Below are 922746 nucleotides of genomic sequence, written 5' to 3'. Positions count from 1 at the left end.
TTTTAGTGGAAAGGACAAAAAAGTGTGAGCCTTCACCCATAACCACGCCTTCGGTTTTAGAGTTGAGTACATCTTTTGATGCTACCGCCTCTTTTTTAACATGACCGATCAACCGATGCGTATCTACGTGATGGTCTACCAATTCATCTACGCCACCTACTAAAATGGAATTCGCCTCGTCATTTTCAAGCATCATTTTGGCGTCGATTAAAGATGATTCAAAAGATACGGCCGAATGTACAAAAGTGAAATTATGACCCTTACAACCTAGGTTCAGGGCAATTTGTCCGGCTACGGTATTGTGAGAAGATTGAATAAAACGAGTTGGTGTTAGGTATTGCTCGTTGTTATTGATGATATCACTAACAAAGCGCTCAGAGTCTCCAATACAACCTAGTCCCGTACCAACAATAATGGCATCTACATTTTCCAATCCAGCTTCTGTAAGCGCATTTTTAGAACTCACGGTACTCATTTTGATGCCGCGTGCCATACGCCGTGCCGCTGCTGGCGGAATGAATTCTTTATAATTGGGGTCTATAACGTTTATTACCGTGCCGTTATAGTCCGTTATTTCGTTTAGAAACTCAGTGTTATCAAAAGTTTTTTGGGCCGACACCGAACCTACACTATTTATATACACTGGTTTCATTAGGCTTCTTTTGAAAATATTAGAGTAGAACAGTTACCTCCGAAACCAAAAGAATTGGAAAGCACATTACGCAGTTCTTTTTGTTTGACCGTTGTTTGAGGAAGTAAATCAAACTCCTTCATAGGAGTATTAAAGTTCAGGTTGGGATAAATAATATTGTTCTGTAACGCCAAAACGGAATATACCGCTTCTATACCACCGGCTACGGCCAATGTGTGACCGGTAAAGGCTTTGGTTGAGCTGAATTCCGGCACATTTTCACCGAACGTTCGCAACAATGCACGGCCTTCGGAGAGGTCATTATTTGGAGTTGCTGTACCGTGGGCATTCACATAGTCAATATCGGAAGGGTTTAACCCTGAAACCTGAAACGCTTTTTCCATGGCAAGAACAGCGCCATCTCCATTTTCCGAAGAAGCAGTTTGGTGAAAAGCGTCATTGGCATTGCCATACCCTTTTACGTATGCCAATACCTCTCGGTTGTTTCTTTCTACAATTTTATCCGATTCTAAAATAATATAAGCTGCCGCCTCGCCAAGGTTTAAACCTTTTCGCTCATCATCAAACGGCGTGTTATACGTGTCAGACTGAATCATTAAGGTTTTAAAACCATTGATGGTGAACTTACTCAAACTATCTGTACCACCCACAATAACACGGTCTAATTGACCGGATTTTATCATTCGTGCACCCAACATAATGGCGTTTGCCGCTGAAGAACAGGCTGTGCTAATTGTGGAAACAAAACTCTCTGCCAATCCTAAATGGGCAGCTAATTTTTGAGTTGAGTCTCCAGCGTGAAGCCCGTTAATATGGCCCCAGTTTTTATCGCTATCAAAATATTCAAAATAATATTTCTCCGATTGGTCCATACCGCCAACGGTAGTTCCGGAAATAAGTCCGGTTTCACAATCATTAACATCTGTAATTCCGGCTTGTGATAAGGCTTCGTCCGCAGCAAGCATGGCTAAAAGAGCCGTGCGCGATATAGCATCTTCATCTGCAATGCCAAGTTTTTTCTTCAATTCAGCATTGGTCATCTCTATTTCACCCACCATGATATCGTCTTTATGAACAGTATCTATTTTTGAGATTTTAGAAATGCCTATTTTACCAGAAATAAGCGCATCATAATTTTCTTGCACATTGTTTCCAATGGCAGAAATGGCACCCATGCCTGTAATTGCTACGCCCTTACACATATGAAATAGGAGGTATTAGAGATATAAGAATAAAAATACGAATCTTAGGCTTAAGTGTGAATTTTACATGGTGCTGGCAGTGAATACTTAAGCGTAAAAAACGATGTAGTTCTTAGTTAGAACGGTTGGCTTCAATATATGCGGCCATAGTATCTATTGATTCAAAAATCTTGCGACCTTCTTTTGGGTCTGCCAATCTAATGCCATAATCCTTATCAAGCATTACAATAAGCTCTAATGCATCTATAGAGTCAAGCCCAAGTCCTTCGCCAAAAAGCGGGTCGTTATTTGCGATTTCGTCAACGGAAACATCTTCCAAATTTAATTGCTCGATGATTTTTTCCTTCAATTCTTGTTTAAGTTCGCTCATTTTGTTCTGTATAATTTGGTTAGCCCCTCTGTATTATGGGCTAACAAACCTTTTTTACCGATAACGTATAAAAACGCATCATATTTTTCTTTGTCATAGTCAACCCATCCGCAAAGCACTTCTTTGGCCTTACCCGTTTCTAGCAAATCATTTGTATAATTTGATAATAAATGGGGGTTGAATTCAGCAAATATAAAGAAACTATTTTCAGAATACAGTTTGTGGCGAATGCTAATTTCACCCATACATATATTAGGAAGGGTGTAAACAAAAACGGCTGGGCTTGCAAAACCGCCCTTTGGATTACTAATAGCTGCCTGATGTTTACGATCTGTATCTAAACTGGAAGCTCTGTTTGATAGAATAAGCGCTGTGTTTTCTTCATCATTGCCTCGCAAAAGAACCTCCGCACCCATAAAAGCAAGCTTGCTAAGATTATCCATTTTGAAAAACTTAGAATAGTCGGTTTCAAAATGTTTGTACGCTGCTTTAATGAAGGCGGGAAATTCTTCCGAAGCATCGGAAAAAAGCAATTCTCCATCTTTAGAAATCTTCCCGTCTCTAATACGGCAATATGATTTTATATGGTAGTCAGACCTGTTCATGAATTGACTTTTTGAAAAATTGCAGCCGTATTACAGCCTCCAAAACCGGAAGCGGTTTTTAGAAATATACTACTTTCTTTGCTGGTGGTTTCTTTTATTATATTCAAAGGCTGTGAGACCCCTAATTTGTCAAAGCCAAGAGAGGCGTATAAGGTATTGGAGTATAGTGAATGCATACCGATTATAGTTTCCAAGAGACCCGAGGCCCCAAGTGTATGACCAAAATAGCCTTTTAAACTATTTAGAGGAACATCCTGTAAATTGGCACGGTTAAAAGCTATGGCCTCCATTTCATCATTGAACAGCGTAGCAGTACCGTGTGCTGAAATATAATCGATGGCATCTGCATCAATTTTTGCTTGATTCATTGCCGAAACAATACTTCTATATAAGCCTTCGCCTGTTCTGGAAGGACCGGAAATATGGTTGGCATCATTGCAAGAAGCTTCGCCTATTAAACGAACTGATTCATCAACTAAGTTATTATCATCTTTGGTTACAAGTATACTGCAGCCTACTTCCCCAATATTAATTCCTGAACGGGTTTTGCAATACGGTTTGCAGGGTGCTTCGCTTAAAGCTTGAAAGGAGTTGAATCCGGATAAAATAAATTCGCTTACCAAATCTCCGGCAACCACAAATACATGGTCGTATCGTTTTTGACGAATCAATCTTTTAGCTACCGCTAAGGCTAAAACACCGGAAACACAGGCGTTGGATAGGACAAGAGCTTCGTTTTTAAAACCGAAGAAGTCTTCAATTTTCTGGCCTAATTCGGCTAAATAAGCTCTGCTTTCATCAAAAGGGTTCTTTGTTTCTAAGACGTCTATGTTGCCTTTTGTGGTAGATAAAATCAATCCCACTCTATCCGTAAGTTCTAAACCGGATTTCTTAATTGTATCCGATAAGGAAACCAACAGTATTTGTTCTAATCTTGTATAGGCTTCTTTTGGGTCCAATTTTTGGAATGCCTCGGATAGGCTGTCTTGCGTAATGAGCGAAGAGTAAAAGGGATTGGGTAGAATGCTGGAATCATCTACCAAAGAAAGCCCTGAAACTTCATCTTTAATGCTATCGATTGCGGAAGCACTATCAAATCCGTAAGCGGAAACTATGTTATTATGTGATAGGTAAACGTTATTCATCTAAAAGCCCTACTTTTTTCTTCCATTCTGCAAAAAACTCCGGTAGTACTAATGATAGTTCACCGCCTAGTTCCACAAAGACCTGAACGGTCTCTCCCGTACAAACAACAGCTCCTGCAGGGTTATAGATTTCATATTTGAAAATCATTTTTGCGGCTTGTGAATTTACATAGGTGGTTTTTATAGTGGCCACATCTCCATAGCTTAACGGCAGTTTATGCTCGCATCCCGATTTTACAATTGGCGTAGAGAAATTATGCTCTTTTTGGTCTAGATATGAAATGCCATGGTGGCGCCCAAAAGCTTCGCGACCATCTTCAAAATACTGAATATAATTGCCGTGCCAGACAATGCCCAATGGGTCCGTTTCTGCAAATCGTACACGGACTTCACTGGTGAAACTGATTTCTTTTTGGATTTTAGACGGCATTTTTTCTTTCGTTATAGATAATGGCTATAAGTGTGGTAATCACGAAAAACAGCAATAAAAGTGATATTTCGGGGATAATCTCAACAAAGGTTGCGTTACGCAAAAATACATCATAAAAAGCACTTAGCCCCCAATTCATAGGAGATAGGTTAGAGAGCATTTGCATAAGCTTGGGCATGGCAAAAACGGGTACCCAAACACCGCCAATTGCCGCTAAAATAACCACAAATGTAGCGCCAAAAGGTGCTGATTGCTCTTGGGTTTTGGCAACGGTTCCTAATAACAACCCTAGACCCACAGCGGCCAGACCGGCAAAAAAGGCAACGATAAATAATAGGGGAAGTCTACCGGTAACATCTAGTTTAGGTAATCCTATTAAGGGGAAAAGAAAAATACCTACGGCCAGCATAAGTGTAAACTGTACTAAAGAAACACCTAGGAAGACAATTGTTTTTCCTCCTAACACGGTGGCATATGATACGGGGTTGGTTCTAAGTCTAACAAACGTACCTTGGTTTTTTTCTTTCACCATATTAATAGCCAGTGGAAGAATAATGAAAAAGATAGCAAAGAGCGTCCATGCTGGAATGTTATGTTGGGTTGAGTTTGGGATTAAGGCTTCCTTATTTCTACTTGGTATTATTTCGGTAAAAGTGATAAACTTCTCAGTTTCAAAAATAGCCTCCGAAGGGTCATCCGTCAATTGTTCTTGAAAGGCTTTGTAGATGGTTTCCGTCTCTATTTTTGAAATCATCTTATCAATATTACTTCTTACCGAACTTTTAAAAGACTGTTGGGTTGCGGGATCAAAATAAAGCTTCACTTCTTTGGGCATCATCTGTGACTTAACCTCTGGAATACTTTCCTCATTATCACTGAATTTTGATAGAATTCCATCTACATTTTCATTGATTTTAATAGCAAGGTCAGATGATAGGTTTTTTGGTATAACTATAGCCAATTGGTAATCGCCTTTTAAAACCCGTTGTTTTGCTTCTTCATCGGTAAATGCCCTATCCACCTGAAATAATTTTGAGTCGGCTAAGTTTTGTAAAATATCTTCGGAGACCTTCCCTTTATCCATATCTACCAAAAGAATAGGTAATTTGGTCTCTTTTATGGTTTTAAAAGAGTTGTCTTGAATGGTGGTTATGACTATCACCAATAATAACGGCATGAGAAACAATACGGCTAGACCACCAATATCTCTTGTAACGAGTAGAAACTCTTTGTATGTGGAGGCCCAGAGTTTATGCATGATCGCGTAGTGCTTTACCGGTTTTGGCTAAAAAAACTTCTTCTAAATGTTGGGCATTCGGTTCCTGGTCTATAAGTTCCTTTGGTTTTCCTAAACAAATTAAAGTGCCCTGGTCTATAATGCCTACACGCGTACAAAAATGTTCAGCTTCGTTCAAATGGTGAGAAGTATAAATAATGGTTGTTCCTGCGGCGTTCAATTCCTTTAAATGAGCCATGATCACATTTTTTGATTGTACATCAACGCCCACAGTAGGCTCGTCTAAGAAAAGCACTTTGGGTTTGTGTAGAATGCTAGAAATCAGGTTAATACGCCTTTTCATCCCTCCTGAGAAAGCTTTTATTTTTCTATGGGCGAATTTTGATAGCCCCATTTTTTCAAGATGTGTATTGATATCATCTTTTAATGACTGCCCTTTTAGACCATACATACTTCCAAAATACATGAGATTTTCAAATGCGGTCAACGAAGGGTAGAGGGCATATTCCTGGGGCACAATGCCAATAAGTTGTTTTAATTGATTTTTGTGGTCCTTGTAATTCAGCTCACCAATGGTAAAGTTGCCAGAAGTTGGTTTTAACAATGAACTGAGCATAGAAATCAATGTGGTTTTTCCCGCCCCATTAGGACCTAACAGCCCAAAAATTTCGCCTTGTGCTATGGTTAAGTTCAAATTACGGACGGAAAAATCGTCGGCACCTTTGTACTTTTTTGAAAGCTCATTGATCTGAATCATGATGTCAAAACTAATCGAAATTTCTAAGATAAAGTATGATTTTTCTTATTTAGGACGGTGAAGACGACGTTGGGGTTAAATTGCCTTTCTTAGTTTCTTAAAAAATGCAGCTTCACTATTGGCAATAGCTTCTAGCTCATCTGCAACTTTATTATAGGCATCCTCTTTTGGACTGCGATTTTTATAGATACGAGAGGCGTTTACGGCAAAATCTCGCCAGTCATCACCAATTTTGGTCATTTCTTTTGAAAGTTCTTTGAGCTTTTCATTATCTAGTATTTGACTTGCCTCTTGTAAAAAAGCGGCATAAATATAACGAAAACCACCACCACCGGTACCTATTTCCTCTTGCATACGTACAATCTGACCTAAATAATGGTTGGCCACTTTGGCTCCCTTTTTCTTAGGCCATTTGCGAATGAGTTTTGAGATAGTCTTTATGCCTTTATAACCGACTATAGGAACAGGAGCCGACATCTCACGGCAGGTTTGTTTTATACCTTTTATAATGGCACTCTTTAGTTCTAATTCCTTTGGAAATGAAGTGGGGTAATAAATATGCCCTTTAGGAGCAAAAGCTCCTTTGGCAAAACGAACCTTCTGCAATTGTTTTTCGGTTAAGGTGGTGACTTGCTCCATAACGGGGTCACTGATCAAATAGGTGTCATTCTCTTTACCGTAAACTACTAAATTATGTGCATTAAAATGAAAACGATACTCATCTGGAAAATACAAGAGATTGTAAACACCAACTTGAAGTCCGACCGGATTGTTTTTTTCTAAATTTTCATCAAGACGTTGCTGCGCTGACTTTGGATTGCTGAATTTCTCTCGTTTTATTTTGATTCCCACTCTTTTGGCAAACCGATTAAAAATCAGTCCGGGCATAGCTCTATAAGTGACTACCGGTGCATGGTTTACCTTTAAAAAGGGAATATAACAGAACAATAAACCGGACCCGATGCCAAAAACCATTGGTTCACTAACTTCAAAACCATTGTGGCGCATTAAGTTACTAACTACACCATTTTCGCAGTGTGCAGATTGTTTGTGGGTAAATTCTATTTGCATGGGGCAGTTTAAGGAATGTTTTTCAGCTCTTCAATACTGATATCAAAGACATCGGCATATTTTTGAAGGGTGGTTTGATTTAGTTTTTGAAATACTTTGGGCTTAAAATGTCGTTTTACGCGCCACTGCCAAAGTCCAACATAGCTAGATAGAATTGGCAAGTCCATTTTATGTAACTCCATATAATATTCAATGGGGCTGGTTTGGTTGTTTTTGACACGTTCTTTAGCCGCGGCAACGCGTTCTTCTATATCCTTTATGGCATTGCTCAAGGCGATGGTTTTGGGGTCCCAGCCAGAGCTTAGTTCTGTAGTGTACTCACCATTTTCATCAACAGCATAGGTAAGTTCTTTGGTTTGGGCAGAATCTAACAGGCCCTTGTCTTGTGGTACTTCTTCTTTTTTCACTGGTCTTAATTTTGGGGGATTAATAAAATGTCCCTCTTAAACCTCATGGATCAAAAAGTTCAAAGTACAAGCTACGATTAATTCTCCGTTTCTGAAAGTTTCAGAAGCAATGGTGCAGCTGCTAAAAGCATCGTTGTCATATCTAGAAACAAGTTCACCTTTGGTAGTTATGGTTTCGCTAACCTTTGGTAAAGCCGTAATCTGAACTTTTTTAACAGCACTTATATAGCCAATAACCTTGCTTTTGCTTCCATCTTTATCGTCATCGTCAAAAAAACTTTGACCCACAATAGCAGCGCAGGTTTGGGCAGCATTTTCTATAAGCCCTGTTTCGGATAGAAACCCGTTTTTTACAAAAATACAGGATTCTTCTACCTTAAAATGGGTTTCAACAGAAGTTTCATCAAGATAAGGGGTAACGCTGGCCATGAGCATAGGCTCACGGTGCGGTAGAAAATTCTTGATGTCTATGTTGGTCCTTGCTTCCAAAATTAGTTTGCCAGTGCAGTTTTCATTTCACTTGAAGCTAGTACAATTCCTTCGCAAGTTACGGTTGCCGATACCATGGTTATACCCATAATATCATGCAGGATTTCTACCGTAGTTTCCAGTTCTTGACCTACGAACGGAAGAGCACTTACGGTTGCTTTTTTTATGGCGCCAATATACCCTGTAGGTGCTGGCTTTTGAGCCAAGTAGTATTTGTATCCCGTATGTAGCGCCACCGTTTGTGCCATATTCTCTATTAGCCCAGGTGCCATAAAACGGTTTTCGAAAACGAACAGGTTGTCCTTAGGAACTATAAATCCCGAAACAATTTTAGTGTCCGAATATTCAAGTAATTTACCCACCATTATAAAAGGGGGTTTCTGCGGAATTAGATTTTGCAGAAACTCAGGGTCGGTTATGGTTTCCTTCAGTGCATTCATACTAGCAAACGGTTAAATAAGCATACGTATATGAAAAGCGAGCGCTTTCTGGTACGTGGAGCAAGATTCTGTCGCCTTTTTTCAATTTTCCAGAAGCCACTAGTTCCTCTAACATAAGATAGATGGATGCAGCGCCAACATTGCCTACATGTTCAAGGTTTAAAAACCATTTCTCCCATGGCATTTCTACACCTTGATCCTTCATTTCATCATATAAGCCTTGTTTAAAGAAATATGAAGAAATATGTGGTAAATAATAATCTACATCGTCCGGACCAATACCGTGCTTTTCATATACCGTTTTTAGGCAGTCTACTCCTTTTTTAAGAATGTTTTCTCCTAAAAGCTTCACATCTTGTTTAATGGCAAAAACAGATTTTTTGGACCAATCTTCTGGCGCAAATTCGCTCCATGGTTTTAGTTCACCGTTCTCCAGTTTTTCACCACCGGCATACATACAGGTATCCATTTCGAACGCATATGAAAACCCTTCCATCCACTCGATTTTTAATGGCGTATCTCCCTTCGGTTCGTTTTCTACCAATATGGCTCCTGATCCATCAGAAAGCATCCATCGTAAAAAATCTTTATCAAAGGCGATCATAGGATTTTCTTCCAAGTCCTTTAGATGCTCAATTTCTTCTTGGTAGAAATCTGCTTTGGTCCAAGTAGAAACTTTTTCCGAACCTGTACAAACAGCATTTTTTACCTGACCTACTTTAATGGCCATGTAGCCATATTTTAAAGCGTTCATGCCAGAGCAGCAAACTCCTGAAGCGGAATTGATTTCCATATTCCCATTTTTCAAAACACCGTGCACCATAGCCGCATGAGACGGTAATAATTGGTCTGGCGTGGAGGTGCCACAAGAAAGGAGTTCAATACTTTCTTTGCTAAAATTTGAATCGCAAAGGTCTTCTATTGCTGCCGCGGTAAGTTGGGCATTGTTATGGGTGACATTACCATTTTCATCAATGGCATAGTACCTTTTCTTAATTTTATTATTACGAAGAATAATGCTTTTTGCCCTTGATTTTTGTCCGTCTATAAAGCCTAATTTTTCTTCAATTTGGTCATTTTCGACAGGGGAATTGGGCAAAAACTTGGATATTTTGGTAATGTAAGCGTTTTTCATGTGTCAGTCTTACTCCTTATAGTCTACAGAGGCGTAATATTTATTTTCCCGCTGTATTTTTCTATACATAGGGATATAAGTGAGTAAAAATACAATAAAAACTAGAGGTGCGATTAACCAAATGGCAAATATCAGGTAATAGTTGAATAAACGTAGCCATTTTTTTCGGGCAAGGTCTCCTTGGTCTCCTTTTTTCTTAATAAGATTGGCCCATTTTGAAAACAGTAGATTGCCTCGTTTGTCCATCTGAACCAGTAGATTACTGATTTTTGATGCATCAAGAAGGTTTAGCTTTTCTTGTAGGGAAGAAAAGTCAGAAGCCATGAGCGCTTCTCTTATGGGATGACCAAATTTATTTGCAGATGCAATAGAATTGTCCGAAACTCCCGGTTTAGGGAAAATCCCCCACATACGGTCCTTTTTTCCCTTTAACATCCAATGAACAATGGTGATGACACTGATATGATTGATGTGGTTGTCTACCAATGCAATGTTTCCTACTAGCCTTGCGTTTAGACCAATCAGCATTTTTTTGACTTTTTCTTGTGACATGGCCCACATATTTCGCACTCCAATTACTGTTACAACGGGAGTGTTTTGTAATAAAGTTTGTGCGGCTTCCGATTTTAAAAATGAATTTAAGGGAATAGAAGGGGAGAGGTACCAAACCTGATGGCCTAAGATTACAAGGTCATATTTTTTAGATAAAACAGAAGCTTCGGGTGAGTTGATTTCTGTTGGAATTTGAAGAAAGGATTCTGGGAAAACATCAAAGAACCGTTCCTTTTTCCATGGAAATTCATAAGGTTTTTCAGGAATGATTTCGTGGTAGGTGATGGTAACGGATTCTTGCTCTAATGGCGATAGCACAGAATCTATAATTGTCCGTAATTGCCCCGTTTGGGAGTAATAAACAACAAGTACTTCTTTCATTTGCATTCGGTTATGGTGCGGCCTTTGAAAATAATAATAAGCAGGCCGTTATGGAATAGGTCAAATATCCTATTTATTTACCTTATCTCCCCAAAAATCAAAATAATTAAACCATTGTAGCGGATATTTTTCAATTATCCACTCTAGATTTTCAGTGTATTTTTCTAATAGACCTTGGGCATCACCACGCTTAACCTCCGCAGTTCTTGCATATAGGTGATAATGTTTTTTGGACTCCTTCATAACATAAACGAACAAAACTGGGACTTTTAAGCGTGAGGCCAATAGGTGTGGGCCCATTGGGAATTTAGCTGTTTCTCCAAGAAACTGTTGTTCTAAGAATTTAGTACCTTCAATATAGCGGTCGCCTGTAAAACAGACTAGTTCACCATTCGTCAAGGCGGTATGAATTTCAAAGATATGAGACATATCTTCTTTAATAAGAATAAGCTTTATGTTGCTCTTGGTGGTAACGCTCTCCATATAGGCTTTGATTTCTTCGTGCTCACGGTCCCAAGTGACGAGATTAATGGAGGAAAAAGCGTTTACATCCTGTAAAAAGTGTTGGGCTACTTCAAAATTACCAATATGAGCACTTAAAAGGATGCCTCCCTTTTTCTGGGCAAGAAGATTTTCAATTTTATCTATCCCATCAAAATCATATGTGAATCTATCTCTTAGGCCTGCGGATATGGCCGCCTTGTCAATAATGGTCTGACCAAAAACATAATAGTTCCTGTACACATTAAATAGGCTTTTTAAGGTAGAATATCCTAGTCTTTTATGGAAATAATAAAAAATGGATTTTGTACTGGCAACCGAAAAAATGCAATAGTAAAGAACCACAAAATGGAGGAGCAGATACGAAGCGCCTAGCCCCAATTTTTTGATAAAGAAAATATAGATTCTATATCCTAAAACGGAGCCTTTGGATTTTCCTTCCCATTCTGTTGCCATTTTTGGGTTTTCTGAGGGGGATATCAGTGAAGCTTACGCTCAATAAGGTCGTAAAAGTTTTGCAAGGTGGTAACATTTACAAAGTCTTCACCTACCAATTTTACGCCAAAATTACTTTCTACAGCTACCACAAGATCTACAAAGTCTAAGCTATCTAGACCTAGTGTGTCCTTAAGGTTAGCATCAGCAGCGATTTCTTCTTCTTCGACTTCAAACTCATCGATTAGAAAATCATCTATTTTTTGAATAATATCTTCTTTGGTCATCACCATTTTTCGCTAGCATTTTTTTAATATCAAAGCGGAGTTGGTACCACCAAACCCGAATGAATTGGACAAAAATACGTCAATTTTTTTATTTAACGTTTCTTTAACTATGTTTAATTTGGCAGCATCTTCATCAATATTTTCTAAATTGATGTTAGGTGCTACAAAGGAATGTTCCATCATTAACATACTATATATAATTTCACTGGCTCCTGCCATCCAACATTCATGGCCAGTCATAGATTTAGTGGAACTTACCGGAGGATTGCTTTCGCCAAAGACCTCGTAAATTGCTTTTGCTTCATTGGCGTCACCTACTGGGGTGGACGTGGCATGTGCGTTTACATAGTCTATGGCCGAGGCTTCAATATTTGCGTCTTTAAGCGCATTACGCATGGCGCGTGAAGGGCCATCAACATTTGGAGTGGAAATATGTCCCCCATTAGATGAAAAGCCATATCCTATTATTTCCCCTAAAATTGGAGCACCTCTTTTAACTGCGGACTCGTAGCTTTCTAGTATTAAAGTGGCACCACCACCACTAGGTACCAATCCGTTTCTGGCTTGGTCAAAAGGTCTTGATGCTTTTGCTGGGTCGCCCTCAACAGTGGCGAACACTCCAAGGCCATCAAAACTGCCCATGGCCAATTTGTTTATTTCCTGAGCTCCACCGGTTATAATACAATCTTGTAGTCCACTTTTAATAAGGTGATACCCCATTCCAATGGAATGAGATCCACTTGCACAGGCCGCACTAATGGTGAAATTAACACCTCTGAGCCTGAAAATTGTAGAAAGATTCATGGTAATTGTAGAGTTCATCGCCTTAAAAATAGCACCTGAACCTACCAAAGTAGTATCTTTCTTTTCTCTTAAAATATCTGTAGATTCTACTACTGATCTGGCCGTACTGTCGTTTCCATAAATAACACCAACTTCGTTTTCATCAAAGAAACTATCTTCGATTTTGGCATTTTTTAGCGCCTCTATAGTGGCCATGTAGGCATATTGGCCTTCTTCGCCAAGACTTAGGCGTTGTCTTCGGGATAAGAGTTTTTTTAGGTTGGGTTCCTCCACCATTCCGGTAAGTCCTGAGCGATATCCAAAGTCAAGTCGTTCTTGGTCAATGACAATACCGGATTTACCTTCATACAGGGACGCCTTTACCTCGTCTAGGTTTTTGCCTATACAAGAATATATACCCATACCTGTGATTACTACTCTTCTCATTGCCCCTTCTGTAGTTTTTAAGAATAAATACCACCGTTGATATTGATGACCTCACCTGTAATATAGCTTGATTTTTTTGAAGCTAAAAATGATACTACGTGTGCCACTTCTTCTGCTTTGCCAAACCTATTAGCGGGAATCATTCGTTTTAATTCCTTTTCGTCAAGGTCGTTGGTCATATCGGTTTTGATGAAACCGGGTGCAACGGCATTTACTGTAACGTTTCTTTTGGCAATTTCTTGTGCAAGTGCTTTTGTTGCCCCAATAACGGCTCCTTTAGCTGCGGAATAGTTGGTTTGGCCAGGTGTGCCCTTAAGGCCTGAAACCGAAACCATGTTTATAATACGGCCATATTTATTGACCAAGAGTTTTTGAATAAGTGTGTTGGTGACATTATAGAAACCATTAAGGCTTGTGTCTATAACTTTAGACCAATCTTCATATTTCATCCACATGAACATGCCGTCTTGAGTTATACCGGCATTATTAACGATTACTTCAATTACATCGTTTTCATGAGACTCGTGCCATTTCTCAAATGTGGATCTAACTGCCTCGGCATCAGTAACGCTAAAGGGCATGAGTTCGCCTTTTCCACCAGCTTCCTCTACAAGTTTTAGGGTTTCTTCGGCCGCAGCTTTATTGCTATTATAATTGATAAGAATTTGATAATCTAGGTCTTTCGCCAATTGTACACAGACCGCACGGCCTATTCCCCTGGAACCTCCTGTTACCAATGCGTATTTTTGTTTTTCCGCTTTCTTTTCTTCCATTTAAGAATTGTAAGTTTTTCCATACTCCTAAGTTAGGAGTGAATAGTTCTGGTTGCTAAGTTTTTAACTAAAGCTAGCAAAATTTTGTAGTTAAAAAAAGCGTATGGTTCTATTTAACGGACACAAAAGGCTCCGCATTTTGAAACCACTTATCGCCCAGCAACTCGCTTTTTTCATTAAAGAATCCCCAGCCTTTTTTAGATTTTACCCTAGCTAGCCCGTTTACAAAACCTTTTTCTTCAGCTCCTTTAAAGAAGGCAAAATTACCTGAAATACCATATTCCATTGGAATAATAACTTTTCCTGAAGTATCAATAAATCCCCAGTCTTTATCTTTTACGGGTGCAAATCCGCTTGCGGAAAATACTTCTGCGTCGCGAAATTGTGGTTCTATGATCATTTCTCCTTTTTCATTGATATAGCCCCACTTTTTACCAATTGCAACAGGAGCCAATCCATTAGAAAAAGCCCTGGCCTTGTCAAATGTAGGTTCAAGGACCCATTCTCCTTTACTGTTTACAAAACCTGCTTTTTTCTCGCGTGCGGCATAGGTGAGATTAGAATCACCATGGAAGTTGTACACTTTGGTTGCGTTGTCAATAGGGTTGAAGCTTCCGTTATGTATAATGCCGAATGTTCCCTCTTTTTTTCCGTAGACACCAGAGTTATGATAGGTATTTCCTATTTCTTCATATTCCACAGGAATAACAATTTTACCGGTGTTATCTATCATGCCCCATAATTCACCCTTATTTACTTTGGCATGACCGTTTCTAAATTTTTTTATACCGTCATAAGTAGGTTCTAAAATAAGTTTGCCGTTGGTGCCCAATAGGCCTATTTTATCTCCTGAACGGTACAGTGCTACGCCGTCTTCAAAGTCGTAGTACTTTTCGCTGCTTGGAGTTTCTAGTTTTTTTCCTGTGGTATCTATATACCTCCACTGGTCATCTTTTAAAGCCAAAGCAAAACCGGAGTTGAACATTTTTGCCCGGTCATATTCAGGTTGAATTGCCCATTCTCCTTTTGTATTGATGTATCCCCAGTGATCATTATCTAAAGCAGCTGCCAATCCGTCTGAAAAACTATCGGCTTTTTCGAACTGAGGCTCTATTGCATAAGCTCCCGTTTTATCAATGAAACCAAATTTTCCATCCTCTCTTACCAGTGCCAATTCTTGCGAGAAAAGGGTGAAAGAGTTTACGACCAATACCAATAAAAATGCTAGTGCTTTCATTTTACTTCTTTATTTTGATGGTTAATAATATAGTTCTTTACTTCATTTACATAAGGATACATAATGGTGTCTTCCTTAAACGGGGGAACTATTTTACGAACCGCGTCGTACATTTTTCTCGTCTTTGACGAAACCTTGTCTTTCAGGTCAAGATATTCTATGGCTTGCACCACGGTAATCATTTCAATGGCAACCACTTCAAAGCCGTTTTCTATCACCTTTTTGGTTATGTTAGCGGCATTAGTACCCATGCTTACAATGTCTTGGTTATCATTGTTGTTAGGTATACTATGAACATACATGGGGTTTGATAGCATTTGGTTTTCTGCCGTAGTGGAAGTTGCTGTAAACTGTACGCCTTGCATTCCGAAATTTAGACCTAAAGTGCCTAAATTTACAAAAGGTGGCAAGATATCGTTGAGCTTGGAGTTTAAAAGATAGTTAAGTTGCCGTTCAGCCAACATGGTCATTTTGGTAACCACTATTTTAAGCTTGTCCATTTCTAAAGAGATGTAATCTCCGTGGAAATTACCACCATGGTATACATGCTCTTTTTCTACATTTACGATAGGATTGTCATTGGCAGAATTGACTTCTTCGATAAGAATACGCTCCACATTGTTCAGCGTGTCTAAAACGGGTCCCAGAATTTGAGGAACGCAACGTATAGAATAATACTCTTGAACTTTTTCTTCAAAAACAGAAACACCGTTGTTATCTACATATAGGTGATGTTCCCTTTTACGAGTAAGTGTGCTGTCCTTTAAATGGCTTCGCATGGCACGTGCAATTTCGCGTTGGCCTTTGTGTTTTTTGGTATGGTTGAGCTCTTCGGATAAATGATCGTCATAAGCATGCATAATTTCATTTATAGCGGAAGAACAACAAATAGTCCATTCTAGTAATCTACGGGTATAAATAGCATTTACGATTCCTATACCGGTCATTACGGAGGTTCCGTTTATTAAACCAAGACCTTCACGTAATTCCACTTTTATAGGAGTGATATTTAATTCTTTGAAAACATCTTGGGTAGGTCTTCTTTCGTCTTTGTAGAAAACTTCGCCTTCACCAATAAGAACAAGTGCCAAATGTGCCAATTGAACCAAATCTCCACTAGCACCTACACCGCCATGTTCGTAGATAAGTGGGGTAACATCTTTATTGATGAGGTCGGTCATCGTTTCCAAAACAGAAGGATGAACACCAGAATTACCCAAGCTTAACGTATTCAATCTTGCTAGCATAGCTGCCTTAACGTATTGCGGAGGTATAGGGTTGCCCGTACCCGAGGCATGACTGCGTATCAGGTTGTATTGCAATTGAATAGTCTCAGAATCTTTTATTTTGTATTGGGCCATGGGGCCAAAGCCTGTATTGACTCCGTAAATAACTTTATTTTTTGAAAATTCCTTGAGAAAATCAAAACTGTTTTGAACGGTCTTGAAGACTTTGTCATCAATTGATAACGGTTCGTCTTTAAAGATAATACTGTAGAACTCTTCAATTCCTAACGTTCCTTTTATTTTTGGCATCTATGGTTGATTCTATGAGGTATTTGTAATATTTTAGTGACGTCGGTAAATAAGACTTGATAACCTAAAATTAGCGATTTTGGATTGCAAATTTATAATAATTAGTGAATCAATGTCTTAATTTAGCCCACAAAGCACTTCTTTATAAGAGGTACCTTACATTTATTAGTGTCACAACTTCTTGAATGTTAACATTAAAGTGAACTAAATGCAGCAAGAAAATATTGATGTTTTGGTGATTGGGGCAGGGCCGTCTGGTTCTGTAGCTTCCGCATACCTCCATAAACAAGGCTTAAAAGTAAAGGTTGTGGAGAAGAGCAAGTTTCCCAGATTTGTTATCGGCGAGAGCTTGATACCGCGCTGTATGGATCATTTTGATGCCGTAGGATTATTGGATTGCCTGAAAGCAATGAATTTTGAAGTTAAGGATGGAGCCCGTTTTATGAACGATAAGGGTGTAGTGTGTAACTTTGATTTCAGCAAGAAACATGGAGAAGGTTGGGATTGGACGTGGCAAGTGCCTCGTGCCGATTTCGATAAGGCATTGACAGATGAGCTTGAATCACGGGGAGTAGATATTGCTTTTGAACAAGAGGTTACTGCTGTTCAATTTTCCGAGGATGGTTCTTCCATAACTACAATTAGAGATATCCAGGGAAACGAATCTACCGTTGCTGCAAAATTTATTGTAGATTCTAGTGGTTTTGGTAGGGTTTTACCTCGTTTATTAGATTTAGAAAAGCCTTCTGAAATTCCGGAACATTCGTCTATTTTTACCCATGTAAAAGAAACCAAACGGCCAGAAGGTCGGGAAGGAACCATTATTACTTTTGATGTTATAGATACCGATACCTGGTTGTGGGTCATTCCGTTTTCCAATGGAGATACGAGTATAGGTTTTGTTGGAAAAACGGACTATATGGATTCTTTTGAAGGCACGAGCGCCGAGAAACTTCAACAAATGATGAAGTTGTCCAGCTATTATTTTGATAGGTTTGATGGCGTAGACTATAAGTACGAGCCCCGAATGATAAAGAACATTGCCAAATCTGTAAAACAATTGTACGGTAAAGGTTTTGCTTTAACCGGAAATAGTGCGGAGTTCTTAGATCCCGTATTTTCTTCTGGTGTTACTTTTGCCGTAGAGTCGGCACATTTGGCGGCCCAACTGATTACTAAAGAATTGAAAGGCGAAGAGGTAGATTGGCAAACACAGTACACAGATTATATGTTAGAAGGTGTTGACGTATTTTCTACGTATGTAAAGGAATGGTATACGGGTAATCTGCAGACTATATTCTTTCATAGTACAGAAAACAAGGTAATAAAAGAACAGATTTGTGCAGTCTTGGCAGGGTATGTTTGGGATAAAACCAACCCGTTCGTGAAGAACCATAACCGACTAGTAAAAACAGTAGCCCATATTGCCGATATGGAAATGGCGGCTCATGGTAAGTCCTAAGTGGAGTAAGTTATAAGGTATGATTTAGTTGTTTAGAACAGCGTTTGCTTGGGCTATACTTAAATCTATTTCTTCATCTAATTGAGCAACATTTTCTTCCTCTTCAAGTAGCCATTCTTGTTTTTTGGGAGTTAGTGCTTTGCCTTTTAGCATTTCGTCCGCATCAAAACGCTTACCAAAATTTTCCATCCATGTCCTCATGGATTGGTTGGCATTTTTAAGGTCCGCGATGGCATCTTCGTACTTTTTCTTCTTGTAGGAAGCGTTCGCTTTAGTCTGAAGCTGATTTATTAGTTTGGAAATAGTGGGCATTTTGTCCATCACCACATCATGAGATTCCATGACTTTTTCCATTTTGGTGGGTTCTGTTGCGGTATCTTGCGCATTAGTGGTTCCTAAAACCAAAACTGTGGCCAGTATTAAAAATAAATTCTTCATAGCAATAAGACGTTTAAGCTAAAATGCTTTGTAAAAATACATCTTAGTCTCAGTAGATGCTTTTATTTATCTGCTAACGCTGTGTTTTTTCGGTATATTACTTCAAATCGGTTACTCCTGTAATAAATCTTCGGCGGTTTTGATGCTTTCGTTTATTTGCTCGCGTAATTTTTCAACTTTTTCTTCCTCTTCATTGAGCCAAACCTGCTTTTCTTCTGAAAGTTCTGCGCCGTTAAGAATCTCATCTGAAGTAAAGCGACTACCAAAATTTTGCATCCAATCCATCATAGATTTATGGGCTGCCTGTAAATCTTTTCGAGCCTCTTTGTATTGTAAGCCAACCTCTGTACTATCATTTTCTTTGGCGCTAAGATCGCCTACCAATTTGCCCATTTTGCTCATTTCTGGCATTACCTCGTCATGAACGGCCATAACGGTTTTCATTTGAGTGTTATCTGCTTTGTTATTGCATGAGAAAGTTAGGGTAGCAATGGCAAATGTAATTAGTACAACTATATTTTTCATGTTATGTTTTTTGCAAATATAATACTCCTGTGACGGTTAGAATAATTCCATGAAACCTAATTATTGGCGTAGTTTAAAAACGAATATTTTATGCTATTGATATATGAGGTTTATTTTAAAGGGGTATTCTAAAGCATAAAAAGTCCATTTTACTGAAAAAAGGCGCATCTTTACTTGATAATCGAGATTAGATATGCCCAGGTTCCCTCCAAGTTTAGAGGTTGTTCCTTTTAGAAGCTTTTAGGTTGGCCATGAGGTTGTTCGCTATTCGGTTTAAAATCACGACAAATTAAGCGGCACATTGGACGATTATAAGAAAAAGTGGCTATATCTGATACTCTTATCTCTAGTTTGGGGCTCTTCTTTTATTTTGATAAAGAAGGCTTTAATTGGTCTTACTCCAATGCAATTAGGCGGCTTACGAATTGTGTTTGCATCATTGGTTCTTTTTTTATTCGGTTTTAAGACCCTTCGGTCTTTAAGTCTTAAAGACTGGAAATGGGTTACATTGGCGGGCATGTTAAGTTCTTTTTTTCCACCATTTTTATTTGCATTGGCGCAAACCCAAATAGATAGCGGGGTGACTTCAATTTTTAATTCGGTAGTGCCCTTGTTGACCACTATTGTAGGTGTACTTCTATTTGGTGCTATCATTACTAAAAGACAGATTCTAGGGGTGTTTATTGGTTTGGCCGGGACCATTGCGTTGATTGTAGCAGGAATGGACTTTAATCCCGATCAGAATTACTGGTATGCCATTTTTATATTGATTTCGGCGTTAGGGTATGCCTTGAACATTAATATTATAAAAAAGCACTTGGCGCATTTAAGGCCGTTGGCGGTAACAACCGCTAGTTTTGCAGTTGCTTTTTTCCCGGCGTTGATTCTTGTTGTGTATTCCGGTTTTTTTAACAAAGTACAGGGTAACCTAATGATGCAGATGTCTTTATGGTACCTTTTGGCATTGGCTGTTATCGGTACCGCGATAGCTAATATCTTTTTTAATAAATTGATTCATTTGTCCAGCCCTGTGTTTGCCGCTTCGGTAACCTATCTTATTCCTTTAGTGGCTATTGTTTGGGCGGTTTTGGATGGCGAATCACTAAATGGTTACCAACTTATTGGTGGTTTGGTAATTCTATTTGGAGTGTGGTTGGTGAATAAAAGAAAAAAAGTACAGTCAAATGATACAGAGGCCTGAACATTGCTTTTCTAACCATTTGACTGTACTTAATAATATCCTACTCAAAATCGGTATCTGAAACCCCTTCGTTCACTTTAATTTCGGAAACTATAAATTCAAAGCGTTGAGGTCCTACGGTCTGTGCCAATATAAATGGGAATTGTATGCCGGAAACTTCTTGGTAGTCCATGTAGGTAATGGTACTTGTCATTACCTGTCCCGCCATTTCTGCAGTAGTTACCTCTTGAAGTTTCAGTCCGCTTTCCATATCGTAGAAAATTGATTTTTCATCGGAAATTTGAAGTTTATAAGCTTTTTTTCCTTCAATGGTTTCTATACCCTCTAAAGAAACATTGGCATCTAGATAGTTCAATTCAGGGAAAGGGGCAGATTCGTCCTTAACCTTTGCTATTTCGTCAGGGCCCATGTCTTTTCTTTGTCCTTGCATGACCATATATCCTTTATCTCCATTAAACACTTGTTTGCTCATAGAACTTCCAGCTACGGTTACGTCTTGCATGAATTGGTTTTTATTCGTTTTTTTGACTTCCAAGTTCAATTTCATGCCTTGCATTTCCGCTTCGGCCAAAAGAATGTAGGATGAAACGCCTGCCAGCTTTTCTTTTCCTCCAATGGCATCAATATAGGCGTTCAAGACTGTTTTTGCCGTAACATCGGTAGGTACGCTGGCATTGTAGTCGGGCTTTTCGGTAGCATTGATATTTTTATCAAAATATTGAACGGGTATTTTTCTGCCTTTATAGGTTACATTTTCAAGATTATCGACCACTTCACTGCCTTTGCCGGCTACTACTATGCGAATGTTCTTCGGCTTTATATATTTCTGAGCAGCCCGTTGTACGTCTTCTATAGTAATGGCATTTATTTTTTCAAGATAGGTCTTGTAGAAATCTTTTGGTAAATCTTCAGTTTCAATATCCAAAGCATAATCGGCAATAGTAGAAGGGTCTTCCAATGCCATAACAAACCGACCGGTGTATTTGGCTTTTGTGTTCTCAAGCTCTTCTTTTGTTACGGGTTCCGTGCGAATACGCTCAAGCTCTTTCAGGATTTCTACAACAGAACTATCGGTAACCGCATTTCTAACGCTTGCTGTAGCTCTAAAACGGGCCGGTACATATTTATCATTGCCAAGACGGGAATAGGAGCCGTAAGTATATGCTTTGTCTTCCCGAAGGTTCAAGAATAAACGGCCTTCACCGCCACCCCCTAAAATTTCGTTTGCCATAAGTGCAGGGAGGTAATCCGGGTCTTTTTTCTGTAAATCTACCAGATTCTCTACCGTAATTTCGGATTGAACTGCGTTGGGCACATCTATAAAGTTTATTTGGGTATAAAGTGCATCAGACGGTTTCGTGAAACCAAAAGAAGGGGGTGTCGCTTTTGTCCATGGTGTAAATTGTTCTTCAACCAATGTCTGGACATCATCAAACTTAATATCGCCTACAATTACCAAATAGGCATTTGCGGGAACAAAATAATCTTCATAAAACTGAATGACATCGGTAAGGGATACCTTGTTTAGGCTCTCTTCGGTCATGAACTCGCCATACGGGTGTTTTTTAGTATATGCCAATGCCAGACCCGCTCTACTTGCGATAGCCGCTACACTTTTTTCTTCGGATTTGAGGCCGGTAATTATTTTCTGTTTCTCCTTGTCAAATTCATCCTGTGTAAAGTTGGGGTTAATAGCTGCATCTGCCATTAACTCAAGAAGCCTAGGGAAGTATTTTGATAGTGAAGAAGCATATGCACTGGTAGAACCAAAGTTGATGCGCGCACCAAGAAAATCGACCTCCTCATTAAAATCATCCTTTTTTATATTTTTTGAACCTTTGCCCAGTAAACTGCCCGTTAGTGCCGAAACACCAGCTTTGTTGCCTTCTAAAACAGGAGGGTTGTCAATACTCAATTGAATGGATACTCTTGGGAGTTTGTGGTTTTCCACGACAAGTACCTTAAGTCCGTTTCTAAGTTCAAAAGTTTGTGGGTCTTTTAGGTTGATTTCCGGAGCTGGACCTGGTTCAGGCATTTGACTACGGTCTATCTGAGCTTCTGCAACCAAGGCAAAAGCAAGAAAGAATAGGGTTGCGAATATATTTTTCATGAATAGTGTATTTTTTTTAGAAGTAAAATGCTGTTAACTAGTTGGCTTGTGGCTCTTCTGGAAGGTAATCTATAATTACTCGCTGGTCCGGCCTTAGGTATTTGTTGGCCACTTCCATTATTTCTTCACGGGTAATAGATCTAAAGATGTCAATTTCTTTATTAATTAATTCGGTGTCACCATACAGTAAGTAGTTACGAGCCAAAGAATTTGCAATACCCTCTACACTAGAATTAGAATTTACAAATTGGTTCTCAAACTTGTTCAATAGCTTTTGGTGGTCTTTCTCAGAAATTAAGCTATCTCTAACTTTGGCAATCTCTTCTTCCATTTCGGTTATTAGAACATCTAAGCTGGTTTCTCCCACGGGAAGGGCATACACCAAGTACATGCCGTAATCTTCTTGACCAATATTAAATGCCCCCACTTGCAGGGCCTGTTTTTGGTCATCTACCATTTTTTTGTAGAGTTTGGAACTGCGTCCATCGCTCAGATAGGTAGAGATCATATCCAAAACATAGGCATCTCTTTCTCTGAAACCTGGCGTTCTATATGAAATTACAGACGCGGGAATTTGAATGTTGGCATCATAAGTCTTGGTTCTGACTTCTTTCAAAATGGGGTCTTCTTTGGGGTAGTTGCGCGAAACTTCTTCTCCTTTGGGGATATCTCCAAAATAGTCTTCAACCATTTTTTTAGTATCCGTTAAATCAATATCACCTGCAACTACGAGCACAGCGTTATTGGGGGAGTAATATTTTTTATTATATGCGATAACATCTTCTAGGGTAGCAGCATCTAAATCTGCCATGTAACCAATGTTAGGGTCTTTGTAGGGGTGTTTTTTGAACAGGTTTTCGCCCACAACCGTAATGAGCTGGCCGTAGGGCCTATTGTCATAACGAAGGCGTTTTTCTTCTTTTACCACTTCCTGCTGCGTATCTATGCCTTTTTGGTCAATAACCGGATGAAGCATCCGTTCGGATTCAAGCCAAAGGCCTAATTCTAAGTTGTTGGAAGGGAATACTTCGTAATAGTAGGTGCGGTCTTGAGAGGTGTTCGCATTATTTTTACCACCGTTTGAAGAAACGATTTCAAACCATTTACCACGTTCAATATTTTTTGTTCCCTCAAAGAGCAAATGTTCAAAAAAGTGGGCAAAACCGGTACGGCCCTCGGTACGGTCCTTACCACCAACGTGGTACATAACCGAGGTTGTGACAATAGGCGCCGTAGGATCTTGATGAAGAATAACATGTAGCCCATTATTAAGATCATACTCTTCATAAGTCACTTCTTGTGCTTGAAGGCAAAGCCCAGCTAGCAGGAGAAAACCTCCAGATAGTAATTTGTTTTTCATGATATAGCGTTTAGATGCTTAGTTAGTAGCAGAGCATTTAAGATTGTTACACGAATATATCTTTTTTGTAAGAAAAGTTAACTCTATTGCTTCTAATTAACATGCTTTTATAGCATCGTTTTAAAATAATTTGTAAATTAAAGAATTGAATTTCAAAAACTTATAAAATGAAACAATTCGCACAGCCCATTAGATTTGGAATCGCTACTAGCGGTTGCTTGATCGCTTATTTTTTGATACTCTCTTTATTCAATTTACACACTAATATTTTCTTTAGTTTCTTTAATGCCGTGATAACCGGTTTCGGAATCTATGAGGCTATCAAGTATTTTAAACTGAAAAACCCGGATAGTTTTAATTATGGAATTGGCTTTACGGCGGGTTTGGTTACGGGCTTTGTTGCCACATTGGTGTTTACTATCTTCTTTGCGTTTTATAGCACGGAACTTAATGGAGTTTTTTTACAGGAACTCTCTACGGCCTGGTTCAATGATTATAAAAGTTTTGAAGGTATTGTTTTCTTTACCGTTGCCATAATGGGCTTTGCCACATCATTGGTGTTGACTTTGTCCTTCATGCAACTGTTTAAAACAAGCCGAAATCTTAAGCGGAAATTGGTAAATAACCATTAAATAATAACAGAATTAGAAAGCGAATGGAGCTGCAAAGATAATTTGCGGCTTTATTTTTGTGCTTTGGCATCAAAAAATGAGGGTAAAATATATAAAAAACACTTGTGGGTTAACGATTTAGACGTATATTTGCTCCGCTTATTGAAAAAATAGGCGAAAACAATAAACTAATATATACACAATTATGTACGCAATCGTAGAGATGGCAGGGCAGCAATTCAAAGTTGCGAAAGACCAAAAAGTGTATGTTCACCGTTTACAGACTGAAGAAGGTAAAAAGGTAACTTTTGACAATGTACTTCTTTTAGCAGACGGATCGAATGTTACTGTTGGCGCCCCGGCTATAGACGGAGCCACTGTTGAGGCTAAAGTCGTTAAACACCTAAGAGGTGACAAAGTAATCGTCTTCAAGAAAAAGAGACGTAAAGGGTACCGCGTTAAAAACGGTCACCGTCAAGCTTTGACCGAAATCGTAATCGAGAGTATCGTTGCGAAAGGTGGTAAGAAAGCTGCTGCTCCTAAGAAAGAGGAGAAGCCTGCTAAAAAAGAAGCAGCACCAAAGGCCGCTCCTAAAAAAGCAGCAAAAGCAGATGATTTGAAAAAAGTTGAAGGTATCGGACCAAAAATTGCCGAGACTTTGATTGCTGCAGGTATTTCTACATTTGCTGAATTGGCAAAAGCAGATGCTGCTAAAATTTCTGAAATCATTGCAGATGTTCGTGGTAATCACGTAACTGACACATGGCCTGCACAAGCTAAATTAGCTGCTGAAGGTAAGTGGGATGAGTTAAAGAAATGGCAAGACGAATTAGATGGTGGTAAAGCGTAATCGCTAACGCCTTAAAGTATAATCAAATATTGTGCAACCTGAAGTTTACTAACGGAAGCACTTTTAAAAACCTAATATCATGGCACACAAAAAAGGTGTAGGTAGTTCTAAAAACGGTAGGGAATCGGAATCGAAACGTCTTGGCGTTAAGATTTTTGGTGGCCAAGCCGCTATTGCCGGAAATATCATCGTTAGACAACGTGGTACAAAACACAATCCAGGTGAGAATGTGTATGCCGGTAAAGATCATACATTGCATGCCCGTGTAGACGGACTAGTAAAGTTTGAAAAGAAAGCTGGTGGAAAATCTTATGTTTCCATAGAGCCGTTCGAGGCTTAAGAAGCTTTTCTTAATCGTATATAAACCCTTTCCAATTTTATTGGAGAGGGTTTTTTTGTGCTTTATTTATACGTTAAGTTAATGTTTAGGTAATATAATTACAAGGTTAGCATAGTAACTTGCAAAATTCTTTTGCTTGTTATGAGTCACAAAATCAGAACTATACTCTTTCTTTTAGGTTTTCTAATTATTCCTTTTTTGTCCCTGTGTCAATATTCAGGTCAAGTCATTATTAATGCTACCTATGCCGACTTAAATCAAAAGCTTAAAGCGGAGAAAGAAACGGGGAACACCAAAAATATAGCACTCGCACGCGCAGAATTGGGTTATTTCTGTCAAAAAACGGGGGTCTATACAGAGGCTTTAGATCAATTTAATAAGGCTATCATCTTATTGGAAAAGAAGGGTCCCGATACCTTATATGTAAATCTTATCAATCGCCTGGGAGCCATTCATATGGAGCTAAAGAACTATGAATCTGCAATAATCCATTTTGACAAGTGTATCCAAGAAGCAAAGAAAATAGAGGCCCATACTGCAGTTGCCTTAGCTAAAAGTAACTTGGGTGCCTGTTACGAAAAAGAAGGCGACTATGATAAAGCTCTAGATTATCAAAAAGAGAGTCTTAAGCTGTATTTGAAGTTAGACGATATAGATGGAGTTTCTCTAGTAAACGAAAACATTGGGAGTATTTATGAAGATTTGGAAGATTTTGGATTAGCACGCAGTTATTTTGAAACAGCTTTGAAGTACCATACTACACCGGATAAGGCACAAGCCAATATCTTGAATAACTTGGGCGATGTTTATAGGAAAACGGGGGAGTTTGAAAGGGGGCTGCATTTTACCCAACAGTCTTTGCATATAGCCCAGCAGATCAATGATGCGGAGGAGCTGGCGAGTGCTCATAAAGATTTGTCAAAAACATACCATTTCATAGGCAATGAAGACCGAGCTTACCAAGAATTATTGACCTTTTTAGAAATTGACGAGCTAAATAAAGCACGGTATAGGGCTAATCAGGCTAGTGCGTTACAGGTAATTTATGATACCAAAGAAAAGGAGGCGAAAATAAAGGAGCTCTTGCACGAAGGCGAAATAGATGATGCTCAAAAGTATGTGTTGGTATGTGCATTAGTTGCATTGGCTGTAATTGGTTTTGTCTGGTTTTTGTTTTTGCGAAGAAAACGCAAGGAAGGTCAAAAACTGGCCAGTTATGAAAAGCGTATTCTAGAGGTAGAGTTAGAAAATAAGAAGACCGAGGAAGCGAATTTACAGAAAGAAGTACATCTAAAAAACTCAGCATTATCGCGGTACAGCTTGCACTTGGCCCAAAAGAATAAAATGCTTTCGGACCTTTCTCAAACTTTGAGAAACAGCCTGGTGCGATCCAACGTAGATTTAAAAAGGAAATTGAATACGGTGATCAAGGAAATCGATTTTAATTTATCGCAAGAGCATGAATGGGATGAGTTTATGGCTTTTTTCAATGAGATTCATCCAGAGTATATTGAACTGCTCAATACTAAGGCGTTATGTTCGTTGTCACCTGCAGAATTGCGTTTAAGTGTTTTGCTACGATTGAATTTATCCTCTAAAGAAATTGCTGCAATTTTACGGCTTACACCAGATAGTGTTCGTGTGTCCAGATATCGTTTGCGTAAAAAACTGCCTATAGGAGCAAAAGAAGAATTGAGCACTTTTTTAACGGGTTTTTAGATAGGTGTTTCGGCTAGGTAAGTTCAAGGTAAACTTAATATTAATGTTGCCTTCTTGTTTCCCTCGTTTCTTTTAATGTTGCCTATTTGTTTCCTTTTATGAAACGCTCTATGTGATTGATATACATATTTTTGGAGGTATAAAACCAATCAAAATGAATTATAGAAACGCATTCAAATTTTTAGCTTTATTGCTGTTTGTTGCCTGCTTTAGTACGGCCTTATCTGCTCAGCAGGGTAATGTAGAGGGGACAATTTCCGATGAAAACGGAATTAACGTTCCAGGGGCCAATGTCATTATAACCACGCTTAATAAAGGTGCTATCTCGGACTTTGATGGTCGCTTTTCTTTAGTAGGTATTCCGGCCGGGAATTACACTTTGAGCATTTCATATTTAGGTTACGCAGATATTTCACAAGAGGTTTCCGTAAAGGAAAAGGAAACAACATCGGTTTCCATTTTTATAACTCCAAAAACTTTAGAGTTAGACGGAGTGGAAGTAAGAGGGTACGGTCTAGGAAGTCAATCCAGAGCGCTGAACACCCAAAAGACCAATATGAATATAACCAACGTGGTTGCCACTGATCAAATCGGAAAGTTTCCGGATGCTAATATTGGTGATGCTGTAAAACGTATTCCGGGAATAACCATGCAAGTGGATCAAGGGGAAGCTAGAAATATAATTGTACGCGGACTGTCTCCTCAGTTAAATTCGGTTTCCTTAAATGGTAGTCGTGTGCCATCAGCCGAAGGCGATAACAGAAACGTGCAGATGGATTTGATTCCCGCAGATATGATTCAGAGTATAGAAGTGAGTAAAGCGGTTACTCCAGATATGGATGCGGATGCCCTTGGTGGTTCGGTAAATCTTGTGACTAGAACTTCTCCACAAGGGTTTAGACTTTCGTCTACATTGGGTTCAGGTATTAATTTCATTACGGATAAAGCTATCATTAATGGCTCTTTTCTAATAGGAGACAGAAGCACTAATGGTAAATTCGGATGGATGGCGAGCGCGTCATACAACGACAATGACTTCGGGTCAGATAACGTAGAAGCCGAGTGGTCTGATGAATTTGAATACTACACAGGTGAAGATGACGGTGAAGGAGAGCCAATTTTAGAGGAAGTGGATGTTGATCCTTACACGAGTGTTTTTGAGCAACGGGAATATTTGGTACAACGTATTAGGCGCAGTGTTTCGGCTAATTTTGACTACCGTTTTGATGCCAACAATTCCATTTTTCTTAAAACCATTTATAACTGGCGCGATGATCGTGAAAACCGATTTGCATTGCAGAGTGAAATATTGGATGGAGAAGATATTGAGTTGGGAGATTTTATGGTTAACAATGGTAGTTTGACCCGTTTTCCAGCGGAAATTACCAGAGAAACAAAAGGTGGTATTGATAGTAACCGAAATAAAAATAGACGTTTGGAAGACCAGCGAATGCAAAATTACAGTCTAGGTGGTAACCATTTATGGGGTGCCCTAAAAATGGATTGGATGACTTCTTTTGCAAAGGCTTCCGAAGAACGTTTGAATGAGAGATATATCGTTTTTGCCAACGAATATGAAGTTATCAATGATAATACCAATTCTAGGTACCCGCTCATGACTGCCGTTAATAATAATGATGCTGCTTTGTCAAACTTTGAATATGATGAGGTTACTGAAGAAAACCAATATACCAAAGAAGAGGATTTTAATGTGTTTGTGAATTTTGAAATACCTTCTGATTTTTTTGGTAATGGAGATGGTTCCATAAAGTTTGGAGGTAGGGCTAGAATTAAAACAAAGCTAAGAGATAATGATTTTTTTGAGTATGACTTGGAAGATGATTTCCCCACCTTGGCAGATGTGACCGTCCGAGACCTTTCTGATTCCGACTTCCTTGCTGGCAGCCAGTATTTGGCAGGACCTTTCGCTGATGAAGAATGGCTTGGGGGCTTGAACTTGGTAAACGGTGAATCTGTACCGGACGAGTTTTTACGGGCGAATTTCAATGTAGATGAAAATGTTTATGCCGCTTATGCGATGACCAACCAAAAAATCACGGATAAATTGAATCTTCTCTTTGGTCTCCGTTTAGAGACTACAAAGGTAACGGCCGTGGGTAACAGTATTATTGATGAAGAAGATCTAATAGGTGAATTAAAAGAGGAAAGTTCATACACCAATTTTATGCCTGGTCTTCATCTAAAATATAATCTTAACGATGAGACCATTCTACGTTTTGCATGGACAAATACTTTGGCTAGGCCAAATTATGAAGACTTGGTGCCCTCTCTAGATGTTGTTTCTGGCGATGAGGAAATCTATTTGGGAAATCCAGATTTGGAGGCGACTACATCTATGAATTTTGACCTAATGGCGGAGCATTATTTCCAAAGTGTAGGTATTCTGTCTGGCGGGCTTTTCTATAAGAATATAGATAATTTTATATACCTCTCCAGGGATGAGGCTACAGATGATTTTTATGGGGAAGATACTGAAGGGTTTGAGATTTTTCAACCTCTGAACGGTGATGGTGCGCGTATTTTTGGGGCTGAGTTCGCTTTTCAACGGCAATTGGATTTTCTGCCTGGATTTGCTCGTAATTTTAGCCTTTATCTAAATTATACTTTCATATCCTCTACTGCGGATGGTATAAAGAATGAAGACGGTGAAGACCGCGAAGATGTAGATTTGCCAAATACGACTCCCAATACATTTAATGCGTCGTTAGGCTATAATGACCAGAAATTCTCCGCCCGTTTGTCTTCTAATTTTTCCGATTCTTATATTGATGAGCTAGGGGGTAATGAATTTGAAGACCGATATTATGATACTCAACTTTTCTTAGATTTTAATGCAAGTTTTAAGATTACCAATAGCTTGAGTGTATATGCGGATTTAAATAATATAACCAATCAGCCACTTCGTTATTTTCAGAGTGTAAAAGACCGTACGCAGCAGGTTGAATTTTATGGTAGGCGATTGACATTTGGCCTCAAATATGACCTTTTTAAAAAGTAAATATTTAATAAAAACATCACTTTAAGGCGTTGCCTAAAATGTCAATAACATACTATTCATGAAAAAATTACTATCCCTTTTTATCATTCTGTTGGTTATCCAGTCATGTAAGACCAGCAAGCTGCCGGCTATAGCTCCCAATATAATTACCGAGAAAACAATAAATGACACGGACGATCCCGCTATTTGGGTCAATCCCTCAGATGCATCAAAGAGTATAGTATTTGGTACGGATAAGGAAACGAACGGTGCTATTTACGCGTTTGACCTCGACGGTAAAATCATTGAGGAAAAAACGATTAGAAACATACAACGGCCCAATAATATTGATGTGGCCTATGGTTTGGTTATAAACGACTCTACTACCGTTGATGTTTTAATGTTTGCCGAACGTGAGCGAAGTCAGATTCGCTTATTTTCAGTGCCGGATATGACACCTTTGGATAACGGCGGTTTTCCTGTTTTCATTGATGAGAAAGACCCTGAAATGAAACTCCCCATGGGTATTAGCTTGTATAAATCACCTAAGGATGAAAGTATGTATGCCATTGTAGGGCGTAAAGTAGGGCCTGCCGAAGGGTATTTACATCAATATAAGTTGGTAGTTAAACAAAATGGGAGCGTAGAGATTGAATTGGTTCGAGAATTCGGAAAATTCAGTGGAAAAAAGGAAATAGAAGCCATAGCCGTTGATAGTGAACTTGGTTTTGTTTATTATTCGGATGAACAGCATTGCATACGAAAATACTATGCGGAGCCAGAAATGGGCAATGAAGAACTCAGCTGTTTTGGCGGCGATGATTTTAAAAGTGATATTGAAGGTATTGCCATAGCAAGCTACACCAATGGAGAAGGGTATATAATTGTGTCTGACCAACAAAAGGGACAGTTCAATATTTATTCAAGAAAAACGAACGCGTTTATCAAAGCTGTTAATCTTTCGACATTGGAAACCGATGGCTGCGAGGTTGTAACAGTACCGTTGAACGCGACTTTTAAGAACGGTCTCTTCGTTGCTATGAACGATGAAAAGAATTTCTACTTCTATGATTTGGGAAAGTTAGGAATGGAATAAACCTTATTAAAATTTGACTTATAAAAAAACCTCACAGTCTACTGTGAGGTTTTGAATTTTATACGAGGCTTGTGAACAGCCTGTAAAATCAGGACTAAGCGCAGTTCTATCATGAATTAGGACTGAGCGCAAGCGAAGGCCTAATACCTGTAATACTCCGGCTTAAACGGACCTTCTACAGTTACACCTATATATTCGGCTTGTTCTTGCTTAAGTTCTGTAAGCTCAGCTCCTAAACGGGATAGGTGCAAAGCAGCTACTTTTTCATCTAAATGCTTTGGTAGCATATATACTTCGTTTTTGTAATTGTCGCTGTTTTTCCAAAGCTCTATCTGTGCCAAGGTTTGGTTTGTAAATGAATTACTCATAACAAAACTTGGGTGACCGGTAGCACAACCTAAGTTCACTAAACGACCTTCTGCTAAAACAATGATATCTTTACCGTCAATAGTATATTTGTCTACTTGTGGTTTAATTTCATCTTTAGAAGCTCCGTGAGTATTGTTCAACCAAGTCATATCAATTTCATTATCGAAATGGCCAATATTACAAACAATAACTTTGTCTTTCATCGCTTCAAAATGCTCTGGGCGAATGATGTCCTTATTACCGGTGGTAGTGATAACAACATCTGCAGTACCCACAACGGTTTCCAGTTTTTTAACTTCAAAACCGTCCATACAGGCTTGAAGCGCACAAATTGGGTCAATTTCAGTAACGGTAACGATTGATCCAGCTCCTCTAAAAGAAGCAGCGGTACCTTTACCAACATCTCCGTAACCGGCTACTACAACTTTTTTACCAGCAAGCATAGTATCGGTAGCACGGCGAATAGCATCAACAGCACTTTCGCGACATCCGTATTTATTATCGAATTTAGATTTTGTAACCGAATCGTTTACGTTAATGGCAGGCATTGGCAATGTGCCGTTTTTCATACGTTCGTACAAACGGTGAACACCAGTTGTTGTTTCTTCGGAAAGTCCTTTAATGGCATCTGCCAGTTCAGGATAGTCGTCCAATACCATATTGGTAAGGTCGCCACCATCATCTAAAATCATGTTTAATGGCTCACGCTCTTCTCCAAAGAATAAAGTTTGTTCAATACACCAGTTAAATTCTTCTTCGGTAAGACCTTTCCAAGCGTAAACCGGTATCCCTGCAGCGGCAATTGCAGCGGCAGCGTGATCTTGGGTAGAGAATATATTACAGGAGCTCCAAGTAACATCGGCACCCAAGGCTACCAAGGTTTCAATAAGAACGGCTGTTTGAATGGTCATATGAAGACATCCGGCAATGCGGGCACCTTTTAAAGGCTGCTCTTTTCCATATTCTTCACGTAATGCCATAAGACCAGGCATTTCGGCTTCTGCAAGTTCAATTTCCTTTCGTCCCCAATCCGCCAAAGAAATATCTTTTACCTTATAAGGTACATAAGAAACAGTTTTGGTATCCATATTCTTTTTTATTTTTTACTTTCGTTATATTAGCTATACAGCTATTTGTGGTTGCAAAGTTAAGAAAAACGTATAGAACCATATGCCTCTTTATAAGATAGTAAAGGTAAATAAAGACACAAAGGTGTTTATTTGGAAGGTTACCGAATCAGAACAGGAACTTTCGGAAGGAATTGACCTGACCCAACATTGCCAAAACCGAATGGATGGCATGAAATCCGAGCTTCATCGCAGGGGTTTCTTGAGCATCAGGCATTTAATGGCAGAGGCCGGTTATGTGGATGCCGATTTGTTTTATGACGAATTTGGAAAACCACATTTGAAGGATGGAAAAAAAATAAGCATTACGCATTCCAATCACTTTACGGGCATTATTGTAAGTGCCAAACATGAAGTGGGCATTGATATTGAAATGCAAAGGGAGAAAATACTGCGTATTGCCCATAAGTTTACCCCAATTGAAGAATACCGGACCATTGCCAATACGGATGCGTTAATTAGAAAACTGACTATCGTTTGGGGGAGTAAAGAAGCCCTATATAAAATATATGCCCAACAAGGCTTAAGTTTTATACACCATATAGATGTAGCGGACTTTACTTTTGATAGTGCCGCTACCACTGCCGAAATTTTATACCATGGTGATTTATCAAGTTATCAGATACGGTTTATGGAGTTTGAAGGTTTTACCTGTGTGTACGCCTTAAAAAGCTGAGCGCTATTATCTCAGATCAGAGGCTCACGGTCAATTGTATATGTGTTGAACATAATAATCAAAGAGAATGGATATATCGGTAGAACTTACTTTTTCTCCTTTGCAGGATGATTTTGAGGAGCTTATCATCAACTTTATTAAAAAACTTCGTGCCTCGGGTCTTATGATTCTGGAAAATCCTTTAAGTACTCAGGTGTATGGGGAATATGACAAGGTGATGGATGTGCTGACCAACGAGATAAAAGAAGCCTTTGATTTAATGGATAATGGTTTGTTGTACATGAAAATAGTAAAGTCTGACCGTAGCGAGTATGAACCATTTTTTTGATTGGATTTTTGCTCAGTATGAAGGCACGGCTGCGTACTTGGTTGTTTTAGAAATTATTGGGGTCATTTTTGGTTTTCTTAGCGTCTGGTTTTCTAAAAAAGAGAATATTCTTGTTTTTCCTACGGGTATAATCAGCACCGCTATCTTTGTCTATATCCTGTTGGTTTTTGGGCTTTTAGGAGATATGCTTATAAATGCCTATTATTTTTCAATGAGCATATATGGCTGGTATGTATGGACGAGAAAAATAGACGATTCCCATTTTATACCAATTACGACCACTACGTCCCAAGAAAAGAAATGGACATTCTTATTGTTTGTAGGTACTGTTCTTTTTGTCTGTTTGGTGTATTTGTTTTTTGATAAATTCAATAATTGGACGGCCTATATAGATACCCTTACTACTGCCATCTTTTTTGTGGGCATGTGGTTAATGGCTAAAAAGAAATTAGAAAATTGGATTTATTGGATCATTGGTGATATCATTAGCGTTCCTCTATATTGGTACAAAGGCCTTATATTTACTTCCCTGCAATATTTCTTGTTTACCATTATTGCAGTTTACGGTTATCTCGCATGGAAAAAAAGTTTGAACAAGAGCCCTCAGACGTTGTTAAAGTAGTGCTGTTCGGTCCTGAATCTACGGGTAAGACTACGCTTTCAGATCAGTTGGCACGGTATTACAATACAGTTTGGGTACCGGAGTACGCTAGGGAATATCTACAGGACAAATGGAACAACGAACGAAAGACGTGCGAACCCAAAGATCTCTTACCTATTGCAGCGGGACAGATGAAAATAGAGAACCAATTGGCTAAAAAAGCTTCCGAAGTTCTTATTTGTGATACGGATTTGTTAGAGACCAAGGTATATTCAGAAGCGTATTATTTGGGTTATTGTGATCCTGCTTTGGAGAAGCATGCATTAAATAATCATTATGATTTGTATTTGCTTACGTATATAGATGTACCGTGGGTAGGCGATGATTTAAGGGATAAGCCGAACGAACGTGAACGAATGTTCGATTACTTTAAAGAAACCCTCCAAAAATATGATCGTAATTTTATTATATTGAAAGGTAATAGAAAAGAACGCCTAGAAACTGCTGTAAAGCATATAGATAAACTATTGAAGAATAAATTAGATGACACTAACAGAAAATGATTTGGCTTTACTGGCCAAAAAAGGAATTTCAGAAAAAAAGGTACATGACCAAATAGAAACTTTCAAAGAAGGTATACCGTTTGTGCAATTGGAAAAGGCCGCTACCGTTGGTGAAGGTCTTTCAAAATTTACCGAAGCCGAGGAAAATACACTAATACAAAAGTTTGATGCTTCTAAAAGTGATTTGTCTTTGTTGAAGTTTGTGCCGGCCTCTGGTGCTGCATCGCGTATGTTTAAAGCATTGTTTAATTTTTTGGATGCCTATAATCCTGCAAATGAAACCTTGGATGCCTATTTTGAGAGAACAGGAGATAAAGCGTTAAAAGCTTTCTCCGAAGGTATGACCAATTTTGCTTTCTATGATTTAGTAAAAAATCGCATTGCAGGTAAAACATCTTCCAAAGATGAAGAAGTTTATCTTTTTGTAAAAGAGATGATGTCCGAGGATGCGTTAAACTATGGTTTTTACCCTAAGGGATTGTTGCCCTTTCACAATTATGGAGATTATACCGCCACTCCTTTTGAGGAACATTTAAAGGAGGCATCCGTCTATGCAAAAACAGGCGATACGGCAGAGTTGCATTTTACGATAAGCGAGCAGCACGGAGATATGTTCAATACGGAATTCAATGAGGTAAAAGAACGGGTATCAGCGGCTACCAACACCTCTTTTAAAGTAAGTTACTCCAATCAAAAACCCTCTACGGATAACATTGCGGTAGATATGCAGAATGAACCTTTTAGAAATAGTGATGGTTCCGTTCTTTTTAGACCAGGTGGTCATGGTGCTTTAATAGAAAATTTGAATGAACAGGATGCAGATATAATTTTTATTAAGAATATTGATAATGTTACGGTGCCAAAATATGCAACAGAGGTTGCAGATAGTAAAAAGGTATTGGCAGGTGTTCTTATAACAGCTCAGGAAAAAGCGTTTAATTATGCTAAGAACTTAGATACGGATGAGCTTACTGCAGATCAGCTGGATGAAATAAAAAGTTTTTTAGAAAGTGATCTTAATGTTCGTTTTTCAGATAGCTTTTCTGGATTTAGCATAGGCGAACAGATTGAGATTTTAAAAGATAAGATCAATAGACCTATACGTATTTGTGGTATGGTGGTAAATGAAGGGGAACCAGGTGGAGGACCGTTTTGGATTAATGACAGAAACGGTAATATATCTCTTCAGATTATAGAGTCGGCACAAATAGATATGGATAAAGAACAACAGGCCAGTATTCTTAAAAATGCTACTCATTTTAACCCTGTAGACTTGGTTTGTGCGGTTAAGAACTATAAAGGAGAAAAATATAATCTTATGAACTTTGTAGATGTAAAACAAGGTTTTATTACGGGTAAAACAAAAGAAGGTAGGGAGTTGAAAGCGCTGGAACTTCCGGGACTGTGGAACGGTGCTATGGCTTTTTGGAATACTATTTTTGTAGAAGTACCTTCTTCTACTTTTAATCCTGTAAAGACGGTAAACGACTTGTTAAGACCTGCGCATCAGGTATAATAGGTTGCTATATTAGTAACTCAAATAATTATTTACTCAAAAAGTGTGTATTTTTTACACACTTTTTTTTGTTTTTACACACCTGTATACATGTCTGTAATTCAGTGATTTACAAATAAATATCTGAATATCAGAGGTTTGTGTGGTTTGCCATACGATTGGCATCATTTTCTCTCTTCATTAAGTGATTATCAAAACAATAACAATAATTAAAATACACACGAAATGAAAAATTTAATGTTTGCTGCAGTATTGTCTTTAGGTACAATGACTGCTTTCGCTCAAGAAGAAGAAACAACTGTAGAAGAAGTAGCAACTGAACAAGTTGAGGCTACTCAAGATAACTATACTGAAATAGCTGCTGAGGAAGTACCTGCTGCTATCTCCGATGCTTTAGAAGCTGCTCACCCTGGAGCTACTATTTCTCAAGCTTATATGAACGACGAAGCTGAGTATAAGTTAGAGGTTGCTAAAGAAGATGGTGAAACAGCTGAATTATATGCTGATGCCGAAGGTAACTGGATTGAAAAATAAGCTTAGTATAGCTTACAGTTAAAAAAGTTAGTAGAAAATGCCCATCCTCATTTGAGGATGGGCATTTTTGAGTTTAGGCTACAATCAATCTAAATTGAAAATAGTAACTCACGGTTTCTTATTCTCTAAGCAACTCTGGAATCTTGGTTTTGTTGTATTTAGAATTCTCGCCTATATCTATAGAACGTGTCAAGACCGAGTTCGTATATATTTTACACAATAATCAATATAAATACACACAATTACACACTTTTAAAACTTGCTTTTATTTGTAAAATACTATTTGTCAACTATTTACAATTCAATTCGGTTTTTGGTATCATTATTTCTATACACTAATCAGAATATTTAAAATAAAGAAAACGATTATGAAGAAAATATTTATCACCGCAATTTTCGCAATAGGAAGTCTTTCAGCTTTTGCTCAAGAAGAAGCAACAGCAGTTGAAGCAACAGCAACAGAGGCAGAAGCCACACAAGATAATTTTTCTGAGGTAGCAGCTAGTGAATTACCAGAAGCGGTAACTGCAGCGGTTTCTAAAAACTACCCTACTGCATCAATAGATAAAGCATACGCAAATGAAGCAAATCAGTATAAATTAGAAGTATCTCTAGAAGATGGTACTGCTGGTACTTTATATGCAGACGAAAATGGTAACTGGATTGAAATGTAATAACTTGAGTTATTTGTTTTGTATCAAGTTGGTTTGGTCAGAAAGGGGTTGCATCTGCAGCCCCTTTCTATATTTATATAGGTTACGTTTCTCACTAACTTAGAACATATAGCAAGAAATGTATGCTGTTTTTAATCTATAAACTGATTTGAAATGTATTAAAGCGAATAGAATGTTTAAGATTTACGGGTGTCGCATTCTAACAAACATAATATGGGACAATAAATTTGGCGTGATGAAATAATATTACTTTTTAAAATCAATTCATCCTCATAGCTCAAATTTCTTCAAAGGGAGGTGGCTTATTAGTTAATATAGATTGAACCTCTGGAAGTAAAAAAAATATGACTCAGCTTTATTAAAAAAGAACCACGTTCCGGCGAATATATTCGACCGGATTTTTTCATTTGTAGAAATACAGTTCATCTGTATAATAAGGGAGATGAGAGAGTGTAAGGATGGGTTCCGATTTTAAAACTCAGAATTGTATTGTGTAAAGTGATATCTGTGAAATTATTACCCAAATAAAATAGAATTTCACACTAATACACACTTTTTAAAATCAGGTTTATTTGTAAGTAGTTGATTTATAGTTGATTGATTTGGGAGTTGAATATTGGTATCATATTTTCTATATACAAAGGGAAATCAATTAGTAGTAAACATAAAACCTTTATAACATGAAAAAATTATTTATCACATCAGTATTCGCATTAGGAAGTTTAACTGCATTTGCTCAAGAGGAGCAAGCAACAGAAGCTGTTGATGCGGCAACTGAAACCGTAGCTCAAGATCAGGATGCTTTTTCAGAAGTAGCTTTAGAAGAGGTTCCGGAAGCGGTAACTACAATGGTAGAAACTAACTACCCAGGCGCAACGATCAACAAAGCTCATAAAAACGAAGCTAACCAGTACAAATTGGAAGTTTCTTTAGAAGATGGTACTTCAGGAGCGCTTATTGTTGATGAAGAAGGTAACGCTATCACCCAATAAGAATTCACTTAAGAGTTCTCTCAAAACACAATTACATTACCATTAATTATATACATATATAAAAATAGAACATTATGAAAAAATTATTTATCACATCAGTATTCGCATTAGGAAGTTTAACTGCATTTGCTCAAGAGGAGCAAGCAACAGAAGCTGTTGATGCGGCAACTGAAACCGTAGCTCAAGAACAAGATGCTTTTTCAGAAGTAGCTTTAGAAGAAGTTCCGGAAGCGGTAACTACAATGGTAGAAACGAACTACCCAGGCGCAACGATCAATAAGGCCCATAAAAACGAAGCTAACCAGTACAAATTGGAAGTTTCTTTAGAAGATGGTACTTCAGGAGCACTTATCGTTGATGAAGAAGGTAACGCTATAGAGCAATAAGAATTCGCTTAGGATTTCCCCCAAATTACAAGAACATTATTAATCATTCACATATATAAAATATAATATCATGAAAAAATTATTCATAACATCAGTATTCGCATTAGGAAGTTTAACTGCATTTGCTCAAGAAGAGCAAGCAACAGAAGCTGTTGATGCAGCAACTGAAACCGTAGCTCAAGATCAGGATGCTTTTTCAGAAGTAGCCGTAGAAGAAGTTCCGGAAGCGGTAACTACAATGGTAGAAACTAACTACCCAGGCGCAACGATCAATAAGGCCCATAAAAACGAAGCTAACCAGTACAAATTGGAAGTTTCTTTAGAAGATGGTACTTCAGGAGCACTTATCGTTGATGAAGAAGGTAACGCTATTGAGCAATAAGAAGTGTTAAATTGTCGGAAGAAATTCCGAACCAATTTTGAGAAAGGAACCGTTCTATAACGGTTCCTTTTTTGCGTTTGACCTCTTTTTTAAAATTATCTTTTATGATAAATTTAGAAGAGAAAGAGCTTTCTTGTGTTATTTTTACGTACATAGATACGGAACACTAGATTGCTTTTATGCCAAACCTTTTAATCATTGAAGATGATGCCGCATTTTGTCAGATGCTCCAAAAGTTTTTGACAAGACACGGTTACCAAGTAGAGACCAGCTTTGCTGCCCCAGATGCCAAAGAAAAAATCGGAAAAACTAAATTCGATTTGATTTTGACTGACTTACGCTTGCCCGATTATGACGGTATACAATTGTTGACCGATATAAAACAGGTAAGTCCCAAAACACAAGTAATAGTCATGACGGGCTATGCCGAAGTGGGTACAGCCGTGAACGCTATGAAAAAAGGGGCGTTTGACTATATTTCAAAGCCTTTTACTCCAGATGAAATTGTAATGATCTTGGATAATGCTTTAAAGGTAGAAGTTGCTACATCTCAAGCAATACCTGCTGCAGAACAGGTCTCCAATAACAATCTACAGAAAAAAAACACAAAGTCGGTCCCATCAAAAACAGACGCAAATACTATAGTCAAAGGTGTTAGTGATGCATCCAAAAAACTAGAGGATTATATAAAATTAGTAGCGCCAACGGATATGTCCGTTTTAATTACCGGCGAAAGTGGCACGGGTAAGGAAGTGACAGCTAGGGCTATTCACAACAACAGTAAACGAAAAGACTTCAATTTTATAGCGGTAGACTGTGGTGCAATTCCCAAAGAGCTGGCAACTAGTGAATTTTTCGGTCACATTAAAGGAAGTTTTACAGGTGCCGTAGAAGATAAAATCGGAAATTTTGAAGCCGCCAATAAGGGGACTCTGTTTTTGGACGAAGTAGGTAATCTCTCTTATGAAAACCAAATACAGTTACTTCGTGCCCTCCAAGAGCGAAAAGTAAAACGTGTGGGTAGCACTAAGGAGATTGATGTTGATTTACGCATCATTACCGCTACCAATGAAGATTTGACCGAAGCCGTGGAAAAAGGAACTTTCAGGGAAGACCTTTTTCATCGATTGAACGAATTTTCTATTCAGATTCCATCTTTGGAAGATAGATTTGAAGATTTAATGCTTTTTGCAGAGAACTTTTTGAACAAGGCAAATGCAAGTTTGGATAAAAATGTAGACGGATTTTCATCTGAGGTTTGGGGAGCTTTTCAGCAGTACCATTGGCCGGGTAATTTACGGGAACTACAGAATGTGGTAAAACGTGCCGTTTTGCTCACCATGGGAGATGAGGTCCAAATGGATGCCTTGCCGAGAGAGGTGCTTCAACCACAGGAAAAAGAGACTAAGGTTGAGAACTTTTCCAAATCGGAATTTGAGAAAGACCGAATTATTAAAGCCTTAAAGAAGACTAATTTCAATAAATCCAAAGCGGCAAAATTACTTCAGGTGACAAGAAAAACACTGTATAACAAAATCAACCATTATAATCTGGACTTATAGCCAAGCGCTCTTCCAATTCCGTTACTAGTTCTTTAACATGGTGTTTCAAGACTTTTAGCGAATTGAGTAGCATATCCGGGTCAAAATTCTCCGGCGTGCCTAGCTCCATTTTTTCTAATATAGATACACAGTTTTCGACCTTAAGCTGTCTAAACATGGGTAACATGCGGTGGGCAACTTGGTTTACTTGTGGGTAATCCTTAGCTGTGACGGTTTCTTCAAGAAGCTTCATATTGGTTTCCGTATCGCTTAAAAATGTTCGCAAAACATCTTGTATAGCATCTTCATTCGTTCCCAAAAAGGAATGGATAATGTTAAGATTGTACAATTTTGGTTCTTCTTCCGCTATTTTCGTTTTTTCTTCTTTGGGTTGTTCTTTTTGTGTGGTTATGCCTAGTAATTTTAAGGTTGCGATTAGCTCACCTTTAGAAAAAGGCTTTTGCAATACTTGTGAAAACCCCACACCTATATAAGCATCCGGCCCTAAATCCCTTCTTCCGGTCATAGCTACTATGGGCTGCGTGTTGTAATGTTTGTAATCTCCGGATTGTAATTTTTTGAGAACCTCAAAACCGGTTACTTGTGGCATTTGAATATCTGTGAGAACTATGTCATATGCCAAGTGTGAATCTTTTTCAATGGAGAGAAAATTAGTAAAGGTATGCGCTGTAATACCCATACTTTCCGCAAGTTCACGTAGCATATGTAAAAGAGCCGTGTCATCGTCTATAATGAGCATACGTAGCTTTGGCGCCATATAAGGCATCTCTTTACTAGGCTTTTCTATGGCCTCCGTAACCTCTAGCGGTAGTTGTAAGGTAAAGGTGCTTCCGGAGCCTAATTTACTTTCAAGGGTGAGCCTTCCTTTAAGAAGTTCCGCAAGTTTTTTTGAAATGGTAAGACCTAAACCGTGCCCGCCAAATTTTTTGTCCGTATCATTATCCGCTTGTGTGAACTCTTTAAAAATTAGATGCTGCTTTTCTTTGGCGATACCAATTCCAGTATCCGATACCTGAATTTTAGCAGAAATAGCGTTGTCTTTCTCTTTTGGGGCAGTGGCGGTTATTCTAATCTCGCCTTCCTCCGTAAACTTAAAGGCGTTGCCCATAAGGTTGGTCAGTATTTGGCGAATTCTAAAAGGATCGCCCAATACAGTTTGTTGTAGTTGCGGTGCTATTTCTAGCACCAACTTCAATCCTTTGTTAACATGTAAGGCTTGTAAATTTTCAGCCGTTTCTTGGATAAGATGAGCAGGAATAAACGGTACGTTCTCAATTTTAAGTTTTCCGGCTTCCAGTTTGGAGAAGTCCAAGAGGTCGTTTACTAAATTACCTACATACTCCGAAGCCGATTTTACCTTCTTTACATATCCATTTTGTTTGCGGGATAGTTCTGTGCTTTCTAGCAGTTCAGAATAACCGCTAATGGTATTTAAGGGCGTACGAAGGTCATGGCTTACAGTTGATATTAACTGTTCTCGACTTTTTAAAAGCGACTCTGAGAATTTTTTCTCTTTCTCCAATCGTACCCTGTAGGTTTGTACTTTCCAGTAATCCCTTGTAATCAAGAACGAAAATATTCCAACTATAATAAAGCCTAAAAGGGCTGCTATTCCGGCAATTCGTGTGGTTCTTTTCAGGGTTTCTCGTTTAACAATACTGGTGTTATAACTACTGGAGATAATTTCTTTTTCAAAAGCGGCAATTATATTTTGTAGCTGACGAGACAGCTCAAGGTCATTGCGGTTTACCTCAATTTCTTTTTGGGCCAAGGAGCGCTGCGATCTGGTATCTGCCAGTTTTGCCCTTCTTAGCATAGCTTTTGAAACATTTAAAATGGAATCTACGTAAGCTGCATTTTGCGTATTGTCACCAGAATTTGGGGCATTTTTATTGATTAGAGTGGCATAGTCCCGTAACGAATTTTGGACTTTTGGTGATAATTGGTCAAAATCCGTAAACAGGTTTTCAGCGGAAAATTTGCCGAATGATTCTTCAATTTTTTCAAATTCCTTAAGGGCTTTATCTAGTGAATTTGCGGAATTACTTTTCACTTTTAATTTGCGTAATTCGTTGTTGTTATTGACCTTTTCACCCAATAATACCTGCAGGCTGTCCAGTAAGTTTTTTTGCTCCTCGCCCAACATTAGCTTTTTTAGGGTGTCAATTTCCACTTGTATGGAATCAATTTTTAGGGCGTAAGAATCAAAATTACTTTTAATGTTGCTTTGCAAAGCTAGTTTAGATAAGCTTTCGGCTTCGTAAAGATTGGTCATCAATGAGCTTGTACGAAGTAATTTTTCGTCATTGATATCTGCAGTTTCTGTAGAGATATAGGTTTGTATTTCCGTGTAAACAAAATAGCCAACACCTGCTGCCAATAGGGCTAAAATTAAATAGCTGGTAACAATCTTTAAGGTGAACTTGTTTTTAGATTTTTTAGAAGCGTTTACCATATTCGTGTATTGCACAAAAGTGTTTCTAAAAATACGTATATAAAGGGCGTAGGGTTTATAAATAAGCGTTAATTATTGCCTCAAATGAAACATAAAACCTCAATAAGTGTGTGTTTTGGTCAAATCGTTATGATATGTAAGAAGACAAAGTTATATTTGCCGCATCTCAAAGGGGTGCTAATTCTTACTATGGCAAAGGCGTAAAATGCTCTTTATGGTTGTAAGATAAGCTGAGATTATACCCAATGAACCTGGACGGGTAATGCTGTCAAGGGAAAAGTGAATTTTTCACTTCTTGGAATATTTATGTAGGTCCGTAATCGGACGAAATCCAATTAAAAATAAGAATAACGCCCCTTTTATTCGTAGTTAATAGATACGAATGAAGTACTTTGTTATGCTTTTGGTCTGTTCAGCAATGACCACCCAACTTTTCGCACAAGAAAAAAAAATCGATTCGGTTGAGGGTAAGAAAATTGACTTGGATGAGGTTTTTGTCTCTGCAATCCGAGTCAGTAAAGCAACTCCGGTAACCTTTTCCAACCTTAAGAAAGAAGAATACGCATCGCGTAACTTGGGTCAGGATATTCCTATTCTTATGAACTTCTTGCCAGGAGTGGTAACTACCTCAGATGCCGGTGCGGGTGTTGGGTACACGGGTATTCGGGTGCGTGGTAGTGATAATACACGGGTAAATGTTACTATAAACGGCATACCTTATAACGATTCTGAATCCCATGGTACGTTCTGGGTGAACATGCCAGATTTTGCATCGTCCACGGAGAGTTTGCAGTTGCAACGTGGTGTAGGTACGTCAACCAATGGTTCGGGCGCTTTTGGTGCTAGCCTAAATTTATTGACGGATGCCGTTTCGGACGAAGCGTATGCTCAAATTTCGTCTTCGGTAGGTAGTTTTAAAACCCTCAGAAATAACGTGAAGTTTAGTACGGGATTGCTCAATGACCATATTGAAATTTCAGGCCGGCTGTCTAGAATAACTTCGGATGGTTATGTAGACAGAGCTTCCTCGGATTTAGACTCGTATTTTCTTCAAGCGGCTTACACAGATGCTAAAACACAACTAAAAGCATTGCTTTTTGGGGGACATGAAGTTACCTATCAATCGTGGAACGGAATAGATGCACAAACTTTAAAAGAGAACCGCACATATAATTCGGCTGGAGCTTATGAGGATGAGAATGGGGTTGAGCGGTATTATGATAATGAGGTAGATGATTATAAGCAGAACCATGCGCAACTTCTGTGGAATCAAAAAATTTCGGATAATTGGAGTACCAACATAGCATTTCACTTTACAAAAGGCAGCGGGTTTTTTGAGCAGTACAAACAAGAGGATAAATTTGCTACCTATGGTTTTGAGCCGATTATAGTAGATGGAGATTCCATAAATACAACTGATTTAATTCGTCGTCGTTGGCTAGATAATGAGTTCTATGGCGCGGTTTTTTCTGCTAATTATACCAAAGACCGTTTGGATGTTATTTTAGGCGGAGGGTGGAATTCCTACCAAGGCGATCATTTTGGAGAAGTAATTTGGGCGCGTTATTCAAATGATAATCAGATTCGTGACCGCTATTATGAAGATGATTCTAATAAATCGGATTTCAACTTTTATACCAAAGTGAACTACGGATTTAATGAAAAATGGAGTCTTTTTGGAGATCTTCAATATAGAAGGGTCGGGTATACGGCTAATGGCGAGGAAACAGGTCTGGTAGATGATACGTTTCACTTTTTCAATCCTAAAGCCGGAGTGGTGTTTGATTTAAACCGAAACAACAATTTCTATTTCAGCTATGCAGTTGCCAATCGCGAGCCTAATAGAAACGATTACGAAAGCGGTAACCCAAAATCAGAGAAACTAAACGACTTTGAGTTGGGGTGGCGTTATGTCTCCAATGCTTTTCAGTTGAATGCCAACGCCTATTACATGAGGTATAAAGATCAGCTGGTTCTAACGGGTCAATTAAATGACGTTGGGGCGCCATTACGTGAAAATGTTGGAGACAGTTACCGGGCAGGTATTGAGTTGGACGCCAATATTCTCTTAGGAAACAAATGGCAAATACAACCTAATATTGCTGTTAGTACTAATAAGAATTTAGATTTCTATTTTGAACGCGACGGTGAACTTCTTGATTTAGGGAATACAAATATGGCGTATTCGCCTAATGTGGTAATTGGTAATAGTATCGCTTATTCGCCTATAGAGAATCTTCGGATAGCCGCTTTGTCAAAATACGTTGGCGAGCAATATATGGGGAATATAGATTCGGATAATTCTATTTTGGACGCATATTCACAGACAGATTTGAATATACAGTACGTGTTTGGTTTTAAATCGGGCATCAAGAGTATTACGTTATCTGCTTTGGTGAATAATATCTTTGATGAGGATATAGTTTCTAACGGCTATTTCTATACCTATGATGATGATAGTTCAGGTGCCGTTCAAACTTTTGAGGGTGCTGGGTATTATCCGCAAGCGGGAATTAATTTCCTGTTCGGGGCAACGGTTCGGTTTTAATTCTTTATTGGTATTTGATTGGGTTAAAAACTTGTTGAAATAGTTTCATTGCTGATGACAAGCTGTCGTTAAATCCGTTATTTTTACTACGGATTCAAAGTCGGGCTATATGGAAGAAACAGCACATAAAACAAAAATTCGGTGGGGCATACTGGGTTGCGGTAACGTAACCGAAGTGAAAAGCGGACCTGCCTATCAAAAAACGGAAGGTTTTGAAGTAACTGCCGTAATGCGTCGAGATGAAGCCAAGGCAGCCGACTATGCTAAAAGGCATGGTGTGGCCAAGTATTACTCAGATGCGGAGGCCCTTATAAACGACCCTGAGGTAGATGCTGTTTATATTGCTACTCCACCAGATAGTCACAAGCTGTATGCTCTAAAGGTTGCTGCAGCGGGAAAGCCTTGTTGTATTGAGAAACCCATGGCGTCTAGCTATGAAGAAAGCCTTGAAATTGAAAATGCTTTTGAAGATAAGAGTTTGCCTTTGTTTGTTGCTTATTATCGCCGTTCGTTGCCTCGTTTTTTAAAGGTGAAAGAGTGGCTGGATGCAGATAAAATAGGTGAAGTACGTCACATTCGTTGGTTCTTGGGCAAGCCTGCCAATGCTGTAGATTTGAGCGGTGAGTACAATTGGCGAACCGATGCAAAAGTGGCTCCAGCAGGATATTTTGATGATTTGGCCAGTCATGGCTTAGATCTCTTTGCCTTTTTATTGGGCGATTTTGAAAGCGCTTCCGGTACGGCCGTTAATCAACAAGGACTCTATACGGCAAAAGATGCTATTACAGGACATTGGTTTCATGAGAACGGAATAACAGGTTCTGGAACATGGAATTTTGGAACCCAACAAAGAGAGGACAGTGTTGAGATTTATGGCAGCGAAGGTAAAATCAGTTTTTCTGTTTTTGAAGATGCCGATGTTGTATTAGAGAATGAAATGGGTGAAAAACGACTTTTTATAGAACACCCAAAACATGTGCAACAGTTTCATGTTGAAAACCTGAAAGCAGATTTGTTGGAAGGACAACGGCATCCGTCTACAGGAAAAACTGCCTTACATACCAGTTGGGTAATGGATAGTATTCTAGATAATTTGTAATAGCATTAGTTTCAAGTTTACCCAAAGAACAAAATCACCATAATCAATTAAGAACATGAAAAAAGTACCTGCTTTTGGTAGCAAGCTACGCAAGAATATTGTGGCTGTTCCGGAGATAATTGACGAGTGTTCGGGTATTCGTGTTTTTGGACAATTGTTGAAGTCTTTTCTGTTCAGTACGGATGTGGCTATTATTCGCAATACGAATGCCAACGCTATCATTGCAGTTTACCCGTTTACACCACAGCCTACCATTTCCAATGCATTGATTTTAGCTGCGGACAAGCCTATTTTTTGTGGCGTGGGTGGAGGAATTACAACAGGTAACCGTTCTGTAGAATTGGCGGTTCATGCAGATTTTCAAGGTGCTTTGGGGGTAGTCTTGAACAAACCGGCACCCAATGACCTTATCAGGCAATTGAAGGATAGAATAGATATTCCCGTAACCATAACCATCGTATCCGAAAAGGACGATATTAAAGGTAGAATACAAGCGGGTATTGATGTGTTTAATGTCTCGGGAGCCGGAAAAACAACGGATATCATCAAACGCATACGTGATATTGATGATGAGGTAGCCATTATTGCCACAGGGGGAAAAACAGACGAAACCATTCTATCTGCCATTGAAGCTGGTGCTAATGCCATATCCTACACACCACCATCAACAGGAGAGCTGTTTAAAACAATAATGGACCGTTATAGAAATGAATAAAGAAGGTTAGTTGCTAATAATTACAACATTACCGCTTTGCGTGGCTCGGTATTCCAACATGTCGTAATAACGGTTGCCATCATCTGGACGGTTCAATAATTGACCCGTAAAAAGGCTGTACTCATAATCCTCACAGGAACAGGTAACATTTTGCCCTTCTAAGGTCATTGTTGAACATTCATTGGGAATATGGTTTGGGCAAGAAGCTTCAAAGGCACGGAGTTGATCAAAGCCGGATTTAATAACGTACACACCTCTGTTTCCTATTCCTGCATTGTCTATATAAACAACACTACCAAGATTGGTAAGCCCACTGTATAATGGTAGGTTCAGGTTCATATCAAACCGAAATCCTAATTCTTGAAGGTATGGATTACGGATTGCGCCGTCATTACTACATGAAAACATGAATATGATAAGAACGGTGCCTAAAAAATACTTCATAGAAGAATTGTCATTTAAAATACATGAAACAAAAGTGAACAAAAATTATGTATATTTGCGTTAAATCCTCTCTAAAATAACGGTCAATGTATCGGTTTATGTAGAGGATTTTCCTATTTTACAAGATTATTAAATGAGTACCACATGAGTAACATATCTTACTATACAAAAGAAGGTCTTCAAAAGTTGAGAGAAGAGCTTAACCAATTAAAAGATGTTGAGCGTCCAAAAGCGTCCCAGGCTATTGCTGAAGCGCGCGATAAAGGTGATTTATCTGAAAATGCCGAATATGATGCCGCCAAAGAGGCACAAGGCTTGCTAGAGCTTAAAATTTCTAAGATGGAGGAAACGCTTTCAAACGCTCGCCTTATTGACGAATCGCAGTTGGATACCTCTAAAGCTTTGGTATTGTCTACTGTAAAGTTGAAAAACCAGACCAATGGAATGGAAATGAAATATACATTGGTTGCTGAAAGTGAAGCTGATCTAAAAGCTGGTAAAATATCTGTTAATTCTCCCATTGGTAAAGGATTGCTTGGTAAAAAAGTGGGTGAGATTGCTGAGATAACCGTGCCGAACGGTACTTTAAAATTTGATATTTTAGAGATTACAAGATCATAAAACCGTATACGAATGGCCTCTATTTTCACGAAAATTATAAATGGTGAAATTCCCTGTTATAAAATAGCGGAAGACGACAACTATTTTGCTTTTTTAGATATCAACCCCAATGCAAAAGGGCATACCCTGTGCATACCTAAAAAGGAGGTGGACAAGATTATGGATTTGGATGAAGAAACCTACATGGGGCTTATGGCATTCTCACGAAAAATTGGCAAGGCTATAGAGGCATCTATAGATTGCAAAAGAGTGGGAATGACGGTTATTGGTTTAGAAGTGCCTCATGTTCATGTGCACCTTATACCGCTCACGACAATGCAAAATGCTACGTTTCAGAATAAGGTCTCGCTTACAGAGGAAGAATTTAAAGAAACGGCGGCTCAGATTAAAGCCGCACTTCAGTAGGGTTTTATTGCAACAAGAATGTAACAACCGCCGCTACTACGGCAATTGCCACAAGGCTAAGTATCCAAAATAAAGAAGTAAATGTTACCGTACTACGGTGTGGTATGACCATTTTTTGGTAATACTCAAAGCTTCGTTCTATGTCTTCTGTCCAACTTACAGGGTAGATGTTCGTTCCACATTTGTTACAAACAATTTTAGAAGAAACCTCATTGGTAATGGAGTTAAAAAGTTTTCCCTGCTTGTGTTTTTGGGAAAATGAAAGCTTTAAATCTTGATTAAAACATTCCGGACAGTTGTTCGTCAGGTCCGCTTCTTTTATAACCACTAACTTTTCATTTGCCATTTTACTCTGTATAAAAATATAAGATTGTACTTCTTTTTTAATTTGGACCTTCTAACTTAGGGTCTTTAGCGTAAGTTGCATAACCGTACCCTGTTTATTCGACGAAAGTACTTTTATTTTCCCCTTATGGTACTCTTCAACTATTCTTTTCACTAAGGATAAGCCTAATCCCCATCCTCTTTTTTTGCTGGTCACCCCAGGGTTAAAGATGGCTTGGAAATCGCTTTTAGGAATTCCATGACCCGTATCCGAAACCTGAATGTGTACCTGTTTTCCTTCGCTAATGATTTCAATATGAATGCTTCCCTTGCCTTTCATGGCATCAATACCGTTTTTTACAAGATTCTCTATAGTCCAATTATACAAAGAATGGTTCAATAGTACAGGAAGTTCTTCAGCATCAGACGCAAAAGAAAACTCAATAAGTTTAGAACTTCGCAATTTAAGATATTCGTAGGCATCTTTTGTTTCTTTAACAATATCATGGGAATCCAATTTGGGCAAAGACCCAATTTTGGAAAAACGTTCGGTAATAGTTTCAAGACGAGAGATATCTTTGGCTATTTCTTTTGTGATTTCAGGATTGATGTTTTCGGTTTTCAAAAGTTCGTTCCAGCCCAATAAAGAAGAAAGTGGCGTACCAATTTGGTGTGCTGTTTCTTTGGCCATACCGGCCCATAATTTGTTCTGCTCGGAGGCTTTGTTCGTTTTGAAGAAGAAAAAAATGACCGCTGCAAATAGAAATATAATTAGAAGAAGTGCAATGGGGTAGTACTTAAGTTTATTTAGAACTTCAGAGTTGCCGTAATATAGGGTAGCCAAATGTGTGCCTTGCTGGTCAATGGAAATAGGAATGTTTTCGTTTTGAAATTTCAGAATTTGATTTTGCACATAGACCGAATCGGAAACCTTTTCTTTATCCATATTATTGGTTTTTACCGATCCGTCTTTATTTACCAGAATCATTGGAGTAGAGGTATTGTTCTGAAACACTTTAAGGTGAAGGTTTCCTAAATCCATTTCTTCTGATGATTGTTGAAATTCAGATTGTGCGGTTGCCCAAATTTCCATTTTTAGGCGTTCTTCTTCTTTAAATTGCCTGAAAAAACTATTTGTGTTCCACAAAATCAGGCTTACAAAACCAAACGAAGCAATGAGTAAAGTAAGATTGGTGGTCCTGTTTTTGGAATTAAAATTCATTGGGATACATAGCTTTAGAAACTGGGCTTGCTTAAGTTTTATTCTAAGCAGAACTCATCAAAGATAACGTAAATATCAGGAAAATATGATAGTGTTGGTGTAGGGCGGTCTTGCCAACCCTTTATTATAGGGGTGTCACAAATAAGTAGCTGAATTCTTAAGCTAAATGTAAGTTGTGACAGGTTTTATTCTTAGTTTTAAAGGGAGTAAAGATTAGTATATACTTTAAAAGTAAGGGGTTAGCAATTTTATTGCTGCTATTCTGGTACGGATTCTTAGGGCAATTAATCGCGAGTTTATCATATGGAGCTTTCTGAAATTATATTGGCAATTATAGGTGTAGGGCTGTCTGTTCTAATTGCCTGGATTATAGATTATGAAACTAGAAGGCGGAAAAAGGGTAGGGTTGATAGCATTTTTAAAGAGGCAGATGGTTTGGTAGATGTAGATATTAAAACATGTTGGAAGCATATAACCAACCCTAAAAATATGGCATATTATACGGTTGGGTATTATTCGGAGTTTGAAGATATGCCTGATGAGATAGAACCAGGAACGGTTTTTAAGAGAAAGGGGTTTACTTCGCAATATGAGACTAATACATATGTAGTTTTTTGGGAGCCACCTAAATTATTCGCATGGGGAAATTCTAAAAATGACTGGCACGACCGTGTTGAGTTAAAAAAGACCGGAGACAGAACACGAATATTTCTAGAAAGAAAATTATCGCCAAGCATACCCCCTTGGAATGAGTTCTTATTTGTTCTTATTAGTAAACGGTTTTCTAAGAATAGTCAAAATGATGATGAACGAAGACAATGGATAACTAATGATAGATTAGAGAGAATCGTAAACGTTTGTAAAAATCCGCCAAACTAGATATATGCATTACATAAATAATCCACTATGAAACGGAAATCAATTTTCTCCCTGTTAGTGCTATTTTTTTCTATGGGTACGCATGTGTTTGCCCAAGATGCTATTTTTATTGAAGATTATCTAGAAAGAATGGAAACCTCTAAAGCGTATCTGCTGTTAGTTTCGGAGTCTATGCCAGAAGATAAATACCATTTTAAGGCTGTGCCTGAAGCAATGAGTTTTGCCGAACATTTAATGCATATTGGTTGGGCCATGGATTGGCACAGTCAGTCGTTAATGGGAGGTCGCGAAGCCAGAGATTGGGAAACGGATACCGAACTTAAAGTAGATGAAAAATCGAAGAAAGAAATGATTGAAACTATTACTACCGTGTTTGATAAAACTATTAAGTTCATTGAACAATATGATGTAACCAAACTAGGTGAAGAGCTAGATTATTTTGGGGCACAAAGAAGCAAAAGGCAGATTCTATTATTGCTGTCAGACCATATAACCCACCACCGTGCTCAAATGTTAGTGTATATGCGGTTGAACGGACTTAAGCCGCCGAGGTATGTTTTGTATCAATAAGGCTGTTAGGTAGTATAAGCAATTTAAATTATTTATGAAATAGAGGTATTGCAACTAGTTGCTATATACGATTTTTAGCTACCATTTGAAATGAAAATAACATACTTTGATGATAACCCTGAAACAAAAGATTCCAAGAGTTATACTATTTTGAATGAAAATGTAGAGCCAATTGGTTCGGTAGAAGGTAATATTAACAAATACGGCGTACTAACTTCTGTAGTAAGAATAAATCTAGAATATCAACAGAAAGGTCTAGGATTTAAATCCTTCTCAAAAGTATTTGATGAGCTTAATAAAGAAGTTGAAATAAAAAAAATCATAGGTAGTTGGAATAAGGATGAAGAATTTGCAGATTGTGAAAATGGAATGTCAACTAACCTAAAAATCTTCCTTGACTGTATTAGTAATGAAAAACCAGAGTATTGTGCTTTCAAAACTGCGACTGGAAAATGGGCAAAAAAACTCGGATTTAACAATTGTAACATTGTGAGAAAATCGACTGAATCAGCAACAATTGAATTTTACAAATGAAACCACCTAAGATTACTGTTGTAATCGGTGAAATGACCGCCAGTTCAGGAGAGGTCATAACCATTACCTTTAAAGGATTGTCATCCACAAAATTCTTTGGGAAAAATACAGCTGGATTATCTACCGGAAATGTGGTTTATCTGTTATGTGATGGAGCAAAAATTGTCCTTACAACAACAATTATGGCCGATAGAACAAAAAAATATATGGAGGTCAAATTTCCCCCGACATTATAACCAGCAATCCCAAAGAAAAAGCAATCGAATGGCTAGTTGGAGAGAAATATCGTAGCATAAGACGTTTAGAAAATATAGCTTTATGTTAATCCTATAAGTTAGTGTCTTTTGCACCCTACGTTTCGTATACAAACAAGTTAACATTAATTATGCTTAAAAAATGAACAACGAAACAATTAGACAAAATTTAATAAAGAAAAGAAATAGCTACTTATCTACTCTTGAATCCAATTCAAATCTAGATAACCTTTTAAAAACTGTTTTTCAAAATTTAAAAGAGTTCAATTTTGAAGATTACAAAAAGAAATTGGAAATTGAAGTTCTTCAAAACTTGAAGGACTGGTGGTCAAATCCTGAAAAAGGAATAAAAAAAGAAGAAGAGTTACATGCCATCCTTTTTGAATATGATTATTTCTTTCAAAAGAATGTAGAGGCTACCGCATATGGTATTGGCGAATGGAAGGACTTCCAAGTAAAGGTTGACCAATTTGATATGGGATTCGATTATGATTTCACAACAGAATTTTATGCATGCCCAGGTATTGGATTAAGATTTTTCGATAGTCTTGAAAGTTTACATCATGAAAATCTACCTAAAAAATACACAAACGATCATATCAACTTTGATGAACTGAAAGATGGAGATATCATAGAAATGGAAGAATTCAACGATATCGAATTAGTTGAAGGATATGATGAACTAATTGAACTTCATAAGTGTGAAGGAATGATTGCAATTCACGATGTTTTAGTAAAAATCGATAAGAATCGTGGATTTGAATCACTAAATTACAAAGATAATTTCATGTTTATAATTGATGAACATGATTCGGGAGAAGTATATCCATTACTTTTAAAAAAAAACTAAAACAAAACTTCCTATAAAAATCTTTAGCCCAATTCTTAAAAATACTTGAATAACCCATGAAACCCACCATCCTCATCCTATCGCTATTATTAGCCCTAACCGGCTGCAACACCCAAAAACCAACGCATAAAGAAACAGTTACTGCATATTACAAAGCCTTTGATAGTGGTAACTTCAATAAAATAAAAGAAGTTGCAAACGATAGCCTAACCATAGTTTCAGGAGATTTCGTTGTTCCTTACAACCATGCTAGTTTGTACGCAATGTTTAAATGGGATTCTATATTTAAATCATCTTATGAGATAATAGAATTGGAGGAAAAGGGTAATGAGGTTATCGCTATTATTGGGCAAAAGAACCTTCGGAATGCATTTTTAGAAAATAATCCGTTGGAGTATCAGGTGAAAATTTCTTTTAGTTCTAATAAAATCTCAAAAATTGAAGATTTAGATTACGAAGGTCCAGATTGGAATATTTGGCAGACAAAAAGAGATACACTCGTAAGCTGGGTAAAGGTAAATCATCCTGAGTTAGATGGTTTTGTTAATGATATGACAATGAACGGGGCAATGAATTATCTAAAAGCAATTGAGTTGTACGAGGTAGAAAATAAAGTGCAGTAACGCTATATAATAGCACCCTTCATACGGTTTGGAATATATCTGGTTGAATTTGTATAAAGCAAATAGAGCTGACAGCTAAATGTCATTAACAGCATACGATTCTCTCAATAAATTCCGTTAATAGTCTAAGTACTGCGTTTTATCTAAAAATTGGTTTTAACCAAAACCTTAAAAACCTTGTTGCGTAGGTAGAAACATGTATCACAACTCAGACCCCAAATCTGACTACAACCTACTACAAAATGCTTCAAAGATTATTCTGTTTATTCCTGTTTTTGCCACTATCCATTTTACTTCAAGGGCAATGTATGACCGTTCCGGAACCTTTAGAAAATTTAATTGCGGCCTCGCCTTTGGTGGTGGAAGGTAAAGTTCGCTCTCAAGAAAGTTTTTGGGATTCAGATAACAAAAACATTTATACTGTAAATGAAGTTGAAGTTTTTAAGGTATTTCAAGGTGTTTTTACAGCTAGTACTATTCATGTAGTCACCAAAGGTGGTGTAGTTGGTTTACAAATGGACAGGGTTTCCAGTGCTTTAGAACTAGAAGTGGGTGACATGGGCCTGTTTATGCTTCAAGATAACTTAGTTAATTTGCCTATCTCTTCAGATTTATATCGTCCTACAGAAGGGGTTTTGGGGTATATTCATTATGATTTGCCCATCGGTACTGCTCAAGGGATATATGAAAGTTACATGGATATATCTGGAGACTTATACGGTCAGATTACCAATAGTACCGGTTTAGCAATATTGGATGTCGGGTTATGGGATCAAGAAGATTCGGAACTTTCTGGCGTGTCTTCGGTTGAAAAATCAATTGTTGCAACCCAGGAAGAAAACAGTCATACTAATTTTGAAATTCATGCCGGCGTAGGAAACCTACTTACTATAACAGGTGCCGATTTTGGAAACGAGCAAGGGTCTGTTTTGTTTCCCGATGCCAATAGTGGTGGAAATACGTACATCGCTGCTTTGCCTAGTCAGGTAAAACAGTGGTCTAACGATCACATTGAACTGGAGGTGCCGTATCGGGCAGGTACAGGTGCAGTTCGGATTGACAAGGCCAATGGTGAATCCCTTATAAGCGAAGAAAGTCTGCTTATTGGGTATGACCACATTAATATTGAATACACAACAAATGTAACTGCCAATGCATATGAAACCCAGTTGACATCCGATAATGGTATGGGAGGCTATAGCTTTCAGTATGAAACCGAATTTTCAAAAAATAGTGGCGCCACTGAAGCTTTCAGTAAATTAATTGAAACTTGGTCATGTGCTACGGGTGTAAATTTTAAAATAGGAGAGGTTACCGCTGTAGATGAAGATGCAGCGGACGGTATAAACGTGGTACGTTTTGATAATGGGGATGAACTTAGTGGAAATACCTTAGCTTATGCGCGGTCACGTTATCAAGGTTGTTTCCAGGAAGGAACCATTAAGTGGTTCGTCTCTGAAATAGAAGTCGTGGTCAACGATGATTACAATTGGTATTATGGCGACGGATTGCCAAGCAACCAGCAATTTGATTTTGAAACTGTAATGCTACATGAAATAGGTCATGCCCATCAGTTGGGTCATGTGATCAACTCGGGTGAGGTGATGCATTTTTCGGTAGGGCCAGGACAACAAAAACGTGAGTTGAGCGAAATAGATAGTTTTGGAGGGGAGTTCGTCACCAATAAAAGTACTACAGAGTCGGTCTGTGGAAGAGATTTAATGGATTATAATTGGGTGTGCTGCGAGACCTTGGTTGTAACGGGCCAGCCGTCAGATCAGGTAGTTTGTGTAGAAGGAGAAACAGCGAAATTCAGTTTTGATGTTGGTTTTGCCCATAATTGGAAATGGCAGGAAAACATAGAAGGAGTTTGGGTCGATTTAATGAATAATGATAGCTATTCCGGCGTAGCTACTAATCAATTAACTGTTGTTGCCAGTGACAAAGAACAATCTCAATTTCGTTGTATAGCAAGTAATTTTTGTGGAGAATTCGTAATATCCGATCCAGCAGAATTATACCAACACAATATGGATGTTTCCGTAGCTATTACTGCGGCTACTTGCAGCGCAGACGGTTTAATTCAATTGAATAGAAACAATACTGTTGGTGCGCTCAATGTAGTTATTGCGGGCATAGAACCCACAAACGAGCTTTGGCTACCCAATGAAGATAGTTTAACTGTTTCGGTTCCATATGGCGATTATTCGGTTGTAGTTGAAAGAATGGATGCCGCATGTTCTCAAGAATTGGGAACATTTAAAATTCAAGAGCCTACTCCTTTAACACTTACGCCTGAGTTGCTTGTAACAACTGAGACCTGTACCGATGATAATAGAAGTATTAAAGTGTACCTGAATGATCATCCAAGATTTAGTACGGTGCTGTTGAGTATAGATGGAGGAAAAACTTTTGAATCCTTTAAAGATTCTCTTGGGTCTGTGGTTTTTGAAAATCTTACAATTGGAACTTATGATGTTCTGGGTAAGTGGGAAGATGAATCCTGCGAAACCTTGGGAATTACGGTGCAGATAGAACCTATAAAGGTGCCTGAACTTGCTGTTGAGATTGTTAATGCCAATTGTGAAGGTGCTGATGGTACTTTTCTTTTTGAGCTGGAGTCCGATTTTGATTTTAATCAGATTGAAGTAAGCGTAGATGGAGGCGTCAATTACGATTATCTATTTGATGCTGAGTCTGACGAAATCAAAATTTCTGAACTTTCTGTTGGTACCTATCAATTATGGGCACGTTGGGAAGGATTATCATGTGGTGGTTCTTTGGGTGTTTTCGACATTAAGAAACAAATGGAAAATGGTGAAGATTGCACAAGTATAGAAACGGATACTATCGAAGATAGCGATGAAGTAAACCTGAGCTTTTATCCAAATCCTGCCAAAGAACGTATTTATGTAAAAAGTAGCGATGGTACAATTCTTAGATTTCAGCTGTTCAGTGCTCGTGGGGTAATGGTACTAGATGGCATCCCAGAAAAGAAAAATGAAGATACTTTCTTTGTGGAAATTGTACACCTACAAGCTGGTGTCTATACGATGCAAATCAGTACAGAGCATAAAATGAGCACTAAAAAGGTTATTATAGAATAATTTTAGTTCTGAATATTCTTTAGATTATTAAGTTGAAAGTTTAAAGGCAGGATGCAATTTCCATACCTTTGCTTCATGGCAAAAGAAATGATTTCGATACTTCCAGAAGCGGTTTCCACTGCGCAATTACACGGTTATCTTTTAGGGGCGGTAGGGCCAAGACCTATAGCATTTGCAAGTACGGTAGATGAAAAAGGGAATCCCAATTTATCTCCTTTTAGTTTCTTTAATGTGTTCAGTGCCAATCCGCCAATTTTAATTTTCTCTCCGGCACGTAGGGTGCGCGATAATACTACCAAACATACCTTGCAAAATGTTTTGTTGACTATGGAAGTAGTCATAAACATTGTTAATTATGACATGGTACAGCAAATGTCGTTATCGAGTACGGAGTACGGAAAAGAGGTGAACGAGTTTGAGAAATCTGGCCTCACTATGTTGCCTTCTGATATTGTAAAACCATTTCGGATTGCTGAATCACCGGTACAGTTTGAGTGTAAAGTAACTAAAGTTGAAGCTTTAGGACGAGAAGGAGGTGCGGGTAATCTAATATTTGCCGAGGTTGTAAAAGTACATGTGGATCCAGATGTTTTGGATGAAAACGGAGTTATTGATCAACATAAAATAGACCAAGTTGCCCGTATGGGAGGTAACTGGTATAGCCGTGCAAATGCTGGGATGTTTGAGGTGCCTAAACCACTTTCTTCTCTGGGAATTGGGGTTGATGCTCTACCAGAGCATATTAGGTTGAGCAAAATTTTAACCGGAAACGATTTAGGTATGTTGGGTAATATAGAGGAAATTCCGGATACTAATTCCGTTCAAGAATTTGTAGAAAACAACATGGAAATACGCTCGCTTCTTAGTGGAGGGGAAAGAAAATCTTTAGAACTTAAAGCTCAAGAATTTTTGCAACAGAAAGATGTGCTTTCTGCTTGGAAAGTATTATTGGCACAGTAAACTACCACGGGGCAAACCTTGGGGCATTTAATCTCGATTACCCGTAAAACTACTGGAAAACCAGTATTTTAGTAGGGTTTAGTTATATGCGGAGTGTTCTAGTGAAAATTAACATTCACTAAAACCACCACAACGCTATGAGAGCTCTTTTACTTACAATTGTTGTTTTTTCTTTGTTCGTGTCACATGCATTTTCTCAAAATATAGATAAAACTGATAATGCTGATACGGATTCATATATTACGTTCAGTCCACTTTCGTTATTAGATATTCATTCACCACGATTACGTGCGGGCTATATCCAACATATAGGCGGGCATTGGAAAATGGGTCTCGATTTGGGCGCAGGCGGAGGAACAGGTTTGTTTTCAAACAGAGAAGCAGAGGGTGGTTCGCTTTTCGAGGTACGGCCAGAATTATATTACAGAATAGGGAAAGGAGCAAGAACACCAAAGTACATGGCCATTGAATTCTTTTATATCAATGAGACCATAACTCTTTTGAACGACGGATACGAGCGAAGAGATGGAGTAGATTTTCTTTATGATAAGATAGATTTTACACGGCAGAAATATGGCATGCACTTAAAATTTGGACTGTTCTTGAATCTGGGTCGTCATTTTGGATTTAATTTTTACGGAGGTATCGGTTTTCGGTTTAAAGATATCTCTTTTGATAATTTAGTGAACGCACGTGAGGGGTCTGTAGAGCTACCAAGACATGGGTTTAGAACGGTCTATGAAAAGGAAGAAAATGATTTTGGACCAAACCCTACCTTGGGTTTTAAGCTATTTTACAAGCTTTAATTGTAGTAAAATCATTAGCCAACACAGTTAGTAAGAAGAGCGTGAAAGGTTTACGGGAAACCCTTCGCTAGGATAAAATTTATTTATGAGTGGTAACTGATAACCTTTAATAACTTCTGCTTGTTTTTTTAGGTGAATTTTACGATTAAAACTACTTTTATTCCCAATATAAATTAGTTCACATATAATTCATAATCATGGAAGTTCAAGGAAAAGTAAAAATGGTAGGAGAAACCCAAACGTTTGGTAACAACGGGTTCAGAAAGCGCGAAATAGTAGTAACTACAGAAGAGCAGTATCCACAACATATAATGGTTGAGTTCGTACAAGATAAAACGGACTTGCTAAACAACTTTAGCGTTGGTCAAGATGTAAAAATCAGCATCAACTTAAGAGGTAGAGAGTGGACCAACCCACAGGGTGAAGTAAAGTATTTTAACTCTATTCAAGGATGGAGAATTGAAGGTGCTCAAAAAGAACAGAGTGCGGCAGGTATGCCTCCGGTGCCACCAGCAGAAGCTTTTCAGCCTGCCGACAACCTTAATGAAGAAGACCACGACGATTTGCCTTTCTAAAAATTGAATCTAAGTAAAAGTTAAGAGCCCCATAGGTTGATGCCTAATGGGGCTTTTCTTATTTTTGAATGTAATTAATGGAAAGCGGTGCAAGATCAAAATCATACAAACGGATTGACTTTTTTATCGGAAGAATTGGTTTTTCCTTCGGTGGAAAATGCCAATTATGAAGGTCTATTGGCGGTGGGTGGAGATTTGTCCGTTAAACGCTTGTTACTGGCATACAGAAGCGGAATCTTCCCATGGTTCAATGATGATGCTTTATTAATGTGGTGGAGTCCCGATCCACGAATGGTGTTATATCCCCAAAACATAAGAATTTCCAAGAGCATGCGAAAAGTGTTACGAGATGGGCGATTTCGATTAACTAAAAACACCTGTTTTAAAGCAGTTCTTCAGGCCTGTTCAAGCGTGCCAAGAGAAGGGCAAGATGGCACCTGGATCACCGCGAACATGAAAAAGGCTTATGAAAGACTCCATGAAAATGGGTACGCCTCATCGTATGAAGTTTGGGAAAATAATACGCTCGTAGGTGGGCTCTATGGTGTTGATTTGGGTACTATTTTCTGTGGAGAAAGTATGTTCAGTAAAGTGAGTAACGCTTCAAAATTCGCTTTTATAAAATTGGCCCAAGAACTGGACGAGAAGAACTATCGACTAATCGATTGTCAGATTCATACGGATCACCTAGACAGTTTGGGTGCAGAAGAGATACCGCGTAGTGAGTTCATTCAAATATTACAGGCTGAAAATAAGGGAGGCGAGTAAAAAAATAGAATTTTCCACTCCATTAGTATAATCCTCCGCTCTGTATTGCGCTCCGGTTTCTAATCGGGTTTCACGGTTTAATAACCAGCCCACATGGGTTGACAGCCGTTGGTCATATTCAGGGGTGCTACTTTTGGCTACACTCAGTAAGGCTTCCGTTGCGGCTGAAAAATAGGGCTCCCCAATATCTACCTGTTTCCCTTTTAAAGGAAGGTCTATGGAAACCTGGTATCGAAAACGATGAATGGTAGATGACGGACTGATACGTTGTTCTGCGCGAAAACGGCCACCCAAACGTATAATTTCGTAAGCATGCGAAAATTTATGCTGTTCGGTAATACGAAGTTCATTTTCTCCGTTATTATCAAAAGAATCCCGGAAACGGTACTGTATACCCACCGCCAAACTCTGTTCAAAACCAATTTTAAGGCTGGAAAAATGTGAAACATCTAGCTGTCTTACGGAATAGGCGAAATTATCTTCGTACATATAGGCCCGCTGCGCAATCTTAAAATTATGCGAGTAATTTGTGGTTACCTTATAGTTCAATGAAATGTCAGGTTCAAAATATCCCGTGAAATTATCTTGGCAGAAGCCCGGATTTCCAAGAAAACAGATACAGACAAATACTAATGCTCTAATAAAGGACATGATCGTAGTTTGCAGGTAGAGCTTTCTTGATCAATTCAAATTGGCCTTCGGCATTGAAAAGTATCTCAAACTGTTCGTAGCCTTTATCGTTTTTTCCGTTAATTATAAGCTCATATTTAATGGAAGGAAGCATCAGGTTTTGAAATGCGTTTTTCAAAGTTTCATCTACATTGTCATCATCAACGTTATACTGTTGTTGTATTTTTTTTATTCGGTATTTCTTAAAATTCTGCTCTAGATACTTCGTTATTTTAGAATAGCTGTCATTGGGTATGTCCAAAGGTTCAATCTCAATCTCTATATCCTCTAGTTTGCCATCCGTGTTAAATTCAATACTGTACCGTAAACGGTCTTTCTTGAACTTTGCTTCATAACTAACTTTGCTCCCATCAATTTCTTTATAAAAACGAATGCGGCGGGCATTGACCAACTTTTGATGCAAGAACAGGCGAGCGTTCTCTGGAAACTGCGATTTTTTTATACGGTGTTCGCGTTCATCTTTTATCTGGGCAAAAGCAGTACTTATACCAAAAACAAAAAATAAGAGCAGAACGGAAACGGACTTGATATTCATAGTATAGGAGTTACTATAATTAAACTTCATTATATCTAAAGCAAGAGACTTCATGGTCGTTTACCAAGCCTACCGCCTGCATAAAGGCATAGACAACGGTACTGCCTACAAACTTAAAACCTCTTTTTTTAAGGTCTTTGCTAAGTGCGTCGGAAATCTCGGTTGTGGCCGGGGCGTTCTTATAATTTTCAACACTGTTTTTTATTGGAGTATGATTTACGTAACCCCAAACGTAGTTGCTAAAGCTTCCGTATTCATCCTGGATTTTTAAGAAGGCGGCAGCATTTGAGACGGTGGCACGCACCTTTAGTTTATTTCTGATAATTCCTGCATCTTGCAATAAATCTTGAATTTTATCCTCTTCATAGGCAACAATCTTTTTATACTCAAAATTGTCAAATGCCTTTCGGAAATTTTCCCGCTTTCGTAAAATGGTTATCCAACTTAACCCTGCTTGAAAGGTTTCCAAGACTAAAAATTCAAAAAGTACGGCGTCATCTTTTACGGGAGAACCCCATTCTTCATCGTGGTAGGCTTCATAGAGCGCATCACCTTTGCACCAACCGCATCTGTGTTTTTCCATGTTGAGAATTTAAGTGGTAAAAATACGTCTTTATCATTAAAAGGTTATGGACGGAATCCAAACAATTGTCTATTGCCTTTTTAATATTAAGAAACGATAAACTTAAAGTTAAGAAGAACCGCAATGTTAAAAACTAACATAGGCAGGTAGTACTTAAGGGTAATTTTGTCGCTTTAATTTTTTCAAAACCACTAAATAGAAATGAAAACAAATTACTTAAGCTATTTAAGAACAATGACCATGTTCCTGATTTTTGGAGCAGTACATATGTCTTTTGGCCAAGCAACGAACGCATCTGTAAGCGGGACTATAAAGGACATTACAGGAGTACCCTTACTGGGCGCCGAGATAATCCTTAAGAATACGTCTACAGGTTTTATATCCGGAGCGATAACTAATGAAAATGGGACTTTTAAAATATTACAATTGCCCTTAGGAGGCCCTTATGAAATAACGGCAAAGTACTTGGGCTTCGCCGACGCAAAACAAGAAGGTTTTACTTTAAATTTAGGTGATGCACTTTCGGTAGATTTTGTTTTGCAAGAATCTTCTACTGCTCTAAATGAGGTGGTAGTTTCTTCTAACAGTTTGTATAAAAGAATTGAGCAAATAGGAGCTTCAACAAAAATTGGTGCCGGACAAATAAAAAAGTTAGCTACGGAAGGTAGAAACTTTACCGGATTAACCAGTTTGTCTCCGTTACAAGGAGCTGGAAGTATTAATTTGGGCGGACAACGTAGAACTTCTACTAATGTTACTATAGACGGGCTAAATGCTAGAAATACCTTAACTGCGGGTGAAATTGGCCGGGGTCCTTACACCATTTCACAAGAGGCTATCCGAGAATTTGAGGTTTCAACCAATGATTACAATGTTACGGAGGGTAGACAAGGAGGAGGTTCAATTTCAGCAGTGACCAAAGCGGGGACCAATGAGTTTAGCGGAAGTACGTTTTTCTATCATCGTGCAGATGGATTACAAAGTAAGTATACCATTCAAGGACAGGAGCGAGATGCTGACTTTTATAACTCGCAATATGGTTTAAGTATTGGTGGACCTATAGTAAAGGATAAGCTGCATTTCTTTGCTGTTTTTGAAAGACAGGATGCCGGAGAGCCAACGAGTATTGCTGAAATTCAGAACGAAGATGATGAAAATAGATTGGGTATTACATCGTCTAACTTAGAGCGTTTTTTAAATATAGGTCGTACTGTGTATGGTTTAAGCAATTCTCAGCAAGTGGGTCAGTTTGATCGCGAAACGGAAGCAAATAACTTGTTCCTTAGGCTGGATTGGCAGATCAATGATAAGCATCGTTTAACGGTTAGGAATTTATATAACAAATGGGAGAGCCCTTTTAGTGTAAGCGATAACTCTAATATTGAAGTTGCTGAATCTTATTCTGATTTTGAGTCTCAGGAAAACAGCATTATGTTGTCTCTAAGATCTATGTTCAGCTCCAAGGTTACCAATGAGTTTAAGTTTCAGTACCAACATGCAGAGCGCGCTTTTACTCCCAACTCCGAACTTCCACAATCCAATATTCCAAGAGCAATTGTTGAGGTTTCATCGGTTTTGCCAAATGGAAACACAAGAAGTAGGAGTGTGCAGTTGGGCGGGCAGCGTTTTACTCCGGAAACCAATCAGGAAAACCAAATTCAGTTTACGAACACTACGTATGTAAATGCAGGGAAGTATAATCTTACTTTTGGTACGGACAACATGATCACTAATTTGGAAACTTTGCTTTCCAACGAGCAAAATGGTCGTTTTTTCTTTGATTCGTTAGATGATTTTGAAAATCAAATAGCTTCACGCTATGCTAGGGAAGTACCACTGCAAGGTCTCCCTCTTGTTAAACAGACTGTTTTAGACCTTTCGTTGTTCGCTCAGTTGGAAACTGATATTACACCAGACCTAAACTTGGTTGCGGGTGTGCGATGGGATGCTACAAAGTTTTTAGATGAGGCGGAGTTCAACCCTGTGGTGTTTAATGAACTAGGAATTCGTACCAATGAAAAGTTGGATGACTACAATAACATTCAGCCAAGGTTTCAATTAACTTATAATTTAAAAGGAAAGAATACGGATATCTTTAAATTAGGAGGTGGTATTTTTTCTTCTCAACCTCATTATTATGCACAGGTAAATAACATACAGAATAGTGGTACTTTGTTGGGCGCTATAGATGTTACTGGTGCAAATGTTCCCGTTCCGGACTTCCAATCTTACCGTAACGACCCTAGCACAGTTCCGGGCGTACCAGCAGGCGTTACCCCTTTTTCAACCATCAATGCGGTAGGTGAGGATTTTCAGGTTCCCACTATATACAAGGCAAACTTAAGTTACACCCATTTCTTTGGTGAGAGATATAGCCTTGGTTTTAATGCGCTTTATAGCCATACGAGCAATAATTACATTTATCAAGAAGCCAACTTGGTTGCGGAGCCCTTCTTTGTTACTCCTCTGGGTAGGGAAGTCTTTGTTCCTGCCAATACTATTTCTGAAAATGGGGGAACGGATTGGACAAATTCCCGAATTTCAGACCAAGTGGGTAGAACTTTGGTGTTAACTTCTGATGGTGTTTTAGATAATTTGGCTCTTGTAATTGAAGGTACGGCCCAGATTGGAAAAGATGGATACTTAAATGCGAGCATGACCTTTAATCGGTCAAAAGATAATTCGTCCTACAACTGTTGTGTGGCCAATACATCAACCTTTATTCCTGTGGAAGGAGATCCAAGAGATTTGAACTATGGATATTCAGATAATCATTTTGATACTAAAATGGTGGTGAATGGAGCTACTCCTACATGGAAAGGGTTTACACTCGGGGCAACGGTAATCGGTCAGGGAGGAACGAGATATTCTTTGCATGTGGATGATAACGCGAGCGCTAACGGAGATTTTAATCTAAGAAACGATATAGCGTATATTTTTGACCCCAATGACCCTAGTACACCACAGTCTATTGTTGAAGGGTACAATGAAATATTGAACGATCCGGAAACCCCAGAAAACTTCAAGGAGTATTTGAGGAATAGTTACGGTGGTTTTGCAGAGCGAAACGGTGGAAAAAATCCTTTTGCAGCAACTATTGATCTAAGGCTTCAAAAAAGATTTGAAACTAAAAACAAAAAGCAGGGTCTAGAGCTGTCCGTGGACATTTTCAACTTTGCTAATTTACTGAACAAAGAATGGGGCCGAACCCATAATTTTGGTAGAAGACGTGATTTTATGCGTATTAACGGCTTTGATCAAGCGGCCCAAGCTTATGACTATTCCGTTCAAACGGGTGCCGGTACCGAACCTATTAATGGTACACCATGGAGGCTTCAGTTAGGTGCACGATATACATTCAACTAATCGAATTTTTTATTTTTTCTCAATCTAGGGGGAGTCAGAAAAGTTTTGACCCCTCTAGTTTTTACAATCTATTTTAAGACATGAAAAAGAATTTTTATTTAGTACTGGTATTGATTATAACCATTGTGAAATATGGAAGGGCACAAGAAGAGAGCTTGACCCAACACGTGGTTTTGGTTTCGGTAGATGGTTTTAGGCCTAATTTCTACCTAGAGGATAAATGGCCTACTCCAAACCTAAAAAAGATGGTTCGGGAGGGTGCTGCCGCTATGGGAGTAAGAGGGGTGTTTCCTTCAGTTACCTATCCGTCGCATACTACAATAATAACAGGTGCGTACCCTGCAGAACACGGTGTGTTTTATAATAGCCCATTTGAAGAAGGTGGACAGACAGGGCGCTGGTATTGGGAAAGTAGCCTTATCCAGACAGAAACTCTATGGCACGCCGTAAAAAGTGCTGGAAAAACAAGTGCCAGTTTTATTTGGCCGGTATCTGTAGGAGCTCCTATTGATTATAATATTCCTGAATACTGGTTGTTGAACAGTAAGGTTAGTCGAATAGAGTCTATGCGGACCAAAGAGAACCCAAAAGGGTTTTTAAAGGAAATGGAAGAAGAAGTTCTGGGAAAACTGAACGAGAAAACCTTTAATGGCGATTATTTAAACCGTGAAGATAGAACCGGTGAGATGGCGGCCTATACTTTGGAGAAATACAAACCCAATTTAATGACACTACATTTAATAGCTACCGATCATTTTCAACATGAACAAGGTAGGGACGGAGAAAAGGTCTATACTGCAATTGCAGCTGTAGATCGTGCCATTGGCAAAATAATGGAAGCTGCGGAAAGGGCCGATATTCTCGATAAAACTACATTTATTATTACAGGAGATCATGGCTTTGTTGATATTCACTCCGCTCTAAACCCTAATATCTGGCTAGTGGAAGAGGGTTTAATGGAAGACCAAAAAGACCGAGGCAACTGGAAAGCTGCTTTCCATACATCTGGGGCCTCGGCATTTTTAATGTTGAAGGATAAAAACGATAAAAAGAGTGTCGCCAAGGTGCGTGCCAAATTAAATGGATTGCCGGCGTCTATTAAAAAACTATTTAGGGTTGTAGAAAGAGAAGAGCTAGTTGGTATTGGCGCGGATCCCAATGCTGTACTTGCATTGGCCCCAATACCGGGCATTGCCATGTCATCCAGAACAAATGGAGAAGTTCTTTCGCCTAGAAGAGGAGGAACCCATGGCTTTTTTCCTGATTTTAAAGAAATAGAAACAGGTTTTATTGCTTTTGGAGCTGGAGTCTATAAGGGTAAAAAAATAGAAAAAATGGGGTTGGAAGACATTGCTCCAGTAGTTAGCGAACTGTTACAACTTAATTTTGAATCTAAGCACGGCATACTTTACCCAGGAATCTTAACCAACAAAAACTGATTTTTTCTTCAGTGCATTGGCAATAGTTTGGCGGGTGGCCCCAATAAGGTCACCCTTGTCTTTTTGGGTTAGCAAGTTGTAAAGTATATGCTCTTCTCCGTGAATGTCATGCACTGGAATGTTAAAGTGAGACTTTAAAAATTCAAGTTTTTGAAAAGTGGACCGTTCGTTTACTTGACCCAATTTTTTTTCGGCAAGACACCATCGTTTTAAAAGATAAGCAATGAACCATTCGGAAGTAACCGAGTTTTCAATGATAGTTTTTTTGAAAAAAGCCAAGTCATAGATACGTATTTTACTATCTACCAAGGTTTTTGAAAATTCAAAAAATTGACCGTTCAAGTATTTTAAGTTGCCAAAATAATCGCCAGTGTAAATAACATCATAAGTGTTCTCTTCCCCAGTTTCTGAATAGCCCCCTAACTTAACAACTCCTTGTACTACTTCGTACATATAATTATCAGCAAGTGGTGGTTTGTAAATAATCTCGTTTTTAGAGACAATGACTTCTCTGATCGATGTGGAAAAATTGGGGTTTTCAGAATTTTTTAAATAGCCATAGAGGCAAAATTCATGTTTCTTGTGTAATTGGGGACGAATGTTTTTCATAGCTCATCAACATATATCATTATCGAAATCCACAAATTTATTTTTAAAAAGTCAAGTTAACGTTACATGAATATTAAGGTTAGTGTGCTTAGGGATATTGGAGAATTGGGTTTGTCAAAGTAATACAAGGTTAATCTAATCGTAATCCACAGTTAAACTTCTTCTGAAATCTATAAGTCATCTTGCTAATCCAAAAAACACCTAAAAAATGAAAAACTTTACCTTAGAAATTGTGGGGCTAATGATTCTCACAACAATCATATCATGTGAGCATTTAGATGATTTTGTAGGTCATGGCGGAGCACAGAATAACAGCATTTCTAGTCTGGAATATGTAGATGAATTTGTAGTGCCAGATGGCACAATGTATGCAGATACCCAAGTTGGTGGACTTTCTGCAATAGATTATGCAGACGGAAAATGGTATATGATCAGTGATGACCCTAAAGCACCTATCCGTTTTTATAATGCCGATATTCAATTGGATGAAAACGGATTCAAAGACATTAGCATTAATGGGGTAACTGAATTGTTGAGCGGAAACAATCTGCCTTTTGCGGACAATGAAGTAGATCCGGAAGCGATCAGGGTTACGCCCGGCGGTGGTTTAATTTGGTCTAGTGAAGGAAATGTGAATGGTGGTGTTGATCCTTTTGTTTGTATAGCGGATATGGACGGTAGTTATAAATCTAGCATTTCTATATCTAATAAATTTAAAGTAGATACTGATGAAAACCGAGGACCAAGACATAACGGAGTTATTGAAGGTCTTAGCGTGGCACATGATAAAAACGGGTACTGGGCTTCAATGGAATTACCGCTTACCCAAGATGGTTCTGAGCCAATTGTAGAAGATACGGATTCGCCGGTACGGATTGTCCATATAGATGATTCCGGTGCTTTTGGAAGAGAATTCGCTTATGAGCTGGACCCGATTGCCAGAAAATTTGATGAAACTTCATTTACGGTAAACGGTGTTGTTGAAATACTGGAATATGATACGGATAGGTTTTTGGTGTTGGAGCGTTCTTTTTCTACCGGTTATGCCGATGGTGGTAATAACGTGAAAATCTATGATGTTGATGCTTCTAGTGCCACGGATGTAAGTGGTATGGATAGCCTTATGGATGCTGAATACAAGAAAGCGACCAAAACACTGTTGTTCGATTTTGAAAGCGTTCGCAATCAATTAACGGATGGTGTGGTAGACAATATTGAAGGAATCACTTTTGGGCCCAAACTAGCGAATGGCAACCGTTCTTTGGTTTTAGTGGCCGATAATAACTTTAGTGCTTTCGGTCCACAGTTAAATCAATTTATATTGCTTGAAGTAAAGTAAACTGAACATATCAATTCTGCGCTAAAAGTCCGTTGTACAACTCTGTACAGCGGACTTTTCTTTGTTAAAATACCGTTGGGCGAGAGGTTTGTAAGTTTTGGTAATGAACTACTACCAATGTTACCTAAGTTACCGAAACTATAAAAGTTGAGGTTTAACTTTGTAATGAATTAAAGACAAATACAATGGCGCTACCTACAACAGAGAATAACACAACGCAGTTAATAGAAAAAGCACTTTCACAGGCTGTTTCATATATAGATTACCGTGCTATGGTAAATCAATTAGCACTCGAAGGACGTTCAACAGGGCCGGTGCAAACGGAAGCATTGGCCAATTATACAATGCTTAACGACCGTCGTATGAAGCGTTTTGACAAGACCGTAAAAGTTAGTGCGGAAGCCGAAGCTACAATTGCAAAGTTGGATAAAAAAATACAACTAATTGTCTTGACCGAAAGCTGGTGTGGAGATGCCGCTCCTGCATTACCGGTAATCAATAAAGTGGCACAGTTGAATGATAATATAGATTTTAAAGTGGTTCTAAGAGATGAAAATGTGGATCTCATGAACCAGTTCCTTACCAATGGAGGAATGTCTATTCCTAAATTAATTTTTTGGGATGAAGAAAACCAAGAAGTATTGGCAGATTGGGGTCCGAGACCTGAACCTGCAGCAAAACTAGTGGCGGATCATAAGGAAAAACACGGTCAGTTACTACCTGAAATTAAAGAGGAAATTCAACAATGGTATAATAAGGACAAAGGACAAACGACCTTGAAGGAACTTTTAACGCGCCTTCCCTTGGAATAGATAGGTAATGGTTCCTTTTTGAACCGACTTTTCGCCAGAGCTAAACTTAGCTTTAAGCGCGTAAGCAATGGCATTGTCTATTAAACAGCCGTTAGAAGTACCTGAGCTTTTTGCATTGTAATCCGCATCTACAACGTTGCCCATTGCATCTACTTGAATATTTATAACCACTTTGCCTCCTTCTATACAAGTATAGATTGGGGGAGGTAACCTGTAGTTATTTCGGTTTACCAAGGAGTAGGAAACGGATGTACGGCGTTTTGCAAGATTATTGGTAAATTCTTTCTTTTGCGCCTCTTTTTCACCTAGCATTTGTTTGGCCTCTTGGCGTTTCTTTTTCAGTTCTTTTACACGCTCTGCATATTCAGAATCGGAAAGCATGTCGTCACTTGGACTGTCACTGCTTTCGGCTTCCATTTTCTCGTTTATTAGCTCTTCTAGAGTTTTTAGAGGTTCTGGATTGCCGTAGCTAGGCTTTGCAGTTTCGTTATAGGCCATATGGCTTTTAATAGGGTCTGCTTTTTCAATTTCTTCTTGTAGTTCTTCCTTCTCTTCTAGAAGCTCTTCAATATCTTCTTCGAGCATCATTTCCACCACATAGTCGTCCTGCTCTTTATCTTGGCCTAAATGTATGTTGTAGAGTGCCAACACAATTATGGACATCGAAAAAAAGGTAATTAGGAACGCTAAGTGTTTACGGTTCAAGCTCATGGTGATATAACCACAATTTTTAAAATATATTTTAATTATTCGTTGAACGGAAAAACTATCTTGATATTTTTACGATTCTGTCGTTTTACCGAGTAGATTTTCTGCAAATTCATTAGGGTCAATGGCTATATTTACGTTGTACTCCCCTATTTTGGTTCTTCTGAGTTCGGATAAATGCCCGCCACTTTGTAGTGCTTGCCCCAAATCGTGTGCCAAAGACCTAATATAAGTGCCTTTGCTGCAAACTATTTTAAATTTAACATTCGGGAGGTTCATTTCCGTAATTTCGAAGGCAGAAACATGGACGCTTCTTGTTTTTATTTCTACTTCTTTCCCTTCCCTGGCGTATTCATAAAGGCGTTTTCCATCTTTTTTTAATGCAGAAAAAACAGGTGGGCGTTGTTCAATATCGCCTATAAATTGAGGCAGGGTTTTATTGAGTAATGCCTGGGTAATATGTTCGGTAGGGTAGGTCTTATTTACTTCTGTCTCTAGATCATAAGAAGGGGTGGTGGCACCAAGGGTAATGGTACCCGTGTATTCTTTTATTTGCCCTTGAAGTTCAGGAATCCGCTTTGTAAATTTTCCACAACAAATAAGCAAAAGGCCTGTTGCCAAGGGATCTAGCGTTCCTGCATGTCCAATTTTGAATTTCTTAAGCTTAAATTTTGAGCGGATAACCCATTTTAGTTTGTTTACCGCCTGAAAAGACGTCCAACCAATTGGCTTGTCTATAAGTAGTATTTGTCCGTCAAGAAAGTCTTCTTCGGTTCGAGAATCCATGTAAATAAAATTAAATCCTGTTCAGTGAGGCCAAAAATCGGTCTAAGCCATATAACCATAGGCAATGGCAATTAGCCCAACAACAAGGCAGTAAATGGCAAAGTAAGATAATTTGCTCTTTTTTACCAATTGAATCATCCAAGTACACGCAGCAAGACCGGCCACAAAAGCAGCAATAAAACCGGCACCCATGGCAAAGTTGTTTCCACCGTCAAAGTTGAGGTCACCGCTCATTAGGTCTTTTGCGATTTTTCCAAAAATAAGGGGTACGACCATCAAGAATGAAAAACGAGCGGCTTTGGTTTTGTCCACACCTAAAAGTACAGAGGTGGAAATAGTAGCGCCACTTCTGGAAATACCGGGTAACATGGCTATGGCTTGCGAAATACCTACTATGAATGCGTTTTTAAAACTTACTTTCTTTTCGGTGTCTTTCGCTTTATCGGCAAAATATAAAAGTACTGCGGTTATAATCAGCATAAAGCCTACAAACCGAACGTTTCCTCCAAAAAAAGCTTCTAGTTGTTCTTCAAAAAAGAGACCTACAAAAACTGCGGGTAACATAGAAATGATGATTTTTACGGAAAACTGCATTTCTTCGTTCCACTTAAAAGTCAGAAGACCGCTAATGATTTCCCATATATCTTTTCTAAAAACCACAATGGTGCTCAAGGCTGTAGCGGCATGGAGCACAACGGTAAACAAAAGACTTTCTTCAGGTACGGAATTATCGCCTAAAATAGCTTTGCCCAATTCTAAATGTCCACTTGATGATACGGGTAAAAATTCGGTCAGTCCTTGAATGATACCGAGAATGATGGCGTCTAGCGTCTCCAATTTAGTTTTTCTTCTTGTGCGGGTTCAATAATATGGCATATATCTCAATGCCTAAACCTATTAATACTAGGGTAGGGGCCAGACGTATTCTTCTAAAACTATAAATGTCTTCATTGAACACATTTGGGTCGTCACTACCGCCACCGCTCATAAGTATAAAGCCTATGGCAATGCACGCAAGACCTACAAAAAAGAAGATGTAGTTCTTATTTTGAAATATAAATTCTTTCTTGGCCTGTTGCCCGGTCTGTTCTTTTGATTTTTTACCCATGCTGCAAATTTAACGAAGTTCTACTTAAAAAAGTTTATGGTCGTAAAGGTTTCTTGTTCGGAGGTTTTTTCTTTGTAAATAGGGCTCTTAATAGTATAATTCATCGGTTCTTAGATTTAAAAACCGTTGCGTGGCAAAAAATGTGCTCACCAAAGAGATAAAAATACCCAGAACAAAAATGGCCCCGTACAGTATGCCTAGTTGCTCTACATCTTTAAAAAGCTCTAGTTCGGGAAAAGTTTGGTCCAAATAATACAAAGCACCCGTTAAGGCCAAAAGGGCAATTAATGCACCTAACATGCCCAATTTAATGTTCATCCATATAAAAGGGCGTCGTATAAAAGTCTTGGTGGCACCTACCATTTGCATGGTTTTAATGATAAACCGTTTAGAGTAAATGCTAAGTCTAATAGAGCTGTTAATAAGCAAGATGGCAATGAATGTAAGCACACCACAGGCAATTAAAACCCAAAAACTAATACGCTTTACGTTTTCGTTCAGTAAATCCACCAAAGGTTTGTCATAACTTACTTCTTCTATATAGGTCTTTTTCGCAAGGTTGGTAGCCAATGAATCTATTTCTTGCGGAGTTACAAAATTGGCGCGTAATTGTACGTCAATGGAGTTTTTAAGTGGATTATAACCCAAGAAATTCTGAAAGTCTTCACCTATTTCCTCGCTATGCTGTTTGGCGGCATCTTCTTTGGAGACGAAAACGGCACTTTTGGTATGTTCTTCTTGAAGTAAATTTTTCTGAAGTTGGTCTATTTCGGACTCTTTGGCCTCATCTTTCAGGAAAATAGAAATGGTAATCTGTTCTTTAAAGTGATCCGCCATCTTGTTGGTATTGATGACTAAAAGGCCCAACGTGCCCAATAAAAATAACACCAACGCAATACTCAATACCACCGAAAAGTACGATGATATCAATTTTTGTTTCTGATACTGTTCAAAAGACTTACCCATAATCGTGTATGCGACCGTAAATTTAGGAAAGTAAATTGAATAAACTTATTTTTGCGCCACATTGAAAAGAAAGATATCAGCATGCAATACGATTTCAAGGAAATAGAAAAGAATTGGCAGAAGTTTTGGGCCGAAAACCAAACGTTTAAGGCAGAGAATAATTCCGATAAACCAAAATTTTATGTGTTGGACATGTTTCCTTACCCTTCGGGTGCAGGGTTGCACGTTGGGCACCCGCTTGGTTATATAGCAAGTGATATTTATGCACGTTACAAAAGACATAAGGGTTTTAATGTTTTGCATCCGCAGGGTTATGATTCTTTTGGCCTTCCAGCGGAGCAATATGCCATCCAGACCGGGCAGCATCCGGCGGTTACTACGGAAAAGAATATTACTACTTACCGTAGACAGTTAGATCAACTCGGTTTTTCTTTTGATTGGAGCCGTGAAGTACGCACCTCTGACCCAAAATATTACAAGTGGACGCAGTGGATATTCATTCAGCTTTTCAATTCTTGGTACAATAAAACAAGTGATAAGGCCGAATCTGTAGAGACATTGATTTCTGTTTTTGAAACGGAAGGAAATGCAAATGTGCAGGCAGTTTGCGACGAAGACGTGGTTCAGTTTTCAGCAGAGGATTGGAAATCTTTTTCGGATAAGAAAAAACAAGAAATTTTATTGCAATACCGCTTAACGTATTTGGCGGAAAGCGAAGTGAACTGGTGCCCCGCTTTGGGAACCGTTCTGGCAAACGATGAAATCGTAAACGGCGTTTCCGAACGTGGAGGTCATCCTGTTATCCGTAAAAAAATGACGCAATGGAGCATGCGCATTTCTGCCTATGCACAGCGCTTATTAGATGGTTTGGATACGGTAGATTGGCCACAGCCGTTAAAAGATTCACAGACCAATTGGATTGGTCGTTCACAAGGTGCATCGGCGATTTTCAATGTAAAGGGGCACGATGAAAAGATTGAGGTCTTTACTACGCGTCCCGATACTATTTTTGGAGTGAGCTTTATGACTTTGGCCCCGGAACATGAATTGGTGGCTAAAATCACTACTCCAGAACAAAAAGCTGAGGTTGAGGCTTATATTGAAGCGACGGCAAAACGTTCCGAACGGGACCGTATGGCAGATGTAAAGACCATTTCCGGTGCGTTTACGGGAGCGTATGCCGAGCATCCGTTTACCAAGGAGCCTATTCCGGTTTGGATCGGGGATTATGTGTTGGCGGGTTACGGAACCGGAGCGGTTATGTCCGTTCCTTGTGGTGATCAGCGCGATTATGACTTCGCGAAGCATTTCAATATTCCCATCCCCAATATTTTTGAAGGTGTGGATATTTCCGAGGGAGCTTTTTCCGATAAAGAAACTACTGTTATTTCCAATTCTGATTTCCTAAACGGATTGCCGTACAAAAAAGCCATGAAGCGTGCCATTTTTGAATTGGAAAAATTAGGTCAGGGCGAGGGGAAGATCAACTACCGTTTGCGTGATGCCGTTTTTAGCCGTCAGCGCTATTGGGGCGAGCCTTTCCCAGTATATTATGTAGAGGGCATGCCGCAAATGATCGCTGCTGAGCATTTACCGATAAAACTGCCGGAAGTAGATAAATACCTACCTACCGAAACTGGTGAACCACCTTTGGGCAATGCTACGGTTTGGGCTTGGGACGTAAATAAGTCGGCAGTGGTCAGTAATGAGTTGATTGATGGGAAAAGTGTTTTTCCTCTTGAGTTGAATACCATGCCGGGTTGGGCGGGTAGTTCACAGTACTTTAACCGGTATATGGACCCGCATAATGCGGATGAAATTTTCTCAAAAGAAGCGATTGACTACTGGCAAGATGTGGACTTGTACATTGGTGGTAGCGAACATGCTACGGGCCATTTATTGTACAGCCGTTTCTGGCAAAAATTTATGTTTGATCTAGGTTTGGTGCCCAAAGAGGAGTTTGCTAAAAAACTCATTAATCAGGGTATGATAACTGGGACTAGTGCTTTTGTTTATTCTTTAAGCATTGAGTTGAGGGATGGTGTATCTACAACTCTTTATACCGAACCGACTTTTCATTATTTCACAAAAAGCTTAATAGATAAGCTTGAAAATCAAGAGATAGATTCTGCTGTTCAGAAGGTTATAGATCAAGTTGTTGATAAGTATAAAGCTAAGTGGGGAGAAAAAACTTATTGGAACAAGAATATCAATATTCATAAAACTCATGTTGATGTTTCTATGGTTAATTCATCCGATGAATTGAATATGGATGCATTTGAAAAGTGGAGACCGGAAAATGAAGGTGTTACTTTTGTTGTGGATAATGGTAAATACATTGTAGGCCGCGAAGTCGAAAAAATGTCCAAATCCAAATACAATGTCGTCAACCCAGATGCCATTTGTGAGGAGTACGGAGCAGATTCATTGCGTTTGTATGAAATGTTCTTAGGGCCTTTGGAGCAATCCAAGCCTTGGAATACCGCCGGTATTACGGGTGTACACAGTTTCTTGAAAAAACTATGGCGTTTGTATCATTCGGGGCCAGAGGGCGCTTTTGCGGTTTCTGAAACAGAACCGTCAAAAGATAGTTACAAGACGCTACATAAGACCATAAAGAAAGTAGAAGAAGATATTGAGAATTTCAGTTTCAATACATCCGTTTCCACTTTTATGATCGCTGTAAACGAATTAAGTTCGCAAAAGTGCAACAGTAGGGAAGTGTTAGAGGCTTTGGCTATTTTAGTATCGCCTTACGCACCGCATATTGCAGAAGAGCTTTGGAGCAAATTGGGTCATGAGGGCTCTATCGCAACGGTAGACTTCCCAAAATTCGAAGAAAAATACTTGGTGGAAAGCAGTAAAGAGTATCCGGTATCCTTCAACGGAAAAATGCGATTTAAAATAGAGCTTCCTTTAGATTTAAGTAAAGACGAAATTGAAGCCGCGGTAATGGCACACGAAAAAACCGAACAACATTTACAAGGCCGAACGCCTAAAAAAGTGATTGTAGTACCCGGTAAAATTGTAAATATCGTAGGGTAGAAAATATACGGCCATCAACTAAATAGATTATGGATTACATTGAAGTTCTTGGGTTGGCGGCTGCTATTCTCACTACGGCGGGTTACGTACCGCAAGTCTATAAAACGTGGCGAGATAAGTCTACAAAAGACATTTCGTTAACCACCTATTTGGTACTTTTTATTGGCGTTGTATTATGGCTCACCTACGGTATATTAATAAGTAGTCTGCCGGTTACTCTGGCAAACGGCATAACGGCCTTTCTGCTTTTATTTATGCTAATATTAAAATTCAAGTACAAATAACCAAAGACATTTTGGCAGCATATAACTTCAAAACCTCGCAAAATTGATTTGGCGAGGTTTTTGCTTTTCAATATATCCAGTGATTGATTGTTGTTGAAGCACCTCACTTCGACTGCGCTCAGTGAGGTGCAAGAATTAGGTTGAAAAAGAGAGTTTTTAAAAAATCTGAGTTTTGCTTGTTTAGTGTAATTGATATAGTAAAGGAGGAAAAACAACCTTAGTTTCTAGTTTGTTGAACGCAGTAGAGGATGAAACAATGGAATCTACCTCACTGAGCGCAGTCGAGATAGAAGAGGAGTAACAATATCGGAATCTACCTCACTGAGCGCAGTCGAAGTGAGGTAGATTTGATTATCTTTAAATTCAAATCTTAAAAGAATAAAATTATGATGGGATATTATATATTGATCGGTGCTATAGCTTTAGTAAGCTGGTTGGTGAGTAGTAAATTAAAAAGTAAGTTTAAGCATTATTCCAAAGTACATCTTAGTAATGGCATGAGCGGTGCTGAAATTGCGGAAAAAATGTTGGCTGACCATGGCATTAGAGACGTAAAAGTGGTTTCAACCGCAGGTATGCTTACGGACCATTACAATCCACAGAACAAAACGGTAAATTTAAGTGAAGGGGTTTATAACCAAAGAAACGCTTCTGCAGCAGCTGTTGCGGCTCACGAATGTGGTCATGCGGTACAACATGCACAAGCGTACGAATGGTTGACTTTACGCTCTAAATTGGTGCCTATCGTTAGCATTACGTCCAGTATGTCTATGTGGGTCGTTTTTGGTGGGTTGATGTTGGGTGCCGCGGCAGGAGTTGGTATAGGATATTGGGTAGCGGTAGCCGGTCTGATTATGATGGGTATGGCAACATTGTTCAGCTTTATAACCCTACCGGTAGAATACGATGCTAGTAACCGTGCCTTAGCATGGTTGAAAGCTAAGAATGTAGTAACACCACAAGAATATAAAGGTTCGGAAGATGCGCTTAAATGGGCTGCACGTACGTATTTGGTAGCGGCAATTGGTTCATTGGCCACTTTGGTATACTGGGGTATGCAAGTATTGGGTGGCAGGGATTAATAATATTCCGCTACGCAGTAGCTTAGAAAATATTAAAAAGGCTGTCCAAAACGAATTGGACAGCCTTTTTAATTTGAGTTAGCTTTACTTTAAAATTCTTGGTTACTCTGCTTTTATACGCTCATCAATAAATTTAAGGGCAATTCCATCGCGGCCCATGATTTCGAATAAGTCGAGTATATCACGCATTGTTTTTTCTTCTTCCAATTGCTCGGTAACGAACCACTGTAGAAAGTTCTCAACGCCAAAGTCGTTGTTGTTCTTAGCGGCTGCTACAATTCTATTAATTGATTTTGTAACCTCTATTTCTTGGCTTAAAGCAGTTTCGAAAATTTCCTCCAAAGAAGAAAAATCGTGATTTATATTTTCTATGTTGGGAGATAGGGCGTTGCCACCACAATCGTTCACGAACTTAAAAATTTTCATCATATGCTCTCTCTCCTCGGCAGCTTGTGCATATAAAAAATCTGCACTTCCTATATAACCACGTTGATCGCACCATGAAGCCATGGCCAGGTAAGAGGCCGATGCTTTTCCTTCCATCTGTATTTGGGTATTAAGCATATCCATGCTTTCTACCTTCATACTCATCTGTTGTCTTGCTATATCTTTCATTGTTTGCTTTTCTTTACTTAACGTAAAGTTATTACAAAAGAGTGCATATAACTAGGGCCCAGACTAATTTATAACTGGTTTTAGACTCATTAAAAATAGTGGAAAATCAGGATTTAACACTCAGTGTTGGTGTCTGAGCGGCAATATCAAGAATAAATAGTGAACCGATTAAAAGTTCTTTAAGGTCCAGAACCTCAAGGGTGTTAAGAACAAAAAGATGTTCCTTATTGCAAAGCGATAAAATTTCAAGCCCATGTGGGTTGGCGTCACCTTCAAAATGGTTTTCAATGTTAATTGTCCAAACTGACTGCCTTAAGGCAAGCAATTGACAAAAAGACAAACGAACCACCTTCTGGCCCATATCAATATAGAAGCATCTTTCCTTGTCAGATTGGAAAAATGTATAGTATTGTGATGAGTATATTAGCTCCATTGGGGACAAAAATAATCCTTATTTAGATTTAATACAAATATTATATCTGAATTTGTCGATCAATTTGTTGTGCAAGGGAAATAAAGGTCTCCGTACGGGATACACCCTCTATTTGTTGAATATCTTTATTGAGCACGTGCATTAGGTGTTCATTGTCCCTACAGAGCACTTTTATGAGAATGGACCAGTTTCCTGTAGTGTAATGACATTCAAGTACTTCTGGTATTTTTTCCAGCTGTTTTACTGCGGCGGGATTGCTCATGGCCTTATCTAGATAAATACCAATATAGGCCATGGTATGGTAACCAATTATTTTTGGATTGATAACGAATTTTGACCCGGATAGTAGTCCTGAAGATTCTAATTTTCGCAATCGTTGGTGAATAGCGGCACCAGAGATGCCAATATTACGAGCAATTTCAAGAATAGGTTTTCTGGCGTCATCCATTAAGTACCTTAGGATTTTTTTGTCAATACCGTCAATTTTCACCTTATCGTTACCTAGTTTCATATTTTGAGTTATAAATTGATGGTAAAAGTAGCTATTATTGTTTGAATTGTATACTTTCTAAAATCTAGGTGTGTGGTGTTACTGGCTATTGCTAATCTCCATTGGAGACGGGGCTTAAGTTGTATCCCAAATACGGTACTTCGTATTCTTTAAAGTCGATTCCGTATGCCTTAAGTTCTTTTAGTATAGGTTCATAAACTTCCTTTTTAATGGGAATCTGAACTCCAGGCGTTGTTATTTTTTTATTTAAAATGGCTAAAGTAGCGATGGCAACGGGTAAACCAACCGTTTTGGCCATAGCTGTATATGTTCTGTTTTCTCCTATGACCACCATGTTCGCATCAATTTGGTGTTTCTCTCCATTCAGCTCGTAACCGAATTTGTGATACATAACGATCATATCTTTGTCAGAATCCGCTAGCGTCCAGCTATCTTCTAGGATGTATTGTAGTATTTGTGCGGGAGTGGCGTTTTTTAGCTCTATTTTTTTATCGTCTTCAAATAGATGAAGCTCCAATAATTTTTCCCACATGCTATCATCTTGGTCAATTTTAAGGTAGTGACGTAATTTTAGTTCTACCGAATCTGTTGGGGAATAGGGCAAAAACAGATTGGTAAACTCTCGGTAAGACATGTTTTCAGAATTCTCAATGGTGTAACTGTCATCGGTCATACCTAGTTGTACGAACATGTTCCACGCTTTTGAAAACCCGGTCCTGCGCATAGTGCCTCTGTAGAGGGTAAGTATATTTTCTAGGCCGTATGCTTCTCTATAGTTTAAGGAGTCTCGGTTCGCATAGCCTTCAAAACGACCATACCCTTCAATATCAAAAAATTCTGTTCGCCTAAAAAGCTTATGGTAGGGTACATATTTATAAGTACCTTCTTGAATGAATTTAGCGGCACCGCCTTGGCCCGCTAAAACCACATTTCTTGGGTTCCAGGTGAATTTATAGTTCCAAAGGTTATTGTCGCTTTCGGGAGCAACCAATCCACCACAAAACGATTCAAAAAGCAACATTTTTCCTCCCTTGTCCCTTATGCGGTCAATAATCTGCATGGCACTCATGTGGTCTATACCGGGGTCTAGTCCCACTTCGTTCATAAAAATAAGCCCTTTTTCTTGAGCCTGTGGGTCAAGTTTTTTTAAAGCATCGCTTACATAAGAAGCGGTCACAAGGTGCTTGCTGAGAGCAATACAGTCGGCAGCAATTTTAATATGTAAAAATGCGGGAAGCATAGAGACCACAATGTCACTTTCTGCAATGGCTTGCTGTCTGGCAACTTCATTCTGAATGTTGAGCTCAAACACGGTACAGTTTCTATGGTTGCTAATAGACTGTGAAATAGTATCGGGATTAAGGTCACCAATCGTAAGGTGTAATTCCTCTTCTTCAGATTTGTCAAGGAAGTAATCTAATAAGTATGAGGTAGATTTCCCTGCTCCTATAACAAGTATATTTCGCGGCATTTAGTTTTGTACTTTTAGTGGTTGTAACGAGATACTAAGGTAGTGATTGTTATATTTATAAAAAAATACATCATATAAGTTATGAACAAAACAATTTATCTCACTGGAATCCTATTAGGAGCCTTGGCTGTTATTTTAGGGGCTTTTGGAGCCCACGGTTTAGAAAAGCTCATTGATGCCGAAGCTATCCAAACTTTTGAGACCGGGGTAAAATACCAAATGTACCACGCATTACTTTTGCTTATTCTGGGAACAATGAAACAACTGCCCGAAGTTATGAAAAAGCTGATTTTCTATTTTCTGCTAGTTGGCATTTGTTGTTTTTCGTTCTCTATTTATTTACTGGCAACAAATAGTTTAACCTCCTTTGATTTTAAAGTGATTGGTCTGGTCACTCCGCTTGGTGGGACTCTGCTTATTATTGGGTGGAGTATATTCGGCTATCGAGTTTATAAACATTTCTACTAATAAATTCTCATTTTTTGGTATGTAAGATTATTATTTTGATAATTTTACCACCTAAAATGAACTCTGAATTAACAATTCTTAAAAAATGGGAAAATCTGTTTCTTTACAATCGTACGGTATTACGCACGAGAATCTGCATTATCAGTTATCGCCTTCCGAATTAGAAACCATTACTCTTGAGAAAGGAATGGGTAAAAAAGCATCGTCCGGTGCTCTAGCCGTTAACACCGGTGAATTTACGGGAAGATCTCCTAAAGATCGGTTTATTGTTAAAGATGCCGTTACCGAAGAAAAGGTTTGGTGGGGCGATATCAATATTCCGTTTGAGTCTTCTAAATTTGATGCGCTTTATGATAAGGTTATTGCTTATCTGAATGAAAAAGAATTGTTTGTGCGAGACTGTTATGCTTGTGCCGACCATAATTACCGAATGGATATTAGGGTGATAAATGAGTATCCGTGGTCCAATCAGTTTGCTTACAATATGTTTATCCGCCCAACGGAAGAAGAACTTAAGAATTTTGAACCTGAGTGGACGGTAATCAATGCACCGGGTTTTATGGCAGATGCCGAAGTAGACGGAACAAGGCAACATAATTTTGCAATTCTAAACTTTACCAGAAAAATTGCCCTGATTGGAGGAACGGGTTATACGGGAGAAATCAAAAAGGGAATTTTCTCGGCGTTAAACTTCATTCTTCCCGTGGAGAAAAATACCATGCCTATGCACTGTTCCGCAAATGTGGGTAAAGAAGGAGATACCGCTATCTTTTTTGGTCTTTCAGGTACAGGTAAGACTACGTTGTCCACAGATTCATCCCGAAAATTAATTGGAGACGATGAACATGGTTGGAACAATGAAAATGCCGTTTTTAATTTTGAAGGTGGATGTTATGCCAAAGTCATCAACCTATCTCAAGAGAACGAACCTGAAATCTTCGGAGCCATTAAAAAAGGTGCGATTTTAGAAAATGTTATAATGGATGAGGCTGGAAACGTAGATTTTGCCAACACCTCAATTACTCAAAATACGAGGGTGAGTTACCCAATTTATCATATTGAAAATGTAAAGCGCCCTTCCATAGGAAAGAACCCTAAGAACATTTTCTTTTTAACCGCAGACGCTTTTGGTGTACTGCCTCCAATATCCAAACTTACACCAAGCCAGGCAGCTTATCATTTTATATCCGGATACACGGCTAAAGTTGCCGGTACGGAAGCGGGTGTTGTGGAGCCAATACCGTCTTTCTCCGCATGTTTTGGAGCTCCTTTCATGCCATTGCATCCCGCTAAATATGCTGAAATGTTAAGCAAGAAAATGCAAGATGCCGGTGTAAATGTATGGTTAGTCAACACGGGGTGGACCGGTGGCCCCTACGGTGTAGGGACGCGAATGAAATTGAAGTATACCCGAGCCATGATCAATGCGGTTCTTAATGACGATTTAGGGTTGTATAATTATGATGATTACCATATTCATTCCGTTTTTGGTGTCGCTCAACCTAGGGAATGTCCTGGTGTGCCAACAAAAGTATTGAGCCCAAGAGCTACATGGAACGATGACCAGGCTTATTATACCACCGCTTTTAAATTAACGAATGCCTTTAGAGAGAATTTCAAAAAATTTGAAGCCTTTGCAAGTGAAGAAATCCGTCGTGGTGGTCCACAGCGGTATGCATTCTAGAAATTATGGCAATAGTATAATTAAAAAACCCTTTGTTCAAAATTTTGAACAAAGGGTTTTTATATGGTATGAAGTAAAGCTCTATTTACTTCTTGTTTGCGGTATTAATGTACTTCTGAAGAGCCATGGTCATAGATGGGGTTTCAGGAGTAGGTGCTTTAATATCTATGCGTAAACCGGCATCAGTAGCTGCATTTACCGTAGAGTTTCCGAAAACGGCAATTCTTGTGTCATTTTGCTCAAAATCCGGAAAGTTCTGCAATAGTGATTCAATACCTGACGGGCTGAAGAAGACCAAGATGTCATAATACACATCTCTTAAGTCAGATAAGTCGCTAATAACTGTTTTGTAGAAAATTGCTCTTTTCCACTCAATATCAAGTTCGTCCAAAATTTCAGGTACAATGGGCTTCAATGCATCTGAAGAAGGCAACAAAAATTTCTCGCCTTTATATTTTTTGAACAAGGGAACCAATTCTGGAAAATTACGTTTACCTACATAAATTTTACGCTTGCGATAAACCACATATTTCTGTAAGTAGTATGCTACAGCCTCTGACTGGCAAAAGTACTTCATTGAATCGGGTACCTTGAAGCGCATTTCTTCAGCAATTCTAAAGAAATGATCAACAGCGTTTCGGCTAGTTAGAATGATTGCCGTATAGTTTTTTAGGTCTATTTTTTGCTGGCGCACATCTTTAGCGTCCACACCTTCTACGTGAATAAAAGGCCTGAAGTCAACTTTAACTTTTTCCTTATCTATCAGTTTCGAATACGGTGAGTTTTCCATCTTCGGTTCTGGTTGGGAAACCAAAATCGTTTTTACTTTCATATAAACCTATTGTTTAAGATAACTGCCAATGATAACAAACGGGGAAATTTCGAGAGCGCAAAGGTACAAAATAAAATAGAAAAAGTAGGAAGTGATAAATTTTTGGTGATTCCTTAACACTGTGACCCACCCAATTACATTAATCAGAAGAACTAAAAGTATGGCAACATATACGACCATATGCGAGCCCTGCGCTACATAAGCCAGTATTACATTGGCTAAAAACATGATGATCCCGCTATAATTTAAGTACGATAATTTTTTAAAAATAAGCTCGCCAATGGTCTTTCCTGAACCAAAAATGAAGCCGTTACCTAGTTGTAAGATTATTTTTACGACAATAAAACCCAAAATGCACGCTAAAATGATAGGGTACATAAAGGGATAGGCATCATTTGTATTGCCTCTTAATATTTGTCTAGCCAAGAAAACAAAAAGCGAAAAATTAATCACCTGAAAAATGGTGAAAAATATGTGAAACCAGTTCATCAACTTTTCTTTTTTGCTGTACATGAAAATGTACTTGTTGTTGAACGGTAATATTATAAAGTTTAGAAAGCGACTATAAAATAACCCTTTGGCAAGTACCAAGAATACTATACTGCTAATGAGTATTATGGTAATCCAATCAGCGGTGCCCGCAGTTCTTAGTATTGGTTCCATTACTCTACTTTTGTGTTTCTTCCATTAATGCCATAATTCAAATGATTCTCCATTATACCTATTCTAACGTACTTTGGCTCTTTTAATTTTCTCGGCTTCGGAAATTTAAAGGAATAGGTAAGTGTGTCCTTTGCTTTGATTGTGGAAATACTGGGATCTTTTAAAGTTGGTTTATTAGGTAATTTGTCCTTTACAATCTTAAAATCCGTCATATAGGCCACATTAAACTTTAATTTACTTAAGTCTATGTCAAACTCATACGGATTGTAGAGTTGAAACGTTTGTTCTTGTTCAAGATTGAAATTAATTGGTGCTTCTAAAATGGTCTTTAGTTTCCTAAACGATTCAAAGTTGTCTATGTATTTACCATATATTTTACGTCTATCGTTTTTGGTAAAACTAACATCGGCATCTGAAGACCTACTAGATAGATATAATATTTTTTGATGTTGTACGGTTGCTTCGGAGTTGTCAATGGAGTACTGGTTAAGTCTATAACTTTCATTGTTAAGAGAGAAAGTATTATTTCCCGTATAAAATCCGAACATAGATGCTCCTCTGTAAGAGTTTTCAAAAACCAAGGGCATATCTCCTACTTCAGCCTGTATATCTTCTGCAAGTTCTTTGTTGCCATGGGTTTCATAATAAATAGGAGACATGGGTTCATAAACGAGTCCTATTCTTAGGTAAAGGATGATGATTATATTGACCAATCCCATTCTATAAATCCATTTTTTTGCAGTTTCGTTTTCCATTATAAATCGGAAAACAATAATAATTAGTGGAATATTTATCACAATAATCCATTGCGTCTGTATTCTTCGGTTAAAACTGGATAAGAAGAAGAAAATTAGAATTCCATACACTAAAAACAGCAAGGCCCTAGTAAATTTATCATTGGCCTTGGTTTTAAATAGGCCCCAATAAATCCATGGAAAAGTAAGTCCAAAAATCGCCACGAGGTTCACAAAAAAGCCCAAGGTATATTTTGTGAAATTGTAAGGGTCGTTGGGGCGATCAAAAAGGTGATAATTTATGGTGACAAAATCATTATCGTACAACCATATAAAATGTGGTACATAGCAGAGTAAAGCTACACAAACAGAAAGCCATGCATATTTATTCAATACCAGCTTTAAGTTAGATAGTAATATGAATATGATTACTAGGGCTGCATGGTATTTACTGTACATAAGCCCGGCCATGGTTACGCCCATGATTATACCCCAAAGTACATCCGGTTTCTCAATGAATCTTTTGTAAACATAAAGTAGTAAGGCCGTAAAGAACAATAAAGGGGTGTCCGGTAACGTAAAAAAACCGTAGGCGTTCAAAAGCGTCATGGAGTACGCCAGTACAAAAAAATGTATCGCGTATTCCTTTTTTCTAGGGAGGTCTACCGTACACCATAATATAAATAACGTAGCGGTAGAAAGTATACAGCTCATGAATCTAACCCCTAATTCCCCATCAAAAAAGAAACTGCTTATTTTAATGAGAACGGCTACCAAAGGTGGGTGGTCAAAATAGCCCCATGCCATGTCGCTTGCAAAGTGCCAATAGTACGCCTCATCAAAAATAAGTGGTGTGAAATAAGATTGAAGCAGGTTTATTAAAAAACCGATACCTAGTATGATTAGAAAAATTCGTGGTAGTTTAATCTTCATTCTTTAGTTGGTATCTCAAATTACTGCTTGTGCTATCAAATTAACAACGTTCAAAATTACAAATTCTGATAGATAGCCAACGCTTAAAAATTTCACAATTCGATTGTTGGCGTTTTTTAGAGAATTATAAAATGTTATTTTTGTCCAAATTCAAGCAAATCCGTGTCAGACAGCCTAGTTATTATCCCCACTTACAATGAGATAGAGAATATAGAAGCTATTATAAAAGCGGTCTTTGATCTTAATAAAAATTTTCATGTTTTAATTGTAGATGACAGTTCTCCTGATGGTACTGCTGAAAAAGTAGTAGAGCTGCAGCAAGCGTATGCAGATCGGCTTTTTTTAGAAGTGCGAAAAGAGAAATCTGGTTTGGGGACGGCATACATACACGGCTTTAAATGGGCCATTGAGAAAAAGTATGATTATATTTTTGAGATGGATGCCGACTTTTCTCATAACCCGGAAGATTTACAAAGGTTATATAGGGCCTGTGCCAATGGTGCTGATGTAGTTGTGGGCTCTCGCTATAAAAAAGGAGTGAACGTAGTAGATTGGCCTCTTTACCGCGTGTTACTGTCCTATGGGGCCTCTTTTTATGTAAAGATGATTACAGGAATGCGGGTCCATGATCCTACGGCCGGGTTTGTGGTATATAAGCGTCATGTCTTGGAAAATATTGATTTAGATTCTGTTCGTTTTGTTGGGTATGCATTTCAAATAGAAATGAAATTCAGGGCCTATTTAAAGAACTATAAGATTGAAGAAGTTTCAATTATTTTCCGGGATCGGGTAAGAGGTAAATCAAAAATGTCATCATCTATTATACAAGAAGCCATTTTTGGAGTTTTTATGATGAAGGTGCGAAGTATGTTCTATAAATCTAGATTTTAGTATGGGAAAAGTATTGATCAAAAACGCAAAAATCGTAAATGAAAATTCCATTTTTGAAAGCGATGTGTTGCTTCAAGATGATCTAATTGTAAAAATTGCGGCTAATATTTCTGATGATACGGCCAAGGTGATAGACATTCAGGGCAAATATCTTTTGCCAGGGGTTATAGATGATCAAGTGCACTTTAGAGAACCTGGTCTTACCCATAAAGGAGATATTGCTTCGGAAAGTAGGGCGGCCGTTGCTGGTGGAATTACTTCCTACATGGAACAGCCCAATACAAACCCGCAAACAACAACTATTGAAAAGCTTGAAGAAAAGTTTGAAATGGGTGCTCGCTCAAGTTTTGCCAATTACTCTTTCCCTTTTGGAGGGACTAACGATAATTTGGAAGAATTAAAGCGATTGGATAAAAATGCCTGTTCTGGTGTAAAGTTATTTTTAGGATCTTCTACAGGTAATATGTTGGTGGATAATGAAGAGGTCATAGAAAACATTTTTAGCAATACTGAAATGGTAATTTCCGCCCATTGTGAAGATGAGGGGACAATAAAAAGAAATCTAGCTGAGTATAAAGAAAAGTACGGAGAGGATATTCCTGTAAAATACCATCATAAAATACGTAGTGAAGAGGCTTGTTATCTTTCGTCTTCAAAGGCTATAGCACTAGCCAAAAAGACAGGGGCACGTCTTCATGTATTTCACTTGTCTACAGGAAAAGAAACGGAACTGTTCAGGAACGACATTCCGTTAGAACAGAAAAAAATTACAGCAGAGGTATGTGTACACCATTTGTGGTTCACCAATACCGATTATGATACCAAGGGAACTTTAATAAAATGGAACCCGGCTGTAAAAACTGCAGCAGATAGAGCGCAATTGTGGGAAGCATTATTAGATGATCGTTTAGATGTAATTGCAACGGATCATGCCCCACATTTATTAAGTGAGAAAGACAACGTATACACGAAAGCTCCTTCAGGTGGCCCGTTGGTGCAACATGCACTCCCGGCATTATTGGAAAAGGTTCAAGAGGGTGTGATTTCTTTGGAAAAAGTGGTGGAAAAGATGTGTCACAATCCGGCTATACTTTTTCAGGTTGAAAAACGAGGTTATATAAGAGAAGGTTATTATGCAGACTTGGTGGTGGTTGATGTAAATGCGCCTTGGCAGGTTACCAAAGAGAATATTGCTTATAAATGTAAATGGTCTCCTTTTGAAGGGGCTACTTTTACGTCTTCTGTAACACATACTTTTGTGAACGGTCATTTGGCCTATGAAAACGGAAACTTTTCTGAAGAGCGAAATGCAAAACGATTAACATTCAATAGATAATATGAGGGTTTTAGCTTTACTTACAGTTGTTTGCACACTTATCTCTTGCAATGAAACGCTTTTGAAAAAGCCGGAAAATCTTATTCCCAAGGATAAAATGGTTCAAATACTTCAAGATTTGGCCATTGTAAATGCCGCTAAAACAACAAATGTTCAGGTGCTGCGCGAAAATGATGTAGAACCCATGGACTATATTTTTAATAAATATGATATAGATAGCCTGCAGTTGGTAGAAAGTGATCGCTATTATGCTTCGCTGCCTGTGGAGTATGAGGAAATATATAAAGAAATAGAAGCAAACCTTGAGCGTGAAGGAAAAGCGTTAGAGGAACAGAAGAAAATTAATGATAGTCTTAGGGTTGCCAAAGAGAAGCTTAAACGCGAAAAAGCTAAGGCCGAGAAAGCTACTGATACTCTTCCTTAAATCTTTTGCAGCAAAACGAAATAGTTTGGTCTAGGGATATAAATTCAAAATTGACATCATTTTTAATTTTCTGATTATCATACATCTCTCGGTGTTTTAGAGAACGAATTGAATTTTTGGTAATTCTTCTTCCATTTTTTAGAAATAGGTTTTTGAGCCAATCGAACCACCTGCCAATTTCAAGTTGCCAAAATTTTAGCTGAACGGATGGCGGTTTAATTCCTAGTTCCGTGGTGATTTTGGTTAGAATTTCTTTAAAGGTCAAATTTTCGGCCACCGCAATATAGCGTTCGTTTATAACCTCTGAATCCATTAGGGAAATCATCATTTTAACCACATCATGAACCGTAATAAAACCCGTTCCGCCCGGCGGATAAAACCGATAACCCTTTTTGGCCACGGTAAATAAATCGCCGCTACCACTATGCCAAAATCCTGGGCCAATAATTACACCGGGGTTTACCATAACTACAGGTAGTCCTTCCTGAGAACCACGCCAAACTTCCATTTCCGCTGCTTGTTTGGTGAGTCCGTACACATTGGCCTCACGTGGTGTCCAAGCATTTTCTTCATCGGCCATGGTATCCTCCAAACTTTTACCAATAGCGCCTATGGTACTGGTGTAACACAATTTTTTTATGCCATTTGAAATACAAAGGTTTACAATATTGGCGGTTCCTTCGGTATTTATTTTTTGGAGTGTATCAAAATTTTTGGGGTCAAAAGAAATCAATGCGGCGGTATGGTAAACATGGGTAATTTGGTCAAAAGCAATTTCCAATGCGGGTATGTCAATAATATCGGCCTCTACCCATTCTATTTTGTTAAAGAGACTTTTGGCATCGTCTGAATAGTAGCCAAAAACCTTGGCCACGCGTTTCAGGTCGCTTCCCTTTCTATGAATTGCTCTAACGGAATGACCGTTCTCCATCAATTTAAATAAAAGATGTGAGCCCACTAACCCCGTTCCTCCTGTAACCAAGACCATGTGCCAAAGTTAGCAAATAGCGCGGAATAAATTCCTTTAATATTCAGGGGTTGGGCCATGATTTACTTTTATATTTGCAGCAAATTATCAGAATAAACGGACATGACTTCAAACTTTGTAGAAGAATTAAAATGGAGAGGCATGCTGCACGACGCAATGCCTGGAACCGAAGAGCACCTAATGAACGAAATGCAATCTGCATACGTAGGTATTGATCCTACGGCAGATTCACTACATATTGGCCACTTGGTGGGGGTAATGATGTTACGTCATTTTCAATTGGCAGGCCATAAGCCATATGCCCTTATTGGTGGTGCCACGGGTATGATCGGTGATCCTTCTGGTAAATCTGCGGAGCGTAATCTATTGGACGAGGCAACGCTACGCCATAATCAAGAAGGAATAAAAAATCAACTGTCACGGTTTTTAGATTTTGATAGTGATGCCGATAATGCTGCTCTTTTGGTCAACAATTATGATTGGATGAAGGATTTCTCTTTCTTGGATTTCATACGGGATGTTGGCAAGCATATTACTGTTAACTATATGATGGCGAAGGATTCCGTAAAAAAGCGACTTTCGGCAGAATCAAAAGAAGGGATGTCTTTTACCGAGTTTACCTACCAGATGGTTCAAGGATATGATTTTCTATATCTATACCAGAACCATAACTGTACATTGCAGATGGGAGGTAGTGATCAATGGGGGAATATCACTACGGGTACGGAGTTGATCAGAAGAATTGGCGGAGGAAAAGGGTATGCCTTAACATGCCCATTGATTACCAAGGCAGATGGTACTAAATTCGGTAAGACCGAGGGAGGTAATATCTGGTTGGATTCCGAGCGTACATCTCCTTACAAGTTTTACCAATATTGGTTGAACACATCAGATGCAGATGCTGAAAAGTATATTAAGATATTTACGTTCCTTTCTAAGGATGAGATAGATACATTGGTGAAAGAGCATCAAAAAGCGCCACATATGCGCATCTTACAAAAGCGACTTGCAGAAGAAATTACCGTTATGGTTCATTCGCAAGAAGATTTGGAGAACGCTCAAAAAGCGAGTAACATTCTTTTTGGAAAGTCAACATCCGAAGACTTAAAAGGTTTGAACGAAAAGACCTTTTTAGATGTTTTTGATGGTGTTCCACAAGCTGAAGTTTCCAAATCCGAACTTACACCAGGATTTGATATGATCGGTGCTTTGGCAGATAAAACAGGATTCTTGGCTTCTAATAGTGAAGCAAGAAGAGAGCTGAAACAAAATTCTATTTCAGTAAATAAAGAAAAGGTAAAAGCAGATTACCTAATCACGGAAAATGATTTGATCAATGGTAAGTTTGTTTTGCTGCAACGGGGTAAAAAGAACTATTTTGTTCTGGTAGTTAACTAGTCAATCGTTTTATTTTCTAGAAATCATAGACTAAATGGGGTTTAAAAAGCGTTATGTAGCCATAATACTTTTAAACCCCATTCTAGTATGCGTAAGTTTTTACTTCTTATAACCGTTATTTCAGTGTTTGCTTCTTGTGATAAATTAGATGAACTCACTAAGTTTAATATAGATTATACAACCCAGGTGACCATTCCATCCTCAACCGGAATAGACCTTCCTTTTGATATGTTTACACCGGATGTAGAAACCAATTCGGAATCGGAATTTGAGGTGAATGATACACGTAAAGATTTGATCGAGGAAATTAAGCTCACGGAATTGGAATTAAGGATTACAACACCGGACGATAGCGATTTTAGTTTTCTTGAATCTTTAAAAGTTTATATTTCTGCGGAAGGTCTTGAGGAAATTATGATAGCTTCCAAGGATGAGGTAGAAGAAACTGTGGGTGATGTTTTGGATGTAGATGTTTTGGATGTTGATCTTAAGGACTACATTAAAAAAGATAAATTCAATCTTAGATTGGAAACCGTTACGGACGAGCTGATCAGTACTGATCATGAGATAGACGTAAACACAACCTTCTTTGTAGATGCAAAGATTTTAGGTCTTTAAAGAACCATTAGATTACAACCCCTAACATCTGAATGGTCAAAACGGCCCAGTACTTCAAATGTGCCATTTTCATAGGTCTTGCCTAAATCTTGGGTAGCTATAAATGCGCAGGAATCAATATTGGCCAAATCAATGACATTCATACCTCCGGTTTTTCCGTGGTTTTGGTAAGTTAGCGGGTCTTCGGTATCACGGATTAATATTTTCATCCATGGTGGGGTTTCAAAAATGCCGTTGCCTTTGGAATACCCTTGGGATAGCAGTTCTGTCATACCATATTCGGAGTGTATGACCGGTACTCCAAATCCGGATTTTAGAATATCGTGTAGTTCTTCGCGAATTAATTCCTTTCTTCGTCCTTTCATGCCTCCAGTCTCCATAATGACCGTATTTTTCAATTGGAGCGAATGCTTTTCCGCCATATCTAGAAGAGCAAAGGAAACACCTATGAGTAGTATTTTTTGACCGGTTTTATCCAGCTGAATCAATTTATCCCTCAAACTATCAAGGTTGTTGAGGTAAAATCCGCTATCTACATGTTTGCTTTTTTTTATCATATCATCCACCATGTAAATGAGTGATGATCCTTCCCGTTCAAGATAAGAAGGTAGTAAAGCTAGAACGCAATAATCTTCAACTTTACCGTAGAATTGTTCAAAAGCTTTGCGGAAACTTTGCTCGTAAAGGGAAATGCGGTTAACAAAGTGTTTACTGGTTTCGTTTCCGGTGGTTCCACTACTTGTAAAAATAGTTTTAGGATGCTTTTCGCCAGAAATAATTTCTTTCGACTTAAAAAAAGAGATAGGCAGGAAAGGTATTTCTGAAACTTGGGTTACATTTTCGTCGGATTTCTTTAAATAAGAACAAAATTCACGGTACACGGCATTGGTTTGGAACTGATGCTTAAAAACTTTTAGAGCCTGTGCATCAAATTCAATTTGAGAATCAATTTTAAAAATTTCGGTACCGTCCATAATTACTTTACTGAAGCAAAAATAGTCATATACTTTCTGTAAAAAATAAACAAGATGGGTAAAAGTGTATAATTTTGGTATAGTTACGGAAGTTGGTATTGAACTAGGTGGCAAGTGTTAAAATTATTAACGTTTAACGTGTAAAGTGTTAATGTTTTCTAAATACCCCGAGGCCTTGGGTTAAAGATTTTGTAACCGTTTTTATACCTGTACCTTTACCGAAATAGCTATAAAATAGCATTTTGCTGTTTTTTAAAATGATATTATGAGTCAAGTTAAACAAAACGATAAAGTAAAAGTACATTACACAGGAAAGTTGGCTTCAGGTGAAGTTTTTGATAGCTCTGTTGAAAGAGGAGAGCCTATTGAATTTACTATGGGTCAAGGTGAATTGATACCTGGTTTTGAAAAAGGTCTTATTGATATGAAGGTCAATGAGAAAAAAACCGTTAACATCCCAAAAGAGGAAGCTTACGGAATGCCTAAAGAGGAATTGATACAAGAAGTACCTAAAAGTCAATTGCCACAGGATATAGAGCCAAAAGTAGGTATGGGGCTTGTTTCTCAGACTCAAAGTGGTCAAGAAATTAATCTTTTGGTCACAGATGTAAAGGAAGAAAGTATTGTTGTAGATGGTAATCACCCTTTAGCAGGTAAAGACCTTGTTTTTGACCTTGAAGTGGTAGAGATATTATAAAATTAGAGTTGCGGTAAAGTTGTTTTTGAATTATTAACGGAAATACCTTAACGTAAATAGAGTACTTGTTTTTAATTAGATTGAAATAGCTCCCGAGAGGGGGCTTTTTTTGTGCTTATTTTACGACCAATTTTCGGTTGCTCGTTTTTTTGTTTTCGGTTACTTGAAGTACATATACTCCGGGTACCAGTCTAGAAATATTTAGATTGCTTTTGGAGATTTGATCGGTTAGGACAATCTTACCAAAAACATCATAAACCTTAATTTGTTTTACTTGGTTGTCTCTGGTAATGACATTCACCACATCATTAAAAGCGGGGTTGGGATAAAGTTTAAAACCAGGAATTTCTTCTTTGCTCTGATTTTGGAAATCAAAGGAATTTTGGGCGGACATACTAATGGTGAATATTAGTAAAAGCATAAAGTAGGTAGTACGCATAAGTATTGATTTGGGGTCAACAGTTTAAAGGTAGGTAAAGGGTAGGGTAGGTGTTGTAAAATGTTGTGAAAGTGACTTAGATGTAGGTGTAGGAAATATCGCCTTCCATTCATCGCAGTTTTGTTACCATTCATCGACAGGTATTTGTCAATGGGCTATACCGTTTAATATTGTAAACAATTGAAAATAAGGCGGGTTTGGATGGTGTTCTAAGAACTATTTTATAATCAGCTTTCTGGTAGCTACTTTGTTGTTTTGGTAAACACGCAATACATAAACTCCCGCATCAATATTTGAAAGATACAGTTCCTCACCATTAATTTTGGTCTCTAAAACTTGTGTTCCCAAAACATCATAAATCAAGACTTGTTTAGGTGAAGTTTCAGAAGTGCTAATATAAACCTTACCGTTCGTAACCGGATTCGGGTAAAGTTTAAAACCTTTAATATCCCCATTGCCCTGGGATTCTTGCCCATAGCAAAAGGAAATACACAAGAAAGTAATTAAGAGGTAAAAGTGCTTCATATAATTATGTGAGCAAATAGTATACCACGAATATACGAAATCTTTGTTTTGATCGTTGGACGAAATTACAAAACGTAGGAAAATATGTATAAATGGTGCTGTGAAGGCATTAATTGAAAGATATTTTCTGGTTTACCTCATAGTGTAAAGCCTTATTCTGTCTTGTTAGGCATGGTTTGTATTTCGTTCGGAACGAATTTTTTATTGACTTTTAGACTCTTAAATATTTATGATGAGGTCTTTCTCCGTTACTTTATTATACACATCTCGGCTAAAAACATAGAGCTTAGAAGGTTTTTTTGCATTGCCCTTTCTGGTTTCGTTCAAAGGAACAATATAAATTTTCTTCAGTACTTTTTTTCGGAAATTTCGGTTGTCAATTTCAATGTTCAGGACAGACTCAAAAGCAATTTGAAGTTCATTTAACGTAAACTTATGCGATATCAAATCAAATATTATAGGCTCAACCATGATTTTTTGCTTCAAATCTTCCTGAGCGTCATCAATTATTTTTTTGTGGTCAAAACCCAATTCCGGCAAAGCTTTTACGGGAAACCACTTAAAGTCATCATCGGTTAATTGAATGTTCTTTTTAGGCTGTACAAAATAATACGCAATGGTCATGGATTGTGCCTTTAGTCCTTTGCTTTTGGTCCATAATAAATCTTTGTCGGTTTTGATTCTAGAGGTATTGCCGTAGGTGTGAAACTGAACCCTGTTGAATTCGTTAAGGTTGGTTATGCTTTTAAAGATACTGTTGGCAGATTCCTCTAAAGTTTTGTTTGTGAAAGCACGTTCTCCTGTTATAACCCAGTCATCAATTACCGGGTACTCTTTTCGGAACATATTTAGCGTACGTTTTTGCAAAAGAACATACAAACCTTCTGGGCCTAAGCCAAAAATGACACAATTGACAGATACGTTATCCAGTTTTCTAAAATCCATTTAAATACAGCTCTCTTATCTTTGGTTTAAACTCGTTTGCCGGAGCATGAAGTTCTATTTCGTCAATATACAATGAACACTTAAAAAATATAGATATAATTTTATTTTTTATGTAAATTGAAAGATTTTGGATACTGATTCTATATTGTAAAAAAAATATGCAAAACCCATTATACTTAAATATTGAGAATGTAGGCGCGCTACAGAATAGGGCGTTGATTCCTGCATTTGATCGAGATAAAATTAAAACAAGTATTGCACATATTGGGATAAGCAATTTTCATAGAGCGCATCAGGCATATTATATGCACGAGCTGATAGAAAATCATGATGAATTTAATTTTGGTATATGCGGAATAGACCTTTTGGATGCAGACCGAAAAATTTATAATGTTCTAAAAGATCAAGATGGGCTGTATTGCTTGATGGTGAAAGATGCCAATGGTTCCCATCAAATAAAAGTTATAGGCTCTATTGTAGAGTACTTTTTTGGTCCTGAAAATCCCATGGCGGTCATTGAAAGACTTGCTCATCCGGATATCGAGATAATTTCGTTGACCATTGCCGAAGACGGATATCACTTAAACGAGATAACAGGAGAGTTTGATCAGGAGAATCCGGTTGTTGCCGAAGATATGAGAAACCCCTTTTATCCAAAAACCGTTTTTGGATATTTGATGCAAGCCTTTAAGTTGAGGAAGTTCCGAGGTCTAGCAGGTTGTACCATTCTATCATGTGACAATATAAAAGGCAACGGAGATACGATGAAAGCTTCTTTTTTCAACTACGTAAATAAGATGGAGCCCGAATTGCTGCCGTGGCTAAAGGAGAACACTACGTTTCCAAATTCAATGGTGGATCGGATTACACCGCTAACCCGCCCGGAAGACATTGAAACTTTAAAAAACGACTTTTTAATTGAGGACCAATGGCCAGTGGTATGCGAGCCTTTTGCGAACTGGGTGATCGAGGATAATTTTTTTCACGGAAGGCCACAGTGGGAAAAGGTAGGTGTACAGTTTGTGGAGCATATTGAGTTTTATGATAAAATGAAACTTCAGTTGCTCAATGCGGGACATACCCTATTGGGTATCTTGGGTACGCTTCACGGATATAAAACCGTAGGTGAGGCTGCAAACGATGAAGACTTTATGTATTTCCTGAGAACTTTTATGGATGCAGAGGTCATTCCTGTTCTGGATAAGGCCGAGGTTCATTTGGTAGAAAATTATAAGTCTACTTTGATTGCTAGATTTAAGAACCCTTATATCTATGATAGCCTTTCCAGGATTTGCGATGAAAGCTCTGCAAAAGTCCCAATTTTTATTTTGCCGACGGTGCGGACACAGTTGTCAAAAGACAAGGTTATAGACAGGGCTGCTTTTGTTATTGCCGCATGGTGTACATATTATGATGGTTTGGATGATCAAGGTAAAACATATAAAATTTCAGACTCTATAAGTAATGTTCTGATTAGAAGGGCCACTCAGTCTCAGCAGAATCCGATTAGGTTTTTAGAAATTGAATCTGTTTTTGGCGATTTAAAAAGCAGTCCAATTTTTGTGGAAAAGTACGTGCGCTATCTAAATTATATTAGAACGCGCACGATTAAAGAGTGTATAAAAGATTTTAATTCTGGTCTGTTATAGCATATCTCTATGGTTGTACATACATCATTTTATCAATAGTAGCTTTCTCTATTTTTGGGTTTGCCCCTTGGTTACTGGCTACAATTGCACCCATGGCGCAAGAAAAATCAAGGGCATTTTGAGGGGAAGCACCCTTAAGGATTTTGTTGATCAGAGATGCCAAAAAAGAATCTCCTGCACCAACAGTGTCCACAACTGTTATTGGATAGCCGTTGTTGTAATAAAATAAATGATTACAATAGAGTATGGCGCCATTACCGCCCCTTGTAACACAAATAGATGTTGTATTGGTATACTTCGCTATAAATTTGATATTTTCTTCCAGAGACTCGGATTCAAAATCTAGGGCTTTTGCTATTTCTAAAATTTCATCGTCATTAAACTTTATAAAGTCGGCAGCATCCATGAGTTCGGACAAAACATGTATAGTGTAATGCGGAGCTCTAAGATTAACATCAAAAATTTTATACTTGGCCAGTTTTAAAAGCTCATGTAGTGTATTCTTAGAGGTGTGGTTTCTTGCGGCCAAACTTCCATATATAAAGACATCCGAAGTTTGAGTGATGTCTACAGCATCTGGGGTAAGTTCAATATGGTCCCAAGCTCTAGGAGACTCTATAATATATGAGGCGGAACCTTTGTCGTTCAAAGTAACTTTTACATCTCCGGTTTTTAGAGTAGAATCCACTTTTACGCTTTGGGTGTTGATACCCTGTTTGTTAAGGAATTCAATTATTTCCCTACCGGCCCCATCATTTCCTACCTTGCTGATCAGACTTACCCTGTTTTCTAATGATTGTAAACGTGCTGCAACGTTCAAAGGCGCTCCTCCAATTTTTTTATGGGTAGGGAATACGTCCCATAGAACTTCTCCAAAACAAACTATATTTTTCATTTAAATATTATTTATAGCCTTATTGTTCATTTGGGTTACACATTCTTCTACACCGTATTTTAGAATGTTTTGATATGCCGCTGAATAAGAATCAACAAATCTTTTGGATTGATTCAGCTTCCCGAAAACGGATTCTATTTCTAAAAAAGATGCGGGACTGTCTTTGGCAACCAGAGCTTTTTCTTTTAATAGGGATTCTAGGGCATCTTTAATATTTAAGGGGTTTCCCTGCTCGTCAACACCGGCACTGTAGATGGCCCAGGCTGCAATTACAAAAGCCGCATGTTCAATAGGGCCGTCATTTTCTAATTGTGCGTTTACCGTGGGTAAAATGAAAATGGGAATTTTAGCGGAACTCTCAGAACATATTCTGTCTATTTGATCTTTGATGTAAATATTTCCAAATCTTTGAAGCAGTGACTGTTTATACTTTTTCAAGTCAACACCTTCTAAATCACCTAAAGTAGGGCTCACCTCTTCATCCATGTAGGAGTGTAAAAAGGTTTGTATAGCCTTGTTCTGAACAGATTCGTCAATAGTTTCATAGCCTATTAGAGCGCCAAGGATTCCCAAAACGGAATGTCCTGCATTTAATAGGCTAAGCTTCATTTTTTCATAAGGAACTACATCTTCTACAAATTGAGCTCCTACATTTTCCCAAGCAGGTCTTCCTGAGATAAAATCATCTTCTATGACCCATTGTTTAAAAGGCTCACAAACTACGGGCCATGCATCTTCAATTCCGCTGGTATCTTTTAATAGGGTAATATCCTTTTCTGATGTGGCGGGAGTGATTCTATCTACCATAGCATTAGGGAAGGATACATTTGATTTTATCCAGGGTACGAGATCCGGTTCGGCCATATGTACAAAACTCAATAACATCCTTTCCGTCATATGTCCATTTCCCTGAATGTTATCGCAAGACTGAATGGTGCACCCGGGCAATCCTCTTTCTTTTCGGAGTTTTAATGCTTGGGTCAAATAACCAAAAATTGTTTTGGGAGCTTGTGGGTGCTCTAAGTCCTGTTGAACTAGGGGATTTGTAAAGTCAAAAGAACCCGTGGCTTCGTTGTAGTTATAGCCACCTTCCGTAATGGTCAGGGTTATGATCTTAACATCGGTACTCGCCATTTTCTCTATTACCTGTGTTGGATTCTCCGGAGCAAAAAGGTATTCTACAATAGAGCCTATGATTTTTTTGGTCAAGGTGCCGTCCAATTCCTTCACAATAAGGGTGTACAATCCGTCTTGCTCTTTAAGGGTATTGTAAATTTTTGTGTCAAAATCCAATAGGGCAATGCCACAAATGCCCCAATCCGAATTGGCTGGGTCATGTAATAATTGATTGGTATAATAGGCTTCATGAGATCGGTGGAACCCCCCTATGCCCACATGGACGATACCTGTTTTTAAGGCAGATCTATCATACTGGGGAATAAGGGCCTCATCTGAAAACTTGCTGAGGTTTTTGTTGTTTAATTTATAGCTAGTCATAATATGTAACGTTATGTTTTTAAGTTATTTGCTCTCGAATTTTTGTAAGAGAACGGCAAAGATGATTATGGCACCTTTCACCACTTGTTGCGGGTAGGAGGGTACGTTAAGTAGATTTAGGATGTTGCTTATCAAGCCTAAAATAAGAACGCCCATTAAGGTGTTTATAGCGGTTCCTTTTCCTCCATTTAAGCTTGCGCCTCCAATTACTACTGCGGCAATAGCGTCAAGTTCCCAAGCCATGCCCATATTAGGTGATCCCAAATTTGTTCTGGAGGCAACAATGATAGCGGCAGTTGCGGCCAAAGCCCCAGAAATTGCATAGACCAAAAACTTGTATTTGTTTACTTTAATGCCCGATAGTCTAGAGGCCTCCTCGTTGCTTCCTATGGCTATAATCAATCTCCCAAATACATTGTAGCGTAGCATTGCCATCGCACAGATAACAATGATAAAAAACACGATAGAAATGTTAGGTATGCCCAAGGTTGAATTATTAGCAAAGTCGGACATGTACAATCCTCCGTAAGTGGTGAAGGTGATAGGGGAACCTTTTGAATAGATAAAGCCCAAGCCTCTTGCAATAGTCATTAGGGCAAGTGTGGCAATAAAGGGTGCCATTTTTTGATAGGCTACAAGATAACCAGCTACGCTTCCCAGTGAAAACCCGATTATAATGGTCAGTAGAATGGCTAGGGGCAAGGCAAATGTATTCACTAAAATTGCGAAAGTAACGGCCAACAAGGCTACCATGGAACCAACAGAAAGGTCTATTCCACCGGTTAGGATTACTATTAACATTCCAATACTTATAATACCAATACCGGAAACCTGTTTTAGTAAATTGGACAGATTTACCGATGTAAAGAACACATCTGAAATCATTGCAGAAAACAGCACTAGTACGATGAAAATGAAGATGGTGTTGTGTTTGATCAGAAACTTAAGGAATCCTCCTGGACTACTAAGTTGTTGTTTTATTGTTAAGGCCATGATCTAATTTTTTTAATGGTTGGATGATGATGTTTTTAATGCTTTTCCAATGGAGTAGCGTAGTATGTTTTCTTCGGAAAATTGCTCTTTGGTCAACTCGCCGTAGAAGGTGCCCTTGTGCATAACCAGGATTCGGTCCGAAATACCCATTATTTCGGGCATATCGGAAGAAATGACCACAACGGCAACACCTTTCTGGGCAACTTCGTTTATGAGATTATAGATTTCAACTTTGGCACCAACGTCTACCCCGCGTGTAGGTTCGTCAATTATAATTACTTTGCTGTCTATGCTAAGCCATTTGGCCAAAGCCACTTTTTGCTGGTTGCCGCCACTTAAGTTGCCTACATCTACTTCTGAGCTAGGGGTCTTAATATTTAGCTTGTTAATTAATGCAGATACGTTTTCTTGCTCTTTTTCTGTCTTTAAGAAACCCAGTTTACTGGAAATAGATCTAAAATTGGTAATGCTAATGTTCTTTCGAATGGAAAGAGGCAAAAAGACACCTTCTTCCTTGCGATCTTCAGATACAAAGCCTATTTGATGTTTTACGGCATCAACGGGCGATTTAGTTTTAATCTCTTTTCCGTTTAGGGTCAAGGTTCCGGATTTCTTTTTATCGGCACCAAAAATCAATTTTGCTGTTTCTGTCCTTCCGCTGCCTCCTAACCCTGCTACGCCAAGAACTTCACCAGGTTTTACGGAAAATGACACATCGTGAACCAAGTTGTTCTTAGCCGTTAGGTTCTTGACTTCAAAAACAGGTTTTGACCCTATTTTTGCATTACGTTCGGGGTACAGATCCTTTAGTTCCCTACCGATCATTAATCGAATAACACTATCCGTGTCGGTCTCGGAAACGGGTAAGCAACCTGTGTCTACACCATCTCTAAGAACGGTTATGGAATCTGCTATCTTAAATATTTCCTCTAAATGGTGAGAGATGTAAATAATGGAAATGCCTTTTTCCTTTAACCTGAACAAATTGTCAAATAACTTTTGTGTGTCCGTAGGATCAAAAACGGTAGTGGGCTCATCCAGTACGAGTACTTTTGTATCTTCCGATAAGGCCTTGGCAATTTCTACTACTTGTTTTTGGACAATACTTAAATCTCTGACTCGCGCCGATGCATCAATCTTAAAGCCCAAAGAATCTATAAGCTCTTGTGCGTCTTTGGTAATTTTTTTCCAGTTCATCCAGAACTTATTTGCGCCAAGTTTGTGCAAGTAGATATTTTCGGCAACGGATAGATCGTTTACCAGTGAGAGTTCTTGGTAGACGACACTAATACCTTTTACCTGACCTTCGTGTGTGTTTTTTAGGTTAAGTTCTTCGCCGTTCAGCAAGATTTTTCCACCATCTTTTTGATGTACACCGCTAAGGATTTTTACCAGCGTAGATTTGCCCGCGCCATTCTCGCCAAGTAATGCATGAATTTCTCCGGGTTTTACTTTAAGATTTACACCTTCAAGTACAGAAACCACTCCAAAGCTTTTAGATATTCCGGTCATTTCAACTCGGTATGCGCTATTTTCAGTTTTCATGTCTAACAAGGTTTGATTAATAAGTGTTGCGGATTCCCTTTAAAATATAGCATCTGGCCTGTAGTATTTTGCCGCATTTTCCTTTGTGATCAGTAAAGGTGCAGTGTATGAGTTTTTTGGGAAATCTGTTTTTCCGTTCATGTATTCAATTGCATACTGAACGGCATTTTTTCCTATCTGTACCGGACTGTTCATGGCGGTACACCCGTAGAAATCTGTTTCCATAATGTACTTTATGGCTTCTTTTTGTCCGTCCGCACCGGCAACGATCAAAATATCATCTGTTTTACCCGCCTGGGCAATTGCCTTTATGGCTCCCAGTACACAAACATCCGATTCGGTAATGACTACGTTTACATCTGGGTGTGCTACCAAAACATCTTCCATGGCCTTTAGTCCGCCGGCATAGGACCAGTTGGTATACATTTGGGTTTTAATGTTCAAATCAATATAGCCCAACGTTCTTAATTGTTCTTCCGTAATGCCCTGTAAAAGCCCTTGTTTCCGCGTTTTGCCTACAGGGTTTCCGGCATTACCACTTAATAGGGCAATATTCATTTTTTCTTTGCCGAATTTTTTGGCTAGCCATTCTCCGGCAAGTTCCCCGTTTGCTAAGTTGTTAGATTGAATGGTAGTAACAAAATCTGCCGATGGGTCAATAGAACTGTCTATAATGAATACCGGAACACCGGCGGCTTTAGCGACTTTGGTAACCCCAACCAGGGCATCAGGATCTAGCGGGTTAAGGAGCAGGGCATCAATACCTTTTGTGATTAGATCCTCAACCGCTGCAATTTGTTTGTTAATATCATTTTGGCCATCTGCAGATAAGAAGGTCATGCCATTATTTTCGGTAGTGGACTTAATGCTCTGGAATAGCGCTTGGTAGTAGGGTGCGTTCAATGACGGGGTGCAATAGCCTATTCTTTTGCCTGAAAGATCTATTTTGCTTACAAAACTCTCCTCTGTATCTTCGGTTAGACTGTTGGAGGCTTTGCTTGTTTCTAACTGTCTGGCACAACTGCTCATAAATAGTAATGTGACCACCACGAATGGGCCAAGGATTTTCTTTAAAGCTGAATTTACGTTTTTCATAATCAATACTATTAGCTGTTATTTATGTTCGGGTTTTGTTAAAATAAAGAAAAATCTAGCGATAACACCGTTGCTCGCTTCTCGGGGTTCCACATGGCTGTAACTTCAACAGGCAATTCGTAGTTGGCTACAGTAATATTCTTGTTCAGTGCCAATCCTACGTTAATAACATTTGCTTTGTCTTGGGTGTAGAATGTTTTGTCCGTTAAGAAGGACCATGCACCACCGGCAAATAGGGATAGTTCGTAATTGTCAATTTTCCACACCTTGCTTTTCACTTCAAAATAATGGGTCCATGAATTTTTTAGAGAACCATCGGGTCGGATTTCGTAATCTCCAGAACCACCACCTATAATGGTGGCTAAATATAGAAGGGTGTTTGGGGTAACATTGTAGCCAAAGTTGATATCCACAAAATTGTATCCCTGTGTTTTGTCATAGCTCCAATAGTTTAGTTTGTCGCCTCTTTCTTCCACCCCGGTGTAATTGTTGTGGGATACGGCTTCGGCAAAAAATCTATCGGAAAGACGATAGAGGGCATATATGGAAACTTCTTTGTAGTTGGCCCTTACGTTTTGTCCGGAATCCTTATGGATTACATCGGTAGTGGTGAATCCGGCACCGCCCCAGACGCCAAGTGTAAATTTTTCATTTTTTGAATTATATTCTAAATGGGTGGCGAACATAGCTCCTGGATGTACAACAAAGCCATGCCATATATGCATGTTCTTTAAGTGGCCGCCAGTGTTAAAAGGTTTGTAGCGGTCTTTATCCTTGTTATCGTCCTGAGCTAACCCAAAATTGATTCCAAAGAAGAGAATTAATGGTAGGGCTAGCATAAAAGAAGCTCTGTTAAATTGCTCTAGTTTTTTATGATTTGAATTTTTCAAAGTAAAACCGATTCTAGTTTGTAAAATGGATAGCATTTGTTTCATAACAAGATGGTTATAGGTTGATAATTAATAAACGTCATATTAACGTTTATTAGACAAATGAAAACTTTATTTTTTTACTTACCAAATTAATTAACATAAAAAATGTGATATTTTACCCGTAATATATGTGAAATTACCTTTTATTGCTTTGTAATATTAGGGATTAGTGAATTTTTATTAATAATGTCAAAAGGACGTTTAATTTTAATTTAAAGAGCTTATTTGTTTAGTTTTGTATGTAAAATAGATTTATGAAGGCTAAGGAAATCTTGAATGTATCTGTGGATTGTGTAGTTTTTGGATACGACATTAAGGCAAAATCGCTTAATGTTCTATTGATAAAGCGGTATCTGGAGTCCGAGGCAAAATCTAATGTCCTTGTGGATGATTATGTATTGACCGGTTACCATGTGTATGAGCATGAAACTCTAGATGAAGCCTCTGCTAGGGTATTAAAAGAGCTAACCGGTCTAACCAATTTGTATAAGAAGCAATTTAAGGTATTTGGAGCTCCTGACCGGCTAATGGGGAAGTCAGACCAAATTTGGGTTAAGAGCAAGAAATTTAGCTCAAGGACTTTTACCGTAGCCTATTATTTTTTGTTGAAAACCAATGATGTTGATTTAAAGGCTAATAGGCATAAGGCAAAATGGTTTCCTCTAGGGGAATTGCCAAAACTAGGGTTTGACCATAAGAAAATTATTGAGGAAGCTCATGAAGACCTAAAGGCTAAATGCTTGTCCGAGCCTATAACTTTTGAATTGTTGCCCTTAAAATTCACCATGAATGATGTACAGGATCTCTATCAATCTATATTAGGTGTTGAAATTGATAACCGTAATTTTAGAAGAAAGTTAATCAGTAGAAAGTATATAATTGCTTTGGATGAAAAGCAAGTTGGTGTTTCAAAAAAGCCAGCTCAGTTATATATGTTCAGTAAGGACGTGTATGATAAAATTTCCAATAAGAATTATTTGATCAGTATGTAAAGAAGCTTTCCTGGAAGCCTCAAATGGGTGTTCAATACGACAAGTGCCAATTTAATTTACTATTTTGAGCCATGCATTAATGTGTGGCTTTTTTAATTCAGTCTCACAATTCCCTGTTGCTTGTGAAGAAGTTTCTGTTTTTGGTTTCCTTTTGTTTTATAATTTGTTGTTCTTCAGGGAATGAGAGGGCTGATGTTCGCTCCGTTGAGGCTTTGGACAGTATCTTGTTCTATTTTAATGTTTCTAAGGACATTTCACTTACAACGAAAGAGAGACAGGAAGCAATAAATAGGTCATATGATAAATTGATAGACACTGTAGAAGATTCACTTTATGCATATGTTCTTGATGAAAAAAGTTTGCTTCATTTTACTGCTCAGCAATATGATAGTCTAATCCTGTTTAGTGATTTGCTTCTAAGTCATAATTCCAAAATAGATAATGCGAATTTGATAGCGGACCATTACTATTTAAGGGGATATTATTTTGCTGAAATAGAGCGCGACTATTTTAAGGCTGTCGAAAATTATTCGCATTCCAAAGAGTATTTCGCAAAGGTTAACGATAGTAGTCAAATTGGTGAAAGCCTAATGAACATTGGTGTCATCCAAAAAAACAACAATGACTTCTTCGGCAGTAAAGAAACGCTAACGGATGCGTTGCGGTATTTAAAAAAACCAGATAAAAGGGCCAATTGCTATAATACCTTGGCTACTAACCACAGGAAACTTTTGAATTTTTCAGATGCCGTAAATTATTACCAAAAGGCAATAGGTATAACGGATTCCGATAAAAGCCGCTTGATTTACAAAAACAATTTAGCCGCTAGTTATGTTGATAATAGTGAGTTAGGTAAAGCTATTGAACTTTTGAGCAAAATAGAGAAAGCTTCAGGTATGAAGACTACTCCAAAAGAGCTTGCTAGAGTTCAAGATAATTTAGCCTATGCAAAATGGTTATCAGGAGAATCAATTAGTTCCAATGCTTTTGAGAAACCATTGAAAACAAGGATGGAGGCGAAGGATGAAAGAGGTCTAATTGCCAGTTATACCCACTTGGGGGAGTTTTATAGTAAGGAGAATCCAAGAAAAGCAAAATCCTATTTTGATTCTGTAATTCAACTTTCAAATGATTTAAAAATACCACGGGCAGAAAAGGATGCATTGCGGCAACTAATGAAACTGGCACCCAATGATATTGAAGTAAAAGACCGCTATGTTTTTTTGCAGGATAGTTTGTATGATCAAGAACTAAAAGTAAAGACCCAATTTGCTAAATATAGATATGATGATACGCTTAAGCAAGAATCTATTCTTCGCTTGGAAAAGAAAAATGCGGAACATCAATTAGAAGTTGCCGAACAGCGCAATCAGAAAATAATATCATACTCAGGTTTAGCATTTGTTCTGGTAATATCTGTTTGTGGCGTATTCTTTTTCATACAGAGGGCAAGGCGTTTGAAACAGCAGAACAGAACGGCAAAAATAGAAGCCACCTATGAAACCGAGGCGGAATTTTCAAGAAAACTGCATGATGATTTTGCGGGAAAACTAAACCACGCCATGGTATTGCTTCAGAACGGTTCGGATACTACAGAGGTTTTAAATGTTGTTGACGGTTTATATAGTCAGAGTAGGGATTTTTCTAGGAAAATCAATGATGTTGATACCGGCTCAAGATTCAAAGAAGTACTTTTTGGTATGTTAAGCAGTTATGGTAAAAATACCCAACTATTAGTTACCGGAAGTAAGGAGGTAGATTGGGGCATCTTATCGGATTTAACTAAGAAAACCCTGTATAAGGTACTTCAAGAGTTTATGATAAATATGCAAAAGCATAGTGGGGCTTCGGTAGTTTCTATAGATTTTGAACAGACCAAGACCAAGTTGAAAATACAGTATGTGGATAATGGCAATGGAGCAGCAAAAGGTAGCCTAAATAATAAAAATGGACTATGGAATACAGAAAAGCGTATTCTGGCCATTAACGGAAGTCTTACTTTTGATTCTGAGAAGGGCGAAGGTTTTAAAGCCCAAGTGGAAATTCCGAATTAAATAGTGCAGACTATGTTCAAAAAAATACTGATTGCAGAAGACTTTCAAGATACCAATAAAGGCATTGTAAATGCGCTTGAAAATAGACTGGAAATTGAAGAAATACAAGAAGAGTTGTATTGTGATAAGGCCTATAATAGGTTTAAGTTGGCTTGTATTAATGGTGAGCCCTATGAGCTATTAATAACCGATTTGTCTTTTAAGGAAGGTCCTGTGGAGCGAAAGCTAACGTCAGGCCATTCTCTTATTGCTGCTATACGAGAGGTAGATCCGAATATTAGGGTTATCGTGAATTCTATGATTGAAGACCCTGCGGAAATTAATTCACTTTTTACGGACCAAAAAATAAACGGTTACGTCTGTAAAGGGCGTAACGGGTTGAACGAACTGGTTATCGCTATGCAAGAAGTTTATCAAAATAGAACCTACGTTTCTCCACAAATTAATCTAAATAGTGCCAATACTCTTTTTGAGTTGGATAAGTATGATTTGATGATTTTACAGGATTTGGCGGAAGGTTTCACGAAAAAAGAGATTTCCGAAAAATTGAAAAATCAGAATATTTCTCCCAATAGCGAAAGTACTATAGATAAAAAAGTCAGTAGATTGTTTGATGCTTTTGGAGCTAAAAATACCCATCACCTTATTGCTAAGCTTATTAAGCAAGGTAGACTCTAACACTATATTTTCTATTATGTTACCCGGCCAATAGATGTCAATCCCTTACGGTTATCTGTAAGGGATTGTCTTTTTAAGGTATTAGGTTTGGCCAAACTATTTATGCAATGACAAAATATTACGTGAACAATACCCCGCAATCTAATGGAGACCATGATGTACATACAGAAGATTGTTTTTCACTAGCATTTACTTTAAGTAAAACCGATTTGGGCCATCACGCCACTTATGATTTAGCACTTACCAAAGCTCAAAAAACGTTTAAACGTGCTAACCCTTGCCCGCGTTGTATTGGAGTATGATTAAGAATGGAATTTTGAAATTAAGAAACAGGTTATGTTGTGTAATTACCACTTTCCGATAAACTCGGATACGTTTTACGGTAATATTTACAAGTGTGAATCTATAACTCCGTTGCTCGGTTCTGATGACTCGGAAATTGCACCAATAACTTGAGCTCACAAATACAATAATTCCGATGTAGTCTATATAATGATAGGGTTTGCCAAAAGGTCCTATTAGCACCCATCTTATAATAAGTTGGTTTCTAATGCTCTGAAGTACGTTTCCAAATAAGGCAGTTTTTTTTTTTTTTTTGAAGATTGAGCTGAAATATCTGCTGTAGTTCCTTTTTTGGTCATTGAACAAATTTCAATCCCTTACGGATATCTGTAAGGGATTGTCTTTTTATGATGGTAGGTTTGATCTCATGAATCTGAGCTATTTCATGCTGTAAGATTTTAATAAAAATATAGACCGGCCTGTTGAAGGAGGTGATTGGGGGATTATCAAATTTTGCGGGCTCGGTCTTTAATAAAAGGTAATTAAAAAGAGAAGTAAGTGTATGAAAAATATAGGAGTTCTTTTATTCGTCCTTCTTTTGTCATTTCCAAAACAGGGGCATGCTCAAGATAGTGGTGCTGCGGTTGCTGGAGCTGTTGGTGCGTTGGTTGCTATTGGGGCAGGTATAGCTGCGGTAGAGCAGATGAAAGAAAGGGCGGAACTTACTGCCACGGAATGGTTGTTGGCCAACAATCCGGAAATAACAAGTTTCTCTTTAAAAACACTGGATTTTGATGGAAAGAAATTGAAAGACATGTCTTCTGCCTCGCTCATTACGTTTAAAATTCAAGAATTTCTACCTGGAGATGACCCAGAGTTAAACGGAAGAAAGCAAGTGTTGTTAGGTTTTACGAGCCACGGTTGGATTAATGAGTATGGTATAGATTTTACGAAAATAAAGTGGTTTTTAATAGATAGTTTTGAATGGACCAATATGATGGTGTCATATGTAAAAACAGCATCTAAGGAAAGTGACAATAATAAGACCGAAAAAATATTGGTGAAAGGTAAAATTGTGAATAGGGGAGTTAGAATTAAAAATAAGATGGCTATACCATTTTACAAACTCTCTGGAGATATGTATGTGGTCACGGATTATTCAAACGATATGAAGTTTGTTTACAACGAACGTTCTTTAGGTATTTTCCTAAAAGACACCAAAGATTTGGTACAGATTAAACGGAGTAGCCTTATTGATATTCATCAGTTCTTTTTTGAGGATAATTATTAACCTTTAGAACTTATTTTATTTCTAGTTTTGGAATAACCGTAAAACTAAAAAAGCCTCCAACTTGCGTTGAAGGCTTTTCGCGGTCTGGACGGGACTCGAACCCGCGACCCCCTGCGTGACAGGCAGGTATTCTAACCAACTGAACTACCAGACCGTGGCGTTTAGCGAGTGCAAATATACACCGCATTTTCAATTGCACAAACATTTTTTAATAAAAGTTTCATCTTTAGATAAATTTCTGCCTTTCTACCAAATAGGTGTTCAGCATTTTTGAAAAATCCTCCCGTACATCTACCTCCACATATTTAATTCTATATTGGGCGCATTTTAATTTTAAATCTTCAAAATAGTGGCGGACACTACGTTCGTAGGATTCTTTTATGTTGCTGGAATACAAATCTATGTGTTCGCCGGTCTCTACATCTAGAAAACGTTTAGGGGTATTGTCAAAATCAAAATGGTACTCGGTAGATTTGTCCAAAAGATGGAATAATACTACCTCGTGCTTGTTGTATTTTAAATGTCGGAGAGCTTCAAAAATTTTTTCATCATTTGTAGAATTTTGAAACATATCCGTAAAAAGAAATATGAGACTCCTTCTTTTTATGTTTTCCGCAATCTGGTATAAATAGGTGTAGGTTTCCGTTTGCGGAGCGGGATTTTTGTCTAAACAGACCTCACTTAACTTGGCCAAAAGCATCTGGTGGTGTCTTTCACTACCTTTTTCGGGTGAATAGAAATTATAGGTGTCTGAATATACACTGAGTCCAACGGCGTCTCGTTGCCTTTTTAAAATGTTCATGAGTGCTGCTATGGCGAGCGCACTAAAGCCTATTTTGTTCAGATTACTAGCGGATAGGTTCTTTACCTCCGGGTAGTACATTGATGCTGAGCTATCCAAAATCATATGGCACCTTAAATTGGTTTCTTCTTCATATCTTTTGGTATAGAGCTTGTCCGTTTTTGCAAAAAGTTTCCAGTCAATATGCTTGGTGCTTTCTCCTGGGTTATAAATTTTATGTTCTGCAAATTCTGCTGAAAAGCCATGAAACGGACTCTTGTGTATGCCACTAATGAAGCCTTCCACTACTTGGTTGGCCAATAGCTCCAGGTTTTGGAAAAGTGATGTATTATTTAATTCCGATTGCAGGTTCATAGCACTAAGATAGGTATTAAACGGAAAAGGCTTGTTGCGATACGAGTTGAGGTATGGACAAAAAAAATTCCGCTAAATGCGGAATTTTTTTTATATCGTCCCATTTGCAGGGAAACGTAAAATTATAATGCCGCGTCAATCGCGTCTGTGTATACTTTTTTTGGAGAAACACCAACCTGACGGTTTACAATTTCACCGTCTTTAAATACCAATACAGTAGGGATGTTTCTAACACCATATTTAGCCGCAAATTCTTGATTCGCATCTACATCTACTTTACCTACAACAGCTTTACCGTCATATTCAGAACTTACTTCCTCAATGATAGGTCCAACCATTCTACAAGGTCCGCACCACGCTGCCCAAAAATCAACTACTACCGGTTTATCGCTTTTTAATACTACTTCATCAAAAGTAGCGTCTGTTATTTCTAATGCCATGATTTTAAATTTTAAATATATTATGCAAAGTTAGTCAAATATCTTACGGTTTCCTTACTAACGATACATTGGTTTTAGCTATTGCGCTATCAATCTAATTTATAATGTCAAAATTCTATATTTTTCATCTAAAAAGCTAGCTTAATTGAGTTTATAATGAACTTGATTGTCCGTTAGGGTGGCTAACAGTTCGCTGCTTATTTGTACTTTTTGCTTTCTACTGGATAGGCTTACTTTAATTTCTTCGTCCATTTCATAGACTATAAAATTAAGGGGGTGATTTCCAGGGTGGGATATAAGCGTGTCTTTCAGTTGATGAATGTCTTCTTCCTTAAGGTCGTCAATATTCAATTTAATTGTGAGCTTTTTGGCGTAAGACTCCATTACTTCTTGAAGGAGCATAAAACTGTTGAATTGAATTCGTGGGTCTCCCTTTTTTCCGGTATCCCTGTTCGTCCATCCGTCCTTTACAAAAACCTTGATGTAAGCGAACGAATTTATCATTAAGAAATGCCTGAACCTAAGGTATTCTTCACCGAAAATTCGGAAATCATAAGATTCTGTGTAATCCTCAACAATAAATGAGGCCCACCCTTTTCCGTTTTTAGATACCCGATGCTGAACGTCTGTAATAACACCTGCAAAGGCGAGTTCCCGGTTCACCACGGTTGAGAGGTCACTTAAATTTGCGAGGGAGGCATTGCAGAACGCTTTAATTTCTGTGTTGAAATCGTCTAACGGGTGACCCGAAATGTAAATACCTACTACTTCTTTTTCTCTACGGAGTTTTTCCATGGTGCCCCATTCTTCGCAAGGAGGTACGGTAGGTTCGGGTATTTGAACTTCACTGGCATCTCCGAAAAGACTCACTTGACTAGAATTTTCGCTTTCTTGAAATTTGGCACCGTACTTAACGGTTTTTTCCAAGAAAGTAACCCCATCTCCCTCATCGTGAAAATACTGTGCCCTATGGGTGTCCCCAAAAGAATCAAAACCACCGGCTACGGCTAAACTTTCAAATGCTTTTTTGTTTGCTGCACGTAAATCTATGCGTTTGGCAAAATCAAAAACCGACTTGTACGGACCGTCTTTTCTATTTTCTACTATGGTTTCAACCGCTCCACGACCAACTCCTTTTACGGCGCCCATGCCAAAACGTACGGCGCCGGCATCATTTACGGCAAACTTGTAGAAAGATTCATTAACGTCCGGCCCAAGTACATCTAAGCCCATACGCTTACATTCTTCCATAAAGAAGGTAACCTGTTTAATATCATTCATATTATTACTCAATACCGCCGCCATATATTCGGCAGGGTAGTGGGCTTTACAATAGGCGGTTTGGTAGGCGATCCATGCATAGCAAGTGGAGTGCGATTTGTTAAATGCGTAAGCGGCAAAGGCTTCCCAGTCTTTCCAAATTTTCTCCAGTTTATCAACGGCATGTCCTTTTGCGGAAGCTTGATCAATGAATTTTGGCTTCATTTTGTCAAGTACGTGCTTCTGCTTTTTACCCATCGCCTTACGCAAGACATCGGCTTCACCTTTGGTAAAGTCCGCCAACTTTTGCGAAAGGAGCATCACCTGCTCTTGGTATACCGTAATACCATAGGTTTCCGCTAAATATTCTTCACAGGCATCCAAATCATACACAATTTCTTCGGTACCATGTTTACGGGCAATGAAACTTGGTATGTATTCCATGGGACCTGGTCGGTACAAGGCGTTCATGGCAATAAGATCCGCAAAAACGGTAGGCTTTAACGAGCGCATGTGTTTTTGCATCCCGGGAGATTCATATTGGAACACCCCAACGGTTTCACCTCTTTGGAAAAGCTCGTATGTTTTTTCATCATCCAACGGAAAATTCTCCGGATCAAGTTCAACACCGTGTTTCGCTTTTACGATTTTAACGGTATCCTTAATTAAGGTCAGCGTTTTCAATCCCAAGAAATCCATCTTCAGCAGTCCGGCATCTTCCACTACGGAGTTGTCAAACTGCGTACAGTACATGTCGGAATCCTTGGCAAGTGCCACGGGTACGAACTTGGTAATATCATCTGGGGTAATGATCACCCCACAGGCGTGAATACCGGTATTACGAACGGAACCTTCTAAAACGTAAGCTTGGTTAAGGGTTTCGGACTCTAAACCGTCGCCTTCCGATATATTCAGAAGCTCATTAATTTTCTCTAGCTCTTCACTATTGAACTTACTTCTAAGTACTTTTTCATCGACTCCGATAATCTTTTTCAGCTTAGACATGTTCGGAATCAACTTCGCCATACGGTCTGCATCTCCCAAAGGAAGGTCTAGTGCTCTTGCCGTATCACGAATAGATGATTTTGCAGCCATAGTACCGTAGGTGATAATCTGCGCCACCTGATTGGATCCGTACTTGTCAATTACATAATCCATAACTCGGCTACGCCCTTCGTCATCAAAATCAATATCGATATCGGGCATACTTACACGATCCGGATTTAGGAAACGCTCAAAAAGTAGGTCGTACTGAATAGGGTCCAAATTGGTAATCCATAAACAGTAGGCAACTGCAGAACCTGCAGCAGATCCACGACCGGGACCTACGGAAACATCCATATCTCTGGCGGCCCTAATGAAATCTTCAACAATCAAGAAATAACCAGGGTAACCTGTTTTTTCAATTACCTGAAGCTCAAAATCTAGTCGTTCATCAATTTCGGGTGTAATTTCACCGTATCTCTTTTTGGCACCTTCATAGGTAATGTGACGCAGAAACTTGTTCTCACCACGCTTACCGCCGTCCAATTTATCTTCTTCAAATTGAAATTCTTCAGGAATATCAAAAGCAGGTAACAGTACATCGCGTGCCAAAGTAAAGGTCTCTACTTTGTCAACGATTTCTTGAATATTAATGATAGCTTCAGGAATATCCTTAAAAAGCTCTTTCATCTCATCCGAAGACTTAAAGTAGTATTCTTGGTTAGGCAAACCGTAACGATAGCCACGACCACGACCAATAGGGGTGGACTGCTTTTCACCGTCTTTTACGCATAAAAGAATATCGTGCGCATGAGCGTTTTCTTTTTCGGCGTAATAGGTATTATTTGTGGCAACGAGTTTTACATTGTGTTTTTTGGCAAACTGAATCAAAACTTGATTTACACGGTCTTCATCTTCTTGACCGTGACGCATGATCTCTATATAAAGGTCATCGCCAAAAGTTTCTTTCCACCAAATAAGGGCTTCTTCTGCCTGGTTTTCACCAACGTTCAATACTTTACTGGGTACTTCGCCATAAAGGTTTCCTGTCAACACCATGACATCTTCTTTGTACTGCTCGATGACTTTTTTATCGATACGAGGTACATAATATTTACCGTCAACAAAGGCAATGGAAGACATTTTTGCTAAATTCAAATAACCCTTTTTGCTTTTAGCGAGCATCACTATTTGATACCCATTGTCTTTTTGAGACTTGTTGGTGTGGTCTTCACAGACTTGAAATTCACAACCGATTATAGGGGTGATTTCCTGTTCTGGTTCCGGTAATTCCGCTAATGGTTCTTCACCTTCTTCCAGTGTTCCGTTCTGTGTAGCTTCGTAGCGTTTTAAGTTGGCTTCGTTTCTTGCAACAACACCTTTATTGTGGTTCAGGACTCCATTTACGAAGTGAAAAGCCCCCATCATGTTGGCATGATCTGTCATGGCTACGGCAGGCATTTTTGCTTTTGCTGCGGCTTTTACCAAATCCGGGACGCTAATGGTAGATTGTAATATGGAGAACTGCGTGTGGTTGTGTAAATGGGCGAAACTTGCGTTTTCTAAAGTTGCAAGGTTTTCTTGTATTTCCTCTTGTGAAACTCCACCCGTATCTTTTTCCCAAAGCGCATCCGCTATTTTTTTCGATGCTTTTTTTAGGTTGATGTGCTTAAGGCCGATAAGCTGAATCTCTTGCGGGTTGGCCTCAGAGAAATTCTTGAAATAATCTGGCTGTACATCTAATTGCTCAATGGTGTATTGTTGCTTACGGATAAGCTCTAAAAAACAACGTGTAGTTGCCTCAACATCCGCAGTAGCATTATGCGCTTCTCCAAAAGGCTCACCGAATAAATATTGATGCAATTCGGTCAATGTAGGAAGTTTGAACTTGCCACCACGACCACCGGGAATCTGGCACAGTTGTGCCGTATGCTCGGTACACGTATCTAAAACGGGTAATTCCTGCAATGGGTTTTCAACGCCTAAGCGGTGGAATTCCGCACCCATGATATTTAAATCGAATCCCACGTTCTGTCCAACAATGAATTTTGTTTTGGACATGGCAATGTTGAATTTCTCTAAAACTTCAGCAAGCGATACACCTTGTTGCTCGGCTAGCTCGGTAGAAATACCGTGAATTTGCTCGGCATCGTATGGAATATTGAATCCATCAGGGCGCACCAAATAATCTTGATGTTCAATACATTTACCCATTTCGTCATGCAGCTGCCATGCAATTTGTATACAACGTGGCCAGTTGTCAGTGTCGGTAATAGGGGCATTCCAGTTTTTTGGAAGACCAGTGGTTTCGGTATCAAAGATGAGGTACATATAGAATATTCTGAGTGTTCAACGCGGTCAGGTCATTGACCTGAAAAGTGCCTATAAAATTACTAAAAAGCAGCTGTTAGAAAAAACGGAATTGCTAAGAGTTATTAACGAGTACCATTTTGATGTTTTGTATGGTTAAGTAACTCAAAATTTAGTGGTGTATCAATTTGTAATTTTATGGCAGCGGCTTATGGTAGCGGGTATTTAAGAACTATTTTTGTGTTTGTAAAACATGTCTTTTTAAGTTTTTATATGCAGTTGTTCAAATAACGTTGAATCAATGTTGTCAATTCGACAATTTGAATTATATTTGCACCCGCTTTCAGATGAGCATTGCTTGTTGAAGGCGAACGAGTTAAAAAACTAGAATTAATAACAAGGGTCGGGCACCCTACAAATTAATGTGATATGCCAGTAAAAATTAGATTACAAAGACACGGGAAAAAAGGAAAACCATTCTACTGGATCGTAGCAGCAGATGTTAGAGCTAAAAGAGATGGTAAATTCTTGGAAAAATTAGGTATCTACAATCCTAATACAAACCCTGCAACTATTGAACTTGATGTTGATAGTTCTGTAAAGTGGTTACAAAACGGTGCACAACCTACAGATACTGCTAAAGCAATTCTTTCTTACAGAGGTGTTCTTTTAAAGCATCATTTATTAGGTGGTGTGCGTAAAGGAGCATTAACTGAAGAGCAAGCTGAAGAAAAATTTAATGCTTGGGTAGAAGAAAAAACAGGTAAAATTGCTTCTAAGGTTGAAGGTCTTGACCAGGAAAAAGAAGCGGCGAAAGCTGAGGCTTTAAAAGCTGAAAAAGAAGTAAACGAAAAGAGAGCACAAGCTGCTGCCGAAGCTGCATTGCCAGAAGCACCGGAAGGTGATGAGGCTGCTGCTGAAGAAGCTCCATCTGTAGAGGCTGAAGCGTCTAAAGAAGAAGAATAAATAAATTAGGGACGAAAATGCGTAAGGAAGATTGTTTCTACCTCGGTAAAATCGTTTCTAAATATAGTTTTAAGGGTGAGGTGCTGGTTAAGCTGGATGCCGATGAGCCCGAGATTTACGAAAACATGGAATCAGTTTTTGTCTTGATGAAAGGCAATGTACTGGTTCCATTTTTTATTGATAGATGTCGCCTGCATAAATCGTCACTTCTACGAATAGATTTTGAAGAAGTAAAAGATGAAATGGCAGCAGACCGGATAATGGGACATGAACTTTATCTACCTTTATCGGCACTTCCCAAGTTGGAAGGGGATAAATTCTACTTTCATGAGGTCATCGGTTTTGATGTGCTAGATGATACTCATGGTAATATTGGGAAAATTACTGGAGTAAACGATACTACCTCTCAGGCCATTTTCGAAATTGAAAAAGATGGGAAAGAAATTTTAGTTCCCATAATAGACCAAATCGTGAGGAAGGTTGACCGCGATAGCAAGGTTGTTCATGTAAGTACTCCAGATGGCTTGGTTGACCTATATTTAGGGTAAACCAGAGTTAACCTAGTCTACCTCTTTAGGATCCGTTACATTTATTTTAGTGCCTTCTCACAGAAGGAGACACATTTTTGAACTTCCGCTACGGCATTGGAGCCTTCAGGAATTTCATATTCCAGTTCTACGGTTCCCGGAAAATTATACTTTTTATCCCGAATCAATTGTAGAGCGCCAGCTAGCGGTGTGTCACCACTTCCCCAAACTAGATTGCCCTTACCGTTCGCGGGTATTTGCCTATCCTTTAAATGCATGCTTTTAATATACCCATGCTTATTCTTTATGATATCTAAAGGTGCAGTATTTCCTGCAGCTACAAAATGACCTAAATCTAGGTTTAAAGCATTGAATTTGGATTGCTCCAAAGCAGTGTCCCAGAAAGTAGGAGTTTGTTGCTCATGACCATGATAGGCAATGTAAATTCCATGTTTTTTGGCAAAATTGCCCAGTCTTAGTGTGGTGGCATCGTCTCCAGGGTGCTCAACGGTAACATGGCTAGCTCCTAACACCTTGGCAGTTTTCATGCCCCAGTCAATATCAGCGTCCGAATTTTTTTTGCCAAAGGTATTTCTAGGTTTAAAGGCATAGATGTCAACCCCCGCATCATTGTACATTTTGCGAAATTTCTTGAACTTTTTCATATCCGCATTTTTTCGCCATTCGGTAACTTGTTGGTTGTAAACTGCTTGTTCTGCCTGTATTTCTGTGAGTTCTTTTGCTTCGTCTTTGGTAATGTTTCCTCCCCGTTTCTTTTTCATCAACCCGAAAAATACACTTCTGTCCAATGTGTTTTCGGGTCTGCCGGCAAAAACTTCTGCAGGGTCGCCTATCAGTTCAATGGCATTGATGCCACAATCCAATACGTATTTAAGCGTGGCTTCGGCACTTTGATCCTCCATACTTCGGAAAGAATAGGTAATCACGCCTATTTGTACTCCATTAAATTTAGAGTTCGGTTTCTTGTAATACTTTAGAATGGATGGCACTCCAAAAAGAGATGGTGTAATTAGGCTTGAGCCAGCTGCTACGGTTAGGGTGTTTCTTAAGAATTTACGCCTTCCGGCATTTTTGTTGTCTTGCATTACAAATTAATTTAAGGGTTGAGAGGTATTTATTGATGAGTAAAATATTTCAAAGAAAATTAGGTAATTTCAAGACTAAGGACAATTTTTTATACTCAGTGTAACAAAACCCTTAAGAGGTGAAATTTTATTCGGATATTTCACCGGTATAGAAATGTGTAAATACCGATTTTAAGAATGAAACCGTTCAAATTCAAGCAGTTTAGTGTAGAACAGGACCAATGTGCCATGAAAGTGGGAACTGATGGCGTGTTATTGGGGGCGTGGGCAGCCATTGAAAACAACCCCGAATCTATTTTAGATATCGGCGCGGGAACAGGACTCATAGCATTGATGATAGCACAGCGTAGTTTGGCCGATAGTATTGATGCGTTAGAGATTGATGAAGGTGCTTATGAGCAGTGTGTCTCAAATTTTGAAGCTTCGGATTGGGGTGATCGACTTTTTTGTTACCATGCAGGACTTGATGAATTCGTGGATGAATGGGAGGATCCGTATGATTTGATTGTTTCTAATCCGCCTTTTTATTCCGAAGATGTTTCTAGCGGAGACAGCTCGCGTGATAATGCAAGGCAGAATCAATCGTTACCTTTTGATGAGCTATTGGAGGGGGTGTCAAAATTGTTGGCCCAAGATGGTTCGTTTGCTACGATTATTCCGTTTAAAGAAGAAACGGCTTTTTTACAGTTGGCAAAATCTTTTGGATTATATGCGCAGCGGATTACTAGGGTGAAGGGAAGTACAACATCAGAAGTTAAACGAAGTTTGTTGCAATTTGGTTTTGCTGAATCGGATGTTGATTTGAGCGAGTTGATTATCGAAACTGGAAGACACGAGTACACAGCGGAATATGTAGCGTTGACAAAAGATTTTTATTTGAAAATGTAACAATTATGGTTTATAGTGTTATATTTCATTGTTACATTTGATAAAAATCCATTTTATGAAACCTGATTTGTTCGAAGCTCCCGACTATTATAATCTTGATGACCTTTTTTCCGAAGAACATAAATTGGTGCGCGATGCTGCCCGCCAATGGGTAAAAAGGGATATTTCCCCTATTATTGAAGAGTATGCTCAGAACGCAGAATTTCCGAAACAAATTTTAGGAGGTTTGGCCGAAATAGGTGCGTTCGGACCTTATATTCCAGAGGAGTATGGGGGAGCGGGATTGGACCAGATCAGCTACGGACTCATTATGCAAGAAATAGAGCGTGGCGATAGTGGCGTGCGTTCAACTGCATCCGTACAATCGTCATTGGTGATGTATCCAATTTTTACTTACGGAACTGAAGAGCAACGAAAAAAGTATTTGCCAAAGTTGGCTACTGGCGAAATGATGGGGTGTTTTGGTCTCACAGAGCCCAATCACGGTTCTAATCCTAGCGGTATGGAAACCAAGTTTAAGGATATGGGAGACCATTACCTTTTAAATGGTGCTAAGCTATGGATTTCTAATTCACCTTTTGCGGATATTGCCGTAGTCTGGGCAAAAAATGAAGAAGGTCGGATTCACGGGCTTATTGTAGAACGCGGTATGGAAGGTTTTTCTACTCCGGAAACCCATAATAAATGGTCTTTACGAGCTTCGGCAACCGGCGAGTTAATTTTTGATAATGTAAAAGTGCCCAAAGAAAACATATTGCCCAACAAATCAGGACTGGGTGCGCCCTTAGGTTGTTTGGATTCTGCACGCTATGGAATATCCTGGGGAGCCATTGGTGCCGCTATGGATTGTTATGATACGGCACTCAGATATGCTAAAGAAAGGGTGCAATTTGGAAAACCGATTGCTTCCTTTCAATTGCAGCAAAAGAAATTGGCCGAGATGATTACTGAAATCACCAAGGCCCAGTTACTGGCTTTCCGTCTAGGGCAATTAAAAAATGAAGGAAAAGCCACTTCTGCCCAGATTTCTATGGCTAAAAGAAATAATGTGGATATGGCCATTAAGATTGCTCGTGAAGCTAGACAAATATTAGGCGGAATGGGAATTACAGGGGATTATAGCATTATGCGTCACATGATGAACTTGGAGAGTGTAATTACTTATGAGGGAACCCATGATATTCACTTATTGATTACCGGAATGGATATTACGGGCTTTCCGGCTTTCCAATAATCTAATTTTAGCAATTGTTACGGCATAAATTAGGATGTTTTCTGAACATTCTAATTCATAGTGTTCAATTGTGAAGTTCGAACTTTCTGGTTTTCACTAGCTGATTTTATCCATACACAACTAAAAAGCCGTTTTCACAACAGAAATCGGCTAGTTCACATCATTTTTTTTCAAATGGCGCACTCCCGCCGTAAGTTTACAGTGTTAATCAAATAGAAATAAAATTTTTCATTTTCATATAGTGTTCTCGTAAAAGAGTCTTATCGAAACCGATGAGACTCTTTTTAGTTTAACCCTGTTCCAACCACCGTTTTGGTTTTCATTTACTGGTTTGATAAGCTAAAATATACAGCATAGATAATTTTAAAGAAGTAAATGATCAAATCAAATGTATAATTTACGCTTTATTCTTAGTATTTTACCCCTACCTAATAGTAGTAACCACGGTTAATACTCAACTCAAACCAATTATTTACTAAAATTCTTCATGCATCTAACCGAAAGGATCGAACAAGAAATCGTTTCTAAAATAAAGGATAGTGAAACCTTTAAGAATGCACCTACTAGTAGAGGTTTGCTGCAATACCTTTATGAAGCCACTAAAAATGACACGCACTTAAAGGAGACTGTAATTGAGTTAGAGTTTTTTAAAAATAATTTATCTGAAGAGAGAAATAATCCAAGGGTCAGGGTTAACATCTACAACCTTAGAAAAAAGTTGACGGCCTATTATGAAACGGAAGGTGACGCCGATGCTTGGCAATTAAAGATTGATAAGGGGCAGTATAAAGTACGTTTCGTTAAAAAACGTGCACCAGTAGCACAGATGAACAAGATAAGTTGGTCACAATTGCTTCCCTACGGACTTTTGGTTATTGCACTGGTGGCATTGTTGCTTACAAATATGACACCAAAAGCGCCACAGTTGTGGCGGTCTTTGCTGGGTACGGATAAATCTACAAACCTTGTTCTTGGAGACCATTTTGGAGCTATGGGCCAAACTATGACCGGAGGAAAAGGGTGGACCAGAGATTTTGAGATAAATACCGTAGACGGATTTTATGACCTGTTAGAGGCAAAACCCGAGTTGAAAGGCGTATTACATCCTTCAAAATATAGTTACACTACCCGTATGGCCGCTATGGCCACACAAAGATTACAGCAATTCTTTCAAGAATATGATAAAGAGTTTTCTATACGGTTCTCAACGCAAACAACGTTGCCGGAAATTAAGGAAGGTAATGCCATCTATGCCGGGCCGGTGAAAAATGAGAATCAATTTATACGCTTTTTTAATGAAGCGAATCCGTATTTTAATCTAACGGCACGGACTTTGGAACTATCACGTCACCCTACTTTAAATGACACCTTAATTACGTTAGGAAATGCCGTGGTTGATCAAGAGTATGCCATCGTATCCAAGTATCCAAGTATGGGAAACGCGGACCATTTTGTATTCTTTTCACAACATGATATTGGCGTAAGCGCAACTGTTGAATATTTTACGAATAATGATAGCCTTCAAAAGTTTGAAAAGAAACATTTGAAAGGCAAAAAGTACTTTACAGCGCTATTTAAAGTAAAAGGACAGCATAGGGTCAATACCGATTTAAACCTTGAAATGGTAGTTGGCTTTTAGGGAATCACTTTTATTTACTCATGGCCTGTATAATTTTCTCCATTTCAACCTTGGAAGGTCTAGGTCTTTTTCGGAAAGAATTTGATTTGCCTGTTTCACGGTCAAACTCATCTGGTGTTCTAAAATCAGGTAGGCTATCTTTTGATGCTTTCCGTATGTTATTTAATTCCGTTCGTAATTTCTTAAGAGTTTGCTCATGTGCAGGGTCTTGCGCTAGATTTTTAAGTTCATAAGGGTCATTGACAACATCGTATAATTCTTCTTCTTGTCGCGGGGTTATGAAACAAGCCATTTGCGCTTCGTTTAGCTTACCTTTCTTCTTTAAACTTTGCATAGATTTAAATGTATCGCTCACAAAAGCATCTGCCGAAGGCGTATTGGGTAAATCCGTATAAAAATTCCGTATATATTTGAATTCTTCGGTACGTATGGCTCTGGTGTAATCTTCGTAATCATGCCAATGGTCTTCGGCATAAATGAAATCTCTAATTTCTGATTTTGTATCGGCTAACAAAGGAAAAAAGTCTTCGCCCTCAAAGCTGGATAAGGGCTCTAAACCTGCTAGCTTTAAGAAAGTAGGTGCTATATCTATTGAGCTTACCAAATTTGTATTAACCGAATTAGCTTCCACTTCTTTTGGCCATTTTACGATCCAAGGTGTCTTGATTCCTCCATCGTACAGTGTAGTCTTATCTCTGGGAAAAGGTCTGCCGTTATCGCTAATGAAAAGGATTATGGTGTTTTCCGAAACACCTTGTCTATCCAGTTCAGCTACTACTTCCCCAACGTAATTATCAAGACGGGTTATCTCGTTGTAATAATGCGTAAAATCTTTACGTACCTCTTTGGTATCTGGAAAATAGGGAGGAAGCACTACATCTTCTAGGCTATGTGGGTTGTCTATAATATCTTCTGTATAGGGTCTGTGCGGGTCAACTGCTGCCAGCCATAAAAAGAAAGGTTGGTCTTGCGGTCTATCTTTCAACAGTGGAACCCAATCTTCACAACCACTACCATCGCCACTTTCTTTAGTTTTTTCTCCGGTAGGTGAAAGTTGAAATCCTTTGGTGCCTACATCTTTTACAAGGTCAAAACGTGTTTTAATGGAATCTCCTAAATGCCATTTTCCTGCTTGAGCCGTCCAGTATCCGGATTTTTTCAATTCCTCAACAAAAGTAACCTTGCTTGCTGGTAAAGGCCAATGCAGCTGCTCTGCATCCGTATTATGAGGGTATAGCCCGGTTATAATACTTGTTCTGCTTGGGCTACATGAGCTGGCCGTTAAAAATGCATTGTCAAAACGCATACCGTCTTGGGCCAGTTGGTCTATGTTTGGAGTTTTTATATGGGGGTGCCCATAGGCACCACTATCGTCCCAAGCCATATCATCGGCAATAATAAAGACGATGTTTGGGCGTTCTTCGGTAACTTTTGCTTCTTCCTTTTTCTTCTCTGCACAAGAGCAGAACAATAGAAGGAATACTAATACTGCGGGTAAATTGTGGTTTTTGAACATGGGTTTTTATTTCGAATAGGGTCTTAGATTTACTCTCAAAAGGTAATTATCTGCAGTAATGAACAGGTACCTTCCATTATCGCTAAATTCACAATTTCCAGTGTTTTTATCGGTCCTAATGGTTCCCAAATGCTTTCCAGAGGGAGATATAACTAAAACACCATCGGGTCCAGCCAAGAAAATATTGCCTTTTTCATCAATCTTCATTCCATCCGGAGATTGTTTGCTGATGCTCGCTTTGTGTAGTTCCGTAGCATCAAAAAATATTCTTTTGTTGCTTACCTTTCCATTCCCAACAATATCGTATGCTAAGATTTTTGGTTGCTCCTTGAAAGAATCTGCAACGTATAAAGTTTTGTTGTCATTAGATACCGCAATCCCATTTGGAGCTTTTATGGAGTCGTCTAAAAGGACTAATTTTTTATTTTTTCCATAAAAATAGACGCCGTTGAAACCAATATCACTTTTACCACCTCCCAAACCAAAAGAAGGGTCCGTAAAATATAAGTTTCCGTCATTGTCATAATCCATATCATTGGGTGAGTTGAACTTTTTACCCTCATAATTGGTAATTACCGGTTCAAATTTAGGATGAAGAGAATCCGTTAAACTTATAAGTTTACTAATTCTGCGGTCGCCTACTTGGCATAATACCAATTCTCCTTGAGGATTAAGAATAAGTCCGTTTGAGCCTTTGCCATTACTTCCTTTTTCAATACCCGTATCGCCGGAAGGCGCCATGTACAGACTTAATCCTTCTATATTATCCCACTCGTAGATTTTGTTTTCGGGAACATCGGAAAAAATAAGTTTCTGCTCTTTGGGAAGCCAAACTGGGCCTTCGGACCAATTAAATCCTTCGGCAACCAATTCTATACGGGCATGTTTTGATACTAACGAGTCAAACTCTGGGGCCAAACGTTCTATCCATCCGTAGGTAGGATATTTTTTTAACGAGTCTAAAACCTTTTGAAATTTCCCTTTAAGTTGTTTCTCCTTTAAAGAGAGTTTATTGGATGATAACGAATCTTTTTCCAAAACATCTTTTTTGGTGTTATAAAACCTGCCATCTCCGTAAAGTTTGTAGTTCTCGTTCAATACAAATTCCGCTGGAGCGAATTGCTTTTTGTCCCAGCCCGGTTTTGGGTCATAGCTCATAAATACCCAATTTCTGCGTTCTACAGGTTTTCCTTTTAATACGGGTAAAAAACTTTCCCCATCAGGTTCAAAACCGGAGGGAGTTGGGGTGTTCGTAGCCTCAAGGATAGTGGGCATGAAGTCAATGGCATCAATAAATTCGTCCGATGCCGTACCGGCTTTAATATGACTTGGCCAATTTGCGATAAATGGGACCTTTATACCCGCTTCGGTCGTTAGCCCTTTTCCTCCTTGAACCGTGCGGTCTACCATTCTGGAAAAGATAGTTTGGTGCGTGCCGTTATCGGAATAAAGCATAAGAAGTGTGTCTTCACGAAGACCGTTCTTTTCAAGGTTGGTCACTATATCTCCAATAATTTTATCTAAATACTCTACCATATCCTTAAAATAGGTAGTTTCTTCATCCAATCTTTTTTCAGGGTATTTCCAATCGTCACTGTTAGGCGTAGGATTGAAAGGGCCGTGTGTCAAAGCCATAGGGTAATACACAAAAAAAGGACCACCTTTTTTACGACTTACAAAATCGTTTAGATATGCCGAGAAAATATCAGGACCGTACTTGCCACCGGTTTCCTTTAAAAACTCACCGTTTTGATAAATTGTTGGGTTGGCAAAACGTGAGCCTTTGTCTTCTGTGTGAAAGGCATGAAACATACTGTATTCATCAAAACCGGAATCTTCTACTTTCATGCCGATTCCTCTTCTGTGTTCACCTCCGGGGTAGCCTGGTGGGTCGTAACTTTGTAATTGCCATTTGCCCACCATACATGTGGCATAACCCGCATCTTGCATGATATGGCCGAAGGTCTTTTCCCTTGGGTTTAGAATTCCAAAAGCTTCCCAATTCCTGAAATTGTACTGCCCCGTCATCAGTTTTACACGGGTTGGCGTACAAAGCGGTTGTGCATAAGCCTGATTGAATTGCATACCGGTTGCCGCTAGTTTATCAATGTTGGGTGTGTTATATGAAGTTCCGCCATAGCTGCCAATGCCCTCATACCCCAAGTCATCCACCATTATTAAAATTATGTTGGGGCGCTTGTCCGCATCCTTCTGTTGAGATTTTTGGGCGTAACAAGATAAGGTCAGAAAAAAATAAAGTGCAAAATAAAACGGTTTCATCGGTAGGTTGGTTTAGTGTTTTTTATGGTCAATTATTTAAAAGGGAATAGTTCTGACGCCTCACTTTCGGTTTCCATGATTTGCCTCATTTCTTTAACTATTTCTGGGTGCTGGTCGGCTATATTTTTAGTTTCAGCTTCGTCATCGGCTAGATTGTAAAGCTCGAATATACCTTGAGGTTTTTTATTGAAATTATAAACAACACCTTTCCAATCTCCTTTGCGCACCGCTTTTCTACCTTGCTGAATTGGGAATTCCCAATACAGATGTTCATGTTTCTTTTGACCGTCTTGACCCAGAAGTGTAGGCAAAAACGAAATACCATCACTGCTCGCAGGAACATCTACTTTAGTAATTTCGCCAAGAGTGGGCATGACATCCCAAAATGCGGAAACGTGGTCAGAAGTTGTTCCGGCTTTAATTTTATTGGGCCACGTAACGATAAAAGGGGAGCGAATGCCACCTTCGTACAGGTCTCTTTTAATTCCTTTTAAACCTCCTGCACTATTAAAAAAATCAGGGTCTGCACCACCTTCTGCGTGTGGGCCGTTATCGCTTGCGAACATAACAATGGTATTATCTGCAATACCTAATTCATCTAGCTTGTCTAAAATTTGCCCCACATACACATCCATACGATAGACCATGGAAGCAAATGCGGCATGTGGCTTAAGTTGTGGGGCATATTCCATGTGAACGATATCAGGACCGTAGTCCGAGGTAAAATCGTTTTCGGCCGTATAGGGTGTTTCCTCAAATTTTTCCTTAAACTTATCAAATATGGAATCTTTGGGGGAAATAAGCTCTGCATGAGGAAGCACAAAAGGAACGTAGGCAAAAAATGGCTTCTCTTTATTCTTGTCTATAAATTCTAATGTAGCTTCTTGGATTTTGTCAGGTGCATAGGTTTCGGTATTTGTCCAGTCGTTACCTTCCAGAAGTATCTTTTCTTCATTGTGCCATAAGTGAGTGGGGTAGTATCTATGCGCCATACGTTGGCAATTATATCCATAGAACTCATCAAAACCTTGTGCTACGGGGTCCCCTTCCGTACCAACAAAACCTAATCCCCATTTCCCAAAGGCTCCTGTGGTATAGCCTGCTTTTTTCATCAATTCGGCAATAGTTACTGAATTGCCCGGTAAAGCTGTTTGCCCTTCCCCTGCCAGCTCTTTATTACCTCTAATTGGGGTATGACCGGTATGCTGTCCCGTCATGAGAGATGATCTTGCTGGTGCACAAACTGGTGCGCCACTATAATGTTGGGTTAATTTTATCCCTCTCGTAGCCAATTCATCAATACGGGGCGTTTCAATTTTTTTCTGACCGTAGGAACTTAAATCGCCATAACCAAGGTCATCCGCTAAAATATAGATGATGTTGGGCTTTTGTACCTTTTTTGGTTCCGTTTTGGTTACTGTTTTTACTTCTTCTTTGCAAGAGCCTAAAGATAAAAGCAGGACAATGGCAAATAGAAATGATACGTTAGCGGCAAAGCGTAATCTCATAATGGTGTTCTTTAATCTTAATGTTGATATGGTTAATTTTGAGGGTGTATAACGATTAAAATAAGCTGTCTTGTTTTTCCCTTATTTTACTTAAATAAAGCACTAAGCAATGTAGTTATTTTACCTCGTATAGTTTATTCCCCTGATCATATGTTGCATAGTTAGAGCAAATTGATCATAAGTTAGGTAGAATTTGTACTCTGCAATACATTTCTTGTATTCTTAGGTACACCTGTTCATTTACTACAAGTTATCTTTAAACTTTGCTCTTATGGGCTGTAATTCAATTTGGTTTAATGATGCATTGTCTACGGAAGAATATTTTTACAAATGTGTTTTTCTTTTTATGTTTTTATTTATTACAAGGGCAATCTGTGGATGCTATTTCAGGAAAAGTGGTTTCAGAAGGTACGGAACCTTTGGAAGCTGTTGCGGTAGTCTTGTTGAGTACAAAGGACTCTACCTATGTGGATTATACCATTACGGATATAAATGGAGATTTTAAAATTACCGAGGCTCAGAAAGGTAATTACATTTTGAATATTTCTTCGTTAGGGTATATCCCCTTATACAAAAACATTATGTACACCGGAGCATCCCTAGATTTTGGAAACTTAAAGCTCTTAGAGGATACGTATGAATTGGAAGGGGTTACCCTAACCGCTGTAGTGTCAGTACAGATAAAACAAGATACCATAGCGTTCAATACCAACTCTTTTAAAGTTGATCCAGATGATAACTTAGAAGAGTTGTTGAATAAGATTCCGGGTATGGAAGTAGATTCTGACGGAAAAGTAAATGCACAGGGCAACGAGGTGACAAAAATTATGATTGATGGGAAAGAATTTTTTGGAGGAGACCCCTCCATAGTATTAAAAAACCTATCGGCAGATGCTATTGCAAACGTAGAGATCATTGACAAGAAGAGCGATGAATCTGAACTAACGGGCGTGGCGGACGGAAACAAAGAAGTGGTCATTAATTTTTCGTTGAAAGAATCCAAAAAGAATAACGGCTTCGGCAAGGTGTCTGCGGGAGCTGGACTTGATAATAGATATTTTGGTAATCTCAATTACAATAAATTTACTTCTAAAACTCAATTTTCTGTTATCGGTAAGATAAATAACATCAATATTACCGGCTCAAATATTCAAGATTTTTTAAAGAATGCAGATGGTGTGGACGGCGATGGTGATAATGCAGAAGAGGAACAAAATTCGGCCCAAAAAACAAAAAGTTTAAGCGGATATCTAAATACAGGGGTGGCAGGGTTGAATATAGGTCATGAGTTTAAAGAAAAACAGTCTTTAAACGGAGATTATTTCTATAACTATTCTAAAAATGATGGTACTTCAGTGTCAAAACGAATCACTTTTTCCAATGCCAATAATTTCGATTACGTAGCAGAGAATGAATACATCAATACCAAAGACAACCATAATGTAAACCTGGATTACAAGAATAAATCTAACCCCAACAATAGTTTTATTGTAAAAGGGCAATTAATTTCTGATGATATAAAAAGCTACTCTAATCGTATGGGGCGCTATTTTAAGGAAGAAGAACTGAGTACCAAAAATGACAATCTCTCTAATGTGAACAGAAATAGAAAGCGGGCCAATCTGGGAATGAACTTTTACCAAAAACTAAGAAAAAAGGGTAGGAGCTTGGCTACCGGACTTAAGACTTCTTTTAATAGTTCAACCATGCAAAACAACCAAAACACTTTCATAACCAGGCGGGTGAATACAGCTAAGGAGTCAGTTAGGGAACTCAATACCATTCGTGATCAGAAACTGAATACTTCTATTACAAACTTTAATTTTAAGTATACGGAACCCTTGGGAAGCAATCATTACATAAAGATTGAGTCTTACATGGGATATAAAGTTGATAGGGAAAATGTTTATCAAAACAAGGTAACGTTGAACACCGAAAACAAAGAAGAACTTCTGAAATACGATTACGACCATAACGAAAATAATTATCAGACCCGTTTGGCACATAGCTTTACTACGGGAAAAATAAATACCTATGCCGCAATGGAATTGCAGGACGTTGTACGGTCGTTTGGTGTGGTGAAAGAAAGAGTTGCAGTTACAAATCAGTTGTTCGTTAATCCCATGGCAACTGTACAATATATCCCGAAAAGAGGGCAGAAATACAGGTTGAATTATAAAAAGAATATCCGAAGACCAAGACCTAATGAGAGTTCTACCGTGATAAACGATTTAAATCCGTTTTCTATCAGAAAGGGAAACCCGGACTTGGTGGCCGAGAAGATGGATGCATTTACTATATCTGCCATTGTCCATGATTTTAAATCATCTTTTAGTTTTAATACCCGAGTTCAGTTTCAGTATTCAAAAGACGCTATTATTAAAAGTGTTGATGTAGATGATGATTACGTTAGAACATTGAGCTACGAAAATAATGGTATTAAACGTAGGCTGAATGCAACACTAGGTTTTAGTCAGAGAATAAAAAGTCTGGGTGTGCGCTATTCCATTCGTAACCGAAACTTTTTTAATACTAACAATGCGATTATCAATTTTCAGCTTAATGAGGTCACTTCAAAGGATTTTCTTTTCAGTGCTACACTTGAGAACAACAATAAAAGTCTGGTTGATTTAAAAGCTGGAGCTACGTATAGTGGGAACAATACCTCATTTTCAATTGAGCGTGATTTGGATAGAAAGTATACCAAACAGCAATACTTTTCAATGCTTGATTGTGATTTGACCAAAAAGGTGAACTTCAATACACAGTTCGATTATTTTATTTATACAGATAATGCCTTTGCTTCTAATGAGAATATTCCGCTTTGGAATGCCACGGTATCCTATGCATTTTCCAAACAGAAAAGTCACGTTCTAAAGCTGTTGTTTATTGATCTATTGGATAAAAATATTGATATCTACAGACGTAGTACCACTAATTACTTTGAGGAGACCACTTCCGAAAGTCTGGGGCGTTACTTTATTGTGAGTTATATGCACAAACTTAATAGTAGACCAAGAAAAGGGTAAGTTGTTTAGAACAAAAAAGCCCCTGGTAACATATCTACCAAGGGCTTCTAAACAAACAAGTGTGAAAAACTCACTAACACAACTACATTAAATTTTTTATTTAAGGCTTTCTTTATAGCCTTGAACGGCTTTTTTAAAACCAATTTCCTCTCCATCTAGCATTCTTTGGTAATCTTCAGGTCTTTCTTCTTTTACCCATTTCAGGACATCAACAGAAATAGGATGTACCGGGTTATATGCGGAGCTTACAGGTTTCATTTCTTCGTCGAAATCCATTGTCTTTTCTCGCATTTTCTGAAGCAACTCCGTATACTTGGGGTTCTCGGCCAAGTTGTTCAATTCTTGCGGGTCATTTTTAAGGTCGTAGAGTTCCTCCTTGTCTTTGTTGGGGGCAAAGAACAATTTTTCGTTCTCGTTTAGTTTGCCCTCTTCTTTTAGTGTACGCATTCTATGAACCGCTGGGCGATAGAATTCCAAGTAGGCTTGTTGGGCATCAAAAGGTACTTCGGGCATGTCGTTACGAATGTACTTCCAGTCACCAGAAGTAATGGCGCGTGACTTTTCTTCTACTTCATCCCAAAGGTCTCTGGCTCCATAAACGTATTCACGCTTAAAATTTTTGTCGAACATTGGTTTTCCGGTCATGTATTCAGGAACTTTTACATCGGCAAAATCTAATACTGTTGCCGTAATATCCGTAGCTGAAACTACATCTTTCCTAATCTGGCCTGCTTTTAAATCTTTTGGGTAATAAACGATAAGTGGTATGTGCAACCCTGGATCTTGTAGGTATCCTTTTCCACGAATATTGCACCGGCCGTTATCCCCAATAAAGATAACAACAGTATTGTCGGCCATTCCCTTATCTTCCAATTCTTGAAAAATCATTCCTACCTCATTGTCCAAAAATTCTATTTGGTCTAGATATTTTGCCCAGTCCAAACGAATTATGGGGTCATCGGCCATGAATTTTGGGAGTTCCACATCGGCAGGGTTAACAGGGTGTTTTGAGTTTTCTCGAACCTCGTCCCACCAATCGCCTCTATGGCTGGCAACCAATTGAATTTGGGCGAAGAACGGTTGGTCTTCCTTTTCAAACGTATCATATTTGTCAAAAATCCCGAATTGGGTTTTGCCGTTCCAAGGACCTAACGGTTCATGCTTGAAATTCGCGTCTATTTTACGGCCTTTTCCCATGACGCCATGATGACCTAAAATAGTCGTGTACCCCGCTTCTCGCAACCAATAAGTAAAAGGTTTAAACTGCGGGTCTAAAGGAACATCTCTATTGCTTCTATGATGATGTGCATTTATTTTTACTTGATGCGTACCTGTCAACATTGCAGAGCGACTAGGAGAGCAAATGGGATTGGTTACAAAGCAGTTTTCAAATTTTACGCCCTCTTTCGCCATTTTGTTCAGGTTGGGGGTTTTTACACCTTTCATGCCGTAGCACTCCAGGTCTATACTTATGTCTTCGGCCATTAGCCAGATGATATTTGGCTTTTCTTGGGCGAAAGTCAAAAAGCTGAAAAGTATGAGCGTGACCGTTACTATTAAGTTCTTCATTAAAGTATTTTTCATTTTGTTTGTGTCTCGTTTCTTTCCTAAAATTCGGGAACCGCTTCTTTCTCCCATTTTTCAAGCTGTTTCTTCATTTTCTTGGCTTGGTCGGTCTCTATATCAATAAGGTCTTTAGATTCGCTTTTATCCTGTTTAATATTGAAAAGATCATGACGTCCACTGTGGTATTTTACCATTTTCCAGTCGCCGCTCATGATAGCGGTATATTGGTCTTCATAACTTCGGAAGAAAAACAGGTTGCGTTCTTTGAATTTTTTACCTTGGAGTAGGGGCATTAGGCTTTTACCTTGAATGTCTTTTGTTTTTGGCTTTTTGCCGGAAGCGATTTCTACCAGAGTTGGGAAAACATCAACAGATTGGACCGGTACATCACAAGAAATACCGGGCATGGTCACCCCAGGATATCGAATTATGAAAGGGACTCTTGCACCGCCTTCACCTAAAGTGTTTCCACCTGTTTTGCCACCGGATAATGGGGCATTACTGAAATAGCCACCTTGGTCAGAGAGCAGAATTACAACAGTGTTATCGGCAATCCCTTTTTCATCTAAGGCCTTTCTTACTTTTCCTACGGATTCGTCCATGGCACTTACCATGGCGGCATACTGGGCGTCTTTACCGGTAAGCCCTTCTTTTTTATAACGCTCCACCCAATCTTTTCGGCCCACGTGTGGCCCATGTACATTATAGTACCATAGTGACAGCATAAAAGGTTGGTCCTTTTCGTATTCGGAGATGAATTTTTCAGCTCCGTTCGTTAGCACATCGGTTAGGTAATAGCCTTCTTCAATATTGGGTAAAGGGTTTCCAGTTCTAAAAAAAGGTGCATAATAATTACCTGGATGACCATGATTACCTGTTCCATATTGAGCGTCAAAACCTTGATGTACCGGATGGTATTTTTCTTTCCCTAAATGCCATTTTCCTATGAACATATTGTAATAGCCAAATTCTTTAAGACGTTCCGCATAGGTTACCTCTTCTAATGGAAGGAAATTTATAGAAGGCATTTGAACAGGGTCCGTGGGCCATAAGTTGAACTTTCCGCCTTCTACGTTATTTTTTGCTGCTTTTTCTTTGTCATCAATGATATGGCGTACCATTTGAAAACGTACCGGCTCTTTACCGGTCAAAAGTGATGCCCTGCTGGGACTGCAGGTTGGCGTTGCGATATAGGCACGGTTAAAATTGAAACCTTCTTTCTTCAATTGGTCAATATTAGGGGTGTGGAATTTAGAATTTCTAAAACCGACATCGGCCCAGCCCCAGTCATCAACAAAGAGCAACACAATATTAGGTTGGTCTTGTGCCGAACCCTTAAAAATACTGCTAACGAGAAATATTAAAAGGAAGAATTTTTTCATGTGATACTATGTTTTCAATTCATCGAATAAAATGCGGATTCCGGAATTTTTTCTTTCGCTACGGATGGTCCGCTCCATTCAAGTTTTATATTGTTTTTACCTGTATTACTCTTTTTACAATACACTCTAATAGGATGGAAACCGGCTTTTAGGTTCATAGATCCTTCCTTAGTTGAGCCGGTGTCAAAACCATAATCGGCATCTATAACACTCGCTTCATGAATACGAATAAAGGCGTTGCTCGTAGCGGTTAAATGAAAGGTGTATCTGCCGTCTGTAGGAACTTTTATAAAACCCTCAAATAGAAAAATAGTGCCTTTTTCTTCCATCTCCTTCAGTGTAGGTGTGCTAGATTTTCCGCTGGAAAGGGGTTTCAAGTCATCTACTTTTGGCAACCAAGGTGAATGGCTCTCAAAAGACGTCCATTTTAGCCCTTTGACTACATCAGGTATAGAAATTGAAGGAACCATAGCATGGTCATATGGCCTTGCAGCGGTAGTGTCGGGCATCCGTATTTGAAGTACACGTTCTTTCATCTGCAATTGAAGAACTGCCATATCAGGGTGGCTTGCCAAGTTTTTGCTTTGATGCGTGTCATCTAAAATATTGTATAATTCAAAGTCGTCGTCTGCTCCTTTGATATTGTAACGTATACCTACGATGTCGCCTTCGCGCATCATTTGCATCTGCTTTCTTTCTCTTCCGCGATTGTTGGTCGAAAATTCTTCGTATTCGGGAGTTTTTCTACCCTGGTTATATTCAACATATATTAGGCTTTCCTTTTGCTCACCCTTACCTGTTAAGCTTGGTAAAAGTGAAACACCGTCAGTATTCACGGGAGCGGGATAACCTGCAGCCTCCGTAAATGTGGGTAGCCAATCATAGGCAATACTAGGTGAAGTAATAACCTGCCCCTCTGGAATTTTGGATGGCCAACGCGCAATTAAAGGGGTACGTTCTCCGCCTTCAAGAACATCTCTTTTTATTCCATCGAACGGCCCGAAACTATTGAAAAAATTTGCTTCGTATTCTTCATCGGGCAAATAGGACTCAATAGACGGGCCATTGTCCGAATTGAAAACGACCAGTGTATTTTTGTCAATATTAAGGTCTTTCAACAGTTGCAGTAAATCGCCCACTTCGTTATCGATCCGTCGTGTGCTACTTGCGTATCGCTTGTATACATCTGGCCAGGCGACTTCCGGAGTACTCGGATTTTTATCATGGTCGTAGGTAACATTGGCATAATCAGGGTGAATGTACGAATCAACTTCACCTGAAGCTGTGTTTATCATGTTACCTGGTTTGCCCAACCATTGTAATCCACCGTTCAGGCCACCTCCTTCAGGATAAGCTTGTGTGGCGAGCTCTAAAACGGCATGGGGTGTATCGAATGCCAAATACATGAAAAAAGGCTCCTGCTCCGCTTTGTCCTTCACCTGTTCTACAATCCATTTTTTGGCAACGGCCGACCATAAATCCCCGGTATAGCATTTATCCAGCCCTTCACTTACTTCTTTTTTATTTTCGTAAACTTCTTTTCTGCCTCGGTAAACGCCTTCAACAGGGTAGTGTTCATGCCCATCTCTGTGGCGCATATATCCGTAGTAATAGTCAAAACCTCTATTGTTTGGATGTGCCGGCCAAGAATCTCCATTTTTAGACCAGCGGCTAGACCCTTGTAAACCCCACTTGCCAATTGCGGCTGTCTTGTATCCTGCACGCTGCATAACGTTGCCCAAAGTATGATTATCTGCTAAAGCCTTATCAAACTGCCCATCACGAACGTTAGCGTGGCCTTGACTTACCCCTAACAATAACGATGAACGTGAAGGTGCACACACGGGAGCAGCGGTATAATGATGGGTGAGCATCGCACCCTCAGAAGCCATTTTGTCTAATTGCGGGGTTAGTGCCCAAGGTTCGCTACGGTCATTTTTTTCTTTCCTTTGGTTTTGAAAAAATGCGCCAACATCTCCAAAGCCCAAATCATCGGTGAGAATATAGATGATGTTGGGTTTCTTTTTGGTTGGAGCAGTTTCTTCTGGTTTTTCCTTTTTCTGTTGCCCCATGCAAGAAGAGAAGGCAGCCGCACATATGATGGCCGTCACAAGTTGGAATACGGTTTTTAAATTGGGCATGTTGTTTTGTTCGTTTGTTGATGGGTTATATTATCGGAATTTTAGCTTGGGCATTGAATCATCGGTTTCTAGAATATTTTTGGCTTTTCCTTTGTAATCATTCTTCTTGAAAACGATGTTTTTGGAAGACGCGACCCTAATGGCAGGGTTTTCGGGATGTAACATAGGAAAAGTACCTGAATTGGTAATTGTATTACCTTGAAACAACAATCCGTCAACATTGGAAATTTCCAAAATCATATTATCAAACTGATTGAATTTGTTGTCTATTATCTGAATGTTTTTAAAGGCGATATTGTCATTGTCATCATCCGTAACAAAACGAATTATTCCCCTGTTGAATCCACTATGCTGACTATCTTGAAAAGTATTGTTTCTAATAATCAAATTGGCAGCGTTGCCGGATTCAAACCAATGACTACTTTCAACAGGAACTAAGATAGCCTCCATTTCAGTGCTAAAAAAATTATTCTCTATCAAGGTTTTCTTAGGGTTGGAAATCAAAAGACCGCGTGCCCTATTGCGGCTAATATTGCAATTCTGGACCAGTAGATCAGGGTAACCTTCTAAGTTTTCGATAAGGTCGCCCACTTTTAAATTTTCCGGGAGTTGTTCTTTAAAAGTGATGATTTGATATCTGCCATTTATCTCCTCTACCTTCTTAAGGGTTAAATGGCCATAGGCGAAAAATGAATCTGCTAAACGTACTAGACCAATAGTATCATTGGCTTTACCAATTGAAAAACCCTGTTGCTGCGCGTGGCCTATGCGAACACCAATACTATTTTTACTTAGGATGTCTATTACCTCTTGGTATGTGCCATGAACGTTGGTGGCATCATCTAGCTGATTGTTGAAAGTGCTATTTTTTAATACCACTTTACCCCGGCAACCCACAAAATGAGTGGCATCTGCAGAAGTAGATACCATTCTGCCGTTTGACGGTTTTACGTGAAAACCATCCAAAATAAGGTCTGAAGAATTTTCGGCGATCAAACCCATACCACCTGCATGGTGTACGGTAACGTTGTTGGCGTTAAAACCGTCAGTACCGGTAATACGGAATGCAGGAGCCAAACGGTTCAGACTTTGGTCGCCTTTGCAAACCAGAATCATGCCAACCGGTGGCAATTTCTTTTTGTGATTGAAAATGCGCACGGTGCCAGGCTTTAATTCCTCTGCCCGTAAATTGTCTTCTTTGCCACGAACTTTTTCTACTTTAGAACGAGGGTCTACTTTGTATTTATAATTGATCTTATCCAAGTTATGCTGCACTTTTGAATTGCGAGAAGCTACAATCGGGGTATATGCTTCGGTGTCAAAAGCGATGGCCATTCTTGCTGGGTCATACAGAATGGATTGCCCCAAGGTATGCTCATAATATTCTTTGATGAAGATTAGCTGCTCATTCCGGATTTCATACGGATATTCATCGGAAAATTGAATATCGAACGAGTTGTTCTTCTCGTCCTTGGCCACAATAGTTCCTTCGCTATGGAACGGCATAGCCCAGTCTATGGTTACGTTCTGCACTGTAATGTTTTCAGAGCCTTCAATTAAAAAAGGAATCATTCTACCGTGGTAAATGAAGGTGGAACCTTGACCATCAATAGTAAGCTCTTTAAAACCAAGTAGAGGCAAGGCAGTTTTCGCCATTACATCATCATGATTAGAAATACGGGTAAAACGTTCGTAGGCCTTATCCGGATAAAAGTGATAGGTGCCTTTTTCAAATTTTATTTCTGAAATAGGTTCTTTATCTGCGCGCCTAATTCGTGCGAGAACCGCAGGAGTAGCATCATCCGAAATAGAAGTTGTGAATAATACCTGTTCGCCATCGCTATGCTGTGCGAAAACAGGAGACGAAACAAGGGTTAGTATAAGAATGCACCAAAGGGATAAAACTCTTTTCATTTGTTCTGATCGTTTAAGAGGTCAATTAACAGGAGCCAAATTAGGGGTAGGCCTCACTTTGCGTGTCCTCTATGGTAAATATTATGTCTTCACTAATACAAGAAGTTGTTTATGAGTGTGTTAATTCGGGTGGAGTGAAATTCATAAGCTTTACTTTTCGTGGTTTGCAAACCCCTTATTACGTTTGAATTTAATTTTTTCAGTTGATGAGCCTTCCGTTTTAAGCACCTTTTCTGCATTTCCTTTATAGGTGTTGTTTAAAATTTCAACGTTTTTACAATTTTTAAAATCGAACTGATGTGCATTGGGATAAAGAGACAGTTCTTCCCGGGTTTGTTCAATTGTGTTACCGGATATGATTAATCCGTCTACCCGATCGGCCCAAACAATCCGGTTGTCAAAAGTTTTAATGTTGTTATTGATAAAGCGGATGTTACGGTCATATATTTCAGTCTGATCAAAATCCTTCCCGAGGCGTGGCGTGATATTTAAAATGGCATGTTCCATACCGCTGTAAGCGCTATATTCAAAATTGTTATTCTGAATCAGGACATCTTCAACCGCGCCGGATTCAAACCAGAAATAGGTTTCTCCCCTGAAGAAAATAGAAGACATCATAGCGGAAAAATTATTGCCCTCAATTACGGTTTTCAAAGGTGTTTTTAGAACAATATTGCGTGCCCTATGGTCCTTAATCGTGCAACCGCGCATGGTAAAGGTAGGATTCCATGTTTTGTTTTCAAGAATGTCACCCTCGGCTAAAGAATGAGGTAATTTATTTTTAAAAGTGATGTCCGAGTATTTGTCATTTACCACGGCAACATTGGTTACGGTATTTTCAGGACCCCTTTTTGGGCTGGGCTGTTGTATAAGCCATACTTCATCGCCTGAGGCAGCAAATTCAAAACCCATCTGTTCAAAATGCTGAAGATATACGCGGACGCTATGGTCATTTAAAATTTTATCTACAACTACATACGTCCCATGCACATTGGTGCCATCGTCCAGCATATGCTTAAAAGTGGAATTCTCAATAAGAATATCACCCTTGCAATTGGCAAAATGGGTAGCGTCTGCAATGGTAGAAACCACTCGGTCTGAGCCCTCACGAACATAAATGCCGCAATTGTTGATGGTAATATTTTCAGTTCGCTCAAAAAGTAATCCCATTCCCAAGGCATGGTGAATCGTTACATCTTCCAAATGAACATCTTTGGAAGATGTAATTTGAAAAGCCGGCGCATAGCGGTTATGGTCATGATCTCCCTTTGAATTTAAAATTGAACCTACAGCCGGATATTGCTTTAAATGTTCATGAAAACGAAGGACTCCATTAGGTCTTTTCTCTACCCAACGCGGTCTGCTGCTCATATCCCATGCGCCATGTGCTACTCGTTTATGTTCCGCATTAAATGCCAAAGTGCTGCCTAACTCAGGAAACGAGAAACCATCTATATTGGGGAAGAAAATACGGTCTTTCTTCAATTCCCATGAAAACCCGTCGGTAAAAGGTTTAATATCTCGCCACCCCTGTTTTTTATCAATGGCTAACACTTCACCTTGAAATAAAAAAGGAATATCCCAATCCATTTTTAGGTTTTTTACGGTTAGCTTCCCACAATTTCTAATTTGGAAAGGAGCGACTTGCCCATGAAAGATAAATTCAGCACCGTTGCCTTCTATGGTTACGGAATCAAAATCCTCCAATAGAAAAATAATGTTTTTTAATCCGTTCCCGTGATTCGTGATGTAAGAATACTGTTGGGTGGCATAATCGGGTAAAAATTTATAAATCCCTTTATCAAAAACCAAAGTCAAGTTTTTATCGGTTGCATTCTCCAGGGCTTCACGAACCAAAGGGGTCATGTCTTCGGCTTCTGCCTTTAAGTGAATGGTCTCCTGTGCCGCAAGATGGTAAGTACTAAAAAAGAATATAGCGCACAGGTAAAGTGCTTTTAAAGAATAGAAATTGAACATGGGTTGTAATTAGAGATTAACACCAGTGCCTTGTAGCGAATTGTCATAGTCCCACGAAATGAGCCAAGGGTCCTTGGTTTCTAGTTGAAAAGCTTTCATTTTCGTTTTCAAGCCCTCTAAAACTTCTGTGTAATTTTCATCATTGGCTAAGTTTTGACTTTCATCCGGGTCTTTGGACAGGTCGAATAATTCAAATTCGGGGCGGAAGAGGTAATCTTTAACTTTGCGCTTTCCAAAGTATTCTTTTTCACTTCGGTAGACCTCTTGCCATGTGGAAGCTGCCCAGAGGTCTGATGCAAATGGGTATTCTTGTCGCCAGGCAATATTCCTAATCAGCTTGTAATTTTTATCTCTTACCACACGCATTGGGTAATACATGGTAATTTCATGAAACGTATGGGAGGCATACATTTCATCCCACCCTTTTGGGTTTTCTTCGGAGAGTATGTTTTTGAACGATTTACCATGAAAATCATTGGAATCATAGGTGACATTCGCCATATCCAAAATCGTTGGCGTAAGGTCTGTCCATGATATTAGGGCATTGTTTACCGTACCTCCTTTGAGGTTGGCAAAGGGGTCCTTTATAATACAGGGTAGTTTGATGCCAGGTTCATAAACCGTAGTTTTAGCGCCGGGAAAGGCCATTCCATTATCAGAAATATAGATAACGACAGTGTTTTTATCCTTGCCCGTTTCCTTGAGCATTTTCATGAGCTTACCAAACCCTTGGTCTATCCGGGAAACACTTTGGTAGTATTGTGCAATTTCTTCACGACTTTCTTTACTGTCAGGTAGAAAACTGGGTACCACTACGTCTTTGGGGTCGTAGGTAACGGTTTCAACACCTTCGTATCCTTCTTTTTTGTTGCCAAAGCTATTGGGGAGATTCCATGGTTCCGACTCAAATGGAGCGCCACGGTGCGGGTCGTCCGTACAGAAATAAAGAAAGAACGGTTTATCTGAATTGAGAACATCCTTGCATTTTTCCGCCATTTCCACTGTGTTTCTAGGGTTGGCTTCCAATACTTTTTGAAAATGATAGACGGATTCAGGAGCAACGTGGTATTTACCAATTCTTGCCGTTTCATAACCCGATTTTTCAAGTAGAACGGGTAGTGATTTTACGTTGTTATAGCTGCTAAAATGATGATAATCATGTACGTGGCCGTAGGATCCTGTAGCATGCCCATATAATCCCGTAAGAATAACGGACCTGCTCGCCGCGCAACTGGCACTGGTACAATAGGCATTGTCAAAACGTACGCCCTCTGCCGCCAATTGGTCTAGATTTGGAGTTTTAATAACTTTGTTTCCGTAGGCACCAATGGCATCCGTGCCATGGTCATCTGCAACAAAGAGAATGATGTTTGGAGCGTTATTACCTTGTTCTTTTTTTGCGGTTGGTTCTTCTTTTGTACCACAACTGCAAAATAGTAGTGTAAAAAAGACCACTAGTTTTACTGGAGATTTTAAAATCTGTTTTTTCATCGATTTGAAAGGATATGCGTTTCAATAATTCAAAGAAAGCCTAAAGGACAAAAACTTATGTTTCTGTCAGTACAAGAAATGTCTGCATCAATACATACTACTCAAAAGAAGTATGCCGATAAAACTGAAGGCTATCATTGTTGTTACTGATAACCAGTAGTTTTCCATATTTTGTGCTTGTTAGCGTTTTGATATGTCTCGTCTGTTTGTCCAGTAATAAACCTGATTGGGAAATGGGTATTGTTGTGAAATTAGCTTTTCCCATATTTTTTAGAAGGGTGCCATAACCTGCATCGTAGCGCCCTAATTCGGTATTGGAATCATAGAAGTTTTCTCCGAGCAATACATCTAAATTTTCGTCTTGATCAAAATCTAATGGAAGTATTGTATTTACGGTTGAGAATTGTGCAGCTGTAGGTAAAGGGGTAAGTTTAAATTTTTGATCTCCTAGGTTTTCTATAAAACAGCTTCTGAATTCGTAGGCTTTCAAAATTTTAGCATTCTGTAATTCTTCCGCTGTAAAAATGTCTTTAAAGTCGGCTTCCGCAAAAGCGCTATATGTGGTAAACTTTTTACGGAGATAGACCATTTGCTTCTCTAAAAGACTTTTGGAGGAAAAAACATGTTCCTTCCCGTTTATAAAATGAGTGGTAACACCTTCGGGCCATCCATTCTTGTCAAAATCGGCATAATACATCTGAACAGGTTCATTTTTCGATGCCCTCAACTTTGAGTTGAGCCCCAAATTACCGGCAATCAAATCGATATCGCCATCATTGTCAAAATCTCCCATTTCTACCGTGTTCCACCAGCCGTTCGAGAACTGTAGTTGGTTTTTCGCCGGATTCGCTTCGCTAAGATTTCCGTTTGAATTGTAATATATTTTTATGGGCATCCACTCCCCAACTAAAACAAGGTCTTTCCAACCATTCTTATTTAAATCAACCCATTTTGCAGAAGTAACCATTCCACATTCTTTGAAGTATTTTTGGAAAGGAGTATCCACGGTAAAATTTCCTTTACCATCATTTAAAAGCAAATAGGAATCTGGGGAGGAGCCATATTTGCCGGGAATAGATCGTGAGGATACAAAAACATCATTATCACCATCTTTATCAAAATCGGCAATCGCGAGATTGGAAACCGTTGTATAGATTTCTGGAAAGCCGGTGTTTCTAGAAAAGTTTCCTTTACCATTGTTGATATAAAGTCTGGTTAGACTCTTGGGGTCTGGTTTTATCTCTTGATTGCTGCCACTGCCCACAATTAAATCTAAATGACCATCTCCGTTTACATCTATAAGTTCTGAAGCGGTATCTTCTGAAGCGACATCGGTTAGTAGTGCATTTTGGTTTGATTTGATGAATTTGCCATTGGGCCGTTGTAAATATATTTCAGCAGTTTGGTTTTGGGCTCCACCCACAAAAAAATCGTCTAAACCATCACCATTAATATCTCCTACAGAAATTGGTGGCCCCCAAGTGGAGTTCATATGGGGTATTAGATGTTCTCTGTTGAATTCGTAAAAACGATTCTCTTTATGCTGGTAATCCACTCCCAACCGGTTAGTTTCTAGAGCTGTGAATAAAATTTTTGTACTGTCTACCTTAGGTTTTTGAAAGGATGAATTCTCTTGTGAAATAGTTAATTCTTGACCGGAAGTTATATCGGTTAAAATAGTTTCTTCACCATTAGGCCATTGTACTTGAACCGTATCGATTTTAGCATTTTTCGGTACTCCGAAGTTAAGATAGGGTGCAGATGAGGATAGGTAGCCACGAGCGATTAACAATTCTTGGTACTGTTTATTGCCATGTATGCTCACTGTAATTTTAGACCCGATACCATAGCTGTTACTGGACTCTCCTTTTAGTTTTATACGCAAATAACCTTTGTGTAGCGAGTCGTTTTCAAGGGTTGTGTTTTTTAGGATGGATGCTTTTGCATTAAGGTTGTTAACAACTAGATCTAGGTCGCCATCATTATCTAAGTCGGTATACGCCGCTCCGTTCGAGAACCCTTTTTTAGAACCGCCCCATGCGGTTGATGTGTTGGTAAAGCTGAGGTCATTGTTGTTTTTATAGAAAAAATTCTGCAACGGATAACTGGGCATTTTCTCAGTGAGCGCTTCACTATAATCATAATTTCCAGAGCGAAGTTGCTTCTGAACTTCATCGCCTGAAAGAAATTGCATATAGTCCATATCATTACTTCTTCTGTAAATGCCGTTGGTGATAAACAAATCTTTATGCCCGTCCAAATCGAAATCGTTGGCTAATACGGACCAGCTCCAGTCCGTTGCTTCAATGCCGGCCAACCGTGCGATTTCACTAAAATGTTTTCCGTCTTTATTTAGTTGAAAAGTGTTGTGCGCGTATTGATGTTGATAGCCAAAAGATAATTTGTAGTTGAAAATGGCATATGAGTCTTCCCCGTGGGATGCTTTTAGAATTTCGGGCTCGTAGGCCTGCATATCCAATGATAAAATATCGGGCAGAGCATCGTTGTTTATATCGGCAATATCGTTGCCCATTGAAAAACGACTCGTATGTTTTATTCGTGAGGCCAAATCTTCTTTAAAAGAACCGTCTGCATTGTTAATATAGAGGTAATCGTCCTCGTAAAAGTCGTTCCCAATATAAATATCTGGGTAACCATCTTTGTTGATATCGGCAGTACTGATACCCAGCCCGAAACCGAGAGTACTGCTGTAAATTCCAGATTCTTCGGTTACGTCCGTGAACTTGGTGTCATCGTTTCGGAATAATTTATCCCCATTAGAGCTAATAATTGAACGTTTTTCCGCACGTGGAAGTACGCCATCGTTAAAATTAGAATGGGTCATAACGTAGGCATCTAAATCGCCATCCAAATCGTAATCGAAGAATGTGGTCTGTGTAGTGGCGCCTTTGACGATTAAGCCCATTTCCTGAGCACTTTCTTTAAATTTTGGAACTCCTTGCGAATCGTTTCCTAAGTTGATGAATAGTAGGTTGTGCCCTTGGGTGCCAAGCATATCACCAATCTGGCTAACGTAAATATCTAATTTTCCGTCACCGGTAACATCTGCGAAAGTAACCCCGGTATACCAAGCATTTGAATCGCCAGCTGTTTTGGTTTGTTCCGTAACATCTATGAACTCAAAATTACTTTTATTGATGTAAAGTTTATTCTGCACTTGATTACCTGTAAAGTAAAGGTCATCCAATCCATCGCCATTTAAGTCTCCAGCGGCAACGCCTCCACCATTGTAAAAATACATGTAAGAGAATAAGTTTAAACTTTTGGTGGCCTCAACGGAATTATTAAAATTTACATTGGTAGTTTCACAGGAAACCTCTTGGAAAAGTGTGTTTTCCTTACCCTCTGTTTCGATTTGTTTATTTTCTTTACAGGACACCAAAAGCAATACGAATGAAACCAATAGCTTTAACCGAGAGATTGGTAAAATAGAATTACGTCCAGAAGAAAGTGTAGGCATATGATTGATTTACTAGAGTGCTTTTATCGTTTTACCGAATACCCTTGTTTGCGATAAGTTTCTAAAATAGTGGCCATTTCTTGAATTACATCAGGATGCTCTTCAAAAATATTATTTCTTTGCCCGGCATCTGTTCTCATATCAAAAAGCAACCCTGGTGTATCAAAATCCGTGTAGTTTCTCAATTTCTTAAAAGAATCGGGCATTTTGGTGTGCTCGCCAGAGGATTTATTTATGTAGAGCCAATTTCCTTTACGTAATCCCCAAATGCCATTGTATGTATTATGTACTGTTGCTTCACGTAATGAGTTCTTGTATTTTTTGCCTTTTAGCAATGGTAGCAAGTTGTAACTATCCGGGGCCGCTTGGTGGGGTAAAGTTGTATTGGTAATAATGGCAAGGGTTGCCATAATATCTATTTGAGATATGACTTCGTTGGAAACTGTACCTGCCTTTATCTCATTGGGCCATTTTATGATGAAGGGAATATGATGGCCTCCTTCCCAAACATCACGTTTGAGGCCTCTAAATTCGCCCATACTAAAATGTTCATATTTTTCAGCTCTTTCAAAAGCGTATTTCTCGCTACCATTATCGGCTGTGAAAATTACGATAGTGTTTTTGTCCAGTCCTTTTTCTTTTAAAGCGCTTAAAACTTGGCCCGCGACCCAATCGGTTTGAAACATATAATCACCATACGGACCTGCTTCGGATTTTCCGATAAATTCTTTGTTTGGAATAATGGGTGCATGAGGCGATGGCAACGCAAAGTAGAGAAAGAAAGGTTTGTCAACCTCTTGCTGATTGATGTATTCAACTGTCTTTTTGGTTAGTGTAGGTAGTACTTCGTACGGATTCCAACCATTTACTTTTGGGCCTGGTCTAAATTCCCATTCCCCCTCGTTAACATCAAAACCTACATTGTGAACATCCATTACCGCTTTTGGCAGCTCAATAAATTTGTCATTTTCCACCCATGCATATGGGGGGAAGTTAATAGTGCCATCCCCAAAATAATAATCGAAGCCATGGTCTAAAGGTCCACCAGTAAGCGGGTCGCTCCAATCAATATCCTCTGGTTTATAGAACTTACGTTTTTTGTTCCACTGAAAAACTTCACCTGAAGATTCGTTGTTGAATTTCCAGTTCCAGCCTAAATGCCATTTTCCAATAGCCGCAGTTTTATAGCCATTGGTTTTCAAGAGCTCAGGAAGCGTAACATCCGATTCATCAAAAAATGGAGGGCCGAAAGAGTTAACGATGCCATGCTGTCTACGCCAGTGATAGGTGCCGGTGAGGAGCGCATATCGGCTAGGGGAACAGATTCCCGATGAACTATGGGCATCGGTAAATCTCATGCCCTCAGCCGCTAATTGGTTAAGATGAGGAGTAGGGATTTTTGAATTTTCATTTTGACATTGTAAATCGCCATACCCCATGTCATCTGCATAAATAATGACAATATTGGGCTTTTGAGCATAGGTTTGGGCAATAGCTGCAAGCACAAGAAGTGTGGTAAGCAGTTTTAGTTTTTTATTCAAAATTTTCATGTTCTGCTTGTCAAAGGAAGATTGAAAATACTATTTATTTACGGTAAAGACCTAAAAAAAGCCAGAAGACAACAAGGTCTTCTGGCTTTCAAAAACTAACTCAACATTTTCAACAAAAACGGGTATGTTAATGTTTTCATGTTTTTAACACGATTAATAATCGGGATTTTGTTCTAAAGCCGTATTCTTGTCTATTGCGCTTTGTGGTAATGGCCATTTGTAATGCTTAGGTAAGAACACTCTATTGGCATCTACATGTGGGTCATAAAAACCGTTTAGAACCTCATCGGCTATTCCCCAACGTTTCAGGTCAAAATAGCGTAAGCCCTCAAAGCCAAATTCATATCTACGCTCGTTACGAACAGCTTCGCGAAGCTCTCCCTGATCGGTGGTAGTAATAGCGGGATACGAACCAGTGTCTCCTACAGCTACACCATATGCTCTAGCTCTAACTTCATTTATAGCATCTAATACCGATGTATCAATACTTCCCGATTCTATTTTAGCTTCGGCATACATAAGAAGTACATCTGCATATCGAATATGGATATAATCGGTGCCTTCAGTAAAGTTCTGTACTAGAGAAGCCCTTGTTTGCGGACTTATCCACTTTAATAATCCAAAACCTGATAACGTTTTTTGTTCGATTTCAGGATTCCATTCGCCCTCTTGAACGATTTTTGTTAATCTTGGATCACGGTTTTCCAATGGGTTTGCTTCATTGTATAATGGAGATTCGTCTATAGGTAAGCCGTCAGTTGCTTCAAAGGCGTCCACAAAGTCTTCCGTAGGTTTTAACGTTCCCCAAAAGCCTAACATAATCTCGCTACCCCTATCCTGAAACTCTCCCGGAGCGCTTGAGTATTTTGTAGAGAAAATAATTTCTGGGTTATCTACTTGTCCTCCGTCAACAAAAAGGTCTTCGTAGTTAGGGGACAATGCAAAGCTTTCTCCGTCTATTACCGCTTTGGCGGCTTCAGCTGCTTCCGTATACTTGCCTTGATATAGGTAGGTCCGTGCCAATAATGCGTTGGCAGATCCTTTTACGACATAGCCATCACCATATGGGGCTTCTGAAAGATTTGCAACTCCAAACTGTAAATCTTCTTCAATCTGAGCATAAATATCCGCTTCAGGGCTTTTAGGTAAATCTTGGTTTTCCAAGGTGGTGGGTTCAACCCTAAGAGGTACCTCTCCGTATGTAGTGACTAAATTGTAATAGAAAAAAGCACGTAAAGTTCTGACCTGACCTTTCCAGTCATTTATCTTATCCGCTTCAATATTTTCAACTTGGTCTACATTGGCTAAAAAGAAATTACAAGTTTGAATTCCTTTATAGCAAACACTATATAACTGGGCAATTGCACCATTTGTGCCACCAGATGTTGGGGTAGCCGTACCATCAATAATTTCTCTGAAACCATAGTTAAATGTCTGGTAAGAATCATCAGTTAGTGCATCCCAGTTTGGTTTAATGGTTGGAGGCCAACCACCATCGGCGCGAATAGCTAACATGTTTTGCTGTAAGTTGCTATAAACCCCGGTCAATGCCAGTTCCACATCTGCTTCAGTCTGCCAAAAAGATTCGGAAGAGAGTTGGGAAGTAGGCTGCTTATCTAAAAAGTCGTCCTCGCACGAACTTATCGAAATCCCCAGAAAGGATAGTGCGATCAATATGATTGTCTTATTCATTTTATATTTTTTTTGGTGACTAAAAAGTCATGTTTACACCTAGAGTTAATGTCTTTCTAAATGGGTAGGCATCTACACCACTAGCTTCTGGATCTACATCAATTGGGTAATCTTTTTGAAAAGTAAGGTAGTTTTCTGCAGCGAAATAGAACCTTAACTTATTGAACGGTGTTTTGTCCAATACTTCTGTAGGTAGCGAATATCCCAAGGTAACATTTCTTAGTCTTAAATATGATGTATCCCATAACCAGAAGGAGTTGTTATATACTGTAGACCTTCGTGTTTCGGCAGTTTCGTAATACACTGCTGGTAAGCTTGAATCTCTGTTTTCAGGAGTCCATGCTTCCGTTAACCAGGCAACATCCGTACCTCCATCTTGTCTGAACGGGTCACGGGCAATGTAGTTTTTTGTTCCTTCAACACCTTCCCAGAACATTCTAAAATCAAGACTCTTGTAATTCACCGAAAGATTAAGTCCGTATACAAATGCAGGGTATCTGCCATCTATATGAATACGGTCCTCACCATCAATGACACCATCATTATTTTGGTCTTTTAATTTAATAAAACCTACTTTTCCAGGTTGTGGCTGCACAGCAGAGTTAGCTATTTCATCTTCATCTTGGAAGTAACCATCGGATTCCCACATATACCAATCTTCAAAAGCATAACCTTCTTCGTTTATGTTTCTGTCTTGTATTTCTGGATCTCCAAAAGTTTTTAGACGGTTTTTAAACCAAGACACGTTTCCGTTCACGCTGTAACGTAAGTTTTCGTTAATGCTATTATCATGACCAATTACAATGTCCCAACCCTTGTTGGTCATAGCACCTTGATTAACAACAGGAGGATTCAATCCACTACTTTCATCAACTTGTAATTGTCTTAAAATATCTACCGTTTCTTTTATATAATAATCAACGGAACCGTAAAGCTTTCTGTTGAAAAGGCTGAAGTCTGCACCAAAATCCGTCACAGTAGTCGTTTCCCAAGTAATATCTGAATCCACTAGGCTTCTTAGACCTACACCTGCAAGAACGCTGGTGCCAAAAGGATAACCAAATTGGTCAAATGACAGGGTTGACTGATATGGATAAATACCTGAATTTAACTCATCATCCGCAACGTTCAAACCAATGTTTTGGTTACCTAGTTGCCCCCATGAACCTCTAAGTTTTAATTCACTTACGGCATCTATGTCTTCAAAGAAGTTCTCTTTGTCCAATCTCCAACCTGCAGAAACCGAAGGGAAAACGCCTAATCTATTCCCTTTTGCAAAACGAGAGCTGATATCACCCCTTACATTAGCTTCAATAAGGTATTTTTCTTTGTAGTTGTAGTTGGCTCTACCAAAGAAACTCTGGATAGCCCAGCTTTCTGAAAAACCTGTGGTAAACTGATTTTCCGAGTTAACACCTTCTAGATCTGTAATGTTACGGTTGGGTATACCGGTTCTTTGTGATCGTGTAAAACTACGGTCAAAACCTTCTTGACTATATCCGCCTAATACTTTAAAATCATGGTCTCCAATTAATTTTGAGTAGGTAAGGGTAGAGAACAATGTAGTTTGCTTACTCCAAACATTGTCTATGGTCAATTGAGATTGATCACGTGTAGTTCTTAGGTATTCACCAGTTCTATAGTTGTATTCATCATATTGAATACGCTGGTTTTTGTAGTAATCGTAATCAAACTTATAAGCCCCTTTTGTACTCCAAACCAAATCATCTGAAAGCTTAACGTCAAAAAATAGGTTTCCGTTAAAGTTGTACTGGTTTAAGACCTCACCATCTTGAACTTCAAGCTCAGCTATTGGGTTGTTTCTGGTAAAACCTTCATCAAAACCAGGGAATTCTGGGTCAGAACCCGAGAAAGCTTTACCTGAATAGTGACCGGTGCCATCTAATGTATATACGCCCCAAGTTGGCCTAACTCTAAATAAGTTGAACAAACCAGATTCTGTACCTGCTTGTTGAGGACCGCTAGTTTTAGAGGCTACACCAGAAACAGTACCACCTACGGTAAGCTTTTCTCCTATATCCGACTTGACACTCATAAAGAAGTTATTTTTCTTAAATCCCGAAGAACGGATTATACCCGGTTGGTCCCAGTTACCTACAGATATATTGTAGCTAGTTCCCTCAATGGCACCACTTGCAGTAACCACATGCCGTTGAACAATTGGTGTTCTAGAGGCTTCGTCAAACCAGTCTGTATTAGGATAGGCAGGGTTGCCTTGGTTATTTCTATAGGCATCGATTACTTCTTGTGGATACGGATTTGCCGAAGCACCAGGCGTATTTATCAACGCTTGGTTCATAAGTGTCATGTAGTCGGCAGAATTCGAAATCATTTGAGGAACTTTAGTAAACGTTTCGGTTGATACGCTACCGTTGTATTCAATTTTGAAAACGTTGTTTCCGCCGCTTTTAGTTGTTACTAAAATCACACCATTTGCTGCCCTGGAACCATAAATAGCCGCAGAAGAAGCATCTTTTAAAACAGAAATAGAACTGATGACGGATGGGTCTAAATCCTGTAGGTTACCTTCAACACCATCAATTAATACAAGTGGTGAGTTATTACTTCCAAAGGAGTTAAGCCCACGAATTTTAATATTCAAACCTTCGTTTCCTGGAGCACCACTATTTTGAGAAATTTGTAGACCAGCAGCTTGACCTTGAAGTGCTTGAAACGCATTTTGGACGTTTCGGTCTTCTAGGGCTTCTTCGTCTACAGCAGCTACCGAACCGGTAAGGTTTACTCTTTTTTGTTGGCCGTAACCTACGACCACCACTTCATCTAGTTTACTAGCATCTTCTGCAAGAGCAACATCAATGGTAGCTTCACCGTTTACAGCTATTTCTTGAGTTGAAAAACCGATGTAACTAAATACCAAAGTGGCATCATTTGGAGCGGAAATCGTATAGTTTCCATCAAAATCGGTCTGTGTACCTGTTGTCGTTCCTTTCACTAGCACGTTTGCACCAGGTAAAGGCATTCCAGTATCATCAGAGACGGTTCCACTAATTGAACCATCTTGGGCCTGTAATTGCACTGTAGCTAAAAGGAGCCCCAAAAAGGAGAGTCCAAGCCGCAGCAATAAGGGTCTTTTGGTCGATTGTTTTTTGTGTTTCATAAGTGCATTTGAGAGTTTTGAGTTAAGAAAAGCTAATATACTGTTAAATATGCGAATTTAGTTTTGATGTTGGTTTTGGAGTATAACAAATGGTTTCAATAGGGTGACATATGATCTACGTATAATAGTTGTGAAGTCTGTTTTTTATTAGCGTTCACACGATATTTGCGTGTTCAAACAGATTGAGTCCGGTCAAAAGTGAACTTTGATTTTTGTTATGGTGTCTCTCTCAGTAAATTGAATGTCTCTCTCGGTCCGGAATAAGGGTAAAAGAGTTCTATGGGGGCGATTTCCTGGTTGTTCAGCAACCATATCATGGAAAGAAAAATTAACGAGCGAATGAATCCACATTTTTATACGCTTCTATTACCGCTTGTTCACCTTCCTTATTTGGTTTGGAGTTGCCATGCTCCATGCCTAAAATACCGTTGTAGCCTTTCTCTTTAATAAATCTTAGCATATTCCAGTAATTGATTTCTCCTGTAGTGGGCTCATTTCTTCCGGGATTGTCGCCAATTTGGATGTAAGCAATTTCATCCCAACAGGCTTCCATATTAGGTATGAGATTACCTTCTTGGATTTGTTGATGATATATGTCGAAAAGAATTTTGCAAGAAGGCGAATCTACAGCTTTGCATATCTCGTAGGCCTGTGGTGAATCAGTCAGAAAAGCATTTGGATGATTGAAAAAATTCAAAGGCTCAAGAACCATAGTAAGGTTATGCGGTTCAAAAATAGCTGAAGCTTGCTTTAAGGTCTCAACTACATTTGTGGTTTGGTATCCTTCCCTAATTTTGGTAGCTATATTTCCCGGTACAACCGTCATCCATTTTGCATTTACTCGCTTCGCTACCTCTACGGATTCTTTACAGTGTGCTAAAAAGGCTTTCCTTTTTTCGGGATTCCCGGAAGCTACATTTCCTTCTTTTAGAAAAACAGCTACAAAAACACCCATTTCAATGCTCCTTTTGTGCATGGTTTGCGCCATTTTTTCTTGTAGAGCTACATCTCGGGTGCGCATTTTATTATCCTCAAAAGCGGTAAAGCCATGGTCTGCCATGAAATTCAATTGGTCAATTGGGTCTTTGCCTGCAAGGTTTTCAAACATGCCCAAATGCGGGGCATATTTAAGGTTGAATTTATATGGATCTTTTGCTGAAGCTAGGGTAGAGGCATAAGATAAGCTTGGACCCATTGAAACCGCTCCGGTAGATAATGCTGTTTTTTGTATGAAGTTGCGTCTTTTCATTTTCGTTCTCTTTGTTTGGTAGGTTCTTGTGGATTAAAGCTTGGTTTAAATAGACCAAGCTTTTCCTCCTGTTAGTTCATCTAAATCACCACACGGAATATATTGTCCAGGTATGGAATCATAAGCTAAAACTTCTTCTCCAACATATTCTGTGCATTTGTAGCCCCAAATGGTGAGGTCACGCAACCTTTTTACAAAAGGAACACCTTTTGCCATTTTATCGGTCAATGCTTTTCTTATTTCTGGAGCAAGGTCTGCAGCCGTTAAGTCGTGAATGTTTTCTTTTTTGGAGCTCGCAAGAGCGTTAGAGGCCAGTTGGTTTAAAGTAGCTTTGAACTGGTCTCGTTGCTTTGGTGTCATAACCTCATTGGCAAAACTGTCCAAAAAGATATGGACGTTTACTTCGGATGCCGAAAGTGTGTCTGTCTTGGGCAATATACTGTCAACAAACCCTATTAGTGTGGCGCCTTGGTCTTGGTCAAGAAATTGAGGGACCCATGTAGTTTCTTTGGTGTCCTTACAACTTTGTAAAACACTCATGAATGTCGGCGCGACTACTACGTAACCCATTGACATTCCTATTTGCATCAATGCTTTTCTTCTATCCATGATTATATATTTCCTTTTTTAAGTTCTTCTGCTGCGTGGTTTGCCGCTCGTGCTGAAAATGCCATGTAAGTCAATGACGGGTTTACACAACTTGATGAAGCCATAAAGGCACCATCGGTAACATAAACATTTGGTACTTCGTGTATTTGGTTATGACCATTTAAGACCGAAGTCTTTGGATCCCTTCCCATACGGGCGGTCCCCATTTCGTGAATACCGTGACCAATGTTATACGAGCTGTTGTGGGTGTTGATGTCTCTTGCACCTGCCTTTTTAAGCATCTCGGCAGCTTGTACTACAATATCTTCACGCATTTTTAACTCGTTGTCACGTATTTCGGCATCAAAGGTTACGGTAGGTAGACCCCATCCATCTAGATTGTCATAGTCTAAAGTCATTCGGTTATCTTGGTAGGGTAGTATTTCGCCAAAACCACCTACGCCCATGGTCCATCCGCCTGGTTTTAAGATAGCCTCTTTAAGCTCGGCGCCCATGGTAAGTTCGGCAACTGCATCTTTCCAGTTTTTACGGCTTGCACTTCCTTGATACCCGAATCCGCGTAAGTAATCCTTACTTTTAGATTTGGCATCAATGTTTTTAAATCGCGGAATGTATACACCACCGGGCCTTCTTCCTTTATAATATTTATCATCATACCCGTCAAATTTTCCGTTTGCTCCGGCACCTAAATGATGGTCCATTATGTTGCGGCCCAGTTGGTCTGAGTCGTTACCCATTCCGTTAGGAAAACGGTCCGATTTTGATTGCATGAGTATTGATGCGGAGGCAATGGCAGATGCACACAAGAAAATAACTTTTGCCTTAAATACTAGTTCTTCTTTGGTCAAGCGATCAATCACTTTTACGCCCGTTGCCTTTTTAGTATTTGGGTCGTAAATGACTTCAGTTACAATAGAATCAGGTCTCAAGGTTAAATTTCCTGTTCGTTCCGCAGCAGGTAAGGTAGACGAGTTACTGCTAAAATAGCCGCCAAAAGGACATCCTCTGGAACAACGGTTTCTAAACTGGCATTTGGTACGCCCTTCAAATTCTTTGTCGCCCGTAATGTGCGCAATACGGCCAGAAGTAACTACTCTTCCGTCTAGGTTTTCATACACTTTATCCCTAAAATGTTGCTCTACACAGTTCAATTCCATCATTGGAAGGAATTGGCCATCCGGTAGTTGTCTCAGTCCCATTTTTTCGCCGGATACGCCTATATAACTTTCCACCTTATCGTACCAAGGGGCAATATCCTTATAACGAATGGGCCAATCAACCCCATGACCATCATTTTTATTGGCTTCAAAGTCGATTTCGCTCCATCGGTAACTGTGCCTGCCCCAAGTAATGGAACGGCCACCAACGTGATAACCCCGCATCCAGTTAAAAGGTTTGGTTTCATTGTAAGGATGCTCTAAGTCGTTCACGAACCACTTGTACGAGTCTGCGCTTTTGCCTTTGTTGGTTCTACTTTGTTTAGGTCTTTTGGCCTTTTCTTCAATTGAAAGTTCCATTCCATGTTTAAAGTCCCAGTCGTCCATATGGGCAGTGGTGTAGTCTTTTATGTGTTCCACCATTCGGCCCCTTTCTAGCATCAGGGTTTTTAATCCGTTTTCACATAATTCTTTGGCTGCCCAGCCCCCGCTAACGCCGGTGCCTACTACAATGGCATCATAGGAACTTTGTTCCTCGTTAAAATAAAATTTGCTCATTTCGTATATATTGGAAATAGGTTTGGATTGTTTTTTAATTGAATTTTATCCGAAATACATAAGCAGCTTCGCAAGGTTTTTGACCATCAACGGTTATGGAAAGTCCTTTGCCGGTTTGCTTCCATTTTATAGGGTTCTTGCCGCTAACGAATTCTACGGATGCTATGTTTTTTGAGATATTAGGATTGTTCTTTGCTAACGATTTGATATTGAATTTTCCATCTTCCGGCCAACCCAAGGCAGTTGCGTAAAGGGTTTTGCCTTTGGTGGTAAAACGAAAGTCCTCCGGTCCGGATTCCTTGTTTTTCTTTTCGGAATGGTGACCTGTTTCTACCTTCGTAGGACCTTCGCCAAATATGGTCCAAGGTCGTGTGTCATAAATTGCTTCACCATTAAGACTTAACCATTGGCCCATTTCGCTCAGTATTTTTTTTGCTTCTGAAGGAATGGTACCATCGGCCTTTGGGCCTATATTCAATAATAAACATCCGTTCTTACTAACAATGTCTATCAGTTCGTCAAGAAGGTAATTTGGTGTTTTATACTCTTCATTGGTTACATATCCCCAAGAAATTTTTCCTATTGAAGTATCGGTCTGCCAAGGGTATTTGTAAATGCCATCCATACGGCCGCGCTCAATGTCCAACACGATCAGGTCTTCAGGAAAAGACTTGTTTCTCATGTTCTTGTCCTGAAAAACAACACCCTTGTTCCATTCTTCACCTTTGTTATAGTAGTAGGCCAGTATTTTTTTGTGCATGACTTCAAAACCGGGTTTGTCCAACCCAAAATCGAACCAGAGCAAATCGGGTTCGTAATTGTCAATTATATCCGTGGTTCGGTTCCACCAAAGGTTGAGGAATTTTTTTGTGGGTAAGGTGTCGTTACCTACAGGTTCGCCATATAGGTCGTAAAATTCAGGATTATTGGTGTCCCACGTTGGGTCATCTTTTTCATAGTAAATTCTGTGCAATGCAAAATGAGAAGATGCTCCAAACTTCATTCCGTTGGCCTTGACCGCATCGGACAATAGGCGCATAACGTCTTTTTTTGGACCCGTATCCTTCACGTTCCAGCGGGTGTGGTTAGAAGCGTACATGGCATAGCCGTCATGATGTTCGGCCACAGGTACCACATAGCGTGCCCCTGCCTTTTTAAATAAAGTTGCCCATTCGTTGGCATCGAACTTTTCTGCCTTGAACTGGGGTATAAAATCTTTATATCCAAATTTTGAGGGGTCGCCATAATGTTCGCGGTGATAGGGATAGGGCTTTTTACCACCCTTGGACCATCTTGGATCGTATATTCCCTTTGGATATTTTTCACTACTGTATGCAGGTACGGCGTAAGGCCCCCAATGTAGAAAAATACCGAATTTGGCATCTTTGAACCATTCCGGAATTTCATACCCCTCACGGATAGATTCCCATTCGGGTTGAAATTTTTTTGGTTTGAGCTGAGCGTGCAATGCAGTTATCTCCATAAAAAATAAGCTGACGATAGCTACTTTTTGTAATAGTTTGATTTTTGTTTTCATTCCGAATTTTGGCTTTAATTCTTTTTCTTCTTTTTGATAATGCCAATTTCAGGACGAGGTATATTTTCAGAAGCTCCTCTCATAACATAAGGGTCCCATTTTTTACGGGCCTTTTGCCATTCTTGAAGCGTTTTAGTAGGATACCATGCAGGCCAGCCTATACGGTTAAAATCATAGTTTTTTTGGTTTTTGGCTACCCATTCGTCCACTGTTGAAAATGGATTCTTATCTGGAAAAACGCCAACGGCTCTAAATTCATCACTCACACCTTCATCTTCAATGACGTTGGTGCGCCAGTTTTGAAGCTCGGCCAACAGCTCTTTTTTCACAGAGCTATATTCGGGGTTATTGGCTACATTGACTACCTCAAATGTGTCTTTTTGTAGGTCATATAACTCAATTTCGGGTTTTGTAGGAGCAAAGAAAGCGGCCTGCTCAAGAGTAAGCTCGCCTTTCAGGTGCATGATACTCATTTCAGCCAGAACTGGGTATGCATTTTCTTTGTACTGGTTGTACTGCAGATAGGGTCTTTCGGGCATCAAGTTAAGAATGAGTTTGTAGTCTTTGGAGCGTATGGAACGCATGGCATCATGGGTCTCGTCCATTTTATCTCGCGCGGCAAAAGTGTATTTTCGGTTTTTAATGTCATCCTCTAAAAGGTTTTTGCCGTGAAGTGGAACCGGAGGGGTAATGCCAGCGGCTTCAAGGATGGTTGCATCAATATCAATAGACATGACCATATCTTCACTTATTTGTTTGGGTTCAATTCTCCCTGGCCATCTCATAATCATAGGAATGTGTGTACCACCATCGTACAAAAATTGTTTTCCGCGAATATGACAACGACCATGGTCTCCAATAAAAAACACAATAGTATTTTCTGCTAGGCCTTCATCTTCCAATCGTTTTAACAGTGCACCAACCTCACGGTCTACCAGTTGCATCTGTTCAAGGCCATTGGCCCAATCACGACGTACAAATGGAGTGTCTGCATAATAGGGCGGAAGCTCTACATCCTTTATATCAATAGGCCTCTCAGGATCTCGGTTCCAAGATCGGTGTGTTCCTCCAAATGTGATTCTAGCAAAGAAAGGCTGCCCTGGTTTACGGTCTCTCCAATCATTGGTATTCATAAAAAGCTCTTCTTTACTGTCGGGTAGAAAGTTCATGTCCGTTTTCCAGCTCATCAACGTGGTGAAATAACCAGCTTCTTCAAACAGTTTTGGAATGGGTTTTATGCCGTGTGGCAAAGGCTGTTTGTTATGCTCACGATGTTGGTTGGCACGGATATAGTTTTGATGGAAACCGGTCATCATTGCCGAGCGAGATGTAGAACAGACCGGTGAAGTGGTAAACGCTTTGTTATAACGAATGCCTTCCGATGCCAATTTATCTACAAAAGGGGTGTGAATCCCTTTTGTGCCATAACAGGATAGATCCGGACTCCAATCCTCAATGGTGATCCATAAGATGTTGGGGCGAGTATCGGCTGTTTCTACGTTTGCTTTTTTTTGACTTTCTCTACAAGATGAGATCGCAAAAAAGGAAATACAACAAAGCGCGAGACTAAGATTTTTAACCATTTGAATCATAGAGGTTGCTGATTAAAACTATTGTCAAATGAAGCCTAAAATGAGCAAAAACATGTATTTACCTGTGTATCTATTGTCTCTCACTGTAAATTTCCAGCCTTTATAAATAAAAGTCCGAAATGATGTTTCTAGGTCCTTTTTCGTAATCCCACAGGTAATCACCGGTTTGATCAACACACTTTTGGCTGATATGATGTGGAAGTACAGAAACCAGAGGATATCCTATTTTGGATTTGAACATTTCTAGATGCTGGAGGTATTTTTCTTCGGTGATGTCCTTTTCCGCATTTCCCCCAATGTGATCCAAGTTGATACCGCGGCCTGGTGAGGACTTATAGGAAATCTCATAATGTGTTTTTACACGGGCGGGCCAATCATATTTATCATTGAGCCAAACATCGTTGGTTCGGGTGACATCCGTAAATTTGGTAAAGAAAATATCGGGAACGTGAAACTCCATTTCAATAGTTTCATCAATGCCTTTTGCCGCTTTGTATAGTTCTTTATGTATGTGTAGCATGTCCGATTTTGTGTTGTAAGACATATCAATTTTAAACTTTCGAACCCCCATTTTGTGAAAACGGTAAATGGTTTCTGAGGCATATTCAAAAATATCCGCCTTAGGATTGAGCCAACGCACACCTTTGTCGTATTTGGTTTTGCCTTGTGCCCTAAAAGCACCCAAGAGATTGGGGGAGCTTTGAGCAATAGTACTGGCACCATGTATTTTTGGGAAAGCGATCCAAAGACCAGGGGTGAAACCCTTTTCGTTGATAAGGTCCATGGTCTTGTGGAAATCGGGAAATTTCTTCGGGTCCGGATGCCACGAACCGTAACCGGAGTTTAAACTACCGTCAGGGAATTGGCCCCAGCCATGGTCCAATGTCATTTTTCCCTTTGGATATCCGTATTCAATAATTTTATCCAAATACTTCGCAACAAAGTCATGATTTAATAGGTTAAAGTGTCCTTTGGGAACATTGGATTGTATTTTCTGTTCTACCCAAGTACAATATTCAACATCGGCCCAGAAATGAGGATGGACTTTATACGGTTGAATATTCAAGCGATGCATCATTTTGGTATTGTAAGCTTTCCAGGCTTCATCGCCATTGCCACTTTCATCCACAAAAAGTTCTTGGCCATCCGGAACGTTAATCGTTAAGGTTTCTTTTCCATCAAAACTAAAGGTTGAATTTTCGAAACCGAAAGAGGTCATAAAACCAACGAATTTACCTGCGGCGTCGCGAATAATAGGTGAACCACTCATTCCACTTGCCGGAATCGTAAACGGATTATGGGTAAAAGAATCGCTTAGAAAATAATAGGCATCACCGCCTTTTTGAGCTGGCGTACCATCACTATTGTACGGGCAAAATAGAGGTTTGGTTACCTTTATTTTTACTTTTTCACCTTCGGAAGCTCCTTTTTTATTGGATATTTCAAAATGAGAGGGAGTAGTCCTTGCGGCCAATGGGCCAGTAATACCAGCAAGAGCAACACCCATGCCCGCTTTTTTTATAAAATCTCTTCTATTGTTCATGAGTTTATTCTTGTAATGTGATGGTTTTGGTGAAATGTACAGGTTCGTTATCATCTGTAAGGATGGTGCTCTTAACCGTGTAGGTAGTTCCTTTTTGTAGTTTTATTTTACTAGGAAATGACACTGTAACTTCTTGAAAAGGCTTTATGGGCTTTACTTTTCCTGAAGCCAACTCCTTTTCTTTTTCCTTTTCAATGAGGGTGAGTAGAATTTTGGTTTCTGTGGATGCTATTTGTCCAAAATTCTCCACTTTCACTTCAATAGTATAGCCCTCGGAGGTTTTTGTAATCATTGGTGCTCTAGCGGATAGCATAGGTTGTATGTATTCAACTTGCGGTAAACGGGTGTAGCCAAAGAGCAATTTTCCTTTTTTGTCCTTACCCAGTAGTTTTCCCGCAAAATTATCTGCTGTGAGTCCGTTACCTTTTCCATTAAAAATAAGAACAAGGTCTTTTCCTAGTTTTTCGCTTCGGATGAGTTGGCTTCCTTTTCCGAAATTTACTTTTTCCGAAGCCCCAAAGCGTAATGAATTGAAATCAATATCGGTTTGTGGGTTAAAATCACTTTCAGCTTCTATTTTTACTCGAATCTCTTTTGTTTTTGGAGTGATTTTATTCTCGTTCAATAGGGTTAGTAACTTATCCTTTATCAATGGAACAACAATCAATTTAGAGCTGTGATGGTCATTGGGCAGGTCTTCATATTTCAAAGTGTCAATAACGGCAAAGTTGGCGGCAATGGCCCGGCCTTTTTCATCTTGTAGTATTCGGATACGTTCGTATTTGTGCCAATCTTCCTTTTCTCCATATTCATGAACCGAAATTCCGGGCATATAAGCTTCACCGGGTTCTACTTTCCAATCTACACCGTCTTTAGAGCGCAAGTACCAAGCAATCCTTCCCAGCCAATCGTTTACGATCAGGTGGTATTGTACATTGTCTTTCCAGATAACAGGGTCTTCATATTTGCCTTCCACCGGCGGATATACAGATTTTTCGCCAACCATATTCCATTTGGCCAGGCCGTCTTTACTGAACCACGAATATCCGTGTCTGTTGACCATCAGAAAAGAACCGTCTTCACGTTGGGCGAAGGTGCAGTTGTGCATGAAATTATGGGCACTAGAAGTTTCTCTATCACGTTTATCAAACTCAAATATCCCTTCTTTCCACGGGCCGTTAATGTGTTGGGCCACATAATATTTGTCTATGGCATAAAGAACATATCTGCCTTTTTTTATTCTGTACCAAGTAGGGTTGTGCCCATGGCCAACTTCCCCGGCAATTCTAAACGGTCCAAATGGTGATTCAGAAACCCCGTGAACAACCCTACTGTCATGATACGCCATATGTCCTTTCTCTGCATTTTCTGGCCACCTGCAAACAAAAAGATGGTATTTGCCATCTTCTTCCTCCAGTAAGGTATTTCCTCCCCAATAGGACCATATGGGGCTCTCAACACCATTGTTGATGTCCCTTGGTAGTACACCGGGCGATCCCCAAGTATCGGAAGTCATACCTCCCAAATCGGGCATGGGAAGAAACCGGTCCATAAAACGGCCGCCTAAAACCAGTTTGTTCCATTCGGCCGGACGCTCTCTTTCTACGACCATTTCACTGGCTTTTTTCTTTTTTCGGTCGTTGGATTGTGTATGCTGTTGCCCATGCGAAATTGCAAAAGTCAATACGAGAAAAAGTGTGGCGGTATATTTTTTTGACATTGGTTGAGGTGTTAGAAATATGTATTTATATAGAGGGTGTATTACCTATTATTTAGAACAATGGCCGGTAGGTAGTGAATTAAATTCTTTTTTGGACAGGCCCTATTCCATTTTTCCAGTTTTGATTGCATTCTTTGTAGAGAATGGCCTTTAGTTTTTCTATTTTTTGGGGATGCTTTTTGGCTAAATCTTTCACCTCTTCATAATCATCCGGCAGGTAATAGAGTTGATAAATATCCTCTTTTAGATAGTATCTTAACTTCCAGCCATCTTGAGTGACCAAAGCAGGCCCCATTTTTGAAGAATAAATGGTGTAATTACGGAATTTTGCTTTTCCTCCAAATAAGGTTTTGGCATAGGAAACTCCATCTTTTTCTTTGATTTGGGGCACGCCTACAATTTCAGCAAGCGTATTTAAAAAGTCATAGTTGCTCACCATTTGGTCTGAAACTGCACCAGCTTTTATGTGGTCTTTCCAATACCAGAATAGGGGGACACGTACACCACCTTCCCAATTGTCGCGCTTTTTTCCGGACATGCCATTGTTGCCATCAAAAATATCGCCGGTAACCCGGCTGTTGAAACGAGTGGTGATATTATCAAATTCTTCGCCTTTAACATTTACGTTGTTTTTTGAGGTGCGACCTTCTTCAGGATAATAGATTTCATGGCCGTTGTCCGATGTAAAAACGATAATGGTATTGTCCAAAATTTCCATTTCTTCCAATTTCGAATAAATTCGTCCTACGTCGTCATCTAACATTTTTACCATGGAAGCATATTCCTTTTCCCATTGGGTCAGGTTGGGGTTGTTGGCCAATTCTGGATGTACTTCTGGAACCATGGTCGGTCCATGAGGTAATTGGGTAGGGAAATAGAGAAAAAAAGGTTTGTTCGTTTTTTTGGGATGGTTCTCATCCATGAACGCCAACATTTTATCCATTATAATATGTTCGGAATAGACCGCTTTACCCTCCATGTTCCAGCGAATAGCGAAATTTTGCGGAGAATCGTACTCGGTGGTTTTGGCACAGTCTACATGCGTATTTCCCGGAATCTCAATTTTTTTTCCATCCTCGAACAAAAAAGGAGGATAGAAGCCATGGCATCGTACATGGTCATAGTATCCAAAGTGATGGTCCCACCCGTGGCGCTCCAAACGTTCAGGAGTGGTAGCGAAACCCCATTCCAATTTTCCAAACTGCCCGGTAGTATAACCCGCTCTTTGAGCAACTTCACCCAAAAAAACTTCATCTTTTTTAGCAGGTACGGCTACTTGGTGAATCTTAGTTTTAATTTCATCAAAGGTAAGTCCGTTGTCCAATTTCATATAGATTCCGGCTTTTACTACAGTCATGGCATCACCACCGTGGCAGTCATGCATTCCAGTAAGCAAGCTGGCTCTTGCGGGAGCGCAGTACATAGCGCCATAAGCTCTTTCAAACTGCATACCTTGGGCGGCTAATTTGTCAATATTGGGTGTGGTCAACATTTTTTGACCATAGGTGCCCAGCATTCCTCTTCCTAGATCATCTGCATAAATTAAAACTACGTTGGGTTTTTGGGTGGGTTTCTTTTGCGCCCAACATACTGGTGCGATCAAGAGAACCAGGAATATATTTGTGAGGAGTTTAGAGATACGCATGCTAATGCCCTTGTACAGATACATTATTTAGAGAGACTGGAATTAGGAGGTAGCGGTACATCATTTTTTGTACGCCAAGTCACTAATTCCTTAAGTAGCTTCTGGGTTGTTTTTGGTTCCGATTTTACTACGTTGTTCGATTCCATGGGGTCACTTTTCAAATTGTAGAGTTCTAGTTTTCCATCGGCTAAAAACTGAATCAACTTATAATCTCCCTTTCTGATTACCGAACAAGTGCCATTTTTGTACTGGCTTGCCAAATGCCAAAATAAGGGTCGTTCTCTAAAAAACGTATTATCCTTTTGAAACAGGGGCGTGAGTGAGTTTCCATCAAGCTGACCTTTGTAATCTATCTGTGCAGCATCCATCAAAGTAGGGAAGAAATCCAAAACCGAAATGGGCATTTCCGTTCTACGCGCTTTCACTTTACCGGGCCAATGAATTAATGCAGGAACCTTTATGCCGCCTTCATAGATTTCTCCTTTGGCGCCTCTCATTTTTAAATTTTCTGAAGCAATAGGGTGATAGCCATTATCCGAGGTAATAATTAAGACGGTGTTTTCTTCTAAGTTATTTTTTTTGAGGTATGCCATGATTTTGCCAATATTCTCATCCATGGACTGGACCATAGTTGCATAGCTGGCCATCCTTTCTTTGTTTTTGCCCATGCCTTGCCCCGTTATGGGATCTCCCGGTTTGTTCATGTATTTGTCAAAAAGCGCATCGTTTCTATTTTTTATAGGACGATGAACTGCATAGAAATGTAGGTTGACCAAAAACGGATTGCTTTTATGGTCGTCTATAAATTCAATGGCATCGGCAGCTAATCGGTCCGTTAACCATTCATCATCGGCTTTTGGTTCGATAAAAGGGTTGCTGAATGGAGCTCGGTAGCCTCCACGTTCACTTTTGTAACCTCCTTCTTCTAGGGCCGGGTCACCTCTAAAAGTGCCGCCCACATTTTTAATGAAGCCCCTTCCTTCAGGATAGTATTGTTTTACGGTTGGGGTTTTATGGTTTTCTACCCAAGTAAAATCTCCAGGTTGGGGTTGGTCCAATCTCTGCTGAATAGGCCAATCCATAGCCAATTCTTTTTCAGGATATGGACCAACAATATGCCATTTGCCTACGTGAATAGACTTGTATCCCGCTTCGGCGAGAGGTTTAGCGTATATGGTATGTTCTTTGCCAACGGTCCATCTAGAAAAAATGTTTTCTTCCGCGTCTCCCTTTTCCAATACGGGAACGGTGTACACTCCGGTTCGGAAGGACTGCTTTCCAGTGAAAAGTGCAGCTCTTGATGGGGAGCAGGTAGGATACATATAAGCATTGTCGAAAATTAAACTTTCTTTTGCCAAAGCATCCAATGCTGGAGTCTCAAAATAGGTGGAACCATTAAAACCCACATCGGCATAGCCTAAATCATCTACAAGAATAAAAATGATATTGGGTTGTTTTTCCTGGGCCCAATTACACCATGGGCACATTAGAAAAAGAATAAGGAATAAACAGTGATTTTTGAACAATGAGTTATAATGCATTTAGTGGGTCTTTTTTGTATATTTTAATGGAGGCAGGCGTTTACCGGTTTTGTAATCCAGTCTTTTGCCGTAATAGATGTAATTGTCAAATATCTCTCCCTTGCCCAGTGTTCTGGGGTCGCCTTGAGCAATGAGCTCGGTTTCCATCTGGGTGCGAAGTTTTTTAATTACAGGTTCGTATTGAGGTTTTTCTGCTAAATTGTTGATGCAATGTGGGTCTTTTTGAATGTTGTAAAGTTCATGTTCCGGTTTCTTATCAAAATTCATCTCAAAATAATGATACTCTTCATCTTCGGGTTTTAAGTTTGTGAGGTAGCTTTTTGTTGGAGAACCATCGGTATTCATGAAACCATATTCAGGATTGCCAATAGGCCATCTTTCTGGTTTTATATTGTGAACGTATAAAAGAGAGTCGTTTTTTATGGCTCTTACAGGATATGCCAAATCGGTGCCATCTTCGTTAGATCGGCCCAGATCATGCCGTTCCTTTCCTAGAAGTACGTGATCACGAGCTGCGTCAATTCGACCCGACTGAGAAGCAAAAAGTTGTTTTTTAATGCTCCTACCTGTCATTTGCAGATGTGGAGCTTCACCTGCGACCTCCATAAATGTTGGCGCCAAATCCGAGAAGCTTACAAAATCGCTCACCGTACGACCGGAGATGATTTTCCCTTTCCAATAGGCAATTAAGGGTATATGAAAACCTTCTTCGTAAATCTGACCTTTTACCCTTGGGAAAGGCATACCGTGATCTGAGGTAATAACCACCAAGGTGTTTTCTAACAGCCCCTTTTTTTCCAATGTTTTTATGGCCTTGCCCACATGGGTGTCAAACCATTCTACTTCGTTGGCATAGTCCAACAAATCGCCACGTACCACTTCATTATCTGGGTAGAAGGGCGGAACATTCGCTTCTTCTAGCCTGCGTCCTGCTTTTTTCCAAGAATCCAATTCGTAAAATCGATGTGGCTCTTTGGTTCCTAACCAAAAGCAGAAGGGAGCATCCTTGGCGCCTTCTTCTAAAAATGCCTCAAAATTTGCGGCATAGTCTACATCCGTAATTCCTTTGTAAGGCGGTTCTAGTTTGATGGCGTTATGTTGCGGCCCTGCAGGATTATCTTTGGTGTCGTAAACACCAGGTCCCCAGCCTTTACCAGTATAGCCTACGCGATAACCTTTTTGCTCCAATAATTGTGGGTAGGACTTGAATTCCAAAGGAAAGCGACCGTTATGGTCGGCCGCTTCTTTTAATTGCCAGCTGTACTTGCCCGTTAAAATACAGGCACGTGCCGGTGAACATTTAGGATTTCCGTTGTACGCATTTTCAAATACCACACCTTCTTTGGCCAAACGGTCAATGGAAGGGGTGTTTACAAACGTATCACCATAGGCGCCAAAACTTTTCATTGAGGCGTCATCGGCAATGCAGAATAAAATATTGGGACGTTCGGCCTTACTATCTTTTTCTTTATCCGTTGGGTTTGAGGTAAGCGTAAGCAGACCAACAAGACTGAATTTTAAAATAAATTCTAAGGTTTGTATGGCATAAGTTATCATGAGAATAGGTATTAAGTTAAGTTGATGTTCACCGGTAGGTTGAACTATTGCAGTAAGTTAGCTATTCCATTTAAGTTTTATTTGTTGAATTCTGCAATGGTCAAACTCCATATCACTTTAGTCCCATCTGCGGCGGTAACTTCGTAGTTTAGATTATTGCTGCTAAAATCCCCTACCTCTCCAAGAGCAGGAGCTCCGTTTGAAGGAGCCAAGGTGGCCGCAGTAGATATATCGGCATAACCGACAATATCTGAAAGGCTTACCTGGGTACGGATTATTTCTGGAAAATCACCACTTGAATCGGGTACCGATATTGTGCAGGTAACCTTTTGGTTTTCTGAGTCAATATTTGTTTCGGTATCCAATTGAACCACCTGAAGGCGGTTGTAGTCTTGGCTGTCATCTATCCACCGGTATTCAAATCTAAAATTGGTGATTTCGGCATCGCTAAATGCGGGAAGCTCCTCCAAATCTGATTTTAAGCATGAGGTCATTGAGGTGCCTACAAGCAAGAACATTAGTAATTTTATATATTTTTTCATCGTATGTGGTTTTGTATTAGGCGTTGATTTACCAACCTGGATTCTGGTCTAATTTCTCATTAAGAATGCGCTCGTTTTCAGGTACGGGAAACAAGTAACGTCTTGTTGAAAAGCGTTTTTTCTGATTGCTTGGCTTTAATACTATCGGTTTGTTCTCAAACCCTTTGCCATCTTCAGATATCTCAAAATACGTATGCTCTTTACTGTTTAGCTCTGGGATGATACCACCTCCGGCTTCTTTTCCCCACCTTAAAAGTGACCAATACCTATCGTTTTCAAAAAACAATTCTACACGGCGCTCTATTTTATACCATTCCCAAACTTCGTCTATGGTCATGCCTGCCATCAGTTCAGGAAGTTGACCATGTTGAACCCTGGTTTTATTAATGTACTCAACTGCCGTTTCCGCATCATTGAGACGTAGCATTACTTCTGCATAATTTAAATACGCACGCCCCAATCTGGTAATTACTTGGTGATAATTTGTGAAGTTAACGGCCTTGTACCCCTCAATATCCGGGTAAATACCTTTTCTAATAAAGTATCCTGAGATAGTGGAGGCTCCTGTACCTTTGGTACTTTGCTCATAATGCATATTGCCGCCAATTCTAGTGGTTACCGTATTTGTAAAAAGAAGTGATGAGTCCTGTACGATGGATGCAAAGAAACGCGCATCACGATGCTCGTTGTAAATGGCATCCGAAAGAAATCCGCCATTGCTTTCAAAATCTTGATAGTACGATGTTTCATCCCATTTTTTAGCTATTCCGTCTGTATCGGTTACTAAATAATCATCTACTAAATCTACAGATGGCATTGCTGTTGTCCACCCTAAAAACGATTCGTTCAGCTTGGGCGTGCCTTCGGTTTTTGCCACTTCCATGTTAGGAACAATCCGCTGCATAGGGGTTAAAACACAAAGTGTAGCATCAATATTGGTATATAGACCAAGGATAATTTCCGAGGAATTTAAAGCATTATCATAATTGTTGAATATTTGGGCATAGTTAGGATCTAAACCATAACCTAATGCAAAAAGGTCTTCACTTGCTTTTTTGGAAATATCATAATAGTCTTGTTTTCCACTTTCTATATAGGCAGCTCCATGAAGGGCAATTTCTGCGAGCATGGCGTAGGCGGCTCCTTTTGTAAGTTCACCTGCTTCAGCATTGCTGGCCACAGGAAGGGCTGCCGCGGCCTCTTGCAAGTCTTTAATGATAAAGTCATACGTTTCTTTGATGGTCTCTGTTCTAGGAAGTTTTAAATCGTCTTCTTGCGTAAGAACCCTATCAACAATGACATATTTGCCGAACAAGCGCGCTTTTGAATAATACATAAGCGCACGTAGCATTTTGCCTTGTGCTATTAATCCTGGTTTGATATTCTCGGGAATCCCTTCAGAAGCTGTTGTCTTTTCAATGATCAGATTACAATCTCTAATTACTTCAAAAGAATTTTCTTTAATAGGATTTTTTAAACCGAGAGGAGCGTTACCATACCAGTAGTAGGAATTGTTCTTGGCCCAACCGGCATCAAAAAATGGGTCGATTAGGTCTAAAGCAACTTTATTGGCTTGAACCAGTACGGTGTTGTCCGTAAAGTCATCATTGCCGGCCCCACCGCCTTTAGGGTCAGGGTCCGCTGGGTTTACCAATAACTCTGGTAACACAGAATTATAGGTGTTATAGATAAAACCTTGGGCAAGGTTAGCATCGCTCCAAATATCTTGTTCAGTGTATTTATCTAGGGGTTCGGTATCTAAAAGGTCGTCGTTACATGAGAATGTCATGAGGCCGACCGAAATAAAAAATAGGGTTATATATACGTTCTTCATCATTAGTTTTTTAGAATTAAAATCCGAGGTTTATACCAAATGAATAGGTGCGCTGTACTGGGTATCCGTAGCTGTTTGTGCCGTTGTCGCTGCCTTGTACCTGCTCTGGATCAAAGTAGTCTTTCACCGGTGAAACAGTGAAAATGTTCGTTCCGCTAGCAAAGATTTTACAAGAGGAAATCCAGTTGTTGTCCGCCAAAAAAGTCTTTTTAAGGTCGTATCCAAGTTGAATATTTTTCAGTCTAAAATATTTGGCATTTTTAAGAAAGTAATCTGAAGGATTGCTGACGATATCATTATTTCCTCCGTTAACGTCTACCGAAGTAACCGGTCTTGGATATTCGGCATCTGTGTTTTGTGGAGTCCAATAGTCTAATTGATAAGTGTATGTTAACCTTTTTGCCTCCGCAGCTATAAATCGGTCAAAACCAATATAGCGGTTTCCGGCACCTTGAAAGAGCCCGTTCATAAACCATCCTTTGTAACTCATGTTAAAATCTATACCATAGGTAAGGTGCGGTTGAGAAGGCAGGCCAACTAATCTTTTATCTTGTTCATCTACTTTACCGTCTCCGTTAGAATCTACATACCTAATATCACCGTTTTGGGTTTCCGTGGAACTTAATAATCGCGGATTGTTCAAGATTTCCTGGTCGTTTTGATAAAGACCGTCCGTTACGAATATTTTACCGCCTTCCCAGTAGTCGGTTCTATGTGTTTCCCTAGTGTAAGGATTGTTTAGGGTTGCCTCATCTTCAGTATCCAATTGTTCCCACAACTGATCAAAATAAGAGACATTTCCTCCCAGTCCGAATCGGAATTCATTGATGCTTCCTTTGTATCGCAACGAAACTTCGTAACCAGCTCTACGCTGCTTAGACCCTGACCGGATTTGTGGTAGCGGTTTTCCCAATGGCTGAGAGTAGACATTCTGAGGGCTTACCAAAAAACCTGTGGTGAGATAGTAGAAGTATTCTAGGGTACCACTGAATTTATCGCCAAAAGTGGAAAAATCAAGTCCGTAGTTAAACGACTCCCTATTGTACCAAGTAAGTTCATCTGGGTTTACGAGATTACCTTCCGAATAACCGTTTACCAAAGAATTACCAATGGTGTACACTCCGGATTCTAAATTGTAAACAGGAATATATCCAAATCTATTTACGCCTTCTGAAACCCCGGTTTTACCGTAAGAACTTCTTAATTTTAATGAGTTGATAATGTTATCATCCTTAAGCTTTTGCATGAAGTTTTCCTCGGCAATGTTCCACGCAAAAGACATGGCTGGGAAGAAGCCCCATCTTTTTTTAGGGGCAAAATTGTCATTACCATCGTAACGCCCGCTAAGCTCAATGATGTACTTGTAATCAAAATCATATTTAAGTCGAAAAACATAACCCGCATTGGCAGCCTCGCGCTCACTACCATCATTATCTTTTCCAACTGCGGGGCCGGCAAAAAGTTGGTCTACCGCACCGGATAAATAATTTCTTCTGGACGCACCTAAATCGGCATAGTTACTCGTAGTTTGGTTATAGACAAACGTAGCATCAAGACCGTGCATGCCAAAGGTTCGTGAATAGTTGGCACTAGATTCAAAATAAAGTCTGTTGCTGTAATAGGAGTTTACACTTAATGCAGGAGGAGTTTGTGGTGTGAGCGATCCGTCCTGCATGTACAGAGGCACGTTGTATTCCCATAATTTGCCCCATCCATCACCATCTCGGTAATTGGCCATTACACCTAGTCTTAGACCGTCAACAGTAGGTACTTGCCATTTTAAATCTAATTGAGCATTAATGAATTTATCTCTTGTTTGATTGTAGCCTGCATCTTTATCAGTTAGCGCAAGTGGATTATCGCCGTTACCGCCACCAGCTAAAGTGCCGTCTAGGTTGTAGCCGCGGTAAAGTGGGTCCGTATTTTGGTTTACGGCACGCCATACACCGTACATTCCGGCAGAAGGCTCTTCGTAGTTTTCAATACTTGAGTTTAGGTTAACGCCAACTTCAAGTCCTATTTTTTCAAACTTAGTAGTAACATTACTTCTAACGTTGAAGCGGTTATAGTTGACTACATCTTCCTTTAGCAGACTTCCTTCGTCTATATAGCCCATCGAAACAAAATAGTTGGTCTTTTTATCACCTCCGGAAAGAGAAAGGTTATGGCGTTGCTCGGGCGCAAACTCTTTAAGCGTTAAGTCCGGCCAGTTATTATCAGGGTACGTGTCAAGATCGGCATGAGTTCTTATAGTCTCCAGTTGTTCGGGAGAATATGGTACAGGTATACCTTCATAGGCACTTGCGGCGTTTTGAACCTGGGCAAATTCGTAAGAATTCATCATTTCTGGCAATATGGTGGGTTGGCTCATTTGATAATTGTACGAGTAGTTGACATTTATTTTTCCGTCTTTTCCTCGTTTTGTAGTTACCAATACAATACCGTTACCAGCTCTAGATCCGTAAACCGCTGTAGCCGCTGCATCTTTTAGAAAACTGATACTTTCTATATCATTGGAGTTGATCGTGTTAAAATCCTGTTCTTCTGTAATAACCCCATCAATTACGTATAAAGGCGAGCCACCACCACGGATGGATATAGCGGGAGAACTACCAGGAGCACCGCCACTATTTTCAACTATAAGACCAGATACCTGACCCTGTAAAGCTTCGCCCACATTATTGAAAGGGGTCTGTTCTAATTTTTCAGGTGCTAAAGTGGTTATGGCGCCTACCATTTTTCGTTTGGTAGATGTACCATAACCAATAACGACTACTTCATCTAATTTTGCAGAATCCGTATCTAAGGAAATATCTATGGTTGTTCTGCCATCAATAGCTGTCTCTTGTGTGCTATAACCAATGTAGCTGAATATCAAAATATCCGAGCTAGAAGGCACATCAATTGAATAATTACCGTCAAAATCAGTAACGATACCTATAGTAGTACCTTTTACCAAAACATTGGCTCCTGGCAGTGGCATACCATCTTGGGTACTGATTACTGTACCGGTAACAGTTGTTTGTGCAAAAGTGGCACTGCAAGTTAGCAATGTCAAAACGCAAAGCGAAAACAACCAACACTGTGGAATTTTAGGCCTGTTTTTTTTCATAGTTTGAGTTGAGTTATTAAAATTTAGTTGAGAGAAAATGTAAAAAGTCAAAATGTTAATTTTTTAACATTGACATGGGACAAAGGTATTTTTCGCACTAAAAACGATGTATTCGTGCGTAAATATTATGTATTCAGAAATTAATAATGCCGATTTTGAGGATATGGTTGAGAGACGGTAAAACCCTTATTTATCGGTTACCTGGAGGAATTCTAAGTCGAATGGACTTTCGTAAGCGAGAAGTGAAGTTGTACTAGGTATAACCTCATTTTCTTTACGGAATGTGAATTGAAGGTTTTTTTGACTTAATAAAACTGGATGTTTCTTAGTCGTTTTTCTGGGAAGCATATTTCCCTGGGGTGGTATGATACATTTCTTTAAAGAGCTTGCTAAAATGTGTTCGACTTTTAAAACCCGTCATAGTGTAGACTTCGTTGACGGATAGGTCTGGTTGTTGTACCAATAGTTCCGCGGCCTTTTTTAATCGATACATTTTCAGCATTTCAAACGGAGTTTTATCCGTTAAGGCTTTTACTTTTTGATAGAAATGCGTTCGGTTGAGGTACAATTGACGTGCAAATTGGTCCATATCTAGATTTTGATTATCTAGATTTTCGGCCATGAGATGATATAGCTTTTCAAGAAACGCATTATCGTTTCTAATGTTGAGGTTGTTGTCCTTGGTAAGTGGAATCCCTATTTTAAAACGTTCCCGTAATCGTTTTTTATTTTCCAGCAGAGCTTCCGTGCGAGCTACCAACTGGCGGGCATCAAAAGGTTTTTTAATGTAGGCATCCGCACCATCTTTGATACCTTGAATCTGATTTTCAATATCATCTAACGCAGTAAGTAATATAACCGGAATGTGACTTGTTTTTATATCTGCCTTAATACGTTTGCAAAGTTCCAATCCGTTCATGACCGGCATTTGAATATCACTTATGACTAAATCTGGCCATTGGTCTTCCATGGCATCTAGGCATTCCCTTCCGTTGGTAAATGTTTTGATCTTAAAGAATTTAGAAAGCACTTTAGATACGTAGAGCCGCATATCTAGCACATCCTCCACATAAAAGATAAGATTTTCTGAGTGGTCACCGCTTGTTTTAATTTTGGAAACTTCAGTCTTTGCTATCGTAGTTTCTGCATCTGACACCTCATTTTCGGCCGTTATGATAGCATTTTCTTTGGAAGCCTGGTCGTCCGTAGATTCTTTTTTGACCACCGGTAGACGCACGGTTATAGTTGTGCCAACCCCTATTTCACTAAAAGCTTCCAGATAACCATAATGCATTTCTACCAATTTTTTGGAAAAAGCGAGCCCTATGCCCGAACCTGTAGAATGTATGCTCTCTCTTTTTCGGGATTGATAGAACCTTTCAAAAATATGAGGTAAATCATCATCATGAATGCCCCTTCCCGTATCGGTTACGGAAACAAGAAGGTCTTTGTCATCACTTACATAGGTAATTGTAATAAGATCATTGGTTCCAGTATATTTAAAGGCATTACTCAAAAGGTTATTAAACACCTTTTCTAGTTTATCACGGTCTGCAGATACCACAATATTTGAATTTTTAGAAACGACTTCTAACCTTTTGTGGCTGTTGTAGGCCAGGTAATGAAAGTCAGGGACTAGGCTTGCTATAAACTCATCAAAATAAAATCTTGAATAGTTCATTTCCATTAAATTGGCATCTACCCGCTCAAAATCGTGAATTTGGTCTATAAGCTGTGCTATTTTTTTGGATTGGCGGGCCACGATATTCAGTTTTTCCTGAGAATCTATATTGTCTTTGTAACGCTCGGACAGCAGTTTAACCGGACTGGCAATTAGGTTGAGCGGTGTTTTTAGTTCGTGGGAAATGTTTGCAAAAAACCGAAGTTTGGCCGCATTTACCTCTTTAACCTTGTCTTTTTCTATTTGCTCTAATTGAATGTTGTAGCGCAACGATTGTACTTTTATAATATTATAGAGCACAATACCCAGAATTAAAAAGAAAGCCAAGGCATAAAGAATATAGGCCAAGGGAGTTTTCCAAAATGGAGGGGAAATAACTATGTTAAGCGTTTTGGGAGCGGTCCACTCTCCAATGGAGTTTGATGCCGCTACCTCTAATGAATAGGTTCCAGGCTGTAAACCATTGTAGTTGATCATGCGTTGATCAGAGGTAGTCTGTAGCCAATTCTGGTCTACGGGTAAAAGTCTGTATTTTAGAAAGTGATTTTCTGTGGAAGCAAAATGCAGGGATAAAGCCTCTACTGTAAAAACATTCTCATCGTATCTTAATTTTAACTTTTGGCCATCATGAAGCCGTTCGGAAAGCAACACCCTTTTATTGACCGTATCTTGAGGAAAAACAGTTTTGTTGAATATTTTGAAATCTCCAAAATGTAAAGTGGGCAGTAGTTCGGAATCGGTGATTGATTCTGGTTTAAAATAGGAGAAGCCCTCAAGACCGGCCAATACCAAAGTGCCATTTTTTAAGTAAGAGGAAGCGTACCAAAAATCTTCAAAGGGGAGTCCATCCTCTTTGCCGAATTTCCTGAACTTTTTTTCTTTAGGGTAAAATTTATTCAGACCCACATTTGTAGCAATCCAAAGGTTGCCTTCATTGTCAATGTTAATGCTTTTTACAACGTTGTTGGAAAGTCCATCTTTTTCGGAAAAAGGAATAAAAATGGGCTCCTTCTCACTATTTTCTACTTTACAGATCCCGGCTCCTTCGGTTCCTATCCATAAGCATCCATCGGGAGATCTTATAACGGCGGAAACAAAATTGTTGGGCAGGCCGCCTTCTTTTTTGTCTATCCGTAAATGTTTGATTTTCGCATCTTTTAATAGAGGGTCACCTTCAATGTTTACTCTAAAGAGACCGTCTTCGGCTGTTCCTACCCAAATAAAATCGTATTCTGGGTCCGCATAAATATAGCGGGCCAGGGTAATTTTAAAATTTTCAAAATACGGATTGTCGTTAAGTGCTTCTATCCTTGTAACAGCACCTTTTTCGCTTACCGATAATTTATAAACTCCTATTCTAGTACTTAGCCAAATGTTCCCCTTTTTATCCTCCGTAATTTTATACGATTCTATTTCCGAAAATTCCGGTAGTGAACTTGTGTCGATGGGCGTTGGAGTTTCTTCACCTGTATTTAACATAAAATAGCCTTCTTGAGCTACTTTCATCCAGGTTCTCTTGTTGGTGTCTACATAAATTGAGTTGATTCTTGAGGTAAATTTTTCCTGGAGTTCAAATGGGAGGGGCTCAAATTTGCTCGCTTCGGTATTAAATAGTGCTAAGCCTCCCTGATTTTTCGTAAGGTAAACACTGTGGTCATCTAAGGCGGCAACTTGAATTAAATGTCTGTCACTTACTCCAAATTCAAAAGGGCTTTTTCCTTTAAAATCCTTAAACGGATTTTTCTTCAGGTCAAACCGGAAAATCCCTTTGTCAAAAGTACCTACCCAAAATTTATTATTGGATGTGGCTTGAAAACAACTCATGCGAAGTTGTTTGTTTTTCAGTTCGAACAGGGAATAATCCGGACCTGAGTCCTTGTACAAACTAGTAATGTCGTTAATACGGACAGCGCCCCTATTTAGGGTGCCCAGCCAGATGTTATTTTGATGGTCAAAGCCGGAGCTATTGAAATTCCGGGAGGGTAAAATATTATTTTTTACTACACTGTATTTATAAGTGTCACCAACTTTTGAATAGGATAGGACGGCGAAACCACTTCTGAGTGTGGCTAAAATAGTATGGTCATCTATCTGTAAAACAGACTGGCTGTTATCTATTTCATCCGGAACTAGTTTTGTAAACTGCTGGTCTGTTAAGTTCAAAGAAAGTAGGCCCACCGAGGTTGCATAGAGATAAGTATTATCATCTATTGCAATTGATTTTGAAAAGTCAACAGCTCCATTTTGGTAAAAAGCGGTGGGAGAATACTCTTCTTTTAAAGTGTAGTCTTCATTAAAGATTAATACGCCATATTTTTCGGTAGCGCAGAGTATTGTTTTTTTACTTTCATTTATTGCTATGTCTCTTACGACAGGCCCTTTAACTCCTTTTTTTGCCAATTGATTGGAGTAGATATTGGTGAATTTTTCCAAATTGTAATCATACAATGATATGCCTTCATCCGTCCCGATCCAGATATTGCCCTTGGTATCTTCTTTAAGAGACCTAATACGATTGCTTACAAAAAGATCATTGTTAAGTGTGTTTTTGAAAGTTTTAAATTCGTATCCGTCATAACGGTTCAAACCTTCAAAAGTTCCTACCCAAATGTATCCTCTAGAATCCTCAAGAATAGAGGTAACGCCATTATGGGCCAAACCATCAAAAATGGTATAGTTTTGCGAGAATTCAAGTTTACTTTCTTGCGCATGAAGACACAGAAAGCAAAGTATACATACTAATGTTGAGAAAAGTTTTTTGGACATAAAACCAGAAACCTAGTTAACACCTATGGAATATTGGCAATTAATTTTCAAGGTAGTAAAAATACAATAGTTGTTGGCTAACCTACCTTTTATTCTAGGTTTGTTTTTGAAAGTACGTTTAAACCAACACTAGACGTATGAATGTAAAGAGATATTATAGGTTCCGTTCAGTATTCGCCTATGAAGAACAGGTGTTTTGACATTAACGAAGCTTTTCATTGAGGACCGCAGTCATATAGTCTAAATGGTTCAACGACTTTTGAGTGAAATTATAAAGGCTAAGACAGCGATCTAAGTTTTGATTTTCGTAAGCTACCTTATAATATACATTGCCGTTAAGATAATCCGTGAAAGCCCGTATGCCATGCAAAAAGGGCATGAGAACGGCACCCCATGGTAAAATGTCAATTTCAGCTTTGGTTAAAAACGAGCCATTGACAGCCAAGCCTTCTATGAAAGCTTCAAATAGATTTTTATCAAAAATAATCTTATCATGGTCTTTTTCGTCTTCCACAGCTGTATTGACAATGGTGCGAACGGCATCACCAAAATCATAGAGAAAATAACCTTTCATAAGGGTGTCCAAATCAATAAGACAAAGTGCCTTTTTGGTCTCTTTAGAAAAGAGAATATTGTTCAATTTGGTGTCATTATGGCAAACTCTTACAGGTAAGTTTTTTAAATCTAAAGCAGTTAATTTCTCTAAAACCTCATTTGTGAATACAATCGCTTTTTCTGCAATCTTTAGTTTTTCCCGAGCTGCAGTTTTTAGAGCGGATTTATATTGATCTTGGCGTAAACTTATATCATGAAATCGAGGAATGGTATCCACGTAATCTTCTAGGTCCGCTTGCCGTAAAAGAGAATTGAATTTGGAGATGATTCTTCCGGCTTCGAAAGCAATATTGGTGTCTTCTGTAGTGTTATAGGCGGTACTTCCATTTAAATAGGTCATGACGCGCCAATGGTTGCCAGTAGAAGAAGTGTAGTGACTGCCTCCTGTTTTAGGCGGCACTAAGATTATTTTGGTGTAATCTTCATCTTCCAAATATTTAAAAGCTTGTTGAACATTGTTCATCAACCCTTTTACATTGGTAAATACAAGATGGTTTACACGTTGCAATATGTATAATGGGGTGGTGGTATCATATACCAGAAAAGTATCATTGATCAAACCGTCCGTTAACGGTTTGATCAAGTACTTTGTTTTGGGCACGGAAAAGTGCCCTAGTAATTCATTGAGTTCTTCGTTAGAATACGTACTCATTATTGTTTTGGCCAAAGCGGAGCAGGATATTTTCCTGCATCGGTCTTAGCTTGTAAGTTAGCCACAGCTTTTTCGCGGTCACTGGCGTAAGTCACACCAAACCAATCACCGCCTGATGGTACTACTTTTACTTTTATCTCACCTGCCTGTAGCATTTCTTGAACTGTCTTTGGAATATAGAGCTCACTAGTTGTGGCTAGATTATCATCAGCAAGGAACGTTCTGAACTCGCTTTCGATTTTATCGAAAATAGAAGGTTGACAAACCCAGAAGTTCATACTAACTTGCTCTTCACCTGTATATTCGTTTCCTGAATCAAGATCAAGTACTTTACCATCTTTTGGTTCAAGCTTTAAACGCTCGTCTACGGAAACTAAATCATCTCCGTCTACTTGGCAAACCCCTCTGGATACAGAACCATGTTCTGATAGGGTGTTTTTTAATGTATAGCCAACAAGGGCAAACGTATTGTCATTGTTATGCTCGCGCGCAAAATTAGCGGCGTTTGCGTAAGCGGACTGTCCGTAGAAATCATCGGCATTTAAAACGGCAAAAGGACCGTTGATCACGTTTCTCGCCGTCCAAACTGCATGTGCCGTTCCCCAAGGTTTTTTACGCTCACCGGAAAAAGAACATCCTTCTGGTAAATCCGTAATTTCTTGAGCCAAAACATCTAGTTTAATGTTGGCAGGTAATTTAGGACGCAAATGGTCTTCGGCTAAAGAAACATTTTCCTTTTTAGTAATGAGAACTATATGGTCAAAACCGTTTTTAAGGGCATCATAAATGCCAAATTCCATTAAGAATTCGCCGTTAGGGCCTAAATCGTCAAATTGTTTCAGTTTTCCGTATCGGCTACCGCTACCAGCGGCCATTAATAATAAGGTCATGTCTTTCTTTTTTTTGAGAGCCGCTAAAATAAGGTTTTAACCTGAAAACTTGTAGGTCATTTCTATTTACATAACAATTTTTTGACATGTTGTGGATTGCTAGACTTTAGTGATTTAATTAATAGCAGTTGCAAGTTTTGAAATTTGTAAACTGAAATACTGAAGCAGTAGGTCGTTTAAATATTTTATGTGAGTCGGTTTTGGGTCTCCTTAAGAATTTCAATAACCCTTTGTTTTAGGCTTAGCGGTTCAATTATTTCAGCATAATCGCCAAACATCAAATACCATCTGGGGAAACCATTGACTACATCTGCTGTCATAAAGGTCATAAGAATTTTGTCCTTTTTAATCTCTTGAGATATAAAACCATATTGTTTTCTTCCAACCGAGATATAGCGAGCTACGCTTTTATCAACGGAAATAACAATTTTAGTCTTCTCTGTATCCGGTCTTTTGAGTAAATGGTCATCTAACATGCCGTGTTCTAGCGTAAAGAGCTTCTCCGTTCTCGCTATACGTAACATTCTATCTGTTCGGAATTGCCTATAATCTTTACGGACCAGGCAGTAAGCCAATACATACCAAAAGTTGTTTTCATGAAAAAGGCCTACGGGTTCAACGAAACGGTCAGAGGGTTTCTCGGAATTAAGGGAATGATACTTTAGAAAAACCTGTTTCTTATCTGCTATACTTTCAAAAAGGATTTCTAGGGCGTTGGGTATGTTTTCGTCAAAAGGAGTTTGTGATGGGTCAATTAGTACCTGAGCCTCTAAAGTGGAAATCCAATCTTTTTCTTTCCCTCTTAACACCGACTTTACCTTGTACATAGCGGATTTGTGATGGGAACCTAAAGAAGTATCGGTGAATTTTTGCATTAATTTCTCAGCCGCTACGAAACTGCCAGCTTCTTCTTTGGTGAACATTACGGGCGGTAGACGGTATCCTTCCATTATGGAATACCCAACACCAGCTTCGCTAGAAATGGGTACACCGGATGCCTCTAACGAACGAATATCTCTGTAGATGGTACGTAGGCTAACATCAAAACGGTCGGCCAATTCTTGGGCTTTTACAATACGTTTAGATTGTAGTTGAATTAATATAGCTACAATGCGGTCAAATCTGTTTATTGTGTTCAGGCCCATAAGGTTGCGATATATATTCCAAAGATAAAACTTCAGATGATGGACTGAATCATATCGGAACTTCATTTTTTTAAGGTTATCGTGCAAATTGTACACTTTCTACAAAGTAAGGTGTGCAGTGTGACAACCGTTTGTCAGCAGGTTTGCGGAAAAATGTAGGTCAAGCTCTTAATGAAGAGTCTCTAACCACTAAGGTTGTTTTTATTTCCACCGTTTTGGTGATAACATCATTAGATGGGTTTTCTATTTCATCAATGAGATATTTTACTGAGGTACGCCCAATTTTATTACCAGGTTGGTCTACAGTGGTTAATTCCGGCTGAATAATTTTAGAGTTAGACGAGTTGCTAAAACCGACCACAGCAATTTCTTCGGGTATTTTAACCTTAAACTTATTAAGGGCTTTTATAGCTCCAATAGCAGCATTGTCCGTAATGGCGAAAATTGCGTCTGGGCGCTTTTTCATGCTTAAAAGAATGTTGGTCAGACGTCTGCCATGAATGAGGGAAATATCTTCCGTGCTCAGGATTATTTTTTCTCTGATAGGAAGCCCGTGATGTTCCAAAGCTCTCAGGTAACCGGCGTATCGCTTTTCAGAATTGTACGAGTTTTCCGTTTCTTTAATAATGGCTATACGTTTCTTTCCTATTTCTATAAGGTGCTCAACAGCATTAAAAGCGGCTTGCTCCTCATCAATTACAATCTGGGTACAAGGTATTTTTTGTGATACTTTATCAAATAGGACAATAGGTACGCGGTTCAAAGTTTTTAGCAGGTCATCTACTTTTACGGTTTTTCTGGTTAGTGACATTAAAATACCATCAACACCAAATTGGGTCATGGTATTTAGCATTTCGGTCTGTTTGGTCTCACTATTGTTAGATTCGGATATAATTATTCGGTATCCCTGTATTTCGGCTTCTTCCAATATTCCCTTGAGTACGGTAGAAGTAAAGTAGTGCGAAATATTGGGAACGACTACTCCTATGATATTTGTCTTTTGAGATCTAAAACTTCTGGCAAATAAATTTGGGGAGTAGTTCATCTGACGTGCCAAATTTTTTACGTTTTGCTTTGTTTTTGCATTAATATCCGGGTGATCGTTTAGCGCTCTGGAAACTGTTGAAACAGAGAGGTGTAATTCTTTGGCTAATTCCTTTAGGGTGGTATTGTGTCTCTTGCTCATAATCTCAAAAAGGGTGTTGATTCTCAGGCTTATGTAAATAATTTTAGGATAAATTTACGAATTGCAAACGATTGCGGTAACGTTTGCATAGCAAATTTGCAATAATTTTGTCGAAATAATATGATATTCCAATAGTTTTGGTCCTGTATTATCAAATTAATAAAACTCAATATCACTCAACTTTAAAACTACAATTATGAAAAAAGCATTTTTTGCGGTTGTCGGTCTTCTTCTTAGTACTGGTGTCTTTGCCCAGACGGAAATTTCCGGAACCATTACGGACAGCGCGGGAGAACCAATTCCTGGGGCAAATATTATTATAGTAGGTAGCACTTCGGGTACTACCTCTGATTTTGACGGTAATTATACATTCTCAACGGACCTAGAAGGCAGTCAAGTACTGAGAACTTCATATTTAGGTTTTACCACTTTGGATAAGTCGGTTGATTTAAACGGAACAGCATTAACGGTAGATTTTGTGCTTCAAGAAGGCGGTCAGCAGCTAGATGAGGTTGTTTTAACGGCGTCTAGTACATTCAGATCTCAAAAGCAGGCGCCTTTATCTATCAGCTCGGTAAAAATGAAAGAGATAACCAAACTATCAGCTAACAGTCAGGCAGATATTTTAAGAAGTGTGCCAGGTATTACCGCTGAAGGTGGTGGTGGTGAAACGGCTACCAACGTATTTGTTAGGGGTCTTCCTTCTGGTGGTCAATATGTGTTTAACCCGTTACAATACGATGGGATGCCATTAATGAGTACGTTTGGCCTTAACTCTTCTGCTCATGATGTGTACGCAAGACCGGATATTGGCTTTAAAGGAGTGGAATTTGTTCGTGGTGGTTCTGCCATCTTATACGGTGCAGGTTCTGTAGCGGGTATCATTAACTATACAAGTAAAACGGGAGACACCAATCCTGGTAATGTAATAAACCTTGAAGTTGCCAATATGGGACGTTTAAAAACCGATTTCTATACAGGTGGCCAATTGGGTGGAGAAGACTCAAATACCTACTATGCTTTTACAGGTTTTGTAAGATATGACCGTGGTCCTATAGATACAGGTTTGCCTACAAAAGGGGTGCAGTTTAGGGCTAATATCAAGAAGAAATTTGATAAAGGTACATTTACCGTACATGGTCAGTTTATAAATGATAAGGCCCAGTTCTACCTTCCTATTCCTTTATCAGGAGGAAGTAGGGAGCGTTTGGCGGGAAATGATGGAGAACCGGTAGAGCAGTTATTGACAGGGGAATTGGCAAATACTTCTTTCCTTACGCCGGATGGTACGTACAATAGCCCTATTGCAGATGGTGTTTCTACTACTGGGGGATATTTAATGGCCGATTTTGACTATAGGTTTGAAGATGATTTAAGATTTAAATCAAAGGTAAGGTATGCCAATTACAAGCATAATTTTGCGTTATATGTTGGAGGAAGCGGAGATAATGCCAATCCAATAACTCTTGATAATTATGTAGAGAGCATTGCTCCTGGAAATCAGGGGTACTCCGCGCAGTATCAAAGTGGAAACCCTAATTCTCAAATAAACGGTTCTGATTTGGTAATCGATAACCTTCATGTAGATCGTTTACGTCCAATGACGGATTACTCGGGAGAAGCTTCTTTGACTAAAAGTATTGAGACAATGAATGGTGGAAGCCACAACATAACGGTTGGTACTTTCATTGCACGTACAGAAGCTGAAGATGTAAACTACCAGTACCGCGTGCTATCCGAATTTAATAATGCGCCTAGATTGGTAAACTTAAATTATACGGATGCAGGTGGAGAGAATGTAGTGTATTCAGAAGGAGGTTTATATGACCGTATCGGTCAAACTTCAAATAACTTCTTGTCTCAAAACAGATTGGCATTTTATCTTACGGATGAGATGATTTTTGATAGATGGCGTTTTGATGTTGGCTTTAGATATGAGCACACAGATGGTGAGAACAGTAGAGGTGGAATAACAAGTGCAACAGTTTATGACAATCCTGAATTGACTACTGCGTTGAGTGATGTTCAAACTGCTGATGGTAGCTTTATCAGATCTTCGGTAGAGGCTTCCGGTTGGGCAGTTTCTTTAGCAGGCCTTTATGAGTTGAGTGATGCAACCAACTTGTATGCTAACTTTTCCAAAGGATACTTCTTTCCGCAAATTAGAGGTTTTGCACCTGTAGCTGGTATTTCTGAACTAGCGTATGATCCTGAAAACATTATTCAATTTGAAGCGGGTGCTAAATTCGGTACTTCTAAATTCTCTGGTTCTGTTGCTGCTTATTATGTGGCTCTAAAAGATAGAATTAAAATACAACAAGCTATTGTTGGTGGTCAATTGATAGATGAGACCCGTTCAGAACAAGATACTAGAACAATTGGTTTGGAGGCTACTGGTGATTATAGAGTTGCTGATAATTTTAATCTTAGAGGAACGGTAACCTACCAAGGTCATGAGATTACAAAAAACACAGATTTTGATTTGGTAAATGGTACTTCTACCGAAACCAATGTAGGTAATGAATTGGCTAGACAGCCTAACTTCTTAGGGTCATTGGGCGCATATTACGATAACAGTAGATTTGATGCAAACTTTGGTGTAAACTACACGGGAAGCAAGTATTCTTCTGATGTAAATGATATAGAATTGGATGCTATTCCAATCGGTAGATTGGGTGCAGGTTACACTTTTGGGAAGCCAGAAGAAAACCAGTCGGTTCGTTTAGGGTTCTCCATCTTCAACCTTTTTGATAGTGATGGTGTTACTGAAGGTAACCCAAGAGCAGGTGCTGCCGGTCAGAGCGAATCTGAATTCTTTGTAGGTCGTCCTATTCTTCCAAGAAGATTTTTCTTGACGGCTACCTTCAACTTCTAAAAAGCATTTGAGTTTAGTTTTTAATTCAGAGACACATTGGCGGTGGCTTGCTGCCAGTGTGTTTTTATATTACGCATGTTATGAGCAAAAGTTTAATAAAAAGGGCACAAGACGTTTTAGACGTTAATTTTCAAGAAGGAGGTTTTACCATTCCTAGTAAAGGACTTTATCCTTTTCAATGGAAATGGGATAGCGGTTTCATTGCGGTAGGTCTTACCCATTACAATGTAGATCACGCAAAAAAAGAAATAGAGACCTTGTTGAATTCACAATGGGGCAATGGTTTTATACCACATATTGTGTTTCACACAGATGACGATTCTTATTTTCCAGGCCACGATTTCCATAGGTCGGATGTGCATCCGCTTTCATCTAAAAAATATAAATCTACAGGAATGACCCAACCTCCGGTTACGGGGTTTATTCTTCAAGATATGCTCAATATTGTTGATGATAAAGAAGATATGTTGGACTTTATTAAAAGTCAGATAGATAAGGTGTATGACAATCATGTGTATTTCTACGAGAATCGTGATCCGCAGAATGAAGGTCTTATGTACATTTATCACAACTGGGAGTCGGGTACGGATAATTCTCCGGTGTGGGATGATATTTGGGATACTATGAATCCGCCAGAATATACTTTTGAGCGAAAAGATACTACACATGTAGACGCCTCTCAGCGACCTTCTAAAAGGGAGTATGACCACTACCTGTACATCATTGACATAGCAAAGCAAAACAATTATGATGATGTCAAAATTGCTGAATTATCCCCTTTTTTGGTACAAGACCCTTTGTTTAATGCCATGCTCATCAAGTCCAATCAAGCATTAATGGAGCTATATGAATTGATTGGTGGCCATGAAGATAAAATAGCCTACCTCCGTAAAAATCAAGAAAAGAGCATCGCTTCGTTTAATGAGAAGTTGTTCGATACGGAATTGGGCGCTTACGTGCATTATGATTTAAGAAATGAAAAACCAATTCGCCATATTTCATCTTCATCTTTCTCTCCGTTGTTTGCTGCTATTCCTAGCAAAGAAAGAGCCGAAGTTTTGGTCAATACCATGATGGAGCGTTTTGGAGGTGATGATAAATATTTATGTGCATCTTTTGACCCCACTGATGACCGCTTTAATCCTAGAAAATACTGGAGAGGTCCCGTCTGGATCAATATGAATTGGATGCTGTACCGCGGATTGAAAGATTACGGGTATAAAGAGATTGCAGAGCGAGTTAAGCAAGATTCAATTGACCTTGTGGAGCGTGATGGCTTTTTTGAGTATTTCGATTGCAGAAAAGATACCGGAGAAGAAACCCGAAAAGGATACGGTGGGGACAATTTCTCATGGACCGCTGCGCTCTTAATAGACCTGTTTAAAAGTTAGATTTTTTTTGTGAGGATAGGGAAACCTAAGTGTTCGTATAACCATTCTCTTGGTGGTTAACGTTAATTAGTTGCTAGTTGTTGAGCCTTCCTTGTTCTCATTAGACTCAAAATGGTGGTAAATTGTTATTTGTTGTTCCAATTTCCGCCATGGAGAGTCTATATATCAATTATTTGTAAGATATTTCTGCTGTATCTTAGTGTTAAGATTAACAAATAGCGTAAAATCATATTCTGTTCACGGAACGGAAATGAAAGTTAAGAACCAAACCAAAAGAAAATATACTCATGAATTATTTAGACTATATCATAATCGTTCTTTACTTAGTAGCTTTTTTGGGCCTTGGGTTTTTGTTCAAGGAGAATAGTTCAGGGGGAGATTATTTTCTAGGGGGAAGAAAAACTTCTTGGTTGCCTTTAAGTCTTTCGGCTATGGCGACACAACTTTCCGCAATTAGTTTTATTTCGGCCCCGGCATTTGTGGGCCTCAAAGATGGTGGAGGTATGCAGTGGTTAACTTATGAGCTGGGGGTGCCACTGGCCATGGCATTTTTGCTCGTAGCTGTATTGCCCACCTTATACAAGTCTGGTATTGTAAGTGTCTATGAGTATTTGGAGACTAGATTTGATGCATCTTCTAGGTTATTAATAAGTTTTGTTTTCCAAATCAGCCGGTCTGTGGCTACGGGTGTTATGGTGTATACCATGGCACTTATACTACAAGCTACAATACAGTTGGATTTTTGGATATCGGTTTTGATAATTGGGGTTATTACCATGGTCTATTCCTTTCAAGGGGGTATGAAAGCGGTTATTTGGGGAGACGTTATTCAAATGAGTATTTTATTCTTGGGTATTATCATCTGTCTGGTCTATGGTTTTGGTGAGCTTGGCGGTGTAGAAAACTTCCTAGCGAATGTTGATCAGAATCGTATTACCGCCATCGATTTTGATAAATGGGGGTTTAGTAATGCCGATGGAAATGACGAATTCGGTTTCTGGCCTATGGTCATCGGTGGTTTCTTTTTATACGCATCATATTACGGTACGGACCAGACGCAATCACAGCGTTTATTGTCATCGAGCAGTATGTCCAACTTGAAAAAGTTGATGATGGCAAATGGCCTTTTACGTTTTCCTTTTACACTTACCTATTGTATTATGGGCTTGGTTTTGGGTACGTTGTTAATGCAGGATTTAGGTTTTCAGGAACAAATGGAAAGCGTCTACCAAGCTAATATTTCTTCTTTAGAAGGTAAAAAAGCCGACCTTTTAGTTCCGGTTTTTATAATAAAATATCTACCTAACGGAATCATAGGCATTCTCATAGTAGCTATTATGTCTGCCGCTATGTCTACTTTAAGTTCTACTGTAAACTCGTTATCGGCGGTGACTATGGAAGATTTTGTTAAACGGTTTAAGCCCAATATGGGAGATAAGCAATACATGTCCTACTCAAGGTTATTATCTATTTTTTGGGGACTCGTATGTTTGTTCTTTGCTTTTTTCGCAGGTAATATAGAAGGTACCGTTATTGAGGTGATCAATAAGATCAGTTCCGTTTTTTATGGGCCTATTTTAGCGGCATTTATTTTAGCAATTCTAACAAAGAGAACGCATGCCCTTGGTGCTAACATAGGTATCGTTGCGGGAGTATTGTTCAATATTTACCTTTGGTTGTACGTACCGGAAATATTCTGGTTCTGGTGGAATGCCCTAGGTTGTTTGGTAACTATTTTAGTTGCTTTGGCTGTGAGTTATACAGTAAAGAGAACCATAAATGAGGGACTTGAAGTGGTTTACTATGCCGGTAGAAAAGAAGTATTCATTTTAGTGACGTATTTTATAATCATTCTTTGTGGTTGCTTGTTGCTACCCACTGTATTTAACTAAAAATTCGCAGTATGAAAATTGTAATCGCTCCCGATAAATATAAAGGTTCGCTCACAGGTTTTGAGTTCTGTTCTGCCGTAGAAGAGGGTTTGAGACATGTGTTCCAAGAAGCTGAAATTGTGCTAATGCCTTTGGCGGATGGTGGTGACGGAACAATAGATGTGGTCAAACATTATATACAGGGCGAAAAAATAACCATTACCGTTAACGACCCTCTGTTCAGACCCATCAGCGCCTCGTACCTTTATGCACCGGAGAGTCATATTGCGTATATTGAAATGGCCGAAGCATCCGGACTCAAGCTATTGGAAGATGCGGATAGAAATTGTATGAACACCACTACTTTTGGTACGGGCGAGCTCATTGCAGATGCCTTGGAAAGAGGAGCTAAAGAGGTTATTTTGGGTATAGGCGGAAGTGCTACAAATGACGGCGGTATGGGTATGGCCAATGCCCTGGGATATAAATTCAAAGCTGATTTTAGTATAGATCTAGAACCTATAGGAAGCAATTTAGATAAAGTTAAAAGTATAGATACAACTAATGTACATCCAGCATTGGCGGATGCAAAGTTTAAAATTGCCTGTGATGTCTCCAATAAGTTTTATGGCAAGAACGGGGCTGCAAAAATTTATGCAGCACAGAAAGGGGCTTCCGAGGAAGAGATAGAAATTTTGGATAAAGGATTGAAGAGTTTCGCTACGGTTATCTCTGAAACCTATAATATAAAAGTTCAAAAAATAGAAGGTTCCGGTGCCGCTGGTGGCATTGGTGGTGGGGCCGTTGTTTTTTTACGCGGAGAACTGACTAGCGGTATTGAACTGGTAAAAGGGTTGGCACAGTTTGACGAGGCCATATCAGATGCCGATTGGATTATTACGGGGGAAGGCCAGTTGGACGAACAAACTCTTTCGGGAAAAACTATAAATGGTGTGGTTACTTCTGCAAAAAAGAAAAATGTTCCGGTTGCTGCCTTGTGTGGTTCGGTTTCCATTTCCATAGATCAACAAGATAAATTTGGTTTAACATACGTGAACTCCATTGTAAGAGGGGTTTCCACATTGCCTGAGGCTATGGTTTCCAGTTTTGAGAATTTAAAAAATGCGAGTTATAACTTTGCTCGGTTGCTTAAATAAAAGCCTGTTGAGGCAGTCCAAATTAGCCTTTACTATATAAAATTAGGTTACCCTATTTACTACTGACAAACTGCTGTCACTTGTCGCTTTTACATTTGTTGTTGTAATAACAATACAAATCTAAAAACTAAGATTATGAACACAGCAAATCCATCCAAAGAGAAAGTAGAACAAATTATTCTGCCGGAAGAACTATTGACGCATTGGCAAGGTCACAGAGCTCTTACAAGAAAGACCATTGAGAATTTTCCTGAGAAAGAATTTTTTGAATATTCAATTGGTGGTATGCGTACTTATGCTGAAATAGTTCAGGAACTCTTAAGTATCGCTGGCCCGGGTACCAAAGAAATTGTTACAGGTGTGACTTCCGCACAAAATGAAAACATCGCTCATGGTAACAGTAAACAAAAAGTCTTGGAACTGTGGGACGAAGCAACTAGGGAAATCAATGAAAACTGGTCAAAAATAGATGTTGGTCGGTTTCATGATGAGATAAAAAGTTTCGGCCTGTACGAAGGCACTGTTCAATCTGCCATTCTTTATTTTATCGATAATGAAATTCATCACAGAGGTCAGGGGTATGTCTATTTGCGTTCATTAGGAATTGAACCACCAATGTTTTGGGATAGAGGGGATATTTAATTTCTACAAGATGACAGTATTGGTATTTAAAACATCGGTCTTAAAAAGTAAGCAGGTAAGAAGGCTGAAGCCACTATTAAATGGATTGGTAGAGCCCGAAGGGCGATGGAATTTTGACTTGGAGGATTGTGATAACATCCTCCGGGTCGAAACTCACCAACACCCTATTGATGTTGCTTCTGTATTGAAAAATCAAGGTTTTGTATGTGAAGAATTGTGAGGTTGTACACGCATTTTTTCATACCTGATATATATCATGTTTTTTGTGGGTGAACAGCACTAAGTTTGTATCAAACAAGATACAATTTATGTGCAGTTTAGTTCAGAAATACAATGTAGCCGGGCCACGATATACAAGTTACCCCACGGTTCCCTATTGGAACATGGATACTTTTTCAAGTAAAAAGTGGCAGTCTAGCTTAATTCAAAGTTTTGAAGAAAGTAATGCCAAAGAAGGTATTAGCCTTTATATACACCTTCCTTTTTGCGAGAGTATGTGTACGTTCTGTGGCTGTCATAAGCGCATTACCCAAAGGCATGAAGTAGAGGAACCGTACATACGTTCCGTACTAAAAGAATGGAAACTGTATTGCGATTTATTTTCAGGAAGACCTATTGTTAAGGAACTACACTTAGGTGGTGGGACACCTACTTTTTTTACTCCACAGCATCTAAAAAACCTAATTAAAGGTATTTTCAGTATTGCAAAAAGAGCTGAAAATTATGAGTTCAGCTTTGAAGGTCACCCTAATAATACTACTAAAGAACACCTTCAGGCATTGTATGATGTTGGTTTTAGACGTGTTAGTTTTGGCGTGCAAGATTATAACTCTAAAGTGCAACGGGCCATTCATCGTATTCAACCCTTTGCTAACGTAAAAAACGTTACGGAATGGGCTAGGCAAATTGGTTATACATCAATAGGTCATGATATTATCTTCGGATTGCCTTTTCAAAAAGAAGAACATGTTCGCGAAACCATTTTACGGACTAAGGAGTTGCGTCCGGATCGGTTGGCATTTTATAGTTATGCACACGTGCCGTGGTTAAAAGGAAACGGACAAAGAGGTTATAAAGACACTGATTTGCCGTCTGCGGATGAAAAACGACAACAATACGAGACCGGTAAAGCGTTATTGGGGGAAGTAGGTTATCATGAAATAGGCATGGACCATTTTGCTCTTACTTCCGACTCGCTTTATAAATCGATGGAATCAGGAGATTTGCACCGCAATTTTATGGGGTACACGGCATCCAGAACTCAAGCAATGATAGGTTTGGGCGCGTCAAGTATTAGCGATAGTTGGTATGGTTTTGCCCAAAATGTAAAAAACATTGAAGAGTATCAGCATCTTGTGGAAAATAATATTATACCGGTTTATAGAGGTCATATTCTAACGGATGAAGACCGTGTAATAAGAAGACACATCTTAAATTTAATGTGCAATTTTAAAACTACATGGGGTTTGTTCAGTCAACGTTTTGAAAAGATAGATGAGGTTGTTGATAGGCTACGTGTAATGGAGGAGGATAATTTGGTCAACATTGGTACTTCTGGCATTGAAGTCACTGCAAAAGGTCGCCCGTTTATTAGGAATATTTGTATGGCGTTCGATGTGCTGTTACATCAAAAAGAGCCCAAAAGAAGATTGTTCTCTATGACTGTTTAATACTGCCCTAATCGTTAAAAATAGATATATCATGAAAAAAATAATAGTACCCTTAGATTTTTCTCAACAGTCTGAATATGCCTTAAAAGTGGCAGTCTCACTTGCTAAGAAACATGGTGCGGAAATATTGGCGCTCCACATGTTGGAATTAAATCAGGCTATGATTACCTCTACGGAAGGTTTTCATCCAGAGCAAACTGTTTTTTTGATTAAACTGGCAGAGAAACGTTTTAACGAGTTTTTGAACAAACCCTATTTAGAAGGGTTGAAAGTAACCCCTATCATTAAACATTACAAGGTGTTTAGTGAAGTGAACGAAATAGCTTTAGAGCATAATGCCGAACTTATTGTTATGGGGTCTCACGGAACTGATGGCCTTGAAGAAATTTTTATCGGTTCCAATGCCGAGAAAGTAGTCCGAAATGCTGAAATTCCTGTAATTGTAATTAAAAATGAAATAGAAAATTTCAAAATTGAACGTTTTGTATTTGCATCTGATTTTAGGGAAGAAAGCGCACAGGCTTTTGAAAAAGCAAAAGCATTTTCAGATATGCTAGAAGCGGAATTGGATTTGGTCTATATCAATACTCCAGGTGATGATTTCTTAAGTTCGGGAGATATATACCAGCGTATAAATACTTTTATAGGAAAAGTAAATCAGGCCTTACAAGTTGAAATATATAATGACTATAGTGTGGAACGTGGGGTTCTAAATTATAGTGAAGCCAATAGTGCCGATGCCATTGGTATATCTACCCATGGCCGTAAAGGTTTGGCCCATTTCTTTATGGGTAGTATTGGCGAAGATGTTGTTAACCACTCTAAAATACCAGTGGTTACCTTTAAGATATAGATGCACTTAAACTACGCAACTATAGGGCGGTACGTTATATGCGTACCGCCCTTTCTTTTGTTATTTATCCTATTCTCATTTCGGTGGGATTCCAGTTTATTGGTTTGTTTTTATAATAACTTTCATTGGCCAGTAACGCTGCACCAGCAGCTCTAAGGCCAAAGGTGGGGTCTTGTATGATCTTTCCGTTTTGGCGTATCGCCGTAAAAAAGTTGTAGAAATGATCATGATGCCCTCCTTTATAGTCTTTTGGAGCCTGCCATTTTGTTGTTCCCGTTTCTACCGCAGATGCACGAGTTTCCAGGTTTTGTTTGTCATACCCATTTCTAATCTCTTTTTGCATGGCTTCGGGAAAGGAGATCATAGAATAGCCACCAGGTACTAGACTAAGTTTTGACCTTTTTAGGGAAACGGAATTTTGTCCTATTTCCATCTCTCCTTCAGTACCAATTAGCTTAAAACCACTTCCGCCACCGCTTCCGGCAATAAAGTTAATTCTAAACGCGGCATTGAACGCTGAATGGGTTTCGGTTTTAGGGTAGTCGTAAAGGGTAATACTAACATCGGGTACATCCCTCCCGTCTTTCCAATAACGAAGTCCACCTGTGGCCATAGCCCGGTTTGGACCATGTGAATCTATTACATGGTTTAGTGTTGAGAAAGCATGAACAAAGAGATCTCCGGCTACACCAGTGCCGTAATCCTTGTAATTTCGCCATCTAAAAAAACGTTTATCCTCATAAGGAACTTTTGGTGCGTTACCTAAAAAGGTATCAAAATCAACCGTTTTTTTACCGGCATCGGGAGGAATAGGGTATTGCCAAGCACCTTCTGCCGAGTAACGGTCGTTGTAGAAATCCAGCATAACGATGTCTCCAATAGCACCATCGCTATACAATTGTTTTGCCTTTTCATTACCTAGGGAAGACATTCCTTGGCTACCTATTTGACATATTTTTCCTGAAGCTTTTTGGGCTAAAATTATATCTTGGCCCTCTTGCCATTGTTGTACCATGGGTTTTTCGCAATATACATGCTTGCCTGCCTTAAGGGCATCAATAACTATTTGTTTGTGCCAGTGGTCTGGGGTGGCAATGATAACGGCATCTATATCTTTTCTGTTTAAGATTTCCCTATAATCGCGTGTGGTGAATAGGTCTTCGCCCCAAAGTTCTTTGGCACGTTCCAATCTTCCCGTATAAAGGTCACATGCCGCAACAAGCTGTATGCCGTCTACGGTAAGAGCGGCCTGTGTGTCAAAAATACCTTGAATACCTGTGCCTATGAGGGCAAGGTTTATTCGGTCGTTTGAAGTGAATACGTGGTTCTCGTATTCCCGCTGCATGAGGATATTTTCATTTTTAGAAGCTGATAAAATAAAGGGAGCCGAGGAAATAGCCGCGGAACTTAGAGCCGCTTTTCTAATAAAGCTTCTACGGGAACTGTTTTGTTTCATAAACTATTGAGATTTTGCAATTAGATGGTTTGGAAAGGGGAATTTAGACAATTGCGGATTGTGCTGCAAATAATAGCCATGGTCGGTCTTTTTTCAAAATAGCATTCAATTTTTCTTGTTTTTTGAAAGGATTCGGTTAAATGTTTGTTATTCAGTAGGTAAACATGATAATTGTCATATTACTTCTTAGCTCTGGTAGGTATATTTATTTCATAGGACAAGAAATATGGAATACTTGTTCAAATAATTAAAACATTAGGAGATGGAAAATGAAACAAGAAGTATGACCCAGGATGATTGTATAAAGTTTTTAAGTAACCATTGTATAGGTCACTTGGCCTATATTGCGGGTAAAAGTCCCTTTATTGTTCCGGTGACCTATTACTATGATAAAGAGAATAAATGTCTTATCAGTTACTCGGGAGAAGGACATAAAGTTGAGTCAATGCGAAGGTATTCAGAAGTGGCACTTCAGGTTGAAGAAGTGACAGCAATTCATAACTGGCGTTCGGTAATGGTCAACGGTACGTTTGAAGAACTTAAAGGAGCTACGGCCAAAAAATATCTGCACACCTTTGCGAATGGAGTTCAAGACTTTTTAAAGCGTGTGGAGGGGGCAAAGGTTGATTATATCAAAGACTTTTCAAGTAAAATGGAGTCTGAAACTGCACCTGTGGTATATTGTATTCACATATCGGATATAATAGGAAAATATAGGGTTACAGATGAAGAGGTAGATGTTATTCCCTTGCACGGTGCTGATACATTTGGATAAAAAGCATAGTACTCATTTTTTGGGCTCTGTTCTTGGCAATCCAAGCCCTTTCACCTTCAAAAAATTCATCTAAGGTGGCAAACCAGTGATTCAACCAGATTCCGAAATGTTCGGAAGTTATGGTGCCATTGGTTTTGTCGTCTACTTCTTGATGGGCGGTAACGGGGTTGCCATTGTATTTGCGCTGTAGAAAAAGTTGGGTTTCCCAGAAATCAGTTAGTAATTTCAAATGCGAAGGCCAGTCGGTAACAATTCCATTGAAAATAGGCCCTAAGGTTTCATCTTTCCGTATTTTCCCATAGAAGGTTTCAACCAGTAGTTGTACATCGTCTCGGGTTTTAATTTCCTTTTTCTCCATCGTATCAAAAATAGACTATTAGCCTTAGTTCTTAAAGCGTTCGTAAGTTTTGCCTACATCTAACTGAAACCTAGGGCGAAGTACAATTTCGTTGGGTAATGTTTTCATGGTAAAGATTTGATATAACGTTTAGTTATGGCATTCCATAGCACTTGAAGCTAACTCGGTAAGAGGAGCTGGTGATACATACGGAATACCCAGACCGAGGCCTCTCAATATAAAAAGCAAACCAATGACAGCCACAAAAAGGGGAATGGCCTTTTGCACTTTTTGGCGTAGGCCGCCTTTTAATAAACCGCTAAAATAGATTGCCGTTGTCATTAGTGGAATAGTGCCTAGCCCAAACAACATCATATAAAGGCTACCTTGTATAGCATTTCCCATGGCTATAGCACCAAAAAGTGCCATGTAGACCAATCCGCAAGGTAGAAATCCGTTGAGGAACCCTATGGTTAAAAAGGTGTCCGGTGATTTTTTTTTGAGTTCTTTACCTAGTTGATTTTTTACTTTTGATATGACTTTGTATATGGGTTTTGATAAATTGTATTGGTTAAAGGTTTTATAGGGAATCAAGACAATCAAAATCATTAGAATGCCAATGAAAATAGAGAGTTTCTGTTGCGCACCAAAAATAGAGAGCCCCTTACCTACAAACCCAAAAATTAAACCTATGATTCCGTAGGCCAACAAGCGTCCAAAGTGATAAATAAATATTTGACCGAATTTCTTATAGTTATTTGTTCTATCTACCGGAAGCATAAAGGCAATGGGCCCACACATACCCACGCAATGCAAGCTTCCCATAAGGCCTAATATGAGTGCAGATAGAATCATTTTTTCATTAAAAGGTTATACTCTCTTTGTATTGAAAATCCTTTCCTTGGTGTTTCCAAGTAACTTTTATATCCCAGCGACCATCCAACAAGCGTTTGTCAGGTATGAGCAAATGTGAATTGGACAGACTAATGGGTAAGTCAAAATCCAAGTGCTTATTGGACGGTCTGTAAAGGGATACAATACCGGATACTGTAGTGTTTGAATATGTTTCAGGAAATATCACCAACAATCCGTCAGCGGTTTTTTCCAATTGAATTTGTTCATGGGAGTCAATGGCATTTTGCTCCGCATCTATTTCTTTCTGGTAACCCAGTTCTGCCTTATAATACTCTTCGGTGACCAAATCATGATTGGCATTATGGCTGGTAGTCATCTTGACCACAAAAAACATGATAAAACTGATAAATGCGATGATAGCTATGACGATACCTGTACCCCAATTTATTTTCATGACTTTTTATTTTAATTTTATTTGTAACTACGTGGAGCTAAAAAGCGGGCCGTAGTGGTCTCTATTAATTTATCATTGCTGTACACCCCAATTTTCAGGTTATTTTTATCGCCACTCAAGGCAGATGCATTAATTTCTATGAACAAAGTGCCTTCAGCCAGAGCTTCGGGTTGCACATCAAAATTTTCATGGCGTACCAGTTTTATTTCCCCTTTGGGGGATAATAATTTGAAGTGAACATCTTCTACGGTTTTTGTGGTTTTATTCAATAGCTTGTACGTGTATACATTGCTAATTATGTTTCCTTCTTTGTGCTCGTAGAGCTGCCCTGGTAACCTTAGAATATTTGCTTCAAGGTCATTTCTTAAGAACATCATACCAATAAGCACTCCGGTTAAAATGACAAGAACTGCGGTATACCCTTTTAAACGTGGTGTAAACTTGAATTTTTCTTTTTTGGTGATTTCATCTTCACTAGCGTAACGGATCAAACCTTTTGGTAGGTTTACTTTTTCCATAATGGTATCGCACTCATCAATACAAGCGGTACAGTTAACACATTCCAACTGTGTTCCATTTCTAATATCTATACCTGTTGGGCAAACGTTTACACACTGAAAACAATCAATACAATCCCCATGGCCTAAAGCCTCACGGTCTTCATTCTTACGCCATTTTTTTCGGCCGTTTTCGGCTTCACCACGTTTATGGTCATAGGCAACTACAATCGATTTATTATCAAGTAAAACCCCTTGCATACGACCGTAAGGGCAGGCAATAATGCATACCTGTTCTCTAAACCATGCAAAAACAAAATAGAATACCGCAGTAAATATAAGTAGCGACACCATGGTGCTTATGTGCTGTGCCGGTCCGTCCGTGATATATTGAATAAGACGGTCGCTGCCGATTAAGTACGCAAGAAAAACATTGGCTATAATAAATGATATGATGAAAAAAATGAACCATTTTAGTACCCGTTTTCTAATTTTCTCGGCATTCCATTCTTGCCGGTCCAATCGCATTTGGGCGCCACGGTCACCATCTATCCAATATTCTATCCTACGAAAAACCATTTCCATAAAGATGGTCTGTGGACACATCCATCCGCAGAAAATACGTCCAAAAGCAACGGTAAATAAGGCAATGAAAACTACCCCAATGATCATAGAGATCACAAATAGGTGGAAATCTTGCGGGTAAAATGGAAAACCAAAGATGTTGAAACGTCTTTCCAACACATTGAACATTAAAAACTGATTGCCGTTTATTTTGATAAAAGGCGATAAAATCAGGAACGCCAAGAGTACATAGCTAACATGTTTACGGTATTTGTAAAATTTGCCGCTAGGTTTTTTAGGATATACCCAGGCCCGTTTTCCATCTTCTTTAATGGTGCCGATGGAATCCCTAAAGTTATCTTGATCTTGTGCCATTTTAATTCTATTTATCGGCTAGTGAAGGATTTCCTTCGCTCAATTCAGTTCATGGAAACGGATGTAGAGTCTATCTCCTGTTCAATATGGGTTTCAAGGGCCGGAGCAGATTGTTCCGGAGCATTGGGGTCAACCCAAATATCGCCTTCTGGCGCTTTCGGATTAGCGGGTGTAGTGCCTTGAAAACTTAGTACATAACTCGCTACCTGTGCAATCTCGGCAGGTTTTAAGTTTTGTTTCCAGGCAATCATACCTTTACCGTCACGACCACCTTCAGAAATCGTATGAAAAACATTTTTGATACCTCCACCTAGAATCCAGTTTTGGTCGGTAAGGTTAGGACCAATACCACCGCCACCGTCTGCCATATGACAAGCCACACAATTGCTCTCAAATATGACTTTACCGGCACTAATATCCGATGCATCGGTAAGCAGTTCTACCGTATTGGCATCAACAAGACCTTTGGCAGTTTTCTTGTATTCTTCAATCTCAATCTGAGCAGCAGCTACTTCTTGCTCATATTCTTCGTCTTGGGTATAGTCATTAAATACGTGAAAACGTAATAGGTAAACTACACCAAAAACAATGGATGCATAGAAAAGATATACCCACCACGGCGGCAAATTGTTATCCAGTTCGCGTATGCCGTCATAATTATGGTCAAGGATGATTTCGCTTTCTTCTTCAATGGGTTTGGAGCCAAGCATTTTTTGATACATTCTTTCTCCCCATTTCCATTCAAATGTTTTGTTCTTTTTTTCCAGGTAACGCTCTTTCCCTTCTTTTGATAAGGTTTGGAACATAACGGTTTCAATAGCTCTGGTAATTATTGCAATGATAATGAGCAGAAACAATATGAACACAAGAAATACCTGTACCATTGGGTACTTTATAAAGGCTGGCAACTCTCCCGAGTCAACGAAGAACTCCGTTAAACCGAATATTAAAAAGAAAATCAGCGGTATTTTAATCCACCAGGTTGATGTATTTTTCATAGGTCTAGGTTTTGTTGGTTATCTTCTTCCAAAGGCAATTCACTAACTTCTTTTATATAAGATTTTGATGCCGTAATTACCCACCAGAACAGCAATGTGAAGAACACAAAAAAGATGAGTAATGATATCATGGGGTAGGTTGCTACACCATCTATAGTTTCCATGTAACCTTTTACAAATTTGAACATGATGTTTAGTTTTTGTTATCTGATAATAGTTCACCTGTTTCCTTTACCTTAATGTCTGTTCCCAAACGTTGTAGATATGCAATTAAGGATACAATTTCTCGGTCTCTCATTTCTACGAACTCTTCGCCGTTTTCTGCTGCATACGTTTTATCAGCTTCATAGTTTTTTGCAAAGTCCGGATCGGTATACAAGTTTTTCTCAATTTGCTCGGCTTGTGCATCCATGGAGGCTTCGGCATTTGCAATATCTTCATCTGTGTACGGTACACCAAGGGTAACCATTGCTTCCATTTTTGCCTGAATATCGCTTCTGTCGTGCTCATCTCTTATTAACCAAGCATAGGCTGGCATTATGGACCCTGAAGAAGTACTCTGTGGATCGTACATATGGTTCAAATGCCAGTTATCGGAATATTTACCACCAACCCTCAATAAATCTGGACCGGTACGTTTACTACCCCAAAGGAACGGGTGGTCATAAACAAATTCACCAGCTTTGGCATATTCGCCATAACGTTCTACCTCACTTCTAAACGGACGCACCATTTGTGAGTGACAGCTAACACAACCTTCTCTAATGTACAGGTCACGACCTTCTAGTTCTAAAGGTGTATAGGGTTTTACACTGGTAATTGTTGGTATATTCGATTTTACCAAAATTGTCGGTACAATCTGTATGATGCCACCAATCAAAATAGCTACAGTAGCTAAAATTGTTAGTTGAATAGGCTTGCGCTCTAACCACGTATGGAAAGTTTCACCAGCTGTTCTATGTTTTGAAACACGAGTAAGTGCTGTAGCTTCGGCCAATTCATCTTCTATTACACTACCATATTTTACGGTGCGCACTACGTTATAAATCATAACACAAGCCCCAATAATATAAAGACTACCACCAATGGCACGCATCCAATACATAGGCATAATCTCTACTACGGTCTCTAGAAAGTTACCGTAAACCAGTGTGCCGTCCGGGTTGAATTCTTTCCACATTAATGCTTGTGTAAAACCGGCAACGTACATAGGTAATGCATATAGAATGATACCTAGGGTTCCAATCCAAAAATGAAAGTTCGCCAATGGCGTGGAGAACAATTTGTTCTTGGTCATTTTAGGAACCAACCAATAGATCATACCAAAGGTCAAGAATCCGTTCCAAGCTAAGGCGCCTACGTGTACGTGGGCAATAATCCAGTCACTAAAATGGGCTATGGCATTTACGTTTTTAAGCGAAAGCATTGGACCTTCAAAAGTTGCCATACCATAACCGGTGATAGCGACTACCATAAACTTTAAAACAGGATCGGTACGTACTTTATCCCAAGCACCACGTAAAGTTAATAGTCCGTTGATCATACCACCCCAAGAAGGAGCTAATAACATGATAGAAAATGCAACACCTAAGTTCTGTGCCCAATCAGGCAGGGCAGAATATAGTAGGTGGTGAGGTCCTGCCCATATATAGATAAATATTAATGACCAGAAGTGAACAATAGATAGTCTATAGGAGTAAACAGGTCTGTTGGCCGCTTTGGGTACAAAATAATACATAAGCCCCAAGAAAGGAGTAGTCAAGAAAAATGCTACCGCATTATGACCGTACCACCATTGCACCAATGCATCTTGAACACCTGCATACACAGAATAACTTTTTAAACCAGTTACAGGTAATTCCAAACTATTGAAAATATGAAGTACCGCTACGGTGACAAATGTTGCCAAATAAAACCAGATAGCCACATAAAGATGTCGTTGTCTTCTTTTGATCATGGTACCGATTAGGTTTACACCAAATGCGACCCAAACTAAAGCAATGGCGATATCTATAGGCCATTCAAGTTCAGCGTATTCCTTAGAACTGGTATACCCTAACGGTAAGGTAATTGCAGCGGCAACAATAATTGCCTGCCAGCCCCAAAAGTTGAATTTGCTTAGAAAATCACTATACATTCGCGCTTTTAACAAACGTTGTGTAGAGTAATAGACTCCCGCGTAAATAGCATTTCCTACAAATGCAAAAATTACCGCGTTGGTATGCAACGGACGTAATCGACCAAAACTTAACCATGATATACCATCGGTCAAATTGGGGAACATGAACATAAAGGCTAACAATAAGCCCACGGACATACCCACAATACCCCAAAACATAGTTGCATAGAGGAAATTTTTCACGATTTTGTTATCGTAATAAAACTGCTGTACTTCCATAATTATACTTGTTTATTTAGTTGGATTTTCTTTTTGTAAAAGGAGAACAGAGAAAGAAATTAGAGAATAGACTCTTGATGCCTTTGCTAATGTTCAACACGTTTTATTATTAATTTGTTTTAGTACTTTTTAAAGGCTTGTATGTTCAATTAGTTTGAAATATTTTACTAATTACTCTTTTCATCCTTGGTAGACTTCACGAGTTCATCCTCAAAAAGCATACGCACAGAGGGTGTATATGAATCATCGTACTGACCACTTCTGACCGAAATAATAAATGCTATGAAAAACAAGACTGCAACAAAAATGCTGATAGCCAATAACACATAAATAACACTCATACCTACCTGAATTATGGTGTAAAACTACGGTGCGGTTATGCTATTAAATATGACTTATATCAGGTTTTGGAGAATAGCTAAAAATTCTAGGATTTTAGAATGTAGTTATTTGATAATCAAATATGTGAGAAATGGTGTTTGTTTAAAAAAAGAACAGTTTATACTTTTTTTGTATTCTGATAAATTGAGATCAACGCAGCAATTATAATCAAGTTTTTGATAACGTACTGGCCCAGCAGAGTAGGGGCGAACGGACTGCTAGTAAAAGAAATTTCGCTTAAAAGCAATAAGGAGGTAAAGGTGCAAACCATGTGGGCAAGAGTTACGATTACGGTTTGTTTTCTGTACATATCAAAAAGAAGAAAAATCCCGATTCCTACTTCTAAAACAGCTAAGAGAATGATAGCCGTTTCTCTTGGAATAAGCCCCAAAGATAAAACACGAATGGTGTCTTTGGCCATTTCTTCTGCCGGACTAACATCACTTAAGAACTTTAAACTTCCGAACCATAGATAAACAATACCTATTGAAAATTGAAGAAAGGAAATTTTCCTAAAATGAGTAAAAAGGCGGGCTGTTTTTAAAGCTGGCATGAAGGGTTGTAGTCTGGTTGAGTTGGTTGTTGTACTTGCAAACCTAACTTTTTCTAGCGTTTAGTACGACTTTTTTAACACTTGTAAGAATAGTCCTTATCCTAAAATTTATTGTAGTTTCTTGCCAATAAAATTAGTTGAAATAGTAGCGAATGCTACTACACTTATAGAGCTTAATGGCATTAAAATAGCTGCTATTACCGGTTCAAGTTGCCCGGTGGTTGCAAAATAAAGACCAATAAGGTTGTAAGTCAATGATAAGATAAAACACAGTTTTATGACTTGCATTGCTTTTTTTGATGCGTCTATATAGCGTGTTAATTGCTGGAATTTTGACGCATCCATGATACCATCGCTAGCAGGGGAAAATACATTTATATTTTCTGATATGGCTAAGCCTACTTCTGCTTGCGCTAACGCACCGGCATCGTTAAGTCCATCACCTACCATTAGTACTTTCTTGCCCTTTTCTTGCAAGCCCTTTATAAATTCAAGTTTGTTTTGTGGCTTTTGATTAAAATATAAAGGGGTTAATGGCGGCAATAATTTTTCTAAACGTTGCTTTTCGCCTTCATTGTCTCCCGATAAGACAGCCACGTCAAAATCTTTGGTCAATTCTAAAAAGACTTCGGAGACTCCCTGGCGATACTCATTATGAAAGACGTATTTGCCTTTGTAAGATGCATTACTGCTAATATGGACCGACGTGTTCATGGCATCAGTGGTTTGTTGCCTGCCAACAAAAGATGCAGACCCCACTTTTATGTGGTGATTGTCTTTGGTTCCTTCAACACCTTTGCCAATATGTTCTTCATATTCATCTAAGGTGATAATATTTTGTTCTGCCAAGAGATTATATAATGTTCTGCTCAGTGGATGGTTGGAGCCGCGTAGGGTGTTTTTTAAGAGAGAAGCTTCAGCTTTGGTCAGAGGCATGCCTTCGTAAGTGGCTGTACTTTTTTTAGCAGTTGTAATGGTTCCTGTTTTATCAAAAATGGCGGTATTAATTTGCGCCAATTGCTCTATAGTTCGGGTGTCTTTTAGGTAAAATTTCTTTCGCCCAAATATTCGGAGCATATTGCCTAGCGTAAAAGGTGATGCCAATGCAATGGCACACGGACACGCAATTATTAAAACGGCAGTAAACACATTCATAGCTTTGCTAGGGTCATAATACAACCAAAATGCTGCCGATAAAAAAGCAATGGAAAGTACCGCAATGGTAAACCTCCGACCAATACTATCGGTCAAGGTTTGAAATTTACTGCCTTTGTCTTCTTGGAAAACGCTGTTTCCCCATAATTGGGTAAGGTAACTTTGCGAAACCGATTTTAAAGCTTCCATTTCAATTGCGCCCTGTAGTTGTTTTCCTCCTGCAAATACTTTGTCACCAGATTCTTTTTTTACAGGTTCGGATTCACCGGTTACAAAACTATAATCAATACGTGCTTGTCCGCTTATCAGAATACCATCAACCGGAATCAGTTCTTCATTTCTAATCAATAATCGGTCGCCCTTTTTGATGTCATGAACCTGTGTGGTTTCTTCTTTGCCACTTTTTGATATACGGGTTATGGCAATTGGGAAATACGATTTATAATCACGTTCAAATGAAAGAAAAGAATAGGTTTTTTGCTGGAAGAACTTTCCTAGGAGCAGGAAGAATACCAAACCTGTTAAGGAGTCAAAAAATCCACTTCCCCAACCGAAAGTAATTTCAAGGGTACTACGCCCAAAAAGAACTATGATTCCCAGAGCGATGGGCACATCAATATTTAATAGTTTGCTGCGCAGCCCTTTGTAAGCCGAAATAAAATAATCTCTACCCGCATAAAGAAGAACCGGTAAGGAAAAAACAAACATGAGCCAGTGAAAGACCGGTTCGTACCTGTTAAGCCAAAATTCTCCACCGGAAGTATCACTTGATGACAAATCAAAATAGTCCGGGAAAGATAGAAACATGACGTTACCAAATGCAAAACCGGCCACTCCAAGTTTATAGATCAAGCTACGATCTACACTTTTCTTTTTGTTATCAAAGTCATCTAATGAAATAGTGGGTTCATAGCCTATTCTTGCCAAAAGAATAACTACTTCTTTTAAAGAAATACCGGAGCTATTATAGGTTATTCTAACTGTCTTTTTAGGGAAGTCAACCTGACCGTTTTTTATGGACGGATTCAGTTTGTTTAGGTTTTCAAGTATCCAAATACAAGAGCTACAATGAATATGTGGTATGGAGAGGTTTATAATTTGTAAGTCGCCATCATTGAACTCAATAAGGCGTTCGGCAATTGGTGTTGAATCTAAAAAATCGTATCTTCCATCAACTGTTTTTGGTGTCGCACCAGCAGCTGATTGTAAATCGTAATAATAGTCTAGGTCATTGCCCATAAAAATCTCATAAACGGTTTTACAACCATTACAACAGAAATTTTTGTCGTCTAAAACTATGGTTTTAGTGCCGCAGTCATCACCGCAATGAAAACAATTGTTAGAGTTCATTTTTTACATTTGCTAATACCTTGTACAAAGGTGCAAGTTGTGTGTATTTAAAAACATGACAATTGTCAGGTTTTGTGTAGTTTATGAGCGGTACCTTTGTAGTGTCAGGTATAAATATAGAGTTATGAATAGTAGATGTGAAAATTGTATAATACGGCAATTCAACTCGTTACGGGCCATGAGCAAGGAAGAATTGAAAAAAGTATCTGATTCTAAAATCTCTAAATCACTTAAAAAAGGTGAGGCTCTTTTCCAAGAAGGAGAAAAGCTGGACGGTGTTTTTTGTGTTCGGGATGGTGTCTCTAAATTATCTAAGCTAAGCGCAAATGGTAAAGACCAGATTGTAAAATTGGCAAGTAAAGGAGAAGTTATGGGTCAACGTGCGGTTATTGCTGAAGAATCTACAAATCTAAGCGCCATAGCTGTTAGTGATATGGAGGTTTGTTTTATTCCCAAAGAGGTGATTTCAAACACACTGGAATCCAATCCTAATTTTACAGTTGAAGTTTTAAGGCATATGGCACATGACTTAAAGGAGGCAGACGATGTTATCGTAAATATGTCCCAAAAAACGGTAAAACAACGTATGGCCGAAGCCTTTTTATACCTTAAAAAGAATTACGGCGAAGATAATGAGGGTTTTTTAACGCTGACCTTATCAAGAGAGGATTACTCTAACGTAGTAGGAACGGCAACTGAGTCGTGTATACGCATCATTTCCGAATTCAAGAAAAAAGGATTGATCAAAACTTCCGGAAAGAGAATTGGTGTTGCGGACGAACGAAAACTGTTAGACCTTGTTGAAGGCTTTTAGAAGCCCTCTTTCCAAAAACTGATATATATCATAGTTTGCCCATAGGTTTGGTTCTACTTTTACCCTTGAAGATTTCAATAAAAAAGTAGATGAAGAATATATTATTGCCTACCGATTTTTCAGAAAATGCGTGGAACGCCGCCCGTTATGCACTAGAACTTTTTAAGGACGAAACCTGTACTTTTTTCGTATTAAACACATACACGCCTCACATTGCACATAGTAGGTTTATGGCAGCAAATGTGGCTTCCGGAATGATAGAAGACGCCGCAAGAAACCAATCGGAAGAAGGTCTTGCCAATTTCATTTCACGAATTCATGTAGAGCGCAAAAACCCAAAACATACATTTACCGCCATATCTTCTTTTGCCTTGCTCGTAGATGAGGTTAGGGAGGTTGTTGATGACTATGGAATAGACTTAGTTATTGCAGGAACTAAAGGAGCATCAGGACTGGAAGAGGTTTTTATGGGAAGCAATGCCGTTCGTATTATAAAAGCTGTAAAGAGATGTCCGGTGCTGGCCGTTCCTCAGAATTTTAAATTTGAGACCCCGGATGAAATTGCTTTCGCTACGGATTTTAATCGGTTTTATACAGAATCAGAGTTAAAGCCGTTGCTAGATATGGCCCTTACATTTAATGCAGTTATTAGAATAGTTCACGTACAGCATACCATTACAGCATTAACAGAATTGCAAAAGTTTAATTTGGGTATGTTGAGGAAATATCTAAAAGAAGTAGAGCATTATGTGCATACGGTTTCTGAATTAAATTCAATTTCTAAAACATTGGAGGTTTTTAGTAATGAACTAGATATTCATTTATTGGCCATGTTACATTACCAACATAGCTATATGGAAAATTTAACCCGGGAGCTTGTTGTGAAGCGTGTAGCTTTTCATACACAGATTCCTTTATTGGTGATACCGGAATTAGGTATGGCCGGATCTTCAAAAAATAAAAAGGAACACAGTGCTTTTATGGCTGAATAAACTAGTCGCAACCTTAAATAAACAGATATGACCCAAGATTTTTTATTGCGGCATAATTATATGTTATATTTCTAAAGATAAAAAAGATACTGTGTTGGTTCTTCTTAATTTTGTAAAAAAATTAAGCCATGAATCTCCCAAATACAGGACAGAAAAGATTAGTGATAATTGGTGGCGGCTTCGCTGGAATATCACTAGCTAAAAAACTCAGTGAAATAGATTTGCAAATTGTTTTACTGGATAGGCATAATTACCATACTTTTCAACCTTTACTATATCAAGTTTCTACAAGTGGTCTAGAGCCAGATTCCATAGCATATCCTATCCGGAAGGTATTGAAGCACCTCGAAAATTTATACTTTAGGATGGCTGCGGTGGAAAGAATAGATCCGGAACAACAATTTATTTTTACCAATACCGGAAACTTGCATTATGATTATTTGGTCATGGCTACCGGTACGAAAACTAATTTTTTTGGTAATCCGAATATTGCGCGGCATGCCATGCCAATGAAGACGGTACCGCAGGCATTGAATATTCGTAGCCTAATGCTTCAAAATTTTGAAAAGGCCGATGATTGTCAAGACCCTATAGAGCGCAAAGCATTGCTTAATTTCTGTATAATCGGAGCAGGACCTACGGGAGTGGAACTGGCAGGTGCTTTCGCTGAGCTGAAGAACAACGTTTTTCCTAAAGACTACAAACATCTGAATATAGATGAAATGGAAATTAATCTGTTTGAAGGAGGAGCACGTGTATTATCGCCAATGAGTGAAAACGCCTCAAAAAAAGCGGCGGAGTTTCTTGAGAATTTGGGGGTGCGCATCCATCTTAAAACATTGGCTAGCGATTATGATGGTGAGACCGTGACATTAAAAGACGGAACCAAAATAAGGAGTAAAAATTTTATTTGGACAGCCGGTGTTACCGGAGCTTCCATAGAAGGTTTTGATAACCATATTCTAGTGGAGCGTTTGAACAGGTATAAGGTAAATCGATACAACCAAGTAGAAGGTTTTGAGAACATTTTTGCCATTGGAGATATTGCTTATATGGAAACTGAGGATTTTCCCCTAGGGCATCCACAGGTGGCACAACCTGCAATTCAACAAGGGGAATTATTGGCCGATAACCTTGAAAAACTGGTAGAGGGAAAAGATATGAAACCTTTTAAATACGTTGATAAAGGAACCATGGCTACCATAGGAAGGAATAAAGCGGTGGCCGATATCAAAAAATTAAGGTTTGGAGGCTTTTTTGCATGGTTCATTTGGATGTTCGTACATCTAATGGCACTCGTTGGCTTTAGGAACAAGGTAGTAGTATTTTTCAATTGGGCCTATAACTACATCAATTATGACAAAGCCGCTAGGCTTATTATGAGACCGTTTAAGCCAAAGGCAGAGATTACTGGCAAGAATACGGATTAATTCAAATGCTTTAGTATCTTTGCGGTGTTGTGTTGTGACCCAGAACCTGGATAGGTTTGGGCCAATGAAAGGCTTTCCATGTTGGAAGGCTTTTTTTTATTGCCGCTTGCTCCAATAAGCTCAAATGTCTTAGGGCAATAGGTATTCAAGGAGTTTTGAGCAGGTGTCTCAGAACCAATCTCTCCTAGGAATAAATTATAGATTAGATTTTTTGAAGTTGACGTTCAAGTAAACTTTGTTGGCTGTGTTTTGAGGTTACCTTCTTCTGGATTGACATCCAAGCTTTTTTAGCTTTTTCCGCTTTTACCTGATAGTTGTTCTTCGTCATGGTATAGGGTTTTAGTTAGGTTTCTGTAGTTTTAGGCCACTCATTTTCATAATATTAACTACATTCCAAACTTACGGCAAATAGATTTATCTTCATCGGCGAATTACGTTATTAAAACGTTTTTTCCATTTTAAGAATTTTGTTCGGTTCAGATGATTTCATTCATTTTTAAAAAGGGTCAAATATGAGATATCGATAAAAAATCTGTAATTTTAAAGTAGATTTAGAAGAAAAATTCAATGCCACTATATCATAAGTTGGGAAATTTCCCGCAAAAGCGACATACGATTTTCAAAAAGGAGGATGGGAGTTTACATTACGAACAACTTTTTGGAACCATAGGATTTGACGGCATGTCATCTTTGCTTTATCATTTGCACAGGCCAACGCAAGTAAAAGAAGTGGGTAAAGTGTTGGATGTATCCCCTAGGGCTGCGGTGGAGTATAATATAAAATCTAGATTGCTCAAAGGTTTTCAGGTGGCTCCGGAAGATGACTATTTACAGAGTAGGAAAACGGTACTTTTTAATAGTGACGTGCATGTGGGGCTTGCTGCTCCCAAAAAATCGCTTACTGAATATTTTTATAAGAATACAGATGCAGATGAGCTTTTGTTCGTTCATAAGGGTTCAGGTACTTTAAAGACTTTTTTAGGTGAAATTCCTTTTGAGTATGGAGATTATTTGGTGATTCCCAGAGGGATGATCTATCAAATAGAATTTGATACCGAGGACAATCGTTTATTGATAACCGAAAGCTATCATCCTATTTATACCCCGAAACGCTACCGCAATTGGTTTGGTCAACATTTGGAGCATTCCCCTTTTTGTGAGCGCGATTTTAAGCTGCCTCAAAATTTACGTACGTTTGATGAAAAAGGTGAGTTTTTAATTAAAGTGAAGAAGCAAGGACAATTGCACCATATGATTTATGCTACGCATCCTTTTGATGTTGTGGGATGGGACGGTTATAATTTTCCGTACGGGTTTTCCATACATAATTTTGAACCTATTACCGGACGCGTACACCAACCGCCACCAGTACACCAGACATTTGAGACCAGCGCTTTTGTAGTGTGCTCGTTCTGCCCCAGGTTGTATGATTATCACCCGCAGTCAATTCCCGCGCCTTACAATCATTCCAATATAGATTCTGATGAGGTTCTATATTATGTGGATGGTGATTTTATGAGTCGAAAAGGTATAGATGAAGGTTATATTTCCTTACATCCGGCAGGTATTCCACATGGGCCACACCCAGGAACCTATGAAGCCAGTATTGGCAAAAGTAAGACCGAAGAGCTTGCGGTTATGATAGATACGTTCAAGCCATTAAAACTAACCCAACAGGCCATGGATATAGATGATGGTAAGTATTATAAAAGTTGGTTGGAGTAGCACCTATAACGGGTCTGTTATCTTTTTGCTAAAGTCCATGCTTAGCTTTCGCTTTTTGGATACTTTTGAAATAGAAAAAAGAGATAAGTGATATTAGATTTAATTAAAAATAGACGTTCTGTCTTTCCGGCACAGTACAATGATAAGCCCATAGCAAAGGCCGATATTGAAAAAATTTTGGAAGCGGCCAATTGGGCCCCAACGCATAAGAAAACGGAACCTTGGCGATTTCGCGTACTACAAGGCGAATCTCAAGAGAAATTAGGGCTTTTCCTTTCTTTAAAATATTTGGAAAATGACCCGAATCCAAAAGAGTTCAAAGCTAAAAAACTGATTGATAATCCAAAGCGTGCAGGGGCTATCATTGCTATTTGTATGCAAAGAGACCCATCGCAAAGCGTTCCTGAATGGGAAGAAGTAGCTGCTACGGCAATGGCCGTTCAGAACATGTGGCTCTGTTGTACGGATATGGGTATAGGTTGCTATTGGAGCTCTCCGGGACTTATAAAACACATGGCAGATTTCTTTGAAATGAGTAATGGAGAAGCTTGTTTAGGATTCTTCTATATGGGCTATACGGATGAGACAATTCCAGACGGACAGCGGACTCCCATTGCGGATAAAGTAGTTTGGATGGACTAGCCAATGTGCTAGTTCTTATTCTATTTTATAGGTGAAAGTGTTTCCGCCTTGTTTGAGAAACATGGTTTTGTTTTCAGGTTCAAACTCAAGACGAATGCCTGCTCGGTAAAATTCAAAAGCGTGTTTCTCTACAGCTTCCAATGGAAATGAAGATTGACCAGTGGCTTGTGCCATAAGGGTGCCGTCGTTTTGAGTAATCGTAACCTTAAGTTTTTTCTGCTTACTAGCATATGTGCCAAGGTATTGTTCCAGGTCTTTTGGTGTGACTGTGACCGTATTGAAATTAGGTAGACGGAAAGATTTGCCGTAGTACGCGGCCAAAACCGCAATAAGAATATCATTGTTGCCATAACGGCTACCGTTTGATGTAATTGCAACTGATATATCGTCCTTGGGAAAACACGCCAGTTGAGACGTAAAGCCATCAATGCCACCATTATGTCCAAATCCCTTTTTGTCAAAATAAGGCATCTCAAACGAGCCCATACCATAGCCTTCGGTGAATGTGGTCATTTGCTTTAAGCTGTTTTTGGAAATTAACCGACCTTCATAGAGAGCAGTCGTAAAGGTATTGAGGTCGGTTGGTGTACTCACGATAGCTCCGGCTCCTAAAGGAATGGACATGTTGGTTTCAAACGCTTTGTTCCAATGGGAATCGTAATTGTATGAAAACGCTTCATTGTTGGCTGGTACAATGCTAGCGCCAACATAGGTGTTCGTCAAATCCAACGGATTGCTAATTCTATTTTTGATTAAATCGGTATAATTTTCTTTGAAGACATCTTCCAATAGAAAAGTCAACAATAGATAGTTGGAGTTACTGTATTGCGCTTTGCTATTGGGTTCAAAAACACTACCACTTTGTTCTATCAATTCTAGAAGTTGTTCCCTTGTTTTCGGTTGTGTATTCCATAAAAGATAATCGGGTCTACTTGTTACGTTGGCAATACCGCTTCGGTGGTTGAGTAAATTGCCAATAGTAATTTTTCGGGCATTTTTGAGGGACGGGAAAAATGTGTCGATGGTTTGTTCTAATTCTATTTTGCCATCTTCAATAGCCATAAACGTAAGTACAGCGGTAAACATTTTGGTAATAGAACCTACTCTAAACTTAGTCCTAATATTTGTCTTTTGTTCATTTTCAACATCGGTGTAACCTATCGCTTTGTTATAAATAGGGTTTCCCTTATGAGAGAGGGCAACACTGCCCATAAAATAGTCATGATTATCAAGGGATGTAAAAAGGCTGTCTATTTTTGTGGTGTCGAATTCCTGAGAAAACACAGAAAGACTCATCAGAAGAAAGAGGACTGATGTGCATACTATTCTTTTCATGTCTATAGATTTTTTAATTCAGAAAGGGAAACAGTTCAAAACGATAATCCCATGCCGTGGAAATGAACAGGCCAAGAAAGATTATAGCAATCAAAAACTTCATAAAAGTACCGGTCAGAAAGCCTAAAAAGGAACCAAATGCTGCTTTTGTGGCGGTTTTTCCATCGGCTTTATTCAATAGCTCACCTACTAACGCTCCCACAAAAGGCCAAACTATGATGCCAAAAGGGCCTAAAACAGGAAAGAATAGTGCCACTAAAAGTCCTAATGTGGTGCCGATAACCCCATATTTTGTTCCCCCAAATTTTTTGGTTCCTATAGCCGGTATCACATAATCCAATCCAAAAACCAGTAGGGCCAAAGTCGCGGTTATACCTAAAAACACCCAGTCTTGGGGTATGGCTTCCGTGAGGTGTAATAAAAGCAAACCCACCCAGCTAATAGGCGGACCAGGGAGTACAGGCAAAAAGCTTCCCAAAACCCCAACGAGCATTAAAATGAAACCAAAAATCAGTAAGGCTATGTCCATTTTATCTGTTTTCTATTGGACGAAGATAAATACATTTTGTTACACTTTTTATTTGGGTTAAGTTGATATTAGGAATATGGTGCCTGATTATCAGTGAACTATTTTTTAACTAAAAAAATAGTTTAAACTAAAATTTTAGTTATATTTGTTTTAAGGTTAAACTAAACACTTAGTTAAATGAAGCAGTTGACGAAAGCGGAAGAAGAGGTAATGCAGCAATTATGGCAATTGGAAAAATGCAATGTTGCCACTATTATAGAGCAGTTACCAGAACCAAAACCGGCATATAATACCGTGTCTACTATTGTTAGAATTTTAGAAAGCAAAGGTTTTGTTGATCATGAGAAAGAGGGTAAGGGGTATCTCTATTTTCCTATTGTAAAGAAATCGGATTATAGCAATCAGAGTATTAATAAACTAGTGGATGGCTATTTTCAAGGGTCATTTAAAAGTATGGTTTCCTTCTTTATGAAAAAGAACGATATGAGCCTAACGGAATTGGAGTCTATTTTAAAGGATATTAAAAAGGATGAATAATGGTACAATACGTTTTAGAATGCATCGCTTTTCAACTGGTTTTTCTTGTTATCTATGATTTTTTCTTAAAACGAGAAACCTTCTTTCAATGGAACCGTTTTTATCTTTTAAGCACGTTTTTGCTATCGCTTTTGCTCCCTTTTGTAAAGATTGAAGCTTTTAAAACCACTGTAAATCAGCCCTACATTGAATATGGGGAAGCCCTTTGGGGTGTTGATAATGCGGTTGCTATTAGCCCTCAAGAAACTTCAGGATTTGATATTTCTTGGCAGGCAATTCTGTTCGGGTTGGGAGCGCTGGTTTCCACTGTGTTATTAGGCTATAAATTGCGTCAACTCTACGTGCTAAAGGCAAAAGGGGACAAAATTAGCTTTAAGGAGTTTACGCAAATATTGATTCCTAATAGTAATATGGCTTTCTCCTTCTTTAAATCAATCTTTATTGGGGATAAAGTTTCTAAAGCGGACTATACGAATATCATAGCCCATGAGTTGGTTCATATTAAACAAGGTCATTCTTGGGACCTCCTCTTTTTTGAGTTGATGCGTATTATAGGTTGGTTTAATCCGCTGGTCTATGTATACCAAAATAGAATTTCAGAATTGCACGAGTTCATCGCCGATGCAAAAGTGGCAAAGAACAACAAAAACGAACAATACCAATTGTTGTTGTCACAAGTTTTCCAAACACATAATATATCATTCATCAATCACTTTTTTAAATCATCATTAATCAAAAAACGAATCGTCATGTTACAAAAGTCACAATCAAAATCGGTTTTCAAATTAAAATATTTGGCATTGGTGCCCGTTGTTTTTGGAATACTTATGTATACTTCTTCAGAAGCACAATATGGTGTTAATAGCCAATTAGGAATAGAGTTTCAATCTGGGGAAGATGAAGTATTAATTGAAAACGCCAAGGCAAAAATTAAAGAGGAACTTAAAGTTAAAGGTTCACTGAAAGATGTTTATTTGAGTCATCCAAATCGGTCTTCTATTGCTGATTCAGAAGGCCCTTTATTATCTAAGGAAGATTATTTTGAAGATGCTATTCTTTTTAAAATGAGAATGGATGAAGCGTTTTCTGAAGACGTCAATTATAAAAATAGAATTCCAGTGCCTTCAACAAAGAGGTATGAGAGCTATTTAAAAAGGAAAGAAGCTTTTCAAATATTGGATGAAAATTTGAAATTCTCAATTCAATCGGATAAAGTGGAGAAAGGCTTTGATGTCGTACAAATTGAAGATAATTCAAATGTAGATAATTCTTATGAGTTGCATGTTAATAATGTTAGCGATTTGTCAGGTGAAGAAATTAGATATTTAAACAGGAGCATGGAAAAGGTATTTGCAGGTAATAGTAAATATAGAAATCTAATTCTTAGCGATAACTCACGTAGATTTTTAATAAGAGAAGTAGAACCTATTGTCGGAATTAATACTTTTCCGAAATTAGGATTAAGTGATAGTAAAAAGGGGTTAGATATAGTTGTTAAAGAAATACCATTTGCAAAGGTTGATTTGGTTCCGGTTTTTCCGGGTTGCGAAAATGAGGATAATAAACGAGAATGCTTTAAGACTAAAATGATGGAGCATGTAGGTAGTCATTTCTCTTATCCCAAAGAAGCACAGAAAAAAGGAGTGCAAGGTAAAGTTTCTGTTTTGCTAACAATTAGTGAAGAAGGTCTTGTGAAGAATATAAAAACTAGAGGGCCAAATCCATTATTAGAAGGCGAGGCCCTGCGTATTTTTGAATTATTACCACAAATGGCGCCAGGGAAGCACAAGAACGAAAATGTTGATGTTTTGTTTTCTATGCCCATTAGCTTTAAACTCCAATAAGATTTGAAAACCTTAGTTTCTGTTTTTTTACTTGTATTCTGTGTTACGGCAGAAGGTCAAATATCAAATTCTAAGATAGCCGATAGTCTATACGCCACAGGTAATTATATTAAGGCTATAAACTACTATGCGGAAGAGGGTTCTAAATCTTCTGGTCTTCAGATTGCAAGGGCCTATAACGCTATTGGTAATTTTGAAAAAGCCATAGCGCAATACCAAAATGTGCTTTCTAAAAAAACGACGTTACAAATAGCAAAATTTGAATTGGGGAAACTCTTTCTGAAGACCAACGATTTTAATAATGCAGAAAGTCTTTTTTTAGAGTTGACCAAAGTTGCAAATGACAACCCTGAGTATCATTATTATTTAGGAGAGACCTTTCGTGAACAAAAGAATGTTGAGAAAAGTATAGTATCTTATAAAAATGCCACAGCAACAGATAGTACCCATTTAAGAAGTTTGTTTCAATTGGGTAAGTATTATGTAGGGCAACGAGAAAAAGATTCCGCTTTAACATTCATTGACCGTGGGCTCCGATTTTATGAAAATGATGTGGCTCTGATAAACTTAAAAGCACTGACCTATTATAATAATGATGAGTATGTTAAGGCATCTCCTTATTTTGAAAGGCTTTTAGAATTGGGTGAGCACAAAGAGTATATCTATGAGAAACTGGCCTATTGCTATTTCAAGGATTGGGAGTTTGAAAAGGCAAAAATCAACTATAAAAAGGTTTTGGAATTGAATGATGAAAATTCGGAGGCTTATTTTAATTTAGGGCATGTATTTTGGAAAGATAAACAGATAGATAGTGCGCAATACTATATTCAAGAGTCTATTGCAGTCCAAAAACCATTTTTGCTGAATGAGTATGTATCCTTGGCGGGAATCGCAAGAAACAAAGGCGATATAAAAAAGGCTTTGAAATACTATAAACTGGCACATCAAGAAAATCCGAATGACGCTCTGGTCTATCATAATGTCTGTACAGTAGCTGATCAGTATTATAAAGACCCTAAAATTAAATTAACGTATTATGAAAAATTTGATGAGCGGTTTGGTAATAAAAACAACTACATGTCAAAGATGGTAAACAAACGGATTTCAGAATTAAAGGAGAAAATCCATTATGATGTAAAATAACCACTCCCGTTTTTAGATTACATTTTCTTATTGAAAACTGCTTTTTTGGGGTATTTTCCTTTCGTGAATAGCGATTCATTGCACAAACCTCCACAAAAAATCGTAATTTCCGCCTAGAATTTAGGGCAATGCGAAACCTCACAATCTTATGTTTTCTGTTCTTGCTGACCGCATGCAATTCGTCGGCTTCAAGGGAAAAGAAAACTCAAGAATTGGTCAATAAAGAGATATTGAGTATCGATTGGGAAGATGTGGACCAGTATCCACTTTTTACCGATTGTGACGAAACGGCTTCCAAACAAGAGCAAAAACAATGCTTTATGACTTCCCTTATGAAGCACTTTTCAAAAACATTGGAAGAATCGGATTTTGTGGTTCAGGGCGCAATAAAAGATACTATTTTTGTCGACTTTATAATGGAGGCATCTGGAGCTATTTCTCTTTTAAATATCGATAAGGGAAGTGTAACGGAAACTCAGCTTCCCAATTTTGACAAGCACATTAAAAATAGCCTAAACGGTTTGCCTAAGATTGAGCCCGCTTTAAAACGAGGTATTCCAGTAAGGGCAAAATTTAGAATTCCCATAGTACTCCAATAAAATACAACATTTGGCTACAGAAAAAATCATACTCGGTATTGACCCCGGAACTACCATAATGGGCTTCGGTCTAATAAAAGTGGTAGGCAAGAAAATGGAGTTCATACAGATGAACGAATTGATGCTCAAAAAATACGATGACCACTACACAAAATTAAAACTCATTTTTGAGCGTACCATAGAGCTTATCGATACCTATCACCCAGACGAAATTGCCATTGAAGCACCTTTTTTTGGGAAGAACGTACAGTCCATGCTAAAACTGGGGCGTGCACAAGGTGTAGCCATGGCTGCCGGACTCTCACGAGAAATCCCCATTACGGAATACTTGCCAAAGAAAATAAAGATGGCCATAACCGGTAATGGTAATGCCAGTAAAGAGCAGGTAGCAAAGATGTTGCAAAGTGTTCTTGGCCTAAAAACTTTGCCGAAAAATTTAGATAGCACAGACGGACTAGCAGCCGCGGTTTGTCATTTTTATAACGAAGGCAGGATAGAGGTCGGTAAGAGCTATACAGGTTGGGATGCTTTTGTAAAACAGAACGCTAAAAGGGTGAAGAAGTAAGGAGGGATTAGTGGTTAGTAGTTAGTACTGAGTAATGAGTACGGGGTATTGAGATTTCAACGACAAAATCTATAAACATGGAGAAGTTAGAAGTGGAGATAAAGGATAATAAATGAGAAAAATCTCAGGTAAAGCATTTTTATTATGGGCGTTTTTTAACTTCTACTAACTACTAACTACTAACTACTAACTACTAACTACTAACTACTAACTACTAACTACTAACTACTAGCTACTAACTACTAACTACTCTAAATAATGAGCGGCATCTACATTCACATTCCTTTTTGTAAACAAGCTTGTCATTATTGCGACTTTCATTTCTCGACATCCATGGGGAAGAAAGAAGCGATGGTTGCGGCTTTGCGGAAAGAATTAGTGATGCGAAAAGCGGAATTCAAGGATGAGGTGGTAGAGACCATTTACTTTGGAGGTGGCACGCCTAGTGTGCTGGAAACCATAGAAATTCAGTCGATTATTGATTCTGTATATGACCATTATAAGATTACGGATAATCCTGAAATTACCTTGGAAGCCAATCCGGATGATGTATCCAAGGAAAAAATAAAAACGCTTTCTGAGAGTCCCATCAATCGGTTGAGCATAGGTATTCAATCTTTTTTTGAGGAGGATTTAAAATTGATGAACCGCGCCCACAATGCCCAAGAGGCAGAGATCTGTATTCAGGAGGCCGCAGCGTATTTTAATAATATTTCTATCGATTTAATTTACGGTGTGCCAGATATGACCAATGAACGGTGGAGGGAAAACATTGAGAAGGCATTGTCCTTTGGGATTCCTCATATTTCTAGTTATGCGCTTACCGTAGAGCCGCACACGGCCCTCGCTAGTTTTATTAAAAAAGGTATCGTAAAAAATGTAGATGATGAGGTGGCGCAAGCACATTTTCATATTTTGTCCGAAACTTTGGAGGCTGCAGGTTTTGAAAGTTACGAGATATCCAATTTTGGAAAACCGGGCTTTTTTTCGCGGAATAATACGGCCTATTGGCTACAGAAAAAATACATTGGCATTGGGCCTTCCGCACATTCGTATGATGGCATTCGCAGAGGTTGGAACATCAACAATAACCCTAAATATCTAAAGGCGATCGAAAGTGGAGAACTTCCTATGGAAACCGAAATTCTTTCCGTTACCGATTCTTATAATGAGTATGTGATGACCGGTCTACGGACCATTTGGGGCGTGTCGCTTTCGAGAATAGAATCGGATTTCGGTAAGAAATACAGGGAATATGCTCTAATGCAGGCTGAAAATCATGTAAAAGACGAGTTGCTCCGCATTGAAGGCGAGACCCTATTGACCACCAAAAAAGGACGTTTTTTAGCCGACGGACTCGCATCCGACCTTTTTATGGTAAATTTGGCGTAGAAACAGAAGTAAAAATAGGTGTAGAAAAGTTGCACCATTAAGGTCGTTGTAGTTTCAAAATTTCCCCACTTCACGGCTGAAAAACAATTTATATTTATGATTGCCACTATAAAACATAGAACAAAGAATTACCCTATAGATCTTACAAAGCCATTGGATATATCCATTGCCATTAAAGGCGGTGCTGAAAATGTAAATGCCTGGTATGTTGATCCGCCAAAAATAGAGCCGCATGAAGAAAAAGGTTTTGTGGGGAAAGTATCGGAAGGGGCTTCCATCAATTTTAATGATATTTGGTTCAACCCCCATGCCCACGGTACCCATACCGAATGTGTTGGGCATATTACCGAAGAATTTCATTCCGTAAATAAAAACCTAAATCAGTATTTCTTTTTATCAGAAGTGGTTACCATTGCGCCTGAAATGGTAGATAACGATTTTGTGGTTTCTAAAAAACAGCTCAAGTACGCGTTAGGTAACAAAAAGCGAGAGGCGGTAGTCATTCGTACACTGCCCAATATGAAGCAGAAGAAATCTCGGCAATACTCGCATACGAATCCTCCTTATCTTACTCAGGAGGCTGCGGAATTTTTAAAGGAAAAAGGAGTAGAACATGTATTGGTGGACCTTCCTTCGGTAGATAAAGAAGAAGATAACGGTGCTTTGGTAGCGCACAAGGCTTTTTGGAATTTTAACGGAAAGCTGCGAAAAAATGCCACTATTACCGAGTTTATTTATGTGGCCAATTCAATAAAAGATGGCACATATATACTCAATTTGCAGGTGGCGTCTTTTGAAAATGATGCCAGCCCCAGTCGTCCCGTACTTTATAGTGTAATTCAGAATAAGGCTAATCAGAAATGAGTAAGGTGTTAAAGATGGAAGAATTGGTTATGTTCCTTTTTGGAGTATACCTTTTTAGTCTTTTGTCTTACGCTTGGTGGTGGTTTGTGGTTTTAATATTAGCTCCGGATATTGGCATGTTGGGCTATCTTTTGGGAAATAAAGAAGGAGCTATCACCTATAATATTTTTCATCATAAGGGCATTGCTCTTGTCATCTATGTAATTGGGGCGTATCTTTCGGAACCGATTGTGCAGTTGGCTGGGATTATCTTATTTTCGCATGCTGCCATGGATCGTATTTTTGGTTATGGCCTCAAATATGATAAAGGATTTAAATTTACCCACTTAGGGGAAATAGGAAAATAACAATGGATAATATTTTCGATACTTTTTTAGGTCTGGTTCTAGGGGCTATTCTCATGTATTGGGTGTATTCTTTTATTAGACAGAAGAAAAGTAAAGAAATCACAAAGCACCAATCTACTGTATTGGTAGAAAAAATAGAAAGTGTATGCAAACTGGTTTCCGTTGAGGGTGATTTTGCAGAAATCTACCGCTACGAAAATATTAAGGAGCGGTTTATGAGTTTGGTGAGCAGCAAGAAAAAAGCACTGCTTGTAATCAATGCCAAGGCCCATATAGGTTATGACCTAAAAAAGATAAAAATCAAAGCGGATAATGAGAATAAAAAGATTATCCTGACCCATTTTCCCGAGCCTGAAGTACTATCTATTGAACCTGATATTCAGTTTTACGATATTCAAAGTGGTATGTTCAATTTTTTTTCTTCGGAAGATTTAACTTTATTGAACAAAGAGGCGAAGCAACACATACGAGAGAAAATTCCACAAAGTGGACTGATGCAAACCGCAAGGAAGGAAGCTATTCAGGCCGTTTTATTAATAGAGAAAATAGTGGAAACCATAGGGTGGAAATTAGATTACACGGCTTTGGAAGTCACTGAAAAACAAAAAGAAATGCTAGAAGATTAATTAGGATATTTAATTCAATACATCAATTATGAGAACACTTACGATTGCAATATTATTTTTAACCCTAGCCATTACCGCTAATGGCCAAACAGAGAATGACATGAGAGAATTTGACCCCCATTTTGCCCATACCGTATACTTTTGGTTTAAGGATCCGGATAGCAAAGAGGCTAGAGCTACTTTTGAAAAATCGTTACAGAAGTTTCTAGATAATTCAAAATACGCAAAGACAAGCTTTATAGGTATGCCCCCAAAAGCAAGCCGTGATGTTGTAGATGGTTCGTTTACCTACTCGTTGATTGTTTCTTTTGAATCTGCAGAGGCGCAACAAAATTATCAGGATGAGGCTCCGCACAAGGTATTTATTGAAGAGTCTAGTGATTTATGGGAGAAAGTAATCGTTTACGATTCTAAGGGTATCCAATAAGGCGCATGGTAGCGTACAGAACGGCTACGTTAGGTGATGCCGTTTCCATAGCCGGTCTTCATGTAAAAAGTTGGCAAGAAAATTATAGAGGCGCATTTAGTGATGCGTATTTAGATGAACTTGCACTGGGTGAAAGAGAAAAAATCTGGCATGATAGATTGGAGAACCCGTTATCGCGGCAGACCGTAATCGTTGCAGAAAAAGGAGGTGATTTAGTAGGCTTTGTTTGTGCTTTTTTTGACGTGGACGATGATTTTGGTACGCTGTTAGATAATCTTCATGTATCAAAAGATGTTCAGGGCATGGGCATTGGTAAACGCCTAATGTCACTAATAGCCAAGGAAGTTCAGGATAGGGAACCCAATTCAGGACTGTATTTGTGGGTGCTTGAAAGTAACGAGGCCGCACTACGGTTTTACGAGCGTCAAGGAGGCAAACGTCTTGAAACCGTTGAAGGTAATGATATAGGTGATAAGCCAATTATGAAGGTAAGGTACCATTGGTCGTCTATGGAGAAATTGATTGACAAGAAGTGAAATCAAGAAGTGAAATAAGGAGTATATAAGATGAACATTGAACTATTTAGAGACTATTGTATCGCAAAGAAAGGAGTAACGGAAACGTTTCCTTTTGATGAGAAAACATTGGTTTTTAAGGTTATGGGCAAAATGTTCGCGCTTTGTGCTTTGGAACGTCTTCCTTCTCAGGTAAATTTAAAATGCGACCCAGATAGTGCGGTTACTTTACGGGAAGAGCATGATGGCCATATCATACCAGGTTACCATATGAGCAAAGTGCATTGGAACACACTTCTGTTAGACCAACTTCCACCAAATTTAATAACAGAACTTATTGATCATTCATATGATTTGGTCATTTCAAAATTTACTAAAAAGCTCAGAACGGAGTACGATGCACTTTCGTAAATCGTTTCTTCGGTTTAGTTAAAACCCGTGTGGGATATATGCAGGAATTACACTCTTTTTATAATGGTGAGATTGAAAAATACACCAAGGAACTTTCACAAATTAAGAAGCTGCTCTTTGCTTCCAGTATGTTGCGTTTGGCCATATTTGTTTTAGCAGGTTTTGCTATTTATTTCACCTTTGGTGATACCAAATGGGTTTTGGCCGTCTTGCTGGTCACTATTGTTCTTTTTTTGTTTTTGGTGACTAGACATTCAGGTTTACAATACAAGCGTGATAGGTTATTGGCGTTATTACAAATCAATCGTACGGAATTAAAGGTATTAAATCGTGATTTTCATGATTTACCAGAAGGTGACGAATTTAAAGACCCTTTGCACTATTTCAGTCAAGATATAGATCTTTTTGGTAGAGGTTCCTTTTTTCAGTATGCTAACCGTACAGCTTTAAAACAAGGTGCCGAGACTTTTGCCGGACTATTTAAGGCGAATAACATCGATAATATTGAGGAGAAGCAAGAGGCTATAAAAGAACTTGGTAAAATGCCACAATGGCGACAGAATTTTTCTGCCACCGCATCGCTAACCCAAACGGAGGGTAATACCGATACTATTGTAAAATGGTTAACGGGCTATCTGTCTTTTGTCCCAAAAGTAATGCGCTATTTGCCCTATGTTTTTTCGGGAGTTTCAGTGTTGTTATTCGTGCTTTATTTTCTGGATTTCGTTCCGGAATCAATGTTGGTTCTTTGGTTGGTCGTAGGTATGGGGATTACAGGAATCTATACCAAGAAGATTACTTCCCTTGGCGGAGATGCTTCAAAAGTGCAGAGTACGTTTCAGCAATACAACAAGTTACTTACTTTGATTGAGGATACTGAGTTCAAATCGGATTATCTAAAAGAACTGAGAAGTAATGTGCTACGGGATCAGGAGAAGACCTCATTGATAATTGCTCAGTTTTCAAAACAGTTAAATAGCCTAGATAAGAACAACAATATTATTTACCTTTTTCTGGGGAATGGTTTCTTTTTACGCACCCTAACACACTGCTATGAGATTGAAAAATGGATTGCCAAACATGGTGATTTCGTAAAAAAATGGTTTGATACCATCGCTTTTTTCGATGCATATAATAGCTTAGGTAATTTTGCTTTCAATCATCCCGAATATACTTTTCCATATATCAATTCGGATGCTGTGATTCTCAAATCTACTGGAGCTGGACATCCTTTGCTGAATCCTGAGAAGAGTGTTTTGAACGATTTTGAAATTGACCGCGAACAGTTCTTTATCGTTACCGGAGCCAACATGGCAGGTAAGAGTACCTTTTTACGTACGGTTTCATTACAGATAGTAATGGCGAATGTTGGACTTCCGCTATGCGCGAAACAAGTAGATTATTCGCCAATAAAGTTGATTACCAGTATGCGAACGACAGATTCGTTAACGGATGATGAGTCGTATTTCTTTTCGGAGCTCAAACGATTAAAATTCATTGTTGATGAAATTCAGAACGATCGTTATTTCATTGTTTTAGATGAAATTCTAAAAGGAACCAATAGTACTGACAAGGCGGAAGGAAGCCGTAAGTTTGTTGAGCGTTTAGTTGCTTCTAGATCTACGGGAATTATCGCTACCCACGATTTAAGCCTTTGTGAGGTGGCGGATACGTTACCACAGGTGGAGAACCATTATTTTGATGCTGAAATAATTAATAACGAGCTCCATTTTGATTATAAGTTCAAAGACGGAATTTGCCAAAATATGAATGCGTCCTTCTTGTTGAAAAAAATGGAAATCGTAGAATAATTTTTTCTTAACCAACAACCAACAACCAACAACCAACAACCAACAACCAACAATGGATTCTCTAACCCAAATCGTTTTAGGTGCCGCAGTCGGCGAAGCCGTCTTAGGAAAGAAAGTTGGTAATAAAGCTGCGCTTTATGGGGCGATAGCCGGTACCATTCCTGATTTAGATATTGTGGCGCGTTACTTTTTTGATACGGTTACCGCTACAGAGATGCATCGTGGGTTTAGTCATTCTATTTTCTTTTCTATTCTCTTTGCCCCTCTATTTGGTTGGCTTATTTCTAAAATTGAGCGGAAGAGTGAGGCCACGTTCAAAGATTGGTCGCTATTGATGTTTTGGGGTATGTTCACACACCCCATTTTGGATGCTTTTACCACTTGGGGAACACAGCTTTTCTGGCCTTTTAAAACCCGGTTAGCGTTTCAAAGTATTTTTGTCATAGACCCTTTATATACCCTGCCTTTTCTGATATTCTTGATCATGGCCATGTGCCAAAAAAGAACATCGCCAAAACGAAAAAGGTACAATCGGCTAGGGTTAACGGTGAGTACGGCGTATTTGGCTACAACCTTGATTTTAAAATGGTTTGCTTTTCAAGAATTTTCGGCTAGTTTGGAAAAACATGGCATAGCGCATGAAAATATAGATACTAGATCCACACCGTTTAATTCAGTTTTATGGACGGCCAATGTAGATACAGAGAAAGCCTATCTCATTGGCAATTATTCGTTTTACGACACCAAAGAAATTGAGTATACTTCCTATCCTAAAAATCACCAGCTTTTAGGCGATTTAAAATCCGATAAAAAAATTCAACGGCTTATTGACATAACCGAAGGTTGGTATACCATTACCCAGAAAGAGGGCAAACTCTATTTTAATGACCTTCGCTTTGGGTTGATAAGTATGGACCCGAACGAAACACGATTTACTTTTTCTTACGAATTGCAACCCACGGAAAACGGACTTTCAGTTCGTGAAATGCCAAAGTATAGCAGGGACGCTAAGAAGTTGTTAGCTGCGCTTTGGGAGCGTATTTGGGGCAACTAGGTGAATTTTGAGGATGAACGTAAAGTGAATAGAGATAACTTAGATGGTCTATAGGATAGAGGTCTAAAAAACATACCTGTATACCAATTGTGATTTAGTACTTTAATCACATTTTTTAAATCTTATTTTACGGACAAACATCTTTTTTTCATGTGGTAACGTATTTTTTTGACGGTTTCACAACAAACAATAAAATAAAGGTAGTAGAATTCTTACCTTTATTAAGTCGATAGAGAATAACAATAAAGCTTATACAGAGGTAGATTGATGGAAGATTTTGAGGGCTATAAAGGAGAAAGACCGAGTTTAAACTACGTAGAAAACCTAGTAGGGGCTCGCGACCTTGAATTTGAACGTAAATTTGTTACCCTTTTAAAATCTGAATTCTCATGGGATTTGGGTAAATACCTTTACCATATAAAGTTAGACGAGCCTAGGGCCGCAGCTGAAATCGTTCACAAATTAAAATACAAAATCAGTGTTTTGGGCATGGAAAAAACCTTCATTTTTGCCGAAGAACATAAAGAACGACTACACGCAGGTGATGCCTCTTATGATGAGGATTTTAAGCAGGTCTTGAAAAAAATAAATGTCTTTCTAGAACTTATTGTTGTAGATTAGGTTGGTTATAGTTGCTTGACTTGCAAATCGCGAAATGCATCTGCTTGTAACTTTAATAATTCTTCCGCTTTTTTCTTTTTGTAGGCGTACACCTCTTCTTCTCGCTTAATTTCATTGTAGATTTTTTCGTTCAATGACGTATCGGCAAGCAGTAGCTGTTCTCGCTGTTGTATTTTTTGCAAAGCCCAAGTGTTGACCATACTTTCCTCTTCTTCCAGTTTTACATCGTAAGTGCCTTTTGGGGAGAGAAGCTTGGCAATAATTGGCGAAGTCTCAATAGCTAAGAAGAGTAGAAAGATGAAAAAAGAGGGCCACCAAGGCAGCTCGTTCAACGCATTGATACGTGCCATGAGTCCATCAAAGCCGTCTATTACAGGTTGGGAATCTTTGACCACATCCGTATATTCCGTATTTAAATCCAAAATCTGACTTTCAATTTCGGAGATTTTCTGGGCATTGGTTTCCTTTAGTGTATTGAGCTCAGCCAGTGCAGCATCATGTTTTTGGCGTTTTTCTTCATAAACAGGTCCTTTTCCTAGTTTAAAAGTACCTGAAGTGCCTTCCGCTTCGGTAATATATGTGCTGTAAAGGGCATCTGTTTCGGCTTGTTTGGCGGTAATTTCATTTTTTAAGGAGGTAATATCCGTATTTAACTTTTCAATAGCCGGAGTGTATTGCAAGGCTAATTGGTTTTTGTTGGCCAACGTCATTTTATTCTTTTGCTCTAGTAAAACTTGGTTAATTTCCTTTTCAAAAATTTTCATTTCCAAGGGTTTTGAAATGACCACGGCAATGATAACTGCTAATATCAGACGGGGTAGCGCCTGTAACAGTTCATTGCCAAATTTGTCTCGTTTTTTAATGGTGGAAACAATAAAGCGATCTAGGTTAAAAATCAACAGTCCCCAAATGAGTCCGAAGAAAATGGCGGTATACGCATTGTCAAAAACAGTATAAAGAGCATAGCTACTGGCAATAAAAGCCATGAGTGCCGTAAAGAAAACGGTTGCGCCAATGCCGGCATATTTGTTCTGTTCACCTTGTGAACAGGTTTTTAGGATGGCGGTGTCCGCCCCTGAGCAGAGGATAAAAAATTGCTGTACCATGATGTCCGATTTTTTTGATGATACCCATCTCTGGGCTGATTGATGATGAATTAGACGTAAGTTACGATTTTTGTTACAAAAAAAGCCTTCTATTTAGAAGGCTTTAAGACATAGTTTGGTGCTGGTCAGCTTTAAATTTCAATGGGTTTAACGGATAATCGTACCTGAGGCTTTTGGCCTTTTTTACTTCGGCTATCGATATTGATGTTTTTATTTTTCTTTAGGATTTTAATAGCTTTCTCCGCAGTAATTTCTTCATCTTCTAGATAAAACACAGCATCTTTTTTAGCCATTTCTTTGGCATGTTTTAAGGGGGTTTTTGGTTCGGGCGGATTTGGTGGCATTTGTATATAACCAGCTTTAATAATGTGAGGATTTATTTCATCGGTATGTTGATTTAGATGTTCAACCACACTGACTTCATCATATATTTCTTTATTTTCTAGAATTTTCACTATACGTTGTTCGTTAACCACTACTTCAATGTTGCTGTCTGCTATTGATACGGCCTCTTCTGGAGGACCTGGGGGTGTCGGTGGTGCAGGAGGTTTGGGAAAATCAGGAAATGATTCAGCACTTGCACGTTGTTTTGTGGTCATTAATGCGTATAAATACTGCATACGGTCCACATCTTTTTTTCTGATGTGAATGTTGCCGCTTTGCACTATCATAGCATTGTACTTTTTTGCCAATGTGTTGTATTCTGTTATTTGATCAGAACAGGCACCTAGTTTTTTATGGGTTTGGGTCTCCGGGCATTCAGGAAAAGGCTCAGCTTCTTTTTTCTGTTTTTCGGACATTTTACGATAAATGAGCTCCAAGGTTTTTAAATTTTCGGGAGTGATTTTTCTTTTCTCTTGAGCTATGGCATTGTACTTTTTGGCGAGTTGATTGTATTGTGCTATTTCGGCTTCTGTGGCGTCATTTAGAATAATTTCTGCTGAGGCAACTTCTTCTTTGGGTAACGTAACTTGTTCGCTAAAACCAAGCAAAAGGACTGTGATTAGCGGTATGGCAGAGAAACTCCGCAAGACCACTGAATTTTTTGAGGTTCTTTTTTTCATGACTGTAAAACGTTTTTTGATTGATGAATAATTGATGGCGTTAGCCAAACTCGACTGATTATCTTTTCGGTTTGTTGATGAGGCAAACTGGAGAAGTATATGTTGGTAATAAGGTGTAGGTGTCCCGTGATCTAGAACGGCTTGGTCGGCTAAAAATTCGTGATTTAGTTTAATCCATTTTTTTATGATGTAGATCAAAGGATTGAACCAAAAGATGACTTGGAGTAATTCTATAAAAAGAATATCTAAGCTGTGTTTTTGCTTGGCATGTGCAGTTTCATGGATCAGTACCTCTTGAGGAATTTTCCTTGCTTCAAATTCTTTTTGGTTTAGGAAAATGTAATTGAAAAAGGTATGGGGTACCGTATCATCTTTGAGCAATACATTTATAAAGGACTGCATTCGTAATTTTGGATTGTTGCGGATGTTGACCAAAATATTTCCTAAATTTTTGAAAAAACGAAAGGAAAAAAGCAAAACCCCCAGCAGGTATAAGGAGAGAAGAATAGTTGGGGTGTCCAAACTAAGGGATTCTTCGGCGGGAGTTGACGCTATCACCTCCGTTAAGGGAGTTGCGCCGTTTTTTGGCTCTTGGACCAAGGAAGAAACTTCTACATACTCAACAAAAGTGATAGATGGAATTGTGATAGATAGTAATAAGGCCAGAATCAGATATAGGCGTTTAAAACCGTGCATACGTTCGTTTTCTAGGACCAGCTTATAAAATGCCATGAAAATGGCTAGGCAAGCGGCAGATTTAAGCAGAAACAGTACCATTGTTATCGCTTTTTGATTTCGTTGTCTATCAATTTTCTTAAATCCTCAAGCTCTTCTCTACTCAAGTCGGTTTCTTTGGTGAAAAAGGAAGCAAATTGTCCTGGGCTATCATTAAAAAAGTTCTTAATGAGTCCGTTTACATGTTTTGTGAAATAGTCTTTCTTTTTAACCAATGGATAATACTCTCGGCTACGCCCTAAACTTTTATAGGCCACAAAACCTTTGTCCGTCATTCTTTTTAAGAGGGTGGCTACGGTGGTCGTAGCAGGTTTTGGCTCAGGATATGCATCTAGTAGGTCTTTCATGAAAGCTTTTTTTTGCTTCCATAAAATATTCATAAGTTCTTCTTCTGTTTTTGAAAGCTGCATTACTGAGTTTTACATATTGTGTTCTACAAACATAGAGCTTAGAATTTAATTCTACAAATGTAGAGTTGTTAATTGTTAGTTAACGCGGGTTTTGGTCATGCGTTAGGGATAGTAGTGCAAAGCCCGGATTTGCTTTTTTGCAAACCGTACTTGTAACGGATAGCCCGACCCGTTTTTTAGCGGGAACGCCCGTGTTAAGATTTAAAGGATAAAAGGGAACTACTATAGACCATATTAGGGGTGAAAACTTTACATTTGACCCTTATTTAACCGTTATGAGTGTACTTGAAGAATTAACCAATAGAAGTGGTAGTGCTTGCGAATTATGTGGTGCCACTAGCGAACTGAATGTGTATGAAGTGCAGCCTGTTTCTACAGGAGGTATTGATGGAAGTATTTTGGCGTGTACTACGTGCATTGGTCAAGTAGAGAACCCAGAAACTACGGATGCCAATCATTGGCGTTGCTTAAACGATAGTATGTGGAGCGAATACGACGCTGTAAAGGTAGTGGCCTGGCGTATGCTTTCGCGTTTAAAATCTGAGGGTTGGCCTAAAGATTTGTTGGATATGATGTATTTGGAAGATGACGCATTGCAGTGGGCAAAGGCTACAGGTGAAGGCTTGTCTGAAGATGAAAAAATAATTCACCGTGATGTGAATGGCGTAATTCTTCAAAATGGAGATAGTGTGGTCTTGGTGAAGGACTTGAAAATTAAGGGTTCTAGCCAAGTTGCTAAACAAGGTACTGCGGTACGTAGAATTTCCTTGGACCGTGAAAATGCAGAATATATTGAAGGTAAAGTAGGACCTACACTTACCGTGATCATTACTAAATATGTGAAGAAGATATAAGAAAAGGGGAATCAGTTTTAGTTGATTCCCCTTTTTTGATTTACTTGTTCATTTCTGTAAAGTTCTGATAGAAATAAGGTATGGTCTCAATACCTTTTAGGTAGTTCCAAACCCCAAAATGTTCGTTGGGCGAGTGAATGGCATCGCTGTCTAGCCCAAAGCCCATAAGAATGGTCTTACTGTTCAATTCTTTCTCGAACAATGCTACAATAGGTATACTACCACCGCTACGTTGTGGAATAGGTTTCTTGCCAAAGGTAGTTTCATATGCTTTTGAAGCCGCTTGATAACCGATGGTATCAATTGGCGTTACATACCCTTGTCCACCATGGTGTGGTTTTACTTTTACAGTAACCCCTTTTGGCGCAATACTTTCAAAATGGGTTTTAAACAATTGGGTAATTTCCTGCCAATCCTGGTTAGGAACCAATCGCATGGATATTTTGGCATAGGCTTTACTGGCAATTACCGTTTTGGCGCCTTCGCCTATGTAACCGCCCCAGATTCCGTTTACATCTAGGGTAGGGCGTATGCTGTTGCGCTCATTGGTGCTATAGCCATTTTCGCCTGCAACGGAGTCAATATCTAACGCTTTTTGATAGGCTTCCAGGCTAAAGGGCGCTTTTGCCATTTCCGCTCGCTCTTCTAGTGAAAGGTTCTCCACCTTGTCATAGAAACCGGGAATAGTAATATGATTATTTTCGTCATGAAGCGAGGCAATCATTTTTGTGAGCGCGTTTATGGGGTTGGCCACGGCACCTCCATAGAGTCCGGAATGTAAATCCCTGTTGGGGCCGGTAACTTCCACTTCTACATAGCTGAGTCCGCGTAGTCCCGTGGTAATGGAAGGCACATCGTTTGCAATCATGCCGGTATCTGAAATCAAGATAATGTCATTGGCAAGCTTTTCATGATTATTGGCTACAAAAACGGCCAGATTGTTACTGCCCACTTCTTCTTCGCCTTCGATCATAAATTTTACGTTGCAGGGCAACTGGTTGGTTTTTACCATGAATTCCAATGCCTTTACATGCATGTACATTTGGCCTTTGTCATCGCAAGCGCCACGAGCATAAATTGCTCCTTCGGGGTGTGTTTCGGTTTTTTTGATAATGGGTTCGAACGGAGGGGAGTTCCATAAACCCATTGGATCCGGCGGTTGCACATCATAATGTCCGTAAACCAAGACGGTAGGTAAGTTGGGGTCAATTATTTTTTCGCCATAAACGATGGGGTAGCCATCGGTCTCACAGATTTCGACCGCATCGCAACCTGCATTTTCCAGTGCTGTTTTTACGGCTTCGGAAGTATCCAATACATCTTGAGAGAAAGCAGAGTCCGCGCTTACCGACGGAATACGAAGGAGTTGTATAAGTTCATCTATGAACCTTTGTTTGTTTTTTGAAATGTAATCTTGTACGTTTTGCATAGAGCAAGTTTAGGGTGTAATTTAAAATTACAAAAAAGAACGTTTTTAAATGGCGGAAAATTTAGAGAATTGAAAATTTGCATTATATTTGCATCCCAATTTGATATTGGAAATGCAGGCGTGGTGGAATTGGTAGACACGCTAGACTTAGGATCTAGTGCCGCAAGGTGTGAGAGTTCGAGTCTCTCCGCCTGTACAAAAGGAAAGCCGACTTTTAGGAGTCGGCTTTTTTATTTCTGGTCAAACAATAGTCAAACATTAGCCTCTTTAGCTTTTGTTGAAAATTATTTGTGTAGACTTACAAATCAACTCCATTGAAATTTAATTGTATCTAGATAATTCTTTGGTTTTCATTGGAAAGTTCACTTTAATTGAATGTTCATTGTCAATGAACATCGTAAAATAATGAACGTAGACCAAAAGATGGATGCATAACGCAATAAGCTTTCTGAAACATTGTCAATGGAAATATTATGGTAGACTACGATTGTTGGTTTATATCAATTCATTCAGGGGTGGTTTTTTAGACTTAAGTATTTGTAAATTAGTAAAGTGAAATCTGTTTTAAACCGAATGAATTACTTGTTTGTTTGTAATTAACTACGCTTGATATAACTTTTTATAAAAGCAGTCCATTCAGCTGTTTTTGGGTCCTATAAACCCTCCAATAATCAAACTACAAATACCTATATAAAAACAAAAAGCCCCTGAAAGGGGCTTATATGAATCCGTTCCGAGGAGGATCAACGGCTTGTGCAAGGGGGGCTTTGTTGCCAGTAGTGTTTTCTAGTCCTGTTATTCCGTTTCTAATTCCATTCGAGTATTAGTTCCTGTTTTTATTATTTTTCAAATATTCGGTTAATGCTTCTAAATAAAGTTTGTTAAATGCTGTTCCAGAAAACGGGTTTTGACTGGTTACTAAATTCCTGTCTTTTACAGCATAGTTTGCCTTTGGTAGTTTCCTTCTATATTTTAACCCCAATTTTTTCAATCTTTTGGCTATTTTTCTGTTTTTGGGTTTTCCTTTCATAATGAAACGCTCAATTACAAACTCCTCAAAAGACGAAACCGAATTAACTTTAAAACCAATGTATGGATTTTCTTCTTTTGGTATGGTTAATATGAGACTGGGCGCGTGACAAATAAGACCTGTCGGTTTATTTTCCTTTGCAAAGTACTTTAATAGAATAGGTGTGTTTATGTCATCTTTTAAATCTACCATTAAGCCTTGACCACCTGGAATTATCAAACCTATATAATCAGATTTGTTTTCAATAGCTTTTTCAAGTGTTTTTGGGCTATTAAATATACTATCTGTTTTAGTGAATATTAGAGCTTCATTTTTTACTTTCAAGTTATTTTTCCAATACTTGTCGTTTATGCTTTCTTCATCTATTGTTGCAACAATTCCATTTGGTGTTGCAAAATCTACAGTATATCCAGCTTCTGTTACAGATTTATACGCGAGATAAAACTCATTCAAGAACACACCAGTTTGTCGAAGTTTCTCTCCATTGTTCAATTGCAACGTATCTGCTGCACTCATGACAAATAGTATTTTGTTGTTTTGTGCAGAAACCGTTTTGGCTAAAAGCACTAATATTATTATTAAAGTTCTAATTTTCATTTTAGAATGTTTTAAATTGTTACGCCTTTCATTATTCTATCGGCTATTTTCGGACTAATTCTGTTTATGATTCTCAATAGTTTTACTTTGTGAATATTCACTTCATATCTATTGTTTTTATAGGCTTTTATAAACTCATCTACCAACCTTTGAGGTGAAATTTTTCTTTTGCCTCTTCCTTTGGTCATTTCAGTATCTACTAAAGGTGGTATTATTTCAAATACTTTTACTTTATCTAATTGGTATCGCAATGATTTTGAGAAAATGTGAATTGCTGCTTTTGTTCCGCAATAGACAGCTGATTTGGCTTTAGGAACAATGGCTAAACCTGAAGAAACATTAACAATGGCTGAATTAGAATTACGTTGAAGTACAGGAATCAATGAAGTAATAAGTTTTATAGGTGATGTCAGATTTGTACTTATTTCATTTTCAATTTTCTGTAGGGTATAAGTTTCGTCCAACAAAGTTTGGTTATACTGTATACCTGCGTTGTTTATCAACACATTTAAGTCTTTGTGTTCTTGGTTTATATAAGTTACAAGTCGGTTCAATTCTAATTGTGAAGAAATATCGCATTCAAATGAGGTAATTCGCTTGTCAAATTTTACGAGTTCTTCTAATCTAATCTCATTTCTGCCAATAGCTATTATTTGATTGTCCAATTGGCAAAACCGCTCTGCCAATTCTCTACCAATTCCTGAAGTAGCACCTGTAATAAGAATTTTGTTATTGTACAATTTCATACTCGTGATATTTAAAGCAAAATTCACGAGAATAAAGAGTCAAACCATTTACATATGTAAAGATTTTACTTTTTGGCTCTTATACGACTTAATTGAGTTGGGGTAATACCTAAATACGAAGCGATATGGTATTGGTTAATTAGGTTTTCTAAATCTGGATGTTCTTTTTTGAAGATTGAGTAGCGTTCCGTTGCTTCAAGCGTTACAAGTTCAATTTCTCTTTTCTCTTTTATTGCAAACTTGTATTCTGCCATGGTTCGAGCAAGGCTTTCAAATTTCGGATACTTTTTATAAAGTGAAGTTAGTTGTCTAAAATCAGCAACTAAAAGTGTGCAGTCCGTTAGGCATTGAATATTAATTAAATTTTTCTGCTTTGTTGTTATCGATGAATATGCTGCTACAAAATTTGAAGGTGTAAAGAACGTTTTATTGTATTCATTTCCCCTTTTATTGCGAAAAAATGCGCGCATTACTCCATTTGAAATAAAAGCTAACTTTGATGAAAACTCTCCTTCTTTGGCAAAATAGTCCTTCTTTTTGAGTTGAATTTCAGAAAACAATGAAATGAAAACTTCCATTTCACTTTCTGTAAAAGGGACTAATGTTTCTAAATAGATTTTCAATTCATTCATTCTTGGTTAGGCGTTCTGTTTTTTACATTTGAGTAGTGTTTTTATTTTAACCACGAAGGTTGTGAACCGTTATCGATAAATTTCTTGATTGAAGAGCCATCTTTGTTTATCATGTATAGACTTAAATACTCACTCGTATCTGATGCAAAAATGAGTTGAGAGCCATCTGGAGACCAGCAGACGTCCCAGTCTGATACTGTATTGTATGTTAGTCGTTTTTGATTTGATCCATCTATATTCATGATATAGACTTCCTGATTTCCATCCCTATTTGAAATAAATGCAATTTGTTTACCGTCAGGTGAAACTTTCGGAGATTTATCTTTAGCGCTATTGTTCGTTAACGTGATAATATTGCTGCCATCACCATTGGCTATGCAGATTTGATTGAATTCTGATTTGGAGTGAAACAGTAATCTTCCATCTTTCATAAAACAAGGTGCTCTACCACTAATTGTTTTTAGTTGTGTTTGCTCACTACCATCGGAATTCATAATCCACACTTCTTCTTGCCAATTGCCTTCTGAATCAGAGTATTCTCTTGCAAATGCTATTTTATTACCATCTGGAGACCATGTCGGGGAACTGTCCCATTTGTTTTTCTCATGAGTCAATCTTTGTCTATTTGTACCATCGCTATTCATAACATGCATAGACCATGTTTTTCCTTCATCATATTTGGCATAAAATGCAATACGTTTGCCATCAGTTGACCAATCGGGATAGCCATCAGCTCCTAGGTTATTTGTTATTTTAATTTTGGTTATTCCTTCAGAGTTAGTTAAAAAAATCTCTCTGTTATCAGAGTCTTTTGATGAATATGCTATAGGATATGATTTTTTGCTGCAGGAGTAAAGAACCATTAATATGATTGCCAGAAAATGTATTTTTAGAAACCTCCTCTTATTTAGTAGTGTTGTCATTCATTTATCTTTTTTAATTACCTACAATGGTCACGGCTATGGAAAGGAGGGCAGGCAAGGAAGCTTTTCGTTTCCGTCTGCGCACGAAGCTAAAGCTTATTGCCCGCCCGAACTTACCGTTCGGTACTGGCGGGTTTAGTTTTATTTTTCTTGTCCAAAGCAAAATCCATAAGATTTAGCGACTTTATAAATATACACAGACCTTGGTGTAAAGACTAAAGTCCGCATTACGTTTAGGACATATTGTTAGTGGCTGGCTTAGATTTTCAGTTTTGAATTATCTCATTTTTTAATCTATTTCGACTGAATAAAGTCGACTTACCTTCTCTACCAACATTTCCTTAGCTGTAATTATTGCCCCTAATCGAATATCTTCACTTGAAGCCCCAATCTGAATATTGTATTTTCCAGATTCTGTAGTCCAAGCGCTTTGAGAAGAATCAAAAGAAGCAAGGTCCTTTGCTTTTAACCGGAACGTTAAAACTTCACTTTCGCTTGGTTTCAAAAGTTTGGTTTTCTCAAATCCCTTTAGTTCTCGAAGTGGTTTCTTCAAATTTTCCATAGGAGCAGTAATATAAAGTTGTACAACTTCTTTTCCTGACACTTTACCTGTATTTTTTACGGTGACTTTTACTATTAATTCATCTTCTAATTGGGTTGAACTTAACTCTAAATCGTCATAAGAAAATGTAGTGAAAGACAACCCAAAACCAAATGAAAATGCTGTTTGTATATTATTTGAAAGGTAGTGGCGATAACCAACCATGATTTCTTCAAGATATTCTATTTCCATTCCTTTACCTCCTAACTTATGTTTTTCATTATTTTGGACTAATTTTCCTGGAAAAGATTTTGCGCTAGGAACATTATCATATGTCATAGGGAAAGTTGTTGGTAATTTTCCTGAAGGTGTGGTCTTTCCAGATAATACATCACATACTGAATTCCCTGCTTCTTGACCACCTTGCCATACTAGTAATATAGCGTCTGCATAATCTCTCCAACTTGCAGTTTCTATGACATTGCCAACATTCAAGATAATTACAACTTTCTTATTCACAGCCTTAAAGATGCTAGAAACTGATTTAATCATTTCCTTTTCAATATCCGTAAGATAGAAATCTCCATCAGTCTTTCTATCCTGAAATTCTCCAGAATTTCTACCTATTGTAATTAAGGCTATATCATTAGCTGCCGCTTTTTCAAAGATTAATTTTTCGTTTAAAATCATTTCTGGAATAGTGGGTGACAATTCAAAAGATGACTTTTTTATCGGTAGTTTTGCTTTTTCATCACTTAAATACATTGAATATCTTTCTTTCAGATCGGCATCCACAATCTTTCCAATGTTTTCCAGTCCTTCAACTAAAGAAATTGTGTATGCTTCATTTACGTCTCCACTCCCAACACCTCCTGAATAAAAATTATAAGACCCAATTCCAAATGTTGCAATTTTTAAATGTTTATTTGGTAAAGGCAATGTTTCGATTTCATTTTTTAATAAGATCGCACCTTCTGCTGCTGCTTCTCTTGCAATTACTGCATTTGATTTTAAATCTGGATGGTCTGAATAATTAAAGTTATGATATGCAGGAATTTTTATTAATGTCTTGAGAATACGAGTAACACTTCTGTCTAAGCTTTCCAATGATAGTTCACCAGTGGTTACAGCTTCAAAAATAGACTGTCGATCCTTTGGTTCACCAGGCATTATTAAATCATTTCCAGATTTTATCTTATTCACTGAATTATTTCCGGCCCACCAATCTGAAATTACTATACCTTCATAACCCCAATCATCTCTTAAAACTTGTTCTAGCAGTCCATGATTTTCAGAGACATAAGTACCATTAATCTTGTTGTAGGAACTGACCACTGACCAAGGCTCAGATTCTTGTATGGCAATTTTAAATCCCTTAAGATAAATTTCCCTCAATGCCCTTTGGCTTAGTTTTGTGTTAAGCAAGACTCTATTGGTTTCACTATTGTTAGCCACATAATGTTTTAGGGATGTTCCGACACCCTGAGATTGAATACCTTTAACCATTGCAGCTGCGATATGACCACTTAGGTAAGGGTCTTCTGAGTAATACTCAAAGTTTCTTCCAGTTAATGGGTTTCTGTGAATGTTCATGGCTGGTGCTAAAACAATATCAATACCGTATTCTTTTGCTTCTCCTCCATATGCTTTTCCCACTTTCCTAACTAATTCCTTATTCCATGTAGAAGCTAATAATGTAGCAATAGGAAAAGCTGTACAATAAAAAGTTTCTTCAGATCCTTCTCTGGTAGGATGAATTCTTAAACCTGCTGGGCCATCAGCTAATGTCATAGATGGAATCCCCATTTCAGAAATTTCAAAAGTGCTACCTGCTTGGCCCGGTACTTTAATTTTATCCTCTGCAAAAGCGAATCCTGGAATATCCATGCCCCTTCCCACTACAAGTGCTACTTTTTGTTCAAGGGTAAGTTTACCAAGCCATTCTTCAACAATTCTATTGGACATTGAATTCTGGAATATTTCATTTTTATTTTCAGACCTTTTCTTTATGTCACAACTATAGAGCAATATTATTGCTAAGAAAAAAAGTAGGATTTTATACATTTCAATGATTGTCTTTAATTTGTTGAATATTCAGTTTAGTTGCTTGCCACTAACGATAGTGTTATGATGAGCGGTCCTTTTGCAGGCTAATGATTTTGGGCCATTGGTCATAACGCGTTTGTGTGCCCAGCATGGGCATCTTTTAACTACAGAAAAGTAGTTAATTAATCTAGAGGGTGCAAGTCCCTTATGGGCAGGGGTAACGCCAGGATCCGGACCTTACAATCTTTCAGACTGTAGATGAGGTTGCTTTTGGTGATATCCGCAATCAAATCAAGAATATTCTGGGCAGATTTATGTTCAGTGGTGATGATATTGATAAGAAGGTAAGTATGCTTTCTGGTGGGGAAAAAACGAGATTGGCAATGGTAAAATTACTGTTGGAACCCGTAAACCTTTTAATATTGGATGAGCCCACCAACCATTTGGACCTGAAGTCAAAAGATGTATTAAAAGAAGCATTATCAACCTATGATGGCACCTTAATTTTGGTATCTCACGATCGTGATTTTCTACAAGGACTGTCCGAAAAAGTGTTTGAGTTTAAAGAGCAAAGGGTAATTGAGCATTTTGAAACAATTGATGCTTTCTTAGAGCGAAACAGAATTAAGAGTATTGCTGAAATTAATTTGATGAAGTAGGAGTATTGGTATTGAAATACTTTGCCTTTTACTTATAAATGCAAATCAACATTGAGAAGTTTATAGTACTAATCGGTACACCTTTTCTAATGTTCTTCTACCGGTGAGCATATAATCACCAACATACTCTAAGTGATGGGCATTCGATTTTTCAAGATTGGAAAAAGAGTCCGAGAAAAGAATATCCTCTTTAATTTCTTTGCATAACTGGCATAATCTTGCCCCTGTATTCAATACGGTGCCATGAAAGGCAATATCTCGTTTATAGTCGCCTACCTCGGCAATGGCTACAGTGCCAAAACTGACCCCTACCTTAAATTTGGGCGTTACTCCAAATTCCTTTTCAAACTCAGGAGCCGCCTTTAAAAGGTTGTCCTTAAATACTGCATACAGGGCTACACATTGCCTTGCCGCTTTGGTATTGGAATTACGCCAAGTCAGCACTGCTTCATCACCAACATATTGGTATACCTCTGCATCATAATTATCTATATGATGGGTAAGTTTTGTAAAGCATTTTTGAATGAGCCTACTGTATTTTAAATGTCCTATTTCCTCGGCAATCGTGGTAGACTGATTTAAATCTAAAAACATAAAAATACGTTCATCTTCTTTCGGTCTAAAGTAGGTTCCCTTTATAATATCGAACAGGTTGGTTGAACCAAACTTTCTAGAAACCTGAGCGTAAAGGCTAAAATGAAAACTGACGATAAAAAAATAAGTTACATAGAATGCATTAAATGAAGTCCCAAGATAGGCGTAATGCGTATTTACAGCATCGTTAGGACTCAAGGGCATTATTTGCGTAATGAAATACGCTCCTAAAAAATGAACGACATAAATTACGGCAAATTGCAACACTGTTTTTGTGAGTACAACAACTGCAAAAGGATAATCGCGAAGCATGGCCCGCATAAAAAAGACCTCGCTAACACTTATAATTACACAGTATATTAGGATAAGGGGTAAGACCGTTGTAAAGGTATATTGATAATAAGGAAGCCAATCTCCCCTTTCAAAAACCTTTATATTTAGTACAATATCAAAAGCCAAGATGGCAATGAACCACATTAGTGCTAGTGTCAATATTCTAATGATTTGTTTTTTCTTCATAAGACACAGCAAGACCTTACCAATGTGGTATTTTAGTAATATTAGATTCTAAAAATGTTACTATAGAACAGTTTTAGTCTTTTAGGCTTTCTAATGTAGGTGCCATCAATTGGTCTGTTCTATATAAGTAGGTGATCTCTTTGTTCTCAAAATTTGTGTACGCATTAATAAGGTTGGACTGTGCGTTCTGCGCCATTGCCTGTGCATCTAGCAAATCCGTAAGTCCGCTTAACCCGTTATCATAATTATCACGGTTTACCTTTAAGTTTTCCTCGGCCAGTTGCTTGTTTTCTAACGCATAAGTTATTTGCTCATGGGCATTTACCAAATCATACCAGCTTTGAGTAATAGCCACTTTTAGTTGGTCAATACCATCTTTTTTATTGTTTTGCGTAATTTCTTCCTGTATTTTCTCTTGCTTCACCTTTTGCTTTCCGCTGCCCCACCAATTGGAAATAGGAATACTCAAGGAACCAAAAGCAAAACCCGTAAATTGACTATCGATAGAACTATCAACGGCACCAAACTCTTGGGCACTTACACCAACGGCAAAAGAGGGTAATAAATCTGCCTTCGCCATTTTGGTTTGTAGGCTGCTTGCTGTTATCGATTTTTCAAGAAGCTGGTAATTGCTATTACCGCTAAGGTCTAAATCTGGGGATTCATACTTCAGTTCTGGCGGAGTTATATTTTCAAAATCCGCATCGGCTACCATATCGGGTGTATAAGCTACGCCTACATACAGCGCAAAATCTAATAATGCCAATTTACGCATGTTCTCTACCCGGCTTTTGTTCAAAAACAGTTCGCTACGGTTTACCTTCACTTGCAATAATTGATTTTTAGCAATTAAACCTGCCTCCAATAAGTCTTGCTGTTGTTTTAAAAGTTCGTTTAAATAAGTCTCATTGGTCTCTATTACTTTTTGCTGCTCTTGCAATTGTACAAGCTGCCAGAACTTATTTTCGGTTACCAATAAAACCGAATCTACAACTTGTTCTGCCCTAATTTGAGAAGTTTCTAATTGAATATCTGCCAAAGCATTAGAATTTCTAATGCTGCCACCAGCATAGATAACTTCTGTAGCCGTGGCACTGGCGCTATATAAATTATCTATTCCGTTGGGAAGGAAACCCTCAATAGGTCCTATAAGGTCATTAGGGGCATAAAGCCCTAAGGCGCTTGCTTCTACATTAGGAAAATAGTTTGCCACCATCTCACGCTTAAAAGCTTGGGACTTTTCAATGGTCAATAAGCCGTTTTTTATCGCATTACTGTGTTTAAGGGCGGCCTTTTGACTTTCTTCTAAAGTTATTTGCTGAGCAAAAGTGCTATTCAGTCCTAAAAACATGCATCCGATTACGGAAAATAACAGGACTTTATTTATAACCGTATTTTGTGATTTTATATACATCATTATTACTATTCTACTATTAAACTTCAGCTTTAACGATTTCCCCATCAACTGTCTCATCATCTTCTTTTCTAAAGAACAACCAATACAAAACTGGAAGGACAAAAAGAGTAAGCACCATAGAGAACATGAGTCCGAATGCGATTACGGTTCCCAAAGGACCCCAAAGACTAGAGCGACTAACGATCATAGGTATTACCCCAACTGCTGCTGCGGAAGATGTCAAGAAAATAGGGCGCATACGTCTTTCCGCTGCAAGAATAGCCGCTTTCTTTACACTGTAATTATGTTCATGTCTAAGCTCATCTGCATAGTCAATTAAGATGATACCGTTTCTTACTACAATTCCGCAAAGTGCCAATAGACCAAGGAAAGAGGTAAACCCGAAAGGGTATTGCATTAACAATAGACCAACAGCTGCACCAAAAATACTTAGTGGCATGGTAATGAAACTTAAAACGGCATGCATAAAGCTCTTAAAGTGCCATAATAGAATCAAGAAAATTAAAACAACACTTAGCATGAGGGAAAGACCCATAGGTTTGTTGTTTTCGATTTGAAGCTCGTACTCGCCGCCATATTCTATTCGTATATCCTCGGGAAAGTCAATTGCTTCAATGTTAGGAGTCATTTCTGCCAGTACCTCATTGGCAACGGCATCTTTGGTAATATCTACACGAACAGTTAAACAACGTGTGCCATTTCTGTTCACAATAGTTTCTTGATTCCATTCCGAAGATATATCTGCAACTTGACGTAACGGAACTGCAGCTCCTCTCTGTGGAGAAATAATTGATAACTGTTCTAGGTCCGTTATATTTTGATGGTGCTGATTTTCACTTTTAATTTTGACATCAATAGGATAATCCTTATCCCAAACTTCCGTAGCTTTTAAACCTGTAGTGTTGACCGCTACGGCATTTGCAATATCTCTATTGTTTAATCCCAACCTAGCAGCTTCGTTATATTTAACGTCAATTTGCACCGCCTCTTTCATATCACCGTAATCGGTTCTGCTCCAGATTGTCTTTGGCGTTGCACGTGCTATATTGATAATGGTATCACTATATTTTTTCAACTGATCAATATCCTCGCCATACATACGAACCTCTATTGGTGCATTAACACCGGCCATATCTAACTGTTTCATTCTTAAATAGGCCTGTGGATACATGTCGGCATACTTTTCATCATAGTCGTTCAAGACTTCTACCGTGGCGTCATCAGAGATGGTGGTCACTAAAATCTGAGCATAATTTTTTGCAGGAAGATTTGGGGCATAAAGGGTGTGAAAACGAGGTGAACTCTGGCCAACAAAACTGGTGTAATCGGCTACACGTTCGTCAGCACTTAAAATCTCTTCAAACCTGGTAACGACCTTTGCCGTTTCTTCTAAACTATTTCCCGGAGCTAAATTAATTTCTATGGAAAATTGGTTACGCTCAACCTTTGGGAACAACTGCTGACTAACCCCGCCAAAAAGCAAAACACCGATTACGATAGCTGCAATACCGGAAAAGACAGTAATCTTATAATGCGCCATAGCTTTGTTTACCGCGGAATCAAAGAACGACTGCAACCGATCCAGCATCGACTTTTTACCATCCTTGTCTTTATTCTCCGGATCATCATGAAGTCCCTTTTTAATAAATATGGAATTGATCATGGGAACAATAAGGATGGATATCAATAAGGATAAAGTCAATGCTATGATAATAACATAAGGGAAGGCACTAATAAAATCGGATGCTACACCATCCATAAAGAACAACAACGGATAGAAAGTAGCAGAAATGGCCAATGTAGCCGTAAATACGGAAGGGAACAATTCTTTAGCACTACTAACGGCAGCTTCAGGAATGGACATGCCCTCATCTAATTTCTCCACGTAATTATCAATAATTACGATAGGGTCATCTACCACAATACCCAATACCACGATTAATGCGGCCAAGGTAACCGTATTCAGTTCAATACCTAGAAAGTACATGATACACAAAGTAGCCGCAATGGTAATTGGTATGGTAGCCGCGGCCACAGATGCTACCCTAATTGGAAGAAGCAAGAGGGTCACCAAGATTACCCCTATCAAAGCAAAACCGAATTCTTTCATAAAGTGACTGATAGAATGGTCTACTACTTCTGGCTGATTCGCAATTTTGGTAATTTTAATATCATCGGGCATTTCGCTGATGATTTTGTCAAGTCTTTCATCGATCTCATCACCAAACTGAACGATGTTTCCTTTTTTAGCCATTTCTAAGGTAATTATCATACCCTTTGTACCGTTCATGGTTAAGTACGAATCCGGATTATCATATTCGCGCACCACATGGGCAACATCTCTAACTCTAATAACATTTCCGTTCGCCTCGGTTTTAATTACCTGTCGTGCAATATCCGATTCATTTTTTACGGTGGTCTCAAGATATATAGGTCTTTCTTTGGTATCGCTCTCCAATGATCCAGAACCGAATACAGCTCCTTGACTTTGTAAGCTGGAAGTAATTACCTGCGGGGTTATGCCGTAACTTGCCAATTTATCTTGATCTACGTACACCGAAATTTGCTCCGTTAGCCCTCCAGAATGTGAAATTTTCGCCAAATTATCTATTTGTCGGAACTCATCTTCTATATCTTCAACATGACGCTGAAGATCTTTATACGGTCTTGTTTCGGATTCTACGCCCAGTACCAAAGCAGCAGTGCTACCAAAATCACTGTTCACCATTACACCTTGCACTTCACGAGGTAATTCTAGCTGCTGAAAAATTAAAATCTCAGCCTTTAGCTTATTCCAGAATTGCTCGGTAGCGTTATGGTCTATCTTATCCGATACTTCTACATAGATGTACATGAGTCCATCTTTGGAATACGAATACGTTTTGGTTTTATCAACTTCGTTATAGCTGAATAAAAATTCTTCAACTTTAGAGGTCAGTTCTTCTGCAACCTTATCGGAAGATGCGCCCGGATAAGCCCCAATAATCAGTCCTTGACGTATAGTAAAGTCAGGGAATTCGTTCCGAGGCATATTTAAAAGCCCGTAAATTCCCATCAGTACAAAAGACATTACGAGTACAAAAGGAAATGTAGAGTGTTTAAATGCCCAATCTATGGCTCCGCTTTTTTTCTTCATCTTCTACTGTCTTATTTGGAGTCATTAATGATTTCCACGGTCGTACTCTGTGTAAGCTTGTGGTAACCCGAAACGATAAGTTGGTCTCCTTTTTTCAAGCCGTTTGTAATTGCTATGCCGCTGTCATATAATCTGCCGGTTTCTACGTAGCGTCTGTCCGCGCTATTTCCGTTGGCTACATATACAAAACGCTTACCATCTTCCGTAACGGCAATACTTTCTGACGGAATGATAATAGTTGGTTTCCCATCTGCATTACCGCTTTTTGAATTTTTAAAACTTACGGTACAGGTCATACCTGGTTTTATTTTCTTTTCGGCATTATTCAGTTTTACATAAGCCGTATAAACTGGTGAGCCTTGATCGGATTGAATGGAAATCTCGTCAACAATACCAGAAATATCCATATCCCCTAATGAAGGAACTACCACCGTAGCGGTGTCTCCTTTAGTTATGTTATTTATTTCACTATCAGGAATAGCAAGTACGGCTTTAACCGTCTTAATATTTACCAATTCCACTACAGGTAGTCCTGGTTGTGCCAGATCACCGGCTTCCATCATCTTATCGCTTATGTAGCCATCCATAGGGGCGTATAATTTAGCATGGCGTACATTCTGATAGCTCATTTTTGCAGCTGCTTGTGCTTGTTCATATTGCGAACGTGCCTCTAACATTCTAATTTCTGCGATACTCCCTTTTTGAAAAACATTATTTATACGTTCATAATTTTCTTTGGCCAGTCTTTCTTGAGCCAATTGCTGTTCATATTGACTGGTATATACAGTTCCATCTATTTGAGCGATCAATTGATTCTTTTTTACGAAATCTCCTATGCGCACAGGAACACTTAAAACGGTACCCGAAACCTGAAAGCTTGCATTAATTGCCACATCAGATTCAATTGTGCCATTGTACTCTATTTGGGCATTTGAAGAAGCTGGGTTGGAGCCAACATTTAAAACTTTAATCTTAATTACTTTATTGGTTTGGGTCTTTTCTTCACTACCACAACTAACAGCAGCAAGAAGAACTATGGCAATTGAAACACTTTTTAGTATCACCCGTAGGTATTTATCTTTCATATGAAATAGGGATTTAAGTATCATTTTTGGGTTTTCAATTTTAAGAGTGCAAAATTAAGCCGGTTACAAGGCTAAAAATGGTAGTAACAAAGCCATTTATGGTATTATTAGAACATAATGGAGGAAAATCATGGTTTTAATGGGGTAAAATGGTAGATTTCGATGGATTTATACCATGATTATGGAAGATATACCGAAAATGGGATTGCCGGAACTTTATAAAGAAACCGGAATAAAGGAAAATAAGAATCATCCTGGGTTTTTAATTTTTAAGGCCGAAAATGTTTCTAACCTTATCAAAAGCGGAAATCCGCTTAGAAACCTAAATTACGGCGTTGTATTTTTTATAGAAGGTGATGGAGAAATACATGTAGATTTCAACTCCTATAAAACCAGTGCCAACTCAGTGTATTTCTGTAGTCCCGGGCAAGTAGTTACAGCAAAAGGTGAATTTACGGAAGGGTTTGGTGTCCTCTTTCAAAAAGATTTTTTATTAAAGCCAGGTGCGCAACAATGGATACAGTCGTTACCTATATTTAGTGGTTTTTTGAGTAGCCCAATGGTTGAAATGGTTGAAAAAGACAAATTTTTGTTTCATGCCTTGCTACGTGAAATGGAGCTGGAATACCATAGCGATGTTATTTTAAAGTATGATGCCCTAGAGGCTCTTTTAACCCTTATGCTGGTAAAACTATCTAGACTTTATGAAAAATCTAAAGGAGATAAGATCAGTGTTGATGCCAAACATATTTTAGCGTTGGAATCTTTAATAAACAAACAATTTAAAAGTAACCGTAGTGTGGCGGATTATGCTTCCCAAATGTTCATGACCCCCCAGCATTTAAACCGATTGACCAAAAAGAATACGGGAAGAAGTGTGAGTGAGTTAATCAACGAAAGGCTTATTGTGGAGGTTAAAAGATACCTTACCTATACTGAAATGAGTAGCGAAGAAATAGCACATTATTTTAGTTTCTATGACAATTCTTATTTTACCAAAACCTTTAAAAAAGCGGTTGGTGAAACTCCCAAAGCTTTTAGAAAGCGACAAAAAGAACTCCTACGTGTTGAAGGTTGATTTGATATTTAATCCTGCCATTGTGGATTAAATAGGTTGAAAATTAAAAAAGCTACTCAACACAATATTGAGTAGCTTTTGGCACTTAGCTAAAACAAATACAAGTGCTTGTTTTAGAACGTAAAGCTGAGTCTAGCATAGTAAAAAGATCCTGCAAATCCCATTTGTACGGCATCCCAGTATCCACCGGAATCAGAATCGGCATCTTGCTGGTCTGGGTATATATTAAAAAGGTTGTTGCTACCTACGTTTAATTTCAAACTTTCGCTAAGTTCAAAACCAAAGTTTAAATCAGTCACGGTTTTGGCGCTGTATCTATCAGTTGCCAAACCATAATCTACTAATTCTATTTCGCTGAAACGAGTGAAACTTAGTGCAGCGTCAAACCAACTTTTATCATAGGTAAGATTCAAGTTTAGTTTACTGTCTGGAGCAGAGGCTAATAAGAAGGCTTTGTCTCTTGCGCCAAAAAATGTGCTTTCATCTAAACTTCCATTATTTACACTCTCAATCTTCATGTCATTAAAGTTCGCCAAGAAGGTTGCACTGAACGAACTGTCTTCCGAAAGACTGTTTTTGTAAGATAAAATTACATCTAGACCCGATGTTTTGGTATCCACACCGTTTACAAAAAATTGAGCGGAGTTAACATTATCGATCTGTGGGGCAGGGAAATCCCCGGTTAATACAATCCTATCTTTAATGTCAATATAATACCCATCTACGGTAGCTGTAAAGTTTCCTGCTTTTGCCGTGAAACCAAGAGCGGCATTAAATGCTTTTTCTTCTTTTAAAGGGCCAATACCAAAAGAAGCGGTAACCGGACTGTTATTAGGAGATAATAAAGATTCCGAAGCCACACCACCAATAAAGTTGGTGAATTTAAGGTTGTAATAAATCTGAGCTAATGATGGAGCTCTAAAACCAGAACTTACAGAACCCCTAATATTGAAATTTTCGGTTGCTTTGTATCTTGCCGCCAACTTTCCATTGGTAGTACTACCAAAATCACTGAAATACTCAAAACGTGCGGCACCACTTACCAAGAATTTTTCGGTAACGTCCAATTCTAAATCTCCGTAAAGAGAAACATTGCTTCGGCTTCGGTCTATTTCGTTATCAGGGCTGTATCCAGGAAAGCCTTGAGAGCCACCAGGTCTTTGGTTACCGGTAATTGGATCAGTAGGTATGGTTTGGGTAGCAGGGTTTGTTATTAGTGCACCGTCTACATCAAAAGTCCCGTAAGATGTGGCTTCACCAGCAAAAATCTCAAAATTCTCTGTTTTGTACTCCGCACCAAAAGCGAGGTTCATACCGGCCATGATATCTTCATAAAACTTGGAAATATCAAGATTGGTAACGTTTTGGCTAAGGCTATGTCCACCTGCATCAAAATCGGTTGGAGATGCTTCTTCAAGTGAAGCATTCAAAGAACCCTTAATAAAATAGTGAAATAGGTTTTTACCGTAAGTGTTACTAATATCTACGTTCCAACCATTGTCCATTTCTGTTCGCACACCAACGGCAACGGAATTATCAATAATATTAGAGGTGATTCTTGGGGTGAATGCATTTGGGTAAATACCTACTACATTACGTTCCGTAGGGTTGTTACGAGTAAATGCAAAGGCATCGGTATCTCTATAGTTTCTTCCTCCAAAAGCATAAATTTCAGTTTTATCCGAAACAGGAATACTCATATTTCCAAAAAAATTGAAACCGTCAATGGCCGCTTCACCAAAACCTCTTCTAAAGTCAAAACCGGGTCTAAGTATTTTATTTTTGGCAATATATTCCGTGGTAAAGTTGGCGTAACCTTCTTCACCTATCTTAACTCCGTAATTAGCGGCGAACTTTATAGAGCCACCATCAAAATTTTGGTCATTACCAATTGCATTTCCATCTCTTTCGGTATCTAAACGATTACCATCTGTATTTGGAGTACCATCAGGGAAATCACCTTTGGCATTTGTATTGTAAGCCCCATAGCTGATAGAGCCGGAAAGTTCGTCCGTTCTATCTTTCAATACAATATTGATTACACCTGCAATGGCATCAGAACCATATTGTGCGGAAGCCCCATCTCTTAAAATCTCAATTCTTTTGATTGCCGCGGCAGGAATAGCGTTAAGGTCGGTACCTGTATTACCTCTACCTCGTGTGCCAAATACGTTGATCAGCGAAGATTGGTGTCTTCTTTTACCGTTGATTAAAACCAAAGTTTGGTCAGGTCCTAAACCACGCAAAGAAGCAGGGTCTATATGGTCCGCGCCATCAGAACCGGACTGCTTGTTGGCATTAAAAGAAGGTGCCGCGTACTGCAGTAATTGGTTGACTTCTATTTTACCGGTTTTAGAGACCACGTCCTCCATAGGAATTACATCTACGGCAGTTGCGGTTTCTGTGGAGGTTCTGTTTGGATTTCTAGAACCTACGATAACCACGTTGTCCAATTGAGCGGCAGCTTCTTTTAAAGTGATGTTGAAAGAGCTTTTTCCGGCAACAGGGACTTCTAAAGTTTCAAATCCAATATAAGAAATGACAAGTACGGCAGTATCATCTGGAGCGGTAATGGTAAAGTTACCGTCAAAGTCGGTTTGCGCTCCGGTTGTAGTGCCTTTAATAACAATACTTGCACCGGAGAGCGGCATACCGGTAGCATCCTTTACAGTGCCTTCAATTTCTTTTTCTTGCAATGCGTTAGTGCTTTCCGATTTCTTGGTTAAAACAATTTGTTTTCCATTTACCTTGAAATCAAAAGATGCTTTTTCGGAAAGCTTCGTTAATACCTTACCAATGATTTCACCATTCACATGGAAAGATATTTTCTTAGAGTCGTCTATCTCTTTTGTGTTGTAGAAAAAGCTGTAATCGGTTTGCGTTTTTATCTCCTTTAAGATTTGTTTTAAAGGTGCATTATCATAGTCTAGATTTATTTCTTTTTGGGAAGAAGTATTTGCATTCACTTGGAAAACGATAAAGAATGCGGACAGAAGATTCAGCATAGTCTTTAGATTTATCTGTTTTAGGCGCATTGTAGCTTGGGCACCGTGTTCTTGGTTGTGTTTCATGATTTTTGTGTATTTGATTGTTAGCAATTAGTTGTTTGTGTAATATTGATTATTCTAGCTTTTACTCTCTATTGTAATTGTATTCTGGTCGATGGTATATTCAAAGGGTGTGCTAAGGGAAATAGTGTTCAATACGGCTTCTATAGTTTCATTTTCAAACTCGCCCTTAAACACCTCGTTGTTCAAATGTTTCGCATTGTTTAGAAACTTTACTTGGTGCACTCGTTCTAGTTTTATTAAAATGTCAGAGAATTTAAGATTGTCGATTATTAATTTGTTTTCCATCCAAGCGGTGTAGATCGATGTGTCTACTTTTGTTTTACTAAAGTTGTTCTCAGACTTTTTATAATTTGCTTGGAAAGTTGGGGATAGTTCTATCTCATTATCTGGCTTGTTGGATTCTGATAGGGTCACCTTGCCTTCAATTAAAGTAGTGGCTATATTTTCATCGGTTTCGTAGGACGAAAGATTGAATTGAGTCCCGAGAACTTTAACCTCAACCCCTTGTGTTACGACCAAAAAAGGCTTTTTCTTGTTTTGGGTTACATCAAAAAAGCCTTCCCCCTCTAGAAAAACAGTTCTAGTGTGGAGCGAATCATTTTTGAAACTTGTTGGGAATTTTAGTTTTGAGCCGGCATTCAGCCAAACCGAAGTACCATCAGAAAGTCTTATTTTAAAGGTCTGTCCATGCGGAATATAAATTTCATTGTAAACCACTTGCTGAGAGCCCGAGTTGTGCTGGTCACTAAAATTGAGTGCGTTTGTATTTTTATCGGCAATAATGTTTCCTTGTGCATCGGTTAAGATCTCGTTGCCATCGCTGCTCAGGGTTCTTGTGCTTCCGTCTGCCAAGATAATGGTTATATTTTCCTGTAAGTTTGGTGCAGCAACCGTTTTGGATATAGGCTCTTTAGGATTGGATGAGAATAAAGAGCCCTTCATTTCTAATCCTAAAAAAACCAGAATAACTATAACTGCGGTATATGGTAATGCAAGAACTAGGTGTTTTCTTCTTCGCCTTTGAGTGGAAATTTTAGCATTGAATTTTACCAGTGCAGTCTTGGAATCAAAGGATAGCTTTCCCGTTGGTTGAGATTCTTTAATTCGCTTTTTCAACAGCGCCATATTAGCATCACTAGCAGATACCCAGAGGTTTAGGTGTTCTCGCTCTTCGGAAGTAATATTTCCTTTTAGCCATTTAGAAATTAGCTCATCGTAATTCATAAATATTTACACCTTTTAACTTAATGATGCATAATTGTCAAAAAACCCCTACGAATGAATCATTTTTATTTAAATTTGAATGAATATCATAAGGAATGAACGAGCGAAAACTGGTCATGAAAATGCAGAAGGGCAATGCTGAGGCGTACCAGTATTTGTTCACTGAATATTATGATTGGTTGTGTAATTACATCTTTAAGATGTGCAATAATAGGTACCTGGCGGAAGATATTGTTCAAGATGCCTTAATGAACCTTTGGGAGAAAAGAACACAACTTCTTATATCGGGCTCGGTAAAAAATTATTTGTTTAAGTGTTGTTACAATCAGTTTCTGCAACATCTACGTGCTCAAAAAATTGCGTATGACAGTTTGGAGAAAATTAAATGGGAGGTGATTGCCGATACCGCTTATGAACAAGATAGGGTAGAGGTTAAAATTAAAAACCTGAACGTTCTCATCGCTCAATTACCACCTCGTTGCAAAGAGGTATTTGTGCAGAATAAACTGGAAAAAAAGAAGTATAAGCAGATTGCGCAGGATATGAATATTTCCATAAAAACGGTGGAGAACCAGATGTCCAAAGCGCTTCACTTTTTAAGACAACACGCCACAATTTTTCTGTTTTTGATCTTAGGTATTTTTTAACTTACGTTGAAGGATAAAATTTGTAAAAGCACTAATGCCGAATTTCCACTCTGGTATGTTGTCGCAAGTATTTACCCAATTGATAAGAGTGCCTAAATAAGGTGATGAAATATTGACCTGATCGCCTGTTTTATGGGTAAAGCCCAATCCTTCTGCATTGCGGTCTTCGGTGGGGGCAAACATGGTGCCTAAGAATAGAACAAGTCCGTCCGGATATTGATGGTTTTTACCAATGACCTGATTTACCAGATTTTCTGGGGTTCGGCTTATTTCCTTCATTTTATTGCTTCCGGAGGTGGAGAAATTATCTTTCCCCTGCATGGCAAAATCTACTTCGCAGTTTTTTACATCCTCTAAGGAAAAAGTCTCATCGAACAACCTGAACATGGGCCCTATGGCGCATGATCCATTCTGGTCTTTTGCTTCTCCTAGCAATAGGGCGCTCCTACCTTCGTAATCGCGAAGGTTTACATCGTTGCCCAATGTGGCACCAACAATTTTACCTGAAGAAGAAACGGCAAGAACAATTTCTGGTTCAGGGTTGTTCCATTTAGAACTTTTTAAAACGCCCACTTCAGCACCAAACCCAACGGCCGATAAAGGTTGGGCTTTGGTAAATACTTCGGCATCTTTGCCAATACCAACTTCAAGATATTGAGACCAAAGCCCTTTTTCCTGAAGTTCTTTTTTTAGTTTTTCGGTTTCCGGAGAACCTGCTATAACCTTACTTAGATCATTGCCAAGGGAATCATATATAGTCTGGCGTATATCATTGGCAATATGCGCGTCTCCTTTTGCTCTTTCTTCAATGACGCGTTCCAGTAAACTTTTAATGAAAGTTACGCCACATGCTTTTATAGCTTGTATATCGTTTGGAGCAATGAAGTAAGGGTGCTCAGGATTGGTATTGAAATAAAGGGAATTGTTTAAGACCTCCGTTATACCTCCAAGAATGGGTAAGCCGGTTAACACTTTTAAGCTAGCAACTGGGGTCATGCTATTTATTATCTCGCTGGTAGAGTTGTAATACTCGGACAGGTCGTAGACTTTACCATTTTTAGCCAACACCACATGAGGTCCGGCTACACCATTGTAAGCCTTCTTTTCCGGCACCATACATCTGCCTACCCATGTGCCCTTTTCTGCTAGTTGCGGAATAAGGTGGTTCAAGTCAAAGTTTTTCATTTTATCATATTGAGGGACATCCAAAATACAGAAATTAAGCCAAATTAAATGTTTGTTTTTTTATATAAATTCAGAGGTTATGTTAAGGTAATGCCTAATGTATTGCAGAAAGTTTAAAAGTGTTATATATTTAGTGGCCTTTGTATGGTTTTTTCGCAATCTGAAGGTGTTGTCATGGTAGACCAAAACCAATTTAATCAAATAGACAAACAAGACAAGTTAATGAAAGCGAACAGAAGAAGTTTCTTAAAGCGAACATCTGCCGGAGTTTTGGGAGTTGGAGCGCTATCTTTTCCAAGTTTAGCAGAAGCTGCCACCACCGAGGAGAAAGCTGATTTTTTAAAACCCGATTTGAAGCTGGGAGTAGCCTCGTATACACTACGTGAGTTCACCCGGGAAAAGGCTTTAGATATGACACTGAGGTGCGGTTTAAAGCGGATGACCTTAAAAAGTATGCATTTACCGCTAGATTCGGGTGCGCACACGATAAAAAGTGCAGTGGCGGAATGCAAGGAGAAAGGTGTGGATTTCTATGGCGCTGGAGTTATTTATATGAAGTCCAATGCGCAGGTGGATCAAGCCTTTGAATATGCTAAAATGGCTGAATTGGATATGATTGTAGGAGTACCTAGCCATAGTCTTTTGGATTATGTAGAAGAGAAAGTGAAAGCATACAATATTAAACTAGCTATTCATAATCATGGCCCCGGAGATAAAGTGTTCCCTAGTGCCGAGAGCGCCTACCTTAAAATAAAAGATAGGGATAGGCGTATGGGCCTTTGCTTAGATATTGGCCATACCCAGCGGATAAAGAGAGACCCTTCTGGAGATGTGACTGAGTTTTTTGATCGGGTTTTTGATATTCACTTAAAAGATGTAACAGCTGCGGAACACGATGGGAAAACCTGTATAATTGGTCGTGGTGTCATTGATTTCCCCGCATTTTTAAAGACCGTTTCAAAATTAAATTATAAAGGAACCTTAGCCTTGGAATATGAGGCAGAGGGAGATGATCCATTACCAGGTATGATGGAATCAATAGGGTACGTAAAAGGTATATTAGCAACATTGTAAAATATAGAGATGAGTTCAGATAGAAGAGATTTTATTAAAAAAGCATCAGTAGGTGCTGCCGGTTTGGCATTTGGAGGAAGTATAAACGCTATGTCGGCCGAAAGTTATTCGCGAATTTTGGGATCAAGCGACCGTATTAATTGCGCCGTAATTGGTGTTCGTAGTAGGGCCAAAGCACACTTTATGGCAATCCACAAGGACCCCAATGCTAAAGTACTGTTTAGTTGTGATGTAGATGATACCATTTTGGAAGAACATAACATATGGTGTAAAGAAAATATAGGTTACGTGCCAAAAGTGGAGAAGGACTTTAGAAAAGTTTTAAAAAATAAAAAGGTAGACGCCGTTTTTATTGCAACACCAGAGCATTGGCATGCACCAATGGCCATAATGGCGTTACAGGCAGGTAAGCATGTTTACGTAGAGAAGCCTTGTAGTCATAACCCGTATGAAAACCAGTTATTGGTAGAGGCTCAAAAGAAGTATGGAAAAAAGGTTCAGATGGGTAACCAACAGCGTTCTGCTCAAACTTCCAAGCTAGCTGTAAAGGAAATTGGAGAGGGTATAATTGGAGATGTATATAAAGGTGAGGCCTATTATTCTAATAACAGGGGTTCTATAGGTAAGGGAAATGTAATAGAAGTTCCCAAAACCTTGGATTGGGATTTATGGCAAGGGCCGGCACCACGAGAAGATTACCGCGATAATGTGCACCCATATAACTGGCATTGGTTTAAAACATGGGGTACGGGAGAGGTACATAACAATGGAACACATGAAATAGATATATGTAGATGGGCACTAGGTGTTGATTTACCTGAAAGTGTTACTTCCTTTGGAGGGAAATATGCGTATGATGATGATTGGCAGTTCGTAGATAACCAACAAGTTACTTATAAATATCCGGGTGATAAGTTTATAACTTGGACAGGTCATAGCCGTGGTAAAATTATACCTAAACAACCAGGTAGGGGAGCTACTATTTACGGAAGCAAAGGTATTATTACGCTAAGTCGTGGAGGTTATAAGTTATTTGATTTGAACGGGAATATCATTAAACAAGAGAAGGAGGCTGGCCAACAAAGTGCTACGGTGAACACGCAAGGTGCTGGAGATTTAGATTGGAACCACATTGGTAACTTTTTTGAAGCTATCCGTAAGGATAAATCCTTGAATTCAGATATTAAGGACGCTAGTGTAACTACTATGCTTTGTCATTTAGGTAATATGGCACAAGACGCTGGAGAAACCTTAAAGATTGACCAAAAAACGGGTAAGGTTCTTAATAATGATAAAATAATGAAAGATTGGTGGAAACGAGAATATGCAGAAGGTTGGGAGCCCAAGCTGTAGTTTTCTTTCTAAAAAATAAAAGGCCCTCATAGAGGGCCTTTTTTATGCTTGGTCAATTAAATTTTTTTAGGTTGCTACAAGATTCCGATCAAATCCAAAATGAGGGCTACCGGTACAGCCAATAAAATAAATACCAGACAGGCAATCATAATTCGAAGAAATCCATTGAGCATTTTTACTCCTATAGTTAGCTCTTGTTCCATAAGTGTTAGATTTTCTTAAATTTATGAAATTAATAAACACGAAGCCAAGATATTGCGAATTATTTGACTTAAACGCTTTGTGTTGAGTATATTAATGGGTTGAACTGTCAAAAAAAGAAGATGAATTGCAATTTCCAAGTGGATAGAATTAAAATTTTGACATAACCCGGGCTTGCTAATCATGAGATAGGCAAACGGTCAGCATTTGAGGAATCTTTTTTTAAATAGAATATAGAACTAAGAAAGTGATTAAATAAGGTCACGAATGTGATGCATTATTTCTGAGCTTGCACCTCTATTTTTAGAAATATAAGCTGCATTGATATCGCCGGTTATTTTTCTAAATTCAGGGCTGTCCAGTAATTTTTTCAAAAGTTCGCCAAATGTCCATTGATCCTTTATGGGGTAGATGCCTCTTTGCTCCACTAAATCTTCGGCCTCTTTAAAACCATCAAAATTTGGCCCGATAATAACAGGTATTCCAAATACTGCAGGTTCTAATGTATTGTGTAATCCGGTAGAAAATCCGCCTCCAACGTAAGCAATATCGGCATAACTGTAGATTTTGGTCAATAGTCCTATGTTGTCTATAATCAGCACATCATAATCACGTAGATTATTACTGTCAATCTTTGAATACAGTGTTGTTTTTTTTGTAAATGCTCCTGCAAGACCTAATATTTTATCCTTCTTAATAGTGTGTGGCGCCAATACATACTTCAGGTTTTTTGGAGCGTTGTTTATGTAGTCAATTAAGATAGCTTCATCTTCGGGCCAAGTGCTTCCGGCAACGAAACAAAGTTTATCGTTTTTAAAGACCTCAATGAAATCAAGGGAGTTATCTCGGTCCAGAATTTCGGAAACACGGTCCAAGCGGGTGTCTCCGCTTATTTCCACATTTTTTATTCCAATGGATTCCAATAGTGTTTTTGAGTTCTGATCCTGAACAAAATAATTAGAGAATTTACGGAGGGTACTTCTCATAAATCCACCGTAGGCTTTAAAATAAATCTGATTTTTCTTAAACAAAGCAGAAATCAGTACAGCGGGAACTTTATGCTCTTCAAGCACTTTCATGTAATTGGGCCAAATCTCATATTTAACAAAAATGGCAATGTCCGGATGGACGGTTTTTATAAAATGAGCTGCATTTTTTTTGGTGTCCATGGGTAGATAGGCTACCACATCCGCTACGGGCGTATTTTTTCGGACTTCATATCCGGACGGGGAGAAAAACGTAAGAACAATTTTATGGGTAGGGTATTCCTTTTTGAGCTTCTCAATTATGGGGAGTCCTTGTTCAAACTCACCTAGAGATGCAGCATGCACCCAAAGTGTTTTGTCTTCTTTGGAAATAGCGTTGTCCAGCAAGTAAAAGGAATGCTTACGGCCATTTACGAACAACTTTAATTTAGAATTGAAAAGAGCCAGAATTTTCAGGAAGAACCAAGAAATCTGAACAATCACATTATAGATGCTATGCACTGATTCATATTTTGCGCTAAATTACGCTTCTTTACATAAAATAGTACTGCATGGTTTCGTATTTTTGTTGCGATTTATATAATTCATGACAATGAAAAAAATTCAAATGGTCGACTTAGGCGGCCAGTACGAAGGAATAAAGGAACAAGTCAATTCAGCTATAGCTACTATTATGGAAACTTCGGCATTCATAAACGGACCAGAAGTACGGTCGTTTCAAGCCGAGTTGGAAGAGTATTTAGGAGTAAAACATGTAATACCCTGTGCCAACGGTACAGATGCCCTGCAAATAGCAATGATGGGCTTAGGTCTACAACCTGGTGATGAGGTTATTACGGCAGATTTTACTTTTGCAGCTACGGTCGAGGTTATTGCGCTTTTACAATTAATCCCTGTTTTGGTAGATGTTGAGCCAGATTCATTTAATATAGATATTGCTGCTGTAGAAAAAGCGATCACGCCTAAAACTAAAGCAATCGTTCCTGTTCATTTGTTTGGTCAATGCGCCAACATGGACGCTATTATGGAGCTTGCTGAAAAACATAATCTTTTCGTAATAGAGGATAATGCACAAGCTATTGGAGCAGATTATACTTTTGATGATGGAAGGAAACAAAAAGCGGGCACCATTGGTCATGTTGGTGCTACGTCTTTTTTTCCGTCTAAGAATTTAGGAGCATACGGGGATGGAGGTGCAATTTTTACTAACGATGATGAATTGGCACACACGTTAAGAGGTATTGTTAATCACGGTATGTATGAAAGATACCATCACGATGTGGTAGGTGTAAATTCTAGATTGGACTCTATTCAGGCAGCGGTACTCAGGGCAAAATTGCCAAAATTAGATGGTTATTGCGATAGCAGGAGAGCTGCCGCCCGAAGTTATAATGAAGCATTTAAAGGGCAGCCACATATTATTACTCCAAAGACGATAAAGTGTGATATAGCAACTAATGATGATAGTAATTGCCATGTGTTTCATCAATATACTTTACGGATTACCAACGGAAAAAGAGACGCTTTGGTAAAGCATTTGGCGGATAATGACATTCCGTGTGGGGTATATTACCCCATTCCGTTGCACAAGCAGAAAGCATATGTGGATGAGCGGTATAATGAAACCGACTTTCCAGTAACGAACCAACTGATTAAAGAAGTGATTTCATTGCCAATGCATACAGAATTGGATAGTGAGCAAATAGATTTTATAACAAAAACGGTTTTGGAATTTGTGAACGGTTAATTTATCATTGCTCTCGTAAAGTATAAGATTGAATTATAAATAATATTGAATTCACTTTTGATAGAGTGTTTTTTGAAAAAAATAGAATATGAAAATATTAGTGACCGGCGGACTAGGATTTATTGGCTCACATACAGTTGTAGAACTTCAAAACGAAGGTTTTGAGGTGGTAATAATTGATGACTGCTCCAATTCCTCTGAGAAAGTGCTGGAAGGTATTTCTTCAATAACGGGTAAAATGCCTCTTTTTGAAAAAATAGATTTAAAAGAAAAAGCTAAGGTTGAAGATTTTTTCAAAAGACACCATGACGTAGAGGGGGTTATACATTTTGCAGCTTCAAAAGCGGTTGGCGAAAGTGTAGAAAAGCCACTTTTATATTATGAAAACAACTTGGGTACACTGGTTTACCTTTTAAAAGAATTGTCTAAAAAGGATAATTCCAATTTTATTTTCAGTTCGTCCTGTACAGTATATGGGCAGGCAGATGAAATGCCTATTAGTGAAAAGGCTCCTGTAAAGCCTGCAGAATCCCCTTATGGAAATACCAAGCAAATAGGAGAGGAAATCATTAGGGATACATGTGCTATAAACTCTAGTTTAAATGCCATTGCGCTGCGTTATTTTAATCCCATGGGGGCACATCCTAGTGGAAATATAGGTGAGTTGCCAATTGGTGTGCCGCAGAATCTAGTGCCCTTCATTACACAAACTGGTGCGGGGTTAAGAGAGCAATTATCGGTTTTTGGGGATGATTATCCTACTGAAGACGGAACGTGTATTCGGGACTATATTTATGTGGTAGATTTAGCTAAAGCTCACGTTCAGGCATTACAGCGTTTATTGGGCGGAAAAAATGAGGATAATTATGAAGTTTTTAACCTAGGAACAGGGAAAGGAAGCTCGGTACTTGAAGTAATTCACAGTTTTGAAAAAGTTTCAGGTAAGAAACTTAATTATAAAATAGTAGATAGAAGAGCTGGGGATATTGTTTCTGCTTACGCGGATACTACAAAGGCGAATGAAGTTTTAGGGTGGAAGTCTCAATACACTTTAGATGAAGCCATGAAGTCCGCTTGGGAATGGGAGCAAAAAATTAGGGCATAACTTAATAAGGGCTTCGTCCGGTTGAAAAAATGCTGTTAATTTCTTTGTAAGTAAAACCAACTTGGGATTGGAAACGTAGATAATTTATGGTTTTGAATTTTTCAGATAGTACGGAGTTACTTGCCAATGCGGAGAAAAAAGAGCTTTATCAGAAGCTGGTCGCTCAGATTATAAAAGACTTTGGTCTTGCTAATATTTATATAGATTTGGATGTAGATGTTCTCCCTGAAGGACTCATAAGTGTTTTGAGGGAGAAAATCTACCGCCTTATAATGGAGCGCTTTGCGGAATACTTGAATTTGCTCTATATTGTAGATGTGCCGGAAAGAGCGTTCAAGGAAATTAAGGTAACGGATGTGGTAGAAGTAGCTGATCAGGTTACTTTTTTGGTTTTGAAAAGAGAGTTGCAAAAAGTCTGGTTAAAAGAAAAATATTCCTAAAAATATACCCGTACAAAAGGCATCCAGGCATTTGCATAAATACTTTTCTCGTCATCGTAAAGCACATCATAGCGAAGACCGACCGTAAAATTCCGGTCTGTATATCCCAAACCTAGAAATAGGGCGGGAGACCAGTAGTTTTCCTCCAGCGTAGAAAAATCGTTAAAAGAGAATGTTTGGTTGATGCGTAGTTGTTCCAGTTCCGCAGAAATCTGTAAGAAAGGAATAGGATTGTAAAGCGAAAGAATGCTTCCGCCATAGGCGTAGCGCTTATTATTATCATATTTGGCATAGTTGAATGTAAGGCTGACACCACTTGCAAATTGTTCGTTAAATTGATAGATGGCACTGGGAGCTACGGATGCATTGAAACCTCCATTTGTCAGTCCAAAACCTAATCCGCCACCAAATCGTACATTATTCCAGAAATCTGAAGATTTAGAAGTGTTTTGTGCGTAACAACTTATGCTGATAAGTATAAGAAATAACCCGAAAAAAAGTTTTTTTGAGATCAAAGAAAGTTTTTTAATCATTATCTTTATTTTTTCAATATTGCATACTAAGATACGCCCCGGAAATGGGAAATGTTGTATTTTTGTACCCATTTATTTGCATGACAGAGAATCTTCTATGGACAAATATTCCTTTCTAAATACCGCTCATACCTCTTTTTTTGCGGAACTATACGACAAGTATATTACTAACCCCGATAGTGTTGAGCCTAGTTGGCGAGCATTTTTTCAAGGATTTGATTTCGGAACGGAATCCGCTTTGGACGAGCTGGATTTAGAGACTTTGGTCTCAGCCAACGGAACTCAGAATAATGCTGTTGCGGAAATGCCGGAATCTCTTCAGAAAGAGTTTCAGGTCATTCGTTTGATCGATGGTTACCGTAGTAGAGGACATTTATTTACGGAAACCAACCCTGTTAGAGAGCGTAGACAATATGAGCCAACGCTTGATATCGAAAATTTTGGCCTATCACAAAGTGATATGGAAACCGTGTTCAGTGCGGGTGATGTTATTGGTATTGGTGCGAGTACTTTAAAAGAAATTATTGATCACTTACGTCGCATTTACTGTGATGCCATTGGTGTTGAGTATATGTATATTCGTAAGCCAGAGCGTATTGAGTGGATTCAAAATTGGTTGAATGTTAATGACAATCACCCAAAATTCGACAACGAACATAAAAAACGTATTCTTAGAAAACTGAATCAAGCGGTTTCTTTTGAAGGCTTTTTGCATACCAAATATGTTGGACAAAAACGATTTTCATTAGAAGGGGGCGAATCATTGATTCCTGCTTTAGATGCCGTTGTTGAACGTGCTGCAGAACTTGGTGTGGAGCAGTTTGTAATGGGTATGGCGCATAGAGGTAGACTTAACGTGCTTACCAATATATTTGGCAAAGCCGCTAAAGATATTTTCAGTGAATTTGATGGTAAAGATTACGAGCAAGAGATTTTTGATGGTGATGTAAAATACCATTTAGGTTGGACGTCTGATCGTAAAACGGACAATGGTAAAAAAATAAAAATGAACATCGCTCCAAATCCTTCTCACTTAGAGACAGTTGGTGCAGTCGTAGAGGGCATTGCCCGTGCAAAGCAAGATGCTCATTTTCCAGACGAGTTTTCAAAAGTACTTCCTATTGTTGTGCATGGTGATGCGGCAATAGCTGGTCAAGGATTAGTGTACGAGGTAGTACAAATGGCAAATCTTGATGGATACAAAACTAATGGTACTATACATATAGTAGTGAATAACCAAATTGGGTTTACTACCAATTATTTAGATGCGCGTTCATCTACGTACTGTACAGATGTAGGTAAGGTAACTTTAAGTCCGGTTCTACATGTAAATGCGGATGATGTTGAAGCTGTAGTGCATGCATCTCTATTTGCTTTGGAGTATCGTATGCGTTTTAATAGGGATGTATTTATTGATTTATTAGGATATAGAAAATATGGTCATAACGAAGGTGATGAACCTCGTTTTACACAACCAAAATTGTACAAGGCTATAGCTAAGCACCAAAATCCGCGGGATATTTATGCGGAGAAATTATTGGCGGAAGGTATCATAGAATCTGACTTTGTTAAAAAGTTGGAAGAAGAGTATAAGGCTTCCTTAGAGGAGGAGCTTGTAGATTCCCGTAAAGAGGATAAAACCGAAATCACTCCGTTTATGGCGGATGAATGGAAGGGCTTTGTCAATGTTCGTGAGTGGGAAATGATGGAGAATGTAGATACTTCTTTTGATAAAGATGAGCTTACTAAAATAGCGAAAGTTATAACCGAGCTTCCAAAGGATAAAAAATTCTTGCGAAAGGTTGATAAACTGATAAGAGATCGTAAGAAAATGTTCTTCGAATCTGATAGGTTAGACTGGGCTATGGGTGAATTATTGGCCTATGGTACTTTGTTGCAAGAGGGGTATGCCGTGCGTATGTCGGGTCAAGATGTGGAACGTGGTACGTTTTCGCATAGACATGCCGTAATGAAGGTGGAAGAGAGTGAAGAAGAGGTAATACTACTTAATCATATAAGTGATGAGCAGGCTAAATTTCAAATTTATAATTCGTTGCTTTCGGAATATGGGGTAGTTGGTTTTGATTATGGTTATGCCATGGCAAGCCCAAATACCTTAACAATTTGGGAAGCTCAGTTCGGAGATTTTAGCAACGGTGCTCAAATCATGATCGATCAATATATTTCGGCTGCAGAGGATAAATGGAAACTTCAGAACGGTTTGGTAATGTTGCTTCCACATGGTTATGAAGGTCAGGGAGCAGAACATTCTTCCGCACGCATGGAAAGATACTTGCAACTTTGCGCAAGAGACAATATGTATATTGCAGATGTTACCACACCTGCGCAAATGTATCATATCCTAAGAAGGCAGATGAAGGTGAACTTCAGAAAGCCAATGATTATTTTTACGCCTAAAAGTTTGTTAAGGCATCCTAAAGCAGTGTCTACCGTAGATGAATTGGCTTCGGGAAGTTTTCAAGAGGTTATAGATGATGAGTCTACTACTGTTAGTAAAGTAAAGTCGGTAGTGTTCTGTACCGGCAAGTTTTATTATGATTTACTAGCGGTTAAAGAAGAGCAGAATAGAGAAGATGTAGCTTTGGTTCGTGTGGAGCAATTGTTTCCGTTGCCAGCGGAAAAGATGAAGGCCGTTATTGCCAAGTATAAAAAGGCCGATGATTTGGTCTGGGCTCAAGAAGAGCCTAGAAACATGGGTGCTTGGAGTCATATGATGATGCATTTTAGTGATTCGGACAAGTTTAGGGTGGCTTCAAGAAGATTTTATGCTTCTCCTGCTGCCGGTAGTGCCGTTCGTTCAAAAATGAGGCATCAGCAAGTAATCGATTATGTATTCGATAAGACTAAGAATAATATGTCAAAACCATTACCTAAACCTAGTGAAGATTAGGGGTTGGTTGTTCAAATAGTAAAGATAACACAGCAAATAAGTATAGCATGATATTAGAAATGAAAGTCCCATCTCCGGGCGAATCTATCACCGAAGTAGAAATTGCGGAATGGTTGGTAGAAGATGGCGATTACGTTGAAAAAGACCAGGCCATTGCCGAGGTTGATTCGGATAAAGCTACTTTGGAACTTCCTGCTGAAGAAAGCGGAATTATTACCTTAAAAGCTGAAGTAGGGGATGCTGTTGCCGTTGGTGAGGTAGTTTGTTTAATAGATACGGACGGTGCTAAACCTGAAGGTGATTCTGCTGAGAAAGATTCAGCGGAAGAGAAGAAAAGTGAGCCTAAAAAAGAAGAGGCTAAGGCGCCTCAACCTGCTCCAGCAAAAGAAACTTACGCTTCTGGTGTAGCTTCTCCTGCAGCAAAGAAAATATTAAGTGAAAAGGGTATTGATGCTGCGGCCGTAAAAGGAAGTGGCAAAGATGGCCGTATCACTAAAGAAGACGCTGTAAATGCGGTTCCTTCAATGGGTACTCCTACAGGTGGAAGTAGAGGTGAAACACGCTCCAAACTTTCAATGTTGCGTAGAAAAGTGGCGGAACGTTTGGTGTCGGCTAAGAACGAGACTGCTATGCTTACAACTTTTAACGAAGTTGATATGTCGGCTATTTTCGAACTTAGAAAACAATATAAAGATGATTTTAAATCGAAGCACGGAGTTGGTTTAGGATTTATGTCCTTCTTTACCAAAGCTGTAGTTCGTGCACTGGAAATGTATCCTGCCGTCAACTCTATGATAGATGGTAAGGAAATGATTTCTTATGATTTCTGCGATATTAGTATAGCTGTTTCCGGACCAAAAGGGTTAATGGTTCCTGTTATTAGAAATGCAGAAAACCTGACGTTTAGAGGGGTTGAAGCGGAAGTGAAAAGATTGGCTATTAGGGCTCGTGAAGGTGAGATTACCGTTGACGAAATGACTGGAGGTACATTCACTATTACCAATGGCGGTGTTTTTGGCTCTATGTTGTCAACACCAATTATTAATCCACCGCAAAGTGCAATTTTAGGTATGCACAATATAGTAGAAAGACCTATCGCTAGAGATGGGGCCATAGCAATTGCACCTATTATGTATGTAGCGGTATCCTATGATCACCGTATTATTGATGGTAAAGAATCTGTTGGATTTTTGGTGGCAATAAAAGAAGCATTGGAAAATCCTGAAGAATTATTGATGGATGGTAATGTAAAGAAAGCTTTGGAAATGTAGTAAGGCTGCTCCTTTAATATATAAAGCCCTAAAGATTATAATCTTTGGGGCTTTTTTTATAATGTATAATTAGAATCTTCTGCTATAGTTATTTGCTTAAATAGACATAAGATTTATCATAATCTATTACAGCCTTTGCTTTTTTAAGAACATCGGCGCCAATAATACCATCAACTGGTAACGCGTTGTGGGCAGTCAGGGCCTGATTGACATGGATCAGGTCAAAAAGAACAATTTTTAGGTTTTTCTTTTTCCAGTTCCCTATTTCAATTTTGTTTTTTGTTGATATCAAGGTTTCCATATCCGTTGCTCCGGCACCTGCCGCTTTTACTTCAGATGCTTCGGAAGCTAAACCAAATTGGGCTATTTTATCGATTCCAATACAGGTATTGGAAGCTCCGGTATCTAAAATAAATCTTCCTTTTATACCGTTGATTTTCGCCAATATTTCAAAGTGGTCCGTTTGTGTGAGTTTTAAAGGTATTTGGGTGTATTTTTTTTTCCGAAGAAATCTTTTCAGAGAGGACATGTATTCTTTTTGTCAAAGATAAGGCTATTTTTGCAGCATGATACTAACAGATACGCATACTCATTTGTATAGTGAGGCATTTGATGAGGATAGGGAAGAAGCTATTAAAAGGGCAATTGCTCTTGGTATTGAGCGCTTTTTTATCCCTGCAATAGATTCAACGTATACCCAGTCTATGTTTGATCTTGAAAAGTCTTATCCTGATAATATTTTTTTGATGATGGGCTTGCACCCTACACATGTGAAAGAAAATTTCAAGGAAGAATTAAAACACGTTGAAGAAATGCTTGAGCAGCGAAAATTTTTTGCTTTGGGCGAAATAGGAATCGATTTATTTTGGGATAAAACTTTTCTAAAACAACAACAGGAGGCGTTTCGTGCACAAATACAATTAGCTAAGAAATTTAAATTGCCCATAGTCATCCATTGCCGCGATGCCTTTGATGAGGTTTTTGAGGTGTTGGAAAGTGAAAAAGGAGCGGATTTATTCGGTATTTTTCATTGTTTTACAGGCACTCTTGAGCAAGCTAAAAAAGCTATTTCGTACAATATGAAGCTTGGTATTGGAGGTGTTGTGACATTTAAAAATGGAAAAATAGATAAATTTTTAGACCAAATTCCATTAGAAAATGTAGTTCTAGAAACGGATTCACCTTATTTGGCACCCGTACCGTATAGGGGCAAAAGAAATGAAAGTGCCTATATAATGAATGTGCTTGAGAAGTTGGCGGACGTTTATGAAGTTTCGACGGAATCGGTAGCGGACATTACTACCAAAAATTCAAAACAAGTATTTGGGGTGTAAATGATACTGTTCTCAATATAACATTTAAAAATTCTAGGTTTGAAAAATAAAAGTAACATTCTTTTAATATATACAGGTGGTACCATAGGTATGGTAAAAGACTATGATTCTGGCGCGCTAAAGGCATTTAATTTTGATAAGCTGCTTAAAAATATTCCGGAACTGAAGCAGTTGGATTGTGAAATTAACTCTATTTCATTTGATGAGCCAATAGATTCGTCCAATATGAATCCTGAGCATTGGGTTCAGATCGCCACAATTATAGAAGAGAATTATGAGTCGCATGACGGTTTTGTTGTCCTTCATGGCAGTGATACCATGAGTTATACGGCATCCGCTTTGAGTTTTATGCTAGAGAATCTAGCTAAACCAGTAATTTTTACCGGTTCTCAATTGCCCATTGGAGATTTACGGACGGACGCTAAGGAAAATTTGATTACTTCTATTCAAATTGCTGCGTTACAGAGAAATAATAGACCGGTTGTTCAGGAGGTAGGCTTGTATTTTGAATATAAATTGTATCGCGCCAACCGCACCACAAAAATAAATGCGGAACACTTTCAGGCATTTGCTTCATTGAATTATCCGGAATTAATAGAGTCTGGAGTGTTCTTAAATGTGAATGAAGAATCTTTGTTGCCTTATGTGAAACGCAAGAAGTTCAAGGTGCATAAATATATGGATACTAATGTGGCTATATTGAAATTGTTCCCGGGTATTGGTCCTGCGGTTTTGGAAGGAGTAGTCAATATACCAGGTCTAAGAGGTGTAATTTTGGAAACTTATGGCGCTGGAAACGCTCCAAATGAGCCTTGGGTGATCGATATTCTAAAAAAGGCAAAAGAAAATAACATTCACATTATTAATGTTACACAATGTTCGGGTGGCAGTGTTTCAATGGGGCGTTATGAAACCAGTAAACAGTTGGAGGAATTGCAAGTTATTAATGGTAAAGACATTACGACCGAAGCTGCAATTGCCAAGTTAATGTACCTTTTGGGTAATAATGTTTCGTATAAATTGTTCAAAAGCATATTTGAGACTTCGTTGCGAGGGGAGGTACAAGAAAATTAGCAGTTTTAATTTCATCAACTAATATTTTTTTTGTTATTTGGGCACCCCTTAAAAAGGGTGATCTTGTCTGGTCTGATTTTGTTGAAAAAGGCGTAGTGTAAGATGAATTTAGAGAGGTGGCCGAGTGGTCGAAGGCGCACGCCTGGAAAGTGTGTATACACCAAAAGTGTATCGAGGGTTCGAATCCCTTCCTCTCTGCAGAACAAAAAGATTTTTCAGTATATATTAGTTTAGACTGGAAATATTTGTAAGTTTAGTTTCTATATGCTAAATGGAAGTCTGAGCTTGATAATATCAGGCAACGACACTGGCTGAAAGGCCGGTTTATAGGTCTTGCTTTATATTTGGCGGCCACTTCCCTGATGCAACGAAGTTTTACTTTTTTTATTGTGATTTTTTTATATCTTTAACCCTATTAAATAACTAATTTAAGTTTGAACAAATGAAAAAATTATCCTCTATCCTAGCCGTGGGCGGGTTGTTTGTAATGAGTACAAATACTGTGAATGCAATGGCTAATACAGCAATGATGCTGCAAGATGCCCCGGCCGAAGCTGAAAAAGGTTTTACCCAGGTTTTGAAAGAAATGTTTATACAAGGTGGTGCCGGCTTTATGGGTATTGTTCTTTTATGTTTGATTCTTGGTCTAGCCGTAGCTATCGAAAGAATTATTTACTTGAACATGGCAACAACTAACACTGCTAAACTTAGACAACAAGTAGAGGATGCATTGGCTTCCGGTGGTGTTGAAGCTGCAAAAGAAGTTTGTAGAAATACAAAAGGTCCTGTTGCTTCTATCTACTATCAAGGTTTAGATAGAGCTGGTGAGAGTGTTGAGTCTGCTGAGAAAGCTGTTGTGGCTTACGGTGGTGTTCAAATGGGACAGTTAGAGAAAAACGTTTCTTGGTTGTCTTTGTTTATCGCTATTGCACCAATGCTTGGTTTCATGGGTACGGTAATCGGTATGATTCAGGCCTTCCAGAAAATTAGTGCTGTTGGTAACTTGAGTGCATCTCTTATTGCAGGTGATATTCAGGTGGCGTTATTAACAACGGTATTCGGTCTTATTACTGCTATTATCCTTCAAATTTTCTATAACTATATCATTGCAAAAATTGATAGCATCGTTAATGATATGGAGGATTCATCTATCGTTTTGATAGATATGTTGGTGGATCACAAAAAATAAGTCGCACACGTAATACCTAAAATTATGCATAAAATTGTAAAGATTATATTGGTCGTTGTGGGCTTGATAGGCGCTGCCTTGTGGTTCATGCTTCCAGAGTCTGAAATGCCGGCTGCCGAGGCGGTCAATAACGGAGCTCTTAATGCAATGTTTGCTATTACATGGTTGCTGTTAGGCATCGCGGTAGTGTTCAGTCTTGTATTTGCTCTTAAAAACCTTTTTTCAAATCCTGCTAATTTAAAGAAGACGCTTTTTGTAGTTGTTGGTTTTCTTTTAGTTGTTGGTATTGGCTTTGTAATGGCTAGTGGAACCGATGTTAGTATCGAGCAAATGTCCGAAAGAGGTATATCTACCGATGAAGCTGAAATTAAGCAAATCGGAGCTGGTATAAATGTATTTTTCATATTGACTCTTATAGCTGTTGGAGCTATGCTTTGGGGCGGTGTTAGAAAAATGATTAAATAAATAAAGAACTAAATTATGTCTAGAAGAGGAGGACCAGCAGAGGTAAACGCCGGATCAATGGCAGACATAGCATTCTTGCTACTTATATTTTTCTTGGTTACCACGACCATTGAAACTGATGCAGGTTTGGATCGTATGTTGCCGCCTATTGAGCCGCCTACGGAAGAGCCACCAGTAATTAAGGAGAAGAATATCTTTACTGTTAACATTAACCGTAATGGTCAGTTGTTAGTGGAAGATGAGCTTACTGATATCAAAAGTCTAAGAGAAAAAGCAATGGCTTTCTTGGATAATGGCGGAGCTCCATCGGGTTCTCCTGAATATTGTAGCTATTGTAAAGGTAAAAGGCTAGCAGAGTCATCTGATAACCCTGCAAAAGCTATTATATCTTTAAAAAACGATCGTGAGACAAAGTACAGTACGTACATAACAGTTCAGAATGAATTGGTAGGTGCTTACAACGAACTTAGGAATCGTGAGGCACAACGTCTTTATAAAAGAGACTTTACCGATATGGAAGCAGAATATCTTAATCCTGAGACCGACGCTAGTAGAAAAGAGGATCTCAAAGAAAAGGTTAAGCGGATTCAAGAGTTGTTTCCACAGAAGTTGTCAGAAGCAGAGACGGGTTCAAGTAATTAATAAGAGCTAAAACAATATAATAATATGTCAAAGTTTGCAAAGAAAAAGGATGCCGGTTTACCAGCTGTGAACACTGCATCGTTACCTGATATTGTATTTATGCTTTTATTCTTCTTTATGACCGTAACGGTTATGAAAGATAATACTTTGAAAGTAGAGAATACTTTGCCTAACGCTAGTGAAACCAAGAAATTGGAAAAGAAGGATAGGGTTATATACATATATGTTGGTGAACCAACTTCTCAGTATAAAGCTCAGTTTGGTGATGAAGCAAGAATTCAATTGAACGATAAGTTTTCTTCTCCTTCGGATGTAGGTGACTATATTTTGCAGGAAAGAGCTAAGAAGCCACAAGAACTTCAAAATGTTTTGACTACGGCTTTAAAAGTTGATAAGAATGCTAACATGGGTTTAATATCTGATATTAAACAACAGTTAAGAGAGGTAAACGCATTGAAAGTTAATTATACGACTTACGATGGAGATGCCTTCAATAACTTGCAGTAGTATTTCAAACTTATAAATACAAGCGCCTCGGATTTTTTATCCGAGGCGTTTTTTATTTGCTTAATTTTGACCTTATGATGCGTTATTTATATGGGTTTTTTCTTTTGTGTTGTACCAGTGTAGCTGCTCAGGTCACTGTTGATTCAACCGTTATTGATTCAAGATACCTTGAGGATCAGTTTTATATTGGTATTACCTATAATTTTCTTTTGAATCAGCCGGAGGGTGTCAGCCAGCGAAACCTGTCCTATGGGTTACAGGCGGGTTTTATACGGGATATTCCCTTAAATCAGAGTAGAACCACTGCAATAGGTCTAGGTCTAGGTTATGGGGTATATTCATATTACTCAAACCTTATGGCGATGGAGGCCTCAGAAGGTGTTTCCTATAGTATTCTAGAAAGTGATAGTGATTTTGAGCGTAATAAGATAGAGACCCATATGTTAGAGGTACCTTTAGAGGTGCGTTGGAGGAATTCTAGTGTTTCTGAATACAAGTTTTGGCGTATTTATGCAGGTATGAAATTTGGTTACGTGTTTGGGGGAAGGTCTAAATTAGTTCCTACGGATACGGGAAAGGTGTCTTTTTATAATGATGATATCCGTGATTTTCAATACGGTTTAACATTGAACTTTGGATATAATACTTTTAACCTTCATGCATACTATTCTTTGGCAAGTGTTTTTAATGATGGTGTTAGTGTAGAAGGAGAGAGTTTAAACTCCAAACCCCTCAGAATTGGATTGATTTTCTATATTCTTTAAAACCAATATTTTGGAGCTACAGCCAAAAACGGACAAGCATTAGCTGGGAAAGGAAGCCTACTAGGAACCCAAGAACTACTTCAATGCGCGTATGAGCTTTCAGGTACAATCTGGAGGTTGCTACCATACCGGTAAGCAATGTAAAGATGCTTAAACCCAATGTAATGTTAACCTCAAAGTGAATGCTAAGTGCGGTCAAAAACATAACTAGACTGCCCATGCCCATGAGATGCATGCTTATCTTCAATTTAAATAACAAGGACAACAAGGCGGTTAGGGCGGCTATGACCAGTCCAACAAAGTAAAAATGTAATTCTGTAATATTGGTGTTCGGTATGACTTTGTAAACCACAAATAAGAGTAGTATTATGTGTATGTACAATGGGTATCTCCGTTCTTTTTGGGAGGACATAAATATACTTTCCACCACACCCAAATTTTTCAGGATGAAATAGAAGATTATCGGTATGATTACGGTAAGTATGAAAATGGGTAGTACATTGGCACTCTGGATGGTTATAGTGCTGTATTTTGGAGTGATTAAGAAGTAGGCGATAGTTCCTGCTACCGGAATGAACAAAGGGTGGAAAATGTAGGATATAGCCTTTAGAAAAACCTTCATTAAATCATTTTGCGTAACCGTGCGACGGGAATATCTAGTTGTTCTCTATATTTTGCAACGGTTCTTCTGGCAATAGGATATCCTTTTTCTTTTAATATAGCCGCTAGTTTATCATCCGTAAGCGGTTTTTTCTTGGACTCCTCACCAATAACGGTCTCAAGGATTTTTTTAATTTCTTTAGTGGAAACATCTTCTCCTTGATCGTTTTTCATTGATTCGGAGAAAAACTCTTTAATTAACTTGGTTCCGTATGGAGTGTCTACGTATTTGCTATTTGCAACTCGTGATACTGTAGAAACATCCATTTCAATTTCATCGGCAATATCTTTCAGTATCATGGGGCGAAGATTGCGTTCGTCTCCTGTAAGAAAGTATTCGGACTGATAGTGCATGATAGAGTTCATGGTTATGAACAACGTCTGTTGTCGCTGTCTAATAGCATCAATGAACCACTTTGCGGCATCTAGCTTCTGCTTTATAAAAAGCACGGTATCTTTTTGTGACTTTGATTTTTTCTTAGCGTCTTTATAGCCCTTCAACATATTGCTGTATTCTTTGGATACATGCAATTCTGGGGCATTTCGGCCATTTAGGGTGAGCTCTAGTTCTCCATCAACAATTCTTATGGAAAAATCAGGCACTACGTGTTCTACCATACGGTTGTTTCCTGAGTAGGAACCGCCTGGTTTGGGATTAAGTTTTTCAATTTCAGAAATAGCATCCCTAAGTTGTTCTTCGGTAATATTATATTTCTGAATTAGTTTTTTGTAATGCTTTTTGGTAAACTGCTCAAATGACTTTTCAAGAATGGTAATGGCCAGTTCAATACTGGGAGTAACCTCTTTTCTTTTTAATTGAATAATTAGGCTCTCTTCTAACGAACGTGCAGCAACACCGGGTGGGTCTAATTTCTGAACTAGTTTTAAAACCTTTTCAATAGTTTCCTCGTCGGTATAGATATTTTGAGTAAATGCTAAGTCGTCGGTAATGTCGGCAATAGGTCTTCTTATATAGCCACTTTCATCAACGCTGCCTACAAGGAACTCGGCAATACTCCATTCTTGATCGTTTAAATAGACCGTATTAAGTTGATTTAATAAGTATTGATTGAATGAAGTTCCGGCAGCATAAGGAACATTTTTTTCCTCATCATCCGCACTATAATTATTGGCTTTTGTGCGGTAGTCCGGTATTTCGTCATCACTTAAGTAATCATCTATATTAATGTCTTCCGCAGAAATGACTTCACTGTCTTGTTCATCATTTTCATAGGTGTCCCCAAATTCATCATCAATTGAATCTGATTCTTCCTTGCCACCTTCCAATGCAGGGTTCTCTTCTAGCTCTTGCTTAAGACGTTGTTCAAATGCCTGGGTAGGCAGCTGAATCAACTTCATAAGCTGTATCTGCTGAGGAGATAGCTTCTGCGATAATTTAAACTGTAAGTGTTGTTTTAGCATTTAGGACTAATATAGCTTGCCTTCTAAGATAACTAATTCTAACTAAAATTCTGCATTTTGGGGTGTTCTAGGAAATGGAATTACATCACGAATATTACCCATCCCGGTAGCAAAAAGTACCAAGCGCTCAAATCCAAGTCCGAAACCGCTATGCACCGCACTACCAAATTTTCTAAGATCTAGGTACCACCATAGCTCTTCTTCATCAATGCCAAGTGCGGTCATTTTTTCTTTAAGCACGTCTAAGCGCTCTTCACGCTGTGACCCGCCTACAATTTCACCAATACCAGGAAAGAGGATGTCCATAGCTCGTACGGTCTTTCCATCTTCGTTCAGGCGCATGTAAAATGCTTTTATTTTGGCGGGATAATCAAATAGGATAACAGGGCATTTAAAGTGTTTTTCCACTAAGAAGCGCTCATGCTCACTTTGTAAATCCGCTCCCCATTCATTGATGGGATATTTGAATTTTTTCTTTTTGTTAGGCTTGCTATTTCTTAAAATATCAATAGCCTCCGTATAGGTAACCCTTTTAAAGCTGTTCTCCGAAACGAATTTTAGCTTTTCTATTAAAGGCATTTCGCTTCGTTCTGCCTGGGGCTTTGTTTTCTCTTCGTCTAAAAGACGTTTTTCTAAAAACTGAAGGTCGTCTTGGCAGTTTTCAAGAACGTACTTTATAACGGTTTTGATAAAATCTTCGGCAAGATCCATGTTGTCATTAAGGTCAAAGAAAGCCATTTCCGGCTCAATCATCCAAAACTCCGCCAAATGCCGAGACGTATTGCTATTTTCTGCACGAAATGTTGGTCCAAAAGTATAGACTTTTCCCAGTGCCATGGCATAGGTTTCAGCTTCCAATTGGCCTGAAACGGTTAGGTTGGTTTCTTTTCCGAAGAAATCTTCTTTATAGTTGATGTCGCCATCTTCAGTCAATGGCGGTTTTTTACTATCTAAAGTACTTACTTTGAACATTTCTCCCGCACCTTCTGCATCCGAACCTGTAATGATAGGGGCGTGGAAATAGTTAAATCCGTTTTGCTGAAAATATTGATGTATTCCAAAAGATAATGCTGAGCGCACGCGCATTATGGCAGCAAAAGTATTAGTACGAATACGCAAGTGTGCTTTCTCCCTCAAAAACTCTAAAGAATGCTTTTTGGGTTGGATAGGGTAAGTTTCCGGGTCGGCGCCACCAAGAATAGCAAGCTCGCTAACTTGAATCTCTACCTTTTGACCTTTACCTTGACTTTCCACTAACGTACCGGTAATTTTTACCGCAGCACCAGTGTTTATCTGTTTAAGAATGTTTTCATCAAACGATTCAAAGTCTACAACACATTGAATGTTATTAATGGTAGACCCATCGTTTAGAGCTATAAAACGATTGCTTCTGAATGCTTTTACCCATCCATTTATAGTTACTTCTTGTAATAAGAGGTTTTCTGAAAGTAATTCTTTTACGCTATAAGAGTTCATCTAAGTCACTTGAAAATTGAAGGGCAAAGATAAGTTTTTGATAAAAGAATCAATGCTTATGATGGTTTAAATCAACCTCAATTTTTATTATCCTCGTCTTCACCCTGTGGAAGAATGTCAATTTGTGGTTTTTTAAGGATTTTTTTGCTTGCAATATTCCTTTCTAAGGACAACAATAGCGATGGTAAAAGAATTAGGTTGGCCAGCATAGCAAACATTAAGGTTGCTGAAACCAAAGCGCCCAAGGCTACCGTTCCTCCAAAGTTAGAAATGATAAATACAGAGAACCCAAAGAAAAGTACAATAGAGGTGTAGAACATACTTACTCCCGTTTCGCGGAGTGCAGCATAGACCGACTTTTTTATTTGCCATTTATTGGCAATTAATTCTTGGCGATATTTGGCTAAAAAGTGAATAGTATCATCTACCGAAATACCAAAGGCAATACTAAAGACCAGTATGGTTGAGGGTTTTATAGGAACACCTACAAAGCCCATAATACCTGCGGTTACCACCAAAGGAAGTAAGTTGGGAATGAGCGAAATGATAATCATTCTAAACGACCTGAAAAGATAGGCCATAAATAAGGCGATCAAGAAAATGGCAAAGGCCAGTGAGAGAATGAGATTTTTTACAAGATATTTTGTGCCCTTTAAAAATAGAAGTGCACTTCCTGTCATGTATACGTTGTAGCGATCCGGCGGGAAAAATTTATTGATATTCTCGTTTAGGCGCTCTTCAATTTGTTCCATGCGGTCCGTTTTCACGTCTTGCATAAACGTAGTAATACGGGCAGTTTGCCCTGTGCTATCTACGAAGTTTTTTAGCAAGTTGCCATTTCCATCAGAATTTTGGGCAACTTTCATGATGAAGTTGTTTTCTTGGGAAGTTGGAAGCTGATAATATTTTGGGATACCGTTATAAAATGCCTGTTTAGAATATTTAACCAGGTTTACGACTGAAATGGGCTTGGAAAGTTCGGGAATTTCGGTAATGACCTCACTAAGCTGATCTATACGTTTTAGATTGGCAGGTTTCAAAACGCCTTTTGGCTTCTTGGTATCTACTACTATTTCTACGGGCATGATGCCATCAAACTCTTTCTCAAAGAACCGAATGTCCTTAAAGAATTCGGCGTTTTTTGGCATGTCTTCTATGGGGCTTCCGGATATTTCAATTTGATAGATACCAATAATACTGGCAATCAATAAAATCAGGGACACAATGTAAACGGCAATTCTCCGCTCTCTAACAATGCGCTCCATCCAATTGACAAAAGCATCGATCCAACGTTTGTTAAGGTGTTTTAAGTGTCTTGTTTTTGGAAGGGATAAAAAACTGTAGATAATCGGAATGATCAATAATGATAGCACAAAAATACCAATGATATTTATAGAGGCTACAATACCAAATTCCTTTAGTAATTTACTGTCTGTAATAATAAAAGTGGCAAAACCTGACGCAGTGGTCATGTTGGTCATCAACGTGGCATTACCTATTTTAGATATTACCCGTTGTAATGAAAGCGCTTGGTTTCCGTGCTTCTTAACTTCTTGCTGATATTTATTGATCAGAAAGATACAGTTAGGGATACCGATAACGATAATTAACGGAGGAATTAATGCAGTGAGTACGGTTATTTCATACTGCAAAAGTCCTAGGATACCAAAGGCCCACATTACCCCAATTATCACAACACACATTGAGATAAATGTGGCTCTGAAACTCCTAAAGAAGAAAAAGAAAATTAAGGAGGTAACGCCAAGGGCAGCTAGTATGAATTTTCCAATCTCATCTATAATGTTTTGGGAGTTCATAGTCCTGATGTAAGGCATACCGGATACTCTGACATCTAATCCCGTTTCTGATTCAAAATTTTCAATGAGGTGGTTAAGGTCCTCTAGGACAAAATCTTTTCGGACACTGGTGTTGACAATATCACCATCTAGATTGGCGATGGTTCTGACCGTTCCACTTTCTTTATTAAAAAGAAGGTTGTCATAAAAGGGCAATTCGTTAAACAGATGGTTTTTTATGCTATCTATTTCTTTTTTGGTCTTTAGTTCCGAGCTTATCAGTGGTTCAAGAACAAATTTTTGATTGTCGTTGTCCTTTTTGAGTTCTTGAAGATTATCTAAAGAGAGTACAAAATCTATTTCTGGGAAAGCAGCCAGCTGTTTGCTGAATTTGTTCCACCTGTTGATGTTGGTTGTGGTGAATAGGGTGGAATCGTGAATAGCGAAAACAATAGCATTTCCTTCCTCACCAAATTGGTCTAAAAATTCCTGATATTCAAGATTAACAGGGTGATCATCGGGTAGAAGGTTTGCTTGGGTATTGCTGAAACGCATATTTTTCCACTGCATACCCAAGAAAACTGTGAATGCAACTATTAAAATAAGTATCAGAATACGGTTCCGAAGAATTATACTTGCTGTTTTCTCCCAAAAACCTTGTTTAAGTTTGGCTGCCATCGTTCGATTTTTCCGAGCGCAAAGGTAAAGAATGATTAGGTGTGTTCCTAAAATGTAATATTTAATTAACTTATTGGCATTAAATTAAAAAAGCAGCCCATAAGGCTGCTTTTAAATTTTATATAAAAGTTGAAGATTAGACTTTCATAATTTCTGCTTCTTTGACCACTAAAAAAGCATCTACTTTTTTGATGTATATATCGGTAAGTGCTTGCACATCTACCTCTGCATTTTTTTGTACATCCTCTGAAGCGTCGTCAAGGTCACGAATTTCTTTATTTGCATCTTGGCGAGCACTACGGATACCAACTTTAGCGTCTTCTGCTTCGGCTTTTGCCTGCTTGGTCAATTGAATCCTGCGTTCCTCCGTCAATGGCGGTACGTTAATAATAACAAAGTCGCCATTGTTCATTGGGTTGAAACCCAAGTTAGAGTTCATGATCGCCTTCTCAATTTCTTGTAGCATGTTCTTTTCCCAAGGCTGTACTGAAATTGTACGTCCATCAGGCGTGTTTATATTGGCTACTTGCGTTAGCGGAGTCTGAGAGCCATAGTATTCTACCATTACGGAAGAAAGCATAGCGGGACTCGCTTTACCTGCACGTATTTTAACAAACTCTTTTTCTAAATGCCTCATTGCAGCATCCATACTTTCCTTTGCGGAATCAAGTATAAACTGTATGTCTTCGTTCATAATTCAAATATAATATAAGCTACTAATAAAACTAAATTAAGGCTAAAGATTAACTACGGTGCCAATATTTTCGCCTTCTACTAATTTAATTAGGTTGCCCTGTGTATTCATATCAAAAACCACAATTGGTAGTTCGTTTTCTTGACTTAAAGTGAATGCGGTCGTATCCATTACTTTAAGGCCTTTTAAAAGAACGTCTGCAAAAGAAATGGTGTCAAACTTAGTTGCATTCTTATCTTTTTCAGGGTCTGAAGTGTAAATACCATCAACACGTGTGCCCTTAAGAATAACATCAGCTTCTATTTCAATAGCGCGTAATACGGCTGCTGAATCTGTAGTGAAGTAAGGGTTTCCGGTTCCGCCTCCAAAAATTACTACCCTACCTTTTTCTAAATGCCGCATGGCACGTCTTCTTATGAAAGGTTCGGCAACTTCGTTTATCTGAATTGCGGATTGCAAACGTGTTTGTACGCCTTGTAATTCCAATGCACTCTGAAGCGCAAGACCATTTATGACCGTAGCGAGCATACCCATATGGTCACCCTGAACCCGGTCCATACCCGTAGCGGCTCCTGCAAGGCCTCTAAATATGTTTCCGCCGCCAATAACAATGGCTACTTCAACACCTTTTTCAACTACTTCTTTAATTTCTTCCGCGTATTCTGCAAGCCGTTTAGAGTCTATTCCGTATTGCTTTTCGCCCATTAAGGCTTCACCGCTGAGTTTTAAGAGAATTCTTTTGTATTGCATGGCTAGTATTTCGTTGAGGCAAAAATAATCAAAAAAACTTAGGGTTCGTTTTTGAATCTTCATATAAATGAACCTTAATTATTTCCTAATAATGGCGGAGTATTCTGTTATATTTTATAATCTTGCAAACCTCTGTAAACGGGGTTATTACTTACATTAAAGTGTTAAACTATATACAATGAAGAAAATATGCTTACTTGCTTTTACGGTGCTTTTGGCCAGTTGTGGAGCAACCAAAACGGCTTTAACAGCGGAAAAGACACCGGTATTGGCTACGCTAGATTTAAAAAATGTTATTGATGATAAGGTTGCAGTTACGGTAGATGCTGGTGCTTTTACCACGGACGAGGTTTCTTTTTTTATACCTAAAACAGTGCCGGGTACGTATAGTACGGATAACTATGGGCAATATATTGAAGGTTTCAAAGCTTTTGATTACGATGGAAAAGAAATGGCATTTTCAAAAACCGATGATAATACTTGGAAGATCTCCGATGGAAAAAATTTGGACAAAGTTACCTATTACGTCAATGATACATATGACACGGAAGGAGAGGTAAAGGATAAGGTTTTTTCTCCATCGGGTACAAATATTATCGCCAATAAAACCTTTATGCTAAACCTGCATGGTTTTGTAGGATATTTTGGGGGATTGAAAGAGGTGCCTTATGAAATTACTATCTCAAGGCCGGAAACTTTAAAGGCAACGACTTCCTTGGAGCCTGCAGTAGTTGATGCTCCAGTGGCCAATGTAGATGTTTTTAGTGCTAACAGGTATTTTGAGGTGATAGATAATCCTATTTTATATGCTAAGCCTAATACGGAGACATTTGAGATTAACGGAATTACTGTAACCTTAAGTGTGTATTCGCCAACGGGTATTTATTCGGCTTTAAGCTTGAAAAACCGTATGGAAAAAATGATGGCGGCCCAAAAAACCTTTTTGGGGGATATTGATGGTACAAAGATTTATAATATTTTATTGTATTTATCTACTATGGAACCTGATGATGCATCAGGTTTTGGGGCTTTGGAACACCATACTTCTACAGTTGTGGTTTTGCCGGAAGCCATGCCAAAGGAGCGTTTGGAGCAAGCTATGGTCGATGTAGTTTCACATGAGTTTTTTCATATTGTAACCCCTTTAACAGTACACTCTATAGAAGTTCAGTATTTTGATTTTAATGACCCAAAAATGTCTAAGCATTTATGGATGTACGAGGGAACAACTGAATATTTTGCCAATCTCTTCCAAGTACAACAAGGTCTTATAGATGAGGCGGAGTTTTACCAGCGTTTGATGGATAAGGTAAATAATGCCAAGTCATATGATGATGAGATGTCTTTTACCGAGATGAGTGAGAATATCTTAGTTGAACCTTATAAAAAGAACTATGCGAACGTATATGAGAAAGGTACGTTAATTAATATGGCGCTGGATATTAGGCTGCGTGAATTAAGTAATGGTGAAAAGGGGGTGTTGTGGCTCATGAAGGAGCTTTCTGCAAAATACGGTAACGATGTGCCATTTGAAGATGATAAGTTATTTGATGAAATAGTGGAGATGACCTATCCGGAAATTCGTAATTTCTTCGATACCTACGTTATTGGAACTACGCCTATCAATTATAATGAATTTTTGCTCAAAGTGGGGCTTAAGACAGATGTAGTGGAGCAAGCATCAGGTTATTTTCTAGATGGGGATAATCCCTATATTGATGTAGACCCGAGTGACGAGGATGTTGTATTCGTACGAGAGGGCATTGAGCTTAATAGTTTTTTGAAAGGCTTGGGGGCTCAAGGCGGTGATGTTATTAAAAGTATAAATGATACGCCCATTACTCTAGAGTCGATCCGGCCTATTATTGGTCAAAGTTTTGGATGGACGGCTGAAACTGATATAAAAATGATGGTTACAAGAGGGGAGGAAGATGTTGTCCTAGAAGGTAAGGTAGGTACTCCAACTTTAAATGTTGAAACTATTACTCCGGTTGAAAATGCTAGTACGGAGGTGGTTGAGTTAAGAGAGTCTTGGTTAAAAGGTGAGTAATTATTCCTTGTTAATATAAATAGAAAAGAAAAGCGCTACTGTAGAAGTAGCGCTTTTTGTTTGGAGTGTAGTTAGTATATATTCATAAAAAAAATCGCCTAACAATTAAGTTGAGACGATTTTTAATATTTAGTTAGGAGTTTATCCTACTGTTACACGCTTAAAGTCGGTAACATGAACGTCTCCGTGAGATTCAACATATTTTGCAACACTGATTTTCTCATCTTTAATGAAATTCTGGTCTAACAGACACTGCTCTTGATCTAGAGTAGTGTTATCGGATACAAATCTTTCCATTTTACCTGGAAGAATTTTGTCCCAAATTTGCTCTGGCTTGCCTTCGGCTTTCAATTGTGCTTTCGCATCTTCTTCAGCTTTAGCTATAACTTCATCTGTTAATTGAGACATTGAAATGTACTGAGGAACGTTTTTAAGGGTTTTACCTAAACGACCTAGCTCTTCGTTGTCTTTTTCAATAACGGCAATTCTAGCTTCTGTTTCAGCAGCAACGAAAGAAGGGTCAAAATCTTTGTAAGACAAAGTTGTTGCTCCCATTGAAGCTACTTGCATAGAAACATCTTTTGCTAAAACTTCAGCAGAATCTACTTTAGCGGATAGACCAACTAATGCAGCAATCTTATTAATGTGTACATAAGTACCCACATAAGGAGCTTCTAGTTTTTCAAAAGCAGTGATCTCTAATTTCTCTCCAATAACTCCTGTTTGCTCAACTAATTTGTCAGCAACACTCATTCCTCCAAAATCAGCAGCTAAAAGCGCTTCTTTAGAATCATAGTTTAGAGCTATATCCGCAAGTTGATTCGCTAAAGCAAGAAAGTTTTCATTTTTTCCAACAAAATCAGTTTCACAACCTAAAACTATTGCAACACCAACGGTTTGGTCAGCGTTTAATTTAGAAACTGCAGCACCTTCAGATGAATCTCTGTCAGCTCTCTTTGCTGCTACTTTCTGTCCTTTCTTACGAAGAACTTCAATTGCTTTGTCAAAATCTCCCTCAGCTTCAACTAAAGCATTCTTGCAGTCCATCATTCCTGCGCCGGTAGCTTTTCTTAATTTGTTTACTTCTGCGGCTGTAATTTTTGCCATCTTGTGTTCTATTTTTCAATTTGCTCCAAGATAGCGAGAATTACTAGCGCTATCTTAAAGCAAATGTTATGTTATTATTTTATTTATATAAGGTAGAATAGAACTTATTCTACACCTCCTTTAACACTGTCTTGCCATTCTTTAAGCTCGTCCCATTTGCCATCAGCAGCCATTTTAGCCTGCTTTGGCCATGAAGTTGGGTCAAGGTGCGCCATTCTAGAGCTAGCCTCTGTAAGGATCTCTTTTATTTTTTCTGGATCACCTTCGGCCAATTTGGCGTAAGAATCAAAGCCGGCATTAACTAAAGCCTCGGCAGCTTTAGGTCCAACACCTTCTATTTTGGTGAAGTCTATATCGCTAGAATCTGCTTTCTGCTCTGCTTCAACAGCTGCTTTAGTAGCTTCAACATTTACTGTTGGTTCTGGTGTTTTAGCAACAACAGGTGGTGCTTTTGTTTCTACCGTTTTTGGAGTTGGTTCAATAGGGGCCTTTTGTTTTTCTGCTTTTTTAGGAGCATCAGCACCTTCCTTGTCCGATTGTTTTTCAGATTTACGCTCAGCAAGACCTTCCGCGATAGCCTCAGTTACTTGAGTCATAATAATGTCAATAGATTTTGAAGCATCATCGTTAGATGGAATCAAATAATCTACATCTCTTGGGTCTGAATTGGTATCGACCATTGCAAAAATAGGAATGTTCAATTTTTGAGCTTCCTTAACGGCAATGTGCTCGCGCATGGTGTCAACTATGAACAATGCACCAGGTAAACGTGTCATGTCAGAGATTGAACCTAAGTTCTTGTCTAGTTTGGCACGAAGACGGTCTACTTGTAGACGTTCTTTTTTAGATAAAGTCATGAATGTACCGTCTTTTTTCATACGGTCAATAGATGCCATTTTCTTTACTGCTTTACGAATAGTAACGAAATTGGTCAACATACCACCAGGCCATCTTTCAGTGATGAAAGGCATGTTTACATTTGCTACTTTTTCGGCAACGATGTCTTTTGCTTGTTTTTTTGTAGCAACAAAAAGAATTTTTCGTCCAGATGCAGCAATTTTTTGAAGAGCCTCATTAGCCTCGTCTAATTTTGCAACTGTTTTGTAAAGATTGATAACGTGGATACCGTTACGCTCCATGTAGATGTAGGGCGCCATGTTAGGGTTCCACTTTCGTGTAAGGTGGCCAAAATGCACACCAGCTTCCAATAATTGTTTTACTTCGACTTTCGCCATTTGAATTTAGTTTACGTTCTTATGAATTGGCAATGCCTAAGTGGTATGTCTGTAATAGACAAGCCTTAAGCATTTAGATGCTAAACTAACGGTGCCGTTGAACATGAGATGTTCTTGGGTCTCCCGAATAACTATTTCCTAAATTAAGGACAAATAGTTTTTAATTTATCCGCTTAACGCGAACTTTCAATGAACTTTGATTAAAGAAAAAATATAAAAAAGGTATCCATCGTGAGATGGATACCGTAATAATCTTGAATATTAACGTTTTGAGAACTGGAATTTCTTACGAGCTTTCTTCTGTCCGAATTTCTTACGCTCAACCATTCTTGGGTCACGAGTTAATAAACCTTCTGGTTTAAGAGTAAGTCTATTTTCTTCGTCAACTTCACACATAGCTCTAGAAAGAGCTAAGCGTATAGCTTCTGCTTGACCCGTAATACCACCACCGTATACGTTTACGCTTACGTCATAAGCTTCTTCGTTTTCAGTAAGTGCAAAAGGTTGCTTCACCTTATACTGTAGAGTAGCCGTTGGGAAATAATCGTTAAGATCTCTCTGGTTTACTGTAATGTTTCCTTTTCCTTCTGAAACATATACACGAGCAACCGCTGTCTTTCTTCTGCCGATTTTATGAATGGTCTCCATTACTTGAATTCTTTTAAGTTGATAACCTGTGGTTTTTGAGCTTCATGGTTATGTGCTGTTCCAACAAAAACTTTAAGGTTTCTGAAAAGATCGGCACCCAATCTGTTCTTAGGAAGCATTCCTTTAACCGCTTTTTCTACAATTGCTTCAGGTTTTTTAGCCAAAAGCTCTTTTACGGATGTAGTACGCTGACCACCAGGATAGCCTGTGTAACGAGAATAGGATTTATCATCCCATTTGTTTCCGGTTAAATTGATTTTCTCAGCATTGATAATAATCACATTATCACCACAATCAACATGAGGGGTGAAACTTGGCTTATGTTTTCCTCTAAGCATTTTGGCAACTTTAGAAGCCAATCGGCCTAAAGTCTCTCCTTCTGCATCAACTAATAACCACTGTTTGTCAACAGTTGTTTTATTGGCAGAAACGGTCTTATAACTTAATGTATCCACTACGGTTACTTTTTAATTAAACACTTCAATCCCGTCAAACGGGCTGCAAATGTACACTAATTCTATTGAAAAACAAGCGGTGTTTTACGATTATTTTTAGTTAAAAACACTCTTTTTCAAATTCTTGGGCAAATTTAATTAAAATCAAACACCTAAAATGGATGTTTCCGGTGAACTGGAAATTTATAGGTTTGTTTATTGAGAAAAATAAGAGGCTTAAATAGTAAGTGCTAACCTTAGTATGGCGGGTAAGTACGGAAAATGTAAAAAGAAGGTTCTATTGTTTGTAGAACTTTGTGTGAACTTTTTCTTCATTCGAACGAATGTTAATGATATATGCGCCCGAATCAAGGGAAGAAACAGGTATGCTTATGGCATTTCTTCGAATCTCCCATTGGTGTGAAAGTACAATGTTACCATAAATGTCCATTATGGAAATGGTTGCTTTAGCGGTATTTTTTAAGCCTAGTACATTAACAACGTTACTAGCTGGATTGGGAAATACCTTCACTTTTTTTACTGACGTCATGGTAGTTTTATGACCAATATTCTGTTCTGCAGCTTCCTGTGCATAGCTGTTGCAGACAAAGAATAAAATAGTAAAAAGTGTAGCTAACGTTTTCATTTGATTACTGGTAAAATCCATTCTGTGTAGAATAGGACTGTAAAAGTAAGTCTGAAAAGCCCTTTACGCCAATAAATGTTGTGAAAGGGCGTGTTTTGTATGTTAATGCGCCTCCAGCCAATCTTGTCCTAGGCCAACTTCTACATCTAACGGTACCGATAGCTTATAGGCATTCTCCATTTCGGATTTTATTAATCCGCTTAATTCATCCAATTCTGGCTTATATATATCAAACACCAATTCATCATGTACCTGTAAGAGCATTTTAGATTTGTAGTTGCCTTCAGCGAGTTTTTTGTGGATATTGATCATTGCTAGTTTTATGATATCCGCAGCGCTACCTTGAATAGGTGCGTTCACGGCGTTACGTTCTGCGGCACCGCGTACTATGGCATTACTTCCGTTAATGTCTTTAAGATATCGTCTTCTGCCCAACACAGTTGATACATAGCCATTGTCACGTGCAAAGTCTACCTGTTCGCCCATATAATTGCGAAGTTTTGGATACGTTTTATAATAGGTATCAATAAGTTCTTTGGCTTCGGAGCGTGATAAATCGGTTTGATTGCTCAGGCCAAAGGCAGAAACGCCATATATAATCCCAAAGTTTACGGTTTTGGCATTGCTTCTTTGCTCGCGAGTGACTTCTTCAATTGGTACGTTAAATACTTTTGATGCAGTGGAAGCATGAATGTCTTCGCCATTTTTAAAGGCTTCGATCATAGTGGTCTCTTCACTCAATGCCGCAATAATACGTAATTCAATTTGAGAATAATCCGCAGCTAACAAAATGTAGTTCTCATCCCTTGGAACAAAAGCTTTACGGACTTGACGGCCTCGTTCGGTTCGAATAGGAATATTTTGTAGGTTTGGATTATTACTGCTTAATCTGCCGGTTGCGGCAACAGTTTGCATATAATCTGTGTGAACGCGGCCCGTAGTAGCTTCTACTTGTGCAGGTAACGCATCTACGTAGGTGCTTTTTAGTTTTGCCAGCCCACGGTAGTTCAATACATTTTGAATAATCTCATGGTCCTTGGCCAAATAGGAAAGTACATCTTCCGAGGTAGAAAACTGACCTGTTTTGGTCTTTTTGGGCTTGTCAACTAATTTCATTTTGCTGAACAAAATTTCACCCAGTTGCTTTGGTGAACCTATATTGAATTCTTCTCCTGCGGCTTCGTAAATTTTTTCTTCAAGACTTTTGATGTCATTATTTAGGTCTTCGGAAAGTCCGTTCAGGAATTTTTCATCCAAATTGATGCCTTCTAACTCCATATCGGCTAGAACTTGTAATAATGGAATCTCTATATCTTTAAAAAGAACATCGGTCTTTGCTTCTGCCAGTTCAGGTCTGAAATGTTCTGCCAATTGAAAAGTTATATCTGCATCTTCAATAGCATATTCTGTTTGCTTTTCCAAAGGCACATCACGCATGCTCAATTGGTTCTTTCCTTTTTTGCCAATAAGCTCAGTTATGGAAACAGGCGTGTAATTAAGGTAGGTTTCGGACAGTACATCCATATTGTGGCGCATATCCGGATTGATCAGGTAGTGCGCCAACATAGTGTCAAAAAACTTCCCTTTTACCTTAATATTATACTTGTCTAAAACTTTGATGTCGTATTTAAGGTTTTGACCAATTTTCTCAATGGTTTCGGACTCAAAGAAAGGTCGTAGAATTTCTATGAGTTCCTGTGCCTCATCTTTATTTTCAGGGAAAGGAATGTAATACCCTTTTGTGGCTTCCCATGAAAATGCTATACCTACAAGTTGCGCTTCCAGCGGATTTAACGAGGTGGTTTCCGTATCAAAACAAACCGAGGTCTGCTTCATTAGATTTTGAACAAAGAGCTTCATGGCCATACCTGCAGCAACACTTTGGTAAACGTGAGGTACGTCTTTAATAGTTTTTCTGCTAGAACTATCTGTAATGGTAGCTGCGGAAGATCCATCGCCACCAAAAAGTGAAAATTGCCCGCTGCCTGCTGATGAAGAGCCCGAAGCTTGTTGTTTGGCAGTTTCAGTACTGCTTACTTGTGTTTCGTTTTCGGTTTCTCCTGAAAATATTTTGATGAACTGGTCTTTTAGTCGCCTGAATTCCAGCTCTTCAAAAATCCCTTGAACTTTCTCGCTATCTGGAACCGACATTTCATAATCCTCGGCATTGAAAGTAACATCGCAATCTATGCAGATAGTGGCAAGTTTTTTAGAGAGAAGCCCTAATTCCTTATTTGCTTCTACCTTTTCTTTCATTTTGCCTTTCAGCTTATCGGTATTCGCCAATAGGCCTTCCATTGAGTCAAATTGCTCAATGAATTTTTTAGCTGTTTTGTCGCCAACACCGGGTAGACCGGGAATATTATCACTGGCATCGCCCATCATGCCCAAGTAATCTATCACCTGTTCTGGGCGTTCCACCCCAAAACGTTTTTGTATTTCGGGTATGCCCCATATTTCTATACCGTTACCCATTCGTGCAGGGCGGTACATGAAAATGTTCTCGGAAACCAACTGCCCAAAATCCTTATCCGGAGTAACCATAAAAACTTTATACTCTTCTTTTTCGGCCTGTTTTGCCAGGGTGCCAATGATGTCATCGGCTTCCCAGCCTTCCAGAACTACGGACGGTATGTGCATGGCTTTTAAAATATCCTGAATATAAGGTACTGCAATGCGAATGGCATCCGGGGTTTCATCCCTATTCGCTTTGTACTCAGGGAACAATTCAGTACGTTCGGCACTTCCGCCTTTATCGAAACAAACGGCTAGGTGGTCTGGTTTTTCTCTTTTTATAACGTCAAAAAGGGAATTCATGAACCCCATAATGGCAGAGGTATCCATTCCTTTTGAGTTTATTCTCGGGTTTTTAATAAGGGCATAATATCCACGGAAAATTAGTGCGTAGGCGTCTAGTAAGAAGAGTCGTTTTTGTTCAGGCATTTTATAGTTTTTCAAAAGGTTTCAAAGCTAATCAAGTTTTTGAATACTTTTTAAGGTTTTAAGATTTGATGTAGCTTTCCGAAGGATTATTTACATGCCCTTCTTCAGAATAGGACCGATACGTAAATCCGGGATGAATACAATAACTGCCGGTTTCGCCAGCTTTATTAATAGCTATAAAACCGATTTGAAAATCATTTCGACCTTTATTTTTGGCCATAATTCGTTCTACGCCTTCTTTACAAGCTTCTTGAGGAGACTTTCCTTGTCGCATTAATTCTACGATAAGAAAGCTGCCTACGGTACGGACTACCTCTTCGCCCACGCCGGTAGCTGTTGCTCCGCCTATTTCGTTATCAACAAAAAGTCCAGCTCCAATAATCGGAGAATCACCAACGCGCCCCGCCATTTTGTATCCCATGCCACTTGTGGTACAAGCTCCGGAAATATCTCCATTGGCATCAATGGCAAGCATGCCAATAGTATCATGGTTTTCAATATTTATGATAGGTTTGTATTGCGAGGTTTTTTTCCATTCCAACCATTCCTGTTTTGATTTTTCGGTAAGGAGATTGGTTTTCTTAAATCCCATTTCATAAGCAAATTGTTCAGCCCCTTTTCCGGCAAGCATAACATGTGGGGTTTCCTCCATTACTTTACGAGCAACCAAAATAGGGTTAGCGATGTTTTGCATGGCCAATACAGCGCCGCAGTTTCCATCTTTATCCATAATACAAGCATCCAAAGTTACGTTTCCGTCTCGGTCCGGTCTGCCACCAACGCCTACGGTTTGGTTGTTGATATCATTTTCTTCTATCATTACACCTTCGGTTACAGCATCTAATGAAGAGCCACCGTCTTTTAAAGTTTCCCATGCTTTTGAAGATGCGTTGTGAAAATCCCATGTACAAATTACAATAGGTTTTACGGCAGCTATAGTGTCTGTAGTTGTTTTAGTAGATGTATGGGTTTGGGCAGCCAATAAAGGGGTTGAAATTAAACCTGCGGTTGCGGCAGTGGAATTTTTTAGGAACTTTCTTCTTTCCATGGTCTTTAGATTTCTATTTTAGGCGTAGTTTTAAAATGCCACTTGGGCATTAAATATAAGTAAAATGCTAGTAGAAGTCTGTGCCAATTCTTTGCAATCTGCATTAAATGCTCAAAAAGCGGGAGCTGACCGTATTGAGCTTTGTGCCGAACTCGCCGTAGGGGGAATTACTCCTTCATATGGTTTGCTGAAAAGTGTACGAGAGCAAATTTCCATTCCTGTTCATGTGCTCATACGCCCGCGTAGCGGAGATTTCACCTATTCTGCTGATGAGCTAAAAATTATGAAAGAGAATATTGCTCTCTGTTCACAATTGGGGTTTGAAGGGATTGTGTCTGGGGTATTAAAATCTAATTATACATTAAATGTTGAGCAAACCCAAGAGCTTATTGCTGCTTCCGGTGATATGAGATTTACATTTCATCGTGCATTCGATTGGGTGGAAGACCCTTTTAAAACCTTATCTCAGCTGGAAGAATTGGGGGTAGACTACATATTAACGTCTGGCCAACAAAAATCGGCGGTAGCAGGAATAGAACTTTTGAAGAGGCTTCATGCGAAAACTAAAAATTGTACCCTTATGCCAGGTGGGGGAGTGCGGCCTGAAAATGTTATGGATTTTAAAAAATGGGGTTTTGGAGCTGTTCATCTTTCGGGAGTTAAATTTTTAAGAACGTTGCCCGAAACGAATAAGGTTTCTATGAATTCTCCATTGTTCTTAAAAGACAGTGAAGTTGCTATAACTGACTCAAACACAATTATAGATATAGTAAATAGGGTTAAATAAAATGTAAATGAGGTAATCCCTGTGGAGGATTCAAATACCTTTGCAACTATGCTACGTTGGATTATATTTATTGTCATTTATTTTATAATGGGCCTTTATACTTTGCAGGCGCTAAAAACTGTAACAAGATACCCTTGGGTGTATTATCTCTTCATTACTGTAGCCGTATTGGTACTGGGTAATTTTATCTATCAATTTACGCTGGGGGAAGAAGAAGGTAGAGTGTTGAGTAGGGCTAAAAGTTATGCTTTTGGGCTATTGCTGACCGTGTTGGCGTTTCAAATGGTTACCATACTTTTTCTTTTGTCCGAAGATGTATTTCGGTTTTTATCTAGTGGTTATCAGAAATTTTTTGGGCAATCTAAGGTCTTTACTTTCCCTGAACGCAGAAAATTTTTAAGCATTTTGGGGCTTGGTTTGGCTGCAATTCCGTTTGGGGCATTACTTTATGGAATGTATAAGGGTAAATATAATTTTAAGGTGCTGAAGTATAATTTGGAGTTTGATGATTTGCCCGATGCTTTTGATGGTTATCAAATCACCCAAATATCCGATGTACATAGTGGTAGTTTTGATGATAGAAAAAAGATTGAATATGCTATTGACCTTATTAATGAGCAGGATAGTGATGTTATTCTTTTTACAGGCGATATGGTAAATAACTTGGCTACGGAAATGGAACCTTGGGCAGACCTGTTTGCTACCTTGAGTGCTAAAGATGGTAAGTTTTCTATATTGGGGAATCATGACTACGGAGACTACGTGGACTGGGAAACTGAAGAGGCCAAACATCAGAATTTAGAGGATTTAAAAAACCTCCAGCGTAATATGGGCTTCGATTTGTTATTGAATGAAAATCGATTTTTACAAAAAGGAGACGATAAGATAGCTCTAGTAGGTGTGGAAAACTGGGGACGTGGAGGCTTTAAGAAAGTTGGTGATCTTAAAAAGGCAGTAGCTAATGTAGATAAAGACGATTTTAAAATACTTATGAGTCATGATCCTTCTCATTGGGAAGATGTAGTCCTGCATGATGAATATCATTACCACCTTACTTTAAGCGGGCATACCCATGGGATGCAATTTGGAATAGAAATACCAGGTTGGATCAAGTGGAGTCCCGTAAAATGGCGTTACAAATATTGGGCAGGAATTTATAAAGAACTTGGGCAATACATAAACGTAAACCGTGGCTTCGGCTTTTTAGGGTATCCAGGTAGGGTAGGGATATGGCCCGAGATTAGTGTGATTACACTAAAAAAGAAAGCTTAACATGATTTTAACGTCGCCTAAAGCCTATAAAATTGGGGCTATAGGTGGCAATTTAACATTTTTTCTTACATTTGGCCCCTAACCCAATGAACTACGTATGTCAAAGTTTGGTGAACTTATAGATTTAAAAATTCCTGTTCTTTTGGATTTTTATGCGGATTGGAACGAGCAATCGAATTCAATGCATGCGGTTCTGCGTGATGTAGCTGCTGCTTTGGGTGATAAGGGCAAGGTTATTAAGATAGATGTAGATAAGAACAAAGAGCTTGCTCAAGCCCTTCGCGTTAAGGGTTTGCCTACACTCATGATTTACAAAAAAGGTGAAATGGTTTGGCGCCAAAGTGGTGAACAGGATGCCAATACCCTTATAGGTATTTTGAACGAGTATCTATAACCGTTTTATTCAGAATTCTAATTTACCGGTGTTTTCACCCGGATTATTATAATATAAAAAAGGTCTTTTATCAATGATAAAAGACCTTTTTTAGTTCTTGTACTGTGGACTACTAGTTAGTAGCGGGAACAAGCGTAGTATCCAATACCTTTTCACCTCCTGCGGTCGCTGCATCTATTGCGGTAGTGTCAGAAACTGGTACGGTGTCTTCTAGGTCTGGGTCTTGGCCAGGCTCTAATTCGTCTTCCTGTAAAATATTGTCTTTGTAGAAATGTCTGAATTTGTCAATATATTCATTGAATATCAGTGTTTCCTTTTCCGCCATTTCTCGGTCGTTATTGCCAATTAAGATATCAATGTTCCTTCTGTAGCCTTCCATATCGGCAATGATCTCATCTATTTTTTCATATTGCTCCTCCAGTGGTATCCCGGCATAGTACTCCAAACGGTCTTGATAGATGTATTTTAGCTTGCCAAAGAGTTCCCTTGCTTTGGTGGTTTCTCCAACTTTATAATATCCGTCTACAAAAGGCTCAACAAAAGTATAGTAGCCAAAATACTCAACGGGAAGGTTTGTTATTGAAAGGTCGATAATGTCCTTCGCCTTTTCTATTTTATCTTCTTTGAGCAATTGCTCCAGTAACCTCGCCAAGTTACTACGGTAAGATAGACCTTGAATACGCGTTTGAGGGTCGTGATAAATGTCTGAGCTTCCAGAGTTGCCCCAATCCCAATTGGTAACCACATCATACATAAGGTCAGTGTCTATGCGTCCCATTTCAAAAGAGTTTCTGCGCTCCGTTTTAATTGGCACTAGTTTGTATGCCATGCCATCTAATTGCAAATAATCCTTCATCCAAATGAATTCGGCATCGTCAAAACTTCCGCCTGAAAAGTAGATAGGGCGTGTCCAGTCATTGTTTGCTATGATATCCAACATCATCATGCTCTTTTTGGTAATTGCACTTTTTGGCAAGTCAATATCAATATGGTCAACTATCAGAGCGGAATCTTTTGCTTTCACCAATCCGCTTTCTAGAACATTCTTTTTGTTTACCGGAATACGAAGCTTGTTTGTAGGGTAGTAGACAATATTCTGGCTGCTTTCTGAATAAGCCGCCATGTCAATATTTTCTTGACGTTCTAAAATGTATTTCAGTTTTGTTTGTGGATTGTCACTATCTACCCATTTAATAAAGTCCTGAATAGACCAACGGCTTTCCGATATCTTTTTGTTGAAAAGAGGGTCAACGGTCTGATAATACAATACATCACGTGAACCCCAACGGTATTTATCATGCTCAATTTGCGAAGGAATAGCTTCGCTTTCGTAAGCCTTTCTTTTCATTTGATCAATGTACCAATCAGTCTCAAAAAGGCTGGTGCAGACAATACGAACATCGGTTCTGTAGCCTTCAATCTCTTGGGCGTACCAAAGTGGGAAGGTGTCATTGTCTCCAATGGTGAACAGTATAGCGCCAGCATCTTCTTGGCAAGAATCCAAATATGCTTTCGCGGACGAATTGGCGGTATATCGATTAGATCGGTCGTGATCGTCCCAGTTTTGTACTGCCATTACCGTAGGAACGGCTAAAAGACAAACTAGGGTCACGGCCGGAGCGAGTATTTTTGGCGTTAGGTATTTCTTGAGCTCGTCAAAAAGTCCATAAACACCCAAACCTATCCATATGCCAAACACATAAAAAGATCCCACAAGGGAATAGTCTCTTTCGCGAGGTTGGAAAATATAGGGGTTGGTGTAAAATTGAATAGCCAGGCCAGTGAATAAAAAGAATATTAAAAGGACCCAGAACTGCTTTGGGTTTTTACTGATTTGAAATAGTATGCCTACGATACCCAATATTAGCGGAAGTAAATAATAGGTGTTTCTTGCCTTGTTGTTTTTAACTTCATCCGGTAAGTTGTCTTGGCTTCCTAAACGTGGGCTGTCAACTAGGTCAATGCCACTTAACCATTCGCCGTTTCCGTTATATCTACCTTGAACGTCGTTGTTTTTGCCTGAAAAATTCCACATAAAATACCGCCAGTACATGTAGCCGAACTGAAATTGAACCATGTACTTAATATTCTGCCAAACAGATGGAGGTTCAACCTCAAGGTAGTCTCCAAACCGTCTTAAGAAGCTAATATATTGCTCGGCGTCTATTTCTCCATTTGCAAAACCATCTTTTACCTGTGCAACCGCGGCTCTAAGTTCTTCGTTGGATTGTGTCATTTTAAAATCCAAAGGCCCAAAGTACTTCATGTAGTTTTCAGCATTCTGACCACTCCACATACGTGGTAAAAGTCCAATGTGCTTAGGGTCGTCTCCTGGGATAGCGCCTTTGTAATAGTTAACTATTACATACTTCCCTAACTCTTCGTCTTTCTCATATTTAGGTGCTTCATCCTTGTCTTCACCACCTGTTCCAAATGTATTGGAGTAGTAGGTGCCATAAACGGGACTATCCACACTAGGATATTGCTCTCTGTTATAGTAGGCGAGTAAGGCACGCGCATCTTCGGGATTATTCTCGTTGATTACAACTCTTGCGTTGGCGCGAATAGGAAGCATCATCCAAGAAGAGAATCCTAAGAACAGAAACATGATGCAAAGAACAATTGTGTTTGCTGTCTTATAATTGTTTTTTCGGGTGTAGTTTAATCCAAAGTAAAAGGTGGCGATAAAAATTAGCCCCATTATAATGGATCCCGAGTTAAACGGAAGCCCTATGCTATTGATGAAAAAGACCTCACTCCATCCAAAAAGTTTTAGTACGTAAGTAAGGGAGAATTTGTACACCAACATTAATACTGCAATAACAACTACGTTTGCGAGTAAAAAGTTCTTTACTGTAGTTTTTTCGTAGGTTTTGAAATAATAGAGCAAACCTATGGAAGGTATGGCCAAAAAGCCCATGAACTGCACACCAAAAGTTAGCCCCACCACAAAAGATATGAGAACGATCCATTTGTTTCCTCTAGGGTTTTCTAGGTCATCTACCCATTTTAGGCCGAGCCAAAGTAGTAGTGCCATTAATAAGCTGGCGGTAGAGTATACTTCCGTTTCAACAGCATTAAACCAGAAGCTATCGGAAAAAGTAAAAGCAAGAGACCCTACAATACCGCTACCTAAAATAGCAATAGCCTTACTGTTTGTTATAACTTCGTCTTTACGTTTAATAAGCTTTTGGGTGAGATTGGTAATCGTCCAAAACATAAAGAGGATAGTAAACGCACTTGATACGCCTGAGACGTAATTCACCATACGAGCCACTTGGTCGGGCTCAACGGCAAACATGGCAAAAAAGGCTCCAATCATCTGTAGTAAGGGAGCTCCGGGCGGGTGACCTACCTGAAGTTTTGCGGAAGTGGCAATATATTCCCCTGCATCCCAAAAACTGTTGGTGGGTTCAACGGTGATTGCATAAGTAATGAGGGCTATAAAAAAGACGGACCATCCGAGAAGATTGTCCCATTTTTCGAAGTTCTTTGAAAACATGTATTATTAGGTTTAACCAATGCGGCGAATTTACTAATTAATATAGATATGGATGGGTATTTTTGATAAACCTTTAACAAGTGCTTTGTAAGAAGAATGTGAATTTATAAGTAACTGAAGCTTTGTGAGCGGGACTTGCGCAATAGAAACGGTTCTATTTGTTAATTTTAGGGCTCTGGTAATCTGCCAGTTGTACAGATTTTAAATTTTTGTTGTAAAAAATGTTTGTGTAAATGAAACTTTGTTTTAAATTTGCACGCTCAAACGCTGAACATATTTCGGCAACAATTACGGTAATGGCCTATGGTGTAATTGGCAACACAGCTGTTTTTGGTACAGTCGTTCTAGGTTCGAGTCCTAGTAGGCCAACAGAAAGTTAAAAACCCGATACTTAAAAGTATCGGGTTTTTTGTTTTTATTGGGGAAGATTGTCTTGTTCTGTGTCCTCAATATCCCCAAGAGAATCTTCTTTGTTTTCTGTTGTTGAATCTTCCGTTTCGGTTTCGGTAGTTGCTGCTTCATGTTCGTTTAGTTGGTCTTCTGCTTCGTTTCGTGCTAAAATTTCTTCATCGATCTCATCTAACATGGTTCCCATTTTCTTTTTGTCCCGTATCATGGCCCAGGTCATAATTAAACTGGTGGCAATAATTACGAACAACAAGATGCCGGATTCAAAGCCTGGTACCTCCGCTTTTACGGGAATGGCGTAAAATAAGAGAATAGTGATTAGTCCTCTTGGGGCAATAAAAGCCTGTGGTAGGATGTCCTTACCGATGAAAACTCGTAATATCAAAAATCGAATAACATAAATTGACGTAATGATTAGTATGCTTACCATGGCTACGTTCAAACTCATTAACGAGGCCAGTACAATGGTTACACCAAAGATGACAAAGAAAAAAGTACGTACTACAAATGCGGTTTCCAGTGTAATAATGTGGAGTTCATGATAGATTTGGTGCATTTTCTCTTTTTCAAGAAAAATTGCCGTCTTCCCGGGAAAGAACAATTTTACGTTTGCGATTACCAAGCCGAATATTAAAATAATGATCAGGGAGGATAAATGCATCTTTTTCCCAATGGCGTACAGGAGAAGCAATACGGCTATCAATAAAAATTGTTTAGCCTGGCTTTTTATTTTTTGAAAAATAAGAACCAAGGCGTAACTGGCTATTATGGCAATAACTATGGTTAGAACAATATTTCCGGCAAAAGCCACCGCTCCGGAATCGGTTTCAGGGTCTAATCCTCCTGTTAGGAAATAGAACATCATGATGCCCATAATATCCGAAAAGGTGCTTTCGTAAATATGAAATTCTTTCTTGTCCTCTCTAAGGCTACTAACGCTGGGTATGATAATAGCGCTAGATAGGATGGAAAGTGGTGTGGCATAGAGCCAGGCAGATTGCATGGTCATGCCATCTATAAATTGGTACAGTATTAATGCTGCTACCCATGCCGAAGCCACAAGGCCAAGTAAGGCAATGGCCATAGATTTTAAAATGGGAATAAGCTTTTCGCGTTTAAGTTCAAGCTCTAGGGCGGCCTCAAGAACTATCATAATCAGTCCTACGGTGCCTATAATTTCTAATGTGCCGCGGAGATTTTTCTCAAAGTCTATTTCCGTCCCCATTACGTACTTAAGGGCAAATTGCAAAGCTACGCCCAGAACAATTAGCATAAGAACGGATGGAATGTTGGTTTTTTTTGAAATGCCGTTGAACCAAAAGGAGATGATGACTATGGCGGAAGCGCCAATAATCATATTGTACGAAGAGAGAATTTCCATGGTTGATTATTTGGTTGGGTTATTTTAAAAGTACTATTAAATCGTTAATTTAATATGAATTCATATGATATAAAACTCTTTAAATGAATCGGATATTGCGGGAAACAAAAAAATCGTATATTTGCAGGACTGAAAGGATATAAAAGTATTCATGAGGGGACAATTTAGTCCTCTTTTTTATTTCTAAATGTTATGTTGAAGAGTAAGGTTGAAACCCTTTTGAACGATGCCCTGGAAGAAGATGGGTCTTTGTTTTTAATCGATTTTTCGATGTCGTTGGATAACGCCATTAAGGTGGTTCTGGATGGTGATGAAGGTGTAACCGTGCAAGATTGTATGAAGATTAGTCGTGCAATTGAGCATAATATAGACCGTGACGAGTATGATTTCTCGTTAGAAGTGGCTTCGGCAGGTGCGGCATCGCCATTGTTAATGCCAAGACAGTATAATAAAAATATAGGCAGAAAGCTCGCTGTGCGAACCGAAGCTGGTAAATTTGAAGGAAATTTAACCGAAACGACCGATGATGGTATTGTGCTTGAGTGGAAAGCACGAGAGCCAAAACCCATTGGAAAAGGGAAAGTTACAGTTCAGAAAAAAGAGCAAATCAGTTTTTCTGATATACAAGAAGCAAAAGTCATTTTAAAATTTTAAAGGTAATAGTAGCATAATGGAAAATATTGCACTGATCGAGTCTTTTTCGGAATTTAAAGACGACAAATTTATAGATAGAGTAACGTTAATGGCCATCTTGGAAGATGTATTCCGTAGTGCCCTTAAGAAGAAATTTGGTTCTGATGATAATTTTGATATCATTATCAACCCTGATAAAGGGGATTTGGAAATTTGGAGGAACCGTGTCGTTGTTGAAGATGGAGAGGTGGAGGAGCCCAATGAAGAGATTTCACTTGCTGAAGCACGTAAAATTGAGCCCGATTTTGAAGTTGGGGAGGATGTTTCTGAAGAGGTGAAGCTAATAGATTTAGGTAGAAGAGCTATTTTAGCGCTTCGTCAAAACTTAATATCTAAAATTCACGAGCACGATAACACAACCATATACAAGCACTTTAAAGATCTTGAAGGGGAAATTTATACGGCTGAGGTACACCATATTCGTCATAAGGCTATTATTTTGTTGGATGACGAAGGAAATGAGATTATTTTACCAAAAGATAGACAGATACCATCTGACTTTTTTAGAAAGGGTGATAATGTTCGTGGTGTAATTGAAAGTGTTGAACTTAAAGGTAGCAAACCGACGATTATTATGTCCAGAAGCTCCCCTAAGTTCTTGGAACAATTGTTTTTTCAAGAGATTCCAGAAGTTTATGACGGCCTTATTACTATTAAGAAAGCAGTGCGTATACCAGGTGAAAAAGCAAAAGTAGCTGTGGATTCTTATGATGATCGTATTGATCCGGTAGGAGCCTGTGTAGGTATGAAAGGTTCTAGGATCCACGGAATAGTTCGTGAATTGGGTAATGAAAATATTGATGTTATCAATTGGACGGCAAATCCACAATTAATGGTAACGAGGGCTTTAAGTCCTGCAAGAGTGTCTTCTGTGAAGTTGAATGATGAAAAGATGACAGCTCAGGTTTACCTAAGACCGGAAGAAGTTTCAAAAGCTATTGGTCGTGGTGGGCACAACATACGTTTGGCGGGTCAATTAACTGGATATGAGATTGATGTGTTTAGAGAAGGTGTTGAGGAAGATGTTGAATTGACAGAATTTACAGATGAAATTGATGCTTGGATTATTGAAGAATTCAAGAAAATAGGATTGGATACAGCTCGTAGTATATTAGAGCAAGATGTAGACGATTTGGTGAAGCGTACCGACTTGGAAGAGGAAACTATTTCCGAAGTTGTGCGTATTCTTAAAGAAGAATTGGAAGATTAGCTATGAACTCGTCACGGGTTTTAATACTTTAGCGGAAAATTCTGCTAATGTGTTAGGATGTAAAACCTATTGGAGTTCTATTATATTAGCAAGGATTAAAGAGAATTAGGAGAAAGTATTTATGGCAGACATTGCAAAAATTAGGCTTAATAAGGTCCTCAAAGAGTTTAATATTTCTTTGGATAGGGCTGTTGATTTCCTTGCCTCTAAAGGGCATGAGATCGATGCGCGACCTACTACAAAGATTTCCGATGAGGTTTATGAAGTGCTTCAAGGAGAATTTCAGACCGATAAGAGCAAAAAAGTCGCCTCTAAAGAAGTAGGTGAAGAGAAGCGAAAGGAAAAAGAGGCTTTGCGATTGCAATTAGAGCAAGAGCAAGAAGAAAGACGTTTGGCAAGGGAAAGACGTGCAGCGGCAGCAGAAGAGAAAACTTTATTGGGTAAAGTTGAACTTCAGGGTCCTAAAACTGTCGGTAAGATAGACCTTGATGCAGATAAGAAACCAAAAGATGCTCCTGCTCCTGTTTCCGAAGAAAAGAAAGTAGAAAAAGAAGTTGCTCCCGAGGTTGAAAAACCAAAAGAGGTTGAGCCATCTAATAAGGTAACGGAAGAACCTAAGGTAGAAGAGCCAAAGGTTGAAGAAAAGCCTAGAAAAAAGCTTAAGGTCATAGGTAAAATCGATGTTGACAAACCTAAAACGCCTAAAGCTCCTAAGGCAGCAGAAGTTAAGCCAGAAGAGAAAGCTCCGGAAAAAGTAGAAGAAGCAAAACCAGCTGCAGAAGCTGGTGCTGAATCTCCCGAAGAGAAAAAAGACGATGGCGTCTTAACTACAAAATACAAGAAACTTAGCGGACCTAAAATTACAGCCAAGATTGATCTTTCTCAGTTCAATAAGCCTAAAAAGAAGAAGGAAGAGCCTAAAACTGGTTCAGATGCAGGTGGGGACCGTAAGAAACGTAGAAGACGTATAGTTAGTAGTCCAGGAAGTGGTGGAAATAAAAGCAATGCGCCAAGACCTCGCGGTACCGGCCCTGCAGCCAGAAAAGGCGGCGGAGGCGGAAACCCACGTTATGGTGCGCCAAAAGTAGAGCCTACTGAGGAAGACGTACAAAAACAGATTAGAGAAACCTTGGAGAAATTACAAGGTAAATCTAAGAAGGGTAAAGGAGCTAAGTATAGAAGGGATAAAAGAGATCAGCACCGTCAACAGACTGAAAAGGATCTTGAACAGCAAGAATTAGAAAGTAAGGTATTGAAGGTTACGGAGTTTGTAACCGTTGGAGAAGTTGCTACGATGATGGGTGTGGGTACTACCGAAATTATTTCGGCCTGTATGTCACTTGGTATTATGGTAACCATGAACCAACGCCTTGATGCTGAAACACTGTCCATTGTTGCTGATGAGTTTGGTTACGAGGTTGAGTTCGTTACCGCTGATCTTGAAGAATCAATAGAGGTTGAAGCTGATAATCCGGAAGACTTGGAATCACGCGCACCTATTGTTACGGTAATGGGTCACGTGGATCACGGTAAAACATCTTTGCTGGATTATGTTAGGGAAGCTAATGTAATTGCTGGTGAAAGCGGTGGAATTACACAGCACATTGGTGCATACGGAGTTACTCTGGAGGGTGGTCAGAAAATTACATTTTTAGATACACCGGGTCACGAGGCGTTTACCGCAATGCGTGCTAGGGGTGCCCAAGTTACGGATATAGCGGTTATTGTTATTGCTGCAGATGATGCGATCATGCCTCAAACAAAAGAAGCAATAAGTCACGCGCAAGCTGCGGGTGTTCCTATTGTGTTTGCAATAAACAAGGTTGATAGGCCAACGGCAAATCCAGAGAAGATTAAAGACGGTCTGGCTCAAATGAACTTGTTGGTTGAAGATTGGGGTGGTAAGATACAGTCTCATGATATTTCGGCAAAAACAGGTCAGGGTGTAAAGGAATTACTGGAAAAAGTATTACTTGAAGCGGAATTGTTAGAGCTTAAGTCCAATCCTAATAAAATGGCCAACGGTACTGTTGTTGAGGCCTTTTTAGATAAAGGTCGAGGTTATGTTTCTACAATATTGGTTCAAGGAGGAACTCTTAAAATTGGGGATTACGTTTTGGCCGGTACAAATAGTGGTAAGGTTAAGGCAATGCAGGATGAACGCGGTAATGGCGTTAAAGAAGCAGGCCCGGCTACACCAATATCTATTTTGGGTCTGGACGGAGCGCCACAGGCTGGTGATAAATTCCACGTGTTGGAAGATGAGAGGGAAGCAAAACAGATTGCTACTAAACGTTCACAGTTGCAACGTGAGCAGTCGGTTAGAACTCAGCGTCACATTACGCTTGATGAAATTGGACGACGTATTGCGTTAGGTGACTTTAAGGAACTTAATATTATCCTGAAGGGTGATGTTGATGGTTCTGTGGAAGCATTGACGGATTCGTTCCAGAAATTATCAACGGAAGAAATACAAGTAAACATCATACACAAAGGTGTAGGTGCTATTACTGAATCTGATGTGTTGTTGGCTTCGGCGTCGGATGCTATTATTATTGGCTTTAATGTAAGGCCAATGGGTAATGCAAGAGATGTAGCGGAGAAAGAGGAAATCGATATCAGAATGTACTCTATAATTTACGATGCTATTAATGACCTTAAAGATGCAATGGAGGGAATGCTTTCTCCTGAGATCAAAGAGGAAATTACGGGTACCGCAGAGATTAGGGAGACCTTTAAAATATCCAAAGTGGGTACGATTGCTGGTTGTATGGTTACGAACGGTAAGATTTTCCGTAATGCGGGCATACGTCTTATACGAGATGGTGTGGTTGTGTATACAGGTGAGTTAACTTCTCTAAAACGTTTCAAAGATGATGTTAAGGAAGTTGCTAAAGGATATGATTGTGGTCTTCAGCTTAAGAATTACAATGATATAGTAGAAGGTGATATAGTAGAAGCCTTCAAAGAGGTAGAGGTTAAAAAGAAGTTGAAGTCCAAATAGGATATTCAAATAATATAGAGCAAAAAAAAATCGACCTTAACGGGTCGATTTTTTTGGTTTTAGTAACATCGCATCCGGATATTTTTTTCGGACTTCATTAAATTTCCTTTCGGCATCTAATTTGTTTTTGAACCGTCCGACCCTTACTCGGTATGTTGGGGAATCAAAATCTATTTTAGAGGGTAAATCTGGGAAATCTTGTTCTACATTGGCCTGTATATTTTGAGCTTTGCTGTAAGATCCAAACCCTACTTGAATGCGATAATAATCGGAACTTTCATTTGAAGTCTTGTATATTTCGATTAAATCTGTAATCTTTTCGTCTTGTTCAACGTTGATTTGACCCTGTTGGGCGTGCCCAAATGTTAAAGAAGCTAGGGTTAAGCTAAGTACAAAAAATGTCTTCATTGTAGTGAAATAATTGGGTTTTAATATTTTACACAAAAGTAGTTTATTCCTAGTCAAATTGCGGAATACCTCACTATTTAGAACAGTTATAAATTAAGAATTATCAATCCGTTAACATTTACAAAATAAAGACTATTACGTATTTTTGCCTTCGATTTTAGCACTGATAAGAATTAATACAAGTATTTCTCTAAATGAAATTATCGTGCCAAGATGTCGATAGAAATAAGATTCATATGAAAAAGGTTCCGTACCGCCATTCGATTTCTAAAGTTTTAGGTTTAACTCTATTTGTTTTACTATTATTTTCCGTTTCTATATCTGCTCAAGATGGCGGCACTGCGGATGAAGCTGCTACTGAGGCGGCAAGTTCTGGTGATTCGGCGGGAGATCCGGCAAAAGGTAAAGCGTTATTCAATCAGAATTGTGCGGCATGTCACTCTCTAAATCGTAAAATGACCGGACCTGCTTTGGCGAATGTTGAGGAAAGGTTGGCTGAAGATGAAGGTTTGGATCGTGATTGGTTATACAGGTGGATTAAGAATAGTCCGGGTATGATTTCTTCTGGGGATTCTTATGCCAATAAGGTGTATGCTGAGTATAACCAGGCGGCAATGACGCCGTTTCCAACATTGTCCAATGAGGATATTGACAATATTTTAGCCTATACTTCCGCTCCTCCAAAAACCGCTGCTCCAGCTGCTGCGGCAGGTGGTGAGGCCGGTGCAACTGCTTCTGCTTCTGGAGGGATATCGAACGAGATTGTTTTGGGTGCCTTGGCTGTTGTTTTTGGTCTGTTGGTCGTTATGTTGTTCTTGGTGAATAAAACACTAAGAAGAATAGCGGAGGCCAACGGGGTTGTTTTGGAAGTTGAGGAGTCAGAAAAGAGATTGCCACTATGGAAGGCATTTGCTAAAAATCAGTTTTTGGTTTTGGTGACGGTTATATTCTTGTTGTTAGGTAGTGCTTATTTTGCATATGGTTGGATGATGCAGGTTGGTGTTGATCAAGGGTATCAGCCAATTCAGCCAATACATTATTCGCATCGTATACATGCTGGTGATAATAAAATTGAGTGTAAGTATTGTCATTCTTCTGCACGTGTGTCCAAGACTTCTGGTATTCCTGCGCTTAATGTGTGTATGAACTGTCATAAATCAATCTATCAAGTTGCTGATGAGACCTTGGAAGAGGGTAAGCGCGAATATGGAGTTGATTATAATAAGGAGATTAAAAAGCTTTATGCCGCCGTTGGTTGGGATGAGGAAAATCAAAAATATACTGGCGAAAGTCAGCCAGTGGAATGGGTGCGTATTCATAATTTGCCTGATTTCGCATACTTCAATCACTCACAGCACGTAAGTGTCGCCGGTATTGAATGTCAGCAATGCCACGGTCCTGTAGAGGAGATGGAGATAATGTATCAATATTCTCCATTAACAATGGGGTGGTGTATTAACTGTCACAGAGAAACAGAAATTAAGGTAGAGGGTAATGCTTACTACGAAAAAATTCATACCGAGCTTTCCAAGAAATATGGTGTTGAAAAGTTGACGGCTGCGCAAATGGGCGGGCTTGAATGTGGAAAGTGTCATTATTAATCGAACTAGAAAGTAGCTAATTACATAGAAAGTATGGCATCAAACAAAAAATATTGGAAAAACGAGGCGGAATTAAATCCGAACGATTCCATTGTTGAGACGCTAAGACAGAACGAGTTTGTTGAGCAAATTCCCGTAGATGATTTTTTGGGTGATAAAGAAAGTCTATCCGCTACATCTACTAATAGAAGGGATTTCCTTAAGTATGTTGGTTTTAGTACTGCGGCGGCTTCATTGGCTGCTTGTGAAGGACCTGTGCATAAATCTATTCCTTATGTTGTTCAGCCGGAAAATATTGTTCCTGGTGTTGCTAATTATTATGCAACTACCATAGCGAACGGTTTTGACTTTGCAAGTATTCTTATTAAGACTAGGGAAGGTCGTCCTATTAAGGTTGAAAACAATAAGGAGGCCAAAGTTGCTGGTTCTGCTAACGCTAGGGTTCAGGCATCTGTCCTGTCTTTGTACGATAGTACGCGTTTGCAGGGGCCTATGGCAAACGGAGAGCCTACGGATTGGTCTGCTTTAGATGCTGCTGTAAAAGCTAAGTTGGGTAGTCTTAAAAATTCTGGTCAGCAGATTGCTTTGTTGACGCAAACATATGCTAGTCCGTCTACGGATAGATTGATTGGTGATTTAAAAGCAGAGTATAGTAATGTAAACCATGTGGTTTATGACGCTATATCTGAAGATGCTGCAGCTAGCGCTTATGAGGTAAAATATGGTGAGCGTGCCTTAGCTGATTATGATTTTGAAAAAGCAGATTTGATAGTTTCTTTTGGTGCTGATTTCTTGGGAGATTGGCAAGGAGGGAACTATGATGGTGGTTACGCAAAGGGTAGGGTGCCTAAAAATGGTAAGATGTCCCGTCACGTACAGTTTGAGGCTAACATGAGCTTAAGTGGCGCGAACGCCGACAAGCGTGTGCCTTTAACGCCAATGCAGCAGAAAATAGCTTTAGCTCAATTATATGCTAAATTGAACGGAACCAGTGTTGGTGGTGAACTTTCGGAGAATGTTCAGAAAACTATTGATGACGTAGCTGCTGAAATTAGAAAGAATAAAACAGGGGCTGTAGTTGTTACAGGTCTTGATGATATAAATGCCCAGACAGTTGTTTTGGCTATTAACGAAATGTTAGGCAGTAAAGCATATGATGCTGCTTCTCCTCGTTATGTTAGGCAGGGAAATGTTAAGGCGGTTCAGAAGTTGATTTCTGACATGAAAGCAGGTAAAGTTGGTGCGTTGTTAGTAGATGGGGTGAATCCTATGTTTACTTTGCCAAATGCGGCCGACTTTAAAGAAGGTATTGAGAAAGTGGGTCTTTCGGTTGTGTTTTCCAATAATTGGAACGAAACTACGGAAGTAGCCCAGTATACGGCAGCTGCAAATCATTTCTTGGAATCTTGGGGTGATACTCAAGTTAAGAAAGGGCAGTTCAGTTTAATGCAGCCTACTATCAAGGAGCTTTTTGATACAAGACAGTTTCAGACGGCTTTATTGAAATGGTTGGGTAGCGATAAATCATATTACGAATACGTAAAAGAAACTTGGTCTCAGTCTATCTTGGCTGGGAACGATTGGAATAAAGCGCTTCATGATGGAGTTTATTCTGCTTCAGGTGTGGCTATGTCTTCTGATGCGGATCCTGAGAATGCCGCTTCAGCTGCAATAGATAAAGAAGCTGTTGAGGCTAATGTGGTTGAGGAGGTTACTGCTCAAGCGGGAATTCCGGTTGCTACGGCAATTAGTAGTCTGGTTAACGCTACTAGTGGAGGTGGTGTTGAGCTTACTTTGTATCCTAAAACGGGTATGGGTGCTGGTCAACAGGCAAACAATCCATGGTTGCAAGAGTTTCCGGATCCTGTAACTAGAGTATCTTGGGATAACTATGTTACCGTTTCCAAAGCGGATGCGGAGCGTTTAGGTTTTGTGAACGAGCATGTGGCTAATGGTGGTTTGGATGGTAGTTATGCCAATGTTACTGTTAATGGTGTTACTGTTAATAATGTTCCTGTAATTATTCAACCTGGTCAAGCTATTGGTTCTATCGGTCTTTCTTTCGGTTACGGAAGAAAAGTAGGTATGAAATCAGAAATGCAAACTGGTGTAAATGCGTATCCTTTATATCAAGATTTTAACAGCGTACAAGCTGCTACCATAGAGAAGGCTTCTGGAATGCATGAATTTGCTTGTATTCAGTTGCATAAGACCTTAATGGGTAGAGGGGATATCATTAAAGAGACTACTTTAGAGATTTTCAATACAAAGGATCACGCAGAGTGGAATGAAGTGCCTGTGGTATCATTAGACCACCAAGAGGTGCCTGCAACATCTGTAGATTTATGGGATGGATTTGATCGTACTATTGGTCATCATTTCAATATGTCAATCGATTTAAATGCTTGTACCGGTTGTGGGGCTTGTGTTATTGCTTGTCATGCGGAGAACAATGTTCCTGTTGTCGGTAAAGAAGAGGTTAGAAAGAGTAGGGATATGCACTGGTTGCGTATTGATAGATACTACTCTTCGGAAGATACTTTTGAAGGTGATAATATTAAGAAGGATGGGTTTGATGGTCTTTCTGGTGATAATGGTTCATTAGGTGGTTTTGGTGAGTTGGAGCATCCAGCGGCTAATCCTCAAGTGGCTTTCCAGCCTGTGATGTGTCAACATTGTAATCATGCGCCGTGTGAAACGGTTTGTCCGGTTGCGGCAACATCGCATAGCCGTCAAGGTCAGAACCATATGGCATATAACCGTTGTGTAGGTACAAGATACTGTGCTAACAACTGTCCTTATAAAGTTCGTAGATTCAACTGGTTCTTGTATAACAACAACGATGAGTTTGATTACCACATGAACAACGATTTGGGTAAAATGGTATTGAACCCAGATGTAAATGTTCGTTCTAGAGGGGTAATTGAAAAATGTTCAATGTGTATTCAGATGACTCAGAAGTCTATCTTAGATGCTAAGAGAGACGGTCGTCCGGTAAAGGATGAAGAGTTTCAAACGGCTTGTTCTGCTTCATGTAGCACAGGAGCTATAATCTTTGGTGATGTTAATGATAAGGAAAGTGAAGTTTCCAAGTTAGCAGAAAGTGATCGTATGTACCATTTATTGGAGCATGTGGGAACTAAGCCAAATGTGTTCTATCACGTGAAGGTGAGAAACACGAACGAAGCATAAAACCGTATTTAAGTAAACAACTATAATAGAATTATATGGCGTCGCATTACGAAGCACCTATACGAAAGCCCTTAGTTATTGGGGATAAAGGCTACCATGATGTTAGTGTGGATATAGCCGCTCCAGTTGAGGGTAGGGCTAATAAGCATTGGTGGATTGTGTTTTCTATTGCCTTAGTGGCATTTCTTTGGGGTATCGGTTGTATTATTTATACAGTCTCTACAGGTATTGGAACATGGGGACTGAACAAGTCTGTTAACTGGGCTTGGGATATTACTAACTTTGTTTGGTGGGTAGGTATTGGTCACGCAGGTACATTGATATCAGCGGTACTGTTGTTGTTCCGTCAGAAATGGAGAATGGCAATTAACCGTTCCGCAGAGGCAATGACTATCTTCTCTGTTGTTCAGGCGGGTCTTTTTCCAATTATTCACATGGGTCGTCCTTGGTTGGCGTACTGGGTATTGCCTATTCCTAACCAATTCGGTTCGCTTTGGGTGAACTTCAACTCTCCATTGCTTTGGGATGTATTTGCCATTTCAACGTATTTATCAGTATCATTGGTTTTCTGGTGGACAGGTTTACTTCCTGATTTTGCAATGTTGCGTGATAGAGCAATACTGCCGTTCCAAAAGAAAATATACGGATTATTGAGTTTTGGTTGGAGTGGTCGTGCTAAAGATTGGCAACGTTTTGAAGAAGTGTCTTTGGTTTTAGCTGGTTTGGCTACGCCACTTGTACTTTCCGTGCATACGATTGTATCTTTTGACTTTGCTACTTCGGTAATTCCTGGGTGGCATACAACTATATTCCCTCCATACTTTGTTGCAGGGGCTATCTTCTCAGGATTTGCAATGGTGAACACGCTTTTGATTATTATGCGTAAAGTGTGTCATTTAGAAGCATATATTACTGTTCAGCATATAGAATTAATGAACATCGTAATTATGTTAACAGGTTCTATTGTAGGTTGTGCCTATATAACCGAGCTTTTCATGGCGTGGTATTCTGGGGTGGAATACGAACAGTATGCGTTCTTGAATAGAGCAACTGGTCCTTACTGGTGGGCATACTGGTCAATGATGACGTGTAATGTATTTTCTCCACAGTTTATGTGGTTCAAGAAATTGAGGACTAGTATTATGTTTTCCTTCGCTATTTCTATTGTAGTGAACATAGGAATGTGGTTTGAGCGTTTTGTGATTATCGTTACGTCGCTTCACCGTGATTACCTTCCATCCTCTTGGACAATGTTCTCTCCAACATTTGTAGATATAGGAATCTTTGTAGGTACTATTGGATTCTTCTTTGTATTGTTCCTTCTATATGCTAGAACGTTCCCTGTAATTGCTCAGGCGGAAGTTAAATCTATCTTGAAGTCATCAGGAAGTAAGTATAAGAAATTGAGAGATGCAGGTCAGCCTTTGTATACAATTACAAAATTGACCGAAACTGAAACCAAAGAAGAGGTTATTACTGACGATGTATTAATGGGTGAGGTTGTACCAAAACAAGACACTACAGAAAGTGTTTCTGAGCTCTTGAGTGCTATTGGTAAGTTTGATGCAACTAAGGAAACGGCCGATGACCTTAAGCAGATTAAAGGCGTAGGTCCGCAAATGGAAGCTACTCTTAATGAAATTGGAATATTCACTTTTGCTCAGGTGGCAAGAATGACCAATAGAGAGTATGATTTGTTAGATTCAATAACCGAATCTTTCCCAGGAAGAGCACAAAGAGACGATTGGGCCGGTCAGGCAAAATTATTAAACAACAAGAAACAATAGCTATGGCATCAAAAGCGATACATGCATATTATGATGATGATGACGTGCTAATGCTTGCCGTTAAAAGGGTAAAAGCAGCTAAGCATCATATCGAAGAAGTATATTGTCCATTTCCTGTTCATGGTTTGGACAAGGCCATGGGTCTGGCGCCAACTCGTATTGCCATTACATCCTTTATATACGGTTGTATTGGTCTTACTGTAGCTACAGTGATGATGAACTACATCATGATCGAGGATTGGCCTCAGGATATAGGTGGTAAACCAAGTTTTAGCTATTTAGAGAATATGCCGGCTTTTGTGCCTATTATGTTCGAACTTACGGTTTTCTTTGCGGCTCACTTAATGGTAATTACCTTTTATATGAGAAGTCGTTTATGGCCTTTCAAAGAAGCGGAAAACCCGGATGTTCGTACTACTGATGACCATTTCTTAATGGAAATCGATATTCACGATAATGAAAAAGAATTGAAGGATCTGTTGTTGGATACAGGGGCAGTGGAGATAAATATAGTTGAAAAAAACAGTCATTAAATATGAACAGTTTTAGCAAAATAGGAATCGTTTTTGGGTTGCTACTGTGTGTTACGGCCTGTGCCGATAAGAACAGTCCCAACTATCAATATATGCCTAACATGTATGAGCCGGTTGGCTATGAAGCATATGGAGAGGTTGATTTCCTTCCGAATCGTCAAGAAGCAATGAGTCCTCCGGAGCATACCATTTCCCGTGGGTGGATTCCTTATGGTTATGAAAATACACCAGAGGGGAAAGAATTAGCAAGGGTACAATCTAGTCCTTTGGATTCTTTGAATATCGAAGAGGATTTAGCAGCGGGAGGTCAATTGTACACCATTTATTGTGCTATTTGTCACGGTGATAAGGGAGATGGACAGGGTACACTTGTAAAAAGAGAAAAGATTTTAGGGGTTCCTAGTTATTCGGATGCTGCTAGAAATATTACAATAGGTACTGCTTACCATACTATTCATTACGGATTGAACTCTATGGGTTCTTACGCCTCGCAGATGGATACAAAAGAGATGTGGCAAGTTTCGGAGTACGTGATGAAATTGAAACAAGACTTAACGAAATAATATTAGAAAAGGGATATGTATACGTTTTCAAACAAATTAAAGATCGGTTCCTTTATTTTAATGGCTCTTGGAGTGCTTGGGATTGCTATCGGATTTATTTCGGCGCCTAGTACGGTAGAGGAGGCAAAAGCTATTGTAGCTAGTCATAGTGATGGGCATGGTGATGCACACGGAGCTGTTGAGGCTCACGGGGCGGTTGCTGCTGATGGTCATGGTGAAGCTGCCGACGCTCATGGTGAGGTTCACGATTCTTCTCATGATGAACACTTGTTACACCAATTACAGAATAAGCCATGGGCCGCATTGTATGTTGCCGCATTCTTTTTCTTTATGATTGCTTTAGGTGTTTTGGCATTTTATGCTATACAGCGAGCAGCTCAAGCAGGTTGGTCCCCATTGTTGTTTAGGGTAATGGAAGGTATTACGGCGTACTTGGTTCCTGGAGGAATTGTTGTGTTTGTAATATTGGTATTGTCCGTATTACATATGAATCATTTGTTCGTCTGGATGGATGCCGATGTGGTTGCCCATGATCACTTATTACAAGGTAAAAAAGGATATTTGAATCCTACGTTCTTCCTTATTAGAGCGGCGGTGTTTTTAGGTGGATGGATATTTTACAGAGAATACTCTAGAAAACTTTCTTTGAGACAGGATGAGTCTAACGACGATTCTAATTTTAAACTAAACTTTAGATGGTCTGCTGGTTTCTTGGTATTCTATTTGGTTTCAGAGTCTATTATGTCCTGGGATTGGATTATGAGTGTTGATCCACACTGGTACAGTACACTTTTTGGATGGTATGTTTTTGCCAGTATGTTCGTATCTGGTATTACTGTAATCGCTATGGTAACTATATACTTAAAATCTAGAGGATATTTACCAGATGTAAATGATAGCCATATACATGATTTAGCAAAGTTCATGTTCGGTATTAGTATTTTTTGGACATACCTTTGGTTCTCTCAATTTATGCTTATCTGGTACTCCAACATTCCAGAGGAGGTTACTTATTATGTTACTAGAATTGCGGATTATAGATTGCCATTTTTCGGTATGATAGCAATGAACTTCTTATTTCCTGTTTTACTTTTAATGAATAGCGATTATAAACGTTTAAACTGGTTTGTGGTTTTAGCGGGTATTGTTATACTTGGAGGACACTACATGGATATTTTTAATATGATTATGCCGTCAACTGTGGGTGACCAATGGTTTATCGGTATTCCTGAAATTGGTGCTGTTCTTTTCTTTGCAGGCTTGTTTATTTTCTGGGTGTTCCGTGCTTTGTCCACTGCGCCTTTGCAGCCTAAACGTAACCCGTTTATAGAAGAAAGCAGACATTTTCATTATTAGTATTTTTAACGTATAATAGTAGAACATACGATGACTACATTATTGACTTTAGTGGTTTTAGCCCTTGTGGCAATTGCGATTTGGCAGATGACGAAGATATTTGAATTGTCTCAGCTCAAAACCGAAAACTCTCAAATTGCCAACGACTCGGATAACAATACGAACGGGTATCTTTTGTTCGCATTTCTTATTTTCATCTACGGGATTACAATTTTTAGTTTCTGGAAATATTCTAAGTTCCTACTTCCTGAGGCGGCTTCTGCACATGGTGCGGAATATGATTCCTTAATGTTGGTGTCTTTCATCATTATTTTCTTTGTACAAACACTTACACAGGCATTACTACATTACTTTGGATATAAATACCGTGGTGTAGAAGGCAAGAGAGCGCTTTTCTTTGCTGATAGTGATCGTTTGGAGTTTATCTGGACTATTATTCCGGTAATTGTTTTGTCTGGACTTATCCTTTGGGGATTATATACGTGGACAACCATTATGGATGTTAACGATGAAGATGATCCGTTAATAGTTGAATTATATGCACAGCAGTTTAGCTGGACGGCCAGATACGGTGGTGAGGACAACGTTCTGGGTAAGGCTAATGTTAGAATGATCGATATAAATAAAGCTAACGTTCTTGGTTTGGATGAATCGGATACGTACGCTGCCGATGATATTATTGTAAAGGAGTTGCACTTGCCGGTAGGGAGAAAGGTTAACTTTAAAATGCGTTCACAAGACGTATTGCACTCGGCATATATGCCACATTTTAGAGCTCAGATGAACTGTGTTCCCGGAATGATTACCGAGTTCTCTTTTACACCAATTTATACTACGGAAGAAATGCGTCAGAATCCTGATGTGGCCGATAAAGTAAAACGTACAAATGCAATTAGATCGGAGAGAGCTGCCAATGGAGAAGAGAATTCAGATCCATGGGAGTTTGATTACATACTGCTTTGTAACAAAATTTGTGGAAAGTCTCACTACAACATGCAAATGAAGATTATTGTAGAAACTCAAGAGGAGTATGATGCTTGGGTGGCTGAACAAAAAACATTTGGACAGAATGTAATGGGTCAGGCCTCTACTGATGAATTCAAGAATATAGAAACCGCAACAGCAAGTCACTAATACCAAAAAGGTAGTATTGATAGATAGTTGAGGAGAGCTTAAAAGAAAATTTAAAATTAAAGAATAGCAAATATGTCTGTTACTGCAAATGCACAGGTTGATGATCATGGACATGACGATCACGAACATCACCACAAACAAACCTTTGTAACTAAGTATATATTTAGTCAAGATCATAAGATGATCTCTAAGCAGTATTTAATTACTGGTGTATTCGTTATGGGAGCGTTGGGTATTTTAATGTCCCTTATGTTTCGTATGCAATTGGCTTGGCCAGGAGAATCTTTTTCGGTTTTTGAGGCCTTATTGGGCAAATGGGCACCTGATGGTGTTATGGATGCAGATGTGTACTTGGCTTTGGTAACCATTCACGGAACCCTAATGGTTTTCTTTGTATTGACACAGGGGTTGAGTGGTACGTTTAGTAACCTGTTGATACCGCTTCAAATTGGTGCACGTGATATGGCATCCGGTTTTATGAACATGCTATCGTTCTGGTTGTTCTTTATTTCGTGTGTAATTATGTTAGCTTCGTTATTTTTAGAAGCAGGTCCAGCAGCGGCGGGATGGACAATATATCCTCCCCTAAGTGCACTACCAATGGCACAACCGGGTTCAGGTATGGGTATGACCTTATGGTTGGTATCTATGGCAATTTTCATTGCTTCATCACTTATGGGGTCTTTGAACTATGTGGTGACTGTAATCAACCTTCGTACAAAAGGGATGTCTATGACAAGATTACCTTTAACGATTTGGGCATTTTTCGTAACGGCTATCATTGGTATAATATCCTTCCCAGTATTATTGTCTGCGGCGTTGTTATTAATAATGGATAGAAGTTTTGGTACTTCTTTCTTTTTGTCGGATATATTTATACAAGGTGAAGTTTTACATTACCAAGGTGGATCTCCAGTGTTATATGAGCACTTATTTTGGTTCTTAGGTCACCCAGAGGTATATATTGTAATCTTACCAGCAATGGGTATCGTTTCGGAGGTAATGGCAGTGAATGCTAGAAAACCTATCTTCGGTTATCGTGCTATGATTGCTTCTATATTGGCAATTGCTTTCCTATCCACCATTGTTTGGGGGCACCATATGTTTATTTCTGGTATGAACCCGTTCTTAGGTTCCGTATTTACATTTACAACATTATTAATCGCAATACCATCTGCCGTAAAAGCGTTTAACTGGATTACGACTCTTTGGAAGGGTAATCTACAATTGAACCCGGCAATGCTATACTCAATAGGTATGGTGTCTACTTTTATTACTGGTGGTCTTACCGGTATTGTATTAGGAGATAGTACGTTGGATATTAACGTTCATGATACCTATTTTGTAATTGCTCACTTCCACTTGGTAATGGGTATCTCTGCACTTTATGGAATGTTCGCAGGTATTTATCATTGGTTCCCAACTATGTTTGAAGGCAAGATGATGAACAAGAACTTAGGGTATGTCCATTTCTGGATTACTGCAGTAGGTTCGTACGGTATATTCTTCCCTATGCACTTTGTGGGTATGGCAGGTGTTCCTAGAAGATACTATGAAAACACGGCATTCCCAATGTTTGACGAATTAACGGATATTCAAGTTTTGATGACCGTATTTGCGATCATCACGGCAAGTGCACAACTTATATTTGTATTCAACTTTGTAAGAAGTATTTTCTACGGTAAGGTTGGGCCTAAAAACCCTTGGAAAGCCACAACTTTGGAGTGGACAACTCCACAGGAACATATTCATGGAAATTGGCCTGGTCCAATTCCTGAAGTTCACCGTTGGGCTTATGATTATAGTAAAGTAGACGAGAATGACGAGTATATTATTCCTGGTCAAGATTTCGTGCCTCAAACAGTTCCTCTACAAAAAGATGAAGAAGAACTTCAGCATTAATTTACTGGACTAACTCAAATAAAAATGCCTAACTGCTATAGTTAGGCATTTTTTTTGATTCTTTTTTAACATTCTTATTTGATAAGAATAATATGGGATACCTTTGTAAACTATAAAATAGGACACTAACCCCCTAGTATTAAAGACGCTATCATATGAAAAATTTTGTTTTTCTATTTGTTTTATTGTTCACTTTTCAAGCATTTTCACAGAGAAAACCTAAGATTAAAGGGAATAAGGCAGTCATAGATGTATACCAAGAATTACCCCCTTTTCACGGAATAGAATTACGTGATGACCTTGAAATAAAATTACACGATTCATCTGAAGAGGGTGTTTCTATCACTGCAGATGATAATCTTATAGACGTTCTAAGATTTAGAGTTCAAGATAGTGTTTTGCAGATAAGCTCTTATTACAACATTACTCGTAAAAAGAAATTGGAGATAATTGTAAACTATATTTATTTGGAATCCATTACCATGTACGATGGTGAGATTGCAATGGATGGAGTTGTTAATGCAAAAGACCTACATGTAGATTTACACGAATCTGCTAAGTTGGACTTAAATGCAGATGCTGAGATTTTCAATATCAATATGGAAGGAAACAGTTCTGGGGAGTTTAATCTGAAAGGCCAAGAGATTAATCTGGTTTTAAAAGATAGGGTCGATGTAAAGGTTTTTGGTAATAGCGATTTGAGCAATGTTAAAATGTATAAAAATGCAACTGCCATATTAGAAGGGGCCACTTATGAATTGTATGCCAATCTTTTTGAAAATTCAAAGTTGAAAAGTGAGAAGTTAGAAGCGGAAGCCGTTTATCTTACCATAGAAGAATCCGCAACGGCAGACGTTCATCCTACTAAAACCATACAACTTTCTTCTAGTGGTAACGCTAGAACCCATTTATATGGCGAGGCTAAGGTTGAAGTTCTAGATTTTCTTGATACTTCGGAATTGCACAAAGAGAAATAACTGCTTAGCAGGTTATTGTGCGATGGGAGCGGTCATGCAATGCTCCGGTATGCCAAATCCATCTACTAGGACTCCAATATGTGGACGTAGTTCCGTGCATAGGCGTTCTACACGTTGGCGTATGGCTTTCGACTTTGTTCCGCCCATATAACCTTGTTCTAAATACCACTCTGCATCCTGTCTTAGCGTATATAAAGCATGGAGCGTACCTAATTTTTGGAACAATGCTTTATTTTTATCATCGGTCATGGTATGTACAAAGTCACAGTAGGTGGTGTAGGCCAGCTCGTTGCTGTAGGCTTTTCCTAATGCTAAGAGGTGAGTTTGTACTTTAAGAAAGGCCTGGTATGACGGCACTCCTTTTTTAATGTAAGCCCTGATGCGCATCGCCAATGTATAAGTCAAGCGTCTTGTACGGTAATCAAAAGCATGTTTGTGAAACTTTGGGTTATATAAATGGTCTTTATCTACTTTGTTAGTATAGACTGGATTAATGGTGACTAATTTATCATTTATCTGTATGCCCAATATTTTCAAAACTGCGGTAAAACCAGCACTGTTGAATTCTGATTTAAAATCTGATAATACGCCTTTGGCAGCTAAAAGCAGTAGCACCGTATTGTCGCCTTCAAAAGTGGTAAAGATGTCTACATCTCCCTTTAAATCGGCAATACGGTTTTCTATAAGATATCCTTTGCCGCCACAAGCTTCTCTACATTCTTGAATGGTATCGTTGGCAAACCAGGTAATTATTGATTTTAAACCTGCTACTTGTGTCTCGATTTTTCGTTTGTCCGGTTGTGAAGGATCGCAATATTGCTGCATCATTTTATCAAGCGTTACGTGATACACGTAAGCACTGGCTACTAAAGGAGTCAGTCGCAGTTGATGCGTTGGGTAGTCCATTAAAAGGTCTTCTTGAATTTTTACGCTATCATTGAACTGTCTTCGCTTTAAAGCATGTTTTATGGCTATTGTTAAAGCAAATTTAGCACCGCCTAAACCCGCTCTGGCTACGCAAATTCTACCGCCAACCAAAGTACCAAGCATGGTAAAGAAGCGCTTGTTCGGATTTTTAATTTCCGAGAAGTAAGTACCGTCTTCTTTGATATCTCCATATTTGTTCAATAGATTTTCTCGGGGAATTGCAACCTGGTTGAACCATATTTTACCGTTGTCAACACCATTAAGACCTAATTTGTATCCGTTGTCTTCCACAAGTACACCAGAAAGAAGTTCGTGATTTTCATTTCGCAGTGGAACCAGAATAGCATGTACCCCTTCATTTTTGCCGTTTACTATTAGCTGTGCGAATACAGAGGCCATTGTAGAGTGCAGTGCATTTCCAATATATTCTTTGTTGTCGCTATTACCAGGTGTATGAATAATAATTTGATCCGTATTATTGTCATAGGTTGCTGTAGTTTTAATGCCGCGAACGTTAGAGCCGTGACCGGTTTCTGTCATAGCAAAGCATCCTAGTAACTCGGCTTTTCCCGTTTTTAGTAAATATTTATCATGGTGTTTTTTGGTGCCCAGCTTTTGTATGCTTCCGCCGAAAAGTCCAAATTGAACCCCAAACTTTATAGATAGGCTGCCGTCGGCAAACATCATGTTTTCGAACATGTAAGCATAACCTTCCATATTATTTGTACCGCCATATGCTTCTGGGTATGCCACAGCACCGTACCCTTTATCCGCAAGAAACTTTACTTGGTTTAGAACCACTTGTCTAAATTCTTCTTTGTTTCGGTGAACATCCCATTTAAAAATAGGGTCGGACAGTGTTTTTCTAAAACCATCAACCACTGTGGCATGCTTTCCCTTTAAGATAACATCAATAGCATCGGCATTATAAAAGTCCGATGTTGTTTCGTGAGAAACCGCTACATCAAAAAGGTGATTATAGTGATTGGGTTGAATGCCCAACTGTATTTCAATTTGCTTTAATTGTTCGTTTAAAGGGGAGTCACCTGTGTAATGAGACACCACTTTTTGGCTGAATGCCGATAAAGGATAGGTTTCACTTTCAACTAATTTCACGGAAGAATTGGAAATGGTGCGTTTCCATTTTTTTAATTCACTATCTGCAGGTGGGTTGTAAGTGTCCAGCCATGCAAATAACTGAGCCTTGCTTTTATCGGAGAGCGTTTTATCTGTTTCTATAACGTTTTGTACAACGTTGATCTCGGATGTCGTTAGTAAATCATCAGACCAAATAACATAATAAAAAGGGATGTACTGAAGTATTTCTGAGGAGTAATTGGATTCTTGCATAGAATGAATTTACGAAAATTATCTTCAAAACGATATGGCTTTTAACCATCTTCAAAACGTCATATTAGCGTCATGAAGTATAGTGGGCTTGATTCTTTTTCTGTTATCTTTGTTTTGATATGAATGAGTACTTAGACGCCGAAGGTGAAAACTTCACACCAGAAGAATTTGATATAGAAAAAGCTTTACGTCCCATAAGTTTTGACGACTTTACGGGGCAAGAGCAGGTATTGGAAAACCTCAAAGTTTTTGTGGAAGCTGCCAATCAAAGAGGGGAGGCGCTGGATCACACGTTGTTTCACGGACCTCCAGGATTGGGTAAGACCACTTTGGCACATATTCTGGCAAGTGAATTAGGGGTTGGAATCAAAATTACTTCAGGTCCGGTTCTGGACAAACCCGGAGATTTGGCAGGTCTGCTTACAAATTTAGATGAGCGGGATGTACTTTTTATTGATGAAATTCATCGGTTGAGTCCTATTGTAGAGGAATATCTCTATTCCGCAATGGAGGATTATAAGATTGATATTATGATCGAGTCGGGTCCAAATGCCCGTTCGGTACAGATTAATTTAAATCCGTTTACGCTCATTGGCGCTACCACCCGTTCAGGGTTGCTTACAGCCCCAATGCGGGCACGTTTTGGAATTCAAAGCCGTTTACAATATTATTCCACTGAGTTGCTTTCAACCATTGTAGAGCGCAGTGCCGAAATTTTGAAAGTTCCAATTAGCCAAGATGCAGCCATTGAGATTGCCGGTAGAAGTAGGGGGACGCCAAGAATTTGTAACTCGCTTTTGAGAAGAGTTCGGGATTTTGCTCAAATTAAGGGGAATGGAAGTATAGATATTGAAATTTCAAAATTTAGTCTAAAGGCGCTAAATGTTGATGCGCACGGACTGGATGAAATGGATAATAAGATTCTAACTACCATTATAGATAAATTTAAAGGAGGGCCTGTAGGAATTACCACTTTGGCGACAGCAGTTTCGGAAAGCTCAGAAACTATTGAAGAGGTTTATGAACCTTTTTTGATACAACAGGGTTTTATTATGCGAACACCACGAGGGCGGGAAGTCACGGATTTGGCGTACAAACACCTAGGAAAGCTCAAAGGAGGCGTACAACCTGGGTTGTTTTAATATGAATTCCAAAGAGAAATATTCAGAACTTATAAAAACCGAAGCCAAACGCCTCGGTTTTTTGTCTTGTGGTATTTCCAAAGCAGATTTTTTAGAAGAAGAAGCACCCAGACTTGAAAAATGGCTGAACAATAACATGCATGGTGAAATGTCATACATGGCCAACCATTTTGATAAACGCTTGGATCCGCGTTTGTTGGTAGATGGAGCTAAATCTGTTATCTCTTTATTACTTAATTATTACCCTGAAGAAACACAGGAGGAAGACACTTACAAAATTTCTAAGTATGCCTATGGGCAAGATTATCACCACGTCATCAAATCTAAATTACGCCAGCTACAGGATTTCATATCTGAGAATATTGGTGAAGTAGGAGGAAGGGCTTTTGTAGATTCCGCACCTGTTTTGGATAAGGCATGGGCGGCGAAAAGCGGATTGGGATGGATAGGAAAGCACAGCAATTTGTTAACCCAAAAGGTTGGGTCTTTCTATTTTATAGCGGAACTCATTGTGGATCTGGAGTTGGAATATGACAATAGGGTTACGGATCATTGCGGAACCTGTACCGCTTGTATAGATGCATGCCCTACGGAGGCCATTGTTGAACCTTACGTGGTAGACGGGAGTAAATGCATTTCCTACTTTACGATTGAGCTAAAAAATGAAATCCCTACGGAGTTTGAAGGCAAGTTTGATGATTGGGCATTTGGTTGCGATGTTTGTCAAGATGTGTGTCCGTGGAACCGTTTTTCAAAACCGCACCAAGAACCTTTGTTCAATCCACACCCTGAACTTCTTTCGATGTCCAAAAAGGATTGGGAGGAAATTACGGAATATGTGTTTAAAAAAGTGTTTCAAAAATCAGCTGTAAAAAGAACTAAATTTTCAGGTTTACAGCGGAATATCAATTTTTTGAAATAATAGACCTTCTGTCGAAAACGTTAGAGTTCGGTATCTTTCATATTTTATCGCAAAGTTTTTCTTGTCGAAGATTTATTACCCTATCTTGTTAGGTAGTTTTTATACCAAAACCGACTTCTAATGAACTTGATAAAAAAACCTAGCTTAACTTTTTGGCAGATTTTTAATATGAATGTGGGCTTTTTGGGCATTCAATTCAGTTTTGGCTTACAGCAAACAGCCATAAACCCTGTTTTTCTTTTTTTGGGTGCTGCGGAAGATATGCTTCCCATTTTAAATATTGCTGGCCCAGTTACCGGATTAATTGTTCAACCCATTATTGGAGCAATTTCCGATAAGACGTGGTCACCTAGGTTTGGTAGGCGTAAACCTTTCTTTTTAATAGGCGCCATTATAGGTAGTCTTTGTTTGTTTGCTTTTCCTTTGAGTCCGGCATTATGGTTCGCAGTCGGTCTATTATGGATTTTAGATGTAGGCAATAATATGGCTATGGAACCATATCGTGCTTTCGTAGGGGATAAATTGCCGGAAAAGCAATTGAGCCTTGGTTATCAAATGCAAAGTTTATTTGTTGGTGCGGGTATAGTACTGGCTAACGCCTCCATCTTTTTGTTTCAAGATTGGTTTAGTGTAGAGGATGTGGTTGATGTAGCAGGTTCCATTCCAAAATGGTTGTATTATTCCTTTTTTATCGGTGCATTTTTATCGGTAGCTACTATTCTGTGGTCCGTACTAAAAACCCCGGAAATACCGCCTTCGGAAGAAGAGCTTAAAGAGATTGAGGCCCATAAGGTCCTTTCTTTTGTTCAGCGTTTTAATATGCCTTTTGTTGAAATATCAAAGGCGGTCAAAGAAATGCCATCTTTTATGTGGAAACTCTCTGCAGTCTATCTTTTTCAATGGTATGCACTTTTTGTGTATTGGCAGTTCATTACGCCTTTGTTTATGAATACTATGGGTTTTGATCTTTCTCAAGCTGCAGCGCAATCGGCAAAAATGAGTACTACCTATAATATTACTACTATGGTGGTGGCATTGGCATTGGTGCCATTGGCTCTTAAATTCGGGAGTAAAAAGGTCTACGCGGCAAGTTTATTGGGTACAGGTCTGGCACTTTTTTCCATACCATATATTTCAGACCCTATTACTGTATTGTTTCCCATGGTTCTGTTCGGTGTAGGTTGGGCGGCTATGATGGGTATCCCTTATACTATGGTGTCCAAGATTGTTCCTCAAGATAGACGGGGAGTGTATATGGGTATTTTAAATATGATGATCGTTATTCCTATGGGGATTGAGACACTTACTTTTGGGCCTATTTTTAAAAATCTTCTTGGGGGTAATGCCGTTAACGCTATTTTGTTTGCTGGGGTGTTTTTTGTTCTTGCTGCTGTTCTTTCTTTGCGGTTGAATGTAAAGGAGGGTAAAAAGGAGAATATAGAGTAGTTAGGTTTTACATATAGATCTCTTGTAGATTCTTGGAAATATATACGCTAAACCCGCTACAAATATCCGAAGAATACCCTTAAATTTGTTCTCTTAAAACCTAATGACCTATGGGCAATCAAAAACTGAGAAGGGAAGCGTTAATATATCATGCTAAACCTCAGCCAGGAAAAATAAAAATAGTTCCTACTAAACCATATGCTACACAACGTGATTTGGCCTTGGCCTACTCCCCAGGTGTTGCGGAACCTTGCCTTGAAATAGCAAAAGATAAAGACAACGCTTATAAATATACTTCAAAAGGTAATTTAGTTGCCGTTATTTCAAACGGAACTGCTGTCTTAGGCTTGGGAAATATTGGACCTGAAGCCTCAAAGCCTGTAATGGAGGGTAAAGGTCTACTTTTTAAGATTTTTGCGGATATAGATGGGATTGATATAGAGGTGAATACGGAAAATGTAGATGAGTTCGTACAGACCGTAAAAATGATAGCGCCCACTTTTGGAGGCATTAACCTGGAAGATATTAAGGCGCCCGAAGCTTTTGAAATTGAAAGAAGACTAAAAGAGGAGCTTGATATTCCTGTAATGCATGATGACCAGCATGGTACCGCTATAATTTCCGCAGCTGCATTGTTGAATGCACTTGAATTGTCCGAAAAGAAAATAGAAGAGGTACGCATAGTTATAAGTGGGGCTGGAGCTGCCGCTGTTTCTTGTACCAAATTATATAAGGCATTTGGAGCGAAAGCTGAAAATATTGTCATGCTGGACAGTAAAGGTGTTATTAGAAAAGATGCTGAAAACCTATCTGCTTCCAAAGCGGAATTTGCTACGGATAGAAAAATAGATACTCTTGCAGAGGCAATGGTAGATGCCGATGTTTTTATTGGACTTTCTATTGCTGGTATTGTTTCTGCGGAAATGTTACAGTCCATGGCAAAAAATCCTATTGTTTTTGCAATGGCCAATCCTGATCCAGAAGTGGCGTATGATTTGGCCATAAAAACTCGTAAGGATATTATAATGGCAACGGGCCGTTCCGATCATCCCAATCAAGTGAATAATGTTTTAGGTTTTCCTTTTATTTTTAGGGGAGCTCTTGATGTACGGGCTACCGCTATTAACGAAGAAATGAAAATGGCTGCCGTTAAGGCATTGGCAGAACTTACCAAACAACCGGTTCCGGAGCAGGTGAATATCGCGTATGGTGAAACAAGGTTGACTTTTGGCAAAGAATATATCATTCCAAAACCTTTTGATCAACGGTTAATTTCCGAAATACCACCTGCGGTAGCGAAAGCTGCTATGGATAGTGGAGTGGCGAAAAGTCCTATTGACGATTGGGACCGGTATAAAGAAGAGCTTCTACAGCGTTCGGGTAATGATAATAAGGTAGTGCGCTTGTTGCACAACCGTGCCAAAATGAGTAAAAAACGAATTGTTTTTGCTGAGGCTGATCATCTTGATGTGCTGAAAGCTGCGCAAATTGTTCATGAAGAAGGTATTGCGGAACCTATTCTTTTAGGGCGAAAGGAAATTATCCTAGAGTTAAAAAAAGAATTGGACTTTGATGCTGAAATTGAAATTGTAGATCCCACATCAAAAGAGTTTGATGAGAAGCATATTCGCTATGCAACCAAGTTTTGGGAAAGTCGAAAGCGCAGTGGAACCACACTTTATAGTGCGAAGATAAGAATGCGGGAGCGTAACTATTTTGGCGCTATGATGGTATTGGAAGGTGATGCCGATGGAATGATCTCAGGATACTCAAGAGCATATCCAACGGTAGTGAAGCCTATTCTTGAAGTTATCGGTAGAGCTTCAAATGTAAAGAAAGTCTCGACTGTAAATATCATGATAACGGATAGAGGTCCATTATTTTTGGCGGATACTTCTATTAATATCGACCCAAATGCAGAGGAGATTGCAGAAATTGCTCAAAATGCAGCTAATGTAGCATCTACTTTTGGTTATGAGCCGGTAATGGCCTTATTGTCTTATGCCAATTTTGGTTCATCTAGCCATCCTCATGCAAAAAAGGTAAGAGAAGCAGTTCATATTTTGCACGAGAGTAACCCTGGTCTTATTGTAGATGGGGAGATTCAAACAGATTTTGCGCTGAATAAAGAATTGCTTCAGAGTCAGTTTCCGTTTTCTAAATTGGCGGGTAAAAAAGTGAATACCTTGATTTTTCCGAATTTAGAGTCTGCGAACATCACTTATAAGCTTTTGAAAGAATTGAATCAAGCGGATAGTATTGGTCCCATAATGGTTGGACTTAGAAGATCCGTTCATATTCTTCAACTAGGTGCCAGTGTTGATGAAATGGTGAATATGACCGCAGTTGCCGTTATTGACGCCCAAGAAAGAGAAAAAAGAAGAAAGGCCAAGACAGAGGTCAAATAATAGTTTAGTCCGGTCGGATCGGCCGGACAATGTAACCCCAAAAAAACCACCTCGAACATGATCACTCATCTTAAAGGAAAACTTGTAGAGAAAAACCCAACTTACGTTGTAATTGAATGTTCAGGAGTTGGTTATTTTGTCAATATTTCTTTAAACACCTTTTCTAAGGTTGGTGATTCAGAGAATATTAGTTTGTTCACCCATCTTCAGGTAAAAGAAGATTCACACACTTTGTTTGGTTTTGCAGAACGGTCAGAACGTGAGATTTTTCGTCTTTTGTTATCTGTTTCGGGTATTGGTTCAAGTACGGCAAGAACCATGCTTTCTTCATTGGAACCTGCCCAGATCAGAGATGCGATTGCTAATGGAGATGTGCCCACAATTCAATCTATTAAAGGTATAGGAGCTAAAACGGCCCAACGTGTAATTCTAGACCTTAGGGATAAGATTTTAAAAGTTTACGATATAGGTGAAGTTTCCGCTCCTGCGAACAATACAAATAAAGAAGAAGCGTTATCTGCTTTAGAGGTTCTTGGCTTTGTAAGAAGATCCGCCGAAAAGGTAGTAGACAAAGTACTTATCCAAGACCCCTCGCTCAGCGTAGAGAACATTATTAAACTTGCGCTTAAAAATTTATAACAAGTTTGAAAACAGGGGCCAAACTATTACTTAAATCACCATTTAAGCTTACACTCCTATTTTTATTTTTGCTCGTTTCCTCCGGTATATCGTATGCTCAAGAAACAGAAAATGAAGATAGGGAAGAGCAAGAAGTGGATTCCGTAAAAACCGGTTTTTCTTTGGGTAAGCTCAAAATGGAAAACCCGGAAAGTATCGTTTCTAAATACGAATACGACCCAAATCTTAATATGTACATCTATTCTGAAAAGGTAGGTGATTTTGATATTGGGTACCCTGTTATTTTAACACCGGAACAATATTACGAGCTGGTTCGCCAAGAAGGAATAAAAGACTACTTTAAAGAAAAATCAGATGCTTATGCTGGTAAAAAAGAAGGTAGCGAAGAGGCCCGAAAAAATTTACTTCCTAATTTCTATGTAAACAACAGTTTTTTTCAATCTATTTTTGGAGGTAATACCATAGAAGTGATTCCTCAAGGTTCCGTGGCTATGGATTTAGGTGTTATTTGGCAAAAGAATGACAACCCTTCCTTGTCTCCAAGAAACCGTACTAATCTTTCTTTTGATTTTGATCAGCGTATTAGTTTAAGTATGTTGGGTAAAATAGGTGAACGTTTGCAAGTAACCGCTAACTATGATACTGAAGCAACTTTTGATTTTCAGAATATTGTAAAACTGGATTATACACCTACAGAGGATGATATTATCCAGTCTATAGAAGTGGGTAACGTAAATATGCCGCTCAACAGTTCTTTAATAACTGGGGCACAAAGTCTTTTTGGCGTTAAAACACAGCTTCAATTCGGTAAAACTACCGTTACAGCGGTCTTTTCTGAGCAACGTTCACAAAATAACACGGTTGTAGCGCAAGGTGGTGGTACGGTAAATGAGTTTTCGGTTTCAGCATTACAGTATGATGAGGATAAGCACTTCTTTTTAGCGCAGTACTTTAGGGATAATTATGATGAGGCATTGGTGAACTATCCTTATATAAGGAGTCAAGTTCAAATTACTAGGTTAGAGGTCTGGGTTACAAACCGTAGTCAACAAACGCTTAACGTTCGTAACATAGTAGGTATTCAGGATTTGGGTGAATACGATCCTCTTATGGCCGGAGAGAACAAAACCAGAATTGGGCAAAATGCACCAGGAACTTTTTTTAATACAAATAGTGGACAGCCTAATGAATTGCCTCGTAACAACGCCAATGATTATGATCCTGCTGAAATAGGTAAGGGAGGTGCGCTTACACAGAGTATTAGAGATGTAGCAACTATAGAACAGGGTTTTAACGTTGCTGGTTACCAGCCTAACCAAGGGTTTGATTATGCGTATTTAGAAAATGCTAGAAAATTAGAGTTAAGTAGGGATTTTCAGTTTAACTCTCAATTGGGTTATATTTCGTTAAATCAACGTTTAAGCAATGACGAAGTTCTGGCTGTTGCATTTCAATATACCTATAATGGAAAAGTATATCAGGTAGGTGAATTTGCCAATGGAGGATTAGATGCAACTACAGTTTCTGGCTCTATTGATAACCCTATTATTGATAATAACACACTGGTCTTAAAACTTCTTAAAAGTAATATTACAAATGTGTCAGATCCTATTTGGGATTTGATGATGAAGAACATTTACGCCACAGGTGCCTTTAGGTTGAGTGAAGAGGATTTTAAAATGAATATTCTGTATTCCAATCCAACACCAAGAAACTATATTACTCCGGTTGAAGATTTCCCGAACCAAACGGATGGAGGTAAACCTTTGGAAGAACGCATATTACTTGATGTATTTAATTTTGATAGGTTAAATGCCTATAACGATGTGCAACCTGGTGGAGATGGATTTTTTGATTTTGTACCCGGACTTACCGTAGATACGCAAAACGGACAGATTATATTCACTAAGGTGGAACCTTTTGGGGAATATCTTTTTGAACGTTTGGGAGGTGGAGATTATAATACGGAAACTGGGTATAACGCTAACCAAGCGAAATATGTATTTAGGGATATGTATGAGCTTACCAAATCTGCAGCCTTACAAAACCCTGAAAAAGATAAGTTCCTGTTAAAAGGTAGATACAAATCAGAAGGTAGTAACGGTATTCCTATTGGAGCGTTTAATGTACCACGAGGTTCAGTACGTGTTACCGCTGGAGGAAGGCAGTTACAGGAAGGAATTGATTATACGGTAAACTATCAGGCGGGAACGGTTCAAATTCTTGATCCAAGTTTAGAAGCTTCTAATACACCTATTAATATTTCGGTAGAAAATAATGCAGTTTTCGGCCAACAAACCCGTCGTTTTACGGGTGTAAATGTTGAACATCAGTTTAATAAGAATTTTGTTTTAGGCGCCACTTTGTTAAACCTAAATGAAAGGCCATTAACCCAAAAGTCCAACTTTGGCGTAGAGCCTGTCAATAACACCGTATTCGGAATCAATGGAAATTTCTCAACAGAAGTCCCGTTTTTGACCCGTTTGGTCAATAAGCTACCCAATATTGATACAGATGTACCTTCTAATATTTCGGTACGTGGTGAAGTGGCTTGGTTAAAACCAAACTCTCCTAAAAATGCCGATTTTCAAGGAGAAACAACTACCTATTTAGATGATTTTGAAGGAGCGCAGGCATTAATAGATATTCGCTCTTCCTTAGGTTGGGCACTTGCTAGTACGCCGTTGGAATTTTTAGATGCACCTACGCAGAAAGGATTGGAGACAGGATTTGGTAGGGCTAAAACGGCTTGGTATACAATTGATCCAGTATTTTATACCAACCAAAGACCAGCTAGTATCAGTGATAATGATATTTCAACGAACGCTACAAGAAGAATATTTATAGATGAAGTATTCCCAAAAGTAGAAGTAGCTCAGGGGCAGACACGCCAACAGACTACATTAGATGTGGCGTACTACCCGGAAATGAAAGGTCCGTATAATGCCAACGGTAATTTTGAGACCGTATCACCAAATGACAAATGGGGTGGTATTATGCGCTCTTTGAGCAGTACCAACTTTGAACAGGCCAATGTTGAGTTCGTTCAATTTTGGGTAATGGACCCATATTTAGAAGGAACCGCAACAAGCCAAGGTGAACTAGTTTTTAACTTGGGTAACATCTCCGAGGATATTTTGGCTGATGGACTCAAACAATATGAAAACGGACTTCCTATTGATGGGCAGGGCAGTGTAAAGCCTGAAAATCCTACTTGGGGCCCAGTGCCCGCTACACAGGCTTTGGTATATGCTTTTGATGTTAATGAGGGTAGCCGTACACAACAAGATCTTGGTTTTGATGGTTTAAATGATGCGGGAGAGGCTGCAATTTATGGGAACGATAATCCTGAAGATCCGGCGTTGGATAACTATGAATATTTCTTGCAACGTGATGGGGGCATACTTAATAGATACCTAAATTTCAATAACCCGCAGGGGAACTCGCCAGTTGAGGTTACCAATGATAATAGGGGGTCTACTACGTTGCCCGATGTTGAGGATATTGATCGCGACCTTACCATGAATACGGTAAATAGTTATTATGAATACCGAATTCCTATTAAGCCAAATACAACGATTAATGATAAATATGTAACCGATATTCGTGACTCATTGGTGCTTTCTGGAACTAGGATTCCAAACGAAAGTACGGTGCGTACCCGTTGGATACAGTATAAAATTCCATTGAGCGATTTTACTGAAGCTGTTGGTGGGATCAATGATTTTAGGTCTATCAGTTCTCTAAGAATGTATCTAACAGGTTTCTCTAGTGATGTGCTCTTGCGTTTTGCTACCTTGGATTTGGTGCGTGGCGATTGGAGGACATACACAAAATCTCTTGATGTAGACGACCCTAATACGGCAGATGATGCTACCACTTTAGATGTTAATGCGGTAAACGTTCAAGAAAATGAGAATAGAACCCCTATTCCGTATGTGTTGCCGCCAGGTGTGGTTAGGGAGCAATTGAACAACAATAATACCATCATTCAACAGAACGAGCAGTCCTTGTCTTTGGTTGTGGAAAACCTAGAATCTCAAGATTCACGAGGTGTTTTTAAAAGTTTGGATATAGATGTGCGTCAGTATGAGAAATTGAAAATGTTCATACATGCCGAGAAAATTCTAGAGACAGATAGTTATAGCTTAGATGAACCTTTGGTTGGTTTCCTTAGAATAGGAACTGATTTCTCGGAGAACTTTTATCAATTGGAGATTCCCTTGGAGTTCACACCGTTTGGCTCAAGTTCTGAGGAAGCCGTTTGGCCGGACAATAACCAGATGGAGATTGTGCTGGCGGACCTTAATAAGGTTAAGTCGGTTTGGATTGCTGGTAGTGATCTAAGTGAAATAAGATATTTTGAAGTAATAGATGGGGAAGTAGTTCCTGTAGATGCACTTTCTGCGCGAACCCCGGGTAGATTACGTATTGGAATCCAAGGTAATCCTTCTCTAGGAAGCATTCGCAGTATGATGGTGGGTGTGAAAAACGTAGGTCGGGTTCCGGCAAGGGGTGAGGTTTGGTTTAATGAATTGCGTTTGGCCGGTTTGGATAATGAAGGTGGTTGGGCCGCATTGGCTGCAGTGGATGCTAATTTTGCGGATTTTGCCAATGTCTCCGCTACAGGTAGTACAAGTACTTCCGGTTTTGGCGCTATTGATCAGATGCCCAATGAGCGAGCTAGGGAAGACGCTCTTTCTTATGATGTGGTTACCAATGTAAACCTAGGTCAGTTGTTGCCTAATAAATGGGGAATTCAACTTCCGTTTAACTATGGAATATCGGAGCAAATGATAACACCAGAGTTTGATCCTGTGTATGACGATTTAAAACTACAAGATAGAATTGATGCCGCAGATACTCCGGAAGAAGCAAAAGCTATTGAGCAGCAAGCGGAAGATTATACAAAAAGAACCAGTATCAACTTTATTGGTGTTCGTAAGGATAGAGGAGAAGAGGCTGATGCTAATTTCTATGATATAGAAAACTTTACTTTTAATTATTCATATAACGAGACCAACCATAGAGATTTTGAAATTGCTTCGTTAGAAGATAAGAACGTGGCTGCCGGTTTTGTATATAATCATAATTTTAAGCCCGTTGAGGTAGCCCCTTTTGCTAAAAACGATTCTCTTTTTACGGGTCAGTATTGGAGGTGGCTCAAAGAGTTGAACCTAAGTTTACTACCAACAAGTGTTTCTGTAAATTCTAATATAGATAGGCAGTTTAATCAACAGCGATTTAGAGATGTTGTAGAAGAGGGAGTGGATAAACTGGAGTTGCCTACTTTGCAGCAGAGAAATTACCAGTTCAATTGGCAGTATGCGGTAAATTACAGTCTTACCAAATCGTTACGTTTAAATATGACGGCAAGTAACAACCATATAGTTAGAAACTATTATGAAGATTATGTTACGGATACCGGAAGTGAGGATAAGCGCATAGACGAAACTTTAGGTTTATGGGACGGTTTTTGGGATTTAGGGGAGCCAAATAGACATTCGCAGCAATTAGAGCTCAATTATGACCTTCCGTTCAGTAAGATTCCTGCGCTAGACTTTATTAATGCACAATACAGTTATACCAGTAATTTTGATTGGCAACGTGGTGGTGATGCTTTAAGGGAAGTAGCTCTAGAGGATATCAATACAGTACAGAATGCCAGCACCCATAATATTACGGCTAATTTAAGCATGCAAAAGTTCTATGACTTGATAGGGCTTAAGAAGCGTAGCGGTAAACCGGCAGCCAATAGGGCGCCAGTGCGCAGGGATAAAGCAGGGAACCCAGCATCAAACGGAGAAAAAACGGAGAAGAAAAGTAGCGGACTTTTTAATACGGCAGTGGATGTCCTTACCATGGTAAAGCGTTTGAACGTAAATTATAATGAAAGCAGGGGTAAGGTTTTGCCTGGGTATACGCAGTCGGTTGGTTTTGTAGGTTCGTTAAAGCCTTCCGTTGGTTTTGTATTCGGTAGTCAGGCAGATGTACGTTTTGATGCGGCTAGAAAAGGATGGCTTACCGGTTTTGAGGAGTTCAATGAGCAGTACATTCAAAATATAAATAGACAACTTAATATTACGGCTACGGCACAACCTATTAAAGATTTGACTATAGATTTATCTGCGGATAGACAGTTTTCAGATAGTTATCAGGAGAATTTTAGTGTAATCCGTAACAATGCGGATGGCTCGTTGGAATATAATAATCTTTTGGGTAATAACTATGGGAACTTCAGTATCTCAACTGTTATGATCGGTACCGTTTTTAATAAGAGTGATGAGTTTGATTCCAAAACTTTTGAGCAATTCAAACAGAACAGGATTACCATCGCCAATAGATTAGTTGCGGATAGAGGAGAGATTCCTGGGGAATTAGATGCAGATGATTTTCCGGAAAAATATGGTAAAACTCAACAAGATGTGTTGCTTCCGGCTTTCTTTGCGGCGTATACAGGACAAGATGCAGAGCGAGTGAATTTAGATGCTTTCCGTGATATTCCTATTCCTAATTGGAATTTAAAGTTTACGGGACTTATGCGGAATAAGTGGTTCAAGAAAACATTTCAGCGTTTTTCTTTGAGTCATGGATACCGTGCAGCGTATAGTATTAACTCTTTTCAGACTAATCTTGAGAAAACGCAGTTAGAAAATGAGGGTTCTTCTGCTGTAGATCCTGAGACCGGAGATTTAATGCCTGACCTTATATTGAATAATGTGGTATTGAACGATGAGTTCAATCCGCTAGTTCGTGTAGATTTTGAGATGAAAAACTCAGTAAGCGTTTTAGCGGAAATGAGAACCAGTAGAACCTTGGCGCTTAGCTTTGATAATAACCTTATGACCGAAATGAACGGTAAGGAATATACTGTGGGCTTAGGGTATCGCTTTAAGGATGTAAAGTTTGTTACGAACATTGGTGGAAACAAAACCCGTTTAAAAGGTGATTTGAATCTAAAGGCAGATGTTACCTTAAGGGATAACATCACCATAATAAGAAACTTGGATATAGATAACAATCAGATTACTTCGGGTCAGAATTTATTATCCATTAAGTTTACTGCAGACTACGCATTAAGCAAAAACTTGAATGCCCTGTTCTTCTATGATCATTCGTTCTCTCAGTTTGCCGTATCTACGGCTTTTCCACAGACCACAATCAACACCGGGTTTACTATACGGTACAATTTTGGTAACTAATCTACACCTTTGGATTATAGGTGAACCTCATGTGGTGTAGCAATCTATAAAGAGGGGAATATTAAGTTAGGGTAATATTTTTCATTTCCTTGTCAACTTGGTCTTGTTTTTTTGAATACTCTTTCAGAAAACAATACATTTGTTTCAATAAAAATAAGACCATGAATATACCTGCAGAATTAAAGTATACGAAAGACCATGAGTGGATTAAAATAGATGGTGATATAGCTACAGTAGGCATTACCGATTTTGCCCAGAGTGAATTGGGAGATATTGTTTATGTTGAAGTAGAGACCGTAGATGAAACTTTGGATAGAGAAGAAGTTTTTGGTACGGTTGAAGCTGTAAAAACCGTATCTGATTTATTTCAACCTTTGAGTGGAGAGATTATTGAGTTCAACGAAGAATTGGAAGATACGCCTGAAAATGTAAATTCAGACCCCTACGGTAAGGGCTGGATGGTAAAGATAAAAATCAGTGATGCTTCTCAGGTAGACGATCTTTTGTCTGCGGATGACTATAAATCGCTTATTGGTGCTTAAAAACCGTAAGTATACGATTGCTTTTATAGGTTGGATGGTATTCGTTACGTTTACTAGTCTAGCCTCTTTCTCTGATACAGATGCCGCAGATATAGATATTCCAAACCTTGACAAGGTGGTGCATTTTTCTTTTTATTTTGGTGCTGCTTTTTTAGCCGTATTGTTTATTAAGGAAATATCCAATGGAACTATGGAGTTGCGTAAGGCTGTTTTTTTAGCCATGATCGGAGCAGTTATTTATGGTATAATTATTGAGGTATTACAATATAGTTTTACGGCGGATCGCCATGGCGATATTCTAGATGCTTTGGCAAATAGTGTGGGTGCAATCTTTGGCTCGTTAGCCGTTAAATCCCTTTTTTCAAGCGAAAGGTGGTTAAAATGGAAAAATTAGTTGCTTGTTAAAGGATTATTTAATTAAATTAGCAAACATTAAAATACAAAATTATGGAACCGAAAAAGAACCCGAAAGCAGATATAGGTCGTAACAGCGGACTCTATTTTGTTGTTGGACTGGCACTTACAATGGCATTGGTGTATACCGCTTTAGAGTGGAAAACGTATGATAAGACCAATGATTATGACATTTCTATGAACGTTGATGAAGATTTGGATGAAGAGGTTCCAATGACAGAGCAAATTAAGACGCCACCGCCACCACCGCCACCAGCGGCTCCGGAAATTATTGAGGTTGTTGAAGATGAAGAAGAAGTTGAAGAAACTGTAATCGAATCTACAGAGACCAGTCAGGAAGAAGAAATCATTGAAGTAGAAGATGTAATTGTAGAAGAAGAGGTAGAGGATGTAGACGTACCTTTCGCAGTTATTGAAGATGTGCCTATTTTTCCAGGTTGTGAAAGTGAGTCTGATAAAAGGGCTTGTTTTCAGAAAATGATGCAGAAGCATATTGGTAAAAACTTCCGATACCCGGAAATTGCTCAAGAAATGGGTGTTCAAGGTAGAGTTAGTGTAATGTTTACTATTCAAAAAGATGGTAGCATCGGTAACGTAAGAATGCGTGGACCGGACAAAAACTTAGAAAAAGAAGCTGCACGTATTATTAGCAAGCTTCCTAAAATGACGCCAGGTAAGCAACGGGGTAGGGCTGTAAGGGTTCCATTTAGTATTCCTATTACTTTTAAGTTGCAGTAAACTACTCAAACATTATATATAAAACCTGTCTACTTGTAGACAGGTTTTTTTATGCTGTTTTGTTTTGGGGTAATTACAGTGTTTGTTAGGTCTATTGGGTATATAATAGAAAGATGCACAATTGGTTGCAGAAATAGAGGTTGAAAGCTATCTTTGCGGTTCGAAAAAAGATGAATGAAGACAGCGGTGGATACGGCAACAGCTCCTACTTTGGCGTTGGCAATGGCCGATTTTAAAGAAATTACAAAAGCTAGACTGGCTATAAGTGTGGTTTTTTCTTCTTTGGCCGGGTATTTACTGGGAGCCTATCAAATTGATGTTGTTTCCCTTTTATTATTGGCCTTTGGTGGGTATTGTATGGTTGGTGCTTCTAATGCATATAATCAGATTATTGAAAAGGATTTGGATGCGTTAATGAAACGTACTCAAAATCGTCCTATTCCTTCCGGTAGGATGTCTGTGAATAAAGCATTGTTCATAGCAGTTTTGCTCACCGTTTTAGGTGTTGTTTCCCTATATATTTTGAACCCTAAGACAGCTATGTTCGGGGCAATCTCCATATTTCTCTATACAAGTTGTTATACACCGCTAAAAACAAAGACGCCGTTAGCTGTTTTTGTTGGTGCCTTTCCGGGGGCTATTCCTTTTATGTTGGGGTGGGTGGCTGCCGCCAATGAATTTGGAATAGAGCCGGGTACTTTGTTTATGATACAGTTTTTTTGGCAATTTCCTCATTTTTGGGCTTTAGGCTGGATGTTGGATGATGATTATAAAAGGGGAGGGTTTAAAATGTTGCCTACCGGTAAAAAAGATAAGGGTACCGCTCTGCAGATTATAATGTATACCATTTGGATGCTGGTTATATCAATAGTTCCCGCATTTGGTTTTACAGGTAGATTGGAACTTTCCGTTCCGGCAGCTGTAATTATATTTTTAATGGGTATGGTTATGTTGGTTTTTGCATTCCTATTATACGAGAGAAGAGATAATGTTACCGCTCGCAAGTTAATGTTGGCCAGTGTTAGTTATATTACGCTAATGCAAGTGGTTTATGTAATAGATAAGTTTATTTAAAGAAGATGGATTTAACAAGAGGAACGGGGAAAGAGAAGAATGCTAGGGCTAAAAAGATGATGCTCTGGTTTGGAATAGTAAGCCTTCTTATGGGGTTTGCAGGTTGGACCAGTGCATATATTGTAAGTAGTTCAAGAGAGGATTGGATCAGTGATTTGCATTTGCCAAGCTCATTCTTGATAAGTGCAGCTATAATTATTGTAAGTAGCCTTACGTATATAATGGCAAAAAATGCCATTAAAAAGGGGAATTCTAAAATGGGGACCAATTGGTTGTTGGCTACTTTAGGACTGGGAATAGCTTTTATTGCGTTTCAGTTTAATGGGTTTTCTCAAATGATAGCTACGGGCTACTATTTTACGGGGCCAACGAGCAACATAAAATTATCATACGTTTTCTTGATTGCAATGGTGCATATTGTGCATGTTGCAGCGGGTATAATTACGTTGTTAGTGGTGCTATACAATCAAATAAGGGGTAAATACTCTCCTCAGGAATATTTAGGGGTAGAACTTGGTTCAACTTTTTGGCATTTTTTAGACCTGTTATGGGTTTATTTACTGGCATTTATGTACTTCGTGGGGTAATAAAATTAAATAAAGTTGGTTTTTCATGTGTATAGTGCTTTCACGATACATAAGAAAACTATAAATTTGTGCAAAATCTAACCATACTACAAAATATATGGATTCAACGGTAACAACTGGTACGGCAGAAGAAAACGTGTGGGGAGGCGGAAATAGCCCCTTAGGTGCATCATATGGTAAAATGATGATGTGGTTTTTTATCGTTTCTGATGCTTTGACCTTTTCAGGTTTTTTGGCTGCTTATGGCTTTTCAAGATTTAAATTTATAGAGACATGGCCGATTGCGGATGAGGTCTTTACTCACGTCCCTTTCTTTCATGGGAATTTCCCTATGATTTATGTGGCATTTATGACCTTCATTCTTATTATGTCTTCTGTGACTATGGTATTGGCTGTAGACGCGGGACATAAAATGAAGAAAAATGCCGTTATCTGGTATATGTTCCTTACTATTATTGGTGGTGCCATATTTGTTGGTTCTCAGGCCTGGGAATGGGGTACTTTTATAAAAGGTGATTTTGGTGCGGTTGAAACCAAAGGAGGAAGGATTTTACAATTTGTAAATGCTGAAACTGGTGAGCGCGCCGCTCTTCGAGATTTTGCAAAGACAATACCTACGGAACGGGTTGAGCATGAAAATAAAAATGGTGTTTGGTTCTTTGATGAAGGTTATAAGCCTAGCTATTCTTTCAACGAAGTTGTAGAAGGTTTTAAAGCTAATCCAAGCATTCTTATCCGTACTGAAGCTATAGTTCAGGAAGGTGAACACGAAGGGCATAAAACATTATTAAATAGAGAAGAGTCTTTGAAGAAAATCAAAGATGGTAAATTGGTAGTGGAAGGCGCAAACCTAATCCGTAATGAATATGGTAGCCGTTTATTCGCAGATTTCTTCTTTTTTATAACAGGTTTTCACGGTTTTCACGTTTTCTCCGGTGTAGTAATCAATATAATCATATTTTTTAATGTGATTTTGGGTACTTACGAGCGTAGAGGACATTATGAGATGGTTGAAAAAGTTGGTCTGTATTGGCACTTTGTAGATTTAGTGTGGGTATTTGTATTCACTTTCTTCTACCTTGTATAACTTTTATTTTTCGCGAAAATCGATATATAACGCATTTGAGATTAATATAATATGGCACACGCACAGAAATTAGAGATTTTTAGAGGACTTCTTAAGTTCAAGACGAATACCCAAAAAATCTGGGGAGTACTTATATTTCTTTCTATTATTACTGCAATTGAAGTGGTTTTGGGTATCGTAAAGCCTAGGGCATTAACACATTCTTATTTTATAGGAATGAAGTTGTTGAACTGGATATTTATCATACTTACTTTGGTAAAAGCATATTATATAGCTTGGGATTTTATGCACTTACGTGATGAAAAGAGTTCTTTAAGAAGAGCAATCGTATGGACGCCTATTTTCCTTGTGGCCTATCTATTGTTCATTCTTCTTTTTGAAGCTGATTATGTGTACAATGTTTATAAAGATGGGTTCATACAGTGGAACTTCTAAATCGTATTATCTTAATAAATTAACAGCATACTAAGACGGTTTAACAACCGTCTTTTTTATTTTTGTAGTTGTTTAAATTTTTTTTGTTCAGCACCCCGTTCCTATGCAGGTAAAAAAGTATTTGGTCTTAGTTGTATTGTTTATTTTGCCAATTGTAGCCTATTTGTTTTTTGCTTCAGGGGTCAATAATTTTGGGAAGCTTTCAATCTTGACCAAAGGGGTCGATGATGTTGCGCATATGGACGGCAACGTTACTTTTAAGGATAAGATTACCATAGTAGGGTTTTTGGGGTCAAATCCTGAAAATAAAAATGGTAATGCCTTCAATCTTAATCAAAAAATCTACAAGCGTTTTTACAAGTTTAAAGACTTTCAGTTCGTAATGGTGATGCCAAAGGGAACAGAAGAACAAGCTGCCGAGTTAAAGAAAGAGTTGGGGCACTTGGTAGATATGAAAAAGTGGAATTTTGTTTTTGGTGATGAAAAACAAGTGAAGGATTTTTTCGCTTCGTTGAAGACGGATTTGCAGTTAGCGGATGATTTAAGCACGCCTTACGCTTTTATAATGGATAAGGACCTAAATCTAAGAGGGAGGTCGGAATCCGGAGATGATGCTACATTATATGGATTTAACGCCACATCCGTTTCTGAGTTGAACAATAAGATGGTGGATGATGTGAAAATCATACTGGCGGAATATCGCTTGGCCCTAAAAAAGAATAGTGCCGACAGGCAGAAATAATAACAGTTTTTGACTTATCAGCTGAAATGAAGAAGTATACATACGTTTGGGTGTCTTTGGTAATACTCGTTTTTGGAATTATTTTTGTTCCTAGAATTGTAGAACGTATTTCTAGTGGAACTATAGTTGAGAATGACCGCATGAATGTTGAGAAGGCTAAAAGTACCTTGTCCTACATCACTTTAAACGGCGAAAAGAAACGTGTTCCTTCTTTTGATTTTATTAATCAAGATAGTTTGGCAATATCCAATTCGGATTATAAAGGCAAAGTGTTTGTAGTAGAGTTTTTCTTTACAAGTTGCCCTTCTATTTGTCCAATAATGACAGAGAATCTAGTAGATATACAGAACCAATTTAAAAATAATGACCAATTTGGAATAGCTTCATTTTCCATAACACCGGATTATGACACTCCTGCGGTATTGAAGGCTTATGCCGAAAAGAATGATATAACCGATTTGGATTGGCATTTGCTAACAGGAGATAAAGAACAGGTTTTTGATTTGGCTAATAATGGTTTCAATATTTTTGCTTCGGAAATGCCGGATGCGCCAGGTGGTTTTGAGCATTCAGGATTGTTTGCCCTAGTGGATAAAGAAGGGTATTTGCGATCAAGAACTGACCAGTTTGGAAATCCTATTATCTATTATAGAGGAGCTATTACCGAGAAGCAGGGCGAAAATGACCACGGAGAAAAGGAGCAAATTTCAATCTTAAAAGAAGATATTAAACGTTTATTGGCAGAATAGATGGAGGATATAATAGCAAAAGAAAAGCGATTTAATAAGCTTATAACCATAGTTTCTATTGTCGTACCAGTAGTGGTAGCGATATTATTTGGTGTAAAAATACCCAATGTAGAAAGACTTGGCTTTCTGCCTCCAATTTATGCTTCTATAAACGGACTTACAGCGGTTTTGTTACTTGTTGCCGTATGGGCCATAAAAAATGGTAATAAGAAATTGCATCAAAATATTATGACAAGCTGTATTGGGTTGTCCCTGCTGTTTTTGGTAATGTATATAGCGTATCACATGACGTCTGAATCCACTACCTATGGTGGAGAAGGTACAATGCGAACGGTATATTTTTTTATTCTAATAACTCATATAGTTCTATCTATAGCAATTATTCCGTTGGTGCTTAAGACGTATGCATTTGCATATCTTGAAAAGTTTGAAAGTCATAGAAAATGGGCAAAGATTACCTTTCCTATTTGGTTATATGTAGCTATTACCGGGGTTGTGGTGTATCTTATGATTTCACCATATTATGTAAGCTAGAAAAATTAAAGTACGTTCAGTCTCTTAAGAAAGTGGAATGAAAAAAAATATATTTATAGTATTGATATTCATCGGCCTCATGTTACCGGAAACAATGGAGGCACAATGCGCAATGTGTCGCGCTGCTTTGGAGAGTAGTGGAGATATAAAGGCTGCTGAAGGAATTAATAATGGTATTGTTTACCTCATGGCGTTACCCTATATCTTGGTTGGTGGGCTCTTTTATTTTGTCTACAAGAAGATGAAAAATAGGTCTCCGGAGGAAGTTTAACATTTCTTTTTGTTTTTTACTGTAACAAATCCTTTTGTTGCTAGTCTTGTAGTTGTACGATATCCCCCATCGTATTCATCAATCAATCAAAATCAACTACATGTTCGACATCGAAAGGTGGCAGGAAATCTTTGATACTATCCGCAAGAATAAATTGCGCACATTTCTTACTGGGTTATCCGTAGCTTCCGGTATATTCATCCTCGTTATATTATTAGGTTTTGGCGAAGGCTTTCGCAACGGCATTGCTCATGAGTTTGAGCAAGATGCCGCTACCAGTGTTTGGGTGTGGCCCGGTACGACCACTAAAAAATACAAAGGCCTTAATCCTGGAAGAAATATTCAATTAACAAACGCCAACTATGAGTTCTCGGCTAAACTGCTAGAGGATGACATTCAATTTAAATCTCCAAGAATTTTTGTTCGTAATGTTTCGGTAACCTACGGTAATGAAGCACTTGTTTACCAAGTTCAGGGAGTTTCTCCACAGTTTCAGTTAATAGAGAATGAAAGAATGTCTGCTGGGAGATTCTTAAATCACCAAGACGAAGTTGCTACCGCCAAAGTAGCGGTAATAGGAAAGAAAGTAGCGGAAGATGTTTTTACGGAGGTGGAGAATCCGGTAGGAGAATTTATTAAAATATCAGGTCTTCCTTTTAAGATAATCGGGGTTTTTAATGAAACAGAAGACCGTGAGGAAGAGCGAATCTTTATACCGGTTACCACAGCTCAAAGTGCTTTTAATGGTGGTACTCGGGTGAATAACCTGGCCTATACATTACCACCTTCCGACAATTTTGAAGAGGTAGTGGCAAAATCGATCCAATTCAAAAATAGTTTACAATCCTATTTGCAGAAAACTCATACCGTAGCTCCAGATGATACCAATGCTATTTTTGTATGGAGTGCTATGGAGGAAGCTAAGCGGTATTATAGTCTTACGGATAACATTGCACTGTTCTTTTGGTTTGTTGGAATCTGTACGATTATAGCCGGGGTAGTGGGGGTAAGTAACATTATGTTGATCGTAGTGCGGGAGCGTACCAAAGAAATAGGGATACGAAAAGCACTCGGGGCAAAACCGTGGTCTATAGTGGGCATGATTTTACATGAGTCCATTTTTATTACATCTATTTCAGGTTTTGCGGGACTTATTTTTAGTATGGGACTGCTTGAGTTTGTGGGGCCTCATATAGAGGTGGATTATGTCATGAACCCATCCGTAAACTTTACCGTGGCCATTTCAACGGTCTTTGTTTTGGTTCTTGCAGGTGCAGTTGCCGGATTTTTCCCGGCATGGCGGGCAGCAAATATTCATACCATTGATGCATTACGAGACGAATAAAAATAAAGTGAACTAACCTGATTATAGAGCTATGTTCAATAGAGACCGTTGGAAAGAAATTTTAGAAGTGTTGACCAGCAATTGGTTCAGGACCGTATTGACCGCATTTGGTGTGTTCTGGGGAATCTTCATTTTAATTCTATTGCTTTCTGCAGGAAAGGGATTGGAAAACGGCATTATGCAAGATTTTGGAGATATCTCTACCAACACTATGTTTATGTGGTCTAGAAGTACCACCAAGTCTTATAAAGGACTCCCTAAAGGCAGAGGTTTTCTTTTTAAGGTAGAAGATGTACAGGCAATAAAAGATAATGTGCCCGAATTAAAATTTATTTCCCCTAGAAATAGACTAGGAGGTTTTAACGGTGCGAATAATGTAGTGCGCGGCATTAAAACGGGAGCATATGATGTATATGGCGATTATCCTGAAATTAGTAAGCAAGATCCAATGACTATGACCTCAGGGAGGTTCTTAAATTACAATGACATCAAGGAAAAACGCAAAATAGCTATTATTGGAGATGGTGTTAGGGCCGGTCTTTATGATAAGGACGAAGAAGTGCTAGGCTCGTTTATAAAAATACAGGGTGTTAATTTTATGGTCGTCGGCACATATAAAAAGAAAAGTAATGATGGCGATGGCGAGGAAGGCCAGAAGCAGATTTTTGTTCCGTTTACCACCTTTTCTCAAGCTTTCAACCGCGGTAATGATGTGGGGTGGATGGCAATTACTGCCAATGACGGTACGTCCATTACAAGTCTAAAGGATAAAATTATGGGAGTGGTAAAGGAAAACCATAAGGTACATCCGGACGACCAACGTGCCGTGGGGCATTTTGATTTGTACGAGCAATTTCAACGCGTGCAAAGCCTATTCGGGGCGTTGCGTTTTATAGCATATTTTGTTGGAATATTGGTGTTGCTCTCTGGGATAATCGGCGTAAGCAATATAATGCTTATTGTAGTGAAAGAGCGTACCAAAGAAATAGGGATACGTAGGGCTTTGGGCGAGGACCCATGGTCTATAAAACTTCAAATTTTAATGGAGTCTATTTTCTTGACCATAATCTCAGGAATGGCCGGTATTACTTTAGGGGCAATTTTTATCTATGGTGTAAATGCTCTTTTGGATATGAACGGTCCGGTAGATATGTTCGTAAATCCTAGTGTTAGTTTAGGAGTGGTAGTAGGGGCCTTGGTAATTCTTATTTTTTCAGGTCTTTTGGCAGGTTTTATTCCCGCTCAAAGTGCTATAAAAGTAAGGCCTATAGATGCACTCAGAACCGAATAATAGTAAGTTGAATTTTAGATTTTAATAGAGGTAAATAGAATAACATCAATCAATCATAAAAATGAAAAAGTCAGTAACCAGAATCGTTCTTTTGCTCATAGTTGTAGCCTTTGGCGGATCCATGTATTACCTATATCAGAAGAATGCCGAAGACCCGGTCGTTTACGAGACGGAGCAAGCATCTAAAAAGACCATTGTAAAGAAAACCGTGGCAACAGGAAGTATATTGCCGTTGGAAGAAGTGCTTATTAAGCCCAATATTTCGGGTGTTATAGAAGAGGTTTTTGTTGAGGGTGGCGATTATGTAAAGTCGGGTGATTTGCTTTGCAGAATAAAAGTGGTGCCTAATTTAAATGCGCTAAACGATGCCAGAAACAATATTGATGAAGCTAAAATAGGTTTAGATGACCAACTTCGTAATCTGGAACGTCAAAAAGGACTGTTCGCAAAAGGGGTCATTTCTAAGGTGGATTTGGAGCGTGCCGAGGTGACTTATGATCAGGCCAAGCAATCTTATGCCGCAGCCAATAAACGATATGATATTGTAAAGACCGGAACCACCAAGGGCTATGGGAATGCTGCAAACACCCAGATTAGAGCTACTGTTAGTGGTATGGTCCTGGAGGTTCCGGTGGAAGTAGGAAACCAGGTTATTGAGAGCAATAATTTTAACGAAGGAACTACTATTGCGGCAATTGCAGATGTGGATAAAATGATTTTTGAGGGAAAAGTAGATGAGAGTGAGGTTGGAAAAATAAAGGAGGACCTGCCATTGGAAATTACCGTCGGTGCTTTGGAAGGAAAGACTTTTGATGCGATCTTGGATTACATAGCTCCAAAAGGAAAAGAAGAAAATGGGGCCATTCAATTTGAAATAAAAGGCACCATGAAAAAGCAGGATTCGGTATTTATTCGCGCAGGTTTAAGTGCAAATGCATCGGTAATTTTAGGTAGGGCAGATAGCGTTTTGGCTATAAAGGAAGCTTTGGTCCAATTTGATGATGAAACGAAATCTCCTTTTGTGGAAATAGCAAACGGAGATCAAAAGTTTGAACGCAAGGATATTGAGCTAGGTATTAGCGATGGGATTTTTGTGGAAGTGAAATCGGGTCTTACGGAAGAGGATAAGATTAAGGTCTGGAATGCTATAGAAAAAGAGGAAGAAAAAGGATAATTTATTATTTAACAGAAAATTTGGAGTCCATCTTGTAACAATTCAGCAACTTACAAGTCCTATTGCCATATTGTTTTGAAAATTCCGAATACAATTAACAATACTACACCACCATGATCGAAATTAAAGACCTTCACAAATCCTATAAAATGGGTAGCAACTCATTACACGTTTTAAAAGGATTGAATTTCAGTATTGCAGAAGGAGAACTAGTAGCTATTATGGGTTCATCCGGTTCGGGAAAATCTACGCTTTTGAATATTCTGGGAATGTTAGATGAAGCAGATTCCGGTACGTATGATTTAGACGGTGTTCCCATAAAAAACCTGAACGAAACAAAAGCGGCCAAGTACCGCAATAGATTTTTAGGTTTTATATTTCAGTCTTTTAATCTTATCAATTACAAGAGTGCCATGGAGAATGTGGCCTTGCCCCTGTATTATCAAAAAGTAGCAAGAAAGGAAAGAGAAGAAAAAGCATTAAAATACTTGGAACAAGTAGGGCTAAAGGAATGGGCTACGCACTTACCCAATGAACTTTCAGGAGGGCAAAAACAAAGAGTTGCAATTGCACGAGCCCTGGCCGCCGAGCCAAAAGTTTTAATGGCCGATGAGCCAACAGGAGCTTTGGATAGCAAAACATCGTATGAGGTTATGGACCTAATTCAAAAAATTAATGACGAGGGAAATACAATTCTTGTAGTAACTCATGAAGAAGATATTGCGCATATGTGCAAACGTATAGTGCATTTAAAGGATGGCGTAATTGTAGAGGATAAAAAAGTAGAACAGGTTAGGGCCGCTCAGTATGTTAAATAGAGACAACTGGAAAGAGATCTTTGAGACTATTCAGAAGAATAAGCTACGTACCTTTTTGTCGGGGTTTACGGTTGCTTTAGGTATTCTCATTTTTGTAGTCCTCTTTGGTTTTGGGAACGGTCTTATCAATACATTTGACGATTTTTTTGGAGATGATGCAACCAATGTTCTTTTTGTGTTCCCGGGTAGGACAACTATGCCATATAAAGGCTACAAATCCAATAGGGTAATTGAGTTTGATAATAGTGATTTGGCAGATATTGAGAAGAACTTTCCATTGTTCTTAGAGTATATTACGCCAAGAATTACCCGTCAAGACACAGTCAGTTATATGAACGAGTCTAACAGTTATACAACTCAAGCCGTTGGACCGGCGCATCAGTTCAATGAAATGACCATTATGATGAAAGGTCGTTATTTGAATGAGCAGGACATTAAGAATAAGACCAAATATGCGGTCATAGGTCGTTTAGTAGAAGAAGATCTTTTTGGAGCCAAGAATGCAATAGGAAAGTATATAGATGTAGGCGGAAGCTCTTTTAAAGTGATAGGTGTATTTCAAGATGATGGTGGGGATAATGAGGAACGTATTATTTTTATACCCTACACTACACGTCAATTAATCGAAAAAAATACAGATAAAATCAATCAAATTGTGGTTGGTTTTAAACCAGAGATCGGGTACGCCGGTGCTATGGCTTTTGATAAGAGTTTGGACAAATTTATACGCTCTAAAAAATATATCAATCCTAAAGACCAGAACGGCATTTTTATAAGAAATATAGCTGATCAGTTAAAGCAAAACCAACAGTTTGCACGTGTATTACAAATTATAGTAGGGTTTGTGGCTTTTGGAACCATCATAGCCGGTATTATAGGGATCAGTAATATAATGGTGTTTGTGGTAAAAGAAAGGACTAAAGAGTTGGGTATACGAAAGGCACTTGGGGCAACGCCAAAAGCTGTTATAGGAACAATTTTATTGGAATCGGTTTTTATTACTACGGTTTCTGGTTTTGTGGGAATGCTTATTGGTATTGTTATTTTAAGTTCTTTGGGAGACAAGCTGAAAGACTTTTTTATAACCAATCCATACATAGATATCAGTATAGCAATTTCAGCAACTATTGTTCTTATAATTTTCGGAGCAATTGCAGGCTATGTTCCGGCAAGACGCGCTGCCCGTATAAAACCCATTGTAGCCTTAAGAGACGAATAATATGAATTTTATATTCGATAGAAATACATGGCAAGAGATTTTCGGTTCGATCAGTAAGAACAAGATTCGGACTGTAATTACCGTAGTAGGGGTACTATGGGGTATTTTCATTTATATAGCCCTTTCCGGTGCGGCCAAGGGTATGGACAATGGTTTTGAAAGTATGTTTGAGAGTATTGCTCGGAATAGTATGTTCGTATGGGGGCAAAGTACGAGTATGCCCAATGAAGGATACAAGACCGGTAGGCAGATGCAGTTAAAGCTAGATGATGCGGTAATGATTCAGAATCGCATTCCGGAAGTAGAGTATATAGCTCCTAGAAACGTACGTGGTTTTTTTGGCTCTCCACCGGCAAATATTGGCCGTAATAATAAAACAGGTAGTTATTCGCTATTCGGGGATTTTCCTGCGTTTACCAAAATTGCACCTAAGAAAATATATGAGGGTGGCAGGTTTATTAACGATGAAGATATCAATCAGGCAAGAAAGGTAGCTGTAATAGGCGAGCGGACACAGAAGGAGCTTTTTGATAAAAATGAAAATCCAATTGGAGGTTATTTTAAGATTGATGATGTTTATTTTCAGGTTGTAGGGGTTCATAAGTACGATCCCAGTGGTGGTTTTGGTGGAGATGGAGATATTTTTATTCCGTTTTCGACTTTTAAAAAACTTTATAATACGGGTGATAATGTGGGTTGGTTTTCAATTGCGGCCTATGATAATGTAGATGTACTTAAAGTAGAAGAGAATATTAAAAATCTTTTAAAGAACCTGCATCATGTGCATCCAGATGATGATCGTGCTTTTGGGTCTTTCAACCTAGGGGAGCAGTTTAATAAAATTGTGGGCTTTGCAGATGGTATAACCTTTCTTTCGTTGATTGTTGGTATTGCCACCATATTGGCGGGCGTCATAGGTATTGGTAACATCTTGCTTATTTCCGTGAAAGAACGGACCAAAGAACTTGGGGTGCGAAGAGCTTTAGGGGCTACGCCGGCAGAGGTACGTAATCAAATTATATTAGAATCGGTCTTCTTGACTGTTATTGCAGGTATCATGGGAATTATTCTAGGAGCATTGGCATTGGCAGGAATTAGTAGTGCTACTCAAGATATAGATTTTCCGTATACCAATCCTACTGTACCTATACCCTATGTAATTGGAGCATTGGTGATAATGGTAGTACTTGGAACTTTAATAGGGCTTATACCTGCCCAAAGAGCGGTGAGTATAAAACCAATTGATGCCCTTAGAGAAGAATAATAGAGAATTTTGTAACAAAACAGAAAACAACAAAACCAATAGACAACAAATACACCTGAAAAATGAACAAGATCGTAAAATATATCTTAATTGGTATTTTGGTGCTAGGCGCTTTATGGGCCGCAGCTTTTTTTGTAAAGTCGAATAGCAAAGATGCCGTTACCTACGAAACCGAAACGCCTTTCATATCTAATATTGAAAAGAAAACGGTAGCTACGGGTAAGGTGGTTCCTGAAGATGAGGTTGAAATTAAGCCACAGATTTCGGGTATCATCCAAAAGATTTATATGGAGGAGGGCCAAAAGGTGAAGTCGGGAGAATTAATAGCAACAATTAAAGTTGTTCCTAATGAGCAGTCGCTTAATCAGTCTAGAGGTAGGGTAAGGAATGCCGAGTTGGCGCTAAACAATACTCAGATAGAATACAACAGAAATAAATCGCTTTTTGATAAAGGTGTTATATCTAGTCAGGATTTTAACACCTTACAATTGCAGTATGACCAAGCGAAACAGGAACTTGATAATGCTAAGGCAGATTATCAGATTATCCGTCAAGGTTCGGCAGGTGGTTCTACAAGTGCCAATACCAATATTAGGGCAACTGTAGACGGCACCATTCTAGAAATACCGGTAGAAGAAGGTGATCAGGTTATTGAGAGTAATAATTTTAATGACGGTACCACAATAGCTACAATTGCCGATTTAAGTAAGATGATTTTTGAAGGTAAGGTAGATGAAGGTGAAGTTGCCAAATTGGAAGTAGGTACGCCTTTAAAAATTAGCTTGGGTGCTGTAGAAGGTGCTGAGCTAGATGCCAAATTACGATTCATTGCTCCAAAAGGAATTGAAGAAACAGGTGCGGTACAGTTTAAGATTGAGGGTGATGTAGAAGTTAAGGACGATGTGTTTATTAGAGCTGGATACAGTGCGAACGCTTCATTGGTCTTGGAGAAAAAAGATGATGTTTTGGTTATACCGGAAGCGTTGTTGCAATTCGATAAAAAGACGGATGAACCCTTTGTAGAAGTTGAAACCGGTAATCAGGAGTTTGAGAGAAAGGATATTGAAATCGGGATTTCGGACGGTGTAAACGTTGAAATCGTTTCAGGATTAACAGAGTCTGATAAAGTAAAGGTCTGGAGTAAAACGGAGCCCATTAAAAAAGGAGAAGACGAAGAGGAAGAGGCCGATAAAGAAGAGTAACAATCATCAATCATAATCAAAAAATCACAAAATGAATTTTAAACTAACAGCATTACTGCTCTTATTTTCTATTCGAGCGGTCAGCGCACAGCAGAAAAACTGGACGTTGCAGGAATGCGTGGACTACGCCGTAGAACATAACCTTTCTATAGAACAGTATGAGTTGGATCTGCAGAATGCGCTAATAGATAAATCTGACGCCGTGGGTTCTATGTTACCGGCCTTAAACGCTTCGTCTAGTGTTACAGGTAGTACGGGTCTTTCTTTTGATCCCACTACAAATCAACCTGTAACAACCACAATTTTAAGTGCGAGCGGAGGACTTACTTCTTCTTTGACACTATTTGACGGTTTGCGTAATCTTCACCGTTTAAATCGAGCAAAACTAAATGAGATATCCAATCAGTATCGTCTAGATGACTTAAAAGATGATATTAGGTTAATGGTGGCCAATGCTTATTTGCAAATACTATCCAACAAGGAAACTTTAAAGGTTTTTAAAGCACAATTTGCCGTGTCCGAGCAGGATTTAAAGAGGTCTAAGGAGCTTGTGGATGCTGGAGTCCTTCCCAATGGCGATTTGCTGGAGATTGAAGCTACCCTGGCAACTTTGGATCAGCAAATTGTAAATACGGAAAACCAGGTATTGATTTCCCGCATTAACTTAGCACAATTACTACAGATAACAGATTATGAGAACTTTGATGTGCTAGATGCAGATATTGAGGTTCCACCTTCTGAAGTACGAAATAAATCTCCAAAAGAAATTTTTGCCGAGGCTTTAAGTTTTAGAAACGATATTAAATTCTCACAGTCTAATATTGATCTAGCGCAAAAAGACCTTGATATTGCAAAAGGTGCTGTTTACCCAACTTTGAGCGCATTTTTCAATTATAATACCAGATATTCGGATCAAGGTGGATTTGACAGTTCCACGGGAACTATAGTTCCTGCGGAAAGTTTTACGAATCAATTGTGGATCAATGATGGTATTTCATACGGAGCTCAATTAAACATTCCGATTTTTAATGGCTTTAGCGTAAATAACAATATAAAGCGATCTAAAATAAATGTAGAGAAAGCCAAACTTCAACTAGAGCAGGATAAATTAAATTTGGAAACAGATATCAATCAGGCATATGTAGATGTCACCAGCTTTGCAAAAGCGTATGAGGCAGCTCAAAAAACGTTAGATGCAAGACGTTTGGCGTATGACTATTCTAAAGAGCGCTATGATGTAGGGCTTATGAATGCTTTTGATTTCAGTCAGGCGCAATCTAGAGTGGATAATGCAGAGGCTGAATTGATAAGAACCAAGTACGACTATATTTTTAGGCTAAAAGTTCTTGAGTTCTATTTTGGGCTTCCTTTGGAATTGAAATAGGAGTAAATCATAAAATGTAATTTGAAACCTGTTCGGTGTAAAACCGAGCAGGTTTTTTTATGTGTGAGTTTTAATCTTCTCATGTATCTTTGCAGCCTTATGAGCATAATCTTAAACTTAGAAACGGCAACGACCAACTGTTCGGTCAGTGTTGCTAAAGAAGGGCGTATTTTGGCACTTAAGGAGCACGATACGCCTAATTATTCGCATGCAGAGCAATTACATATTTTTATTCAAGAAGTACTGAAAGAAATAAATTTAGATATTTCTGAATTGGATGCCATTGCCGTGAGTAAAGGCCCAGGCTCCTACACAGGTTTGCGCATAGGGGTTTCTGCCGCCAAGGGATTATGCTTTGCTTTGGATATTCCTTTAATTTCAATAGCTACCCTGGGTAGTATGGCGGAACAAGTTACTTCCCATGAAATAGAGTATATCATCCCCGTTTTAGATGCGCGCCGTATGGAGGTGTATTCTGCCGTATTTAACTCGGATAAAGATGAGGTGAGAGCTACAGAGGCAGAAATTATAGATGAAAATTCTTTCGGTGAATTTTTAGAAAAAGGAAAAGTAATTTTAATAGGGAATGGAGCAGAAAAATGCAAGACCATAGTATCACATCCTAATCTGAGTTTTGATGTCTCAGTTGTGCCCTCCGCCAATGAAATGGCCCAGCTATCATATAAAAAGTTCAAAGCGGACCACTTTGAAGACGTGGCCTACTTTGAACCTTATTATTTAAAAGATTTTATTCTTCAGCAGAAGAAAAAAAAGTAATCTGTTTAATTATCGATTTTTGCTTTTAAAGCTTCTCCTTTTACATGTACATCGCGTTGTGGGAAAGGAATTTCAATTTCAGCTTCATCAAATCTTCTTTTTATTTCTTCAATGATAAAGAAGTGAGCTGCCCAAAAAACGGAGTTCTCTGCCCAGAACCGTAAACTAAGGTTAACGGAACTATCGCCTAAAGCATCAACATAAACTTCTGGCGCAGGGTCCTTAAGTACATTTTCGTTTTTTTTGCAGATATCCAACATAATATCTTTGGCAACCTTAATATTGGAACTATAACCAATACCTACTTTTATATTGTCCCTACGAGTGGGCATAGCGCTGTAATTTACAACGTTATTGTTCGATAATTGCCCATTGGGAATTATAGCAAGTTGGTTTCCGAAGGTGTTTACCTTAGTGTAGAAAATGGTGATTTCCTTCACGGAACCATCTACTCCTTGAGCTGATATCCAATCGCCAATTTTAAAAGGTTTAAAAAGAAGAATAAGGACACCGCCCGCAAAATTTGAAAGTGAACCTTGTAAGGCCAAACCAATGGCAAGACCAGCGGCACCAATGATGGCAATAAGTGATGATGATTTAACTCCCAACTGGGTAATCACCAAAACAAAAAGCAAAACCTTAAGCGCTATATTTATAAAACTCTGTAAAAAACTTTCCAGGGCAAGGTCGTAATCTTTCTTTTCAAAGAATTTGCGGACCATTTTGTTGAGAAAGCCTACTATCCATAGTCCTAAGAATAGTATAATTAATGCCATTACTAGGTCTGGTAATATCTCCCATGTCCACTCTATGGCTTTGTCTATATGTTCTTGGTAATCTGTGAATTTTTCCATGGCTTTATTTTTGTAAGGGCGCAACTTACTAAATACGGCAGGGGCAATCAAATTGAAATCATTAAACTAATGTTAATCCAAGGTGTATAGCCTAAATGGGTCAACACTTTGTTCATATGTATCCAAAATGATGGTGAACCTACAGTTTTAATTTGTTAGAAGTACCGGTATTGTTAATTGTTTAGAGCATAAAAAAAGCGCTGCAACGGGGTTGCAACGCTCCATTTATTTGGTGTTTTACGCTTAGTTTACTTCAAAAGTAATCTTTACGTTTACACGGTAATTATCCATTTCTCCGTCAGTAACTGTTGCGCTTTGCTCGTTAATATAAACGGATTTAATATTCTTCACTGATTTAGAAGCTTGGGCAACCGCTTGTTTGGTTGCATCTTCCCAACTTTTATCAGAATTTGCCAATACTTCTATAACTTTTAAAACTGCCATAATATTTTGTTTTTATGATTCGTTTCAAATTACGAAAATATTGGTCAGGTTTATTGATTCTAAACCTGTAAAAATTAGTTCATTAACCATTAGCAGCAACTACTTCGTTCACTTTGTCTCCCATCATATTTTTTAACATGGTTTCAATGCCGTTCTTTAAAGTGAAGGTTGATGAAGGGCAACCGCTACAGGCACCTTGTAAAATAACGTTTACCGTTTTGCTATTCTCTTCGTAAGATTGAAAAAGAATGTTGCCACCGTCACTGGCAACTGCTGGTTTTACGTATTCTTCAAGGATATCAACTATCTGCTGAGATGTGTCGTCTAAATCCCCTACAGGTTGGTTTGATCCAGCGCTTTCTCCTTGAGGAGCTTCTTTTGCCTTAGCTATTGCGCTTTCGGATACCGCTTCGTTGCCATCGGCAAGGTATTCCCGTATATGTTCGCGTAACTGCATGGTGACATCTTCCCACTCCGCAACGTCATATTTGCTAACAGAAACGTAATTCATATCAAAGAAAACCTCTTTTACGAACGGAAAGTTAAAGAGCTGCTTCGCCAACTCGGAATTTTTGGCTTCGTCTATATTCTTAAACTCAAAAGCAGCGGGTACAATAGGTTTGTTGGCAACAAATTTCATTACAGATGGGTTAGGGGTTACCTCTGCATAAACTGTAATAGCCACTTTTTTGGACGTTTCCTCTACTTCATTTACAATAGGTTCATCTGCATTTAGATAATCTACCAGTTGCTGGGCGACTTCATCTTTTACATCGTCCCATGCAACTATATCATAGCGCTCAAGACCAATAAAGTTTCCAGAGATGTATACCGTCTTAATAAACGGTAGGTAAAAAAGCTGTTGTGCCAAAGGTGAATTTTTGGCCTCATCTATGTTTTTGAACTCGTAGTTCTTGTTTTTTGTTAAAAAGTGATTCGTCTCAAATTTAAGAATCGCAGGGTTGTTGGTTTTAACAACCGTAATTGTATACTCCTTCATGGTGTCAAAATTTTTGTAAAAATACAACCTATTTTCGAACAGTCCGTATGGAATTGACTATATAATAATGTAACGTTTCATCCGTTATACCTTATATTTAGGCGATCAATCAATTATCCTCATTATATCAACCCGATGAAATACCGTTTACTGCTCTTACTCGCGTCACTCTCCTTTGCATTTCAATCTACGGCACAAGAGGGTATTCCCGTGTATTTTGATTATTTAGCCGATAACTATTATCTCGTTTACCCATCAATGGCCGGTATTAGTGAGGGCGGAAAGATAAGGGCCACGGCAAGAATGCAATGGTTTAGTGTAGATGATGCCCCAAATTTACAGACTATAAATACCAATTTTAGAATAGGTGAAAGTAATAGTGGGGTAGGTGCTATCATTTTTAATGATGCGAATGGCTACCACGCTCAGACTGGCGTTAAGCTGACTTATGCTCACCACCTTAAGCTTGGAGGGGATGGGCGGACATTAAATCAGTTTTCTTTTGGGTTGAGTCCTACATATTTACAGAGCAGTTTAGATGAAACCGAATTTCGTTCTGCACAACCAGATAACGCTTTAATAGGAAGTAAGATTAGCGAAGGGTACTTTAATATGGACCTTGGTTTCTCATACAATATTATGGAGTTTTATGCCCACTTTGCAATAAACAACCTATTGAGTAGTAAGCGTAATTTATATCGTTTTGGGAGACAGGACCCGGATAACGTTCCTGTAATAGATAATTTACGACGGTATTTGTTTTCAGTAGGTTATGTTTTTGGAAAGCAAGAATGGCAATTAGAGCCTTCCGTGTTATTTCAGATGAGCGAGTTTACGGAAGAAACGTCTATTGACCTTAATGCAAAAGTCTACAAAGACGTAGATTTTGGTCGCATTTGGGGCGGATTGTCATACCGAAGAAGTTTTGAAGGAGCACAGTTTGCTACTTCAGATAGTTTTGGCGAACAGCGTTTACAACTGTTTACTCCAATCGTAGGGGCTAATATTGGAAACTTTATGGTCTCGTACAACTATTCATATCAGTCAGGAGATATTCGTTTTGATAGCGGTGGCTTTCACCAAATAACCTTGGGTTACGATTTTGGACAAAAAGAACGCAGGTACGATTGTTACTGTCCTGCAGCTCAATAAAGCAGAAAAAAAGAGCCAGATAAAAAATAAAAGCATCCCGACTCATCGGAATGCTTTTGTTTTTTAAGTATTAGAGGTTTATTCCTCCCACTTATAATCTTTTTTAGCCGCTTGCTTTTTAATCGCCTCTAGCATCGCATTTTCCAATTCACCTTTTTCGCCATCTTTTTGCTTTTCGGCAATGAATTGCTCGCGTTTCGCATTCAATGTTTGAATCTCGTTTTGAATTTTACTGCGTTCGGATTTCTTTTCTTTAATATAAGATTCCATTTCATCTTTAGACTTTCCTTTTAACTCTTTGGGCAGTTCATCTTCCTCTATTTTTGCGATATCAAAAGAGGCATCATCGGATGCATCTACCAAGTCCCATTTCTTATTGTTATAAAGTCTAGAACTTTTACTCACTGCCCTTTTTACCGCAACCACCTCTTCTAATTCATAAGCGTTGGAATCTTGAGTACGCTGTTGTTCCATTTTGGCGCTACCCAAAGCACCGTATGAAATATAGGTCTTGTTCAATTTAGAATTTAGCTTAATGATGACATCATCATAAGGCGTGTCTATGTGAACCACTTTACGATTATGGTCAATAGCTATATATTCTCCTCCGGTTAAGACAGCGCCGTTTTTCCAATCCGAATTAATGCCTTGCTGATAGTTTCCACAGAAAATGGTATTCACCACAATGTCTTTCTCTTTTGCGTTAATCACTGCATCTTTATAGTTTAGTTTGCCTTGGGTAAAAGGTTCGTTACCGGCAATGAAAATCATTTTTAGATTGTCTGGGTTGTCGCCCCAATTCAATTGCTTTAATGAGGTGTGAATTACTTCGCCACAAAATTCCTCTCCACCATTAGTTGTTAATGAAAAGAGTTTCTCTGAGATATCATCCAAATCTCCACTAAAATTCAATACTTGCTGAATGTAACCTTCTCTGGAAGATAAATTGTCGTTGCCATATTGATACAGTGCAATTTGCAGTTCCGGTCTTTCTTCATTTCCGCATTTGGCATAGGTAAACTTGTTTACAATATCCCAAAGCTGAGATTTTGCTTGGTTGATGAGTCCGTCCATACTATTACTGGTATCTAGTAGCAGCGCAATTTTTACGGTGTTGTTTTTTGGTTTTTCGTCATGTATGGGCGAAAATACTTGCGCCAGTACGGGTTCCGCTGTTGCTTTTTTAGGTTTTAGCTCGCAACCGTACATACTGGTGATGGCAAATGACATGCAAGCTAATCCTAGAATCTTTCCTGTGTTTTTCATAATTTAAATTTTTAAAGCACTATTTAGAGGCTATTAATTTGTTTCTGTTTTTTCTGTTGATGAGGTAAAAGTAGAAGCAACTTAGTTCTTGAAAAACCTGTTTTGAGGGAACTGGCGTTCTGAAGTAGGGAACGTACCTTTTGGGTGTGGGAAGCCTATAAAACAATCCATTTTTTGAGGGTTTAGTGAAAAATGTGGTTTTTTAGTGCCGCATAATTCAACTAAGTTTACGTTGTACAAATAATTAAATGCAAACAATCCGTTACATATTGATCTTCTTGTTTTTAGGATGTTCCACAATGAGCTTGTGGGCACAAAAAGAGGTGCGTAGCAGTAAAATGTCCAAGCCACAAAACAACCTGCATCAGGTGTATTTAGATTCGGCCAATAGCTATAAGCAAACAGATATTGAACGCAGTATTGATTATATCACCAATTCTATTGCGGTATTAGGTAAGCAAGCGGATAAGAAGTCGCTTTCGGAATCTTTAGTGGCTTTGGGCGAAGTATATCGATATCACAATCAATATGATTTAGCGATTACCAATTATAAAGATGCGCTTGAAGCCCATAAGTCAACCCGGACCACTCTTCTTTTGGCCGAAGTGTATATACTGAACAAACAGTTCTCGGAAGCCGAGAAAGAGTTGGGTCCATTGCTGAAGATAGAAGGTCTGGAACCTTATCAAAATGTACGATTAAACGAAAGTTTAGGTGACGCCTATAGGGGCTTGGGACTTATTGGAAAAGCAGTAGCTTTTTATGAAGAAGGAATCTTGGTCGCCAGAAAAAACCAAATTACACCCAAGTTGGCCGATTTAAATTCTAAGATAGCCGACACCTATGCCCAGGATGATAAATTGGTAGAAGCAAGTGCATATTACAAGAGTTCATTAAAGCTTACGGAAGGGCTTGAGCCAAAACGCGCTGTTCAGGAAAAAGAAAAAGTAGCTGATTTTTATAACCAGAAAAGTCAGTACGGTGCCGAGATTGAATTACGTAAAAAAAGTCTTAATGAATTAAAGACGCTTCCTTTGGGTAAAACTAGTAAGCGGGAAGCACGGGGTGATTTTGATTCCATTACTTCGCAACGTATCAATTACAAAATAGCTAATGCCTATATAGCGCAAGATAAGTATGATGAGGCCATTCCTTATCTTAAAGAAAGTATAGAAGAAGCCGGCTCTGAAGATGATTTGGTAGTTCAGAAAGATGCAACCCGAAAACTCTCTGAAGTTTTTGAATATAAGGGCGATTATCCCAAGGCTTTTGAAACCTATAGAGATTATGTGTCCTTGGTAGATACGCTTTATGTACGCAAAGAACAGGAGATATCACGAGCGGCACGATTTAACCGTGAGATAGCCTCTAAGCAAAACCGTATTTCCGGTTTAGAGCAAGAACGGGAGTTGTCACAAAGCAAGTATGACCTGGCATTGACGGAACAGCAATTGATTCAAGAAAACAACAAGCGTCAAAAATGGATTATCTATTCGCTTATTTTTGGAATGATATTACTCGGTTTGGCTGCATTTTTCTTTTACCGTAGCAATCAGCAACAAAAATTGGCCAATAACCTTTTGGCTTTAAAGTCGTTGCGGTCACAGATGAATCCGCATTTTATATTTAATGCACTAAACTCTGTAAATAATTACATAGCTAAGAGCGATGAGCGTAGTGCTAACAGGTTTTTAAGTGAGTTTTCAACTCTAATGCGTTCGGTATTGGAAAATTCGGAGGAAGATTTTATTCCGCTTACAAAAGAATTAGAACAGCTAGAACTGTATGTGAAGCTAGAACACTCCCGTTTTCCGGATAAGTTTGATTATGAGCTGAACGTAGATAAGAATATTGATATTTCGTCCTTTGAGATTCCGCCCATGTTGCTTCAGCCTTATATTGAAAATGCGATTTGGCACGGACTTCGGTACAAAGAAGAAAAAGGACTTTTGAAAATTGATGTACAGCCAAAGGGAGCAACATCCATAGAAATAAGTATTGCCGATGACGGTATTGGAAGAAAGAAATCATCTCAACTAAAGACCCAAAACCAAAAGAAGCAAAAATCCAAAGGTATGGGTAACATTCAAAAACGGATTGCTATTCTAAACGATATGTATAAAAATAAGGTAGATGTAGCTATTTCTGACCTTTCTGCAGATGGTTCCGGTACAAAAGTGCTGTTCGTTTTGAGAAAAGACTAATGAGGTTCAATCCCTACCAAAAACCCTACTATGAAATTAAACGCCATACTTGTTGAAGACGAAGCCAATAGCCGCGAAATACTCCGTAATTATCTGTCAAAATATTGTGCCGACGTAAATTTAGTCGGTGAAGCTGCATCCATTCAAGAAGGATTGGAGCTTATCGGAAAACATGATTTGGACCTTGTATTTTTAGATGTAGAAATGCCCTTTGGCAATGCCTTTGATTTACTGGACCAATTACCGGACCGTACTTTTGAAACTGTTTTTGTAACGGCGTATAATCAGTATGCTATGGACGCTTTAAATAATCATGCGGCCTACTATCTTATGAAACCTATAAATATTGATGAGCTCATAAAAGCGGTAAGTTATGTTCAAGAGATTAAGGAGAAGGAAAATGAACTTGAAGACATGGTCCTGCAGCCCAAATTGAAATCCGTTCAAGGAAAGATAACCTTGCCGCAGCAAGACGGTTTTCAGGTGTTGAATGTGGCAGATATTCTCTATTGTAAGGCAGATGATAACTATACGGAAATCTATCTAGAGAATAAAAAGATACTTGTTAGCAAGACTCTAAAATATTTTGAAGAAGCATTGGCTAGCTTTCCGTTTGTCCGTATTCACAAATCGTACTTGGTGAACGTAAATGAGGTAATCAAGTACAAAAAAGGAAAAGGAGGAAGCGTAGTGGTTTCCAACGGAAAAGAACTGTTGGTGTCCGCATCAAAAAAGAAAGACCTTTTGGCCTATTTTTAAGAACATTAATAAGAAAAACTATGATAAAAACAATTAACGGAAAAACACCGCAATTTGGAGATGATTGTTTCATTGCCGAAAATGCTACTATCGTGGGCGAAGTAACTATGGGCGATCAATGTAGTATTTGGTACAATGCGGTGCTTAGGGGAGATGTACATTTTATTAAAATGGGCAATAAGGTGAACGTTCAAGACGGAGCCATAGTGCACTGTACGTACCAGAAATCGCCAACAACAATCGGTAATAATGTCTCCATTGGTCATAATGCTATTGTTCACGGTTGCACCTTAAAAGATAATGTATTGGTGGGTATGGGAAGTATAATTATGGATGATTGTGTTGTGGAGAGCAATAGTATTATTGCGGCGGGAGCCGTAGTTACAAAAGGAACCCATGTACCCTCTGGAAGTGTTTTTGCAGGAACACCTGCTAAAAAGATAAAGGACATCAGTCCTGAGCTGAGCTCAGGTGAGATAGACCGTATTGCTAACAATTATGTGATGTATTCCAGTTGGTTCAAAGAATAAGAAGAGTAGGCATCCGAGTTGGGACTTATACTTAATTTGTTATTTTTGCAGGCACCAAAAAACGAAAAAGAATGAACGCATATATATTTCCTGGACAAGGAGCACAGTTTGTAGGTATGGGCTTGGACCTTTACGAAAAGTACCCATTAGCGCAAGAGCTATTTGAAAAAGCCAATGAAATCCTTGGTTTTTCTATTACCGATATTATGTTTCAGGGTACGCCTGAAGATTTAAAACAAACTAAAGTTACGCAACCGGCCATTTTCTTGCATTCGGTTATTTTGAGTAAAGTGATGGGGGATAGCTTTAAACCGGATATGGTAGCAGGTCATTCATTAGGTGAATTTTCGGCATTGGTAGCCAATGGAACCTTGGGTTTTGAAGATGGATTAAAATTAGTTTCGCAACGTGCGTTGGCAATGCAAAAAGCGTGTGAGCTTAAACCGAGTACAATGGCTGCAGTTTTAGGATTGGAAGATGCTATCGTAGAAAAAATATGTAAAGAAACACCTGGGGTGGTTGTCGCAGCAAATTATAATTGCCCAGGGCAACTGGTTATTTCTGGCGAAGTAGAAGCTATTGAAGCAGCCTGTGTTAATATGAAAGAAGCCGGAGCAAGAAGAGCCTTGGTGCTTCCTGTAGGTGGTGCATTCCACTCACCATTAATGGAGCCTGCCCGGGAAGAGTTGGCGGCAGCAATTGAAAATACAACATTTTCAACACCTAATTGTCCAGTATATCAGAATGTTACTACTGTAGCAGTGAGTGATTCCGCGGAAATTCAGAAGAATCTCATTTCACAATTGACCGCTCCCGTAAAATGGACGCAAAGTGTGGAAAATATGGTGAAAGACGGCGCTTCCTTGTTTATTGAGGTTGGACCAGGAAAAGTGTTGCAAGGATTGGTTAGAAAAATCGCTCCGGGAGCAGAAAGTCAGTCGGCAGATATCCCAAGTTGATGTTTTATCCGTATATGATGTAGTTCGTCCGTAAAACCTTGATTTAACCCCAAATTTACGGTTGCGGACATTTTTTTTAGTAATATTGACGCCCATTTAGCCACGACCTACTTTATTTGCTGTGAATTGAATTTTTGTTCAAAGGACAGTTATGAAATTGAAAAAGAAAAAAATAGGCTTCACCCAAAGTTTGAGAGCACTGGGTAAAGCAGTACTAGTATTTTTATTGTTTTTGGGTGTTGGCTATTTTGCTAATGCTCAGACATTTTCTCTAACGGCGACGTCGGCGACAACGACACAAGAAGGAGGTGCGATACTGTCATTTAGGGTTTCTAAAGCAGGGGGGCCTGTATTTGGTACGAATACTGTGAACCTTAGTGTACTTGCCGGCGCAAATGCGGCAACTTCGGGTAGCGATTACCAAAACTTTCCAGTAACATTTCAGTTCAATGCATTAACATCTCAACATCTAGTTGATATTAACATTGCTGATGATCAATTGATAGAACTAAATGAAACAATTACTATTGAAATACCTGTAGTTAACGGTGTGTCAGGAGGAGGAAGTAGACATCCAACTGATAATAAAATAACCTTTACAATTCAGGATAATGATGAGGGCGAATTTACTTTAAGCAGAACACCTGCAACTCTAGCTGAAGATGCTGCAGGCACCGCAACCTTTACTCTTTCTCTTGATAAGGTGAATGCGACTGGGGCGGATGTTACCGTTCCTTACAATTTTAACGCTACAGGTGCAAATCTGAGCTCAGCTACTTTTGGTACGGATTATACGGCAACTCGTCCTGTGAACGGTCAATTAATTTTTGCTAATGGTGATAATACACCCCAAACTATAGTTGTAGACCCCACTCCTGATGCAACCCCAGAACCCGATGAAACGATAATTCTAACTCTTGGAGACCCTAGTAATACAGCTCAGTTCGGTCATACCGAAATGTTGGTTGCAGATCGCACGGTAACGATCATTGATAATGATTGTGTGGCAGGAGATACACCTCCTACTATTAACGGAAGGGCTAATGCAGTTTGTAACCCTCCAACGGCCTCTGTTAATTTAAATACGTACGTAGTAGATGGTGCAGGTGGCGCACCTGCAGGGAGTTCGCTCCGGTGGAGTGATACGGCCAATCCAACAACGGAAGGGGCTTTAAGGGCTGCCACAATAACAGCTTCCGGTACCTATCACGCCGTATATTGGGCGGATGACAATTCTTGTTTTACGACCAGTAACCCGGTTACCATAACGTTTAATACTCCGCCATCGGTAGGTACGGTAACAACTCCTTCAAACGCGTGTAATAATGCTAATGATGAATTTGGACCGACTCGTATTCCATTAAATTCATTAATTACAGGTAATGATGCAGGTACTTGGGCCTATACTTCAGGACCAGCAACGGTAAATCCTACGGGAGCCAATAATCAAGTGAACTTTAGAGGGCAGCCGGAAGGTGCTTATGTTTATACGTTTACAACAACAGGTGCTGAGACACCTTGTACTAATGATTCTATATCGGTAACCATAAATGTTGATGATTGCGATCCTTGTACCGCTGGAAATGCAGCTCCAGTTCTAGATACAAGTGTACAGCGAACTTTTTGTGATGATATAACTACAGGATTAAATGACTATGCGCCTAATAGCGGACCCAATGGTACGGTCTTGCGATGGGCAACGGATGATACTGACCCTACGGGTAGTTTTGTACCCAATAACAGGCTGAATGATCCCCTGCCAGGTACCTATTACGGGTTTTATTATGATGCTATCAATGATTGTGCCAGCCCTTTATTAACATTAACGTTAGCTCAGAGCGAAACTCCTGAGGTAACAAGTACTGCTGGGGACAGTAGATGCGGGCCAGGAAGAGTGGTGCTGAGGGCAACGGCTACTCAAAACGCTACCATTAATTGGTTTAACCGTGCAACGGGAGGTTCACCTATAGGAACAGGAGCTAGTTTTACTATTGATAACTTGGCAAATACCACAACCTACTATGTAGAGGCGGAAGCCAATGGTTGTACTTCCGCTCCACGGGTTGCGGTTGAGGCGGTAGTTTTTCCTCCGGTTACCGCAGGGAACCCGGAAAATGCATCTTCCTGTAATGATGCTACATTTGGCACTACTACTTTAGATTTGGATACTAGGTTTGCCGATACGGCTAGTGCAGGTAATTGGTCTTGGTCTTCGGGTCCTGCCAATGTTACTATTAACGGTGAGAATGTTGTGGATTTTCAAGGTTTGCCAAATGGTACATATGTGTTTGCATATACCACAACAGGTGCTCAAGAGCCCTGTGTGAATGAAACGGCAGAGGTGACTATTTCAGTGAGTAGTTGTGATACGGATGATGACGGAGATGGATTGTTAGGTGGTCTAGAAGCTATATTGGGTACGGATCCCAATAACCCTGATTCGGACGAAGATGGTATCAATGATGGAGATGAAGTAGGTGATGATTTTGATAACCCTCTAGACGAAGATGGTGATGGTATTATTGATGCTTTGGATTCTAATATTTTAGATACAGATTTGGATGGAGTTGTTGATCAATTAGATCCAGCAAACAATAATGCTTGTATTCCGGATAATTCTAACGGACTTTGTGATACTGATGGTGATGGTATTACGGACGGACAAGAGGAAGCAGATGGAACCAACCCTCTAGATGCTTGTGATCCTGATATTAATAATGGAAACTGTGATCCAACCCCTATAGATCTTGAGGTATTAAAAACTGTAGATAAGGCGGAGGCTATAGCTGGTGATGAGGTTATTTTTACTATCAATGTCAAAAACCTTTCTAATCGTGTGGCACGGAATGTTATTATAGGTGAAATGTTGGAAACAGGTTTTCAGTACAAAGCCCATACTGCTACGGATGGTAGTTATGATATAGTTACTGGAGAGTGGGCAATTGCTGAGATTTCTGAAGGTGGTACGGTTACTCTAACCGTTACGGTTGATGTGTTGGAAGGAGGTCCATACACGAATGTTGCCGAATTGTTACAATCGTTCCCGGTAGACGAAAACCCTGCTAATGATAGTTCAGAAGTTACTTTAAATATTGATTTGCCCGAAGGGATAGATTTGAAACTAGAGAAGTTCGCAAGAATCGTAAAAGAAGACGATACTTTGGGAATTCAAGAGCCTTTTGCTGATTTAAAAAGTGTAAACCCATTGGTTGGTCAGGAAGTTATTTTCACTATAAAAGTTACTAATAACTCCAATGAGAATGCTATTTCCAATATTCAGGTTTTAGACTCTATATCTTCTACTCAAGATACCGATTTTGTCCTGATCAGTAGTACGCCGAATAAAGGGGAATATACTCCTGAAACAGGCATTTGGTTAATACCGGAACTAATTAAAAATGAGGTTGCCACACTTGAAATTAGGGTGCAATTTCCTTCAGCGGATAACTTTCAAAACACTGCAGAGATTATTCGTTCCTCTCCTGTTGATAGCGAAGGTAAGTATGATAATAATAAAGCTACGGTAGAGGTAAATGTTTTTGAAAGGACCGAAGCAGAGTTAGGAATCATTTTCAATCAATTTTCACCGAATAATGACGGTACAAATGATGTGCTTAAAATAAATAAGGAACATGAGTCTGGTACGATAGAACTTGTTTACGATATCAAAATTTTCAATAGATACGGAAAGGTGGTTTTTGAAGGTGATCAAATGACCGATGAGGTTATTTGGGATGGAACATGGGAGGGTAAACAGGCACCCGACGGTACTTATTTCTATGTTTTGAACGTCAATTTACAAGAAGGAGAAACAGTAGAAGGTTTTGAAACCAATACCACTAAAAAAGGCTGGATTCAGCTTATAAGATAATACGGATAATGCAGTATAGAACACTAAAATCCTTTTACGGTTACATCTGTTTGCTTATAGGTGTATTGTTCATTTCGGCAAGTGGTTTTGCCCAAAAAGAACCGCAGTATACACAGTATATGTATAATATTGGTAGTTTCAACCCAGGTTACGTAGGCTCGGTTCAAAATCCTGAAATAGCTGCTACATATCGTGCGCAATGGATTGATATTGAAGGCGCGCCACGCACCATTCGTTTGGGGACGAATATTCCGTTTGCCAACGAGAAAATGGGGATGGGTTTTAATGTCATTAGCGACCAATTAGGACCGTCAACTCAGACGTATGTAGAATTAGCCTATTCCTACCAGTTGAATGTTTCGGATAATACCAAGCTTTCTTTTGGTATGGACGCTGGAGGTTCATTTTTAAATGTAGATTTTTCAAAAGGTTCATTTGAAAATCCTGGAGAGCCTATCTTAGGACGTGAGACTATTTCAAAATTCTACCCTACCATTGGAGCGGGTTTATTTTTGTATGAGGACGATATCTGGTATTTGGGGGCGTCTATTCCTAACTTTTTAACGGATGGAATTTATAATGATGACGTAGCCACGATTATAGAAGATAAAATGCAGTTCAATTTTATTGGGGGATATGTTTTTGATGTCTCTGAAACATTAAAATTTAAACCGGCATTTTTAATTAATTATATTAATGGCGCACCATTAAATACAAACCTTAGCGCTAACTTTTTGTTCAATGATCGGTTTACCATGGGAGCATCGTACCGGTTAGGGAGTGCTGTGAGCGGTTTGGTAGGTTTTCAGATAACCAATGGCAGTTTTATTGGGTATTCCTATGATTATAACACAAATCCGTTAGGAGAATTCAGTAGTGGTTCACATGAAGTAATTCTTAAGTTTTATCTGGGTAGAGGAGATGGTTCAAGCGGAAGCAGCAAGAGCTTAAAAGGGAAGCCTAAACAAATAGATACGCCAAGATTTTTCTAATATTAGACTATGAAATTCAGAATCTTCATATTACTTTTTATATGGGCTGTAGCACCGTCTTTCGGTCAAGAAATGACATCCAAAGGCGATAAGTATTTTTATAGCTATGCTTATGAGGATGCTATTGTTGAATACAACAAACAAATGCAAGAGGGTAAGTTTATTACCAACCATCAACTTTTGAATTTAGCGGATTCTTATTTTAAGACTGGCGAATATAATAAGGCTTCTAAATTATATTTGGATATTAATAAGAACGATACCATAATGTCTGCCCATCGTTTTAATAAGATGCTGCAGAGTTTAGCCAAAATCTCGGAACAAGAAAGAGTAAAGGCCTTTTTAAAATCGAAGAGCAATACGCTGGAAAGTGAATTGATAGAAAATGCAGGGTTCAATTACCAGTTACTGGACAAAAAAGAAGTGGAAGCTGCAGGTTTTTTTATTTTCACTTTAAACGGAAACAGTGAATTTTCAGATTTTTCACCCGCTTTTCATGAGGATAAGTTGTTGTTCAGTAGTGGAAGAAAGAATAAGTCAAAACGTATATATGGCCCCTCCGGAGAGTCTTATTTGGATATTTACGAGGCAGATATTCAAAAGGGCGGGAATATAAACAATGTTAAGGTCTATAAAGGAGTGCCGGATTCACCTTTTCATAAATCTACTCCATATTACAATAGTGTTAATGGGGGTACCTATTATGTGCTTTCCAATGTAGATGGTAAAAGCCTGGCTTTTGATGAAAAAGGAAAGAATGCACTGGCCATCGGTATGGCTTACGAAGGTGGCCTTTTTAGGTTTTTGTTAAAAGACTTAAGTACTTCTTTTTACTATCCGTTTTATGATGAAGAGAGTGAGCGATTATATTTTGCAGCTAATTTTGACGACAGTTATGGAGGTACGGACCTTTACTATGTGGTGACCAATAATGGGCAGGTCATGTCAGAGCCTATCAATATGGGGCCTAGAATCAACACGCCAGGTAATGAGATAGCTCCATTTGTCTATGATAATAGCCTTTTCTTTTCTTCCGATGTTTTTTACGGCCTAGGCGGTATGGATGTTTATCGTAGTAACATGCAACCGGACAATACCTTGAGTATTCCTGTAAATTTAGGAGAAGGAATCAATTCAAAATATGATGAATTCGGATTTATTATTCGTCCTGGCGAAGGTCATGAGTTAATGGGCTATTTTTCATCCAACAGGCCAGGAGGTAAGGGCAACGATGATATTTATGGTTTTAAAATAGCAAGTAAACCAGGTCCGCGTACGCTTATATTTAAAGGGGCCGTGGTAAAACCTCCTTATGAGAATCCTATATCGGATGTTGAAGTGAAGGTTTTGGATATTGATGGAAATGTACTAAGTCAAATGATGACCGGGGCAAATGGTATATATCAAGTAGAAATACCCTATACGGATGTGGTTTCCATTGAAATCGGAAAAGAAGGCTATTCTACTTTTAAACAAAGTTACAATCCCAAGGAACTGGAAGAGTTGCTTAAAGAGCCATCCTTAGTGGAATTGGTGTCTTTAGATGATATTGTGGAAGAAAAAGAAGGCAAGAAAGTACTTGATTTAAATAAATTTTTCTTTGAAACAGGAAAGAGCAATGTAACTATTGCAATGACTTCGGAACTGGATAAAGTGGTAGACGCTATTAAGAAATTTCCGGAACTTAAAATATCTATAGAAACCCATACGGATAGTAAAGGAGGGAGTAGTTCTAATAAGCGAATATCAGAAAAGCGTTCAATGGCCATAAAAGCCTATTTGTTGACAAATGGCGTTCCTGAAGCTAATATAAACAGGGTTGTAGGCTTTGGAGAAGAGAAAATTATAAACAACTGTACCAACGGGGTGTATTGTCTTGATTTTCTGCATAAGCAAAACTTAAGGACTCTTTTTATAATTGATAATTATGAGGAGTTTAGTAATTAAATAATCTCTATTTAAATACTACCATCCAAAAATAATATACCGAAAAAAGAGCTAGAAATAAGATGCCCACATAGGTCAAAGCTTGCAATGGTCTCTTGGGTTTATCTGCATCTGGAATTTCATCGCTCATTACATTTTTAAGGTTCATGTAACCTACAATAGGTGCCACTACAAAAGATACAAATGTAGCTAGGGCAACCAATTGGCCCATGTTAGACTTAAAAACACTAACAACTGTGAAATTCACCCCGGCCAAAACTAATACACCAATAGCAAAAATACTTTTATTGCCGGACAGTTTTAAATCTGAAAATAAAAGGTCAATAATATCCAGGCTCACCCGTGCTAGGGCATCATGAGCTGTCATACACGTGCTGAACATAGTGGCAAATGCTGCAACGGCGATAAGAATATACGCCCAGGGGCCTATATGTGTAGTGAATAACTGTACAATCTGGTCCGCAAATGTTACCGCGTTTCCGCTTAATGCTGTATTTGTACCGTAAAGCGTCATACAGCCAATGGTAAGAAAGAAAATCGCTAGAAGGGAGGTTGTAAAGTACCCAACCTTAAATTCCTGTAGAGATTCTCGTAAAGAAGGTTTGGGTTGTGTTTTCCATTTCTCAACGCTCCATAAACTTACCCAACTAGAAGCTTCCACGGTTGTGGGCATCCACCCCATTAGACTAATAAGAAATAAGATGCCCATACTATCAAAAATAGTAGGGGGAGTAAAGTCTGCTACTTTTACTACTGGCCCTTTAAAAATAACAACTACCGTAGTAACTAGTAAGGCCAAGAATAATATAGAAACCACAAACTTCAAGGAAACTTCCATGAAGCGGTATTTACCAATAATCAGCAGGAGACTTATAAAAGCAAAAAGAGCTAGTGAGATGTAGTTGATATAAATTTCGGGTACCTGAAAAAGGTTGATGAACAAGCCTGCAGTTACCGTATACAAGGCCGCTAGAATAGTAAAAGTGGTGATTAGGGTAATAATCGCATAAAACCAGAGATAAGCTCTGCCTCGGTTAAGATAGCCCTCAGTAAGCGTTTTACCTGTAACGTTGGTGTATCTCACGCCAAATTCAAAAAAGGGGTACTTAAAAATATTGGCAAGAAGTATGGGAATGGCCATTAGCCAACCATATTGGGCACCAGCCTTTGTAGATAATACTAAGTGAGAGGTGCCTATGGCCATACTGGCAAACAAAAGGCCTGGTCCAAGGTTTTTTAAAAGGATTTTCAGTTTTGACACGTAAGATAAATTCAGGCAACCAAAATAAGCCTTTTAAATGAGAAGGTAGGTTTATTTTATCTCAATACCTTCACCAAAAAATTTGGGTTGCGTGTTGAATAACAGGTCGATAAAAACTTTAACCCTAGCTAAATATTCACGTAACTTAACCTTTAGACCCTCTTTTCCGCTAATACCTTTTGCGTTAAAACCGATAGCTTTGAGTCCTTTTTTTTCGGCCAAATAAATGGCTCTTTGATTATGGAACTCCTGTGAAATGACGGTAACGCTTTGAAGCCCGAAAACTTCTTTGGCCCTGACCATAGAATCCAGAGTCCTGAATCCGGCAAAATCCAGAAAAATTTTATCGGCAGGTATACCGCCAAGTATAAGGTCTTTTTTGAACGTATTCGGTTCGTTGTAATAACGCGTACCATTGTCCCCACTCACCAATACAAAATCTATTTTTTTGGCTTTAAACAAGTCAAGTGTTGCTTTTATGCGATATGTATAGTAAGGATTTGGTAGGCCTCCAATCAGTTTTTTTGAGGTTCCAAGGACTAACCCCACTCTGTTTTTAGAAATCTGGTTAGCGTTAGAAAAGGTCTTGCCATTTGCAGATGAGCTAATTATGTAATCACACACTAGTATAAAGAGAATAAGGGCAACCAAAAGTATTCCAACAATTTTATAGTACCTTTTTCTCATATAATTAGTAACTGGGTTATAAATATAAGTAAAAGGAAGTATGTAACTACTTTCTGTTAGATAAGCTCGTTCAACTCTTTTTCCAATTTTTGGATTTCTGAATTTATAGAGAGGTAACCGCGTTGCGGAACTAATTCTAATTTTTTTGCCATTTGGTTGGCCTCAAATAGGATATTGCTCAATCGTATATTAAAGTTACGGGCCTTTTCATATTTCCTACCGTCTGTATTACCATAGTAAGAAGATTGAAACCTTTGTTTTAATTGATAAAGTTTTTCTACTAGTTTTTGCGAAGGATGAGCCAATTTTGGATTTTGATTATTGACTGTTGTTTGCGTAAAGTTCGAGGCCATATAATTAGATTTTTATGCAAAACAGAAACCAAATATAGTTTTGCTGGGTTAGTAATATGATTTCGAGGTGTATAGGTAAACGTGAATAATAGATAATTACACAGATTTTTTCGATGAAACGTAAGAATTCAGCTTATTTATTCGACTTTGTGTGACTATTTCATCTTTGAAGTTGCCCTTAGAAATAAGTAAGCAGCCTCTAAAATTATTTGTTTAATAAGAATGAAACAGCCTATCTTTTTTAGAAGATAGGCTGTTTTTAAATGAAATAAAACGAATTGAACTCCTACAAATTACAATACCAAACGTTCATACTTTCTAAGTTTCCTCTAATGACCGTATTGTTCATTAGGGTACCGCCTAATAAAAATCCATGTTTGCTAAAGGTGATATTCAGACCGTAGGAGGTAGCTCTCACTAGAGCGTAAATTGTTTTATACGAACTATTGACCACCCGTTTTTTTATTTCCTGAACTAAATAGTAGTTAAGGTTTTGACCATTGTAGTTGGGGTGCGTGGCAAAATCCACAATTTCTATGCTCGATTCACTTTCTTGAACTTTTAAAATTGCGGACACCAAAAGTTCACCTTTCTCAAAAAGACCATAGAATTCATGGTTGTCCTTTAATAACTGCTTTAGATATTCAGGTTCATGAATAGGGAATGGGTAGGAGAGAAATGCTTTCTTATGTAATTGGATAATGGCCGGAAGGTCACTTTCCTCCAGTTTGCGTACTTCTAGATACACAGGTAAAGCAAAGTGTGCATCTTCTGACGTGCTATTTGCAGCAAGTGCAATAGTCTTTACAGAAGTAATGGTTTTCTTCACTTTAATATTGCTTTTGGCACGATCCGTATTGAGGTAGTCCGCCAAGAAATAACCCGCTTTTTCTCCGTTATAAAGTTTGGGGATCTTAGCTTCTACCACATGACCTTTAGACTTAAAAACCTCTTTTGCCTCTTCGGGAACTCGACTTAAAATTTTATCATAGTCCATTTTATGTGCGATGGTCTTCATGTTGTCTATGAGTGAATTCCAATCGTACTGCTCCGTTTCCATAAGGTACACACGGTTATGTGCGCGCCCATGGTGTAAGGTGGCACCATCAATTTTCTCCAGGGTGTCGAACATTTTTCTATCCAATTTGTATTTAACTAATGTATTTCTCTATTCTCTAACCTGTCCTTCGCCAAAAACATAATACTTGTTCGTAACTAGCTCATTTAGTCCTAGCGGCCCACGGTGATGTAATTTATCGGTACTGATAGCCAATTCTGCACCTACACCCATTTGTCCACCATCGGTAAAGCGTGTAGAGGCATTTTGGTATACGGCGGCACAGTCTACCTGTTCCATAAACCGTTGGGCCGTATCTTTGTTTTTGGTCATAATAGTAGCAGAGTGTCCTCCGGAATGCTTGTTTATGGTGTCAATGGCATCATCGGTTTTGCTAACCGTACCAATACAGCATTTCATTGCCAAAAATTCTTCTTTCCAAACGGATGGATCTTGAATTAACGGCTCCTCTGTTAACACCTTTTTAGCTTCCTCATCTACCAAGAGGCTCACTCCATTAGATTTGAGGATATTAGCTAAGTCTACCATTTTTTGTTGGTAACCGTCTAAGTCCGAGTTGATCAGGATTTTATCCAAAGCATTACATGCCGATATTTTGGCTGTCTTTGCATTTAGAATCACCTTCATGCTCATTTCCCAATCTGCCTGTTCATCAACATATAAAAAGTTATTACCTCTACCGCTAACGAGAACAGCACATTTGGCATGTTCTTTTACAAATGCAATCAATCGCTCCCCACCTCTAGGTACAATTAAATCTAACTTCTGTCCTGGATTTTTCAAAAAAGCTTGGGTCTCTTCACGGTTCATATTCAGCAATTGAATATAATCCGTAGAAAGCTCGTTTTCCTTTAAGGCGCGGTGCCAAAAATCTACAAGTACCGTATTACTGTGCAATGCTTCTTTACCTCCTTTTAAAAGGATGGTGTTGTTTGCCTTAAAAGCAAGTACGGCCGCTTCAATGGTAACATCTGGTCGGGACTCGTAAATAATCATAATAGTACCAAAAGGAGCCGTTCTGTTAGTTACGTTTAATCCGTTGGGTAGATCTTGATGTGAAATTTCTTTGCCGACCGGGTCTTCCTGCGAACGTACTTTCTTTACGGCCGCAATCATTTCGTCAATTTTCTTATCGTCAACGATCAACCGCTCATAGAGCGCCTGATCGTCTTTGTTGAAAAGGTCTAAGTCCTTTTTGTTGGCTTCTAAAAGTTCAGCACGATTTTCATCTAAAATGCGAACCATAGTATCCAATACGTTATTCTTTATTTCTGTTCTAATTAGTTTCATTTATGCTTCTTGTTTTTCAATGGCTACTCGCGTACCCACATCTTTTCCATCAATAATATCTATAATCGTACGGTCTTTTTTACCGTTGGCAATAAAAGTGGGAATGCTCTTGGCTGCTGCTTGTTGGGCGTAATCTAATTTAGAACCCATGCCGCCACGTCCTTCACCAGCTGCTTTATTACTGTCTTTTATGTATTTTTCAAAATCATCTTCTGGGCCTACATGCGGAATCAAATCGCTGTCATCTGCGTTAGGGTGCCCTGTGTAGAGTCCGTCAATATCCGTTAGGATAATAAGTTTATCGGCGTTCATTAATTGTGCAATTAAACTTGCCAACTCGTCATTATCCGAAAACATTGACATGGTAACCGACACGGCATCATCTTCATTGGCAATAGGAATCACCCCTTCCGATAAAAGTCCTTCACAACAATTAATCATGTTCTGGCGATGCACTCCAGGACTAAAATCACGCTTGGTGGGCAGTACCTGGGCACATTTCATTCCAAAGTCATGAAATATATTATAGTACAATCGCATCATTCTAGGTTGGCCTATGGCCGAATAAACCTGGCGTCTTTGCGTATCATTCTCAATAGTAGAGTTGCCCAATACTTCTTTTCCGGCAATGACCGATCCAGATGAAACCAGAATAGTAAGTATGTCCCTTTCGTAAAGTTCGGCAATCTGTTCCACCAACCTACGCAACACCGGTCTTACGATGCGGTTGTCTTTGTTGGTCATGACATTGGTGCCTACTTTTATAACAATTAGTTCTTTATGCATAATGTTCTTCTTTTCCAAGTTCTACAGCGCGGTCAAAGGCCGCGAATGCTGCTTCTTTTATAAGTTCATTTACATTATTATCGTCCATAGAATCTAGTGCGGCTTGTGTGGTACCACCTTTACTGGCAACACGGTCCATCCAAGAATTAGGACTAAGGTTGTTTTGATTAAAAAGTTCAACCGCACCTGTAAAGGTTTCGCTAACTAAAACGCTTGAAACTTTTTTGGAGAATCCCATTTGTAGAGCGGCTTCCATCATACTTTGCATAAAATAGAAAACATATGCAGGACCACTACCCGAAATACCTGTAGAGGCGTCTATAAAGTTCTCATCGCTTACACGAATGGATTTTCCTGTTGTGTCCAAAAGACTTTCAACCGTTAAGAGTTCAATTCTTGAAACTTCTGTTGAAGAAGTGTAGGATGTGAGTCCTTTGCCAATTTTAGCAGGAAGGTTGGGCATTGCCCTAACAATCTTGCTCAAACCACTCTGTTCTTTCATGGCTTCAATAGTGATACCTGCCATAATAGAAATTAAAATCTGCTCAGAATTTACCATTGGCTTAATGGTTTCGAACAATTTGGAGGCGTGGTACGGTTTTACGGCAATAAAAATAATATCCGCTTGTGGTACACATTCCTCTAGTGTTTTATACGCATCAAAATGCGCTATTTCATCCAGTTCTTTCAGTTTCTCTTCGGAGCTGTCTAGCACCATAATGTTCTTTTTTTTGAGCAATTTGGATTTGGACATGCCTTCTGCATAGGTTAATCCCATATTTCCGGCTCCGATTACTAATACTTTCATGATTTTGTTTTAAAGAGTTTAGTATTGAATTTCTAAAGTAAAGTCTTCTGGTTTGGTTTAGATAAAGAGTTGACAATCATCATAGTTCTTTATTTTTCCGTAATAGGTTTTACGGTATTTCTGCAATGTGCTAACAGGTAGCCCAAGGAAGTAGCGCTTAATGGAAGTGACCTTGGTGGTCAATTGCCCCATTTTCGCGCTATAGTGTCTTTCTGTTTTCGTCTTTCTTCTTATATATAATAACCTCATAAAATTTGTTTAGCTTGTAACATATCATAAAAGAAGGCTATTACAAGTATATTGTGTTAAGGTTTTGTTATTGTAGTCCTTTAGGGTTAGTATCTTACATAAAAAGTAAGATTTTTCAATATACACGTAGTTGTTTTATAGGAAGGGTCTATAATTGGTGCTTATTTAAAAATAAGGAAATTCAGCAGGTTAACGAAAAATATAAAATTTTGAGCTGCTTTTGTTTTGTAGGAAACAATCTTACAATTATGATGGTACGGAAATTATAATTTTGCTATCCTCTCTAATGGCTAAAAATCTAAAATCTTGTAAAATCTAAATGGAGAGGGAAGTGAAAATAAGAGTAATATAGCTTGCTGGTCGTAGACCTGTTTTCAAAAACCAAAAAACCCTCGAAAATCATAAGATTAACAAGGGTTTAAAGTACTCGAGACGGGACTTGAACCCGTACGGACTAATGTCCATTGGATTTTAAGTCCAACGTGTCTACCAATTCCACCACTCGAGCCGCTATTGGTAAAGTCTTTAACAAAAAAACGCCACAAAGCAGCGTTTAAGTTGTTGAGCAAGATTTTGCTCTTTGAGCGAAAAACGGGATTCGAACCCGCGACCTCCACCTTGGCAAGGTGGCGCTCTACCAGCTGAGCTATTTTCGCATATTAAATTAAGGTAAAGAACGTGGCATCTTTCACAGATGCGGATGCAAATTTAATACAATTCTCTAAAATGCAAAGGAAATTTATATGAAATCTTAAAAATAAAAAATCAGCGTTTTTTTGGTCCGGAAATTTATGAAGTTGCCTTCTTGTTTTTGGTCAGTAATCGCTTAATTTCATTCAATTTCATCAACGCTTCAACAGGTGTTAAGGTGTTGATATCTAGATAGGTGATTTCTTCCTTTATTTGTTCAAGCAAAGGGTCGTCTAAATTAAAGAAGCTCAGTTGCATCTCATCTTGGGCACTTTGTAATTTATCGGTAAGCTCTTCGCTGGAGTGGGATTTCTCCAATTTTTTGAGAATTTTATTCGCTTTGTGAATGACTTGAGAGGGCATACCCGCCATTTTTGCCACGTGAATACCAAAACTATGCTCACTTCCGCCCTCGGTCAATTTCCGAAGAAAAAGTACATTGTCTTTCAATTCCTTTACTGAAACGTTATAATTCTTGATGCGCTCAAAAGTGGCTGCCATTTCGTTCAGCTCATGGTAGTGCGTTGCAAAAAGTGTTTTTGCACGTGCAGGATGCTCATGTAGATATTCGCTAATGGCCCAAGCAATGGAAATACCGTCATACGTACTTGTTCCGCGGCCAATCTCATCTAAAAGCACTAAACTACGCTCAGAAAGGTTGTTCAAGATAGAGGCGGTTTCGTTCATCTCTACCATAAAAGTAGATTCGCCCATTGAAATATTATCACTTGCACCTACACGGGTGAAAATTTTGTCTACATAACCTATTTCAGCAGCTTCTGCGGGTACAAAAGACCCCATTTGAGCCAGAAGTACGATTAATGCCGTTTGTCTTAAAATGGCTGATTTACCACTCATGTTGGGACCGGTAATCATTATGATCTGTTGTTCGTCTCGGTTAAGGATAACATCATTGGCAATGTATGCCTCGCCCAATGGCAATTGCTTTTCAATTACTGGATGTCTACCATTTTTAATGTTGATTTCGGTAGAATCGTTGATTTCTGGTTTTGAATAGTTGTTCTCCTTGGCGAGTTGCGCAAAACCGCACAGACAATCCAATTGTGCAATTTGCTGTGCGTTGTTCTGTACCGGGGCAATGTATTCTTGTGCCCAGACTACCAGTTGAGAAAATAATTGCTGTTCTAGGTTGAGAATACGTTCTTCGGCACCCAAAATTTTGGCTTCGTATTCTTTTAGTTCTTCGGTAATATAACGTTCCGCATTTACCAAGGTCTGTTTCCGGATCCACTCTTCGGGAACCTTGTCCTTATGGGTGTTTCGAACTTCAATGTAATAGCCGAAAACGTTGTTTGAGGCTATTTTAAGGGAAGTGATGCCCGTACGTTCGCTCTCACGTGCCAGCATTTTATCTAAATAGTCTTTTCCTGAAAATGCCAATCCGCGAAGTTCGTCCAACTCGTCTGAATATCCATCGGCAATGGTCTTGCCTTTTGGAATGTGAACCGGAGCTTCTTCATTGATCATTTCCTTTATTTTGCTGCGCAGCATATCGCAGGCATGCAACTGATCGGATATGAGTTGTAGGGCCTCGTCTTCACTCTGAGCGGTAAGTTGTTTTATGGGAATGATGGCTTCCAAAGAATTCTTGAGCTGAACAATTTCTTTTGGGTTCACCTTTCCGGTAGCTACTTTGGAAATAAGACGTTCCAAATCACCCATTTGTTTGATGCGTTGCTGTATTTTTAGCAAGGTATCATCATGACCGTGCAAATAGGAAACTACCTGATGTCTGCGACTAATTTTTTCGGTATTCTTTAGCGGGAGTGCTAACCACCGTTTAAGCATTCGGCCGCCCATTGGTGATAGGGTTTTATCAATAATACTCAAAAGAGTAACTGCATTCTGATTTGTAGAATGGTAGAGCTCTAAATTTTTGATGGTAAAACGGTCCATCCAAATATGTTCCTCTTCGGCAATGCGTTTTAAGCTGTTGATGTGCTGTAATTGCCTATGTTGGGTTTCCGATAGGTAATGTAAAACCACTCCGGAAGCAATAATGCCATGACCAAGGTGGTCAACACCAAAACCTTTTAAGGTACTAGTATTAAAATGGTTGGTAAGCGTTTCCTGGGCGTAGTCGTTCTGATAGACCCAATCCTCCATGTAAAAGGTGTGAAATTGCTTTCCAAAAACATCTAAGAATTCGTTTTTATGTTTTTTTGAAACTAAAACTTCATTGGGGGCAAAGTTCTGTAAAAGTTTGTCTATTTGTTCTTCGGTGCCTTCCGAGGTTAGGAATTCGCCTGTAGAAATATCAACGAATGACACACCAAGTAGCTTTCTGCCAAAGTGAACGGCACAAAGGAAATTGTTGGACTTTGCGTTTAGAATGTCATCGTTCATCGCCACACCTGGGGTAACCAGTTCGGTTACGCCACGCTTTACGATGGTTTTGGTCATTTTTGGGTCTTCCAGTTGGTCACAAATAGCAACTCGCTCACCGGCTTTCACCAATTTAGGCAAGTAGGTATTTAGCGAATGATGAGGGAAACCGGCCAGTTCGGTACGGTCGCCACCATTATTACGATGCGTGAGAATGATTCCTAAAATTTTGGAAGCCCTAACGGCATCTTCTCCAAAAGTTTCATAGAAATCGCCAACGCGAAACAATAATAACGCATCAGGATACTTGGTCTTGATGGTGTTATACTGCTTCATTAAAGGCGTAACCTTTTTTGTTTTTTGTGATTTTCCCAAAGCAATCTGAATAGTTTAATTTTACAGCGAAAGTCCGTAAAACGAAATTACTATTTTTTATAGGGATGATAAACCATTGTTGATATTTCAGGATAAGTTTATCTTCAACGTTTTACCTTGTAAAAACACTAAAAATTACTCCTAACGGGAAATTATAGCATGCGTAAACTTAAGAATGAAGAACTGGATAGATTGGATGTTGAAGCTTTTAAAGAAGCGGAAAAGTCTCCCATTGTTATTGTGTTGGATAATATTAGGAGTTTAAATAATATTGGATCGGTCTTTAGAACTTCAGATGCTTTTCTGATTGAAAAAATATATCTCTGTGGCATAACGGCACAACCTCCCCATAAAGATATTAGGAAAACGGCCTTGGGAGCTACCGAAAGTGTAGCGTGGGAATACAAAGAAAACACAGTTGATTTGGTCAGAACTTTAGCAGAAGACGGTTACACGGTATTGTCCATTGAACAAGCTGAAAATGCAATTATGCTGAACGAGTTAAAAGTGGACGCTGCTAAAAAGTATGCTTTGGTATTCGGTAACGAGGTCAAAGGCGTTTCGCAAGATGTGGTTGATGCGAGTCATAATGTAATAGAGATACCGCAATATGGAACTAAACACTCGTTGAATATCTCGGTGAGTGCAGGTGTAGTGGTTTGGGATCTCTGGTCTAAAATAAATGCATAGAAGGATTAGTTAGGCAGGCGAACGGCAAACTTCGTAATCTTGTCAAGTATCGTTTCGTAATCTTCTTCGTTCTCAACAAAATCAAGGTCGCCCAGCTCAATAATAAGATTGTTCTGTTCTGGGTATCCCTTAATGAATTCAAAATACCCTTTGTTAATCTTTTGAAGATAATCCGGGGCAATTTTCTGTTCGTAATCACGACCTCTCATTTTAATATTCTCCAACAAGCGCTCCGTAGTTTGGTAGAGGTAGACATAGATTTTCGGTTTTTTCACCTCTTTGTACATCAAATCGAACAATTTCCGGTATAGGTCAAATTCCTCTTGCTGGAGCGTAATACGAGCAAATATGAGGGATTTGTAAATATCGTAATCGCTCACCATGAACTTCTTGAACAGGTCATATTGCGAAGTGTCATCCGTAAACTGCTGGTACCTGTCTGCTAAGAAAGACATCTCCAAAGGAAAGGCGTAACGGCTTTGGTCTTCGTAAAATTTAGGTAAAAAGGCGTTATCCGCAAAACGTTCCAATACCAATTTGCCGTTAAAATCTTCAGATATTTTATTGGCCAAAGTAGTTTTACCGGCACCAATGTTACCTTCAACAGCAATAAAATTAACGTGTGAGAAAAGGTCTGAACGGTTTCTATGCAATTTAAAAGTGGTGCGTTCCAGCTTCCCCTTGTCACGGCACTCCTGAATAAGGTTTCGCGTGTCTTTATTTAAAATGGGGTGATAGAACTGAGGGGCAATATCAGATAGCGGTTTAAGCACAAACTTACGATAGGTAAGCTCCGGATGCGGAATTACTAGGTTTTCAGAAATAAAGGTTTCCCTTTCGTAGTATAGAATGTCAATATCAATCGGTCTTGGTTGGTAGCCGTCCTCAGTAGAACGTCTTCTTCCCAATTTGGTCTCAATATCCAGAAGTGTACGTAAAAGTTTTTGCGGTGCCATTGTCGTTTTTAACGATAGGCAGATATTCATGAAATCGCTAGACTCAAAACCCCAAGCACTTGTTTGATATACATGCGATATCCTTTCCACTTCGCCGGCAGCTTTGTTTATAGCGAATACGGCGTCTTGCAGGTTGTTCAAAGTATCACCAAGATTGCTTCCTAGTGATAGGTATACTGTTTTGGGGTTGCTCATAATATCTTACAAAGTAACAAAAAGTAGGTGTGAGTTCGTTATCTTTGGGCAAAAATACTAACCCATTTTTCATGAAATTTTTAAGAAATCTTTTGGCGGCTATCATTGGTTGCTTAATTGCTTTTGGTGTAGTTCTTATCATGTTCGTCATTTTTATAGGTATTGCCAGTAGTTCTGAGGAAACGGTTTCCATCAAGAAAAACTCAATTTTAGAGTTGCAACTAAAACTTCCTATTAGTGATTATGTAGGGGATAATGATATGGATCCGTTCACAGGGGCTTTTATAGAGCAGTCTCAGGGTCTTGATGAGATTTTGCACGCTATTACGGTAGCAAAGGATGATGGCGATATAAAAGGTATCAGTATCAATAATAATTTTATGATGGCCGGCCTTGCCCAAACACAGGCGGTCCGTAAAGCATTGGAAGAATTTAAAAGTTCCGGTAAGTTTATCTATACCTACGGAGATTTCTATATGCAAAAAGACTACTACCTCGCCAGTGTTGCAGATTCCATTTTTGTAAATCCGGTGGGCGGATTGGATTTTCGCGGACTGTCTTCTGAAGTGTTGTTTTTTAAAGATTTACAGGAAAAAACGGGCGTAAAAATGGAAGTTATACGCCATGGAAAGTATAAAAGTGCTGTTGAGCCTTTCATTTCTAACGAAATGAGCGAAGCAAACCGTACCCAGATTAAAGAGTTGATAGGCTCATTGTGGAATTCTATGGTAGAAGATATTTCTAATGGGAGAAACATTTCTACAGCCAACTTGAATATCATTGCTGATACTTTGGGAGGTAGAACACCGGAATATGCCAAAGAAACAGGACTTTTAGACGATGTTATTTTCTTTGATCAATATGAACAGAAATTAAGAAATGCGGTTAATTTGAACGACGATGATGATTTGAATGTTGTAGCGTTGGAAGATTATGTCATCCGTTCTAACAAAAAAATAATTAGAAACGGGAAGGACAAAGTAGCTGTTGTTTTTGCGCAAGGCGAAATTTTATATGGCGAAGGAGGCCCTGACGTTATTGGGCAAGGGATAATTAATGAAGCTATTATAAAAGCGAAAGAAGATGATGATGTAAAGGCAATTGTGCTTCGGGTGAATTCCCCAGGGGGAAGCGCTTTGACTTCTGATATTATTTGGAGAGAGATAGAATTGGCAAAGAAGGTAAAGCCGGTTGTGGTTTCCATGGGTAACGTGGCAGCTTCCGGGGGGTATTATATTGCCGTTGGTGCCGATAAAATATATGCAGAACCTACAACTGTTACGGGTTCAATAGGTGTTTTTGGTACGATACCCAATATGAGTGAATTAGCAGGTGATATCGGTATTAATGCAGAGCAGGTAGGTACCAATAAAAATTCTGTAGAGTATTCGGTTTTTGAACCGATGACCGAGGAGTTTAGAGGCTATGTTCAAGAAAGTATTGAAAGCACCTATGACACATTTTTACAAAGGGTTGCTCAAGGACGTAATATCAGTATGACCGTAGCGGATAGTTTGGCGCAAGGGCGTGTATGGAGTGGGGTAGATGCAAAACGAATAGGACTGATCGATGAGTTGGGCAACTTGGAAGATGCCATTGCCGAAGCGGCAAATATGGCTGAATTAAATGATTACGGAATCAAGAAATTCCCTAAGTATAAATCCGGTTTTGAACGTTTAATGGAAGATTTAGGAGGTGCTAGTGCCAAGGTTAAACAAGAGTTTATTGAAGAAGAAATTGGCACAGAAGCCTATTCCATATTAAAACAAGTAAAATCCGTTATGGAACAAGAAGGTGTTCAGGCCCGTATGCCTTTTGTATTGGATATAAAATAAGGATGATATAACTTTTATTGAAAAAAAAGAACCAGCTACTAGCTGGCTCTTTTGGTATTTAGATAGATTGTGTTTTCTATTTTACAAGGTTGATTTCAACCCTTCTGTTTTGAGCGCGGCCATCTTTGTACATATTGCTTGCAATAGGCTTGTCTTCTCCGTACCCAATAGCAGTTAAACGAGAACTACCAATTCCTTTTTCAATTAAAAAGTTCTTCACGGAGATAGCTCTAGACTCAGATAGTTTTTGGTTGGTAGCTTTGCTTCCTATACTATCCGTATGTCCTTCTACGGTAAATTTAGCATCTGGGTATTCCTTTAGGATAGTGATGATGTCTACCATAACACTTGTTGATTCAGCCTTGATACTTGCTTTTCCAGAGTTAAAAAGAATGGTTTTAGCATAATCGTTCAATTGTTTCTGAACTTCTTCGGTAACTTCCGGTGCTTCCGGGCATCCCTTATTGGCTACTGTACCGGCTTCGTTGGGGCATTCATCATTTTTATCCAGAACACCGTCATTGTCCGTGTCTGGCCAAGGGCATCCTTGATTTTCGGCAGCTCCTGCTTCATTGGGGCATTTGTCGTCTTCATCCATTACATCGTCGCCATCTGAATCTACTATTGGACAACCGTGGTTTAAAACTTCGCCGGCTTCTTCAGGGCACTTGTCATCTTTGTCCAATACTTCGTCTCCGTCAGTATCGGGCCATGGGCATCCGTTATTTTCGACTGGGCCAAATTCATCTGGGCAGTCATCTTCTTTGTTTACTATGCCATCACCATCTTTGTCTTTAGGCTTTCCTTGGTAGACCGGTATTTTTAATCCGGCATACACGTCGGCAGCTTTGGAATTGTCACTCAATAAAAGAGTCATTACAGACCCAGAACCTATGTATAACGGACCCGCTCTAAAACCGGCTCCCCATTGTGCTCCTGAACCTTGAGTTAGGCTTACGGGCATATAAAAACTGAACCATTTGCTCTCAAAACGAGGTGTAAGCGATACCATAGTTGGTATTCTGTTCGTGTTTACCTTTGAATCTGAACGTAAAGAAAAATCAGTATTTAAATTCAGATAAAATCTTCTGCTCAAGCTATAGTCCACATTTAAATGTACGGCCGTTGGCAAAGCAAATTTTTCTGAATCGCCCGTACTTGTTTGGGTGTATAAGTTGTCTAGAATATCCTCTAGGTTCTCTTCGTTCTCAAAATCTTCCTCGTTTACCGTTCCAGTAATATCATAGGTGTTTTGGGTTCCGTTTTTATAATTTATAGATCCTAAATCACTAATGGCAAGTGCGAATTTTAATTTGTATTTATTCTCATGTTTAAAGGAGTTAGACCCGTCTTTTGAGGCGTAATTAGCATAATCCGGTCTCCATTCGTAAACAGCACCTAAATCAATACCAAAACCCGTTGCACCATCTACGATTTCAACCTCAAAATCTTCAAAGTTGTCATCAATATTGTCACTATGTCCATAGTTGACTTCACCGGTTGAGGTGATACTTCCTGTAGTTTGTCCTCCAGGCAAGGTGCTACCATCCGCATCATAATCTATGGTGATATTTTTACCGCTGGCGTAGGCGTTGCCCATACCTTGTAGGTATTTTAACGAGATACCTCCTTTTAAAAAATGGTGGTCTTTGTTCATTAAGACCTGCGCATAGGTGACCCCAACTTCGGCCCATGCATTGGCTGTAAGGTAGACATCTTCTTCATCTATCATTAAGTCTTCGTTTTCATCAAAATCGTTGGAGATACTTTCAAAAGTATTTCCGTTTATCTTGTTTACGTTATACCCAACTCTTCCTCTGGTAAAAATTGCCAATGAACTGGTGGGGGTAAGGTTAAACATGAATGAAGGCCCTAAAACATCTGCATTACCAAAGAAATTATTACTGTCCTTTGGGTGTTTTTTGCCATCGGTATCAAAATCAAAACCTGAGGTAACAACATCGCCAAGTTTTAATCCGTAGTAATCATTACTAAAGAAAGTGCTGGCACCAACAATATTTATATCCGTTTTAAATCTAGAATCTGTAATATTTGCAGGGTTGGCAATAAGACTGTGAACACCACTGTAATTATCGGTCAAAAAACCGACGTACGATTGTGCTTTGGCACTTAGACCGCCTAGAACAAGTAATGAGGTCAGTATGGTTTTTTTCATGCTTGGTAATTTTTAGGTTATTTTTGGTTTTGTAAGTTGTGTTGCAATAACGAACAAGCATCGATGAAATTGTACCGTTTAACGATGATTTTAATAGGAATATACTTATGACCGTAAAAGATAGCCGCCTGGCGTATAAGATTTACCTGTATTTAGGAGCACTTTTTATTACCTCTCTGGTGGTTTCCAATCTTATTTTTCAGAAATTTTTCTATTGGAATCCTTTTGGTGACTTTACCATATTTGGGGTTTCGCTTTTTGAAATTTCGGTCGGAATTTTACCTTACCCAATCACCTTTTTAATTACCGATTTAATCTCCGAGATTTATGGAAGAAAAAAGGCCAACCAAATTGTTACTGCGGGAATTTTTGCAAGTTTGTTCTCTATGGCTATTATTTTGGTTGCGGAAGTGGCCCCGGCCATCCCATCTTCTCCGGTAGACGATAGTACGTTTTCGAGTGTTTTTGCACTTTCACCAGTTGCTGTTTTGGCATCTATGATTGCTTATCTTTTTGCGCAATACATAGATATTGCCATTTATCATTTCTGGAAAAAACTTACTAAAGGTAAATACCTCTGGGTGCGGAACAATTTTTCAACCTTCCTTTCTCAGTTTGTTGATACCTGTACAGTTGTAGGGTTATTATGCGTTTTTGGTGTTTTGCCATGGGACCTATTTTTCGGTTTGGTGGTAAGTGGATTCATTTTTAAGATTTTTATAGCATTTCTGGACACTCCTTTTCTGTATTTGCTCGTATATATCATGAGAAAACGGTTCAAATTAGATGTTGGCGAAGAAATAACACTAGAGGTATAATAATCAAAGCTTTTTTAAGTTGTATCGATAGTGTTAAGAGTCTTGATTTATGAGCTAAAAACTACGACCTTCTTTTAGTAGGTTGTTTGTTTTTGGAAAATGATTTTTCAAGGTTTAGACCAACATCCAGATTGTATTCCGTTTAGTTTTGTAATTCAGTAGTTGAAATAGAAATATGAAAAAGAAAATATTTAGAATTTTAGGAGTGTTTGTATTGCTTATTGTTGTGATATTGGTAGCCGCACCCTTTTTTCTTGAGTCGAAAATTGGTGATATTATCAAGAATAACGCAAACAATAATATTAATGCCACTCTCGATTTTTCAAAAGCCGATTTAAGTCTGTTTAGCAGTTTTCCCAATGCAGAGGTAAGTCTTGAAGATGTGGTTCTCTTAAATAAAGCCCCTTTTGAAGGAGATACGCTTTTTGCTTCAAAAAAAGTGGCTCTTTCTATGGGCATCGGTGAGTTGTTTAAAGGTCAAGATGAGCCTATTGGCATTAAAAGTCTAACCGTAGATGATGCTTTGGTAAATGTAACTATAGACAAGGAGGAAAACGCCAGTTTTGATATTGCTATACCTTCAGATGAGCCAAGTGCTCCTGCAGAGACAAGTACTACGGATGGTTTTAACCTAGATTTACAATCGTATGCCATTACAAATTCCAGGATTGTATACGATGACCAATCCACAGGTATGCGCTTTGAAATTTCAGAAATGCAGCATAATGGCAAGGGCGACCTTTCTTTAGAAAAATCCGAGTTGGATACTTTTACGGAAGCGTTAGTGTCTTTTGAGATGGATAGCACCAATTACCTGAACAAAAACAAGATTCAACTAGATGCTTTAGTTGGGGTTGATTTAAAAGAGAGTAAGTATACTTTTTTGAAGAACGAAGCCCTTATTAATCAATTGGCTTTGGTTTTTGATGGGTTTATAAAAGTGAATGAAAATAATCAAGAGATTGATATCACCTTTAAAACACCTTCTTCAGATTTTAAAAACTTTTTAGCCGTCATTCCAGAAGAGTATTCCAAGAGTATTGAAAATGTAAAGACCACCGGAAACTTTATCCTGGAAGGTAAGTTCAATGGTATTGTAGATGAAGAGCATATTCCAAAATTCAATATTAATATCAACTCTGAAAATGCTTCGTTTAAGTATCCTGATTTGCCAAAATCAGTTCGTAACGTATTTATAGACACAAAAATTAATAACACTACAGGTATTGCGGAAGATACGTATGTAGATATTGATAAGCTGTCTTTTATGATAGATGAAGATAAGTTCAATATGACAGCAAACATCAAGGAATTGATGGGGAACACTAAAGTAAATGCCCATATAGATGGTAATATGAACTTGGCCAATTTGGAAAAGGCATATCCGGTGCCAGCGGATTTGGATTTAAAAGGACTTCTTGTTGCAGATATTAGCACTGCTTTTGATATGGCTTCCATTGAAAAGGAACAGTATGAGAACACAACTACAAACGGTATATTAAGCCTAAGCGATTTTGAATATAAGTCCGATGAAATTCCTAATCCGGTTAAACTTCAGAAAACAAGTGTAACTTTTAATCCATCAACGGTTACGCTAAATGAGTTGAGCGGTTCTACCGGAAAAACCGATTTTAATGCGAAAGGAACCATTAAAAACCTTCTAGGTTTTATGTTCAATGATGAAAAGGTAGAGGGTGATTTTGACCTTTCTTCAAATGTATTTTCGTTGAGCGATTTTATGGTTGAAGAAACCGAATCCGTTCAAACGGAAAACAAAAGTGAAGGGGAGAAACCTGCCGAAACGGTAGCTGAAGAGAAAATTAAGATTCCTTCATTCTTGGATGCCAATATTAATGCATCTGCCAATACCGTGCTTTATGACAATCTTACGCTGAAAGACGTAAAAGGTAATCTTCGTATAAAAGATGAGAAGGCAACGCTGAGTAATATGACGTCTTCCATTTTTAATGGAAAAATGGCGTTCAACGGAGAGGTTTCAACCAAAGAGGAGACTCCTAAATTTGCCATGAATTTAGATATGAAACAGTTGGGAATCAGTGAAACCTTTAAGTCGCTTGAGCTTTTTAAGGCCGTTGCTCCAATTGCTCAGATTTTAAAGGGAACGTTAGATTCGGATATTAAACTCTCCGGTAGTCTGACTGATGATTTAGTACCAGATTTGTTGACATTAACCGGTGATATTTTTGCGGATATCATGACGCAGGAAATCGATTCGGAAAGTGCTCCGTTGCTTACTGCCCTGGATAGTAAGCTAAACTTTATAGACCTTAAACAACTTAATCTAGATGACCTGAAAACTAAGCTTACTTTTGAAAATGGCCTGGTGAATGTGAAGCCGTTTACAGTTAATTATAAGGATATAGCCATTAATGTAGGGGGTAGCCATACTTTTGATAAGAAAATGGACTATAAGGCCACTTTGGAGGTTCCGGCTAAATATTTAGGCAGTGATGTAGGGAAGTTGATCGCGCAAATTGGTGAGGATGACCTTAATGATTTGAAGATTCCCGTAGTTGCCAATATTGGGGGTAATTATGACAATCCTAGTGTGAGTACCGATTTAACCTCTGGTGTAAAAACCTTAACGAATCAGTTGGTTGAGATTCAAAAGCAAAAATTGGTTAATAAAGGAAAGGATAAGGCCAAAGATTTAATTGGTGATGTTTTAGGAGGTAATTCTTCTACAACTGATTCTACAAAGAGTTCAACCAAAGACAATGTAAAAGAAGTTCTTGGGGGATTGTTAGGAAATAGCAAAAAAGATACGACCACAGTTGAGGCAGATACGGCTGCTCCTAAAAAAGAAGAGGATGCCGTTAAGGAAAAGGCCAAAAACATTCTAGGTGGTCTATTGGGCAAGAAGAAGGAATAGCTGAAAAGAATATTGCTCTAAGAACTCGGTTTATGTTTTTTGTCATACCAAACATAGAGTAGAAATAGTGCTAGACTTACTAGTGAGCCCCAGAGTAAACCTGTTTTCATACTGTTGGTGCTTTTTCCTAGGACAGCAATAAAGATTGTAAGTGGGGCGATGCCGATAAGGGTCGCCCCAATAAATTTCCAGTAGCCCATTCTTAGAATTCCACCCACGAAACTAATGGCGTCATTTGATAAAAATGGATTAAGGCGGGTTATCATAACGGCCCAAAAGCCATAATCTTTCAGAAAATCGGCTACTTTGTTTTCTGTTTTTCTTCCAATAATCCGTTCAACTCGGTCTTGACCTAATAGTTTTCCAATGAGGTAGCCTACAGATGAGGCAGAGAAAACAGCTCCCAAGATTAATATACTACCCCAAATTGGGCCATAAGCTAAAATGGAAGCGACCATGAGCATGATCGATGGCACCACGATCATAAACATTTGGGCTATCATAGCCAATATCAATATTACGGGGCCCCAAGCTTCAAATTGAGAAACCCAGTTCTCAACTTCCCTACGGTTTCCACTGGTAAGCACTTGCCAAGCTTCATTGAAAAAGGATTCCATTTCAGGTATAGTAAAATAACCGATGACCAATGCGGCAACCGTAATAAGGGATAGGTACATTGGCCATTTACTTTTGCCGGAAGAGTTGTTTTCGTCAGTATCGCCCATAGATGTTCTAGTAAATTTTAACGACCATTTTACCTTTATTTTTTCCTTCAAAAAGGTCAATAAACGCCTGTGGTATATTTTCAAACCCTTCTACAACAGTTTCTGAATAAGTCAGTTTATCTTCATTGAGCCATTTTGTAAGTTGTTGTATGGCTGGTCCAAATTCCTTCACATGGTCACGAACCAAAAAACCTTGCATTTTAACCGTTTTCTTTACAAAGATACCTTCATAGCGAGGACCGGTTTGGGGCTCTGTTTCGTTGTATAGTGAAATCGCTCCGCAGTTAATGACGCGTCCGTCTTTGTTTATATTGTTCATAGCGGCATCTAGTATTTCGCCCCCAACATTGTCATAATACACATCTACTCCGTTTGGACAAGTGCTCGCAATGGCCTCTGCCATATCTTCCGTAGACTTATAATTAATGCCTTCATCAAAACCGAATTTCTCTTTCATTAATTCTAGTTTTTCATCACTACCGGCAATACCCACAACGCGACAACCTTTTATCTTTCCAATCTGTCCTACAGTGCTGCCAACTGCACCAGAAGCTCCGGAGACCAACAGTGTTTCTCCTTTCTTTAAATCTCCTATCTTATCAAGACTGATATATGCGGTTAACCCGGTCAGGCCTAAGATGCCTAAATATGCTGATAAAGAGGCTTTGTCCTCATCTACTTTATTCAGCCCTTTTCCATCGGATGTTTGATATTCTTTCCATTTCAGCATTCCGTGGACGAAATCGCCTTCTTTGAAATTACTGTTTTTAGAAGAGATGACCTCGGCTACGATGTTGGATTCTAAAGGTTCGTTCAGTTTAAATGGATCTATGTAAGATTCCACATCCCGCATACGGCCGCGTAAATAAGGGTCGACCGAGACATATTTCGATTTTAATAGAACTTCTCCATCTTGATCTTCTGGTTGGTCTTCTTTGGTAAATTCGAAGTCGGAAAGTTGAGGTTTACCTTCAGGCCTATTTTTAAGTAATATTGCTTGATTCATGTCGTTACCTTTAAATTTTTTTGAAGGTAACGTTGTTCATAGCACAAGAATGATGCTAACCGTTTTATTTTTGTTCCAAAAGTTGAATGTAGAACTCTGTCCGTTTACCTGATCTGAAGCGATACATAATACCCCTCGTTGCCTCGAACATTAAAAACGGTATTATCCTCAAAAATGAAATACTGCCCTTTTATGCCTTTAAGTACACCTTTGTAGTTTGGTGCCTTTGAAAGATTGAGGCTCTTCACCTTTTCTGGATATTTTAAAACTGGAAATTCAAGATTGGTTTCAGAATTGTTGGTGATGAAATACTCAGATGCTTCGGCAGGTATGTACTGTTTTAGCTTATTGCGCCATTCCTCTAAATTTTCATCCTCTACATTGTTGGTAAGCATTTTTCGCCAGTTGGTCTTATCACCAATATGGTCTTTTAAAGCTACTTCTGTTATCCCGGCTAGATAACGGTTGGGTACTTCAACAATTTCGATGGCCTCGTGTGCTCCTTGGTCTATCCACCTGGTTGGTATTTGAGATTTACGTGTTACTCCCACTTTTATATTGCTTGAGTTGGCCAAGTATACGATATGAGGCTGTAATTGTGCTTTTTTCTCATATTCTAAGTCGCGGTCTTCTTTATCTAAATGTGCCGTGCTCAATTCTGGACGCATTATCCAATCACCGGCAGATGGGGTTTCAAAGAAACAGGTCTTGCAAAAACCTTGACGGTAAATAGGGCGGTCACGACCACAATTTAAACATTGGTATTTTATAAAGTTGATTTCTAGCTCTTTGTCCAAAACTTGGTTGACGTTCAAAAAATCGTTTTCGAATACCATGTAGTATTGAATAGGGTTTCCTATTTCGGTCTGCATTTTTCTTAGAACGCCTTCGTACTGCATAAAAAAGTTAGATTTAAAATGTATTTGAAAATGATAAGTATTAAAGCTAAATTTAGCGAATTCAAAGATACCCAAAAATGCCAATTACCTTATTCAATTCCATTGCTTCTTGGTTGCTAAAAAAAAGATATCATCAGATAGAACTTTTTTTGAAATACCCGGAAGAGGTTCAAGAAGAAGTGCTACATCAGCTTATTGAAATTGCCGAAGACACGGAAATTGGCAGAAAGTATGATTTTGAGTCAATACATAATTACGAAACTTTTAGGGAACGGGTGCCTATCTCTTCTTATGAAGAAATTGAGCCTATTATTGAGCGCACGCGCCGTGGGGAGCAAAATATATTTTGGCCTACCTCAATAAAGCTTTTTGCCAAAAGTAGTGGTACTACCAATGCAAAGAGTAAGTTTATTCCCGTAAGTGAAGAAGCACTTGAGGATTGCCATTATAAATCAGGTAAAGATTTGCTTTGTCTCTATTTGAACAATAATGAAAACTCACAGCTGTTTACAGGTAAAAGCCTGCGTTTGGGAGGTAGTAAAGAGCTCTATGAAGACAATGGCTCTTATTTTGGGGATTTGTCCGCCATTCTTATTGATAATATGCCTTTATGGGCGGAATTCAGTAGTACGCCAAGTAATAAGGTGTCTTTAATGAGCGAATGGGAAAGTAAGTTAAAAGCAATTATAAAAGAAAGTACACAAGAGAATGTGACCAGCTTAGCGGGTGTGCCTTCTTGGATGTTGGTGCTTCTGAATAATGTAATACAGGATACAGGTAAAGATCATCTTTTTCAAGTGTGGGAAAACCTTGAAGTCTATTTTCATGGCGGCGTGAGTTTTAACCCGTATGAAGAACAGTATAAAAAATTACTGCCGCGCAAGAGCTTTAAATATTATGAGATTTATAATGCTTCGGAAGGCTTCTTTGCGATTCAGGACCGTAACAATGCAGATGATTTATTACTGATGTTGGACTATGGAATATTCTACGAGTTCATTCCTATGACGGAATATGGTACGGAGTCACAAACGGCCATTCCACTTTGGGAAGTGAAAAAGAATACCAATTATGCCATTATTATCACCACCAACTCAGGACTTTGGCGGTACAAAATTGGAGATACCATTAAATTCACTTCTACGAGTCCGTACCGTATAAAAGTTACCGGAAGAACAAAGCATCACATTAATGTTTTTGGAGAGGAGCTCATTATAGAAAATGCAGAAGAAGCTTTGAAGACTATTTGTTTGAAAACCGGTGCAGAAATTAAAGATTATACGGCTGGCCCTGTTTTTATGGTCGATAAGGAAAAAGGAGCCCATGAATGGATAATTGAGTTTAGGAACCCACCAAGTGATATTGATGTATTTACCGAATATTTGGACAATGCCTTGAAGTCTTTAAATTCCGATTATGAGGCAAAACGTTATAACAACATCACTTTAAATCTACCCAAAGTTCATGTGGCCAGAGAAAACCTTTTTTATGATTGGTTAAAGCAAAATGGGAAGTTGGGAGGACAGCATAAGATTCCGAGATTGTCAAATAAAAGGGGCTATATCGAAGAATTACTTCATATGAACAAATAAAAGAGAGATTTAGTCGTTTAATATTGAAATTGATTCCCAAATACTAACCTAAAGGCAAATTAAATTTAATATTATGGCAGAAAGACTTGTAATCTTGTCCGACATGTGGGGAGCTAAAAAAGGGCTCTGGATAACATCATACCTCGGATATCTTCAACAGCATTTTAATATTACTTTTTATGATTGCCAACAATTGGGAAATGTAGATGTAAAAGTAAATTCAGAAGAAAACGTTCATCAGGCGTTTGTTAATGGAGGAATAGAAACTGCGGTAGCTCATCTTCTTAAAAAAGAGAAGGAACCTGCACATTATCTATGTTTTAGTGTTGGAGGAGTTATAGCTTGGAAGGCCGCGCTTTCCGGTTTACCTATGAAGTCATTATATGCAGTATCTTCAACTAGGGTTCGTTCAGAAGTACGGAAGCCAGAGTGCTCAATTCGTCTTTTGTTTGGAGATGGCGACGTCTATAGACCTAAAGCATCTTGGTACAAAGAAACTGGGGTAGAAGCAGAGCTGATAAATGGTTTTAGCCATGATATGTATACTGACGAGAAAATAATCAAGAAAGTATGTCTTGATTTGTTGAATACGGTTACCCAAAATAGAGGGAAAGCAAATAAGCAAAAAGCTATTTAAATAACACTGAGGTTTTAAACTAACACTCAAACAAATAAAAAAGCGGAATCACATCATGTGGTTCCGCTTTCTTGTTTATTTATATCAAGGGAGACTTTATGAAACTGCTTTAAGTTTTTTAACGGTCTCATGAGATAGTTTTTCTTCGGCATAAGGTTTAGTGACCTTAAATTCCGATTCGTCATTACTTGGCATTTCGAACATCGCATCGGTAAAAATTGCCTCACATAGGGAACGAAGTCCTCTGGCGCCCAATTTGTATTCAATTGCTTTTTTAACAATATAATCTAAAGCTTGATCCGTAATGGTGAAAGTAATATCATCCATTGCGAACAGTTTTTCGTACTGCTTTATAATCGCATTTTTAGGCTCGGTAAGGATTGCTCTTAGCGTTTTCTCGTCTAACGGGTTCATGTGTGTCAATACCGGAAGCCTTCCTATAATTTCAGGGATTAAACCAAACTCCTTCAAATCCTTTGGGATTATATACTGAAGAATATTCTCTTGGTCCAGGTTGTCATCGGTTTTGGCTGCGCTATACCCAATAGCTTGCATGTTCAACCTTTTGGTAATGGCACGTTCAATTCCGTCAAAAGCACCTCCTGCAATAAATAGGATGTTCTCAGTGTTCACCTCAATGAACTTTTGGTCCGGATGCTTTCTTCCGCCCTTTGGTGGAACATTAACAACCGTTCCTTCAAGTAACTTAAGAAGTCCTTGTTGAACACCTTCGCCAGATACATCTCTTGTAATAGAAGGGTTATCGCTCTTACGTGCTATTTTATCGATCTCATCTATAAAAACAATACCGCGTTCTGCTTTTTCAAGGTTGTAATCTGCCGCTTGTAAAAGACGGGTAAGAATACTTTCTACATCTTCACCAACATAACCAGCCTCTGTTAAAACCGTAGCATCTACTATAGCTAAAGGAACATTCAGCATTTTGGCAATGGTTTTGGCAATAAGGGTTTTACCTGTACCTGTCTGCCCAACCATGACAATGTTACTCTTTTGTATTTCTATATCGTCCTCTTTGGACTTCGGCTGCAATAACCTTTTGTAATGATTATATACAGCAACAGACATTACTTTTTTGGTGCGTTCCTGCCCAATAACATAGGTGTCTAAAAATGATTTGATATCTAGCGGTTTCTTCAGGGTGAGTTCTGAAGAAAGGTCGTTAGTTTTAGTTTGTCTAGATTCTTCGGTAACAATACCATGGGCTTGCTCTATACATCTGTCACATATGTGCGCATCAAGACCTGCAATCAAAAGATTGGTCTCTGGCTTCTTTCTGCCACAAAATGAGCACTCTAAATTTTCTTTAGCCATATTAAAGTATACTTTCTTTGAAAAAATAAACGCAAATAAATGCGTTTTGGTTCATCGTTTTAATCGAAAAACCAATTAATAGTACGCATTTGGTCGAAATTACTCTTTCTCCCTTACCAAAATTTCGTCAATCATACCATATGCTTTAGCTTCTTCAGCCTTCATCCAATAGTCACGGTCACTATCTTCGTTAACCTTGTCTATAGTTTGGTCTGAATGCTTGGCAATGATTTCATACAGTTCTGATTTCAACTTCAGGATTTCGCGGGCGGTAATTTCAATATCGCTTGCTTGACCTTGCGCTCCACCCATAGGTTGGTGTATCATTACTCTAGAATGCGTTAATCCGCTACGTTTACCCTTTTCTCCTGCACAAAGAAGTACAGCACCCATTGAGGCAGCCATTCCTGTGCAAATAGTAGCAACGTCCGGAGCAATGAATTGCATGGTGTCATAGATACCCAAGCCGGCGTAAACACTTCCTCCTGGTGAGTTAATATATATTTGAATGTCTTTTTTAGCATCTGTACTGGCTAAAAACAACAATTGCGCTTGTACAATATTCGCTACTTGATCATTGATACCTGTTCCTAAGAAGATAATACGGTCCATCATTAATCTTGAAAATACGTCCATGGCAACAGCGTTCATCTGGCGTTCTTCAATAATGTTGGGTGTAAGACCAACGGGATACATGCTTGTTAAGATCGAATCATAATAGGTACTGCTAATACCTTGGTGATTTATAGCGTAATTCTTGAATTCTTTTCCGTAATCCATAATTTTCTTTCGATGTTTAAGTAACCCTGGGGTATAAGATAAAAAAAGGTGCCGAAAATATCATTTTCGGCACCGTAAAGATACTTATAATTTTTTGGAAATATTACCCGTATACTTCCTTCACGAAGTTTTCGTAAGTAACCTCTTTGGTCTTAAGGTTCACTTTCTCTTTGTATAAGGTAAGTAACTTTTGGCTCATTAACTGCTCAGATAGACGTTTTACCTCGTCTTGGTTGCCCAATACACGAGCGGCTATATTATCCAATTCTTCTTCCTGAGGGTCCAATTGGCCAAACTGTGCCATTTGTGTTTTTATGAAACCTTTAGCAAATTCCTTCAATTCGTCAAACTGAAGCTCAATGTTATTTTCTTTAATGACTTTACCTTCTATAAGTTGGTAGCGTAGCCCTTTTTCAGATTTTTCAAATTCTTCACTGGCTTCTTCCTCGGTCAATGGGTTTTCACCGGTCATCTGAATCCACTTCGTCAAGAACTCGGTAGGGAGTTCAAATTTTGTGTTTTCAATGAAATATTCGGTAATGTCATTCAGTAACTTCTGGTCTGACTGTTGCTCGAATTGTTTTTCTGAATCATCTTTGATTCTTGCCTTTAAATCTTCTTCTGACTTAACTTCATCCTTACCGAAAAGTTTGTCAAAAAGCTCCTGGTCTAAAGCGGCAGGTTCTCTTTCGTTGATTTCCTCAATAGTGAAAGTGGCTTCAATATTAAGATCGGCAGCTTTTTCCTGAGAAACGCCAAATACGCTAGAAAGCAAGTAATCTTCTTTGAAAAGACCTTTTGATTTCAACGTAACAACATCACCAACTTTTTTGCCCTTTAAAGCGTCCAAAGCTTTTTTACTCTTAACCTTGTCAAGTTCTAAAGTAGCTTTATTATCTATTTCTTCTTCTTCGTTCTTGAAAGTTCCGGTTACCTCGTTGTTCTTCTCAACAGCGTCTTTACTGATAAGTTTTCCGTATTGTTTTTGAATACGTTCCACCTGCTCATCTACCATTTTATCGTCAGCAACGATTTTATAATGGGTAATCGGTTTTTTAGTTTGCAATGGAACTTCAAAATCGGGAGCTAGACCTAATTCAAATTCAAATGCAAGTTCTTCCTCGTCCCAATCAAAATTATCTTGTTGTTTAGGAAGCGGATTACCTAAAACATCTAGTTTTTCTTCGGTAAGGTATTTGTTTAGGTTGTCTTGTAGAAGTTTGTTCACTTCGTCTACCAAAACGGCTTTCCCGTATTGCTTTTTTATCAAGCCCATTGGCACGTGGCCTTTTCTGAAACCAGGTACATTGGCCTGTTTTCTATAGTCACTAAGAATGCTGTCTACCTTATCTTGGTAGTCTTCTTTGGTGATGGCCACTTTAACGACGGCATTTAGATCGTCGATCTGCTCTTTTGTAATATTCATCTAAATCTTCTTTTTTGTTTCCATAAAATGGGATGCAAAAGTACTACAATTAATGCATCCTAGCAAGTTTTTAAATCGTTGAGATTCAAACAATCGTTACGATTTTTTGTCCTCTTTCAAAAGGGAAAACAATATAGATTGAAGAATGGATAACAAAAGGCTGAAAATTATGGCCCATAAAACGCCGTCCACACTGAACCCGTCTATAAGATTATCTGCTAGGAGAATTATTATAGCATTGATAATCAGTAAGAAAAGTCCAAGTGTTAAAATGGTTACCGGCAAGGTGAAAATGACCAAAATTGGTTTAACTATAAAATTTAAAAGACTGAGCACTATGGCTACAATAATAGCGGTCATATAACTGTCTACAGATACGTTGGGTAGTATTTTGGACAGTATGACAACGGCAAGGGCGCTTAGTAAAACGCGTAGAATAAGTTTCATAAGTGAAGATTTTGATGAAGCGAACAGTTTCGCTGCTCTTTAAAGATAAAAAATTGTTGTTGGATTAATAGTCGTAGGGCTAAATAATGCAAAACTCGGGTAAGACAGATGTCAAAAATGTATCATGGCTTCAGGAATGCTATGGACTTTTCAAAAAATTGCTTTGGATTTTCGGCATGGAGCCAATGGCCGGCATTGTCAATTGTTTCCAGTTCAGCTTGTGGAAAGTGTTTCTTGATTTCAGAAATATCATTGGGCATAATATACTCTGAACGGTCTCCGCGAAGAAATAGGGTGGGGCCGTTGAAAATATCGGAAGCGCTTATGTTTTCTCCTATTTCGTTCATTTTATTCCTCAAGACCTTTAAGTTAAAGCGAAAGCCTAATTGGCCTTTTTCTACCCAATATAAATTTTTTAATAAAAATTGTCTCGTACCAAAATCGGTAATGTGCTTGCCAAGTTCGGAGTCCGCTTCGTTCCTGGATTTAATTGTATTCAGATCCAATGTATTGAGGCCATCTATAATGGGTTGGTGATGTGGAGGGTAGAACTTAGGGCCTATGTCCGCAACAATCATTCTTTCTACAAGGTTCGGATAGTTACAAGCAAATTGCATAGTGGTCTTGCCGCCCATGGAATGTCCTATAATCATGGCGCTTTCCAATTGCTGACCTTCCATGTAGTTTTTTAAGTCTTCGGATAGTAGGTCATAATCAAAATCTTCCGACCAAAAACTTTTACCATGGTTTCGTTGGTCTATGAGGTGAACTTCAAAACCTTTTTCGGCATATTGGTTTCCTAAGGTTTTCCAGTTGTCGGACATGCCTAGAAATCCGTGTAAAATTATTAGGGGAGTGCCTTCGCCTAGTATTTGTGAGTGTAAGGTTTCTGTCATTTTAATTTATTCAGGTACATGTTAACAACATTTTCAAGTCCAAGGTAAAGTGATTCGCAAATGAGGGCGTGACCAATGGAAACCTCTAATAAATGCGGGACGTTCTCCTTAAAATATTTGATGTTGTCCAAGCTTAGGTCATGACCGGCATTAACGCCAAGACCGCATTGGTGTGCAATTTTGGCAGCTTCCGTAAAAGGTTGTACCGCTTGGCTATGGTTGCCCTTGGCAAACTCTTCTGCATAACTTTCTGTGTAAAGTTCAATACGGTCCGTTCCAGTTTCGGCTGCGCCTTCTATCATACTTGCTTCAGCATCAACAAAAATAGAGGTTCGTATGCCTGCATCTTTAAAAGTTTGGATAACCTCTTTAAGAAAGCCCTTGTTTTTTATGGTGTCCCAGCCTGCATTGGAAGTAATTGCATCTACGGCATCTGGTACTAGGGTAACCTGGGTTGGTAGTACTTCAAGAACAAGAGCTATGAATTTTTCCACAGGATTACCTTCTATATTATATTCTGTTGTGACCAGGTTTTTTAGGTTACGGGCATCTTGATAGCGTATGTGTCTTTCGTCCGGTCTAGGGTGTATGGTAATGCCTTGTCCGCCAAAAGATTCAATATCTGCCGCTGTCTTCAATAGGTCTGGCATATTGCCACCTCGGGCATTCCTTAGGGTGGCAATCTTATTTATGTTTACGCTTAACTTTGTCATTTACCGATAGAATTTACCATTCGGCACAAAAATACAAATTAGGCATGCCTTTTGATATTTTTAATTAGTATTTTGCGTTTAACACATAGAATTATGCATATTCAAGACCAAATAGTAAGTAACATTCCGTCTTTTAAAATAGGAGATTCATTAGCTGTTGTAATTGCCTTTTTTAAGGATACCACACACTCGCATGTAGCTGTTACAGAAAACGATGCGTATTTAGGTGTGCTTAGTGAGAACGACCTAGGGAATTTTGATATAAACGAAAAGATAGAGCAGTATCGATATGATTTGGATTCTTTCTTTGTTCGTAAAGAAACTAGCTGGTTGGATGTTCTTGAGGTCTTTGCTAGAAATGAAGCTAACCTAGTTCCTATTCTAGATGAAAAAGGGAGAATAGATGGTTATTACGATCTTACGGATATTGTAAGTGTTTTTATAGATACACCGTTTTTTACGGAGCCTGGTGGAATTATTGTTGTGGCCAAGGGAATTAAGGATTATTCGTTTAGTGAAATTGCCCAAATTGTTGAAAGCAATAATACAAAGCTTATAGGTGGCTTTATAACGGATTCTAAAAATGATGTGGTTCAGATAACTATAAAAATAGCATCTTCTAATCTTAACGATATTCTTCAGACGTTCCGTCGTTATAATTACAATGTATTGTTCGGTAATACAGATGACCAGTTCTTGGAAGACTTAAAGGAACGGTCAGATTATTTGGATAAATATCTCAACGTATAGAATTTCTCAAGATTATCTTTGAAAAGATTAATCAGTGAAAGGTACAATCCTTATTTTTGCGACATAAGGCCAAAAGGTTTTTGTAATCAAGATAAAGATAAGGGATGAAAGTTGCGGTTTACAGTCAAATGTATCAGGAAGACACCTTGCAATATGTAATGGAGTTGCTAGATGAGCTTGAGAAAGAACAGGCTGAAATCGCCATTGAAAAAGACTTTTACGAGTTTATATCCGCAAATCACAATACTGAAAATTATGCCACATTTACAGATATAGAAGGTCTAGATGACTCTTTTGATATGTTCGTGAGTTTTGGAGGGGATGGTACCATTTTAAGGGCTACCGCGTTTATTCAGGATACCGGTATACCAATTGTTGGTGTAAATACGGGGCGTTTAGGTTTTCTTTCTACATTTAGCAAAGAAGAAGTCCGTAAGGTGGTTCAAGAATTTAAACAAGGTGCTTATACCATAGTGGAGCGTAGTTTGGTAGAGGTTGATAAAGATGCTGATATTCCGGAATTGAACGGCTTGCATTTTGCCTTGAACGAAATTACCGTGAGTAGAAAGGATACCACTTCTATGATTACGGTTGAGACCTATCTAAACGATGAGTACTTAACTTCCTATTGGGCAGATGGCCTAATAGTTTCTACTCCCACGGGCTCTACGGGTTATTCTCTTAGCTGTGGTGGGCCGGTAATTGCCCCAACGGCAAAGTCCTTGATTTTAACGCCTATTGCTCCTCATAATTTAAACGCTAGACCTTTAGTAATTTCTGATGACACTGAGATACGGTTAAAAGTTTCGGGTAGAGAAGATAATCACCTTATTTCACTGGATTCTAGAATAGCATCTGTGGAGAACGGAAAGGAAATTCGTATTAAAAAAGCGGGCTTCACAATTAAAATGATAGAATATACCTCAGAGAGTTTTCTGAAAACCCTTAGGAATAAGCTATTATGGGGAGAAGATCGCCGCAATTGAGTCTTGAGCGGACAATAAAAAACCGCAAATCCTGTTTATCATTTGAGAACATTAATATAATAGTTGAGCGCAATTATTATATTCGCAAACTAATACTATTTATGAAGCAATTCATTGTCATGGTCCTGCTGTGTGTTTTTAGCAGTGCAGGGGCACAAACCTATGAAGCCGGTATATTTGCCGGTGGCGCTAATGCGATTGGAGATGTAGGGCGAACTACGTATGTTTTGCCATCGGACATTGCTCTTGGTGGTATTTTTAAATGGAATATTGCTAAGCGATATGCCTGGCGTGCCAGTGTAATATATGGAAAGTTTACTGCAGATGACGCAAAGTCAAATGATCCTTCCCGAGAGCAGAGGGGGTATAAAATGGATAATTCATTGCTAGAGGCTTCAGCAGGGCTAGAGTTTAACTTCGTTGAATACAATTTACACAAGTTGGGACCTGCGTTTACTCCTTATCTATATACAGGTTTAACCTATTTTAGGTACGATTACAATTATTTTGATGCCGGTCAGTTTATAGATGTGTCTCAGAGAGATGGTTCTTTTGCAATTCCAATGACTGTAGGTGCCAAACTCCGTTTAAACCAATTTTTGATTTTAGGCGCTGAGATAGGTGCTCGGTATACTTTTACGGATAACCTAGATGCGAGTAACCCTGAAAAGCTGAATGTAAACCAACAGTTGGGAGATCTTCGGTTTGGTAATGTTTTTAATGATGATTGGTATGTGTTTTCTGGGTTTACCTTAACCTATACCTTTGGTAGAAAACCTTGTATGGAGTGTTTTGAGTAACGCGCATTCCCTTTTAATCCCTATTTTCTTTTCTTGATTTCGTCTCAACTAGGCGTAATTCAAATTTATAGGCTATTTTTGCCGTGCACTCAAAAAAATGAGTTTCGGGGTTGGGGAATTAAAAACAATCCAATTAGAAGAGTGCATATTAGAGTAGAATGATCAGTTCCTTATGGTTGACCTAAACGAATTAGATAAAAATAAAATGCCAAAACACCTGGCCATCATTATGGATGGAAATGGTAGGTGGGCAAAAAAGCAGGGCAAACTTCGTGTCTTTGGTCATGAGAACGGTGTTAAAACCGTTCGGGAGACAGTTGAAAACTGCGTTAGATTAGAACTTGAATATCTTACCTTATATACTTTCTCTACAGAAAACTGGAATAGACCTAAGATAGAGATAGATACTTTAATGAAGATTTTGGTGTCCTCGCTTAAGAAAGAATTAAAGACTTTTTCAGAAAACAATATCAGATTAAATGCTATTGGTGATATTGAATCATTACCTAAAAGAGCTAATAAAGAGCTTAAGGAGGTAATGGAGAAAACAAGGGGAAATACAGGAATGACCCTTACTTTGGCCTTAAGTTATGGTGCTCGCGAGGAGCTGAAAAACGCAGTAAAACAAATAAGTGCCAAAGTTAAAAATAATATAATTTCAATTGAAAACATTGACGAAACCATTATTAATAACCATCTTTACACGCATGATTTGCCAGATGTAGATTTGCTTGTCCGCACTAGTGGAGAGCATCGTATCAGCAATTTTTTGCTGTGGCAAATAGCCTACGCGGAATTATATTTCGTCGATGTATTTTGGCCCGATTTTAGTAGTCAACATTTGGCAGAAGCCATAAAAAGTTATCAGAACAGAGAACGAAGATTTGGAAAAACCAGCGAACAACTCAATTAGCGATATGAATAGGTTCATATCCTTCGAACCTTTTATTACACTCCTATTAATTTTTGCAACTACATTTTGCTCCGCACAAGAACTTTCTTTTGAGGATGGAAAAAAGTACATTTTAGGGGGGATAGAAGTCACCGGTCTGCAAAGTTATAATGAACAGACCGTAAAAACGTATACGGGCTTACGTGTAGGGCAGCCTATTACGCTTCCGGGAGATGAAATTAGTGGAATAATCAATAAACTTTGGGGGCTAGAGCTTTTTAAGAATATTGACTTTTATATTACCAATATAGAAGGTGATAAGGTTTTTCTTGAACTGAATATTATAGAGAGGCCAACCTTGTCCGATGTAACCATAAATGGTGTAAAGCCCAGAAAGGTAGATGATATCCTTAAGGATACAGATCTTAAAAAAGGAAAAAAAATTACGGAGAGTTTAATTGCCAATACCAAAAACTATCTTGATAATAAGTACAAGAAACAAGGGTTTTTGAATACCAAGACTTCCATAATCGTCGCCAACGATACCTCTGAGACTAATGCTCAGAAGATGGTTATCAATATAAATAAAGGTGATAAGGTAAAAATCAAAAAAATGATTTTTGAGGGTAACGAACAGTTGTCCGATAAAAAGTTAAAAGGAGCTTTCAAGAAAACGAAAGAGAAGCGTTTCTGGCGTTTTTGGAAGAAATCTAAATTCATTGAAGAAGACTATGAGAATGATTTAGGGCTCTTGTCCGATAAATATGCAGAGAACGGTTACCGTGATGCACGTATTATTTCCGACTCTTTAATTAAGGTAGATGAGAACAACATCATCTTAAAATATCAAATAGAAGAAGGTAACAAATATTACTTTGGAGATATAGATTTTGTTGGTAACAGTGTCTATACGGACCGCCAATTAGCGTCTGTGTTGGGGATTAAAAAAGGAGACACGTATAACGGTGTTTTGCTAAGAGAGCGTATTGCAGATGATTCCAAACCGGAGCCTAACGATGTTACCAGTCTTTACCAAAATAACGGATACTTGTTTTCAAGCATTAACCCGGTAGAGGTTTCTGCAGAAAATGACACCATTAATTTTGAAATTCGTGTGATAGAAGGTAAGGAGACTTTTCTTAATCATATAGATGTGGTTGGTAATGATCGTACCAATGACCACGTTATCTATCGAGAACTACGTACACGTCCTGGTCAAAAATATAATAAGAGTGATATTATTAGAACCATTCGTGAACTTCAGCAGTTAGGTTATTTTGATGCGGAGCAGATCAAGCCGGACATTCTTAATCCTAACCCTAACGAAGGTACGGTAGATATTAAGTACAATTTAGTGGAGTCTGGTTCAAGTCAGATAGAGCTACAAGGTGGCTACGGTGGTGGTGGTTTCATTGGTACTCTGGGGCTTTCTTTTAATAACTTCTCCATAAAGAATATTTTAAAAGGTGAAGCGTATAAGCCGGTGCCCATGGGTGATGGACAAACTTTTGCCATGAGAGTACAGGCCAGTAGAACGTTTAGGGTATACAGTCTTAACTTTGCAGAGCCTTGGTTGGGCGGTAGAAAACCGGTTCAGTTTAGCTTAAATCTTTCCAGAACGCAACAGTTTGGCGTAGATTACAACAATTCAACAAGTAGTAGTATTGAAGTTGATAAGAGCACAGGATTTTCCATTACGGGGATATCCGCTGGTTTGGCAAAGCGTGTTCAGTGGCCAGATGATTACTTTACAATATCGCACTCTTTAAGCTATCAGCTATATGAGTTTAATAATTATGATATTGGTTTGTTCAACTTTGGGAATGGTAAATCTAACTCTTTTGCCTATACCTTGGGGATTTCCAGGAATGCAACGGCAGGTGGACGAATTTTCCCTAGAGGAGGATCTAACTTTGAGGTTACCGCCAAATTCACCCCTCCTTATTCTCTTTTCAGTAATAAGGATTATGTAAGCTTAAGGGACCGCAGTAAAGAGTTAACTGTTTTAAAAGCGGCTCAGGGTAATCAGTTAAATGCTGCGGATGCAGCAGAATTAGAGGATATCGACCAACAACGTTTTAGATGGTTAGAGTATTATAAAGTAAAGTTCAAAGGAGACTGGTATACAACCTTGGTGGGCGATTTGGTAATGCGTACCAATGCTGAATTCGGTTTCTTAGGAAATTATAATAATGATGTAGGTGATGTTCCTTTTGAGCGTTTCTTCGTAGGTGGTGACGGTTTGGGTAACTTTACCTTAGATGGTCGTGACGTGGTGCAGTTAAGAGGATATGAAAACCAGTCCTTAACACCAATTGATCCAATTACTGGGCAACAAGAAGGTGGTTTGGTCTACAATAAATTTTCTCTAGAACTGCGTTATCCTTTAACTTTAAAACCTTCAGCTTCCATTTATATGCTTGCATTTATGGAAGGAGGTAATGCCTTCAACAATTTTCAGGAATTTAATCCGTTTCAAATAAAACGATCGGCCGGAGTGGGGCTGCGCATATTCATGCCGGCATTCGGGTTGTTGGGTATTGATTTTGGTTACGGGTTTGATGAAGATCTTAGACCACAGTCTATCGGTAACGGACCTAGCGGACTTCAAACACACTTCATTATCGGCCAACAGTTTTAATTTAAAGGATCGTTCAATATTCTAAAACGCTCATTTTAAAAGTTTTAGTAATTTTGGCACGATATTTTCTATTGGATAAAACGATAAAGAAATGAAAACAAAATCAAACGTTCTTTTTGTACTGGTACTGACCTTATGTTCTGCGTATACCTTTGCTCAGCGTGGTGTTCGTATTGCCTATGTAGATATGGAATATATCTTAGAGAACGTAGAGGAATATAGGGATGCTAACAAACAACTTGCTGATAAGGTCCAGAAATGGAAAATAGATATTGAGCAAAAGGAAAGTCAGTTAGAGGCGGTTAAAAAAGATTTGATGGCGGAACGTGTGCTTTTAACGGATGAGTTAATTGCCGAGCGCGAAGAGGATATTCAAATTTTAGAAAAAGAAATGGTCGAGTATCAACAAGACCGTTTTGGTCCTCAGGGCGATTTAGTTTTGCAGAAGCGACGTCTAATTCAGCCCATACAAGATCAAGTTTTTAACGAGGTACAAAAAATAGGTGCGAACAAGAAGTACGATTTTATTTTTGATAAATCTGCGGATGTTGTTATGTTGTACTCTGAAAATCGGCACGATATTAGTGACTTGGTGCTCAGAGGTATTTCAAGGACACGTAAGATTAGCAAGCCCAAGAAGGATAGTCGTAGCAAATTTGATGATGTAGAGGAAGAAGAAGAAATGAGCGATGCGCTTAAGGAGCGTATAGAGAATGCTGAAAAAGCACAGGAAGCGAGAGAGAAGTCGGTAGAGGAGAAACGTGCAGAGCAATTAAAACTTAGGGAAGAGCGTAAAAAAGCATATGAAGCCCGAAGAAAAAAGTTGTTGGAGGAGCGAGAGGCTAAGAGAAAAGAAAAGTTAGAAGAACGTCAAAATGACGGGCAAGATGAGGGAGAAACTGAAGAGTAATACTGTTTAGTGAACAAAGTCTCGCAATCATCTGCTAAATAGACATAATTTTAATACATTGCGGCGATTTGCTTAGCAAATGTGAAACGAGAAATATACATTAACCAGAAATTAACACTCAATTATTTTAACTAGAATTATCATGAAACACTTAAAGAAAATAGCAGTAGCCTTAGTATTGTTTGTAGCCGCTACAAGTTTTGTTAACGCACAAAGCAAAGTAGCACATATTGATGTTACCCAATTATTAAGTGCAATGCCGGAGATGAAAACTGCAGAAGCTGAACTTAAAAAATTGTCTGAAACCTATAATGCCGATATAGAAAGTTCAATGACTGAGTTTCAAAACAAGGCCACTTTGTACCAAAATGAAGCGCCTTCAAAGTCAAAAGAAGAAAATGAAAAGAGAGCAATAGAGCTTCAAGGTGTTCAAAAGAATATTGGTGAAGCACAACAAGCTGCGCAAAGAGAGCTACAGAAGAAGCAAGGAGAGCTTTTTGCTCCTATTTCTGATAAAGCTAAAGCTGCAATTGAAAAAGTAGCCGCTGCTCAAGGTTTTGATTACGTAATAGACGCTCAAGCCGGTGGTGGACTTATCGTAGCAAAGGGTAAAGACCTTTTAGCTGATGTTAAAAAGGAATTAGGTATATAATTTACTTTACACGAAATATCATAAAAAATCCCGCTACAATAGCGGGATTTTTTGTTTATGACGTTTGGTGCTATAAAGTTATAGAAGTTTTCGCTTAATGTTCCCCCAACGTAGATTTCTAATAAAATTACCTTCTGCCTTAGTAACCAAAAATTGTTTTTTCTCTTTTTTGGCTTCTAGATAACCGTACATGTTGTCTGCAAAAGCTTGAGGTTTTCTTTGTTTTAGGGCCATTTTAAGAGATGCTATTACAGTTATAGGAAAACCATAACGCATGGTGTACATAGCCTTCCCCTGTAGAAGTTTTGCTTTTTGATTATAAGCGTTACCAGTAGGTCTCAGGTGTTTTACTTTCAAAGCATTGTCTGTGTAAATCTCGTGGCCGTGATATTGGGCAAGCAATTCATCTACGGTATCCCATCCCATTGCATTTCGTAAGCCATTTATGGCCTTAAAACATTTTTTGGTGTAGGCCTTAAAAGCGCCACGCACATGGTTTTTGTCCATTGGGTGGTTTAATTTCCATTGTCCGTCTTCGGTTTGTTCGTAAATAAAGCCTCCGGCAATGCCTACTTTAGGTTGTCCTCTAAATATATAAACGATTTTTTCAAAGTAATTGTCCGGCAAAATAACATCGGCATCTAGTTTTACAATAAAGTCGTAATCTTCATCTAGTAATTGGAGACCTTTGTTAAATGCATTCACCACTTTGCTGCCAGGCATGTGCTCTGTAGAAGATGTTGTGTTCAGCTTTTGAAAAATAGGGCTGAGAGTCACAAATTGATCTATGATAGCTTCTGTGTTGTCGGTGGAATTATCGTTCACTACAACTACTCTTTTAGGCTGTAGCGACTGCCTTAAGATAGAATTTAAGGTGTCGGACAAGAAGCCTTCTTCATTATGAGCGGGAACGATTACGTAATAGTGCATGGCCATGAAGCATTTAAGGGGCAAAAGCTATGAAATTGAAATGATATAATACGATTATTACCCTTGTTTTCTTACCGCATAAACAATATAGTACCGTGGAGTGAAACTACGTAATAGGGGGCGTATACCCAGTTTTTTGACAGGATTGGTCCATTTGGCACTATCTTTAATTTCCCACCCAGCTTTTTCTAAAAGCCAGTCAAATTGCCAATCCTCAAATTCATGGTAATGACGGTCCCACGGATCCGTTTTGCTACGGTAGGCAGGTGAAAACCATAATTTTAAGGGAATGCTCGCCACTAGTTTATCTGCTTTTATCTCCCTTAGAGCATTAAAAGGAGCTAGTAGGTGTTCAAAAATTTCAAATGCAGTAACCACTTGTGCATCCGAATCGGTAAGAGAAGAAAAGTCCGTATCCAAATCTTCGCCTTTAGTGTTTTCTACGGAATACCCTTGTTCTTTCATGATTTTTGAAAACGGATTCTCCACGCCAAGGTCCAGAATAGTTTCCTCGGTAGATATATGTTTCTTTAGAAACTCTAGGGTGTGCTGAAAACGTTTACTCGGATAGGTCTTCTCGTACATGTGAACGGGTTGCAAAGTTTGATGTTTTGCGCTGCTACCGGTTCGATCAGATCCTGTATACTATGGCATTAATATTCATGCCTGCGCCAACACTGGCAAATATAACAACATCTCCCTTTTGAACCTCTTGATTTTCTATTTTTCCATTACGGACCAAGTCAAAGAGAGTAGGTACCGTAGCAACTGAACTGTTACCAAGCTTTCCTATGCTCATGGGCATGATATTATCAGGCGTTTCTCGGTTGTACAAGCCATAAAAACGCTTTATGATGGCTTCATCCATCTTTTCGTTCGCTTGGTGAATGAATATTTTTTTAAGATCGTCTATCGCAACTCCACTCTCATCCAAGCAATCTTTCATGGCTTGAGGTACGTGGGTTACAGCAAACTCATAGATTTTACGACCAAACATTTTTATGTACTTGGTATCATCTTTAAGTTTATTGTAGGATTCTCCGAAGAACAAAAAATAGGCTTCTTCCTGTGTATAAGTTGCACTAGCGTGCGACAGTATTTGACCGGAACCTTCTTTTTCTTCAATGACAGCTGCACCTGCACCATCAGAATAAATCATAGAATCCCTGTCATGCGGATCTACTATACGAGACAAGGTTTCTCCTCCAATGACAAGACATCTTTTGGCTATGCCACTTTTTATAAAGGCATTTGCTTGGATGACACCCTGTATCCAGCCGGGACAGCCAAAAATGAGGTCGTAGGCAACACAAGCAGGATTTTTTATGCGTAAATGTTGTTTGACCCTAGTGGCTAAGCTTGGTAGTGTATCGCTCTGAATGTTGTTTGGTGAAACATCTCCAAAATTATGAGCAAAAATAATATAATCTAAAGTCTCTTTATCTATGCCAGAATTGGTAATGGCTTTTTCAGCGGCAAGGAAACCTATATCGGAGGTGTTTAGATTGTTTTCGGCATAACGGCGTTCTTTGATTCCCGTAATGCCTTTAAACTTCTGGATGATAACGGCATTTTCATGGGCAAATGGAGAGCCATCGGCATTTAAAAAATCATGACCTTCAAAGTTATCGTTGGGAACGACCAATGAGGGGATGTAACTTCCTGTTCCTGTAATTGCAATTGACATAGAGTAGTTTATTTTATCACCTTACAAGGTAGGGTAGAATAGATTGACTGCTATGCGTGCATAATAAATATTACGACGTTCAAGCCGTTTTATAAAAATATCCTAAATGAAAAAAAGCCTTTCCGGTATTTTAGAAAGGCTTGTCTTTATTGGGGTTAAGGCAGATTATTCCGCCTCTGCATATGCTTCAATAGGTGCGCAAGTACATATTAAATTACGGTCTCCATAGGCATCGTCCACACGTCTAACCGATGGCCAAAATTTATTTTCTTGGATATACGCAAGTGGGAATGCCGCTTTTTGTCTGCTGTACGGAAAATTCCATTCATCGGCAGTGAGCATTTCAAGTGTATGTGGCGAATTTTTAAGCACGTTATTAAAATTATCGGAAGATGCTTCGTCTATTTCTTTTCTGATAGAAAGCATGGCTTCTGAAAAGCGATCAAGTTCGGCCAAACTTTCGCTTTCAGTAGGTTCGATCATTAAAGTTCCTGCCACCGGAAAAGAAACGGTTGGAGCATGAAATCCATAATCCATTAATCGTTTAGCGATATCCGTAACTTCAATACCATTCTTTTTAAAAGGTCTACAGTCAATTATCATTTCGTGAGCTGCACGTCCTTTTTCTCCCGTGTAGAGAACATCATACGCTCCACTCAATTTGTGTTTAATATAATTGGCGTTCAGTATGGAAATTTCAGTGGAGTGTCTAAGACCTTTTTCTCCAAGCATTTTTACATAGCCGTAAGATATCAGGCAAACCAATGAACTTCCCCAAGGAGCGGCAGAAATAGCAGAAATAGCATCATTGCCTCCTGTTTCAATTACTGGATTACCAGGAAGAAAAGGTACTAATTGTTCGGCAACGCATATAGGCCCAACTCCCGGTCCGCCACCACCGTGAGGTATAGCAAAGGTTTTGTGTAAGTTTAGGTGACAAACGTCTGCGCCAATAATGGCAGGATTGGTTAGGCCAACTTGCGCATTCATGTTGGCGCCATCCATATAAACCTGGCCACCGTGGTCATGTATCAGTTTTGTAATTTGTTTTATTGAAGATTCAAAAACACCGTGCGTAGATGGGTAAGTAACCATTAAAGCAGCAAGGTTTTTTGAATGTTTCAAGACTTTTTCTTCTAAGTCGGCTACATCAATATTCCCCTTTTCATCAGTCTTGGTAACCACCACTTTCATGCCCGCCATTACTGCTGATGCGGGATTGGTACCATGAGCAGAGGCCGGTATTAGGCACACATCTCTGTGTCCCTCGTTTCTGGATTCATGGTATGCCCTAATAACCATAAGGCCGGCATATTCACCTTGAGCCCCTGAATTCGGTTGAAGTGATGTAGCTGCAAAACCTGTTATGGTAGATAAATCTTTGGCCAATTCTTTTAATATGAATTGATACCCTTTTGCTTGCTCAACGGGTACAAATGGGTGTATATTGCCCCAGCGCGGCATACTTAAAGGAAGCATTTCAGAAGCTGCATTCAGTTTCATTGTACATGAACCCAATGAAATCATAGAGTGGTTCAGGGAAAGGTCTTTGCGCTCTAATTTTTTTATGTAACGCATCAGTTCAGTTTCGGAGTGATACGTATTAAATACTTCATTTTGTAAAAAGGAAGAATGACGCTGCACACTTGAAGCGATAGCGGTGTTTGAAGAAAGGTTTTCGGTTTCGGAAACCTCTTTTTTAAGCGCATCCCCAAAAACAGAAACAATTTGGTTCAGATCTTTTAGTGAGGTAGCTTCATTTACCGCAATGGAAATGGTTTCATCATCAATATAAAGGAAATTTACTCCGTTCCTTTCTGCTACTTTACGAATGCTTTTGGCATCCGCCTTAACTGTAATCGTATCAAAATACGAAGAGTTTATTTGATACAGGCCTAATTTTTCTAGCGCATCAGCAAGGGTTACCGCTGTACGATGTACTTTATTCGCTATATATTTTAATCCTTTAGGGCCATGGTAAACGGCATACATTCCTGCCATTACGGCCAATAGGACCTGAGCGGTACAAATGTTGGAAGTGGCCTTGTCCCGTTTAATATGCTGTTCCCTGGTTTGGAGTGCCATTCTAAGGGCAGTTTTGCCATCAGTATCTTTGGTGACGCCTATGATTCTGCCAGGTATATTTCTTTTGTAAGCTTCTTTTGTAGCAAAAAATGCGGCGTGCGGACCTCCGTATCCTAATGGGATGCCAAATCTTTGAGTGGTTCCCACAACAACGTCCACGCCAATTTCGCCTGGAGGAGTGAGCAGCACCAAGCTCAGTATATCCGCCGCAACTGCAACTTTTATGTTGTTTTGTTTTGCATTGGAAACAAAGGTGCTATAGTCATTTACTTGACCGTGTTTTCCCGGATACTGCAATAAAGCACCGTAAAAATCTTGGTCAAACGTAAATTCTTCATGGTTTCCTACCACCAATTCAATTCCGAGTGGTGTTGACCGCGTTGTTAAAAGGGATAACGTTTGCGGTAAAACTTCTTCCGAAACAAAGAATTTAAGAATTCCGTTTTTCTTTTGTTCACGGCTTCGAACATCAAATAACATGGTCATTGCCTCTGCGGCAGCCGTACTCTCATCTAAAAGGGATGCGTTTGCCAATTCCATACCCGTTAAGTCGGATACCACGGTCTGGAAATTTAAAAGGGCCTCGAGTCTACCTTGGGCAATTTCGGCTTGATACGGGGTGTAAGCCGTATACCATCCCGGATTTTCAAGAATATTCCTTTTGATTACGGATGGGGTTAAGCTTTCGTGATAACCAAGTCCGATATAGGTTCGAAAAACTTCGTTTTGCTCCGAAAGTTCTTGAATATGGGCCAGGAACTTATGTTCGCTCATGGCACTATTGAGAGTCAGTGGTTTTTTTAAACGAATATCATCTGGAATGGTCTCGTAAATGAGCTGGTCCAAGGTATCCGTACCTACGGTTTTGAGCATGTGCTCTTGATCTTCTTCCCTAATACCTATATGGCGTAAAGCAAATACATCTGTCTTCATAGCTTGAAATAAAAGTGGCGTAAAATTAGGCATTTAATCCCTTAAAAAAATCACATAATTGCTCATCTAGGTGAAAGTTTTTAACTAATCGGGGAGTTTATGAACAGTTTGGTTAATTTAGTAAGGTGAAGCTCCTAAACCGTATTTTTGATTTTTATCTTGACGCAAGTATACATGTGGCGTTAGGTATTTATGCACTTGTTCTGGTAACGGAACTAACGCTTGGTTACGGGGTGGATTATCACTTGGCATGGTTCCTATTTATGGGGTCTATTGCGTGTTACAATTTTGTGAAGTACGGGGTAGAGGCAAAGAAGTATATTCTTGTAGCAAATAGATACCATAAAAACATTCAGTTCTTTAGTTTTATTGCACTTGCAATAGCGTGTTACCACGGATGGTTTTTAAAACTAGAGGTGTGGATGGGTGTTGGTATGCTGGTGGCATTAACCGGGCTTTATGCGGTGCCGTTATTACCTCATGCAAAAAATCTGAGAAGTTGGGGTGGACTTAAGATATTTATAGTTGCTTTGGTATGGGCAGGGACAACCGTGGTTCTTCCTGTGCTCTCAGAAGGCGCTTCTTTGGAAAAAGATGTATGGATAGAGGTTGTACAGCGCTTTTTATTCGTGCTAATTTTGCTGGTTCCCTTTGAAATTCGAGATTTGGCCTATGATAGTCCTAAGTTAAGAACTTTACCACAGCGCTATGGGGTTGCCAATACTAAAATATTTGGTTCTTTTGCAACCTTGCCTTTTTTCTTTTTAATCCTTTTCAAGGATAATGCCTCTATACCGGAACTGATTGCTGGTGGAATTATTTTTTTGATTTTGGGAGCAACAATGTTTATGACCAAACGGAAACAAGATAAATATTTTGCTTCCTTCTGGGTAGAAAGTATTTCTATATTTTGGTGGGTACTACTGGTAGTTTTGAAAGAGTTGTTCTAATCCTTTTTTTCAAGGAGTTGCTTCATTTCCAACTTTTCTTTTTCCGTTAAGCTCCGTAAATCCGCTTTCTGGCACAATGCGGTTAAATGCGTATTTTTCTTAGTTGCTTTGGAGCAATTCTTACACATGAAAACATGAAACCGTAATTTCATTTTTTCTATAAAACTTGCCTCCTTGTATTGAGATTTTTGGCAAATAATGGCGGCTTTTTCGCAAGAAATCATAGTTTAAAACCAATTTTGATTAAGGCAACCCATTAAAGCTGTTCTAGCTCTATGTATCATTACCCAGAGGTTAGACGGATTAATACCGAGCTCATTACAAATATCTTCGGTACTAACTCCTTGAATGGTTTTCATTGTAAAAACCTTAGCTTGTTTTTTTGGCAATTTAGAAATACAGGATTGTATGGCAAGCCCTAATTCTTCATTCTCTATATCGCTGTTTTCAAACGAACTAAAGGGGTCCGCAACTTGTTCTTCAAGCCAATCACCTTCAGCGTCAGTTTGCGAACTGTAGTTCATACGTACTTCTGCCTTTCCTTTTTTTGAATTGATTTTTCGGTAATGATCAATTACTTTTCGCTTTAAAATAGCAATTAGCCATGTACGTTCGGCAGCATCTCCCTTGTAATTTTTAGCAGATTTTAAACCGGCCATGAAAGTTTCTTGAACAAGGTCTTTTGCTACTTCAGCATCGCTAATACGGCCTATCGCGTAGTTAAAAAGGTAATCTGCGTATAAGTCTACCCAATTATCGGGCTTTAGTTGGTGTGCTGCCATGCGTGTCGTGTCGTTATCAAAAGTAATGGATTTAGATTTAATGACCTTCAATTTTTTTTCATCTCTATCAATATAACTTAATGCCGCCATAATTACTATTTTTGATTAAACTTAAAAACTATGAAATTCTACTACTTACTTCTGGTATTGTGTGTTATGAACTTGGGCTGTGCTCAAAGTAAGGGAAAACCTATCACAGAATTTTCACAGAATGATATAGGTTCCGGGATTTTATTAGATGTACGTACTCCGGATGAGTACGCTAGCGGTCATTTGGAAAAGGCCGTAAACATGAATCTTTTTGATGCGGATTTTATTAAAAATATTGACACGATAGCTAAGGGAAGAACTGTTTATGTCTACTGCAAAAAAGGTGGCCGTAGTGCCAAAGCTGCTCACGTTCTAGACTCTCTTGGTTTTAAACAAGTGATTGATCTAGAGGGCGGCTACGATGCTTTTATTTCTGATAAAAAAAATTAAAGTAGTTTTTCTCCAACCTCAAGCCAATTGTTCACCCGTTCATAACCAGTGGTGTTTACATTGTGGGGAGAGGTAAATAAAAGGGACCTGCCTTCAAAGGTTTCTAAATTGTAACTGCGATCATCAATAAGTACATCGCCACGTAATATGTGTTTATGTCCGCATAGTATGCGGTTTTGCCAAGGTATAAAGGGATAGTGTTCGTCTAACCACTCAGATTTTTCCTCTAAGGAGTTTGGAAATTGCATGGCGGCAGATGCTATGTACACTTCATGTTTCTCACTTAATTGTTTTAGGATATCTTGACCATGGGCTATGGGTTTCAGGTTGCGAAAAAAACCTCTGTTCCACGCATGATCACGTACACTTTGCTGTCTGTCTACCGGTACTTTGTTCCAAGCTTCACTACCATGAAAGAAGTCTAGAGTAAGGTTTTCATTAAACTGTTTATTATAAACTTCTATATGCGCTCCGTAGGTGTCTGCTATCACCTCGTCCATATCAACAAATATTATCATGTGGAATTTTTTTTGCGAAGGTCTAAAAACGAAGTGAGATGTTTAATGTAAATAAGAAAAATAGTAATTATTTAACCTATCATTAGTATTTGACCAAAGTGCAAAAAAAAAGAGGGCGTCCCCACACCCTCTTTTTAAACCGTTAAAAAAATTACTTTTGATATAACCTTTTCAACCTACTTATGTTTAGTAAATATATAAGAAAAAACTTACAAAACATAATCTTGGATAATATTTTTTAAATTTTATTTTAATTAAACGGGAATATTTTCAATTAAGTAGACCTGCTCTTTCCAATAAAGCTTCTACTTTGGGTTCAGCTCCTCTAAAACGTTTGTAGAGGACCATAGGGTTTTCGGTGCCACCTTGAGAAAGAACATTGTCTTTAAATTTAGTAGCTATTTCCTTATTAAAGATACCATTTTCTTTAAAATATGCAAAAGCATCAGCATCTAAAACTTCGGCCCATTTGTAGCTGTAATATCCTGAGGAATAGCCACCTTGAAATATATGGGCGAATGCCGTGCTCATACAGGTCTCTGCCGTTTCCGGGTACAGGTTTGTACCTTTAAAAGCTTCGCTCTCGTGCACTTTAACATTAGTAATGCTAGTTGGGTCGACGCCGTGCCATGACATATCCAACAATCCAAAGCTAAGTTGACGCAAGGTTTGCATCCCTTCTTGGAAAGTTGAGGATTCTTTTATTTTTTGAACTAATTCCATAGGAATAACTTCCCCGGTTTCGTAATGCGTGGCAAAAAGTTCTAGTGCTTCTTTTTCGTAACACCAGTTTTCCATCACCTGACTTGGCAGTTCTACAAAATCCCAAAAAACTGAAGTTCCCGAAAGACTGGGGTACGTTGTGTTTGCTAGCATACCGTGTAACCCATGACCAAATTCATGAAATAAAGTGGTTACTTCATTAAATGTTAGGAGAGAGGGCTTACTAGGGGTGGAGCGCGTGAAATTACAAACGTTGGAAATATGCGGACGTACGTTTTCTCCGTTTCGTTGGTATTGCGGTTTGTAGCTGGTCATCCAAGCACCACCACGTTTTCCCTTTCTGGGGTGAAAATCGGCATAGAAAACAGATATAAAGTTATTGGAAGTATCGTAAACTCTATATGTTTTTACTTCTTCGTGATATTTATCAATATCGGAAACTTCTTCAAATCGGAGGTCGAATAATTTTTCGGCTACTTTAAAAACTCCTGAAATGACATTTTCTAATTTAAAATAAGGCTTCAATTTCTCATCATCTAAGTTGAAGAGCTTTTGTTTCAACTTCTCAGAGTAATAACTGCCATCCCATTTTTCCAATCCGTCTATATGGTCTAGTTCTTTTGCAAAATCTTCAAGTTGGGAGAACTCCTTCTCTGCAGCAGGTTTGGCTTTTACCAAGAGTTCGTTTAGAAACTCATGCACTTTCTCAGGTTTTTCTGCCATACGTTCTTCTAGAACAAAGTCTGCATGCGTTTTGTAACCCAATAAATTGGCGCGTTCAAACCTTAGCTTAGCAATTTTGAGCACGTTTTCCTGATTGTCAAGCTCATCGTTGTGAAAAGCCTTACTGCCAAAAGCCAATGCCAGCTCTTTGCGGAGCTCACGGTTTTTTGCATATTTCATAAAAGGAATGTAGCTTGGGTAATCTAATGTTACCAGCCAACCGTCTTTATCTTTTGATTTTGCCATTTGCGACGCAGCCTCTTTTTCGCCTTCAGGCAGACCGTCTAAGTCATTTTCATTGGTAAGGTGCTTTTCATATTTGTTGGTTTCAGCAAGTACATTCTCACCAAATTTCAACTTCAACTTAGAAAGCTCGGCATCAATTTCACGAAGACGTTTCTTTTTGTCATCGTTTAGATTGGCCCCGTTTCTACTGAAACTCTTGTATTTTTTATCAAGTAGCGTTTGTTGCTCTATAGTTAGCTCTAGCGTTTCTTTTTGGTCATAAACGCTTTTAATACGTTTAAACAACGCTTCGTTCAGAGTAATGTCATTGCTGAATTCCGAAAGTAAGGGAGAAATTTCTTGAGCTATCTTTTGAATTTCTTCATTGGTCTCGGCAGAATTCAAATTAAAGAATACGCTGGAAATACGGTCTAATTGCTGACCTGCGAATTCCAAAGCTTCTATAGTATTTTCAAAAGAAGGTTCAGCTGAATTAGCCGTTATTTGGTCTATTTCCGCCCTTGCATCTTTCATTGCCTGTAAAAAGGCAGGCTGAAAATGAGAATTTTCAATTTTAGAGAATGGGGCTGTATCAAAAGGAGTCAATAAAGGATTCATATGACGTAAGATTTTGTGGGTTTTAAGATTTTATGGGATTGTTCTTTAACTGTATCTTAGTATTTACTAGGTCTAAAATAAGGGCAAGACCCGCTAGGAGAGCAGATAAAGCGGCTCCGGTGACAAAGGCAAAATTGCGGTCCGCCCCGGTCAATACTTTATCTCTTACAAACCTATATTGGTCCGTGTATTCCGTGAGCCCTATGCTTCCATCTCCATTAAGGTCAAAATGGACTAACTGCATTTCGTAATACTTCCAACGGATAAAAACCAAAATAAGAATCAAAACATACATAGAAAAGAAAAATAACGAACTTCTCCAAATACTTCTTAGGTATCCGTTCGTGATTTTTTTCTCAATAATTGCCAAAATAATAATAGCAGTTACACCGAGTATAAAACCAATAAGTGACGGGTAATTCATAAAAGATAATTTTTGATGACCTATACTTTTATTTCTTGGCACTAACGGATTTAGCGCCTTCTATTACCTTTTGCTTAAGGCCTTCTTTGTAGAGGATAATTTTGTCAAGAACACATTTGTCCGAACTACCTATGATTTGAGCGGCCAAAATACCGGCATTTTTAGCTCCATTAAGTGCTACGGTAGCCACAGGAACGCCACCTGGCATTTGAAGGATAGATAAAACAGAATCCCAACCATCAATGGAATTACTGCTTTTTACAGGTACTCCAATTACTGGCAATGGAGACATAGATGCCACCATACCGGGAAGGTGGGCCGCCCCACCGGCGCCGGCAATAATAACCGTATAACCGTTAGTATGTGCATTTTTACTGAAATCAAAAAGTTTTTCGGGGGTTCTGTGGGCAGATACAATATCTACGTCAACCTCAATATCAAAACCTTTTAATATATCTATGGCGTCTTGCATTACAGGCAAATCGCTGGTGCTGCCCATTACTACGGCTACTTTACTCATAATTTATTTGCTTATCACTTTAATAGTTTCCTTTACTTGTTGCGCAATTTTACGTGCTTCGGAAATAGATTCGTTTACTATGGTTACGTGGCCCATTTTTCTAAAGGGACGGGTTTCTTTTTTGCCGTAAATATGAGGCGTAACTCCTTCCATTCCTAAAATTTCGGACATATTTTCATAGGTAACCTCACCGGTATGGCCTTCTGCACCTACTAAATTAACCATGATGCCCGTTACTTTACTTTTAGTATCGCCCAAAGGCAAATCTAAAATAGCACGTATGTGTTGTTCAAATTGATTGGTGTAACTAGCCTCTATGCTATAATGCCCGCTGTTATGCGGTCTTGGAGCAACTTCGTTAACCATTATTTGGTCATCTTTGGTTTGAAAAAGTTCTACTGCCAAAAGCCCCACATGCTGTATTTTTTCCGAAACTTTTAAAGCTATTTCCTGCGCTTTGTCAGCAACCGTACCGTCTATTCTTGCAGGGCAGATTACATATTCTACTTGATTAGCCTCCGGGTGAAATTCCATTTCTACCACTGGATAGGTTTTTACCTCACCACTAGCACTTCGGCTTACGATAACGGCAAGCTCATTTTTAAAGTCGATCATTTCTTCGGCAATACACTCACCGGAAGGCAGCCCGTCTAAATCTTCAATCTTACGAACAACTTTTACGCCTTGGCCATCGTAGCCAAATTGGGCTGCTTTCCAGATAAAAGGAAATGAAAGCGCTTCGTTTGAAATACTATCTTTTATTTCACTTTTATACGCAAACCTTTGAAAATTGGCTGTAGGTATGTTATTATCCACGTAAAAAAGCTTCTGTTTTGCCTTGTTCTGAATAATTCTTAGTGCTCTGGTAGGAGGAAAAACCTTTAAACCTTCGTCTTCAAGTTTTTCCAGGGCATCAACATTTACGTTTTCAATTTCTATGGTAAGTACATCTACCTGCTTTCCCAAATTATATACGGCATCAAAATCCATCAGGTCGCCCAAAATAAATTCATTACATGCTATTTTTGAAGGCGCTTCGTCCGAAGAGTCCATAACTACGGTATGAATATCAAATTTACGGGTTTCGTAAAGTAGCATTTTTCCAAGTTGGCCACCGCCTAGGATTCCCAATTTAAATGGTGACGAAAAGTAGTCTGATGATTTTTCTGTTGACATGCAATTGATTTATAACTGCTGCAAAAATACATCGAATTCTTAAAACGCAAGGTGTGTACTTAAAAAAGCAAAATCAAAGTGTTATATTAGCCGTTCTTTAAAAAATTGATGTGATAAAGCTACACGATAAACATTTTAAACCGTTCTTAAGCGAGGCGCAAATAAAAGCTGCTGTAAAAAGCGTGGCAGATCAGGTTGCGGCAGACTACAAAGATGAAACTCCAATTTTTGTTGGGGTGCTCAACGGGGCGTTTATGTTTATTTCAGATTTTTTAAAGGAGTATCAGCATCCGTGTGAGGTATCGTTTGTAAAACTAAGCTCATACCAAGGTCTGACGTCTACAGGTATTGTGGAGACACTTTTAGATGTTTCGGAAGATATTGAGGGCCGCAGTGTTATTATTCTGGAAGATATAATAGATACGGGCCGCACGCTAAAAAAGCTGGTACATCTTTTCTCAAAAGCAAATGTCAAAGAATTTAAAGTAGCTAGTCTTTTTTATAAATCAGAAATATATAATGGTGAATACACCATTGACTATATAGGTATTGATATACCCGATAAATTTATTGTAGGTTACGGTTTGGACTATAATGAGTTAGGCCGAAACCTTAAGGAAGTTTACCAATTAAACCAAAAACATATGATCAATCTCGTACTGTTCGGGAAACCGGGTGCCGGAAAAGGAACCCAAGCGGAATTTTTAAAGGAGAAGTACAACCTGAAACACATTTCTACGGGAGACCTTTTCCGTTACAACATGAAAAATGATACCGAGCTGGGTAAACTTGCAAAATCATACATTGATCGTGGTGATTTGGTGCCCGATGAAGTAACTATTAAAATGTTGCAAGATGCAGTAGAGAAAAATCCAGAAGCAAGCGGATTCATTTTTGATGGTTTTCCAAGAACAACTGCGCAAGCCGAAGCTTTAGATACTTTTTTAGCCTCTAAAGACATGAAGATAGATGCCACCATTGCCTTAGAGGCCAATGATGAGGTTCTTATTCAACGCTTGTTAGAGCGAGGGAAAGTAAGTGGGCGTAGCGATGATCAAGATGAATCTAAAATACGGAATCGTTTTGATGAGTATAATGAGAAGACTGCACCGTTAAAAGACTATTATGAAACCCAAAATAAGTTTCACAGTGTAAACGGTATAGGTGCTATAGATGAGATAACCCACCGCCTTGGTAAGGTTATTGAAGAACTATAAATAGGTTACGATGGAAAAGCTAAGTTGGTTGAAGACACTGATTATAGCTATTGCCATTATGGTGGCAGGCTATTTTATAGGAAACATGCACCGACTCGGAAAAGAATCTGACCGTTATGTTCAGGTTAAGGGGCTTTCTGAACGCGAGGTAGCCGCAGACCTTGCTGTATGGCCCATGAATATATCGCTTACCGGAAACGATTTGGTTACACTACGCCAAGATATTGAAGGACAAAACAAGAAAGTTGTTCAGTTTTTTAAAGAATTGGGTTTTGCTGAAGATGAGCTTACTCGTGGCGTGATTAATGTAACGGATGCACGGGCAAATATTTATAACTCAAATTCTCAGTACAGCCAATACCGATATTTGGCCAATATTGAAATTACGGTTCGTACCGGTGATATAGAAAAATTACAAAAAGCACTGGCAGAATCTTCTGAACTTATTTCAGATGGTATTTTGTTAGGTTCTAAAAATAGCTGGCAGCCCATAGAATATATTTTTACAAAATTGAACGATCTAAAGCCTGAAATGGTAGAGGAATCAACCAAAAATGCACGGGAAGTTGCTGAGAAGTTTGCAAGAGATAGTAAAGCAAATGTGGGTGATATTCGTGTGGCGAGACAAGGCTTGTTTTCTATTTCTAACCGAGACCAAAATACACCTCAGATAAAATTGGTTCGAGTAGTTTCTACAATAGATTTTCAGCTTGAGGATTAAGAACCTTACTTGGTTTTGCATTCGGAACTTTTTAAACATCAATCGTTCTGTCTTGAGCTTCTCTTATTTACGTACTTTTGCAAACTAGTTTGATGATAATTTTTTGAAAGTATAAGAAATGACCGAGGGCAATTTTGTAGACTATGTTAAGATTTACGCCGAATCTGGTAAAGGCGGAAAAGGATCTGTGCACTTACACAGAGAAAAGTACATTACCAAAGGTGGTCCTGATGGAGGTGATGGTGGTCGCGGAGGCCATGTTATTTTACGAGGGAATCAAAACCTATGGACGTTAGTTACATTTAAGTTCAAAAAACATTTTAAGTCCGGTCACGGTGAGCATGGTAGTAAATCACGTAGTACCGGGGCAGATGGTGAAGATGTCTATTTGGATGTGCCTTTAGGAACTGTAGTTAAAGACCCAGAAACCTCTGAGGTACTGTTCGAAATTACCGAACACGATGAAGAGAGAATTTTAGCCGAAGGCGGAATGGGCGGTAGAGGTAATTGGCATTTCAAAACCAGTACCAACCAGACGCCAAGATATGCGCAACCTGGTATTCCCGGGCAAGAGGTAGAGGTAATTCTGGAACTTAAAGTTTTAGCAGATGTTGGTCTTGTAGGCTTTCCTAATGCCGGTAAATCTACATTGTTGTCAGTGATAACATCAGCTAAACCAAAAATTGCGGCTTACGAATTTACGACCCTGAAACCCAATCTTGGAATTGTAGAATATAGAGACTTTCAAAGTTTCGTTATGGCAGATATACCGGGGATTATTGAAGGTGCGGCCGAAGGAAAAGGGCTGGGGCATTATTTCCTGCGCCATATAGAGCGTAACGCTACCTTATTATTTTTAATACCTGCGGATAGTAAGGATATAGGGAAAGAGTATCAGATTCTTCTTGATGAACTCCGAAGATACAATCCGGAATTACTGGATAAAGAGCGCTTGGTAGCCATTTCTAAAAGTGATATGCTCGATCAAGAACTGATAGAAGAGATGAGCGTAGAATTGGATAAAGATTTGGAGAAAGTGCCATATATGTTTATTTCATCCGTAGCACAACAGGGTATTACAGAGTTAAAAGATAAACTTTGGGGTATGTTAAACAGCTAGTAAGAGCTAAATTTTTGTCCAATTAAAATTCATTATATTTAATAAAACTGGACTATGAAAAATGCCTTTACATTATTGTTGATTTTACTCTTGGTCTCATGTAACGCGATCAAGGTAAATTATGATTATGATAAAGCAACCGATTTCTCTAATTATAGTACCTATAATTATTATCCTGATATGGAAACAGGTCTTAGTGAGCTTGATACCAAACGCTTATTACATGCTGTAAATTCAGAAATGCAATTGAAAGGAATCCGCTTTTCGGAAGACCCGGATTTTTATATTAATATAGAAAGCGAATCGTTTCAGGCTCCTAGAAATAACACGGTAGGTGTAGGGATAGGAGGAACGGGTAGAAGCGTAGGTGGTGGAGTTTCCGTAGGTATTCCTGTTGGGCAGCCCAAATTGGAGCGTGAAATACGGTTTGATTTTGTTGATGTGAAAAAGGACGAGCTTTTTTGGCAGGGGCAAACTCAAAGTAGTTTTAAAGAAAACGTGACTCCGGAAACTAGGGAAGAAAAACTACATGCTCTAGTGGAAAAAGTCTTTTCTAAATATCCGCCAACCAAATAGAAATGTTTGGGATGCCTGTAATTACTTAGGGTTATGTTTAACATTATGCAATTTGTAGTGTTAAAAACTTTCTGCTGTAGGTAATTTATTATTTTATATTTTCGATTATCCTTTCATAAACTACATTTCACACAGTTGCTTTTTATAAGTAGCTCTTTATGAAGTCTTTTGAAGGTTATTGTTACCCCCATATGAACCTTAACTTCAACGTCCCTAATGCTAAAGCGTGCGCTTTATTATGTAGATAACCATAAGATAGAAGTGGTTCACACCCTATTTGGAAAGGAAAAAGTCCTTTTGAACGGAAAAACTGTTTCTAAAAAGATATCGGAAGCAGGAGTGGAGCATACATTTACTATTGGTGAAAACAGATATTGGGTTGCCCAAAGGGATGCTTCCTATGGGGATAAGTTAAATCGGTTTGAAGTCCGAAAAAATGGTTCTCCAATTTCATTGGTAAATATTCTATCCCATAAATCGACTAATCAGATGTTTCTGATAGTTATACTTTGTGGTTTAGGCTCTGGTTTTATTCTTGGGGTTATTGTGTACAAGCTTCTTTGGCCCACAGTAAGTCTGTAAAGTATGTTTTAAACATACCATTTTCAACTAATCACCAACCTCCACTCGTACACCCTCCGAATGACTAGAAAATTCGGGTGCGTACATGCTTTGGATTGTAGTAACTCCATTGCTGAAATCTCCGGCATTGTTTACCCTTAAGTCGTATTCAAATACGAAAATTTACTTTTGAGGTGGTTAAAAGACTACTGTAAGATCACTTTTTCTATTCAAAATACAGGTTAATTACCATTCAAGTTGTAGTATTTACCACTCATCATAATAGGTGAATTATTGCTTCCGTTCGCATTGTCAAAATTACCGTTGGTCATAAATTCGTTTCTAATCCTAAGAGGGTGAGCTACTTTTACATCAGAAATAAAAAACAAATCAATAACAATTTAAATTTAATATCATGAAAAAATCAGTAATCGCCTTCGGAATTCTAGTTAGTGTAATGTCTACTACTGCAAATGCAAACAATAAACCTTCGGACAAAGCAATACGATCAATAAAAGCAACAACAACCAACGTAGCACCTTTAAGTTTGGCTGTTGCTCAAAATGATTATGAAACGGTTAAAAAGTTTTTGGAACTAGGCTCTGACGTTGAGGTAAAGGATAAAACTATGGGGATGACTCCAATAATGTATGCCGCTAGATATAACAATGTAGAATTAGTTCAATTATTGATTAAAAAGGGAGCGGACTTAACGGAAAAATCCAAATTAGGTATGACAGCATTAGACTATGCAAAATTGAGTAACGCAGAGGATGCGGTAGCATTACTACAATCTATATAAGCTTTTTGTGAAACACATAGGAGTCTTTTAGAGACTCCTCTATATCCGTTCAACTAGAAATAATCAATAAATCAAACATATTATGAAACATGCTAAATATCGTATAGAAAATAAAAATGTGGAAGTGTATAATTCTTTTTTTGGAGTGGAGTCTATTCTTGTGAATTGTAAAAAAGTCTCTGAGGGGTTTTCATGGTTTGGAAAAGACCATCCTTTCAAAATAGGAGATAATAATTACAGACTAAAGCCATATCTAAGTTTTTTATACATCGGAGGTGTAGGTGTATCAATATATAAAAATGGGCTTTTACAAAAAGAAGAGAACATTGTCAGCGTTTCGGATAAGCGAAAAATGTTTCTTCGTACTGCTTTGAGTATTGCCCTTCGCCTTGCCATAGGTGGCTTTTTAGGGCTAGAGTTGGGCAGGGCTGTCTATCGTATTTTTGAGATGGCAGTTAATTAAAAAAATAAATTCCGGTGATTGTTAGAAACCATCATTTTTATCTCTGCAGTATAGTACTGTAATTCTAAACCATTCCATGTGTTATTTCTCACCGTTTCTATAAATCTTTTTGAAAGTTCTAGAAATGCTAAAGGCACTAATTTAAAATAACAGAGAATGCTAATCGTACTAAAATTTTTAATTGAATTGCTAGCTGAGATAGTTCTTAGATGATAAAACGTTCATCGTTTAAGGGGAGCGTTCAAAACACCTATATTTGAACTTCATGCTCTATATGTATGCAAAGGCAATCGTAATTTATGGTAAAATGACAAACGATAAAATAAAAACCCAACAAGCCAAAAATTATAAAAATTTTGGCTTGGCGGTCCTAATAATAGTGGGTATAATAATATTCTTTCTTGTAATTGGAGCAATTGCCCATTATGGTTTTTTACACGGTGTAGCGGATAGTGCCGGTGTTAATTCTCCTGCTTATAAGGCAGGAGTTGCTTTTGGGTATTCATTTGGAATGATGGTGATTTTTTATTTTCAAAGTGGGTTGTTTTTTGGTAATCTTCTTGCATTGGTGGCCTCTTTGGAGAAAAGAAATGTTTTTTATCTTGTCCTTCTTCACGGTCTTCTTGGTTGGTATTATGTTGTTTATTATGCCCTGACCAGAAAATCTTTATCAATTAATTATTAAATGAGAATATTTACTTTTTTAGGTAAACATCTTTTCTGGGTACTTCAAATCCTGGGGTGGGGAATTATATTTTTTTTTATTGGTTATGCTGCTTTTATCGATGGCAATTCTCTTTTTGACACGACCTTAATAAGTAGCTCTATTTTTATCGCGGGTGTAATTACTACTAGTATATATAGGTGGTTGTTAAAGAGGTATTCAACTCTGGAATTTAATCTCAAAAATATTTCAAGGGTTATTGGTCTGGCATTTGTATGTTGTATGCTTTGGGTACTGATATTATATTTATTTAAACACTTTATAGTACTTGACCATGCGGGCAGTGGCTCTGAAACTCATAAGGAACATGAAGGTATAGCAATTACATTGGGGCCAATGATTCTTGGATTGGCTTTGTTAAGTGTATGGACGTTACTGTATTACATTGTAAAGTCTCTTCGTAATCATAATCAAAATAGAATAGAAAGGTTGCAATTGCGTGAAAGTATAAAGAATGCTCAATTAAATATTTTACAAGGTCATGTAAATGGTAAATTTTTAATAAAGGTGTTACATAGTATTAGAAAACAAATGCCTTTGGATACAAAAAATGCTAGAAAAATGCTTACAGATCTGTCAGAGCTTTTAAGGTATTCTCTTTCAAATCAAAATGTGAAGAGCATATCTATTAGTCATGAAATGGATATGGTACAGAAATACTTAGAACTATATCAAATTGATGCTCCCAATACTATCAAACTAAGTAACGAAATGAACTCCGAATTTTTGGATAACACAGTTCCTCCAATGTTGTTAATAAGTATGTTTGAATTAATGTTGGATGATGCTGTTGTAAATGGAGCTAACAAAAGAGAATTAAGGCTGTATTGTGAAAATTTAGATGATAATATGGTACTAGGTTTACATACAAGTGGAGTTTTAAATACGGGTCTGAAAGAAGATACTGGATTTAAAAAAGTCAATCAACGCTTGAGGCTTTTGTATGGTAAGGGAGGTACTTTAAGTATTATTAAAGAACAAAAACTAATTAAGCTCTATATTCCTAGATATCAAAACAGAACAGAAGAAAAGTAAAATGAAAATAACTAGACTTCGAAAAGAGTTACTTTTCTATATTTTGCAAATATTGGGATGGTATGCAGTTTACTCTACTGTATTTCTTTTCAAAGAGTTTAGCTTTACCTACAGGGTATATGATTTTTTAACTTCAGGTTTATCGGCGATCATTTCTACGTCTATTTATAGAATCTATTTGAAAAACAATGTAGATTTTGAAATTTTTAGTAAAAAAAACGTGATTAGATTACTTGTTGCATTTGTATCCTGTTCGGCCTTGATATACTCGCTTGTAAGTTTATTTGAATTGGCATATGAAAAAATATGGGGTAAAACTGACGGTGAATTGGAATGGCTTAAGGAGAATGTAAATTTCATAATTAGAATATTCGATACAACTGTAATAGTACTGTTATGGACCATTGTATATTTTATATTCAAATTTATCTTGGAAGCGAATAAAAATCACCTATTACAATTAGAATTAAATACCACCTTGAGAGAGGCACAATTGAATACTTTAAAAGGGCAAATAAATCCACATTTTTTATTCAATAGTATAAATAATGTCAGGGGATTGATGCTTGAAGATGTGGGTAAATCGCAAGAAATGATTTCCAAACTATCGGAAATGTTGGAATATGCATTTGCCAAAAATACTGTAGATGCTATTCCATTATGTGAAGAGTTGGAAATGGTAGAAAACTATATTGCGCTTTCAAAAATACAAATGGAAGATCGGTTGCAATATGTTGAAGAAATAGATGAAGAAGCATTACAGATTCCTATACCTCCTATGATAATTCAGTTGTTGATAGAGAATGCCGCTAAGCACGGGATTGCCAATCTCAAAGATGGAGGAGCTATAACATTGAACGTTACAAAAGACAACGAAAACTTATTTATAACCGTAGCAAATACGGGAAAATTAAAAATAGCGAAGGACTCTACGCAGCTGGGGTTAAAAAATATCCGGCAACGATTGCGCCTCTTGCATGGTCAAAAGGCTTCTTTTTCATTAAAAGAGATAGAAGGTGAGGTTGTTGCTAGCATAAAAATTCCATTAGAATGAAACAGATTAGAGCGGTAATAGTTGAAGATTCAAGACTGGCAAGAAACGAATTGAAAGAATTGTTAAAAGACTATTCTGAAATTGAGTTGATAGGCGAAGCAGAAAATGTTGACAATGGGGTAGAGTTGATAAAAAAAACAAAACCCGAGCTTCTATTATTAGATATAAATATGCCAGAAAAGGATGGTTTTGAGCTATTGGAAATGCTCGATGAGGTTCCAATAACGGTTTTCACTACAGCCTATGACGAATTTGCAATTAAATCTTTTGAGTATAACGCACTGGATTACTTACTAAAACCTATAAGTGAAAGCCGTTTTGCATTGGCAATGGAGAAGGTGAAAAACAAGCTAGAGAAATCGAAAGAAATCGAAGAACCAAAAAATGAGCGGTTGACGGAAAACAGCCAGATATTCATTAAAGATGGAGAGAAATGCTGGTTGGTCAAAATTGGGGATATTTCTCATTTTGATATTGTAGGGAACTATACCCGAGTCTTTTTTGAAGACCAAAATCCAATGCTCTACAAATCCCTAAATCAAGTAGAGGATAAACTACCCACTCAAAACTTTTTTCGAGCGAATAGGCAACAAATCATCAACACCAACTATATAGGAGATGTGGTTCCGTGGTTCAATGGTAAACTTAAGCTTACTATGAAAAATGGGGTTGAAGTTGAAGTTTCCAGACGTCAGTCTTACCTTTTTAAAGACCGGATGAGCTTGTAATTTCAACTCCCAGTTTAGTTTCAACTACTAATCACCAACCTCTACCCGTACTCCTTCCGAATGACTAGAAAATTCGGGTGCGTACATGCTTTGGATTGTAGTAACTCCATTGCTGAAATCTCCGGCATTGTTTACCCTTAAGTCGTATTCAAATACGTAAACTCCTTTCGGTAAATAATCGAAAAAGAAATTGGTACTGGCATCTTTGGTGCTTTCATAGTACCCCAAACCATCTTGCCATTTGTAGCGGGAGATTACGTTAATAGGTTCAAACCCTGCCGCTCGCATGTCTTTCATATGAACGAATTCCATATCCCGATCAGAACGAAGTTCTATTCGTACACGCACCAAATCACCTACTTTTAAAACTGTTGCATCGGTAACCTCTGAGATTTTTTCACCTGTATCCGTGTTCTTTTTTAGGAATAACTTTTTCTTAAGCTGTAAAGGTGTTTCTGCGGATGTTATTTTGTCCAAATCTTCAAAATACTGCCAATACAGGGCGCCCCAAGCTATTCCGTTTCCTTTTTTAGTCAGGTTAACTTCAGCCATATTTTTTTCTATATCAGAAGTATCCCACGAAGTTTTAAAATAGCCTGTTCCTGCTTCCACTTTAGTATTTTCTAACCTTTCAGCATCTATAGCTTTTCCTCCAACGCTAACATCAACGGCATCGGTTATGGAAAGCCAGTCGCTGCCCTGTAGGAGCAATGCGTAAACGGCTTCGGAGGTAGCTTTGGTGGTAGACCATTGGTTGGTCTGTTTGTGCTTTAGAAGCCAAATTTTCAGGTTATCTATAGTTTCTGTATCATTTTCGATTTCTCCGAAAGCTTCTATCAAAAGCGCTTGTGTTTCAATAGGGGCTTGATGCCAATACCAAGACGGGGTGTTTTCTTTCCAATACATACCTAGTTCCTCCGACACGATGCTGTTTTCTTTTAATCCTTTTAAAATTTTATTAGCCGTGGTGGTGTGACCATTTCTGTTTAAGATGAGGGCCAACATTCCCTTCGAATAAAGCCCTTTCTTAGTCCAGTATTCTTTGGCTTGCCCAAGATAATACGCCCTAATTTTATCAACTTCCTTTGAGGTTTTAATATCGGTAAAGAAGCTGCGCATGTACAAATAGTGAATTTGTATCTGGCTTAAATGATCATGATTTATGTTGGAAGCGTATTTCTTCATTTGCTCGTATTCTTCTACAAATTCGGCATCCAAATAACCAATGGCCTTTCGGGTCATTTCTTCCGCTTTAGACTGGTTGTCGGGTGTGTCAGAGGTTACGTTTAGTTTGTTTAAATGGCCAATTCCCGCAATAATATGTTGGGTGATGAACCGGTTGTCAGAACCACCGTTAAACCACGGCCATGCCCCGGATGATTTTTGGTTGTTCTTCAATTTATCAAGTGCACGGCTCTGTGCATCTTTCATTTTGTTGAGGTCGAATAAAAGCGCAATTCGTTTTTTCCGTTCGGTCTCAGATTGCGCATCGCGTAACCATGGGGTTTCTTGAATTAAAAGGGATTGTAGTTCTTCATTCTTTTCCAAGTTGCTCAGTAACGCATCGGAACTGGCCCATTGGTCAAATACCGCTTTTATTCTTTTGTTTGAATTGGCAATATGGCTTGCTAGTGTGTTGGCATAGTATCGGGCAAAAGTTTGCTCGTTACAATCATACGGATACTCCATTAAATAAGGCAGTGCCTGAACGGCATACCAAGCTGGGTTGGAAGTGATTTCCAAAGTAAGTTTATGATGTTGTATTGTAGTTGAGGTATTATCCCTCAATTTATCTAAAACAAAGGTTTTGGTCTGATTGCTACGTACCCACATCGGTAAGGTTTCCGTAACTAACATACGGTTGGTCAAAACGGGAAGCACACTTTGTTCGCCATCACTAAAATCGCCCGCTTTTGCTATCACGGTATACTGAACGGCCTGAAGGTTTTCTGGAATTTTAAGTTGCCATGAAACCTGAGTGTTCCCTAACGAGTCTACCGCGAATTCATTTTGAGCTTTCGTACTCAATAATTGTTCGGTGACGTCTTTTCCTGAAAGTACATCAACAAGTATAAGTTTCGCTTGTCCAGATAGCTTTTTATCCGTGAGGTTCGCAATTTTAGTACTTATGCTGATTTCATCACCTTCACGCAGAAAACGCGGTACGTTTGGCATCACCATTAGTTCTTTTTGCGTAACGGTCTCTAACCTCTTAACAGAACTGTGCAGGTCTTTTGTATGGGCCAATAATTGTAGTTTCCATTTGGTAAGCGCTTCTGGCGTGGTGAAGTTGAACGAAACATTTCCTTCTTTATCCGTTCGTAATTCAGGAAAGAAAAATGCCGTTTCCTGAAGGTTTGTACGGATTTGTACTTTTTCTAAATCAGTTTTCTTTTCAACTTTGTTAGTTGAGGTATTGTGATTGGTTAACCCCATTTCATTTTCTTCTGGAGCCATTGAAGAGGTAATGACAACTTCTTCCAATGGCGCACTATCCTCCATAAGGTCTACAGGGGCACCGCTCATTGCCATTTTTCTGGTTAATAAACCTCTGCTATAGTTTCCATAACCAAAATGTAACCCAAACCAGTTAAAGGAGTCGTACTGTTGCGGTGAGTAGCTATATCTGTCTGTATCCAGATAGGTTCGGAATGAATTCGTGCCAAAGCTGGTATGGGCATTAGCGTAAATGGAGGAATAATAGGAGCTTCGAGCAAGCGGATTAAAATTCCATCCGTGTGGTCTAAAAGTATCTAAAGAGGCATCGTACATGCTTGCCAAAAGTTCGGCAGATACTTTTTCTCCTTGAGGTCCTTTTAGTTTGAACGACCAAGTCTCTTCCATACCCGGCTGTAATTTATCTCTAAAAGTAGTGGTCTCGATTTCAAGTCGGTTTTCTGGATAAGGCACAGAAATAGACAATGCACCCGATTGAAAGGAATTATAGGCAGAAAACGTATAATTGATAGCAAATCCTCCTAAATCATTTTCAGTAACCGGGACTGTAAACGATTTTGAGTTTTGGTTCAATTGAATCTTACGTATATCAATGATTTCTTCTTCCTTTTCAATAGTAACGGTTACGGTCAGGTCCTCTGAGTTTGAGTATAACGTAATTTCAGCCTTGTCACCAATCTCATAATTAGGTTTATCGATTTTAATGTCGAACAGGCGGTTGTCAGCCAATTGTTTATCGGTATCACTGAAAAGTGTGGTTATGGCTTTTTCCTTTACAACTTGGCCAAATTTATCCTTGGTCTCCAATTCGATAACATATTTGCCCGACACCCATTTTTTTAGGTTTTTTATGTCGAACGTACTAGATTTCTCAGTGTCAAAATCAGTTTGCCACACCAATTTACCTTTCGCCCAATGTATTGCTTGATCCTCTTTGTCATAGGCCTCATGTGGAAAAAGATTGCGGTACTCTTCTTTGCTCCAATTTTTATAATCAGGGGCCGGCCAGGACCTAGAACGCAGCACCTGCTTTGGAGCTTGTAGTTTATACATTTTCAAGGTTCCTTTTGCAGATATAGGTTGCCCATTAAGATTGGAGGTAGAAATGGTTACATTATCTTCATTTTTGTCCTTGTTCCATTGCTCGGGAACAGATATATTGGCGGTAAGCGCATGATAACCAACGGACACAAAAGTAGTGGTGCTATGCGTTTCTCCGTTAATGTCCGTAACATCTGCACTAATTTCATAAGTAAAAGTGGGTAGATGCTCTTTGCAGACACTATTATCGGGTATGGCTTTAAATTTTAAATCAAAACTACCTGAAGCATCTGTAGTAGTTTCTCCATGAGCTATTTCTTGGGGAGCATTGTTGTAATAGGGCATACGCCAGTAAAACCAGCGTGGAAAGTACACGGCGCGTTTTACACGGTAGCTTACCTTGGCATCGGTAATTTTACTTCCGGCATAAGAAGTAGCACTCCCTGTAACTTTTATACTGTCATTTACTTTATAAGTCGCTGTAACAGGTTCAAAAGAGGTTTCAAATTTTGGGCGTTTGTATTCTTCTACGGAGAAATAATGCGTGTTATAGGCATCCAAGGAAATACCATCGGTTTCGATATGAAAATCTCCTGTTAGGCCTGAGCTTGGAAGTATAAACTCACCATTAAAAGAACCGAATTCATTCGTCTTAAATTCGAGTTCCGTTATTTCTTGGTCATTAACATCATACAAGGTTGCCGACACCTTTTCATTAGCTACCACTTTCGATTTTTCTTCAAAAGTTTCTATCAGAATACCTTTAAAGTAAACAGGTTGCCCTGGGCGGTAAATACTTCGGTCCGTAAAGAGAAAAATTTTGTTTGTTACCTCGTTAACGCTGCTTTTTTCCGGTTTTTTGTTTACATAATAATTGCCAAAGTAAGCCTTCTCATCATTATTGTTAATTTCTACCGAAACATCGTTCCAGTTATCATTCGTTAAGGGAAGAGTTACAAATCCCATTTTATCTGTTTTCTCAGTTTTGGTAGCATAGGGCTTGTTATAATTCTTGAGATAAGTAAACTTCATTTTAGCCCCTGAAATTGGCTTGCCAGAATTTCTATTGATTACTTGATATTTTTTTTCCGATTGGGCATTGGTTTCAATCAAAGCCATATTGGTCACCTGAATTTGACTAAAAGCAAAACTGTCTTTGCTTTTCTGTTCGGGTGTAGCCAAAATAATGTATTGTCCGTTTTCCAAAGGCGGTAGCAGCACTTCAATACCATGTTGTTGATAGTCTTTTTCATTTTTAAGCGATGCGGACCAACTCTTTTTTTCTTTTAACTTTTTTATGAAGGACAATTGCTCTTTTTGCGGATATAGACTGTTTAATTTCTTAATCTGTTTGTTGTCTACTTCGTAAGCGGACAATTGTAAGGAGGTCAGGTTTTTATAATTGACCAATAATTTTGAAGGCTCGTTAACCGGAATATGTTTTTCCGTAATCATGGATAACGTTGTAGCCAAGATTTGAGATTTAAGCGATTTACACTGCTCGGCGCCCATACTATCGGGGAACTTGGCAATTACTTCATCGCACAGCGCAATAGCCTCTTTCTTTTTCCAACGCGGTTCTTCGTTTGTTTCAGGTTGATAAGCTTGCCCTTGCGTATGGTATAACTTCGCTAGTTCATAACGGTACAATGCAGAGGTTTCATGGTGCTTTAGTTGCTCCGCAGAGTTTTTTAAGGTCTCCTCGTAAAGTGTTTCCTTATTTTTAAAAATGCCATTCTGGTAGACAAAGTTTAGGCGCTCAATATCGGCCATAACCAAAGGTTTTAAGTCAGGTTCGCCAAAATGAAAGAGAATGAGTTCTTGGTATACTTTCAACGCTCTTGCCTGTAACGAAGTTTTGTCTTGGGTGCTCAAATTATGATGTGCAAACTGGTAGGCCTCGCATATAGTTTCCGGATCGTTAATTTCATATTTATCCGCTGGGCGGGTAATATTGCTTTCATCACTTTTGAAGAACTGCAGTGCCGTGTGGGCTAAAATATCGTAAAGGGTAGGGCGGAAGCTGTCAGAACCCTTTTGTTGGTTCAATAGCTCTTCAAACCCTTTTAAATCTGTATTTTGAAGTTCTTTTGGGTTTTCCAGGGATGCCGTAAAGTGAAGTGTGATTTCATGAAAAAGTGTAGTGAGGTCCCAAGTGCGAAAGTCAACATGGTCTACTTTTGTTTCCGTTGAAGTACGGTTGTAAAACTGATATCGGTTTTGTTGGAAATATTGCCAGTATAGATTGGCCAAGTAACTTTCTAGAATGTTTTTGGTTGGGGTTTCCGCTTTTTTAATTTCCGCTTTAAAACGGTTGATGATGGTTAGTTGTGAATCTTCCTCTAAAGTCATGATATACTTTGAGGTAAACAGCAATGCTTTGACGGTCTGTTCTGAATTTTTCTCTTTTTCCGCTTTCGCCGAAATAGTTTCAACCATCTCCAAGGCGGACTTGGTAAGGTCTTCGCTCTCTAGTTTCTGCACTTTTTTCCAAAGTGATGTATACGGATCTCCACTGTCTTGGGCTGATAGCATTTGCGAAAAAAGTATTACGGTTAATACGAGGGACAATCTTTTCATAGTATAAAATTACAGAACAAAACTGAGCAAAATCAATGCCAATAAAAATGATGAATGAGGGAACGGTAGGGTTGGGTTAGGTAATTAACCTTTATTAAAATAAGAGAAAACTTACAAATATACTTTTAGGTTTCATATGCGTCAAAATTTTAGTTTTTAAAAACCATTACGCCATTTTCACAAGCCTACTTTTGATATGAATTAAAACCTATATGATGGATAATAATTTTCTTGATACTTGGGCTTCTTCCCTGAAATCCGCTTTTGTACTCCTTTTTCTTTTTATCTCCCTGCTCATTATAGCTTCGTAGCGAAGCCGGTTTATAAACTTTTTAAAAGCCCCCCGTCAATCGGGATTTGTGTACCTGTTATGTAGGCCGCGTTATCCGAAGCTAAAAAAGCAACAAGATATCCGTATTCTTTGGGGTCACCTATGCGTTTCACCGGCACTTTGGACTCCATATCCGCTAAAACTTCATCTTCAGAAATACCTAATTGTTCGGCTTTTTTCGAGTTCAATTGTGCAATACGCTCCGTATCAAAATAGCCCGTAAGAATGCTGTTTGCGGTTATGTTGAACGGCCCCACGTCTGTCGCCAACGTTTTGGCCCAAGTGACCACCGCAGCCCTAATGGTATTAGAGAGGGCTAAATACGATAAAGGCTCTTTTACCGATACCGAAGCTACGTTTATTATTCTACCCCATTTGTTCTCTTTCATGTTCTTTAAAGCAAGTTCTGTGGTGTAGACGACAGTCTTAAAAAGCAGGTTGAAGGCCTCTTGGTAATCCGGAGTTTGTTTTTCTAAAGAACTTCCGGCATCTGGTCCTTGGGTGTTGTTCACCAAGATATCTATGGAATTGCTCTCAAAAAACTTGAATATCGTTTCTCGATAGCCATGAAAATCTGAAAAATCTACAACAAGGTAACCGTGTTTTTGAGTCTCGTTCGTTGGTAGTTCAGCAACTATTTTTTTTAGTTTTTCTTCGCTGTGTGACATGAGTGTTACACTGGCGCCACTCTCAGCGAGCTGTTGCGCTATAGCTTTTCCTATTCCTCCTGAGCTGCCACCTACTAATGCTCTTTTTTTTTCTAATGATATATTCATGGTAATAGATTTATGGGGATATGTAATTTCTATTTGTATTCTTCTCTCACAGGGCTAAAAACATCTATCAGTTTACATGGTGTAAGAGCCTTGCCACTATGTGAACTATGGGGTGGTATAATTACCACATCGTCCGCTTCATAGATTTTTGTTTCTCCATCAAGGGTGAATTCAAAACGGCCTTCTTGCACATGCATAATCTGTTCGTTCATATGTGAGTGTTCAGGAACTACTGCACCTTCTTCCACGGTCCAAAAAGCGATGGACATATTTTCTGAATGTATCAGTTTACCGTGATAACCAGGTATGATTTCTTTAGAGGGAATGTTTGATAGGTTCATAAGGATAATTCTTAAATATCAATTTGTTTATAGTCATTCAATTTTAACGAATATTAGTCCTTCATTAAAATAGACAGTAAGCCTTTTCTGATTTAACACTTTATTTTAATTTCCAAAATTGACTTTGCTTTTTTCTCCATTTACATACTGTACCTCTAAATCTAAAGAACTTTTTGTTGAATAAAACCTGCGAGAGCCATGGTATTGGCCTTTTTCATTGTAAGGTGTTGTGCTTTTTAGTATCCCGTCGTTGTAATATTCTTTGGTAACACCAACTTGATATCCGTTCTTTATTGTATATTCTTCTTGAATAATTCCATTAGCATGATAGGTTATCCATTCCCCATCTATTTTTGATGATAATTCTGTGTCCTCATATATTATAGAGCTATGTAATTGTCCATTTTCATGATAGGTATTACAAATTATATTCCCTCTCTCAGTATAACTTGTCTCTCCAGCTAATGTACCATCTTCAAAGTATGCTTTACTAATTATATTTTTTTTTATTATCAAAAAAATATTCTTCATCTATTTGACCATTAGCGTAGTAAGTTTTAGTTAGTTTAACTACCGAGTCGTTGGATACTTTCTCATAAGTAATGTGTTCTTTGATTCCTCCTTCTTCATAAAAAACTTTTTTCCAAATAATTTCTCCATTATTATAAAAAAATAGACTTTCTAATTTACCATCATCAGAATAGTTTTTTAATTCTGCATGTGGTTCTCCGTTTACATAATCAGCAATTTGTTCAAGTTGCCCATTGTCATAAAATTTTTGTTGAATACCATATTTTCTGCCATTTTCATATTTCGAATCATACTTGAGTATTCCACTTTTATAATATGATTTCCATTGTCCTTGCCTTTCTCCTTTTTTATAACTGCCTTTTTCTTTTATTGTAGTGCCATCTTTATGATATTTCAAGTGTGATCCATCTGGGAAATTTGCTATTGACATTTTTGAGCCGTCCTCATAAAAGGTTTTCCAAATGTCTTTTTGATTGCCTTGTATATCAAAAGCTCCCTCTATTTTTAGTTGTTTGTTTTTGTAAAACCATTGCCACATACCTATAGTTATAGTATCTTTAATAATTTCACCTTTCTTAGCTAGGTTGCCATTGTCGTAATAAACTAATAAGTCTCCATGACGCTTACCTTCTTTGTAATTTATAGTTGATTTAATTGTGCCATCTTTGTAAAACTCTTTCCATAAGCCCTCTTTTTTATTTTTAACAATTTGTCCTTCTTCTTTGATTTGCCCATTTTCATAATAATTTTTTTTAGGCATTTGTGCACATGCAAAGAATACGATGCATAAGGGAATTAAGTAAAGTTTTCCGCATAGTTTTTTTAACATATTAATTTTAGATTAAATGTATATATTTTTCAATGATTAGTATTGAAGAAATTGATTAGCCAGTAATATCAATTCGGAATTGAGTTTTGTTTTTATGTAGTATTAAAAAATTTAGTTCATTATTATATGAATCAAACTTCGCAATAGGTTACTCGCTCTCAAATACCTTTCTCGAACTACGTTAGTTGTGAATTTAATTTTTTATTAAGTACAACGAAGATAAAAAGAATAGCAGCAGCAATGAAAAAAGCCCCAAACCAAATTAATGATTTGAGGCCAAGTTTAGGATGGGTAATTATTGTTTATCGAAATTTGACTTTCTATATTTCATGAGGGGGTTATTCCCACTTTACAACTACTAATTCACACCTTCTGTTCCATTCATGGTCTTCTTCAGTACAACTTTCTACTGTTTCGCATTTTACAATGGGTTGTGATTCACCATAGCCTTTTGCAATTATTCTATTTTGGGCAATTCCGTTTTTAACCATAAATTCTTTTGCGGAGTCGGCTCGTTTTTGAGAAAGGTCACGGTTGTATTCAGAGTTACCTCTTATATCCGTATGCGTGCCGATTTCAATGACCATACCAGGGTTGTTTTTCATAATGGCAACTACCTTCGCCAACCTTTCCCTAGCTTCTCGTCTCACATACCAAAGGCTGTAGTCAAAATGAATTTCTTCGGTTTGAATAACGATTCGCTCATTTTCTCTGACAATGGCATCTTCTTTGGCAATTATGGTCTCTATTTTTTTAAGTCGTTCGCGCTCTTCTTTTTCTTGAGTTGCTTTTTGTTTAATGGCTGTTTGCTTCTCTTTTTCTATTTGTGCCAGTTCCGCTGCCTTTTCCTGCTTCTTTTTTCGTTCTATTTCTGCTAAGGCCAGTTTTTCCTCAGCTTCTTTTTTGGCGAGGATTGCTTCGGCTTTTTTTGCTTCACGTTCTCGAATAGAGTAAAGTGTAAGTGAACCATCTTTTACCACATTTCTTTCGGTGTCGGAAATAAGGATTTTTGAGTTGTCTTCATATCCTTCTTTATTCGCCATAATGCGATATTGACTGCTACATTCAATCTGGAATTTAAAGGAAGCATCGGGCGTGGTAATAATTTTTTCTATGGAATTGCCATCGGCGTCTACAAGTTCAATATGCGCATTTGCCAGGGGTAGTTTTGTAGTTTTATCGGTCAAAACACCTGCAATAAATTGCTTGCAATCTTCTATGAGAAGAGGTTTGGTTTCCGAAAAGGAATAGATATCATCACTGCCTTTACCAGCAGGGCGATTAGATGAAAAATACCCTGTTGTACTGTCGTTGTCCATTGACAAGGAGAAGTCGTCATAACCACTATTTACGGGCAGTCCTAGGTTGTCAGGTTTTTCAAAGCTTCCATTGTTTTCTTTTGAAATGAATAGGTCTAGCAGCCCAAAACCGGGATGACCGTTTGAGGCGAAATAGAGGTTGCCCTGGTTATCAATAAATGGAAATTGTTCCTTCTTATCCGTATTGATATCCTCTCCTAGGTTGATAGGATTTCCAAAGAATCCATCCTTTTGAATGGTAACAAAGTATAGGTCAAACGAACCAAAACCACCTTCGCGATCAGAAGAGAAATAAAGTTTTGTTCCGTCCGGACTTAATGCTGGGTGTTCCGTTGAGAAATCATCGCTGTTAAAGGGTAAAGGAGTGATATTCCTCCAAGAATCCTCTACATATTCTGCACGATAAATTTTTAGGTTACTGATTTTATCACCTTCCGTTTTCTTTTTACTGTTTCTGGTAAAATAAATGGTTTTTCTATCTTTTGAAATGGCAAAAGTGCCCTCGTGCATTTTGGAGTTGATTACGCTGCTAATGGATGAGCTTAAACTATCTCCTTGTTCTATTTTTTCAATGGGATGGGAATAGATATCTAAATAGTTTTCATTGTTCCAACGATAGAGTTTAGGCAGGGCACTTGAGTTTTTTCTGGAAGCGCTGTATACCAAATTGGAATCTATACGCGCGGCACCAAATTCTGATGTGGATGTATTGAGGTTGAGGTTTTTAATTTCAAATCTATTACCAATAGCCCTTACATTTTCTACATAGGTGAAGTTGTTTTCAATTTGGCTGACCTTATCGTCTTGTCCTTCCTCTGTATAAAAATCAACGAGCACTTTTTTTGCGTTTTCATATTCGCCTATCGCTTTTAAAGATTGGTTTAGCTTAAAATGATAGCTTTCGTCAACGTTTTCGCCATAATTGGAAATTAAATATCCATACCAACGGGCGGCTGCCTTCATATCAAAAGTATGGTAGTAACTATCCGCAAGGTTTTTAATCAGTTTTGAATTTTTGTTCCGTGGAAGCAACTGCTCATAAAGCGGAATAGCATCACTGTAGTACGCGCGTTCAAAATATGTGTCGGCACGTTTCAGTTCTTGTTGGGCGTAGGTTTGTACGGTTAAACCCAGAACAAACCATATGAAGAGTAGTTTTTTCATGTTTAGTAGAATCTAGGTGATTTGTCGTATCCTTTGCCGAGGCCCAGTAAATCGAGATTAAAAAGAACAAATATTTCATGGGAACCAGAACTGTAGGTGCTGAGGTTCGATAGCGTATAATCATAGGCATAACCAATACGCAAAGCAGGTGTGGCGGCAATGTTGAACATGGCACTTACGGAGTCTTCCAAGCGGTATGACAATCCCCCTTCAAAACGATTTAGGAAAAGGGCGTTCAGCGAAACATCCACAGTTAAAGGAGATCCCTCTACAATTTTAGCCAATGCCGAAGGTTTAAGTTTTAAATCTGGATTTAATTCATACACGTAACCCGAAGTAAGGAAAAAGTGAATATTTTCTGAGCCAATACGATTAATTCCGTCTTTGTTTTCAAGATGTTTTGTTGTCAACAGGTTGGGAGCTGAAATGCCAGCATAAAAATTTTGTCTGTGGTAAAAAGCACCAATACCTACATTTGGAAATGTACTGTTTATATTTTCGTTAAAAGCAGGGTCATCTTGAAACTCAGGAAGCATAAAGCCGTCAAAATTGGTCTCAAAAGTGGTGAAGCCACCTTTTAGCCCTAATGAAAGGTTACTCTTGTCATCTAATTTTAAAATGTATGCAAAATCTGCATAGATATTATTTTCCTTTAAAGCGCCATCTCCAATTTCATCCGTAATAAAAGATAGGCCCACTTCCACTTTATCACTCATGGGAACATGTGTAAAAAAGGTAAGTGTTTTAGGACTTCCTATGGCATTTTTCCATTGAGAGCGGTACAATCCGCCAAAGTTGAGCATACCCACCTCATTGGTGGTGTAGGCAGGGTTCACAACGTTCATGTTGTACATGTACTGGGTGTATTGGGGGTCTTGTTGCCCATGGGCCGCAGCACACACGAACATCAGAAAAATAAAATATAGTTTTATTTCTTTCATGGATTAGCGGTTAAGGTACAATCTGCCCTGTACCGGGTTATGACCTTCTTTGTTATAATCTATAATGTAGAAGTACACGCCGTTAGGGGCTGTGCCGCTTCCATTTTTTCCATTCCAGGCCGGGCTGCTTCGGTCTCCTTTAAATAGGGAAGTACCGTATCGGTTTAAAATTTCCAATGTGAATTCAGGAAATATAATTTCAATATTTGGAATGAAGAACGTATCATTTTTACCATCTCCGTTGGGAGAAAATCCATCGGGAATAAAGAATCCGTATTCTTCAGGTTCACAATTGGTAAGGTCAATGGTGATGGCCATTCGCTCAGGATTCATACAACCTGTATCCGGATTGAAACTTTCGGCATAATACGTGGTTCCCGAAATTAAAAGAACATCTTCTTCAAGTGGAATGCCGTTTGAAGGAGTATCGTACCACAGCACATCATATGAAGAATTACTTTCGGCATCACTTAAATTTTCTATTGTGGGTTCGTCCAATCCGCAAAGAACCAATGTGGTAAATGCTAAACTAGCCGGTTCTAATTGATAAACTGTTGGGATTACTTCGGTCCGTACAGAACTTTGGCATTTTCCATCAACTTCAGTTGCGGCATAATAGCTTTTTCCGTCAATCAAACCGGTATTCGTATCTAAGGCCGTTCCTCCTGTTTCAGTTTCATACCACACTATGGCATTGCTACTGGCTACGCTGGCATTCAAATTATTTACTACGGGGTTTTCTGAACCACAAAATGTAGGATTTCCAACAAATAGCATTGGCGTTTCAGGATCTGAAAGAATAACGGAAACCTGAACTCTATCAGAACCTTCACAATTATTGTTAGGGTCTATGTTTGAGATAAAATAATCTTCACCATCCACAAGCTCGGTATCTATGGGAAGAATATCCATATCCGTTGCCGTGTCATAAAACATGATTTCGCCATTGGCAGTTACTTCAATATCCTGTAATGTAGGAGATGAAGAGGGGAATTGGGCAAGACAAATGGTTTGCAAAGGTTCAGCTTCCGGTAAAGCGGGAACACCTTCAATGGCAAAATTTTCATTCACCTCGAAATCGAAAATTGTTCTACAAGGCGTGGTGTCATTTTGTGTACTTTTTACGGTAACCGTATAATTGCCTTGTTCTAACGTAGCCACGTCAATTTGATAATCTGCAGTACCTCCGGAGAAATTAATGGTATTGTCTATTAAGATGGTGTTGGTTTCTTGTGAAACAACTTCATAGGTAACAATATACGCTCCGTCCGTGAGGGTGGGTGCGGTTACTAAAACGTCAATACCTGTAGCGTTGCATGAATTATCTACCACTATATCTAGCTGAATAGCCTCTGGTATAGCCGTAATTATTGCAGTATTGGTAATATCACATTCCATAGGGAATCCATTATCCACTTCAAAATCAAAATCGTATTCTCCAGTTTCCGTAATTTGGGAAGTAGGGATAGTAAAATTTGCACTGCCGGAAGTGAATGTAATGGCACTAGCAGTATGTGTTGTTTCTGTGGCACTTGGCGCGGTAATGGTGTAATTAACATCATAAGTGCCGTCTGCCCGAGTGAAAGAAGGGTCAAAAATATCGCTTAAGCTTACTGAAATATCTTCGCCCTCACAGGTGTCCGTTACGTTGGCTAGAGGGTCTGTAACAATAAACTGAATTGGAGATACCTGAATATCGGCACAAACCTCTTCTCCTAATGAAATTATGGATAAGGTTGTGGTTACGTTCTTTTCAACCAAATCTGCATCAATTTCAAATGAACCAGTACGGTCTGGGTTAAGAATTAGTGAGGTAGTTTCTCCTGAATTTCCGCTCGAAGAATCCAATTGGTATGTTACGGAATAAGCGCCGGGTGGAATCAATGTATCTTCATAATCGCTTATTTCAATTAGGTATTTATCCGGGTCTATACAAAAATTAGGAGCGGTCATTGTACCCCGAAAAGTGGGTAGAATACTAATTTCAACAGTAGTTCTATGAATGTCACAGACCGCATGTGATGGATAGACGGTATAAGTAAAAGAGAAGGAGCCATAGGTATGGCGGTCTCTAATTGCCTCAATATCTATGTTGTGATCAGTAAGATCGGATAGTTGGTCTGTATCGGTACCTTCTGACCAAGTACCGTTTATATCTTCATCTTCTAATAAATCATTTAAGTCAAAATCAGTATAACTAGATAAATCATCTGTAGTACAGACCGTTAAACTAGAAGCAATACCTGAATTCGCAGGCCTTTGAACTTCAAGCAATAAGGTTACTTGTCTGCTAAGACAGCTGCCTACGGCAGGTACAGTATGGGTAAATTCATATATACCAGGTCCGGCAGATTCTGCATCGAAAAAATTTAATGCTAAATGTGGTGCCGCCTCAGGTGTAATAGCATCCCAAGTACCATTGAAATCTTGAAATTTCCCTTCTGTTTCATCTCCAATAAAACCATGTAAATTTACGGAGGGGTCATCCCCACAGGCATCTGCAGAACCATCTATATTGTCCTCGCCAGGGTACCCGCCCAATGTAATGGTTACAACGGCAGATTCCTCGGAACCACAGGTGTTTGTATAGGTAAACTCGTGTAAACCTGAGTTTTTAACTTCCCACAGGTTTACAATACCGGTATCTCGGTCAAGAGCATAAAAGTTGGCGGGGTCATTAGTGGACCATGTGCCTCCGGGTAGAGGTGTTCCGCCTAATTCTGCAAATAGGTCAAAAGTTTTGTTTGCCTCATCGGAATCTTTCTCACATATGGTTACCGAACTATCGGAACCAGCACACTGTGCGAATGTATCTATTGAAAACAAAATCAAACAAAATGGGAGTACCCATTGCAAGAAGGTTCTTTTGTAAGTTTGGTTGGTCATGTTTAGATGTTAGGGGTGGCAATGTGAAAATTGCTCAGAACAAATGTAAGATGGTGATAAGGTGTACATGAATAAATGTTGTCAAAGCCCTTATTTGAAGGGTGAATCTTACCAAATACGTAGCAAGCATTGTTGGAAAGTGTGCATTTTACCGATGTTTTTGAAGTTTCATCAGATTTTTTATTCGATGAACTGTAGCTGGTTTTGATGTTTTTTATCGAGAAATCAATGCCTATATTTGTGGCAAATACAGCGTTTATGCAGATTCATTTTATTGCAATTGGTGGTAGTGCCATGCACAATTTAGCTTTGGCCTTGGCACATAAAGGTGATGTTGTTACTGGAAGTGACGATGTTATTTTTGAACCCTCTAAATCCCGTTTGAAAGATCAAGGGCTTCTTCCTGAGAGTTTTGGTTGGTTCCCAGAAAAGATAAATGAGAATCTGGATGCTGTTATTTTGGGTATGCATGCAAAAGCCGATAACCCTGAACTATTGAAAGCCCAAGAGTTAGGCTTAAAAATATATTCGTATCCTGAATTTTTGTATGAGCAGGCCAAAGACAAGACACGTGTGGTTATTGGCGGTAGCCATGGGAAAACTACAATTACCTCTATGATTCTTCATGTGTTGAATTACCATGATAGAGAGGTTGATTTTATGGTGGGTGCACAACTGGAAGGTTTTGAACGTATGGTTCACCTGACAGATGATAATGATTTTATGATATTGGAAGGGGATGAATACTTGTCGTCTCCTATAGACCGTAGACCTAAGTTTCATTTATATAAACCTAATATAGCGCTGTTAAGTGGTATTGCATGGGACCATATTAATGTATTTCCTACTTTCGAAAATTATGTAGAGCAGTTTCAGATTTTTGTTGACAGTATAGTAAAAGGAGGCAGTATCACTTACAATGAAGAAGACCTTGAGGTTAAAAAGGTTGTAGAAGCATCTGAAAATACGATTCGTAAATTACCGTACACAACGCCTGAGTATACTATTGAAGACGGCACAACTCTTTTGGAAACTCCGGAAGGCCCTATGCCTATTGAAGTTTTTGGAAAACATAATTTGAGCAATTTGGCAGGCGCCAAATGGATTTGCCAGAATATGGGCGTAGATGAAGATGATTTCTACGAAGCTATTGCAACATTTTCAGGAGCTTCTAAACGATTGGAGAAAATTGCAGAAGGGAAATCTTCAGTTGCTTATAAAGACTTTGCGCATTCTCCAAGTAAAGTGGCTGCAACAACAAAAGCGGTAAAAGAGCAATATGAAAACCGTAAACTAATAGCTTGTTTAGAACTACATACGTATAGTAGTTTTAATCCTGAATTTTTAAAAGAATACAAGGGCGCTTTAGATGCAGCGGACGAAGCGGTAATTTTCTATTTACCAGAATCTGTGGCCATTAAAAAATTGAAAGAAGTTACACCGGAACAAATTTCGGAAGCTTTTGAACGTAACGACCTTAAGATTTATACTAACGCGGCCAGTTTTAAGGACTTTGTTTTTAGTCAGGATTATGATAATGCCGTTTTACTTCTAATGAGTTCCGGTAATTACGGTGGTTTGGATCTGATTCAATTAAAAGAGAAATTTTCTTTGTAATAGAATATTAGGGTAGAGGTAAGGATACATTCAAATGGCTCTTGGCGAGTGGTTTGCTTATTTCATCGGTCATAAAACTTGTTAATAATAGAGTTTACTATATTTATGACATGCATGAAAAATCAACCTCGTTCTCAATCAAACATTGGTCAGATGATGATAAGCCTAGAGAAAAGTTAGTCCAGAAAGGAAGATCCGTTTTATCGGATGCCGAATTGATTGCTATTCTCATTGGTTCCGGGAGTAGGGATGAAAGTGCGGTTGAGCTGGCAAAACGTATTTTAGCCTCTGCAAATAACAACCTGAATGAATTGGGTAAACTTACCATTAAACAACTGATGACTTTTAAGGGTATTGGCGAAGCAAAAGCGGTAACTATTGCAGCTGCGCTAGAGATGGGAAGAAGAAGACGTGGTGAGGAAGCTCAGAAAATTAGCAAAATAAACAGTAGTAGAGATGTTTTTGATTTGCTACAACCGCGCATAGGAGAGTTGCAACACGAAGAATTTTGGATATTATACCTGAGTAATGCCAATAAAGTACTTCATAGCGCACAGTTAAGCAAAGGCGGATTAACAGGAACACTGGTAGACGTCCGCATTGTAATGCGGCAGGCGCTGGAACAAGGTGCGGTTGGGCTGGTGCTATCGCATAATCACCCTTCAGGAACTTTAAGACCTAGTGAAGAAGACCGTAAAGTGACCCAAAAATTAAAAAGAGCGGCTGCTGCACTTGATATAAAAGTTTTGGATCATTTGATAATTACCCAAAAGGATTATTATAGCTTTGCTGATGAAGGTATTCTTTAACTTTGTGGTTTAGAACTTTTCGAACATCAAGAAAGTTTGATTGCCGGTCACCAGTTGAAAATTGAATTCTTAGCAGATTATGTTACTTATTTACACCCATAAAATTACACCGCGTTTCAGGTATACCATGAAGCAGGTCTTTACACGTATATTGGGTATTGAAGTTTCTTTTACTACTAAAGTCGAAGATTTTATTAAGCATTCAGGTGCTAAGATTACGTATACAAAACAACCTTTGCAGAACGAATTCTTTGTTCGTAGCAACGACCTTCTTTTTGAACAAGGTATAAATGATTTACAGATAACGGTTCATGATTGGAATGGTGTTCCTTGTTTTTTTAGAACGGGCGAGAGAAGCAGTCTACCTTTTGATATATTTTCTGCCAGTTTTTATTTGTTAAGTAGGTACGAGGAGTACCTACCTCATGTAAAGGATATACACGATCGTTTTCCCGTTAAGGATAGCATCGCCTATAGAAACAAATTTCTTAAGTTACCGGTTGTGGATATTTGGGCGTATAGGTTACTGGATGAGCTTAAAATCAAGTTTCCTGATCTAGAATATAAACCCAAGAAATACCGTTATGTTTCAGCTATAGATGTAACCACATCACATTGCTTTGCTCATAGAGGTGTTGTCAGGAATGTGGCCGGTTTTTTTTATGATCTGGGTACGTTAAAATTTAAAAGAGTAGGGCAACGTTTTAAGGTGTGGTTTAATCCGGATGAAGACCCGTACAATAATTTCACTTTTTTAATCGATCTACATAGAAAGTTTAAAACCAAAAGTATATTCTTTTTTCAGTTTGCAGAATACTCAACTTATGATAAAAATGTTTCCCCAAATAATAATAAGTTTCGTTATCTCATAAAATCAATTGCAGATTATTCTAAAGTTGCACTAGCAGCATCGTATAGTTCGTTCAATGATAACGAACTATTGAAAAAAGAAAAGAAAAAGCTGACCGGGGTTATCAATAGACCTATAAATTCCTCTAGATTACGTTACAACAGGGTAGATTTACCACATACCTACAGAAATTTGGTAGATGCTGAGTTCGTGGACGATTATACTATGGGTTACACGCATGAGGTTGGTTTTCGCGCCAGTACGTGCACCCCGTTTTATTTTTATGATATCAATTTAGAAGTGCAGCAGCCTATTAGAATACACTCGTTCGCCTTTCATGATTATGCTTTTGTTAATGCCATAAATGAGGATGTGGTAATGGGTCAGGTTTTGGCTATTGCTGAGGCTATAAAAGCTGTAAATGGCGAGTTCGTTTCTGTTTTTTCAAATGAATTATTAGGTGGAGACGAAAAGATAGATTGGATGAAATTGTATGAAACCGTTTTAAAGCAATGCCATGTTTAAGGACATAGTTACCGATGTATTTTTTGATTTAGACCATACCCTTTGGGATTTTGAACGGAATTCTGCACTTACTTTTGGGAAGATTTTTCAGAAGAACCGGATAGAGGTGGAGCTTCCTGACTTTTTGCAGGTGTACACGCCCGCAAATTTTGCTTTTTGGAAGTTGTATAGGGAAGGTAAGATTACCAAAGAAGCCTTAAGGTATCAACGCTTGAAAACGGTCTTTGATGATTTAAAATATATGGTTTCGGATGAGGTCATCAACACCTTATCGGACGATTATATTGCGCATCTTTCTTCGTTCAATCACTTATTCCCTAATACGATTGCAATTCTTGATTATCTCAAACCAAAATATAAACTCCATATCATTACCAACGGATTTCAAGAGGTTCAAGGTAAAAAGCTAAAAAATTCTAAAATACACGATTATTTCGATCAGGTTATAGATTCTGAAATGGCAGGTGTGAAAAAGCCTGACCCTTTTATTTTTAATTTGGCTTTGAACAAAGCAAATACCAGGGCGGAAACCTCATTAATGATAGGTGATAATCTAGAGGCCGATATACTAGGTGCCCAAGCTGTGGGCTATAATGTATTACATTTTAATACACATAAAGAGCCTAAGCATGATTTTTGTGAAATCATTGAGGATTTGCACGAAATAAAAACCTTTTTATAGAGTTATATAGGTAACACCACAATTGCGTTTACTAACGCGAATATTTGGTTTTGCCATGATAAGATTTTTTAAATACACTTTACTCTGCGTTTTGTCTTCCCTCACACTTTTGTCATGTATTGAGGAACAGGATTTTAATCAGTATGATGAGATTGGGCTTACCCCAACTTATGAGGCCAGTATTCTTTATGTAGAAACGCCAGAGTCGTTGGTCAATGCTACAACTGGGGTTAATGTTTTTTCTGAAAATTTTAATTTCGATGCTTTTAGTTCAGACGTTTTTGCTAATCGGGTTCTGGATGGTACTATAACCTACATAGTTGAAAACACAAGTAGTAAAGAACTGGAAGTTAGTATAGAATTACTTGATGCAGGTGGCAATGTATTGGATACAGAGGTTATTCTTGTAGAACCTACTCCAATGGCCATGCTACAGAGAGATATAGCTTACGGGAGTTCCGGTAGAAGTATAGAGATTATCAAGAATACTTCAAGCATACGTGTAACGGCTAACAATTTGGGTGATACTACAAGCACTTCTAGTGAGCCCGACCCAAAAATTGTTTTAAAATCCAGCGGAAAATTCAGAGTCGAAATAGAATGAGATTCTCCAACCTACTTTTTTTAGTCCTTTTTTGGACGTGTCTAGCCATGTTCGGGCAGAACAAGCAGTTGTTGTATGACTTTGTTGAAATTCCACAGTCGGCAATGATTAATCCGGGGGTGGATACCGATTTCCAGTGGTATGCGGGAATTCCGTTAGTATCCGGACCGTCTCTCCAAGCAGGTTCAAGTGGTCTTTCTGTGAACGACATTTTTGCGGTTGATGGGTTAAATATTAATGATAAAATAAGAGATCGTGCCATTTATGGTATGAACGCTCGTGATGAGTTGAGCGGGACATTTCAAATAGAATTTCTAAACTTTGGTTTCCGCGGAAAAAACCCGGATAATTTCTACACTGCAGGAATGTATATTGAAGGTGATGCTATTGGCTATTGGTTTCAAGATTACGCCATCTTGGCTTTTGAAGGAAATGCCGATAAGTTGAATCAACCATTTGATTTAGATCACTTGAAAACCAGAGGTGAGTTAATGAACGTATTCCATATCGGTTTAAATAAAAAAGTTGATAATGATCTCACTATAGGAGTTAGAGGGAAACTGTATTCCAGTATTTTCGATTTTAACTCAACAAAAAACAAAGGTACTTTTATTACTAAAGAAGGCGTAAACAATATTTACTCTAGTACTATTGAAGCAGATATGCAATTACGCACATCCGGCCTAAATGGTTTAAAAGATGCTGCAGATGATGGCACTTTGGCAAGTACCATTACCAAAAGAGCTTTTTTTGGAGGAAATCTTGGTGTAGGCGTAGATTTAGGGTTTACATACCAACTAAGTGACCAAACTGTCCTTACAGGTAGTGTTTTGGACCTTGGTTTTGTTTATCATTCAAAAGATATAAAAAATTACACTTTAAACGGGAGGGCAACTATAGAAGGAATTGAAATTATTTTACCCGACGCTGCTGCTAATCCCAATGCGGATTTTTGGCAAAATTTAGTTGATGATATAGAAGATTTTGTTCCGTTTGATGACAATGCGGATAGTTATATAGCTTTTAGGCCTACAAAGCTATATGGTTCGCTAAGATATAATTTTGGAGAACATGTAAACAACCGAGCAAATTGTGAATGTGGTGTCAATGCATCAAGTAATAGGGCAAGGGCCAAATACGTGAACAGTGCTGGTGGCCAATTGTATATTATAAATAGACCACGAGGTCCACAGATGGCCTTAACCGGTTTTTACCAAAGACGTTTTGGTAATTTTATGAGTATCAAAACAACGTATACTATTGATAAGTTTTCCTATTCCAATATAGGTTTAGGACTTTCCGTTCAGGCCGGGCCTGTAAATATCTATGCAATGGCAGATAATTTACTATCATATGGCAATTTAGCAGATAGTAATTATGCTTCTTTTCAGTTAGGATTAAATATCATATCTTGGGGCAAGAAATGATATAGTAGTGCCAATTAATGCGCAACTCCAAGGTTTGGCACGCTTTTTTCATCTTCCTATTTACAAATATTAAATACAAAGATTGTGAAGCATATATTCCTGACCTGTTTTTTTATGGTAAGCCTTATTGGTATGGCCCAAGAACAACTAAATGATTACAAGTATATTATAGTACCCAAGAAGTTTGATGGTTTCAAGAAGGTGAACCAATATCAGACCAGTACATTAGTGAAATACTTGTTTACCGAGGAAGGTTTCCAAACGGTTTATGATGATGAACTGCCTAATGAGCTTAATAACAATAGGTGTCTGGGCTTGATGGCAAAACTAGTCGATGGTTCATCAATGTTCACAACCAAAGCCGGTGTTGTTTTGGAGAATTGTAGTGGGCAGGAGGTTTTTGCAACACCCGTAGGTAAGAGCAAAGAGAAGGATTATAAGTTAGCATATGGAGAGGCGTTAAGAAATGCTTTTAAGACTTTTAATACCATAAGTTATAGCTACAATGGGAAAGCCGACAAAACAGAACCGATAACAGCAAGCTTTAAGAACGATGTGAAACAGATTGAAGAAAAGGCTCAATCTTATGAGCCAAAGAATAAACAGCCAATGGTTCAACAAGAAGCTACGCGCGAAGTTCAAAGTTATAAGGATAACCGGCCTACGCCTTCTAATTTAAAAAGTTCCGTTCAGTCGGCACCAACACCAAGTGTATCTGATGTTGTGATAGATGCAGAAAAATCTGGTATGGGCACATTGTATGCTCAAGAAATCCCTAACGGATTTCAATTGGTGGATAGCACGCCTAAAATCCGGTTAAAAATATACAAAACATCACTTCCGGATTATTTTCTAGCCGAAGGAGATAGTGCAAACGGTGTGGTCTTTCAGCAAAATGGGAAGTGGTTTTTTGAACAATACGTTGATGGTAAACTTAAAACCGAAGAACTGACCGTTAAATTTTAATGGTCGTATTTTCCTTTCCACCTATTTTTTAGGAATTCTTTAATGGCATTTTCTCTGGAGTTATTTCCGGGTTTATAAAACGGTGTGCCAGTTAATTCTTCAGGTAAAAATTCGGCATCTACGAAGTTATTTTCATAATCGTGGGCATATTTATATTCGGCTCCATAGCCTAAATCTTTCATTAATTTAGTAGGAGCGTTTCGCAAGGGCAGAGGAACGGAAAGGTCACCGGTTTCCCTAACTTTTTGCTGTGCCTTTTTAATCGCCATATAGCTAGCATTACTTTTTGGTGACGTGGCCAAGTAAACGGCACATTGGCTAAGAATTATACTTGCTTCAGGGTACCCAATGGTGGTAACCGCCTGAAAAGCATTATTGGCAATGACCAGAGCCGTAGGGTTGGCAAGACCAATATCTTCTGAGGCCGAAATAAGGAGCCTACGGGCTATGAATTTTATATCCTCGCCGCCTTCAATCATTCTGGCAAGCCAATACACGGCACCGTTGGGGTCGCCCCCTCGAATGGATTTTATAAAAGCTGATATGATGTCATAGTGCTGTTCGCCAGTTTTATCATAAAGAACTGTATTTTTTTGAACTTTGCTCAGTACAAGTTCATCTGTTATTTTTACGGTGTCTCCGGTTTCGGAATTTACAACTAGTTCAAAAATATTCAAGAGTTTGCGTCCGTCACCGCCAGATAGCCTCATAAGAGCTTCGGTCTCTTTTAGGTCTATTTTTTTTGATTTAAGGTATTTGTCCTCTTTGATTGCTCTTTTTAATAGATTTTCTAAATCATCTTTTCCAAAAGCGTTTAAAATATACACCTGACATCGTGATAATAAAGCTGGGATTACCTCAAAACTTGGGTTTTCTGTAGTGGCGCCGATTAAGGTAACCCAACCCTTCTCAACAGCCGCTAGAAGTGAATCTTGTTGTGATTTGCTAAAACGATGGATTTCATCAATAAATAGAATAGGGTTTTTGGCCGTAAAAAGACCGCCACTTTTTTTTGCCTTATCTATTACCTCACGTATATCTTTAACCCCACTATTAATAGCACTAAGGATATAAAAGGGGCGCTCACTTTCATTAGCTATTATATTTGCCAAAGTTGTTTTACCGGTACCGGGAGGCCCCCAAAGAATTAGGGAAGGTATAATTCCCCGTTTTATCTGGTTTGTTAGTGAGCCTTCTTTACCTACCAAGTGGCTTTGGCTTATATAATCTTCTAATGTTTTTGGGCGAATGCGTTCCGCTAGAGGTTCGTTCATGATGCAAAAGTATAATAAAGTTGGCAGAAGCGTGTTTCATATAGAAAGGCAAACGAGCTTTTTTCCAAGTTGAATGTATGTCATAGCAAATGACGATTTAGCAGTAGAGAATAGGTTGGCTAGCTTATTGCTTATTTTAGTGGATATGTCCGAAAACACCTATTTTAAATTTACAAACAGCGTCATTATTGTGCCTTTATTGGCAATGCTCAGTATATGGACGGTGTATTGGGTGGAATTAAGGCTTAGAATCAATCTTAATGAATACGGTATATACCCACAACGAGTTACAGGCTTAAAAGGCATCGTATTGAGTCCTTTTATTCATGGTTCGCTAGAACACCTCTATAATAATACTATTCCGTTGGCCGTATTAAGCGCTTCGCTGTTCTATTTTTATCGAAGTATAGCACTACGTGTTCTGTTAATTGGTGTTCTAATTTCCGGTTTTTTTACTTGGGCAGTAGGTAGACCTTCATATCATATTGGAGCGAGTAGTGTTATTTATCTCTTGGCGAGTTTTATTTTTTTTAAAGGGATTTTCACCAAACATTATCGGTTGGTAGCTTTATCCCTAATTGTGGTTTTTATATATGGAAGTATGCTTTGGTATATTTTTCCGGTAAAAGATGGAATTTCTTGGGAAGGACATCTAGGAGGGTTTTTGGCAGGACTTTTACTGGCATTTGTGTTAAAAGCCGAAATGCCGCCGGTGAAAAAATACGATTGGGAAAATGAGGATTATGATGAAGAAGCTGATGCATTTCTTCGCCAATTTGATGAAAACGGTAATTTTATAGAAAAGCTACCGGACAAAGATATTCCTGAAGATACAGTCCAAGTCAATTATCACTTCAAGGAAAGTAAAGAAAGGGATTCTTTGAAGTAGTATTAGTTTTTGGCGACCGTTAAGTTAGAAAACTAAGCTTTGACCACCGTTCTTTGTCTAACGGCTTCATATAGAAAGACTGCACAAGCAACTGAAACATTTAAAGATTCAATTTCACCCAACAAAGGTAATTTTGCCAAATAATCTGCTGCTTTTAGGGTAGAAGGGGAGATACCCCTATCTTCAGAACCCATGATTATTGCCGATGGCCCGGTAAAATTAACATCGTATATTGAGGTGTCCGTTTTTTCTGTAGCGCCAACAACGCTTATTCCACTTGCTTGAAGGTAATAAACAGCATCTTTAATATGGTCTACCTTTGCGATAGGGACGTTAAAAGCAGCTCCCGCGGATGTTTTAATTGTATCGGCAGTAACGGGTGCAGCACCTTTTTTCTGTATAATAATACCATCTACTCCGGTGCATTCTGCAGTTCTTATAATCGCACCAAAATTACGAACATCAGAAAGTTGGTCAAGAAGTAGAAATAAAGGAGCTTCCTTGTCAGCTATGACGCTCTCAACAAGTTCTTCAAGTTCATAAAAAGTAATGGGAGAAATATTGGCAACAACGCCTTGATGATTATTCTGTGTTAAGCGGTTCAGTTTCTCAATAGGTACGTAAGAACAGTTGATTCCATTTTTGCGAACTAATCCTTCTAGTTCACGTGATAAATCTCCTTTAAGGCCTTTCTGGACAAATACCTTGTCAATAGGTTCATTAGCATTTATAGCTTCTATGACCGCGCGTATACCGTAAATCTGAGTTGTTTTGTCCATGGGGTAAAGGTAAATAAAAAACCACCTCAATTGAGGTGGTTTTTTAGTTACTGTTCGTAATATTAAAAATAGTTAATTGAATAATTAGTTTTGTCTAACTAAGGTTTCGGTAAATTCTCTTGTAGCACCAGCTCCTCTAAAATATCCAGTAGTAATTTTTACGATATGTTTGCCATCAGGCTTAAGTTCTTGATTAGTTGTAGTTTCATCACAAACAACGGATTCAAATTTACCTCCGGCACATGTCATTATCGGAGATCCATTTAATAAGGTTGGTTCTCCTTCTAAATCTTTGTCTAATACAGTAATTACATTTGTAGCAGGGTCTACGGTAAAATAAAAATCATTGTCTTCTGGCCAAAATCCAATACCAACATGTCTGTACAAATCAGGAGAAACAGCTTCGATGGAAACTGTCCCGGAATAATTTCCCGCTAAAGAACCAGAGTTCCAGTATTGTCCTTCCTCTACGTCATAAGTACCTGCCAGTGTATTTTCATCAAGGGTTTTGAGTGTTAAATTCATAGAATTAACATCTGATACCGCTTCTGATGAACTGGTTATTTCAAGTATAATGTCCTTAAAATCAAATGGAACTAAATCTGTTGTAAGAATGCGTACAGACGTATTTGCTGTATTTTCGCCTGCAGGTATAGTTAGAGAAGTTGAAGTTAATTCAAAATCCACACCTTCCTGTGCCTCAGAATCTGCACTGGTAGCAATTGTTACTTCTACATCTCTATCCAAAACTTCATTTCTTCCACCAAAATAAGTTATTGGTATTTCGTAATCTATAAACGAGATATTTGGATTTTTAATAATGTTTAGCTCATCTGTTGTGTTTTGAAACTGAGCTAATATAGGTCCTTTGCCAAAATCTACTTCATCTTGGTCAACAATCGCATCACAAGATGTAATTAATACAACAAGTAACAATGCTGCGATAAAATTAAATTTTAAAAATATCTTTTTCATTATTTTATTTTTTATTTCCAAAATGGATTGTTCGTAAATGCATCGCTTTTAGTTTGAGCAGGAACGTTTAAAGCGTTTCTTCCAACCTCTGAATCGGGATATAATAATCTTACAGGTCTTACGCCATCAGATTCAGCTGGAATAGGTAGGCCAACAGGAAATCCTGTTCGTGTTAATTCAACCCAAGACTCAATTGAAGATGTTCCGTTTAGTGCTATCCATTTTTGAGTGATTATAGCTTCAATTTTATCAGTGGATGAATCCCAGGCCACATTTTTTATAGGTTGAGAATGATAGGCTTGGGCTCTTTCGAGGGTAGTGGCGGCTTCTACTGGTGGTGTTGCAGTAGCATCGGCATCTATGGGTGGTACATGAAGGTATTCAAAGGACTCTTCTATAGCTGCTTCATATAATGCTTTTGCGGCGGCATCACCACCTGGCAAATAGCCTCTAACGGTAGCTTCTGCTTGAAGTAATAAACCTTCGCTGTACAGCATTAATGGTTGGTCTTGTTCGGAACTTACTAATAATCCAGGTCCTACATGAGACAAGTCATTAGATGTAAATCCAGAACCAGGAAGGATTGTAGTTTGTTCTGCTCCTTTGTAACCACCATTAACTGCTTCAGAATATAGTTGATTTAATCTATCGTCGCCATTTGTGGTTAAATATTCGAGGATGTAATCTGTCGCAACGGTAAAATCATTTCTGTCAAGAGTTGTGTTGTTAGGTCCTCTACCTATATAACCAAAGAAAGGGCTTTGTTTGCCTTCGTTATCAGAGTAACCAGGATTAGCACTAACGTTACTGGTAATATAGCCAGCTCCATTTGCAGCTATTAAGTCTAATTGCTCTTGAATGTAAGCATCTTGACCTGTTCCGCTTAATCGTACCAATAAACGTAATTTAATTGTATTTGCAAATTCTGCCCAGTGTGTCATATCTCCTCCATAGATTATATCCTGAGTCCCTGGGTTTTCAGCATCAGCACTAACATTTAGGGCTAACACGGCAGCTGTGGTAAGATTATCAATTAAAGCAGTGTAAACGGCTTCCTCATCGTCATAGGCGGGAGTTGGGTTTTCCGCTCTCAGGTTTGCTTCTGAAAAAGGAATATCGCCGTATAAGTCTACTAAATATTGATATTGAAAACTTTTAAGAATTGTGGCTATTGCTTTATATGCAGAATAGTCTATATCGGATTCGTCTCCTCCGAAATTTTCAACAAAAGTTAAATCTTTGAAAACCAGTAAATAAGATTCTTCAAAAATATTACTGAAAAAAGTGTTTGCTATATTATATTGAATCAACTCTTGATTGGCGGACCAATTTGATGGTGTTGACCAATTATAAGTCATAAACTGCCCTAAGTAAGTCATTTCTTCCGCGTTTATATCTACTAGTGCTTGTTGAGCAACTGGCAAAGTTAAATCAGGAGTAGATATAGATGGGTCATTTGGGTTTTCATTTACATCCAAAAAATCATCACAACCTATAAAAACCAGCATACTAACTATGATGCTTAGATATTTTATATATTTTGTTTTATTTTTCATTTTATCTTTTATTTAAAATTTAACAGTAAGAGATGCACCAAAAGTTCTTGAAGGAGGACCTTGTTGTTGAGTACCGATACCTACCGCATTTCCTGTGTCAAGTCCGAACTCTGGATCAGTAATCTTATTTTCTTTAGGTAACCATGTAACCAAGTTTCTGCCGAATATACCTAGAGTTAACTCTGACAGCCCAATTTGCTCTAAAAATTCTTGATTAAAATCATAGGTTAAAGAAACTTCACGCAATCTTAAGCTTGTAGCGTCTGTAACATAGTTTTCTTTAATTTCATTATAAGAATCCCAAAAAGCATTCCCGCCCCCCGATGTCAATCTGGTTGTATTTGCAGTATATCCACCGTTTCCATCTGCATATGAAGAATTTGGAAAAACAAATGGTTGTCTTCCTGATTCAACACTATGTGGTGTTAAACCTGTAAACTCTAATGCATCATATAAATTATTGTAGAATACATGACCAGTTCTATAATCTGCCGATGCATATAATCTTAGGTTTTTATACTTTATCGTAGTGTTTCCACCAAGAATATAATCTGGTACAGTTTTGCCTTGTATTTGTTCTTGTGTATCCTGAATAGGATCACCATCTGCATCAACCACAATTCTTCCTTGGGGGTCTCTTTCGTATGCCGTAGTACGTAATAGAGGGAAAGATTCTCCAACTCTTGCTACAATACGGGCTCCTGCAGCAGCGGCTGCCCCTATTTCAATTTCTTGTACACCTTCAGTGAGTTCGAGTACTTCGGATTTAAACCCTGTATAGTTCAAGTTCATCTTCCATGAAAAATCATTAGTGCTAACGAGAGTACTTTTTAGATCTAATTCAAGACCTTTGTTTTCTATTTCGCCAACATTAACCACATTAGTGGTAGCACCTGAAGCAAGAGAAACGTTTACAGGTATTATTTGGTCAACCGTATTGGTTTGATATCCTGTTGCTATAAGAGATAATCGGTCTTTTAGCACTGTTATTTCTATACCGGCTTCAATTGAGGTAGTAAATTCTGGTCCTAAAAACGGGTCCGGGGCATCACTTGACTGTGAGAGGCCTACAGTATTTGCATAAGGAAAATTAGAAGGGGTCGTAAACGTTGAATTGTTTTGGTATGCACTAGGGTCATTACCTGTTTTAGTTATACTAAAGTTGGCTTTAAGGTAACTTAATCCATTTTCACTTTTTAGTCCTGGGAATGCGTCAGTAACGACAAAGGATAATCCTGCACCAGGATAAAAGAAAGAATTGTCGTTGATGTTTAATGCTGAGGACCAATCATTTCTTGCTATTAAATTAAGAAACAAATAGTTTTTATAGCCTAAAGTAAAATCTGCATAAGCTCCCATTCTTCTATATTCAGTAGTAGCTTCGGAACCTATTAATTCACCAGTTCTTGTGGACACGTTGTAAAAATCAGGGATAATCAAGTCATTACCAGAAACCGAAACAAAATCAGTGGTTTCAATTCTTGTGTTTTGTCCAACAACTAACTTTGTTGAAAAATCATTGAACTCTTTGTCAAATGTCAGGAGTATATCACTATTAAAACGATCTGTACCAAACAAGAAGCTTGTAGTGGTAGCCCCATAAGCATCTAGGTTGCTATATGCATCAGGTACTTGAAAGGCATATGTGAAAGCACCAGTCTCTTTTTTAAATTTAGTAGTGCTATTTGTATAACCTGTAACTAAGGATGCTTTAAGCCAATCAGTTATTTGGTAGTCAACGTTGGTAAGGAAATTAAATTCTTTAATATCCTGTTTGTCTCTTTGTGTATCGATTATAAAATATGGATTTTCATAGAATCTGAAAAAAGAAACTTCATTTCTTGTAAACTCACCTGTTTGCCAGTTAGTATAATCTAAACCATCTACAGCGCCATTTAGAGGTATGTGCAAAGGCGTATTTATCAAAGTCCAATAAAAAGGTCTGGATTGTCTACCCCCGGTTGAAGATGTAACGTTTTGGTGGTCTCTAAAAAAAGTAGCGTTACCGCCAATTTTCAATTTTCCGTACTCTCTACTACCTTTAATTCTCGCATTTGTTCTATTGTACTTGTCTTTTGGAATGGTACCAGTAGTATTTGTCTGATCAATCGATAAAAGAAAGTCACTGGTTTCATCACCCCCACTTAATATAACACCATGTCTATTCGTAATCCCAGTATTGAAAAAGTCCCTATTCCTATTTTTTATTGGAGTATAGGGTAATTGCAATACTCTTCCATCTTCATAAGTTTCACTACCATCTACTAATTGACCGTCATACTTCGGCCCCCATGCTACATTTTCCAGTGGAAATAAAGTGCCATCCGGGAATCCTCCAGCTCCATATTGATCTTGTAATTCAGGTAAATAGGAAACCTTCTCAAATTGTGTGGAAGTATTATATTCAACACTCATTTTACCTTTCCCTTTTTTCGTAGTAACCAACAATACACCGTTACTAGCTTCAGATCCATAAAGAACTGATGAGTTAGATCCTTTAAGGACTGTTGTACTTTCAATATCATTTGGCGAAATACGGTCATAAACTCCTCTAGCCGAGGGAAAACCATCAATAACGATTAAGGCTTGATTGTTTCCTTGTAATGATCTGCTACCCCTTAAAACGATTCGTGTACTAGGGTTAACGCCACTGTTAATGGTGTTAATTTGCATACCTGAAACTTTACCAACCATTGCCGTTGCAGCATTCACAGATTTTGTTTCTGTAAGCGCTTTAGTATCTAAACTGGCAACGGAGTAAGCAAGTTCTCTTGGTTTTCGATTGATATTTAAGGCGGTTACTACCACTTCTTCTAAAGCCTCTGTATCTTCTTCCATCTGAAGGTTAATGGTATTGGAGTTTTCTACAGTACGGGTAGCACTTTTGTATCCAATATAGGAGAATACTAGTGATTCGCCTTCACTTGCTGATATCGTGTAGTTCCCGTCAAAATCTGTCTGAGTTCCATTGGTAGTCCCATTAACAACGATATTAACCCCGGGTAGTGGTAGGCCGTCTTGATCGGAGACTGTCCCAGTAATAGGTTTGGTTTGTGCAAATGAAATCTGCATGATTAACGCCAAAAGAAGCGTTAACAATCCTTTTTGTTTTGCTCTCATTTTATATTTGTTTGAATTAGCTTGTTATAAAATTCATAATTTAAAGTTAAAAATCCTATTTTTTTTAACTTTAAATTATGCTTGCATAGCTTTTTAAGTGTTATAAAATGTAGTTTACGGTGTTTTTTCTGAAGAAAACAAACACGACATTGCTTATTCGTTATGAAAAAATATTATTTTTTAGGATTTAGCCTAAAATAACAGTGTTTTATTGTTAAAAAAATTACAATATCGCATAAATATTGTTTTTAGATGAGATATGTTAAATATTGTTAAAATATTTGCTTGTTTCAGCTGATGATTGTGTAAAAGAGTGTGGTTATGGTCCTCTAATGTGCTAGGTTGTAACTAGTGAAGTTTGTTAATCTTGCTGTAGTAAGTATGGTTTTTAGGAAACAGAAATAAGTTTAATGACTTATTTTCTCGGGTTTAACTAGAAAATGGCGAGATGGTTATTCTCTTCTGTTTAAGCTGTTCCTTCTAAGCCATTTATAAGTCATGAAAGGTTGTTAAATTCATTGTTGGAGTTTTAATTTGGCTAGTTTAATCTGTTTATACAGGTGGTATTTTTAGGTCGATAGCCTTAAGGACTGCATAAATATTCTAATATCCGATTTTCAAGTATTCAGCCGCTAACCCTATATTAGTATTCCGAAATCAAAGGTATATTGATATTCAAAATTAATTTAGTAGTGCACATAAATAGGACTAGTTGACCTGTAATTTGCAATGGTCCCTTTTTAACAGTGATGAGGTTAGTCGGCCAGTTCGCATTGTGCATGCAGTAGGGTTTGGCTATTGCCTAGTAGAAGCTGGTATAAAGGGAGTAGTTGGTTTTGGTGTAGTAGGAAGTTTTGGTGTCGTGGATAAAATAATGTATTGGCACGAAGAAATTAAAATTTATAAAACCACAAAAAAGCTCGGCCAGAATATCTGGCCGAGCTTAATTTGGAATAAACGTTTATTATAGACGATGTTAGTCCACGTCCCAGAAAATTTTGGAAGTCATGGCATCACCATCACTTAAGCTACTTCTTGCAGCATCCCAATTAGTCCTGTTAAGTAATTGTTCATTTTGTGGGTATGTTACCCTGCTAGGTATGGCATTCAAGCCAGGAACTAGAGTAGTGAAGGTTGCGTCTCCAAAAGTATCACCAGGCACGGTTAATGTATTTGGAAATCCTGTCCTTCGGTATAAATTCCAGGCTTCAAGTCCATCCATGTATAACCCAATATATTGCTGAGTTAAAACAGTTTCTTCGGAAGCTGCAGGTAATGCCCCAACATAGGCTGAAATATCTGCCGCATCAATTCCCCAGTATTCCATAGAAGCAGTAACACCATTTTCATAGTTTGCTTGATTCCATCCGTTAAATTCTGATCTGATGAATTCAATTTCAGCATATGTTAATATAGGCTGAGAGAAATCTGGTTTGAGTATGTCCGAGTGTGGGATACCTTCATTTTCAACAGCACGTAACACCGTATTTCCAAAGCCATATGGAATTCCGTATACTTCATCCGCCACACCTTCTTCAGGGTCCACATATTTGTCAAAGAAAGAATCAATTCTAGGATCTTCCATGCCTGCTCCAGTGAATGGTCCGACTCTATTGTAGAGCAAGTCTGTAAAAGAAAGTGACGGAGTGAAATCACGGCGTGCCTCAACAGTAAAGGCGTTATGCCATGGTCCACCAACTATATCGGTGGTTCCAAACATGAATAACGCATTGTCCTCATTTGAGGTAAACGCGGAGGCATCTGATTCAGCAAAAACTGAGTTTGCTAAAGTTGGATTAACATCTAGTAAGTGAGAAGCCAACCTTAAACGCAGCGAATGGGCAAATTTAATCCATTGCGCATTACTTCCTCCATAAATGTTATCTCCTGATGGCATTGTAGTTCCAGAAGGGTCTAATTTACCAGCTGCATCGGCCAATTCAACTAACATATCTTCATATATGATAGTAGCATCAGTATAACCAGGGCTGGAAACACCATCTTTTAAGCGCAAAGCCTGAAAATCTTGATTTTCCATTTGCCCATAACTCCAATAAGGGACATCACCAAAAGTATCTACTAATTTTGAAAAAGTGTACGCCATTAAAATTCTTGACACCTGAATCTGGTCGCTATTAGTTCCATATTGTAACATTAATGGAGCATTTATAGGGTCTGTGTTCAGGTCAATAACCTCTTTCAAATCAGTTAAGACTCGGTATGGCCATTCCCACATATCATCAACCATAGACGTACGCAGTGCGTATCTACTTTCATCAGAATAAAATTCAGAATTCCAGTACTGGCTAATCTGTAAAGTTCCTCTCCCCGCAACCCATTGGTCGTTTAATTCATATGCCAAATCAAATTGCGCATTACTGAATACTTGTGAAGATGGAGCTGACGTCGGGTTATCCGGGTCATTTATGTAATCGGTATCACAACCGATTGCAAACAGCAAAGTTGAAGCTGCTAATATTGCTAAATTATATTTTTTCATCGTCAATTTTTTTAGAATGATAATTTAAGGTTCATACCATATGATCTAGTAGAGGGTTGTAAACCACCTTCTAAACCTTGAATGTTTCCTGATCCCGTTGATACAGTTTCTGGGTCTATACCGTCATAATCTAATCCCCAAGTATACAGGTTTCTTCCAAATACGCTGATTCTAGCAGAATCAAATATTTTTAAGAAATCATTTTTAAAGGTATATCCTAAGGCAAGTTCACGAAGTTTAAAGAAATCTGAATCAAATACGTTTTGTGCATCTGGAGTTCCGAAACCACCATAGTGCATACCACCATAATCTTGTCCTGAAATATTTGTTGTGTTTTCAGCAGTATCTGTTACTGTATAGTTACCGTTGTCGTCATATGTGATAGTTCCAGTTACACCATCAAGAACAATACCGTCCTCACGAATGTTGTTGGCAACAGTTTCCTCTAGCATACCAGAGTACATACCCCACATGTGTGATGTTGAAAAATACTGACCGCCTTTGCTCATTTCAACTAAAAAAGTCAAATCTAAATTTTTATAGTTAAGACTGTTTCTTATGCCAGCTGTGTAGTCAGGTTGTACTGAACCTAAAGGAACTAAGTCTTGTGTTGCAGCGTACATGCCGGAATCAGCATCAATAACTTTGTTTCCAGCGTCATCATAAATAAAATCACTTCCCAAAATCGTTCCATAAGGCTGACCTACAGTTGCTAATAATTGGACTTGAAAAGGAGCACTTGTTAGGTTGATAGATTCCAATCCTTCCGCAAGAGAAACTAACTCGTTCTCGTTTTTTGCATAGTTAACATCAATTTCCCATGAGAAGTTTTCTGTTCTAATAGGTTTTAAGCCTACTTGAACTTCAACCCCTTTGTTGGTCATCTCACCTGCGTTAATCCATTGAGCGCCATACCCAGTTCCATAGGAAAGGTCAACAGGTATAATTTGATCAATAGTTGAATTGTTGTAGTAAGTTACATCTAGGTTAATTCTATTTTTAAGAAAACTTAATTCAGCTCCTAATTCCCATGTTCTTGTGGTCTCATTTTTAAGATCAGCATTTAACAACGTACTTGGTACTGTTACACGGCCTTCTCCATTAAATGGAGTGTCTAAGGTTAAAGTGCTAATAACTTTGTACGGATCGGCATCATTACCTACTTCGGCCCAGTTGGCACGAAGTTTACCGTAGTTAAACCAACTGGTGTCAGGTAGTACTTCACTAAATACCCAAGCTAAAGAGGCAGAAGGGTAGAAATATGAATTGTTACTATCTGGGAGTGTAGAAGACCAGTCGTTACGAGCTGTTAAATCTATAAATACTTGATTTGCCAAACCAAGGTTTAAGCTACCAAATACACTATTTACTTTCTTAAAGTCTGTGTATGTATCTTGATCCAAAGGTCCTTTTCCATTATTGATATTGAAAATACCAGGTAAAGTTAGGCCACCAGTTGTTTCATTCAGGCGATAGTCTAACTGATAATCCCTTTGATTCACACCTGCAAGAGCCTTTAAATTGAAATAATCAGTTATGTCTTTATTATAGTTAGCTACGAATTCGTAGTTGTACTCTTTAAAGTCATAAGCTCGTTCGGTGTACATTGACTGAGACTGAGAGCCTATCGATATGGTCTCGGTGTTTCTGAAGTTGTATGTGTCACCATAAGCACTTAATTTAACCCCAAAGGCTTCAGTTACTTGGTAGTTGAAACTTGCAGAACCATACACCCTATTACGAGTATCGGTAGGGTTGTTTTCAAATGCTGTCCAATATGGATTATCGGAATACTTAGGAGTCGCATCATTATAAGCAGTTCTGTTCCAAGTTCTCTGACTTCCGTCTTCATTCTTATAATCTTTTAAGATATCATAATCTAGCTGACGTTGACCCCATTGAAAGAATTTTTGGGTTACACTGTTGCCATCGTAGCCTATAACGGGTCTGATTCCATCGGTATGTACATAGTTCATCGTACCTACAAATGTTATTTTATCGGAAAGCTTTTGATTTAAGTTTAACCTTAAAAAATGCTTGTTGATTTCCGTACCAGGTACTGTACCGGTTGATTTCTCATTACCCACAGACATTAAGTAGCTGCCTTTATCTCCACCGCTAGAAATTGTAACATTGTTGTTAGTGGTTATACCAGTGTTAAAGAAGCTCTCAACATCATTGTCCGGAGCAACCCATGGTCTGGTCTGTAAATAATCCTGAGGAAAACTTTCTTGGTCATAACCGTTCCATGGGAGATATTGAATACTTGAATCGTATTTAGGACCCCAACTTTCATCTGTAGCGTATTGTGGTACTAGGTACTCCGTTCCATTGATTTCTTCAACTTGGAACCCATTACGACCGCCGTTTGCGTCAGAAATGATTGAGCCACCACCATATTCTCTTTGTAAATCTGGTAATATTGCTATGTCTGAGAATGTTACAGATGTGTTAACGGATATTCCAAGTTTTTTTCCTGATTTACCTGTTTTTGTGTTTATAAGAACGACACCGTTAGAGGCACGTGAGCCATAAAGCGCTGCAGCAGCACCTTTAAGTACTGTGACGCTTTCAATACTGTTGGGGTCAATATCATTTATGGTACTACCAAAATCGACTCCACCTGCACCTCTCTGAGCGTCAGTGGTGTTAAAGCCTGAGTTGTCCATTGGGATACCGTCAATAACGAATAGCGGTTGGTTTTCCCCGGTTACAGAGTTGGCGCCACGTATTAGAATTCTTTGTGAGCCCCCAAGGTTACCTGAAGGTGAGTTCACTTTAAGCCCGGCAACCTTACCGGATAATGCTGAAATAGCATTGTTGTTTTGAGCGGTGCTCAAATCTTCCGCATCTACCTTAGGTGCTGAATACGATAATGATTTGGCGTCTCTTTCTACACCTAAAGCAGTTACTACCACCTCGTCAAGAGCCTGAGCATCCTCGGACATTTGAAGGTTGATAGTTGTTGAAGCTCCAACAGGACGGGTCTCATTTTTATACCCAATGTAAGAGAATACTAATGTTTGACCTTCACTAGCTGAAATAGCATAGTTTCCGTCAAAATCTGTTTGGGTACCGTTGGTAGTACCTTGAACAACAATGTTAACTCCGGGTAGTGGTAGACCATCTTGGTCGGACACCGTACCGGTAATCGATTTGCTTTGCGCAAATGAAATTTGCACGATTAACGCCAAAAACAGCGTTAACAATCCTTTTTGTTTTGCTCTCATTTTATAATTATTTGAATTAGCTGGCGCCAAAAATCATAAAAGTGCGTTAATAATCCAATTTTTTTTAACTTAAAGTTATGCGTGCATAGGTTTTTGGGTGTTATAAAATGAAGAAATGGTCTAAATTTTTGTTAAAAAAACACATATATCAGGCTCAATGTTAAAAATGGGTTGGTTTTGTAAGGATTTAAGTGAGAATGATACGTGGTTTTTGTTAAAAATTTTAGAATCACTTAAAAATGATTACCATCAGTATTACTTTCTTTTTTTTTAGGATAAAAACTTTTTATATGTAAGGATAAACCTGTTAAAATAATAATTATTAATCGGTTTTGGTATTTGTTTGATTATTTTTGGCGAATTGAGTAATCTTCTTGAATTTTCTTAGACGTGTTTGGTTTTAAGTTTGTTTCTTTTCCTTAATATCTAAAATAGGTCATGTGTTTTAGTGATTTACTATCTACTATCTTTGGGTCATGAATTGGGTGTGATTTTGCTTCAAGCAAAAAATATTAAAAATTAATCCCAAACTATTTGAATTTCTGCGAAATAGTCTTACATTTGCCGACCCTTAAACAAGGGGTTATTTATACATATATAAGTTAGTATGCCAACAATTTCACAATTAGTACGAAAAGGAAGGTCCACGATTACTAAGAAGAGTAAATCGGCGGCTTTGGATTCGTGTCCTCAAAGAAGAGGTGTTTGTACTCGTGTTTATACGACTACACCGAAGAAACCAAATTCAGCTATGAGAAAAGTAGCAAGGGTAAGGTTGACAAACGGTAAGGAAGTGAACGCTTACATTCCCGGAGAAGGACATAACCTCCAAGAGCACTCGATAGTATTAGTAAGGGGCGGAAGGGTAAAAGATTTGCCAGGTGTTAGATATCATATCGTTAGAGGTGCTTTGGATACTGCAGGTGTTGCAGGAAGGACTCAACGTAGGTCTAAGTACGGTGCAAAACGCCCTAAGAAGTAAATGAACAAAGAGTTGAGGTAGCGGTTGAGATGTAGGTTTCAATTTAAGTTAAGACTCTAAACTATTAAGTAATGAGAAAAAGACAGGCAAAGAAAAGACCACTTTTACCAGATCCGAGATTTAACGATCAGTTGGTAACGCGTTTCGTCAATATGATGATGTGGGATGGTAAGAAGTCAATCGCTTTTAGTGTTTTCTATGATGCAATGGATATCGTAGAAGAGAAAAAAACCGATGATGAAAAAACTGCTTTAGAGCTTTGGAAGGATGCTCTTTCCAATGTTATGCCTCATGTTGAGGTTAGAAGTAGAAGAGTTGGTGGGGCTACATTCCAGATTCCAATGCAGATTAGACCGGATCGTAAGATATCTACTGCTATGAAATGGCTTATCAGTTTCGCTAGAAAGCGTAATGAGAAAGGAATGGCCCAAAAATTAGCAGCTGAAGTTCTTGCCGCTTCGAAAGAAGAGGGTGCAGCTGTTAAAAAGAGAGTAGATACGCATAAAATGGCGGAAGCTAATAAAGCTTTTTCACACTTTAGATTCTAATCAGAAATGGCAAGAGATTTAAAATTTACAAGAAACATAGGTATTGCGGCTCATATTGATGCTGGTAAAACAACAACAACAGAGCGTATACTTTTTTATACTGGTGTTAGTCATAAAATAGGTGAGGTGCATGATGGTGCGGCTACTATGGACTGGATGGAGCAGGAGCAAGAGCGTGGTATTACCATTACCTCTGCTGCAACAACTTGTACCTGGAAGTTTCCAATGGAAAATGCAAAAGCGTTGCCTGATACAAAGGATTATCACTTTAATATTATAGATACTCCGGGACACGTTGATTTTACCGTTGAGGTAAACCGTTCTTTGCGTGTGTTGGATGGTTTGGTTTTTCTTTTTAGTGCGGTTGATGGTGTTGAGCCTCAGTCTGAGACTAACTGGAGATTGGCGGACAACTATAAAGTGCCTCGTATAGGTTTTGTTAACAAGATGGACCGTCAGGGTTCTAATTTCTTGAACGTGTGTAAGCAGGTTAAGGAAATGTTGGGCTCTAATGCTGTTCCTATTGTTTTGCCTATTGGTGATGAAGCAGATTTTAGAGGTATTGTTGATCTAGCGAAAAACAGGGCGATTGTTTGGCACGAAGAAGGTTTTGGGTCAACTTTTGACGTTGTTGATATTCCTGAAGAGATGAAGGCGGAAGTTAAGGAGTATAGAGCTGCCTTGATTGAAGCTGTGGCTGAATATGATGAGGAGTTGATGGAAAAATTCTTCGAAGATGAGGATTCTATCACGGAAGAGGAAGTTCATGCTGCTTTAAGAGCTGCTGTAATGGATAGAGCTATCATTCCTATGATATGTGGTTCTTCGTTTAAGAATAAAGGTGTTCAGTTTTTATTGGATGCTGTTTGTAGATATTTGCCTTCACCTATAGATAAAGATGCTATTGTGGGTGTGAACCCAGATACAGGTGAGGAAGAATCTAGAAAACCGAATGTAAAAGAGCCTTTTTCGGCCTTGGCGTTTAAGATTGCTACGGATCCTTTTGTAGGTAGATTGGCTTTCTTTAGAACGTATTCTGGTCGTTTAGATGCAGGTTCTTACATATTGAATAACCGTTCAGGTAAAAAAGAACGTATTTCGCGTATTTATCAGATGCACTCTAATAAGCAGAATGCAATCGATTATATCGAAGCTGGGGATATCGGAGCTGCTGTTGGGTTTAAGGATATTAAAACTGGAGATACAATGTCTGCCGAGAAGCATCCTATTGTATTGGAAAGTATGGATTTTCCTGATCCTGTAATCGGTATAGCTGTTGAGCCTAAGACTAAGGTAGATGTTGATAAGTTAGGTATGGCTTTAGCTAAATTGGCTGAAGAAGATCCTACATTTCAGGTAAAAACAGATGAGGCTTCTGGTCAGACTATTATTTCTGGTATGGGTGAGCTTCACTTGGATATTATTGTAGATCGTTTAAGACGTGAATTCAAAGTTGAGGTAAACCAAGGTGAACCTCAAGTGGAATACAAAGAAGCACTTACGAAGTTGGCTGCTCACAGAGAAACTTATAAAAAGCAATCTGGTGGTCGTGGTAAGTTTGGTGATATTGTATTCGAAATGAGTCCTGCTGATGAGGATTTTGAAGGAGAAGGGTTGCAATTTGTTGATGAAATCAAAGGTGGTCGTATTCCAAAAGAATTTATTCCATCTGTAGAGAAAGGTTTTACTGCAGCAATGCAAAATGGTCCTTTGGCTGGTTTCGAAATGGATTCTATGAAGGTAGTATTGAAAGATGGTTCTTTCCACCCTGTGGATTCAGATGCACTTTCTTTCGAATTAGCTGCTAAAATGGGTTATAAAGCTGCTGGTAAAGCCGCTGGAGCTGTTATTATGGAGCCGATCATGAAGATTGAGGTGTTGACACCTGAAGAAAACATGGGTGATATAGTAGGTGATTTAAACCGTAGAAGAGGAACAATCTCTAGTATGGGAGATAGAGCTGGTGCTAAAGTGATTAAAGGTGAGGTGCCATTATCTGAAATGTTTGGTTATGTTACTTCTTTAAGAACATTATCATCAGGTAGGGCAACTTCTACTATGGAATTCGCACATTATGCAGAAACTCCGTCTAATATTGCAGAACAGGTTATTAAGGCAGCAAAAGGTGTTACAACCGCTTAATTTTTAGAAAGATGAGCCAAAAAATAAGGATAAAACTTAAATCTTACGATCATAACTTGGTAGACAAGTCTGCTGAGAAAATCGTAAAAACGGTAAAAACTACCGGGGCTGTGGTAACGGGTCCAATTCCATTACCAACGCATAAGAAGATATTTACGGTTTTGCGTTCGCCGCACGTAAATAAGAAATCAAGAGAGCAATTTCAACTTAGTTCATATAAAAGACTGTTGGATATTTATAGCTCTTCATCAAAAACTATTGATGCCCTTATGAAGTTAGAACTTCCGAGTGGTGTTGAGGTTGAGATAAAAGTATAGTTATAACCCATTTGTTAAGGGTGGGGGACATGTCCTGAGCTGCGTGCGAGGGAAAAACGGAAAAAACAATCAGGGTTGAATTGTTTTGACCCTGTTTTTTTGTCTTTAAGTGAACGAGTATTTAATTAGTATATATAAACGGAAGGCGGGTTGATTTAATCTGAATTCCATAATCTAAAATCAGTATGTCTGGGTTAATTGGAAAAAAAGTAGGCATGACCAGCATCTTTGACGAGAACGGGAAGAATATTCCTTGTACCGTTATTGAGGCGGGACCATGTGTGGTTACCCAAGTCAGAACCGAAGAAGTTGATGGGTATAAAGCTCTTCAGCTTGGTTTCGATGACAAGGCAGATAAGCGTGCTAATAAGGCCGAAGCAGGTCATTTTAAAAAGGCAGGTACATCTCCTAAGAAAAAAGTCGTTGAGTTTCAAGGTTTTGGTGAGGATTACAAATTGGGAGACACCGTTGGTGTTGATGTATTTGTAGAAGGAGAATTTGTAGATGTTATTGGTACGTCTAAAGGTAAAGGTTTTCAAGGTGTTGTAAAACGCCACGGATTTGGTGGTGTAGGTCAGGCGACTCACGGTCAGCATAACCGTTTGAGAGCTCCTGGTTCCATTGGTGCCGCATCTTATCCTGCTAGAGTTTTTAAAGGAATGAAAATGGCCGGTAGAATGGGTGGCGATAGAGTTACCGTTCAAAACCTTAGAGTGTTAAAGGTTGTTCCGGAGAAGAATCTTTTAGTTGTAAAAGGTGCTGTTCCAGGTCATAAGAACGCTTACGTAACTATCGAGAAGTAATGAAGGTAGCAGTTTTAGATATCAAAGGAAAAGAAACAGGTAGAAAGGCAGACCTTTCTGATGCTGTTTTTGCAATAGAGCCGAACGATCACGCTGTGTATTTGGATGTTAAGCAATATTTAGCTCACCAAAGACAGGGGACGCACAAAGCAAAAGAGCGTGCGGAAATTGCGGGAAGTACTCGTAAGATCAAGAAGCAAAAAGGAACTGGTACAGCGCGTGCCGGTAGTATTAAATCTCCTATTTTTAGAGGTGGTGGTAGAATTTTTGGGCCAAGACCTAAAGATTACGGTCAAAAGTTGAACAAAAACGTAAAACGTTTGGCTCGTAAATCTGCACTTAGTATCAAGTCTAAAGAACAAGCAATTTTAGTTGTAGAAGACTTTAGTTTTGATACGCCAAAGACAAAAGATTTTAAAGGTGTTTTGAAGTCATTAGGGCTTGAGAACAAAAAATCGTTGTTTGTCTTGGGTGATTCAAATAATAGCGTATATTTGTCTTCGCGAAATTTGAAAGGTTCCGAAGTTGTAACTTCCTCAGAAATAAGCACTTATAAAATTCTTAATGCATCAAGTATTGTGGTGTTGGAAGGTGCTTTAGAAGGATTGGAGTCAAATTTAACAAAATAGAAAGCCATGAGTGTGTTGATAAAACCAATAATAACGGAAAAAATGACCGCTGAAAGCGAGTTGTACAATCGTTATGGTTTCGTAGTTGATCCAAGGGCCAACAAGATTCAGATTAAAGATGCTGTAGAGGCAACTTACGGTGTTTCGGTAAAGAAAGTGCGTACCATGAATTATGGTCCGTCTCGTAAAACACGTTTCACCAAGACTGGCGTACAGCATGGTAAGACTAATGCTATTAAAAAAGCAATAGTTGATGTGGTTGAAGGTGATATCATTGATTTTTACAGTAATCTATAAAGACAAGAAATGTCAGTTAGAAAATTAAAACCCATAACCCCCGGGCAGCGTTTTAGAGTAGTAAATGGTTTTGACGCCATTACTACTGATAAGCCGGAGAAGAGTTTGCTCGCTCCGTTAAAAAAATCGGGAGGTAGAAACAGTCAAGGAAAAATGACCATACGCCAAAGAGGTGGTGGACATAAGAGAAGGTATCGTGTTATTGATTTTAAAAGAGATAAGCAGGGAGTTTCTGCTGTTGTAGAATCAATTCAATATGATCCAAACAGAACGGCTTTTATTGCTTTGTTGAAGTATGCTGATGGTGAGAAAAGATACATCATTGCGCAAAACGGATTACAAGTAGGTCAAGAAGTTACTTCTGGAAGTAATGTGGCTCCGGAAATTGGAAATGCATTGCCGATAAGTGAGATACCATTAGGTACTATTATTTCTTGTATAGAATTACGACCTGGTCAAGGAGCTGTTATGGCTAGAAGTGCAGGTACTTTTGCTCAGTTAATGGCAAAAGATGGTAAGTTCGTTACGGTGAAGATGCCTTCAGGTGAAACTAGGTTGATATTGTCTACATGTATGGCTACGATTGGAGCTATATCTAATTCTGATCATCAATTATTGGTATCTGGTAAAGCGGGTAGAAGTAGATGGTTGGGTAGAAGACCTAGAACGAGACCAGTAGCGATGAACCCTGTCGATCACCCAATGGGTGGTGGTGAAGGTAGGGCTTCCGGTGGTCATCCAAGATCAAGAAACGGAATTCCGGCTAAAGGTTATAGAACGCGTACTAGAACCAAGAAGACGAATAAGTATATTCTAGAACGTAGAAAGAAATAAAAAGTAAGAAACAATGGCACGATCGTTAAAAAAAGGACCTTACGTTCATTATAGCTTGGAGAAAAAAATCCAGCAAAGCGCTTCTTCTGGAAAGAAGAGTGTTATAAAAACGTGGTCAAGAGCATCGATGATAACACCTGATTTTGTAGGTCAGACTATAGCTGTGCATAACGGAAGACAGTTTGTTCCTGTTTTCGTTACAGAGAACATGGTAGGTCATAAATTAGGCGAATTTTCTCCAACAAGATCTTTTAGGGGTCATGCGGGAGCCAAGAACAAAGGAAAAAAGTAAGCTATGGGAGTTCGAAAAAAACAGATGGCCGAAAGAATCAAGGCTGAAAAAAAGGAGATAGCGTTCGCTAAGTTGAACAACTGTCCTACATCGCCTAGAAAAATGCGTTTGGTAGCTGACCTTGTTAGAGGTGTAAAAGTGGAAAAAGCTTTAGCTATTTTGCGTTTTAATCCAAAAGAGGCTTCTCGTAAGTTAGAGAAGTTATTGCTTTCTGCCTTGGCAAACTGGCAATCTAAGAATGAGGATGCTAGTGTAGAGGATGCGGATCTTTTTGTGAAGGAAATTCGTGTTGATGGAGGTAGTATGTTGAAAAGATTGCGTCCGGCTCCACAGGGTAGAGCGCATAGAATTAGAAAACGTTCCAACCATGTTACATTGGTTTTGGGGTCTAATAATAATATAGAAAGCTAGAATGGGACAGAAAACAAATCCGATAGGAAATCGTCTAGGAATTATCAGAGGATGGGAATCTAACTGGTACGGTGGAAACGATTATGGAGATAAACTAGCTGAGGACGATAAGATACGTAAGTATATTCATGCGCGTTTGGCGAAAGCTAGCGTTTCTAGAGTAATTATAGAGCGTACCTTAAAGTTGATTACAATTACAGTGACTACTGCAAGACCTGGTATTATTATCGGTAAAGGTGGTCAAGAGGTGGATAAGCTTAAAGAAGAGCTTAAGAAAATCACCAATAAAGAGGTTCAGATCAATATTTACGAGATCAAAAGACCTGAGCTTGATGCTAATTTGGTTGCTGCAAGTGTTGCGCGTCAGATAGAAAGCAGAATTTCTTTTAGAAGAGCTATTAAAATGGCTATTGCCGCGGCAATGAGAATGAATGCAGAAGGTATTAAGATTCAGATTTCAGGTCGTTTAAATGGTGCTGAAATGGCGCGTTCGGAGTCTTATAAAGATGGGCGTATTCCATTGTCTACTTTCCGTGCGGATATCGATTATGCTTTGCATGAGGCACAAACGACATACGGTAAGTTAGGTATTAAGGTTTGGATCATGAAAGGTGAAGTGTACGGCAAGCGTGAGTTGTCTCCATTGGTAGGTATGACTAAAGGTCAATCTTCAAAAGGTGGTGATAAGCGTGAAGGCGGAAGAAAGCAACGTCGTAGAAAGTAATTTTTTAAAGAAGTAAACAATGTTACAACCTAAAAGAACCAAGTTTCGTAAGATGCAAAAAGGCCGCATGAAAGGCAATGCGGGTAGAGGTTTCCAATTATCAAATGGAATGTTCGGCATCAAAACTTTGGATTCAAAATTTATAACGTCACGCCAGATCGAGGCAGCTCGTATCGCGGCTACTAGATATATGAAAAGGCAAGGCCAGTTATGGATCAAAATTTTTCCAGACAAGCCTATTACCAAAAAACCTCTTGAGGTTCGTATGGGTAAAGGTAAAGGTGCTCCTGAGTATTTTGTGGCGGTCGTTAAGCCCGGAAGAGTTTTATTTGAAGTTGCTGGTGTACCTATAGATGTTGCTAAGGAAGCATTAAGGTTGGCAGCGCAAAAGTTACCTGTTAAAACAAAGTTTATTGTTGCACGTGACTACGTTGATCAAGATTTAATCTAAGTTGTACCATGAAAAACAAAGAAATTAAAGAATTGTCCATAGAAGAGCTTAAGCAAAAACTTGCTGAGTTTAAAAAGGAGTCTGCGAATCTTAAAATAGCTCACTTTGTGACGCCATTAGAGAATCCACTTCAAATCAGAAAGACAAGAAGAACGGTAGCTAGATTAGCAACGGAATTAACTAATAGGGAAAACCAATAACTGGTTCGGCTTTATGGAAGAAAAAAGAAACTTAAGGAAAGAAAGGATAGGGGTTGTAACCAGTAACAAAATGGAGAAATCCATTGTTGTGGCCGAGGTAAAGCGAGTAAAGCACCCTATGTACGGTAAGTTCGTTTTAAAGACGAAAAAATATGTTGCACACGACGAAGCAAATGATTGCAACGAAGGTGATACCGTTAAGATAATGGAGACACGCCCGTTAAGTAAGACTAAAACTTGGCGTTTAGTAGAAATCTTAGAAAGAGCTAAATAATATGTTACAGCAAGAATCAAGGTTAAAGGTAGCGGATAATACTGGGGCAAAAGAAGTTTTGACCATACGTGTACTTGGTGGTACCAAGAGAAGATACGCTTCCATCGGAGATAAGATCGTTGTTACGGTTAAAGAAGCTACGCCTAACGGAGGTATCAAAAAAGGTGCGGTTTCTACGGCGGTAGTTGTAAGAACAAAGAAAGAAGTAAGAAGACCAGATGGTTCATATATTCGTTTCGATGACAATGCTTGTGTATTGTTGAATCCAACGGGCGAAATGAGAGGAACCCGTGTTTTCGGTCCGGTTGCCCGCGAATTACGCGATAAGCAATTCATGAAAATTGTTTCATTGGCCCCAGAGGTACTATAATATTAGAGCAAGCATGAAAAAGTTGAAAATTAAAACGGGAGATACAGTACGTATCATTGCTGGAGACCATAAAGGTACTGAAGGCAAGGTGATGACTGTAGACCGTGAGAAGAACAAAGCCATCGTGGAAGGTGCAAATATGGTTTCTAAACATCAGAAACCAAGTGCACAGAACCCACAAGGTGGTATCGTTAAAAAAGAAGCTCCTATCCATATTTCTAATCTTGCGCTTATTGATGCTAAATCAAGCGAGACTACAAGAGTAGGGTACGAGGTTAGAGACGGAAAGAAAGTCCGGTTTTCTAAGAAATCCAATGAAGTAATATAAGTTATGGCTTACGTTTCAAGGTTAAAGAAAGAATATGGTGAGCGTATAGTAGATGCGCTTAAAGAAGAATTTGGTTACAAGAATGTAATGCAAGTGCCAAAGCTTCAGAAGATAGTTGTTAGTAGAGGTGTTGGTGCCGCTGTTGCAGATAAGAAACTTATCGATCACGCAGTTGACGAATTGACTAATATTACTGGTCAGAGAGCTGTAGCTACATTGTCTAAGAAGGATGTTGCTGCATTTAAGTTGCGTAAAGGCATGCCTATTGGTGCTAAAGTTACTTTACGTGGTGAGCGTATGTACGAATTCTTGGATCGTTTGATTACAAGTGCATTGCCACGTGTTCGTGATTTTCAGGGGATTAAGGCTACTGGCTTTGATGGTCGTGGAAATTATAGCCTTGGTGTAACGGAGCAAATTATTTTTCCTGAAATCAATATTGATAAAATCAATAGAATTGACGGAATGGATATTACCTTTGTTACTTCGGCTGAAACGGACAAAGAAGCAAAATCATTGTTAACAGAATTAGGATTACCTTTTAAAAAGAACTAGTATGGCTAAAGAATCGATGAAAGCCCGTGAGCGCAAAAGAGCGAAAACTGTTGCTAAATATGCCGAGAAAAGAAAGGCTTTGAAAGAAGCCGGAGATTACGAAGCATTGCAAAAGTTGCCAAAAAATGCATCACCTGTTCGTATGCACAATCGTTGCAAGTTAACAGGTAGGCCAAAAGGTTACATGAGGACTTTTGGTATCTCTAGGGTTATGTTTAGAGAGATGGCCAATAAAGGTCTTATACCAGGTGTTAAAAAAGCAAGCTGGTAAATTAAATTGATTAACTGGTTTCAGGTTCGTTAAAAAGAGCGAAAACCGTTACCGAATTATATACAGATGGTTACAGATACTATAGCAGATTATCTAACGCGAGTTAGAAATGCCAGCAGAGCTGGTCACAGAGTGGTAGAGATACCTTCTTCAAAAGTGAAGAGAGAGATGACTAAAATATTGTTCGATCAGGGCTATATTTTAAGTTACAAATTCGAGGAGGATAAGGTTCAGGGTTCTATTAAGATTGCCTTGAAATATGACAAGGCTACTAAAGAGCCTGTTATTAAAAAAATTCAGAGAATCAGTAAGCCGGGTCTACGTAAGTATGCAGGTGCTGAAAATCTGCCTAGAGTCTTAAATGGTTTAGGAATAGCTATAGTTTCAACTTCTCACGGAGTAATGACGAGCAAGCAGGCAAAAAATGAAAATGTAGGTGGCGAGGTGCTTTGCTACGTATATTAATAGGATAAATAGTAAGAAATGTCAAGAATTGGTAATAATCCGGTAGCTATTCCTGAAGGAGTTACTGTTGAAGTAAAGGAGAACGAGGTTGTCGTAAAAGGCAAGTTGGGTGAGCTTACTCAAGAGTTTTCTGCCGTCGATATAAAGATAGAAGAGAATCAAGTTTGGGTAACTAGACCTTCAGATTCTAAGGAACATAAAGCAAAGCATGGTCTATACCGTTCTTTGGTGAAGAATATGATCGAAGGTGTTTCTAAAGGATGGACAAAAGAATTGGAACTTGTAGGTGTGGGTTACCGTGCCGCTAATCAAGGTCAGAAATTGGATATCGCTTTAGGATTTTCTCATAATATAGTTATAGATATAGCTCCTGAAGTTAAGGTTGAAACTGTATCTGAGAAAGGAAAGAATCCAATTATAAAATTGACATCTTTCGATAAACAATTGGTCGGTCAAATTGCCGCAAAAATACGAGCTTTCCGTAAGCCTGAGCCTTATAAAGGAAAAGGTGTTAAGTTTGTTGGCGAGCAGTTAAGAAGAAAAGCAGGTAAATCAGCTTAATAGTATATCATGGGATTATCAACAAGCGAAAGAAAACAGAGAATACGGAGAAGAATTAGAAAGGTTTCCAATGGAACAGCGGAAAGACCTAGATTATCCGTTTTTAGAAGCAATAAAGAAATTTATGCTCAGGTTATAGACGATACAAAAGGTGCTACATTGGCATTTGTATCATCTAGAGATAAAGATTTAGCAAAAGAAAAGGGTACTAAGATAGAGATTGCAAGCCTTGTAGGAAAAGCGATCGCTGCAAAGTGCAAAGAAGCAGGTATTAAAAAAGTTGCTTTTGATAGAGGTGGTAACCTTTACCACGGAAGAGTGAAATCTTTGGCTGATGGCGCAAGGGAAGCAGGACTTAATTTTTAAATAAGAGTATGTACCAGAAATATAAAAACGCAGAGACCGTTAAACCCGGTGGATTGGATCTTAAAGATAGATTGGTAGGCATACAGCGTGTTACCAAAGTTACTAAAGGTGGTAGGGCCTTCGGTTTCTCAGCTATAGTTGTTGTAGGTGATGAAAGTGGAGTTGTTGGACACGGTTTAGGAAAATCTAAGGAGGTAGCAACTGCTATTGCTAAGGCTATTGAAGACGCTAAAAAGAACTTAATTCGTATTCCTTTGAACAAGGCTACATTGCCTCACGAACAAAAAGGTAAATATGGTGGAGCTCGTGTATATATCCAGCCGGCATCCCATGGTACCGGAGTTATTGCAGGTGGTGCAGTAAGAGCGGTATTGGAAGCTGTAGGTGTACAGGATGTATTATCTAAGTCACAAGGTTCTTCTAACCCTCATAACGTGGTTAAAGCTACTTTTGATGCACTTTTGCAATTGAGAGATGCAAGAACTGTAGCTGATCAAAGAGGAGTTTCTCTTGAAAAAGTTTTTAAAGGATAAGTAGAAATATTATGGCAAAGAAAATTCTGGTAAAACAGTTAAAGAGCAGCATCAAAAGGCCACAGAACCAAAAGCGTACATTGTCTGCTTTGGGTCTAAAAAAAATTGGTCAAGTAGTAGAGCATGATGCCACGCCGAATATACTCGGTATGATAGCTAAAGTTGAACATTTGGTTTCCACTGAGGAAGCTTAAATAGCACATTATAATGAATTTAAGTAATCTAAAGCCGGCAGATGGTTCTACCAATAGAGCGGGCAAGAGAATAGGTAGAGGTCAAGGATCTGGTAAAGGTGGTACTGCTGCAAGAGGGCATAAAGGTGCTAAATCTAGATCTGGTTACTCTAAGAAAATAGGTTTTGAAGGTGGACAGATGCCTTTACAGAGACGTGTGCCTAAATTTGGTTTTACAAACATAAACCGAGTTGAATATCAAGGTATCAACGTTGAGAGGTTGCAAGAGCTAGTGGATAACAAAGGAGTTAAAGACACTATTACTTTTGAAACTTTGGTTGAAAATGGTTTGGCCAAGAGTAAAGACCTGGTAAAAATATTAGGTGGTGGAGAATTAAAGGCTTCACTTAAGGTTTCAGCGCATAAATTTACAGCAAGTGCTAAAGCGGCAATTGAAGCTGCTGGTGGAGAAGCAATAAATTTATAAGCATAACTGACCATGAAGAAATTTTTCGAGACCATATCCAATATTTGGAAGATAGACGAACTAAGGAATAGGATTTTACTAACCCTTGGTTTGTTGTTGGTATACCGTTTTGGTTGTCAAATTGTTCTTCCGGGTATTGATTCTACACAATTAGCAGAATTAGCCTCAGGTACCGATTCAGGTATTTTTGGGCTTTTGAATGCTTTTACCGGTGGTGCTTTTGCTAATGCATCAATATTTGCTTTGGGTATTATGCCCTATATATCGGCATCTATTGTTGTTCAGCTTATGAGTATTGCCATACCTTATTTACAGAAATTGGATAAAGAAGGGGAGAGTGGTAGAAAAACGAAGAATCAGATTACACGTTGGTTAACTATTGGTATTTGTGTGGTTCAGGCGCCAGCTTATTTGTACGGTTTAGAGGCTTTTGGAGTTCAGGATAGTGCCTTTGTTTTAGGTAAAGGTCTTGACTTTATGGTTCCTGCGGTTATCATTTTGGTTACTGGTTGTGTTTTTGCCATGTGGTTAGGAGAGAAAATTACTGATAAGGGTATCGGTAATGGTATTTCACTTTTAATTATGATCGGTATTATTGCAACAATGCCACAATCATTTGTTCAGGAGTTTATATCAAGAACAGTTGATAACAATGGTGGTTTGATGTTCATTTTGATTGAAGTTATTCTATGGTTCTTGGTTATCTTGGCAAGTATACTTTTAGTAATGGCTACGCGTCAAATACCTGTACAGTATGCAAGAAGAACTGCTTCTGGTGGTTACGAAAAGAATATAATGGGATCTAGGCAATATATTCCTTTGAAGCTAAATGCTTCTGGTGTTATGCCGATTATCTTTGCTCAGGCAATTATGTTCGCTCCTAGTTTAATTGGTAAGACTTTTAACAATACAGCTGCTGGTCAGTGGATGGAGGTTCAGTTTCAGGATATATTTGGTCTTGCTTACAACGTATTGTTCGGTTTGTTGATAATTATTTTCACGTATTTCTATACGGCTATTACTGTTCCGACCAATAAAATGGCAGATGATTTAAAAAGAAGTGGCGGTTTTATACCAGGAATTAGACCGGGTAAAGAAACAGGAGACTTCTTAGATAAAATTATGTCTTTGATTACATTGCCAGGTTCCGTATTTTTGGCGCTTTTAGCAGTTTTACCTGCTATAGTAGTTAAATTAATGGATATTCAAGCCGGTTGGGCATTGTTCTATGGAGGTACATCACTTTTAATTATGGTGGGTGTGGCAATAGACACGGTTCAGCAAGTAAATGCATATTTATTGAATAGGCATTACGACGGATTGATGAAAACTGGAAAAAATAGAAAAGTCGCATAAGTATGGCTAAACAAGCAGCAATAGAACAAGACGGGTCTATAATTGAAGCATTGTCAAATGCAATGTTCAGAGTTGAGTTAGAAAATGGGCATGTAGTTACGGCTCACATTTCGGGAAAGATGCGTATGCATTATATTAAGTTACTTCCTGGAGATAAGGTGAAATTGGAAATGAGTCCTTATGACTTGTCCAAAGCTAGAATTACATACAGATATTAGTAATACGATAGAAGAATAGAACGATGAAAGTAAGAGCATCAGTTAAAAAAAGAAGTGCCGACTGCAAGATTGTACGCAGAAAGGGCAGGTTGTACGTAATCAACAAAAAGAATCCTAGATTTAAACAAAGACAAGGATAGTTATGGCAAGAATTGCAGGTGTAGACATACCAAAACAGAAAAGGGGCGTAATTGCATTGACCTATATTTTTGGTGTCGGTAGAAGTAGGGCTAAAGAAATCTTAGAGATTGCCCAAGTTAGTGAAGATACTAAAGTATCTGATTGGAACGATGATGAGATTGGTCGTATCAGGGATGCTGTTTCTTCTTTTACTATAGAAGGTGAGTTACGTTCTGAAACGCAGCTTAATATTAAGCGTTTGATGGATATAGGTTGTTACCGTGGTATTCGTCACAGATCTGGTCTTCCACTTAGAGGGCAGCGTACAAAGAATAACTCTAGGACCAGAAAAGGGAAGAGAAAAACTGTAGCCAACAAGAAAAAGGCAACTAAATAATAAATAGTACAAAGTGCTGAGTAAATAGTATTAAGTAAAATAGGTAATGTTACTTTATTTTCAAGACATACTAACTACTTAATACAAATTACTAAATACTAATAAAATGGCAAAGGCAACTACAAAATCAGGTGCAAAAGCGGCAAAGAAGCGTAAGGTAATCGTTGACTCGGTTGGTGAGGCTCACGTAACTGCATCTTTTAATAATATTATAATTTCCCTTACCAATAAGAAAGGAGATGTCATTTCTTGGTCATCTGCTGGAAAAATGGGTTTTAGGGGTTCTAAAAAGAATACTCCTTATGCTGCACAGGTAGCTGCGGAAGAGTGTTCTAAAACTGCTCATGAAGCAGGTTTAAGAAAAGTAAAGGTTTACGTTAAGGGACCTGGAAATGGAAGAGAATCTGCGATTCGTGCCGTACATAATTCTGGTATAGAAGTTACCGAAATTATTGATGTTACGCCAATGCCGCATAACGGTTGTCGTCCTCCGAAAAGAAGAAGAGTTTAATTAATTAGTAATATTTCACAGAAGTGTTGTTAACGATTATCGAAGGATAAGCCTTAATTCATAATCACACTTCTAAATTTAAGAAAATGGCAAGATATACAGGACCAAAGAGTAAAATCGCCCGTAAGTTTGGCGAAGCAATTTTCGGAGATGACAAATCTTTCGAAAAAAAGAATTATCCTCCAGGACAACATGGTAACGCAAGGCGTAGAGGTAAGAAATCTGAATACGCTGTTCAGTTGATGGAAAAGCAGAAAGCTAAATATACCTATGGTATTTTAGAAAAGCAATTTAGAAATATTTTTGCCACTGCTAAGAGAAAAGAAGGTGTTACCGGTGAAGTATTACTTCAATTGTGTGAGTCTCGTTTAGATAACGTAGTATTCCGTATGGGAATATCTCCATCAAGAAGAGGAGCGAGACAGTTAGTATCTCACAGACATATTACAGTAAATGGAGAGTTGGTAAACATACCTTCTTATTCATTAAAGCCAGGAGATGTTGTAGGTGTGCGTGAAAAGTCTAAATCTTTACAGGCCATACAAGATTCACTAGCTGCTAATAGTAAAGTTTACGAGTGGATAACTTGGAATACGGCTAAGAGTGAAGGTGCGTTTGTTACCGTTCCGGAAAGACTTCAAATTCCAGAGAATATCAAAGAACAGTTAATAGTTGAGCTTTACTCTAAATAATAAAGAACACTAAGTCATATGGCATTATTTAATTTTCAGAAACCCGATAAAGTAATAATGATCGATTCTTCGGATTTCGAAGGGAAGTTCGAATTTCGTCCTTTGGAGCCCGGTTATGGATTGACTGTTGGGAACGCACTAAGAAGAGTGTTGCTTTCGTCATTAGAAGGCCATGCGATTACCTCTGTGAGAATGGATGGTGTGGAACATGAGTTTTCAGTTGTTTCTGGCATAGTAGAAGATGTTACGGAAATAATATTGAATCTTAAACAAGTACGTTTTAAGAAACAAATAGAAGATTCTGAAGCGGAAGTAGTTTCAATTTCTGTAAGCGGAAAAGAGCAGTTGACCGCTGGTGATTTTCAGAAATTCATTTCTGGTTACCAAGTGTTGAATCCGGATTTAGTTATCTGTAATATGGATTCTAAAGTGAACATCAATATGGAAATAGTTATAGACAAAGGTCGTGGCTATGTTCCTGCGGATGAGAACAAGAAATCAAATGCTGCTTTAGGTACGATTGCTATAGATTCTATATTTACGCCTATTAAAAACGTAAAATATAGTATTGAAAACTTTCGTGTAGAGCAAAAGACAGATTACGAAAAATTGGTTTTTGAAATCGTTACAGATGGCTCAATACATCCAAAAGATGCGTTGACAGAAGGTGCAAAGGTTTTGATACATCACTTTATGTTGTTTTCTGATGAGCGAATTACATTAGAGGCCGATGAGATTGCACAGACCGAAACATATGATGAAGAATCACTTCATATGCGCCAGCTGTTGAAAACTAAATTGGTAGATATGGATCTTTCCGTACGTGCCTTGAACTGTTTGAAAGCTGCAGAAGTAGATACATTGGGAGATTTGGTTTCTTTCAATAAGAATGACTTGATGAAATTCAGAAACTTCGGTAAAAAGTCCTTAACGGAATTAGAAGAATTGGTTATCAATAAGGGGCTTAGCTTCGGGATGGACCTTTCAAAATATAAATTAGATAAAGATTAATCGATATTTCTTACACGAAGGGAGATACCCTGGGATTGGAGAAGTACAATAGAATAGAAAAATGAGACACGGTAAAAAAGTCAATCATTTAGGACGTAAGACAGCGCATAGAAAAGCGATGTTGGCCAATATGGCATGTTCCTTGATCGAGCACAAAAGAATAAATACGACTGTGGCGAAGGCTAAGGCGTTAAAACAATTTGTTGAGCCTTTGATTACAAAATCAAAAGCTGAGAACAATGTATCTGCTGAAAAGGGAACGCACAACAGACGTATCGTTTTCAAAAACCTTAGAGATAAGGTAGCTGTTACTGAATTGTTCAGTACAGTTGCTGAAAAGGTTGCTGACAGACCAGGAGGTTATACAAGAATTATTAAGCTTGGTAATCGTTTGGGAGATAACGCTGATATGGCAATGATTGAGTTGGTTGATTTTAACGAACTATACAACGCTGGTAAAGCCAAAAAGAAAACTACTAGAAGAAGTAGAAGAAGTGGAGGCAAATCGGAAGAAACTGCTAAAGTTGATGCTAAAGAAACTCAGACACCACCAGTGGTCGCTGAAGATACTGAAGCAAAGGCTCAGACTGACACTGCAGCTAAAACAGACGATTCAGAAGAATAAGATGTTGATATTTAATAATTTTTTGAAAAGGATAAGCTTTACAGTTTATCCTTTTTTTATGTTTATTTGTGAAATTAAAAAAATAGCAAACGTATGAAGTACCAATCCCGAAAGAAAGCATTGTTATTATTGGCCGATGGCACCATATTTTATGGTAAGTCAGTAGGAGATAAAGATGGAACTGCATTTGGAGAAGTTTGTTTTAATACAGGTATGACAGGATATCAGGAGATATTTACCGATCCATCATACTTTGGTCAGATAATGGTGACCACAAATGCCCATATTGGTAACTATGGAACCGTAGCAGAAGAGGTAGAGTCAGATTCGGTAAAAATATCAGGTTTAGTTTGTAGAAACTTTAGTTATAATTACTCGCGGTCTAGAGCGGACAAGAGTCTTGAAAGTTTTCTTAACGAAAATGAGCTATTTGCCATATCAGATGTTGATACTCGTGCATTGGTGAGTTACATTCGTGATAATGGGGCCATGAATGCAGTGATATCTACAGATGTAGATAATATTGAAGAATTAAAAACAAAATTGGCAAAGGTACCAAGTATGGAAGGTTTGGAGCTGGCTTCAAGCGTTTCAACTTCTGAGCCTTATTTCTATGGTGATGAAAATGCACCTATGAAAATTGCCGCCTTAGATATAGGTATTAAGAAGAATATTTTACGGAACCTTGCTAAGCGAGGCGGGTATATAAAGGTTTTTCCTTATAATGCCTCCTTTGAAGAAATGGAAGCTTGGGGTGCAGATGGGTATTTTATTTCTAATGGCCCAGGAGATCCAGAACCATTGTCCGATGCTATACAGACAGCAAAGGGGATGATAAGTAGTGGGAAGCCTGTTTTTGGTATTTGTTTGGGGCACCAGATAATTGCCTTGGCAAACGGGGTATCTACCTATAAAATGCATAATGGTCATAGGGGGATTAACCACCCTATTTTAAACATACTTACGGGTAAAGGTGAGATTACCTCTCAGAACCACGGTTTTGCTATAAATAGGGAAGAGACGGAGAAAAATGAGAATTTAGAAATAACACATGTTCACCTAAATGATCAAACCGTAGCGGGTATCCGAATTAAGGATAAAGATGTTTTTTCGGTGCAATACCATCCGGAAGCCAGTGCAGGACCACATGATGCTGAGTATTTGTTTGATCAATTCTTTGATTTGATCGAGAAAAATTCAAACGTTATGGCATAAGGTTAAGTAATCGTTATAATTACGGTAATATAGTTGCGCCGTACAATGCATTACTTGCACGGTTTTGTATATTTGCAGCTGTTGAAATTTAAGAGAATTCCAAACAAAAAATAATATTTATGAGTATCATATTAAGTGTACACGCACGTCAGATTTTAGATTCAAGAGGAAACCCTACGGTAGAGGTTGATGTAATTACTGAAAATGGAGTAATGGGTCGTGCGGCAGTTCCTTCTGGAGCGTCAACAGGAGAGCATGAAGCAGTAGAGCTTCGCGATGGTGGCAATACCTTTATGGGAAAAGGAGTTCTTAAAGCGGTAGAAAATGTAAATACGGTTATTGCTGAGGAGATTTTGGGAATGTCTGTTTTTGAGCAGAACCTTCTTGATCAAGTGATGATCGACTTGGATGGTACTCCAAATAAATCAAAGTTGGGTGCTAACGCTATTTTGGGTGTGTCTTTGGCAGCAGCTAAAGCAGCAGCTAATGAATTAGGGTTGTCTTTGTTCCGTTATGTAGGTGGTGTTAGTGCAAATACTTTGCCTGTGCCAATGATGAATATCATTAATGGTGGTTCTCATTCAGATGCGCCAATCGCTTTTCAGGAATTTATGGTAATGCCGGTAAAGGCAAAAAGTTTTTCACATGCCATGCAAATGGGAACTGAAATCTTCCATAATCTTAAAAAAGTTTTACATGATAGAGGATTAAGTACAGCTGTTGGTGATGAAGGTGGTTTTGCGCCTAACTTAGCAGGGGGTACTGAAGATGCTCTAGATACTATTGCAAAAGCAGTTGAGAATGCAGGTTATAAATTGGGCGATGAAATTATGATTGCCTTGGATTGTGCTTCAGCTGAGTTTTTTGTTGATGGTAAATATGACTATACTAAATTTGAAGGAGATAAAGGAGTGGTTAGAACTTCTGAAGAACAAGCTCAGTACTTGGCAGATTTAAGTGCCAAATACCCTATCATCTCAATTGAAGATGGTATGGATGAGAATGATTGGGATGGTTGGAAATCTTTGACTGAAAAAGTAGGTGATAAAGTTCAGTTGGTTGGAGATGATCTTTTTGTTACAAATGTAGAGCGTTTGTCTAAAGGAATTGAAAATGGTATTGCAAACTCCATCTTAATAAAAGTAAACCAAATAGGTACGCTTACAGAAACTATAGCAGCTGTAAATATGGCTAAAAATGCAGGGTATACATCTGTAATGAGCCATAGATCAGGTGAAACAGAGGATAATACAATTGCAGATTTGGCAGTAGCATTGAATACAGGTCAAATAAAAACAGGTTCGGCTTCAAGATCGGATCGTATGGCCAAGTACAATCAGTTGCTTCGTATTGAGGAAGAACTTGGTGAAACGGCTTATTATCCTCAGGATAAAGCATTTAAGATTAAATAGTGTTATAGACTATTATAAAGTGATTAATAAAGGAGCCCTTCGTTCGATAAAATTCGAATTCGAAGGGCTTTTTTTTTTGAGTAATCGCAAAGTTTGCCTATCTTTTTAACAAACTTCTAACCAACGTCTCGCATGAATAATTTTCTTTTTGTTGCTGCTGAAAATGATGGTATACCTAACTGTAAAGCTGGGGGGATGGGCGATGTTGTACGCGATGTTCCTAGGCATATCTCTAAAAGAGGAGATAAAGTTCAGGTAGTGGTGCCTTCGTATTCAAGACTTCATTTTAATGGCACTTTTAGAACAAATCTTAATTTTCAGCTAAGGGGAACTAGCTATGTGGCTGAACTGTACGAGGTGGTTGGTAAAAGAGAATGTCCAAACATAATACATTATGTAATTCATCATCCGGAAATTCAGGAAGGAGGTATAGCACATATTTATCATGATGACCCAACTGAACCCTTTTTTACGGATTTTATAAAGTACATAATCTTTTGTACTGCAGTTGCAGAAGCCATAAAGATGGGCGCTTTTGGAGATTTAGATGTTGTTCATATGCATGACTGGCATGCCAGTGCGTTATTATTCCTAAAGACATATCATCCTAGATATAATGAATTGAAGAAAATGCGCTACGTGTACAGTATTCATAATTTGGCAATTCAAGGTATACGTCCGTTCTATGATAATTATGCCTCTATGCATAATTGGTTTCCAGAGCTACAGTTAGATCATGACGCTTTAAAGGACCCACGTTACCAAGATTGTATTAATCTTATGGCGGTGGGTATACGCTTGGCAGATTCGGTTCATACCGTATCTCCATCCTATAAAGAAGATGTTATGTTGCCAAGTGCAAGACCTGAATTTGTGGGAGGAGAAAGTCTGGAAAAAGATTTGCAACATGCAAATAATGAAGGTCGTCTTATAGGTATTTTAAACGCATCCAATTATAATGATATTAGAAAGGCCGATAAGGGTCGACTTTACCGAAATACGGTAAAGGCGCTATTTGGTTGGTTGCAAGATGAGTCTAAAAAATACAAAGCTGATTTTCTGGCTCATACAGGGGAGAAAATTATGTTGTACGTAACGGAAAAACCTAAGTTTATAGTTTCGAGCGTGGCCAGATTAACCGAGCAGAAGTTTTACTTTTTTAAACGTTCTCCAGAGGCTTTTGAGCAAATGCTCCAGCGATTGCGGGAGGTAGATGGTATTTTTATGCTATTGGGAACAGGGGATCCGGATTATGAAGAGTTTTTTAGGGGAATGAGTTATAAACATCAAAATTTTATTTTCACTAATGGACAATCGGAAGACTTAATAGATTCCATATACTTAGAATCAGATTTGTATTGTATGCCAAGTCTCTTTGAACCGTGCGGAATTAGTCAAATGTTAGCCATGCGTAACGGTAACCCTTGTTTTGTTCATCATACGGGAGGTCTGAAAGATACGGTTGAGCACCATGTTACAGGTTTTGCCTTTGATGGAATGACCTATGATGAAAAAATTAAGAATATGGTCAAGAATTTTAGTGAGGCCATTGACCTTTGGGAGAACGATAAACCTAAATGGAAAAAAATAAAAAGTAATGCCGAGAAGGTTCGCTTTACTTGGGAAAAATCGTTGGATGAATACTATTCAAAATTATACGTTCTCTAGTATAGTTTGGTTTTTCTACAACAACTAATGAAATCATTGTTAATTATTAATTAAACGAAAAAACAACATTGTTAAGATGTTACATTTTCCGTAAATTTACATCCACTTCAATTTTAAGTAAAATTCAAAAATGTCAGATAAAGCTACTTTAGAGTATAACGGTAACAAATATGATTTTCCGGTAATAAAGGGCACAGAAGATGAACTCGCCATAGATATAAAGAGTTTACGGTCGTCCACAAGCGGAATGATAACAATAGATCCAGGATATAAGAACACGGGTTCGTGTGAAAGCGCCATAACTTTTCTAGATGGTGAAAAAGGTATTTTGAGATATAGAGGTTATTCCATTGAGGAACTTGCCGAAAAAGCCGATTTTTTAGAGGTTGCCTATCTTTTGATTTTTGGCGAATTACCGAACAAGACCGAATTAGAAAAATTTCATGCCGATATTAAGGACGAGTCTCATGTAGACGAAGAAATGAAAAAGATTTTGGACGGGTTTCCAAAATCCGCACATCCAATGGGTGTATTGTCTTCTTTAACGAGTGCGTTAATTGCCTTTAACCCTTCTACGGTAGATGTTTCGTCCGATAAGGATATGTATCACGCTATTGTTAGAATCTTAGCTAAGTTCCCGGTTCTTGTTGCTTGGACGCTTAGAAAGAAAAAAGGATTGCCTCTAGATTATGGAGATGACACTTTAGGCTATGTAGAGAACATTCATAAAATGATGTTCAAGAGACCTAATCAGAACTATCAAAAAGACGATTTGGTAATAGCAGCTTTGGATAAGTTGTTAATTTTACATGCTGATCACGAACAAAACTGTTCTACTTCTACGGTAAGAATTGTCGGTTCTTCCCATGCGGGTCTTTTTGCTTCCCTTTCGGCAGGTATTTCAGCTTTATGGGGGCCATTGCACGGAGGAGCAAATCAAGCGGTATTAGAAATGCTTGAGGCTATTGAAAAGGATGGTGGAGATACAAAAAAATATATGGCGAAAGCCAAAGATAAATCAGACCCTTTCAGATTAATGGGCTTTGGTCATAGAGTTTACAAAAACTTTGATCCAAGAGCAAAAATAATTAAGAAAGCAGCAGACGATGTTTTAGGAAATTTAGGTATTGATGATCCTATTTTGGACATTGCCAAAGGTTTGGAAAAAGAAGCTTTGGAAGATCCATATTTTGTAGATAGAAAACTATATCCTAATGTAGATTTCTATTCGGGTATTATTTATCGTGCACTGGGCATTCCTACAGAAATGTTTACTGTTATGTTTGCATTGGGCCGTCTACCTGGTTGGATTGCGCAGTGGAGAGAAATGCGTTTGCGCGGTGAGCCAATAGGAAGACCAAGACAAGTTTATATTGGTGAAACGCTTCGTCCTTTTGTAGACGTAGATTTAAGATAAACACCAGTAAATAATTATAAAAAAAGTCCTTTCTTGAGATTCTTAAGAAAGGACTTCTTTTTTCTTAAATAGTTGTGGTCCACGATTTGGTTCTCTTATCTTTGCCGGCAAAAAGGTTATGCTTAAGCTTCACGTTAACGATGAAATTTCAAGGTTAAAGGTATTGGTTTTGGGTACTGCAAAAAGTAGCGGCCCAACACCTAAACCAGAGGAGGCCTACGACCCTAAATCATTGGAACACATTTTGGCGGGGACATACCCCCAGGAAGCGGATATGATTCGGGAAATGGATGCTTTTGCAGAGGTGTTTCGTAAATATGATGTTCAGGTTTATAGACCCGAAGTCTTAACTGATTGTAATCAGATTTTTTCCAGGGATATCGCCTTTGTCATAGAAGACAAACTTATTATAGCCAATATTTTACCCGATAGAGAAAAAGAGGTTGAAGCCATTCTTCACGTATTGGATAAAATTAAAGAACAACAAATCTTACATCCGCCCGAAGAAGTGCATGTAGAAGGTGGTGATGTTATGCCTTGGGGGGATTATATTTTTATCGGCACCTATACGGCAGAAGATTATGCTAGTTATATTACGGCAAGAACAAATCAAGCTGCCGTTGATTATATTACAGAACAATTTCCTCATAAAAAAGTAAAATCATTCCAACTGAGGAAATCAAATTCCGATGCAAAACAGAATGCGTTGCACTTAGACTGTTGCTTTCAGCCCTTGGGAAAAGGAAAAGCTATTTTGCACAAAAACGGATTCTTGGTAGAAGAAGAATATCAATGGTTGGTTGATTTTTTCGGAAAAGAAAATGTCTTTGAGATTTCACCGGATGAAATGTATCAAATGTTTAGTAATGTATTTTCTATTTCTCCGGAAGTAATAGTATCAGAAAAGAACTTTACACGCCTTAATAATTGGCTGAGGGAGCAAGGTTTTACGGTAGAAGAGATTCCCTATGGCGAGATTGCTAAACAAGAAGGTCTTCTACGGTGTAGCACCTTGCCACTAGTTCGTGAGTAGTACTTTTTAATATACTAAAATCCAATTTTTAGAAGGTCTGAAATTACTTTATAGGTCTAGTTTCCCCTTTTCTTATTTTCCAATTTATACTAGGTCATACCGTTTTAAAAGTCCTAATTTTGCCTAAATTTAAATGAGTTTCCTATGCAGATTACGAACACCATACTAATGATTCGCCCGGTCAATTTCCGAATGAACGAACAGACTGCGGTAAACAATTATTTTCAAGAAGATATAGATGTTCAGAATACGACGATCAATGAGAAAGCGCAGCAGGAGTTTGATGCTTTTGTAGAGATTTTACGTTCAAAAGGAGTGAACGTAGTTGTAGTTGAAGATACCAAGGAGCCAGATACTCCAGATTCTATATTTCCTAATAATTGGATTTCATTTCATGCAAACGGTACGGTAGGGTTGTATCCTATGTTCGCTGAGAACAGGCGCAGTGAAAGACGTGAGGATATTTTGGATATTCTTGAGGAAAATGGTTTGACCATAGAAAACGTAGTTGATTACACATCGGCGGAAGAAGAAAATGTGTTTCTAGAAGCTACAGGTAGCATGGCATTGGATAGGGTGAATAACAAAGCCTATTGTGCTCTTTCTGATAGGGCGGATGAAGGCTTGTTCATTGAGTTTTGCGAAGATTTTGAATACTCGCCGGTTATTTTTACGGCCAACCAATCGGTAGGAGGTAAGCGAATGCCAATTTATCATACCAATGTAATGATGTGTTTGGCAGAAGACTTTTCTGTTATTTGTCTTGATACCATTGATGATAAAAAAGAGCGGAAAAACGTAGTGGATCACCTGAAACAGGATGGGAAAGAAGTAATTGCCATTACAGAACAGCAAATGCATCATTTTGCGGGTAACATGCTCCAGGTTTTGGGAGGGAATGAAAAGCGTTATTTAGTAATGAGCTCATCTGCATATCATAGTCTAACTCCGTCACAAATTGAAGCTATTGAAAAGCATTGCGAAATTATTCATAGTTCTTTAGAAACTATTGAAACTTGTGGTGGAGGTAGTGCACGTTGCATGATGGCCGAGGTTTTTCTGCCACGGTCAAAATAGAAGATATTCTAATTAATTTTTCGCTTTTGGAACCAAAGGTCTTCTAAGCTAAAATTCAATGTTAATAGGTGAAAGTTTTCTTTTATCAATATATTTTGAATCTGACCTTTGGAGCCATAGCTATAAGATAGGTTCATCATAGATTTTTGACCCTGTCCTATAGGTATGCCAATGCCTGCTGTAAGGTTATATCCGTCTACTTTTTGCCCATTAATGGCAAGGTATCCATTGTCATAATTAAAACCTGTTCTGTAGCGTATACGATCGGCGTATTTATAGCTGGTAGGATTTTTTACATACTCCAGGCCAATGGCGTAAATGTCTTGGTCTGCATAACTTCCTAAACTTTCTGTTTGTCCTGTGGCGTCCCAATAGTTCTTTTTGTAGTCTGCACTCACGGTAAAGGAATCAAAGATGTTTGTACTTATACCTAAGCCTACTTCTAGAGGCATGCTGAAATTTTCGGAAGTATCACTTGCCCCATCTTCTACGGTAATTTCCGTGCCATCTAAGCTTTTGGTGATGGAACGTTTTATGTTACCCTTTAAGCTTGTAGGAAATTGAACGGTGCTACCAATAGTAAAATTATCGGTCACATCAAACTGCATACCTAGTCCAAAGCGAATACCGGAATAGTTTGTGGTTTCCTCAGAGCTAAATGTACTTTGATTTAGAACAAAAGCTTCACTTTCTTCAATGTTGCCAAAGAGTATGGAGGCATTGGCGCCAAATCTGAAATTTGGCATAACGCTGTATCCTAAATTAAACTTAAGCTCGCTTAAACCTCCAATTCCGTTTACGTTACTTTCAAAGGTTTCTTCCGTTCCTTCAATATTAGATGTAATTCCAATAAGTGAGTACCCCATTTCGCTGTAGGGTACAAGAGAGATTCCTGCGCCCAATCCTTCAGCTACCCTAAAGGCCATGGCTAAATTGGAGAAGTTAAAGGTTGTTTTTGTTTCGCTATCCGCTTTGTTGCTATATTGATTGTATTCGGCTTTTATTCCAACATCATAAAAAAATGAGCCCTTAGGAATCAAAGCAAAGTTTGCGGGGTTTAGATTGTTTATTTGGTTTGAAGTTTTAAGGCCGATTCCAGTATACCCCATACCGTTGGTACGCCCAATGCTAGATTGGTTTATAGCTCCAAGGCCATATAATGAATATGGAGAGCTGGTTAAACCTTCGGATTGTGCTTGTGCCGACACGTGGATTAAAAGTATAAACACGGAAAACAGTAAAGCATTATTCATCTTCGTCATAAATCGCATAAGTAAGTTCAAGTGTGGTACTTTGAGAGTTTATATCTGTATTGAGAACAAAACGGTCCACAGTCGAATTGTAATCGCTTGGTAATAGAATCAGGGCGTCGGATGATTCTTGGTCAGTAGAAATCAATCCCTCTAAATAACCACTTAAGGGCAACTCGTAATAGATGTCATTAAACTCTTGATTGCTACGGTTCAAAATTGCCTGTGCTACACTGCCATCTGTTGAAAACAATTGACTGGTAAGCTCGTTGTTTTGGTCGACCACGAATACAGATAGCGTATCTCTTAAGGTCAATAAGTCGTCATAACTATTAACCGAAGGCGAAATTTTAAGGGAGGCATCAAGAAGGGTGCCTTCTCCTTGAATGTCAAATACAGATTTTATATTAGGAAATTCTAATCTAGTTGCAATGCCTATGCTAGATTGTATAAAGCTTAGATTATCGGTTTCCGTGCTGTGAAGGTTCGTTTCTTGGTCAGTTAATGACTTTAAATATTCATTTGGTTCCTCAGCAGAAACCTGATTGAAAAATGGAACGGGTGAACTTGTAGTATTAATTGTGAAGTCTGTATAAGACTGGGTGCGCTCCTCTTCACCTGCAATACTGTAATAAAGCCTCATGGTGGAGAGTAATGAAAAACCTATTATAGGACCATCATCGGTATCATCCGGTTGAATGGTTATACCGTAATAGGAATTTCTATACTCGTCATAAGTGGTAATTTTTTTCTGCTGAAAATTATCAAATAGACTAAAACCAAAGGTGTCCAAGAGTTTTACTTCAAGGGAGTCTGTTGAGAGTGGTCTTGGGATATAGGTGAGCTCACCTAAATCCTCTTCATAAAAATCTATTGTACTGGTATTATAAAAATTAACTCCATCTTCCGGTTTTAAGGCTTCACTCAACTCCTTAATATGAAGGGTGCTAGATTGTAGTGTATCGTTATAATAGTAGTTGTCCGGCCTAAGGATAAAAGTTATACTATCAAATTCGGCATCTGTATCAATAAAATATGAACTTGGTATAAATTCCATAAAGCTTGCTCCTTTGACTGTTCCGTAAACCGGGTCTTTGTATTTGCCAAGGAGCATACGAACGGACTGTGACGTATCTACACTATCAAACTTCATAGTAGAAAAATCTACGGTCATGGTATCTAGTTGAACCACGCGTATATCACTATCGGTAAAAATGTCTCCTGCTTCAAAATCTGAATCGTTAACCGCATCGGTACTGCATGAAACTAGGAGTGATAGGCAAACAAGGATGGCCAATGTAATTTTCATATCCATATAATTTGAGCGTAAATGTATTGTGCAGGTAAGGGCATAAAAACCAGAATAGACCAAACCCCATAGTTATGAGACGAATACCTGAATTTTAGCTATTAAATAGAAAATGGTTTTGGTAGATTAAAAAGCCATGTTCATGTGTTAAATAAGTGGCTTCATCTATTTCGGTTTCATGGGTGGGAACCGTGTTCTAGTTTTGATGAAAATTAACTGGCGAACAAAATAGAAGAAGCGCATGAAAGGATTCAAGTACTATATAGGGACGGTAACAATTTTTAGCACAATGATTTTTTCATTGGTAAGTTGTTCTAGTGATGACGATGATGAGTATCTGGGTAACTGGGTAGATAGGTCTGTTTTTGATGGTAGCCCCCGTAGTGGCACATCAACTTTTACTATTGGTAACATAGGGTATTCTGGAGTGGGGTATGATGGGGATGACTACCTTACTTCTTTATGGGCCTATGATATGGATGGTGATTTCTGGTCTCAGAAAGCAGATTTTATAGGAAGCGCTAGAAATGCCGCCGTAGGTTTTCAGATTGATGGTACAGGTTATATTGGTTCCGGATATGATGGATTGGATGAATTGGGGGATTTTTTCTCTTATAATCCTAATTCTAATTCTTGGCAGGCCATAGCTTCTTTGCCTTCTACGGCAAGAAGAAGTGCAATTGCTTTCGGAATGAACGGTTTTGGCTACTTCGGTACGGGATATGACGGGGAAAATGATCGTAAGGATTTCTGGAAATATGACCCAAATACGGATTCTTGGTCGGAACTAGTTGGTTTTGGTGGGGATAAAAGAAGAGCGGCTACAACTTTTACTATTGGTGACCAAGTGTATTTAGGCACCGGCGTATCTAACGGAATTTACCTTAATGATTTTTGGGCCTTTGATGCCGCAACTGAAAGTTGGACTAAAAAATTAGACCTGGACGAGGAAGATGATTATAGTATAGTACGAAGCAATGCAGTAGGCTTTACGTTAAACGGCTACGGTTATATTGCTTGTGGTCTGTCTGGAGGAACCTTAGGTTCTGTTTGGCAATATGACCCTAGTACGGATGATTGGGAGTTGAAAACTAGTTTTGAAGGCACTACAAGACAAGATGGCGTAGCATTTTCTAATGGATCTAGAGCCGTGGTTGGCCTAGGTAGAACAGGTAGCCTTTATTTAGATGATTTATATGAGTTTCTTCCTTTTGATGAATACGATGATGAAGATTAAAAAATAGTTATTTGAGTTAGTTATGGGGCAGTACTTTTAAGTCTGCCCCATTTTTTAATTGGATATATCATGAAAAAAATTCACTTTTTATTGGCAGTATTGGTCGCAGTCGTTGCTTATATTGCATTTAACTTTAGCGCTGGGGAAGCAAAGCAAAAAGGACTTCATTCAGAGGTGATAGAAGTAGGTGAAGGATTTGGATATCAAATTTTACATGCCGATAAGATTCTGGTAAAACAAGAGTTTATACCTGCAATTCAAGGAGAATTACCGTTTAAAACAGAGAAAGAGGCTCAATTGATTGGTGATGAGGTTCTCAAAAAAATAAAAAAAGGCGAAGCTCCGTTTATAACCGTTTCTGAACTCAAAAATCTGAATATTACTATTCAAAATCAGTAAAAAATGAACGCCTCCAAAAGAAAATATTTGCCACAATGGTTGGTACATACCTTCTTATGGTGTGCGGTTTTTGGGTTAATAGTATACCCGTTTTTCCTGGAGTCAAGGTCCATACCGTTTAATATCGTTGTTAAATGGGTAATGGCTGTGGCAATATTCTATTTCAATTATTATTATTTGGTCCCTAACTTTTTACTTAGGGATAAAATGAAAACCTATATAGGTATTTCTATTGTGTTGTTGTTTGCCGTTAGTTATGGACTTCATAATATATTTCCTCCGGAAATGCCCAAAAACTTGGCCCCTTTTGTAGAACGCATGAAGGAGCATAGGGAAGCTAGGGGCCCGTTTAGATTTTCTTTAATGCCAGTGGTAAGTTTTGCTGTTCCCTACATTTTTGCCATTATGCTCCGTGTGTATACGGAACTGCAAAGAAACGAGAATCTTCGCAAGACGGTCGAAAAGGAAAAAGTACAATCAGAGCTTCAATTCTTAAAAACTCAGTTGAACCCACATTTTCTATTTAATTCTCTCAATACTATTTACTCGTTATCGGTAAAAAAATCACCGCATACTTCCGAAGCAATTATCAATTTATCAGAACTGATGCGATATATGATTTATGAGGCGGATAAAGATTTGGTACCGTTGGATAAGGAGATAGAGTACATAAAGAGTTATGTAGCATTACAAAGGTTAAGATTGGCCGATAGTGAAAATGTGTTCTTAAAAATTTCGGGAGACGATTCCAATAAAATTATTCCGTCGCTATTATTTATTTCGTTTATTGAAAATGCCTTTAAATACGGAACGGACTACCAAGGTAAAACTATGGTAAAAATAAACCTGCTAGTACAGGAGAAGTCCATACAATTGTACGTGATAAACAAAATAGGAAAGCAAAGAGTAAAAAGTGAAAATAGTGGTGTAGGGCTTCAAAATGTTAAGAACAGATTGAATTTTTTATACCCCAATTCGCATTTTCTAGAAATAGAAGATGATGGAGAAAACTATGAAGTTAATTTAATTTTAAACCTATAAATTATGAATTGTATACTAATTGACGATGAACCGTTGGCCATAGAAATATTGGTAGATTATTGTAAAAAAGTAGGTTTTGTTGAGGTGGTAGGTACGTTTACAAATCCCCTTGAGGCTATTCCGGCAATTAACGAGCAAAAGGTAGATGTAATCTTCTGTGATATAGAAATGCCACAAATAAACGGGCTGGATTTTATTAGCGCGTTGGACAACCGGCCACTTTTTATCTTTACTACGGCTTACTCTCAATATGCCGTAGAAGGTTTTGAGCTGAATGCGGTAGATTACCTTGTAAAGCCCATTCCTTATCAGCGTTTTATAAAAGCGGTATTAAGGGCAAAAGAGTTATTGAGTCGTAAAGATACCCCGGTATCAACGGCTGCCAATGTATTCCCTTCCCGCGGAGATGGTAATGAAAGCCAGAAATTTATTTTTGTAAAATCTGAACATGAAAGTGTAAAGATAGATTTGGACGATATTCAATATGTTCAGGGTCTTAAGGATTATTTAAAAATTCATGTGGTAGGGTCAAATAAGGCCATTTTAACCTTACTTAGTTTTAAGGACATATTGGAGAAATTACCGAGGAATCAATTTATAAGGGTGCACAAGTCCTTTGTAGTGAATGTAAATTTCATCAAAACCATACAACGTAATAGAATTGTAATAGATGATATTCGTATTCCTATTGGAGAAAGTCACAAGACTCAATTTTTCTCTATGTTGGGGCTGTAAGAATTATTTTTATTGAAGATTTCAGAAGGAAAAATAGAGGGTTTTAAAGCTCATAGCCCAGTTCCTCTTTCAGTTTTATGGACATCACCTGGGTCCTATTTCTTAATTTCTTAGCACTGGTAAGTAGATTTTCAGTTTGTAAAAGGCGGTCTACCAAACTATTCTGGTAATCTTTACTATGCAATAAGTCATAGTAGTTGGATTCTTCTCCAAAAGTCTTTATCCGAGTGTATTTAGGATTGTCTTTAGCTAACATATCCTTAAGTGCCAAGTGCTTCTCTAAAGTGGGCTGTAAACGGTCTAAAACTATTTCCTTTATTTTAGAATCAATAGATTTTAAACGTTGTATTTCTGCGGGGTAATTGGTAATCAGGCTTTTGAGCGAGTCACTTTCAATAAGTTCTAATTTGGTAGTATTAATAACGGAATTGAGTGCACCACTAAGCAGATTGATCTCGGAGTAGTTAATATGAACAATAGTATCTCTCGCACCTAGGGTAATTTCATTAGACATCAGACCTATGTAGTTCATAGTGCTTTCCAAGGTTTTGGAAGTGCTGGAATACCGGTCTATAGTAGAATTTAGAACTTTTAAATTGGTGTTCAACTCATCATACAGACTTTCGTATATTTTGAGCTCTACGATTCGATTTTTACGTATTTCGTTCAGGTCGTTAATTTTCCATGCAATTAAAATACCTATCGCAATAAGTAAAATTTCTCCAAAAGCGTAAACGAGGTAACTTTTGAGTTTACCGGAGCCCAAAAGTTTCTTTCTGATCTTTCTAAAGACGGTCATAGGTCAATGCTCTTTTTTTAGAGCTTTTATATCTACTATGAGTTGGGCTACGGAAGCACGGTTTAAACCATTGTAAATACCTCTTATATGCTTGTTTTTGTCAACTAGCAAGAAGTTTTCTGTATGTAGAAAGTCGTTTATGTCCTTGGGAATGCCCAAGTCATTTTCAACAAAATAATGGTTTCTTCCCAAATCATAGATTTCTTGTTTATCACCTGTAACCAAATGCCATTTTGCATCAATTATGCCATTCTTTTTAGCATAGGTGTTCAGAACAGAAACGGAATCTATGGAAGGCGTAACGGAATGGGATAAAATGGCTACCTCTGGATCATTTAAAAAAGCATCTTGTATTTTTTGCATGTTTCCAGTCATTTTTAAACAGATGCCGGGGCAAGTGGTAAAGAAAAAATCGGTAATATAAATCTGGTCTTTAAAGGTTTCAGATGTAATGGTGTCTCCAAGTTGATCTACCAATTTATAATTGGGAATCTTATGAAAGTCTTTTTCCTCTTGTGAACCTGGTTCTAGCCAATGCGGTGTAAAAGATGCATCCCCATAATAGGGCAGATGTTTAACCCTGCTTGACGTATCCTTGTTATGGTTGCTTTTTTTGACCGTCTGATTGCATGCGGTCAAAACAATGAACAATAGAATAAAGCTATATTTTTTTACTTCTAACAACAATTTCATCTTCTAGTTTATAGCATGAGTTAGCTCTTTTCATTCCAAAAATTCGGCCATTCTTGGCTTCGTAATTAATATACAGCTTGCCGTTTTTAAGCCAGGATTTTTGTAATCCTTCTTCCCTGCCGTTTACAAGTTGTCTTTTTTTGGCAAGTGAACCATCTGGGTAATACATCTTTTGAACACCGTGCAGGGCACCGTTCTCATAGATAGATTCTTCCGCCAACTCGCCATTTTTCCACCAGACTTTATATGTGCCGGTCAATCGGTTTTGTTTGTAGAAAGATTCTATACGGAGAAGGCCATTATTTTCCCAGCGTTTAGCTATACCCTCTCTTTTTCCATTTAAATACCCCAATCTTTCACTTGTAACTCCATTTGGGTAACATTTTATAGAGTACCCGTTAAACGGTTTGTTCTGGTAGTACCATTTCCCTTCGTTTTGATTTAGTACTAAATCATGCTTGTAAACCTCATGATTCTTTATACGCGGTTTTTTTTCCGTTTTTGGAATTGTTTCAATGTCCTCATTATGACCAAAAAAAGAGAGCGCGAACAATAGTATTATTAAGTACAGTGATTTTGTCATAACAATTAATAACCTTGATACGGACCTGCAAATGCAAGGTAAGAGCCTGTTGTAGAATAGACTTCATTGATGATGTGATAGTGATATTCTTCCTCTCCATCTGTATACTGGGTAGTAGAAACGTGACCTCCGGAAGCATCTAAATCTGTAGGATAGGTGCCTGTGGAGTTGCATTTTCTTCCGTATAGGAATACGCCATCGAGTAGTATGCCAATTAGATTTTCATCATCATCGGAAAAGGCTACAGGTTCAAGATGGTAGTGATATACACCTGGGCCAATATGTGCACCTGTCCAATCTAAGCTTCCGGCGGCTTGATCCAGTGCGCCGCCGCCTTCTTGATCATTAAAGATCGATGAGCCGCTAACTGCTATACCAATGGTATTCAACTGTGTTTCGACCGTGTTTCCCGTTAAATTGGGAGTGGCATCTACACGTATAGTGGTAGCGTTGTTGTTGCTGGACATAATACTAGGCGTTTTATCCACATCGGGCTCGTCCTTGTATAGGCTGTTGCCTTCGCCCCAATATATGGTTTCGTGATTGGGAAGTCCGGTAGTCTCTATAACAACTTCCGAACCGTCTAAGTAAATAGTGGTTGCTTCCGAATTGAAAGCCGCATAGGCCGCGTGCAGTTCAGTTACGGTTTCTTCTTCGGTTTCACTTTCTTCGTCTTCAAAGGAATCATCAGAACTGTCAGAACTGCAAGCAATAATACCAAATCCCGTAATGGCAACAACAAGGCTTAACGGGATAATCTTTTTTAGAACTTCTTTTTTCATTTTAATTCTTTTTAAATATGATTAATGGGAATGATTTAGAAATTTAATTGTGTAATGCCGTTAGACCGGCCTTAGTACAATTTCTTCTTTCCTGAAAATTTTTGAAATAATGACTACGGACATAATTACCAACAGGGTTAGGGCAATAAATGGGATCAATAGATTTTCTTCTTGTCCCTTAATTTGAAACGCTCCATTAGCTTTCTCTATGGACACAGCAAATTGGTTGTCTTTTTTGATGACAAAATTTTTAGAGGTTACCGTAGGGTCAATAATTTTGAATACAGTATTGTGTTTTGAAGCCTCACTAAAGCCTTTTAGCTTCACCTGTAAAGTACTAAGTTTATTGGGCAGACCCGTTACCCTAAATTTTAAGTCTGTTTGATGTCCCATTTTTATGGCACCTTCCCTAAGTTCTCCAATAAAACCCGAATTACCATTCAAAACTATATTGTCCTTAACGTAGGCAATGACCAATTTTTGAAAATCATCGGCAGATAAATCATCAACTTTTATATCTGGAAAATTTTGAATTAATTGATTCCTGAAACCGTTAAATGATGAGCTAATATGTAAGCTCCAATTATTTTGTTGGTCTTGAGCCAGTGTCATGGTTGCTATTTGCGAACTATGGGCACTAGCGGACAAAGTATAAAAGCTGATTAAAATACCGATGATTAATTTTTTCATGATCATTGATTTTAGTTTACTTCAAACGTGCCTTGTGCTCCCGCAAAACAGCCAATAAAGCTGTTGGTTCCGGCTGGGGCTACATGATAGTGATAGCCGCGAATGTCATCTGTATGGCCGCGACAATCATCTAAATCGGTAGGTTCGGTACCATCTTCGTCCAATAGTTCAAACAAGGGAAAACCATCTATGGCGTAGCCTATCATTGCAGAATGGCCGTCTTCTTGTGAAATTTGTGCGGTCATTCCGGTCGCAGCGTGGTAATGGTAACCCGTATTTGGGTTCACATGTCCGCCGTTGTCATCCATAGGAGCCAAGGTATAGGCGCCAAGAATATTTGCAGTTGGAGCAGGTGGGTCAAAATTTACACCGTTAAATGCTAGACCTATAACAGTGTTGTCTCCACCGCCTTCTTCCGGTGGTGGACCACCTTCTGGAGGAGTCCCGCCATTGCCTCCAGGTGCGCCATTGGATATATAAATGGGCGTATCCAATTTTACGGGCGTTACCGGAATGTAATAGGTAAGGGTTATGTCCGTTACATAGGAAGGCTGACATTCAACACAGAAATTTTTATACTCTTCGCCCACGTTTGGGTTAGCTGCATTTTGACAGTCTTCCAAAGAGTTGGTTACATAAATGTCTCCGTTTTCATCGTACATTTTCCAAGTAGCATCGGCATAGAAATCGTCCATATTTTCAATAAAAGCACCATCTACATCGTAGAGTTCTCCATTTTCGAACCATTTTCCACCTTTGTCGGCACCATCTGAAATATTGGTGGGGCACCACGGACCCATTTGGTGTTCCGAAGGGGTGGAAGTAGTGGTGATTTTGTAACACATGGCGACCGTACCGTCAGAAAGTGTTTTCTCTACCATGGTTATGGGCTCGGCAAGTCCATCTTCTAAAAATAGACTTGCGTCAACCGTGCCACTCACTACTTCAGTATTTGTTTCATTTTCCTCGGTGGTAGCGCTTTCATCAGAATTACAACTGTTTCCAGAGATAAGAATGAACAAACTGCTTATAGCCAATGTCAATACTTGTTTCATTTTTTTTCAGTTTTATTATTTTTTTCGACGCTTTGGTTTTGGTGCATTTTCCAATTCTTCCAAAGAAAGAAAGCCATCTTCGTCTTTGTCTATAGTGTCGAAGTCATTTTTAATAGGGCCCTTTAATTCATCTTTAGAAAGTTTTCCGTCTTCATTGGCATCCATTTTTTCCATTAGTTCGGTTGCAGAGGGCGGTTCTTTACGGTCTTCTTGGGCATACCCTGTTTGGATGGTTGCTAAGCCAAGAACGGCAGTTGCTATTACGGTGTAAAAAGAACTTTTTTTCATGATATTTAATTTTAAATTGTTCGTATTTCTGATGACAAAGGTGGGCAACAGTTCCATGCAGAATGAACGTAATAAGCCTGTGGCGAGAAGTTTTCAGTGAATGCGTTGTTTTAATAAGTAAGTCCCCTTGTTTAAAGGGTTTGGAATAGTCCTTTTTGGGTTTTGCCGAGAAATAATTACTTTAATTTGTACCATGAAACAAACACATCGCTTTCTTTTTCATGTTTTTCTTTGGTTGGCCGTTTGGCTTATGGCATGGCTGTTACTTAATGAAAACGCTAGATTTTTGGACAAGAACGTTCCTTCTTTCATTATGCAGATTATTGTAATAGCTGCATTGATTTATTGGACGGCACCCACCCTTTTGTTTAAAAAAAAATATCTACTTTTTGGCGTAGTCTCATTTGTGTTGATCGTCTTCTGTTCTTTTCTTATTACTGAAAATCCTATTTTGAATAATATACCGGAAGGGAATATGCCCCCCCCTCCTGGAGGAGGACGTAGAGGAGGACCACCAATAGCTCCGCCAGAAATACTGATTCAATTTTTAATTCTATCCATTGCTTATGTGCTGGCCACTTTTGTAGAAACATTTTTGTTCGCACAGAAAAAGGAAGAGGAGACTATTAGGAATAAAAATGAAAATCTTCAGATGGAGTTGAAGTTTTTAAAATCGCAGATAAATCCACACTTTTTATTCAATTCGCTAAATAATATTTATGCACTTTCCGTAATTGACTCCAATAAGACTCAGCAAAGTATTGGTACGCTTTCAGAAATGCTGAGGTATGTTCTTTATGAATGCGAACAACCTACTGTACCTATTAAAAAGGAGATTGCGTACATTAGTAATTATTTGGATTTATTTCGATTAAAAAGTAGTAAACCGTTTCCTATAAATACCAAATTTGAAGTGCTGAATTCCAATGCCAAAATAGCCCCCATGATATTGATTCCGTTTGTAGAAAATGCTTTGAAGCATGGGAATATAGATCACGTTGCAGACGGATTTCTAGATATAAAGGTGCATTCGGACAACCGCAATATAGCGTTTTATGTGACCAATAGTATTTCTGTAATGCCAACTCAGAAAGATGCGGTGGGGGGTATTGGGTTAGAGAATGTAAAGAAACGTTTGGAGATTCTGTATCCGGATAAACACGTTTTAAAAATTGAAGACACCCCAGATAGTTATACTGTAAACCTTAGCATTAGTTTAAATGGAACCGATTAAGTGTATTATTGTAGATGATGAAGAATTGGCTAGAGGTCTATTAAAAGCCTATGTAGAAAGGCTTGATTTCTTAACCTTGGTAGCAGAAGTGGCCAATCCATTGGAGGCATTGCAGCTCATAAAGGAAGAAAAGGTAGATTTGCTTTTTCTTGATATTCAAATGCCCGAAATAAAGGGGACCGATTTTGCTAAATTGGTACCTGAGAATACCCAAGTAATATTTACTACGGCCTATTCTGAATACGCGTTGGAAGGTTTTGAGCTCAGTGCTCTTGATTATCTTTTAAAGCCCATTACTTTTGAACGCTTTTTGTCTGCTGTAAACAAAGCAAAACCTAATAGGGAAGAAGTGTATATAGAGCAGCTGCCATCTGGAGGTGATAGTATTACCGTAAAATCTGGCTATGACCTACATAAATTAAAATACGACGACATACTTTATATTGAAAGCGATAGCGAATACGTTAATTTTTATGTAGGTGATAAAAAACTAATGAGCTTACAGTCTTTAAAAAAGTTACAGGAAGTTTTGCCTGCTAGTCAGTTTATGCGTGTACATCGGTCGTACATTGTAAACAGGGGGAAGGTAACGGCCCTTAAAGGGCGGGATATATACATTGGTGAAAAAGAAATACCGGTAAGCGCCCAATATTTTGAGGCGGTAAAAGAGGAGTTATTCTAACTCTTAGGAGTAGAGAAAAAAAAGGACCTAGATGTTTCTAGGTCCTTTTTTGCATTTTAAGTAGGTATGTTCTAGGCGAAAAACATTTAGGTTTTTGGGAAACCTAAATAGTTTTCGTAGTATTTTAATTCAATCCTTCGTGGGTTGATGTTTGTTCTATTGTAACGTCTGCCACCGCATGCTCTGTTTCTTGATTTTTATTGGAGTTATCATAAATAACTATTGCTGCAACAAAGCTGGCTAAATAAAGTAAACTTTTTAATTTATTGTTCATAACGGTGGGGGTTTTGATTTCTGATGCTAATTTACGGCGACTATTGTCTCTAAAAACTCGATTGTTGCCAAATGAAGTTTTTCTGATGCCAAAGTATAATAAGTTGTTGAATAGCATTTTTGGTTATCGGAGATTTCAATCACTTCATCGGGTAGGGCTGTTTCTAGCTCAATTTAAAGAACACTCAAACTGATTTTTAACTCGTGAAAGAGTACCGTAAAGGTGTTTTGGAAACAAATCACTTTTTTTTATTGGAAATTTCCCAGACAAAAGCTCCGGCCATGTATACTATAAACAGGGCAAATGGTAGTGAAGTAATAATCAATAGTTTTTGGATTGCGGTAAGGACATCTATATCTGGTTTGGCATTCCCTAAAAGAATTAAGGCCATAGTCGCCATTAAAATAAAAACGGCCCAGATAAGTCTGTGCTGCTTGTGGGGGTTCTTTTTACCATGGTCCGTAAACATACTCAATACAAATACCGCAGAGTCTATTGAGGTGACCAAAAAGCTAATGAGCAAAAATATAGTGGTGAAGTTAAGAAGAGTGGCTAAGGGGTAGTTCTTAAAAAAAACGAAGATTGAAGAGAAGACATTACCAAATTCATTGTTGTAAGTCCCCCATACTTCAATAAGTTCAAATGCTGAAGTGCCAAAAACAGAAAACCAGAAGAAAGTGCCTATTGATGGAATTATTAATACGCCCAACAATAACTGGCGCAATGTACGTCCTTTGGATATTCTAGCAATAAATATTCCGGTAAACGGAGCCCAAGCTAACCAAAATGCCCAGTAATAGAAGGTCCAATCCGTTAAGAACGTCATGCCCGGGTCATAATTCCCATAAGCCAAACTCATGGGTATAAAATCAATAAGATAGTTTAGGGTAGCTGTGCCAAAAGCAACCAAAATTCCAGAAGTATCACTCATTAGAAATACAAACACTAATAGGAGGGTGGTGATTAGTATATTGACTTTTGAAATGATTTTAATACCCTTATTAACGCCTTGCCAAGCAGAATAGAAGGCAATAGCCGAAATTAGAACTGCCAAAAGTAGTGTTGTGGTGATGCCTAAATGGCTGTCAAAAACATGGTTTAAACCTCCGTTAATCTGGGTAGTTCCTAAGCTAATTGCAGCTATAAGTCCAAAAATGGTGGTAATGATGGTCATGATGTCTATACCTTTCCTTGCAACAGAATTAGAAATAGTATCTTCTATGGTGGCACTGACCCTAACTTTCTTTTTCTTTACGAAGAGGGCATAACCTACAACCATAGCAAAGAGACCGTAAAAGGCCCATGCGGTAAATCCCCATTGGTAAAAAGTAAACTCCAGCGCTAATATTTCCGGCGCCAAGTCTGACTTATATGGTGGATGTTGTTGCATAAAAACCGGCTCTTGTACGGCACGTAGCAGTATGCCTGAACCCATTCCCGCACTGTAGAGCATGGACGTCCAAGCCCAAAGTGAATGCTCGGGTGTTGAGTTTTTCTTCCCTAATTTAATTTTTCCGAAGGGAGAGAATGCAATGGCCAATAAAAATAGAACGCAGCCTAAACCTAAATAAAGATAGAAGAACCCAAAGTAATTTCGTACCCATATGGATGCAGATTCAATAGATTCATAGGTGGCTTCCGTAGCAAAAAATACTACTAGGGTAAAAGCTAGTATAATGCCAATGGAGATAGAAAGTAATGGGTTTTTTAAATGTTTCATTGGCTGGTATTCGGTTTCGGGTGATAGTTGTGTTTCGTATATTACCTATCCATTACTTCTCATAGATGAGTGTAAAATAAGAACTTTGCCCTAAATCGGACTCCAATACCGCCATAAATTCTTCTGTTTTCGTTTTGATTAATATAGCGGAAGTGTTTGGAGCTACATCACCCAAGTTCTCGGCATGTAGGGTTATGATATTTTCACCCGGTTGTAGATTAAGTTTAAAGAACTGTTTTTTTCGCTTTAAGGCAACCTGCTCAACGGCAATTTTACCATTCAGGTAAACTGTTACAATATCATTATCTATTCTGCGGTGGTCGTACAGCCCTAATTGAACATTTTTCTCTGAAACGGAATAGCGTTCAAAGCTGTCTATTAATGTGCGTTCCGCAATCTTAACTGGGGTGTCGGGTATTATAGTTCCTGCATCTTTGGGAGGGACAACTTTTTCCATTGCTCGGTTGGGAAGTGGTTTTGAAAAAACACCTATTACCTTAATGTCTTTTTTAAAGTTGATGGGTGATGCCTTTGTATCTGTGTTTTTTAGGGCGATAGTTAAATAATCATATGGCTTATCTGGTCTAACTATAAAAGTAAAATGGCCACGGGTAGCATAGTTTGGTGGTGGGTTTACTTCTAATTTAGGTGAGGGTTGAACGGACTCAACAATATCCGAAATACCTTCATTTGATATATCACCACCATTAGAAGGGAATACAGTAATTGGATAGGAGTAACTCTCGTCTTGCAATTGCTTGCCAAAAATCCAAAATCCAACTTCATAAGCTGCCCCCGGCATTAAAGCATCGTTAAGTTCTGCGGTTAAAATGGATTCGTAACCTAGTGGAGGAGTTTTAGGAATTTCCAGGCTCTTCAGTTTGTCATTCTGTGCGTATCCCCATGATAATGTTAAGAAGGACAGGAAAAGCCAAAAAAGCTTTGTATGGCAGAACGATGGATTTTTGTTCATTTTGCTTTGGCAATATTACGTATCATACCTCCAAAGATAAAGTAATGAAAAGGCACAATACTGTACCAATACAAGCGCCCTTTTAAGCCCCTAGGTCTAAAAGTTGCAGTCTGGTGTAAAACATTGTGTTCATCAATTTTAAATTCTAGCCAAGCTTCGCCGGGCAACTTCATTTCGGCAAAAAGTAGAAGGCGCTTTGCTTTTTTATCCGCTAGAAGAACACGCCAAAAATCCAATGAATCGCCAGCATAAATTTTATCCGGATGCGTACGTCCTCGTCGGAGGCCTACACCACCCGAAAACTTATCTATTATTCCCCGTATTTTCCAGAGCCAATTCCCATAATACCAGCCCGTTTCCCCACCAATTTTCCAGATGTTTTTTAAAACCTGGTCAGGGTTGTCCACTTTTACTTTTTTCTCATCTTTTAAAACCCCATATTTTGGAACCTGAATGTATTTCTCCAAATTCTTTTTAAAGCGGCCGCTCACCATGCTGTCTTTCCAGCTGCTTACCACGAGATTTTGCTCTATCTTTTTAAATGCTAAATCAATGGCCTCTTTGTAGCTATGTGGTTTGATGTTCAGAATTTCCTGTAACCGATTGTTGCTGGCAATGACCTCTATTTTCATACTATCTACAAGGTTCAATGCCAATTTATATGAGGTAGAGGTTACCAAATAAAGCCAGTAACTAGATAGTTTGGGGGTCATTACGGGAACCGTCATAATATAGTTTTTAAACCCTCGCACTTCGGCATATTGCTCCAACATCTGTTTGTAGGTGAGGACATCGGGTCCGGCAATATCAAAAGAACCATTATAGGTTTTTTCATTGCCCAGAACACCGGTCAAAAAAGTTAGGATATCCCTAATGGCAATGGGCTGTGTTTTGGTCAATACCCATTTTGGTGTAATCATAACCGGTAATTTTTCGCAGAGGTCACGTATAATTTCAAATGATGAACTTCCTGAGCCCACTATAATACCGGCCCGTAAAACGGTTAGTTCAAAAGAGCCTTCATAAAGTATGCGCTCTACATTCTTTCTAGACCAAAGGTGTTTGGATAGGTTCTCTTCGTTTACGATTCCACTGAGATAAATAACTTGTTTAACTTGGGTTTCGCTGAGGTAGGCATTGAAATTTTTCGCAGTTTTGGCTTCCATGGCATCAAAATCTTGCGTAGATGAACTCATGGAGTGTATTAGAAAATAGGCGGCATTAATATCCTTCGGAATTTTAAAAGGTTCAACCTCCTTTAGGAAATCGACTTCCAGAACCTCAATCTGCGCTCGCATTTCTTTCTCAATAGAAAACCGAGCTTCATCACGAACGGTGCACACCACTTCATGGCCCATGTCCAATAATTGCGGTAACAATCGCATACCAATATAGCCATTGGCACCTGTTAAGAGTATTTTCATGGGCTGCTATGTATTATAGGTCTTCGATTGAGGTGGGTGAATTGTCGGCTTTGTAATTTTGAATTTTAATAAAGAATTTCTGAATGGCTTTAGTATCTGCTTTAACTTTAATAAAATAATGGTCGCGATAAATGGAATAGATTCCAATATCACCTTTGTATAACGTGAGTTTGTAAAATGGAATGACCAAAGCAAAAGTTTCCAATAACGACCTGAAGCGAACTATGATTCCTTTTGGCCGTAGTTCAATATTACATTGATCGCGGTTATTGTCTAAAATCAACAGGTTTCTAATTTCAACACTGGTTTCGGTAATGAACAACCGCGGCGAACCTATGCCACCCATATCCCACCTTTTACGTAGCGTAAAAGGCTTTCCTACCGCTTCATCTATTTTTTTGGTAACCTGTTTGTCTGTATATGATACGTTTAAAAGCATGTAGGGTCTCTTTTAAAATTAATTGCTCAATATGGTGCCATTTTCATAAAGTTAAAGAAAACCGAAGCCAATACACCTAGTCTTAGGGTAAAAGCGTAAAAAATGATTAGTTTTGCAGCCTGAAACGATAGATTATATGAGTATTCAAGCAATTTTAGAAACCAAGGTTAAAGAGGCGGTTGCAGCTATTTTTGAAATAGAACTTCCATCAGTGGAGTTTCAACCTACCCGAAAAGATTTTGAAGGTGATGTAACTATTGTGGTATTTCCTATGCTTCGTTTCGTAAAAGGAAACCCTGTTCAAATAGGTGAGCAAATAGGTGCGTATCTGGAAAAAGAAGTAGCTGAGGTTACTGGTTTTAATGTAATTAAGGGTTTTTTGAACTTGGTTATTGCAGATGCTTATTATCTTGATTTCTTCAACGGGATAAAAGCAAATGACAGCTATGGTTTTGTTTCTCAAAAAGAAAACGATGCTATAATGGTGGAATATTCTTCACCTAACACCAACAAACCTTTGCACTTAGGACATATTAGAAATAACCTCTTAGGGTATTCCGTTGCCGAGATTTTAAAGGCTTCGGGTAAGAAGGTGTACAAAACCCAGATTATAAACGACCGTGGCATTCATATTTGTAAAAGTATGTTAGCGTGGCAGCGTTTTGGAAATGGGGAGACACCAGAAAGTACAGGGCTAAAAGGCGATAAACTGGTTGGTAACTATTATGTTGCTTTTGATAAAGCTTATAAGGCCGAAATAGCTGAAATGGTAGCCGCAGGAACTGATAAAAAGGTAGCTGAAAAAGAAGCTCCTATTCTGTTGGAAGCTCAAGAAATGCTTCAAAAATGGGAAGCCGGTGATGAGGAAGTCGTTTCGCTTTGGAAAGAAATGAACGGCTGGGTCTATAAAGGCTTTGATGTTACCTATAAAAACCTGGGTGTTGATTTTGATACTTTATACTACGAAAGTAACACCTATTTATTAGGTAAAGATGTAGTGGCGGGCGGACTAGAAAAAGGAATATTCTTTAAAAAGGAAGATGGTAGTGTTTGGATAGACTTGACAGATGATGGTCTTGATGAAAAAATAGTACTCCGTTCAGATGGCACGGCAGTCTATATGACCCAAGATATAGGTACGGCTATACAAAGAGTTAAAGATTATCCAGATGTGGGTGGTATGGTCTACACGGTGGGTAATGAGCAAGATTATCACTTTAAAGTGTTGTTTTTGATCTTGAAGAAACTTGGTTTTTCTTGGTCTGAAAACCTACATCATTTGAGCTACGGTATGGTAGATTTACCAAGTGGTAAAATGAAGAGTAGGGAAGGCACCGTTGTAGATGCGGATGATTTAATGAACGATATGACCAGAACGGCCGCTCAAATATCGGAAGATTTAGGCAAGTTGGAGGGGTATTCTGATGAAGAGAAAAATGCCCTCTATAAATTAATTGGCCTTGGGGCACTTAAGTACTTTATTTTAAAAGTAGACCCCAAAAAACGTATTCTTTTTGATCCTGAAGAATCTGTAGATTTTCAAGGGAATACAGGGCCTTTTATTCAATATACCTATGCGCGTATTCAGTCTATCCTAAGAAAGGCAGATTTTGATACCACTGCGGATGTAATAGTCAATGCTTTGCATGACAAAGAAAAGGAGCTTATAAAACAATTGCAATTGTACCCGGAAGTTATTCAATTGGCAGCAGAGAATTATAGTCCAGCTCTAATTGCCAACTATACTTACGATTTGGTAAAGGAATTTAACTCATTCTATCAGCAGGTTTCTATTTTAGGAGAAACCGATGAGCAAAAACGATTATTGCGTGTGCAACTTTCTCAAAAAGTGAGTGAAGTGGTAGCATCTGCATTTAAACTTTTAGGAATAGACGTTCCGGAGCGTATGTAGAAATAGTCCTGTACAATTTAAAATCTTTTTTGGAGTTGTAAGCAGTATGTTAACAGAGCATAATTTCAAAATTTTGGCGCTAGCCTTTCTTTTGTTTCAGGTGTTGTATATGGTCTACTATACCATTGGCCTCTATGCTTTGAATCCCTTTGTAAGAACAAAGTTACTTTCTGCTAAAGATAGGCGGTTACTAGAAGATAATTTTGCAATTTATTCTGAACTGCCCATTTCATTACGAGAGAAGTGCGATAAGCGTATTATGTGGTTTAGAAGTAGAAAGAAGTTTGTTTTCTATGGACGGGTAGATGAAAAAGAAGAACTGAAATTGCTATTAAGCGCTTCTGCCATATTAATGACATTGGGTTTAAAGGACTATAAAATGCGACGTTCACTGTTGCGAATTATCGTTTATCCCTCAAAATACTATTCCCGTATCAATAGAAGACACCATTTGGGAGAGTACAACCCTCGGTTTAAAACGGTTATTGTTTCCGCCGATACCATTTGGGAAGGGTTCCGGATTTCAGATGACAACCTGAACTTGGCTTTGCATGAATTTGCCCATGCACTTAGTTTCGAAATGATTCGGAAAAGTTCTTGGGAAGCCAGAAAGTTTAGGGTGGGACTTAAAAAAATAAAAGAGATTTTCTTGAGGGAAGGGTACGCTCAAAAGTTGGCGGATTCTAATTATTTTAGAGAATATGGAATGACCAACCTGCAAGAATTCTTTTCTGTAGCGGTGGAAAATTATGCGGAAACACCCCAAAAATTCTTAGCTGATTTTCCGGAACTCTATGCGATTATTCAAAAAATGCTAAATTTTGATTTTCAAGTTATACCAGAACAACTTCCCGGAGAAATAGCAACTATAGAATCCTAATTTTAGGAACTACAGAATATTGCCAGGTCTGGAATCCAGGTGATTTGTATTCCAAATTTTTAATTGGTTGGTATGGTCAATATTCCCTCCGGATAACATAACCATAATACGTTTTTTAGTGGTACAATTTTTTAACCATTGTACAACACCTTCCATAGCCATTGCGCTAGTGGGTTCAATATGCAGCTTTAGTAGATGGGTAAGCCATTGCGTCCAATATATCAGTTTTGATTCTTCAACCTCGTACATGCCGTCTAACTTTTTTAAATACTCAAAAGTAATATCACCAACAGCCATGGTCATGGCACCATCGGCCAACGTATCTGGTGTTACCGTCAATCTTTGAATTTTGTTGGTACGTAATGATTCTGCGGCATCGTTGGCATTTAAAGGTTCAACTCCAAGCACTTTGGTTTTTGGTGATAGCGAGTTTGTGGCTATAACCGTACCGGATAAAAGTCCGCCGCCACCACAAGGTGCAAAAACAGCATCTATGTCCGTTACTTGCTCTAAGGCTTCGCAGATTGCGGTGCCTTGGCCCGCGATAACTTGATGATGATTAAAAGGCGGAATCCAATATGTGCCTTCTTCTTTGGAAGCGGCAAGTACACGTTCATCGGCAATATTCCTATTTTCACAAAGCTCCACTTTTGCACCGTACGATTGGGTAGCTTGAATTTTTATTTTGGATGAATAGCCGGGCATGTAAATAGTTGCAGGGATGTTAAACTGACTCGCTGCCCATGCTACTGCTTGCGAGTGATTACCGGAACTGTTGGCAATTACATGCTTGGGCCGTTCGTTATTTTCTATTAACCAAGCCAACGTGTTGCATGCGCCTCTTGCTTTAAAAGCACCTATTTTTTGCAAACATTCTGCCTTAAAATAAATCTCATGACCCAACCAATCATTTAAAAGGGTTGAGCTTAGGATCGGTGTTTGGGATATATGGCCGTCAATACGTTTTCGAGCTTTTTGGATGTCTTCTATAGTGGGCATGGCTAGAGCGGATTGGAAGTTAAATAAGGAATAATGTATCCGCTAAAATTAACTATAATTTAGTGAAGGCTTAGTCTAATCACTTTAAAATCTGACCCTGAAATTTACATTGGGAGTAAGGCCTAAAGAAACAGTTTCTACTTTTTCTATTTCACCATCGTCATTAAATTGATAATAGGTATTGAGAATATTTTTTCGACTTGTAAAGTTTAAAACGGAAACACCTGCGGAAGCCTTAAGTTTTTTGGTGATATTAAAATTGTAAATAGCGGAAACATCGGCACGTAAATATTCGGGTAGTCTGCTGCTATTGGGTTCTTGGTAGTTAATCCTATTGGGGAAGAAGGTGGCATTTATGGGTTCTTCCGCATCAGGTTCCGTATAGGGTTTACCGGTACGATAATTTAAGCCGATACCAAATTTAAAATTTTCTAAGGTGTAAGTGCCGGCAAATGTTGCCGCATGTCTAATGTCTAGATTATTCGGAAAATCTGGGGGAACGACTTCAGAAAAATTATAAGTATTGAAATTGTAGGTGTAGCTGGCCCATACACTGTAGTTATCTGTTTTTTTATTGATTAGGAATTCAATGCCCTTTACATCATACTTTCCTATTTCTCCGTTAAACTGATTTTGGTTCTGAAAACCTTGGGTAGAAGTGCTAATGCCATCTACTTCTTTGTAAAAAGCTTCTATCCCAACGTAAAAGTTTTGATGGTCATAATTGATGCCTATGGAACCCTGTTTACTTTTGGTAATGGGCAGTTGGTCCCCATCGGAAACAATCCACCTTCTTTTTTCTATGCCTAAGAAATTTTGCTCTAAGTCGATAATTTGATTGGTAGCCTGACTTTTAAATTCCCCAAGCGCTTGAACTTTTAAATATTTGGTGAAAGCATAATTAAAACTAACCCTAGGTTCCAATATATACTCTTTAAAAGTATCCGGGTTCTCTAGGTAATTCATCCGTAAGCCACCTCTGGCAAAGACCCGTTTGTTCGTAGAGGTAAAGGTAAGCTCCGAAAAAAGAGCGTGACTTTTAATAACATTGCGAGCGTTGCTTTCAAAGGGAGGTTGCGTTACCGATGTTTCGTTGGCAATACCCGTATCTGTAAATTGATACCCGTTAAGCCAGTCAAAATTTTGGTTTGGAGTATAGTTTGTATTGAGTTTTAGTGCCGTTTCTTCAACCTCGTTATTCTGAAAAAGAATCTGTTCCGCGTTACCGGAGATGTTACGGGCGTTTAACTTGTAGGTTGTATGATACGCATTTAAAAAAGTACTGAAGTTTTCGCTCCAATCGCTTTTTAAACTTGTCCCAAAGGAGAGGTTGTGTTGGTTTAAAGCGCTCTGTATTTCAGTGTCATTGTCCATGTCGCGCTCTGTATAATCCAACAGGTTGTTGATGTTGATAAAACTAAAACGAAGGTGCTGCTTTTCGTTGATGTCGTATAATAACTTACCCGTAAAATCATAGAAATAGAAATTACCTTCTTGTGCCACTTGGCTATCATCAAAAACACGGGTGAAAAATTTATCGTAGGTAGGAGTATTAATTAGGTCGGTTAGAGAGCGTCTAGCGGAAAATTGTACCGCCAATTTATCATTGATCGGAAGGTGACCATAGACATCGCCTCCAATAAGGTTAAAACCTGCACCTGCAAAGAAAGTATCTGAAATATCATCTTTGGTGCGCATGTCTATAATGCCGCTAACACCATCGCCATATTCGCTTCCCGTGCCGTTTTTTATCAGCGTAACTTTATCCGTTAAGTAGGGGTTGAACGCAGAAATCAATCCAAAAAAGTGCCCGGATTGGTACATTTTTATACCGTCCCACAGGACCAGGTTTTGGTCATTGCTACCCCCGCGAATATTAATATTGGACACGGTTTCGTCCGTGCTTTCAACTCCGGGCAATGCTTGAACGGTCTTTAAAACATCGGGCTCTATTAAACCAGGAAGAATGCCAAACTCTTCACTACTCATTTGGAGGCCGCCATCTAATTGTTTTACCAGTCCTTTGGTTAAAAATTCATATACAACCACCTCTTCTAATTGCTGATAAAATTGAGCCAATAGAAGTGTGCTGCAAGGCTCTTTCTTTATAAGTTCGTCAGCACTTACAAATAAGGTTTTATAACCTAAATATTTAATTTGAAGCGAAGCCTTTCTAGGAATATTGGCTAACGAAAACGTGCCGCTATCATCTAGAATTGTAGATATATTGGTGCCTAATACTTTTATACTGGCACCATAAAGGGTGTTCATTTTAAAATTATCAAGAACTGTTGCGCAAATAGAAACAAAGTTACTTTTGGAAAGCGTATAATAACGCTCGTTAAGTTTTTCTATCTCAACTTGAGCTTGATTCTCAATATCATCAAGAATATCAGCTAATATTTTTTTTTCGGGGATATGGATTTCGAGCTCATAAATTTCATTATCCGCATAAGAGAATTTAATATCGAAATCCTGTTCTAGCTGCTGTAGAAAAGTAGATAGCCCTACCTTGTCCGAGCTTTGAGCTATGGTATGGTTGGCGCTTAGGAAACACGTAAGACCTATAATGAAAAGAAGAAGTTTACGGATTCTTATCGACATAAAAGAGCACTTTGCTGCCCTCAAATTTAAACTTTATTTGCGAGGGTGCGCTTATGCTTTTTAAGGCAATTTCCCTATCCGTGTTGCTAAATGTTCCCGTAAACAGTTGTTCCAAGTCTACACCTTTTGTTTCTACGGTAACGTTATGTTGTCTTTGGAACTCATTAAGCACATATTTTAGAGGTACACTTTTAAACGTGCTTTCATTGTTCATCCATGAAGGTTGCAGTAATTTTGATTCTGGAGAAGCTATAATATTGCCGTCTATTACTATAAATGCGGCGCCTGCGGGAAGTTTTGTTTCTTTTCCCTTAAAGGAAACACTTACCGAACCTTCAAAGCAGGTAACTTCAAAAAAACCTTTTCTATTTTCTACGTTAAACTGAGTTCCCAATACGGCAATGGTTCCCGCGTCTGTGGCTACTGTAAAACGTTTGCCTTTGGCTACTTTAAAAAATGCTTCACCTTTAAGCTCCACATTCCGCTCTTCGCTCCATTTCCTTTCACTGAATGAAAGTTCAGAATCTGCATTCAATTGTACTTTTGAGTTGTCCGGAAGCGTAACTTCTTTGCTCTCGGCATATTTGGTTACAATATTTTTATCTAGTGTATTGAGATAAAAATAAGAACCGAACATAAGTATTGCTGCAGCAGAGGCAATTCGTAAAAATTTCTTGAAAGGATGCAGCTGTACCACCTTCGTATCTTGTAAAGTACGTTGGTTCTTTATAGCCATAAGAGCCTCATCCGCATCAAAATCAGGTGCTTGCAACTGACTGGAAGCGGCAACAATACGCTCATAGGAAGCATACTCGGCAGATTTTTTAAACTCTGCGAGTTCGGCCTCAGTGAGGTCATTGTTCAACCATTTTGCTAAGTGATTTTCTTGCATCAATTCTAGCTTTATGCCTTAGTAACAATCCGTTACGTAAATACCCTACTTTTTATTGTCAATACTTGTTCGGTATGGCAAAAGAATTATTTTATCAACCATCGATTGCTCAATATTTTTTAACTTCTACTAACTACTAACTACTAACTACTAACTACTAACTACTAACTACTAACTACTAACTACTAACTACTAACTACTAACTACTAACTACTAACTACTAACTACTAACTACTAACTACTAACTACTAACATTATATCCCCTCAATCTTTTCCCTAAGGGACTTTAATGCCAAATGCATTCGTTTTTCAATCGCCTTTACGCTAACACCCTCCATTTCTGCTATTTCTGCATATTTTTTTCCATCTATACGATTAAGTAAAAAAGTAGTACGTTGGTTTTCAGGTAAACTATCCAGGGCCCGGTTCAATTTTTGTTTAAACTCTTCTTCTTCCAATAGGAATTCCGGAGACTCATGGGTAACCTTTAGCGTCTTGTCCGCATACTTTAAACGAACTTTTTCGGCTTTTATCACATTAAGGTACAAATTATTGGCTACGGTGTATACATAGGACTTTGCTTTAGCGGGAGAAACCTTGGCGCAATTTTCCCAAAGCTTTACAAAGGCTTCTTGGACAGAGTCGTGGGCTTTTTCCTCATTACCGAACTTATAATATATATAGTTGAAAACCGTTTTAGAATTAGCTTTGAAAATGGTATCAAAGACTTGCTCTTCGCAAACATTGCCTGTATTTTTGGTTTCCAATTAGGGTGATTTTTTCCAAAGGTATTTGAAAAAATCCGAACTGTGCAAGTAGGGTATTTTAATTATGGGTTGTTTCAGAATTAAAGTTCCCCTAAATTCCCGATCAATATGAAGAAGTGTTTTAAATTTTCATTAGTGGCTTTCCTACTGGCCCTGATAATGGCTTTGACATCCTGTCAAGATGAGGAACCTTTTGTTGAAACGATAGATGAGGAGCAAACACTATCTTTTGATTCTACGGCACTAGAGTTGTTGAAAGAAACAGTTTCCAATGATGGCTCTTATGATAATTTAGTGGACGGAGCAAGTTGTTTTGATATTCAATTTCCGTATTCCGTTGTTTTAAACGATGCAAAATTAACCATAGCTTCCATGAGCGGACTTCAGGTTTTGGAAGAGGCTTTGGATGCAATAGATGGTGATGCCAGTTCCATGGATATTGTTTTTCCTATTACTGTAACGCTAGCAGATTATACAGAAGAAACCATCAATTCTAAAGGTGATCTAGAAAAAATAGCATCGGGCTGTATTGAAGGAGGTAATGATGCAGATATTGAATGTGTGGATCTAGTATACCCTACCACTGTATTTACGTATAATGCCAATTTTCAGCAAATGACATCCGTTACGGTAAATCACGATATGGAACTAAGAAGGTTCTTTGCCGGTCTTGCGGATACGGATTTGGTAAGCTTTGACTTCCCTGTCGTTTTTCAATATGCAGATAGTTCAGAAGTTACCGTAAATACAAATGGAGAGCTTGCCAATCTTTTAAAAAGTGCAAAGGAGGCTTGTGATGAAGATGATGATAATGATTATAATGATGATGATTTTACCCTAGAGCAATTAAATAGTGTTTTAGTCCAATGCCCATGGAGCTTTGTGCAAGTGCAACAAAAAAGTATAGATCAATCTGAGCAGTATAATAATTATACGTTCTCTTTTGAAGAAGAAGGGAAGGTTGTTGCATATGGTAGTAACGGGTATGCTATTGAGGGGGAATGGAGCACAACGGTAGTTGATTATAGGGTGGTTTTAGAATTGAAATTTGAGGATGATGCGAATTTTAACAACACTTGGAAAGTCTACGAAATTAAAGAAGGAAAAATAAAAATGTTCGTTGGCGAGGATTCCATGGTGCTGGAAAAAGACTGTGAGTACCAACCCACAATTTGTACCGCCGAAAGTATACAGACTAAATTAAGTACCTGTACTTGGAAAATAGCAGATGAAAAAGGGGAATTCTTTGAAGATTTAATTATTGAATTTTCAGAACAGCGCATGTTCGTTTATGCCGCTAACGGAGAAACGGTTGATGAAGGAGCTTGGACGGTGGAAGAAAATATTCTGGTGTTCAGAGGTCTAAGCGGAAATTTGGAAAATTATATTGGTGAATGGCAGGTTCTTGAATGCGGCCAGGAGTACTTAAAAATAAAGAGAAAAGAAGAAGTGGTTGTTTTAAGTAAAGTATGCAACTAGCTTTTGATATGTAGTAGTTTAGTGTAACCAGATACCTATTTTGTCCCACAGATGATTAAAGAGCATCCATCAAAAGATGGGTGCTTTTTTTATGAGGTCATATTTTTTTCTTTCCATCCTGTTCTTTCCCTCAGTTATTATTAAATTTGCCTTTCTTCAAAAGCAAGTAAGACGATGTTTGACAATTTAAGTGATAAGCTAGATAAAGCCCTACATACCCTACGGGGCCACGGGCAGATAACGGAAATTAATGTTGCCGAAACAACCAAGGAAGTCCGCCGGGCTTTGTTGGATGCCGATGTTAACTTTAGAATAGCCAAGGAGTTTACCAATAAGGTCAAAGAAAAAGCTTTGGGTCAAGATGTATTGACCACATTGCAGCCCGGCCAGTTAATGGTAAAGATTGTCAAAGATGAGCTTACTGAACTAATGGGAGGGGAGACTGAAGGTATTAACCTTTCGGCCACCCCATCTGTAATTTTAATGTCAGGCCTGCAAGGTTCGGGGAAAACTACTTTTTCGGGTAAACTGGCAAACTTTCTTAAGACGAAGAAAACAAAGAAACCTTTATTGGTAGCTTGTGATGTATATCGTCCGGCGGCTATTGACCAGTTGCACGTAGTTGGTGAGCAGATAGGGGTTGAGGTGTATTCCGATCGTGACGAGAAAAACCCAGTAAAGATTGCGCAAGCTGGTATTGCCAAAGCAAAATCAGAAGGATATAATGTAGTTATTATAGATACTGCGGGTCGTTTGGCGGTAGATGAAGAGATGATGAATGAAATCTCTGAGATCCATAAGGCCATTCAACCTCAAGAAACACTATTTGTAGTGGATTCTATGACGGGTCAAGATGCTGTAAATACAGCAAAGGCCTTCAATGATATTCTGAATTTTGATGGTGTGGTACTTACCAAATTGGATGGTGATACCCGTGGTGGAGCTGCTATATCAATTAAATCCGTAGTAGATAAGCCTATAAAATTCATCGGTACAGGTGAAAAAATGGAAGCTATTGACGTTTTCCACCCTTCACGTATGGCCGAACGTATTTTGGGCATGGGTGATGTTATTTCCTTGGTTGAGCGTGCCCAAGAGCAGTTCGATGAAGAGGAAGCCCGTAAGATTCAAAAGAAAATAGCCAAGAACAGATTCGGTTTTGATGATTTTCTTTCCCAGATACAACAAATCAAAAAGATGGGTAACATCAAAGATTTGATGGGGATGATTCCCGGTGCCGGAAAAGCTTTGAAAGGTCTGGATATTGATGATGATGCCTTTAAACATATTGAGGCCATTATTCATAGTATGACGCCAGATGAACGTGCTAATCCTTCTAAATTAAACGTTAGCCGTAAAAAAAGAATCGCTAAAGGAAGCGGTAGGGAAGTGCAAGAAGTGAATCAGCTTTTAAAGCAATTTGACCAGATGAGCAAAATGATGAAAATGATGCAAGGTGGTGGCGGTAAAAAGATGATGCAGATGATGGGCAATATGAAAGGAATGCAATAAGGGCTTGAATAAAGCGATACAAGACTAGTTTTAGACCATAACCGAATACAATGAAATTACTGGACGGAAAAAAAGTTTCCAACGAAATAAAGGACGAGATTGCTATTGAGGTAGCGAATATGAAAGAGCGTGGTGAGAAAGTGCCTCATTTGGCTGCCGTTCTTGTGGGTAATGATGGTGCTAGTCTAACCTACGTAGGGAGTAAGGTACGTTCGTGTAAAAAAATAGGTTTTGAATCAACTTTGATTCACTTGCCTAGCGAAACTACGGAAGAGGAATTGTTAAAGCAAGTAGCTGAGCTTAATGCCAATTCGGATATTGATGGTTATATCGTTCAGCTGCCCTTGCCAAAACATATAGACGAAGAAAAAGTTTTAATGGCCGTTGATCCTGATAAAGATGTGGACGGATTTCACCCTGCCAACTTCGGGAAAATGGCATTGGATATGGAAACGTTTATATCTGCCACACCGTTTGGTATTATGGAACTTTTAAAACGTTACAAAGTAGATACACAGGGCAAGCATGCCGTTGTTATAGGTCGTAGCCATATTGTAGGTAGACCCATAAGTATTTTAATGAGCCAGAAAGGGGAAGCCGCAAACTGTACCGTAACACTTGCCCATAGTAGAACAAAGAATATTCAGGAGCTTACTTTACAGGCAGATATAATTGTATCAGCGTTAGGTGTGCCTCATTTCTTAAAAGCTGAAATGGTAAAAGAAGGGGCGGTTATTATTGATGTAGGTATTACCAGGGTTACTGATGAAACTAAAGACAAAGGATATTACATTACAGGCGATGTTGATTTTGAACCAGTAAGTAAAAAAGCTTCGTTTATTACTCCTGTTCCTGGTGGTGTTGGCCCAATGACCATTGCTATGTTATTAAAAAATACACTTTTGGCAAGGGAGCGGCATAGAAGTAATAACTAATTAATCATTTAGCCGAAGCAAAAACTCTTTATTGATGGCTGCTCGCGTAATTTTTTGATTTTTAGATATTTCCGCTACTAGGCTAACAACATTTTAGCGTAATTCAACGTTTTGGTTTTGTAAGACCAACCATAAAATGCCAGAAGCCGTAGCTCCCATACATATACAACTGGATCCCTTTTTTGACTTGTCAATGGATTCTTTGTGTGTGGCAGGTTTTGATGGGTATTTTCGAAAAGTAAACCCGGCCTTCGTTAAACTTCTAGGCTATTCAGAAGAGGAGCTGTTCTCTACCTTAATTTCGGATTTTATTTATGAAGAGGATCGAGAGATTACCGCTTCTCACCGTGAAAGCTTAATAAAAAGCAAACCTCTTGTAAATTTTGAAAACAGATACATTTGCAAATCAGGAGAATTAATATGGTTACATTGGACCTCTATTCCCATGCCAGAGGAACAGTTGGTGTATGCAATTGCTAAAAATATAACCCATAAAAAGAGCTTGGAGTCGGAACGTGTATCACACGTAGCCCATCTTTCGCAAATAAACCAAAAACTTAAGCAGCTAAATTATACCACTTCACATGATTTAAGGTCGCCCGTGAATAATCTTTTATACTTAGTAGATATACTGGGCCTTGAAGAAAATAACAAAGAAGAAACCGCTAAGATCCTCGATTATATAAAACTGTCTGCAGAAGGCCTTAAAACCACTTTAGATTCTTATGTAGATGCTTTAAAGGAAAATGAAGTGACTAGTATTCGTATAGATGAGGTTTGTTTTGATGAAGTTTTTCAGAAAGTAAAAAGTTCAATTAGTTCCTTAATTGAAGATTCTAAAGCAAAATTCTTTTTAGACTTTTCTGCTCTGGAGAGTGTTGGGTTCAATACTTCCTATATGGAAAGTATTTTTCTTAACCTTATTACAAACTCAATCAAGTATGCAAAACCTGATGTTTTCCCGGAGATCAGAATAACCACAAATCAAGTTAATGGTGAAAATTCATTCGTGTTTACTGATAATGGACTTGGTTTTGATATGGACAAGGTGGGACATCTTGTATTTAATTTAAACCAAAGGTTTCATGGTACAAAAGACAGCAAAGGGGTAGGGCTCTATTTAGTACACAGTCATATTACCAGTCTTGGTGGTTCTATAAATGTAGATAGTGAGGTGAATAAGGGAAGTACATTTACAATCAAGTTTAAATCTTAAATTTAGTTACGCTTCTCTGTTCTAATATGCCTTGCATTAGTTAAGTTAGGAAATAGATAGGTAAAAAAATAACTGTTTATAGATTTTTAATTATTTCATTGGGTAAAAGTTTGGTTGACGAATAAAAGAGAGATAAATCTTTTCAACACAAGTGTTTATTTTTTGTGTAAAAATCATAAACAAACGTCATTTTGCTTGGGAAATTGCCCTTTAAGTGGAAATAATGGGAAATTGAGCAACAATTGTCTTGTTTCGAGCGTTTTAGCTAAACTAGATTAAGCCAAACCCATGAAACAATTAATTGAAACGCTAGATTTTGAGCTAGATCCATTCTTCAATTTGTCAATAGATAGTCTGTGTATCGCTGATTTTAAAGGATACTTCAAAAAAGTGAACCCAGCATTTACAAAGCTTCTAGGATATACGGAAGAGGAGCTGTATGCAAAGCCAATATTCGATTTTATTTATGAGGAGGATATTGAGGCAACCATTAAACATGGCGAAAATCTAGTTCAAAATATGCCCTTGCTAAATTTTGAGAATCGATATGTCTGTAAAGATGGAAAACTGGTCTGGATGCATTGGACGGCTTTTACATCAGAAGACAGAGAATTTATATATGCCATAGGTAAAGATGTAACGCATAAAAAGGATTTAGAAAACGAACGCATTTCTCATGTGACCGATTTGGCCAGAATAAATGATAGGTTAATGGAACTGAATCATATAACATCTCACGATTTAAAATCACCAGTAAATAATTTGGTGTTTCTTGTTGAGATGTTAGATAGTAGCAAGATTAAGGATGAAACTGCTTTGACTGTATTGGAACATATAAAACGTTCTGCAAATGGGCTAAAGACTTCGTTGAAGACCTATGTTGAAGCTGTTGCTGTGGCTGAGGAAAGCTTTTTGGAAAGAGAATTGGTGCCGGTATGTTTTGATGAAGTTTTTCAACGTGTAAAAAAATCCATAGATACCTTGGCATGTAATGCCAAAGTTGAATTTGTTATAGACTTTTCCGAGGCAGAGTGGGTATTGTTCGAAAGGAGTTTTATGGAAAGCATTTTAATGAACCTCATATCCAATTCCATTCAATATGCTAGGCCTGGGGTGATTCCTGTTATTTCCATTAAAACAGAAATAGAAGATGGAACTAAAAAGCTAACGTATAGCGATAACGGTTTGGGGGTCGATATGGAAAAAGAGGGGTCTCATTTTTTTGATTTGAATAAAAATCGTCATAATTCCCGTGATAGTAAAGGTCTTGGTCTTTACTTGGTGAATAAACATGTAACTAGTTTAGGGGGGAGTATAACAGTAGATAGTAAAGAGAACCAAGGTAGTACTTTCACTATTCTATTCGGAAATTTGATTTAAGAACTTCAATAATATCTCAAATCCTTAGTTTAGGAATTTCTTGTGTATCGCTTTTCCTGTAATTACGGTGTCACCGGGCTTTATAACCTCAATATCATTGCTGTCATCAATACTACAGCTGCTCAAAATTATGATTACCGTTAAGACAAACAGTACGGTCGCAAATTTTCTCATGAGTAATTGCTAATGGTTTTGGTCTATCCATAACGTCTTAAACCTTAATTGCGTATAGATTTTTCATAATCTTTACCTAGAAAAATGTAGGCTCGTTGATGAAACCACTACTTTTGCCACTTTCCTTCTGTAAATGTCCAGTAAAAACCGATTTTCTTTCATAGACCCAGCTAAAAGTCCCGTTTTCTATGGCTATGTAATTCTAGTCATTGGTACTATAGGTATCTACTGCAGTATTCCTGGGCAGACTATTGGGGTATCCGTATTTACGGACCCCGTAAAAGATGCACTAGGCTTAACCCGCAATCAGTTCAGTAATGCGTACATGATAGGTACCATATGTAGCTCATTGGTTATCGGTCGGGCAGGTATTTGGTTTGACAAGTATGGGGCACGTTACGTAGCATTTTTTGCGGCAATCACCTTAGCGGTAGCACTCATGCTTTGTTCTTGGTCCGTACAAATGAGTGAGTTTGTAAAAGCTATGTTAAGTGCGGATACATGGGGAATCCCTTTTGTAATAATGACATGCCTTTTTTTTATGCTTCGGTTTTCTGGGCAAGGTGTACTGACCATGGCATCCCGAAATGTAATTATGATTTGGTTCGATAAAAACCGGGGAAAGGTCAATGCCCTGAGCAGCGTTGCTATCTCGTTTGGTTTTTCGTCTTCACCACTTTGGGTCAATGCGTTAATAGAAGGGTACAGCTGGCAAGTTACTTGGCAAATATTAGCAGCAGCCTTACTGATTTTTTCGTTTTTCATTTTACAATTTTATAAGAACAGACCCGAGGAACACGGCTTGCTTCCTGATGGCGAAATTATAGAGGATAAAGAAAAATCTGCCAAAGCACCTGCAACAAAGCAATATACTGCCAAAGAAGCACAACGGACTAGGGCCTTTTGGATGTATGGTCTTATACTGTCTTTTAATAGCTTTTTTATTACTGGCCTCACTTTTCACGTAGTTTCTGTTTTTGCAAGTGAAGGGTTTTCTAAAGATGATGCTATCTCAATTTTTTTACCGGCATCCGTAGTTGCCGTCACGTTTTCATTGGTATTTAATTTTCTCAGTGATTATTTACACCTAAAACTCTATTTGTATTTGATGATTTTAGGGGGAATTATGGCTTCGGTTGGATTTTTGTTTTTATCCTCTTCATTTGGTATTCCATTGCTTATTGGCGGTTTTGGTATTCTAGGAGGTTTTTTTGCGGTCCTTAATGCCATAGTTTGGCCTCGTTTTTATGGGCGTACACATTTAGGGGCTATCACAGGAAAAGTCATGTCTTTTTTAATTTTGGCAAGTGCGCTTGCTCCGCCTATTTTTAGTCTTTGTTTTAGCACTTTTGGGTCCTACAGATTGCTTGGGTATCTGGGGCTTACATTTCTCTTATTCCTGTCTATTGCTTCCATTAGGGCGAACAACCCTCAATAATTTACTTGGTGGGTTCGGTTAAATTGGCTACCTTTTCGTTTCGTTTATAACGAGTCTGTATTTATTTTTTATTCTGAAAGATTAAAAGCAATAGTCATGCCTCAAGTTGCCCTAAAAACTGTGCGCTTTGATTCTTGTTCCAATGTTACTAGATTTAGACACTGTTGCTAATAGTTTTATTAAAACAAAGACTTAAATAACCATTGTTAATGAAAAACCTCGCCCTGATGCTATCTATATCGGTAGCTCTAATTTCCTGTAAAAATCAAGAAAAACAAAAAGAAGAATCCAAAGCAACAATAGAAACAGTTACCACAAACGAAACTGCTGATGAATGGATTTACCTGTTTGATGGAACTACTACAAATGGTTGGCGAGCTTATAATGGAGACGATTTGCCACCACAATGGGTAGTTAAGGATGGAGCCTTAACTTTTGATACGGAAAAACGAACCGAAGCAAATAGAAAAGGCGGTAAGGATATTATCTATGCGGCCCAAGAGTTCGATAATTTTGAGCTGTACTGGGAGTGGAAAATCCCTGAAGGTGGTAATAGTGGACTGTTATACCATATTAAAGAAGGCGATTGGAGCATACCCGAAGTTTCTCCAGAATACCAGATGTTAGATGATTTAAAGTGGGAAGAAATCAATAATGCCAAATTAGAGGAATGGCAAAAAACAGGTGCGGATTATGCCATGCACTTACCGGACATAAGTCAAAAAATAGTGAAACCTGCAGGAGAGTGGAATACGTCCCGTATCATTTTCACGCCAGAAAATGTAGAACATTGGCTCAACGGAAAAAAACTATTGTCTTTCGTGCCCTGGTCAGAAGACTGGAAAGAGCGTAAAGCTCAAGGAAAATGGAAAGATGCGCCTAAATATGGCTCTTTTAAAAAGGGATATATCGGTTTTCAAGATCATGATAGTCCACTTTGGCTCAAGAATGTAAAAATTAAAGAACTTTAGAATACTAAGCACATACCCAACAATCCAAATTACTTGAAAATGAACAAAAGAGAATTCTTAAAAAGCGCAGCGGCGGTATCTTCTTTCGCTCTACTGCCCAATGCGGCATGGGCTTTTCAAAATGGCAAAAGACTTAGAACGGCCCACATTGGTGTGGGTAATATGGGAGCTGAAGATTTGAATGCAATTGCTTCCCACAGTTCCGTAGATGTTGTTGCGTTATGCGATGTTGATTCTGTTAACTTGGCAAAAGCTCATAAACTGCACCCAGGGGCACGTGTGTTTTTTGACTATAGGGCAATGCTAAACGAAATGGGCGATGAGATTGATGCTGTAGTCGTTTCTACACCGGACCATACCCATGCGCCTGCTTCTTTAATGGCAATGGAAATGAACAAGCCTGTATATTGTCAGAAGCCGTTGACCCATTATGTAGATGAGTCCCGAAAAATGATGCAATTGGCCAAAGAGAAGAATTTGGTTACCCAAATGGGTATTCAGGTGCATTCTTTTTATGATTACCGCTTGGCTACTCTTTTAATTCAAAGCGGTATAATAGGCAAGGTTCATACTGTACATGCTTGGTCTCCAAAATCATGGGGTTATAACGGAGAAGAGCCACAAGGGGAAGACCCGGTTCCGGAACAATTGGATTGGAACCTTTGGTTGGGTACTTCCAAAGAGCGCGCTTATAAAGAAGGCTATTACCACCCCGGTAAATGGAGAAGGTTATTGGATTATGGTTGTGGTACGCTAGGGGATATGGGTGTGCACATTTTTGATACGCCCTACAATGCTTTAAACTTAGATGTACCCTTAACTATTAAGAATGAATGTCGTGAGCCTAACGGTTACGGTTTTCCTGAGAACAATACGGTAACTTATGAATTTCCCGGAACGGAATACACTACCAAAAACCTTAAATGGATTTGGTATGACGGCCCTGGAATGCCGCCAGAGCATGAAGATTTAAAACTGCCGGACAGCAAAGGTGCCGGCAATCAACAAAAAAATGGCGATGGACAAAAAAATGACATATCGTTAGATGCGGGTGTTGCCGGAGCAGGTCAATTACCTGATCAAGGAGCTATGTTTATTGGTAAAAAAGGACGTTTGTTATTACCTCATTTTATGCAATTGCCAAAGAAAATCGTAAAGGGCAAGTATGTGGATATCTCCAAAGAAATTGCCGAGGTTTCCAAAGCCAATAATTTAGGAGAGCCTATTCGTAATTATGATACGGAAGGTCCAAAGCACTATCATCAGTTTGTAGACGCTTGTTTAGGTAAAGGCCAGACTACAGCTCCTTTTTCTTATGCAGGAAGATTAACGGAAACCATTTTGCTTGGGGTAATTGCAGGTCGTTTTCCAAATCAGACCTTACATTGGGATGCTAAGAGTGCGAAATTTTCGGAAGATGAGGCCAATCAATTCTTAGGTGGTGATTACCGAGAGTTTTAATAGGAAGTAAAAATGAATAAATTAATTTCTACAGTTTTCATTGGTCTTTTTCTAAGTGTTTCCGTTTTCGGTCAAACAGGAAAGGTGTTCGATGAATTGACATTAAAGAGTGAAATCTTAAAAGGGGAGCGGAAGTACGCGGTATACTTGCCTCCGGATTATGAAACTTCGCAACGCTCCTATCCGGTTCTCTATTTGCTGCACGGGGCAGGTGATGACCAAACAGGCTGGGTACAGTTTGGAGAGGTCCTGCGCATTACGGATAATGCAATAAAAGAAGGAACGGCTACGCCAATGATAATTGTGATGCCGGATGCCAATACAGGTAAACGAGGATATTTTAATCAGGGGAAGGATTGGCGTTATGAGGATTTCTTTTTTGAGGAGTTTATGCCCCATGTAGAGGAGAAGTATAGGATTAAAACCGAAAAACGTTATAGGGCTATTTCCGGGCTTTCCATGGGTGGGGGAGGAACCTTCATGTATGCAATGCACCGTCCTGAACTTTTTTCTTCTGCTTGTCCGTTAAGTGCCTATATTGGCCCATTGACTATCTCCGATTTTAAAGAGCGATTGAAGAAAAGCGGCGTAAAGTATAGCGAAGCTGAAATAAAGGAATATTTCAAAAGACACAATGCTTTGGAACTGTTAAAGACCGTACCGGAAGAAGATGTAAAATCCGTAAGGTGGTATATAGATTGTGGTGATGATGATTTCTTGTTTGAGGGCAATAGTTTAATGCACATTGCAATGACAAAGAAGAAAATTCCACATGAATATCGCGTGCGCGATGGTGGCCATACGTGGACCTACTGGCGGGAATCCTTACCGGTCGTTCTTGGTTTTGTTTCCGATGCTTTTCATCAACATTAGAGATAAATATCCTTTTTAGAGGAATAAAATAATATTAAAAATATAGAATGATTTATAGAAGATTCGGGAGAACCGATTGGCTAGTTAGTGAAGTAGGATACGGAATGTGGGGAATGGCCGGCTGGACACAGTCAGATGATGAACAATCTGCAAAATCTCTAGACCTTGCGGTTGAAAACGGAGTCAATTTTTTTGATACCGCCTGGGGTTACGGTGAAGGTCATAGTGAAGAGTTGCTTGGTGAACTCGTTCGGAGACATCCCAAAACTAAACTGTATACGGCAAGTAAGATTCCGCCTAAAAATTTCAATTGGCCGGCAAAACCTGAGTATAAATTTGAGGATTCATATCCAACAAGCCATATCATAGAGTATACCGAGAAAACTTTGACGAATCTAGGTATGGAGCGTATTGACTTGATGCAGTTTCATACATGGGACGATGGATGGTCTCACCGGGAGGAATGGCAACGTGCTATAGAGGATTTAAAGAAAGCGGGAAAAATAGGAGCTATGGGAATTAGCGTGAACCGCTGGGAGCCCGAAAATGGTATTGAGGCCATAAAGACAGGGTTAATAGATGCCGTTCAAGTGATATATAATATTTTTGACCAAAATCCGGAAGACGTACTTTTTCCGCTGTGCGAGGAGATGGATATTGCAGTAATTGCCCGTGTTCCTTTTGATGAAGGTACATTAACCGGAAACCTGACCAAGGAAACCACTTTTCCTGAAGGCGACTGGCGTGGGACTTATTTTGTGCCTGAAAACCTAAATTCTAGTGTGGACCATGCAGATGCCTTACGACCATTAATTCCAGAAGGAATGACCATGGCTGAGATGGCACTTCGGTTTATATTAGAGAATAAAACTATAGCGACAACTATTCCCGGAATGCGAAAAGAACGTAATGTTCTGGCCAATACCGCTACCAGTGATGGTAAAGGATTGCCAAAAGAGTTAGTTGAAGAATTACAAAAACACCGTTGGGTAAGAAAGCCCACAGAGTGGTCACAATAGAATAGTACCGTGCCACTCTGAGCGTAGTCTACGAGTGGTACGGTTTTTACTTCGCAAACAATTGCCCCATATCTTTAAACGCTTTGAATTCCAATGCATTTCCTGCAGGGTCTAAAAAGAACATGGTAGCTTGCTCCCCGGTTTCTCCTTTAAAACGTACATAAGGTTCTATTACAAATTGAACATTTTTGTTTTTTAGCTCTTCTGAGAAAGATTCAAAAACGTCCCAAGGTAAAACAACACCGTAATGGGGTACAGGAACGTTTTTGCCATCTACAGGGTTACTGTGGAGGTCTTCCGAGTTGGCTTTTGCTTTGTAATGAATGACCAATTGATGTCCAAATAGATTAAAATCTACCCAGTGGTCGCTACTACGGCCTTCTTCACAGTTTAGGGTTTCCCTATAAAACGTTCGGCATTCATCTAAGTTGTGAACGGGAATGGCAATATGAAAAGGAGTTACAGTTGGCATAGGCTTCAGGATTAATTATTTAAAAAATCTATAATCTGGTCATTAATGTGCTCTTGATGCATGGAATGGCCCAGCCCTTTTGTACGTACGAAAGTACTGTTTTTCCAATGTGCGTGAACCGCTTCCGAAGCATGAAAAGGAGCTAGCTTGTCTTCTTCATCGTGAAATAAAAGTCCTTTTTTAATATTCTTTTCGGCAAATCGCGATGTTGAAAATTCTCTAACAGTAAATCCAAATCGGTTAAGAACTAAGGCTTCTAACGCCTCGCGTACTTTGGTGTTAAAACCAAGTAAGCGTTGGTAGTGGTCCATTATTTCATAAAACTCGGAAGGGGAGCCTATGGTAATCATCTTCTCTACCTCGGAATTTTGATGGTAAAATTCATTGTACATAAGAGTCATGCCCCCAACAGAATGCCCAATAAGATATTTGGGTCGGTGTTTTTCAATCATGGTTTGCAGCCCATCTGAATAAAGTGGGACATTTAGGTATTGACCAGAAGAATAACCATGAGCGGGAGCATCAAAAGCAATAATGTTATAATCCGCTTCACGAAGTTTGGCAATAAGATTTCGCCATCTGAAAGTATTGCTTTCCCAACCATGTACCAATAGAACTGTCTCCTTATTGCCGGGCCAATGATAGGTCTGTAAAGTATGGCCTTTTACTTCAATAACCTCACTTTTGGCTTGGTCTAAATATTCTTTTTGGTTAGGTAATACCTTTCCTTTTCTGACCGTGCAAAAAGTGTAGAAAGCTTTTTCTGCCGCTTTTTCTTTAGATGCTCTGGCAAGTAGATTAAAATACCGTCCGTAAACTTTTGGGAGTAATTTGTTCAAAGTTTTTTTCATAAGCCTTATGAGCTATTTTAGAGGTTTCTTTTTTATCATTCCTCCTTTTATATCTTTTACCACCCCCATAACGATAAAGGCGTTTTTATCTATTTTGTCAATTTCGGTGCTTAATCGTGCTAGTTCTAGTCGGGTCATTACTGTATAGATAATTTCTGTGGAAATTCGTGCAGTGCCATCTTTTGCAAAACCTCCTTTTCCGTTGTATACGGTGCAAGCTCTTCCCATTTTTTCTGTCAGCATTATCCGAATATCCTCGTTTTTAGGTGAAATTACAGTGACACCAATATATTCTTCAACGCCATCTACCACATAGTTTACGGTCTTGGCGGCTGCTAAATAGGTGAGAATGGCATAAAGAGCGGTTTCTACGCTTAACAGATACGCACCTGCTGAAAAAATAATAATATTTATAAGGAGAAGCACATCCCCAATGGTTAAGTGCCACTTTCTACTAAGGTAAATAGCAAGTACTTCCGTACCATCTATAACACTCCCTCCACGCATGGCCATACCAATACCAAGGCCCAAGAAAAATCCGCCGAATACAGCAATCAAAAGTTTATCACTTGTAATGATAGGGTAGGGCACAAAATGAACTACAATAGCGAGAGCTATAATGGCAAAGATGCTCCGTACCGCAAATTTTTTACTGATTGTTTTAGCCCCAAGAAGGATGAAGGGTAAATTTACCAGCAACAACAAAATACCAAGTGAGATGTTAGATTTCACCTGGATCAATAGGGATACACCGGTTGCTCCGCCATCAATAAAATGGTTAGGCAATAAAAAACCTTTCAAACCAAATCCTGCGGCGCCTACACCAATAGCTATAAAAAGTATTTCCTTAACGGCATGTACAAGTTCTACTTGCCCAGACCTTATTTCTTGGACCAATTGCCTTTTGGCAATTCCCTTTTTGTCCTTATGCTTAGCCTTGGCCCGTTGTACCAAGATATATTGTAGAAGCGTATTCATGGCACGGGGTTAAAGTTTATTCTAAATTATTGGAGGGAAGTTAATCCCAAGCGACCATCATATATTTAATTTTTGCATCATCAGGAATCTGAACAGCTTCAATGTTTACACTTGAAGCGTAACGCAAACTAGAAGGTAGTTGCTCTTTGCTGATCGTAAAATAGACATCACTATCTTTTAAAAGAATCACCACGTTATTCATTGAGGTTATGACCTTTTTAATTGTATAATTGTCTTTGATGTCTTTAAAAGTACTATTTAGGCCAACCCCTTTATCCGTAGAAAAACGAGGGTCTTCAATCCTAATATTTTCTATGGTAGGTATGCTATCCGAATTAGGTGTGAGAGTTAATAGGGGTTTTCCCCCTTTTTCAAAAATCTTAACTTTTCTACTGTTATTGGCACTGTTGGTACTGGTACTATCTTTTACAATTGAATCGTTTTCATAAATAATCTTTAAGTCGCGCACCAAACTGATGCGGTCCAATTTGCCAACACGGTCTTTTATGATCGAAAAGGAGGTATCCTTTTCTTTACTACAACTTGCTAGGCAAACGATTAGGCAAATGCTAACTAATATACTTTTCATGTACTTATGTAAATTGTTTGTTTAAATCTGAAAGTTATGTTTTACTTTATCGCATAACTTTTTTCAACACACCCAGAACACCACGAATAAAAGTGGCACTGGTCAAGACTTTAATAACCGGATTCTGCCTTGTACTGGTACTTCTTCTTCTCGAGCTTGTTTTTGGCTTTGCTTTCTCTTTTTCGGCTTCTTTTTCAGCCTTTTCTATCTTTTCGTTTAGAATTTCATAAGCGCTTTCACGGTCTATGGTTTCACCATATTTTTTGACTAGTTTGGAGCTCTTTATTACAGATTTTAGCTCGCTATCCGTCAATACGTCCATGCGGCTCATAGGGGCTCGGAGCAAAGTAGCGGCTAGTGGCGTAGGCCTCCCTTTTTCATCCAGTGCAGAAATCAAAGCTTCTCCAATACCTAAAGATGTTAGAACTTCTTTAGTATCGTAATACTCGGAAATAGGATAATTCTCTGCCGTAAGTTTTATTGCTTTTCGATCCCTGGCCGTAAATGCACGAAGCGCATGTTGTACTTTAAGTCCTAATTGCGACAGTACTTCGTTAGGAACATCTGCAGGGTTTTGGGTAACAAAATAAAGTCCAATACCTTTTGAGCGAATGAGCTTTACAATACTTTCAATTTGGTCTAATAATGCTTTGGAGGCTTCGTTGAAAATAAGGTGGGCCTCGTCTATAAATAGAATCAATTCCGGCCTGTCACTATCGCCTTGCTCAGGGAAAGTGCTGTAAATCTCCGCCAACAAACTTAGCATAAACGTGGAGAACAGTTTTGGACGGTCTTGAATATCGGTTAACCTCAAAATATTAATGAATCCCCTTCCTTCTTCATCCACCCGTGTTAAATCGTCTACATCAAATGATTTTTCACCAAAAAATAAATCGGCTCCTTGCTGCTCTAATTCTATAATCTTTCTAAGGATAGCTCCTGTGGAGCTAGATGAAATTCTACCGTAATCCTTGGCAAATTCAGCTTTGCCAGAACCCGTGGCATATTGTAACACTTTTTTAAAATCCTTTAAATCTAAAAGAGGGAGTTTATTATCGTCGCAATATTTAAAAACAACGGCAACAATTCCTTCTTGGGTTTCCGTAAGGTCTAGAATACGGGATAAAAGTACGGGGCCAAATTCAGAAACGGTAGCCCTCAGCTTAACACCGTCTTGTTCCGAGAGCGAAAGGATTTCCACAGGAAAAGATTTGGCCTCGAACGGCAGGCCTATCTTAGCGTGGCGTTCATCAATTTTTGCGTGCCCTGGGCTGGGTTGTGCAATACCACTTAAATCTCCCTTTAAATCCATCAGTAAAACCGGAATACCTTTATCGGATAGATTTTCGGCTAGAACTTGGAGCGTCTTTGTTTTGCCCGTTCCGGTAGCTCCGGCAATGAGTCCATGACGGTTCAATGTTTTTAAAGGAACCTTTACGTGTGCGTTGGTAATGGCTTCTTCATTAAGCATTGCCGCTCCCATTACAATATAATCGCCTTTGGTAGCGTAACCGCTTTCAATGTGTTTAAAGAATTCGTCTGTAGTAGCCATTGGTCGTATTTTGAGTAAAAATAAGAGAATTTTTAATGTTTAGCGGTGACTTTTAGAGAAGTTTGGGTTTGGTTAAACGCAAGTTTGGTGTAAACGGTTAAAAGCACAGGTTTAAGGGATTATAGGCCAATACTTTAATTTAAGAATCAGAATTTGGGTTTTGGGAGTTACGTGACGTATCTTTGCACGATGGTTAAAGATGAAGTTTTACAGGAAGTGGATAAGGGAAACATGTTGCCCCTAATGGAGGAATTCTATACCATACAGGGCGAAGGTTTCCATAAAGGCACGGCAGCGTACTTTATTCGTGTTGGTGGTTGTGATGTAGGATGCCACTGGTGCGATGTAAAAGAAAGTTGGAACGCTGAGACGCATCCGCCAACGGCAATAGAAAAGATTACGGAGAATGCAGCCAAATATTCCGATACTATTGTTATTACGGGAGGTGAGCCTTTAACGTGGAATATGAAGCCCCTAACCGATGCATTGAAGGCAAAAAATCTAAATATACATATTGAAACTTCTGGAGCTTATCCTTTAACCGGTACATGGGATTGGATTTGTCTTTCGCCAAAAAAGAACAAATTACCTGTTGGTGAGGTGTATGATAAGGCACACGAGCTAAAGGTAATTGTGTATAATAAGCACGATTTGATTTTTGCTGAGCAAGAAGCTGCAAAAACGAACAAAGATTGTATTCTCTACTTGCAACCGGAATGGAGCGTGCGTGATAAGGTCGTACCTATGATAGTGGACTATGTAATGGAGAATCCTAAATGGAAAGTCTCGCTCCAGACCCATAAGTATTTAAATATTCCCTAGAAAAATAGCTTAACGGCCACCAACGGATTGAAGATCTAAAAGACATTCAGCATCCAAGCTCGGTGGCTGATAAAGGCCTTTTGAAGTTTGTGATTCTAGCATTCTAAGTACGTCCTTTCCACTTAAACGACAAGCAGCGGTAATACCAGCCTCGTATGAGCCGGTTTTTGCAGATTTATTGGCAAAACCGCCAAATTGCAATTCCGCTTGCATTAGGCAGCCATCAACAGAGCAGTGACTGTTACCGTTTGTATTTCCGTCTTTATCCAGTACCGGTTTGCCATCTTCGTCGCGTTCAATGTCTTCATGGTCGTTTATGGGTTTGGTTCCTAGATTTACAAGTCCAAAAAGATGTCCGAACTCATGGTTTAAAGTACTGTTTTCAACTTCGGCATCGGTAATGAAAAAATTTTGGTCAGCTAGTTTTCGAGCTGTTACTTCATGAATGATCATGGAGGTATTTCGGTAAACGGCACCTAGTGTAACCAGCCCTTCTTCCTCCTCATCGCCTTCTGCAGGTGCATCTGCAAAGTAGATGTAAAGTCCCAGTGTAGAACCATCATTGTAAACGGTACGGTTGTCAGATTCTAGTTCGGCAATTTCTTCGAGCGTCAGGCTTTCTTCATCGGGAGATGCTAGTTTTGTATATTTTAGTTCAATCTCTTCTTTAAAGGTCCTTTCCTTTAAGTAGGATGTAAAACCCTCTATTGCTTCGTCCGTAGGTTTAAAACCGTCCACGTATGCAATTTCGATTAAAAGCTTTGAAAAAGTATCGTTCGATAAAAGGTCTTTGGCAGAAGCCCCGGCACTTTTAAGGCTGGCTTCTTTGGCTTGTGCGGTTTCTCTTTCTTGACTTACGATTGAATCATCTGAAGAACATCCGAATAAAAAAACAAGACATAAAGCGAGTGGAAGTAATCGTAACTTTTTCATTTCAGAATTTTAGGGACTAAAAGAGAGAACAAAAATGGCGAAAAATACTGTTATTTGAGCCATAATTTAGCCAAATAGTCGTAATGTTCGCCGTTTCTTACAAGTTTACAGCCAAAACCGTTCGCTTCTGCGGCCATTTCTAAAGTATTGAAATCTAAGTATAACCAATAAAAGGAATCGCTTTTTTGGTCTTTGTATTGCATTTGGAATTCAATCTCTCCATAATATGAACCCGTATTAGGAACCCAAACACCACCATCTTCATCTTCCTCGAACATATAAATAATGTCACTGGAATCTAATAAAACTTGTGCGCCAGGATTCATGAGTGTTTTAATGTGTTCAAAGAATTTGGTGGTGTTGGCCAGTTGGCCCACAATGCCAATACCGTTCATTAGCAGTAGTAAAGTATCGAATTTTTGATTTTGAAAATTGTAGATATCCGTACAGACTACATTTTGAATACCCCTTAATTTACAGGTATCCGTAGCTCCTTTTGAGTAGTCTAACGCGGTAACCTCATGCCCTTTTTTCTGTAGATATAAACTATGGCTTCCGGCTCCGCAACCCACGTCTAAAACAGTTCCCTTGCAAAGCTTTAACGCCTCTTGCTCCAGTTTTGGCATTTCTTTGAAGTTTCTGAAGAGGTAGGGAACGGGAATACTATCTTCTTCGTCTAAAGAAGAATAGGTTATGATATCGTCACTATAGTTTCCTTTTTGATAATCTAATATGGCATTGCCGAAAACGTCTATCATCTGTTAAAAGGGTTTGTTTTGGCAAAATTGGACTTTTTAAGTATTTCTTGTTTAGTTTTGGGCAGATTTTTAGAAGAATGGAGCAAATTTTAAAAGAACTTCCAAAAAAAGCGAAGGAAAAACACAACGAGAACCGTAAGTTTTTTACAAAGCTGAAGAAGCGGCCACCCAAAAATTTGGATTATGTAATGCAAGAATTACATGATGAAGAATTTGAGCGAACGGATTGTTTGGAGTGTGCCAACTGCTGCAAAACAACAGGGCCGTTGTTTACGAATGCTGATGTGGAGCGCATTGCTAAATTCTTTAGGCTTAAACCACAAAAGTTTATTGAGCAGTATTTACGGATAGACGAGGAAAACGATTATGTTCTTCAACAAGTACCCTGTACGTTTTTGGGAGCGGATAACTATTGCTCTATCTATGACGTACGGCCAAAGGCATGCCGTGAGTTTCCGCATACGGACCGTAAAAAGTTTCAACAGATTTCTAACTTGACCTTAAAGAACGTCGCTATCTGCCCTGCTGCATTTAATATTGTGGAGAAAATGAAGAAGGCTATAGGGAATTAAATTTTTTGATGTATCAAAATAATTGCAAATGAAGGAACCAAGAATAGAAACACTTGCAGCGAAAAAATTAGTTGGCCATTCTTTAAAAATGTCGTTGGCCGATAATCGTACGGTTGAATTATGGAGTGGTTTTATGCCCTTGAAAAGGCATATTACAAATGCAATCGGTTCGGATCTGTACTCTGTTCAGGTGTATGAAACTATGCCAGATGCAAGTTTTGGGCCACATACGGAGTTTCAAAAATGGGCGGCTATAGAGGTGGATGCATATCAAACGTATACAGGAGATTTCAAAACGCTAGATTTACCAGAGGGGCTGTATGCGGTATTTATTCATAAAGGGCTTTCTAGTGAATTTAAAAGTACCATGAATTTTATTTATGGAGAATGGTTGCCCAATTCTGATTACCAGTTGGACCAGAGACCTAGTTTTGAGGTTTTAGGTGCGAAATACAAAAACGACCATCCCGACTCCGAAGAAGAGGTGTGGATTCCGGTAAAATTAAAGTAGTTGCTGAAAATCGATTTAATATTTTAGAATAGTTTAATTTTTCTATATTTAAAATATGGAATCCGTAATAAATTATTTTGAAACTATACCATCTGCTCACCGTTCGCTGATTTTGGTATGTGGTATTACTTTTTTTTGGTTGTTGGAAGGAATCGTGCCATTGGTGGCCTTTAACTATAAAAAGTGGAGACATGCATTGCCTAATCTATTCTTTACTTTCACTACCATTATTGTAAATTTTGCCTTGGCTTTTCTATTGTTGAAAACGGCGGATTTTACAGTGATAGAACAGTTTGGAATTATTAATTGGTTGCCGGAAATGCCCTTGTGGCTTTATGTTCTCATAGGGTTATTACTCTTGGATTTGATAGGGGCGTACACTGCACATTTAGTAGAGCACAAAGTAAAATTGTTGTGGAGGGTGCATTTGGTACACCATACCGATCATAATGTAGATACTACTACCGCCAACCGCCATCACCCTTTGGAAAGCATGATTCGTTTTGTGTTTACTTTGGTGGGGGTTTTGTTAGTTGGTACTCCAATAGGTATAGTTATGCTATACCAATCACTTTCGTTGATTGCAACACAGTTTAACCATGCCAACATAAAAATGCCGCGAAAATTAGATGAGGTACTCAGTTGGGTAATTGTTTCGCCGGACATGCATAAAGTACACCATCATTATAAACTACCTTATACGGATAGTAATTACGGAAATATCTTTTCCATTTGGGACCGTCTTTTTGGAACTTTTATGAAGTTTGATAGGGAGAGTATCGTTTACGGGGTAGATACTTTTCCTGATGAGGTTGAAAATGCAAGCATAAAAGGTTTGCTAAAACAACCCTTTCACAAATATAGAAAAGCGACCGCACCGGAAACTCTGGAGCTGGATTAGTATTCTTTTTTGATCTATGGATATAGCAGGTACTTCTCTCTAACCTCTTTAAACTGGGTTAGGTCTGCTTGCCAGCCTTCTTTAATGGTTTCCTCGGTATCTCCGTTTTCTATTTGTTTCTGAAGTTTTTGTGTGCCTGCATGTTTTGTAAATCCGCTTGTGATGAATACTTTGGATTTGTCCTCGGAGTTGGTATAGGCGTCTATAAGCCATTGTACGGATACTTCGCTCATTCTAGGAATTTCAGATAAATCCTTGCCGAAGCAGATTTTTCCGTTCTCTTTTGGGGATTTTGAACCAAAATTAGGCATTGGGGTATACCTGAAACTATATTGGGTGCTGTCTAAGAAAGAAGCACCATAACATTGAAATTGTATTTCAGTACCTCGTCCGGCATTCACATTGGTGCCTTCAAAAAGACCTAGACTAGGGTAGAGGTTTATAGATATATCGTTTGGCAAATTAGGCGAAGGGCGAACAGGTAAACTATACTCGGATTCATGTGTCCAGTTTTCTAGCGGAATCACTGTTAAGTCGGCTTTTTTGTTGCCGTCAATCCATTTTTCTTCGTTTATCATTTGGGCATATTCGCCAATGGTCATTCCATAGACCAAGGGTATTTGGGTCATTCCCAGAAAACTGGTGTGTGCCTTTTCCATGGTTGGACCATCAATATAGTGAGCATTGGGGTTAGGGCGGTCCAATACAATTAAAGGTATGTTTTGTTCGGCGCAAGCTTCCATCACCAATTGTAATGTGGCTATGTAGGTATAGAACCTAACGCCCACATCTTGAATATCAAAAAGAACAACATCAATGTCTTTTAACTGTTCAGCAGTGGGTTTTCTGTTTTTTCCATATAAAGAAATAAGCGGAAGTCCTGTTTTACTATCAACTCCGTCTTTCACCTTTTCGCCGGCATCCACAACACCTCTAAATCCGTGTTCGGGAGCGAATACCTTTTTAATATCAACCTGCAAAGACAATAAGGAGTCTACCAAGTGAACGTAAGAACTAGGTAAATTTATATCCTCCGCCGAAGGCTTAAAAATAATGGTCGTCTGATTTCCAACAACGCCCACTTTTTTGTCTTTCAATAAAGGTATGTAGGCGTTAGTTCTGTTGGCGGCAACAACAATAGGCTTTTCAACAATGGTATCATTGACCGCTAAAGTAGGATTTGCAGTAGATTTATCCTTTTTAGCGGGGTTTCCGCATGCTACAAGGAGCAAAAACCAAATGAAAAATGTACTTTTGAGACAGTTTAAAAACGCCATAGATTGAATTTTGAATATTTTTTGGCCAAGCGGCTCATCAAAGGCGAGGCGCATAAAATTAGTATTTCCGCTCCAATAATAAAAATAGCAATTGCAGCTATTGCGTTGGGAGTCGTGATGATGCTCGTTGCGATATCTACAGGTGTGGGGCTTAAGCATAAGATTCGCGAGAAAGTAGCGGCATTTAATGGCCACATTCAAGTATCTAGTTATGACAATAACGCTTCTGATGTATCGGTCATGCCGGTTTCCCTAAATCAGGAGTTTTACCCGGAATTTAAAGGGGTAGATGGTATTGACCATGTGCAGGCCGTAGCCAGTAAGGCGGGGATTATTAGAACTGAAACTACCTTTGAAGGTATTATTGCCAAAGGGGTTGGCAGTGACTATAAGTGGGCTGCTTTTGAAGAGTATTTGGTAGAAGGGGAACTTCCTAATTATTTAGGTGATTTAAATGAAGAGGTGCTCATGTCCGAGTTAATGGCCAACAGGTTACACCTTAAAACCGGAGATACGTTTTATGCTTTTTTTCTAAAGGATGGTGATGTTTCAAAACTGCCCAACCAACGAAAATTTAAAATAACCGGACTTTACGATAGTGGTTTTGAAGAATTTGACGGACTTTACCTGTTTACGGATATACGGCACATTCAACGCATGAACAAGTGGGAAAGTGACCAAGTCGGTAATTTTGAAATTTTCCTGAACAATTTTGATGACATAGACGAAAAAAGTAAGGAAATATATGGCAAAACGGTATCCACGTTAGATACGCAGACCATTGTAAATAAATACTACAAGATTTTTGAATGGATCAGTCTCTTTGATTTTAATATCATTCTCATCATTGGCATAGTCATTATTGTAAGTGGTTTTAATATGATTACGGCCTTACTTGTACTTATTTTAGAGCGTACACAGATGATAGGCATCCTTAAGGCATTGGGTTCCGCCAATTGGAGTATTCGTAAAGTCTTCTTGTATAACGCCAGTTATCTTATAGGTATTGGTCTTCTTTGGGGTAATGCCATTGGGCTTGGAGCTATCTTTATTCAGGACAAATTTCAGGTATTGAAGTTCCCAAATCCTAAAGAATATTACATAGAATATGTGCCGGTACATATAGATTTTATTACCGTATTAGCTTTGAATATAGGTGTGCTTATTCTCTGTGTTCTTATGCTGTTGGTTCCCTCCTACATCATCACTAAAATTACTCCTGTAAAGGCAATTAAGTTTGAATAGATAGACAGGAGAACACCTTCTTTTTATATGTGAAAGGTTCTTCGTATTTTTCCTTGAGAAAGAACTGTCCATTTATGAAATATGCCGAAAATATTCTTGAAACTATAGGTAACACGCCATTGGTTAAGGTGAATAAACTCACGTCTAATTTATCATGTGTTGTTTTGGCCAAGTATGAAACTTTTAACCCGGGTAATTCGGTAAAGGACCGCATGGCCTTGCAAATGATAGAGGATGCGGAAGCTTCTGGAATATTAAAACCAGGAGGAACTATTGTAGAAGGTACTTCCGGTAATACAGGAATGGGGCTGGCCCTGGCAGCTACGGTAAAAGACTATCGGCTGGTTTGTGTAATCAGTGATAAACAGTCCAAAGAAAAAATAGATATTCTAAAAGCTATGGGGAGCGAGGTTCATGTTTGCCCTACAGATGTTGCCCCTAGTGATCCCAGAAGCTATTACTCAACGGCAAAAAGATTGGCCAAGGAAATTCCTAATGCGTGGTATGTAAACCAATATGACAATCCTAGCAATGCAAAGGCGCACTATTTAAGTACGGGGCCGGAAATTTGGGAGCAGACCGGAGGGCAAATCACTCATTTTGTTGTTGGTGTTGGTACCGGAGGAACTATTTCTGGAGTGGGTAAGTTTTTAAAGGAAAAGAACCCGAATATTAAAATTTGGGGTGTAGATACCTATGGTTCCGTGTTTAAAAAATACCATGAAACGGGTGTTTTTGATGAAAAGGAAATCTATCCTTATATCACAGAAGGTATTGGTGAAGATATTCTGCCAAAGAACGTCAACTTTGATATTATTGATGGCTTTACCAAAGTAACCGATAAGGATGCAGCTGTTTACACACAGCGTTTGGCAAAAGAAGAAGCTATGTTTTTAGGGAATTCTGCAGGAGCGGCCATAAAAGGGGTGCTGCAATTAAAAGAACACTTTAAGAAAGATGACGTAGTTGTGGTGTTGTTTCATGACCACGGTAGTAGGTATGTGGCTAAAATGTATAATGACGATTGGATGCGGGAAAAAGGGTTTTTAGATTAGTTTTGTAAGACCGTATAGGAAAAACGACTTCTTTTAAAGAGCTACAAAATATAGTGAGATGATAGAACTTAATTTTGAGAATCAAAAAGTAAATATTGATAAGGGTGAGTTGGTAAGTTATACCGTAGATGGCTACGAGTATATCCATCAAAAAGGTAGTCCGGGTTGGCGCAGTTCGGATACGGAAATGTTCCCGATTATTGGGCCTACGGCCGATGCTAAGTTTCAGGTGCAAACGCCAAGGGATATTGCCATACAGGATCAGCACGGTTTTTTGCGTGAAATGGAGTATGATGTAGTTTCTAAAACCGATACTGAAGTTGTATTGGAAAAAAAATATACGGCCCGAACTCGGATAAAAAATTCAAAATTTCCGAATAAATCAAACAAGGAATGGTTATTCTGGACGTATGATTTTGGATTTAAAAAAACTTTTAGCCTATCGGATAACGGACTAGGGGTAAAGTTTACAGTTTCAGGAGAACGAGATATGCCATTCATGTTGGGCTATCACCCGGCATTTAAATTATATTCTGATGGCCCTGTAGTGGTTGCGGGCGAAAAAGAAATCACACTTCAAGAAATTATAGATGTTGGGAGCAGGGCTTTGCAAGTTCCTGAATGTTCTGAAATCTATCTTAAGGACCAGAAAGAACTTCGTATCCGTACAGAGGGCTTTGGTAATTTTATGTTGTGGACGGAAGTGCCTAATATGGTCTGTATAGAGCCTATTACTTTTTATCCGTATGCGGTAGAGCAGACAAAACTTCATGAAGGTTTTGAATACTTGAAAGATACTGATAGGGAATTTAAGGTTTTCATTAGTGCCATGTAAGCTGCAGAGATATGAAAGAAGGACTTTTACAAAACTATGGCTATCTCTTTGAGGATGCGCTCTTAGAAGAAATGCAAGCTGTTGGATTATTGAAAAAATTCCAGCAGGGCACCATAATTATGGATATTGGCGAGACCATATCGCATATGCCGTTATTACTGAGTGGTGCCATTAAGATTCTACGCGAAGATGAGAACGGAGACGAACTGTTGCTATATTTTTTAGAAAGGGGAGATACTTGTGCGATGACCTTCTCATGTTGCGTAGGTACCCATAAAAGTGAAATACGGGCCGTTGCCGAAAGTGATACCGAACTTATTATGATTCCTGTGGAGAAGATGGAGGTTTGGATGGCAAAATACGCTACATGGCGGCAGTTTATTTTAGATAGTTACCATACCCGGATGACGGAGCTGTTGGAAACGGTAGATACCTTGGCATTTCTGCGGATGGATGAAAGACTACTAAAACACCTTCAGGATAAGGCTATGGTAAACCATGATGAATTTGTACAGACTACGCATCTGGATATTGCGTACGATCTGAATACTTCTAGAGTCGTGATTTCAAGGTTATTGAAAAAACTGGAAAAGGAAGGAAAAATAGAGATGCAGCGCAACCGAATCAAAGTGGTAGATCTATAAATATTTCTCAACAACCTACCGAAGAGCAAAAACCTCTTAATTTAAAATTTAGTTAAATATTTGGAATGAACACTCCAAAAAGAATACATTTGCCCTGTGAATAAGAAAGAGAGCATCTTACGGTCCGCTTTGGAACTTTTGGTAGAAAATGGGGTACATAATACGCCCATGTCCGCCATTGCAAAAAATGCCGGAACGGGTATGGGAACGATTTATAATTATTTCCCCACTAAAGATGAATTGATCAATGAACTATATGTAACCATTAAAGAACAGGAAAATACCGCTTTCCCTGATTTTGATGCAACGCAGCCTATTAAATCCCAATTTGAAGGGTATTTTAAGGATATAATTATCTTTTTTATTGAGAATGCCCAGTATTTTAAGTTTATGGAGCAAATTAGGGCTTCTCCTATTATTACCGAGGAAAGTAAGAATAAGGGTTTGGCAACGGTACTTCCGGTCTACGACTTGCTTAATAAAGGAAAAGAATTACTCATCATAAAGGATATAGAAACGGACGAGCTAATTCAATTCATGGGCGGGGCAGTGGTGTCCTATTTAAGATGGTATCACTCACAGGTGAGCGTACCGTCAAATTCTATTCAAAATCAGGTGAATATGGTTTGGGACGGAATAAAAGGCTAAAAAAATTTAATCATAAATTGGAGTGAATGTTCATTCCAATTCAAATATCAATATAATTTTACAAAAATGAAAAGAAACGTTTTAATTACAGGAACATCAACAGGAGTAGGGTTTCAAAGTGCATTGCTTTTTGCGGAAAATGGATTCAAGGTGTATGCAACTATGAGAAACCTCAAAAAGGCGGATGCCCTCAAAGAACAAATGACCCAAAATGATTTGGACATAGAGATTCTAGAACTTGATGTAACTAAAACCGCATCCATTAAATCTGCTGTGGAAACTATTATAGACAAGGACGGCAGAATAGACGTTTTGGTAAACAATGCTGGTGCCGGTTTTGCAAAAACTACTGAACAGTCATCAGAAGATGAAATTAGATGGGTGACCGAGGTTAATTATTTAGGTACCGTATTCTGTACACAGGCCGTGTTACCGTATATGCGCAAGCAGCGAGCAGGTCAGATTATAAATATTACTTCGGTTGGCGGTTTGGTAGGGCAGCCTTTTAACGAGCTGTATTGTGGTGCTAAATTTGCCATTGAAGGTTTCGCCGAAGGCTTGGCAAGTTATGTTACCGATGCTTTTAATATCAATATTAGCAATGTAGAACCAGGTGGCATATCAACTGAGTTTATGAGTTCTGCAGTGGAGAAAACCACAACGGACGGCCAATTGGCTTCGGGAGAATATTTGCCAATTTTTCAAGCTTATTTAGAAGGCAATCAGAAAAGAGCTGAAGAGTCTGAAGTACAGGTTTATCAAACAGGCCGTGAAGTAGCGGAAGTTATTCTCAAAGTTGCTCAAAATGATAACCCACCTATGAGAATCCGTACCTCTCAATGGGCGGAAGAATTATGTGAATTAAAAACTTCTGCTGACCCGGATGGAACTAAATTGGTTGCTCAGGTAAAAAGTAGTTTTCTATAGTTTTGATAAGAATATGTCCTTTTTAACATGGTAAACTGACGATTATCGTATAAATACTCTCTTATATTGTTTATTTTTACTGTTCTCGTTGTGCGAACATTTTATGTGTAGAATAGTCAAAATAGGAATTCAATTGGTAATAGCCGTGCTATTCGTTAATTGCGCCAATACAGAGAAAAAGAAAGATAGTACAGCAGACATAACTAGGGTCGTAACTACGTATACAGCCTTGCCTAAGACGGTGAAATCTCCCAAGGATAACCCGTCTACACCTGAAAAGGAGGCATTGGGCAAGTTGCTTTTTTACGACCCTATTCTTTCGGGAAATAAAGATGTGGCCTGTGCCACCTGTCATCACCCGGATAATGGGTATGCAGAGTTTTTGGATATTAGCATGGGACCTAATGCCAATGGTTTGGGCAGTAAGCGTAAATTTAATGCGCCCAATGACATTCCCTTTGTAAAAAGAAATGCCCCAACTATTATCAATTCGGCATACAACGGTATGGATGCTTTTGGTAATTATGAGCCTTCTGAGGCCACCATGTTTTGGGACGACCGTGTAAAAAGTCTTGAAAAACAGGCGTTGGAGCCTATAAAGGCTTTTGAGGAAATGCGCGGGCATGGTATTGCCGAAGACAGTATCCTCCAGACCGTTGTAGATCGTGTGAAAGATATTCCCGAATATCAAAAGTTATTTGCTGAGGCTTTTGATGAACCCAATGCAGTAACAGTAGAAAACTTAGCCAAGGCTATTGCTGCTTTTGAAAGATCTTTGGTGACCAACAATTCCCGGTTTGATCAATATATGAGGGGCGATCAGGATGCCATATTAATTTCGGAGAAAGAAGGTTTTGAACTTTTTAAATCCGTTGGGTGTGTAAATTGTCATAACGGTCCCATGTTTTCAGATTATAAAATGCATGTTCTGGGAACGCCCGAGAACGATAAATTGGAACAGCCGGATGCAGGTGTTAAGGATACCTTCGCTTTTCGAACACCCACACTTCGGAATTTACGTTTTACACCTCCTTATATGCACAACGGCAGTTTAACTACCCTTAAAAAGGTATTGGAGTTTTATGAGGATATTGCCAATGGAAAAGAACGAAATGAGCACGTTCCCGTTCAGCGGTACGATCCCTTTGTACGTGAACTGGATCTATCCGTAAAGGAAATGTCTCAGATTATTTCATTTTTAAATACACTTAACGATACTGATTTTGATAAGAGCTTACCGGAAAGTGTGCCCAGTGGTCTGTCTGTAGGTGGTAATATCCAATAACATTTTATTTTGGTTTCTTTACATTGGTGTAACACAGGTAACACAGCCATTTTAGATTTAATGGTACATTTGTCCCATGCGAAGAATTCTTCCTTTTTTGGATTGGATTACAGACTATAATAAGAGTTGGTTTTCCAAAGACCTTATAGCCGGACTAACCGTTGGCATTATTCTTATACCCCAAGGAATGGCCTACGCCATGATCGCCGGTCTGCCCCCCGTTTTTGGCCTTTACGCTTCCTTGGTTCCAATGATTGTGTACACATTTTTTGGTACCTCTAGGCAGTTGGCCGTTGGTCCCGTGGCAATGGATTCCCTTTTGGTAGCGGCAGGTTTGGGTACGTTAGCTATTACTTCTACGGACAATTATATTACTATGGCACTGCTTTTGGCATTTTCCGTAGGTGCCGTACAACTCATTTTAGGGGTTCTTAGGATGGGTTTTTTGGTAAATTTCTTATCGAAACCGGTCATAAGTGGTTTTACTTCCGCGGCAGCGTTAATTATTATGTTCAGTCAGCTGAAGCATCTTTTGGGAGTGGACATAGCCCGTAGCAATCGGTTTGATATACTGCTGATGAACGCCTTTGAAAAGTTGGGACAGACCAACCTATATGATTTTGCTATCGGCTTTATAGGCATTCTGATTATCGTAGGGTTAAAGAAATGGAATAAACGCATACCGGGCGTGCTCTTTGTGGTTATAATAGGTATTCTATTGGTCTATTTTTTACAATTATCCACTGTAGGGGTGCATATAGTAGGTGAGATTCCTACGGGTTTGCCTTCTTTTAAGCTTCCTGCATTACAATTGGATAGTATCATAGAATTGGCACCCATTGCGGTAACCATGGCATTGATAGGTTATTTAGAGGCTATTTCCATTGGGAAATCCATGGAAGAACAGACCGGGGAGGAGACCATAGATGCCAATAAGGAACTCATTGCATTGGGAAGCTCTAATATGTTAGGGTCTTTATTTCAGTCGTACGTAGTAACAGGTAGTTTTTCCCGGTCCGCAATCAATAGTCAGGCGGGTGCAAAAACTCCTATAGCTTTAATATTTAGCGCTTTGGTAGTTGCGGTTACTTTGTTGTTCTTGACTCCTTTGTTCTATTATTTGCCCAATGCAGTTTTGGCAAGTATTATTATGGTTTCGGTATATGGGTTAATTGATGTTGCGTATCCCAAAAGTCTATGGCAGTACCGTAAAGACGAACTTTTTGTGTTGATCGTTACATTTTTAGTAACTCTTTTTGCGGGAATTTCTGAGGGTATTTTAGTTGGGGTTTTATTGTCCTTGTTGTTGATGGTATATAAAAGTTCAAAGCCTCATTTTGCGGTTTTAGGTAGAATAGACGGTTCTGATTATTACAAAAATATAGATAGATTCGGGCAAAACGTTTTGGTTCGGGACGATTTGCTTATTGTTCGCTTTGATTCGCAATTGTATTTTGGGAATAAGAACTTTTTCAAAAAAGAACTTTTTAAAAATGTAGATGCCAAAGGCGATAAACTAAAAGGGGTGATACTGAATGCGGAGGCCATAAGTTATGTCGACTCCAGCGCAGCGCAAATGCTCATTAGGGTTATAGATGAGCTACATGAAAGAGGATTGCAATTTTATATTTCCGGCGCCACAGGCCCTACTAGGGATACCATTTTTAGCAGTGGAATTATAGAGGCCTTGCGCAAGCAATATTTGTTTGTACAGACCAAAGAAGCGGTAGATTATTTTGATAACATGACGCCTTTGTCCGTATTGAGCGAGAAAGTGGCATACCAAAGTCGCCTGAACCGTAACTAATGTTACGCTATGATTTATGGAATTGCTTTAATTTTGAGTGAAGATAGTACCCAGCTTCCTTTTATAGGAAGATTTATGAAAAGCATATAATTTCCCCTATCGGGAATAAAAAAAGTGATTATGAAGATAGAACAGATATATACCGGATGCCTGGCACAGGGCGCATATTATATTGAAAGTAAAGGTGAGGTAGCTATAATTGATCCGCTTCGTGAAGTACATCCCTACCTTGAAAGAGCGGAAAAAGCAGGGGCGAAGATCAAGTATATTTTTGAAACGCATTTTCATGCGGATTTTGTGAGTGGTCACGTAACACTTGCTAAGGAAACAGGAGCTGAGATTGTGTACGGACCAAATGCAAATCCTTCTTTTGATGCTTTGATTGCTACGGACGGGCAAGAGTTTAAGCTGGGTGATATCACCATTACGGCATTGCATACCCCGGGGCACACTATGGAAAGTACTACCTACTTGTTGAAAGACGAAAACGGAAAAGACCACGCTATTTTCTCTGGTGACACTTTGTTTTTGGGAGACGTAGGCAGACCGGATTTGGCTCAAAAAGCGGCAAGTATGACCCAAGAAGATTTGGCAGGTATTTTGTTCGATAGTCTGCGGAATAAAATCATGCCATTGGCCGATGATATAATTGTGTATCCGGCACACGGAGCAGGTTCGGCATGTGGTAAGAACATGATGAAGGAAACCGTAGATACCTTGGGCAACCAAAAGAAAATGAACTACGCGCTGCGTGCGGATATGACCAAAGAAGAGTTCATAAAAGAAGTTACGGACGGTCTGCTTCCGCCACCAAAATACTTCCCTTTAAATGTTAAGATGAACAAAGAAGGATATGAAGATATAGCCGATGTTTTAGATCGTGGAACAACAGAATTAGATCCAGAAGCTTTTGAAGCTATGGCCAATGAAACAGGGGCTGTGGTTTTAGATGTCAGGCATCAAAAGGATTTTATAGAAGGACATATCCCAAGGTCTATATTTATTGGCCTTAATGGCGATTTTGCTCCGTGGGTAGGTGCATTAATAGCGGATACCAAACAACCTCTTTTGTTGGTAACACCAGAAGGCATGGAAGAAGAAGCGGTAACGCGCTTATCCCGTGTGGGCTTTGATGCCACGATTGGAATATTAAAAGGCGGATTTGATGCTTGGAAAAAGTCGGGAAAAGATTTTGATACCATTACCTCAATAACTGCGGAAGAAGCAAAATCCAAAATAGAGAATAAAGAAGCTGAGGTTTTTGATGTGCGTAAGGAAAGCGAATTCCTTTCCGAACACGTAATAGATGCGGTGAATACGCCGCTAGATGGACTTAATGAGTATCTAAAGGAGTTTCCAAAAGATAAAACTTTCTTGGTGCACTGCGCAGGTGGATACCGTTCCGTGATAGCAGAGTCTATTTTAAAAAGCCGGGGCTTTCATAATTTAATTGATATAGGAGGTGGTTTTGGAGCCCTTAAGAAAGCAGAAGTTCCTGCAACGGACTATGTTTGTCCAACCACTTTATAAATTTTATCAGAGATTTAAAAGACCATTGTTTTGAAAAAGGCAATGGTTTTTTTGTACCCCTACGCAGAGGTTTTGAAGAAAGAAGTTTAGCAGTTGCCGTCCATTTGTTTGGGCTCCAGGTCTAAAAAGGGCATGAATTTCGCTTTCATGGCGCTCCAGTTATCGGCGTCTATACAATAGCAGACATTTCTTCCTTCTACCTCCCCTTTAATAAGTCCCATATTCCTTAACTCCTTCAAATGTTGCGAAACCGTAGGTTGGGCGAGTCCTATTTCATCTACCAAATCACCGCAGATACAGGAGTCGGTATTAAATAGGTATTGCAAAATGGCAATCCGGGCAGGGTTTGCAAACACTTTGGCAATAGATGCCAGTTCGTTTTGACTTTCGGAGAAAATTTCACTTTTAATTAGGCCCAACTCAATTCTTTTTTGCGAAAATACAATAAAAATGGGAGGAAGAGCTAGTTGGACCGGTAAGTACGAATAGAAAAATGTGATTTTGAATCATTTAGTTGACGGGTGAAAAGGAAAATAATCCCGGTGGTGTGGTTTTGTATGTGTATTCTATCCATGTGTCTACAGTGCTAATTGAACCTTAACGGAGATTTATTTTTCAGATTTTATAAATTAAGATAGATATTATTGTAATATTGCAATAACAGAATGTATAAGCAAAACATCTTTGGGTCTTCATTGAACTCAAAGAATAAATTTGAGGCATTTTTTCGACTTAAAGTATTGTATAATTGCGATATTACAATGTTTTTTGGAGGCTTTTCCGGAATGGATGAAAAAGAAGGGGATGATAGCCTAGTAGACGTTTACCAAGGATTTCACAAATGAATAAATTTTTCAGATATGATCAAGAGGAAAATTAAAATTTTACTTGTTGACAACGACGAGAAGTTTCTTGAAACATTTGGAGGCCACCTAACAACGGAGGGCTTTAACGTTACCATTGCCCATAATGGGGAGGAAGCCATAGCAAAGACAAAAAAAACCATTCCAGATCTTATCTTGTTGGATATTGTAATGACGGGTATGGATGGTGTAGAAACCTGTGAACAGCTACGTAAGGATTACGAATTAAAAAACACCCTAATTGTTTTCTTAAGTACAAGAAACGAATTATTTACACAGTTGGCAGCCTTTGAAGCTGGGGCGGACGATTTTATCAGTAAGCCTATTAAGCAAAAACTCATTGTGGCTAAAATCAAAGCTCTTTTGAGAAGACGTATGGATGAAATTCCGGAAGAGGTGGTTTTTAAAGTAAACGGACTAACCATAAACAGGGATGAATATGCGGTTTCTACCAAAGGGAGTAAAATGGTCTTGCCAAGAAAAGAGTTTGAGCTTTTAGCTTTGCTTGCTTCAAGTCCGAATAAAGTATTCAAAAGAAATGAAATTCTTCATCAGATTTGGGGCGGGAACGATGTGAGTAGTAGAACCGTTGATGTACACATTACCAAGCTGCGGAAGAAAATAGGGGAGGCACATTTAAAGACTATGAGTGGGGTTGGCTATAAATTTGAAACCGTTGCCTAGCTCCTGAGTTTAAGGTTTTAGTCTCTATTCTAGTCTTGTTTTAATGTTGGCCAGATGGTTTCAAACCATTCGCAAACAATAAGCATGTCTTCGGTTGGTTTTTTTCCACTTTCTTTCATTGCGCTAGAAAAGAAATCCCAATGGGCTTTTTTCCATTTCTTTAGTGGTTCTTCTGTTGTTCCCATATCCAGAGTGGCATAAGCTTCGGAAATTTGGTTAAAGGAAATGGTATCTACTTTTGTTACTTCAATTATGGCTTGTGCTTTTCCGTCAAAATTGGTGATGATGTGCTGGGTGCCTACGGAAGGCAAATCTGCATTGGCTTCTTCATACCAAGCGTAGAGACCTGAACCTGCTTGCTTTTTTCCTTTTAGGACCAATTTGGCCAAACGGTTTGCGTCTGCTTCATTATTATGAAAAAACCAGGATTCCGGTTGTTCCTCGTCCTTGAACTCTGGATGGGATGTTATAAAACCCTCCCACATTTCCTGAACCGATGGGTCTACCGTTAATTCCGCCTGAGCTTTGGTTTCGGTTCTACAGCCAGTGAGAACGAGAAATGTAATTAGGATGAGGTGTTTCATTGTGTTTTCGGATTTGGTTTGGTAATGTTATTTACTCTTTTACTGAATGAAAAGTACTAGAAATTTTTGACAACCTCTAATAGGAGGTACTTCTTTAGAGTTAGTAAAAAAGGTGTAAACCGTTTTCGTTATTCATTATCTTCAATCAATTCTTTAATCTCTATTTTGTCCTCTTTAGAATTTAGCTTTTTGTCAATTTTTATGTAATTAATTTCCTCTTTGAATTCAGGTTCTAATTCAATTTCTAAAAGACCAGTTTTGTCAAAATCCCTAGCGAGAAGTTCCCAAGTAATTTTTAGTGTCTTTTGGTCAAATTCCGGTATGAAATATATTGTAAATGTTCTACCTGATTTTTGAATAAGAGGTTCTTTGTTTACAGGTTCATACGAAAATTCTTTTGTGTCATCATATCCCCAAAGTGTTCTATTATCATACATCATTTGTTTTGTCTGTTCATTTAACAACAATGAAACATTAAAGTCATCGCTTATTTTCCTTGCTTTATTAAGTTTTAATTTTACATACCAGTCCTCAAGAACTACATTTCCGATATTTTTTAATGAAATTTTTAACGAACACCAACTGCGATTTATCTCGTTTGATTCGAACATCATCGGGATTTTTGGAATCATTATTTTCATGTGTTTAGGAACTTCCAAATTAGGATGAATGGTTTTGTATTTAGTTATTGATTTTAAGAACTTAGGTTTTATGGATATTTTGTTCGTTCCGTTTTGGAAAACAACTTCAAAATCATATTTATCTCTAAAATTGTTTATTCCTAAATACCAATTTAGAGTTTCTCTATTTTCTTCAATCAAATCGACTATATCTTCCCAACATAATAGTATAATCTCAAAGCTTCCATTTTCTCTGTTCTTGATGTCTTTTTCTCTAACGTATTGTTCGATTCCAATATCTTTACTTTGAGTTGTTGCTATAATGAACACTTCTAATTTTGGTGAGAAAGTTTTGGCTTTTTTAATTTCCTCGTCAATTTCTAAATTGGTTAATTTTGAATTCAAATAATCGTCATTTTTTCCTTTACATTGAATTCCACAATAGCCATTTTCACTTTTAGGAATTCCATAAATGTCAACTCCATTTTGAGGTTGCCCCAAACGCCCGTTCTTTTTGATTTTATGAGGGATTTCCCATAATTCTCCCCAGAGTTTTTTGCATAAACTCTCGAAATATTGCCAATTTTCAGGTTTCCTTAATGTCTTTTGCAAATTTTCGGATTTAATTTTAGATGATTTATTTACATAAAGCCAAATAATAATATTTGGTTATATCATATTCCTTTAGAAAAATACTAGAAATTTCTGATAACTTCGCTACGTCAAGAAATTTATCTAAGAACGAGCAAAAGCCAACTAAGCTATTGGTGTAGTTAAACTATGTTTTAAGTTCCGTTTTCTTTACTGCGTTGGGACTACTTCAATGTTTTAGAGCTATAGCAACCTGTATTTTATACGGTTTACATTTATGATTTTGAATGGAATAAATAATTACATTTACTTAATTTTTAACGTAAAATCCTACATGAAGAAACTAGCTCTCTTTGTTATTGTTTGTGCCTTTTATTCTTGTGGTAGTGCCAAATACAATTACTTTTTTGATACCGGAAAAGAGTTGGATTTCAGTACAGGAAAATGGATTATGAATAGAACCGTATCCAACTCAAAAAAGTTTGATAACAAATTGTATTACAACTCGGTTGAGGATTTCAAAAAAATACTGGGCGATTCATTAATTGAGATACATACGTTAAGAGCGTCAAAATTAATAGCTCCTGAAATTAAGTTCAACTTATCGGACGTAGAGCTAGTGGAATTAAAGAGTGCTACAGACTGTGATTACATTATTAACGTAGGGGGTAATGTAATTAGTGACGGGGCTGGCTCAATTGGCTTTGAAGGAGAGACCTCCAGTAACAGGGCTTCGGTATCCGTAGCAATTTATGATTTGAATTCGGGAGAACTTATTTCTTCTTCTCAAGTGTACGGAAAAACACTCCCCAACCAAGAGTCCGTTTTCCCAGATGATAAAAGCATACCTTCAATAAATCCAAGTTCACATATGATTATGCTGAAAGGCGCAAGGAAACTCATTCATAAATATCAAAAAAATAGGCTGAATTAGATACCCTAAAATAGGGGAATAAGTTTAATTACTAAACGGATGATTGATAACAGCATCAAACGCAATGTAATGTACAGCTGTACTATTTTGATTTCTTCTTAAAATCTACTACCCTGACAATTATCATAGTTTGGACGGTTGGGTTGCAATAGATTTGTGACGTTATAAATAATTGACCTATGATTTCACAGAACCTTCCTCTTGTTAACTATGCCAACGGCATTATTATGATCGGTGTATTTGCAGCGGTATGCGTTGCTCTAGTGGTGACCATTGTACTTTTTATGAATAGCGGTAAAAAAGAATAATCCTATCTGGCTGATTTTGTGCATTTAAGTTAACGTTTTTTGCGAATAAGTCATGGTTTAAGCATTTTTCTTGCAACATTTGCAAATGTTAAGGGAATCATAATACTTTGGGGTTATTTTCTCAAGTTATTAATTATCTTAGTAGGAATTGGATTACAAGCTAATAAACTTTTTAGTTTTATAAATTGAATGACCTTTTAAACCACCAAATCTTGTTTAACCAGAAACCAAACTTATGGATGCTATATGGATATATACCACTGTTGTAATCGTCATATTTAGCGTATGGTTGCTGTTCGTTATTTTAATGTACAGAAAGCTGAATAAATAAAGAATTACTGTTCTTTGGCCTCGCTCTCCAATAGCAACACCTTCCCGGGATTTTTGCTAATATAGGACTTGATGATACTTTCGGTCTCCAAAGTGTTGTTTTGGGGAATGAGAAAAGTTTCCAGTTCATGGTTTGAGCTTATGGTATCTTCATCATTTACAAAACCATAACCCATGTAAGAGCTGTTTTTAACCAAAATAAAGGCTTCTTCCTCTGTATTTCGTCCTTTTTCCTTGATTACAAAATCTTCTTTTTGCGCTCGGATATGATCAAGTGCCAATTGAACCTTTTCATTGTACGAATCCGCGTCTTCCTCCTCCCTACAGATACCGTCACAGGTTTCTATGCGGTAATGGGAACAGGTTTTTACATTTTCCTGTAAATGGCAATATTTTGGGCACAGTCTAAAATTCTTGCAAATTTCTTCAATAAAAAGCCGGCAATCGGTTGGATTATATAAGGTGAGCACCGCATTCGGTGCCATTTTCAATTTGTTAAAAGCCAGATGCTTAATGCCGTTTCTGTCTTCATAGCTGAATATGCCATACGGCTGTATTTTTCTTTTTTGAGCTCGGTTAAATTCCGGGTAATGGTGTTTTATGGCTTGTGATTCCATTAAAAGTGCTACCAGTTCGCTTCCGGAGAGTTCAAAATCTATATCGGCTGTTGCTGCACATAACTGTATTTCCTTGTTTTTTTTATCATAAAAATGGCCCAATACCCGTTTTTTGATGTTAATGGCCTTGCCTACGTAGATGATTTTGCCTTTTCCATCTTTAAAATAATAAATACCAGGGGCTGCAGGTAATTTTTCAAAAGCTTCTTTTGGCAATGCGGCCGGTAACGTAGACTCCTGTGAACGGGCATTTAAAAAGGACTTGAATACTGCGTCCGCACCTTCGGCACGCAGCAGTTTTTTGAACAAAAGGGTAGTGGCATGTGCATCGCCACGGGCGCGGTGCCTATCCGTTAAGGGTATGTCTAAAGATGAGCATAACTTGCCCAAACTATAGGAATGGTAGCCGGGTAACAGTTTACGTGATAACCGAACGGTACATAGTTTTTTGCGAATAAAATCACGCCCTAAAAGCTTCAGTTCATTCTTGATTACGTTATAGTCAAAATTGACGCTGTGGGCAACAAAAATAGTGCCCTCCGTAATTTTTAAGATATCATCTACAATTTCATCTAGGGTAGGCGCATCACGGACCAAATCATTATCAATACCGGTTAATCGTGTAATGAAATAAGGTATTTCGGCTTGCGGATTCACCAAAGAGGTAAACTCGTCCACAATCTCGTAACCGTCATATATGAATATAGAAATTTCGGTAATCTTATTACCTTTAATACCGTTTCCGGTGGTTTCTATGTCTACTATACTGTACAAATATGGAAGAGGAATTGGAATGTAAAATTACGTAAACTTCCGCCTGTAATAAAAAGTTTAACGTTATGGGAGGCATAGAGGGTATTTCCAAAGTATATCGACTTAAAAAATAGAATCCCATTTGGGTTAACCTATCGTTGCATAAAGAACAAGTTGAATCGGTTTTACCTTTATTTTTACCAAAACTACGCACATGCCAATCATAGGACATATTATTAAAGGATTTATTGAGGTTAGGGATAAACTATCGGGAGAAAAAAATCCGATAGAAGAACAGGAGACCGTATTAAAAGAATTGCTGGAAAAGGCGAAGGATACCGCTTTTGGGAAGCATTATAAATTTGATACTATTTTAGAGTCCAATAGCCCTTCCGATGCTTTTGCAAAGTCCGTTCCTTATTTTGATTATAATCGTATTGATAAAGAGTGGTGGCAAAAACTGCATGATGGTGAGGAAGATGTTACATGGCCGGGCACACCAGATTATTTTGCGTTAAGCTCTGGTACTACGGGAAAGACGAGCAAAAGAATTCCCGTAACGGATGATATGGTCGCAGCCATTAGAAAAACGGGCGTAGAGCAGGTTTTTGCCTTAAGCAATTTTGATTTGCCTCCGGATTTCTTTGAGCTTGGTATTTTAATGTTGGGCAGTTCTACGGATTTGAATAAAGTAGAAGGTCACGAAGAAGGTGAAATAAGTGGTATTAGCGCTAGTAACATTCCTACGTGGTTCCGTGGATATTATAAGCCTGGAGAAGAAATTTCAGAGATTGATGATTGGGACGAACGTGTGCAAAAAATAGCAGAGGAAGCTCCCAATTGGGATATTGGAGCGTTAAGCGGAATCCCTTCTTGGATGGAATTGATGTTGCAAAAAGTAATTGATCATCACGGATTAAAAAATATTCATGAGATTTGGCCCAACCTACAAGTATATACTTCGGGTGGTGTCGCTTTTGGACCCTATGAGAAGAGTTTCAATGCCCTTTTAGGAAAACCGATTACGGTAATAGATACCTATTTGGCATCGGAAGGTTTTATAGCATTCCAAGCTAGACCAGAAACCCATGCCATGCAATTGTCTACGGATTCCGGTATCTATTTTGAATTTGTACCCTTTGAGCCGGAATACATACAACAAGATGGTTCTTTAAGTGATGATGCGCCGGCCTTAAAATTGTCCGAAGTAAAAGAAGGTCAAGATTATGTACTCATTATAAGTACCGTTTCAGGTGCTTGGCGTTACCTTATTGGTGATACCATAGAATTTACGGATGTAAAGCGTGCGGAAATTAAAATAACCGGTAGAACCAAGTTCTTTTTAAACACGGTTGGTTCTCAACTTTCCGTGAATAAACTGGATGATGGTGTGCAAGAATTAGAAGAAAAATTCGGAATACGCATTCCTGAATATACACTGTGTGCACATCGCATTGATGGTGAATTCTACCATTGTTGGTACTTGGGTACGGAAGACAAAACAGATGATGAAGCGCTGGCCAACGCTTTGGACGAATCACTAAAAAAGGCGAATAAGAATTATAAAGTAGCACGTTCAAAAGCCCTTAAAGGGGTAAAAGTTGTGTCAGTACAACCATCGGTTTTTCATGATTGGAACGGAAGGAACAAAAAGAAAGGCGGACAAGTAAAAATGGAGCGTGTAATGGGCGAGGAAAAGTTTGAAGAGTGGGAAGCTTTTGTAAAAGAGTTGTAGGTAAGGCTAATTGATCTAGCCGCTTACTCGCTTTTTTCGGCGGTTTCAAGTTCTTCTACAATAGTCATAATTTCCTCCGGAGAGAGGTAATATCTACGTATACGTTCTTTATACTTTTCATCTATTTCTGCATGGTCTAGTATAAAACGCTTGGTCTGTAAGATATAATCGTGCATGCCATGTGCTACGGCATAGGTATCGGCAGCCCGTTCCGCTTCTTTAATATATGAGCCAGAAAATGTGTATTTGATTCCAAACCAAATTAGGTTTAAGTTGCTACGATCGCGGTAGTCCATGACATGACCTAGTTCATGACCTAACCAACCTACCATAATATCTTTGGGCACATCTTTGGTTAAAAATTCCTTTCCCGAAATTTTTATTTTTTCACTTATCAAAATAACATAAGCGCGTTTCCTTTTATTCTTAAAAAGGCTGTTGAACTTGGGTTGTGCCCGCATGGTAGACTGGCTAATATTCTTAATAATTTTAAAAGTAATTGGTGTGTCTTTTAGTTCCGGATAGAACGCTAATGCCGCTTCCACTTCATTACGAATAGATTCAGGAGCGGTATGTTGGGCATTTAATTGAACAAAGGCCATAAAGGTTATAATGAGTTTAAAGTAAGTAAAATTAACGGGCATTCCTTTTAGTTTAGGGGTTTACACGTATGCATTTATTATAGTGCCAGTAATATATAAAACAGTTGTGAACCTTAAAATTGATTATGCTAACCGGTTAATTATATATCTAAAAACATACTCATTTTAAGGTTTAAAGAGGCAATTTTAAGTTTCTTAGGTATTTATCAATAAAATTATAAGCAAATACAAATGCATGCATCCAGAACAGTAAAAATCATATTACGGATTATTTCCGTTTGTTTGGTCCTTATGGCCGTCATAGTTCTGGGTTGCCAGTTAATGGCAAAAAAGTCAATCGCAAATTATTTAGATACCAAATTACCGCCGCATATTCAATTAGATTACAAGGATATTGATGTAAACGTACTTATGGGTACGGCAAAGTTGCATACCATAAAATTAGATATAGGAAAACGAGATTCTGTACGGCATACGGCAGTACAAATTGAAGCTTTAGAGGTTGTGGGCCTGGGCTACTGGCACTTTCTTGTGAACAATAAGGTACAGGTAGAAAATTTAAATATAGAAACCCCCAAATTCACACATTATCTGAAGGAACAACAAACTGATACCGCACAAGAAGATAATGACCACATTGCGCTCTTGAAAACTATCCAAATTGGAAAAATAAAAGTGAGCAACGGTGCTATTACGTTGCTAAAGAGGGATAGTGATAGCACGGCCATGAAGTTGGATTCTGTACATATTGAAATTGAAGATGTTAAGACGGATGTTGAACTTATAAATTCGAAGATTCCCGTTACGTACGCTTCTTTAAATTTTACTGGAGAATCGCTCTACGTAGATTTAGGTGCGTACGAAGTTTTGAGCATAGCAAAGGTTGATGTGAACGAGGGGAATTTGTCAGTAAGCGACTTAAAATTAAAGTCGAAATATAACAAAACAGAATTGTCTTGGCACTTGCACAAAGAGCATGATTATATTAATCTGGAAATTCCCAAAGTACATTTTAAAGCTATTGATTTTGGATATAAAAATGAGAAGCTTTGGGTGCGCACGGGTCCAGCAAAATTAACCGGACCAAATCTTGAAATGTACAGAGATAAATTGTTGCCCGATGATTGGGTAAGAAAAAAACTGTACAGCAAGGCACTACGAGAACTACCTATTCAAATAGAGGTTCCTGAGATCGCTATTGAAGATGGCCATATTGTTTATAGTGAACGTGTAAATAGAAAAACTGAACCCGGTAAGATTGTTTTTGCAAAGGTAGATGCCAAAATATTGAATGTTCAGAACCTATCCGATAAAAAGGAAGATACACAAGTAAAGGCCAAAGCGTTGCTTATGAATCAAGCACCCATAACTCTCAATTGGTCTTTTGATGTACAGAAGGAATCCGATGCATTTACAGCTTCGGGTACGGTTAAAAATTTCAATTCTAAGGGCTTAAATTCCTTTTTGGATTCCAATCTGCGTGTTCGCGCGGAAGGGGAGGTACAAGAGCTTTATTTTACCATAAGTGGCGATGCAAAATCCTCTGTTGGGGATATGAAGATGAAATATGAGGATTTTGAGTTTTCGGTATTAAAGAAAGACCGTTCGGGCATTAATAAATTGTTGACTACAATTGGTAAAATTTTCGTGAACGACGGGTCTAATACAGATGAAAGTGGATATCGTTATGGCGGGATTACCGCGGAAAGGGATCCTACAAAATCGTTTTTCAATTATCTCTGGCTGAATGTCAGTAGTGGGCTAACCTCCACTATTCTGGGGAATGGGGAAAATGAAAGGAGAAAAAAATAATTTTATAGAGCTAATCGATTTAGTTGATAAGCAGTAGTTTACCTTCTTACAATACGAACTAAAAAAACAAAAATATGGGAGTTATATCAAAAGATAAAAAGAAGATAACGTTATACTACAATTCAGAAACTAGTGAAGGTAAACAAACCTACGCATATGTTGAATCTGCCGATGAGGATATTCTGGCCGTAGATATCTCAAAAACGAAGGTTACAGGAACACAATGGGCAGAAATAGCCCATAATATGAACGAACCTGTGGGAAGTTTGGTCAACCAAGAGCATCCTGATTTTAGGGAGAAGTATGGCAACAAAAAAGTAGATTTGAACGAGCATGATTGGTTGCGTATTTTAGAAAAATCACCATCTACGTTAGCTCACCCCGTGGTTATTAAAGGAGATCGTTTTATCCCAATTAAAAATCCATCTGATTTTGTGAAATTTATGGACAGTGATAGTGAGGGAATCGATAAACCGTACAAATAATTTTTGGGTCAAGAACCGAATGTTTTGCATTACAGCGAGTCGGTATTCTTGGCTAATTTTAAGTATAAATAGAAGAAGTTTAATCTAAAAAATAAAGAAAATGAATCAAGAACAATTAGAAGGTAAGTGGAACCAAGTAAAGGGTCAATTTAAGCAGAAATATGGAAATTTAACCGATGACGACGTAACCTATTCCGAAGGGAGATTTGACGAAATGTTGGGTAAGGTGCAAGAGAAAGTTGGTAAAGGAAAAGAAGAGTTGAAAGAGGAAATTTCAAATTGGTAATTCTAGTACTTATCTAGACACAAGGGCTCGAGCTATAATGTTCGGGCCTTTTTTTATGTATTCGACGGCAAATAAGTTTTAAACTGATATATCTTTTACAAAGTTGGTAATACCTGTGCTAGCAGAAAAGGTGATTTGAATTCTTTGTCAAATTGATCTATGGTATATCGTTCTGTGTGCTAGGTAAAGGTTCGTAATTATCATGGGAGATTGGTATGAAACAAAAAAGGATGGCCAAAACGGCCATCCTTTTGCAATTCAAATATATAAGGCAACTCTAAATTTTCTTACGTCCCATAATCAAACTGATTATAAATAGAACGATGAAAATAAAGAATAATACTTTTGCGATACTAGCTGCTCCAGCTGCAATGCCTCCAAATCCGAAGACTGCTGCAATGATTGCTAATACTATAAATATAACTGTCCAACGTAACATAGTTTTTGGTTTTTAGGATTAATAAAATTGTAATTAACAAGATGTATTGTTTGTATCTTGTTTAGCAAATATCTCATAATTAAGGGGTTTGCCTTAACTGCATACCATTTAAAAATGCCTTGAAAGGAAAAGTGGTCCGGTAGAATAGCGGTTAGTGTCAACGAGGAAATAAGTAGATTTTTGTCGTGGCATGACTAAACTCTCTTTGAATATGGAGTTAAAAATGCAACATAGGAAAGTGGAATAACCTCCAAAGAAAAACCCTAACGCACCGTTCCGAAGAAAAGCGAGTTAGGGTTGAATGATGTCTTGCTAAATCAAGGGGTTTTCCCTTGTATTTTACAGTGTACACTTCAGGTTACACCTCTCCAGCTAAAATTTTGTTGAAATCATATTGTTCCGGATCAGGGAAATACGCTTTGGCAGCTTCATAATCCGCTTCTTCAATGTAATGCATATTCTGAAAACAAAGCTGGGCGAATTCTGAATTTATATTAACTAGACGAGGGGCTATTTTACCATCTTCGCCCTGTAATTCTTCCAAATATAATGGGGTTACTTCACCGCGAGAATTGGCTGTAACAATGCAACCGCTAATACCTTGATCATATAATTTTTTAACGCCTAGACCTAAAAGAGTACAGAGTGTCAGGTCAAAGCCAATGGGCCTGCAACATCTAAGTTCATAGCCCAATTCAACGGGTCTACTCTTAACTTGGATGCCCAATTCCTTTAATTTGGCCTGAACGAGCATATTAAAAATGTGAGATTTACTCACATTGCCCAGTTCTGGGTGACCGTGCGCGTCATAAGTGAAATTAATGCCACATTGGTTTAGTTCACTATCTGGCATAATATGAAAAACACCTTCACTAACTAAAGCCACACCATAATTTATTTTTTTTATTTTTCTCTTTACGATGGATGAAATAATTAACCGTACAACCTTATCAAAAGTAATGGCTGTATTGTTGAACATTTCTGGAATGACCATCATTGGGAAATGACAACTGGTAGCAATACCGAATGCTAAATGACCCGCTGAACGGCCCATAGTGGACATAACGAACCAGTTTTGACTGGTACGTGCGTCTTCATAGGTAGTGTTGCCAATACGAACGCCCTCGTCCTTTGCAGAGTGAAACCCAAAAGTAGGATTTCGGTCGGGGAGGGGTAAATCATTATCTATAGTTTTTGGAACATGAATATTTGAAATAGAGATATTCTCTTTAGATAAATACCCTGTAATTCTATTGGCTGTAGAGGCGGTGTCATCACCGCCAATACTAACCAATAGTTTTACATTATTATCAGAAAAAAGCTTCGTGTTTATTTTTTCGTCACTAGGTTTAAATCTGCTCATTATAAGCGTTGATCCACCGCGACTAAAAATACGATCAGCATGTGGGAAGTTGAATTCCTTAATTTGTGGTTCTTCGGAAAATATACCTTTAAAACCTTCATGAAGGCCAAGGACACGGTACCCATCTTTAAGAAAAATCTTGGCAACTGTGCTGATAACAGCATTTATGCCTGGTGCGGGACCTCCGCCACAAATAATCAATATTGATTTTTTCGAAGCCATTTTATTTAGTTTTGGAAATTAGCGAGCTACTCTTCCGGAGGCGTCACCACCCATTAGTTTTTCTACTTCACTAACCGTTGCCAAGTTGGCATCACCTTTAATAGTGTGCTTTAAACAAGATGCAGCTACAGCAAAATCCAATGCGTTTTGGTCATCTTCTGGGTATTTCAATAATCCGTAGATTAATCCGCCCATGAAAGAATCACCACCACCAACACGATCCACGATATCCGTAATTTGGTATTGACGTGTTTCGTACATTTTGGAACCGTCCCATAGTACACCTGCCCAAGTGTTGTGCGAAGCAGAAATAGAACCTCTTAAGGTTGTAATTACTTTTTTAGCTTTAGGGAATTTCTTCATCATCTGCTTACATACAGAAAGGAAAGCTTCTGCTTTAACATCAGCACCATCTTTATGAACATCCAAACCTTCTGGGTGAATACCAAAATGCTTTTCTGCGTCTTCTTCGTTACCCAGAATAATATCACAGTATGAAGTTAATTCTGTCATGATAGCTTCTCTGTCTCCACCGTAATTCCAAAGTTTTGCTCTGTAATTCAAATCGGTAGAAATGGTGATTCCTTTATCGCTTGCAGCTTTAACAGCTTCTAAACAAACGTCTGCAGCTCCTTGTGAGATAGCAGGTGTAATACCCGTCCAGTGAAACCATTCAACACCTTCAAAAACAGCATCCCAGTCGATCATACCAGATTCTATTTCCGAGATAGCAGAATGGGCACGATCATAAACAACCTTAGATCCACGAGAAACAGCACCTGTTTCTAGAAAATAGATTCCTAGACGGTCACCGCCATAAACTATCTTATCTGTTCCCACGCCTCTTTTGCGCATTTCCATTAGGGCACATTCGCCAATATCATTCTTTGGTAAACGAGTTACAAAATCTACTGGAACGCCATAATTTGCCAAAGATACAGCTACGTTGGACTCACCTCCACCGTAAACAACATCAAAGCTATTCGCTTGTGAAAATCTTAAAAATCCTGCTGGTGCTAAACGCAGCATTATCTCTCCAAAGGTTACTACTTTTTTCATTTGAAATGGTGTTATTTTAAATTGAACTTAGATTTGATTAATCGATTAACCTAGTTTTAAAAAATAAATCAAAACGGGTGAGTTTTGATTGCAGATTTTAAATATCTATCTTTGCTTAATCGATTAAACAAATATATAATAAATTGGCGAATAAAAGAAGGACCACCTTAAAAGATATAGCAAATATCTTGAAAATATCTACTGCGGCGGTTTCTAAAGCTTTGCAGGACGACTCCAGAATCAGTTCAAAAACAAAGGAGGCCGTTAAGAAAGTAGCCAAAGAATTAAATTATCAACCCAATCATCTCGCAAGTGCGTTACGCAAGGGAAAGAGCAATTTAGTAGGGGTCATAGTACCTAGGACCAATAGCAATTTCTTTTCTTCTGTAGTCCAAAGTATGGAAGAGGTTTTAAACAAGGATGGGTATAATATTATAATCACACAATCCAATGAGTCGTATAAAAAGGAGTGTGATAGTATAGATAGTTTGTTGTTTACGCAAGTGGATGGTATTATCGCTTCTATGGCCAATGAAACAGTGAACTTGGATTATTACGAAAAGATTAAATCCAGAGGAATCCCGCTAATTTTATTCGATAGGGGGGAGAACGACCTAAACGTAGATTATATTGGAATTGACGATTATGCCAGTAGTCATATGATTGTGGAGCATCTGGTTGAACAAGGGTGTAAAAGAATAGCCCATATTGGTGGTTACCAACGTACCAGAATATTCAATAATAGAATAAGAGGGTACAAGGATGCCATTAAAAAACATGGTTTACCATTGGACGGGGAACTTTTATCCGAAGGAAGCCTTACACAAGAGGATGGTCGTCTACAGATGGAAAGGCTGCTTAAATTAGAGGATAGACCTGATGCTGTTTATATTGCAGGGGATTATGCAGCTCTTGGCGCATTGCAGGTGTTGAAGGAAAATAATATAGATGTTCCTAATGAAATCGCTTTGGTGGGTTTTGGTAATGAGCCTTTTACCGCAATGGTCTCTCCACCAATTTCTAGCGTGGAACAACACAGCACCGAAATTGGAAAACTTGCTGCGCAAACGTTTTTAGAACACGTAAAAGCATCTGATATAAAACAGACTTTGAACAAGAAAATTCTAGATGCAGAGTTGATTGTTCGGGATTCTTCAAATAAAAAGGGCCTTTCTTAATTAAAAGAAAGGCCCTTTTTGAACATAAATAGATGATTAGATACCTAAAGCTTGACCTCCACCAATCTGGATAGTTTCAGCCGTAATGAATTTTGCATCTCCGCTAGCTAAGAAAGAAACAACACCTGCTACATCTTCTGGTTGCCCTAATCTACCTAACATAATACTGTTTGCCCATGAAGCAAAGACTTCTGGTTTAGTGGCTTTTATCTGTGCGTGAAAAGGAGTGTCTATTGTACCTGGGGACACGGCATTTACTCTAATACCGTATTCTGCCAAATCCTTAGCCAGTGCCTTGGTAATAGTGTGAACACCAGCTTTGGAAGTTCCGTAAATTCCAGCTCCCGGTCCGCCAGCCGTCCAAGCAGCGTTGGATGTATAGTTGATTATAGATGCATCTTCTCCTTTTTTAAGGAAAGGAATTGCTGCTCTTGAGGCAAAAAATGTAGAGTCAAGGTTTAATGCCATTACAGATCTGTAAAATTCTGTAGTCATTTCTTCAAATCTAGATCTTCCACCAAGTCCACCTGCATTGTTTACAAGCGTATCAATTTTACCGTATTTCTCACCTATGGCTTTGATGTTTTTGGTAACGGCCTCTTCGTCCGTAACATCAAATCCAAAATATTCCGCTTTGATGCCTTCTGCAGAAAGTTCTTTTACTCTTTCGGCACCTGCGTTATCGTCTATACCGTTTAAAACAACTGTATATCCGTCTTGTCCTAATCTCTTTGCAACCGCGAATCCAATTCCACCTGTTGCTCCTGTTATTACTGCTACTTTTCCTTCCATCTTTTTTGTTAGTTACTGTTTATTATTATTTTGTTTTATTTTTAAGTGGTGCAATATTTGGAATTAGAAACCAAACACTGGCTATGGTGATTAATGCTAATGCGGCACCAATAACAAACGCAGGGGTATAGTTACCTCCGGATGTTAGCCAAGGCACCATTATGGTTAGGCCGAATGCCCCTAGCTTAGCTGCCATGCCTGCAAATCCTGATAATGTCCCCACTGTTTTTCCTCCGAATAAATCACTAGGTAAGGTCTGAACGTTTCCAATGGCCGTTTGAAAACCGAATAATATAACTGCCATATAAATTACCGCGGTTGTCGGTCCTCCGGGGTCTGCCATGAGTAATAAAAAGGGCAACATGATTAAACAACCAAGTGTGATTACGAGTTTACGTGCTTTGTTTACGTCCCAACCTGCTTTAATACGGTTTTGAGCCAATAAACCTCCAAACCAAGCTCCTAGCATGGCACCCACATAAGGTACCCAGGCATAAAAACCGATTGACTTTACATCCATTCCATACACCTCGTTTAGGTAAATAGGAATCCAAAAGATAAATAACCACCATATAGGGTCTAGTGCGGCCGAAGCCAAGATAACTCCCCAACTTTCTTTATGCTTAAGCATCTTTCCGGTTTCTGGGTTGTAGCCATCATCAAATACGCCATCGGCATCTTCATCCTGGTTTTTTTGCCCGGTTAAGATATACTCTCGTTCCTCGTCTGTTATCCAGGGGTGTTTTTTTGGAGGTGACTTTACTAAAATCCACCATGGTATGAGCCATAACAATCCTGTTACACCTACTAATATGAAAATCCAGTTCCAGCTGAAATAAACGGATAATAGTCCAATTGTGGGAAAGGCAACAATACCTCCAATTGCTGCACCAGAATTAAATAATCCTTGGGCAAAAGCTCTTTCCTTTGTTGGAAACCATTCCGCATTAGCTTTAGCCGCTCCCGGCCAGTTACCTGCTTCTGAAATTCCTAATAAAGAACGAAAAATACTTAAGGAGACTATTCCTCTCGCAAAAGCATGTAAAGCCGTGGCAATAGACCAAAAACCAATGGACAACGTAAAACCTATTCTCGTACCAAGCTTATCGAATATTTTCCCAAAAATGGCTTGACCAAATGCATAGGAAAATATGAATATTGTAGAAATAATTGCATAAATTCCTTTACGTTCATCGGCAGTTTTATCTGGATATAAATCCTCTGCGATGTCCGGCCATAGAACAGGCAGTGCTTGTCTATCAATGTAATTGATAACGGTGGCCAAAGCAATTAAAGCTATTACCCACCATCTTAAACCTTTGAGTTTCATCTTTCTTCGTTTAAATGGTTCGTTGTATCAAGGCATAAGAATGGCTAGCCCTATTCTTTTCAATAGGAGAGAGGCTATTCTAAGAGCCTGTATTTGAGTAATTTAATTACTCTTTATAAATAGGATAAGGTATGCCTGGCTTTAGCCTGGCCTTCATTGGATAAGTTATTTTTTAGTATTAGTTATTCCCTTCAGTGTATATTGACAGGACAAATCGTGCACTTTTATCCTTTCTTTGCTTTAATAATTCTGTTCTCACCATAGATGTAATCATACAACTTGGCAAAATGTATTTTCATCTTCTCCTTCGCTAATTGTGGGTCTTGGTTTAATATGGCCAAATAAATATCTTCATGTTTTTTCACTTCGGATAGGGCTACATCTCCATCACAAACTGGGTCTTCATCATAAGCAACAATAATCTCCGGTGTTATCAGCAGCATAAGTGTGTTCATGGTACTGTTCTTACTGGCAGCTGCAATTGCTAAATGAAAAAGCAAATCTTCCTCTAAACAATCCTTACCGGCTATCATTTTAACTTTGTATGCATCAAAAGCGGACTTGATACGTTCTAAATCTTCATCGGTTCTTCTAATGGCCGCTAATCGTACTGTTTTTAATTCCAATAGAATACGGGTTTCTACAAGAGATTTAAAATCCTGTTCTTCCAGACTAAGAATATCGTCTATCATACCCTTCATGGCAATTTGGCCAATGTTGGCAATGAAAGTCCCACTCTGAGGTTTAGAATTCAATATCCCGTAAAACTCGAGTTTTTGAATGGCTTCACGCACACTACTTCTACTGACTTCAAATTTCTCGGATAATACTCTCTCAGCAGGCAGCTTATCTCCTGGTTCAAGATTTTTATAATCTATAAGATCACGGATCTTAGAAATGATGTCATTTTGAACTTCTCTATTGTCGTGTTTTGTTAATATTTCTAGTTTCATAGGGACCGTATGTCAAAAATTGGTTAACCAGATTGGTTTGTTAAAATTAAATAAAATAAACGTACTAAAAAAGTATTTTTAACATTAAAAAGCTCCGCTTTTACGGGCGTCCAGTGATTTTTTAAATTTTACCGACCCGTGGTGAGCGAGTCGGCAAAATTACTCTCAATCTAACTCAAAACAACAATCTTTATATCATTAATTCTTTAATCAAAGAGGACTATTTATTAGTATCCAGGATTCTGTGTTAAGTTGGGGTTTCTTTCTAGCTCATCTTCTGGCAAAGGCAATAAATAATCATCCTCTGTAAAGAATGGTTTTTCACTTTTACTTTACTACTAAGGCACATAACTCAGTAGTGTCCCTTATTTTTTGTATTTTTGTAATGAGCGTGTATAGTAAAATCTACATGTTCTTAGTATTACTTCCCTTCAGAATGAAGTAATTTTAGTTGAAAGGATGGGCGTGCACCCATCCTTTTTTTATTTGAGTGTTTTTATATTTTCATAGGGTATTCCTTTACGTATTTAAATCAGATATTCTTTGATTAATTGGTTTTCCATACTGGTTAACCAAATTGGTTTACCAAATATATGCGATTACTTTGTTAAATAAAAATTAATAATGAGAAATTTATAGGAGTCTATAATAGAACTGCCATTTTAAAGGGTCGTGAGATGCTAAATTATTTGATAGTAGTGGAGAGCCCTGGGTTTAAAGGGGTAAGAGGTTATTTATGGAAGCTACACTGGCCTGTTAAAGATACAGAAGCTGGTTAAATATTAAGAAAACTAGTATAAATAGGACCTTACACTTTTAAGTTCAATCCTGACTACGCTACCAAATTTGCGCTTTCATTTGAGATAGTAGGGGTGTAGATGTATTTCGTTTTAGAAGTAATCAATGAGAGCAACAACTCCGTTATAGGAAATTATACATGAGAAGAACAATGCCGCAAACAAACCAATATTTAAAGGAAGTTTTGCTTTGTGGGTTTTCATGAGCTTGGCATTATTAATCAATAGGATAATACCGAGTATCACTAAAGGAAGAACAAAAACATTGAAAACCTGAGATACAATTTGCATTTCTATTGGGTTAGCTCCAAAAACAGGAACTATTAAAGCAAATAAACACGCTATGGCTGTTATAACCTTAAACTGCTTTGAACTCGTGTCCAATTCCCCGGATTGATAATCTGCAAGTAGGATAGGGGCAATGAGTAAACATGGAAAAATAGAGGACAATCCAGCACTTAAAGTTCCAAAAAAGAAAAGCGTAAGAGCAAATTTGCCGGCAACCGGTTCTAGAGTGTTTACCATGTCCAACACTTTTGTAACAGGTTGTCCGTCATGGAATAAAGCACCACAGGCTACGGCCATTACCGATGCACTAATAACAAAAACAAGAGATGCGGCAATAATGGCATCCTTCTTTTGTTGTTTTAGGTTTTTTATGGTCCAACCTTTCCCCTTTACAAAAAGGGGACGGGATAAAAACGTTGCGGAGGCCATGGTCGTTCCAACAAAGGCCGCTACCATCATACTACCGCCTTCAACTTTTGGTATGGTGGGTATAAGACCTTTTGCTATTTCTATAGGTAGCGGAAAAACCATAAAAAGAGAAACAAAGAAGGAAAGACCCATTATGGTTACGAAAATCACAAGTATTTTTTCAAAGAATACATATTTTCCTATCAACAAAAAGCGGTACATAATAGCAATTACAGCAATGGCGATGGTAAGTACCAATTCATATTGATGTTCTGCCAGTGAGGGGAAGTAGATCAAAAATATTTCAAAAATGATATTAGCGGAAATACCTAGAATGCCCATGAGGGAATTCCACTGGCCAAAAGAAACTCCCAGAATGATTAGAATAGCTATGGGTTTGCCCCATTTAATATGTTTTTTAAATGCGTATAGTGCAGTCTCACCAGTTACCAAACCATAATTTCCATAGGCATACATAAGCATGCCGGAGAAAACACAACTTAAGATCAAGACCCATAGTAATTGCATACCGTAAGTGCTACCTGCTACAATCATAGAAGTTACACTACCGGTACCAATGGTATAACCAATGGCAAAAATACCCGGACCAAAAGCAAGGACAATAGCTAGAATTTTTTTTATGAACGATGATTTGGGTGCTGGGTTTTCCATTGTTTATTTTTTATGTTGTAACTAACTTGGGCTAAGAAACTTCCCTTGGGGGATATTTTCTTTGTTATCAGTTTGTTAGTAGAGTATCTTAAGTTTTTGCTGTTCTTCAACCTTAATTTTTCCGGAATTTGTTATGGTGTTGTTCTTGTGATGGTTGTTTTGTTCTCCCCACAATAGGGCAACAAGCTCTACCTGATTATTTTTAAAGGAGTTGTTTTGGATATTCACATTGATAATTCCTCTTGTTTTAATCAAAATATCGTTGTTTTTGCTTTGACCGCTATTGGTAATAGAACTATTTGTGATATTTAGAGAACCTCCTATAGTTGATTCGTCATAACCACCTCGGTAAAAATTAATGACATTGTTATTTACATTTTCGAATGTACAATCTTCAAAGGATACCATTTCTGCATTATAATCGCCTTTGTCCTCGGCCGCCAGTTCTATACCGTTCTGGCAGTTTTTAATCGTTGTTTTTTTGAAGTTGATGGTGTCGGCAAATGAGCCTGGGAAAGCTTTTAGTACATAATGGAAATCATTGATTTCACAATTTTCAATATACATATTATATGCTGAAGCCATATTTTCTTTTAGAGGGGCAAAGGCGTATTTGTTTTTTTTACCTTGTAATATGAGGTTTTGTAATTTGATTATTCCTTTAGGGTGCATTTTAAATGCTACGGAATCTTTTTTACTTGTAAATATAAGAGTGGTTTTGCTGGAACGATTTGCCGGGCGAAGTGTAATTTCCTTATCTATTTTAAGTGAATTTGGGAGAGCATATAAGGTGTCTTTTAACTCAATGATATCTCCTGAAACGGCTTCACTAATTTTTTTGGTAAGTTCGCCAGCCGTAGCTGTGGCAGTATGAATTTTTGGCTCTACCAGCTTTTTTTCAGTAGAAAACCAGGTGGGACCGTATTTCTTTCTGTCAATGGAGAAATTAGATGCAGTAGAGGATTCATTGATTGCTCCAACGCTATTTAATTGAGTTCTTGATGCCCCGAAAATATCTTGATCAATCCTAGAAAAATCATAACCCATATGGATATCCTCCAAAATTGTGTTTTCCGATTTTACAGGTACATAAAGCCAATCGTTTATTTTTTGCATTTCTAGGGCGCCATTATTTAGATTGCCGTTTTGGCTATAAGCTACACCGTCATTATCTATGATATTATTTTTAAATTGAATTCCATCAGTAGAACTAAGATTTATAAAAGGGGTCTCATCTACCTGTGTGTTGTAAATAATATTATTTGCTAGGATAGTGCGTATAGGTGGTGCTGATCGTATTTCACTAGCCGGAAGTACATCTGCACTTTCAAGGTTTTGACCAACTCCTATTTGCCAAGGAGATTTACAATCTACCCAAGTGTTATAGGCCACAACAACATCACTAACCTGAAGGTACCGATTTAAAGGGGTCATGGGAATTCCGTTCATGATCGCAAGTGGACTTCGGAATTGCGTTCCTTTAATTTTAAAGAAGTAGTTATTGGTAATCCAGTGTCCTGTATTTACCACGCGGATTCCTCCATAAAAATCGGAATCATCGTCTCCAATAAAAATGTTGCTATCAACCGTCGCATAGCTTCCATGTCTAAGGACTAGTGAGCCTTCACATTTGTAAAATATATTGTTTTTGAAGGTGTTGAAGTTGGTTTTATCGGATATAATTTCAACTTCGCCATTACATGCTTCAAAGTAATTGTCCGATACATTGGCAAAACTAGGAGAGACCCGTGTTTTGCTGTCTCCAATCCGTATGGTTTCCGCCCTTGGTCCCCCTTTTCTAGGACGTGGGCCAAAGTAATTATTTACAATTTGATGGTGGTTGTTGATATGCTCATTACCCGTGAAAAAGACCCGTAAGGTTTCACCATCATTAGATTTTCCTGAAACGTATGAGTGGTCCAATTGATTATATTTACCGTAAAACTCTATCCAGCGATCATTGACCAATCTATTTGGTTTGGTAAAATCTTCAATAACAGAGTTTGTAACTCTAGAGTTGTAAGCAATGCTATCTTCATTGATCATAAAACGAATAATGGAACTTTTAGGCGAATATCCATTTCTAAAGTATAGCCCGTCAACTATAAGATGCTCACCTCCAAGGTAAAGGTAAGATTTGCCTTCTATGAAAACTTTTCCTGCATTTTCTGCACGTAAGGTAATAGGTTGCTCTTTAGTACCTTTTCCAAAAAATGAGATTTGAAAGTCTTTCCAAATCCCGTTTGCCATTACAATTTCATCTCCGGGTACACTTTCTTTAATCGCTTTGTTTAATTCTGGAATATCGTTTACATGTAGTGTTTTTCCATTTGAATTGTCACCACAGGATAGCAGAAGTAAAATGAGACCTATAAGCAATAGCTTAGTTTTCATTATGTGGTTTTTCAATGGGTAATTAATCCGCCAGCTTACGAGTTCTGAACTTTATATTTTAAATTACTTTTACTATATCTTATCCTTTGGGAATCTTAATTTTTCTGTCTTCTCCGTATATATAATCGTATAGTTTGCTAAAATGTAATTTCATCTTTTCTTTAGCTAAATTTGGGTTCTGATCCCGAATTGCCATATATATATCTTCATGCTTTTTAACTTCGGATAGGGCCACATCGCCATCACAAACACGGTCTATATCATAGGCAACAATAATCTCGGGAGTGATGAGCAGCATGAGCGTGTTTATAGTACTATTTTTACTGGCAGCAGCTATGGCTAAATGAAATAGTAAGTCTTCCTCTAGACAATCTTCTCCAGAAATCACTTTCTTTTTATAGGCATCAAAAGCAAGTTTAATACGTTTTAAATCTTCATCGGTTCTTCTTAGGGCGGCTAGTTTTACCGTTTTTAGTTCCAGTAAAATTCGGGTTTCTACTAATGAAATAAAATCTTGTTCTTCCAAACTGGTGATGTCATCGATCATACCGTTCATGGCAACTTGGCCAATGTCCGCTATGAAAGTTCCGCTCTGTGGTTTGGAATTTAGTATTCCATAAAATTCAAGTTTTTGAATGGCTTCACGCACGCTGGTTCTACTGACTCCAAATTTCTCGGATAGGACTCTCTCCGCCGGTAACTTGTCTCCTGGCTCAAGATTTTTGTAATTAATGAGCTCACGGATTTTTAAAATAATACCATTTTGTATTTCTCTATTTTCGTGTTTGGTCAGTATTTCTAATTTCATATCGCGTGTACAGTTCAAAAATGGTTAATCAGGTTGGTTTACTAAAACTGTAAAAAACCTATCAAAAATCTGTTTTGATGGTGGAGCAGGGGTAGTTGAAATTTTACCGACCCGTGGTGAGCGGGCCGGAAAAATTACTCTCAATCTAACTCAAAACAACTCAATTCTTGATATTATAATTTAAATTCATTCCCACTTTTAACAATCAGTGAGATACTTCTAGGGTGTAATATTTTACCCTGGCGTAACTGCCTTCGTCACGACTTTGGAGATAATTTCCTGCTTTAAAATAATTTTCAAAAACACCCCATTTATCCATATGAATGTCTTGGTATACAACAGAATCCGTTTCGTTTAAAACAATCTCTAATTTGCCCTCGGATGCTATTATTTCTAAAGTGAATTTATTTGTTCCTATTTCTTCCGAAAAAGTATATCCATCATTATCCTCCCATGCATTCGTGTGTAATATTTCTTCATCAGAAGCATTGATATCTTTCAGCACCTTGGTCAATATCCTGATTTTACCATTCTGCCAATAGACTTTTAATATTGGAGGAGCATTGTTATCATCTTCTCCTATACGCTCTTTCTGTTCATTGGTTAACCGTCCATGAATCTGCATGATGATTGTTCGGTGATATTTGCCTTCGGCATCTCTAGTGATTTCGGGTACTTCTAAAGTACCCTTCATACGGCCGCCTTGGCTGAAAGTCCAATTTGTATTGTTACTTCCGGGAACCATTTGTTCTCTTAATTCAGTTCGTGAATAAGAGGAATTTGCGGTTGAGGAGTTTGGCAAGGCATAAAAAACTAATGAGCCATCTGTTGAATCATTATACATGTACGGGAGTAAACGCGCGTCAGTAGCATAACTGGAAATTTCTGGTGGCTCTACTTCATCTGGGGCGCCAATGGGTAGGGTTACCTTCCAGTTACTCAAATCAATGTTGGGTAAGAAATATTCTTCTTCAACTTCTTCTTCTTCTTCTTCCTCGGCTAACTCTTCTGTAGTTTCAATTTCTTCCTCAACTTCTTCTTTCTCTATGGTCTCTTGTTCAATGGTATCAGAGGTTTTATCACAGCTGATTATATTGAACAGCATAATTAAAATCAATACCTTTTTAGTTATCAATTTTATAAGCCATATTGTAGTACTCTGCATATTCATACTTACTTTTATTAGTGCTCTACTTCAAGTTCGTAGAAACTGACTTTGGCAAAAGAACCTTCATCTCTGCTTTGAAAATAGTTGCCCGCTTTAAAGTAATTTTCAAATATGCCCCAACGTTTCATATTAAAATCATCATAAACGGCGTATTCATTTTTATTTAATGAAACCACCATTTTTCCATCGGTAACTTTTATTTCTATCTGAAATTTTCTAAAATCTACTTTTTCTTCAAAGTTGTGTCCTTCATCATCTGTCCAAGCTTCTTCATGTAATATTCCTACAGAATTTATACCGGCAAATTTTAGTTTTTTGGTCTTCACCCTAATTTTGCCGTTCTGCCAGTAAATTTTTAATACCGGTGGAGCGTTGTTGTCTTTTTGACCAATTAAATCGCGTTGATCATCTGTTAATCGTCCGTGAATTTGTAGAATGATTACTTTGTGATATTTACCGTTCTTATCTTTTGAAACTTCGTCAACGGACAGTTTAGCCCTTAAAGTTCCACCTTGTTTAAAGGTCCAATTAACGTTATCGTCACCAGGAACCATTTGCTCCCTAAGTTCCGATCTAGAATATTTTGTGTTCGCAGTAGTAGCTGAGGTAGGGTAGGCATAGAATGTTAGCGCTCCTTTGGTGGAATCATTGTACATATAAAGCTTTAAAGTCTCATTTGTAGCATAATCCAAAATTTCCGGTGGCTGAACACTAATTGCTCCTCCTTTTCCTGTGCCCTCTGGAATAGTAACTTTCCAGTTACTTAGATTGATTTTAGGAAGTTTTACCTTCTTTTTCTTTCTTGATTTTTTAGTTTTTATAGCCGATTCTGTATGGCTACTTCCCTTGTTTTGGGAAGTAGCGTTTACAGATATAAAAATTATTAAAATGGATAGTACTATTTCTTTTCGGAAATAACTCATCTATGCTCAATTATGGTGCTTCATATACTTTAACATTGTCAAACCAACCATCTACAGAAGTAACGGCATAAAGCCATATGGCTACCTCGCCACTTTCATTTGAAGTGAATGGTACTTGAACTGAAGTCCCTACCGTATCGGAGAATTTGCCTTCGGCTATAGTACCAACATGACTAGCTAAGTTGCTGCTTTCGGCCGCTATAGCATCTGCACCATCCGTAAAATGGCCGTCCAAGACAACGGCAACCATTCTTCTACCTCCAATGGGATCATCTGACTGGTCGTCTTTTATAGCGTACTCAAACTCTAAGATATAATCCGTATCAGGGGTTAATGTAAGTGCTTGGTAACCGTATCTGCTGCTAGCACTGTTAAGCGGGCCTCCAGAAGTACTGCTAGACCATTTTGCTCCACGTGTTTTACTTCCGTTATCGGAACCGTCATAGTTGGTCCAAGATCCGTCCGAACTACCGTTAAATGCATCTGTGTTCCCGTCCGTATGTGTAGCAATTTTCCACTGAGCAGTACTTAGATCAAAACCTCCGTTTAATATTTCAGAAGTGGGGTCTTTAGAAAGGTAAATGTTATCTACATGAATTGTAGCATTGGAATTGGCCGTACCACCTGTTCCAAGTTCAAATTTTATTTGGTCAATTCTAACAACTGGAGCAGAAAAATCAGTAGCCAAGTCATAATCTAGGCTAGCCCATTCACCGTCTGTCAATTCTACGCCGTCAAGTACGTATTCATCTCCGCTATCGTCGTTTATCAAAGTTATTTTTAATTTATCTATCCCGGTAGCAAAATCGGAGTATACATCAAAATGTATATCTGTAGCTCCTATACCGTCTGGATCATCATTTGCAGGGGCAGCAAAAGCTTCTGCCACAATGATTTCTTCTGGCTTGTCTTCCGTTCCAAAGGAAAGAACAGCATCGTTTTCTCCTAATCTAGAATATTGAATTACCTCATTTTCAGAGGCAGTAGTAGTCACAATATTGGTCTCAATCGCATCCAAAGATTCTCCATACGGAAGAAAGCCACCGTCAAAATCAATACCGTCACTAAAGATGGCAAACACATCTGCACGATTACCTGTAGGGGAAGCAGGTGCTGATCCAACAACGTTTGGTGAGTGTGTAACTGTAATCTCATCTGATTTGATAATATCATCCTGACCAGCAGCTTTGGTGGTTACGGTTATGGTGTATTCAACTTCTTCATCTGAGTTAGGGTAATCATAAGAAGCAGAACCACCTTGCTCGGATATAGTAATAACATCTGAAGTACTATCTGGGTCACCAAAATCTACAATATAAGAATCAACACCAACGGAAACAGGTGTTACTGTAATATAGGTGCCATCTTCATTGCCATCTCCGTCAGGACCGGGAGTAGCAGAAAAACTAGACAATACGCTCATAGTTTCACCGCCAGATGAAGCTTCCGGGGCTATTGTGGTGTAATCGTCATCTTCACATGACCATATAAGGCCCGTTATGAACAAGACACTTATTCCTTTGTTTATTAAATTCATTTTTTTTCTTTTTTATGTGGTTTGTTTCTCTTTGTTGAATTAGTATGCCGGGTAAAGCTTACAAATGGCAACAAAGGCAAATACATCTGTTGTGATATTAATTACTATAGAAATACAATTCTTATAAAAGGAATGTATTCCTATAGTAGTATTTCATTAGAATTGATTATTCAATCTGCTCTATGCTGATTTTAGAAAACCTAGATTCAGTGCCAGCATATTCAATATTAAATCTCATGTTTTCCGTTGCATCTCCTGTTTCAACCCGGAATGATATGGGCTCATAGGAGCTAGCAGTTGAGGATAATGGAATTTCCTGATTTAGGAATGCAGGCTCATCAGGATTGTCTGCATCTTCAATTAGCAATGTTCCTGCAGATGTACCACTAGACTTACTTACGTACCAAAAAGTGATCTCATATGTTCTGCCTGGAAGCACTAATATGGTTTGATCAAGAAATTGTGAAGAGCTACTAATCTTAGCACCACCGTTTCCTTCTGGAGGTGTTGGTGAAGAACTTCCTGAATATGTACTTGTACCACGTCCTCCTCCCCAAGGAGTTCTTGGATCACAATTAAAATCTGCACATTCAAAAGCTGATACTAGTTTATCTTCTACAACTACATCTATGGTAATTGACGAAGATTCATTGTTTCCATCACTGGCTGTAAAAGTAACAGGGTATACTCCTTCCCCATCAAAGGTATGGGTAGGATCTTGTTCTGTGGAAGTAGCTCCTCCTCCAAAATCCCAAGCATAGGTTGATGCTTCACTAGAAAGGTCGGTGAAATTTATGACCTTAAAATTTTCTTGGTCTGCTGTATAATCAAAATTAGCTTCTGGAAATACGGTGTCTACCTTGGAATTAGCATCTGGTAAATCATCTCTAAAAAGACTGTCATCACAACTAATGAATGAACCCGTTGTAACTATACCTAAGAGCAATAATTTTATTTTTTTGAAAATATTTTCTTTATACATTGTTTAAGTATTTGAGTATTAATATCCTGGATTTTGGGTCAAAAGGCCACCACTAATATTTATTTCTCTTGCCGGAATAGGTAATAACAATTTTCTGGCATCAAATGCGTAACCTAGCTCGGTGGCATGTGCACTTAAAACGGCATCGGCAACACCAAACCTTAACAAATCAAACCATCTTTGGTTTTCGAAGGCCAATTCTACCCTTCTTTCGAGTAGAAGTTCGTCTTTGGTAATATTGCTTACAGTAGCTGTTAAGCCCGCTCTATCCCTTACTTTTTGAAAAGAGTTTAAGGCGGCAGCGTTGTTGGTGGATTCACCACCGGCCATAATAGCTTCAACATGCATCAATAGTACATCTGCGTAACGCAGGGCGATATAGTCGTTACCCGCATCTCGAGAACTTCCGCCATAGGTTGGAGGTGTAGCGGTAACGTCAGATCCTTCAGGCAAGAACTTTGTAACTTCTGTTGCATCGGGAAATGTAAAATAAGAAACTTCGGTTCTGTTACCTCCAGCTTCTTCAAATGCTTCTATAAGATTATCGTTTACAATATTCTGACCATCTTCTTGACCTTGACGTCTACCTCCTGAAGTAAATTCAGAAGAAAAACTTTGACTTTCAAGGCTATTACCAGTTACATATTGTACAGCAAAAATAATTTCATCATTTAATTCGGAATAGAAAACATCAGAATAGTTGCTTTGTAAACTAAAGTTTCCACTATTAATGACTGCTTCACACATCTGTTGAGCACCTGTGTAGTTTGGATTTGGCTGTGTTAAGTATACCTTGGCCAGAATACCCTGTGCCGCAGCTCTAGATGCTCTTGATTTGGAAGAGTTGTCCAATACACTTGCTGCTTCTTGTAAGTCTGCCACAATTTGAGTGTAAACCTCTGATACCGGGGTTCTCGTAAAAAGAGCTTCATTTTCCGTAGGACCTACAACTCTAGTAATTAAGGGTACATCACTATACATTCTAACCAGTTTAAAGTAGGCATATGCTCTTAAAAATTTAGCTTCTGCTGTATATTTTGCTTGGTTACTCGCATCTGCTATGTCAATAAAGTTCAGGATGTTATTAGCTCTAAAAATAACTTCGTACATAGAGGCGTAATAATCTTCGGACTCCACATTGTTTGCATTAACGGTATACCTGTGAAAGTCGGCTTTTGAACCTTCTAGCGTAGCATTTCTGGTATTATCGGTTCTATGCTCGGTTAAAAGGTGTTCAAATTGCACGCCTCTGTTAACATCACCAATATTACTGGTCGTATTTTCATTTACTCCCTGAAGGGCATCGTAAATACCTATCACCCCAGCTAATACATCTGAATCAGTTTGGAAAAAAGCATCTACTGCAACTGCCGTGTCTGGCAGAGGGTTTAAGTATTCATCCGTATCACAAGAAACAAAAACGGACACTGTTATGACAAAAATTAAATATTTTATATGTTTCATTTTTTGTTTTTTTAGATTAAAAGTCAAGGTTTAGACCAAAAGTAACCGTCTTAAATATTGGTGTTCCTGCTCTTTGCGAGCCATATGCTCTTGGGTTACTACCATCAACATGTTCTGGGTTGAAGCCATGGTAATCATCTGCAGTTAAGTAAATTAGATTTTGAGCGGTGGCGTAAAGTCTTAGACCTTCTAAACCTAATCTTGTAGTTACATCTGCAGGGAAATTATAACCAACGTTTACGTTTCTTAATGAAAAGTAATCTGAGCTTGCAATGACCTCACTGGTCAATACTTTTTCTTGAATAAAAGATTCATGGGGTACTAAACCGTTTGCAACTGCTTCTGCTTCACCACCACTTCTGGTTCTGTTACCAAACCAGTTATAGAAATATTGGTCACCAATATTATTTACCTGGCCACCCACGCTTCCTTGAACCATAAGAGAGAAGTCAAAATCTCCTATTTTAAATTCATTTGTAAAGCTATAGTTCAAATCTGGATATGGATCTCCAAGTATAGTTTTATCCTCTTCTGTAATTAGCCCATCGCCATTTAGATCTTTCACAATAGTATCATCTGATTGACCATTAATTCTGTTCCAAGGGCTATCTACATACGTTGTTCTAAAGGAAGTTTCATCAAAAGCTTCTTCATCAACAACATAACCCCAGAAGGAAGATATAGGTTCTCCTATTCTGTTGATCCATTGAGAGTTTCTACCATAGTCATCTTCAATTAATGCATTGTTGGAATCTCCAAAAGCGAGTAGTTCATTTTTGTTAGTAGAGGCGATAAAAGTTGAATTCCAAGAGAATTTCTCCCCAACAATATTTTTGGTTCTTACCTCTAGTTCCCATCCACTATTTTGAACTTTACCTAAGTTTACTATACCATTGTTAAAACCGGTAAGGTAAGATACAGGGTTGTTTAATAAGAGTTCATCACTAGTTCTTCTGTAGTAATCCAAAGAACCTGAAATTCTATTGGTGAAAAACCCGTAATCCAATCCAACAGAGAATTCTTCTGATGCTTCCCATTGTAATAAAGCATTGGCAATGTTCCGTGGTGAAACACCTGCATTTACATTACCGTTATCAACCGCGTTGGAGTTTTGTAATAACGCTAAATATGGCCATGAATTTACAACATCATCACCCACATTAAAATTCTCTGCACCGGTAAGACCAAAACTAGCTCTGAATTTTAAATTGTTTATAGCATTGCTGTTCGCTAGGAAATTTTCTTTCGAAACGTTCCAACCTATAGATGCTGCTGGGAAATTACCCCATTTGGAGTCGATTCCAAAAACCGAGCTCCCGTCACGTCTAAAAGAGGCATTGAATAAATATTTTCCTTGGTAAGCATAGTTTACTCTAGCAAAATAACCCAACTTTTTTAACTCTGTATTGGTTTCAGTAGGTATATCGACTAGGGTAGCACCTTGGAAGTTTTTCAACAGGTCATTGGAAAATCCGCTACCTGTAGTAATACTTTCTTCCGATACCCTTCTTTGTGCGGTCATACCTAAAAGTAGATTTAGATCATGTTTGTCATTAAAAGTTTTAGAGTAGTTTAAGGTGTTATCGGAAATCAACCTACTTCTAAACCTATTTGCTAAATAGTAAGCGGCATTACTGTTACCACTTGCATGATACATGGTACCATCATATCTTGTTCTCTTTCGTTGCTCAAGAGTTACACCTAATGAAGTTCTGGCGGTTAGACCGTCTGCAATTTCATAACTTAAATACGTTGATCCAAAAAGTTTGGTGTTGTACTCATAATGTTCTCTTTCAACATATTGTGCGTACGGGTTTGAATCTCCTGAAGTACGAGGTCTGCTTGTACTTCCATCACCATTAATATCTAAGTTTAATAAGTGATTTTCATAGAAGTAATCTCCAACTCCAACGTCTGGATAAGCGCTACGGTCAATAAACTGAAGAGATTCTTCTGTATGATATATTGGCAACCAAGGCGACTGGCGTATAGGGTTGTGTATGGATGTTGGTAAACGTCTTTGTTTTGTAAAGGACGGTGTAGCACTAAGTCCAAATTTTAGTTTTTCTCCTATTTTAGAGTTAACCTTTAAACTGGCCGTATATAACTTATAGTCATCTGTTATAACCACACCTTCATCACTTAAGTACCTTAAAGAGGCACTAAATTGCGTATCCTCTGAGCCACCTCTTGCGGATAGGGAATGACTTGTTACCGTTCCTCCATCAAAGAAAACATCCTGCCAGTCTCTATCAACACCTGTAGTGCTAACTAAGAGTTGTGCATATTGTGTTTCATTGGAAAGCGTACCGGTTGCAGCCAATTCTTTTGCTGCCCAATCGGAAACACTTTTTGAGTAGTCATCACTTTTGTGAGCGTTTTTGTAACCGGTGTAGGTCTGATAACTAAATTTTGTTTTCCCGGCCTTACCGCTCTTAGTTGTAATTAAAATAACCCCGTTAGAACCTTCACTACCATAAATAGCGGCAGATGCGGCATCTTTCAATATTTCAAAAGATTCAACATCGTTCATATCAAGGTTTCCAAGGAATTCTGAACTTACAATTATCCCGTCAACCACTAGCGCAGGTCCTGAGTCTGCTGTTACCGATCCAATACCTCTAATAGTAATAGTAGGTGCGCCACCGGCTTCTGCATTGGTGGCTTGAATGTTAACACCGGACACTTGCCCTACAAGAGCATCATCTACCCTTGAAACTGCAATTTGATCTAGAGTTTCGTTGGTAACTTTAGATATTGAACCGGTAAGCGTTGATTTTTTCTGAGTACCATAACCTACAACAACAACTTCCTCTAGTTGGCTGGCGTCTTCTGTCATGGTAATCGATACTTCTTCCTGACCGGTTATAGCAATGGTCTGGGTTACATAGCCGATGTAAGAAAATTGAAGAAGATCGCCTTCTGAAACCTCTATTTGGAATACTCCGTCAAAATCTGTAGATGTACCTGTTGTGGTGTTTTTAATAATGACGTTTACTCCTGGTATTGGAACATTGTCCTCATCGGAAACTGTACCTGACAGCGAGTAGTTGTCTTGTGCGAATAGCGATAAATTGAAGCACAATAATGCTATAAGCGTTAGTTTAGCTTTTAAATTCATTTGTGTTAATGTTAAGTTAGTAATGTTCATCGGTTTAAGGCCCGACACCTCAATGAGAAGGTTTGCGAATCTCATTTGATCATCAACTTACTAAAGCACGTAGCTCATTAACGTCTCTGAATTTTGTGTTTTTGTAATGAGCTTGTATAGTAAGTTGTACGTGTTCTTAGTATTACTTCCCTTCAGAATGAAGTAATTTGAATTATAAGTATGGGTGTGCGCCCGTCCTTTTTTTTTTCTGTGTACTTTATACTTTCATTAGGTATTTCTTTAATTAATACTCGCTAGTTGTTCTATCTTTTAATTGGTTTCCCATACTGGTTAACCAATTTGGTTTACCAAATATAACTTAATACTTTGTTAAAAAAAAATAATATTAGAAAAATTACAATGGTATTTTGAGTATCTAGTATTTTGTAAGATGTTAATTTATCTAATTGGCAATAAAACAGGGCTGTTGCCAATGAGGGTTATTAAATGCTTTTTAGGTGAGAATTTATTAATTAAACAGATAAATGCAATTTTATATAGCTCACTTTTTAGTCCTTGTAAATGAGAACTTACCGGCCTTTTGATTTTGGGCAGAGCCCATAAAGTAAACGACTTCTGAGCTCTTTTGATGTGAAATGTTCTCCAAAAATACCCATAGAAAAATAGCATTCTATGTACAGACTGTTTAGAGTGTGATTCCAATAGAAAAAGTAGTAAATGTGAATGTAATGACTATCGTTAAAGGTAGTTGGTTTATCATACCTTGGAGGTGTGATTTTGCATACCAAATGGGCTTTTTCGACTAAAGAATCCATGTCAAAAGGCTGTTTTATAATGTTAAATTTTACCTATGCAATCGCAATTTTAATTTCTGGATTAAATTTTTCGTGTAACAAGTCTTCAATTGGGGATTTTTTGGCAGCTACTTTTGGGTAAAAAGTAGTGGTACTTAGAAGATTTTAATAGGAATACAGAAGGTGATTTTAAGATGATATAATCACAAAAAAACCGTTTTTAAATGCTGAATTATGGATATTTATTTTCTATTTCCCGCTTATTATATAAATATATGTAAAGTATTGACATTCAGAATTAAAAAACGAAAAAATATATGGATTTAACCCCTATAATTCCTAGCTTTTTCTTCTTTAATTATCCGAAATAAATTATCTTGCTTAGGTAATTAGTATCATAAAAAATCATATAAAAAAATGAAACGATTTAGTGAAAAATACATCATCACAAAAGAAATGGATTGGGAAGAACTTGGAGGAGGAGTTTCAAGGAAATTCTTGGGTTACGATAACCAAATTATGATGGTGAAAGTGAAATTTGATAAAGGAGCATTAGGGGCGCCACATCAACATTTTCATACACAAGCTACCTACTGTGTTTCTGGTAAATTTGAATTTGAAATTAATGGCGAAAAGAAAATTGTAGAAGCGGGAGACGGAGTGTACATTGAACCTAATTTGTTACACAGTGCAGTTTGTTTAGAAGAAGGAATGTTGATCGATACATTTAGCCCTGTAAGAGAAGATTTTTTAAGTGGCGATGGGGTCTCTTATTTTGGAGACAAAAAGTAGTATCAAAAAATACCTCTTCAGTTTAAATAACGAATTCTCTTTTTTACAAAAAACTATTTGAAGGGAGAACTAGAAATTCTATAATTTGGTTTTCATTCTCTTATTGGAATAAGGTCTAAAAATCAAATTATAGAATCAATTCAAATTAATAAATAGGATTTTAAAAGTAGTATAGGTTAACCCTAATTAGTTCATCTTTGGTGCTGAATAGTATAGAAGACACCCTCAAACCTTAGTTAAATCTTATGGTTTCTCATACATATCTTTCCCTAAGAACTTATATTCTTGTTACTTCTTGATAGTAACAAATTGAAAAGGACCGGTCCAACGGTATACAATTTCCTTTATCTTTAAAATATGCTCTTTATCAGCGCCCTTATCTTTGTTAGATACTAATAACATTAGTTGCTCACCATTGGATTTTGTTTCTATCAGTATTGATGTGTACTCTTTGGTATCTAACATAATTTCTATTTTCGAAATTGCACTATTTGAATTAACGGAGAATTCCGATACTGGACTATAATTTCCATGAGATTCTATCACGGAAACGAAGGTTGTGTTTTGTGTGTTTTTTCTGCGGATGACAAGACCGGCATCTCTCCTTAAATTAAATTCAGGGTCATTGGCGCCAATCCGTACAAAACGGAGCTCATCATTTTTTGAGCTTGTAGTGGTAAGTGTATAATAATGCCCTTTTTCTAGCCAGCTAAGTTTGGAGTTATTTTCTTTAGGTTGACCAATTCCTTCCGTCCAAAGGTGTTGGTAGCCATTATCGGAACCTAAGGGTTCTAAGGTTTTAGGTGTCGTAAAGTCAAAATTGGTCTGCATTATTTGACCGTTAAAGTAAAAGGGGAGATCGTATTTATTCTCTGTTTTTGATTCTACTTTTAAGATATCCAGTAAAAAGGGTTTTTCAAATCCATCGGCTTTTATGATGGCCATGGTTCTTTGCATTTCCGTTCCGGGATAGGCATTGGTCTCTTTGGCGCTTACTACTTGTACTTCAGGATTGGATGCATCAAAAAAGTATAGCTCCGAGTGGTGTTTGCTGCCCACTTCATATTTCCCGCCAAAATGCGAGGTTTCATTTTGAACCAAAGTATTATGCGCAATAGTCTGTTTGGCCCAAGTGGTGTTTTCTTTAAGGTAGTTGCCACCTCCTTTTTGTTCAATATTTACAAAACGGGCGAGTCCGTAATCCTGTAATATTTCTGACCCATTTTCGTAAAGTGAAAAAGAAAGTTTATCATAGTGGCCATGACTTAGGCCTTGTGCGGCATATTTGTAGACCAAGGTCATGTCCTCATCGCCATATCGTAATATGCCAACGCCGCCTTCATCACCATTGGCACCATCGGTTAGGTTGATTGATTTTTTCTGGAACGTTTTTGCTTTTCCATCTCTTATGCCCAACGCTACAGCTAGCCCGGAATCATCTAACAACACTTGATCTTGTTCTTCTGCAATACTTAATAATTGAGGGTTGTGACCTCCATAGTGATAAGCAATATCAACAGCGGTTACTACTTCCCTAGACTTGTAGGACATGCCTTTTTGGGCATCGTTAAGGGGGAAAAATTCGCCATCGGCATCAGAAAGGTTAATAAGCACATCAACCGATTTCAGCAAAACACTATCCTTGTATTCAAAAATCTTTACATCTGGCTTTACATTATGCAGCGCTTCGGCAAATATTAAGAAGGGATACATGGCATATCTTTGGTAATAGGGGCCTTCCGTATAGTATCCTTCGGGAGAAAATGGTTCGTTTACATTGGCAAGAAACCCTACTTCCTGTCCTTCTACTTTAATGAAACCACCATCATTGTCTTTTGCGCCAATAGGTAACCCATCGTCTTCTATCCCGAAGAGCGCTCGGTGTATCAATTCATCATCGCCCATAACAAGTCCGATCATACCTACAGCTGCATTGCCCCATGTACTATGGTTGTGAACACGATTATAGAACTGAGGATTTTCTATTGATATGTAATCTGCAAAAGGTCTAAATAGGTTTTTTTCAAGTTGTTTGCGTTCTTTTTTTGTTAAATAATTATATACGCAATCATAAGCCTGGCTAACATACACCAGCCAATTGGAATCATTTAAGCATTGCCAAAACAGCTTACCTCTGGCATACGACCTTGTTTGTGGGTGTACTGGTAAATCTTTGTACATGCCTTCATATTGGAACAACATGTCCTTAATGTATACGGCATACTTTTCATCATCTAGAATCTGGTAGAGTACACCTGCTTTCTGAAGAATTAAAAAGTTACGTTTGTGGCGTTCGTGTGTATAACCACCGGAATAATCTTTGGGCACAGGAGTTTTGATACCGAGCTCTATTTCTGCATCTACCTCAGATTTTACCTGTTCTAGCGTAGCATCAAAAAGAGGAACAGTGCCTAATTCCGCCCTTATTTTTTGTACCCCTTCTTTGGTTAAAATTAAATTAGGGTGTTCTTGTGGGTATGCATTAAAGATAACCAACAAAAGGCAGATTAATACTGGTATTATGGCTGTATGTTTGGCTATTCTCATGTCTTGTTATATTGGGCGTAATCTTATTTTTGGTTAACTCTCAGCGGATATAGATAGTTAAGCATTGAAGTAATCTTAATACTTGTAGGAGCTTCAATTCAGTTAAATTTAAAATTATGGTCGCTGATTACCGCTAATTTTTTAAAGACCTACGTTTGAATTTCTCAATGGGTCACCAGCGACCATTTAAATGCTAATGGTCCTATTATTGTAAATATTACTTTTATTTATTGCATTTGATTAAATTGGTTAACCAATTTGGTTTACCAAAAATAGAGATATTTTTCTATTGTGCAAATTATAGAGCATTATAATCCTGATTTCTACAGAGTGGAGAAAGCTTCAACCATACTTTCGTGCTAAATACTTTAAAATGGTATCTACTATTTCTTGGTCGGTATTTGTAATATCTACGGTAAGGGCCCTTTTAGGAATTTCTAGCGACTCAAAGTCAGACTGCAGCGAAGATAAGGTTTGGTGCGGTTCATGTTCTTTTTCCAAACGTTCGTTTACTTTTTCATAGGTACCGCGCATAAATACCCAGTCAATATTTAAATCAAGATTTTCAGCAAGTTGTAAACGCTGTTCTTTCTTTAAAATTGAACAGGATACCACACAACCTTTTTTGGTAAACTCCTCTTGAATTAAATTTGTAATAGCTGATAACCATGTACTGGAATCGTCAGTCCTATTTTTTTTATCCGAGGCAAGTTGCTCGTTGAAGAGAGCATCGGCATCAAAAAATGGAATATCTAGTTTCCTAGCAACTTTATCGCCCACAATACTCTTGCCTGTACCGCAAACACCCACTAAAACTATTACAAAATTCTCTTTTTTATACATCTGTTAAATAATTGGTTTACCAAATTGGTTTACCAAATATAGTTATATTTGATCATTATCAAAATGTTAAGTGTTAAATCCATTTTCAAAACCAACCCATTATGGCTAAAAACAAAACTTATTTGAATCGAAGAAATTTTATTAAGAAATCCAGTTCCGTAGCCTTGGCTGTTCCTTTGATGCCCCTGGCAAATCCTTTTAATTTAAAGTACAAACCTTTAAATAAAGGGCTTCAGGTTCATTTATTCTCTAAGCATTTACAATTTTTAGATTATGATGAAATGGCCAAAGTGGCTTCTGAAATTGGTTTTGACGGCTTGGATTTAACCGTAAGACCAAAAGGGCACGTGCTACCGGAAAATGTGGCTCGTGACTTACCTAAAGCCGTAGTTGCGATGAAAAAGCATGGACTAAAGTCTACTATGATAACCACAAATGTACTTGATGGGAAGAACGTAACCGACAGGCAACTACTTGAAACGGCCAGTGGTTTAGGAGTCTCACACTATAGAACTGGGTGGTTGAGTTACCCGGAGGACCGTAACATAGAAGCGAGTCAGAAAATCTATAGGAAACTTTTTAGTGACCTCGAATCAGTAAATGAAAACCTGGATTTAGTTGGTTGCTATCAAAATCATGCAGGCAACCATGTTGGTGCTCCTATTTGGGATATGCCACCCATATTACCATCTTCGGAAAGCAAATATATGGGTTGCCAATATGATATACGCCATGCCGTAGCCGAAGGTGGTTTGAGTTGGGAATTGGATTTACGGCTTATTGCCCCTTATATAAGGTCCATTATAATAAAAGATTTTAAATGGGGAATGAAAGAAGGCAAGTGGCAACCTATCAATACGCCTTTAGGTGAGGGGATGGTAAATTTTACCCGCTACTTTTCATTACTTAAGAAGTATAAAATAAACGTACCGGTATCGCTACATTTAGAATATGATCTTGGAGGTGCCGAGCATGGTGCTTCAGAGATTACCATAAATAGGGAAGAAGTTTACGCTAAAATGAAAAAGGACTTGGTCTTTTTAAGGGATACCTGGAGCAAAGCGGAATAAACCAATTACAAAATCAAATATGACAACAGAAGAAAAAACCACTACGGAAAAATTAAGAATGGTAAGCACGGCAACTATTGCCACTTGTCTATTTAAAAAAGGCCTCCGGAATCAATTTATTCAAGGCGTCCAACCTCTTAAGAAAGGTAAACCCACTATGGTAGGTAAGGCATATACGTTACGTTATATTCCAGCTAGGGAAGATTTAAATCCCATTGAGGTGTTTAGGGATCCCAAGCATTTGCAGCGTGTGGCGGTAGAAGAATGTCCTGCGGGCTATGTTATGGTCATAGATAGTAGAAAAGATGCTCGTGCTGCCTCTGCGGGTTCTATTTTGGCAACTCGTTTAATGGTGCGTGGGGTAGAAGGTATAGTTACGGACGGTGGATTTCGTGATTCTGCCGAAATTGCAGACCTCAGTTTTGCGTCCTATCACAATAGGCCTACGGCACCTACCAATTTAACTTTGCACCAAGCCATTGCTATTAATGAACCTATTGGTTGCGGAGATGTGGCCGTATTTCCAGACGATTATATTGTAGGGGATGATGATGGAATTATGGTCATACCGGCAAACATAGCGGATCAAGTTGCGGATGAATGCCTAAAAATGACACGTTTTGAAGATTATGTGATGCAAGAGGTTCAAAACGGAACATCTATAGTGGGCTTGTATCCATTAACGAGCGAAGAGCAAAAAGTACGCTATGAAAAGTGGAGTGACACTCAAAACTAGGTGAAGTGATTCTGTAAATTAGAGGAGCGTTTTAACAGGTGGTAAAGGTATAAATCAACACAAATCTGAAAGTGGTTTTTTCATACCGTTACTTATTATTTCATCGATGAGGGATTGGTTTTTAGGGGCTTTATTTAACAATTTTTTGATGATAAGACCTACTTAAAATGCCAGATGACAACATTTTATCTTGCGTTCACAACAATTTTACGATTTACAAATATTAGGATGCGGAATTTGCGTTATGTATAACTACATAGGCCAAGGTTGGATTACATTTTGGCTATGTCATGAAGTTTTACATAACTATGCGAAACCTACCAAGATTGTTCTTTGTTATCTTGCTTCTGGCAAGTTTATCTAGTTTTTCTACGAATATTGAATTTGTAGAGAAAACACCCGTTAACAATGGCGAAGCTTTTTTTCCGAATGAAGTTTCAGTCGATGCACCTCCAACGTTTTCTAATTGTCCGCCTTCTGATGTTGTCGTAACCTATACAACTGATGAATGTAGCGCTGTAGTTACGTGGACACCTCCCACTGCTTCTGCCGATGCGGTAAGCGTAACGAGCAATTATAGTCCTGGAGATTCTTTTCTGCCAGGAACTACTGCTGTAATATATAGGGCGGAAGATGCCGGAGGTAATATAGCTACTTGCTCCTTTAATGTAACTGTAGATGATAACCAAGGTCCCGTTTTTGATACTTTTCCTACTGATGTAACCTTAACTGCAGATCCTAATACCTGTACTGCCCCACATACATGGACAGAACCTACAGCTTCGGATAACTGTCCTCCTGGAGAAGGGGAAGCTCCTGTACTTCAAGATTTTGAGGCGGCTATTAATCAGTGTTATACGTTTGTTCGTTCATCCATTACTAATGGCGGCCAAATAAATGGTTCCCGTAATCTAGTTTCCACTGGAATATCTAGTAATACCTTTTTTGCAAGTTCAATGACAACGCCAGTTTTTTACTTCAATGGCTTTGGAGAAATTACTTTTTCTCATAGTATATCTGCAGTCACAAACTCTCCTTCTATTCATTTAGATGTATTGGATGAGGATGGAAATACGGTTACTACTGATTATTTTAGTAAGACTTACACGACAACAGGGGTTCAACAAGAAATTATTCCTTTTAACTTAATCGGAAATTATCAAATTAGGATAAGATATTCATCTTCCGCATTGTTCAATACAGGTATGGAAGCTTATCTAGATAATTTGTTGATTCCTGGAACCGTTGTTACGAATATTAATGATACGAGTTGTGAATTAGCGGATTATGTGATTTTTAGAACAGATGGAACCGGACTTGACAGCGGTGATCAGTTTGATATTGGTACTACTACTATTAGATATACTGTAAGAGATGCTTCTGGTAATTTTTCAGAAAGGTCTTTTAATATTACTGTAGAGAATGATGTAGACCCACCATCAGGTTCAACGGAATACATTTATTGCGAAGGGGATACACCTCCTGAAATGTCCGTAACCGTAGATGTTGCAGGCGGAGAAACAGCTAATTGGTATGACGGGAACGGAGATTTGGTAGCGAGTGGTGTTACGACCTACACAGCACCAGCTTCTGCTGATTTTTTTAGAAATTACACGGTGTATTCCCAAAATTCTAATGGGTGTACCAGTGAAGATTTTTTGTCAATTGACCTTTACCAAATACCACGACCTGCTCCACCAACGGCTGACAGCCCAATAGAATATTGCGTTGGGGAAACACCAACACCGTTAGTGGCAACGGCCCTTTCCGGCCATACCTTACAATGGTACACGGTAGCAACCGGAGGAAGCGCTAGTGGTTCGGCGCCTACGCCAAGTACGGCAGCTGCAGGAACAACCTCGTATTACGTGAGCCAAATAGATGATTCTACCACATGTGAAAGTGAACGAACACAAATAGATGTAATAGTTTATGCCATACCAACGGCACCCACGGTGAATTCACCAGTTGATTATTGTATCGGTGATGCTTCCGCACAATTAGATTCGCATGCAACAGGAACAAATTTAAGATGGTATGATGCGGCAACGGGTGGAAATGAAATTCCAGGAACGACTACTCCTGATACGTCAACAGCAGGACAACAATCCTTTTGGGTAACACAATCCACAGTAAATGGAAGTGCTACTTGTGAAGGGCCAAGAAGAAGGTTGAATATCAATGTGTATGATGCTCCTACGATAACCACTCAACCAACGAACGAAGCGATTTGTGAAGGCGGTACTGTTACTTTTAATGTAGCGGCGTCAGGGTCAGGTGTTATTCAATGGCAACTGTTTGATGGCTCTAATTGGAATGACCTAACAAATACGGCACCACATAGTGGAGTAACAACAAATACGCTTACCGTAACCAATGTAACCTTGGCTATGAGCGGCAACAGGTATCGTGCAATCGGGACGAGTCCTGCTGCGAGCTGTCCGGACGCAACTTCAAACGAAGCGGTCTTAACGGTTAACACGGCGCCACCTGTTCCTACGAGTGGAGGCGATCAAACGGAATGTGAAGAAGACCCGATACAAACCTTAACCGCTACGGCAACAGCACCATCTGGAGCAAGTATCATTTGGTATGATGCTGCCACAGGCGGGAATGTCGTTGCAAGCCCCACATTAAACGCAGTAGGAACAATAACCTATTATGCAGAAAGTAATGATACCGTAAACGGATGTCCAAGTGTAGGCAGAACTGCAGTAACCTTAACGATTCAACCTGCACCCGTAGCACCAACAAGTGGAGGCGATCAAACGGAATGCGAAGAAAACCCTATTCAAACTTTAACGGCTACGGCAACGGCACCTTCCGGATCAACTGTAGTGTGGTATGATGCTGCCTCTGGAGGTAACGTAGTCGCCAGTCCAGATTGGAGTTCGGTGGGTACTGAAATTTATTATGCTGAAAGTCAAGATGATATTACAGGTTGTCCTAGTTTAACACGAACAGCGGTTTCACTAACTATTCAACCTGCACCGGCCCCACCAACCAGTGGAGGCGACCAAACGGAATGTGAGCAAAATCCCATTCAGACTTTAACGGCAACAGCAACGGTACCATCAGGTTTTACATTGACTTGGTATGATGCGCCTACGGCGGGTAATGTTGTGGCTAGTCCGCAATGGAGTTCAGTTGGTTCGGTTACCTATTATGCTGAAAGTCAAAATAACAGTACGTCTTGTACTTCGCTATCAAGAACTGCAGTAACACTAACTATCGATCCTATTCCTGTTGCTCCAACAAGTGGAGGCGATCAAACGGAATGTGAAGCTAGTCCTACGCAAACTATGACCGCCACGGCTACTCCACCGGCAGGTGCAACGGTGGTTTGGTATACTACTGCTACAGGTGGTAGTGTAGTAGGAAGCCCAACATTGAATATGGTTGGAAACGTAACCTACTATGCAGAAAGCAGAACAATAAGTAGTGGTTGTGTAAGCGAAACAAGAACAGCGGTAACACTTACGATGCATCCCAATCCAACAATTGCGGTTACGCCTAGTTCGCAAACCTGTTCCGCAGACCTATCTACGTATTCAGTTTCTGTTGATGTGGATAGAGGTACGGTAACTTCAACCGAAGGAACGGTAACCGATAACGGTGGGAATAACTGGACGATTTCTGCAATACCTTCCGGAAATGATATAACGGTGACTGTTACGGATGCAAATTCGTGTACGGATGTTATCAGCATCAATGCGCCAAATTGTGCTTGCCCAACGGTAAATGCTCCAACCAGTGGAGGCGACCAAACGGAATGTGAACAAAATCCGATTCAGACTTTAACGGCAACAGCAACTGCCCCTGCAGGTGCAAGTGTGGTGTGGTACGATGCTGCTTCTAGTGGTAACGTAGTTGCCAGTCCTATATGGAATATGGTGGGTTCAACTACCTATTATGCCGAAAGTGTTGATGATGTAAATGGATGTACAAGTACAACAAGAACAGCTGTTAACCTAACGATTCAAGCGGCTCCTGCGGCACCATCAAGTGGAGGTGACCAAACGGAGTGTGAAGCAAATCCTATTCAAACCTTAACGGCTACTGCAACAAGTGCACCAGGAACTTCCGTGGTATGGTATGATGCGGCAACGGGTGGAAATGTCGTGGCAAGTCCAACAAGAAATACAGTAGGAACCAGTACATTCTATGCAGAAAGTCAAGATGATGGTACAAGCTGTGTCAGTCATACAAGAACAGCAGTAGTATTAACCATAGAACCAAACCCTGCTGCTCCAACTAGCGGAGGTGATCAAACAGAATGTGAGACCAATCCTATTCAAACGTTAACCGCAACAGCCACGGCACCTTCTGGGTCCAGTGTAGTTTGGTATACTGCCGCTACCGGCGGAACCGTAGTTGCGAGTCCCACTTTAAATACGGTAGGAACAGTTACGTACTTTGCGGAGAGTGAAAATAATTCAACATCATGTGTGAGTACGAGCAGAACAGCTGTGGTACTAACTATCCAAGATACACCTACCATTACGGAAAGTGCGGGTGGTGCCAGTTGTTCCGCTGACCTTTCAACTTATTCCGTATCGGTAGATGTGAGCAACGGAACCGTGACATCCACGGAAGGAACAGTTACGGATAACGGAGGTAACAACTGGACGATTTCCAACATCCCCGCAGGAAACGATATTACGGTAACCACAACGGCGGCCAATTCTTGTTCGGAATCTATAACGGTTACAGCGCCAGATTGTAATTGTCCGGTAGTAGATGCGCCAACAAGCGGAGGTGACCAAACGGAATGTGAACAAAATCCAATTCAAACTTTAACAGCTACCGCAACGCCGCCTGCAAATGCAACTGTGGTTTGGTACGATGCTCCAACCGGCGGAACCGTAGTTGCCAGTCCTACTTTAAATACGGTTGGCACGGTAACCTATTATGCGGAAAGCGTACAAAACGTAACCAATTGTGTGAGTGCTACGCGAACTGCTGTGATATTGACAATAAATGAAACGCCAAATGCCCCAATAAGTGGCGGTGACCAAACGGAATGTGAGGCTACACCTATTCAAACTTTAACCGCTACGGCAACCGCTCCAGCAGGTTCAAGTGTGGTGTGGTATGATGCCGCGACCGGCGGAAATATTATTGCTAGTCCAACTTTAAATTCAGTTGGGACGGTAACCTATTATGCGGAAAGTAGTGATAATAGTACTTCTTGCCCTAGTTTCACTAGAACACCGGTGAGCTTAACCATTCAAGATACACCCGATATCACGGTTGCAACAGCGGCAAGCTGTGCACCGGACTTATTGACCTATTCGGTTTCCGTTGATGTCAGTGAAGGTACGGTAACTTCAACCGAAGGCACGGTAGTAGATAATGGAGGAAACAATTGGACCATCTCGGGTATTACTTCCGGTAACGATATTACATTGACGGTTACGGCCCCAAATGCATGTATACGAACTTTAGATATTACAGCTCCGGACTGTAGTTGTCCGGTGGTTGCAGCTCCAACCAGTGGAGGTGATCAAACGGAATGTGAGCAAAATCCTATCCAAACATTGACCGCTATGGCAACATCACCTGCAGATGCAACTGTAGTATGGTATGATGCACCAACAGGTGGAAATGTAATTGCGGACCCATCTTTGAGTACCACAGGATCGGCAACCTATTATGCGGAGAGTCGAGATAACGTAACCAACTGTGTGAGTAGCACTAGAACGGCGGTGGTCTTAACCATTGATGCGGCACCAAGTGCGCCAACCAGTGGAGGTGATCAAACGGAATGTGAGCAAAACCCAATTCAAACTTTAACGGCTACGGCAACAGCACCAGCAGGTTCAACTGTAGTTTGGTATGATGCACCTACAGGTGGAAATGTCGTTGCTAGCCCAACCCGCAATACTGTCGGGACAATAACATATTATGCGCAGAGCGAAAACAGCACAACTTCATGTACGAGTTTAACAAGAACAGCCGTTTCGCTTACCATTCAACCCGCGCCAGCTCCACCAACCAGTGGAGGTGATCAAACCGAATGTGAGACCAGCCCTATTCAAACTTTGACCGCTACGGCAACTGCGCCTGCGGGTGCAAGTGTGGTATGGTACGATGCCGCAACGGGCGGAAACGTAGTTGCCAGTCCAACATTGAACATGGTAGGTTCTGTAACCTACTTTGCGGAGAGTGAAAATAATTCAACTTCTTGTGCCAGTTTTACCAGAACACCGGTGAGCTTAACCATTCAAGATACACCGGATATTACAGTAGCTACTGCCGCAACTTGTGCACCGGACTTATTGACCTATTCGGTTTCCGTTGATGTGAGCGAAGGAACGGTAACTTCTACGGAAGGCACGGTAGTGGATAATGGTGGAAATAACTGGACAATTTCAGGAGTTACTGCCGGTAATAATATTACGCTAACGGTTACGGCACCAAATACCTGTACGCAAACATTAGCGGTTACGGCACCAGATTGTAGTTGTCCGGTTGTGGATGCACCAACTAGTGGAGGTGACCAAACGGAATGTGAACAAAATCCGATTCAAACATTGACTGCTACGGCTACGCCTCCTGCCGATGCCACTGTTGTTTGGTACGATGCACCAACAGGCGGAAGTGTTGTTGCCGACCCCTCTTTATCTATTGTGGGAACAGTTATTTTCTATGCGGAAAGTGTAGAGAATGTGACCAACTGTATCAGTAGCACCAGAACAGCTGTTTCTTTGAGCATTGAAGCAACTCCGGCCGACCCGATTAGTGGTGGTGATCAGGTTGAATGTGATGCCAGCCCAACACAGACATTGACCGCTACGGCAACTGCGCCTGCAGGATCAACTATAGTTTGGTACAATGCCCCAACTGGTGGTACTGTTGTAGCCAACCCAATTCTTGATGCAGTGGGTAATGTAACCTATTATGCGGAAAGCAGTGACGATACTTCGGCGTGTACAAGTTTCAATAGAACAGCGGTTTCCTTAACGATTCATCCATTGCCAAATGTAGTGGCAAATGCGACTACCACGACTATAAACGCAGGGGAACCAGTTACTTTGACAGGCTCCGGAGCGACTTCCTATATGTGGGATAATGGTGTAACCGATGGTGATACAGTCTATCCGCTAGTAACGACCACATATACCGTAATCGGTACCGATGGAAATACTTGTGAAAATACCGATAGCGTTACGATTACCGTGAATGCAACTTCCGATATTCGAATTGAAAAAATCGTTGATGATGCTGCGCCTAATGTGGGCGATACGGTAATATTTACCTTAACGGCTTATAATGATGGTCCTAGTGATGATAGTGGTGGAACGGTTATAAATGATGTACTTCCTGCGGGATACACGTATACAGTTGATACTGGTGGCGCTGGAAATGGAACCTATGATGCGGTTTCGGGAGACTGGACATTACCCACATTGACCAACGGAAATTCAGTTACTATTGCTATTTCTGCAACGGTGAATGCCCCAACAGCTACACCTAACGAATATTATAATATTGCGCAGGTGACTTCGGCTACGAATTTCGATTCTGATTCTACTCCGAATAATGATGATGGTGACCAAAGTGAAGATGACGAAGCTTCTGCTGAGGTTGTTCCACAAGTGGCGGATCTAGAGGTAACGAATACCATTTCTCAGCCTAGCGGAAATCCTGGTGATACGGTGATATTGACGGTAACCGTTCAAAACAATGGTCCGGACGATGCTACGAACGTATCCCTAGAAAATATAGTTCCGGTTGGTTTTACCGTTTCTACGATAAACGATGCGGGTACGCAAAGTGGAAATACCATCACCTGGTCAGGGTTGACTATTCCAAATGGAACAACAACGACATTGACTTACGAAGCGACGGTAAATAATCCAACGAACGTAGTAGATGAATATTTAAATACGGTTCAGGTGACAACTGTTGATCAATATGATCCAGATTCTGCCCCTAATAATGACGATGGTGATCAGAGTGAAGATGATGAGGATGCTGTTTCCATGCGTTTACAATCTTCGGATTTGGAAATTGTGAATACAGTTAACCCGGACTCCGGTAACCCTGGTGATACGTTAACTTTTTCAATTGAGATTATCAATAACAGCACCGATGATGCTACGGGCATTGCACTCGAAAACTACGTGCCTTCCGGATTTACGGTAACGACCATTAACGATGGAGGAACCCAAACTGGAAATACCATCAGCTGGAACGGACTTACGGTACCTGGTGGTACGAGCCAAACGTTGACTTTTGAAGTGACTATCAATGTGCCTACGAATACCGATGGCGAATATTTCAACTCGGTACAAATTACGGCAGTTGATCAGTTGGATCCGGATTCAAGTCCTAATAATGATGATGGCGATCAAAGTGAAGATGATGAAGACAATGCAGAAATTGTTTTGATTCCTGCAGATCTGAGCCTATCTAAAAACTTGAGCGCAGCATCAAATCCAACACCAAATGCAGGCGATACGGTCACTTTTGAAGTGACGGTAACAAATAACGGTCCTGGTATTGCAACTAATGTTTCGGTAGAGGATATACTGCCAATTGGCTATACGTTGGGTACGGTAAACAATGGCGGTGTGGTTTCAGGTAATACCATTACTTGGTCAATCGCTACAGTAGCTGTCGGAAGTCAAACCTTGAGTTATGAGGTAACCCTGAACGCCCCTACAAATGCTATTGGCGAATATGACAATATCGCTCAAATTACCGCAATGGACCAGTTTGATCCAGATTCAACGCCGAATAATGACGATGGCGATCAGAGTGAAGACGATGAGGTATTGCACATCATAAATGCGCCAAGTGTAGATTTAGAAATCAGTAAAATGGTAGATAAGTCACAGACCTTTCACGGCGATACGGTAGTGTTTAGGGTAATTGTGGGCAACAATGATGCTTACGAGGCTACGAACATCGGTATTGAAGATGTCTTGCCTTCCGGTTATGAGTTGGTAAGCCATACGGCGGATTATGGTGCGTATAACGAAACCACATCCACTTGGGAAATTCCTTCGTTGCCTGTTGATACCGAGGCTAACTTAGAAATGACTGTAACAGTAACCGATGTTGATGATTATACCAATGTTGCCGAACTGATTTACGTAGATCAAATCGATTTAAATATGGATAACGATAGGGCAGAGGCTACGCCAGAAGTAACCCAATCTAGCTGTCTTACGGTGTACAATGAATTTTCACCAAACGGTGATGGTGCCAACGATATTTTCTACATCGAATGTATAGAGCAGTACCCGGACAACGTGTTAACGGTTTATAACCGATGGGGCACCATGGTCTTTACCACGATCGGTTATGACAATACATGGGACGGGAGGTCATTGGACAGGGCTAAATTAGATTCTTCGGATCAGCTTCCTGTAGGAACGTATTATTACACCTTGGAGCTTGGTGACGGTACAACATCACCAAAATCAGGATGGTTATATATCAGTAGATAAAAAGACAAAATGAAAGTAAATCATTTATTTAAAATATGCATTTGCCTGTGGTTCTTTACGGATTGCGTTTGGGGTCAGCAAGATCCTCAGTATACGCAATACCAATACAATCCGCTTAGTGTAAATGCTGGTTATGCAGGTTCAAGGGGCCACTTGACGTTATTGACCTTGTACAGATCACAATGGGCAGGCATAGAAGGTGCGCCCAAAACGATTACCTTCGGAATGGATACCCCTGTTGGGAAGTTTGATGGACTGGGCCTTTCTTTGATTCAAGATGAATTGGGACCCGCTACAGAAACTTATGTTGATGGTAACTACGCGCACCAATTGGTAATCAACCGAAAGGGAGACCGACTCGGATTAGGACTCAAAGCAGGGGTGCGGGTTTTTAATTTGGACTTTTCGCGTGGTATAAGAAGAGATCAAGATGATGTACAGTTCAATGAAAATATAAAAGGAAAGTTGTTTCCGTCCATCGGTGTCGGTGCGTTCTATTATAGTGAAAAAGCCTATTTTGGTTTTTCGGTACCGAATCTTTTTCCATCGGAGCATTATGATAACGAAATTGAGCAGACCACTGATGAAGAGATTCATTTTAATTTCATTGGGGGCTATGTGATGGATTTGAACGATCAAATAAAATTTAAGCCTTCTTTCTTTGTGAAACAGGTAATAGGAGCTCCGGTTTCGGTAGATGTATCTGCGAATTTTATGTTCTATGAGAAATTCACTTTAGGAATCAACTATAGGTGGGACGACTCTTTGGCAGGTGTTTTCGGATTGCAGATTTCACCGCAATTCAATATCGGTTACGCCTATGATTATTCCACAAGTGGTTTGGGTAATTACAACACCGGTACACATGAGATATTCTTGCGTTACCAATGGATTTCTCGATTAAACCGATTAAAGTCACCTCGTTTCTTCTAACACTATAATAAGATGATAACTGCCCGATTTTGTGGCTTCTTGTTTTTCAAAAACAATAAAATCGGCACAAAGTATATTATTTTAGATGATGTAATTAGATGATAAGCCTTAACCGGTTACACGCTCCGTTTATCGATTTTCTGCCTGTGTGCACTTATTTAGCGAGAACTTTGTAGAAAATTATGTAGTATGAAAGCATTGTATACAAAGTTGATACGTGGCGTTGCAAATGAAGATATTTTAGCGGGTGTAGTATGTATGGTTATCTCATTAACCGTTTTTTTTATTACTCGGGTATTGAATCATGAGGTGCCGTTGTAAATCTATTTTCTTGATACGGTTACCAGTTTCACTCCACACCAACGGAAACTAAGAAACACAATAATAGAAACAACGCTTTTACAGACTTGAAAAACAATCTCAAAAATTAAGCGAAAAATTACGGTGTTGCCATTGATGCTTAGCTGAACAAAATAGGTTTTTTACTTCTTAAGTATTTTAAAGATCCTGTTATTTATGATTTCTGATAAGTTCCAATTGTACAATTCAGAATCAGTGGTGCTGTAAAAAGCAATAACTACGGCATCACTGTCTTTGTCATATGCTGCAAAACTCTGGTATCCCGGAATCCAACCCCCATGTTCATACTCATAAATGGAAGCATATATCTCCTGCTCTTCAGGCTTGAAGAATGAACCATCGTTCAACGCCCTTAAGAAAATACCCAAATCTTCTCCTGTGGTCAGCATACCGTGTTCGCTTCCGTCTTCTTTTAAATCAAGAGGGTGTCCAACGTGATATCCGCTCATTACATTATCCAAATTCACTTCCTTTAGGGAATTGTAGGTGTGGGTAAGATTTAGTGGCACTAAAACTTCTTCTTTAAGAAATTGAAAATTAGCATAACCTAGCTCATTGTCCATAATTTTATTGAGCAAAAGATAATTGGTGTTGCAATATTCATAGTCCTCGCCAGGTTCAAAATTGGCAGGCTTGTCCAAAATCAAGGCTAGACTTTCGTCAAAAGTTTCTGTTGGGGCGGACCAAAAATTAGGCGCGTCCGTAAAATTGGGTATACCGCTTCTGTGTTGTACCATTAAGCGCAGCGTAATCTTGTCGGCATTTTCTATTCTTCCCCTCAGGTCCGGTAAATAATCCGCAATGGTTTTATCCAGGGAAAGACGCCCATTGTGTACCAATTTAGTAAGTACTACAACATTATAAAGTTTGCTAATGCTTGCAATCTTAAAGAGCGCTTTAGGTTTTGCTGGTATTTTAGTATCTCGGTTATGCCAACCAGAAGCGTAGTAGCCAGGTGGTTGACCGGCTTTATCAACGTAAACGACCACTCCGTCAAATCCATGGTCAACAGCTTCGTCTAATTGTTCTTGAACTGAATCGGGTAAAGGAAGTATCCATGCCTTGACCAAAAGCCACGGAACAAAGAATAAGGAAACTATGGTGCCTACGAGTAGTACGATCTGCAGGATGCGTTTTGATTTTTTCTTGGTCATAATAGGTTGGTCGGTTCAACATGTACATATGAACCTTTTGGTTGTTGCTAGTTGTGTTTTATGGGGGAGTTATTGGTCTCTGTTTGATCGGCCTAACTAATTGATCTATTTCATGAAACAAAAAACCTTTTAAAGATACGAAGTACATTTATTTTATGCAGACCCTAAGTGCAACTAAATATTGGCGCTTTTGCCTTTTTATATGTCCATAGGAGGATTTGTATTTAGTCTAAAAACAATCGTAGGACATTTCATCTTTATAGATTCAGCAAAGACTACGCAATTTATCTGCTTTAGTAAGTCCTACAAAAAAAGTAACAATCTTCTAACATTAGGTCAAAACGTTAGAGGGTAGTTAATGTATTGCTAAAGGTCTCTTAACAATGCCGGTCTTCAAATAAAATAGTTTTGCGCCAGAAAAGAACCTATAAACCTAGATTCTGAAATTTCGAGCAATCTAAATAATTCAACACTTTAATTTATGTATTCAAAAATCCGATTTTCAAAAATCGTCTGTGCTTCGGTATGGTTCGTAACATGGGCGGGGTTCAGTGCCGGTCCTTCCGATTCATTTGCTACTAATGGCAAGGAAAGTACGGTGTTTACAACCAACCGTAGTTTAAAGCCCGTACAACAAACTATTTCCGGTGTAGTTACAGACGAAACTGGCACACCGTTACCGGGTGCGACCGTACTTGAAAAAGGTACTACCAACGGAACAACCACAGATTTTGATGGTAACTATACCATCAACGCTTCGGAAAATGCCGTGCTTGTTGTTTCTTATTTAGGATATTCAACAAAAGAAGTATCCGTAAACGGTCAATCCAATTTAAACGTACAACTTGATCCAGATGCTACACAATTAGAAGATGTGGTGGTAGTAGGTTACGGTACGCAAAAGCGATCGGATATTACAGGTGCCATCGCTTCCGTAAAAAGTGAAGATTTTAACCAAGGTGTAGTTGCCAACCCAGGCGAACTTTTACAAGGTAAAATGGCAGGTGTAAACATCGCCGCCACAAGTGGAGAGCCCGGTGCTTCTCAAAATGTTATTATTAGGGGTATTGGTAGTTTACGATCAGGTACGCAGCCACTTTATGTTGTGGATGGGTTCTTACTGGATAATTCCTCTACAGGTGTTGCCACCAACCCATTGAACTTTTTGAACCCCAACGATATTGAAAGTATCGATGTTTTAAAGGATGCCAGTGCCACTGCGGTTTATGGTTCTAGAGCTTCGAACGGGGTTGTGGTAATTACGACCAAAAGGGGAAAATCCGGGAAAACCGAAATGAACTTTTCTGTGTCTTCGGCTATGGCTTCTATGGCAAATACAATAGATGTTTTTGGTGCCGATGATTTTAGAAGAGAGGTGGTTGCCGCTGGTGGAACGCTTGAAGATTTTGGAGCGAATACCGATTGGCAGGACGAATTGACCCAAACCGGACTTTCGCAAAACGTGAACTTTTCAATGAGCGGAGCCACAAGTGAGAAGTTTTCGTACTTCGCATCTGCAGGGTACCAAGATCAAGAAGGTATTTTGAAAAACAGTGATTTAAAAAGATACTCGGGTAAACTGAACATGAACCAAAAAGCATTTGGTGGTCGGTTAAACGTAGATTATAATATTACGGCTTCCCATACCGAAAACTTGAGGCCGGATATCAATTCTACCATTAGCGATATGTTGAGTTTAAACCCAACCATTGCTCCGTACACCAACGGTGAACCCACCTTGTTGAACACTAACGCTTTGAATCCGGTGGCGCGTTATGACCTTTATAGCGATACATCCGTCAACAACCGTATTTTAGCAGGTATTTCTCCATCTGTAACTCTAGTAGATGGCTTTGTGTACAAACTGAACCTTGGCGTTGATTACTCCGCTACGAACAGAGATAGACAATATAGACCATTTCCATCGGTTGTGAACGAGTCGAATGTTTCGGACGGTTCACTGGAAAGTGAAATCAGTACCAATACCAATCAACTCGTTGAAAATACACTTACCTACACTTGGGAAAAAGGTGTGCACAACCTCATTGTTTTAGCGGGGCATTCGTACCAGAAGTTCGAAGATGAAACTAGAATATTTTCATACAGAGGTTTTGCGAACAACAACATCGAACCGAAATACCAAGATCAGACGAGTACGGATGAATATCCTACCTCAGTAAGTTCTGCGGCTGAAAAAAATGAATTGCAATCGTATTTCGGAAGGTTAAACTATACCTATGACGATAGGTATTTGGCTACGGCTACTTTCCGTGCGGATGGTTCTTCAAAATTTGGAGTGAACAATAAATACGGATACTTCCCATCGTTTGCTTTGGGTTGGAACATCAGTAATGAAGCTTTTATGGCAGACTCGATGTTCGATAATTTAAAATTACGTGCCAGCTGGGGTAAAACGGGTAACCAAGAAATTCCTTCAAAAATTACTAAAGCTAGTTTTGCAGAAGATAGATTGGTGACTGGTGGCGAGAGTTTAAGCACCTATCCAATCGATACCGATGCCACTTCTATAGATGGGTATCCATACGGAATTGTATTTACACGTTTGGCAAATCCGGATTTACAATGGGAAGTTTCTACTCAAATAGATTTGGGTATCGATTTTGCACTTTTCAATTACCGATTGACCGGCACCTTGGATTACTTCAATAAAAAGTCTACTAATATTCTGTTGGAAGTTGTTCCTGCAGACCCAGTGGAACCTACATCTACGTATTGGAGTAATATTGAGGATATGGAAATCCACAACTCAGGTATAGAGTTTGGCTTGGATTACAACAGTGATGCTACACGAGATTTCTCGTATAACATTGGGGGTAACATAACCTATATTCAAAATGAGGTGAAAGATTCACCATACTCGGTTTTGACAACAGGTGCCGCTCAAGGTTCCGGTCAAACGGATGCTACCATTAACGGCTACATCAACAATGAATCTATTGGAGCTTTCTACATGTTAACATTTGATGGTATTGGAGAAGATGGTCTAAATAAGTTTAAGGATATCAATGGAGACGGAGAAGTTTTAGATGATGACCGTAGCGTTGTAGGTAGTGCTATTCCTGATTTGATCTATGCTTTTTACATGAACTTTAAGTACAAAGAGCTAGACCTTGGTTTGAATTTCAACGGGGTTTCCGGTAACGAGATTTATAACCATACCACTATGACCCTTTTTAGCAAGGCACAATTGTCTAGATCCAACAACAGTACGGATTTTGCTACGGAGTTTCCAAGTGAGTCTCCTAATAACTCTAATACGGTCTCTACACGTTACTTGGAGGATGGTTCCTTCTTACGATTGAACAATGCCACTTTGGGCTACAATCTTAATCCGGATAAAATCGGATTTGGAAATGCCGTACAGAATATACGCTTTTCGGTAACCGGTCAAAACCTTTTTGTAATTACTGATTATTCAGGGTTTGATCCAGAAGTAAACACAGGTACAACGGATGGGGGAATTCAAACTTTCGGAATCGACCGTTTTACATATCCAAGAGCAAGAACGTTCATGGTAGGTCTTAACGTAACGTTCTAAAAGGAAAACAAACGATAGCTTTTATATCACTTAGAAAAACAAAATAAAATGAAAAATAGAATAGTTTATAGAATATGGCCGGTAGCTATAATGGTGCTCGCATTTCTTAGCTGTACGGATTTAGAAGAAGAGATTCTTGATGAGTCGTTGACCGGAACCGGTGAGGCCGAAGTGGTTAGTGGATCCATCGCTCCAGTATACGGTATGCTTAGAAACGTATGGCTGCACACCGTTAATTTTGGACTGCAAGAAGTAGCTTCGGATGAAGGTATTCTCCCATATCGTGGTGGAACGGATTGGTTTGACGGCGGTAAATTTATTGCGGTCCACCAACACCTTATGACGCCCGGTAACGGTTTGGTATCCGATGCTTGGACGAATATTACTTTGACCATTTCCAGAGCGGTTTTAGCAGAAGAAAGGTTACGTCCGGAAGCGGAGGCCGGTGATGCCGAAGCACAAGCGGCCTTGTACGAAATGATCGCCATGAAAGCGTATTTAAATATGCTTACTTTGGATAACTGGGGTCTCGTTTTTAAGAAAACCAGTTCAGATGAAATCTCTGAAATTTTAAGAGGGCAAGATGCTATCGATTATGTAGAAGGTGAACTTTTATCCGTTGTTGATGTTATCAGTACGGAAAAAGGCCCAGGCCGTTTGAATAAAGATGCGGTTAGTGCTTTATTGGCACGTTTGTATTTGAATGCTGCCGTTTATCGTGACCCTTACGGAACACCAAATTTCACCACTGAGGATATGGATAAGGTTATTGAGTATACGAGCGATATCATTTCCGGACCGTATGCGTTATCCGCTGAATATTTTGAATTGTTCAATGACGATAACAACACCAATCCTGAGCTTATTTTTGCGCTGGATCAAAGAGGGGTTTTACAAACGGAGCATAGCCGTTGGGCCTACTGGTCAATGTCCGGTGACCAGATTCCAAGACCTGAATTCCCAAGTACGCGTGGAACGGATGCGGTAGCGGCTACTTCTGATTTTTATCAGACTTGGGTAGATGCTTACGGCTCTGTTGATCCTGCGGATGCGGATGCGCGTTTTTCTCAAACGAATACCATCATTCCAGAGGAGCTTCAAGATTTAACGGGAGTGAATCCTACTAACGATTCGGAACACTATTACTGTGTGGAAGCACAAGATTTTGAAGTAGACCGTGGTATTATCCGTGGTATTATTTGGGGACCTAGAAAAGATGAAGGCGGTAATGTTTTAACTTGTGATGACGGTACGGTAAGAATTTACCCGGTTATCAACAAAAGAAGTAGTGGTGCGGACATTCGTTATGTAGATCATAATCTAGAAGTTGATTTTTCTGATGAAGGTAGTTTGCACAACACAGGTTACCGTTTCTCAAAATACCAGTTCAGTCACACCGCACCAAACTGTTGTACGAACAGTAGCGTAGACTTGGTTTTGATCCGTTTGGGTGAGATTTATTTGATGCGTGCCGAAGCGAAATTGAGAAATGGCGATAATGCAGGTGCATTGGCGGATATCAATACTTTAAGAACGTCAAGAACTGCGCGCCCAGAGCAAATTCCACAGCCGTTGGATGCCATTGATTTGGATATCTTGTTCCGTGAAACCGGATTTGAATTGTATTGGGAAGGTTTCAGAAGAAACTACCAAATACGTTTCGGTAAATATGAAGACAGCTGGACGGGTAAGACCGATACCGATGTAAACAAAAGGTTGTTCCCTATTCCTCAAAAAGCAATGGATGGAGCTTCAAGTGAGCAGGGCTTTTTGGTGCAGAATCCTGGCTATTAATTCCTTTTAAAGGAATAAAGAAGATGCGGCAAGAAATAAACTTTCTTGCCGCTTTTTTTCACACTAAATTCAAGGTCTAAAAAATAATTTAAAGAGAACACATCTTAATCCAATCTATATGAAAACTATGTACCTTCTAATCTCATTGGTATTGACGGCATTTTTCGTCAATACAACATTGCCGGAACAAAAAGAGAACCTTAAGATGACGGATATTCAGGTCATCGGTAGCCACAACAGCTATAAGGTGGCCATTGAAAAACCGTTGTTTGAATATTTGTTGCAAAAGAACCCTGCTTTAAGTGGATTGGAGTATGAGCATATATCTCTTTCGGAACAGTTGGAGTTAGGTCTGCGCAGTTTGGAACTGGATGTTTTTCATGATCCGGAAGGTGGGTATTATTCCAACCCAAAAGGATTGGAAATTGTGAAAGCTGCGGGTGCCGAACCCATGCCTTTTGATGAGGAGCAAAAGCTACAAACACCGGGTTTAAAAGTTTTTCATGTACAGGAGATTGACTTTAGAAGCCATCAATTGGTGTTTAAGGAGGCTTTAAAGGAGCTAAAATCATGGTCCGATGCCAACGAAGGGCATAACCCAATTATCATCACTATCAATACAAAAGACAGTGAAATACCGGATACGAGAAAACCATTGCCGTTTGATGCGGAAGCTCTAAAAAATCTGAATGCGGAAATCTTAGCGGTTTTTTCCCAGGAACGTTTGGTAACCCCTGATTTGGTACGAGGTGATTTTGATACGTTAGAGGAAGCGGTTTTGGAACAAGGTTGGCCGCAATTGAACAAAGTACAGAATCGGTTTTTATTTGTTTTGGATGAAGGTGGAAAAAAAATGGAAACCTATTTGTCCAGTTACTCCAATTTAAAGGGCGCTGCTTTGTTCGTCAATCAAGAAGAAGGAAACCCAACTGCCGCTTTCCGGATTCTAAACGACCCAATTGAGAGTTTTGAACAAATTAAAAAATTGGTGAGTTTGGGGTATATGGTGCGCACGCGGGCAGATGCCAACACTCAGGAAGCTAGGGATAATGATTACAATCGGTTTGAAAAAGCAAAAGCATCGGGGGCACAGATAATCACTACGGATTATTACTTGCCCAGCACGCTTTTTAAGTCCGATTTTAAAGTTAGTTTTGAAAACAACAGTTACGAAAGAATCCGAGAGTAAAAAGAATGTTTAGAAAAGTAATGCCCTACCTGTTGGTTTTCGCTTTGTGCGGATGCAAAACAGAGCCGTCTCAAAAGGAAAACCCACAGAAAGAAATTAAGGTCGCTTTTATGGCGGATATCCATTTTGCCGATGTCTATCCCAACCTAGACGACAGCGATTTTAAAGGCATTTACGATAGTGTGCAAAACCGAAGTTCGTTACTAAGAACTATGAATGCACAACTGCATTCTACGCGACTTTTCAATGAGAACTATTTTGCCTTTTTTGCCGCTTTGGACGATGCGGTGGCCAAAGGAATAAAAACCATTGCTTTGCCCGGGGATTTTAGTGATGATGGTCAGCCATTGCATATTAAAGGGCTAAGAAAAATATTGGACCGTTACGCTGGTGAACATGATATAGAATTCTTTCTCATTAACGGAAATCACGACCCCACCACTCCTTTTGGTGATGAAGGCGGGAAGTCCGATTTTTTAGGGGCGAACGGAAAAGCCCAGCCACTCATGAGCGAGGTGGGAAAATATAGGGCGAACGAGGAATATCAAAACCCCACCCAAGTGGTTACCGATTTAAAAGAATGGGGCTATGCAGATATGGTGCAAGAGCTGCGTAATCATGGTTTTTTTCCAAAAGAGAACTATCTTTTTTGGTCCACTCCGTTTTCTGAATATTCGGTTGAAGAGTATACTTTTGAAAAAGCAAAAACAGCTTCCGATTTAGCGCGTAGAAATTACCGTTTAGAGACGTCTGAGGTCCTTTTGCCAGATGTGAGTTATGTGGTGGAGCCAGTAGACGGACTTTGGTTATTGGCTTTGGACGCCAATGTATACCTGCCCAAAGAAGATGGAGGTTTTAGCGGTGCCGGTATTGGTTACAACGAAGTATTGACGCACAAAAAACATCTTATCCGTTGGACGGAAAACGTGGTCAAAGAAGCAAACCGACTGGGAAAAACCCTTATTGCCTATAGTCATTATCCCATGGTGGATTTTAACGACGGTGCTTCCAAAGACATTGCGGCCTTGTTTGGTGAAAAGGCCTTTCAAGCACACCGCATTCCGTCGGATTTAGTAGGGGAGACCTTTGCCGATATTGGCCTAAAAGTCCATGTAGGCGGTCATATGCATTTGAACGATACAGGGGTGTTCACCACTAAAAAAGGAAATACGTTGGTAAATATTCAGAGTCCGTCTTTGGCGGCCTACGTGCCCGCGTATAAAATTATAACCATCAAGAACCCGACTCAAATGGAGGTGGAAACCGTGGTTCTGGATGAGGTAAAAGGGTACGATACTTTCTTTGGTGCGTATGAAAGGGAACATGATTTTCTAGCTTCTCATTTTGACGATGAGGTATGGGAAAAGGATATCCTTTCCACGGCATCGTATTTAGACTATACCAAAACGCACTTGCAAGAATTGGTACGCTTACGATTCTTACCTAGCGATTGGCCGGAAGAACTCGTTCAGCAGTTGCTCAACCATAATGGTTGGGAGCTTTTGACCGCTTCAAATTCCGAAGAAAAAATTAAGGCTGAGCTTCAAAAAGAAGAATTGACCATAGAAGATTTCTCATCTTGGCAAGGAATGGACCTTATTGTTGACTTTTACAAGTTTAAAAACGGAGATGAACTCGCCAAACGAGATATGGATTCCCAACGTTTAAAAGGGTACCGGTTTGTATTGAAAAAGTGGTCTGAGCACACTGAAAACACAGCCCTAAAACAATTCGCCGTCATCTTCAAAAAACAGATGGAAGGAGAGCCTGCCGTTAATTTTAGTATCGATTTAAAAACAGGGGGACTGTTGCGGAACTGACTTTTATTTGAGCATCTTAAAAGCGGGTATGAATTTGGCCTTTTTCGATTGTGATACGCGTATGGCATTTACCACGATAATAACAAGGTTATAAAGGTATAACAGTCCTAGAGGCATGTAAAAGAATAGCATTGTTATAGGTGATATGCGCTGGAGTATCCCGCTAAAAATTGCAGAAACGGTCAAGAATATATACAGGAAAAATAGGAGCGTCCAGGTGATTTCAAAATTGAGGATGGATTTTCCCAATTCATTTGCATGTTTTATTTTATCTTTTTTGAGCACCCAAAATATAAGGGGAAGAATGATTCCTAAGATTGGAAAAAATAGAAATCCAACGGCCGAAACCGTCATCAAAATCAAATAGCCTTTGTCTTCCTGTATTTTCCAATCTATGATATCATCAGGAGTGGTGTTCAGAGCGATTGCTAATCTTTTTAGGGAATCGCCTCTTGGTTCGGTTTCATTGTTTTCAATTCTTTGTACAGTTCTTAAACTTAGTCCTGATTTTTCGGCTAATTCCTCTTGGGTCATACCCTGTTGACTTCGCATTTCTTTTACCCTTGTTGCTAAACTTTCGTCCTTCATTTTTTTATGATTTTGTTTGGTGTAAAAGTATTTTGAATCCAAGTAAAACCTTGCGTCTTGCTAACGTCATTTAGCCGTCATTTCTGCCGTAACAGTTTAAAATCAGGTGTTAGGGCAGTTAAAGTATGTAATTTTGGGCACACCTAAGTACATGCCCATTATTTATCGGATGGATAATGAGTTCGTTTATATCAAACTTCGTGCAATAGGTTAGGTTTGATGTTGGTAAGTTAAAGTGACTTAACTCTGTTGAAGAATGGCGGTCCTATTTTCTTTTTTCTTATAGTTCCTGCCGTACCATAAAAGTACGCCCGTTACAGGTAGGGTCGCCGTTAAAAGGCTTACTAGAAAGGCAATGATTTTTCCGGGAAGACCACCTATGGCACCAATATGAATGTCATAGTTCATCCTCAAAATCTTATCAGCTATTTTGCCATTTTTGTATTTGCCGTAAATGCTGGGTGTTTCTATTTCTTCTAGCGTGTTTTGGTCAAAAAACCGATAATCGGCATCGTAGAACAAGCTTTCACTATTGGAGACTTCAACGTAGATACTTTCGTTTTCAGAACTAGGGTAGTGCAGTTCGTAGGCAGTTGCTTCTGGAGATTCTTCCATCAACTTTACAATCAACCTATCCATGGGTTTTGCTGTGCTGTCCGTTAACGGTTCACTGGTATTTTCAGGAATAATAAAAGCAGCTTCCTTATCTCCACCTATGGATTTATATACGCCGTACATCAACCAATTGTAGGACATCATAGAACCGGTGAAGGCCAAAATCAAGGCCAGGGAACAGATATAAAACCCTACTACAGTGTGCAAATCAAAGTTTTTGCGTTTCCAGCGCGTGGACTTTTTCCAATCGAATTTTAGACGCTGTTTTAAGTTTTTGCGCTTTTTCGGAAGCCAAATAATAAATCCGGAAATGATAATAAAAATGAAAATCAGAATAGAGGCACCTACCACTTGCTCGCCAATTTCTTTGGGCAACCACAGTCGCATATGTCCCTTTAAAATAAAGGCAAAAAATCCGGTCAGATGATCATCTACCTGTATCACTTCTCCCGAATATGGATTAAGGAATACACTCTGGTAAAACTCCGGTTCCGCGTCGTAAAAAATAACCTCCACGGCATCATCTGCCTTTTTAAAGAGCGTACCGTGAACATGATGATCTGGGAGAACATTTTGGGCAATTTCCTTGGCTTGGGTGGGCGTTAGGATAGCTTGGTTCTGCGGTTCCACTTTTTTATACTGATCATACGTACTTTCAATTTCTTCTCTAAAGGACCAACAGCAACCGGTTATGGCCACAATAAAGACCACAATACCTGTGGTTAGACCTAAGATTTTATGTAATTGAAATGCGAATTTTTTAAAAGTCATACCTGTAATTTTAAAGACAACCCACTGGGGTTGCCTTTATGAATCGTACTTTAAAATTTAAAACTGAGCGTACCTAATATCGTTCTTCTTTGTTGTGGCGTTACCGTACTCCAACCGGAATAATAAGAGGTGTCCGCTAAGTTATTACCTTTAATGCTAAACCTGTAACGATCGGTTTCATAATATACCGATGCATTGACAATGGTATACGAAGGGATGTAAAAACTACCCGTAACCGATTTGTAATCTGTCATGGTATCATATTCCGAAGCACCATTAAATCCGGCTCCTACACCAAAGTTCTTAAGAAACTTATAGTCCGTCCAAAAATTATAGGTGATTTCCGGACCGGATTCGCCATATCTATTGCCTTCTAAACCTGGGGCGGAAGGTGAATCTGTAATTTCGGAATCGTTGTAACTAAAACCGGTGTGGATGTTTAGACCTTCAATGGGGTTGGCATTTACTTCAAGTTCAATACCCTGACTGTTGATTTCTAGGTCTTGTGTTTGCGTTGCCCAGTAATATTTATTGTCTACGTTTATGTTGTAATAGCTGGCCGTGGCCTCTAATTTATTGTGGAATAAACTGGATTTCACCCCAACTTCAAACTGGTTCGCTTCTTCCACGTCATACGATTGTAAGGTAACATCGCCCGTGGCAAAGTCGGTAATGTATTGTGGATTTACATAAGAAAAGCCGTTTTGGTAATTGGCAAAAATGGACAGTTCATTAAGAATAGGTTGAAAAACAATCCCGAATTTAGGAGAGAAAGTAGACTCCGTATATTCGGTGTCATCGTCCGTATCGGTCTGCTGGTCGCCTTCGTAATCAAATCGGTCATAACGTACACTGGCCATAACGGATAAGGAAGGTATAATATGGATCACATCGGAGATGTACGCACCAAATATATTCTGTCGCACATCACTATCCACATTTCCGGAACCGGACAAAGCAGTACGTAAATTTTCGGCACTGATTTCCGGTTCACCATAGATAAGGTCGCCCTGCAGGTTTATGGAATGCAGATAGCCCCAATTAGAGCTGTTATCAATAATTTTAGAATCCAAATAATCAAAACCTACCAGCAATTTGTTCTCTAGATCGCCTAGGTGAAAGGTGCCGTTAAAGTTCTGTTGTAGGTTTAAGGTCTTTGTTCTGGAGTCCGTGTCCTGTACGTTCAAACTAAAATTCTCCGTCCCTACAGGAGCGGCCGGGTCCGTGTAATCGGCAAAATTCCATAAATAGGTATAATACCCCAGTGATTTTGCCAGACCGCCGGCAATTAGGGTTTGGGAAGACCAGTTATCCGTTATTTTCCAAGCGATTTCTCCCCTGTAATTCTGTGTAATATTGTCTATGGTCACATCATTATTGGTGAAGGATAAATTGGTGTCGTAGTTGAGATCATCAATAGAATTAAAGGCTAGAGGACCATATCGGTTTAAGAACAAGAAAGTTTCATTGGTCTGTTCGTTGCCCGAGGCTTCATAGGAAAAGTTCAGCGAGAGCTTGTTGTTCACCTTATAGGAAAGCGAAGGCGCTATAAAAACCGACTTTTTAAACCCGGCATCCTGAAAACTATTGTCTTTTTGGAAACCGCCGTTTAAACGAAAGGATAGCTTTTCACCATCGGAAATATTAACGTCTACATTCAGTTTTGCAAAATCATTGGAACCTCCGGATACCGTTATTTCTCCACCGGTACTATTGTACGGTTTTTTGGTAACGATGTTTATGAGACCGCCATATGAGGTAACTGTACTACCGAATAAAGTTCCGGACGGCCCTTTGATCACTTCAACACGTTCTACGTTAGACGGGTTGATAAAACCATTGGTAATACCGGCCACACCGTTTACCAATTGCGGCTGCACTGCAAAACCACGGCTAGAATAATACCCTGCACCATCGCCACTACGGCCCGTGGAGGACCACAATTGCGAGATACCGGCGGCATTTGCCAAAGCATCTGAAAAGGTGTTTACGGATTGGGAAATCAGTATTTGATTGGTAATGGTGTTGTATACCTGCGGATTCTCAATATTCTTTAACGGCATTTTAGAGACATAGGCCGTTTCTTTTCGCGAGAACTTGTTGCGGCGTTGCGCTTCTACAATAACTTCGCTTAAGATTTCATTTCCTTCGTACAGCACAATGGTAGGGAGGTCTACACTTTGATGGTCCGTAATGGAGAATTTAACTTCTTGGGTCTTAAAACCCATATATGAAAGGGAAAGGACGTAATCACCATTGGAAAGGCTATTGATTTCAAAAGCACCTTGATCATCGGTTTGGGTACCTTTTAAGGTGTTTTTGATAAGCACATTTACGCCCATTAATGGAGCATTGTTGTTGTCGGTTACGGTTCCACGGAGTGTGGGGCTTTGTGAAAAACTATAGTGAGACAGCAACAGTAGGGTTAAGCAGGATATAAAATATTTCATGAAGTTTATTTAGACTTAATATAGATAGCTGGATTTTCGACAAATGTATCTACCAACATTCAATTTGCCAAATTATTTATATTAAATCTAAATAGTAAAATATAACTGCTTGGTTTTGTGTTGCTAAATCGATTTCATTTCAAGATATATACCTCCAAAAACTGAAGTTGAAGCCCCTTTTACCGCAAAAATCAGGTGTGGTAAACGACCTCGGGGCAAGCTCACGAGGTATTAAAAGGAATACATTTTGATTTCGAGGCAAGCCTTGGAGCATGTAATCTCGGTTATCGAGTAAAAGATTAAACGCACCCCTTGGGATGCGTTTAGTAGAGTGTAATCATCAAAATTTAATGGGAAGGAAAGTTTAGACCTTCTCTTTGATCACTTCCGTGTTCACTACGTTGCCCTCCACATCATAATGGATGAATTCTATGACAGCCTCAGTTTTTTCCCGGTATACTTTCACGGCTAAAAAGCCGCCATCTACACGTAGAAATTTGTGCTCGGGGCGTTTGTCTTTTGGGTCCCAACCTTGCGCATGGTAGGAGCTTACGGGACCTTGGCTAAATTCCCGTAGTCCGGTTTTTGGGTCTACGGAAGCATACTGCCAATGCCTATCGCCATTGATTACAAATACATTTTGCTTTGCCAGGTAAGCGCGCAACCATTTTCCTTCTGTGGCGAAGGATTCATTGGAGTGATTATCAAATTTACCTTTGGAGCGGTCCGGCCCCACCACGGGAGTAGGGGAGACCAGAATTTTAAAAGTCGCATCCGAAGCTTCTAGAGTTTGTTTGAACCACGCAATTTGCTCCTTGCCCCAAATGGTTTTTTCCTTTCCATCGGGAGATTTGTTATCGCTTCTGAATTCCCGTACTTCAACATTCCAGATCTGTAGGTCTTTGCCCCATCTAAAAGTGCGGTAGGGCTGGTCAATAATCGGTACTTGCTCGCGCCAGATGGCCAGTCCGTCTTCATAACTTAAATCCCCAAAAGAGGTGGAATACGGGTTGGCATCATCTTTCAATAGATCATGATCGTCCTTTTGAAGGTAAGCGGGCGTGTTCCTGTAAAAATCGGCTAAAGAGGGCCATGAGTTCATGGCATGCCACTTATGCCGTGCTAGTTCCACCGTGGTTGCCATAGGCCCGGGTTTGTCATAATACACATAATCTCCGGTTTGGCAATGAAACAACGGATTCAGCTTCAGCATACTATCGTAAATTTTAAAACCACGCTTGGGATCATCATGCGACCAATAATACTGACAAGTAGAAGCTGTAAATAATAGCGGTACGGCCTCATTTGCCAAAGGAGCCGTTGTGAACTTTCCCTGAATAGTAGCCACGGGAGCTTCTTTATGCTTTCGTCCTGTAATTTGTACCGTGTATTGGGTATGGGGATGCAGCCCATTAAAACTTCGCTTAAAAGTAAAATCCTTATAGGCGGATACATTTTCCCAATCCGTAGTGATCGTGGTGTCATTTGAAATTAAAATGACTTGCACCTGACCCGCAGAACCTGCTACAGCCCCTTCCATTTTGGATATGGGCATGCTATCGTCAAAATCTTTGGGCGGATGGAATACCTTATCTTGTTGCTCATGATATACCGCTACCGGCTCTGGCGATTTACAAAGCCGAGTAAGAAGAACCGCCGAAGAATCGGTGACTTCCCCAATTTTGAAACCGGTAGTAAAATAAACCTCGGAATTCTGTTGTGCGTAACCACCGGTAATGCCAAATAGGAGCAGGGTCAATAATAGTCTCATGGGTAAGGGGTGCAATTTTAAATTATGGTTTCTCTGATCGGTAATTTTTCTAATCCAGAACTACTCCGTTTCCGGAGGCGTACCCGCACCTACCGTAGCATTTTTAAACCATACTTCTGCATAGCAACCGTTGGCGTATTGCTTTTCTATATCACCGCCGTAGGTTTCAGAACCCGTATACCAAACAATATTGTCCTCTGGGTTTTTACCGTTCGTCTGGTTGTACGCCCCTTGTTTAAAATAATTGATTTCTCCCGCGTAGGCATTCTCGCGCTCCGTACCATCACGGCCTATGGAAGCGTATAGCGTTCGTATTTGCTGTGGAATATCGGAGGGAGTTACATATTCGGATTCCAATAGGTTCTTGGTGAATTTTACCGTCTCATGGCCTTCACTTTCAAAAGTAAGGTACATGATGCCTTTGTAGACGTTTATTTCATAACTGAACTCCTCGCCCAGGGCAATGCCGTCTTGTGGCTCTTCAGGGTATTCGGTGGGGCTTGGCCCAACAACGGACATATCATGGCCCCAGACCGCAGAAGAATAATCCCATCGTTTGGAGTTGTCGCCTGCTGTATTAATTTCATAGTTCCAGAAAACGGAACCTTTGGTGTGGCCGGGAAATTTTTTATAAAAGATTTTTATCGGTTCGTTTTCGTGGCCTTCATCACTGTGAATTTGGCCTACGACTACCGAGTACGATGCCGCAACCCGTGCATCACCGGAAGTGGAGACATGCTGCACTTTTAGCGTGCCTGTTAGTTTGCCGCCCGTTTCCGGAATCCAATGTTCCTTTTGGCCCAGTTCCGTTCGGGTATTGCTAGAGGTTCTTGAGGTTATTCCGGAATTTGGTGTTTTATAGACCACCCAATTGGCGGTGCCATCATTTTCTACATAGAAGAAATCTTTCTTTTCATAGTCTACCAGCTCATCGGATGTGGTGCCATCGCCTAAAAGGATTTTCCATTCATCCATAAAAGGGATGACATCACTTGGGTAGGTGGTGGCTTCTGCCGTTTCTTCTTCTGATGTTGTGGTCTGTTCCGTCTTTTTGGCTTTGTCCAAGCAACTGGTGAGTGCTAGGGTCAAGGCTACCGTTACAATAGGTTTTAAGACGTGTTTTAGTGTTTTTTTGTGCATTTTTTAGTGTTTTTGTTGAGTTTGGACCCTAAAAGCACATTTTATATGTTTTTAAAGGTCACAGCTGTAAATAGACACTAAAAATTTGAATTAGCAAAAAATAGGGTTTTATCTTTTGGTTTTTGGAGGGTGTTTTATGAAGTTGGAAATGTTTCAAGGGAATGCAGTTTGAGCAATGTCTAACCATTTTGAGGAAGTCTACAAAAAGTGGTAAGGCAACAAGAATTAGATTCTACATTCTATTCCTTAATACAACCGGTTTTGTTGAAATAAATAAATTTAAAACTATCTATTTTGTCAGAAAATGTAAATTTAAGCAGTGAATCGGTAAGTTAAACGTTTATTTAGACAGAAGATCTGGTGACAATGAAGTACTACGATCATGCTTAAAAGAAGTAGATATGTAAAATACTTCCTTGTCTGCGTGGTTTTATCACCCAAAGCTTTTATTTATTTAGGCGCCTCCCCGTACATTTCCGTTAATTCCCTGTTGGCATACGTAAAACTCATATACCCGTTAGCTTCCCTATCAATGGGGTCAAAGCCCAATTCAAAATTTAGGCTCGTATCTAGATTGGCGGGATGAATAGCGCCTAGATAGAAAAAGTTCCTCCAATTCTTAAAGGCTTCCCGTTCTGGTAGCGTTTGGTTTTTGGCCTCATGGGCCAGTTTCTCATCCACTTTTAGATAGAGCGAGTCCAAGTTGTCCAAGATGTACTTTATCTCATGGAGCTGAGCTGGGTTCGGTGCTCTGTTATTTCCCTGCAGTACTACCGAAGATTTTTCAGGAGCATTGGGCATTAAATAACCGGCATACCATGAATAGGATTTGGTGTGGTTCTCACCTTTAATTCGTTCACTTTTTATGAGACCTAAAACAGGGTCGTTTACGGTTTTCTTTTTGCCGAAAAGTAAATCTAAGAGGTTCATGGGTGGATTGTGAAGGTTTAATCTATCTGGTGGTTACAAGTTTGTTTGTGGAGCGAGTTGGTTCGAGTGCAATACTATTTATATCTATTTAAAATATTAGTTATGCTGTTTACTTGGTTTTCCGTTAAGACAGGCTCAAAATATTTTATGTAATCGTTCATTTCATTTAAGAGTTTAACTTTTACATATTTGAACTCACCTTTTGGTTTGTTATTGATCATAACAATAAGATTTCGTATTGGAATTTGTTGTTCTCCCCAATGATGTCCATTTAAAGTTATGTGTTCCGAAATATGGATGTAAAGCGCAAAATTTGCCCTTTCTATTTGTTCAATTGGTGACCTTAAACTGATGGACTCTACTGATGAGGTACTCCAGTTTTTTGTTTCAATTATAAAAATACCTGCTTTACATATCAAAAGATGGTCAATTTGTATGGAATAGATTCTTTGATTCTGTTTTTTGTAAAATATAGGAGGAGAAAAATTTAAGCTAAAGTCATTAATTAAAACATAATCATCAGATAGTTTTTTTATTTCCTTAACGACTAAATTTTCCCCAATTGCCCCCGAAATTAGATTTCTTGAACTTTCTATTACACTCAGGGTATACTCTAATTTTTTAATATTAGGATTCGCTCTTTTTTCAATTAGGAAAGTTTTTTCCATTTCATATTCTCTTATAAAAGCTTCGTCATTTTCAATACTTCTAGATATATTTTTAAGAGCTGAATTTGCCAGTTCGGTTGTTTTTTTTTGATAACGATTGGATTCTTTTTTTAGAAAGAAGAGATTGATACTTGACAGTATTTTGTTTAAAAAGTTAGCTCCGTTCTTATTTTGGATTACATCAATTTTCCGCTGTATTTCGTTGATTTTATTGTGTATTGACTCTTCCTTAAAATTGATTATTTCAATTTTTTTCTGGGTTATAAGCTCTAAGTTATTGCAAGTCTTAACATATTCTGCTTCTAACTGCTTTGAAGTGTCATCAAGAATTGATTGTATTTCTGACTTATAATTAGCCAAAAAACCCTTAATTTCTTTTACAGAACTAAACCTTGAAACTCCTTTATCCTCTAATGCGGATTTTAAGGATTTCAATGATTCTATGGTTCCATAAATTCTTGCCATTTGTGTTTGTTCAAATTATAGCTTAAGGTCTGGTCTATAAAAAGGAGTTGGTATATCTTGTGTTTTCAAGTTGGTTATTCCATTAGGTTTGGCACGAGCGGGACGCTCGCGCTCGCGGGGTCTTTTATTCATCCGTACTTCATCAATCTACGATGCCTTTCATTTATTGAGGAAAGTTTTTCGATTATATCGGAAGTTTTCTTCTCGAGAATGTTAATATTATTAAGTTGAATAGCTGTGCCTGCCATACATACCATTAGCATTCCCTTGGTTCCTCCAATTTCTGAATAATCTATATCGGTTGCGATAACAGCATTGCCGCCTAGGTCTAAGGCTTGTAGTCTTAATTGACTAAAACACATGTTTTCGCCCGCCTTTAACTTTTGGTTATACCTACCAGATTGAGCGCCAAAAAAATCAGTGAAAGATGAGGTAAATTCAGAAACAACTCCAGTACCAGTTGTAGATTGACCGGTGACCATACCTAAAACTTTATAATCCCAATTAAGTGGAGAATGAGTAGAAATTACAGGAACTGCCGCAATATTGTCTTTAAGATACTTGGTCAATTTATTTCTTTCCGCTGTCATTGTTTTCACATGCAGGTCGTAAAGTTCATTTCCACACTTTGTACAATATCCATCAGCTTCTGTGTCATTATATTCGTTTATAATACTTATTTATATATCATTTAATAATTTAGTATTTGAAAACAGACCATTATTTAATTCCGCTTTACAGTTTGGGCAGTTGGTGATTTTTGACATCGGTTTGTTGATTAGTTTTATTTGTTATCTGCGGGCTTGTTCTCATTTTCAACTATTTCTTTTAAATACTCTACCGATAACATTGTGTTTCCTTTGTGCAACATTCGATGACAATTCGAGCAAACTGTAACAACATCATCTATAGTCGATTTCCTTATTCCGTTTTCGATGGGTACTAAATGATGAATCTCAATAAAATCTTTACCGTGCTGACCATATATTTTCCCGAAATTAAATCCGCAAACATAGCAGTCAGTTCCGTATTTCTCTTTTGCAAGTTTTACTAATTTTCGACTTCTGTAACTGTTTTCTGTTTTGATTTCTCGCTTAAAGCCTTCAAAAAACTCATCTTGATTATTGGCAGAAAAGTTTTGTTTTCGTTTGATTTTTTCAGGAACTAAATCGATATGTAGTAAAAGCTCGAATCGTTTTTTGTTCTTTTGGTCAGAATTGAATTTTTTTCGTAAATCGATATAATCAATTTTGTAAGACCATTTAAAGAACTTCTCAATGACATCATTCTTGAAATTGTCGTCGTCAATTTCTAAAATGTTAACAAAGTTATGTGAATAGAAAAAAGGTTTTGAGGACGAACCATAATTAATGTCAAAATTTTCTGTCGCTACTAATTTAGAAAATGCCCATTCGGTTAGATTTTCGTTCGCCACATAGTTTTTAGCTGACTTCATTCTTTTTATCAGTCCGTCTTTTCCGGCAAAAATCTTTTTGCTTGATTGTTCGATAGCATTAAAAATCTTACTTTTATTCATTTTGGTTTAGCTTGCTGGCGACCTTCTGGCTATGAGTAGTAGCATCTCACAGGGCGCTATTGCTTATAGGTTTTGTGCTTGTTACTCAATTTAAAGCTTTAAATAGATACCTTAAAATTGATAAATTACTGATTCGGTATTCGTTTGTAGTCAGTTAGTCAGGTTTTTGTGTGTTTGAATACATAATGTTAATTAGATATTTTTTTAGGTTGAGTGTAGCCAGTTATTGTTTTTCAGTATCGTATAATTCAATTACTTCTTTCTTTAAAGTCGAAACCTCTACATTCGATTCTATATTTGGTATTTTTGATACAGCATTCATAACATCATTAGCATAAACCGACTTTGCCATAATTTCTTCACGAGCATAGTTTAATATTGCAATCCAGTTTAATTCTTTATCATTAATATCTTTAGTAATTTCCATTGCACGCAAGTAATTTTCTCTTCCTAATTCATATTGGCCTTTTCTAAATTGAGCTAAACCTTTTGTGGCGATTAAACAAGCTTGAGTAGTTTTTTCATAATTGGTTTCCTTTAATTTATCTAGTTCTTCTAGAGCAATATCTGGTTTATTATCTAACGCATATGCGTAAGCCAAATTATTTATTATTTGTGGGTCATTTGGGTGACTAATTAATCCAGTTTTAAGAATGGAAATAGATTTATTATTGTCTTTAAGAATAGTGGTTGCAATGTTAGAACCAAACATAACCGGTCGCTTGGAAAAAGGCATGTCTTTAAGCCATTTTGTTGCATTAGAAACAGCTAAATTGTATTCTCCTTCTTGGTAATTTTCTAATGCTAATGCTTCATGATTCATTTTTATATTTAAAGAACTTGAGTCAACTTTAATCCTATAATCCTTTGATGATGCCCATTCTATTTGAGCTAGTGAATTATCATTTGGTGAAATCAAAGCTTGATTAAATAATAGTTTACTTTTTTTATGACTACCAGAAAGAAGTTCTTCTGTTCCTATAGCACTTGCTAATTCGCTATAACTAAAAGGGGCATTGTTTTTTGAATTTATTAACTGAATTCCATTTTTAATTAAATTTGAACTTCTGCCACGCAATGTAGATAGGGATATTTCAGCGGATAGAAGCCAAGGGTCTTTTTTAGTTAAAGTTGATTTTCTTAATTTTAATAGCACATAATCTAAATACTCATTATCATTATAATTAACATGAGCGAAAAGTCTAGATGCACTTCTTAAAACAAACCTATTGTCACTTGCCAAATGAAGTGCTGTTTGCATAGATTCTATAGATTTTTCCTCTTGTCCTAGTATTGAATAATATCTGGAAAGTTCAACATAAAAAATAGCGTTAAAAGGGTATTTTGTGATTAACTTTTTTGTCTCTCTGATTTTTAATTTTGTAGCTTCTATATTAATGATTGAATTAATGTCATTCAGATTAATTGACTCAAGATTTAAACTAGGGTCAAAAATTGCTTTTTTGCTTAAAATTCTATTGGCTAATTCAATTTGAGAAAAAGTAGCATTTAGCTTGTTCTTTAGAATAAATTTAGCTGCTTCAATTACTTCATTTTCTTCTGTGTAGTTATTTACGATTGATGCACTAAGCAAATCTGACGCATGAACTGTGGTTTTGTTTAAACGCCAATCGATTAAATAATCCTCAATACCAACCTCTAAAGGTTTTTCTGACCAATTATTCTGAAACGAGGTTAATTCACCGAGTACAGAGGTTTTTCCAAAACTTCTCCAGTTAGGAATAACTCTTCTATCTTTATTTATAAATAAATTTGCCAAGAGTTATACGTTTTTAAGTTTAATTTCTGATTTACGTCTTAATAAATCTAAAGTAGCAATAAATCGCTCAAGATTATATTGATTTGTTTTACTGCGAACGTTTTTAGAGTGTCCTCGTTTATCTGGAAAAGGTTGACATAAATATTGGACTAAAATTTTTAATTCTCCTTTTAAATCCTCTCGATTAATATTTTTTTCAAATTCTTCTAAAGAACTAGTGAAGGCATTTTCGAGATATGGAACTAAATCCTCAAAACTACCTCTCCATTGTTCCCAACTAAATTCATCAGGCAGATGTTTTCTCAACAATGCAGTCATGCTTATACCTGAGAAATAAAAGGTCATTAAACTTCCAAGTAAATAACAATCTGTTGCAAAAACCCTTTTATTCCAATCTCTTTCATAATATCTATACATCATTTCAGGCGGTGCATATGTCCAATCACCAGTAAAAATTTGTTTGTTATATGGTCCATCTATGTCTTTACACATTGAGCGACCTAAATCTCCTATCTTACTTTCTGAATTGAAGACTAAAACGTTTGAAGGCTTTAAATCTTGATGTGAGACTTCTATCTGGTGTAATTGTCTTAATCCTACTGCTACATCATGTAATGATTTTAATTTCCAAGCATTATCTAGCTCAGAAGAAAAATTAAGTTGTTTTCTAATATCTCCTTCTGCTAAATCGAAGATTAAATATGGCACAACAGGGATGGCATTTCCTTCAACAAATACTTGTCCAGATTCTCTAACGACAGATACTTTTGTTACGTACTTGTCTTTACAATGTTGAGATAAATCTCTTTCATATATAAATGCTGTAGTCATTTCATTCATTACATCAACCACATTAATTTCATCACCCATATTTTGGGGACTCGCAATTGATAAAAAACCAGCAAAGTCGAATGCTTTTAAAAAACATTCTTCTTCATTTTTTTTTACTATATAGCCTACAGAAAAATTAGAACCAGATTGATTTGGTTCTCTTTCTATTTTACGAATTACCTTCCAGTTATTATCTAAGACTTTATTAAGTAATCCATGTGCAGCATTATTTTCCATATGTTTCTTTTAGTTGGCTACAACGTTTTATGTATGAAGCGTTGACTTCCCGAATGGGAGCAAGATTTATACATTTTGTTGACGCTAGTTATTTTTCTAGTAGGTATTGTATAATGAACACAATAACTATTGTTGCCACATAATATATTGATATCCAAGCATTTAATTTAGGTGTCTCACGTAAAATCGTAATCATTCTCAGGAATGGGTCAGAAGGTTTAGTTAAATGTTTTTCTAATAAGTCAATCTTCTCAATTAGTTTGTCAGAATTAGAACTTTCGGCTTCCTTCCTAATTTCATTTACTATTGATCTAACGGATTTAGGTAATTCCCTTATAACTGTTTGGGAATCTTCATCGTCTACTTTAGATAATTGTTTAATCAGCCCATCAATTTCGTCTGAATATGTGTTTTTCTGCTCAGAGGAAAGGTGTTTGGATCGAGCAAATCTTAAAGAAAGGTCTTCGAGTAAGTTGTTTATGTCTGAGTCCAATCCTAAGCTTATTCCATTTTGGCGTTCTATTGCTCCGAACAAAGTGACAAGCTTTGAAATAGTGATGTTCTCTTTATTTACAAGCATACTTTCTACCAAATCTAAAAAATCAGATTTTGCCTTATTAATTTTTTCTTTCTTTACTTTTTTACCACTAAACCAAAGTCCAAGTGGTCCAAGAATAAAGAAGATTGCTCCTATTATTAGAGAAACGATAATTGAGGATTGATTATCGATGAAAAATTGTTTTATGCCTTCCCCCATACTTTTGTTTTTTAATTATCGCCAACTACTGGATACAAGGCATATGTCGCATAACCATAATATTTAGGGTTAAATAAATTACTTTTTTAGTATTCATAGGTATTTTTGGTCGTATTTACCCATTCCTGCTTTCGTGAAAATTGAGATGGTCAAACCATGCACAACAAATATCTCCGTTTTGAATTGTACAGCCTTACGTAAAAGCGTAATCTCAAAAAAAACAGGATTAAAATCTAAACGAAAACGAGTGTTGTAACTCATAGTATCATTTTTATTTTTCACTCAAACCCCAACATCCTTTTCCTACAGTTTCTAAATATCGCAAAATCCCAATCTAAAAAGCAAGTGTCAGTTTTACAATTGCTGGTATTCTGACAGTTATTCGACAAAACGTACGAATTTATCGACATAGACCGTGTTTTCTTGCCACTTTAATAAATTTTTACACAAAAGCGTAAAGCTTCGGTTTTATGGGAGGGTTTTGGAAAGCTTCAGTGGGGTTTCGGTGGTCATCCGCTGTATCGTAAATCCTTCGTACTACTATATTTTTAAGGGTTCTCAATGGTTTGTAGTGGGAGGGGTGAACAATGTATCTCGTTTTTATCGGCCTAATAAAATCAAATTGGCATTCTACTTTTCATAGTATATCAGCTACAAATAATAGCAATAGCGTCTAAAATAAAAGTTAAACTATTAAAATATGATAGTAATACTATTAAATTTGTGAGTGTATTGCATATCTCAACCGTACGACCTCAACACGTATGTGTGCAATACGGTACATCTCAACTTTAAATTTAGGTAGTATGGATCAGTTATTACAGTCGGTTAAAATCGGCATAAACGAAAAAATCTATATCAAAAACCCAGAGTCCACCACTTTGGGCAAACGCATTGTGGAAGAAAGCATCTTGCTGATTAATGAAATAGGTTTTGATAGCTTCAATTTTAAAAAACTGGGGCTACGATTAAAAAGTAACGAAAGTTCCATTTACCGCTATTTTGAAAACAAGCACAAATTGTTATTGTATCTGGCGTCTTGGTACTGGGGCTGGGTAGAATATAGGTTGGTGTTCGCAACGCACAACGTACAGGATACCCGTGAGAAGCTTAAAAAAGCCTTGGCGGTGGTGATACGCCCCACACAGGTAGATTCTGATTTTTCGCACATTAACGAGGAGCTTTTGAGCAAAATTGTCATTAACGAGTATTCCAAATCCTACCTCACCAAAGAAGTGGATATGGAGAACAAAGAAGGGTATTTTGTAATCTATAAAAGATTGGTAAGCCGTTTGAGCGCCATGGTAACGGGCGTAGACCCTGCCTATGCGTACCCCAACAGTTTGGCAAGTACGGTACTGGAAGGCTCGTTGCACCAGCATTTTCTAAAGGACCACTTTGCCTCTTTGACCGATTGCCACGAAAACGGCGACCCAACCCACTACTTTACACAACTGGTATTTAATTCTTTAAACATAAAACCGCATGGCTAAAAAAATTATTACCTCATGGCAACGTTTAATGGGGTTGCTGAAACTGGACAAAAGAGATGTGCTCCAGGTCTTTTATTATGCCATATTTGCCGGACTGGTAAACCTATCGCTTCCGTTGGGTATCCAATCCATCATTAACCTTATACAGGGCGCCGAAATCAGTACCTCATGGATCATACTGGTGGTTTTGGTAACGGGCGGCGTTGCTTTTGCGGGCATTCTGCAGATCATGCAAATACGTATTGTAGAGAATATGCAGCAAAAGATATTTACGCGGGCCTCGTTTGAGTTTACCTACCGTTTTCCAAAAATAAAAATGAGCGAGCTGCGCGATTTTTATCCACCGGAACTGGCCAACCGTTTTTTTGATACCATTACCGTACAAAAGGGACTTTCCAAACTCCTGCTGGACGTGCCGGCGGCCATGCTGCAGATTATTTTTGGGCTGTTGTTGCTGTCCTTCTATCACCCGTTTTTTATTATTTACGGGATACTTCTCATATTGTTGGTCTATCTGGTTTTCCGTTTTACGGTACAAAAGGGAATGGATACCAGTCTTGATGAATCCAAATTGAAATACAAAGTGGCACACTGGATCCAGGAAGTGGCGCGGTCGCAAGTCAGTTTTAAACTTTCCGGTAGAACCAGTCTGGCGGTAGACAAGAACGATAATCTGGTGACGGAGTACCTGAAATCCAGGGAAAATCACTTTAGGGTATTGCTCATGCAGTTTGTGCAAATGGTAGGTTTTAAGGTATTGGTTACCGCAGGTCTACTCTTAATAGGCGGACTGTTGGTGCTGAACCAAGAAATGAACATTGGGCAGTTTGTAGCGGCGGAAATTATTATTCTATTGGTAATTACTTCCGTAGAAAAACTGATACGCGGTTTTGAGACCTTCTATGATCTGCTGACCTCACTGGAGAAAATTGGGCAGGTGGTAGATAAGGAGCTGGAAGAACAGGACGGGGAACAACCCTTGAACGATGACGATGAGTTAACCGTGGAGCTGGATAAGGTTTCTTTTGGGACCCCGAGCAAAAAGAATATTCTTAATGATATTTCGCTCAAAATAGAACCGGGTAGCCGCCAGCTGGTGATAGGGGAGAACGGTTCCGGAAAATCTACCTTATTACGGTTGATCACCGGAATTATAGAACCCACCGAAGGGAGTATCTACGCCAATGATTTTTCATTAAAGGGCATTAAACCCAACCACTATAGGTCCTATCTGGGGCAGTGTATTGCAGAGGATAGTCCGTTTGAGGGTACTATTCTGGAGAATATCACTTTTGGGAATAAGGATATACCCCATGTAGACCTGCATTGGGTATTGGAGAATATTGGCTTGCTCCAGTTTATAAAAGAACAGCCCAAGGGGCTCAATACCATTATTTACCCGGAAGGGCAGCACATACCGTATACCATTTCCCGTAAGATTGTTTTGGCGCGTAGCATTGTGCAAATGCCAAAATTACTTTTGTTGGACGATCCGTTGGACCAGTTTGATGAGACCGAGAGTGAGCGCATCATGAAATTCCTGTCAGACAAGGCCAATCCGTGGGCATTGGTAGTCGTAAGCCAAGACCTAAGGTGGGTGAAGGGATGCCACCGCATAATTACGTTGAACCAGGGGCAACTTGTTTCCATAACCTAAGAAATGCTATGCTGAATATATCTAAAAATCCACTGAACCAAAGAATAGAACTGCACGGGTTTAAATCTACCGAACGTGTTTTTCATCAGCGGCACTACAAGCATTTTAACCGCTTTTTATTAGGGTCGGCACTTTTTGCTTTTGTGCTGCTCTTTTTACCGTGGACGCAAAGTGTGCGTGGCACCGGTAGTCTCACCACCTTAAGCCCGGAGCACAGGCCGCAGAGCATACAATCGCCCATTCCAGGCCGTATTGAAAAGTGGTATGTTCAGGAAGGGGATTATGTGGAAAAGGGAGATACCATCTTACATATTTCTGAAGTGAAAAACGAGTATTTTGATCCCAAGCTGATGGAGCGAACGGACCAGCAGATACAGGCAAAAAATAGATCCGTTGAATCCTACCAGAGTAAGATCAAGTCATTGAACAACCAGATTGCGGCCTTGGGCAACGAACGTAATTTGAAGCTGGAACAGGTACGGAACAAATTGTTACAGGCCAAGTTAAAAGTAAAGAGCGATAGCATAGATCTGGAAGCGGCACGTACCAACCTGAGCATTGCGGAGCGGCAATATGGGCGTACCGAGCAACTACAGAGCGAAGGCCTAAAAGCAATGACCGATGTGGAGGAAAAACGATTAAAATTGCAAGAGAGCCAAGCAAAGCTGATTTCCCAAGAAAATAAGCTGCTGGCCGCTAAAAACGATGTGCTCAATGCCGAAATGGAAATCAATAGGGTGCGGGTATCGTACACGGATAAGATTTCAAAAGCGGAGAGCGATATGTTTACCGCAAAGTCCAACCAGTTTGATTCCGAGGCACAGGTGAGCAAACTGCAAAACCAGTATGCCAATTATGAGGTGCGTACCGGTATGTACTATATAAAAGCGCCCCAGAACGGATATATCAACAAAGCGGTGCAAGGCGGTATTGGCGAGAGTTTTAAAGAAGGCGATCGTTTGGTGGGCATTATGCCTTCCGAATTTGATATGGCCGTGGAGACTTTTGTAGCGCCTTTGGATTTGCCTTTGGTGCATGTGGGGGAGAAAGTCCGCATTCAGTTTGACGGTTGGCCCGCCATTGTATTCAGCGGTTGGCCCAATGCCTCCTACGGTACTTTTGGCGGTGAAATTGTAGCTGTGGAAACGTTTATAGATGTCAACGGAAAATACCGGGTGTTGGTAGCACCGGATTCGGACCCTGAAGCGGAGCCGTGGCCGGAGAATATTCGTGTGGGGTCAGGCGCCACTACCATTTCACTTTTGGACGATGTGCCTATTTGGTATGAACTATGGCGACAGATCAACGGTTTTCCGCCTAACTATTATCAGCCCACAACAACGGACTCAAAAAAGACAAAATGATGAGGAAATTACTGTTTTGCTTCTTCGTTCTTTGTTATGGCGGTTTGCAGTCCCAACAAACCGAAGAGGTACTTTTAAGTTTTAATGAATATCTGGGGTACGTAAAAAAGTTCCACCCGATCGCTAAACAGGCCCAATTGAATATTGATATCGGTCAGGCCACGCTTATGGGCGCACATGGTGGTTTTGACCCAAAAGTAGAAGTAGATTATGACCGCAAGGAATTTAAGGGCACGGAATATTATGACCGCCTGAATGCCACTTTTAAGATTCCTACTTGGTACGGTGTGGAGCTAAAAGGGAATTTTGAACAGAACGAGGGCACCTATTTGAACCCGGAAAGTACAGTGCCGGAAGACGGACTCTATAGTGCCGGAGTATCCGTGTCCGTAGGGCAGGGGCTTTGGATAAATGAGCGTATGGCCACCTTAAAACAGGCGAAAATTTTTAAACAGCGTTCTGCCGTAGAGCGGGATTTGCAGGTAAACGCTATTCTTTTTGAGGCGTCATTGGCCTATTTTGATTGGGTGCACGCGTACCAAGATGCGCAGGTGTACCAAGATTTTTTATCGAATGCCTCCGTCCGTTTTGAAGCGGTAAAAAAGAGTGCGCAAGCAGGTGAAGTGGCCGCGATAGATACCGTGGAGGCCAAAATTGCCATGCAAGATCGAGAGCTGAACCTAGAGCAGGCAAAGGTGCGTTTTATGAAAAGTGCACTGGAGCTTTCCAATTTTCTATGGATGGGCGATAACCTGCCCGTAGAACTACAAGCCCATGTAATTCCAGAAACCGATTTAAGCGGTGATATTGACAAAACCCTGGAAATTATGGGGAAGCCCTTGGACAGTTTTACCATGGAAAATCACCCGAAACTGAAATCGCTAGAATATAAAGTGGATGAGCTCACCGTCGCAAAGCGCCTAAAAGCGAATAAACTGTTGCCCAAAATAGAATTGCAGTATAATTTTCTAACCGAGCAACCGGAATATATTTCCAGTTATACCACCGAAGCCTATAAAGGTGGGGTTGCCTTTAGCTTGCCTCTTTTTCTCAGGAAAGAACGAGGCGACCTAAAACTGGCAAAACTAAAACTAGAGAATGCCGAGTTTGAGCTGGACGATGCCGAAATACGCATCAAAAACAAAATTGTAGGTCTGTACCGCGAGCTGGAATCGTTCCAGAAACAAAATATTTTAATAGATGATGTGGTGTTCAATTACAGCACCATGGTTTCGGCGGAAGAGCGGAAGTTCGGTTTTGGGGAGAGTTCTTTGTTCTTGGTCAATTCACGGGAAAGCAAACTCATAGACGCCGAGTTGAAAAGAAATGCCGTGCAGAACAAATTTTATTCCGCCAAAGCGAAGCTTTTTAATTCTATTGGTATCAACCCTAAAAATCTGTAATTGCGGGTTGCTGATTTCTGGCTATTCAAATATTCGGTTCTTGAACTGGGCTTTTAATTCTTTTAAATTCTAGTTCAGCATTCTCTTAATCGAAATAACAGAAATATTTTATAGGATAAATCTGTCATTTATACATAAATACATACCACTTATACAATTTAAACTGGCTATACCTCAGTTGGTTAGTAGATTTATTATATAAGATAAAGTAAGCACATTTTAAGGCGTACTTACCTAATGCATCCTGCCAAAATTGAGTTGTAATTTGGCAGGTAAAAGTATTTGGTTCAAGAACTTCCCCCGTCAGAAAGACATTTTTTTCGCATTGCAATTGTATACCTATCTAGCCTTGTTCTGAACATCATGTTCAAGATGGGCACCACTTCCCCCAGAGATTAGATGTTTTGCGAGGCTCGTAGTTACGGGCATATCATAGCAAGTTCATTAAAAAAACCGATATAGTTATGGCAGAAGTATTAGCACCTGAACGAGAAAAAGAGCTTGTTTTTCACCGAATGAATGATGAAAAACAACCCATAGACGAGAAAGAAATCACCCTACAATCATGGATCGAGCGTGACGAAGATTTATCTAACGAATCCGTTTGCGGAATTGACCAGCGCCAAAAAGTATTGGCAACCTTGCAAATGCCCTATATGGCCATTTGCAAACTGTACATGAAAGCGGCAAACGGTCTCAATTATGTGGGTTCTGGTTGGTTGGTGGCCGGTGACCGTTTGTACACGGCTGGCCATTGCGTGTACGGAAAAAGCACTGGCGGATGGAAAACTTCTATTATTGTGATACCCGGTAAATGCGGGTTTTCGGAACCCTACGGCAGGTACGAGGCTACAGAATTGATGGCCACTAGAGGATGGATAGATGATTCCTCCACACGATATGATATGGGTGCCATTAAGTTGAATAGACCGGTATGCCATAACCATTTCATTACTCCAGCTATGGAAGACCCCAATATTGGTGAAATCTGTGGGTATCCTGCGGATCGCGATAATGGTATTTTTCAATATAAAATGTCCGATACATTGGTGAAACAGAACGGCCGGTTTTTATACCAAGCGGATACGTTTGGAGGGCAAAGTGGGAGTCCGCTTTTGAGGAACAGGTGTATTGGTGTTGGCATTCACAACTATGGAGGTTGCCCTAACAAGTCCTCGGATCTGTATCAGGAATTTATTGACGGGGTTGCCAATTGGTAAACCCGTAGGCATAGCTCATTTCTAATCTCAAAAACAAAAAGTATGAAAACATTGCGTAAAGGCAGTTTTGATTCCTCCGTTTCATTCTTGAAAAAACTATTGGGGCGGTCAGGGTATCCACTGGAAATTTCTTCGGATTTTGATGCACTTACACATGATAAAGTGGTACAGTTTCAACGTGCCAATTTTCTAGGTGTAGATGGAATTGTAGGCAAAAACACTTGGCAGAAATTAATGCTTACCGGCTATGATTTTGGCTGGGGCACCACAGATTATATCCTTGAAGATGATGAGTGGATGCACGACTACACGGAGAAAGACACCATCTATTTACACCATACGGCAGGATTGCACAGACCTGATTATACCATTGGTTGGTGGGAAAACGATAATAAACCGGGGACTTTAAATAGGGTAGGCACCTCTTTTGTTATCGGTAGAAAGTCCTTGGAAGGCGATGATCTATTTGATGGGGTCACGTACCGAGCGTTCAATGAGATGTATTGGGCGCATCATTTAGGTACTAAATTAAAAAACAATAAACTGCTCAACCAAAAATCTATAGGTATTGAAATCTGCTCATTGGGGCATTTGAAAAAAAGCAGTGACGGTCAGTTTTATTTTCAGAGTAACTCCAAGAAAATAGCCGTGCCGGAGTCTGAGGTTTGTCAGTTGAATACGCCGTGGAGAGGGCATCAGTATTTTCAAAAATACACCGATAAACAGATCAAAGAATGTGAGCGATTGATCCTCACACTGGCTACAATTTTTGACATTCCCATAAAAAACCTCAAATACGATAGTTCTTGGTTTGCTATAAGTGAAGAAGCCCAAAACGGCGCACCGGGCATATGGACGCACTGCAATGTAAGAACGGATAAAACGGATTGCTTTCCGCAACCCGAGTTCATAGAAATGTTGAACGGACTCCATACCGCATACCAAAATTTTGAACTGGATTACGCAGAGCTCGAATCTGTGACTATGGGAGCTCCCAACGAATTGAACAAAGCCGTATTGGAAAATTATGCGGAGGATTTAGAGTTGATTGACAATTAATAACCACTTGTAACGCAGCAAATCATGGATGATAAACTAAGGGAATTGGCCGAAGAGTCGTATTCAAATTATGCGAGTGTCCTAAACGACATCGATCGCATAAAAACGGATATCACCCATGTACGCCAGGGGAAAGTAGAACTATCTGAAATTCAAACCGATACCGAGCGATTGTCCAATCGTATTTCCCGAGAAGGAACAGCGGAACTTCAGGCACTGGAACGCATTAACGGGGAAGCCAATTTTCAGGATATTCGTATTATTCAGCGTATCGTAGAACTGTCTCGGGCCGTGGGTAGGATCACCACCAATTCCAGGTTGGGCAACACAGGTCACGGTACTGGATTTTTAATCGCCCCGAACCTCATTCTTACCAACAACCATGTATTGGGAACTGCGGAAACGGCAAGCAATTCTACCATTCAGTTCAACTACGAGTTAGATCAATTTGGAAATCCTAATAAATCGGAAAGTTTCAATCTATTGCCAGAGGAATTCTTTATGACATCGCATTACAAAAAAGATGCCGGTGACCCGTATAGCGGTCTGGATTTTACTATTGTTGCCGTGGAGAAAGTTTCGAATGAGGGCACACCCATCAGTAATTTTCCTGTCGCCCGATTGGATAAAAAATTGGGTAAGATCATTGATGGTGAGAACTGTGCAATCGTGCAGCATCCGAAAGGGGATTACAAGAAAATAGTCATGAAAGACATCCGCATGCTGGTGCTTAAGGGTGATTTTCTCATTTACGAATCGGATACACTTCCCGGTTCGTCCGGTAGTATGGTCCTTGGTTTAGGAACCGGCGAAGTAGTGGCCCTGCACCACAGCGCCGTACCCCGAAAAAATAGGCACGGACAATGGCTAAGAAAAGACGGATCCGTAGTACAACCCGGAGACCCGGATAATATGATAGACTGGATGGGGAACGAAGGCATTCGCATTAGCAGTATTCTGACTATGATTGCGAAAATTCCCGTCAGCAAAACAATGGAAAAATACAAGTCGTCTTTGGTGGGTATTGTAGATGTAAATACAAATTCAACTCCTGTTCATACCGAAAATAGAACCGCACCATCAAAACCGTATGTTATGAATCGTTCAGAGAGCACGTCTACGCAAACCCAATATTTTGAGATTCAACTTTCCGAGGTAAAAGAGATGCAAAATGATTGGAAGGAGAACGCCAGCAGTTTAGTGCCGGGGCTTGTTTTGAGCGAACCGTTATACCCCATGTCCACGGAAAAGGCGCACCGCAACTTTTTTTACATCCATGTAGAATCAGAAAAAAGTCCGTGGGAAGTGGCCGCCGATCTAGAGGGACTTCCACAGATTGAAACCTGTACTCCTGATCTAGAAATGTCAACGGATATTAAACCGGGGCATTACGGGCGATGGTCTAGAAATGAGAGCTTGGAATCTTTGGATGACGGGACTGCGGATTGGGATAAAAGTGAAGGCGACTTTAAAATAAAATGGGCCAATGCCCATCTCGTAAAAGACCTGATCCAAAATGGAAAAAGTCAAGAATACAGAGAGTGGAACCGGGCAGCCGTAAAATTGTCTAAGGTAAACTTGGACGGAATAGCGGCAAACGGTAAAAACGTAAAACTCGTTCAATTGGACACGGGCTACACGGACCATTCCAAGGTTATGGACGGTTATAATTTACTGCAGGACGAAGATTTTATTGATGGCGAAGATGCTCGTGATGAAATGAGCGTAGGGGTATTGCGGCAACCGGGCCACGGCACGCGAACCGCAAGTATTGTAGTTGGAAAACGTTCTAACGGTGCCATTAAAAATGATGGAAACCAAGGGGTGGTGGTCAGTGAAGATGACAAGGCTTTGGTAAAGGTAATTCCGTACCGGATTTCTAAATCGGTAATTTTGATCGGTAGAGGGCGGAATTTGTTCAATGCGGTTTCTCAAGCCATAAACTCCGAAGCTGATATCATATTTATGTGCATGGGCAGTTACCCGAGACCTATGATTTATAGTATTGCGAAAACGGCCTATGAACGGGGAATCATTTGGGTCTGTGCAGCGGGCAATATGGTAGAATCCGTAATTGCTCCTGCGGTGTATCCGGGTACGATTGCAGTGGCCGCAACAAATCCTAATAATGAGCCTTGGCGGTATACTTCGTATGGTCCGGCAGTAGATATTGCTGCACCCGGCGAAGATGTGTATGTTCCTTTTAAGAACAAACGCCAAGAAGATATTATGGTCTTTGGATCCGGTACCAGTTATGCGACGCCACATGTTGCCTCTGCTGCTGCTTTATGGAAAGCCCAGCATTCCGATTTTCTTAAAAAGCATGTGAAAGAACCCTGGCAAATTGTTGAATTGTTTAGAAAACATGTAAAGGCTACCGCAGAAAAAGACCCTAACCATAACGGCGGTAAGTGGGATGAAGAACGATTTGGTGCCGGTATTTTAGACGTAGAAAAATTGCTGAAAGAAAAAATGCCCGTCAAGCCAAACGAAATTGAAGAGATGTTTAAAAGTCTGGAACATGCCTATCGTGGTAAAGAAAAGTCCGCTCAGTGGGATTTGGGCGTTCGGGAAACGGTACACTTTTTATGGAATACGGCAAGGAAAAAATTAACTCCTGGTTTTGAAAGTACAACGGCTCAGGAAGCGCTGACCGAAAGAGCACGGATAAGTGTAGCGGCCATGACAGGAAGACCGGTAAATAAAGTTTTTGAGAGCTATGATCAGTTTGATGAAGATCAAACCGAAAGATTACTGAAAGTATACTTCGAAAGTTTCAACTAAAAATTCAATGTCATGAACAATTACTTTGACCTACATATTCATCCACTGGCTAAAAACCATCTAGCTCTTAAACCTAAAGAACCATCCACAAAGAATAGGCTTGAAGACCTGGTAGGTCCGGTCTCAATGTCCAAAGATTTTAAAGATTATACCAACGAAACGGTACTAAGAAAGTTAGAGAGCCAAAGTTGTATTGATTATCTAAACGAAGGCATGGTTCGTTTTGGGGTAGCATCCGTAAGCGCTTTGCAATTTGGTATGGCTTCAAGTAAAGGCTTCTTTACCGATATTTTAAAAAGTGGCCTGAAAAAGCCTATTGACGATCAATATTTTGAGATGGTCAAAGAAGGCAAGGTATCTTATCTTAATCTGCTGCTTAAAGAAATACAGCAGTATATAGACCTTAAGGAAAAATGTGATATTAAATATCTAAACCGGGATAATACCCACGAGCTCAACGAATCTGTACTGAACTTGGTTTTTGCTATCGGAGGAGGACATAACCTTTGTATGAAAAAAATAGGAAATGCTTTAGAGTATGATAAGTTTGAAAATTTTACGAAGGGTGATTTTTATGATCCGAGTACAATCCCATCTAAGAACCCTGCCGATGTTCTGGAGTCGTTGGTTGACAAAATGAGAGAGAACAAATTAGAAGTTCTTTATCTAACGCTCGCTCAACAGACCCATATTCCCGAACAACATTTGGCTACACATGCTTTTGGAACAAAATCTATGAAGCATCCTTCATTTTATCCATTTGGCAATGGGTTGACCGAGCTTGGTAAAGAAGTGATCAAACGGGCCTCTACGTTGCAAATTGAAGCGGAAGACGCTGATAACAAAACGCTCACTAAAAAGAAAGGTAAGAGTGAAGTAGTCATGCAATCTGCTCCGGTGTTCATTGATGTTACCTATTTGAGTTTAAAATCTCGTGAAGATTTATATGAGTTCCGAAGAAAAGAAGGTTTTGAAAAAATACCGTTAATAGCGTCTCACGTTGGGGTAACCGGTTATTCTATCAATGGATGGAAACATAACCTTGAGGTTGAAAAATGCAAAAACCATGTTGATCAAGGTATAAAAACCATCAAAACGTATACCCGGCCAAAAGAAGCGGGTTATTGGGGAGCAAATGATAAAAAGGGATTTAATTTCAATCCGAATACGATTAATTTAATGGATGAGGATATTATTGAAATAGCCAATAGCGGAGGACTTATAGGTGTGAGTCTAGATGTAGATGTTTTGGGCTATGATTCCAATTTTATGAACGAAAAGGATAATTGTGAGTTTCTGACCACTCCGGATTTCATCCATTTTTTTCCCTATAAAAGTATACGACTTCTGGAGTATGCTACCGCCGAAGAAATACGGGCCCAAGAGTCTTGGCTAGAACCGAACCGACGAGAGCTACATCCATTGAGTCTTTGTTTTAATATCGTTCATATTTTGGCGGTTATCGGTCTAAAGACCTCACATAAAGATTCAGCCGAAGAATACATTTGCATTGGTAGTGATTTTGATGGGTTTATTGAGCCCTTAAGAGTTTGTAGCGATAGTAGAAATTTGAAAAATTTAGAAGCTTGTTTGATGAAATGGCTGCCCGTGGCTGCCAAGGAATATCAGAAAGTAAACGGGGGTACCAATGACCTGTTTGAATTTACCAAGAAGAAAAAAGATTTGGAGAAGGTGGTGAGGAAGATACTGTATATAAACGGGTCAAAATTTTTGGGAGATAACTTTTCCAGGATAATATCTAGCAATGAAGCACCTAATGTGGAGCTAGTTGATTAATGTGATGACAAAAGAAAATTTCTCTTAAGAATAATAAAAACAAGATGAACAAGAATAACGTGACTACAATAGCTAATATGCAGTTTGTGATTGCTATAGCTTTGCTCATTGCCTACGGCTTCTTTATTTATTTTTTAATAGGAAGGGTAGATAGTGGCGACCCCAGTTGGAGTCGGTTGATCTATTTGTTTTCGGGGGTAGAGGCCATTGTTTTTGCCGCGGTGGGGTTTCTATTCGGAAAAGAAGTGAACCGACAACGAGCGGAAAAAGCGGAAACCGAAAAGAAGGAAGTAGAGGAACAAAAGGAAAAAATCAAAGACGAGAAAGTAGCGGAGCACAATAAGGGACTCGTTCTTGGTGCAATGATCATGCAAGCGGAAGGCGGTCAAAATAAGTCAACGGAAAATCGGGGTCTGGAAATGGAAATGTCTTCAGGCGAATTGCAGGGTATTGCTGCAAAAGCAAAGCAATTGTATCCGGAGTTGGATACGTAACTTTTATTTTTTTCGCTCTCGGGTAAGATTATAGGTAAGTCCAACATAGAGGCCCCATTCGGATTTTTTATAAGTGGGGACTGCGGTGGATTCTGCTGGAACGTACAAATTTCCATTTTCCCTTTCAATACTATTAGAGAGTACATCTAGTCGCGCTAACGAAGCTCCGGCGTTTATGCCTATGAGCTGCTCTCTGCCGATTAATACTCCAGCCCCGAATAGATATCGGGTAATGCCATCCAAAGGAGATACCGCAGCGCCGGCGTTCAGTCCACCTCGTAGGTCTGCTTTAAATTGATAACTGAAATGAGCTAATGCTCCAATGGCAACATCAAAATTACTTCCGTTTTCTTCCAATATTTGGTTTCGGCCATCATCCTGACTTTCCAAATAGTACGACTTTTCGTTGAGGTTGTTATAAAAGAATCCCGTTGAAAAATCGAACTTAAAACCACCTTTCTTTGTGAAAAAGTCGATTTTTTTAGTAAAAATAGTATCGTTCGTAAACGTATTGATCAGCGTTATTTTTGCTTCCATAACGTCTTTAGATGCCTTTAGTAATTCTGGAAATTGCTCGTAGTTCTTCATCTCCGTAGAACCCACAAGAAAATCAAAATACCTTAAACTGGTTTCCAAATCTATAGTTTCGCTCAGCACTTCCAAATAGGAAGAGTATAGAATTAATTCATTGGCCACACTAGAATCTATACTCAGGTCAGAGTTCTCGATCAGCGTTTTATAATAGTGTTTTGCACTTTGAATGTAATGGTAGGATTGGGCCACATTGTTTCTCAAGACATCATAATCTACATTTTTGGGTTTTAGGATATCTGCAGTTCTATTAAAAACTTGGCTGAGTTCCCGTAAATGAAGTTGAGCTTTCTTTTGAATGCCTTTCACCATATCCAGTGTTCTAAATTCCGCATTGTCATTGGAGACTTCATAAAGGGCATTGGCACGTTCAGTAAGTGAATCGAGTTTTTTAACATGTTCTAACGCCTGCTTGTAAACAAGGTTATATTTGGGGCCAGAACTTTCTTGGGATATAAAACCTAAAATACCGGAATCAGGAATTTTAAGTAAAAGCGATTTTAGTAAATCCGGTGTGCTGGAGGTTAAACTGTAATCCGTAGTTTCAACCACAATCTCAACAAAGGCAGTGTTGATACCTAAGATTTTTAAATCATAAAACTCATTCGCATTAAGGTCGTCCGTACTTACATGTTCTAATTCTTTTTTTGCCAAATCGGCTTTGAACGTAATGGTTTCCTGTGCCTCAATTGAAGAATAAAAGAGGCACATAAACCATACTATTAGTATTATTTTTTTCATGAGGGGTTCTTTTAGGATATAGTTTTGTCTGTTATACCACAACAGCCGTGTTGATGGTATGAAAAGGCATGACCAAATGAATGGGTGTACCATTAATATCCACTATACATTTGTTCCAGGCCATTTCATAGAGCTTTTTTAAATCCCTGATATCTTCTTCGGTCATCATACTTTCTGCACCGTAATTCATGATAGAAAAAGGTTTGTGTTCGCCAAATATTTCCGATGGCCATGCCTGTTCACTGATTTTTGCGAAAAAATGGCGAAGCCCAAAAATATGACCCAATTCGTGCATCATGGTCTCTAATTGTTCTTGTTTACTCTGTTCGAACATTTTTGGATATATCACCAATTGATGTCTTCCACTATCCGGAAAAAAGGCACTTGCCAAAACGCATCCGTGGGCATTACAATTATCGGACGGCGACACGTGTATCTGAAAATCGGAATTGTCCGCATTCTCACTAAAACGAACGGGTACCGCATCGCCCCAACCCAATAACGCCTCACCCAACAATTCCCGAACATAGGTTTTTATACCTTCAGGGTTCTGATAATAATATAAGGCAGTTTCGTCAAAAGTCCAACGTAAAACCTGATGTTGTGCCCAAAGAGGAATGAACCCTTCACTGGCGTCCACCAAAATTTCAAGCGGAGATCGGTCACCCGGGGTGGAATGTCCCGAGCGGTCCGTGGCACAAATAAAGTTATCTCCGTACATGTGTACGCCAGATTGCCCGTTTTCCATTAATTCTTCTTTGCTTTTTTGAGCGAATAGCTCTTGTGAATTTGTTTTCTTTCCCATGATATGTGTATTTAGTTATTATAATTTTTGACCTCCAGAGGCCAATAATTTGCTAATTAGGGGGATTAAAACGCCTAGTCCGCCCAGTGTGCCCACCAGGGTTTCAAAATCTTTTAGTAGTTCCGGCTTTCCTAAACCAATGAATATAATGACGGTTATAATGACCAGATAAATTAGAATACGGGTGTTGGCCCAAGTACCCTTGCCACGGTTTTTGTTTTCTAGACGTAAGGCTTCATTTAGTGATACCGAGGTCATTATAAAATTCTTAAAGCTGTAATTGAAAATTTTAGGACGGTCGTTCCATACTATTAGTCCTTTTTTCATGAGTGAAAAGAGCGAGTTTCTATTCTTTATGTTCATAAAGCCATCTTTAGCTAGATCGTAAAGCAGATAGCGCTCACGTGTGGGTAAGGTGTTCCAAATATCATTATAGTAGCCATGGGCCAGATTTTGGGTATGCATAACCATGCGCTGCCGGTCTAGGCGATGCGGTTGGTTTACGGTATGAGGCGTGTCATAAAGGGACTTGACCAAAATAACAGGTGCTAGAGTGGGGAGAAATTTGCTATATCCCAATTCATCTGTAAGTACGGAAATATCATCTGCGGATGGACTCTGATTCCGTGTAAGTCCGAAATTTAATTTCTTAACTACTTTTTCCGTGTTTTTAGTGATACCTATCAAGACTTGGGGAAACGCACTTAAAATGTTTCGCCAAGAATTAAAGTCGTCTTGAAGTTTTCCCAAGGAATGTTCGGCTTCTCCTTGAGCGGATTCATACATGGAAAAAATCTGACTGGGGTAAACCTCCGAGACCAGAATAATACGTTTACGTTGAGAGATTAAAAAGAGGATAACTCTGAGTTTGGTATGATTGGCATCAAATGATTTAATGTTATGTTCCAAATGCTCTATTACGAAGGCTTCATAATCCTCATGACGAAAATCATTTTGTCCATTTTTATAGCTGCTGGAAAGAATACCAAGGTGGTCCCCAATGTCAGATTCCATTGGCATATTCTCTAGTTGCAACATAGAAAGTGTGGCTATGCTCTGGTAACCGGCATCCGTTAGAATTTCTTTGGCAAAGGTCTGTTTTCCGCAAAAGGGCGGTCCGATAAGAAGCAACCCTGAGTTGGATTTTTCATCGTGGAGAATTTGCCCAAATTTTTCAATATATCCTTCTTTTTGATTTGTGTCGAAATCGTTGGGTTCTAAATGACGAAAGCGGAAAGCAAAGAAACGATCTGAAAAAAACAGAATCAATGAAAACAGAACAGCCAATATGATGACAACTCCAATACTAACTAGAATAATGAATTTAATAGGTAGCGGATGTTTCTGGTTTTCTGGAGCATTTTCAGTAATTCCAACCTTTTTATCGCTATCCAAATAATTAATTTGAAATGTATTTTCATTTTTATTACTGGTCCAGGATAGATCTTGCGCATAGTCATAGACCATACCTTGAAATTCGTTGATGCGCACGTCAAACGTTGGCCGTATTTGCCAGAGGAAATCCTCTAGGAATGTATTCTTCTTATTGGCTCCAAGCGTTTTGCCGTCGGTAATTTCCTCCAGGGCAAATGTTTCGTGATATTGACCAAGTTTTAAGTGGTCCTTGTGAAGTTGATTAAATTGTTCTTTTTGATTTTTAAAGGCAGGTAAACTGGTTTCAAGCAATTTTTCTTTATCCACAAACTGTCTGGCCATATCAATTTTATTCGCCTTGGACCATATGTCATCGTTTAAAATCTTGGCGTTTTTAAAAATCACATACGCTGGAAATATGGTAGATAAAAGCAGCCAACAGAATAGAAATAGGGCATACCAATACCTGTAACCCATGCGTATACCACCTTTCCAGTTCCCAATGTTCTGTATAAAGGCATGGACTTGGCCTTGGAGAGGGGTAACGAATTTTATGTTTTTGGATGATTTGTTGATGTAGATAAAAACTAATAACACGGTTTGCGCTAGAAGGGAAGGAAGCACATAGTTCACTTCATTATCGTTTACCTTACAAGTGAGGATATTGAGGAAAATTATGGCCAGTACTATAATAAGGTCCCGTACCTTAAACTTAAAATCGCCATTGCTTCTGTAGGGATGCAAAGTGTAGAATATGATGAGGTAAGCATATATGGCGAGAAGAAGACAGAGGATGTAAGCCGTGACGGCCCCTATGTGAAAACTGATTAAAAAAGCAATTGAAACTAACCCCATTAGTACTATCGAAAGAAGAATGTAGGAGGTTTTTAAGGACTTTTTTGGAGTTAAAAACTCGAACAAGAAGCGATCATATTTATAGAGTCCTAGCTTAGGGTTTCTTATAATGAGCGATAGGATGGTAATAATCAATATTAAAATCAAGGCCATTACAATACCAATGCAGGAAAGGGCTAAAACTTCGGAAACTTTAGTGCGCAGCAGTGCAATATCATAAAGGACAATTACACTTAAATTTGTGTTGGATATGGGGCTTATACTGTATAGTTGTCCTTCATCTCTATAATTTACCATGCCCTTGGCCTTAATCCTTGCTTGCATGGCTGCCTTTATTTTACTGTTATATCGACTTACATTTAGAAAATTTTCTAAAGTAGCCCTGCCTTTTTTTGAATGAAACCAAACCTCTCCATCTTCGTCTACTACGGCAAACTGAAAGCCAAAGGGTAAAATGGCCTCATGCAAGGACTTCAATTGAGCGGCACCCACCCTATAACCCGGGATGGAGTCCTGCTTGTTTTTAAGTAAATAGATGGCTTCTTCACTTTGGTCTTCAATGGACACCACAGGCCGCATGATATATTTAATTTTGTTGGCGGATGTATTTTGAAACCAGATATTTTTAGAATCAACATAATCCGTATAGTAAGGTCGGCTTCCGAGGTTTGTGGTGTTCTTAATGTTGTTTTTGTCAATGAGCCTAATGTGATACTTTACTTCCCCAGTAGTGGTATCAATTTTAGAAATGAACTTGTGGTTTTCTCGGTAGATTCCATTCACCTCTGAAATTGGAACAGATATACTATCGCTATTTTGTAGGCTAGCTAGAGTATCTCTAATTTGTTCTTCGTTTGATAAGGACATCTCATAAAGAGAAGTTACATTACTTGTGTTTTCAGCCTCAAAACGAGTTTTTATTTCTTTACTGAAATAGTCAAGTCTGTCTGGAAACTTGTAGTAGTAATCGTAATAATGGTTCATAAGGGAGAAGAACACAAGTATTAAAATTGGGGCACCAATAATTACGGATATGCCGGATAGTATAACGTCATTACTGGATAGCCGCTCATCTTCGGCAATAAAGAGCATTTTGAAATAGGGCATTCCAAAAAGGCCAAGTAATAAGAAGGTGGTTAACAGTGCAATTATCCACGGGTCTAATTTTCTGACGGCCTCATTGTACCGTTCCGTTTCAATTAATCCATATATTTCAATATCATAGTGTACATTGGAGTCCAAAGGGGTTTCATAGACGTATTTCCGCCCAAAAAGCTGATAAACTTCATCGTTTTTAGGAATGCCTATAGACATGCCAATGTTAAAGGGATTGAGCGTATTAAGACTGTCAGGAAGTATAATTCGCCCCTTTAGGGAACTCAGTTCAATGGTGGAGTCCCCTTGTTTATTTTGGTTAGGCTCTGGAGCTTTTTTAAAAATGACTATATATTCATCAAACTCCTGGTCAAATGGTGTGCTCTCCCTTATTTTGTGCTTAAGGGCATTCCACACTTTAGGCCTTATTTTGTTCTTGGTAATAGAATCTCCTTGATCTATTAAATCTTGGTCTTCTTTCTTTTCTGATACACTTTTTTTTGTGGCTCTAGTTAATGGAGTTATCTTATTGGCAGTTTTCAATAGGTCATTCCACTTTAGGTCCGTTAACTCCTTGTTCTTTGATTTAAGTTCAGTAATTACCTCTTTGCTTTTGGAAATAGTGTTGTATTCCGTAGCATAATACTTCTGAAAATCGTTATTAAGTTGTTTTGATATAATATCAAAATTGGCATCTAAACTGTGAAGTTTAGACTCACGATAATGGTGTTCGTTATTCTTAATATGAGAGTAGTAGATGGCAAAGAAAACACCAATAATTATAAAGGCTACGGTAAGCAGGGTAAAGAGCCGTTTATTTGCTGTAAAGGGCCTACGTAAAGAATTTCCTAAAGAAGAAGTAGTGGGCATAGGTTCTGCAATAAGAATTAGAAAATGAGGTGTTCACAATGGAGGCCATCATGTATTTTAAGCTATGTACCAATTGAAAAATAATTTCAAGGACAGTGTATAGCCAGTTTCTATTTTTAGGGAACCTTTATTTGTTGTAAAAATGCGCTTACCGTTCGGTAAGTAAAATCCTAAATTAACGATTTTGCTTCCTGACTGTTGTAGTGTTGTATAACTTGTACGGAATTTTGTGCGAATGGCAGTTTTCTTCAATACCGAGCATCATAGCCAATCCATCTAAACAATAAAATGCAATGGCTGCCCGCTTTTATCCAAAGACTCAATAAAATCGTTAGGCACATTATGATACGTTTCCAATCCTAATGTGGTAATAAATTCGTTGGAAAATACGTTCGCCATTTTCTCGGATAGCAGCCAACTTCTACATTTCATCCATTGGTCTGTGTTGTTGCCGTACATGTGGTGGGCTAGATTGGGAAACGCATAGTCCATGCTTTTGCCCCAATGCACGGTAAACGGAATATTTTCAGCTTGCATTGCCTCTATCATAAACCGACCATATTCTTCCAGACTGGGAATTTTATCGGATTTATTCCATTGGATGCCGTCAATCTCAATAACGCAGGTTTTATGGAATTTGGTAAAACCCAAAGTGGCTTCGGTTTGGTTCACGTAGCGCATGGCAAAAATTCCGGGAATAGGATGGTCTTTGGTCATTTTTACCAGCGCGTTCAATGCCCTTTCGGAATCTTCAATGGCAACGCCCATAGAACAGGCAAAAGCAGGGCCTTTGTAACCGGCATCCCAAAAGGTTTCGTAGAGCGTAGCCCTAATTTTTTCTTCGTCCTTGGTAATTTCCGGTAGAATGCTTTTTTGTAGACTTTTTATAAACCACGGAATACTTTTCGGGAATTTCTCACTGAATTTGATCAGCAAATAAATAAGGTCTTTATAAAGCGATTTTTCAATTTTAGTAAACGGGTCCGGGTAGGCCAGAGTGTACTTTTTCTTGTACATGGCCTCTATTACATATTGGTCTTCGTCCACATAAGGGTTAATAAAAACTTTATAGTGGTACGGTCTGCTAGGTTTTCCATTTTCATCTACTTCGTTATCAATTTTAAACTCGGAATTCTTAAAATCTAAAGTTTGGGATAAGGACAGGGCCAGGTCTTTATCGATTCTTCTCACATATCTATCCAACAAAAAAAGGTCTTCCGCTTCTAGGGCAACGCCATGAATAAATCCAAAACTCCCTAAACCCACCAACGCGGCATTAAAAAGGTCGTCGTTCCTAATGACCCTAGCGTTAATACTTTGAGCAAAAGCATCGTTTAAACTGGGTTGGGTATGCCGTTCCAGATACACATTATCTTCAGCATTTGGTCCCGTAAGGATGTTCAAGCCTACAATATAATCCTGTACCGCACCAATATCAAAAGCGGACCCATGTACACCGGTGGAAATACAACCGGCAATAGTCTGCCCGTTACTGGCACCTGTGGTTTTTAAGGATTTACCGTATTCGTTCAATTTTTGCGAAATGCGTTTTATGGTACTTCCGCATTCAAAAAAGAAAATATTTTCATGCGCGTATTCAGAATCAGGGTGCATATCGCTTTCCTCTATTTCAAGGTCTAGATACATCAAATTATTTTGATGCATATTATCTTTTTGATGCGCAATTTTGGACATAGACCAACGCGAGCCGTACGCACGGAAACCCTCATTTTCCGTTTCACATTTTTTAATCAATCGCTGCATTTCTTCCGCTGCGTCGTTATAGCGCAGCACCCTGCTGGGCATAGTGGCTTTATGTTCGTGACGGGTAATATATTGACGCTTCAGGTCAAAAGCCCCGTTCTCGTGCAACGTATCCCATTTTCCAACTAATAATTCACTTGTCTTGGCCATAATATTAAAGATCAGGTAGCATACATACATATTTTATCTTCACTTTTCTACGGCTTCCAAAAGTTACTAAGTACAAAAGGTTGCCACCAAAAGTGTCCGTGAATTCAACCGAAAACAGTTTTCCGGATTCACATTTGTCTTTGGGAACTTTGATCATCATACCATCCGTAAGCACGGAGGTTTTTACTACAGCCGTATATTCTCCGTACATTTTATCGCGGTACCAATCTTGGCCTTCCATGGTTTCAGGAGGCATGGGCACGCCGTGTGTGCTTACCAAACGGGTGGTGTAACAAGATTGTAATAAGAGTGCGGCAATTAGTGCAATTGCGCTGGAGATATAGGCTCTACGTAGTTGAACATTCATTTTTTGGAGTAGTTATATTGCGACTAAAGTTCGCAATGCGTTACATGATGATATTCGGTAGAGGGAATAGAGGTGGCAATATAAAAAGAAGAAGGGAACGCGCTAAGCGGTTTTGTATAGGTAGGCCGTTATTTTGTGTGGATGGTGGGTTTTTGTTTTTTGGGAATGGGAAAAGTTTTAGGCTGAAGACTTTTTTATTTTATTAATTATGGGTTTGTTTAAAAGGTTACAATTATTAGTCTGTGTATTTTTTCATATAGTAATCTAATTCACTAAAGGCTAAATTAAATGTTTCTTTTCTTTCTTGAAGTGAATATGGAATAATACTAATTTTATTAAAATATTTATTTAACAATTCACTAAATATTTTGGATGAGTTCTTACCTATTGAATCATCTATTGTTTTTAACTTAGATTCAATTATACAGTTGCATTGGTGTAAATTATTTTTTAAATCGTTTAAATTTAATTCTGAAGAGCTAGCAGGGTAATTATATGAGATTTCGGTAAAGTCACTATCAGAATTTAGTTCTATGTGGTCTCTCCTGACTGCTTTTGGATATCTATTATAATTATTATCAAATAACTTATTGTACATTGGCCTGCTGATATAAAGTTTAGCACCACCATTATACTCTCGAATGTTTGCATTGTATTGAAAACTGGTCATTGCCAAATCTTCTTCATTTCTCAGGTAAATAAAAGCATCTTTAATATCGAAATTCTCAAAAGACTTAAAACCCGTTTTTGGAAAAAAATACAGTATCGTTCTTTTAGAGTTCTTTTCACTAAAGAATTTTTCTTTAAGAATAAACCCCTCTTTTGAAAAAGCAAGTTTAATATCTCCTATTGCAGGATGATAAAATGTTTGATTTTTGAATTTCTCAATATTTAAAGGAAACTCAATTTTAGTGTTAAGAAGCTTTGCGATTATATCTTTATAAATTTCTAACTTTAGTTTCTTTTGAAAAGGGATTACACCGCTATCTAAATCATTTCTACTTAAATTTAATGGAAGGTTTCCATCAAAGTCGAAAACAGAAATGAAAGGTATGGTAATATCATTCCAGCTAAAACTTTTAACTTTAGGGATTAAAATACCATTAGAAATAAATTTACCACTACGTGTAGAACCATACATTTTTTTACAAAACGATTTGTCATAAGTCCATATGATTTTATTAAATCCGTCAACTTTTAATTCCCTCCATGATGAAGCAATTAATTCATCTGTAAATCCTGGAGTTTTTTCTATATCTCCAAATTCTGTGAATGTCCCTGTTTTATCAAAGTATTCAACTTTAGGGTTGTTTTGTAAGTACCATTTATCAAAGCTGTAAGAACTATTTTTTAACTCTTCTAAAACTTCTTTTTCAATTTGTATAATGATAGTTGTACCTACAGATTCTTTTTTTATTTTGGTTATTTCTATTTGTTCACTGTTTAAATCAGTTGTAAAGGATAATCCATTGCTTGAATTGGAATCTTTTGTTTCTAAACACAATTTATTTCCAAGTAAAAAAGAAGCTAAAACACCTATTCCGAATCTTCCACTTCTTTGAATTTTAGACTGTCCTTCTTTATTTGAGAAATTCTTTTTCCATATAGAACTCTTTCTCAATGAAGAACCGACCTCTAGAAAATAGTTTTTGATAACACCAAGATTCATTCCAAAACCATTGTCCTCAATTTTAAAGAAGTATTTATCAGCTTCCGAGTATAAACTAATTTTCACTAAACCAGTATATTCGGAATTTTCAAGAAACTCACGCTCTCTGCAAGAATCAACAGCATTTTGAAGAAGTTCTCTAACTCCATATGTTGGGTCATTCCCATATAAAGGACCTATTAATAATTTTGGCAATTCATTAGAAACATTAAAAACTATTTTTTCAGGTATATAATTTACCTTCTTTGAATATTCATTTACGTTATCGATATTTGATTTTATTCGTCTATAACAGATTTTAGGCTGTTTTTCTTTTAGTTCTTTACCATAAATTTCACCTAATATTGCCCAGCTTTTATCCAATTCTTTTTGTATATCCTCAAATAACTCCTTCAACTTAATAAATATATAGCTATTTCTTGGTTCACATTGTAAGATTAGAGTTTCAGGATCCTTATTATAAGGTTGGACATATTTTACATCTAAATGTTTGAAGTGTTCGATTTGAGAAATTGGGGAATTAAAAGATTTCAGTTTAACGGTTACTTCGGGAGTTCTTGCAGAGTCAATTTGAAAATAATCTGCAATCCTCAATAGTATCATCAAATATATAATCTCAATGTTATAAGGCTTTGCCCAAGTATCCTGAAATTTTAATTCTAAATATTCAAAAAGACTCCTAATGTTAACCCCATGACTTCTGGCTACTAAACCGCATAAATTTCTAAGGTCATAATCTAATTCTGAAGCAAATGCAATATGACCTTGTTTGGTAGGAAAACCTCTTAATGCTATTTCATGAGCAATTCGTGGGTGATTTCTCCTAATAAATTCACCTATTAATTTTTTGTCTTCTCCCGTTAATTTATCCTTGTTTTCAATTTCAGGAATTTTAAAGTCCCAAGATGGATTTCCAATAATATTTTTCTTTTCGATATCTCCAAACCTCCTTGCATCATCCAAATAATCATTCCATAATTCTTTCCAAGTTTTATTATCAATTTCTGTGACTCTTAAATCATCATATTCTCCTGAAACTAAAGAATAAAATCCTTCAGGAGTTATGTGCATGCCAATATCATGTAAAATTGTAGCTAGAACATATATAGAGACTGAACTAGAGTCATCTTGTAGAAATAATTCTTGAGTTTCCTTGGGAACGATATTAACTGTTGAAGTTAATACAGATTCTATATGCTTTATTCCATGGTCAGTATATTCTTCAAAAAAGTATAAATTGTTTTCCCTAAGAATTGTATCATATTGTGAAATAGTATAGTTGACTATTCCATTTAATCTTTGATTTTTTTCAATTATCTTTTTGAAAGAAACAGGTATGTTCATATCCAATTTGTTATAAGCAGTATATTAATAGGGTTATTTTCGTGTTTCACTCAAACCCCAACACTATTTTCCTACACACCTTAAATATCGTAAAATAGCAATACTAAAAACAAGTGTTCTTTTTACAATTGCGGTCATCTACTGTTTTACTCGTTAAAGTGTAAGAAATTACGGGTATAACGTGGGTTTTTATGAACTCTTTTCTTTGTTATCCGTGTTTTCAGTGCGGATACGCTTTTATAAACTAATCTTTTACGGTCTTTAGTTCTTCATTTTTATAGGTAATTTGGTACGCTTTGCCTTTCTCGGTAAGTTTTATTTCAAAATCGGAAGAAAAAGCCTTGTCATTCGTGGGGAACCAGTCTTTTACGCTTTTGTTAATGCATATAAAAAGTCCGTGTTCATCGCCAATGGCACAGAACCTACTAAACCCTCCATCGTAGATTTCAATTCCGGTACTCGTATGTAGTTCAATGAATTCTTTTTCAATATCATGGGTAGGCAATCCTATTTCCGAAATCTCAAGAAACTGATCGGCGTTAAATTTTTGGTCGGAAGCATTGTTCAAGTTTTTCCGGGCAATAAGCTCCACTATATTGTGGTCTGGATCATAAAAGTAAATGGCTTTGGCATTCCAAAATTCAAAATCCTGTATTTCTTTGCTGCCATTTGTCAATATCTTCACTTTTGCTTTCAGCCAGTCTAACGCTTCAGTTTCCTGGTTTGCGGGAATATTAATGGCAAAATGGTACGGTGTTGTTTTAGGTGCATAGGCTATGTGGAGAATGGATTTCCCCAGTTGCAAAACCACATTTTTATCACTTTGGCGTAGAACCCTCAATCCTAAAATTTGGGTATAGAAGTGGGTTTGCGCTTTAATCTTTGAGCTATATATTTTTAATTCTTTGATCTGCATAATTTATTCATGGTCAGCTATGGGTTTTCCAAGCTTGTTTAAGCATATTTCTTAAAAGATCTATATAGTCCCAACCTATTTTTCTTGCGGCCAGTAAGGTTAAACTATCTTGGTTTTGCCTGTTGGGTCGTGAAGGTCCGGTCATATTGGGTTTCATATTCAAATCGAACAAAAAGTAATTCCCTTTTATATCCGCGCGGCAATCTATACGAATAGGGGCCTTTATCTTCAGGAGTTCGCCCGCTTTTTCGCATTGGGCGTATGCCTTTTCAACTTCTTTAGAATTCAGTTCATCCTCATCCAGAACCGAGCTATTTTGCATGACCGCCACCGTACCGTTGTAGGGGGCAATACCGTCTTTATGGTTGAACCTTTTAACGGCCGGTAGGCACCAGGGTTTTTTGTAACGTATCTCTTGGTCATTGATGGTATACGTACCCGCAGGCATTACGGTTACCGTAATTTCCTGACCGTTTAAAAACTCCTCTACATACACTACTGTGCCGTATGCTTCGCCTGAGAATATCGCGTTGAGTTGAATGTTCAGTTCTGTAGGGTTCTTTACTAAAGATACACCTTGGCTTCCCCTACCTCTTAAGGGTTTAACGACCAGAGGGAAATCCATTTCAAGCGAATAATCGGTAAAATTTTCACTTGAAATTAGTTGGGTCCTTGGAATGGCAATGTTGTTATTTCTTAAAAATTCGTTCGTAAAATATTTGTCGTCATACATATCTACCTCCTCTGGTAGTTGCCCAACAAACCGGACATCACGGTCAAAGAAATGTGTGATCTCATGTTCTTTGTACAAAACGGTATTCAGCCAAAATGTATTGGCTCCTTTTTCCAAGGCTTTTTCAATGCCTTCTTTGGTATCCGGAAATACCCAATCCAAATAGGTTTCTATATTGGGTTCATCTACAGGTGTTACTATTTGTATGCCGTGTTTATGTAGCGCACAAGCAATATCCGCCCCACTGTCTGAATATCCACCAGGTTTCATTGGTTTCTGCACCCCATCTTTTATTGGGGGTAGTTTGGCCTGATATAGAATAGCTATTTTTTGCACGATATTTTGGGTTGAAGTGTTGGGAATACGTAAAGGTAAAAAATGGAAGGGAGTCAATTATTCTAGCTTGATAATAATTTTGAAAATGGATGTAGCCCGATGTGATAGATACATTTTTTCACATCCGTTTGAAAATGAGCAGGTTTGCCCTAATTTTTAATGGAAGTGGTTGATTGTCTGATAAATCCGTAAAAATAGACGTAGAGGTTTCCGTATTCGTCAAAAAGGCTTCAGGCAAACGTCCATATGGGGCTGAGCTCCGTATTTTACTACCAAGACGAACCAATTATATACCAAAATTGCCGAATGATCTATTTTAAAAAACGGCTTGTTCTTTTAATTTCCCTGGTGTTCCTGTGCCATTCGTATGGTCAGGAGAAGCAACAATACAATGGCCCGCTAGAAGTTGGTGCCTACAAGGGGAAAGCTGCCTACACCTATGTAGTAACGGAACAGGACACCCTCTACGATGGTACTTTTCAATTACAAAGTAGCAACCTCAATGCCTTATTGGAAGAAGCGGATACTTCTTTTTTAATGGAAGGCAGTTTTGATAAAGGCACCCCAACGGGACCTTGGCTTTTTCAGTTTGGCGAGTTTCAAACGGAGAGCGAAAGTAAGCTTGTAGGTTACGAATACCGCGTGTTGGTCAGTGGCCAACAAGAGGAGGGAAGGGGAACTATTTTAAACGGAAAGCCCCATGGAAAATGGTCGTATGAAGTAAACCGTATTAAATCCTCCGAAGTAGAAACCACACTTTTTAGCAGTATCATCAATTTTGAAAATGGCGTGCCCCAACAAAGTTTTCAGATGGAAAACGATAGTACGGTGCTCGTGGGCCGCTTTCTAAGAAACGGGCTAGCGCATGACGAATGGACCTCCTACGCATCTAATGACCTAGAAGATACCGAAAACTGGATTTTTGACGAGGGGCTGCTACAGAAAATCAATTGGACCACGGATGGGATATCCAAAGAAATTAATGTTTTTACTTCGCACGACTCTTACAAAACGATTGCACTAAATCAAGGATATATAGACCTTTTAAAAGCAACCATAACTTCTGAAAATTCTATTGATTTTAAAAGTGATGTTGCCCAGCTGTTGGCCGAGAACGACGGTTACTATTCAAGATTGAACGGCATTTTAAACAAAATGGGATCAACGGACTTGACTCCTAATTTTCAGGTGAAAGTCCCTTTTTATGCATTGGATGCCCAGCAGAAAGCAGATATTGACCAAATTGCCCAAGATTTTAAAGCGGCAAAATCCATCAGCGATACCCTTTTAAATAACAGTCACTTGAATATTGTACGCCGCTCCGATGCCGATGCGCAGTATAGATATGAAGTGGTCAAAAAAATAGATGCCGATTTTCTACAACCGCTTCACACTTTTGTAAAGTATAAGGAGGAAGATATTCTGGAATATATGGAGCTTCCCAAATTGATGCAACAATTGTGGCCGTCCGGAAAGCCCAATACGAATATTGAAGTTGTAACGGATACGGCTCAAAACACAAGAACTTTTGTATTGGCCAATACGGGTGAATTCAATTTTAATGGCAACTCCACTAAAACGGTCGCCGCAATAGCCGAATACGCCAAGCTAAGTTTACATGAGCTTATGGAATCCTTATCCGACCGATTGACGAACGAGGCACGACTACAGGCCCTAAACGGACTGGAAAAAGACTTGATTGCGGAGAACGATAGTTTGGTAACCCAAATAGATTCTTTGCTGCCTGCACTGCCGTTGCTATACAATGCTCCGCTAAACAACTTAAAAAAGCTCGCGGACAAGTCCTTAGGGGAATATGCTTCCTTGAACAAGCCCGAAGAGAAATTGGCTTTTGGTAACAAGCTGAAAGTATGCTTGGGAGAATTACAGGAATTAACGGGTGTTCTTGGCAACCTTCCCGCTACATCCGAAGAAATAAAAGTACTGTACGAAGATGCCATTTGGAACCCCTTTATGGCAACGGTAATGCAAGAAGGGGTGAAAAAGAGAGTTACTTCCGCCTACAGCGAAATACTCCTTCCTGATTTTCTGATACAAGCAACTCAAGTGGATTGTGAGAATGCAAAAAAGCTTACCGAGCAGATTACACATACCAACGATCGTATGGTGAAACTTAGGGAAGAGGATACCAAAAAACTAGAACGCAAATTGCGTAGGGAGAAGAACCCCAATGAGATTATGAAACTGCTTCATGAGCAATCAACCGCCAAAGAGAAATAGACATGGAAAGCAGAAGAAATAATTTTATTTGGCTCGTAATGTCGCTCTTGGTGGTAACCGGAAGCGTCATGGCGCAAGAAGAGGAAAAAGTATATTTACCGGAATCATCACAATACAAAGACCCGACCACTAAAGTTTGGGTGAATACCTACGGTAAAATAAGAATAGGAAAACGTTTGTTTTGGGATGCACAGACCCATTTTCGTTTTCAAGAAACGGAAGAAACCCCGTTTATTGGTCAGATCGGTCAAATTTATAACCGCCACGCCATTGGGTACATTTATTCTAAAAAGGTGAACTTTAGTTTGGGTGGGGTAGTGCGTATCAATTTTAATACAGATGAGGATTCCGAAGATAGAAACGTGGTTCCCGAATGGCGTATTTGGCATCAGTATCAATTTGCACAGCCGCTATATACCGCAATGATTTACCATCGTATCCGAATAGAACATAGGTGGACGCAGAGTTTTGTAGAGAACAGTGATTACATCTACAGAAATAGATGGCGTTATATGTTCCGGGCAAAAGTGCCTTTAAACAGCCACAAACTAAAGCCCAAGACTTTTTACGTTTCCCCGGAAGCGGAACTGATTATGCAAAGCGGAAAAGAGGTTGTGGGCAGTGCCATGGAAGATTTACGATTGACGACCACTTTTGGTTATATCGCTACTCCAAGACTGACTTTTGCTGCCGGATTAATGTACTCCCAAGGACAGGATTTGGTCAATGCGGGATATTTTAAACAAACCTGGACGATGCGCTTTCATATGTACTATTCCCCGGATTTCAGAAGGGTGAAAAAGAAATTACCATCGATCCATCTAGACGATTAAGCCGTATAAAACATAAAACCAAGAAACCATGAAAAAGAATATTGCAATTTATGTGATTTTGGCCGCTAGTATCGGTTGTTCTTTGTTCTATTTTATAAAATCGAATTCGTTGAAGCAGCAGTTGGAGGAAGCCCAGGTACAACAAGGGCAGATTTCCGAAGAACTGGACGAATATGAGAAATTGGCTATTATAGATTCTATGTTGTTGGAAGGTAAATATGATTCGGCAATTGAATCGTATACGGCCTCTTTAAAGGTGAGGGAAGAAAATAAAATGGGAATTCCGTTACGTATTGCCTTGGCGCAGAAATTGGCACAAGTGAAGTCCGGAGCCCGACCAAAAGAAGATTCGTTAAAAGCGGAATTGGACAGTTTGCCAAAACCAACCAGAGCTACGGCAAGTGAAGTACGTAAATATGATTCTTTAAACTTTTCACTGGAGAAAACCAAAGTACAATTGGCCCGTTTGAAGAAACAGATGAAGGATAAATCTTCTGGCCAATACCTAAAATTTAAAAGTGCGAAAGGCAACTTAATGCACTATGTTGGCAAGGTAAAAAATGGAAAAGCCAACGGTTACGGAATTGCACTTTTGGATAGCGGCAGTCGTTACGAAGGGCAATGGGCGGACAACCAGCGCGATGGCGAAGGAACGTTCTACTGGCCTGATGGCGAATATTACATTGGTACCTACAAAAACGATAAACGCAGCGGATTTGGTACGTATTACTGGCCAAACGGCGAAAAGTACGCTGGCCAATGGAAAGAGGATAAACGTAGCGGAACCGGTAAATTCTTTGATTCTGATGGCGATTTGGTAGCCGGTGGCGAATGGAGCGATGACAAACTTGTGGAAATTAACGATAGGTAAAGTACGTTCTTATCTATAGCGAATATAAAGCCCCGTAAACAAAATGTTTACGGGGCTTTTTTGTTGATGATTTTTATAGTATTGATTTTAGTAGGTGTTTCTGATATGTGTTTTATATGCTTTGACATATAAAATGGGGCTAATGTTACTAATTATATGTTTTGGCATATAATGAAGTTTTGAAATTTGATTGAATTTGTATTTTAGACTAAACAAATCATCATATAATTATCCTTCTTTTCGTAACACCTCCAAAGGCGAACTACGCAACACGGTTTGAATATTACTTAGACCGATGATCAAGACGAGCAGCGTAATTCCCGGTAAGAACACCACAAACGGAATATATGACGGCACAAAGGGTTCCTTGAAAACAAATAGGGCCAAACATAGACTACTTATTAATGCTAGTATAATTCCGACCAAACTTCCTAACAAGCCTAAAAACACATATTCCAAAGCGGATATCTTTAAAATCTGATTGTTTTTGGCGCCCAACGTACGGAGCAACACGCTTTCCTTAATACGTTGGTATTTACTGGTTCTAACCGAGCCAATAAGTACGATAATACCCGTAAAAATGCTAAAAAACGCCATAAAATTGATGACCCAGGATACTTGGTCCAATATGTCTTCCAGCAAGGAGGAAACCTGTCTCAGGTCTATGATGGTCAAGTTCGGGAATTTCGCAACCAAGTCGCGTTGCAAAAGTGCCGAACCTTTTTCGTCCGGAATAGTACTTGTAAACACGTTGAACTGTGGTGCTTGTTCCAAAACCCCTTTAGGAAACAATATGGAAAAATTAAGCTGCATCTGTGCCCAGTCTACTTCACGGATGCTCCCCACCGTGGTTTCCATTAAAACACCTTGCACATTAAATACAACTGGGTCGCCAATGCCCAGTTTTGCATCTCTGGCCAGATTATCCGAAATGGATATAGAGATAGGTTCGCCTGTTTTTATTTCTGGCGTCCATTCGCCTTCCAGCAAATTTTCAGAAGAGGTAAGCGAATCACGGTAGGTGGTCCTAAATTCGTGGTTCAGAATCCAACGGCGTATTTGTTTTGTAGTGTCTTTTCGCAGTTCATTTACGGATGTGCCGTTAATGTTGTGCATTCGCATGGTCACCAAAGGAATATTCTTAAGTACGGGAAAACCTTTGCCGTTTATAGTTTGTGCAACCGAATCGCGCTGTTCCGGTTGAATATCCAAAATTATCATATTGGCCGCTTCTGAAGTATCTCCAACTTCGGCTTTTGCCAACAGAATATCTTTTGTAAAATATAAGGTGCTTATCAAGAACGTTCCCAAACCAATAGCGACCACCAAAACAACCGTTTGGTTATTGGGCCTGAAAAGGTTGAGTAAACTTTGCCGTGCGGTAAAGCTCCAATGCTTGGGAAAAAAGCGTTTTACCAACTTTGTAAAAAGCGAAGCTACAAGCCCCAGAACTGTAAACGTAACAAGAGTACCACCAACAAATGCCAAGGCATACATGGCATCTCTGATCAGCCAAAAGGAAAATAAAAATAAGAATACCAGAATGGCCCCAAATACCAATAATCGTATGGATTGTGGTTCTTGAGACGAATTTTCATCAACCCTTAAAACATCCAAAGGCGATACGTACCAGGTTCTTAATAGGGGAAGAAGTGCAAATAAAACGGACATAAACAGCCCGAGCAACACCCCAATAATCAATGGTTGTACGGAAATGGTAATTTCAAGGTCAAAGGGTAAAAACTCTTTGAGCAAATACGGAAATAACTCCTGTATGCCAATCCCGATCAACGACCCGATGAGACCACCAATTGCTCCTATTCCGGCAATCTGAATCAGGAAAATCAGAAAACTCTGAAGTCGGGAAGCACCCATACATTTTAAAATAGCGATAGCTTTTAATTTCTCTTTGATGTAGATATGTACCGAACTGGCAATACCGATACATCCTAAGAGTAAAGCGATAAAGGCAGCTAAGTTCAGAAACTTGCCCACATTGTCATAGCGCCTCCCCAAACGGTTCGTGGTGCTGGTATGGGTATCCAAATCAGCATTTTCCAATTCCAGTTCGGGCTCTAGTTTGTCCTGCAGTTGTTTTAGATTGACGGTATCCTGTACCTTGTAGTAATATTGATATTCTTTTCGACTGCCGAATTGTAGCAGTTTTGTAGCCTCAATATAGCGATAGGGAATGATAACAGGAGGCGCCACGGAAGTTGAAATGGCGGTACTGCCCGGAATCGCTTTTACCTCACCCGCAATAGGAATGGTCAGTTCGCCTATTTTTATTGAATCCCCTGGATGAATATCAAATTGAAGCATCAGCGTAGCATCTACCAGTGCTCCGCCCGACTCTTGGTAAGTGCCGGCAACGGAAGTCGGTTGCGTATCTATTTCCCCATAAAACGGAAAATCACCTTCCAGACCTTGGACCTTTACGAGTTTGGTGCCGCCGTTCTTAGGGAAAACGGCCATGGAGACAAAGTTAACTTCATACGCATCTGGCTGTAACGAATCTATAATAGCCTGTGCCCGTTCCGTAGGTATTTGCTTTGAGTCGATTTTAAAATCAGCACCCATTAACGCTTTGGACTGGCGCTGTATGTTGTCCTTTAAATTGGTGCTGAACAGCTGAATGGAAACGACCGCTGCAATGCCCAAAATAATGGAAGCCATAAATAGTAACAATCGCACTTTACTGGCTTTGGCATCGCGCAAAGCCATTTTAAAGAGCCAAGGTGTCCGTAAACTTTCGTTGGATGTAGAATTCTTCAAAATGCCGTAGTAGGTTGATTGGTTACTATTTTCCCACCTTTAAGCTGCAATATTTGCTGCGTACGGTTGGCCAATTCCAAATCATGGGTTATGATGACCAAGGTGGTGCCGTTTTCTTTGTTCAGGTCCAGCAATAACTGAATCACCTTTTCACCGGTTTCGGTATCTAGATTTCCCGTAGGTTCATCTGCAAATAAGATGGAAGGCGCATTTGCAAAAGCTCTTGCCAATGCCACACGCTGCTGTTCCCCGCCGGATAACTGCGAGGGATAATGATGTAAACGGTCTTTCAGTCCTACTTTTTCCAATAAATCCGTGCTTTTTTGAGTTGCATCCTTGGCACCCTGCAATTCCAAAGGAACACTCACGTTTTCCAGAGCGGTAAGTGTGGGCAGCAACTGAAAATTTTGGAATATAAAACCGACTTCCTTATTACGTAGTTGGGCGCGTTCGTCTTCGTTAAGCGTGTTCAAATCTTGTCCGCATAATTCTACGGAACCCGCATTAGGAGCGTCCAAACCGGCGCATAACCCCAGTAAAGTGGTCTTACCACTTCCCGATGGACCAACAATTGAAAAGGTCTGGCCTTTCTCAACGTGGAAGGAGATGTCTTGAAGAACTGTTAATTGCTTGTTACCGCTGGTGTATGTCTTTTCCAAACCGGTAATCTTTAATATATTTGACATTATCTAAATTTAAATAACTGTTCATGTTCAAGGCGCATAATAAAGATTTTCACTTTAATTTACCAACGTCGATTGAGCTGAAACTCATAAAGTTTAGTTATTTTTTTCTGGCGTTATTGTTCCTTTCTTGTGGCGAAGCGAAAAAAGAAAAAACGGATGAGGTTCAGCAAACTTCTGAACAGACGGAAAGTATCGCAACGACAGATACTGAAACGAAGAGTATTCTGTTTTTTGGGGACAGTATTACGGCGGGCTATGGTCTTGATGATACCAATGAGGCTTACCCGGCAGTTGTACAGGAAAAAATTGACTCCTTAGGATTGGATTATACGGTTATCAATTCCGGGGTAAGTGGTGAAACCACCGCTGGAGGCAGAAGCCGAATTGATTGGGTAGTCAAACAAGACCTCGATATTTTTGTATTGGAACTGGGGGCCAATGACGGCTTACGTGGTGTGGATTTATCGGAAACACGCTCCAACCTACAAGCAATAATTGATGTGGTGCGAGGTAAAAGTCCGAATATCAAAATCGTGCTTGCCGGTATGCAATTACCCCCTAATATGGGCCAGGAATATACCACGGAATTCAAACAACTTTTTGAGGAAATCGCCGAAAAGAATAACATTGCCTTTATTCCTTTTATTCTGAAAGATGTGGGTGGGATTGCTTCCTTAAATCAACCTGATGGCATTCACCCTACCGTAGAAGGCCATAAAATTGTTGCCAGTACCGTTTGGGAGACCTTGAGACCGTTGTTGTAGGGTTAAGGTTTACGCTGTATTTTTTTCGGCTAGGAAACGCTTGTTTCGCTAGGTTTTAACGAGCAAATTGTGTGTAAACACTTCTGATAATCACAACGTAAAAGGAGTTATTTTATCCTCATCATCGAGATACCTTTGAGGAATACACTTGCCTACAAGTGGCTCGTATAGTTCATACTTCATATTACTGCCCGAAAATTTAGAGGTCCAGTAAATCAATTTCTTTAAATTAAGATTTTTGAACTCTTCCGGTATGCGCTCTTGAAATTCACAACCGGTTATACTCAAAACTTCCAATTGGGTGAGCGTTGCTAATTCTATGGGTAGCGTACTTTGTTTAAAACCTTCTATTCCCAAAACACGAAGCGATTTCATAGTGCCTAACCATTGTGGTATTTCTCTTTTGCTATTCTTTTCGCTTATTAAAAGTGTATCCAGATTTAAAGTGGCAATTGCTTCTGGGTAGGTTTTCATTTCTTTGGATATATGTTCTAACCAAAGATATTTTAAGGTTTTCCATTGGGTGATGGTCTCAACTGCATCATATCCAAAGTCATCACAGAAATTAACTTTAAAGGCTTCTATTTTTGGAACCTCTAAGGCAGCTACGGTTTGAACATCACAGCTGTAAAGTTCTAGTATTTTTAGCTTCTGTAAATTCACCTTTGGAAGATTTTGAATACCCTTACATTCTCTTAGTTCCAGATGTTCAAGATTGGGAGTTTGCTCCAAAACTGACTGCAATGAGGCGCTATCTCCTTTGTAATTATTGAGTTGTAAGGATTTTAATTTTGAGTTTTTATAAACAGAAAGTCCCGCGCAGAATTCTGGTTTGTCTTCTGGGAATTCAATAAAAAGACGCTCTAAATTCGGACAAGTTTTGAACAGCTCCGTAACATTTGAAGCGGGACCGGTATATTCGTATTTCTTAATGTCCTCTGGATTTTTAAGAAACCCGAATCCCGATTCACCTGCGATATAGGAGTTGTTTTTACCTAAGTCCATCCGTTCGGCATCCACAACATTATAAAACTCTTTTAAATTGAATATGGGCGTATTTTCAACATACACTTGAGTTGCCGAACGCTTCGTTTTTCCAGGAACAATTTCTTTTAACCCTTTTATGGTCAGCTGCTCTGTATGTATTGGCAATGCATCCGTATTTAATTCCAAATGATTCTCAAACTGAACGGTGAACTGTTTTAGTTTTTTAATTTTAGAAAGAGCGGCGGGTATAATAGCCGAACTAGGTGCTTCGTCTACAGGTGTGGCATACGAAGTGTTTTTATACAGGGTGACGCTTTCTATTGTTTCCGATTCATTTATTTTATCAAAAATCCAATCTAAGTTGAGTACTAGTTTATAGGTTATTTTGGCTATGTTTTTAAATGCTGCCAAGGTGTTTGTATGCTTTGTTTCCGGAGCTTCGCAATCAATTGAAATGTTTGTCAATTCTGGAAAAAACTCCGCATTGTCCAATACATAATTTAGCAGTTTGGGTGTGTCTAAATTCAGTTCTTTTCGGCTTGATTTTTTAGTCATTGGGGCAATGTCTACATTACGATTGCCAATTTTTGTCACCAAATTCGGTTTCGATTCAAAACCAAAAAAGAAATCTGCAGAAATGGTTGTTATTTTAGGGGCTATAAGTTCAAACAGCTTTAACTCTGGCATTGCTTCAAACCCTGTTGGCAAGGTTGCTAAACTGTCTGAAACTACTTTAAATTTTTCTAGTTTTGGTAAGTTTTTCATTTCCTTTGGCAATGCTGTAAGCTCATCTAAACCGAACAAATCTATCTTGTTCAAAGTGGATGGAAATACAACTTCAGACAAATCTTTTACTCCTACATTTTGCAGCTTTAGCACTTTTAAACTTGTGAGGTGTGAGAGCCAATTGAAATCTTTTAAATAGGTATTGTTATCATCGCCTCCAAAAGAGTAATCGCCTTTAAAGTTGAATTCTTCTAGTGCTTTTAGTTTACCTATTGAAGAAGGTATTTGCTTTAAGTAAGGCATGTTCAGCTTCATTTGCTTCAAATTGACAAGGTTGCCCGACTCTTCTGGTAGTTGCTCAAAATCTGCCTTTATTTCCAGTTCTTCTAAAGTCGTTAATTGTGGTAAATACTCTAGAATAGAATTATAGCCGTTTCCCTCATCTTTTAGAGAGATTTCTAATTTTTGAATCCCGTTGAATCTGCCTAATATATTCGGGTGTTCTACCAAACGGTCTAAAAAGTTTTTGGTGAAATTGAATAGCCCTAATTCGGGTTCTTTGAATAATAACGAGTGTAGTTTAAATAGGTCTAGTTCATCAGAAAGTAATCCGTATTCCAACATCGCAACCAATCTGGAGTCTACGGATTTCACACCTCCTTTTTGACTTATCTTTTTCCGGCTTTTAAATGCCTCCTGTAAATTCTCCGGTGCTTGCTTTTTTATAATGTTGGTACACTCCGTTCTAATTTCTTTGTTAGCCGTGGTTTTTGCTATAACAAAAATTTCATAGTAAAAATCTTCAGGGTAGCTGGCACTCTTTTTAATTGCTTCAAAAGATGCATCTATCTCAAAAAAATCGAATTGAGGAGTTTCGTTTGTATTCGGCATAACACACGTAATAGTTTAGATGTACAAAGTTTTCTAAATGCATCCGAATTTTTGTCACTGCATTCCGTGATATTAAGAACCAAAAAAATCCTGTAGTCGAAAAAATCCCCAAATTCCGTTAGAAGGAAAAGTTGAAATCCGGCTACCTTGCCATAATTAATTTGCGACTATAAAATAACATTGTGCCGCGATAGTTTATATGTAGGCAATAGTTGTCAAGTCGTTATTTCAGAATAAAAAAGCATAAAGAATAGCATCATATGATTCCAGCAGAAGAAGCTCATAAATATATAGGTCAACATCAAAAACCAGCAGTAGACCGTTTTGAATTTCGTTCCTTTTCTCAACCCTACAGAAGGCTTGGGCAAATTTTAGGGCGAATAAAGAGGGAGAAGTATGAGTATTATAATATTAACGACTTCATTAATGAGTTTGATGATCCTTTAACAATCAACCCTTGGGCAACGGAAGAAGGCATGCGTTTGGGTATGCAATTATTTGGTTTGGTACAAGCACCGTACTTAGCTGCCATGTGGGATTTTATTAATACCATGCCTTACCAAAGAAGCTATGGTCGTAAAGCTTTTAGGTCTCAACCCAGTGAAGATATTTTACAGAATAAACTAACGATATTCAGTAATTTTTTAAGCGCTAGCCGTTCTGGTTTTTGCGGACTCACCTTACAAGAACATTTTCAATACAGCACGTATTACCCACATTCTAACAGTGTTTTTTTAGCTATTGTTTTGCAGAATAGCGGAGATATGTTCAATGAATTATTGAACGATATTATTCAAGGCGAAGATGAAATTGGAGGTGTAAGTCAAGATATTATCAAAGCCTTATTACTGTCGGAAGATGAAAAGCATTGGGAAATGGTGGGTAAATTATTGTTGGCGGCACAGCGCCAAGAAGGTTTGCGACAGTCCATTTTGGAATCTATGGATGAAGCGGGACTCCAGTCTTTAAAATACATGATCAATGTGGTGTTGGAGAACGACCTTACCCGTTTCAGTAGTGTGGTACGGGCGGTAAACACTTGGTTCGGATTAAATTGGGACGCCCCAAAGAAATCGGTCATCAATCGTATTTTAGAATTGGCGCATTCACTGATTTTAAACTTGAAGGAAGTAGATACGCTGCTGCAGAGCAAAGATAATATTGAGGTACTGGTGGCATTATGGGCTATCGGTATTTTAGATGCGGATAAAGCCAATGCCAAAGCCTTGGATATCGTGTATTCTTCAGCAGATAGAAATAAGAAGATTCTAGCGCTCTACTTTATGAGTAAAACCGAGCGTACCAATGATTCTTTGGTCCCTTATTTCATACAAGAATTAGGGAAAGATTATGCGCTAGACCATTGGATGGCGGTAAACTTACCGGAAATGCAGTTGGATAATGATACGTTCGTAAAACTGTTCGAGGTTGCAAAAACAGTTGGGAATAAGGGAAAAACATATGAAAGCAAGATTTTTTCTTGGTGGAGTTTTACCCCTAGCTCACAATATTTCTATCAGTTTTTATTGCATGAAGCTACGGAACAACAGCTGGAGCTAATGGCAAATGATTTAGATGAATTGCCATCGGAATTTAGGGAAACCTACATTCGTAAAGTTTTTCCAATACATTACAGTTATGCGTTTCACCAATATAAGACCGATGAGAAAAAAGTAAAGTTGGACTACGATAAATACTCGTGGCGTAGGGCATTGGCAAGAAAGGCGGTGTACAATAGAAACGAGTGTGTTATGGCAACGGGACTCAACATTTTCCGAAAGATGTATTTATATGATACAGATTTGGAGATTGCAGAAGATTTGCTGAAACGCAAAGGTAAAAGTATGCGTACCGCAGTAATTCAACTACTGGTCAGTTTGCCTAATGATGATGTAAAAACAAGTGCCACTAATCTGGTAACGGCAAAAAGTATAGACCAACGATTGGCAGGTTTGGAGATACTCACCATTTTAGATGCCGAGAACAGATATCCAGATTTTGTTGAAGCGCAAGTAGCCGCCTTTAACGAGCGACCTAAAATCTCCAAAAACGAACAGGTACTGTTAAATAAGTTCGTTAAAAATAAGGATGAATACAATTTCAGTAATGGTTTTGGAGCTATCGATTATGATAATCTAAGTGACGTGTACCAACCGCAACCGCGCTTTGAAGTTAAATCTAGTTTCTTGGATAAATTGGGTATTAAAGGCTCCATATCCTCGAATTTTAAGTTTAAGGATATTATCGATGTCAATAAAATCATAGCCACCGTTAACAGTCTAATTGCTTTGGTGAACGAAAACGGAAAATATGAATACCAGATGGAAGGCTACCAAGGTGAAACCGATACTACTTTTATTAACCGTGGGCTTCATGATATTAAAAGACTAGACGAGCATGCCACGGCAGAAGACCGTTTACATAATTTGCCATTGTCAAATATTTGGGTGGCTTGGTACGAGAAAAGCCAGCTGAACGATTTTGAAATGAGTGCCGTCTTGCGTTATCTAAACCATAAAAGTTATCCCTTTGGGCAGTATGAAGAACTGGTACCTTTTATGAAACAGTTTTTTCCCGATTTAACAGGGCTGCACCTTAACGACAATGAAAACTATTACACCAAAATAAGAACCTATAGTACCATTATTGGGCGTCTTTTTAAAGCGTACGCAGATAGAAGTGCCGTTGTTTCGTATAAGTTGGATGTCTTTGAGGATATGGTCGCTACCTTTCCGGAAAGGTTACGAAATTTACAGTTTCAATTAAGTGGTTACCACCATTCCATTACGGCGAATTGGGCGCATATTATAACTACGTTTGCAGGTAATTTAAGTGCAAATGAAATTGAATTACTTTCTAAAGAAGACCTAAAAAGATATTGGGACCTTCATATGTATTTGGTAGCGCAAGACCTTGGTCATCCAGATGAGATAACCGAAATAAAGGAAATAACCAGGGAGAAACGAAATTCGGGCAACCTGAAGTTTCCAGATATTGAGGTGACCTTAAAATTATATAAAGAAGGATTGATCAATGACGATGACCTTCTTTTTCAAGCATTATATTCCAACGAGCTCATGTCTATCATTGATGGTGGTTCTAACTATAGATTCCGCAGGAGTACTATTGCAGAAAATCCCGTTCCCAAACATGTGTTTTTACCCTTAAAAACAAACTTGTTGGAAACCGAGCTGGAGCGGGGCGATTTGGTAACTCCGGCAACGGAATTTGTTTTTCCTATACATACCGTAGAAGGGGTAGACTATGTTTTTAAGGTATTGCAACGTTTGGGAAAAGAAACCTTTGAGCGTGGCTACAGTTATTATGGCAATAGCAAAAGGTCGCTTTTTAGCTCTATTTTAAAGAAAACAACCTTTAAGGAAACCGAGAGTTATGCCGATTTTGTAGCATTGGCTGACGAACATAAAATACCCAAAAAACGACTGATAGAAGTGGCGTGCTACGCCACACAATGGGCAGGTGTTATTGGTGAATATTTAGGATTGGAAAAACTGGAAGATGCCGTTTGGTGGTTTCAAGCCCACGCCTCTGATTATATGAGCAGCGAGAAAGAAACCATTATTTCTAGGTATTCCAACATTCCAAAGTCCGACTTTTCATTGGGTGCCATAGATATCGATTGGTTCAATAAAGTGTACGGCAGTTTGGGTAAAGCCAACTGGAAAATACTGCACGATGCCGCCAAATATATTACCGATGGTAATGCACACAGATTGGTAAAATTATATTCCAGCGTAATGTTGGGCGAGGTGAAAATTACCGAGACCTTAAAGAAAATCAAGGATAAGCGAGATAAGGATTATGTGCGTGCCTTAGGGTTGATTCCGTTGAGCAAAACCGTACCTGAAAAAGATTTGTTGAAGCGGTACAACCTATTGCAAGATTTCCTAAAAGAAAGCAAGCAGTTTGGGGCACAGCGCCAAGAAAGCGAAAAGGCTGCGGTAGAAATTGCCCTAGATAATTTATCTAGAAATGCCGGTTACCAAGATCGTGTACGTTTCAGTTGGGCAATGGAGGCGAAAGCAACCCAGACCATTATGGAAAATGCGGTGTTAACTATTGAAGATACAGAGATTGCCTTGGTCATCAACGACCTGGGTAAAGCCGAAATTAAAGTTACCAAAGGCGATAAATCCTTAAAATCGATTCCTGCTAAACTGAGGAAAGACAAGCAGGTAGTCGCGCTTAAGGAAAGCAAAACCTATTTATCTAGGCAATATAGCAGAACCCGTTTGTCCTTAGAAAATGCCATGGTAAACGAAGATAAGTTTACCGCTTTGGAGATTCATAACATGATGCTGCATCCTATCGTAAAAGTGATGTTGAGCAAGTTGGTGCTGTTCGCTCCCGAAAAGGAAATTTCCGGTTTTTATACCGATGGTAGCCTTAGTGATGTATCTGGCAAAACCCATAAACTGCAAGAAGAAGACGAGTTGGTCATTGCCCATGCATCACATTTATACACAGCGGTGGAGTGGGATGTGTACCAAAAACACCTCTTTGCAGAGCGTTTGGTGCAGCCTTTCAAGCAAGTATTCAGAGAGTTATATTTACTCACCGAAGATGAGCGCGAGCACAGCAATAGGTCTGAGCGCTACCAAGGGCACCAAATTCAGCCCAAGCAAACGGTAGCACTGTTAAGAGGTCGCGGCTGGACGGTGAGTAGGGAAGAAGGCTTGCAGAAAGTATATCACAAACGTGGTTTCATCGCCACCATGTACGCCATGGCAGACTGGTATTCCCCGTCAGATGTAGAGGCGCCAACGCTAGAGGAAGTGTGTTTCCATTCCATTGAAACCCACGAGCGCATTCCGTTGACCGATATTCCGCCCGTGGTTTTTAGCGAGATCATGAGAGATATGGACCTTGTGGTAAGTGTTGCCCACGTTGGCGGCGTAGACCCAGAGGCGAGCCACAGTACTATGCAAATGCGCGCAGCCCTAGCCGAAGAATCGGCAAAACTGTTCAAGCTCAGCAACATAACGGTCAAAGAGCGCCACATATTTATACAGGGAACGTTGGGCGAGTACAGCATACATTTGGGTAGCGGTCAGGTGAGTAAAAACGGCTTGTCGTTGTCCATCATTCCCGTGCACAGTCAGCACAGAGGGCGCATGTTTTTACCCTTCGTTGACGACGACCCAAAATCTGCGGAAATCATTTCAAAAATGAAGTTGCTATCAGAAGACAATAAAATACAAGATCCAACAATTTTGGCACAGATAAACAGCTAAAAGTAAATGATAAGGGCGTTACCCCACTTAGGTGGGGTCGGGCTTTTGTTGCAAGTCCGCGTGCTATCGCACTGTGGGCTTTCCACGACAATCCCTAACGCAAAAACAAAACAAAAACCAATGGAAATCACCTTACAGCTAAAAAGACTGGGCAAAAAAAAGGTAAAACAAGTGCCTTTTACCTTAGAAGAAACTCCGCAAAATCTAGAAGAACTTTTAATCGGTTGCGTAAAAAATCAGGTAGCGGCTTTCAACAAAAAAAGAACGGAAGTCAATGTGGTCGGTTTTTTAAGTCCCGCAGAAATTCAAGACCAAGCACAAAGCGGAAAAGTAGATTTTGGCGATTTGGCAAATAAAGACCTAGCCGATGAACAAAAAGCAATTGACAATGTATTGCTCGCCTTTAAAGATGGACTCTTCGTTGTATTCATAGATGATGATGAGGTAACCGATTTAAAAGCACCCATAGAACTCAACTCAGAAAGTGTTATCGCCTTTATCCGCATGACATTTTTAGTAGGTACGTACTGGTAGAACTCGGAAATACCGGCAAGGCATAACTTACATACAGCACATGAACAAACAACTAAAACACATACAATTTTGACATATTTAGACCCAAGCATCAATGATGAGGTACAGAATTTAATGATAGACGTTTTTGAAGCTATCAAAACATCACAAGAAACAACGCTTAACGTAACCGAACTATTGGCTACGCAAAGCATCCTAGAGAATATTTTTGAAACAGTAAAGACCACCGGTTTTTACAATGAAGATGAAAATTTTAAACTGGTAAAAGCCATGAATATGGATACCGATGGTTCAACTACCGAAGAAGCACTTTTCAACAGTTGGGGCAGTATGGTGAAGACCATAAACACGGCTGCATCGCAAGAAGAATTCAATGCTAAATTTGCTTTGTTCGTGCCCATTATTTTAAAAAGAATGACGGCTATAAATTAAGGAGCGGAATAGTCATTCAATTAAATAGCACCATTTTTTTTACTTGTATCGGAAGAGATTTAATAGCTGCCTTCTTACTTTTTTACGCATATTATGGAATTCAATAAAAATTACCTTTCCACCTATTATAAACATATACAAACGGATGATAATTTCCCTGAAGCTTTTCTCTATGAGCTTTTTCTAGTGGGCAAAATGACCAGGGACAAGGAAACCATTAATGAAATTGCTGAATACATAGAAAAATATGGTACGGTAGAGATTAATGCTGCTTTTAAGACTAGAAGTAAGTTACCGGAAAAGGGAGATGACAGTGAAAAAATACTAAACTCATTTATCAATTTCACTTTAAAAGACCCGCTATTTCCATTAGGTAAATTATATGGCAAGCTAGGCTTTTTACAGGTTTTTGTGAATGAAACCCTTGCAGAGAAGTTAGAAGAACAACCTGCAGTAATTCAAAGATTTGAGGGAATAGAAAAACTCATAATTGAAATCGATTTGCAAGACAACATTTTAGAGCAATTTTGCAATATTAAAACAATCAAAAGCCTAGAAATAGAAGGTAGTTACCAAAAATTGCCCGAAACTATTGGGGGTTTGGAAAACTTGGAGGAACTAGAATTGGATCTGGAACATTTACAGCAGCTTCCCATTAGCTTCTTCAATTTAAAATCCCTAAAAGAATTTTCGTTGACGCTAAGTATAAAGGAAGGTGAGCAGCCTTTTGCATTACCTAATAGGTTTCATAAGCTTACGAAATTGGTTGAATTAAATTTTTATGACGCGGCTCTTGAAGATATTTCAGAACTTTTGTTTCCTGAAAACATAAAGGAAATAGGGTTTTATCGCCTAAAAAACATCAAAAAAATACCGAAATCCATTGTTTCGCTCAATAGATTGGAAAAATTATCGATTTTCGATTGTGCAGATGTAGCAGAATTACCATCCGCAGAATTAATGTTGCATAATCTATGGATGTTGCGGTTGCAAAAACTTCCGCAGATTCATTGTATTGAAGATAAGTATCTGTTTTTACCAAATATTAGGTCTGTGCGGTTAGATGAAAATGTTCAGATTAGTAATGGAAATACTGTTTTTGAAAATACAGAATTATCAATTTCAAACATTTCTTTACTGGAATATGTATTGAACCATCCTGAAAATTTTCCAAAGTTAAAAAAGTTGAAGGTTACTGAGTTATATGATTTTTCAAGCATAACCGTGGGCTTGGAACAATTAAAATCATTGGAAAGTATTGAAGTGTTTCAGTTGAAAAACAGCGAAATTCTATGGCGACACCTGGGTAAATGTTCTCAATTATCACATATAAAAATTGTAAATGCAGATGTAGAAACACTACCAGAAGATTTAAGGAATATAGAGAGCTTAGCAGTTTTGGAAATAAGTGATTGTTCTAATTTGGTACTGTATACGAACAGCCTGCCTGCTAGAATTAATGACTTTAAAATTGTGGGAATTAAGGAACTTGTTTCGGGTAACCGGCTTATTAGAACAGAGCGGACGTATTTAGATAGCGTACCGATACAAGATTTAAAGAACTTTTTTTGTCATTTTGTTGTTTCAAAATTACTATGGTCTATAACTGGTGGTGAACAGTTTTCTGAAGAAGACTTAACACAGTATTTGCCAGAACCTGAAAAGCTTAAAGAGCTAAAATCATATGGCACAACAGCTCACTTTCAAGATGTTTTAAAGTACTGTACCAAATTGGAGCGCTTGTGTTTAGCGAACAATAATCAGAGTAATTTGCCAATAAACAGCTTTCCTGCCAAACAATTAAAGGAGTTAAAATTAAAGTTATATAACGCAGGAAACTTGGAAGTTATTTTGGGTAATACACCTAATTTAAAAACCATATTTCTAGAACATTATAGGGTTGCCAATTCTTTTCCTGAGGTGAGATTGAACCAATTAGAAAATTTACATGTTTCTAGAAGTTCTTTGGCAACTTTTGAACCGTTAGAAGCCCCTGCGCTTAAAAACTTTAGTCTTTCATTGTGCTATGATTTTAATATGGAAGGGTATGAAAAGTTAGCCAAGTTTACTAGGTTAAAAAAAATACACTTTAATGGTATACATGATGATGTAGACAATGTTCCCGAGAATATAACATCCCTTGACCTTACGGAATTAAACTTTGGTTATCATATGAAGGCAGTTCCAGAATACCTAAAAAAGCTACAAAATCTAGAGACGTTGTATGTAGATAATATAGATTTTGATCACCTGCCAACTTGGATTGCGGATTTACCTAAGCTTACGCGTTTAAGTATTGACGGGTGTTCATTTAAGTATAGTGTTCCTGAATATTTTCAGAAATTAAAATTGAAAGAGCTCAAGTATTACATTTCAAAATTTAAAGGTAGCAATATGTCTCCTGAGAAGTATAAATATTTAATTACACCTGGTTATACTATCTTGAAAAAGGAGTTTAGTAATCATGTGAATACATACTTCTAATGGAATAAGTATATAATATCACTGAAAACGGGTAGTAATTTTAGCGCTATACGATCCATCTTTGCTGTTTTAAATTAAAACAGAATTATGGATTTTAAGACAATGCTGCAGCTACCTGTACTAGAAATTTCTCAGGTGCTCAAAACCCTTCAAGGAATAGCGGACGAAGAACGAAATAAGGAAAAACCCCAAATGCCCAACGTGTCAATCGGTACCAGTAGAGGTAATGTCTCTGGGTACTTCATTAATTATGACACGGAAAAAAGCATCGTTTTACTCGGTAATTGGTACGACCACAAACCAGATTTACAATACGTGGAGTTGCATTCCATTGTTTCGATCTCGCTAGGGAATATTGAAAATTACCTATATCAATTTTCAGATGGTAACATTCCTTTTACGCCGAATGCAGATGATGTGCCGACTCTACTTCAACTTAAAAAGGAGATTAGAGATTTAGAGCAATCAGCAGAAAAGATGTTGGGGAAAGCAATTACGATCAACTATGCGTATGAGGAAAAGCCAGACGATGTAGAGAAGTTCTATGCCAAGAAATCAATCTCAATTTTAGAGGGCACATTAGAATCCATAGCCACCGATACACTTGCCAAAGAAGCGTTCGTAAATGCGATTGCCAAAATCTCTTTTAAACTGGAGGAAGCGAATAACGTGAGCCTGGAAAATGAACTGCTTTCTATTTCCATAGATGTTTCAAAAGGGCTAAAGAGTGTCGCATCAAAAACTAAATTGCAAGATCGTATAGAAAAATGCTTGTAGCCTGTAAAGGTCAAAATTGCAGTAAACAAAAAAAAGGAAAGCCAATTAGGCTTTCCTTTTTTACTAACAACATAGTCTTTACAGACCAATATTCTTAAAGATTGTTCTCCAAGAATTCTCTAATGACCAAATCAGAGAAATATCCACTGTGGTGACCTCCCCAGCAAGCTGTAAGTGAGAAAACACCATCTGCTATCTTCAGTTCTTTTTTGTCTTCTGCACCCTCATTGGCTATGCAATACACTTCAATCTTGTTAATACTTTCCGCAATGGCTTCTTTACCTAAATCGTCGGTACAAACTTCTTTGAAAGCATCTGTAACACGCTGTAAACAAACGCTTGGTACAAATTTTATATAATCCATTTCAAAGGTATCCCAGTTAATGTTAATCGGTAATTCTTTACCTACTATTTCATTAATTTCGGTTTGGTAATCCCCTACATATTGTTCTTCAATTGCCTTAGCAGCTCTTTTTTCTTGTAATCCCATGATGAATATTTTAGATGTAATTTTGAATACTTCAAAGGTATTTTAAGGCGTTAGTTTCTAAGCACCCCTATTAAGTGAAAAGTAAAACTCACGGAATTCCGTGAGGTGTAAGGCAGGCAATCGTTCTAACTTCACTTTATAAAATTTCAGGTATGAAAACATTGATTATTATAGGCGTTTTAATTTTGCTGTTTTTCATTTTCGTAAACAATTTTTCTCGTTTTATGGGGGGAATCTCGACCAACAAAGCAGCTGACAATTTGGAGCAATACTTAGAAAAAGAACACAACGGCGAGCTAGGTTTTAGGGAATTGAATCGGTTTTTTAATGCCGCTACTATGAATCCGAATATGTTTACCGTAGTTATTTTCCATAAAGAAATACCTGAAATTGAATTCTACTGCCATGTAAACCCGAAAGAGCTGTTGGAGAATGATACCTTATCGTACTATGGAACGGAAAACTTAAAAATTGCGGACCTCTACGAAAGAGAACGCAAACGCTATGAAACGCGACAAAAAGTAAAAGCCGATTTTATAAATGAAATTAAAGAAATCAATTTTGAGAACGATAGGTTTGAAATTTTTATTACCGGGAAAATAAAAACAGCTGCTTTACATGATTTGATAGATAGGTTTGTCGCAAGGTTGAACAGCTCTTATGAGGAGTTGGATATTCCCTACACTATGTCTTTGTTTATCAAGACCGAAGCCCATCCCGAAGGATATATTGATATTCCGCTAGAGAATATTGAAAATCAATGGCAGCCGCAAATGTTTATGCTTTCGTCAAAAATGAGCGATTTTGATGCTATAGAAAATAAGATAAAAGAGCGTGTGCAGTCCGATTTGGACAAGTTGTATCCCAATTATGAAATAGACGAATCGTATAGAAAAATTATCTTGGATAAAACGGCATTGTCTAAAATTGCTTGGGTACAATACCTTAACGATACAACGATAGATAATGACAAAAACGAGAAATGGCAAAACCCTTTAACCGGACTCTATGTTACCTATTACGATATAGATACGGGGCATTTATATTTTGGGGAAATGATATCTCAGGAAAACGATAAAATTAGCTATGATGAGACTTTAGAACTCATCAAATTACGGGTTGAAGCCGAAGGGATTCAAATGTAAAAGTGGCTGAGTTTAGTCGAACAAGCCAGATTCAATGGCGTATTTTACGGCTCCAGTCGTTGTTTTTGAGCCTGTTTTAAGAAGAATGTTTTTTCTGTGCGTTTCTACGGTATTGACCGATATAAAAAGCTTCTCCGATATTTCTTTAGAGGTCAGTTCGTCTGCCAATAACGAGAGCACTTCTTTTTCTCGTGGGGAAAGCTCAATATTCTTATACTTTTTACGCTCAAAAATACTTTCCATATATCGCTGTTTAATGACTTCAGAAAAGTATTGCTCGCCGTCTAAAACCGTGCGTACCGCTTTTTGCAATTCTTCTTTACTGGTGAATTTAGGAACGAATCCGTCGGCACCTTTTTGAATGACCTTGTGTACCGTTCTATGATTATCTAACATGCTCAACATGATAATTTTTACGGTACTGTGTTTCTTTTTTATCTCGGTCAACAATTCAATACCGTCCATTTTTGGCATATTGATATCACTGATAATCAATCCTATTTCAAACTGGTTCAACAACCGCACCACCTGTTTTCCTTCCGTAGCGAGGTGTACTTCACCTATCTCGGGCATGTCGCCTAAAATAGTGTTGATGCCCTCAAGAAACATTAAATGGTCGTCTGCAATAATGATGTTGATTTTCTTCACGATGTCTGTTTTAAAGGAATATCTATGGTTATGGATGTTCCGCTGCTTGCACTGCTATCGATATCTAAAGAACCTTTCATTTTTTGTAAGCGTTCTTTTATATTTCGCAGTCCTATACCTTGTTTTTTATGTTCATGGAAGCCTTTTCCATTATCGTTTACCACAATATTCAAGTGGTCTTCGTGCTTGGTAAGCTGCACTTCTGCATTGGTAGCTTCGGCATGTTTAAGAATGTTGTTGACCAATTCTTGTACCACACGGTAGACATCGGCAAGAAGGGCATCGGGCAATTGATTGATATCTTCCTCCGGATAAAAAAACGTTTGAAAATCTATGGTGGCGCTTTTGGAAATCTGGTCTATAAAATCGCTCAAGAAATTCGTAAAACCCAGTGCGGCAAAAGCTGGCGGATGCAATTGATGCGAGAGTCCGCGCACATCGGTACAGGCATTATTTATTGCCGTTAATATTCTTTTGGTCTGCGGTTTTTCTTGTTGGTCTTCTATGTAATGCTCAAAAGCAATTTTAATTCCTGCCAAATCACTGCCTATGCCATCGTGGATCTCTCGTGCCAGGCGTGCACGTTCTTCATCTTGCCCTTGCTGATATTTTTCTACCGCAGATAACTTGTAATCTTTGATCATCTGGTTTATTTTCTGGTCGGCATTTTCTTCGCGCTGCATGCTCAATTCTTGCTGAACCTTCAATCGCTTAAAATATTGGTGACGCAGGATAAGCAGCGAAATCAGGACCAAAATGAAACCTGCAATAAAGGCATTTCTAATAATACGTTGTCTTTTTACCGTAAGTTCAGCTTTTTGCAGTTCGGCTTCGCCCAGTTTTTGTTCTTTTTCAAGTAAATCTATTCGCGTTTCTTTCAATTGTGTTTCATACCGCTCTTGTAGCTCGGCAACATATTTTTCTTTATCCAATGAGTTTTGCTGCGAAAGGGTACTCACCCCTTTTTCGTAAAATGCTAGTGCCTTTTTGTAATCACCCTCATCTTGGTATAGTTGAGAAAGGTTCTTGTAGATGTCCGATTTGTATTGTCTGATGGATTGTTCTTCGCCCATTTCCAAAGCTTGTTCAAAATAGGAAATGGCTTGTTTGGTATGCCCTAATTTACTTTCGCATAAACCCAGGTCGTTCAGAATAATGACCATATCCGATTTAAAATCGACTTCCTTTAAAAGGGACAAGGTTTTCTTTAAAGAAATAACCGCTTCTTTATACTTGTTCTCTTTGACCAACATTTGAGAAAGATTCATGTTGATATACGCAATTACCGCTTTGTTCCCTTCTTTTTCACGATAGTCTAGAACGGTTTTAAAATGCTCGCGAGCTGCATCATATTTTCCTTGCTCTTTTAAAATACTCGCATAATTGAAGAGGGTCACCAATACACCGTCATCATCGCCCAATTCTCGGTAGAGGTCAGCGGCACGGTCTAAATTTTCGGTCGCCTTTTTATACTCCTTTTGTAAAACGTAAAGGGTAGCTATATTTTGGTAGGCATTCGCTTCTTGCTGGGTGTCGTCCATTTTCTCGGCATACCGTAAACACTCCAAAAAGCTTTCCATTGCTTTGGGGTAATTGCCAAGATTTTTATAACCCAACGCCAAAATATTATAGCTTGCCGCCAAGCCGTTTTCCATCTCTAGCTCTTTTAGCAGTGCTATGGTTTTTTGGGTTTCACTTACGGCAGTTTTATAATCGCCCGAAATATTGCCCAGATTCGCCAGTGCATAATGCGCCCTGATAGTATGTATTTTCAGCCCTAATTTTTCACTTTCTTCAAGCCATTTTTGTGCAGCTTCCTTGGCTAATATGGGCTGCGAATACACGTTTTTTTGATAAACGTGTGAAAGCGAGTCCATTAGCTTGTTTTCATCTTTGTTTTGTGACCAACTATTCGTGTAAGCCCCTAAAAACAGGAAGACGATGAGAATTTTATGTAGTGTAATTAGCTTCATTTAAGAATGGGCAAAATTACCACCTTTAAGCGAAATGGGCAGCCTTAATACGCTTTTTCATTTCCTTTAATTCCTCTTGTTCCTCTGGGTGCATTTCAAAATTTAATCGTGCTAGGTTTTCCATGAGGTTGTGCTGTAGAAAAAGGTCTTCTTCGCTTTGCGATTTTGCTAATTCTTGCTGCTCCCTCAGTTGATTTTCGATAGGATTGTCCCTACTTAAAAGCATGGAAATATATTTGTTATACCCACCCATATCTTCCAATGCTTTGGCGTTGTTTTTTAAAGTGTGCAACAGGTAATTGAAATCTTTCGGGAATTCAAAAAACGCACGTTCCGGATAGCTTTTTAGTACATTTAGAAGGGCATCGTAGGCTTCTTGATGTCGTTGTTCATCATTTAAAATGTTGGCGTAGGTATAGTCCGTTTTGAACTCGCGTGCTTCAGGAACTTCTTTTTGTATGGTTTCGATAATAGTGAGGCAGAGTGAATTGTTAAAGCCCTCCTTGGCACAAGTCAACGCTAGTTTTAGATAGAGCGCCTTGTTGATGGCTTTTGATGCGGCTATCATTAACGATTCTGCAGCTGCAGTGTGATTGTCCAACATCCAATAGATTAAACCATTATTTCTGAAATCTTCAAAGGTTTCCGGTTGTTGATTTATGTTTGCTTCCGTTACATCTTGTAAATCCTCTGGTTTCTCAAGTAGAAAATCGTAAAAACAAATCCATTGAAAAATAGGATATAGTTCTTCTGCCAGTTTTCCCTGTTCGTGATTGTAAATGGCGTACTTGTAACATTCCTCGTATTCGCCCTGTTCAAAAATGGTTTCAACGGCAAGGTTGGTCGTGTTGAAATAGTCGTCGTCCCCATCAACGTAGTAATTGATTTCTGCTTGTTGATCTATGAAATACTGGGTGTAATTTCGTTTTCTTTTATTGATGATCATACGGTAGTGGAGCATCCACGGAGCATAGGAGCGGGAGTGTAACGGAAAATCTTGAAGCGCTTCGTTCAGTACTGCCAATGCTTCATCATCTCGGTGGAATTTAAACAAAGCCCTTGCCTTGAAAAACATGGATTTTAATGTGGGCGTATGTCTTATATGAAATTGCTTTACAGTATCTAGAACGCCCTGGTAACTTTCAATTCTGTTGTTCAGTTCAATTAAATACAGCAAATAATTATCCATGGTGAGTCCGTTTCTAAACGCCTCATGGTAGATTGCCCCAGCTTCTTGATATTTATTTAGGCTTTTAAGGTACATTGCTTTCAGGTTTAACAACAACGGATTTTTCTCGTTGAGCGCCAAACCTTGTTTTAAGCAAATTTCTACCGCATTGCTGTTATTGGAGTGAAAATATGCGGCATTCCCCAACAACAAATAATGATGCTGCGCCAGTTGCCAGCCGGAATTGACAAGTGCCTCCATAAAGACTTTGTATTCGGAAAAGTTGGTGAAATCGGTTTCCGGAAAATCTGGTTTCTGGGGAGCTTTTAATATTTGGGGAACCAGATCATAAATCATAAAAGCCTTGGCATAGTCTGCCAATACATAACGGCTCTGGTCCGTAAGGTCTAGCGTTTTCCATTCGCTCTTCCAAAGCTCGATCACTTCAACCGACCTGTTCTCCCATATGGCAACTTGAATATAGGTGAGTAATTTAGTCTTCTTGTCTAAACGCGTGTCTAGTTGTAGTCCCTTTAAGACTTGTAGATTATGGGTTGCAGAGGCTAAATCCAGCAATTGATAACAATCTGCTTCCTCGGTTGAGGTCACTAAATCGTCTAGTTGAGCCGATTGAATTTTCCATAGTAAAAATCGTGCTTCGGTAGTGGCTGGGTAACATTCCAGAATGTATTTCAGCACGGCAATGGCTTCGGTATATCGCTTTTCTACCTGTAATTTTAAGGCATAATGTATGTGAAGTGTTTCGTTATACGGATACTTTTGTAGCGCTTTTTCATAAACCGCTTCCGGACATGTTTGGTAATAGCTGCAGATGTATTCATAATCGGAAGCCAATACTTGACCAACCTGCTCAAGCGCTTCTACATATGAATGCATCACCTCTATATTCACCTTTTCAAAAGCACCCATATACAACATGAAAAAGCGGTAATACCTTGCATTATCCGATGGGTACGAATATCCCAGAACATCTAAATTATCTTGTATAGCCGTAATAACCGGGTTTAACTCGGCAAACTTTTTTTCGCTTAAAAGGCTATGCGCTTGTTCTATATATTGTACGACCTCTTTTCTTGTTAAGCTCATATGTTCCATTCTTTAAACCTGTCGGCATGGTGAATATTCAATCGTTGGTAGCATTCCCAAAGGGTTTCGGTACCGGGGTATTTACTAATGTCAGGTTCTGAAGCCCCGCGTATAAACTCATCGCCAATACACACATTTCGGTGAAATTCGCCCCAACTAGAAAATGCTTTTTTCATTCGAGCGTCCACGTCTTCCAAACGCATTGCTATTTCTTCGGGCTTTATAAAACCGAGAGCGCCACCTATGCGCATTAGAGAAACGTAATAGGCAAACTCATAACCGTACAGCTTTTGATCTTTAAGGCTAAAACGGTATCTCCAAACCAGTTTATAGGCATTTTTGCTCGTAGGGTTCTTTATGGCATTGAACTTGGCTTCAAAAGTATTGGTAGTATCGTTACGCAACTCCATTGCCAGTTTTTCAAAAGGGTTAGATGCCGTTTCACCTGTTTCGTAACGATGCAAACTGTTACGAAGATGTACGCCAGAAAGTATACCGTGTAGCTTGGCAATACGCTCTACATTTTTTAATTGTAGATGATCTTCAATATCAAATCCGTACCAACTATTTAGGTCCGCCTTTTTATAATTGTTCATCAAAACCAAGGCAGAAAGGTTGAGTTGATCTTGAATTTTTGATGTTATTTCTGCTGTCATTCTCTAAGCTTTTAAGTCGTTAACTACCTGCAATAAAGCAGTTGTTAAGTTTTCTGGATAGGCTCCGGAATTTGCCATTGCCTTTAGTCCCATCTCGTAAGAGCTTGCCATTTTACTGCCTTTTGCCAGTTGTACGAACAAGCTTCTGCATAAATTACCATAGGGTTCCAACGGGGTTTCAGGTGCTAGATCTTTATCTAGCAAGGTCATGTAAAGGGCTTGTATAAATTTAGCTTCAATGATAGGTTCTTCTGCCAACCAGGTTTTAAATGCTGTTGTGTTGGTATCCAAAACCTCAAGCAGTTTGCTGTCGCAGGTTCCTTCGGTTTTATAATTTTCTAAATTGTGTAGTACCGCATTGGCATATTTGGGGTCGAACGCTACTTGTGAAAAATCAATTTCAGATGTCTGTAGCTGTTCAATAAGTACAGCTTTCTCAGATTTTGGTTCTACTTCCTTATGGTAGTCCTGGAATTTATTAACTGCTTCTTGTAATGTTTTGCGATGCGCAAAGTGTGCTTTACTGTAGATGTACATGTTTTCTGCCGTTTCTTTTGCAAGGTTGTGCTCCATTAATTCTTTTAGGAAGTCCTCGAGGTAGTTTTCAATATCCGTTTGGATGGACTGAAAGAACTCGTTGGATTCAGCTTTCTGCTTACTCTTTTTATGGAAATCAAAAAGATGCATTAAAGCCTTGTTCACGAAAGATGTTACATTTTCATCCAATTCATTAAGGTAGGCGGCACTGCGTCTACCTTGTGTATTCAGCATATGTGGCACCCAAACCGACTCGCTGCCCAAACTATAATAGTAGTCGCTTAAGAAATTATACCAGCTTTGCAGCAGACCCAAGAACAAAGGGCGATTTTCATTTACATACTGCAATTGCGCATAATCATTACACAAGTTCAATACACTGTCGTCTATGCTTTTTAATGCCCAAATTTTATTAACACGGGTAAAATTATTGGTTTCTGCGAATAGTGCCGCTAAAGTTTTAACGAGTAGGGGAAGGCTATTTTTTCTGATTTCTTCCGTTGCTTCTTTGGCGGAATATGCCATTTTTTCTAGATAACCGAATAGACCCTCTTGGTTTTCTAAACTGAAAAGTGATGATAAAGTTTCACGAGCATCATAAAATGCTAGAATCAAAAACTGATTTAGAGGGTCAGATATGTTCGATGATGCAAAGCCTGAAATCCAGTTAGTCAGGTTGTCGGTAATTTGAAATACTTCTGTAATGAGATGTTCACCCGTAAGCTGAACGTTTTCATTACCCAAACGAACCACCGGAAGTTTTCCGTCTGAATTTGCCTTTAGAAATCTAGAAAATAAACTGTTGTATAGTTCAATTTGGTCTGCTATACCTGTTTTAGGATTACACTTTTCAAACCAAAACGGAATAAAGTCGACTGGAAGTACGGCGGAATTTTCTTCCGTTAGAATATGCTTTCCGAACTCTTGAAAAGCTTCTGTGTAAAAATTGCTACCTCTATCGGCTTTTAACCAATCTAAAAACCTTTTATAACATTGGTCCAGTTGTTCTTGTGGTATGTTTTTATCTCGGTTATTGAAAAGAAGTACGTCGCCAGCATCCCATTGTTTACTGCCTAAAGCAGTGATTAACGGAAAAATACCTTCAGAAGTCTGTAGGTTTAATAAGGCTAAACCTTCATCCTCTACAAATAAGAACCGTTCGTTTAAGGCATTATGCGCTGCATGTGCCAGTTCTGTATTTTCCTGATAAAAGGCAGCTAGTTCTTCACTCAACCAAGCTTGCATTACATTGTAAGCGCCCGGCAGATATACTTTTCCAACTGGCAGCATTTGGTGCATAGTGTTTACCAATACATGCCAATCTCCTTCGTAAAAATGCTGAACAAATTCGTTGTTAATTCTGAAGGGATATTTTGAAAATGTTTTATCTGCATTGCGAACGGAATAGGTTCCAGCAAGAATCTCATGAGTTATGCAATTCTGTATGATAAAATCTGAATTCACACAATCGCGAATATCAAGAGTACGATGCATCAAAAAACGCGCAACGGGCAGTGAAGCGGAAGATTCGCTGTGCACCAATGTTTTTAAAACGCTGAAAATTTGTGTTAGCTCATCCTCTGAAATAGCTTCACTTTGAAGAAAACCAAGATTAAAATACAGAAATGCAATCAGTTTTTCTGTGCTTTTTTTATCAGGATAAAACCCGTTTTCTAATAGTGGAAGCCAAGAAATTACGAATGCTGCTCCCTCTTTTTCATCGGCATAAATTTCTGGATGATAAAAGATTTGTTGTGCCAAATCCTCAGTAAAAACAGTTTCAATGTTTTGATTGTCCAAACTATTTTTTAGTTGCTCAAATACTTCGGTGTTTTGGCAGTCTTGTAATTCTAAAACCTGTAGTAAAGCTTTTGTATTAGGTGCTTCCAGCTCCTTGAGGTCTAACTTCGGAATTACTTTATTCTTGAAAATTTCTAACATGTAATTAGATGTTCTGGTAGGTTGTAAATTGATTTTAGTGGTAGTTTATGGTTGGATTATTCACTTCTGAACCATTCATAGTCTTGAATATCGCCTTCGTCATCCATTAAACTCGCTAAAAATATATCGAGACTATCAGCCTGTATGTAACCAATTTCTTGGTCCGCACCAAAACGGATGATTTGTCCCGCAGTACCTTTTTTGTCCGGAGCAAAATCGAACGCCAAAAAATTACCGTTCTGCAAATCAAAAAACGGAATCCAATATGGCGTAGTGTACATTAGTAATGTTTTGCCTTCGTTGGTACTGTAGGTATCCAACAACTCCTTTTGCGTCCAATCGTTATATATCCTTTGCCAATCTTTCCATTCTTGAAAAATTTTCTCGGCACCCATAATCGCTGAGTTTTGCACACCGTTATGTAGGGTTAAAAATTCTTTTATGATAGTCGGGAAAGGATATCCGGCAGCAGCCTCAAACTCCGCATAAATAGCATCATTGTTTTTAGGCGGAATAATAGTGAGTCCTTTCGTATGGACCAATTGCACAAATTGTTGCACTACTTTCTCAAAACGGCTTTCAGCTTCTAATTGAATAAACGGAGCTATAAAGTCCGCTTTTTCCTTCGCTAATTTTTCCGCAATATATTCATTGGGTATTTTCTCCGAAATAAATACGCCGGTCTTATCAAAAACTATATTGTTTTTAAAGTTGGAAATTGGCTGACAACTAAAAGAGTTGGCACCAAAAAAATACACTTTTGAGGTGGTGATTTCGTTTCTGCTCGTTCGCTCATCAACAACGGAGAACCATTCGTTGAACAAAGATGTGTTTTCTATTTCAGCTGTAAAGATTTCCTTGCCTTCTAAATAAGCGATGCCGAAGTACTTGGAATTGGATATGTCTTCTGGAGTTATAAAGAGAAGTTTTAAAACCTCTTTACCTGTAGCCTCTTTAAATGCATCTAATAGCGCATCGCAAAATGTAAAACTATTGTCAATATCGTCTGGGTCTTCTAACGGAGGTAAGGTGTTGACCGGCATCACATCAAAATGAAAATCTTCCCATTTCATTTGTTCCACATGCTCTGAAAACGCAATTCTGTTTCTCATCTTCACTTATTTATTGATGCCGCTAAGGTACCTGAGAATAATGGAGAGGCTATCCCCGAAAAGGGTGATTTTAATTTTTTAAACAGAAATTTAAGTGATGTCGGAATTGAAAATTTAAACAGGTAATTGCTTAATGAACTTACGCATAGGTCCGTAACTACCGTGCACCGATGAAAAATTGGGAGCTAAGTTTTCAATTAAATCAGCAGGTGAAAAACTTGGTAGTTGATCTAGACAGGTAATCATCAAATTCTTCTCGATGAGTAGATCTTGATGATGAATAGCATCACATTGCAGGGCATAATTTAGTAGTTCTGGATCCAAGCCTTTGGTTCTGAATTCACCTTGAAACTCATTGGTTTCATTCGCCTCGTTATCGTTATTTTTAAGCGTAACCGATTGGGTTTCGGACATGGGTCCGTTGCCGTGCCTGGTTTGATAACAACGTGTTACATAGAAAATACGCACAGTAGCAGTGGGACCCAAATGGTCTTTAATAAGTTGAATGGCATTTTTAGAAGTCGTGTAACTCCAAGTGGTATGCGGGTGAAAACCATGTTGCGTATCTAAAAGAATACCTTGGCTGCCCTCAAAAATAAAATGTTCAAAGTGTGCCGCTATTTCTGGTAGCCTTACCAATTGATAAAAGGGTTCAATAGCCGAACAGGTTTCTAAAAAGTAATCTTCGTCATAGGTGCTAAGTTCGTTGAAGTAGTATTCTTGAACGCTTTTGGGTTGGTGCAACAGCTTGGTTTCGTAGTACGTTCGTATACTTTTTAGTCGCTGTTTTGCGACCCAATTGAACTGTAAATCGTTGGCAAAGAAATAAACCTCCTCTTTATTTCTGGCGATTGTTGTGCCAAAACCCAGACCACAAGAACCGTGGTTTTGCTGTTTTTCCAAAGCCCTGTTATAGGCAATGTCATACATGGTAGTAATCATTGCCAACGGGTGAACATACAGTTGCGGCTTGTACTTTTTTAGAAAGTTACCCTCTTGTAAAATGGCAGGCGGAAATACCGTAGTATGCTCCGTGTAAAAGGTGGGAACGCCAACGAGGGTACCCGAACCAAAATTGCTAAAGGTATGTGTAAGTGCATCCGTGGTTACGGTGTGCCCAATTTGGTGTCCGCCAGAAAACCGGACCACAATACTTTGTTCAGGTTGTTGCGATGCTAGAAAATCGGTCGTTAACCCTTTACCGGCATCGCCAAAACCTAAATCTATAACTATACTACATTGCTGCATTTATAACATATCTTCAACTTCGGTATCGGAAATGCCCGAAGTAGTGTTGCCCGTAGTTGGTGTATGGTGTTGAATCACTAATTCCGCAATCCGTTTGGCTACTTTTTTGTAATCGGGCATCACAATAAAATGCTCACCAAGTAATTCTTTCCAGTTACCTTTTCTATTTGGGGATTTAGACCATTCGCTGTGCTCTAGGTGCATATGAAAAACATTGTATTTTTCTTGAGCTTCATTGATAATAGCCTCGGTTGTAATGGTTTCGGCTTCCTCTGCGGCAGTGTATTTTTTTATAATCGCTGCGGGAATCGTAGGGAAAACCGGTTCATCGCCAATGGTGAACAAAAAGCCTTTTTGCTTTCTTTTCTCCCAGCAATCTATAGAAGTATGACGTGCCGCAAATATATGCGCCAAGTTGTAGCCTTCTTGATTATTACCGCCACCGCCGCCTTCTAGATATACACGGGTTAACCAACGGTCAAGTAATTCGGCAGAAGATTCAAACTGCCCTACTTGTAACGGTGCATGGTCATAAACGAAATCTCCCAAACCTAGAAAAAGTACTTGTGGATGCTCTATACCGGCTTCCATTAACGAGCCGATTAAATCTGGCAAAGCTTCTTTTACAATAAGTTCTGGCACAAAGCCCATACTGCCCGTTACATCTAAACCTACAATGATGGAAACAGTTTCTGGATGCTCTTTTGAATCTCTAGACTCCCTAACAATTACGTTGGCGGGGTCCATTTCGGGGTCTAATTGTGAAGCGGTAAATATCTCGTCCCTAGATTTGTTGCTGTAGCCTTTAGATGTTCTAAGTTTTGAATATGCCTCGTGACTAAATCTTCCTCCTCCCATAATTACAGTTCATTTATTTGTCCACCGAACAAATACGCGTAGCGCTTCTTTGCCAGTTCTAATTTAATTTCCAGATTTCTGATTTTAACTGACATCTCTAAGTCTTTGGCAACATAGTCCTTCGCATCAAAATCTGAAGCTAAGACCAAACTGTTCGCATCTGTCGGGCTCATATCTAACATATTTTCCTGCTCACGTTTCAGTCGTTTTAAAGACAACGCCAAGTCTTCCGTTTCACGCTTGTACATTAGTTGCGCATCTTCGGCAATGGCACTTGCACGGTCGTCTCTTATTTTTTCGTTGTTGCGCTTTAGCGATTCTAAGAAAGCGGCATTCGTTATTTTGTCTTCCATGAAAATTTCTTTGGGACAAAGCTATGTTGAACCTTGATTTTCTATATCCCTGAAAAGGGTGATTTTAGTATTTAGCGTAGTAATGAGTTCATCTCAATATCACTGAAAACGGTGAGTGATATTTTAAACCCTACGCGCATCTTTGTAGTTCATATTTACATCCTGTCAAATCAATTAAACAGTACTTATGAAATTGGAAATGAGCGATGTTTTTCAGCAAAGATTACCGCTGAAATACTTAAAGTTTCTTCAGGAAAACCCAAAAGGTGCACCACTGAAAAATAATAGTAGATGGGATAAGCGCACTTGGAATCTAATGGGAACTGAGGCATTGCTAAAACGATGGGAAATGAAAGGAGTAGGTGAAGCAGCCAACTACGAATGTTTAAAACTGTACACACAAGTTCAAGAAGAAGTAGGGATGGAGCTCACGGCACCTTCAGCACATTTTCGCTCTGTAAAATTAGAGCGCGTAGCCAAAGGTTTTGTAATAGGTGAGGAGAATGGCGATTACCTATATTTAGACCCCGAATGCAAATTTACGGTTTGGGCATATTACCACGATGGGGGCGAAGTAGCATTAATATCCAAGTCTTTTTCGGAACTTTTAAGAACTCAAAAACCGTTATAATATAATAATTACAAACACTTATGGTTCACATAGAATTTTCTTCGGATAGCTTTCAAATTAACTCCGTTGCGGTAGAATTCCCTATACCCCTTGCAACTTTAAAAACGTGTATTTCCCCTGACTGTAAAGAGCATAAAGGAAAAAATAAGACACTTTTTGTTTGGGAAAATTTGGGGATTATCGGGTATTCATCCGATGGGGATTCGGTAGATTCCTTGGGATTTGAATTGGAAATTTCAACCTATGATTTCAGTCCTAAAGTAGTTTTTAGCGGAACATTCAATTACAATGGTGAAGATATTCTTCAATATTACAAAACCCATGAGGATGAACGGATTACAACATTCAAAGGGGACGATTCCGGAGCTTTGGTGCAAAACGGATTAAGTGCTTGGTTTAGCATATCGAAAGACGTTGTATGCGCCATTGAAGTGAGCATTCACAAACCATACGTGCGAGGCGCGGGAATACCGGAAGACAAATACACCATTAAGCCGCTCGATGAAGAAGAAATTGAGTTTACGGATTTTGGCTTTAAACTTTCCATCATTGAAGAATTGATGTATATGAAAGGACTGTTGAAACCGAAATTTGATTTGTATGAGTTTGCAGATTGGTATAAGGGTCGTGAAATAGATATTGACGAAGAAGGTTATGAGCCCATAGCTGAAGTAACCCAGTATTTTAAAGATTTGCCTATTCCCAAACGTTTGGCTCCGGAGATTACTGAAATCTATCAAGATGGCGGAAACGATATTTATATGAACCTATCACCTTTTTCTGGGGGAGCGGTAGAATATTGGGATATTGAACGGAGCGATGATGTGAAGCATTTTCCCAATTTAAAGAAAGCCACCTTGTGTTACGCACAAGAACATATATGTGATGAATTCGTTATTCTTGGTATTGATGCCGAGTGGATATGATTCTTTGGCGTATTTTATTTGATATGTAGTTCGGTCAACGATTCTGTTACCTAGAAATAAAAAACCTCGTAAACATTGGTGTTACGAGGTTTCTGAGTGGAGCCGGAGGGAGTCGAACCCTCGTCCAAACAAGCAATTACAGAGCTTTCTACATGTTTAGTTTCCGATTGATTTTCGATGCATATCTGACCGGAAACGGCCTAATATACACTTAGCTTCTTAAAGTTTTGGTGCCGCTACCAAAGCAATAACGACCTTATGTTGACTTTTCTGGTGCCTCTAAATGAACCGCCGCCAACAAGGGCTGTTCAGAGACATCTCGCTTTCCGACCTTGTCGGAACGAGGCAAATCTTACTATAATTCAGATTATGCGGCAAGAGCGTAATTGTTTTCGCCAATTAAAAGTGTGAAGTATGATATTAATGAGCTGTACCCCAGCGCTCAACATGCTTACAATGCCATTGGTCTCGCTGTCAAAACCAGTCGGCCCCATAAATATCCGCAACAGCCAAAACTATTGCGGTCGGCAAAGATACCCCAAAAAGTATTCCAAAAAAAGTTTTGATAGGCTGCAATCAAAAGTTACATTTGAAACCATAGTCCATTCACAAGTTATAAAAGCCTGTACACATGAAGTTCGGAATCATTCAAGAGCGTAAAACTCCACCAGACCGTCGCGTTGTTCTATCGCCTGAAGCCTGCCAAAAAGTCTTATCTCGCCATTCTGATGCCCAAATAGTGGTGGAACCGTCACCAATCCGAGTTTTTTCGGATGAAGAATACCGGGAAAAAGGAATAGAGGTTGCTGCCAAAATGGAAGAGTGTGATGTTTTGTTAGGAGTAAAAGAAGTGCCGATTAAAAATCTAATTCCGAATAAAAAATACTTTTTCTTTTCCCATACCATAAAGGAGCAACCGTATAACCGAGACTTGTTACGTGCCATATTGGAGAAGAATATAGAGCTTTATGACCATGAGGTCATTACCAATCAAAACGAACAACGCTTGGTAGCTTTTGGTCGTTATGCTGGTATTGTAGGGGCATATAACGGGTTACGTGCTTATGGGCTTAAATTTAATTTGTACGAATTACCAAAGGCTGAAAACCTAGCCAATCAGCAAGAACTGATTGCTGAGCTGAATAAAATAAGGTTACCTAACATTAAAATAATTCTTACCGGTAGGGGAAGAGTGGGTAATGGCGCAAGAGAGATGTTGGATGCCATGAATATTAAAAAAGTGAATGTCACCGAATATTTGGAAGATTCTTTTGATGAGCCTGTATACTGCCAAATTGATGCTTCGGATTACAACAAACGAAAAGACGGAGTAAGAGGTAATAAAGCTGATTTTTTTGCGAACCCGGAAGAATACAAGAGTAATTTTTATCGCTTTACCCAAGTATCGGACTTTTTTATTGCAGGGCATTTTTATGGACAAGGAGCGCCGTATCTCTTCACACGAGAAGATGCCAAAAAAGAAGATTTTAAAATAAAAGTGGTTGCCGATGTTAGTTGTGATATAGATGGGCCAGTTGCGACCACCATAAAACCATCAACAATCGCTGATCCCATTTATGGGTATGATCCTAAAACAGAAAAGGAAACGGATTTTAAAAATGATTCCGCTATTGCCGTTATGGCCGTTGATAATTTGCCCTGTGAAATTCCACAAGATGCGAGTGAAGGATTTGGACAGGCATTTATTAAAAATGTAATTCCAGCATTCTTTAATGATGATAAAGATGGTGTATTGGAGCGAGCACGAATGACGAAAGATGGTAAACTAACGGAGCGTTACAGCTACTTGTCCAATTATATAGCGGGTTAACGATGAATTAAAAAAAGGTTTAGTTTTCGTTAAGTTACTGTTAATATTTTATATATTGCTAAGCTTTAGAAAACGAGAACTTATGACATTCAATTGGATTACTGGTCGCGAAATCGATGAGAAATTACATCGTATTTGTATAGAGCTTGAGTATGAGTTCCGTCCAATAATTACCAAGTTCCTTATAGCGAACTTTGATGTAAAATCATGTTCGGATTTTTCTTGTTTCCATTTTGATGTAGACCTAAAGACTAAAAGGGTTACCCTTTCAGATGATACACCTTTGCAATACCTGCAGCAGATTAAGCCTTCCTTTGAGCGTGAAATGAAGTTAGCCTTGGACAATTTTAATTAGTATTACCACTTTCTCTATATCCTATCGCTGCTTTAGAGTGGTCCAATAATCGAATACATAAGTTGTCATTAAGATATGACTGCCTTTTTTACTTTATAGTCGGTTAAGAGTCCAAGGGAACCCTTTAAACATATCCTTTTATGGTACAAAATAGGTTACATCTTTCTAATAGAGACAAGTAAGTTTAAACTTTCTGGTTACTGATGGTCATGGTGCCATGACCACGTAAGAAGGGTTTCAGGGCCCAAAATGAAACCCAGATAAAACTGCCAAAACCAAAAATCCATAACCAGGCATCCACCAAGAATAGAGAGTTAAAAAGGCTGTGGGCCAGAACTAATGGTTTGCTGACAATGTCCCATGAGTTAAAACGTAAAAATCGTCCAAGAAAAACACCATATCCGCTAAGCAAACTTACAAAGAGCAGGATGGCATTGGCCAAAACCGGATGGTTTCGCTTTCTTAGAAAACTAAAAACATCCATCATGGATAAAACACCCAATACAAGTCCGTTAAGGGCAAAAACAAAAAATAGCAATAGGTCTAACCAGAAAGTAGGTTGGTTGTCATCTAAATGCACAAAATCTGTTATAATATAGGGGCTATTAGGTAAAAAGAGTACCCAGAAAAATAGAATAAGAATACGGAAGCCTTTGGATTTATTTACGCGAACATTAAATAAAAATTGCTTTGATAAAAAAAGAGGGATTAGCGCTAAAAAAAGATTCCATAATAAAAATGTAAAATCAATTGATTGGGTAACATACACCCGCAACGCTAAAAGAGCACAGCCTAATGCGGTTAATAATAATAATCGCTTATGAAATAGGTTATTTGTTAAAGTGCTGATAATCATGAAAAAATAATAGAGATTTGGTCTATAAAGTACAACGGAAGCTACCTATATTTGTTGTTATCGGTTTTAATTTTAACCTATGAATCCTGCAGAAAACTACATCTTGAACAAATCTGAGCCTTTTAGAAGTATTTTATTGCATTTGCAATCCGTTATCGAGCGAACGGTACCCGATGCTGATTTAAAGTTCAAATATAGAATTCCGTTTTATTATATCAATGAAACGCCCTTTTGTTATTTAAACCAAAGTAAAGATTATATAGACCTGGGTTTTTGGAAGGCCGCTTATCTAACAAAACATCAAGAACATCTAGTCAACAAAGGTCGTAAAGTAATGAAGTCTTTGCGATATACTTCACTTGAAGAAATCGATAACAATATATTAACGGATGTACTAAAGGAGGCTTATTCAGTTAAGGATGAGAAATTTTATAAGTGACAAGCTAAACTTCGGTCTTAAATTTTTTTCAATATTAGAAGTGAATTATTCTGAACGTCCGTTACATGCCTAAATACGGTCTTTAGGTTTTTATACTCTTCCGCAGCTATATGGGTTGAGTTGAGGGATAGATTGAATAATATGCTAATATGTTTTTCGTTTGCTTGTGTTTGAAACTTCATTTCAACAAGTCCGTTATCTAATTTTACAGTTTTGGACTCCGGAAGTTCGTGTACGGCATACCCATCTGGAACGCTAATGACCATGAGGTATTTGTAAATTCGTGTGTAACCAAAATCTACAGGATACGTTCTTTTTTCCAATAAGAATGGATTTTCAGAAAAAAAACGGACTAAAAACGGATTAAAGTAAACCATATCCCCATTTAAAATATTGGGTATTTCAAACTCCAATCGCTCGGAGGTGGATGTATCGCTCTGTAGTTCCTCTTGACGTTCATACGATGTAATCATAAAATCACCGCTAACGGCTTTCTCAATATACTTGAGATAATCTTCTTCATGCCGGTAGCTATCTATCTCTTTACGGGTGATTAAAGCATTGTAACCGGTATTGCTAATTGCGAACTTGCCTATTGCTTTCTTGCTCTCAACATCAAAGTTGAGTTGAATACGTACTTGATGTTTATTGTTGTTTTTCGGGGTTATTTCGTACCAGTAACTGTCCTTTTTAAAATCCATTACCCTACCATAATAATTTAGAGCTCTGTAGGGTAGCATGCCAAATGCCATATATTTATTGGTAGCATCCAACAAATAGGTCTCTCCGTCAATATCTAGTTTGGCTATACAATAGTTAAAATCGCTCATGACGGGATGGCTCATTTTTGGAAGGCCGCTTTTTCGGGTAGATATCAACATTAAATTGGCTTTTAGGTCTGCAGCATTCAATAGGTTAATAAGAGATAGGTTTATTTCAGAAACATTTCCGCGGCCTATATCAAAGGCATCTTTAACGCGGGCTTTGCCATATATGCCGTATTCCTCGTTCCAAGTATAATGTTTTTGAACAAATGCATAAATATTCTTTGCCCGCTTTAGTTCATTGGGTTCGTTAAGCAGTGTTTCGGGTACATGTTTTTCAAAAAAACCTTTTTTGGTAAGCTGTCTTCCTATGTCTTTATCTGATTTAAATTCTTTGTCAACGTCTTTCCAGGTTTTGGTATATTGATTGGTAAATCCTGAAAAATCAGTGAATTCCGAAAGCTCAAAATCTATTCGGGAAATATAGTTAGATGGTGCCAGCATAAATTCTTCTGCAATTTCAAATGCAGGTATATCGTTCATTGCATATTTTAAAACCTCGCAGCTGGCACTTCTATAGCCTTCTATGTGAAAACAATTGTTTTTAACATCGGCTTCATTAACATCTAATTTTAATTCGCCGATCATGGCCCTATTGTAGACATAATTTCCTGGGATTTTAGCGTTGAACTCGCTGTATATTTTAGGAATATCCGATTGAAAGGTCCACCCCTTGAAATTGTAGATATAGGGAGAAATAAGTTTGTACTTATACTCTAGTACACTTCCTTTTTTTACGTTGGGAAAAGCAAAGGTACGCTCGGTTCTAAACTCATGTACATCCTTTGTATATATGTCTTTTGACAGAACTTGAAACCGATTGTTACCATTGTGGGTAATAGCCTTTAACTCTTCTAGCTTTTCATTATTTTTTTCGGTTTTCCTCAGTGGAATTGAAATATCTGCCTGATCAAAACCTCTTTCATTTAAAATTTTGATTTTAATGTGATATTCTTTTACAATTCTAATTCTATCATCAATGACCTTGAAATAATTATCGCCGCGTTCATATAGAACCACGGCACTTGCAGTTGTATCTTTTGAATACGTAGTCATTTCCAATTCTTCTGTAGATACTTCCCCAAAAGTATCGGGTTGCTGAGATTGAATTAGATTGATGGACAATATAAAAAGAAAGGATAAAGTGTATCGAATACGCATGCGAATGGTTTTGCTCTATTCTTAACTTTCTTAAATGTCAATTATTGCCAATATATACCTCTTGTCGAAAAAAACAACCGACAGTAATCTTCGTAATAACAAGCAATGGTAAAAGAAATTTAAAAAAAATCTACTGAAGTCCGTTTACAGTTTTTCTAATTGCGGTTAAATTGGTCAATAAGCGCTCTAAATGGTCTAGGTGCAGCATATTGGCGCCATCACTTTTGGCATTTGCCGGGTCAAAATGGGTTTCCATAAAAATACCGTCCACACCTGCGGCAATTCCCGCACGTGCCATGGTATTGATCAGTTCCGGGCGACCACCGGTAACACCTGAAGCTTGGTTAGGTTGTTGCAGGGAATGCGTCACATCAAGCACTACAGGGGCGTATTCTTTCATAGTGGGAATACCTCTAAAATCAACCACCATATCTTGATAACCGAACATGGTGCCACGATCGGTAATCCAGACTTGTTCGTTTCCAGAATCGATTACTTTGGTCACGGCGTGTTTCATGCTTTCCGGACTCATAAATTGTCCCTTTTTCAGATTGACCACTTTACCGGTTTTTGCTGCGGCTACAACCAAATCGGTCTGGCGAACTAAAAAAGCTGGGATTTGTAATACATCAACATACTCTGCCGCCATTTCGGCATCGGAAATTTCGTGAATATCGGTTATGGTCGGAACATGAAAAGTTTCCGAAACTTTACGCAGAATTTTTAAGGCTTTCTCATCGCCGATTCCAGTGAATGAATCTACTCGACTACGGTTGGCCTTTTTAAAACTTCCTTTAAAAACATACGGAATCTTTAGAGCATCGGTAACCGAAACAATCTTTTCGGCAATGCGCAGCGCCATTTCTTCTCCTTCAATGGCACACGGGCCTGAAAGTAGAAAAAAGTTATTGCTGTCAGTATGTTTTATTTGCGGTATTAAGGATAAGTCCATTCGTCGAATATTTTTGAGCAAAGATACTATTTTATGAGGCTAACTGTTGTCTTTACATAAGATTGTATAAAAACCAAATTTAAATGTATCTTAAACAATGCCTACCCTTGTTTTTACTACTGTTACTTGTTTGTCAAGCTAATGCCCAGTTCGGCAAAAATTGCGAGTTAAGACAAATGAAGGTCAATCTCCTAAACCCTGGTTTTGAGTATGAAATGGCACTTGGAACGAACACTACTTTTGATGTCAAAGCGGGAATGCAAGTCGGTTTAGACCCGTTACGGTCCGATCTTTATAAAGAGTTGGGGTTTTTTCCTGCTGTGGCCGGTCAATACCGGTATTACCACAACTTTGAAAAACGACAACAAAATAGAAGACAGATTTATGGTAACTCCGCCAATTATGTAGCCCCTGCTGTGGCGGTTTTTTTTCCAGGTACAAGAACAATTGATGGTGAAGAAGTAAAAGGAGCTTTTGGTTATGCGGGATTGGTAACAGGTTTGCAGCGTAGTTATGATTCGGGATTCAATTTTTCTGTTGATGTTGGTGCAGCTTACTACGCAGGGCAGTTTGAAGGCGGTATTTATCCCGTTGCTAATCTGAGTATCGGGTGGATTATTAGTAAAAAAAGATGGTGTATAGGGCGTTAACATGTAATTTATATAGGTTAAAGATTAGTTATTTTTTCTTACAACTAGTTTAGGAAAAATGAATTTTAGGCTTGATATTTGATGAGTGTTTAGGTTTAATACATACCGCAACCATCTTATGAAAAACACCTACGCCTTGTTCGTTTTTTTTGCCTTTACCATTTTAGCAAATGGACAGAACCAAAGAAATGTTGAAGACCATCAAGTACAATTGGGGTTGCCCATGCCGGCCATTTTGTATGAAAAAGGATTAGGAAAAAACACAACTGCCACTATAGAGTTTGTTGCGGGTTTTGGTTTAAGAGGATGTAGTGGGTGCGAAACGGAGTTTGGTTTTTTTCCAACATTTAGGGGACAGTTTCGCTATTATTACAATATGGAAAGAAGACAGGAGAAAGGGAAAAATATCTCTGGTAATTCAGGAAACTATATAGCCATTCTAATGGCGTATCAAGATCAAAATCCAATTTTTGGAGACTTGTATTTAGCGGAAAGTGTTTTAGGTATGGGCCCTGTATATGGGTTACAGCGAATCTATAGAGGTGGTTTTTTCTACCGTTTAGAAGGTGGCTTAGGGTATTTTAATACCGAATATGATAATGGTCTAGGTGTATTCTTGGGTGCAAGAGTAGGTTGGGTACTGGGTAAACGCCGTTAACTTATGTGCGGATATTTTTACTTGCGGTTTTGGTAAGAAAAAGGACCTAGCTTAAAGTAGTTGTATGTAATTGCAGCGAACCCTCTAAAAATCAACAACATAAAAATAACATAAGTTTGTGTTACTGCTAGAAAAATAGGAGTATCTTTGCACGCTTAAAATAGCGGCGGATTGCTATTAAATAATTACATATGTCAACAACAACAAAGAACATCGCGATCATCGCGCACGTAGACCACGGTAAAACCACCTTGGTAGATAAAATTATGTATCACTGTCAATTGTTTCGTGAGAACCAGAACACAGGAGACCTAATTTTGGATAATAATGATTTGGAACGTGAACGTGGTATTACCATTACCTCTAAAAACGTATCCGTTGTTTATAAAGATACCAAGATTAACATCATCGATACTCCTGGTCACGCCGATTTTGGTGGTGAAGTAGAGCGTGTATTGAACATGGCCGATGGGGTTTTGTTGTTAGTAGATGCTTTTGAGGGACCAATGCCGCAAACGCGTTTTGTACTTCAAAAAGCAATTGACCTTGGTTTAAAGCCTTGTGTGGTTATCAATAAAGTTGATAAAGAAAACTGTACTCCAGAAGAAGTACATGAGAAGGTTTTTGACTTAATGTTCGAGTTGGGTGCTGAAGAATGGCAGCTAGATTTCCCTACCGTATATGGTTCTGCAAAGAACAATTGGATGAGCGAAGATTGGCAAAACGAAACAGAAAACATAGAGCCATTGTTAGATATGGTTATTGAGCATATTCCAACTTTTGAACCAAAAGAAGGAAATACGCAAATGTTGATTACATCTTTGGATTTCTCTTCTTTTACCGGTCGTATTGCTATCGGTAGATTACAGAGAGGTACTTTGAAAGAAGGACAACAAATTTCCTTGGTAAAGAGAGATGGATCTATAGTAAAATCTAAAATAAAAGAGCTTTTTACTTTTGAAGGTCTGGGAAGGCTTAAAGTACAAGAAGTGGCAACAGGAGATATCTGTGCTATTACAGGTATTGAAGGTTTTGAAATTGGTGATACCGTTGCCGATATTGAAAACCCAGAAGGTTTAAAGACTATTGCTATAGATGAGCCAACAATGAGTATGTTGTTCACTATTAACGATAGTCCGTTCTTTGGAAAGGATGGTAAATTCGTTACTTCTAGACATATTAATGAAAGACTTCAAAAAGAACTGGAAAAGAACTTGGCGTTACGTGTAAGCGAAACGGATAGTGCGGATAAGTTTTTAGTTTTTGGTCGTGGGGTTTTGCACCTTTCGGTTTTAATTGAAACTATGCGTCGTGAAGGTTACGAACTTCAAATTGGTCAGCCACAGGTTATCATTAAAGAAATAGATGGTGTTAAATGTGAGCCAGTAGAATCTTTGACTATTGATTTGCCGGAAACAGTTTCTGGAAAAGCGGTAGAAATGGTTTCTATGCGTAAAGGTGAAATGACCAGTATGGAGGCTAAAGGTGAGCGTATGGTTTGTGAGTTCTTGATTCCTTCAAGAGGTATCATAGGTCTTCGTAACCAATTGTTGACCGCTACGGCGGGTGAGGCTATTATGGCACACCGTTTCTTGGAATACCAACCAATGAAAGGGGATATTCCACAAAGACAAAACGGTTCTTTGGTTTCTATGGAAACAGGAAAAGCAATTCCTTATTCAATAGATAAGCTACAGGATAGAGGTAAATTCTTTGTTGATCCAGGTGAAGATATTTATGAAGGTCAGGTTATTGGTGAAAACTCTCGTGGCGATGACATGACAGTTAATATTACAAAAACCAAGAAACTTTCTAACGTTCGTTCTTCAGGTGCGGATGATAAAGCTAAGATTGTTCCAGCAATTAAATTCTCATTAGAGGAAGCGTTGGAATACATTCAGAAAGATGAGTACGTTGAGGTTACTCCAAATCATCTACGGCTTAGGAAAATCTACTTAACGGAAGTAGACAGAAAGAGAAATAAAATTGCATAAATAGAGAAGCCTGAACAATGTTCAGGCTTTTTTTTTGATATATAATGAAAGGTTAAAGTCCGTGGTTCGACTACCTTGTTTTTAAAAATTAAAATAAAATCTATGAAAGTATATTTAGCGGGTTTATTATTGTCTTCTGTTATTTTGATGTCATCTTGTAACGAACAGCCTAAGGCTAAGAAAGAAGCGACGGATACTGCGGCACAGGAAGTATCCGATGGTTATGTGATTCCGGAATCTTGGGTCAATAACCGTGTGGAGAAGGCTAAAAGTAAACTTGAAGCAACTGATGCAGGTAAAATTGTTTGGGCGGCTATGGAAGCCCATGGAGGTCTTAAGAATTGGTACGGTAACGGCGCATTATCTTTTCGTTTTAATTACCAACCTTTAGATGGTAGTACGGTGCGCGATAGTTATGAAGTGGTGGATGCATGGCGTAACAAAGCAGTGCATACAAGCACTACGGATAGTACTGCAACATTTGGCTGGGATGGAGAGACTGCTTGGGTGAAAGCTAAGGATTCTACCGCTTTTGCATATGATACTAAGTTTTGGGCGCTTACTCCGCTTTATTTAATGGGGCATCCGTTTATACTGGATGGTGAAGGTGTAAATCTAGAATTGTTGCCGGAAACAACGTATAAGAATAAAGCGAATGATGTGGTAAAAGTAACTTTTGCCGCTGGTACCGGAGATGCACCGGATGATTACTATATTCTTCAGTTCGATAAAGAATCACATTTGTTGACCGCTACAAGATATATAGTTTCTTATCCTGAGTATTTTAAGGATGGAGGTCACAATCCTGAAAAGTTTATGGAGGTTGGTGAATTGGTAAATGTGAGCGGTGTGCTTTTGCCCAATGAACTAAAAACACATTGGACAACCGAAGAAGGGAAGCAGGGTGAGTACATTACACAAATTGATATCTCTGATATTCATTTTGTGAAGGATATTGATGATGATTTCTTCTCCCCTCCAGAAAATGCAACTATAAAATAATAATAAAAAAGAGCCTTGATCAAGGCTCTTTTTTATTATATATTTTGTTGTTTTTTTAGTGGTAGGATATGTTGTGAAAAGCCGCTGCGGCTGCTCCTACAATTCCAGCATGGTTTTTTAAACCTGCTGGTATAACCGGTGTTTCAATAGTAATGCAATCTTTGAATTCATCAAAATCTTTTGATGCACCTCCTCCCAACAGAATGGTGTCCGGAGAAACGATCAATTCTACTAATTTTAAGAATTTATTAAAGCGCTTGCCCCATTTTTTATAGGATAGCCCTTCGCGGTCCTTAGCAGATCCGGCTGCCCAAAGTTCAATTTTTTTGTATTTTTTATACGGAATCTGCCCCAATTCAAAATTTGGAATCAATTTTCCATCAAGAAAAGCACCACTACCAAGTCCGGTCCCAATAGTAATCATGATAACAAGGCCTTCCATATCTTTTCCGGTACCGTAGTTCATAGACGCATAGCCGGCAATATCGGCATCGTTCACCACGGTAAAATCAAGTCCGGTTTTTTTCTTGAAAAGCTCTTCTACATTAACGTTCAGCCAACTTTTATGAAGATTTCCCGGAGACTTGCAAATCCCTCTTTTTATGACCGTAGGGAATCCACAGCCTACTTTTCCTTTGTAATCAAAATGTTTTACAATCTTCGCAACAACATTTGCCATGTCTTCTGGTTTGCGAGATGCGGGAGTAGGTATACGATGACGTTCTGTAACCAGTTCTCCGGTTTCGATATTAACGATGGCACCTTTTATGCCAGAACCTCCTATATCTATACCTAAAACTTCCATTATTTGGTTTTAAAATTTATAGCGACAAAGTAACAAAAACTTTTCAGAGTAATCGAACGATATGGGCATGTACACATTTTATTCGGTAACTGTGAAAAGACCGGTATTGCCCTTATCTAATAGCGGCATCAATTCTTGTACAATTTCAGGGTTCTCCTCTGCAATATTTTTATTCTCCTTGGCATTTCCTTTGTGGTGGTCGTAAAGTTCCACTTCCGGTTCGTTATTTCTGAAATACTTAGTCAGTCTATACGTTTTTGTACGCATGGAAATTCCATTTTTGTAATAACTGTAGGCAACTTCTTCAGTATCTGGAATATTGTATTTTATATGTTTTTCAAAGCTTTCACCGTCAGTAGACTTTGTTTGCTCAATTCCGCACATATCTAATAGGGTAGGGTAGATATCTACGCTTTCCACAATGGCCCTTACCTTCTTTGCTTTATGCTGGGAATATGGGGAGTTAATAATCAATGTGCTTTTCAATGCATTTTCAAAAAGTGTATGTTTTCCCCAAACACGTTGGTCGCCTAAATGCCAACCGTGATCTCCCCAAATAACGATTATGGTGTTTTTATCGAGTTCCAATTCTTTTAATTGTTGGTAAAGCCTCCCTATCTGTGCATCTATGTAACTGATGGAGGCGAGATAGGCGTGTTTCAGTTTACGAGCATACGCATCGGATACCTGTTTGTCCAGACCTGCTTTTTCTTCACCAAGGGCATACTGATTGAACTCACTGCTTGCATGAAGACTTTTTTGGTTGATATTTTCAGGAATATTAGGGTTAGTGGAAACTGGCAAGTTTTCTTCATTGTAAAGGTCCCAGTATTTTTTGGGAGCGTTAAAAGGAAGGTGTGGTTTAAAAAAACCGACGCCCATAAAAAAAGGTTCTTCATTTTTCTTAAGTTCTTTTAATTTGGAGATGGCAAGATTGGTCGTTAAGCCATCAGGATAGCCCTGGTCATCGGTTTCGCCAGCTTCATAGGGCTTCACTTGTTTTTTAAGGCTCTGTCTGTTCTCACCGCTTTCATAGGCAAAGAAAGCGTTCCAACCAGTTTTCCATTTTCCGGAATCGAATGCTAGGTCACTCCAGCTATGGGGAAGTTCTTTTTTAGTGGTTGGTTCTTCTTCATAGCCGTAGACGTATCCATCCGCCGAATGGCTTATTTTTCCTATGCCTACCGTATGATATCCTACTTGTTTAAAACGATGGATAAATGTTTCTGGAACTGATGATTCAGGTTTTGTAGAAAGTTCTTCAACAATGGCATTGTTTGAAAGATGAACAGGTTTTGACGGACGCATTCCAGTAAGAATGGCATGTCTTGAAGCACCACAAGTAGGAACTTGAACGTAGTGATTCGTAAAAAGAGCTCCGCTTTTAGCAAGAGCGTCCATATTAGGAGATTTTACATAGTGTTTACCATAAGCGCCAAGTTCGGTACGGAGGTCATCAACACAGATAAAAAGTACATTGGGTTTTTCGGTTTGAGCGGATAGGGAGGTTATGCCTATCATGAAAAATAGGCCGGTGAAATATTTGAACATTTTAAGGTGGTTTGGTAATTGAAACTAAATATACAGCTTTTATGAAAGCAATCCGTTCTGATGGAGAATGTCAAAAATTAACTGGTCCACTTCGCTGAGCTTATCTTTTTGGTCATAGGTTAGCCAAGCAATTTCATATAATTCCGAATCGGGCAAAAACTCACCTGAATGCATAGCGGTGTAACAGGTCATCCGCGATAAAATTCCCGGTTTCTTACCTAAAGCCTGTGCCTCAAAGATACCAACGAATTCCATGGAAAGACTATCAATATCAATGTTGAGCATGTCTTTAGTGGTCGTTAAAAGTGTTTGAGCATCCGTTTCCCCTTCTATTCGTATCCCTTTTGGAATAAAATAGAAATCCGTATCGGCGTTCAGTTTTTTTAAACAAAGAATCCGTTTGTCTATAAGGTGTATCCATGCCAAATGGTCTATTATATCTTCGGACGGTTCTACATAATAATCAATGGAATTAAGGGAATGATCAGGGTCTATGATATCTAAGATTTTATCCATCAATCTTCCCGCGGCGGTCAAGGTCCCCAACTTTTTGTTTCTGCCCAAGGCGCTTGAAATGGTTTCATCCCTATTGCCGAATTTGTACCTGTTTTTGTTGGTCCAGAGGACGTTCATTAGATGTTGCATCATAACGTTTCCCAACTGGTCTACGGAAATGGCAATTTTTAGCAAATACTCTCCAATTCCTTTTATTCCACGAGTAAATAGGCTGTGGAAAATACCATATACAAAACCCAGTGGTCCGGTAATGGCCAGCAAAATAATGGCAATGACAAATAATAGTGCCCCAATGAATGGGTTTACCGGCTTATCCGGTCTGTAGGTTTGTTTTTTTAAGATCATGATATCGGCTTGAGGATGCCAAAGCGGCAAATCTTTAATTACAATTTAAAGATACCGGTTTCAGATTATTGACCTTAATTTTAAGAGCGTATATCAGTAATTTAATTTCAACTTAAGCGGCAAATGGTCAGAATAGCCTTTAGGTACAAAGTTTGGATTTGAAGATTTGTATTTGAATGATCTAGGGCGTCCGCTAGAGGTTGCTAGTATATTATCGTCAATAATGTCAAAAGTGCCTATGTCTGCGGTAATGCCATTACCGGATAAGAATCCGCGGGTAACCACCAACTGATCTAGCATTTGGTAGCGGTTGGTGAAAACGGTTCCATCATATAAGCCACTTAAAAAGTAAGTGCCCGTATTTCCAGAAGCCGATTTATTCATTATTGAGGTACTTAAATTATATAGAAAAGTCTCTCTGGCCCGGTATTTATAAGTGTGAACGAATTTATCAAAGTCATTGGTCTCTCCTTTAACCTTGTCAAGGTCCCTGGATGCCTTTAAATGTTGAATGATACTACGGTCAAAAGGCTCATCGTTAAAATCACCCACAACCAAAACTTTGCCTTCCCATTTAGCTTGAATAGCCGCCAAATCATCATTGGCCTGAAGGGTTTCGTAAGTGGTAGAGTCCACTTTGGTATGTGCTTCCACAAGGAAGGCTATATGCTCTGCAACCGCAATACGCAAAGGTTCGGAATGGTATTGCCCTCTACTACGGGATGGCCAGTGAGATGCTATGACCACAAACTCTTCACCTGTGGCATTTATTTTAAAAACGACTTCAAAAATATCTCGGGTCCGGTATCTTAAATGCACGAGGTGGGAAGTTCTTGATACTACGGTAAGTTTATCTGGATTATATGCCATGGCTACATCAATACCTCGTAAATCGCTTGTGCCGGAAGCATCAAAAACCACACTTAGGTTGTTCATGCCTGCTTCATCCAGTAAATCTTGTAAAAGCGTATCTTTTTCAATTTCGCAGACCGTTAGTAGGTCTATTTGTTCATTGGGCCAAATGAGGTTTAGACCTTCGGCAAGATTTCTCTTTTTTATGTTGAAGACTTCATCGGTCCAACCTTCTTCGGGCGTAAAGCTGAAGTCATTGGAGATAGGGTCGTCATCCGTGTCAAAAAAGTTTTGAAGATTCCACCAGGCAAAATTGATATGGGGCATAACATCTTGTTTTTAAGAATTTATGTTTCCACGGCAAAACGTGCTCATTAAAAAAATAGCATAGCCGACTGTCTAAAGTTATGAAAATTAGAGACTTTGTATGTTACCCTTATGTAGGGATAAGGTTGTTTTATGTGTAATTGGTATGTTTATCTACACCACTCGCTGTACAACTTCAAAGATTTTGTTTCCATCGCATTTTAGGGTTTTTGATGGATATTTTAAAATCAAGGCATAATCATGGGTGGCCATTAAAATAGAACGGCCGGATTTGTGTATTTCCTGTAGCACTTTCATAACCTCTACGCTGGTCTGTGGGTCTAGGTTTCCGGTAGGTTCATCGGCTAATATGAGCTCAGGGTCGTTAAGAAGTGCCCTGGCGATAGCCACCCGCTGTTGCTCCCCGCCAGAAAGCTGATGTGGAAATTTAAAGCCTTTGGTTTTCATGCCCACTTTATTGAGGACATCCTCTATTTTTTGGTTCATTTTGTGGTTGTCTTTCCAACCTGTAGCTTTAAGAACAAAATGAAGGTTTTTATTGATCGTGCGGTCCGGTAACAACTTAAAATCCTGAAAAACAATACCGATTTTTCTGCGCAAAAACGGAATGTCTTTTTCCCTTAATTTGGTGAGGTCAAAATCTACAATACTTCCAGTACCTTGTTTAAGGGGTAGGTCTCCGTAGAGGGTTTTCATGAAGCTACTTTTACCGCTTCCTGTTTTTCCTATCAAATAAACGAATTCGCCTTTTCTTACATCAAGTGTTACCTCGTTTAAAACAAGACTATCTTTTTGAAAAATAGCCGCATCCTTTAGCTCTAAAATCGTTTCTGACATCATTAAGGGTACCTGGTTTCGGGTTCAATTTGTTAATCAATCGTTAAAGGTTGGGCGTAGTTCCGCATTGTAATCGCCAAATCTCGAACTTTGAATCGTAATATTGATATAAAAGTAATAAGTTAAAAACTAACGTACGACAGGCATTGAGAAAATATTTTTGCTTTTTTCATGATTGCCGAGAGTGAAAAATATAAAGATGAAAACACTTTTCACCGTATACTTATATGCAATATTCAACGTTATTAAATTAATTAACGGTAATATATATTTCTAGTTAGAACACTATGCTAAAAAAAATAACCGCGCTTATCCCTATTTTTCTGGGGATGGTTTCTGTGGGAGTCGCTCAAGAAACCAAGATTTATACCCACGATCAAAAACAATATCAAGATGCCTTGGCACTCTATAACAATGAGCAGTACCAAGCCGCACAGTCCATTTTTGCCAAAGTAAAAGAAAACAGTGACAATTTAGAGACTAAATCTAATAGTGCCTATTATGAGGCTAATGCTGCTGTACGCTTAAATCAGTTGGGAGCTGATAGGTTAATGGAGGATTTTGTGGCCAACTATCCCACTTCCACCAAAAGAAATTCAGCTTATGTAGATGTGGCCGAGTATTATTTTGAGACCGGTAAATATCCGTATGCCTTAAAATGGTACAATAAAGTGGAACAAAGTGCACTTTCTCGGAAAGAGATGGATAAGTTCAATTTTAATTATGGGTATTCTTTGTATTCATCAGGTAAGCAAAAGCAAGCTGAAAGTTACCTTCAAAAGGTAGAAAATTCTCCTGTTTACGGTTCTCAGGCTAAATACTATATGGGCTATATCGCATATCAGCAAGATGATTATGATACGGCCAACCAGCGTTTTGACCAGATAAAAGATCCAGAAATTCTTCAGGAAAAAATGGACTACTACCAAGCGGACATGAATTTTAAGCTTGGTAAGTTTGACGAGGCAATCGCTTTGGCAAAAAAACAAATGGCAAAGGGTGATCGTAAAGAGAAATCCGAACTCAGTAAAATTATTGGGGAGAGTTATTTCAACTTAAAAGAATATTCAAATGCTATTCCTTATTTAGAAGATTATAAAGGGAAAAAAGGCAAGTGGAGCAATACGGATTATTACCTTTTAGGATATTCATACTACAAGCAAGGTGACTATGCCAATGCTGTTCAGCAGTTCAATAAAATTATAGGTGGAACGAACAATGTTTCTCAAAATGCCTATTACCATTTAGCGGAATGTTATTTGAAGTTGGATAAAAAGCAGGAAGCCTTGAATGCTTTCAGGAATGCTACGCAAATGGACTTCTCACAAGAAATTCAAAAAGATGCCTACTTAAATTATGCCCGATTGAGCTATGAGGTAGGGAATGCCTACGAACCGGTTCCACAGGTCATAACGGATTATTTGGCGAAGTATCCCGATAGTCCGAACAAAGAAGAGATGCAAGAATTGTTGGTAGATTCATACATCACCTCTAAAAACTTTGCAGGAGCCATGGAGTTGCTTGAGAAGAACAAGAACTACGCTAGTAAGGAGACGTATCAAAAAGTGGCCTATTACCGTGGGATAGAATTGTTCATGAACGGGGAATACACTGCTGCGGCAGAAAATTTAGGAAAGTCTTTAGGTAGTGCGGAAGATGCTACTTTTAAAGCGAAAGCAAATTATTGGAAAGCGGAAGCGGAATATGCGCTCAACAATTTTAGTGACGCATTGGTGGATTATATTCAATTTCAACAAAATCCAGCGGCAAAATCAACGGAAGAATACAAGGAGTTAGATTATAATTTAGCCTATACCTATTTTAAGCTGAAAGACTATAGTAATGCTATTTCTTACTTCAGCAACTTTACAGGTGCGGGGTCTAGCGATACCCAAAAATTATACGATGGTTATCTTCGGTTAGGCGATAGTTATTTTGTGACCAGTAAATATTGGCCTGCTATTGAAACGTACAATAAGGCACTTTCATTATCAGGACCTGAGAAAGATTATGCAGCGTATCAAAAGGCAATTAGCTACGGTTTTGTTGACAGACGTGACACGAAGATTGAGGAGTTAAGAACTTTCGTTTCGGCATATCCAAAATCTAGCTTAAAAGATGATGCCCTTTTTGAAATGGCAAATACTTTAATTTCTACCGGGCAAGAACAAAAAGGTCTTCAGACCTATCAACGTATGATCAATGAATACAAAGCTAGTTCATTGGTGCCGCAGGCAATGATGCGTCAAGGTTTGGTGCATTATAATGCCAGTAGAAACGAGCAAGCGTTGACCGAGTTTAAATCTGTTGTTCATAATTTTCCGAACACACAGGAGGCCATTCAAGCTGTGTCTACCGCAAAATTGATTTATGTTGATTTAGGTCGCGTGGACGAGTATGCGGAGTGGGTGCAGAAACTCGATTTTGTGGAGGTTACCGATAGTGAGCTGGACAACGCCACTTTTGAGTCTGCGGATAAACAAAACTTGGAAGGCAATAAAGAGGCTGCCATCAGAGGATATGAGAATTACATAAAACAATTCCCAAGCGGATTAAGTGCCGTGAAAGCGAATTTTAATTTGGCACAACTTTATTTTGCTAAAGGAGAAAAAGAAAAAGCATTACCGAATTACAAATTCGTTGCCGATAAAATGGGAAGCGAATATGCGGAACAGGCTTTGACCCGTGTTTGTGAAATTTACATCGGTAAAAAAGATTATGCATCGGCGTTGCCCTATTTACAGCGTTTGGAAAATCAAGCGGATATTCAGCAAAATAGAACTTTTGCACAGTCTAATTTAATGAAAGGGTATTACGAGCAAAAAGATTATGGTAAGACCTTGGCCTATGCCGAAAAAGTATTGGCTACACCAATAATCGATAATCGTATTAAAAGTGATGCACAGATAATGATTGCACGTTCGGCAATTGCAACGGGCGATGAAGCTAAAGCAGAAAGCGCTTATGCAGATGTGTTGAAAATAGCATCTGGTGCAACTGCTGCGGAAGCATTGTATTATGACGCCTATTTTAAAAGCAAGTCTCAAGATTATGAGAATTCGAACATTGCCGTTCAGAAATTGGCGAAAGACTATTCAGGTTATAAGGAATGGGGCGGAAAAGGATTGATTATCATGGCAAAGAATTTCTATGCTTTGGGAGATGCCTACCAGGCCACCTATATTTTGGATAGTGTGATCAGTAATTTTAGTCAGTATGAGGATATTGTTTCCGATGCAAAAAGCGAGCTGTCTATTATCAAGGCAAAAGAAGCACAGAGCAACTCATCCGTGAGGACCGATTAAAATTAGAAAACAGTTTAACAATATTGAAAATTGAATTTAAACGAAGTTTTCTAGAATCGACTTCGTTTTAAAGGTGTAAATTCAAAAAAGAACACAGAATGCACAAACATATAAAGCTCACACTTATTTTTCTTACTGGTGTTTTTCAGTTTGCTATAGCGCAAGAAGATGAAGAAAAAGATGATATTGGTACAGAAACGGTTACCGTTACCAAGGCGTATACACCAACGATTAACGATGCTTTTAAAATTAAAACAATGCCGAATCTTAATGATTCTATTGTTTTGCAGAAGAAAAAGATAAACTATAGTATTTTTTCGGTTCCTGTGGCTTCTACATTTACCCCTGCAAAGGGTAAGGCATCGGCCGTGAAAAAAACGCCTCCTCCTGTGCTATATAATTCGTACGCTTCGGCTGGTATAGGTAATCCGGCGAATTTAATGGGTAAGTTTTATACCAGTAGAACTATTGATCGTGAATCTGGTTATACAATTGGACTTGAACATAATTCATCTCGTGGAGATATTGATGGTGTTGCGCTAGATAATATCTACTCAAACTCTAGGTTAGATGCGGGGTACACCAAACGAGATAGTGATTTTGATTGGGGTGTAAACGTAGGTGCACAGCACCAATTGTACAATTGGTATGGTATTCCTGATGCTACTTTTACCGAGGAAGAGGTAGATGGTATTGATGAACGCCAAAATTATTACATGGCCGAAGCATCAGGTTATATAAATGTTGAGGATTCGTATTTTGAGAATGCTAAATTGGAGTACAGACGTTTTTGGGATGCCGTTAAATCTGGTGAAAACCGAGCGGTTTTCAATACGGGATTTTCTTTTCCGGTAGCTGATGAAAATTTTAATATCAAAGCTAAAGTTGATTACGTGAGCGGTAGTTTTGAGAATTCTAGTTTAAATAATCCAACAAATGTACCGGGTATAGACTATAGTAATCTTCAGGTGGGAATCAATCCAAGTTTGGCCTTGGCAAAAGATGGTCTCTCGCTAAATTTGGGCGTCAATTTGGTATATGGTCTTGATAGCGAAAACAGCGATAGCAATTTTTATATTTATCCGGCGGTTACCGCTTCTTACAGACTGTTAGAGGATATGGCAATAGTGTATGGTGGTGTAGAGGGCGATTTAATGCAGAACTCATACTACGGTTTTGTAGAGGATAACCCGTATGTGTCACCAACGTTGACCATTGTCCCTACAGATAAAAAGTACGATGCTTATTTAGGTCTTAAAGGGCAGATTTTAACAAATTTGAGTTATAATGCGAAGGTGAGTTACACTACGGAAGATAGAAAGGCACTTTACAAGCTAAACCCTCAGAATGAAGGGAGAACCGATGAAAAAGGATACTATTACAGCAATTCTTTTGAAGTTTTTTATGATGACGTAAAAACGATTTCAGCCTTTGGTGAGTTGAATGTAGATGTAAATAGAAACTTTAGCTTAGGTGTTAATGTTGAGTATTTCAATTACAATACAGAAACCGATAATCCGGCGTGGAACCTTCCTAATTTAACGAGTTCCCTGTTCATGGATTATCAAATAGGTGAAAAATGGTATGCAGGTGCTAACTTGTTTTATGTTGGTGAGCGTGATGATGTGGCCACGATTGCTTCTGCAAGTGGAAATCCGGCAGACTTTTTTGCGACTCCCGTAACTTTAGACGGGTATTTTGATGCCAATGCCCATGTAGGATACCGTTGGAACGATCAGCTTTCTTTCTTCTTGAAAGTGGCCAATATTGCAAATAATAATTACCAACGTTGGTCTAACTATCCCGTTCAGGGCTTGCAAGTTATGGGTGGTTTGACTTATAAATTTGACCTTTAATTTTTCTTGATAAAACAACAAAGCGTATTCATCCGATTTTTACAGGCTCTTGTCTATTGTTAATCGGGTCTTGGCGGTAGAATACCTATTTTTGTTGCTATTGCTTTAAAGAAAATTTAGCCATGGTTCGTAATATCTTCAATAGCTTGGTCAAGCAGAATACTGCTTTTAGATTTATTCCAAGAGAAAATGTAATTCGTGCGGCTTTTATGGCTTCAATGATTTTACTAGCAGCTTGTGGATCTGATGATTCCAATACTCCTGAAACGGTTGATATGGATACCGATGGAGATGGAATTCTAGATCAGCAAGAAGTGTTGGAAGGTACAAGCAAAAGCAACCCTTGCGACCCCAAACAGACCACTGGTTATAATGGGTATGATTCTGACAATACCATTTGGTTGGGAGCGGATTGCGATACGGACGGAGTAACCAACAGCGAAGAATTGGCCAATGGAACAGATCCCTACGTAAACGAAACTAAGGATACGGACGGAGATGGTGTTCCAGATTTTCAGGAAGAAGCTGATGGTACGGATAAGGAGGGTTCCTGTGATCCAGTTCAAGATGAGAATTATACCGGCTACAATGCACAGAATTCAATTTGGAAAAGTACGGATTGTGATGGGGATGGTGTTAATAATGGGGATGAAATAGCGGCAGGTAGTAATCCATATGTGGATGATACCGTCTATGTGGTTGCCGAGTTTCTTCCAAATTTAGCAGATCTTAAAATATTTAGAGGTAGTCCTGCGGATTTGATTCCGAATACAACGTCTCATGAATATAGCCTAAGCACACCTTTGTATAGTGATTATGCGCATAAGTTCAGAACGATTTCGCTTCCTGAAGGAGGGCAAATGACATACAATGGAGAAGGACTTTTGCAATTTCCCGATGGTACGGTTATCAGTAAAACTTTCTTTTATTACAATGATGAGAGAGATGAGTCCCTTGGAAGAAGGCTAATTGAAACCCGTATCTTAATTAAGACCAATGGTACGTGGAGTATGGGTAATTATCTTTGGAACGAAGCCCAAACAGAGGCTACATTTAGCAATGAAGCCCCTACTGTACAAGTGAACTGGATAGACAGTTCTGGAAACGGACAGTCTTTGGGGTATAAAGTGCCGTTTACCGTAAACTGTACGCAGTGCCATAACGTGAACAATACAACTATTCCCATTGGGCCAAAAGCCAGAAACCTGAATTTTGTTTACAATGGTAAAAATCAACTGCAAAATTTCATAGATAAAGGTTTGCTTTCCGGAGCTCCTGCCGTTTCGGAAATTGAGCGTCTGCCGGATTGGTTGGATGATTCGTTTACGCTAACCGAACGTGCCAAGGCGTATATGGATGTGAACTGCGCACATTGCCACCAACCTGGGGGGTACCATAATTCTAATCAGGGCGTTCGTCCGGATTTTAGATATGAAACCTTATATGCAGATAGTAATGTGGAGGATTTTAAGGCCGATATTAGGTTGAGGGTCGAGACGGATCCAGCTTACGGTCCATCAATGCCACTTGTAGGTATTACAGAATTACATACTGAAGGTGTCGCTCTTATTCAAGCCTATATTGATACTTTGAATTAAATAAACTTTGATCGCAATTATTGAGGATGGGAATGCCGTTGAACTATGGCGAATTCTGATATAGTTTTAAATTTTCTATTTTAGAGCGGATTTAAACGCTCGGGAATGATAAAATTTTCACTCGGTAGGATTCTTTTTATTGTGTTGGGAATTTGCTGTTTGCTTCCGTTGAAGGCGCAAAATCTGGTGAAAAACCCAAGTTTTGAATCCTATCTGAACTGTCCGGAACGCTTAGGCAATTTTAACGATGATTTAGAAGGTTGGTCAATACCTACGGAAGGTTCAACCGATTATTTTAATGGCTGTAGTATCCAAATGGGTACACCGGAAAACTTTAATGGCTCACAACCGGCAGACTTCGGTCAGGGTTATGCTGGTCTTTATCTCTACGCACCAGATGATTATAGGGAATATTTTCAGACCAAATTGCTTCGGCCTTTGCAAAAAGGAGTAAAGTATAGCGTTTCATTTTATATAAGTTTAGCGGAACGTTCAGACTTTGCCATCAAAGAATTTGGAGTATTGTTTGCCAAGGATAAATTAAGCTTTCCTATTAAAAAGGAACTTTCTAAAAAGCACCTCTATCAACAGAAATCCAATTCCTATAATTATTTGGAAATAGGCTATTCAAATTTCTATTCGGATACAAAAGATTGGATACCTGTGCATACCCAATTTGTAGCGAAGGGTACCGAACAATATTTAATTATCGGGAACTTTAAAAGTAATGCCAGAACCCGTCTTTTTAAAACAAAAAGGAATGCCAAGCAGGGAGCCTATTATTATGTGGATATGGTTGAGGTGTCAGAGGCAGAAAGTGCCATTCCCAAACACAAAATCGTTGCTTTGAATACGGAATCAAAAACGTTTCAGTTAAATAAAATTCATGTGTTTCAAGATGTTCTTTTTTCTTTTGATGAAGCCAAATTGTTGGAGACTTCAAAGAATGAACTTGCGGAGATCTATACGTACCTGTCGCAAAATAGAGCATTGCATATTTCTATTTCTGGATATACGGATTCGGTGGGAAGTAAAAAATACAATCGGATGTTGTCTAAAAAAAGGGCAAAAGCAGTGGCTGAATACTTAATTGGGTTAGGTATAGATAAAGCACGTGTAGTTTGGAAGGGTCACGGAGGAGAAAACCCTATAGCGGATAATACTACGGCCGAAGGAAGAAAACGAAATAGAAGGGTTGAATTTATGATAAGCAATTCAACCCTTTAGTTTTTAATAACCTGAATACGCGGTAGGGTAGAGCAATAGAATATCTGACTTACTAACATTGTTTTGGTAATTGGGGTCAACTTTTAGTTTCAGCCATTTTGGAGCAGTTCTAAAGGCATCCCAGTGAGCATCTCTAGATTCCATGTTTTCAAAAGTAGTCATGTACATTAAATTGGGCATTCGGTCTCCAGAGATTACTTCCGCATAAAAAACGGCATTAAAGCCAAGGGATTCAAAAAGTTCAACCTCTCCTCCTATATTGAACATATCCACTTTGTTCTGATAAATGGCTTCAGTGGCGGATTCGTAGCTGCGTAACTCGTAAACTCTGTCTTTTCTTGGGCCGGTAACTTTTGAAGCTTCCATTACGGGCATTTCTGAAAATGCCTTCATTAAGGTAGAGCTGATACGCTCATACGGTGCATTGTCATGTTTGGCATTGATGTAGTTCGCTCCTGCAGAAACATAACTTTTATCTTGAGCAAGCATATGGTCCAGCTTCAAAAATTGGTCAAGAGAATTAAAAGGGATCAGGACATATATTTTAAGCGCATCGGCGTCCTCTTTAGGAATCGGTTTAAATACCCCAACATTTTCTATTCCGGTTCTTTTTAGAGCTGGTAGATATGCATCCTTTAAATAAGTGTCAACCACTTTCTCTTGATTGGCATCCTTTAAAAAATAAGTTTTCAATTGATAAAATTCACGCTTGTTATCTTGCCCGTTTACGGAAATCGCAAAAGCAAAAATTAGAATGAAAGTGGTAACGGAACTGTAAATAGAGTTTTTCATGTTGGTATATTGTTTGGAAAATCCAAACTTAGCAAAGAACGCCTTTAAAACCTAAACTAATTTTTAAGGCACAATCTTGGATAGCTAAAATTTCTTTGTAAGAATATTGTATCGATTTTTTTTAGAATCACCGTAACTTGCAGGAAACAATTAATGCTATGGATTTAAATCTTGCGGTACTTATAGATGGTGATAATATTCCCTCTGCCTATGTTAAGGAAATGATGGAGGAAATTGCAAAATACGGGAATCCCACCATTAAGCGTATTTATGGAGATTGGACAAACCCCCGTCTTGGTAAATGGAAAAATGTTCTTCTGGAAAATGCTATAACCCCCATTCAACAATACGGGTATACCCAGGGCAAAAACGCAACGGATTCTGCAATGATTATAGACGCTATGGATATTCTTTATTCAGGCAAGGTCAATGGTTTTTGTCTTGTAAGTAGCGATAGTGATTTCACTAGGCTGGCCACACGTCTTCGTGAAGCAGGTATGCAAGTTTTTGGTATAGGGGAGAAAAAGACACCCAACCCTTTTATAGTAGCATGTGACAAGTTTATTTATATTGAAATCCTTAAGAAAGAAGAGGAGGAGGAAGAAGATAGTCCTGTTAGCAATAAGAACGCAAAAGTTGCCAAAAATAATGTTGATCGAATTACGGCCAAAGACATTAAGTTTATCGCTTCTACCATAGATGATGTTGCAGATGATGATGGTTGGGCGTTTTTGGGAGATGTAGGTAGTCTTTTGCAGAAAAAACAACCAAATTTTGATTCCAGAAACTACGGTTTTCAAAAATTGACACCACTTATAAATTCCATAAAATCAATAGAGGTAGATCGTCGCGAAGATTCAAAAGGACGCAAAAAACTGGTTTACGTAAAAATGGCCGACAAGCCAAAATCACGCTCAACAAAATAATAAGCGTCTTCCATTCGTTTTATATAAACGGCTTAATTTTTTTGATGAAAAATAGGTCCAAAATTAATACGAATTAATCTGTTGACGCATGAAAATTTTCAAGAAGAATTCCATCGCCTTATCTACCGCTTTATTCCTTAGTATGACTGTGAGTTATACTGCTGCCGCTAATGTTTTGAATCTTGATGATTTAAATTGTTTGACAGTATCGGCTGAGAGTGAATTATTGGGAAGTTGGGAATATTCGGCAGAAAATGCACCAGACCAGTATAAGTTAGGGGCACTTTCCATTTTTAAGGAAAATGGGGAAGATAATGTGTTTGTTCAACTTGATGAAAAAGAAATCTTAGGAAAAAATGTGCGGTTGCAGGGAAATACCATCAGTTTTGAGGTTACTCTAGAAGGTGTTCAGTTTGTAGTGAAACTATCCGCAAAAGGCGAAACATTAACGGGTACGTATACCTATGCGGACGGAACTTTTAACATAAAAGGAGCACGTGTGAAAATTATGTAATCCTTAGATATATAGTTTTTTTTCTAAAAAAGCTTGTAGTAAGACAGTGGTACATTATTTATGTACTTTTGAGAATCTTCAATTTCTCTTGCTATGAAAAAAATACTTCCCTTATTACTGCTGTTTATAACTGGGTGTGAACACCTGAAAGAAAAGGTGGACATGGTCATAGTGAACGCCAATGTGTACACCGTTGATGAAGTATTTTCCAAAGCGGAAGCTTTTGCCGTCCATAAAGGTAAATTCATTGCCGTAGGCACTACGGAGGAAATTAGGGATAAATACACTTCTGACCAATTAGTGGATGCAGATGGTCGTACAATTACTCCCGGACTAATAGATGCGCATTGTCATTTTTACGGGTTGGGTCTCGGTCAGCAAGTAGTTGATCTTGTGGGTACCAAAAGTTTTGAGGAGGTTTTGGAGCGTGTTCAGGCTTTTCAAAAGGAAAATCCTAAAGATTTTATAATGGGTCGGGGTTGGGACCAGAACGATTGGGAGGTTAAAGACTACCCCACACGTAAAGAGCTCGATGAACTTTTTCCGGATACCCCTGTAGCCTTAGTCCGTATAGATGGGCATGCATTGCTAGTAAATAAAGCAGCTTTGGATTTGGCGGGCATTGATTGGCAAACCAAAGTAGAGGGTGGAGAAATCGTAAAGGGAGCTATGGGAATTACGGGAGTATTGGTAGATAATCCAATGGGTTTGGTTTACGCTATTATCCCGGCTCCAGATTTGGAAGCCCGTATAAAAGCATTAAAGGACGCAGAAAGAATATGTTTGAATAATGGTCTAACTACTGTTGATGATGCCGGAATAGACCGTAGTACAATAGAACTTATAGATAGCCTGCAGCAAGCCGGTGAACTTTCTATTAAAGTGTATGCTATGGTGAGCAATACTCCTGAAGATGTAGATTATTTTATTTATCAAGGACCTATAAAGACAGAGAGGTTGAACGTACGTTCTGTAAAAGTGTACGGAGATGGTGCTCTTGGGTCTCGCGGTGCCGTATTGAAAAAACCGTATACGGATAAATGGGGTCATTATGGAGCTATGGTTACGCCAATTGAAGAAATAGAAGATTTGGCAAGACGTTTAGCTATTTCAGAATATCAAATGAATACACATGCAATAGGAGACTCTGCAAATGCCGTAGTGCTGCGAACCTATCAGGAAGTATTAAAGGATAAGCCAGGCCGTCGTTGGAGGGTGGAGCATGCTCAGATTATCGATACCTTGGATTTTGATTATTTTGGTAATGGAGTGATACCTTCCGTACAACCTACTCACGCTACAAGCGATATGTATTGGGCCGAAGACCGTCTTGGTGAACACCGTATGAAAGGTGCGTATGCTTATAAAAAGCTTTTGGATAAAGCCGGTACACTTGCTTTAGGTACTGATTTTCCGGTGGAGCAGGTGAGTCCGTTTTTGACATTTTACGCGGCCATTACTAGAAAAGATGTTGAAGGGTATCCTGAAGGTGGTTTTCAAAAGCAAGATGCACTATCCAGGGAAGAAGCATTACGCGGTATGACCATTTGGGCTGCCTATTCTAACTTTGAGGAAGAGGAAAAGGGAAGTATAGAACGAGGGAAGTTTGCGGATTTTGTTATTTATGATAAGGATATGATGACGGTTCCTGTTGAAGAGATTCCCAGTATTATGGCGGAACAAACCTTTATAAATGGAAAAACAAGATAGCCCAAGAAATTACTGCATAAAAAAACCGAAGCTGTAAAGCTTCGGTTTTTTTTATACTATAGGTTTCAGGATATGTTACATTTTTGAAGCTGTAATAGGTACGGCAACTCTTGTTTTGTCCCATCCCATTACCATTTCAAAACCAGCTCCTGCTTCTTTGAAAGCAATAGAAAATTCTTCTAGAGAAGTAGAATCTTCTGCGCTTGGTACAGTAACACGGGCAACATCTGCGGTTTCATCATAAGAATAAGCGCCCCATTGGTTCAGGTTTTTATTAAGAACAACGGTCCACTCGCCACTACTTGGTATAGTGAAAATAGAGTAAGTTCCGGCTTTAATTTGTTTTCCTCCAAAATCCACATCAGAGTAAAAAGTAATCTCGGCTGCTTCGTTAGCACCAGTACGCCATACTTTTCCAGCAGGGGCAAGTTCAGAAAGCGAACGTCCTTTCAACTGTGGACGGCTATAAATAATACGGGCAGTTTTTGAGGATACCTTGTAATCGTTTGGATAAGCGGCCATATCCATAGGACTTTTATCCAATCCACTAAATTTTTGAGCTAATGCGTCGGTTGAGATGGTCATGGCAAATGCCATCAAAACAATAAAAAGTACTTTTTTCATAATCGTGTTTGTTTTGGGCTAAAACTAGTTAGTATTGAAATTTAAATCTACTAAAAAGTCGTTAATTTTTACGCTACTTACAGAACGTTTGATTTTTTATCCAAAAAATATAAAATAGTGATGTATTGATGTTGAATTGTGAATTAATATTATAAAATGAAATCAATATAGGTGTATATGTTTTATAATTGAAAGTTTAGTCGCATTTTTGACTTCAAATTAGAAATAAACAAAGAGTTATGTGTGGAATTGTATGTGCATTTGATTTAAAGGAAAGTTCAGATGTTTTAAGACCCCAGTTATTGGAGATGTCTAAGAAAATACGTCACCGTGGTCCGGATTGGAGTGGGATTTATGCAGATGAAAAAGCCATTTTAGCGCATGAGCGTTTGGCTATTGTTGATCCAGCTTCCGGTACACAGCCGTTATATAGTGAAGATAAGAAATTGGTTTTGGCCGCTAACGGCGAAATCTATAACCATAGAGAATTGCGTAAGCAATTTGAAGGAAAATATAATTTTCAGACGGAATCTGATTGTGAAGTTATTTTAGCCCTTTACAAAGAAAAAGGAGCAGATTTCTTAGATGAGATGAACGGTATTTTTGGTTTCGCTATTTATGATACCGAGAACGATTCTTATTTTGTGGCACGTGATCATATGGGTATCATTCCATTATATATTGGGTGGGATCAAAACGGAACATTCTATGTGGCTTCAGAATTGAAAGCTTTGGAAGGAACCTGTACTAAAATTCAACTGTTTCCTCCAGGACACTATTTAAGCAGTGAAGACGGGGAGTTCAAAAAATGGTATTCCAGAGATTGGATGGAGTATGATGCCGTTAAGGAAAACGAAACGAGCATTCAAGAAATTAAAGAAGCCTTAGAAGCAGCTGTACACCGTCAGTTAATGTCAGATGTGCCTTATGGGGTATTGCTTTCGGGAGGTTTGGATTCTTCGGTTACATCCGCGATAGCAAAGAAATATGCTCAAAAACGTATAGAATCAGGTGATACTACAGATGCATGGTGGCCTCAGTTGCACTCTTTCTCAGTGGGTCTTGAAGGTTCTCCGGATTTGGCTGCCGCTCAGAAAGTAGCCGATCACATCGGTACGGTTCACCATGAAATCAAATTTACGATTCAAGAAGGTCTAGATGCCATTAAAGACGTGGTTTATAACTTGGAGACCTATGATATAACTACCATTAGAGCCTCCACTCCTATGTATCTTATGGCGCGGGTGATTAAATCTATGGGGATAAAAATGGTCCTTTCAGGAGAAGGAGCGGATGAGCTTTTTGGCGGCTACCTTTACTTTCACAAAGCTCCAAATGCTCAAGAGTTTCATGAAGAGACTGTACGTAAGTTAAGTAAACTACATATGTACGATTGCTTACGAGCAAACAAATCATTGGCATCTTGGGGAATTGAAGGTCGTGTACCGTTCTTGGATAAAGAATTTATGGATGTAGCTATGCGCATCAACCCACAGGATAAAATGATCAATGGGGAGCGCATGGAGAAATGGGTAGTTCGTAAAGCTTTTGAAGATATGTTACCGGAAAGTGTGGCATGGAGACAGAAAGAACAGTTTTCTGACGGTGTAGGGTATAGCTGGATCGATACTTTAAAAGAAGTTGTAAACACAGAGGTCTCTGATGAACAATTGGCAAATGCCAAGTTTAGGTTCCCATTACAAACACCAACATCAAAAGAAGAATTTTACTATCGTTCTATATTTGAATCTCATTTCCCATCGGATGCAGCGGCGTTATGTGTGCCTCAAGAAGCTTCGGTTGCTTGTAGTACGCAAATAGCGTTGGAATGGGATGAAGCCTTCAAAAACATGAACGATCCATCTGGTAGAGCTGTGGCAAACGTTCACGATGATGCCTACTAGAGCGGGTATGGATCTTTACTTGTAATTAGCTTAGAATAGACCTGTTGTTTGCAAAGCATTCGGCAGGTCTTTTTGTATGTGCCCTAAAGCGGAAAAGACAACAGGTATTATTTTATAATTTGAGGAATGACGTAAATTTGGAGTGCTTATGCTGATAAAATATTCAAATTTTAGGATTTGAATTTGAGTAACTTAAGGTTTAAATATCAGTAATTGAAGAAGGTATTCTGTATATGTAATTTTCCACAATTTTTGTTGATAACTTAGAGGTATCACAATTCTCAAAACCCCATATTTTATGGGGTTTTGCCTATATTTGTGAGATTGCCAAAAATTAAGTCTAACAACTAGTTAATTTTATGAGCGAAGAAGCAAATAAAGAAGAAAACAAAAAACAATATTCGGCGGACAGTATCCAGGCCCTTGAGGGGATGGAACATGTGCGTATGCGTCCATCAATGTATATTGGTGATGTGGGCGTTAGAGGTCTGCACCACTTGGTGTATGAGGTAGTAGATAACTCCATAGATGAAGCTATGGGCGGTCACTGTGACTCTATTAGTGTAGTCATAAACGAAGATAACTCCATTACCACTCGTGATAATGGTAGGGGTATTCCGGTAGATCTTCATAAAAAGGAAGGTATTTCTGCCCTAGAGGTGGTTATGACCAAAATTGGAGCTGGTGGTAAGTTCGATAAAGATTCTTATAAAGTTTCTGGTGGACTTCACGGTGTTGGTGTTTCTGTTGTGAATGCACTTTCTGACAACTTGAAGGCAACCGTTTATAGAGACGGGAAAATTTGGGAGCAAGAGTATGAGCGTGGAAAAGCAATGTATCCTGTTAAGAGTATCGGTGAAACTGAGGAAAGAGGTACAATGGTTACTTTTCATCCGGATGACCAAATTTTTCAGCAAAGCATAGAATATAGTTACGAAACTTTGGCGAATAGAATGCGTGAGCTTTCGTTCTTAAACAAAGGGGTAACTATTAGTATTACGGATAGAAGACAGAAAGATGATAAAGGAGAGTTTCTTTCCGAAACATTTTTCTCAAATGAAGGCCTTAAAGAGTTTGTTAAGTTTTTAGATGGTAACCGTGAGCCTTTAATCCAGAGCGTAATTTCTATGGAAGGTGAGAAAAACGATATTCCTGTTGAGGTTGCCATGATTTATAACACGAGCTATACGGAAAATCTGCACTCCTACGTAAATAATATTAATACCCATGAAGGGGGGACACACCTTTCGGGTTTTAGACGTGGTCTTACAACTACACTTAAAAAATATGCCGATGCTTCGGGAATGCTCGAGAAATTAAAGTTCGAGGTTCAGGGAGATGATTTTAGAGAAGGCCTTACCGCAATTGTTTCGGTTAAAGTTGCCGAGCCACAATTTGAGGGTCAGACTAAGACTAAACTAGGTAACCGTGAGGTTTCTTCGGCGGTTTCACAAGCGGTGTCAGAGATGTTGTCCGATTATTTAGAGGAACATCCAGATGATGCTAAGATAATAGTTCAAAAAGTAATACTTGCGGCACAAGCACGTCATGCGGCTACAAAGGCACGTGAAATGGTACAGCGTAAGACGGTCATGAGTATTGGTGGTCTTCCTGGTAAATTGTCGGATTGTTCCGAACAAGATCCAGCGCAATGTGAGGTATTCCTTGTTGAGGGTGATTCTGCGGGCGGTACGGCAAAAATGGGACGTGACCGTAAGTTTCAGGCTATTTTGCCTTTAAGAGGTAAGATTCTAAACGTTGAAAAAGCCATGCAGCACAAGGTATTTGAAAACGAGGAGATTAAAAATATCTACACCGCACTAGGGGTTACTATTGGAACAGAGGAAGATAGTAAAGCCTTGAATCTTGAGAAGCTCCGCTACCATAAAGTGGTCATCATGTGTGATGCCGATGTTGATGGTAGTCACATTGAAACTCTTATTTTGACCTTTTTCTTTAGATATATGCGCGAGCTTATAGAAAGTGGTCATGTTTATATAGCCACCCCACCTTTGTACTTGGTTAAAAAAGGGCAGAAAAAGAGATACGCTTGGAGTGATAAAGAACGAGATGAAATAGCGGATAGCTATAGTGGGGGTGTGAGTATTCAACGATACAAAGGTCTTGGTGAGATGAACGCTGAGCAATTGTGGGATACGACTATGAACCCTGAGTTTAGAACACTACGTCAAATACAAATAGACAATGCTACCGAAACTGATCGGGTGTTCTCTATGTTAATGGGCGATGAAGTTCCTCCAAGAAGAGAGTTTATAGAGAAGAATGCCGTTTATGCTAACATTGATGCATAAGAAATAGGGTTTTCACAACAAATATTCGTCCGCCACTTGGCGGACGATCTATTTTAGGGGCAGTACAATAACCCTAAACCCCTATTATGAAAGTACAATTAGTATCCATGGTATTATTTATGTCCAGCATTGTTTGTTTTGGACAAGAAAGTTTAAAAGAGCGCGAACAACAAGCTGCTTTTGATCCAGCATATTCGTCTTACTCCAGGAAAAAACCAGCTTATGTTACCCTTAAGGATGGCACTAAATTAGAAGCGGACATCAAAGATGTAGATCGTAAAAAGGGCCAGATTAATGAAATAAAGTTCATTAAGCCCGATGGTAAAAAAGTTCGTGTTAAGGCCGAGGAAATTGTTGATCTGTATATGGCTCCTTCTGGACTTGAAAAATTAAACAATCAAACCAACTTCATGAACGATGCTACTAAATGGGGTAAAACCGATGCCTCTAAGTACATGAACAAAGGGTATACCATGTATACAAATCAGATGGTTTCTTTAAAAAACAAAAAGAAAGAAGCTGAGTATTTAATGCAGGTCGTTAATCCTAAATATAGTCAGTTTATAGAAGTGTATTCAGATCCATGGGCTAAGCAAACAGCTAGCTTTGGGGTTGGAGGAATGAAATTAGCAGGAGGTATTGCTAAGTCATACTACATTAAGAAAGGTGATGAAAAGGTGTTATGGTTGACTAAAAAGGATTTTGATGAGCATTTTGAATCTTTGTTTATGGATAACGATAAGTTTAAGGCCAAGTATGAAGGCGAAAAATTTAAGTGGAGTCTATTGGGAGTTTATATATTAGATTATACGGAATTTCTTTTAGAAGATACGGCATCGAACTCTAAGTAGTAATAACAGTAATAATGGTATGAGGGCCGCAGTCATTTATGATTGCGGTCCTTTCTTTTGTTAAGTTGTCAAAAATTTAAATATTTATTAATCTACAATTCATATCATCCTTGTTTCTTTTGTTCTTTATTTACACCCTAATTTTAAAATTAACCTGTATTGGATTTTTCGGTCATAGTAATGTACTTGGGCTTTATATTGGCCGCGTATTCGGTTATTGGTAATGATACCATACAAACATTGGGTACTTTTTTAAGTTCAAATGAAAGAAAGAAATGGTGGGTTTTGTGGTTATTTGCAGGTGGGATACTGGCTGCGACGCTAATTTTTGGATATATCACTCATAACGGAGATGTTTCTTATGGTAGATTGGTAAAATATCCTATGCCAGAACCATTTGCTTGGTACTACTTGCTGCCTCCTATTATTCTAATGTTGTTGACCCGTACGGGAATTCCTGTCAGTACGTCTTTTTTGATTCTCACGTTTTTTAATGAAAAGAATCTTTCGGATATGGTCGTTAAATCGCTTTCTGGATATGCAGTGGCATTTACAGCGGCTATTCTGCTTTATTTGGGCATTTCAAAATTGGTGGAGAAAAAGTTTATTGAAAACCCTATTACAAGCCAGCAGGAACGTCTTTGGACAATCTTGCAGTGGTGTTCTACCGGTTTTCTTTGGTCCCAATGGCTGATTCAGGATTTTGCTAATATCTATGTCTATTTACCGCGGCAACTAGATATCTATTCCCTGATATTTTCATTAGTGGTCATTTTGGGGTTGCTTGCTTATATTATAGCTTCAAAGGGTGGTGCTATTCAAAGTATAATCAAATCTAAAACCAATACTGTAGATATTCGTTCTGCTACAATTATTGATTTTGTTTATGGAGTAGTCCTGTTTTACTTTAAAGAACTTAATAATGTGCCTATGAGCACAACCTGGGTTTTTATAGGGGTTTTGGCCGGACGTGAAATAGCATTGAATTATATGCTAAGAAAGAACGAACCCAGGGCTAAGATGTTCAAATCTTTGGGTATGGACCTTGTAAAAGTTGTGGTGGGGCTGGTAGTGAGTATTGCATTGGTATTTGCCGTAAAATTTTTAGCAACCTCTGTGTAGCTGCCATTTACTTTGTATTGAATAAAAGAAGTTTTATCTTAAGTATGGATAAAACGATTAATTTTTAAATTGAAAAGGCGCATTGCCTAGCACCTTAACCTACGTATAATATTTTCAAACTATAAAACTATGGGGCGGATACTTTTTCCTACTGATTTTTCTGAAGTTTCTCTTAACGCTTTTCTTTACGCTGTTGATTATGCAAAAATGACGGACAAGAAAATTATTGTTTTTCATGCCTATAATTTAGGTAGTGTATCATCAGAAGAAGAACAAGAAATTTATGAGGAGCTTGATATCCAAAATTTCAGAAATAAAAAGGAGATATTTCCTCCTTTTGAAGGGATACTTAATGACAGGCAAATAGATAGTCTGTCCGTAAAATATATTGTACGGGAAGGAGATTTTATAGACACTTTTACGGAGTATATCAACAAACGCGAAGATAAGATAGATGTGGTGGTCATGGGTACCCAAATTACTAAAACGGGACTCTTTCAGTTGTTTACGGAAACAAATACTTTAAAAATATTAGATGAGATCAGTAAGCCGGTCATTGTGGTTCCCGGTAACTCTAGTTTTGATGGAGATTTGGATAATATTTTGTTCTTGGTAGATTATCAAGAAGATGAGAAGGAGCCATTGGAGGACTTAATAAACGAGTCCAAAGCTTTTAATGCAAAATTACACGTGGTACATTTTGATTTGGCGCATGGAGACTCAATAGTGCCTTTAATGGAGCGCTTCAAAAATTCCCTCAATGATTTTGATATTAGTAATGTGGCCTTTAAGACTATTGATTCCATTGACCTTAAAAAATCATTGTTGGATTACTGCGTAGAAAATAAAATTGATATGGTTTGCCTAATTAACCACAAGCGTAATTTTTATCAGCGTCTTTTTACATACAGTCTAACAGAAGATTTAATAAGACATATTAATATACCGGTAATGGCTATTTATCGTGATTAGGCCATTTGCTTAAAAAAGATTACAAGGGAAACTTAATACAATTTAAAAGCCCATATTCAATTAAGAATATGGGCTTTAGCGTATTTGAAACCTAGTAAAATTGTTACTCCCTAAGGGCCATAATGTTTCCCTGCGAGTCCGCTAATGAGCTTCCTTCTGCAGACGCTTTCATGGAGACAATTTTGTCTTCCATGTCGGTTCCGGGGTATGATATTGTATATGTGTCGTTATCGTAACTCCATTTAAAGTCGGTTTTAAATGTAATACTGCCATTGCTTTTTTGGTGGTACCTTCCTAAGTAGGCATCGTTAAATATCCATTCTTTACGTATGGTAGTCCCTCCTTTGGAAGTTTTACTTGCTGCTGTAACTTCTACGTCTGACCAAATACCGATAACCGGATCATTGTTTTCAGGAATTTCTGTACAGTTGCTCACAAGTACAATGGCTATTATGGCTAATAATGAAAAGACTTTTTTCATTGTCGTAGGTTTTAATTATTTTGGGGGTTTTACTGTTAGTAGAACGGCAGATTACAAAGTACTATTGCTATAATTCGATGTATGGCAACAAATCGGTTTTATCTTCGTTAAAGCGCATTCTTTTTTAACAGGAGTGTATTTCACCGAGTAGTTTATCGATGACATTTCTGCCATTTAACCCAATTTTGGCGGTAGTTTTACTTTTAGATTGTTTAAATTTGGGAACCCTTTTCAAATACGTTGAAAACAAGGGTGTCTGAAGGGAAAAACTTTAATAACAAATAAATAATAACAAATGAAAGTTACCGTAGTAGGGGCAGGAGCAGTAGGGGCAAGCTGTGCCGAGTATATTGCCATAAAGAATTTTGCATCGGAAGTAGTTTTATTGGATATCAAGGAAGGCTATGCCGAAGGTAAGGCTATGGATTTGATGCAAACTGCATCTTTAAACGGTTTCGATACCAAAATTACAGGTGTAACTAATGACTACTCTAAAACGGCCAATAGTGATATTGCTGTAATTACTTCGGGTATTCCAAGAAAACCGGGAATGACGCGTGAGGAATTAATAGGTATCAATGCCGGAATTGTAAAAACAGTATCTGCAAACCTAGTAGAACATTCTCCAAACGTTACTTTAATTATAGTAAGTAACCCAATGGATACCATGACGTATTTGGTACATAAAACAACCAGTTTGCCTAAGCATAAGATTATAGGTATGGGTGGAGCATTGGATAGTGCTCGTTTTAAATACCGTTTGGCAGAGGCTCTAGAAGCTCCAATTTCAGATGTAGACGGTATGGTTATAGGTGGTCATAGTGATACGGGAATGGTTCCTTTAACTTCTCATGCTACCAGAAATAGTATTCGTGTTTCAGAATTTCTATCTGATGACCGTTTAGAGCAAGTTGCTGCAGATACTAAGGTAGGTGGTGCTACATTGACCAAATTATTGGGTACAAGTGCGTGGTATGCTCCAGGTGCGGCCGTATCTGGTTTGGTTCAGGCTATTGCTTGTGATCAAAAGAAAATATTCCCATGTTCAACTTTGTTGGAAGGTGAGTATGATCTTGACGATATTTGTATTGGAGTGCCTGTTGTTTTAGGTAAAGATGGAATTGAAAAAATAGTTGATATTCCATTAAGCGATGCAGAAAAAGAAAAAATGCAAGAAAGTGCTGCCGGAGTAAAAAAGACCAACGGTCTACTTGAATTATAGTCTTTACGATAAGAATAGATATGAGCATCTGTTTCTGAAATAATTCAGGGGCAGATGTTTCTGTTTTACAATAACTCCAAATATATTGCCAATTCCTATGGGAAAATCATATATTTGCACGCTGTTATAAAAAGCACGCAATTAATTTACATAACCAATGCAGAATAAAGGACTTATTAAGCTTTTTGCCCTACTCTTTGGGCTAGTAAGTATCTATCAATTATCCTATACTTTTATAGGAGGTAAGGTAGAAAACGAAGCAAAAGCGTATGCGGAAAGCCGCATTTCGGACGCTGAAGAAAATTATGTTTCTAAACGTGATGAGCTAGAGACTAGGTATTTAGATTCAATTGGAGACAATTCAATCCTTGGTTTCACCAACTACAACGAAGCCAAAAAGAAAGAGCTGAACAAAGGGCTTGACCTTAAAGGGGGTATCAACGTTACCCTTCAGATTTCCGTAAAGGATATCTTAAAAGGTTTGGCAAATAATACCAAAAATCCTATTTTCAATAAGGCTTTGGCAGATGCCGATGCAGCCTCTAAGGACAGTGATGATACGTATATTGAGCTTTTCTTCAATGCTTTTGACAAAATTAAAGGAGATACGAAATTAGCTTCTCCAGATATTTTTGCGAATAAAGGCCTGAGTGGTGAGGTTAATTTTCAGATGTCAGATGATGAGGTTAAGCCTATCATCCGTACAAAGATTGACGAATCCATTGTTTCTGCTTTTGAAGTACTTCGTGAGCGTATAGATGGTTTTGGTGTAACACAACCAAACATCCAAAGAGAAGGGAATTCCGGTCGTATTTTGGTAGAATTGCCTGGTGCTAGAGATATTGCTCGTGCGCAAGGGTTGTTGTCAAGTACGGCACAGTTAGAGTTCTGGGAAACATACCAGCCTAACAATCCTGAATTACAAGGTTTCTTTTTTCAGGCGAATGAAAAACTGAAAACACTTATTGATGTAGATGATATTGAAGAGCCTGTTAAGCAAGAATCGGAATTAGATTCCCTTCTTTCGGACGTTTCTCAAGATTCATTGGACATCTCTGGACAGCGTAACCCATTATTCGATAAGTTTCAAATAGGCGCGCCTAGTTATGCTGTAGGTGTTGCTGCTATTCAAGATACGGCCGAGATTGGTTCGTACCTTAGAATGAAAGAAATTAGAAGATTACTTCCTGCAAGCATGCAGTTTGTAAAGTTCTTATGGGAAAGACCATCTGAGGGTTCTGAAATTGCAGAATTGTACGCACTTAAATCTAACCGGGATAATACACCAAGAATTAGTGGTGATGTGGTTAGTGATGCTCGTGATGAGTTTGTTAACGGTAAGCCGGCAGTTACCATGAGCATGAACACCAAAGGAGCTAAGGAATGGGAAAAACTAACGGGAGATGCATATACCAATAGAACAGGTATTGCTATTGTTTTGGATAATAAAGTATATACTGCTCCAGGTGTTTCTTCTGGGCCTATTTCAGGAGGTCGTTCAGAGATTACGGGTACATTTACCGTTAACGAAACAAAAGATATTTCTAATGTATTGCGTGCTGGTAAGTTACCGGCATCGGCAGAAATTATACAATCAGAAGTTGTAGGGCCATCTTTAGGTCAAGAAGCTATTGATAGTGGTTTTATGTCCTTCATGATTGCAATGGCAATCGTATTGGTATGGATGGTTTTCTATTATGGTAAAGCAGGTGCTTTCGCGGATATCGCTTTACTATTGAACATTTTATTGATATTCGGAGTTCTTACCAGCTTAAGTGCGGTATTGACCTTGCCAGGTATTGCAGGTATCGTTCTTACCATTGGTATGTCCGTGGATGCGAACGTACTTATTTTTGAGCGTATTAAAGAAGAATTAGCTAAAGGAAAAGGGAAATCATTAGCTGTTGCAGATGGTTTCGGAAACGCGCTTTCTTCTATTCTTGATGCGAACATAACCACAGGCCTTACTGCAATCATTTTATTTATATTCGGTTCGGGTCCAATTAAAGGTTTCGCAACTACTTTACTTATCGGTATTGTAACTTCATTGTTCACGGCTATCTTTATTACACGTCTATTGGTAGATTGGTATATTGATGGCAAAGGGCGTTCATTGGATTTTTCTACCGCTATTACAAAAGGATTATTCAAGAATATTAATATCGACTTTCTTTCAAAACGAAAGATTGCTTATATATTCTCTGCTATCTTAGTGGGTATTGGTGTTTTCTCTTTGGCTACAAAAGGGTTACAACAAGGAGTTGATTTTATAGGAGGACGTTCGTATCAAGTTCGTTTTGAACAGTCTGTTAACCCATCTGAAATAGCCTCTGAGTTAAATGAAGTGTTTGGTAGTGGAACCAACGTGAAGACGTTTGGTGAATCTAATCAGATTAAGATTACTACACCTTACAAAGTGGATGTGGAAGGTATTGAAGTGGATAATGAAATCCAAAATAAGCTTTATACTTCTTTACAGAAATATTTGCCAGACGGTATTAGTGAACAGAGCTTTGTAAGTGGTTCGGGAGATAAGTCAATTGGTATTTTACAATCTGTAAAAGTAGGACCAACAATAGCAGATGATATTAAGAACAATGCCTTCTTGGCAATCTTAGGGTCGTTGGCAGTGGTGTTCTTGTATATCTTGTTGCGTTTCCAGAAATGGCAATTCTCATTAGGAGCAGTAACAGCTGTTTTCCATGATGTGATGATAGTGTTGGGTATATTCTCATTGTTTGGAACCATAATGCCTTTCAATATGGAAATTGACCAAGCTTTTATCGCGGCTATATTAACGGTAATTGGGTATTCGTTGAATGATACCGTGGTTGTGTTTGACCGTATTCGTGAGATTATCGGTGAGAAAGGATGGCGCGGTGGCGACAATATTAATTTGGCATTGAACAGTACATTGAGCCGTACATTAAATACGTCTTTGACTACTTTGGTAGTATTATTGGCGATATTTATTTTCGGTGGAGAATCATTAAGAGGATTTATGTTCGCTATGATAATTGGTGTTATTGTAGGTACATATTCATCATTGTTCATTGCAACCCCTGTAATGTTCGATACATTGAACAAGTCTTCAAAAGCAGGCGGACTAGAAAATAGTACAGTTGAGCCGGAAACCAAGGAAGTAAAATAAATTTCTCTATATTTGAAGAGTTAAGAACTAACTAACTCAATTAATATAAAAGGCCGATTGCATATGCAATCGGCTTTTGTATTTGACGAATGTCTTGTTTTTTATGATAATAGATAGGCGCTACGTAGTTAACACTTTCCCAGTTGAACCTGTATCAGACTTCTCTAATTGATAAATGCATTCCGCTTCAAGACCGGGTTCTTTCCTGTGTGATACAAAGATGACCGTAGTGTCGCTTTGGGTGGCAAACTTGTTTACCAGAGCAACAAACAAAGAAGCACTGTCATCGTCTAGTCCCGCAGTGGGCTCGTCAAGAATAAGCAGTGGAGGGTGTTTTATCATGGCCCTAGCGCACATAATCAATCTTTTTTGACCCATGGACAAATCATGGAATAGCTCATCTTTCATATCCCATAATCCAATTAACTTAAGCCATTCTTTGGAAAGTCTAAGTTGCGCTTCGGTAGGTTGAATGTAAAGTCCAATAGAGTCGTTAAGCCCCGAAATAATCATATGGCTTACGGAATGATAGCCTGTAAATTTATCGGTCATTGAAGGGGTGAAATAGCCTATTCGTTTTTTTATTTCCCAAACACTTTCACCAGTTCCTTTTTTGCGTCCAAAAATATAGAGTTCTTGTCCGTAGCCTTTTGGGTTTTCTCCGGTTATCATAGAGAGTATGGTTGTTTTTCCACTACCATTTCTACCTCTTAATTCCCAAAACTCACCTTTTTTAATCGTCCAATTAATGTCATGTAAAATCAGCTTTTCACTGTAAGAGACCCCCACGTTCTTTAACGCGATTAAAGTTTCTTCGTCAATTTTATAAGAGTTGATAGGTTTAGGTATATCTCCTTGAAAATGGTCTTTTAACGTATTATCGGAAAGTGAACTGACACTCTCGTGAAAAAATAAATCCTTACCCTCCAGTTTTGCGAAAGTATTGGCAAAAGGCAAGAGATCCGTTTTACGACTCAATAATTGCACTATGGGAGTATGTTCAGAAACTTTCTGAAGTGTTATTTTAAGGTCCTCTTGTGAAGTTGTATCCAAGTTGTCAAAAGGATTGTCTAGTACTATAAAATCAGGATTTGAACTCAAAATATGTTTTAACAGCGCTTTTTTCTGTTCACCGCTAGACATAGATTTTAAACTTTGATCGGAATTCGAAGTAATTATTTTAGCCTCATGGCGGTCTTCTATATCAATAAAGCGCTCAACGGCCAATTTGGACATTAGGGCACCCTTTAGGTTTTTCAGCTCATAAAAACCCTCGGGAAGTGGTCCTTGTAGAAGCGCTGTAATCAGTTCTCCTTTTTGTGAAGTATTAGCCGTAAAAACGGCCCAATGTTTTGGTGTCATAAAAGAACTCTAAAAATATGTACAATATTGTTATGGTATATAGTGGTTTTGTCTAAATACATTCCGTTGGTTAGGGCTGCCTTTTGAGATGGAATATTATCTACCTGAATTATAGAAACTATTTAATAGATCAAAAGTTTTTTTGCACATTGATTTTACATTTAATAAAACGTCACTAACATAGCGTTGTAGGTAATATTTTAGTGGTATGAATTATCTAATTTTATCAGTATCTTCGAAATATTACTTTAGAAAGATGTGCGAAATGATAAACATTTCTAAATAAAATCCTACAAAATATGCTTTCTGTTCTAATTATATAGTGTTACCTTTTTTAAGATATCGCTAAACTTATAAAAATAGCGGTTAGAAATCCACATATTTGTATATCCCCTCAATATATGGTGTTTGTAAAATACCATCAACCTTAACCCTTTTCGTCATTGGAAACAATCCTCCTATTGGTGTATATGGCGTTTCATGAACTCTTATTTTAAACCCATAATTTGAAGGTGTATTTACTTGAATTATATTACTTAATATTCCGTTAGTATCTTCTATTTGAATTGTAATAATATTAGGAGTTCCAGCTCTTGACTTTCTATATTCCATAATACCTGAATCGGTGAAATCATTTTCTATATCAAGTAACTGAGGAAATCCAAATTGCATTTCATAGTGGCCAGTTTCATTGTTGGATAAAAACCCTGCTATTGGTTTAATAATTCCGGTATCGTTGTAGTTGAATCTAACTCCATCTATATACAAGTAATTTAAGTTATTATTCGATGAAATTACATTGGAAATAACTAATTCTACAGAGCTAATTTCATGTTTTTCATAATCTTCCCACAATTCTCCAGGCCCACCAGATAAATACTCTGTTGAGGTTATGTTTGTATTATAGCTAACATCAACAGAAGTTAATGTTAGTGTCTGAACTAAGGCTTCGACAGTAACGATGATATCGTCCGTATCGCTGAGTGCCGGAGTTCCATCGTCCGTCACCGTCAGCCTGAACGTATAGCTTCCTTCCGCCAAGCCCGTTACCGATGTACTCGTGCTCCCCGGGGCGGCAATCGTCGCCGTTGTTGGACCGCTGACCTGTGACCAGGCGTAGGAGGCGATCGCTCCAGGGGCGGTATCGCTGCTTCCAGATCCGTCCAACGTTACCGAACTCGCGGGAAGGGCGATGGCCTGGTCCGGACCGGCATCCGCTACGGGAGCTACGTTGGGCAAGCCCCCCACCGTTATATCAATATCGTCAGTATCGCTAAGGGACGGGGTTCCATCGTCCATCACCGTCAGTCTGAACGTATAGCTTCCTTCCGCCAAGCCCGTTACCGAGGTACTCACATTCCCCGGGGCGGCAATCGTCGCCGTTGTAGGACCGCTGACCTGCGCCCAGGCGTAGGAGGCGATTGTACCGGGGGCGGTATCATTACTTCCTGAACCGTTCAATGTTACCGAACTCGTAGGCAAGATGATGGACTGGTCGGGACCGGCATCCGCTACAGGGGCTACGTTGGGCAAGGCCCCCACCGTTATAACAATATCGTCCGTATCGCTAAGGGACGGGGTTCCATCGTCGGTCACCGTCAGCCTGAACGTATAGCTTCCTTCCGTCAAGCCCGTTACCGAGGTACTCGCGCTCCCCGGGGCGGCAATCGTCGCCGTTGTGGGACCGCTGACCTGCGCCCAGGCGTAGGAGGCGATTGTACCGGGGGCGGTATCATTACTTCCTGAACCGTTCAATGTTACCGAACTCGCGGGAAGGGTAATGGCCTGGTCCGGACCGGCATCCGCTACGGGAGCTACGTTGGGCAAGGCCCCCACCGTTATAACAATATCGTCCGTATCGCTGAGTGCCGGGGTCCCATCGTCGGTCACCGTCAGCCTGAACGTATAGTTTCCTTCCGTCAAGCCCGTTACCGAGGTACTCGCGCTCCCCGGGGCGGAAATCGTCGCCGTTGTTGGACCGCTGACCTGTGTCCAAGCGTACGAGGCGATTGTTCCGGGGGCGGTATCGCTGCTTCCAGATCCGTCCAACGTTACCGAACTCGCGGGAAGGGTAATGGCCTGGTCCGGACCGGCATCCGCTACGGGAGCTACGTTGGGCAAGGCCCCCACCGTTATAACGATATCGTCCGTATCGCTGAGTGCCGGGGTCCCATCGTCGGTCACCGTCAGCCTGAACGTATAGTTTCCTTCCGTCAAGCCCGTTACCGAGGTACTCGCGCTCCCCGGGGCAGCAATCGTCGCCGTTGTGGGACCGCTGACCTGTGTCCAAGCGTACGAGGCGATCGTTCCGGGGGCGGTATCGCTGCTTCCAGAACCGTCCAACGTTACCGAACTCGCGGGAAGGGTAATGGCCTGGTCCGGACCGGCATCCGCTACGGGAGCTACGTTGGGCAAGGCCCCCACCGTTATAACGATATCGTCCGTATCGCTGAGTGCCGGGGTCCCATCGTCGGTCACCGTCAGCCTGAACGTATAGTTTCCTTCCGTCAAGCCCGTTACCGAGGTACTCGCGCTCCCCGGGGCAGCAATCGTCGCCGTTGTGGGACCGCTGACCTGTGTCCAAGCGTACGAGGCGATCGTTCCGGGGGCGGTATCGCTGCTTCCAGAACCGTCCAACGTTACCGAACTCGCGGGAAGGGTAATGGCCTGGTCCGGACCGGCATCCGCTACGGGAGCTACGTTGGGCAAGGCCCCCACCGTTATAACGATATCGTCCGTATCGCTGAGTGCCGGGGTCCCATCGTCGGTCACCGTCAGCCTGAACGTATAGTTTCCTTCCGTCAAGCCCGTTACCGAGGTACTCGCGCTCCCCGGGGCAGCAATCGTCGCCGTTGTGGGACCGCTGACCTGTGTCCAAGCGTACGAGGCGATCGTTCCGGGGGCGGTATCACTGCTTCCGGAACCGTCCAGGGTAACCGAACTCGTGGGAAGGGTAATGGCCTGGTCGGGACCGGCATCCGCTAAAGGGGCTGCGTTCGCTTGTGGGGCTATTGTTACAGTCACTACTGCAGAATCGTCATTGCCCGGGTTACCGTCGTTAATGGTATAGCCGAACGTGGCATCCCCGGTATAATCACCGGAACTGGTGAATACGATTTCCTGACCATCGATTGTAAACGAACCTGCATTTTCAGGTTGTACCCCAAGAACACCAGATATAACCAGATCGGAATTTGGATTATCAACATCTGAATCGTTATCGATGACATTGATGCGTACGGTTTCTCCCAATTCTACTGCGGTTGTATCATCATTGGCGATAGGTGCTTGGTTTTCAGTAACGGTAACGTTGACCGTCCAAACTCTTTCATCAGTATTTTCAGCGGTGACCGTATACGCTACGGGTTGGCTAAAATCCTGTATATCCCCTATCGCGGGAGTCACCGTAGCATTGGGGGAAATATTCAATACCGAAGGGGCCGTATTCAAGTTGGTACCATCGGGAACCGTAACGATGACCGTATTGGTTGTTCCATCGATATCCACATCGGTCTGGCCCGGGAACTCAAAGGCCGTTATTGCGTTCTGATCGCTTCCCGTCGGGGCGGAAACGGTCACGTTCACGGTCCACTCCTGTTGCGTTCCGTTCTCCGCGGTGACCGTATAGGTAACGGCACTCGAAAAATCTCTAACAATATTTATCGCAGGGTCCACCGTGGCGTCCGGTGAAACGACCATTACGCTCGGCGCTACGTTCAGGTCCGTACCATCTGGCACGTTCACCGTTACGGTACGGTTGTCCGTATCTATGTCCGAAGCGTTCTGTCCGGGCAGCTCGAAAGCGAGGATGTCGTTACCGCCCACCACCGGAATGGTCAGTACACTGGCGGTCACCGTCCATACCTGCTCTGTACCGTTGCCCGAGGTGACGGTATATTGAACAGGGGAACCGAAGTCCCGTGCCTGTAGAAGCCCCGGTTCTACGGTGGCCCCTTCCGATACCGTCAGCATAATAGGTGCTACGCTCAGTAGCGTACCCTCGGGAACGGTCACCGAAACGATATGGGCGGAAGGGTCTATCGTTGCGGTCTCTATCTGTCCGTTCAGGGCGAAGGCCTCAATATCGTTGGCCGACAACAACGATACACCGGTGATCTCCACTATGACGCTTCCCGTCACGTCCGGGTCGGAGACCGAAGTGGCCGTTATCGTCACCGTTCCCGCGGAAAGACCGGTCAGAAGGCCGTTATCGTCTATGGATGCTATCGTATCGTCACCGGAGGACCAGGTCACGCTCGGGTCCGTGGCGTTCTGGGGAAGGACCGCGGCCACCAGTTGGCGCTGCGCTCCCGTGGCCCCGGGATTCTCCTGGGAAACGGTGATGCCCGTTACCGGTACCCTGTCCGGCGGGATCACCTCTACGGTGACCGTGTCGCTAGCATCGGGGTTGGAGACCGAGGTAACGGTAACCTGGGCCGTACCCAGCCCGACCGCGATACAAACGTTGTTTTCGTCGATGAATACGACATCGGGATCACTGGAGACCACCGTTACCTCTTGGTCGGTAGCGTTGGACGGTTCGAAAACGAAGGCCGGGGGTATCTCGTCCCCCAGTTTCATCTTTATCGTATCCTGGCTCGAAAGGGTTATGGAGATCACCTCGATGAACTCGGAAACGTTGAAGTCCAGTCCCGTTTCTATTTCCTGGCCGTTACTGTCCCTAAGGGTGAAGACCAATCGCTGTGGCCCCAGTTCGGAAGGTGTAAAGACAAGGGGATAGGTACCTGCCGAGATAGGACCATATTCCCCGTTCGGGGCATAGCCGTTCTCCTCGGACGGCTCAAGGCTCCCGGAGCCCGAAGCGAACCCGTAGATGGCCTCATAGTCCACGTCCTGCGAGGCCTCGTCCGTTTCCAACAGAAGGGAAAGCGCTACAGGCTTTTCAAGTTCGAGCTGTGAGAGTTCGCTCGAGGCCTCCCAGACCACCGGGACATCGGAAAGCTCGTACATGACCTCGATATCCTCCGAGATGCCGAAGTTGTCGGCCCCTGTTATCCTTACCCTGTGCTCCCCCGTTGCGGAACCCTTGTACAGAAGTGGGGCGCTAAGTCCCGTGGGCATGGACCATCCCTTTCCGGATTCCAAGGGGTTGCCCTCCATATCCTCGAAATGGCCCTCGCCATCCAGTATCTCGTAGGTGATATTGTACTCGTAGTCCTCCAGTACCTCTTCCGGTACGATCGTAAATGTACTGGGAAGCCCTTGGTTCACGAAGCCTTCCGCAGTGTGCTGCTCGGTAAGCTCGAACTCCACCTCGGTGATAAGGCCCACCTCCTTGGTGCACGCCAACGCTATTAAAAAAAGACTGAAACAGCAGACTGAAACCTTAAGGTACTTCTTCATTTTTCCGAGGGACTATCGATTCTTTTTTTTAAACACCGTAAACGGTAGAACTCTCTTTTTAACAAGAAAGTCCTACAAGATATGGAATCGGTTTAAATTATAGATACCCTTACATCCATTTTGGACCCAACTATCGATGAAACGTATAATTTATGGATAAGATGGATGTAAGGGAATATGGGATTTATTGATACTGTGTATTTTGAGCTCATACCGTTTATCATTACTACCAATAGAATAACTGTGATATTCAGAGAATTCATTTTAAAAAGAAAACATTCCTGCATTCAGTTTTTAAGGTTCCATGGAAAAAGGGGAATGTTCATGTTTTATATCAAATCATCTTATGTGAGATGTATTGGCAGTAAATATAGCCCAATGTTTTTGTGTCATAATTGCACTCTAAAAATATATACGGGATTGTTATGATAGGTTGTAATTTTCTCTAAATGCATGCCATTATTCATAGCTACTCTTTGAGAAGGGATGTTGTCTATGTGGATTATGGAAATTAAGGAAGGAGCTAAACGATTGTTTCGTGCGTGCATTCTACATTTTTTAGCAGCTTCGGAGGCATAACCTTGTTTCCAATATTTTGGTAGGATGGAATAGCCTATTTCTAGTTCTTCTATGTTATCTACATTTTGCTTAAGAAGTCCGCATAAGCCAATTAAGTCTCCAGTTGATTTTAAAATTAGGGCATTCATACCACCCAAGCCGTTTTCATACCGTTCAAATATGTGATCAAACTGTTGCCGACAAGCAATTTTTGGGTCGCTCGGTAATCCTTTCCAGAATTCTGAAGACCGTTTATCTTCATGAAAGGGCAGCCATGTATCAAAATCAGAGGGGAGTACTTTTCGGAATACCAATCGTTCGGTGTTTTCTCCCTCCAAAAGCAAATCCATTTAAAATTACATTTTTTTGTAAGCTATACTGTCTCCTGTTTGGATACCTAATTTTTGAACCAGACCAGCATTCAATTCTAGAACATATTGAACGGCACCTTGTGAAGGTAGGCTAGACTCGTTCATGGGTTGTGCATTTTCGTGATAATTGGCAATGGTCATATCTTCCTTAATGAAAATAAGGTCTAAGGGGAACTCCGTATTCTTCATATAAAATGAATGCCCTGCAACTTCAGGAAAAACAAATAACATACCTCGGTCCACCTTCATGCTCTTCCTGTACATCAGACCAGTTTGGGTTTCATATTCGCTATCTGCAATTTCTATATCAAAAGAACCAATAACGCTATCGGTTTCTTTTTTAAAGATGGACAGTTCTCCTTCTTTTTTAAAGACCACAGGTTCTGCTTTAATTACTTTTTTTGATTCTTCTTTACATCCATTGAACAGAAACATGGCAATGGTCAAATACAAATAATTTTTTAAGTATTTCATTTTAGTATCGCTTACGTTTAAAAAGTCGATGATAAATGAAGTGTTTTGCTCATTGTCAAAACACCGACTTTAGTTTTCAGTCGTAAAAGAAAATCAATATTAATTATGATTTTGCAACTTTTGGCCTAAACATGAAATAAAGACCAATTAGAATGAACGGAATACTTAACCACTGTCCGGTTGAAAGCAGTCCAAGACTTTCTTCGAAACCACCTTGACTTTTCTTTACAAATTCTACGAAGAAACGTATGGTCCAAAGCAATACAAGGAACAGACCAAAAAGGTAGCCTGAGTTGTTTCGTTTATCCGTATTCCAGTAGAGGTAGTAAAGGAGAACAAATACAAAGATGTAAGCGACCCCTTCATACAATTGTGCTGGATGGCGAAAAGGAATCTGAGCCAACTGATCGGCAAACTGAGGATTGTTTTCTAAAGCATCATACGCCACACTTAAAGTCTTTTCTTGAGTAATGGCTAATGCTTGTGACGGATGCATATCGTCTGAATCACGAATGAATTTTGTGGCGAAAATAAAAGATTCGTCAGTGATTTTTCCGTTAATTTCAGAATTGAAAAAGTTGCCCAATCGCACACAAAATGCTCCAATTGCAAACGGAATTACCATACGGTCCAGTAGCCAAAGGGTTTTCATATCTGGATACTTCTTTTGGTATAGATACGTGCCTATCAGTACCCCAATAATGGCGCCATGACTGGCAAGACCGGTAAAGCCGGTAAATTCGTAGCCGTTAATAAAACCAAAGAGTTGCCCTGACGCACTCTCTCGAATAGGCAGCAATATCTCTAGCAGGTGATTTTTGTAATATGGCCAGTCATAAAAGAAAACATGCCCCAACCGTGCACCTAACATTGTAGCCAGAACTGTATGGATAAAAAGCGAATCTAATTGCTCTACAGTTTTATTTTCATTGGTGAAAATACGTTTCATGATATACCAACCTAGAGCAAAAGACGTAATCCAAAGTAAGTTGTAATATTTGATCTGTAACGGACCGAGAGAAAAAAGGGTTTCATTCGGATTCCAGATAATACCTAAAAAGTACATGTTAAGGAGTTTTAAGGGCACTAAGATAATAAAATAGATAGCCGTTAGGCTTTCCTATATCTTAAATCGTAGTTATAAATTTTAACGATCAGTAGAGAGCATGCCAATCAATATAAATTGAACTTGTTTTAATGGTTTAAGGTACTGGGTCGTAACCTTTCCCTCCCCATGGATTACAGCTAAATATACGTTTAATAGCTAACCAACCTCCTTTAAATAGGCCATGTTTTTTTAAAGCTTCTAAGGTGTATTGTGAGCAAGTAGGGGAGTAGCGGCACGTTGCAGGTGTATAAGGAGAGATGGCGAGTTGATAAAACCTAACTAAAAATACGAAAGGAGCTATCATGATTTTTTTTAATGTAAGTGCCAATATAATGAGATTTAGAGACGTAAAAATACAACTATTTGATGAATAGATTTATCTGAAAACTTATGATCACCAAATAAAAAATCCGCATTTTATAATGCGGATTTTAAACTTTGTGTAAAGATTTTACTATTTATTATGCGTGATGGACCGGCTCTAATTCTAGGGCTTCCTTTTCAGAAAACAACCTTGACTTTATCACAAACCGAACTCCTAATGGAATTTCCAAAGAAAAACTGGCACCTCTTCCTTTGGTCACATCAATCGTTAACTGGGTGTGTTTCCAATATTCAAACTGGTCTTGAGACATGTAAAAATCACAATCGGCAATATTGCCAAGCCAAATATCGGTTTCGTTCAGAATAAGTTCACCTTTGCTGAAACACATGGGCGAAGAGCCATCACAGCAACCACCACTTTGGTGAAACATAAGTTCACCATGCGTTTTCTTAAGGCTTTCAATAACCTTTTTTGCTTCCTCCGTAACTAGAACTCTTTGTGTTTTCATATTAAAAGAAACCCATGGCCTTTTTATCGTATGAAATCAGCATATTTTTAGTTTGTCTGTAGTGTGCTAACATCATCTTATGGTTTTCTCTGCCAATACCTGATTTTTTGTATCCTCCAAAAGGAGCGTGAGCAGGATACAAGTGGTAACAGTTTACCCAGACCCTACCCGCTTGGACCGCTCTGGAAATTTGGTAGGCCTGGTGTGTATCCCTGGTCCAAACCCCGGCACCTAGTCCGTAAAGGGTGTCATTGGCGATTTCTATGGCTTCGGCTTCGTCTTTAAAAGTGGTAACGCAAACTACGGGACCAAATATTTCTTCTTGAAATACCCTCATCTTGTTGTTTCCTTTAAGAATCGTAGGCTGTATATAATAACCACCTTCAAGACTTTCGTTGTAGGCCGCCTCTCCACCAGTCAGTACTTCGCACCCTTCCTCTTTGCCGATATTAATGTAATTGAGAATTTTTTCATATTGGTCGTTTGAAGCCTGTGCACCCATCATTGTTGTTGGATCTAACGGGTGACCTAATTTTATGGCCTTGGTACGTTCTATAACTCTTTCCATAAAGCGGTCATAGATGCTTTCCTGAACTAACATTCTTGATGGGCAAGTGCAAACTTCTCCTTGGTTAAGTGCGAACATTACGGCTCCTTCCAGGCATTTGTCAAAGAAATCATCATCGGCATCAATAATGCTTTCAAAGAAGATATTCGGTGATTTTCCACCTAGCTCTAATGTGACGGGAGTAATGTTTTTAGATGCATATTGCATGATTAACTGTCCTGTTGTTGTTTCACCCGTAAAAGCTACTTTATTTATTCTTGGGCTTGAGGCTAAAGGTTTGCCTGCTTCCGCGCCAAAACCGTTTACAACGTTTAATACGCCTGCCGGTAAAATACCTTCAATTAGTTCCATAAGAACCAGAATGCCTACCGGGGTTTGCTCTGCGGGTTTTAATACGACACAGTTTCCTGCTGCCAATGCGGGTGCCAATTTCCAAGTGGCCATAAGAATTGGGAAATTCCAAGGAATGATTTGTGCTACTACCCCAAGTGGTTCGGTAACGTTTAACGCAACGGTGTTTGAATCTAATTCGCTGACGGAGCCTTCTTCCGCTCTGATGACACCGGCAAAATATCTAAAATGGTCTATGGCCAGAGGTATATCTGCAGCAGTGGTTTCTCTAATGGCTTTACCGTTGTCCCAAGTTTCGGCTCTTGCCAAGGTCTCCAGATTACGTTCCATAACGTCGGCAATTTTTAATAGCATATTGCTTCTAGTGGTTGCTGACGATCTGTTCCATTCGGAAGCGGCGATCCATGCGGCATCAATGGCAAGTTCTATATCCTCTGATGTGGAACGGGCTATTTTAGTGAATACGTTTCCGTCTACAGGAGAAAGGTTGTCAAAATACTCACCTTTCATAGGGGCTGTCCATTTTCCGCCAATATAATTTTCATATTGACTTTTGAACTTTGGTTTTTGTAATACGTCTTGTTCAACTGTTTGTGTGCTCATAGTTAAGTATATTAAGTTAATAGATACGTTTCTTAGTATGTGTCTCTTTTTCAGATGAGTACAATTGGTTTTCTAAATGTAGTGGAGTTGAACTGAAATTATCTGACCTATTCTACTATAGGTATGAACAATTCTATCATTCTTTGTTAAATTGATATTTTACTGATGCTTATTTTGTATATTTCTTAGGGATTAATAGGTTGAATTGATACTGGTGCAGTTATGGTTGAATTATCGGATAAATTTCTATCAAATAGGAAGTTGGAAACGTTGGTCGAAAACCAAACCTCGTATACTTTGAATAATGCTGCATTGCATGTTTTTGAAACACATCAACAGGCGGAACGGGTGCTATTAAAATTTGACCAACCTGTTTTGGCAAGTATGATAGAAGGAAAGAAAATAATGCATCTAAGAAACTATGAGTCTTTTAGTTTTCTGCCCGGAGAATCTTTGGTGCTTCCTTCTAATGAAACTATGTGTATTGATTTTCCGGAAGCTATGCGCAAAAATCCTACCCGTTGTTTGGCGCTCGCTATTTCTGAGGATAAAATAGACAAGGTGCTACAGCTTATGAATGAGACCATGCCAAAACATAATGGTAAGGAATGGGACTTAATGGATTATAATTTTCATTTTGTCAATGACGCGGGTATCTATCAAATTTTAAAGCGCCTGCTATTTCTGTTTACGGAAAATCATCCGTCTAAAGATTTTTTTGTGGATAATATGCTGCGTGAATTAATTATAAGAATCCTGCAGACGAATGAGCGGAAAATTTATTCAAACTCGACTTTAAAACTCCATGAAAATAGTAGGTTGGCCGGGGTGGTCCGATATATTAGAGAGCACCTTCATCAAAATTTAAGTGTAGAAGAGCTGAGCAAAAAGGCTTATTTAAGTCCCTCTCATTTTTACAGGGTTTTTAAAACCGAACTTGGTATTTCGCCTATAGAGTTTATCAATAATGAGCGAATTAAATTAGCGGCAGGGCTATTGCAGGATCCGAACCGAAGTATTAAAAACGTTTATATGGAGTGTGGTTTTGAGAGCCGGTCCTACTTTAATAGAGTGTTTAAGGCACATCAACATATTTCGCCCGGTGATTACCAGGCGAAAACAACGAATACCATTATTTAAAATGTTTTTTAGATGCTAAAGGTGGTGCCTTCTTTGCCATCTTTCAACTGAATGCCAAGTTCTGCTAACTGGTCACGTATTTTATCTGATGTGGCAAAATCCTTATTCTCACGAGCTTCTTTTCGCAATTGAATCAATAGTTCTACAACACCTGAAAGTTTACCTGCATCTTCAGTAGAACCTCCTTTTTGTTCTAACCCTAAAATATCAAAGATAAACCCGTTCAAAGTCTGTATAAGTAGTTCTTTATCCGTAGCGGTAATACTCTCTTTTCCTTCTTTAATTAGATTGATATGTTTGACGGCTTCAAAAAGATTGGCAATTAAAATAGGAGTATTAAAATCGTCGTTCATGGCGTCATAGCACTGTTGTTTCCATGCTTCAACATTAAAATTGCTGGTAGAACCGGTATCTAATCCTTTTAAAACCAAAAGAGAGTCCATTAAACGACCAAATCCTTTTTCGGACGCCAACAACGCATCATTGCTTAAATCTAGAATACTGGTATAGTGTGCCTGCATCATGAAAAAGCGAACTACGGACGGAGAAAAGGCCTTACTAAGAATATCGTTCTCACCGGTAAAAATCTCCCCAGGAAGTATATTGTTCCCAGTAGATTTAGCCATTTTTTTACCGTTCATGGTCAACATATTGGCATGCATCCAATAGTTCACAGGTGAATGGCCGTAGCATGCTTCGGCCTGGGCTATTTCACATTCGTGATGTGGGAATTTCAGGTCCATTCCACCACCGTGAATATCAAAAGTTTCACCTAAATATTTGGTGCTCATGGCAGTACACTCAAGGTGCCATCCAGGAAAACCATCTCCCCAAGGAGAGGGCCAACGCATAATATGCTGTGGCTCGGCTTTTTTCCAAAGCGCAAAATCTTGTGGACTTTTTTTGTCGTCTTGAGCGGCAAGTTCGCGGGTGTTAGCAATCATATCTTCTAACTTTCTTCCACTCAATTGGCCGTATTCATTATGGTCATTGAACTTGGAAACATCAAAATATACAGAACCGTTTACCTCATAGGCAAAGCCTTTGTCAAGAATGTTTTTTATAATCTCTATTTGCTCAATAATATGCCCAGTAGCAGTAGGTTCTATACTTGGGGGTAAAAAATTAAACTGTTCTAAGATGTTATGAAAGTCTATGGTGTAGCGCTGTACCACTTCCATAGGTTCCAATTTTTCCAGTCTAGCTTTTTTAGCAATCTTGTCTTCACCGTCTTCCGCATCATCAACCAAATGTCCGGCATCCGTAATGTTGCGGACATAGCGTACTTTGTATCCCAAATGTTTGAGATACCTAAAGATCATATCAAAAGACATAAAAGTACGGCAATTGCCCAAATGCACATTGCTGTACACCGTAGGACCGCAAACATACATGCCTATGTGACCTTCGTTTAAAGGTTTAAATGTTTCTTTTTTACCGGAAAGGGAATTGTAAATCTTTAACTTCTGGTTCTGGTACAATTGCATGTTATACTATTGGCTATTGGAAGTTGGTCTCTAATTTTATATAATCTAAAAACTCACGACGTACGGCTTCTTCTTTAAATTTGCCACCGTATTCTGCTGTTACTGTACTGCTTTCTATATCGCGTATACCTCTTGAATTTACGCAAAGGTGCTTGGCGTCTATAACACAGGCAACATCATCGGTACCTAATACCTTTTGAAGTTCCCTAACAATCTGGATGTTCAAGCGTTCTTGTACCTGAGGTCTTTTTGCATAATAATCTACTACACGGTTCATTTTAGAAAGGCCAACAACCGTTCCGTTAGAGATGTAGGCAATGTGTGCACGGCCAACGATTGGTAAAAGGTGGTGTTCGCAGGTAGAGTAGAGCGTAATGTTCTTTTCTACAAGCATTTCTCCGTATTTATATTTATTGCTGAACGTAGAGGATTTAGGTTTTCTATCTGGGTGTAGACCTCCAAAAATCTCTTTTACGAACATTTTGGCAACTCTATTAGGGGTGCCTTTAAGACTGTCATCATCTAGGTCTAGACCTAAAGTGAGCAATATGTCTCTTACGTTATCTTTAATTCTTTCAATCTTATCATCATCGTTTAATACGAATGCGTCTTCACGTAAGGGGGTATCTTCCGATGCAGAAACGTGGTCGTCTCCTAATTCATCAAATTGCTTTTCCAAAGTACTATCAATTTTCATCTGCTTATATCTATTGACATTTATAATGTCCAATTCGTCTTAAAAAGTTTCAATACATTACACGTTGTGCTGAGTAAAACGAACTGCAAAGATATACATAATATGGCACTTTATGTTCTATATGTCTTGATACACAACATAAATTGCTGTTAAGAAAAGGAAGAAAGTACTTTTATAATATATAAGGTATCATCTTTAAAATGAGTCGTTTTGCCAGCTTATGGTTTATGTTGTTTTTTCTGGGGATAAATGCTGTTATGGCACAGGTTTCTGCAGATTGTGGCAGCGCTATTCCTATTTGTAACAATACTCCGGTGAACGGAGGTACTACAGGCTTTGGTGTGGATGACTTTAGTGGGGCGGCAACTACTGGCTGTTTGGAACGAACATTGAGCGGGGCAATTGAGTCCAATTCCGCTTGGTACCGATTTAGAACAGGAGCTTCCGGGCAATTAGGTTTTAATATAGGAATAGATACTTTGGAAGATTGGGATTTTGCTCTGTACCAATCAAATGACTGTAGTAACTTAGGGGAGCCGATACGATGTAATTTTTTTGATAATCAGGATGAGAATGCATTTGTTGGGGTGGGGGAAGATCCATCGGGCAATACTGAAAATGTTCAATATGAGGCTTGGTTGGATGTAACTCCTGGTGAAGATTATTATTTACTTATAAATAATTTCAGTAATAACAATTCTGGATTTTCTATTCAGTTTTCTGGACATATATTCGTGACCAATCCTTTTGATGCCCTGGATTGTTCTATTATAAATAATCTTCTAGGGCCACCAATAGCAGCTTGCGAGAATGAAACTATTATTTTGGATGGAACAACTTCTGGTGCTTTGTCTTACCGGTGGTTTCTGGACTCGGGAAGTGGATTTACGGAAATAATGGGAGAAAACAGTCCCACATATGAAGTTACTACATCTGCTAATTACAGAGTGGAAGTAGTCAGGCCATCGGAAACTATTATTAGTGATGTTCAGGTTTCTTTTTCTGCTATGCCAGTTGCAAATCCTGTTTCTGATGATGCTTCATGCAGTGGTTTGGAGGTTTATGATCTTTCTCAAAAAGACATGGAAGTTTTAGGAAGTCAAAATTCAAATGAATTTTTGGTCAGCTATCACACCACAATGGCCGATGCAGTTGGTGGGGCTAATGCTCTTCCAAAAGAATATCAAACTCAGTCTGGCTCTCAAACTATTTTTGTTCGCCTTACCTCAATTCGTAATTCTAGATGTTTTGATGCTTCTCAGCAATTTCAGCTAATCAATATAGAAACTCCTATTTTGGATTTTCCTCAAGATGTCTTTTTATGTGAGACGGATGCTGGTGTCACAATTGGTATGGAAAGTACAAACCCTAACTATTCTTATTTGTGGAGTTCGGGTGAAATTACTTCAAATATATTGGTGTCTGAAGAAGGAGAGTATGAGCTAACGGTTACAAATTCTCAATCAGGCTTAAGTTGTAGCGATTCTAAAAGGGTAACCGTATTAACCTCCAGACCACCGCAAATTATTGATATTGAAATTGAAGACTTGCAAAATAATAATACGGTTACAGTGGTAACCGAAGTTTCGGATGGTTATGAGTATCGGTTAGATGATGGTGCTTATCAAACAGGTAATAAGTTCTATCAGGTAGAGCCGGGTATGTATACCGTTACTGTAAATAATCCACAAGGTTGCGGAGATGTTACCGAACAAATTGTGGTGATAGGTTTTCCAAAGTTTTTTACACCAAACGGAGATGGTTCCAATGAATATTGGACCATTACGGGAGCGGAATTTTTAGATTCTCCCGTACTCACAATTTACAATCGTTTTGGGAAATTATTAGCTCAATTGGACCCTTCCAATGAGCAATGGGATGGGGTATTTAATGGAAAGCTTTTACCCGAATCAGATTACTGGTTTAAGTTAACGTATACTTCTGTAAATGGAGAAACCGTATCGGCCAAGTATGTCAATAATCATTTTTCTTTAAAACGATAGGCTTTAGAATCTGCTTCAAGGCAGGTATTTTATCGATAAACTACTCAATTTTACGCTTAAACATACTAAAATCACTGTCTGTGAGTTATTTAATAGTATTGATTTAGCCCCATTCTTATGCGTTTTTTACTATCTGTTATCTGCGTTGTTTTCTTTTTCGGCACAGAAATTCAAGCACAAAATTCAGCTGATTGCCGGACGGCCATTCCCGTATGTGCCGATGCACCTATTATGGGTTATGCTGACGGCAGCGGAGTTATTGATGATTTTGATCCTGAAATTATTACGGAAACGGGTTGTCTTGAGAAAGGAAGTGTAAGCAATGCCAACATAGAGAATAATACATCTTGGTTCGTGTTTAGGGCAGGAACGGAAGGTCAAGTTGGTTTTGACTTGGAAGCGTTACCGGTGAGTGGTTCTGGTACACCTACGGCCGAATGGGATTTTGCCGTTTATGGTCCGGATGTGGATTGTACGGCTATAGGCACCGGATCGGTGCAGCCTATACGTTGTAATTACGAAGTGAATAATACCAGATTTACTGGGCTAGGGGTGAACCCGGAAAATGGCCAAGCTGGCGTACCCTCTACAACTCAGAATTTAAATACTTATGATGAGTATTTAGATGTACTGCCAGGGGAGGTGTACTATATTTTGATCAATAATTTTAACACCAATTTTGATGACGAGGAAGAGCCTTTTATGCTAACGTTTACCGGAAGTTCTGTAAGGGCTGATCAAAATACAGCTCTTGATTGTACGTTACGAGATGAGTTTTTAGGTTTGGATATAACCGCTTGTGAAGGTGATCCGGATATTACTTTGAGTGCATTGAATTCCCCTGCAGGGCCCGATATTTCTAATATTGCTTGGTCTGTTGATTATGATGACGATGGTACAATAGATGCGCCATTAGGTTCAGGTCCTTCTGCTACGCAAATTACGGTTCCTAGTCCTGAATCGGGAAGGTACCATGTTGATATTACTACGGATGCTGGAGGTCATATTTTAGATGATATTCTTATCACCTATTATGGAATGCCTGTTCTTGATCGTGTGGAGACCTTGAATTCAAATTTGTCCTTAGATCCGGATATGAACAATATAGAAATATTCGTTGACGGTGATGGAGATTATGAATACGCAATAAATGAAGGGGAGTTTCAAGATGATGCGGTTTTTAATGATGTTCCTCCGGGTATAAATACTTTGGTCATTAACGATAAGAATGGTTGCGGAACCACAGAACCTATAGAGTTTCTAGTAGTTGGTTATCCCAAGTTTTTTACTCCAAACAATGATGGCGCTAATGATACTTGGAATATTAAAGGAATAGAAGAACTAACGGATCCAATCGTGTTTGTTTTTGACCGCTACGGAAAGCTTTTAGCGCAATTGGGAGTTAACTCAGTTTGGGACGGAACACTTAATGGTAATCCCTTGCCTTCATCTACGTATTGGTTTAAGATTGAGTATGGAGAGCAGGAAAATAATATTGAAGTGGCTAAAACCACAAAGGCACACTTTGCCTTAAAAAGATAAAAGCCTGGCGTGGGCCAGACTTTTAGATTGTATATAATTCTATTTTTCTAGAAATTTAAAGTGTATCCAATGGTTACATTGGTGTTTACATTGTTGAGCAATGCTGGAGTGTTTATTCCCGTATCAAAGAAATATTGAAGCACGTCTTGCTCTGTTCTGTTCACCGCTAAATCTAATCTACTTCTTCCAAAATTGTACCCAACACCACCTGAAATACCATTAAGGTCTCCAACAATGTTTCCACTTTCGTATGGGCTTTGCTCGTATCGGTAACCAGCTCTTAGACTAACTCTTTGAATACGGTATTCGCCACCAACCCTAATAGATGAAACAGTACCTAAACTTTCGGAAATAAAAGTATTTTCATCAGCAAAACCTGAGTCGCTTGTTGGTCTTAACTCCGCATTAGACATATCTTGGTATCCGTAATCAACACTTAAAAGTCCTGATTTGCCAAAAACGGCTGAAACACTTCCTGTTATTTTTCCAGGTGTTTTAATCTGGTAATCAAAGATGTTAACGTAATTCAAATCAAAAAAGTTAAAACTATCTTCTTTCAGTGGGTAGTTAGAATCTATTCCTTGTGAGAAATTATCTGTTAGTCTATACCAGGTAGGAGATTGGTAACTGGCGCCTAGACGAATCACATCATTAAGCTTGGCAATTGCGCCAAGACTCAGTGAAAACCCTGTACCTTCTGTAACCAGAAGATTGTCAAAAGCCACGGTTCTTAGTTCCTGTGAATCGGTATCGGTAAGAGATTCATCATATCTATTCAATCTGTCGTATTGAATAGTGTGGAAGTTCAACGATGCCCCAAAATAGAAATTGTCTCCATATTGTGTAGCGGCATTCACCGTAAATTTACTGTTGTAACCTGATATGTTTTGACGAAAATCTTGGTCAACTCCTTGATAGTTGACGTTAGAGAAATAACTAGTATTGTCATCTTCGTCTACCGTAGGTTCAATAATTCCCGTTTGAAATCCTAAAAAAGCCTGTTGGCCAGCAAAACCAAGACCATTTGTTGCGCCAATGTCTAAATAAGCATCTCCAATTCTTTCATTGTCTCTCAGTTTTAGTGGTTGCAACTCAATTCCATCTGCAAAATCGAGAAAGTAATTGTCGATACCTTCATTGCTTCTTCCTGACGTTACAATGCGATCATCAAAATTTTGAACTACATCATAATTTACGGCTAACGACAATTTTTTCCATTTGCTATCTGGATCGGTAGATTTAAAAATAAAAACACCACCAACTTGATTGATGTCAAAATTATTATCTGTAGAGTTGCGTAGTGTACCATTATAATCTGAATCTGTGTTCCTGTGATAATTTGTTCCGGAAATAGAAAACAATCCGTTATTAAAGACTGCGCTTCCTGCAGGGTTAATGTTCAAAGCGGACAAATCGCCACCAAGGGACCCAAAAGCACCGCCCATGGCTTGAAAACGCGCGGAACCTTGAAGGTTTTCCGTACTGTAACGTAGAACATCATTAATATTTTGGGCACTTGCCATAACACACGCAAATAGCCCTATGAATGTTAAATATCTTTTCATTCCTAGCAATTTTAAAGTAAGTTACTTTTTTGGATTTTGGACTTAATTTCTTCGGCTTGATGATGACCTGGAGCTTGATCCAGATGATCTAGAACCGGATGAAGTCCTACTTGAACTACCAGAGCTTCTATAAGAACTAGAACTACTTGAAGACCTGCCTGAGCTTCTGTAGGTACTTCCGCTAGAAGTGCTTCTGCTTGTACCGGATGATCTGTAAGTACTTGATCTAGGTGTTGAGCTTCTGTAGGTACCGCTGCTACTTGTTCTTGTTCCCGAACTTCTGTAGGTAGAACTTCTTGGGGTAGACGAGCTGCTTCTAGATGTGCTGGTTCGTGAAGAGCTGTTGTATTTTGGTGTAGCCCTTGTGCTTCTGCTTGTTCTGTATGCGCTGTTTCTGTCAACACCCACAGTTCTTCTAGATGCAGATGTTCCTGAACGGTTACTGCTATAGCTTCTAGAGCTGCCCGAGGCAGAACTTCTGTTGGTAGTAGATCTTGATCTTGAATTGTTTGCAGAGTATCTTGGTGTAGACCTGCTGCTTCTGCTTACGTTAGAGCTCCGTGAAACATATCTTGAATTCCCGCCGGCAATAGCATTGGTATTTGTGTAATACCCTCTTCTGCTTCGGTTGTAGGCATATCTTTGGTTTCTATAAGAGTAATTATTGTATCCGTTGTAATAACCGTATGGAGGGCACCAAGTTCCGTATCCGCCCCAGCCATAGCCACGGAATCCACCGTAAAAACCACCATAGCCATATCCGTAACCGCCCCATCCCCATGGGCTATAACGGTATCTCCAAGGGTTATAGTAGCCTCCGTATCCGTAACCGCCCCAACCATATCCACTATATAACCAAGGCGAACTCCAGCCAAAACCACCGTAACCGCCCCAGCCGTTATCATAAATATTTATACTTACACCGGTTGAATTATCGCCCCATCCTGCGTAACCGGCATAGTCATTGTCGTTGTTGTAATAATCTGTAAGTTGCCCATCAGAAATACTATCCTGTGCAGTTCCACTTGAGTATGAATCTATATCGGTAAAAATTTCTCCATCCAGCATTTGGTCATATTGACCCGCTTGTTGGCCAAAATAATCGGAATAAGGTTCGTCATTGGCCTGAGTTTGCTGTTGTCTTTCTTGTCGCTCTACACTGACTTGGTTGTTGCTGGAATAAATTCCATCATTGTCATAGTACGATGCGGACTGGTATGAGCCACAAGATACTGCAACAATGCCCGTTAGGGTGCAAAGTGCGATAAAGCGTATTTTACTGCGGGATAGTAAATATATCATGGGTGCAATTTTTTATTGTTGAACATAGTAAAAATAAGTAGTTTTACCCAATTATTTTGCTAACATAAGCACAAGTTTTGTGCCAAACTAAATATAATGGGTAAGAATTTGACAAAGCGCAGCGAGGATTATTCCAAATGGTATAACGAACTCGTAGTGAAGGCCAATTTAGCTGAAAACTCGGCGGTAAGAGGTTGTATGGTAATCAAGCCATACGGTTTTGCTATTTGGGAGAAAATGCAAGCGGCTCTAGATAAGATGTTCAAAGAGACAGGCCATGAAAATGCTTATTTTCCATTATTTGTGCCTAAAAGTTTATTTGAAGCCGAAGAGAAGAATGCAGAAGGCTTTGCAAAAGAATGTGCGGTAGTTACGCACTACAGACTACAGAATGATCCTGATAGTCCAGGTAAATTAAGGGTGGACCCAAATGCTAAGTTGGAAGAGGAGTTGGTAGTACGTCCAACAAGTGAAGCTATTATCTGGAATACCTACAAAGGGTGGATACAGTCGTATAGGGATTTGCCTTTGTTGATCAATCAATGGGCCAATGTGGTCCGTTGGGAAATGCGTACGCGTTTGTTCCTTAGAACTGCGGAATTTTTATGGCAAGAAGGGCATACCGCACACGCTACTGAAGCAGAAGCAATAGAAGAGACGGAAAGAATGAACGGTGTTTATGCCGAGTTTGCCGAAGAGCACATGGCCATGCCGGTTATACAAGGGGTGAAAACGGAAAGTGAACGCTTTGCCGGTGCGGTTGAAACCTATTGCATAGAAGCTTTAATGCAGGACGGAAAAGCTTTACAGGCAGGTACATCTCACTTTTTAGGGCAGAACTTTGCCAAAGCTTTTGATGTAAAATTTGCAACAAAAGAAGGGAAGCAAGAACATGTTTGGGCTACTTCTTGGGGAGTTTCTACTCGCCTTATGGGAGCATTGATAATGACCCACAGTGATGACAATGGATTGGTTTTGCCTCCGAAGTTAGCACCAATCCAAGTTGTAATCGTGCCTATTTATAAAGGCATTGAACAATTGGATGCTATTTCTGAAAAAGTTGAGCCGTTGGTGAAGGAGTTAAGGGCTAAAGGAATATCTGTGAAGTTTGATAATAGGGATACGCACAAGCCTGGTTTCAAGTTTAATGAATATGAATTGAAAGGTGTTCCAGTTCGTTTGGCAATTGGGCAACGTGATTTAGAAAACGGTACATATGAAGTGGCACGTAGGGATACTTTGGAAAAAGAAACTGTGCCAATGGATGATGTAGTTGCTAAAATTGAATTTCTTTTAGAGGATATTCAAACGAACATTTATCAAAAAGCTCATTCGTTTAGAGAGGAAAATATTACCGAAGTAGATACGTATGAGGAGTTTAAGAAGGTTTTGGATGAAAAAGGTGGGTTTATTTCTGCTCATTGGGATGGAACCAATGAAACCGAAGAAAAAATAAAAAATGATACCAAGGCAACCATAAGATGTATTCCTCTAGATGCCGAAAACAAAGAGGGTAAGTGTATGGTGACCGGAAAATCATCATCAAAAAGAGTACTTTTTGCAAAAGCTTATTAAAAAAATTATGCTAACTATTGCGTTAGTAAAAAATAATTGTATTTTTGCATCCGCAATTGCGCAAAGTATGGTCCGTTCGTCTAGGGGTTAGGACGCCAGGTTTTCATCCTGGTAACAGGGGTTCGATTCCCCTACGGACTACAAGAGTAACTGGATTTTTATCCAAAGATTGATTTAATGGTCCGTTCGTCTAGGGGTTAGGACGCCAGGTTTTCATCCTGGTAACAGGGGTTCGATTCCCCTACGGACTACAAAAGGTTCGAAAGGAATTTTTTAAAAAATTATAACAAGTTAGAAGAAGATGGCAAATCACAAGTCAGCATTAAAAAGAATCAGAAGAAACGAAGCGGTACGTCTTCGTAACAGATATCAGCACAAAACTACACGTAACGCTATAAAGAAATTGCGTAGTGAAGAAAATAAGAAGGATGCTGAAGCTTTATTGCCTAGCATTGTTAGTATGATCGATAGATTGGCTAAACGAAATATTATTCATAATAACAAAGCAGCAAACTTAAAGAGTAAATTAGCAAAGCACGTAGCTGCATTGTAAGATTTATAAAATCTATAAAAAGCCCTGATGTAACTGTACATCAGGGCTTTTTTTTATGCCTAATGGTTAACAAACTAGCCTTGTTCGGGTAGCCTCTGTTTCATTCTTAGAAAACCAATGGTAAAACATACATAGCAAACTATAATTAGGGCTATATGTAATGGTCGCAGTATGGAGTTCTCTAGTGCTGCAGGTATGTTGAAGTAGTGTCTGAAAACTTTTATGGGAATATAGCCAATATAGAATATCAGTAGGCCAGAAGCGAGCCAAAAAAGTAGGCATTTGCTCCATTTGTTTTTTTGCTTCTTAGGGAGTTCTTTTAGATACGAGTAAATGGACCCTAATAAAACAATTCCCCCAAAAACGTAGGTGCCTATCTGCGACGAGCGAGAAAAGCTTTGAAAAAGTGGATTTGCAAGAGCTACTACTACAAAAACCATCATCCCATGTTTAATGTTTTTTTTGATTTTAGAATCTTTTATGTAATACATAAAGATGTAGATGAAATATAAGTAGAATATAATATTGTAAATGTTGTAGATAGCTATATTATATTTAGTGTAAGTGCTGTTTTTAAACAAGCTGATGTTGTAGTTTGAGAAAATTAGGTACCCAAGAAGCTCATTTAAAAAAGTGTATAAGAAGATAATGGGTAGGTACTGTAACTTGGTGTCAAAATATTTAGGGTATTTATACAGAGATACTAGCAGGGTTATTCCATAGAATGGCATAAATAGATTATCTAATAACTGTTCTAGCATATGGCAATATAGTGTAATTTGATATTGACCTAAGGTTATTAGTTGAATTGATGAACTTTATAAGAGATTTTCACCCTGTGGAGTGACGAAATTATAAATTATATTGGAAAAGTGTATTTGAAATTAAGCTATCAATAAAGAATTGTGTAAGTCTAATGAAAACATAACTTTATTTGGGTAATCTTCTTTTCATTCTTAGAAAACCGATAATAAAGCATAGGTAGTTTACCACGATTAAGGTGAAATGAATTCGTTTGATTAGTATTGAGGGTGTGGTATCGTTAATTAGATGTATGTGTCTTATGATTTTAAGAGGAAGGTATCCGATGTAAAAAACCGATAAGCCAATACTTAGCCAGAATAGAAGATTTTCCTTGGCTATGAAAATTTTGTTGATTTTGTAAAACTTATTTAAATACGAAAAACAACAGTACACAAGGATGATTCCTCCCATGATATAAGAATACACTTGTGGTAATTTGCTAAAGCTATCAATAAAAGCATTTATCAAACAGATGAACAAAAAGAAAATTGCGCCATACTGTATATTTTGTTTTTGTTTTGAATCTTCAATATAGAATCTAAAAACATAAAAAAAATATAGGTAGAAAACCACCATATAGATGTTATATATTAGCCAGTTGTAATTTTGATAGGTCTTTGCCGAGATTAAGCTAAACTCCTCGTAATTATTAATTAAATACCCTAAAAATTCATTTAGTAAAGTGTAAATGAAGATGATAGGTAGATATTTAAGTTTTGATTCAAAATACTTTGGGTACTTAAATAAAGCTAATCCCAACGTAATGGCATACATTGGGATTAGTGCATTCTTTAAAAAAAAATCAAGATCTGCCAAAAGGGTGATTTTTAACCTAAATTTTCTATTTTATGGATTGGAATGTCCTTCATTCTTAGTTGTGCTTTTTGCTGCAAAGAATGGTGCGCTTGGTGCGGATAAAAATCCAGGTAAAAATGAAGCTTCATTTTTTGTGTTTGGCGTCATTTGATTTGCTCCATCTCCTTTTCTTTTGTTAAAGTTGTTGTCTAAAAGAACAACTCTGTCCTTCCCTTCTTTTGCGTCATCAATGTAAAATATATGGTCTGCGCCGTCTCGGTTCACGGTAGGGGACATCATAACGGTATTCTGTCTTGGGTGTTTTACCGGTTTGCCGTCTTCAAATTTCTTTTCGTTGGCGTAGTTACCAAAATAAAATCGTAAGGTAGTGAGTTTCTCGTCTGATAGCTCAGCTTCTTTTTCAATATAGGCCAAGTATTTTTTCAGGTCTTCATATTCATAAGAGACATAGCGTGCTACTTTAAATTTTCTTGAATTGGCAGTGTCTTCATTGCTGCTTTCGGTACTTTGGTTTTTTTTATCGTATTGCTGTTTAGGGTCTTTGTTTTCATTGTCTATAGCATCTTCATAATCTTGAATAAGGTCTACGCGTCTATCTTTATAGTTAGCGTAAAGTTTATGGGCTTTATCCGGCATGATAATGCCATTACTGTAGGCTGTGTCCGCGACAGTTTCAGATGGGCATTCTGGGCAAGGTGTGTTCTTTTTTTCAACACAACTGGAAATACATAATAAAAGGATAAATGTGGCGCAGGTAAGCGCTAATTTCAACGAATTTTTCATGACATAAAGTTTTTAAGTTCTACTTGTTATACATGCAAAATTCGGGGGAAGTAATTAATTTTTGCGCTATAAAGATATCCGAAAAATTGGATAATTAGAATGTGATCTATAGAATTCCGTAATCTTTTGCCAACTATAAGTCTAAAAAAGTGGTATTATTAGCTATTTTTTTGAAGAAAAAGTAGGTGAATCTAAACCATAAAAAATCCCGAATTCCGTGTAATAAGGAATTCGGGATTTTAAAGTTTGATATTTTTAGTCTATCAAGTCGATATTATTGATTCATGGTGAGCAAGAACTCTTCGTTGTTCTTGGTCTGTTTAAAACGTTGCTCAATAAACTCCATTGCTTCTATTGGGTTCATATCCGCAAGGTACTTGCGCATGATCCACATACGCTGTATGGTTTCCTTGTCCAATAATAAATCGTCTCTACGAGTACTGGAAGAAGTAAGGTCAATAGCAGGGAATATTCTTCTGTTGGATATTTTGCGATCCAATTGAAGTTCCATATTACCTGTTCCTTTAAATTCTTCAAAGATAACTTCGTCCATTTTAGAACCGGTTTCTGTAAGGGCCGTTGCAATTATAGAAAGCGATCCTCCGCCTTCTATATTACGGGCCGCTCCAAAGAACCGTTTTGGTTTGTTCAATGCGTTGGCGTCTACACCACCGCTCAATACCTTACCAGAAGCAGGTTGTACGGTGTTGTATGCTCTTGCTAAACGTGTAATGGAGTCCAATAGGATCACTACATCATGGCCACATTCAACCAAACGTTTTGCTTTTTCTAAAACTATATTGGCTACACGAACGTGCTCAGAAGGCTCTTTGTCAAAAGTAGAAGCAATTACTTCACCTTGAACATTACGTTGCATATCCGTTACCTCTTCAGGACGTTCATCTATTAAAAGTATAATTTGATACACTTCAGGGTGATTGGCCGCAATACCATTTGCGATATCCTTCAACAGCATGGTCTTACCTGTTTTAGGTTGCGAAACGATCATACCTCTTTGTCCTTTACCGATAGGGGAGAACAAGTCTATAATTCTAGTGGATATATTGCTTTGTCTCTCTGCTAATTTAAATCTTTCCTGAGGGAAAAGTGGAGTTAAATGTTCAAAAGAAACACGGTCTCTCACCACTTGAGGGTCAATTCCGTTTATTTTGTTCACCTTGATTAAAGGAAAATATTTTTCACCTTCTTTAGGAGGTCTTACATTTCCTAATACGGTATCTCCGGTTTTTAAGCCAAACAATCTAATCTGCGACTGAGATACATAAATATCATCAGGGGAAGAAAGGTAGTTATAGTCAGAAGAGCGTAAGAATCCGTAACCATCCTGCATGATGTCAAGAACCCCTTCACTTTCAATAATACTGTCAAACTCAAATTCTGGTTCTTTGTAACGGTTTTTTAAGTCTTTATCAAAGTTACTCTTATCGTAATTAGAGGATTTTTGGTGACGTTGATTTTTAGTGTTACCGTTGGAGGAATTTTGGTTTTTGTGCTGTTGGTTGCTTTTAGGCTCTCTCTTTACCGGTCTAGGACGTGGTTTTTTTGTTTCAGACGGAGCTGGTGCAGCCTGCTCTGTTTTTTCTGTTTTTTCTGGAGAAGCAGTTTTAACTTCTGCTTTTTTAGCCTCGGCCGCGGGTGCCGTTCTTGGCTTTCGAGCCCTAGGTTTTGGTTTTGGCTTGGGCTTTGGTTTTTCCTCTGTTTTTGGTGCAGTAACTTCTGCTACAACTTTCGGATTGGCTGCCTGTACATCTAAGATTTGATAAACAAGGTCCAGTTTTTTTAGGGTTTTGAACTTTGGCACATTAAGGCCTTTGGCAATTTCCTGCAATTCAGGCAGTTTTTTTGCTTTTAAATCTGAAATTTCAAACATTAAGTATGATATAAATTATACGTTCTAGTATTGGTAAGAAGTGAATTGTTATCCGAGTATTACTAGGGAAAGATTTCCCAAAAGGTAAGTGTAATAACTAATAATCTCACAATATTACGAATTATTTTGCTTGTGACACTGTTTTTTTTCAAAAAGACGTGTATTTTTGTGGAGCAAAACGGCATTTATAGAATGATTCAAAGAATACAGACTGTTTATTTATTGATAGTTATCCTTATTACCGGAATACTGCCTTTTTGGGTAAACCTGTGGTCAGATGCGGAAGGAAATGAAATTTTTGCAAAAAATGACGTTTTTATATCAGGTGCATTTTATGTTTCGGCATTGCTTGCACTTGTAGCTATAGTATTATTTAAAAATAGAAAAAATCAATTTGTGGTAAACAGATTGAATATGATATTGAATCTTTTTTTACTAGGATTTTTCGTTTACCGTTCGCTAAACTTATCCGGAGAGATTTTGGTCTCGGAGAAGGGTATTGGGATGCTCATTCCTATTATTTCTATCGTTTTCTTGGTTCTTGCAAATAGGGCCATTAAGAAGGATGAGGATCTTGTGAAATCTGTTGATCGTTTGCGATAAGCCTAACATCTTAGTAGTATTAGTGCGTAAAACCCGGAGTAGTTACCGGGTTTTTTTTATGCTTTTTTTCTAGGAAAATCTGCCACTTTCTTTGGGAATATCACAAAAGTATCCCAAGATGCTTAATTGTTGTGATAGACTTTTCATACTTTCTTGAATTCTTCGTGATACCGCCGCTCTATGTTTGTCTCAAGAAACAGAGGGGGTATTGATAGTCAGTATTACATCTGTTTCATAATGATAAACAATTAAATTTTACGATTATGAAAAACAGAAAATTTTCTTTTGCACTAGTAGCTTTTGCCATGACAGCGTTAGTAGTAAGTTGTTCAGATGACGATGTGGAAACTGTAACCGTTACCGAAACGGTTACTGAAACTGAAACCGTTGAAGTAGATTCATCCATGCCGGTTGGTGATTTTACCGTAGCTAGTAGCGGAAATTTAACTGCTGAAAGTGGTACGCCTACAGAAGGGCTTGTGGAATTAGGAAAAGATACGAACGATACGGATTTTGTTCATTTTGCAGATGATTTTATGACGGAACTAGGTACGGGTACAGTTGGTATATTTTTGTCTACTTCAGAAACTTTTACTGCTGATCCGGCAAATGGAAACCCTGATTTAATGCTGATTGGTAATGTGCAGGGCAATGGTGAGATGTACATTAAACTAGATGCAACGCCAGAAGCCAAATACTCGCATATCATCTTATGGTGTGCTACTGCCAATATTCCTTTCGGAAATGCAGAGTTACAGTAAATAAAATTTTATGGCCTTTGGGAATAGAGACGCATAATTCTGTTTTTCTATGTCTCCCAAAGGCTTTTTTTCTTTTTAGGCCTTCGGTTTGCTACTGGATGACACCTATCAATAAAGTAACAGAATTATGAAAACAAATAAATATATCATACTCGTAATATGCGGTTTTTGTGCATATTTTTCACAAGCACAAAGTGGATGGACACGAGAAGCAAAAGGATTTTATGTGCAAGCCACGGCATCATATTTTTCCTCTAATGATTACTACACTACGGAAGGTAGATTGGCAGACCAAGGTAGTACCTTTAATAGTGGCGGATTGTTGTTATACGGAGAATATGGTATCACAGACCGATTTACGGCTTTAGTGGACGTTCCTATTGTGCGGTTGAATAGTTTTAGTACTACCGAAACGGTTGCTGGAGTAGGAAATATTCAATTGGCCGTAAAATATAAGCTGCTAAAGAACTTTCCACTGTCCTTGCAAGTGGCTCTGGATATTCCAAGTAATAATGGAGAAAATTTTGCTCAGTCTACTACCCCGGATGACTTTGGTCAATTCAATGAAATTAATCTCCCGTTGTCAGATGGTGAGTTTAATGTGTGGACCACCTTAACGGCTTCCCATGGTTTTGCAAACGGAAAGACATATGCCTCTGCATTTACCAGTGTGAATTTTAGAACGGAATCTTTTAGCAACCAACTTCAGGTAGGTGCAGAGGTGGGGCACTTGTTCTTTGATAAGCTATATTTAATAGGTAAATTGAAAATTCAGGAAAAATTATCTTCAGAAACCAACAATCAAAGTGGTTCTTTCCTGTATGGCGAAGGCACGACTTTTACCAATTTTGGAATTACATCTATGTATAAGCTAACGGACCATTTAAATTTGGTAGCCAATTATTCTGATTATTCAGGTTTTTTAGTGGAGCGCAAAAATATATACGACGGAGGTACCTTCTCTTTGGGAGTTTCGTTAGAATATTGATAGAGAAAAATGAGGGCGGCCAATAGAATTGCTGCCCTATATTTTTATCTTTTTCCAAGTTCTACAACTTCTAAATCTTTTATTTCCTTTCCGTCTATAACAAAACGAAGCATGGTCCTTACCTGATGAAAACCGTGTTTGCCACAAGCGCCAGGGTTCATATGTAGCACGCCCAATTTTTTATCCATCATAACTTTAAGGATATGGGAATGTCCGGATATAAATAATTTAGGCGGATTCGCTCTGATAATATCTCGGGTTCTAACATTGTATTTAGGGGGGTAGCCACCAATGTGGGTCATAAAAACTTCAACACCTTCACAGAAAAAACGGTCGTTTAGGGGGAATTCTTTTTGAATCACATGGTCATCAATATTTCCATACACAGCTCTTAAAGGTTTTATTTTTTGAAGTGTATCGGTTATTTCCAAAGAGCCAATATCACCCGCATGCCATATTTCATCCGCTTGACGGGCATACTTTAAAATAGTGTCGTCTATGTGTGAATGGGTATCGGAAAGTAATAGGATTTTGGTCATCTAATTGGGAAGAAATTATGTTGTGAGATTTAACCTTATCAATAATTTTTAAGGCCTTGTTCTGTCTACTTAAAGAGAAGTATCTTTGAGCTTCACAAAATTAAAGGTTTCAGTTGAGATATTTCGTTGAATTTTCATACTTAGGTAAAGACTATCATGGTTGGCAGAACCAACCTAACGCCATTACTGTGCAGGAAGTTCTAGAAAAAGCTTTTTCCACTTTGTTGCGTATGCCGGTAGCATTAACGGGAGCGGGAAGGACGGATGCAGGTGTTCATGCCAAGCAAATGTTCGCCCATTTTAACGTTGATGAAATTCAAGATTTAGAGCAGTTAGTATATAGATTGAATTCCCTATTGCCAGAAGCCATTGCGGTGCATGATGTTTTTCTGGTAAACTCTGATGCCCATGCACGGTTTGATGCGGAAGAACGTACTTATGAATATTGGGTGTTGCAATATAAGAACCCGTTTTTAGGTGATTTTGCACATTACATAAAACACACATTGAATGTTGAGGCAATGAACGAAGCTGCACGTTTACTTCTTCAGTATAATGATTTTGAATGTTTTTCAAAAACGCATACAGATGTAAAGACGTATTTATGCGATGTGAAAAAGGCGGTTTGGGAGTTAAAAGAAGATAAACTTGTCTTTACCATAACTGCAGACCGGTTCCTAAGAAATATGGTGCGTGCCGTGGTAGGTACTTTGCTAGATGTAGGCACAGGCAAAATAAAAGTGGACGATGTTAAATCAATCATAAATAGCAAGAACAGAAGTAATGCAGGGCCATCGGTACCGGCAAAAGGGCTATATTTGACCTCTGTTTTATACCCCAAAAAGAGTATTGAAAAGCATGGATAAAGAGTCTGGAAAAGCATTTGATATGCGTTTGTTTAAGCGTCTTTTGGCGCATACGCGTCCGTATCGAACCACCTTTTATGGGGTTGCCTTTGCGGCAATCCTTTTATCGGGCTTTGCTGTGATGACTCCAATAATCGTCCAGAAGATTATTGATGACGCCATTAAATTAGGGGATGAGGAGAAGTTATTAATGCTAACCTTGGCAATGGCCGGTGTTCTCTTAGGGCAGGTTATTTGTCAACTTTTGTTCAATTATTACGCCAACTGGTTGGGTGAATCGGTTATTAAGGATATTCGCATCAAGCTATTTCAGCATATGCTAGGCTTTAGGATGAAGTATTTTGATAACTCTTCATTAGGTGTTTTGGTTACTCGTGCAGTTGCGGATATGCAACGAATAGGTGAGATTTTCAGCCAAGGTTTTTTTGTTATCGTCGCAGATTTGCTAAAAATGCTGATTGCTGCTGTGGTAATGTTAGTAATGAACTGGCGTTTGGCACTTATCGTTTTTGCCATTCTACCATTAATACTTTATGCAACTCGCCTATTTCAAAAGGCTATGAAAGTTGCTTTTGCGGAGGTAAGAGCACAGGTTTCCAATCTTAATTCATTTGTACAGGAGCGGATTACGGGTATGAAAATCGTACAATTGTTTACTCGTGAGAAAATTGAAAGTGAGAAATTTAGAGTTATTAATGAGAAGCACCAGAATGCATGGTTAAAAACGGTGTGGTACAACTCCATTTTCTTTCCGATTGCAGAAATTTCTTCGTCTATTGCGGTGGGGCTAATTGTGTGGTATGGAGGGCTTCAGAATGTTTCCAATCTTTCTAAAGAAGAGCTGGGTACGTTGTTCGCTTTTATACTGTTGATCGATATGCTTTTTCGTCCTTTACGGCAAATCGCAGATAAGTTCAATACGCTACAAATGGGGATGGTAGCAGCAAACAGGGTTTTTAAAATTTTGGATACGCAGAGCAATATTCAAGATTTAGGAACAGTCGTTAAAGACGATGTTAAGGGAGATATTGCTTTTAAAGATGTACGTTTCGGGTACTTGGAAGATGAAGAAGTGCTTCATGGTGTTTCTTTTGAGGTGAAAGCAGGCGAGACTGTTGCCATTGTTGGAGCGACTGGTGCCGGAAAGTCTACTATTATTAATTTATTGAATAGGTTTTACGAGATTAATTCAGGTTCTATTTTGGTTGATGATGTAGATATTAAGGATTTTAGTTTAACGTCGTTGCGGTCCCAGATTGCTGTTGTATTACAAGATGTTTTTCTTTTTGCCGATACAATTGAGAATAATATTTCTTTAAAGAACGATGCCATTAGTCTTGAACAAATTGAAGCGGCTGCCAAAGAGATCGGGGTAGATGAGTTTATTACCAGTCTGCCGGGCAGTTATCTTTATAATGTAAAAGAAAGGGGTACAATGCTGTCTAGTGGGCAACGCCAACTAATTGCGTTCTTGCGCGCCTACGTAAGTAACCCAAGTATTTTAGTTTTAGATGAGGCAACATCATCTGTGGATACCTATTCTGAGCAGTTGATACAAAGGGCAACTGAAAAAATTACTGAAGGTAGAACTTCAATCATCATTGCACACCGTTTGGCTACCATAAAGAAAGCGGATAAGATTATTGTGATGGATGCCGGAAAAATAGTTGAAACGGGAACACATAGACAACTGTTGAAAAAAGGTGGATATTATAGCAGTCTTTATGAAGCTCAGTTTCTTTCTGAGGAAGTTGCTTAATCTATTAGGTCGTCTTTGATAATAGAACTTAATTCATCCATACTGCCAAAATCTACGAACCGTCCATTTTTAATGTACGAGATATGTCCGGTTTCTTCGCTGACTACCAATGCCAGTGCGTCTGTTTTTTCAGAAATACCAACAGCCGCCCTGTGGCGAAGACCATAGCGCAAAGGTATGTTGCGTTCGTTAGAAACAGGTAAAATTACCCTAGTAGCAACCACGTAGTTGTTTTCTATGACTGCGGCACCATCGTGCAACGGGCTGTTCTTATAAAAGATGCTTTCTAAAATAGGCTTGTTTACTTCAATATGCATTTTGTCCCCAGAAGATTTTATGTAGTCCAAAGAGTTATTTCGTTCTAAAACAATTAAGGCACCTGTTTTAGTAGAACTCATTTTTTTGCAAGCGGAAATAATGGCATCCACATCCATGCTTACGGAGACACCATCCTGCTTTAAAAACTTAAAATGTTTTATGAAGTTTCTTTTATTGGCAAAGTTGGTAGATCCAATCATTAAAAGAAATTTTCTAATTTCTTGTTGAAAAACAATAATCAAGGCAATAAGGCCTACTTGCATAAAGGCACCCACCAGGCTACTGATCATTTCCATGCCCAATAGTTCTGTAAGTTTCCAAAAACCCCAAACAATAACGATACCGATAAAAATATTAATAGCTACAGAGCCGCGTACTAATTTGTAAATGTAGTACAGCAGTATGGCTACCAGAATAATATCTAGTATGTCGGTAATCTTAAATTCAAGAAAATTCAGAAAATCCAATTCGGAGGTGTTTTTGTAAAATTAATGAAAACCATACACTTTTAACAAGGCATTAATTCTTCTGCAAGTTTAACACATTCATACGCTTCTTTAACGTCATGAACCCTTAAAATATTGGCGCCTTTCATTAATGCTGCCATATGAAGTGCCGTTGTGCCGTTTAAGGCCCTCTCTGCATCGGTTTTAAGTACTTTGTAAATCATGGATTTTCTGCTTACACCAATTAAAATAGGGTGGTCTAAGTTCTTAAAAAGCTCAAGTTTTTGTAGAATTTCATAATTCTGATCCGTGGTTTTAGCAAAACCAAAGCCTGGGTCTACCATAATATCATTAATCCCCAATGCTTTGGCAGCTGCAATTCGCTCTGAAAAATACTGTATGATATCTACCAAAAGGTTGTTGTAGTCTGTTTGTTGCTGCATGTTTTGAGGAGACCCTTTCATGTGCATCATAATGTATGGTGCGTGATGTTTGGCTACCGTAGAAAGCATGTTTTCGTCAAGTTTTCCTGCAGATATATCATTAATAATAGCGGCGCCTGCATCGAGACAAGTGGAAGCTACTTTACTTCTAAACGTATCTATGGATAGAATAATTTCAGGAAAATGACTGATTAATAAGGTTGTAAGAGGTGCCATACGATTTAATTCCTCATCTTCTGTAACATGGTCGGCACCGGGTCTAGAACTGTAGCCGCCAACATCAATAAAGGTGGCTCCATCATTCAGCATTTTTTCGACTTGCGTTAGAATTGCAGTCTCATTTTGGTATTTTCCACCGTCGAAAAACGAATCGGGGGTATGGTTTAAAATGCCCATTACTTTTGGAGTAGATAGGTCAATGAGCTTGCCTTTACAATTTAGGGTCATATGTGATAAAGTTGAAGCCGTATCCCTTGATTAACCAAGTTTAAAACACGAACTTTGAATAATTCAAAATTTTGAGTGAAATTTACGCAAATTAGAAGGGATAGCCATGCATAAGACATCCGAAGAATATGATGAGGTAATCAAAATTTGTAGAGACCTCTTTGAAAAGAAAATGAAAGACTACGGTAGTGCTTGGCGGATCTTAAGACTTCCCTCATTAACGGATCAGATTTTTATTAAGGCGCAGCGCATCCGAAGTTTGCAAGAAAATGAAGTGCGCAGAGTAGACGAAGGCGAACGTTCCGAGTTTATAGGGATTATTAACTATTCTATAATGGCACTTGTTCAATTGGAGAAGGGTATTGCCGATCAGCCAGATCTTTCCGTAGAAGAGGCCGTATCTCTTTTTGATAAACATGCTACTACCACCAAAACACTTATGGAAAATAAAAACCATGATTATGGTGAGGCCTGGCGAGATATGCGAGTCAGTTCTTTAACAGACCTAATTTTGCAAAAACTTTTACGGGTTAAACAAATTGAGGACAATAAAGGAAAGACTCTAGTAAGCGAAGGTATTGATGCTAATTATCAAGATATGGTCAACTATGCAATTTTTGCGATGATCCATCTTGGTGTAACCCCTAAATCATAATATGAAATATCTTGTAGGCATTAGCCGAGTGTTTGTAGGTATACTTTTTATCATTAGTGGTTTTGTAAAACTGAATGACCCCGTAGGTTTTTCGTTTAAGTTAGAAGAATATTTTAGTTCTGGTGTGCTTGACCTTCCATTTTTTGAGCCTCACGCTTTAGCAATTTCTATTTTTGTAGTGATTTTTGAAGTGCTTTTAGGAGTGATGCTCTTAGTAGGTTTTAGAGTGAAGTTTACTGTGTGGAGCTTGTTGTTAATGATAATTGGGTTCACTTTTTTAACATTTTATTCGGCGTACTTCAATAAGGTGACGGATTGTGGTTGTTTTGGAGACGCTATTAAACTTACACCTTGGGAATCGTTTTCAAAAGATATTATCCTTCTTGCGCTCATTATTCTCCTTTTCAAAGGCAGAAAATATATAACGCCCATTTTTGGAGCTAATGCAAAGAGAATTGTAACACTTGCATCATTAGTGCTTTGTGTCGGGTACTGTGTATATGTGCTGAACCACCTGCCTGTTATAGACTTTAGGCCGTATAAAATTGGAGATAATATTAGTGAAGGTATGACGGTGCCAGATGATGCACCCAAGCCAATTTATGATTATGCCTGGCGGTTTAACGTTAATGGAGAGGATAAAATAATCGTTACCCAAGGAGATTACCCCCAAGTAGACGGCGAGTTTGTTGATGTAGAAACTACCGAAGTTCAAAAAGGCTATGAGCCACCTATTCATGATTTTACCATAGAGCAGGAGGGCGTTAATTTTGCGGATTCTTTATTGCAGGAGCCCAAATTGGTAATGATAATAGCGTATGACCTTCATAAGACAAATAGGGACAAGTATTCCGAGGTTAAAAAAGTGACGGATAGAGCGGTGAAAAAAGGCTATAAGGTAATCGGTATGTCCGCTTCTAATGACGAGCTAAAAGACGCTTTGATGAAAGAATATAAGCTTAATTTTGAATTTTATTTTACGGACGAGACCGCTTTAAAAACAATTGTCCGATCCAATCCTGGAGCCCTGGTTTTGGAAAAAGGAACTATAAAACAAAAAGTACATTATAATGATTTAGATGAGTTGATTTTCGATTGATTTTTGAAGTCGATAACTTTAGGTCATACCCCATACATAACGCAAAATACATTGAAAATGAGAAGTAAAATTGTTGCAGGAAACTGGAAAATGAATAAAAACTTAGCTGAAACTGAAGCTTTGTTGACAGAATTGGCAGCTAAATTGCCAGATACACAAGCGGAAGTTATGGTTGCGCCAACATACGTAAACTTGGCATCTGCGGTAAAAGCTTTAGATTCTTCGGTAGTTGAGGTTATTGCCCAGAATATGCACTTTGCTGAAAATGGTGCTTATACAGGTGAGATTTCTGCAGATATGTTGTTGAATATCGGTATAGATACAGCAATAATTGGTCACTCGGAAAGAAGGGCTTACTTTGGTGAAACTGATGAGATTTTAGCAAAAAAAGTAGCTACTGCCTTATCAAAGAACATTCGGGTTATGTTTTGCTTTGGTGAAGAGCTTGAAGATAGAAAATCCGACAATCATTTTAAAGTAGTTGAAAGTCAGTTGAAGAATGCACTTTTCTCTTTGGAAGCTTCTGATTGGAGTAAGATAATTTTGGCGTATGAGCCTGTATGGGCCATTGGAACGGGTGAAACAGCTTCGCCGGAACAAGCTCAGGAAATGCACGCTTTCATCCGTAAAACAATTACAGAAGCATATGATGCTTCAATAGCAAACAATGTTTCCATCCTTTACGGAGGTAGTGTAAAGCCTGCTAATGCTGAAGAAATTTTTGGTAAGCCAGATGTAGATGGTGGCCTTATTGGAGGAGCTTCATTGGTTGCAGATGATTTTGTAGCTATTATAAAAGCTATCTAATAAATTGGAATAGTATTTTTTAAAAAACCCTTTCCCAACCGTTGCGGAAAGGGTTTTCATTTTAAGAGTGAAATTGCAAATAGCACAGTGAAGAAAGTCTTTTAAGGTTTTCGTAAGTACTTGAAGATAAAAACGACCAAGAACCCGTTCAAAAAAGAAAAATGTCAAACATCATATACATTGAATATAATTTTACCATAACACCATTGCAACCTGGATCGGATATTTTAATTGCGGAACTGGGTGAGGTTGGTTTTGAGAGTTTTGTGGAGAATGAGGAAGGGGTCTTGGCCTATATCCAAAAGGGTGATTGGAACGAGGATATTCTAGAGTCCGTAGAAATTCTTGATAATGAATTGTTTCAGGTTGAATTTTCGGTAAAAGAAATAGAACAAGAAAACTGGAATGCCACTTGGGAAGAGAATTTTGAAGCTATTCAAGTTGCGGATCAGTGTGTAGTTCGTGCGCCATTTCACGAAAAGCCAGAAGTTCAATATGATATTGTTATTGAGCCAAAAATGAGCTTTGGTACGGGGCACCATGAGACCACGCATATGATGCTGGAGTTTATTCTTGAAAATGATTTTGACGGAAAAGATGTTTTGGATATGGGTAGTGGTACTGGAGTTTTGGCCATTTTGGCCGCAATGAAAAATGCCAAACACATTGATGCTATAGATATTGATAATTGGTGTTATCTAAATGCAAAGGAAAATGTAGAACGAAATAACTGTAGCCACATTTCAGTCTTTGAAGGCGATTCTTCGTTGCTGGGAGAGCGAAAGTATGATACCATAATAGCTAATATCAATAGGAACATTCTATTGGCGGACATTCCCGTTTACGCTGAAAACCTAAAGGAAAACGGAACACTTTTCTTAAGCGGATTCTATACGGAAGATATTCCGTTAATAAGTGAAACCTGTGTAAAGTCAGGATTAAAGTTTAAAAAAAATCTGGAAAAAAATAATTGGGTTGCGGTAAAATACGTATTTTAGAGAGGTATACTATTTTAAATTGATGAGTATGAGTTTCAAAGAAAAAGTATCGGAAGAACTATTATTAGAAGAAGAAGTTGTAAAACAGAACGAGATTGTTTTATTCAATGATGAGGTCAATACTTTTGATCATGTTATTGAAACCTTAGTTGATGTTTGTGATCATACGCCTGTTCAAGCGGAGCAATGCTCACTTATTGTACACTATAATGGTAAGTGTACGGTAAAAACCGGAGAGTATAAGGATTTGGAACCGCGTTGTGGTAAATTATTGGAGGCGGGGTTGAGTGCAGAAATCGTGTAATAGGGTTTCTGTTTATTTTAATGGGGTAGTTTACTCCTGAGCACTCCATAAGCAAAGGTGCCTAAGGTTGCCGCTGCAATAACTATCAACATACTGAATACTCCAGCGCCTAAAAGTATATACATAGGCCCTGGGCAAGCACCTGCTAATGCCCATCCTAATCCAAAAATGGTACCTCCTAATATATAACGGGTAAAACTTTTATCCTTGGCGGGAAGGTCAATCTCTTTGCCTTCAATACTTTTAACTTTCAACTTTTTAATTACCCATACGGATATTGCGCCAAGCACTACTGCAGAGCCTATTATGCCGTACATGTGAAAGGACTGAAATTTGAACATTTCATAAATTCGGTACCAGGAAACCGCTTCAGACTTCACTAATACAATACCAAAAAATATACCTACGAATAAGAATTTTAGAAATTTCATACTTAAAAAATTAGAGGGAGTAAAAGATGTGTCATAATAAGTCCTCCAATAAAAAAGCCGATTACGGCTATTAAAGAAGGTAGTTGCAGATTGCTTAGGCCAGTAATGGCGTGTCCAGAAGTACATCCGCCAGCATAACGTGTGCCAAATCCTACAAGAAAACCAGCAACTATTAATATGAGTAGGCCTTTAAGTGAAAGTGCGTTGCTCCAATCGTAAATTTCACCTGGTAATAAAGTTTCGCCGGCATTTTCAAAACCCAGTTCTTTTAGATCGGTTATAGTCTGTGGGTTCAGGTCGATCGCGGATCCGTCAGAAAGAAAAGTAACCGCAATAAAGCCGCCAATTATAGCGCCGAGAACAACGGTTAAGTTCCAACGTTGCGCCTTCCAATCAAATCTAAAAAAATCAGCATATTTTCCTGCTCCACCAATACTACAAAATGTTCTAAGGTTTGAGGACATGCCAAAAGTCTTTCCAAAATAGATTAGAAAAACCATAACAGACGTAATCAATGGGCCAGAAACGTACCATGGCCATGGCTGAAGTATGCTATCCATATTAAAAGTTTGTGCAAATGTAAAGGTAATCTGTCTAGTGAATGTAATAGATGTTACATTGGATAGATGTGCCAAGACTGGTAATCTGTGTGGAATTGGTCACAAAAAAATCCCTAAAAACAGATGTTTCTAGGGATTTAGAAGTGATCCTGACAAGATTCGAACTTGTAACCTTCTGATTCGTAGTCAGATGCGCTATCCAGTTGCGCCACAGGACCAATAAAAATACTTTAGTTAGATTTTTTCTGAATGAAAATAAAAAGAGGTCATTTGCAACGACCTTTTTATCTAACGGGGTGCAAATATATTTCTTTTTACATTTACGGCAAAATATAAGTTACATATTAAATGGATTTAAAAACCTTTATTAGAGATATTGACAATTTTCCACAGGAAGGAGTGGTCTTTAAAGATATTACACCTTTGTTGGCGAATGCCCGTGCCATGCAGTATACGTTGCATAAACTTGTTGAAATGGTAGGTGATGTTAGGGTAGATAAGGTAGTGGGCATGGAAAGCCGTGGGTTTTTTTTCGCGCCTCTTTTGGCTCAAAAACTGAATGCAGGTTTCATTCCTGTGAGAAAACCTAATAAATTACCGGCCGCGAGGACCAGTCAGACCTATGATTTGGAATACGGCACCGATACTTTGGAGATACATAGTGATGCTATTACGGCCGGAGAAAAAATCTTAGTACATGATGATGTGCTAGCCACCGGAGGTACGGCAAAGGCCACTTGTGATTTAATCACGCGTTTGGGAGGGGAAATTGTTCAATGTAATTTTTTAATAGAACTAGATTTTTTAAATGGAAGGAATAAATTAGGGAATGCTGAGGTGAAATCTCTTTTGAATTACTAGTCTAATGCACGTGTGGTGACAAAGTAACGCCAACCTATTAAGGCCATCTGAAATTTAGAGGCTTTAGAAAGATCAAGCCTTTTTTTAGAGAAAGACGGAAGGAGGATTTGGTTTGCTTTAGCAAGAAACTTAAAAAATGCTTTTTTCATCAACTAGGTTATTAAAAACACTAACTTATTGAAAATAAAATAAAAGACCGTCATAGGACGGTCTTTTTTGTATATAGGCCTATATGATTCAACTTACGCTATTATCGTGATCAGTGATACTAGTAGGAGTAACAGAATTTTAGCAAGTGTAATCATAATTAGGGGTTTTTAGGGTTAATAGATAGTTGTCAATAATCGATTATCCAATCAAGATAATTAAAAGAAACATCCATTTCCTAGTAAATAGATGAGAATTATTCAATTTAAATGCTGTTTTATAAGTGTAATAACGGATTTGATTAATGATTTTAAAATATTTTCTTCAGTTAAGTTTTTAATTGTTAGTTAATATGTCAATTAACATATTAATATGTAATAAATGAAGAAGCTTTTTTATAAGTCTTTTCTTTTTTAAGCATAAGTTTGGTCAAGAATAAGAAGTTTTTTGTTAAATCCATTTTTAAGAGGGATACTTTTCTTATCCCGGAGGGTAGTGTCAACTCGGTTAAAAAGGTGGTCTTAAGTTAAAATGTTCCTATATCTTTGTCCTTTAATTTTCTGAAATACGTACATGCAGAACCTTCTTTTTATTGTCTTGGGTCTAACGCTTTTAATTGCAGGTGGTAATTGGCTTTTAAAATCTGCCGTAGCACTTTCTCTTAGATTAAACATTCCTAAAATAGTTATTGGTATGACGGTAGTGTCTTTTGCTACCTCTGCTCCAGAATTAATTGTTAGTATTAAGGCAGCTTTAGACGGTTTCCCGGATTTGGCATTGGGTAATGTGGTTGGGTCAAATATTGCAAACCTTGGTTTGGTGTTGGGGGTAACGGTTCTTTTGGGGGCTATAGATGTGCGTAAAACTTTTTATACTACAGATTGGCCGGTTATGATGGCCGCGTCTTTGCTTTTCTTTGCTTTTCTTTTCTTTGATGGTGAGTTGCAACAGTATGAAGGTGTTATTATGGTGGTGGCCTTATTTACTTTTTTGGTCTATCTGCTTCGTTTTCAAAAGCAGGCCGTTGTGGATGAAGCACCCGAAGATGATGTGCCTTTGCCATTATATAAATTAGTATTGTTTTTAGGTCTTGGTGGTACGGCGCTTTGGGGCGGATCTGAGTTGCTGATTAATGGAGCTGTAGGTTTAGCTACATTATATGGCGTTAGTGAGCGTATAATTGCTGTGACCGTGGTTTCGGTAGGTACAAGTATACCGGAATTGGCTGCATCCGTAATTGCGGTCATCAAAAAAGAAAAAGCTATTTCTCTGGGGAATTTAATTGGGTCTAACATTTTTAACCTCTTGGCCGTTTTGGGCATTACATCTATTATCACACCAATTAAAGTAATGGATGATGGATTGTTAAGCAACGACATTTTTTGGATGTTGGGTATCTCTTTTCTTATACTTCCTCTTGTATTTATTCCCAAAGGCCTGCGCCTAGGTTGGCGTGATGGTATGATTTTACTTGGTGTTTATATTGCCTTTGTTTATTTGACGGTAACTTAGGTTGAATGCACTGGTTTTGGGGCTGTTTACAATTTCCTTAAGTTATCCTCATCCAAGCATATTGATATAGTAACCTTATTTAACGCCTGGCTAATATGCGTTTTGTTGTTTTAGTGTCAACTTAAAAAACCACTAAAATGAAAAAAATGAATTTTTTGCCAATGGCAAGTTTGTATTTGTTGACCTTGTTTACCTCCTGTGATAAATTAGATGATTTTATAGGGGGAGGTCATCATGAAGAAGAAATGAAAAAACCATTGATAATTGCTCATAGAGGGGCACAGTCAATTTATCCTGAGCACACGTTAGAAGCCTATGCAAAGGCTATTGAAATGGGGGCGGATTACATTGAGCCAGACTTGGTAATGACAAAGGATAGCTTTTTGGTTGCACGTCATGAGCCATTTATTTCGGGTACTACTAATGTTGCGGACTTGCCTGAGTTTGCCGACTTAAAAACCACTAAAAATCTGGATGGTAAGGAAATTACGGATTGGTTTGTGTCCGATTTCACTTTGGAGCAAATTAAAAAGTTAAAAGCGAAACAAGCCCGTTCTGATCGTTCCGATAGTTTTGATGGTATGTTCCAAATTCCAACAATTGAGGAAATCATCGCCTTGGCAAAATCAAGAAAAACAATAAAGGGTAATGATGTAGGTATTTATCCTGAAATGAAGCATCCTTTTTTTCATAATGAAATGGGTTTTGCAATTGAAGATGCATTATTAACGGTTTTGTCTAGAGCTGGAATGAACTCGTATGAGTCACCTGTGTTCGTGCAGTGTTTTGAAGTTGCTCCATTGCAGTATATCAATTCAAAGTCCGATGTTAAATTGGTACAGTTAATTTCTACGTATAACGTAAATGCTGATGGTACCTTAGATTTTAATGTGCCAGAAGGCGATTTTATCTCTTACGCCGCTCCATTTGATTTTTATGCCAATGGAGACGCTAGAACATATGAGTATTTCTCTACGGAAGACGGTATGCGTTTTGTTTCATCTTATGCAGAGGGTATTGGACCTTGGAAACCTTTTGTTATTTCCTTCACGACGGATGAGTCAGGAGCTATTTCAGTCCTACCAAAAACGGACTTTATAGATTTAGCGCACAAGTATGAGCTGCAGGTGCATCCTTATACATTTAGAAATGAAGATGAGAAATGGAGTAACGGTAATCCTGAGGCGGAGTATCACCTTTTCTTTGATGCCGGTGTCGACGGTGTTTTTACGGATTATACAGATGAAGCTGTAGATGCTTTGCAAACTTGGGAGGGAGCTAAGAAAAAGTAACCCCCATTAAGCTTTCAAAATTAGATATAAAAAACGCCCGAACCATTTGGTTCGGGCGTTTTACATTATGTCAACAACAAAAAATTTTATTCTAATTAAATCTTAGCAGATTTAACTGTTTTGATGATTCTACCCGCAATCTTGTACGGATCACCATTAGAAGCAGGTCTTCTGTCTTCTAACCAACCTTTCCAGCCTTGCTCTACTGTAATAATTGGAATACGTATAGAAGCACCTCTATCAGAAATACCAAAGCTAAAGTCGTTAATTGAAGCAGTTTCGTGATCACCAGTCAAACGTTGGTCGTTAAATTCACCGTAAACAGCAATGTGTTCTTTTACAACAGGACGGAAAGCTTCACATATTTTCTCATATGTTGCTTTGTCTCCACATGTTCTTAAAACTTCGTTAGAGAAGTTGGCATGCATACCAGAACCGTTCCAATCCATGTCTTTTCCTAATGGCTTAGGGTGGTATTCAATGTAATAACCATGTTGTTCTGTTAATCTATCTAAAAGGTATCTTGCGATCCAGATTTCATCACCTGCTTTTTTAGCACCTTTGGCGAACAATTGAAATTCCCATTGTCCAGAAGCAACCTCTTGGTTAATTCCTTCAAAGTTCAATCCAGCATCGATACAAAGATCCGCGTGCTCTTCTACGATATCTCTACCGTGTGTATTTTTACCACCTACTGAACAGTAGTACATTCCTTGTGGAGCAGGGTAACCACCAATTGGGAAACCTAAAGGAAGTTGAGTAGCGGTATCCATAATAAAGTATTCTTGTTCGAAACCGAACCAGAAATCATTATCATCATCATCAATAGTTGCTCTACCGTTAGAAACGTGTGGAGTTCCATCAGCATTCAAGACCTCGGTCATTACTAAATAGGCATCTCTACGCGCAGGGTCAGGGTAAATAGCAACTGGTTTTAACAAGCAATCTGAAGATCCACCTACTGCTTGTCTTGTTGAACTTCCATCAAAAGACCACATATCACAATCTTCTAATTTTCCACTAAAATCATTAACGACTTTAGTCTTGCTACGCATGTTCTGTGTAGGGAAATATCCATCCAACCAGATGTACTCTAATTTTGTTTTGCTCATAATTACGGTAATTAATTTTAAATTTAAAGACAAACAAAAATATGTTTTTTGTTGAATTATACTAATTTTTAGGGGGGTAAATGTGGAAAAATTGAGTATTATTTACAATAGCCCTAAATTTAACAGGGTATTTTGTGGTAAGTTGATTATTTTAAGTTTTTATTATTAAATCGTTAATCCTTATTTTAGCCGCTCAAAATAATGTAATAATATGTCTAGACAGCGATTTGATGCTATTGCCGAGAGCAAAAAGAGAGACCGGGTAAATGTTGATGAAAAGGGGCGTAGGTCAGAGCTTTATGCTACTAATGTGTTCAATAATGAGCGAATGTTGCAATACCTTACCAAAGATGCTTTGGCGAGCGTGCAGGGGGCAATTTTTTCCGGATCAAAGATTGACAGAAAAATTGCTGATCAAGTAGCTGAATCCATGAAATCATGGGCTATAGAAATGGGGGCTACTCATTATACCCACTGGTTTCAGCCACTTACAGGCGCAACTGCCGAGAAGCACGATGCGTTTTTTGATTTGATGCCCGATGGAAGGGCGTTGGAGAAATTTGGAGGTGGACAATTGGTACAGCAGGAACCGGATGCCTCTAGTTTTCCTAGTGGTGGAATACGTAATACATTTGAGGCAAGAGGGTATACGGCATGGGATCCAACGAGTCCGGCTTTTGTGTATGACACCACATTATGTATACCAACGGTATTTGTCTCATATACCGGTGAAGCTTTAGATAATAAGGCGCCTTTGTTACGAGCGTTGAGTGCAGTTGACGAAGCTGCAACAGCGGTGGCTAAGTTTTTTGACAAAACCGTAGTTAAGGTCAATGCTACCCTAGGTTGGGAACAAGAATATTTTTTGGTAGATAAAGAACTTGCTGCTTCACGTGTAGATATCAGTTTAACAGGGCGTACCTTAGTTGGGCATTCCGCAGCAAAGGGGCAGCAACTGGATGATCATTATTTTGGTGTGATTCCTTTGAGGGCAATCAATTTTATGAAGGAATTGGAGGTAGAATGTATGCTTCTGGGAATTCCTGTAAAAACCCGTCATAACGAAGTAGCACCCAACCAATTTGAATTGGCTCCTGTTTTTGAGGAAGCTAATCTGGCGGTTGATCATAACCTTCTTTTGATGGATGTTATGGATCGTATTGCGGACAAACATCAGCTTAAAGTTCTTTTTCATGAAAAACCATTTGCAGAAATCAATGGCTCGGGAAAACACAATAACTGGTCTTTGGCTACGGATACAGGTGTAAATTTATTGAGTCCAGGTTCTACACCTATGAAGAACCTTCAATTTTTGACCTTTTTTATTAATACTATAAAAGCAGTGGATAGGTATGAGGAGTTGTTGAGGTCTTCCATAGCGTCTGCCAGTAATGACCATAGATTGGGAGCAAACGAGGCTCCACCGGCAATTCTATCCATATTTGTAGGGAAGCAGTTGAGTAGTGTTTTAGATGAGTTGGAAGGTGTGTCTAAGGGAAAATTATCCCCTGAGGAAAAAACGGAACTTAAACTTAACGTAGTCGGTAAAATCCCTGAAATTTTATTGGATAACACAGACCGTAATCGTACTTCGCCATTTGCATTTACAGGAAATAAGTTTGAAATGCGTGGAGTGGGTTCAAAGACCAATTGTGCTAAGCCTATGACCATTTTAAATACAATTGTAGCCAAGCAGTTGCAAGAATTTAAAAAGGAAGTTGATGCGCTGGTTGATAAAAAGAGTCTCAAAAAAGATGAAGCGGTTTTTAATGTACTGAGAGAGTATATAAAAACGTCTAAGCGAATTCGTTTTGATGGAGATGGGTATAGTGATGAATGGGAAAAAGAAGCTAAAAGAAGAAAGCTAAGTAACAATAAGAATACGCCACAGGCCCTACAGGTTTTAACCTCAAAAGAAAGTTTAGACCTTTTTGAGTCAATGGGGGTTATGAGCGAAAAAGAAGTTACGGCAAGACAAGAGGTAGAGCTGGATGCTTATATTTTGCATATTCAGATAGAGGGTAGGGTGTTTAATGAGTTGGTGTACAATCATATTATTCCGTCTGTTATAGAATATCAAAATATGTTGATTAAAAACGTTCTGGGGCTAAAGGAGATATATGGTGCTGCCCACAGGAAATTGACGGATGGCCAATCTGGAATTATAGAGCAGATTGCGGAGCATATTACCGAGCTTAAAAAACAGACGGACGCTATGACCGATGCTAGAAGAAAGGCTAATAAGCTTGCCGATACGCATAAGAAAGCTTTTGCTTATAGCGATAACGTAAAGCCTTATTTTGATGAAATACGGATGCATTGCGATAAATTAGAACGGTTGGTAGACAATCGTTTTTGGCCACTTACCAAATACAGGGAGTTATTGTCCATTAAATAAGTTTCGGCCTCGTTTTTACGAGGCCTTTTTTTGTAAAACGCAGTTGGTCTAAGAACTTTTAGAAAGTTTTTTTTGTCAAGCGATGAATATTCGGTGAATACCTTATTTTTGCCAAAAAGCCGTTATAATGAGTTCGTCTACCAGTGAAAGATACAGTCAAAGAGGGGTTTCTGCCTCAAAAGAAGATGTGCACAATGCAATTAAAAATATTGATAAAGGGCTCTTTCCTAAGGCGTTCTGTAAAATTGTGCCGGATTATTTAACGAACGATGATGCGTATTGTTTGGTAATGCATGCAGATGGTGCCGGTACCAAATCATCATTGGCTTATATGTATTGGAAAGAAACGGGTGATGTTTCGGTTTGGAAAGGTATAGCTCAAGATGCGCTTATTATGAACATAGATGATCTTATCTGTGTTGGTGCTACGGATAATATTATGCTTTCTTCCACTATTGGGCGTAATAAAAATTTGATTCCTGGTGAAGTGATATCCGAAATCATAAACGGTACCGAAGAGCTTATAAATGATTTGGCAGAACATGGTCTAACCATCCGTTCTACAGGTGGTGAAACAGCAGATGTTGGGGATTTGGTACGTACTATAATTGTAGATTCTACGGTAACGGCTCGCTTAAAGAAAAAGGATGTTATAGATAATGCTAATATTAAGGCAGGAGACGTAATAGTTGGGTTGGCATCGTTCGGTCAGGCTACTTATGAGAAAGAATATAACGGAGGTATGGGCAGTAATGGACTTACTTCTGCTAGACATGATGTTTTTTCAAAGTATCTAGCGGAAAAATACCCTGAGAGTTTTGATGCTTCCGTACCTGAGGATTTAGTGTATTCCGGTAGTACAAAATTAACGGATAAAGTTGATGAAAATGTACCATTGGATGCTGGTAAGTTGGTGTTGTCTCCAACTAGAACCTATGCGCCAATTGTAAAGAAAATTTTGAGCAAATATACCTCTGAAGATATTCATGGAATGGTGCATTGTAGTGGTGGTGCCCAGACTAAAATCCTTCATTTTGTAGATGAACTTCATATTGTAAAGGATAATCTTTTTCCTGTTCCTCCTCTTTTTAAATTGATTCAGGAACAATCGGGTACGGATTGGAAAGAAATGTATCAGGTGTTTAACTGTGGTCATCGTCTTGAGATTTATACGAATGAGAGTGTAGCCAAAGACTTGATTGCTATTTCAGAAAGTTTTGGTGTAGATGCCCGGATTGTGGGTAGGGTAGAAGCTAGTGATTCAAAAAAACTGACTATCCAGAGTTCTTATGGTAAGTTTGTTTATTAAGGTATACGAATCGTTTCAATAGTTCGTTGTTTATAGTAAACAGTAGTACTATGGAAAGAAAACACTTCTTAAAAACCTTAGGGGCCAGCGCTGCATTTGCGCTTGCTTTTCCATGTTTGCATGGTTGTTCTAGTGATAGTGGGGACAATATTGAGGGTGAAGGTAATACTCCCGTACCTACCGGAATTGATTTTACTTTAGATTTAGAAGCTTCAGAAAATGCAAAACTTGCAGAGAACGGCGGGTTTATAGTGAAGGATTTGGTCGTTGTAGCTAAGAATTTGGAAGGAGAATTTGTTGCAGCTAGTCAAGTTTGTAGTCATCAAGGTTATGAAGAAGTGCGCTTTGCTAGTATAAATGGGGGCATTTTTTACTGTGATGTCCATAATTCACGTTTTGAGCAAAATGGTACACCAATTAACCAAGTAGATAGCGCTGCACCAAAGGCCTTGAAGGTTTTTAAAACCGAATTAAACGGTAATATGCTACGCATATTTGAATAAATGGCATTGATTTTGTCTAATACATAGTATGAAAAAGGTTTTCTTCTTGGTATTCATGATGGTAGCTCTGTCGCTTTCCGCCCAAAAATGGGAAGATAGTTACCAAGATGCCGTTGTCCTTGCAAAAAAGGAAAACAAGAATCTTCTTCTTGTTTTTGCTGGTTCTGACTGGTGCGGACCTTGTATAAAGTTGGATAAGACCATATGGCAATCAGAAGATTTTAAAAAATTTGCAGAAGCCCATTTGGTTCTCTATAAAGCGGATTTTCCAAGAAAAAAAGCGAATAAACTTAATAAGGAGCTAGCTCTTCAAAATAACAATTTGGCCGAACGGTATAATTCAAATGGACATTTCCCTTTGGTTGTATTGTTGAATGAAGAAGAAAAAGTTATTGGAAAAACAGGCTATTTAAAGCTTTCTCCCACAGAATATATAACACACTTAAAATCTATGTTTGAGTGAGAACGGTATTTTACATACTCGCTTTTATGTTCTTTACCAGTGGTTTTGCCCAGGAAAAGAAACTCGTAACCGTCCATAAGGCCATGGAACTTATGGGAACACGGTTTGATATTACAGTGGTTTCTAGTAATGAGGACATAGGGTATATAAATATTGAAGAAGCTACAGCAGAGATTCAGAGAATCGAAAATATGATTTCGGCATGGAATCCGGAATCGGAAACTTCATTGATAAATTTAAATGCCGGTGTAAAGCCGGTAAAAGTGAGTCAAGAATTGTTTATGCTGATAGAAAGAGCAAAACAGATTTCTGAAATCACAGATGGTGCTTTTGATATTTCTTTTGCTTCCATGGATAATATTTGGGCTTTTGATGGTTCTATGGCTCAAATTCCCACACCTGAGGAAATAAGTGAGTCCGTTAAAAATGTAGGTTACGAAAACATAATTTTGAATCCGTTTGAGAAAACCGTCTATCTAAGCCAAAAGGGGATGAGAATATCTTTTGGGGCCATAGGTAAAGGATATGCAGCGGATAAGGCTAAGGAGCTTTTGGTATCAAAACAGGTGCTTGGTGGTATAATTAATGCGGCCGGAGACCTTACTACATGGGGAACGAAAGCAACTGGGGAAAAGTGGTTGATCGGAATAGCGAATCCCTTGAGCGATGAAAAGATTTTTTCTTGGCTACCAATTGTTGAATCTTCGGTGGCCACATCTGGAAATTCTGAGAAATATGTCATTTTTAAGGGCGTTAAATATTCTCATATTTTGGATCCAAGAACCGGCTATCCTTCCACAGGAGTAAACAGTGTTTCAATTTTTGCAAAAAGCGCAGAACTGTGTGATGCCTTGGCCACGGCAGTTTATATAATGGGTAAGGAAGATGGACTCGCTCTAATAAACCAATTGGGTGGAACCGAGGTTATTTTGGTGGATTCTTCTAACCGAGTGTATAAAAGTAGTGGCATTCTGTTAAATGAAAAACCTTGAAGGTGATTGCTTCCTACGCGTAAATTTCCGAAACAGAAGTAAAGTGATTCATGATTGGGTTAAGTAAGCTTTTCATCAAAATGAACGAATATCAATAAATGTACAAATTTGTCGTAAATTCGCATCACAAGTGATGTAAGATAATGATAGATAAACTTAATATAGTAAAGCAGCGTTTTGATGAGGTTTCTGACCTTATTATTCAGCCGGATATTATTTCGGACCAGAAGCGCTATGTAGGATTAACCAAAGAATATTCAGATTTAAAAGAGCTTGTGGCTAAACGTGATGTTTACGTTGAGCTTATGGATAACATTCAAGAGGCTGAAGAAATTATAGCGGACGGTAGTGATGCCGAGATGGTGGAAATGGCCAAAATGCAGTTGGAAGAGGCTAAAGCGAACCTTCCGCAGCTAGAAGAGGAGATAAAGTTAATGCTTATACCTAAAGACCCTGAAGACGCTAAAGATGTGGTTGTTGAGATCAGGGCCGGAACGGGTGGGGACGAGGCAAGTATATTTGCAGGAGACTTGTTCCGCATGTATACCAAGTATTGTGAAAGCAAAGGTTGGAAAACCAATGTAATCGATTTGAGTGAAGGTACGAGTGGAGGTTATAAAGAAATCCAGTTTGAAGTTACCGGTAAGGATGTATACGGAACGCTAAAATTTGAGGCTGGTGTACACCGTGTGCAACGCGTACCGCAGACAGAAACCCAGGGTAGGGTTCATACTAGTGCCTCAACGGTAATGGTGCTTCCTGAGGCCGAAGATTTTGATGTTCAAATAGACCCGAAAGATGTCCGAATAGATTTTTTCTGTTCTTCGGGACCAGGGGGGCAGTCGGTAAACACTACCTATTCAGCGGTACGTTTAACTCACATTCCTACTGGGTTGGTGGCGCAATGTCAAGATCAAAAATCCCAGCATAAGAATAAGGATAAAGCGTTTAGGGTACTGCGTTCAAGATTGTATGATCTAGAACTTGCAAAAAAGCAAGAAGAAGATGCGGCAAAACGTAATTCTCAGGTAAGTAGTGGAGACCGTTCAGCAAAAATTAGAACGTACAATTATCCGCAAGGTCGTGTTACCGATCACCGTATTGGATTAACGCTTTACGATTTGCAAAATATTATTGATGGTGATATTCAGAAAATCATTGATGAGTTGAGCTTTGTAGAAAACACCGAAAAATTGAAAGAAGCATCCGAAATTTTTTAACGTACTATCTTTTTTTTCAGAAACATAACATTATAGCCGTAGCGCCTCTATGACCACTGAACAACTTGTTGCCCAAATCAGAAAGAAAAAATCATTTCTATGCATCGGTCTTGACACCGATTTGGAAAAAATTCCACCTCATTTGTTATCCGAAGAAGACCCAATATTCGCCTTTAATAAAGCAATTATTGATGCTACGCACGATGTTTGTGTGTCTTATAAGCCTAATATCGCTTTTTACGAAGCATATGGTATTGAAGGATGGCAATCACTAGATAAGACCATTAAGTATATCAATAGTAATTATCCAGAGATTTTTACCATTGCAGATGCCAAACGTGGGGATATAGGAAATACCTCTACGCGTTACGCAAAGGCGTTCTTTGAAGATATGGAGTTTGACTCTGTTACAATTGCTCCGTACATGGGGAAAGATTCGGTTGAGCCATTTTTGGCCTTTGAAAATAAGTATACAATACTCTTGGCATTAACATCAAATGTTGGTGCCTTTGATTATCAGACAAAGTTGATAGAGGGTAAGGAGTTGTATAAAATAGTTTTGGAGACTTCCAAAACTTATAAGAACTCTGAAAATTTAATGTACGTAGTAGGCGCAACAAAAGCGGAATATTTAAAAGATATCCGAAAAATTATTCCTAAAAGCTTTTTGCTGGTGCCGGGAGTTGGCGCGCAAGGGGGAAGTCTTAAAGAGGTCTGCGAAAATGGAATGAGCGAAAACGTAGGTCTTCTGGTAAATTCATCACGAGGTATCATATATGCCTCGACCGGTTCGGACTTTGCGGACGCAGCAAGGCACAAGGCGATAGAGCTACAACGTCAAATGGCCGAACTTTTATAGTTTTCGAAGAAATTACTTTATCATATTTTCCAAAACTCTCTGAATCTTCTCAGCCTTTTGCTCAAAAAATTCTACCAACTTAGTATCGGCATATTTCATATCGTTAGCTTTCCCTAAGAAAGTTTGATATTGGTGCTCTAAAAGTGATATCGCGTTTCTGTTTGAAGTAATCGAGGTAACTGTTCCTACCCTGCAATATTGATTTTCCATAGTCTTAAAATGCTTTATTACAAATATACGGACAGAAATTCGCTTTGGATCTCGATTATCGCTGTACATGGCAAAAATTAAGATGAATTGATGATTTATTAACAATTCATAAATAGAATGCTTGCGGATCTCTTTTGCTAGTTGTTAATAACTCTTTTTTTCTTGCGGTTTTGTTAAATCTATTTTGTTAAAACGATAAGATATTAACAATCTTTCTGGGAGAGTGTATGGGTTTGGAAATCAGATTCTTAGTTTTTTATAGTTTTTCTTAAATTTTTCATTTTAATAGGTAGCTGTGGATTTTATTTTTTGCTCAAACTAAAAATGGATCAAAAGATTTAATACATTGCAAGATTCCGTAATGGGAAAAAAGAGAGAACACTTTGCTGAATTACGTAACATATTTACATCAAGAATCGGATTCTTGGGTCACCTTTGTGCATGGAGCTGGAGGCAGCTCTTCTATTTGGTACAAACAACTAAGGGAATTTAGAAAACACTTTAACGTTTTGCTTCTAGACCTTAGAGGGCATGGTGATTCCCAACCTGGTCTAAAGGATGCTTTCAATGATAAGTATACTTTTGATTATATCACGGAAGATATCTTAGAGGTATTGGATTTTCTTAAAATTCAAAAATCTCATTTTATAGGAATTTCATTGGGTACCGTACTGATTAGAAATTTAGCGGAACAGTATCCTGGCCGTGTAGAAAGCATGGTGTTGGGTGGGGCCATTATAAGGTTAGATATGCGCTTTAGGATTTTAATGGGCTTTGGTGGTCTATTTAAGTCATTAGTTCCTTATATCTGGTTGTACAAACTATTTACTTTTGCCATTATGCCGGACGGTAATCACAAAGAGTCTAGATTGCTTTTCGTGAGGGAAGCAAAAAAGATGTATCAAAAAGAGTTTGTACGTTGGTATAAGATGGGGTCGCAAATCAACAGGTTGTTACGTTTTTTTAGAGCGGGAGATATCAACATTCCAACTTTATATGTTATGGGAGGAGAGGATTATCTTTTTCTTCCGTCCGTTAAGAAAATGGTGCAGAAGCAAGCCCAATCTAGTTTGTTGACCATTGAGCACTGCGGTCATGTAGTTAATGTAGAACAACCACAATTGTTTAATCGTTTTGTCATTGATTTTGTGGCTGATGTAAATAGAGGGTAATTACTTCTTTCTATATTAAAACTAAGCACTACAAATTTCCTGATCTTAAATCCTTTCTACCTTAATAAAAAACAAAAAAAACCGGTGCTCCCACCGGTTTTAAACTAACTAACTCAAAAATTACTAACTCAAAAAATTCAGTGTCATAATCTCTAATTTTTAACAATCAACAAGGTCTTAGAGATTCGTAGTTTATGAAGACTACTTATGAGTTTAACGGGTTAATTTTCAAGTTATTGTAAGGTTTGTGGTAAAAATTTATTTTTAATCTTGCAGGCTGAAAACACGCTTTAAAAGGTCTGTTGTTCTTGATGCGGTATTGTTTCTTATTTCCTTTTCTTCTACGGCGATCATAGTGTAAACTCCGTTAAGTGCTTCTTGGGTTACATAGTCCGTTAAATCAGGATTTACTTTTTTGGTCAGGGGTATATTGTTGTATTTGGTAATAAGGTTACTCCAGATTTTATCAGCCCCTACTTTGCTAAAAGAATTTTTAATTACCGGGTTGAATTTTGCGTAAAGTTGTGTTTGGGTAGCTGAGGTTAAATATTGTGTAGCTGCATTATCGCTACCTAGTAAAATGTTCTTGGCATCGCTAAAAGTGATACCTTTTACAGCATCAACAAAAATAGGGGTGGCTTCGCCTACGGCATCTTCTGCAGCTCGGTTTAAAACTTTAAGACCTTCATCGGCTAGGCTGCCAAGACCTATGTCTCTAAGGGTTTTATCTACTTTTTGCAGCTCCTCTGGCAGTAATATTTTTACGGCTTCGTTCTTTAAGAATCCATCTTCTTGAGTAAGTTTGCTCACTTGGCTTTGAATACCCTTGTCCAGGGCCTGTCTTAATCCGGCGGCAATTTGGTCATTGCCTAGTCCTGCTTCGCCCTGCGGTAACTGGTTAACGACCTGTTGAAGTTCGTGGCATGACGTTAGGCTCAATGCGAAAAATAATATGATAAGTTTTTTCATAGTCTTGTTTTAGGGTTTGTATCATGAAAGATATGGGGATACCTTACTCAATAATTTGTAGTTAATGGTTATAATACTATAGGAATTCGCTTTAAATATATATTACGAAAAAATCACGGTCTTATTGTTGTAAACCATGGTCTTTCTAAGGATATGAAGTTTTATAGCTCTTGACAATACTATTTTTTCTAGATCACGACCTTTAGCAATAAAGTCTTTGATACTGTGCGCATGGGTTACAGTGGTAACATCTTGCTCTATAATAGGACCTGCATCTAATTCTTCGGTAACATAATGACTGGTGGCACCTATAATCTTAACTCCGCGTTTATACGCTGCGTGGTACGGTTTGGCACCAGCAAATGCAGGTAAGAATGAGTGATGAATGTTGATAATGCGATTAGGAAAGTTGCTTATTATTTTAGGACTGACAATCTGCATATATCTGGCTAAAACAATAAAATCAACATTGTATTCTTTTAAAAGTTCTAGTTGTTTTGATTCGGCTTCAGCTTTAGTATCCTTGGTTACGGGAATGTGGTAATACGGAATGTTAAACTGATCGGCAATGAGTTTAAGATCGGGGTGGTTGCTAATAATGAACGGAATTTCAACTTCAAGTTCATTTGAGTTAAACCGACTTAAAATATCGTAAAGACAGTGATTGTATTTAGATACGAATAAAGCCATTTTGGGTTTTATACCTGCCTCATGCATGCTCCATTGCATGTGGTATCTATCGGCCAGTTCCAGTTGAAATTCTTGTTTAAAGCTGTCGGTAGAAAAAGTGGGGTTTTCAAAATCACTGTCCAATCGCATAAAAAATACGTTGGTTTCTTTATCAACATGTTGGTCTAGGTAAACGATATTCCCTTTATGTTGGTGTATAAAGTTAGTGGTAACACTTATGATTCCCGCTTGATCGGGGCAATGAATAAGAATTGTTGTTTTCAAAATCGATAATTTAAAATCCAAAATTAGAACTTTAAACTAACAATTTTAGTATAACCTAAATTTTAAAACAAATTGAAGGAAAAGAAGTTTAATTAAAATAATTGGCTCCACCGTCAGGAAAAGAACTGCGCCACTTTTTGAAAGAACGCCTAAAGCTTTTTATTTCTGTTCTTAAGAGGTTTAAATATTCTTTTTCTTTTACGCCGTCATTTTCCAGGCCATTACAATAGGAGTTGATGTTGCGTATCATTATATTAATGAAGCTAGCGCTTTTCATCCGTTCTATATGGCAGCCACTGATTTCTGCAGAAGCAATTTTCTTGGGAATAAGTATTGCATCCGTTAACAAGGAGTTAGCAATGCTATCTCTATGGCTATTAGATTGGTAGAGTTTTAAAAGGTCTTTGTTTAAGGAAACGTACGACGCAATTTCTCTGCTCATATGGCAAAGCTCTAAGGCTTTTTTATAGACCGGTAAGGTACGAAGGTTCTTGTAAGACATTTTTCTTTCACTAGCAATTAGGATTAATAAAGTTACGGCCAGTTTTTAAGTTTTGTCTTTAGAATCAAAAGCTATTTTGTAATTTAGCTTTGGATATTAAGGTAATTTTGAAATTAAGGCTCGAAAATGAATATAGATGATTTGAACTGGAAAATACTGAAAAGGCTTCAGGCAAATGCACGTGAAACCTTTGCGGATATTGGTAGGCAAGTAGGGCTTACGGCACCTGCTGTGGCGGAGCGTATAAAGAAGATGGAGGACCTGGGAATTATAGAAGGATACATAACTAAAGTCTCGCACGCGAAAACAGGTCATCATCTTAAAGCCATCATAACCTTACGAGCTTTTATGGGGAAATTAAAACCTTTTTTGGAGACCGTAAAAACGTATAAGGAGGTGGTGAACTGTTATCGGATTACCGGAAATGAGAATATTGTTATGGAAGTAGTTTTAAGGGATCAGTTCCATTTAGAGCGGTTTATAGATAAACTTATTCAGTATGGGGAGACACGCACGCATATTATACTTTCTAATGTGGTATCTAGTGCTCCCATAGGTAAGGATACCTTTTAAAAACAGAAGCGGATTAACAATTCCATAACCGGTATATTATAAAAGAAGTGCTAAAAACCAATGAAGAGTTTCTTATATTTAGCATTCCGGTTTTCTGGAGTTACGCTATAGAAAATGAAAATATTAACTTTTTTATTCCTGCTATTGTCCTCTTGTGGGCTTTGGGGGCAAATCAATGTTGATGATACCAGTTATTCGGTAGAGGAGTTGGTGAAAGATGTCCTAATCAATAGTAATTGTGCGGAAACAGCTAATTATACTTCAAAAACGGGCTTAGAAGAAGGTGTGAACGGCATAGGTTATTTTAGTGCCAATGGTTCTGATTTTCCTTATGAAGAAGGAATAGTTCTCAGTACTGGACGAGCTAGGTTAGCCGAGGGTCCTAATAATGATATTCATGATGGAGGGAGTGAAAATTGGGCGGGAGATGCCGATTTAAAATCGATAACCGGGTCGGATGTTCTTTTTAATGCCTCGTACATACAATTTGATTTTGTTCCGCATACCAACCACATCAGTTTTAATTTCTTATTTGCATCAGAAGAATATCAGGAAAACTTTCAATGTACGTTTGGGGATGTTTTTGCCTTTATATTGACGGATGCGCAAGGTATTTCTACAAATTTGGCGGTAATTCCCAATAATAAGTTGCCTGTTAGTGTAACCACTATCAGACCTGGAGTAGATGGAGAATGCGGTGCTAAAAATGTTTCTTATTTTGATAAGATAAACGGAGTTAGTTCGGCCATATCTTTTCATGGGCAGACCACTAGTTTAACCGCAGAATCACCTGTAGTGCCCAACAGTTCATACACCATTAAGTTGGTCATTGCGGATAATAGGGATTCAAAAGTAGATTCGGCTGTATTTTTAGAAGCGGGTAGTTTTTCTTTGGGGTATGATTTAGGTGAGGATAGGACTGTTGCCAGCGGAAACCCAGCTTGTATTAACGAGACTATAGCTTTGGATGCAACCGTAGAAGGTGTTACGGATTACAGGTGGTTTAAGAATAATATTGAAATTACGGATTGGTCAGGGGTTTCACAAGTAGCTGTTACGGAAAGCGGTGGTTATCGTGTAGAGCTTGTTTTTTCCGAATCGTGTGTGGCTACCGGAACATTGGAAGCTGAATTTATTCCCGCTCCGGTAATTGATGCTGAGCCGGATTCATTGTTTTTCTGTGATGTTGATGCCACTGGAAGTGAGGTTATAGATTTATCGGTCAATAGTCGGTCTATTCTAGGGGAACAGGACGTAAACATATATCAGGTTACGTATTATACTTCATTAGAGGACGCTGAAGCTTACGAAAATGCTATTGAAGATGCAGAGAATTATGAGCTGGTAAATTCAAAGAAAACCATTTTTGCGAGAATATCCTCTGGAGATAGTTGTTATGAGATTGCCTTGTTTGATGTGAATTTATTAGGACTTGATTTTCAATCGGAATTGCAAGAGGAGTACATTCTTTGTCTGGGGGTCAATGGAGAAACACTGGAACCTTTGCCTGTTTTAAATACAGGACTTTCTTCCACGGCTTATAACTTTGCCTGGTACAGGGAAAATGTTTCTGAGGAAAATTTGATAGCAGGTGCAACGGATGCTTTTTATATGGCAAGCGAAGAAGGTGCTTATGTGGTAAGTCTTCAGAATGTGGAGTTGGGGTGTGAATTTCCTTTGTATACCCAAGTGGTTGCTTCGCCACAAGCCGAAGTTTTTGAAGTTGTATTTGTCTCGGACCCCTTCACGGATAATAATATTGTAGAAATTTCTGCTGAAGGGCAGGGGAGTTACCTTTATAGTGTTGATGATTCTAATTTTTCTTCGGAACATAGGTTCGAAAATTTAAGTCCGGGAGAGCACGTGGCATATATTACGGATATTCATAATTGTAGTGTGCTTTCCAAGGAATTTATGGTAGTGGATTATCCTAAGTTTTTTACGCCTAATGGAGATGGAGTAAATGATGTGTGGGCCATTGTGGGCTTTCCTCAGATTGAGGACCCGGCCGTTAGTATTTATAACCAATATGGAGCGCTGCTCCATCAATTAAATGGAAGTTTTGCGTGGGACGGAACGTTTAATGGAAAAAATGCACCCTCCAGTGATTATTGGTTTAAAGTAGAATACACCAAAGACGGAATCAGAAAAGAATTTAAGAGTCATTTTGCTTTAAAAAGATAGTGGTATTTCTGCATGTTGAGATAGCGGTGTTTGCTTTTTGGACGTTGTTTAGCCTAGTTTTAAATATAAAATGTATAAAATCATAAATTTTCTGTAGGAGTACGCTCTCTAATTATTAATTTTAATTCATGAACTTGGATAAAATAAATGAGTACGCCCAGATTGCCATAGATAAGGCGGTTTTCTATATACCTAGAATTTTCTTAGCTGGTCTCATTTTGTGGATTGGCTTTAAGCTTGCCAAGAAAATAGTTGAACTTGTTAGAAAAGCCTTGGAGAAAACCGGGTTTTCGGAAACATTACGTCCGTTTTTATCTTCTATAGTAGGGGTATTGCTTAAAGGAACGGTTCTTTTTGTGATCGCTACGGTTCTGGGGGCGGATCTTACCGGACTTTTTGCGATATTGGCTGCAGCTGCTTTTGCCGTTGGTATGGCCTTGCAGGGTAGCTTGGGTAATTTTGCTTCGGGTATTTTAATATTGACGCTAAAACCTTTTAAGGTCAGTGATTGGATTCAGGTAGATGATAAGTTCGGTAGAGTAGTAGAAATTGGCATTTTTAGTACAGATGTCCTTACACCCGGTAATAAAATATTGATTATTCCTAATTCAATGATAACAGAATCCGTGGTGACCAACTATTCAGAAAAAGGAATGATCAGGTTGGAATTAGAGGTAACCATGCCTTATGAAGAAAGCTTTCCAAAAGTAAAACAGGTTTTAAGAGATGCCTTAAAAGAAGTTGAAAAAATACTGCCGGAACCTACTCCTGAAATCGGGATTTTAGATTTTGATTCACATAACGTACAGTTGATAGTACGGCCATTTGTATTACCGGATGATTTTTGGGAAGTAACCTTTAATGCCAACAAATCTATCAAAAAGGCCTTTAGTGCCCATGATATTAAGGTGGCATACTCAGAAGGGGTGGAAATAGGAAAAATAGGGGAGTAGGAATATCTTTCTCTATTCCAATGATGCCTACAGCTAGCAAAAATCTTTTATCACCTTTCTTTTGGCTAGATTTTTGATGATTCAATTTTTATGAAAAAAATATTATTGTTACTGGCCTTTAGTGCTGCGTTTATGGGTTCTGCTCAAAACATCACCTTAAAAAAAGGTGTAGTAATTGATTCCCTTGTGGTAAACGATACAATTGCTGAAACCTTCTCGCTATACCTCCCTAAAAAATTTGATGTTTCAAAAGCATGGCCTGTGGTATTCGTTTTTGATATGAACGGTAAGGGTAGGCAGGCATTGGCAATGTATAGTGCTGCCGCGGAGGAACAGGGCTATATCCTTGCGGCTTCAAACAATATTAGTGACACCTTGTCTATTGCTAAAAATATTGTCATTACAAGTAGAATGTTGAATACCGTAACCACTATGCTCCCTATTAGAAAAAATGGTATTTACACTAGTGGATTTTCTGCGGGCGGAAGGTTTTCTACATTGATTCCCACTTTTATAAAGGGTGTAGAGGGGGTGATAGCTTGTGGTGCCGCAGTGGCGAATTTTGAGGTTCTTACCAGTAGGAATCCGTTTCATTATATAGGTGTGGTAGGGGATGAGGATTTTAGTTATTCTGAAATGAGGACGGTGGAAAAGGTACTGAGTAGAATGAAATTCCCTAATCAATTATTGGTATTTGACGGAGGGCATGAGTGGCCAAAAACTGAAAATCTTAGTAAAGCACTTAAGCTTTTGACTTTAGCAGCTATGGCAAAAGGGTATATGCCTCGTGACGAAGCCTATGTAAATGCGAGCTACAATGAGGATTTTGTTAAGGTAAACAGTTTGTATGCCGCAAACAAGCCGTTGTTGGCGGAAGATTGGTTGGGAGAAATGTTAGAGATATATCAGCCGTATATGTCTTTGGATTCAATAAAGGCGAGTAGAAAGTCGTTGAAAAAAAGTCGACTATATAGAACAAAGAATAGAACTCAAAATACCCTTGCTTTAAAAGAAGGTTTAATAAAAGATGAATTCAATTATTATCTGGAGGAAGATATAATTACGTATAACTACAACAATTTAGGATGGTGGAAATACCAGATGGAAGAGCTTCAGAAATACAGAAAAAGCCCAGAAATACTTCAGCAAAAAATGGGTAAACGTTTGGAAGGTTATCTCAAAGCTCTAGTTGATGATAATGTTGACTTGCTTAGTGGGGAAAGTCCTGTTGATGGCGAGGCCCTAAATTTTTTATGGATGCTGAAAACGATTATAGAGCCGGATAATTTTGATAGTTATCTTAAGATAATATCATACACGGCCAAAACGGATGATTACGGAACAGCCCTTTTTTACTTGGAAGAACTTTTGAAAAAGGGGTATACTAACCGCGGTGAGCTTTATGCATTGGAAAATACGGCTTTGTTACGAATTACTCCCGAGTTTAATGAGTTGGTAGAGAAATACCTAAAGGAAGCCAGGTATACCATCATTGAAGAATGAATAATCATTATTGATCTATAGTTAAGTGGGGAGTTTGTTCTAGGCTCCAGTCTATAACCAAGCCTCTGGCTAGGGAGTCCGCTACTTCTTTTCCATATAAATATTCGCAGAGGTAAAGGGAAGCTTCAAAACTTTTGGCACCTCCTGCTGAAGTTATATATTTTCCATCGTGAACAAATAGTACACTATCTGCTACTTGTAGTTTAGGGAACATTTTTTTGTAGGTGTCAATATCACTAGGGAATGTGGTGGATACTTTGTTATTAAGAACACCGGCTTTCGCCAAGACAAATGCGCCATCACAATGGCTGGTCATGAATAAAGCGGAACTATCTATTTTTCGGACAAAGTCTAGCATAGCAGTATCTTTTAAATCGGTATCTAAATGATGTTCTGCACTAGGTACGACTAAAATATCTATAGGAGGTAGGTCATCTTTGGTGTAATCAAAATCCGGTAATAGGCGTAGGCCTTCAAAAGTAGTAATGGGTTCTAAAGTGTTGGCAACCGTAAATGTATTCATGGCCTTAATGTTTTTTCGAAACTTGGTATGCTGAAAAATATCATATGGAGCTGTAAGTTCCGTATTGAAAGTTCCATTCATAATTAAAAAGGCTACATTGTAGCGGTCAGGTGAAATTTCAGGTAATGTTCTTTTTGAATTGTATGTGGATTTTGGTTGCTCTTTTGGTAGGTTGCACGAAAAGAAAAGGCTTAGGGCGAGTAGTATTAGGTAAAGTTTATTCATTTTTTATATTTAAGGTTGCAATGTACAATGGGTTGGTGAAGAGGAATCACTTTAAGTTGTATTTTTGTGATAAAAATTGACTATATGCGAGTTCTTATTTTGATTTTTTTCTTCACGTTTTTAAGTTGTAAAACTGATAAAAAATATCATGATCCGCCAGATGAAAAAGAGATAGTTGCCGAAACCAGCGCGTTACAAGCTATTTTAGATTATCAAAAGGAAAAAAATGAGGAGTTTAAAGATCCGGAAACTTCGCCGTTACCGGATAGATATCGTAAGGATTTTGAGTCATTGGACTTCTTTCCTCCGGACACCACGTATGTAGTTACGGCTAAGTTTGTTCGTACACCTGAAGCATTACCTTTTTTAATGCCAAGTACTACAGGTGATTCTTCAGAGGAAACGGTTTATGGTATTGCCCATTTTACGCTTAATGGTAAAAACAGAAAGCTAGAGGTATATCAAAATAAAGAATTGATGCAGCAAGAGAAATATAGGGATTATCTGTTTCTACCTTTTACAGATGATACCAACGGAAAACAGACCTATACAGGTGGTAGGTACATAGATTTAACCATACCTGACGGAGATACTATAGTTATTGACTTTAATACGGCGTACAACCCATATTGTGCTTATAATAAAAAGTTTTCGTGCCCTATTGTGCCTAGTGTAAATAATTTAGATACAGAGATACTTGCAGGGGTAAAAGCTTTTGAGCCTAATAAAAACTGAAAAACCCCAACGGATTAACGTTGGGGTCTTTACTTGAATTAGCTTAACTTAAATTATAAACACTTAACCATTATAATTCTTTTTTAGAAAGAGTAGACCGCAGCCAACACAAAAGAAGAAAGACCTCCCATTGGGTTTCCATCATTGTCAATGAATACTTCTTCTGAAGCGCTATCTAATCTTAATTCTGGCTTGATGATCAAGTCACCAATAGTAGCACTACCTGTTAGGGTTACAGCAAATACGCTTGCATCTCCGTCAGCATCAGTTCCACCAACTGCTCCAAAGAAATCAGTTTCAGCAAAATACTCACCTCTTAGACCTATAGAAAAAGTATCAGAAGTTGCCAACTGTGGGTAAACTGCAAGACCTGCAAAGCTACCAACACCATCCTCCTCGTCTCCGTCAAAATAAGCGGCGTTCAATCCTAGGAAGAAAGTATCAGAAAGGTCAAAGCCACCAGTGAAATCTACTTCGTAAGAACCGTTATCAATTAAAAGGTTCAAATATTGACCACTGTAGCCTAATTGAGCTCCCCAAGCGTACTGTCCTGTTGGGTTGAACTCTGTAAGGTCAGTTGGGTTCATTACCGCTAACATTAAGCTGAAATCATCAGATAGAGCAAAATCAGCTTTTAATCCCGTGTGTGAAAACGGACCGTAAGAGAACAAGTAAGAAGTACTATAGTTAAAGTTGGCAACTGGTGATATAACCTCGTAACCTAAGAAAGTATTGAAGTTACCAAAAGTTAAGGTTACGGCATCACTTACATTCCAGTAAGCATACAATTGGTTAACGATGTTTCCGGTAGAAGAATACATTGGAGAAGCAAAAATGGCATCCGTTCCTCTTGGGCCAAAAACTAAATCAGCTACAAAACCTACTTTTTCACCTTCGTAAGCACCAATAACATTGGCCATACCTAAAGCAAAACCTGGTAAGTTTGCAAATGAACTTCCTGGAGCTTGAGCATCTGCTCCGTTGGGAGCGTTTAAATTTGCTCTGTAATACGCATCGATTGAACCGCTAAATGAAAATTTAGAACTTTCTTCCTCATCTTCCTGTGCAACAACAACTGTTGCGGAGAAAAGTAATATGGCTAGGAAAAATAGATTTTTTACGTATTTTGTATTTGTAATCGCTTTCATTTTAATTTTGTTTAGTTATCCCTGTTTGGGATGGTTGAATTAAAACCTGTTAAGATTTTGAAAGTGTTATATAACGGAGCGTTCGGCAAAACGCTCCGTTTCTAATTAATATACTTAGTCGTTTATGAAATCTGGGTATGCATCCATACCGTGCTCATGAATATCAAGACCTTCGATCTCTTCTTCTTTGCTTACTCTAAGTCCCATTACCGCTTTTAGGGCTCCAAGGATAATGAAAGTACAAATCACACAGAAGGCACCTACGATCAGCACTCCGTATAGTTGAACCATAAATTGCTCACCACCGGCTTTTGAACCGAATATACCTACCGCTAAAGTTCCCCAGATACCACAAATCAAGTGAACTGTAACCGCACCAACAGGGTCATCTAATTTTAGTTTGTCAATTAACGCTACACCTAACACAATAATAAGACCGGCTAAGAAACCAATAACTATAGCTTCGTTAGGAGACATTAGGTCAGCTCCAGCTGTAATACCTACTAGACCACCAAGGATACCATTAAGGAACATGGTTAAATCTAAGTTCTTATATAATATGGTAGATAGGATAAAAGCTCCAAAACCACCAGCAGCAGCGGCTAAACTTGTAGTTACCAATACTAAAGAAGTTAATTCTGGGTCAGCTGATAGTACAGAACCACCGTTGAAACCGAACCATCCTAACCAAAGGATAAGAACACCTGCAGTTGCCAATGGAATGTTATGACCTGGTATTGCTTTAGGTTTACCGTTTTCATCAAACTTACCGATACGAGACCCTAATAAGAAGATAGCTACTAACGCTGCCCAACCTCCTACGGAGTGAACTAAAGTAGAACCTGCGAAATCATAAAAACCCCATGAGTCCAAGAAACCGCCACCCCATTTCCAAGCACCTACTATAGGATAAACAAGACCTACATAGATTACTGTGAATATCATGAAAGCACCAATTTTAATACGTTCTGCAACTGCACCGGATACGATAGTCGCTGCTGTTGCTGCGAACATTCCTTGGAACAAGAAGTCTGTCCACCATGTGTAACCACCATCTGCGTAGTCTGGTGTCATTCCTCCTTCTGGAGCTGCTATACCAAAACCGGCAAAACCGAATATTCCTGAAGACCCTTCTTCAAAGCCAGGGTACATCATGTTAAAGCCCCACGCATAGTAAAGTAAAAGACCACCTGTTATAATAAAGATGTTCTTAAATAATATGTTTATTGTATTTTTTTGTCTGGTAAGGCCAATTTCTAAAAAGGCGAAGCCTGTATGCATGAAGAATACCAAGGCGGTAGCCAACATCATCCAAACGTTATTTGCTGTAAATAATCCTGCGTCCATTTTATATAAAGTTTAGTTATTGGTTTTTTTTAGTTGATTCCAGCTTGTCCGCTTTCTTTCGTTCGTATTCTATATGCGTCCAGAATTTCTGAAACAAATATTTTTCCATCTCCTACATTACCGGTATATGCCGCTTCAAGAATGGTGTCAACGGTACGCTGTACAAATTCATCGGATACCACTATAGATAGGTATCTTCTTTGAATGTCACTTGTGCTGTAAGAGATTCCTCTATAGACGTGACCTTGTTTTTCGTTTCCAACCCCTGTTACATCCCAGTAACTAAAGAAGTTGACCTCAATTTGATGTAACGCCTTTTTTACGTCATCAAACTTCGATTTTCTAATGATTGCCTCGATTTGTTTCATAATAATTGTATTAATTAGAGAAACAAATGTATGTTAAAATAATTAACACCCTAAAAAATTTGGGGTGTATGTGGTAATTTTTATATTTATAGGAATTATACCCCCTATTTTTTTAGGGTATCTTAATTAAATTAATGGAAAATGTATTTTTCCCTGATTGGAAATCAGATAATCTGATGGAAAATTGAAAAAAACGGGCAAAAAATGCCATAAGGTTAGATTATTTTAAGTTGTGGACTTAAAATGTTGAAGTTTTGATAGATTGTGAAAAAGGTAAATGTAGACTTTATAGTAGTCTGGAAAGATAAAGCCCTAAGGCAACCGCTAGGATGCCAACCACTATACTCGCTATTAGATAGGTAAAGAAACCTATAAATTCTCCTGAAGTCAGAAGTGAGTGTTTTTCAAAAGCAAATGTAGAAAATGTAGTGAAGCCTCCGCAAAAACCTGTTGCGAATAAAAGCGTTTGGTTCTGGGACAGGTAATTCGTTTTAATTGAAAGGCCTAAAATAAATCCAATCAATAAACAGCCAATGACGTTGACTAAAAACGTGCCTAAAAAGAAATGTTGAAAATGATTGTTAAGGGATTTAGAAACTAGATAGCGAAGTATGCTACCTATGCCACCTCCAAAGAATACAAGTAACAATTGTTTCATCTGCGCAAATTACGTAAATAATTTGTCAGCGTGGTAGTGCTTTCTGCGGATACTTGTTAAACGGCCTTCTTGTATTTAGAAGAAATGTTATTTAACGAGAGAATCTTGGATGATGCATTTTTAGTAGCATTCTCTTCAGATTTTTTTCCTTCATTAGATATGCCGCTTAGGCTAAATACCATAAACAAGGCATTTGCACCGATCAAAATTAAAAGTATTGTGAAAAAAGTCATCATGATTTTACCCCTTTGGAATACATAACGCAAAATTACGCTTATTGTTATGTTATACGGGAAGAAATTAAATTTAGTCGTGTAAAATGACGTTTTTACAAAGACTTTAAAATTTATCTTAATTTTTAAGGAAATGCTTAATAAAAAGTAGGATAATTACGAAGACTATGAACAAAAGTCCTACCCATTTCACCCCTTTGTAGTTTTTTGCATGTAGTTTTTTGTCTTTTTTGTAGGATAAAAATATAATAACGATAAAACAAATAGCAAAAAGTGCGGCAAAAACGATTTGTCCGGTGGTGAACATATTCTTTATTTTTGTGCAAAATTACGCTATTATTGGCAGAAACTATTTCTAAATCAATACAACTATAAATGAAAAACAAAATAAGTGCCGTAGAACTCTTTCATAACTCATTTGGACTTGGGGTGTCCCAAACTATGCGAGCAGATTTAGGAGAAGCCAAGAATTTGCTTCGTTTTAATTTAATGGACGAAGAGAATAATGAATATTTAGAGGCTGCAAAAAATGATGACCTAGTGGAGGTAGCAGATGCCTTGGGCGATATGCTTTACATATTATGTGGAACTATACTTGAGCATGGTATGCAGCATAAGATAGAAGAAGTCTTTAATGAAATACAACGTAGTAATATGAGTAAGTTGGGTGCAGATGGTAAGCCTATTTATCGTGAGGACGGTAAGGTGTTGAAGGGGCCTAATTACTTTAAACCTAATATTTCGGAGATTTTAAAAGGATAGTTTAGAATATACTATATAAAAAACGGTCGCTAAATTTAGCGACCGTTTTTGTATCCTTTAATATGTATCCTACTAAAATGTAAATGCATTTTATAGGCCAACTCGCCATCCAAATGGGTCTTCGGAGCGGTTGTATTGGATGTCTGTAATATCCTTCTTTATTTGAGAAGCATAGCTGTTCTCTAGTTCTGGCAAATCATAATCTACACCTCTGTAACCAAAAGCGGAAATAGGTGAAACAACTGCGGCGGTACCTGCTCCGAACATTTCTTTAAGGCTTCCGTTTTTGGCGGCTTCAACAACTTCGGTAACGGTAATTTTTCGAACTTCGGTCGCAATGCCTTTTTTCTCTGCAAGCTGTAAAATACTTTTTCGCGTTATACCATCTAATATACGGTCACTCGTAGGGCCCGTAATCAGGGTATCATTAATACGAATAAAAATATTCATGGCACCGGCTTCCTCAATGTATTCATGGTTGTGGTCATCTGTCCAAATAACTTGGTTGTAACCTTTTTCTACAGCTAACTGAGTAGGGTAGAATTGGCCGGCGTAATTACCACCTGTTTTTGCGTATCCCACACCACCGTTGGCCGAACGGGAATATTTTTCTTCAATGAGAACTTTTACCTTACCTGAAAAATATGCACCGGATGGTGCAAGGCAGATCATAAATTTATAGGCATTGGCAGGTGAGGCATGAAAACCGTTGCCCGATGCAAACATAAATGGTCTAATATACATAGAGCTCCCTTCGGTCTGAGGAATCCATTTATCTTCTACCTCTAACAAAGTCTTTAAACCTTCCATGAAAAATTCTTCTGGAATTTCTGGAATTGACATACGCTTTGCAGAGATGTTGAATCGTTTGTGATTTTCCAACGGTCTAAAAAGCCATACTTTTTCATCTGTGTCTTTATAAGCTTTCATTCCTTCAAAAATAGATTGCCCATAATGGAATATTTTAGCGGAAGGGTCAAGGCTAATGGGTTGGTAGGGAACTACTTTTGGAGTTTCCCAAGCGCCATTTTTATAGTCACAGACCAGCATATGATCGGTAAATACACTCCCAAAAGCGAGATTGTTGAAGTCTACTTGTTCAATCTTTGATTCTTTTACCTTTTCGATGCTGATTTTTTGCATGGTCGAGTTCATAACTTTTTGAATTAAAGGATTAAAATTAACGATTTATCCTTATCTGTTCTTCTTTTTTCGTTGAAAAATGACCAGTTTTGCAGTACTTATCTAATTTTTATCGGAAATGCGTCTATTTAACAATTTACTTGCGGTTTTTATGGTGGTTTTTATGGTGGTTTTTGCCTGTAGAGGGCAGGAAACCCAAAAGGTAACTTATGATGGTGTAGACTATCAAGTTATAGGTGGGGATATAGCGGCGGACAGTGCCATAACCGATGTTGAAATGACTCGTAAATTTAGTGATTTGGCGGTGCAAGATACACTTCGTACAAAGTTCAGGGCCGTGGTAACAGATGTTTGTAAAGTTAAGGGTTGTTGGATGAAGTTGCAGTTGGGCGATGGTCAGGAGGCTATGGTGCGTTTTAAGGATTATGGGTTTTTTATGCCAAGTGATATTACTGGAAAAGAAGTCATTGTAAACGGGTATGCTTTTGTAGAATTTATGAGTGTGGAAGATCAGAAGCACTATGCCAAAGATGGTGGCAAAACGGAATCTGAAATTGCTAAAATAACCGAGCCCAAGAAAACATACGGTTTTGAAGCGGACGGAGTTTTGATAGAAAATAAATAGTTTGGAGAGAAAGATTATTACCACCGGAGATGGTTCAAAGACTATTCAGATTTCTGATTGGGACGAGCAGTACCACTCAAAACATGGAGCGGTACAAGAAGCGTATCACGTATTCATTAAACATGGCCTTTCTCTTTTTTCTGGTAGAGATGTAAATATTCTGGAAATAGGTTTCGGTACCGGGCTCAATACGCTCATTACGTATATTGAGTCCAAAAAGAATTCCACCAAAGTTGGGTATAGGGGTGTGGAGGCTTATCCTGTTTCTAACGAAGAGCTAGAACAGCTAAATTATATTTCAGAATTAAAAGCTGAGGTGTTTACTAGTGATTTCCAAAAAATGCATAGCTCTCCGTGGGAAAGTGATATCCAGATTTCAGATGATTTCGTCTTGAGAAAAGAAAAGAAATTTTTTGCTGAGATTACGGATGAAAATAGTTTTGACCTTGTTTATTTTGATGCTTTTGGAGCGCGCGTTCAACCGGAATTATGGACGGAAGAAATCTTTTCTATAATGTATCGTGCTATGAAAAAAGATGGTGTTCTGGTAACTTACGCGGCAAAGGGAAGTGTAAGAAGAGCCATGTTAGCCGTTGGTTTTGAGGTGGAACGTTTACCAGGTCCTCCTGGAAAAAGAGAGATGTTGCGGGCTAGAAAGTAGTTTTTTGTTGTAAAGAAAAGTTAATAAAAAACGGATTATCGGCATTTCTTAACATATTGCAGCGTATTAGTGTTAAATCCGAATTAAATGATAGTCAGCTAGTTTGCAAATGCTCTATCTTTGGATTATGAGAATACTGATTACAGGGGCAACAGGTCTAGTAGGCAGTGCGATTGTAGAGCAATGTCATAAAAATGATATTGCTGTAAATTACCTTACTACGAGGAAAAGTAAAATTACTTCAGAGCCCAAATTTCAAGGTTATTATTGGAATCCGAATAAAGGCGAGATCGATTTAGAGTGCTTTAACGGAGTTTCTGCTATTATAAATTTGGCGGGAGCTACTATTTCTAAAAGGTGGACTTCTAGTTATAAAAAGAAAATTATTTCCAGTAGGGTTAATTCCTTGCGAACATTGCACACTGCTTTAAATAAAGTAGATTCTAAAGGGATTACTTCTTTTGTTTCGGCATCGGCCATAGGTAGATATCCAGATTCCCTAAGCAATTTTTATACCGAGGATGAAACTGAGGTGGACGATAGTTTTTTAGGGGAAGTGGTGAAAATCTGGGAGAATGAAACGGATAAATTCAAAAGTTTTGGGTTTAACGTCGCCAAGGTGCGAATAGGTTTGGTAATGTCGTGTAAAGGTGGTGCGCTTCCAGAAATGGCAAAACCGATTAAAAATTATGTTGGCGCGGCCTTTGGTAGTGGTCAACAATGGCAATCTTGGGTTCATATTTCAGATTTAGCACGCATTTTTGTGTTTATTGTGGCGCATAATTTAGAAGGAGTGTATAATGGAGTGGGGCCTAACCCTGTTACCAATACTAAGCTTGTAAAAGAAATAGCCAAGGTTCTTGATAGACCCGTTATACTGCCCAATATACCAAAAGTGGTAATGAAGATTATTTTGGGCAAAATGTCTTATTTGCTTTTTGCGAGCCAGCGTGTAAGTTGTAAAAAAATAGAAGAAGAAGGGTTTAATTTTGTGTATCCAAATGTTTGTGTGGCCTTAGAAGCTATTTATAAGAGTAAGGAGTGTATAGAGCCCTCTAGCTTGGGAGCATTGTCTAAGGAGTATCTTTCATAAATCAAAAACAATATTTAACGTAATCTATAGAACACCTGCAACTTACAGGTGTTTTTTGTGTGAATAAGGTTAGTAATCTATCGCATTGCTATTTGTGAATTGACCAAGGGTAAACTATAGCTTCTTTTTTTAATGACATTTTGACATTTTTAAAGAAATGGCAGTACTTTTGCCAAGCTAAACACGAGAATTCAAATTGTATCACAAATGAGCGATAAACAAAACACAGAAGAGTTTGATGAGGTATTGGACCAAGACCAAACCGAGACAACCTCTGAAAACAATATAGAGCAAGAAGAATTAAGCGTAGAAGAACAGCTAAGGGAAGACCTTGCTAAGGAAAAGGATAAATTTCTTAGGTTGTTTGCTGAGTTCGAAAACTTCAAAAGAAGAACTTCAAAAGAGCGTATGGAGTTGTTTAAAACGGCAGGACAAGAAATTATGGTTTCTATGTTGCCGGTTTTAGATGATTTTGAGCGTGCTTTAAAGGAAATGGCTAAATCAGAGGACAAAGAAATGTTCAAAGGTGTAGAGCTTATCCGTGTTAAATTTCGAGAAACCCTAAAGAATAAGGGATTGGAAGAAGTAGGTGCAGAAGCAGGTGATGTTTTTGATGCCGATATACACGAAGCTATTACACAAATACCGGCCCCTAGCAAAAAACTAAAGGGCAAAATTGTTGATGTAGTTGAAAAAGGATTTAAGCTTGGCGATAAGATCATTCGTCATCCAAAAGTGGTTGTAGGAAACTAAAAATCAAGAATGAAGGAAGATTATTATGAAATACTTGGCATTAGCAAGAGTGCCAGCGCAGCGGAGATAAAGAAAGCCTATAGAAAAAAGGCATTGGAGCATCATCCAGATAAAAATCCTGGCGATTCCAAGGCTGAAGAATTATTTAAAAAATCTGCGGAAGCGTATGAAGTTTTAAGTAATCCTGACAAAAAAGCACGTTATGATCAGTTTGGTCATGGCGCTTTTGACGGTTCTGGCGGTTTCGGCGGAGGCGGAATGAATATGGATGATATCTTCAGTCAGTTTGGAGACATTTTCGGCAGTGCCTTTGGCGGTGGCGGAGGTGGCGGCTTCAGTGGTTTTGGCGGAGGAGGTTTTGGCGGCGGAGGCCAGCGAAGAGTTAAGGGAAGTAATTTACGTATTCGCGTAAAACTGACTCTGGAAGAGGTTGCTAATGGCGTTGAGAAAAAAATAAAGGTCAGGAGAAAAATTCAAGCTCCCGGTGTAACATATACAACATGTGCCACTTGTGGAGGTAGAGGACAGGTAACTAAGATTACCAATACGATTCTAGGCCGTATGCAGACCGCAGCTACCTGTAGTACTTGTGGCGGTAGTGGACAGGTTTTAGATAAAAAACCTAGTGATGCAGATGCACAAGGACTGAAAGTTTCTGAAGAAACCGTAGCTATTAATATTCCTGCAGGGGTAGAAGATGGTATGCAGTTAAAAGTGCCTAATAAAGGAAATGATGCTCCCGGTAACGGAGTGCCAGGAGATTTATTGGTAGCTATTGAAACAATAGACCATGAAACCTTAAAACGTGAAGGTGATAATCTTCATTATGATTTATACATTAGCTTCTCCGAAGCTGTATTAGGTACCTCTAAAGAAATTGATGCCGTTGGTGGCAAAGTGCGTATTAAATTAGAATCTGGTATTCAGTCCGGTAAGATATTACGCTTAAGAGGAAAAGGTATCTCTAGCATTAACGGTTATGGTAGTGGAGATTTACTGGTTCACGTAAACGTTTGGACTCCAAAAGAGTTAAATAAAGAACAAAAAGAGTTTTTTGAGCGAATGCAGAACAATGAAAACTTTGAGCCAAAACCTGAGAAATCTGATAAGTCTTTCTTTGAAAAAGTAAAGGATATGTTCTCATAGTTCAAGTTCATTACATTTTAAATAAAAAACGTATATTTGATTTAATATTGGATTACCAATATTAATTTTCTTTTTCATAGCAATTTTTTTCCCATCCTTATTTGCTTAAGGGTGGGTTTTGTTTTTAAGGATATATTGGCAATGTCTTGTGAAGACAAAAAACTATCTTTGACAAAATTGCTTTCATGAATAACATTTTGGTCACTAAGGAGGTCACCAAACAATTTGGAGAATATACAGCTCTAGATAAAGTTTCACTAGAGATTCCTAAAAATAGTATTTACGGACTGCTTGGTCCAAACGGGGCAGGAAAGACTACACTTATTCGTATTATAAATCAAATTACATATCCAGATAAAGGAGAGGTCCTGTTTGATGGGGAACCTTTAAGAGCGGAGCATGTTGCCCAAATTGGGTATCTTCCGGAAGAGCGTGGTCTTTATAAGAGTATGAAGGTGGGGGAGCAGGCCCTTTATTTGGCACAATTAAAAGGGTTGTCCAAAACTGAAGCAAAAAAACGTTTAAAATTTTGGTTTGAGCGTTTAGAAATAGGCGACTGGTGGAATAAAAAAATTCAAGAACTCTCAAAGGGTATGGCGCAAAAAATACAGTTTATAGTAACTGTTTTGCATGAACCAAAACTTTTGATTTTTGACGAACCCTTCAGTGGGTTTGATCCCATTAATGCCAATATTATAAAAGATGAAATTCTCAAACTTAAAGAGAATGGAACTTCAATTATATTTTCTACCCATAGAATGGAATCTGTAGAAGAGCTATGTGAGTATATTGCATTAATTCATCGCTCTGAAAAAATATTGGACGGTAAGTTATCCGATATTAAGAAAGCATATAAAAATAATATTTTCAAAGTCGGCCTACAGACAGAGAATGCAGATGTGCTTTTAAAAGAGCTAACGGATAAATTCACCATAAATACGTCACTTTTTGATCCAGAGGATAATCAGTTGAACCTTACCCTTCAACTACCTACTAGCGATTCACGGGAGGTGTTGACTTATTTGGCGTCAAAAGCGAATGTTAATCAATTTGTAGAGACCGTTCCGTCTACTAGTGAAATTTTTATACAAACAGTACAAAGTAAAAGCGTAGATGAATAAATTATCGCTTATTATAAAAAGGGAATATTTGGCCAAGGTGCGAAATAAGTCGTTTGTTATAATGACATTTTTGAGTCCTATTCTTATGGTGGCTATGGTGGTGCTTGTAGCATATTTGGCCAAAGTGAACGATAATGAATCTAGGGTCATTGGTATACTGAATGAAAGTGATTATTTTTCAAATGACTTTGTACCTAGTGAATCCACATCATTTGTTGATTTTGTTGATGTTACTTTAGAGGAGGCAAAAGACTCTATTGCTAGTTTGGGTTTTGACGGTCTTTTACATATACCCAACGGTACTAGTTTAAAAGCCGTAACCGAGAATTCTTTCTTCTATACAAAAGATACTCCACCTACACAGGTAGTTGAGCGTTTGGAAAACACCATTCAAGAACGACTGCGCCAGGAGCGATTGCACCAAATGGGAATCACAGCTGCTGATTTTGCAAAGATGGACACTGATTTTGAGATGAAAACAGCTACCTTTTCCGGGGAGACCAATCTAAAGGGCATCAATGAAATAAAAGCATTTATTGGTGGAGGTTTTGGCTATTTGATCATGATGTTCATCATTATTTATGGTGGTTTTGTTATGCGTAGTGTCATAGAGGAAAAGACCAGTAGAATAATAGAGGTGATTATTTCCTCGGTCAAGCCATTTCAACTAATGTTGGGAAAAATTATTGGGACCTCATTGGCGGGAATCACCCAATTTGCTATTTGGATCGTTTCGGCAAGTATTCTTTTGTTGATATCGTTCGCTGTTTTTGATATTGACCCTTCTGCCATGAATAGAGGTGCTTCAATCACCCCGGCAATGGGACCTGGATTACCATCTGTAGATCAGACCATGCAGTTGTATGCACAAGAACTTTTTAAGATACCATGGGTAATGCTGATTACCTTTTTTCTCATTTACTTTGTATTGGGATATCTAATTTATAGCTCAATTTATGCGGCAATAGGTGCGGCGGTAGATAACGAAACAGATACTCAGCAATTTATATTTCCTATAATTTTGCCTCTGATGTTGGCTATTTATGTGGGTTTCTTTTCGGTTTTTAGCAATCCTCATGGTCCTATTGCGGTTGGTTTTTCGTTGTTTCCGTTAACCTCGCCAATTGTTATGCTTATGCGTTTGCCCGGTGGCATTGGTGAAGGTGGTGTGCCCATTTGGGAGTTGGCAACATCTATTATTCTATTAATCATTACTTTTATAGGTATCGTTTGGCTGGCAGCCAAAATTTATAGGGTAGGTATTCTTATGTATGGTAAGAAACCCACATATAAAGAATTGTTCAAATGGTTAAGATATTGAGCATGATACAGGATACACAAAGTAAAGTTGAGGAAATAATAGAAGAAGATATTTGGGGAGGAATTAAGGATTTTCTTAATCTGGGGCTTAAATATGGCGAAGGAGAGAATACCATAAATATTACCATTGGTCTCTTACTGCTACTCACGGTTGCTTTTTTATTGACCGGTGTAGTGCTAAACTGGTTTCGTAAGCTCATAACGAGACGCATGGCCAGTGAAGATCAGCTTAAATTCATTAGTGTCTTTAAGTTTATTAGATATGTGGTCTATATGGTCGTCATTCTTTTGACGATGAGTGCAGCGGGTATTGACATAACACTGCTTCTTACGGCTTCGGCTGCTCTTTTTGTCGGTTTAGGTTTAGCACTTCAGGAACTCTTTCAAGATGTTATCGGCGGTATCTTTATAATTGTGGATAAGTCGCTTCATGTTGGGGATATTATTGAAGTGGACGGTAAAGTAGGAAAGGTATTCGAAATTAAACTAAGGACCACCAGAGCCATTACCAGAGACGATAAAGTCATTATTATTCCTAATCATAAGTTTATTAGCGATATAATATTCAATTATACACAAAATCATAAAACTACTAGGGAACAGGTTAAAATCGGTATAGCCTATGGAAGCGATGTTAATTTAGCGACAAAGATTTTAGAAGATATTGCCGAACACCAAAATGGCGTATTGAAGAGCCCAAAACCATTTGTGATTTTTGAGGATTTTGGGGACTCGGCTTTATTATTTTCCCTTAATTTTTTCATCACAGATAGTTTTACCGACCCCAAAATTAAAAGCGAAATGCGTTATAAAATAGATGCGGAGTTTAGAAAGAACAATATTTCTATACCTTTTCCGCAAAGAGATATACATATTATTCAGCAAAAGCCGTTTCAACATAGTAATGCAAATGATAGTGAAGCGAAGCAGGGTGAATAGTAGAACATATAGTGCCCGTATTATCTTTTTTCTTTTGTGGTCCTTCATAGGTTTTAGTCAAACGCCAGATGTGGTTAGGTTAGAGTATATGATGATGCCTAGAAACAATTCTGATGCAGAGCTATCTAGAATAAAGCTATTGGTAAATGTTCCTATAAAAGTTAAGGATTCTAATAACTTGGTTATTGGAGCGGAATATAACCGTTTGGCCTATAATTTGGAAAAAGAGCTCCCATTTAGTAATGCAGGTCTCAAGCAGTTTCATGTGGTAGATTTTAATATGGCCTATGTATGGAAATTTAATCCTAAATGGCGCTTTATTGGTGTTGTAACACCTAGGTTGTCATCCACATTGGAAAGACCTTTGGAAAATGGTGATTTTTCGGTGAACTCAACAATCGGTTTTCTAAAAGAGAAAAAAAATGTAGAAAAGCCAAGTATAATGGTATTGGGGCTCGCTTATAATTCTACCGTGGCTCTTCGTATACCAATACCTATTTTCTATTATGAGCAACGCTTTCATAAAAGTTGGAGTTTTGTTGTGGGTATACCTAAAACAGGAATGAAATACCATCTAAAAGAGAGGCATCAGTTTCAGACCGAGTTTATCTTTGATGGCTATTATGTGAATTTGCAGAATAACATTGTACTGCCCAATACAATTAGTGCTTCGTCCGTATCATCGTCCGCAGCCCTGGTTACTTTAGGATATCAATTTAAACTAGCAAAGAGTACATTTGTTTATGCTTATGCCGGACACACGGTTTTTCAAGATGGAGTTTTGAGAGATGACGATAGAAATGATATTTTTACATTAAATGACAATCCTAGTTTCTATTTTAGAACTGGATTTAGAATAGGACTTTAAAAATTAAAATGCTATGCCTAAAATACTGGTAATTGAAGACGAAGCAGCAATTAGACGCGTACTGGTCAAAATTCTTTCCGAAGAAAGCGATAGTTATCAGTTAGAAGAAGCGGAAGATGGTCTCAAAGGCTTAGAGGCGGTCAAGAACAATGATTATGATCTTGTGCTTTGCGATATAAAAATGCCAAAAATGGACGGTGTAGAAGTGCTTGAAGCTGCCCGTAAAATTAAACCGGAGACTCCGTTTATAATGATTTCCGGTCACGGAGATTTAGATACGGCTGTAAATACCATGCGCCTTGGTGCATTTGATTATATTTCAAAACCACCGGATTTAAATAGGTTGTTGACAACGGTTCGCAACGCGGTAGACCGTAAGGTGCTTGTTGTTGAGAACAAGAAGCTGAAGAAAAAGGTGAGCAAGAATTATGAGATGATAGGTAATAGCAAAGAGATTACCATCATAAAAGATATGATAGAAAAAGTTGCGCCTACAGATGCTCGTGTGCTTATTACGGGGTCAAACGGTACCGGTAAAGAGTTGGTGGCACATTGGGTTCATGAGAAAAGCCAGCGAAGTGCCGCTCCTTTTATTGAGGTGAATTGTGCGGCAATCCCATCAGAATTAATAGAAAGTGAACTTTTTGGTCATGTTAAAGGGGCCTTTACTTCTGCAGTAAGAGATCGCGCAGGTAAGTTTGAAGCAGCTAATAAAGGAACTATTTTTTTAGATGAAATAGGTGATATGAGCCTATCTGCTCAAGCAAAAGTATTACGGGCGCTACAGGAAAGTAAGATTTCGCGTGTGGGTACGGATAAGGATATTAAAGTAGATGTGCGTGTAATTGCGGCAACCAACAAAAATTTAAAAAAGGAAATAGAAGAAGGTAATTTCCGTGAGGATCTGTATCATAGGTTGGCAGTAATACTAATACAGGTTCCGGCTTTAAATGATAGACGCGACGATATTCCGTTGTTGATAGAGCACTTTGCCAAAAAGATAGCTTCGGAACAAGGTATTGCTCCCAAGACGTTTTCGGCGAAAGCCATCAAGCTTTTAAAAAGTTATGATTGGACGGGAAATATTAGAGAACTCAGAAACGTAGTTGAGCGTTTAATTATTTTAGGGGGAAAGGAAGTGGCAGAGGAAGATGTAAAGCTTTTTGCCAGTAAGTAAATCGCATTCTTTTTATAGGTAGTACGCTTATTTTAAGAAATAGCACGAATTAATTTTGGCAATTTTTTAGTCGCTCAAGGGCCTTAGCCGTAATTTGCTTGGTTTTTAGGTTGTAGTATTTTTTACTTTCGGATAGATGTGGTTTTAAAAGCTCTTGCTCACAATTTTCATAGATATTTTGAGCAAATGCTTTGGCTTCAACGCAATCTACTGTATTGATAACTTTGTCCAATGAATTTTTGTACTTTAGTAATGAGGTGTCTATTTTCTCTTGTATTTTAGCATTATCTAGAAAAGCCATGGTATGCTCTGGTTCCGGGCTCGCAACATTCATAACTAAATTATTAGACCCGTAGATACTGCCATGCTCATCATGGTTGGTAATAGCTTCTAGACTTTCTTTACTGTATTGGAGAGCTTTGTTCAATAAAATTCTAGTACCGGCAATTGAGGTGGCCTTGGTGGCGTTTTTCAAGTATTCAATATTTTCTAAGGCACTATCTAAGGCATATTCACAACCACAATCTTCAATTTTTAATCTAGATTTTTCCAGTGCGTTTAAGGCTTTAAATGTATAGAACCTAGCCATTTGCAAGTCTTTCATGGAAAGAGCTTTCTTAGTTTGATTCTTAACGTAACCTATATTGGAGTTGGCATAGTCACAATCTTGAACCGCTCCAAAAGAGGAGGAACAGTAAAAAATGAATGTAAATTGTATAAAGTAAAATAACTTCATTTAGTAAGTTTTGTTGTCGTAAAATTTGGGATTATTACAATGTAAAGTTAAGTACATCAGGTCGTTAAGATGTAGTTTTTTCGATGGACGACCTGCTTGGTTATCAATTTTGGATAAACCGGATAGTTCTGTTGCCAAACGGTCATTTTTTTTAACATTTGCGACCGTTCAACGATAAAATAGTTTTATATTCAGCCTATGGACAGAAAAGAAATAACCTCATTTAGGGTCAATTCGGACATTGAACTTTCAAAATGTCCCACCAAAGAAGATTTTGGTGCTACAGATAAACAGTTGAAAAAGGATTTAGAGAACATCCGTGAAGAGTTAGGAGACTTTCAAGATACGCTGTACGCACACGGAAAATATAGTGTTCTTATTTGTATTCAGGGTATGGATACTGCGGGTAAGGACAGTCTAATTCGTGAAGTATTTAAGGATTTTAATGCCCGTGGCGTAGTTGTGCATAGTTTTAAGGTGCCTACGGAACTAGAGTTAGGTCATGATTATTTGTGGCGCCATTATATTGCGTTACCGGCCAAAGGAAAGTTTGGTGTATTCAATAGGACCCATTATGAAAATGTTTTGGTAACCCGTGTACATCCTGAATATATAATGGGTGAACATATACCGGGTATTCATTCAACTGCGGATATAGATCAGAAATTCTGGGATAAACGCTTTGAGCAAATCAATAATTTTGAGCGTCACATTGCCGAGAACGGAACAATTATATTCAAATTTTTTCTTCATTTATCAAAAGAAGAGCAGCGTTTACGATTATTAAGGCGCTTGGCATTAAAGCGTAAAAATTGGAAGTTCTCTCCTGGTGACCTTAAAGAACGCAAACTGTGGGACACGTATCAAAAGTGCTATCAAGAGGCTATTAACGTGACTTCTAAACCACATGCACCGTGGTATGTAGTGCCTGCGGATAATAAAAAGGCGGCACGTGTTATTGTTGCTTCCGTGTTATTGGAGGAGCTTAAAAAGTACAAGGATATTAAAGAGCCTGAACTTGATGATAAAATAAAGGCCAACTTGGAAATGTATAAAGAACAATTGGAAAAAGAAGGAGAATGAAGAAAGTAATCCTACTGTTGATGAGTATAGGGCTAAGCATAAATGTCTGTGCCCAAAGTGAAGATGAGAAGCAACTTAAGAAAATATATGATCAAGCGCTTACAAACGGTAAGGCTTATGATTGGCTAAATTACCTCTCCAACCAAATTGGCGGAAGGTTATCGGGTAGCGTTCAGGCTCAATTGGCAGTCGATTATACCAAAAAACAATTAGATTCTTTGGGCCTTGACCGGGTATATCTACAACCGGTGATGGTGCCAAAATGGGTCCGTGGAACACCGGAATTTGCATACTTTGAAACAAGTCCGGGATTATCTACTAATGTTCCTATTTGCGCATTGGGAGGTTCGGTGGCCACTCCTCTGGGAGGATTAAAAGCGGGGCTCATAGAAGTACAGGGCATTGAGGATTTAGAAAAGTTAGGTAAGGAAAATATTGAAGGGAAAATCGTTTTTTATAACAGACCTATGGATCCAACTCTGATCAGCACGTTTGCGTCATATACGGGTTGCGTTGATCAACGTTATTCCGGTGCTGAAGAGGCAGCTAAATATGGAGCTGTTGGTGTTATCGTTCGGTCATTGAATTTACGGTTAGATGATTATCCGCATACAGGTTCAATGGGTTATGGAGATACACCGGTTTCCAAGAGAATTCCAGCTGCAGCCATAAGTACAAAAGGAGCTGACCTGCTAAGTACAACTCTAAAATTGAACGCTGATGTTCAGTTCTATTTCAAGCAAAATTGCAAACAGTTTGATGATGTTGAATCTTTTAATGTCATTGGCGAAATTAAGGGGAGTGAGTTTCCAAACGAGATAATGGTTGTAGGAGGCCATCTTGACTCTTGGGACTTGGGTGACGGCTCCCATGATGATGGAGCCGGTTGCGTACAAAGTATGGATGTGCTTCGTTTATTAAAAACAACAGGATATAAACCTAAAAGAACCATTCGTGCAGTTTTGTTTATGAACGAAGAGAATGGCTTAAGAGGTGGTAATAAGTATGCTGAAGTGGCTAGTAATAAAAAAGAAAAGCATGTTTTTGCTCTGGAGAGTGATGCGGGAGGTTTTACACCCCGCGGATTCTCTTTTGATTGTTCGGAGGAAAATTTGAAGCAAGTACATAGCTGGAAAAGTCTGTTTGAGCCCTATTACATTCATCTTTTTGAAAAAGGATATAGTGGGGCCGATATTCGCCCGTTGAAAAATAGTGAAATGGTCTTGGCCGGTCTAAGGCCCGATTCCCAAAGATATTTTGTGCATCACCATGCGGAGAATGATACTTTTGAGCATGTTAATAAACGAGAGTTGGAACTGGGTGCGGCTAGTATGGCCAGTTTAATTTATTTATTTGATAAATATGGAATTGTAAAGTAGTTGTTGAATACTGCTTTAATATGGATAAAGCGTCTTTTCTTAGTAGGAGAAGACTCTTTTTTTTACTTCTATCTAGGGATTTTAGAGTTTGTTGGGGAGGAGGTTTGTAACTAAGAATTCCGAACAAATTTGCTTATCTTTGCGGCTCATTAAAAAAATGAAAAATGCAAGACGGAATCTACGCAAAATTCAATACGGACAAAGGTGAGATAGTAGTTAAACTTACTCACGATAAAACTCCGGGTACGGTAGGTAACTTTGTTGCCCTTGCCGAAGGAAAACAAGATAATACTGCAAAAGCTGCGGGAGAGCCTTATTATGACGGACTAAAATTTCATAGGGTAATTCCAGATTTTATGGTACAGGGCGGATGTCCTCAAGGTACAGGTACGGGTGATGCCGGATATAAGTTTGATGATGAGTTTCATCCAGATCTAAATCACTCTGAGCCAGGTGTCCTTTCTATGGCAAATGCCGGTCCTGGTACTAACGGGAGCCAGTTCTTTATAACTCATGTACCAACGCCATGGTTAGACAATAAGCACACGGTTTTTGGAAAGGTAGAAAGCGGTCAGGAAGTGGTAGATGCTATTGCTCAAGGAGATTTGATTAAAAGTGTTGAAATTATTCGTGTGGGTGATGAGGCCCAAAACTGGGATGCGCTTGCTAGTTTTGAAAAGTTCAAAAGTTCTAAAGAAGCGCGCCTAGCAGAGGAAAAAGCGAAGCAAGCAGCGGAATTGGATAAAATAGCAGCTGGTTTTGATGAGACAGAAAGTGGTCTTAGATATAAAATGATTCAAAAAGGAAGTGGTGCACAGGCGGAAAAAGGTCAAACCGTATCAGTTCATTATGAAGGTTCTTTATTGAACGGTCAGGTTTTTGATTCTTCTTACAAGCGTAATCAACCTATTGATTTTCAATTAGGTGTTGGTCAGGTAATTCCAGGTTGGGATGAAGGAATCCAACTGTTGCAGGTAGGAGATAAGGCAAGATTGGTTATACCATCTAATTTAGGATATGGTAGCGCTGGTGCAGGTGGTGTAATTCCTCCAAATGCTACCCTATTATTTGATGTTGAATTGATGGGAGTGAAATAAAAGTATACATTAATACTATGAAGAAGCCTTAACAGAAATGTTAGGGCTTTTCTGTTCTTGGATATATATGTTGAAATTGATTGGGATTGCAGTAATTTTTGTTCAAACAAACAAAAGCAACCCTTGGCAGAGTGGTTTTGGCCACTCGCCTACAGCATTAACAATCTACCCAATACTATTTTATCGGGAGTTCTTAGCTCTATCTGTGCTCACAATTAGCAAAACAATATTTACTACGAGCAATACGAAAACAATACCAAAAAAAGTAAGCATATTCTATTGTTTGGTTAATTGGGGAAAACCTAGTTTTTTAGTAGACGCAGAAAAGTAAAAAGGGTTGCGTCAAAAACTCAATAGTAAATGTACGAAAAATATTACTTTATTGATTTATCTCTTACAGTTAACAAAAAAAGCCCCGTTACCAATGGTAACGGGGCTTTTGTATAAAAAAAGTTTATGCGTCTTTCTTAGTCTACTACTTTCACATTTACCGCGTTCAGTCCTTTTTTACCTTGTTGTAGCTCAAATTCTACAACGTCACCTTCACGAATTTCATCGATCAAACCAGAAATGTGTACAAAGTGATCTTCGCTTGAACCATCTTCAGTGATAAATCCGTAACCTTTGGAATCATTGAAGAATTTTACTGTTCCTTTACTCATAATACAAAAAAATTAAATTAAATTATGGCGCAAATATAACTATAAAAAATTAAATCAATGATTTTTACTAAGTTATCTTTACTTTACCTGAGAGTTATGCGAACCGTTTTTACTCCCAACCTAAGTTGTTTAACCACTTTTGTTTGAGTTTTTTAGAGAATTCTCCTTAATTTTTAGAAATACTTTTTCTAAAGGAAGTGGCAAGCAAATATTTAAAAACTTACTTATCGGTAATTTTCTTTTGTAAGAATTTTAGAAATTATAAAGCCATCTATTGTGTATGAAATAGATGGCTTTATAATTAATTAAGCAGACCTTATACAGTTGGGTCTGGTGTCATACGTAAATACGGTTTTACTTCTTCCACACCTTTACTGAATATGGTCTTAGCATCTTCCGTAGAAATTGCTGGGCTCACTACAACATCTTCGCCATTTTTCCAGTTAGCTGGTGTTGCTACTTTGTGATTGGCTGTAAGTTGCAGAGAATCTATAACTCGTAGCAATTCGTAAAAATTACGTCCTGTAGAAGCAGGGTAGGTCAACATTAACTTTACCGTTCTATCCGGTGCAATAATGAAAACTGAGCGTACGGTTAAAGTACTGTCTGCTTTTGGATGTATCATGTCATACAGGTCGGAAACCTTGCGATCTTCATCTGCTATGATAGGAAATTCTACATTGGTCTTTTGAACTTCGTTAATATCCTTTATCCACTCTACATGAGATGCAGCACCATCAACACTCAATGCAATCATTTTTACATTACGCTTATCAAATTCGCCCTTAAATTGTGCGGCCGTACCTAATTCTGTGGTACATACTGGTGTAAAATCGGCAGGGTGAGAGAAAAGAATTCCCCAGCTATCGCCTAAATAATCATATAAATTAATTTCTCCTATTGAGCTTTCTGCTGTAAAATTAGGGGCTTTATCGCCCAATCTTATTGTTGCCATTATCTTGTTTTTTAGGTTTGAAATTGTAATCCTATAAAATTAGTAGATTAGTCTAGTACAACCTTACGTTTATGGTTAAAAATGTATTAAAGTTTCCTATTTTTAAGCTATGGAAAAGAAAGAATTGGAACAACTGAAATATCCCATAGGAAAGTTTGAAAAACCTGAGCAAATAACCCATGAACAAATCCAAGAATGGATTCATGTACTTGAAATGATTCCTGAAGAACTGGAAAACTTGGTTAAGGATTTAACAGATGAACAGTTAGAAACACCTTACCGGCCCGGTGGGTGGACGGTAAGACAAACTGTCCACCATATTTCGGACAGTCATCATAACAGCTACATCCGTTTTAAATGGGCTCTTACAGAGCATAACCCTGTCATAAAAGCTTATGATGAAAAAGCATGGGCAGAGCTTTTTGATACTAAAACCGCGCCTATACAATTGTCTTTGGATCACCTTAAAGCCGTTCACGGTAAGTTGGTTCATTTGCTAAACGGGCTTTCTAATGTTCAACTAAAAATGACGTTTACACATCCCAGTGGAAATGTCCAAGTGCTATTAGATGAGAATATTGGTCACTATGCATGGCATGGAAGACATCACTTTGCTCAAATTTTAAATCTAATTGAAAGAAAGGGCTGGTAATATTAGCCCTTCCATTTGATGTTACAACCAATACTGGGTTTTTGATTCTCGTCTATTTTTTCATTTTTTAGAAGAGCATCAAGCGCTTTGCGTAAATCTTTTCCGGTTACAGGGATGCCGTTTCCTGGTCTGGAATCGTCTAACTGACCGCGATAAACTAGTTTTAGATCGGTATCGAATAAATAAAAATCCGGTGTGCAAGCGGCATCATAATTTTTGCCTACTTCCTGTGTTTCATCATATAGATAAGGAAAAGTGTAACCTTCTTCTGTGGCTGTCCGTTTCATAAGATCCGGCGCATCTTGCGGATAATTTTGAACATCGTTACTGGAAATAGCGATGAAACCTATGCCTTTGGCCTGGTAATCTTTTGCCATTTGGGCAATTTCCAGATTTACATGTTTTACAAAAGGGCAGTGGTTACAGATAAAAGCAATTACAGTTCCTTTATCTCCCTTTAATTCGTTAAGATGAACGTATTCTTCAGTTCGTGTATTCAATAAATTAAAATCTGGTGCAGTTGTACCAAGCGGGAGCATATTACTGAGTGTTCGTGCCATTTTTATATTGTGTTTAGAAATTAAAGTTATAAAAAGTATTTTGAGTGTCTTTGCTAAACCATAATCTATTTTTACCTTCAACTTTTATTAGAGGTTTAATAACATTAAGAATAGTATGGGCGAGACGATAAATTGGCAAGATTTTGCAAAAATAGATATGCGTGTCGGGACGGTTTTAAAAGTAGATGATTTTCCAGAAGCAAGAAACCCTGCTTATCAACTTCATATTGATTTTGGAGAAGAAATTGGAATTAAAAAAACGTCGGCTCAGGTGACTACCCTCTATACTAAAGAACAGCTTTTGGGAACGCAAGTGGTAGCGGTCGTTAATTTTCCTAAGAAGCAAATAGCTAACTTTATGAGTGAATGTCTTATATTGGGTGCTGTCAATGGCAAAGATGTAGAGCTTTTACAGCCAAAAGCAATTGTGGCCAACGGACTGAAAATATCATAATTGATTGACCGAAAACTTACTAGATAGCGTATCCCTTAATTTTGACGCCCAAGCGCAATGGGTATTGAATATTTCACTTGCCTTGGTAATGTTCGGGATAGCCCTAGATATTTCCATAGCTGACTTTAAAGGGCTTCTTAAGAATCCCAAGCCTATATTTACGGGGCTTTTTACTCAATTTATTCTATTACCTCTTCTAACTTTTCTCTTGGTTTTGTGTATTAGGCCCATACCTAGTATAGCTTTGGGAATGATAATGGTAGCGGCTTGTCCTGGGGGAAACGTCTCCAATTTTATCTCGCATTTAGCGGGTGGAAATACGGCTTTGTCAGTAAGTTTAACGGCAGCGGCAACCTTGTTGGCCGTTGTTTTTACACCTTTAAATCTTCAATTTTGGGGAAGTTTATACCCACCGACCCATCAAATTTTAAAAGAAATAGCCTTATCTCCTTTGCAAATGATTCAGTTGGTTTCCCTATTGTTGGGTTTGCCTTTGGTTTTAGGTATATGGGTAAATCACCTAAAACCTGGTTTAGCAAAAAAAATGGGTAAAGTTCTTAAAGTTGTTTCCTTGGTCTTTTTTATACTATTGGTATTTTTGGCCTTGTATAACAACCGCGTTGTATTTTATGATTATGTAATGTATGTTTTCTGGATTGTTGTCCTACATAATATATTGGCTTTTTTAACAGGATTTTCATTCGCCAAATGTATGGGCTTGTCGCCAAAAAATATACGTTCCATTACCATAGAAACGGGTATCCAAAATTCTGGACTGGGCTTGCTCTTAATTTTTTCCTTTTTTGATGGCCTTGGCGGAATGGCTTTATTGGCTGCTTTCTGGGGAATTTGGCACTTAGTATCCGGCCTTACGCTTGCTGCTTTTTGGAGTTACAAACCAATTAAAACCGAAACACTGACTTGAAGAATATAGGCTATCAATTATTGAAAACCTGGATTAAGACGGGATTACATCTTTATTACGGGAAAATACAAGTTTCAGGGCTGGATAATGTACCTAAGGACAAGCCTGTACTTTTTTTACCAAACCACCAAAGTGCACTGTTAGATGTGTTATTGATTGCGGTAGATTGTAATCGTAAACCATTCTTCTTAACACGTTCGGATGTGTTTACGAAGCCTAGCCTAAAGAAGTTTTTTGCCTATCTAAGAATGATTCCTATTTATAGAATTAGAGATGGGAGGGAGGCCTTAAAAAACAACCAAGCTGTATTTGATCAATGTGCCGAAATTTTTGGGAATGGACATGCTATCGTAATGTTTCCGGAAGCTAACCATAATATTAAACGTCGTGTGAGGCCTTTAAGTAAGGGGTTTACCCGTATTCTTTTCAATGCTGTGGATAGATTGGCGGATACGGATATTCATATTGTTCCCGTGGGTCTTAATTATAGAAGTAACTCGGGTTTTCCGGATCGGGTGGCCATCTATTTTGATAAGAGTATCGTGGTAAATACCCTGTATGATGTCAATGACGTTCAAGGGTCGGTCAATATGGTAAAAGGAATGGTCTCGGATAGGTTGAAGCACTTAACGACCCATATAGAGGATGAGAGTACTTATAACTCTATTTCAGGGCAATTAAATGCTTTGAATACAGATTACCTCAATCCGTTTGAAACAAATAAAACTATAGAAACGCTCAGTACATCTGTAAATGTTGATGCTGTGGTTAAGAAAAAGGGTATACTCCATTCATTGGCAAAAGCGGTATTTGAACTGATCAACTTTCCGTTACTTCTAATATGGCGAAAATGGGCCAAACCGAAAGTTTGGGAACCGGAATTTATGGGAACCCTTCGTTTTGGGTTTGCCTTGTTGGCTTACCCTGTTTACTATGCGTTGGTATTTACCGTAGTGGCGTTGTTAAGCAATAGCCCTACTGGGTTGATAGTTATACTGGCTTTATTTCTTTACAATTGGCTGTATGTTCGGAATAATTAAATTTTGGTCTAAAAGAAGAATTTTCGCAAATAAAAAACGGCCCTGAAAAGGGCCGTTTTACTATAGTAGTTTTTGCTTTTAGATGTCATCAAAACTAACATCGGTAAAATTACCGGTTTCCGTAGATTTTAATTCTCCGTTGGTAGTTGTTGTTACTTCCTCTTCTTTCTTAAAGTCTTTTTGGTGACGTTCAGAGATGACTTCAGCGCCTTTCTCTTCAATAATAAAATTCATCATTTCCGATACATTATCCTTAAAGGCTTCAAAATCTTCCTTATACAGGTAAATTTTATGTTTTTTGTAGTGGAAAGAACCATCGTCATGAGTAAATTTTTTACTCTCGGTAATGGTTAGATAGTAATCGCCTGCCTTGGTACTTCGTACATCAAAGAAATACGTGCGCCTACCTGCCCGTAAAACTTTGGAATGAATTTCCTCCTGGTCCATTGAATCTTTTTCGTTCATCGCGTTTATAGTGTAGTTAATAGTTGTTAATCTTTCAAAAATGTAAAAAAAAAGCCAATACGGCAACAATTTTTCAGTTTTCTTTCTCTGACAGTTGCGTGTAGTACAAATCTTTGTAATATCCTTCAACACTGTTTAAATCAGTGTGGTTACCTTCTTGGAGAAGTTCCCCATTGGATAAGACCAATACTTTATCGGCGTTTTTTGCAGATGATACCCTATGGCTAACTATAAGTGTGGTGCGGTTTTTGGAGGCTTTTTTAAGGTTGTTTAAAATCTCCTCTTCGGTTTCTGTGTCAACGGCAGATAAGCAATCATCAAACAGGTAAACTTCTGGTTTTTTTAGCAAAGCCCTAGCTATGGATACCCGTTGTTTTTGCCCTCCACTGAGTGTAATTCCCCTTTCGCCCAGAACGGTTTCATATTCTTTTTGAAATCCCATTATGTTTTCATGTACTACTGCGTTCTTTGCAGCTTCTACAACTTCTTCGTCCGAAGCATTTTCCTTGCCGAACTTTATATTGCTTTTAATGGAGTCCGAGAATAAAAAGGCATCCTGTGGTACGGCACCAATGGCTTTCCTTAAACTATCAATATTCAACTCTTTTATTGGGGTGCCATCTATTAATATTTCACCGGACGTAACGTCATACAATCTGGCGATCAGGTCTAAAATGGTTGATTTTCCAGAACCGGTCTTACCTAGAATAGCAACGGTTTCCCCTTCGTGTATGGTAAATGAGATGTTTTTTAGGGCCGTTATTTCAGTATCCTCATAGGTGAAGGTTACGTTCTTAAATTCTATTTTCCCTTTAACTGGTGTTTCTTCCAGAACGGTGTTCCTAATATCCGGGGTTTCGTTCAAGAATTCGTTTATACGTTTTTGTGAGGCTTCAGCGCGTTGTACGATGGAGGTCAACCAGCCAATAATTGCCACAGGCCAAGTAAGCATATTCACATAAAGTACAAATTCGGCAATAACACCAGAAGATTCTATTTCTCCATTTATATACTGTTTTCCACCAATGTAGATAACAAAAATGTTACTGATCCCTATAAGTAATATCATTAGAGGAAAGAACCAAGCGTTCACCTTGGCCAAATCCATACTCTTATCTTTTCCTTCTACCGCCAAAGCGCTCAAATCACTATTGGTCTGTGGTTCCAAGGCGTATGCTTTAATAACGGAAACACCGGAAAATATTTCTTGTGTAAAGGTAGATAGGTTAGAAAGGTATTGTTGTACAATAGTGCTGCGCTCATGGATTACCTTACTTATATAATAGATAAGAACAGATAGAATAGGTAGAGGAATTAATGTGTATGCCGCTAATGTTGGGGCGGTCATAAACATAATGGGAATTATGCAGGCGAATAAAGTAATGGTATTTATGCCGTACATTAAAGCGGGCCCAGCATACATACGAACCTGATTTACGTCTTCACTAATACGATTCATTAAATCTCCTGTTCTATTTTTCTTGTAGAAATTTAGGCTTAGAAATTGATAATGGTCAAAGATTTCATTTTTAAGGTCATACTCAATATACCTAGAGACATTGATTATGGTCTGGCGCATGAGAAAGGTGAAAAAGCCAGATAGCAGAGCAGCTCCTACAATTATTAAAATGTACTCTAGGAGAAGGCCCTTAGCGGCCGATTCTTCCACTTGCCCATCCATAAAATTTTCGATTACCATAATCGATTCTTTTACATATCTAGGCATAACCAGTTGTAGCACACGTGCAATAATTGTTATGAACAACCCGATCAATAATTTAGACCAATATTTTTTAAAGTACTTATTTAGGTGTGCAAGTTCCTTCATGAAAGGTATATACTAAGGCTATATTTAATTGGTCAAAGATAGGGGTTTGGGTATAAACCATATGTTATAAATACTATAAGATGTAGTGTTGCTACAAATTAATATCAAATCTATATGGAGAATCTTAAACGTTAAATTTACGGTAAGTTTTTATATTTTAAATCTTTCAAGAAGCTTAAAAACAAGGCCTTGCAAGAGTATTTAATGATTAAAGTGAAATGTTGTTGGTGTTTCGTCGTTTAGTATAGTAGTCTTTTGGGCTTTATTCTTATTTTTGCGTCGTGAAAGTCAAACCAATACTATTCCAAAAAAGTTCTTTAAAATGCTAACACGAAGACATATACGGGTAAAAGTAATGCAGTGTATTTATGCCATTACCCAATCTAAAGACGAATCTTTAGAGAAACAAGAAAAATTTCTACGGTTTAGCATAGATAATATGTATACCCTTTATCTTTTAATGCTGAGCTTGATGATAGAGATTCAGCAAAGAGGGTCGGACCAATTAAGGATTTCTTCAAAAAAGTATTTGGCTACGGCTTCGGATAATTTTCCGGATCAGGCAAAGTTCGTTAACAATAAGCTATTGCTGCAATTGGTGCATAATGAGCCCTTAAAAGCTGAGCTTAAAAAGAGAAAGCTAGATAATTGGTATTTGAACGAAGAGTATGTAAAAATTATTTACAACAACATCGTTAAAAGCACTGCCTACCAAGAGTATATGTCTGTAGAAGGCAGTACTTATGCAAAAGACAAAGAGCTCATCATTACTTTGTTCAGAGAGGTTATTGCGCCAGATGAAAAAATCTACGACTATTTTGAAGATAACAACCTTACTTGGGTAGATGATATTCCTATTGTAAACACCTATATTTTAAAACAGCTTAAAAAGGTGAAGAACGATCAGTCCACTTCGTTTTTCTTGCCTCGGTTATTAAAGGATAAGGAGGATATGGAGTTTGCAAAGAAACTTCTTAGAAAAACCTTGTTGAAAGATGGTGAACTCACTAAGGAAATTGAAGGGAAAACTCCAAATTGGGATAAAGACCGAATTGCGGATATGGATGCTATTTTATTAAAAATGGCCATTTGCGAACTACTGAACTTCCCTTCCATACCAGAAAAGGTAACTATTAACGAATTTTTAGAGATTGCAAAAGAATATTCTACTCCTAAAAGCAGTATTTTTATCAACGGCATTCTAGATAATTTAGTAAAAGATTACAAAAAGGAAGGAAAGCTGAATAAAATGGGCAGAGGGCTCATTTAAAATAAATGATTAATTTTACCCCAAATTAAAGTTAGAGTTATGAGAAAAACATTTTTTGCCTTAAGTATATGTTCGCTTTTGGCGTTCGTATCGTGTAAAGAAAATGCGTCAAGTAAAGTAAAATCCGATAATGTTGCCGAAGCTGCTCAGCGTGATGAAGCTGGTAAGCAAGTTCCGGTAATGGAGTTCGCAAAAGCGGAGCATGATTTTGGAACTATAGAACAAGGTACCCCTCAAGAAACTATTTTTACTTTTACCAATACGGGTAATGCACCTTTGATCATTACAAATGCTACCAGTTCATGTGGTTGTACAGTACCAAATCCACCAAAAGACCCTATCGCACCAGGTGAAACAGGTGAGTTGGTTGTTAAGTTTAACGGATCAGGTCAAAACCAAGTAACTAAAACTATTACCGTAAACGCCAATACTGAAAAAGGTACTGAGCAATTACGTATTAAGGCTTTTGTTAATCCTAAAGGAGCTGCTCCAGTAGGACCAACAAAATAATAACAGATCAGAGACAAAAAACATGGGTGATATAGGACAGTTTCTTCCAATGATATTGATTTTTGTGGTTGCGTACTTCTTTATGATACGTCCACAAATGAAACGTCAAAAGGATGAAAAAAAATTCGCAGCTGAATTAAAAAGAGGCGATAGGGTAATTACAAAAAGTGGTTTGCACGGAAAGATCATGGAATTAAATGACAATGATTTTTCTTGCATATTAGAGACCATGGCAGGTAAGTTAAAGTTTGATCGTTCCTCCATTTCAATGGAAATGAGCAAAAAATTAAACGCTCCCGAAAAGAAGTAAAAACACATTTTAAGTATATGAAAAACACCGCTACGAACTAGCGGTGTTTTTTTTGGTCTTGTGCTAGCCTAAATTAGTATATTCATGTTCTCAATAAAACAACTTGAACAATGTACCATAATAGAAGAAACTTTATCAAGAAAAGTTCATTGGCCCTGGCAGGCTCAAGTGCCGCATTTTTATTTCCTATGGAGCTTTTGGCTAGCATGCGCAAAAAGGTAGGTCCCAATGACCAAATTAATGTTGGGCTTATTGGTTGTAAGGGTATGGGTTTTAGTGACCTGACCTCAATGCTTAAAATGAGCGAGATCAGTGTAATGGCATTATGTGATGTAGATGAGGCCGTGCTAAAAGCAAGAACAGCAGATTTGGAAAAAGCGGGCGTAAAAAAGCCTATGTGGTACCGTGATTATCGCAAGCTACTGGAAAATAAGGATATTGATGTGGTCATAATTGGTACGCCCGATCATTGGCACTGTTTACAATTGACGGATGCACTTACGGCAGGTAAAGATGTGTATTGCGAGAAACCCATAGCAAACTCTATTCAGGAGGCAAATATCATGTTAAACTATGCGAGTTCCAGTGACCGTATGGTTCAGGTGGGGCAATGGCAACGTAGTCAACCTCACTTTGTGGATGCCATTAATTTTGTGCATTCCGGAAAACTGGGAAGCATTAGACTGGCAAAAGCATGGGCTTATCAAGGTTGGATGAAACCGGTTCCGGTTGTTGCGGATTCAGCTGCTCCGGAAGGAGTAGATTATAAAATGTGGTTAGGTCCGGCTCCAGAACGGGCTTTTAACGCAAACCGATTTCATTTTAATTTTAGGTGGTTTTGGGATTATGCAGGTGGATTAATGACTGATTGGGGCGTGCATTTATTGGATTACGCTTTATACGGAATGAAAGCAGGAAACCCAAAATCGGTAATGGCGCTGGGCGGAAAGTTTGCGTACCCAAATGATGCTTCCGAAACTCCGGATACATTACAGACGGTTTTTGAATATGATAAATTTTCAATCCTTTGGGAGCACGCCACAGGAATTGACGGCGGAAATTATGGACGTAACCACGGTATCGCTTTTATAGGTAACAATGGCACCTTAGTAGTAGATCGCAACGGTTGGGAAGTAATACCAGAAGAAGAGTTTGCAGGTTGGGGTAAAAAGGGAACACCAAAAATAGAAGCTGTTTCATACAATAAAGGCGAAGCAAGCGGACTCGATCTACATACGGCAAACTTTATTGACGCCGTAAAAAGCCGGGACAACTCCAAACTAAACGCGCCTATAAAAGTAGGTTACGATGCTGCTATGGTATCGCATATGGGTAATGTTGCTTTTAAAACCGGCAATCGTATCTATTGGGATGACGCTGCAGGAAAATTTAAGGAAGAAGAAGCGAACAAGCTAATTACCTCCAACTACCAAAACGGCTGGGAACTTCCAATGCTTTAAAAATATAATGCTCCCAAACCCATATTAAACAGGGCTTTGGGAGCTTTTTTATCTATACACATCATTCAGTCCCTTACCTTCAATAATCATGGGTAAGATTTTCTCTAAACGATTTAGCTTTGTGGTCTTGCGTTTAGCACTGGCAATATATTCTACGTATTCTTTTTGTTTGTAAGGCGATAGTTCTTTGAAAGCACTTTTAGCTTTTTGCTGTGTTTTAAAAGCTTCTTTCAACTCTAGGGGGAGAATCACATTCGTTACTTTCTTTTTTGAACTTTTAATTAACGTAAGACCTTTTTTCTGGTTTTCAATCGCCTCATTAATATATGCTGAAACTTTCATGGCATTGATATCGTCTTCGGAATAAAACTTCCAATGGCGCATGGCTTGGGTTTTTCCCTCTTGGGCATTTTCCAATAGGTTTTCGGAATCGCTTAAAAAGACACCGTTAAAAAACCAGATTCCAAAATGTTTTTTGAACTTACAAATGGCAAGAACATTCTTCTCATTAATAGTGTATGTTGGAATGCTCCATTTGTAAGTTTCTACCAACTCGGTTTGTAACGCCAATTTGCGTAACTGTGCAATACCATTTTTAAAATGATGTTCATTGCCATAATAGGCTGCTACCTTTTTGGATGCATCCATGAACTTGGTTTTTTTAGAGTTTCTTTCCTAAAGATAAGGATTTGACACTATTCTGCCTTTTTTGCCGCCAGTTCACATATTTTAATGATTACCTCAGTAGCCTTTATCATGCTTTCCACAGGAACATATTCATATTTTCCGTGAAAATTGTGTCCGCCTGCAAAGATATTAGGGCAAGGTAGCCCCATATAGCTCAGTTGTGAACCATCCGTTCCGCCGCGTATGGGTTTAATGATCGGCGTAACACGCATGGCTTCCATTGCCTCTTTTGCTAGTTCTACAATGTGAAAAACAGGTTCAACTTTTTCACGCATGTTGAAGTACTGATCTTTTATTTCTAGATCGATACAATTACCGTGAATGTCATTTAATTTTTCCGCAATATCACGGAGCAGCTGTTTTCTGTTTTCAAAGTAAGACTTGTCGTGATCACGAATGATCATTTCAAACTCGGCATGCTCAATTTCGCCTTGTATATGATGAACGTGAAAAAAACCTTCTCTGCCCGAAGTGTTTTGTGGGGTTTCTTCAGGAGGTAAAATTTCAAGAAATTCACTGGCGATACTTATGGCATTTACCATTTTGTTTTTAGCATAGCCGGGGTGTACACTTTTACCTTTAATAACAACCTTGGCACTGGCTGCATTAAAATTTTCGTATTCCAGTTCGCCAACTTGGCTTCCGTCCATAGTGTATGCCCAATCGGCACCAAACTTTTCAACATCAAAATGGTGAGCTCCACGACCAATTTCCTCATCTGGCGTAAAACCTACTCTAATTTTACCATGTTTTATTTCCGGATGGTTGATAAGGTATTCCATTGCCGTGATAATTTCCGTAATCCCGGCCTTATCATCGGCACCAAGAAGGGTAGTGCCATCTGTAGTAATCAAGGTTTGACCTTTGTACTGTAATAAATCCTCAAAATAATCAGGAGAGAGAATAATGTTCTCCATGTGGTTCAGGACAATATCCTTACCATCATAATTCTCAATAATCTGTGGATTCACATCCGTTCCTGAAAAATCGGGTGAAGTATCAAAATGAGAAATAAAACCGATGGTCGGCACATCAATGTTAATGTTGCTGGGCAATGTTGCGGTGATGTAAGCCTTGTTGTCAATAGAAACTTCTTCCATTCCTATTTCCAGTAGTTCTTCAACCAGTAAATCTGCTAAATACCATTGTTTTTCAGTACTCGGGGTCGTTTTTGAATTGGGGTCGCTTTGGGTGTCTATTTTGACATATTTAAGAAAGCGGTCAATGATATTTTGCATCGATATATTTTTAAATCAAAAGTACAAAATTGGACTTATTAGTTACTAAAGAACATTTTTTTAAGATTATATTTTTAGTCGTTTTCTTACAATGAAAATAAAAATACTTAACTTCTCAACAATTAACTCAAACTTATGAATATGAAAAAGCAGTATTTTTTATGCTATGCGCTCTTTTTGAGTGTCATAGGAATTGCCAGTGCTCAAATAACGGGTACAGTGTTAGATGAAGAAGGTGGCCCCCTACCTGGAGCCTCGGTAGTAGTAAAGGGAACAACTACAGGTTCCACTACGGATTTTGATGGTTTATTTTCAATTGATGCCGAGGTAGGAGACAAGTTGGTCGTTTCTTACATTGGTTATGAAACCAAAGAAGTGACCGCTGCGGCTGGAGGAATGAGTGTACAACTTTCTTCTGGGGTAGCGCTTTCAGAGGTGATTATTGTTGGTTCTCGTAACCCCAACAGAACGGCTACTGAAAGTACGGTTCCGGTAGATGTTATTAGTATGAAGGAGCTGAATAGTGTTGCGCCTCAGGTGAACCTGAATCAGATATTAAATTATGTAGCACCTTCATTTACATCCAATACCCAGACTATTTCAGACGGTACGGATCACGTTGACCCAGCTTCTTTACGTGGTCTAGGTCCTGATCAGGTATTGGTCTTGATCAATGGAAAACGAAGACATACCTCTTCCCTTATTAATGTTAATGGAACTTTTGGGCGTGGTAGTGTTGGTACGGATTTAAATGCTATACCGGCAGCAGCAATACAACGTATTGAAGTGTTGCGAGATGGAGCGGCCGCACAATATGGTTCCGATGCCATTGCAGGGGTAATCAACATTGTATTGAATAAAAGCGTAAATGAATTGAATATGACGGTCACGAGTGGTGCTAATTTCTCTAAGAATGCCAATGATCAAACCGGTGGTGTAGATGGTGCTACTACCAACATTGCGGCAAGTTATGGGGTTCCTTTGGGGGAAAACGGAGGTTTCTTGAATCTTTCCGGTGATTTTGATGTTCGCCAAGCTTACGGCAGAATGAAAGAGTGGGAAGGTGGTGTTTTTAATGCATATAATTCTATTGAGAGATTAGCATTAGGCGAAAATTTGGATATAGCTAATCTGCAAGATGCAGATGTAGTTAGATTATCTCAAAACTTATCTTTTTTTGACCAAAACGATAGAGATATTATAAGCGGGTTCTCGCCAGCTGAACTGCATAGCCCAACAAGGACGGATGGCAATGGGAACATAACATTTTATAATCCTCTATCTAATGATGTCACGGACGCCGAACTTGCAGAAAGAAATCAACAAAGGAGTGATTACAACATGAGGGTTGGCCAGTCCGCCTTACGAGGAGGAAGGATCTTTGCCAATTTTTCCTTGCCGTTAGATGATAACGGAACGGAGGTGTATTCTTTTGCAGGTATCAGTTCTAGAACAGGAAATTCTGCAGGCTTTTATCGTTTGCCAAATCAAAGTAGAACATATACACCCGCCTATAATAACGGTTTCTTGCCCGAAATTAATTCGGCTATTAAGGATAGGTCGTTATCTGTAGGTGTTAAAGGAAAGATTAATGAGTGGGATGTGGATTTAAGTAACACCTATGGAAAGAACTCTTTCTTATATACTATAGGTAACACCTTTAATGCGTCTATGCAGAATTCATCGCCAACAACTTTTGATGCGGGTGGATTTTCCTTTGCCCAGAATACGGCCAATTTAGATGTGACTCGTTTCTTCGAAGATACCATGTCTGGCCTAAACGTTGCTTTTGGAGCAGAATATCGTGTAGAAAACTATGATATAGTTGCAGGGGAGCCAGCCTCATATGGCCAGTATGATGGTACCGGAAAAATAAACAATGCTTATGATGATATACTTAGGGATGATTCTGGCACCCCTTTATTAACTGATGAGGGGGCTACAATTCCAAACCCAAATTCGGACATACGTGTACCAACAGATTTCTTTGGAAGTGCTAGACCGGGTGGATCTCAAGTTTTCCCAGGTTTTGGACCAACAAATGAGTTGTCTAGAGGAAGAAGTAGTGTGGCCGGTTATATAGATATAGAAGCAGATTTTTCTGAAAAGTTTTTGGCCAGTTTCGCCACACGTTTTGAAGATTATAGCGATTTTGGTTCTACCATCAATTTTAAATTGGCTGCTCGTTATAAAATTTCTGATAATTTAAACATTAGAGGTGCTGCCAATACGGGTTTTAGGGCTCCTTCTTTACATCAGATCAATTTCAATTCTACATCAACTATTTTTGATCAGAATGGTGATCCTCAAGAGGTGGGAACTTTTGCAAATGACAGTCGTGCGGCTAAACTTTTGGGCATTCCAGAATTAAAAGAAGAAACTTCCAGCAGTGTTAGCCTAGGGCTTACAGCAAAGATTCCTGATGCTAATTTGACGATTACTGTTGATGGCTATTATGTTGAAATCAATGATAGAGTAGTCTATACAGGTCAGTTTGAAGGTCCTGGTACAGGAACGGAATTGGACAATTTATTGAGTCAGGCTAACGCAACAGCTGCTTCTTTCTTTGCAAATGCCATTAACACAGAATCTCGTGGGTTGGATGTGGTTATCACTCACCAGGCAACTTTAAGTGATAAGTGGAGATTGAAATCCGATCTAGCGGGTACGTTTTCAAAAACCAACCAAATAGGAGATATTAATTCTTCCGAAGTATTGGAAAATGCCGGTCTGGTAGATACGTATTTTCCAGAAGATAGTAGAGTGTATTTAGAAGAGGCCGTACCCCGTACAAAGCTTAATCTTTCTAATAGTCTTACGTCTGACAAATGGATTATGTTCTTGAGAAATGTATATTTTGGTGAAGTAACCGAAGCTACTACGGTTGTGGAAAATCAGCAGGTTTTTGGCACTAAAGTGGTAACTGACCTTTCCATAGGATATAAGGCAACAGATGCTTTAACGCTTACACTGGGGGCGAACAACTTGTTTGATATTTATCCGGACAGGGCGGAAGAAGCCTTTAATAATAGAAGTTCTGGACGTTTTGATTGGTCTCGTAGAGCACAACAATTTGGCATAGGTGGCCGATTCTTGTTTGCTAGAGTGAATTTTACGCTTAAATAAAGCAGTAAGAATTTAAATTAATTTGAGAAAGACCGTCCGGAAGGGCGGTCTTTTTTTTGCTATAAAAGAGTCATACACAGAAGAAATATAATTTTTCACCTAAATTGTTGTTTATATAAACGGAATCAAATTTTAAACAAAGTAGTATGTTTCGTAAGATGTATGGTTTTATAGTATGCTTAATGTTTTTTTCTGTGGGAAATGCCCAAAATTGTACATTGGATATTGGCGGAAAAAACAGTGATACCATCAAAACTATTTTTCAGTTAAATGAGGAACAGATTGGAATTATGGAGGCTTTGCAAGGGGAATTGGCCGTAACAACAAAGAGTTTAGAAGAACAGATAGAAAAACTATTGGCCCAACATCCACAGAGTACTGAAGAAGACCTTATTAAACTGGCCGAAAAATACCGAGCTTTACAGCAGGAATTGGTACGAGCTGCTTATGATAGTGACAAACAACTTTTGTCCGTTTTTAATATGAAGCAGTACGAGCGTTATCTTCAGCTTTGTAACGAAGCCATACGTATACCAATAAAGGTAGTTCCAAAGACCTATGAAACACCGGTTGAGGAAGAATAAGCGTTAGTAATTTACTATTCAATTTTTTACAACCATTTCCAATTTTAAAAATAGTAGGAAGTAGTTTCTATACTAGGGGTAAGTTTGTATTTTTGCGCAAACACAACCACGTTCATGTATAAGACCTTCCTTCAGCCATTACTTTTCTCGCTAGACGCGGAAAAAGCCCATCATGTTACTTTTTCTTTAGTTCGTTTTCTTTGTAAAATCGGTTTTTCAGGAATTTTTAGAGCTATCTACAAAATAGAAGACCCCCGTTTGGAAAAGGAAGTTTTTGGTATAAAGTTTAAAAACCCTGTAGGTCTGGCCGCTGGTTTTGATAAGGATGCCAAACTGTACAATGAACTATCTAATTTCGGGTTCGGATTTGTTGAGATAGGCACACTTACGCCCAAGCCACAACCTGGAAATCCAAAGACAAGATTGTTTAGGTTAAAGCCGGATCAGGCCATAGTGAACCGAATGGGCTTTAATAATATGGGTGTTGTTGATGCCGTAAAGCGTTTAAAAAAAGAGCACAAAGTGCTAATAGGCGGTAATATTGGTAAGAACAAGGTAACGCCCAATGAAGATGCCGTTTCCGATTATCTTATCTGTTTTAATGCGCTGTTTGACCATGTGGACTACTTTGTGGTTAACGTGAGTTCTCCCAATACTCCAGGACTTCGGGAGCTTCAAGATAAAGAACCGCTTACGGCTCTTTTGCTAGAATTGAAAAAAGAAAATACAAGCTTGGCCTCGCAGAAGCAACAAAAAGAAAAGCCTATTCTTCTAAAAATAGCTCCTGACTTAACGGACGACCAATTATTGGATATTATTGCTATCGTAGCCGATACTAAAATTGACGGTGTTATAGCTACCAACACAACAATTGAGCGTAAAGATTTAAAATCTGAAGAGTCACTTACCAAAGAAATGGGGGGATTAAGCGGAAAACCATTGACCAATAGAAGTACAGAGGTAATCCGTTTCTTGGCAGATAAAAGCAATAAAGCTTTCCCGATCATTGGAGTAGGAGGCATACACTCGGAAAAAGATGCACTAGAAAAGTTAGAAGCCGGTGCAGACCTTATTCAATTGTACACCGGTTTTATCTATGAAGGTCCAGCTGTGATAAAGAGGATTAATAAAGCTATTTTGAAGGGGTAGAGCAACAAGGTACGTTTGTACAACTGTTGCCAATATAATTAGAAATTTGCAATTGGTTCGTTTTTGGTGTATATTTACATCAAATAAATTTACTCTCATGACAAGACAGAGCATTTCATTTACACAACCAAATGATGAGTGGTTAAAATCACAGGTTGACACCCAAGAATATTCCAGTAAAAGTGAACTCGTTAACGATTTAATTAGACAGGCAAGAAAGCAGCAAATCGAAATAGACTGGATTAAGGCTAAATTAGATAAAGCCGAGAATAGTGGATTCTCCAATGATAGCAAGGAACAAATTTTAGCGCAAGCCAAGTCATAATTAATGGCTGATTATAGACTAAGCAACGCTGCAAAAGATGACTTGATACGAATTCATCGATATGGAGTAAAAAAGTTTGGAATGGTCCAAGCTGACAAATACTTTGATTCTTTTTTTGAGTACTTCAACATCATTGCTCAAAGTCCCTATTCATTCGAAGCAGTTGATTTTATAAAAAAGGGATATAAGCGGTGTGTATGTGGTGTCGATAGTATTTACTATAAAATTAATGGTAACACCGTAGAAATAATGGCAATTGTCGGCAGACAGGATTTAAAAAATATACTTTAAGCTTATAGGCCAAAATACTGTTGTCCGAACTATCACTAAATAATTCGGGTTAAAGTTTTAATCTCAGGGTTTTGCATATTTTAAAGAGGTCCCAAAATCTTTGGGATTTTGCTTTTAACTGGTCAAAGAAAAAAGGAAACCAAAAGATATGTCTATTTACATAGTGGAAAACAAACGCTAATTTGCTTCAGTATTGTTCATCGCTCAGGCATTAGTTTTAAGCAAAACAAAAATGAAACAGGAACAATTGGATATACTTTGTCAGGGATATGCTAAACGTATAGGAAATGAAATCGGATGGATGTCGGAATTGATAAAAAATGGCAATGATGTTTTAAATTATTTAGCCGATTCTAAATATAAAAATTCAGTGATTGGGCTAAATAAACAAGGAGTTGGAGCATCTCAAAAAATGCAAATAGTTTATTTGGTTAATCTTTTCGAATCCTTTATTCAAGACTTTATTAGAATTAAAGATGGTCTTACAGAGCTAGAAGTTAATCAAAATGGGTTTTGGAATAAATATTTAAGACGTGAAAAATTATTATGGAATGAAGATAAAAAAGAAAATTATAATAGTTCTACTTCTTTTATGAATATAAGGTTTTCACTTTTTGTTCTAAACAAAAAGTATGAATTAAAATACCCTTCTTATTTGTCAAGTACAATTCCTGAACTTGGGAGTCTTAGAAATTGTTTGGTTCATTATGATGGAGATATAACCCGTACTGACAAAGGTGGACATTCCTTTAGAGAAACTCTTGTTGAAACTTTATTTTTTTTAGAAACAAAGCAAGAAGAAATAAAACTAATAGAATTGAATAAGAACGACTTTATAGACAAGATTGTTTTTGATTTTCAGACTTTTATTGAACTGTGTGGAGGTAAGATTAATCGTCCTTTTGAACACATGAAAGAAAATAATACAAGCAACAATCAGTAGTCCTCCTATGAAAAAGGCTTAGTTCAATCAAAAAAAGTATCACTTACTCCAATAATCAACAACCAAAACACCACCCAAATGCGGGCCTAAAACTTCTCCAAACGCTTTGTGGTCTGGGTGAGGTAAGTAAATGGCACGGTCTTCTTCGCTATTAAAAGTAAGAAAAAAACAATGGGTAAAACCATCGTTTAAACCTTCGGGGCTATTGTTCAATCCCCATTCGTAACCCACTATTTGCGGAATCTTTGAGGGTAGGGCAGAAAAGGCATCTTCTACTTTTTTAATGTCTTCAGCAGAGGTTCCCGGTTTAAATTTGAACAATACCACATGGCGTAATAAGCTATCTTTTTGCATGAAAGTTTCAGGTGTTGGTTTGGGGTCGTTACGAGTTTCAAAAGCCAATAAAAGCAATGATACTAAAACTAGACTTAAGGTAAATGTGATGTAACTTGGTTTCATGTCCTAATTATTTTGAGATGCAATTACTTTTGCGGTCTTGCATGCGGGAAATTGCAACCGTCAAAAAAAGACAGGATATAACTAAATAATCCGTTGAAGCCTGAATTTATGACAAGATATAAAAAAGAGTAGTTACTTTAGTGCCCACACGAAAGTTTCCAAGGCAATTTTTTATCATTGAATATTACATTTAAAAACAACACAGAATAGCATTACAGTGAATTACGAAACCCTTTACACTTTTATGTTGGCTACCGCGGCTTTGTCAATTTCCCCTGGTCCGGATAATATCTATGTTTTAATGCAAAGTTTGGTAAATGGTAAAAAATATGGGCTGGCAACCACCGCTGGTTTAATTTCGGGGTGTTTGGTGCATACCAGTTTACTTGCTTTTGGGGTTTCTGTCATTATTAAGGAGAGTGAGACCTTGTTTTTTGGTATTAAACTATTAGGGACGCTGTACCTTTTTTACTTGGCGTTCAAGGTATTTAAGAGCAGTGGTGACTTGGAGTTAACGGAAGGAGCGGTGCCCAAAAAAGGACTGTGGCAGTTGTTTAAGCAAGGGTTTATAATGAACGTTCTGAACCCTAAGGTTACTATTTTTTTCTTGGCATTCTTTCCCGGGTTTCTGTTTAGTGAAGAGATAAATACCACAATTCAGTTTTATATTTTAGGGCTGCTTTTTATGTTTATTTCTACTATAGTTTTTAGTCTGATAGCTATACTGTCCGGTAGCATTTCGGCGTATTTTAAAGAGAATTCCAAGGTTGGAGTTTATCTAAAATGGCTTCAAATCATTGTGTTTGTTGGTATTGCGGTCTATATTCTAGTATCGGATAAATAATGCTAATTTTGAGTAGGTTTATAAGCCTAGTAGAAACTCACTTGAATGATAGAAAAGGTAAAGGTTATTGAATGTCCTAGAGATGCTATGCAAGGCATCAAACCTTTTATTCCCACTAATGAAAAGGTAAAATACATTCAATCGCTCTTAGGTTGCGGTTTTGATACTATAGATTTTGGGAGTTTTGTTTCACCAAGAGCAATTCCGCAAATGGTAGATACGGCAGAGGTGCTGTCAAAACTTGACCTTTCCAATACAAAAAGTAAACTCTTAAGTATTGTAGCAAATGTGAGGGGCGCGGAAGACGCGTGCAAACATCCGGAAATACAGTACCTAGGATATCCGTTTTCTATTTCCGAAAATTTTCAGATGCGGAATACGCATAAGACCATTGACCAATCCGTAGAAATTCTTCAGGAAATACTGAACATTGCCGATGCATCGGGTAAAGAGGTCGTTACCTATATTTCTATGGGTTTCGGGAACCCTTATGGCGACCCGTGGGATGTGGATATTGTTGGGGAATGGACAGAAAAGTTAAGCGGAATGGGCGCTAAAATTTTATCCCTTTCAGATACCGTAGGCTCGTCTACACCAGAGGTAATAGAATATCTTTTCTCACAACTGATTCCTAGATACCCAGAAATAGAATTTGGAGCCCATTTGCACACAACACCTGCCAAATGGCATGAGAAGGTAGATGCCGCATACAAATCCGGTTGTCGTAGATTTGATGGCGCCGTTCAGGGTTTTGGGGGCTGCCCAATGGCAAAAGATGACCTTACCGGTAATATGCCTACCGAGAAGATGCTATCCTATTTTACTACTGAAAAAGCGGATTCTGGTGTCAATTGGATGGTGTTTGAGGCGGCCTACAATAAAGCAACGGAGTTGTTTTCCGTTTACCACTAATAATTGTTCTTACCGCACATATGGTTTAGATAGCTATCTAGGTTCAGCTGAAATAGCGTACCGTCAATCAGATCGTGAACGGCATCCAGCTCAGTTCTGTTCATGGCTAAGGTTATCTGGGGTGCGGGCGTATCCAACAATAGTGACCTACAAGTGTCATGCTGATGGCACTCTTCGCATGGCGAATTCATTTTCTGGGTACACTCAATATTTTTCTTGAATTGCAAAAGCTCGCTCTGGGTAAGTAGTAGGCCGGTATCCCTAAAAACAATTTGCACTTTTTTTGGGTCTTTGACGGTGTTTCGTTTCCATTGAAATGCTACACCAAACGGGTTGTGGTAAATGGGGTTTATATCTTCCATAGAATTAATTATATGGTTATAGTATGCATTTCAAATGTAGTATTTTTATTTAGATTAAATATAAATAAGTATTATTAATTTTTGTTCAATCGTTCAATTTTGCGCGTATTTAGCTATAAGTGTTTCCGCTACATTATTTGTACTTAATCTAAATAAACTTGTTTTAGTCGATTTGATGCACTAGTTTCACCGCCAAATTCAATGAAAAATTAAATAACTAAACTAAAATTATAATGAGAAGTGTATTTTTTTCCATAGCAGCAAGTTCAGTATTGTTGTTAGCATCTTGTGAATCTGATGATAATGCGGTTCAGATTCCGGAGGAGACCTGTTTCGACAATATTATGAACGGAGACGAGACTGGAATAGATTGTGGCGGTAGTTGTACACCATGTGAAACGGCTATAGAAAACCCTGCGAGTTATTCTTTTGAAAGAGACGGGGAGTCTACAGTAAGTTTTAGCGGTCAAACCACACGAATATTAATGGCTCATGAGCTATTAGGTGAGTTTACCACTAGTACAAATACTGCTGAATCCTTGAAGTCTATGTATGCCCATGAAGAAGGCGCGGCGGATTTTGAAGATACAGATTTAAATGCTTCCGATAAAAGTCTACGTAGTAAAACTGCAGCTTCAGCCGATTACTTCGCAACAAACGCTACCGATCAGACACTTATTCGTGCTGATTTTGAATCTTGGATAGAGGGGCAGGTAAATGAAGTATTCACAAACTGGGAAGTGGCTGCTGAAGCAGGAACAGCCGGTCAATTGGCCGATGGGGAAAGTACCCGTTACGTAAATGCTAAAGGTTTGGAATACAACCAATTGTTTGCAAAAGGATTGATTGGGGCATTGATGACCGATCAGGCTTTAAACAATTATTTAAGTACAGCAGTGTTGGACGAAGGTTCTAACCGTGAAGACAACGATGCGGGCACGGTATTGGAAGGCAATTCCTATACCAATATGGAACACAAATGGGATGAGGCATACGGCTATGTTTACGGCCTTAATGCAGATGCATCTGATCCTAATGCAGATTTGGGTGCGGATAAATTTTTGAACGAGTATATAGGTAAGCTTGAAGAGGATTCAGATTTTTCCGGTATTGCTGATGATATTTTTCAAGCATTTAAATTAGGTCGTGCTGCAATTGTAGCTGGGGACTATGATGTTCGTGATGCGCAAGTCGAAATTATTAGAGGTAAAATATCACAAGTAATCGCTGTTAGAGGAGTTTACTATTTACAACAGGCTAAAGCCACCTTAGCAGCCGAAACTCCCAACTACGGTAGTGCCTTTCATGCACTTTCTGAAGCGTACGGTTTTATCTATAGCCTACGTTTTACCCGTCAACCCGGTACGGATGAAGCTTATTTTACGAAGACGGAATCAGATGAGCTTATTGCAGAGTTAATGAATGATGGTGATAACGGATTATGGGATGTTACAGCGGAAACTATTGACGAAATTTCTGAAGATATTGCGGAAGAATTCGATTTTACTGTAGTCCAAGCTGGTGAATAGTCTTACCTATATCAAATATTAGAACTAAAGTGTTGAAAAAAAGCAGCTTCCGTTAGGATATAACAAGCTGCTTTTTATATTTTTGCTTACTTAGAATAAATAAAAATAAGGTATGAGAAGGTTTTTTGCCGTTGTAGTTGTGGCAACAATGATTTGGGCATGTAGTTCTGATGGTGGAGCGGACCCAACTGATGATGGAACGGAAGAGCCGGAGCCACAACCTGTAAGTTTTGAACGAGGACCTATGCTGGCCAATTGGGCGGACAACATTATCATTCCTTCATACAAAGCGTTTTCTACGGAAATGACAAGTTTGCAAACGGCATTCGATGCCTTTAAAACTGACGCAAGTGAAGCCAACCTTATAGCCTTTAGAGCATCATGGTTGTCCGCTTATACCATGTGGCAAAGAGTTTCAATGTTTGAAATCGGTCCTGCTGAAACTGTTGGGCTACGTTTAAATATAAATATTTATCCTTCCGATTCTGATAAGATAGATGGCTTTATAAGCTCGGGCACTTATGATTTAACATTGTCGTCTAATAGGAATGCCAAAGGCTTCCCGGCATTGGACTATATCATTAATGGTTTAGGTGAAACGGATGAGGCTATTTTAGAAAAGTACAACGGAGCGGAAAAGGATAATTTAATTACCTACACAGGAGACGTGATTTCAGATATGGTAACACTAACAACAGGTGTGTTGGCAGAATGGGAATCTGGTTACAGGGATACTTTTGTTTCAAATGATGGAGCTTCTTCAACGGCATCCGTTGATCGCTTTATTAATGATTATATCTTTTACTACGAGAAGTTTTTAAGAGCTGGAAAAATGGGAATCCCAGTGGGAGCTTTTTCCGAAACAGTGCTTCCTCAGAATGTAGAGGCCTATTATAAAGGCGATATATCCAACGAATTGTTTTTGGCAGGTCTTGAATCCGTTCAAGATTTTTTTAATGGAGTGCACTATGGCAAAAGCAGCTCGGGCGAAAGTTTAGGTTCATATTTAGATGCCTTAAACACGGTTAAAGATGGTGATGACCTCAAGAAATTAATAAACGATCAGTTTGATTTAGCCAAAACCAAAGTGGTGGAGTTAGCACCTTTTAAAGAAGAAATTGAAAATAATGTGCCACCTACCAACATGCTTTTGGCGTATGATGAGGTGCAGCGTATTGTTCCCCTTTTTAAAGTAGATATGGTTTCGGCAATGAGCGTAAGTATTGATTTTGTAGATGCCGATGGCGACTAGAAAATGAATCGTTTCATCAGCAAACATATATCAGCCCCAATAGAGGCCGCCCCCTTGGCGGTCTTTCGCATTTTATTTGGTGTGATGATGTTGTTGAGTATTGTAAGGTTTTGGAGCTACGGATGGATAGATAAATTATATATTCAGCCTAAGTTCTTCTTCTCATATTACGGTTTTGAATGGGTAAAACCTTTGGGTGTTTATACCTACCTTATATTTATTCTTTGTGGCTTATCGGCCATTTTTGTGGCCTTGGGTTATAAATACAAAATAGCGATTATTACGTTCTTCCTCAGTTTTACCTATATAGAACTGATGGATAAGACCACCTACCTCAATCACTACTACTTTATAAGCCTGCTTAGTTTTTTAATGATTTTTTTACCAGCTAATGCTTATTTTTCGCTGGATGCAAAACAGGATGCTACAAAGGCATTTCAGAAGGTTCCGGCTTGGACGATCAACGGTATAAAATTCTTGTTGGCCATTGTCTATTTTTATGCAGGGCTTGCTAAACTAAATTCCGATTGGCTTTTTAAGGCTATGCCCCTAAAAATTTGGTTGCCCTCTAAGTTTGATACGCCTTTTTTGGGTCAGTTTTTACACGAAGAATGGGTGCAGTATGCATTCAGTTGGTTTGGGGCCGGTTATGATTTGGCAATTCCATTCCTGTTATTGTATAAAAAAACACGGCCATATGCCTTTGTTGTAGTGGTTATTTTTCATGTGATGACTCGGGTGCTTTTTCCCATTGGAATGTTTCCTTATGTCATGATTATTTCCACATTGATATTTTTTGATTCTCCTTTGCATCATAGGTTTTTAGAGTATTTGAGCAGTCTTTTTCGAATACAAAAAAAAATATTTGATAATGGTCAAAGCTTGGTAATGCCTCCAAGTTTAAGAACAAACTTCAAAAGAGTAGTAGTCACCTTGTTCTTTGTGATTCAATTACTTATGCCATGGCGGTATTTAGTGTATCCTGGGGAATTGTTCTGGACGGAAGAAGGGTATCGCTTTTCTTGGCGGGTAATGTTGATGGAAAAATCAGGTTATGCCCAATTTAAAGTGGTTAGCAAAGATTCCGGAAGATGGTTCTATGTAGATAATACGGATTTTTTGACGCCTTTTCAAGAAAAACAGATGGCTTTTCAACCCGATTTTATTCTGGAATATGCCCAGTTTCTGAAAAAGCATTTTGAAAATGATGGGCATAAAAATGTGCAGATATTTGTTGATAGCCGGGTGGCACTGAACGGACGGTTAAGCACTACCTATATAGACCCAAAAGTAGACCTTGGCCAAATGCAGGAGTCGTTTGAACATAAAAAATGGATAATACCTTTTACCGATGAAATTAAGGGAATTTAGTATTGCATGTATGATGTTCTTAGCATCGTTTTCTGCGGTTGCGCAGCTTACCATTTCGGGTAAGGTTACGGATGAGAAAGGGAGTCCTGTAGAAGATGCAGAGGTGTATTTAAAGGAACTTCAGTTATTACGGACTGCCAACGCAGATGGTAGTTTTGAGTTTGCCAACATTCCAGGCGGTAAATATACTGTTGTGGTGTTTGCCTTTGAATATGAAGTCTATGAAAAGGAATTAACTTTTGATACGACCTTCAATCTCAATATTCAACTTAAGCGCATACAGTCGCAAGCGCTTTCAGAGGTTGTTTTAACCGAACGACGAGAGAAAGTATTCGCTTTAAAACAACTAAAAAAAGTAGAGGGAACAGCAATTTATGCAGGAAAAAAGACAGAAGTTGTTCTTATGGAAGGGCTTACCGGAAACCTTGCAGCTAATAATGCAAGACAAATTTACAGTCAGGTTGTTGGGCTGAATATTTATGATAATGGTGATGCTGGTTTACAATTGAATATTGGAGGTAGAGGGTTAGACCCAAATAGAACGGCTAATTTTAACACACGGCAGAACGGTTATGATATTAGCGCAGATGTTTTAGGATACCCGGAAAGTTATTATACGCCGCCAGCAGAAGCACTAGAGGAAATTCAAGTGATTCGTGGGGCTGCTTCTTTGCAATACGGTACCCAATTTGGAGGTTTGATTAATTTTAAATTTAAAAAACCGAATCCTAATAAGGAGATAGAGCTCGTTTCCCGCCAAACCGTTGGTTCGTATGATTTGTTTACCAGCTTTAATAGTTTTAGCGGTACGGTGGGTAAATTTAGCTATTACACCTATTTTAGCTATAAGGATGGTAATGGCTTTAGACCCAATTCAAACTTTAATAGCAAAAACTATTTTACGAATTTGGGCTATGAAATTTCCGATAGGACAAAAGTAACTTTTGAAACGACCTTCATGCATTATTTGGCCAAACAACCCGGTGGTCTTACAGATGCTCAGTTCTATGAAGACCCTACTTTTAGCAATCGTGATAGAAACTGGTTTGAAGTAGATTGGCGTTTGTACTCGTTACGGCTAGACCACGCTTTTTCGGATAAAACGGACTTTAGTCTAAATGTGTTTGGCCTAAATGCTTCTCGTAGAGCATTAGGATTTAGAACCAACAGGGTATCACAAGAAGATATTATTACCGAACCTAGGGAACTGTTGGTAGATGATTTTAGTAATTGGGGAGCGGAAGCAAGGGTTTTAACTAGATACAATCTGGGAGTCACTGAATCTGCACTTTTGTTAGGCTCTAAATTTTATAAAACGAATAATGACCAAAGGCAAGGACCAGGTTCTGCAGCAGCTGATGCCGATTTCACCTTTGCCGATGCGGATTTTCCTAATTATGAGAGACAGTCCCAGTTTAATTTTCCAAATTTTAATGTCGCTTTTTTTGGTGAAAATATTTTCAATCTTACTGATCGATTGGCGATAACACCCGGTTTTCGTTTGGAACACATTAAGACTGAAAGTATAGGAAGCTACAGAGAAATTACGTTGGACTTGGCAGGCAACCCATTGTTGAACAGGGAAATTGAAGATAACCAGGTTTTTGATAGAACGTTTCTTTTACTGGGCGTGGGAACTACCTATAAGCTATCGCCTAGCGTAGAACTGTACGGTAACTTTTCGCAGAATTATCGTTCCGTGACTTTTAGTGATATTCGTGTGGTAAACCCTTCCTTTCAAGTAGACCCGAACATATCGGATGAAGATGGGTTTACGGCCGATTTTGGTGCTCGGGGAAGATTTAAAGATGTTCTTTCTTATGATGTTAGCGTATACGGCCTGTATTATGACAATCGCTTAGGGGAAATCTTAAAGGAAGAAACTCAGGTGAATGCAGTGGGCGAAGAAGTATCCACCGGAAGATTGTTAAGGGCAAGGGGAAATATAGGAACCGCTTTTATATATGGTCTAGAAAGTTTTGCAAATTGGAGTATAAAAGAAACCTTCTTTCCGCAATCGGAAAAGGTGAAGCTAAATTATTTCGCCAATTTGGCTTTGACACAATCCGAGTATCTTTCTTCCGAAAGGAACAATGTTGAAGGAAAAGAAGTAGAATTTATTCCCAAAGTAAACCTAAAAACAGGTTTAAACTTTGGGTATGGCAACTTGCTGGGCAGTTTACAGTACACCTATTTTGACAAACAGTTTACGGATGCCACCAACGCATTACAAGATGTAAATGATAACCAACGAGGTATTGAAGGAGAAATACCTGCCTATGACATTTTGGATTTTTCGCTCTCCTACACCTATAAAAAATGGAAGTTGGAAGCGGGTGTCAATAACCTTTTAGATAATTCATATTTTACGCGTCGGGCTACGGGCTATCCCGGGCCAGGTATTATTCCGTCTGAACCGAGAACATTTTATACAACGCTTCAGCTTAAATTATAAATGAGTTCTAAAGGTATAATCCGCTGAGTTTCATGTGATTTTATTTTTGGTTTTTATATCTATTTAAAACAAAGGATACAGAAGTAGTTTTTTGATGTGGATTAGAGATATTCGCCAGAAGAATGTGAGTGATTTCTGTAGGTTTCCATTTGGTCGCAATCGAACCTTGATAATAAGGTGATAACCAATTAATTTTACTACATTTGCACGCAATTAAATCTTTAATTGCTATGGAAGCCCACCTGAATAAAATTGTTGGAGAAGGTCTCACTTATGATGACGTACTCTTAGTCCCTGCCTTTTCTGAAGTACTCCCAAGAGAAGTAAATATTCAAACTAAATTTACACGTAACATTACTATAAACGTACCGGTCGTTTCGGCTGCTATGGATACGGTTACGGAATCTCGTATGGCTATTGCCATTGCGCAAGAAGGAGGTATTGGTGTACTTCACAAAAATATGACCATTGAGCAGCAAGCGGTAAAAGTGCGCAAAGTAAAGCGTGCGGAAAGTGGTATGATCATTGATCCTGTTACTCTACCGTTAGACTCTTTTGTTCGTGATGCAAAAGCCAATATGAAAGAATTTAGTATTGGTGGAATTCCTATTGTTGATGGTGAAGGTAAATTAATTGGTATTGTTACCAATAGGGACCTTCGTTTTGAGAAAAATAACGACCGTCCAATTTCTGAGGTAATGACTACCAAGAATTTGGTAACGGTTGGGGAAGGCACCTCATTGGCACAGGCCGAAGATATTCTTCAAGAGAATAAAATTGAAAAACTTCCTGTAGTTGATAAGAACTACAAATTGGTAGGTCTTATTACTTTTAGGGATATTACAAAACTTACCCAAAAACCTATTGCAAATAAGGATACTTACGGTAGACTTCGTGTGGCTGCGGCTATTGGTGTTACACCGGATGCAGTAGATAGAGCTGAGGCGTTGGTTAATGCAGGTGTTGATGCAGTTGTTATTGACACGGCCCATGGTCATACCAAAGGTGTGGTTTCAGTTTTAAAAGAGGTGAAAAAGAAATTCCCGGATTTGGATGTTATTGTTGGTAACATTGCAACGGGTGAAGCTGCCAAATATTTGGTGGAAGCGGGTGCAGATGCCGTTAAGGTTGGTATTGGACCCGGTTCTATTTGTACAACTCGTGTGGTTGCCGGTGTTGGTTTTCCTCAGTTTTCTGCGGTACTAGAAGTATCTGCCGCCATAAAAGGTACAGGTGTTCCGGTAATTGCCGATGGAGGAATCCGCTATACAGGCGACATTCCAAAAGCGATAGCTGCTGGTGCTGATACGGTTATGTTAGGTTCTCTTTTAGCGGGTACGAAAGAATCGCCAGGAGAAACTATCATTTATGAAGGCCGAAAATTTAAGTCGTACCGCGGTATGGGTTCTGTTGAGGCTATGAAAGAAGGTAGTAAAGACCGTTATTTCCAAGATGTAGAGGATGATATTAAAAAACTGGTACCAGAGGGTATCGTAGGTCGTGTTCCTTACAAAGGAGAACTTTACGAGAGTATTCACCAATTTGTTGGAGGTCTTCGTGCAGGTATGGGGTATTGTGGTGCAAAAGACATCGATGCCTTAAAAGAAAACGGTCGCTTCGTTAAGATAACCTCCAGCGGTATAAATGAAAGCCATCCGCATGATGTAACAATTACAAAAGAATCGCCTAACTATAGTAGATAGGCCTATATCTTCAAATAACAGAAAGAGCCCTTTTACAGGGCTCTTTTTTTGCTCTTAACTTTCTTATTTAGTCAAACTCTAGTCGGTTTTAACTGAATCTTCTTTTTCGTTCAAAGTATGTATTCGGCAAAGGTCATCAGAAGCTTGTTTCAATTTGCTTAGAAGTGTAGGTTTTAAATTGGGGTTCTCCTTAATATACTCATTAAGTATGGTGTAGGCCTTGGCTGAGGTATGTTTGCCTATGGTATTGTTCAGCCATCCCTTAGGAAAGAAAATGTCCCCTGTTTTTTGAATTTCCGTTAACAGGTCTAGACTTGCTCTTAAATTGGTAAGGCTCGTATTTGCACGTAACGGATGATTAAGGTTGCTTAATGCGTGTAAAACCCAAGATTCTTTTTGTCTATTTTTTTCGTCATGGAGAGATGCAAAGAATTTGTTTCTAACCGTTATATCGTTTGATAGGGAAGGGAGCAAGTAATCTAGCTCGGCCTGCTTATCCGGGTTGGTCAAATCTCGTCTGGCTTCCTTTAAAATATTTTCATAATCCGAATGATTGTAAAGTGCTAAACTCATGGCCATTTTGGTATAATCGTCTTGATTCAGTTTTAAATCTGAAATGACCCTATCTTTGTTCCAGACCGCAAACAATTGCTTTTTGGAAGCATCAGTATACGCAATGGAGCGAAATGTTGAAAATAGTGTTTTCTTAATGTTTGAAGGTAAGTCAGATTGTAATTGCTTCCATAGTTGCTTGGCGTGTAAGGGCTGATACAGGTCTCTTTCGGCTGGTGAAAGGTATTTCCAAAAAAGCAGGGATATATAATCGGATAGCAAATTGGCTAAGAGTTCGTTTTTTTCTGTTTTTAAACTATGACGATAGAACTCAAGAACAGTAGCTGGTTTGATATTTCCATTTAAACAGTTCTCAAATGTGTTGATGTATATGGAGCCACGGGCAACATCCTTTTTTATTTCAGGAAGAGTGTCATCCATCACATTATGCATCGGGAAAACTCCATAGCCCATTCCGTTGGAGTTATAAACCATAGCTAAAGGTTTGGGTTTGCCCAATGCGTCATGTAGTTCTACATTGCTGCTCTTCATATCTACGTTCAGATTTATTACACTGTCTTTGTAGACCATGGTCAGATCAAAGGTTTGTGGCCAAACATGGTAGCTATTGTCTTCTGCGGTTTGACTAATTTTAAATGAAGAAATATTCTTTTTATCATCATATATTATTTGCTCATGAAATATGGGGCGTCCGGCATTGTTTACCCAAACTTCACTCCACTTTTCAATGTCAAAATCCGTGTTGTTTGCAAAAATGGTTATGAGGTCTGTCCATGTAGCATTACCGTTGCTATAGGTCTTAATATACTCTTGAACACCTTTCTGAAAAGCTTTTTCGCCTAGAACATGTTCTAATTGGCGCATCATTATTGGCGCTTTACTGTAGATAATACTTCCGTAAAGGGAGCCTGCATTATTCAGGTTTTCTAATTCCTGGCGAATAGGATTAGTGCCTTTAGTCCTATCTTCTCCATACGCTCTTGGGTAATGGGTGGTCATAAAAGAAAGGTCATGATTAACTTGGGGGAAAGCTGGATTCGCAATCTTATCGGCCATAAAATTGGCAAATACTTCTTTCATCCAAACGTCATTGAACCAGTCCATAGTCACCAAATCGCCAAACCACATATGACTTGTTTCATGCGCTATAAGTTTTAACCTTCGGAGCTTTTGGTTTGCCGTAGAAGATTCATCCAAGAACAATGCGCTTTCTTTATACTGAATGGCTCCCACGTGCTCCATGCCACCATATTGATACCCTGGAATGGTAGCAAAATCCATTTTTTTAAACGGAAAAGGTTGGTTTGTATACTTTTCTAGGAAGGAGATGGATTGTTGGTGAAGGTCAAAAATAGTATCTGTGCTGTACGCTATTTTATCTTCATCGGTTTCCCTATAAAGCATAGCCATATCAAACTTTCCGGGATTCTGTTCCGTAGATTTAAATTTACCGGCAACAAAAGAAAAGAGATAGGTACTCATTAGATCAGATTGTGCAAAATGATGAAGTCTGAGGTCATTTATTTCTTCCTGTGATATTTTAGGTGCTCCGCAAAGGACGGTCCAGTCCTTGGGTGCGGAAATGTCTAAGGTATAGGTCGCTTTAATATTAGGTTGGTCAAAACAGGGGAAAAGTGTTCTAGCACGATCCGGAACCAAGAGGGTATATAGGTAATCTTCATTTCGGTTTAAAGAAGACTCTCCAGCTATAAAATCTATCGCAATCGTATTCTCTCCCTTTTTAAGAAAGCTAGGCTCAATAATAATATGTTCTTTTTCATGAACAATAGTAACGGACTTGTGGTTCGCTTCAATCGACTTTACGTTTGAAGTCTTTTCTTTAAAATCTAGATATAAGGGTGAATCTAAATTGGAAATGGCTAGGTTCAACACCAATTTAGCAGGAATAGGAGCTGTTTTTTCATTTGGAATTTGAAAACTAAGGTGATAGTTGACGTTAGAGACTTGTTCTTTTCTAAAGTTTGCCAATTCTTTTGAGACCCCATTTTTTAATTCAAATGTAGCACTCGTAGGGTTCTGACAGGAAAGTAGAAGTAAGCCAGTGATTAAGGAGATAAAGAATGTTTTCATGAACTTTGAAACTCGGAATTTACTTTGGTGTAATGAAAGTACTCAAAAGTAAAAACCAATACAAGGGTATGGTGTAAACTAGTTTTACATAAAAGAAAGACCCGATGCTATTTTTAAAAAGCATCGGGTCTTAATTGTTTGTATAATCACCTCTTTAAGAAGCTTTTATTTACTTTCTCCGGCGTAAGTTTTCCAATCTTGGTCCTTGTAGATATTGTCGCCAAAATAACGGGCAATATTCAAAAAAGGCTCCGGTTTCTGGTAACCAGGTAGCGGAGAGAGCATATTCATTTCTTCGTCCAGAAAAATAGTAGTAGGGTAACTCATTCTTCCCTGCATTAAAGCAGCGGCAAATTCATGGTATCCTTTTCTTCCAGAAGGTATGAATTTATAAGTCTTTCCTTTGAATTCTATAGGGTCTTTTCCTTCTCCATCCAATTTTACCATATAGAAGTTCTCTTCCATATACGCAGCTACTTCGGCATTCTGAAAAGTATCCTTGTCCATCTTCTTGCACCATCCGCACCAATCCGTATACACATCGATAAAAATCTTCTTTGGATTTTTTTCTGTAGTAGCCAATTCTGCTGCTTCGTTCCAGCTAAGCCATGTAACCTCTTGAGCACTGCTATTAGTTGCCATTAAACCTATAAAGGCAAATAAGGCAAGCTTTACTGCGGATGTGGAGAATATTTTCATTGTTATTTTTGCGGTATTAGTCCAACTAATGTACCAAAACTAACGAAAATGGAACAAGTTTATTTTGCTACGGCCTTCTCCTTCTTAGGAGAAAACAAATTTTTAACATCTATCTGATGTTTTATAAGGTCGTCAAAGGTCTCTCGCTCTCTAATTAATATAGCTTTGCCCTCGTGCCACAATACTTCCGCTGGCCTAAACCTAGAGTTGTAATTACTTGCCATGGTAAAGCAATATGCACCTGCATTTTTAAAGCAAAGAATATCGCCTTCACTTATTTCATTAATTCTTTTATTGCTCGCAAAAGTATCGGTCTCACAAATGTAACCTACAACAGAATAGTAACGTTCTCTACCTTCTGGGTTGGAAATGTTCAAGATACGATGCGTAGCTCCGTAAAGCATTGGGCGTATTAGATGGTTAAAACCAGAATCAATACTAGCAAAAACAGTAGAAGTAGTTTGTTTTACTACATTAACTTTTGCAAGGAAGTTACCGGCTTCGCTCACTAAAAATTTTCCTGGTTCAAAGGCAAGTGTTAGTTCTTTACCGTATTCTTTGCAGAATTCGTTGAACCTGGAACCTAATTTTTTACCCAGTTCTTCAACGTTGGTTTCAATATCACCATCTTTATAAGGTACTTTAAAACCGCTTCCGAAATCTATAAAATCTAGATTTTTAAAGTTTTTAGCGGTTTCAAAAAGTATTTCTGAGGCGTATAGAAAAACATCAATGTCTAAAATGTCACTTCCGGTATGCATGTGTATACCGTTAATGTTCATATTCGTAACATTAACAATGCGTAGCAAATGCGGAATCTGATGAATGCTAATACCAAATTTTGAATCGATGTGGCCCACGGAGATATTCGCATTTCCACCTGCCATAACATGAGGGTTGATACGAATACACACAGGAACATCTGGATGCTTGCTGCCAAACTGCTCTAAAATAGAGAGGTTGTCTATATTAATACGAACGCCCAATTTAGAAGCCTCTTCAATTTCTTCTAAAGAAACGCCATTAGGTGTAAAAATGATAGATTCCGGTTTAAATCCTGCAAGCAATCCTAATTGTACTTCTTGAATAGAAACCGTATCCAGGCCGCTACCTAAACTGTTCATCAATTTAAGTATAGCTATGTTGGATAACGCCTTAGCGGCATAATTAAGTTTTAACTTCTTTACACTGCTAAAGGCACTTGTAAGTCTCTGAAACTGAGAAATTATTTTTTCCGAATCGTAAACGTAAACGGGGTCTCCATAGGTTTTTGCTATATTTAGCAAATCGGCATTATTCATATCCTTCGGTATTTAATGCAAATTTAACCCCTTAATCCCATATGCGCAAAAAATCTATCACAATAATAAAAAATACAACAAATTGTTATTTTTGAAACAAACTAGGGTGTGATATAAGTTTGTCGTTCGTCAATTCGGTTGTATTTTTAAACCAAATTTATATTATGAAACTGGCGCTACTACCTCTGCAATCCATATTTTTTCCGGGTGAAACCGTACCTCTGCATATTTTTGAAGACCGTTATAAGCAGTTGATCAGAGACTGTAGAAAGGAAGCGGTAACCTTTGGGATTCCCGTGTATATAAATGATAGTATGACTTTTGGAACAGAGGTGCAATTGGTAGAGATTGTAAACACCTACGATGATGGTAGTATGGATGTTACCTGTGTTGCACGCCAAGTTTTTCGTATTCTAAGTTTTGAAAATCAGATGGGCGGAAAACTGTATGCGGGCGGTAACATTCAATTTATATATAGTGTTAGGGATGCAGATAAACCCTTGAAAAAGCGGGTACTGGATAAGATACATGAACTCTATGAGCTCATGGGGGTGCCTTATACTGTATTACCCTTAGAAAAATTCAACAGTTATGTGCTAGTACATAAGATGGGACTTTCATTTGATCAAGAATACAAGTTGTTGCAAATGCCAAGTGAGCGTGATCGCTTGTTGTTCATGGAGTCTCATTTGGTCTCTACTATTTCTATGCTGAGCGAAGTGAACCGAACTAAAAAGACCATAGAGATGAACGGTAACTTTAAGAATTTTGACCCATTGGATTTTGAGGATTTTAATCTATAAGTATCAATTTTATAAACGGAATTTTTTATTGAATGGATACAAGTGCAGTATTTGGCTGTTGTAGCTTGGTTTTAGTTAAGGGTTTTCAAAAAGAGATTGTATATCCATGCAACTAACTCCATATTTCATTAGTCTAAATCCTTTGCGTTTGCTATTTTTGCTTCTGAATCTAAATATACCTTAATATATGAATCTTCACGAGTACCAAGGAAAAGAGATTTTGGCCAGTTTCGGTGTGCGCATTCAGCGCGGTATCGTGGCCCATAATTCAAAGGAAGCCGTTGAGGCTGCAAAACAACTAACTGCAGAGACCGGAACAGGTTGGCACGTTATAAAAGCCCAGGTACATGCAGGTGGCCGTGGTAAAGGTGGAGGTGTAAAATTGGCCAAAAACCTAAAAGAAGTAGAGGAGATCGCAGGGAACATTATTGGAATGAACCTAATTACCCCTCAGACTTCTGCAGCCGGTAAAAAAGTACATCAAGTTTTAGTTGCCGAGGATGTATACTACCCGGGCGATAGCGAAACTAGTGAGTTTTACATGTCTGTTCTATTAAATAGGGGAACAGGTAGAAATATGATTATGTATTCTACGGAAGGTGGAATGGATATTGAGGAAGTTGCCGAGAGCACTCCACATCTTATTTTTACCGAAGAGATTGATCCTGCTACAGGTCTTTTACCGTTTCAAGCTAGAAAAATAGCTTTTAACCTAGGGCTTTCCGGAACTGCTTTTAAAGAAATGACCAAATTCGTTGCTTCTTTGTATAAAGCGTATGTAGAGAGTGACTCTAGCATGTTTGAAATCAACCCTGTATTGAAAACATCAGATGATAAAATTATGGCAGTAGATGCAAAGGTGTCTATTGATGATAATGCATTGTACCGTAGAAAACAGTATGCAGAAATGCGCGACTTACGAGAGGAAAACCCGATCGAAGTTGAGGCGGGTGCGTTAGGATTAAACTATGTAGACTTAGATGGTAACGTTGGCTGTATGGTTAACGGAGCCGGACTTGCAATGGCTACAATGGATTTAATCAAGATGGCCGGTGGTGAGCCTGCCAACTTCTTGGATGTTGGTGGTACTGCAGATGCGAAAAGAGTTGAAGAAGCGTTTCGTATTATTTTAAAAGACGAGGGTGTTAAAGCAATTCTTGTAAATATCTTTGGAGGTATTGTGCGTTGTGATCGTGTAGCAAATGGTATTGTAGAGGCTTACAAAAATATGGGAGATGCTATTAAAGTTCCTATTATTGTGCGTTTGCAAGGAACCAATGCAGAGATTGCAAAAGAGATTATTGATAACTCTGGTTTAGCGGTACATTCTGCAGTTCAGTTTCAAGAAGCTGCGGATAAAGTAAAAGAGGTTCTGGCTTAGAATTTTCTGCTTTTAATAAATTTTAAAGAGGGGTAAGCGTCACAGTTTATCCCTCTTTTTTATTCTCAATTTATCCTTATTTTTTATTCTCGATGGAAGCTATTTTCCAATAGCCAGATTTGTATATGGCTCAGGTATAGGTAAAAGCTGAGGTATCGTTAGTTTTTGCGCCTATTTTATGACATTACTGTTTTTTAGTGTTAAATTTTAGTAAATAACCAGTATGAGACCTGTATATTGTAATATCTTTAACATGAATTAGTTATCTGAATTAGCAAAACAAAACAACAAATCATGAAAAAATCAGTTTATGCCCTTATGGTGATGATGGCGCTGAACATAGGCTACGCATTTGCCGGTACACCAGAATTACACGAACCAAAAGCATTAAAAGTTCTTACTTCGCAAATCTATGAGTTGCTAGGAACAAATGTTATTCCTAATGATATTAGGGGCTCTAAAGCAGAAGTTAGGGTTGCTGTTGATGAAGGAAACTACTTAAGAATTCTTTCAATAGAAACAGAAAACGAAGCTTTGAAAGATTTTTTGAAAAGTGCGATTGACTTTGAAAAATTATCAAAAGGTACTTTTGAAAAAGGAATTGTATATCGTATTCCAATTGAAGTTGCAAAGCGATAAAAAGCTCATTTTATAATTGAAAAAGCGGTCTCTTATTTGTAAGGAGACCGCTTTTTTTTATGGGTGTTTAGTATTTAAAATGCTTCCAGAATACCATCATAAACCACTTCTCCGTTAATTATATTTAGCCCTTTCTTAAGCGCTGGGTCTGCATCAGTAGCATTTGCCCATCCTAAATTGGCTAGTTTTAATACATAAGGTAGGGTTACATTGGTAAGTGCAACGGTAGATGTATACGGAACAGCTCCGGGCATATTGGCAACTGAATAATGTACAACATCGTCAATAATATAAATAGGGTCTTCATGAGTGGTGGGCTTCGTGGTTTCTACACATCCGCCTTGGTCTACGGCAACATCTACTATAACCGTCCCTGGTCTCATTTCTTTCAGCATATCCCTGGTAATAAGATTTGGAGCTTTAGCTCCTTTTAAAAGAACGCCGCCAATAATTAGGTCATGCGTTTGAATATGCTTTCGGATATTAAATTCATTGGAGAACTCTGTCACTACATGAGGAGGCATAACATCATTTATATGTCTAAGTCGCTTCATGTTAATGTCTAATATGGTAACTTGAGCCCCAAGGCCTGCAGCCATTTTAGCCGCTTGAACGCCAACTACACCGCCACCCAATACCAATACTTTGCCGGGCGCAACACCAGGTACTCCACCTAAAAGAACACCTCTTCCTTTTGCTGGTTTTTCTAAGTATTTGGCTCCTTGTTGAATTGCCATTCTCCCGGCCACTTCGGACATTGGAGTAAGTAACGGTAAGGTGCCATCTGTGTCTTCGACCGTTTCATAAGCAATACAGATAGATTTGCTTTCTATCATTGCTTTGGTCAATGGCTCACTAGAGGCAAAATGAAAGTAGGTGAAAACTATTTGATCTGGCTGTACTAAATCGTACTCCTCGGGCATAGGTTCTTTGACCTTTACGATCATTTCACTAATGCCATAAACTTGGCCTATAGTGTCTAAAATAAGTGCTCCTGCTTTTTTGTAGTCATTGTCAAAAAAACCGCTTCCATCTCCGGCACTGGACTGAACATAAACAATATGACCTTTTTTAGTTAATTCAAAAACACCACCAGGTGTCATACCTACGCGGCTCTCGTTATTTTTCACCTCCTTTGGGATACCAATTGTCATAATTTTTTTTAGATAAATTTAATAAGTATTTTCTAAAATTAGTTGTCTTCTGAAGGTTGTGAATGATTATCGATACCCGCGTATGTATTAAATTGGCCGGATAGGTCCGTTTCTTTGCTTTTCTTTACTTTTTCAATTAGATAAGGAATAAAAGAAACCGTTATCATACCAAAACCTATTAATAGTAAAATTGCAGGGTTGATAAAGAAATCGCTAAAGGTGAATATTCCTATGGCGAGCATGGTAGAAAACGGTAATGATAATGCCAAAATATTAACGGCAAAATTGATGTCAAAGGTTGGTTTATCCTGCTTATCTTCTTCTTCCATGGAGCTAATTGCACTCATATGGGCAAAAGGCCAGAAACTACATGAGCTTTGCGGGAATACTATTATGAGCAAAACTAATGGTGCGGCTAAGCCTGGGAATAGTAAAATAAAAATAGCGGAAAGGCAGAATGTAATTCCTGCTCTACGTGTTAAGAGAGAGAGGATAAGGCCAAACTCACCAGATTTAATACGTACTGCCATACCAATAAACAATAGTATAAGAGGTGTCATTATAACTTTTATGCTCAATGCAGTATTTTGTAAAAAACCAGGCAATGATTCTATGTTAAACCCGAAAGACAATAATAAAAGACCTACGATGATAACCATATTAATAGGCTCTTTTATTAAGGCTAAACCTAAACCCTTTAATTTGTTAGAGGTTGAGGTTTGTAAATCTTTTAAAGCTCTTTTTTGATACCAGTGCATAGCAACCATATAAAGCAGTATCAGAACAAAAATTTTGTTCCCAACATCTGCTAGGGCGGCCAGTGCTACGGAGTCATCACCTAAGTAAATGGCAATGAACGGAAAGCAGGAAAGTCCTGGAGCCAACGAAGGCATTAGCATCATGATAGTTCTTCTTTTTGAACTTTCCTCTTTTGGTACCGATGAGTTCAATAGGTATTTTGAAGCCAATAGCATAACAAGATTAAATGCCAAGGCCAGTAGGGGGAAAATCAATAAGGAACTATCTAATTTTATTTTTAAAAGGGCGACGAAAATTACGGCCGGTAAGGCAACGCTTAGTATAATTACCTTGACGCCTTTAAGGTCTTGTTTTGCTACTTTTTTTTGCAGTAACAGCCCTAAACCAATAATGAGTAAAAGTTCTAACGTGTTTTGAAGGGCAAAATTCATAAGGTGTTCAGTTTAAGAGTTATGGATGTGAGTAGGTAAAAAGGAATGAATAACCCAATGAGAGCCAATATCTAGGAATATCAAGGCAGTTGACGATAAAAAACATCGACTCTCAGGGATATTACATAGTACTTAAGCGAGGACTTTCTGTAGAGCTGTACCAAAAACTTTCATTTCTTCCATAGTACCCATACTCACACGACACCAGTTTTTATCCATGATGTCAAAAGCACGTACACCAACACCTTCCGCAGTCATTTTTTCTAAGAATACTTTTCCTTCCATTTCAATTGGGAAAAGGATAAAGCTGGTAGAAGAAGGAACATACTCGTAGCCCATTTTGTCCAATACACTATAAACATACTCCCTGCATTCTGCATTCAGTTTTCTAGATTTGTTCTGAAACTCAATATCGTCCATACTAGTAGATGCCGCAAATATGCTAGGGTAGGAGATACCCATACCGCCACGTGTTATTTTTTGAATTTTACCTAGGGTAGTTTCTTGAGCAACAATATAGCCTAGGCGTAAACCGGCCATACCGTGTATTTTAGAAAAAGTACGAGCTATGATTACATCCTTACCTTCATTGATTAATGATACCATACTTTTTTCCGCTGCATCATCTAAAAAGCCTAAATATGCTTCATCTATAAATACAGGAACCTTTTCCGATACACGCGAACAGAAATCAAGAAGTTCTGCATGGTCCGTCATACTACCTGTTGGATTGTTCGGGTTACAGATGTAAACCAATTTGGTATCAGAATCTATTGCGGCTTCCATTCCGGCAAGGTCATGGGACCAATCATCTTTTAACGGAACAGGTTTCCAAGTGGCACCTGTAGCCTGAGCTACTTTTATGAGCGACATGTATGATGGGTCTGCAGATACAATGTTTCCTCCATCGGCAAATAATACCATTGCAGTTTTTTCCAATAAATCCGATGAACCCGGACCGGTCATAATATTCTTGGCGGTTACTTTTTCTTCTGCCGCTATTTTTTCCATCAAGTCAAAAAGCTCTTTCCAAGCATATCTGTTCCCTAAATGTGCAGACTCCTTAAAAGCTTCAATTGCCTTAGGAGATGGGCCATAAGGGTTTTCGTTGGCATTTAATTTAGCCAATAACTTTACCGTATCCGGAAATACTTCAGAGTTGTACTCCTTAAAAAATGGACTGTAAAGTGTCTGTCCTTCAGCGTTCGTAGGAAATCCGTTTACGTAAGTGGATTTACCAAACGTTACATGTGGAATAACCATTGCGCCTGCGGCAGTTATCATTCCTCGTTTCAACCAAGCTCTTCTGTCTAAAGTGTTCATAATGCTGTCTGTATTTAAGTTAAAAAAGTCTAATTCATTTCTACTGGTTCGGCATTTGCGCCTAAATCTCCCGAAGCAACAATGGTATCATCAGAGTCGCTTAGGTAGATGTTTATGTGGGAATCCATCTCAGGGATAGAATCATAAAAACTGGTGTCGGAAATAATGAAGAATTTATTCGTCGTAAATTCACCGCTATCTCCGGAAACATCGTCTAGTGCAATCATTGTAGTGGTTCCGGTGCCTACCATTCCATCCATAATCAAAGCGGGATGCGATAGTCCTTCTATAGTATTGTATAGTGCAATCTGTACTAAAGTGCGGTCAAGGTTATCTTTCCAGAAAACAATTCTTCCATTTACATTTGATCCTGCGGGGTCAGTAGCTGCTACGGTGTATGCCATGTACTGGCTAAGTGTGCCTCCTCCTTCAGCTGTTGTAAGAACGGGGTCCAGTCTTTCTTGTTCACAAGAGATGAGACCTGTGGCGACCACCATTACTACTAAAATGTTTTTTATATACTTTATCATAATTATCTTTTTTAAGTTTTACCGGATATTCTTTTCTATAGTGTAAAGGTTAACCTACCGAAGTAGTAAGATCCCGATGATCCTTGCTGATAGTTAGAATACAAGTTGAAGGTCCTTAATTCATACCTTACTATTTCTGGGTATTCATTAAATATGTTGTTACCTCCTATGGTGAAACTGATTTTGTCTGAAAAGTTGTAAGTGACACCCATGTCCGTAGTGAACTCAGGCGTGAAATATTGATCGGCATAACCTGTGCTGCCATCTAGTAAAGTACGTTCTCTGCTATCTCTAGTTTGAACCGAACCAAATCTTGTACCTCTTAGCATAGCTGAGAATTTACCAATAGAGTAATTTAATGTTCCTATGATCTTACTACTTGGTGTACCGGTTTCAAACTGTCCGATAAGACCTCTGTTTACGTAGTTGTCAGCCAATTCTTCATCCGTAAGATTGGTGTTTAGGTCAGGGATATTTACATTTTCAAATTTATTCTCTCTAAATGTTCCCGAAAGGGTCACTCCTAACTTGCCTGCACCAATATTCTTATTATAGTTCAGTACGGCTTCAATACCTTTAGTACTAATGTCGCCACCGTTGATTCTAAAACTAGCTAAACCGCTACCGATGATTGGAGAAAGCACAGGAGCTTGGCCTGCATCAAATTCACCAGTTTCAAAGATTCTATCGAATATGTCAATTTTATAGGCATCAACAGTTAGGTTCACTTTTCCTATTTTGGTTGTGAAACCTAAGCTGTAGTTTCTAGAACGCTCTTCTTGTAATTGACCTATGCCCAATGCTCTTGCAGCAGAACTGCTATTAGGGTATAACGTACCGTCAAATGGCTCTAGACCAACGAAAAAAGTATAACTGTGCGAGTAGTTCAATTCTTGTAATGATGGAGCTCTAAAGCCACTGCTGAAAGAACCTCTCAATGCAAAATTATCGCCAATAGAATAACGTGCGGCTACCTTACCGGTCAATACGTTACCAAAATCTGAGTAGTTTTCTAAGCGAAGTGCTCCGGAAACTAAGAAAGCTTCGGTAACATCCAATTCCATATCTATATAAGCGGCCATTACCGAACGGTAAGAGTTACTTTCGTTTTCAGGCGCAAAACCTCGGAAACACTGGCAGTTTAATGCATAATTTTTAACCAATTCCTGGCTAACTCCTGCGTATGGTAATACAACAGGGTTTCCGGAATCGTCAACAATAGGAGTTCCGTTTAAGTCCTCTAAAGGAAAACCGTCAGGACCAACTAATGCTTGATTGTCTTCTGTTGCGGTAACTACACCTGCTGTTCCTGCTGTCCAACTTTCTTCTTGGCCAGCAACAATAGCATAGTTTTCAACTCTTAATTCACCACCAAAAGCTACGTTAAGTCCAGATAGGATATCATCATAATAGTTTGTGAAATCCAGATTTAATGTGTTTTGGGCAAAACTGTGCGTACCTAAATACATTTCTGTTGGTGAACTGGTTCCGATACTTGCATTCCAGGTATTGAACATGCCGTATTTAGCGGAATTATAACCGAAGGTATTGCTCAGGTCAAAATCAAAATCACCAAGCTCTCCGGTAAGTCCCGTGGACAAAGAAAGATTGTATTGATCCGTATAAATTTGAGGTCTAAATCCGTTAGGGTATAGGTCAAAACTAGTTCTGTCCGCTTGTGCAGCTCTTCTGTAGAAACAGCTATAAGCATCTGAATACTGGTAACCGAAATCCCCAAAAGCATAAAAATCCGTAGTTTCACTCAACGGATTTTCAAGATTAAAGCCAAAGCCCATGAGTGTCTTGGCCGGGAGTCCTGAATACGTTGCTACATCTACTTGTTCAATATCTCTTGCTGCCATGAGCCCTTCTACTGTTGTTAACGTGCTCATTGCTGCGGTGTTTCCGCTTGCTTGTGCGGCAACTAGTTCTGGGTTGGTTATTACGGGTCTTCCGTTTACATCTGTGGTTTGGTTGTTCAAATAGGTATCGCTGTAAAGCGGAGCTCTATCTATCTCAAGAACAGTAGGGCGTATGGTTCGTTCGGATTGGCTTATTAATGCAGATACATTAAAGTAACCACCATTTTCGAATCCGATTCCGTAATTACCGTCAAATTGAAAATTAAAACCATCCCAATCACCGGAAGACCTGTTTAAAGCTTTCTCGCCATCGGTTAAGTCCGAATCACTAAAATCGGGAGACTTGTTAGGATAGCCACCCACAGTAAGGGTTCCAGTAAATTCACCGGTTCCCTTTTTGGTAACTACATTGATTACCCCTGCAATGGCATCTGAGCCATATTGTGCCGAGGCACCGTCACGAAGTATTTCAATACGGTCAATACCAATGGAAGGTATAAATTTCATGTCCACCGCATTAGAAGGTGTACCGGTTTGCGATGCGGCTAATATGGCCGAGGTATGTCTTCTCTTTCCGTTTACCAAAACCAACATTTGGTTAGGTGCCAGACCCCTAAGGCTTGGTGGGCTAACAAATGATGATAGGTCTCCACCACCACTAGTATATGCGGTGAATGATGGTGCCGACGCAGCCAACATTTGGGAAAGATCTTGTTGAGGCATATTAATAGCTTCTTCTTTAATATTTATAACATCTACCGGAACCGGAGTGTTCAGTTTGGTTCTAGGTTGTCCCCTGGAGCCAATTACAATAGTTTCCAGCAGTTGTTCTGCTGCCATGGCCAAGGTTACGTTTACGGTTGCTTGGCCGCCTACCGGAACTTCTTTAGTTCCGTATCCTAAGGATGAGAATATAAGGATAGCATCTGCCGGAGCGTCTATCGAATAATTTCCATCAAAATCAGTAAGTGTTCCTTTTGTTGTGCCTTTAATAATAATGTCTGTGCCTGGTAGCACGACTCCTTCTTCATCTACTACCGTACCGGTAATAGTCGTCTCTTGTCCGTATGATATCATACAGTTTAAAAATAAGAGTGATAGTATTAGAGCTTTCTTCATAAGTACAAGGTTTTGGTTGATACTAAACATTGTTCATTTGCCCAACCACACCTTATCCAATCGGGGGACGGTGGTCAAATGTGATAAAAGAAAAGTTCCGGATACTTAACGTGTCGATGGTCACTGTTTACGACCTAACGACACCACAATATTAGGGTGACTTTTTGGTTTAAAAAAATTCGGCAAACCCTGAAAACACTGTGTTTTAGTTAGTTATGACAATAAAATCTAACGAATTGGTATTTTTGAAGGAAAAATTGAACGATATGACAATTTTCAGATTTTTTAATTTTAAAAATCTAACGATATGTAAATATTGCGTTAAAAAACCATTTTTATGGTATTGAAAATTTGGACTAGGCAATTTTTAATTATATCCATAAAAAAACGGGTTTAATTAGTGAATTATAACTGATTTTTTGAAATCATTAAACTATTTTTACTAAAATCCTTTAAATGGTAAATTAAATGGAAGATTTTTTATGTTAACAAACCTGATTATCAAGGATTGAAGGAAAAATGAGGGGGAAAAAATAACCGAGAAAAATACTACAAATGAGAGATAAACTTGATTCAGTAGACCACAAAATATTGACTTTATTATCAGATGATGCACAAATGCCCTATACCGAAGTAGCCAAGCGGGCAGGCATATCCCCAGGAACAGTACACATGCGAACGCGAAAGATGAAAAACATGGGGGTTATTAAAGGGGCTACCCTTAGTTTAGACTATAGTAAAATGGGGTATAAGATGACCGTTTTTTTAGGTATCTATCTGAGAGAAAGTTTTTTATACAAGGTGGTAATAGAGGAGTTAGCAAAAATTCAGGAGGTAGTTAAAATTCATCACAGTACTGGTAAATATGATATTTTCATTAAGGTCCATGCAAAAGATAGTTTGCACTATAGAAACCTATATCAAGAAGCTATACTTACTATAGAGGGTATAAGAGGTATTGAATCCTTTATTTCCGTGGAAGAGAATATGAGTAGGCACATTAATTTTGACAGCTGATAAACTAAATCATAACTATCTGTTAAAGTCTAGTTTTTCCAGTAACAATTCAATTTATGCGTCGTCTTTAAGGTAGTTCATCAAATCATTTAAAACGACAATTATGAGAAAAATTAGTTTATTCTTGGTAGCTGCAATGCTGCTGTCTGTGAGTACCGTCTCTGCTAACGAAGGAGAGAACAAAAAGTCCGCAAAGAAATTATCAGTACAGATTTACGATTTATTAAGTTACAATAGCTTGACAAGTAATGAAGTTGACCAAACTGCCTTTGCATGTTTGACGTTAAATGAAAATCGTGAGATTGTAGTTCTATCCGTAGATGCGGCCAATGAGGTTGTTGAGGCCTTTGTGAAAGAAAGTCTTCACAATCAAAAGGTAAGTGTTAATGAGTATAAAGAGGGAAGATCTTATACTTTGCCAGTTCGTATTGACGGATAACTCTTTTATGAAAATTTTTAATCCTGGGTGCGACTCATCATCGAGCTCAGGATTTTTTTTTGTTCTTATATTTTACGTTGGTAATATCATTATTGACTCTCTTCTGCTGCTGAGTCTTAAAATCCGGTCTTTTAGAGTGGACGGCTTTTGCTTTTTTAACCACTTTTTTTGAAAGCACTTCACCTGGAGTAGTGGGGTTTTCTTTTGTGCCTCTTAAATGTATAACTAATCCGTTTAAAAAGTTACGGAGAACTTGATCACCACATTCTCTATAGTTGGGGTGGTCTTCCTTTCTGAAAAAAGCACCCAATTCACTCTTACTAATATTAAAATCTACTAGTTTTAAAATGTCTACAATATCATCATCTCTCAACATCAAAGCGACTCTAAGCTTTTTGAAAACATCATTATTGGTCATAATTGTAAATTTTGTGACAAGGTATTACAAATAACAGAGAGAACCATGTTCGTGTACGATATTAGTGAACCGATAAATAGCGTAGTCTTGTCTACTTTCTATATAATACGGACAGTTTAACGGTAGTCGCTGAAACAAAATGCCATTTTGACATTATCGAACACATCAAAAGTGTCATAAAGTCAGTTTTCAAGAGTTGGTATATAATTTGTCTTATTCGAGTCAAATAAAAAGTCTAACATAAAATATATAAGTCATGAGTATAGTTAAAAGAAATAATTTGGTTTTTCCTTCATTAATGAACGAAATTTTTAAACCTGACTGGTTTGGTGGAATGGAGAATGTTGCCACTAGCACTCCTGCAGTGAACATTAAGGATAGTGAAAACCGCTTTGACCTAGAACTGATTGTGCCGGGTAGAAAGAAAGAGGATTTTAATATTGAAGTGGATAATGATCTATTGACAATTTCATCTGAATTGAAGAATGAAGAGGAAGTGAAAGAAGAGAATTATACCCGTCGTGAATTTAGATTTTCATCTTTTAAAAGAGCTTTTACTCTTCCGGAAACAATTGATGCAGATGCAATAAAAGCCGATTATGTTGATGGAGTCCTAAAGGTTGAGTTGCCAAAAAAAGAAGAAGCTTTGCCAAAGCCAAAGCGTCTTATTGAATTAAAGTAAAAGTTAGATTGGTTGTTTTGCTGTAAAGGCAAAACGTTTCATAATCCCGATTCTTAGTCGGGTAGATTTAAGTTTGGTTGGTTAGTTGAAGAGGCACCTTAGGTTTATTCCTAGGGTGCTTTTTTTGATTAAAAATAATATTATGGGTAGGTTTTTGTATGGGCGAAGTGATTTTTTTTGTCTGTTTTTTATGATTTTTTGAAGAACAGAAAGAGGTGAAAATACAGCGACTTTTGTTACTTTTTGTTTATCTTCCTAACAGGAAATGAAGAACGTGAAAGTCTTGATTTAATGTAAAACGTGAAATAAATATAATTTAGACGCGTCTAAAAATATAGGTTATAGGTTTGTAATTCAGTATTTTGAATGTAATTAAGTATATCCTTTGTTTAATAAGGTCGGTTTTTTGGCTTTTTGGAGAAAAATGTACCGAATTAGGCTTTTTCCTGGAGCATTTTTATTTCATCACGTAGTTTTGCGGCTTGCATAAAGTCAAGTTCTTTTGCCGCTTTTTCCATTGCCTTTCTTTTTTCTCTGACCATTTTTTCAATCTGGTCTTTGGTCATATAATCAAGGTCTGGTTCTGCAGCTCGCATCTCCTCTTTTTCAAAGTGATATGTTGAAACCGAATTTTTTGAAAGAACACTGTCCAGACTTTTATTTAACGCTTTTGGAACAAGACCATGTTCCGTGTTATATGCTATTTGCTTTTCTCTTCTATAGTTGGTTTGGTCAATGGTGGTTTGCATGCTTTCCGTTATTTTATCGGCATACATAATTGCTCGTCCATTTAAATTTCTTGCTGCTCTACCAACGGTTTGTGTAAGCGATCTATTGCTTCGTAGAAAGCCTTCTTTGTCCGCATCTAAAATAGCAACTAAAGAAACTTCTGGTAAATCCAATCCTTCACGAAGTAAGTTTACACCAATCAGCACATCAAAAATACCTTTTCTCAAATCCTGCATGATTTCTACTCTTTCCAAAGTGTCCACATCACTATGAATATAACGGCAACGTACATTTATTCGTGTGAGATATTTTGCCAGCTCTTCTGCCATTCGTTTGGTCAAGGTGGTAACCAGTGTGCGTTCATCTTTTTCCACTCTAACCTGGATTTCTTCTACGAGGTCATCAATCTGGTTTTGACTTGGTCGAACCTCAATAATTGGATCCAACAGGCCGGTAGGTCTAATTACCTGTTCAACATAAACCCCTTGGCTTAACTGTAACTCATAATCTGCAGGTGTGGCACTCACATATAAGGCTTGGTTTTGTAGAGCTTCAAACTCTTCAAACTTCAGTGGTCTATTATCCATTGCGGCAGGAAGACGGAAACCATAATCTACCAAATTCACTTTACGAGAGCGGTCACCACCGTACATGGCATGGACTTGTGGTATGGTTACGTGACTTTCATCAATTACCATCAAATAATCATCAGGGAAATAATCTAAAAGGCAGAACGGCCTAGTACCGGGTTGTCTGCCATCCAAATAGCGCGAATAGTTCTCAATTCCTGAACAATAGCCAAGTTCACGAATCATCTCTAAATCAAAGCTTGTGCGTTCTTCCAGTCGCTTTGCTTCCAGAGGTTTTCCTATCTCCTTGAAATAATTAACCTGAGCCACCATATCTTCCTGTATTTGATGAATTGCACCTTGCAGTACATCAGGAGAAGTAACGAACATGTTGGCCGGGTAGATATTCAAAGTATCGTATATCTCTATTACGTTATTGTTGAAAGGGTCAAAAGCTTCAATTTCTTCAATTTCATCGCCGAAAAAGTGAATTCGGAAAGCGTGGTCCGCATAACTGGGAAATACATCCACGACATCACCTTTTACTCTAAAGTTGCCGTTTCTAAAATCGGCCGTAGTTCTAGAGTACAGACTTTGCACCAATTGATGAAGGAATTTGGTACGTGCAATTACTTGGTCCTTTTTAATTGTGATGACATTTTTCTGGAACTCTACGGGGTTTCCAATACCATACAAACACGAAACCGATGCCACAACTAACACGTCGCGACGCCCTGAAAGTAAAGATGAAGTAGCACTTAAACGGAGCTTTTCAATATCTTCATTAATAGAAAGGTCCTTTTCTATGTAAAGCCCGGATGATGGTATAAATGCTTCCGGTTGGTAATAATCATAGTATGACACAAAATATTCTACAGCATTTTCCGGAAAAAACTGTTTGAACTCCGAATACAACTGTGCGGCCAACGTTTTGTTGTGTGCAAGTACTAGGGTAGGGCGCTGTACCTGTTCTATTACATTAGCAACGGTAAACGTTTTTCCTGAACCGGTAACACCCAATAAGGTTTGATACCGTTCTTGACTTTCAATACCTTCAACAAGTTGCTTAATGGCACTAGGCTGGTCACCAGTGGGTTCGAACTCTGAGACTACTTTAAATTTCATCCTTTAAAATTACAAAAGAAGTATGATTTATAGGAGTTCGATTAAAATATTATAGGTTACTATCGGAGTATGGTAAAATGACCTGTAAATGTCTTCCCGGAATCTAAGTTTTGAAACAAGTACCAATAATCGGTTTCAGGTAGATTTCTTGAGTTGTCAGTTCCATCCCAACCTGAATATAAATTATTTGTCTTAAAAATAATTCTACCGTGTCTGTCAAGAATACTTAAGAGCCCTAACTGACCGCATGGATTTTTTGTAGCTTTAAATAAATCAAAAAGCCCATCTCCATTAGGCGTAATAAATTGCGGAAACTCCACCATGCATGGGTCAACAGTTTTAATCTCAATATCGCATAAACTTCTGTTTATGGTAATCTTAAAACTATTCTCGCCATAGCAGTCACCCCAGCCCGTATGAATGTACAGGGTTTTACCGCTGTAGATAATATCACCTCCTTCAAACCTTTCTCCGTTTGCGTTGGCTTTCGTATAGTAGAAATTGTTTTCACTTAATTCTGGTAATGTGTAACTCGTACAGCTCAGTACGTCCTCTAAACTATCTGCAACAGGATTTTTACAAATAGTGTTTAAGATAAGTTCAAAACTTTTTTCATCAGTACAACCTGATGTGCTATCCCCACTAAAATCATACATGTAAAGTGTTATAGGATAATCTGTAAAATCATCTGTGTAAAGTGTGGCTCCGGGAAGAAAAGACTGCCCGGTACCGGTTGGGCCTGTATAGTACATTTCATTTCCGGTTAAATTCTCACCAGTTATTTCAGGTAGCGTGTAGCTATCCATATGTTCTTGCCCTTCCAATTCGTCTATTGTGATTCCTGCAAACCCGGCATCATTGATTTTCCAACCATGGTTCTCTATTAAGTTATTTCTAGCTTCTTCTCCGGTACAGTATGTACTGTAGCCCGCTCCGAAAGGATAAAGTTGGGTTTGGACATCCTGTGCACTCCAACCGATTAGTAAGTTGTCATAGTTGGTGGTTGATAGCCCCGCATCTTTAAACATCCAGGATGCATCTCTTAGATTGGAGATATCCCAGGCGCTAATGTCTTGGTCAAAGGAAATAGCTTCTCTGAACATTTCCGATGTTATTACTACCTTGCCCGTAGCCCAACTTCCAATATCTTGATTAAAGGAAGTTGCCCCTAAAAACGTAGCCCATAATTCTTCAACATTTGAAACGTTCCATTTATCTAAGGGTTGATTAAAAGAAACAGCACCCCAAAATGTGCCGGTTAAGTCTACAACATTGCCAACATCCCAATTATTAAGTGGTTGGTTGAAAGTGGATGCACCCCGAAATGCTACTTCGAAATCTTGGACCTTGCTAACATCCCAATTGGCCAATGGTTGATTGAATTTATTACAATTCTCGAACAATCCTAAAATAGACGTAATGGTTGAAAGATTCCATTTATTGAATTCTGGAGTACCAATTAAAGATTCACAGCCTCGGAACATACTCGCTAAGGATGTAACCTCCGATAAATCAGGGGTATCCCTGGCAATAACATCTAAGTTCAAACATCGGTCAAAAGCATGTACGAAAGATTTCCATTCAATATCCCCCCATTGATTTACAAAGAGCATCTTCTCTCTATCACTATAATTGTCAAAATATATCTGCGGGAAATCACCTGAGATAGAGACTTCATATGTTCCTATCGTGGCATACGTATGCGTTATATCACCAGTAATATTTTTGTCGGTCGTGCCATCGCCCCAAACAACTGTATAATTATAGATTTCTCCTAAAAATGTAGGAATGGTTATTTGATTATCTGCTGATGTACCCGGATTGTCCGTTTTCCAGGTGGTAATAAAAGGCTTTTGGGAAGTGCACTCTAGACCTGCGTCTTCAACTTCCCAATTTAAAACATCGATTAAAATTTTTCTCATGTCGGAACTCGAGCAGTATGTACTATTTCCGGCATGAAATTTAACATCGGTTTTAAGATTTTTAGTAGCCCACCCCTTTAGGAGAGCATCATAGTTCTTTGTTGAAAGACCGGCTCTACTGAACATTAAGGGAGCTTTGCTTAGGTTAACGGGATTCCATTTACCCAGATCTTGGTCAAATGAAATAGCCAAATCAAACATACTATCCATGGAAACGACCTTGCTCACATCCCAGTCACCAATATCTTGATTAAAAGTTTCGGCAGCAAAAAACATAGTAAACATGGATGTAACATTTCTCACGTCCCAATTTCCTATAGGTTGGTTAAATTGAGTTGCCGAACTAAATGTGCCAACCATATCTTTAACATTGCTTACATCCCATCGGTCAATAGGTTGGTTAAATAGTGATGCTCCTGAAAACATATTTTGCATGTTTGTAATGGTATCCATTTTCCAATTATTAAATGAACTATTCCCTATAAGAGAGGAGCAATTGGTAAACATATTATTAACGGTTGATACACCGGAGAAATTAGGAATATCAGTAGCTAACACATCTAAGTTAGAACACCCATCAAAAGCAGAGATCATGGTTTGCCATTTAATATCTCCCCATTGATCAACAGAAAGAATTTTTTCTTTGTCTCCTATACCTCCAAAAGAAATATTGGTAAACAACCCGGTTATTTTTACTACATATTCCCCTGGTTGGGCATAAGTGTGTGTTGAAGAACCACTCACTCCAGTATCAAAAGTTCCGTCTCCCCAGTCTACCTCGTAATTTGATGGAAGGTATTTACTTGAAGGGATCGTAATTTGATTATTGGCTGAAGTACCGGGGTTATCTGTTTTCCAAGTAGTGATAAAAGGCCTGTCAGCAGGTAAAGACTGGGGGTGACCCTCTTTTGCATTTACTTTAAGAAATACGAGAAGAACACCTATAAAAAACAGGTGAAAACGGGAAAATATCATATAGCTCTAACGTTTGAGAGCTAATATAGCTGCCTAAATAGTTGTTATTGTATAAATTCTATGAGTGGTAAATTTTATCTTTAAAGAGTACTATGGAAAAAAGGTTCTTGTGAGTTTAGAGGTCTCTCTTTTTCAAAAGGGCATAAGACCCATAAATGAAAAGGGCGGTCCAAGCCAGAACGATTAACATTTCGTATCCGTGAACATGATAATTCAGGACAATTTTTTCACCCATTTGGTTTACCGCAGTCTGTACGGCGCTTAAGCGTGTAAAGGGTTCTTTGATGAGATTCCACATGGCATTCAGCGGAAAGAAACCCATGATGATATCCGTGGTTTCGCCATCAAAAAAACGCCATCTTATAATACCCCGGAAAAATGCTTCAAAAACCTGCCAGAGGATAAGAAAACCAAGGGCAAATGCCGAGCGTTTAACTAAAATCCCCAGAAATAAGCAGAAGGAGAAAAAACCGACTAGTTTGATAAAAAAGGCTAAAAGGAACTTCAATCCGGAAAAAACGATACTGATTTCTGTAAAATCTGAATAAACGAGCCCTAAAACGAGCGAAACCAGAAAAACAAAAACAGTTGAAATAAGGGCAAAGGTTATGACCGTTAAAAACTTTGATAGAATAAATTCCTTTTTAGAAAGTCCATCAATTAAATTCTGTTTAATAGTCTTGTTGCTGTATTCATTAGCCATCATCGATACAATGACTATCGCTAAGAATAACTTAAAAAATGCAGTGATAAAAGAGTTAAAATGCCATATATAGGGGAAGTTGAAAATTCCTTGCTCCGCCAAGTGAAACTTTATACGGCCAATATCAAACTTAATGGCAGCTATTAACGCAATGGAACTTAGGAGTAAAAAATAGGAAACAATCAAAACCTTACTCGCACGGTTGTTCCAAAGTTTTATGAATTCTATTTGTAGTAATCGTATCATAACTTTTAGTTCGATTGGTTTTTGGTCAAGGTTAAGAATTGCTCCTCAAGACTTTCTTTGCGTTTTACAAGATGTGATAGTAAAATGCCTTGGTCAAATAGGCTTTTGTTGAGTTCTGCTGCATTCATTTCTTCTTTCAAAAATGCGGTAATACACCCATTTTCAAGCTTTATTTCGCCAAAGCTTGCATGTTTTTCTAGCAACCTTTTTAAATTTTCTTGGTTATCGGCTTTCAATTCAAAAAAACCATGACTCGCTAATAGACCATCAACACGCCCGGAATAAAGTTTTTCGCCTTTTCTTAGAATGATAACATGGCTGCATACTTTTTCAACTTCATCAAGTAGGTGAGATGCCAGTAAGATCGTAGTTCCTTGAGAAGCGATTTTTTTAATGATTTCTCGTATTTGGTGAATACCCTGTGGGTCTAGTCCGTTTGTGGGTTCGTCTAAAATTAAAATTTCCGGATCGTTGAGTAGGGCAGAAGCAATAGCAAGGCGTTGTTTCATGCCCAGGGAATAGGTTCTGAATTTACTCCCTTTCCGGTCTAACAAACCAACGAGTTCTAATTTCTCTTCTATTTTATTTTGACTGACCTCCTTAATTTTGCAAACCAATTTCAGATTTTGAACTGCCGTCATGTATGGATAGAAATTAGGCCTTTCAATAATAGCACCTACTCTTTTTAAAGCTTGATGCGTTGTTGCAGAACCGTCAAACCATTCAAAAGTGCCTTGTGTGGCGTTCACAACATTCAGAACAATACCTAGAGTAGTGGATTTACCACTTCCGTTTGGTCCCAAAATACCATAGACATTACCTTTTTCAATAGTGAACGAAAGGTCTTTTACGGCAGTTAGGTAACCAAATTTTTTGGTGAGATGATTAACGGTTAGAATAGTACTCACGTCAAGTGTTTTTTTGATGGGTTACATAATACTTGACGAGAGAGTAGCCCTTTTGTTACAAGTTTGTTCAAATAAAAAAGGTAGCATTATTAATATACTACCTTTTTAATTTCTTTAAATTGTTTGTTTATCGATACAGAGTAAAATGCCCTACAAATTCCCTTGTATCCGCTTCTCCGTTCAATTTAATAATATACCAGTAGTCACCGGAAGGTAAGTTGCTTTCTTGGTAGATACCGCTCCATCCGTCTTCATTATCTTTAAAGCGATACACTGTACGGCCATACCTGTCATAGATACTGATAAAGATATCTGGGTAAATCTCTATGTTCTTTGGTTTCCAAAGGTCATTGGCACCATCTCCGTTAGGGGTAAAGAAATTAGGGATTTCAATGTCTATAAACTCCATGAAAATACTTTCTGTAGTTTCGCAACCGTTTTCATCTACAACAGTTACTACATAGGTATCCGTTTTAGTGATATAGAAAACATTGTCGGAACCGTTATTGGTATCGCCAAAATAGAAAGTATAATTTTCTCTTCCTCCAGAAGCAACCGCAGTTATTTGATTGATATTGGTTTCTGACACCGTTAAACCTAATGGGTCAAAAGATTCAATTTCAAAATCGTAGGTTGCTACGCAGCCATTTGCATGTGAAATAGCAATGTAATGAGTACCCGGTGCCATGTCTCGGAAAAATGGGTTCAGTTGCATTTCAGCCGGGTCAGTAGTATCAAGTCCGAATAAAACATCATTTTCGATACTCAAATCCTCTAGTACAATATTTACATAATTATTAGGTGTGTTTCCGTTACAACCATAGACAGGCTCTACAAACGCCCCAAGGTTAACCCCTTGTTCTATAGTTACCGTAATAGTTTCTTCACAGCCTTGGGCATCTTCAATATAGATGATGTATAACCCGGCAGCCATATTTGTAAAACTAGTTCTATCTAGAACAAAATTACTTTCGTCCAATAGGCGAGTACTGTACGGAGCGGTACCACCGGTGATAGTTAATTCAATGGAACCGTTTTCTTCACCAACACATATTTCAGGTGTAGTTATAGCGGATACTTCCAACAATTCTGGTTCAGAGATAGTGGCATCTATCACTTCAAAACACCCATTGGAGTCCTGAGCAATAATTGTATAATCACCCGGAGCTAAATCTTCAAATGTATTATCATCGCTAAACCGGTCCAAATTAGGTGAAATAGCATATTGATATGTGCCTGATCCACCGATCATGCTCACTACAATGCTGCCGTCATCCGCTCCGTTACAAGTAACATTATTGAATGCTGTGTTGGCATTGTCTATTTCAAGAGCGTCTGGTTCGGTAATAGTTATTTCTTCGGACACTTCACAATCATCACTCTGTACCCGTATAAAATACGTTCCAGCCAGCAAATCGGTAAATAGACCGGTTGCTTGGTTCGGACGAATTTCATTGGTGAATGCGGCATCAGAGAACAAAGCATACTGGTAATTGCCTAACCCACCTTGGGCTTCCGCATTAATAACACCGGAATTATCACCATTACAGCTGATTTCTGGATTAAGATTTTCCGGTATAACCTCTAGCGGAACAATTGCATTGATCGTAACTTCATTGGATAGAACGGAAATACAACCGAAGCTATCCTGAACGTAATATTGATACGTGCCTGCCGTTACACCGGTGAATAGATGGGTGTTCGGTCCACTAGTCTCGTTCATGCTATTGAATGGAGCAACTCCCGTAGTGTTCCAAGAATAAGGTCCGGTACCACCTGAGGCTGTTAGTAATAGTTCAGCATCGGATAAACAACTTAATCTTCTTGCTGTTACCAATTGACCTTCTACTTCAGTAGGCTCAACAATTTCCACAATATCGGTTTCATCTGAACAATTCAAATCGTCCAAAATAGTAATACTATAGAAACCGGACCTTAAATTGGTAAAGGTTGCTGAGCTCTGTGAGCTTGTGGTCTGCAATAGATCTGCACCAGGAGCATCGCTATCATAAGTGTTAAGAATATATCTATAACTTGGCGTAGGATTGCTAATAGATCTTGGTGTGAATTCCGCGGTTATCTCTGCATCGGCATCACCTTCACAAACCAATTCTTTAATAGATTGAATGTTGGCAACTATTGGTTCTGGCGGAGACAATACAAATGCATTGGTAAATGGTACGGTACAACCTAAATTATCTGTTACTTCAACCGTATATTGGCCATCGCTTAACCCTCTGAACAAGTGACTATTTACGTCAGTAACTGGGTATGTTGTACCTGAAGGGTTATGGGTTAAGATGATGTTGTAAGGCGCTTCACCACCATTAGGTGTAATATTGGCGCTACCCATATCATTGGAACAACCCACATCTTTAGTTTCTATAGTGGCTAAAGTAATAGGCGCACTAGGTGTAGTTATGGTAAAGGCACGTTCTTGAGTACATTCTGGGAAACCAACTTGTGCAACTCTAACTATATACTTACCTGCTGCAACCGGTATAGCAGGAGTTGTTCCTGTACCACTGAAAATACCTTCGTCATCGGTTCTGCTGGTTGCCGTTCCATCGTCATTAAATACTTCCCAGTCAAAATCACCGGTATAGGTTAAATCCGAAAAGGTCAACTGTATGCTTCCATCCGTACCATGGCAAACCACATCAGATAATTTGTCTACCTCTACATTAAAAGTGTTAGGGTCTTCTATGGTGTGGGTTCGTGTAATTTCACAACCCGTAGTAATATTTCTAATGCCTATAGTATAAGAGCCTACTTGTCTGTTCAAAAACTCATTTGATGCTTGATAGGTTGCTGAAGGCAAGATTCTAAATTCATAATTGCCAAGATCAGTAGTAGAATTCGTAAAAGTGCTATTCACATCAATTCTTAAATCTTCGCCACTATTGACACAATCAATTTCTCGGGTTACTACAACCGTAGCATCAACTAAAGCATCATAAGGATTTACGGTGACCGTCTGTTCTGCAGAACATCCTTCATCATCATAAACACGTACAATAACATCGCCACCGGCAACATCTGTATATTCATAAACTAAGCTGCTGCTATTTTGAAGCACATTTGATGTAGCGTTATCTATGAATTCAAAACGGTTGTAAGTTCCGCTTCCATTACTAATCGTACTTTGGTCAATGGTAATAGTCGCGTTATTAGTGTCATTGTCAGTAGTACAACCAAATTGTTCTACAGTTGGAACAGCGAAAGTGATGAGTGCATTTTCACCCACTACAATATTGTTAATGACCGTTGAACAACCATTTGGACCAAGACCTGTGACAGTATACGTATCACCTGGCAAATCTATGAACGATTGCGTAGTTGCATCCCAAGATGCACCGGCAGGCATTGGACTTAAGGTATAGGTTAATGGGTTATTGCCATTGTTGGTTTGAGCCAATTCTATGCTACCGTCATTTGCACCTGAACAACTTACATCCGTAGGGTTAGACGTAAATTCTGGTTGTATGGCAGTAGGAACTTCAACAATGAAACTTCTGCTACATTGTGGTGTTGACGTACCCATATCGTAGACATTTACAGTGTACGTATCGGCCGCATCAATTATTGCATTAAACGGACTTGTTGTTAATGCCTGACGCGAAACCTTGATTCCTGCCGAACTGTCTAGAATTTCAAACTCATAATTTCCTGAACCAGCAATGGCTTCAATGGCTATTTCAGCTTCATTACCAGCACCACAACCTAACTGTTTGTCTAAACCTGCTGTAGCCTGTAGGGTAGGGTGAACGTCAATATTTAAGGTAGCGGTACAACCAGAAGCATCCTTAACGAAAACATCATAGTTTCCGGCGGATACTGTGTTGTATACACCTCCATTATTTTGATAGCTACTTCCTCCGTCTAAAGAATATAGAATTGTACCTGTACCGGTTGCATTAACCGTTACCGTTGCATTGGTATTACAATTTTCTGCCGTAACATCAACAATAACTGGCGCTGCCGTAAAGCTCATTGTAACATCGGAGAGATTATAAGAGCAACCGTATTGGTCTTCTACAGAAACGGTATATGTACCTGCAGGAGAGTTTGCAGCAATTTCTATTGGATTGTCTCCTGTTGCCGTAATCGGGGTAAATGGACTAGGCCCGGTTATAGTATATACGTAAGAACCTCCACCACCTTGAATATTGTCTATTTCTATTAATCCCGGGTTTTCACAAGAGATATCTTGAATAGATTGTGGTGTTCCTGTAATGACATCAAGTTCATCTAAAATTTCATTCTCACTTGCGCTGATACATTGTTCTGTACCACCACTATCTATTTGTCTTACTTCAATGTAATACTCGTCTGGTGCTAGGGCTGTAATTGTAATAGTGTTGCTATATGAAATTGTTCCGGCACTATCTCTAATAAGCGTTCCGTTAACATTATATAAAAACCATTCCATATTTGGTTCTGTAAAACCATCTTCATCTACAATGGTATAAGTTATAGCTCCATTATTAGAGGTGTTACAAGATGGAGTGATATCTGCAGTGATATCCATGGGTAGGCCACCTGCAATTTCATTTACGTTTACGGTACTTTGTCTTATACAACTGGTAGGAGTGTTGTTGTCTCTTACATAGAAAACATACGTTCTGCCAGGAATTAAGTTTGTAAACTCATAACTACCATGACCTGCTGGTACGGCACTACCGTCAAGATGAGTACTTCCACCAGTATACCATGTAGCCGTTGAAGCGTCAAAATTGGCAGGGTCGTTAGAGAACGAATATTCGTAACCAGGTATTCCCTCGCCCCCTTGTACTTCTACTTTTAATTCATCACAGTTTTCAACTACGGAAGAGGTGGTTATATCTAAATCATCTAAAGGATAAGGTATAATTTCTCTAGGAAGGTCTGTTTGACAAATTAAATTACTACTACCATCTACTGTGCGAAGCGATGGGAAGACTTCATCACCGGAAGTATACCCTCTAAATATGGTTGATGATTGCCAAGTAGCTCCTCCATCTGCACTGTATTCGATTGTTCCGGCAAGTCCGGTTGTAACATTGGTAAAATCAAAACCAAAATCAGAAGCAGCACCTGAACAGTCACTGGCATACGCCAAAACAATATCAGCGGTTAGTTCGTCCGGTTGATTTATAACTACGGTTTCGTTTTCCGAGCAACCTGCGTCATCGGTAATAATTACATTATAGGTGCCTGGTGCAAGATTATAATATGTTTTGGTATTGCCAACAACATTGGTGTCTACCTGATCAGGTGTTCCATTGGTTGTATCCACCAAGCGGTAATCAAAAGGTGAAAGCCCATCAGTGATGTTTACTTCAATACTTCCTGTTCCATCATGACATTCAGGGTCTGTTGGTACAGCTGTTATTGCTAGAACCGGGTTCGCGGCAACAGTTTCCGAAACCATAGCTTCACAAGCGCCTGTTCCATTGGCTTTATCTCTAGCGTAAATATCATAAGCACCAATATTGGCCAAAGCAATGGTAGTCGTGTTGGAGCTGGAAAAATCAGCATCTGTAACCGTATTTCCCGATGGGATAAAGGCATATTCAAAATTTCCATCTCCTCCTGAAGCATTAGCCGTTAAGGTACCGTCTGCACATGTACTTACATTTGTAACGACCACGCTAAGAGAAACCGTAGGTGCAATAGTAATTGACTGTGTTCCTGAAGCACAGCCATATTGGTCTGTTACCTCTACATCATAGGTTCCTTCAGACAGGTTGTTGAAGGTATAAGCCAGATCAGTAATTGGAGTAGGGGTTTGCCATGCTCCTCCATTTATTCTAAACGTATAATTGCCATTTCCGTTAGTAACCGTTGCAGTTACCGTACCGTTGCTGGAACCATCATAACACTGTGTTGCCGTTAAATCAAAAGCTACAGGAGTTGGCGCAGTAACCGTTACCGGTGAAGAGGATAAAACCTCACAGTTGTTCTGGTCATTTACTCGTACTAAATAATCGCCAGCAGGAACATTCAAAAATTGAGATGAGGTACTAAAAGTTCTTATGATAGAACCGTCCGTCAACTCCAATTGATATTCATAACCGGGAGTACCTTCGGAAGCGGTTGCTTCTAATGTTGCCCCTGTATTGAAACAGGTGAATTCTGCATCTTGTGTTAAACTTGCTGTTAGCGCATTTGGTGATGTCAAAGTTACTGTAGAAGTTGAGGTTGCGGTACATGAGTTATCATCTGCTTTTCTCACCATTACTTCATAAGTTCCATCTCCTAAATTAGGTGGTGTGGTAATTGGAGAAGTAGTTTCAGCTACCCAAGTTGCACCTCCATCTAATGAATATTCATATCCGAAAGCAGGGTCAAAATTGCTTACTTCAAAACGGATGCTACCATTGTTACTTCCGTTACAGGTAGGATTTGTACTTCCTAAAATATGTACTTCAAAAGCTTTTCCGGTTTCAACAGAAACCGTAATGTCCTGTGTTTTTTCACAAACCTCAGGCGTTTGGGTTGCTTGAATGTCATCTAAGACCAAGAAGTTTCCATCGTCACTATCTAAGTTGGTACGTAATAGAATTCCGGCAACTGTATTTGTTCCAGGGTTAAAAGTAACCTCTCTTAAGTGCCAATCATCCGCATTGTTATTCTGAGGGATAGCTGTAGTGGCCTGACTACTTATAACTGTACCAGAACCATCCACTAGCTCCACAAGGACTTCCGGGTCACGACCAGGAGTACCATCAATTTGTAGGTTATAAGCATAGAAAGAAATAGTTATATCTTGATTCGCAAGTACATCCACTCCTGTTCTAGACCATAGAACGTTATTGTTTCCGGCAGAGGTACTTACACCTATGGCCATAAATCTACCATCGGTAAGACCAGTATGGTCATTAGGACTTCGCCATGTGGTGTTAGGATTGGTAACTCTATCGGTAACTGCGTATTCGGCATTTACCAAAATTCCTGCAGGACCTAAATTACAATCGGTATCCGTGCCGTCTTGTGGCTCATAACAATAGCCAGGACCTACTTCTGCAATTTGAGTGGTAACTCCCGTCCCAAAATTTTCAAGCAATAAGGTACTTTGGTCAGCAGCTACAGTACTTGTATACCCAACGGTAACAGTTTGTGTGCCTGCAATTACATTGTTAAAAATGTTGTTATCTACAGGTGAATTGTCCGTTCCGTTCAGTTTATAGGTATATGTAAAATCTGTTGTGTTAGATGGAGTAATGGTAATAATTCCGTCTCCGTTACAATCGTAAGTAATAGCATTGTCAAAACTAGGGTCTGCAATGGTACTAGGTACGGTTATTTCTAAGTCCGTTTCACAACCCAGAGCATCTCTTACGGCTAATTGGTGAGTTCCTGCAGCCAAACGGTTTTCGTCAATGGCACTAAAAGTACTACCTCCATCAAAGCTATATTCATAAGGAGCTTGTCCTCCGGCCGTATTCAAGATTTTAACCAAAGCGGTAGGAGTTGTAGCACCAGAAGTGTCGCAGGAAGCGTCTTCAATTATTGCTGCAGAAGCCGTAAGTCTAAAAGGCTGAACAACTTCATATTCTATAGATTCTTCACAACCGGTTCCGCTAGCACCGCTAGAGTCAAGTACGGTAATCGTATAATTCCCTGCCGATATATTGTTGAAAAAGTTTTCGGTTTGATAAGTTGAACCACCATCAAGACTGTATTGATATGGAGCAATACCGCCCGTAGCGTTGATTGTTAATACGGATGTTGATGAATCTGCACAGGTAATATCCGAATTAGAAGCCGTGATGCTCACTGTACCTAAATCCTCTATTGTAACTACGTTTGATAGTCCATAACAACCGTTATCATCTTTAATCACAAAAATGTAATCGCCATCCTGATTAGGGACGTAAGTAGAAGGGGAGCCTTCGTAACCAAATAAAAATGTAGCGTTAGGAGTGAAATCTGAATCAGGAATAGTCGTTTCATCAGCGTATGGAGCTACGCCATCTTTACTGTAAATAGCATACGCATAGCCAGTAGTTCCTCCCGATGGAGTTAAGTTGATAACCCCGGGGCTACAGGTAATATCATTTTGTGTCGTCGCAGTCAATTCTAATTTCGGGATTTCGCCTACCGTGATGGTACGCTCGTCTCTACAACCATCCGTAGTCGTAGTTACAATTACATAGTCGTCCGCAGCAAGACCGGTGAACGTATGTGTGTTATCCGAAGAAACTAAATTATTGGCAACCAAAGATCCTGCATTTCCACTACCATCATCCAAAAACAGTTCATAACTGTATTCTGGAGAAACGTTCAATGCTTGTACGCTAATGGTTCCTAAATTGTTGCAATCAACAGGCGTAGTACTTGGGGTAACATCAAAAACTCTTTCTGAGATACCAATTTCTTCTGTTTCGAATACACAACTGTTCTCTATTGGAGCGCCGGTTGATGGGTCTAGTTGTGTAACCTGAACCTTATATGTTCCACTTGTGGCAATATCAAATATCGGACCTTGACCCGCACTGAACGGAACGGAAATAGAATTGTTCTCTACATCAAATAATTGGTATCCGTATCCACTTCCTAAATCAACAACACGTATAGAACCATCCGTATTACAGATAATATCAGAGGAATTAGGCGTGGGAATATCAAGTGTATTTTGGTAGGCATTAAAATAGAACCTACTAAAACATCCATTTGTATAAGCGATAACAACTCTAAACTTACCACCTTCATTGATGGTAAAGTTGTCCTGAACCGCTTCTTCTGACCAAGTACAGGTTCCGTTAGTGTTGGCGCAATCATCTGCAACAGCATCACAACTACCTTCATTAAGTTTTTCCCATGTAATACTTTGGGCATCGGTAATACCTAATTGTATGAATGCGCTGTCCGTTGTACCACAAAGAAAGATATGTGGCATAGAATTACCATCTATAGTACATTCAACAATTTCTCCTTGGATGTTGTTGTCAGGATTACTGTCACCATTCACCTGATTGAAATATTCTATAATCGGGTTGGTTTGGGTTTCTCCAAAACGTTCTACGGTAATACGTTCCGTATGGTTTGAGCAGCCGTTGGTAGCTGTTTTTTCAACTATATAATTTCCAATGGTAGTAACTACTAAAGTGCTAGAAGTACCATCATCTAAAATAGTGTCACCAGAATCTATTGATCCGTTGTTATTATTGTCTATCGCCCAAGTATAGGTGTCAAAACCTGAACCAGCGGTAAGAGTAGCATCTGCACCACAAAGTTGTACAGTACGTGCTGCATTACAATTTGTAAATGCGTCCGAGACATTATTTGTTGCCACCTCTAGAGTGGTGGTACAAGCCCCGGCAGGGTTGCTACCATCTGCATCGGAAAAAGTATTGGTGTTCAATGTACCTGAATAGGTTGCAAGAGCATGATTCTCCAATTGAGCAGCACAAGCAGCAACAAATTCCGAACAGTCCCCGGAAATGGAAACTTTAATCTTTATTTTATATTCAGGATCGCCAACCTGAACCAAATTATCAGGAATGCTAAAATTTATAGTTTGTGTATTTACGTCATACGTATTTGTAACTCCTGGAGCATCTCCAATATCTATATTATCTAATGTAACATTATTAGGAAGTACATTTTCAATAGTGAAATTGGTAGCATCATCATCTCCTGTATTTTGAAAGCGTATCACGTAGTTAAAGGTGTCTCCTAGACTTACATCTTGCCCGTTAATATCCGTACCGCTCAATAATTCAGAAGTATTGCCTAAAACTATGACCGGTGCGTAAACTTGGTTGTAAGAAGCGGCATTTACGGTACCGTCGTTAGGGTCAACCACTGGAACTCCCGTTCCATATTCACCGCCATCACCACCGTCAGCAGTATCATCTTTATAAAATTCGTTGGCATCACTACAGCCATCATCGTCACTATCTAGGTCCAAATGATCCGGATACCCGTCCATATCGGTATCTAAATTCGCACAAAATCCGGAAAAGGAAGCTGTATTGTAGGATAAAAAGGCAACATCTGCATTAGAACTTAATTGTAGTCGTAGGTATGCCACGTCTGCCAAATTAGCTGTGGGTATACCAAATTCTGACAATTCTACTGTTGCTAATCGGTAATCTCTTGTGGTGTTATTATAGAAAATACTTCCGTTTGCGTGATAGATATCTAATCTGTACGAACCAACCACACTGGCCAGTGCCCCGCCACTATAGGCTTGCACACGTACAGCATTTCCTAGAGGAGCACCTGTAGCATCATAAAGACTTACAACATGACCAACACCATTGGGGTCTGCAACTTGAGTTAATAATATATCTGGTATACCATCACCCACGTTAGTCGCTACAATAGGGTCTATTTCATAAGTCCATGTGTCGCCGATGTTAACAATACCGGAACCAAGGTCCAATCCGTTTTGCCCGTGGGTCAACAAAGGATTTAATGGGTCTGTGGTAGGATCGTTGATAATCGTTAAGCCTAACGCATTATTATTATTTCCATCATTTAAATTGGCTTCAAAGGTTGCTTCGCCATAAATATTGTTAGAAGGTGTCAAGGCCATCCAGCTAGATTCTGTTGCCGAAATGTCCGCAATTCCATCATTATTGGAGTCTATGCCGTCTGATAAACCATTCCCGTTAGCGTCATAAAGGTTATCGTCTGCAACCCCAGTGGTAAACGTGGTTCCACCGGTGGTGAATGCCAATAATTCATGTGATAAGTTTGGCAATACTGGATTTCTTGAAGTTGTAGAACTTTTCCAAAAACCAGAGAAATTGGAGAAAATTTCTGTTACCGCAGTACCACCTTGTGCGGTGCTTGATGGTGAAGTAAAGTTTACATCATTAGATATGATACACATTTGTTCAACAGCGTCATAAATACCATCATTATCATCATCTAAATCAACGCTATCTACAACCCCGTCATTATCAAAATCGTTATGTACTATTATTCGGGCAGAGGGCTCATCCCTTGTCGTATTGGCATCCGTTTGATCTTGGGAATTGGTGGCTGTATTTACGAGGTTGAGTAAAGGCAAGATGTCTATTTCATCTGCAGTTACTTCTAAGGTTAAAAAGGCAACTTCGCCAGGTTCTAATGTTCCAATATTCCAAACAGACCCGTTCCAACTTCCTGTTATAGTAGAAGCATTAACTAAAGTTAACCCCTCGGGAATATTGTCGGTAATCCGTAAATTAGTAATATCTCTAAAATATAGGTTTTCTGCCCGTATGGTAAAGGTGGCATTTTCTCCTTCTTTAATTTCAGGTTTATCTACGGTTTTTTCTATTAGAACATCGGGTTCACAATAAAAAATTTGAATAGATTGAGAGTCATACGTACATGGTCCTTTGGTACCTCTTACAAAATAATCACCTGCAATAGTTGCGGCATAATCAAATGAATTTGCCCCTGGAATCAGTTCCCCATCAAAATACCATTGATAGGCGTCAAAGTTATCGTCAGAAGCTTCGAAAATACTGGAACCTGAAAAACATTCTCCAACAGTTCCTCCATTAATTTCCAACCTAACTTCGGGTACGGTATCAAAACCGGAAAAATAACCGGCAACACCCTGAGCACCATTAAACCCGAAAAAACCGATAGCCATTGGCCCGGTTGATGTTACACTAATATCTCCATCTAAATTGGGAATATAGAATGTTTTCCAATCTGCTGAGCCGGCAACTGCGCTAGAAGCAGGCTTTGATACTTCTGTACCATTTTCAAATACTTTAACATTTGCGTCCGATGTATTTACTGATGCAATAATCGTTAATCCTCCAGTCACCGTACTTCCTGCAATATTTCGAATATTTGGAATGTTATCCATTTTATCCGGTAACAAACAGTTTACAGGAGCAACAAAATTTAATCCTTGTGTATAAAGGTTACTAGATCCAGCCATTGATTGATAGGCATATACATCTTTTGATGTTTGCACGAACATATTGGCGCCTACCGTATTGGAAGAGTAATAAGAACTAGGTATTTTAAAGTATTCGCCATTGTTTATAGTTGCGACTGCAGTTGCATTACCATTTACGAATACTTGCGTGTTGTCTGCCGTTGCAATTACCAAAGGAAATTCTGTAAGCCCATTGGTATTACCGTTACCTCTAATAAATACGTAATCTTTTCCTAATTTATTAATAGGCACGGGTTGATCTATTCCGGCATCCCTATGGCTTTGCCCATCTTGACTACCAAAGTTTATAGAACCGTTACTGATTACAATGTCCTTTGTAGAGGTTATTGATGCTCCGATCCAACCATCTTCATGGGCCTGAGTATGCGTGTTACCTATATAGGTTTCATATACAAAAGATTCATTAGCATCTAATGTTATTGTATGGGAGTTTGCAGTAATACCTGCTCTGTTATTTCCAACTCTAAACTCACAACCAGGATCATAGCCAGATAATACTATGGTAGTATTATCTTCTGTTGCCATGATTCCCAAAGTATTTGATTTTGAAGAATGTGTACCTTTATTGGGAACACCGCCCCATTTAAAATTGGTACCCATGGCCTGTCTACCCTTTGCGGTCAATGATGCAGCTTGCGAGCCAGACTTACCTCTATAATTGACATAGAATTTTTCTCCACCAGGCGCTTCAAATCGTAAACCACTATTCGTTAATACTACTCCTGTATTACTATTGTTGACTAAGGTGATATTGTTATCGCCATTACCTAAAGTCCAAACACCTGGGGTCAGATTATTGATGCTAAAAGTTCTTTCTACAGTTGTAGATATACCTCGGTACGCATTTACCGTAAATGAGGTTGTTTCTGGGGTGGATAAGTAAATAGCTTGGTTTTGTATTCCTGCATTATTTTGACCCTGCTTCATGGGTGGTAAATAGTGCAGGTCACTTAATTGCGAGAATCCAGAAATTGCATTAAAAGCAATAAAGAAAAAGAGTATACCTTTTAAGTAGGGCTTAAGCAGTGATTTCATTGGTTTGGTTAATTTGGAACGATAAACAAAATAACCAACGTTTGATTTTATCTCTAAATTAATGTTGCCAATGTGCCAAAATATGTGGTTTTATGTATGAAATCTATAGTAGACTATTATGTTATTTGTTCGAAATGTTTATTTTGTAAGTAAATTTGAAGTATGTCAGACGAAAAGTTAATGTCTAAAAAGAAGCCGGCCTATCCTGTCAGCAAGAAGTTAGACCAGTATTTAGGACATTATAGCCGTAAAATAGAAATACCTATTTTTTATGAAGATTTGTTGCGCTTTTCAGGTTCTGTAGTTGTCTATGATTCCGATGATGAAGATACGCTATGGATACGGGTGTATTATTCGGAGTTTGATAGAATTGAAATTGATAATAGCCTGAAGAAAGTGTACTCTATTCTTCATTCAGATGGTAGCGATAATATTCATCAATATTTGAATGTGGATGCGGTAGATTTTTGCACTTTCGGTAACTCCAAACCTTTCCGTATCAAAGTAAGAAATATTTTGAATGATAACTTCACTTATTTCTATGTAAAAAAGACTGATGCTTCCCGTATTTATGGGCTTGAGCTAGAGCATATGCTTTCGCCTTATAACCTTAACTTTTTGGTGTATAAAGACACGCTGATTGAGGAGCATATTGCGGGAATTCCGGGTGATGTTTTTATAAAGGATATGCTGCCCAATTGCACCGAATCCGAGAAATCGCAATTGGCAAAAGAGTTCGTGAAATTCAATGAACGTTGTATGATCCGTTTGTTAGGTGATATGAGGTCCTATAACTATGTAATTGTACCCGTTCATGACTTTGATCATGTGGTGTATCGTATACGAGCCATAGATTTTGATCAACAGTGTTTTGAAGGGAAATTGAAGGTATACAGACCTCAGTTTTTCAAGGAAAATTTTCAGATGGTAGAGCTCGTAAGAAAGAAATTAAGACGAGATTCCGTAGACCAATATAAGCTAGAGGAAAGATCTATTGTAGCCAAACGAATCCTTAGTTCCGGAGCACGAATAAAACGGCTGCGAGGTATTGTTAAAAAGGATGTTATTTCAACCCAAGAGAATATTGAATTGTTGCGTGAGGCAATTTATGAGCTTACCCTGGATCAACAGTTTAGGAAATGTGAAACTATGGGCGAAGTATTGGATTTAGCCCTTAATTTTGTGCGCCGAAATTATGAGGATGTGAGTATGAAACAAATCCTTGAACAGCGCATAAAAATACAGTAATAAAAAGGGTTGTTGGTATGCATTGTAAAGTCTACATGCAACCTACCAACAACCCTTATTACTAGTTTTTTTCCTCTTTATTAAAGTATACTAGGTAATAGTACATTTGGCGCTCTTCATCCCAGCCTTTTTCCACGAATTTTTCTGCAGATTCTGGGTTTATAAAGTCTAACTTGATTTGTATGTTGGTATCAAGGTTTATAACGTTCTTTATTTTCTTACGAGCATCAGATACCGCTTTGTTGGCAATATCAAAATTTGAAACATCCTCAATACTAAATTTAGGACCTTTTTCTACTTTGTAATTTTTGAACTCAGGAATTAATTCAGGGTTTTCCATTACTTCGTTTAAAAAACCTGATTCTTCAAACTCATCATTTTTAGCAAAATGATTCACGGCACGGTTCATAAAAAGCACCTCTTGTTGCTTGTCCTCTGCCGGTAAAACCACGTCTTTTGCAAAATTCTGACAGAACTTTAAATAGTTTTTAGTGTAGAAATTTTCATCTGCTAGTGCCTCTACATCCAAGAAGTTTTCCAACCAATATTTTGTATCGTAACGGTTACTGTCTACTGAAAGAATTTTATATCCCTCCTCTTTATTCACATTAAAGATAAGGCAACCTTTATCTAATTTATTGATGTTTATACCCTGTTGGATTACAATATCTAGGTTGCTTCCTTTTTCTTCAAACTGAAGAAAGTCGTGCTTAAGCTCACTCTTAAATATACCTACGGCTTCGGTCTTAACGTTATCTAGCATTACATTAGTAAGGTAAGCCACATATACCTCACCACTTTTTATATGTGGGTGGTTAGATTGCTCAAAAAGGTGTTGCGCTATTTTTTTTGAGTTGAGGTGCATGCTTTCAGGGTCGGCAAAAATATCCGAAACTATTTTGTGAAGCTCATTAAACTCAACATCTACATCATTTACAAGTTTAAAATAATTCTCTTCCTTTTCACGAAAAGGCTTAAAGAAATACTCTTTTAATAGACCGGTGGTCTCATCGTTCAAAGAAAAAGGCTCTTCGGAAAGGAAGATACCTTCACTCTTGTTTTTGTTCCCTACACGATGTAGGGAAATTGTTTCGATTTGGGTAGGGTATAGGTTAATCATAGTATAAGAGCTGTTTTAATTCTTGGATTTTTTATACAGATTGCCTGCAATCAGAAGGCTAAATAGATTGGTGGTGATGTGCTCAATAAAGTTGAAAGGGAATAGATTTAATTCCAGTTTTCATCAAAATCAAGGTCGTCATAGTTGTCAAAGGTATCGTCAAAATCAAATTTAGGTTTTGACTCAAAATTTTTCTCGGGTGGTGTTTCCGGAAGCTCTCCAAAACTGAACAGCAGGTTTGGGTATGCCACACCAGATTCTGGTTCAACAATATCGGCAAGCTCCACATAGAACGTCCACATACTTAAAAAATCATAAACATAGATAAGCTTAGGCTCATCTTCGGTCATGACATCCTCTAAAAAGGTTTCGTTCATCAATCTCACGTCCGAACCGTTATCGCTCATGTCAAAAAGGGCGATTTCCTCATCTTGGTTCCATTCCTCATCACAAGTGTAAAAAGAAGCCATTTCATTGCCTAGAAACCCAAAAGATTGCGCTATGGAATTATGAAACTCTTCCATTGAATTGCTTGCTTCTATCTCAAGGTCTCTAAAGATATCCTCTTTAGCATCTAAGATGACACGTATTTTATAAATCATAACCACAATTTTTAAGGGAGGACAAAGTTACAAAGATTTATAGCTTCTTTTAGCACTTATGGCCTCTAAAAGCAAATAAAACTGAACCCCAAAAAGCAAGCTGGCCAATACCAGATGTATAGGCTGCGAAGCAAATGGGAAATGAAAGTAGTACATTGCCACACCGGACATAGCCTCTATGAGCAAGAATAATAATACCCAATTAATTTTAGGAAAATTAAGCTTGTACTTATAAATGCGCTGTGCTAGAAATATGTTGAGCAGGACAATTACTATTGAAAACGAACGGTGTGCGTAAAATTGCCAATCGGCATTGGCCAACCATTGGTTTTTAGCGGCATCTCCAAAAACATCCATGCGTTCGTCTACAAACTGTCTTACTTGTGTGCCCAAGACTACTTGAATTAATGTCATGAACAACACAAATGATAAGAGCGGAACAATATCTTTGTAGGTTTTTGGCTTATCACTAGCTGCTTTGGTCATGTAAATAATATAAAGTAAAAAGGCTACTATGACTAAGGCCATAACCATATGAACCGTGATTTTAACGGGTTCTAATACCGAATAGACCACAGTTGCGCCCAACCACGCCTGAAAGCCCATGCCAAAAACTACGAGCCAAGACAGAATGGTAATGTTTTTATTTGTTTTAAAGAGACGTATGGAGAGGATTGCCAACACAAAGGTTGCTAAACCGGCTAAAGCCCCAAACAAACGGTTAATGTACTCTATCCAGGTGTGGGCCGCATTAAATTGGGCATAATCATGTTTGGTGTATGTTGCCCATTTGGTTTTATCAAAAGTAGAACTGGTTTTAAAAGCTTCATTAGCTACTTGAAGAGTTTCGTCAACAATAATAATTTGTCCTTTTTTAATATCGGTATCCGGTTTCCATTGCAGTTCAGAAATTTCAGTAGGGGGGATGTAGTGTCCAAAACATTTAGGCCAATCAGGACATCCCATACCACTGCCCGTTCCTCGTACCACGGCACCGGCAATAATAACGAGATATACAAGAACCAAAGCTATTTTAGCAACCTGTCTGAAATTTTTCTGCATAGGTAAATTTTCCTTTGTGCAAAAATAAGGCTCCTTAAAGAATTTTAAGAGGAATTAAGCTATTTCTTGAACAGGGCAGCGGTTATTTTTCCATGACAATGAATTCCGAACGTCTGTTTAGTTGGTGATCTCTTTCCGGGCACCTAATACCATTGGCACATTTGTTCAATAATTGGGTCTCACCGTAACCCGTTCCTGAAATGCGTGACGCGTCAATACCTTTTGAGGTGATATATTGAACGGTTCTCATGGCTCTTCGCTTAGATAACCATAAATTATAATCATCACCTTCACGGCTATCGGTATGGGAACCTACGGCAATTTTTATATCAGGCCTTTTACTCATATAATCCACAACCTTATTTAACTCGGCATAGGCATCTTTACGTAAATAAGAACTGTTTAGGTCAAAGTAAATAGGGGTGAGCTTTAAAACTTTTACCAAATCAGAACCTACATCCGCAACCTTTGCTGATTGTTCCAATTCTAAACGGGTATCTTTAATTCGGTTTTTATCACTGCTGGTCAACATATAAAGGCTACCGACTTCATAACCATCTTTACTACCGGATAGTTGGTACTGTTTTTCTTGGCAAGGTATGCGTACAGTGTAAGAACCGTTTGAAGCGGTTATGGTTTCTCCTATTTTCTGTCCCTCGTGGTCAAAAACTTCAATTTGGGTTTTGGCCAAAAGTATATCTGAATCTTTATCTACGGCCTTCCCTTCTATAAAAGTAAAGCAATCGGTATCACTTCGTTTTAACTTGAATATATCGTCATTACCAATACCACCTTTTCGATTGGAGGCAAAATAACCTTTTTCCTCTGATGAATCCAGAACCAGTGAAAAGTCGTCTTCTGGGCTATTTATCGGGCTGCCTAAATTTTCAACTTTGCTTTCTTTGTTTAAATCGACTTTAAATATATCAAGTCCCCCAAGACCTGGGTGGCCATTTGAAGCAAAATATAAAACATTGGAATTTGAAATAAATGGGAAGGTTTCCTTTCCTTCCGTATTCACTTGAGGACCCAAATTTATGGGGTCTCCAAAAGTACCGTTAGATATAACGTTTACCACATAGATGTCCGATGCTCCCATGCCGCCGGGCATGTCCGATGCAAAATAAAGTTTTGTGCCATCACTACTTAAAGAGGGGTGGGCAACGGAGTAGTCAGTGCTGTTAAAAGGAAGGTCTTCTGGCTCAGACCATGAGTCACCATTTTTAAATGCCCTATAGATTTTTAATTTACTTATTCCTTTTTTATCTCTTTTAAATGATTTTTTTGAAAAATTGTTTCTAGTAAAGTATACGGTTTCACCATCTTTAGAAAACGTTGTAGAAGACTCGTTAGCTTTTGTATTCAGCATTTCTGAAAGTGCTGAAAGTTCATTTATTTTACCTTCTTCTGAAACTTTTGATTGATATAAGTTGGTGTACAACAATTTATTGTATTTCTGAACTTCAAGGTCTCTAGCAGTAGTGAAAACAAGATTACCTTGAAAATAAGAAGGAGCAAAATCTGACTCTTTTGAATTGAGGTCGGCCAAATTTTCTATAGTATATTGCTCCTTTGGAATTTGTATTTCCTGTAAATAGCCGGTGTTATTTGCAAAGAGGCTTGCGCGAGTGTCATTGTTCTTAATACTTTGGAATTTTCTCATCCATTCATCGCTTTCATCATATCTCTTAACGCTTTTAAGGGCTAACGCATAGCGATATAGATAATCTGGGGATATGGCCACTTCTGTATTTTTTAAGAGTTTTCCATACCAAAATGTAGCCACATCGTAATTGGCACTATGGTAATTTGCGTTCCCTAATTTCTTGTGAATGGTGACCTGGTCATATCCTTTTTTGAGTAAAGAAGAGTAGGATTCTATTTCTTCCATATAAGCATAGTGGTCAAAGTTATCGGCATCGGCCGTTTTCTTTTCTCTTTGGGCAAAACAGCCAAAACTCCATGTAGAAACAAAGATTAGCATAAATAGATATGTTGATTTTTTGCTCATATCTAGAAGAATCTTGGGGTTAAGTCTATTTTCGAGTTCTTTATGAATTCATACCTAAGGAATATTTCAAAAGAGCCATCATTAAATTGGGTGCCGCCCAAGGAAGATGTTTCTCTGTCATATGCGAGACCTAGCATAAATTGTTTACCCATTTGAAAACCAAAGAGAGCACTTACTGCCGCATCTAAACGATATGCCGCTCCTAAAGTAAATTTTTCATTTAGGAGAAAGTTAGCGGAAAGGTCAACTTGAAGTGGCGCACCGGCAACTGCCTTCACAAGATAGGCGGGTTTGAATTTTAACGAAGAATTTAAGTCAAAGACATATCCGGAAATTAGGTAAAAGTTCATGCGTTCAGAAGCTATGATCGAGTTGTTGTTGTCTGGATCTTGAAAGTGTTCCGTCTCTAAAAAATCCGGAACCGATAGCCCTATGTAAAATTTATTTGAATGAAAATAAACTCCGGCTCCTATGTTAGGAGAAAATTTCTTGTACAGTTCATTTTCTACTGAAGGGGCTAGACTTGCGCTATAATTTCTCAGTTTATTGAAATCAACGTTCAATAAGTGTCCGCCTGCGGTGACTCCAAAGGAAAGCTGATACTTTTCAGAAGTAGGTAGGCTATATGAAAAGGCAAGATTAAAATTCGTATTTTGGTTAGTATTATTCCCTATCTCATCGTGTACAATAGAAAACCCTAGTCCTACTTTGTCATTATATGGACCTTGAATATTAAAAGTTTGAGTGCTAGGTGCACCATCTAAACCAACCCATTGCGACCTGTGTAATAACGAGACACCAAGAACATCCCTAGAACCGGCATATGCGGGATTAACTGCTAGAGTATTATACATGTATTGCGTGAATTGTGCATCTTGCTGACCAAAGCAATTGAGCATCGCTACAAGTAGAAACAGAACCGTAAGAGTTGTTTTTTTCATGTTTAGCGTATCACATATAAGTATCCATCTAGCATCTTGTCTTCTCCTTTGGATACATATTTTATTTTATAGAAATAAACACCGGCAGGCAGTTTTTGATTTTCCATTATGGTGATTCTTCCTTTAGACAATCCGTCAAATGCATTATTTTGGTTATCATAAACAGAGCTCTCCCATACTAGGATTCCCCAACGGTTAAATATTTCAACGTGATTGTCAGGAAAACGGTCAATGTTTATAATCTTAAACGCACCATTTAAAATGTCTCCAGGTCGTACAATATCTAATTCAACGAATAATTCGCATGAAATAGTATTAGGTGGTGTACCGCCAATTGAATCGCATGGGTCAAGCGGGTCAGTGTTATCATTTACTTCTTGGCCATCATTGATTAAATCCCCATCCGTGTCAGGGTTGATAGGATCAGTACCTCTATCTATTTCCTGGGCATTCGTAAGGTCATCCATATCACAATCTTCCATATTCCATATTCTAGATGGAGCCAGGGTTTGGTTTTCAATGACAAAATCGCAACTGTCCAGTGGGTCGGTATTGTCGGTTACTTCTTGTCCGTCTATAACCCCATCACCATCGGTATCAGGATTCTTCGGGTCTGTACCTAATAGTGTTTCCTCTTCTTCGGAGAGGTTATCATTATCACAATCACTAATAGGTAGTGGTGTCCCATTAATAGAATCACAATCGTCAAAAGGGTCCGTTCCATCAATTATTTCATTACAGTCCAATATCATATCTCCATCAGAATCAAGATTGGAAAGGATAATCGTTACTGTTGAGGTTGACTCCCCATTACAGATGTTTCCAGGAATCGTATAGGTATAAACCCCGGCATTTGCATCCTCAGGATTAGGGTTCCATGTACCACGTGTATCGTTTGTTTGTAAAAGTGATAAAAGTTGACTTTGAGTTACTGTTGTATTAGGGCATATGGTGAGCGTAGCATCGGTTCCTGCATTAGGTTGATGTTCTTCAGTAACGGTTACAGTTGATGTGTCACTTTCACAAACGGGACTAGAAACCGTATAAGTGTACGAGCCTGCACCGCCCATCGCCGGTGACCAAGTTCCTCCGGAATTTGGGCTTCCACCAAGTTGATTAAAAAGTTGGGTTTCGTTTACAGTTTCGCCCTCACAAATGGTCAAAGTACCGTCTGTACCCGCATTGGGTAAGGGTTGTTCGGTCACAACTACTTCTGCAGTGTCTTCAACGGTACAGGGTGAGGTAGCCGCAACAGTGTAGGTGTAGGTTCCGGCACCGCCCATTGCCGGTGACCATGTTCCGCCAGAATTTGGAGAACCTAGTTGAGCAAATAATTGGGATTCTGTGACAGTTGTTCCTTCACATATTGTCAAAGCACCATCGGTACCCGCATTCGGTAAGGGTTGTTCTGTCACCACAACTTGGGAGGTATCGTCAGTTGTACAAGGCGAAGTTGCTGTTACGGTATAAGTATAGGTTCCCGCACCGCCCATTGCCGGTGACCAAGTTCCACCGGAATCATGAGTTTCTATTTGAGCGAATAATTCGGCTTCTGTTACGGTAGTTCCTTCACAGATTGTCAACGTACCATCCGTACCCGCATTCGGTAACGGTTGTTCGGTCACAATTACTTCAGCGGTGTCGTCAACGGTACAGGGAGAGTTAGCCGCAACAGTGTAGGTATAGGTTCCGGCACCGCCCATTGCCGGTGACCATGTTCCGCCAGAATTTGGAGAACCTAGTTGAGCAAATAATTCGGATTCTGTGACAGTTGTTCCTTCACATATTGTCAAAGCACCATCGGTACCCGCATTCGGTAAGGGTTGTTCGGTCACGGTTACTTCAGTGGTGTCGTCAACGGTGCAGGGTGAGGTAGCTGCAACAGTGTAGGTATAGGTTCCGGCACCGCCCATTGCTGGAGACCAAGTCCCGCCGGAATCGTGAGCTCCTATTTGAGCGAATAGCTCGGCTTCTGTTACGGTCGTTCCTTCGCAAATGGTCAAAGCACCATCGGCACCTGCATTTGGTAAAGGTTGTTCGGTCACCACAACTTCCGAAGTATCATCAGTTGTACAAGGCGAAGTTGCTGTTACGGTATAAGTATAGGTTCCCGCACCGCCCATCGCCGGTGACCAAGTCCCGCCGGCATCATGAGCTCCTATTTGAGCGAATAGCTCGGCTTCTGTTATGGTAGTTCCTTCACAGATTGTCAACGTACCATCGGTCCCGGCATTCGGTAAGGGTTGTTCTGATACCACGACTTGGGAGGTATCATCAGTTGTACAAGGCGAAGTTGCTGTTACGGTGTAAGTATAGGTTCCCGCACCGCTCATTGCCGGTGACCAAGTCCCACCGGCATCATGAGCTCCTATTTGAGCGAATAGCTCGGCTTCTGTTATGGTAGTTCCTTCACAGATTGTCAACGTACCATCGGTTCCGGCATTCGGTAAGGGTTGTTCTGATACCACGACTTGGGAGGTATCATCAGTTGTACAAGGCGAAGTTGCTGTTACGGTATAAGTATAGGTTCCCGCACCGCCCATTGCCGGTGACCAAGTTCCACCGGAATCATGAGTTTCTATTTGAGCGAATAATTCGGCTTCTGTTACGGTAGTTCCTTCACAGATTGTCAACGTACCATCCGTACCCGCATTCGGTAACGGTTGTTCGGTCACAATTACTTCAGCGGTGTCGTCAACGGTACAGGGAGAGTTAGCCGCAACAGTGTAGGTATAGGTTCCGGCACCGCCCATTGCCGGTGACCATGTTCCGCCAGAATTTGGAGAACCTAGTTGAGCAAATAATTCGGATTCTGTGACAGTTGTTCCTTCACATATTGTCAAAGCACCATCGGTACCCGCATTCGGTAAGGGTTGTTCGGTCACGGTTACTTCAGTGGTGTCGTCAACGGTGCAGGGTGAGGTAGCTGCAACAGTGTAGGTATAGGTTCCGGCACCGCCCATTGATGGAGACCAAGTCCCGCCGGCATCATGAGCTCCTATTTGAGCGAATAGCTCGGATTCTGTGACTGTTGTTCCTTCGCAAATGGTCAAAGCACCATCGGCACCTGCATTTGGTAAAGGTTGTTCGGTCACCACAACTTCCGAAGTATCGTCAACTGTACAGGGTGAGGTAGCCTCAACTGTACAGGGTGAGGTAGCCTCAACTGTGTAGGTATAGGTTCCGGCACCGCCCATCGCCGGTGACCAAGTTCCACCGGAATCATGAGTTCCTATTTGAGCGAATAGCTCGGCTTCTGTTACGGTAGTTCCTTCGCAAACGGTCAACGTACCATCGGTACCCGCATTCGGTAAGGGTTGTTCGGTCACGATTACTTCCGAAGTGTCGTCAATTGTACAGGGTGAGGTAGCCGCAACAGTATAAGTATAGGTTCCGGCACCGCCCATCGTCGGTGACCAAGTTCCACCGGAATCATGAGTTCCTATTTGAGCGAATAGTTCGGATTCTGTGACTGTCGTTCCCTCGCAAATGGTCAAAGTACCGTCTGTACCCGCATTCGGTAAAGGTTGTTCGGTCACGGTTACTTCTGCAGTGTCGTCAACTGTACAGGGAGAGGTAGCTGCAACGGTGTAGGTATAGGTTCCCGCACCTGCCATCGCCGGTGACCAAGTCCCACCGGAATCATGAGTTCCTATTTGAGCGAATAATTCGGCTTCTGTTACGGTAGTTCCTTCACAGATTGTCAACGTACCATCGGTCCCGGCATTCGGTAACTGTTGTTCGGTCACGATTACTTCTGCAGTGTCGTCAGTTGTACAAGGCGAAGTTGCTGTTAAGGTGTAAGTATAGGTTCCCGCACCGCTCATTGCCGGGGACCATGTTCCACCAGAATCGGGAGCACCTAGTTGAGCAAATAATTGGGATTCTGTAACTGTCGTTCCTTCACAGATTGTCAACGTACCATCGGTACCCGCATTCGGTAACGGTTGTTCGGTCACGATTACTTCAGCGGTGTCATCAACTGTACAGGGAGAGGTAGCTGCAACGGTGTAGGTGTAGGTTCCGGCTCCGCCCATGGTCGGCGACCAAGTTCCACCGGAATCATGAGTTCCTATGTGAGCGAATAATTCGGCTTCTGTGACTGTGGTTCCTTCACAAATAGTCAACATACCATCGGTTCCTGCGTTAGGTAAAGGTTGTTCGGTCACAAGTACTTCAGCGGTGTCATCAACTGTACAGGGAGAGGTAGCCGCAACAGTGTAGGTATAGGTTCCGGCACCGCCCATTGCGGGTGACCAAGTTCCACCGGAATCATGAGTTCCTATTTGAGCGAATAGTTCGAATTCTGTGACTGTCGTTCCCTCGCAAATGGTCAAAGTACTGTCTGTACCTGCATTCGGTAAGGGTTGTTCGGTCACGGTTACTTCAGCGGTATCGTCAACTGTACAGGGTGGGGTGGCTGCAACGGTATAGATATATGTGCCCGCACCGCCCATTGCCGGTGACCAAGTCCCACCGGAATCATGAGTTCCTATTTGAGCGAATAATTCGGCTTCTGTGACTGTTGTTCCCTCGCAAATGGTCAAAGTTCCGTCGGTTCCTGCGTTCGGTAAGGGTTGTTCTGTCACCACGACTTCCGAAGTATCATCAGTTGTACAAGGCGAAGTTGCTGTTACGGTATAAGTATAGGTTCCCGCACCGCCCATTGCCGGTGACCAAGTTCCACTGGAATCTGGACTTCCACCAAGTTGATTGAAAAGTTGAGTTTCGTTTACAGTTTCTCCCTGACAAATGGTTAAAGCACCATCTGTACCCGCATTCGGTAACGGTTGTTCGGTCACGATTACTTCTGCAGTGTCGTCAAGGGTACAGGGTGAGGTAGCCGTAACGGTGTATATATAGGTTGCTGCACCGCCCATTGCCGGTGACCATGTTCCACTGGAATCATGAGTTCCTATTTGAGCGAATAGCTCGGCTTCTGTTACGGTAGTTCCTTCACAGATGGTCAAAGCACCGTCTGTACCTGCATTCGGTAACGGTTGTTCGGTCACAACTACTTCAGCAGTGTCGTCAACGGTACAGGGAGAGGTAGCCGCAACGGTGTAGGTATAGGTTCCCGCGCCGCCCATCGCTGGTGACCAAGTTCCACCGGCATCATGAGTTCCTATTTGAGCGAATAGCTCGGCCTCGGTAACGGTTGTTCCCTCGCAGATGGTCAAAGTACCGTCTGCTCCGGCATTAGGAAAAGCTTGTTCAGAAATGGTCACCGTTGCATGTTGTTCGTACCCTTTACTATCTCTTATTCCATAAACAAAACTGTCAGAACCCGTGTATCCGGTGGCTGACGTATAGCTTATGGAGTCATCTGTAGGAGTGGAGGGCGTACCATTATTATCGACCACGGCTATTCCTGATGAAGCAGAAGTGACAATGAAAATACTTCCAGATGCAGGAGCGTTTCCTCCAAAATTATCATTTGAAAGAACATTAATGTCTATGGTGTCCTCTTCACAAACAATTGCAGTATCATCTTCAGTAGTAGGGAAATAGCTGATTGTAGGGTCGTCTTCAACATTCCCATCCGTATCAATTCCATCGTCAGATGTATCGTTTACATCATCCGTGCCATACGGACTATCAGAAATACTGTTTATTTGATTTATAACACCTCCAGCATCCATTACTGGTGTAGTTAGGGTAAAGCTTGCTAAATATGTGACGGTCTCTCCTGGAAGAAGAGTACCTTCAGCGGAGCCGAGAGAAGAACTATCAAAAGTTGGTCCATTCGTTAAGGTTAGGCTGTTTGAGTTTACATCAGTAAAAGTATCGGTCAAATCGATATTGTCTAGAGTAACATTTCCTGTGTTTTCAACAATAATGGTATAATCTACTGTGTTCCCAACGTTGATCGGAGTCGAAAAATTTTCAACGGCAGTTTTGGTTACTTCAATTTTAGGGTCCGCAATAATGAGATCGGAAAGAACAAATTCTACTTCATCGGAGGCGTTTAAAATAGATAGTAAGCCTCCTATTACTTCAACACTCATCTGAATAGATTCAGTAACCTTATTAACTTCTAAACTACCGCCCGCTGTGCCGAGATTAGTTCCGTTGATACACTCGCCACCAAGGCTTAGTATAATAGAATTATCGTCCAGATTAAAAAGATTAGGTGTGGATCTAAAAATTGGACCATTAGAGCTTAATTCTGACCAAGTTCCGTTTAAGAAATTAAAATTAGCAGTGGCAGTTCCCGAAAAAAGTGGCACAACGGAAATGGTCCCCACCTTATCAGCATGTAAAATTGGGTTTACGATGTATACGGGGTCTCCTGTAAGAGCGTCAAAGAAGTGAAAATTAAGATTTCCGTCATTCAACGAACTGGCAGAAATTTCTAAAGAAGGGCTGCCAAATACCGCTGGGTCACTATATGTTGCTGCACTGGTACAACCCATGGTTTCGGCCCCTAATATAGTTACGCCATCAGCAACCCTACACTCTACACGTACTAATCCATCATTGGTAACAGATTCCCATATACTTGGTGAAACCTGTGTCCAATTGGTGGTTTGTTGAGCAGTTGCCGAATAGGCAAGCATGAATACGAGTAATGCCCCGAAAAATTTTTTAAAACGATTCGCCAATAGGGAATATATTTCACAAAGTCTTTGAAACAGTCGAAAACACGACTATTGTAATTAAAGACTTACAACGTTGTAGCGTAAATTTAACAGGCTAAGAAGACCTTGCAAATTATATGTTGTATAGTGCAAAAAACTAGATGTAAAGGCTTGCTATTATGTAGAGTAAACTGGTTGTACTATAATTTTTTTGGTTTTCTGAAGAAAATTGAAAGAAAGAGTAATGGGTATAGGGTTAAGTTTTTGACCAAGAATAAGGTTGGCATCTATGCGATGTAATTGGGTATTTAGAAGAACCTTGGTTCTATGGTCCTTCTTCCGAACCGTGAACGGAATTCATATCTGAGTACTACTTCAAACGAACCGTCATTAAAGCGAGTACCGCCTAATTCCGTTATTTCCCTGTCGTAGGCTAATCCCAATAATATTTGGTCCGATGCTTGAAAACCAAATAGAGCACTTAGGGCTGCATCCCAACGGTAGCCTGCTCCCAATATAAATTTATTGTTGAACATAAAATTAGCCGAAACATCTACTTGTAACGGAGCACCGTTTACCGCCTTCATCAATAACGTGGGTTTAAACTGCCATCTTTGATTTAGGTTATATACGTAGCCGGTTATCAAATAGAAGTTCATGCGCTCCTTGGCTAAAAAAGAAGAGCTAGAAGCATCACCGTCAAAATGTTTTGTAGCTAAGAAATTGGGAACGGATAGACCTATATAGAATCGCTCGTCGTAATAATATACACCTGCTCCAAAATTTGGAGAGAATTTATTGTCAATATTGGTGATACCTGTGCCGGAAACTTCATCGCTATAATTGGATAATTTGCTGAAATCCAAGTTTAGAATATGTGCACTCGCTTTTAATCCAAAGGCCAGTTTTGCATCCCTTGAAATTGGAACGGTATATGAAAAAACACCATCAAAGTAGGTTTCTTGACTTGTGCCGTTTCCGATATCATCATTAACAATAGACAGCCCAATGCCCACTCTGTCCGATACCGGTGTATGAAAATTAAGGGTTTGGGTTTTAGGGGCACCTTCTACACCAACCCATTGTGAGCGATGTAATCCTGCTATACTAAAAACACCACGAGAGCCTGCATATGCCGGGTTTATGGCCATTGGGTTGTACATGTATTGTGTGTACTGAGCATCTTGCTGAGCTCTAAGATCACAGATAGATGTAACGGTTAGGAGTACAATCAGGAGGAATTTTTTCATGACTTTTTTATTGGATAAAAAGGGGACAGTCTTGTATCTACCATTGTAAAGGTATCTATTTTTCTTAATTACAACTATTGTTATTGTTGGCCTCCTAAATATATCGGTGCAATAAAACTACTGGTTTTCCATGTATAAAATACTTTAAACCTAAGACTGTGTTGCGATAGGGTTTCAACACTAAAACGTTAGAATTTAAGGTGTATTGTAAACGTTATTTCTAGTCTTTTCTTTTTAGCTATGGAGTGAATTCTCAATTAGTTTTCAAGATGGGGTAAGGCCAATTGCCTTGCCCTTTGCGAGCATAAATTCTTTTGCAGCTTCGTATTCATTAGGAATCTCACCTTCAAGAATAGCCTCTTTAATCGCTTCTTTAATAATTCCGATTTCTTTTGAAGGTTTCAAGTTAAAAGTTTCCATAATCTCTTCTCCGCTTACAGGAGGTTGAAACTTACGTATGTTATCTCGTTCTTCTACTTCTATAATTTTTTGGCGAACAACCTTAAAATTGTTCTTATACCTTCTTTGCTTTTTTGGGTTCTTGGTAGTAATATCCGCTTCGCAAAGCGTCATGAGGTCCTCTACATTTTCGCCGGCATCAAAAACCAAACGTCTTATTGCTGAATCCGTTGCATAATCTTCCGATAGAACAATGGGTCTGGAGCTCATAAGTACCATTTTTTGAACAAACTTCATCTTGTCGTTCAATGGCATTCGCAATCGCTTAAAAAGCTTATATACCATTTTTGAACCTACGAATTCGTGCCCGTGAAATGTCCATCCTATTTTTTTATGAAATTTCTTGGTGGGTGCCTTACCAATATCATGTAACAGGGCGGCCCAGCGTAACCAAAGGTTATCCGTAGTTTCTGAAATATTATCTACCACTTCTAAGGTGTGCCAGAAATTGTCTTTGTGCCGTTGCCCTTCAATTTCTTCTATGCCTTGTAATGCAACCAATTCAGGAAGAATATAGGAAAGAAGAGCTGTTTTGTGAAGTAGGGAAAAGCCAATGGAAGGTCTATTGCTTGCTAAAATTTTGTTCAGCTCGTCTACAATACGTTCTTTGGAAATTATTGTAATACGTTCTTTGTGCTCCGTAATTGCTTGTAAAGAGTTTTCTTCGATTTTAAAATTCAATTGAGTAGCAAAACGGATGGCGCGCATCATGCGCAATGGGTCATCAGAATACGTAATACCTGGCTCTAGTGGCGTACGGATAATTTTTTTCTCTAAATCGGCAACCCCATCAAAAGGGTCTAAAAGTTCACCGTAGTTTTTTTGATTCAAAGATATTGCCAACGCGTTAATGGTGAAATCACGTCGGTTCTGGTCATCGGCCAACGTACCGTCTTCAACAACAGGCTTCCGGCTATCTCTATGATAGCTCTCTTTACGGGCCCCTACAAATTCCAACTCAATATCTTCATGCCGTAACATAGCCGTTCCAAAGTTTTTGAAAATACTAACGTTCGGTTTTCCTTTAAGTAAAGAAGCTACTTTTTTTGCCAATTCTATACCGCTACCAATAGCTACGATATCTATGTCCTTGTGCGCACCTCTATGTAGGAGGTAATCTCTAACAAACCCACCAATCACATAACAATCCATCCCAAGTTCATCCGCAGCTTGTGAAACGATTTTAAAAATAGGGTTAGAAAGAGCTTGTATATGGTTCAAAGGTTCAATTTTTAAATACTAGTGCTTGCCAAAGAAGCATTAAATATATTGCGTTATAAATTACTTCCGAATAATCTTAACGGTACCATCATTTCCTAGTTTTATAATAGCTGAGGGTACTGCCGATTTTTGTTCGGGCTGCAAATTTACCACATAGTCCACACCTTTTAAAATTACAGGGTCTATTTCGCCAAAACTTTTGGGAGTAGGGCGCCCAGAAATGTTAGAAGATGTAGAAACAATGGGTTTTTTGAACTTATTTATGAGATATCTGCAGAACTTGTCCGAAGCTATTCTCACAGCCAAGGTATTGTCTGCAGCCACTAAATTCTTGGCAACCCCTTTAGGTTTGTCGTAAATTATGGTTGTGGGTTTGGTAGAAAGGTCTATAATGTCATAAGCAACTTCAGGAACTGCTTCCACAGTGCGCTCTAGCATAGCATCATTAGCCACCAAGCAAATAAGTGCCTTTGTATCTTCTCGTTGTTTTAAATCGTACACTTTCTTAACAGCCGCTTCGTTTGTTGCATCACAGCCAATACCCCATACGGTGTCCGTAGGGTAGAGGATGAGACCACCGTTTAGAAGGACTTCTATGCATTTATTGATTTCTTTTTGCATGGTTTAAGTGGTATTAGTTTTTACTCGGAAAAAGTAGTGACTGGGTATTTGCCATCATATGATTAAAAGAAAAGGTATCAGTTATCCTTTGCTTTAAAAGTTCTGGTTCAAATATTATTTTCCTTTCCAATATGGCCTGTATACCATTGGACATGGCTATTACATCGTCAATTTCTGTTAATATGCCGTAAGTGCCATTATCGAGTAATTCTTCACTGCCAGGAACTTTGGAGGATACTATAGGTTTACCATAGCTTAGAGATTCTAATAATACGTTAGCCATACCTTCTTCACGAGAGCAAAGTAAAAAGACATCTATATTTTGAAAGAACTGACCCATATTACTAACATGGCCTAGAAAATGAATACGTTCTGAAAGTTCAGGGTAGTTAGAAAGAATTTGGTCCATATCCAGTTCAAACCCACCTGTGCCCGCATGAATAATATGTGTGTTTTTAGGAAGTTTCTCAAGAATTTTAGGGAGGAGGTCAAATCCTTTTCTATAATTCAGCCAGCCTGCAACGCCTATAATAAAGCGATTTTCAGGTAGGTTTAATTTTTCTATGGCCCCCCAATTTGCAACTGTCTGAAGTTTAGGTAACTCTATGCCGTTATAAATTCTAATTAAATTGTCTTGATTGAAATAGGAACTATTCTGTAATAAATCTGTTTTTAGGGAATCGCTATTCACTAAAACCTTTGCTTTAAAAGTTTTGAATACAAGACTGTACTTAAGGCCGGTTCTAATTTTTCTAATATTACCAAGGTATAGAATTATATTAGGTACTTTTTTTATGTGAGCCGCTAATGACACTAGCCACCAATCGCGCTTTAAAGCTGCAAAAACCGTTAGTGGTTTAACTTTTTGTATTATCTTGATGTAATTGCGGACGACGAAAAGGTTTAAATCACCACCACGTTTTGTAATTGTACGGATTGTAACATTTTCCATATTCGCAAATCTATCCTCAAATGTGTTTTTCAATAGTACTACGGTGATATTATATCCGTTTTGGCTAAGAAAAATAGTCCTGAGCAATACATTTTTTTCAATACCACCCCAATTTTTCGTAGGGCAGAAAAAGATTATATTTTTTGGGTTGACTTTCATTTTTTTCCTGCCGAGTTCAGACGTTTTAGTTCTTTAAATCTACTGTAGACACCAACAGCATTTAGGTAGGAGATAACAATACCTTTTTTACCGTCCAAGAACCCCAACCTAAGAATATAGTGGTTGAAAAATTTCCATGCGGGTCTTAATACAGAATGATACCATCTAGCTGTTTTACCTGCTTCAAAGGCCTCTCTGGCCTTCATTTTTCCGTACTTAACCATCTTGGATTTGTATTCATCATAATTGTTGAATGAATAATGTATTAGTCGGTTTTTTAATGTTTTAGAATTACCGTTTACCTCTAAAGTTTCATGTACTATTCGATCAGAAACAAACTGCACTTTATCTTTTTGAAATAAGCGATAATTTTTGTCTGTTTGCCATCCACTAAAACGGAGTACTTTATCCTGATACATGAAAATTCGCAGAAAATAATAGGCAGCTGCACAGTCGGTTTTATTTTCTATTTCTTCTATAATTTCTTTTTCAAGTTTAGGAGTTACCCTTTCGTCCGCATCCATAAAAAGCACCCAATTATACGCCGCTTGGTCTAAGGCAAACTGCTTTTGGTCTGTGTAATTCTTAAAGGGCCGCTGTATAAGTTGAACATTGGAATGATTTTTAATGATTTCAACAGTACGGTCTGTGCTGAAGGAATCGACAACAATGATTTCATCACAAAATGATAGGTTCTGTAAAACAGCTTCTATGTGTTTTTCCTCGTTTAAGGTAATTAGTAAGCCCGAAATCTTTTCCGTCCTATTCATATTTCAAGTATGCTTCTATTTCCTTTAATTTTTTCGACTTTTCAAACTGATCAATTACAAATTTCCTGCCAGCAGTACCCATTGAAGTAATTAATGATCTATTATTATATAGTTTTTCAATAGCTTTAACAAAGCTTTCTATATCGTTAGGAGGAGTTAATAGACCGGTTTTTTCGTGTAAAACTACCTCCGGGTTACTACTAGTATTAAAAGCAACGGATGGCCTTTCCGATAGCGCAGCTTCTGCAAGAACGTAGCCAAAACCTTCCCAATGAGAAGAAAGTAAAAATACATCACCATGTGAAATGAATTCATAGGGCTTATCTACAAAACCACAAAGTTCTACATGGTTTGATAAACCTTCATTTTCTATCCTAGATTGTAGTAAACTTTTTAGACGTCCGTCACCACCAATTATCATTTTAAATACCACTCCTTTTTGCATTAGCCTTTTTGCAACATCTAGTAAAAATCCTTGGTTTTTTTGAAACTCCAAACGGCCTAGGTTAACTAGGGTAATTAGTCCGTTTTGGGCATGGGACCTTTCCGTATCTAGTTGCTCGGGAATAGCTACACCGTTATAGATAACCGTGATTTTTTCTTTTGGAAAAAGCTTGGGATTGTTCTCTAAAATGGTGTTTTTGGTAGCTACAGAATTTGCAAGTATTTCTGTAAGTACGTTTTTGAAAAGATACCGATTGGAAAAAGTGTTTTTGATAGGTATGGCACTACCTCGCCTATAAATAATTCTTTTAATATTCAGTTCTTTTGCAATTGGTCCAGCAATTTTCACATCGCTCGATAAATTCATGACTATGGTATCTACCGCTGGGCTCTTGAGGCAATTTTTAACAGCTAACCTTTTAATAGGGTTAATGAAACTAAGGTTTGATAGTTCAATAGTTTTATGGGGAATATCCGTAGTTTTAAGTTTTTGTGAAAGGACACTTTTAGGATGTGCAACCACAAAAACGGGAACCCCTTTTTCATGAAGATATTGGCTTACTTCAAAATGCCATTTTTCTCCTCCGCCCCAAGATTTGACCGTATTAAAAAAACAAATACAACCCATTTACGCTAGCTTTTTATAGAGAGCAACTAGATTGGCACCCACGTTCTCATCATTAAACCTTTGTACATAAGAAAAGCCTTTGTCTGTCATTTCTTTTCTCAGCTCTGGATTATCGTATAATTTTTTAATTTTTTCTTGAATTTCCGTAGTATTATCTGGGTCAATATAAAGAGCATCAGGTCCGGCCGCTTCTGGGAAACAGCCTCCTTTTGTAACAATAACAGGAATTTTGCTAAAAAGAGCCTCAATTAACGGTATTCCAAATCCCTCGCAATAAGATGGGTAGCAAAGCAGAGTGGCGGCTTGATAGAGTATAGCTAAATCTTGTACCCCAATTTTCTTTACAAATGTTACCTGATCTTGCATTTGGTGTTCAGTAATATATCTGCGAACCTTTTTTGCATAGGATTTTTCGCCTCCCACCAAAGCCAAATGATAGGTAGTGTCTTTAATAGCTTTGATTATTGCCAGTACATTTTTACGTTCTTGTATAGTGCCTACGTTTAAAATAAATTGTTTAGGTAGATTATGTTCTGCTCTAACCTTCTCTTTTTCTTCTTGGGAATAAGTAGTTTTAAACGCACTGTGACAACCTTGGTAGACTACCGTAATCTTATGAGGTGAAACCTTTAAAAATTTAATGATATCTCTTTTGGTCTGTTCACTTATAGCCACAATATGGTTTGCGGCATGTACAGCGTAGTAAAACTTTAGTTTATATATTATCCGATCCCAAAATTTATAATATTGAGGGTGGCTTATGAAAATAAGATCATGTATGGTGACTATTTTTGAAGTGCCCCGTTTTTTGAACTGAATGGGTATTTCTCCTGATAGTCCGTGATACCAATCCAATCTCAAATCGTTTATCTGGTTCCATTGCCCGAACAAGCGCCATAGCGAAGGGAAGTTTTTCCAGAACCAACCCGATGGATAAACTATTGTTGATTTTTCTAAGGCAACTTTCCTATCTATGCTAGGGGTTTTGGTATTGAAAAGATAAAACTCTTCAAGTTCAGGGTAGGAATTTAAAATACGTAGAATATCCCGCCCATAGTTTCCTAGACCAGTTCTGTTGTGAAAAATTCTTTTGGCATCATAACCTATTCTCATTCGTCGGTGTTCTTCTATATAGAGATAAAATTACATATATTTTTCATAAACCATTTTCGTCTTCTGCGCTGTTCTTTCCCAGGTAAAGGTAGTTGCAAATTGTTTAGCTTGTTTTATTTGGTCTTCGGTTATTGTTGATAGGCGTTCTATACCTGCCGCAATGTCTTCGGGTTTAAATGGGTTTACTAAAACGGCATGATTCTTTGAGGTTTCGGGAGCAGCTCCTGTGTTACTAGTCAAGACGGGCAATTCAGCTAACATTGCTTCTAATATAGGAATACCAAAGCCTTCATAGAATGTGGGAAACAAAAAAGCAGCTGCATTTTTATAAAGTGCTGCTAGCTTCTCAGAACTTAGATAACCAGTTATCACAATTTTGTTTTCTAAACTGTTCTCTTTAATAAAATTGAACACAGGGGAATAATGTTTTGATTCAATTTTCCCAGTGATTATTAGTTTTTTATTCTGACTCTCTTTTGATAAAGTATAACCTTTAATAAGGTTAAGTGTATTTTTTCTTAAGGAGACCCCCCCTAGGGATATGAAATATGTTTTTGGGGCAACATTAAATTCCTTTAGTAAATCATTATTTGTTTTGTTGTTTTGTTGAGCTTTTAGTGAGGGAGCTAACGGAATTGCATGTATTCTGTCTTCAGGATAATTAAAAAATGAAAGAAAATCTTGCTTTGTAGCTTCGCTCACTGTAATGATTACATCGGCCTTTTTACTAAAATCTTTGAAAAGTGCCATTCTCTTTTTTTCAAAGTATGGTGTAGTTAACTCATATGATTTAAATTGGGGTAAGTGCACTGCTAAATCATGTACAGTGGCAACTTTTAAGGACGAACTAAAATTTAGAAATGGAGAGTGTAGACTATGTGCCACATCAAACTTTGTAGTGGTTAAGGCAAAATTGTTAAGATGCCAAAGGTGTTTGTTGTTTAAGAGATTTTTCTGGAAGTCAGATTTTTTTTTGAACTTTCTCTTCAACCTAAATGCTAAATAGGGGTCAATAGCATCTATATCTTTTAATGAATTGTATAAATTATGAATGTAAAAAGGAATACCAGTGTAGTTCTTAAAAAAGAGAGAAGAACTTTCCAATGCAATTTTCATTACCCGTTGTTTGCGAACAAAAATAGTACATAGGTATTAGCTAGCTGCCATCTCTACGTTGTTAAGTTTATATTTTTCGTTGGTGGTAACAGTATTTTTTGCCTTAGTGGCTGTAAGCGCTTGTAATTTTGAAAGTTCATCATATCTTACATATACGCTCAATGCATTTAAATAGCAGACAGTAAAACCTTTATGTAAATCTATAAAACCTAGTCTTATAAAGTAATTGTAAGCAAATTTCCATGTAGGTTTCCCTATCAATTTAAATAGGTTGCAAGAACGTTTTTTAGAGTGTAGTTCTTTTGCTTTCAGTTTGCCGTAATGCACCATTTTGGCTTTGTAGTCTGAATACCCTTTGTAGCAATAATGGACTAATTTTTCTTTGAGTACACCTGTTTTTCCATTAATTTGTAAAGTTTCATGCACTAATTTGTGTTGAGCAAATCGACATTTGCTTTTCTTAAAAAGTCTAACGTTTTTATCGGTTTGCCAACCGCTATAATTCAGCTTACTGTCCTTGAACATAAACTTTCTATAAAACCAATACGCATCTAAAGCATTTGGTTTTTGAATGGTTTGGGTTATCTCTGTACGTAAAGAGCGAGGCACCACTTCATCGGCATCAACAAATAAAATCCAGTCATTTGAAGCTTTGTCTAAAGTAAATGATTTTTGATCGGTGAAATTTTTAAAGGGACGCTGAATAACACGCACATTGGGTAATGCTTCTAAATATTCGAATGTGCCGTCTGTACTATAGGAGTCAACCACGATAATCTCATCTGCAAAAGAAACGGAAGCAATACACTTTTTAATATGCTCCATTTCATTGAATGTTATGACTAATGCCGTAAGTTTATTGTCAGAATTATTCAAAATCAATCGAAAATTTAGATTATGTTCGGTTTTAACTCGCTAGATTATAACTTAAAAAGTAGTTATAAATTGTTTTAATAGGTACTTTTCTTACAGGTCTCTAATAAACTAGACTAAAGAATTAGAAAAGGTTGCGTACAAATGACAGTATTTTATAAAAAAAGCCCATAGTCGCTAGTTGTAAACGACTATGGGCAAGATTTTAGATTTAGCTTGGTTTACACTGCTACATCATATTCTCTTAAGGCATCGTTTAACGAGGTCTTTTTATTTGTACTCTCTTTTCTAGTGCCAATAATCAATGCACAAGGCACTTGAAACTCACCGGCAGAAAATTTCTTAGTATAACTCCCTGGTATAACAACTGAACGAGCAGGAACCCTACCTTTAGTTTCAACAGGTTCATCGCCAGTAACATCTATAATTTTTGTAGAAGCGGTAAGAACCACATTTGCGCCTAAAACAGCTTCTTTTTCAACGCGAACACCTTCAACAACAATACATCTTGATCCAATAAATGCATTGTCCTCAATTATTACAGGTGCAGCCTGCAATGGTTCTAATACACCACCAATTCCAACACCTCCGCTTAAGTGAACGTTTTTGCCTATTTGAGCGCAGCTACCCACAGTGGCCCATGTATCCACCATAGTGCCCTCTTCTACATGAGCACCAATGTTTACGTAACTTGGCATTAAAATAGTACCTGCTGAAATATAGGCACCGTGGCGTGCTACTGCATTTGGTACTACACGGATACCCTTGGCTTCATACCCTCTCTTCAACGGAATTTTATCATGATATTCAAAAATACCAGCCTCAAGAGTTTCCATTTTTTGAATGGGAAAATAAAGTACCACCCCTTTTTTAACCCATTCATTAATTTGCCAGCCGTCCGAAGTTGGTTCTGCGCACCTTAATTTACCTTGATCAAGAAGGTTTACTACTTCTCTTATGGCGTCCTGGGTGGCGGCTTCTTTTAAAAGCTCTCTGTTGTCCCACGCATTTTCTATTGTCTTTCTTAATTCGGTCATCTTTTCTTACTAATTAGAATGTTATATTTAAAGAGGCTGTTAAACCGGTTTTTACTTTCTTATCGCAGTATTTTACACAAATGGATTTTGTGTTTCTCAATACACATTTAGGTGCAAATATAGGTGTCAAATATGATTTTGGGTTTCAATTTTACGGTTATAACAATTTATAGGTTATTTTTGCAAAAAATAAATAAGGGTTGGGAAGATTGCTTGCATTGGATTATGGGAAGAAACGAACCGGAATAGCCGTTACGGATGAGCTACAGTTAATAGCATCGGGTTTAACCACCGTTCGTACTTTTGAACTTATAGATTTTTTAAAAGAGTATACACAAAAGGAAAAAGTAGAGACTTTTATAGTGGGGGAACCACGTCAAATGGATAACACTCCCAGTGAGTCAGAAGCTTTAATAGGTCCTTTTTTAAATCGATTAAAAAAAGTTTTTCCGCATATACCGGTAGAGAGACATGATGAACGCTTTACTTCAAAAATGGCTTTCCAGACCATGATAGATAGTGGTCTTAAGAAAAAACAAAGAAGAGATAAAGCACTAGTTGATGAGATTAGCGCAACAATTATTCTTCAAGCCTATTTAAATAAATTTTAGATGATATTACCAATTATCGCTTATGGCGATCCCGTTTTAAGAAAAGTAGGTAAGGACATACCTAAAGATTACCCAAAATTAAAAGAGTTAATAGAAAATATGTGGGAGACCATGTATAATGCCAACGGAGTAGGTTTAGCTGCACCGCAGATAGGACTGCCTATTCGCTTATTTTTGGTAGATACCACACCATTTTCAAAAGACGAGGACCTTTCCGAGGAAGATCAAAAGAAATTGGACGGTTTTAAAAAGGTATTTATCAACGCATATATTGATGAAGAAACGGGTGAGGATTGGCCGTTTAGCGAGGGATGTTTGAGCATACCGGATATTCATGAGGATATAAAAAGAAAGGATACGGTTACCCTTACCTATGTAGATGAGAATTTTGAAAAGCATACTGAAACCTATGATGGTCTGTTAGCAAGGGTAATTCAACATGAATACGATCATATAGAGGGGATTTTATTTACTGATAAGCTTTCTTCGTTAAAAAAACGTATGCTTAAAAGTAGATTGAACAATATCTCCAAAGGAAACATTAGGGCGGATTATCGTATGCGTTTCCCAAACCAGAAAAAAGGACGTTAAAATTTTATCGTAATCCGTTGAAAAGTGCAATATTTGCGCTCCTAAAATGTAAATTTTTATATGAGTTTAGATAAAATCTTATCCATTGGGGGAAAGCCAGGCCTTTACAAATTGGTAACACAGACCAGAACAGGGTTTGTTGCAGAATCGCTTATTGATCAGAAACGTATTACTGTTGGTATGCGCAGTAACGTAAGCATTCTTTCAGAAATTGCAATATATACGCTAGATGAGGAACTACCTTTAAGAGATGTATTTTTAAAAATACAGGTAAAAGAAAAGGGTGGCAAAACCTCCGTACCTCACAAAGCGGAAAAAATAAAGTTAGAAGAATATTTCTTTGAAATTTTACCTAACTATGATGAAGATAGAGTATATGCTAGCGACATCAAAAAAGTAATACAGTGGTATAACATTCTTCATGATAATGATATTACAGATTTTTCTGGAGACAAAGATGGTACTTCAGAGGAAGAATAGAATTAATTTTATTAGAATAAAGTTTTTATCAAAAACCCTCCATTAGGAGGGTTTTTTGTGTCGTATATGCAGCGGGGAGAGATATTTGGGCATTTATATAATTAAAAATTTTGTAAGATAAATCTTAATACAAATGAAGTAATAACTTGTAAATGTCTGAATTACAGGTTTTTCGATATTTATTTCATTATTAAATCGTTATCTTAGCTAGTAAGTAGCCAACCAAATACATACCAAATTACATGTTCTGTTTAGTATATACCTCTGTAGCTAATACTGATATTGGACTGCAGGAAATCCAAAGAATGCTTGAGAAAGCACAAGAATTCAATAGGCAAAATGACATTACCGGATGCCTGCTTTTTTTCAAAGGAAGGTTCATACAATATATTGAAGGAGACGAGACTAAAATTATAAGCCTCTTTGAAAGAATCAAAAAAGATGACAGACATACAGAAGTAAGGCTATTATCTGGAAATAAGATTCATAATAGGGAATTTAAAGACTGGCAGATGGCCTTTGAACATCTTAAATCAGAAAATAGCAACCTACAATACTTGAAATTATTAGTAAGTACTTTTTTTGAAAATCCAGAGAATTCTTTATCTCCCAACCCAACTTCAATTGAGTTTTGGAAAGCAACCAACTTATTGTTAACTACAAAGTATGCTGATAAAAACGCATAAATTTTACATATAGATATGGGTTGGTTTATATGTTATACTAATTACCCTGCACATTCCTGCATTTGAGAATCCCCAGGTTACACTTCATTGGTTACGGATTTATAATTAAACTAGTAAAGACTTCGTTAATTCTATCTATATATATTAGTTTTATTCGGTTTAAGTCCTTCGTCTATAGATAATTACCGTTCATCGTTAGCTTCTGTCCAAAAGACTTCTTTTATCTAAAAATCCTCTTACAATTCTAGAAATTAGCAAAGAGGTATTTAATAAATAATGATTGTATGATGAAAGATGTAGCCGAAATTAACTATGAATTGAAAAGTGCTTTTTTTGAAAATGCCTATTCCCCTTTTCTAATTCTCGATAATCAAATGAATTTTGTAGATGTTAATAATGCCTTGGTTCTTGCATTAGGAGCTAAGAAAGAGGATTTTATTGGTAAAAATTTACTTGAGGTATTTCCTCATTTAAAAGGTACCGCACGTTATGAGTCCTACAGGGCGGTGTTCAAAACGGGAATTTCGGTGGGCTTTGATCAACTTTCATTTAACTTGGATAATGTGCCGCATAAATGGATGGTGAGAGCGTTTAAAATTGGAGATTATTTAGGAATCTCTTCTAGAGATGTTTCAAATTTGAGCAGAACGATAGACGAACTTAAAAACACTCAAGATTCTTTAGAAAAAGTAAACGCCAATCTTAAAAAATCAAATAAAGAGCTTGAGGAATTTTCTTATGTAGCCGCTCATGATCTGAGAGCCCCGTTGACCAATTTAAAAAGCCTATTTGAAATGTTCACTAAGGCGGGTCCTGTCTCAGAAGAGGTCAGGCCTATAGTAGATAGAATGCAAAAAGTGACTAAGGTCATGTGTGATAAGGTAAGGGCGTTGAATCATGTAATAGCTGTAAAATCTACATTTAAGGTAAATCATGAAAACGTTGTGTTCTCAGAAATCTTGGGAAAGGTAAAAACAAGTCTATCGGAAGATATTCTCAAGAGCAAGGCTATAATAATTGAAGATTTTTCAGTAGGTCGTATGATTCAATATTGTCCAATTCACATGGAGAGTATTATTCAAAACCTTGTATCCAACGCACTTAAGTACAAACACCCTGATCGTAATCCCATAATTAAGTTAAAGACCAAGATGGTTGATGGTAAGTTCCATTTAACCATTAAGGATAATGGCTTAGGGTTTGAGCAATCTGTGGCAAAAAAGATTTTCGGACTGTTTAAAAGGATGCACACACATGTTGAAGGTCTTGGTATCGGTCTTTACATCATCCACTCCATAATAACTGAAAATGGAGGAGATATTCATGTAGAAAGTCAAGTCAATAAAGGTACCGAGTTCAATATTCAATTTTAGAAAACTAAACCAACTAAAACTACTGTAATGATAAAGATATTAATAATAGAAGATGATGATGTTACCAACTTTATTTCTAAAGTAAAGTTAGAGAGTTTAGGATTTAATGATATTAGCGTAGTTACCGACGGTCAAATGGGAGTTGATTACTTAAAGGATAACGAGTGTCCAAACCTTATTTTGTTGGATATTAATATGCCTATATTAGATGGTTGGGAATTTTTAGCGATCAAAGAAAAATTAGGTTTGTGTCCTAATGTGCCTATAATTGTAACTACCTCATCAGGTAGACCGGAGGATAGGCTTAAGGCTTGTGATTTTAGTGCTATTGTCGATTATCTAGAAAAACCCATCAATTTTGATACGCTGTATCCTTATCTATTAGATTTAGATAAGGAGAATCTTATATGCTAATATTTTGTATCAGTAATTCTTTCCGGTTAGCCTAGTAGATGATAATTAAATTAATCTTTCTGTATTTCCTTATAAGTATACTTGCTTTTTTTCCAATCAATAAGTGGAGATGGATAGTATTTCACATTCATCCTATCCAAGAAAGGAGCCTGATTGGCCAAACGAACCTTGTAATTTTCCCAATCTCTGTTTTCGGGAATAGACCAACTCAATTCAGAGTAACCAATGGCGCGAGGAAAAGCTAAATATTCCAATTCATCAATATTGCTAATGGTTTCGGACCAAAGTGGAGCTTCTAGGCCCAATATATTTTCTATAGGAATTCCTTCATATTTCTCCGGAGCCCAATTATAGGCTGTATCTGTTGGGATGTAAGCCGCCCAGTGTAGACCGTGCTTAGAAAGCGTGTCATACTCCATATCTAGATAAGCTTTTTTAGCAGGAGACATAATAATCTTCATGTTCTTTTTTAGGGCTAAGTCGGCATTTTCCTTACTAGACCAAAATTGGGAGATTGAAGTAGAATCTAAATCTGCGGTAGCAATTTCGTCCCACCCGATCATTCGTTTACCATACTTCTGAACTATTTTTTCTACTTTCTCAACAAAGTAGATATAGTCCTTTTTGTTTGTCACGTGACTTTCATCTCCACCAATGTGAAAATAGGGGCCTGGGGTAATAGCGGATATTTCTCTAACTACATCATCAATAAAGGCATAGGTCGTATCTTTTCTTGTGTCAAAAGTGCTAAAACCAACCCTCATGCCTGTATATAGTTTTAGTTTTTTACCGTTTCCGTTTAAGAATGGGTATGAAACCGAGGCAGCATTGGTGTGTCCTGGCATGTCAATTTCCGGTACAATTACCATGTGGCGTTCGGCAGCGTAGTTCACAATATCGGTATATTCTTCTTGTGTATAGAAACCACCGGATTTCCCTCCAACTTCTGTGCTGCCGCCAACTTCGGTAAGTTTGGGCCAAGATTTTATTTCTATGCGCCATCCCTGATCGTCGGAGAGGTGTAAATGGAGTACGTTATACTTATAGTAGGCCAGAAGGTCTATATACTTTTTTACATCTTCTACGCTAAAGAAATGCCGTGCCACATCTAACATGCTTCCCCGGTACTCAAAAATTGGATTATCAATGATTTTTCCGGTTGGAATGTTCCATACGTCATATGCAGCAACGGTATCTAGTGGTTTTTCCGGTATAATTTGTCGTATGGTTTGTACACCTCTAAAAGCACCTGCTGCGGTATTTGAATTTAGAATAATGGTATCTTTTGTAATGTAAAGTTGATAAGCTTCTGGCGCATTCAATTCCAAACTATCAGATTGATTAATGTAGATAATCCCTTCTCGGTCAGGAATTTCTTCAATGTTCACCGGAATATCTAATGAGGTTTTAGCATGTATCTTTTCAGATAAAAATTTTCCTACTTCAGGAAAACCATCTGCATTTTCAGAAGTATAAATCGCGGTAAATTTATCCAAAGCAAACCCTGAGTTTGTAGGGATGACCTTCATAGGCATAGGAATCATACTTTCCATAGCCAAATCGGTTGGCGGTAGGTTTAATACACGTTTCTTTTTTTCTGGCTCACAAGAACATAGGGCAACAAAAATGCAACTTATAAACAGGGCTTTGATCAGGTTAGATTTCATCTGCTAACTATTTAGGATTTTTTGGGAATATCTAGTTTACGTAATTTTTCAATGCAGCATACCATATTTCGTATCCTTTTGAATTCATATGTAGACCGTCTGAAACAAAAATATCTTGTTTTACTTTTCGGCCATCTAGCATGGGTTTCCAAACATCAACATATTTCAATCTATTGTCCGTCAGTGTCATTTTTTCCATTTTTCTATTCAGTCTTTTATATTTTCTTCTCAGCTTCCATCGGGAAATACTAGGTTTAGCAGAAATAAAGACTATTTCCGTCTGAGGATTGTTAGCGAAAATTAAATCCCGTATTTGGGTTATGGTGCCAATAATTTCATTAGGTCTTTTTTTATTCTGAATGTCATTATCACCTTCATAGATAAACACTTTTTTAGGCTTGTAGTGTAGAATAAGGTCGTCTGTAAACTGAAGTAAATCTACAGCTTGGGACCCCCCAAAGCCCGAATTGATGACTTGGTGATCAGGAAAGCGTTCTTGCAAATCTTTCCACACCCTGATGCTTGAGCTGCCTGTAAATACAATACTTTCTTTAGAAGCATCATAAAGCGAATCATATTTTTGAGTAATTGCCGCTACTTCTTTCGTAAAAGAACTTTGTGCGTTAGAAATAACTCCGCATAGTAAAAGTAAGACTAGATAAACTCTCATTTATTCAGATTTTAATGTTGAGGTAATTCCCTCCGCCACGGACCAATCATAAAAACGCTGAATCCAATCGTCCGAGGGTAAACCTTGTTCTTTCATTCCAAATCCATGACCGCCTTTTGAGTACATATGTAGTTCAGGAAGTTTACCGGCTTTAGCCCACGAGTTGTAAATTTCAATACTTCCTGGAGCAAGTCCTAAGGGGTCGTCAGTAGCACAAACTACCAGCATTTTAGGAGCGTTTTTTGGGGCTTCTTGAACAGGGTAGGCACTGGTCCAAGCGTACACGGGTACTAAAAAGTTAGGGCGATTATTTTCTGTATAATTATACGCTACACCCATGGTTACTGCACCTCCGGCGGAGAAGCCCATAAAGCCTATTTTATTAGGGTCTAGTTTATATTTTCTCGCATTCTCCCTGACATAACTAACGGCCGATAAGCCGTCTGCAACGGATAAAGGCATAACTGGAGTAACTCTTTCCGCTATACGAGAAGGGTTCGTGCTACCTTCTTCACTAACTTCTTGAACAGCGTCCTCTCCCGTTGGAACAAGGCGGTATTTCAATACAAAGGCGGTTATACCTTTTTCGGCCAGCCATTTAGCAACATCTCTTCCTTCACTATTTATGCTCAGAGCGTACAATGCACCGCCAGGGGCTATGATTACAGAGGTTCCATTTGGTTTTTTAGGTTGAAAAACTTGAAGTGTGGGAGCGGAAACATTGGTTACCACTTCCGTTTTCCAAATCTCGGAGAAGTACTGTTTTTCTGTATGTGTCCATTTTACGGTAGGGCTTTTATCATGGGGCAACTCTATAAATTCTTGAGCTAAACCAATCTGAATTATAGCTAAAAATGAAAGTATAAGGCTAAACTTCTTCATGTTATTAATTTTTTATCTCTTGTAAACCGAATCTAATTTATTATTCCACTCTTAAACAGAAAGAGCAAGGTAAGCCAAAGCGGCTACAAAAGCTCCAAATAACGGAGCTACAATAGGAATCCATGCATATCCCCAATCACTGGTGCCTTTTCCCTTTAATGGTAAAATGGAATGTAATAATCGCGGACCAAAATCACGTGCTGGGTTAATTGCGTACCCAGTTGGGCCTCCAAGACCAAAACCTATACCCATTACCAGTAAGGCTACTGGCAATGCATCTAAGGAACCTAAAGAAATAGCTTCTTCCCCAAAAGAGCCACCGGCAATAAAGAATACACCAAAAACCAAAGTGAATGTTCCGATAGCTTCTGTAACAAAATTCCAAAATGGACTGCGTATGGCCGGTGCTGTGCAAAAGGTGGCCAATATAGCACCTTGGTCTTCTGTAGCGTCGTAATGTTTTTTATAGGAAAGCCAAATCATAAAATTCCCCATCATAGCCCCTAAAACTTGAGCTAGCATATAGCCGGGTACTAATCCCCAACTAAATTTTCCGGCTATAGCCAACGCAAGGGTAACGGCAGGGTTTATGTGCGCATGGCTAACATCTGCACTTACATACACGCCTATAAAAACGGCAATACCCCATGCTAAGGAAATACCCGTCCATCCCGTATCTGGACCTTTGGTTCCTTTTAAAACTAGATTGGCAACAACACCATTGCCAATAAGAATAAGCAAAGCGGTTCCGATAAATTCATAGAGGTAAATAAGCATAGTTGAGTTGTTTTAGTTGGCGAAAAGATAGTGAAAAACAAAGTTTCATGGCCGTTGAGAGCGTCTGAAATCTATGTGTTATAACGATGTTGAATGTAATGTTTTGATTTAAAGAATCTTCTTGTAAAAGTAGGTCAAACGTTAAATTGACGTAGATGATGGTCTAAATGCTTATAAAAAAGTACGTTCCACTCTTGAGCGGTAAGAGGTCCAAAAGCATGGGATTCTTTATTTTGAAAATGTGCCGAGCCCAATTGCTGCGTCTTTTCTAAATGGCCAATGAGCTTTTGCTTTTCAGATTCAAAATCCCGTTCGTCCGTAATTAAAAATTCCGGAGCAGTGCGACTATTTTTTTTATAAGGTTTTGGACCAACAACGGCGTTCTTGGCTAAAAGTTTGATCATGAATTTTTTGAAGCCTGTAGGCTTTGGGTATTTGTCCGTATAGGTCATGTCATAGGGAACATTGCAGTGTGCCACCATCTGGCCAACGTTCATCTTTCCCCATAAATTATTACTGTCCGGATTAAGTTTGTTAATGCGAGAAATTAGTTCGCTTACATCATTTTGGTCAAATACATTTTTCATACTACCTATGGTTTTTAGGATGGCTTTGGCCTTTTTAGACCTGATGGAAAGATATTAAAAAAACGAACCTTTTGGTTCTCTTTTGTTATATATATTCAGGGAGACTCTGTTGATCAGAAAAAAAATGAAGGCATTAACAAAGATTTAAGATGATATAGTGTGAGCAAATTAAGAGTCTGAATTAGTTTTGCTGACAGATGAAAAAAAGATTCTTAAAATATTTTTTATCTCTCTGTATTCTCCTTTTTGGTGTTTGTGGTAAAGCAACCGCAAATACGGTTTGTAGTCATTTTACATCTATAACTGTAGGGCATCAAACAGAACGGAATGCTACTACGGTTGTACCGGAACAGTATATTCCATCTGGTTTAAAGTCTTCTTCTACTGAAAAACAGCGCAACAGTAAAATTGAAATTACAGATGAGCAAGAAGAAGAGGAAGAGGAGGAAAGGGAATCTACACTTTCTGAAAAACAGTTAAGAAAATACACCTCTCTTCATTTACTTTCTACTTTTTACCAAACGGGGTATTTCTACCATCTGATCAAGAATCAGCTTTCCTTTTATCGGCATTTAACTTACTTGTCTGCTTATAAGACACTTCACCTCATGTTCAGCGTTCTACAGCTGTGATTCTTAAATTCAGTTCGGCAAATTCTATTATGTCGGACTTTTCTTTTTTTAGTGCCGAGCGGAATATATGGCATTAGAAAAAACACTTCAATGATGTTTTAAAGCATCAACATAAACCATTATCAAAACTAAAAAATTAAGTAATGAGAAGAATTTTCATGCTCATAAGCTTGTCTGCGCTATTGTTTCACTCAAGTTGTCAATCAGAGAAAAAACATAAGGAAAGAGAAGCAAAGTATCTGGTTACCAATCCTATATTGATGGATACGGTCATAACCAAAAATTACGTTTGCCAAATACATTCATACAGGAATATAGAACTTAGAGCCCTGGAAAAAGGGTATTTACAAACCATTTTTGTAGACGAGGGTCAGCACGTTAAAAAAGGCCAGCCAATGTTCAAAATTATGGACAAGGTCTATAAGTCAGAGTTGCAAAGAGCTGATGCGGAAGCTGAGGTAGCCAAAATTGAATATAAGAATACCCAATTACTGGCGGATAGTGACGTAGTTTCTCCCAATGAGCTTGCAATGAGCAAGGCCAAATATGAAAAAGCGAAGGCAGAGGTAACCATGGCCCAAACACATTTAAGTTTTACGGATATCCGGGCCCCTTTTGATGGAATAATTGACCACCTACTAGTAAGGGAGGGTAGCCTTTTAGACGAAGGTGAGCTGTTGACCTCCTTATCGGATAACAGCAAAATGTGGGTGTATTTTAATGTTTCCGAAGCAGAATATTTAAACTATGAACTTAGTGGTAATTCTGAAGATAAAATAGGTGTAGAGCTGCTGATGGCCAACAATCAAAAGTTTGACCAAGAAGGAATAGTGGAAACCATTGAAGGCGAGTTCAATAATGAGACTGGGAATATAGCCTTTAGAGCCACCTTTCCTAATCCTAAAGGACTTTTGCGTCACGGGGAAACAGGCGGTATTTTAATGAAATTACCCCTAAAGGATGTCTTGATCATACCTCAAAAAGCAACCTTTGAAGTTTTGGACAAGAAATTTGTTTTTGTACTTGACGAGAACAATATCGTTCACCGGAAAGAGGTGACGGTGAGTTCGGAATTACCACATTTATTTGTTGTACAAGAAGGATTGTCTAAGGATGATAAAGTTTTACTGGAAGGTATTAGATTGGTAAAAGAAGGTAGTCACATAGAGCCGGATTTTATGGCGCCTAAGAAACAATTGGCCCTTCTTGATCTCTATGCAGAGTAATCTCCAATCTTAAATACCAAAAATATGTTCAGTAAATTTATAAAACGGCCAGTTTTGGCTATTGTAATTTCGGTAATTATTGTTTTTGTAGGGCTTCTCTCCATTAAACAATTACCAATATCACAGTTTCCGCAAATTGCCCCTACAACAGTAAATATATTCATTGCATACCCTGGAGCAAGCGCAGATGTATTGGTGAAATCCACGCTAATACCAATTGAAACGGCAATTAACGGGGTGCAGGATATGCGTTATATTGCATCTGATGCCACCAGTGCGGGAGAAGGAACACTTCGTATCATCTTTGAACCCGGTACCGACCCAAACGAAGCGGTAGTAAGGGTAAAGACCAGAGTAGATCAGGTTATGCCTCTTTTGCCTCCATTGGTCCAAAGGGAAGGTGTGATCATTACACCCGTACAACCAAGTATGTTAATGTACGTGAATCTCTTTAGCTCTTCTAAAAAGAACGATGAAAAGTTTCTCTACAATTATGCTTATACCAAAATAGTACCGGAGCTGCAGCGGATAACGGGAGTTGCCAGTGCTAAAATATTAGGGAGTAGAAAGTATGCTATGCGGGTTTGGTTAAATCCGGATCGTATGAGGGCCTACAATATTTCAGCAGAAGAAGTTCTAGAGGCTATGGACGAGCAAAGCGTTATTGCCAGGCCGGGGCGCTTGGGACGTAGCTCGGGTAAAAAGTCCCAAGCATTGGAATATGTACTTACTTATGAGGGACGGTATAACGAAGCTGATCAGTATAAGGATATAATAATAAAGGCCAACGAAGACGGCGAAATACTAACTCTAAGTGATATTGCAGACGTAGAGTTAGGAAGCGAGTTTTTTGATATATACTCCAATTTAGATGGAAAGCCATCGGCATCCATAGTTCTTAAGCAAACTTTTGGAAGTAATGCCAGTGATGTAATCGATTCGGTAAAGGATAAGTTAAAGGAACTTCAGGAAAACCTGCCTCCTGGAATTGACTATCAAATTAGTTATGACGTGTCTAATTTTTTGGATGCATCCATAGAGCAGGTTGTTCATACTTTGCGTGATGCCTTTATTCTAGTGGCAATTGTTGTGTTTCTCTTTTTAGGAGATTGGCGTTCCACTCTTATTCCTATTATTGCCGTGCCGGTTTCTTTGATAGGGGCATTTTTTGTAATGCAACTTTTTGGTCTTTCTATCAACTTAATTACACTTTTTGCCCTAGTTCTTGCAATCGGTATTGTGGTGGATGATGCCATTGTTGTGGTCGAAGCTGTCCATGCCAAGATGGAAGAGAAAAATTTAAGTCCATATGAAGCGGTCAAACAGGTAATAGGTGAAATTGGGGGTGCTATTATAGCCATAACCATGGTAATGGTTTCGGTTTTCGTGCCTATCTCTTTTATGACGGGGCCTGTTGGGGTCTTTTATAGACAGTTCAGTATTACCATGGCAGGCTCCATAATTATTTCGGCTGTTGTAGCACTTACGCTTACACCGGTATTATGTGCCATGATATTGAAAAATAACCACGGTAAAAAAAGAAAGAAATCACTTGTTGACAGGTTTATAGATTGGTTCAATAGAGGGTTCGAAAAACTCACTGGGAGATATATAAATGTGTTGAAATATATCGTCAACCGGCGTGTGGTTACTTTTGGTTTGTTAATAGCCTTTTGCGTGGGTATATTCATAACAAATGAAACTTTGCCGGCCGGTTTTATTCCCAATGAAGATCAAGGTACGATCTATGCCATTATACAAACTCCGCCGGGTGCTACATTGGAGCGTACCAATGAAGTTGCTCATAAATTACAGGCGTTATGCGAAGAAATGGATGCCGTAGAATCAGTATCGTCATTGGCAGGTTATGAAATAATGACAGAAGGTCGTGGGTCCAATGCAGGTACTTGTTTAATTAACCTAAAACCTTGGTCCCAGCGCCATGAATCGGTACATGAGGTAATGGAAGAGCTTGAAGAAGAAAGCAAGGATCTTGGGGCTGTCATTGAATTTTTTGAACCACCAGCGGTACCAGGTTTTGGTTCTTCAGGGGGATTTTCTATGCGTCTCTTGGATAAAACGGATAATACTGATTATCATGAATTTGAAAAGATAAACAATGAATTTATTGATGCGCTTAGTAAAAGGGAAGAGCTTACCGGACTCTTTACTTTTTTTGCTGCCAATTACCCTCAGTATGAACTTGTGGTAGACAATAAGGCGGCCATGCAAAAAGGGGTGTCCATAGGAAAGGCCATGGAAAACCTGAATATTTTAATTGGTAGTACCTATGAACAGGGCTTTATAAAATATGGGCGTTTCTTTAAAGTGTATACACAAGCTGCACCGGAATATAGGCGTATGCCGTCTGATCTTGAACAGCTTTTTGTTAAGAACGAAAAAGGAGAAATGGTATCCTATTCGTCTTTTATGAAGCTCGAAAAACGTTTGGGCCCTAATGAGATTACACGCTACAATCTGTATAATTCGGCTGCGATTAGAGGTTTGCCGGCACCGGGCTATACCAGTGGAGACGCCATTACGGCCATTCGTGAAGTAGCGGAAGAAAGTCTGCCCAATGGTTTTGATATTGCCTGGGAAGGTCTTTCCTATGATGAGGCCGCTAGGGGTAATGATTCTATCTACATATTTATAGTGGTACTGATTTTTGTGTATTTGGTCTTAGCCGCTCAATACGAAAGTTTTCTGTTGCCATTGGCCGTGATTTTATCTCTTCCCGTTGGGATATTCGGGTCATTTTTGCTCCTTAAAGCTATGGGACTTGCCAACGATGTGTACGCTCAAATTGGTTTGATCATGTTGGTAGGGCTACTGGGAAAAAATGCGGTGTTAATTGTAGAATTTGCGGTGCAGAAAAGAAATGAAGGTGCTACTATTCTTGATGCGGCCATTGAAGGGGCAAAAATGCGTTTTAGACCTATTTTGATGACTTCTTTTGCCTTCGTAGCAGGATTGATTCCATTAATTGTAGCCACCGGTGCCGGTGCCATTGGAAACCAGACCATAGGAGGTTCGGCCATGGGAGGGATGCTGTTAGGTACACTTTTGGGAGTTTTGATTATACCTGGCCTGTACTATGTCTTTGCAAAAATGGCAGATGGCCGTACCCTCATCAAAGGTGAAAATACGGAACCTATTTCGGAAGGCTTCATTAGAACTTCTGAAGAGGAAAGTGTTTCTCAGGAAGAGGTTGGTCAGTTGCGCAGAATGCTTAGAAAAATCCTATCGCGAAAGAAAAATCCAAAAAATTAAAAGATGATAAGACATATTAAAATAGTGGTTTCTCTGTGTGTAGTCGTAGTACTGCATTCATGTGTACCCACTAAAACCGTTCGTGAAGCGGATACTACAGTTCCCGATCAATATGAGGGTGCAACCGGTGATAGTTCCAATACCGCTTCGGTAAAGTGGAGGGATTATTTTAAGGATGAACACCTTAGTTCCCTTATTGAAATTGCACTACAGAACAATCAAGAACTCAATATTGTGCTGCAGGAAATAGCAGTGGCGCAGAGTGAGGTAAAGGAGAAAAAGGGGGAGTATCTTCCCTTTGTTAATCTGCAAGCTGGTAGCGGATTGGAAAAAGTCGGCAGGTACACCAGTCAAGGGGCAAGTGATGCAAATAATGATATCCGTCCTGGAGAGGAATTTCCGGAGCCTTTGGGCGATTTTTTGCTTGAAGCACGGGCCAATTGGGAGATAGATATTTGGCATAAGTTAAGGAATGCCAAAAAAGCTGCGGTTATGCGTTACCTATCTTCGGTAGAAGGACGGAACTTTATGGTAACCAATCTTATCTCAGAAATAGCAAATTCATATTACGAGTTGTTGGCTCTGGACAATCAAATGGCTATAGTGCAGCAGAACATTGGTATTCAGAGCAATGCTTTAAAAATTGTAAAAATTCAAAAAGCAGCGGCAAAAGTAAATGAACTGGCTGTTAAAAAGTTTGAAGCAGAAGTTTTTCACACCAAGAGTTTACAGTTCGAGATTCAACAGGAAATTGTCCAAAAGGAAAATGAAATCAATTTCTTGTTAGGGCGATACCCCCAGCCTATAGCTAGGGATTACGACGGATTTGAAACCTTGGTTCCGGAAACAGTGCACTTAGGCCTGCCTTCTGAGTTACTGGCAAACCGTCCGGATGTAAAACAGGCAGAACTTGATTTATTGGCGGCAAAGCTAGATGTAAAGGTGGCCAAGGCTAGATTTTACCCGTCTTTGGGGCTATCGGTAGGAATCGGTTTTCAATCTTTCAAGTCGCAGTATTTGTTGGATACCCCCGAATCCCTTATCTATTCCGTGTTTGGTGAATTAACGGCACCTCTCATTAATAGAAATGCAATTAAAGCGGCATATACCGGTGTCAGTGCTAAGCAGCTGCAAGCGGTCTATACTTATGAACAGACCATTTTGAATGCGTATGTAGAGGTAGTAAATCAATTGGCGAAAATAGATAATTTCGAAAAGAGCTATGATCTAAGGTCCAAAGAGGTTGATGCCTTGACCGCATCAATAGATATTTCAAACCGACTTTTTAGGTCTGCCAGAGCAGATTATATGGAAGTTTTGCTTACACAACGTGATGCTCTAGAAGCCCGCGTAGAACTTGTAGAGACCAAGCAAAAACAAATGAACGCGGTAGTTAACGTGTACCGTGCTTTAGGCGGAGGTTGGAATTAGTTTTAGGAATACAATAGTGTAATTGAAAAAGCCATTTCACCTTATGTGAAATGGCTTTTTTATGTTTTGACAAATGGAAAACTATCTTACACCATGCACGTTCATGGCTAATGTATAAACAGAATCCATTGCTGTAATAAAAAGTATGTTTTGGTCAGGTCCGCCAAAAGTTACATTGGCCGTCCAACTTTCGGGAACTGCAATATGTTCTATTTGTTCACCTTTGGAATTAAATACGGTAACCCCGTCTCCGGTAAGATACACATTGCCTTGGTTGTCTATGGTCATACCATCAGAGCCCATATCGGCAAACAATTTTTTGTTAGATAAAACTCCATTGGAAGATATGGTGTAGACGTAGGTCTTTTTTGCACCATTATCCGAAACGTATAAGAGTTTACCATCTGGTGATCCAATTATTCCATTAGGTTGTTCAAAATTATCATCGGCTACAATTTTTGGCGTTGAGCTTCCTTTTGAAAGGTAATATACTCTTCTGGCGGTTTGTTCCGGTTCCGTATGTTTCCACCAAGACCTTTTGTAAAACGGGTCGGTAAAATAAATTCCTCCTACTAAATCAACCCAAATGTCATTGGGGCCATTTAACTTTTTTTCTTCGTAATCATCAATTAGTACGGTTACTTTTTTATCGGGAGCAATACGCCAGAGTTCGTTTTTCTCATCGGCGGCAGCCAAAAGATTACCGTCATGGTCAAAATAGAGTCCGTTTGCACGTCCTGAAGGCTTCATATAGTCCGTAACTGTATTGCTTGCAGCATCCCATTTTACAATTCGGTCATTGGGCTGGTCCGTGAAATAAATATCTCCGTTCGCATCAACTGCAGGGCCTTCGGTAAATTTATATTCATCGGAAACTAATGTTAACTCTGCATCTTTGGCAATGATGTCTTCGGCTTTCTTTTGTTGTGCTTTGCATGATGAAAAGCCTAATAAAATAAATGCGGATAAGAGGGAAGGTATGCTGTAGTTTCTCATATTATAATGCTTTTAAAAATGTCATGTTCTCTTTCATGCTTTCCATTGGACTACTTGTATATTCTTCCTGTTCTATAAAAATATGTTCTACACCTGAAGCCGATTTATTCGCCATCATGGTAGCGATATCAAGACCTCCTTTTCCAAATTCGGTACTGATTTTTTCATTCATATCCATATCCTTCAAATGCCATAGCGGAAAACGCTTAGGGTATTTTTTAAAATAATGTAATGGGTCTTTTTCGGCAACCACCACCCAACCTAAATCTAGTTCCATATATACCAAGTCAGGGTCTGTATTATCCATTAGAACATCATATAGGACTTCGTCTTTATCAGACTCAAATTCATATTCATGATTATGATAACCGAATTTCAACCCCAATTTTTTACAAGCTTTTCCAGCTTCGTTAAAAGCATCGGCCACTTTTTTGTAATTCTCAATATTCTGACCTTTACTAGGCAGGGAAGAGCAAATAACATACTCTTGACCGGATTCAACGGCTTGGCGCATGGTATCATCAAAATTTTTGTCCAAAGCCACATGGCCACTGCAAAGTTTCATGTCTAAGCTGTCGCAAGTTTCTTTCATTTCTTTTGGTGAAAGTCCATAATATAAGCCTTCTTTACTTCGTGCGGATTCTATTTTTTTTATACCGATGGAAGCAATCTGCTCTAGTGTGCCTTTGGCGTCTTTGGCCATTTCATCGCGGAAAGTATAGAGCTGCACACCAAATTGTTCATTGGGTGGTGTAGTAAAACCCATGGTAGGCAATAAAAGGCTTCCGGCAACGGCCAAGCCGGATTGCTTCAAAAAAAATCTTCTGTTTGTGTGATTCATAATTGGGTCTAGTTGAGTCTTTCTAAAGACTTCTAAAATACTCTAAATTTTCCACACGTTAAAGGGTGGGTCTTTGTACTTTTACGCAAATTTTTGGGTATGAACACAAGACAGCAAAAACTAGAGGCATTTGATCGTTTGTTGACCATTATGGATGAGCTGCGTGAGCAGTGTCCGTGGGATAAAAAACAGACTATGAAAACTCTGCGTCACCTGACTATAGAAGAGACGTATGAGCTTGGTGATGCTATCCTTGATGATGATTTGGAGGAAGTAAAAAAAGAGTTGGGCGATGTTCTGCTACATATTGTTTTTTACTCAAAAATTGGGAGTGAGACCAATGATTTTGATATAGCGGATGTTTGCAACGAAATTTGTGAAAAGTTGATTAACCGTCATCCACACATTTACGGAGATGTAGAGGTAAACAGTGAGGAAGATGTAAAGCGCAATTGGGAGAAGATTAAGCTTAAAGAAGGTAAAGGCAAAAAGAGTGTTTTGGAAGGTGTACCTAACAGTTTGCCTGCATTGGTTAAGGCTAGCCGTATCCAAGAAAAAGTAGCAGGCGTTGGTTTTGATTGGGAAAAACCCGAACAGGTCTGGGAAAAAGTACAGGAAGAACTGGCCGAATTGCAAGAAGAGGTGAGAATAAATGATCAGGATAAAATGGAATCCGAATTTGGTGATGTCATGTTCTCAATGGTGAATTATGCACGATTTTTGAATATTAGTCCAGAAAATGCCTTGGAGCGTACTAATAAGAAGTTCATTGGACGTTTTCAATATTTAGAAGCGAAAGCCAAGGAACTAGGAAAAGACATGAAAGATATGACGCTTTCCGAGATGGATGTTTTTTGGGACGAAGCCAAATTGGCGGAGAAGTAATATTCAAAAAATAAACCGACGAATAGGAGAAATATACTCGGTTTCACCTTAAACCAATTAGTTTTGTTTCAGCAATATACAAAAGAATTTAGATATAATATAAAGCTATCGGTACCCGTAATATTGGGGATGTTAGGGCATACGTTTGTACAATTGGCAGACAATATTATGGTAGGTCAATTGGGGACGGCAGAATTGGCTGCGGTTTCATTGGGCAATAGTTTTGTTTTTATAGCAATGTCATTAGGGATTGGCTTTTCTACCGCTATTACTCCTCTGGTGGCAGAGGCAGACGGAGCGGGTAACAAGGCGGATGCAAAAAGCGCGTTAAAGCATGGTTTGGTCCTGTGTACGGTACTTAGTCTGGTTTTGTTCGGGATTATATTATTGGCAAAACCCTTAATGTATTCTATGCGGCAGTCCGAAGAGGTTGTCTCTTTAGCCTTGCCCTATTTGGATTTAGTAGCTTTTTCATTGGTGCCTTTAGTTGTTTTTCAGGCATTTAAGCAATTTTCTGAAGGACTTTCGCAAACCAAATACCCAATGTATGCCACGATTATGGCTAATGTGGTGAATATAACAATCAATTACTTATTGATTTTCGGTTCGTTCGGTTTTCCAAAAATGGGAATCGTAGGTGCTGCTATTGGTACGTTGGTTTCCAGGTTCTTAATGGTTGCCTATATCTGGTACCTGCTCAAGAGTAAAAAGAAATTTCATGACTATGTAACGGGATTCAATTGGAAGAATATTGAGAAAAAGGTAATTAAAAAAATTATAGACCTTGGTTTTCCATCGGCATTGCAAATGTTTTTTGAAGTGGCCATTTTTACCGCTGCGATATGGCTAAGTGGAGTTTTGGGGAAGAATGCCCAAGCTGCCAATCAAATAGCCTTAAACTTAAGCAGTATGACTTTTATGTTCGGAATGGGGCTGGGAATTGCTGCTATGATTAGAGTAGGAAACCAAAAGGGGTTGCGCAATTTTGCGGAATTAAGACGTATTGGGAAATCTATATTTTTTCTCACATTGCTATTGGAAATTATTTTTGCGGCATTATTCTTATTGGGTAGGCATTGGTTTCCAACGCTATATTTAGATTTAGATGACGCTTTGAACGTGGTAGATAATACAGAGGTGATTGCCTTAGCTGCCGAGCTATTACTTGTTGCCGCTTTTTTTCAAATATCGGATGGGGTACAAGTGGTGGTTTTAGGTGCGCTACGCGGATTACAAGATGTAAAAATACCAACACTCATTACCTTTATAGCCTATTGGGCAATAGGTTTCCCAGTAAGTTATTACTTAGGTTTGCATACGGAATTAGGAAGTACAGGTATTTGGATTGGTTTGTTGACCGGACTGAGTGCATCGGCTGTTATGTTGTATATTCGCTTCAATTATTTAACCAAAAAGTTAATAGTAAATTCATAAGATGGAATTCCCAAAGTTTTTGTTAGGAGATAACACAGATTATCCTACCGCTATATTTATTGTTCATACTGAATATCCTCGTTTTATCATCAATTTAGAAAATGATGAAGTGGAGTGGTTGGAAGACTTTTCTGCAGAAGATGAAAAAGAATTAGAATCTGAAGCCGAGGGCCTAATAGAACAAGCAACAGCCTTCTATGACCGAGAAGTTGCGAGGTACGAAGAGTAAAAAATATGTGGCAAGAACTCATAGAGCAAGATAAAGAGATTTTCCTCTTCCTAAATAATTTAGGAACCGTACAATGGGATGCATTTTGGTTGTTCATTTCTAATAAGTTCAGTGCAATACCGCTTTACGCTGCATTATTATTCTTGGCATTCAAGACATTTGGACTAAAAAGAACACTAGTACTTTTAGTGGCCGTAGCGCTATTAATTGTTGTAACGGACCAATTAGGTAATTTCTTCAAATACGGGGTACAACGTTTACGCCCGTGCCATGACCCAAGTTTAGAGGGGCTGGTAAGGTTGGTGAAATCTTCTTGTGGAGGTAAGTTCGGTTATTTTTCGGCGCATGCCTCTAACAGTTTTGCGGTTGCGTTTTTCTTTACCTTACTACTTAAACATAAGTTTAGGTACATAGGGTTATTTTTAATTTCATGGGCGCTTTTAGTAGCCTATAGTAGGATTTATTTGGGAGTTCATTTTCCTTTGGATGTGTTGACCGGTGCCCTAATAGGCTTGTTTTTTAGTTGGTTGTTTTCAAAGTTATTTATATTTGCAATTGAGAAATATTTAGATGATATCAAACCTTAGATACCAGTTTTTATTGGTGCTGATTGTTCTGGTTTACATTGCCGGAATGTTCGTGACGCTTTTTGAGAACGATTCCGCCCAGTTTGCTGTAATGGCAATGAGAATGGTACAAGAGAACGATTTTATCAACCTTATAAAAGGAGGCACTCAGTATCTAGATAAACCGCATTTACACTTTTGGCTAGCGGCCTTATCCTTTAAAATTTTTGGTCTTTTTGAATGGGCCTATAGAATACCGGCTATCCTTGTTACATTACTTGGAGCCTATAGTTGCTACGGGTTAGGAAAACTTCTTTACAATACCAATACGGGTAAATTGGCGGCTCTGATTTTTATGACCGCACAGACTATCGTTCTGTCGGTAATTGACGTTCGTACAGATGCTGTTTTGGCTTCGTTTACTATTCTTGCTATATGGCAGTTTACGGCTTATGTTGAAAAAAGAAACCTGCTTTCCATAGTTATTGGTGGATTGGCTGCAGGTTTGGCATTTTCCACAAAAGGGCAAATTGCACTATTTGTAATTGGTGTAGCGCTAATATGTCATTTGGCATATACTAGAAAATGGGAAAGTGTTGTTAGCTGGAAAGTCTTGGTAGGACTTGCTTTTTTTAGCCTTGCCATTGCACCTATGCTTTATGCGTATTATCATCAATTTGATCTGCATCCGGAAAAAGTAATTCGTGGAACTTCTAATCGTAGCGGTATCCTTTTTATTTTCTGGGAACAGAGTTTAGAGCGTACGGGAGGAACTATGGGTGAGGCTTCCAAAGACTATTTTTTCTTTTTCCATACCTTTTTATGGGTCTTTCTCCCTTGGACGATTCCTGCAATTTTTGCTTTTGGATCAAGATTACGTAAGCTGTTTAAATCAAAATTCACCTATAATCCTAATTATGATTTTTTAACCATAGGGACTATAGCAGTGTTTTTTATAGTGGCGAGCATCTCCCAATTTAAATTGCCACATTATCTTAATATAGTCATTCCGTTATTTGCCGTATTAACGGCGTCTTACATTAATCAGGTTATACGAACAAAGAAGAAGAAAACGCTTAAGATACTTTTGGGTTCGCAATATTTTGTTCTAAGTATAGTCTTCATTGCAGTGGTGTTTATTTGTTTTTATGTATTTCCGTTTGAAAACATATTTGTTTCTAGTATTCTGATGATTTTCTGTTTGATGAGTATTTACTTCTGTTTAAAAAAGGAAGCTTATTTTCTGCGAATCATAACATTGTCAGTATGTAGTTCTTTATTGTTAAACGCTGTACTGAACCTTCACTTTTATCCCAATTTATTAGAGTATCAAGCGGGGTCTAATATGGCTGAGATAGTAACGGATGAAGATATTCCAGTTGATGAAATCTATAAAATTTCTAATTATCATACCTGGTCACTTGATTTTTATAATCGATATCCGGTACAGTACACCTCCCTCAAGGCAATTGAAAATGAGAAAAATGCATGGCTCTATGCAAATGATAAGGATTTAGAAAGCATAAAAGCTGCTGGTCTTGATTGGGATCAACAGTTTACTGTGAAAGACTTTCGTATTTCACGTTTATCAGGTAGTTTTTTAAACCCGTCCACTAGAAAGGGGAAACTAAAAAAAATGCACCTTATCCATATCAGATAACGGGTGTATGAAACGGTTAGGGTTGGATTTGGTCTGCTATAGCTACATCCTTTACTCGGTAAGGTCGTTTCTTTTGTGATTCGTAATACGTACGTATCAAAAGCTCCATAACGATACCGATAGTAAATAGTTGAATACCGGCTAGGATAAACATCATACCAAATGTGAGCAGTGGTCTTGAGCCAATATCTTCGCCCATTCCAAATTTGACTACTAATAGGTATAGATTGGTGATTATGCCTATTAAAATAAGAATGACACCAAATATACCAAAGAAGTGGATGGGCCTCTGAAAGTACTTTCTAATGAAAAGCAGCAACATGATGTCTGCAACTACTTTAAAGACACGTTCCAGTCCATATTTAGAGCTTCCTGCATGCCTAGCATGGTGTTTTACGGGAACTTGTTTAATGCGTGCTCCCTCAAAATGGGCCAACAAGGTTATAAAACGGTGCATTTCACCGTACAGGTTTAGGTCTTTTGCAATTTCTTTAGTGAAAACTTTTAAAGCACAGCCATTGTCCTTTATATCAAGTTTTGCCGTACGCCTAATCACGGCATTAGCTATTTTTGATGGGATTTTTTTTACAAAAGAATCTTTTCTTTTGGCACGAATACCGGTAACTACGTCATAATCATCGTTAACGACATAATGCAGCATGCCCGGAATATCCGATGGGTCGTTCTGCATATCACCGTCCATGGTAATGATATATTCGCCTTGGGCGTAATCAATACCTGCAGCTAAAGCTAGACTCTGTCCGTAATTTCTCTTGAGGCTGATAAGATGAACTTTATCATCTTTCATATCTTTAATTACCTTTCTTGTGCCATCAAACGAAAAATCGTCTATATACACAATCTGATAGTTATAGCCAGTTAGACTTTCGTGTATTTTTTTTGTGAGTAAGACAATATTTTCAGACTCGTTAAAGACGGGAATGACAACAGATAACAGGGATGTGGTAACTAAATCCATCAAGATATAAGACTTTAGCTGACAAAATTACGGTATTTAATTAAGAACGACTTTTAAAAACGGCTATCAATTTATCGGCAGCTAAAAAAGGAGAAATTTCTTTCGTAGCTATTTGCTTTAAAAACTCGTCTATCTCGCTTCTTACCTGTGTATTGGTATAAAAGTCGGATTTTAAGCGTTGTTCTATGGCATCATAAAGCCAATTCTTATTCTGTTGTTTGCGCCTGTCCTCAAAAAAGCCTGTTTCTTTGGCTTCTTTTATATATTCGGCAATTGTGCTCCAAACCTCCTCAACGCCTGTATTTTCTGTTGCGGAGCAATATAAAACTTTGGGTCTCCAGCCATTTTCTTTGGGCGGATATAATTTTAGGGAATTTTCAAATTCGTTTTTGGCAATTTTTGCATTCGCAATGTTATTACCATCGGCCTTATTGATAACAATGCTATCGGCCATTTCTATAATACCACGTTTTATTCCTTGAAGTTCATCGCCTGCACCGGCCAATTTTAGAAGTAGAAAAAAATCTACCATACCATGGACTGTAGTTTCATTTTGGCCAACCCCAACGGTTTCAATTAAAATAATAGAATAACCTGCTGCTTCACATAAAATGATGCTTTCTCGTGTTTTACGGGTAACCCCACCTAAAGAAAGTCCGGAAGGTGAAGGACGAATGAAAGCGTTTGGGTCTTTTGCCAGTGTTTCCATTCGTGTTTTATCCCCTAGAATACTTCCTTTACTTTGACTACTGGTTGGGTCTACGGTAAGTACGGCAACTTTATTACCTTGTGAAGTGAGTAGTTGACCAAAAGTTTCTATAAACGTGCTTTTCCCTACCCCAGGTACTCCCGTAACACCAATACGAATGCTTTTGCTTTGTTTCTTTAAACATAGGGAAACAACCTCATTAGCTTTGGCAGCGTGTTTTGTATGATTGCTTTCAATTAAAGTAATTGCTTGCCCAAGAGCGGTTTTGTCTCCGTTGCATAAGGCGTTGACCAATTTGGTGGCCACTAACGGATTCTTCCTTTTTTTCTGAATTTCAGAAATACCTTTTTTATCTGTGTTCTTAGAATTGTTCAAATTTATTTGCTAATGGGTACTTTAATCAGTGTTCTTAGAATTGTTCAAATTTATTTGCTAATGGGTACTTTAATCAGTGTTCTATCCCATGACATAAGCATGAAGAGTTCGTGCTGCATATCAAAATCTATTGTAAAGTTTTCTACGGTCTGAGAGGTCTGCTCGGTAGGTATTTCAACTTCTATAACGTCTTTATCTATGACTCTGGTAGTTTCTTTTCCTCCACTAAGAATGGACACGCCCCAAGTAGGAATATTTTTATTGAAGATAACGGACCAACTTTGTCGGCCAGGTCTTGTCCACAACGAATAAGTGCCTGCAGGAAGGTTTTCCCCTTTTATTTTTATATCGGTTTTAGTGGAAAAGGTAGTAGGTTCATTTGCGCCGGTACGCCAAACCATATCATATGGCACAAGTTCTCCAAATATAATTCGATTCTTTTTTGATGGACTGGAATAGTTTACGGACAAATCCATTCCATTTTTAACATAGTTGACCGTGTGTTCAGGGCTATGTTTTTTGGTTTGTGTCCGCATATAAGGGCTCACTACAAAATAGAACAAAAGACCTAACACAGCAAATACGATAAGAATCCATTTTAGAAATTTCATTGTAGTACAATTGTTTACTCTAAGTTACGAATTAGCGGCGTAATCAATTCTTTTTTTAACCGTAATGATGGTTTTCACAATAATTTAATAATCCATTTTAAGTTTTCACAAATGCTTAGCTTAACTTCATGAAGTAATCAAAACTTATACGTAATGAAAACTATTTTTAAAACGGAAGCGACAAATACAGGAGGTAGAGCGGGTCATGTAAAGAGTGATGATGGTGCCGTAGATTTAGATATTAAGATGCCTGGTGCAGATGGAAAAACAGATGGTAAATCTACCAACCCGGAGCAGTTATTTGCGGCAGCATACTCAACTTGCTTTGCGGGTGCTTTACAGGCTGTTGCTAAAGAACATGGTGTAGATGATTTAGGTGATTTTAGTGTAACGGCAATAATAGGTTTCAACAAAGACGAAGATGGCTTTTTTATAGATGCAACTTTGGATTGTTTGTTGCCCACTGTAGATAAAGAAAAAGGAGAAGACTTAATTAATGCTGCCCACGAAATATGTCCTTATAGTAAAGCTACAAGAGATAATATTACCGTTGAATTGAATTTGATGGTCGAAGCATAGAGTACGCTTATTAAATTTTTAAGCCCTAAGAAGTAATTTCTTAGGGCTTTTTTTATGCTATCTAACGGAAAAGTGATATTGAGATATGTTTCTGTATTTTTCTCCTGGTTTTAATACGGAAGAGGGGAAATTAGGTTGATTGGGAGCGTCGGGAAAATTTTGTGTCTCAAAACATATACCAGGGAATTCTGGAGGCGTATAAACAATTAGCGCTGGCTGATTGGTTTGTACGGTCATAGTAATCCCAGATTTTTTAGAACTGATTCTGGCGGCTAGATTCGTCTTTGGATGAATAGCAAAAGGTAGGTCTAAAGGTGTATTGCCCAAACTTCTTTCCTCTAAAAAATTATAGGGAGTCCCTTTTACGGAAACAAATTTTCCTGTAGGCAGTTGGTTTGCATTACTTTCTGTAAAGTGTGTACAATTCATTTGTAACAAGTAATCTTTTATACTCTCTTCTTTGTCTAGTTTAAAATAAGAATGATTGGTAAGGTTCAGTACCGTTGTTCGGTCTGTTTCTGCCTTGTGTTCAATAACCAATGCATTGTCTTTTATTTTATATGTTACGGTGACTTTTAAATTTCCTGGATACCCTTCTTCCAAATGCTTACTGAAGTAAGACAGTTTAATAAAAGGTTCAGGGCCATGATTGACTTCCTCAAATTTCCATGTCTTTTGCGCAAAACCTTGTTTTCCACCGTGTAAGTGAACTCCATTTACATTATGCAGAGGGTAGTTTTCTTGGTCCAAGACAAAACTACCTCCGGAGATTCTTCCTGCGTATCTACCTACGCAGGCTCCTAAGCACTTTTTGTCATTTTTATAAGCGCTCGGATAGTTAAGGCCAACCACCACATTGGTATAGTTTCCATCTTTACCTTTAACTAATAATTTTTGAATGACAGCACCGTAATCTAGAACGATTAGGATAATGTTTTCGGTTTGTATTGTAACTTGTTTCAAATGTATCTAATTAAAATCTTTACAAAATTATGAGTTTTTTGCAACACAAGAGTATTTCTTTCGTCCTTATAATAGAACCGTCCTAAAACTGACCACGAAACCGACCAATGTTTCAGATAGATTTAGTAGAACAATGTAAAAAGAATAACAGGAAGGGACAGATGCAACTGTACCGGCAGTACTGTGATGGTATGTTCTGCGTTGCAATGCGGTATGTGAAAAATACCAAAGATGCTGAAGATGTTTTACAAGAATCTTTCATAAAAGCCTTTCAAAAAATAGAACAATATGAGGGGAATGTTACGTTTGGTGCATGGCTTAAAAAAATTGTAATAAATAAGAGTATAGATTTTCTGAAATCTAAAAAACATCAAACCGTTCCGTTTCAAGAAAGCCATATGCCTCTAGAGGAAGATGACAATTGGAATGTAAATGATGATATCACTTTAAAAAATATTAAATGTGCGATGGAAGAATTGCCTGAAAAATATAAATATGTAGTTATGATGTATTTGATGGAAGGGTACGACCACAGTGAAATATCCCAAATATTAGACCTGACGGAATCAGCTTGTAGAACTAGACTTTTAAGGGGAAAAGGGTATTTAAAACAGTTGTTGAAAGAAAAGAATTATGGCGCAAGATCTTAAAAAGCTTTTTAAAAGTGATGAAGAGGAGGAAGCCCCGTTATTAAGCGCGGGCCATGAAGAACGATTTCTTAAAAAATTGAGAACGGAATTACCACAGCAGAAACAGAGGCCACTGCCTTATTTGCAAATAGCAGCTTCCATTGTTCTGTTATTGGGCTTGGGTGTTTATTTTCTTGGAGTAGAAAAGGCCTCTGATTCAGAGGCGGTTATTGTTGAGAAGCAAACAAAGGTTAAACCGGCAGAGAGCTTATCCTTGGGAGACCTTTCCCCAGATTTGAGAAAAGTAGAAAACTATTATATGACCAGTATTAACCTAGAGATTTCAGACCTTGAGGTTTCGGATAAAAACAATGTGCTGATCGATAGTTTTATGGGAGAATTGAAGGAGTTGAATGAGGAGTATGGTAGGTTGAGCGATGAGTTGAATGAAATAGGACCTAATGATCAAACCATTACCGCAATGGTGAAGAACCTTCAATTGCGGTTACAGTTATTGCATAGGTTGAAAGAAAAAATAAATCAGTTAAAATCATCAAAAAATGAAGCAGTTACAGAGACTAATATTTAAGTCCCTAACGGTTTTCCTATGTCTCATCAGCATAGGGGCCAATGGGCAAATAAAAGAGAAAGTTTATTCGGAAAATTTTGAGGTTGTAGACAATGCCGTCCTAGAAGTTAATACCAGCTATGCTGATATTGAGTTTGATACATGGAATAAAAATAGGGTGAGTATTGAAACTACAGTTCAATTAGAAGGGGCAACTGATGAAGAAGCGGCGGCCTACTTTGAAAAAGGGGGTATTTCCGTCATTGGAAATAGTAAAAAAATAAGTGTAAACACGCAGAGCGATAAGGCTTGGGAAGGTCCTTCTTTTATAGATATGGAGGATTTACATATTGAAATTCCGGAAATGCCCGAGTTTGATTTTGATTTTTTAGAATTGGTAGCAATGCCTATGCCTCCCGAACCTCCAATGCCAGAAGCACCAAACCCTAATTTTGACCATGAGGCTTTTGAAAAAGAAGGTGAGGCCTATCTAAAAAAATGGCAAGAGGGTTTTCAGAAAAATTTTGGTGAGCCTTATCAAAAGAAAATGGAAGAGTGGCAGCAAAAAATGGAGGTAAAGCATAAGGAGGTTCGAGAACGACGGGAAAAGGAGTTAGAAGAAAGAATGGCAGCCCAGAATGAGCGTATGGAAGATAAATTAGAAAGGAAAGAGGAACAGAAGCAAAGAAAAAGAGAAGCCATAGAAGAGAGGATAGAGGCAAAAATGAAAAGTGAGCGTAATGAAAGGAACTCCCCCAATACTTTTTATTTTAACAGAAAGGGAGAAAATAGGAAATATAAGATAAAGAAGACCATAAAAATTAAAATGCCAAAATCCACTAAGATTAAAATGAACGTACGTCACGGGGAAGTCAAACTTGCCGAGCATACTAATAACATAAACGCTACGCTTTCCCATGCTAAATTGTATGCAGCAACTATTGATGGAGATGAAACCAAGGTTGTGGTTTCATATTCTCCTATTCGTGTTCAAAAGTGGAACTATGGTCAACTAAAGGCAGATTATTCCGAAAGCATTGATTTAGACGAAGTATTGAATCTTAAATTGAGTGCCAAGTCTTCGGAAGTAACTATTGAAAACTTGGTTAAAACAGCTTTTATAAATAACAGTTTTGGCCCCTTATTGATACGTACTATTGCGGAGGAATTTGAAACACTAGATGTTTCACTTCAAAATGCAGAATTTGTTTGTAGGCTGCCAAATAAAGAGGGAAATATTTATATGAACGGAACTGCGTCTGAATTCACACTTCCAACAAACCTAAAATTAGATAAAAGAACAAATCATACTAGCGTGGTTTATAAGGGGTATATCAACAACAACAACAACAACAACAAATCAGATAAGTCTATCAATATCAATTCTCAGTACAGCGAAATAATTCTTCAATAAATTTAACCTGTCCCAAACCATGTTGTTAGCTAAAAAAAATAGCCTTAACGGGCTGCTTGTTTTTAATTGAAAAAAAGATACTCGGTTTAATGAGATCCATCTTTTAAATACTCCTGAAAATTTTCTTTAAAACGATTTAGTCTTGGTACGGATACGTTTGTAATATATGAGTTATTTGGATGTTTGCGCTCATAATCTTGGTGATAGTCCTCAGCGTCATAAAACTTTGTAAACTTGGTGACTTCTGTTGTAATGGGTGTGCCATCGTAAACGTTTTGATCTTTTAAGGCTTTAATGTACCCGTCAATAATCTGTTTCTCTTTGTCGTTTTTATAAAAAGCGATTGATCTATACTGGGGGCCACGATCTGGTCCTTGTCTATTTAATGTTGTAGGGTCATGAGATCCAAAAAACACTTGGACTAAGGCTGTAAACGAAATAACCTTTGGGTCGTAATAAACTTTAACAGCTTCTGCATGGCTTGTCATACCACCACCTACTTGCTCGTAAGTGGGATTTTTTTCAGTACCACCAGAATACCCTGAGACCACTTCCTTGACTCCTTTTACACTTTCAAATATGGCTTCTACACACCAGAAACAACCACTGGCAAAATAAGCCGTTTCAAAATTTGAAAGATCTTGATTTGTTAGCTTTATAGCTACTTTTTTTGCTAAGGACGTTTGCGCGGGTTTTTTCTTTTCAACATGGGATTGGCAAGAAGTGGAGGCTAAAAGGAATATGGATAAGAATATAGATTTAAATATCATGTCAATTTCTTTTAAAGAATTAGTATAGTATGTATACGTTTCCTTACTTACAAAGGTTCAAAAAAAATAGGTCTTTGGAGAATATTCTCCAAAGACCTATTATATATTAACTTGAAAGTTGCCTTATTAAGAACCGATTGTTCCAGTACCGAAAACTTCTATAGCTGATACTTTTGGTTTATTAACAGTTGCTTCAAAAATGATTGTAAGCTCACCATCCGCCACTTCAACATCGTACATACGGCTACCAGCAGATAATGCTCCATGTTCTTTATAAAGATCATATCCGGTAAAGATTGCTTCATCTTCCATGGTAATATTAAAGATTCTACGTCCTGTACCGTCATCTTCACCTAATCCTTCTGGATTCTCAACACCCCAGTAAACTTCTGCAAAGTAGAGTTTAACTGTATAAGTGCCATCTGTAACAGGAATTTTATAGGAGAAAGGTCCTTTAACATCTGTATTATCAGTTATTCTCTCTGTAATATAGAGTTCAGGCATATCCGTATTTGTAATTT

782 protein-coding genes, 9 tRNA genes, 1 other RNA gene and 4 pseudogenes (2 of these 796 running past the window's edge) are annotated in these 922746 nt (G+C 38.6%); 418 read left to right on the top strand and 378 right to left on the bottom strand.

The genetic code is table 11. The annotated features are described in order from the left end of the window. From P0077_RS06365 to flxA, 20 genes are all read right to left on the bottom strand, one after another. A protein-coding gene (locus P0077_RS06365; RefSeq protein ID WP_276168294.1) for a beta-ketoacyl synthase N-terminal-like domain-containing protein crosses the window boundary here: on the bottom strand, positions 1–652 show its 5' portion. It extends 413 nt beyond the left edge of the window; the window shows 652 of its 1065 coding nt (coding positions 1–652); its start codon is at positions 650–652; the stop codon falls past the left edge of the window. Continuing rightward, entirely contained in the window at positions 652–1854 is a 1203-nt protein-coding gene (locus P0077_RS06360) for a beta-ketoacyl-[acyl-carrier-protein] synthase family protein (protein ID WP_276168293.1), read from the bottom strand. The genes P0077_RS06365 and P0077_RS06360 overlap by 1 nt, the downstream gene beginning before the upstream one ends. A gap of 112 nt (positions 1855–1966) precedes the next feature. Further along, positions 1967–2224 (bottom strand): phosphopantetheine-binding protein, encoded by a 258-nt coding sequence (locus tag P0077_RS06355; protein ID WP_194525017.1) that lies wholly within the window; start codon positions 2222–2224, stop codon positions 1967–1969. Continuing rightward, positions 2221–2829 carry a 3-oxoacyl-ACP synthase gene (locus P0077_RS06350; protein WP_276168292.1) on the bottom strand — a complete coding sequence of 203 codons (609 nt, stop codon included), beginning with the start codon at positions 2827–2829 and terminating at the stop codon, positions 2221–2223. The genes P0077_RS06355 and P0077_RS06350 overlap by 4 nt, the downstream gene beginning before the upstream one ends. Then, positions 2826–3974, bottom strand: a complete 1149-nt coding sequence (locus P0077_RS06345) for a beta-ketoacyl-[acyl-carrier-protein] synthase family protein (RefSeq protein WP_276168291.1) — start codon at positions 3972–3974, stop codon at positions 2826–2828. Before P0077_RS06345 ends, P0077_RS06350 begins: the two co-directional genes overlap by 4 nt. Continuing rightward, positions 3967–4404 carry an acyl-CoA thioesterase gene (locus P0077_RS06340; RefSeq protein WP_276168290.1) on the bottom strand — a complete coding sequence of 146 codons (438 nt, stop codon included), beginning with the start codon at positions 4402–4404 and terminating at the stop codon, positions 3967–3969. The genes P0077_RS06345 and P0077_RS06340 overlap by 8 nt, the downstream gene beginning before the upstream one ends. Beyond that, positions 4394–5662 carry an ABC transporter permease gene (locus tag P0077_RS06335; RefSeq protein ID WP_276168289.1) on the bottom strand — a complete coding sequence of 423 codons (1269 nt, stop codon included), beginning with the start codon at positions 5660–5662 and terminating at the stop codon, positions 4394–4396. The genes P0077_RS06340 and P0077_RS06335 overlap by 11 nt, the downstream gene beginning before the upstream one ends. Continuing rightward, on the bottom strand, positions 5655–6398 hold the full coding sequence (locus tag P0077_RS06330) for an ABC transporter ATP-binding protein (protein ID WP_276168288.1): 744 nt from the start codon (positions 6396–6398) through the stop codon (positions 5655–5657). Before P0077_RS06330 ends, P0077_RS06335 begins: the two co-directional genes overlap by 8 nt. 75 nt (positions 6399–6473) lie before the next feature. Continuing rightward, positions 6474–7469: a BtrH-related acyltransferase DarH gene (gene darH, locus P0077_RS06325; RefSeq protein ID WP_276168287.1), complete on the bottom strand. Its 996-nt coding sequence runs from the start codon at positions 7467–7469 to the stop codon at positions 6474–6476. 8 nt (positions 7470–7477) lie between these two features. After that, entirely contained in the window at positions 7478–7876 is a 399-nt protein-coding gene (gene DarG, locus P0077_RS06320) for a flexirubin biosynthesis protein DarG (RefSeq protein ID WP_276168286.1), read from the bottom strand. 36 nt (positions 7877–7912) lie between these two features. Next, the gene (locus tag P0077_RS06315; RefSeq protein ID WP_276168285.1) at positions 7913–8365 is read right to left on the bottom strand and encodes a hotdog family protein; all 453 of its coding nucleotides are present in this window, start codon (positions 8363–8365) and stop codon (positions 7913–7915) included. Positions 8366–8367: 2 nt separating this feature from the next. Next, positions 8368–8805, bottom strand: a complete 438-nt coding sequence (locus P0077_RS06310; protein ID WP_276168284.1) for a hotdog family protein — start codon at positions 8803–8805, stop codon at positions 8368–8370. Position 8806: 1 nt separating this feature from the next. Beyond that, positions 8807–9940: a dialkylresorcinol biosynthesis protein DarB gene (gene darB, locus P0077_RS06305; protein ID WP_276168283.1), complete on the bottom strand. Its 1134-nt coding sequence runs from the start codon at positions 9938–9940 to the stop codon at positions 8807–8809. Positions 9941–9949: 9 nt separating this feature from the next. After that, a complete protein-coding gene (locus P0077_RS06300) occupies positions 9950–10873 on the bottom strand; it encodes an NADPH-dependent FMN reductase family protein (protein ID WP_276168282.1) in 924 nt (307 codons plus the stop codon). A 69-nt stretch (positions 10874–10942) separates the two neighbouring features. Next, complete coding sequence (locus P0077_RS06295; protein ID WP_276168281.1) at positions 10943–11830, bottom strand: lysophospholipid acyltransferase family protein; 888 nt, start codon at positions 11828–11830, stop codon at positions 10943–10945. Between the two features lie 23 nt (positions 11831–11853). Next, on the bottom strand, positions 11854–12096 hold the full coding sequence (locus P0077_RS06290) for an acyl carrier protein (protein WP_194525005.1): 243 nt from the start codon (positions 12094–12096) through the stop codon (positions 11854–11856). A gap of 12 nt (positions 12097–12108) precedes the next feature. Further along, on the bottom strand, positions 12109–13326 hold the full coding sequence (locus tag P0077_RS06285; protein ID WP_276168280.1) for a beta-ketoacyl-[acyl-carrier-protein] synthase family protein: 1218 nt from the start codon (positions 13324–13326) through the stop codon (positions 12109–12111). A gap of 17 nt (positions 13327–13343) precedes the next feature. Further along, entirely contained in the window at positions 13344–14099 is a 756-nt protein-coding gene (flxB, locus tag P0077_RS06280) for a flexirubin biosynthesis SDR family reductase FlxB (RefSeq protein WP_276168279.1), read from the bottom strand. A gap of 109 nt (positions 14100–14208) precedes the next feature. Beyond that, entirely contained in the window at positions 14209–15336 is a 1128-nt protein-coding gene (locus P0077_RS06275) for a WG repeat-containing protein (RefSeq protein ID WP_276168278.1), read from the bottom strand. Next, positions 15333–16871 carry a flexirubin biosynthesis tyrosine ammonia-lyase FlxA gene (gene flxA / locus P0077_RS06270; protein WP_276168277.1) on the bottom strand — a complete coding sequence of 513 codons (1539 nt, stop codon included), beginning with the start codon at positions 16869–16871 and terminating at the stop codon, positions 15333–15335. The genes P0077_RS06275 and flxA overlap by 4 nt, the downstream gene beginning before the upstream one ends. 208 nt (positions 16872–17079) lie before the next feature. Between flxA and P0077_RS06265 the strand changes: the two genes are divergently transcribed. Continuing rightward, positions 17080–18333 (top strand): NAD(P)/FAD-dependent oxidoreductase, encoded by a 1254-nt coding sequence (locus P0077_RS06265; RefSeq protein WP_276168276.1) that lies wholly within the window; start codon positions 17080–17082, stop codon positions 18331–18333. A 24-nt stretch (positions 18334–18357) separates the two neighbouring features. Here P0077_RS06265 and P0077_RS06260 read toward each other — a convergent pair whose 3' ends face one another. Beyond that, on the bottom strand, positions 18358–18771 hold the full coding sequence (locus P0077_RS06260; RefSeq protein WP_276168275.1) for a hypothetical protein: 414 nt from the start codon (positions 18769–18771) through the stop codon (positions 18358–18360). A 111-nt stretch (positions 18772–18882) separates the two neighbouring features. After that, positions 18883–19296, bottom strand: a complete 414-nt coding sequence (locus P0077_RS06255; RefSeq protein ID WP_276168274.1) for a hypothetical protein — start codon at positions 19294–19296, stop codon at positions 18883–18885. 301 nt (positions 19297–19597) lie between these two features. Between P0077_RS06255 and P0077_RS06250 the strand changes: the two genes are divergently transcribed. Continuing rightward, positions 19598–20497: a DMT family transporter gene (locus P0077_RS06250; RefSeq protein ID WP_276168273.1), complete on the top strand. Its 900-nt coding sequence runs from the start codon at positions 19598–19600 to the stop codon at positions 20495–20497. A gap of 40 nt (positions 20498–20537) precedes the next feature. Here the strand turns inward: P0077_RS06250 and P0077_RS06245 are convergent, their stop codons facing one another. Together P0077_RS06245 and P0077_RS06240 are read right to left on the bottom strand one after the other, a co-directional pair. Next, positions 20538–22607 (bottom strand): M16 family metallopeptidase, encoded by a 2070-nt coding sequence (locus P0077_RS06245; RefSeq protein ID WP_276168272.1) that lies wholly within the window; start codon positions 22605–22607, stop codon positions 20538–20540. Positions 22608–22644: 37 nt separating this feature from the next. Further along, positions 22645–23967 (bottom strand): M16 family metallopeptidase, encoded by a 1323-nt coding sequence (locus tag P0077_RS06240; RefSeq protein WP_276168271.1) that lies wholly within the window; start codon positions 23965–23967, stop codon positions 22645–22647. Positions 23968–24134: 167 nt separating this feature from the next. Here P0077_RS06240 and P0077_RS06235 point away from each other — a divergent pair, with 167 nt between their 5' ends. From P0077_RS06235 to P0077_RS06210, 6 genes are all read left to right on the top strand, one after another. Beyond that, entirely contained in the window at positions 24135–24599 is a 465-nt protein-coding gene (locus P0077_RS06235; protein WP_276168270.1) for a DUF4199 domain-containing protein, read from the top strand. Positions 24600–24783: 184 nt separating this feature from the next. Beyond that, positions 24784–25428, top strand: coding sequence for a 50S ribosomal protein L21 (gene rplU / locus P0077_RS06230; RefSeq protein WP_194524991.1), 645 nt, complete (start codon positions 24784–24786; stop codon positions 25426–25428). Between the two features lie 79 nt (positions 25429–25507). Beyond that, the gene (rpmA, locus tag P0077_RS06225) at positions 25508–25768 is read left to right on the top strand and encodes a 50S ribosomal protein L27 (RefSeq protein WP_099544685.1); all 261 of its coding nucleotides are present in this window, start codon (positions 25508–25510) and stop codon (positions 25766–25768) included. Positions 25769–25909: 141 nt separating this feature from the next. Further along, on the top strand, positions 25910–27487 hold the full coding sequence (locus tag P0077_RS06220) for a tetratricopeptide repeat protein (RefSeq protein WP_276168269.1): 1578 nt from the start codon (positions 25910–25912) through the stop codon (positions 27485–27487). Positions 27488–27641: 154 nt separating this feature from the next. Then, positions 27642–30506, top strand: coding sequence for a TonB-dependent receptor (locus P0077_RS06215; RefSeq protein WP_276168268.1), 2865 nt, complete (start codon positions 27642–27644; stop codon positions 30504–30506). A 58-nt stretch (positions 30507–30564) separates the two neighbouring features. Beyond that, positions 30565–31581: a phytase gene (locus P0077_RS06210; protein WP_276168267.1), complete on the top strand. Its 1017-nt coding sequence runs from the start codon at positions 30565–30567 to the stop codon at positions 31579–31581. 140 nt (positions 31582–31721) lie between these two features. Here the strand turns inward: P0077_RS06210 and ahcY are convergent, their stop codons facing one another. After that, positions 31722–33038, bottom strand: a complete 1317-nt coding sequence (ahcY, locus tag P0077_RS06205) for an adenosylhomocysteinase (RefSeq protein WP_276168266.1) — start codon at positions 33036–33038, stop codon at positions 31722–31724. Between the two features lie 82 nt (positions 33039–33120). Between ahcY and P0077_RS06200 the strand changes: the two genes are divergently transcribed. The 11 genes from P0077_RS06200 (at position 33121) to P0077_RS06150 (ending at position 41291) form a co-directional block, all read left to right on the top strand. Further along, the gene (locus P0077_RS06200; protein ID WP_276168265.1) at positions 33121–33753 is read left to right on the top strand and encodes a 4'-phosphopantetheinyl transferase family protein; all 633 of its coding nucleotides are present in this window, start codon (positions 33121–33123) and stop codon (positions 33751–33753) included. Between the two features lie 67 nt (positions 33754–33820). Continuing rightward, positions 33821–34081 (top strand): YkoF family thiamine-binding protein, encoded by a 261-nt coding sequence (locus P0077_RS06195; RefSeq protein WP_276168264.1) that lies wholly within the window; start codon positions 33821–33823, stop codon positions 34079–34081. After that, positions 34065–34703 carry a nicotinamide riboside transporter PnuC gene (pnuC, locus tag P0077_RS06190; protein ID WP_276168263.1) on the top strand — a complete coding sequence of 213 codons (639 nt, stop codon included), beginning with the start codon at positions 34065–34067 and terminating at the stop codon, positions 34701–34703. The genes P0077_RS06195 and pnuC overlap by 17 nt, the downstream gene beginning before the upstream one ends. Further along, the gene (locus P0077_RS06185) at positions 34658–35245 is read left to right on the top strand and encodes an ATP-binding protein (protein WP_276168262.1); all 588 of its coding nucleotides are present in this window, start codon (positions 34658–34660) and stop codon (positions 35243–35245) included. Before pnuC ends, P0077_RS06185 begins: the two co-directional genes overlap by 46 nt. After that, positions 35226–36761: a DUF4301 family protein gene (locus P0077_RS06180; RefSeq protein WP_276168261.1), complete on the top strand. Its 1536-nt coding sequence runs from the start codon at positions 35226–35228 to the stop codon at positions 36759–36761. Before P0077_RS06185 ends, P0077_RS06180 begins: the two co-directional genes overlap by 20 nt. Before the next feature lie 237 nt (positions 36762–36998). Beyond that, positions 36999–37295, top strand: coding sequence for a hypothetical protein (locus tag P0077_RS06175; RefSeq protein ID WP_276168260.1), 297 nt, complete (start codon positions 36999–37001; stop codon positions 37293–37295). Between the two features lie 368 nt (positions 37296–37663). Beyond that, complete coding sequence (locus tag P0077_RS06170) at positions 37664–37969, top strand: hypothetical protein (protein WP_276168259.1); 306 nt, start codon at positions 37664–37666, stop codon at positions 37967–37969. Positions 37970–38649: 680 nt separating this feature from the next. Beyond that, complete coding sequence (locus P0077_RS06165; RefSeq protein ID WP_276168258.1) at positions 38650–38961, top strand: hypothetical protein; 312 nt, start codon at positions 38650–38652, stop codon at positions 38959–38961. Positions 38962–39035: 74 nt separating this feature from the next. Next, positions 39036–39347, top strand: coding sequence for a hypothetical protein (locus tag P0077_RS06160; protein WP_276168257.1), 312 nt, complete (start codon positions 39036–39038; stop codon positions 39345–39347). A gap of 70 nt (positions 39348–39417) precedes the next feature. After that, entirely contained in the window at positions 39418–39729 is a 312-nt protein-coding gene (locus P0077_RS06155) for a hypothetical protein (protein WP_276168256.1), read from the top strand. Positions 39730–39908: 179 nt separating this feature from the next. Next, on the top strand, positions 39909–41291 hold the full coding sequence (locus P0077_RS06150; protein WP_276168255.1) for a sigma-54-dependent transcriptional regulator: 1383 nt from the start codon (positions 39909–39911) through the stop codon (positions 41289–41291). Here P0077_RS06150 and P0077_RS06145 read toward each other — a convergent pair. Continuing rightward, positions 41266–43761 (bottom strand): ATP-binding protein, encoded by a 2496-nt coding sequence (locus P0077_RS06145; protein ID WP_276168254.1) that lies wholly within the window; start codon positions 43759–43761, stop codon positions 41266–41268. The genes P0077_RS06150 and P0077_RS06145 overlap by 26 nt on opposite strands. A 367-nt stretch (positions 43762–44128) precedes the next feature. On the opposite strand from P0077_RS06145, the gene P0077_RS06140 reads away from it, so the two are divergent. From P0077_RS06140 to P0077_RS06130, 3 genes are all read left to right on the top strand, one after another. Further along, on the top strand, positions 44129–46294 hold the full coding sequence (locus P0077_RS06140) for a TonB-dependent receptor (protein ID WP_276168253.1): 2166 nt from the start codon (positions 44129–44131) through the stop codon (positions 46292–46294). A gap of 109 nt (positions 46295–46403) precedes the next feature. Beyond that, positions 46404–47393: a Gfo/Idh/MocA family protein gene (locus P0077_RS06135; RefSeq protein ID WP_276168252.1), complete on the top strand. Its 990-nt coding sequence runs from the start codon at positions 46404–46406 to the stop codon at positions 47391–47393. A gap of 55 nt (positions 47394–47448) precedes the next feature. Continuing rightward, on the top strand, positions 47449–48108 hold the full coding sequence (locus P0077_RS06130) for a YqgE/AlgH family protein (protein WP_276168251.1): 660 nt from the start codon (positions 47449–47451) through the stop codon (positions 48106–48108). Positions 48109–48114: 6 nt separating this feature from the next. Here the strand turns inward: P0077_RS06130 and P0077_RS06125 are convergent, their stop codons facing one another. After that, positions 48115–48552 (bottom strand): Rieske (2Fe-2S) protein, encoded by a 438-nt coding sequence (locus tag P0077_RS06125; RefSeq protein ID WP_194528911.1) that lies wholly within the window; start codon positions 48550–48552, stop codon positions 48115–48117. Between the two features lie 144 nt (positions 48553–48696). Between P0077_RS06125 and greA the strand changes: the two genes are divergently transcribed. Both greA and P0077_RS06115 read left to right on the top strand, forming a co-directional pair. Next, on the top strand, positions 48697–49173 hold the full coding sequence (greA, locus tag P0077_RS06120; RefSeq protein WP_276168250.1) for a transcription elongation factor GreA: 477 nt from the start codon (positions 48697–48699) through the stop codon (positions 49171–49173). A gap of 12 nt (positions 49174–49185) precedes the next feature. Then, the gene (locus tag P0077_RS06115; protein ID WP_276168249.1) at positions 49186–49578 is read left to right on the top strand and encodes an HIT family protein; all 393 of its coding nucleotides are present in this window, start codon (positions 49186–49188) and stop codon (positions 49576–49578) included. A gap of 4 nt (positions 49579–49582) precedes the next feature. Here the strand turns inward: P0077_RS06115 and P0077_RS06110 are convergent, their stop codons facing one another. Both P0077_RS06110 and P0077_RS06105 read right to left on the bottom strand, forming a co-directional pair. Beyond that, positions 49583–49924: a hypothetical protein gene (locus P0077_RS06110; RefSeq protein ID WP_276168248.1), complete on the bottom strand. Its 342-nt coding sequence runs from the start codon at positions 49922–49924 to the stop codon at positions 49583–49585. Between the two features lie 51 nt (positions 49925–49975). Then, positions 49976–51124 carry a sensor histidine kinase gene (locus P0077_RS06105; protein ID WP_276168247.1) on the bottom strand — a complete coding sequence of 383 codons (1149 nt, stop codon included), beginning with the start codon at positions 51122–51124 and terminating at the stop codon, positions 49976–49978. 303 nt (positions 51125–51427) lie between these two features. Here P0077_RS06105 and P0077_RS06100 point away from each other — a divergent pair, with 303 nt between their 5' ends. The 11 genes from P0077_RS06100 (at position 51428) to aat (ending at position 61050) form a co-directional block, all read left to right on the top strand. Further along, positions 51428–52003, top strand: a complete 576-nt coding sequence (locus P0077_RS06100; protein WP_276168246.1) for a hypothetical protein — start codon at positions 51428–51430, stop codon at positions 52001–52003. Positions 52004–52030: 27 nt separating this feature from the next. Continuing rightward, positions 52031–52573, top strand: a complete 543-nt coding sequence (locus P0077_RS06095; protein ID WP_276168245.1) for a DinB family protein — start codon at positions 52031–52033, stop codon at positions 52571–52573. A gap of 90 nt (positions 52574–52663) precedes the next feature. Next, positions 52664–53107 (top strand): hypothetical protein, encoded by a 444-nt coding sequence (locus P0077_RS06090; RefSeq protein ID WP_276168244.1) that lies wholly within the window; start codon positions 52664–52666, stop codon positions 53105–53107. After that, the gene (locus P0077_RS06085; protein ID WP_276168243.1) at positions 53104–53343 is read left to right on the top strand and encodes a S41 family peptidase; all 240 of its coding nucleotides are present in this window, start codon (positions 53104–53106) and stop codon (positions 53341–53343) included. Before P0077_RS06090 ends, P0077_RS06085 begins: the two co-directional genes overlap by 4 nt. Positions 53344–53503: 160 nt before the next feature. Next, entirely contained in the window at positions 53504–54211 is a 708-nt protein-coding gene (locus P0077_RS06080; RefSeq protein WP_276168242.1) for a hypothetical protein, read from the top strand. A 56-nt stretch (positions 54212–54267) separates the two neighbouring features. Beyond that, positions 54268–54834, top strand: a complete 567-nt coding sequence (locus P0077_RS06075) for a hypothetical protein (protein ID WP_276168241.1) — start codon at positions 54268–54270, stop codon at positions 54832–54834. A 242-nt stretch (positions 54835–55076) separates the two neighbouring features. Further along, complete coding sequence (locus P0077_RS06070) at positions 55077–57941, top strand: T9SS type A sorting domain-containing protein (RefSeq protein ID WP_276168240.1); 2865 nt, start codon at positions 55077–55079, stop codon at positions 57939–57941. A gap of 87 nt (positions 57942–58028) precedes the next feature. After that, positions 58029–58901 carry a flavin reductase family protein gene (locus P0077_RS06065; protein ID WP_276169172.1) on the top strand — a complete coding sequence of 291 codons (873 nt, stop codon included), beginning with the start codon at positions 58029–58031 and terminating at the stop codon, positions 58899–58901. 137 nt (positions 58902–59038) lie between these two features. Beyond that, positions 59039–59707, top strand: coding sequence for a hypothetical protein (locus P0077_RS06060; protein ID WP_276168239.1), 669 nt, complete (start codon positions 59039–59041; stop codon positions 59705–59707). A gap of 197 nt (positions 59708–59904) precedes the next feature. Further along, positions 59905–60282, top strand: coding sequence for a DUF3127 domain-containing protein (locus P0077_RS06055; protein ID WP_194524963.1), 378 nt, complete (start codon positions 59905–59907; stop codon positions 60280–60282). 114 nt (positions 60283–60396) lie between these two features. Further along, positions 60397–61050: a leucyl/phenylalanyl-tRNA--protein transferase gene (aat, locus tag P0077_RS06050; protein WP_276168238.1), complete on the top strand. Its 654-nt coding sequence runs from the start codon at positions 60397–60399 to the stop codon at positions 61048–61050. Here aat and P0077_RS06045 read toward each other — a convergent pair. The 3 genes from P0077_RS06045 to P0077_RS06035 are packed head-to-tail and all read right to left on the bottom strand — an operon-like array spanning position 61021 to position 62858. Further along, positions 61021–61701 carry a DUF2490 domain-containing protein gene (locus tag P0077_RS06045; RefSeq protein ID WP_276168237.1) on the bottom strand — a complete coding sequence of 227 codons (681 nt, stop codon included), beginning with the start codon at positions 61699–61701 and terminating at the stop codon, positions 61021–61023. The two genes, aat and P0077_RS06045, sit on opposite strands and share 30 nt — an antisense overlap. Next, on the bottom strand, positions 61688–62275 hold the full coding sequence (locus P0077_RS06040) for a hypothetical protein (protein ID WP_276168236.1): 588 nt from the start codon (positions 62273–62275) through the stop codon (positions 61688–61690). The genes P0077_RS06045 and P0077_RS06040 overlap by 14 nt, the downstream gene beginning before the upstream one ends. A gap of 19 nt (positions 62276–62294) precedes the next feature. After that, the gene (locus P0077_RS06035) at positions 62295–62858 is read right to left on the bottom strand and encodes a DNA-3-methyladenine glycosylase I (RefSeq protein WP_276168235.1); all 564 of its coding nucleotides are present in this window, start codon (positions 62856–62858) and stop codon (positions 62295–62297) included. A 201-nt stretch (positions 62859–63059) separates the two neighbouring features. On the opposite strand from P0077_RS06035, the gene P0077_RS06030 reads away from it, so the two are divergent. Beyond that, positions 63060–66224: a TonB-dependent receptor gene (locus tag P0077_RS06030; protein WP_276168233.1), complete on the top strand. Its 3165-nt coding sequence runs from the start codon at positions 63060–63062 to the stop codon at positions 66222–66224. 80 nt (positions 66225–66304) lie between these two features. Beyond that, on the top strand, positions 66305–67663 hold the full coding sequence (locus P0077_RS06025; protein ID WP_276168232.1) for an alkaline phosphatase family protein: 1359 nt from the start codon (positions 66305–66307) through the stop codon (positions 67661–67663). On the opposite strand, the gene P0077_RS06020 is transcribed toward P0077_RS06025, so the two are convergent. Next, on the bottom strand, positions 67646–68272 hold the full coding sequence (locus P0077_RS06020; protein ID WP_276168231.1) for a Crp/Fnr family transcriptional regulator: 627 nt from the start codon (positions 68270–68272) through the stop codon (positions 67646–67648). The genes P0077_RS06025 and P0077_RS06020 overlap by 18 nt on opposite strands. 208 nt (positions 68273–68480) lie before the next feature. Here P0077_RS06020 and P0077_RS06015 point away from each other — a divergent pair, with 208 nt between their 5' ends. Both P0077_RS06015 and P0077_RS06010 read left to right on the top strand, forming a co-directional pair. Next, entirely contained in the window at positions 68481–69611 is a 1131-nt protein-coding gene (locus tag P0077_RS06015) for an esterase-like activity of phytase family protein (RefSeq protein ID WP_276168230.1), read from the top strand. A 185-nt stretch (positions 69612–69796) separates the two neighbouring features. Then, positions 69797–70423 carry a thioredoxin family protein gene (locus P0077_RS06010; protein ID WP_276168229.1) on the top strand — a complete coding sequence of 209 codons (627 nt, stop codon included), beginning with the start codon at positions 69797–69799 and terminating at the stop codon, positions 70421–70423. Here the strand turns inward: P0077_RS06010 and P0077_RS06005 are convergent. From P0077_RS06005 to P0077_RS05985, 5 genes are all read right to left on the bottom strand, one after another. Next, complete coding sequence (locus P0077_RS06005; protein ID WP_276168228.1) at positions 70400–71134, bottom strand: hypothetical protein; 735 nt, start codon at positions 71132–71134, stop codon at positions 70400–70402. The genes P0077_RS06010 and P0077_RS06005 overlap by 24 nt on opposite strands. A gap of 69 nt (positions 71135–71203) precedes the next feature. Continuing rightward, entirely contained in the window at positions 71204–71917 is a 714-nt protein-coding gene (gene truB / locus P0077_RS06000) for a tRNA pseudouridine(55) synthase TruB (protein ID WP_276168227.1), read from the bottom strand. 42 nt (positions 71918–71959) lie between these two features. Further along, positions 71960–72754: an undecaprenyl-diphosphate phosphatase gene (locus P0077_RS05995; protein ID WP_276168226.1), complete on the bottom strand. Its 795-nt coding sequence runs from the start codon at positions 72752–72754 to the stop codon at positions 71960–71962. A gap of 1 nt (position 72755) precedes the next feature. Beyond that, entirely contained in the window at positions 72756–73025 is a 270-nt protein-coding gene (locus P0077_RS05990) for a DUF3098 domain-containing protein (RefSeq protein WP_276168225.1), read from the bottom strand. A gap of 87 nt (positions 73026–73112) precedes the next feature. Next, entirely contained in the window at positions 73113–73991 is an 879-nt protein-coding gene (locus P0077_RS05985; protein ID WP_276168224.1) for a cell division protein FtsX, read from the bottom strand. A gap of 81 nt (positions 73992–74072) precedes the next feature. Between P0077_RS05985 and P0077_RS05980 the strand changes: the two genes are divergently transcribed. The 3 genes from P0077_RS05980 (at position 74073) to P0077_RS05970 (ending at position 78402) form a co-directional block, all read left to right on the top strand. After that, complete coding sequence (locus P0077_RS05980) at positions 74073–77036, top strand: leucine--tRNA ligase (RefSeq protein WP_276168223.1); 2964 nt, start codon at positions 74073–74075, stop codon at positions 77034–77036. Between the two features lie 29 nt (positions 77037–77065). Next, positions 77066–77320 (top strand): SemiSWEET family sugar transporter, encoded by a 255-nt coding sequence (locus tag P0077_RS05975; protein WP_194528897.1) that lies wholly within the window; start codon positions 77066–77068, stop codon positions 77318–77320. 386 nt (positions 77321–77706) lie between these two features. Next, positions 77707–78402 (top strand): zinc metallopeptidase, encoded by a 696-nt coding sequence (locus tag P0077_RS05970; protein ID WP_276168222.1) that lies wholly within the window; start codon positions 77707–77709, stop codon positions 78400–78402. Between the two features lie 102 nt (positions 78403–78504). Here P0077_RS05970 and P0077_RS05965 read toward each other — a convergent pair whose 3' ends face one another. The 4 genes from P0077_RS05965 to P0077_RS05950 all read right to left on the bottom strand — a co-directional run bounded on the left by P0077_RS05965 (position 78505) and on the right by P0077_RS05950 (position 81432). After that, positions 78505–79017, bottom strand: a complete 513-nt coding sequence (locus P0077_RS05965; protein WP_276168221.1) for a ferritin — start codon at positions 79015–79017, stop codon at positions 78505–78507. 106 nt (positions 79018–79123) lie between these two features. Further along, complete coding sequence (locus tag P0077_RS05960) at positions 79124–79450, bottom strand: hypothetical protein (RefSeq protein WP_276168220.1); 327 nt, start codon at positions 79448–79450, stop codon at positions 79124–79126. Between the two features lie 40 nt (positions 79451–79490). Beyond that, positions 79491–79961 carry an Lrp/AsnC ligand binding domain-containing protein gene (locus tag P0077_RS05955; protein WP_276168219.1) on the bottom strand — a complete coding sequence of 157 codons (471 nt, stop codon included), beginning with the start codon at positions 79959–79961 and terminating at the stop codon, positions 79491–79493. 91 nt (positions 79962–80052) lie between these two features. Further along, positions 80053–81432: a saccharopine dehydrogenase family protein gene (locus tag P0077_RS05950; RefSeq protein ID WP_276168218.1), complete on the bottom strand. Its 1380-nt coding sequence runs from the start codon at positions 81430–81432 to the stop codon at positions 80053–80055. Positions 81433–81513: 81 nt separating this feature from the next. Here P0077_RS05950 and P0077_RS05945 point away from each other — a divergent pair, with 81 nt between their 5' ends. Both P0077_RS05945 and pckA read left to right on the top strand, forming a co-directional pair. Then, positions 81514–81900, top strand: coding sequence for a DUF423 domain-containing protein (locus P0077_RS05945; RefSeq protein ID WP_276168217.1), 387 nt, complete (start codon positions 81514–81516; stop codon positions 81898–81900). Positions 81901–81985: 85 nt separating this feature from the next. Then, positions 81986–83584 carry a phosphoenolpyruvate carboxykinase (ATP) gene (gene pckA / locus P0077_RS05940; RefSeq protein ID WP_276168216.1) on the top strand — a complete coding sequence of 533 codons (1599 nt, stop codon included), beginning with the start codon at positions 81986–81988 and terminating at the stop codon, positions 83582–83584. Between the two features lie 85 nt (positions 83585–83669). Here the strand turns inward: pckA and P0077_RS05935 are convergent, their stop codons facing one another. Genes P0077_RS05935 through P0077_RS05925 form a run of 3 tightly spaced genes read right to left on the bottom strand, consistent with a single transcriptional unit; the run spans position 83670 to position 86746 of the window. Next, complete coding sequence (locus P0077_RS05935) at positions 83670–84416, bottom strand: uroporphyrinogen-III synthase (RefSeq protein ID WP_276168215.1); 747 nt, start codon at positions 84414–84416, stop codon at positions 83670–83672. A 6-nt stretch (positions 84417–84422) separates the two neighbouring features. Continuing rightward, positions 84423–85079, bottom strand: a complete 657-nt coding sequence (locus tag P0077_RS05930) for a DUF4271 domain-containing protein (RefSeq protein WP_276168214.1) — start codon at positions 85077–85079, stop codon at positions 84423–84425. Then, a complete protein-coding gene (locus P0077_RS05925; protein WP_276168213.1) occupies positions 85079–86746 on the bottom strand; it encodes an ArnT family glycosyltransferase in 1668 nt (555 codons plus the stop codon). The genes P0077_RS05930 and P0077_RS05925 overlap by 1 nt, the downstream gene beginning before the upstream one ends. Before the next feature lie 162 nt (positions 86747–86908). Here P0077_RS05925 and P0077_RS05920 point away from each other — a divergent pair, with 162 nt between their 5' ends. The 3 genes from P0077_RS05920 to P0077_RS05910 all read left to right on the top strand — a co-directional run bounded on the left by P0077_RS05920 (position 86909) and on the right by P0077_RS05910 (position 89397). Beyond that, on the top strand, positions 86909–87637 hold the full coding sequence (locus tag P0077_RS05920) for a polyprenol monophosphomannose synthase (RefSeq protein ID WP_276168212.1): 729 nt from the start codon (positions 86909–86911) through the stop codon (positions 87635–87637). Between the two features lies 1 nt (position 87638). Continuing rightward, entirely contained in the window at positions 87639–88973 is a 1335-nt protein-coding gene (locus P0077_RS05915) for a dihydroorotase (RefSeq protein ID WP_276168211.1), read from the top strand. A gap of 61 nt (positions 88974–89034) precedes the next feature. Continuing rightward, entirely contained in the window at positions 89035–89397 is a 363-nt protein-coding gene (locus tag P0077_RS05910; RefSeq protein ID WP_276168210.1) for a DUF4296 domain-containing protein, read from the top strand. On the opposite strand, the gene P0077_RS05905 is transcribed toward P0077_RS05910, so the two are convergent. After that, positions 89378–90385 carry an NAD-dependent epimerase/dehydratase family protein gene (locus tag P0077_RS05905; RefSeq protein WP_276168209.1) on the bottom strand — a complete coding sequence of 336 codons (1008 nt, stop codon included), beginning with the start codon at positions 90383–90385 and terminating at the stop codon, positions 89378–89380. The genes P0077_RS05910 and P0077_RS05905 overlap by 20 nt on opposite strands. A gap of 102 nt (positions 90386–90487) precedes the next feature. On the opposite strand from P0077_RS05905, the gene tyrS reads away from it, so the two are divergent. Together tyrS and P0077_RS05895 are read left to right on the top strand one after the other, a co-directional pair. After that, entirely contained in the window at positions 90488–91783 is a 1296-nt protein-coding gene (gene tyrS, locus P0077_RS05900; RefSeq protein ID WP_276168208.1) for a tyrosine--tRNA ligase, read from the top strand. 87 nt (positions 91784–91870) lie between these two features. Beyond that, on the top strand, positions 91871–92401 hold the full coding sequence (locus P0077_RS05895) for a hypothetical protein (protein ID WP_276168207.1): 531 nt from the start codon (positions 91871–91873) through the stop codon (positions 92399–92401). On the opposite strand, the gene P0077_RS05890 is transcribed toward P0077_RS05895, so the two are convergent. Then, positions 92398–93375, bottom strand: coding sequence for a LuxE/PaaK family acyltransferase (locus P0077_RS05890; protein ID WP_276168206.1), 978 nt, complete (start codon positions 93373–93375; stop codon positions 92398–92400). The two genes, P0077_RS05895 and P0077_RS05890, sit on opposite strands and share 4 nt — an antisense overlap. A 265-nt stretch (positions 93376–93640) precedes the next feature. Here P0077_RS05890 and P0077_RS05885 point away from each other — a divergent pair, with 265 nt between their 5' ends. Beyond that, positions 93641–94072, top strand: coding sequence for an FKBP-type peptidyl-prolyl cis-trans isomerase (locus P0077_RS05885; protein WP_194524932.1), 432 nt, complete (start codon positions 93641–93643; stop codon positions 94070–94072). A gap of 115 nt (positions 94073–94187) precedes the next feature. Here the strand turns inward: P0077_RS05885 and P0077_RS05880 are convergent, their stop codons facing one another. The 3 genes from P0077_RS05880 to P0077_RS05870 all read right to left on the bottom strand — a co-directional run bounded on the left by P0077_RS05880 (position 94188) and on the right by P0077_RS05870 (position 95981). After that, on the bottom strand, positions 94188–94511 hold the full coding sequence (locus tag P0077_RS05880) for a T9SS type A sorting domain-containing protein (protein WP_276168205.1): 324 nt from the start codon (positions 94509–94511) through the stop codon (positions 94188–94190). 216 nt (positions 94512–94727) lie between these two features. Continuing rightward, positions 94728–95036, bottom strand: coding sequence for a T9SS type A sorting domain-containing protein (locus P0077_RS05875; protein ID WP_276168204.1), 309 nt, complete (start codon positions 95034–95036; stop codon positions 94728–94730). Between the two features lie 219 nt (positions 95037–95255). Then, a complete protein-coding gene (locus P0077_RS05870) occupies positions 95256–95981 on the bottom strand; it encodes an NUDIX hydrolase (protein ID WP_194528883.1) in 726 nt (241 codons plus the stop codon). Between the two features lie 158 nt (positions 95982–96139). Here P0077_RS05870 and P0077_RS05865 point away from each other — a divergent pair, with 158 nt between their 5' ends. Continuing rightward, a complete protein-coding gene (locus P0077_RS05865; RefSeq protein WP_276168203.1) occupies positions 96140–97630 on the top strand; it encodes a mannitol dehydrogenase family protein in 1491 nt (496 codons plus the stop codon). Between the two features lie 7 nt (positions 97631–97637). Here P0077_RS05865 and P0077_RS05860 read toward each other — a convergent pair whose 3' ends face one another. Genes P0077_RS05860 through P0077_RS05835 form a run of 6 tightly spaced genes read right to left on the bottom strand, consistent with a single transcriptional unit; the run spans position 97638 to position 104590 of the window. Beyond that, positions 97638–98525, bottom strand: a complete 888-nt coding sequence (locus tag P0077_RS05860) for a carbohydrate kinase family protein (protein WP_276168202.1) — start codon at positions 98523–98525, stop codon at positions 97638–97640. Beyond that, complete coding sequence (locus P0077_RS05855) at positions 98526–100022, bottom strand: mannitol dehydrogenase family protein (RefSeq protein ID WP_276168201.1); 1497 nt, start codon at positions 100020–100022, stop codon at positions 98526–98528. 24 nt (positions 100023–100046) lie between these two features. Further along, on the bottom strand, positions 100047–101015 hold the full coding sequence (locus P0077_RS05850; protein ID WP_194524925.1) for an ABC transporter permease: 969 nt from the start codon (positions 101013–101015) through the stop codon (positions 100047–100049). Positions 101016–101027: 12 nt separating this feature from the next. Beyond that, positions 101028–102560 carry a sugar ABC transporter ATP-binding protein gene (locus P0077_RS05845; protein WP_276168200.1) on the bottom strand — a complete coding sequence of 511 codons (1533 nt, stop codon included), beginning with the start codon at positions 102558–102560 and terminating at the stop codon, positions 101028–101030. A gap of 39 nt (positions 102561–102599) precedes the next feature. Continuing rightward, positions 102600–103655, bottom strand: coding sequence for a substrate-binding domain-containing protein (locus tag P0077_RS05840; RefSeq protein WP_276168199.1), 1056 nt, complete (start codon positions 103653–103655; stop codon positions 102600–102602). A 38-nt stretch (positions 103656–103693) separates the two neighbouring features. Continuing rightward, positions 103694–104590: a hypothetical protein gene (locus P0077_RS05835; RefSeq protein WP_276168198.1), complete on the bottom strand. Its 897-nt coding sequence runs from the start codon at positions 104588–104590 to the stop codon at positions 103694–103696. A 251-nt stretch (positions 104591–104841) separates the two neighbouring features. Between P0077_RS05835 and P0077_RS05830 the strand changes: the two genes are divergently transcribed. The 5 genes from P0077_RS05830 (at position 104842) to P0077_RS05810 (ending at position 109884) form a co-directional block, all read left to right on the top strand. Beyond that, entirely contained in the window at positions 104842–105579 is a 738-nt protein-coding gene (locus tag P0077_RS05830; protein ID WP_276168197.1) for an NUDIX hydrolase, read from the top strand. Between the two features lie 122 nt (positions 105580–105701). After that, positions 105702–107633, top strand: coding sequence for a tetratricopeptide repeat-containing sensor histidine kinase (locus P0077_RS05825; RefSeq protein WP_276168195.1), 1932 nt, complete (start codon positions 105702–105704; stop codon positions 107631–107633). 12 nt (positions 107634–107645) lie between these two features. After that, positions 107646–108311, top strand: coding sequence for a response regulator transcription factor (locus P0077_RS05820; protein WP_276168194.1), 666 nt, complete (start codon positions 107646–107648; stop codon positions 108309–108311). Positions 108312–108418: 107 nt separating this feature from the next. Beyond that, positions 108419–108613, top strand: a complete 195-nt coding sequence (locus P0077_RS05815; RefSeq protein ID WP_276168193.1) for a hypothetical protein — start codon at positions 108419–108421, stop codon at positions 108611–108613. Positions 108614–109155: 542 nt separating this feature from the next. Beyond that, a complete protein-coding gene (locus tag P0077_RS05810) occupies positions 109156–109884 on the top strand; it encodes a hypothetical protein (RefSeq protein WP_276168192.1) in 729 nt (242 codons plus the stop codon). Positions 109885–109964: 80 nt separating this feature from the next. On the opposite strand, the gene P0077_RS05805 is transcribed toward P0077_RS05810, so the two are convergent. The 4 genes from P0077_RS05805 to dnaE all read right to left on the bottom strand — a co-directional run bounded on the left by P0077_RS05805 (position 109965) and on the right by dnaE (position 116055). After that, a tRNA-Asp gene (locus P0077_RS05805) sits at positions 109965–110038 on the bottom strand. A gap of 72 nt (positions 110039–110110) precedes the next feature. After that, a complete protein-coding gene (locus P0077_RS05800) occupies positions 110111–111040 on the bottom strand; it encodes a DUF58 domain-containing protein (RefSeq protein WP_276168191.1) in 930 nt (309 codons plus the stop codon). A 122-nt stretch (positions 111041–111162) separates the two neighbouring features. Continuing rightward, on the bottom strand, positions 111163–111480 hold the full coding sequence (gene trxA / locus P0077_RS05795; RefSeq protein ID WP_276168190.1) for a thioredoxin: 318 nt from the start codon (positions 111478–111480) through the stop codon (positions 111163–111165). Between the two features lie 141 nt (positions 111481–111621). Next, positions 111622–116055, bottom strand: coding sequence for a DNA polymerase III subunit alpha (dnaE, locus tag P0077_RS05790; RefSeq protein WP_276168189.1), 4434 nt, complete (start codon positions 116053–116055; stop codon positions 111622–111624). Positions 116056–116463: 408 nt separating this feature from the next. Here dnaE and P0077_RS05785 point away from each other — a divergent pair, with 408 nt between their 5' ends. Beyond that, the gene (locus P0077_RS05785) at positions 116464–117000 is read left to right on the top strand and encodes a 30S ribosomal protein S16 (RefSeq protein WP_276168188.1); all 537 of its coding nucleotides are present in this window, start codon (positions 116464–116466) and stop codon (positions 116998–117000) included. 17 nt (positions 117001–117017) lie between these two features. Next, complete coding sequence (rimM, locus tag P0077_RS05780) at positions 117018–117548, top strand: ribosome maturation factor RimM (protein ID WP_276168187.1); 531 nt, start codon at positions 117018–117020, stop codon at positions 117546–117548. A 41-nt stretch (positions 117549–117589) separates the two neighbouring features. Here the strand turns inward: rimM and P0077_RS05775 are convergent, their stop codons facing one another. Next, entirely contained in the window at positions 117590–118633 is a 1044-nt protein-coding gene (locus P0077_RS05775; RefSeq protein WP_276168186.1) for a sugar phosphate isomerase/epimerase family protein, read from the bottom strand. Positions 118634–118810: 177 nt separating this feature from the next. Here P0077_RS05775 and P0077_RS05770 point away from each other — a divergent pair, with 177 nt between their 5' ends. From P0077_RS05770 to P0077_RS05760, 3 genes are all read left to right on the top strand, one after another. After that, a complete protein-coding gene (locus tag P0077_RS05770) occupies positions 118811–119521 on the top strand; it encodes a tRNA1(Val) (adenine(37)-N6)-methyltransferase (protein ID WP_276168185.1) in 711 nt (236 codons plus the stop codon). Between the two features lie 55 nt (positions 119522–119576). Next, positions 119577–120755, top strand: coding sequence for an acyl-CoA dehydrogenase family protein (locus P0077_RS05765; RefSeq protein ID WP_276168184.1), 1179 nt, complete (start codon positions 119577–119579; stop codon positions 120753–120755). Between the two features lie 487 nt (positions 120756–121242). After that, a complete protein-coding gene (locus tag P0077_RS05760) occupies positions 121243–122394 on the top strand; it encodes a hypothetical protein (protein WP_276168183.1) in 1152 nt (383 codons plus the stop codon). A gap of 10 nt (positions 122395–122404) precedes the next feature. Here the strand turns inward: P0077_RS05760 and P0077_RS05755 are convergent, their stop codons facing one another. The 3 genes from P0077_RS05755 to P0077_RS05745 are packed head-to-tail and all read right to left on the bottom strand — an operon-like array spanning position 122405 to position 127698. Beyond that, positions 122405–123910 (bottom strand): sulfatase family protein, encoded by a 1506-nt coding sequence (locus tag P0077_RS05755; RefSeq protein ID WP_276168182.1) that lies wholly within the window; start codon positions 123908–123910, stop codon positions 122405–122407. A gap of 6 nt (positions 123911–123916) precedes the next feature. Beyond that, on the bottom strand, positions 123917–126190 hold the full coding sequence (locus P0077_RS05750) for a sulfatase-like hydrolase/transferase (RefSeq protein ID WP_276168181.1): 2274 nt from the start codon (positions 126188–126190) through the stop codon (positions 123917–123919). A 32-nt stretch (positions 126191–126222) separates the two neighbouring features. Further along, entirely contained in the window at positions 126223–127698 is a 1476-nt protein-coding gene (locus P0077_RS05745; protein ID WP_276168180.1) for an arylsulfatase, read from the bottom strand. A 296-nt stretch (positions 127699–127994) separates the two neighbouring features. Between P0077_RS05745 and P0077_RS05740 the strand changes: the two genes are divergently transcribed. After that, positions 127995–130727: an outer membrane beta-barrel protein gene (locus P0077_RS05740; protein ID WP_276168179.1), complete on the top strand. Its 2733-nt coding sequence runs from the start codon at positions 127995–127997 to the stop codon at positions 130725–130727. A gap of 96 nt (positions 130728–130823) precedes the next feature. Here the strand turns inward: P0077_RS05740 and P0077_RS05735 are convergent, their stop codons facing one another. From P0077_RS05735 to P0077_RS05600, 28 genes are all read right to left on the bottom strand, one after another. Further along, the gene (locus tag P0077_RS05735) at positions 130824–132296 is read right to left on the bottom strand and encodes a sulfatase-like hydrolase/transferase (protein WP_276168178.1); all 1473 of its coding nucleotides are present in this window, start codon (positions 132294–132296) and stop codon (positions 130824–130826) included. Positions 132297–132334: 38 nt separating this feature from the next. After that, entirely contained in the window at positions 132335–133675 is a 1341-nt protein-coding gene (locus P0077_RS05730) for a sulfatase (RefSeq protein WP_276168177.1), read from the bottom strand. Positions 133676–133689: 14 nt separating this feature from the next. Beyond that, positions 133690–135816: a sulfatase-like hydrolase/transferase gene (locus tag P0077_RS05725; protein WP_276168176.1), complete on the bottom strand. Its 2127-nt coding sequence runs from the start codon at positions 135814–135816 to the stop codon at positions 133690–133692. A 30-nt stretch (positions 135817–135846) separates the two neighbouring features. Further along, complete coding sequence (locus tag P0077_RS05720; RefSeq protein WP_276168175.1) at positions 135847–137730, bottom strand: right-handed parallel beta-helix repeat-containing protein; 1884 nt, start codon at positions 137728–137730, stop codon at positions 135847–135849. 150 nt (positions 137731–137880) lie between these two features. Then, a complete protein-coding gene (locus P0077_RS05715; RefSeq protein ID WP_276168174.1) occupies positions 137881–139707 on the bottom strand; it encodes an alpha-1,3-galactosidase-related protein in 1827 nt (608 codons plus the stop codon). A gap of 9 nt (positions 139708–139716) precedes the next feature. Further along, positions 139717–141198: a sulfatase family protein gene (locus tag P0077_RS05710; protein ID WP_276168173.1), complete on the bottom strand. Its 1482-nt coding sequence runs from the start codon at positions 141196–141198 to the stop codon at positions 139717–139719. A gap of 97 nt (positions 141199–141295) precedes the next feature. Continuing rightward, entirely contained in the window at positions 141296–144679 is a 3384-nt protein-coding gene (locus P0077_RS05705) for a VCBS repeat-containing protein (protein WP_276168172.1), read from the bottom strand. 23 nt (positions 144680–144702) lie between these two features. Further along, positions 144703–146229, bottom strand: coding sequence for a sulfatase family protein (locus P0077_RS05700; protein ID WP_432422801.1), 1527 nt, complete (start codon positions 146227–146229; stop codon positions 144703–144705). A 153-nt stretch (positions 146230–146382) separates the two neighbouring features. Further along, positions 146383–147921 carry a RagB/SusD family nutrient uptake outer membrane protein gene (locus P0077_RS05695; protein ID WP_276168170.1) on the bottom strand — a complete coding sequence of 513 codons (1539 nt, stop codon included), beginning with the start codon at positions 147919–147921 and terminating at the stop codon, positions 146383–146385. A 19-nt stretch (positions 147922–147940) separates the two neighbouring features. Beyond that, positions 147941–151060, bottom strand: coding sequence for a SusC/RagA family TonB-linked outer membrane protein (locus P0077_RS05690; RefSeq protein WP_276168169.1), 3120 nt, complete (start codon positions 151058–151060; stop codon positions 147941–147943). Positions 151061–151388: 328 nt separating this feature from the next. Then, a complete protein-coding gene (locus tag P0077_RS05685; protein WP_276168168.1) occupies positions 151389–152309 on the bottom strand; it encodes a hydroxypyruvate isomerase family protein in 921 nt (306 codons plus the stop codon). A 45-nt stretch (positions 152310–152354) separates the two neighbouring features. Continuing rightward, positions 152355–152918, bottom strand: coding sequence for a gluconate 2-dehydrogenase subunit 3 family protein (locus P0077_RS05680; protein ID WP_276168167.1), 564 nt, complete (start codon positions 152916–152918; stop codon positions 152355–152357). A gap of 2 nt (positions 152919–152920) precedes the next feature. Next, entirely contained in the window at positions 152921–154633 is a 1713-nt protein-coding gene (locus tag P0077_RS05675) for a GMC oxidoreductase (RefSeq protein ID WP_276168166.1), read from the bottom strand. A 34-nt stretch (positions 154634–154667) separates the two neighbouring features. Continuing rightward, a complete protein-coding gene (locus P0077_RS05670) occupies positions 154668–156170 on the bottom strand; it encodes an alpha-L-fucosidase (protein ID WP_276168165.1) in 1503 nt (500 codons plus the stop codon). Between the two features lie 14 nt (positions 156171–156184). Then, positions 156185–157762 (bottom strand): sulfatase family protein, encoded by a 1578-nt coding sequence (locus tag P0077_RS05665; protein WP_276168164.1) that lies wholly within the window; start codon positions 157760–157762, stop codon positions 156185–156187. A 100-nt stretch (positions 157763–157862) separates the two neighbouring features. Next, positions 157863–159305 carry a twin-arginine translocation signal domain-containing protein gene (locus tag P0077_RS05660; RefSeq protein ID WP_276168163.1) on the bottom strand — a complete coding sequence of 481 codons (1443 nt, stop codon included), beginning with the start codon at positions 159303–159305 and terminating at the stop codon, positions 157863–157865. 4 nt (positions 159306–159309) lie between these two features. Next, positions 159310–161025 carry a glycoside hydrolase family protein gene (locus P0077_RS05655; RefSeq protein ID WP_276168162.1) on the bottom strand — a complete coding sequence of 572 codons (1716 nt, stop codon included), beginning with the start codon at positions 161023–161025 and terminating at the stop codon, positions 159310–159312. A 79-nt stretch (positions 161026–161104) separates the two neighbouring features. Continuing rightward, positions 161105–162694: a sulfatase-like hydrolase/transferase gene (locus P0077_RS05650; RefSeq protein ID WP_276168161.1), complete on the bottom strand. Its 1590-nt coding sequence runs from the start codon at positions 162692–162694 to the stop codon at positions 161105–161107. After that, positions 162694–164211, bottom strand: coding sequence for a sulfatase (locus P0077_RS05645; RefSeq protein WP_276168160.1), 1518 nt, complete (start codon positions 164209–164211; stop codon positions 162694–162696). The genes P0077_RS05650 and P0077_RS05645 overlap by 1 nt, the downstream gene beginning before the upstream one ends. Beyond that, a complete protein-coding gene (locus tag P0077_RS05640; protein WP_276168159.1) occupies positions 164212–165768 on the bottom strand; it encodes a sulfatase family protein in 1557 nt (518 codons plus the stop codon). 77 nt (positions 165769–165845) lie between these two features. After that, positions 165846–166310, bottom strand: coding sequence for a DUF5018-related domain-containing protein (locus P0077_RS05635; protein ID WP_276168158.1), 465 nt, complete (start codon positions 166308–166310; stop codon positions 165846–165848). Between the two features lie 28 nt (positions 166311–166338). Beyond that, entirely contained in the window at positions 166339–168147 is a 1809-nt protein-coding gene (locus tag P0077_RS05630; protein ID WP_276168157.1) for a RagB/SusD family nutrient uptake outer membrane protein, read from the bottom strand. 13 nt (positions 168148–168160) lie between these two features. Next, on the bottom strand, positions 168161–171256 hold the full coding sequence (locus P0077_RS05625) for a SusC/RagA family TonB-linked outer membrane protein (RefSeq protein ID WP_276168156.1): 3096 nt from the start codon (positions 171254–171256) through the stop codon (positions 168161–168163). A gap of 325 nt (positions 171257–171581) precedes the next feature. After that, entirely contained in the window at positions 171582–175703 is a 4122-nt protein-coding gene (locus tag P0077_RS05620) for a hybrid sensor histidine kinase/response regulator transcription factor (protein WP_276168155.1), read from the bottom strand. Positions 175704–175905: 202 nt separating this feature from the next. Continuing rightward, a complete protein-coding gene (locus tag P0077_RS05615; RefSeq protein ID WP_276168154.1) occupies positions 175906–176970 on the bottom strand; it encodes a phosphotransferase enzyme family protein in 1065 nt (354 codons plus the stop codon). After that, positions 176970–177860: a nucleotidyltransferase family protein gene (locus tag P0077_RS05610; protein ID WP_276168153.1), complete on the bottom strand. Its 891-nt coding sequence runs from the start codon at positions 177858–177860 to the stop codon at positions 176970–176972. Before P0077_RS05610 ends, P0077_RS05615 begins: the two co-directional genes overlap by 1 nt. A 185-nt stretch (positions 177861–178045) precedes the next feature. Next, a complete protein-coding gene (locus P0077_RS05605) occupies positions 178046–179005 on the bottom strand; it encodes a helix-turn-helix transcriptional regulator (protein WP_276169171.1) in 960 nt (319 codons plus the stop codon). 160 nt (positions 179006–179165) lie between these two features. Further along, positions 179166–180191 (bottom strand): LacI family DNA-binding transcriptional regulator, encoded by a 1026-nt coding sequence (locus tag P0077_RS05600; protein ID WP_276168152.1) that lies wholly within the window; start codon positions 180189–180191, stop codon positions 179166–179168. A gap of 196 nt (positions 180192–180387) precedes the next feature. Between P0077_RS05600 and P0077_RS05595 the strand changes: the two genes are divergently transcribed. From P0077_RS05595 to P0077_RS05560, 8 genes are all read left to right on the top strand, one after another. Beyond that, the gene (locus P0077_RS05595; RefSeq protein ID WP_276168151.1) at positions 180388–183066 is read left to right on the top strand and encodes a TonB-dependent receptor; all 2679 of its coding nucleotides are present in this window, start codon (positions 180388–180390) and stop codon (positions 183064–183066) included. An 80-nt stretch (positions 183067–183146) separates the two neighbouring features. Further along, positions 183147–184457: an amylo-alpha-1,6-glucosidase gene (locus tag P0077_RS05590; protein WP_276168150.1), complete on the top strand. Its 1311-nt coding sequence runs from the start codon at positions 183147–183149 to the stop codon at positions 184455–184457. A 287-nt stretch (positions 184458–184744) separates the two neighbouring features. Further along, positions 184745–186349, top strand: coding sequence for a sodium:solute symporter family protein (locus tag P0077_RS05585; protein ID WP_276168149.1), 1605 nt, complete (start codon positions 184745–184747; stop codon positions 186347–186349). A gap of 11 nt (positions 186350–186360) precedes the next feature. Then, entirely contained in the window at positions 186361–187485 is a 1125-nt protein-coding gene (locus tag P0077_RS05580; protein WP_276168148.1) for a glycerate kinase, read from the top strand. A gap of 135 nt (positions 187486–187620) precedes the next feature. Continuing rightward, complete coding sequence (locus tag P0077_RS05575) at positions 187621–188127, top strand: DinB family protein (RefSeq protein ID WP_276168147.1); 507 nt, start codon at positions 187621–187623, stop codon at positions 188125–188127. A gap of 10 nt (positions 188128–188137) precedes the next feature. Then, entirely contained in the window at positions 188138–188347 is a 210-nt protein-coding gene (locus P0077_RS05570; protein ID WP_276168146.1) for a hypothetical protein, read from the top strand. Between the two features lie 88 nt (positions 188348–188435). Next, complete coding sequence (gene hemN / locus P0077_RS05565) at positions 188436–189797, top strand: oxygen-independent coproporphyrinogen III oxidase (RefSeq protein WP_276168145.1); 1362 nt, start codon at positions 188436–188438, stop codon at positions 189795–189797. A gap of 31 nt (positions 189798–189828) precedes the next feature. Next, positions 189829–190650, top strand: a complete 822-nt coding sequence (locus tag P0077_RS05560; protein ID WP_276168144.1) for a universal stress protein — start codon at positions 189829–189831, stop codon at positions 190648–190650. Positions 190651–190714: 64 nt separating this feature from the next. Here P0077_RS05560 and P0077_RS05555 read toward each other — a convergent pair whose 3' ends face one another. Next, positions 190715–192106: a Gfo/Idh/MocA family protein gene (locus P0077_RS05555; RefSeq protein WP_276168143.1), complete on the bottom strand. Its 1392-nt coding sequence runs from the start codon at positions 192104–192106 to the stop codon at positions 190715–190717. A gap of 262 nt (positions 192107–192368) precedes the next feature. Between P0077_RS05555 and P0077_RS05550 the strand changes: the two genes are divergently transcribed. Beyond that, entirely contained in the window at positions 192369–192881 is a 513-nt protein-coding gene (locus P0077_RS05550; protein ID WP_276168142.1) for a pyridoxamine 5'-phosphate oxidase family protein, read from the top strand. Here P0077_RS05550 and P0077_RS05545 read toward each other — a convergent pair. The 10 genes from P0077_RS05545 to P0077_RS05500 form a co-directional block, all read right to left on the bottom strand. Beyond that, complete coding sequence (locus tag P0077_RS05545; RefSeq protein ID WP_276168141.1) at positions 192847–193239, bottom strand: group III truncated hemoglobin; 393 nt, start codon at positions 193237–193239, stop codon at positions 192847–192849. The two genes, P0077_RS05550 and P0077_RS05545, sit on opposite strands and share 35 nt — an antisense overlap. 129 nt (positions 193240–193368) lie before the next feature. Continuing rightward, positions 193369–194073: a sulfite exporter TauE/SafE family protein gene (locus P0077_RS05540; RefSeq protein WP_276168140.1), complete on the bottom strand. Its 705-nt coding sequence runs from the start codon at positions 194071–194073 to the stop codon at positions 193369–193371. Positions 194074–194080: 7 nt separating this feature from the next. After that, positions 194081–194527: a FixH family protein gene (locus P0077_RS05535; RefSeq protein WP_276168139.1), complete on the bottom strand. Its 447-nt coding sequence runs from the start codon at positions 194525–194527 to the stop codon at positions 194081–194083. Positions 194528–194544: 17 nt separating this feature from the next. After that, positions 194545–195963 (bottom strand): cytochrome c oxidase accessory protein CcoG, encoded by a 1419-nt coding sequence (ccoG, locus tag P0077_RS05530; RefSeq protein WP_276168138.1) that lies wholly within the window; start codon positions 195961–195963, stop codon positions 194545–194547. 44 nt (positions 195964–196007) lie between these two features. Beyond that, positions 196008–196961, bottom strand: a complete 954-nt coding sequence (locus tag P0077_RS05525; RefSeq protein WP_276168137.1) for a cbb3-type cytochrome c oxidase N-terminal domain-containing protein — start codon at positions 196959–196961, stop codon at positions 196008–196010. After that, the gene (locus P0077_RS05520) at positions 196958–197149 is read right to left on the bottom strand and encodes a CcoQ/FixQ family Cbb3-type cytochrome c oxidase assembly chaperone (RefSeq protein WP_215438600.1); all 192 of its coding nucleotides are present in this window, start codon (positions 197147–197149) and stop codon (positions 196958–196960) included. Before P0077_RS05520 ends, P0077_RS05525 begins: the two co-directional genes overlap by 4 nt. 5 nt (positions 197150–197154) lie before the next feature. Continuing rightward, positions 197155–199359, bottom strand: a complete 2205-nt coding sequence (gene ccoN / locus P0077_RS05515; protein WP_276168136.1) for a cytochrome-c oxidase, cbb3-type subunit I — start codon at positions 199357–199359, stop codon at positions 197155–197157. 167 nt (positions 199360–199526) lie between these two features. Beyond that, positions 199527–199700, bottom strand: a complete 174-nt coding sequence (gene ccoS, locus P0077_RS05510) for a cbb3-type cytochrome oxidase assembly protein CcoS (RefSeq protein ID WP_276168135.1) — start codon at positions 199698–199700, stop codon at positions 199527–199529. A 158-nt stretch (positions 199701–199858) separates the two neighbouring features. Beyond that, on the bottom strand, positions 199859–200293 hold the full coding sequence (locus tag P0077_RS05505; protein WP_276168134.1) for a doxx family protein: 435 nt from the start codon (positions 200291–200293) through the stop codon (positions 199859–199861). 108 nt (positions 200294–200401) lie between these two features. Then, on the bottom strand, positions 200402–202798 hold the full coding sequence (locus P0077_RS05500; RefSeq protein ID WP_276168133.1) for a heavy metal translocating P-type ATPase: 2397 nt from the start codon (positions 202796–202798) through the stop codon (positions 200402–200404). Positions 202799–202922: 124 nt separating this feature from the next. Here P0077_RS05500 and P0077_RS05495 point away from each other — a divergent pair, with 124 nt between their 5' ends. The 3 genes from P0077_RS05495 (at position 202923) to P0077_RS05485 (ending at position 206034) form a co-directional block, all read left to right on the top strand. Then, positions 202923–203612, top strand: coding sequence for a Crp/Fnr family transcriptional regulator (locus P0077_RS05495; RefSeq protein WP_276168132.1), 690 nt, complete (start codon positions 202923–202925; stop codon positions 203610–203612). Between the two features lie 89 nt (positions 203613–203701). Continuing rightward, positions 203702–204604 carry a universal stress protein gene (locus tag P0077_RS05490; protein ID WP_276168131.1) on the top strand — a complete coding sequence of 301 codons (903 nt, stop codon included), beginning with the start codon at positions 203702–203704 and terminating at the stop codon, positions 204602–204604. A 128-nt stretch (positions 204605–204732) separates the two neighbouring features. Next, on the top strand, positions 204733–206034 hold the full coding sequence (locus P0077_RS05485; protein ID WP_276168130.1) for an NAD(P)/FAD-dependent oxidoreductase: 1302 nt from the start codon (positions 204733–204735) through the stop codon (positions 206032–206034). 202 nt (positions 206035–206236) lie between these two features. On the opposite strand, the gene P0077_RS05480 is transcribed toward P0077_RS05485, so the two are convergent. Beyond that, positions 206237–206362, bottom strand: a complete 126-nt coding sequence (locus P0077_RS05480; RefSeq protein ID WP_276168129.1) for a hypothetical protein — start codon at positions 206360–206362, stop codon at positions 206237–206239. 239 nt (positions 206363–206601) lie between these two features. Between P0077_RS05480 and P0077_RS05475 the strand changes: the two genes are divergently transcribed. Next, positions 206602–207759 (top strand): homogentisate 1,2-dioxygenase, encoded by a 1158-nt coding sequence (locus tag P0077_RS05475; protein ID WP_276168128.1) that lies wholly within the window; start codon positions 206602–206604, stop codon positions 207757–207759. A gap of 87 nt (positions 207760–207846) precedes the next feature. Further along, positions 207847–208401, top strand: coding sequence for a nitroreductase family protein (locus tag P0077_RS05470; protein WP_276168127.1), 555 nt, complete (start codon positions 207847–207849; stop codon positions 208399–208401). Between the two features lie 15 nt (positions 208402–208416). On the opposite strand, the gene P0077_RS05465 is transcribed toward P0077_RS05470, so the two are convergent. After that, complete coding sequence (locus tag P0077_RS05465) at positions 208417–209736, bottom strand: serine hydrolase domain-containing protein (RefSeq protein WP_276168126.1); 1320 nt, start codon at positions 209734–209736, stop codon at positions 208417–208419. 13 nt (positions 209737–209749) lie between these two features. Next, the gene (locus P0077_RS05460) at positions 209750–210265 is read right to left on the bottom strand and encodes a DUF456 domain-containing protein (protein WP_276168125.1); all 516 of its coding nucleotides are present in this window, start codon (positions 210263–210265) and stop codon (positions 209750–209752) included. A 177-nt stretch (positions 210266–210442) separates the two neighbouring features. On the opposite strand from P0077_RS05460, the gene P0077_RS05455 reads away from it, so the two are divergent. The 15 genes from P0077_RS05455 to P0077_RS05385 all read left to right on the top strand — a co-directional run bounded on the left by P0077_RS05455 (position 210443) and on the right by P0077_RS05385 (position 223021). Further along, positions 210443–210802 carry a BlaI/MecI/CopY family transcriptional regulator gene (locus tag P0077_RS05455; RefSeq protein ID WP_215940430.1) on the top strand — a complete coding sequence of 120 codons (360 nt, stop codon included), beginning with the start codon at positions 210443–210445 and terminating at the stop codon, positions 210800–210802. Beyond that, a complete protein-coding gene (locus P0077_RS05450; RefSeq protein ID WP_276168124.1) occupies positions 210802–212646 on the top strand; it encodes a M56 family metallopeptidase in 1845 nt (614 codons plus the stop codon). Before P0077_RS05455 ends, P0077_RS05450 begins: the two co-directional genes overlap by 1 nt. A gap of 3 nt (positions 212647–212649) precedes the next feature. Continuing rightward, entirely contained in the window at positions 212650–213789 is a 1140-nt protein-coding gene (locus P0077_RS05445; RefSeq protein WP_276168123.1) for a tetratricopeptide repeat protein, read from the top strand. A gap of 128 nt (positions 213790–213917) precedes the next feature. Then, entirely contained in the window at positions 213918–214388 is a 471-nt protein-coding gene (locus P0077_RS05440; RefSeq protein WP_276168122.1) for a hypothetical protein, read from the top strand. A 10-nt stretch (positions 214389–214398) separates the two neighbouring features. Further along, the gene (gene ruvC, locus P0077_RS05435) at positions 214399–214953 is read left to right on the top strand and encodes a crossover junction endodeoxyribonuclease RuvC (RefSeq protein ID WP_276168121.1); all 555 of its coding nucleotides are present in this window, start codon (positions 214399–214401) and stop codon (positions 214951–214953) included. Positions 214954–215211: 258 nt separating this feature from the next. Continuing rightward, positions 215212–216345 (top strand): radical SAM family heme chaperone HemW, encoded by a 1134-nt coding sequence (gene hemW / locus P0077_RS05430; RefSeq protein ID WP_276168120.1) that lies wholly within the window; start codon positions 215212–215214, stop codon positions 216343–216345. Positions 216346–216441: 96 nt separating this feature from the next. Beyond that, positions 216442–217209, top strand: a complete 768-nt coding sequence (locus P0077_RS05425; RefSeq protein ID WP_276168119.1) for a cyclase family protein — start codon at positions 216442–216444, stop codon at positions 217207–217209. Next, positions 217206–217556 carry a DUF4260 domain-containing protein gene (locus P0077_RS05420; RefSeq protein ID WP_276168117.1) on the top strand — a complete coding sequence of 117 codons (351 nt, stop codon included), beginning with the start codon at positions 217206–217208 and terminating at the stop codon, positions 217554–217556. Before P0077_RS05425 ends, P0077_RS05420 begins: the two co-directional genes overlap by 4 nt. 2 nt (positions 217557–217558) lie before the next feature. Beyond that, complete coding sequence (locus P0077_RS05415; RefSeq protein WP_276168116.1) at positions 217559–218182, top strand: DUF4230 domain-containing protein; 624 nt, start codon at positions 217559–217561, stop codon at positions 218180–218182. A 28-nt stretch (positions 218183–218210) separates the two neighbouring features. Further along, positions 218211–218609 carry a Dabb family protein gene (locus tag P0077_RS05410; protein WP_276168115.1) on the top strand — a complete coding sequence of 133 codons (399 nt, stop codon included), beginning with the start codon at positions 218211–218213 and terminating at the stop codon, positions 218607–218609. Between the two features lie 5 nt (positions 218610–218614). Continuing rightward, on the top strand, positions 218615–219145 hold the full coding sequence (locus tag P0077_RS05405; protein ID WP_276168114.1) for a GNAT family N-acetyltransferase: 531 nt from the start codon (positions 218615–218617) through the stop codon (positions 219143–219145). Between the two features lie 30 nt (positions 219146–219175). After that, positions 219176–219535, top strand: coding sequence for an MmcQ/YjbR family DNA-binding protein (locus tag P0077_RS05400; RefSeq protein WP_276168113.1), 360 nt, complete (start codon positions 219176–219178; stop codon positions 219533–219535). A 38-nt stretch (positions 219536–219573) separates the two neighbouring features. Beyond that, on the top strand, positions 219574–221346 hold the full coding sequence (locus tag P0077_RS05395) for a MutS-related protein (protein WP_276168112.1): 1773 nt from the start codon (positions 219574–219576) through the stop codon (positions 221344–221346). Positions 221347–221398: 52 nt separating this feature from the next. Beyond that, complete coding sequence (locus P0077_RS05390; RefSeq protein WP_276168111.1) at positions 221399–222400, top strand: metal-dependent hydrolase; 1002 nt, start codon at positions 221399–221401, stop codon at positions 222398–222400. Between the two features lie 267 nt (positions 222401–222667). Then, entirely contained in the window at positions 222668–223021 is a 354-nt protein-coding gene (locus tag P0077_RS05385; protein WP_276168110.1) for an Hpt domain-containing protein, read from the top strand. A 5-nt stretch (positions 223022–223026) separates the two neighbouring features. On the opposite strand, the gene P0077_RS05380 is transcribed toward P0077_RS05385, so the two are convergent. From P0077_RS05380 to P0077_RS05370, 3 genes are all read right to left on the bottom strand, one after another. Beyond that, on the bottom strand, positions 223027–224127 hold the full coding sequence (locus P0077_RS05380; protein WP_276168109.1) for a DUF4407 domain-containing protein: 1101 nt from the start codon (positions 224125–224127) through the stop codon (positions 223027–223029). Positions 224128–224258: 131 nt separating this feature from the next. Beyond that, positions 224259–225968 (bottom strand): M56 family metallopeptidase, encoded by a 1710-nt coding sequence (locus P0077_RS05375; protein WP_276168108.1) that lies wholly within the window; start codon positions 225966–225968, stop codon positions 224259–224261. Between the two features lie 2 nt (positions 225969–225970). Beyond that, positions 225971–226336, bottom strand: a complete 366-nt coding sequence (locus tag P0077_RS05370) for a BlaI/MecI/CopY family transcriptional regulator (RefSeq protein ID WP_276168107.1) — start codon at positions 226334–226336, stop codon at positions 225971–225973. Positions 226337–226611: 275 nt separating this feature from the next. Here P0077_RS05370 and P0077_RS05365 point away from each other — a divergent pair, with 275 nt between their 5' ends. Next, positions 226612–227190 carry a PhnA domain-containing protein gene (locus P0077_RS05365; RefSeq protein WP_276168106.1) on the top strand — a complete coding sequence of 193 codons (579 nt, stop codon included), beginning with the start codon at positions 226612–226614 and terminating at the stop codon, positions 227188–227190. 40 nt (positions 227191–227230) lie between these two features. Here P0077_RS05365 and P0077_RS05360 read toward each other — a convergent pair whose 3' ends face one another. Next, positions 227231–228619 carry a dipeptidase gene (locus P0077_RS05360; protein ID WP_276168105.1) on the bottom strand — a complete coding sequence of 463 codons (1389 nt, stop codon included), beginning with the start codon at positions 228617–228619 and terminating at the stop codon, positions 227231–227233. Positions 228620–228733: 114 nt separating this feature from the next. Between P0077_RS05360 and P0077_RS05355 the strand changes: the two genes are divergently transcribed. Continuing rightward, a tRNA-Leu gene (locus P0077_RS05355) sits at positions 228734–228815 on the top strand. A 627-nt stretch (positions 228816–229442) separates the two neighbouring features. Here the strand turns inward: P0077_RS05355 and P0077_RS05350 are convergent. From P0077_RS05350 to P0077_RS05330, 5 genes are all read right to left on the bottom strand, one after another. Continuing rightward, on the bottom strand, positions 229443–230246 hold the full coding sequence (locus P0077_RS05350; protein WP_276168104.1) for a DJ-1/PfpI family protein: 804 nt from the start codon (positions 230244–230246) through the stop codon (positions 229443–229445). Between the two features lie 11 nt (positions 230247–230257). Beyond that, complete coding sequence (locus tag P0077_RS05345) at positions 230258–230992, bottom strand: SDR family oxidoreductase (protein ID WP_276168103.1); 735 nt, start codon at positions 230990–230992, stop codon at positions 230258–230260. Positions 230993–231057: 65 nt separating this feature from the next. After that, entirely contained in the window at positions 231058–231624 is a 567-nt protein-coding gene (locus P0077_RS05340) for a Crp/Fnr family transcriptional regulator (RefSeq protein WP_276168102.1), read from the bottom strand. A gap of 41 nt (positions 231625–231665) precedes the next feature. Then, entirely contained in the window at positions 231666–232547 is an 882-nt protein-coding gene (locus tag P0077_RS05335) for a TolB family protein (protein ID WP_276168101.1), read from the bottom strand. Positions 232548–232836: 289 nt separating this feature from the next. Continuing rightward, on the bottom strand, positions 232837–235152 hold the full coding sequence (locus P0077_RS05330) for a beta-glucosidase (protein ID WP_276168100.1): 2316 nt from the start codon (positions 235150–235152) through the stop codon (positions 232837–232839). A 209-nt stretch (positions 235153–235361) separates the two neighbouring features. On the opposite strand from P0077_RS05330, the pseudogene P0077_RS05325 reads away from it, so the two are divergent. After that, a pseudogene (locus P0077_RS05325) lies at positions 235362–235793 on the top strand (ATP-binding cassette domain-containing protein); the annotation flags it as partial. 60 nt (positions 235794–235853) lie between these two features. Here the strand turns inward: P0077_RS05325 and P0077_RS05320 are convergent. The 4 genes from P0077_RS05320 to P0077_RS05305 form a co-directional block, all read right to left on the bottom strand. After that, positions 235854–236906: an adenylate/guanylate cyclase domain-containing protein gene (locus tag P0077_RS05320; RefSeq protein WP_276168099.1), complete on the bottom strand. Its 1053-nt coding sequence runs from the start codon at positions 236904–236906 to the stop codon at positions 235854–235856. Between the two features lie 73 nt (positions 236907–236979). Beyond that, positions 236980–238323 carry a TolC family protein gene (locus P0077_RS05315; RefSeq protein WP_276168098.1) on the bottom strand — a complete coding sequence of 448 codons (1344 nt, stop codon included), beginning with the start codon at positions 238321–238323 and terminating at the stop codon, positions 236980–236982. 16 nt (positions 238324–238339) lie between these two features. Continuing rightward, positions 238340–241459: an efflux RND transporter permease subunit gene (locus tag P0077_RS05310; protein WP_276168097.1), complete on the bottom strand. Its 3120-nt coding sequence runs from the start codon at positions 241457–241459 to the stop codon at positions 238340–238342. A gap of 11 nt (positions 241460–241470) precedes the next feature. Then, the gene (locus P0077_RS05305; RefSeq protein ID WP_276168096.1) at positions 241471–242544 is read right to left on the bottom strand and encodes an efflux RND transporter periplasmic adaptor subunit; all 1074 of its coding nucleotides are present in this window, start codon (positions 242542–242544) and stop codon (positions 241471–241473) included. A 181-nt stretch (positions 242545–242725) separates the two neighbouring features. On the opposite strand from P0077_RS05305, the gene P0077_RS05300 reads away from it, so the two are divergent. Further along, the gene (locus P0077_RS05300) at positions 242726–243622 is read left to right on the top strand and encodes a helix-turn-helix domain-containing protein (RefSeq protein ID WP_276168095.1); all 897 of its coding nucleotides are present in this window, start codon (positions 242726–242728) and stop codon (positions 243620–243622) included. Positions 243623–243735: 113 nt separating this feature from the next. Here P0077_RS05300 and P0077_RS05295 read toward each other — a convergent pair whose 3' ends face one another. Then, complete coding sequence (locus tag P0077_RS05295; RefSeq protein ID WP_276168094.1) at positions 243736–246693, bottom strand: TonB-dependent receptor domain-containing protein; 2958 nt, start codon at positions 246691–246693, stop codon at positions 243736–243738. Positions 246694–246747: 54 nt separating this feature from the next. Next, complete coding sequence (locus P0077_RS05290; RefSeq protein WP_276168093.1) at positions 246748–247917, bottom strand: FecR family protein; 1170 nt, start codon at positions 247915–247917, stop codon at positions 246748–246750. A 95-nt stretch (positions 247918–248012) separates the two neighbouring features. On the opposite strand from P0077_RS05290, the gene P0077_RS05285 reads away from it, so the two are divergent. Beyond that, positions 248013–248564 carry an RNA polymerase sigma factor gene (locus P0077_RS05285; protein ID WP_276168092.1) on the top strand — a complete coding sequence of 184 codons (552 nt, stop codon included), beginning with the start codon at positions 248013–248015 and terminating at the stop codon, positions 248562–248564. Here P0077_RS05285 and P0077_RS05280 read toward each other — a convergent pair. After that, complete coding sequence (locus P0077_RS05280; protein WP_276168091.1) at positions 248550–249749, bottom strand: fumarylacetoacetate hydrolase family protein; 1200 nt, start codon at positions 249747–249749, stop codon at positions 248550–248552. The genes P0077_RS05285 and P0077_RS05280 overlap by 15 nt on opposite strands. 144 nt (positions 249750–249893) lie before the next feature. Between P0077_RS05280 and P0077_RS05275 the strand changes: the two genes are divergently transcribed. Both P0077_RS05275 and P0077_RS05270 read left to right on the top strand, forming a co-directional pair. Then, positions 249894–250823, top strand: coding sequence for a sugar phosphate isomerase/epimerase family protein (locus tag P0077_RS05275; protein WP_276168090.1), 930 nt, complete (start codon positions 249894–249896; stop codon positions 250821–250823). 9 nt (positions 250824–250832) lie between these two features. Then, entirely contained in the window at positions 250833–252176 is a 1344-nt protein-coding gene (locus P0077_RS05270) for a Gfo/Idh/MocA family protein (RefSeq protein WP_276168089.1), read from the top strand. A gap of 452 nt (positions 252177–252628) precedes the next feature. Here P0077_RS05270 and P0077_RS05265 read toward each other — a convergent pair whose 3' ends face one another. After that, positions 252629–253864, bottom strand: a complete 1236-nt coding sequence (locus P0077_RS05265) for a 3-deoxy-D-manno-octulosonic acid transferase (RefSeq protein WP_276168088.1) — start codon at positions 253862–253864, stop codon at positions 252629–252631. Between the two features lie 91 nt (positions 253865–253955). Between P0077_RS05265 and P0077_RS05260 the strand changes: the two genes are divergently transcribed. From P0077_RS05260 to P0077_RS05250, 3 genes are all read left to right on the top strand, one after another. Continuing rightward, positions 253956–255110: a DegT/DnrJ/EryC1/StrS family aminotransferase gene (locus P0077_RS05260; protein WP_276168087.1), complete on the top strand. Its 1155-nt coding sequence runs from the start codon at positions 253956–253958 to the stop codon at positions 255108–255110. A gap of 88 nt (positions 255111–255198) precedes the next feature. Beyond that, on the top strand, positions 255199–256215 hold the full coding sequence (gene galE, locus P0077_RS05255; RefSeq protein ID WP_276168086.1) for a UDP-glucose 4-epimerase GalE: 1017 nt from the start codon (positions 255199–255201) through the stop codon (positions 256213–256215). Positions 256216–256301: 86 nt separating this feature from the next. Then, on the top strand, positions 256302–256655 hold the full coding sequence (locus P0077_RS05250) for a hypothetical protein (RefSeq protein ID WP_276168085.1): 354 nt from the start codon (positions 256302–256304) through the stop codon (positions 256653–256655). Here the strand turns inward: P0077_RS05250 and P0077_RS05245 are convergent. Then, positions 256652–257188 carry an alpha-ketoglutarate decarboxylase gene (locus tag P0077_RS05245; RefSeq protein WP_276168084.1) on the bottom strand — a complete coding sequence of 179 codons (537 nt, stop codon included), beginning with the start codon at positions 257186–257188 and terminating at the stop codon, positions 256652–256654. The genes P0077_RS05250 and P0077_RS05245 overlap by 4 nt on opposite strands. 97 nt (positions 257189–257285) lie before the next feature. On the opposite strand from P0077_RS05245, the gene P0077_RS05240 reads away from it, so the two are divergent. Together P0077_RS05240 and odhB are read left to right on the top strand one after the other, a co-directional pair. Further along, positions 257286–260099: a 2-oxoglutarate dehydrogenase E1 component gene (locus tag P0077_RS05240; RefSeq protein WP_276168083.1), complete on the top strand. Its 2814-nt coding sequence runs from the start codon at positions 257286–257288 to the stop codon at positions 260097–260099. A 47-nt stretch (positions 260100–260146) separates the two neighbouring features. Further along, positions 260147–261370, top strand: coding sequence for a 2-oxoglutarate dehydrogenase complex dihydrolipoyllysine-residue succinyltransferase (gene odhB / locus P0077_RS05235; protein ID WP_276168082.1), 1224 nt, complete (start codon positions 260147–260149; stop codon positions 261368–261370). An 88-nt stretch (positions 261371–261458) separates the two neighbouring features. Here the strand turns inward: odhB and P0077_RS05230 are convergent, their stop codons facing one another. Further along, positions 261459–261899: a retropepsin-like aspartic protease family protein gene (locus tag P0077_RS05230; RefSeq protein WP_276168081.1), complete on the bottom strand. Its 441-nt coding sequence runs from the start codon at positions 261897–261899 to the stop codon at positions 261459–261461. Between the two features lie 37 nt (positions 261900–261936). Between P0077_RS05230 and P0077_RS05225 the strand changes: the two genes are divergently transcribed. The 8 genes from P0077_RS05225 (at position 261937) to P0077_RS05190 (ending at position 267345) form a co-directional block, all read left to right on the top strand. Next, positions 261937–262704: a TatD family hydrolase gene (locus P0077_RS05225; RefSeq protein WP_276168080.1), complete on the top strand. Its 768-nt coding sequence runs from the start codon at positions 261937–261939 to the stop codon at positions 262702–262704. A gap of 39 nt (positions 262705–262743) precedes the next feature. Next, positions 262744–263778, top strand: coding sequence for an asparaginase (locus P0077_RS05220; protein ID WP_276168079.1), 1035 nt, complete (start codon positions 262744–262746; stop codon positions 263776–263778). Between the two features lie 110 nt (positions 263779–263888). Further along, positions 263889–263976: transfer RNA gene (locus P0077_RS05215), tRNA-Ser, on the top strand. A gap of 244 nt (positions 263977–264220) precedes the next feature. Continuing rightward, positions 264221–264967 carry a MotA/TolQ/ExbB proton channel family protein gene (locus P0077_RS05210; RefSeq protein ID WP_215438550.1) on the top strand — a complete coding sequence of 249 codons (747 nt, stop codon included), beginning with the start codon at positions 264221–264223 and terminating at the stop codon, positions 264965–264967. Positions 264968–264991: 24 nt separating this feature from the next. Further along, positions 264992–265432 carry a hypothetical protein gene (locus P0077_RS05205; protein ID WP_276168078.1) on the top strand — a complete coding sequence of 147 codons (441 nt, stop codon included), beginning with the start codon at positions 264992–264994 and terminating at the stop codon, positions 265430–265432. 15 nt (positions 265433–265447) lie between these two features. Then, a complete protein-coding gene (locus P0077_RS05200; RefSeq protein ID WP_276168077.1) occupies positions 265448–266074 on the top strand; it encodes an ExbD/TolR family protein in 627 nt (208 codons plus the stop codon). A gap of 24 nt (positions 266075–266098) precedes the next feature. Further along, positions 266099–266581, top strand: a complete 483-nt coding sequence (locus tag P0077_RS05195; protein ID WP_276168076.1) for an ExbD/TolR family protein — start codon at positions 266099–266101, stop codon at positions 266579–266581. Between the two features lie 74 nt (positions 266582–266655). Continuing rightward, positions 266656–267345, top strand: a complete 690-nt coding sequence (locus tag P0077_RS05190; protein ID WP_276168075.1) for a porin family protein — start codon at positions 266656–266658, stop codon at positions 267343–267345. 16 nt (positions 267346–267361) lie between these two features. On the opposite strand, the gene P0077_RS05185 is transcribed toward P0077_RS05190, so the two are convergent. The 6 genes from P0077_RS05185 to pyrH all read right to left on the bottom strand — a co-directional run bounded on the left by P0077_RS05185 (position 267362) and on the right by pyrH (position 274821). Continuing rightward, the gene (locus tag P0077_RS05185) at positions 267362–267967 is read right to left on the bottom strand and encodes a hypothetical protein (protein WP_276168074.1); all 606 of its coding nucleotides are present in this window, start codon (positions 267965–267967) and stop codon (positions 267362–267364) included. Then, the gene (gene rpoN, locus P0077_RS05180) at positions 267967–269427 is read right to left on the bottom strand and encodes an RNA polymerase factor sigma-54 (protein ID WP_276168073.1); all 1461 of its coding nucleotides are present in this window, start codon (positions 269425–269427) and stop codon (positions 267967–267969) included. The genes P0077_RS05185 and rpoN overlap by 1 nt, the downstream gene beginning before the upstream one ends. A gap of 42 nt (positions 269428–269469) precedes the next feature. Next, a complete protein-coding gene (gene asnS, locus P0077_RS05175) occupies positions 269470–270903 on the bottom strand; it encodes an asparagine--tRNA ligase (protein WP_276168072.1) in 1434 nt (477 codons plus the stop codon). Between the two features lie 77 nt (positions 270904–270980). After that, positions 270981–273377: an efflux RND transporter permease subunit gene (locus tag P0077_RS05170; protein ID WP_276168071.1), complete on the bottom strand. Its 2397-nt coding sequence runs from the start codon at positions 273375–273377 to the stop codon at positions 270981–270983. A 136-nt stretch (positions 273378–273513) separates the two neighbouring features. Further along, on the bottom strand, positions 273514–274071 hold the full coding sequence (gene frr / locus P0077_RS05165) for a ribosome recycling factor (RefSeq protein ID WP_276168070.1): 558 nt from the start codon (positions 274069–274071) through the stop codon (positions 273514–273516). Between the two features lie 42 nt (positions 274072–274113). Further along, positions 274114–274821, bottom strand: coding sequence for a UMP kinase (gene pyrH, locus P0077_RS05160; protein WP_226967933.1), 708 nt, complete (start codon positions 274819–274821; stop codon positions 274114–274116). Between the two features lie 178 nt (positions 274822–274999). On the opposite strand from pyrH, the gene P0077_RS05155 reads away from it, so the two are divergent. Further along, complete coding sequence (locus P0077_RS05155) at positions 275000–276871, top strand: M61 family metallopeptidase (RefSeq protein WP_276168069.1); 1872 nt, start codon at positions 275000–275002, stop codon at positions 276869–276871. Between the two features lie 141 nt (positions 276872–277012). On the opposite strand, the gene tsf is transcribed toward P0077_RS05155, so the two are convergent. The 7 genes from tsf to P0077_RS05120 form a co-directional block, all read right to left on the bottom strand. Next, a complete protein-coding gene (gene tsf / locus P0077_RS05150) occupies positions 277013–277978 on the bottom strand; it encodes a translation elongation factor Ts (RefSeq protein WP_276168068.1) in 966 nt (321 codons plus the stop codon). Positions 277979–278082: 104 nt separating this feature from the next. Continuing rightward, positions 278083–279213, bottom strand: coding sequence for a 30S ribosomal protein S2 (rpsB, locus tag P0077_RS05145; RefSeq protein ID WP_276168067.1), 1131 nt, complete (start codon positions 279211–279213; stop codon positions 278083–278085). Between the two features lie 261 nt (positions 279214–279474). After that, positions 279475–279861, bottom strand: a complete 387-nt coding sequence (gene rpsI / locus P0077_RS05140) for a 30S ribosomal protein S9 (RefSeq protein WP_276168066.1) — start codon at positions 279859–279861, stop codon at positions 279475–279477. Next, entirely contained in the window at positions 279861–280316 is a 456-nt protein-coding gene (gene rplM, locus P0077_RS05135) for a 50S ribosomal protein L13 (RefSeq protein WP_276168065.1), read from the bottom strand. The genes rpsI and rplM overlap by 1 nt, the downstream gene beginning before the upstream one ends. Positions 280317–280593: 277 nt before the next feature. Continuing rightward, a complete protein-coding gene (locus P0077_RS05130) occupies positions 280594–280941 on the bottom strand; it encodes a T9SS type A sorting domain-containing protein (RefSeq protein ID WP_276168064.1) in 348 nt (115 codons plus the stop codon). A 102-nt stretch (positions 280942–281043) separates the two neighbouring features. Next, positions 281044–283884 carry a DNA polymerase I gene (gene polA, locus P0077_RS05125; RefSeq protein WP_276168062.1) on the bottom strand — a complete coding sequence of 947 codons (2841 nt, stop codon included), beginning with the start codon at positions 283882–283884 and terminating at the stop codon, positions 281044–281046. A gap of 58 nt (positions 283885–283942) precedes the next feature. After that, complete coding sequence (locus P0077_RS05120) at positions 283943–284932, bottom strand: isoaspartyl peptidase/L-asparaginase family protein (protein WP_276168061.1); 990 nt, start codon at positions 284930–284932, stop codon at positions 283943–283945. 64 nt (positions 284933–284996) lie between these two features. Between P0077_RS05120 and P0077_RS05115 the strand changes: the two genes are divergently transcribed. The 3 genes from P0077_RS05115 (at position 284997) to P0077_RS05105 (ending at position 287385) form a co-directional block, all read left to right on the top strand. Further along, positions 284997–285719, top strand: coding sequence for a copper homeostasis protein CutC (locus P0077_RS05115; RefSeq protein ID WP_276168060.1), 723 nt, complete (start codon positions 284997–284999; stop codon positions 285717–285719). A 48-nt stretch (positions 285720–285767) separates the two neighbouring features. After that, a complete protein-coding gene (locus P0077_RS05110) occupies positions 285768–286991 on the top strand; it encodes a metallophosphoesterase (protein WP_276168059.1) in 1224 nt (407 codons plus the stop codon). Positions 286992–287088: 97 nt separating this feature from the next. After that, complete coding sequence (locus P0077_RS05105; RefSeq protein ID WP_038237892.1) at positions 287089–287385, top strand: thioredoxin family protein; 297 nt, start codon at positions 287089–287091, stop codon at positions 287383–287385. A gap of 112 nt (positions 287386–287497) precedes the next feature. Here P0077_RS05105 and P0077_RS05100 read toward each other — a convergent pair whose 3' ends face one another. Next, positions 287498–290887 carry a glycosyltransferase family 117 protein gene (locus P0077_RS05100; protein ID WP_276168058.1) on the bottom strand — a complete coding sequence of 1130 codons (3390 nt, stop codon included), beginning with the start codon at positions 290885–290887 and terminating at the stop codon, positions 287498–287500. Positions 290888–291184: 297 nt separating this feature from the next. On the opposite strand from P0077_RS05100, the gene P0077_RS05095 reads away from it, so the two are divergent. Then, positions 291185–291256: transfer RNA gene (locus P0077_RS05095), tRNA-Gln, on the top strand. A gap of 46 nt (positions 291257–291302) precedes the next feature. Here P0077_RS05095 and P0077_RS05090 read toward each other — a convergent pair. Continuing rightward, positions 291303–292676, bottom strand: a complete 1374-nt coding sequence (locus P0077_RS05090; protein WP_276168057.1) for a cation:proton antiporter domain-containing protein — start codon at positions 292674–292676, stop codon at positions 291303–291305. Between the two features lie 192 nt (positions 292677–292868). On the opposite strand from P0077_RS05090, the gene rimP reads away from it, so the two are divergent. The 3 genes from rimP to infB all read left to right on the top strand — a co-directional run bounded on the left by rimP (position 292869) and on the right by infB (position 297583). Next, positions 292869–293330, top strand: a complete 462-nt coding sequence (rimP, locus tag P0077_RS05085; protein WP_276168056.1) for a ribosome assembly cofactor RimP — start codon at positions 292869–292871, stop codon at positions 293328–293330. Between the two features lie 16 nt (positions 293331–293346). Then, entirely contained in the window at positions 293347–294579 is a 1233-nt protein-coding gene (nusA, locus tag P0077_RS05080; protein WP_276168055.1) for a transcription termination factor NusA, read from the top strand. A gap of 121 nt (positions 294580–294700) precedes the next feature. Next, positions 294701–297583: a translation initiation factor IF-2 gene (infB, locus tag P0077_RS05075; protein ID WP_276168054.1), complete on the top strand. Its 2883-nt coding sequence runs from the start codon at positions 294701–294703 to the stop codon at positions 297581–297583. Between the two features lie 36 nt (positions 297584–297619). Here the strand turns inward: infB and P0077_RS05070 are convergent, their stop codons facing one another. Next, complete coding sequence (locus tag P0077_RS05070; protein ID WP_276168053.1) at positions 297620–297991, bottom strand: SPOR domain-containing protein; 372 nt, start codon at positions 297989–297991, stop codon at positions 297620–297622. 236 nt (positions 297992–298227) lie between these two features. Here P0077_RS05070 and P0077_RS05065 point away from each other — a divergent pair, with 236 nt between their 5' ends. From P0077_RS05065 to P0077_RS05025, 9 genes are all read left to right on the top strand, one after another. Then, positions 298228–299592 (top strand): c-type cytochrome, encoded by a 1365-nt coding sequence (locus P0077_RS05065; protein ID WP_276169170.1) that lies wholly within the window; start codon positions 298228–298230, stop codon positions 299590–299592. A 33-nt stretch (positions 299593–299625) separates the two neighbouring features. Further along, a complete protein-coding gene (locus tag P0077_RS05060) occupies positions 299626–302784 on the top strand; it encodes a TAT-variant-translocated molybdopterin oxidoreductase (RefSeq protein WP_276168052.1) in 3159 nt (1052 codons plus the stop codon). Positions 302785–302819: 35 nt separating this feature from the next. Further along, positions 302820–304571 carry a helix-hairpin-helix domain-containing protein gene (locus P0077_RS05055; protein WP_276168051.1) on the top strand — a complete coding sequence of 584 codons (1752 nt, stop codon included), beginning with the start codon at positions 302820–302822 and terminating at the stop codon, positions 304569–304571. A 2-nt stretch (positions 304572–304573) separates the two neighbouring features. Then, complete coding sequence (locus P0077_RS05050) at positions 304574–305104, top strand: DUF3341 domain-containing protein (RefSeq protein WP_276168050.1); 531 nt, start codon at positions 304574–304576, stop codon at positions 305102–305104. A gap of 2 nt (positions 305105–305106) precedes the next feature. Continuing rightward, positions 305107–305667: a c-type cytochrome gene (locus P0077_RS05045; RefSeq protein ID WP_276168049.1), complete on the top strand. Its 561-nt coding sequence runs from the start codon at positions 305107–305109 to the stop codon at positions 305665–305667. 15 nt (positions 305668–305682) lie between these two features. Next, positions 305683–307023: a quinol:cytochrome C oxidoreductase gene (locus tag P0077_RS05040; RefSeq protein WP_276168048.1), complete on the top strand. Its 1341-nt coding sequence runs from the start codon at positions 305683–305685 to the stop codon at positions 307021–307023. A gap of 30 nt (positions 307024–307053) precedes the next feature. Further along, positions 307054–308157 carry a cytochrome c oxidase subunit II gene (locus tag P0077_RS05035; RefSeq protein ID WP_276168047.1) on the top strand — a complete coding sequence of 368 codons (1104 nt, stop codon included), beginning with the start codon at positions 307054–307056 and terminating at the stop codon, positions 308155–308157. Between the two features lie 72 nt (positions 308158–308229). Beyond that, positions 308230–310059, top strand: a complete 1830-nt coding sequence (locus P0077_RS05030; protein WP_276168046.1) for a cytochrome c oxidase subunit I — start codon at positions 308230–308232, stop codon at positions 310057–310059. 155 nt (positions 310060–310214) lie between these two features. Continuing rightward, on the top strand, positions 310215–311036 hold the full coding sequence (locus tag P0077_RS05025) for a GIN domain-containing protein (RefSeq protein ID WP_276168045.1): 822 nt from the start codon (positions 310215–310217) through the stop codon (positions 311034–311036). 12 nt (positions 311037–311048) lie between these two features. Here P0077_RS05025 and P0077_RS05020 read toward each other — a convergent pair whose 3' ends face one another. Further along, a complete protein-coding gene (locus tag P0077_RS05020; protein ID WP_276168044.1) occupies positions 311049–313313 on the bottom strand; it encodes an acyl-CoA dehydrogenase family protein in 2265 nt (754 codons plus the stop codon). A gap of 119 nt (positions 313314–313432) precedes the next feature. Between P0077_RS05020 and ruvB the strand changes: the two genes are divergently transcribed. The 26 genes from ruvB (at position 313433) to tsaB (ending at position 344719) form a co-directional block, all read left to right on the top strand. Further along, positions 313433–314455: a Holliday junction branch migration DNA helicase RuvB gene (gene ruvB / locus P0077_RS05015; protein ID WP_194524759.1), complete on the top strand. Its 1023-nt coding sequence runs from the start codon at positions 313433–313435 to the stop codon at positions 314453–314455. Position 314456: 1 nt separating this feature from the next. Further along, complete coding sequence (gene queG, locus P0077_RS05010) at positions 314457–315377, top strand: tRNA epoxyqueuosine(34) reductase QueG (RefSeq protein WP_276168043.1); 921 nt, start codon at positions 314457–314459, stop codon at positions 315375–315377. A gap of 120 nt (positions 315378–315497) precedes the next feature. After that, positions 315498–316823 carry an MFS transporter gene (locus tag P0077_RS05005; RefSeq protein ID WP_276168042.1) on the top strand — a complete coding sequence of 442 codons (1326 nt, stop codon included), beginning with the start codon at positions 315498–315500 and terminating at the stop codon, positions 316821–316823. 110 nt (positions 316824–316933) lie between these two features. Further along, positions 316934–319231, top strand: coding sequence for an NADP-dependent malic enzyme (locus tag P0077_RS05000; RefSeq protein WP_276168041.1), 2298 nt, complete (start codon positions 316934–316936; stop codon positions 319229–319231). Positions 319232–319288: 57 nt separating this feature from the next. Beyond that, the gene (ruvA, locus tag P0077_RS04995; RefSeq protein WP_276168040.1) at positions 319289–319870 is read left to right on the top strand and encodes a Holliday junction branch migration protein RuvA; all 582 of its coding nucleotides are present in this window, start codon (positions 319289–319291) and stop codon (positions 319868–319870) included. A gap of 5 nt (positions 319871–319875) precedes the next feature. Beyond that, positions 319876–327072 (top strand): T9SS outer membrane translocon Sov/SprA, encoded by a 7197-nt coding sequence (gene sov / locus P0077_RS04990; RefSeq protein WP_276168039.1) that lies wholly within the window; start codon positions 319876–319878, stop codon positions 327070–327072. A 161-nt stretch (positions 327073–327233) separates the two neighbouring features. Then, positions 327234–327614 carry a glycine cleavage system protein GcvH gene (gcvH, locus tag P0077_RS04985; RefSeq protein ID WP_276168038.1) on the top strand — a complete coding sequence of 127 codons (381 nt, stop codon included), beginning with the start codon at positions 327234–327236 and terminating at the stop codon, positions 327612–327614. Next, positions 327607–328008 (top strand): VanZ family protein, encoded by a 402-nt coding sequence (locus P0077_RS04980; protein WP_276168037.1) that lies wholly within the window; start codon positions 327607–327609, stop codon positions 328006–328008. Before gcvH ends, P0077_RS04980 begins: the two co-directional genes overlap by 8 nt. Before the next feature lie 53 nt (positions 328009–328061). Next, the gene (locus P0077_RS04975; RefSeq protein WP_276168036.1) at positions 328062–328766 is read left to right on the top strand and encodes an energy transducer TonB; all 705 of its coding nucleotides are present in this window, start codon (positions 328062–328064) and stop codon (positions 328764–328766) included. A 174-nt stretch (positions 328767–328940) separates the two neighbouring features. Further along, complete coding sequence (cyoE, locus tag P0077_RS04970; protein ID WP_276168035.1) at positions 328941–329840, top strand: heme o synthase; 900 nt, start codon at positions 328941–328943, stop codon at positions 329838–329840. 5 nt (positions 329841–329845) lie between these two features. Further along, complete coding sequence (locus tag P0077_RS04965) at positions 329846–330427, top strand: cytochrome c oxidase subunit 3 (RefSeq protein WP_276168034.1); 582 nt, start codon at positions 329846–329848, stop codon at positions 330425–330427. 97 nt (positions 330428–330524) lie between these two features. Beyond that, positions 330525–331514, top strand: a complete 990-nt coding sequence (locus tag P0077_RS04960; protein WP_276168033.1) for a cytochrome c oxidase subunit 3 — start codon at positions 330525–330527, stop codon at positions 331512–331514. 51 nt (positions 331515–331565) lie between these two features. Next, positions 331566–331949, top strand: a complete 384-nt coding sequence (locus P0077_RS04955; RefSeq protein ID WP_276168031.1) for a cytochrome C oxidase subunit IV family protein — start codon at positions 331566–331568, stop codon at positions 331947–331949. A gap of 103 nt (positions 331950–332052) precedes the next feature. Further along, positions 332053–332691 carry a hypothetical protein gene (locus P0077_RS04950; protein WP_276168029.1) on the top strand — a complete coding sequence of 213 codons (639 nt, stop codon included), beginning with the start codon at positions 332053–332055 and terminating at the stop codon, positions 332689–332691. Between the two features lie 26 nt (positions 332692–332717). After that, on the top strand, positions 332718–333440 hold the full coding sequence (locus P0077_RS04945; protein WP_276168028.1) for an SCO family protein: 723 nt from the start codon (positions 332718–332720) through the stop codon (positions 333438–333440). Further along, the gene (locus P0077_RS04940) at positions 333441–333974 is read left to right on the top strand and encodes a DUF420 domain-containing protein (RefSeq protein WP_276168027.1); all 534 of its coding nucleotides are present in this window, start codon (positions 333441–333443) and stop codon (positions 333972–333974) included. 79 nt (positions 333975–334053) lie between these two features. Then, complete coding sequence (locus P0077_RS04935; RefSeq protein ID WP_317172027.1) at positions 334054–334245, top strand: hypothetical protein; 192 nt, start codon at positions 334054–334056, stop codon at positions 334243–334245. Positions 334246–334345: 100 nt separating this feature from the next. Then, positions 334346–335590 (top strand): ABC transporter permease, encoded by a 1245-nt coding sequence (locus P0077_RS04930; protein WP_276168025.1) that lies wholly within the window; start codon positions 334346–334348, stop codon positions 335588–335590. Between the two features lie 31 nt (positions 335591–335621). Continuing rightward, entirely contained in the window at positions 335622–336881 is a 1260-nt protein-coding gene (locus P0077_RS04925) for an ABC transporter permease (RefSeq protein WP_276168024.1), read from the top strand. Between the two features lie 61 nt (positions 336882–336942). Continuing rightward, positions 336943–338055: an efflux RND transporter periplasmic adaptor subunit gene (locus P0077_RS04920; RefSeq protein WP_276168023.1), complete on the top strand. Its 1113-nt coding sequence runs from the start codon at positions 336943–336945 to the stop codon at positions 338053–338055. Between the two features lie 113 nt (positions 338056–338168). Further along, entirely contained in the window at positions 338169–338873 is a 705-nt protein-coding gene (locus tag P0077_RS04915) for an ABC transporter ATP-binding protein (RefSeq protein ID WP_194524739.1), read from the top strand. After that, positions 338863–340092: an ABC transporter permease gene (locus tag P0077_RS04910; RefSeq protein ID WP_194524738.1), complete on the top strand. Its 1230-nt coding sequence runs from the start codon at positions 338863–338865 to the stop codon at positions 340090–340092. Before P0077_RS04915 ends, P0077_RS04910 begins: the two co-directional genes overlap by 11 nt. A gap of 1 nt (position 340093) precedes the next feature. Next, on the top strand, positions 340094–341356 hold the full coding sequence (locus P0077_RS04905) for an ABC transporter permease (protein WP_194524737.1): 1263 nt from the start codon (positions 340094–340096) through the stop codon (positions 341354–341356). A gap of 62 nt (positions 341357–341418) precedes the next feature. Then, positions 341419–342558: an efflux RND transporter periplasmic adaptor subunit gene (locus P0077_RS04900; RefSeq protein WP_276168022.1), complete on the top strand. Its 1140-nt coding sequence runs from the start codon at positions 341419–341421 to the stop codon at positions 342556–342558. Between the two features lie 31 nt (positions 342559–342589). Continuing rightward, on the top strand, positions 342590–343942 hold the full coding sequence (locus P0077_RS04895) for a TolC family protein (RefSeq protein WP_276168021.1): 1353 nt from the start codon (positions 342590–342592) through the stop codon (positions 343940–343942). Positions 343943–344041: 99 nt separating this feature from the next. Then, the gene (gene tsaB, locus P0077_RS04890) at positions 344042–344719 is read left to right on the top strand and encodes a tRNA (adenosine(37)-N6)-threonylcarbamoyltransferase complex dimerization subunit type 1 TsaB (protein ID WP_276168020.1); all 678 of its coding nucleotides are present in this window, start codon (positions 344042–344044) and stop codon (positions 344717–344719) included. Positions 344720–344724: 5 nt separating this feature from the next. On the opposite strand, the gene P0077_RS04885 is transcribed toward tsaB, so the two are convergent. The 3 genes from P0077_RS04885 to P0077_RS04875 form a co-directional block, all read right to left on the bottom strand. Further along, a complete protein-coding gene (locus P0077_RS04885) occupies positions 344725–345573 on the bottom strand; it encodes a mechanosensitive ion channel family protein (protein ID WP_276168019.1) in 849 nt (282 codons plus the stop codon). Positions 345574–345816: 243 nt separating this feature from the next. Further along, complete coding sequence (locus tag P0077_RS04880) at positions 345817–346017, bottom strand: dodecin family protein (protein ID WP_276168018.1); 201 nt, start codon at positions 346015–346017, stop codon at positions 345817–345819. A gap of 82 nt (positions 346018–346099) precedes the next feature. After that, a complete protein-coding gene (locus P0077_RS04875; RefSeq protein WP_276168017.1) occupies positions 346100–347017 on the bottom strand; it encodes a NifU family protein in 918 nt (305 codons plus the stop codon). Between the two features lie 135 nt (positions 347018–347152). Between P0077_RS04875 and P0077_RS04870 the strand changes: the two genes are divergently transcribed. Further along, positions 347153–348169, top strand: a complete 1017-nt coding sequence (locus P0077_RS04870; RefSeq protein ID WP_276168016.1) for a PorP/SprF family type IX secretion system membrane protein — start codon at positions 347153–347155, stop codon at positions 348167–348169. Positions 348170–348247: 78 nt separating this feature from the next. Here the strand turns inward: P0077_RS04870 and P0077_RS04865 are convergent, their stop codons facing one another. After that, positions 348248–349435, bottom strand: a complete 1188-nt coding sequence (locus tag P0077_RS04865; protein ID WP_276168015.1) for a VWA domain-containing protein — start codon at positions 349433–349435, stop codon at positions 348248–348250. Between the two features lie 248 nt (positions 349436–349683). Here P0077_RS04865 and P0077_RS04860 point away from each other — a divergent pair, with 248 nt between their 5' ends. The 7 genes from P0077_RS04860 to P0077_RS04830 all read left to right on the top strand — a co-directional run bounded on the left by P0077_RS04860 (position 349684) and on the right by P0077_RS04830 (position 360697). Continuing rightward, on the top strand, positions 349684–351639 hold the full coding sequence (locus tag P0077_RS04860; RefSeq protein ID WP_276168014.1) for a tetratricopeptide repeat-containing sensor histidine kinase: 1956 nt from the start codon (positions 349684–349686) through the stop codon (positions 351637–351639). A 30-nt stretch (positions 351640–351669) separates the two neighbouring features. Continuing rightward, on the top strand, positions 351670–352398 hold the full coding sequence (locus P0077_RS04855; protein ID WP_276168013.1) for a LytR/AlgR family response regulator transcription factor: 729 nt from the start codon (positions 351670–351672) through the stop codon (positions 352396–352398). A gap of 20 nt (positions 352399–352418) precedes the next feature. After that, a complete protein-coding gene (locus P0077_RS04850; protein WP_276168012.1) occupies positions 352419–352928 on the top strand; it encodes a gamma carbonic anhydrase family protein in 510 nt (169 codons plus the stop codon). 71 nt (positions 352929–352999) lie between these two features. Further along, on the top strand, positions 353000–353887 hold the full coding sequence (gene fabD / locus P0077_RS04845) for an ACP S-malonyltransferase (RefSeq protein ID WP_276168011.1): 888 nt from the start codon (positions 353000–353002) through the stop codon (positions 353885–353887). A gap of 151 nt (positions 353888–354038) precedes the next feature. After that, positions 354039–357758, top strand: coding sequence for a T9SS type B sorting domain-containing protein (locus P0077_RS04840; RefSeq protein WP_276168010.1), 3720 nt, complete (start codon positions 354039–354041; stop codon positions 357756–357758). A gap of 8 nt (positions 357759–357766) precedes the next feature. Continuing rightward, the gene (locus P0077_RS04835; RefSeq protein ID WP_276168009.1) at positions 357767–358750 is read left to right on the top strand and encodes a PorP/SprF family type IX secretion system membrane protein; all 984 of its coding nucleotides are present in this window, start codon (positions 357767–357769) and stop codon (positions 358748–358750) included. A gap of 9 nt (positions 358751–358759) precedes the next feature. Next, the gene (locus tag P0077_RS04830; RefSeq protein ID WP_276168008.1) at positions 358760–360697 is read left to right on the top strand and encodes an OmpA family protein; all 1938 of its coding nucleotides are present in this window, start codon (positions 358760–358762) and stop codon (positions 360695–360697) included. 7 nt (positions 360698–360704) lie between these two features. Here P0077_RS04830 and P0077_RS04825 read toward each other — a convergent pair whose 3' ends face one another. The 11 genes from P0077_RS04825 to mutS form a co-directional block, all read right to left on the bottom strand. Then, complete coding sequence (locus P0077_RS04825) at positions 360705–361958, bottom strand: NRAMP family divalent metal transporter (RefSeq protein ID WP_276168007.1); 1254 nt, start codon at positions 361956–361958, stop codon at positions 360705–360707. A gap of 51 nt (positions 361959–362009) precedes the next feature. Further along, positions 362010–362645, bottom strand: coding sequence for a SanA/YdcF family protein (locus P0077_RS04820; RefSeq protein WP_276168006.1), 636 nt, complete (start codon positions 362643–362645; stop codon positions 362010–362012). Positions 362646–362701: 56 nt separating this feature from the next. Beyond that, entirely contained in the window at positions 362702–362998 is a 297-nt protein-coding gene (locus tag P0077_RS04815; protein WP_276168005.1) for a hypothetical protein, read from the bottom strand. A gap of 286 nt (positions 362999–363284) precedes the next feature. After that, on the bottom strand, positions 363285–364130 hold the full coding sequence (gene ablB / locus P0077_RS04810; RefSeq protein ID WP_276168004.1) for a putative beta-lysine N-acetyltransferase: 846 nt from the start codon (positions 364128–364130) through the stop codon (positions 363285–363287). 36 nt (positions 364131–364166) lie between these two features. Further along, positions 364167–365366: a glutamate-5-semialdehyde dehydrogenase gene (locus P0077_RS04805; RefSeq protein ID WP_276168003.1), complete on the bottom strand. Its 1200-nt coding sequence runs from the start codon at positions 365364–365366 to the stop codon at positions 364167–364169. Beyond that, entirely contained in the window at positions 365367–366152 is a 786-nt protein-coding gene (gene proB / locus P0077_RS04800) for a glutamate 5-kinase (protein WP_194524716.1), read from the bottom strand. It abuts the gene before it with no gap. Beyond that, the gene (gene proC / locus P0077_RS04795; protein WP_194524715.1) at positions 366145–366960 is read right to left on the bottom strand and encodes a pyrroline-5-carboxylate reductase; all 816 of its coding nucleotides are present in this window, start codon (positions 366958–366960) and stop codon (positions 366145–366147) included. The genes proB and proC overlap by 8 nt, the downstream gene beginning before the upstream one ends. A 57-nt stretch (positions 366961–367017) precedes the next feature. Then, positions 367018–367209 carry a hypothetical protein gene (locus P0077_RS04790; RefSeq protein ID WP_194524714.1) on the bottom strand — a complete coding sequence of 64 codons (192 nt, stop codon included), beginning with the start codon at positions 367207–367209 and terminating at the stop codon, positions 367018–367020. Between the two features lie 424 nt (positions 367210–367633). After that, a tRNA-Leu gene (locus P0077_RS04785) sits at positions 367634–367717 on the bottom strand. A gap of 75 nt (positions 367718–367792) precedes the next feature. Then, a tRNA-Gly gene (locus tag P0077_RS04780) sits at positions 367793–367865 on the bottom strand. Between the two features lie 133 nt (positions 367866–367998). Continuing rightward, positions 367999–370581 carry a DNA mismatch repair protein MutS gene (gene mutS, locus P0077_RS04775; RefSeq protein WP_276168002.1) on the bottom strand — a complete coding sequence of 861 codons (2583 nt, stop codon included), beginning with the start codon at positions 370579–370581 and terminating at the stop codon, positions 367999–368001. A 198-nt stretch (positions 370582–370779) separates the two neighbouring features. Between mutS and P0077_RS04770 the strand changes: the two genes are divergently transcribed. Beyond that, positions 370780–371310: an RNA methyltransferase gene (locus P0077_RS04770; protein WP_276168001.1), complete on the top strand. Its 531-nt coding sequence runs from the start codon at positions 370780–370782 to the stop codon at positions 371308–371310. Positions 371311–371315: 5 nt separating this feature from the next. On the opposite strand, the gene folK is transcribed toward P0077_RS04770, so the two are convergent. Then, on the bottom strand, positions 371316–372461 hold the full coding sequence (folK, locus tag P0077_RS04765; RefSeq protein WP_276168000.1) for a 2-amino-4-hydroxy-6-hydroxymethyldihydropteridine diphosphokinase: 1146 nt from the start codon (positions 372459–372461) through the stop codon (positions 371316–371318). Between the two features lie 71 nt (positions 372462–372532). On the opposite strand from folK, the gene sppA reads away from it, so the two are divergent. Then, positions 372533–374296, top strand: a complete 1764-nt coding sequence (gene sppA / locus P0077_RS04760; protein ID WP_276167999.1) for a signal peptide peptidase SppA — start codon at positions 372533–372535, stop codon at positions 374294–374296. Between the two features lie 76 nt (positions 374297–374372). On the opposite strand, the gene P0077_RS04755 is transcribed toward sppA, so the two are convergent. Beyond that, positions 374373–376472 (bottom strand): OmpA family protein, encoded by a 2100-nt coding sequence (locus P0077_RS04755; RefSeq protein WP_276167998.1) that lies wholly within the window; start codon positions 376470–376472, stop codon positions 374373–374375. Positions 376473–376579: 107 nt separating this feature from the next. On the opposite strand from P0077_RS04755, the gene P0077_RS04750 reads away from it, so the two are divergent. Next, positions 376580–377290, top strand: coding sequence for a queuosine precursor transporter (locus P0077_RS04750; RefSeq protein WP_276167996.1), 711 nt, complete (start codon positions 376580–376582; stop codon positions 377288–377290). A 175-nt stretch (positions 377291–377465) separates the two neighbouring features. Then, positions 377466–380183, top strand: a complete 2718-nt coding sequence (locus P0077_RS04745) for an AsmA family protein (protein ID WP_276167995.1) — start codon at positions 377466–377468, stop codon at positions 380181–380183. A 17-nt stretch (positions 380184–380200) separates the two neighbouring features. Here P0077_RS04745 and P0077_RS04740 read toward each other — a convergent pair whose 3' ends face one another. From P0077_RS04740 to P0077_RS04730, 3 genes are all read right to left on the bottom strand, one after another. Further along, a complete protein-coding gene (locus P0077_RS04740) occupies positions 380201–380908 on the bottom strand; it encodes a TVP38/TMEM64 family protein (RefSeq protein ID WP_276167994.1) in 708 nt (235 codons plus the stop codon). Between the two features lie 7 nt (positions 380909–380915). Continuing rightward, a complete protein-coding gene (locus P0077_RS04735) occupies positions 380916–381914 on the bottom strand; it encodes an NADP-dependent oxidoreductase (protein ID WP_276167993.1) in 999 nt (332 codons plus the stop codon). Positions 381915–382018: 104 nt separating this feature from the next. After that, complete coding sequence (locus tag P0077_RS04730; protein ID WP_276167992.1) at positions 382019–382813, bottom strand: DUF2797 domain-containing protein; 795 nt, start codon at positions 382811–382813, stop codon at positions 382019–382021. A gap of 77 nt (positions 382814–382890) precedes the next feature. On the opposite strand from P0077_RS04730, the gene P0077_RS04725 reads away from it, so the two are divergent. Together P0077_RS04725 and P0077_RS04720 are read left to right on the top strand one after the other, a co-directional pair. Further along, complete coding sequence (locus P0077_RS04725) at positions 382891–384405, top strand: GH3 auxin-responsive promoter family protein (RefSeq protein ID WP_276167991.1); 1515 nt, start codon at positions 382891–382893, stop codon at positions 384403–384405. Between the two features lie 73 nt (positions 384406–384478). Further along, positions 384479–385042 (top strand): hypothetical protein, encoded by a 564-nt coding sequence (locus P0077_RS04720; protein ID WP_276167990.1) that lies wholly within the window; start codon positions 384479–384481, stop codon positions 385040–385042. A gap of 96 nt (positions 385043–385138) precedes the next feature. Here the strand turns inward: P0077_RS04720 and clpX are convergent, their stop codons facing one another. From clpX to P0077_RS04690, 6 genes are all read right to left on the bottom strand, one after another. Further along, positions 385139–386374, bottom strand: a complete 1236-nt coding sequence (gene clpX / locus P0077_RS04715; RefSeq protein ID WP_276167989.1) for an ATP-dependent Clp protease ATP-binding subunit ClpX — start codon at positions 386372–386374, stop codon at positions 385139–385141. Between the two features lie 99 nt (positions 386375–386473). Beyond that, positions 386474–387154, bottom strand: a complete 681-nt coding sequence (clpP, locus tag P0077_RS04710) for an ATP-dependent Clp endopeptidase proteolytic subunit ClpP (protein ID WP_276167988.1) — start codon at positions 387152–387154, stop codon at positions 386474–386476. Positions 387155–387257: 103 nt separating this feature from the next. Continuing rightward, positions 387258–388580 (bottom strand): trigger factor, encoded by a 1323-nt coding sequence (tig, locus tag P0077_RS04705; protein WP_276167987.1) that lies wholly within the window; start codon positions 388578–388580, stop codon positions 387258–387260. A gap of 96 nt (positions 388581–388676) precedes the next feature. Beyond that, entirely contained in the window at positions 388677–389027 is a 351-nt protein-coding gene (locus P0077_RS04700) for a phage holin family protein (RefSeq protein ID WP_276167986.1), read from the bottom strand. A gap of 122 nt (positions 389028–389149) precedes the next feature. Further along, positions 389150–389923, bottom strand: coding sequence for an alpha/beta fold hydrolase (locus P0077_RS04695; RefSeq protein WP_276167985.1), 774 nt, complete (start codon positions 389921–389923; stop codon positions 389150–389152). Further along, the gene (locus tag P0077_RS04690; protein ID WP_276167984.1) at positions 389920–390636 is read right to left on the bottom strand and encodes a pyridoxine 5'-phosphate synthase; all 717 of its coding nucleotides are present in this window, start codon (positions 390634–390636) and stop codon (positions 389920–389922) included. Before P0077_RS04690 ends, P0077_RS04695 begins: the two co-directional genes overlap by 4 nt. A gap of 93 nt (positions 390637–390729) precedes the next feature. Here P0077_RS04690 and P0077_RS04685 point away from each other — a divergent pair, with 93 nt between their 5' ends. The 7 genes from P0077_RS04685 to P0077_RS04655 all read left to right on the top strand — a co-directional run bounded on the left by P0077_RS04685 (position 390730) and on the right by P0077_RS04655 (position 398267). After that, positions 390730–391386, top strand: coding sequence for a CBS domain-containing protein (locus P0077_RS04685; RefSeq protein ID WP_276167983.1), 657 nt, complete (start codon positions 390730–390732; stop codon positions 391384–391386). Between the two features lie 104 nt (positions 391387–391490). Next, a complete protein-coding gene (locus tag P0077_RS04680; RefSeq protein WP_276167982.1) occupies positions 391491–392372 on the top strand; it encodes an NAD kinase in 882 nt (293 codons plus the stop codon). A 101-nt stretch (positions 392373–392473) separates the two neighbouring features. Then, on the top strand, positions 392474–393172 hold the full coding sequence (gene porG, locus P0077_RS04675) for a type IX secretion system protein PorG (protein WP_276167981.1): 699 nt from the start codon (positions 392474–392476) through the stop codon (positions 393170–393172). A 205-nt stretch (positions 393173–393377) separates the two neighbouring features. After that, positions 393378–394085 carry an undecaprenyl pyrophosphate synthase gene (gene uppS, locus P0077_RS04670; RefSeq protein ID WP_432422798.1) on the top strand — a complete coding sequence of 236 codons (708 nt, stop codon included), beginning with the start codon at positions 393378–393380 and terminating at the stop codon, positions 394083–394085. Between the two features lie 4 nt (positions 394086–394089). Continuing rightward, entirely contained in the window at positions 394090–396705 is a 2616-nt protein-coding gene (locus tag P0077_RS04665) for a BamA/OMP85 family outer membrane protein (RefSeq protein ID WP_276167979.1), read from the top strand. 91 nt (positions 396706–396796) lie between these two features. Continuing rightward, the gene (locus P0077_RS04660) at positions 396797–397615 is read left to right on the top strand and encodes an OmpH/Skp family outer membrane protein (protein WP_276167978.1); all 819 of its coding nucleotides are present in this window, start codon (positions 396797–396799) and stop codon (positions 397613–397615) included. A 142-nt stretch (positions 397616–397757) separates the two neighbouring features. Next, a complete protein-coding gene (locus P0077_RS04655) occupies positions 397758–398267 on the top strand; it encodes an OmpH/Skp family outer membrane protein (protein ID WP_276167977.1) in 510 nt (169 codons plus the stop codon). A 78-nt stretch (positions 398268–398345) separates the two neighbouring features. Here P0077_RS04655 and P0077_RS04650 read toward each other — a convergent pair whose 3' ends face one another. From P0077_RS04650 to gcvP, 4 genes are all read right to left on the bottom strand, one after another. Further along, positions 398346–399197 (bottom strand): glycosyltransferase family 2 protein, encoded by an 852-nt coding sequence (locus P0077_RS04650; protein ID WP_276167976.1) that lies wholly within the window; start codon positions 399195–399197, stop codon positions 398346–398348. Between the two features lie 57 nt (positions 399198–399254). Next, a complete protein-coding gene (locus P0077_RS04645) occupies positions 399255–399782 on the bottom strand; it encodes a class I SAM-dependent methyltransferase (protein WP_276169169.1) in 528 nt (175 codons plus the stop codon). 46 nt (positions 399783–399828) lie between these two features. After that, positions 399829–400884: a 3-oxoacyl-ACP synthase III family protein gene (locus P0077_RS04640; RefSeq protein WP_276167975.1), complete on the bottom strand. Its 1056-nt coding sequence runs from the start codon at positions 400882–400884 to the stop codon at positions 399829–399831. Between the two features lie 165 nt (positions 400885–401049). After that, on the bottom strand, positions 401050–403902 hold the full coding sequence (gene gcvP, locus P0077_RS04635; RefSeq protein WP_276167974.1) for an aminomethyl-transferring glycine dehydrogenase: 2853 nt from the start codon (positions 403900–403902) through the stop codon (positions 401050–401052). Positions 403903–404027: 125 nt separating this feature from the next. On the opposite strand from gcvP, the gene P0077_RS04630 reads away from it, so the two are divergent. After that, the gene (locus P0077_RS04630) at positions 404028–404852 is read left to right on the top strand and encodes a UbiA prenyltransferase family protein (RefSeq protein WP_276167973.1); all 825 of its coding nucleotides are present in this window, start codon (positions 404028–404030) and stop codon (positions 404850–404852) included. A 227-nt stretch (positions 404853–405079) separates the two neighbouring features. On the opposite strand, the gene P0077_RS04625 is transcribed toward P0077_RS04630, so the two are convergent. Beyond that, entirely contained in the window at positions 405080–405634 is a 555-nt protein-coding gene (locus tag P0077_RS04625; protein ID WP_276169168.1) for a sigma-70 family RNA polymerase sigma factor, read from the bottom strand. A gap of 120 nt (positions 405635–405754) precedes the next feature. On the opposite strand from P0077_RS04625, the gene P0077_RS04620 reads away from it, so the two are divergent. Further along, positions 405755–406114 (top strand): rhodanese-like domain-containing protein, encoded by a 360-nt coding sequence (locus P0077_RS04620; RefSeq protein ID WP_276167972.1) that lies wholly within the window; start codon positions 405755–405757, stop codon positions 406112–406114. Here the strand turns inward: P0077_RS04620 and P0077_RS04615 are convergent. From P0077_RS04615 to P0077_RS04595, 5 genes are all read right to left on the bottom strand, one after another. Continuing rightward, complete coding sequence (locus tag P0077_RS04615) at positions 406111–406632, bottom strand: 5' nucleotidase, NT5C type (RefSeq protein ID WP_276167971.1); 522 nt, start codon at positions 406630–406632, stop codon at positions 406111–406113. The genes P0077_RS04620 and P0077_RS04615 overlap by 4 nt on opposite strands. 270 nt (positions 406633–406902) lie before the next feature. Beyond that, the gene (locus P0077_RS04610) at positions 406903–408921 is read right to left on the bottom strand and encodes a M3 family metallopeptidase (protein ID WP_276167970.1); all 2019 of its coding nucleotides are present in this window, start codon (positions 408919–408921) and stop codon (positions 406903–406905) included. Positions 408922–408943: 22 nt separating this feature from the next. Next, positions 408944–409345 carry a hypothetical protein gene (locus P0077_RS04605; RefSeq protein ID WP_276167969.1) on the bottom strand — a complete coding sequence of 134 codons (402 nt, stop codon included), beginning with the start codon at positions 409343–409345 and terminating at the stop codon, positions 408944–408946. Positions 409346–409373: 28 nt separating this feature from the next. Beyond that, complete coding sequence (gene purE / locus P0077_RS04600) at positions 409374–409865, bottom strand: 5-(carboxyamino)imidazole ribonucleotide mutase (protein ID WP_276167968.1); 492 nt, start codon at positions 409863–409865, stop codon at positions 409374–409376. Positions 409866–409868: 3 nt separating this feature from the next. Further along, a complete protein-coding gene (locus P0077_RS04595) occupies positions 409869–411041 on the bottom strand; it encodes a 5-(carboxyamino)imidazole ribonucleotide synthase (RefSeq protein ID WP_276167967.1) in 1173 nt (390 codons plus the stop codon). Between the two features lie 110 nt (positions 411042–411151). Here P0077_RS04595 and P0077_RS04590 point away from each other — a divergent pair, with 110 nt between their 5' ends. The 5 genes from P0077_RS04590 to P0077_RS04570 all read left to right on the top strand — a co-directional run bounded on the left by P0077_RS04590 (position 411152) and on the right by P0077_RS04570 (position 415257). Beyond that, a complete protein-coding gene (locus P0077_RS04590; protein WP_276167966.1) occupies positions 411152–412258 on the top strand; it encodes an adenylate kinase in 1107 nt (368 codons plus the stop codon). 10 nt (positions 412259–412268) lie between these two features. After that, positions 412269–412979, top strand: coding sequence for an SIMPL domain-containing protein (locus tag P0077_RS04585; RefSeq protein ID WP_276167965.1), 711 nt, complete (start codon positions 412269–412271; stop codon positions 412977–412979). A 118-nt stretch (positions 412980–413097) separates the two neighbouring features. After that, positions 413098–414099 carry a GTPase ObgE gene (gene obgE / locus P0077_RS04580; RefSeq protein WP_276167964.1) on the top strand — a complete coding sequence of 334 codons (1002 nt, stop codon included), beginning with the start codon at positions 413098–413100 and terminating at the stop codon, positions 414097–414099. A gap of 54 nt (positions 414100–414153) precedes the next feature. Next, positions 414154–414675 carry a DUF4136 domain-containing protein gene (locus P0077_RS04575; RefSeq protein ID WP_276167963.1) on the top strand — a complete coding sequence of 174 codons (522 nt, stop codon included), beginning with the start codon at positions 414154–414156 and terminating at the stop codon, positions 414673–414675. Positions 414676–414891: 216 nt separating this feature from the next. Then, a complete protein-coding gene (locus tag P0077_RS04570; RefSeq protein ID WP_276167962.1) occupies positions 414892–415257 on the top strand; it encodes a hypothetical protein in 366 nt (121 codons plus the stop codon). A gap of 27 nt (positions 415258–415284) precedes the next feature. On the opposite strand, the pseudogene P0077_RS20955 reads toward P0077_RS04570, so the two are convergent. After that, positions 415285–415419: pseudogene (locus tag P0077_RS20955) on the bottom strand (alpha-2-macroglobulin family protein); the annotation flags it as partial. A 59-nt stretch (positions 415420–415478) separates the two neighbouring features. Further along, the gene (locus P0077_RS04565) at positions 415479–415625 is read right to left on the bottom strand and encodes a hypothetical protein (protein WP_276167961.1); all 147 of its coding nucleotides are present in this window, start codon (positions 415623–415625) and stop codon (positions 415479–415481) included. A 26-nt stretch (positions 415626–415651) separates the two neighbouring features. Here P0077_RS04565 and P0077_RS04560 point away from each other — a divergent pair, with 26 nt between their 5' ends. From P0077_RS04560 to P0077_RS04535, 6 genes are all read left to right on the top strand, one after another. Then, complete coding sequence (locus tag P0077_RS04560) at positions 415652–416038, top strand: ankyrin repeat domain-containing protein (protein WP_276167960.1); 387 nt, start codon at positions 415652–415654, stop codon at positions 416036–416038. Between the two features lie 82 nt (positions 416039–416120). After that, positions 416121–416501: a hypothetical protein gene (locus P0077_RS04555; protein ID WP_276167958.1), complete on the top strand. Its 381-nt coding sequence runs from the start codon at positions 416121–416123 to the stop codon at positions 416499–416501. 307 nt (positions 416502–416808) lie between these two features. After that, complete coding sequence (locus P0077_RS04550) at positions 416809–417186, top strand: hypothetical protein (protein WP_276167957.1); 378 nt, start codon at positions 416809–416811, stop codon at positions 417184–417186. After that, entirely contained in the window at positions 417187–418260 is a 1074-nt protein-coding gene (locus P0077_RS04545; protein WP_276167956.1) for a sensor histidine kinase, read from the top strand. 1 nt (position 418261) lies between these two features. Then, a complete protein-coding gene (locus P0077_RS04540) occupies positions 418262–419314 on the top strand; it encodes a sensor histidine kinase (protein ID WP_194528715.1) in 1053 nt (350 codons plus the stop codon). Further along, positions 419311–420042, top strand: a complete 732-nt coding sequence (locus tag P0077_RS04535) for a LytR/AlgR family response regulator transcription factor (RefSeq protein ID WP_276167954.1) — start codon at positions 419311–419313, stop codon at positions 420040–420042. The genes P0077_RS04540 and P0077_RS04535 overlap by 4 nt, the downstream gene beginning before the upstream one ends. A 27-nt stretch (positions 420043–420069) precedes the next feature. Here P0077_RS04535 and P0077_RS04530 read toward each other — a convergent pair whose 3' ends face one another. From P0077_RS04530 to P0077_RS04495, 8 genes are all read right to left on the bottom strand, one after another. Further along, positions 420070–426120: an alpha-2-macroglobulin family protein gene (locus P0077_RS04530; RefSeq protein WP_276167953.1), complete on the bottom strand. Its 6051-nt coding sequence runs from the start codon at positions 426118–426120 to the stop codon at positions 420070–420072. A 321-nt stretch (positions 426121–426441) separates the two neighbouring features. Next, the gene (locus P0077_RS04525) at positions 426442–427227 is read right to left on the bottom strand and encodes an SDR family oxidoreductase (protein ID WP_276167952.1); all 786 of its coding nucleotides are present in this window, start codon (positions 427225–427227) and stop codon (positions 426442–426444) included. Positions 427228–427256: 29 nt separating this feature from the next. After that, positions 427257–427568 (bottom strand): cupin domain-containing protein, encoded by a 312-nt coding sequence (locus P0077_RS04520; protein WP_276167951.1) that lies wholly within the window; start codon positions 427566–427568, stop codon positions 427257–427259. Positions 427569–427673: 105 nt separating this feature from the next. Next, positions 427674–428099 (bottom strand): toxin-antitoxin system YwqK family antitoxin, encoded by a 426-nt coding sequence (locus tag P0077_RS04515; protein ID WP_276167950.1) that lies wholly within the window; start codon positions 428097–428099, stop codon positions 427674–427676. Next, positions 428059–428928, bottom strand: a complete 870-nt coding sequence (locus tag P0077_RS04510; RefSeq protein ID WP_276167949.1) for a toxin-antitoxin system YwqK family antitoxin — start codon at positions 428926–428928, stop codon at positions 428059–428061. The genes P0077_RS04515 and P0077_RS04510 overlap by 41 nt, the downstream gene beginning before the upstream one ends. Before the next feature lie 338 nt (positions 428929–429266). Further along, a complete protein-coding gene (locus P0077_RS04505; protein ID WP_276167948.1) occupies positions 429267–431411 on the bottom strand; it encodes an OmpA family protein in 2145 nt (714 codons plus the stop codon). Positions 431412–431413: 2 nt separating this feature from the next. Then, positions 431414–432352 carry a PorP/SprF family type IX secretion system membrane protein gene (locus P0077_RS04500; RefSeq protein ID WP_276167947.1) on the bottom strand — a complete coding sequence of 313 codons (939 nt, stop codon included), beginning with the start codon at positions 432350–432352 and terminating at the stop codon, positions 431414–431416. A 3-nt stretch (positions 432353–432355) separates the two neighbouring features. Further along, a complete protein-coding gene (locus P0077_RS04495; RefSeq protein ID WP_276167946.1) occupies positions 432356–435238 on the bottom strand; it encodes a gliding motility-associated C-terminal domain-containing protein in 2883 nt (960 codons plus the stop codon). 258 nt (positions 435239–435496) lie between these two features. Between P0077_RS04495 and P0077_RS04490 the strand changes: the two genes are divergently transcribed. The 7 genes from P0077_RS04490 (at position 435497) to P0077_RS04460 (ending at position 442718) form a co-directional block, all read left to right on the top strand. Then, complete coding sequence (locus tag P0077_RS04490; protein WP_276167945.1) at positions 435497–436855, top strand: UDP-N-acetylmuramate--L-alanine ligase; 1359 nt, start codon at positions 435497–435499, stop codon at positions 436853–436855. A gap of 110 nt (positions 436856–436965) precedes the next feature. Next, positions 436966–437664, top strand: a complete 699-nt coding sequence (gene radC, locus P0077_RS04485) for a RadC family protein (protein WP_276167944.1) — start codon at positions 436966–436968, stop codon at positions 437662–437664. Positions 437665–437743: 79 nt separating this feature from the next. Further along, a complete protein-coding gene (locus P0077_RS04480; RefSeq protein WP_276167943.1) occupies positions 437744–439039 on the top strand; it encodes a polysaccharide deacetylase family protein in 1296 nt (431 codons plus the stop codon). Next, positions 439032–439721, top strand: coding sequence for a YjjG family noncanonical pyrimidine nucleotidase (locus P0077_RS04475; protein WP_194524666.1), 690 nt, complete (start codon positions 439032–439034; stop codon positions 439719–439721). The genes P0077_RS04480 and P0077_RS04475 overlap by 8 nt, the downstream gene beginning before the upstream one ends. A 55-nt stretch (positions 439722–439776) precedes the next feature. Next, on the top strand, positions 439777–440325 hold the full coding sequence (locus P0077_RS04470; protein WP_276167942.1) for a hypothetical protein: 549 nt from the start codon (positions 439777–439779) through the stop codon (positions 440323–440325). Then, complete coding sequence (locus P0077_RS04465) at positions 440322–441752, top strand: DUF5723 family protein (RefSeq protein ID WP_276167941.1); 1431 nt, start codon at positions 440322–440324, stop codon at positions 441750–441752. Before P0077_RS04470 ends, P0077_RS04465 begins: the two co-directional genes overlap by 4 nt. 84 nt (positions 441753–441836) lie before the next feature. After that, positions 441837–442718 carry a hypothetical protein gene (locus P0077_RS04460; protein ID WP_276167940.1) on the top strand — a complete coding sequence of 294 codons (882 nt, stop codon included), beginning with the start codon at positions 441837–441839 and terminating at the stop codon, positions 442716–442718. Here the strand turns inward: P0077_RS04460 and P0077_RS04455 are convergent. After that, positions 442715–443992 carry a replication-associated recombination protein A gene (locus P0077_RS04455; protein ID WP_276167939.1) on the bottom strand — a complete coding sequence of 426 codons (1278 nt, stop codon included), beginning with the start codon at positions 443990–443992 and terminating at the stop codon, positions 442715–442717. The genes P0077_RS04460 and P0077_RS04455 overlap by 4 nt on opposite strands. Before the next feature lie 145 nt (positions 443993–444137). Between P0077_RS04455 and P0077_RS04450 the strand changes: the two genes are divergently transcribed. Further along, a complete protein-coding gene (locus P0077_RS04450) occupies positions 444138–444881 on the top strand; it encodes a rhomboid family intramembrane serine protease (protein ID WP_276169167.1) in 744 nt (247 codons plus the stop codon). A gap of 32 nt (positions 444882–444913) precedes the next feature. Here P0077_RS04450 and rlmB read toward each other — a convergent pair whose 3' ends face one another. The 6 genes from rlmB to P0077_RS04420 all read right to left on the bottom strand — a co-directional run bounded on the left by rlmB (position 444914) and on the right by P0077_RS04420 (position 457041). Next, entirely contained in the window at positions 444914–445660 is a 747-nt protein-coding gene (gene rlmB / locus P0077_RS04445; protein ID WP_276167938.1) for a 23S rRNA (guanosine(2251)-2'-O)-methyltransferase RlmB, read from the bottom strand. Positions 445661–445744: 84 nt separating this feature from the next. After that, positions 445745–446635 carry a hypothetical protein gene (locus P0077_RS04440; protein WP_276167937.1) on the bottom strand — a complete coding sequence of 297 codons (891 nt, stop codon included), beginning with the start codon at positions 446633–446635 and terminating at the stop codon, positions 445745–445747. An 11-nt stretch (positions 446636–446646) separates the two neighbouring features. Next, entirely contained in the window at positions 446647–448191 is a 1545-nt protein-coding gene (locus tag P0077_RS04435; RefSeq protein WP_276167936.1) for a SusD/RagB family nutrient-binding outer membrane lipoprotein, read from the bottom strand. A 12-nt stretch (positions 448192–448203) separates the two neighbouring features. Further along, positions 448204–451311, bottom strand: a complete 3108-nt coding sequence (locus tag P0077_RS04430) for a SusC/RagA family TonB-linked outer membrane protein (RefSeq protein ID WP_276167935.1) — start codon at positions 451309–451311, stop codon at positions 448204–448206. Positions 451312–452287: 976 nt separating this feature from the next. After that, positions 452288–453811 (bottom strand): SusD/RagB family nutrient-binding outer membrane lipoprotein, encoded by a 1524-nt coding sequence (locus tag P0077_RS04425; RefSeq protein WP_276167934.1) that lies wholly within the window; start codon positions 453809–453811, stop codon positions 452288–452290. Positions 453812–453822: 11 nt separating this feature from the next. Next, entirely contained in the window at positions 453823–457041 is a 3219-nt protein-coding gene (locus P0077_RS04420; RefSeq protein WP_276167933.1) for a SusC/RagA family TonB-linked outer membrane protein, read from the bottom strand. A 607-nt stretch (positions 457042–457648) separates the two neighbouring features. On the opposite strand from P0077_RS04420, the gene rpsL reads away from it, so the two are divergent. The 38 genes from rpsL (at position 457649) to ctlX (ending at position 482806) form a co-directional block, all read left to right on the top strand. Further along, positions 457649–458023 carry a 30S ribosomal protein S12 gene (gene rpsL / locus P0077_RS04415; protein ID WP_010519393.1) on the top strand — a complete coding sequence of 125 codons (375 nt, stop codon included), beginning with the start codon at positions 457649–457651 and terminating at the stop codon, positions 458021–458023. Between the two features lie 71 nt (positions 458024–458094). Continuing rightward, positions 458095–458571 (top strand): 30S ribosomal protein S7, encoded by a 477-nt coding sequence (gene rpsG / locus P0077_RS04410; protein ID WP_013993855.1) that lies wholly within the window; start codon positions 458095–458097, stop codon positions 458569–458571. A 6-nt stretch (positions 458572–458577) separates the two neighbouring features. Continuing rightward, positions 458578–460713 (top strand): elongation factor G, encoded by a 2136-nt coding sequence (fusA, locus tag P0077_RS04405; protein ID WP_276167932.1) that lies wholly within the window; start codon positions 458578–458580, stop codon positions 460711–460713. 11 nt (positions 460714–460724) lie between these two features. Continuing rightward, the gene (gene rpsJ / locus P0077_RS04400; protein WP_007094989.1) at positions 460725–461030 is read left to right on the top strand and encodes a 30S ribosomal protein S10; all 306 of its coding nucleotides are present in this window, start codon (positions 460725–460727) and stop codon (positions 461028–461030) included. A 185-nt stretch (positions 461031–461215) separates the two neighbouring features. After that, positions 461216–461833, top strand: coding sequence for a 50S ribosomal protein L3 (rplC, locus tag P0077_RS04395; RefSeq protein ID WP_276167931.1), 618 nt, complete (start codon positions 461216–461218; stop codon positions 461831–461833). Continuing rightward, a complete protein-coding gene (rplD, locus tag P0077_RS04390; protein ID WP_276167930.1) occupies positions 461833–462462 on the top strand; it encodes a 50S ribosomal protein L4 in 630 nt (209 codons plus the stop codon). The genes rplC and rplD overlap by 1 nt, the downstream gene beginning before the upstream one ends. A 6-nt stretch (positions 462463–462468) precedes the next feature. Then, positions 462469–462759: a 50S ribosomal protein L23 gene (gene rplW, locus P0077_RS04385; protein ID WP_194524650.1), complete on the top strand. Its 291-nt coding sequence runs from the start codon at positions 462469–462471 to the stop codon at positions 462757–462759. 9 nt (positions 462760–462768) lie between these two features. Beyond that, a complete protein-coding gene (gene rplB, locus P0077_RS04380; protein ID WP_276167929.1) occupies positions 462769–463593 on the top strand; it encodes a 50S ribosomal protein L2 in 825 nt (274 codons plus the stop codon). Between the two features lie 13 nt (positions 463594–463606). Next, positions 463607–463885 (top strand): 30S ribosomal protein S19, encoded by a 279-nt coding sequence (gene rpsS, locus P0077_RS04375; RefSeq protein WP_013993861.1) that lies wholly within the window; start codon positions 463607–463609, stop codon positions 463883–463885. Positions 463886–463888: 3 nt separating this feature from the next. Next, entirely contained in the window at positions 463889–464296 is a 408-nt protein-coding gene (gene rplV / locus P0077_RS04370; protein WP_276167928.1) for a 50S ribosomal protein L22, read from the top strand. A 1-nt stretch (position 464297) separates the two neighbouring features. Further along, the gene (gene rpsC / locus P0077_RS04365; RefSeq protein WP_038238165.1) at positions 464298–465020 is read left to right on the top strand and encodes a 30S ribosomal protein S3; all 723 of its coding nucleotides are present in this window, start codon (positions 464298–464300) and stop codon (positions 465018–465020) included. Positions 465021–465039: 19 nt separating this feature from the next. Continuing rightward, complete coding sequence (gene rplP / locus P0077_RS04360; RefSeq protein WP_194524647.1) at positions 465040–465471, top strand: 50S ribosomal protein L16; 432 nt, start codon at positions 465040–465042, stop codon at positions 465469–465471. A gap of 8 nt (positions 465472–465479) precedes the next feature. After that, positions 465480–465671, top strand: a complete 192-nt coding sequence (gene rpmC, locus P0077_RS04355; protein WP_194524646.1) for a 50S ribosomal protein L29 — start codon at positions 465480–465482, stop codon at positions 465669–465671. Positions 465672–465684: 13 nt separating this feature from the next. Further along, entirely contained in the window at positions 465685–465945 is a 261-nt protein-coding gene (rpsQ, locus tag P0077_RS04350) for a 30S ribosomal protein S17 (RefSeq protein ID WP_194524645.1), read from the top strand. Between the two features lies 1 nt (position 465946). Next, the gene (rplN, locus tag P0077_RS04345) at positions 465947–466315 is read left to right on the top strand and encodes a 50S ribosomal protein L14 (protein ID WP_013993867.1); all 369 of its coding nucleotides are present in this window, start codon (positions 465947–465949) and stop codon (positions 466313–466315) included. Between the two features lie 13 nt (positions 466316–466328). After that, entirely contained in the window at positions 466329–466643 is a 315-nt protein-coding gene (gene rplX / locus P0077_RS04340) for a 50S ribosomal protein L24 (protein WP_226967931.1), read from the top strand. Positions 466644–466646: 3 nt separating this feature from the next. Beyond that, positions 466647–467198, top strand: a complete 552-nt coding sequence (gene rplE, locus P0077_RS04335) for a 50S ribosomal protein L5 (RefSeq protein WP_276167927.1) — start codon at positions 466647–466649, stop codon at positions 467196–467198. 1 nt (position 467199) lies between these two features. Beyond that, entirely contained in the window at positions 467200–467469 is a 270-nt protein-coding gene (gene rpsN, locus P0077_RS04330; protein WP_179242380.1) for a 30S ribosomal protein S14, read from the top strand. A 66-nt stretch (positions 467470–467535) separates the two neighbouring features. Then, the gene (rpsH, locus tag P0077_RS04325) at positions 467536–467934 is read left to right on the top strand and encodes a 30S ribosomal protein S8 (RefSeq protein WP_194524643.1); all 399 of its coding nucleotides are present in this window, start codon (positions 467536–467538) and stop codon (positions 467932–467934) included. A gap of 18 nt (positions 467935–467952) precedes the next feature. Beyond that, positions 467953–468495 carry a 50S ribosomal protein L6 gene (gene rplF / locus P0077_RS04320; protein WP_194524642.1) on the top strand — a complete coding sequence of 181 codons (543 nt, stop codon included), beginning with the start codon at positions 467953–467955 and terminating at the stop codon, positions 468493–468495. Positions 468496–468504: 9 nt separating this feature from the next. Then, a complete protein-coding gene (gene rplR, locus P0077_RS04315; protein ID WP_276167926.1) occupies positions 468505–468861 on the top strand; it encodes a 50S ribosomal protein L18 in 357 nt (118 codons plus the stop codon). A gap of 8 nt (positions 468862–468869) precedes the next feature. Continuing rightward, complete coding sequence (gene rpsE, locus P0077_RS04310; protein WP_194524640.1) at positions 468870–469394, top strand: 30S ribosomal protein S5; 525 nt, start codon at positions 468870–468872, stop codon at positions 469392–469394. 11 nt (positions 469395–469405) lie between these two features. Continuing rightward, complete coding sequence (rpmD, locus tag P0077_RS04305; RefSeq protein ID WP_215438398.1) at positions 469406–469588, top strand: 50S ribosomal protein L30; 183 nt, start codon at positions 469406–469408, stop codon at positions 469586–469588. Between the two features lie 13 nt (positions 469589–469601). Continuing rightward, positions 469602–470054, top strand: a complete 453-nt coding sequence (gene rplO / locus P0077_RS04300; RefSeq protein WP_276167925.1) for a 50S ribosomal protein L15 — start codon at positions 469602–469604, stop codon at positions 470052–470054. A 12-nt stretch (positions 470055–470066) separates the two neighbouring features. Next, complete coding sequence (secY, locus tag P0077_RS04295; RefSeq protein ID WP_194524637.1) at positions 470067–471410, top strand: preprotein translocase subunit SecY; 1344 nt, start codon at positions 470067–470069, stop codon at positions 471408–471410. Between the two features lie 2 nt (positions 471411–471412). Beyond that, the gene (gene infA, locus P0077_RS04290) at positions 471413–471628 is read left to right on the top strand and encodes a translation initiation factor IF-1 (protein ID WP_013751343.1); all 216 of its coding nucleotides are present in this window, start codon (positions 471413–471415) and stop codon (positions 471626–471628) included. 23 nt (positions 471629–471651) lie between these two features. After that, positions 471652–471768, top strand: coding sequence for a type B 50S ribosomal protein L36 (gene ykgO, locus P0077_RS04285; protein WP_013305171.1), 117 nt, complete (start codon positions 471652–471654; stop codon positions 471766–471768). 2 nt (positions 471769–471770) lie between these two features. Continuing rightward, positions 471771–472145, top strand: coding sequence for a 30S ribosomal protein S13 (gene rpsM / locus P0077_RS04280; RefSeq protein WP_194524636.1), 375 nt, complete (start codon positions 471771–471773; stop codon positions 472143–472145). Positions 472146–472251: 106 nt separating this feature from the next. Next, positions 472252–472656, top strand: a complete 405-nt coding sequence (rpsK, locus tag P0077_RS04275) for a 30S ribosomal protein S11 (RefSeq protein WP_038238201.1) — start codon at positions 472252–472254, stop codon at positions 472654–472656. A gap of 86 nt (positions 472657–472742) precedes the next feature. Beyond that, positions 472743–473348 (top strand): 30S ribosomal protein S4, encoded by a 606-nt coding sequence (gene rpsD, locus P0077_RS04270; RefSeq protein WP_276167924.1) that lies wholly within the window; start codon positions 472743–472745, stop codon positions 473346–473348. Between the two features lie 18 nt (positions 473349–473366). Continuing rightward, positions 473367–474359, top strand: coding sequence for a DNA-directed RNA polymerase subunit alpha (locus P0077_RS04265; protein WP_215438394.1), 993 nt, complete (start codon positions 473367–473369; stop codon positions 474357–474359). A gap of 61 nt (positions 474360–474420) precedes the next feature. Further along, entirely contained in the window at positions 474421–474984 is a 564-nt protein-coding gene (rplQ, locus tag P0077_RS04260) for a 50S ribosomal protein L17 (RefSeq protein WP_194524633.1), read from the top strand. Positions 474985–475077: 93 nt separating this feature from the next. After that, positions 475078–476199, top strand: a complete 1122-nt coding sequence (gene carA, locus P0077_RS04255; RefSeq protein WP_276167923.1) for a glutamine-hydrolyzing carbamoyl-phosphate synthase small subunit — start codon at positions 475078–475080, stop codon at positions 476197–476199. A gap of 119 nt (positions 476200–476318) precedes the next feature. After that, positions 476319–477611: a phosphopyruvate hydratase gene (eno, locus tag P0077_RS04250; RefSeq protein ID WP_276167922.1), complete on the top strand. Its 1293-nt coding sequence runs from the start codon at positions 476319–476321 to the stop codon at positions 477609–477611. A gap of 132 nt (positions 477612–477743) precedes the next feature. Continuing rightward, the gene (locus P0077_RS04245; protein ID WP_276167921.1) at positions 477744–479279 is read left to right on the top strand and encodes a glycogen synthase; all 1536 of its coding nucleotides are present in this window, start codon (positions 477744–477746) and stop codon (positions 479277–479279) included. Positions 479280–479409: 130 nt separating this feature from the next. Next, complete coding sequence (locus P0077_RS04240; protein ID WP_276167920.1) at positions 479410–480696, top strand: citrate synthase; 1287 nt, start codon at positions 479410–479412, stop codon at positions 480694–480696. 118 nt (positions 480697–480814) lie between these two features. Continuing rightward, positions 480815–481729, top strand: coding sequence for a dimethylarginine dimethylaminohydrolase family protein (locus P0077_RS04235; protein ID WP_276167919.1), 915 nt, complete (start codon positions 480815–480817; stop codon positions 481727–481729). 144 nt (positions 481730–481873) lie between these two features. Continuing rightward, the gene (gene ctlX, locus P0077_RS04230) at positions 481874–482806 is read left to right on the top strand and encodes a citrulline utilization hydrolase CtlX (RefSeq protein WP_276167918.1); all 933 of its coding nucleotides are present in this window, start codon (positions 481874–481876) and stop codon (positions 482804–482806) included. An 8-nt stretch (positions 482807–482814) separates the two neighbouring features. Here ctlX and bamG read toward each other — a convergent pair whose 3' ends face one another. Then, positions 482815–484068, bottom strand: coding sequence for a BamG family beta-barrel-assembly machinery protein (bamG, locus tag P0077_RS04225; protein ID WP_194524626.1), 1254 nt, complete (start codon positions 484066–484068; stop codon positions 482815–482817). Beyond that, positions 484052–485365: a DUF4270 family protein gene (locus P0077_RS04220; protein WP_276167917.1), complete on the bottom strand. Its 1314-nt coding sequence runs from the start codon at positions 485363–485365 to the stop codon at positions 484052–484054. The genes bamG and P0077_RS04220 overlap by 17 nt, the downstream gene beginning before the upstream one ends. A 241-nt stretch (positions 485366–485606) precedes the next feature. On the opposite strand from P0077_RS04220, the gene P0077_RS04215 reads away from it, so the two are divergent. The 4 genes from P0077_RS04215 (at position 485607) to P0077_RS04200 (ending at position 488777) form a co-directional block, all read left to right on the top strand. Beyond that, positions 485607–486602, top strand: coding sequence for a Kelch repeat-containing protein (locus P0077_RS04215; protein WP_276167916.1), 996 nt, complete (start codon positions 485607–485609; stop codon positions 486600–486602). 69 nt (positions 486603–486671) lie between these two features. Then, positions 486672–487001 carry a DUF4907 domain-containing protein gene (locus tag P0077_RS04210; RefSeq protein WP_276167915.1) on the top strand — a complete coding sequence of 110 codons (330 nt, stop codon included), beginning with the start codon at positions 486672–486674 and terminating at the stop codon, positions 486999–487001. 3 nt (positions 487002–487004) lie between these two features. Continuing rightward, positions 487005–488042, top strand: coding sequence for a sensor histidine kinase (locus tag P0077_RS04205; RefSeq protein ID WP_276167914.1), 1038 nt, complete (start codon positions 487005–487007; stop codon positions 488040–488042). 3 nt (positions 488043–488045) lie between these two features. Beyond that, complete coding sequence (locus P0077_RS04200; protein ID WP_194524621.1) at positions 488046–488777, top strand: LytR/AlgR family response regulator transcription factor; 732 nt, start codon at positions 488046–488048, stop codon at positions 488775–488777. Positions 488778–488820: 43 nt separating this feature from the next. Here P0077_RS04200 and P0077_RS04195 read toward each other — a convergent pair whose 3' ends face one another. The 7 genes from P0077_RS04195 to P0077_RS04165 are packed head-to-tail and all read right to left on the bottom strand — an operon-like array spanning position 488821 to position 493667. Further along, entirely contained in the window at positions 488821–489576 is a 756-nt protein-coding gene (locus tag P0077_RS04195) for a hypothetical protein (protein ID WP_276167913.1), read from the bottom strand. A 3-nt stretch (positions 489577–489579) separates the two neighbouring features. After that, positions 489580–490269: an SCO family protein gene (locus P0077_RS04190; RefSeq protein WP_276167912.1), complete on the bottom strand. Its 690-nt coding sequence runs from the start codon at positions 490267–490269 to the stop codon at positions 489580–489582. Next, a complete protein-coding gene (locus P0077_RS04185) occupies positions 490238–490852 on the bottom strand; it encodes a toxin-antitoxin system YwqK family antitoxin (RefSeq protein ID WP_276167911.1) in 615 nt (204 codons plus the stop codon). The genes P0077_RS04190 and P0077_RS04185 overlap by 32 nt, the downstream gene beginning before the upstream one ends. Before the next feature lie 5 nt (positions 490853–490857). Next, positions 490858–491634, bottom strand: coding sequence for a YHYH protein (locus P0077_RS04180; protein ID WP_194528685.1), 777 nt, complete (start codon positions 491632–491634; stop codon positions 490858–490860). A gap of 60 nt (positions 491635–491694) precedes the next feature. Continuing rightward, positions 491695–492324, bottom strand: coding sequence for a hypothetical protein (locus P0077_RS04175; RefSeq protein WP_276167910.1), 630 nt, complete (start codon positions 492322–492324; stop codon positions 491695–491697). Between the two features lie 11 nt (positions 492325–492335). Next, positions 492336–493379, bottom strand: a complete 1044-nt coding sequence (locus tag P0077_RS04170; protein ID WP_276167909.1) for a YHYH protein — start codon at positions 493377–493379, stop codon at positions 492336–492338. A 15-nt stretch (positions 493380–493394) separates the two neighbouring features. Next, positions 493395–493667, bottom strand: coding sequence for an EF-hand domain-containing protein (locus P0077_RS04165; protein WP_276167908.1), 273 nt, complete (start codon positions 493665–493667; stop codon positions 493395–493397). Between the two features lie 193 nt (positions 493668–493860). Here P0077_RS04165 and P0077_RS04160 point away from each other — a divergent pair, with 193 nt between their 5' ends. Both P0077_RS04160 and P0077_RS04155 read left to right on the top strand, forming a co-directional pair. Continuing rightward, complete coding sequence (locus P0077_RS04160) at positions 493861–494901, top strand: sensor histidine kinase (protein WP_276167907.1); 1041 nt, start codon at positions 493861–493863, stop codon at positions 494899–494901. Beyond that, a complete protein-coding gene (locus P0077_RS04155) occupies positions 494888–495583 on the top strand; it encodes a LytR/AlgR family response regulator transcription factor (protein ID WP_276167906.1) in 696 nt (231 codons plus the stop codon). Before P0077_RS04160 ends, P0077_RS04155 begins: the two co-directional genes overlap by 14 nt. Before the next feature lie 124 nt (positions 495584–495707). Here the strand turns inward: P0077_RS04155 and P0077_RS04150 are convergent, their stop codons facing one another. From P0077_RS04150 to P0077_RS04130, 5 genes are all read right to left on the bottom strand, one after another. Continuing rightward, positions 495708–495857, bottom strand: coding sequence for a hypothetical protein (locus P0077_RS04150; protein ID WP_276167905.1), 150 nt, complete (start codon positions 495855–495857; stop codon positions 495708–495710). Between the two features lie 238 nt (positions 495858–496095). After that, on the bottom strand, positions 496096–497577 hold the full coding sequence (locus tag P0077_RS04145; protein ID WP_276167904.1) for a BCCT family transporter: 1482 nt from the start codon (positions 497575–497577) through the stop codon (positions 496096–496098). A gap of 52 nt (positions 497578–497629) precedes the next feature. Then, positions 497630–498550, bottom strand: coding sequence for a hypothetical protein (locus P0077_RS04140; RefSeq protein ID WP_276167903.1), 921 nt, complete (start codon positions 498548–498550; stop codon positions 497630–497632). Next, positions 498547–499974, bottom strand: a complete 1428-nt coding sequence (locus P0077_RS04135; protein ID WP_276167902.1) for an SDR family oxidoreductase — start codon at positions 499972–499974, stop codon at positions 498547–498549. The genes P0077_RS04140 and P0077_RS04135 overlap by 4 nt, the downstream gene beginning before the upstream one ends. Positions 499975–499987: 13 nt before the next feature. Continuing rightward, positions 499988–500413 carry a hypothetical protein gene (locus tag P0077_RS04130; RefSeq protein WP_276167901.1) on the bottom strand — a complete coding sequence of 142 codons (426 nt, stop codon included), beginning with the start codon at positions 500411–500413 and terminating at the stop codon, positions 499988–499990. 136 nt (positions 500414–500549) lie between these two features. Between P0077_RS04130 and argS the strand changes: the two genes are divergently transcribed. Both argS and P0077_RS04120 read left to right on the top strand, forming a co-directional pair. Further along, complete coding sequence (gene argS / locus P0077_RS04125) at positions 500550–502325, top strand: arginine--tRNA ligase (RefSeq protein WP_276167900.1); 1776 nt, start codon at positions 500550–500552, stop codon at positions 502323–502325. Between the two features lie 73 nt (positions 502326–502398). Then, entirely contained in the window at positions 502399–503205 is an 807-nt protein-coding gene (locus P0077_RS04120) for a zinc-dependent peptidase (protein ID WP_276167899.1), read from the top strand. 9 nt (positions 503206–503214) lie between these two features. Here P0077_RS04120 and P0077_RS04115 read toward each other — a convergent pair whose 3' ends face one another. From P0077_RS04115 to P0077_RS04100, 4 genes are all read right to left on the bottom strand, one after another. After that, positions 503215–504204 carry a serine/threonine dehydratase gene (locus P0077_RS04115; RefSeq protein ID WP_276167898.1) on the bottom strand — a complete coding sequence of 330 codons (990 nt, stop codon included), beginning with the start codon at positions 504202–504204 and terminating at the stop codon, positions 503215–503217. An 84-nt stretch (positions 504205–504288) separates the two neighbouring features. Continuing rightward, on the bottom strand, positions 504289–506808 hold the full coding sequence (locus P0077_RS04110; RefSeq protein ID WP_276167897.1) for a TonB-dependent receptor: 2520 nt from the start codon (positions 506806–506808) through the stop codon (positions 504289–504291). Beyond that, a complete protein-coding gene (locus P0077_RS04105) occupies positions 506789–507700 on the bottom strand; it encodes a FecR family protein (protein ID WP_276167896.1) in 912 nt (303 codons plus the stop codon). The genes P0077_RS04110 and P0077_RS04105 overlap by 20 nt, the downstream gene beginning before the upstream one ends. 254 nt (positions 507701–507954) lie before the next feature. Further along, positions 507955–508467: an RNA polymerase sigma factor gene (locus P0077_RS04100; RefSeq protein ID WP_276167895.1), complete on the bottom strand. Its 513-nt coding sequence runs from the start codon at positions 508465–508467 to the stop codon at positions 507955–507957. Positions 508468–508575: 108 nt separating this feature from the next. On the opposite strand from P0077_RS04100, the gene P0077_RS04095 reads away from it, so the two are divergent. The 5 genes from P0077_RS04095 to P0077_RS04075 all read left to right on the top strand — a co-directional run bounded on the left by P0077_RS04095 (position 508576) and on the right by P0077_RS04075 (position 514989). Continuing rightward, the gene (locus P0077_RS04095) at positions 508576–509946 is read left to right on the top strand and encodes a hypothetical protein (RefSeq protein ID WP_276167894.1); all 1371 of its coding nucleotides are present in this window, start codon (positions 508576–508578) and stop codon (positions 509944–509946) included. A gap of 174 nt (positions 509947–510120) precedes the next feature. Continuing rightward, positions 510121–511458, top strand: a complete 1338-nt coding sequence (ffh, locus tag P0077_RS04090) for a signal recognition particle protein (protein WP_276167893.1) — start codon at positions 510121–510123, stop codon at positions 511456–511458. Positions 511459–511508: 50 nt separating this feature from the next. Further along, positions 511509–512393 (top strand): bifunctional methylenetetrahydrofolate dehydrogenase/methenyltetrahydrofolate cyclohydrolase FolD, encoded by an 885-nt coding sequence (folD, locus tag P0077_RS04085; protein WP_276167892.1) that lies wholly within the window; start codon positions 511509–511511, stop codon positions 512391–512393. A 136-nt stretch (positions 512394–512529) separates the two neighbouring features. After that, complete coding sequence (locus P0077_RS04080) at positions 512530–513609, top strand: sensor histidine kinase (RefSeq protein WP_276167891.1); 1080 nt, start codon at positions 512530–512532, stop codon at positions 513607–513609. A gap of 288 nt (positions 513610–513897) precedes the next feature. Further along, on the top strand, positions 513898–514989 hold the full coding sequence (locus P0077_RS04075; protein ID WP_276167890.1) for a PAS domain-containing sensor histidine kinase: 1092 nt from the start codon (positions 513898–513900) through the stop codon (positions 514987–514989). 24 nt (positions 514990–515013) lie between these two features. On the opposite strand, the gene P0077_RS04070 is transcribed toward P0077_RS04075, so the two are convergent. Beyond that, complete coding sequence (locus P0077_RS04070; RefSeq protein ID WP_276167889.1) at positions 515014–515163, bottom strand: hypothetical protein; 150 nt, start codon at positions 515161–515163, stop codon at positions 515014–515016. Positions 515164–515296: 133 nt separating this feature from the next. On the opposite strand from P0077_RS04070, the gene P0077_RS04065 reads away from it, so the two are divergent. From P0077_RS04065 to P0077_RS04045, 5 genes are all read left to right on the top strand, one after another. Further along, positions 515297–516601, top strand: coding sequence for an MFS transporter (locus P0077_RS04065; protein ID WP_276167888.1), 1305 nt, complete (start codon positions 515297–515299; stop codon positions 516599–516601). Positions 516602–516810: 209 nt separating this feature from the next. Next, positions 516811–517572: a 3-keto-disaccharide hydrolase gene (locus P0077_RS04060; protein WP_276167887.1), complete on the top strand. Its 762-nt coding sequence runs from the start codon at positions 516811–516813 to the stop codon at positions 517570–517572. Between the two features lie 39 nt (positions 517573–517611). Then, entirely contained in the window at positions 517612–519033 is a 1422-nt protein-coding gene (locus P0077_RS04055; protein WP_276167886.1) for a Gfo/Idh/MocA family protein, read from the top strand. Between the two features lie 12 nt (positions 519034–519045). Further along, positions 519046–519906 (top strand): alpha/beta hydrolase, encoded by an 861-nt coding sequence (locus tag P0077_RS04050; protein ID WP_276167885.1) that lies wholly within the window; start codon positions 519046–519048, stop codon positions 519904–519906. Positions 519907–519953: 47 nt separating this feature from the next. Then, on the top strand, positions 519954–520925 hold the full coding sequence (locus P0077_RS04045) for an aldo/keto reductase (protein WP_276167884.1): 972 nt from the start codon (positions 519954–519956) through the stop codon (positions 520923–520925). Positions 520926–520971: 46 nt separating this feature from the next. Here the strand turns inward: P0077_RS04045 and P0077_RS04040 are convergent, their stop codons facing one another. From P0077_RS04040 to P0077_RS04020, 5 genes are read right to left on the bottom strand one after another with little or no spacing between them, the layout of a single operon-like run. Then, a complete protein-coding gene (locus P0077_RS04040) occupies positions 520972–521397 on the bottom strand; it encodes a VOC family protein (RefSeq protein WP_276167883.1) in 426 nt (141 codons plus the stop codon). An 11-nt stretch (positions 521398–521408) separates the two neighbouring features. Next, positions 521409–522248 (bottom strand): alpha/beta fold hydrolase, encoded by an 840-nt coding sequence (locus tag P0077_RS04035; RefSeq protein WP_276167882.1) that lies wholly within the window; start codon positions 522246–522248, stop codon positions 521409–521411. A gap of 12 nt (positions 522249–522260) precedes the next feature. Then, the gene (locus P0077_RS04030) at positions 522261–523226 is read right to left on the bottom strand and encodes a YitT family protein (protein WP_276167881.1); all 966 of its coding nucleotides are present in this window, start codon (positions 523224–523226) and stop codon (positions 522261–522263) included. A gap of 40 nt (positions 523227–523266) precedes the next feature. Beyond that, on the bottom strand, positions 523267–523815 hold the full coding sequence (locus P0077_RS04025; RefSeq protein ID WP_276167880.1) for a hypothetical protein: 549 nt from the start codon (positions 523813–523815) through the stop codon (positions 523267–523269). 46 nt (positions 523816–523861) lie between these two features. Continuing rightward, positions 523862–525367: a helicase HerA-like domain-containing protein gene (locus P0077_RS04020; RefSeq protein ID WP_194524585.1), complete on the bottom strand. Its 1506-nt coding sequence runs from the start codon at positions 525365–525367 to the stop codon at positions 523862–523864. Positions 525368–525556: 189 nt separating this feature from the next. On the opposite strand from P0077_RS04020, the gene P0077_RS04015 reads away from it, so the two are divergent. Next, positions 525557–526189, top strand: a complete 633-nt coding sequence (locus tag P0077_RS04015; protein WP_276167879.1) for a 7-carboxy-7-deazaguanine synthase QueE — start codon at positions 525557–525559, stop codon at positions 526187–526189. A 9-nt stretch (positions 526190–526198) separates the two neighbouring features. On the opposite strand, the gene P0077_RS04010 is transcribed toward P0077_RS04015, so the two are convergent. Both P0077_RS04010 and P0077_RS04005 read right to left on the bottom strand, forming a co-directional pair. Continuing rightward, positions 526199–527122, bottom strand: a complete 924-nt coding sequence (locus P0077_RS04010) for a hypothetical protein (protein ID WP_276167878.1) — start codon at positions 527120–527122, stop codon at positions 526199–526201. Positions 527123–527172: 50 nt separating this feature from the next. Next, complete coding sequence (locus P0077_RS04005; RefSeq protein WP_276167877.1) at positions 527173–527880, bottom strand: class I SAM-dependent methyltransferase; 708 nt, start codon at positions 527878–527880, stop codon at positions 527173–527175. Between the two features lie 77 nt (positions 527881–527957). On the opposite strand from P0077_RS04005, the gene P0077_RS04000 reads away from it, so the two are divergent. Genes P0077_RS04000 through P0077_RS03990 form a run of 3 tightly spaced genes read left to right on the top strand, consistent with a single transcriptional unit; the run spans position 527958 to position 529864 of the window. Continuing rightward, positions 527958–528452, top strand: a complete 495-nt coding sequence (locus P0077_RS04000) for a YkgJ family cysteine cluster protein (protein WP_276167876.1) — start codon at positions 527958–527960, stop codon at positions 528450–528452. Between the two features lie 28 nt (positions 528453–528480). Continuing rightward, on the top strand, positions 528481–528963 hold the full coding sequence (locus tag P0077_RS03995; protein ID WP_276167875.1) for a GyrI-like domain-containing protein: 483 nt from the start codon (positions 528481–528483) through the stop codon (positions 528961–528963). Between the two features lie 55 nt (positions 528964–529018). Beyond that, positions 529019–529864 carry a sterol desaturase family protein gene (locus P0077_RS03990; RefSeq protein WP_276167874.1) on the top strand — a complete coding sequence of 282 codons (846 nt, stop codon included), beginning with the start codon at positions 529019–529021 and terminating at the stop codon, positions 529862–529864. Positions 529865–529878: 14 nt separating this feature from the next. On the opposite strand, the gene P0077_RS03985 is transcribed toward P0077_RS03990, so the two are convergent. Then, positions 529879–531141 (bottom strand): exo-beta-N-acetylmuramidase NamZ family protein, encoded by a 1263-nt coding sequence (locus P0077_RS03985; RefSeq protein ID WP_276167872.1) that lies wholly within the window; start codon positions 531139–531141, stop codon positions 529879–529881. Between the two features lie 3 nt (positions 531142–531144). Here P0077_RS03985 and P0077_RS03980 point away from each other — a divergent pair, with 3 nt between their 5' ends. The 9 genes from P0077_RS03980 (at position 531145) to P0077_RS03940 (ending at position 541117) form a co-directional block, all read left to right on the top strand. After that, entirely contained in the window at positions 531145–532386 is a 1242-nt protein-coding gene (locus tag P0077_RS03980; RefSeq protein ID WP_276167871.1) for an ABC transporter permease, read from the top strand. Between the two features lie 74 nt (positions 532387–532460). Then, entirely contained in the window at positions 532461–533441 is a 981-nt protein-coding gene (locus P0077_RS03975; RefSeq protein ID WP_276167870.1) for a PLP-dependent cysteine synthase family protein, read from the top strand. Positions 533442–533499: 58 nt separating this feature from the next. After that, entirely contained in the window at positions 533500–534276 is a 777-nt protein-coding gene (locus P0077_RS03970; protein ID WP_276167869.1) for an aldose 1-epimerase, read from the top strand. A gap of 11 nt (positions 534277–534287) precedes the next feature. Next, positions 534288–534920, top strand: coding sequence for a Crp/Fnr family transcriptional regulator (locus tag P0077_RS03965; protein ID WP_276167868.1), 633 nt, complete (start codon positions 534288–534290; stop codon positions 534918–534920). 96 nt (positions 534921–535016) lie between these two features. Continuing rightward, a complete protein-coding gene (locus tag P0077_RS03960) occupies positions 535017–535568 on the top strand; it encodes a TetR/AcrR family transcriptional regulator (RefSeq protein ID WP_276167867.1) in 552 nt (183 codons plus the stop codon). A 66-nt stretch (positions 535569–535634) separates the two neighbouring features. Then, positions 535635–536495, top strand: a complete 861-nt coding sequence (locus tag P0077_RS03955) for an SDR family oxidoreductase (RefSeq protein ID WP_276167866.1) — start codon at positions 535635–535637, stop codon at positions 536493–536495. 103 nt (positions 536496–536598) lie between these two features. Continuing rightward, positions 536599–537780 carry a cytochrome-c peroxidase gene (locus P0077_RS03950; RefSeq protein ID WP_276167865.1) on the top strand — a complete coding sequence of 394 codons (1182 nt, stop codon included), beginning with the start codon at positions 536599–536601 and terminating at the stop codon, positions 537778–537780. A 76-nt stretch (positions 537781–537856) separates the two neighbouring features. After that, the gene (locus P0077_RS03945) at positions 537857–539587 is read left to right on the top strand and encodes a SulP family inorganic anion transporter (protein ID WP_276167864.1); all 1731 of its coding nucleotides are present in this window, start codon (positions 537857–537859) and stop codon (positions 539585–539587) included. 120 nt (positions 539588–539707) lie between these two features. After that, complete coding sequence (locus P0077_RS03940; RefSeq protein ID WP_276167863.1) at positions 539708–541117, top strand: MBL fold metallo-hydrolase; 1410 nt, start codon at positions 539708–539710, stop codon at positions 541115–541117. An 86-nt stretch (positions 541118–541203) separates the two neighbouring features. Here the strand turns inward: P0077_RS03940 and P0077_RS03935 are convergent, their stop codons facing one another. Further along, positions 541204–541536 (bottom strand): ArsR/SmtB family transcription factor, encoded by a 333-nt coding sequence (locus P0077_RS03935; protein WP_276167862.1) that lies wholly within the window; start codon positions 541534–541536, stop codon positions 541204–541206. Between the two features lie 441 nt (positions 541537–541977). Between P0077_RS03935 and P0077_RS03930 the strand changes: the two genes are divergently transcribed. After that, the gene (locus P0077_RS03930; protein WP_276167861.1) at positions 541978–542664 is read left to right on the top strand and encodes a response regulator transcription factor; all 687 of its coding nucleotides are present in this window, start codon (positions 541978–541980) and stop codon (positions 542662–542664) included. A gap of 29 nt (positions 542665–542693) precedes the next feature. On the opposite strand, the gene P0077_RS03925 is transcribed toward P0077_RS03930, so the two are convergent. Both P0077_RS03925 and P0077_RS03920 read right to left on the bottom strand, forming a co-directional pair. Further along, positions 542694–543248: an ASCH domain-containing protein gene (locus tag P0077_RS03925; protein WP_276167860.1), complete on the bottom strand. Its 555-nt coding sequence runs from the start codon at positions 543246–543248 to the stop codon at positions 542694–542696. Between the two features lie 128 nt (positions 543249–543376). Then, a complete protein-coding gene (locus P0077_RS03920; protein ID WP_276167859.1) occupies positions 543377–544480 on the bottom strand; it encodes a hypothetical protein in 1104 nt (367 codons plus the stop codon). 313 nt (positions 544481–544793) lie between these two features. Between P0077_RS03920 and P0077_RS03915 the strand changes: the two genes are divergently transcribed. Beyond that, the gene (locus tag P0077_RS03915) at positions 544794–545393 is read left to right on the top strand and encodes a hypothetical protein (protein WP_276167858.1); all 600 of its coding nucleotides are present in this window, start codon (positions 544794–544796) and stop codon (positions 545391–545393) included. Between the two features lie 179 nt (positions 545394–545572). Continuing rightward, a complete protein-coding gene (locus P0077_RS03910) occupies positions 545573–545701 on the top strand; it encodes a hypothetical protein (protein WP_276167857.1) in 129 nt (42 codons plus the stop codon). A 335-nt stretch (positions 545702–546036) separates the two neighbouring features. On the opposite strand, the gene P0077_RS03905 is transcribed toward P0077_RS03910, so the two are convergent. Further along, positions 546037–547422: an exonuclease domain-containing protein gene (locus tag P0077_RS03905; protein ID WP_276167856.1), complete on the bottom strand. Its 1386-nt coding sequence runs from the start codon at positions 547420–547422 to the stop codon at positions 546037–546039. A 193-nt stretch (positions 547423–547615) separates the two neighbouring features. Between P0077_RS03905 and P0077_RS03900 the strand changes: the two genes are divergently transcribed. Further along, positions 547616–549136 (top strand): GH3 family acyl-acid amido synthetase, encoded by a 1521-nt coding sequence (locus tag P0077_RS03900; protein ID WP_276167855.1) that lies wholly within the window; start codon positions 547616–547618, stop codon positions 549134–549136. A 23-nt stretch (positions 549137–549159) separates the two neighbouring features. Here the strand turns inward: P0077_RS03900 and P0077_RS03895 are convergent, their stop codons facing one another. Then, on the bottom strand, positions 549160–549780 hold the full coding sequence (locus P0077_RS03895; protein ID WP_276167854.1) for a M48 family metalloprotease: 621 nt from the start codon (positions 549778–549780) through the stop codon (positions 549160–549162). A 189-nt stretch (positions 549781–549969) separates the two neighbouring features. Between P0077_RS03895 and P0077_RS03890 the strand changes: the two genes are divergently transcribed. From P0077_RS03890 to P0077_RS03880, 3 genes are all read left to right on the top strand, one after another. Further along, positions 549970–551550, top strand: coding sequence for a hypothetical protein (locus tag P0077_RS03890; RefSeq protein WP_276167853.1), 1581 nt, complete (start codon positions 549970–549972; stop codon positions 551548–551550). 74 nt (positions 551551–551624) lie between these two features. Continuing rightward, entirely contained in the window at positions 551625–552035 is a 411-nt protein-coding gene (locus P0077_RS03885) for an arsenate reductase family protein (RefSeq protein WP_276167852.1), read from the top strand. Positions 552036–552135: 100 nt separating this feature from the next. Beyond that, on the top strand, positions 552136–552321 hold the full coding sequence (locus P0077_RS03880; protein ID WP_276167851.1) for a CsbD family protein: 186 nt from the start codon (positions 552136–552138) through the stop codon (positions 552319–552321). A gap of 277 nt (positions 552322–552598) precedes the next feature. Here P0077_RS03880 and P0077_RS03875 read toward each other — a convergent pair whose 3' ends face one another. The 3 genes from P0077_RS03875 to P0077_RS03865 all read right to left on the bottom strand — a co-directional run bounded on the left by P0077_RS03875 (position 552599) and on the right by P0077_RS03865 (position 555404). Beyond that, complete coding sequence (locus P0077_RS03875) at positions 552599–552760, bottom strand: DUF1328 family protein (protein ID WP_276167850.1); 162 nt, start codon at positions 552758–552760, stop codon at positions 552599–552601. A gap of 358 nt (positions 552761–553118) precedes the next feature. Beyond that, entirely contained in the window at positions 553119–554345 is a 1227-nt protein-coding gene (locus P0077_RS03870) for a 6-phosphofructokinase (RefSeq protein ID WP_276167848.1), read from the bottom strand. Between the two features lie 18 nt (positions 554346–554363). Further along, positions 554364–555404, bottom strand: coding sequence for a sugar kinase (locus P0077_RS03865; protein ID WP_194524555.1), 1041 nt, complete (start codon positions 555402–555404; stop codon positions 554364–554366). Positions 555405–555547: 143 nt separating this feature from the next. Here P0077_RS03865 and P0077_RS03860 point away from each other — a divergent pair, with 143 nt between their 5' ends. After that, positions 555548–556582 (top strand): LacI family DNA-binding transcriptional regulator, encoded by a 1035-nt coding sequence (locus P0077_RS03860; RefSeq protein WP_276167847.1) that lies wholly within the window; start codon positions 555548–555550, stop codon positions 556580–556582. Positions 556583–556618: 36 nt separating this feature from the next. On the opposite strand, the gene P0077_RS03855 is transcribed toward P0077_RS03860, so the two are convergent. The 13 genes and pseudogenes from P0077_RS03855 to P0077_RS03795 form a co-directional block, all read right to left on the bottom strand. Continuing rightward, positions 556619–557374 carry an SDR family NAD(P)-dependent oxidoreductase gene (locus P0077_RS03855; protein ID WP_276167846.1) on the bottom strand — a complete coding sequence of 252 codons (756 nt, stop codon included), beginning with the start codon at positions 557372–557374 and terminating at the stop codon, positions 556619–556621. A 25-nt stretch (positions 557375–557399) separates the two neighbouring features. After that, positions 557400–558704: an MFS transporter gene (locus tag P0077_RS03850; RefSeq protein WP_276167845.1), complete on the bottom strand. Its 1305-nt coding sequence runs from the start codon at positions 558702–558704 to the stop codon at positions 557400–557402. 224 nt (positions 558705–558928) lie between these two features. Beyond that, positions 558929–559657 carry a FadR/GntR family transcriptional regulator gene (locus P0077_RS03845; RefSeq protein ID WP_276167844.1) on the bottom strand — a complete coding sequence of 243 codons (729 nt, stop codon included), beginning with the start codon at positions 559655–559657 and terminating at the stop codon, positions 558929–558931. A 227-nt stretch (positions 559658–559884) separates the two neighbouring features. Further along, a pseudogene (locus tag P0077_RS03840) lies at positions 559885–559971 on the bottom strand (RagB/SusD family nutrient uptake outer membrane protein); the annotation flags it as partial. Positions 559972–560547: 576 nt separating this feature from the next. After that, the gene (locus tag P0077_RS03835; RefSeq protein ID WP_276167843.1) at positions 560548–561822 is read right to left on the bottom strand and encodes an Nramp family divalent metal transporter; all 1275 of its coding nucleotides are present in this window, start codon (positions 561820–561822) and stop codon (positions 560548–560550) included. Positions 561823–561897: 75 nt separating this feature from the next. Then, positions 561898–564216, bottom strand: a complete 2319-nt coding sequence (locus P0077_RS03830) for a chondroitinase-B domain-containing protein (RefSeq protein ID WP_276167842.1) — start codon at positions 564214–564216, stop codon at positions 561898–561900. A 79-nt stretch (positions 564217–564295) separates the two neighbouring features. After that, positions 564296–565024, bottom strand: coding sequence for a FadR/GntR family transcriptional regulator (locus P0077_RS03825; protein WP_276167841.1), 729 nt, complete (start codon positions 565022–565024; stop codon positions 564296–564298). A 205-nt stretch (positions 565025–565229) separates the two neighbouring features. Beyond that, positions 565230–566189, bottom strand: coding sequence for a polysaccharide lyase family 7 protein (locus P0077_RS03820; protein WP_276167840.1), 960 nt, complete (start codon positions 566187–566189; stop codon positions 565230–565232). Between the two features lie 17 nt (positions 566190–566206). Further along, complete coding sequence (locus P0077_RS03815) at positions 566207–567115, bottom strand: polysaccharide lyase family 7 protein (RefSeq protein ID WP_276167839.1); 909 nt, start codon at positions 567113–567115, stop codon at positions 566207–566209. A gap of 10 nt (positions 567116–567125) precedes the next feature. Further along, positions 567126–568652: a hypothetical protein gene (locus P0077_RS03810; RefSeq protein WP_276167838.1), complete on the bottom strand. Its 1527-nt coding sequence runs from the start codon at positions 568650–568652 to the stop codon at positions 567126–567128. Positions 568653–568818: 166 nt separating this feature from the next. Then, positions 568819–569634, bottom strand: a complete 816-nt coding sequence (locus P0077_RS03805; protein WP_276167837.1) for a PKD domain-containing protein — start codon at positions 569632–569634, stop codon at positions 568819–568821. Positions 569635–569652: 18 nt separating this feature from the next. Then, complete coding sequence (locus tag P0077_RS03800; RefSeq protein ID WP_276167836.1) at positions 569653–571098, bottom strand: RagB/SusD family nutrient uptake outer membrane protein; 1446 nt, start codon at positions 571096–571098, stop codon at positions 569653–569655. A gap of 16 nt (positions 571099–571114) precedes the next feature. Further along, positions 571115–574219 carry a SusC/RagA family TonB-linked outer membrane protein gene (locus P0077_RS03795; RefSeq protein ID WP_276167835.1) on the bottom strand — a complete coding sequence of 1035 codons (3105 nt, stop codon included), beginning with the start codon at positions 574217–574219 and terminating at the stop codon, positions 571115–571117. Between the two features lie 1202 nt (positions 574220–575421). On the opposite strand from P0077_RS03795, the gene P0077_RS03790 reads away from it, so the two are divergent. Next, positions 575422–575796: a cupin domain-containing protein gene (locus P0077_RS03790; RefSeq protein ID WP_276167834.1), complete on the top strand. Its 375-nt coding sequence runs from the start codon at positions 575422–575424 to the stop codon at positions 575794–575796. 288 nt (positions 575797–576084) lie between these two features. Here the strand turns inward: P0077_RS03790 and P0077_RS03785 are convergent, their stop codons facing one another. Together P0077_RS03785 and P0077_RS03780 are read right to left on the bottom strand one after the other, a co-directional pair. Then, complete coding sequence (locus P0077_RS03785; protein ID WP_276167833.1) at positions 576085–578343, bottom strand: alginate lyase family protein; 2259 nt, start codon at positions 578341–578343, stop codon at positions 576085–576087. 342 nt (positions 578344–578685) lie between these two features. Next, positions 578686–579186, bottom strand: coding sequence for a shikimate kinase (locus tag P0077_RS03780; protein ID WP_276167832.1), 501 nt, complete (start codon positions 579184–579186; stop codon positions 578686–578688). 101 nt (positions 579187–579287) lie between these two features. On the opposite strand from P0077_RS03780, the gene P0077_RS03775 reads away from it, so the two are divergent. The 4 genes from P0077_RS03775 (at position 579288) to P0077_RS03760 (ending at position 591386) form a co-directional block, all read left to right on the top strand. Then, a complete protein-coding gene (locus P0077_RS03775) occupies positions 579288–580256 on the top strand; it encodes a sugar phosphate isomerase/epimerase family protein (RefSeq protein WP_276167831.1) in 969 nt (322 codons plus the stop codon). Between the two features lie 19 nt (positions 580257–580275). Then, entirely contained in the window at positions 580276–580992 is a 717-nt protein-coding gene (locus P0077_RS03770; protein ID WP_276167830.1) for a ribonuclease activity regulator RraA, read from the top strand. A 290-nt stretch (positions 580993–581282) separates the two neighbouring features. Continuing rightward, a complete protein-coding gene (locus tag P0077_RS03765; protein ID WP_276167829.1) occupies positions 581283–590453 on the top strand; it encodes an Ig-like domain-containing protein in 9171 nt (3056 codons plus the stop codon). A gap of 9 nt (positions 590454–590462) precedes the next feature. Beyond that, on the top strand, positions 590463–591386 hold the full coding sequence (locus P0077_RS03760) for a PorP/SprF family type IX secretion system membrane protein (protein ID WP_276167828.1): 924 nt from the start codon (positions 590463–590465) through the stop codon (positions 591384–591386). Positions 591387–591868: 482 nt separating this feature from the next. On the opposite strand, the gene P0077_RS03755 is transcribed toward P0077_RS03760, so the two are convergent. After that, a complete protein-coding gene (locus tag P0077_RS03755) occupies positions 591869–592900 on the bottom strand; it encodes a serine hydrolase domain-containing protein (RefSeq protein ID WP_276167827.1) in 1032 nt (343 codons plus the stop codon). A gap of 481 nt (positions 592901–593381) precedes the next feature. Here P0077_RS03755 and P0077_RS03750 point away from each other — a divergent pair, with 481 nt between their 5' ends. The 4 genes from P0077_RS03750 (at position 593382) to P0077_RS03735 (ending at position 601262) form a co-directional block, all read left to right on the top strand. Continuing rightward, positions 593382–596459, top strand: a complete 3078-nt coding sequence (locus P0077_RS03750) for a SusC/RagA family TonB-linked outer membrane protein (protein WP_276167826.1) — start codon at positions 593382–593384, stop codon at positions 596457–596459. 48 nt (positions 596460–596507) lie between these two features. Next, on the top strand, positions 596508–598253 hold the full coding sequence (locus tag P0077_RS03745) for a RagB/SusD family nutrient uptake outer membrane protein (RefSeq protein ID WP_276167825.1): 1746 nt from the start codon (positions 596508–596510) through the stop codon (positions 598251–598253). A 118-nt stretch (positions 598254–598371) separates the two neighbouring features. Further along, positions 598372–599442, top strand: coding sequence for a phosphatidylinositol-specific phospholipase C1-like protein (locus P0077_RS03740; RefSeq protein ID WP_276167824.1), 1071 nt, complete (start codon positions 598372–598374; stop codon positions 599440–599442). Positions 599443–599447: 5 nt separating this feature from the next. Continuing rightward, positions 599448–601262, top strand: a complete 1815-nt coding sequence (locus P0077_RS03735) for a metallophosphoesterase family protein (protein WP_276167823.1) — start codon at positions 599448–599450, stop codon at positions 601260–601262. Positions 601263–601265: 3 nt separating this feature from the next. On the opposite strand, the gene P0077_RS03730 is transcribed toward P0077_RS03735, so the two are convergent. The 13 genes from P0077_RS03730 to P0077_RS03670 all read right to left on the bottom strand — a co-directional run bounded on the left by P0077_RS03730 (position 601266) and on the right by P0077_RS03670 (position 616063). After that, positions 601266–601850, bottom strand: a complete 585-nt coding sequence (locus P0077_RS03730) for a helix-turn-helix domain-containing protein (RefSeq protein ID WP_276167822.1) — start codon at positions 601848–601850, stop codon at positions 601266–601268. A gap of 240 nt (positions 601851–602090) precedes the next feature. Then, positions 602091–603236 carry a PepSY-associated TM helix domain-containing protein gene (locus P0077_RS03725; protein ID WP_276167821.1) on the bottom strand — a complete coding sequence of 382 codons (1146 nt, stop codon included), beginning with the start codon at positions 603234–603236 and terminating at the stop codon, positions 602091–602093. Positions 603237–603286: 50 nt separating this feature from the next. Further along, the gene (locus P0077_RS03720; protein WP_276167820.1) at positions 603287–605686 is read right to left on the bottom strand and encodes a TonB-dependent receptor; all 2400 of its coding nucleotides are present in this window, start codon (positions 605684–605686) and stop codon (positions 603287–603289) included. 364 nt (positions 605687–606050) lie between these two features. After that, complete coding sequence (locus tag P0077_RS03715) at positions 606051–607457, bottom strand: alkaline phosphatase D family protein (RefSeq protein ID WP_276167819.1); 1407 nt, start codon at positions 607455–607457, stop codon at positions 606051–606053. A 60-nt stretch (positions 607458–607517) separates the two neighbouring features. After that, entirely contained in the window at positions 607518–608597 is a 1080-nt protein-coding gene (locus P0077_RS03710) for a polysaccharide lyase family 7 protein (protein ID WP_276167818.1), read from the bottom strand. Between the two features lie 450 nt (positions 608598–609047). Beyond that, positions 609048–609527, bottom strand: coding sequence for a hypothetical protein (locus P0077_RS03705; protein WP_276167817.1), 480 nt, complete (start codon positions 609525–609527; stop codon positions 609048–609050). A 74-nt stretch (positions 609528–609601) separates the two neighbouring features. Next, entirely contained in the window at positions 609602–610660 is a 1059-nt protein-coding gene (locus P0077_RS03700; RefSeq protein WP_276167816.1) for a nuclease-related domain-containing protein, read from the bottom strand. A 128-nt stretch (positions 610661–610788) separates the two neighbouring features. Further along, positions 610789–611250 (bottom strand): heavy metal-binding domain-containing protein, encoded by a 462-nt coding sequence (locus P0077_RS03695; protein ID WP_276167814.1) that lies wholly within the window; start codon positions 611248–611250, stop codon positions 610789–610791. Positions 611251–611444: 194 nt separating this feature from the next. Then, positions 611445–612197: an HNH endonuclease gene (locus P0077_RS03690; protein ID WP_276167813.1), complete on the bottom strand. Its 753-nt coding sequence runs from the start codon at positions 612195–612197 to the stop codon at positions 611445–611447. 223 nt (positions 612198–612420) lie between these two features. Continuing rightward, positions 612421–613977, bottom strand: a complete 1557-nt coding sequence (locus P0077_RS03685; protein ID WP_276167812.1) for a hypothetical protein — start codon at positions 613975–613977, stop codon at positions 612421–612423. 3 nt (positions 613978–613980) lie between these two features. Beyond that, on the bottom strand, positions 613981–615045 hold the full coding sequence (locus tag P0077_RS03680) for a protein kinase domain-containing protein (protein WP_276167811.1): 1065 nt from the start codon (positions 615043–615045) through the stop codon (positions 613981–613983). An 88-nt stretch (positions 615046–615133) separates the two neighbouring features. After that, positions 615134–615802: a hypothetical protein gene (locus tag P0077_RS03675; RefSeq protein WP_276167809.1), complete on the bottom strand. Its 669-nt coding sequence runs from the start codon at positions 615800–615802 to the stop codon at positions 615134–615136. Positions 615803–615895: 93 nt separating this feature from the next. Continuing rightward, complete coding sequence (locus P0077_RS03670) at positions 615896–616063, bottom strand: hypothetical protein (protein WP_276167808.1); 168 nt, start codon at positions 616061–616063, stop codon at positions 615896–615898. 545 nt (positions 616064–616608) lie between these two features. Between P0077_RS03670 and P0077_RS03665 the strand changes: the two genes are divergently transcribed. From P0077_RS03665 to P0077_RS03625, 9 genes are all read left to right on the top strand, one after another. Beyond that, positions 616609–617295 carry a TetR/AcrR family transcriptional regulator gene (locus P0077_RS03665; RefSeq protein ID WP_276167807.1) on the top strand — a complete coding sequence of 229 codons (687 nt, stop codon included), beginning with the start codon at positions 616609–616611 and terminating at the stop codon, positions 617293–617295. After that, positions 617288–618952 carry a peptidase domain-containing ABC transporter gene (locus P0077_RS03660; protein WP_276167806.1) on the top strand — a complete coding sequence of 555 codons (1665 nt, stop codon included), beginning with the start codon at positions 617288–617290 and terminating at the stop codon, positions 618950–618952. Before P0077_RS03665 ends, P0077_RS03660 begins: the two co-directional genes overlap by 8 nt. An 8-nt stretch (positions 618953–618960) precedes the next feature. Further along, positions 618961–620316, top strand: coding sequence for an HlyD family secretion protein (locus P0077_RS03655; RefSeq protein ID WP_276167805.1), 1356 nt, complete (start codon positions 618961–618963; stop codon positions 620314–620316). Continuing rightward, complete coding sequence (locus P0077_RS03650; RefSeq protein WP_349292973.1) at positions 620313–621719, top strand: TolC family protein; 1407 nt, start codon at positions 620313–620315, stop codon at positions 621717–621719. The genes P0077_RS03655 and P0077_RS03650 overlap by 4 nt, the downstream gene beginning before the upstream one ends. Positions 621720–622183: 464 nt before the next feature. Then, positions 622184–622939 carry a trypsin-like serine peptidase gene (locus P0077_RS03645; protein WP_276167804.1) on the top strand — a complete coding sequence of 252 codons (756 nt, stop codon included), beginning with the start codon at positions 622184–622186 and terminating at the stop codon, positions 622937–622939. Positions 622940–622981: 42 nt separating this feature from the next. Beyond that, positions 622982–623998 carry a peptidoglycan recognition protein family protein gene (locus tag P0077_RS03640; protein ID WP_276167803.1) on the top strand — a complete coding sequence of 339 codons (1017 nt, stop codon included), beginning with the start codon at positions 622982–622984 and terminating at the stop codon, positions 623996–623998. A gap of 24 nt (positions 623999–624022) precedes the next feature. Continuing rightward, positions 624023–626782, top strand: a complete 2760-nt coding sequence (locus P0077_RS03635) for a S8 family serine peptidase (RefSeq protein ID WP_276167802.1) — start codon at positions 624023–624025, stop codon at positions 626780–626782. A 12-nt stretch (positions 626783–626794) separates the two neighbouring features. Further along, positions 626795–628579, top strand: a complete 1785-nt coding sequence (locus P0077_RS03630) for an amidohydrolase family protein (protein WP_276167801.1) — start codon at positions 626795–626797, stop codon at positions 628577–628579. Between the two features lie 44 nt (positions 628580–628623). Beyond that, on the top strand, positions 628624–629073 hold the full coding sequence (locus P0077_RS03625; protein ID WP_276167800.1) for a hypothetical protein: 450 nt from the start codon (positions 628624–628626) through the stop codon (positions 629071–629073). Positions 629074–629076: 3 nt separating this feature from the next. Here the strand turns inward: P0077_RS03625 and P0077_RS03620 are convergent, their stop codons facing one another. From P0077_RS03620 to P0077_RS03585, 8 genes are all read right to left on the bottom strand, one after another. After that, entirely contained in the window at positions 629077–630405 is a 1329-nt protein-coding gene (locus P0077_RS03620; RefSeq protein WP_276167799.1) for a hypothetical protein, read from the bottom strand. Between the two features lie 31 nt (positions 630406–630436). Beyond that, complete coding sequence (locus tag P0077_RS03615; RefSeq protein ID WP_276167798.1) at positions 630437–631210, bottom strand: matrixin family metalloprotease; 774 nt, start codon at positions 631208–631210, stop codon at positions 630437–630439. Between the two features lie 18 nt (positions 631211–631228). Further along, on the bottom strand, positions 631229–635404 hold the full coding sequence (locus P0077_RS03610; RefSeq protein WP_276167797.1) for a cache domain-containing protein: 4176 nt from the start codon (positions 635402–635404) through the stop codon (positions 631229–631231). 276 nt (positions 635405–635680) lie between these two features. Then, complete coding sequence (locus P0077_RS03605; protein ID WP_276167796.1) at positions 635681–637318, bottom strand: FAD-binding protein; 1638 nt, start codon at positions 637316–637318, stop codon at positions 635681–635683. Between the two features lie 4 nt (positions 637319–637322). Continuing rightward, positions 637323–637685, bottom strand: coding sequence for a hypothetical protein (locus P0077_RS03600; protein ID WP_276167795.1), 363 nt, complete (start codon positions 637683–637685; stop codon positions 637323–637325). A gap of 235 nt (positions 637686–637920) precedes the next feature. Then, positions 637921–640698, bottom strand: coding sequence for an HD domain-containing protein (locus tag P0077_RS03595; protein WP_276167794.1), 2778 nt, complete (start codon positions 640696–640698; stop codon positions 637921–637923). A 244-nt stretch (positions 640699–640942) separates the two neighbouring features. Next, positions 640943–641614 carry a VOC family protein gene (locus P0077_RS03590; RefSeq protein ID WP_276167793.1) on the bottom strand — a complete coding sequence of 224 codons (672 nt, stop codon included), beginning with the start codon at positions 641612–641614 and terminating at the stop codon, positions 640943–640945. 13 nt (positions 641615–641627) lie between these two features. Beyond that, positions 641628–642683, bottom strand: coding sequence for an ATP-grasp domain-containing protein (locus P0077_RS03585; RefSeq protein WP_276167792.1), 1056 nt, complete (start codon positions 642681–642683; stop codon positions 641628–641630). A gap of 306 nt (positions 642684–642989) precedes the next feature. Between P0077_RS03585 and P0077_RS03580 the strand changes: the two genes are divergently transcribed. The 3 genes from P0077_RS03580 to P0077_RS03570 are packed head-to-tail and all read left to right on the top strand — an operon-like array spanning position 642990 to position 646628. Then, positions 642990–644924 carry a hypothetical protein gene (locus tag P0077_RS03580; protein WP_276167791.1) on the top strand — a complete coding sequence of 645 codons (1935 nt, stop codon included), beginning with the start codon at positions 642990–642992 and terminating at the stop codon, positions 644922–644924. Positions 644925–644926: 2 nt separating this feature from the next. Further along, a complete protein-coding gene (locus tag P0077_RS03575) occupies positions 644927–645757 on the top strand; it encodes a DUF2490 domain-containing protein (RefSeq protein WP_276167790.1) in 831 nt (276 codons plus the stop codon). Between the two features lie 28 nt (positions 645758–645785). Continuing rightward, the gene (locus P0077_RS03570; protein ID WP_276167789.1) at positions 645786–646628 is read left to right on the top strand and encodes an MORN repeat-containing protein; all 843 of its coding nucleotides are present in this window, start codon (positions 645786–645788) and stop codon (positions 646626–646628) included. Between the two features lie 228 nt (positions 646629–646856). Here the strand turns inward: P0077_RS03570 and P0077_RS03565 are convergent, their stop codons facing one another. Both P0077_RS03565 and P0077_RS03560 read right to left on the bottom strand, forming a co-directional pair. Further along, entirely contained in the window at positions 646857–649352 is a 2496-nt protein-coding gene (locus P0077_RS03565) for an ABC transporter permease (RefSeq protein WP_276169165.1), read from the bottom strand. Positions 649353–649399: 47 nt separating this feature from the next. After that, positions 649400–650089 carry an ABC transporter ATP-binding protein gene (locus P0077_RS03560; RefSeq protein ID WP_276167788.1) on the bottom strand — a complete coding sequence of 230 codons (690 nt, stop codon included), beginning with the start codon at positions 650087–650089 and terminating at the stop codon, positions 649400–649402. A 23-nt stretch (positions 650090–650112) separates the two neighbouring features. Here P0077_RS03560 and P0077_RS03555 point away from each other — a divergent pair, with 23 nt between their 5' ends. After that, complete coding sequence (locus P0077_RS03555; RefSeq protein WP_276167787.1) at positions 650113–650853, top strand: arylesterase; 741 nt, start codon at positions 650113–650115, stop codon at positions 650851–650853. A gap of 90 nt (positions 650854–650943) precedes the next feature. Here P0077_RS03555 and P0077_RS03550 read toward each other — a convergent pair whose 3' ends face one another. Further along, on the bottom strand, positions 650944–653457 hold the full coding sequence (locus P0077_RS03550) for a leucine-rich repeat domain-containing protein (protein WP_276167786.1): 2514 nt from the start codon (positions 653455–653457) through the stop codon (positions 650944–650946). Between the two features lie 260 nt (positions 653458–653717). On the opposite strand from P0077_RS03550, the gene P0077_RS03545 reads away from it, so the two are divergent. The 5 genes from P0077_RS03545 to P0077_RS03525 all read left to right on the top strand — a co-directional run bounded on the left by P0077_RS03545 (position 653718) and on the right by P0077_RS03525 (position 662939). Then, entirely contained in the window at positions 653718–658712 is a 4995-nt protein-coding gene (locus P0077_RS03545) for a DUF4132 domain-containing protein (protein ID WP_276167785.1), read from the top strand. A 120-nt stretch (positions 658713–658832) separates the two neighbouring features. Further along, complete coding sequence (locus tag P0077_RS03540; RefSeq protein ID WP_276167784.1) at positions 658833–659246, top strand: hypothetical protein; 414 nt, start codon at positions 658833–658835, stop codon at positions 659244–659246. A 69-nt stretch (positions 659247–659315) separates the two neighbouring features. Next, positions 659316–659678 (top strand): hypothetical protein, encoded by a 363-nt coding sequence (locus tag P0077_RS03535; protein WP_276167783.1) that lies wholly within the window; start codon positions 659316–659318, stop codon positions 659676–659678. A gap of 93 nt (positions 659679–659771) precedes the next feature. Beyond that, positions 659772–662162 (top strand): leucine-rich repeat domain-containing protein, encoded by a 2391-nt coding sequence (locus P0077_RS03530; protein WP_276167782.1) that lies wholly within the window; start codon positions 659772–659774, stop codon positions 662160–662162. 87 nt (positions 662163–662249) lie between these two features. Next, positions 662250–662939, top strand: a complete 690-nt coding sequence (locus tag P0077_RS03525; protein WP_276167781.1) for a hypothetical protein — start codon at positions 662250–662252, stop codon at positions 662937–662939. Positions 662940–663033: 94 nt separating this feature from the next. Here P0077_RS03525 and P0077_RS03520 read toward each other — a convergent pair whose 3' ends face one another. Further along, complete coding sequence (locus P0077_RS03520; RefSeq protein ID WP_159303178.1) at positions 663034–663429, bottom strand: hypothetical protein; 396 nt, start codon at positions 663427–663429, stop codon at positions 663034–663036. Between the two features lie 152 nt (positions 663430–663581). Between P0077_RS03520 and P0077_RS03515 the strand changes: the two genes are divergently transcribed. Further along, complete coding sequence (locus P0077_RS03515) at positions 663582–664574, top strand: hypothetical protein (RefSeq protein ID WP_276167780.1); 993 nt, start codon at positions 663582–663584, stop codon at positions 664572–664574. A gap of 12 nt (positions 664575–664586) precedes the next feature. On the opposite strand, the gene P0077_RS03510 is transcribed toward P0077_RS03515, so the two are convergent. The 9 genes from P0077_RS03510 to P0077_RS03470 form a co-directional block, all read right to left on the bottom strand. Continuing rightward, complete coding sequence (locus P0077_RS03510; protein ID WP_276167779.1) at positions 664587–665222, bottom strand: response regulator transcription factor; 636 nt, start codon at positions 665220–665222, stop codon at positions 664587–664589. Beyond that, on the bottom strand, positions 665219–667195 hold the full coding sequence (locus P0077_RS03505; RefSeq protein WP_276167778.1) for a tetratricopeptide repeat-containing sensor histidine kinase: 1977 nt from the start codon (positions 667193–667195) through the stop codon (positions 665219–665221). The genes P0077_RS03510 and P0077_RS03505 overlap by 4 nt, the downstream gene beginning before the upstream one ends. 25 nt (positions 667196–667220) lie before the next feature. After that, on the bottom strand, positions 667221–669470 hold the full coding sequence (locus tag P0077_RS03500; RefSeq protein ID WP_276167777.1) for a tetratricopeptide repeat protein: 2250 nt from the start codon (positions 669468–669470) through the stop codon (positions 667221–667223). Next, complete coding sequence (locus tag P0077_RS03495; RefSeq protein WP_276167776.1) at positions 669467–670126, bottom strand: DUF1266 domain-containing protein; 660 nt, start codon at positions 670124–670126, stop codon at positions 669467–669469. Before P0077_RS03495 ends, P0077_RS03500 begins: the two co-directional genes overlap by 4 nt. A 3-nt stretch (positions 670127–670129) precedes the next feature. Beyond that, entirely contained in the window at positions 670130–672604 is a 2475-nt protein-coding gene (locus tag P0077_RS03490) for a hypothetical protein (protein ID WP_276167775.1), read from the bottom strand. 56 nt (positions 672605–672660) lie between these two features. Beyond that, a complete protein-coding gene (locus tag P0077_RS03485) occupies positions 672661–673716 on the bottom strand; it encodes an SMI1/KNR4 family protein (RefSeq protein ID WP_276167774.1) in 1056 nt (351 codons plus the stop codon). Positions 673717–673830: 114 nt separating this feature from the next. Next, the gene (locus tag P0077_RS03480; protein WP_276167773.1) at positions 673831–674964 is read right to left on the bottom strand and encodes an adenylosuccinate synthetase; all 1134 of its coding nucleotides are present in this window, start codon (positions 674962–674964) and stop codon (positions 673831–673833) included. Beyond that, positions 674965–675822, bottom strand: a complete 858-nt coding sequence (locus P0077_RS03475; RefSeq protein ID WP_276167772.1) for a hypothetical protein — start codon at positions 675820–675822, stop codon at positions 674965–674967. A gap of 2 nt (positions 675823–675824) precedes the next feature. Beyond that, positions 675825–676175: a hypothetical protein gene (locus tag P0077_RS03470; protein ID WP_116770521.1), complete on the bottom strand. Its 351-nt coding sequence runs from the start codon at positions 676173–676175 to the stop codon at positions 675825–675827. A gap of 187 nt (positions 676176–676362) precedes the next feature. Here P0077_RS03470 and P0077_RS03465 point away from each other — a divergent pair, with 187 nt between their 5' ends. Both P0077_RS03465 and P0077_RS03460 read left to right on the top strand, forming a co-directional pair. Continuing rightward, positions 676363–676806, top strand: coding sequence for an SMI1/KNR4 family protein (locus P0077_RS03465; RefSeq protein ID WP_276167771.1), 444 nt, complete (start codon positions 676363–676365; stop codon positions 676804–676806). Between the two features lie 20 nt (positions 676807–676826). Then, on the top strand, positions 676827–677732 hold the full coding sequence (locus tag P0077_RS03460; RefSeq protein ID WP_276167770.1) for a DUF6892 domain-containing protein: 906 nt from the start codon (positions 676827–676829) through the stop codon (positions 677730–677732). A 94-nt stretch (positions 677733–677826) separates the two neighbouring features. Here the strand turns inward: P0077_RS03460 and ssrA are convergent. After that, positions 677827–678224: a transfer-messenger RNA gene (ssrA, locus tag P0077_RS03455) on the bottom strand. Positions 678225–678363: 139 nt separating this feature from the next. Here ssrA and P0077_RS03450 point away from each other — a divergent pair. Further along, positions 678364–679563: an NAD(P)-dependent oxidoreductase gene (locus P0077_RS03450; RefSeq protein ID WP_276167769.1), complete on the top strand. Its 1200-nt coding sequence runs from the start codon at positions 678364–678366 to the stop codon at positions 679561–679563. Positions 679564–679645: 82 nt separating this feature from the next. Continuing rightward, positions 679646–679918, top strand: coding sequence for a hypothetical protein (locus tag P0077_RS03445; RefSeq protein ID WP_276167768.1), 273 nt, complete (start codon positions 679646–679648; stop codon positions 679916–679918). Positions 679919–680102: 184 nt separating this feature from the next. Here P0077_RS03445 and P0077_RS03440 read toward each other — a convergent pair whose 3' ends face one another. Next, complete coding sequence (locus tag P0077_RS03440; RefSeq protein WP_276167767.1) at positions 680103–680774, bottom strand: DUF1361 domain-containing protein; 672 nt, start codon at positions 680772–680774, stop codon at positions 680103–680105. A gap of 79 nt (positions 680775–680853) precedes the next feature. Here P0077_RS03440 and P0077_RS03435 point away from each other — a divergent pair, with 79 nt between their 5' ends. Continuing rightward, positions 680854–681213, top strand: coding sequence for a DUF1801 domain-containing protein (locus tag P0077_RS03435; protein ID WP_276167766.1), 360 nt, complete (start codon positions 680854–680856; stop codon positions 681211–681213). A gap of 17 nt (positions 681214–681230) precedes the next feature. Here P0077_RS03435 and P0077_RS03430 read toward each other — a convergent pair whose 3' ends face one another. Continuing rightward, positions 681231–683198: a DUF3858 domain-containing protein gene (locus P0077_RS03430; protein WP_276167765.1), complete on the bottom strand. Its 1968-nt coding sequence runs from the start codon at positions 683196–683198 to the stop codon at positions 681231–681233. Positions 683199–683328: 130 nt separating this feature from the next. Continuing rightward, positions 683329–684150, bottom strand: a complete 822-nt coding sequence (gene kdsA / locus P0077_RS03425; RefSeq protein WP_276167764.1) for a 3-deoxy-8-phosphooctulonate synthase — start codon at positions 684148–684150, stop codon at positions 683329–683331. 176 nt (positions 684151–684326) lie between these two features. Here kdsA and P0077_RS03420 point away from each other — a divergent pair, with 176 nt between their 5' ends. From P0077_RS03420 to P0077_RS03405, 4 genes are all read left to right on the top strand, one after another. Then, positions 684327–684800 (top strand): hypothetical protein, encoded by a 474-nt coding sequence (locus tag P0077_RS03420; RefSeq protein ID WP_276167763.1) that lies wholly within the window; start codon positions 684327–684329, stop codon positions 684798–684800. A gap of 118 nt (positions 684801–684918) precedes the next feature. Further along, a complete protein-coding gene (locus P0077_RS03415; RefSeq protein WP_276167762.1) occupies positions 684919–685458 on the top strand; it encodes a hypothetical protein in 540 nt (179 codons plus the stop codon). A gap of 191 nt (positions 685459–685649) precedes the next feature. After that, the gene (gene typA / locus P0077_RS03410) at positions 685650–687452 is read left to right on the top strand and encodes a translational GTPase TypA (protein ID WP_276167761.1); all 1803 of its coding nucleotides are present in this window, start codon (positions 685650–685652) and stop codon (positions 687450–687452) included. Between the two features lie 102 nt (positions 687453–687554). Next, a complete protein-coding gene (locus P0077_RS03405) occupies positions 687555–688454 on the top strand; it encodes a hypothetical protein (protein WP_276167760.1) in 900 nt (299 codons plus the stop codon). A gap of 55 nt (positions 688455–688509) precedes the next feature. Here the strand turns inward: P0077_RS03405 and ppgK are convergent, their stop codons facing one another. From ppgK to P0077_RS03380, 5 genes are all read right to left on the bottom strand, one after another. Then, the gene (gene ppgK, locus P0077_RS03400; protein WP_276167759.1) at positions 688510–689259 is read right to left on the bottom strand and encodes a polyphosphate--glucose phosphotransferase; all 750 of its coding nucleotides are present in this window, start codon (positions 689257–689259) and stop codon (positions 688510–688512) included. Positions 689260–689337: 78 nt separating this feature from the next. After that, a complete protein-coding gene (locus P0077_RS03395) occupies positions 689338–690810 on the bottom strand; it encodes a sulfatase (RefSeq protein WP_276167758.1) in 1473 nt (490 codons plus the stop codon). A 39-nt stretch (positions 690811–690849) separates the two neighbouring features. Next, on the bottom strand, positions 690850–691671 hold the full coding sequence (locus tag P0077_RS03390; protein ID WP_276167757.1) for an NUDIX hydrolase: 822 nt from the start codon (positions 691669–691671) through the stop codon (positions 690850–690852). 93 nt (positions 691672–691764) lie between these two features. Beyond that, on the bottom strand, positions 691765–692850 hold the full coding sequence (locus tag P0077_RS03385) for an endonuclease/exonuclease/phosphatase family protein (protein WP_276167756.1): 1086 nt from the start codon (positions 692848–692850) through the stop codon (positions 691765–691767). Between the two features lie 153 nt (positions 692851–693003). After that, the gene (locus P0077_RS03380) at positions 693004–693687 is read right to left on the bottom strand and encodes a cell division ATP-binding protein FtsE (RefSeq protein ID WP_276169164.1); all 684 of its coding nucleotides are present in this window, start codon (positions 693685–693687) and stop codon (positions 693004–693006) included. 287 nt (positions 693688–693974) lie between these two features. On the opposite strand from P0077_RS03380, the gene P0077_RS03375 reads away from it, so the two are divergent. The 4 genes from P0077_RS03375 (at position 693975) to P0077_RS03360 (ending at position 701673) form a co-directional block, all read left to right on the top strand. Further along, positions 693975–696992 (top strand): tetratricopeptide repeat protein, encoded by a 3018-nt coding sequence (locus P0077_RS03375; protein ID WP_276167755.1) that lies wholly within the window; start codon positions 693975–693977, stop codon positions 696990–696992. A 98-nt stretch (positions 696993–697090) separates the two neighbouring features. Then, on the top strand, positions 697091–698848 hold the full coding sequence (locus P0077_RS03370) for a TonB-dependent receptor (RefSeq protein WP_276167754.1): 1758 nt from the start codon (positions 697091–697093) through the stop codon (positions 698846–698848). Between the two features lie 122 nt (positions 698849–698970). Beyond that, on the top strand, positions 698971–700446 hold the full coding sequence (locus P0077_RS03365) for a hypothetical protein (protein ID WP_276167753.1): 1476 nt from the start codon (positions 698971–698973) through the stop codon (positions 700444–700446). Between the two features lie 105 nt (positions 700447–700551). Further along, positions 700552–701673 (top strand): OmpA family protein, encoded by a 1122-nt coding sequence (locus P0077_RS03360; protein WP_276167752.1) that lies wholly within the window; start codon positions 700552–700554, stop codon positions 701671–701673. A gap of 3 nt (positions 701674–701676) precedes the next feature. Here P0077_RS03360 and P0077_RS03355 read toward each other — a convergent pair whose 3' ends face one another. Beyond that, entirely contained in the window at positions 701677–702465 is a 789-nt protein-coding gene (locus tag P0077_RS03355) for an NIPSNAP family protein (RefSeq protein WP_276167751.1), read from the bottom strand. A 158-nt stretch (positions 702466–702623) separates the two neighbouring features. On the opposite strand from P0077_RS03355, the gene P0077_RS03350 reads away from it, so the two are divergent. The 3 genes from P0077_RS03350 (at position 702624) to P0077_RS03340 (ending at position 705615) form a co-directional block, all read left to right on the top strand. After that, the gene (locus P0077_RS03350) at positions 702624–703391 is read left to right on the top strand and encodes an NYN domain-containing protein (RefSeq protein ID WP_276167750.1); all 768 of its coding nucleotides are present in this window, start codon (positions 702624–702626) and stop codon (positions 703389–703391) included. Between the two features lie 88 nt (positions 703392–703479). Then, positions 703480–703905 carry a hypothetical protein gene (locus P0077_RS03345; protein WP_276167749.1) on the top strand — a complete coding sequence of 142 codons (426 nt, stop codon included), beginning with the start codon at positions 703480–703482 and terminating at the stop codon, positions 703903–703905. A 93-nt stretch (positions 703906–703998) separates the two neighbouring features. Then, a complete protein-coding gene (locus tag P0077_RS03340) occupies positions 703999–705615 on the top strand; it encodes an amidohydrolase (protein ID WP_276167748.1) in 1617 nt (538 codons plus the stop codon). A 75-nt stretch (positions 705616–705690) separates the two neighbouring features. Here the strand turns inward: P0077_RS03340 and P0077_RS03335 are convergent, their stop codons facing one another. After that, positions 705691–706239, bottom strand: coding sequence for a DUF2911 domain-containing protein (locus P0077_RS03335; protein WP_276167747.1), 549 nt, complete (start codon positions 706237–706239; stop codon positions 705691–705693). Positions 706240–706478: 239 nt separating this feature from the next. Between P0077_RS03335 and asnB the strand changes: the two genes are divergently transcribed. The 5 genes from asnB (at position 706479) to P0077_RS03310 (ending at position 713400) form a co-directional block, all read left to right on the top strand. After that, a complete protein-coding gene (gene asnB / locus P0077_RS03330; protein WP_276167746.1) occupies positions 706479–708143 on the top strand; it encodes an asparagine synthase B in 1665 nt (554 codons plus the stop codon). Between the two features lie 359 nt (positions 708144–708502). Then, positions 708503–710455 (top strand): DNA topoisomerase (ATP-hydrolyzing) subunit B, encoded by a 1953-nt coding sequence (gyrB, locus tag P0077_RS03325; RefSeq protein WP_276167745.1) that lies wholly within the window; start codon positions 708503–708505, stop codon positions 710453–710455. Between the two features lie 86 nt (positions 710456–710541). Beyond that, entirely contained in the window at positions 710542–711306 is a 765-nt protein-coding gene (locus P0077_RS03320; RefSeq protein ID WP_276167744.1) for a F0F1 ATP synthase subunit delta, read from the top strand. Between the two features lie 159 nt (positions 711307–711465). Then, a complete protein-coding gene (locus P0077_RS03315) occupies positions 711466–712428 on the top strand; it encodes a hypothetical protein (RefSeq protein ID WP_276167743.1) in 963 nt (320 codons plus the stop codon). A 129-nt stretch (positions 712429–712557) separates the two neighbouring features. Next, positions 712558–713400 (top strand): universal stress protein, encoded by an 843-nt coding sequence (locus P0077_RS03310; protein ID WP_276167742.1) that lies wholly within the window; start codon positions 712558–712560, stop codon positions 713398–713400. A gap of 103 nt (positions 713401–713503) precedes the next feature. On the opposite strand, the gene P0077_RS03305 is transcribed toward P0077_RS03310, so the two are convergent. Further along, positions 713504–713881, bottom strand: coding sequence for a hypothetical protein (locus P0077_RS03305; protein WP_276167741.1), 378 nt, complete (start codon positions 713879–713881; stop codon positions 713504–713506). A 295-nt stretch (positions 713882–714176) separates the two neighbouring features. Here P0077_RS03305 and P0077_RS03300 point away from each other — a divergent pair, with 295 nt between their 5' ends. Both P0077_RS03300 and secDF read left to right on the top strand, forming a co-directional pair. Further along, a complete protein-coding gene (locus tag P0077_RS03300) occupies positions 714177–715103 on the top strand; it encodes a malate dehydrogenase (protein ID WP_276167740.1) in 927 nt (308 codons plus the stop codon). A 157-nt stretch (positions 715104–715260) separates the two neighbouring features. Next, entirely contained in the window at positions 715261–718254 is a 2994-nt protein-coding gene (secDF, locus tag P0077_RS03295) for a protein translocase subunit SecDF (protein ID WP_276167739.1), read from the top strand. A gap of 120 nt (positions 718255–718374) precedes the next feature. On the opposite strand, the gene P0077_RS03290 is transcribed toward secDF, so the two are convergent. The 9 genes and pseudogenes from P0077_RS03290 to P0077_RS03255 form a co-directional block, all read right to left on the bottom strand. Beyond that, the gene (locus P0077_RS03290; protein WP_276167738.1) at positions 718375–719616 is read right to left on the bottom strand and encodes an ATP-binding cassette domain-containing protein; all 1242 of its coding nucleotides are present in this window, start codon (positions 719614–719616) and stop codon (positions 718375–718377) included. Between the two features lie 366 nt (positions 719617–719982). Further along, entirely contained in the window at positions 719983–723717 is a 3735-nt protein-coding gene (locus P0077_RS03285) for a PKD domain-containing protein (protein WP_276167737.1), read from the bottom strand. A 60-nt stretch (positions 723718–723777) separates the two neighbouring features. Then, positions 723778–724197, bottom strand: a pseudogene (locus tag P0077_RS20950) (Ig-like domain-containing protein); the annotation flags it as partial. A gap of 1172 nt (positions 724198–725369) precedes the next feature. Continuing rightward, positions 725370–725888, bottom strand: coding sequence for a GNAT family N-acetyltransferase (locus P0077_RS03280; protein ID WP_276167736.1), 519 nt, complete (start codon positions 725886–725888; stop codon positions 725370–725372). A gap of 6 nt (positions 725889–725894) precedes the next feature. Further along, on the bottom strand, positions 725895–726383 hold the full coding sequence (locus P0077_RS03275) for a DUF192 domain-containing protein (RefSeq protein WP_276167735.1): 489 nt from the start codon (positions 726381–726383) through the stop codon (positions 725895–725897). Between the two features lie 103 nt (positions 726384–726486). Continuing rightward, entirely contained in the window at positions 726487–727449 is a 963-nt protein-coding gene (gene lgt / locus P0077_RS03270) for a prolipoprotein diacylglyceryl transferase (protein ID WP_276167734.1), read from the bottom strand. 136 nt (positions 727450–727585) lie between these two features. After that, on the bottom strand, positions 727586–727795 hold the full coding sequence (gene yidD, locus P0077_RS03265; RefSeq protein ID WP_155595520.1) for a membrane protein insertion efficiency factor YidD: 210 nt from the start codon (positions 727793–727795) through the stop codon (positions 727586–727588). A gap of 157 nt (positions 727796–727952) precedes the next feature. Next, a complete protein-coding gene (locus P0077_RS03260; RefSeq protein ID WP_276167733.1) occupies positions 727953–728324 on the bottom strand; it encodes a DUF779 domain-containing protein in 372 nt (123 codons plus the stop codon). Position 728325: 1 nt separating this feature from the next. Continuing rightward, positions 728326–729846 (bottom strand): aldehyde dehydrogenase family protein, encoded by a 1521-nt coding sequence (locus P0077_RS03255; protein WP_276167732.1) that lies wholly within the window; start codon positions 729844–729846, stop codon positions 728326–728328. A 222-nt stretch (positions 729847–730068) separates the two neighbouring features. On the opposite strand from P0077_RS03255, the gene P0077_RS03250 reads away from it, so the two are divergent. Next, entirely contained in the window at positions 730069–730986 is a 918-nt protein-coding gene (locus P0077_RS03250; RefSeq protein ID WP_276167731.1) for an AraC family transcriptional regulator, read from the top strand. A gap of 8 nt (positions 730987–730994) precedes the next feature. Here P0077_RS03250 and cysS read toward each other — a convergent pair whose 3' ends face one another. Next, positions 730995–732473, bottom strand: a complete 1479-nt coding sequence (cysS, locus tag P0077_RS03245; RefSeq protein WP_276167730.1) for a cysteine--tRNA ligase — start codon at positions 732471–732473, stop codon at positions 730995–730997. A 13-nt stretch (positions 732474–732486) separates the two neighbouring features. Beyond that, the gene (folE, locus tag P0077_RS03240) at positions 732487–733170 is read right to left on the bottom strand and encodes a GTP cyclohydrolase I FolE (protein ID WP_276167729.1); all 684 of its coding nucleotides are present in this window, start codon (positions 733168–733170) and stop codon (positions 732487–732489) included. Positions 733171–733370: 200 nt separating this feature from the next. On the opposite strand from folE, the gene P0077_RS03235 reads away from it, so the two are divergent. Next, positions 733371–735173: a T9SS type B sorting domain-containing protein gene (locus P0077_RS03235; protein ID WP_276167728.1), complete on the top strand. Its 1803-nt coding sequence runs from the start codon at positions 733371–733373 to the stop codon at positions 735171–735173. 117 nt (positions 735174–735290) lie between these two features. Next, complete coding sequence (locus P0077_RS03230; RefSeq protein ID WP_276167727.1) at positions 735291–736715, top strand: T9SS type B sorting domain-containing protein; 1425 nt, start codon at positions 735291–735293, stop codon at positions 736713–736715. Between the two features lie 47 nt (positions 736716–736762). On the opposite strand, the gene P0077_RS03225 is transcribed toward P0077_RS03230, so the two are convergent. Together P0077_RS03225 and P0077_RS03220 are read right to left on the bottom strand one after the other, a co-directional pair. Beyond that, positions 736763–738280 (bottom strand): OmpP1/FadL family transporter, encoded by a 1518-nt coding sequence (locus tag P0077_RS03225; protein WP_276167726.1) that lies wholly within the window; start codon positions 738278–738280, stop codon positions 736763–736765. A gap of 42 nt (positions 738281–738322) precedes the next feature. Continuing rightward, a complete protein-coding gene (locus P0077_RS03220) occupies positions 738323–739582 on the bottom strand; it encodes a hypothetical protein (protein ID WP_276167725.1) in 1260 nt (419 codons plus the stop codon). A 96-nt stretch (positions 739583–739678) separates the two neighbouring features. Here P0077_RS03220 and proS point away from each other — a divergent pair, with 96 nt between their 5' ends. The 4 genes from proS (at position 739679) to rpsT (ending at position 741710) form a co-directional block, all read left to right on the top strand. Continuing rightward, positions 739679–741157, top strand: a complete 1479-nt coding sequence (gene proS / locus P0077_RS03215; RefSeq protein ID WP_276167724.1) for a proline--tRNA ligase — start codon at positions 739679–739681, stop codon at positions 741155–741157. A gap of 69 nt (positions 741158–741226) precedes the next feature. After that, a tRNA-Glu gene (locus P0077_RS03210) sits at positions 741227–741298 on the top strand. Between the two features lie 38 nt (positions 741299–741336). Next, positions 741337–741408 (top strand) — tRNA-Glu (locus tag P0077_RS03205). A 50-nt stretch (positions 741409–741458) separates the two neighbouring features. Continuing rightward, complete coding sequence (rpsT, locus tag P0077_RS03200; RefSeq protein WP_276167723.1) at positions 741459–741710, top strand: 30S ribosomal protein S20; 252 nt, start codon at positions 741459–741461, stop codon at positions 741708–741710. Between the two features lie 1650 nt (positions 741711–743360). On the opposite strand, the gene P0077_RS03195 is transcribed toward rpsT, so the two are convergent. Next, positions 743361–744113 (bottom strand): hypothetical protein, encoded by a 753-nt coding sequence (locus P0077_RS03195; RefSeq protein WP_276167722.1) that lies wholly within the window; start codon positions 744111–744113, stop codon positions 743361–743363. A 274-nt stretch (positions 744114–744387) separates the two neighbouring features. Then, positions 744388–746004, bottom strand: a complete 1617-nt coding sequence (rho, locus tag P0077_RS03190) for a transcription termination factor Rho (RefSeq protein ID WP_276167721.1) — start codon at positions 746002–746004, stop codon at positions 744388–744390. 192 nt (positions 746005–746196) lie between these two features. Here rho and P0077_RS03185 point away from each other — a divergent pair, with 192 nt between their 5' ends. The 3 genes from P0077_RS03185 (at position 746197) to P0077_RS03175 (ending at position 748356) form a co-directional block, all read left to right on the top strand. Continuing rightward, positions 746197–746607, top strand: coding sequence for a DUF4293 domain-containing protein (locus P0077_RS03185; RefSeq protein WP_276167720.1), 411 nt, complete (start codon positions 746197–746199; stop codon positions 746605–746607). A gap of 263 nt (positions 746608–746870) precedes the next feature. Next, entirely contained in the window at positions 746871–747368 is a 498-nt protein-coding gene (locus P0077_RS03180; RefSeq protein ID WP_276167719.1) for a hypothetical protein, read from the top strand. Positions 747369–747495: 127 nt separating this feature from the next. Continuing rightward, positions 747496–748356 carry a hypothetical protein gene (locus P0077_RS03175; RefSeq protein WP_276167718.1) on the top strand — a complete coding sequence of 287 codons (861 nt, stop codon included), beginning with the start codon at positions 747496–747498 and terminating at the stop codon, positions 748354–748356. A 44-nt stretch (positions 748357–748400) separates the two neighbouring features. Here the strand turns inward: P0077_RS03175 and P0077_RS03170 are convergent, their stop codons facing one another. After that, a complete protein-coding gene (locus P0077_RS03170) occupies positions 748401–748895 on the bottom strand; it encodes a metallophosphoesterase family protein (protein ID WP_276167717.1) in 495 nt (164 codons plus the stop codon). Between the two features lie 113 nt (positions 748896–749008). Between P0077_RS03170 and truA the strand changes: the two genes are divergently transcribed. Together truA and P0077_RS03160 are read left to right on the top strand one after the other, a co-directional pair. Then, complete coding sequence (gene truA / locus P0077_RS03165) at positions 749009–749761, top strand: tRNA pseudouridine(38-40) synthase TruA (protein WP_276167716.1); 753 nt, start codon at positions 749009–749011, stop codon at positions 749759–749761. Next, complete coding sequence (locus P0077_RS03160) at positions 749754–751520, top strand: ABC transporter ATP-binding protein (protein ID WP_276167715.1); 1767 nt, start codon at positions 749754–749756, stop codon at positions 751518–751520. Before truA ends, P0077_RS03160 begins: the two co-directional genes overlap by 8 nt. Here the strand turns inward: P0077_RS03160 and cdaA are convergent. Next, on the bottom strand, positions 751517–752305 hold the full coding sequence (gene cdaA / locus P0077_RS03155; protein WP_276167714.1) for a diadenylate cyclase CdaA: 789 nt from the start codon (positions 752303–752305) through the stop codon (positions 751517–751519). The genes P0077_RS03160 and cdaA overlap by 4 nt on opposite strands. A 41-nt stretch (positions 752306–752346) precedes the next feature. After that, positions 752347–753174 carry a dihydropteroate synthase gene (gene folP, locus P0077_RS03150; protein ID WP_276167713.1) on the bottom strand — a complete coding sequence of 276 codons (828 nt, stop codon included), beginning with the start codon at positions 753172–753174 and terminating at the stop codon, positions 752347–752349. 106 nt (positions 753175–753280) lie between these two features. Here folP and P0077_RS03145 point away from each other — a divergent pair, with 106 nt between their 5' ends. The 5 genes from P0077_RS03145 to P0077_RS03125 all read left to right on the top strand — a co-directional run bounded on the left by P0077_RS03145 (position 753281) and on the right by P0077_RS03125 (position 757037). Further along, on the top strand, positions 753281–753829 hold the full coding sequence (locus tag P0077_RS03145; protein ID WP_276167712.1) for a DUF1599 domain-containing protein: 549 nt from the start codon (positions 753281–753283) through the stop codon (positions 753827–753829). A 1-nt stretch (position 753830) separates the two neighbouring features. Continuing rightward, positions 753831–754928 (top strand): BT_3928 family protein, encoded by a 1098-nt coding sequence (locus P0077_RS03140; protein WP_276167711.1) that lies wholly within the window; start codon positions 753831–753833, stop codon positions 754926–754928. 57 nt (positions 754929–754985) lie between these two features. After that, positions 754986–755735 (top strand): triose-phosphate isomerase, encoded by a 750-nt coding sequence (tpiA, locus tag P0077_RS03135; protein ID WP_276167710.1) that lies wholly within the window; start codon positions 754986–754988, stop codon positions 755733–755735. Positions 755736–755896: 161 nt separating this feature from the next. After that, positions 755897–756733, top strand: coding sequence for a 50S ribosomal protein L11 methyltransferase (gene prmA / locus P0077_RS03130; RefSeq protein ID WP_276167709.1), 837 nt, complete (start codon positions 755897–755899; stop codon positions 756731–756733). Between the two features lie 28 nt (positions 756734–756761). Then, positions 756762–757037: an ATP-dependent Clp protease adaptor ClpS gene (locus P0077_RS03125; protein ID WP_215939893.1), complete on the top strand. Its 276-nt coding sequence runs from the start codon at positions 756762–756764 to the stop codon at positions 757035–757037. A gap of 17 nt (positions 757038–757054) precedes the next feature. Here the strand turns inward: P0077_RS03125 and P0077_RS03120 are convergent, their stop codons facing one another. From P0077_RS03120 to P0077_RS03110, 3 genes are all read right to left on the bottom strand, one after another. Continuing rightward, positions 757055–757468, bottom strand: coding sequence for a DUF6691 family protein (locus P0077_RS03120; RefSeq protein ID WP_276167708.1), 414 nt, complete (start codon positions 757466–757468; stop codon positions 757055–757057). Positions 757469–757470: 2 nt separating this feature from the next. Continuing rightward, positions 757471–758028 (bottom strand): YeeE/YedE family protein, encoded by a 558-nt coding sequence (locus P0077_RS03115; RefSeq protein ID WP_276167707.1) that lies wholly within the window; start codon positions 758026–758028, stop codon positions 757471–757473. Between the two features lie 144 nt (positions 758029–758172). Then, positions 758173–758246: transfer RNA gene (locus P0077_RS03110), tRNA-Arg, on the bottom strand. Between the two features lie 130 nt (positions 758247–758376). On the opposite strand from P0077_RS03110, the gene P0077_RS03105 reads away from it, so the two are divergent. Beyond that, positions 758377–758889, top strand: a complete 513-nt coding sequence (locus P0077_RS03105; RefSeq protein WP_276167706.1) for an adenine phosphoribosyltransferase — start codon at positions 758377–758379, stop codon at positions 758887–758889. Here the strand turns inward: P0077_RS03105 and P0077_RS03100 are convergent. Next, a complete protein-coding gene (locus P0077_RS03100; protein ID WP_276167705.1) occupies positions 758886–759038 on the bottom strand; it encodes an SsrA-binding protein in 153 nt (50 codons plus the stop codon). The two genes, P0077_RS03105 and P0077_RS03100, sit on opposite strands and share 4 nt — an antisense overlap. A gap of 571 nt (positions 759039–759609) precedes the next feature. On the opposite strand from P0077_RS03100, the gene P0077_RS03095 reads away from it, so the two are divergent. Further along, a complete protein-coding gene (locus P0077_RS03095; RefSeq protein ID WP_276167704.1) occupies positions 759610–760548 on the top strand; it encodes a calcium/sodium antiporter in 939 nt (312 codons plus the stop codon). 137 nt (positions 760549–760685) lie between these two features. Beyond that, positions 760686–761840, top strand: coding sequence for a glycerophosphodiester phosphodiesterase (locus P0077_RS03090; protein WP_276167703.1), 1155 nt, complete (start codon positions 760686–760688; stop codon positions 761838–761840). 95 nt (positions 761841–761935) lie between these two features. Here P0077_RS03090 and P0077_RS03085 read toward each other — a convergent pair whose 3' ends face one another. After that, positions 761936–762952: a glutamine synthetase beta-grasp domain-containing protein gene (locus P0077_RS03085; RefSeq protein WP_276167702.1), complete on the bottom strand. Its 1017-nt coding sequence runs from the start codon at positions 762950–762952 to the stop codon at positions 761936–761938. A 211-nt stretch (positions 762953–763163) separates the two neighbouring features. On the opposite strand from P0077_RS03085, the gene P0077_RS03080 reads away from it, so the two are divergent. From P0077_RS03080 to P0077_RS03045, 8 genes are all read left to right on the top strand, one after another. Further along, the gene (locus P0077_RS03080) at positions 763164–765350 is read left to right on the top strand and encodes a glutamine synthetase III family protein (RefSeq protein ID WP_276167701.1); all 2187 of its coding nucleotides are present in this window, start codon (positions 763164–763166) and stop codon (positions 765348–765350) included. A 127-nt stretch (positions 765351–765477) separates the two neighbouring features. Then, entirely contained in the window at positions 765478–766659 is a 1182-nt protein-coding gene (locus tag P0077_RS03075) for an AIR synthase related protein (protein WP_276167700.1), read from the top strand. Positions 766660–766709: 50 nt separating this feature from the next. After that, positions 766710–767162 carry a QcrA and Rieske domain-containing protein gene (locus P0077_RS03070; protein WP_276167699.1) on the top strand — a complete coding sequence of 151 codons (453 nt, stop codon included), beginning with the start codon at positions 766710–766712 and terminating at the stop codon, positions 767160–767162. 28 nt (positions 767163–767190) lie between these two features. After that, positions 767191–767625: a thioredoxin family protein gene (locus P0077_RS03065; protein ID WP_276167698.1), complete on the top strand. Its 435-nt coding sequence runs from the start codon at positions 767191–767193 to the stop codon at positions 767623–767625. Next, positions 767622–768617 carry an FAD:protein FMN transferase gene (locus tag P0077_RS03060; protein ID WP_349292972.1) on the top strand — a complete coding sequence of 332 codons (996 nt, stop codon included), beginning with the start codon at positions 767622–767624 and terminating at the stop codon, positions 768615–768617. Before P0077_RS03065 ends, P0077_RS03060 begins: the two co-directional genes overlap by 4 nt. Before the next feature lie 143 nt (positions 768618–768760). Further along, entirely contained in the window at positions 768761–769837 is a 1077-nt protein-coding gene (gene prfA / locus P0077_RS03055; RefSeq protein WP_276167697.1) for a peptide chain release factor 1, read from the top strand. A 49-nt stretch (positions 769838–769886) separates the two neighbouring features. Then, positions 769887–770696: an orotidine-5'-phosphate decarboxylase gene (pyrF, locus tag P0077_RS03050; RefSeq protein ID WP_276167696.1), complete on the top strand. Its 810-nt coding sequence runs from the start codon at positions 769887–769889 to the stop codon at positions 770694–770696. Positions 770697–771289: 593 nt separating this feature from the next. Further along, a complete protein-coding gene (locus P0077_RS03045; protein WP_276167695.1) occupies positions 771290–772078 on the top strand; it encodes an alpha/beta fold hydrolase in 789 nt (262 codons plus the stop codon). A 264-nt stretch (positions 772079–772342) separates the two neighbouring features. Here the strand turns inward: P0077_RS03045 and P0077_RS03040 are convergent, their stop codons facing one another. The 3 genes from P0077_RS03040 to P0077_RS03030 all read right to left on the bottom strand — a co-directional run bounded on the left by P0077_RS03040 (position 772343) and on the right by P0077_RS03030 (position 774443). After that, positions 772343–773047, bottom strand: a complete 705-nt coding sequence (locus P0077_RS03040) for a DUF4197 domain-containing protein (RefSeq protein WP_276167694.1) — start codon at positions 773045–773047, stop codon at positions 772343–772345. A gap of 102 nt (positions 773048–773149) precedes the next feature. Further along, positions 773150–774001 (bottom strand): formyltetrahydrofolate deformylase, encoded by an 852-nt coding sequence (gene purU, locus P0077_RS03035; protein ID WP_276167693.1) that lies wholly within the window; start codon positions 773999–774001, stop codon positions 773150–773152. A gap of 88 nt (positions 774002–774089) precedes the next feature. Then, positions 774090–774443, bottom strand: a complete 354-nt coding sequence (locus P0077_RS03030; protein WP_349292971.1) for a hypothetical protein — start codon at positions 774441–774443, stop codon at positions 774090–774092. A gap of 186 nt (positions 774444–774629) precedes the next feature. On the opposite strand from P0077_RS03030, the gene P0077_RS03025 reads away from it, so the two are divergent. From P0077_RS03025 to P0077_RS03010, 4 genes are all read left to right on the top strand, one after another. Further along, positions 774630–775076 (top strand): Lrp/AsnC family transcriptional regulator, encoded by a 447-nt coding sequence (locus tag P0077_RS03025; RefSeq protein WP_194524425.1) that lies wholly within the window; start codon positions 774630–774632, stop codon positions 775074–775076. 114 nt (positions 775077–775190) lie between these two features. After that, on the top strand, positions 775191–777260 hold the full coding sequence (locus P0077_RS03020) for a T9SS type B sorting domain-containing protein (RefSeq protein ID WP_276167691.1): 2070 nt from the start codon (positions 775191–775193) through the stop codon (positions 777258–777260). Positions 777261–777388: 128 nt separating this feature from the next. Beyond that, positions 777389–778213: a mechanosensitive ion channel family protein gene (locus P0077_RS03015; RefSeq protein WP_276167690.1), complete on the top strand. Its 825-nt coding sequence runs from the start codon at positions 777389–777391 to the stop codon at positions 778211–778213. Positions 778214–778303: 90 nt separating this feature from the next. After that, positions 778304–779716, top strand: coding sequence for an alpha/beta hydrolase family protein (locus P0077_RS03010; protein WP_276167689.1), 1413 nt, complete (start codon positions 778304–778306; stop codon positions 779714–779716). Positions 779717–779723: 7 nt separating this feature from the next. Here the strand turns inward: P0077_RS03010 and P0077_RS03005 are convergent, their stop codons facing one another. Continuing rightward, entirely contained in the window at positions 779724–780464 is a 741-nt protein-coding gene (locus P0077_RS03005) for a DJ-1/PfpI family protein (RefSeq protein ID WP_276167688.1), read from the bottom strand. 84 nt (positions 780465–780548) lie between these two features. Between P0077_RS03005 and P0077_RS03000 the strand changes: the two genes are divergently transcribed. Next, positions 780549–781199 carry a DUF1684 domain-containing protein gene (locus tag P0077_RS03000; RefSeq protein ID WP_276167687.1) on the top strand — a complete coding sequence of 217 codons (651 nt, stop codon included), beginning with the start codon at positions 780549–780551 and terminating at the stop codon, positions 781197–781199. 83 nt (positions 781200–781282) lie between these two features. Here P0077_RS03000 and P0077_RS02995 read toward each other — a convergent pair whose 3' ends face one another. From P0077_RS02995 to P0077_RS02975, 5 genes are all read right to left on the bottom strand, one after another. Then, a complete protein-coding gene (locus P0077_RS02995; RefSeq protein WP_276167686.1) occupies positions 781283–782347 on the bottom strand; it encodes a porin in 1065 nt (354 codons plus the stop codon). Between the two features lie 114 nt (positions 782348–782461). Then, on the bottom strand, positions 782462–783694 hold the full coding sequence (locus tag P0077_RS02990) for an ammonium transporter (protein WP_276167685.1): 1233 nt from the start codon (positions 783692–783694) through the stop codon (positions 782462–782464). A gap of 29 nt (positions 783695–783723) precedes the next feature. Continuing rightward, positions 783724–784062: a P-II family nitrogen regulator gene (locus tag P0077_RS02985; RefSeq protein ID WP_194524417.1), complete on the bottom strand. Its 339-nt coding sequence runs from the start codon at positions 784060–784062 to the stop codon at positions 783724–783726. Between the two features lie 286 nt (positions 784063–784348). After that, positions 784349–784720, bottom strand: a complete 372-nt coding sequence (crcB, locus tag P0077_RS02980; RefSeq protein ID WP_276167684.1) for a fluoride efflux transporter CrcB — start codon at positions 784718–784720, stop codon at positions 784349–784351. Positions 784721–784776: 56 nt separating this feature from the next. Then, positions 784777–784956, bottom strand: coding sequence for a hypothetical protein (locus tag P0077_RS02975; RefSeq protein WP_276167683.1), 180 nt, complete (start codon positions 784954–784956; stop codon positions 784777–784779). 372 nt (positions 784957–785328) lie between these two features. On the opposite strand from P0077_RS02975, the gene P0077_RS02965 reads away from it, so the two are divergent. Then, positions 785329–785715 carry a nucleoside triphosphate pyrophosphohydrolase family protein gene (locus tag P0077_RS02965; RefSeq protein WP_276167681.1) on the top strand — a complete coding sequence of 129 codons (387 nt, stop codon included), beginning with the start codon at positions 785329–785331 and terminating at the stop codon, positions 785713–785715. A 90-nt stretch (positions 785716–785805) separates the two neighbouring features. Here P0077_RS02965 and P0077_RS02960 read toward each other — a convergent pair whose 3' ends face one another. Continuing rightward, on the bottom strand, positions 785806–786870 hold the full coding sequence (locus P0077_RS02960) for a branched-chain amino acid aminotransferase (protein ID WP_276167680.1): 1065 nt from the start codon (positions 786868–786870) through the stop codon (positions 785806–785808). Positions 786871–786976: 106 nt separating this feature from the next. On the opposite strand from P0077_RS02960, the gene P0077_RS02955 reads away from it, so the two are divergent. The 10 genes from P0077_RS02955 (at position 786977) to P0077_RS02910 (ending at position 796561) form a co-directional block, all read left to right on the top strand. Further along, complete coding sequence (locus tag P0077_RS02955; RefSeq protein ID WP_276167679.1) at positions 786977–787483, top strand: DUF4920 domain-containing protein; 507 nt, start codon at positions 786977–786979, stop codon at positions 787481–787483. A 1-nt stretch (position 787484) separates the two neighbouring features. Next, the gene (gene mnmC2 / locus P0077_RS02950) at positions 787485–788144 is read left to right on the top strand and encodes a tRNA (5-methylaminomethyl-2-thiouridine)(34)-methyltransferase MnmC2 (protein ID WP_276167678.1); all 660 of its coding nucleotides are present in this window, start codon (positions 787485–787487) and stop codon (positions 788142–788144) included. Positions 788145–788271: 127 nt separating this feature from the next. Next, entirely contained in the window at positions 788272–789237 is a 966-nt protein-coding gene (locus P0077_RS02945) for a TIGR01777 family oxidoreductase (RefSeq protein ID WP_276167677.1), read from the top strand. Positions 789238–789444: 207 nt separating this feature from the next. Further along, on the top strand, positions 789445–789990 hold the full coding sequence (locus P0077_RS02940; RefSeq protein WP_276167676.1) for a nucleotide exchange factor GrpE: 546 nt from the start codon (positions 789445–789447) through the stop codon (positions 789988–789990). A 9-nt stretch (positions 789991–789999) separates the two neighbouring features. Continuing rightward, a complete protein-coding gene (gene dnaJ / locus P0077_RS02935) occupies positions 790000–791136 on the top strand; it encodes a molecular chaperone DnaJ (protein WP_276167675.1) in 1137 nt (378 codons plus the stop codon). A gap of 185 nt (positions 791137–791321) precedes the next feature. After that, complete coding sequence (locus tag P0077_RS02930; RefSeq protein ID WP_276167674.1) at positions 791322–792257, top strand: ABC transporter ATP-binding protein; 936 nt, start codon at positions 791322–791324, stop codon at positions 792255–792257. Beyond that, the gene (locus P0077_RS02925; protein WP_276167673.1) at positions 792250–793578 is read left to right on the top strand and encodes an ABC transporter permease; all 1329 of its coding nucleotides are present in this window, start codon (positions 792250–792252) and stop codon (positions 793576–793578) included. The genes P0077_RS02930 and P0077_RS02925 overlap by 8 nt, the downstream gene beginning before the upstream one ends. Before the next feature lie 2 nt (positions 793579–793580). Then, a complete protein-coding gene (locus P0077_RS02920) occupies positions 793581–794516 on the top strand; it encodes a mechanosensitive ion channel family protein (protein WP_276167672.1) in 936 nt (311 codons plus the stop codon). Then, entirely contained in the window at positions 794488–795384 is an 897-nt protein-coding gene (locus P0077_RS02915; RefSeq protein WP_276167671.1) for a DUF6268 family outer membrane beta-barrel protein, read from the top strand. Before P0077_RS02920 ends, P0077_RS02915 begins: the two co-directional genes overlap by 29 nt. Before the next feature lie 13 nt (positions 795385–795397). After that, positions 795398–796561, top strand: coding sequence for a sigma-54-dependent transcriptional regulator (locus P0077_RS02910; RefSeq protein ID WP_276167670.1), 1164 nt, complete (start codon positions 795398–795400; stop codon positions 796559–796561). A gap of 49 nt (positions 796562–796610) precedes the next feature. On the opposite strand, the gene P0077_RS02905 is transcribed toward P0077_RS02910, so the two are convergent. After that, complete coding sequence (locus P0077_RS02905) at positions 796611–797297, bottom strand: hypothetical protein (protein WP_276167669.1); 687 nt, start codon at positions 797295–797297, stop codon at positions 796611–796613. 198 nt (positions 797298–797495) lie between these two features. On the opposite strand from P0077_RS02905, the gene P0077_RS02900 reads away from it, so the two are divergent. The 3 genes from P0077_RS02900 (at position 797496) to P0077_RS02890 (ending at position 800856) form a co-directional block, all read left to right on the top strand. Continuing rightward, on the top strand, positions 797496–798380 hold the full coding sequence (locus P0077_RS02900; RefSeq protein WP_276167668.1) for a PPK2 family polyphosphate kinase: 885 nt from the start codon (positions 797496–797498) through the stop codon (positions 798378–798380). Further along, a complete protein-coding gene (locus tag P0077_RS02895) occupies positions 798377–799759 on the top strand; it encodes a M28 family peptidase (protein ID WP_276167667.1) in 1383 nt (460 codons plus the stop codon). Before P0077_RS02900 ends, P0077_RS02895 begins: the two co-directional genes overlap by 4 nt. Positions 799760–799923: 164 nt before the next feature. Further along, on the top strand, positions 799924–800856 hold the full coding sequence (locus P0077_RS02890) for a peptidylprolyl isomerase (RefSeq protein WP_276167666.1): 933 nt from the start codon (positions 799924–799926) through the stop codon (positions 800854–800856). A 467-nt stretch (positions 800857–801323) separates the two neighbouring features. On the opposite strand, the gene P0077_RS02885 is transcribed toward P0077_RS02890, so the two are convergent. Both P0077_RS02885 and P0077_RS02880 read right to left on the bottom strand, forming a co-directional pair. Then, positions 801324–801518: a cold-shock protein gene (locus P0077_RS02885; protein ID WP_013994176.1), complete on the bottom strand. Its 195-nt coding sequence runs from the start codon at positions 801516–801518 to the stop codon at positions 801324–801326. 316 nt (positions 801519–801834) lie between these two features. Then, entirely contained in the window at positions 801835–802473 is a 639-nt protein-coding gene (locus P0077_RS02880; protein WP_276167665.1) for a peroxiredoxin, read from the bottom strand. Positions 802474–802582: 109 nt separating this feature from the next. Between P0077_RS02880 and P0077_RS02875 the strand changes: the two genes are divergently transcribed. Beyond that, the gene (locus tag P0077_RS02875; RefSeq protein WP_276167664.1) at positions 802583–803125 is read left to right on the top strand and encodes a YfiT family bacillithiol transferase; all 543 of its coding nucleotides are present in this window, start codon (positions 802583–802585) and stop codon (positions 803123–803125) included. A gap of 2 nt (positions 803126–803127) precedes the next feature. On the opposite strand, the gene P0077_RS02870 is transcribed toward P0077_RS02875, so the two are convergent. Continuing rightward, complete coding sequence (locus P0077_RS02870) at positions 803128–803685, bottom strand: thioredoxin family protein (RefSeq protein WP_276167663.1); 558 nt, start codon at positions 803683–803685, stop codon at positions 803128–803130. 115 nt (positions 803686–803800) lie between these two features. Here P0077_RS02870 and P0077_RS02865 point away from each other — a divergent pair, with 115 nt between their 5' ends. The 3 genes from P0077_RS02865 to P0077_RS02855 are packed head-to-tail and all read left to right on the top strand — an operon-like array spanning position 803801 to position 806104. After that, positions 803801–804139 carry a tRNA-binding protein gene (locus P0077_RS02865; protein ID WP_276167662.1) on the top strand — a complete coding sequence of 113 codons (339 nt, stop codon included), beginning with the start codon at positions 803801–803803 and terminating at the stop codon, positions 804137–804139. Between the two features lie 4 nt (positions 804140–804143). Further along, positions 804144–805064, top strand: coding sequence for a bile acid:sodium symporter family protein (locus P0077_RS02860; RefSeq protein ID WP_276167661.1), 921 nt, complete (start codon positions 804144–804146; stop codon positions 805062–805064). After that, a complete protein-coding gene (locus P0077_RS02855; protein ID WP_276167660.1) occupies positions 805061–806104 on the top strand; it encodes a 1-acyl-sn-glycerol-3-phosphate acyltransferase in 1044 nt (347 codons plus the stop codon). The genes P0077_RS02860 and P0077_RS02855 overlap by 4 nt, the downstream gene beginning before the upstream one ends. Positions 806105–806182: 78 nt before the next feature. On the opposite strand, the gene P0077_RS02850 is transcribed toward P0077_RS02855, so the two are convergent. Then, complete coding sequence (locus P0077_RS02850; RefSeq protein ID WP_276167659.1) at positions 806183–806569, bottom strand: PUR family DNA/RNA-binding protein; 387 nt, start codon at positions 806567–806569, stop codon at positions 806183–806185. A 73-nt stretch (positions 806570–806642) separates the two neighbouring features. After that, positions 806643–808397: an ABC transporter ATP-binding protein gene (locus P0077_RS02845; RefSeq protein ID WP_276167658.1), complete on the bottom strand. Its 1755-nt coding sequence runs from the start codon at positions 808395–808397 to the stop codon at positions 806643–806645. 322 nt (positions 808398–808719) lie between these two features. Here P0077_RS02845 and nusB point away from each other — a divergent pair, with 322 nt between their 5' ends. The 4 genes from nusB to P0077_RS02825 all read left to right on the top strand — a co-directional run bounded on the left by nusB (position 808720) and on the right by P0077_RS02825 (position 811947). Beyond that, entirely contained in the window at positions 808720–809667 is a 948-nt protein-coding gene (gene nusB, locus P0077_RS02840) for a transcription antitermination factor NusB (protein WP_276167657.1), read from the top strand. A 39-nt stretch (positions 809668–809706) separates the two neighbouring features. Further along, a complete protein-coding gene (locus P0077_RS02835) occupies positions 809707–810177 on the top strand; it encodes a DUF1573 domain-containing protein (RefSeq protein WP_276167656.1) in 471 nt (156 codons plus the stop codon). Positions 810178–810199: 22 nt separating this feature from the next. Next, positions 810200–810487, top strand: a complete 288-nt coding sequence (gene yajC / locus P0077_RS02830) for a preprotein translocase subunit YajC (protein ID WP_276167655.1) — start codon at positions 810200–810202, stop codon at positions 810485–810487. A gap of 110 nt (positions 810488–810597) precedes the next feature. Next, positions 810598–811947, top strand: a complete 1350-nt coding sequence (locus P0077_RS02825) for a Gfo/Idh/MocA family protein (protein ID WP_276167654.1) — start codon at positions 810598–810600, stop codon at positions 811945–811947. 48 nt (positions 811948–811995) lie between these two features. Here the strand turns inward: P0077_RS02825 and P0077_RS02820 are convergent, their stop codons facing one another. Together P0077_RS02820 and pepT are read right to left on the bottom strand one after the other, a co-directional pair. Further along, positions 811996–812595: a YdeI/OmpD-associated family protein gene (locus P0077_RS02820; protein WP_276167653.1), complete on the bottom strand. Its 600-nt coding sequence runs from the start codon at positions 812593–812595 to the stop codon at positions 811996–811998. 47 nt (positions 812596–812642) lie between these two features. After that, positions 812643–813872 carry a peptidase T gene (gene pepT / locus P0077_RS02815; protein WP_276167652.1) on the bottom strand — a complete coding sequence of 410 codons (1230 nt, stop codon included), beginning with the start codon at positions 813870–813872 and terminating at the stop codon, positions 812643–812645. Between the two features lie 141 nt (positions 813873–814013). Between pepT and P0077_RS02810 the strand changes: the two genes are divergently transcribed. From P0077_RS02810 to P0077_RS02785, 6 genes are all read left to right on the top strand, one after another. After that, positions 814014–816998, top strand: coding sequence for a TonB-dependent receptor (locus P0077_RS02810; protein WP_276167651.1), 2985 nt, complete (start codon positions 814014–814016; stop codon positions 816996–816998). A gap of 146 nt (positions 816999–817144) precedes the next feature. Further along, positions 817145–817582, top strand: a complete 438-nt coding sequence (locus P0077_RS02805; RefSeq protein WP_276167650.1) for a hypothetical protein — start codon at positions 817145–817147, stop codon at positions 817580–817582. 114 nt (positions 817583–817696) lie between these two features. Next, positions 817697–818731: a quinone-dependent dihydroorotate dehydrogenase gene (locus P0077_RS02800; RefSeq protein ID WP_276167649.1), complete on the top strand. Its 1035-nt coding sequence runs from the start codon at positions 817697–817699 to the stop codon at positions 818729–818731. 97 nt (positions 818732–818828) lie between these two features. Then, positions 818829–819056, top strand: coding sequence for a ribbon-helix-helix domain-containing protein (locus P0077_RS02795; RefSeq protein ID WP_276167648.1), 228 nt, complete (start codon positions 818829–818831; stop codon positions 819054–819056). 3 nt (positions 819057–819059) lie between these two features. Continuing rightward, positions 819060–819347, top strand: a complete 288-nt coding sequence (locus tag P0077_RS02790; protein WP_276167647.1) for a type II toxin-antitoxin system RelE/ParE family toxin — start codon at positions 819060–819062, stop codon at positions 819345–819347. Between the two features lie 232 nt (positions 819348–819579). Next, on the top strand, positions 819580–820290 hold the full coding sequence (locus P0077_RS02785; protein WP_276167646.1) for a hypothetical protein: 711 nt from the start codon (positions 819580–819582) through the stop codon (positions 820288–820290). Positions 820291–820329: 39 nt separating this feature from the next. Here the strand turns inward: P0077_RS02785 and P0077_RS02780 are convergent, their stop codons facing one another. Further along, a complete protein-coding gene (locus P0077_RS02780; RefSeq protein WP_276167645.1) occupies positions 820330–820749 on the bottom strand; it encodes a Dabb family protein in 420 nt (139 codons plus the stop codon). Positions 820750–820966: 217 nt separating this feature from the next. On the opposite strand from P0077_RS02780, the gene P0077_RS02775 reads away from it, so the two are divergent. Both P0077_RS02775 and P0077_RS02770 read left to right on the top strand, forming a co-directional pair. Then, the gene (locus P0077_RS02775) at positions 820967–821593 is read left to right on the top strand and encodes a LysE family translocator (RefSeq protein ID WP_276167644.1); all 627 of its coding nucleotides are present in this window, start codon (positions 820967–820969) and stop codon (positions 821591–821593) included. Positions 821594–821638: 45 nt separating this feature from the next. Beyond that, positions 821639–822505 carry a hydroxymethylglutaryl-CoA lyase gene (locus P0077_RS02770; protein WP_276167643.1) on the top strand — a complete coding sequence of 289 codons (867 nt, stop codon included), beginning with the start codon at positions 821639–821641 and terminating at the stop codon, positions 822503–822505. Here the strand turns inward: P0077_RS02770 and P0077_RS02765 are convergent. Further along, positions 822502–822867, bottom strand: coding sequence for a hypothetical protein (locus P0077_RS02765; RefSeq protein ID WP_276167642.1), 366 nt, complete (start codon positions 822865–822867; stop codon positions 822502–822504). The genes P0077_RS02770 and P0077_RS02765 overlap by 4 nt on opposite strands. A 233-nt stretch (positions 822868–823100) precedes the next feature. Here P0077_RS02765 and P0077_RS02760 point away from each other — a divergent pair, with 233 nt between their 5' ends. The 5 genes from P0077_RS02760 (at position 823101) to guaB (ending at position 831177) form a co-directional block, all read left to right on the top strand. Then, the gene (locus tag P0077_RS02760; protein ID WP_276167641.1) at positions 823101–824396 is read left to right on the top strand and encodes a DUF4856 domain-containing protein; all 1296 of its coding nucleotides are present in this window, start codon (positions 823101–823103) and stop codon (positions 824394–824396) included. 112 nt (positions 824397–824508) lie between these two features. Then, a complete protein-coding gene (locus P0077_RS02755) occupies positions 824509–825648 on the top strand; it encodes an imelysin family protein (RefSeq protein WP_276167640.1) in 1140 nt (379 codons plus the stop codon). A 3-nt stretch (positions 825649–825651) separates the two neighbouring features. Next, positions 825652–827019, top strand: a complete 1368-nt coding sequence (locus P0077_RS02750) for an HTTM domain-containing protein (RefSeq protein ID WP_276167639.1) — start codon at positions 825652–825654, stop codon at positions 827017–827019. Further along, positions 827000–829474 (top strand): TonB-dependent receptor, encoded by a 2475-nt coding sequence (locus P0077_RS02745; RefSeq protein WP_276167638.1) that lies wholly within the window; start codon positions 827000–827002, stop codon positions 829472–829474. Before P0077_RS02750 ends, P0077_RS02745 begins: the two co-directional genes overlap by 20 nt. A gap of 230 nt (positions 829475–829704) precedes the next feature. Further along, positions 829705–831177 carry an IMP dehydrogenase gene (guaB, locus tag P0077_RS02740; RefSeq protein WP_276167637.1) on the top strand — a complete coding sequence of 491 codons (1473 nt, stop codon included), beginning with the start codon at positions 829705–829707 and terminating at the stop codon, positions 831175–831177. Positions 831178–831255: 78 nt separating this feature from the next. Here the strand turns inward: guaB and P0077_RS02735 are convergent, their stop codons facing one another. The 3 genes from P0077_RS02735 to lysA form a co-directional block, all read right to left on the bottom strand. Continuing rightward, positions 831256–833841, bottom strand: coding sequence for a M1 family metallopeptidase (locus tag P0077_RS02735; protein WP_276167636.1), 2586 nt, complete (start codon positions 833839–833841; stop codon positions 831256–831258). A 165-nt stretch (positions 833842–834006) separates the two neighbouring features. Then, positions 834007–834540 carry a thioredoxin family protein gene (locus P0077_RS02730; protein WP_276167635.1) on the bottom strand — a complete coding sequence of 178 codons (534 nt, stop codon included), beginning with the start codon at positions 834538–834540 and terminating at the stop codon, positions 834007–834009. Positions 834541–834599: 59 nt separating this feature from the next. After that, complete coding sequence (lysA, locus tag P0077_RS02725; RefSeq protein ID WP_194524371.1) at positions 834600–835841, bottom strand: diaminopimelate decarboxylase; 1242 nt, start codon at positions 835839–835841, stop codon at positions 834600–834602. A gap of 164 nt (positions 835842–836005) precedes the next feature. Between lysA and P0077_RS02720 the strand changes: the two genes are divergently transcribed. From P0077_RS02720 to P0077_RS02710, 3 genes are all read left to right on the top strand, one after another. Next, positions 836006–836644: an LON peptidase substrate-binding domain-containing protein gene (locus P0077_RS02720; protein ID WP_276167634.1), complete on the top strand. Its 639-nt coding sequence runs from the start codon at positions 836006–836008 to the stop codon at positions 836642–836644. 187 nt (positions 836645–836831) lie between these two features. Then, positions 836832–838025 carry an ADP-forming succinate--CoA ligase subunit beta gene (gene sucC, locus P0077_RS02715; protein WP_276167633.1) on the top strand — a complete coding sequence of 398 codons (1194 nt, stop codon included), beginning with the start codon at positions 836832–836834 and terminating at the stop codon, positions 838023–838025. 294 nt (positions 838026–838319) lie between these two features. Beyond that, positions 838320–838664, top strand: coding sequence for a hypothetical protein (locus P0077_RS02710; protein ID WP_276167632.1), 345 nt, complete (start codon positions 838320–838322; stop codon positions 838662–838664). Between the two features lie 74 nt (positions 838665–838738). Here P0077_RS02710 and ald read toward each other — a convergent pair whose 3' ends face one another. From ald to P0077_RS02685, 5 genes are all read right to left on the bottom strand, one after another. Next, positions 838739–839818: an alanine dehydrogenase gene (gene ald / locus P0077_RS02705; RefSeq protein WP_276167631.1), complete on the bottom strand. Its 1080-nt coding sequence runs from the start codon at positions 839816–839818 to the stop codon at positions 838739–838741. Between the two features lie 38 nt (positions 839819–839856). After that, positions 839857–841008, bottom strand: coding sequence for an AEC family transporter (locus P0077_RS02700; RefSeq protein WP_276167630.1), 1152 nt, complete (start codon positions 841006–841008; stop codon positions 839857–839859). Between the two features lie 132 nt (positions 841009–841140). Beyond that, on the bottom strand, positions 841141–842331 hold the full coding sequence (locus P0077_RS02695; RefSeq protein WP_276167629.1) for a pyridoxal phosphate-dependent aminotransferase: 1191 nt from the start codon (positions 842329–842331) through the stop codon (positions 841141–841143). Between the two features lie 29 nt (positions 842332–842360). Further along, the gene (locus tag P0077_RS02690; RefSeq protein ID WP_276167628.1) at positions 842361–842861 is read right to left on the bottom strand and encodes a hypothetical protein; all 501 of its coding nucleotides are present in this window, start codon (positions 842859–842861) and stop codon (positions 842361–842363) included. Positions 842862–842896: 35 nt separating this feature from the next. Further along, positions 842897–845842 carry a TonB-dependent receptor gene (locus P0077_RS02685; RefSeq protein WP_276167627.1) on the bottom strand — a complete coding sequence of 982 codons (2946 nt, stop codon included), beginning with the start codon at positions 845840–845842 and terminating at the stop codon, positions 842897–842899. 555 nt (positions 845843–846397) lie between these two features. Between P0077_RS02685 and P0077_RS02680 the strand changes: the two genes are divergently transcribed. Then, positions 846398–846859, top strand: coding sequence for an Lrp/AsnC family transcriptional regulator (locus tag P0077_RS02680; RefSeq protein ID WP_276167626.1), 462 nt, complete (start codon positions 846398–846400; stop codon positions 846857–846859). Positions 846860–846962: 103 nt separating this feature from the next. Further along, positions 846963–847298: a hypothetical protein gene (locus P0077_RS02675; protein ID WP_276167625.1), complete on the top strand. Its 336-nt coding sequence runs from the start codon at positions 846963–846965 to the stop codon at positions 847296–847298. Positions 847299–847344: 46 nt separating this feature from the next. Here P0077_RS02675 and P0077_RS02670 read toward each other — a convergent pair whose 3' ends face one another. After that, positions 847345–847716: a DUF1456 family protein gene (locus tag P0077_RS02670; RefSeq protein WP_276167624.1), complete on the bottom strand. Its 372-nt coding sequence runs from the start codon at positions 847714–847716 to the stop codon at positions 847345–847347. A 256-nt stretch (positions 847717–847972) separates the two neighbouring features. Here P0077_RS02670 and P0077_RS02665 point away from each other — a divergent pair, with 256 nt between their 5' ends. Beyond that, positions 847973–848398: an Hsp20/alpha crystallin family protein gene (locus tag P0077_RS02665; RefSeq protein WP_276167623.1), complete on the top strand. Its 426-nt coding sequence runs from the start codon at positions 847973–847975 to the stop codon at positions 848396–848398. A 434-nt stretch (positions 848399–848832) separates the two neighbouring features. Here P0077_RS02665 and uvrB read toward each other — a convergent pair whose 3' ends face one another. The 5 genes from uvrB to P0077_RS02640 form a co-directional block, all read right to left on the bottom strand. Then, a complete protein-coding gene (gene uvrB, locus P0077_RS02660) occupies positions 848833–850821 on the bottom strand; it encodes an excinuclease ABC subunit UvrB (RefSeq protein WP_276167622.1) in 1989 nt (662 codons plus the stop codon). Between the two features lie 59 nt (positions 850822–850880). Continuing rightward, the gene (locus P0077_RS02655) at positions 850881–853718 is read right to left on the bottom strand and encodes a BspA family leucine-rich repeat surface protein (RefSeq protein ID WP_276167621.1); all 2838 of its coding nucleotides are present in this window, start codon (positions 853716–853718) and stop codon (positions 850881–850883) included. Positions 853719–853833: 115 nt separating this feature from the next. Then, entirely contained in the window at positions 853834–854667 is an 834-nt protein-coding gene (locus tag P0077_RS02650) for an ABC transporter permease (protein ID WP_276167620.1), read from the bottom strand. 5 nt (positions 854668–854672) lie between these two features. After that, positions 854673–855575 (bottom strand): ABC transporter ATP-binding protein, encoded by a 903-nt coding sequence (locus P0077_RS02645; protein WP_276167619.1) that lies wholly within the window; start codon positions 855573–855575, stop codon positions 854673–854675. A 127-nt stretch (positions 855576–855702) separates the two neighbouring features. Beyond that, positions 855703–868509, bottom strand: a complete 12807-nt coding sequence (locus P0077_RS02640; protein WP_276167618.1) for a T9SS type B sorting domain-containing protein — start codon at positions 868507–868509, stop codon at positions 855703–855705. A 162-nt stretch (positions 868510–868671) separates the two neighbouring features. Between P0077_RS02640 and P0077_RS02635 the strand changes: the two genes are divergently transcribed. Then, positions 868672–869757 carry a hypothetical protein gene (locus P0077_RS02635; RefSeq protein ID WP_276167617.1) on the top strand — a complete coding sequence of 362 codons (1086 nt, stop codon included), beginning with the start codon at positions 868672–868674 and terminating at the stop codon, positions 869755–869757. Positions 869758–869818: 61 nt separating this feature from the next. Here the strand turns inward: P0077_RS02635 and P0077_RS02630 are convergent, their stop codons facing one another. From P0077_RS02630 to P0077_RS02555, 16 genes are all read right to left on the bottom strand, one after another. Then, on the bottom strand, positions 869819–870877 hold the full coding sequence (locus P0077_RS02630) for a nucleoid-associated protein (RefSeq protein ID WP_276167616.1): 1059 nt from the start codon (positions 870875–870877) through the stop codon (positions 869819–869821). 107 nt (positions 870878–870984) lie between these two features. After that, positions 870985–871479, bottom strand: a complete 495-nt coding sequence (locus P0077_RS02625; RefSeq protein WP_276167615.1) for an IS1096 element passenger TnpR family protein — start codon at positions 871477–871479, stop codon at positions 870985–870987. 27 nt (positions 871480–871506) lie between these two features. Then, a complete protein-coding gene (locus P0077_RS02620; RefSeq protein WP_276167614.1) occupies positions 871507–872541 on the bottom strand; it encodes a COX15/CtaA family protein in 1035 nt (344 codons plus the stop codon). An 82-nt stretch (positions 872542–872623) separates the two neighbouring features. Continuing rightward, a complete protein-coding gene (locus tag P0077_RS02615) occupies positions 872624–874552 on the bottom strand; it encodes an OmpA family protein (protein ID WP_276167613.1) in 1929 nt (642 codons plus the stop codon). A gap of 2 nt (positions 874553–874554) precedes the next feature. Next, positions 874555–875493 (bottom strand): PorP/SprF family type IX secretion system membrane protein, encoded by a 939-nt coding sequence (locus tag P0077_RS02610; RefSeq protein ID WP_276167612.1) that lies wholly within the window; start codon positions 875491–875493, stop codon positions 874555–874557. Positions 875494–875495: 2 nt separating this feature from the next. After that, positions 875496–882053 (bottom strand): T9SS type B sorting domain-containing protein, encoded by a 6558-nt coding sequence (locus P0077_RS02605; RefSeq protein WP_276167611.1) that lies wholly within the window; start codon positions 882051–882053, stop codon positions 875496–875498. Between the two features lie 329 nt (positions 882054–882382). Further along, positions 882383–883324 carry a PorP/SprF family type IX secretion system membrane protein gene (locus tag P0077_RS02600; protein WP_276167610.1) on the bottom strand — a complete coding sequence of 314 codons (942 nt, stop codon included), beginning with the start codon at positions 883322–883324 and terminating at the stop codon, positions 882383–882385. A 264-nt stretch (positions 883325–883588) separates the two neighbouring features. Further along, positions 883589–885004 carry a CCA tRNA nucleotidyltransferase gene (locus P0077_RS02595; RefSeq protein ID WP_432422797.1) on the bottom strand — a complete coding sequence of 472 codons (1416 nt, stop codon included), beginning with the start codon at positions 885002–885004 and terminating at the stop codon, positions 883589–883591. A 60-nt stretch (positions 885005–885064) separates the two neighbouring features. Next, positions 885065–885625: an L-threonylcarbamoyladenylate synthase gene (locus tag P0077_RS02590; protein ID WP_276167609.1), complete on the bottom strand. Its 561-nt coding sequence runs from the start codon at positions 885623–885625 to the stop codon at positions 885065–885067. Between the two features lie 13 nt (positions 885626–885638). After that, complete coding sequence (locus P0077_RS02585; protein ID WP_276167608.1) at positions 885639–886736, bottom strand: glycosyltransferase; 1098 nt, start codon at positions 886734–886736, stop codon at positions 885639–885641. Beyond that, positions 886733–887506 carry a glycosyltransferase family 2 protein gene (locus P0077_RS02580; protein ID WP_194524342.1) on the bottom strand — a complete coding sequence of 258 codons (774 nt, stop codon included), beginning with the start codon at positions 887504–887506 and terminating at the stop codon, positions 886733–886735. Before P0077_RS02580 ends, P0077_RS02585 begins: the two co-directional genes overlap by 4 nt. Beyond that, positions 887499–888578: a glycosyltransferase gene (locus P0077_RS02575; RefSeq protein WP_276167607.1), complete on the bottom strand. Its 1080-nt coding sequence runs from the start codon at positions 888576–888578 to the stop codon at positions 887499–887501. The genes P0077_RS02580 and P0077_RS02575 overlap by 8 nt, the downstream gene beginning before the upstream one ends. After that, a complete protein-coding gene (locus P0077_RS02570; protein ID WP_276167606.1) occupies positions 888579–889691 on the bottom strand; it encodes a glycosyltransferase family 4 protein in 1113 nt (370 codons plus the stop codon). A gap of 30 nt (positions 889692–889721) precedes the next feature. Next, a complete protein-coding gene (locus tag P0077_RS02565; protein ID WP_276167605.1) occupies positions 889722–890807 on the bottom strand; it encodes a glycosyltransferase family 4 protein in 1086 nt (361 codons plus the stop codon). 36 nt (positions 890808–890843) lie between these two features. After that, a complete protein-coding gene (locus P0077_RS02560) occupies positions 890844–891683 on the bottom strand; it encodes a glycosyltransferase family 2 protein (protein ID WP_276167604.1) in 840 nt (279 codons plus the stop codon). Between the two features lie 218 nt (positions 891684–891901). Beyond that, positions 891902–892717, bottom strand: a complete 816-nt coding sequence (locus P0077_RS02555) for a 2,3,4,5-tetrahydropyridine-2,6-dicarboxylate N-succinyltransferase (protein WP_194524337.1) — start codon at positions 892715–892717, stop codon at positions 891902–891904. 200 nt (positions 892718–892917) lie between these two features. Here P0077_RS02555 and ruvX point away from each other — a divergent pair, with 200 nt between their 5' ends. From ruvX to P0077_RS02525, 6 genes are all read left to right on the top strand, one after another. Then, the gene (gene ruvX / locus P0077_RS02550; RefSeq protein WP_276167603.1) at positions 892918–893328 is read left to right on the top strand and encodes a Holliday junction resolvase RuvX; all 411 of its coding nucleotides are present in this window, start codon (positions 892918–892920) and stop codon (positions 893326–893328) included. After that, on the top strand, positions 893329–893919 hold the full coding sequence (def, locus tag P0077_RS02545; RefSeq protein WP_276167602.1) for a peptide deformylase: 591 nt from the start codon (positions 893329–893331) through the stop codon (positions 893917–893919). A 60-nt stretch (positions 893920–893979) separates the two neighbouring features. Continuing rightward, on the top strand, positions 893980–894399 hold the full coding sequence (locus P0077_RS02540) for a DUF5606 family protein (protein ID WP_276167601.1): 420 nt from the start codon (positions 893980–893982) through the stop codon (positions 894397–894399). Positions 894400–894641: 242 nt separating this feature from the next. Further along, positions 894642–895085: a BLUF domain-containing protein gene (locus P0077_RS02535; protein WP_276167600.1), complete on the top strand. Its 444-nt coding sequence runs from the start codon at positions 894642–894644 to the stop codon at positions 895083–895085. Between the two features lie 284 nt (positions 895086–895369). Continuing rightward, positions 895370–896458 carry a PAS domain-containing sensor histidine kinase gene (locus tag P0077_RS02530; RefSeq protein ID WP_276167599.1) on the top strand — a complete coding sequence of 363 codons (1089 nt, stop codon included), beginning with the start codon at positions 895370–895372 and terminating at the stop codon, positions 896456–896458. Positions 896459–896485: 27 nt separating this feature from the next. Further along, entirely contained in the window at positions 896486–896872 is a 387-nt protein-coding gene (locus P0077_RS02525; RefSeq protein ID WP_276167598.1) for a response regulator, read from the top strand. A gap of 50 nt (positions 896873–896922) precedes the next feature. Here the strand turns inward: P0077_RS02525 and P0077_RS02520 are convergent, their stop codons facing one another. From P0077_RS02520 to P0077_RS02500, 5 genes are all read right to left on the bottom strand, one after another. Further along, positions 896923–898539, bottom strand: a complete 1617-nt coding sequence (locus tag P0077_RS02520; RefSeq protein WP_276167597.1) for a beta-N-acetylhexosaminidase — start codon at positions 898537–898539, stop codon at positions 896923–896925. Between the two features lie 31 nt (positions 898540–898570). Next, positions 898571–899209, bottom strand: coding sequence for a GDSL-type esterase/lipase family protein (locus tag P0077_RS02515; protein ID WP_276167596.1), 639 nt, complete (start codon positions 899207–899209; stop codon positions 898571–898573). Continuing rightward, positions 899210–900091: an alpha/beta hydrolase gene (locus P0077_RS02510; protein WP_276167595.1), complete on the bottom strand. Its 882-nt coding sequence runs from the start codon at positions 900089–900091 to the stop codon at positions 899210–899212. Positions 900092–900142: 51 nt separating this feature from the next. Next, on the bottom strand, positions 900143–900868 hold the full coding sequence (locus P0077_RS02505; protein ID WP_276167594.1) for an MIP/aquaporin family protein: 726 nt from the start codon (positions 900866–900868) through the stop codon (positions 900143–900145). A gap of 134 nt (positions 900869–901002) precedes the next feature. Further along, positions 901003–901455, bottom strand: a complete 453-nt coding sequence (locus P0077_RS02500) for a DUF1569 domain-containing protein (protein ID WP_276167593.1) — start codon at positions 901453–901455, stop codon at positions 901003–901005. A gap of 197 nt (positions 901456–901652) precedes the next feature. Here P0077_RS02500 and P0077_RS02495 point away from each other — a divergent pair, with 197 nt between their 5' ends. From P0077_RS02495 to P0077_RS02480, 4 genes are all read left to right on the top strand, one after another. Beyond that, entirely contained in the window at positions 901653–902087 is a 435-nt protein-coding gene (locus tag P0077_RS02495) for a hypothetical protein (RefSeq protein ID WP_276167592.1), read from the top strand. Positions 902088–902230: 143 nt separating this feature from the next. Continuing rightward, a complete protein-coding gene (locus tag P0077_RS02490) occupies positions 902231–903313 on the top strand; it encodes an efflux RND transporter periplasmic adaptor subunit (RefSeq protein WP_276167591.1) in 1083 nt (360 codons plus the stop codon). Positions 903314–903337: 24 nt separating this feature from the next. Continuing rightward, the gene (locus tag P0077_RS02485) at positions 903338–906586 is read left to right on the top strand and encodes an efflux RND transporter permease subunit (protein ID WP_276167590.1); all 3249 of its coding nucleotides are present in this window, start codon (positions 903338–903340) and stop codon (positions 906584–906586) included. A 3-nt stretch (positions 906587–906589) separates the two neighbouring features. Then, positions 906590–908017 carry a TolC family protein gene (locus P0077_RS02480; RefSeq protein ID WP_276167589.1) on the top strand — a complete coding sequence of 476 codons (1428 nt, stop codon included), beginning with the start codon at positions 906590–906592 and terminating at the stop codon, positions 908015–908017. Between the two features lie 81 nt (positions 908018–908098). Here the strand turns inward: P0077_RS02480 and P0077_RS02475 are convergent, their stop codons facing one another. Both P0077_RS02475 and P0077_RS02470 read right to left on the bottom strand, forming a co-directional pair. Continuing rightward, entirely contained in the window at positions 908099–909013 is a 915-nt protein-coding gene (locus P0077_RS02475; protein ID WP_276167588.1) for an SMP-30/gluconolactonase/LRE family protein, read from the bottom strand. Position 909014: 1 nt separating this feature from the next. Then, positions 909015–909854 (bottom strand): sugar phosphate isomerase/epimerase family protein, encoded by an 840-nt coding sequence (locus P0077_RS02470; RefSeq protein ID WP_276167587.1) that lies wholly within the window; start codon positions 909852–909854, stop codon positions 909015–909017. A 99-nt stretch (positions 909855–909953) separates the two neighbouring features. Between P0077_RS02470 and mazG the strand changes: the two genes are divergently transcribed. The 5 genes from mazG (at position 909954) to P0077_RS02445 (ending at position 914628) form a co-directional block, all read left to right on the top strand. Next, positions 909954–910739, top strand: coding sequence for a nucleoside triphosphate pyrophosphohydrolase (mazG, locus tag P0077_RS02465; RefSeq protein ID WP_276167586.1), 786 nt, complete (start codon positions 909954–909956; stop codon positions 910737–910739). A 63-nt stretch (positions 910740–910802) separates the two neighbouring features. Then, a complete protein-coding gene (locus tag P0077_RS02460) occupies positions 910803–912173 on the top strand; it encodes an MATE family efflux transporter (RefSeq protein ID WP_276167585.1) in 1371 nt (456 codons plus the stop codon). Between the two features lies 1 nt (position 912174). Next, a complete protein-coding gene (locus P0077_RS02455) occupies positions 912175–912402 on the top strand; it encodes a DUF8828 family protein (RefSeq protein ID WP_194524319.1) in 228 nt (75 codons plus the stop codon). Between the two features lie 5 nt (positions 912403–912407). Beyond that, positions 912408–912989 carry a phosphatase PAP2 family protein gene (locus tag P0077_RS02450; protein ID WP_276167584.1) on the top strand — a complete coding sequence of 194 codons (582 nt, stop codon included), beginning with the start codon at positions 912408–912410 and terminating at the stop codon, positions 912987–912989. Further along, entirely contained in the window at positions 912973–914628 is a 1656-nt protein-coding gene (locus P0077_RS02445; RefSeq protein ID WP_276167583.1) for an ArnT family glycosyltransferase, read from the top strand. Before P0077_RS02450 ends, P0077_RS02445 begins: the two co-directional genes overlap by 17 nt. 16 nt (positions 914629–914644) lie before the next feature. Here the strand turns inward: P0077_RS02445 and P0077_RS02440 are convergent, their stop codons facing one another. From P0077_RS02440 to P0077_RS02430, 3 genes are read right to left on the bottom strand one after another with little or no spacing between them, the layout of a single operon-like run. Further along, positions 914645–915607 carry a glycosyltransferase family 2 protein gene (locus P0077_RS02440; RefSeq protein ID WP_276167582.1) on the bottom strand — a complete coding sequence of 321 codons (963 nt, stop codon included), beginning with the start codon at positions 915605–915607 and terminating at the stop codon, positions 914645–914647. Positions 915608–915647: 40 nt separating this feature from the next. Continuing rightward, on the bottom strand, positions 915648–916691 hold the full coding sequence (gene meaB / locus P0077_RS02435; RefSeq protein WP_276167581.1) for a methylmalonyl Co-A mutase-associated GTPase MeaB: 1044 nt from the start codon (positions 916689–916691) through the stop codon (positions 915648–915650). 50 nt (positions 916692–916741) lie between these two features. Next, complete coding sequence (locus P0077_RS02430; protein WP_276167580.1) at positions 916742–917302, bottom strand: DUF2911 domain-containing protein; 561 nt, start codon at positions 917300–917302, stop codon at positions 916742–916744. Positions 917303–917455: 153 nt separating this feature from the next. Between P0077_RS02430 and P0077_RS02425 the strand changes: the two genes are divergently transcribed. Further along, positions 917456–917881 (top strand): organic hydroperoxide resistance protein, encoded by a 426-nt coding sequence (locus tag P0077_RS02425; protein WP_276167579.1) that lies wholly within the window; start codon positions 917456–917458, stop codon positions 917879–917881. Positions 917882–917938: 57 nt separating this feature from the next. On the opposite strand, the gene P0077_RS02420 is transcribed toward P0077_RS02425, so the two are convergent. Beyond that, positions 917939–918844, bottom strand: coding sequence for an aldose epimerase family protein (locus tag P0077_RS02420; protein WP_276167578.1), 906 nt, complete (start codon positions 918842–918844; stop codon positions 917939–917941). A 107-nt stretch (positions 918845–918951) separates the two neighbouring features. On the opposite strand from P0077_RS02420, the gene P0077_RS02415 reads away from it, so the two are divergent. Genes P0077_RS02415 through P0077_RS02405 form a run of 3 tightly spaced genes read left to right on the top strand, consistent with a single transcriptional unit; the run spans position 918952 to position 921455 of the window. Further along, a complete protein-coding gene (locus P0077_RS02415; protein ID WP_276167577.1) occupies positions 918952–919494 on the top strand; it encodes an RNA polymerase sigma factor in 543 nt (180 codons plus the stop codon). After that, complete coding sequence (locus tag P0077_RS02410; RefSeq protein ID WP_276167576.1) at positions 919478–920062, top strand: hypothetical protein; 585 nt, start codon at positions 919478–919480, stop codon at positions 920060–920062. Before P0077_RS02415 ends, P0077_RS02410 begins: the two co-directional genes overlap by 17 nt. Beyond that, the gene (locus P0077_RS02405) at positions 920034–921455 is read left to right on the top strand and encodes a hypothetical protein (protein ID WP_276167575.1); all 1422 of its coding nucleotides are present in this window, start codon (positions 920034–920036) and stop codon (positions 921453–921455) included. Before P0077_RS02410 ends, P0077_RS02405 begins: the two co-directional genes overlap by 29 nt. A gap of 86 nt (positions 921456–921541) precedes the next feature. On the opposite strand, the gene msrA is transcribed toward P0077_RS02405, so the two are convergent. Both msrA and P0077_RS02395 read right to left on the bottom strand, forming a co-directional pair. Beyond that, positions 921542–922225: a peptide-methionine (S)-S-oxide reductase MsrA gene (gene msrA / locus P0077_RS02400; RefSeq protein WP_276167574.1), complete on the bottom strand. Its 684-nt coding sequence runs from the start codon at positions 922223–922225 to the stop codon at positions 921542–921544. Positions 922226–922351: 126 nt separating this feature from the next. Continuing rightward, positions 922352–922746: the 3' end of a malectin domain-containing carbohydrate-binding protein gene (locus P0077_RS02395; protein WP_276167573.1), read on the bottom strand. The gene runs 631 nt beyond the window's last position; 395 of the gene's 1026 nt are visible here — the last part of the coding sequence; its start codon lies off the right edge, out of view; it ends in the stop codon at positions 922352–922354.

The organism is Zobellia alginiliquefaciens, assembly GCF_029323795.1.
Taxonomy (GTDB): domain Bacteria; phylum Bacteroidota; class Bacteroidia; order Flavobacteriales; family Flavobacteriaceae; genus Zobellia; species Zobellia alginiliquefaciens.
Note: the sequence above shows the minus strand (reverse complement) of the source record. Positions and strands in the feature narration are given on the sequence as shown.

Bases quoted from the DNA above. Each gene is read 5' to 3' on its own strand.
- P0077_RS06360 (WP_276168293.1), bottom strand. From the start codon at position 1,854: ATGTGTAAGGGCGTAGCAATTACAGGCATGGGTGCCATTTCTGCCATT.
- P0077_RS06355 (WP_194525017.1), bottom strand. From the start codon at position 2,224: ATGAGCGAACTTAAACAAGAATTGAAGGAAAAAATCATCGAGCAATTA.
- P0077_RS06350 (WP_276168292.1), bottom strand. From the start codon at position 2,829: ATGAACAGGTCTGACTACCATATAAAATCATATTGCCGTATTAGAGAC.
- P0077_RS06345 (WP_276168291.1), bottom strand. From the start codon at position 3,974: ATGAATAACGTTTACCTATCACATAATAACATAGTTTCCGCTTACGGA.
- P0077_RS06340 (WP_276168290.1), bottom strand. From the start codon at position 4,404: ATGCCGTCTAAAATCCAAAAAGAAATCAGTTTCACCAGTGAAGTCCGT.
- P0077_RS06335 (WP_276168289.1), bottom strand. From the start codon at position 5,662: ATGCATAAACTCTGGGCCTCCACATACAAAGAGTTTCTACTCGTTACA.
- P0077_RS06330 (WP_276168288.1), bottom strand. From the start codon at position 6,398: ATGATTCAGATCAATGAGCTTTCAAAAAAGTACAAAGGTGCCGACGAT.
- darH (WP_276168287.1), bottom strand. From the start codon at position 7,469: ATGCAAATAGAATTTACCCACAAACAATCTGCACACTGCGAAAATGGT.
- P0077_RS06310 (WP_276168284.1), bottom strand. From the start codon at position 8,805: ATGAATGCACTGAAGGAAACCATAACCGACCCTGAGTTTCTGCAAAAT.
- darB (WP_276168283.1), bottom strand. From the start codon at position 9,940: ATGAAAAACGCTTACATTACCAAAATATCCAAGTTTTTGCCCAATTCC.
- P0077_RS06300 (WP_276168282.1), bottom strand. From the start codon at position 10,873: ATGAAAGAAGTACTTGTTGTTTATTACTCCCAAACGGGGCAATTACGG.
- P0077_RS06295 (WP_276168281.1), bottom strand. From the start codon at position 11,830: ATGGCAACAGAATGGGAAGGAAAATCCAAAGGCTCCGTTTTAGGATAT.
- P0077_RS06290 (WP_194525005.1), bottom strand. From the start codon at position 12,096: ATGACCAAAGAAGATATTATTCAAAAAATAGATGATTTTCTAATCGAT.
- P0077_RS06285 (WP_276168280.1), bottom strand. From the start codon at position 13,326: ATGAGAAGAGTAGTAATCACAGGTATGGGTATATATTCTTGTATAGGC.
- flxB (WP_276168279.1), bottom strand. From the start codon at position 14,099: ATGGAAGAAAAGAAAGCGGAAAAACAAAAATACGCATTGGTAACAGGA.
- P0077_RS06275 (WP_276168278.1), bottom strand. From the start codon at position 15,336: ATGAAAGCACTAGCATTTTTATTGGTATTGGTCGTAAACTCTTTCACC.
- flxA (WP_276168277.1), bottom strand. From the start codon at position 16,871: ATGCCAAAAATAAAAGGAACGTTAGGAATTGAAGAGTTCTACAGTATT.
- P0077_RS06265 (WP_276168276.1), top strand. From the start codon at position 17,080: ATGCAGCAAGAAAATATTGATGTTTTGGTGATTGGGGCAGGGCCGTCT.
- P0077_RS06260 (WP_276168275.1), bottom strand. From the start codon at position 18,771: ATGAAGAATTTATTTTTAATACTGGCCACAGTTTTGGTTTTAGGAACC.
- P0077_RS06255 (WP_276168274.1), bottom strand. From the start codon at position 19,296: ATGAAAAATATAGTTGTACTAATTACATTTGCCATTGCTACCCTAACT.
- P0077_RS06245 (WP_276168272.1), bottom strand. From the start codon at position 22,607: ATGAAAAATATATTCGCAACCCTATTCTTTCTTGCTTTTGCCTTGGTT.
- P0077_RS06240 (WP_276168271.1), bottom strand. From the start codon at position 23,967: ATGAAAAACAAATTACTATCTGGAGGTTTTCTCCTGCTAGCTGGGCTT.
- P0077_RS06235 (WP_276168270.1), top strand. From the start codon at position 24,135: ATGAAACAATTCGCACAGCCCATTAGATTTGGAATCGCTACTAGCGGT.
- rplU (WP_194524991.1), top strand. From the start codon at position 24,784: ATGTACGCAATCGTAGAGATGGCAGGGCAGCAATTCAAAGTTGCGAAA.
- rpmA (WP_099544685.1), top strand. From the start codon at position 25,508: ATGGCACACAAAAAAGGTGTAGGTAGTTCTAAAAACGGTAGGGAATCG.
- P0077_RS06220 (WP_276168269.1), top strand. From the start codon at position 25,910: ATGAGTCACAAAATCAGAACTATACTCTTTCTTTTAGGTTTTCTAATT.
- P0077_RS06215 (WP_276168268.1), top strand. From the start codon at position 27,642: ATGAATTATAGAAACGCATTCAAATTTTTAGCTTTATTGCTGTTTGTT.
- P0077_RS06210 (WP_276168267.1), top strand. From the start codon at position 30,565: ATGAAAAAATTACTATCCCTTTTTATCATTCTGTTGGTTATCCAGTCA.
- ahcY (WP_276168266.1), bottom strand. From the start codon at position 33,038: ATGGATACCAAAACTGTTTCTTATGTACCTTATAAGGTAAAAGATATT.
- P0077_RS06200 (WP_276168265.1), top strand. From the start codon at position 33,121: ATGCCTCTTTATAAGATAGTAAAGGTAAATAAAGACACAAAGGTGTTT.
- P0077_RS06195 (WP_276168264.1), top strand. From the start codon at position 33,821: ATGGATATATCGGTAGAACTTACTTTTTCTCCTTTGCAGGATGATTTT.
- pnuC (WP_276168263.1), top strand. From the start codon at position 34,065: ATGAACCATTTTTTTGATTGGATTTTTGCTCAGTATGAAGGCACGGCT.
- P0077_RS06185 (WP_276168262.1), top strand. From the start codon at position 34,658: ATGGAAAAAAAGTTTGAACAAGAGCCCTCAGACGTTGTTAAAGTAGTG.
- P0077_RS06180 (WP_276168261.1), top strand. From the start codon at position 35,226: ATGACACTAACAGAAAATGATTTGGCTTTACTGGCCAAAAAAGGAATT.
- P0077_RS06175 (WP_276168260.1), top strand. From the start codon at position 36,999: ATGTTTGCTGCAGTATTGTCTTTAGGTACAATGACTGCTTTCGCTCAA.
- P0077_RS06170 (WP_276168259.1), top strand. From the start codon at position 37,664: ATGAAGAAAATATTTATCACCGCAATTTTCGCAATAGGAAGTCTTTCA.
- P0077_RS06165 (WP_276168258.1), top strand. From the start codon at position 38,650: ATGAAAAAATTATTTATCACATCAGTATTCGCATTAGGAAGTTTAACT.
- P0077_RS06160 (WP_276168257.1), top strand. From the start codon at position 39,036: ATGAAAAAATTATTTATCACATCAGTATTCGCATTAGGAAGTTTAACT.
- P0077_RS06155 (WP_276168256.1), top strand. From the start codon at position 39,418: ATGAAAAAATTATTCATAACATCAGTATTCGCATTAGGAAGTTTAACT.
- P0077_RS06150 (WP_276168255.1), top strand. From the start codon at position 39,909: ATGCCAAACCTTTTAATCATTGAAGATGATGCCGCATTTTGTCAGATG.
- P0077_RS06140 (WP_276168253.1), top strand. From the start codon at position 44,129: ATGAAGTACTTTGTTATGCTTTTGGTCTGTTCAGCAATGACCACCCAA.
- P0077_RS06135 (WP_276168252.1), top strand. From the start codon at position 46,404: ATGGAAGAAACAGCACATAAAACAAAAATTCGGTGGGGCATACTGGGT.
- P0077_RS06130 (WP_276168251.1), top strand. From the start codon at position 47,449: ATGAAAAAAGTACCTGCTTTTGGTAGCAAGCTACGCAAGAATATTGTG.
- P0077_RS06125 (WP_194528911.1), bottom strand. From the start codon at position 48,552: ATGAAGTATTTTTTAGGCACCGTTCTTATCATATTCATGTTTTCATGT.
- greA (WP_276168250.1), top strand. From the start codon at position 48,697: ATGAGTAACATATCTTACTATACAAAAGAAGGTCTTCAAAAGTTGAGA.
- P0077_RS06115 (WP_276168249.1), top strand. From the start codon at position 49,186: ATGGCCTCTATTTTCACGAAAATTATAAATGGTGAAATTCCCTGTTAT.
- P0077_RS06110 (WP_276168248.1), bottom strand. From the start codon at position 49,924: ATGGCAAATGAAAAGTTAGTGGTTATAAAAGAAGCGGACCTGACGAAC.
- P0077_RS06105 (WP_276168247.1), bottom strand. From the start codon at position 51,124: ATGAATTTTAATTCCAAAAACAGGACCACCAATCTTACTTTACTCATT.
- P0077_RS06100 (WP_276168246.1), top strand. From the start codon at position 51,428: ATGGAGCTTTCTGAAATTATATTGGCAATTATAGGTGTAGGGCTGTCT.
- P0077_RS06095 (WP_276168245.1), top strand. From the start codon at position 52,031: ATGAAACGGAAATCAATTTTCTCCCTGTTAGTGCTATTTTTTTCTATG.
- P0077_RS06090 (WP_276168244.1), top strand. From the start codon at position 52,664: ATGAAAATAACATACTTTGATGATAACCCTGAAACAAAAGATTCCAAG.
- P0077_RS06085 (WP_276168243.1), top strand. From the start codon at position 53,104: ATGAAACCACCTAAGATTACTGTTGTAATCGGTGAAATGACCGCCAGT.
- P0077_RS06080 (WP_276168242.1), top strand. From the start codon at position 53,504: ATGAACAACGAAACAATTAGACAAAATTTAATAAAGAAAAGAAATAGC.
- P0077_RS06075 (WP_276168241.1), top strand. From the start codon at position 54,268: ATGAAACCCACCATCCTCATCCTATCGCTATTATTAGCCCTAACCGGC.
- P0077_RS06070 (WP_276168240.1), top strand. From the start codon at position 55,077: ATGCTTCAAAGATTATTCTGTTTATTCCTGTTTTTGCCACTATCCATT.
- P0077_RS06065 (WP_276169172.1), top strand. From the start codon at position 58,029: ATGATTTCGATACTTCCAGAAGCGGTTTCCACTGCGCAATTACACGGT.
- P0077_RS06060 (WP_276168239.1), top strand. From the start codon at position 59,039: ATGAGAGCTCTTTTACTTACAATTGTTGTTTTTTCTTTGTTCGTGTCA.
- P0077_RS06055 (WP_194524963.1), top strand. From the start codon at position 59,905: ATGGAAGTTCAAGGAAAAGTAAAAATGGTAGGAGAAACCCAAACGTTT.
- P0077_RS06045 (WP_276168237.1), bottom strand. From the start codon at position 61,701: ATGTCCTTTATTAGAGCATTAGTATTTGTCTGTATCTGTTTTCTTGGA.
- P0077_RS06040 (WP_276168236.1), bottom strand. From the start codon at position 62,275: ATGAATATCAAGTCCGTTTCCGTTCTGCTCTTATTTTTTGTTTTTGGT.
- P0077_RS06035 (WP_276168235.1), bottom strand. From the start codon at position 62,858: ATGGAAAAACACAGATGCGGTTGGTGCAAAGGTGATGCGCTCTATGAA.
- P0077_RS06030 (WP_276168233.1), top strand. From the start codon at position 63,060: ATGAAAACAAATTACTTAAGCTATTTAAGAACAATGACCATGTTCCTG.
- P0077_RS06025 (WP_276168232.1), top strand. From the start codon at position 66,305: ATGAAAAAGAATTTTTATTTAGTACTGGTATTGATTATAACCATTGTG.
- P0077_RS06020 (WP_276168231.1), bottom strand. From the start codon at position 68,272: ATGAAAAACATTCGTCCCCAATTACACAAGAAACATGAATTTTGCCTC.
- P0077_RS06015 (WP_276168230.1), top strand. From the start codon at position 68,481: ATGAAAAACTTTACCTTAGAAATTGTGGGGCTAATGATTCTCACAACA.
- P0077_RS06010 (WP_276168229.1), top strand. From the start codon at position 69,797: ATGGCGCTACCTACAACAGAGAATAACACAACGCAGTTAATAGAAAAA.
- P0077_RS06005 (WP_276168228.1), bottom strand. From the start codon at position 71,134: ATGAGCTTGAACCGTAAACACTTAGCGTTCCTAATTACCTTTTTTTCG.
- truB (WP_276168227.1), bottom strand. From the start codon at position 71,917: ATGGATTCTCGAACCGAAGAAGACTTTCTTGACGGACAAATACTACTT.
- P0077_RS05990 (WP_276168225.1), bottom strand. From the start codon at position 73,025: ATGGGTAAAAAATCAAAAGAACAGACCGGGCAACAGGCCAAGAAAGAA.
- P0077_RS05985 (WP_276168224.1), bottom strand. From the start codon at position 73,991: ATGGGTAAGTCTTTTGAACAGTATCAGAAACAAAAATTGATATCATCG.
- P0077_RS05980 (WP_276168223.1), top strand. From the start codon at position 74,073: ATGCAATACGATTTCAAGGAAATAGAAAAGAATTGGCAGAAGTTTTGG.
- P0077_RS05975 (WP_194528897.1), top strand. From the start codon at position 77,066: ATGGATTACATTGAAGTTCTTGGGTTGGCGGCTGCTATTCTCACTACG.
- P0077_RS05970 (WP_276168222.1), top strand. From the start codon at position 77,707: ATGATGGGATATTATATATTGATCGGTGCTATAGCTTTAGTAAGCTGG.
- P0077_RS05965 (WP_276168221.1), bottom strand. From the start codon at position 79,017: ATGAAAGATATAGCAAGACAACAGATGAGTATGAAGGTAGAAAGCATG.
- P0077_RS05960 (WP_276168220.1), bottom strand. From the start codon at position 79,450: ATGGAGCTAATATACTCATCACAATACTATACATTTTTCCAATCTGAC.
- P0077_RS05955 (WP_276168219.1), bottom strand. From the start codon at position 79,961: ATGAAACTAGGTAACGATAAGGTGAAAATTGACGGTATTGACAAAAAA.
- P0077_RS05950 (WP_276168218.1), bottom strand. From the start codon at position 81,432: ATGCCGCGAAATATACTTGTTATAGGAGCAGGGAAATCTACCTCATAC.
- P0077_RS05945 (WP_276168217.1), top strand. From the start codon at position 81,514: ATGAACAAAACAATTTATCTCACTGGAATCCTATTAGGAGCCTTGGCT.
- pckA (WP_276168216.1), top strand. From the start codon at position 81,986: ATGGGAAAATCTGTTTCTTTACAATCGTACGGTATTACGCACGAGAAT.
- P0077_RS05935 (WP_276168215.1), bottom strand. From the start codon at position 84,416: ATGAAAGTAAAAACGATTTTGGTTTCCCAACCAGAACCGAAGATGGAA.
- P0077_RS05930 (WP_276168214.1), bottom strand. From the start codon at position 85,079: ATGGAACCAATACTAAGAACTGCGGGCACCGCTGATTGGATTACCATA.
- P0077_RS05925 (WP_276168213.1), bottom strand. From the start codon at position 86,746: ATGAAGATTAAACTACCACGAATTTTTCTAATCATACTAGGTATCGGT.
- P0077_RS05915 (WP_276168211.1), top strand. From the start codon at position 87,639: ATGGGAAAAGTATTGATCAAAAACGCAAAAATCGTAAATGAAAATTCC.
- P0077_RS05905 (WP_276168209.1), bottom strand. From the start codon at position 90,385: ATGGTCTTGGTTACAGGAGGAACGGGGTTAGTGGGCTCACATCTTTTA.
- tyrS (WP_276168208.1), top strand. From the start codon at position 90,488: ATGACTTCAAACTTTGTAGAAGAATTAAAATGGAGAGGCATGCTGCAC.
- P0077_RS05895 (WP_276168207.1), top strand. From the start codon at position 91,871: ATGCGTAAGTTTTTACTTCTTATAACCGTTATTTCAGTGTTTGCTTCT.
- P0077_RS05890 (WP_276168206.1), bottom strand. From the start codon at position 93,375: ATGGACGGTACCGAAATTTTTAAAATTGATTCTCAAATTGAATTTGAT.
- P0077_RS05885 (WP_194524932.1), top strand. From the start codon at position 93,641: ATGAGTCAAGTTAAACAAAACGATAAAGTAAAAGTACATTACACAGGA.
- P0077_RS05880 (WP_276168205.1), bottom strand. From the start codon at position 94,511: ATGCGTACTACCTACTTTATGCTTTTACTAATATTCACCATTAGTATG.
- P0077_RS05875 (WP_276168204.1), bottom strand. From the start codon at position 95,036: ATGAAGCACTTTTACCTCTTAATTACTTTCTTGTGTATTTCCTTTTGC.
- P0077_RS05870 (WP_194528883.1), bottom strand. From the start codon at position 95,981: ATGGATTTTAGAAAACTGGATAACGTATCTGTCAATTGTGTCATTTTT.
- P0077_RS05865 (WP_276168203.1), top strand. From the start codon at position 96,140: ATGCAAAACCCATTATACTTAAATATTGAGAATGTAGGCGCGCTACAG.
- P0077_RS05860 (WP_276168202.1), bottom strand. From the start codon at position 98,525: ATGAAAAATATAGTTTGTTTTGGAGAAGTTCTATGGGACGTATTCCCT.
- P0077_RS05855 (WP_276168201.1), bottom strand. From the start codon at position 100,022: ATGACTAGCTATAAATTAAACAACAAAAACCTCAGCAAGTTTTCAGAT.
- P0077_RS05850 (WP_194524925.1), bottom strand. From the start codon at position 101,015: ATGGCCTTAACAATAAAACAACAACTTAGTAGTCCAGGAGGATTCCTT.
- P0077_RS05845 (WP_276168200.1), bottom strand. From the start codon at position 102,560: ATGAAAACTGAAAATAGCGCATACCGAGTTGAAATGACCGGAATATCT.
- P0077_RS05840 (WP_276168199.1), bottom strand. From the start codon at position 103,655: ATGAAAAACGTAAATTCAGCTTTAAAGAAAATCCTTGGCCCATTCGTG.
- P0077_RS05835 (WP_276168198.1), bottom strand. From the start codon at position 104,590: ATGAAACAAATGCTATCCATTTTACAAACTAGAATCGGTTTTACTTTG.
- P0077_RS05830 (WP_276168197.1), top strand. From the start codon at position 104,842: ATGAAGGCTAAGGAAATCTTGAATGTATCTGTGGATTGTGTAGTTTTT.
- P0077_RS05820 (WP_276168194.1), top strand. From the start codon at position 107,646: ATGTTCAAAAAAATACTGATTGCAGAAGACTTTCAAGATACCAATAAA.
- P0077_RS05815 (WP_276168193.1), top strand. From the start codon at position 108,419: ATGACAAAATATTACGTGAACAATACCCCGCAATCTAATGGAGACCAT.
- P0077_RS05810 (WP_276168192.1), top strand. From the start codon at position 109,156: ATGAAAAATATAGGAGTTCTTTTATTCGTCCTTCTTTTGTCATTTCCA.
- P0077_RS05800 (WP_276168191.1), bottom strand. From the start codon at position 111,040: ATGAACCTGCAATCGGAATTAAATAATACATCACTTTTCCAAAACCTG.
- trxA (WP_276168190.1), bottom strand. From the start codon at position 111,480: ATGGCATTAGAAATAACAGACGCTACTTTTGATGAAGTAGTATTAAAA.
- dnaE (WP_276168189.1), bottom strand. From the start codon at position 116,055: ATGTACCTCATCTTTGATACCGAAACCACTGGTCTTCCAAAAAACTGG.
- P0077_RS05785 (WP_276168188.1), top strand. From the start codon at position 116,464: ATGCCAGTAAAAATTAGATTACAAAGACACGGGAAAAAAGGAAAACCA.
- rimM (WP_276168187.1), top strand. From the start codon at position 117,018: ATGCGTAAGGAAGATTGTTTCTACCTCGGTAAAATCGTTTCTAAATAT.
- P0077_RS05775 (WP_276168186.1), bottom strand. From the start codon at position 118,633: ATGCAAGACAACAAAAATGCCGGAAGGCGTAAATTCTTAAGAAACACC.
- P0077_RS05770 (WP_276168185.1), top strand. From the start codon at position 118,811: ATGAAACCGTTCAAATTCAAGCAGTTTAGTGTAGAACAGGACCAATGT.
- P0077_RS05765 (WP_276168184.1), top strand. From the start codon at position 119,577: ATGAAACCTGATTTGTTCGAAGCTCCCGACTATTATAATCTTGATGAC.
- P0077_RS05760 (WP_276168183.1), top strand. From the start codon at position 121,243: ATGCATCTAACCGAAAGGATCGAACAAGAAATCGTTTCTAAAATAAAG.
- P0077_RS05755 (WP_276168182.1), bottom strand. From the start codon at position 123,910: ATGTTCAAAAACCACAATTTACCCGCAGTATTAGTATTCCTTCTATTG.
- P0077_RS05750 (WP_276168181.1), bottom strand. From the start codon at position 126,190: ATGAAACCGTTTTATTTTGCACTTTATTTTTTTCTGACCTTATCTTGT.
- P0077_RS05745 (WP_276168180.1), bottom strand. From the start codon at position 127,698: ATGAGATTACGCTTTGCCGCTAACGTATCATTTCTATTTGCCATTGTC.
- P0077_RS05740 (WP_276168179.1), top strand. From the start codon at position 127,995: ATGATGCATTGTCTACGGAAGAATATTTTTACAAATGTGTTTTTCTTT.
- P0077_RS05735 (WP_276168178.1), bottom strand. From the start codon at position 132,296: ATGAAGAACTTAATAGTAACGGTCACGCTCATACTTTTCAGCTTTTTG.
- P0077_RS05730 (WP_276168177.1), bottom strand. From the start codon at position 133,675: ATGAAAAAATTCTTCCTTTTAATATTTCTCGTTAGCAGTATTTTTAAG.
- P0077_RS05725 (WP_276168176.1), bottom strand. From the start codon at position 135,816: ATGCCCAATTTAAAAACCGTATTCCAACTTGTGACGGCCATCATATGT.
- P0077_RS05720 (WP_276168175.1), bottom strand. From the start codon at position 137,730: ATGAAAAGAGTTTTATCCCTTTGGTGCATTCTTATACTAACCCTTGTT.
- P0077_RS05715 (WP_276168174.1), bottom strand. From the start codon at position 139,707: ATGTTCAATTTCTATTCTTTAAAAGCACTTTACCTGTGCGCTATATTC.
- P0077_RS05710 (WP_276168173.1), bottom strand. From the start codon at position 141,198: ATGAAAAAACAGATTTTAAAATCTCCAGTAAAACTAGTGGTCTTTTTT.
- P0077_RS05705 (WP_276168172.1), bottom strand. From the start codon at position 144,679: ATGCCTACACTTTCTTCTGGACGTAATTCTATTTTACCAATCTCTCGG.
- P0077_RS05700 (WP_432422801.1), bottom strand. From the start codon at position 146,229: ATGAAAATTTTGAATAAAAAACTAAAACTGCTTACCACACTTCTTGTG.
- P0077_RS05695 (WP_276168170.1), bottom strand. From the start codon at position 147,921: ATGAATAAGACAATCATATTGATCGCACTATCCTTTCTGGGGATTTCG.
- P0077_RS05690 (WP_276168169.1), bottom strand. From the start codon at position 151,060: ATGAAACACAAAAAACAATCGACCAAAAGACCCTTATTGCTGCGGCTT.
- P0077_RS05685 (WP_276168168.1), bottom strand. From the start codon at position 152,309: ATGAAAAGACGCAACTTCATACAAAAAACAGCATTATCTACCGGAGCG.
- P0077_RS05680 (WP_276168167.1), bottom strand. From the start codon at position 152,918: ATGGATAGAAGAAAAGCATTGATGCAAATAGGAATGTCAATGGGTTAC.
- P0077_RS05675 (WP_276168166.1), bottom strand. From the start codon at position 154,633: ATGAGCAAATTTTATTTTAACGAGGAACAAAGTTCCTATGATGCCATT.
- P0077_RS05670 (WP_276168165.1), bottom strand. From the start codon at position 156,170: ATGAAAACAAAAATCAAACTATTACAAAAAGTAGCTATCGTCAGCTTA.
- P0077_RS05665 (WP_276168164.1), bottom strand. From the start codon at position 157,762: ATGATTCAAATGGTTAAAAATCTTAGTCTCGCGCTTTGTTGTATTTCC.
- P0077_RS05660 (WP_276168163.1), bottom strand. From the start codon at position 159,305: ATGAACAATAGAAGAGATTTTATAAAAAAAGCGGGCATGGGTGTTGCT.
- P0077_RS05655 (WP_276168162.1), bottom strand. From the start codon at position 161,025: ATGTCAAAAAAATATACCGCCACACTTTTTCTCGTATTGACTTTTGCA.
- P0077_RS05650 (WP_276168161.1), bottom strand. From the start codon at position 162,694: ATGTATCTGTACAAGGGCATTAGCATGCGTATCTCTAAACTCCTCACA.
- P0077_RS05645 (WP_276168160.1), bottom strand. From the start codon at position 164,211: ATGCATTATAACTCATTGTTCAAAAATCACTGTTTATTCCTTATTCTT.
- P0077_RS05640 (WP_276168159.1), bottom strand. From the start codon at position 165,768: ATGATAACTTATGCCATACAAACCTTAGAATTTATTTTAAAATTCAGT.
- P0077_RS05635 (WP_276168158.1), bottom strand. From the start codon at position 166,310: ATGAAAAAATATATAAAATTACTAATGTTCTTGCTTGTAGGCACCTCA.
- P0077_RS05630 (WP_276168157.1), bottom strand. From the start codon at position 168,147: ATGATGAAGAACGTATATATAACCCTATTTTTTATTTCGGTCGGCCTC.
- P0077_RS05625 (WP_276168156.1), bottom strand. From the start codon at position 171,256: ATGAAAAAAAACAGGCCTAAAATTCCACAGTGTTGGTTGTTTTCGCTT.
- P0077_RS05620 (WP_276168155.1), bottom strand. From the start codon at position 175,703: ATGTCCAAAAAACTTTTCTCAACATTAGTATGTATACTTTGCTTTCTG.
- P0077_RS05615 (WP_276168154.1), bottom strand. From the start codon at position 176,970: ATGAGTACGTATTCTAACGAAGAACTCAATGAATTACTAGGGCACTTT.
- P0077_RS05610 (WP_276168153.1), bottom strand. From the start codon at position 177,860: ATGACCTTATTATTAATGGCCGCTGGTAGCGGTAGCCGATACGGAAAA.
- P0077_RS05605 (WP_276169171.1), bottom strand. From the start codon at position 179,005: ATGGGCCTGAACACAATAAACAGATTTGACCGCATTGTAGCTATATTA.
- P0077_RS05600 (WP_276168152.1), bottom strand. From the start codon at position 180,191: ATGAGCAAGAGACACAATACCACCCTAAAGGAATTAGCCAAAGAATTA.
- P0077_RS05595 (WP_276168151.1), top strand. From the start codon at position 180,388: ATGAAAAAAGCATTTTTTGCGGTTGTCGGTCTTCTTCTTAGTACTGGT.
- P0077_RS05590 (WP_276168150.1), top strand. From the start codon at position 183,147: ATGAGCAAAAGTTTAATAAAAAGGGCACAAGACGTTTTAGACGTTAAT.
- P0077_RS05585 (WP_276168149.1), top strand. From the start codon at position 184,745: ATGAATTATTTAGACTATATCATAATCGTTCTTTACTTAGTAGCTTTT.
- P0077_RS05580 (WP_276168148.1), top strand. From the start codon at position 186,361: ATGAAAATTGTAATCGCTCCCGATAAATATAAAGGTTCGCTCACAGGT.
- P0077_RS05575 (WP_276168147.1), top strand. From the start codon at position 187,621: ATGAACACAGCAAATCCATCCAAAGAGAAAGTAGAACAAATTATTCTG.
- P0077_RS05570 (WP_276168146.1), top strand. From the start codon at position 188,138: ATGACAGTATTGGTATTTAAAACATCGGTCTTAAAAAGTAAGCAGGTA.
- hemN (WP_276168145.1), top strand. From the start codon at position 188,436: ATGTGCAGTTTAGTTCAGAAATACAATGTAGCCGGGCCACGATATACA.
- P0077_RS05560 (WP_276168144.1), top strand. From the start codon at position 189,829: ATGAAAAAAATAATAGTACCCTTAGATTTTTCTCAACAGTCTGAATAT.
- P0077_RS05555 (WP_276168143.1), bottom strand. From the start codon at position 192,106: ATGAAACAAAACAGTTCCCGTAGAAGCTTTATTAGAAAAGCGGCTCTA.
- P0077_RS05550 (WP_276168142.1), top strand. From the start codon at position 192,369: ATGGAAAATGAAACAAGAAGTATGACCCAGGATGATTGTATAAAGTTT.
- P0077_RS05545 (WP_276168141.1), bottom strand. From the start codon at position 193,239: ATGGAGAAAAAGGAAATTAAAACCCGAGACGATGTACAACTACTGGTT.
- P0077_RS05540 (WP_276168140.1), bottom strand. From the start codon at position 194,073: ATGATTCTATCTGCACTCATATTAGGCCTTATGGGAAGCTTGCATTGC.
- P0077_RS05535 (WP_276168139.1), bottom strand. From the start codon at position 194,527: ATGAAAATAAATTGGGGTACAGGTATCGTCATAGCTATCATCGCATTT.
- ccoG (WP_276168138.1), bottom strand. From the start codon at position 195,963: ATGGCACAAGATCAAGATAACTTTAGGGATTCCATCGGCACCATTAAA.
- P0077_RS05525 (WP_276168137.1), bottom strand. From the start codon at position 196,961: ATGAAAAATACATCAACCTGGTGGATTAAAATACCGCTGATTTTCTTT.
- P0077_RS05520 (WP_215438600.1), bottom strand. From the start codon at position 197,149: ATGTTCAAATTTGTAAAAGGTTACATGGAAACTATAGATGGTGTAGCA.
- ccoN (WP_276168136.1), bottom strand. From the start codon at position 199,359: ATGGAAGTACAGCAGTTTTATTACGATAACAAAATCGTGAAAAATTTC.
- ccoS (WP_276168135.1), bottom strand. From the start codon at position 199,700: ATGAGTGTTATTTATGTGTTATTGGCTATCAGCATTTTTGTTGCAGTC.
- P0077_RS05505 (WP_276168134.1), bottom strand. From the start codon at position 200,293: ATGCCAGCTTTAAAAACAGCCCGCCTTTTTACTCATTTTAGGAAAATT.
- P0077_RS05500 (WP_276168133.1), bottom strand. From the start codon at position 202,798: ATGAACTCTAACAATTGTTTTCATTGCGGTGATGACTGCGGCACTAAA.
- P0077_RS05495 (WP_276168132.1), top strand. From the start codon at position 202,923: ATGAATAGTAGATGTGAAAATTGTATAATACGGCAATTCAACTCGTTA.
- P0077_RS05490 (WP_276168131.1), top strand. From the start codon at position 203,702: ATGAAGAATATATTATTGCCTACCGATTTTTCAGAAAATGCGTGGAAC.
- P0077_RS05485 (WP_276168130.1), top strand. From the start codon at position 204,733: ATGAATCTCCCAAATACAGGACAGAAAAGATTAGTGATAATTGGTGGC.
- P0077_RS05480 (WP_276168129.1), bottom strand. From the start codon at position 206,362: ATGACGAAGAACAACTATCAGGTAAAAGCGGAAAAAGCTAAAAAAGCT.
- P0077_RS05475 (WP_276168128.1), top strand. From the start codon at position 206,602: ATGCCACTATATCATAAGTTGGGAAATTTCCCGCAAAAGCGACATACG.
- P0077_RS05465 (WP_276168126.1), bottom strand. From the start codon at position 209,736: ATGAAAAGAATAGTATGCACATCAGTCCTCTTTCTTCTGATGAGTCTT.
- P0077_RS05460 (WP_276168125.1), bottom strand. From the start codon at position 210,265: ATGGACATAGCCTTACTGATTTTTGGTTTCATTTTAATGCTCGTTGGG.
- P0077_RS05455 (WP_215940430.1), top strand. From the start codon at position 210,443: ATGAAGCAGTTGACGAAAGCGGAAGAAGAGGTAATGCAGCAATTATGG.
- P0077_RS05450 (WP_276168124.1), top strand. From the start codon at position 210,802: ATGGTACAATACGTTTTAGAATGCATCGCTTTTCAACTGGTTTTTCTT.
- P0077_RS05440 (WP_276168122.1), top strand. From the start codon at position 213,918: ATGCGAAACCTCACAATCTTATGTTTTCTGTTCTTGCTGACCGCATGC.
- hemW (WP_276168120.1), top strand. From the start codon at position 215,212: ATGAGCGGCATCTACATTCACATTCCTTTTTGTAAACAAGCTTGTCAT.
- P0077_RS05425 (WP_276168119.1), top strand. From the start codon at position 216,442: ATGATTGCCACTATAAAACATAGAACAAAGAATTACCCTATAGATCTT.
- P0077_RS05420 (WP_276168117.1), top strand. From the start codon at position 217,206: ATGAGTAAGGTGTTAAAGATGGAAGAATTGGTTATGTTCCTTTTTGGA.
- P0077_RS05415 (WP_276168116.1), top strand. From the start codon at position 217,559: ATGGATAATATTTTCGATACTTTTTTAGGTCTGGTTCTAGGGGCTATT.
- P0077_RS05410 (WP_276168115.1), top strand. From the start codon at position 218,211: ATGAGAACACTTACGATTGCAATATTATTTTTAACCCTAGCCATTACC.
- P0077_RS05405 (WP_276168114.1), top strand. From the start codon at position 218,615: ATGGTAGCGTACAGAACGGCTACGTTAGGTGATGCCGTTTCCATAGCC.
- P0077_RS05400 (WP_276168113.1), top strand. From the start codon at position 219,176: ATGAACATTGAACTATTTAGAGACTATTGTATCGCAAAGAAAGGAGTA.
- P0077_RS05395 (WP_276168112.1), top strand. From the start codon at position 219,574: ATGCAGGAATTACACTCTTTTTATAATGGTGAGATTGAAAAATACACC.
- P0077_RS05390 (WP_276168111.1), top strand. From the start codon at position 221,399: ATGGATTCTCTAACCCAAATCGTTTTAGGTGCCGCAGTCGGCGAAGCC.
- P0077_RS05385 (WP_276168110.1), top strand. From the start codon at position 222,668: ATGGAAGATTTTGAGGGCTATAAAGGAGAAAGACCGAGTTTAAACTAC.
- P0077_RS05380 (WP_276168109.1), bottom strand. From the start codon at position 224,127: ATGGTACAGCAATTTTTTATCCTCTGCTCAGGGGCGGACACCGCCATC.
- P0077_RS05375 (WP_276168108.1), bottom strand. From the start codon at position 225,968: ATGGTACTGTTTCTGCTTAAATCTGCCGCTTGCCTAGCCATTTTCATG.
- P0077_RS05370 (WP_276168107.1), bottom strand. From the start codon at position 226,336: ATGCAGCTTTCAAAAACAGAAGAAGAACTTATGAATATTTTATGGAAG.
- P0077_RS05365 (WP_276168106.1), top strand. From the start codon at position 226,612: ATGAGTGTACTTGAAGAATTAACCAATAGAAGTGGTAGTGCTTGCGAA.
- P0077_RS05360 (WP_276168105.1), bottom strand. From the start codon at position 228,619: ATGCAAAACGTACAAGATTACATTTCAAAAAACAAACAAAGGTTCATA.
- P0077_RS05350 (WP_276168104.1), bottom strand. From the start codon at position 230,246: ATGAAAATTAGAACTTTAATAATAATATTAGTGCTTTTAGCCAAAACG.
- P0077_RS05345 (WP_276168103.1), bottom strand. From the start codon at position 230,992: ATGAAATTGTACAATAACAAAATTCTTATTACAGGTGCTACTTCAGGA.
- P0077_RS05340 (WP_276168102.1), bottom strand. From the start codon at position 231,624: ATGAATGAATTGAAAATCTATTTAGAAACATTAGTCCCTTTTACAGAA.
- P0077_RS05335 (WP_276168101.1), bottom strand. From the start codon at position 232,547: ATGACAACACTACTAAATAAGAGGAGGTTTCTAAAAATACATTTTCTG.
- P0077_RS05330 (WP_276168100.1), bottom strand. From the start codon at position 235,152: ATGTATAAAATCCTACTTTTTTTCTTAGCAATAATATTGCTCTATAGT.
- P0077_RS05320 (WP_276168099.1), bottom strand. From the start codon at position 236,906: ATGAAGAAAAAACAAATCATTAGAATATTGACACTAGCACTAATGTGG.
- P0077_RS05315 (WP_276168098.1), bottom strand. From the start codon at position 238,323: ATGATGTATATAAAATCACAAAATACGGTTATAAATAAAGTCCTGTTA.
- P0077_RS05310 (WP_276168097.1), bottom strand. From the start codon at position 241,459: ATGAAGAAAAAAAGCGGAGCCATAGATTGGGCATTTAAACACTCTACA.
- P0077_RS05305 (WP_276168096.1), bottom strand. From the start codon at position 242,544: ATGAAAGATAAATACCTACGGGTGATACTAAAAAGTGTTTCAATTGCC.
- P0077_RS05300 (WP_276168095.1), top strand. From the start codon at position 242,726: ATGGAAGATATACCGAAAATGGGATTGCCGGAACTTTATAAAGAAACC.
- P0077_RS05295 (WP_276168094.1), bottom strand. From the start codon at position 246,693: ATGAAACACAACCAAGAACACGGTGCCCAAGCTACAATGCGCCTAAAA.
- P0077_RS05290 (WP_276168093.1), bottom strand. From the start codon at position 247,917: ATGAATTACGATGAGCTAATTTCTAAATGGCTAAAAGGAAATATTACT.
- P0077_RS05285 (WP_276168092.1), top strand. From the start codon at position 248,013: ATGAACGAGCGAAAACTGGTCATGAAAATGCAGAAGGGCAATGCTGAG.
- P0077_RS05280 (WP_276168091.1), bottom strand. From the start codon at position 249,749: ATGAAAAACTTTGACTTGAACCACCTTATTCCGCAACTAGCAGAAAAG.
- P0077_RS05275 (WP_276168090.1), top strand. From the start codon at position 249,894: ATGGTTTTTTCGCAATCTGAAGGTGTTGTCATGGTAGACCAAAACCAA.
- P0077_RS05270 (WP_276168089.1), top strand. From the start codon at position 250,833: ATGAGTTCAGATAGAAGAGATTTTATTAAAAAAGCATCAGTAGGTGCT.
- P0077_RS05260 (WP_276168087.1), top strand. From the start codon at position 253,956: ATGAAAAAAATTCAAATGGTCGACTTAGGCGGCCAGTACGAAGGAATA.
- galE (WP_276168086.1), top strand. From the start codon at position 255,199: ATGAAAATATTAGTGACCGGCGGACTAGGATTTATTGGCTCACATACA.
- P0077_RS05250 (WP_276168085.1), top strand. From the start codon at position 256,302: ATGGTTTTGAATTTTTCAGATAGTACGGAGTTACTTGCCAATGCGGAG.
- P0077_RS05245 (WP_276168084.1), bottom strand. From the start codon at position 257,188: ATGATTAAAAAACTTTCTTTGATCTCAAAAAAACTTTTTTTCGGGTTA.
- P0077_RS05240 (WP_276168083.1), top strand. From the start codon at position 257,286: ATGGACAAATATTCCTTTCTAAATACCGCTCATACCTCTTTTTTTGCG.
- odhB (WP_276168082.1), top strand. From the start codon at position 260,147: ATGATATTAGAAATGAAAGTCCCATCTCCGGGCGAATCTATCACCGAA.
- P0077_RS05230 (WP_276168081.1), bottom strand. From the start codon at position 261,899: ATGTCCTCTCTGAAAAGATTTCTTCGGAAAAAAAAATACACCCAAATA.
- P0077_RS05225 (WP_276168080.1), top strand. From the start codon at position 261,937: ATGATACTAACAGATACGCATACTCATTTGTATAGTGAGGCATTTGAT.
- P0077_RS05210 (WP_215438550.1), top strand. From the start codon at position 264,221: ATGAAAAAATTATCCTCTATCCTAGCCGTGGGCGGGTTGTTTGTAATG.
- P0077_RS05205 (WP_276168078.1), top strand. From the start codon at position 264,992: ATGCATAAAATTGTAAAGATTATATTGGTCGTTGTGGGCTTGATAGGC.
- P0077_RS05200 (WP_276168077.1), top strand. From the start codon at position 265,448: ATGTCTAGAAGAGGAGGACCAGCAGAGGTAAACGCCGGATCAATGGCA.
- P0077_RS05195 (WP_276168076.1), top strand. From the start codon at position 266,099: ATGTCAAAGTTTGCAAAGAAAAAGGATGCCGGTTTACCAGCTGTGAAC.
- P0077_RS05190 (WP_276168075.1), top strand. From the start codon at position 266,656: ATGATGCGTTATTTATATGGGTTTTTTCTTTTGTGTTGTACCAGTGTA.
- P0077_RS05185 (WP_276168074.1), bottom strand. From the start codon at position 267,967: ATGAAGGTTTTTCTAAAGGCTATATCCTACATTTTCCACCCTTTGTTC.
- rpoN (WP_276168073.1), bottom strand. From the start codon at position 269,427: ATGCTAAAACAACACTTACAGTTTAAATTATCGCAGAAGCTATCTCCT.
- asnS (WP_276168072.1), bottom strand. From the start codon at position 270,903: ATGAACTCTTATAGCGTAAAAGAATTACTTTCAGAAAACCTCTTATTA.
- P0077_RS05170 (WP_276168071.1), bottom strand. From the start codon at position 273,377: ATGGCAGCCAAACTTAAACAAGGTTTTTGGGAGAAAACAGCAAGTATA.
- frr (WP_276168070.1), bottom strand. From the start codon at position 274,071: ATGAACGAAGACATACAGTTTATACTTGATTCCGCAAAGGAAAGTATG.
- pyrH (WP_226967933.1), bottom strand. From the start codon at position 274,821: ATGCAATACAAAAGAATTCTCTTAAAACTCAGCGGTGAAGCCTTAATG.
- P0077_RS05155 (WP_276168069.1), top strand. From the start codon at position 275,000: ATGAAGAAAATATGCTTACTTGCTTTTACGGTGCTTTTGGCCAGTTGT.
- tsf (WP_276168068.1), bottom strand. From the start codon at position 277,978: ATGGCAAAAATTACAGCCGCAGAAGTAAACAAATTAAGAAAAGCTACC.
- rpsB (WP_276168067.1), bottom strand. From the start codon at position 279,213: ATGGCGAAAGTCGAAGTAAAACAATTATTGGAAGCTGGTGTGCATTTT.
- rpsI (WP_276168066.1), bottom strand. From the start codon at position 279,861: ATGGAGACCATTCATAAAATCGGCAGAAGAAAGACAGCGGTTGCTCGT.
- P0077_RS05130 (WP_276168064.1), bottom strand. From the start codon at position 280,941: ATGAAAACGTTAGCTACACTTTTTACTATTTTATTCTTTGTCTGCAAC.
- polA (WP_276168062.1), bottom strand. From the start codon at position 283,884: ATGCCTGAACAAAAACGACTCTTCTTACTAGACGCCTACGCACTAATT.
- P0077_RS05120 (WP_276168061.1), bottom strand. From the start codon at position 284,932: ATGGAAAGAAGAAAGTTCCTAAAAAATTCCACTGCCGCAACCGCAGGT.
- P0077_RS05115 (WP_276168060.1), top strand. From the start codon at position 284,997: ATGCTAGTAGAAGTCTGTGCCAATTCTTTGCAATCTGCATTAAATGCT.
- P0077_RS05110 (WP_276168059.1), top strand. From the start codon at position 285,768: ATGCTACGTTGGATTATATTTATTGTCATTTATTTTATAATGGGCCTT.
- P0077_RS05105 (WP_038237892.1), top strand. From the start codon at position 287,089: ATGTCAAAGTTTGGTGAACTTATAGATTTAAAAATTCCTGTTCTTTTG.
- P0077_RS05100 (WP_276168058.1), bottom strand. From the start codon at position 290,887: ATGTTTTCAAAGAACTTCGAAAAATGGGACAATCTTCTCGGATGGTCC.
- P0077_RS05090 (WP_276168057.1), bottom strand. From the start codon at position 292,676: ATGGAAATTCTCTCTTCGTACAATATGATTATTGGCGCTTCCGCCATA.
- rimP (WP_276168056.1), top strand. From the start codon at position 292,869: ATGTTGAAGAGTAAGGTTGAAACCCTTTTGAACGATGCCCTGGAAGAA.
- nusA (WP_276168055.1), top strand. From the start codon at position 293,347: ATGGAAAATATTGCACTGATCGAGTCTTTTTCGGAATTTAAAGACGAC.
- infB (WP_276168054.1), top strand. From the start codon at position 294,701: ATGGCAGACATTGCAAAAATTAGGCTTAATAAGGTCCTCAAAGAGTTT.
- P0077_RS05070 (WP_276168053.1), bottom strand. From the start codon at position 297,991: ATGAAGACATTTTTTGTACTTAGCTTAACCCTAGCTTCTTTAACATTT.
- P0077_RS05065 (WP_276169170.1), top strand. From the start codon at position 298,228: ATGAAAAAGGTTCCGTACCGCCATTCGATTTCTAAAGTTTTAGGTTTA.
- P0077_RS05060 (WP_276168052.1), top strand. From the start codon at position 299,626: ATGGCATCAAACAAAAAATATTGGAAAAACGAGGCGGAATTAAATCCG.
- P0077_RS05055 (WP_276168051.1), top strand. From the start codon at position 302,820: ATGGCGTCGCATTACGAAGCACCTATACGAAAGCCCTTAGTTATTGGG.
- P0077_RS05050 (WP_276168050.1), top strand. From the start codon at position 304,574: ATGGCATCAAAAGCGATACATGCATATTATGATGATGATGACGTGCTA.
- P0077_RS05045 (WP_276168049.1), top strand. From the start codon at position 305,107: ATGAACAGTTTTAGCAAAATAGGAATCGTTTTTGGGTTGCTACTGTGT.
- P0077_RS05040 (WP_276168048.1), top strand. From the start codon at position 305,683: ATGTATACGTTTTCAAACAAATTAAAGATCGGTTCCTTTATTTTAATG.
- P0077_RS05035 (WP_276168047.1), top strand. From the start codon at position 307,054: ATGACTACATTATTGACTTTAGTGGTTTTAGCCCTTGTGGCAATTGCG.
- P0077_RS05030 (WP_276168046.1), top strand. From the start codon at position 308,230: ATGTCTGTTACTGCAAATGCACAGGTTGATGATCATGGACATGACGAT.
- P0077_RS05025 (WP_276168045.1), top strand. From the start codon at position 310,215: ATGAAAAATTTTGTTTTTCTATTTGTTTTATTGTTCACTTTTCAAGCA.
- P0077_RS05020 (WP_276168044.1), bottom strand. From the start codon at position 313,313: ATGCAAGAATCCAATTACTCCTCAGAAATACTTCAGTACATCCCTTTT.
- ruvB (WP_194524759.1), top strand. From the start codon at position 313,433: ATGAATGAGTACTTAGACGCCGAAGGTGAAAACTTCACACCAGAAGAA.
- queG (WP_276168043.1), top strand. From the start codon at position 314,457: ATGAATTCCAAAGAGAAATATTCAGAACTTATAAAAACCGAAGCCAAA.
- P0077_RS05005 (WP_276168042.1), top strand. From the start codon at position 315,498: ATGAACTTGATAAAAAAACCTAGCTTAACTTTTTGGCAGATTTTTAAT.
- P0077_RS05000 (WP_276168041.1), top strand. From the start codon at position 316,934: ATGGGCAATCAAAAACTGAGAAGGGAAGCGTTAATATATCATGCTAAA.
- ruvA (WP_276168040.1), top strand. From the start codon at position 319,289: ATGATCACTCATCTTAAAGGAAAACTTGTAGAGAAAAACCCAACTTAC.
- gcvH (WP_276168038.1), top strand. From the start codon at position 327,234: ATGAATATACCTGCAGAATTAAAGTATACGAAAGACCATGAGTGGATT.
- P0077_RS04975 (WP_276168036.1), top strand. From the start codon at position 328,062: ATGGAACCGAAAAAGAACCCGAAAGCAGATATAGGTCGTAACAGCGGA.
- cyoE (WP_276168035.1), top strand. From the start codon at position 328,941: ATGAAGACAGCGGTGGATACGGCAACAGCTCCTACTTTGGCGTTGGCA.
- P0077_RS04965 (WP_276168034.1), top strand. From the start codon at position 329,846: ATGGATTTAACAAGAGGAACGGGGAAAGAGAAGAATGCTAGGGCTAAA.
- P0077_RS04960 (WP_276168033.1), top strand. From the start codon at position 330,525: ATGGATTCAACGGTAACAACTGGTACGGCAGAAGAAAACGTGTGGGGA.
- P0077_RS04955 (WP_276168031.1), top strand. From the start codon at position 331,566: ATGGCACACGCACAGAAATTAGAGATTTTTAGAGGACTTCTTAAGTTC.
- P0077_RS04950 (WP_276168029.1), top strand. From the start codon at position 332,053: ATGCAGGTAAAAAAGTATTTGGTCTTAGTTGTATTGTTTATTTTGCCA.
- P0077_RS04945 (WP_276168028.1), top strand. From the start codon at position 332,718: ATGAAGAAGTATACATACGTTTGGGTGTCTTTGGTAATACTCGTTTTT.
- P0077_RS04940 (WP_276168027.1), top strand. From the start codon at position 333,441: ATGGAGGATATAATAGCAAAAGAAAAGCGATTTAATAAGCTTATAACC.
- P0077_RS04935 (WP_317172027.1), top strand. From the start codon at position 334,054: ATGTTACCGGAAACAATGGAGGCACAATGCGCAATGTGTCGCGCTGCT.
- P0077_RS04930 (WP_276168025.1), top strand. From the start codon at position 334,346: ATGTTCGACATCGAAAGGTGGCAGGAAATCTTTGATACTATCCGCAAG.
- P0077_RS04925 (WP_276168024.1), top strand. From the start codon at position 335,622: ATGTTCAATAGAGACCGTTGGAAAGAAATTTTAGAAGTGTTGACCAGC.
- P0077_RS04920 (WP_276168023.1), top strand. From the start codon at position 336,943: ATGAAAAAGTCAGTAACCAGAATCGTTCTTTTGCTCATAGTTGTAGCC.
- P0077_RS04915 (WP_194524739.1), top strand. From the start codon at position 338,169: ATGATCGAAATTAAAGACCTTCACAAATCCTATAAAATGGGTAGCAAC.
- P0077_RS04910 (WP_194524738.1), top strand. From the start codon at position 338,863: ATGTTAAATAGAGACAACTGGAAAGAGATCTTTGAGACTATTCAGAAG.
- P0077_RS04905 (WP_194524737.1), top strand. From the start codon at position 340,094: ATGAATTTTATATTCGATAGAAATACATGGCAAGAGATTTTCGGTTCG.
- P0077_RS04900 (WP_276168022.1), top strand. From the start codon at position 341,419: ATGAACAAGATCGTAAAATATATCTTAATTGGTATTTTGGTGCTAGGC.
- P0077_RS04895 (WP_276168021.1), top strand. From the start codon at position 342,590: ATGAATTTTAAACTAACAGCATTACTGCTCTTATTTTCTATTCGAGCG.
- tsaB (WP_276168020.1), top strand. From the start codon at position 344,042: ATGAGCATAATCTTAAACTTAGAAACGGCAACGACCAACTGTTCGGTC.
- P0077_RS04885 (WP_276168019.1), bottom strand. From the start codon at position 345,573: ATGGAAAAATTCACAGATTACCAAGAACATATAGACAAAGCCATAGAG.
- P0077_RS04880 (WP_276168018.1), bottom strand. From the start codon at position 346,017: ATGGCAGTTTTAAAAGTTATAGAAGTATTGGCAAATTCTGATAAAAGT.
- P0077_RS04875 (WP_276168017.1), bottom strand. From the start codon at position 347,017: ATGAAGGAGTATACAATTACGGTTGTTAAAACCAACAACCCTGCGATT.
- P0077_RS04870 (WP_276168016.1), top strand. From the start codon at position 347,153: ATGAAATACCGTTTACTGCTCTTACTCGCGTCACTCTCCTTTGCATTT.
- P0077_RS04865 (WP_276168015.1), bottom strand. From the start codon at position 349,435: ATGAAAAACACAGGAAAGATTCTAGGATTAGCTTGCATGTCATTTGCC.
- P0077_RS04860 (WP_276168014.1), top strand. From the start codon at position 349,684: ATGCAAACAATCCGTTACATATTGATCTTCTTGTTTTTAGGATGTTCC.
- P0077_RS04855 (WP_276168013.1), top strand. From the start codon at position 351,670: ATGAAATTAAACGCCATACTTGTTGAAGACGAAGCCAATAGCCGCGAA.
- P0077_RS04850 (WP_276168012.1), top strand. From the start codon at position 352,419: ATGATAAAAACAATTAACGGAAAAACACCGCAATTTGGAGATGATTGT.
- fabD (WP_276168011.1), top strand. From the start codon at position 353,000: ATGAACGCATATATATTTCCTGGACAAGGAGCACAGTTTGTAGGTATG.
- P0077_RS04840 (WP_276168010.1), top strand. From the start codon at position 354,039: ATGAAATTGAAAAAGAAAAAAATAGGCTTCACCCAAAGTTTGAGAGCA.
- P0077_RS04835 (WP_276168009.1), top strand. From the start codon at position 357,767: ATGCAGTATAGAACACTAAAATCCTTTTACGGTTACATCTGTTTGCTT.
- P0077_RS04830 (WP_276168008.1), top strand. From the start codon at position 358,760: ATGAAATTCAGAATCTTCATATTACTTTTTATATGGGCTGTAGCACCG.
- P0077_RS04820 (WP_276168006.1), bottom strand. From the start codon at position 362,645: ATGAGAAAAAGGTACTATAAAATTGTTGGAATACTTTTGGTTGCCCTT.
- P0077_RS04815 (WP_276168005.1), bottom strand. From the start codon at position 362,998: ATGGCCTCGAACTTTACGCAAACAACAGTCAATAATCAAAATCCAAAA.
- ablB (WP_276168004.1), bottom strand. From the start codon at position 364,130: ATGTTCGACACCCTGGAGAAAATTGATGGTGCCACCTTACACCATGGG.
- P0077_RS04805 (WP_276168003.1), bottom strand. From the start codon at position 365,366: ATGAAACTAATTAGAACAGAAATAAAGAATAACGTATTGGATACTATG.
- proB (WP_194524716.1), bottom strand. From the start codon at position 366,152: ATGCATAAAGAACTAATTGTTATAAAAGTAGGCACCAATGTCATGACC.
- proC (WP_194524715.1), bottom strand. From the start codon at position 366,960: ATGAAAGTATTAGTAATCGGAGCCGGAAATATGGGATTAACCTATGCA.
- P0077_RS04790 (WP_194524714.1), bottom strand. From the start codon at position 367,209: ATGAGGTTATTATATATAAGAAGAAAGACGAAAACAGAAAGACACTAT.
- mutS (WP_276168002.1), bottom strand. From the start codon at position 370,581: ATGAAGCAGTATAACACCATCAAGACCAAGTATCCTGATGCGTTATTA.
- P0077_RS04770 (WP_276168001.1), top strand. From the start codon at position 370,780: ATGCGTAAACTTAAGAATGAAGAACTGGATAGATTGGATGTTGAAGCT.
- folK (WP_276168000.1), bottom strand. From the start codon at position 372,461: ATGAGCAACCCCAAAACAGTATACCTATCACTAGGAAGCAATCTTGGT.
- sppA (WP_276167999.1), top strand. From the start codon at position 372,533: ATGAAATTTTTAAGAAATCTTTTGGCGGCTATCATTGGTTGCTTAATT.
- P0077_RS04755 (WP_276167998.1), bottom strand. From the start codon at position 376,472: ATGAAAAAAACCATACTGACCTCATTACTTGTTCTAGGCGGTCTAAGT.
- P0077_RS04750 (WP_276167996.1), top strand. From the start codon at position 376,580: ATGACCGTAAAAGATAGCCGCCTGGCGTATAAGATTTACCTGTATTTA.
- P0077_RS04745 (WP_276167995.1), top strand. From the start codon at position 377,466: ATGAAAAAGAAAATATTTAGAATTTTAGGAGTGTTTGTATTGCTTATT.
- P0077_RS04740 (WP_276167994.1), bottom strand. From the start codon at position 380,908: ATGGGCGATACTGACGAAAACAACTCTTCCGGCAAAAGTAAATGGCCA.
- P0077_RS04735 (WP_276167993.1), bottom strand. From the start codon at position 381,914: ATGAATCAAGCAATATTACTTAAAAATAGGCCTGAAGGTAAACCTCAA.
- P0077_RS04730 (WP_276167992.1), bottom strand. From the start codon at position 382,813: ATGCAGTACGAAGGCGTTCTAAGAAAAATGCAGACCGAAATAGGAAAC.
- P0077_RS04725 (WP_276167991.1), top strand. From the start codon at position 382,891: ATGCCAATTACCTTATTCAATTCCATTGCTTCTTGGTTGCTAAAAAAA.
- P0077_RS04720 (WP_276167990.1), top strand. From the start codon at position 384,479: ATGGCAGAAAGACTTGTAATCTTGTCCGACATGTGGGGAGCTAAAAAA.
- clpX (WP_276167989.1), bottom strand. From the start codon at position 386,374: ATGGCTAAAGAAAATTTAGAGTGCTCATTTTGTGGCAGAAAGAAGCCA.
- clpP (WP_276167988.1), bottom strand. From the start codon at position 387,154: ATGGATTACGGAAAAGAATTCAAGAATTACGCTATAAATCACCAAGGT.
- tig (WP_276167987.1), bottom strand. From the start codon at position 388,580: ATGAATATTACAAAAGAGCAGATCGACGATCTAAATGCCGTCGTTAAA.
- P0077_RS04700 (WP_276167986.1), bottom strand. From the start codon at position 389,027: ATGAAACTTATTCTACGCGTTTTACTAAGCGCCCTTGCCGTTGTCATA.
- P0077_RS04695 (WP_276167985.1), bottom strand. From the start codon at position 389,923: ATGACAGAAACCTTACACTCACAAATACTAGGCGAAGGCACTCCCCTA.
- P0077_RS04690 (WP_276167984.1), bottom strand. From the start codon at position 390,636: ATGACAAAGTTAAGCGTAAACATAAATAAGATTGCCACCCTAAGGAAT.
- P0077_RS04685 (WP_276167983.1), top strand. From the start codon at position 390,730: ATGCATATTCAAGACCAAATAGTAAGTAACATTCCGTCTTTTAAAATA.
- P0077_RS04680 (WP_276167982.1), top strand. From the start codon at position 391,491: ATGAAAGTTGCGGTTTACAGTCAAATGTATCAGGAAGACACCTTGCAA.
- porG (WP_276167981.1), top strand. From the start codon at position 392,474: ATGAAGCAATTCATTGTCATGGTCCTGCTGTGTGTTTTTAGCAGTGCA.
- uppS (WP_432422798.1), top strand. From the start codon at position 393,378: ATGCCAAAACACCTGGCCATCATTATGGATGGAAATGGTAGGTGGGCA.
- P0077_RS04665 (WP_276167979.1), top strand. From the start codon at position 394,090: ATGAATAGGTTCATATCCTTCGAACCTTTTATTACACTCCTATTAATT.
- P0077_RS04660 (WP_276167978.1), top strand. From the start codon at position 396,797: ATGAAAACAAAATCAAACGTTCTTTTTGTACTGGTACTGACCTTATGT.
- P0077_RS04655 (WP_276167977.1), top strand. From the start codon at position 397,758: ATGAAACACTTAAAGAAAATAGCAGTAGCCTTAGTATTGTTTGTAGCC.
- P0077_RS04650 (WP_276167976.1), bottom strand. From the start codon at position 399,197: ATGCACTATTACGTAATCGTTCCCGCTCATAATGAAGAAGGCTTCTTG.
- P0077_RS04645 (WP_276169169.1), bottom strand. From the start codon at position 399,782: ATGTACGAGAAGACCTATCCGAGTAAACGTTTTCAGCACACCCTAGAG.
- P0077_RS04640 (WP_276167975.1), bottom strand. From the start codon at position 400,884: ATGTCAATTGCAATTACAGGAACAGGAAGTTACATCCCCTCATTGGTC.
- gcvP (WP_276167974.1), bottom strand. From the start codon at position 403,902: ATGAAGACAGATGTATTTGCTTTACGCCATATAGGTATTAGGGAAGAA.
- P0077_RS04625 (WP_276169168.1), bottom strand. From the start codon at position 405,634: ATGGCAGCACACCAACTAAAGCCCGATAATTGGGTAGACTTATACGCA.
- P0077_RS04620 (WP_276167972.1), top strand. From the start codon at position 405,755: ATGAAATTCTACTACTTACTTCTGGTATTGTGTGTTATGAACTTGGGC.
- P0077_RS04615 (WP_276167971.1), bottom strand. From the start codon at position 406,632: ATGATAATATTTGTTGATATGGACGAGGTGATAGCAGACACCTACGGA.
- P0077_RS04610 (WP_276167970.1), bottom strand. From the start codon at position 408,921: ATGAATCCTTTATTGACTCCTTTTGATACAGCCCCATTCTCTAAAATT.
- P0077_RS04605 (WP_276167969.1), bottom strand. From the start codon at position 409,345: ATGAATTACCCGTCACTTATTGGTTTTATACTCGGTGTAACTGCTATT.
- purE (WP_276167968.1), bottom strand. From the start codon at position 409,865: ATGAGTAAAGTAGCCGTAGTAATGGGCAGCACCAGCGATTTGCCTGTA.
- P0077_RS04595 (WP_276167967.1), bottom strand. From the start codon at position 411,041: ATGTCAACAGAAAAATCATCAGACTACTTTTCGTCACCATTTAAATTG.
- P0077_RS04585 (WP_276167965.1), top strand. From the start codon at position 412,269: ATGGAAAAGCTAAGTTGGTTGAAGACACTGATTATAGCTATTGCCATT.
- obgE (WP_276167964.1), top strand. From the start codon at position 413,098: ATGACCGAGGGCAATTTTGTAGACTATGTTAAGATTTACGCCGAATCT.
- P0077_RS04575 (WP_276167963.1), top strand. From the start codon at position 414,154: ATGAAAAATGCCTTTACATTATTGTTGATTTTACTCTTGGTCTCATGT.
- P0077_RS04570 (WP_276167962.1), top strand. From the start codon at position 414,892: ATGCTAAAGCGTGCGCTTTATTATGTAGATAACCATAAGATAGAAGTG.
- P0077_RS04560 (WP_276167960.1), top strand. From the start codon at position 415,652: ATGAAAAAATCAGTAATCGCCTTCGGAATTCTAGTTAGTGTAATGTCT.
- P0077_RS04555 (WP_276167958.1), top strand. From the start codon at position 416,121: ATGAAACATGCTAAATATCGTATAGAAAATAAAAATGTGGAAGTGTAT.
- P0077_RS04550 (WP_276167957.1), top strand. From the start codon at position 416,809: ATGACAAACGATAAAATAAAAACCCAACAAGCCAAAAATTATAAAAAT.
- P0077_RS04545 (WP_276167956.1), top strand. From the start codon at position 417,187: ATGAGAATATTTACTTTTTTAGGTAAACATCTTTTCTGGGTACTTCAA.
- P0077_RS04540 (WP_194528715.1), top strand. From the start codon at position 418,262: ATGAAAATAACTAGACTTCGAAAAGAGTTACTTTTCTATATTTTGCAA.
- P0077_RS04535 (WP_276167954.1), top strand. From the start codon at position 419,311: ATGAAACAGATTAGAGCGGTAATAGTTGAAGATTCAAGACTGGCAAGA.
- P0077_RS04530 (WP_276167953.1), bottom strand. From the start codon at position 426,120: ATGAAAAGATTGTCCCTCGTATTAACCGTAATACTTTTTTCGCAAATG.
- P0077_RS04525 (WP_276167952.1), bottom strand. From the start codon at position 427,227: ATGAATATATCATTAGAAAAAAAAAGAGCATTAGTAGGTGGCAGCTCA.
- P0077_RS04520 (WP_276167951.1), bottom strand. From the start codon at position 427,568: ATGAACCTATCAAACATTCCCTCTAAAGAAATCATACCTGGTTATCAC.
- P0077_RS04515 (WP_276167950.1), bottom strand. From the start codon at position 428,099: ATGAAGAATATTTTTTTGATAATAAAAAAAAATATAATTAGTAAAGCA.
- P0077_RS04510 (WP_276167949.1), bottom strand. From the start codon at position 428,928: ATGTTAAAAAAACTATGCGGAAAACTTTACTTAATTCCCTTATGCATC.
- P0077_RS04505 (WP_276167948.1), bottom strand. From the start codon at position 431,411: ATGAAAAAACTACTCTTCATATGGTTTGTTCTGGGTTTAACCGTACAA.
- P0077_RS04500 (WP_276167947.1), bottom strand. From the start codon at position 432,352: ATGAAAGAAATAAAACTATATTTTATTTTTCTGATGTTCGTGTGTGCT.
- P0077_RS04495 (WP_276167946.1), bottom strand. From the start codon at position 435,238: ATGACCAACCAAACTTACAAAAGAACCTTCTTGCAATGGGTACTCCCA.
- P0077_RS04490 (WP_276167945.1), top strand. From the start codon at position 435,497: ATGCAGATTCATTTTATTGCAATTGGTGGTAGTGCCATGCACAATTTA.
- radC (WP_276167944.1), top strand. From the start codon at position 436,966: ATGCATGAAAAATCAACCTCGTTCTCAATCAAACATTGGTCAGATGAT.
- P0077_RS04480 (WP_276167943.1), top strand. From the start codon at position 437,744: ATGTTACTTATTTACACCCATAAAATTACACCGCGTTTCAGGTATACC.
- P0077_RS04475 (WP_194524666.1), top strand. From the start codon at position 439,032: ATGTTTAAGGACATAGTTACCGATGTATTTTTTGATTTAGACCATACC.
- P0077_RS04470 (WP_276167942.1), top strand. From the start codon at position 439,777: ATGATAAGATTTTTTAAATACACTTTACTCTGCGTTTTGTCTTCCCTC.
- P0077_RS04465 (WP_276167941.1), top strand. From the start codon at position 440,322: ATGAGATTCTCCAACCTACTTTTTTTAGTCCTTTTTTGGACGTGTCTA.
- P0077_RS04455 (WP_276167939.1), bottom strand. From the start codon at position 443,992: ATGAACGAACCTCTAGCGGAACGCATTCGCCCAAAAACATTAGAAGAT.
- P0077_RS04450 (WP_276169167.1), top strand. From the start codon at position 444,138: ATGTCCGAAAACACCTATTTTAAATTTACAAACAGCGTCATTATTGTG.
- rlmB (WP_276167938.1), bottom strand. From the start codon at position 445,660: ATGGACAAAACAACTCAGATTTACGGTATACGCGCGGTCATAGAAGCT.
- P0077_RS04440 (WP_276167937.1), bottom strand. From the start codon at position 446,635: ATGAAAAAGATATTTTTAAAATTTAATTTTATCGCAGCATTGTTACTT.
- P0077_RS04435 (WP_276167936.1), bottom strand. From the start codon at position 448,191: ATGAAAAATAAAACAAAATATATAAAATATCTAAGCATCATAGTTAGT.
- P0077_RS04430 (WP_276167935.1), bottom strand. From the start codon at position 451,311: ATGAGAGCAAAACAAAAAGGATTGTTAACGCTTCTTTTGGCGTTAATC.
- P0077_RS04425 (WP_276167934.1), bottom strand. From the start codon at position 453,811: ATGAAAAAATATAATTTAGCAATATTAGCAGCTTCAACTTTGCTGTTT.
- P0077_RS04420 (WP_276167933.1), bottom strand. From the start codon at position 457,041: ATGAGAGCAAAACAAAAAGGATTGTTAACGCTGTTTTTGGCGTTAATC.
- rpsL (WP_010519393.1), top strand. From the start codon at position 457,649: ATGCCAACAATTTCACAATTAGTACGAAAAGGAAGGTCCACGATTACT.
- rpsG (WP_013993855.1), top strand. From the start codon at position 458,095: ATGAGAAAAAGACAGGCAAAGAAAAGACCACTTTTACCAGATCCGAGA.
- fusA (WP_276167932.1), top strand. From the start codon at position 458,578: ATGGCAAGAGATTTAAAATTTACAAGAAACATAGGTATTGCGGCTCAT.
- rpsJ (WP_007094989.1), top strand. From the start codon at position 460,725: ATGAGCCAAAAAATAAGGATAAAACTTAAATCTTACGATCATAACTTG.
- rplC (WP_276167931.1), top strand. From the start codon at position 461,216: ATGTCTGGGTTAATTGGAAAAAAAGTAGGCATGACCAGCATCTTTGAC.
- rplD (WP_276167930.1), top strand. From the start codon at position 461,833: ATGAAGGTAGCAGTTTTAGATATCAAAGGAAAAGAAACAGGTAGAAAG.
- rplW (WP_194524650.1), top strand. From the start codon at position 462,469: ATGAGTGTGTTGATAAAACCAATAATAACGGAAAAAATGACCGCTGAA.
- rplB (WP_276167929.1), top strand. From the start codon at position 462,769: ATGTCAGTTAGAAAATTAAAACCCATAACCCCCGGGCAGCGTTTTAGA.
- rpsS (WP_013993861.1), top strand. From the start codon at position 463,607: ATGGCACGATCGTTAAAAAAAGGACCTTACGTTCATTATAGCTTGGAG.
- rplV (WP_276167928.1), top strand. From the start codon at position 463,889: ATGGGAGTTCGAAAAAAACAGATGGCCGAAAGAATCAAGGCTGAAAAA.
- rpsC (WP_038238165.1), top strand. From the start codon at position 464,298: ATGGGACAGAAAACAAATCCGATAGGAAATCGTCTAGGAATTATCAGA.
- rplP (WP_194524647.1), top strand. From the start codon at position 465,040: ATGTTACAACCTAAAAGAACCAAGTTTCGTAAGATGCAAAAAGGCCGC.
- rpmC (WP_194524646.1), top strand. From the start codon at position 465,480: ATGAAAAACAAAGAAATTAAAGAATTGTCCATAGAAGAGCTTAAGCAA.
- rpsQ (WP_194524645.1), top strand. From the start codon at position 465,685: ATGGAAGAAAAAAGAAACTTAAGGAAAGAAAGGATAGGGGTTGTAACC.
- rplN (WP_013993867.1), top strand. From the start codon at position 465,947: ATGTTACAGCAAGAATCAAGGTTAAAGGTAGCGGATAATACTGGGGCA.
- rplX (WP_226967931.1), top strand. From the start codon at position 466,329: ATGAAAAAGTTGAAAATTAAAACGGGAGATACAGTACGTATCATTGCT.
- rplE (WP_276167927.1), top strand. From the start codon at position 466,647: ATGGCTTACGTTTCAAGGTTAAAGAAAGAATATGGTGAGCGTATAGTA.
- rpsN (WP_179242380.1), top strand. From the start codon at position 467,200: ATGGCTAAAGAATCGATGAAAGCCCGTGAGCGCAAAAGAGCGAAAACT.
- rpsH (WP_194524643.1), top strand. From the start codon at position 467,536: ATGGTTACAGATACTATAGCAGATTATCTAACGCGAGTTAGAAATGCC.
- rplF (WP_194524642.1), top strand. From the start codon at position 467,953: ATGTCAAGAATTGGTAATAATCCGGTAGCTATTCCTGAAGGAGTTACT.
- rplR (WP_276167926.1), top strand. From the start codon at position 468,505: ATGGGATTATCAACAAGCGAAAGAAAACAGAGAATACGGAGAAGAATT.
- rpsE (WP_194524640.1), top strand. From the start codon at position 468,870: ATGTACCAGAAATATAAAAACGCAGAGACCGTTAAACCCGGTGGATTG.
- rpmD (WP_215438398.1), top strand. From the start codon at position 469,406: ATGGCAAAGAAAATTCTGGTAAAACAGTTAAAGAGCAGCATCAAAAGG.
- rplO (WP_276167925.1), top strand. From the start codon at position 469,602: ATGAATTTAAGTAATCTAAAGCCGGCAGATGGTTCTACCAATAGAGCG.
- secY (WP_194524637.1), top strand. From the start codon at position 470,067: ATGAAGAAATTTTTCGAGACCATATCCAATATTTGGAAGATAGACGAA.
- infA (WP_013751343.1), top strand. From the start codon at position 471,413: ATGGCTAAACAAGCAGCAATAGAACAAGACGGGTCTATAATTGAAGCA.
- ykgO (WP_013305171.1), top strand. From the start codon at position 471,652: ATGAAAGTAAGAGCATCAGTTAAAAAAAGAAGTGCCGACTGCAAGATT.
- rpsM (WP_194524636.1), top strand. From the start codon at position 471,771: ATGGCAAGAATTGCAGGTGTAGACATACCAAAACAGAAAAGGGGCGTA.
- rpsK (WP_038238201.1), top strand. From the start codon at position 472,252: ATGGCAAAGGCAACTACAAAATCAGGTGCAAAAGCGGCAAAGAAGCGT.
- rpsD (WP_276167924.1), top strand. From the start codon at position 472,743: ATGGCAAGATATACAGGACCAAAGAGTAAAATCGCCCGTAAGTTTGGC.
- P0077_RS04265 (WP_215438394.1), top strand. From the start codon at position 473,367: ATGGCATTATTTAATTTTCAGAAACCCGATAAAGTAATAATGATCGAT.
- rplQ (WP_194524633.1), top strand. From the start codon at position 474,421: ATGAGACACGGTAAAAAAGTCAATCATTTAGGACGTAAGACAGCGCAT.
- carA (WP_276167923.1), top strand. From the start codon at position 475,078: ATGAAGTACCAATCCCGAAAGAAAGCATTGTTATTATTGGCCGATGGC.
- eno (WP_276167922.1), top strand. From the start codon at position 476,319: ATGAGTATCATATTAAGTGTACACGCACGTCAGATTTTAGATTCAAGA.
- P0077_RS04245 (WP_276167921.1), top strand. From the start codon at position 477,744: ATGAATAATTTTCTTTTTGTTGCTGCTGAAAATGATGGTATACCTAAC.
- P0077_RS04240 (WP_276167920.1), top strand. From the start codon at position 479,410: ATGTCAGATAAAGCTACTTTAGAGTATAACGGTAACAAATATGATTTT.
- P0077_RS04235 (WP_276167919.1), top strand. From the start codon at position 480,815: ATGCTTAAGCTTCACGTTAACGATGAAATTTCAAGGTTAAAGGTATTG.
- ctlX (WP_276167918.1), top strand. From the start codon at position 481,874: ATGCAGATTACGAACACCATACTAATGATTCGCCCGGTCAATTTCCGA.
- bamG (WP_194524626.1), bottom strand. From the start codon at position 484,068: ATGACGAAGATGAATAATGCTTTACTGTTTTCCGTGTTTATACTTTTA.
- P0077_RS04220 (WP_276167917.1), bottom strand. From the start codon at position 485,365: ATGAAAATTACATTGGCCATCCTTGTTTGCCTATCACTCCTAGTTTCA.
- P0077_RS04215 (WP_276167916.1), top strand. From the start codon at position 485,607: ATGAAAGGATTCAAGTACTATATAGGGACGGTAACAATTTTTAGCACA.
- P0077_RS04210 (WP_276167915.1), top strand. From the start codon at position 486,672: ATGAAAAAAATTCACTTTTTATTGGCAGTATTGGTCGCAGTCGTTGCT.
- P0077_RS04205 (WP_276167914.1), top strand. From the start codon at position 487,005: ATGAACGCCTCCAAAAGAAAATATTTGCCACAATGGTTGGTACATACC.
- P0077_RS04200 (WP_194524621.1), top strand. From the start codon at position 488,046: ATGAATTGTATACTAATTGACGATGAACCGTTGGCCATAGAAATATTG.
- P0077_RS04195 (WP_276167913.1), bottom strand. From the start codon at position 489,576: ATGACCGTCTTTAGAAAGATCAGAAAGAAACTTTTGGGCTCCGGTAAA.
- P0077_RS04190 (WP_276167912.1), bottom strand. From the start codon at position 490,269: ATGAAATTGTTGTTAGAAGTAAAAAAATATAGCTTTATTCTATTGTTC.
- P0077_RS04185 (WP_276167911.1), bottom strand. From the start codon at position 490,852: ATGACAAAATCACTGTACTTAATAATACTATTGTTCGCGCTCTCTTTT.
- P0077_RS04180 (WP_194528685.1), bottom strand. From the start codon at position 491,634: ATGAAAAAAGAAGTTCTAAAAAAGATTATCCCGTTAAGCCTTGTTGTT.
- P0077_RS04175 (WP_276167910.1), bottom strand. From the start codon at position 492,324: ATGAAAAAATTAATCATCGGTATTTTAATCAGCTTTTATACTTTGTCC.
- P0077_RS04170 (WP_276167909.1), bottom strand. From the start codon at position 493,379: ATGAAACAAGTATTGACATTGGCTATAAGCAGTTTGTTCATTCTTATC.
- P0077_RS04165 (WP_276167908.1), bottom strand. From the start codon at position 493,667: ATGAAAAAAAGTTCTTTTTACACCGTAATAGCAACTGCCGTTCTTGGC.
- P0077_RS04160 (WP_276167907.1), top strand. From the start codon at position 493,861: ATGAAACAAACACATCGCTTTCTTTTTCATGTTTTTCTTTGGTTGGCC.
- P0077_RS04155 (WP_276167906.1), top strand. From the start codon at position 494,888: ATGGAACCGATTAAGTGTATTATTGTAGATGATGAAGAATTGGCTAGA.
- P0077_RS04150 (WP_276167905.1), bottom strand. From the start codon at position 495,857: ATGAACAATAAATTAAAAAGTTTACTTTATTTAGCCAGCTTTGTTGCA.
- P0077_RS04145 (WP_276167904.1), bottom strand. From the start codon at position 497,577: ATGAAACATTTAAAAAACCCATTACTTTCTATCTCCATTGGCATTATA.
- P0077_RS04140 (WP_276167903.1), bottom strand. From the start codon at position 498,550: ATGAACAAAAATCCATCGTTCTGCCATACAAAGCTTTTTTGGCTTTTC.
- P0077_RS04135 (WP_276167902.1), bottom strand. From the start codon at position 499,974: ATGAAAATACTCTTAACAGGTGCCAATGGCTATATTGGTATGCGATTG.
- P0077_RS04130 (WP_276167901.1), bottom strand. From the start codon at position 500,413: ATGCTTTTAAACGTATCATATACAGACAAACAGGTTACCAAAAAAATA.
- argS (WP_276167900.1), top strand. From the start codon at position 500,550: ATGAGTATTCAAGCAATTTTAGAAACCAAGGTTAAAGAGGCGGTTGCA.
- P0077_RS04115 (WP_276167898.1), bottom strand. From the start codon at position 504,204: ATGCCCACTATAGAAGACATCCAAAAAGCTCGAAAACGTATTGACGGC.
- P0077_RS04110 (WP_276167897.1), bottom strand. From the start codon at position 506,808: ATGTCGATAAGAATCCGTAAACTTCTTCTTTTCATTATAGGTCTTACG.
- P0077_RS04105 (WP_276167896.1), bottom strand. From the start codon at position 507,700: ATGCAAGAAAATCACTTAGCAAAATGGTTGAACAATGACCTCACTGAG.
- P0077_RS04095 (WP_276167894.1), top strand. From the start codon at position 508,576: ATGAAGAAGTGTTTTAAATTTTCATTAGTGGCTTTCCTACTGGCCCTG.
- ffh (WP_276167893.1), top strand. From the start codon at position 510,121: ATGTTTGACAATTTAAGTGATAAGCTAGATAAAGCCCTACATACCCTA.
- folD (WP_276167892.1), top strand. From the start codon at position 511,509: ATGAAATTACTGGACGGAAAAAAAGTTTCCAACGAAATAAAGGACGAG.
- P0077_RS04080 (WP_276167891.1), top strand. From the start codon at position 512,530: ATGCCAGAAGCCGTAGCTCCCATACATATACAACTGGATCCCTTTTTT.
- P0077_RS04075 (WP_276167890.1), top strand. From the start codon at position 513,898: ATGAAACAATTAATTGAAACGCTAGATTTTGAGCTAGATCCATTCTTC.
- P0077_RS04070 (WP_276167889.1), bottom strand. From the start codon at position 515,163: ATGAGAAAATTTGCGACCGTACTGTTTGTCTTAACGGTAATCATAATT.
- P0077_RS04065 (WP_276167888.1), top strand. From the start codon at position 515,297: ATGTCCAGTAAAAACCGATTTTCTTTCATAGACCCAGCTAAAAGTCCC.
- P0077_RS04060 (WP_276167887.1), top strand. From the start codon at position 516,811: ATGAAAAACCTCGCCCTGATGCTATCTATATCGGTAGCTCTAATTTCC.
- P0077_RS04055 (WP_276167886.1), top strand. From the start codon at position 517,612: ATGAACAAAAGAGAATTCTTAAAAAGCGCAGCGGCGGTATCTTCTTTC.
- P0077_RS04050 (WP_276167885.1), top strand. From the start codon at position 519,046: ATGAATAAATTAATTTCTACAGTTTTCATTGGTCTTTTTCTAAGTGTT.
- P0077_RS04045 (WP_276167884.1), top strand. From the start codon at position 519,954: ATGATTTATAGAAGATTCGGGAGAACCGATTGGCTAGTTAGTGAAGTA.
- P0077_RS04040 (WP_276167883.1), bottom strand. From the start codon at position 521,397: ATGCCAACTGTAACTCCTTTTCATATTGCCATTCCCGTTCACAACTTA.
- P0077_RS04035 (WP_276167882.1), bottom strand. From the start codon at position 522,248: ATGAAAAAAACTTTGAACAAATTACTCCCAAAAGTTTACGGACGGTAT.
- P0077_RS04030 (WP_276167881.1), bottom strand. From the start codon at position 523,226: ATGAATACGCTTCTACAATATATCTTGGTACAACGGGCCAAGGCTAAG.
- P0077_RS04025 (WP_276167880.1), bottom strand. From the start codon at position 523,815: ATGAAAAGTATATTAGTTAGCATTTGCCTAATCGTTTGCCTAGCAAGT.
- P0077_RS04020 (WP_194524585.1), bottom strand. From the start codon at position 525,367: ATGGCTACTACAGACGAATTCTTTAAACACATTGAAAGCGGTTACGCT.
- P0077_RS04015 (WP_276167879.1), top strand. From the start codon at position 525,557: ATGGTTAAAGATGAAGTTTTACAGGAAGTGGATAAGGGAAACATGTTG.
- P0077_RS04010 (WP_276167878.1), bottom strand. From the start codon at position 527,122: ATGAAAAAGTTACGATTACTTCCACTCGCTTTATGTCTTGTTTTTTTA.
- P0077_RS04005 (WP_276167877.1), bottom strand. From the start codon at position 527,880: ATGATAGACGTTTTCGGCAATGCCATATTAGATTATCAAAAAGGAAAC.
- P0077_RS04000 (WP_276167876.1), top strand. From the start codon at position 527,958: ATGGAGCAAATTTTAAAAGAACTTCCAAAAAAAGCGAAGGAAAAACAC.
- P0077_RS03995 (WP_276167875.1), top strand. From the start codon at position 528,481: ATGAAGGAACCAAGAATAGAAACACTTGCAGCGAAAAAATTAGTTGGC.
- P0077_RS03990 (WP_276167874.1), top strand. From the start codon at position 529,019: ATGGAATCCGTAATAAATTATTTTGAAACTATACCATCTGCTCACCGT.
- P0077_RS03985 (WP_276167872.1), bottom strand. From the start codon at position 531,141: ATGGCGTTTTTAAACTGTCTCAAAAGTACATTTTTCATTTGGTTTTTG.
- P0077_RS03975 (WP_276167870.1), top strand. From the start codon at position 532,461: ATGAAATATGCCGAAAATATTCTTGAAACTATAGGTAACACGCCATTG.
- P0077_RS03970 (WP_276167869.1), top strand. From the start codon at position 533,500: ATGATAGAACTTAATTTTGAGAATCAAAAAGTAAATATTGATAAGGGT.
- P0077_RS03965 (WP_276167868.1), top strand. From the start codon at position 534,288: ATGAAAGAAGGACTTTTACAAAACTATGGCTATCTCTTTGAGGATGCG.
- P0077_RS03955 (WP_276167866.1), top strand. From the start codon at position 535,635: ATGAAAAGAAACGTTTTAATTACAGGAACATCAACAGGAGTAGGGTTT.
- P0077_RS03950 (WP_276167865.1), top strand. From the start codon at position 536,599: ATGTGTAGAATAGTCAAAATAGGAATTCAATTGGTAATAGCCGTGCTA.
- P0077_RS03945 (WP_276167864.1), top strand. From the start codon at position 537,857: ATGCGAAGAATTCTTCCTTTTTTGGATTGGATTACAGACTATAATAAG.
- P0077_RS03940 (WP_276167863.1), top strand. From the start codon at position 539,708: ATGAAGATAGAACAGATATATACCGGATGCCTGGCACAGGGCGCATAT.
- P0077_RS03930 (WP_276167861.1), top strand. From the start codon at position 541,978: ATGATCAAGAGGAAAATTAAAATTTTACTTGTTGACAACGACGAGAAG.
- P0077_RS03925 (WP_276167860.1), bottom strand. From the start codon at position 543,248: ATGAAACACCTCATCCTAATTACATTTCTCGTTCTCACTGGCTGTAGA.
- P0077_RS03915 (WP_276167858.1), top strand. From the start codon at position 544,794: ATGAAGAAACTAGCTCTCTTTGTTATTGTTTGTGCCTTTTATTCTTGT.
- P0077_RS03910 (WP_276167857.1), top strand. From the start codon at position 545,573: ATGATTTCACAGAACCTTCCTCTTGTTAACTATGCCAACGGCATTATT.
- P0077_RS03900 (WP_276167855.1), top strand. From the start codon at position 547,616: ATGCCAATCATAGGACATATTATTAAAGGATTTATTGAGGTTAGGGAT.
- P0077_RS03895 (WP_276167854.1), bottom strand. From the start codon at position 549,780: ATGCCCGTTAATTTTACTTACTTTAAACTCATTATAACCTTTATGGCC.
- P0077_RS03890 (WP_276167853.1), top strand. From the start codon at position 549,970: ATGCATGCATCCAGAACAGTAAAAATCATATTACGGATTATTTCCGTT.
- P0077_RS03885 (WP_276167852.1), top strand. From the start codon at position 551,625: ATGGGAGTTATATCAAAAGATAAAAAGAAGATAACGTTATACTACAAT.
- P0077_RS03880 (WP_276167851.1), top strand. From the start codon at position 552,136: ATGAATCAAGAACAATTAGAAGGTAAGTGGAACCAAGTAAAGGGTCAA.
- P0077_RS03875 (WP_276167850.1), bottom strand. From the start codon at position 552,760: ATGTTACGTTGGACAGTTATATTTATAGTATTAGCAATCATTGCAGCA.
- P0077_RS03870 (WP_276167848.1), bottom strand. From the start codon at position 554,345: ATGGCTTCGAAAAAATCAATATTGATTATTTGTGGCGGAGGTCCCGCA.
- P0077_RS03865 (WP_194524555.1), bottom strand. From the start codon at position 555,404: ATGAAAAAAGTAGTAACCTTTGGAGAGATAATGCTGCGTTTAGCACCA.
- P0077_RS03855 (WP_276167846.1), bottom strand. From the start codon at position 557,374: ATGGAAGGAAAAGTAGCAGTAATAACAGGAGCAACAGGTGGAATTGGA.
- P0077_RS03850 (WP_276167845.1), bottom strand. From the start codon at position 558,704: ATGAAACTCAAAGGTTTAAGATGGTGGGTAATAGCTTTAATTGCTTTG.
- P0077_RS03845 (WP_276167844.1), bottom strand. From the start codon at position 559,657: ATGAAACTAGAAATATTAACAAAACACGACAATAGAGAAGTTCAAAAT.
- P0077_RS03835 (WP_276167843.1), bottom strand. From the start codon at position 561,822: ATGGAAAACCCAGCACCCAAATCATCGTTCATAAAAAAAATTCTAGCT.
- P0077_RS03830 (WP_276167842.1), bottom strand. From the start codon at position 564,216: ATGAAAACTAAGCTATTGCTTATAGGTCTCATTTTACTTCTGCTATCC.
- P0077_RS03825 (WP_276167841.1), bottom strand. From the start codon at position 565,024: ATGAAATTAGAAATACTGACCAAACACGAAAATAGAGAAATACAAAAT.
- P0077_RS03820 (WP_276167840.1), bottom strand. From the start codon at position 566,189: ATGCAGAGTACTACAATATGGCTTATAAAATTGATAACTAAAAAGGTA.
- P0077_RS03815 (WP_276167839.1), bottom strand. From the start codon at position 567,115: ATGAGTTATTTCCGAAAAGAAATAGTACTATCCATTTTAATAATTTTT.
- P0077_RS03810 (WP_276167838.1), bottom strand. From the start codon at position 568,652: ATGAATTTAATAAACAAAGGAATAAGTGTCTTGTTCATAACGGGCCTT.
- P0077_RS03805 (WP_276167837.1), bottom strand. From the start codon at position 569,634: ATGTATAAAGAAAATATTTTCAAAAAAATAAAATTATTGCTCTTAGGT.
- P0077_RS03800 (WP_276167836.1), bottom strand. From the start codon at position 571,098: ATGAAACATATAAAATATTTAATTTTTGTCATAACAGTGTCCGTTTTT.
- P0077_RS03795 (WP_276167835.1), bottom strand. From the start codon at position 574,219: ATGAATTTAAAAGCTAAACTAACGCTTATAGCATTATTGTGCTTCAAT.
- P0077_RS03790 (WP_276167834.1), top strand. From the start codon at position 575,422: ATGAAACGATTTAGTGAAAAATACATCATCACAAAAGAAATGGATTGG.
- P0077_RS03785 (WP_276167833.1), bottom strand. From the start codon at position 578,343: ATGAGAATAGCCAAACATACAGCCATAATACCAGTATTAATCTGCCTT.
- P0077_RS03780 (WP_276167832.1), bottom strand. From the start codon at position 579,186: ATGTATAAAAAAGAGAATTTTGTAATAGTTTTAGTGGGTGTTTGCGGT.
- P0077_RS03775 (WP_276167831.1), top strand. From the start codon at position 579,288: ATGGCTAAAAACAAAACTTATTTGAATCGAAGAAATTTTATTAAGAAA.
- P0077_RS03770 (WP_276167830.1), top strand. From the start codon at position 580,276: ATGACAACAGAAGAAAAAACCACTACGGAAAAATTAAGAATGGTAAGC.
- P0077_RS03765 (WP_276167829.1), top strand. From the start codon at position 581,283: ATGAAGTTTTACATAACTATGCGAAACCTACCAAGATTGTTCTTTGTT.
- P0077_RS03760 (WP_276167828.1), top strand. From the start codon at position 590,463: ATGAAAGTAAATCATTTATTTAAAATATGCATTTGCCTGTGGTTCTTT.
- P0077_RS03755 (WP_276167827.1), bottom strand. From the start codon at position 592,900: ATGACCAAGAAAAAATCAAAACGCATCCTGCAGATCGTACTACTCGTA.
- P0077_RS03750 (WP_276167826.1), top strand. From the start codon at position 593,382: ATGTATTCAAAAATCCGATTTTCAAAAATCGTCTGTGCTTCGGTATGG.
- P0077_RS03745 (WP_276167825.1), top strand. From the start codon at position 596,508: ATGAAAAATAGAATAGTTTATAGAATATGGCCGGTAGCTATAATGGTG.
- P0077_RS03740 (WP_276167824.1), top strand. From the start codon at position 598,372: ATGAAAACTATGTACCTTCTAATCTCATTGGTATTGACGGCATTTTTC.
- P0077_RS03735 (WP_276167823.1), top strand. From the start codon at position 599,448: ATGTTTAGAAAAGTAATGCCCTACCTGTTGGTTTTCGCTTTGTGCGGA.
- P0077_RS03730 (WP_276167822.1), bottom strand. From the start codon at position 601,850: ATGAAGGACGAAAGTTTAGCAACAAGGGTAAAAGAAATGCGAAGTCAA.
- P0077_RS03725 (WP_276167821.1), bottom strand. From the start codon at position 603,236: ATGACTTTTAAAAAATTCGCATTTCAATTACATAAAATCTTAGGTCTA.
- P0077_RS03720 (WP_276167820.1), bottom strand. From the start codon at position 605,686: ATGAAATATTTTATATCCTGCTTAACCCTACTGTTGCTGTCTCACTAT.
- P0077_RS03715 (WP_276167819.1), bottom strand. From the start codon at position 607,457: ATGAGACTATTATTGACCCTGCTCCTATTTGGCATTACCGGTGGTTAC.
- P0077_RS03710 (WP_276167818.1), bottom strand. From the start codon at position 608,597: ATGCACAAAAAAACACTAAAACACGTCTTAAAACCTATTGTAACGGTA.
- P0077_RS03705 (WP_276167817.1), bottom strand. From the start codon at position 609,527: ATGAACCTCTTAGATTTACTTTTCGGCAAAAAGAAAACCGTAAACGAC.
- P0077_RS03700 (WP_276167816.1), bottom strand. From the start codon at position 610,660: ATGGCAAGAATTTATGGAACCATAGAATCATTGAAATCCTTAAAATCC.
- P0077_RS03695 (WP_276167814.1), bottom strand. From the start codon at position 611,250: ATGACAGCGGAAAGAAATAAATTGACCAAGTATCTTAAAGACAATATT.
- P0077_RS03690 (WP_276167813.1), bottom strand. From the start codon at position 612,197: ATGAATAAAAGTAAGATTTTTAATGCTATCGAACAATCAAGCAAAAAG.
- P0077_RS03680 (WP_276167811.1), bottom strand. From the start codon at position 615,045: ATGGAAAATAATGCTGCACATGGATTACTTAATAAAGTCTTAGATAAT.
- P0077_RS03675 (WP_276167809.1), bottom strand. From the start codon at position 615,802: ATGGGGGAAGGCATAAAACAATTTTTCATCGATAATCAATCCTCAATT.
- P0077_RS03670 (WP_276167808.1), bottom strand. From the start codon at position 616,063: ATGAGTTACAACACTCGTTTTCGTTTAGATTTTAATCCTGTTTTTTTT.
- P0077_RS03665 (WP_276167807.1), top strand. From the start codon at position 616,609: ATGGATCAGTTATTACAGTCGGTTAAAATCGGCATAAACGAAAAAATC.
- P0077_RS03660 (WP_276167806.1), top strand. From the start codon at position 617,288: ATGGCTAAAAAAATTATTACCTCATGGCAACGTTTAATGGGGTTGCTG.
- P0077_RS03655 (WP_276167805.1), top strand. From the start codon at position 618,961: ATGCTGAATATATCTAAAAATCCACTGAACCAAAGAATAGAACTGCAC.
- P0077_RS03650 (WP_349292973.1), top strand. From the start codon at position 620,313: ATGATGAGGAAATTACTGTTTTGCTTCTTCGTTCTTTGTTATGGCGGT.
- P0077_RS03645 (WP_276167804.1), top strand. From the start codon at position 622,184: ATGGCAGAAGTATTAGCACCTGAACGAGAAAAAGAGCTTGTTTTTCAC.
- P0077_RS03640 (WP_276167803.1), top strand. From the start codon at position 622,982: ATGAAAACATTGCGTAAAGGCAGTTTTGATTCCTCCGTTTCATTCTTG.
- P0077_RS03635 (WP_276167802.1), top strand. From the start codon at position 624,023: ATGGATGATAAACTAAGGGAATTGGCCGAAGAGTCGTATTCAAATTAT.
- P0077_RS03630 (WP_276167801.1), top strand. From the start codon at position 626,795: ATGAACAATTACTTTGACCTACATATTCATCCACTGGCTAAAAACCAT.
- P0077_RS03625 (WP_276167800.1), top strand. From the start codon at position 628,624: ATGAACAAGAATAACGTGACTACAATAGCTAATATGCAGTTTGTGATT.
- P0077_RS03620 (WP_276167799.1), bottom strand. From the start codon at position 630,405: ATGAAAAAAATAATACTAATAGTATGGTTTATGTGCCTCTTTTATTCT.
- P0077_RS03615 (WP_276167798.1), bottom strand. From the start codon at position 631,210: ATGGGAAAGAAAACAAATTCACAAGAGCTATTCGCTCAAAAAAGCAAA.
- P0077_RS03610 (WP_276167797.1), bottom strand. From the start codon at position 635,404: ATGCCCACTACTTCTTCTTTAGGAAATTCTTTACGTAGGCCCTTTACA.
- P0077_RS03605 (WP_276167796.1), bottom strand. From the start codon at position 637,318: ATGGCCAAGACAAGTGAATTATTAGTTGGAAAATGGGATACGTTGCAC.
- P0077_RS03600 (WP_276167795.1), bottom strand. From the start codon at position 637,685: ATGAATGTTCAACTACGTAGAGCCTATATCTCCAGCGCAATTGCACTA.
- P0077_RS03595 (WP_276167794.1), bottom strand. From the start codon at position 640,698: ATGAACATACCTGTTTCTTTCAAAAAGATAATTGAAAAAAATCAAAGA.
- P0077_RS03590 (WP_276167793.1), bottom strand. From the start codon at position 641,614: ATGCAGATCAAAGAATTAAAAATATATAGCTCAAAGATTAAAGCGCAA.
- P0077_RS03580 (WP_276167791.1), top strand. From the start codon at position 642,990: ATGATCTATTTTAAAAAACGGCTTGTTCTTTTAATTTCCCTGGTGTTC.
- P0077_RS03575 (WP_276167790.1), top strand. From the start codon at position 644,927: ATGGAAAGCAGAAGAAATAATTTTATTTGGCTCGTAATGTCGCTCTTG.
- P0077_RS03570 (WP_276167789.1), top strand. From the start codon at position 645,786: ATGAAAAAGAATATTGCAATTTATGTGATTTTGGCCGCTAGTATCGGT.
- P0077_RS03565 (WP_276169165.1), bottom strand. From the start codon at position 649,352: ATGGCTTTGCGCGATGCCAAAGCCAGTAAAGTGCGATTGTTACTATTT.
- P0077_RS03560 (WP_276167788.1), bottom strand. From the start codon at position 650,089: ATGTCAAATATATTAAAGATTACCGGTTTGGAAAAGACATACACCAGC.
- P0077_RS03555 (WP_276167787.1), top strand. From the start codon at position 650,113: ATGTTCAAGGCGCATAATAAAGATTTTCACTTTAATTTACCAACGTCG.
- P0077_RS03550 (WP_276167786.1), bottom strand. From the start codon at position 653,457: ATGCCGAATACAAACGAAACTCCTCAATTCGATTTTTTTGAGATAGAT.
- P0077_RS03545 (WP_276167785.1), top strand. From the start codon at position 653,718: ATGATTCCAGCAGAAGAAGCTCATAAATATATAGGTCAACATCAAAAA.
- P0077_RS03540 (WP_276167784.1), top strand. From the start codon at position 658,833: ATGGAAATCACCTTACAGCTAAAAAGACTGGGCAAAAAAAAGGTAAAA.
- P0077_RS03530 (WP_276167782.1), top strand. From the start codon at position 659,772: ATGGAATTCAATAAAAATTACCTTTCCACCTATTATAAACATATACAA.
- P0077_RS03525 (WP_276167781.1), top strand. From the start codon at position 662,250: ATGGATTTTAAGACAATGCTGCAGCTACCTGTACTAGAAATTTCTCAG.
- P0077_RS03520 (WP_159303178.1), bottom strand. From the start codon at position 663,429: ATGGGATTACAAGAAAAAAGAGCTGCTAAGGCAATTGAAGAACAATAT.
- P0077_RS03515 (WP_276167780.1), top strand. From the start codon at position 663,582: ATGAAAACATTGATTATTATAGGCGTTTTAATTTTGCTGTTTTTCATT.
- P0077_RS03505 (WP_276167778.1), bottom strand. From the start codon at position 667,195: ATGAAGCTAATTACACTACATAAAATTCTCATCGTCTTCCTGTTTTTA.
- P0077_RS03500 (WP_276167777.1), bottom strand. From the start codon at position 669,470: ATGAGCTTAACAAGAAAAGAGGTCGTACAATATATAGAACAAGCGCAT.
- P0077_RS03495 (WP_276167776.1), bottom strand. From the start codon at position 670,126: ATGACAGCAGAAATAACATCAAAAATTCAAGATCAACTCAACCTTTCT.
- P0077_RS03490 (WP_276167775.1), bottom strand. From the start codon at position 672,604: ATGTTAGAAATTTTCAAGAATAAAGTAATTCCGAAGTTAGACCTCAAG.
- P0077_RS03485 (WP_276167774.1), bottom strand. From the start codon at position 673,716: ATGAGAAACAGAATTGCGTTTTCAGAGCATGTGGAACAAATGAAATGG.
- P0077_RS03480 (WP_276167773.1), bottom strand. From the start codon at position 674,964: ATGCAGCAATGTAGTATAGTTATAGATTTAGGTTTTGGCGATGCCGGT.
- P0077_RS03475 (WP_276167772.1), bottom strand. From the start codon at position 675,822: ATGGGAGGAGGAAGATTTAGTCACGAGGCATATTCAAAACTTAGAACA.
- P0077_RS03470 (WP_116770521.1), bottom strand. From the start codon at position 676,175: ATGGAAGACAAAATAACGAATGCCGCTTTCTTAGAATCGCTAAAGCGC.
- P0077_RS03465 (WP_276167771.1), top strand. From the start codon at position 676,363: ATGAAATTGGAAATGAGCGATGTTTTTCAGCAAAGATTACCGCTGAAA.
- P0077_RS03460 (WP_276167770.1), top strand. From the start codon at position 676,827: ATGGTTCACATAGAATTTTCTTCGGATAGCTTTCAAATTAACTCCGTT.
- P0077_RS03450 (WP_276167769.1), top strand. From the start codon at position 678,364: ATGAAGTTCGGAATCATTCAAGAGCGTAAAACTCCACCAGACCGTCGC.
- P0077_RS03445 (WP_276167768.1), top strand. From the start codon at position 679,646: ATGACATTCAATTGGATTACTGGTCGCGAAATCGATGAGAAATTACAT.
- P0077_RS03440 (WP_276167767.1), bottom strand. From the start codon at position 680,774: ATGATTATCAGCACTTTAACAAATAACCTATTTCATAAGCGATTATTA.
- P0077_RS03435 (WP_276167766.1), top strand. From the start codon at position 680,854: ATGAATCCTGCAGAAAACTACATCTTGAACAAATCTGAGCCTTTTAGA.
- P0077_RS03430 (WP_276167765.1), bottom strand. From the start codon at position 683,198: ATGCGTATTCGATACACTTTATCCTTTCTTTTTATATTGTCCATCAAT.
- kdsA (WP_276167764.1), bottom strand. From the start codon at position 684,150: ATGGACTTATCCTTAATACCGCAAATAAAACATACTGACAGCAATAAC.
- P0077_RS03420 (WP_276167763.1), top strand. From the start codon at position 684,327: ATGAAGGTCAATCTCCTAAACCCTGGTTTTGAGTATGAAATGGCACTT.
- P0077_RS03415 (WP_276167762.1), top strand. From the start codon at position 684,919: ATGAAAAACACCTACGCCTTGTTCGTTTTTTTTGCCTTTACCATTTTA.
- typA (WP_276167761.1), top strand. From the start codon at position 685,650: ATGTCAACAACAACAAAGAACATCGCGATCATCGCGCACGTAGACCAC.
- P0077_RS03405 (WP_276167760.1), top strand. From the start codon at position 687,555: ATGAAAGTATATTTAGCGGGTTTATTATTGTCTTCTGTTATTTTGATG.
- ppgK (WP_276167759.1), bottom strand. From the start codon at position 689,259: ATGGAAGTTTTAGGTATAGATATAGGAGGTTCTGGCATAAAAGGTGCC.
- P0077_RS03395 (WP_276167758.1), bottom strand. From the start codon at position 690,810: ATGTTCAAATATTTCACCGGCCTATTTTTCATGATAGGCATAACCTCC.
- P0077_RS03390 (WP_276167757.1), bottom strand. From the start codon at position 691,671: ATGATCTTAAAAAAACAAACCTACAGACCGGATAAGCCGGTAAACCCA.
- P0077_RS03385 (WP_276167756.1), bottom strand. From the start codon at position 692,850: ATGCCCCATATCAATTTTGCCTGGTGGAATCTTCAAAACTTTTTTGAC.
- P0077_RS03380 (WP_276169164.1), bottom strand. From the start codon at position 693,687: ATGTCAGAAACGATTTTAGAGCTAAAGGATGCGGCTATTTTTCAAAAA.
- P0077_RS03375 (WP_276167755.1), top strand. From the start codon at position 693,975: ATGCTAAAAAAAATAACCGCGCTTATCCCTATTTTTCTGGGGATGGTT.
- P0077_RS03370 (WP_276167754.1), top strand. From the start codon at position 697,091: ATGCACAAACATATAAAGCTCACACTTATTTTTCTTACTGGTGTTTTT.
- P0077_RS03365 (WP_276167753.1), top strand. From the start codon at position 698,971: ATGGTTCGTAATATCTTCAATAGCTTGGTCAAGCAGAATACTGCTTTT.
- P0077_RS03360 (WP_276167752.1), top strand. From the start codon at position 700,552: ATGATAAAATTTTCACTCGGTAGGATTCTTTTTATTGTGTTGGGAATT.
- P0077_RS03355 (WP_276167751.1), bottom strand. From the start codon at position 702,465: ATGAAAAACTCTATTTACAGTTCCGTTACCACTTTCATTCTAATTTTT.
- P0077_RS03350 (WP_276167750.1), top strand. From the start codon at position 702,624: ATGGATTTAAATCTTGCGGTACTTATAGATGGTGATAATATTCCCTCT.
- P0077_RS03345 (WP_276167749.1), top strand. From the start codon at position 703,480: ATGAAAATTTTCAAGAAGAATTCCATCGCCTTATCTACCGCTTTATTC.
- P0077_RS03340 (WP_276167748.1), top strand. From the start codon at position 703,999: ATGAAAAAAATACTTCCCTTATTACTGCTGTTTATAACTGGGTGTGAA.
- P0077_RS03335 (WP_276167747.1), bottom strand. From the start codon at position 706,239: ATGAAAAAAGTACTTTTTATTGTTTTGATGGCATTTGCCATGACCATC.
- asnB (WP_276167746.1), top strand. From the start codon at position 706,479: ATGTGTGGAATTGTATGTGCATTTGATTTAAAGGAAAGTTCAGATGTT.
- gyrB (WP_276167745.1), top strand. From the start codon at position 708,503: ATGAGCGAAGAAGCAAATAAAGAAGAAAACAAAAAACAATATTCGGCG.
- P0077_RS03320 (WP_276167744.1), top strand. From the start codon at position 710,542: ATGAAAGTACAATTAGTATCCATGGTATTATTTATGTCCAGCATTGTT.
- P0077_RS03310 (WP_276167742.1), top strand. From the start codon at position 712,558: ATGGGGCGGATACTTTTTCCTACTGATTTTTCTGAAGTTTCTCTTAAC.
- P0077_RS03305 (WP_276167741.1), bottom strand. From the start codon at position 713,881: ATGAAAAAAGTCTTTTCATTATTAGCCATAATAGCCATTGTACTTGTG.
- P0077_RS03300 (WP_276167740.1), top strand. From the start codon at position 714,177: ATGAAAGTTACCGTAGTAGGGGCAGGAGCAGTAGGGGCAAGCTGTGCC.
- secDF (WP_276167739.1), top strand. From the start codon at position 715,261: ATGCAGAATAAAGGACTTATTAAGCTTTTTGCCCTACTCTTTGGGCTA.
- P0077_RS03290 (WP_276167738.1), bottom strand. From the start codon at position 719,616: ATGACACCAAAACATTGGGCCGTTTTTACGGCTAATACTTCACAAAAA.
- P0077_RS03280 (WP_276167736.1), bottom strand. From the start codon at position 725,888: ATGGATTTGCTTTTGGAGGGAGAAAACACCGAACGATTGGTATTCCGA.
- P0077_RS03275 (WP_276167735.1), bottom strand. From the start codon at position 726,383: ATGAAATACTTAAAAAATTATTTGTATTTGACCATTGCCATGTTTCTG.
- lgt (WP_276167734.1), bottom strand. From the start codon at position 727,449: ATGTACTTTTTAGGTATTATCTGGAATCCGAATGAAACCCTTTTTTCT.
- yidD (WP_155595520.1), bottom strand. From the start codon at position 727,795: ATGATAGCTCCTTTCGTATTTTTAGTTAGGTTTTATCAACTCGCCATC.
- P0077_RS03260 (WP_276167733.1), bottom strand. From the start codon at position 728,324: ATGAAAACACAAAGAGTTCTAGTTACGGAGGAAGCAAAAAAGGTTATT.
- P0077_RS03255 (WP_276167732.1), bottom strand. From the start codon at position 729,846: ATGAGCACACAAACAGTTGAACAAGACGTATTACAAAAACCAAAGTTC.
- P0077_RS03250 (WP_276167731.1), top strand. From the start codon at position 730,069: ATGGTTGAATTATCGGATAAATTTCTATCAAATAGGAAGTTGGAAACG.
- cysS (WP_276167730.1), bottom strand. From the start codon at position 732,473: ATGCAATTGTACCAGAACCAGAAGTTAAAGATTTACAATTCCCTTTCC.
- folE (WP_276167729.1), bottom strand. From the start codon at position 733,170: ATGAAAATTGATAGTACTTTGGAAAAGCAATTTGATGAATTAGGAGAC.
- P0077_RS03235 (WP_276167728.1), top strand. From the start codon at position 733,371: ATGAGTCGTTTTGCCAGCTTATGGTTTATGTTGTTTTTTCTGGGGATA.
- P0077_RS03230 (WP_276167727.1), top strand. From the start codon at position 735,291: ATGCGTTTTTTACTATCTGTTATCTGCGTTGTTTTCTTTTTCGGCACA.
- P0077_RS03225 (WP_276167726.1), bottom strand. From the start codon at position 738,280: ATGAAAAGATATTTAACATTCATAGGGCTATTTGCGTGTGTTATGGCA.
- P0077_RS03220 (WP_276167725.1), bottom strand. From the start codon at position 739,582: ATGATATATTTACTATCCCGCAGTAAAATACGCTTTATCGCACTTTGC.
- proS (WP_276167724.1), top strand. From the start codon at position 739,679: ATGGGTAAGAATTTGACAAAGCGCAGCGAGGATTATTCCAAATGGTAT.
- rpsT (WP_276167723.1), top strand. From the start codon at position 741,459: ATGGCAAATCACAAGTCAGCATTAAAAAGAATCAGAAGAAACGAAGCG.
- P0077_RS03195 (WP_276167722.1), bottom strand. From the start codon at position 744,113: ATGAAAAATTCGTTGAAATTAGCGCTTACCTGCGCCACATTTATCCTT.
- rho (WP_276167721.1), bottom strand. From the start codon at position 746,004: ATGTTTGAAATTTCAGATTTAAAAGCAAAAAAACTGCCTGAATTGCAG.
- P0077_RS03185 (WP_276167720.1), top strand. From the start codon at position 746,197: ATGATTCAAAGAATACAGACTGTTTATTTATTGATAGTTATCCTTATT.
- P0077_RS03180 (WP_276167719.1), top strand. From the start codon at position 746,871: ATGAAAAACAGAAAATTTTCTTTTGCACTAGTAGCTTTTGCCATGACA.
- P0077_RS03175 (WP_276167718.1), top strand. From the start codon at position 747,496: ATGAAAACAAATAAATATATCATACTCGTAATATGCGGTTTTTGTGCA.
- P0077_RS03170 (WP_276167717.1), bottom strand. From the start codon at position 748,895: ATGACCAAAATCCTATTACTTTCCGATACCCATTCACACATAGACGAC.
- P0077_RS03160 (WP_276167715.1), top strand. From the start codon at position 749,754: ATGGATAAAGAGTCTGGAAAAGCATTTGATATGCGTTTGTTTAAGCGT.
- folP (WP_276167713.1), bottom strand. From the start codon at position 753,174: ATGACCCTAAATTGTAAAGGCAAGCTCATTGACCTATCTACTCCAAAA.
- P0077_RS03145 (WP_276167712.1), top strand. From the start codon at position 753,281: ATGCATAAGACATCCGAAGAATATGATGAGGTAATCAAAATTTGTAGA.
- P0077_RS03140 (WP_276167711.1), top strand. From the start codon at position 753,831: ATGAAATATCTTGTAGGCATTAGCCGAGTGTTTGTAGGTATACTTTTT.
- tpiA (WP_276167710.1), top strand. From the start codon at position 754,986: ATGAGAAGTAAAATTGTTGCAGGAAACTGGAAAATGAATAAAAACTTA.
- prmA (WP_276167709.1), top strand. From the start codon at position 755,897: ATGTCAAACATCATATACATTGAATATAATTTTACCATAACACCATTG.
- P0077_RS03125 (WP_215939893.1), top strand. From the start codon at position 756,762: ATGAGTTTCAAAGAAAAAGTATCGGAAGAACTATTATTAGAAGAAGAA.
- P0077_RS03120 (WP_276167708.1), bottom strand. From the start codon at position 757,468: ATGAAATTTCTAAAATTCTTATTCGTAGGTATATTTTTTGGTATTGTA.
- P0077_RS03115 (WP_276167707.1), bottom strand. From the start codon at position 758,028: ATGGATAGCATACTTCAGCCATGGCCATGGTACGTTTCTGGCCCATTG.
- P0077_RS03105 (WP_276167706.1), top strand. From the start codon at position 758,377: ATGGATTTAAAAACCTTTATTAGAGATATTGACAATTTTCCACAGGAA.
- P0077_RS03100 (WP_276167705.1), bottom strand. From the start codon at position 759,038: ATGAAAAAAGCATTTTTTAAGTTTCTTGCTAAAGCAAACCAAATCCTC.
- P0077_RS03095 (WP_276167704.1), top strand. From the start codon at position 759,610: ATGCAGAACCTTCTTTTTATTGTCTTGGGTCTAACGCTTTTAATTGCA.
- P0077_RS03090 (WP_276167703.1), top strand. From the start codon at position 760,686: ATGAAAAAAATGAATTTTTTGCCAATGGCAAGTTTGTATTTGTTGACC.
- P0077_RS03085 (WP_276167702.1), bottom strand. From the start codon at position 762,952: ATGAGCAAAACAAAATTAGAGTACATCTGGTTGGATGGATATTTCCCT.
- P0077_RS03080 (WP_276167701.1), top strand. From the start codon at position 763,164: ATGTCTAGACAGCGATTTGATGCTATTGCCGAGAGCAAAAAGAGAGAC.
- P0077_RS03075 (WP_276167700.1), top strand. From the start codon at position 765,478: ATGAGTTCGTCTACCAGTGAAAGATACAGTCAAAGAGGGGTTTCTGCC.
- P0077_RS03070 (WP_276167699.1), top strand. From the start codon at position 766,710: ATGGAAAGAAAACACTTCTTAAAAACCTTAGGGGCCAGCGCTGCATTT.
- P0077_RS03065 (WP_276167698.1), top strand. From the start codon at position 767,191: ATGAAAAAGGTTTTCTTCTTGGTATTCATGATGGTAGCTCTGTCGCTT.
- prfA (WP_276167697.1), top strand. From the start codon at position 768,761: ATGATAGATAAACTTAATATAGTAAAGCAGCGTTTTGATGAGGTTTCT.
- pyrF (WP_276167696.1), top strand. From the start codon at position 769,887: ATGACCACTGAACAACTTGTTGCCCAAATCAGAAAGAAAAAATCATTT.
- P0077_RS03040 (WP_276167694.1), bottom strand. From the start codon at position 773,047: ATGAAAAAACTTATCATATTATTTTTCGCATTGAGCCTAACGTCATGC.
- P0077_RS03030 (WP_349292971.1), bottom strand. From the start codon at position 774,443: ATGAGCAGAGAAATTGCGTCGTACGTTTCCTTAAACAAAGACCTTTTA.
- P0077_RS03025 (WP_194524425.1), top strand. From the start codon at position 774,630: ATGAATATAGATGATTTGAACTGGAAAATACTGAAAAGGCTTCAGGCA.
- P0077_RS03020 (WP_276167691.1), top strand. From the start codon at position 775,191: ATGAAAATATTAACTTTTTTATTCCTGCTATTGTCCTCTTGTGGGCTT.
- P0077_RS03015 (WP_276167690.1), top strand. From the start codon at position 777,389: ATGAACTTGGATAAAATAAATGAGTACGCCCAGATTGCCATAGATAAG.
- P0077_RS03010 (WP_276167689.1), top strand. From the start codon at position 778,304: ATGAAAAAAATATTATTGTTACTGGCCTTTAGTGCTGCGTTTATGGGT.
- P0077_RS03005 (WP_276167688.1), bottom strand. From the start codon at position 780,464: ATGAATAAACTTTACCTAATACTACTCGCCCTAAGCCTTTTCTTTTCG.
- P0077_RS03000 (WP_276167687.1), top strand. From the start codon at position 780,549: ATGCGAGTTCTTATTTTGATTTTTTTCTTCACGTTTTTAAGTTGTAAA.
- P0077_RS02995 (WP_276167686.1), bottom strand. From the start codon at position 782,347: ATGAAAGCGATTACAAATACAAAATACGTAAAAAATCTATTTTTCCTA.
- P0077_RS02990 (WP_276167685.1), bottom strand. From the start codon at position 783,694: ATGGACGCAGGATTATTTACAGCAAATAACGTTTGGATGATGTTGGCT.
- P0077_RS02985 (WP_194524417.1), bottom strand. From the start codon at position 784,062: ATGAAACAAATCGAGGCAATCATTAGAAAATCGAAGTTTGATGACGTA.
- crcB (WP_276167684.1), bottom strand. From the start codon at position 784,720: ATGAAACAATTGTTACTTGTATTCTTTGGAGGTGGCATAGGTAGCATA.
- P0077_RS02975 (WP_276167683.1), bottom strand. From the start codon at position 784,956: ATGATGACTTTTTTCACAATACTTTTAATTTTGATCGGTGCAAATGCC.
- P0077_RS02965 (WP_276167681.1), top strand. From the start codon at position 785,329: ATGAAAAACAAAATAAGTGCCGTAGAACTCTTTCATAACTCATTTGGA.
- P0077_RS02960 (WP_276167680.1), bottom strand. From the start codon at position 786,870: ATGAACTCGACCATGCAAAAAATCAGCATCGAAAAGGTAAAAGAATCA.
- P0077_RS02955 (WP_276167679.1), top strand. From the start codon at position 786,977: ATGCGTCTATTTAACAATTTACTTGCGGTTTTTATGGTGGTTTTTATG.
- P0077_RS02945 (WP_276167677.1), top strand. From the start codon at position 788,272: ATGAGAATACTGATTACAGGGGCAACAGGTCTAGTAGGCAGTGCGATT.
- P0077_RS02940 (WP_276167676.1), top strand. From the start codon at position 789,445: ATGAGCGATAAACAAAACACAGAAGAGTTTGATGAGGTATTGGACCAA.
- dnaJ (WP_276167675.1), top strand. From the start codon at position 790,000: ATGAAGGAAGATTATTATGAAATACTTGGCATTAGCAAGAGTGCCAGC.
- P0077_RS02930 (WP_276167674.1), top strand. From the start codon at position 791,322: ATGAATAACATTTTGGTCACTAAGGAGGTCACCAAACAATTTGGAGAA.
- P0077_RS02925 (WP_276167673.1), top strand. From the start codon at position 792,250: ATGAATAAATTATCGCTTATTATAAAAAGGGAATATTTGGCCAAGGTG.
- P0077_RS02920 (WP_276167672.1), top strand. From the start codon at position 793,581: ATGATACAGGATACACAAAGTAAAGTTGAGGAAATAATAGAAGAAGAT.
- P0077_RS02915 (WP_276167671.1), top strand. From the start codon at position 794,488: ATGATAGTGAAGCGAAGCAGGGTGAATAGTAGAACATATAGTGCCCGT.
- P0077_RS02910 (WP_276167670.1), top strand. From the start codon at position 795,398: ATGCCTAAAATACTGGTAATTGAAGACGAAGCAGCAATTAGACGCGTA.
- P0077_RS02905 (WP_276167669.1), bottom strand. From the start codon at position 797,297: ATGAAGTTATTTTACTTTATACAATTTACATTCATTTTTTACTGTTCC.
- P0077_RS02900 (WP_276167668.1), top strand. From the start codon at position 797,496: ATGGACAGAAAAGAAATAACCTCATTTAGGGTCAATTCGGACATTGAA.
- P0077_RS02895 (WP_276167667.1), top strand. From the start codon at position 798,377: ATGAAGAAAGTAATCCTACTGTTGATGAGTATAGGGCTAAGCATAAAT.
- P0077_RS02890 (WP_276167666.1), top strand. From the start codon at position 799,924: ATGCAAGACGGAATCTACGCAAAATTCAATACGGACAAAGGTGAGATA.
- P0077_RS02885 (WP_013994176.1), bottom strand. From the start codon at position 801,518: ATGAGTAAAGGAACAGTAAAATTCTTCAATGATTCCAAAGGTTACGGA.
- P0077_RS02880 (WP_276167665.1), bottom strand. From the start codon at position 802,473: ATGGCAACAATAAGATTGGGCGATAAAGCCCCTAATTTTACAGCAGAA.
- P0077_RS02875 (WP_276167664.1), top strand. From the start codon at position 802,583: ATGGAAAAGAAAGAATTGGAACAACTGAAATATCCCATAGGAAAGTTT.
- P0077_RS02870 (WP_276167663.1), bottom strand. From the start codon at position 803,685: ATGGCACGAACACTCAGTAATATGCTCCCGCTTGGTACAACTGCACCA.
- P0077_RS02865 (WP_276167662.1), top strand. From the start codon at position 803,801: ATGGGCGAGACGATAAATTGGCAAGATTTTGCAAAAATAGATATGCGT.
- P0077_RS02850 (WP_276167659.1), bottom strand. From the start codon at position 806,569: ATGAACGAAAAAGATTCAATGGACCAGGAGGAAATTCATTCCAAAGTT.
- P0077_RS02845 (WP_276167658.1), bottom strand. From the start codon at position 808,397: ATGAAGGAACTTGCACACCTAAATAAGTACTTTAAAAAATATTGGTCT.
- nusB (WP_276167657.1), top strand. From the start codon at position 808,720: ATGCTAACACGAAGACATATACGGGTAAAAGTAATGCAGTGTATTTAT.
- P0077_RS02835 (WP_276167656.1), top strand. From the start codon at position 809,707: ATGAGAAAAACATTTTTTGCCTTAAGTATATGTTCGCTTTTGGCGTTC.
- yajC (WP_276167655.1), top strand. From the start codon at position 810,200: ATGGGTGATATAGGACAGTTTCTTCCAATGATATTGATTTTTGTGGTT.
- P0077_RS02825 (WP_276167654.1), top strand. From the start codon at position 810,598: ATGTACCATAATAGAAGAAACTTTATCAAGAAAAGTTCATTGGCCCTG.
- P0077_RS02820 (WP_276167653.1), bottom strand. From the start codon at position 812,595: ATGGATGCATCCAAAAAGGTAGCAGCCTATTATGGCAATGAACATCAT.
- pepT (WP_276167652.1), bottom strand. From the start codon at position 813,872: ATGCAAAATATCATTGACCGCTTTCTTAAATATGTCAAAATAGACACC.
- P0077_RS02810 (WP_276167651.1), top strand. From the start codon at position 814,014: ATGAAAAAGCAGTATTTTTTATGCTATGCGCTCTTTTTGAGTGTCATA.
- P0077_RS02805 (WP_276167650.1), top strand. From the start codon at position 817,145: ATGTTTCGTAAGATGTATGGTTTTATAGTATGCTTAATGTTTTTTTCT.
- P0077_RS02800 (WP_276167649.1), top strand. From the start codon at position 817,697: ATGTATAAGACCTTCCTTCAGCCATTACTTTTCTCGCTAGACGCGGAA.
- P0077_RS02795 (WP_276167648.1), top strand. From the start codon at position 818,829: ATGACAAGACAGAGCATTTCATTTACACAACCAAATGATGAGTGGTTA.
- P0077_RS02790 (WP_276167647.1), top strand. From the start codon at position 819,060: ATGGCTGATTATAGACTAAGCAACGCTGCAAAAGATGACTTGATACGA.
- P0077_RS02785 (WP_276167646.1), top strand. From the start codon at position 819,580: ATGAAACAGGAACAATTGGATATACTTTGTCAGGGATATGCTAAACGT.
- P0077_RS02780 (WP_276167645.1), bottom strand. From the start codon at position 820,749: ATGAAACCAAGTTACATCACATTTACCTTAAGTCTAGTTTTAGTATCA.
- P0077_RS02770 (WP_276167643.1), top strand. From the start codon at position 821,639: ATGATAGAAAAGGTAAAGGTTATTGAATGTCCTAGAGATGCTATGCAA.
- P0077_RS02765 (WP_276167642.1), bottom strand. From the start codon at position 822,867: ATGGAAGATATAAACCCCATTTACCACAACCCGTTTGGTGTAGCATTT.
- P0077_RS02760 (WP_276167641.1), top strand. From the start codon at position 823,101: ATGAGAAGTGTATTTTTTTCCATAGCAGCAAGTTCAGTATTGTTGTTA.
- P0077_RS02755 (WP_276167640.1), top strand. From the start codon at position 824,509: ATGAGAAGGTTTTTTGCCGTTGTAGTTGTGGCAACAATGATTTGGGCA.
- P0077_RS02750 (WP_276167639.1), top strand. From the start codon at position 825,652: ATGAATCGTTTCATCAGCAAACATATATCAGCCCCAATAGAGGCCGCC.
- P0077_RS02745 (WP_276167638.1), top strand. From the start codon at position 827,000: ATGAAATTAAGGGAATTTAGTATTGCATGTATGATGTTCTTAGCATCG.
- guaB (WP_276167637.1), top strand. From the start codon at position 829,705: ATGGAAGCCCACCTGAATAAAATTGTTGGAGAAGGTCTCACTTATGAT.
- P0077_RS02735 (WP_276167636.1), bottom strand. From the start codon at position 833,841: ATGAAAACATTCTTTATCTCCTTAATCACTGGCTTACTTCTACTTTCC.
- P0077_RS02730 (WP_276167635.1), bottom strand. From the start codon at position 834,540: ATGAAAATATTCTCCACATCCGCAGTAAAGCTTGCCTTATTTGCCTTT.
- lysA (WP_194524371.1), bottom strand. From the start codon at position 835,841: ATGAATAATGCCGATTTGCTAAATATAGCAAAAACCTATGGAGACCCC.
- P0077_RS02720 (WP_276167634.1), top strand. From the start codon at position 836,006: ATGAAACTGGCGCTACTACCTCTGCAATCCATATTTTTTCCGGGTGAA.
- sucC (WP_276167633.1), top strand. From the start codon at position 836,832: ATGAATCTTCACGAGTACCAAGGAAAAGAGATTTTGGCCAGTTTCGGT.
- P0077_RS02710 (WP_276167632.1), top strand. From the start codon at position 838,320: ATGAAAAAATCAGTTTATGCCCTTATGGTGATGATGGCGCTGAACATA.
- ald (WP_276167631.1), bottom strand. From the start codon at position 839,818: ATGACAATTGGTATCCCAAAGGAGGTGAAAAATAACGAGAGCCGCGTA.
- P0077_RS02700 (WP_276167630.1), bottom strand. From the start codon at position 841,008: ATGAATTTTGCCCTTCAAAACACGTTAGAACTTTTACTCATTATTGGT.
- P0077_RS02695 (WP_276167629.1), bottom strand. From the start codon at position 842,331: ATGAACACTTTAGACAGAAGAGCTTGGTTGAAACGAGGAATGATAACT.
- P0077_RS02690 (WP_276167628.1), bottom strand. From the start codon at position 842,861: ATGATAAAGTATATAAAAAACATTTTAGTAGTAATGGTGGTCGCCACA.
- P0077_RS02685 (WP_276167627.1), bottom strand. From the start codon at position 845,842: ATGAAGAAAGCTCTAATACTATCACTCTTATTTTTAAACTGTATGATA.
- P0077_RS02680 (WP_276167626.1), top strand. From the start codon at position 846,398: ATGAGAGATAAACTTGATTCAGTAGACCACAAAATATTGACTTTATTA.
- P0077_RS02675 (WP_276167625.1), top strand. From the start codon at position 846,963: ATGAGAAAAATTAGTTTATTCTTGGTAGCTGCAATGCTGCTGTCTGTG.
- P0077_RS02670 (WP_276167624.1), bottom strand. From the start codon at position 847,716: ATGACCAATAATGATGTTTTCAAAAAGCTTAGAGTCGCTTTGATGTTG.
- P0077_RS02665 (WP_276167623.1), top strand. From the start codon at position 847,973: ATGAGTATAGTTAAAAGAAATAATTTGGTTTTTCCTTCATTAATGAAC.
- uvrB (WP_276167622.1), bottom strand. From the start codon at position 850,821: ATGAAATTTAAAGTAGTCTCAGAGTTCGAACCCACTGGTGACCAGCCT.
- P0077_RS02655 (WP_276167621.1), bottom strand. From the start codon at position 853,718: ATGATATTTTCCCGTTTTCACCTGTTTTTTATAGGTGTTCTTCTCGTA.
- P0077_RS02650 (WP_276167620.1), bottom strand. From the start codon at position 854,667: ATGATACGATTACTACAAATAGAATTCATAAAACTTTGGAACAACCGT.
- P0077_RS02640 (WP_276167618.1), bottom strand. From the start codon at position 868,509: ATGAAATCACTGCTTAAGCCCTACTTAAAAGGTATACTCTTTTTCTTT.
- P0077_RS02635 (WP_276167617.1), top strand. From the start codon at position 868,672: ATGTCAGACGAAAAGTTAATGTCTAAAAAGAAGCCGGCCTATCCTGTC.
- P0077_RS02630 (WP_276167616.1), bottom strand. From the start codon at position 870,877: ATGATTAACCTATACCCTACCCAAATCGAAACAATTTCCCTACATCGT.
- P0077_RS02625 (WP_276167615.1), bottom strand. From the start codon at position 871,479: ATGATTTATAAAATACGTGTCATCTTAGATGCTAAAGAGGATATCTTT.
- P0077_RS02620 (WP_276167614.1), bottom strand. From the start codon at position 872,541: ATGCAGAAAAATTTCAGACAGGTTGCTAAAATAGCTTTGGTTCTTGTA.
- P0077_RS02615 (WP_276167613.1), bottom strand. From the start codon at position 874,552: ATGAGCAAAAAATCAACATATCTATTTATGCTAATCTTTGTTTCTACA.
- P0077_RS02610 (WP_276167612.1), bottom strand. From the start codon at position 875,493: ATGAAAAAAACAACTCTTACGGTTCTGTTTCTACTTGTAGCGATGCTC.
- P0077_RS02605 (WP_276167611.1), bottom strand. From the start codon at position 882,053: ATGCTTGCCTATTCGGCAACTGCTCAACAAACCACCAATTGGACACAG.
- P0077_RS02600 (WP_276167610.1), bottom strand. From the start codon at position 883,324: ATGAAAAAATTCCTCCTGATTGTACTCCTAACCGTTACATCTATCTGT.
- P0077_RS02590 (WP_276167609.1), bottom strand. From the start codon at position 885,625: ATGCAAAAAGAAATCAATAAATGCATAGAAGTCCTTCTAAACGGTGGT.
- P0077_RS02585 (WP_276167608.1), bottom strand. From the start codon at position 886,736: ATGAAAGTCAACCCAAAAAATATAATCTTTTTCTGCCCTACGAAAAAT.
- P0077_RS02580 (WP_194524342.1), bottom strand. From the start codon at position 887,506: ATGAATAGGACGGAAAAGATTTCGGGCTTACTAATTACCTTAAACGAG.
- P0077_RS02575 (WP_276167607.1), bottom strand. From the start codon at position 888,578: ATGGGTTGTATTTGTTTTTTTAATACGGTCAAATCTTGGGGCGGAGGA.
- P0077_RS02570 (WP_276167606.1), bottom strand. From the start codon at position 889,691: ATGAGAATAGGTTATGATGCCAAAAGAATTTTTCACAACAGAACTGGT.
- P0077_RS02565 (WP_276167605.1), bottom strand. From the start codon at position 890,807: ATGAAAATTGCATTGGAAAGTTCTTCTCTCTTTTTTAAGAACTACACT.
- P0077_RS02555 (WP_194524337.1), bottom strand. From the start codon at position 892,717: ATGACCGAATTAAGAAAGACAATAGAAAATGCGTGGGACAACAGAGAG.
- def (WP_276167602.1), top strand. From the start codon at position 893,329: ATGATATTACCAATTATCGCTTATGGCGATCCCGTTTTAAGAAAAGTA.
- P0077_RS02540 (WP_276167601.1), top strand. From the start codon at position 893,980: ATGAGTTTAGATAAAATCTTATCCATTGGGGGAAAGCCAGGCCTTTAC.
- P0077_RS02535 (WP_276167600.1), top strand. From the start codon at position 894,642: ATGTTCTGTTTAGTATATACCTCTGTAGCTAATACTGATATTGGACTG.
- P0077_RS02530 (WP_276167599.1), top strand. From the start codon at position 895,370: ATGATGAAAGATGTAGCCGAAATTAACTATGAATTGAAAAGTGCTTTT.
- P0077_RS02525 (WP_276167598.1), top strand. From the start codon at position 896,486: ATGATAAAGATATTAATAATAGAAGATGATGATGTTACCAACTTTATT.
- P0077_RS02520 (WP_276167597.1), bottom strand. From the start codon at position 898,539: ATGAAATCTAACCTGATCAAAGCCCTGTTTATAAGTTGCATTTTTGTT.
- P0077_RS02515 (WP_276167596.1), bottom strand. From the start codon at position 899,209: ATGAGAGTTTATCTAGTCTTACTTTTACTATGCGGAGTTATTTCTAAC.
- P0077_RS02510 (WP_276167595.1), bottom strand. From the start codon at position 900,091: ATGAAGAAGTTTAGCCTTATACTTTCATTTTTAGCTATAATTCAGATT.
- P0077_RS02505 (WP_276167594.1), bottom strand. From the start codon at position 900,868: ATGCTTATTTACCTCTATGAATTTATCGGAACCGCTTTGCTTATTCTT.
- P0077_RS02500 (WP_276167593.1), bottom strand. From the start codon at position 901,455: ATGAAAAATGTATTTGACCAAAATGATGTAAGCGAACTAATTTCTCGC.
- P0077_RS02495 (WP_276167592.1), top strand. From the start codon at position 901,653: ATGAAAAAAAGATTCTTAAAATATTTTTTATCTCTCTGTATTCTCCTT.
- P0077_RS02490 (WP_276167591.1), top strand. From the start codon at position 902,231: ATGAGAAGAATTTTCATGCTCATAAGCTTGTCTGCGCTATTGTTTCAC.
- P0077_RS02485 (WP_276167590.1), top strand. From the start codon at position 903,338: ATGTTCAGTAAATTTATAAAACGGCCAGTTTTGGCTATTGTAATTTCG.
- P0077_RS02480 (WP_276167589.1), top strand. From the start codon at position 906,590: ATGATAAGACATATTAAAATAGTGGTTTCTCTGTGTGTAGTCGTAGTA.
- P0077_RS02475 (WP_276167588.1), bottom strand. From the start codon at position 909,013: ATGAGAAACTACAGCATACCTTCCCTCTTATCCGCATTTATTTTATTA.
- P0077_RS02470 (WP_276167587.1), bottom strand. From the start codon at position 909,854: ATGAATCACACAAACAGAAGATTTTTTTTGAAGCAATCCGGCTTGGCC.
- mazG (WP_276167586.1), top strand. From the start codon at position 909,954: ATGAACACAAGACAGCAAAAACTAGAGGCATTTGATCGTTTGTTGACC.
- P0077_RS02455 (WP_194524319.1), top strand. From the start codon at position 912,175: ATGGAATTCCCAAAGTTTTTGTTAGGAGATAACACAGATTATCCTACC.
- P0077_RS02450 (WP_276167584.1), top strand. From the start codon at position 912,408: ATGTGGCAAGAACTCATAGAGCAAGATAAAGAGATTTTCCTCTTCCTA.
- P0077_RS02445 (WP_276167583.1), top strand. From the start codon at position 912,973: ATGATATCAAACCTTAGATACCAGTTTTTATTGGTGCTGATTGTTCTG.
- P0077_RS02440 (WP_276167582.1), bottom strand. From the start codon at position 915,607: ATGGATTTAGTTACCACATCCCTGTTATCTGTTGTCATTCCCGTCTTT.
- P0077_RS02430 (WP_276167580.1), bottom strand. From the start codon at position 917,302: ATGAAATTTCTAAAATGGATTCTTATCGTATTTGCTGTGTTAGGTCTT.
- P0077_RS02425 (WP_276167579.1), top strand. From the start codon at position 917,456: ATGAAAACTATTTTTAAAACGGAAGCGACAAATACAGGAGGTAGAGCG.
- P0077_RS02415 (WP_276167577.1), top strand. From the start codon at position 918,952: ATGTTTCAGATAGATTTAGTAGAACAATGTAAAAAGAATAACAGGAAG.
- P0077_RS02410 (WP_276167576.1), top strand. From the start codon at position 919,478: ATGGCGCAAGATCTTAAAAAGCTTTTTAAAAGTGATGAAGAGGAGGAA.
- P0077_RS02405 (WP_276167575.1), top strand. From the start codon at position 920,034: ATGAAGCAGTTACAGAGACTAATATTTAAGTCCCTAACGGTTTTCCTA.
- msrA (WP_276167574.1), bottom strand. From the start codon at position 922,225: ATGATATTTAAATCTATATTCTTATCCATATTCCTTTTAGCCTCCACT.